We start from the raw sequence: 922,746 nt of genomic DNA on the forward strand, positions 1-922,746 counted from the left end.
AAACCCCATGCAGGCAGCAGGCGATGATCATAGGATATGCTGTCAAGGCTTACATTATGTGTACGTTATTGTTGAATAAAAAGAGGACAGCAAGATGGAGATGAGAAAAGCGAGCTTTTGTCGTCTCCGTGAAGTGGTCCTTCAATGTTATGGGTGTATCCTGTTGTTGGCCTGGAGAGTGTTAAAAAAATAAGCGTATCGACTGAGAAGAGAAAGGATGGAGCCCATAATGAGCGATGATTTGTTATGGAAAGTTCCCGAGGGTGAGCACGTTAAATTAAAGGAGTATGATCCGGATTATGTGCATCCTTCATTCAAGCATGATGAGGCGGATGAGGTGCTGGCACAACTGGGTCGTGAGATGGATGAACTGCAGGAACTGCTGGCGGCGGCCCAGCACCATAGCCTGCTGATGGTCTTACAGGGTATGGATACCAGTGGGAAGGATGGCACGATCCGCCATGTCTTTTCGAACATGAACCCGCAGGGCTGCCGCGTGACATCATTTAAGGTGCCGACGCCTGAGGAGGCCGCGCACGATTTTCTCTGGCGTATCAACAACGCGGCCCCTCCCAAAGGGGTGATCGGTGTTTTTAATCGTTCGCAGTATGAGGATGTGCTGGTAGTGCGTGTCCACAATCTGGTGCCCGAGGATGTCTGGAAACGGCGCTACAAAGAGATCAACCATTTTGAGAAGCGGCTGGCCGACAACGGGACGATTATCCTCAAGTTCTTTTTGCATATCAGCCGGGATGAGCAGGCAGAGCGCTTGCAGGCTCGTGTCGATGAAAAAGATAAGGCCTGGAAGATTTCGAGCAGCGATTTTGTTGAGCGGCAGTACTGGGATGACTATCAACAGGCGTATGAGGATGCTTTGAGTCAGTGTAGTACCGACGAGGCGCCGTGGTATATCGTTCCGGCCAACCATAAATGGTACCGCAACCTGGCGATCGCACAGACGCTGGTCGATACCATGCGTAAGTATAAGGATGAGTGGAAAGCTGACCTTGAGGAGCGCGGCCGCAAAGAGCTGGAAGCGCTGCAGCAGCTCCGTGATAGCGGCAAGTTTAATGGACTATAGTCTGAACCGGCCAGCCGGTTGGGGGCGCACCTCTGTGAGCTTACGGGGCTGACAGCTTGCGCGTCAGCCGGCCGCGAGCTCTTGCGGGCGGTGGATAGTAGGTGGTGGGCGCGGTAGTGATCATGTCGCCGACGCGCAGCTGCACCTGCAGGTAGCGCATGCCCGCCTTATGGTAGTGGGCGAACAGCATCAGGCTATGATGGGCGATGATATCAGCTTGATCGGTATGCCGGTCCAGCAGGAGCTGACCGCCGATTGTCTCTTCGGGCATGGTAAAGGCCATCTCTTCCCCATCCTCGCCAGAGACCAGCTTGCGTGTATGACGCCGGATCTGATTGGGCCAGAGGACTAACGCGATGGATTGCCCCTTTAGACGCTGCTCCAGCAGGCGCTCGCTCAGATACGCGGCCAGTTTATTGAGGGCGCTACAGGTTTCGTCCGCATCGGCCTGGTGGTGGAAGCGTACGCGGGCATTCTGGCTCAGCGGCGGCGCGTCTGGGACCACCAGGCTATCGTCATCCCCTATGGCTACGCGATAGAGCCATCCTCCCAGTGGACCCAGGCGGCGGACCAGCCCTTCCTCGGTGAGGGCCGCGACCTGCGCGAATGACGTGATGCCAAAGTCGCGCAGATGGGCGACCATATCAGCTACGGCCACCGGGTCTACCTGCCCGTTTTTCGCTTCGCCGTTGTGCTGCTGACCCGGTTCGTTGAGCTCTGGTAAGGCTGTAGCCAGTCCGCTACCGGCGGCTCGCATACGCGTAAGCAGAGAGAGCGGCAGCGTCTGCACGAATGAAGCCTCGCGTCCATGTGGGATATAGAGGACGCCCTGTCGACCATCTTTGCGGCTCATCAAGGCCGCCAGTTCGGCCGTGGATTTACCATTGGCAACGCCGATCAGGGCGCTCAGCCCCATTTCAGCGATCTCCGCGCACAGACGTTCCGCCAGCATCACAGGACTGGTAAAGGGGATCTCACAGCCACGTAGATCGATGAAGGCATCGGAGACAGGCAGCGTTTCAATGATGCGCGAGTAGGCGCGATAGCGGTCCTTGAGCTGCTGCAGGACCGGCTGATATTGGTCATACGAAGCGGGCAAGAAGCGGGTACGGGGAGCCAGGCGATGGGCGCGGCGTAGCGGCATGCCCGGCACAAGCCCCTGGCGCGCGGCCGCCGGTGACACGTCGATGACGCGTCCCGGTTCATTGGGGCGCCCGGTTCCGGTGCCGACGATGAAGCTCTGACCGCGTAGCGAGGGGTCCAGGAGCTCTTCCATCGTGCAATAGAAGTGGTCGATGCGTACATGCATAACACCCTGACGGAGTCGGGCACGTTCCGCTGCGCGGGCCGCCTCGTCGACTTCGTTGGTCGCATGGTACGGTGGCTGCTCGTCCGTCATAGGTTCAGAGCTCTGTGTCGCCTGTCGTGATGATGATCGCTGAAATTGTTGCATAGCATTCTTCTATAGTATAATATCTTTGTTGGGCGAACGGCAAAAAATGTGGTAGATCCCCCCTACAATAACCAACGCACGGACGTGTGCGAGTTCGCATATCAATGACTCAAGCTATAGAGCCGTAATTTCTCGCCCATCGATTCTTTCTATTATATACCAAAATTCTGCTTATGCCTATCCAGCCCGACCCGTTCACCGCCCTCTCCCTTTAGCAAAACGAGAAAAGCGGACAGCACGTGCTGTCCGCTTTTCTCGTTTTGCTCGATCTTAAATTGAATGTCTTGAGGCTATCCGCGGCTTGAGCACCTACCGGCTCGCCAACCATTTCTGGATGTTCTGTCCATGCTCCTGGAAGTGCTCAAATGTATTTCCCGCTATGTTGGGCCAGACCGGATTGCCTTTCCACTGTTCAAGTGGCATGTTAAGCTGTTCCTCTGATAGCCGCTCCACGGCCGCCCTGGTCTGCTGATAGGTGGTGGTGAAATCGTTGAGAATATCAGCGGCTGAACGATCCTTGTTCTTCTGGTAATACAGCTCGTTTTCTTCGTCCTCGCTCATGCCGGGCGTAGGATTGGGAAAGGTCGTCTCTTTATTGTAGATCGCGGTCAGGACACCGACCAGGTATTTTTGCCAGACGGTGAGGTGGGCGATGTTATCTTTGACCGACCACTTGCCATTGACGCCGGGTGTGCTTAACTGCTGCTCGCTCAATGGGGCCAGCAAGGTTGTGAACTGCTCATAGCCTGTTTGCATACGTTGCAACAGTTCGGTTTTGGATATGTGTTTCGTCATGTGTTCTTATCCTTCTTAAGTTCTTAAGTTCTTAAGTTCTTACAATCTTTTCGCTGTTGTTATATTAATTTATGACCGCGCTGGTTGGTTGGACCCGGATCACTGCGTCGTCGGTGTCAAAGCCGTTCAGGGTGTCGTTATAGAAGGCCACAATCTGTTCTTCACTCAATAGATCGGTATCGAATGTCAGGTGGGCATCGCTGACCAACGTCACGTTGTAGCCAAAGGTGGTGGCGCGGCGGACCGTGGTATCGACGCAGTATTGGGTCTGGCCACCGGCGGCGATCAGGTGTTTAACGCCATATTTTTGCAGCGTCTGCTGTAGCGTCGTCTCATAGAAGGCGTCTGAGGCGCGCTTATTGACCACGGCTTCACCGGGTTGGGGTGCGATCGCCGGATGTATCTGCCAGCGGGCACTACCAGTCTCCAACCCATGGCCTTTAGGACCATCATGTTGAACGTAGATCACTGGAATATTGGAGGATCGAGCATACTCCAGCAGGGTTTGCATATTGCTCAATGCCTCCGTATGGTGCGCCGAATCCGCGTTGATCATGCCAACCTGGATATCGATAATGACCAGTGCTGTATCTTTTTGATCCATACTATCCCTTTCCTGCGGCCACTGCGTTGTTTTTCCTTACCCCTTGAGTTTATCTGCCAAAGAGGATAAAATCCGCCCTAAAAGGATCGTATTTTTGTGCCTTGCCAGAAATTCGATTAATCGCGAGATGGAAAGGAAATTCGCCCGATGTATTTCCCTACAACGCGTGTCCTGACGGTGCTGGAGCTCTTGCAGTCCAGACAGCAGATGAGTGGACAGGAGCTGGCGGAGCGGCTAGAGGTAGATCCCCGCACGGTCAGGCGCTACATTACGATGTTGCAGGACCTGGGCATCCCGGTCGAGGGGGTGAGGGGTCGCTACGGCTCGTATCGCCTGCGACCGGGTTATAAGCTGCCGCCCTTGATGTTCAATGATGATGAGGCGCTGGCCCTGACGCTGGGATTGCTGGTCGGACGCAAGATGGGGCTGACCATGGCGACACCGGCGGCCGAGGGGGCGCTAGCCAAGATTGAGCGCGTACTGCCACAATCCATTCGCGAGCGCGTACAGGCGGTGCAGGAGACGCTGGTGGTGGATGTCACGCCGACCGGTGCTGTGCCGCGCGGCGAGGTGGTGCTGGATCTCAGCGAGGCCGCGCGCCAGCGTCACACGGTGCATATGCACTATCGAGCATACGTGGGACAGGAGACCGAGCGCGACCTGGATCCCTATGGCCTGGTCTATCGCTCCGGCTACTGGTACGTGGCGGGCTACTGCCATCTGCGCGCCGACCTGCGTACCTTTCGCCTGGATCGTATCGTGGCGGTCGAGGTCCTGACGCGGACGTTTAAGCGGCCAGAGGCGTTTGATTGTCTGGCCCTGGTGCGCAAGGCGATCCCTTCGACGCCGTCGACCTGGTTTGTGGATGTCGTGCTCAAAACCACGCTAGAGGAGGCCCAGCGCATCGTGCCACCGGCGCTGGCCGTGCTAGAGCAGATCGAGGATGGCGTAGAGCTGAAATGCTATGTGGATCATCTGGACTGGCTGGCCTGGGTCTTGATCCGCCTGCGCTGTCCATTCGTGGTGCGCCAGCCAGGGGAATTGCGCGATGAGCTGTTCAAACTGGCTCAACAGATCACAGACCTGGCTGAGCGCACCTGAAGAGGGTGATGATCCATCAAAATGCTATGAAATCTCCTTACCTTGCAGCGCATCCATGAGTTCGCGCAAAAAGAGCTCGGCGTCCGTAACCAGTCCGGCGGCCTGGAAGCTACCGCGATCGGCCAGTTTGGTGACGACTGACTGGTTGATGTCTACGACCACTGTACGCACATGAGCGGCCAGCAGGTTGCCAGTGGCGATGGCGTGCAGCATGGAGGCCACCATGATGGTCATCTCGACGCCCTGCACCTCTTCGCGCATGCGCGCCTGGGCCTGCTGCATATCGGAGATCACGCCGGGCATAGGACCGTCGTCGCGTACTGAGCCGGCCAGGACCATAGGGATGTGACGTTTATGGGCCTCGTAGGTGATGCCCTCGCGCAGCAGTCCGGCCTCAATGGCCTTATCGATCGAGCCAATGGCGCGGATCGCGTTGATGGCGCGCAGATGGTTGCGGTGCCCCCCCTCGACCTGCTCGCCGCTCTTCAGATTGACGCCCAGCGAGGTTCCGAACAGGGCCGATTCCACATCATGGGTGATAATAGCATTGCCACCGAAGATGACCTGAACGTAGCCCATGCGGATCAACTCGGCTACGTAGCGTCCGGCGCCGGTGTGGATGACGGCTGGTCCGAGCACAAACAGGATCTTACCATTGCGGGCACGCACCTCGCGCATCTGGCGCGCGATATTATGAATGGCCAGCACCTTGGCCTTTTCGGACGAGACATCGCTCTGCATAAAGGCAAAAGGGTCGCGCTCACGTTCGCGCGCGTAGGGCTGCACGCGAATGCCATCGTGTCCGATTACCACTTCCTCACCGACCTGTACATCGTGCATCGGACGGCAGGTAGCTCGATTGTGCTCGCGATCGACTGCGATTGCCACGTCCATCTCGATATTCTCAACGTTGACCCATTGTCCATTCAAACGAACCTGCGTCGGCAGGTTCGTCGTAGAGTAGAATTTAGCTGGCAGGACCCCTGGCTGCTCGACGCGCGCCGTATGCACGTCTTCGGCATGCAAGAGGACCGCACCAAGCTGCTGGAGCTCTGAAATGATGCGATCCAGTATCTCATCATTTGGTGCCGAGACCTTGAGGCGCACATAGCTGGTATCGTCTTTCGTCGCCCCGACCTGCATCTCCTCCACATCAAAGTTACCACCACGATCCATAATCGTATCCCAGGCACGCGGCAACGTCCATGAGTCGATTATGTGTCCACTCATCTCTATTACTTCATGTACTGTAGGCATTGCTTGCACTCACTTTTCTTTACAACGCTCGCAACGGGAGCCATAGTCTTGCTGCCTAGTGTATGCGGCCCGTGTACGAATGTCAATCGCCGTCCATCGGTTTACAGTAGGGAGGGGAAGCAAACGGGCAATGGGACATTTGCACCATGTATCCTTGCCTGCCGAACACTATATTTATTCTTAGAAGAGCTTTGCATTATAAATTATCAATCAACCCTCGTGAAGCTTTGATATATTGAAAAGGAAAGAAGGCTGGCTATGTCTCTGCGTCTTTCAAAAACGATCTGGATTACGATGAGTACCTGTGCCGTGCTATTGGGTATCTGGGCGGGAGTGGGTTCTGCTCAGGAGCATTGGACCTTTTTCGGCTCCCTGCTTGGATGGATCGCTTTTCCTGCGGGTGTTGTGCCGTTTCTTACACGGAACTTTTCAAACGATTATGACAGGATAGCCTGGATTATCTCTCTGATCTATCCACTGGCCATGCTCGTATATGCTGTTTTTGTGTATTGGACCATGTACGAGGGGGCGAAAAAGCGCCTGGCGTTGCTGTTTGTAGTTATCTCGGCCCTTATCAGTACGCTGGCATCGATCCCCGCCGCTGTGCTCGCGATGCGTTCCGTTCAGGAGATGAAAGGCCCTCTCTGGAAGTTGTTTATCAACTACGCTCCTGCTCTAGCAAGCCATGGTTTTATCCTGATCAATTTATTGATCTCGGTCCTGCTCGGCTGGGCTATCGGATGGGCCATCTTTACCCTGCGGCATAAAAGACGCCGGCATGCGGTCCAACTCGAAGCTTGAAGCCTGAATTCTTTCATATGTCCAGATTTCAAATCTCTCATGTTTATAAACAGGCTTGGACGCATCGACGTTAGATGGTGTTTCCGAGGTAACCACTGACAATAGCCCGGCATTTATTTGCCCTGGCCGACGGGGCAGATGGGCTGATAGATGCAGGCGCGACATTTGGTGGCCTTCTGCTTTTGCAGCGCGGGTGGCATCTCAGCGCTGCTCAGTTCCATCTGCTTGAGGTGGCGCAGGACCTTTTTGCGCAGGGCGGGTGTGTACTCGATGGGGAACTCGCGATCGGTATAGCGCAGGATGCCGTGCGTGGGGGGCTCCTCGGAGTACTCTTCGAGGATGAGGCAGTAGGTGGCGACCTGGAGGGCGTGGTGGCTCTCGGGTGCCATGGAGTTTAGCGCCACCGGTTTGATGTCTACCGGCAGCAGGCGGTTATCGGGCAGCTTGACGATATAGGCTGGCTTGCCATGCAGGGAATGTTCGTCCGAGGTAATCGGCTCACCCAGGCCATCGACATTCTCGTACATCAGCTCACCGAAGGGGAGTCCCAGCGCCTGGTGGTGTTCACGTACCAGTTTTTCACGCTGCACGCGGCGCTCATTGAAGAGGAGCGCGAAGCAGGCTACGGAGAATATGAGGAGCGCGATACCGGCGACAAAGATGACCTCTCCAAACATGGTAGCGGTGAAGAGCTTGAGGAACAGGGTGACCAGCGAGAGTCCAACCAGCACAATGCCGAAGCTTAGCATAACCAGCGCCAGGGAGAGCAGGCGGCGCACCTTGGGATGGCTCCCGACGGCCTCATCATATTCTTCTTCCAACGCCTCGTCGTCCATCTCGGGTAGTTGCCTGGTGGCCTGGTATTCCTGCTCGAAGGCGCCCCGACGCACCAGGATCTGCTCGATGACCTGGTAGTCGGGAACGTGTGGCGCCTGCGAACCATATTCTTGTTCTATCTCGACCATCTGCGCGAAGAGCTCCTCGTTATTGGCATGCACGGCCGGGTCGTACTGCTCATGCCACCAGACGAGGGGGCAATACTCGTATTGGGCGATCTCTGTGGCGTTATAGGCGCGCTTCAGGGGAAGCGTATTGTACTGTTTGGAATTTTGCATTGTGTATTTTTGCTCGGACTCCGTGACGGGCTCGTAACTAGCGAGCCACCTCTGGCTGCGTCTGTTCTGGTGTGCCAGCCAGGCCCAGTGCCTCCGCCCTTTCCGCCATGGCCTGGATGACGAAGGCGATATGTTCATTTAAATCAACGTCGAGCTCTGCGGCCCCCTGCATCAGGTCCTCACGATTGACGCCGGCGGCGAAACCCTTGGACTTCATCTTCTTGCGCACCGATGATACTTCTAATCCATGAATGCTCTTATTGGGCCGTACCAGCGTGGTGGCGGTGATCATGCCGGTAATTTCATCGCAGGCGTAGAGCCCTTTGGAGAGCAGATCCGTGCGTGGATGGGTCGCGGCGTTGACGTCGTTGTGGGCCAGGATCGCGTAGATGATGCGCTCGTCGTAGCCCTCAGATCGCAGCCAGCCGGCCGCCACCCTGGTATGTTCATTCAGGTCCGGATACTCCTCATAATCGCAATCATGGAGTAATCCAGTCATTGCCCAGAGCTCTTCATCCTCGCCATATTTGCGTGCATAGGCGCGCATGGCGGCTTCAACCGACAGCATATGCTTCTGCAAGTTCTCATTTTTTACATGGTTTGTCATTAAGGTGTATGCATCATTACGTGTTGGCATTGTTTCCCTCTTACTACATACAAACGCGGCAAATTTGCCTCTATTATAGCATAGGCTGGTCAGGCCCCGTGAGAGAATCCGCCTTCTCTCCAACATGATAGAGCCGACTTGCCAGGTGCACGAAGTTGCGCAAGAGCGGTGATTGATCATCTTTCGACCAGGCCATTGCCAGTTCAGTGGCCTGTGCCTGTGGATGGAGTGGCCTGTAGCTGAGGCCGTGCTGTCGGAGCAGGCGGGCCGAGGATGGAACGATAGCGATGCCCAGTTCAGCCGCAACCAGACTCGTAATGGTCTGCATCTGGATGGCTTCCTGCACGATCTTGGGACTGAAGCCCGCCTGCCGACAGAGGCTAATGATCTGATCATACAGGCCGGGCCCTTGCTGGCGTGGAAACATGATAAAGTTCTCCTGGGCCAGCGCAAAAACCTCTATACGCTCCAGGGCCGCCAGCGGATGTGTATCGGACAAGGCAACAATCAACGTCTCTTGTGCCAGTATGCGCAGGGACAGTCCTTCACCTGGAATAGGCGGGCGTAGGATGCCGAGCTGGATGCGCCCGTCGTGTAGTGCGCGTACCTGCTGTGCGGTGGTCAGCTCGCGCAATTGCAACTCTACCTCCGGAAATTGCCGGCGAAACTGGCGTATCAGCTCTGGCAACAGTTCGCTGGTGGCCGAGCCCACAAAGCCCAGCATCAGGCGTCCCACTTCTCCCCTGCCCGCCTTACGCGCGGTCTGCATGGCCTGTTCGGCCTGGGCCAGTGTCAGACGTGCTTCGGGCAGGAAAAGCTCACCGGCCTCGGTCAGTTGTACCTGGCGTTTGGTCCGGTAAAAGAGCTGCACACCCAGCTCCTGCTCCAGGCTCTGAATTTGCTGGCTCAGGGGTGGCTGGGCGATGCGCAGCCGTTCGGCTGCTCTTCCAAAATGAAGCTCCTCCGCCACTGCCACAAAATAGTACAGGTGTCGTAGTTCCATGCCTCTCTCATATCTAAAACATATTAATTCAATACTATTAATATATTGGACAGATGAGTGAAATGTCTAGTAGGCTATCGCTAGCAAAAAAGTAGACATGCAGGCAATAGTTCTAAATGAGATATATGCATGAAAGAAGGTTGAAAATGACGGAGCAGAAGCAGCGTGTGATAGTCATTACCGGTGGTGGAAGCGGCATGGGAGAAGCGATGGCTGAGGCGTTTGTGAGAGAAGAAGGGGCCGCCGTGGCGATTCTTGGGCGTAATGGCGAAAGGCTGGGCCAAGTAGCTAAGAGTCTGGGGCCGAATGTGTTTGATTATCAGGTAGATGTTAGCCAGCGGCAGCAGGTGGAGGCAGCGGTAGAGGCTATAGTGGGCAGATATGACCGTATTGATGTCCTGATTAATGCAGCTGGGTTTTCCGGCAATGGTGTGAAGACCGATATGTCGCTGGTTGAGGCGGAGCGGGATTGGGACCATGTGCAGGAGACCAACCTTAAGGGCAGCTTCCTGATGACGATGGCGGTCGCTCCCCATCTGTCCCGTCCGGGTGGCCGCATCATCTTTATCAGCTCGATCGCCGCTTATACCGGTGGCAGCCGGGCGGGTTCGGTTGTTTATGCGGCCACCAAGGCGGGCGTGCATGGCCTGACATATGGTTTCGCGCGCGAACTGAGCGAACAGGGCATCACCGTGAACGCTATCGCGCCCGGTTTTATCGCCGATACCGGCTTCACCGGCGACTGGTCTGATGAGCGTGTGCAGGGGATCGTGTCCCAGGTGCCTGTTGGCAGGGCTGGACAGGTTGACGACGTGAGCGGCGCGGCGCTGTACCTGGCCTCACCACGAGCCTCTTTTGTCACAGGCCAGATCCTCAACGTCAACGGCGGCTGGCGCTTTGGCTCATAGATTGAGCATAATAGCTGGTTCCTTCATCCATAGGAAGGCTTTACCGATCATGCTATGATGGTTAATAGCTCTATTGGCTTCAGGATTGATAGAAGTTCTAGCACGCTTGGATGAAGGAACATTATTATGCTACATATCGATGCAAAACCTATAGATCTGCACCTGACGACCCCTTTTCGTATTTCGCGTGGGGTGCAGCATACAGCATCTAATGTGGTGGTGGAGGTGAAGCATGAGGAGGCGGTTGGCTATGGTGAGGCGGCTCCCAGCAAGTACTACGGCGAGAGCGCCGAGACGGTGATGGCCTGTATCGCCATGTTCGCCGGCAATCTGGGGGATGATCCCTTCCTGATTGAGGAGATCATGCAGCGTCTGGATAAGGTGATTCGACTGAATCCTGCGGCCAAGGCGGCTGTAGATATGGCCGTCTATGATATCGTGGGCAAGATGCTCGGTGTACCCATCTATAAGCTGCTGGGGCTCAATCCGGCGCATACCCCGCGCACCTCCTTTACCATTGGTCTGGATACGCCGGCTGAGATGGCCAGGAAGGCGTTGCTGGCCCAGGATTATCCTATTTTGAAGATCAAGGTTGGCACCAGGCACGACATCGAGATTCTGAAGGCGATTCGTGATGTGACATCGGCCGTAATCCGCGTCGATGCCAACGCGGGTTGGACGCCCAAGGAAGCGATCAAGAATATCAACGCGATCGCTCAATATAACATCGAGTTTGTTGAGCAGCCTGTGCCGGCGCATGACCTGGCTGGCCTGAAGCTGGTGCGCGACAATGTGCCCCTGCCGATTATCGCTGATGAGAGCTGCGTCTCTATCGAGGACCTGCCACGCCTGAGCGAGTGCGTCGATGGGGTGAACTTCAAGCTGATGAAGAATGGTGGCATCGCCAAAGTGCTCAAGATGATCCACGTGGCGCGTGCTCACAATCTGCGCACCATGATCGGCTGCATGATCGAGAGCTCACTGTCGATCACGGCGGCCGCCCACCTGACGCCGCTGGTCGATTACGCCGACCTCGATGGACAGCTGCTGATCAGTGATGATCCCTTTTCCGGCGTGACCGTTGAGCGTGGCAAGCTAATCCTGCCCAATCGTCCCGGCCTCGGCGTGGGTGCGCGCCCCAACAACCACGGCACCTCCGAATCGTCATCGTCGCACTCATAGACGGACATTTGTGTGGAGGGACAAAATCGGCCGCAAGGGCCGAACCTACGGAATCGCATTTCTTGTTACATTGCAAAAATGAACGTTTAAAATGCAAAAATAAACATGAGACGTAGGTTCGGCCCTTGCGGCCGATTTTCCTTTCCCATCCCACAATGTTTCTTTAAATAAAGGTTATCGATGCAATGAATAATAATAAATCCATGCCGGGTGGAGCCCGTGTGCGTCCGCCGCGCCTGCCGCGCAAAGCCGCGGGACGTGACATCATCGGGGGATATGTGCAATCGCACGAGCGCTATACGTCCCTGGCCCTGAACAGCGTCAACCTGGCCGACCAGGCGGCGTCTCACCCGGCTTTTGTGGAGACCTCTTTCCAGCAAGTTGTGCTGATCAATACCGAGTTTGAAGAGATGCAGCTGGATGATGTACGTTTTAGCTCCTGCGATTTCGCCACCGCTGTCTGGTATAAGACGGTCTGGCATCGCGTCGAGCTGGTGGGATGTCGCATGACCGGCTTTATGGCGGGCGAGCCCCATTTTGAGGATGTGTTATTTAAAGACTGCCTGCTCAGCCTGTCGCAGCTACGCTTCGCGACCCTGAAGTCGGTGCGCTTCGAGCATTGTGATCTGAGTGAGGCCGACCTGCTGGAGGCCAACCTGTCGGACGTGAGCTTCGTCGACTGCAACCTGCGCCAGGCCGAGTTGACCGGTACCCAACTGGCGGGTATCGACCTGAGCACATGCAATATCGATGGCGCTCGTCTAGGACCCAAAGAGTTGCGTGGCGCTACCCTCAATCACGCGCAGGCCCTCGCCCTCATCGAAGCTATGGGCATCACCATCACCACCAACATGTAATCGCCCTCATGCAATGTGCATATGCGTGGAGGACAAAATCGGCCCTATGATGTTTAACAAATAAAACCGGCATAAAGCGGGGAGGTGCAGGAGGGGCGGCGAGCCCCTCCTGCCGGGGTTTGGGGTGTCCCCAAAATCTCCTCCTCTCCCCTTCCCCGCCGCAGGCGGGGATACGAAAGGGTATGCTATACCCGGTTAAAAAGTAAAAGACCATGCGGCCGATTTCTCCACCCTATACCACAATGTTGCCTCCGCAAAAGGGTATGTTGCTTTGTGTATATAGGGTTCTTAAGGTCTTAAGTTCTCAAATTTCTTAGGCTGGACGAAATGCCTGCGCTTGGTGTGCACTTTGTACAATGCATTTGCACGTGAGCTAAAAGAATCCTCAATATTTTGCCGATAATTCTAAAAATTATCTCAGTATTTTACGGGTAATTCTAAAGAATAAACCCATGGTTCTGGGTGTTTTTGTATTAATTGCACAAAATCAGAGTCGTGTTTTGTGACATATTGGACCTTTAAAGGCAAGGTCCTTATTTCTTATACTCTTCTTAAGTACAAAATATACAAATGCGATACATCAATGATGATTTATCCAACCCCAACTGGGAGGATGCCGAGCGGCGTTTTCCTATCCTGTGCTCACCGATGAGGATTTGTCGCCTGCAGCTGTTCATGCATATTTATGACTATCTGGGCTGAAAGGAATTATTAACCCTATGACAACACTCTTACGGGCTACATGGACGCGCTTCCGCACGAACCTGCGCGATCCGCTCATTCGGCGCAATGTTGCTTACTATATGGGAGGTAAGCTGTTAGGTCTGACCCTGCTCTTGCTGGCGATGTATTGGTTTATTCCAACCGCTGTACATGCCGCGACGGGTGCCGATACACCAACCCCTCAGATTAATGCAGTGAATACGGTCTGGACCCTGGTGGCTGCTTTCCTGGTATTCGGTATGCAGGTTGGGTTTGTGATGTTGGAGGCGGGTTTCGCTCGCTCTCGTGAGTCAGTTAACATTCTGGTTGAGGGTATTGCCGATACCTGTATCTGTGGTGTTCTATTCTGGGCCTGGGGCTTTGCCTTTATGTTTGAGCCGGGCACACCGTGGATCGGTACGCAGGGCTTCTTCTTAAGTGGCCTGCCGGCTACTTACATGTCGACCGGCATTCCTGTGCTGGCATTCTGGGTGTTCCAGTTCGCCTTCGCCGATACGGCCTCGACGATTACTTCGGGCGCGATGATCGGACGTTGCGGCTTCTGGGGCGATATCGTCTATAGTATCGGTGTAACCGGATTTATTTATCCGATCATCGGTCACTGGGCCTGGGGTCCCGATGGCTGGCTGGCACTGCTCAACTTCAAGGATTTCGCGGGTTCGACCGTGGTGCATAGCATCGGTGGCGCGATCTCGTTGGCCGGCGCTCTGGCTTTGGGACCTCGCCTTGGCCGCATCTTCAAGCGTGATGGCGGCGGCCCACCTCCCGCCCACGATCTGATTATCGGCGCGGTCGGCGGTCTGATCCTCTGGTTTGGCTGGTACGGTTTCAATCCTGGTAGTACATTGTCGGCGCTGGATACGGTTGGTATCGGACGCGTCTCGTTCAATACGACGCTGGCGGCCTGTTCTGGTGGCCTGGTGGCGCTCTTCTTCTCATACTTTCGCTCGAAGAACAAGACCTGGGACCTGGGTCTGACCGTCAACGGCTTCCTGGGCGGTCTGGTGGCCATCACCTGTCCCTGCTACTGGGTTGATCCAGTGGGTGCCTTCTTTATCGGCGCGATCGCGGCCTTCGTAGTTATCTTCGGGCTGGATGTGCTGGAGTATCTGCGCATCGATGATCCGATCGGCGCGGTTCCGGTGCACCTGTTTGCTGGTATCTGGGGTACGCTCTCGCTGGGTCTGTTCGCCACCGGTGCCTTTGGCGCACCCACTCCGACCGGTGCGGACACCAGCGCGGTTATCCGTGGTCTGTTCTACGGTGGTGGCCTCTCTCAATTGGGACTGCAGGCGCTGGGCTCATTCTCGGTCGTAGCTGCCACCCTGGTGGTTTCGCTGATAATGATGTACGCCCTTAAGTCTATCGGTATCCTGCGTGTCTCCAAGGCTGGCGAGCTCGAAGGTCTGGATCTGCACGAGCATGGCGCGGTCGCCTATCCCGAATATGCCCTGATGGGTGTGGTGCCAGCCCTGACTGGCCACGATGGTGCTACAGAGGTTTCGGCCACTCCGGTGCTGGCCGAAGAATAAAAGATTGCTTTCTTCTCCTCTCACTTTCTGCTAGAAGGCGCCAGAAGCTTCAGGGCTTCTGGCGCTTTCTATGTATTCGTGGGGTACGTGGGCGCCCCCGCACGGGCGTCCGCATGCGCGGCCGCATTGGTTTTTTAATTGGTGCAGCCGGGGCGCAGTTGCGCCCCGGCTGCACTAAATGATAGAAGAAGGTGCTAGATCACGAGAGTAGCGGATTTGCCCCCAATACCTTCAATGTAACGGCATCAGAAACGAAGATCGTAGGTGCTGGGCTTGCCCCAGCTTGGCCGCAAAGCGGCCCCGCACCCGGGCGCACCCGTTCCTCCAACGATACCATCTCCTCTCTCAAAGAGGCACCAGCGTATTATGTTGAATATTGACAAAATAGTCATGCCGCATCAGGCGAAGTGCTGCTGGAGGGCGTCCATGAGTGGTGCTACCCCGTAGCGTAGGGGATCGGTAACCGGGAGGCCCGTTTCGTTGTTGATCTGTGCGATGGCGGCGCGGGCGTCTTCTTCGTTGAGGTGGTTGGTGATCAGGGAGATGCCTACCACCTTGCTGCGGCGCTCGGGACGCAGCCAGCTAACGGCGTCTTCATTGATTTCGATCAGGCGATTCAGAGATGGGAAGAGGCAACGCTCGTAGCCATCGATGGCGGTCTGCCCCGCTTTGTGGCAGAAGATCATGGCGTCCGGCATCGAGCCGTGCAGCAGGCTCAAGGTGACCGGTGAGTAGCCAGGATGGTTGAGGGCGCCCTGCCCCTCGACGAAGACCCAGTCGTGCCGGTTGCTGAGATCGAGCACCTGCTCCTCAACCAGGCCGGCGGCGAAATCGCTGATCAGACGATCGACCGGGAGGCCGTTATTGGCGATCATCATACCGGTCTGTCCGGTGGCCAGGAAGGCGCTGGAGAGGCCGCGCCTCTGCGCCTCCGCGTTGAGGTCCAGGGCCGTCGACATCTTGCCAGAGCCGCAATCAGATCCGACCAGCAGGATCGTGTGGCTGCCCTCGCGATGCGGCGTAAAATCGGCCACGCGCGCCTTCTCAGGTGGCCGGCGTACATCCCAGATCGTCACGCCATTGCTGGCAGCGGCGCTGCGCAACTGTTCGTCGTCGGAGACAAAGGCATGCAGGCCGCTGACGATATTCAGCTTATGTTCGATGGCTGTTTGCAATTGCCAGCGCCACTCCTCTGGTAGGGCACCGCCACGGGGTGCGATACCGATCAACAGCGTATCCGGCTGATACTGCAGAGCCTCATTGATATCCTTAACCACGGGAATCCCCCTGCCTACCGGACCCTGGAGAGCCTGGGCCGCATCCATTCCGGCGTGCGTGCTATCAATGACGGCCACCGTCGTATCGGGCGAATAGCGGATGACGCCCACCGCTGTTTTGGCGGCATGCCAGCGAAAGGCCCCCTCGGCAAGAATGGCAATTCTACGCATTATGTGTACCTCTACAACTTCTATTGGAGAAACATACATCAAAAAGCAGATATATTCCTGGCTCTATTATATCGTTTGCTGTCCAATGCACGAGGATGGAAAACATGAGACATCCCAAATTTTAGGGATGAACTTGTGAAAGAAGCGAGCAGTTCTCCATTTTTGAAGGAGAACTGCTCGCTTCTCTTCTCTTGCAGAACAACGTGCTTTCCCCGTTTGGCTCGCTGAAAAGCACCACTGTGCCAAAAAACGGAAAAAGAGAAAGGAGCTGGTCAACCGACTTTCCACTCCCAAAGCATCCCAGCGGCTTCCACAGGGCCTAGGGGTATGCTCTTTTCGCACGCATTCGCATCCTCTGTTGGCAAGACGCGTTGTACCCGATGAACACCGGACACACGCCCACATGGTCAGCCGATGCCGACCAGAGCGTCTCTCGTCACGTGGGGAACCTCCACACCACCTCAGAGCATGATGATCTGGACGCGAGGCTGGGGCCGGGGCCGGCCAGCTACCTCCTCCCAGCGCGCAGGGATCCGTTGCCACAACCGACTCAAGGCCAGGCGCAGCCGTGCAAACGGCTGGTGTGCTTGCCGGGCATGACGGCCTGTGCGATGACAGTAGTGCCGCAACAGCCAGCGGCGTAAGAGCTCGTAAAACGGCGCCAGCAGGCTCAGCAGAAAGGCGTAGGCCAGCGCCGCCAACAGCAGCAGTTTTTCTCGCGGCTCCCACTCCCACAAACGTGGACTTTGGAACCCCAACTCACTCTTGTTTTCTTTCCAGGTCAGTTCGATCTGCCAGCGGCGCGCGTAGGCAAACATGATCCGCCAGGCATCTTCCGCGGTGGTGATGGACTCGGCGGTGAGCAGATACCAGGGCAAGCCACCTTTGCGCCGAGCTACGACCAACCACAAGGGCTGCTCAGGATGGTCGGGGTGCGTCACCGGAAAGGCAAGAATGCTGCCCATGACCCACTGGTGACGACGGCAATCCCACACCCAGCGTTCTTGCCATCCTCGTTTGCCGCGGGTGATTTTCCAGGCTGCACGTCGCTGACCCTGGGCATCCACGAGCTGATAGTCTTTGTTCCAGCGCAGCACAAAGCGGAGCGAGAACGCCAGCAACAGACCCAGCCAGAAACTGCTGGCGAAGCCTTGATCAAAGACATGCATCACCTCGCGTCCCCAGAGCAGAACGCCTTGCAGCAACAGTTTGGCTTGCTCATCGCGTTTGAAGGAGGCGCGCGCCCCACGGCTGGTCCACCACCGCATGCTGGCTAGTTCAGGCGGGTCGTCTTGCTGCTCGCTACCGACCAGGACCACGGCCAGCCAATGGAGGCCCGGCACAAAAATGGGGCCACGCGGTGGGGTGTAGTAGCCCTTTTTGATATGGGTGAGTCGCGCCGCTTTACTTGAGCGCACCGGGGCAAGATCATCGGAGGCGATACTTTCTGGTTTCTCCCAGGCGCTCTCATCCCACAGCGCCAGCACATCCCTTCCCATCTGTTTCCACCTTGTGAGGCGCTGGCTGGCTCGATGCCACAGATACGAGCGGATCAGCTCAGCGGACCATTTGCGACAATGCAGCAGCCGAGACAGGCGCTTGGTGCCTGCCGGGGCTTTGTCAGGCGTTTCGAGATAGCCGCCCATTTCCGAGAGGAGCAAGCCATTGACGCGATCACGAAAGGTCAAGATCACTGCGACCGTGTGCAACATCGTGCGCACCAGTCGTTTGTCCATGCGGGTATCAGCTTCCATGAGCAACGGAGCTAGAAACCGAGCGAGAGCGGTGTACAATCCCTGAGCCATCTCGGCAGGGGGATATGGTGGAACTTGTGGCTCCTCAAGCCGTGTGAGATACTGGGATGACATGAACAACACCTCCTGGATTGACTGAATGATGGTTGGTTGCTTTCTTCAGTCTCGCTCAGGAGGTGTCTTTTTACAAGCCCGACCTTAAAATTCGGGATGTCTCATGTTGGCTGCCCCAAAGTTATGGGGTTGGGGATAGGCTCCAGAGGCCGTAATTGCCCACGCATTGACCGGCTCCGTCCTGGTTGCAGTAATCGCCGACCAGGTTTCCATCCGGGCGTACAACTCCTTCGAAGAAGAGGGGTGGTTGCTGGGCGGAAGCCGAGATGGTGATCAAGATATGGTTGGAGGCGTCAACCACACCGGTGAAGTTACCCGCCCTGTTCATGCCGGTGAAGTGTCCGCTGATCTGCTGCTGCTGTTGCTGAATATTGGTCAGGGTCATTGTGCCGGTGGCTTGTTTAGAGAGATTGCTCAAGGTTCCCCGGTAGGCTGTGGTGAGGCGGGGATAGGGTCCGGTCGCGCTGGCTGTGGCGGTTGGATGTGGCTTCACCGCTGCATGTGTGCTCTGCATGGTGGCAGTTGGATGGACGGACTGTGGTGATTGGAAGGCATTCGCTATAGAGCCAATCGCCAGGATAATACCGAGCAGTAAGATGATGCCCGAAATGGTGGTCAGTTGTATGATGCGACGGTGGCGCTGCTTCTGGGCCCCTTTCGATGTGGCCTGGATGGTACCAGTCCTCTTTTTTCTGCCTGTGTCGGGTTGTCCGGGGGCGCTGGCTGACTGCTTCATAGCCGACCAGAAATCTTCTACGCGGTCGTAGCGCTGTTCCATGCTAATCTCCATGGCACGTTCGAGTGCCTGCGAAACGTGCGGGGGGATAGCGGGCGCAAGGATATGCACCGGTTTCAGTGGATCGACGCGTTTGCTGACAATGGTGGCGGCGCGTTCAAACGCATCCACCGGCACCGACCCGGTGAGCAGGCAATAGCAGGTGGCGGCCAGCGCATAGATATCCGTGTGAACATCGGTGCTCAGATTGCCATACTGCTCCGGCGCGCCATAGCCGGGCGTGCAGTGGCGCAGGGCGCTGGTGGTGGCATCAACTTCAAACTCTTTCGCGATACCAAAATCGATCAGGACCGCCCGCTGCTGATGCGCTGTAATGATGATATTGGATGGCTTGATATCGCGATGAATAATAGCCGGTTGCTGATGGTGCAGGTAGATGACGGCCTCGATGATCGGCTGTATGAACCGCAAAACCTCGTCGAGGGTGAAGCGCTGGCCTGGCTGCTGGCGGCGCAAGGTTTCCAGATTGGGCCCCTCGATATATTCCATGACCAGGAAACTGGATTGCTGCTCTGTGTCTTCATACACATCATAGATACGCGGGAGCGAAGGGTGCTTGAGCTTCTTAAGCACGCGGCCCTCGAAGGCAAAATGCACCTGCTCCTTCCGATTGTCGGTATGCAACTCTTTCAGGGCCACATAATTGTTCTCTTCTTCATCATGGGTTTCTTTTGCAAGATCACGTGCCAGATAGACAATACTTGAGCCGCCATTGCCCAATACACGTTCTATTTTGTAGCGCTCTCGCAGGACTGTACCGGCTACGAGTGGCCTGGATGATGCCATCATAGAAAAATGCCCCTTTTAATAAATGACGATGGTCGTTTGCCAGTTTGTATGATTATAGATCCAGGCCATGTCGTTTACTGTCAGGTTAACGCAGCCATGGCTCCCATCATAATTGTAAGGTGTATTTCCGCTAACATCTTGATGGGGATATTGGGCACCGGCCCCGAAGGTGGCGCGCCAGTAAGCATCATGGATGAAATCACCCCCATAATGATAGAGGATCGCATATTGAATGGGTGTCGGGGCAAACCAGAATGGCGAATTTCTGGGCTCTTTAGAGACAAAAACGGTCGGCGATTTGCGATCGAGCACCGGCCATACGCCGGGCAAGGATGGACGCAGTGGACTGCCGGTTACAACCTGGAATGCTCGCTGCAGACGACCATTCTGATACAGACGCATAGACTGTCCTGCCAGCGAGATCACCAGGACCTGTTTATGCGTCAGCTTGTAGTGGTTCAGTGCCTGTATATCAGTGGCGTGCACCTGGTTATAAGGCGTATTGCTCTGGCTGTCGCTTTCCAGCAGACGCAGATTGAAGAGCGCATTCTGAGCCTCAAGGGTGACGGCGTGGAAATCATTTTCGGATGAAGCGCTGGCCAGGTCACCATCGATAATGGAGCCGAGTCCCTGCGCCATGTATTCTGAGTCGGGTGCATAGTCTTTGCCATCGAATGCATCATGATACATGTGGCTTTTGCCCCAGCTATTGACCTCTTGATGGAAACTGGTCACCGCTGTATGCGCTTCACCGCTGGCGAGCGATCGCTGCATTGAAGCGATGTCGCTATCGATATGCTGCAAGGCGGCAAAGCGTGTCCCATCGTTCTGGGCACGGGCGACCTGCGTCGTGTCAGTCCGCAAGGCCTGCTGGTAAAGGGCCGTATCTTGCTTATAATTTTTGAGTGTACTGATCTGTTGCGTAAATAGCTGCAATTTGGCCTGGCTAACCGCTGGATAATTCCGCAGTGCCGCATTGATGATGTGTTGATAGTGTATCGTCAGCTGTGTATTGAGTTGCTGGATGGCCTGGGGAGTGCTGGCGCTATTAAAGCTGTCACTATCCTGCTGGTATTGTTTTTGCAGGTCGCCGCTATTGAGCTGTGCCTGTTGCATGGCGTTCAGGGTACTATGCATGGTGGCCAGCCGGGTAGCCATGGTTTCCAGCGTGTTTAATGCATCGGTCGAGCTATGGGCGTCCTGCATGATAGCGAGATAATCATTGGGATCTCTGGCGGCCTCCATCTGTAATTGATCCGCGCTGAAGCGTTGAGAGAAAGCGTCGCTGTCGCCGATTGGCTGCATATTGATGCGGCTGACGACCACCTGGAAACGCTGCATCTCTTTTTGCGCCTGGCTTTGTAGTTGTTGGGTCGCGGCTGTAATTGTACCTGGAACCTGCTGTTGCAGACTGACGTAGCGGGCGGCCTGCGCGTTATAGGCGGGGCCGGGCTGCAGATAAAAAGAGGGCGAAAACCAGGGTAGTGACGTGGCGATATGCGCTTCTTTTTGTCGTAACGGGGCAAGGTACGTTTCGGGCACGCCGATGGATTGCGCGTGAGCCAGGAGCTGATCCAGCTGTGCCTTTTTTTGCTGGGGCTGCTGCAGGTAGCGTGGATCATGAATATTCTGGAAGGCCTCATAACTTAGCAGAAGGGCGATCATGATCAATACAATCACGCTGGTCGCGCTAAGAATATGGACCTTATCCTTTTTTCCTCCGGTGGTATTCACGGGCGAAGCGATCGGTAATGACAGCCGATTAGTAGGAGAGACAGGCTCTGTTCGCGCGTTGGCGGCCAGAGCCTGTTCCTGCTTGATGGCGGCCGCGCGGGCATAAAGCTGCGCCATCTGTTGCGAGCTGCGCTTTACCGTCTTATCCAGATCAGAGACGCGCTGTGTGGCATCTGCATCTAGCGTCTCCACGCTGCGCTGTTCATCCTCTTTCCCTGCTGTAGCGGACTTTTCTCGCGACGTCGTATATCCCATGAGTATATCCTCAAAAAGGAGTGCGATTGTCTCTGGAGGCCAGGGACTCCGCACCCCTGCAACGTATCGATATGTTTTTGTAGCTGAAAGAAACGGCTAGCCGTTACCAACCACGGACGAGTTGACCGCGAATGGTTTGGTCTGCTCAACGCCAGCGACGTTGGTGCTGACCGCTTTGTACATATAGCTATTGTCGCCTTTCGGACTGAGATAGCCGGCCTTTGTGACCAGGGCCGGCGCATCGGCTACCGAACCCAGATAGACCGGTGTAAACGCCCAGTTATCGGCCGGCGATAGACCACCGATGGCACGTCCCAGCGCGCGATGTTCCGCCTCAATACAGGCAACCTGGCCCGCGATCTGCGCCAGGTCTGGTCGACCCAGCTGGGCGAATTCTTTGATCGCGGCCAGGAAGGCCGAGTCAAAGACACCCTCAAGCTGCTGCTGGGTATCGATAAAGGTCTTCAGATCTGTAAAGGTCTGCGGACCATGGGGGAAGCTGAAGGTCTCGGTTAATGACTGGCCTCCATTAGCGGCGAAGAATTGCTGGTGGATCTGCTCTTCCGCCAGGGCCGCCTGCAGATAGGTCAGGTTGTCCCCTTTCAGACCCAGCTTATCGGCGTTGGCCAATCCATTGCTATAGAATGTGACGGCCAGCTGTTCAGCGGTGCGGGCGACCGTCAGGATAGTAACGATGGGATCCTGGGCGCCTTTATAACTGTGCAGGCTCTGATTCTTCTGTTGCAGACCCGCCTTGAGGCTGGCCTGTGTCTGCGCGCTGGTCTGGCGCGCCGCCGCGCTGCTCAATTGAGGCATGATGGCCGCGCCCAAAGCTGTGGCCGCCACACCCGAGGCGGTAATGATGGCGCTTTTCTTAAAGAATGCGCGCCGGGAAGCAGGCGCTGCGAATGAAGCGATCAGGTTATCGGTGGCCTGTTTCACCTTTGGATCATTCTTAAGCATAAAGCGTTCATCAATGGGTGCGTGACATGCCTCACACTGCTGACTGGCCAGGGTTAAGAGATGACCACACTGTGGGCAGAATCGTGGACTACTGTGTGCCATAAAATCCTCCTGAATGAGTCTCTACAGCCTGAACGGATCTGTTTTTATGTGTGTATGCCTGGTTGGCTCAGAGATATGAGTATAGATGTTAATGCTAAATCAGACCTTTTGGAAGCATAACCTGACAACCCGACATACGATCTTCCTGCTGCTAAACCCTACGCATCTAGAGATATGCAGGTGCATCAGGGATAACAAAGATTTGGTGTACTGTCTCGACTCAATCTTTTTATTGAATAGCCGTTCAAACTGTACTACGGCAATGCCCAGAATCTGGATTACATAGCGGCTATTTTTTCGTAATTTTGGTATCTTTTCAACTAAAGAGGCTCAAAACAGATCTGAATAAGGAATTCTGGCGTATTGCTATGTAGCCAGGACTGTCTTTGGGTGCATGAGGCCTGCAATCCTGGCGATCGAGAGGAAATATATGATGAATAAGCCAGGGTTATTACGCAAGTCTGTGTGGTGGCGTCTCTCCATGGCTATGGGTCTGTGTGCCGTGCTATGTGTTACCGGCATGCTATCATCCAGGCCGGTTATGGCTGCGGCTGCCCCTGCCTATGTACGCATCATTCATGCCTCGCCCGATATTGGTATCGTTGATGTATTTGTTGATGGCAAGAAGATCTTGAGTGATTTCCAGTTCGCAACTGTGACCGATTATGTGCCGATCGCATCGGGCGCGCATAAGGTGCAGCTCGCTTTGATTGGCAAAGGCATTGATGCCTCCATTATCACCCAGGAGATGACCGTGCAGGCGGGAACGCCGTATACTATCGCGGCCCTGGGTACCAAAGAGAGCGGGTTCTTGTTCAAGTCTTTTGTAGACAACAATGTGATTGCCGGTACCGGTGCCAAGGTGCGTGTATATCATCTTTCACCAGGAGTCGGCACGGCCAGCGTTTCATCCCAATCAAATACACTCGTCAATCAGATTTCTTATGCCAACGCCAGTTCTTATATTCCTGTGACAAGTGGTACCTACGCGGTAACGCTGAACGCCTCGGCGCCAAAAGCGGCTCTATCGACCCGGCTGACGTTAAAACCGTGGTCTGTGCTGAGCGTCTTCGCGGTAGGTCTGGTGCAGGGAGATCCGCACTGGCGCCTGGTCTCTGCCCAGCAGCAAGGGATACCAGGGATGCCACAGACAGGTGGTAATCCATATGTTGTATCTGAAACCTATCCATATTACTGGCAATGGGGCATCATGGTTGTAGCACTGGTTGGTTTGCTGATCGGATGTGTGTATGCGTTCACCCATAAGCGGGCAAGCAACTCTGCTGCCGAGAAGCGTACGGTGGCTGGAGGATAGATTGAAAAAGGATAATCATGTGGGGTTTTAAACGAACACAGACCGCACACAATTCTAGTTCGGAGCTTCTGGTCCTGCATAGAAACGATTTAGAGGATGAAGTTGTGCTTCAGGCGCTTACCTCGGGGGCTATGTGGGCGATGGAGCTCCTTTATGATCGTTATTCTCGTATACTATATTCCTTTGCGTACCGCATGGTTTCTGATCACCAGGTGGCGGAAGACCTGTTGCAGGAAGCGTTTATGGCGGTCTGGAAGCGCTCTGTAACATACTCTCGGCAGGCGGGGACGGTACGCAGCTGGCTATTTTCTATCATGCATCATCGGGCCATCGATTATTTGCGCGCGGTGAAGCGTCGTTCGGTGCTGAACGAGGTGACGTTAGATGAAGCAGATCAGGATGAGCATGTTGCGTTTGCCGATACCTGGGACCAGGTCTGGCGCTCGGTGCAGAGCCACCAGGTACGTGAGGCGTTGATGTCGCTGTCTGCTGAACAGCGCCTGGTTATTGAGCTGGCTTACTTTCAGGGCTGGACGCATACAGAGATCGCGGAAGGCTGTAACCTGCCCCTGGGGACAGTCAAGGCCCGCATGCGTCTGGGTCTCCAGCATTTGAAGCGCCGCCTGGAAGGAATGGGTGTCAATGAATCATAATGCTGCCTTTGATCCCCGAATAAGGAGTTTCGCACTGGCTAAACTGAACCGACTGGACACGAAAAGCACACACTGTTTACAATATGGCATGCAACTACATCTGCTCACTGCTCCTGAAAGTAATCCGCTGAGCTTTTTTCAACGTAGCACCAGGAAAGTAGTAGATGAGAATGGAGTAACCATGTATGACTTGCCAGGAATTTGAAGAGCTTTCAGGAGCTTACGTGCTGGGAGCACTGACGCCAGAGGAAAAGAAAGCGATGGATGAACATCTGGCACAATGTCGCGATTGTGCCGCGAAGCTGCCAGAATTGCAGGCGATTGTCAACCTGTTGCCACTTGCTTCACAGGATGTCGAGCCAGCCGCTGACCTCAAGCAGCGCTTTTTTACGCAGCTTCAGCAGGAGCAGTTATCTACTACTGGCAGGCCATCACGGCGAGCCGCAATCTTACCACTATCCACGCGTGCCGCCGCCCGTCGTTCATCGGGCCGGACCCTGCGTGCCGCGCTGGTCGCGGTGGCTGCGGTCCTTGTATTCTCCGCCCTTGGCGGCATGCTTTTCTGGAATCTCTCTCTGCAACACCAGATTGCCAGCCTATCGGCCAATGTGGTGCAGGCAAATACCTATAAATTGCAGGGCACGGCCAACGGAGCATCTTCTCAAGGTGAATTAACCTGTTACAGCCGGCAGCAGGTCTGTATCGTGGTGATGCATGGGCTTCCCCCGATATCGGGTAACCATGTCTATCAGGGCTGGCTTCTCCAGGGAAAGCAGACGACCAGCCTGGGTCTATTTACCATCCGTGATGGGACCGCGACGCTCCCTTTTCAAGGTAGCACAAAGGGCTATGACGCGGTAGCCATCAGCCTGGAACCCGGTCCAACCGCAACACCCCAGGCTCCCAAAGGACCTGTTGTCGCTCTGGGCATGTTGCAGGGCCTGGCTAGCAATACAGCGCCAGAGCGCGCCCAACAGTCGCTGGCCGATCTGCTATAGATCTGGAATAGCCTATGTATGGCTGGTGTATCGTTCGTTATAACACGGCTTGATGGTCCTCTCCACGCTACCCGGATGGCTGTCGCTGACAGTCATCTTTTTGCGAGAGTCCTTTTTTGCCGTTATTTTTGTAAATATATCGCCTCCAAATCGTGAGAAGGAAACGTACGGTATAGTCTTTAATCTATTATGTATTGGTGCATGGGGCGCAATCTGGCCCCCATGCACCAATACATAATAACCAGCGCGGCCGCGTAGCGGACGTGCGTGGGGACGCTCACGTGCCCCACTATAACCAGAGTAAGTCACACACTCTTACACCTATCGAAGAAGGAGGGCGCATGACGATGACTACCGATAGAGATGACCAATGGCCTTGTTGGTTGAATGATAAATGCTGATCTGTAGTTCCTCAAGATGGATAGTTGAATAAGATGAAGTTTGAGTCACCCTTAGAGCGCTATCTTTTTGATAAGTATATTTTAGATGTATGTATTGCCACCCTTACGCAAGGTGGCGTGACCTCTAAACTGGATACCTATCAATTTGTATCACCTATCGATGCCTGGGCCATCCCGAAATATCCAGATCAGACCGTTATCCTTCCTCCCAATGCGGACTTGCAGGCGGCTGTGCGGTCTTTTGTGGTTCAAAATGAATTATATCTAAGGATGCCCGATTACTGGCTGGGAACCTGGATAGAGCCCGAAACCCATAGTTGTTACCTTGACATCACTAGTCTTTGCTTTTGCCTGGATGATGCGGTACAGCAGGCACGAGCCCTGAGCAGTAGCGCGCAGCGCAAGATTGTGGCGCTCTACGATTTTAAACGTGGGCAGGCTATTTATATTTGAAAGGATGATAGGGATAGCTATGATGAACGAGGCGATTGCCCTGGTGATTCCAGCCTGGAACGAGGCGGATGCCCTGAAGCATCTGTTGCCGGAGATTTCCAGGAACCTGGTGCGCTGGATTGTAGTCGTGGATAACAATAGTACGGACGCCACGGCCGCTGTGGCGCGCGCGGCCGGCGCGACCGTTGTGCTTGAGGAGCGGCGTGGTTATGGCCAGGCCTGCTGGCGTGGCTTTCAGACCGCGCGCGATCTGGGCGCGGAGATCGTCGTATTCATGGATGGCGATGGCAGCGACAATCCCGTCGATCTCCCCCGCATGGTAGAGCCTATCCTGTCCAACCAGGCCGACTTTGTCATCGGCTCGCGCGTCGGCCCGCAATCCGAGTCCGGCGCGGTCCCTCCGCAGGCACGTCTGGGCAACTGGTTGATCAGTCGTTCGGTAAGCTGGCTATACGGAGTAAGTGTGCATGATATCGGCTCTTTCCGGGCGGTACGCATCGAGAAGCTGGAGCAGCTCAGGATGCAGGAGATGACCTTTGGCTGGCCGGTGGAGATGCTGGTGAAGGCCGCACGGGCCCACTTCCGCATTGTGGAGATCGATCTGCACTACCGGCGCCGCAGCCATGGACAATCCAAGGTGGCGGGTACCATCACAGGGAGCATTCGCGCGGCCTACGCTATGTTGAGTACGATGGCGCGCTATGCCCGTAAAAAGGATCTGAAATATGTCTGATACCGCGCTGGCGATTCTGGCGCGCTATCCTGAACTGGGCAAGGGGAAGACGCGCCTCGCTCAAGGATTGGGAGCCGGGCTGACGCTGGATCTGTATCGGTCGTTCTTGCAAGATCTGGCCTGCCGCTTTCAGGGCTGGCAATATGATGTCATCTGGGCCTATACGCCGGCCGAACAGGATTTCATCGCCTGCGTACGCTCGCTGATCGCGCGGCCCGATGAGCCGGTGCGAATAGTGCCGCAGCAGGGTCCAGACCTGGGCACGCGCCTGCATAATGTCTTTCAAGAGACTGCGCGCGCCGGTTTCGCATATACCGTTTTGATTAGCTCGGATTCGCCACAGGTGAGCCGGCAGATCATCGAACGGGCCCGCCGCGCCCTGGATGACGCGGATGTCGTGCTGGGACCCGCTGAGGACGGCGGCTACTATCTGATCGCCATGCGTGAGCCTCACGATGTCTTTAGCGCTATCCCGATGAGCACCGACGTGGTGTTGGATATGACGATCGACAAGGCTCGACAGCAGGGCCTGAATGTTCAGCTAGTGGACACACTATTTGATATTGATACTCGGTCGGACCTGCAGCGCCTGGCGGACCTGTTGCGAGCTGATGCTACGCTTGCCCCCGCTACCGCTGCCTGTCTGCATGAGATAGATAAAAGGGGTTTTCTTTCATGACTACATCAACCGTTGCTACACTTCCGCGCTCCATCTATATCGAGCCCACCAGCCGCTGTAATGAGTTCTGTCAGCAGTGTCCACGTACGTTCCTGTCGCGCGAAGAGGACCGCGACCTGCCGTTCGATGATTTCCGCCGTATCGTCGATCAGTTTCCTGTGCTCGATCGCGTGGTGCTGCATGGCCTGGGTGAGCCGCTGCTGAACAAGGATCTGCCGAAGATGGTGCGCTATCTCAAGGATCGCGGCACTTATGTGCTCTTCAACTCCAACGGCATCGCCCTGACCGAGGCGCGCGGCCAGGCGTTGATCGACGCGGGCCTTGATGAGTATCGTCTGTCCATGGATGGTTCGACCCGCGAGACATACGCCCATGTGCGTGGCGTGGATGCCTTCGATAAGATCTGGCGCAACGTGAGCGCGTTCGTCAAGCTGCAACAGGCGCAGGATGCCAGCAAGCCCGCAGTCTCGCTCTGGTTTACGGCCATGCGCGAGAATCTGCCAGAACTGCCTGGACTGGTTGAAAAAGCCTATGAGAACGGCATCCGCGAGATCTATCTGCAGCGCCTGGTCTATTTCGAGCAGGGGTTGGCGGCCTCGAAGCAGGCCTTGTTCCATCGCGCGCTACCCGAGGAACTGGCCATTATTCGCCGGACTCAGGAGCTCTGCCAGGAACGCGGTATCCGCTTCAAAGCGGCTGGAGCGGCCTCCCCGGTGGAAAGCGTCGTGCGCGACTTTGGCGAGCGTCCCTGGTCGGGCTGTCAGCGTCCCTATACCCTGACCTATATCACCTCCAGCGGCAACGTACTCTCCTGCTGCTTCGCCCCCTTCGGCCATCGCAGCGCCAAAGAGTACCGGGAGGAGCGCGTGCTGGGTAACGTCTTCCAGGAATCGATCGAGCAGATCTGGCATGGTGAGCGCTATAACCAGTTCCGCAACGCCTTCGAGAGCGACCATCCCGCGCGGCACTGCGCGCAGTGCGGAGTGAACTGGAGCTACTAGCATGCCAATTCTGGAACAACTGCCGTCTCCAGTTCATAAGGACCATGTCTCCTCCTCATTTGGGGAGACATGGCGCCTGCCGCTGTTATGCCTGCTGCTGGTTATCGCTATCGTCTACAATACATTCTTCGCCTTCAACGCACCGCTGCCGGATACCAATGAGAATCCGCTGCTGGTAGCGGAGCTGATCAGCTATCTCCCCTACCTACTGGCCTGCGTCCTGATCTTAAGCACCAGGGCGCCCGAGGGACGCAAGCGCTGGCTGGAGCTGGGCATTATCCTGCTGGGAGCCGTGGTCTTGCGCGCCCAGCTGCTGGGTATTCAGCCCAATCTCTCACACGACTCCTGGCGCTATCTCTGGGACGCGCGCGTGACGCTGCATGGCTTCAGCCCCTATACCTATCCCCCCGGCCATCCATTGCTGCTCCACCTGCGCAACGTGCTGTATGAGAATAGCCGCTTCCGCAATGTGCCGACCATCTATCCGCCGGGCGCGCAGGGCTTCTATCTGCTCAGCTACCTGCTGGCGCCGGATAACCTGCCCTTTCTCAAAGCTCTCTTTAGCCTGTGCGAGGTGATATCGACAGGGTTGCTGGCCCTGCTGCTGCAGCGCAAAGGATGTGATCCCGCGCGCTGCCTGATCTATGGCTGGTGTCCGGTGGCGATCGTAGAGGTGGCGCTCCAGGGCCATGTCGATGCCCTGATGGTCATGTTTATTATGCTGACCCTGGTCTGCGCTCAGGGTACGTGGCGAGGCGCCCGCGTCGTGACCGGCCTCTGCCTGGCGCTGGCGACCTTAACCAAGCTCTACCCTATTCTCCTGTTGGTGGTTGTCTGGCGTGGTCGCCGCGACTGGTGGCTACTGATCACCTGTCTGTTAACCATCGTGCTTTCCTATATTCCCTATCTGATTCTGGGACATGGTCAGATCTTTGGTTTCTTTGCCAGCTATGCCAGCGAAGTAGGATCTATGAATGGCGGGCCGCTCGCCCTGTTCATGTACAGGCTGAGCAAACAGACTGGCTGGCCATTGCAGGTGACCTATGCTGTTGATCTGCTGCTGGTCTGCTCGGTCTCGTTGTGGATTTGGATCAGACGCTTGCAGGAGCGTATCAGTATGGAAGCCTCGGTGCTGATCCTCTTCTGCGTCATCTTCCTGATCTCATCCCATGTCTTCCCCTGGTACACCACCGTCCTGCTGCCCCCGGTTGCCCTGATGGTTGGCTCGCCCTGGACGCGCGCCAGCGGATGGAGCGGTCGCGCGCTGGCCTGCATCGGACTCTGGTACTTTGTATGCGCCTCCATCGTCTCCTACTTCTTCGGAACCTCCCTGAATTGGAACCTGTACTACACCTATGTCTATGGTGTAACTGGCGTGTTCCTGTTGCTGGCACTGCTCCTGGGAGCGAGGAACTGGCGTATTGAGCGCCGGAGCCGCCAACGGATCAAGTATCAATCTCTCTCTTAGCTCGACTTTGTACATTTTTCGCTCGTTGAGCTGAAAAAGGGCCTCGATTGGCGTTCTCCTGCAAGCTCAATTTTCAACGTTTGTACAAAGCCGAGCTCAGGTTTCGCGCCACCGGCGCTCAATTCATTAACAACGGGGCGTCCGCTACGCGGACGCCCGTGCGGGGATAATCATGTACCCTTGTAAGGCAGAGTTTGGAGAATGTGTAAAAATGTGGGCGATGTGACGTGACAGAGGTGGACGTTGTGATTGATGACTGATAGGCCTGCGGTTTTCTATCCGGCGTAAAAGATAGTAGCCATTTCATGTTCACAAAAGGAAAAGGTATCATCATGTCTGATGTTAAGTCCAGGCAAATAAAGGGTGAGGCGCCCATGAGTTCTCCCCGACAAGGTTTTTCAATGGGCCGGACGGTGTTGTTCTCTGCCGTGTGGGCCCTGGTCGCAGGCCTGGCCGCGAGTCTGTGCGCTACGCTGGTGATGGGCCTGCTGCGCTTGCTGGCGGGAATCCCGACGCCGGTTGAGATGTTCGGTGATTATGTTTTAAAGCATATTAGCGTTGCCCAGTTTATCGGACTACTGATAAGGTATGGTTCCAACGCGAAAACGGCTCCCCTGGGACAGGCGTTGCTGGCGATGATCGCGGTTGGGACCGCGCTGGGCTGTCTCTACGCGTTGCTGGTGTGGATCAGGCTGCCAACGCGTGGCTATCGGCCCGCCCGACGTGAGTGGCTGGTGGCACTGGCGTTCGCGCTGCTGATGACCCTGACCGGCGTTATCCTCTTCTGGAAAGAACTGCCCCAGAATTTTCTGGGCTGGCCATTTGAGATGGCACGCACCCTGAGCATTGTGGGGATGCTGTGTGATTTTGGCGTGTATGGCGCGGTGCTCTGCCTGGGATATCGAGCGCTGCTGCCTAAATACTCCGCCCCCAATGGTGATCGCGTGGTGGCGCGGCGACGTCAACTGCTGGCGCGTAGTGGTGTGGTGGCCCTGGGTGTCGGAGCCGGTCTGGGTACCTTCGGTTCCATTCAGAAATTACTGGACAACTATACCGCCTATGATGGCATGAAGACCTCTTTCCCCAACCACACCGACTATCCGATCACTCCCAATAATGATCATTATGTGGTGACGCAGAATCCGGTTGATCCCTCCATCGATATTAACCTCTGGCGCCTGGAGGTCGGAGGACTGGTCAATAAGCCGGGGACATACACGTATGAGGAGCTTCAAAAGCTACCCTCAACGGCGCGGGCGATCACCCTTGAGTGTATCGCCAATGGACCAGGGGGGCACCTGATGGGCAATGCGGTCTGGCATGGCGTGCCCCTGCGAACGCTGATCGAGCAGCAGGGTGGTACGCAGCCAGGGGCGAAGTATATCGCCTTCTATTGTGCCGACGGTTACAATACCAGCCTGCCACAGCAGGAGGTGCTGGAGGCCGATCCATTGCTGGCCTGGAACATGAATGGAGTAGATCTGCCCAAACGCCATGGCTATCCCCTGCGCGTCCTGATCCCTGGCCGCTATGGCGAGGAGAATCCCAAGTGGCTGACGCGCATCGAATTCGTCGGTGACTTCGTGCAGGGTCTCTATTCCAGCCAGGGATGGTACAACGGCGTCCTGCGCACGACGAGCCGCTTCAACCAGCCATTTGCGGGCAATGTGTTTCAGGTTGGTCAGCTTGTACCGATGGTGGGCATCGCCTTCGCGGGCAATCGTGGCATTCAGCGCGTCGAGGTCAGCGTTGATGGCGGCACGACCTGGAAAGAGGCGAAGCTTGATCCCGCGCTCTCAAAGGATAGCTGGGTCTTCTGGCGTATGGACTGGCGGCCCACCAGGGCTGGAACCTACACCCTGGCCGTACGGGCCACCGATGGTACCGGCGAGGTACAGACCGGCCGCAAGCAGAACACGGTCCCCAACGGTTCCACCGGCTACCACATCGTCACCGTCACCGTCGCATAGCTTCGGACCTCGCGTCCGATTATTCCTCTCCCCAATGGAAACGAAGGGGTACATGGTCATGTACCCCTTCATCGTTCCTCAAGCGGGAGCATAATCGGACGCGAGATCCGAACCTATGAGGGCGGCGTTATTGGGGGTCGAGGATCTGGCGGATCTGATGCAGGTCCTTTGCCGCGCTGACCAAATTGCTATGAATGGTGCGCTCGTCCTGCTTCAGCGTGGTATCGTTGGCTTTATATTCGTCGCGATCAGTATTATAGGCGACCGCCGTTAGTTTGGGCAGTGTGGACTGAGCATTGTCGATGACACCTTCAATCTTTGTCAGGTCACTTTTGTAATCAGTGAACAGTGGATTGAGTTTAGCTTTCTGGGCGTCCGAAGCTTTGTCAATGGCGTTTTCCAGGGTAGGCTTGAGATCAACCAGCTTGTCGCGCACACCAATCTCTACATCCAGGTGCAGGATGCGGTAGTCGCGTGGCAGCACCACAGCAAGGATGCGATGCTGATAGATGCTCTTGACATCCTCACGGGCCTCTTCGGCATTGGGGGCCGCGTCAAGCCTGGTTTTCAGGGTGGACATGATGGAGAGATGATTTTTTACATCAGTGGACAGGTCATTAGCCTGGGCATCCGTGATCTGCTTTTTGCCCAGAATAGTTTGAATCTTTGTATTTAAGGTATTCAAGTCGTTCTGGCGCGTCTGAATTTGCTGATCACCAAAGGTGATGACGCATCTGGTATCGTTGGCCGCGCATTTCGTGGTGGCAGCCTGGGCAACTGGCGCCTGCAAGAAGGTCAGACCCATGGTCGCCGCCATGCCGCCAATAACGAAGACGCGAGTGAGATTCTGCATGATGCTCTGTTTTATCAACATAATAATGTCCTTTCCTGTTCTTGTCTTATTGATTCTCATGAATATGGTGTGATAGTAAATGCATCGGTGGTCGAGAACTTGATTACGGCATCTGATCATTGTCTGAGCTGGACTGTGATGTGTTATTCACATCCTTCTGTGTGTTGTCTATGCTGTTGACGGCGTCCTGCACCTGCTGATCCACATCCTTGATTTTGGAGGTATTGTCATTTGATGCGGATGTACCTGCTGTGCTGTTGGTATTATTAGTGCTGGAGTTTGTGGTTGTAGTGGAGGCGCCAGTTGTACTGTTGCCGGCGCTGCTGCTACCACAGGCTGCCAGGGCAAGCACGCATATCAGCAACAGGCTGGCCATGACGATGGTAACATAAGTGCTATGTTTTTTTTTGCTATGGGTCATTGTAACTCCTTATATATGTTATCAAGCATAATGTGTACTTGAATAGTTTCTGTGGCTATATTTTATTTTGCTCAGTACACATCTTTTTCTCTCAGGTGCTATAACCATATCTTAATGCTGAACTGTTAAGTTTTTCTCAAGCAAGGCTAAAGGTTTGCTCTATCTTTTTTGAGGGTTGGCAGAGGTTTAGGAATGGAGGGAGGATATATCAAACGAGAGAAAGAGATGCGCCCATGAGAGATGGGCGCGTAATCGGATGCGAGCTCCGAAGCTATGGGGTGTACGGTTCGATGGTGGTGACGTCGATAGACGTGTCGGAGGCGGGCTGATGCTTGCGCCTGCGCTGCAGTTCGCGCCACAGTCCGGCGAACTGCTCTTTTTTGCCTAGCACACGAACCTCCAGGCCGGTCTTTTTGTCGGTGGCGTTCGATGCGAGCCAGACCACGCGTTCGGCCGGAACGGCAGGTGGATTGCCCCAGAGGCGGATGATGGTGCTGAGGGCACTCAGCTTTTTCTCGTACCCCTGTATGGCATCCACGTGCCGCAGCAGGTGGGTATCGACCAGTCCAGGGTTGAAGGCGTGCACCTTGATGCTGGTATTTTTATACTCTTTGGCCAGGGCCAGCGTGAAGCTGCGCACCCAGGTCTTGCTGGAGGCGTAGGCGTTCTGAAAGGCGACTGGACCCGTATCACCGCGTCCCATCAGGTTGATCAGTTTCCCTCGTCCACCCTGGGCGAGGAAGCGCTGGATGGCTACGATCGAGCCATGATAGGTGCCGAGAATATTGGTCTGGACGACGCGTTCAAAGTCGTTCGGGGGAATCGAGGCCGTGGGACCATAGATGCCTGCCATGCCAGCGTTGTTGATCCAGATGTCGATCCGGCCGAAGGTGGCGACCGCGTGTTCGGCCAGCGCCTTCACCTGTTCCAGATCCCCCACATCGGTGGCCAGTCCGCTTACACGGGCACCAGAGAACTGCTGAACCGTCTGGATGGCCTCATCCACCGACTCCTGTGAGCGTGCGGCCAGCACCACGCTGGCGCCCTCGCGTACAAAAGCCTGCGCGATGCCTAATCCCAGCCCCCGACTGCTACCTGTAATCACGGCTACCTTTCCACTCAAAACCCTCATTATATCTGCTCCTATCTATGTGATGTCTCTATTATGTTGCCAGTGTTACTTAACGGTTGTGATCTGCTGCGACTGCGGTGGCAGTTTAGAGGCTGGTCGCAACCAGGCATAGATCTGCACCCCCAGGGCGAACAGCAGGGCCAGCACGATCACCGATGGATAATCGATCAGCGGGATGGCGACGACCTCCCAGATGTGCCCGAAGCCGCGTACGCTGTAGACGCCCAGGACCGCCAGGACGTAGGCGGCGATGATGCTCCAGCGCATCCATGCCTTCAGTCCCAGGCCATACATCTGGGTGACCACGAAGATGGCGCCGAAGCCAAAGAAGAACATCGGCCACAGGCTATTGCCGTTCTGGATCGCTACCAGCGTGCCATGCGCCAGCACCAGGATCTCCTGGGTGAACATCCAGTAGCGATTGACGTGGACGCGCGTAAAGAAGAGGCTTCCCTGCAGTAGGATCATAAACATATAGAAGAAGCCGATCAGGTGGCCCGGCGTATTCTCCATGGGATGATACCAGAAGGTGTAGACGGCCGCCCAGGAGAAGAAGTAGGGATGGAATTTGCGGGCGGCATAGAGGACGCGACGCGATATGGGCAGGCGCTGTCCAAAGAAGATGCCCCGCCGATTGTTGTCCATCAGCAGTACCCAGATGAGAAGGACGATGACCGAGCCCTGTGAGCTAAATATCGAGACGTCCTGGGCCAGGCCATCATACCAGAGCTGCGTCTGCACAAAGTGCAGCAGGATAAAGAAGACGTTGGCGCCCAGCGTGATCAGGTTGATGCGGTGGAGCCCCGTGGTGTACTTCTTGACATGAGTCTGGGCGTACCAGATCAGTCCCCACAGCACGACCTGGTGGAGCGCATAAAAGAGCCACGCGGTCAGGTGGGTGATCAGCGTCGGATCGGCCAGCTTCCAGTAATACCAGGAAGCATCTCCGGCTGGTTTGGGGAGATGGGGGAAGCCCTTGAGCCAGTCTCCGGTGAACCAGATCACGGCGGTAAAGAGCACGCTGAAGGCGATGCCAAGATAGAGCGCGAGCAGATCGCGCCTGGAGGCGGCCGGCTTCCCCGTGGCGGCCGCTGTTTCATTCAATGTAGACATGCGCATACTCCGATAAGGCTAGTGTTGCAAGCGTTCTGATAGCATAATCTGGTCAGTCAGGTCGTGAGCCCATGTAGCACAAAGTCGATTACGACATCTACGAGCTCGTCCTTGTTGCCGGTAAGATAGTTGGCGGGCAGATTTTCGATGCCCTCTATCAGCGAGAGGAACATGCCCGCGTAGGTGACGCTGCGCCGGCGCTTCTCTGGATTGTTGACGAGCGCCTGCTGGATCGGTCTGGTCAGTGGCTGCAGTAGCGCATCGCGCACAATGACGCGCAGCGTATCGGCCGACTCCTCGCTGATGGCGGGCATATCCGATTGCATCATGCGTCCCAGGTGCATGTGTGGCTGTGTCAGCATCCAATGAGCGGCCGCGCTGAGTTGCTGCCTCCAATCGGCACCGGCGTCTCTCAGAACCTGCTCAAGCTGCGTCTGATAGCTACGCATGCGCCGCTCGACCACCGCCACGTACAGCTCCTCTTTCCCCCTGGGAAAATGATAGTAGAGCGAGGCGTGGCGCATACTCAGGGACGCCCCGATATCGCGTAGCGAAACTGCCTGATAGCCATGGGTGGCGAACAGCTGATCAGCCACCTCTAATACCCGCTCGCGCGCCGCCACCTGGGCCGATTGCGGGCCGGATTTCTCAGATCTGTTAACGGCCAAACTCCTTGCTATACTGATCTTCTCCTACAATTCTACCTACCGGTTGGTAGGTAAATGTACTATACCTCGTGGTTGCATCTGCTGTCAAGAAGATCAGGTTGAGGTCTGGTTAAGATCACAAAAAATGATGCGGTAAATTCCTCCTATGATGGCAGCATGGCGAGCACAAAGATAGAAAGGATCCGATAGAATGCCTAAAGGGGAGCAGAAATGTTGTTTCTCCATTATTTGCACAGAAGGAGTACATATAATGTTGACGCGTTCAAAAGTGACGCTGGGTATCTTTGTAGTTACCGTGATCGTTCTGATCGTAGTAGCATTCTGGATGGGCCGCTCAATGAACCTCTCCGCCTCTACCTCCGCGCCCACCATGCCCCCCGCTACCAATAGTGGAAGTCCAGCCGCCACAGCCCCCGCGGCCAATGGTGGTGGCCCGGTAACACCATCCATCCTAACCGGTACCGTGCAACCTACCATCAGCGTCACCCCCCCGGTCATCACCAGCCCCCACAAATCGCATTGGTAAATAAATTCGGGGGGAATGCACGTATCAAAAACCGAACGCCCCTTAAAAAATGGAACGCATATGTAGGTGCGCCCCTTGCGGCTCCCGCCTCCGGCCTATTCGGCTCCTCGTAAACGACACCTCGCCCCGCGTGGGCCGGCGGAGATCCACGAGGAACGTGATCTCAGGGGTATGAAGGCCGCAAGCGGCCAAGCGCCCGCAAGGGGCGCACCTACTAGACGGCATAGGGGGTTCCATGCTATTATTGGTGGCAATTATACTGTGTGTATACCTGAAGAAGGGAGTTGTGCTGTATGGGCACCAACTTGTTTCAGTGGCTTTTTACCGATCCGGTTCAGGCAGGATCAAATGGGAATCTACCCGGGGCGGAGCCTTTCCATTTCTTGTGGCCATGGCTTATTTTTTGTCTGGCTGGCCTCTTAATCGCATTCTATTATTCCGTTGAGGGCCGCAAACGGTTCGTGAGGAATAAGCCCGTGCTCAAATATATGTTTGATCGCTATCTGGGCTGGTTCGCGGTTATTTGTTTTATCGGTTTGCCTTTGATTGGTGCGCGTGTATTGCTGGATGGCTACTTCTTTGCCTGGCGTTTCTGGCGCTATCTCTGGCTCCTGGCACTGGTCGTCTGGGCGGTTATGTGGGTTGTCTACCTGGTGCGTAAGTATCCTGCCGACAAGGCGAACTACGCGGCGTACCAGCGCAGACAGCAGTACATCCCAAAAAGCAACAAGCGCAAAGTACGTTCCGCGTCGCGCTAGCGCCGCTATTTTTTCGCGTTGGGTATGATGTCTGAACCTTGTGAAGCGTTATCAATCACAGGAATAATTCTCGCCGGCGGCCAAAGCTCACGTATGGGCCGTGATAAAGCTCTGTTGCCTGTTCCCGGCGAGCCTGCCCTAACGTTTGTGACCCATCTGGCCTGCCTGCTGGCTGACCATTGCCAGGAAACGCTGCTGGTCGCGCGTGACCAGTACCAGGCCCAGGCTTATCAGCCACATCTACCTTCTTCAATCCAGGTGTTTACCGACCAGGTTGCCAATGTTGGCCCTTTAATGGGACTCTACAGTGGCCTGAGCGCTATCCATACCTCGCACGCGCTGGTTGCGGCTGTCGACATGCCATTTCTGCAACCGGCGCTGCTCAATTTTCTGCTCTCGCAGGCCCGGTCCGACACGGTAACCATGCCACGCGTGGCCGGTCAGGAGCAGGTTTTGCTGGCCATCTACCCACGCGCCATCCTACCCTTGATCGAACAACGCCTGCGGGAGGGACGCCGTGATCCTCGTTCACTGCTGCAACTGGCTCACGTGCATCTGCTGGAAGAAGGGCAGCTGCGCGCAGTCGATCCCCAACTGCGCTCCTTCATCAATATCAACACCCCTGAAGAATTTTCGCGTTACCAACCATAAAGCCGGGGCAAGCCCAAGCCGGGGCAAGCCCGGCACCTACGACGATGATGATGGGGATGATGACAATGCCGATTTTTGGATGCGGCGCCAGCGTCGCTGTGCCATGGCTTTCAGATCTTCTTCGAAGCCGCGCAGGGTTAGCCATTCACGGGTGGCGCCGGTGACTACGATATCGGTGGCGCGTAGCTGGGATAGGTTGGCGGCTCCGCCCAGTTGCATGGCGACCTTCAGTTCGGAGATGATCCCCTCGATGACTTCGCAGACGCGCTCATAGCTTTCGCTGGCCGCTTTCAAAAAGGGAAATCCTATGCCGACCATGGTGGCGCCCAGCGCCAGGGCGCGCGCGGCATCCAGTCCGTTGCGTACGCCGCCGGTGGAGATCAATGGTAAGCGCGCGGTACTGGCCTCGACGACCGCGATGGGAGTTGGGATGCCCCAGTCACGGTAGAGCTGTCCAATATTCATGGTGCGCGCATCGCCCCGCGATTGTGAGCGGGCGGCTTCTATGGCCGACATGCTGCTGCCACCAGCCCCTCCGATGTCGATCGCCGAGACACCGCAGGAGCGCAGTAAGAGAGCCTGCTCCCGGCTGACGCCTGCCCCGGTCTCCTTGGAGATCACCGGCCGATCGATGTGCTGGACCAGCTGTTTGAGGGCCGCCGCCTCTCCCACGGCATTGCGATCCCCTTCGGGCTGGGCCGCCTCCTGCAGGCTATTCATGTGAACCGCCAGGGCGTTGGCCTGGATCATTTCAATGGCGCGCCGCACCTGTTCCAGCGTGAATGGCGGATGGCCTGCTTGCTGAATCAGCTGGGGCGCGCCGATATTGGCGATCAGAAAGGCGTTGGGTGCGTTCTCGCGCGTAATCGTATAGCTAGCCGCCAGTTCGGGATTCAGGATGGCGGCGCGCTGGCTGCCCACGCCTAGGGCCAATCCATAGTGTTCGGCGGCGCGGGCCAGGTTGCGATTAATATTAATCACATCGGGATGTCCACCGGTGAGCGAAGACATAAAGATGGGATAACGGAGGGTGTGGCCTAGAAAGCTGGTGGTCAGGTCGACCTGGTCCAGGTCGACCTCTGGCAGAGCCTGGTGTACAAACTGGATATCGCTCCAGTTGGCTCGCTGTGGGGCTGAGACATCGCGTTCGAGCGCGATGTTGACATGCTCTATCTTTCGCTGTTTAACTTCGTCCGCCATAAATGATAACGGTCCTTTCTCAATCTCTATTAGTGTGACGACCGCCAGCTGAACATAAGGTACATTTGTGTATACGTATGAGAGCTACGTTCCTTGTGGCTGAATGGAAGGACGAAGTGCTGCCGCGCATGCGCGGCAGCACTGATTTTTATTGGTGCACCAGGGGCGCATTCGCGCCCCTGGTGCACCAATAAAACAGACTGACGCTGAAGCTTGCGCTCCTGGGTGAGCAGAAGCGCATTTGTAGTGGTGCACCAACACAAAAACAGACTGACGCTGAAGCTTGCGCTCCTGGGTGAGCAGAAGCGCATTTGTAGTGGTGCACCAACACAAAAACAGACTGACGCTGAAGCTTGCGCTCCTGGGTGAGCAGAAGCGCATTTGTAGTGGTGCGCCAACATAAAAACAGACTGACGTTTACGGAAAAGAGCGTATCAGGACAGGCCGATACGCTTGAAGGAAGTATCTACATATTTGGTGTAGTAGTCGGTGTTGGTGAGCTCGTTCAGTTCCTCGCGGCTCAGGTAGCCCGCGACCTCGGGATCTTCGCTGAGCGCCTCGACGAGGGCTGCGCCCGTGATGGCTCCATGGCTGGTCATGGCCCATACCTTCTTGGCGTTGCGCTGCACCATCTTGTACGCCTCCTGGCGTCCTACGCCCTTGTCGATCAGGGCCAGCAGGATGCGCTGTGAGAAGACCAGGCCACCAGTCATGTTGAGATTGGTCAGCATGCGCTCGGCGTCCACCTGCAGTCCGCTGATCACATTGGTGAAGATGTGCAGCATATAGTCCAGCAAGGTGCAGGCATCGGGAATGATGATGCGCTCGGTGGAGGAATGGCTGATGTCGCGCTCATGCCAGAGGGCCACGTTCTCCATGGCGGTCACAGCATAGCCGCGCAGCAGGCGGGCCAGGCCACAGATGCGCTCGCACAGCTCGGGATTGCGTTTATGAGGCATAGCGGATGATCCCTGCTGACCCGAGCCAAAGGGCTCAAAGGCCTCGCTCAACTCGGTGCGCTGCAGGTGGCGGATCTCCTGGGCCATCTTCTCCAGAGAGCTGCCGATGAGGGCCAACGTCGTCATAAAGTGGGCATGTCGATCACGCTGCACAATCTGATTCGAGATCGGAGCCACTCCCAGCCCCATCTGGGCGCAGACATACTCCTCGATCTGTGGTGGGACCGAGGCATGGGTACCGACCGGACCCGAGATCTTGCCAACCGTTACCTGCTCGATGGCGGCGGCCAGCCGTGTCTGATGGCGGCGCAGCTCATCGACCCACAGAGCCAGCTTCAGACCGAAGGTCATCGGCTCCGCGTGGATGCCGTGGGAGCGGCCCGTAATCAACGTATACTTATGTTCAACGGCCGCCTTCGCCACCGCGTCCGTCAGACCCTGCAGCCCCCTCGTCAGGATAGCTCCCGCCTCCTTCAACTGAGCGGCCAGGCCCGTATCCAGCACATCCGAAGAGGTCATACCCAGGTGGATAAAGCGCCCCTCAGGTCCCAATTGCTCTTGAATCGAACGCAGGAACGAAATCACATCATGATGCGTCTCCTGCTCAATCTCCTGCATGCGCTGCGCATTATACTGAGCCCTACGAATCTTCTCAATGGCATCCTGTGGAATGACCCCTTCACGGGCCCAGCCCTCGCAGGCCAGCAACTCCACCTGCAGCCACTTATCCGTCTTATGTTTAGCTGACCAGATCGCAGCCATCTCTGGTCTTGAATAACGTTCGATCATAAAATAATAGTTTCCCCTGTATGCTAACATCGAAGCGAATCGGCTGACTCCCGCGCACAACGACGCCTCCGCACACTCATTAATAAAAACAAGCATGCACTTATGCCTCGAATGGGTGGGATATCAGTACCATGTCCTGCTGTAGTTTACCACAGATTGAACCATCCATCATCGCCCCTTCTTTTTCATATATTCTACACCCGGGCATAAACCGAGAAAGAAATGTGTTCTATATAATAGAAAGAAACAAAGTGGGAAATGGGGTTCAGGGGCAACGCCCCCGGCCCCCACACCCGCCCTTCGGGCGGGAGGGGAGAGGGAGGTGGGGGCACAGCCCCCACGCCCCCAGTCAAGGGGCTGCCGCCCCTTGCATCCCCGCTTTACAAGGAGAAGCGGGGTTCCAGGGGCCGGTGAGGCTCCCTGGCGGAGGAATGGGGGTGCCCCCCGAGCTTCCTTTTCTTTTATCCGCCGCAGGTGCAAAGCAGGAAGAGCGGGGTTCCAGGGGGCCGGGGAGGCCTCATGGCGGGGTAATGGGGGCGTCCCCCAACCGCCTTTCTCTTCTCCACCGCCGCAGGTGCAAAGCAGGAAGAGCGGGGTTCCAGGAGGCCGGTGAGGCTCCCTGGCGGGGGATCGGGGGTGTCCCCCGAACGCCTTTTTCCCTCTTTTCCGCCGCCGCAAGCGGCAAAGAAGAGAAGGGAAAGCGGGGGTCCAGGGGGCCGGTGAGGCCCCATGGCGGGGGATCGGGGGTGTCCCCCGAACGCCTTTTCTCCCTTTTCCGCCGCCGCAGGCGGCAAAAAACAAGGAAAAGCCAGCCTGGCGAATAGGACATCTTGACGAAGATGACCCTTGCATGTACAATCATGCTTGCATTGCTATGAGCTTTTTGAAGGGTGTACGCAGTGAGGGAGGCAGTGGAACTTCAAAAAGGGCCTTCCAAGCAACGAAAACCATAAGTGTTAAAATCCAGGAGATACAATGAAACCAGGAATTCATCCTAACTATGTTGAATCCACAGTGCAGTGCGCCTGTGGCAACAGCTTCAAGACAATGAGTACAAAGCCTGTACTGAAGGTTGACGTGTGCTCGAAGTGCCATCCATTCTTTACCGGTCAGCAGCGCATCCTTGACTCGGCTGGTCGTGTTGAGCGCTTCCGCAGACGCTTTAACCTGAGTGATGAGTAATTCTTTAGCAGGTTGTAGTCGTATAGGGATAAAGGCATGTTTCCATTCGCCTTTATCCCTATTTCACTATGAGTACCTGTTAGCTAACCTGTAGGGGGGTGAGTCAACTGAGTGATACAACACAAAGAACCATTCTTTTCCTGATCGCCGATACGGGCGCCGGCCACCGTAGCGCGGCCAATGCCATCAGTAACGCGATTCGGCTGATCTCACAACGCGAGCAAGAAGAGTGGAACGCACAAAAGCCAGTGGCAGTGCATGCATCCAGTGCCACTCCACAGCGGTCCCCGGTCTCAACCGCCGAGAAGGAGCTACCCCCTCCAACTTATCGTATCGAGATTGTCGATGTGTTTGAGGAATATAGTCGTTTCCCGTTGCGTGAGGCGGTGAAGCTCTACGGACCAACCATTCGCTACAATCCCAAATTGTTTGGAGAGGTCTTCCATCGCAGTAACCGCGAAGGTACCGTGATGGCGATGACATCTCTGGCCACGCCACTTATTTTTAACGGCCTGCTGAAGCTGTTCACGACCATTCAACCCGATGTGGTCGTTTCCATTCATCCCATCATCAACTTTGTCACGATTCGCGCCTTGAAACAGCTCGGCTTGCAGATCCCCTTTATCACGGTCGTGACTGACTTGATTAGTGTGCATTTCTCATGGTTTGCGCCAGGCGCCGATGCCTATATCGTACCAACGGAGCAGGCAAAGCAGTTGTACTTAAAGCGCAAACTGGATCCCGAACGCGTGCATATGTTGGGAATGCCAATCGATCCCAAGTATACGCGCGAGGTGGCCTCAAAGGAAGACTTACGAAAGAAATTTGGCCTGGCGCAGGATCTGCCTGTGGTCTTGCTGGTGGGTGGCGGCGATGGTGCCGGCGGCCTGCACGCGGCGGTCCGCGCGATCTCACAGGCCCGTCTGCCCGTACAGCTATTGGTCGTCACGGGTCGCAACAAAAAGCTTTATGCCCAGCTACAGAGGACGCGGTCGCGTCTGCACGTGTCGGCCCACATCTTTGGCTTCGTCAATAACATGCCTGAGCTGATGCATGCCTCGGATGTCATTATCACCAAGGCCGGCCCCGGCACCATCTGCGAAGCCCTGGCCTGCGATCTCCCCATCATCCTCAGCGGATACGTTCCGGGACAGGAGGAAGGCAACATCGATTATGTGGTGCATAACGATGTCGGCGTGCTAGCCCTGGATTCGCGTACCCTGACCGATGAGCTGCGGCGCCTGATCAAGCCTGGCTCGCCCGAACTGCGGCGCAGGCTGGCCAACGCGCGCAAACTTAGCCGGCCCGCCTCTTCATTCGCGATCGGAGAGGAGATCCTTAGTTTCCTGCCCGAGCGCGGCCAGCCCGGGGTCTGGCAGAGACAGGATGGCCAACCCGTTCACTATCGGATGTCCGGTCGCATTCAATCGGCGATCCGTATTCGTCGCTTACACAGTCACCTGCCGAAGACCATTGCGAAAAGCTCTGTGATACGTCGCTTCTCAAAGACTCAGGATATATCGAGTGAGATGCCCGAGCAGACGAAGCGGCTATCGCGTCGTAATATAAAAGATCGGATCTAAGGAAGCGAAAGGATTTCCTGCATGGCAAAATTTTATTACGGTGGTCAGGCGGTAATGGAGGGTGTCATGATGCGCGGCCGCAACACAGTTGCGGTCGCGGTCAGACGTCCTGAGGGCGACATCTATGTGCACGAAGAGGCACTGACGCCCAAAATCTATCAAAATAAGTATTTACGTCTGCCATTCTTGCGTGGTATGGTGCTGCTATGGGAGATGCTGGTGCTGGGTACACGCATGATGACGCTCTCGGCCAACATCGCCACTGGCGCCGTTGATCCCAATGCCACGCCTGTGGCGGGGGAAAGCTCCGAAGCGGGGGCAAGCCCCGCACCTACGATGGGAGGGCCGGAGCCGGTGACGGGTGGGGCATCGATGATTTTGCCGTTGATCGTTTCATTGACCTTTGCCATTGCGATCTTTTTCGTGGGCCCGCTGTTGTTGACGAGCCTGTTGCGCGGTCAGATCGGGGATGGCTGGCTGAATCTGACGCTGGAGGGCGTGATACGCCTGTTGCTGCTGATCGGCTATCTCTATCTTATCGGTCGCGTTCCGGATATTCAGCGCGTCTTTGGCTATCATGGTGCTGAGCATAAAGCAATCAACGCCATGGAGCATGGGGATGCTCTGACGGTCGAGAATGTGCGCCGTGCCTCGCGGGTGCATACGCGCTGTGGCACCGGCTTTATGCTGCTGGTCATGGTGGTCTCGATCGTTGTCTTTGCCTTTATCGGCTCACCATCGCTGTTGATCAAGATTGTCTCGCGCATCGTGCTGGTGCCGGTGGTGGCGGGGATCGCTTATGAGTTGATGCGGCTGGGCGCCGCCAACTATCGCTATCGTGTTGTGCGCTGGCTGCTGGCCCCGGGACTGGCCCTGCAGGGTCTGACTACGCGGGAACCTGATGATAGCATGATTGAATGCTCGATTGCATCGTTACAGCGCGTACTGGCACGAGATACGGAGAAGCAGATAGTGGAGAAGGATAAGCCAGTCGTGCCGTCTGATCTGGTTACAAACGTCTAGAGTGTGTCTGACTCTCATAATCATCGCCGTGGCCTGCATGCGTTTTCGCACCTACGGTGCTCAGAAATATATTAAGTGTTGGTGCATGGGAGGCGCATCCGCGCCTCCCATGCACCAACACTTAAAAGAGTGTGGTTGCGTAGCGGCCTGCATGAGTCCGTTGTGTATTGGTGCATGGGTGCGCATTCGCGCCTCTTATGCACCAACACTTAAAAGAGTGCGGCTGCGTAGCGGCCTGTATGAGGTTTCGCACCGGCGGTGCCCATGAGTCCGGTGTGTATTGGTGCATGGGTGCGCAATGCGCACCCATGCACCAATACACAAAACCAGTGCGGCCGCGTAGCGGACGCGCGTGCGGGGGCGCGCACGTGCCCCCAGCATGACGGAGGTCAGACACATGTTGAGTGTTGCACACGGTATCAGGCCAGGTATAGAAGAGGAAAATATTAGGAATGCCAGATTCAGTAACGCCTCCTCCAACTGAGGAAAATAACCTGGGAGGGACCCCTCCTCCTTCTGCGGCGGCGGAGGCCCCGCAGATCAAATTTTCGTTTATGCGTTGGGCTACCACCGGCGTGGTGCGTTTGCTCTATCGCTGGTGGACCCGTATCGCGGCCCGTCTGTTCCCGGAGAATTCGAAGGGCGAGCAGATCGCGCGTTCATTGCACATCCCGCTGCCTGATACATTAAATATGAGCTGGGTTACCGAGCACCTGGCCGTTGGTGGACGCATTCGTCCTGTGGATATCCCGGTGTTGGGCAGGGCCGGAATCACCCATGTGGTGGATACCCGTTCGGAGTATAGCGACGACAGAGATGCGCTGGCCCGTGAGAATATTACCCTGCTCTACCTGCCCACGCCCGATACCTATCCGCTCTCGGTTGAGCAGTTGTCAGAAGGGGCCGCCTGGGTCAATCAGGCTATCAGCCAGGGCGGTCGTGTGCTCATCCACTGTGAGCACGGGGTCGGCCGTAGCGTGCTCTTAACCTGTGCCAGCCTGGTGCACGGCGGCATGCATGCCAGCGACGCGCTTGAACTGGTCAAAGAGAAGCGCTGGCAGGCCGGGCCGAATCATCGGCAGGTCGCCCGCCTGCGTGAGTTTGAGTCTGCCTCCCGTCTTCAGCGCAGCAATGCGTAACGCTCAATGGCTACTGCCACCCCATCCTCCAGATTGGTGGCAGTAACCGCGTTGGCGCTAGCCTTAACCGCCTCCGGCGCCTGCCCCATCGCTACTCCCCAGCCCGCCGCCTCGATCATCTCCCGATCGTTATGGTTATCTCCAATGGCCATCACCTGCGTCATCGGGATGCCCAGATGCTGCGCCAGGAGCGCGATTCCGGTCGCCTTTGAGCATGAATGCTGCATCACCGTCAGCTCGGCGCAGCCATAGTTGCCGCGCTCAATGGTGTTCCAGGAGCAGGGGAGCTGCGCGATGTCGGGCGCGACGCGTACGATAGCCTCATGGCTGGCGAAGGAGACCACGCGAATGGGATCGGGCTGGCCTGCGCAAAGGCTCTCGTGCGGCCGGCGTTTGACCCGTGGGAATTCACGCAGATAGCCTTCCAGGCCGAGATTATCAAACTCCGCGTGCCCGCTCCAGGTCTCCTCCACGCTGCCGGCGATATGATGGACGATAGGCTGGAGTCGATGGGCCACCAGGATATCCACGGTCTGCTGCGCCAGTTCGGCCGGCAGCAATTGTGTGTGGCGCACGATGGCTTCTGGATGATCGAGGATGAGCGCTCCGTCGCAGGTAATCAGAGGGATCTCGATGCCTAGCAGGTCGGCGAACTGCTTGCTGTTCTCATAGCGGCGGGCGGTGGCCAGCGTAACGACGATACCCGCTTCCTGCGCGGCTCGAATAGTGGCCTGCGTGCGTGAGGTGATCTGCTTCTGTGGCGTCAGCAAGGTACCATCTATATCGATGGCAATCATTTTAACGACGTCTGTTTGTGTACTCGTAATCATTGTCGGCTCCAAGAGGCATTCAGGATATGAAAAGCGACGAGCTGATCCGCCCGTCGCACGTGCAGCGAAGTTGGTAAACTTATTATACACCATTCTATGTATTTTGAGCGGCCATGCCATGTCATGCTTGTGTAGAGGTAGTGATCCTCCGGGCGGCCTGCGCTGGTGGGACATATGAGTTTGGATGATAGACATTGCTCCTCTGGCTTTGATACAATGAAGGTATGCGTGAAGAGTTTTTTGAGAGCACACCGGGTAGGCAGCAGCCAGCGTCTGCCGTACCCTTAAATGAGCAGGATGCCTCCTCGTCGACCCCGGTCGCTCCTGATACGGGTGTTGTGCAAGCGATGAAGCACTCGTACTGGATGGATGCCACCGGCTATCCCCTGTTGCCCGATGAACAACCTGTGGGGACGGTTCGTGATAGCCTGTACGATTTAATACCGCTGGGATCACGAGAATTGAAACTGATCAATAGCGCCCCCTTCTTGCGCCTGCAGCAGGTGAAGCAGCTGGGATTTGTCTACCGGGTCTGGCCGGGCGCGACCCATTCGCGTTATGAGCACAGCCTGGGATGCTACCACCTGGCGGTGCGCGCGCTGCGTGCGTTGCTGTTGCGCGGCTCTGATGGTGGCCTGGATGGTATCTCGATCAGTAGCATCCAGACATTGATGGTGGCGGCCCTCCTGCATGATATCGGGCATTATCCCTTCTCCCACACTATTGAGGACCTGGGCTTCCCGATTGTGCAGCATGAGAAGGTGGGGCGCTCGATTATTGAGAAGAGCGAGATCGCGACTATTCTGGAGCGCGACTATCGGCTCTCACCTGAACGCGTGGCCGACTTCATCGATCCTCCTAAATCCAAATCTTTGCCGCAGGACGATGAACTGCTGAGCCACCTGTTGAGCGGGGCGCTGGACATTGATAAGCTGGATTATCTCCCCCGCGACGCGCGTGCTTGCAATGTCCCCTATGGGGGTGTGGATGTCTCTCGACTCTTGAGCGCGCTGCGTGTCCACCGTGATCCACACGGTGAGCGCTGCCTGGTGGTGACCCACAAAGGCATCAGTCCTTTGCACTCGCTGCTGCATGCCCGGCAGGAGATGTTCGACAATATCTACTGGCACCATACCAGCCGCTCGTTTCAGGCTATGCTGGTGCGCGCTGTCTACGATGCCCTGACAGCGCAGGCGCTCAACAGCGAGCGACTGGTCGGATTAACCGATGCCGCCCTGCTGACGTTGCTGGCCTCGGAGAAGATGCCCGAGAGCGCCCGCGCGCTGGCCGCCGACCTGGAGATGAGGCGTCCCTACCGCGTGGTACTTGAGGTCAGCCCGGCCGCTGGCAGCATGTTCAGGCGCCTGGAGGCTTTGTTCTGGGATGCCCATCGCCGACGAGCTATCGAACAGAGGATCGCCGCCGAGCTCACGACCCTGCTGGAACAGCCGGTGGCGGACTACGAGATTCTCTTCGAGATCCCGCGCCCCGAAAAGTGGGAGATGGACGTCTGGATCGCCTTCGACCATCCACCGGTCGGCATGAAGCCCTTGATGAAATGGGTTGAAGCGACTGGACTGCAGCCGGACGATCTTGCTCGCTATGAGCAGCACCAGCGCCGCATCCGCATTGTCACCGCCGAACGCCTCCGTCCACCCATTCACAACCTCGGCGAAGGCGCGCTTTTGGGTATTTTGGAACAACTCATTTGATGAAAAAATCGGACCTCACGTCCGATTTTTCACTTGCGCTTGCGTTGGTACATAAGGCGGAGGGATTTTTCGTGGAGGCGGCGAATGGGCGGGTAATCGGGCTCAAGACGCCGGGCGCGTTCGGAGACGGCCGCCGCCTCGCGATAGCGTTCAAGGCGATAGAGCGTATCGGCCTTGAGCCATAAGAAGCGCACATTCGATGTATCCAGGGCGATCAGGTGGTCCAGCGCCTCGCTGGCCTCGCTGAACTGTCCCAGGCCGCGTAGGCTGCGCGCATAGTTCTCCCAGGCCAGCACGTTATCAGGTAGGAGCAGTGTCAGCTGATGCGACAGGGCCTTGAGCTCTTCATACATCTCCAGGGAGCGGAAGGCCTGTATGCCCAGGGTGAGCGTCTTGAGGTCCTGTGGGCTCAGGGCCAGCGCGCTGCGCACCAGGGGCACAACCTCGCGCATGCGACCAATACGACACAGGATCTCGCCTTTCATCTGCAGGGCGAAGAGTTGCTGGGCATCGATCTCCAGGCTCCTGTCAAAAGCTTCTAGCGACTCGGCCAGCCGATTAAAGTTGAGCAAGGCTACCCCGTAGTTTGCCCAGGCGCGTGGATCTTCTGGCGCCTGTTCGATGGCTCGCTGAGCACTGCGTAGCGCCTCCGGAAACTTGCCCTGTATGAGCTGCAGGCCGCTACGGTTCACCCAGGCCAGTCCCAGGTTGGTATTGAGGAGCAGAGCCTGGTCATTGGCGACCGTCGCCTCAGAGATTCGCTCCAGTTTCTGGAGGGCGCGGGCCTTGTACGCCAGGGCCGGCGCGGAATTCGGCTCGAACTCAAGAATCGTTTGCGCGGTCTCATAGAGATGCTCGAAACGATTCAAGCCGTCAGTGACTGCCGCCATGCCCAGCAACGCATCGCTATCCTGTGGTTCGTCCAGCAAAATCTTCAAAAAGGCTTCGGCGGCCTTTGGCCAATCTCTGGCGGCCAGGTAGGTATGGGCCGATTGCCGTAGCTGTTGTTTCGCTCCCATAGGCCCTTGTTGTTCCCGATTGGTGATCGTGGCTGTATTTTGTGCAGGAAGGGAGGCTGTGCCCTGCTCCCTCTCCTGTAACGTGTGCTCATCCAATGTTTGGGCGCTCCATCTTCTGCTCGATTCGTGTCCCTATTATCTCATTATCGTCCGTGATGGGCAACCCCTTTGATATAGATTGGCTGAGTCGCTATAATAGAAGACAAGCATATCCTTCTTAAAGAGTATTGTGAGGGCCGCTACCTGTACGGGCCTGAGTTCCATACAAAATTTTTACAAATCTCTGAAAGATTTTTTATGGTCATACTATACAGTATAGACAAGAAAGTTTTCTTGCTATACCTCATTTGAGGTAAGATGTCAGGCATCCCAAAGATTCTTTGCCGCCTGCGGCGGCGGAGTGAGGAGAGAGGAAGGTTGGGGGACACCCCCAGCCCCCCGGCAGGAGGGCTGGCGGCCCTCCTGCACCACCCGCTGATGAAAGCGGGGATGCAAAGGACGAGCTCAAAGCCGGGGCAAGCCCGACACCTACGGGGCGGGGATGCAAGGGGCGGCAGCCCCTTGACTGGGGGCGCGGGGGCTGTGCCCCCGGTTCTCCCCTCTCTCCCCCGCCGCCCGCAGGGCGGCATTAAAGGGGTGCAGGGACCTCCCTGCTGAGGCTTCGCCTCAGATCTTTGGAACCCTTTGACTTTCTGCTGGATAGCTGGCAAGATAAAGATAAGGATGTTGTTGATGATGGTGGTAGTGGGTGGTTTGTACAGGGTAATGAGGAGGATATCTCAAAATGAGGGATTCAGATAATAATGATTTTAACAATATGAATGACGATAAGACGACACCATATCAGCCTGTGCCACATACGCCTGATCAGCAGCCCGATGGCAATTTGAGTTCCTATTCGCCTGCATCTCGCAGTGGTGGGTATCCGAATCGTGAGCAGAGCTACCAGGAATACATGCAGCCGAGCGTTTATCGCTCAGCGCCACCAGCTTCTCAGGGGCAGCCGATGGATAGTGGTTATCGTTCGTCGGTACCGTCATCATCGTATCCGTCTCAGCCGGCGGAAAGAAGCCCGTATGTGCCGTACTCTTCTTCATCGGCAACTACCGAGGAGGGGCGGCCACGAACGGAGTATCAGAATAATAGCTATCGGCAAAGTGGTTATGTACCAGGAGATAATAATGGGGCGCCGTTTGGACCTCCTCCTGGTAATCAGCCGGGTCCGAAGCGGAAGGGCAATGGGTTGCGTACCGGCGCCATAATGGCTCTGGCACTGGTGATGGCTTTGGTCTTTGGCGTTGGCCTCTTCGCGGGCTGGCAGTTTAGCCACACGGGTACCGCCAGTATCGCGCCGGGTTCGGCACCGAGCAGCACTGGCAATAGCAACTCGGGTCTGCAGCCTGGAACGGCGCCGCAGCCAACCGTGCCGGCCCTGACCAATAACAATATGCAGGCGGTGCGTGAAGCGGTGGTCTCCAAGACGCGTCCGGCCGTGGTGCAGATTACTGTGCAGACGCAGAAGGGGACGGCCCTGGGCTCGGGTGTGATTATCGACAAGCGTGGCTATATCGTGACCAACAATCACGTGGTTGATGGTGTCACTACCGTTGACGAGGTCGTTCTTTCGGACGGCACCCGTATCCGGAACGCACAGGTCGTAGGTACCGATCCCGCCGATGACCTGGCGGTGATCAAGATCAATCCGCCGACCAATATGGCTGTGATCTCGCTGGGCGATTCTTCACAGTTGCGCGTGGGACAAGATGTGCTGGCGATTGGTAATCCACTGGGCAACACCCAGACCGTGACCAATGGTATCGTGAGCGCCCTGGGACGTAATGTCAGCGAGGGCAATGGCGCGGTTATTCCGAACGCCATCCAGACGGATGCGCCGATCAACCCCGGCAATAGCGGTGGCGCTCTGGTCGATCTGCAGGGCAACCTGGTCGGTATTCCAACGTTGACCGCGGTTGACCCCGAATTTAACTCACCGGCCAACGGTGTGGGCTTCGCCATCCCATCCAATCGCGTCCAGTTTATCGCTACCCAACTGATCAACAACGGTCGCGTACAGCACACCGGTCGCGCTGCGATCGGCATTAGCCCGACCGACGTTGACGCTACGTTGCAGATGCAGGATAACCTGGCCGTTGACCATGGTGTGTATGTATCCCGCCTGACACCGGGTGGGGCCGCTGAAAAAGCTGGCATTAAAGTCGGTGACGTCATCGTCCAGATCGACAATACAAACATCGATTCCACTCCATCGCTGGAAGATGCGCTGATCGCCAAGAATCCTGGTGATCGTGTGGTGGTCAAGTTCTATCGTGGTACGCAGCAAATGAGCGTCAATGCTACGCTGGGCGAGTTAAGCGCGGGCTAGCATTTGTGAGCTCGGGTTCCAAAAAATCCCCCTTCATTGCGAAGGGGGATTTTTTATGCGTTTAATCAGATGCGAGATCCGAACCTATGGTTGGGTTACATGGGTGGAGGTACGTTTCGGCATCACGGTTGTTGCCTGGCGTGAGCGGCGGCTGGCCAGCAGGACGCCGATGAAAAGGACGATCCAGCCCAGGGCCATGATGAGCCAGAAGATAGAGACGATGCCGAGAAAGCGGGCCAGGGTGCCGGCGGCTCCGTTCAGGATGGCACCTATAAATATAAAGATATTGGCCCAGAGGATGTTGCTGGTTTTGGTGCCGCCCATGCTGGCCTGCCTGCGCAGCATCTTCCATCCCGAGATGAGCGCGACTCCGGCGACGGCGACTACTCCCAGGGTATTGAGCAGGATGGTCATGACCAGCCAGGGTCCTGGATTCAGGGTGCCGGTGCCAGGGGTGCCGGCGATATGGCTGAGCATGGGCATGTTGATAGTGGCGTCCAGCACAAAGGTGGCGGCGATCAGGCTGAGCAGCAGCAGGAAGCCAACGCAGGTGCGGGAGAAGCGCGGCTTACTGATCAGGGCGATGCTGCCCATGCCCAGCCAGGAAGGCATGATGGCGCCTCCCAGTGCGTAGTAAACGCGGAAGAAGTAGGTGCCCGACACCGAGGTTGGTCCCACCAGTAGCATGGCCATATAGGCCAACGTCGCTATAAAGGCCATCAGCAGGGAGACGGACCAGTAGAGCTGATAGCTGCGCCGGCGTCCGATATACTGACGCAAGATGACGAAGGCAAATGCTCCGGTTACCAGCACATTGATGAGAGGCGGTACTAACAATAAAAATGTATTCACGGGCTATCTCGTTTTCTGCAAGTTTGAGCTTATGATAACATAACATGGCGCATGGCAGCGCGTGCTGATCGGTTGCCATTCGCTAGCATGTCTCTTTGACTAGAATATTATAGTCAGAATATAGCATAAACTACGTTCTTCGGCAGTAGTACCTATGGCCCGCGACGTTCTGTTGTGGTACAAAAAGTGGCGCCCGGCACTTTTTTTGTTCCCCAACAGTAAGGATTATATGCAAAATGGTGGATTTAGCAGAATCTGTGGCAATAGCGCTGGCTTCCATCCCATACGTCATTGGCGGAGCGAAATGAAGCTCGTTGTTCTGGAACCAGGCTGCCTCTGCGGAGAAGCGCGTGACAATTATCCCGATGGAGTGTATTACGTGCCACAATGTCAGGAAATACATCTTGAATATAATAATATCTCCCCTCTTCAGTTCGAGCCATCCAGATACCCTCGGTTTGATCCAGCGTAGGAATAACCATAGGTCAAATTCTCCTTTTTATGTCTGACAGGGATGATCTTTTCGTAATTGAGAAATACTGAAGATTGTTTTCTACGTTCAGGTAAAATACGCACTATATGGGAAGTGAAAGGAATGGCTTGATTGCAAGTGCAAAGGCATCGGGCAGATCTTATCTCTGAGTCGGCTTCTTAATTGTACTTAGTATATCATAAAAGCACCAGAAATACTAGCAATATAATAAATAAAGATATTTAAAAAATGCAAAATTTTGCGTTTTTATAAAAAATAGTGTATACTTAAAAAGTTACAAAAATATTATGATATATCGTATTTCCTCCATCAAGAAAACACTCAAACCGTATCTGAGATAATTGCTCGCGGCAAGTCACCAGATATTCTGTTGCTATCCTCCTAACAAGAGTGTTCTTTTGAAGAAGTGTCTGGTAGCCTTATCATATTGTCCCTTAATTTCTGCCCTTTGATACTTGCAAAAAAGTTTATCTGGAAAAAAACAGCGAAAAAATCAGAAATGTGCCTCCTGATCGTTCCCGAGTTTATCAAGAGAAGCCAGAACCAAAGAGACCGTAGGCTGAAAGCTATTTTACAGTTGTTGGAATATTGCGCGTAAGCAGTCGTTCAGGAGCAGTTTTACAAAGGAGACCACCGAATGATACAGCTTTTCATCTTATTGATAGCTCTAGTGGTCTGTCTATGTGTCTATGGTTTTGTCGTATATCGACGCAGGAGTGAGCAAAGGGAGAGAGACCGGAGGCGAAAGCAGTTTCATGATCGTGTTTAGCCTCTTCTACATATATAGGTGATCATGCGGTAATGCGTATGTTCTGCGCGTGATACCACATGTGGTAACTTGCCGTGTGCCATATCACGTACAGGGTGAATTGAGAAAGAGAAAGAGATGCCGTACCAAACACCCTATGATCTTTTGATCTCCGGTAAAGCACAATGGAACACCTGGCGAAAAACGGACTATGATGTGCAGGCGTTGGAGCCTGATCTCCATGAAAAAGATCTGCATGGCGAGAATCTTCAGAGCATTGATTTTCACCACGCTGACCTTACAGAGGCAAATCTGCAAAGCGCGGATTTACGGGGTGCTAATTTGCAGGATGCCGATCTGCGCCATGTTAATTTAAAAAATGCAAATCTGAGCCATGCAGATCTTCGAAAAGCCTGTTTGCGTGGCGCCGATCTCCGTGGCGCCGATCTTTCACACGCCAACCTTGCAGGTGCGGATTTTAGCAACGCGGACCTGCGTGGGGTATCTTTAGAGGGCGTCAACATCACAAAGACCATTTTTATCGATGCAAAACGTGATGCTATAGCAACTTCTCAGCGGCGCTAATTCTAGTACGTTATGATGAGCCAGGGGCCACAAATGCGGCGTGGCATCCATCGTGGATGCCACGCCGCATTTGTGGCCCCTCTACTATCGCGAGCGGAAGCGGTATTTTTGTTTAAAGATGTAGAAGCCCAACCCACCGATTATGAGTAGCAGGAGTCCCAGGCGCAGGCGGCCCGGCCCTTCATTGATGGCAAAGGTGTGAACGAGTGGATCCGACGGCTGTACGGTCTGTGTCTGTGGCGGTTGCGCGCCGACGGTGGATGGTTGGTGCTGCGTTCCCCCCGGTACGGTCCCACTCGCATGTGGACGGTTGTTTGGTTGCACGCTGGAAGGAGTCGCATGCCCGGTTGATGTGCTCTGGGCTTGCGGCCGGGAAATGCCACTGTTCGCGGTACCTGCTGAGGTATTGGATGCTCCACCTCCTCCAGATAGGGGTAGCTGTAGCGTCGAGAGCATGAAGCAGATGCCGACGACGGCGACCAGGCTGCTGACCAGGCGCAGGGCGGGATGCCAGCTACGCCTGGCGGAGGCGTCGCGTGCCGCGCGCTGCTGCAGTCGCGCTGGCAACGAAATGGGGGTGGGTGTGGCCGCCACTTCCTGTTGTGGCGCGGCGGCCGTTTCATCAATCTCGGGAACCTCCCATGAGATATCGGCGGGCAGGACGAATGAGCGCGGCAACTTCGGTGCCGGCAGTGAGCGCAACAACTGTACCGTCTGTCGCAGATCAGCAAACTCCGATTGACACTGCTCACAGGCCCGCAGGTGCGCGCGATATATGGCTTCTTCTGGTTCTCCCGTGGAAAGCTGGTCGTCGAGCAAAGCCGAGAGTTCTTCTGTTGTCAGATGCCGATCAAGTTCAGACACGCGTATACTCCGTTAGATTATCCATCACTATTAGAGAGACGATAATTCCGTGGTAAAAGTTCCCTGTGTTGTTGTAAATAGGTACGCAGACGGGCGCGACCACGCGAGATGCGTGAACGGACGGTCCCCATATTAGCCTGGATGGCCTGGGCGACCTCTTCGTAGGAGAGTCCCTGAATGTCGCACAGAACGACTGCCGTACGCTGCTCAAGCGGCAGCTCCTGCAGGCCTTGCTGAATGAGATCCTGCAGCTCCTGCGTCAACATATATTCTTCGGGATTGCCCTCGGATCCGCTCGCGGTGAACGCATCCAGCGAACCGGCGGCATGTGGTTCCGTCTCGTCGGTGAGCAATTCGAGCGAGGCGGTAGGATGGCGTTGGATGCGACGCCAGTGGTCGCATGCCAGATTGGAACCGATGCGCAGTAGCCACGCGCGGAACGAAGCTCCCCCGCGATAAGTACGGATGGCCCGGAATGCCGAGATAAACGCGTCCTGTGTCACGTCTGACGCCGTATCGTAATCGCCGAGCATGCGAAAGACAGTACTATACATCACCTGCTGGTACTGCTCAATGAGCTGGTTAAATGCTTCGATGTCTCCTTGCTGGCTACGGGCGATGAGTTTCTCCTCTTCGTCTCGTGCAAGCTTATCCATGAGGCCCTCGCTTATTGCTATTTGCGCCAGTTTACCATATTTTACACGCCAAAGCTATTATTTTACCCGTTGAAATCGAGAGCGTGTCTTGCCTCGTCGTATTGGGGCACGTGATCGCCCCCGCACGGGCGTCCGCGTGCGCGGCCGCACAGGTTTTTAATAATAGTGGTGCATGGGGTGGGGTGCGCATCCGCGCACCCCACCCCATGCACCACTATTAAAATGTCTCTGAGCACCGCAGGTGTGAAAGCGGGGAGGCGCAGGAGGGGCTCGCCGCCCCTCCTGCCGGGGTTTGGGCGAGCATGCTGGGAGCATGCTCAAGTCCCCAAAATCCCTTCCATTCCCTCTCCCGGCCGCAGGCGGGGGAGATAAATTGTTAGCTGGCTGACACGACACTCTAGCTGTGACACGGTATAATAGCAACGAATAACAATTATGAACACACGTGTTTGCTTCGCTGTGGAAGCCTACATATGTATGAGCCGTTCGTATGGCCCAGGGGCGTGTTCTGCTAACACTAACGAAGCTGATATCTCGATGGAGGATCTGCTATGCCGACTACTCTAGATGGTTTAGAGGACATCGTTGCAACCCATTCTCGTATTTGCGACCTGGATGGCCAGCTGGGAAAATTGAGCTACTATGGCGTAGATATTCATGACCTGGCGAAATTTTCTTCTTTTGAAGAGACTGCGTACCTGCTGTGGAATGGCGTATTGCCGACACAGACGCAGCTGGAAGATCTGCGTGCGCGTCTGTGCGCGCAGCGTGCCCTGCCCGCTCAAGTTCTTGAGCTGATGCATCTGCTCCCTAAAACGACAACCCCGATGGATGTGTTGCGCACGGCAGTTTCGACGCTGTCGGCTTTTGATGGTCATCTGGATGATACATCAGCCGAGGCCAATCATCGCCGCGCCGAGCGTCTGACGGCGGTGATGCCGACGATTGTGACCAGCTGGGAGCACATTCGCCATGGACGTGAGCCGATCGCGCCGCTGTCGGAACATGACCATGCCACCAACTTTTTGTATATGCTGACCGGCCAGGTGCCGGATGAGTATACCGCGCATGTGCTGAATGTGGCCCTGGTGCTGCATGCCGACCATGAGCTGAACGCCTCGACCTTCGCGGCCCGCGTTACGGCCGCTACGCTGGCCGATATGTATGCCGCCATCGCCTCTGCCGTGGGTACCCTGTCGGGCCCCCTGCATGGAGGCGCGAATGAGCAGGTTATCCGTATGCTGTTGCGCATCGGTGAAGTCGCGAACGCCGAAGCGTACATCGAGGGAGCCCTGAGTCGTAAAGAGCGCATCATGGGCTTCGGACATCGCGTCTATCGCACCGAGGATCCGCGCGCCGGCTTTCTGCGCGGCATGTCCAAAGAACTGGGACAGCGTAGCGGTGAGAACAAGTGGTTTGAGATGTCGCAGATCGTTGAGCGCGTCGTCAAGGAACGCAAAGGGCTCTACGTGAACGTTGACTTCTACTCCGCCTCCGTGTACTACACAATGGGGATTCCGATCGACCTGGATACGCCGATCTTTGCCTGCAGCCGCGTGGCTGGCTGGACCGCCCACGTGCTGGAGCAGTACGCCCATAACCGTCTGATTCGCCCGCGCGCCGAATACGAGGGCCCCAAAAACGTCCCTTACACGCCCATTGACGAGCGGAACTGATACACACACTCTCTCTCGTACTTCCCTCCCACTAGCAGGAAGTGCGGCGCCTACGCTAACAGGCGCTGCACTTCCTGTTTTAGTTCCTCATAGTTTTGATAGCGCTGCGTCATATCCTCGCTGAGCGCCTTGCTCAAGACGCGTTCCAGGGCCGGTGAGACCGCTGGATTGAGCAGGCGAACCGGGGGATAGGCGGGATAGTGCGGAGGGGCGACGTTGGTCAGGGCGTGGTGCATGCTGGCCGCGAGGGCGTAGATGCAGGTGCGCTGATCATATACTTTGTCCTGAATCGGGAGGTAGGGCGAGACGGCCAGCTTGCGCGTGGTGCGCCTTCCCTGCCCGCGTCCGCTGCGCTGTGGTTCCTGAGGTGGTGGCGGTGGCGCGATCTGGAAGCCGGTTAAGAAGACGCGGCCACGCTGAGCCTCGATCAGGATCGTCTCGGGCGAGATGTCGTAGGTGCGCAGCGGCGGACGCTGTTTCTCCAGGGCCATCAGGATGTTAAGCAGGCTATTGATATAGGCGAGCACCTCGCGCTCGGACAGAGGATGCAGGAGTTTGGTGAGGCGCTCACCCAGGCTCTCACTATCGATATAGTTAAAGACCGCGTAGTAGTATTTCCCCTCGGCGAAGCGGCCGAGCATATGGGGGAGCAAGGGATGGTTGAGCCGGGCCAGTGGATCGGTGGCCTGGTCGTAGTAGGCCACATCGCGGGCGCGCTGTGATAGTGGCTCATCGGTACACTCCCAGCGCTTCAGCACGACGTGCTGCCCCGTCTGGGCCTCCCTGGCTACCGCCGTCATAATCCCGGACTCCTCGGTCTGCTTCAGGATACGCTGAATGGTGTAGCGTCCCTGGCGTACAGTGATGCCGATCAATGGGTTGCCCCGCAGTTGTGCGGGTGGCAGCGTGAGGCGGCCGCAGCTGGAGCAGCAGCGCTGTCCGAAGCGGACCTGCGCGTCGCAGTACTGGCAGTAGCGGTTGTCGTATTCGGCGCCGCAGAACGTACAGCGGCGCGCGCCGGTGCGATTCTGCTGGCCGCAGAGCTGGCAGACGTAGCGCTGTTTGGCCGTGTTGACGGCCTGAATATAGTCTTCGGCGAACTCACTAATGCTGGCGTAGCGCTGGCGATAGTCTTTGGACAGGGCGCGCAGCAGGACGGCCGAGACCTCGACGGGGATGCGCGGATTCCATTTCTGTGGTGAGGGTGGAGGCTCCTTCATGTGGGCGTTCCAGATATCCTCCAACTGTCGATAGACGAACGGGGGACGCCCACTCAGGAACTCGTAGCAGCAGACGGCCAGGGCATATTGATCCGAGTGGCGCCTGGGCGCCCCCTGCCACTGCTCCGGTGGCATGTAGGCGGCGGTTCCGGTGATCTCGCCCAGTGAGGCATGGGTCTGCATCCCCAGATAGTAGGCGGTGCCAAAATCGGCCAGCAGGATCTGCCCGTTGCGTCCGATCAAGAGGTTGCCGGGCTTTACATCCTGGTGTACCAGGCCATTCTCATGTACATAGCGCAGCGCATCGGCGGTCTGCTGGATATAGGGGACCAGTTCTTCCGCGTAGGTCTGGCGACGACTGCCATCGGGGCGGCGGAACAGGTCGTTGATCATGTGGGGCGCGTATTCCATTACAAAATATGGCTGTTGACTGCCGCTAATCTGCCCGAAGTTATAGATGGGCAGGATATTCGGGTGCTGCATGTTGGCGATGCGGCGCGCTTCCTGAAAGAAGCTCGCCTGCGCTTTAGCGTTAAACTGGTCCCTGCGCAACACCTTGAGAGCCAGGATGCGGCTGAGCGGATTCGGCTCGCGCACTTTGTATACATACCCGTAGCTGCCTGCGCCAATAAAGTCCATTACTTCGTAGATCCCAATCTGCGCTCCCTGGACCAGGAAGTCACAATATTGGCAGCAGACGGTGCCGGCGGGATTATCATGTTTTCCATGTGGATTGAGACAGCGGGCCAAGTTGTTGTCCTACCCCTTCTGCTTAAAAATGAGAGCTGCATGAGAATGGTGTGAATGCCACCTCCACAGGTATCTACGTCTCTGCGAGGTTCTGGTTACGCTTTCATCTGGATCGCTTTTCCCATGAGCTGAAATGGCGCGTTTCGCGCTTGCCCGGCGTATCACAAAGAGAGTAATGCTATTTTTATTATCGCCACAGAAAAGGGGTACGCAAATGATTGAGCAAAACGATGAGAACTATCGCGCTAACGCCAATCCACAGGGACAACTGGTGCGGATCGGGGCTGAGGCCGTCGATCTGAACGGCATCCTGCATATTCCGCAGGATGCACGCGGCCTGATCATCCTGGCCCACGGCATCGAGGATAGCGAGAAGAATCCCCATCAGAACGTGATCGCGCTGGCCTCAGCCTTCCAACAGCACGGACTGGCCACGCTGCTGGTCGATCTGTTCTCCAGCAATGAACTGGCCCTGGATGCGCGCACGGCTTTCTTCCGGGAGAACATCGATATCATGCAGCAGCGCATGGTCGGGGCAGCCGAATGGTTTTTAGAGAATCCATCGACTAATACTCTCTCGATTGGTTACTTTGGCATGAACGAGGTCGGGGCGGCGGCTATCGCGGCAGCCACCTCGCGTCCCGATATCGCAACGGCTGTGGTGGCGGTGGGCGACACAGGCGGCCTTGGAGATGAATACGCGCCACGCGTGCTGGCTCCCACCCTGCTGCTGGCGGCCGAAGGAGATAAGGACGCGGTCGAGCACCACCGGCACCTGCTGAATCTGCTGACGGGCGAGAAGAGGCTGGAGATCGTCCCCGGCGAGAACTCCCTGTTTGAGAACCAGCGTGGCTTCGATGAGGTGGCGCGCCTGGTCGGTGGCTGGTTCGCCCAATGGCTGGTCCCCATCGTGTAGGAGGGGCGTTCTCGCGGGTAGAACATATGGCGAAGGTGATCGTGCGCCGAGAGGAAATCGGACGCGAGGTCCGAACATATGGCGAAGGCTGGCTTCTCCTTGCGGGGAAGCCAGCCTTTCTGTACGATACGATGCACCAGCGATGGGCGTTAGGGATTTTTTTCCAGGAATTTGTTGATCTGCTCCTGTTCGAGGTCGGTCAGGCGGAACTCGGCGGCCATGATCATCTCTTCGACCTGCTCGACGTTGCGTACACCGACGATGGCGGCGGTGACGGCTGGATTCTGTAGCGTCCAGGCGACCGCGACGACTCCGGCGGTGACGTTGTGCGGGAAGGCGATATCATTGAGGATGTTGGCTAGCTCCAGGTTGCGCGAGAGGCGTGGCTCCTGGAACTCGCTGTCGCGCTGACGCCAGTCGTCCTGCGGCATGTTCTGGATGCGCTCTTTGCTCATGCGACCGCTCAGCAGGCCGGAGGCCATCGGCGAGTAAACGATGACACCGATGTTGTTCTGCTCGCAGTACGGCAGGATCTCTTTCTCGACGTCGGGATGGACCAGCGAGTACGGTGGCTGCAGCGTCTCTACGGGGGCGATCTTTTCGGCGCGCTTCATCTGCTCAACATTAAAGTTTGAGACACCAATGTGGCGTACCTTGCCCTCTTTTTTCAGTTGTGCCAGCGCGCTCCAGCCCTCTTCGATATCGGGATCGGGATTGGGCCAGTGGATCTGGTAGAGGTCGATGGCGTCGATGCCCAGGCGCTTCAGGCTAGCCTCGCACTCGCGTTTGATGGAATTGGCGTCGAGGCTATTGCTGACCTTGCGGCTGTCGTCCCAGACGAGCGAGCACTTAGTGAAGATATAGGGCTTCTCACGACCCTTGATTGCCTTGCCAACGATCTCTTCCGAGTGGCCAAGACCATAGACGGCGGCGGTATCGATCCAGTTGATGCCAAGCTCCAGGCCGCGTTTAATGGTCGCGATCGACTGCGTATCATCCTGGCTGCCCCAGGCGAATTCCCAGTTGCCACCGCCGATAGCCCAGGCCCCAATACCGATGGGGGTAATTTGCATGTCTGTTTTGCCGAATTGGCGTGTATGCATACTACATCCTTTCGTCTCTATCTACATGGTTGTTATTTGTCCGTTTCTCCTTGTTATACGTACCAATTTGCCTTCACGTGACAGCGGAAACGGCGTTTTGCCGCACGATGGCTCTTCAATTATAATAATGGCTCTTCAATTGTAGTATAAGATCCCCGCCTGATGCCCCATCTTCTCGTGATACAATGGACTCAACTGTGCCGTTTTCCAGTTGTTAAGAAAGTGTTTTGCTTTCATGATCATTACTGGCGGCATGCCTTATCTTTCGCACCTCTGGTGCTCACGAATCAGTTTATATGGTGGTGCATGGGTCGCGCATCCGCGCGACCCATGCACCACCATATAAACTAGCGCGTCCGCGCAGCGGACGCGTTCGGAGGTTTTCTATGCTCAATATTGATGCTGTGCGTACGCATTTTCCCTCACTCGCTTCAGGGGCGACCTTTTTTGATAATCCTGGTGGCACCCAGGTGGCGCAAGAGGTGATCGAGCGTATGCAGCGCTATTTTCTGCATTCCAACGCCAACCATGGTGGCGCGTTCCGTACCAGCCAGGCTTCGGATGCCGTGGTGTGGGAGGCGCGCGAGGCGGTGGCCGCCTTCCTGAACGCGGCCCGCCCGGAAGAGATTATCTTTGGTCAGAACATGACGAGCCTGACGCTGCACATCAGCCGCAGCATCGCGCGCCTGCTGGAGCCCGGCGATGAACTGGTAGTGACGCGGCTGGACCATGATGCCAATATCGCACCCTGGCTCTTGATCGCCGAGGATCGCGGCTGCCAGGTGCGCTGGGTCGATTTCCATCCCGAGGATTGCACACTGGACATGCAGGCGTTGGAGGAGGCGATCTCGCCGCGCACCAAGCTGGTAGCGATCGGCTACGCCTCGAATGCCGTGGGTACGATCAATGACGTCCACAGGGCAGCGCAACTGGCCCATAGCGTGGGCGCGCTCTGCTTTGTGGATGCTGTGCAGTACGCGCCGCACAAGAGCATCGATGTACAGGCGCTGAACTGCGATCTGCTAGCCTGTTCCGCCTACAAGTTCTTTGGCCCCCATACCGGCATCCTGTATGGCAAGTATGATCTGCTGGAACGCCTGACGGCCTACAAGGTGCGCCCGGCTGGCAACCATACTCCCGACAAGTTTGAGACCGGTACACAGAGCTATGAATCGATCGCAGGCGTGCTGGGTGCCATGGAGTACTTTGCCTGGCTGGGAAAGACCTATGGTACCACAGAGGGAGCTCAGAACGAATCGCGCCAGCAGACGCTGAGAGCGGGAATGGGGGTCCTGGAGGAGTATGAGCACTCATTGAGCCTGTCCCTGCTGCAAGGGCTGCAAAGCGTGCCAGGATTGCGCGTATGGGGTATTACTGATGCTGATCGCATGGCCGAGCGTGTTCCCACCTTCTCCTTTACGCTACCCGGCTGGAAACCCGACGCCGTCGCCGAACGGCTGGCCCGCGAAGAGATCTATGTCTGGAGCGGCAACTTCTATGCCCTCGCCGCCCTCGAACGCCTGGGACTGGAAGAGCAGGGCGGCATCGTGCGCGTCGGCCTCGCCCACTACAATACCCACGCCGAAATCGAGCGCCTGATCAACATCCTGCACAATCTATAAAGCATACATTATGTAAGAGGATGGGGCAAGGGAAATCGGCCGATTTCTCCTCTCTCCACGTAAGCGTTTAAAGAAACACGTAAATGTTTCTTTAAAGATGAAATAAAAAAAGGGGAAGGGGACGGCTCACCCAGTGCCGTCCCCTTCCCCCATGCGATCGAACGAGAGAGGGGTGTATGCTATGTTCGATCGTTGCGGCCGATTTTTCGTTAATTCCCGAGGGCTTCGAGGAGCATGTCACCTTCTTCGGGGGTGATGCGGCCTTCGGCGATCATGCGCAGGATGGCTTCGCGTTCCTGCTCGACGTCGACGGGGGGTGTGGCCTCTCGGGCTGCTGCTGTCTCATTACTGACTGGCTGCGCCTCCTCCTGGGGTGCGACCGGGACCTCGGGTTGGGCGCGCTCGTCGAAGTTCTGCTGCTGGTTGGCCTCGGGCGTTGCCAGAGTCCCCCATGATGGCTGGCCCTGAACGGGTGGCACCGGTGGTATCGGTGGTGTCGGCGGCATTGGTGCCGATGGTGGCATTGGCGGCCGCTGGGGCACGTTCATGTTTTTGAGGGCCTGCTCGACGGCCTCCAGGGCGCCCTGTACCCCTTCGGAGGCGGCGCGCTGGGCCTGCTCAACGATGCGATTGATGCGCTCGGGGTCCATGCTCCACTGGCGCTCGTTGACGCGAAAGTTGAAGCGGGCGGCGCGTTCGTGATCACGCTGGGCTCGATCGTGAGCTCGATCACGGGCGCGTTGGGCCTGTCGCTCGGCCTTCTGGCGCTGCTTCTCAGCCTTGAAGATCATCTTCTGGTGCGACGCCTGGTTGGCGACCTCATTGGCGATATCAGCGCTGATCGAGGCGGTGGCGCTATTGACGCTGGCGCTGATCTCCGCGCCAAGGTCGCGACCGATGTTGCCCATCTCGCGGCCGAAGTCAGCCATGCCGCGGCTGAAGTCGTTCCACCAGGCTCCGCCCTCACTGCTACTGCTGCGTGGACCTTTCTCGCCGCGCAGGCGCAGGTCGCCGCCTACCACCAGTTCCAGGTGCGCGGCCCCATCCCCATAGACCAGGGTAGCGCGATTGCCGAGGGAGCTGGAGACGATGGAGCGACCGCTAATGTCGCCTCCGACCGTGCCCTGGATGGTCACGTTGGGTTCGGCGGGCAAGACAATGGTGGCATCACTGCCGACGCGCACGTAGGAGGTGCTGCCTGGCTCAAAGTCCGTCTGCAGGAACAGGTCGGAGCCGACGTTGCCAGCATTGACGGGTCCATGCACATTTTTGAGTGTCGCGTCGGAGCCAACCGAGCCAGCGCGCACCTCGCCGCCAATATTGGTGAGCGTCACGTCGCTGCCGATATTGCCCAGCGTGACGTTGCCCGGTACGTTGCTGATGCGCGCGTCACTACCGGCGCTGCCCAGCGTTACCTGCACGACATCCTGGATAGTGAGGTCGCTACCGACGCGGCCAAGCGTAATCTCGGCCTGGGTACTCTGGCTGATCTTGCAGTCGCTGCCAACATTGCTGACGGTCAGACTGGCTACCTCTTGCACGATCAGGTCGTTGCCAACATTGTTCAGGGTAACTGTGGATTCGCGTTTGCCCGTGATCTTAGCATCGTTGCCGACGTTCTCGCAGCGCAGGGTATTGATGTCTTCGGCGCTCAGGTCGTTGCCGACGCTACCGATGGTGGCCTCCTCGACCTCCTGTAGCCAGAGGTCACCGCCAACGGCCTGCAAGAAGGCGCTGGTGATCTCGCTCAGGGAGGCGTCGCCCTGCAGGCGCTCCTCGGAACGGATCTCTTCCACCTCCCTGGCGCCCACGTCTCCGTTAATGGTTGCCAGCGTCACGGCGCCACGGATATTTGACAGGCTAACGTCGCCGTCGATATGGCTGAGCGTCGCCTCGTCCTGAATCTCTTTCAGGCTGATGTCGTCGTGGATGTTTTGCGCGACCACCTGGCGCACCCTCTCGATGCTCACCCCACCGTGGGCCTCGGCCACCGTCACGACGCTCTCGAAGGGGACCGATACCGTCAGGTCCTCCTGGGCGTCTGACAGATTGAAGCCGTCCCCGGACTGATCGTAAACGGTGTAGTCGCCGTCGCTCTCGACCTCGATCGAGGACTGGTCCCAGCCACGTACATGTAGGAATTCATGGATATTCGAAAAATTGATATTGTTGATGCTGTCGGCCGAAAAAGTTTTCTTCACAGCTATTTCTCCTTCATTTCAGGGCGCGTCGCTTATTCAACAAAGACTTCGAGACGTTCCCCCTGCTCCAGATCCTGAATGTCGAGCAGGCGGCCGGTTGTGCCCTCTTCAATCGAGCGCAGGACGTCCTCGATGGTGCGCGAGTCGAGTTGGGGGAGCAGGTAGCATCCCAGGCGCACGCTGGTTTTGAGCAGTTGGACCGGCATACTGGCGATGACATTTTTTCTTTCTCGTTGCTTATTCTGCTTGAGACTGGTGGCGCGGATGCGCAGCGTACGTTCACGCACGGGTTCAGGTGGACGGATGATCTCGGTCTCCAGCGTATCAAAGAGCTGGGCCGCCTCGTTCGCGCTGATCCCTCCGGACTCCACCAGCGCCAGGATGCGGTTGCGCTCCTCTCTGGATAGCGCCATAGTCTTAGCCTTTCAACAGCTTCATGGCCTCTTCGACGCTGATCTCTTTGGCGGCCAGCTTATCCAGCACGGCTCGCCGATCGATGCGGCCATCATACTCGGGGGTTCCCCCCAGGGCGGTCACGATATCATCCAGGCGACTACGAGCCGTATTATATGCAATGTTCATTTCGGCGGCCAGCTTCTGGATATTGCCCCGATATTTGACGAGTAGCTCGACAAAGTCCAGCTGCTCGCGGGTGAGCCGACCGATCCAGCCCAGGCTAAAGCGCCCCTCAAGGGTAACGCCGCTGGCCGGACACTCCAGGCGGGTGACGATCAACTCCTCGCCACTCACGGGATCTCTGGTAATCAATGGATACATACTGCAGTTTCTCCTCTTGCGTATCTAATTAGAAAGAAAGATAGGGCCGCGCCCGCCGGACGCTCACGCGTGGAGCTGTCCGGTTTTGGGTCCATGGAACGCGGGGGTTTTCGTCTGGCCAACCTGTTCCATCTGTTGGCCCAGATCGACCAGTGAATGACCCAACCTGCTGATCAAACGAGAGCCCAGACCAGGCTGTGAAAGATTGCTGACCAGCTGATTCTGTTCGATTTCCCGACGGATCTCTCTATCCCGGTGAGCGCTGGTGGCATTGAGCAGTTGTAGTTCGGTATACATGATCTCTCCTCCTTGTCGGTACTTAGCTGTCCGTCTGGTCAGCCAGTCTTTCTCCTTCATTCATGAGCCTCGCCTATCGCCGCCCTTCCACCTTCTGTTTCCATTTTTTTGAATCTGAACTTGCAAAATTTGCTATCGGATTGATATTTTTTTATTGATATGAAGAATAATACCATGTGTTTTAACAAAAATCAATACTTTTGTGTAGAATATTTTATATTGATTGCAGAAATTTACCCATCCAGGTGAATTTATTTGCAATAAGGTGCTCTCTTCTTAATTCATGGGGTGGTTGACCCGAGGTTTGTGCCTTCGGCCATGACTCTACGCGCCTAGGGCGCTCAGAGTAATAATAAGGATGAGTGACGTGTGTGGTGAGAAAAATGCGCACATGCGCATTTTTCTCACCACACACGTCACTCATCCTAAATTATATTACGATGAGTGGAGGCGTCAGCGCCTCCGGGCTAGCATTAAACGGGGACCCCCGGACCATTTCATCTTTCTAAGCAGGAGGTGCAGGAGGGCGGCGAGGCCTCTGCCGGGGGTCCCCGGACCATTTCATCTTTCCCAGCAGGAGGTGCAGGAGGGCGGCGAGCCCTCCTGACGGGGGCCCCCGGACCATTTCATCTTTCTAAGCAGGAGGTGCAGGAGGGCGGTGAGCCCTCCTGACGGGGGCTTGGGGGTGTCCCCCAAATTTCTCCTCCCCACCCTCCCCGCCGAAGGCGGGGGAGGGTGGCATATTGCCTTTTTGGCTGTTTTAGGAAAATTGCATAGATGGGCATTGATTAATGAAGGGAAAGAGCGTCATAAAGAAGAGATGGTATCCTTTTTACACATCATATTGATGCTACCAGGGAAGGGGAGAGTGGACTGTGACTGGCTGTTCATCTGTTGCGCTCGGCGGCAGGGAAGGCATGGGCAGATCATCTCACTATTTCTGCTTAGAGTGAAGGGAGTCCGGCTTATGTATCCGCATCTTCCTGATGATATCTCTATCGAATGGCTGGTTAGCGAGGCGCGTAAAGGTAACCAGCAGGCGGCTGATCGGTTATTCGATACTTTTTATCGCAGGATACGCCACTTTTTTCTGAAGGATCTGCATGTGAGTATAGAGACCGCCGAGGAATTGGTGCAGGATACCTTTGAGAAGGCCTGGCGTAAATTGCCGACGTTGCACGATTGCGTGCGCTTTGAGGCGTGGTTATATGCGATTGCGCGCAACGTGGCCCTGGACCATATACGGAAGTTGAAACGACGTAAGGTACCGACCCCCCTCGATCCAGAGTTCGACCTGGCCGATGGGGCGCCACAGGTGGAGAGCGTGGTGCTGGCGGAGATGCACATCCGCGAGATGTGGGACGCTATGCCAGCCCGGCAGCGCGAATGCCTCTACTGGTATTACATGGAGAATCTAACGATGGAAGAAGTTGCGGTACGCCTGCAACTGGGAGCCGACACCGTCAAAGCATATATCAGTAAAGCTCGCGTGAAGCTACGCGAAGGGATGTATTCTTCAGAGAAGGAGCAAGTCGATGTCAAGTCAAAACGATGCAGGGCATGATCCAATGGAGGATGTGTTCATGCACGTCATGTGTGATCGCTGGGCTGAGAAGCTTGAGGTAACACGTGTAGAGCACCTCTCTGAGGAAGATCGCCACGCTTTCGATCTTCATATGCAATCCTGCCCCCGTTGTCAGGAACTGGTTGAGCAGTACCGGGTGGTCGATGACTATTTTTATCGTCTCATATTATCAGAGCAAATGTCGGTAGCCGCGAAGTCCCCGCCGCTTTCGACAACTGCGGCTAGCAAACGGCAGGCCAGGCATGTCAGGGATACGTTCCATGACCTGTTTGGTCGGCGCATGTCCGCGTTTCAACAAACATTTTCACTTCTCTTGCAGGGTTCGGGTCTGCTGTTGCTGATCCTGATTCTGGGGGCGCTCTTTTTTCAGGTAGAGATTGGCGGCAACCATATGCTGCCGCTGGCCCTGTTGACGCTGGCCTTTGCCCTGATCATGCTGGGCTTTCTCAACAATCAGCAGCAACTCAGGGATGCTAGTCAGCAGTGGCGGCGCTCGGAGCAGCAGCATAATACGCTGGCGTGGCGTGAGGTATCGCTGCCCATGCCGGCGATGGGCAATGATGGGCCCGCCGAGTTGAGTCCGCGTAGCCGGGCGCAGCAGCGCTGGCGCCACCGCTTCCTGCGTGACAAATGGATCTGGGGCGTGACGGTCTGTCTGCTGCTGGCCATCACTGTGGCCTCGCTGGGCTGGTTCTCGCCGTCCCCGCATCCGGCCGATATCGGCGGTACGGTACCCAGTGGGGCGCCGGTGGGCATCAGTGTTGATGGCAGTCGGGTCTTTGATACCAATCGCCAGGATGGGGATCTGAAGCGGCAGGCAGCCAGCAAACTGTTGCAGGGGGATGTCGATGGCGCCAAAGAGCTATGGAAGCAGGCACTGGCCCTGGATAGCAACGATGCCGAGCTGCTGATCTACCAGGAGAACATGAACGTCAAGGAATCTCTGCAGCCCTATTTTACGCTGGTGGTCGGGTCCGTTTTTTCGGAGCAACATATCGGTGGCGCGCGCGATATTTTACAGGGGGCCTATGTGGCGCAGAAAGAATATAACGCCCGCGCCACTCAGGAGCATCTTCCCCAGCTGCGGCTGATGATTGCCTCGGCCGACGTGGACGCTTCGAGTCCCACCACCACGGCTGAGGAGGTGGTGCAGGCGGCCCAGAAGGACCATAGCATCCTTGGCGTCATCGGCTGGTCCACCAGCCGTAGCGTCCTCTCCTCGCTGCAGGAATTGACGGCGGCCCACCTGCCTATGGTCTCTCCCACAGCCACAAGCGATGAACTCTCGGGTAGCTCGCCTTACTTTTTCCGCGTGGCTCCCCCCGATACGCAGCAGGCGACCCTGGCCGCGACCTATGCCAAACAGGTTCTGCATGCGCAGCGCGTTGTGCTGCTGACCGATCCCGATGACACGTATAGCAATAGTCTGGCTCAAGCCTTTATTCAGCACTATAAGGATGGTAGCCACAACCTGATACACGCGCCGTATTACTATACCAAGGGCGATCTGAGTACTGTGGATCGGCAGATGGACGATATCTTGCAGCAGAAACCGGACCTGATCTACTTCGCTGGCTACGTTAACGAGGCCAGTGTGATGCTCAAGCGGCTACCGCCCTGTGTGGCCGGTCAGCCCTGCCTGTCCGTGCTGGGCGGGGATGCTCTGTATGTCGAGGGAGACTATTCGCTGGACGCCTTCAAAAATTATGGACGGCTCAGCTTTACCGCCTTCGCGTCCCAGGAGCGCTCGCAGGCGCAGCATCCACAGTTCTTTGCCGACTATGCCCATGATTTCGACCCGGCGGGCCAGTACCGTCCCGGCACCTATGGGTATAACGCGACCGATGCCGACGTCATTCTTGGCTATGACGCCACGCAGTCTCTGCTGACCGCCTATCAGCAGTTACAGGCCAGTGGTCAGAAAAAGATTACCGGTGAGCAGATTCAGCGGTTTCTGCACTCCATCACTATCAATGGTGTCAGCGGCAAGATTCAGTTTGACCACAATGGTAACCCGATCGGGAAAGAGATCGTTATCCTGAAGGGCAATGAAAATGGTCATACCACCATCGACCACTCGCTGGACGCCTTAAAGTAGCTCCTTCAGAGCTGTGCCTGATTTTTCGCACCTGCGGTGCTCAAAACTGATTATATATAATGGTGCGACAGGGGGCGCAAAAGCGCCCCCTGTCGCACCATTATATATAATCAGGGCGGCCGCGCATGCGGACGCCTGTGCGGGGGCGGTCACGTGCCACTACAGCAAGTATGTGTTTTTGTGTTGCATCAATACAAAATGAACACCTGTCGTGGTGAGATAAGAGTAGAAATGATGCGTACATATAGACAGTGGTGGGTAAAATAAGAGAAATATTCGCGGGAAAACATTGTTGTATTTCTATGCATTATGCTATGCGAATACTATTTTTGATGGATGATCGAAAATCAGCCTGATTGTACGGAGAGAAGGAAGAAGGAGTTTGTATGGCGGACCCTATCGTTCTTTGCGATAACCTTGTAAAAATATATAAGGTCGCGGATCTGGAGGTGGTCGCGTTGCAGGGTCTTGATTTAGAGGTGACGCCGGGTGAGGTGATGGCGATTGTGGGCGCTTCTGGCTCAGGTAAGAGTACCCTCTTGAATATTTTGAGCGGCCTGGATGTGCCCAGCGCCGGTAGCTGTATTGTGGATGGTAATGATCTGACCCGCCTATCTCAGGGGCAGCGGATCAATTATCGGCGCCGCATCGTGGGTCAGATCTGGCAGCAGAGCGGACGCAATCTGTTGCCGGAGCTGAGCGCGCAGGCGAATGTAGAGCTGCCACAGATGTTGAGCGGCGTGAGCTCCTCGCAACGCTCTAAACGCGCCAGAGAACTGTTGGAACTGGTGGGGCTGGCCGGTAAGGAGCAGAAGAAGCCGACAATGCTTTCCGGCGGTGAGCAGCAGCGTACGGCGATCGCGGTAGCCCTCTCTAACAATCCCAAAGTGCTGCTGGCCGACGAGCCGACCGGCGAGCTGGATTCGGTGACGGCGGGCGAGATCTTTGAGCTCTTCCGACGCCTCAACAACGAACTGGGCCTGACGATCATAACGGTGACCCACGATGCCACGATCGCCGCTGCCGTTGATCGCACGATCGCCATTCGCGATGGTCGCACCAGTACCGAGACGATCCGCCGTGAAACCACGCTGGAGACCCTGGAGTCCCACATGCCGGCGGCCAGCGCGGTGATCGGACTGTCCAGCCGCACACACCGCGAGTCGATCCTGATCGATCGCGCCGGTCGTCTGCAGTTGCCGAAGGAGGCCATTGAGACGCTGCCCTTTAATGGGCGCGCCGAGGTGAGGATTATCGGCGATCACGTCGAGCTGTGGCCGATTCTGGACCAGGTGAATGGTAATGGTTATGGGAATGGCACCAGCCAGAACGGTGTGTCACTGAATGGACACAATGGCAAGAAGGAGCAGTAAGAGATGGATGCAGTAGTGGCAACGGAGACTATTGTTGAGGCAAAAGGTGTTACGCGCGATTATCCTTCGGGCGGTGGCGTGGTGCATGCTCTACGCGGCATCGACCTGAAGATCAAGCCGGGTGAGTTCGTAGCCCTGCGTGGCCGCTCGGGATCTGGCAAGACGACCCTGCTCAATATCTTGATCGGGCTGGATAGTCCCACCAGCGGCAGCGTGCTTATCCTGGGCAAGAATCTGCTGAAGATGAGCGAGACGGAGCGCGCGCGCCTGCGCCGCGAGAGCATCGGGATGATGTTCCAGAACGCGCACCTGTTCCCTTCGCTGACGGCGCTGGAGAACGTGGAGATTCCGCTGCGTCTGTCGCGCATGCCATCGGCGCAGCGCAACAGGCAGGCTATCGAGGCCCTGGAGCAGGTTGGATTGGGGAAGCGCGCCAAACACCGGGGCATGGAGCTCTCGGGTGGCGAGCAGCAGCGTGTGGCGCTGGCGCGCGCCCTGGTGCATAAGCCCCGCTTCATTATCGCCGACGAGCCGACCGGCAACCTGGATTCGCTGACCGGCCGCGACATCACTTTCCTGCTGCGCGACATCTCGCACCAGGGCAACATCGGACTCCTGATCGCCACCCACGATCCCCTGGTCTTCAATACCGCCGACCGCCTGGTCCGCATCCAGGATGGCCTGCTGACCGAGGGCCCGCTGGAAGAGGATCACGCCTAAAGGGATGGAGCACGTGAGTGCCCCCGCACGCACGTCCGCATTAGTTTTTTATATTGGTGTGTATGAGGTGCGCATTCGCGCACCTCATACACACCAATATAAAGCTGACTCTTGAGCACCAGAGGTGCGAAAAAGCATGCAAACCGCGGGCGATGATCATAAGGGTCAGGTATTCACTCTTATGCTTCTCAAGAACTTAAGTTCTTAAGTTCTTGAGTTTGGTGACGCGAATGCGGTAGGGTTTCGTTTGTTAAAGGTTGAATGAGAGCAGGTCGTAGCCGACCTGAAGGGTACCGTGGTAGCCGCGCTGGCGGGCCTCACGTTGCAACTGTGGACCATCCAGATTGCGGTAGAGGTGCGAGCAGATGATGTGCGGGGTTTGTGTGGCGACGGCCAGTTCGACGATCTCTGCGTCGCTGATATGACCGGCATCGATGATGGCCAGGTCGCTGCCCCTGAGCAGGTTGATCTCCTGCTCGTGGAAGTGCGAGTCCCCGGTGATGGCGTATGTTTTCTCTCCCCATTGGAAGCGCAGCCCGTGGTTTCCCGCCGGTGGCAGGCTCAGGGACTCAAAGTGATAATCTTCGATTGAGAAGTGCTCGTCGGTAATCTCGTGGACCCGTACCTGGTAGCCGGGCTGCTGGAAACTGCGGGGGCCGAAGATCCGCATCAGGCCATCGATCAACTGCTGGACGCCCTCGGGACCATAGATATGCAGGTCGCTACTGCGTGGGTCGCGCTGCGACCATGCTCCCGCCTGCAGGATGGGGATGAGGTCCGAGACATGATCGGGATGAAAGTGCGATAGGATGATATGGGAGAGCTGGTGGTGGAGTACACCGACCTCCAGCAGGCGCTGCGCTATGCCGTGTCCGCAATCGAAGAGGATATGGGTCTGATCCAACTCCAAAAGTACGCTGGAGGCCCGGCGCTCATACTCGATCTGGCAGGTCCCTGTACCCAATAAAGTTATGCTACTCATAAGTTCCTTTGCCTACGCTTTTATTTCTGCTTCTCAACATCTATACTATAGAAACGGGCGAAATTGTTGAAATGGCAAGCCCGAGGCAGCGTGTGGTGCGCCGAGAGGAAAAATTGGACGTGAGATCCGAACGCATGAGGACCAGGCATATATGGAAAGTGCGATACGATGATTCGAGCGATTGAAGAGCATGATCGAGGTCGGCTGGCCGCCTTTGTGCGCGAGCATTGGGGAGCGCCTGTGTTGGTGGCGCATGGGATTGTTTATGAGGTGGCGCGCCTTCCGGCTTTTGTGGCGGTGGAAGACGATGAGTGGGTGGGGTGTATTTCTTATATTATAAAGGATGGCGATTGCGAGATCGTGAGTCTGGATAGCCTGCGTGAGGGGCGCGGTATTGGGAGCGCTTTGATTAAGGCGGTGAAAGAGGTTGCGGAGCGGGCAGGCTGCAGGCGTCTCTGGCTGATTACCACCAATGACAATCTGCATGCCCTGCGCTTCTATCAGAAGCGGGGTTTTGCGTTGATGGCTATCCACCGTGGCGCCGTTGATCTGGCGCGTCACCTGAAGCCTGAGATACCTCTGATCGGTAACGATGGCATTCCTTTACGGGATGAGATCGAGCTGGAGATGGATCTGCAGGCGGGTGATCGTGCGCCGGGGGAAATCGGCCGCAAGGGCTGAACCTACGGTGAAGGTGATCGTGCGCGGAGAGGAAATCGGCCGCAAGGGCCGAACCTACGGCGAAGGTGATCGTGCGCCGGGGGGAAATCGGCCGCAAGGGCCGAACCTACGGCGAAGGTGATCGTGCGCGGAGAGGAAATCGGACGCGAGGTCCGAACATATGAGAGGATTGGCGATGTTGTTTTTGACGGAGCCGAGCGCGAAGTACAAGGAGAGCTTCCTTGAGGGGTTGCGGGAGTTTCAGGAGGAGGGGACGCTGCTGCAGTATAATCTTCCGCGCCTGACGGCCGATTTTGATGATTATTTGCGACATGTGAACCGGGTGTATAACCGGGCTTCGATGCCGCCGTATTTTGTGCCGGATACGCGCTACTGGCTCATTGAGGGGGATGAGGAGAGGGGGGAGGGGGTGTACGTGGGCAATCTAACGGTGCGCCATGAGCTGAATGAGCTGCTGCTGAAAGTAGGTGGACATATCGGGTATCAGATTCGTCCGTCGTGGCGGCGGCAGGGATATGGGCGTGAGATTCTGCGCCTGGGTCTGCAGAAGGCGCGAGCCCTGGGGATTACCAGGGCGCTTGTGACCTGTGATGAGACCAACATCGCTTCCAAAAAAGTGATTGAATATAATGGTGGGCGGTTTGAAAACGCGGTCTCTGTTGAAGGCTCGACCGTGAAGAAGCTGCGCTATTGGATCGATATCCTTTGATGGGCGTGAGCTTCGACATATGTTGAGCGTGATCGTGCGTGGAGAGGAAATCGGACGCGAGGTCCGAACATATGGGAAAGGGGAGATGCGTGTTGGATGTATCTTTGGTGGTGCCGGAGGCGCGCCCGATTGTGGAGGCGGCGGCACAGATATACTTGAAGCACCTGCAGGCGGGATGTATTGGTATCCTGGTGCATGGTTCGGCCTTGAAGGGTGGCTTTATCCCTGGCTGTAGCGATATCGATTTTCACCTGTATGTGAATGGCTCGCTGGTGGAGACGAATGGACAGCTGCCTCTGACAGTGAGTATGGCCATTCAGCGTGAGCTGGCGCTGGTCGATCCGGCGCCGTTTCAATATATTCAGGCGTATGTGAAGTCGCCTGATGTGCAGACGGCGCGGTCGGCGCAATGGGTGGGGCCGATCGCGGGCAGCTATCATATGATCTATGGGCGCCTGCCGGTGCCGGAGGCGACCGCCGAACAGGTTATCCAGAGCTCTATGCGCACTCTTGAGCGGATACCGATGGCGATTGGCGGTACTTCGGAGGATTTGATTAGTACCGGTGGGGGACGCCTGGAACGCAGAGTTCGCTATATGTGTACTGAGGTCTGGCCGACGCTCTATAGCGTGCTGGCGCTGCAGGCGCCAGAGCCGCTGTCTGTCTGGCGGTTGCCCAAAGACTCGGCGCTGCATCTGCTGGCAGGGCATACACCTATGGGACGGGCTATCCGGCGTTTCCATCAATGCGTGATGGAGTATTATAGTCAACCACACCGGTTGGAGCAGGCGCTGACCGTGCTGGAAACCGGCGTAACCTTCCTGCAGGCCGCCTACGATTGGTATGAGGGATATCGAGGGGAATAAAGCGGACGCGAGGTCCGAACATATGGAGGATCCAGATGAAGAAAAGGGTGTTAATGACGGGTGCGGGTGGCGTGATTGGGACGGCGCTGCGGCGGGAGCTGGAGCCGGAGTATACGATGCGGTGCTTTTCGAAGCATGAGATTCCAGGTGAGGATACGGTGGTGGGGGACATCAATGATCTGGAGGCGCTGACGCGGGCCTGCGAGGGGATGGATAGCGTGATTCACCTGGCGGCTGATGGGTCGCCGCGCGCGAGCTGGGAGAGCGTGCTGCATAACAACATTACCGGAACCTATAGCGTGTATGAGGCGGCGAGCCGGGCGGGCGTGAAGCAGGTGATCTTCGCCAGCTCGAATCACGCGGTCGGCAACTATGATCTGGAGCATGCACCGGATATTTATCGCAGTGGCGAGCCGGTGATCGATCATCTGATGCCGGTGCGGCCCGATAGTTATTACGGGGTGAGCAAGAGCTTCGGGGAGTCGCTGGGCCGCTACTACGCCGAATGCAAAGATCTACGGGTGATCTGCCTGCGCATCGGGAGCATGACGCGCCAGGACCAGCCGCCACGGCATGTGCCGCTCGATCACCAGTATCACGAGTCACCAGAACGCCTGGCTGCGCTCTGGATCAGCCAGCGGGACCTGGCCCAGCTGGTCCAGAAGAGTCTGGAGGCTGAACAGGTCACCTTTGATATCTTCTATGGCGTCTCGAATAACACGCCGCACTACTATGACCTGGAGCATGCGCGAACCGTGCTGGGCTACGAGCCCCAGGATGGCGCAGATGTGAGCGAGGTGTTCATCTCCCGATGACGGGTTTGTCTCTTATGAGAATGTGACGCTGCGCTGCTCACGGGCACTGGTCTGGGCGGCCTCGATAACGCGGATAACCTCTAACGCCGAGTTGGGGTCAACCGGCAGGGGTGCGCCCTTCGTGATGGCGTCGCGCACGCCGGCGTAGTAGTTCTCATAGGCGCCGGGGACGGTCTCGATGGGGCCATCGAAGTGGACGCCACCCTCGCTCACGTTGGTGGAGAGGTGCCCCCACAGCTCGCGTGGCTCCTGACCCCACGCCGGATCGCCAGGCAGCTTACCGGCGCGCAACGCATCCTCCTGCGGATCGAGTCCCCACTTTTCGAAGGTGCCGTTGAGGCCGCTGACGCGCATGCGCTGTCCTGAGATGCGGGCGACCTGGCTCATCCAGAGGTGCGCGGTGACGCCACCAGGAAACTGCAGGGCGACAAAGCTATCGTCGTCGACCTGGGCTCGGGGGCGGCGCTGGAACATCTCGGCGTAGACGCGCTCGGGCGTGCCGAAGAGGTAGAGCGCCTGGTCGATCAGGTGGCTGCCCAGATCATAGAGCTGGCCCCCGGCTGCCTGCGGATCGGGCGATTCGCGCCAGGCACCCTGCCTGGGCGCGGGACGATAGCGCTCGAAACGCGACTCAAAGCGCGTGATGGGTCCCAGCAGGTTGGCCTCGAGGATCTTCCGCACGGTGAGAAAGTCGTTATCCCAGCGCCGATTCTGGAAGACGGTCAGCAACTGACCCGTTTGCTGGCTGGCCTCCAGCAGCTTCCGGGCGTCGCTGACCGTGGCGGCCATCGGCTTATCGACCACCACCGGCAGACCGGCGTGCAGCGCGTCAACTCCCAGGGGGACGTGCATATTATTCGAGGTTGCCACCACCGCCAGGTCGTAGCTGCTGGCATTCTGCCACAGTTCGTCGACGCTCCCCAGTATCTTCGCGTTGGGATAGCGTTTGTGGGCGCTCTGCTGGCGCTCTTTGTTGCCGGTCACGATGGCGGTCACCTGCATACCCGGCGTGGCCTCGACCAGGGGCGCGTGAAAAACGGAGCCCGCCAGTCCATAGCCGATGATGGCGACCCGCACGTCCGAGCCGCCGAGGGAATCCCTGGATACCATAAATAACACTCTCCTTTATGACTGATGGTTGTTGTCTTCTTCGCCGTTGCGATGACGCTGGCTGCATAATTCGCCATCAGGTTTCATCTTCACATGGTAGCACGAAATGAGGGGGTCAGGTACCCGATCTCCGCCGTATGAGCGTCTATCTATGTGTATCATCGTGCTTGTTTTTGTCATGCTCTGTATAGAGTGTCCTTTAGCTGGTATATAATGATTGTATCAAAATACATAATATCTATGATTTGTCAGATTCATAGATGATATTTATTGACGATAAGGTCCATCCATACATGTGGCTATGTTGTCTATTTTGTGCGGCGAGCCGTGATATGACCACATGCATGTTAGACTCATCTTGTAGAAGTTAGCATTGAAAGGTACTGGGCGTACGGAACAAAAATTTCTAGATGAGCTTTATATGTTGCGTGCGCGCGTGGCTGAACTAGAGCGGGAACGTGACGAGGCCCTGGAGCAGGGTCAGACGCAACGTATACAGTTTGAAGGCGAATTAGAAAGCTTACGGCAGGCGACCCATCCCCATTGCGACGCATCAACCGATGAGCAATTAGAGGCCCTGAAGGCTGTATTTGAGACTATCACCGATGGGGTTGTAGTGTACGACCGCGAGGGTGTGATCATCAGCGCCAATTCGGCTTTTCACCGGATGATGGGGATTACGTCACCCACAGACTACATATCATTATCTATGCATCAGCGTTATTCCCGCCTTCACGTGCGTGATGGTCAGGGGCACGATCTGCCTGAAGATGAGCTGCCGCTGGCGCGCCTGGCGCGTGGTGAGGTAATTGCCAGTAGCGACCTTGCCGACCTGACCTTCCAGACGCTGGATGGACGCGAGATCTCTACGGATGTCAGCGGGGCGCCTCTGCTAAACGTGGCTGGCGGCATGATCGGGATGGTGGTTGTCTTTCATGATATTACGGCGCGCAAGCAGCTGGAGAGGCAGACCAACGAGGTCCTGCGGACGCTGAGGGAGGAGCAGGCCCGTTCGCGGGCCAGCGAGTCGGCCCTGCTGGAGGCCAATCGCCGCATGGATGAGTTCTTAAGCATTGCCAGCCATGAGCTGCGCACTCCATTGACCACGATCAATGGAAACATCCAGCTGGCGAAGCGACGTATTGACACCTTGCTCACACCCACGGGCGAACTGGCCGCGCATCAAGACAAGCTGAAGCTCATTCGAGAGCTGCTCAATCGGGCGGAGCGGCAGGTACGCATCCAGAACCGGCTAGTGGGGGATCTGCTGGATGTGTCGCGCATCCAGGGCAATCGTCTGCAGCTCAACATGGACGATACCAACATGGTGGAGATCGTGCATAATGCCGTTGAGGATCAGCGCTCGGCCGCTCCAGGGCGCGTTATTCTGCTGCAGGACGATTTAGAGGGATGGGTCTTACCGGTGCATGCCGATGCCGATCGCATCGGGCAGGTGGTCACCAACTTTCTGACCAACGCGCTCAAATACTCGGCTTCCGATCGCATGGTCGAGGTGCGCATCAAGGTTGTTGGCTCCTGCGTCAAGGTAGCGGTGCGCGACGAGGGTCCCGGCCTGCCACCTGAGGAGCAGAAGATGCTGTGGGAGCGCTTCTATCGAGTGCCAGGCATTGTGGTGCAGAGCGGCTCCGGTGTTGGTCTGGGTCTGGGACTGCACATATGCCAGACGATTATTACGCGTCACGGTGGCGAGGTGGGGGTCGAGAGCGAGGTTGGCAAAGGCTCGATCTTCTGGTTTAAATTGCCGCTGGTTTCGAATTGCGTGACCACGTAAATGGTAAAGTAAGCGTTAGCCAACCGTGAATAAGCACGAAAAAATGCGGCGCCATAACGGCGCCGCATTTTTTCGTGCTTATTCACGGTTGGCTTCTTCTTCGTCGGGTTCGGGGGCGCCGTGGATGTTGGCGCGCCATGGCGATTCGATCTCGACGTCGGAGACGGCGGGCTGTTCGGATAAGGACTGCTGTCTGGGGCCGCGGGCGAGCATGGGGTCCTCGTGATATTGAGGATAACGCTCGGAGCGTGCATCCTGGTCGCCGAGCGCTGAGCGGGGCATAGCGGCGTTGCGACCACCGATGGTGTCGCGTACCGGGTCGAGCTCATGTTCGGTGGGCGGGCTCTGGTTGGCCCGCGCCTCATAGTCGGCGCGGTCGCGCTCAGCCTGGGCGCGCAGGGCGTCTGACTGCTGCTGCGCGGCCTGGCGCTCACGTTCCTGTCGCTGCTGGCGTGTTATCTCTTCCTGCTGCCGCAACTGCTGATCGTGGGCCGCCTCCTGCTGAATGTTCTGCTGCCGCGACTGCAGCGCCCCCTCATTCATCATGGGGTCCGATTGCATCGATGCCTGCTGGCCGGACGTCACCTGGTGTTTGGCGACCGCGCTCTGATCGTGGAACAGGTAGTGCGACTGCATGGGGTCGAGGGCACCCTGGGGAGCCTCTTCTACCATACGCGCGAAGTTTTCCATGTCCTGCTGCAGCGATGTCTGAAAGCGCTCATCGATGCCCATGCTATTTACCACCCGACCCGCCACGCCGGCCGGTGGGGTGTAGGAGATGTACACATCGACGCGCGTGCTATCCGTTCCCATGGAATCGAAGCGCACCAGGCCAGAGTTCGCCAGGCCGCTGGTGGAGCGCCAGCCGACCTGCTGATTAGGAATCCAGCTTTCGTTGACGGCATCCCATTCATGGGTACCAGCTATCTGCGCTACCCAGTGGCTGCGGCGCTCATCATAATAGGTTACTTCTTTGACGAAGCTCATAAATTTGGGAAAATCATTGAAATGCGTAAAGAACGCATAGACCTGTTCAATTGGGGCGTGGACGGTTACAGATACATGATGTTCTGACATAACTTTTCTCCTCCATACACCACATAACAAATGGACACCTTTATCGGATAGCCGGATTTTTTTATGTAGTAAAAACGCAGTGACCAGGCATGCTTTCCTATATATTGCGAGCATGTCTGGTCAAAATCTTTTTCAGCTTACGATTTACCGTCTGGCAGTATGACGTCTATTCTGTATACGAAATAGCTACCAAAACGGATGTTGTCTCTAACTTATTGCGCGGTGGGCGGCGGCGAGGAGATCTCTGGTTTGTCACTGCGCCGGCGCGCGGTCATAGGGTCCTGCAGCCAGTTGGGATCGCGTACCCGACCATCGCGATCGCCGAGCCCGTGGGCCCTGGCGGCATAGGTGTGAATAGGATCGAGTGGGGTAGTGGCGGCCTTGCGTAGCGCGGCCTCGCGTTCGAGGCGCTCCTGCTGACGCTTCTGCGCTTCACGAGCCAGGATGATCTCGCGTTCGCTCTGCAACTGGCGCTCGTGATCGCGCCGCCGTTTCAACTCGGCCTCCTGCTCCTCCTTCAGGCGTCGGCGTTGCTCGGCCTCCCTGGCGATCTGCGCCTGGCGCTCGGCCAGGGCCTGTGGACTCATCATTGGATCGCGCTCCATCGCTGCCTTCTGACGCGGGGTGAGCTCGCCCCTGTGGACCGCGCTCTCGGGATGGAAAAGATAATGAGAAGACATAGGGTCGAGCGCGCCTGCCGGGGCCTCTTCAACCATACGCGCGAAATTATTCAAATCCTTTTTTAAGATTGAGTCGAAGTAGGAGTTGACGCCGAAGCGATCACCTAGCTCACCGAGCGGACCTGTGGGTGGAGTGTAACGAATATAGACATCGACGGATGTGCGCTCAGGGCCTAGAGCGCGGAACTTGACCCGGCCAGAATTCTTGAGGCCGCGTGTGGAGCGCCAGCCAACCTGTTGATCTGGTATCCAATCTTCATTGACGGCATCCCATTCATATTGCCCTACCACCTTGACCGCCCAGTGGCTGCGCCGATCATCGTAGTAGGTAACCTCTTTCACAAAGCTCATGAATTTGGGAAAATCATTGAAATGTGTAAAGAGTTCGTAGACCTGGTGTAAGGGAGCTTTAACGATCACTGATGCAGAATGTTCTACCATACCTGTTCTCCTGTTTGGAAGGGAGATGTGTAGATGCTAATACGCGACGCTCTACCTGGTTACTACATTCGAAATGCCACAGAATCCGCTTTTGATCAGTGCCTGCAGGTCTGGAGGAACAGACCCACTTATACTAAGGATTTCTTAGTATAGCACACTGATTCAAGGTAATCAATCTCGTCCCGTCAGATATCTCGGTGCTCCTGTGTTTCCCCATAACCCCGGATCTCGCGCCCGCTTGCGTACACGGATGATTTTTCCGCGTGATACTATGCCTCTACCTTTTTCATGCGATATCGTGTATATGGAAATATAGGTGTGTAGCGAGGGAAAATCGGACGCGAGGTCCGAGCGTATGGGCCTCCGCGTGATTGTGCGTGGAACTCCGGTTGTGGTGGCGGCACAGTCGCAGGCGATCTATTTGAGAACTGATCAGGGCGTGACGGCGCTCAACCTCAGGGATGGCAGCTTGCTGTGGCATTATACCATCGGCAATAGTGATGGGGCGGCGCAGCCCCAGGGCTACGTGGTTCAGATCCAGCAGGGCATAATTTACCTGCTGTTCAATCGTAATACATCATTGAGCGCGCTACGCGTCTTAGATAAAGAGATACTCTGGCATACCCCGCTAACCCTGGCGGGATAATCTGGCATCAAGCGGAGAGGTGCAGGATGCGCGATTCTGAGCAGGATGATCTTTCTTCCATTGGTGAGTTTGAGATTGTGGACCTGGATGATGCGGAGGCTGCCAGGGGCGGCCTGCTGCATGGACAGTATTTTTCGGGGCGCAGCCGCTTCTACCTGGCGCTGCTGACGGCGCTGGGTGTGGTCGTGCTGGTGCTGGCTCTGCTGTGGCCGAATATCAGCGCGCTCTCGCGGCCACTACTGAGCGGCCCTCCTCCGGTGGCGCGACCGACGCCCCCGGTCACCCATATCAGTCAGCGCACGCCGCCGATCGTGAACGTGGTTACCTGGGGGCCGATCACGGTGATGAGGGCGGCGCCGGACTATGACTCCGACATGGGTCGTATCTTCGCCTTTGAGACGCGTACGGGCCGTGTGCTGTGGCGCAGCGACCAGAATATCCGCACCTTTGGGGTGGTGGATGGCAAGGTATACGAGCAGTGGCTCGACTACTCGCTGCACGTGCTTAATGTGCGCGATGGCTCGCAACTGTGGCAGCATCCCTTGCCGAGTGGGGCCAATGTTACCTCGGGGGCCAATGGACTTGTCTTTGTGGCGTCCGATGCGACGACGATAGTAGCCTACCGGCTCAGCGATGGCGCCTTCGTCTGGAGCCACGAGGATGTGGGCTCGCTGCAGCAGATCGATGCGGGTGTGGCCTATACCTTTCGCAGCGGCCCGCAAGGGCATGGAACCATCTCGGCGTTTCGTGTCGCAGACGGTCGCCTGGTGCGGCGCTACAGTGTGAATGATGATGGGTTACGCGCTCTGGTAGTCGATCAGGGCGTGCTCTATATCTTGCAGGTCAATCGTGACCTGGTGGCCCTGAGCATTCCGGACCTGCGGCAGCTGTGGCGGCGGCAGATCGACAAGAACGCTGACCTGGCGCGCATCGTCGATGGGCAGATCTATTTCAATGTTTATGAGCAGGGTATAAGCAACTGGATTGATGTCTGGAGCGCCCGCGATGGCTCGTCGCTGTGGCGCTACCACTACGGCTACGTGGTCTTCTCCGATGAGCAGGATGGCATCGTCTATGTCAGCGCGCACAGTAGCGTCAACGCCCTGCGTGCCGGCGATGGCGTGCTGCTCTGGCATCACGAGACCGGCTTTCTGGACCCCGCTATCCAGATCAACTCTGGTAGCGTCTATATCAACTCGATAAGCAAGGGGGTGGTCGATGCGCTCAACGCGCGCAGCGGCAAGTGGCGCTGGAGCTACTCGATCAATTACCACGGCGACGCGCAGCTGGACGTGCTCAGCTTTATCGCGGGCATCGAGGATGGCATCGTCTATGTTGTGTCGATGGAGGACTACTCGATCAACGCCCTGCGCGCCAGCGATAAAGTGTTGCTGTGGAGCAGTCACATCGCTATCACCCAGCCCCGCTGAACGCGCCCGGTCCCGGTGGGGACCTTCGGGCTATCGCGAATGAGATTTCACTCCCCTGAAAAATCGCAGCAGGCGCGCCTCCATCCACCTTCTCACGTCGCCGCAGCGACCTATCCACCCGACAGTCACAGCACGAAAAACATGCTATAGTTCTCGTATATTGTATTGAGACAGAGTTGTATAGTAGGAAGTAATCGCTGCGGATCACTCACCAGGCAGTAGAAATGCATTGCATCGAGCTGATAGGATAGAAGGGCTTGAATGCAAGTATCGCATCGCATAGAGAAGAGGATATCCATGACCTGGCAAGGAGCATTTCGCGTTTTCATCCGCGTTATTTTTATTTTCGCGTATATCGCGTTCCTGGCGGCGTCGATTCGGCATGTCGCCACCTTTTTCCATAATTTTGAGGCCGATCCCACCGATTGGGTCAATCCCTACACACTGGCCGTGAGCATCGATCTGACCGCCCTGGTATTGACGGTGGGTGTGATGTTCTTTCGCGGCAATATGCCATGGTACGCCCAGACGCTTACCTGGCTCTTTATTGTGTGCCTGACCGCCTTCAGCTGGTTTGTGAACTGGGAGTACGCCATGACGTTCCAGGGGAACGACCTGCGCGTCAACGATACATTGAGGATGCTCAATCCTATCCTGGCGTCGTCGTTCGCCTTCCTGAACCTGGCCTATTCGGTGGTGGCCGAGTTCTTTAGCTCGAAAAATGAGACGGCCGCCGAGCTGGCGGCGAAGGTCGATGAGCTGGAGATGCTGGAAGAGCAGCAGCGGCGCCTGGCGGCCTATAAGCAGCGCACGAAGCAGCCTGGCATGATTGAGCGCGTGAAGAATACGGCCCTGGAGGCACGCGCCGCCGTCAATGAGGTTCTGACTGCGGAGCCAGTCGGAGCCCGGTCATCCGCCCCCGGCGAGGCGAACATTGAGCAGGTCGCGCCAGTGACTATGGAGCCGGTGAAGAGCGCGGTGGAACTGGTCCCCACTGAGATGGAGGAGCGCGCGGCGGTGGCGACGCCTGAGCCGCAGCCCGTGGCGGTCAGAGAGGCTGAGATGGTTGAGGAGATTGAGCAGGTGACGACGGCCGCTTTTAATCAGCCGCAGGCCCTGCCATCCGTTGAGGAGGCCACGCCTCGCGAGGAGCGTATAGAAGAGGTGACGCAGGACAATGAGGTGGGAATGAAGGAGGAGGAGGAGCATACGACCGAGCCTCTGACGTTCGAGATGACGCCGCGTTATAAAGGCGACGGCGATATGGGTGGAGGCCAGGATAGCGGTCCACTGGCGGCCGAGGCGGTGTCCGCTAACGCTTTCTTGCCGGCCTGGGCTGGTGGGGATAATTCCAGTGAATTCCTGGCTGAGGAGATGGCGTCCTACCTGCCTCCGACGGATACCGGCTCGTTGCCTGCACTCTCCTCGAACACTGGCAAGCTGACGAGGCGCAAGCCGATGACGGTGGCCGAGGCCGCCGAGGCCCTGTCCCTCTCCGAGAGGCGCGTGCGCGAGCTGCGCAGCCAGGGCGTGCTGGTCGCCGACGACACCAACAAGATCAGGGTCGCCAGCGTCAACGCCTACCTGGGCAAGCGCCGCTCCCGATCGTAACCGCTGCCTTTCATGTAGGCCAGATACAAAAATCCCCCGTGGGTCTCCCACGGGGGATTTTTATATTATGACTCCCAGACCTCGTCGAGGTTGTGCGCGTAATAGGTCAGACCGCGACTGAAATATTGGAGCTTCTCGTCGTTGGTAGTTTCCAGCAGGTTGGTCAGGACGATCTCCATGGCCTCTCTGTATTGTCCCGAGTTGTAGAGCGCCATGGCCAGGAAGGTCTGCAGCGCCCGATTCTGGGGGAACTCGCGTACGCCCCGGCGCAGGGTCGCGACCGCCTCCTCATAGCGGCCCAGACCACGATAGGTACTGCCCAGACCGAGCAGGCAGCGCTCAAGGTCGGGTCCCGCCAGTCCCAGGTCGATGGCCCGCACATACAGGGGGATGGCGCCCTGCTCCAGTCCCAGGTTATCATGGGCCACGCCGGCCTGGAACGTAATCTCCGCATCATCCGGGTAGGCTGCCAGCAGTTCCATCAGCAGGGTGCGCGCGCGCTCCAGAATGGCCTGGTCCTGCTTCGCCCGACCCTCCTCGCGCAACTGAATAGCTTCTGCTAGACGATCTCGTGATATCATCATTGATCCTTTTCTTTTCTGTTCGATTGCTGTGCTTATGCGCCTATTTTAGCATGGATGTTCTATCGCGTATAGGCACCAGGCTTGCCTTGCTTGTCGCGTTATGGAGTGTCCGGTAGGGATGTGGCAGGGTGCGCCACCCAGAAGGAGGATATCATGATGTGATCGCCGTAGGGGCCAGGCTTGCCCTGGCTTTGTCGCGCATCGACCTGTTCCCAGGTGTTTACGTTGGGTCGAGTTTGCGTCGGATGGGATGGGAAGGGCATCCCATGAGAACGCGCTGGCGGTAAAGCGGGCCAGGCCGGATAGCCTCAGAGTGGGCTGGGTTCCTTCCGTTATTTCTGGAGGGCTTCTAGAAACAGTTCGAGACGTGCCTCGTTGCCTACGAACGGCACGCCATCTATGCGCTGGTTGAACGATATGTCAAATTGCCGACGATCGATGACCGTCGTTGCGTAGAGACCTACCCTCCAGCTATACGTCTCCATGTCGCGCGCATATCCCAGGTATTTGGCCTGAAACGTCACCGGGTGTGTTACCCCGTGTAAGGTCAGGTTACCTGTTACCTTGCTGGTGGTCTCCCCTGTCGGCTCAACCGAGGTGCTTTCAAATGTAATTGAGGGGTATCTCGTGACATCAAAGAAGCCTGCCGAACGCAAATGGCCATCCCTGGCTGATACACCGGTATCAATGCTGGCCGCGTTCACCTGTGCCTTGACCCATGAGTTCTCTGGCTGTTGCGTATCCAGGTGCAGGGTTCCATGTACCTCTTTGAAACGTCCTTTTACCACATTGATCATCAGGTGCATCACCGAAAATTCGATCAGGGTGTGAAAAGGGTCGATTTCCCAGGCCATATGCTTCCTCCTTGTGGCATAAGTATGGGTTGAGTAGATGCTGATCAGGTAGCAGGCGCGATATCATCTTTATCTATAGATTATAGAAGTTGATACTATAAAATTATCATTGATGAGTTGAAGCGCGCTGGCTCGTCTATTGACGATTATATTGATACATACTCACAAAAGCAAGCATTCTTGACAAAAAGTCTATATAATGATTGATTGATATTATGTATAGATGAGGTTTTTGCGTGCGGATTGTCACGTCCCCAATTGGGGATGTGATGTATCTGGTGGTACATGCGCGCCCGGGTACGGGGGGAAGCGCCCGCGAGGGGCGCACCTACGGGGGAGGGGGCGGAAAATCGGCCGCAAGGGCCGAACCTACGGGGAGGGGAGGGTCCATACCCTGGCGTTGCTGAACGATGCGGCGGCGGGGGTGTTGGACCCTTCGAGGGCGATCAGGCCGATTTTGCCACAGGTCAGGGTGCTGTTATGGGCGCTGACGAGGAAGTGTCGGTTGGCATAGAAGTAGAAGTCGCTGCCACGGGCAATGACGGTGATGGTGTTGCTGACGTGATAGCCGGTGTGAACGGCGGGCGATGAGACGTGTGTGTAGGGGATGACAGATACGCCAGAGGCTAACAGGTCATAGGCACCTTCGGGTTTGAGCATAAATGTATATCCCCAACGTTTGCTACCACGGCTGCCAGCGCGAAAGTCGATGCCACCACCCTCACTGCTGAGGTGGGTGATCTGGATCTGAAAGGCCATATTACAGAAGTAGGTGTTGTTGGCGAAACAGACCTCCAGTGCCTGCGCCGCGGTGGAGGTGACACGATATGTGCCGTTGCTGAAGCCGCAATGCTGCGAGATGGTCCAGTTGTTGCGATCCTGCGCTTTTAGCGGGTCCTGCCACGTCGGGGGGACGCTGGTGACGAGATGATAGAGCTGATTGGGTCCCGCGCTGGCGATGGCGGCGGACCTCTGGGCGGGCGTGAGGGTGGCGGTGGGATGGAGCTGGGCAACAGGCGTGTGGCGCGCCGTTGTTGTTTTGCTCATGACGGTGGGGCGTGCGAATGCAGCTATTCCTCCTACGATCAGCAAGATTGCTAGCAGTAGGCTTCCCGCGATGATGGGCCAGCGGTGGCGCGGTTGCTGCCGCGCGGCTGACATCAGGGATGGCGAGGTGGATGGGGTGCTCTGCTGCGCGTGGATGTCCTGCGTTGCCTCGACGTTGCTCTCTATCTTACGGGTAGTCGCGGAGCGTGGCCTGGCTACGGCGGCCCTGGGAGCGGTCACCTCATCAAGTTCGTCAGTGCTACTTTCCAGGCTGGCCTGAGCCAGGGCGGCGGCGAAATCACCCACGCTGGCGTAGCGCTGGTGTGGATCTTTGGCCAGCGCGGTAAAGATCACCTTCTCGACGGCTGGTGGAATATCTGGAAGGCGCTCTGAGAGCGGGGGTGGCGGCATCACCAGGTGCTGGCTTACTACCTCGCTGACCGAGCCACGGAAGGGACGCTCGCCGCTGAGCCATTCGTAGACGATGGCCGACAGCGCGTACTGGTCGCTGGCCGTCCGGGGTCGTCCTTGAATCTGTTCTGGTGCGATGTAGGCGATGGTTCCAGCGATGGTCGCCAGTGTCTGTGACCTGGTGTCATGCGCCATCGAGGCCACGCCGAAATCGCTCAGGATGATATTTCCCTGTTGATCAATCAACATGTTTTCGGGCTTCACATCGCAGTGGATGAGCTTTTGTGCATGGGCATAGTCTAGCGCGCTGGCCACCTGCTGCGCGTATCCGACCACCCTTGCCAGGGGCACACGCGACCCCCTTGAATGACGCTGGCGCAGCGTGCCCCCTGGCGCGTAGCTCATGACCAGGAACGGCCGCATATTCTGCACATCAAAATCGAGCACCCGCACAATATGCGGATGAAGCAGGTGGGCCAGGATACGCCCCTCCTGACGAAATCCCTCTATCTGCTCGTTCGTCAATCTGGTATGCAGCACTTTGATCGCCGCGTAGTTGCCCAGGTGTTGATGTTCACCCAGGTAGACATCCGCGAAGCCGCCGCTGCCCAGCAAGCGCAACAGTTGATAATTGCCAATACGTTCGCCCACGAGCTGGCTTCCATGCTCAGTTCCCATTCTGCCAGAAAGATCCTTTCACGCTTTTTTACACTACAACTGTATATCGAATAATCCCTATGTCGAGTAACCCGACCACAAGAGCGAGAACGTGCTGGAACACAAGGGTACAGCAGGCCATGCACCAGACATACCTCCAATAGGTGTTACCTCGATACATTAATTTTTATTAATATATTAATATATTAATATATTCCGATTTTTCTTTTCTATACCCCAGTACAATGTATGAAGGTATTGATCGTACTACGATAGAACATTGCGAAGAGCGAGCTTCGAAGAACGCATGGTGTCAGATCAATAACGGTTGCATCTGTCGATATCGAATTGCTGCTGGCATCTGCGCTGTTTCCTCTTCCAGATGTGCAATACCGTTTGAATACGTTTTAGTGTAGAAAGAGAGTACCGTAATGAATAATATTGAGCAAGACTATTGTACATCTTCGACCAACGAAGAATTGACTGAAGAGGCGCTGGCTAGCGTCCATGGTGGCCTGTTGCCATTCCCCTGCTCCAGCTGTGGCCTGGGTTATTATGGTGGTGGCTACGGTTATGGTGAAGGTATGGCCTCGAACTATGGTGCTGGCTATGGCTCAGGTGGACTTTTAGGTCTAGGTATCGGAAACGTCATAGGCATCGGCAACGTCGACCTCCTTTAATGCGTGATTGCTCTGGATCGTTAACGCGTGTGTCAATAGCGAAGCGTAAGCGGTCGTGAATATACCTATTATCAGGGATCCCCCCAATCTGGGGGTGTCCCTTTTTCTTTACCCTCGGCCAATGTGGTGTGTGAGCTTTCATATAATTATTACTCCAAAATATTCACCTTTATTAACACATAGGTATATTCCATATTGTCTTTTCTGCATTTCTGTATACTAAGTATTGGTACTAACTGTACCGCGATAAATGCTCCGATTACAATACCAGATCGAATGTATATTAAAGTAGAAAGAAAGGGTACCGTTATGAATAATAGCAAGCAAGACTATCGTGCATGGTTGACCGGTGAAGATCAGGTTCATTCCAGTGGCGTCCTTGAGTTGACCGAAGAGGCTCTGGCTGACATCTATGGTGGCTTTGGACCAGGCTGGGGCTACGGCTATGGTTATGGCTACGGCGGTGGCATCCCAAGTTTTGGTATTCCAGGTTATGGTTACGGCGGTGGCATCCTGGGTGGCGGCATCTTCGGTGGCTTCGGTGGCTATGGCTATGGTTACGGCTATGGCTATGGCTACGGTGGCGGTGTTTTGGGTGGAAGTCTGGGGCGCTTCATCCGTTAGTTCTCGCTTAAAATGATTCGTTAGCACGTGTATCCAACTCGAAGCGCAAGCAATAGTGGGCATGCCCACCACAAGGGACCTCCCAACGCGGGGAGGTCCCTTTTTTTCTTCATTCTCGGCCAGCATGATTCTGCTGACGTTCATCTTCTCCGCTTATTTTGCCAGTAAGGCAACGATCGGCAGGGTGAGCCAGAAGGTTGTTCCCTGCTCTGGATGGCTCTGTACCCCGACCTGGCCGTGATGTTGCTCAATGAGCATGCGGCACAGGTAGAAGCCGGTCCCCAGGTTCATATCGGCGCCGTGCTGGGTCGCTAGCTCTTTCTTGTGAGAGAAGTGTTGCCAGAGGGCCTTTTGCTCTTCTGTGACGATTCCCAGGCCCGCGTCATGGACCAGAATCAAGGCCACCGTATCGGTGACGATCAGCTGGATCGCCACGGGTTGCGCGGCGCCTGAATGGCTGAGGGCATTGACCAGGTAGTTGGTGAGCACCTGGACGATCTGCTGACCATCCGCGCGGATAAAGACGGCCTGAATTCCGGGTGGCACCTTCAACGCTATGGCGCGCTCGGGCGCGCTACGCCGCACCCTGTCCAACGTGTCGTGCAGCAGGGTGAGCAGATTCTCCTCTTGCATGCGCGCCTCGGTGGGCTCCGCCGGGATGGAGAGGGTATCGATCATGCCATTGAGGGCGTCTTGCTGCAGGTCGGCGCATTCGATGGCGGAGGCCAGGGGGTCCTCGATCTGCTCAATCGACATGTTTACCTCCCCCGTCTGCTCTCTAATCTGTCGCTTCAGCCTGTTTAAGCGATGCTGGGCCAGCTGGATATTGCCGATGATCCCGGTGAGCGGGGTTCTCAGCTCATGGCTGGCTAGCGTCAGGAAATCATTGCTCAGGCGGCCGACCTCTTGTTGCACCAGTGAGCGGGTGCCGGAGGCGATGCGTTCATGCAAGATGCCCAGGCATTCCACGAGCAGCTCGATCTCGACTACCACGATCTTCGCCAGCTGTATCTCCTCCGGCGTGTATCCGTTGGCAGAGCTAGCTTTGAAGACGATCAGCTGCCCGGCGAAGCGCTCCTCCAGAAAGAGGGGGAGCAACAGCAGATCCTCAGAGTCGAACACTGGCAAAAACGATGGGAGCTTGCGCAGATCCTGGGAAGAGATCTGCACCTCCTGGCGCGCGGAGAGACGGGCTATCACTTGGTCGTCGACAAACATCGAGGCGACCACTCCTTTGGCTGCCCGTACGACCTGCTCTTGTTCCGGGGTGAAACCACTGCCCGCGATATACCATAGCTGCCCGGAAGATCCAGTCGCCGTGAGCATTACGCGCCGACCATCCAGGACCTGGTGGATCATATCCATCAGTGGCCGGGCGATCGAGGAGACCAGTGGGGAGAGGAGCAGAGACCTTTCGGGCAGCATGCGGGTGCCATACGCGGGCAGGGAGGCGATGGCCATGTTGAGGGCCGCGATCGTCTCGTGTACCTGCTGAAGATGGAGCCCTTGCTGATAAGGGGATGTGACCTGCCGGAAGACCGCCATCGTGCCCGCCACCTGCTCCGTGTCATCCAGCAGCGGCGCGTGCCAGAAAGCGACCGTGGCCTGGCGCCCGGAGGGCAGGTGGAGCAGTAGCGTCTGTTCTGGCGCATAAGGCTCCACCGGGGGCTCTATCCCGAGCTGGGAGAGCCAGAGCTCCTGGTGGCCTGCCGCCTGGGGGTCGTCACCCCGTTGAAAGGTATGCAGAAAGCGCTGGAAATCTGTCCCTCTATATACCGCTTCAGCCGACACCTCAAAGAGCGTGAGCGCCGCCGGGTTCATCTGCAGAATCTTCCCCGCCTGGTCACAGATGATCACGCCCTCCGTGAAAGGCTGAAAGAGGCCCTGCAGCCAGGCGCATGGTACCGTCACCTGTCGTGTATTTTTCCCAGGGATATGCCTCATGATCGCTATCTCACCCTATCTTCTCTATCCTCCCTGATCTTTCTCCGCGAACGCCCTCCCGGCTCGCGGCTCTTTTCCACATACGATAAAAACCACCGCAGCAGCGATGAGTCATTCTATACCCTGGCATGAGCAGCATGCAATCTCGTCAATCAGAGATCGTGTATCCCGGCGAATTTTAGAGGCCACAGAAGGCCTCGTCCAACTGGCTAGTTCCCATATTGAGTGTTAACGCAACCTGGCGCAGCCCTAAGGTAGGGAAGACGAACACACATCCACCTGGTGGTCTTCCATATTGAGTGTTAACGCAACCTGGCGCAGCCCTAAGGTAGGGAAGACGAACACACATCCACCTGGTGGTCTTCCATATTGTATATTAATGCAACCGAGGCGCGAATGCGCCTCGGTTGCATTAATATACAAAACCAGTGCGGACGCGCAGCGGACGCGCGTGCGGGGGCGCTCAAGCCTGCCAACCAGAAGAAAGGAAGACCCCCCTTAGGATTTTGGCTCAGGCCGGTAGAGTATATAGCCATCTAGCTTATGGCGCACAAAGTAACGCCCTATCTGATCATTGGTCTTCTTTACCAGGGCCTGTACATATGGCAAGCAGTCATAGAGTGGCCTGGTCGTGAGCGTAAAATCCGTCGCGCACATAAAGGGAGACCTTTTAGAGTTCTTCAAGGCAACCCTGAACGCGGGGATGCGCTCATGCCTGGGGCTACCCTGGTTATCAATGACAGAGCAGACAATAGGGTGCCTGGTATTGATGGTGGCCACCACCAGGCTGTAACAGGTCCAGTAGTCGGTGTAAAGATAGGAGACGTGCAGCGCATTCAGCTGATCGATCAGATGCTGGCGCCGGGCGATCTCAGCATGTGCCTTTGGGATCTCGATAAAGGCCATGCCGGTCCCCGCGATAAGGATCATTATCAGCGCGCCGAGGATGGCCCGGCTCCCATAGAATCGCACCCTGGCCCATCTGTGGCCCTCGCGCAGAGAACGGGCAGCATAATAGAGGGGGGCTAGCATCGCTGGCGTGACCACAAAGAGACTGACCAGATAGCGTGCATGATACCCCGGCTGGTCAACGGGTCCCGCACTGTTAATGTAGATCAGGATCGATAGCACGGCGGCCCCGAGCAGACAGAGCCGGGCCACATAGCTTACCTGTTGCCTATGCTGTTCTACCTGGCTCAAGCCCTTCTGGCTCTGCTTGAGATAGGTAAGCGCGGCGATGGCGATCGCAATAGAGGCCGCCATCAACAGGATATAGCCAAGGCTCCAGCTGGATTGAATGATGCCGCAGGTGAGCGAGCGGCGCGTATTATCGCCCATAAAAGGGTACTCGATCACCGGGCAAAATGGGGAGCCGGTAGCAGTCGGCAGGCTGACCTGGAATGTCTCCACAACTTTGTGCCAGAGGGTCAATTGTTCTGGCCTGGCGTCAAGCGGGGCGCCTTCAGCCTGAGATAGTAAACCTCCCAGCAAACTCTTGCCTGGATTCTGGAGCGCGTAGAGTATGGTCGGCAGCAGGCCAATCGCGCCTCCCACCAGTCCAATCAGCCAGCCGCCGTAGATAAAGATCTCGCGCCAGCAAAAGACCAGTAGCAGCAGGGTCGCCATCAGGTAGAGAGGCGCACCGACCATATCGCTCCAGATGCCAAGCCCTACGATGATGCCAAAGCACAGATAGCCGGGCAAGCGCCGCAACCGGCTGCTGACAGTCGTGTGTCGCTGATATGTATAGGAGAGCCGGGCCGCCAGCAAGAATGAGAGCGCGCCAAAGACCAGTGTCTCAGCGGACCCCCCAGTCGCCAGGACGAGGCGCCCCACATATGAGAGCGTACTGACGCTGAGGATGGCCAGCGTGAGCAGGGCCAGCTTTGGGGAGTAGAGCAGTCGGGTGAGGTGATACATCACCACAAAGAAAACACCCATCAGCAGAACGACCCCCAGGCGCAGAGCCGTAATAGAGAGTCCGCCTGTGAGATGATAAAAGAGCGCCCCGAGATAGGCTTCTATCAGCCCCATATAGTCCTGCCCATAAAAAATCACAGGGGTTTTTCCATGATAGGCAATATCGTTGGCGATAAGGGCCATCACGCTTTCATCACTATTCGTGGCAGGCCAGTGCAGGAGGATGAGCAGAATGCGCAGCATGAGAGCGAAGGCAATGATGCAGGTGGCAACGAGGCCATATGAGTGAGTTTTACGACGGCCCAAAAGAATATTTAGCACGTGCGGCTCCTCAGCTTAGAGTGGCGTTAAATGCACCCAGGTCAATGGATATGCACTTATTTCATCGCATCACTATTCTATGGACCGAGCGCTTAAAAGTCAAGAAAAGCGCAAAAACATTATTGCTGTACCACGTTATGATTTGTTGCTACCAGTACAGCCCAGTGCATATCATCTCCTGCAACTTCAATATTGATCGTACTCTGTTTCCCAGCTCCGGCAGGGGCAGAATATTGGCCTCTGACCACCTGTGAGGGATTCGAGCATACGTTGTCGCCTGGTTCCCTGTGCCGAGATCTACGCTAATGTGGCCTTTTCCCTGGCAGGTGAGAAGAACAACGACAGCTGTATCAGTTGTAAATGCTCTACTTACGCGGTGATACGCATCACCAGTGTGATTATAGACAACCTTCCAGCCTGGATCAGCCACCAACGCTGGCATAGCGCCAGGGGTGGACGCCACGCTGCTCCCTGCTGTAGGAGAACTGATAGAAGAGACGGGCGTCGATGTTGTGCTTGATGTGGGTGTATTCGCGCTATCGCACGCTGGGAGAAGCAGGCAGCCTGCCAGCAAAAAGAACACGAAAAAAGCCAGGGCCAATTTACTTCTCATCTTTCACCTGCTGTTCTATCTTTTTATAAACTGGCTTTTATTTTGCAGGCATAAAAAAAGCGCGCCCAGCAGGGTTCGAACCTGCGGCCAACCGCTTAGAAGGCGGGCAGTCGCTAAATCACCGGACGCTTGATATGGATTGGCTCTAGAGGCCGATTCACACAATTCAAAAAGAATACAAGCTTAAATGAGGCGGATGGTCATACTTATTCACCCATTTTTTATGCCTCAAAAGGCTGTTGTTCGTAGGTTACTGCAATATTTTATCACAAAAAAGTTCTTCTGCCTCTATACCTTAAATCTCGCGCTAGTCGTTTGGAGAAAACCCCTCCTAATAAAAGTAAAACTTTGCATAAATTGCAAAAAATGCGTTTTTTGCAAAAAGTTTAAATACCTTTAAAACTCTACAAACCATAAATATATATTAGCACTATTATAGCTCTTATTGATTTAATAGCCAATTATGCACTAAAAGCATTGACTTTGTGGTACTTTGGATATTAATATTGGTTTATTAGACAAAAAAAGATTCTAGAAAGGTATTACAACGGTGAAATTTATCGATTTATTCGCCGGATTGGGAGGGTTTCATCTTGCATTGAGTCGACTTGGCCACACTTGCGTTTTTGCTTGTGAGATTAATCAAGGGTTACAACAACTATATAAGACCAATTTTGGTATAGAGCCTATGGGTGATATCCGTAACATACCGATTGATAAAATTCCAGTTCATGATATTCTCTGTGCTGGTTTTCCATGTCAACCATTCTCTAAGGCAGGCGAACAAAAAGGACTTGATTGTCCAAAATGGGGTGATTTATTTGAATATGTAATTAAAATACTTAAAGAGCGTAAGCCAGAATATATTATGCTTGAGAATGTTCCCAATTTGGAAAAGCATAACAATGGTACAACTTGGAGAGAAATGGAGGAAAAATTAAAAAATGAAGGATATGATATAGATTATAAAAGGTTGTCTCCCCATAAATTTGGTATCCCCCAGGTGAGAGAAAGAATTATAATTATTGGATGTAGGAGTGGACTAAGAGGCCATAGATGGCCAGATGAGAGCTCAAATGCAAATTTGTCAATTATATCAGCTCTAGAGCATAATCCTACAGACGCAAAACCATTATCTCCAAGCCTCATCGAATGCCTTAATGCTTGGCAAGAATTTATCAATAGCTTCCCAAAAGATTTAGAATTTCCATCATTTCCAATCTGGTCAATGGAATTTGGCGCAACATATCCATTCAAAGATACAACCCCTTATGCTATAGGTGTAGATGAACTACGCAATTATAAAGGTAGCCATGGTAAACCATTGGCAGAACTAGCAGACGACAATATTATGAAAGCACTACCATCTCATGCACGCAAAGAAGAAATGAAGTTCCCTTCTTGGAAAGTTAGATATATTCAACAAAATCGGGACCTTTATTTACAACATAAGAGCTGGATAGATCAATGGATGCCCTCAATTTTAAGTTTTCCGTCTAGTTTGCAAAAGCTCGAATGGAATTGTAAAGGTGAGGAGCGCAATATATGGAACTTTGTACTCCAAATAAGAGCCTCTGGTGTTCGGGTCAAAAGACCAACAACATCACCTTCTTTAATTGCACAAACTGATACGCAAGTACCTATTATTGCTTGGGAAAAACGATACATGACTCCAAGGGAATGTGCAGCTCTTCAAAGCATGCAAAGTTTACCTAATCTTCCAGCAACGAGAGAGCAAGCCTTTAAAGCGTTGGGTAATGCGGTTAACGTAGATCTTGTTGAATTAGTAGCCAAAGCATTACTACCAAGTGCTTTAGAAAACTTTACAGCAAATACTGTCGTAGAGGAAAACCTTGTTCTTAGTTGATACTAACGTTATTTCATTCCCCATCCTTTTTAAGTGGTTTGGAGCCCAGCAATGAAGGTCAATAAAGCCGAGCGTGTCAATATTAGGCCTGGCGTTAGCATTTTATCTGTTCTTCGCCATCTAAACTACAAACCTTGGTACGCATTAGCAGAGTTTGTTGATAATTCAATACAAAGTTATGTGGAATACAAAAGTGAGCTAGATGCGGTTGAAGGCCATCAATTCAAGCTCCAGGTCGCGATAGAGCTAGATCCAAATGATGGTGGGCAGATTATCATAAGAGATAACGCAGCTGGTATTCATGAGAAAGATTTTAGCCGAGCATTTCGACCCGCAGAAGTCCCACTGGATCGAAGCGGCCTCTCCGAATTTGGAATGGGCATGAAAAGTGCCTCATGTTGGTTTGCGGATCGCTGGACAGTAAGGACATCTGCTCTTTATGAAGCCACCGAAAAAACTGTTGATTTTAATATTGAGAAAATTGTTGAAGATGATATAGAAGAACTAGTAGTAAAAGCACAATCATCTTTACATACAAACCATTACACAGAGATCAGCCTCAAGGGTTTACATAAAATTCCACATTCAAAGACAGTCGTAAAAATTAAAGATCACCTAGCAAGTATCTATAGAATTTTCATCAGAGAAGGCATTCTCGAACTGAGATTCAATAATGAAATATTACAATACCAAGAACCTAAGATCCTAACAGCACCGTATTATAAAACTCCAGAAGCCCAACCAGTACTCTGGAAAAAAGAAATTAAGTTTGATTTTGGGTTTGGTCTTAAGATCACTGGCTTTGTAGCGCTTAGAGAAACTGGAAGTACAGCTAGTGCTGGATTTGGCCTTTTCAGACGAAATCGTTTGATAGAGGGAAGTGGAGAAGACAGTTACAGACCCGAAGCTATCTTTGGAAGACACAACAGTTTTATCTATCAACGTCTATTTGGTGAACTACATCTTGAAGGGTTTGAAGTAAGCCATACTAAAGATGGTTTCAGATGGGAAGAACATGAAGAAATATTTCTTGAATTACTCAAGGAGTATATTGAAAAACCTCCCTTACCTTTACTTGATCAAGCAGAAGGGTATAGAGCTAGACCAAAACCAAGAGAATTGATTAGAGGTGCAGAAATAGTCACCCAACGAACAGCAGAGGTTCTCCAAAGAGAGGTTTCACCGGTTTTGGAACAGCAATTTGTATCAAAACCAGAAACACAAAATCCACCACAAGTACTGCCCAGCGCAACCAAAGCCTCCCAAAGAATCATAGATGTTAGTCTGAATGATGCTCATTGGCAAATCGCCCTTGAACTATCAGATGACCCCAGTGTTGGAGAATGGATAAGCATTTATGACCACACACTTACAAATGATGCGAATGATGATATACGACGTTTAGGTGTTCGTTTAGCTCTAGATCATCCATTCACGGAAAGATTTGCAGGTGCAGATCCAATGAAGCTGGAACCATTATTACGTCTAGCTGTAGCCATCGCATTGGCTGAAACAACAGCCAGAGTAAGTGGAGTTAGGATGACAGGAACTATAAGGCGCAATATCAATGACTTGCTGAGGAATGCGCTTTCAAAAGAATAATATTTTGATTAATAGGGGGATTAAATGTCACAAAATATTAATAATGGTTTAGCGTTAGAAACTATAAAAATAATCTCCAATGATAACCAATCATCAAATTTATGGGAACCAGTAAAAGGTGATGAAACATTCAAACTACTTGACCATCTTAAATTTCCACCTAAAGACAGAGAAACACTAGAGGAAGAATCCAGGGCGGTACTTGCACATTGTGTGCCCCCTTCTACACATGAGGGAAAGGAAACAGGGCTTGTAATAGGTTATATACAAAGTGGTAAAACCACATCATTTACGACCGTTGCAGCTCTAGCTAGCGACAATGACTATAGATTGATCATTGTCATAACAGGTATCACAACTAACCTTTTTAATCAATCCAGTAATAGGCTTGAAAAAGATTTAAGGATAAAAAATCGAACTGATCGAAAATGGCAATTTTTAAGCAATCCAAAAGCAAGAGCAGATATAAAACAAAGAATAGCTAATGCCATTCAGAAGAAAACCTCTTTACCAGGTATAGGCAAACCAACAGTTCTCATAACTGTAATGAAGCAAAGAACCCATTTAAATAATTTAATAAAACTATTATCTGAGTTACCTCTCAATGGAGTACCAACACTAATCATAGATGATGAGGCGGATCAAGCGAGCTTAAATAATTTAGTAAATAAAGGGAAGGAAAGTCCTACATATAAGCGTATCTTAAAAATAAAGAGCCTTCTCTCGCATCATTCATTCTTGCAGTACACAGCCACACCACAAGCGCCTTTATTAATCAATATCATCGATGTGCTATCTCCTAATTTTGCAGCCTTGCTTACACCTGGCCCTGCATATACAGGAGGAAAAATCTTTTTTGAGGGGGACTTCCGTCTCATTAGACGTATACGTGAAAGTGAAGTTCCGTCCAAAGATCAACAATTAACAGAGCCTCCTGATAGTCTTCTCCAAGCTATGCAAATATATTTTCTTGGGGCAGCAGCTGGATTGAAATGTGGAGCACAAGGGAATCGTTCAATGATGGTTCATCCTTCTAAAGAAACAATGCAGCATGCGAATTATGATCGATGGGTAAGAGATATTCAACAACTTTGGTCCCAAATATTTCAACTAGACAAAAGTGACTACGACCGAAAAGATCTGGTTAACATGTTTAGGGATGCTTACAATGATTTATCAGCTACTGTGCAAGATTTAGCATCTTTTGATGATTTATTAGAGTACCTACCACATGCTATTAGCGATACTATTGTTACCATGGTAAATGCTGCCGGAGGCAAAACTCCTCAACCAGACTGGGAGCAAAATTACTCTCATATTCTAGTTGGTGGAGAAGTCTTAAACAGAGGGTACACCATTGAAGGTCTGACAGTCTCGTATATGCCCAGGAGCAAAGGTGTGGGAAATGCCGATACAATACAACAGCGAGCACGCTGGTTCGGATATAAAGCTGACTATTTAGGGTATTGCCGTGTTTATTTAACTGATGAACAACAAGAGATTTATAAAAAATATGTGAATTCAGAAGAGGCTGTAAGAAGAAAATTAAGGGAAATTGCAGTTTCGGGAAAATCGCTCAATGAATGGAGGAGAGCTTTTCCGCTACCACCTGGATTGCGCCCGACCCGACATGATGTAATTGATAGAGAATATAATCGTCATAATTATTCACATGAATGGTTTGAACAGCAATGGCCGCATGCATCTTTTGAAGCGGTAGAAATAAATCGCGTAATCGTCAAACAAGTTATCTCTGATTTATCGCCATACTTCAAGGTGGAGGCAGGAATAACAGAGATGCAAAACCATTTAGTTGCATCGGGTATAGATTTGACCTCTGTATACGAAGAGTTATTAACCAAATTCCAAATAACAGAACATGATGAGTCCTATAATTACGATGCTCTCCTACAACAAATAGACGATTATTTGCAACGTCCAGAACGCAAAGTCAATAAGTGTACTGTTTACCTGATGAGTGGGGGCAGACAAAGAAGAAGAAGTATAGATGAGGAAGGGAAAATACCTTTTGTTTTTCAAGGGCCAACACGAGGCAAAACAGGAGAACGATATCAAGGTGATAGTAAGTTTTATTCTCAGGATGAGGTTACAATACAAATACACATTATCAATATTTCAAAGGATGACAAAGTGATTACTGAGAATGTGCCAACTATCGCAGTCCGATTACCAGAGGAAATGTCTGAGAGTTGGATCATACAAACAGATAGAAAAGCAAGTAAAAAGTTTGCGCGTCCAAATTGGGAATAAAAAGATAGTAAAGAAAAGTAGCTAAAACTATGCTCGATTTAATACAACTGTTTGGCTCTTTGCAATCTCCAGAAGAAGCCACAGAAGAAGAGGCTATTCGTTTCTCAGCGATTTCGATACCTGGATACAGCAAACATAGGTTAGCTAAAGATGCTCAAGATAAACCTTGTTTACTGATATCGGTTCTTGATTCCTCAAGGAAGGACAAATCAGCACCTATTAAACTTGAACACGTCTTCGTCCAATATGATGTAAAGTGTCAAATATCTCAAATCGATGGTGTAATAGAAGAGGGTAAATTTACCATTGTGGGATGTGCTGTCAATGACGAGACCATGCATACTTATTTCCTTCACATTGCAAGTATTCTGGTTACTGCACTAGGAACAGACCCTTCTAGGAATGAAGTCTTCAACACTATTAACAACTTTATAGAACTATTTCGTGGTATCACTGAAATACCACGAAAATCTGTCCAAGGTTTGTGGGCAGAGCTATTTTTAATGGCCAGAGCCAATGACATACCAACAGTCATAAAAGCCTGGCATCCTACCAATGAGGATCGCTATGACTTTAGTTCAGAAGACCAAAGGATTGAGGTTAAAAGCACATCAAAGAGAACCAGGCAACACTATTTCTCATTAGAGCAGTTATGTCCTCCAGCAAACACAAATTTAGTCATAGCATCTATATTTGTGGAATACGCCGGTATCGGAACAAGTATCATGGATCTGGTTGATCACATTAATACTCATCTTGCAAGCCATCCAGACTTAATGTTCAAACTTGATCGGCTGATTAGTTCAACACTAGGAACAAACTGGCGTGACGCATTTGATGCTCAATTCGATATCGACTTGGCAGAAGAATCATTAAAATTCTTTGAAGTCACTGCTATACCAACAGTTAATCGAGACATACCTGCAGAAGTTAGCGAAGTACATTTCAAATCAGACCTATCTAATTGCCCGTCTCTAGATCTTCAACACTTCCGCAAACAAGGAGGCTTATTTAAAGCTACATTAAGTCAGCAGAGATTCAAAACAATAAGACATAAACACATTAAGGTTAATTCCTGAAAAACATTAAGAGGACGTAATATCATAAACCTAACGTCCTCTTTTTCAATTAGACCCTGCTTATTAGCTTTTAGCTACGCAAAAGCCTGTAGATACTATTTTTGTAGGGTACGTTACAGTGTTTACCTTATCACTTGCTTACGGATTAGTTCCTCCACTTCAACCAAATCAGAGGGGTTATTTTCAATAATCCACTCAGTTAGTGCTATCCCATGTTTAACTTTGTCATAGAAAAAACGACGTTCAGAAAAGTACTGAAAGAGATCATTCAGTATTTTTGCTCCGTGCACCTCTTGAAGCCATTTTTCTTCTGTACGCTCTAAATTGGGTATATCCTTATTCAAGTATTTTTTGTTCCATCGATTTTCTTCAACCCATTCAGCAATTTCTGTATATGTAACCTGCTTCTCTCTAAAATTTTCTATATTAGAGATGATAAAAGATATTGCATGAATATTAAGTAAATAATTCTCATACATTCTTCTTGGAAGAAATACTACACGACCTTGGCTTCGCCGTTTAAGATCTTCTTGTTCGCGTTCACTTCTTCCTTCCCGATCGAAGATAAAACCTATTGCTGGAGGGACAAGCCATCTTCCCGTACTTAAACGGTTATATATTTGAAAAATTTTTCCTGAGTGCCGACCTTCAAAGTCCCCGGTTTGCAGCACACTCATTATTTTTGTTCCTCGTAATGGTTGTTTGAGCAACTTTTCAACTATAAGAGGGAAACATTGTTCTTCAGTGCTACCCTCTACCCAAAGTATGTTATCTGCACCAAATACATCTGAAAGTCTTACTCCAACTTCGGATAGCAGTATTTGAAGATCTTTAACTTCAGTAGAATCTAACGTCTCAATTTTAGTTTCAAATTCTTCTTTGCGAAGAAGTAACAATACCTTGCAATTAGATGCAGATACAATTTCTGACGAATGCGTTGTGATAATAAATTGATGTTGAGGATGTTGCTTGAGTATCTCAATCAATTTTCGTACAGCGCCTGGATGAAGAAAGCTCTGCGGCTCATCAATAACAATAGTTTGTGGGTATTGTGCGGAAAGAACAACATACAATATCGCTAAAACTTGACCAATACCCGTTCCACTTTTTGAAAGAGGGACTGCTAGATCTTCACGCTCGGTTGCTGGATCTACCGACCACACAAGAATCTGAACCCCATTATTCTCTCTAAAGCTTGGAGGAACTGTTATAAACTTAATCTGGGGGAAAATAATGCTAACATGTTCGTTGAATCGACGGAAACGTGCTGGATTACTATTTTGCATATTGTGAAGGACTTCTGCGAGATTTGAAGCGTTAGATTGTAATGTAGTACTATAACCAAACGGAGACGTACTAACATTTAAGCGCTCTGCCCTGAAGAGATATATTCTTTCGCACATAGCATTTGCTAAGTTTATACCGAAAGAAGTAACACCTATGGGAAAACCACCTTCCAAAACAGGCTCTAACTTACCCTGGCCTTGAGTAAAGCCAACGTTGAACCTCATTGTCGGTAAATTATCATTATTTTTACTATATCCATCTAAATATGCCGAAACAAAGCCATGATTTGTCCGATAGCAGCATCGTAATAAGCCAGAGGACCTAAGCCTTTCGCGAAATTTATCCGCAAATTCGATTCTATTAAAATTATTAATCTCTATATCCGGAGGCAGTGGAACAAAAATAGGTTCTCCTGCATCTATCAACATATGTTCTGCTTCACCTTCTTCAATTTGAAATGCTACATTTACTTCTGAGTACGGTAAGCTTGGTATACCTGGGCGTGGTTTCGTCTCCAAGCTGTGATGGGGATTGCTTGTAATATGTAAGCTTAGTGCTTCCAAAAGTGCTGTTTTTCCAACATTGTTCTGTCCAACAATAACATTAAATCCACTAAGTAGATTAATTTCTTCTGAAGAAGAGAAACTCATATAGTTTTTTATCTGAAGCTTGGAAATATACATTTTATTCTGCCTTCACTAGAACAACGAAAAACTTATATATACGCCTTCACAAGCTAGCATATTTTAGCATATATGCTTTTTCTATTAGCTATATTTCACATTAAATACCACTTTTCCATCAGTTAAATATGCTATTACAGATATACAATCCCTTCACACAAATAAGCACGTCAATACAAAACGCCTCTTTCACCTTTCTAAACACCTCTCTTAAGTTTATCCTCCTTATGGTATCCTCTAGCTTAACACAAAGTGTTTCCTTCTATCCAGCTAGTTCAAAATGCTGTTTCTGCTTTTGTAAGCGTTGGAATGACCAGACAGAAATTACACGGCCGGAAATTCGCCATTGACCAGACCGAACCACCATCATAGCCTCAAGCAATGCTCGCCGTCTCCGTTGTCTATATTCGTTCACATCTTTTGAAAAAGGCTCAGCTTCATAAAGCAACCAGCGCGCCCGAACTGGTGGTTCGTCTTGTATTTGCTCAGCCTCAGCAAATTCATCAAAAACTGTTTCTGAAAGTTGCTCTCCTTCTATTGGGGAACCGGGCTCCTCAGTATCTGCAGGCGCAGGTTGTGCTGGCATTGTATCACGCTCCAGTTGATCAGGATCATCCAGTTGTGAGAAGAGGCGGAAACGCAACTCTTCAACGGAAGCGGGGAAGAAGCGCCGAGAATAGCGAATCCGGCGAGCACTACTCGTGACTTGGTCAACCTGGATACGAGTGTGCTCTATCGGCTTGCCCTCGTCATCACATGCAACCTCAAAGGTATGCTCAGAAACCTGTCGTAACTGCGCCTCAGTGACTTCACGCTGTCGTTCCTTCGTGCCTTTTTCACCGCGAGCAATCTGTTTCGTCAGGTACTTCGTGACGTAGCCAATGGCCCTGGCATTCTTGACACGATCGACCCAGGCAAACTCATTTTTGCCATGGGTCGCTGATGACCAAGCGGCATCCAGCATCTCTTTGGGGAGATAATCCGTGCCTTTAATCAGGATATGCCAGTGAAAGCCGCTCTCTTCGAATTTCTCATGACGTTCCAGCACGGCGAAGTATTCAATAGGGAAGGCCGGCCGGGCACCGATCCGACCTTTTCCACGCCCTTTGGAGCCACGCCGCAGGAACTGGACCCAGGTCGTCAGGGCACGAGCCGCTTCTTCAACGGTGTTGCCAGCCCGCGAAAGGACCACATGTAATTCTGGTTCAGCCGCGGCGATCAACTGTCGCCACTGATCGGTCTTCCGAGGCCCACAGTAGAGGCAGCTCCACCGGTCACAGCGTGCACGTACCACTTCTCCTGTTTCCTGATTGATAAAGCGATGACGCAACGCCCAGGAATCAGGACAGAAATACAGCGTTTCTGTTCCGGCCTGCTCAGCAAAATCGGCCTGCTCTGAAATCGGAGCAAGCCGAATCCCTTCAATAGATGAAGGGAGAGGATCAACATAATTCGCTAGGACAATCTCATCAATACACATATGTTCTACAGCTTTCTACAATCTTTGGGTGAATACATCCAGGCCATGTTTGTGTTATCAGAGGCTCTTTACCTGCAGGAGCCATCATAGAAACCAGGGTTGATCGTGCGGAACCATTCCAGGTCACTGTCGGCGATCTCGGTGTAGCCGTCGCCGTCATTGCTCCAGATCACCGCGTACTCTTCACCGCCGATGAGAGCAGTACCCCACTGCTCATCATCGGTGTCCCACCGGACCTGTTCTGCTTCAACCCATATCGAACCCTCGACATGGACCCGCCGCACATCGCTCATGCAGTACCCCCTAACCAGGTCTCCTGTCCCTGTCCAATCACGCCCACGTTGCATGCCAGCTCATACTGGAATGCTGGCCATAGGAGTGCAAATTGACTGTGTAGCATACTGCCATAGATCGTGTGGAACCGAGCAACTGGTGCAAAAGGATCGCGAGCCAGGCCGATAGAAAACGCGTCCCAGGCTTGTTCAATTGTTGCCTCAAAAAGGTTGACACCCTGGAGCCTCAAGACAGCACACGCAAGTGTCAGAACGGCTTGCACATACTGCTGTTGTGTCATGTGTTCATCCACGTTGCCGCCTCCTTATCTCTGCCTTCTCAGGCCCGCATCGAAGGCTTCAATCACCACTTTGGCCGTCTCAAGAGCCACGACCAAGCCATAGCGATGGTACAAATCAATCACCTGTTTCTCCACAAACCAGGGAACCTGTGTATGCGAGAAGCAGAGCTTGAGTGTCTGCAGGGCAACCCGGTTGTGTTCCTGCTTCTCTGCTTCAGGGTCGGTGAGATGTGTCACTTCCGCGTTGTGAATAATGGAAATGTCATCGTTCATAGGTGTTTCCCTTTCCGGTATCATCGTGTGTGATACCCATCAGCGTTTTATACTTGTGTGATTTATCCTTATTAGGGTCAAGTAAAGCCCCTCCGCTTTGCGCATGTTGGGGGCCCCTGCCCCCACCGCGCAAAGCTCCGGAGGGACGAGGCCGGACGGCACCCGGGCCGAACAGCCAGGGGCGAGGGTGTCAGGCAGCGAGCGTGGGCTAGAGATGTGGGGTCGTCGCTGGCCAGCTTGGTCGCCGTGAGCGAGCCTGGTCAACGAGCAGCGCTCCATTCCTGATCCCAATCCACTCGCTCCAGAGTTCCAGATGCCAACTGACCCGACGGCGAGCACTCATACAATTCGATGTAGGCAATCGTCGGCTGCAGCACCAGAATCTGTTGTGCCAGGCGACGCGCCCCAGGAACATCGCGGTGCGTTGTTGTGCCATTGCGCAACTGGCCATCCGCGCTATACATCAGCAAGGCATGTTTGGCCTCATGTGGACCATGACCACTCATTCGAGCCTCCCTTCTTGTAACCGTTGCCAGGCCTCGTGTACCGAAAGCCCATAGTATTCGCAGAAAAAATCAAACAGGTTCCCAGCGCGCCTCCAGGTGTAGCAGTACCAATGCGGATCATGGCCACCGAAGACTTGAAAGCTGGGACGACGATCGCCGTGGCGGTGATGACCTTGAAAGGGACAAGAGCCCAGCCCGCGATGATCCAGCGACACATAGCGGCCAATGACCTGCCGAATGTCTTGTGATTGGCACCAGGCACGAATAGCACCACGACCAGGCGGGACCAGCACCGGTTCAACTGGAGTCATCACCGGCTCAGGGTGTGCAGGCTGCAGGTGAACATGAGCAGAGACCGCAGCCCGAGAGAGGGAGTGCGCGACCCACTGACAACAATCCTGTTGAGTAGTAGCAACGGGGACCAGCTGGCCAGTCGCCGGATCGCTTGTCAGGAAGGGATACCAGCGCCCGGTCTGGCGATGGATACCCAGCGGTAGACGGATCAATGAGCCGGGACCGCTGCGCAGCTGATCCTGTTTGGGGTAAAGCTCACATCCCAGTTGTAGGGCATAGGGCACGAGCCAGGCGCGCACCCGATCGGCCGCAGTCGGCTCAACCAGGTGCACCCAGAGATGGCCAGCGCGCCGACTCATCTCTAGCAGTGTTCGTACACCTTCGTGTTGCTCCAATTCTGCGGCCAGCTGGGCGAGTCGAACCAGGCCGCCGGGTTGATCATCATCAAAGACGGCGAAGCTGCAGGTGTTGTCAGGTGTTAGGAGATACGTGCCAAGGGTGACATAGCCAGCGAGATGCGCCTCCAGGTGCTGGAGTGACAGCGGTTCATGCACCCGGCGATAGGACCCATCCGACTGTTGCACCGCGTAGGAGTCCCAGCAATGCACAAACACCGACGCATAGAGCGCAGCCAGGTCAGTCAGTTCGGTTGGATGCATCATGCACTCCTTCCAGACAGCGCTGATAAATGCGCTCAACCACCACTTTGCGATGACAGCGCAGATAGTCTTTGCAGGCACAGAGCACGAGCAGGTGATACCCCTGCTGCAGGAGTGACGCCGCCCAGGGGACCACTGCATCAGGATCAGCTAGTTCAATGGGCCGACGCGGATACTGATAATTCACATTGCCGAAGCGTGGCTCGTGAATATAGCGAGTCCCCCAGCGCGCTTCTAAGGCCCGTCTATTCCAGGCGGGAAACCAGCGCGATCTGGCCCGCAGCCGTACATCCAGCAGGAGTGCCTGCGGATAGGAATACATCAACGAGAGCACCAGGTTCTCACTACCAGGCGCAGCGTAGCCAATCGGATAGAGAAACGTCCCAGCTGGCGTGGCAAGGACATCAGACATAGAGCAACCTCCATTCATCAAAAAAGAAGGACTACCCGTTGCGCCATTGCATCAGGTATCCTCAGGTAGCAATCAGGATTATGCATGTGATCGATGATAGTGCTTCCACTGGTCTGCGGTGCGAAAGTCTACCTCGTAGCCTTGATCTAGAGCTTCACGCACCAGTGCGGACTCGCGACGATTGCGCCGTTTCCCTGAGGGATCGACGCGCACCATTTCAGGAGGCACTACCGTTGATAAGGACCCACCGGCCCAGGCATCGCCATCGTTTGTTGTTCCGGCTGTGGCACTCCCTGCGACCGGTTCAGGCCGAAAAAAGGGGCTTGCCCCTGTGCAGTGTTCCCCGGTGGGGTCATGCTCGGATAGGCACTCTGCGGTTGTGAACTGGTACCGGCCAGCGGACCACGATAGCCATGGGTCGGTGCCAGTGGATTAGCAGTTGCCAGCCCACCGGGAGCACCGTTGAAGGGCGCGGCCGCAGGAACGGGAGCCTGTTTGGCTTTCTTATCGGCCTTAGGCGCAGGAGCTGGTTTTTCCCCGACCTTTTCCCGATCCAGGTCCATATCGAACCAGGCCAGGGCAATCGTGAAAAAAGGCACAATGGGCAGCAGCAGATAGCAGAGAAAGGTGAGAAAGCCATGCATCCCACCTTGAAAGGCCGTCAGCCAATTAATATGGCTAATACTCACTGCCGCTTGTGCGAAACAGGCCCCGACCTCGACCAGTTCAAACACAGCCACGATAAACACCACCACGCCCAGCGGTTCTTTGTGCTGCAGACGATGGGAGAGGCCGCGGCTAATGATAAAGCCCAGGCCTGCGAACCCGACCGCCATCAGTAAAGTGACCATCCACTGGTATTGATCCAGCCAGTTGAGCGCCGAGGAGAAAAACCACCAGATGGCGTGAGCGGTGACAACGGAAAACACCAGGGAGAAAAAGCGCACGGCCCAATGTTCGACTTTCCGCACCCAACTCCCCCCACGCGTTTTGGGGGGAGCAAAGGTTTGGACGCGTGCTTGCATTGGTACTTGCATGAACGACCTCCTTTATCAACAACTAAGCAGTCTGACCAGCACCCTGGATCGAGACAACCGGAAAGGTGACAAAGCCTTTCGCCCGCGGTTTCCCCACCATCAGCATGACCCGCTGTCCCTCCAGGGCTTTGGCGGCCGCCTCCACTTGCGCGGCAATCTGATCTCGCTCAGCCTCGGGAGCTTTCAGCTTGCGTGCCTGGCGAAGATCTTCCAGGCCAAAGCCCTCATTGAAGGAGCACTGGTGGGTATCGCTGGTATCCAGGTCCGTGACCGTCATCTGCAGAATGTAGCCAGGATCAGGAGCACCAGTCTTGGGATCAAAGGCTGCAAATTTCTTGACTTCAACTTTGGTTACTTGAGCATCCATACGCATGGAATCACTCTCCTTTTCTGTGTTCTGTTCAACAGCAGTTTGCATAAAAAGATGACTGGTTATTCCAGTGGCAAGCAGGAGATTATATATTCCTGCTTGCGTGACATCATTGGCATGTCCAATGATCAGGTGAGGCCGTTTCAATCGGTTGAGCCGCCTCAATCCACAACCGATGACGGATATGTTCCAGTTCAAGCCAGCGTTGTCGTTCCTGCCAGGAGTAGTCATAGCGACCGTGACAGGAAGGGCAGAGCGCGGCCAGCCGAGGATCAGGGTTCCAGGGATCGTGATCCAGATGGGCCGCCGCCAGGATGACGGTATAGACCACACCGGTTCGTTCCGAGACCGCTAGGCTCCCATGGGCAATCCCGCAATGTTCACAGCACCAGCCCGCACGTTCCTTGCATGCCAGGGCCAGCTCGTCCCAGTTGTCGGGATACATCCAACGGTTTTTCATGCCCGCGCTAGCGAACAACCGAAGGGAGCGGTGCCATGCTTTGCCGCCGCAGCGCGACCAGATCCATCTGCAGATCGTCATAGACATCATTGGCCAGGCGTTCCAGGCATGCTTCGAGCGTTTTTCCGCGCACACCAGTGGGTTGAGCATGAATGAACCCCGCTTGTGAGGTATAGGGATTGATCCAGACCACAATGTCCGACTCATCCACCGCCGCCATTGGGGTTTGAGTAGTCCACTCCTTAATCAGGGAGTAGTACCAGACGATGCGGTCAGGATGCTCAACATGGAACGTAAAACAGGCGGCTTGCACATCAGAAAGATTGAAAATCATACGCAACTCCTCTCAGGGTGTAAAAGCACAACAAAAACGACTAGAAGAGAACCTTGACAGCCCGAGGAGCCAATGAGACAATACCCATTGAGAACCTCGCAACGCCGAACGAACGCTGTTTGTGTTCTCTTAGCTGGTCAGCACCGCTACATGCTGGCCAGCAACCCACAACATCAATTAGATTGAGCGCCCAGGCGAATAGGTGAGACCCGACTTCGTCAAGCGCACCGCAAAGAACCAGGTGGCGCGGTTCTGCATCTCCGCCAATGTGGCACAGACCAGGTCAGCAGAAACAACACCATGGTGTTTCATGACCTGTTGAATGGCGAACAGGGACGTGAGTGCCACCACCTCTTCAGTCAGGTCAGGAGCCACAGACACGGCATTCTCTGACAACCAGACATGGATTCGAAACACCTTCGCATGAAGCCCTACCATGTGGTATTTCCCTGCTGTTGTGCCGCCAGGTAGCTACTGGTATCCTTGGGAATATCCCAACCATAGGCAGAACAGAGTTCCATCACACACTCAGCTGCTTGTTGCTGCAGGCCCTTCAATAGGTGAAATTGTTCACGAGCATCCTGCTCAAGGTGCCGCAGTTGGGCATGTGGCGACTTCGGATATCCAGTGAATAGCTCTACCGCTTTCACCCAGCAGTCCGCCCCTGTTCCCAGCGCCTGTACCAGGAAATCCAGGGAGACCACGACCCACTTTGCATCCATAGGCTTGCGCACAAGCTCGTCATATTGATCAAATGCGAATGCTTCATACCACAGCGCCAAAAGTGCAGTAGATGCCAGTTCCAATTCGGGCAAGGAAGAAAAATGTCCCGTTGCCCAGGCCCACATCTGGATACGCTGTGGGGAAACGCGTTCTATCTCGAAAGACAGTCCCCGTTCTTGCAACACCTGTATCATGAGAAAATCTCCAGTAGAACAATGATCAGCTCCGCGGCAGCAGCAAAGGCACGCTTATTCGGGATCTGGGACAGATTCAGCAACGCCATGCGTAAGCGGTTGCCTGTAGAACCAGACCGGACCGCGTTTGATGCCGCGAAGATGATAGACACGATAGACAATCGAATGATCCACAGCCCTAGCAGCTGCATGCTCAACTTGTGTATATCCATAGGTATGCATCAGCTGAACAATAGCCGAAAACGCGTTGTCCGCTTCCAGGCACCCGACCTGGTCAGGGAACAGTGATGGCCAGCGCCACCAGAGCGCAACATCAAACCGTCGCACAACTACGCGATCCCGCGAACGAAATCCAGCAGGTAGGTAAATCCGCCCGTGGCCGCGAGCAGCAAGAGCAGTACCAGTGCGATCAGGAGTAACAGCACTTCTTTTTTACCCATAGACAACCTCATATTTTCCGCGAGGAGAGAACCTCGCAATGCCGAACGAACTATGTGAGATAGGCAGCGCTACCACCGCTACTTGATAGCGCCGCACCTTACGGAATACTGATATGACCAATCCACACCATGGCGCATGTGATCGCTACGACGGAGAGCATCAGCACCCCGATCATGCGCAGACGATACACACCAAGCGCGAGCACAACGCCGAGCACCAGCAAAATGCCGAACATGACCATCAAGATGTTATGCATGAACCAACTCCTTTTCGCCTGTTACCAGGCATAATCTAAACATTTGAAATGTCAACTGGACTGTAACGACCATCCTAATTACATGAGAGCCTGCAGCCAGCGGCTGAAATCAGACACTGAAACCTGAGTGTCAGACTCTTCAACATATGGATGGAAGATCAATGTTTGCTTGGCTGATCGTTTGTCGAACGCGCCGTAAATGAACGCAAGAACAGCTTCGACATCTGCTTTCGACATGCCAGCTGGTAAAGTACCGAGACGCTCTACGAGGGACTGTCTTTTTGTCATTCTCAACTCCTCCCTAAAAGCTAAAAATGCCAGATGTAACGCGCCAACCGTGTATAACCTTTGCTCTGAAGCCAACTAAAAAACATATTCACTTCGGCTGGCTGCTGTTAACTTCACTGCATTGCTGCAGCTCACGATGGCAATAATACATGGCAGGAACGTACACGAAACTGCAGAAAAATCTCATAGTGAGAAAAAATCGCACAATGGGTAAAATCGGGTTGTTATGGATGGAGGGCTATAGTAGACTATAAATAGTTAATGGCTAGTGAGCGAGACCTGAAAGCAAGGAAGTAATGAAAGAAACACAACATTATTGGTGGTATGCCTATGGTCCATTCGACCCAGGAGAAAATAATCTTCCACACTTAGGGCAAGTCATTCGCTACTATCGTGAATTGCGTAAGTGGAAAGCCCGAGACCTGGCTGAAGCTATGGGACAATCGCTTCGCCACATTTATGAAATTGAAAGCAGTGCGAATATGCCAGAACTAATTTCAAGGCGTCAAGCGCTCGCCACACTTCTAAACATTCCCCCAGCGCTTCTCGGTTTGTCAGTCATTGTTACTGATGAAGAAGCTGATGCTTCTCTTTTTGATCCAAGAGAAACAACCAGGGTCATTGACTCTCAAACCATGAATATGTATGAAAGCATGCTCAGTCTGAGCTGGCAGCTTTACTACACCAGCAGTGCTCAACAGGCAGCTGGCAACATCAACTTCTGGATACAAAATCTCACCCAGTCAGCTAAAGAGGTAAAGGGTATTCAGCGCTCCCAGCTGATAGCAATGCTTTGCCGCTTTTACCAGCTTTCCAGTGTGGCGGCCAGGGATCGCATGGATATCCCGCAATCATTGCGTGATGGGAACCGAGCTGTGGATTTAGCATTCAAGCTAGAAAATCCAGAGCTTGTTTCTGCAGCACTTTTCAGAAGGGCAAAGACCTATCTGAAGCAGCAGAAATATGATATGGCTCTTCAAGACCTGGAGGGAGCATTGCCATATGCTGATAAATCCCGTGACTCTTTAAAGGGATATGTGTACCAGGCTACGGCAGAAGCATACGCAACTGTGGCAGCTGGCGATCCTTCCCTGCAAAAGAAAACACTGAATATGCTCGACCAGGTGGGGCGAATTGTGAGAAAGGGCGATTTACAAGACGACGGTAGTTTTGTAAAATTAAATATTGCAGGACTCTATATGGACAGAGCCAGAGCGCTCACTTTGTTTAACAGGCCAGATGATGCGCATAATGCACTCAACATTGCACGCGACAATCTCGGCCCAGAACTGACGCGCTGGCAGGCTCGACTCCTGATTGCAGATGCAGAGACTTACCTGGCAGAAGACGATCCAGAGAGCTGTTGTGAGATTGCATTCGAAGCTCTAAAAGTGGTGCGTGCTACCCAATCACGTAGCAATGAGCTAAGGGTCTACAACCTCTATCAGCAGCTGCAAGGCGCATATAAACACCATCCATTAGTAAATCGTTTGGGCACCCAGCTAAGCATGAGATAAGTGGTCTACCACTAGATCAGATTTAGGATTGCGAAATGGAACACACAACAGACGTCGTTATTGTCGGAGGTGGCGTGATAGGCTGTGCCATCGCCTACTATTTGCGCAAAGCCAACGTAGACGTAATGGTATTAGATGAAGGTGAAATTGGCGGCCAGGCGTCTAGTGCTGCAGCTGGTCTACTTGCTCCACTTGGACCACTCACCGGACCAGGTCCATTCGCGGATCTACTCCTGGCCAGCTTTGCGCTCTTCCCCTCTGTTGTTCCAGAATTGGAAGATTTAACCGGCCTGGATCTAGGGTATGAGCAGACTGGAGCACTGCGAACAGTCAGTAACCCGAAGCGTGTATCCAATTTGCAGCAACGCATGGAGGCCTGGCAGCCGCTAGGATTAAAGATGCAATGGTTAACTGGCGATGAGGCTCGCCAGATGGAGCCACTACTTGCGCCGGGAGTTTGCGCCGCGATCTACGTTCCCGAGGAGTCACAGATTAAAGCCCCTCAAATAGTCAAAGCATTCGCAAATGCAGCTGTAAAGCTAGGCGCAAAGATTTATAGCCATAAAAAAGTTACCAGTATTCAGCGCGAAGAGAACAAAGTAACTGGAGTAAAGACGGCCGAGGGCGATACAATCGCATGCGACCACATGATATTGACCACAGGAGCATGGACCGGGCTTTATGACAGCTGGTTGGATATCTCACTGCCTGTTGTCCCTCATCGAGGCCAAATTATCTCCATGAAGCAGCCAGCAACAGCACTGCGCTACATAATCTTTGGTGGGTCAGCATACCTTGTGCCGCGAGATGGATCTATCATTATTGGTGCGACTAAAGAAGAAGTTGGTTTTGATATCCAGGTTACAAACGAAGGCCTCTCATGGCTGTATAAATCCGCTGCAAAGCTTGTTCCTTCTTTACAGGGAAGCAAAGCCGAACTCTCCTGGGCTGGACTTCGACCAAAGACACCTGATAAATACCCGATACTAGGGGCAGCGCCTGGCTGGCAAAATGTGACGCTTGCTGTTGGTCATAACAGTGTAGGGGTTATCCTAAGCATCATCACTGGCCAATCCATTGCACAGTTGGTGACAACCAAAGAAACATCGGAGATCACACTCCCATTTTCCCTCAATCGTTTTGTTAAAAAACACAGTAGCAATACTCAGCTGGCACAATCAACATTAGAGAGCTAAAAGCAGTTATATTTGAATTTGTTTAATCAAGCTGAAAATAGATAAATTACAATTAGATAAAAAGGTTTAGGGTAGATTATGGATGAGAATGAGATTTCTCAAACTATAAATGAACTGCTGGAAATCAATAAAACCCAGAATTATGAAAAAATAAAACGAGACATGTTCAGTACTCTTGAGCAAGAGAAAATTGAACGAACTGGATTTGAGAACCGATTATATGACCGTTGGAAGCATGGACTGGACTTATTTGAAACTATCTTGATTTTTGGACGCACTGCTGGCTCAGAGTTTAATCAAAAGATACGCCCATACGCTGCCAAACAAAAAGATTTTGTATTCGATGTACTCACTAGAACACATGCTCGTTCATGTGTGACAATGTCTGCAATACTCTCTCTACTTAAAAGTGGTCATGCAGGAGATGCTCTTGCGCGTGCACGAACTTTGCATGAAATGAGGGTTATCGCCAGTTTCATTCAAGAAGAAGGGAATGAACTCGCTGAAAAATATTTACTTTATGAGGTTGTAGACTCCTTAAAGGCAGCAAAACAGTATGAAAAACACTATATAAAGCTAGGACTAAAACCACTAGAATCAGGAACAATAGATAACCTTGAAAAAGCTGTTCAGAAGTATCGGACAGATCACTTTCCCAGCCATTCCAAAGATATTTTGAAAGGTGATTATGGATGGGCAGCAATTGCTCTAGGCAAAAGTAGACCTACTTTCGCAGATATCGAGGAAAAAGTAGGGCTTGACCATTGGAGGCCTTATTTTAAAATGGCAAGCTATCCTATCCACCCAAGTGCAAAGGGAATAAAATTTGGTATCGGTGAAATAGGTAAATCTAATATTCTCCCTGCTGGACCAAGTAATGCAGGACTTGCCGATCCAGCAAGTATAACTCTCATTTCTTTTAATGCAATAACTGCCTTACTACTTACCTATATACAGCACATACAAGAGAAAGACTTACTAGAAATTCACTTAAAATCACTCGTTGCAGCACAGATAATGAACGAGCTACTCCATGAAGCCAAACAAGCGTTTCTTAAGGCTCACCAGCAGCTTGTAGATGATGAATTAAAATTGCAGGCTCAGGAAGATGCTAAAGAGAAATCTAGCCTCCGTATCTCATAAGCCTAAGTTTCAGTGCATAACCTTCTCTTTTAGCTTACACATCATATACATATTGTATAGAGTCGTAGAGTACAAAGACGCGCTCTTTTGGTCAAAGGGCGCGTCTGTTAGTAGCTGGCTTTATTCTATTTTATAGGTTTTATTCCTCTTCCCGTACCAGGTTTGCGTTTAATGGGATCACGGAAATCTGTACGCGGAGTCTTTCCCGTGGCCATGCCATTAAAGGGAACGTTGTCGCCAGGCGAGAACTTGCGTTTTTGTTCCTGGATCAAGGTGTCGTTGAGATGCATGTACTGTCTAATGGTGGCCATATCCTCATGGCCTAGCAATTCCTGCAGGGTAAAGATGTCGCCGCCGAGCATCAAGAAGCGCACAGCGAATGTATGTCGGAAGATGTGGGGGCTAATTCGCTTGTCATGAGGAAGATCTGCGCGAGCGCGTATTCGCTTGAAGAGCATCGAGATCCCATCACGTGTGAGAGCATTACCACCCTCGCTTAGAAAGATATGATCCTCATCGGTGATACCTATCTCTAGCAATGCGTCCTCATCTGGTCGGTAACGATCCATGTACAGGAGCAGCGTTCGCAGAGCGTTACGGCCGAGCGCGATGCGTCTCTCTTTGTTTCCTTTCCCATGGACGATGATTACACCTTTGTCGCGATCGAAGTTTGAGAAGCGCAGGCCGCAGAGCTCGGCCAGGCGGATACCCGTATCCCACAGCACCCAGAGGATTGCTCGATTGCGCGCAGCGTTGCAGTCAGCTGTAGGACCGACCTCGCGAGGAGGGGTACAGGCCTTGAGCATCCTTTCGAACTCTTCAAACTCGATAATGCGGATGAGCGGCTTGCTCAATTTGGGCATCTTGACGCGGTTAGACGGCGCTACCTCGACATACCCTTCAGCTTCCAGCCAGCGGCAGAAAGCACGCATTGAACGCGCATAGTAGTTTACCGTCCTGGTCGTTCGCAGTTTGCCGCGGGAACCAGGTTCTTCAGTGAGGAGATTGATCCAGTCGACCAGGTGCCCTTTCTCAAGATCTTTGATATAGATCACGCCTTGCTGCTCAAGGAAGTTCGCCAGGTGCCCGAGCGCCAGCTGGTGCCACTTAATCGTTTTGATGCTATGGTGTTGACTCTGATGATCGGCAATATATTCATCAATAGACTTGCGGAGGGTTCGTTCTTTTCTGCGAGAGATAGCAGTGCCTGGTTGCTTTGGGGTAGAAGTTGAACGTTTGCCTGTCATAGGCTTTTTTGTTGGCTGTGCCATAGGAATACCTCCAATTCATGAGGCATCTCTACAAAGCAGGCGGATGGTCATACCGTTTTACGGATTTTCGCGACCTCTGAGTAGGCGGTTGTTTATGCCCTTTCGAGGCGGATGGTCACTAAAGCTTTTTTGGACCCTAATGAACACATATCCTCAAAAAAAGATCGCTGCTTGCTTCGTGTCAATGCGCTTGAGAATTGGCTTCCAGAGCAAAGGGCGCGCCCAGCAGGGCTCGAACCTGCGGCCAACCGCTTAGAAGGCGGTTGCTCTATCCACTGAGCTATGGGCGCGTGTTGGAGTGAGGGTGCGATGCATCCTCTGCGCCATCCATGATAGCAAGGTTGCTCGCGGCTTGTCAAGTACTTCTGGCACCACTTTTGTGGGCTGTTCCCGCTTTGCTGCTGCGATCTGCGTATCATACTATCGTCGTCCCTTTATGATGCCGGAGGAGGGGGATTGCTGCTGAGCGAGAGCTTGATGATCTCGCGCTGCGAGGGGAGCAGGCCTGGCGGCAGCTCGTCGGGGTGGAAGAAGCGAGCCTCCAGCACCTCGCGTTCATCGAGCCGCAGCTGGCCGCCGAGGAAGGTGCCGCGATAGCTGGCCTCGACGCGCAGGCGGTAGCCGCTGACAACGCGGATCAGCGAGCCCACCTGGACCTCGTAGCCGGTCTCCTCGCGCAGCTCGCGGCGCAGCGTATCCTCCAGACGTTCATTCTTATTGGCGTAGCCGCCGGGTAGCCCCCACGTGGCCTGCATCCAGAAGCGGTGGCGCAGCAGCAGGATGCGTCCCTGCTCATCGAAGATCACGCCCGACACCCCGACGATAAACTTGGGGTGTGCCAGCCAGAGAAAATACCACTGCGGCCGACCCCGCAGCAGTCTCCACAGCCGGAGTAGCAGCTGATTGATCATAGCATCTCCCGTCATTCTATTTTGGGCGCACCCACTTTATGCTATACTGATCATCACTACCACAGGCGCGTCCACATCCATTCACCCTATTGTGACATACGCGCCGCGCCTTGCAAAGGGCGGCCCCCGTTCGGTTGCCTGCTCTAGAGCTGCTCAGCGGGCGCCATCTGAACCTCGATCGGCCTCGTCAGCCTTGACATTGCAAGGGAAACAACATATAATACAACTAAATCCGAGTACACAAGTAAGGATTAAATTTCTCTGAAAGCGAACGGCTTTCTCAGAGACCCTGATAGAATCAGCCAGCAATTGGAGTAAGTCATGAGTCAAGCATTTGAATTGGAACAGGGTAACTACAGTGCTGGGTTCCATGTCGCAGAAAATTATACATACAAGTCCCAGCGGGGACTGACCCGCAAAGTCGTCGAGCAGATCTCGGAGATGAAAGGCGAGCCCAGTTGGATGCGCGACTTCCGCCTCAAGAGCTTCGAGCTTTATGAGAAGCGCCCAATGCCTACCTGGGGAGCTGATCTGTCGGGCATCAACTTTGACGATATCTTCTACTATATCAAGCCGGTCGCTCAGCAGGGTAAGAACTGGGACGACATTCCTTCGGAGATTAAAGACACCTTTGATCGTCTGGGTATCCCACAGGCTGAGCAGAAGTATCTGGCTGGTGTCACTGCTCAGTACGAGAGTGAGGCCGTCTATCATAAGATGCGCGAAGACCTGGAGAAGCTGGGTGTCATCTTCACCGATATGGATACCGCTCTGCGTGAGTATCCCGACATCATCAAAGAGCACTTTGGATCGATCATCCCGCCATCCGACAATAAGTTCGCTTCGCTGAACAGTGCCGTCTGGAGTGGTGGTAGCTTCGTCTATGTGCCGCGCAACGTGCGTGTAGAGATCCCGCTGCAGGCCTACTTCCGCATCAACGCCCAGAACATGGGTCAGTTCGAGCGCACCTTGATCATCGCCGAGCCTGGCTCCTATGTCCACTACGTTGAGGGATGTACCGCCCCTAGCTATAGCAGCGACAGCCTGCACAGCGCCGTCGTAGAGATCAAGGCCATGGAAGGGTCGCGTGTACGCTACACCACCATCCAGAACTGGTCGAAGAACGTCTACAACCTGGTCACCAAGCGTGCCGCCGCCTATCGCGACGCCACCATGGAATGGGTTGACGGCAACCTCGGCTCGAAGGTCACCATGAAGTATCCGGCCGTCCTGTTGATGGAGCCAGGAGCTCGCGGTGATGTTCTGTCGGTCGCCTTCGCCAACGACGGCATGCATCAGGATGCTGGCGCCAAGATCACCCACCTGGCACCGCACACCACATCCCAGATCCTGTCGAAGTCGGTCTCCAAGGGAACGGGTCGCTCCTCCTATCGCGGACTGGTTCGCATCAATCCTGGTGCGCACCACACCAAGTCCAGCGTACGCTGTGACGCCCTGCTGCTCGACGAGAACGCTCGTACCGACACCTATCCAACCATTCGTGTCGAAGAGAACCAGACCGAGATCGGCCACGAGGCCACCGTCTCCAAAGTCGGCGAGGACCAGCTCTTCTACCTGATGAGCCGTGGTCTTGACGAATCCGAGGCCTACTCCTTGATCGTCAACGGCTTCATCGAGCCCATCACCAAAGAGCTCCCCATGGAGTACGCGGTCGAACTCAACCGCCTCATCCAGCTGGAGATGTCCGGCAGCGTCGGCTAAACCGTCTCTACCCAACAGAAAACGCCCAGGAGCGCCTACCCCCGGTAGGCGCTCCTTTTTCATACGCTCGACCCTCGCGGCCCATGCTTTCAATTTAAGATCATGCAAAACGAGAAACGGCCACTGTACGTGCGGGGCTTGCCCCCGCTTTCTTTGCTCCCCAAAAGGAAAAGCTCCTTCAATGCGGCCAGGGACGGTGCATGCGATGCCTCGCATCCTGTTGGTTGCTTGTTCGAGCGGCGAGGAAGCAAGCGGGGGCAAGCCCCGCACGTACTCTCGTCTCTTTTCTTGTTACATTGCGGAAAATTAAAATAATAACGTTGATATGCGAAGAAACGGAGCAAACAAGGATGGCTCAGATTATTTATTGTGAGGGTGATATCTTTACCTCGCCGGCGCAGGTGTTGGTTAATCCGGTGAATTGTCAGGGGGTGATGGGTAAGGGGCTGGCGCTCGAATTCAAGAAGCGCTATCCAGAGATGTTTCGTTCCTACCAGCGGCAATGCCAGGAAGGCACCATGCGTATCGGGCATCCTACTCTCTACACCGATAGCACCCCCTGGATCCTCAACTTTCCCACCAAAGACAAGGTGCGGGCCGACTCCAGGCTTGAATACATTGAGCAGAGTCTGTGCTATCTCGTCGAGCGTCAGCAGGAGCTCGGGGTCCACAGCATTGCTTTCCCAAAGCTCGGCGCCGGGCTTGGACGCCTCAGCTGGTCCGAGGTTGGCCCCCTGATGGTTGATTTTCTTTCGCATACCAATTGGGATGTGTATATTTATATTGCCCCCGGCGACACGCGTTATTAGTCATGTCCGGTCCCGCCGGAGCATTGCCGTTTTGGCGCGGATGGGTGAGAATAGGATGATAGCCGCCATGCAATCATGTATGCGCTGGCGGCCGCAAAAAAATAGAAAAAGGGACATGTATGCAGATTGATATTCCTGAGAGCTGGCACGCTCATCTAAATGGCGAGTTCGAGAAGCCGTATTTTCAGAAGCTGGCCGCCTTTGTCGATGAGGAGCGTCAGAAGTACGAGGTCTTTCCGCCTGAGCAGGATGTGTTCTCGGCGCTGCGCCACACGCCCTATGACGATGTGAACGTGTTTCTGCTGGGCCAGGACCCCTATCACGATAACAATCAGGCTCACGGCCTCTGCTTCTCGGTGCGACCGGGGATCAAGCCGCCGCCCTCGCTGGTCAATATGTTCAAGGAGCTGCGCGACGACATTGGTTGCCGCATCCCCAACAACGGCTACCTGGTGCCCTGGGCCGACCAGGGCATGCTGATGCTCAATGCCGTCCTGACGGTGCGCGCCCACCAGGCCAACTCGCACAAGAATCACGGCTGGGAGAAGTTCACCGATCACGTCATCCAGGTCGTCAACGCCAAAGAGAGCCCGGTCGTCTTCGTGCTGTGGGGCGGCTACGCGCAGAAGAAGAAGGCCCTCATCGATACCAGTCGCCACACCATCGTCGAATCGGCGCATCCATCGCCCCTCTCGGCCCGCAACGGCTTCTTCGGCAGCCGCCCCTTCTCAAAGATCAACACTGCCCTGCATCTCGCTGGTAAGCCGGAGATCAACTGGCAATTGCCTGATCTATAAGCGCCCAATAAAATAAATCTTCTCTTTTGCGACGGCGAGCGTGTACACTAATAGATAGGTTCAATTGTGCGAGGATGGACGACTGATCGATTGATTGAGATGCGTTCCATCCTCCTTATTTTTTACACCAAGAGAGAAGTTTATCTATGTTGCCAAAGACAAAGGGATTCTGGATTCTGCTGGCCACCATTCTGGGTTCCAGCATGGCCTTCATCGATGGGAGCGTGGTTAATGTCGCGCTGCCACGCCTGCAGACCGATTTGAATGCGACCGCCGCCAGCGTGCAGTGGGTGGTCGAAGCCTACGCCTTATTTCTGGGTTCGTTGATCCTGGTCGGCGGCTCCATGGGTGACCTCTATGGACGCAAGCGCCTGTTCGCCATCGGCATCACTATCTTCGCGCTGGCCTCGCTGTGGTGTGGCCTGACCACCGACATCAACCAGCTGATCATCGCGCGTGCCGTCCAGGGTGTCGGCGGCGCCCTGCTGACACCCGAAAGCCTGGCCATCCTGCGCGCCTCCTTCGACGCCTCCCAGCGCGGCAAAGCCATCGGACTCTGGTCGGGCTTCTCGGCCATCACCGCGGCGCTCGGACCCGTCCTGGGCGGCTGGCTCGTGCAGTACGCCTCCTGGCGCTGGGTCTTCTTTATCAATCTGCCGCTGGCCGTTATCGTGCTGGCCGTGCTGTTCATCTTTGTGCCCGAGAGCCGCAGTGAGCAGGCCAACCGCCATCTCGACATCGTGGGAGCCCTGCTGGCCACGCTGGGACTCGGCCTGCTGGTCTTTGGCCTGATCGAGGCCAGCAGCTATGGCATCACGCATCCGCTGGTCCTTGGCTGTGTGGCCGGTGGTATCATTGCCCTGATCGCCTTTATCATGGTTGAGCGGCGCAGCCCGGCTCCCATGATGCCGCTGCAGCTCTTCCACTCACGCGTCTTCAGCGGCACCAACCTGCTGACCTTCTTTCTCTATGCCGCGCTGGGCGCCACCCTCTACTTTCTGCCCTTCAACCTGATCCGCGTCCAGGGTTATTCACCGACGGCCGCCGGATCGGCCCTGCTCCCCTTCACGCTGCTGATGTTCTCGCTCTCGCGCTGGTCCGGTGGACTCGTCGCCCGCTATGGCGCGCGCCTCCCGCTGGTCCTTGGACCCTGCATCGTCGGCGTCGGCTATATCCTGTTCGCCATTCCGGACATCGGTGGCAGCTACTGGACCACCTACTTCCCCGCCATCGTCGTGCTGGGACTGGGCATGTCGATCACGGTGGCGCCGCTGACCACGGCCGTCATGGGTGCGGTCGCCGATCAATACGCCGGGACCGCCTCGGGCGTCAACAATGCCGTGGCCCGCATCGCCAACCTGCTGGCCATCGCCGTCTTCACCCTGATCGTGCTGGCCGTCTTCAACGTGGCCCTGGACCAGAACCTGGCCGCGCACCATGTCTCGGCCGCCGCCAGCCACGCCCTGGACACCCAGCGCAGCAAGCTCACTGGAGCCGAGGTCCCGGCCAGCTTTGATCCGGCCACCCGCCAGATTCTGCAAGATGACCTCTCCAACTCGTTCCTCGTCGGATTCCGCATCGCCATGCTGCTCGGGTCGGCCCTGGCCTTTATCAGCGCGCTCTGCTCCGCCATCACCATCCCACCGCGCTACAGCAAGCTGGCGCCAGCGACCACAAAGAAAGAAGTTAAAGAATTTAAGCCAGATAAGAAGAAGAAAGAGCGACAATGTAGTGATAATGCGTGTACACTAATGTATGCCCATAGCGATGTTGACTCGCCACAAGGGGTTGATGGAACCGCCACAAAGGCGGATGATTAAGCCTGTGTTTTCTTATAGTTAAGAGTATGTATCTGGAGCGTATGTTATGGATGATACACAGTCACTATCTATCTTAGCGTTAGATGTTGGTACCTCCTCGACGCGTGCCCTGCTCTTTGATGGTCAGGGGAACGCCATACCCGACATGGTTTCGCAGCTCACCTATCAGCTCACCACGTCCCAGGAGGGCGAAGTCTCGGTGGATGCCGATCACCTGGTAGATGTGGTGGCCCAGACCATCGATGAAGTGCTGAAGAAGGCTGGCCAGGAGGCCAGCTCGATCCGGGCCGTGGCCATCGACACCTTCTGGCACAGCCTGCTGGGGGTCGACGAAAACAACCATCCTCTCACTCCTGTGATTACCTGGGAGGACACGCGCGCCTTCGACACCGCCCGCGATCTACGCAAGGAGTTCGACGAGAAGGAGGTTCACGACCGCGTCGGGGTACGCTTTCACGCCAGCTACTGGCCGGCCAAGCTACGCTGGCTCTCGCAGAATCAATCTAAAGTCTTCAAGCAGGTCAAGCAGTGGATCTCCTTTGGCGAGTATCTGCATCGCAAGCTGCTGGGCAAGTCGGTCTGCAGCCTCTCGATGGCCTCGGCGACCGGCATGCTGACCACAAAGACGCGGCAGTGGGATGATGAGCTGATCAAGGCCCTCGGCGTGCGCCGCGAGCAGTTTCCTGACATCGGCGATGCCGGTGATGCCCTCAAGGGACTGCAGGGAGATTATGCTAAGCGCTGGCCTGCCCTGCGCGATGTGCCCTGGTACCCGGCCATCGGTGATGGTGCTTCGGCCTGCATCGGCACCAGCTGCATCACCACCCAGAACTGGTCCCTCACCATGGGTACCTCCAGCGCCATCCGCGTCGTCGTCGATCCCGCGCAGATTTCGGTGGCGCCCCTGGGCCTCTGGCTCTACTTCATTGATAGCAAGCGCGCCGTCATGGGAGGAGCCATGAGCGAGGGCGGCAACCTGCTGGCCTGGCTCTCCGAATCCTTCAAGCTCCCCAAACTGGAGGAGGCCGAACCCAAAGTGGAGGCGCTCAAGCCGGACAATCATGGCCTGACCATCCTACCCTTTATCTCGGGTGAGCGCAGCATCGGCTGGCACGCCGAGGCCCGCATGACCATCTCAGGCATCTCCACGCGTACCACGCCTGAAGATATTCTGCGCGCCGGCATGGAGTCGCTCGCCTACCGCCTCAGCGTCATTCATTCCGCGCTGCTGCAGGCCCTGAATATGAAGGCCTCCGATCACCGCCTGATGGCCAGTGGTGGCGCGCTCTTCCACTCCCCGCTGCTGCGCCAGATCATCTCCGACACCACCGGCACCGCCATCTACCCATCACGCGAACAGGAGGCCTCCGCCCGTGGAGCCGCCCTGCTGGCCCTGGAAGCCCTGGGCATCATTCCCGATCTCGCCAAACTCCAGCCCAGCGTCACCGACCCCACGAAGCCCGATCATCACAACGGCGACATCTACCGCCGCGCCCTCGCCCGCCAGGACGACCTCTACCACCGCCTCCTCCCCGATTGAGGAGAGGGGGTCGTATGTGTGGAGGAGAAATCGGCCGCAAGGGCCGAACCTACGGGTCGTATTTATTCTCACATTTCAAATATCCATCTTTATGAAATGCAACAAGAAAGGCGATAACGTAGGTTCGGCCCTTGCGGCCGATTTTCGTTCCCCCCACGGAAATGCCTCTTCATGGATGGGCCCTTGCGGCCGATTTTCGTTCCCCCACGGAAATGCCTCTTCATGGATGGGCCAACGTTTTCAAATGGGGAGGGGGAAATCGGACGCGAGGTCCGAACATATGGGAAAATAACGGGCCATGCGTTTGGCGATGCGGGCTCGTTGCGATGGGGAATATATGGCCATGATGTGGCGGTCGGGCCGCACAACCATCACCATCCGCGAATTTCCTCGAAGGAGACGTGTGAGCTGGCCGCTACCATCCCATATATATGTGGCATTCGGGTCTGGCTTTGGCGCTTGTTCCAGGGCGTCCCGTGTGGGACAGAGATAGATGGATTGGGCATTCAGCCCTGCCCATAATTCGTGCTCTTCTGAGATCTCCATGTTGTCCTCATTCGAGAGCCGGAAGATGGAGAAACCATGGCCGAGGATGTGGTCCAGCGGCACCTGTTGTCCCTCGGAGATGTGGACCATGGGCTGGGGCAGCATGCGTCCGCTGTGGTGACCGGGGAAGCGCAGTCCGGCGCGGTGGATGGGCTGGGGCTTGACCTGCATTTCTGATAGCCACTGGCGCAGCGCCACGATGCGCTGGATGTTCAGGAAGGCGTGGTCGCGCAGGAAGGCCAGCGCGGGCTGCGTGGGCATGATGAAGTTGCCGAGCAGGGACGAGAAGATGATCATGCGAATGACGTGCGGGCGTCGTTCCTGCTGATAGGTCTGTAGCAACTGTGGGGTAGCCTGTCCTCGCAGGACCAGCGCCAGCTTCCAGCACAGGTTGTGGGCGTCGCGCAGCCCGCTGTTCATGCCCTGACCGCCAAAGGGCGGCATCAGGTGGGCGGCGTCCCCCAGCAGAAAGATACGCCCCACGCCGAAGGAATCGGCGACCGTGGCGTGAAAGGTATACACGGTCTTGCGCATAATCGCGGGCGCCCCCGGCTGGCGCGCCATGTCCCATTCCGGCAATGTGTTCAGCGCCTGCTGGATCGCTTCGCTGATGCATTTATTATCCAGCCACTGCTCATCCTGTTCGTGGGATTTGAGCATAAACTCCCAGCGCCGCCCACCATCGGGATAGGGGACCGTCACGGCCGGGCGCTCCGGATTGCAGAAGAAGATGATCGGGTCCGTGCCGTCCCCATGGTCGATGGCATCCACCACCAGCCAGCGCTGTGAACGCTGCCGTCTGCGCGGTGGTGCTTTCCGTTTATTGATACCGGCCAGGGACGAGAAGATCTCGCGCGGACCCGGCGCGCGCAGGGCGATCTGGAGCTGCTGGCGCATGGCGCTGCGACCACCATCGCAGGCCAGCAGGTAATCACAGTCCAGGGACCACTCGCGTCCTTCATGAGAGCGCAGTCGCAGGCAGACGCCATGTTCATTCTGGGTGAATGACTCGACCGTCTGTCCGAAGTGGGTGGAGACGCTGGGGAAGCGCTGCAGGCCGGCCAGAAAAATCTCTTCCAGCGCTGGTTGATAGAAGGTCGAGATCTGTGGATGGCCAAACGGCTGCTGCGTCGGGGAGATGCGGGCCAGATAGTGTCCCTGCGAGACATAGTGGGCCTCGCGCTGGAGCAGCGCGTGGGCGCGGATCTCATCGGCCAGTCCGATCGCCTGGCAGATACGCAGTCCCTCGTCATCGATCGTGATGGCGCGGGGCTGTTCGGCCAGACCCGCGTTGCGCTCGATCAGCAGCGTCTCGATGCCGGCCTGGCCGAGCAGATTGGCGGCCACCAATCCGGTGGGGCCCGCCCCCACGATCGCCACCCGCACGACTAGCTCTCCTTCCGTAGCGCCAGCGCGACATTGGCCCCGCCCGCCCCGCGTCCGCCGACGAGCGCCACGCCCCGCCGTTCTGGTAGCTGATAGGCCTGATCGCGCACCAGCCGCAGTCCATGCTGTGGATCGAGCTCCTCACAGTTGAGCGTGGGCGGAATGTGGCCATGCTTGAGGGCCAGTAGCGCCGTAATGGTATCGATGGCGCCAGCGGCCGCGTAGCTGTGGCCAAACATGCTGCGCGGCACGCTGGCCGGGATCTGTGGCAGCAGCTCGCCGAACACCTGGCGCAGCGCCTCGCTCTCGCCACGATCCGATGCCGGAATGGCCCGGCCATCCAGGCTCAGGTAGGCCACTTCCTCCATCGCGACGTCGCCCGCCAGCAACGCCTGCTCAATGGCCCGGGCGTAGCGCGTACCATCCTGTGATGGCGGCTGCAATCCCAGGGCATCGTTGGTCTGTTCATAACCCACAATCTCGCCATAGATGGTGGCTCCACGCGCTATCGCGTGCTCATATTCTTCGAGGATACAGATGCCAGCCCCTTCCGCCAGGATCATCCCCGATGCCCGACGATCGAAGGGACGATAGCCCATTGGATCGTTGTTGGTTACGCACTGGCCCTGCTGCGCCAGGACGAGCAGGATAAAGGGATTGAGAAAGGCCTCACAGCCTCCGGCGATGATGATGTCCGCCGTTCCACGCCTGATCGCCCGATAGGCCATCCCCAGCGCGTCGAGTCCGCCGACGGTATCGTTGACCGGCGTCTTGCAATAGCCCTGGATGTGGTGGCGGATCGCCGTCTGTCCCACGTTGGAGACATGCAGCCAGGCGATGGCCGTATAGGCGCTCATGAAGCGCGGTCCACGCTGGTAGAGCGACTCTATCTGCCGCAGCACAAACTCGACCCCACCCATGGTATTGGCGATCACCGCTCCCACGCGCTCCGCGTCCTCCTGCTCCAACTGCAGCCGCGCGTCCCGCAGCGCCTCATCGATGGCGGCCAGCGCGAAATGGGTCATGCGATCGGTGCGCAGCGCTAGCTTGCGCTCAACGTAGTCTTCAACCAGGAAATCGCGCACCGTGCCCGCTACACGGATGGGAACCTCCCCTTCGTGACACAGCGCGTTGATGCCCGAGATCCCATTGCTAGTCGCGTGCCAGAAGGCCTGCTGCCCGATGCCATTGGGTGCCACCACGCCGAGTCCACTGATCACCACACGTCTCTGCTGTCTCTGTTTATTCATGCCACCTATCCCAATCCGCTCGCCCCAACAACAACGCACTATTGACGCCTCCAAAGCCGCTCGAATGGGTCACCGCCAGCCGTACGCTGGCCTCTCGTGCCTGGTTGGGCACATAATCCAGGTCGCATTCTGGATCAGGCTCCTCCTGATTGATCGTAGGCGGGATCACCTGCCGATCCAGCACCAGCGCCGTCACAACGGTCTCGATGGCGCTGGCCGCCCCCTGGCTGTGTCCGATCATCGATTTGGTGGCGCTGATCGGGATGCGTGCCGCGTGCTCGCCCAGCACCGCCTTGTAGGCAGCAGTCTCGGCCCGCTCATTGGGAGGGGTCGAACTGCCATGGGCATTGATATAGCCGATCTCCTGCGGTGTCACCCCCGCCTCATCCATCGTCTGGCGCAGCAGACGCTGCAGCGGCTGACCTGAGGCTGGCAGGGACGTCATATGGTGGGCATTGCTATTGGAGGCAAAGATCACGATCTCGGCGTAGATATGGGCGCCGCGTGCTAACGCGTGCTCTCGTTCCTCCAGAAGCAGGACCCCGGCCCCCTCGGCTACGACAAAGCCGTCGCGCCTGTTGTCGTAGGGACGCGACGCGCGGCTCGGCGTATCATTGTAGCCGGTGCTGAGCGCCCCCATCACGCAGAACACGTCCAGCAGCGTGTAGCTGATCGCCGAGTCCGTTCCCCCGGCCAGCATCAGGTCCGCCGCCTCCTCCTGAATAGCCCAGAACGCCTGCCCGATGGCGTCGGCGCCGGCCGAGCAGCCCGTGGCGATCACCAGGCTGGGACCATGCAGATGGTGGTGGGCTGCGATACTGCTGGCCGCCGCGTGCGACATCATCAGCGAGGCCGGAAGCGCCTCATCCTCTATCAGGCGTGGCGGACACGCGCCCTGGTCCGTCATGCGTACCCACAGGCGCTCCCCCTCCTCCAGGCAGGCCAGGGCCAGACCCATCATCACCCCCGTGCGTTCGCGTTGCGCGGCGGTCAGCGCGTCGCCAATCTGAGCATCATCCAGCGCCATATTGGCGGCGGCCAGTGCGAACTGCGCGGCGCGGTCCAGCGACGTAATCTCATTGGGAGTCAGGCCAAATTGTAGCGGATCAAAGTCGGCGACCTCGCCCGCCACCTGTGAAGGTAGAATTGAGGCATCGAAGCGCGTAATACGCCGCAACCCTGAACGGCCAGCCAGGCAGGATTGCCAGAACGGTTCTTTTCCAATGCCATTCGGGGCTACTACTCCCAGGCCAGTAATCACCACGCGCCGTAATGGCGAATTCAGGGTTGCATCCATTCGCTTCTCCATGTGCTATTGCTGTAGTTGTTTAAGCGGACCTCTTCTGGTATCGCGTGCCGCCAGAAATGCCTCTATCAGTGGAGTTACCGTCTCGGCACGCGAATACATAAAGAAGCGCTCCCTACCAGAAACGACGTGGTAGCCCGCGCAATTAGGTAAGTGCCGGGCCAGCCAGCGCGTCTTTGCCTCCGGTGAGAGGGCATCATCGGTACGATTAATTAAGAGAATGGGCATGGTCAGCCCGCTAAGGCGCTTGCGAATGTCAAAATTGTGGATAATGGGCAGGACCGAGCATTTATAGACGAACGGCCACTGGCTGATCTTGCAGAACTGTTCCTCGATCAGGTGGCGGGGCAGTGAGGGCGCGGTATGGTTATCCATGCTGTGCGACATGATATAGTTGATGACGTTGGCGCGCAAAATAGAGGCCGGCAACACATATTCCACCGGCAGGCGATAGAACAGTTCGTGCAGGAACCAGATAAAGGGATGCGGCTTAATGCGGTAATCGGCTCCCTGAGCGATGATCGTCAGTGAGCGGCAGCGCTGTGGATAACGCAGGGCGAACTCGAACAGCACCATGGCCGCGTCACCATGCCCCAGCAGGTCGGGACACTCCAGCCCCAGGCCATCGAGCACCTGGCGCAGTTCTTCCGCCCGGTCATTGGGCCCAAACGGCGTCTTGCGCATCTCCTGGCGGCGATACAGGATCACGCGCCGCGACTGGCTCATCTGGCGCACCTGGCGTGAATAGACAAACTCAAGGTGCTCCAGGATGGGCACAAATACCAGCGGCTCACCCCGGCCGATATCGATGAGCGGCAACTCGATCGTACCAATTGAACGTTGCTGCCAGAGCGACTCTATATAATTCACATCCTCATGAAATGTTGTATCATCGATCCAGCGATCTGTCGAAGTGGTCAATGGCTGCCTCCCCTTATATGCATATCTGCTTTGCTCTGTGTTAATGATTGTGCGTACATCCTTCTTAATATATATAAGGCATAGTAGAAAGAAAAACAGAGCAGCAGCTTTGCAATCACTAAACGTATGAACTCCATGATTCTACAGCATTACAATTTCATACCTCCGGTCACGGGATACAAAAATACCCCTGTGTGAGCGTTGCCGGTGACGATTTGTCAGGTGTAGAACATGGTCTTATCCTATTACTGTACCATTTTGGCTTAATCAGCGGTTATTTCGCGCCCCGATTGGGTGCGATTCATTTTTTGCAAAAATCGGCACAACAAAGGCGCCTGAATGCTCCATATGGATCTTCAGGCGCCTGATTGGAATGCTGGTAACCCTACTACGTATGCCTCTTTTCAGACTCTTTTGCCTTCTTCGCGGCTTGCTTCATCTCTTTCTCGGCCTGTGAGCGCGGAATCTTCTCGACCCCCTCTAGCTCATCGCCGGAACGTTTGGGAGCGGCTTTCGCGGCCCTTTTAGCCGCATCAGATAGCTCTTTCTTCTCTTGCTGCTTCTCTTTGTCTGAAATGGGGTCCGTCTTTACCTTTTCGTACTTCCCCTTATTCGGATCCATGTGGTCTTTCCTCCAGTGTAGTTAACGATCATTCTGGAGAAATCCTTTTCACCTCAACGTATCCTTTTTACTAACGGTGATGTACTTTACTTTGTAGCCAGGCTCCGCATATGCACGCACAATATGCATTGAGTCATATGAGAGTGTGAGCAATGCGTGGCTTTTATGTGACACGCATTGTCAGGGTTGAACGTTTCTCAGCCACACCGAGGACCATATTGTCCGCTGGAGGACATATGGTATAACAGAACTTAAGAATTTAAGAAGATATGAAAGGGTAAAACCATGTCGCTCATCGATGAAAGTCAGTCGGATCAGGACACGCCATCACTTGCCCGGCAGTGGATCGCGGCCTTTAATGCCCACGATGTGGAGGCGATCGTTGCCCTCTATCACCAGGATGCCGAGCTCAACGATGCCGGCATGAAATATCCGCGCCGTGGCAAGCAGGCTATCCGAACCTGGTTCGAGCAGCGCTTCAGCAGCATGCCCACCATCACCTACACCCCCAACGAATACCTCTACACCAGCGAAACGCGAGCCGTCGTCGCCTGGACCACTCACGGCCAGAGTCCCGCTCCTCGTGGAAGTCGCTGGCTGCGCTGGCTCTCCCGCCCATTCCAGGTCGACGGTGTCAGCGTCTTCATCCTCTCCGACGGCCTCATCGCCAGGCAGCGCGGCTACTACGACCACCTCACTGTCGTCCAACAGATCGTCCCCATGCTCCGCTGGCTCCTCCCCGTTCGCTTCTGACCGGGAGTCACCCAGTTTGCTTCTGACCGGGCGCCCCATAAGTTCGGACCTCGCGTCCGATTACCCCTCGGCGCACGAACCCGATCGCCTGAACAGAGGGGACAGCAATCATCCCAGATCTTTCAAGCATCCGAAAAAAGGAGGTGCAGGGTTTCTCAGGGGCTGATCACCCCTGAGAAACCCTGCACCTCCTTTTTTCTCTTGTGGTGCCGCCGCAGGCGGCACCACAGTGGTCCAGGAGTATCGCTCTGACTAGCGGGTGAAGAGCGTATGCTCTTCGGAGATCTCCTCCAGCGAGCGCCCTTTGGGCTCGGGCAGCGTAAGCACCGTCAGGATGAGCCCCAGCAGGGAGACGACGCCAGCGATCAGCATGGCGCCTGGCAGTTTATACTGCGCCAGAACGATCGGGAAGGCCAGAGCACCGATAAAGGCCCCCACCTTACCCAGCGCGGCGGCCAGACCATGGGCCGTGCTACGCACCATTACCGGGAAGATCTCGGCCGGATAGACAAAGGTCGTCACGTTAGGACCGAACTCGGTGAAGAAGTAGCTTACGCCGTATGCCAGCAGGAATGGTACCGTAATCTCGGTCAACTGTGGCACAAAGGCCAGCAGCAGATAGGCCAGCGCCATCATGCCGAAGCCCACCATCTGGATCCATTTGCGACCCAGGCGATCAATGGTGAAGGCGGCCAACACATAGCCCGGCACTGCCGCCACCACGAAGATGATCAGCGTATAGAATGTATTGGTGATCAAATGCGCATGCGGGTTCAGCAACTTGAGCACTAAAGGACTTGAGATGGTGGTGCCATAGTAGGCGATATCGAGCAAGAACCAGGTGCCAGCCGTGCCGACCAGCCATTTCAGGTAGCGTGGCGTGAAGAGCAGGTAGAGCCAGGATTTCTTCTTCTCTTGCTTCTTGCGCTCAACCTTCGCGGCTTTCTTCTCCTGCACACGAGTGTCGCCGGGCGTGCCGATGACCTGTCCCACCGTGCGTGTGGCCGCCTCAAGATCCCCGTTCATCGACAGGGCGAAGCGTGGTGTCTCCGCGATCTGACGACGCAGATAGAAGGTGCACAGTGCCGGAATCGCACCGATACCCAGCATCAAGCGCCAGACCAGGTCATTGTCCAGACGCAGACTTAGTAGAACGATAGCGATCAATGGGGCCAGTACCAGGCCAACGCCCTGCATGGAGAAGACCATGGTGATCAACTTTCCACGATCTTTGCGATTGGCATACTCGCTCATCAGAGTCGCACTCAAAGGATAATCTCCGCCGATGCCCAATCCCAGGATAAAACGGAAGATTAAGAGACAGATCAGGTTAGGTGCCAGGGCTGAAGCGATGGCTCCAGCGGCTAAGACAATCAGGGTAAAACCGTAAATGGCTTTGCGGCCAACGAAATCTGCAATGCGACCGAAGATGATAGAGCCGAGTGCCGCCGCGATCAGTGATGTGCTGCCAATGAGAGAAACTTCAAATGTGTTCAGATGCCACAGTGGGGTCAGGATAGAGAGGGCAACCCCGATAATAAAGAGATCATAAGCATCTGTAAAAAAGCCCATACCCGAAGTAATCATGGCCTTCAGGTGGAAACCCGAAAGGGTACTGTTATCTAATTGTTCAAGCACAGCGTGCGAATGCGCACGATTAGTCGAATGCGTATCTAACGACTTATCTTCGACGATCATAAATTGTCGTCTCCTCGTTTAACATTTCCAGAAGGATAGGTTTAACAAACACATATCCCTCATCATTGTAGTGCTGCTATATTATCTAATTGTTAAGGGTATGTTAAATTGGTTAAATTATGCGGAAAATTCCACACCAGGTGCGTTCGCTAGACTTAGGTATCATACGTATGGATCAGTCAAAAAGCCTCACATAGGTTGCCTGTTTAAATATAAAGAGGCAGGCGCAAAATTAGAAGAACCTGGATGGATGATGGAGGATAAGCAAAATCGGGGGATGGTTATGGCGTAAATAGCCGTAGGTGCGCCCCTTGCGGGCGCTTGCCGCGAAGCGGCTCCGTGCCCCGGAGCGCACGTTCCACTCAAATGTGTGCCAGCGGGTTACGTCGAAAGTATTGGACCTTGCGCCCTTTTTCCGATTTGTTTATTCGGCGGTGCGCCCAGAGATCGATATATAGTGGGCCAGTGCATCTCCAACGTTCACCACGGAGCCAATGATCGTGAGGGCCGGTGAATCTAATTGCGCATCGGCGGCGCGCTGCGCAATATCCGCCACGGTTCCCGTGACCGTGCGCTGCTGAGGCGTCGTCCCTTCCTGGATGACCGCCGCCGGTGTCGCCGGGTCAAGTCCGCCCTCGATCAACTGGCGTGTCACATCGGGCAGCGCCTTAACTCCCATCAGCACGATCAGGGTCCCGCCCAGGTCGGCCAGCGCCCGCCAGTTCACCGCTGGCGAGGCCGAGCGGCCCTTGTGTCCGGTGATGACGGTAAATGATGTCGTATAGTCGCGATGGGTAACCGGGATGCCCGCGTAGGCGGGTACGGCGATGGCCGATGTAATGCCGGGCACGATCTCAAAGGGGATCTGTGCCTCCACCAGGGCCAGTGCCTCCTCGCCCCCGCGTCCAAACACAAAGGGATCACCGCCCTTCAGGCGCGCCACGGTCAGTCCTTGCTGGGCCTGACTCACCAGGATCGTGTTGATCTGCTCCTGGGGCATGCTATGGCAACCAGGACCCTTGCCCACGTAGATCAGGCTCGCGTCTGAGCGCGCCTCCCGTAGCAGATCAGGATTGATCAGGCGATCGTAGAGCACGACATCGGCGCCGCGCAGGTAGCGCAGTCCCTTGACCGTCATCAGTTCGGGATCACCCGGACCGGCTCCGATTAAATAGACCTTGCCCGCCGTTCCGCCCGTGGCCTCGTTATTTGATCCAGAGCCATCCGGCTGATGTTCCTGGGTAGCGGAATCACTCTCAATGCTTCTCATGCTCTGCCTCTTTTATGTCATGGATAATGGTCGATACGGGGATATCAATGTGGTAGCGCTGTAGCAGATGAGAGACACTGGCGCAAGCCTCCGCCTCATCCTGATCGATTAAGCGATCCAGAATATCCGAATTAAAGTATTCGCCAAAGAACTCGTCCCGCTGCGCATAGCTCAGGCCACCCTGACGCAGGTAGACGCGCACAATGGAGGCCAGGCGCATATAGGTTGCGTATTCTACCGGAAAGAGCTTCTCCAATTGCTGGCGAATACGTTTCGCCAGGCCCGGACTGGTCCCTCCGGTGGATACGGAGATGGTTAGCGGCCCCCGGCGCAGGATCGAGGGGACGATAAAATTGCAGCGCGCCGGCAGATCGACGATGTTCACCAGCTGATTGTTCTGCTGCGCCTCCTGCCAGATCGCCTCCGCCAGTTCCGGCTCATAGGTCGCCGCCGCTACCACCACGAACGCGCCCGCCAGGTCCCCCTGCTCATACGCCTTCTGGCGTAGCGTCACGTTGGGATGGCGTGAAGCCAGCTCTTGCAGCTCAGGGCAGAATTCTGGATTCAGTACGGTCACGTGTGCCCCGGCGGCGCAGAGGGCCGCGGCCTTTTCGGCCGCGACCGCGTTGCCGCCTACGACCAGTACCGGTCGTTCGCGCACATCCAGCATCATCGAATAGTAGTCTGGCATCGTCCCTCTCTACCTTGCCTTCTCTTTTCCTCGTTTAGCGCGTCACCGGCTGGGCCGCCGCGCGTTCCTTCAACTGCTCTACGCCGATGCGGTGACAGAAATCGCCGAAGCCCTCCCCAGCCTCTCGCTCATCGCGCCACAGCGTAAAGAGCGGACTCAGGACCGAGGGGATATCCTTCACGTTGACGTTCTGCGCATAGATCGTATTGAGGCGCGTATTCTGCCAGTCGCCGCCCACGTGCACGTTGTAGAGATCGCGCGAACGACCCACAAAGCCCACATCGCCCATGTAGGGACGCGCGCACCCGTTGGGGCAGCCCGTCATGCGGAAGCTGATCTTCTCACCGTCCAGCCCCAGCTCCTGCAGGTTGGCCTCCAACTGCTTCACTACTCCCGGCAAAGCGCGTTCCGCCTCGGCCACCGCCAGCCCACAGGTCGGCAGCGCCGGACAGGCCATCGCGTAGCGATAGGCGCCGATGGCCTCGGCATCGGTCTCGATGCCAAAACCCTGCAGCCGCGCCTCGATGGCCGCGCGCTGCTCCTTGGGAATATCGATCAGCAGGATATTCTGCTGTGCCGTCAGGCGGATATTAGGACGGAACTCCTTGATTACGGTGCGCAGACCGCTCTTCAACTGCAGCGTCTCCGTATCCCTCAGGCGACCATTCTCAATGTGCAGACCCAGGAACCAGTTGCCGTCATGCTGCTGGTGCCAGCCCAGGTGGTGATCCACATCATGAAAGTGCACCTCGCTGGGATCGCTCAGCTGATAGCCCAGGCGCTCCTCCACCTGCTGCCGGAACCAGGGAATGCCCCGCTCCTCAACCACATACTTCATGCGCGCATGGCGGCGATTGGTACGATCTCCATAGTCGCGCTGCACCGTAATGATCGTCTCCGCCACCTTCAGCACCTGGTCAACCGACACATCGGCCAGTGGGTTGCCCAGCCGTGGGAACGTCTCCTTTTTGCCGTGCGTAGCCCCCATGCCGCCACCGATCACCGCCGTAAAGCCAACCAGCTGCTCGTCCTCCACCCGCGCGATAAAGGCGATATCCTGCGTAAAGGCATCGATGCAGTTATCCCCTGGATAGAGCACCCCCACCTTAAATTTGCGCGGCAGGTAGGTTGTACCATACATCGGCTCCACCACCACCTCCGGCTCCTCGCTGGACGCCACTTTCTCGCCATCCAGCCAGATCTCATGGTAGGCCGAGCTTTTCGGAGCCAGGTGCATCGCCAGCTTATGCGCGATCTCCTGAATCTGCGCCTGCGCCCGACTCGACACAGGTGCAGGGCAGGCCATCACATTACGATTCACATCACCGCAGGCCGCCAGCGTCGACAACAGAGACTTATTAATCTCATTGATCGTCGCATGGATATTCCCCTTCAGGATGCCATGTAGCTGAAAGCTCTGACGCGTCGTAATGCGCATCGTATGATTGCCATAGCGCTCCGACAGATCATCCTGCACCAGGTACTGATCGGCCGTCAAAGCCCCACCGGGGATGCGCGACCGAATCATAAACTGATACGCCTTCTCAGCGCCCGCCGCCTTACGCGCCTGCCGGGCATCGCGATCCTCCTGCTGGTACATGCCATGGAACTTAATAAGCTGCACCTGATCCTCAGTAAAACGAGGCGTATCCTGAGCCAATTCCTCAACAATCTGGCCCCGTAAATAATTGCTCTCAACCTTAATATGCTCTACCTTACTCCCCTCACCTGGCCCCAGGTGCAAAAGAGTTTTGTCCAGTTCATTCTTATCCTGATCGGGTGTGCTCATTAAAATCTCCTTTGAGAGTTCTACCCCTGTTTGTTGCGATGCCGCCTCACTCGCCGCCCGCAGGGCGGCGGAAGAGAGGAAGAAGAAATTCCGGGGGCACAGCCCCCGCGCCCCCAGTCAAGGGGCTCGCCGCCCCTTGCATCCCCGCTTTTCTTTACCCCGCTTGTGAGCGGGAGGTGCAGGAGGGCGGCGAGGCCCTCGTGCCGGGGTGTGGGCGAGTATGCCGGGGGCATGCTCAAGTCCTCCACCCTTTCTTCCCCGCTTATGAGCGGGAGGTGCAGGAGGGCGGCGAGGCCCTCGTGCCGGGGTGTGGGCGAGTATGCCGGGGGCATGCTCAAGTCCTCCACCCTTTCTTCCCCGCTTATGAGCGGGAGGTGCAGGAGGGCGGCGAGCCCTCCTGCCGGGGTGTGGGGTGTCCCCACCTTTACTTTTTTCTCTCCCGCCGCCCGCAGGGCGGCGAGTGAGGGAACCCCTCACATCCCCATATAGTCGCTTTATACTGCCGTATATGGCAAAATTATCCCTTGCAATTCAGACAACTATGTTGATATAGTAGATCAACAAACTAGTATTGTAATTACTATAAGGCCAGGGGATCACTCTGTCAACCTTTTGACGGTCATTAAACATTGAATTACATGAAATATGTAAGGAGTAAACACATGGATTTTCTCCTCAGTTGCATCTCGACAAGGCATTCGATGTTGAAGAATCACTGGGCCCAGAACAAACAGGCGCAGCAAGAGCAACAAACGGAATGTCCCGTTACTGTACTGGGTAGCCTGCAAAAGCCGAAGGATGACCAGGGTGGTCTACTCTGTCTCCTCAACGACAAAGGCGAGGTTCAGGCCGGCCTGGATATGTCGATGCCGGCCGGCATGGTTTCCACCGATGATGGTTTCCTGGTCGCGACCATGTACGAGGTCCATCGCGTCTCGCGTGACCTCTCCACGGTGCAGCCATCAACCATCAGTTTGCCATCATTCAATCTGCTGCATTCGCTATCACGCAGCCAGCGTGGCTACCTGGTGGCCAGCACTGGCCTGGACGTCATTGTCGAGTTCTCTGAGAGCGGTGAGCGTCTCTGGGACTGGTGGGCGGTCGAGCACGGCTTCGAGCTGACGCCCGGCGGAGAGCCCCGTTATATTAATAAAGATGAAGACTATCGCGGCGTTAAGTTTGGCACCCTGGCCCAGACCACCCACGTCAACTCGGTCGCTGAACTGCCCGATGGCACCATCCTGGCGACCCTCTTCCACCAGGGGAGAGTGATCGCTATCGACCGGGCCAGCGGCACCTGGCGGACCGTGCTGGACGGCCTCGACCATCCCCACTCGGTTCGCATCCTCAACGAGGACTACATCACCATCGCCGATACCGGCCGGGGGTGTGGCCTCCTGGTCAATATCAAAGGACTGTGCGGAACCATCGAAGCCCGGGTGGATGCCCAGACGAGCTGGTTGCAAGACTGTTCGTACGATTACCGCAACGACCTCTGGGTACTGGTCGATGGCAAGAATACACGCATCGTCCTGCGCTCTGGTGCCGCCGGTGAAAAGCCCTATGGCCAGATCGACCTCAATCCCGAATGGCGCCTGTACGAGGCCCTGCCGCTCGTAGCCGTCGATTCAAATCACCTGTCTTCTCTGCATATGGCACATATTCAAGTGTAGCACATATTGACAGATAGCAAGCAGGCATAGCACATATGCCTGCTTGTCTTGCCTTTACCAGGAAATACGAGCTACTCGTCGATCTGTCCATCGGCCAGCCCGGTGGGCAGAGCCTGGGGACGTTCGCATGTGCTGCCCAGCTCGACGTGCTTGCTCTCCAGTGACGCATCCAGGTAGGCCTGCATGGCATCCAGTACATGGTACGCCAGCTCGCCATTTGCCCGGTGGGGTCGTCCACTGCGTATGGCCTGTGCCATATCCGCCACGCCCAGCCCACGGCTATTATTGCTATAGCCATGGGTCAGCTCGACATCCTGCCACTGCGGATTCTGCATGGTCCATATCTTTACCGGACCGCCGAAGGTATTGGGATCGGGCACGCTCAATGTTCCCCCGGTCCCATAGATCTCGATCAGCGGCGCGTGGTTTTCCCACACATCGAAGCTGGTCACCAGTGTTCCCACTACCCCGCTGGCGAAATCCATCACGCCCGCGATATGCGTCGGCGTCTTAACCTGGATCTTCTGGCCATTCTTTGGCTGACTGGTAATGGTGCGCTCGGGAAACGTCACGCGCGCCGATCCGGTCACGCGCGTAATCGGACCCAGCATCGAGACCAGGGCGGTCAGATAGTAGGGTCCCATATCGAAGAGGGGGCCGCCGCCGGGCTGATAGTAGAAATCTGGATCTGGATGCCAGTGCTCGTGTCCATGGCAGAGCATGGCGGCGCTGACCGCCACCGGCTGCCCGATGGCCCCATCATCGATCAACTTGCGACACGTCTGCAGGCCGCCACCCAGGAACGTATCCGGCGCGCTCCCGACCCGTACCCCCTTCGCCTGCGCCGCCTCCAGTATCTGCTGCCCTTCCTCCCGATTGACGGCCAGCGGCTTCTCACCATACACCGACTTGCCCGCCGCGATCGCGGCCAGCGCCACCTCGGCATGTACCTTCGGAATGGTGAGATTGATCACGATCTCAATCCCTGGATCGGCCAGCAGTTCCTCGACGCTACAGGCGCGAGGAATGCCATAGGCGGCAGCCTGGCTGCGTGCGCGATTCATATCTATATCCGCGCATGCCACTACCTCGATATTATCAAAACGTTTGTTGGCCTCAAGATAAATACCACTGATCTTGCCACATCCGATGACACCTATCCTGGTTCTCGGCATGATACACCAACCATCCTTCCAATATTTATTCACGACCACAAAGAATCATCGCAAATCGTAGGGCCCTTGCGGCCGATTTCTCTTCTCCGTATAAATATGCATCTCATATATGGAATGTTGGTTTCCGTGCTCTTCGCATTCGGTGAACATGGATGTGCGTGGAGAGGAAATCGGCCGCAAGGGCCGAACCTACTTAACGTGAAGTGTACACTATTTTTCCTTGAAATGGCAGGGCTCATGGTGGGCAAAGCGACAAAAAACATAAGCATCTCTAATTGCGATAATTTTCACATACGAAAGGAATGAAATCTCACTTGACAAATGTACAGGTAATATGGTACCCAATAAGTGTACGTTTTGAAACAAAAGGAATTTTGATATGTGTATAAAAAATATCAAAACGAAAGAAAATGAAACAACGGGCCCTGAAATTCATACTACGTATGAGCGTCGAGAACAGATCGCGCGTACCCTGGAGGAGCATCCCCGCCTCTCGGTACAGGACTTGAGTGAGCTCTTCCTGGTTTCGACCGTTACCATTCGTAAAGATCTGACCTGGCTCCAAGAGCGTCAACTGGTGGTGCGCACCCATGGAGGCGCGATGCTGGCACGTTCAAGGTATGCCGAGCCCGCCTTCGATATTCGCAAGCAGTTACAAAAACTGGAAAAGGATCTCATCGGTCAGTTGGCGGCTCAATTAGTGCACGACGGCGACTCGATCGCGATCGATTCCAGTACGACCGCGCTGGCATTGGCGCGTTACCTGGTAAATAGACAGGAGTTGAGCATCATCACCAATGGTATTCGGGCGAGCATGGAGCTGGCTGGCTATCCCGGCATCTCGGTTCTGACCCCCGGTGGCATGTTGCGCCGCGAATCATTTTCGCTGGTGGGAAGCTGGGGCGCGGCCGTGCTGCAGCGCGTCAACATTCAGACCGCCTTCGTTGGTGCCCGTGGCCTGACTATGGGCGAAGGGCTGACCGAGGTCAGCAGCGAGGAGGTCGCGTTCAAACGAGCCATCATTGAGGCCGCTCACGACGTCGTTGCCCTGATCGACCATACCAAATGGGGACATGTGGCTTTCGCCACGTTTTGTGACATCAAGCGGCTGAAAATGGTGATTACCGATGAATGGGCGCCCGCGCAGATGGTTGACCAGTTGCGCGACGCAGGCATCGAGGTCTGGATCGCTAAGGCATAGGTAGCCGTGATCCATGTTTAAGTTATCTTGTTCTCATAAAGAGGATTATCTATATATTTTTTTAATGAAGAAGGAGAATTCCCATGGTCAACAATGCCTGGAACAAAGAAGAGGCGGCGCGGGCGCGCAACGCCCTGGATGAACTGGTGTATCGCTCCCACCTGCTGGGCAGCGATCGCTCCATCGCCAACTGGGGTGGCGGCAACACCTCGATTAAAACGGTCGCCAAAGACTTTCGGGGCCGCGACGTCGAGGTACTCTGGGTGAAAGGGAGTGGTTCTGACCTGGCTACCATGGAGGCCCGCCACTTTACGGCCCTCAACCTGGAAGATATTCATCCCCTGCTGGAGCGCGACCAAATGTCGGACGAAGATATGGTTGCCTACCTGGGACACTGTATGCTGGACCCCAGACATCCCCGCCCTTCTATCGAGACGCTCCTCCACGCTTTCCTCCCGTTCAAGCACGTTGACCATACCCATCCCGACGCTATCATCAGTCTGTGCTGCACCGAGGGCGGTCGCGAGATCGCCGAAAAGATCTACGGCGATCGCTTCGTCTGGGTCCCCTATATCCGCCCGGGCTTCTCGCTCTCAAAAATGATCGCCGACACCGTTCGCGCTAATCCTCACGCTGAACTGGTGCTAATGGAGAAGCATGGCCTGGTGACCTGGGGTGACAGCAGTGAAGAGAGCTACTTCCACACCATCTCGGTCATCAACGAGGCCCAGCGCTATATTGAAGAGCAGGCCGCGGCACGCAATCAGCCACTCTTTGGCGGCCAGAAATATCAATCGCTCTCACCCGAAGAGCGCCGCCACCTCCTGGTACAGATCCTCCCCATAATTCGTGGCGAGGTCAGCCGCGAGCAGCGCATGCTGACAACCTACAACGACAGCCCCGAAATCCTCCAGTTCGTTAATAGCCAGAACGCGGCCACGGTCTCTCAGGTTGGCGCGGCCTGTCCCGATCACCTGGTACATACCAAGCGCGTCCCTCTGTTCGTCGATTGGACCCCCAATACTGATGATTCAGCCGGCCTGGTCGAACGGATCAAGTCTGGCATCGCGTCCTATAAGCAGGATTACGCCGACTATTTCCAGCAGTACAAAAGCGACGGCGATAGCATGACCACCCCCGCGCCCCGGGTCATCCTGATTCCTGGCATCGGCATGATTAACACCGGCAAATCGCAGGCTATGGCGCGGGTTAGCGACGCCCTCTACCAGCGGGCCATCTCGGTCATGAAGGGGACCGAGGCCCTCGGCACCTTCACCTCGCTCGATGCCCGCGAATCCTACGCCATCGAGTACTGGCCCCTGGAGCTCTACAAACTGACCCTGCAGCCGCCCGAAGCCGAGTTCTCGCGCCAGGTCGCCTTAATCACCGGAGGGGCCGGTGGTATCGGCAGCGCCACCGCGCGCCACTTCCTCAATCAGGGCGCCCACGTCGTCCTGGCCGACATCAACCTGGAAGGCGCGCAGAAGGTCGCCGACGAACTTAACGCCATCTATGGAGCCGGCCGTGCCCTTCCCGTCAAGGTCGATGTCACCGACGAAAAGGCCGTCATTGACAGCTTCGCCGAAACCATCCTGGCCTATGGAGGCGTGGATCATCTGGTCAACAACGCCGGCATCGCCGCCGCCAGTCCCTTCGACGAAACCTCGCTCAAGGACTGGAACTTCAACATCAACATCCTGGCCACCGGCTACTTCCTGGTTGCCCGCGAAGCCTTCCGCCAGATGAAGCTCCAGGGGCTCGGCGGCAGCATGGTCTTCATCACCTCCAAAAACGCCGTCTACGCCGGAAAGAACTCCGCCGCCTATAGCAGCGCCAAGGCCGCCGAGGCCCATCTTGCCCGCTGCATCGCCGCCGAAGGAGGAGAATTCGGCATTCGCGTCAACTCCGTCCTCCCCGACGCCGTCCTCCAGGGATCGGCCATCTGGAGCTCACGCTGGCGCAACGAACGCGCCCAGGCCTATGGCATCGAGCCCGACCAGCTCGAAGAATATTACCGCAAACGCACCACCCTGCAGGTCAACATCTACCCCGACGACATCGCAAACGCCATCATTTTCCTGGCCTCCACCCAATCCGCCAAAACCACCGGCTGCATGATCACCGTCGACGGAGGCGTCCCCGCCGCCTTCACCCGCTAAAAGGGTAATCCACAAGATGTTTAGAGTGTTGGTGTCGGAGGCGCCGAGCGCCTCCGACACCAACACTCTAAACATCTTGTGAGCGCCGTAGCGCCAGTATAATGAGGGAAGGCAGCCTCTCCCCACCAGTATTAATATGTGGGTGTCGTGGGCGCCCAGCGCCCACGACACCCACATATTAACTACTTTGTGAGCGCCGTAGGCGCGTAGAGTCAAGGGCCGAAGGCACAAAAGTACAGCCTCAAACAACCTGTGCCTATCCTCCAAAGATAGGCACAGGTCTATGCAACACCTGCGCTTGGTGCGATAATATTGAAAAGCTTGCTGGCAAACACCTGAGCAGAGGCAAACTATGCGCATGTTCGCCCCCGCCCATGTCAGCACCTACTGTATTCATTCACTGAGCGAGCAGTGTACAGTTTAAACAAAGACGTTTGCTTATCGCTACCTCGCTGTACTGTAACCAGAGAGAGTCGTAACCATTATGACATTACAGATTATTCATGTTGGACTTGGTGGCTGGGGCGGCGACTGGGCTCGTCGCGTTGTCGCCACAAATAAGGACGTTGAGACTACCGCCTGGGTTGAGATCGACGCCAGCGCCCTGGAAGCTGCACGTGATCGCCTGAACCTGCCGGCCGATCGCTGCTTCACCTCGCTGGACGAGGCGCTTAAGACCGTACGCGCGCAGGCCGTACTGATAACGGCCAGCCTGCCAGGACACGTGCCGAGCGCCCGCACCGCCTTACTTGCCGATAAGCACGTCTTGATGGAGAAGCCGTTCGCCCCGACCGTGGCGGAAGCGCGTGAACTGGTCGAACTGGCCGAGCAGCGTGGACGCATCTTGATGATCAGTCAGAACTATCGCTTCCAGCCAGCCGCGCGTGCCGCCGCCGCCGCGGTAGCCGCGCAGCAGATTGGACGCCTGGGGACCATCAACCTCGACTTCCGGCGCTACGACAATATTGCCCCCATCGCCGAGCACCGCCATTATCATATCTGGGAGCCCCTGCTGGCTGACATGTCGATCCACCACTTTGATCTGATGCGCCTGATCATCGGTCAGGAGCCGGTTCAGGTTAGCTGCAAAACATGGAATGCTCCCTGGAGCAACTACGACGAGCCCGCCGAAGGCGCCATGACCATTACCTTCGATGGTGGGGCCGTCGTCAACTACCGTGGTAGCTGGGTCAGTACCGCGCCCCAGACCAATTGGGCCGGTGAGTGGAGCATCGAAGGCGAAAAGGGCGAACTGGTCTGGACCAGCCGTGGCGAGAAGCCCGAATACGCCGCCATCCGCCTGCGCGGCGAAGAAGAACTGACGCCTATCGTCTTGCCCGAACTGACCGCGCTCGACCGCTCGGGTAGCCTGGCCGCCTTTGTCGAGGCCGTCAACACTAACAGCGTCCCCGAAACCACGGGCCGTGATAACCTCAAGACCCTGGCGCTGATGTTCGCCGCCATCGAATCGGCCAAAACTGGCCAGCCCGTCAACGTTGCATAATCATCACTATCATCTCTAAAGGCATGAAAAGAGAAGCTCGGCTCTGCTGGCGCTTCTCTTTTTTCTTGTTTTCACTTTATACTAACTTTAAAGCCCTTTGATGAATAGAAGAAAGGTTGTGATTGATATGATTCTAAGCGATGAGGTACGCCGAGCCCTGACGGCGGGCCACCTGGCACATCTGACCACCTTGAATCCGGATGGTAGCCCACAGGTCACCGTCATCTGGATTGGTCTGGATAACGATGAAATCGTTAGTGCCCACCTTAAACTGCATAAGAAGGTGCAAAACATCCAGCGCGACAACCGGGTCGTGCTTTCGCTGCTGACCGGGGGCAAGACCAATGGATTAGACAACTACCTGGTTATTCATGGTCGCGCCAGAGTTACCGAAGGAGGTGCTCCTCGTCTGCTCAATCAACTGGCGCAGGTCTATGTTGGACCGGGCACACAGTTCGCCGGTGATAACGCGCCTGAAGGTTATATTACCCACATTACAGTCGAGCGCGTCAGCGGTATTGGTCCCTGGACTAAATAGCGGCCGATCGCTCGCCTTCCTGGTGTTGATGGCAAAGTGGGCCCGAGCGCTCGATCCATGAATGATTGTCAGTTAACGATAATGGAGGCATTGTCTGTCATGGAAACCTATATCCTGGTGGACCCCTCTGATAGCGCCTGGCACTTAAACCGGGCGAGAGCATGGATCTCCTGGTGGCCTATATCTCTGTGCCAGACCTCTCTATTTGTCCAGCGCAACAACGCTACACCTGTCTTTCCCGCTCAACTGGGGGCGGCACCTATCGCTATGAAGGTTTGGAAAGCAACTTCACCGCCGATCTACCAGTTGATTCCCGGGGGCTGGTCATCGATTATCCAGCACTCTGGCAGCGAACCGGGCAGCAATAAATGCTTTTGTTGGGGGAATTGCGTACTTGAAGCCAGGGGCAGAGAGCTGATGGTTGTTGGTAGAACTGGATCACTTTAGTCCCGATTGAAGGATGTCCTATTTCTCCCCGCGTCTGGAGAGCGGGAAGAATGGGCCATCCTTCTGTGAATATGCCAAAATGATAAAGAAAGTTAAGCGCTGATGCCCAGCGTTTCCCGCAGCGTTTGCAAGAACTGAGCTTCTCGATCATCGATGTGTTTGCCCCCAAAGCCCAGAAATCCTCCACTCTTGCTGGTATTGGCTACATGCTCGGCACTGGCTACTATCCAACGTTTATAATCATTAGCCTCTTCAACGCTGACCTTGCTGTCGAGGATGGTGACTACCTCACGACAGCGCTCCATCAAGAAGCCTGTAACCTGAGCAGGATCATTTACAAATAAAACTTTCTCATGATCTTCTTCTTGAGAACTTTTAGTGCCTTCCGAACTGAGCAGTTCTTGAATAAGCTGGTTCGCTGGAAATTGTTTGGCGGCTTCCCGAGGACCGGAGATAAGCGACATCGCTTCTTTGATTTTGCCGATGGCCCCACTCCTGGAAATAGCAACGATGCCACTGCCAATAATAATGGGTAGATCTTCCAGCTGTTTCCATTCGTGATCTGTAAAATCGGTTCGGTTAATCATAAACCACTCCTTTTCAATGTAATGGCAAATAGATGCCTATAGAGAAATAAATCGCCTCAAAGACATACTCAGGCATCTAGCTATTTAACGAGTTCAATATAGTTTTATAACCTATGAAATTACTTAAAACAAAGCTTTATTTTCTAATGACGCGAACACACTGATGTAGCTCTTTCAGCTTTGCCTCTCCCATCCTGTGATAAGATAGGGGCAGCCGTAATCAAAGAAAAATAAGAAGTTAAGAAGATAAGAAGGTAAAGAGGGGATGAAGCCAGGTACACGACCACGCATCGTCAAGATACATTCAGAGAACAACGATTTTCAGTATGCCGAGACGCTGCGGCGCAAGCGCGAGAAGCGCCTGCGCCAGCGCGAATTCTTTGTGGAGGGGGTTCGTCCCATCAATCAGGCGCTGCACTATCACTGGCACGTGCGCGCCTTCTTATATTCTAGAGACAAGCCACTCTCGGACTGGGCTGAGAATATCCTGAGTGACTCGCAGGCCGAGGTGCACTACGAGTTGCCCTGGTACCTGCACGCCAAACTGAGCAATAAATCTGAACCATCGGAGCTGATCGCTCTGGTGACGATGCCGGAGGATGATCCGGAGCGCATCCCCCTGAAGGATGATCTGCTGGTGGTGGTCTTTGATCGCCCCGCCAGTCCGGGCAACCTGGGCACCATCATTCGTTCCTGCGATGCTATGGGGGTCGATGGCATGGTCATCACCGGACACAGCGTGGACCTCTACGATCCGGAGACCATCAGCGCCACCACGGGCTCCTTCTTCGCCCTGCCGGTGGTGCGCCTGCCCTCACAGAAAGAGTTGCAGCCCTGGATCGAGACCGTCCGAAAACGCCTGGGAGCGCTTCACGTGGTGGGCAGTGATGAGAAGGGAGACTGTGAGCTGACCGAGCACGATTTTACACAGCCAACCCTGCTGGTGGTCGGCAACGAGACCTGGGGCATGAGCGCCGCCTACCGCGAGCTCTGCAATACCGTCGTCAGCATCCCGATGGCTGGCTCCGCCTCGTCGCTCAATGTGGCCTGCGCCACCTCGATCTTATTATATGAGGCCACGCGTCAGCGCCGCTCCCTATCACGATCCCGCTAGCCAGTCAGACGCAGAGAGCTCCCGCTTCCTTGCTCAAAAGAAAGCGGGAGCTTTTTGTCAATTCGCTATTAAATGATCTCCAGGCCATCGATGGCGGGTAGCACTGGATGGGGTACATGTGGTTCACTCTGGTACCAGTAGGCGACCGAGGCGATGTCATCCTGCAGGGGAAGGTAGCGGCCGCCGCTGCGCCAGCCCAGCGCCTGAATGGTGACGCGCAGATCCTCCTCGAAGCGAATCGGGTCCATGATATGCCAGCGATACATGCCGAAGCGCTGCTGGCTGCTGTAAAGCCCATCCGGTTTGATTACCTGTGGCAGCCCCAGGAAGGCCGTTGAATATGTTCCGTACTGGCCCTGCGGATGCTCGAAGTTCCAGGCGCCGCCAAAATAATCCTCGGTCCCGGTGCCACAGATGGTCGGGAACTCCTGGTCGCCATCCAGGTAGAACTTGATCTCTCCTTCACCCCACCAGCCGCGATTATTGACCTGCCAGGCCAGGTACGTTCCCACATAGTGTCCCCGGCCCTGAACGTGGTCCAGCAGGGTATGCACCTCTTTATAGCCCAATGGATTGCTGCGCCGCCAGTGAGCATGAAAATAGCCAGCATCCTCCGGCACGTCGGTCAGGGTATAGGTGATCTGAAAATAGAGCACAATATCGTTGTCGCTCAGATTTTCAATCGTCCAGCGAGCGCTCTGGCGAAATGGCATCTCCCAGTAGGAGTTCATGCCGCCAGCCGGATTGACCGCGATCGGCAGCGAACTGATGTTGCAGCGCTCACTCCAACCATTGGCGAAGAAATCACCATAGGGACACTCAATCGAAGGCGCCTCTTCACCATCCCAGTAGGCGCGCAGGATCAGTTGCCGCCAGTGAGCTGGATACGTCGTCATCCAGATATGCTGGATGGCGCCGGAACCCGCGATCTCGGCCAGCGTAAAGGTGCTATGCGGGGCGATCTTGATCGAAGGGGAGACCTTCCAGCCCTGACCCAGATCACGGGCATGGAACGCGCCCGTCCCCTCCGTAGCCGTGCCTGCCTGGCCCTTCTCGCCACTAAAGTTCTCAGCACTGATCGATCGTGTCTTCGCATGTGAGAGACGGGAAAGGTTCCCCAATCCCATCCCCAGACCGTTAAAACCATCTGTCATTTTCCTCTGCTCCTTCGCTAAACATCATCATTGCTTGCATGTTCGCACCTACGGTGCTCACCTGTTATATTGATGGCGAGGTAGAAAATGCGCAGCCGCGCATTTTCTACCTCGCCATCAATATAAAAACATGGGGGCGCCTGCGCTCCCCACCTCCCCCAACATGCACAGATAAATAAAAGTGGTGCAGAAGGTACGCAACCGCGTACCTTCTGCACCACTTTTATTTATCTGTGCAGCAATGCAACTACGAAACAATAGATTCCTCTGGCTGGGATGCTTCCTGTTCGGCCAGCTCCTGTTTGGCGCGCCGTGAAGGTCTGACCTTTTTCTCCTGCACCACGCGCTCGAAGGCATGGAAGGGACCACTATGGTTCTGCGGAACATGTCCACGGATGTGGGTACCTCCCTCCTCATACTCCTCAACTTCAATGGTACCATACTGGTGGAACTGGGCTACCAGCTCTCCACGATCGTACGGGATCAACACGTCGAGGGCCGTAAACTGCTCCACCAGCGTCTCGCTGATGCAGCGCAGCAGATCCTCAACACCCGTCCCCTTCATCGCCGATACCTCTACTTTGGGTAGCGTGGCGGCGATGCCGGTCAACTCCAGCTGATGGTCAGTGGGCAGCAGATCGGCCTTGTTCAGGGCCAGCACCATGGGTAGGCCACCGCCCCCAATCTCTTCCAGCACCTGCTCAACCGCCTCAATCTGATGCTGTACATGGGGATGCGAGGCATCGACCACGTGTACCAGTAGATCCGCTTCCGCCACCTCTTCCAGTGTAGCACGGAAGGCCGCCACCAGTGTCGTTGGCAGACGCTGCACAAATCCTACTGTGTCCGAGAAGAGAATCTCCTGGCCGCCGGCCAGGCGTACGCGCCGCGTCGTCGGGTCCAGGGTCGCGAACAGCTTATCCTCGGCCAGCGTCTGAGATCCGGCCAGCCGATTGAGCATCGTGGACTTGCCAGCATTGGTGTAGCCGACCAGGGCCACTACCGGCGCGCCCGCGTACTTGCGGCGCTCGCGATGCAGCTGGCGCTGGCTGCGTACCTGATCCAGTTCCTCCTCCAGCTGATCCTTCTGGCGACGTAACAGACGGCGGTCAACCTCAATCTGTTTCTCACCTTCACCACGCTGATTGGTGCCACCACCACTCTGTCGAGACAGGTGGGACCACTGGCGCGTCAGGCGCGGCAGGTCATATTCGACCTGTGCCAGCTCAACCTGCAAACGACCCTCACGGGTACGGGCACGCTGACCAAAGATGATCAGGATCAAAGCCGTGCGGTCCAGCACCTGGATCTCCAGCTCGCGTTCCAGATTGCGGTGCTGATTCGGTCGCAGCTCAAGGTCAAAGATGACCGCGTCACAATCGTGGAAGCGCAGCAGTTCGGCCAGCTCCTGCACCTTTCCCGAACCGAGCAGGGTACTCGGATGGGGATGCTCCATGCGCTGGACCATGCGATCCACACATTGCACTCCGGCCGTCGATGCCAGCTGCTCCAGCTCATCAAGCGACTCATCGACTGGCCAATCGGTCTCTACCGTTTCTACACTGACCAGGATCGCACGCAGCGGAGCGTCGGCCAGCAAGCCCTGCATCGGTTTCTGCTCGTTATCACGATTTTTTTCTGTTTGACGAATAACTTGTTCCGGCAAAATTGGCTCCTTTCCGTCAACGGGACGGAATAAACTCTATCTATAAAGGGTATGCCTGTGTATCTACGTGTCGTTGCATGCTGCCTGCCGGATCGCTGCCAGATATGACATGATATGCATACGCATGGACGGCGTTCTATGCTCGATGGCTGATGAATCCTGATGATGACACAAAATCTGTGAGCGTATAGAATGGAGTGGGGAAATTCTTGGTTGAAAGAAAAGACGCTAACAACAAAGAAAGTCTTCATCACCAGGATACCGCAAAGCAACTCTCCCCGGCTCACCGGCCAGAAAAAGGACAGACAAAAACAGCCTGACACCTGCAAAACGGTTGTTCATGGTTAATTAAAGACTATCACTCGTCGCATCTCCTAAAAAGTGTGGTAGATACATTATACCCCGCCTGGCCTTAAAAGTCAATGCTGTGGCTTCGGGTCTTGCTTGCGCCCGAGCACCATCGTTTCGTGCCTTCGGCCCCTGACGCTACGCGCCTGCGGCGCTCAAAATGGTTTTTTAGGAGTTGGTGCAACACCGTGAATAGGCGCATTCGCGCCTATTCACGGTGTTGCACCAACTCCTAAAAAACATCAAAAAGAAAGGAGATGGCTCTTTGCATGCGCTTGCCTGTGCCCCCTCGCGCCAATAAAAAGAAAGGAGATGGCTCTTTGCATGCGCTTGCCTGTGCCCCCTCGCGCCAATAAAAAGAAAGGAGATGGCTCTTTGCATGCGCTTGCCTGTGTCCCCTCGCGCCAATAAAAAGAAAGGAGATGGCTCTTTGCATGCGCTTGCCTGTGTCCCCTCGCGCCAATAAAAAGAAAGGAGATGGCTCTTTGCATGCGCATCCCTTAAACAAGGAATGTCCCCCAAAATCGAAACGCCCCTTAAACAAGGAACGCCCATGTAGGGGCGACCCTTGAGGTCGCCTGCCGCGAAGCGGCCCCCGTTCCCGGCCGGTTCGGCACCCTCAACACGACCCGGTAATACCAATCAACCGCGCGAACCGAGCGCGCGGCAATTGATGAGATAAAGGTGATTGGAAAAACAAGCGGCTTTTACGTTTAAATAAATGTGCGGCCTTCTTGTGAAGGTGCCGCATGGGTTAGCATTATCCGTATATCCTGCCTGATCATCGGGATATAGTTTTTATAGATAAGGGGACGGAACACATGTTTGGTATCAGCAACCATACGGGGTTCCTGCCGCCTCATTCTCTCTTATTCCAGCGCTATCAAATCGTCGCTCTGGCGGGTCAGGGTGGTATGGGGGCCGTCTATCAGGCTCTGGATACCCATGAGCATAATCGTATGGTGGCCATCAAAGAGATGAGCCAGGCCAACCTGCGACCCGAGCAGCTCGTCGATGCGCAGCAGCGCTTCCACGGCGAGGCCAACCTGCTGGGCTCTCTGCAGCATCCTAACCTGCCGCAGGTCTACACCTCCTTCACTGAAAATGGTCGCTCGTACCTGGTGATGGAATTTATCGCGGGCAAGACCCTGCAGGAGTTGATGCAGGAGAGCCCAACCGGTTCCCTACCCGTTGGACAGGTGATTTCGTACGCGCTCCAGCTGTGTGCTGTCCTGAGCTATCTGCATGAGCATGCTCCGCCGATCGTCTTTCGCGATCTCAAGCCCAGCAATGTGATGGTTACGGACCAGGGACGTGTCTACCTGATCGACTTTGGGATCGCGCGCCTGTTCAAGCAGGGGCAGCGATTCGACACCGAATCCTTTGGCTCGTTGGGCTACGCTCCACCGGAGCAGTTTGGCCATGGTCAGACCTCACCGCGCTCAGATCTATATAGCCTGGGGGCTACCCTGTTCACCTGCCTGACCGGACGCCATCCTAACGACAATCAGCCGACGCCGTTCCACTTCCAGCCGGTCAGGCACTATAATCCAGCCGTTCCGATCGAGCTGAGCAATCTGATCCAGCAGCTGGTCGCGACCGATGCCGCCAGGCGCCCATCCAGCGCCTACGAGGTCTATGGAAAGCTACTTGTGATGCAGCAGCAGGGCGCGTCCACCACCGTATCGCTGCATGGCAGTGATCCATTCTATGACGCCAAAACGGCCTACGCCGCCCAGTTCGGCGGCCGCATGCGGCGCTACAACAACCTGCCCGGCAAACCTGGACTCTGGCTGAGCCTGGTCATCATCCCATTTGTGGCCCACATGTATGGCCATATCAGGAGCTCGCTCGCCTACCTGTCTATTCCCTATCTCAGGAGCCAGCTAACCGCTCTACCGACCCGGCTGCTGCACGTAGTAAAGCACATCCCGGCCTATCTCCCGTTGAGCTTCACCCCACCGGTCTGGACCTGGCGCTTCGGTCTCCTCTTCCTGGCCCTCTTCGCGGTCACCGTCGGGGGAAGTCTATACGCGCTGATTGGATTGCAGGCGCCCGTGCACGTAGTCATCCTTGGCCTGTGTCTGCTGCTGCTGGGACTGGTTGTGCTGGCACGGCGCAGTAAGTCTATCCACAACGGCCTGACGCGCAATATCCTGACCGGTCTGATCGTTGGGCTGCTGGGAGTCTGCCTTGCCTTGCCCGCCTTCGCGGATGTGCAGGCCGCCCTTAACGCCATTCGCTTCGGCCAGGTTATCGGCATGCTGATCCTTTTACTGGCTGGTATCTCTCTCTGGCGCGCTGACCGCTATGGGACCTGGGCCAGCCACCTCGCGCTGGGCATGATCGCCCTGTTGTACGCCTGTACATCTTATAGTCTGGGAAGTGAGTCGTTGTCGGCCCTGTTCTCGGGAGCCGCACCTCTGGTGCTGCAACTGATCAACGGCCTGCTGTGTCTCTGCCTGCTGGTCTGTGCCGTGTGCTCTTTTGCACGGATTCGTAGAGCTTATGCCTGGTTTGATCGCGTCATGGTCTTTATCGTCTCTATTATCGCGATCGCCTTGCAGCTCCATCTCGGTAGCCTTAACGAGCTGGTTCAGACGCCACTATCGGCTGCCCTGTTCTGGATGGGGAAGCCCGGCGAAAATCAGGACATGGTCTTTAACGTCCTGCTGGGCTGGGGACCGCTACTCATCGCTTTGTTGTGGATCTTTCTCGTATCAGGTTCTACGCGCCTGGCGCGGATCTCACTGACCGTGCTGGCTGTCGCCTGCGTGCTGCTGCAAAATATGTTGGAGAACGCGCCGGCCACCCATCCGGTACCGGTCCTGACAGGTCTGTTCGCCACCTCTTTCATGGCCCTGCTCAATGTCAATCTGCTGGCGGCATATGGCCTGCTGATACTGGTAGCGCTCCAACTGCTGCGCGCACGCCACTTCTTTACGGCGCTGGAACGTGGCATAATCCACCTGGTCGCCCTTCTGACGGCCCTGCTACAGGCAGCCATCTGGTCCCATGCCTCATCCTCTCTACCGGCGGATCCACGCGTGCTGCCCGGCTGGCGTGCCGCGCCACAGGTCGGCATGGAGATCGTCGTCGGAAACCAGGTTGGGGCCGTGATCTTCCTATGGTGTATCGTTGGCATGGTCGGAGCTGTTGCGGGCCGTGTGATCTGGCGCCACGTGAAATCTGCCAATCAGCAGAATAGCAGCCTGAACAATAGTAGCTTTCAATGGCAGCCGCAACTGCAACCGCAACAGAGCTGGAAATGGCCCCTTATCACCATGCGCCTCGAACACCTCATCCTCTGGCTGACCACACTGGCGCTGGTACTGACCCTGCCCTTTTTTGGTACTGCCTCCGGGCCTCTTTCATCCGGGTTGGGAGGTGGCGCAATAGGGATTGACCTTAACCAGTTGCTCTGGTGGATGCTGTTGCTCTTTCTGGTGGTTGGACTGTTTCGCCTTGTGCGCCCATTTAGTGGCTGGGATCGCTGGCAGATGCTCTGTAACACCCTGGTGCTGGGACTGCTCTTCTTCGATCATGGCAAGAAAGGGGGGAATACGCATACAAATATCATCGCCTGGTTCGCCAACCCTCACATCGTCCTGCCTTTTTACATCGCCACCATGGGGCTGATTGTGATCGCACTGCTCAGCCTGCTCTGGCTTAAGCGAGCATTCCAGCCAACCGAACGCACCATTCTCTGGATCTGCTTTGGGCTGGCCTTATGCTGCGCCTTCCTGCAGATCATCAGCCCCATCTTCCTGCTGGCCGCCTGCGTCCTGCTCTTCCAGGGCATCCTCTTCGTCACACGTGTGGAGCTCGTCCGTTGACCTCAACGTGTCCGGGGACGGGGTCGTGGAGCTCCAAGCCGGGGCGAGCCCGGCACCTACGACGAGGACGCCTTCATATGTTCGGACCTCGCGTCCGATTACCTTTCCACGCGCGCAAACGTTTCAATTAGCGCTTCTTCTGGATCAGGTATTGATTCTCGATCAGGTTGGCCTGTAACAAGGTATTTCCCGTGGTGCGGCTCCAGACTTTGATATCGAGGGGGGCGGCCGGATCGTTCGCGATGACCAACAGCGTTTGTCCGGGGGCCAGGTCAACCATGGCATCAGCGATATTCTCTAATAAACGACTGCAGCCCTCTGTCCCTAAATCAAGGATACGATCAGGTTTTACCGTTGTATTTGAACGTTCCATCTTAGAAGCCTTTCGCGAGAAATGTGTGAACAAAATCTATATCGGAATATGTATTTCGTTTCTAATGCGGCGCATCGAGATCGTCCTAGTGAGCGCGCACGATAAGTTTTTTTTAATTGTAACATACATCAAGGCCCGAATGGGTGTTTATTTATGACAATGTTGATCAATTTTCTATGGATATTTTCAAGTGTGGAGTGTGTATGGTAGGCGGCCGCGGCCGCCTACCATACACACTCCACACTTCCAACCCGGCGCCGCAGGCGCCAAAGATGAAATAAAAAAAGCGCTGAAAGAGCCCTAAATAAGCTTGACAAAAGATGGCTCTTCTCGATACACTTAGCAATAACACCTGCGGGTGAAAATTTGCTCATTTTGCTTCTGCTTATCAGAAGTCCCTTTTTTGTGGCGGAGGAGTGAAAAATTATCTTGCGGCAGGAACAAGGATCTCTTATGCTTGCTATGATGCCTATGTGCATGCCAATGTCTCAGATGATGACAATGGTATGTCGCAGCGTGTCATGTTTCTCTCCCTGTATATCGCCGGGGTCCTTGAAAAGGTAAGCATCGCAGAAGCCTGGATATGAAGAGGAGCGCAGATGACACGATCTGCGCTCCTCTCTTTTTATGTACTACTGGCTATCTTTTTTGCGAGGTAAGCGCTATGACGTATAAGCATTTCGGTGAAGATACGGATGAGAAGGGTTCAACCCACTACTACATTACGACGGCTATCGACTATCCCAATGGCGCGCCGCATATTGGTCATGGATTAGAGAAGGTCATGGCCGATGTGGTGGCGCGTTATCATCGTCTGCGTGGGGATGACACTTTTTTTAGCATGGGTATCGATGAAAATAGCCTGCATGTGCTCTTGAAAGCCAACGAGGAAGGCGTCGAGCCACACATGTGGGTCAACCTGATGGATGAAGCTTTCCGGCAAGCCTGGAAGGCGTTAGATATCTCGTATGATTACTGGATACGCACCACGGAGGAGCGCCACCTGCGCGCCTCGCAGGAGATGTTCCGGCGTGCCCTTGCTAAAGGGGATATCTATAAAGACACTTATTCAGGCTGGTACTGCCCGAATTGTAATAACTTCTACACTACCGAGGAACTGGTTGGTGGGCGCTGCCCCAACCATCCCTCATTATCGCCCGAATGGCTGGATGAGGAGAACTACTTTTTCGCCCTGTCCCGCTACAGCGATCGTCTGCTGGCGCATATCGAGGCCAATCCAGACTTTATCGTGCCCGCCACGCGCAGGGCCGAGATCGTCTCCTTGATTCGCCAGGGACTGCGTGACTTCTCGGTATCGCGCCGGGTGCGTCCTGGCATTGAGGGCTGGGGTATCCCAGTCCCCGATGATCCCCAGCACGTCATTTACGTCTGGTTTGACGCGCTCACCAACTACCTGACGTCCATCGGTTTCCCCGACGACGAGCAGAAATTCTGGCACTACTGGCCCGCCAACGCCCATGTCATCGGCAAAGACATTACTCGCTTCCACTGCCTCTACTGGCCTGCCATGCTCATGTCGGCGGACCTACCATTGCCCAGCCAGATCCCGGTGCATGGTTTTATGTCGCTTGAGAACCAGCGCATCTCAAAAACTCTGGGCAACGTTATTGATCCTGTGGCCCTGGTAGAGAAGGTTAGCGCCGACGCGGTACGCTATTACCTGGTTCGCACCTTCTCGTTCGCTTCCGACGGCGATTTCTCGCGCGCCGGTCTGCTGCGTTTTTATAATGACGAACTGGGAAACGACCTTGGTAACCTGCTCAACCGCGTTGTCTCCATGATCAAGCGCTATCGCCAGGGTAGCGTGCCCACGCCCGGCGTGGCTGGTCCTCTTGAACTGGAGTTGCAGGCGATGGCCAGTGCCACACGTGAAAAGGCGCAGACCGCGCTTGAAAACTGGGAGATCGGCCAGGCGCTGCACACGACCTGGGCCCTCGTGCGCCGTGTCAACCAGTACATTGAACAGAGCGAACCCTGGAAACTGGCGAAGCAAAAGAGCGAAGAGCAGCACCTGGATACCGTCTTATACTCCGCCGCCGAAGCGACGCGCATCCTGGCGATTCTGCTGACTCCCTACATCCCTGGCTCAAGCCAGCGCATCTACGAACAACTCGGACTCCCCGCATTGCAGGCGGGCACCTGGGACCATGATACCGCCTGGGGAAGCGCCACCTTCACCCAGGTCGTCCCCGGTCCCCTCCTCTTCCCCCGCCTCGATCCGGACATCGCCCTATAAAGTCCATAAAAAGTGTCAGACACACTTTTTCCAGGGGCGCTCCTGCGCCCCTGCTTGGGCGGCCGCTTGCGCGGCCGCATTAGTTGTAGGGGTTGGTGCGACAGGTGCCCATGCGCACCTGTCGCACCAACACCTATAAGGGCCATTGAAATCTCGCAAGCTTTTATATGTTGGCACAGCGGGCGCGCTCTGAGCACCCGCTGCGCCAACATATAAAGCAGAGGCTAAGGTGTTTGAGTGCTCCACATTGGCAAGCGCAAGCAGACTTCTATCGGATGGTGCAGCGGGCGCTCTGAGCATGTCCCCTGCGCCAACATATAAAGCAAAGGCTAAGGTGTTTGAATGCTCCACATTGGCAAGCGCAAGCAGACTTCTATCGGATGGTGCAGCGGGCGCTCTGAGCATGTCCGCTGCGCCAACATATAAAGCAGAGGCTAAGGTGTTTGAGTGCTCCACATTGGCAAGCGCAAGCAGACTTCTATCGGATGGTGCAGCGGGCGCGTCTAGCGCCCGCTGCACCATCCCAAAAAACGTGCGGCCGCGTATGCGGCCGCCTGTGCGGGGGCGGGAACGCTCCCACAAAAAGTGTGTCTGACACCTTCCCCTTTAAATGATATAGGAGAATAACAGCAAAAATAGGTTTTTTGCTGTTGGATAAATTATATGCTATAATTTTGTTTCATTATATGTCACCCCGTTTGATAATGTTTAAACTAATACGTTTTATCAAGTGTGGATGAAAATAGAATTAGGATTGTTCTTGTCATTCCTAGAAGGCAAGGGACACTATGGGTACATATCTGGTGACAATTTTCACATTTATCCTTGTTCTTGTGGGCGCTGTTTTTGTACATCTGTGGTTAGGGTTGCGTCGGGAGAGTAGATATGGTCACAGGTATGATCGTCCGCTCAAGCCAGGTTTACCCCAGCTCGATGACATCATTTTTGAATAACATGTTCAACGTAGCATAGAACAAATACATCAGCATATCCCCTCTACTGCATAGCGGGACTTATATAGCGGTAGGGGGGAATATTTATTTTTGGAGCACGCTGGTAGACTGAATATGTAGACACATCCCGATTTCTGGTATCTTCTTTTGTTTATTGTGTGATTATTCAGGTCAGCATGAGCGTTGCTTCAGGTGATGGAAGGGAATGGAGAACGTATGTTAATGGCAAGTATAGCTGCGCGGATGTTTGTGATGTCATCCATGCATCAGAGCCGGCCTATCCAGGTTGGCGTTGTACCGGATCAGCATGTAATATCCCAGGGAATATCTGAAAAGAAGCTTGCGCATAGTCTATCAGCGGTCCTGCCCGCGTATAATGAAGAGGCCGTTATCGAGCAGACGATAACGACGGTGGCGAGCGCCCTGAGAAGATGGGCCGACGACTTTGAAATCATCGTCGTGGACGACGGCAGCAAAGACCATACACGTGACATTATCGAGCGGCTGATCGGAGACGAACCACGCATCCGTTTGATGCATCACTCGCAGAACCGGGGGTACGGAGCGGCCCTTGTAACCGGTTTCCATACCGTCAGCAAAGACCTGGTCTTTTTTATGGATTCGGATGGCCAGTTTGACATCAATGATCTGGAACGCTTCTTCCCCCTCATCGAACGCTTTGATGCCGTCCTTGGGTATCGCGCTCCCCGTCATGATCCCTGGATTCGTAGATTGAACGCCTGGGGTTGGCAGCAGCTGGTACACCTGGTGCTGGGGATCAAGGTACGCGACCTGGATTGTGCTTTCAAACTGTACCGTGCTGAGTTTTTTCAAACTCTCAATCTGGAAACGCGGGGGGCCATGATCAACGCGGAGATCCTCTATAAATTCGTTCGCGCCGGTCACATCTATACCGAGGTCGATGTCAGACACCTCCCTCGTCAGAAAGGAAAGGCCACCGGAGCGCATCCTCGTGTCATCCTCAAAGCCATGCGTGAGCTCATCTCCTACTCCCGCAAATGGAAGCTCTCTGAGCGTGTTCGGTAGTAATTGTAGCGCCTGCGGCGCTCAAATATTTTTATAGGCGGTGTGAAGATGGCGCATCGCGCCATCTTCACACCGCCTATAAAAGAAGGTTCTGGTGCCTGCGGCGCCAGAACCGTAAGAGCGCACCGCCGCTTTTAACTTTTTAGACCCCAGCGGTTCGCGCGGCGCCGGGCCTTCTGAGCCTCCTGAGGATTGCCCAGCGACTCATACACCTCGGCCTTTAACAGCCACGCGCGGGCATAGTTTTTGTCCATCTCGGTCGCCTCATTCAGGGCATCCAGGGCCGCTTTATTATGTCCCTGGCGAATCAATCCTTCCGCTTTGTTGCACCAGGCTACCGCGCTACGCGGATTAATCAACAAGGCTCGTGTATAGGCATCGACGGCCCCGTGGAAATCGTGCAGGCTGGAACGGGCATTGCCCAGACCGTTCCAGGCGTGGAAGCTGCGCGCGTCGATCTTCAAGGCCTGTTCATACGAGGCCCAGGCCTCCTCGGGCATGTTCATATCCAGCTGCGTATCCGCCTTGCCATTCCATGCCGCCACATAGTGTGGATCGATCGCCAGGGCCCGTTCAAAATGGACCAGGGCCTGCTGGTAGCGCTGCAGCCGGTTGAGCACCAGACCCGCGCTCACCCAGACGATAGCATTGTTGGGCTCGATCTCGGTCGCGCGCTGATAGGCTTCGAGCGCCTTGCGATAATTTCCCTGATTGTAGAGGGCCGTTCCCTTGCCATTCCAGGCATAGAAGTTCACATGGTCCATGCGCAGCGCCTCCTCATAGGCCATCAAGGCCTGTGAGTACGCCTGCTGCTTCAGATATTGATCGCCCTCGCGGCACTTCTCACGCACGCTACCCGTACTGACGTTGCCGCGAGACTGATACTGCGGCTGCACGCTCTGGCTATGGCCGGTACCGGCCGCCACCTGCCTCCCTGTCTGGCTGCGTGCCAGCCCGGAATTGGTGCCATTATGCGCCTGCGGCGCGTAGGTCGCATGGCGCGGCAAGACGATGCCATCATTGACCACCGCGCTCGACGCTGATGATGATGACGATGACGATGATGAGTAGCGTCCTTTCGCATTGGGTCGATAGGCATAGTCAAAGGCGCGCACGAACTCCATCATATTCGCATAGCGATCCTCCGGCCGGCTAGCCAGCGCACGCTGCAGCACCGTATCCAGAAGGGGTGGTAGCTCTGGATTGAGCGTCGTCACCAGCGGGATTGAGCCACCGCGCGGATCGAGAGGATGGAAGCCGGTTAGCATCTCATAGAGTACGACCGCGCTACCATACTGATCGCTGCGCGGATCGACGATGCCGCTGCTCTGTTCCGGCGCCATATAGCCTACGGTTCCCCGTACAGTGACCGTCTTGCCAAAGCGTGCGCCCGGCTCCAGTGAGCGCGCGATGCCAAAATCGGTAATCACCAGGCGATAATCCTCCTGGTGGATCAAAATATTCTCCGGTTTAATATCACGATGAATTATTGGACGTTGACGGGTATGAGCATAGTATAGGGCACTGGCAAGTTGATGGAAATTATGAATAACCTCTTGAATGGGCAAGGGGCCATCGACCTGTGCCAGTCGGGTTCGTAAAGAGCCAACCGTATACAAAGGCATCACGAGAAAGACGCTTGAACCATCTTTACCATAATCAAGTATGGGAACGATATTTGGATGGTCCAGCGTCGCAGCGATCCGTGCTTCACGCAGGAAATGATCGCGCTCATTGGGCGTAGTTTTACTGGGTAACAGCACCTTGATAGCAATGTGACGAGATAGATTCTGGTCTATACCACGAAATACCGCCGCGTAGCCACCCTTACTTAATAAGGCCTCTACCACATAACGGCCAGCCAGAGCGGTGTCGAGTAACGGCAGTGCACATGCTCTACAAAATAAATCGCTGTCCCGGTTGTCATATCCGCAGTCAACCTGATCGGCGCAGCGTCGCATTCCCTCCTCCGTGTTGCGAGACACCTTCTGCAGTGTCGAGATCTAATGGCACCTGGTCAGTGGCACCGCTGGTTTATGGTTGAGATGGTTGTGGGACGGGGAACAACCTGTAAGCGACGGCATTGACCACTATCCGCAGGGATAGCATTGCCGTATTGCTGCCTCCCTCATACCCGTCTTGTAATTGTATGAACGCGTACGAGAGAACATTTTTATGCTTGTTTGACTTGTTGATCAAGTGAGCGTGCCCAATCCCGACACGTAATCGCCTCTTGCTTGCGTCCCAGTTTATCGAGAACCACCGCCTTGTTATACCAGGCATCTGGTTCCTCGGGTGCAAAGGACGTTGCTTGATCCAGTGCGGCAAGAGCCTCATCGAGCCGACCAAGTGCAAAGAGTGAAAGCCCCTTATTATTCCATGCGGCAATATAATGCACGTCCAGCGCCAGAGCACGGTCGAAGGCCGCAAGTGCTTCCTGGTGGCGCTGTAACTCATGCAGTAGACTGCCCTTATTATACCAGGCTGAGATCAGCCCGTCATCATACTGCAAAGCCTGGTCGTACGAGTTTAACGCATCTTCAAACATTCGTAGTGCTGCTAATACATTGCCTCGATTATACCACGCGCCCGCCAATGTTGGGTCGAGTGCTAACGCTCTATCATAATCATTCAGCGCTTCCCCAAACCGACGCAGGTCGCGTAGATCGTTAGCCTTATCGAACCAGTTGGTGGCGCTGTTCGGCTCGGTCTGCGTAGCCTGCTCGTGCAGGGCCAGCGCCTGTTCCGGCTGCTTCAGGCGCCGCAGAATATTGCCTTTGGTATCCAGCAGCGAGGCCTGGTCATTATCCAAAGAGAGTGCCCGGTCGATGGCGATCAGTGCCTCATCGTAGCGCTGCAGACTGTAGAGGGTATCGCCCATGGCCTGCCAGACCGTCGCCTGCTGCGAATCCAGCAGCAAAGCTCGGTCAAAGGCGACCAGTGCCTCTTCAGAGTATCCCTTTTCCGCCAGCGCCATTCCGCGTCCACTCCAGGCATAGACATAGTCGGGATCAAAGGTCAGGGCCTGCTCGTAGCAATACATCTCCTCATCATAGCGTTGCAGGTCGTGCAGCACGCTGGCGCGTGAGGTCCAGCATTCGGGATCGTGTGGACTGAGCGCCAGCGCCTGGTCATAGGCCTGCAACGCCTCCTCCGGCCGACCCAGGTGTAGCAAGGTGGCCCCTTTGCCTCCCCAGGCCTCCACCGAAGACCGGTCCTGGTTGATCGTCATGTCGTAGGCCATTAACGCCTGCTCATAATTTCCATGCTCATAGGCCAGATTCCCCTCCGCCAACCAATCATGCACCGCCGGGGCCGGGGTTTTCCTGGGGGGAGACACCGCCTGCGATATCCCCGTGGGGACCGCTATGCGAATCTGCGTTTCTTCCTCATCACCAGTACCACCTGGCGAGGGAGTCTGTGGAAAGAAATCGCTGGAGAGGCGATTGATGATGCGTGACAGGGGCGATGGCTGTGGCTCCGGTGACTGTGATGTTGCCCCCGTCGTTTTTACCATATAGACGATTGGCCCATCCTGTCCATAATCGATCACGCGGATACTACCGGGATCGTTGACATGAGCCGAGAGTGAGACCGCCAGTTCCGCGTCCTGCAAAAAGTTATCCCGTTCCCGGGCATTGGTATCGCGAGGAATCAATGCACGTACCGTTACCGCCTGCCGATTCTGCCGATCAATTCCCTGGAAGGTGGCTGTCCCACGATCTTTGCCAATCAAGGATTGGATTTCGTAATGGCCCTGTAGCACGGTGCCCCTGGTTGGAAGACCACACTGTGAACAGAAGCGTGCCTCATCTCGATTGTCAAATCCACAACCTTTGAAGTCCAAACACTTCCCCATGACCGTCCCTCCCTGTCCTACACATAGATATCGCGCATAAAATTATATCGTTTCTCTACTGTAGCGAAAGTATTGCTGCCTTGTCAATACAATATATTCAAAGAGTGCCCGCTTATCCCGCCTCCCTTTAACAAGAGATAGGAGCACATGAGTATGTCTATTTTCCTTTAGTGTACCATCAGTTTCAACGAATTGCTGTGCTGCTGTATCTCCTGTTAGCCCTTTTTTCTGGTTCTGGTAGCATATTTATGCCAACGAATGTTTTCTATTGACTTGGATGAATGTTTCTTCTATACTCCCACCAGAGATGGCCGTAAACAGAGAAATTTTTATACCTGCTGGTTTTTACACAGTGTTCTAAAACATACCCTCTAATGTATATACGCTCACCATCTCGCTTTTGATCTATCACTTTGCGCCGTGAATGTTGTACTCCGGCTTCTATCGCCGGTAGAGACAATTTTGTATGCCGATGGTACATGTCTATCTGGTATAAGTAAGGACGAAAAGAATGACCGAGAAGATATGGTGGAACGGCGAGGTGGCCGCGCTCTATATTGCACCGGCGGCCGATGAGCCAATGCAAGAGGTTGATAATGCCTTGCTGGTCGCGGATCAAGGTATTGTAGGCGATCGTTATTTTGCGCAAGCCGGCACCCACTCGGGTCCTGATGGACAGAGCTACGAAGTCACCCTGATCGAAAGTGAAGCTGTAGAGAGCGTCCAGACGGAAAACAAGATTATGGTAACCGCCGCCGACATGCGGCGCAACATCGTCACCAAAGGCTTCGCTCTTAGCCACCTGGTAGATAAAGAGTTCCGTATTGGTGATACGGTCCTGCGTGGCATCGCTCTCTGCGAGCCATGCCCCCATCTTATGGAAAAGACCAGCCATAAAGTCGCCGTTGGTTTTATCCATCGCGGAGGACTGGGCGCCAAAATTATTTCTGGTGGCCTCATCAACGTCGGTGACCCTATTCATAGCTAGCCTTGACCCCTTTGGGGAAACGTGCGCGCCTGGGAACGTGGCCGCTGCGCGGCAAGCGCCCGCAAGGGGCGCACCTACGGCTTTTTAAAATTGACGATGTGACGGCAGGCGCGCATTCGTGCACCTGCCGTCACATCGTCAATTACCATTCGCCGCCGCAGGAGGCTCTTATGCATTCAGCTTTTTTGTCAATTCCATAAAAATTTGTTTGAGTCGCTATATTCATAAGCTTTTTCGCAGCTTTTGCTCTTTATGATTGTTTATGCATATGCCCACAAACACGCCTCTATGCTATATAATAAAAACGGAAAGAATGTTAGCTGTTTAAAAATGTAGGTTTGGCGCGCGCACGCTTTGGTGCCACTATCTGTCTCCCTACACCAACAAACTACTCCCAAAAGGACCTGATATGACTATGTACAAAGATGTATTTGGAGCCCGCTCCACTTTAGAGGGCGCTTATGGTACAGTCCACTACTATCGCCTCGCCGCTCTGGCGGAGCGTGGTGTGCAGGGTCTTGATCGACTTCCGTTTACGATCAAAGTTATTCTCGAAAACCTGCTCCGACATGTCGGCAATGACCTGGTGACGGAAGAAGATGTCCGTTCACTGGCTGGCTGGACGCCTGGAAAGGCCGCCTCAAGCGAGGCCGAATATCCCTTCCTGCCGGGCCGCGTCCTGCTGCAGGACTTTACAGGTGTTCCCGCCGTGGCGGACCTGGCCGCGATGCGTTCGGCCGTGGCGCGGCTCAACGGTGATCCCCAGAAGATTAATCCGCTGGTGCCCGCGGACCTGGTGATCGACCATTCCGTTCAGGTAGATTCGTTTGGCTCGACCACCGCCTTTGCCCGTAACGTCGAACGTGAGTACGAGCGCAACAGTGAGCGTTACGCCCTGCTGCGCTGGGGCCAGCATGCCTTCAGCAACTTCCGCGTTGTGCCTCCCGGAACTGGCATCGTGCACCAGGTCAACCTGGAGTACCTGGCTTCGGTCGTGATGACAAAAGATGATGATGGCGAGACCGTGGCCTATCCCGATTCATTGGTGGGTACCGATTCACACACGACCATGATCAATGGTCTGGGTGTACTTGGCTGGGGTGTCGGAGGCATCGAGGCCGAGGCCGTCTTGCTGGGCCAGCCGCTCTATTTGTTGACGCCTGAGGTGATCGGTATGCGCCTGACGGGTGCGCTACCCGAGGGGGCTACAGCGACCGACCTGGTGCTGACCGTGACCCAGATGCTGCGCAAGCGCGGCGTGGTCGCCAAGTTTGTCGAGTTTACCGGTCCCGGCCTCAGTCAGCTCGGACTGGCTGACCGCGCCACCATCTCGAATATGTCGCCGGAGTTTGGCGCCACCGCCACGCTCTTCCCGGTGGATGAGGAGACCCTGCGCTACCTGCGCGATACCGGCCGCGATCCCAAGCTGGTCGAGCTGGTTGAACACTATACCAAAGCTCAGGGGCTTTTCCGCACCGACGAGACGGTGGAGCCACGGTTCGACGATCTGCTTGAGCTCGACCTGGGCACGATCGAGCCCAGCCTCGCCGGCCCACGCCGTCCACAGGACCGTGTGCCGATGAGCGCGCTGTCCCAGACGTTCCGCAGCGCCTATGCCGATCGTTTCAAGACGGCTCCGCAGACCAGTCAGGCCGCGACGGCTACCGCGGTGGCCGAAAGGCCAACCAGCCAGGCCGTTACTGTTGAGCTCGGTCATGTACAGACCCAGCTGACCCATGGCTCGGTCGCCATCGCCGCCATTACCAGCTGTACTAATACCTCGAATCCGTCCGTGATGATCGCCGCCGGACTGGTAGCCAAACACGCGGTCGAGCGCGGCCTCTCCGTCAATCCAGCCATCAAGACCAGCCTGGCGCCTGGATCGCGCGCCGTCATCGATTACCTGCAGAACGCCGACTTGATCCCATATCTGGAGGCCTTGCGCTTCCATCTGGTTGGCTTCGGCTGCACCACCTGCATCGGCAACAGCGGTCCCCTGGCCGAACCGGTGGCCGAGGCGGTACAGGATAACGACCTGGTGGTCGCCGCCGTCCTGAGCGGCAACCGCAACTTCGAGGGACGCATCCATCCACAGGTGCGCGCCAGCTTCCTGGCCTCGCCCCCGCTGGTCGTCGCCTACGCCCTGGCCGGAACCGTCGACATCGACCTGACCACCGATCCCATTGGGACCGATGCCAACGGCGAAAATGTCTACCTGCGCGACATCTGGCCCACCCAGCAGGAGGTGCGCGAGCTGGTGCAGAAGGCCGTCACGCCTGAAGTCTTCTCCAAGAACTACGCCCACGTCTTTGAGGGCGATGAGCACTGGCAGAAGCTCTCCAACGCCACGGGTCCGCTCTTTGAGTGGGACGCGAACTCCACCTATATTCAGGAGCCGCCCTTCTTTAAGGACATGTCGCCCGAGCCCGAGCCGGTGAAAGACATCTCTGGCGCGCGCGTGCTGGTCATGGTCGACGATTCCATCACCACCGACCACATCTCGCCCGCGGGTAGCTTCGCCGAGAAGAGTCCCGCCGGTCAGTACCTGGTGGAGCATGGCGTGGCCCGGCGCGACTTCAACACTTATGGCGCGCGTCGTGGCAACCACGAGGTGATGGTGCGCGGCACCTTTGGCAACATTCGCCTGCGCAACCGCCTGGTTGATGGCAAAGAAGGCTTCTATACCGTTCACCTGCCAGATGGGGAGGAGCAGACCATTTATGACGCTTCCATGCAATACCAGAAGGATGGTGTGCCCCTGCTGGTGATCGCCGGTAAGGAGTATGGATCCGGTAGCTCACGCGACTGGGCGGCCAAGGGACCCCTGCTGCTTGGTATCCGCGCGGCGATCGCCGAGAGCTTCGAGCGCATCCACCGCAGCAACCTGGTAGGCATGGGTATCCTGCCACTGCAGTTCAAGCAGGGTGAGAGCAAGGAATCGCTCAACCTGACCGGTCGCGAGACCTATGAGATCACCGGTATCTCCTCCCTGAAGCCGCGCCAGGAAGTGACCGTCAACGTCACGCGCGAAGATGGTTCCACCTTCTCCTTCCAGACCATTGCCCGTCTGGATAGCGCGATCGACGTGACCTATTATGAAAATGGTGGCATTCTCCCAACCGTGTTACGCCGTCTCTTACAGGCTTAATCCCCTGTAAGCTCACGCTAGTAGTAGAGGAGAAAGCCAGGAATCTGAGGATTACATCCTTAGATTCCTGGCTTATGTACTAATATGTATATCTCAACAACGAGGCTGCGCCGCATGCGGCATGTGCAGCGCCTGCTCAACCAGTTGCAGCCAGACGCCGATCCACAGGTGGCCTGCGCACCCGGTACCCCGCCGCCGCGAGACACGGTCATCATCTTTACGGGCTCTTTTAATCCTCCTACCGTGGCGCACCTTGCCCTACTCAAGCAGGGCTGGCGCTACGCGCGTGCGCAACGTGAGCCCGCCCATCTCTACTCCGCCTTTAGCAAGCGCACCGTGGATAAAGAAGGGGTCGAGCGCCCGCTGCTGCTGGATCGCGTCATCTTGCTGCAAGATCTTTTGCGCGCGCGCCTGCCCCGAACCGGCATTCTGCTCTTCAATCGTGGACTCTATGTTGACCAGGCCAGGGCCGTGCGCCAGACCTTTCCCAGGGTGAAGCGCATCCTCTTCTTAATGGGATTTGACAAGATCGAGCAGATCTTCGATCCTCGCTACTACGAGGACCGTGATGCATCCCTGGAGGAGCTCTTCCACCTGGCTGAACTGCTGGTGGCGCCACGGGGAACCGCTGGTGAGGAAGCTTTGGCCGAGCTGCTGCAGCGGCCCCAGAACCAGCGCTTCGCCCCCTACGTGCATTCCCAGTCATTTGATGCGGCCTATCGCGACATTTCCGCCACGCTGGTACGTGAAAAAGGGAAGGGCTATGAGCATGACGTCACGCGTGAGGTGCGCCGCTTTATGCGCGACACGCGTGCCTATGAGGGACCGCTCAAGCGGGCAGATGACAGCGAGGTCGATATCTACAACGAGCGCGTACAATACTTGAAGCAACGGCTGGGACCGGTATCCTGATCGGCGCACTTGCTGCTGACCCTTTGACCTGCGAGGATCTGCTTGATCACGCGCGGGTCAGGCGAAATACCAGGGTCGTATTGCCGATCTGTAGCCGATCACCATCGTTCAGCGGACAACGCGCGACCGGTTTCCCATTGACAAAGGTGCCAGTCGCCGAGCGATTATCTACAATCTCATACTGACCCGGCGCGACCTCATTGATAGTGGCATGATGGCGGCTGACCGTCAGATCTTCCAGAAAGATAGCGCAGTCGCGGCTACGCCCGATCGTCATGCCGGACAACAGCTCGATACTGCGTACCCCGCTATTGTTATTGGTAAACTGCAGCTGCGCGATCAGCGTCGTCTCGGGTGGGGGCGTTTTTCCCATATGAAGCTCGCGGCCGCGTGAGGATGGTAGTTGAAACGGACGCGTCCCCTCATTGGCGAAGAATGTCATCAACGTGTTCCCAAACTGGAGCTCATCTCCACTATTGAGTAAGCGTTCCGCAACGGGGCTTCCATTGACAAAACAATCCCCGCTTCCATGGTCATCGCGCAGGGCATATCCATGATCGGTAAACAGGATACGTGCTTGCTTGCGATGAACCGTGATATCCTCCAAAAAGATATCACTATCGCGGCTTCTACCAATGGTTGTACACTCTTTCCACAATTCGATACGCTTGCCAGCCAGAGAACCTTTCTGGATGACAAGGTATGCTCCCGTTGTTTGTTCTTGCGACATATGGTCCCACTCTATTTTGCAGCCTGAAGCTGGCTTGCAAGGATTTAGTGATGGTTGTTCATCCATCATTGGACTGAGTATAACGAATGATATCTTCATGTGTCAAGAATCAAGTGTTTTATAGAGAGGTGGTGCAAGGCCACCCATGGATGCGAATGCATCCATGGGTGGCCTTGCACCACCTCTCTATAAATAAAAGTTTTTGGTGGCGTTCTTCTTTTGAACGTTGTATGATGGGTTTATTGGTTTTTTCCTCTAAAAATATTGTGATGACGCGCAACTATCAATGACGACGCGCAAGCATTAATAAGGAGAAATGTGTCTATGTCAGTTCAGCCGGGTCTAGCGGTGAAGATTGAATTTGATGTTCCCGCGCAGATGCGCGATGGGGTTACGCTACGCGCCAACGTGTACCGTCCCGAGGGGGAGGGCCGGTGGCCAGTATTACTGACGCGTTTACCATATGGCAAGGACTTTCCCAACGCCGCCGGTGTGTTGGATCCTGTTCAGGCGGCTCGCCGTGGCTATGTGGTGATTGTGCAGGATACGCGAGGTCGTTTCGCCTCCGAGGGCGAGTGGTCACCGATGCGCCGCGAGGCCCTGGATGGCCTGGACACGATCGCCTGGGCGGCCCAGCTCCCATATAGCAATGGAGACGTGGGCATGTTTGGTGCCTCTTATTTCGGTTTTACCCAGTGGTCGGCCGCCGTGCATCAGCCGGCCGCCCTCAAGACCTTTATCCCCTACATAACCTGGAATGACCCGCTCAATGGCGTGATGTTCCGTGGCGGAGCTCTGGAGCTAGGTACCACCGCCTCGTGGCAGTTGTCTATGGCCGCCAACAGTCTGATGCGCCGCCATGTTATCGAGCGCGATCCCGTGCAACTGGGTACCGATATGTATGTCTGGGCAAAGACCATGGATGAGCTGGGCACGCAGGGCTACTGGTCCTTGCCGCTCAAAGAGTTCGCTCCATTGAAGTACAAGAATATGGCTCCAGATTTTTATGATGTCTTTGAAAAGCCGATGAGCCCTGAACTGACCGAGCCAATGACCATCCTGGGCAAGCACGAGCAGGTTACCGTGCCCACTTTCAACATCGGTGGCTGGTATGATATCTTCCTGCAGGATACGCTGGAGAACTTCCGCATCATGCGCGAGAATGGCAGTACGCCGGAAGCAAAGCAGAGCAAGCTCTTGATCGGACCCTGGATCCACGGCGGCTCCTCAAATCCGGTGGGTGAGAAGAACTTTGGCTTCGCAGCCATGCCCGGCCTGCTGGATCTCAAGAGCGACATTATGAGCATGCATCTGCGCTGGTTCGATCACTTCCTGAAGGGTCAGGATACCGGCATCCTGTCGGAGGCACCGATCAAATTGTTTGTGATGGGCGCCAATATCTGGCGTGATGAGCAGGAGTGGCCGCTGGCTCGCGCCGTCGAGACCCGCTATTATCTACATAGTGGTGGCCAGGCCAATAGCCTGGATGGCGATGGCGCGCTCTCAACAGAGGTCCCCGAGAAAGAACAGCCTGACACTTATGTCTACGATCCCGCTAATCCCGTCATGACCAGAGGTGGCGCCTTGCTGATGACACCGGAGTATCGCGGCGGCGTCTTTGATCAGCGACCGACCGAGCAGCGATCGGATGTGCTAGTGTATACCACCCCTGTCCTGACGCAGGATATTGAGGTGACTGGCCCCATTGTCGTGCACCTGTGGGCCACCTCCAGCGCGGTCGACACCGATTTTGTGGCGCGCCTGGTGGATGTATACCCCGACGGTTATGCTCAGAACCTGACGGACGGCATTATCCGCGCCCGCTATCGCAACTTCCCTGACGATGCCGAACCGGCATTGATCGAGCCAGACCGGGCTTACGAGTATGTCATCGACCTCTGGTCAACCAGCAACGTCTTCAAGCAGGGACACCGCATCCGCCTGGATATCACCAGCAGCAACTTCCCGCGCTGGGACCGCAATCCCAACACCGGCCATGAACTGGGGGTCGACAGCGAACTGGTGATTGCTCATCAAACCATCCTGCACGATGCCGCTCACCCCTCTTTTATCGCGCTCCCCATCATCCCGCCCACCGCTTAACAAATGATGGCTTGACGAAAGAAAGAGAACGACCCTGCCGCAAACGCGGCAGGGTCGTTCTCTTTCTTTCGTCAAGCGTTTCTCTTTCATCGTCCATGGAGGATGAGCAGCATGGCCGCCAGGATAGCGACTATGACCAGGAGCAGAAATACCAGTCCCAGCAAGAAAAAGGCCAGGATCGGGGAGAGGCGCACGAAGCGCAGCGGCATCGTTTTCTGCAGGCCGGTAATGGTCGGGATGGCGGAGAGCAGGGCCGGATGGTCGGTAATGGCCTTGCCCTTAACGGCCAGCGAGATTGGTAATGGCCGGTGCTGGGTTCGTTCGGGCTCCTCTAATGTCGCCACCTGTGCGCCCCCTCCATAGAGCTCTTTGTCCGCCTGGGGCGCTCCTTTTCCCTGGGGCGGCATTGGCAGCGTCGTCGCGTCGCGTGGCTTCTGGGCGGCGAATGACCTGGTCTCCCGACCTCCTTCCCGCTGGATCGTAGCTGGTCGGCCGGCATTCTGATAAGATTGGCGCGCGCGCAGCGCTGTCTGCAGAGCCGCGTCATAGGTCTGCGCAAACTCAAGGATGTTTGGATAGCGTTGCTCTGGTTTCTTCGCCAGGGCGCGCAAGAAGACTTCATCTAGCTCACGGGGCAGGCTGGCATTAAACTTGCTGGGTGGTTCAGGTGGGGTATGATGATGGTGATGCAGCAACTGGGCCGCGGTTCCCTCAAAGACGGCGCGCCCCGTCATCAACTGATACATCATGACCGCCAGCGCGTATTGGTCGGCCGAGGGACCCACGTGGACTGAAGTGGCCAGTGAGGGATCATCAAATTGTTCCGGAGCCATGTACAGTGGCGTGCCCACCGAACGATGCAGTGAGCGGCCCGCCCGGTAGAATGAGGCCAGCCCAAAATCCGCCAGTAAGAGATGTGGCCTGCCATGTGGAAAAATATTGGCCAGGTAAGGGTATTGATCATTTTTGAACGGGCCGCGTTCAACGCGAATTAAAAAATTCGTTGGTTTGATATCACGATGAATAATACCATGATCATGCGCGTATTGTAGCGCTGAAGCCGCCTGTAAAAGATAATAGCCCGCCTCCTCGGCGGAAATAGGCCAGCCAAAGCCAAACTGCTGTGTGCGCTGCTGCAGCCAGTTCCAGAGTGAGCCTTCCGAAATATAGGGCATTACCAGGTAGGTGATCGGACCCAGGCTCGTATCCAGATTCTCCTCGCCGAAGTGATAGAGCGGCAAAATATGTTCATGTTCCAATTCTGCGACAGCCCGCGCCTCACGTTCAAAGCGTTCGGCCGCCTGTTTTCCTTCCGGGGTATTGGGAACGGCACGCAGGTCCCCGCATACCACCTTGATGGCAACCCTGCGCCCGATGCGTGTATGTTGTGCCAGATAGATATCACCCATACCACCATTCTCGACGAGTCGCTGCAGGCGGTACCCTCCGAGATGTTTCCCCACCAACATGTTCATCTCAAAAAATCCTTTGTGATTTTAAATGGTGAGAGTATCCAAACAAAGAAAGATAGCTACTCTCAACCAGTAAATCATACTCTTCCCTATTTTTAGTATACAGGAGGGACATAAATGTTTTGGGGCGGAATAAGACAATAGTGCTACATTGCTTGTATAGAGCGCCTGCGGCGCTCACTTGTTTTTTGAGGGATGTGGCAATGTCATAGAGGGGCGCCTTTGGCGCCCCTCTATGACATTGCCACATCCCTCAAAAAAGGTTTTTTTATGTGAGCTGGCGGAGGGTATCGTGGAGTTCGTAGGTGAGGTCGGTGCGCTCATCGGCGACCTGTTGCAGGATGGGGGCAGCGTCCGTGTCCCGGTATTGGCGTACGAGGGACGCGGCTGTGCGTACCACGGAGGCGCGCGGATCAAGTAGAGCCTGGCGCACGATCACCCTGCTCTTCTCCCTTTCACCCTGTGGATCAAGCAGTTTTAAGGCTTCCAGACCCTGGGTGCGTACATATGGATCAACGTCCCTGGTGGCATCCCAGATGCCTTCAATGACACCGGGATCTCCGATCTGTCCACATGCGTGTACGACCGCGGCGTAGACAATGCTGCCTGGTATGTTAGGATCACCCTGTGGCAGGGTCTCGGCCCTTTTGGGGATCTGCCGCCTGCGCTCAAGATCAACTGTGCGGGTCAGGAGCTGGAACATAGGGGCGGCGGCCCGGCGATCACCGATGCGGCCCAGCGTATCGCAGAGCGCACCAATGGTTAAAGCATGCGCGCGATCCCTCAGCGAGTTCGTTATTTCCAGGCGTTCAATAATCGGGGTCGTGGCGCGTGGCTCTTTGAGCTCTCCCAGGGCTCGCGCGATAGGGATGATTTTTTCTTCCTCTGGATTGGCGATGGCCTGCAATAAGGCATCGCGTCCCGGACCATTCATCCAACGTTCAACCTCGTTCATCAGGGGTAGCACCTGGTAGATGGGCTTCAGGATGCGTGGATCCGTGATCGTGTTTTTATTGATTTCGCTCCAGTAGCGGCCCATCAGGATACCCAGCTGATGTAGCGCCACCGCGTGCTGCCAGTCTGGCGCATAGGTCGCGCTTTGCAACAAAGCCTGCGCGACCACGGGGAAGTGATCGTTAAAAATGGGTGGCTGCGTCTCCTCTGTAGATGGATTTAGCGGCAGATTATTGCTGTCCACCAGCACCTGCTGAACGATCAGCGCGGCATTGGCCCTCAGGCGCGGAGATGCATGCTTATTTTCCAGATAACGTTCAAGTGGAATGGCGCGATAGAGCGGCAAGGCGATATAGTTTTCGAGCCCTACCGCGTGTTCCAGTCCATTATCGATCAAGATATCATAGAAGCGCTCTTGCTGGAAATCCAGGCAGCTCTTAACTACATCCACTTTTGCCCAGCCCCGGGCCTCCTTCAAGGCACCGATCAATGCCTGCATCGAAGCCATCGTCGCGTGCTTGACCAGCGAGTGGCACGCATACAGAGAGACATCTGGATCTGTCGCCAGCGATCCCAGATATTGTGCCAGATCCATCGTGACCAGGCTGCCATCCTCTTTGCGGCTGGCGAAACGCGCCTGTGATCCAGTACCCGCGATGCCCATCGTGCGATAGTTCCCCAGCATCAGGATCGCGTAGCGACGGGCGCGACCCTGTGCCGTCTCTCCTGGATTTGTATCGGGTGGCTGATCCGTAGGGTCCCCTTGCTCGATAATCGTGAGCCAGACCGGGATTAACGCGCCCCCACGATCAATCTCGTACAGAAAAGGGATCAATGTATCGCGCCATTGGGGGATAGGGCCAATATTGAGGAGCGGGACCAGTTGCCGGGCCGTCTCCTCTATCGACTGACCTTCCCAGCGTAAACTGGTCAGGATGCGCGTAACCTCTGTGCGCAGCGTGCTTAGACGTCGCTTGAGCTCGGGCGATTGCTTGTCTATCTCTGGATAGGATTTGCGCGCGGCCAGGTGTTCAATGGTGCCAGCGCGCTCGCGATTGCGGGATGATAGGGGCGTGACCGGTTCAACCTTATTCTGTTCGGATGCCTCACCATCTGTCTCGGCAGGAATTCTGTCGCTGCTCTGCTCGATATACAGAAAACCCTCTGTTTCCGTCTCGTTGTCGCCCGGGGAAATGGACTGCTCCAGCTTGCTGTCTCTCTCAGACATACACTATGGCCCTCTCTTACCTTGGTTGGCATACGCTACACATTAGTATGATAACAGAGCTACCTATTGTAGTATCCATTATTCTAAGATGGGAAATATAAAGAGGGGCTGATGCTCATGCGTGAGCTTGCCTCTTTACAGTGTACGTGGCTTGAGTAAAAAGATTGTCTCGATCGCATCTGGGTATCGTGGTTTAATTGTACCGTTCAACCTCAGGCCGGTCAAGGGTGTATCACTCTGTTTCATGCGCATCCGGGCCGTTCGGTACGCTATAATGCCGTTCGCTTCTTGGCTCCTTCTATATACTAAAGTAGAATTCTATCGGAGGGTGTAGCGGAGAAGGAGATGGATGTGCTTGATCCCCGGATATTCCACACAATGACCGCCTCTATTCGTCAGCTGGTGGGCTGTGAAGACGTGGGCCTGTTCTTATACTGTCCTGACGCTACCCTCTGTCACCCCTTCTTAATGCAGGCCGGCGGGCATCTTGCCTGCCGCACCCATTGCTATGGATCAATTCATGCCCTGCGGCCGCTGATAGAAGAGCGGGTGAGGGCCATATGCGATATCGCTATCCAGACTAAATCGATCTGGAAGCTTGTCATGCCCCTGGAAAGGCGAGAGGATCGAGAACCGTGTTCTATGCTGATCGCCCCTCTCTGGCGCCCGAGCGGAAACGTGGGTCTTGTGGTGTGCACCGCCAGCTATGAAGACGCGTTTGGACCTGGTGAAGGGCAACTCTTATCCCAGTTTCTTCCCCGTGTGGCCGCGAGGATTGAGCACGTTTTGCGGCAGCTAAGCTGTGGACAGCCCAATGCAACGGATGCCTCAGCCGCCGTCTCAACCTCCCCGCTCGAACTGGATCGAGGGGAGGGGAAGATACCTGAACAGGACGCGCTCCTCTCCATGATCGGCCATGATTTCCGCACCCCTTTAAGTGTGATCAAAGGTTATGTAGGTCTGCTGCAGACCTATGGCTTTGCGGGGCAAGATGAAGAGGTCGTGGATGCCATGCCGCTTGAGTCGCAGCGCCGCTACCTGCTATCGGTCATGGAACAGGTGCAGCACCTGGAGGTCCTGGTTGATGATCTATTGGACCTGGCGCGTATCCAGTCGGGACGCATAACCGTGCGTCCAGAGCCACTGGATCTGGTGGCGTTATGCCAGCGCGTGGCCCGGCAGATGCAGGATCGTGTCGCGTTGCAGGAGACATCATCCTATACGATCCAATGCCTGGCCGATGCTGAACTTCCATCTGCCTGGGCCGATGAGCATCGCGTGCGCCAGGTCCTGGAGAATCTCCTGGAGAACGCCATCAAGTACTCACCAGAGGGCGGCCTCATAGAGATCCTCATCTATACCACCCACACGCTTCCCTTGACCAACTATGTGCTCCTGAAAGACCATTCACTGGTAACGGAGGAGCAGTTGCCTCAGCTATGTATTACCGTCAGGGATTATGGGATTGGAATTCCCGCGTGGCAGCAGTCGATGGTTTTTGAGCCCTTTTTGCGTCTACCACAGGTGATGGCGCGCCACGTCAATGGTGTAGGTCTGGGCCTGTATATTGTGCGCAGGCTGGTTGAGGCGATGGATGGAACGATTGCCCTGCAAAGCGGTAACGGTCGAGGAACCGCTATCACCCTGACCCTGCCAGCAGCCTCCACTTCGGCCTCGCTAATGCATGCATTATCAACTGCAGATACAGTCCTCCTGTAGGAAGAGCTGCAATGCTGTTATCCATTGTTTTGCATTTACGCGCGCATGAGCTTGAAAAAGAGCCTTCCTCTTCCTGAACGATTCGTGTAACTATCTTCCTATGGTAGTACTAGTACTTGCTACGCTAAATGCACCACAACCATTAGAAAATGCTGTGCTTTTTCATCTGAAACTCTAGCGCGATCTGGAGTGCTTGAGCTCAATTATTCCTTTAGGCCCGACCATTTGCTTAGAAATAGATGAGCGAACCTTAGAAAACGCTGAAAATTTTATGCATGGGTTGTTGCGGCCCCCGAACACCTGTTATCCTGTATACATTGCCGGGTTGTTCCGCTGCACCCGCAAAAGACGTTGACAAAGCTTATGCATATTCTCGTTCTGACGTATTTGATGGCTTTACATACCCTCTGGTTTTAGGCGATTGTAAAAAACAGACTTTTTGAAACTCAGTGTATAAAGAATAACACTTTATACATTGGCGCTATGAGTTTTTAAATTGAGAAAAAAATTGGTCGTCTCATGTGTATCTAAACTATCAGATGAGTCGTGTTGTTAGTAGTAGGTTTAGAGAGAGTCCTACATCGACCTCAAGATGAGTACCAGGGAGACAACATGTGTAGGGAAGAGAGTTAAGGGGCCCCCCCCTGTACTCTTACGTCCTGAATGAGTTAAGGGTGTTAAAATTCACACTCTTTTAGGAGGAGAAAGATAATGCAAACACAAAAAGGGCGTGGCCGTGGTTTCGCGTCGATGAGTCCCGAAAAGAAACGTGAAATAGCAAGCAAAGGCGGGAAGGCCGCTCATGCTTTAGGCACAGCCCATAAGTGGACAAGCGAAGAGGCTCAGGCAGCCGGACGTAAGGGCGGCTCAATCAGTCGCAGACGTTCAAAGTATAATGTTCAGGCGTAGAAGTTATCTCACATAAGGGGGAGGCTGGACTATCAACCAGCCTCCCCTTTATGTTGTTGTTTGATAGATGTGATAAAAAAAAATGCGCGCCCGGGCGCGCATTTTTTTTATCACATCTATCAAACAAGTACTCTTCTCCCTCTTCGTTTCCTCTTTTTCTCATCCTTAAGGTATATTCTCTAATAGAGGAAGAGAGAATGGTGCTCAGCAGTGCTTCACAGTCATAGGTGAGTTGGTGCGACAGGGGCGCAGCCGCGCCCCTGTCGCACCAACTCACCAAAAAACAGGTGCGGCCGCGTATGCGGATGCCCGAGCGCGGGCGCTCAAGCCCATTCACACGAAAACCTACTCTAAGCAGCCAGGCTGCACAGCCTGACATTTTGATGAGATGGAGAAATTTTCATGAAAAATGTAGATCTAAAAGTTGAGGGCAACAAACTGATTATCGCCGTAGACCTGGGACAAGAATATGGATTATCCTCCAGCGGAAAATCTATTACCATCGCCAGCACGGAGGGCAACATCACCGTTCCCGGTCGCGAAGATATCAAGATAGGATTAAACATTTATAAGCCCCGTCCCAAAAGCGCATCGTTATAGCGTTTAATACCCACGAAAGCATGAGTATGCTAGAGTGAGCCAATATTATTCGCCTTAAACGTACTTTTACTTTACCTTGACTAAGGTCTAAACTTAGCAGTACTTTTTGAGTATTAGCTAGCCATTAATGCTAATAGACTGGTATAATTCGACCTCAATGGGACTGAACTGTGTCTTGTCAGGTCGAGAGGAGGGATTCTTATCTCGTACGAACCACGTAACACGGGTGACGCTTCACCATCGGTAGTTGCCGATGTCGAACCGCAGAGCGATGCATCCCAACAACTGTCTAAAAAAAGAGAAGCGCCTCGCAAGCGTCGTATGGCCTGGGGAGGACGTTTCCTCAGTTTTAAGGTTAGCAATTTTCGCTTGAGTGGAGGTTTATCTCTGCGTCGTTTCAGCGTGCTTGAGGGTGCGTTTCTTCTGATGCTTGCCCTCATGACATCTCGTGTGTTAGGCGTAGTACGTCAGGTTATCTTTAATGCCCTCTTCGGCGCCGGCCCTGATGCCAATGCATATTACGCGGCGGCACGCTTACCCGACACCCTTTACAATTTGATTGCCGGTGGCGCTCTTATCAATGCTTTTATACCGGTGTTTCTGGCATATGAAAAAGAAAAAGGTGATCGGGAGGCCTGGCGCTTAACCAGCCTCGTCTTTAACATGCTGCTGGTAGCGATGACCGCGGTGCTGCTGATTGGCGAATATATCGCGCCCGCCTTTGTCAACCATGTACTGATTCCTGGGTATTCATCGGCGGAAAAAGATTTAACCACGACCTTAACGCGCATCATGCTGTTGCAGCCCCTGATTCTAGGAATGGGCACGGTTATTACGGCTATTTTGAATAGCCGCCGCCAGTTTTTGCTTCCGGCTCTCTCGCTGGCCGTCTATAATGTAGGTCTGATTGGAGGCTTGCTGGTTGCCAGATTTGTGCCTGGTGTTGGCATTTACGGCCCCACCTATGGGACGCTGGTAGCTGTCTTGCTGCAGTTGGTGGTACAATTGCCGGGCTTAGCGAAGCAGCATGTACGCTATTCATTCATCTGGGATTTCCGCCATCCCGGTTTACGGCAGGTCCTGATCCTGCTGTTGCCCAATGCGCTGGCTGTTGGCGTTGCGTATATCGGCAACATCATTGATACCCACTTCACATCCTATCTGCCCGATGTCGCCAGCCTGGCTGCGCTGCACAACGCGGAAATGTTGCAGGCACTGCCCGTCGCTTTGATCGGTCAGGCCATCGGACAATCCTTGATGCCGCACCTAGCGATTGAATCTACCGCCGGTCGTTATGTGCGCATGAGCCAGATGGCCTGGAAGGTAATCGGGGCCTCAATCGTCCTGACGGTGCCCGCCGCTATTGTGCTGGCTGTCCTCGGCAAGCCTATGATCCACCTGCTTTTCCAGCACGGTGCCTTTGATCCCCATGCCTCAGAACTCACCAACCTGGCGCTACTGGGGTATGCCTGTGCGCTACCCGGCCTGGCTGCGGGCAATCTTCTCTCGGGCGGTTTCTTTGCCCTCAAAGATGCCTGGACCCCGTTCGTGACCAATACATACGCGCTCTTGATGCGCTGGTTTATGCTCTATTTCTTGTTCCAGTTTCTTCACGGCACCATGGCTATTCTCGTTGTGCCGCTGGCGCTGGCCATCGCGGCCGGATCTGAAGCCGCCATCATGGCCGCGCTGCTGCTCTTGCGTTTGCGCCGCAAACGCAAGCACGATAAGGGAATGCAACGCCTTGAGCAACGGCGCCGTTACCTGAAAGCGCGTCAGCAAACTTCTGCCTAGAGAGCGTTCGCGCCGGTTTTTTTTCTATATGTTTTCTATAGTGGCGCAACAGGGGCGCATTCGCGCCCCTGTTGCGCCACTATAGAAACAAATTCTTCTACTCTATCGATTTGGGACTTTTTGTCCTCTTATTCAGTGACAAATATCTCTACTGATGCTTAAAAAACTAGGTTATGCTCTATATGTGAGTCGAGAGAGGACAGAGTCGGTTGGAAGATGGGGCGGAGGAATGGTTTGGAAAGTAGTAATTGGGTGTTGAGGATGTGGGTACCTCTGTTCCTCCTCTCGCCTTGCACCGCTCCCTTGATTGGCAGGGAGAGGTATCGATGGGCGAGGCTTGAGAGGTAATGAGAAGACGCAGGTGGAGGTCGCCAGCTATGAATATACAAAGAAAGCATTCGCGCACGCTGGAGCATGGAGCTCTAACGGATACGTGTTATACAACAACTATATATCCACGCACAGAAGTTGAGGCGCCGGGACCGAAAGCGGACAGCGCTTATTTGAAGGCGCTGTTACTGGCACGGACAGATGGTGAGGCACGCACCACCCGGGTAGAACAATTAAAGGCTCAGGTTGAGGCAGGGGTATATTCCTGCGATAGCAACCAGCTGGCTCGAATCCTGCAGGTGTCTCCCTCTGCCAGCGCGTTGATGGGCCTGAGGCAGAGGAACAGGCATTGAGTGACCGTGTTCATTGTAGCACAGCTAAGGCAGGGTAGAACCCGGCTCTGCTTTAGCTGTGCTACAATGATAGATTCGCATATTTTATCTCCCTCCACATGAGCAGAAGGTGGCCCCGTGCCCTGGCAGTCCTATTGCGTTATATAAATACACAGTTTTAACAGAGATCGTGTATAATTTTTGATTGAATGCCTGATTGGTTGTTATCAAAGGCCAGCAATATTCGTAATCACAAATGGTAAATTTTTTTGTGTGCCAACTTCCGGTTAATCAACCACACCATCTACATCGAAGCGCCTGCGGGCAGGGGCGCTTTATAGTATTGTGCAAGTGAGGATACGCGCTGAATTGTATCAAGGACTAACGCCTAAGGAGGGCAGACGCATGAATCCCGAATCCCAGCGATCTCAGGCTGTTGAAAATGCGTCACTACAGGATCTTACCCCGGTTGAGGGGGATATCGTTATCCGCACGGATAAGCTCAACAAGTATTTCGGCGACAAGCATGTGCTCAAGGATATCGATTTCGAGGTCAAAAGGCGAGAAGTCGTAGCTTTAATTGGTCCTAGCGGATCTGGCAAGAGCACCCTCATTCGGTGTCTGAATGCCCTGGAAAAGGCGACAAGCGGCGAAATCTATATTCAGGGGGAGCGCTTAAACCCCAATCTTCCGGTGAAGCAACTGAGCCCGATTCGTCGTGAGCTGGGCATGGTCTTCCAGAATTTTAACCTCTTTCCTCATATGACGGTATTGCAAAACGTAATTGAGGCACCCCTGCTGGTACGTAAGCTCTCCAAAGACCAGGCCGTCGCCCTGGGTGAAAGCTTACTGGCCAAAGTGGGGCTATTAGAGAAGCGGGATGTCTATCCCGGCCGCCTCTCTGGTGGTCAAAAGCAACGTGTCGCGATCGCGCGTGCCCTGGCGATGCAGCCTCGCGCCCTCCTCTTCGATGAGCCGACCTCCGCGCTGGACCCGGAACTGGTTGGTGAGGTGTTAAAAGTCATGAAAGACCTCGCCTATGAAGGGAGCACCATGGTTGTGGTGACCCATGAAATGCAATTTGCTCGCGACGTCTCCGACCGCGTCGTCTTTATGTCAGACGGATCGATCGTTGAACAGGGCGATCCAGACGAATTGTTCCGGCGACCCAAAGAGAAACGCACCCAGCTTTTTCTTGAGCGTGTCCTTTCGGTATTGCCATAAACGGCCGCGCTCTTTTCTTTTTTTTCATTTTTTTACCTGGACTAATGGTGTCTTTAGAAAGGCATAATAATGGCTCATGATGTAAATCGACGTGTCTTTTTGCAGCGCGCTGCTCAGCTTGGCGGTCTGGCCGCAGCCGGGGGCGCGCTCGAATCTCTGCTGGCGGCCTGTGGTGGCAATGTTCCAACCACACCTGCTGGCAATGGCAATAAAACCTCAAAGATAGGGAGCAAGGGCTTAAAAATCGCCAATACGTTGCAGTGGGGCGCGACCTCTGATAATGGTGCTCCCTACGTCTACCGCGATCCTAAGACCAGCAAATTGATCGGATTTGAGCTGGAGATCGCGACCGCTATCGCCAATCTCATGGGCGTGACGCAGAAGCAGGTCGAGACCGACTACGCGCAGCTGGATCAGTCGCTGCAGGCCAACGCCTTCGACGTCATCCTCAATGGTTGGGAGATTACAGAGGACCGTAAGAAGACTGAGATCTTTTCGCAGCCCTACTATCGCAATGGACAGCAGATCGTTGTGCACTCCAACGACAGCCGCTTTGCCAGCAAGACGACCAATGATAACCTCTCCCTGACTGACCTGGAGGGTCTGACGGTAGGGACCGGCGCCGGCTTCAAAGCGGAGGAACTGCTGGCCTCCAACAAGAAGATCAAGCTCAAATCCTATGATCCAGACCTGCCCTTCAACGACCTGGCTCTGGGACGCATCGACGCCGTCCTGATCGACTTCTCGACCGTTACCTACTATGTGCTGGGCTATGGTTCTGGCGGCGCGGTCAACAAGTCTCTCAAGCTGATTGGCAAGGCCTTTGATGCCAGCGACTATGTTATCGCCTTCAACAAGAATAACCCCAATGCTGTGACGCTGCAGAAAGAGATAGATCAGGCCCTGACCGAGCTGAAGAACAACGGCACGCTGAAGGGAATCTATCAGCGCTGGGGACTCTGGACCGACCAGCAGCCGGCCATTGGTGTCAAATAAGTTTCTGTCTGTTTGTGGTATGGAGTAACAAATGGATGTAATCTGGCCTGCTCTGCCCAGTTTTTTAGTCGGAGCGCGCAATACTATTCTCTATTGTATCGTATCCTTTCCCCTGGCCCTGGTGTTGGGATTGCTCCTGGCATTGATGGATGGTTCTCAGTATATCTGGCTACGTAATCCAGCCCGTATCTTTATTGAAGTGGTGCGTGGCACGCCGATCGTGGCCCAGATATTCATCGTCTACTATGGACTGGGCGGACTGCTGGCCGGCATACATCCATCCTGGGCGCTCTGGATTAATAGTTGGACGGCGGGTATTGGGACGCTGGCCCTGAACTACGCGGCGTACGAAGCTGAGATCTACCGGGCAGGCTTCCTCTCGGTCGATAAGGGTCAGGCCGAGGCTGCGCTGAGCCTGGGCCTGTCGCCCGGCCAGAACTTCTTTCGCATCCAGCTGCCACAGGCGATCCCATTGATGATCCCGCCCTTTGTCAATGATTTTATCTATCTGCTCAAAGATTCTGCCATCATTAGCATTATTGCTGGCACCGAGCTAACGTCTGTGCTGAACTTCTTTGTGCGCAGGAATGCGAGCAATCCGATGCCATTCTTCCTGCTGGCGATTGTCCTGTATCTGTTGATGAGCCTGCCGGTCTCCTATGTGGCCAGATTTCTGGAGCGCCGCCTGCGCGCCGCGCTGTGATGAAACGAATGAAGGACAGGAAACCATGATCTCAGAATCTTTGCGACCCACCAATCGGCCGCCAGATATGAAGCGCGACCTCTGGCCGCGCCACCGCATGGTAGGAGCGGACTATCTCTACTATATACTGCTCGCGATCGCCGTGGGCTCCTTTCTTTACTATCTCTATACCTATAGGGAACAGGCGCTGGTCTACCTGCCCACGCTGCTGGGAGGGACACTGGTCACGCTGGTGGTATCGGTGTTGAGCGCCATCCTGGCCATCATCTTTGGTCTGGTGGGCGCGATGGGCAGCCTCTCACGCTTCCGTGTACTGCGCTGGATCGCCCTGATATATGTTGAGGTGACGCGTGGCACACCGCTGCTGGTGCAGCTCTTCTTATGGTACTTTGGGGTGCGGCTCGTTCTGTCTAACCTCGGTTTCGATCCATACACCCTGGCCTTTAATGGTATGACGGTACTGCAGAACAATAGCCTGGTGCCGACCGACTTCAATAGCTACTTTTATGGCGTGTTGGGCTTGAGCTTTAACTATGGGGCCTATCTGACCGAGGTGTTTCGCACTGGCATTCTCTCCGTTGAAAAAGGCCAGACCGAGGCCGCACTGAGCCTGGGACTCGACTCGGGGCAGATGATGCGGCACATTATCCTGCCACAGGCCATCCGGGTGATCATTCCGCCACTGACCAACAATTTCATCACCCTGATTCAGGATAGCGCCTTTCTGCTGGTGATGGCCATTGTCGAGCTAGAATACGTGACCACGGGACTGGCCCTGCCGCAGGTCGATCCTAACAGCAAGATGTTCGTGTTTATTCTTGGCGCCCTCTTCTACCTGGCGATGTGCTATCCCCTCTCCCTCATCGCACGCATCATGGAACGGCGCCTGGCGGCGGCACGTTAGAGAGTATCTGACTTCTATCATGTTGGTATAGTTATTATTTAGATATATGGGTGCATTGGGTGCGCATTCGCGCACCCAATGCACCCATATATCTAAATAATAACTATACCAACATACAAACAAGAAAGCTCGCAACAACGATTAATCGTTGTTGCGAGCTTTCTTGTTTCAGGATAATTATTTGACGATGATCACAATCGGCAGGGGGGTTACCGAATCGAGGCTGACCTGTTGATCGCCCGAGTTCACGTAGAGCCCGGTTGAACTGCCACCATCCAGATTGAGTGCTGTCTTCAGCGATAAATCTGATTGGACAAGCAGATCCGCCAGTTCGTCGATCGTGAAGGCCTGCGCCGGACTGACGATAAACAGGAGTCGACCCTGATTATCCATCGCCACCACGCTACGAGGGCTGGAAGCGGCCGTCTCCTCAAACTGGGTACGTTTTCCATTCTCGATCAACATCGGCCGGCTCTGCGTTGCCTGCAGCAGTTGCTGATTGGAGGGATCATAGGGCTGGGCGTTCAACGACTGGATGTCCACATTGTTCTGCGCATCCACCGCGAGCATACCACAACAGCCCTGATACGAACTGCCGCTGGCCTGCCCGTTTGAGATTACCAGGGCCGTCGCCTGGTTACGCTGATCAAAATACCCGCCATTCATGACCGCGATCGCCTTCGTCTGCTGCATCCAATCTTTCAACTGCAAAGGCTTATCTGGTTGATAGCCGATACTGACATGAACCTTATGGGTATCAAAGCGCGTGATCGTTACGGTATCCTCGTTTCCGCTCGCGCCTTTCCAATGTTCCCGACGCAACTCAACCCCTGGCTGAGTTTGCGTCCAGGTATTCAACGTATCGCTACCACCGGCTTTAGATGGAGCGGTAACTGGAGTACCATTCATGGTGATGCTGGGCACCACATCGCAGGCCAGCAATGAACAGACCAGCAGCGCAATCAGCAACGTAAGCTTGAGGGCATGTTTTGCTGGCATGACGATTTATTTCCTTGCTATGCTAGATGCTAGCGTTTCCAGGGTGTTGCCTCAATCGCGGACATTGTTCCCTTGAACTCCATCGCCAGCTTTTGCGCGGCATCATGGGCAGCGTTCTCGGTACTATCGTCCAATGGCAACAACTTTACTTTGCCATAGCGGTGTTCAAGCGCACGCTGGATCAACAAATCGGTAAACCACGGGTTCTTCGGCAGGACCGGGCCGTGGGTATAGGTGCCGAAGGCGTTTTTATACATCGCGCCCTCAACACCGTCTTTACCATTGTTGCCCCAGCCGGCCAGGACCTTGCCCAGCGGCTGTGATTTGGGACCCAGATAAGTGCGTCCGCTATGGTTCTCATAGCCAACCAGAACCTTGGTTCCGGTCTCCTCAAATGTGCATTCGAGGGCCATGTGGGTCATAAAACGTGTCGACCCACCTTCAGTATACATGTCGAATAGACCGACACCCTTTAATTCAGGACCATCGAATGGTTTATAGTAGTGGCCAAGCAACTGGTAGCCGGCGCACACGCTCAAGAAGACCGAACCCGACTCGGCCGCCTCAAGCAGAGAAGAGGCCTTGTGCTGGATATCCTTTGAGGCGATCTCCATCTCACGGTCAGCCGCGCCGTGGATCAAGATCAGATCGTACTTTGTAAAGTCTGGCGTCTGCTTCACAAAAATCTGCTCAACCTCGGTTGAGATGCCGCGCCATTTGCAGCGGCGCTCAATGGAAAAGAGATTGCCCCGGTCGGCCGCGACGCTCATCAAGGTCGGATACAGATGTCCGATCCTGACTACCATCCCTGCAGTATCTGTTCGTTTCTCGCTCATGTCTTTGTCCTTATTCTTCCCAGAAGTGCTTGACCCAGCCGCGCTTCTGCATAACTCGACGTAACTCCTGGGTTGGAGTGTAACCACTCATAATGTAGAGCGTGCCGCCCGGCTCAACCTGTTTGATGGCCGCCTCCAGCGCCGCCTCGCGATCCTCGATCAGCGTGATCTTATTGGTGGGCACCTCGGCATATTTCAGGCGCATGGCCAGTTCTTCCGATTTATTGCCGCTGCAGACCGCGTCCAGAATATCGGGCGCGATATCCTCCAGGTCCACATCCCATAGCCAGCCAAAGTCCTGTCCGTCGACGACCGTGTGGCTCATGGCCATTAACAGGTGCTTCTTGCTCGGATGCTGGGCGATCAGGCGCAACATCAGATTGAAGGAGGTGGGGTTTTTGACGAAGGAGAGATAGATCGTCTTATCGCCAGCCTGGATCTTCTCCATACGGCCAAAGGCGGTGCGGATATTCGTCATCGCCGTCTGTACGGTATCCAATGAGAAGCCAGCGGCCATCGCGGCTCCGATGGCGGCGGCGGCGTTATAGATGTTATGGACGCCGGGCAGCGGGATCTCCAGTTTCATTTCCCCTTTGGGGGTGCGCAGCTTGATATGGCTGGGTCCCTCTCCATTCTCTGCCAGCGAGGCCGAGGTGACGGCTATATCGAGGGGCGGCAATGTATAGCCGCACTCAGGACAGCGATACAGACCCAGGTGCGACAGGTAGGCCACCTCGTAGTTGAAATCGCTATCGCAGTGGATACAGCGGATAATATCAGCCGACTGCTCAGGGACCGGCGTGCCGATATCCTTCGTCTCCAGACCAAAGAAGATGCGCTTCGCTTTGGCGTTGATGCCAAAGTTCGCCACCTGTGGATCGTTGCCGTTGAGCAGGATGGTCGCCGTCTCCGGTAGGTCCTCCAGCATCTTATTGAGAGCGCGCGCCACCGAATACAGCTCACCATAGCGGTCGAGTTGATCGCGGAAGATGTTGGTAATCACGACCACGTCGGGCTGAATCTCGGGCACCGCCAGCGGTATGGTTCCTTCATCGATCTCGAAGAGCAGGACATCACTCTCCAGCCGCCCGAAGAGATCAGAGAAGTTGACCGCCACGGATGTCACACCTTGCAGCAGATTTGAGCCTGTGCGGTTCTGCGAGACACGATGGCCCGCCGCGTCGGCGATGGCCGCCGTCATGCGTGCAGTCGTCGTTTTTCCGTTGCTACCGGTAATCACAATTTTCTTGGCTTTACTGCCACCGACCACTGATTTCAGCACATTTGGATCGATGCGGCGCGCGATCATGCCTGGTAGGCTGGTGCCGCCTCCGATATGAAATAAACGTCCGGAGGCCCCTGCCAACTTGCCCGCGGATATCGCGAAGGCCAGGCGTGCTCTACTTAATCCAGACGGTGTAGTGCTGTCATTGTTTGAATTCTCTGTTTGCATAGAAACCCATACCCTGACTAAAATTGCTTCAAGGCGTACCGATGGGAGGAGTCCCGCTGGATCACGCCGCGTCAAAAGGAACATGAGCGCAATGCCTCTGGCTATGTAAACATTTATGGCTAGAGACATGTGTGTAGAAGTACAAATTGGGCTAAATTACTGTCTACAGGTTCGCCGTTTGAAGTATAACAAACATGAGTATAGCGAGCAAGTGAATTAGGCACATGGTCACGGCATACCCTCAAGACCATGTTGCCGTGTCACTATTTTCACCAAAATAACGCGCCAGATGCTACTATGGTTTCTTTCTCAATTTTGTTGCTGCCATCATCGGCGCTAAACCGTTTTACACTGGTTTGACTGTAGATCACACTGGATCGTTCCATGCTCAAAACGTTGACTGACTACAGTTTTAGCGGCTGTATTAACCGGACCAGTTGGATACCCAAATTTGCCCAGTCCCTTATTTTTGTCGAAGTAGTGCATGATCGGACCCGAGATGGCGTACTCGGTAAAGACGTAGAAGCGTCCATCGTTGCCCATTGGGATGGTGCGCTGGCGCGTATCGCTATGGAAGTAGGTCCATTCGGCCGCGAAGGGGATGGGATGGACGCTGGCGTTGATCTCGCGCGGCGAAAGCCAGGTAAACGTACTGAAGCCATAGTTCATCAGATCGCGCATATCGGTCCACCAATCGGCTGTATGCATCACAACGCCGATCAGGTGGTGGTTATTGCGGGTACATGAGATCACTTGCAGAAAGTTGGCGCCCGCGTCCCAGCCAGTCTTGCCGCCATCGACGCCTGGATACCAGTACAGGAACTGGTCGCCATTCTCTAAAAAGTGCTCGGCATGCTGCTTATTGCCCACGATGTGGTACTCTTTGGTCGAGCTGATCTGACGGATCAGCGCGTTGCTGAAGACATGCTGACCCAGCACAGCCAGGTCATGGGCGCTTGAGTAGTGATTGTCCTCTTGTAGACCGTGTGGATTGCGGTAGTGCGTGTCGTGCAGACCAAATTGCTGGGCCCGTTGATTCATCTCATCCACGAACTTGGGGACGCTCCCCGCGTCGGCATCGGCGATGACCAGCGCGGCATCGTTGCCCGATACCAGGAGCAGACCATACAGCAGTTCACGTATGCTATAGGTCTCGCCCGGCTTTATCCCCATCAGCGAGCTATCGGCGGACAGCGTCTGCAGATCCCTATTAATCGTGGGGGTAATCGTCACCTGTTGATCCAGGTTGCCATGCTCAATCGCCAGCTGGGCTGTCATCAATTTGGTGGTGCTCATCATCGGAATATGCATAAATGGATTGTGGGCGTACAGCGTGACCCCCGTATCGGCATCCAGCAGATAGGCCGACGTCGCCAGGGTCGGCGGAGCGGGATGGTTGTTATTGGGCGGCACGATCACCAGTTCGTGTGGATTGGCCGGATTGGCGGGCTTGATAACTGCCGTCCCTGTCGGGGACGGATTGCCAGTTGAGCCGGGATACCGCGCCGTAGTGCTTCCGGATGATTGCTGCAGCGTATTGGTTAGCAGAGATATGACCACCAGCAGGATCAGCGTGCCGCTGAGTATCATGACCAGCGGCCGGTTATGCCTGATCGTGTGGAACATATCAAAGATGAGGCGCTGCGCCCTCCGCTCACGGCGTTCGATGCGGGTATAGGATTGTTTTACCGTCGGTATATTGTATGCGACAGGCGGCTGCTTGCTTCTGGTGGGCGCCTTGGCCAACCTGCTCTTTGTCGTCGTTGGATCGGGCGCGTCAGGAGGCTCTTCTATATAGACGCGCGGTTTGGGGCGGCGTGTACGCGTCAGTTCCGTGGGTGGCTCATCACCATACGTCCTGGGGCGTCGCGTTTGTGTCGCTTCGGGGGGGGCGCCGCGCCTGCCCTCTGGCGTATCATGTACATAGGTACGAGGACGCCTGACCCTGGTTTGATCTTTACGCGCCTGCTCTTCGCGCAGATTCATGCGCCGCCTCTGAAACTGTTCCGTATTCACGCGTCCGCCGGGCTGTGGCTTCGCCAGTCGTGCTCGTTGTGCCGACCGCGATGGTGAACGCGTCGGCTCCAGATCAGACTCGAGATCTAACATGCGCGACGCCCGGCGTATCCTGGGAATCTCAGGATGTTCATCGGGCTCGTACTCTTCATTTTCGGCTTCATAGCCAGCATCCAGTATTGGTTGGCGGCGTCCGCGACTAGAACGCTGCACGTCGCGCACCGTTGCCTCTTCATCCAGATGGTCATTGTTTTGTGACGGTGTTCTGCCCATCCGCCAATCCTCTCCATGCCGTAGACAGGGCTATTTAAAAATAGCGTTCAGCGGGGTCAAGGGGCGGTAGCCCCTTGCGGGGTGCGGGCCGTCCCGGTTCACACCCCCCTTACCGCCGCCGAAGGCGAGTAAAATAATATATGAATGTATTGCTTTATGGGCTTTATTACTTCTTAATTACTTCCATCTATCTTACTCAGCTAATTTCATTATTGTCAACTTTATGAGGAGAGCTTCTCAATCAATGTAATGAACCCGGCCTCCCCCGGCTTTTTGTGGGTCGGTCGGACCATTTTCAGTTGGAGAGGGCGGCCCGTTTCTACACAGGCACAGTTAACCCTATCCTGACTGCCCCTGGGCATAAATTGATGATCTATTGAGGCAAATTTTACATAATTTTGAAGCTTCCCTCAAAATTATTTGTTATAGTTCTTTCTAAAGAGGCGAAGCCCTGTCTGCATTACAATACCTATTATATTGCATGCAACGTAACTGTATCTTCAATCCTTTCAATAGAAAAAGTAGGATGTTTCGTAATGTCTGTGCAATTTGATACTTCTAGCTGTATTTCAGATTGTTCTGATCATGCCTTGATCGTCGCCACCCTCCGGGGAGACGATGGGGCGTTCACGACGCTGGTCCAGCGTTATCAGTTGCCTCTGTACAATTTTATTCGGCGTAGCCTCAAAGAGGCCGAGTGGAGTAATGACGTCTTGCAATTTGTGTTTTTGCAACTCTATGTTTCGCTGCCGCGTCTGCGCGACAACCTTTATTCTGAGCGCACCAGGGAGCCGTTAAAGGCCTGGTTGTTTCAGGTGGCCTGGAATCGCTGTATCGATGAGCGTCGCAAGCAGCGCTCGCTCCTCTTCTGCGAGCTAGAAGAGAGTGGGGGGCACGACGATTTTTCCTGGCTGGACACCATCCCAGATGAAGATCCCTTGCCCGAGGTGGTGGTGGAGCAGCAAGAGATGCGCCGCCTGCTGCGCAAGGCTATTTGCCATCTCCCGCCCCATTTTCGCTCCATTGTCATGTTGCGCTATACCCAGGAGCTCAGCTTTGGGGAGATCGCGCGCCTCCTTAACATGCCTGAAAATACTGCCAAGACCTATTTCCAGCGTGCCCGTCCGCTTCTACGCTCCGCCCTGCAACAAATCCTCTAATTGTGCCACCCGCTCATCCCAGACCGGTGCGCCCACTTGACGTGCTGCTGAAGAGCATGCTACCCTGCCAACGTTAAACAAGCATTCTTTATACTAACAAATAAGGCCCGGTGGTGCTCATGGGCGAACGCCTGTGTGTGGGCGCTCAAAAGCTATTTCAGTGATGGTGCAACAGGGGCATGAATGAGCCCCTGCGGCGGCACAAGGGTTATATATTGGTACATCGGGCGCGCATCTGCGCGCCCGATGTACCAATATATAAAAAATGCGGCCGCGCATGCGGACGCCCGAGCGGGGGCGCTCACGTGCCCCAATAAACGAGAGTAAGACACATTTTGAGAAAGAAGGGGACAATAAGATGAAGCTCGCTGAGGTTAAGAGTCTCATTGAGGATGGAAAAGTTGAATACATCAAACTTGGTGTGTCCGATATCGATGGCGTCTTCCGTGGTAAGCGCGTCACGGCACCATTCTTCCTGGATGGGCTCGAAGATGGATTCGCCCAATCTGATGTGTTATTTGGCTGGGATATCGCGGAGAATGTGCTCCCCAATCTGAAGGTGAGCAACATTAACCGTGGCTTTGGGGACTTCGTGATGATCCCCGACCTCGATACGTTCGCGCTGGTTCCCTGGGAGGACAAAGTGGCGTCCTGCGTCTGCGATCTGCGAGCCGAGCATGGTGATCCCATCAACGTCTCACCGCGCTATGTATTGAAGTCCCTGCTTGGGCGCGCTCGCGACCTGGGATTCTCCGCCATGGCGGCCTCTGAATTAGAGATGCGTTTCTTCCGTGAAGACCAGGTGTCGCTGCGCAGCAAAGATTTTGGTCCGGATCTGACGCCAATCAATCCTGGCACTAACTGCTACGTGATCAGCCATGCCACGGCCGACGATTATCTGATCGGGCAGATTGTGCGTCAGATGCGTACCTACGGTATTGAGATCGAGGGCTACAACCGCGAGCACGGACCCGGTATGTATGAGATCAACATGCACTACAGCGCCGCCCTGACAGCGGCCGACCACACCATGCTCTTTAAGAACGGCATCAAAGAGATCTGCCACCAGAAGGGCTTCACCCCGACCTTTATGGCCAAGTGGAACGCTGATGAGGATGGTAGCAGCGGCCACTCCCATATCAGTTTGTGGGACGTGGCTGGTGAGCGCAACGTCTTCTGGGACGATGACGCCGAGGACCACATGTCCGCTACCATGCGCTATTTCCTGGCCGGTGTGCTACAGAAGATGCCCGACTTTATGGCGCTTTATGCCCCCACTATCAATTCATATAAACGCTACATCGAGGGGACCTGGACTCCGCTCAATACCGCCTGGGGCATGGATAACCGCACCTGCGCCGTGCGCGTTATTAACAGCGGTCGCAAATCTATCCGCCTGGAGAATCGAGTGCCAGGGGCCGACGCCAACTTCTACCTGGTCTTTTCCGCCATGCTGGCCAGCGGTCTCTATGGCATCGAACGCCAGCTGGAACTGCCCGCGCGCCTGGAGGGTAATGCGTATAGTCAGGAGAAAATTGAGCAGGCCCTCGCTAGCGGTCAGATGCATCCTTTAGCCCGCAATCTGACCGCCGCCACAGACCTGTTCGAGCGCAGCGAGGTGGCCCGCGAATACCTGGGAGCTGACTTCGTCGAGCATTTCACCACCACGCGCCGCTGGGAAGTGCAGGAATATGAGAAGGCCGTCACCAACTGGGAGCGCCGCCGCTACCTGGAACTAATTTAGTGCGCGTCTGGCTCTTCGATCCAGCCATGGTCCTCGCGGACATTTAAGTTATGTTGCGCGGCCTCTTCGGCGGTCAGGTACGGCAGTAAATGGCCGACGAGAGGCTCACGTTCCTTGTAGCGTTGTAGATTTTCCTCGGCCCTCTGTCGCATCAACTGAACGGCCTGGAAGGGATCGTGCAGGGCCTCTTCCATCTGCTGGAAGGCTTTCTCGGCCAGTGCCCGCGCCTGCGTATCCAGGTTTTGTTCCCGATAGAGCCGTGAGGCCGCGGCCAGCTCTTCTGGCTTCAGCAGTCCAATGTGTTCCGCTTGCAGCAGCAGGCGCAGACCGTGGGCCAGGAAGCTATCCAGCGTCGCTACGTTGATCTCGGTATCGTCGTGCATGCCGCGATTATTTAGATTGCCCGAGCCGACGGTAGACCAGGTATCATCGATGATGGCCGCTTTCGAATGCACATAGATCGGGCGATAGTGCAGCAGGCCATCCTCCATTTTAAAGTGTGAGGTGGCCAGGCAGAAAGCGTGCAACCTGCTCTCCTTCACCGCCTCGGGTGCCTCGTTCCGCAGCCGCATCAGGGCCGCGTCGCTGAAGGCACGTCCCACATTGGGATGATCGGGTAGGATGATGCTCATGGTAACGCCCCGGCGCAGGGCCTCGATGATCTGCCCGATGTGTTCCTCCATCTCCGCGCTATCCCTACCCAGCAGCGAGATATCAACGCCGTAGTAAGCGCGTTGCCAGAAATATTGATTTTCCAGATAGATGGATTGCTGCGCGTTGGTGAATGCATGATCATAGAGCTGCGTAATGCCCAGAATGGCCTCTTTATCAAAGCTATAGGTATGCTTCGGCACGGTACGGGCGATCTGCACGATGCTCTGGCTTTCCACCGGGGCGGGCATAGGTTGTTCTGGGATATGCAACTGCTCCAGGTGATGGCGTGCTATCAGATCGTTCCAGCGCTGGCGAAAGTTCAACGCCACATCCCCTGCGGCCAGTCCCGTGATTTTCGCGTGTGTATCATGCCAGCCATGGGGAGACTTACCCGACTTTGTACGGCGCAGTGGGGTATCAAAAGGATGCTCGGGCGTATCCCAGCGATCGAAATCATCCTCCTTCTCGATCAACGGATCGAGGCCACCTACAAAGGCGATCTCATTGTCGACCACCGTCACCTTTTGATGCAGCGACTCGATCTGATGATGCAGGATACCCTCGGCGCTATCATCGAGCAGGCAGGTGATCCCCATCTCGGTCAGTTTATCGTGAGCCGCCTGGGGATCATATACCGCGAAGGCTTTCTTGGCCTTCCACAGCAGCACCTTGACCTCGACCCCCTTGCTCAGCGCGTATGCCAGCACCTCTTTCACCGACAGCCTGTGCGTCAACCAGAAATTGATATCGGCCTCTTGCAAGCCCTGTGCCCGCAGGCCCTCGATGTACGTGGCACGCGCATTCTGTTCAGGCTGCTCGGGCAATAGATCCTCGCCCCGCACCAGCAGCATATCCGGCTCCATTCCCCAGTTGGCCAGGTAGATCGAACGCGTGGCGCGCATAAAGCACAGGCACATCTCCATAAAGGTCGCCTGCCCATCTACGTAGTACGTTACGCGCGAATCACGGCGCACCGGGGTATCGCCCAATGCCCACCAGTCAGTCGCGGTAATCTCTTTTGACTCACTATACATACCTATGATAGCCTCCCAGTAAATAATTAAAGAATGCCAAATTATTACAGACTCAAATAATGATACCCGATAATAAGCTTTAAAGGAGACAAACACAAAACTTGCAGGCCAATTTTTTCCATCGCCGAATAATGGTGAGAGATTTTGCTCAATGGATGACGTAGTTAAATATATCTAAAAAAAATTGATCAGCACATACCTTTTGCACACATGGATAATGGTGAAATGTAGCAGTCAAAGGAGTGACGCCAAAAGAAGATATTCGCTTTTATTTTTACTGTTACAGTCTATTACGTCGTTATGTGCTGAGTTATCGTTCTACCTCTTTGGGTTTATGCAAGGAGAATAATTGTGAAAGCCGGTAAGAAACTTTCTTTACAGTTCCTCGCCAGCCTCCTGTGCTTGATGGCTATTTTTCTGGCCTCTTGCGGAGGTGGTGGGAGCCCAGGCACATCCTCACCAGCTGCCTCTGATGACAAGCAGGTGTTGCGTTTCCCGGTTGTTGGTGACATCAACAGCTTCGATCCTGGTACCGTACAGGATACCGACTCTAATTTCCCTATTCAGGCCGTCTTTACGGGCCTGGTTACCCTGGACAAAGATCTGAAGGTGAAGCCCCAGCTGGCTGCTGAATTGCCCAGCGTTTCCAGCGATGGCATGACCTATACCTTCAAGCTGCGCTCTGGCTTGAAGTTCAGCAACGGCGATCCTCTGACATCAAAAGACGTTGTCTATAGCATCAACCGCGCTGTCTCCAAGGGCCTCAACTCACCCGTGAGCTACTATCTGAGCCTCTTGAAGGATTTCGACAAAGTCAACGCAGGTAAGATCCCAACGCTGATTGGTGATAGCCTGCTGACCCCTGATGACAATACCGTTGTGATCAAGATCAGCAAACCAGCCGCTTACTTCCTGGAGACGCTCTCCTATCCTACATCCTATGTAGTGAATCAGAAGATCGTTGAGAAATACAAAGGCGGCAGCAGCCCCTGGACCGATCATATTCAGGAAGGCGCTGGCGCTGGCCCATTCAAGGTCCAGACCTATAACCACAGCACCGGTATCACGCTGGTACGCAACGATAACTACTATGGTCCCAAGCCAAAGCTGAAGACCCTGGACGTTGTCTTCTACAAGAACGAAGACGGCATGTACAAAGCGTATCAGGCCAAACAGCTCGACTTCACCTACGTTCCAACCGCGAACGTCGGCGACGTTACTGGCAAGCCCGACTATAGCGCGACCGACGTGTTGACCATTCGCTACCTCAGCCTGAACTACCTGGCCAAACCCTTTGACAATATCAAGATTCGTCAGGCCTTCGCTCTGGCGATCAACAAAGATCTCATCGTCAAGACCGCGATGAATAACGCCTTTACGGCGACCAATCACGTTATCCCCAGTGGCATGCCTGGTTACGATCCGACGCTGACCGGACCAGAGGGAACCACCACCCAGGGCGATCCCGCCAAAGCCAAGCAGCTGCTGGCCGAAGGTATGAAGGAAGAGGGTATTACGACCCTGCCTTCGCTGACCCTGACCTACTACCCACGTGAGCAGAGCTTCAAAGACGCGATGTCTCAGATCGTCTCGATGTGGCAGACCAACCTGGGCGTCAAAGTCAATGTAAACACCGTGGCCCGCGCCCGTCTGTTGGACCTGGAAAACGCGACCCAGAACAACGCCTCGCTGCCAATGTGGCAGGCGGGCTGGAACGCTGACTATCCTGATCCACAGGACTGGCTGACCACCTTCTTCGATCAGGGTTCGGACTACAACCAGTTCAACTATGGTCAGAACCATTCTACCGCTGCTGCCGAGCAGGTGCAGGTGCAGCAGGAACTGCGCAAAGCCGATGTCACCCAGGACCAGACCGAGCGCATGAAATTGTACAATGACGCTGAGCAGAAGGTTATCAACGATGTGGCCTGGATCCCTCTGTGGCAGGAGAAAGTACATTCCCTGACCAGCCAGAAGGTGCATAACCTGAAGCTCAACTCCCAGCAGTTGATCCCGCCCGACGACTGGAGCAACATTTACATGTCGGCATAACTGGACGGAACGGAAGTTGGGATACGTCATCTGCCATTGTTTCCCCCGAAATATGGCAGATGACTTCCTGGTCCTCTTCACCAGTTAGTTGTAGGTATCCGTGACGTATGGCTCTTTTAATAGATGAGGACGTTACGGATATTTTCCTTTTTAGCCATCTACCTATTTCTTTCATCTCTATCGTTTACGTGGGATAGAATACGTAAGTTATGTGGCATTGAAGGCAATATTCCTCTACCTGTACGTGCCTGCTACGGAGATAGCATCGTGGTAGAGAAAAGGAGGTCGGAGCCTGGTATGCTTAAATTCTTGATCAAGAGATTCGTTGGGCTCATATTCGTGATCTTTTGCGTGACATTTCTCACGTTTATCATAGGATACTATTCCCCGAGCAATCCCATTCAGATTATGATGGGTGACCATCCAAACCATCAACTAGAGCTGCAATTGATGCATCAGTATGGATTGGATCAGCCCATGCTTCAGCAATACGCGAACTTCGTTATTCGCCTGTTGCACTTTGACCTGGGCACCTCGTTTAAAACGATTGGGCGACCGGTTAAAGACATTATCGCCGATGGCCTGCCGATATCGCTGGAACTTGGCTTCTGGGCCCTGATCATTCAGGTCGGCATCGGCGTTCCCGTCGGCATTATTTCGGCCATCAAGGCGAATAGCTGGACCGATACTATCAGCATGGGTGCTTCGCTGGTTATTTACGCGTTGCCATCCTTCATCCTGGCGATTCTGGTGCAGTTCTTGATTATCTGGCTGGACAATACCTTTGGTTTGAACTGGCCAAACACCCAGTGGGGCACCCCCTGGCAATACAGCTGGACGGATATCCAGTATAAGCTCGCGCCAATTCTGGTGTATGGCGCGACCGGTATGGCTTATTTCGCGCGTCTATCGCGTACGAGTATGCTGGAGATCCTGCGCCAGGACTACGTGCGTACAGCCCGTGCCAAAGGATTATATGAGCGGGCCGTCATCTATCGTCACGCTTTTCGCAACGCATTGATCCCGTTGATTACCATTATTGGTTTGTCGATTGGCTTCCTGGTAGCGGGCGCCTTCTTCATTGAAAGAATCTTCTCCATTCCTGGTATTGCTGGTATCACATTGGACTCGATCGATAATCTGGATTATCCAGTAGTGCAGGCGACGACCGTCATCCTGGCGATCGGCGTGGTCTTTGGCAACCTGTTGTCAGACATCTGCTACACACTTGTTGATCCCCGCATCAAAGCTGAGTAAGTTGAGAAGGTGAGTATTGAAATGGAACAAGATAGAGGACCGAAAATTAGGAAGCCCAAATTCGTTGAGCCAGGGGAATCTATGGTACCTACACCTTCTCCTCAGGAATTGCTGATCGAGGAGGCACCTGCCCTGGCTCCTGAAGTTGTTGATGGGCAACCAGTTAAGAAGCCGGACAAAGAGCAGAAGTCACCCACCCCATTTCAGGAGTCTTTGCGGCGCCTGCGTAGGGATAAGCGTGCCATGTTTTGTCTGGGTGTGATTATACTCTATGTCCTGATCGCCATCGTTGGGACGCCGATCTATAAGCTGGCGGGCCCCAGCTATAAGAGTAACATGACCAATACGGTGATTCCTGCCTCAGTTTATCGCGATTTTACCCATCAAGAGGCCGATCGTAAGCACGAGGGGCCGTCCGCCCAGTACTGGCTGGGTACCGACTCCATCGGTCGTGATCTCTTCTCACGCCTGATGCAGGGTATGTTGATCTCGATCGCAGTGGCGGTGGTCGTCGAATTGCTCGATATTATTCTGGGCGTCGCCGTTGGCGTCCTGGCCGGCTATTATGGTGGCTGGATCGACTTCTTCCTGGCGCGCTTCACCGACGTTATCTTTGCCTTCCCGGGCCTGCTCTTTATCATCTTGCTGGTAGGTATCCTGGGCACCAAGGCCAATGATATGCTGGGCAATATACCCGTCATCGGTGCCAATGGTAATGCGCGTCTGCTCTTTGTGTCGGTCGGCCTGGCGCTGACCGTGTGGCCATTGATGGCCCGCTATGTGCGCGGCCAGACGCTGCAGTTGAAGGAGCAGCAATTCATTGAGGCGGCCCGCACCTCTGGCGCGACTGACTTCACTATTATCATGCGCCACCTCATTCCTAACCTGTTTAGCATCGTTATTATTGCCTCGACGCTAAATATCGCCAACACCATTATCAGTGAGGCCGGTATCAGCCTGCTGGGTCTGGGCGTGCAACCTCCTGGCTCCAGTATCGGATTGATGATTTCTGATGCAACCGACTTCCTGCAGAACCATCCATGGGAAGCCCTGCTGCCATCTTTTGTGCTGGTCATTATCGTTCTGGCCTTCTCCTTCCTCGGCGATGGCCTGCGTGACGCCTTCGATCCTCGCTCCAAAGACTGAGTGGGTGTCAGACACACTTTTTACAGGGGGCGTGAGCGCCCCCTTTCGGGCGGCCGCGTAGCGGCCGCCTGGTTTTTTATAGTAGTTCAGCCGCAGCGCATTCGCGCTGCGGCTGAACTACTATATATTTATTGTTAAGAAATTATTCGGCTGGGGACCTGGTGGGCGTCTCTTCAACTTTGGGACCGATCCAGACGGTCTGGACGTTGACGAACTCTTGAATGCCGAAGTGGGAGAGCTCGCGGCCGTAACCACTGTGCTTGACGCCGCCGAATGGCAGGCTGGGCGCGGAGGCGGTCATGCCGTTGATGAAGACGCCGCCGGCTTCGATGCGTGCCGCTAGCCTCTGCGCTAGCTCGATATCGCGTGTCCAGAGATTGCTGCTGAGTCCAAAGATCGAGTCGTTCGCCAACTCGATGGCATGGTCGGCGTCGCGCGCGCGGATGACGGCGGCCATCGGACCAAAGGTTTCCTCCTTAAACACCGTCATCGCAGGCGTGACATCTACCAGGATGGTGGGCTCATAGTAATAGCCCTTGTCCCCGAAGCGCTTGCCGCCGGTGGCCAGTCGCGCTCCCTCCGATAGGGACGCCTGGACCTGCTGCTCCAGCGTCTCGCGCAGATCCTTACGCGCCAGCGGTCCTATCTTTGTCTCGCGCTCCAGGGGATCGCCGATGTGGAGCTGGCGAGTATTCTTCACGAACTTCTCGACGAACTCGTCGTAGACCTGGCCAACCACGATAAAGCGTTTGGCGGCGATACAGCTCTGTCCATTGTTCTGGTTGCGCGCCTGCACGGCTGTTTTGGCCGCTTCATCAAGATCGGCGTCGGCCAGCACGATATAGGCATCCGAACCGCCCAGTTCCAGCACGTGCTTTTTGAGGACGCTACCACTGGCCTCCGCCACCTTTATACCGGCCTGTTCGCTCCCCGTCAGGGTCACGGCGGCCACGCGCGGATCTTTAATCAGCTTTTCCGTTTCCGCGCCGGGCACCAGTACGGTCCGAAAGACGCCTTTTGGAAAGCCGACCTCTTCGAACATGCGCTCGATCTCCAGCGCTACCCGTGAGACGTTGGAGGCGTGCTTGAGTACCGCTGTGTTGCCGGCCATCAGGCCGGGGGCGGCGAAGCGCATCACCTGCCAGTAAGGAAAGTTCCAGGGCATCAGCGCCAGCACAACGCCCAGAGGACGAAAGGCCACGTAGCTTTTCGTGGCGTTGCTCGACATCTCCTGAGGCGCTAAAAACATTTCCGCGTGATCGGCATAGTAATCACAGTTCAGCGCGCACTTCTCAACTTCCGACTCCGCTTCCACAATGGGTTTGCCCATCTCCAGTGTCGCGGTTCGCGCCAGGCGAGCCTTATTTTCGCGCAGATGGCTGGCCAGCCGATGGAAGAGGGCGCTGCGCTCCGCGAAACTGGTGCGGCTCCAGCTATCAAAGGCCGTATGGGCCTGCTGCAGGGCGTTATCGATCTGCTCGTCTGTATAGGGTTCAAAGGTCTCCAGAACTTCTTCTGTAGCCGGATTGATTGACTGGATACTCATGATATTTATTTCCTTGTTATACAATAGCTTGTACGATGGGGAGCGCCTGGCAAATAAAGTTTGTGGCGCTCTCAAATGAGAACAGGCCGGTATTGATGAGCAGATGATAGAAATTTGGTTGCTGCCCGTCTACACCATAGTAGCGGCGTAGATAGCGGGCCTGCTCATCGTCGCGCTGCTCGATCATCTCCTTCGCATTGGCACGCTTGATCTGATACTGCTTCATCACATAGTCGATGCGATATTCCATAGGCGCGAAAATATGGATATGCAGGGTGCGTGGATTATTATGCAGTAAGAATTGTGAGCCCCGACCCACGATGATGGCATTCCCCTGCGTCGCCAGTTCTAGAATGACGCGCTGGGTTAAATGGAAGTAGGCCAGTTCCTGTGTTTGAGACTGGGCCTTGGCGGCCGGGTACATATAGTGAACATTGAACGGATTGCTGGACCGCAATGCCTCCAGGATATTGCCTGAGAGTCCGCTGGTCTGCTCATCCTGCTGGACCGCGTATTCTATATCCACACCCAGCCGCTCGGCCACCTCGGTAATGATCTTCTGATCGACATAGTTGAGCCCGGCGGCCTTCGCCACCAGGTGCGCGATGTCGGAGCCTCCACTGCCAAACTGGCGTGAGACAGTCACCACGACCGATCCCTGAGGTGGGATGCCGGAGGGCATGGGATCGGCAGCCAGAGCCGTTTCGGGAAGCACGCGCGTCTCAACCGACTTCCCCTTTGCCCCGAGCTTTTGAGCGTTTCCATGAAGTGTATCTTCCATCAACATGATCCTTCTTCTGCGTATAAGCTCTGGCATTTTGTGTCCAGGACCTTCACATAAAGGTTTGCCCTTACTTCTTATGATAATGATCTCTCTAATTATTTTACGTGTAAGGTGTCCCTGAAAGATACGTTTTAGCCTGCTACCGGCTGGCTCACATACCGATCAGATCGGCCCGAGCAATAATATTTTTCACGCTGCGCACGATGGCGGCATCGACCATCTTCCCTTCAAAGGCGATCGCGCCCTGCCCCTGTGCCAGCGCCTGTGTATAGGCCGCGTCCAGGCGGCGCGCGTACGCGACCTCGGCGGGATCGGGAGAGAAGATCTGGTTGGAGATAGGGATCTGGGATGGATGAATGGCCCACTTGCCGACGAAGCCCAGGGTGTGGGCGCGTACGCATTCGCCCTCATAGCCGGAGGCATTTTTAAAATCGGCATAGGCGCCATCGATCGCGTCGATGCCAGCGGCCCGCGCCGCGATGGCAATCTTGTTGCGCGCGTAATGCCAGAGATCACCCGGATAGCTGTGATGGGTCCCTTCGATGCCCTTTCTATCGACCCCCTGCGAGGCGCTATAGTCGCCGGGTCCAAAGATCAGCGCCTCTAAGCGACTGCTGGCCCTGGCGATCTCTTCCACATTGAGCATGGCCTCCACCTCTTCGATCAGCACCTCCAGTCCAATGCGGTGCGAGAGGCGGCGGTGCTTTTCAATCTGTGAGAGCAGGGTATCGACCCACCACACATCGCGGGCCGACTTCACCTTGGGGACAATCAGAATGTCGAGATACTCGCCCGCTTCCTCTACCACCGAAATAATATCCTGATAGGCAAATTCCGTTTCCAGATCATTGACCCGCACGGCGCGCGTCTTCTGGCCCCAATCCAGTGATGCCAGGCTGTGGATCGCTTTGGCGCGGGCCGACACCTTTTCATTTGGGGCGACGGCATCCTCCAGATCGATAAGGACCAGGTCGGCGGCGCTGGCGGCCGCCTTTGCGATCATATGTTCATTGCTGCCAGGGGTTGACAGTTCCGACCGTCTAAGGCGCATAAAAGACTCCTTTGGCTATTATGTGTTATGGATGCACATCCCTGCTTGCAGACGCTGATGCATCCATCCTCTATTATATGCGATGGGGCAGCTATGACGCCGGACGCCATAGCTGCCCCATCGCATATATATACTACTTCAGATTTTCCTTTTACCGCGCACTGGCTTAGCCAATAGCCTGGATATACAGTTCACACACGGTCAGGGTCGCTTCCGTTTCTCCGACATATTGCGTGAGCTGATCATGATACCTATCCACCCGCCGCATACGAGCATCGATAAAGGCGTGTTTGGCGGTGCCACTCGCCAGACCCGTTAAACCACGTTCCATTGCTTCATATTCTTCTAAAATCTTTTTCCTGAGCAGGGCGACTTCACTGTGAGACATAGCTTTGGCTCCTCACCAAAAGGTGGAGAGTGTCAGACACACTTTTTATTGGTGAGCGTGATCGCTCGCGCACGGGCGTCCGCATGCGCGGCCGCACTGGTTTTATATGTAGGTGCACCAGGGGCGCATCCGCGCCCCTGGTGCACCTACATATAAAAGGCTGTTGGGCCCCGCTGGTGCGAAAGCGCATGCGCAGGGCTGTTGGGCATTGCTGGTGCGAAAGCGCATGCGCAGGGCTGTTGGGCATTGCTGGTGCGAAAGCGCATACAGGCTGCGGGCGATCACCATGTGCGTTAGACACTCGCATAGACCGGATATGGGATGATATAAGGTGCGACATACGGTTATTTTGACTTTAGAGAAACAGCTTGAGTACAATCGATATAAAATGAAGCCTGTTACCTGTTTATATATGTATTAAACGTGACACTTTGTCTTTTTGACGGGTTTTACAGGCAGGGTGGACAGGAGGTTCTTATTTTGCGACTGGACGGATGGTGGCTCCCAGCACAAAGGGGCGATAGCCGGCCGCGTGAGCGAGACGAAGAGAGGCATCATTGTCGGCCAGCGCGCTGTAGAGGGGCAGCAGTCCCTCTCGGCCTACACCATCAGCCCACAGTATCGTCGCGGCCAGTCCAAAGCCCTGGCGTCGTGCCTGTGGATGCGTCTCGATACCAAGCTCACAGGCTTGATTGATACGCCGCGAACTGTGGGCGATCGCGAGCAGGCGCTGGTCTTTGACCACTCCGAAGAGGGGCGCTCGCTCGGGCTGAAAGAAATATTCACCATACCCTTTCTCATAGGCCTCGACCAGGGGATAGTCGTCTTCGGTCAGCGCTCGTGCCATCGTGTGCGCGGTCGCCACGTCCATTGCTGGTGCGTGCGACTGTGCAAAGGCCCGCTCATAGGTCGCGGTATAGTCCGCTCCATTAGACTGGTTATTGGGGGACCAATCTATGATGTGTTGACGCTGGTCCGCTGCGACATTAGGGTGCCAGATAAAGATCGTCTCGGTCGCCATCTTGCCGACATACAGCAGCCAGTCAGGCTGCGCACCCGTGTTAGCAAGCTCTATGTTCACATCGTCTATCGTGGGCAATGCAATGCCCCACACCGCCTCTACATGCAGGCGCAACAGCTCCCGATCATTAAATATCCGTTGTTGCAATAGATTGCCTCCCTTTCAGTAAGCTGGGGCAAGCCCAGCACCTATGGTTCTTGTCTGGTTTTTAACAGGTGGAGCAACGCAATGGGTGGGTGCGGATGCACCCACCCATTGCGTTGCTCCACCTGTTAAAAACGGTGTGCGGTCGCATATGCGGCCGCCCGAGCGCTTGCGCTCAACTTCCAGCTTTAGCGCACATGCTTTTTGAGGAAGGCGACCGCGCGCGGCCACGCATCATCCGCCGCCGCCTTATTACCCATGCCATGGTCGGGATTGAGGAAGGCGTGGCCCGCGTCATAGACCCTGACCGTAAAGTCTTTGCCGGCCGACTTATACATCTGCTCTATCTTCTGAATCTGCTCAGGGGGGACGCTATCGTCCTGTTTCCCATAGACGGCGAATACCGGCGCGTTCACCTTCGCAACCTCTTCAGGGGTGGGATCGTAGCCCGCGCCATAGAATGGCACGAGTGCTCCGAGATCAGCGTAGCGTGAGGCAACCGTGTAGGCCAGGAAGCCACCCATGCAGAAGCCGATCAGGCCCAGTTTCTTTGGCTGAACGTTAGGAAGCTGTTTGATGGTATCCAGGGCTCCAATAATCTCACGCGCCGCCACATCTACATTCTTCTGTAGCATCATCATCATACGCATTGCGTCATTGGGCTCGGTCGCCACCTTGCCGTGATAGAGATCGGGTACCGCCACCACAAACCCATCCTCCGCCAGTTTATTGGCCAGACCCAGCACATGCGGCTCGATCCCCCACCATTCCTGAATCAGTACCACGCCTGGATGCTGCTGGTCATCATCGGGTTGAGCGATAAAGGCATAGGCACCATTGCCATTCACATGTAAATCTACTTTTGAGTTACGAACTACACCCATGAAAAACTCCTTTACGTTGCATAAAATACAGTTGCCCTTTAACTGACCTCACTAGTGTCACGTAGCGCTCCTCGTGAGAGATACACAGCAGGCCAGATCAAGGGTCGCGCCCTACCTCTTACGTTTTACGTTCTCCGCCTGTCACATGTCAATGTTGCCCCTCAGACTGTGATCTTCGTTTCGCCGTGCTGTGATACAGAGCGGCGTGGGGAAGCGTAGCGCCTCGGCCTGGCCAGCAGCATGCTGAGCAGGATCAGGATGAAGGCCATCACCGCGCTGATGATGCTGTAGGTGACCCAATAGGAGAGGTGCCAGTTGCCAATCACCACAGGCGCCGCATCACCACCCACTCCTCCATAGCCGGTGCCATAGCCAAAGTTGAGGAAAAAGATAAAGGACGAAAAGACGCTATTGTTGGGCGTGATATTGGTCAATGCTATGAGCGGATTCCAGACAAATAAGAGTTTGGATTTGACGGGGTAGATCTGAAAGAAACGATAGCCCTGGCCGGACGTGAGCAGGACGATCGAGATTAAGAGCGGAAGCATCATCCAGACCAGGCTGACCATATAGGCGATAGCGGTCGAAATAGCGGGACGCTGGAAGGTGGCCGAGCAAAAAAGGCCCAGCGCGCCTAACCACAGCACCGTCGTTACATAAAGCACGAGCGCGCTGCCGATCTGTCCGGGTCCCACCCCTCCAAAGAAGAAGACCAGGCTGAAGAGCGGGACCGAGGCGGCGATCAGGAGCAGCGCGTTGATCAGGCTGGCGCCCAGCTTGCCCATAATCAGCGAGAAGGCCGAGAGCCGTGAGCAGAGCAGCATCTCATATGTCTGCCGCTCCTTTTCACCGTTGATGACCGTTGCCGTCAATGAAGGGGTAATAAAAATAATCAGGCAGAGTTGCACCTGGGCGAGTAATGAATAGAGGTTGGAGCCGGTATCGCTCAATGCATTGGCGGAGATGCCCGTGGAACTATTGGAGGCATTGTTGAGGAAGAGCCAGCCCAGCAGTCCCAGGAACAATACATATGTGATAATGACCCAGATTGTTCGTTCGCGGCGCAAGCGTAAGCGCATCTCTTTCTTGAGGAGGGAGAGAAAGACCATACCCGGCCACATCCTTTCGTCTCTGCTCTATTTCAGTCAGCAACTGCAGCACATGAGTACATATCTGTGGTATACGTCTACTATTACGAATTCGACCTCTACGATGCAAAGTATAAGGATAAGCAGGAGAGCTGTATGGTATGAATATAGGTGCTATATTCATACCATACCACATTAGGGAGGTATGGTGCCTGCGGCGGCTGACGCGAGCGCCTGCGGCGCTCGCAGAATTTTTATAAGAAGCAGGAAGCCGCATGGTGCCGCTTTACGCGGCACCATGCGGCTTCCTGCTTCTTATAAAAGATGATGTTAGGCGCGTTCGAGGAGCTCGTCGTATTTGGTGTCGTAGGGGACAAGCCGCCCTTCGGGCATGAGCAACATCATGGTGGGTTTGAGCAGGCGTACGAATTCGACGTCGTGGGTGACCGTCATGATGGTGCCTTTGTAGTTGCCGAGTGCTTCGCCGATGATCTCCTTTGAGATGATGTCCAGGTGGGATGTGGGCTCGTCGAGGACGAGGACATTAGGGCCCTCCAGGACCATCTTGGCCAGGGCCAGGCGCGTTTTCTCACCACCACTGAGCGAGCCGATCTTTTGAAAGACGCGATCGCCGCTGAAGAGGAAGCGACCCAGCACACCACGCACGCGTTTGGCATCGGTTGGCAGGATGTCGTTGGCCTCGTTGAGAACGGTGTTGTCGTAGTTGAGCCCCTCGCTCTCCTGTGCATAGTAACCGATCTGTACGCGGTCACCGAGAATAACCTTACCGGCGTTCAATGGGACCAGTCCCAGTACGGTGCGCAGCAGGGTCGTTTTACCGACACCGTTGAGTCCAACGATAACCAGGCGCTCGCCACGGTCGACCTCGAAGCTAATATCATTAAAGATCTGTTTGGTGCCATAGCTTTTGGAAAGGTTCTTCGCCTCGACCACCAGGTTACTGCTCTGCTGGCGCACCGGAAAGTCGATCTTCATGCGGCGACTGGCCTGCGCTACCTGTGGCTTGCTCTCTTCAAGGTCCGCGATACGTTTATCCATCGCGATACGCTGCTTTACACGTGTGGCGCCAAAGCCGCGCAGACGATCAGAGGTTTTGCGCAGGCGCGCGATCTCTCGTTCCTGCTGCTTTTTGGTGCGCTCGATTAAAGCCTGAGCATCACCAATGACATTCAGGTAGCTGGTATAGGTGCCCTTATACTCTTCCAGCTTATGGGTAAACTCATTGAGGCGCAGCACCTTGGTGATGCTGCGATCCAGTAGATCCAGGTCGTGCGAGATGATCAGCAGGGCACCCCGATAGCTCTCAAGGAACTCCATCAGCCAGAGGGTGGCCTCGACGTCCAGAAAGTTGGTCGGCTCGTCCAGCAGCAGCAGTTCGGGGGATTGGAAGAGCAGGCGCACCAGGGCCAGTTTGGTCTTCTGTCCACCGCTCAGTGTGCTGACCTCGCGATCCAGCGTCACCCCGCCGATATTGAGGCCACTGATCAACTGTTCGCAGCGGGCATCGGCGTCATAATAGCCCAGCCGCTCAAGCTCTCCCTGGGCCTCCTCAAAATGCTCCAGGGCTGTCTCCAGATCATCGACATTGGGGTCGGCGATCTTCAGCGAAAGCTCTTCATAGTGGGCGATCGCCTTGTCCAGCCCGGTGCCACTATAGATAAAATCACGGACCAGGCCGCCCGAGGCAACCGGTGTCTCGTGCGCGACATCCTGCGAGAGGTAGCCATAGGTCTTGGAGCGCATAATCTGGCCCCGATCGGCCTCCTGATAGCCTCCTATGATCTTAAGCAGAGAGCTCTTACCGGCGCCATTAACGCCGATCAACCCGGCTTTTTCGCCCGGTGCTACCGTAAGCGATACATCGTCAAGGATAATACGTGGGCCATATGAAAGATAAACATGATTTACTTTTAACATACTGTGGATGCTCTCCCTGTGTGCTTCATATCTTCAAGTGCTTATGTATAAAATTGGGTTCTATCTGTGATCGTGGGCGAAGGCGGCAATGGCGGAAGCATTGGGGCCCTCTCATAACTCAATGCAAACGGGAAGCACACACAGAATAGCCGCAGGCAGACAGCGATAAGGGGCTCAATGTCTGGTCGGCGACACACGCGCATCAAAAGGCAAGCGATAATGTGATGACCCGTTCGAGAAGGAAAAGGACGAAGAGGATGCAAAGGGCATGCTTACGAGTGCTCACACAAACGGAGGGTGAGCAAGCGTCATAAGCGCCTGATCCTGCCGCATCAGCCCAGGCGTGGTCGCTCATGCGGCACTATAAACTGCGAGTGGTAAAGCCCTTTTCATCAAAAAAACCTTAATGTATGATTTTTCGTGTCCGGGATAAATGGTATCATCCAATACATCAGATGTCAAGTTCGTAGCCAGGCCCCTTCAACGATTTGGCAAAAAAGCTTTGTTTCGTCCAACCTCCCCTGTAAGCGATTACCATACCCCCTGAGGGCCGTTTACCCAAAGAAACTATAACATTCCCAGTCGTTGTTATCTTTACGCGCCTGTACATAAATTCTAGAATATTGCCAGCTACAAGCTTGTGTCATATCTATTTCTTGCTGGTGTATACATTCCCAATCATTGATCGTCTTCCCCTCGTTGAATGTGTCATAGCCCATGGATACGCAATATCCCTTCATATCGCGTATTCCCCCCATGAGATGTTTTTGAGGATCATAACAGAGCGCACTGATAGGATTGTTGGGGTCCTGGGAATCGGCTGTGAGATTGTTCTCATGATATTGCCAGTCGCAAGCTTGCGCCATATCTATCGTGAGGGAGGCACCGGTACAATACCATTTCCCTGTTACTTCTACTGCTTCTTCATAGCTCAGGTGGATACAATACGAGGTTACATCTAACCCCCCGATCTTCTTAAAATTCATTCCCGCGATTGCGCTCGCTATGAGGATGAGAGAGAGAGCAACAGCTCCGATTTTTCCCCACAGCGGTAATCCCTTCCATTGTTGAGCTGCTCTGGCGAACTGGCGCTTTTTGTGCGGCTGTGGTAGAGGAGGAAGATCTACGTTCTCGCTCGGCTGTAAAGATGCTGGAACGTCTGCGTCTGGTATGCTTATTGCCTCCCTGTTTATGGTCGAGTCGACGGCTGGTAGAGGGGTATCTTGATTGATCAATTCAATGGTTTCCCTGTTCATGGTCGAATCGACGGCTGGTAGAGGGGTATCTTCGATCAATCTAAAGGAAAGAATATTAGATGAATTGACATAGAGAAGAGGCGCAGCCCAATCCAGACTATCCGAATCATCAGATGCGTTGTGGATATCATAGCGTGCTTCGGCAATGGCCTCATCTATCGTTAATCCTTTTGCCAGGAGCGTATAGAACATTTTCGCAAACCGATGGGATGCAGAATCGAGAATTTTAAATTGCATGGCGACCACTGCCGGAATTCCCTGACTCGCCAGGCTATGTGCGATATTCGAGTAATCGCCCCGCGCGGTTTCACAGGCATTGAGAACAATAAGTTGCGTTCCAGGATATAAAGACAAACGGAATTTCTCGGCGGAGATGGCCCTGGAGAGATGCTTATCATCCTCAAACTCAAGATATCCCTGTCGGCTATTTTCGTCGAAACCGCCATGCCCAATAAAGTGGAAAATATCAATGCGATCACTATATCTGAGGTCAGGTAACTCGGTATATTTTCCAGGTTTCCATGTCAGTATGACCTGATTGCGATCGATCAATGGCTGAAGCGCCTGCTCAATCGTTTTTTTTTCTCTCTCTCCTACAACTGGACGATCCCTCGGAGCTGCCACTATGCCAACGATACGTAAAGAAGAGCGGACCTGTGAGCGCGAATGTCCACTGCTCCAGCCTTCCTTGATGCTCCGTGTAAGGATGGTTCTGGGTTGCTGTGTCAGGCAGAGGTATTCTGCGTGATGTTCATCAAATAAGAGCTCCCAGGGAAGGCTAACAAGCTCTAGTGGTTCAAGGATCAGCTGTAAGCGCAGAACCTTGGCTTGCCTTAGTGCTTCTTGTTTTTTGCTCTCGTAGAGGTGCCGGATATTTCCAGTGATCAGGCAGTTGAACAAATATTTTCCAAAGTCACGTACCTTCTGCGCGTGCTCCTGCGCTTCTGAGTCTCGGGCCTTGACAGCTCGAAGGCTTGGCTCTACATCGCGCCAGACCTCTGGAGAGAGAGAGAACCTTCCCTGTTCTGTTATCCCCCTTCGACCTCTTGTTGTGGCTGCCACCAGATAAGAATGTGATTCCTCGACATCCTGTTGGACTTTAATATCAATATTCACATACACCATCAGATGCCTCCATGCACAACTATGTGCGACCTTGAAGAAGTTCCCTGTCTCTCTGCTTCATAACGGCTAATACCAAAGGCGAGGTAATTGTAGGGGATGAGTTGATTGTGGTCAGTTCGTTTTACTATTTTCCCCTTTGCAGGTAGGTAAATCCATTCGTCCCATTCCCAGGCAACCTGTGAGTTTTCCGGAATCTGCACGGCAAGATAGATGCCCTCTGCCAGACAACCACTCATAGGGAAAGGGCGGAAACCAAGTCCCAGTTCGATATCCTGTACAGCAACATTCCGGTTCCGACTCTCTATCGCTCTTGCCAGGCCAAGCAAGGTCTCTGAACACAGAGCAAGGGCTGGTTGGGCTGTTGTGAGTATCTGTAATCCAGCTTTGAAGGTGTCAGATTCCATAAAGCGCAAAAGCGCTTCATCTCGTTCGTTGAGAACATTGATTGTGCGGCATTTGAGGACGATGCCTTCAGGGCCAACATTGAGCCCGATGAAGATTGGATAGCCGTGAATACCGACACGTTCTCCCTCTTGAACACGATAAGTCGCACTAAAATGCAGTGGTTCAATTCGATCAGCAATCTGATTTTGAGCATTCGTATGAAGAAGAATATGGTGAATGCCACGCCCGGGATAGTGTGCTGCCCGTAACTGATTGAGCGTGATTTTGATGCGAGCATGCTGTAAAGAGTGATCTGGATCAACCGATTCAAGAGCGAGGATAGGTTGTGGGTCATTCTTTGGAATGGGGTGGATATACCCAAAGGCATGAGATGTTGATGCCCAGGGATGCTGCTTTGAGAATGGCCACCACCATTTTCCGGATTCGCCGCTTCTCACAGGGTTCAATTCGGCCCTTTCAAGCTTCTCTGCGAGTTCAAACTCTCCGATTTCACGGAGTTTGATGATTGCTTGTGTTGGTGCCATGTCGCCGATTACAGGAGTCGTGAACCAGGTTGATGCATCCATACACTATTCTCCTCATAAAAGTCTTTGTCTTTGTATAGTTGCTATCTATCAAATTCAACACCATTGACCCATATTATTTTCTTCGCTGAAACAATACCTGCAATGCCTGCTTCCAGTACACCTACCCAGATTGTTGAAGGATAGTAGGCATAGACACGCCTATTTTCCTCTAAATAATCGCCCACATTGCGCAACAATCCTTCTTTTTGTGTAATATTGCTTGTTTGTCATTTGGCACCTGTATGTCTGAATAAAATAATATATCCTCTATTCATATGGTTTATTTCTATAAAAGTATATTACAATAATCCATTTTAAGAAGCAAGCTTTGAGGGCATACCTCTTTCCTGTGCCGTTGTAGAACATGATTAGCTATGCCGATCATGTTCTACAACGGCACAGGTATAGTTATGACAAAACAATATTTAACTTAGTATGTTCTAAGCCCTCTACATAATAAGTTAAAAGCAACATGATAGCCAGGACGCAGGTCAATGTACTGTGCCGTTATGTGTTGGATCTTCCGTTTGGTGATGAATCTTTAGTCAATCAATGAACCATGCGTGAGAAAGCTATGTAAAGACCTGAAATCGTAAGCTATAGCTTTTAACGCGAAAGTTGCTTTTTTTGAAAAATAGAGACAAAGGTGAAAGGGAATTTGATGATGCATCAAAAAGAACATGCGAGGAAATTTCTGTCACATACAACTTCCGCTATGCGGGTGTCAGTATTCTTTATTCTGCTGCTGGTGAGTATGTCATCTATCCTGCATACCGCACGGGCCGCGTCGATCTCCAGCAGGGATGTGAATAGTACTGTTCATTCCGTTCAGCGTTTACTGATGTATGGGCGTAAGGACATCCCTACGACAGTAACTACAACAACGACAGCAGCAACGGCCGTAGCGACAGTTGCAGCCACAGCCGCAGCCACAGTGGTAGCTACATCCACGCCTATGTCATATGATGAGGTGAACCAGACGGTCGATGTGGGGAACGGTCCGCAGGTCCCTAGCAATCAGGGACAGCCGATAAATGGCGCCCAGGATCCACAGAGTTCCGCCAATTTTGACGGCATTGATAACAACGACGAGAGCAAGGTCATTAACGTTGACGATAATACAAAGATCGTGCTTGATCAGGGGAGCTCGGTGGTTGTGATTAATAGTGACGAAAACTGCGACAACGACCATAATGATCACCACCACAATGATCACCATCATCATCACCACAACAACAACCGTAGCAGTGGTCATGTCTTTGCCGCAGGCGGCGTGGTCGCAGGAGCGGTCGCTCCCAGAGGTGGATATCCGGCGATGCCCTTTACCGGTGGCGACCCACGACCACAGGCGAGCAAATAGGTGCGGTCAACGATCAGCATACCTCTCTCAAGCTGTCCTCTTTGAGAACTTGAGATCTTGAGAACGTAAGAAGCCGTTACTCCTGATTCATAAGGGGTAACGGCTTCTTTTTACAGCATCTTTTAAAGTGGTTCAAGCTAAGAACGAGGTTCGCTTTTTCCTGAAAACCATTGGTTCCCTCCAAGATGCCATACTGAAATATTTCTGATCCCAAGGCTTTCGATCAGGCTACGCCTGGTATTTAATGTTTGCGTATCAGCATAGTCATAGAAGACACCGGCGTTGGTGAACATCATTTCCGCGGACGAATTATCTCGTTTTGCGGTTGCGTACCCGGGATACATCTGAGATTGTGCATTGGTGTCGATAGTAATTTTAGTGCTTCCCTTTTGCCCATGATACCCATAAGCAGGAATACCCACAACGATCTTATTGATATCGCTTATCTTCGCTATGATCCCCCTGGTTGTATCTTCTTCTCGTGCCAATGGCGCGATTGGAGTCCCAACACCAAAGTCATATTGCCAATCATATTCCATGACAACAATGTAATCGATAGGAAGCGTATTAAAGTCCTCATACCGCCACTGGTATTGCGATGTATCATCAGCAATCATCGGTGGTCCATCAACCATCAGTTTAAATCCACCTTGATGGAGCGCTTCTCCTAGTTGTGTCAGGAAGGATTTGTATCCGTGATATTGCTGTGGTGTCCATTGAGAAAATTCTTCAAAATCAATTTCGACGCCCGTAAATTTTACGGTATCCACAAAGGTTTTTAATGTGTTTACAGCCCGAAGCATTTTATCCTGATCCGTAACCAGAGCACCCATGCTGGTAGCATCGCCCGCGACAGTCACATACTGGTGAGCAGAGTGCTGTTTTATGTCTGCCGCGTTTTCCTGCGAGTATGCATTACAGCCTTTGTCTGCCGCGTCAAGCTGGATGAGCACCCCTGACTGATTAAGGGTATAGTATTGTGGCTTCAAGGTGTCTATGATCCTGCCATCCTTATATTCATTGGCGGCATTGCATGCGGGAGGGCCGGGATAGATCCAGGCCATAACGTGTGCTTTCCACGCATTCGCTGGTTGCGTAGGCTTTGAGGGCAAAGAGGCAGCGTGTTGTGGACTATTCTGTGCTTGTGCATAATGGAGCACAATCACTACTGTGGGTATGGCAATAATAAGAATGCAGAGAGTAACAAATATTAATTTTTTCACGCTAATCCTCTTTCGGCTAGATTGTAAGATATATGTTCCAATGTACTCTCATTTTCTCTAATATTGCAACCCATAGCCGGTCTGCTTCACTTATCTATGACTCCTACGCGTTGCCATTTCTGCCATCTGAGCTCACGCTTACGTATCATGCCCCACACAGCTTGCAGCAGAGCACAAAACTCGACGAATGTTGTCACATAAAAAAGAAGCCAACCGATCGGGCTCAGTAACAAATAGGACAGCTTGCGTGTGTGCCTGTCGTCAAAGAGTTGAATGAAAAACATCACCGAGACTACCAGCACTCCACTGAGAAAGGCGGAAAAGTCTCGGGCCACAAGCGAAAAGAGGAAGAGGACCAGGATGAAGAACGGCTCAAAGCCCAATTGGAGCTCCCCAAATAAGGCGAGTGGCAATATCACCCAGGTGAGCAGTTTATTATGCTCGGGTTTGCAACTGAAAAATAATGAACGATGGTCCCGGAAGGTTTCAAATCTACCGCGTTTCCAGCGGAGGCGTTGTTTTATCAACCCCCGGATGGTGCTCGCACCTTCAGTATAGATGACCGCGCCTGGAGCATAGACAATTTTCCAGCCCGCTTTCTGGATGCGCACAGACAACTCGATATCTTCGGTAATGTTATGAACGCTATAGCCCCCCAGTCGCTCGAACACTTCACGGCGGAAAGCACCTGCGGCCCCCCCGATGATATAGATCGTATTCATGATGGAGTCGGCCTTCTTGAAGTAGAAGGAGAAGAGGTATTCAAGTTGTTGAATCGCTCCAACCAGGGTTCTTGTGTTGCCAATTTTGACGTTCCCTACTGCAGCCATGACCTTCGGATCGCGGAAGCAGGTGACGAAATTAGCTATCGCATCACGATGCACCAGGCAGTCAGCATCGATAGAAACAATGATCTGCCCATGTGAAAGGCTAATTCCGGTGTTGAGAGCGCGTCCCTTACCTCCATTGGCCTGGTAATAATACACCAGGCGGGGCATGTCTCTTCTGCCTAAGGTTTGCCGTTCATATTTGTACGCAAATGTACGCATAAGAGCATCGGAACCATCGGTGGAGCCGTCGTTGACAACGACGATTTCCAGGTTCCGATATGTACTTTCAAGCAGCGTTTTCACTGTGCCCAGCAATCCAATCTCCTCGTTCCAGGCTGGAATAATCACTGAGACAAGTGGATTGTACGGTCTACTAAGGGATTGATGTTGACGCGTGCGCATCTGGCGAATCTCGTACCAGGGGCTCAGGAACATATAGATTGTGTATTTGGTCAGGAGTACGCCGGCAAAAGAAATAATGATGTCACGAGTGATATCCACCAGCGGCGACTCCACCGGCCGTGGCTGGAGGAGCGCTATCGCGGTGAAGATTGAGAGCGTTGCTGCATAAAGAAGGCTATAGACGACCAGTTTGGCCAGCAGTGCCATGCGTGCCCTGATTACCATACCCTATACTCCTGTTCCTGAGGAAGGCTCTGGGCTGGCGAACCAGGTTTGAAGACAAAGCAGAGCGCCTTAAGATATCCGGTCGTGTCACTGATATCTTTAAGTATAGGGTGTCCTCCTGTATCTTCATCGTGCGATGGAGCGGCAGTAGAGTGATGTTCCGCCTCTAGAGGCTGTATCTTTGACTTTAGCTGGTGATAGTAATCGCGTACTTCCCGGCTGAGCAGGTTCGATAACACGATGATGAGGATCGCCCAGGTTACGACAAGATAGGTAGGAAAGCGCAGGAGCCAGAAAGAAGCTAATCCCCCTACAAGCACTCCAGTCCCTACCATGATGATTATTTTCATCATGACATGTGCCTTTGTTTTACGTGGTGCCTCTGCGCTCGTCAGCGGTTCCGTCCGTGGAAGCGTACGCTGCCAGGATTGATCTGGCTCTCTCAAGAATTGTGATGTGCTCGGTGCCTGTGTTGTTCGAGAAGGAAGGGGGGCTGATACGCCAGGATATGCGTCAGTTGAAATAGTATGTGAAGGCATAGTGAAAATGCTACGTTTTTGCGTGATTGGATTGCCAGTAGCATAAGTTTCACCTGTACTGACAGAAGGGATAGCCTGGGAACTGGGAAGAGGCCTTATCGGACGCGTATCCTGTAACTCGATGTTGGAGCGATGTATCTCAGACGGAGAAGAATATCTACTTTGCTCTTTCCTCTTTTCCGTCTGATATACAGCGGGTTGTGATGCACTGGTCACCCGATATAGTGAGGCACCATCAAAAAAAGATGCTTCCATTGCTAAATATTGTTGGTTTGGCTGCCTCAGTGCGCCAGTTTTAGTGGTCAGAGGTGCTTTAAATTGTGATCCCCTGCTGGGGAACGTTCTTTCGGATGTATCGGAAGATTGTTGTTCTTGCAATGTGCCCGTCTGAGTTTTCAGAGGTGCTTTAAATTGTGATCCTCCCTTAGAAGGGTATATCCTTCCGAACCTCTGTTGATTAGAGCTCTCTCTATAATTAGCAGTATTCATTACTTTATCCCTTGAAACCGACCTGATTCAGATCTTAGTGATAGGCAATTCTCAAATCATAAGATCGCCCATATGAGAGTTTTCTCTCTGGACCCCGATGAGTATGTGCGTGTTCTGAGCTCCGTCCAGGAAGAGGTTGTCTCATATAGGATCAGTTGGAAGCCGGTCCATTGTGGTTACGGGATACTAGTATATTGTATCGAAAATAGTACCTCCAGGTTATGTTGCAGTGGATCATTGCTGTAGTAACTATTCTCTGAGGATCCTCGCCTGCAAGAATGGCAAGGGATAAACCCTGACCGATTGGAAGGTACGTGTGCGTTAGCCATGCCATCTTTGTGTGAACTGGCGTGTGAGATCGAGGTACTGGTTGCCGTAGGTGACGCTGGGCTCGATCATCGCACCTTCATACCATTCATTAAAACTTGTAATCGTTATCCAATCGGGGGCGCTGCCGATGGCGGCGTTCCAGCTGGTGGTGTAGGCGGCGCCGTTATTGCGTGGCACGACGAAGGTATTCTTGCGGCCGGGAACGCGGGTATCGTCATAGCCGGGCATGACGCCGGCCGCCCAGATTTTCTGGGTGTTGTGCGCCTTGTTGTAGGCGTTGATCTTGTCGCGAAAGCCCTGATCTACCTGCGGCATGCTATTGTTCTGCAATCCCCAGTAGCCGGCGCTGAAGAGATGGATGCCGTCGAAGACGCTTAATAGATCGGTATTGACGCCTTCGGCTGACCAGATCATCTGGTGATGGGGATCAACCTGCTGGCGGATGGTGGTCCACTGGGCCAGGGTGCGCCCGTTGCCCAGTGGATCCCAGAAGAAGAGCACGGGTTTTCCCTGCCAGTGAAAGAAGTATGGGTTTGCGCTATAGTGGCTATTGACGTAGTTCAGGGCGCTGACCATCTTCTCCGGACTGTTCAGGTTGGGCGCGTCGCTCTCAATGTAGAGGCTGGAGGCGAAGTGATAGTGGTCCTGTGCCTCCAGGTTGGCGGCCCTGGCGAGTAGCTTGCCGAAGTTCACATCGGTCTTGTCGCCCGCTCCCCACCACGAGCTGATAAAGCCGGTAATGCCTGCGCCAGCCGCCTCATCGAGCTGACGATCGATGGTGGTATCGTCTCCCGAGTTGTACTCGCTGGCTGGCAGGTCAGACATCTGAGTGCGGGTCCATGACTGCTGATTATACCAGGTATAGTAAAATGCCAGCACGGGACGGCCATGATCGTTGGTCATGGGCGGGATCGCCGGTTTGCTGGCTGGTTGCGTTGACGTAGCTCCGGGTAAGGGTGTGGCGGCGGAGCCGGTCGGTGTTGGCAGCGGTGGAAAATGCAGCGGTCCAGAACTGTCGGTGCTTCGCGGTGTCGGCGGAGCTGGCACCCTTGTCGGCTGCCGGGTCACGGTCGTAGCGGGCGTCAGCTGGCAGGCAGTCAGACAGAATAGCAGGCATAGCCACGTACCAACGATGTGAAAATATCTTCTCTCTACACGCATATATAAATCCTGCTACCCTACTAGAGTTAGTGCATCCGGAAAAAACCACGTTTTTTTTCGGATGCGCTTGCAAAATAAGAAGTTCTGCCTATTACTACGTGAATGCAGTGTTCTGTGTTGTTCTCTATGAGATCCGCCTCATTTGTTGCGTTCACTGCGCACAAAAACGATGGTACCAAAGATAAGAAAGAGCGTAAAAAGGAGTGCCACGATGATGAAATTCAAGATCGGGTTGATCAAGACGATCTTTCCGTATGCTGGCGAGCCCAGAAAGTAGACGCTACGCATCAGGTCGGCGGCATAGCGCAGGGGTGCTATTCTGGATAGGATATCCATGTACCATGGCAGGTGGTTGATGGGGCTAAAGATGCCGGCCAGGAAAAACTGGGGGAAGATTAAAAAGGGCATAATCTGATTAGCGGCGCGCTGGCTGCCAAAGAGCGAGAGCATAATCAGGCCAAATGAGCCTCCAAAGAGGCAGATGACCAACGAGATCAGCAGTAAGGCCAGGAACATGAAGGGGGTCAGGGGCAGGCCGATAACTAGCCCGAAGATCAGCACCACCACAGCCTGCACCATCGCTACCAGTGATTCACCGAAGATCTTGCCAAATACGATGGTATAGCGTGAGATGGGCGAGATAAAGATCTCCTGGCTAAAGTTATTTTCGCGGTCCTCGATCAAAGAGACGATGCCGGAACTGGTCGAGAGAAAGACCGTCTGGGCCAGCACACCGGTAAAAATGAACTGCAGCACGTCATAGCCGATACTATTGCCGTAGCCATTCTGGAAGCCCGCGCCCAGTACCCCCACAAAGAGGATAGGAAAGATAAGTGTGCCCAGCAGGCGCGCCGGGTCGCGAAAGAAACGCAGCAGGTCGCGGTAGGCAATCGTCAGGACCGCGTTGATGCCGTGGTTAATCTCTACCATATTTACCATTGTTATTATTTTCCTATAATCTCCATATATGCATCCTCCAGCGAAGGCAGATGGGTTTCAATAAGCGTGAGTGGGGTCTCGATAGCTTTGAGGACGGAGTGCAGCCTATCATGGGCCAGCGAAACTTTAAAGGGAACCTGTTCACCCACTGAGAGATCCAGGCGCCGCAGCTCCGCCAGAAGACTGGCACGGTCATCGGCATCGAGCAGCACATATTCTTCGACTAACTCGGCCTTGACCTGCGCGGGCGTGCCATGCGCTACGATGTTGCCTTTATTAATGATGCAGATATCATCCGCCTTCTCGGCCTCTTCCAGATAGTGGGTGGTCAGAAAGATCGTCGTTTGCTGCTCAAGGCGCACCTTGCTCAGATACTCCCACAGGCTCCTCCGGCTCGACGGATCCAGTCCTGTTGTGGGCTCATCCAGAAACAGGACGCGCGGATTGTGGAGCAGGCTGCGCAGAATCTCCAGCTTGCGCATCATGCCGCCCGAAAATTTCTTGACCGGCTTAAAAAGATCCTCACGAATCTCCAACACGTTTGCCAGTTCATCGATGCGTTGCTGATAACCCTTCGGCATCGTTTTATAGGATGGCCGGAAAGGATAGAGTCCGTAGAGGGTGGCGTGGAAGCGGACATTCTCCTCGGCCGTCAGGTTGAGGTCAAGGCTGGGCTTTTGAAAGATGATGCCGATATTCTTGCGCACCGCACTGGCCTGCCGGGATATGTCATAGTCAGCGATCATGACCGAGCCCGACGTTGGCTGTAGGGTCGTGGTCAGGATTGAGATTGTCGTCGTCTTGCCCGCCCCGTTGGGTCCCAGCAAGGAGAAAAGCGAGCCGGGACGTACACTGAACGAGATTTCGTTAACGGCATTCGTCTCGGCTTTCTTGTAGCGCTTCACCAGCCGTTCGACTTTGATGATTGGCGCCACTGGAGGTGATAGAGCACTACTGGACGCATCTTGCTTCTGTATCATTCATCCCTCGTTGTTCTGGCTAACTTTGATAATGTATCTGAAAAACATATTATTTTTTCGCGATATCTATCTATATAAGTTTTCCTATTGTAATAGTATACGTGTACCCCGTCCATGAGTTAGAGTAGCTTTTATATAGACTGGCACGGGCAAGGGGAGAGATATAGAGGTGGTAGTAGGGCTCAGGCTTGATGAGCCAGGGGTGCGATGCGTTTGGGTGATCCATAGTGATTGAGCTCAAAATCAATGGTATGCTCATAGGCCGCGAACGTTTTTTTGAGGCGGGTCAGGTTGTCGGCCGCGTCATCTTTGATGGTGTACATGAGGGCATAATGGTCTTCACTGGAGATCGCCTGCTTGAAGATCTCTCGGGCTTCCATGTGTTGCTGCAGCATTTGCAGCGCGATGATCTTGCCGATGAGGGCGAGGGTGGTATCGCAGTCGATGTTGAGCGCCTGCTCAAACGATGTCAGAGCCTCTTCGGCGCGCCGCAGATAGAGCAACGCCACCCCGCGTCCGATATGGGGTCTGGAGCTATCGGGATCGATACGCATGGCCTGCTCATAAGCGCTGAGTGCCTCTTCATAGCGCGCCAGTTTGAGGGACATGATGCCGGTTTTGCGATAGACCAGCGCATAGTGGGAGCCAAGACGGATGGCGTGCATGCGTGTGGCCTGCCGATAGGCGGCCAGCGCCTCCTCGTGATGCTGGAGAATCTCCAGTACCAGGCCGGTATTATAATAGGCCAGCGCGTACTGCGGATCGATGATGGTGGCCTGTTTATACGCCCGCAGCGCTTCCGGATAGCGCCTGAGCTGCCGCAGGACGGTCCCTTTATTGTTGTGGGCTAGCGCGAAATCAGGCTCGATCTTGATCGCTTGTTCATATGCTTCCAGCGCCTCCTCATAGCGTTGGAGATTAGCCAGGGCGATGCCCCGGCTGTGATAGATGCGCGCGTTATCCGGTGTCAGGCGCAGCGCCTGCTGATAGCAGATGGCCGCCTTTTCATATTGCTGGGCGCTGAAGAGTTGATTGCCCTCCTGTAGCCATTCCCGCGCCGATTTGTCGATGGCATGCACAAAGCTCAACATATCGGGATGTCTGGCTGTACGTTCCCTGGCGATCGCCTTCATGACCGCCTGCGAAATGTGTTCGGGAATCTGGGGATTGATCTGATGGAGCGCTGGCGGCTGTTCAGAGAGATGATTGAAGGCCATTGTATAGATATCGGCGTTGGGAAAAGGGGTCTTGCCCGTCAGTAGTTCGTAGGCGATACACCCCAGGGCGTATTGATCACTTTCCTTGCTGATCATGCCCCGGAACTGCTCGGGCGCCATATACGCGGGGGTGCCAGCTACGCTCCCGTTTTTGATACTCTGCGATTGCAGCGTCTGTGACATCCCAAAGTCGGCGATCAAGATATCGTTCTTCTCATTGAACAGAATGTTTTCTGGTTTGAGATCGCGATGGATGATGTTATGCTGATGGGCGAACTGGAGCGCTGTGGCGATCTGATGCAGGATCTGTTTGATCTGTTCGAACGACAGTGGTTGGGTCGCCGTGTTGCGCAAGAGCTGGCGCAACGATCCGCCCGTAGCCAGTTCCGTCACCAGATAAGGGGTAAACTCATGCAGGCCCACATCAATCACTCGCAGGATGAACGGATGCTGCAGCATTTCAAGCAGCTTGGCTTCACGGAAAAACCCCTCTCTATCGGACTGCGTTTGCAGGAATGCTCCATGTAAGATTTTTATGGCAACCACACGATTGCTTAATACCAGGTGCTCCGCCCGATAGACACGTCCGTATGTTCCGCTAGAGATGGGTTCGAGCAGGCGATAATTGCCGATGGTTGCAAGTTGTTCCATACTTAATCCCTATGTCTAAAAATTCCATTTCTTGCTGAGGTCTTTTCTTCCTTGAAAAGAACGAATGTAGTATATAAATTCATCAAAACACTTGTCAATAAAAAAGGAATTATATTTATATTTCTATGCCGGGCAATTTTATGTAATGGGAGCGTATTTTATGGCTGAATTTGTCACGATGGTGATTTTGTCCATAGGCATAGTATGTTTGTTGTAGATATTTCCGGTTTGTTGTCCCGAGCAAAAATTTGGCTATGTAGCCATTGACAATCCGAAATGAGCGTGTTATAAATTTGAACAAGGAAAACACACAACCGCATAGCGAAAAAGCTTTGACAGGACAAGTAGCGATTATCCGTTACGGACAGAGAGTAGATAGCTGGTGAGAAGTCTACACGCTAACCAATCGCGAATAAGACCCTGAAGCTGCGAGAAGAAATCGCTTGTACGCGAAAGTAGAACTGCGCCGGTGGCCACCGTAATCGGGCCTGAGTATGTATCATACATACTTGCTGAGGTCAATATCGTGAGGTATTGGCGAATGCAGGTGGCAACACGAGAGTATAACGCTCTTCGTCCTGAGTAGTAGGATGAAGGGCTTTTTTGTTGGTCCTTTATCGATACGCACATAGAAAAAGTAAAGATTGATAAGCGGTGTAGGGACAAGTAGCGGACCCCTGGGACATCCAGAGAGCGAACTGTTGGTGGAATGTTCGTATGACCAGCCCGTGAATAAGACCTGAAAGCTACGGAGAAGAAATCGCACGTGCGAAAGTAGAACTCTGTCGACCTGACCCTCGTTAACGGGTTCGCTACAGAACACACCAGGTGTTCTGCACGCCGAGGCCCATATCGTAAGGTATGGGTGAATGAGGGTGGTACCACGAGAGTTCGATGCTCTTCGTCCTTACAAGGGGGATGAAGGGCTTTTTTTGTAACAAAAATTTAGCGTTAAATATAGCAATAAGCAACAAAAGAGGAGAAAAGAAGATGGCGGCACAATGTCCAGAATGCGAAGCGAACGTAGAAGTACAGGGTCTGATGGTTGGCGAGATCACCTTTTGCCCTGACTGTAACGCGGAACTGGAAGTGATCAACGTAGAGCAACCTGAAGTAGCCCTGGCCCCAGAGGTCGAGGAAGATTGGGGAGAGTAACCCTATGCGCCTGGCTATCCTGACATCGCGAGTTCGCGTGGAAGAGAAATTGTTGGTGGAAGCGTTGCGACAGCGCTCGATCGAATTTGACCTGATTGATGATGGTGAACTGCTATTCGATCTGGCGCAGCCGCAGGAGCGCTGGCACAGATATGATGCCGTGCTCTGCCGCAGCGTGAGTCAGTCCCGTGGCCTGGCTGTCTTACACGTGCTGGAGCACTGGGGGATCCCGGTGTTTAACTCGGCGGCCGTGACCGCTCTCTGCAACGACAAACTGTTGACGACCCTGGCGCTGATCCGCGCCGGACTGCCCGTGCCGCGCACGCTGCTGGCCTTCGATGCCGAGCGTGCTCTGGAGGGGATCGAGTCCGTCGGTTATCCGGCCGTCTTAAAACCGGTCACCGGTTCCTGGGGACGCCTGCTGGCGCGCGTCAATGATCGCGACGCCGCCGAAGCTGTACTGGAGCACCAGGAGACCCTGGGGTCGTATCAACACCATATCCATTATATTCAGCAGCATGTAGATAAGCCGAACCGCGACATCCGAGCCTTTGTCATCGGTGACCGCACGATCTGTGCCATTTATCGCACCAGCGCCCACTGGGTGACAAATACCGCTCGCGGAGCTGTAACCGACAACTGTCCCGTGACTCCCGAATTGGATAGCCTGTGTACCCGTGCCGCGCGGGCCGTTGGCGGCGGCATCCTGGCGGTGGACGTCTTTGAGGATCCCGAGCGGGGCCTGCTGGTCAACGAGATCAACGGCACCATGGAGTTTCGCAATAGCATCGCTCCCACGGGCGTGAATATTCCGCAGGAGATGATCGAGTACGTATTGAGCAATGTGCGGGAAGGGGTGGCGTTATGAGCCGAGTACGCGTCGCCATCGTGGGCGGATCCGGCTATACCGGCGGCGAACTGATCCGCCTGCTCCTCTTCCATCCGCAGGTGGAGATCACGCAGGTGGCCTCGGGCAGCCAGGCGGGGCACTTCGTCCACAGCGCCCACCCGAATCTGCGCAAGATTAGCACACTGCGTTTCTGTCATCCCGACGACCTGACGTCTTGCGACGTACTGTTTCTCTGCCTGCCGCATGGCGTCTCTTCGGGCGAGATTGCGCGCTACCGGGCGATCGCCCCGCGCGTCATCGATCTGTCTGGCGATTTCCGCCTGCGCTCGCCCGAGCTGTATCAGCGCTGGTATGGACACGAGCATAAAGCTCCCTCGCTGCTATCCGAGGCGGTCTACGGTCTGCCCGAACTGCACCGTTCCGAGCTGACGGAGGCCACGCTGGTCAGCGGTACCGGATGTATGGCTACCACGTCGATCCTCGGCCTGGCACCGCTGTATCGCGCGGGCATTGTCAATCAATCCATCCCATTGGTGGTGGAGGCCAAGGTTGGCTCTTCGGCGGCCGGCGCCAAGGCGGGACCTGCCAGTCACCATCCGGATCGCAGCGGGGCGGTACGCTCCTTTGAGCCAACGGGACATCGCCACACCGCCGAGCTGATTCAGGAACTGGGACAGTCGGGTGGCGAGCTGCGACAGACGGTCGCCTTCTCAGCCACCGCCATCGAGTTGGTACGCGGTATCCTGGTGACCGCGCATGTGTTCCTGAACGAGCGCCTGGACGAGCGGGCCATCTGGCGCGTCTATCGCGAAGCCTATCAGCGCGAACCATTCATGCGCCTGGTCAAAGAGCGCAACGGTGTCTACCGCTATCCGGAACCCAAGATCCTGGCTGGCAGCAACTACTGTGACGTGGGTTTTGAGCTGGATGTTGAGCAGCAGCGCGTCGTCGTTATCGCCGCCCTGGACAATTTGATGAAGGGCGCCGCCGGCAACGGCGTGCAGGCCCTGAACTGCATGATGGGGTGGGACGAGACGCTGGGGCTGACCTTCCCCGGCCTGCATCCGGTGTAGACCACCGCTGAAGAACTGGCTTTCTTATACCCTTGAAGAGATGGACATAACGAGAAGAGAAATGGAGCATGCGATGACACTGGTCGTAAAAATTGGCGGGGGCGCGGGCGTCGCCACCACAGCTATTGTGCAAGAAATCGCCCGCCTGGTTGCTGAAGGGGAGCGCGTGGTTCTCCTGCACGGTGGTTCTGACCTGACCAATACGCTGTCGGAGCGGCTGGGGCATCCAATGCGCATGATCACTTCTCCTAGCGGCATGACCAGCCGCTATACCGATAGCGAGACCCTGCAGATCTTCGCCATGGCCGTGGCTGGTCAGATCAATACAGAGCTGGTGGCGCAGTTGCAGCAGGCGGGCGTGAATGCCTTCGGCATGGCTGGCGTAGATGGCCGTCTGCTGGTGGCCCGGCGCAAAGCGGTCGTGCGCTCGGTAACCCCCGAGGGCCGCGTACAGATCTTGCGCGACGACTACACCGGTCAGATCGAACAGGTGAACAGCGCGCTGGTGGAGCAGCTGTTGTCCGCCGGCTACACACCCGTGATCGCGCCGCTGGCCCTGAGCCACCAGGGAGAGCGCCTGAACGTGGATGGTGATCGGGCCGCCGCCGCCGTGGCTGCCGCCCTGCATGCCGATACGCTGGCGATCATGACCAACGTTCCCGGTTTGCTGCAAGATCCACAGGATGCCTCGACCCTGATCGAGACCATTCCAGCCGCGCAACTGGATACCTACATGCAGTACGCCAGAGGGCGCATGCGCAAGAAATTACTGGGCGCCCAGGAGGCGTTGCAGGGTGGGGTCTCCCGCGTTTGCATCGGCAGCGCCTCGCTGCGTGCCGTCATTAATGGCGCCGGTACCACGATCACCACCGCAGAATCAGAAGAAGAGGAAGAGCAGCGCACTGCTTCTGATCCACGCACGACGGAAGCAGTGCGCCAGACAGATACAATCCACACAGCGATGCGCGAGATGGTGTCGCTGAGCTAAATAGAGGTAAAGGAAAAAGAGAGGAAGGAGGTCCCAGATGGGCACAAATCTAATTGAACTGGAAAACACATATACGAGCGGTGTCTATGGGAAGCGACCTGTCGCCATCGTGCGCGGTCAGGGTGCCACATTATGGGACGCTGAGGGACGCAGCTATATTGATTGCATGGCCGGACATGGTGTGGCGAATATCGGACATGGGCGCAGCGAGATCGCGGCGGCCCTGGCGGCCCAGGCGCAGCGACTGATCACCTGTCCCGAAGTTGTCTATAATGATGTGCGTGCGCGCCTGTTAGAGCGCCTGGCGCAGATCACGCCGGCCGGGTTAGAGCATTTCTTCCTCTGCAACAGTGGCACCGAGGCGGTTGAGGGAGCCTTCAAGTTCGCCCGCCTGGCTACGGGCCGCACCGGTATCGTCGCCACGCTGCGCGGCTTCCACGGTCGCAGCATGGGCGCGCTCTCCGCCACCTGGGAGAAGCACTACCGCGAGCCCTTCGCGCCGCTGGTCCCGGATGTTTCACATATCCGCTACAACGATCTGAGCGCCGCCGAGGCGGCCATCACCGACAATACCGCGGCCGTCATCATTGAGCTGGTGCAGGCTGAAGGCGGCGTACACGTTGCCCAGGAGGCCTATGTACAGGGATTGGCCGCCCTCTGTCGTGAGCGCGGCGCCCTGTTGATTATCGATGAGATCCAGACGGGCTTTGGACGTACTGGTACCCTGTTCGCCTGTGAGCAATATGGCGTAGAGCCAGACATCCTCTGCCTGGCTAAATCCCTGGCCGGAGGCGTTCCTATGGGAGCTGTCTGCCTGGGACAGCGCGTGATGGAGAGCGGCCGCGTCACCCGTGGCGCACACGGCAGCACCTTTGGCGGCAATCCTCTCGCCTGCGCCGCCGCCCTGGCGACGCTTGATGTGCTCGAAAGAGAAAATCTGGCGACCCGTGCCGTAGAACTGGGCGAGCACGCGCGTGAGCGCCTGCGCTCCATTCAATCTCCCCTTATTCGTGAGGTGCGTGGTCGCGGCCTGCTCATCGGGATCGAACTGAGCAAGCGCGTCCAGCCGTATCTGGAAGCACTCTGTGAGCGTGGTGTACTGGCCTTGCCGGCTGGTCCCAATGTCCTGCGCCTGCTGCCGCCGCTGGTGATCAGCCAGGAGCAGCTAGACCAGGCCATCGACATCATCAGCGAGATACTGACCGGATCTACCAGTTCAGTCCCGCTACCCGAGGTTGTCCCTGTGCAGAACCGCGAGGTTGACCTTTTACAGCGCATGTTGACCATCCCCAGCCTCTCACGACAGGAAGGGGCGCTGGCCCGCTACCTGGTTGAGCAGGCGCGGCAGATGGGACTGCACGCCTACATCGATGAGGTAGGCAACTTCGTGGCTAGCACCCACGCGGAACTAGATGGCCAGCAGCCGGTCGTTTTGTTGGGGCATATGGATACGGTGCCGGGCAATATTCCGGTACGCATCGAGAATGGTCTGCTCTTTGGTCGCGGGGCCGTCGATGCCAAGGGACCGCTGGCCGCCTTTATCTGTGCCGCCGCCCGCGTGGCGTCCGGCGGTGCGCCTGCCCGTCCTATCGTCGTCGTCGGGGCGGTTGAAGAAGAAGCGGCGACCTCGCGTGGTGCGCGTGGAGTCGTCAACCGCTATCAGCCATCGGCCTGTATCATTGGCGAGCCAAGCAGCAGTCAGGCCGTCACCATCGGATACAAAGGACGTCTGCTCATCGATGGCTGCGTCTCGCACCAATCAAGTCACAGTGCTGGACCTTTGCAGAGTAGCAATGAAGTGGCCACCGCTTTCTGGGAGCGCGTGCGTCGCCATGCCGATGAATGGAACCAGGAGCACGCGGGGGCGTCAACCTTCGCCGCCTTGCTGCCGTCGCTGCGCCGCATCAACAGCGAGCACGACGGCCTGGAGGAGCGTACCAGCTTCACCATCGGCTATCGTCTGCCGCCCAACTTTGACATTGCCGCCTTACGCGAGCAACTGCAGCGCTGGGCCTACACCGACGACATTCACCTGATCTTCTCAGGTGAAGAGGTCGCCTTTCAGACGAACCGCGCCATTCCCCTGGCCCGAGCCTTCATGGCCGCCATCCGCGCCACCGGCGGGCAGCCAACCTTTAAAAACAAAACGGGAACGTCAGATATGAATGTTGTGGGCCCGGTCTGGGGGCAGAACATCGTCGCCTATGGACCTGGCGACTCACGCCTCGATCATACGCCCAATGAGCACATCCGGGTGGATGAATATACCCACGCAATTGATGTGCTGGAACATGTTCTGCACGAAACTGCATCGCAAAGGGAAATAGCATTATGAGATCTCTGGCTATTCTGGATAGCACCCTGCGCGAGGGGGAGCAATTCATCAAAACCTACTTCAACCTGGAGCAGCGTGTGATGATTGCGCGCCTGCTCGATCGGCTCGGGGTGACGTTCATTGAGGTACCCTCGCCCATCGCTTCGCCTGAGACGCGCGAGGCTATCCAGGCCATCTGCGCGCTCAACCTGCGCTCGCACGTGGTGGCCCATGTGCGCTGTGTCGAGGCCGATGTGCAGGCTGCGCTGGATACCGATGTCTATGGCCTGAACCTGTTCTTCGGTACCTCTCAGGAACTGCGCTCATATAGCCATGGCAGAAGGATCGAGCAGATCGCCACCGAGGCGGTCCCGTTGATCCGCCGCATTCGTGAGGCCGGCCGCTACGTGCGCTTCTCGGCCGAAGATGCCTTTCGCAGCGACCTGGTCGATCTGCTGACGGTCTTTGATGCTGTAGTCGATGCTGGTGTCGAACGCATCGGCCTGCCAGATACAGTTGGTATAGCGACCCCACGTCAGGTTGACCGTCTGGTGAGCCTGATCGCCAGTCGCTATCCCAATGTCGGCATCGAGTTTCATGGGCATAACGATACTGGCTGCGCCATCGCCAACACCATCTCGGCCTTTGAGGCCGGGGCGGACTGCCTGGACGTCACCGTCATGGGCATCGGCGAGCGCAACGGCATCGCCTCTCTGAGCGGCATCATCTCACAACTCTATATCCATTATCCTGATCTGCTCGCTACCTACGATCTGACCCAGCTGGTGGAGCTGGACCAGTATGTAGCGGACTGTCTGAATATCAATATTCCCTATAATATGCCGATTACCGCCCCCAGCGCCTTTACGCATCGCGCCGGGGTGCATACTAAAGCGGTCCTGCGCAATCCACATGCGTATGAGATCCTCAATCCTACCGACTTTGGTGTCGCGCGCCATGTCGATATTGGATCGCGCTTCACCGGACGCTATGCCGTAGGGCATAGAGCCGTCTCATTGGGACTGCAACTGACTCCTGAAGAGCTCGCGCGACTCACGCAGGCGCTGAAAGAGCGTGCGGAGAGCGGCTCGCTCAGCGATGAAGAGGTCAATACATTTATTCTTGCCTGGTATGAAGAGAAAGGAAGCCTGGTATGGGAACGCTAGCTGAAGAGATTTTTAGTTATAAATTGGGACGCCCCGTTCATGCGGGGGAGACTGTGGTGGTGGATGTCGATCATGTGATGAGCCATGATACGACGACTCCCCTGGCCATCAAAGCTTTCCGCAAGCTGGCCAAACAGAATAACGGTCGTGTGTTTGATCAGAAGCGTTCGCATATCGTTTTTGACCATATCATCCCGGCCGCGACCATCGCGGCGGCCACCCTGCATCGCGAGGTACGCTCGTTCGCCCAGGAGCAGGAGATCCCGATTTTGCAGGAAGGCATCTGTCACCAGGTGATGCCCGAGAAGGGCTTTGTGCTGCCGGGCAGCATCATCGTGGGCGCTGATAGCCACTCCTGCACTTATGGAGCCTTTGGCGCCTTTGGCACTGGTATGGGTTCGACCGATATCGGCGTGGCCTACGCCACCGGCCGCAGCTGGTTCCGCGTGCCGGAGACCATCAATGTCAACATTACCGGCACCCTGCCTCCAGGAGTGTTCGCCAAAGATATCTCGCTTGAGATCGTGCGTCGTCTGGGTGTGGATGGCGCCAACTATCGCGCTATCGAATATACCGGCGAGGTGATCGAGAACTTCTCGATGAGCGAACGTATGACCTTCTCCAACATGGCCATCGAGATGGGTGGTAAAGCGGGACTGATCGCGGCCGATGCCACCACGCAGGAATGGCTACGCGGTCGCACCGATAAAGAGTATCCGCTGCTGCGTGCCCAGAATCCGCACTACGAGCGGGTGATCGAGATCGATGTCACCAACATGCAGCCGCTGGTGGCCTGTCCCCCTGACGTCAACATCGTGCATCCGGCCGCAGAGGTGCAGGACGTCCAGATCGATCAGGTCTTCCTGGGTACCTGCACCAATGGTCGCCTGGACGATCTGGAGATCGCTGCCAACATTCTGCGCGGCCGCACGATCAGCCCGAGCCTGCGCATGGTTGTCATCCCCGCCTCGCGTGAGATCTATCTGGAGGCCATGCGCCGTGGTTATCTGGAAATCTTCGCTCAGGCCGGCGCCTCCGTTGGCACGCCCGGCTGTGGACCCTGCATCGGACGCCACTTCGGCGTGCTGGCTCCCGGAGAGCGCGCGCTGACCACGATGAATCGCAACTTTACCGGTCGCATGGGTGATCCCACCGCCGAAATCTACCTGGGCAGTCCCGCGACCATCGCCGCCACCGCGCTGACCGGCCATATCACCGATCCACGCAGCGTCTTACTGGCGGAAAATCCCGCCTAGTACTCTGTCAACTTTCAACGGATGGGTGAGCGGGGATGCAAGGGGCGGCCAGCCCCTTGACTGGGGGATCGGGGGCTGTGCCCCCGGCGATTCCTCCCCCCTCTCGCCCGCGTAGCGGGCGAACAACCCATCAGACAAGGTTTGACAAAGTACTAACCTGAAGAGTTTAACACGATCGATAGAAGGAGAAAAAGAGAATGGGACGCATCTGGAAAGTCGGTGACAACATCAATACCGACCTGATCATTCCTGGCCGCTATAACGTGACGACCGATCATGCACAGCTGGCGAAATACTGCCTCTACGAGGCCTATCCCGAATTTTCACAGGGCGTGCAGCCCGGCGACATCTTGATGGGAGGCCACAACTTCGGTTGTGGCTCCTCCCGTGAGCACGCGCCGACCGCCATCCTGGCCAACCAGGTCAAAGTCGTGATCGCGCGTAGCTTCGCGCGCATCTTCTACCGCAACGCCGTCAACATCGGCCTGCCGGTCCTGGTCTGTGAGGACGCTGTGCTCAACAGCGAAGCCGGGCAGGAGCTCGACGTTAATCTTGAGACTGGTGAGATCCGTAACCTCACCACCGGCCAGACCTTCCAGGCCGAGCCGCTCGACCCATTTGTCGCGCGCATCGTGGCCGCTGGTGGCATCATCAATTACATCGAAGCCAACAACGGCCAATTGGTATATTAAAACGCAAACGACGAATCCCCGTAGGTGCGCCCCTTGCGGGCGCTTGCCGCGAAGCGGCCCTGTGCCCGCAAGGGGCGCACGTTTCACCAACGCGGGATTTGTGCGTTTTGGGAGAAGGGTAATATGCACAACCGACAATTTCATAATCCGCCGCAGGTGTGCGTGGTTGCAGGGGATGATGCGGCCCCTGAGGTGGTGCGGCCGACGGTAGAGATTCTGCGTGAGCTGGCGCCGGAGATCCGTTTTACGGAGGCGCCGTGTGGACGCGAGGCCCAGGCGCGGTATGGAACACCGTTTCCGGATGTGACGCGTGAGGCGATCGACGCAGCGGACTGCACGCTCTTCGGCGCCAGCGGCGGACCCAGCCGTCCAATCCTGTGGTATCTGCGCTGGAACAAGGAGACCTATATCAATGTGCGCTCCGTGCGCTGGATCCCCGGCTATCGCAGCCCCATGCAGCATCCGGAGCGCATCGATTATGTGATCGCGCGCGATAACCTGGAGGGGATGTATCCCCCACGCGAGGGCGATGTGGCCGAACTGGCGGCCCTGCCCAGCAGCGGTAGCTGGTGGATGGCCCCGCCGGTCGAGAAGGCGGGCGCCTACTCGATCAAGGTGAGCACCGATGAGCAGATGCAGCGCGTGGCTAACCATGCCTGTCAGCTCGCCTTGCAGCGGCAGGCCGCCGGCTATCCCGGACGTGTCACACTGGGCGCCAAATACTCGATCCAGCCGCGCACCGATGGCCGCTTCCGCGCCATCGTCAAAGAGGCGGTCAGCCAGCATCCTTCCCTGACCTACCAGGAGTTCCTGGTCGATGACATGGCGCGCCGCCTGGTTGCTTCCCCGGAACAGCTGGATGTGGTCGTGCTGGGGAACGAGCATGGAGATATTCTGGCCGACGTCTCCAGTGGTACCATCGGGGGACTTGGCCTCTCACCCAGCGCCTGCTATGGTGAGGACTACGCCTACTTTGAGCCGGTCCATGGGTCCGCCCCCGACCTGGCCGGCCAGGGCATCATCAATCCTACCGCCATGTTATTATCGGGCGCGTTGATGCTTGATTACCTGGGGTATAATAAACAGGCAAGTGCTTTAACGTCCGCCATCGAACAGACCTATCGAGAAGGCAGCCTGCTCCCGGTCGACCAGGGTGGACAGGCAGGAACGAGTGAATTCGTGCAGGCCATCCGGGCGCGCTTGTCAGAGCATGGATCATAAACGCCCATTCCCCCGTGAATAAAGAAAGATAAATTGGGCGCCAGTGAGGGAGCGTTGCTCCCCTTATGCTGACCATGAATGAGATCGTAATGTATAACCATTCCGCCGGTAAGAGGCGGAATGGTTATGTTTGGTATATGTTGTTGGTTGTGAGGCTCGCCGTACGAGAAGAAATTGCTCGGCATGTCGATGTGTGGATTATTCAGGCTATCCCCTATAGCAATTCTTGCCCTGTCATGAAGACGCTTGCAAGCTAAACTGATACAATAATAAGCATCGAAAAATACTAAAGATATAAAGCGAGCTATAATTGGAGATAGTGAACAATGAAAGCTGATTGGGTAACAAAAGTCGCTGACCGTGTCGAAGCCAGCGTGCGACAGCGTAAGGGTGAGAACGCCACTATCGTGTGCGCCTCCGGCATCAGTCCCTCAGGTCCGATTCACCTGGGTAATCTGCGCGAGCCATTTACCGTCCACCTGGTGGTTGAGGAACTGCGTGGCCGTGGGTGGAAGGTGGAGCATATCCATTCCTGGGACGACTATGACCGTCTGCGCAAGGTGCCAGCCGGTATCCCGGCCGAGTACGCGCAGTACATCGGCATGCCCTATGCCGATATCCCCGACCCTTTTGGGGAGTATGATTCATATGCCACGCGCTATATCACCGACTTTACAAACGGTTTGAGCCGCCTGGGTATCCGACCCCGCTATATTCGCCAGTCACAGGCCTATCGTCGTGGCGATTATCGCGAACAAATCAAGATGGCTATTCGCCAGCGTGGAGAGATCTTCGATATCCTGGCCGAGTATCAAAATCTAGAGGGCCAGAAAGAGACCGTGGACGAGCGCCGCGCTGCCTATTATCCCTTTAAGCCCTACTGTGACAATTGTCATAAGGACATGACGCACCTGACCTCGTATCGCGATGAGGATGCTTTCCTTACCTACGTCTGCGATAACTGCGGGCACGAGGGCAGCTATAGCCTGAACGAGCGCATCGACGGCAAGCTTGTCTGGAAGGTTGACTGGCCCATGCGTTGGAGCTACGAGCAGGTCGACTTTGAGCCCGGTGGCGAGGACCACTCCTCTCCCGGCAGTAGCTATACCGTGGGACAGCGTATCGTGCAGAAGGTGTATGGCGCCGTGGCACCGCAGTTTATCGGCTACGCCTTCGTCGGCATGGGCGGCCGCTCCAAGATCTCAAGCTCGGTCGGTACCACGGCCACCGTCTCTTCGGCGCTTGAGATTATCGAGCCCGCTATCCTGCGCTGGCTCTATGCGCGCCGTGCCAACAATCAGGCCTTTGATATCGATTATGGTCAGGGTCTGCTGCGTCTCTACGAGGAGTGGGACGCTCTGGTGCGCCAGATCAACAAGGGGACGGCCAACGAGGTCAATCAGCGCCTGTTCGAGCGCGCTACGCGCACCAGCACCGATGAGATCGTCTATACCCATAAGGCAGTGCCGTTCCCGTTGCTGACTTCGGTCATCGATGTGACCCAGGCCAATGAAGAGCAGGTCCTGCGCATCATTTCGCAGACCCTGCCGGAACTGCAGGATCTGGGTACGTTGCGTGCCGAACTGGAGCCGCGCTTCACCTGCGCCCTCAACTGGGTCAACAACTACCTGCCCGACGATGAGCGCACGCAGATTCGCACTAGCTTTGATAGCGAGGCCTTCGCCAGCTTCTCTGAGATGGACCAGGCCAGCATCCGCATGCTGGCTGAGCGCCTGGACGACTCCTGGAACCTGGCTAGCCTGACCGAACTGATGTACAGTATCCCCAAGGTCGTACGCGGCCTGGCGGTAGATACTCCTCCCAACGACGAGCTGAAGCAGGCGCAGCGCTCCTTCTTTATTGCGTTGTACAACCTGATCTGCGGCCGCGATACCGGTCCGCGCATTCCAACGCTTCTGCTCTCCATTGGCCTGGAGCGCGCCAAGCAGCTGCTAACGCCCACTGCCGTGGCGGTGGCGCAAAAATAGCTTCCTACAATAAACACCCATGTTATCCAGTGGGAATAAGCAGGCGGACCGCTCACGAGCGGTCCGCCTGCTTATTCCCACTGGATATGTTAAATAGACAGAATTATGATCAATTTATAACATTCTCTTTATCTCTTCTTTACATCCGGCTGGCATAATACGCACTGAGAGCGCATGTCTCTTCCGTAAGAGGAAGGAGTTTCCAATGAACAATTGTATCTTGCCCGCCCACGAATTTTTTATTTTTGTGCCAACCAGAAGCGATGTTCGACAACCTTCAAACGTTAACCGTATAGAGACGCATAATGTGTCTGATGCTCATAGTATGCAGAAAAGCGCAAGCGTGCCCGTGTCCCTGCAGTCATGGACGAAAATAATGGTCGCTGATACGCTCGATGTCTATGCCTGTCTGCAAGAAGATGAGCAAATATGCCAACCCTGCTAGATAGCCTCCTCTATGCCAGCCGTGAGCCGCTATCGTAGCGTTGCTCACGGTTGCACCATAGGGAATGCTCATCAGCTGATCTATGGTGAAGTGACGGCACCTCCTTGCTGTGATGGCGATGTATATCCCGGCGCCCGGTCACGCTTTTAACGATACCTCAATAGACGCCGACGCCGCATCCACCTCCCCTGATGGTAGTGTACTAATGACACCACATGCTTTCATGTTTCGTGCTATGATGAGAGAGAAATGTTTTGTATTGGTGCATAGGGTGTGTATTCGCACACCTATGCACCAATACAAAACAGCCTGAGATGCTCGGCTGTCCATTGTATGTTGGTGCATGGGGTGCGCATGCGCACTCCATGCACCAACATACAAAATCAGTGCGGCCGCGTGTGCGGGGGCTATCAAGGGCCACACGATGATTAAAGTCAAACACTGAGTTAGTTAGTTGTTGTATAGAAAGTGAGGAATAGTGTGGGTAAGATTACAGTGGAAAAAGAGCGTGTTATCAATGCCAGTCCGGAGAAGATCTTCTCCGTTTTGTCTAACTATAAAGAGCAGCGTCCCAGGATGCTGACGCCAAATTTTATTGACTACAAGGTAGAGAAAGGTGGCAAGGGGAGCGGCACGGTCATCAGCTACCTGCTGCGCGCGGCCAACCGGGAGCGTGCCTATCGCATGAGCGTTGATGAAGCGGTCAAGGGTCGTGTGCTGACCGAGCGCGACAACAACTCATCGCTGGTCACCACCTGGGCACTCTCGCCTGTCAGCGGTGGCGATAAGACCAGGGTCAGCGTGGCTAGCGAGTGGGAGGGTGGTAAAGGTGTGGGGGGCTTCTTTGAACGAACCTTCGCCCCCCTGGGCCTGCGCCGCATTTATGGCAGCATGCTTACCTCTTTGATTGATATCCTGGGCGTCTCCGGTGAAGAGGTTACCGCGGTGCAGGGCAAGGAGTACCGCCCGACCGAGAACCTGCGCGGCCTCATCTTGATCTTATCGCTGGTGGTTGGCTTCGCCTTTGGTCTCAACTATATCCAGAAAGCTAATCGCGAAAAGGCGCAGAGATAGGCTAGCGTCTCTGCTTCAGGAGCGCCTCTTTGCCGCGCACGACCGGATTGCGCAGAGTCCCTAGTTGCTCGATGGTGATGTGTACGACATCGCCCTGCTCAAGCGTAAAGGGTTGATCGGGGACAAGGGCGGTGCCGGTGCACAGGATGGCCCCTGCGGGAAACTCATTGTCGCGATACAGGTATGAGACCAGCTCTTCCAGGCTTCGCTTGAGTCCGTTGGTGTTGGTCTCACCTTCCCAGCAGACCTTGCCATCGCGTTCAATCTGCATCTGCATCGCTAGCTGGCGCGCATCCCCAATGGTCCAGGCCAGGGTGATGCCGGGTCCCAGAGCGCAGCTACCGGCGTAGACCTTGGCCTGCGGGAGGTAGAGGGGATTCTCGCCCTCAATGCTGCGCGAGCTGACATCGTTAGCGATGGTATAGCCGACGATCTCACCATGGGCGTTGGCGACCACCGCCAGTTCGGGCTCCGGGACATCCCAACGCGAATCCGAGCGCACCGCGATCAGCTCATCCTGTCCACTCACGCGATAGGCTGTAGCTTTAAAAAAAAGTTCAGGGCGCTCGGCCTGGTAGACCCGCGCATAAATATCGGGCGTATCACTCTCCTCTTTACGTGCCTCCTCCGAGCGCTGGTAAGTTACCCCCGCCGCCCACACTTCGGTATCGCCATCGATAGGAGCCATTATCTTCTCTCTCTCGATCACATGGCCGTCCTGTATAACGCGTGAGATCAACTGGCGCAGCTCATCAACGCGTAGACGCAAAAGATCAGATAGGGTCGTATTGGGTGCGGGAAAGGTTCCCACTAGGCGATCATTAGCCAGCAGCCCCAGGACAGTGGTACCGTCCGTAGAGCGGTAACGTACTAATTGCACAGCTTCTTCTCCTTAACATGTTATGGCGCGTCACGTCTGTATTGCCGTATTCCTTGTTGCTCATCACCTGAATTATCGCATGCATGTATGCGATAATCAATTCGTTCTCCACACTATTCTCAACTACATCATATTTTTCTCTCCTATGTATAATGTGCAGCGTTGATTATGATAGATATATAACAGATATACAGTTGTATCTGGTTCTGATTTGCCGTAGAATGCACGCAGTATTAATAAAAAGAGGGAGGGTAGAGTTCTATGGGTGCTCTATCAGGGCAGGTCGCGCTGGTGACTGGCGCGGGCGTTGGTATCGGGCAAGCCATCGCCATCGAACTGGGCCGCCAGGGGGCGAAGGTGGCTCTGCATTACGCCAGTAGCGCGGCTGGCGCGCACGAGGCTGCGGCCGAGATCAACCATCTGGGCGGCACTGCGATGACCGTTTCGGGCAAGCTGGGCGTGGTAGAGGAGTGCCGCCGCGTCGTTGACGAGGTGATCAATCATTTTGGTGGCATCGATATCCTGGTCAACAATGCCGGTGTCACGCGTGCCGATAAATTTGAAAACATTACGCAAGAACTTTTCGACGACGTTTTCCACCTTAACATACGCGGCTACTTCTTTTGTGCCCAGGAGGCGGTAAAATCGATGGAGCAGCGTGGTGGTGGCTCGATCATCAATATCACCTCGGTCCATGGCTACGCCGGCTTTACCAACCACTCGGTCTATGCGGCCACCAAGGGCGCTATCATCGCTTTCACGCGCGAGCTGGCTATTGAACTGGCTCCCAAACATATCCGCGTCAACGCGGTTGGACCCGGCCTGATCGAGGTGCCACGCTACGCCAACATCCCCACCTACAGCACCGAGTTTGGCGACAGCCTGGTGCCGCTGGGACGTGTGGGCCGGCCGAAAGACATCGCCCCGGCCGTGGCCTTTCTAGCCTCCGATGCCGCCGACTTCATTACGGGCCAGGTCCTCTACATCGACGGCGGCACCACCGCCAAAATGGCCCTCGATTGGGACCAGGGCGACCATCCTCAATAGAGGATCGCCCCGGTCCGCCCGCGCGACTAGCGCGGTGCCATTCTTACAGCACCGTCCAGCCTGACAACCTCGCCATTGAGCATCTCGTTCTCGATGATGTGTCTGGCCAGGGCGGCGTACTCTTCTGGGCGTCCCAGGCGCGAGGGGAAGGGGACCTGCTGCCCCAGGGAGATGCGGGCGGCCTCCGGCAGGCCGGCCAGCAGGGGAGTATCGAAGAGGCCGGGGGCGATGGTCATGACGCGAATGCCGTAGCGGGCAAACTCGCGGGCAATCGGCAGCGTCATGCCGACGATACCACCCTTGGATGCTGAGTATGCGGCCTGCCCGATCTGACCATCGAAGGCGGCCACCGATGCGGTATTGATAATCACGCCGCGCTCACCGCTCTCCTCAGGCGTATTCTGGCTCATGACCGCGCTCGCCAGGCGGATCACGTTGAAGGTGCCGATCAGGTTGATATTGATGACGCGGGTAAAGCTCTCCAGGCTGCTGGGACCATCCTTCCCCAGCACCTTTTCCGCCACCCCGATGCCGGCGCAGTTGATGACGCCGTGCAGCGTGCCGAACTGCTTCTGGGCGGCCTGGATGGCCTGTTGCACGCTCTGCTCATCGACCACATTGGTCTGCGCGAACAGGGCCGCCTCCCCCAGTTCTCCAGCCAGAGCCGTTCCCGTCTCCTGATTGAGATCGGCCAGCACTACGTGGGCGCCTGATTTTGTTAGCAGGCGCGCGCAGGCCGCCCCCAGGCCCGAGGCCCCGCCGGTAATGAAAAATGTTTTATTCTCTACGTGCATCTGATATTCCCTTTCCTCGTTGAATAGAGTAGATTGCGTAGGTTGGGTCGCATCTGAATGATCAAAAAATATGGCGGAATACATACATTATGGAGATAGCCGCGATATCCGCCAGAGATACGCCTGTCTTTATTGTCCACACAGTTTATGATACCTCGTAGCAAGAGATGCTTACAAGTGACCTTCTCTCTTGTCTAGGACCATGCGAAGTGCTAGACTGGAACAATAATTAGTCCATTGTGCCAGACAGGAAAAGGATATATTGTAGAGTGGATAAAAAACAAGAAAGACTACAGTTGTTGGAGTCCCAGGTCGGGCGCCTGCAACGTCGCATAGATGCCCTGACGCCACGCAGCAATGTTTATTCGTGGTCGCGCGTCGCTATCTTCTTCGCAGGGATAGCGCTCGCCGTATTGCTGTTCATTGCCGGACTCTGGTGGCTGGCCATCCCTGTCTTTGTGGTGTTTATGGTGTTTTTTGGGATTATGGCCCACTTTCACGGCTTGATCGACCAGAGCATCGCCCGTCATACGCTGTGGATGCACATCAAGTCCGCCCACATTGCCCGCATCAAGCTGGACTGGGAGCGCATGCCCGAGGTGATGACCGAAGCGCCAGTGGAGGGACATCCTTTTGAGGTTGACCTGGACATTACCGGCTCGCGCTCAATCCATCGGCTGGTGAACACCGGGGTATCACGCGAGGGGATGGAGCGCTTGCGCGACTGGCTGCTACAGACCACGCCGCAGCTAGAGACCATCCAGCGGCGCCAGGCTCTGGTGCGCGAGCTGATCCCCATGACGCGTTTCCGCGATCGCCTGATCCTTAATTCTCTGCTGGCCTCGGGCGGCAGGTCAAACCAGCTGGAGGGTCAGCGGCTGCTGCGCTGGCTGGAGCAGCAAAATCCATCGGCGGGTCTGGGCATTCTGTTCGTGGTCTCACTGCTCATCAACGTGTTGACCGCCGTGCTCTTTCTGCTCTCGCTCTTTGCCATCGTTCCCCCGCTGTGGGGCTGGTCGCTGGGCGCCGGCGTGATCCTGTTCTTCGCCACCGCCAATCAGCGCGGTGATATTTTTGAGGACGCCTCCTATCTGCGCTACGGCTTTGGCACCCTCAGCGCCATCTTTTCGTATCTGGAGAAATATCCGTATCGCGCCCAATCGCGGCTGCAGGCGTTGTGCGAACCATTCACGCGACAGAGCGAGTCGGGACCGTCGGCTCTGCTCAAAGGGACGGCTCGCATCTCAGCTGCGGCGACCCTCAAGAGCAATGGTATCCTCTGGGTCGTTGTCAACGCCCTTGTACCCTGGGATCTGTACTGCGCCATGAAGCTGGTCCGGTACAAGTCGCAACTGAGCGCCCGCTTGCCTGACTGGCTGGACACCTGGTTTGAGCTGGAAGCCATCTGTTCGCTGGCCGCCTTTGCCTATCTCAACCCTGAATATATCCTGCCTGAGATCGAAGCGGAGCAGAAACTGCAGCAGAAGGACCGGGCGCTCTTCCAGGTTGCGCACCTGGGTCATCCTATGCTGCCCGCCGAAAAGAAGGTCACCAACAATTTTGGTTTGCAAACGTTGGGCGAGGTCATCATCATTACGGGCTCCAATATGGCGGGTAAAAGTACGTTTCTGCGTACCCTGGGCGTGAATCTCTGCCTGGCCTACGCGGGTGGCCCGGTCTGTGCCAGCACGTTTACATCCACCCTCTTCCGTCTGTTCACCTGTATCCGGGTGACCGACTCGGTGACGGAGGGCTACTCTTATTTCTATGCTGAAGTACGTCGCCTGCACTCTCTGCTCGATGCGCTCAAGCAGCCAGGACAGCCGCCTCTCTTCTTCCTGGTAGACGAGATCTTCAAGGGCACAAACAACCGCGAACGCCTGATCGGGAGCCGTTCATTTGTGAAGTCCCTGGTCGGCCACAATTGTGTTGGTTTGATCTCAACCCATGACCTGGAGCTGGCAACGCTGGCTGAGAGTGTACCCCAGGTTCACAATCAGCACTTCCGCGAAGAGGTGATCGATGGGCAGATGGTCTTTGATTATATCCTCCGCGAAGGCCCGTCCCCAACGACCAACGCCTTAAAAATTATGGCCATGGAGGGTCTGCCCATCGATGGCTAGAGGAGGGCGGCTTTTTACCTGGATGGGGACGGCAGGTCAACGCTATCGATCATAGAAGGATCGACTTTTTGGATCAGTAGCGTGGTATTCTCATCCAGGTTGGCCCTCTGGGTATGGATCTGTGGAGAGCGTAGCTCTGGCCGACTTTCGACCTGCTGACCATCTTTCAGGATGCCGCCGCCTTGCTCGTAGGCATTGGGAAGCAAGATCCAACCGCCTACATAGGTAGTGTGTTCGCTACGCGTTTTGGTCCAGTAGAGGCCAGCGTCGCCAGTGGCCTTTGTCGCCTTCACGTTATAGCTTTTATCCTGTCCCTGGTTGTGCACGATGAAGCGGCCGGTAACCTGTTCACGGTCGACTTTCACATCTACCGCCCACGCCTGCTTATTCTGCAGGGAAGATCTTTTAAAGCCAACCTCTGACTTCACCGTGTGATTCTGTATCACAACTTTATTGGAGTAGATAGAGGTAAGCGTTGCCACAGCGATGAGCGCTTTCCCCTGATTGACCGTAAAGGAGAGATAATAATCGCGGCCGTTTGAGCCCGTGCCTGCCTCTACCTTACCCACGAAGGCGCCGCTGATAGCCTTATCGCTGGCTGAAGTCGCGGAGGTACTGGAATTTAGAAGGAGACTACCTCCCAGTACCAGGAGGCAGAGTACAGCTACGACTAGCAAGCGTGTTAAACGATGATTGCGTACAGAAAAAAAGCTTCCTGCCAAAATAGAACCTCCTTGTAGAATGAGTAGAGTAGTAATCTGGCCTTACCGATAAATACGTTGGCTGTGGTAAGGCGGACTCATGTGATTACTCAACTCTAACCCATAAATACCTGGAAGAATGGTTGTATCGCCAGGTTGAATTGTGCATAAAAAAATAGAGCATGTTACACGTACAGTATCGCCTGTATGATATCAAACCAGTGTAGATGATGCAAGGCAGATGTATTAATTAAGCTGGGCGATCGTCTGGCGGATCTGTTTGATGTGGTTGCGCATCTCATAGCGATCGCTGGCTTTGGGATTGCGTTCAAGATACGCCTGCAGGTCTTGCATGGCACGCCCATAGTGTTTGAGCTCTAGATGAAGCAGGCCGCGATCGCGCTGCTCGACGGTCGCATCTGGCAGTAGCAGCAGCATTAGATCGCTGATGGCCAGGGCATGGGGAAAATCGTCGTGACGGATATAAACGCTTTTCAGGTTATTCAGGATGCGCACCAGCATCTGTCTGGGCGTCACTGCTTCCAACCAGCGCTGGTGCAGGGCCCCCCGGTGATGAGTCCTCTGCTGTATACGCTCAAGGCACTCCGCTTCATTCAGCAGCAGGCCTCTGGCAAAGGGATCGATATAGATTCTCCCCTCGGGCCATGAGTAGCGCACCATAAAATGGTAGGGGAAACCAATCCCTTCCAGCGGGATGCCCGCGCGTTTGCCCACTTCCATGTAAAGCAAGGAGAGGGTAATCGGCAGCCCTGTATGTTCTTCTAACACTTTGTTCAGGAAGCTATTATCAGGATGATAATAGTTGCTCTCATTGCCATGGAAGTGCTCATCTTCGAATAGCACATGGTTCAGCGAGCCGATCAGTTCGAGCGGATTAACCTGTTCTGAAGTGCTGGAAGCGATTTGCGCGTGCAACTGTATAACTCGTCGTGCCAGCGCGTCGAGGTAGGATAAAGAGGGAACGGGATCTAGATCGGGGTAGGCCACCTTTGCTATCTGTAGTGCGGCCTGGGCGAGGTCGATCGTGTTCTCATCTCTACTGACCAGGCTTGTGAATTCCCGGTAGATACGTTGTTGTATAGCCTCTTGTGAAAATTTATCAGTCATGCTTCTGGCATTTAACCATAGAATGCCAGGGATAAGCAAGTCCTCAATGCGTGGCGCCACTATAGTCCCACCGCATTTTCCCCTGCCGAATCCCCGCGCTATCCCAACGGTTCAGGTGGTGTTAATGATCGCTACGCACGCCGCGTGAACGCTGAAGAAGAGGAGATTCATCGGGCAGATCGTTGCCCGAAGTGGGGTTCAAATAATGATCCATGGCCAGCCAGAGTCCACGGCTGGGGCGGAACAGCAGCAATGGCAGTATCAAGGCGAACGGGCCACCGATCAATAGTACCGGCAAAACCGGGATACTTGGAATAGCCGCCAGGGGCAGTACAACCGCCGCCGCGATAAGCTCGCTGACCACCAGGTTAATGGCCATAGAACTGGTATAATATCCTTCTTCGCGCTCAAACTTAAACTGGCATACCGGACAATGCTCATTCATCTTGTAGATGCCGCTGAAGAGCTTGCCCTGTCCGCATACGGGACAACGTAAGAGCAGACCACGCATGAGTAATAGCAAAAATCTTTTCATATAATAATAATCTCTGTAACTTTCCGGACCGCAAAGACCACCGATGAATGCCTGGTTAGATTGCTGGTGCGTACCTATATGTTTATGTGTATAATTGTATCACGTTGGTGCCAGTCTGTATTGTTTTCCCTTTCGCTCTGGCAGCTCCAGGGTCGGATCTCATATGGGATAAGAGCATTGTGTCCGTTTATCAGAGGAGGCGAGTCGTGATGCGCTTAGAAAGAAGTATCGCTATTGCCAGGCCAATCGAGGTTGTTTTTGCGTACGTGACTACTATGGACAACGTTAAGTCATGGCTGCCCGTCAAAGATATCCGTGCCGTTTCAGAGGGGCCTATGCGTGTAGGTGCTACATACGCGCAGACCGCCGTCTTCATGGGACGACAATTCGATTCTACGATCGAGGTTACCCGGTATGAGCCTCCACGCCTGTTCGCCTTTAAAATGATCCATGGCCCCTTCCCACTGGCAAACACTATGACCTTCGCCCCTACTCCCGATGGTGGAACGATGCTGACGGTGATTGGAGAGGCTGAACCCGGCAATGCCCTCAATTTTGTCGGCCCCCTGGTAACGCCGATCGTGAAGAAGCAGCTAGAAAACCAGGTCTCGGCATTGAAACAGGCCATCGAGGTCAGGCCGGCAGGATAACCAGTGTCAAGAAAGATTCTCCATGTGCCTCTGTTACACCGGCACATGGAGAATCTTTCTTGATATCATCGGGTTGAAACTTTTAACGAGCCAGCAAGGAGCGCACGAAGCTCCACTTTTCGATCTCGTGGAATTCGCTGCCGCCTTCATGTCCGTTGTAGGGATAGACCTTGAGCGTCTTTGGACAGGTGAGATGATTATAGACGGCGAAGCCGGTTGATGGTGGACAGATCGTATCGAGCAGGCCCACCGATAGCAAGGTTGGACACGTGATGCGTGGCGCCAGGTTCATACCATCAAAATAGCTCAGGGTGTGATAGCTCTGCTCCACATCGTAGGGATGCTTCTTCCAGAAATCGACCAGTTCGCGGTACGGACCATCTGCAAACATCTCGATCGCGCGCCGGAAATGGCAGAGATATGGTACATCTGGCATGGCAGCGGCGATGCCTTTGTCCTTGGACAGAGCCGCTACCGCGATGGTCAGGCCGCCGCCCTGGCTTCCACCGGCCAGAATGATAGGTCCCGTCTCCTCGCGGCTACGCACAAAATCAACGGCGCGCACGCAATCCATGTACGCGTAGCGATAGTAATAGTTCTCCGGATCTAAAATTCCCTTTGACATGCAGCCCAGAATGCTGCCACTACTATATGTGTTGTTATCAGGAGTTTCCCCATTCTGTCCACGCGTATCCACCGCGAAGACGCAATAGCCCTGCAATGCCCAGCTCATCTGGCGTACCGGTAAGCCCTTAGAATCGCTATAGCCATGATACTGAACCAGGGTTGGCGTCTTCCCATCGACCTCCAGCCGATACGGCTTCTGGGGTACAAGATACCAGCCAGCTACACGTGTATTCTGCCCAAAGCCATCGTAACGGACCCGGTACACCGTCACGCGATCGCTCGGAAATGGATATTCCTCCACGCTGGCATTCAGCGGTTGACCATCGCTCTCCCTAACCGTCCTCGTCCAGAACGCATCGAAGTCGCTCTCCGCGTTTAACGCCGGGCGATACTGCTCTAATTTAGCTAATGGCATATCAACAATCATAAATACTTCTTTCTCTTTCTTACCCTGGTGGACGCAATACAACGCTGCAAATATATAAAATAAATGATAATCACGAGCATAAGCCCTGTCAATGAAATGTCGGCTGCCAACCAGGCTGAAATAAGACTCGTGCCCCCGGCGCTCACGTGTTTTTTTAGGAGTTGGTGCAATGCCATGGGGGTGCATCCGCACCCCCATGGCATTGCACCAACTCCTAGATTGTAAGGGCTGGGGCAGCGTCATGGGCGGGTGCTTAGTCTCCCTATTAAGAAGATGGCGCGGATAATGATAACTGAACAGCGCAGAGATAAGATATAATAGGGTTAAATGAAAACTATGCAGTTTTCATTCAACCCTGTACATTACCAGAGCTACCCATACTGCAATGTTTTTATATGGAAAGGCAGCATGAAATGGAAACTCCATTGGGCAAAGATCAGCCTCTCTGGTCCCCATCTGAAAAAGACAGACGTGAAGCGAATATATCGCAATATATGCATTGGCTAACGCAGGAACGTGGCCTGCGTTTTGAAAACCGTGAAGAGCTCTGGGGCTGGTCCGTCGAGCACCTGGAAGACTTCTGGGCCTCCATCTGGTCGTATTTTCATATCCAGGCCTCTCAGCCATACACGCAGGTGCTTTCCGAGCGCAAAATGCCGGGCGCAGACTGGTTTGCGGGCGCGAAACTGAATTATGCCGAGCATGCGTTTCGCCACGCCACGTCCGATCGACCGGCGATGATATTTCAATCTGAACGGCAGGGCCTGACGGAAATTTCCTGGCAGCAATTAAAGCGCAACGTGGGCGCCGTCGCCCATGCCCTGCGTGCCATGGGAGTACAAACTGGCGATCGCGTGGTGGCTTATCTACCAGACATTCCGGAAGCGATCACCGCTTTTCTGGCCTGTGCCAGTATTGGTGCCATCTGGTCCAGCTGTTCTCCCGATTTCGGTACCAGCAGCGTCATCGATCGCTTCAAGCAGATCGAGCCAACCGTCCTCTTCGCCATTGACGGCTATCAGTACAATGGCAAGACCTTTGATCGCAAAGAGGTGGTCAAAGAACTGCGGCGTGAGTTGCCGACGCTGCAAAAAGTTGTGCTGGTGCCCTATTTACACGCTGATGCATCGGCCGCTGACATCCCCAACGGACTTCTCTGGTCTGAGGTTGTGCGCGAAGAGGCGGAACTGGTTTTTGAGCAGGTCCCCTTCTCCCATCCACTCTGGGTCCTGTACTCATCGGGAACCACTGGTCTGCCGAAGCCGATTGTGCAGGGACATGGTGGTATCCTGCTAGAACATCTCAAGGCTCTGACGCTGGACGTAGACCTCAAGCCCGGTGATCGCTTCTTCTGGTTTACCACGACCGGCTGGATGATGTGGAACTTCCTGGTTGGTGGTCTGCTGGCGGGCGCGGTCATCCTCCTTTATGATGGCAGTCCGGGCTATCCCAATATTGAGACACTCTGGCGTTTTGCTCAGGAGAGCAAGATGACCTTCTTCGGTACCAGCGCCAGCTATATCTCCTCTTGTATGAAGGCCGGGATCGAGCCGGGGCAGACCTATGATCTGAGCCGCCTGAGAGGTCTGGGTTCTACAGGCTCGCCGCTGCCCCCTGAAGGCTTCCACTGGATTTACGAGCATGTCAAAGAAGATTTATGGGTGGCATCCGTCAGTGGCGGTACCGATGTCTGTTCCGCGTTCATCACGGGCTCCATTCTGCTCCCCGTTCGGGCGGGGGAACTGCAGTGCCGCTCACTGGGCGCCAATGTACAGTCTTTCGACGAAGAGGGTCATCCACTGATTGACGAGGTGGGAGAACTGGTGGTGACGCACCCCTTACCCTCTATGCCCCTCTACTTCTGGAACGATCCCGATCAGCAACGCTACCGCGAAAGCTACTTCGCGCAGTATCCCGGCGTCTGGCGGCACGGCGACTGGATTCGCATTACGCCTGAGGGAAGCGCCGTCATCTATGGTCGCTCCGACTCCACTATCAATCGCATGGGTATTCGCATGGGGAGCAGCGAGATCTATCGTATCGTCGAGGGTCTGCCGGAGATTATGGATAGCTTGATCGTCGGGGTTGAACTGCCGCACGGCAATTATTACTTGCCGCTGTTCGTTGTGTTGCGCGAAGGTGTCCAGCTGGATGAGACGCTGAAAGCAAAGATCAAGCAGGCGTTGCGCTCCAACATCTCACCACATCATGTGCCCGACGAGATCCTGGTGATTCAGGAGGTGCCGCGCACCCTGAGCGGGAAAAAACTGGAGGTGCCGGTGAAAAAGCTGCTGATGGGCATCCCTGCTGAAAAAGCTGTCAGCGTCGATGCCCTCAGCAATCCTCAGAGTATCGATTACTTCCTGGAGGTCGCCCGGCGTGTTGACGCGCTCAAACAGGGATCAGCGGGCGAGGCGAAATAAGACCGTAAGAGAGGAAGGGGCGACACCGATCGTCGTCAATCCTTTCCTCTCTTAAGTTCTTAAGCTCCTATTCCGCCGCTTCTGTGGATTGTGGCTTGAGCAAGGAGCGGCGATAGCGATGCTGGGTCCCGATCCAGATGGCGATGAAGACGAGCGGTGAGGCCCCGATCAGCCAGGCCAGCCAGGGAGGCATGGCCCCCGGTGCGCCTACTGTCACAGGGATGCTGGCATGGCCAGGACCCTGAGGGCCGTCTAGCTGGACAATAATGTTCCAGGCGCCCTGGACGGGAATTTGGACGCTGGCCCGCAGACTTCCATCTTTATCTCCCGCTGCCTGGAGCGCCGTCGGTATATCGGTCCCATCAGTGCCGGGTCCCGGCTGCACAATAACTTTTCCGCTCAACTTCTGCGCGCTATTGTGTGGTACAACGGTAACATCAAAGGCTTCATCCACATAGGGAGGATCCTTAGAAAGGCTCACGTTAATAATATAGGCTCCCGCGGCCACCGTATCCGTGCGCGCTGGCTTGCTCGCTGCACTGGCACTGCCCGCCAGGAGAATGAGCAGACTGATCCAGATCAGGCTGAGACGCATAAACGTAGAAAGCACCTTATACATAGTATAACCTCGTATGGTTTAGCGCCTGTTCCAGCGCCAGATATCTCCAAAATCCTCGCCTAACCACGCACCCAGTGCTCCAACAGCCATAGCAATGAATAAGGAAATGATAACAATAGCGGTCATCTGAGCCGGTTCAAATGGAACTCCTTTTTCCGGCAAGAAGATGGGGGCGTAAGGCGTGTAATCCCGCAGAATCAGCGGCGTGAAGAATACGATGGGTAGGGTTACTATAATTCCTTGTATGATCGTTTGCAGCATTGAACTATTTGGACTACCCGTCTTGCGCACGCGCAGATAGGCAATGCCATCGATAATCACAGCTGAGAGCAGGAAGGCGGCGGGAAGAAACGCGTAGTCCAGGCGGAATTCAGGCACCAGATTGGCCACGCGATAAGGAATAGCTTGTTGCGCGACCGCTGTGCGAATGGCCCAGGGTACAAACAACTCCACTGCCAGGGTGTGCAGGAAGAGGACGAAGGTGAGCAAGGTGGCGATACCAGCGCGCTGGGTCGTGCGCAACGCGGCTATCATAAACATGACGCAGCCAGCTATGAGTGGAAGTGGATAGGTAGAGATATGGATCGTACCAACGGTGACCACCGGAAACTGCAGGAAGCCGGTCAACACATAGTTCATAATGCTGCCCATCGCCATGGTAATTCCCAGTTCCAGCGCGGTCAGTCCCAGGAAGCGCCGGGGCGTGGCCCCGGATTGGCGCTCGATGGCCGCCTCCGAAGCAAAGACATAGACCATACCCAGCATGCCAATCAAGCCACCGGTCACTCCCATCATATGGAAGGGAGCCCACAGCGCGATATCGATGCCATAGAGTTCATGCCAGTAGTTATCCAGCGGTGCCGCGATCAACGACAGGAGCGCCCCGAAGCCGAGCACGCTAAAGCCCAGGGGAGCATGGAAGAAACGAAAAATAGGTACCGTCGAGGTATCATCTACCCCGGGAACGTGGCCTCGATAGCGAAACGTTTCTATCAGTACGACGGCCAGGGCCAGCAGGCCCGCCCCGGCCACACAAGAATAGATCAACGTATGTGGTGGAGTCCAGAACTGATCCCGTCCAACAAATGCATGCCACTCTCGATCCCAAACGGCCCCTAATTCGCCCTGCAGCAAAAACAGGAGCAAGAGCCAGGCACTGACACGGCGCAACCAGCGTTCCTGCACATTTTGCGAAACCTGTGCCAGCTTACTTAATGTGGCAGATGACGTTGAATGGACTTCTGTACGAGCCATACAGCGATCTCCTATCGTGAGAAATAAAAGTACAAATATAAGGTAAAAATAAAGATGGATGCATCAATCACTGAATATTTATAGAGAGAAGACCTGTTGGGTGAAATCCTTCTCCATACAGTCCTGATGTATATTTAGCCCTTTGTATTTTAGCGTACCATATATTTGTTTACCATGCTATCGCCTTACACCTGCTAGCGCTATTTAGAGCGTGTTTGACTTCCGTCATGTTGGGGGCACGTGAGCGCCGCCGCACGGGCGTCCGCTGCGCGGCCGCACCGGTTTTGTGTGTTGGTGCATCGGGCGCGCTGATGCGCGCCCGATGCACCAACACACAATGGAATTCTGAGCGCCGCAGGTGCGAAACCCCATGCAGGCCGCAGGCCATCATCATGAGAGTCAGGCACGCTCTTAAAACGAGTGCCCCATATAGGCGGCCGCGCTAGAATTGAGGGTTGGTGTGGCAGGGGCGCATTCGTGCCCCTGCCACACCAACCCTCAATAGAGTGCTAAGAAGGTTCGGCCCTGGCAGTCGATTTCCCCTCGCCGCCGTTTCCGTGGTCCTCGCGTTTGGTGGACATGGGTGCTATTTGGGACGGTACATCGGGGGCGCATCCGCGCCCCCGATGTACCGTCCCAACAAAACAAACGCGGCCGCGCAGCGGACGCCCGTGCGGCGGCGCTCAAGCACGCTAACGAGAAGAGCGTAATTCACTCCCTTTACACCCTGAAGGTGAAAAATGAAGTCAAGGAAAAAAGGCGTATACCATGATATGTGGCGAAAGGGTACATTTTGGTAGAGGAGAGATTGTATATTTGCCTAAATGCTAATGAGGATGGTAATATGTTCCTTACTAACTAAGATAGTAACTGGTTGCCTTTATGTGTACTCACACACATAGAGTTGGCCAATCTACTGGAATATGATATGCGTCGTGCTCCTTTTTAGGTGACGAAGAGTACCTCATCCTCATGGCAGAAGCAATATAGTTGTTATCCAGATTGTGGCTAGAGGCGACTATTCTACCTATGCTAAGAGAAACAAGTATACGCAGCGATTGCTTGGGATGAGCCATTGACGAAATGGGGGTGTGCGTATGGTAACTGCGCCTAAGGTGCTAATCATTGATGATAGTTCTACCCAGTGTTTGTATATGCGACAGGCGTTGCAGAACGCTGGTTACCAGGTGCTAGTTGCTAATGATGGTCCAGAGGGGTTGCGCATGATGGCGCATGAGGCTCCCCAATGCCTGGTGCTGGATATTATTTTGCCAGGCATGAATGGTTTTGAGGTGTGCCGCCATCTACGCTCACAGGAAGCATGGCGCACGCTACCCATCATTATCGTGAGCTCAAAAAATGCCTCTTCAGACCGTTTCTGGGCTATGCGACAGGGCGCGAATGCTTACCTGACCAAGCCGTTTAAGGGTGAAGAACTGGTTGAGGAGGTAAGGAAAGTTGTTACGGATCGCCCTCGTCAGTCTAATGCCTCATTGCGACCCGAGGGCAGTGGAACGACGGGTTCGCAGCGGCCTGTAAATCCTAGCACTCCCTTGCCTGCCGGTGGTTGGGGTACAGGACCCCAACAATCAATTAAAACACCTCAGGCCTCTCCCATGCATGCCAGCAACGGCCAGGATTTGCAATCAAGCTCCCACTTTGCCTTCTTACGACGTGGGGGCATCAGGCCAGGCAATGCTAACTCCTCATATCCACCGGGAAATACCGGTCAGCCATCAGCGCTGCCACGCCGCTTGAATGAAACTGGTCCCCAGCAACCGATCAAGGTGTACTCCATGGGCGCCCTGCCCCTGTTGATCCCTCGACGTGTCGAGGGGACCGAAATGCCGTTCATCAACCAGCAGGAGCGCCTATCTCCCGCTGAGCATCGGGCACGTCAGCTTTACCTGGCTATCGATGGGCAAAAGAATATCGAGGAGCTCACTTATGTCATCCACATGAATAAGGAAGAGCTCGTCAGTGCCCTCAGTATGCTCATCCAGCAGCAACGTATTCTGCTCTATGAGCCGGGTGGCCGCCTGGTTGACAGCTCCTTCCTATAGATGGAGTGTGTCAGACCCACTTTTATAGGGGCGCGTGATAGCGTCCGCGGCGCGGCCGCACTGTTTTTGTAAGTTGGTGCAAATGCACCAACTTACATGACTATAGAGCACCACCGGTGCGAAAGCTGACTTTTTGATATGGTTTGATAAAATATGGTTTAGTGTGTGATACTATAATTTGTATAATCAGCGTGAGTTTATTGATTGCGCGGAGCCAGTTGCGAGCGAGTGGCGTCGCCTTATTGTTCGCGGGTAGTAAGCGGACATTGGTGTAGGATGTTGGGAGTGCGGAGCATTTAGACGGAGCAGGGAGTATATTGAAATTGTTGCATGTCGATCAAGCGCTAAAACAGTATTTCGGATATGATACCTTTCGGCCAGGGCAAAAAGATGTTGTGGAAGCGGTATTAGAGCAGCAAGATATGCTGGTGTTGATGCCGACTGGTGGTGGTAAGTCACTCACGTATCAGTTGCCGGCTTTGCTTTTGCCGGGACTTACCATAGTTGTTTCCCCTCTGATTGCCTTAATGCAGGACCAGGTCAGTCGGTTGCAGGCCAATGGTATTGAAGCAACATTTGTGAATAGCTCATTGTCGTATGAAGAGGGTGCCCGGCGTGAGCGGGCGGCCATGAGCGGGCAGATCAAACTTCTCTATGTGGCTCCCGAGCGCCTGTTGAAGCCTAGCTTTCTTACATTCCTCGAACATGTGAAGAAGACGGTTGGCCTGTCTTTGCTGGCCGTTGATGAGGCGCACTGTGTCAGTGAATGGGGACACGATTTTCGCCCCGAGTATCGCCAGATAGGCACGTTGCGCAATCGCTTCCCCGACTTACCGATTCTGGCGCTGACCGCGACCGCTACAGAGCGTGTGCGGCGCGATATCCTTGAGCAATTAAAGTTACGCCAACCTATTATCCATATCGCCAGCTTTAACCGCCCCAACCTCTCCTACGAGGTACGCAAAAAACACAAAGGATCGTACGCGGAACTGGTGCAGATCCTCCGTCAGAAGCAGGGTGAATCGGTCATCATTTATTGTTTGAGCCGCTCGGGCGTCGAGAAGCTGAGCGCTGATCTGCAGGCGGATGGCATCGATAATCTGCCCTATCACGCGGGCCTCTCCCCACGAGTGCGATCAGAGAATCAAGAGCGTTTCATCCGCGATGATGTACCCGTGCTGGTAGCTACAATCGCCTTTGGCATGGGGATCGCCAAGCCAGACGTGCGCGCTGTTATCCACTATGACTTACCCAAAAATCTTGAAGGCTACTATCAGGAATCTGGCCGCGCAGGGCGCGATGGTGAGCCAGCCGATTGTATCCTCTTCTTTAACTATGGGGATCGCATGCGGGCAGAGTACTTCATTACGCAAAAAGAAAATGAGCAGCAGCAAATAATCGCGCTCAATCAGCTGCAGCAGGTGATCCAATATAGTGAGAGCACGCAGTGTCGCCGCCGTCTCTTGTTGAGCTACTTCAGTGAAGAGTTACCGGAGGGCAACTGCAACAATTGTGATAACTGTACCCGTTCGATAGAGACCGAGGATCGCACCGAGGATGCGCGCAAATTCCTGACCTGCGTCTACCAGACGCGTGAACGCTTCGGGCTCAATCATATCATCGATATCATTCGTGGCGCCAACACCCAGAAGATCCGTGATTATCATCATAATCAGCTCACAACCTATGGCTGTGGCAAGGAACGTAGCCGTGATGAATGGATGGCTATCGGCCATGCCTTGTTGCAGCAGCATTTTCTGACAGAACGGCGCGATAATTATCCAACCTATCATCTGAACTCCAACGCAGTAAAATTGCTCAAGGGCCAGGCGGAATTCTATATGGAGGTAGAGGCTCGCCCCACCTATAGCATGCCCGCTACCGCGACGGACACGTTCAATAGCCATCCATTGGACGCCAACCAGAGCGCCCTGCTGCAGAGCCTGCGCGCATTGCGTAAGCGTCTGGCCGATGAACTGGGTGTGGCCCCCTATGTTATCTTTACCGATGCCGCTCTGCTGGGGATGGTCCACAACCTTCCGACCAGCGAGTCGGAGTTCTTAAAAATTCCAGGTGTCGGCCAGAAAAAGCTGCAATCGTACTACGTGCCCTTTACCAATGAGATCAAAGTCCACATGGGCCAGCATCCCGACCTGGTTCCCGTCCCGCAGCCAGCGGATCAACAAAAGCCGACTGAGACGACCAGGGCGCCTTCCCGCGCGGCCCAGCAGGCGCGCGGCAACGCCGTTGGCCTGGCTCAGCAGGGCTTCACCCTGAACGAGATCGCCCAGGCCTGCGGGCGCCAGCCCGCGACTGTGTTAGAGTATCTGAGCAGCGCGCTAGAAGAAGGGGAGCAGTTCGATCTGAGCAACCTGGTAGCAGCGGATCACTATGAGGTAATCGCGCAAGCGATCCAGGAGGTTGGGGATGCCAAACTCAAACCGATCAAAGAGCACCTGGGCGACGACTACTCATATGATGAGATTCGCCTGGTGCGCGCGCAACTGCGCGGCCAGCAGGCCCAATCCTTAGCCAATTAGCATGGTATTCATGCCCCCGGCGTGGGGAACGCAGGCGTCCCCATCCCCATTAATATGTGTGTACTCAGAGAGGTGGGGAACGCATGCGTCCTCATTCTCTTTCTCAATGAGGTGGTGCAATATATGAGTCATCCCGAACATTTGAAAAAGTTCCCAAAACCGGGGGTGCAGGGTCCTCCCTGCCGGGGTGTGGGGTGTCCCCACATTCTCCCTTCTCCTCTCGCGCCGCCTGCGGCGGCGCGAAAAAGAAGAAAAAGACGTTTTTGTGGGGACACCCCACACCCCGGCAGGAGGGCTCGCCGCCCTCCTGCACCACCCGCTTTGGGAGCGCTGAACCTGTTTTGCGGATTTTTCAAAAATCCGGGATGACTCATATGTTGCACCACCTCATACAAAACCAGTGCGGCCGCGTAGGCGGACGCCTGTGCGGGGGGCGCTCATGCAAAAAAAACCTATCAGAAAATCATTGTCTGATAGGTTACTTGGTAAGGGAGGAGTCGACGTTAGCTAACAAAATCTGTCAATTTGCCGGTTTGAAATAACCAGCGTGTAAATTCGAGACGACGATGATCATCGGGGGTTTGATCCAGTTCGCCCGGGATAAAATGCTTGCGAAACCTTGTGATACGATCGATCTCTACATGGCTGAAGCCCGCCTTACGCAGCACCTCTATTGCTTCTTTATGATCCATATAGTGAAACATACGCGTCTCCTTACCAGAACCTGGTCGCCTCACAATGCATTAGTGCTCCTACTTCCAATACGAATATTGCCCCCGGTTAGATCTACATTCTTGATCCAATTTTTTGCTGATGAGTTGAAAATCTCTCTCTTTTTGTTGAGAATATGATAAAAACACTTTTCGCTTCCCTCTAACCTTTCTGATACACTGGCGTAATACATGGTAGAAATGTTTTTCGTTATGGACGGAGGGATGCTCCCATGAGTACAAATCCTAATCAAAATCAACAACCCGATCCATCCAGACCATATGGTGGCTATGGGGGATATAATCCATCGAATCCAGCTGATGACCCCTATGGAGCAAATCAGCCTCAGCCCGCTGTTGGTGGGCAGCAAAGTGATCCCAGCTATGTATATGGGCAGGGTGGTCAACAATATACAACCGGGCAATATCAGCAACAGCAGCAGCAGCAATCCAATGCCTATGTTCCTCCCAGTAGCGTGAGCCGGGGGAGCAGCGGACAGAGCCAGGGCACGATTGACGCCAGGGCGAGACGCAATGCGTTGTTGAGCTATCTGGGCTTGTGTTTTACCGGCATTGTATTCTTCTTTATCGGTCGCAAAAATAGTTTTGTGCGCTTCCATGCCGCGCAGTCTATTGTCGTGTTCACTCCTCTTATCATTGTGTATGGTATTGTTTCCGCCCTGGCAAAATTCATCTCGGGGATCTTCATCGTAGGAGCCCTGGTTGGCTCCGCCTTTGGCTGTATCGCTTTCTTGATCGGAGCCGCGATCTTTGTCCTGTGGGTCTTTTTGATGTTTCAGGCCTATCGCGGGGTCAGGTTTAAGCTGCCAGTCGTTGGCGATTACGCGGAAGCACTGATGGCACGCTTCTCCAGGAAGGGGGCTGGCATCTAGTTTTATGAGGAGTTGGAGCAACACAATGGGTGCATTCGCACCCATTGTGTTGCTCCAACTCCTCATAAAACTAGATGCCATTCATACTCTCCTTTGCACTAGAATCCCAATATGTGCGGCATAAACAGAATCGTGGTGGAGAAGAAGCAGAGGGCGAAAACAAGGTATATCGCTGTGAAGAGATAGCCCAGCGTTAGCCCAACCGTCGCGGTGTCCGCGCTGGTGCCTGTTCGCCTGGCAAAATCGCGTCCTTTATGCCCGAAAACAATACCCAGTACTGATGGTGCCAGGAGCAGCGCATAGATGAATAATGTAATTGGAATATGCCGCTGTAGTATGAATAGGATCTGGGTTGAGGCCAGGCATAGGAATGGCGGCATAAAGATACCGATCAGACTGCACAGAATGCTATACAACTGGTAGCGGTTAGATGGAGGTGGTGTTGTACTCTGGGCGAACGGCGAGGCGGCATAAAAGGTCTGTTGTTGCTGCTGCTGTTGTTGTACAAAGGTGGCTACGCCAGCGTTGTTGGGCGTGGGGGTGGATGGCAGCGGTTGTGCGTAGGCGGCTGTCTGAAACGTTCTGGAGAGGGTCGGCCGGTAATACTGACTGGAGAGGCCCTGCTGATGGTAATGGAGCCGCGAAATTTCTTGCAGGGACTCCTGTACCTCGACCATCGAGTCGGGACGCCGCTGGCTATCCAGCGCTACCATGCGCTGTAGCAGGGTATCCAGTTTCGCCACTGCCTGCTGATGGAGATTGGGGAGAGGAGCGAAGGCAAAGGGAGATTGACTGGGATCGCTACCAGTCATCAGTTGATGGAGAATCGCTCCCAGGCTATAGATATCCGAGCGGGGCGTCGTCTGCGCCTTCCCATATTGTTCTGGCGCGGCATACCCCGGTGATCCAAAGGGGATAGTGTCCTTCGGCTTCCCCTGCTTGAACTGACGCGCGATGCCAAAGTCAATCACATAGATATAGCCCGCCGACGTTACCATAATATTGGCAGGTTTGAGATCGCGGAAAATAATCGGTGGCTGATTGGAGTGGAGGTAGTCCAGCACATCGCAGAGGATAGTGCCGATGTCCAGTACCTCTTCCAGGCGAAACGGCATCTGCTGATGGCGTTCCAGGTACTTTTCCAGCGTTTCCCCTTCTATGTAATCCATGACCATGTACCAGCACTCGGCGTCCGAAAAATGCCGATAGAGGCGAGGAAGGTTCCGATGGGTTAATTTCGTCAGGATCGTCACTTCACGATTGAAGGCGTCGGTCGCCTCAATCTTCTCCTGGGCTGAGAGTCCGCGCAGGCTGACAGCTTTAACCGCGACAACCTGCCGCGTCTGGATATCTTCAGCGCGATAAACGATGCTAAAGCCACCCTCGCCTATCTTATTCAACAGCCGATAGCGTTGCTGGAGAAGAATTTCTGGTGCCGTAGTATCGGCAGGCGCATCAGCATCCGCAAGGGTATGGCCACAGGCAAAACAGTGTACCTCCTCTTTGTGATTGCTTGCCCCACAATGGGAACAATAGATATCTAACTGTTCCATGTGTCCTCTATCTAACTCAATCCATCGCAACTATATTTTTGACTTGTTCATAGTATAGTGAAAAACACGTACTATAGTCCATGTCAAATGACTCATTCACTTTGTGAAAACAAAGAGTTTTATAGAGTATTCTTGTATGGATGCAGAAAATGGTCGGCATTGCCGACCATTTTCTGCATCCATACAAGAATACTATTTTGCTGATACTACAGTAGCTATCGGGATTCTACCAGCTATTCCAGTGGATGATTTTCTCCAGTGGCTGGCGCGCACCGGCTTTAAAATCGGTTCCCAGGGTGTAGGCGACCGGGATCAGGGAGGTCTGGGTGATCTTCTCGTAAGGGATGCCCAGCAGCTCCGCCGCTTCTTTTTCATAGGGCAGGTGCAGGGTTGTCCAGACTGTTCCCAGGCTACGTGCCCGGGCCGCCAGCATGAAGCTCCACACGGCTGGCAGGATGGAGCCCCAGACGCCCGCTTGCTGCTGCGTGGTGGCGCCGTCGAAGCGGCCGCGCATACAAGGGATTACATGTACCGGTACCTCGTGCAGGTGTTCCGCCAGATAGTCCGCGGAAGAGGCCACGCGCTGCTGAACCTGAGCCAGCTCTGGCTTACTGGCCCTGAGTTTTTCAATGCTTTCAGCGGCGTTGAGGCGATACTGGCTAAAGCTTTTTCGATATAGCTCGGCCAGTCCCAGGCGCTTCTCGGCATCGGTCACCACGACGAAATGCCATTGCTGGCTATTGCTGCCGCTGGGTGCCTGGGTCGCGATCTCAATGCATTCTTTTACCAGCTCCGGCTCAACCGGACGCGATAGATCCAGGCGCTTGCGTACGGCGCGCGTGGTCGTCAAAAGCTGGTCTGGGGTAAGATCAAGTTGGGACATACGATGTTTCCTCCATGCTTTACCTTACGATACTGATGAAATGTCATCATAGAACATTCTATGCTGTCGGACGTTCATTTACCAGCAGAGACGCATCTAGCTGGCTGATCGAGGAGAAGCCACTCACCGCCAGCGTTAGATCCAGGTCTGCCAGTAGATTCTGGAGCACCTGCTGCACGCCGGCCTCACCGTCCAGTGCCAGTCCCCAGATATAGGGCCTGCCGAGTAAGACCGCCCGCGCGCCCAGCGCGATGGCCTTCAGCACGTCCGAGCCGCGCCGGATGCCGCTATCGAAGAGAACGGGTACCTGTCCCCCGGCGGCCTCAACCACGGCCGGCAACGCATCCAGCGCCGCCCGTGATCCTCCCACCTGGCGCCCACCATGATTAGACACAATAATGCCATCCATGCCCGCATCAATGGTTTGACGGGCATCATCTGGATGCAGGACGCCTTTAAGGAAGATGGGGAGGCTCGTATGCTGCCTTAAGAAAGCGAGTTGATCCCAGGTCAATGACGGATTGAGGAAGATATCAATGAAATAGCGAATAGCCATGGCCGGGTCTTTTTCCGGCGACTGAGCCAGCGCCTGGCGGAAGACCGGATCGCTGAAATAATTGGCCAGTCCCTCACCCTGTAAAAAGGGAAGGTACGCGTTCTGGATATCTTGCTCACGCCAGCTCAGGAGCCTGGTGTCCAGCGTCACAACGATGGCGCTATAGCCTGCCTGCTCTGCGCGGTGGACCAGGCTGGCGTTGAGATCTGGATTTTTGCTCCAGTAGAGCTGAAACCAGCGGGGCGTGTCAGCAAGCTCCTGGGCGACCGCTTCGATGCTACGCGAGGCGGCCGTACTGAGGATCATTGGTACCCCGGTCGCTCGTGCCGCCCTGGCCACCGCCAGCTCGGCTTCGGGATGGATAATCGATTGCACGCCGATGGGGGCCAGTAATAGTGGTATGGGCAGCTGCATGCCCAGGATGGTGGTGGATAACTGGCGCCGTGAAACGTCGCGCAGCATGCGCGGAAGAATGCTCCAACGTTGGAACGCGCGCAGGTTGGCCTGCATCGTATCATCCATCCCGGCCAGGTAGCCGGCGGCCTGCTGACTCAGGTGCGCCAGTGCTTGCTGCTCCAATACCTCAGGTGAGACAGGGAGCGAGGGAAGCTGTCCCTGCAATCCCTGCATATAGACCTGCATCTGTCGTCCAAGACCATAGGATGGGATGCTTTGTTGATCATCTTTCATGCGTCAACCCCTTTGTGCCGCCTGGCAAGAGAGAACAAATACAATACAACTGCTTCTATCAGTTGTATTGTATCACTCGGGGCTTTGAATGCTTGAGGATGCGTGCCTTCGGCCATGACGCTACGCGCCTTCGGCGCTCACAGGAGTTTATGTGGCGTTATGGTGCCATGCGTGCGCTCAGCGCACGCATGGCACCATAACGCCACATAAGAAGAAAATCGTGTACGGCAGGTGTGTGTTTGTGCACGCATGGCACCATAACGCCACATAAGAAGAAAATCGTGTACGGCAGGTATGTGTTTGCGCGCGCATGGCACCATAACGCCACATAAGAAGAAAAAAAGAGCATATCTGTACTACGGGTCCGGTAGCATAGATATGCGAAATTTGTCTATAAATTTGACGAGTGCCTTTAAAGTATGCTAGGGTTGCTTGAAGGCCTCTGGTAAAGGTTGTGGCGAGCCGATGAATAGAGGCGAACTGATGATCGTTTTCTCAAATATATGTATATGGATTGAATATATGGCTTTGATCGCTTCATCGAAAGATATCTCAAAATCGCAAGATACCCCGAAATCACAAGATATCCCGAAAAAGAATACTATTACGGTACTGGATGGTGTACGTGGCTTTGCGTGTCTACTGGTAATTTTCTACCACGTCAGCGCCTTTACACGTGTGAAGCACATCTGGAGTTTTAAAGAAGTAGGAACTATTCCTTCTGCTATAGCTTTGGTCGGAAGCTATGGCGTGACCCTCTTTTTTGTGCTATCTGGTTTCTTGCTCTTTTTGCCCTATGCTAAAGCGATGATTTTTCAGGAGTCCTGGCCTTCGATGCGCACTTTCTACATACGGCGTATTTGCCGCATCTGGCCAGGCTACTATGTCGCGCTCTTTTTGATGATCATATTTGCGGCACCGGTCTATCTACAGATCGATCATTGGAAGCAACTCGCTCTCTTCCTGACCTTTTTGATGGACTCCTCCCATTCCACATATCAGGCGATTAACGGTCCCTTCTGGACGCTGGCGGTCGAGTGGCAATACTACATGCTCTTACCATTTATCGCCCTGGGGATACGCTGGTTTGTCTCGCGCAGTGAGGATAAATGGAAGGTCGCCACGCTTTTTACCTGCCTGCTGGCAATGATCCTGTGGGGTCTGGCGACGCGCGCCTGGGGGCGTTCCTGGGACATCAATCCTCACCAGCCGTTATGGCTGCCCTTGCCTGTGCATTACGCCGTTCGCTTTGTAATCTATGGGCAGAGCGGAAAATTTTTCGAAGATTTCGCTATTGGCATGATGGTTTGTACATGTTACCTTTTAACACAGCGGCGGCCCGAACAGAGTATGAGCATCTTGATCAAGCGCTATAGCTGGTGTATCTGGCTGCTGGGTGTGCTCGGTTTTTGTTTTATGACTTTCTGGTACGACACTTCCTGGTATTCTGTACTGGTGCCTTATATCGGGGCGCATAACTGGCTGTGTGAGCTTGGTTTCGCTCTTAGCTTTGGCCTGTGTATTCTCGGGGTGCTCTTTGGACCTCCTGTGATTACCTGGTTATGGGAAAGCGCGCCGTTGTGTAAGATCGGCATGTTATCCTATGGACTCTATATCTGGCACGAGCCGACTCTACTCTGGTTTATGGATAACGTCTTCCCCTATTTCAACTCCTGGCCCACTGTAGCCCGCTATGGATTGTACTGGGTCTGCGTATTTGGTCTACTGGTGCCTTTTTGCTACCTCATCTATCGCTTTATTGAGGCGCCCGCCGTCCGGCTGGGTGCTTCTCTGACCAGGTCTCAAAAAGCTATGCGGCCGGTGACCGATCAAACTACCAAAGAGATGGTGACTATGCAGCCATAGGATGGTGGTTCATCTCGTTGCAAGTGTCATTCGTGTAACAAGAAAGTGAGATCGCTTTCTTAACGTAGAGAAAGGAAAGACACTATGGCAGACTTAAGTACGCATAAACGAGATAAGTTAGACGATAGCGATTTTGCCTTCCCGAAGGAGCGCAAAGAGCCGCTGACCGATGCTCCGCATGTCAGGAACGCGGTGGCGCGTTTCGACCAGGTGGAAGGGGTCAGCGACTCCGAGAAGGACGAGGCCTGGAAGCGTATCAAGCGCGCCGCTAAAAAGTTTGATGTCGATATCCATGAGAACGACTGGCGCGAATTACCCAAACACTAACAAAGCAGCACCTGGCGTAATCAGGTGCTGCTTTGTTTCTATCTAATTTTTTCACGCTCTCCCTTTATCGAGGAGTGTGAGTGCTCCCCTCGGGCGCCCGCATGCGCGGGCGCACTCATTTTGTATGGTGGTGCATCGGGAGCGCATTTGCGCTCCCGATGCACCACCATACAAAAGAGAATGGGGACGCCTGCGTTCCCCACGTTCGGGGCATGCCAGCAATCTGACGCTCTCCCCCAAGACCTCCATGTGGGACGCTAACCTTAAGCACTGCAGTGAAATGTCTACTTTAAGATGAAGAACACAGTTGGATCATATATAGCCAGAGAAATTGGCCTTGTGATATGATAGCGGTTGGCTTGTTCTGGTACTGAATGTCAGTACGAGTAAGAATTTGGTAGCTAGCTAACAGTATCTTCTACCTATTGAGCGGTAACATACCCACAATAGCATGGTAATCTTTTCAATACGTGTTACAATTATGTGGGATATGTCTATTAAAACACTGAGTATTTGGGTACGCACTCCAGATGAGTCAGAGCTACCCTGAACGAAAGCACATTCTCCAACCCCACAAATAGTTACTAAAAAAAATCAGGAGACATCATGAGTACTGAGCAGCAAAAGCGACCAGATGGACGCGATGCCACCACCACAGATAAGCCTCGTGTCGTCGCGCTGCCTGAAGACGAAAATCGAGAGACGTTGGTAAACTACTATCACCAGATGTTGCTCGTCCGTCGTTTTGAAGAAAAATCGGACGAGATGTACAAGATGGCCCGTATCGGCGGCTATTGCCACTTGAACCTGGGTGAAGAGGCCACTGTTGTCGGATTCTGTGCAGGCTTGGAAGCAAAAGATTACCTTTATACGAATTATCGCGAGCATGGATATGCACTGGGCCGTGGCATCTCTGCGAATGCAGTAATGGCTGAATTGTTTGGCAAAGAGACAGGGTGTTCCTATGGTCGCGGTGGTTCTATGCACATGTTTAGTCTGGAACACCGTTTACTGGGCGGCTATGGTATTGTTGGCGGCCAGGTGCCGCTGGCAGTTGGCGCGGCATTCGCGGTTGCCTATCGCGGCTCTGATGAGGTCGTGGCGGTGCAGATGGGTGATGGCGCAACCAATGGCGGCCCATTCTACGAGTCGTTGAACCTGGCTAAGATTTACAAATTGCCAGTTATCTTCTTTGTCGTCAACAACCAGTACGGCATGGGTCTACCGGTGGAAAAAGGGTCCGCGGTCGCTGAGCTGTATCGCAAGGGCTGTGCCTTTGATGTACGCGGTGAGCGTGTCGATGGTAATGACGTGATCGCGGTACGTGACGCCGTGCGCCGCGCGGCCAAAGTCGCACGCGAAGAGCACGAGCCATATATCGTCGAGGCCGTCAGTTTCCGCCATCGTGGACACTCTGTCATCGATCCAGATCGCTATCGCGATGAAGAGGTGGTGCGCCGTGGCCGTGCGCTTGATCCCGTGCCCGCCTTCGCTAAACGTCTGCAGGATGCGCATCTGATTGATGAGCAGGGCCTGCAAGCGCTCGAAGAGCAGGTCGAGCAAGTGGTAAACGAAGCCGTCAGATTTGCTGAGGAAAGCCCCTTCCCACCGGTTGAGAGTCTCTTCGACCATATCTACGCGTCTGACGAACATTTACAGGAGAGTAAGTAACAAAATGGCCGAAATAAGTTATCGACAGGCGCTCAACGAGACGTTGCGCGAGGAGCTCAAGCGCGACGAGAATGTCTTCTTGATGGGTGAAGAGATCGGTGTGTTTGAGGGTTCATACAAGATCACCGCGGGCCTGCTCAAGGAATTCGGACCCAAACGTGTGGTCGACACCCCGATTGCCGAGAATGGTTTTATCGGCATGGCGGTTGGATCCGCTATGCTGGGTCTGCGTCCCGTAGTTGAGATCATGACCTTCAATTTTATCGCCCTGGCGATGGACGAGATCTTGAATCATGCCGCCAAGATCTATTACATGTTTGGTGGTCAGACGCCGGTCCCCATGGTCATTCGTACCCCTGGTGGCGGCGGTCAGCAGCTATCGGCGACCCACTCGCAGAATCTGGAGGCGTGGTTCGCCCACATCCCTGGATTGTATGTCGTTGCACCCTCTACGCCAGCCGATGCCAAAGGCATGCTGAAAACGGCGATCCGCAACAACAATCCAGTTATTTTCATTGAGCACCTGGGGCTCTATAACACCAGGGGCGAGGTGCCCGCAGAAGACTACCTGGTCCCCTTTGGCAAGGCGAAAGTCTCTAAAGAAGGCCGCGACCTGACCGTGATTAGCTATTCGCGTATGGCGGCCATGGCGCTGGATGTGGCCAGACGTCTGGAGCAGGAAAACAAATGGAATGTTGAGGTCGTCGACATTCGCTCCCTGCGTCCATTGGATAAGGAGACCATCGTCAATTCGGTCAAAAAGACTGGTCGCGCCATCATCTTTGAAGAAGATTGGCGCTCATATGGCATTGGCGCTGAAATTGCCGCGACCATCCAGGAAGAGGCCTTTGATTACCTGGATGCTCCTGTCAAACGCGTGGCTAATGTCGAGGTACCGCTGCCCTATTCCAAGCCCCTGGAGTCAGCTGCCCTGACCGGCGCCAGGCAACTGTTAGACGCCATCAACGAACTTGCACCCCGCCGGAGGAGATAACGAGTATGCCTGAAGTGAATATGCCCCGACTCAGCGATACCATGCAGGAAGGCACTATCACGCGCTGGTTGAAGAAGCCTGGTGATGAGGTAAAGAAGGGCGAAGTTGTTGCTGAGGTTGAGACCGACAAAGCCAATATGGAGATCGAGTCGTTTAGCGCCGGCGTACTGGAACAGATTCTGGTCGCTGAAGGGGAGACGGCCCCGATCGGTCAGCCCATCGCTATTGTAGGCACTGGCACGAACGTACAGACGCAGCAGCAGGCCTCTGGCGTGAAGGCTGCACCCGCGCCCGCTCAAAAAAGCACAGCCGTGAGCGAGCCTGGTAATGGCGTTGTAAGCCAGCCCTCTGTCGCCTCTAATCAGCCTGCTCAGAATGCGCGCGCCAACGGTGGGGCGATTAAATCTTCTCCCCTGGCCCGGCGCATGGCTGAAGAGCATGGCATCGATCTCCAGCAGATCAAGGGGACCGGCCCGGGTGGACGTATTGTACGCGACGATATCGAGGACTATATTGAGCAGCAGCGCACGACGCAGGCGGTTTCACAGACCCAGGCTCCCACGCCGGTAGCCGCTCCCGAGGCCGCGGCTGTAGCCTCCGTCCAGCCCCAGGTGTCTACCGAGGATACCGAGGTCGTCACGCTCTCCACGATGCAGAAGACTATCGCGCGCCGCCTGACCGAGTCCAAGCAGAGCGTGCCCCACTTTTATATCGGCAATGACATTGATCTCACGGATGCGCTGGAGATGCGCCAGAAGCTCAATGCCAATGCCGGAGAGGGTGGAGTCAAGATTAGCGTTAATGACCTGATCATCAAGGCCTGTGCCCTGGCTCTGGAGAAGTTCCCCGAGGTTAATGGTTCATACCGCGATGGCCAGTTCTTACTGCACAAGCATATTAATATCGGGATCGCCGTCGATGTCCCGGCCGGCCTGGTTGTTCCGGTCATTCGCGACGCCAATATTAAGGGCCTGCGCACTATCGCGCGCGAGGCGAAAGCCCTGGTCGCCAAGGCGCAGACGGGCAAGCTCACCCCGGCCGATCTTGATGGTGGCACATTCTCAATATCCAATCTGGGCATGATGGATGTGACAGACTTCGCGGCCGTGATCAATCCTCCACAGTCAGCCATTCTGGCGGTGGCGGCGGCACGCAAAACCTTTGTCCCCATCGATAATCAGCCAGTCATCCGTGACATCATGCACGTCACCCTGTCGGCTGATCATCGCATCCTGTACGGCGCAACTGTGGCGCGCTTCCTGCAAGAAGTCAAGCGCCTGCTCCAAAACATCTATCTGCTGCTCGGCTAAACATTGGCTAAATAAAAGAAGTTCGGCCCTGCATGATGCAGGGCTGAACTTCTTTTATTTATATGTGGGTGTTTCGTACCTTCGGCTATGACACTACGCGCCTATGGCGCTCACCTGGTTTTTAGGAGGAGTTGGAGCAACACAATGGGTGGGTGCGTCCGCACCCACCCATTGTGTTGCTCCAACTCCTCCTAATTAAAAGGGGGCGGCCGCGCATGCGGACGCCCGTGCGGGGGCGCGCATGCTCCCCCGATAGCAGGTAAGCTTGACGCACTGTCAAAAAAACGACAGACAAATAGGCTATCTTACATTGAATATGGTGCATTAAAGGGCGCGTAAATGCTATTCTTATATATGATATACAAATCATTATAGCAAATCATTCTACCGGTGAAATAGCATAGATCGGTAGATTATATTTGCTACTACTGATACATATAGAAGACGTGACTATGTGTACTATTGTGGGAATATGAAAAGTTTTTGGATCGTGGCATAGGTCGTGAGGGAAAGGAAGCTGTATGTCGTACGATGCGTCCCGGCAGCAATTTGAGCATATTATCGCCACCATTTTTACCTGCCGCAGTGTTGTCAAGTATAATCTGACCTTAAGCGAAATGCAGAAGAGCGAGTTGCTGGATGATATCGATTCCGCTCTTGACGTCTTGCGTGCTCAGCTCATTACTACTACATCTCCCGAGCTTGAAAAGGTTTCGGTCTCCCGAGGCCAGGGTAGCAGGATGATCGTACCTGTGACCGGAAGCGAGCCCGCCATCCAGAAGCCAGCAAGCGCCACCAGCGATCAGACATTGCAGGCGCTCTATCGCATGTATCACGTGTACCTGGATACCCAGCAGACCACTAATATCAGTACCTTTGTGACGCGCTTTAATGAGATCATGACCATTATCAATGATTTGCAGCGCCTGATCGAGGCCAATTATAGTTCGTATGAAGCCTTTGCCTATCAGATCTCATCCGATGATCCCCTGCAGCGCGTGCGCGTCTTCATCGCGGACCTCTACTATATTTTCATGGAATTTGTGCGGCTGCTTTCGGATGTGCTGCAGCAGAACAATGTGCACCTGGATACCGATAAGCTCTCCTCAATGCGTGACGATCTCGATATCAGGCTATTAAGTTCCTATGGCGGCGAATTTATGGAGGAGCAGACGGGACCCCACTATGACTTTTCCTCGCTAGCGCAGGTTTATACGAGTCATCAGCAGCTAGATAAGATCAAGCATCTGTCCAATCAGGTTAGCGATACCACGGCCTTTTTAGGGTTTCTGAAAGAGCATATCGGTACCGGCACACATAAGCGCGATGAGATCGCGGCGCAGATCACGCGTGCCGCGCAGTTGCTCACCGACATGCAGCGTCTTTTGCTCGAATATGAGCGAGCGGCCTCGTTCTTGCTGCATCCAGATAGGTAAGTGATCGTGTTTGTGCTTGAGGGTGAAGCGAACTCGGCGGGGGCAGAATATTATATACTAGTGGCTACAGATGTTTTGTTTGTGTAGGAGGGAGTTTTTTTTATGAATGCAATGGCTATCGGGCACGCGGAACTGTATATCTACCCGGAAAAGGTGACGCCGCAGGATCGCATCTCGTCGCCGCAGCGCATTGATGTGACGGGCACGCAAGAGTTGTTAGAGGTCTTGACCTCGATGCCAGCCGAGACCAGCTTTAGCGTCCTGCTCGTCATCAATGATTGCGTGGTGGGCAACGGCAAGTACTTTATGACGCATGAAACCGTGACGATTCTGCACGAGTATGGGGCCTGCGTCGGCTTCCTGGTGAAGCCGCTGGCGATCCTGCGCGAGGCGCGCCAGGAACACCAGCGCCGCTATAGCAGTGGCCAGGATCATGTCCGGGAATAACGCCTGGACATAATCCCTGGACATAATCCCGCCTCCGGCATGTATCCGGAATGTGCTATAGCCTCGCCCCGAGTGATGACACCTTTATAGTTTGGCGCGTTCGTACTGTTTGGGCCAGGCGATGTCCTGCGACAGTTCGCGTGCCGCGCGCAGGGGAAAGTGTGGATCGCGCAGGAACTCGCGGGCCAGGAAGATCAGATCCGCCTGCTGCTGCTCTAAGATCTGGTTGGCCTGCCGGGGCTCGGTAATCAGACCGACGGCTCCGGTGGGAACGTGCGCTTCGCGGCGAATAGCCTCGGCAAAGGGAACCTGGTAGCCGGGTCCAACGGGGATTCTGGCCTTTTCAACGTTGCCGCCGGATGAGACATCGATCAGATCGACGCCATGTTCATGCAGGGCTCGGCTGATCTCTATGCTCTCTTCAATCGTCAGACCACCCTCGATCCAATCGCTGGCCGAGATGCGCGCCAGCAACGGCAGTTCCGCGGGCAGCACCTGGCGAATGGCATCGGTCACCTCCAGCAGGAAACGCATGCGGTTTTGCAGGGAGCCGCCATACTCATCGGTGCGGTGGTTTGAATAGGGGGAGAGGAACTCATGGATCAGGTAGCCATGGGCGGCGTGGATCTCCAGAATCTGGAAACCCGCCTGCAGGGCTCGGCGGGCCCCCGTCTGGAAGCTCTGAACCACCTTCGCGATCTCGTCCTGTGAAAGCTCAACCGGCAATGGATAGTTTTGTGAGAAGCGCAGCGCGCTCGGCCCCACTGTCTCCCAGCCGCCATCCTCACGCTTTACCTCGCCGCTGCCACTCCATGGTCTGAACGTGCTGGCCTTCCTCCCCGCATGGGCTAATTGCATCGCCGGGATAGCTCCCTGAGACTTGATGAACGAGGCGATGCGCGAAAGCATCTCGATGTGCTCATCTCTATAGATACCCAGATCCTGGGGAGAGATGCGTCCGCGCGCCTCAACGGCGGTCGCCTCGGTCATTACGATGGCCGCGCCTCCGACCGCGAACGAGCCCAGGTGGACCAGGTGCCAATCGCTGGCAAAGCCGTCGGTCGATGAATACTGACACATAGGAGCTACAGCGATACGATTGCGCAGGGTCAGGCCGCGTAGCGTATATGGTTGAAACAATGGAACGATAGATTGATCGTGTTCCTGTTCAGTTGATGCAGTATTTTGCGTATTATTTATCGGCAATGTCGCCATTTTGAAATACTCCTTGTTTATATTGATGCTGCTGGAGAAGAGATATTTTTATTCATTCTGAGATCATCAGAGACGCCATGCTATCCACCAGCTACCACCCGCTTCTCTGATGGTGTGATTCGTAATTTCTTACATACAAACAAGGAAGCTGCTGTGCATTATTCCAACCGGTCTACAGGTAAGTTGCTGTGACACCACGGCCGGGTGCATCCGCACCCGGCCGTGGTGTCACAGCAACTTACCTGTAGATCTGTGCTATCCGAGGATGGCCGTCTTGACGATGGCGGGTAGCTTGAGCCAGGAGGGAGATTGCTCAAATTGCGTCAGTTGTCTGAAGAGTTTGGACGCGGACCTGGCCTGGCTGGTAAACCAGGGGGGCGTCGGTATGCTACGGAACGGGGCGTACACGACGCTTTTCTGCGCGCGTGAGAACATCAGCGAGTTGTGCACGACGTCATTGCCGGACTGGATATCGTAGATCTCATGGCCGGGGAAGGCGCCCCAGGTGGTTGATCCCAGTACGAAGCTGGTGCCAGCCCAGTAGTTGACGCCGATACTGCCATAGCGCAGTTGGGCGATGGCCCTGCCAACGGCTTCCGCTATAGTGGGATCTTGCAGGGAGCGTGGATGGACCAGCAGCGTGGCGTTGAGGGTGCCCCAGAGTTGCTCATTGGCGAATTGTACGGCACGCTCGATATAGTCGACCACGCTGGCCGCGTCGAGGGCGGTTTCGGCGAAGAGGCTGCAGAACGCTTCGGTGGTAAAGCAGATGTCGTCCTTATTGGTGGCGTCAACGTCTGAGATCAGCGTCCAGGGCAGATTCTGGGGATCGTTTGAGCCACCAAACTCTTCGGCCTCTGGATGGGCAGCCACAAAGTCCTGGTAGCGCTGGCGAGCGCCTGGATAATAGGCCTTGCGCGTTGGCAGTTGTGAGAGCACATTGCGGACCTGCTGCAGCAATTGTGGACGTAGCGCCCAGTCTTTATGCTGGATGATGACGCGGGTCGCGTTGCAGTTATAGCCGGCGTTATTGACGAGCATTGAGGCGATATGGATGGCCTGGTCGTCCATATCGCGTTCGTTCCAGGGACCTGGTACCACGATGACGGGACTGACATTGCCCAGTTCGCCCGTTACACGCTTGGTGACCAATGGCTGCCTGGCCGCCTTGCGGGCCGCGCCCTCAGCTCCGGGTCCAAAGACGATGGCGTCAAACGTTTTGTCGGAGCCTGTGATATGGATCTCATCAATGCTGGCATGCTGGCAGAGGTAGCTGCCTTCCTCGGCTCCGCCGTGGACGATGCGCAGGTAGCCAGCATCGATCAGCGAGTGAAAGGCCTCGGCCATCAAAGGACCCAGGTATGCGTTGACGGGATTGGCCTTGAAGAGTACGACCTGGTTGTCGGTAAATAGCTTGTAGAGCACGTCCAGTGGACCAATGCTGGCGACGTTGCCGGCGCCGAGTACCAGCGCTACCTTGCCCGTCGGGAGGGGCGCTTGATAGTTGACGGCCTGGGTTGAAGCCAGCGTCTCGGCTGTTACGCCTGGCTGCATCCAGACCTCGGCCTTTACACCCGGAAAGAGCACGCGGTCGTAGGGGCGGAAAGGGAAGACCTGGGCCTTTACCTGCCCGTCGTGACGCGTCCGTATCGGTCCAGGAATATGCGGGTGCCCATCTTGCTGGATATCGATCAGCGCCTGGCGCAACTGACGCAGGCTGTGGAGCAGCGCCCACGTGCCAGCTACCCATTCCTCGCCGGCGTAAGGGGAATCCTCCTCAAGCCCTTTGGCCTGCAGGCTGGCCGCCACCCAGCGTGGTGCCAGTGCCGAAAAATCAGCGATCAGGCTATCCACGATGCGGATGCGCTCGGCGACCGGCGTCTTCACCCAGTTGTCTTTTTGCTCAACCAGTACACCGATGGCGCGATCCATCTCCTCGCGACTGGAAGGAGCCAGCGCACTGCTCGCTGTAGGGAATGATGGGCTTCCGTGCTGTGTATTAATCGTCATCGTTTTCTCTCTCTATCACGGACTGGTTTTTTATAGTGGTGCATGGGCTGCGCGAATGCGCAGCCCATGCACCACTATAAAAAATACTTTGTGAGCTTATTCTATGCCAGCGTCGTTTGGATAGCAATATGCGAATGTGTTGCTCGCGGTGGTCATAAGGCTGAAGTTAACAATTTTCTGATGGATGCGCGTTTAATCTACTATAGAGGATGAGAACACGCTTTTGTTAACATGCCCTTCACACATACCGAATCAACACGCTTGTTTAGACGATCTGGTCAGCGCTATGTTACAATATAGTCCATCCAATAGATGCCGTAGCTGGTGTAATCATATTTCGCCTATGCATATTTCAATTATAGAGAGGGCATGGGCATCTCGATAGTGCCTCATTTGTTGAATAGCAAAGCCGTATTACCTATGTCCTCAATCACGTACTTCAGGTAAGGAGTCAGCATGCCATCACAGGGTTATGTACGTTTTCCAAACATTTTCCAGGAGCAGATCGTCTTCGTCGCTGAAGATGATCTCTGGTTAGTTTCAGCCGAGGGGGGGCGGGCCGAACGTTTAACCGCGGGGGTTGGTGAGGTAAGATATCCCCATTTCTCTCCAGATGGTCAGTTAATCGCTTTTGTCGGCCGCGAAGAGGGGCCGAGCGAAGTTTATGTTATGCCCGCCCAGGGCGGTCCCGCTCAGCGTCTGACCTTCCAGGCCGGTAATTGCCGCGTGCTCGGCTGGTCACCTGATGGGGAAGAGATCCTCTACTCCAGCAATGCCGGTCAGTTCGCGGGCCGTTTTGAAGTGATCTATGGGATCAAGCCGAGCGGGGGGATGCCGCATCAGTTGCCGCTGGGTATGGCCAATGACATCTCTTACAGTAAAGATGGTGGTGTGGTCATCGGTCGTAACGTGAATATTCGTGAGTTTTCGCACTGGAAGCGTTACCGTGGTGGCACGGCCGGTCATCTGTGGTGCGATCGCCAGGGGGATGGCAATTTTAAGCGCTTACTGCAGCTTACCGGTAATGTGGCCGATCCCTGCTGGATTGGTGAGCGGATCTACTTTCTCTCGGACCACGATGGGATAGGGAACATCTATTCCTGTACACCGGATGGTGAGGATCTGCGCCAGCATACACGGCATACCGATTTCTATGCGCGCCACCTCTCAACCGATGGCACGCGCCTGGTCTATCACTCGGCCGCCGATCTCTACCTGTTTGATCCCCGCAATGAGGAGGCCAAACACCTGGAGATCTCCTTGCCCAGCATTCGTACGCAGCGCAGCCGCAAGTTTGTGTCGGCCGCCAATTACCTTGACTCCTATGCTCTGCATCCGCAGGGACATATGCTGGCGTTGACCACGCGCGGCAAGGCCTTTACGTTCGGCAACTGGGAGGGCCCGGTTCTACAGTATGGTGAGCCCGATGGGGTACGCTACCGCTTCTTAGAATGGCTCGCCGATGGCAGGCGGCTGGTGGCGGTGCACGATGCGCCGGGACATGAAGAACTGATTATCTTCGCGCCCGACGGTGCGACGGAGCCACAGACGTTCCCTGACATCGACCTTGGTCGCGTCACCGATTTTGTCGTTTCTCCTACCGAGAACGCCCTGGCGATCGCCAATCACCGCAACGAACTGCTGCTGGTAGATCTGGATAAAGGGAGCTCACAGGTACTGGATCGTAGCGAGGCGGGCCGCATCGATGGGATTTCCTGGTCGCCCGATGGTGGCTGGATCGCTTATGGCTTCGCTATCTCGTCCAATAAGAGCGCGATCAAGCTGTGCAGGATTGAGACGGGTGAGACGCACCAGGTAACCGATCCTATTCTGCAGGATAGCGATCCGGCCTTCGATCCGGAGGGCAAATATCTCTACTTCCTGGGCCAGCGCGTCTTCAATCCTGTATCGGACAATCTGCACTTTGACCTGGGCTTCCCACGTGGCGTCAAACCGTATGTCATTATCCTGCGTAAAGATCTGCGTTCTCCATTTATCCCGGAATCGAAGTCGCCCGATGAGAAAGAGAAGGAGAAGGAGAATGGCAGCGAGAAGAAGGCCCAGGAGGAGATCGATGCTCCAAAGGATGCCGATCAGGAGAACAGCAAAGAGAAGAAAGACGAGGGGAGCAAAAAGGGCTCGACCATGACCATCGACCTGGACGGCATCAGCGAGCGTATCCTGCCCTTCCCGGTCGCAGAGGGTCGCTATACCCAGGTGCGAGGCATAAGGGGGAAGGCACTCTTCCTTTCCCATCCCGTGGAAGGGAACCTCAATAACTCTTCGCGTGCCAAAGGTGTGCTGGAATACTATGATTTTGAGAACTACAAGACCGAGAAGGTGCTGGATGGCGTAGGCAGCTTTGACCTGTCGCGCGACAGCAAGTTCCTGGTCTATCGCAGCCAGCAGAAGCTGCGCGTGGTTAAAGCTGGTGAGAAGCTCAAGACCGAGCAGAATAACAACGAACGGGCCAGCCGGGAGAGCGGCTGGATCGATCTGCAGCGCGTCAAGGTTTCGGTCCAACCGTTCGCCGAGTGGAAGCAGATGTTCGCCGAGGCCTGGCGCCTGCAACGCGAGCAGTTCTGGTCCGAGGACATGTCTGGCATCGACTGGGACGGTATCTATCAGCAGTACGCGCCCCTGGTTGAGCGTATCAGCTCGCGTTCAGAGCTCTCTGATCTGCTGTGGGAACTGCATGGAGAACTGGGGACCTCGCACGCCTATGAGATGGGGGGCGACGTACGGCATGGTCCCCATTATCGCCAGGGTTTCCTGGGGGTTGACTGGGTGTATGACGCGGATCAGGAGCGCTACCGCATCGCGCGCATCGTCAAGGGCGATTCCTCCGATAGCCAGACGACCTCGCCTTTTACCAGTCCTGGTCTGAATGTCAAGGTCAATGACGCCGTCCTGGCGATCAATGGTCAGCGGGTCGGACCCGGCTGGGGTCCACAGGAACTGCTGGTCAACCAGGCTGGCAACGAGGTGCAGATTACCATTGAGGACGCGGAAACGAAAGAGAGCCGTGTCGTGGTGGTGAAGGCCCTATCCAGTGAGACGTCGGCCCGCTATCGCGAGTGGGTAGAGAACAATCGGCGCACCGTCCACAAATTATCCAATAATCGCGTTGGATACATCCATATTCCCGACATGGGCAGCAACGGCTACGCCGAGTTCCATCGCGGCTACCTGTCTGAGTACGATTATCCCGCGCTGCTGGTGGATGTGCGCTGGAATGGTGGCGGCAACGTTTCTGGCCTGCTGCTTGAGAAGCTGGCGCGTCGTCGTATCGGCTATGACTTCCCTCGCTGGGGCCAGCCCGAGCCATATCCCGGTGAGTCGCCACGGGGACCGATGGTGGCGTTGACCAACGAGCACGCCGGCTCGGATGGAGACATCTTCAGCCATAGCTTCAAGCTGATGGGCCTGGGTCCCTTGATTGGTAAGCGCACCTGGGGTGGCGTTATCGGTATCTATCCCCGCCATAGGCTGGTGGATGGGACGGTGACGACGCAGCCAGAGTTCTCGTTCTGGTTCAAGGATGTGGGCTGGAACGTTGAGAATTACGGTACCGATCCAGATATCGAGGTGGATATCGCGCCGCAGGATTTTGTGCGCGAGGTTGATCCGCAACTTGAGCGGGCGCTGGCCGAAGCCCTGCGCCTGGCGGACGAGTATCCAACCCTCGAACCCAAACCAGGCGAGCGTCCCCGCCTGGGCCGACTCAACAACCACTGATCCTCTTTCCCTTCAACAAGGGTCGTCTGTTATACATCGGGCGGCCCTCTTTTATATTCCCTGTTTTTGTGTTGGTGCGACAGGGGCGCGCATGCGCGCCCCTGTCGCACCAACACAAAAAAACCGGGCGGCCGCGCAGCGGCCGCCCGAGAGGCGCTCACGCGCCCCGTAAAAAGTGTGTCTGACACCCACCATCTTGCGACAAATTTGTGACAAATTTGCGATAATTTCTCCACATTTCAATTCTATACTGTGATCAATGAATGATGAGAAATTTGAATAGCAATAATCACTGATGGGAAAGGGAGCAGTTTTCATGCAGCAATCATATCGTCCTGTCCATGAACATATGCAGCAGGAACAAAATTATCATAATACCTATACGACCGGCTATGCAGCGCCCCAGCTTGATCCTCAACACTATGAGCAGCAGTTTTACAGCGGCCAGCCTGGCAATCAGGCCAGCGGACCCGCACAGCCTGTTTATCCCGCTATCCCGCTGTTTAATTTTGCGTTTATGCGGCAGGGGCCAACGGCTGAAGCCAAACTGGCCGCCGTTGTCAGCTACCTGGGTGGCTGGCTGACCGGCATGCTCCTGCTGCTCTTCGTCAAAGACAATCGCTTTATCCGCTTTCACGCCATGCAATCGCTGCTGTTCTTTGGCGGCTACACAGTCTTCTTTGTCGCTTTTTTGCGCATCATTGAAGCGCACCTCTTTCTCCTGAGCGGTTTCGCTATTTTTGCCTTTGTATTGATGCATATCATCGCCGCCATCGGCTGGTTTGTCGGGGTGATCAGCGCACTGAGCGGCAAATATACCAGACTCCCATTCGTTGGCGACCGGGCTGAGCGCTTCGTCAACGGCAGTACTCCGGGGACCGTAAAGTAAATTATGCTGATATTATGCAAAAGGCCACCAGCGCGCACTGCGCGCTGGTGGCCTTTTGCATAATATCAGCATATGTATATTTTTTTTATGCGTTGGTTTCGATCTGCCAGATGTGGCTGAAGGAGGCGGCGGCATTGGTGATGATCAGGCCGGGCTGGGCGGTGCGGGCCGGTTCATTGATGGACAAGACGTGTGTGCCATCCAGGTGAATATGGATCTGTTCCTGCTCCTGGATGAGGCGCAGGGTATGCCATGCGGCGAGATCGAAGGTTTCCGGTAGCGCAACGACGCGGTTGATGACCGGGTCAATGTCGGTGCTCTCTACGGCCAGCACCCAGTGCTCTTGCTGCTTGAGCAGGTGGACAAAGATTTTGTACTGTTCGCTATATTGGGCCAGGATGCCAAGGGTGGCTACGACCCCCTCTTTATGCTCATCCAGGCGCATGGTGGCGCCAAACTCGAAGCGCTCCAGCGGCGAACCTTTCAATATTGTGCGCTCTCCATAAGAAAACTCTGTCTGTACGAGTGTATCTTCCTGTACGTGCCAGTTTGAAACAAGGGTTTTAGCTGCAATCATTAGTATTTTTTCCATCCTGATTGGTATATCTGGTATATAACTTGACTTAGAGAGTATTTGATCCCTGTCATTATGGGGGCAGGTGAGCGCCCCCGCACGCGCGTCCGCTACGCGGCCGCGCTGTTTTTTATGCTGGTGCAACAGGGGCGCATGCGCGCCCCTGTTGCACCAGCATGCTATGGGATGTTGAGCACCACAGATGCTCACGTGCCAGTTTAATAATGGCGCATTGGGTTGGGCATGCGCGCCCCTGTTGTTGAGCACCACAGATGCTCACGTGCCAGTTTAATAATGGTGCATTGGGTGGGCATGCGCGCCCCTGTTGCACCAGCATGCTATGGGCTGTTGAGCACCATAGATGCGAGACGTCCATGGCCGATAAAGAGAGAAATTATGTCTGGTGTGGTATCTCGGGTGCTTTATGGGTGATAAGGCACGGGCGCGTGATATCCAGGACATTGATTAATAAAAAAAGAAAAGGGGCCGAGTGGAACTCTAGCATACCTGGTTTTGTAATGTCAAATGCTGTTATTACCGAAGTACCGCATCATTGCCCGCTCTCGGCGTGGATTTGTGAGGGTCTACCGGCCTGTATATAGGTGCCGGCACGCCCAGGAATAGCAGGACTTTTGTCCCTTCTATATATGAGAACTCCTATCCCTCCCTTTGTTATTCCCAGATATAGATCGAAGAAAATGAAACAAGGAATGGAGTCTAAGGGGCCAGTCTATATAATGACCTTAAAGGAAATTGCGATGGATGATACGTGTGTGCCAATAAAGCGTATCGTACGGTAGAAAGGATATATGTAGTGAGGGAATCCATGCAATCTATTTCACGTCTCAATCGATCATGGCTACTTTTATTGGTCTTACTGTGTTGCGCGACCCCCTTGATGGGGGCATCTATGCAGTCGCATGGCGTGTCGGGTGCGCTGATGCATATCGCCAGGGGCCGGCATCTCGTGCATTGGAGGTTAAAGACGCCTCCGGTGGATGAGGATTGCCGCACACAGATGCAGCTCTCATGTTATAGTCCCAACGAGATTCGCACCGCCTACGGCTTGAATAGTCTGCTCAATGCCGGCTTTATCGGGGCTGGTCAGACGATCGTGGTCATCGATTCGTTTGGCAGCCCCAATCCCCTCAAAGATCTGAAGCGCTTCGACGCCGACTATGGGCTACCCGATCCGCCATCGTTTCAAGTGTTTCATCCTCTGGGCACGGCGAAATTTGATCAGAATAATAGCGATATGGTAGGCTGGGAGCAGGAGACGAATCTTGATGTCCAGTGGGCCCATGCGCTAGCACCGGGCGCTGGCATCGTGCTGCTGACCAGTCCTGTTTCGGAGACGCAGGGTGTGCAGGGGTTGCCGGAGTTCCTCAAGCTGGAGGAATACGCCCTGGATCATCATCTGGGCAACATCTTCTCACAGAGCTGGGGTGCGACGGAAGAGACCCTGTTTACGCCCGAAGGCAAGAAGGTGATGCAGGATTTTGACGATTTTTACCGCAAGGCGACCATGCAGCATGTGACCTTCCTGGCTTCGGCGGGCGATAGCGGCTCGGCCAATCCAGATGTTAACGGCAACAACTATCCCTTCCCCACGGTTGGCTTCCCGGCGGACTCGCCATGGGTGACCGCGATCGGCGGTACCAGCCTGTATGCCGATACCTCCGGCAACTATCAGCGCGAAACGGTCTGGAATGAGGGCGCGGGCAGCGCGACCGGCGGCGGCTACAGCAAGATCTACCGGGAGCCATTTTTCCAGCGGCAGCACCTGTCGCCGTTACTGTCCGGTCAGTCGCATGGCTATCGTGGTATCCCCGATGTCTCCTTCAATGGGGATCCAACCACCAGCGTGCCTGTCTACCTCAGCTTTATGCCCGATCCCGGCTATTACATGTTTGGCGGGACCAGCGCGGGGGCGCCGCAGTGGGCGGGCCTGATCGCGGACGCCAATCAGATGGCCGGTCATTCGCTGGGATACCTGAACGATACGCTCTACAAAATTGGCAGCAATCCCACGCTTGCCAGCCAGGCGTTCAACGATATTACGGTTGGCGATAACAAGCAGGATAAGATAGGTGGCTATAGCGCGGGTCCTGGCTGGGATGCCGTGACCGGCTGGGGCACGCCCAAGGCTGGCTTCCTTGTTCCGCTCCTGGCCCAGCCTCCCCAGTAGAGGATTAATGCGGGTCGTTTTTGATCTGCCAGACCTGCACGGAGCCGTTGCCGTTGGCCGACACCACATGTGTGCTGTCGGCCAGCCAGGTAATGGCGTAGGCCGAGGATGGACGCACCTGGTGGACCGAGGCATTGCTCGCCGTGCTGGCGTCCCAGATATGTACCTGCTGATCTTTGCTGGCGGAGGCGATCCATGCGCAATCGGGTGACCAGAGCACGCTGCCGATCCAGTTGCTATGACCTCGATACTGGCAGAGCAGATGACCCTTGTTCAGCGGTTCCCAGACCTGGACCGTATTGTCCTCGCCGGCCGAGGCGATGCGTGTCCCCTGGCTAGACCAGTGAATGGCGCGCACCCAGCTGGGATGGCCGCGGTAGCTGAAGAGCTTCTTCCCTGATTGGCAATCCCAGATGTGGATATCGTGCCAGGCGCCCGAGGCGATCACCTTCCCATTGGGTGACCAGGCGATGGCGCGCACCCAGTGGGAATGACCGGGATAGCGCAGCTGGAGCTGCCCGCTATGGGCATCCCAGATGTGGACATGGTTATCGGGCCCGTTGCTGGCGGAGGCCAGGTACTGGCTATCCGGGGACCAGGCCAGCGCCATGACCATACCGGCGTGGCCGCTGTAGATCGCCTGGCATTGGCCGGTGCTGCTATTCCATATATGGATTGTTCGATCCAGGCTGGCGGAGGCGATCCAGCGTCCATCGGGCGACCAGGTGATGCTGGTGACGCTACCCACGTGTTCTTTGTAGAGAAGCGTACTATCCCCCGTCGTGGCCCCGCGCACCTGGATGGTTCGCTCGCGGCCCCCACAGGCAAAGCGGCGCTTGTCGGGCGACCAGGCGACGGCATAGATGACATTGCCACTGCCCGGTTCTGTTGCGGGTGCATGCTCACCTGGCAGGGGAAGAGTCGCGATCGCGGGCACAGGGGGCAGGGTCGGCTCGGAGGCCGACAGTGAGGGGAGCAGCGTAATATTCTTTTCCGCCAGGTAGGTCTCCTCCAGCGTACGCGCGAAATCCTGCACGCTGCTGAAGCGCAGGTGCGGCTCTTTTTCCAACGCGCGCATAATGATGGCCTCCAGCGCCGGTGTGATCGCGGGCGCGCCTTCAGACAGCGACGTAGGGCGCGTAAAGGCGTGCTGCACGACTAATTCCTCGTATGTACCGTTGAAGGGACGCCTGCCGCTGAGCCACTCGTAGGCCATGATCGCCAGGGCATATTGATCGCTGGCAGCCTGTGGCTTGCCTCTGGCCTGCTCGGGCGCCATGTAGGCGATCGTACCCGACACATCGCGCAGCTGGTTATGCGACGAGCTCTGACTGACGATGGCCAGGCCAAAATCGCTCAATAGCACCTCGTCATTGCGGCCCAGCAAGATATTCTCGGGCTTGATATCGCGGTGAATCAGGCGTGCCTGGTGCGCGAAGTGCAGCGCGCTGGCGATCTGTTTGACCAGGGTCACAACCAGGCCCGCTGGTAAGCGAGAGCCTTTGGGATAGCGTTGTCGGAGCGAACCATGGGGAGCATAGCTCATGACCAGAAACGGCATGTCATCTTCCACCCCGAAATCGAGGACGCGTACAATATGAGGATGCTCTAGCTGAGCAATGAGACGCGCCTCCTGACGGAAGTGTTCAATCTCATCGGGCGAGAGACGGGTATCAAGGATCTTGATCGCGGCGCACGTGCCCAGATAAATATGTTCGCCTAAATAGACATCAGCAAAGCCCCCATGCCCGAGTAAACGGGTGAGGCGATAGTGGCCGATCTGTTGACCGCTGCGGTCGGGCATACACAAACTTCCCAGGATGAACAACTCCCTTGTTCTTCAGCGCAACTGCTGTATATTACTTATCCTAATTTTATGGGGGCAGCATACGACTGTCAAGGTAGGTTTTTCATCTAATCTTTTTAATGTATTAACGTGAATAAGCTGCCATGTCTTTAGAAAGCTGAGAATAAATTTAAAGAATACTTAACCCTTTTATGTGAGCTCGCAAAAGTGTATCCTCTCCTGTTATTGAAATCGTATATAACTCAGAACGGAGAGAACATAAAAAATAAACAGCTCTCCACCTTGAATCATTGTTAGTCTTGACATGTTTTTACACTGAAGGAGATAAAGATCATGGTAACTGCAAGTTTAATGACATTTGCTGCGTTGAATGCTGGCACTATTATATGGTGGCTAGTAGTTGGTCTGATTGCTGGCGTTCTGGCCGGACTGGTGATGCGCGGCGGCGGTTATGGTATCGTCGGTGACATCATTGTTGGCCTCGTTGGCGCTCTGGTAGGTGGTTTCCTGGCCAGCCTGGTCGGTCTTGGTAGCAGCGGCTTCATTGGTACGATCATTATCGCGTTCATCGGCGCCTGTGTCTTCATCGCCATCCTGCGCGCGATCTCTGGTGGTACACGCCGCTCCACCCTATAACCGGGTCACGGCGTGAACAGACAGACAGAGGATCAAGCAAACAAGCTAAAAATCCTTTACAGCAACTCCCCGACTGACATTATCAGCCGGGGAGTTGCTGTTTTATGTCAGGATCATTTGAGCGTGTCTGACTTCCGTCATCATGGGGGCGCGTGAGCGCCTCCGCACGGGCGTCCGCTACGCGGCTGCACTGTTTTTGTATGTTCGTGCATGGGGTGCGTATCAGCGCACCCCATGCACGAACATACAATGAAATTCTGAACGCCGCAGGTGCGAAAACCCATGCAGGCCACAGGCCATCATCATGAGAGTCATACACGACTCTAAGAGTCGCTCTTAGCGGGGATGCAAGGGGCTCGCCCCTTGACCGGGAGGTTATGGGCGCCATGAGTATGCAAACGGCGCTTTTTAGACTATGATAAGGACAAGAGGCTGTGGTGGGTAAAATAACGACAAGAAGAGTGAGTATCCAAAGTGTATCCTACTGACCGAGAATCTCTTGAGCGAGATTGTGATTTAGAATTTTTTATTGGCAGTGGTCCGGGGGGGCAACATCGCAACAAGGTCGAATCGGGTGTGCGCCTGACGCACCGGCCGACTGGACTGGTGGTGACCGCCACAGAGCGGCGTTCGCAGCACACCAATCGCGACATCGCCTTTGAACGCATGGCGCAGCGTCTGCAGGAGCTACAGAGGCCCCGTGTGCTGCGTAAGGCTACCCGTCCTACCGTGGCCAGCCGCGAGCGGCGCCTGGGGAGCAAGCGGCTGCAGAGCCAGCGCAAACAGATGCGTTCTAAACCCTTTCATGAATAAGTAAATACCAGCAGTGATAACCGTGTCTATAGCATAGATCAAAAAAGCCTTTTACAGCATGGCCGAAGGAGTTATTTTGTAATGTTCTGGGAATGTATGTTCCTCTGCCTGACAAGCGCGGGATGCATTTTGTTGTTCTTCGGTTGGAGGGGATACCGAGGTAAGTTAAGCCGGGGCAAGCCCGGCACCTATGGGAGCGCGTTAAGCGGGGGTAAGCCTGGCACGTACATGGGGGTGTTGTGTTTGCTGGCGGTTTTGGTGGCGGGCTGTGATCGGGGGGGGGATTCGACGCAGGCTACCCATACCGGTTCCACTCCTGTTACTACGAAGACGGCGGATGCATTGCCTTCGACCTCTCATACCTGGAATGACTGGTTTGCCTATCACCATGACGCGACGCATGCCGGCTATCTACCATCGGTCCCTGATCCACAGCATCTGGCGCAGGCCTGGAAGACGAAGTTAGATGGCGCCGTCTATGCCGAGCCGCTGGTGGTTAAAAACCACGTCATCGTTGCCACCGAGAACGATACCATCTATTCGCTCGATCCTCAGACCGGCAAGGTTGGCTGGCAGACCAACGTCGGCACTCCTGTGCAGCGTTCTACCCTGCCGTGCGGGAACATTGATCCACTGGGCATCACCGGTACTCCTGTATATGATCCAGATAGCGGCCTGATCTTCGCCGTCGCTGAGATTAGTGGGCCACAGCATATCCTGGTGGGCATCAATGCCGATTCGGGCAAGGTGCAGATGAGGCGCGTGGTCGATGTGGGGGGAATGGATCCTACGGTGTACCAGCAGCGCGCGGCCCTGGCGGTCGCCAACGGTCAGGTGTATATCGCCTATGGTGGCCTGGCCGGTGATTGCGGTCAATATATCGGTACGCTGGTCGCGGCCCGCACCAATGGACAGGGAGGACTGATCTTCTACCGTGTCCCTACGACCCGCGAAGGCGGCATCTGGACATCGCCTGGACCAACCATCGACAAGGATGGGAATGTTTTTGTCTCGGTTGGCAATGGTGAGCAGACCAGCGGAGATTGGGATCACAGCGACTCCGTGTTGCGCCTGTCTCCCCAATTAAAGCTGATGGATGCCTTCGCGCCACAGGACTGGCAGGATGAGAACAGCCACGACACCGACCTTGGCTCTATGGGCCCTCTGCTGTTGCCCAATAACCAGCTGTTTATCTCTGGCAAATCCGGCAAGGGATATATCCTGCATGCCAACGCGCTAGGTGGCGTCGGCGGCCAGATCTCTGAAACGCGGATCTGTGATGGCCAGGCTATGGGTGGGGGAGCAACAGTAGGCTCGCAGATCCTGGTCCCCTGCAATGATGGCGTGCGCCGCGTCACGGTAAGCCCGGATGGGCATCTCTCCGTAGATTGGCATATATCCGATATGAAACTGTCGCCCATCGTCGGCGGCCATACCGTCTATGGACTCGATACCGGCGGCACCCTCTACGCGGCTGACCTGACCAGCGGCAAAGTGCGTACCAGCATCAGCCTCTCCGAAGAGGTACCCCATTTCACAACCCCGACCCTCTCCGGTCGCACCCTGTTCATCGGCACCATGAACGGCGTCGCCGCCGTATCGCTGAGCTAGCAGAGAGAGCAGGATATATCATGAAAAGCCGAATGCACAACGCGTCCGGCTTTTCATGATATATCCCCCACCTATTTTTCGGCGTCGATATTTTGCTCGACCCAGAGCATAACTTGCTTATACGAGATCTTGTTCTGCGACATCAAGGGGCGGATGGCAGGATGGCGCGTGACCTGATCGATGAGGCGATCGCGATTCTCTGGCGCCAGGCTGGCGGGATACTGGGCGCTGGCATTCTCGATCATCTCCTGGATAATCTGTTGCGCGATCGTTTCAGGCGCAACGCTGGGAGCGGGCGTCATGGTGGGCTGGGACGGCGTCTGTGGGGGAGGGGGAGCGACCGGCGCGGCGGCCACCGCTGGCGTCGTCGGAGCATCGGCGGTCGTGCTGGCCTGTGGTGTAGCTACCGGCGGCGGGGTCATCACCGGTGCCTGGGGACCGGCACCGGCGGGTGGGTTGACCTCATTCAGCCAGTGCTGCAGCTCGCGTACCTGCTGCGCATCCAGTTGCAGAGGACGCAACAGGGTGGGAGCCTGAATCTGAAGCGCTCCCTCCTCATCGAGATTGACCGAATACATGCCAAGCTGTTTCTTACTCCTCATCACGGTGTCCTTTCTTATCGCTACTGTCCAGAAGACACAGGCTGCTCCATTCAGAAAAAGAGAAGAGATTGTGAGATCCAGGCTTGTCAATGCAAGCCTGGATCTCATCTTTCTGTTTATCGTACCATACAACCGGCGCTATTTCCAAAGGGTTTTGCGTGAGGCTCTTTTTTTTGTGCGGCGCTGCCTACGGCAGCACACAATATTGAGAGTGTTGCTGGAAAATGGGTGCGTCGCACCCATTTTCCAGCAACACTCTCAATGAGCAGTGCACCAATCCGGGGCGAGCCCGGTGCTTACGGGGAAACATGGGTGGCCGGGTACCGGGTCGCGGAGCTTCAAAGCCGGAGCAAGCCCGGCACCTACGATGCGCTGACCTGGTCGAGGGCTTCGCCTTCTTCCTGGGTGAGGCGGAGGGAGACCGATTGGAGCATTTCTCTGGTCTGCTCTACGGAGGTGGCGCTGGCGATGGGAGCGGTGATGCCAGGACGGCTAATGATCCAGGACAGGGCGACCTGCGCGATGGAGGCGTCGTGCTCATGGGCGATGCGCTCAAGCTGGTCGAGCACCTTGAAGCCCTTCTCATTCATATAGTTTTTCTGGATACCCTGGGCGCGCGGCGTGGATGGGAGATCCTGGCCGGAGCGGTACTTGCCAGTCAGGAAGCCGCTGGCCAGTGATGAGTAGGTGATGACGCCGATCTCTTGTTCGAGGCAGAGAGGCTCAATCTCACTTTCATAGGTGGCGCGGTTGAGCAGGTGATAGGGTGGCTGAATGCACTCGTAGCGACCATAGCCCTGTTGCAGACTCACCCTTAACGCGGTGGTGAGCCGCGCGGCCGTGTAGTTGGAGGCCCCGATATAGCGTACCTTGCCAGCTTTGATCAGATCATTAAAGGCCTCCAGCGTCTCTTCCAGTGGCACGCTTTCGTCGTCGACGTGGGCCTGATAGAGATCGATATAATCGGTCTGCAGGCGGCGCAGCGAATCTTCTACGCCCTGCATGATATGCTGGCGTGAGAGGCCCTTCCCACCATTGCCCATGGACGCGCCGACCTTGGTAGCGATAATCATCCGCTCACGATTCTTACGCTGCTTGAGCCACTTTCCCAGGACCTCCTCGGACTCGCCACCGCTATGGCCGGGGACCCAGGCGGAATAGGCATCGGCGGTATCCACGAAATTGCCCCCGCCTTCCACGAAGGTATCCAGCACACTGAACGAGGTTGGCTCATCACAGGTCCAGCCAAATACATTGCCGCCCAGGCAGAGGGCCGATACCTCTAGATCCGTACGTCCAACTTTCCGCGTAATCATAAAATATTCCTTCTTTCTATGGCACCAACTTTTCTATATATATTATTGCACCTCACTGTACCTCTGTGGTGCGAGCATGTAGAACCGAATCGGCCGGGGACAGGGATCGCAAGCGGACAGGCGACCTCAGGATCTTTAACGAAATAAGAAGGGAAAAAAATCGTGTGCCAGAATACGAACATATATCCTCGTAGGCGGCGTTTCGGGCTTCGGGGGCATTGAGGATGCCTCCGACGTTCTTGCTTGTGTGGGTACATTAATCCGAAACGCTCACGAACATGTGGGTCACGGTTGGTGCATTAGAAACGAAACTTGTAGTTGATCAGTAATATGAACATAGGAAGCTTTTTGGAAAGATTGGAGAATGTCTTATGTCTGCGACCCAAACATTAGAAAATAGTCATCTTACAGTGCTTCAAGCGTTGGATGACTTACCGGAGCCAATGTGGGATATGCCGGGCGTCTGTGGAGAATGGTCTGCCAAAGATATTGTCGCTCATCTGACATCCTGTGAGCTTTTGTTGATCGATGTGTGCCAGACGGCACACGGTGAGAAGCCCTCGCCCTACCTTTTGCGCTGGGCGAATGATCTGCAAGCATTTAACGATGAGACCGTTGGGGCACGGCGCTACCAGACGGCGCAGCAGGTCATGAATGAGTATCAGGACGCGCAGGTCAGATCGAGCGATGCTCTGGCCTCGCTACCAGCCGACCTGGTTGAGAAAAAAGGCGTCCTGAACTGGTATAAAACGGGCGAGGCCAGCATCGCCGACCTGGTCGAAGGCTTCTCCCGGCATGCCAAACTACACAGCCAGCAGATCGTAGAATTCCGCACCGCCAACAAACAATTGGAATAACCCCCTCCCATCACCATGGGGTGGACGGGGCGGTCGGGTACGGAAAGCCGGGGCGAGCCCGGCACTACGGCTCGCGTTCTTGTTTGCCTTTGGGCATCTCGTGGCCATTGTCGGCGGCCTCGGCTACCTCGGCCAGGGTGCTGCCAGCGGACGCTTCAACCGCCGCCAGCACGGCTCCTTCAACCAGAGGGGCCGTGCTGATGATGATGTTCTGGCGTTCAGAGGGGTCCAGCTGCTCCAGCGCCATCTCGGTGACCATGACGGCGCTGCCCAGGTCGAGCAGGACCAGCGTGCCCTCGGGATTGGACGCCTTCTGCAGGGCGGCGATCACCTTATCAAGTGAAGTGCCGACCGAGCCGTCGTCGGTGCCACCGGCGACGGCGATCGTAACCTCTCCCATCGACATCTGTTCGGCCAGTTCGGCTACGCCCTCGGCCAGGCGAGCGCTATGTGAAACAATGACAATACTAACAGCCAATGTCTTTTCTTCTTTCCAGGGGACCCGCTCCCCATAGCCCTTCTATTCTACTTCTTTCACACAGATAAAGTTCGATGATCACTCACTAAGCCGCCAGGATATCTGAGAATGCCTGCAGGATCAGCCAGCACGAGGTGGCGCCCGGGTCCTGGTGTCCCGCGCTGCGCTCTCCCAGGTAGCTGGCCCGGCCCTTGGTGGCGACCATGTCGATCGTGCTCTTCATGCCGGTCTCGGCGGCTACTGCCATGCGCTGGAGCACCTGCGCCGGGGGCAGCTGGTCGGAAGCGGCCTGTTTGCCCGCTTCGATGGCCGGTATCAGCGCGTCCAGCATGGTCTTCTCGCCGGCCTGCGCCTTGCCACGGGTCTTTACGCCCTCCAGGGCGGCATCAAATAAGGCAATCACGTCCGGGGTTTCCAGGGATTGCTTGCCGGCGGAGGCCATGCCCGCGCGTAGGAAGGCGGTGCCATACAGTGGGCCACTGGCCCCTCCGACGGTAGAGACCAGAGTGGTGCCGACGGTTTTGAGCAATGCGCCAATGTCGGCGTTGCTCAGGCTGGCAAGTTTAGCGCTGACCGCTGTAAAGCCGCGATCCATGTTGCTGCCGTGATCGGCGTCGCCGATGGCGGAGTCCAGTTGTGTCAGGTATGCACTGTTCTCGTGCAGCACCTGTGTGGAACGCTGCAGCCAGCGCAGGATATCCTCATGGGTAACAGGCATGGTTTCCTCCAAAATTCCTGTAATGCACGTTTAACGGCCCCAGCGCAGCGCGGGCGTATGTACCGGCGCATCCCAGTACTTGATCAGTTCATCGTTGAGCCGCACCAGGGTGATCGAGCAGCCGGCCATCTCCAGGGACGTAATGTAATTGCCGACCAGGGAGCGCGCGATCGAAATTGACCTTCCTTTTAAGATACGTTCCAGCTCGTTGAAAACGATATAGAGTTCGAGCAGTGGGGTTCCACCCATGCCGTTGACCATGGCCAGCACCTGTTCGCCGGCTTTGAGCCCCAGGTCTTCGACGATGGGGGTGGTCAGCGTCTCGGTGATATCGGCGGCGCTGGCCAGTTTGGCGCGCCGGCGACCGGGCTCGCCGTGGATGCCGATGCCGATCTCCATCTCGTCCTCGCCCAACTCAAAGGTTGGCTTGCCGGCCGCCGGGACCGTACACGAGGTCAGGGCCATGCCCATGCTGCGTCCCTGGTTGTTGACCTGGCGCGCCATCTCGGCCACCTGGGCCAGCGGGGCGCCAGTCTCGGCCAGTCCGCCGACGATCTTCTCCAGCAGTACGGTGACGCCGACGCCACGACGACCGGCGGTGTAGAGGCTGTCCTGTACCGCTACATCGTCGTTGGTGACGACGCTGACCACCTCGATCCCTTCGGCTGCCGCCAGTTCGGCCGCCATCTCAAAGTTCATCACGTCGCCCGTGTAGTTTTTGACGATATGCAGGACGCCCGCTCCGCCATCGACCGCTTTGGTGGCGGCGAGCATCTGGTCGGGAACCGGTGAGGTGAAGACGGCGCCGGGACAGGCCGCGTCGAGCATGCCGTAGCCGACGTATCCGCCGTGCATCGGTTCGTGGCCGCTACCGCCGCCGGAGATGACGCCGACCTTGTTCTTGATCGGCGCGTCCTTACGTACGATAAACTGCTGCTCAAGATCGACGTTGATCAGGTCGGCGTGGGCGAGGGCCATGCCGGCCAGGGCTTCCTTGACGACATCTTCGGTTTGATTGATGAGCTTTTTCATTGCCTTTTCCTTTCGGTCCTATCGTATGACATTCCCTGTTGACGAAGAGTGCGAATGGGCCTCGTAGGTTCGGCCCTCGCGGCCGATTTCCCCTCCACGCACGAAAACCTTCCCCAAACGCGAGGAGAAATCGGCCGCGAGGGCCGAACCTATGGTGGTTGTTTCTTTTGCGCGTTCATTTTCTCTCGCATTCTCTCAATGTGATCGTATTGAGCTTTATATCTGGTGTTTTTCGGCCGTGACCTGGTTCTGGATCTGTGAGAGATAGGTTTGTGTTAGTTGTTGTTGCTCACTGGAGGGCCAGTTGAGTTCCTGGGCCATCAGGTGGGTGACTTCGTCAACGACGCCCTGGCCGCGTTCGCGATCTTCGAGTACGATCGAGGTGCGGCGCGACAGGATGTCGGCGGGTTTCATGGCCATCTCGTAGCGGCAGGCGTAGATGACCTCGGCCTTGATGTAGGGGAGATCATCGATCAGGCGTAGGCCCAGCCCAGGATCATGTTCGACCAGGTCCATGATGATGGTGGCGTTCGAGCCATAGGCGCCACCCAGGTGCTGGATAATGTTTGAGCTCAGGCCAAGACGCGTGCCACGCCTCTGCAGTTCGTGCTGGGTCAGGGGCCAGGCCGCGCTTCCCTGCAGGGGTAGTGACTCGGTGGGATGCACCGGCTTCACGCTATCGCGGCGGTTGATCAGGTCCAGCATATCCTGCGCCATGCGGCGATAGGTGGTGAGCTTGCCGCCCGTGATCGTCACCAGTCCCGAGGGACTCTCGATGACGGCATGGGTGCGCGACAGCTTCGCGGTCGAGGCGTTCTTCTGCCGTGGCTTGACCAGTGGACGATAGCCGGCGTAGGTGCTGATAATATCGTCTTCGCTTATGCTGACCGTGAGGTAGCGGTTCAGATATTTCAGCAGGTATGAGATATCATCCTGGGAAGCGGTGGGATGGTTGAGATCGCCGGTGCCGGTGTCGGTGGTGCCGTAGATGGCGCGCGACTCCCAGGGGACGATGAACAGAATGCGCTTATCCTCGGTCTCAGGGAGGACGATGGCGTCATCACCCAGCTGCAGCTGTTCGCGCGAGAGGACCAGGTGGACCCCTTTGCTGGGCTCGACCAGCAGCTCGGGCGTCTCTTCGGCCAGCGACTCTACCTGTTCGGAGAAGACGCCGGTGGCGTTGACGATGTGGCGGGCGCGCACCGTAAACTGCTGATCGCCGATGACGTCGTGGACGATGGCCCCGGTAATGCGATTATTCGCCTTCTCAAAGCCGGTGACCTCGGTGTAGTTGGCGATCAGCGCGCCTGAGCGGACCGCCGTATGCAGTACGGCCATGGTCAGGCGGGCGTCGTTGGTCTGCCCATCGTAGTAGATGAAGCCCTCTTTCAGTCCCTCGGACACCAGGGTCGGGGCGCGCTCCAGGACCTCCTGGCGGCTGATATGATGGTGGCGTGAGATGTTGCGGCGGCCAGCCAATCCATCATACATCCACAGTCCGGCATCCAGCAGGCGATTCAGACCGATCCCTTTGGGAGTGGTGAAGGGCATGCCGACCGGGTGTTTGTCGCCTTCATAGATCGGCAGCACAAAGGCGACCGGGGAGACCAGGAAGGGCGCGTTTTGGAGCAGCAGTCCGCGTTCAACCAGGGCCTCATGCACCAGGGAGATGTCGAAATTGGGCAAATAGCGGATACCGCCATGAACAAGTTTGGTTGATTTGCTGCTGGTGCCGCTGGCAAAATCAGCCTTCTCAACGAGGGCGACCGAGTAGCCGCGTGCCACGGCGTCGAGCGCGACGCCCGCGCCGGTGACACCGCCGCCGATGACCAGGATATCAAATGTGTTATGCGCCAGTTCGTTGAGATTGGACGCGCGTTCGCGTGCGGATAGGGGTTGCATAGCTTGTTACTTTCACGAAAATACAGCGGATGGCTGGAGGATGCTAGCGCCTCTCTGCTCTTCCACTGTATTTTCGTCCTTTCATCCAAAAACTATGATAAAGCGCTAATCTACTGCCGGTTCACGGACGGCTTCACCGCGAGAGATAGCATCGCCAGATTGCTGAAGCTTTTTGGCTTCGATCACCTTGCCTATCGTGAAATCATAGATAAAGGCTCCGGCGACACCCCCCAGGAGTGGAGCGACGATTGGAATCCAGGTGTATGAAGTCAGGCTGCGGCCACCATCAACCAGGGCGATCCAGAGACGCGGACCAAAGTCGCGGGCCGGATTGATCGCGTAACCTGTGTTGAGTCCGAACGAGGCGCCAATCGCGACGATCAGGAAGCCGATGATCAATGGGTTGAGGTTCGCCTGCACCGGCTGGTTGCGCGCATCGACAATGGCAAAGATTAAGCCGACCAGCAAGGCCGTACCTACGAATTCGTCGCAGAAGGCCCCGAAGGTTCCTACAAAGAACTTGGGACTGGTATAAAAGACACCGCCTGCTTCACTGGTAATTGTACCACCTTTTGCCGCCGCCAGGCTGACGGCGTGATCAATCGCTCCTCTATATACGAAGAAGAGGATGGCGGCGGCTATAAACGCGCCCAGCATCTGGGCTCCCATGTAGGGGAGGACCTTGTTCCAGGCGAATTTGCCGCGTACCGCGAAGCCCAGGGTGACGGCTGGATTGAGGTGGGCGCCACTGATGGCGCCGGCTACGTAGATGCCGAGCATGACCGCCAGGCCCCAGCCCAGGGCGATTACGATCCACTGGTTGGCGAAGGGCGTCGGCGTCGTCGGGCTCCCGTTGGGTCCCAGCGTGTTGAAGAGCGCGAATGTGGCGACGCAGCCATCTCCAAACAGCAAAAGGATCATGGTGCCGATGAACTCGGCGACGCATTCCCCTAACGTACCTGCCATCGGTGAGGTACTATTAACAACGGGCCTTTCCATAACTTGTTCTCCCATCGTGTAATGTTGGTCTACATGTGGTCGCAATACGAGGTTGAGATCCATATCCCGCCGTTACCAGATATGGATCTGTCAATGTATGAAGAATGGAGAGTATTGTTATTCTTTTGCCCAGTTCAGGGAGCGCTCTACGGCGCGTTTCCAGTTGGTGTACAGGCTTTCGCGCTGGTCCTGGCTCATCTTCGGCTCGAAGGTGCGGTCGATCGACCAGAGCCGGCTGAGCTCCTGCTGATCCTGCCAGAATTTGACGGCCAGGCCCGCCAGGTAGGCCGCGCCCAGCGCCGTGGTCTCGGCGATCTCTGGTCGCTGCACCGGGATGCCCAGGATGTCGGCCTGGAACTGCATCAGGAGGTTGTTGACGACGGCGCCACCGTCGACGCGCAGTGTGCTGGCGGTGATGTTGCTATCGGCGCTCATCGCCTCCAGCACCTCGCGGGTCTGGTAACACATGCTCTCGATGGCGGCGCGGGCGATATGCCCGATCATCGTGCCACGCGTCAGCCCGACGATGATCCCACGGGCGTATGGGTCCCAGTGGGGGGCGCCCAGGCCCACAAAGGCCGGCACCATGTAGACGCCACCATTATCCTCGACGGTGAGCGCCAGGCTCTCGACCTCGACGCTGGAACGGATGGCCTTCAGGCCGTCGCGCAGCCATTGCACGGCGGCGCCAGTTACGAAGATGCTGCCCTCAAGCGCGTAGGTGAGCTTCGGCTTCTCTTTGCTGCCCAATCCCCAGGCGATGGTGGTGAGCAGGCCATGCTGTGAGGCGATGCCTTTGTCACCGGTATTCATCAGCATGAAGCAGCCGGTGCCGTAGGTGTTCTTGGCCATGCCGACCTGGTAGCAGACCTGGCCGAAGGTGGCGGCCTGCTGGTCCCCGGCGATGCCTGAGATGGGGATCGGCTTGCCGAAGAACTCGGCGGCCGTCTCGCCGTAAATCGCGCTGGAGGGCATGACCTGTGGCAGCATCGAACGCGGGATGTCAAGTTCCTGCAGGATCACGTCATCCCATTTGCCGTCGTAGATATTGAAGAGGAGCGTACGAGAGGCGTTGGTATAGTCGGTGACATGGACCCGTCCCTTTGTCAGGCGCCAGATGAGGAAGGTATCGACGGTGCCGAAGAGCAGCGCGCCCCGCTCGGCCTTCTCGCGCGCCCCCTCGACGTTATCCAGAATCCACTTCACCTTGGTCCCCGAGAAGTAGGCGTCGGTCACCAGGCCGGTGCGCTCGCGGATCACCGTGTCGAAGCCCTTTGCCGTCAGGGCATCGCAGATGGGGACCGTCAGCCGGCTCTGCCAGACTATGGCGTTAAAGACCGGCTTGCCAGTTGATTTCTCCCAGACGATGGCCGTCTCACGCTGATTGGTAATGCCGATCCCAACCACATCTGAAGCGGAGGCCCCGGCCTTCTTCAAGACATCCTGCGCCACCTTGAGCTGGCTGGACCAGATGTCCTCTGGATTGTGCTCAACCAGGCCCGGCGCCGGATAGATCTGCGGAAATTCCTGCTGCGCTACACTGACGATGTTACCCTGATGATTGAAGAGGATTGCTCGTGAACTGGTGGTGCCCTGATCCAAACTTAACACAAAGTGAGCCATTGAAAAACTCCTCCTCCTAAAACGTTGTACTACAGTGTCAACGCCCGGTAGTGTCACTACAAGTAGCACGTAAGGCATGCCAATTTGTTTCTGAACTGGCTTGTAGTGCCCGCAAATGCTGGTTATCCTGCGTCCTCACAGGCCTGTAAGTTGGAAGGTTTTTGCTCAAAATGAAGCCGAGAAATAATTGGGATTGTGTTTGAAATTCCCCACCCGATGATCTATCGCCTCTTCTGTACCGCCTCCTTTGTCATACGGCAGCAGAACATAATGGCGTTGCTATATTATTTTTTATGCAACACTAGTATACCATATCAAGATGCCATAAAGGATAGCTTTATAATGCGCTGGACATAATCCAAAATTTTACATAAACACAACGCAAGAAAAAGAGAAAAAATGTTGGCAGAACACGATCATGTTCCCGTAGGCGGCATAGGATTGCGGCCTTCTCGATATGCGAGCATGCCGCTCAGGCAGCAATCCGGCCTCGTGCATGCCGCTCTGTTGACGTACGAAATGTTGGATTACACATGATTATAGGATCGCTTTACTCGCTTTTTAGGAACAATATCGTACGTGAACGGGTGCGGCATGCACAAGGCCGGATTGCTGCTTTTTGTGCATTCTGCGTGTCAATCCGGCCGCAATCCTATGCCGCCTACGGGGACATGATCGTGTTTCTTGTTGCCCACGCTAAAATTGAACGTATTGGCCGCGAGGGCTGAACCTTCGGGTGCACTCGGGGTTTCTTGTTGCCTTATCTCCATGCCTATGAGGAATATACCAGGCAAAGAAAAGTAAGAAAATAAGTTGCAAAAATTGACGTACTTCTGATCGGACAGCTTTCATTGCCTGGCTTCTATGATGTGTGTATATAATAAGCAAAACGAAAGAGAGAGTTTTGATAAACAGGTATGCTGTGACGTCGCCCGGAGCAGTCACAATCTCTGGGAGCGTCGCAGAGAGCTTTATAGCCAATGTAAAGGGAGTATGTGCATGTCTATTTTTGCTCAGCGGGTGGAGACCTTCGGCACCACTATTTTCACAGAGATCAATGTACTGGCGCAGCAATACAATGCTTTGAACCTGGGGCAGGGGAAGCCCGATTTTGATACGCCGGCCGATATCGTGGCGGAACTGGTGAAGGCGGCGCAGTCGGGCCAGCTGAATCAATACGCGCCTGGACCAGGGGTGGCCTCCCTGCGCCATGCGGTGGCCAATCACGCGGCGCGCTTTTATGGGCTGGACATCGATCCAGATCAGGGAGTGATCGTGACGGCAGGGGCGACCGAGGGCCTGCTCTCCTGCGTGTTAGGGCTGGTCAATCCTGGCGATGAAGTGATCGTCATCGAGCCATTTTACGACTCGTATGTCCCCAACATCCTGATGGCCGGGGCCACGCCGGTCTTTGTGCCGCTGCACCCGCCGACCTGGACCTTTGATCCTGCTGAGCTGCGCGCCGCATTCTCAGCCAGGACGCGGGTCCTGATCCTCAATTCGCCGCATAATCCCACCGGTCGCGTCTTTACGCGCGAGGAGCTGTCGCTGATCGCTGATCTATGCATCGAGCATGACGTAATCGTGATCAATGATGAGGTCTATGAGCACCTGACACTCGGGGATGCCCGCTACATCCCCATCGCCACGCTGCCCGGCATGTTTGAGCGCACCGTCACCGTCAGTAGTTCTGGCAAGACCTTCAGCGCCACCGGCTGGAAGATCGGCTGGGCCTATGGGCATCCCGCCGTATTGGAAGGCGTGGCCAGGGCGCACCAGTTCACCATCTTCGCCGTCCACCATCCCACCCAGGAGGCGGTCGCCTACGCGCTCAACCAGTCCGATCAATACTATGACGAGTTCCGCAGCATGTATGAGGGCAAGATGCGGCTGCTGATGGATGCGCTGGATGGCTCCGGTCTCAAGTACCGCGCGCCCGAGGGCACCTACTTTATCATGGCCGACTTCTCCGACGTGTTTAAAGGGATGCCGCGCGATTTTACGCACCACCTGATCAAAGAGATCGGCGTGGCCTGCATCCCGCCCGAGAGCATGTATAGCCGCGATCATGTCCACATCGGCCGCGACTATGTGCGCTTCTCCTTCTGCAAGAGCGATGAGGCGCTGCTGCAGGCCAAAAAACTGCTGGGCAAGCTGCGGGCCTGAGCCGGTGTCACCGTCTTCAGGAAGAATAATTCTGTCTATCCTGGTCGGGAAAACGGGAGACGAAGCCCTCGCGCCAGGCAAAGACAGCGGCCTGGGTGCGATCCAGCAGATGGAGCTTGCTAAGGATATTGCTAACATGGCTCTTCACGGTTTTCTCGCTGATCACGAGCCGACGCGCGATCTCTCCGTTGGGCAGGCCAGCGGCAATGAGGTTTAGCACTTCTCGCTCACGTTCACTTAGCTGGGCATAATGCTCGCGGTCAGGCGCGGGGAGGCTGGCTAGCTCCTGGGCGATGCGCGCGGCCACATGGGGATGCATCACCGCCTCACCGCTGGCCGCCTTGCGGATCGCGCTGGCCAGTTCGGGCAAGAGGACATCTTTGAGCAGATACGAGAGCGCGCCCGCGCGGATAGCCGGGAAGATATGTTCATCGTCGTGATAAGAGGTGAGCACGATGACCTGCGAGCGGGGGCTCTGCTGCTTCAGGCGGCGCGTGGCCTCGATACCATCCATGCCCGGCATGACGAGGTCCATCAGCACGACATCGGGCGCGAGATCCGCGACCACGAGCACGGCCTCCCCGCCGGAGCCGACGCTGCCAACTACCGCGAAGCCGGGTTGCGTCTCCAAAAAGGCACGCGCCCCCTCGCGCACCAGGGCGTGATCATCGACCAGCAGGATGGTAATCAATTCGCTCATACGACTTCTCGCTTTCTCTTGTCTGTCAGACCCTGCGTGTCTTCGCCAGGCGGAATACATCCTGTTACAATCGTCTCTCCGGGAGCGCTTTTGATCAGCAGGGTCCCTCCTAACGCCTCTACGCGGGCGCGCATATTGGCGAGCCCATGCCCATCGCCAGCGGTCTGCGCGGCCAGAAAGCCCTTGCCGTTATCCGCGACACGCAGGCATACCTGGTCGCATCCCTGCTCTAAGTGAACCCTGGCCTGGCTGGCCTGACTATGGCGCGCGACGTTCGCCAGAGCCTCCTGAACCACGCGGAAAAGCGCCTCCTCAACCTCGGGACGCAGCGCTGACCCCTCTGACCCGATTGGTAGATCTGAAGCCTCAAACTCGCATCCAATCCCGGTCTGCGACGACCACTGGTGAACGTAATCGCGCAGTGCCGCCTGCAAGTGTTGCCCGATCAAGGCCACCGGGCGTAACTGCTGAAGGATGGCCGTCAACTCCTGACGAATCTGGTCGGCCAGCTCACCCGCCCTCTGAAGTTGTCCACGGGCTAGCAACGGATCGTCCGGGAGACGAGATTGGGCCGTGCCGATCAACAGCGTCAGCGCGAATGCCTGCTGCTTGACGGAATCGTGCAGGTCGCGCGCGACCCGCTGTCGTTCCTCGACCTGTGCCAGCTGCTGCCGCGTTGCCAGCAGATTCTCGATCTGGCGTGCCATCTGATTGAGATCCCGGCTGAGCTGACCAAGTTCATCTGATGCATGATCCAGCACATGAACCTGGAAGTCGCCCTCGCTCCACGCGTGTGCCGCCACCGTGATCCGCTGCAAACGTCCCGTAATCCGCCGAGCTATGCCGATACCAAAGAGCGTGCCGATAATGCTAAAGACGAGCAGGAGCAGCAGCGCGTAAAACAGCAGTCTGGGGAGGCCATTGCCAGTGTATGAACCGCTTCCTGGTAGCCAGGCGGAGAGCTTGTCTAAGATGCCCGTCGTCTGCGGATCGCTGCGCAGGCCGCGCACGCATACGAAGAGCACCCCGCTCACGCTCTGATGTGTATCAAACAACGGGACCGCCGCCAGCGTCTGCCCATCGGGCAACGTAGTGACAAGATCCGCCTGATTCTGTGGATCGGCAAAGGCCGCACGGATCACCTGCTGGGAGGCGGGTCCGTTGATATGCATTTTCTGAAGAAAGAAAGCCAGGCTGGATGGGTCGATGGCTGCATCGTGAGATGGAAGAGAGGGATCTGAACCAGCTATGCGTCCCGCATGATCAAGGATCGCGAGCGCGAGTATCTCTGAGGCATTGAGCTGTGGTACCTGCGGACCCGTTCCCTGTTTCACTGGACGTTGATTTAGCACGAAATTGATGGCCCAGGCGTTGAGCCTGGTGCGCGCCGTCGCGTTCTGGCTATCGAGCGAACGGGGCACCAGCGGCACCACTTCATGAGTCAGTAGCCGCACCAGTCTCTGCGCTGGAGTTGGCGCAGGGGTGAGCGCCACCAGCGCCAGGCCCGCGCCCGATAGAATTGGTATGGCAATCACGATGACCAGGAGATATGAGAGGGATAGTTGCCACTGTAATTTGTGGAATGGTCGAAACAGGCGATGCATACGCTTCTCTCTTCCTTCGCTGCTCTAAATCATGCTGTAAGAGTATTATGCTCAGATCGTGCTCCCAGCGCAAGTGCCAGGCCCGGGTCTTACGCCTAATACTTTCAACTTTAGCGAGTGGAAAAAGGCATATGACCACAGTACGTGCGGGGCTTGCCCCCGCTTGCTTGTCTCCCAAAATGAAAGGTTCCTTGAATGCGACCAGGTACGGTTGAACGCGATGCATCGCATCATGTTGGTTGCTTTTTCGAGCAGCGAGGAAGCAAGCGAGGGCAAGCCCCGCACGTACTGTGGTCTTTTCTCGTTTTGCAGGATCTTACATTGAATGTATTGGGCCTTGCGCACGAATCTCTTCGCGCTCGCTAGTGTTTAAACCAGTCCGTGAACTCTGTATCCATAAAGGTGGTTGAACCGGTGTCGCGTTTCAGGTTCTCCTGAACGTCTTGTGGCGTGATGCAGCCCATACTGAGCCAGCGGCTGTTGGCCGTATGTAGCGCCTGGATCTCGACGTTGTGCAACTGCGCCGCGGTCAGACCCTGCTCTGTGGCGATCTGCGCGATGGTCTTGCCCGCCAGGACGCGCGCCTGCACCTGGGCAACGTTCAGGTGCAGGTTCGCCGCCATCTGCTGCTGTATGACATTGACCGGCTCGCGCGCCCCTGTACAGCCCTGCGGTTGCTTTCCTGACTGAGCAGAGCTGGCAGGAGCTGTGCTGGCGGCCGTAGAAGTATTGGCCTCCAGCGGCGAGTTCAGCTGCCAGATGAGCGCTCCCACGCCTCCCAGGAGCAGCAGGCACCCGCAGAGGATGAACAGGAACGCTCCTACGCCATTTTTGCCATGATGTTCTGGCCGTTTAGACAGCAGAGTACGCCCGAAGCCGCTTTGTGGCGCATTATTGTCAGAAACAGTGTTGGGATCATTCATTGCTGAGTACCTCTTCTTCCTTACTCATAGCGTAGCGCTTCCGCCGGATATACCTGCGCGGCGCGGCGGGCTGGCAAGATGGTACAGATGAGGGCTATCAGGAAAGCAGCGAGTACGATGCCCGCGACCGGACCCAGGGGAAGCGGAAAATCCTGATAGGTCGCACGAGCGATCTGGTAAGCGAGGAACAGGGCCAGCGCCGCGCCCACCAGCAGCCCGATCGCAATTACAAAGCAGGTTTCCAGCAGAAACGCACGCCAGACCAGCGAACGGGAGAAGCCCAGTGCGCGCAGCATGCCGATCTGCTGGCGTCGCTCCACGACCGCGCGGCTGGTAATCACACTGATGGCCAGCGCGCCAAAGAGCAGGCCCAGCGCCAGGTCGCTCCCCAGCAGCAGCGTAAAGATCTGCGTGACCCCGTTAAGGCTTCCCCGGTCAAGCGACTGGATGGCGATGCCCCGGCTGGCAGCGTCCAGAAAGGTATTCAGGTGCTGCGCCGCCTGCGCCTCGCTCACGCCCGGCCGAAGACGGAACAGGTAGGTGCTGAGAAAGTCGATGTACGGCGGTGAAGCTATCTTCCGCGCGCTATCAAGGGAGAGCAGGACACGCCAGGCGGCGTTGGCAGGCATCAACCCGATGACGGTAGCCGGATGATAGTGGGCCGTGGACGCTGAACTATCGGGAATCTCTACGGTAAACGGCGTGAAGCCAGAACTGGCTGGCAGGCCCGCTATACTTGCGTCATACTGGAGCACGACATCTCCTGGATGACTGCGCACCGCGTCCCATACCTGCCGGTCGGAGCTAAAGTCTCGCGCCCGCGCATACAGTGGTAACGTTGAGCTCGCCAGAAATCCCTCATCAGCGACCTGCGGCGGTGTATTCAGTGGATAAATTAGCGTTCCACCATTCAGGTTCAGACGGAGCGGCTGAACCTGACCGCTTTGAGGATAATTGTACATCAGGCGTATCAGGCCCACAGACGCGAAATCCTGTCCAGGTGCGTGATGGCTCTGCAGCGCCTGTAACTGTCCCGATAAAGCGGGATAGCGGGCCAGCTGTGAACCAAAGGTTGTGGCTTGCAGCTGAAAGCCGCCGGAACTGCTGGCCGATTCCGCTTCCTGGATCGCTCCCAGGTTGGTGGTGACCAGCAGTAGCACCAGAAACATAATCAGACCAAGCAGCGTAACCGTGATCCCTGTGCGAGAACGGAACGTCAGCGGATAGGCCAGGCCGACGCGGCTGATCGGCGCGATTACCGGCACCCGCCGCAGTCCTGCTGAGAGCAGCGTTGCCAGCAGATCGAGATTGCTGATCACCAGGATGACCGCGCCCAGCACAGGCAGCAGCATGTTCAGCAGCAGTTCCAGGGCCGATGGGGTGCCCGCGAAGGCAACTACAGGTTGGAAGAGGGCAAGAAAGGCGTTCCCCTGGAATATCCCCAGGGCCAGCCAGCTCCCTCCCAGAAGCGTAAGGCCCAGGCGACGCGTGATCAAGACTGGTATCCGTGCTAGCGAGAGGAGCCAGCCACACAGCAATGCGCCCCCACCGGTCAACAGCATCTCACCGGTCAGGTGTAGCCAGCCGGAGATGGCAGGTCCGGCGCAGACAAGCAGAGCAGCCCCGATCAGCAGACCGAGCAGCCCACGTGCGCAAAGTCCCCACAGCAATGCGCCAAGCGTCTCAATCACGCGCTCAAAACGCCGCGCGGGTGATTCCTTTTCCTGCTCTTTCGAAGGCGCGGGAGACCAGAGCGCCCGCAAGAGCTCGGGGAATGATGGGGATGTCTGCGCTGGCTGATCCAGGTCGCGCATGGCGGCGACGATATTGGTCCGACTGATCCAGATCGCCACTATCAGGACTGTTGCCACGGTGACGAGGACGCCAAGGCACCAGGAGGTGAGCAGGCTCTGCCAGCTTATCCATAGATGCAGCGCGCCTGATTGCAGTACAGGGACGGGTACGCTGTTCGCCGCCACACCGACGCCCAGCCTGGGGAGGGCCGCGAACAGTGCCAGTTCCAGCGCCGTCACGCCGATGCCCATCAGGATGCCTGGGAGGGCCGCCACCATCCCATAGCCACAGCCCTCGAAGAGCAGCTGCTGCACGAGATGTGAGCGATACAGGCCCAGGGCGCGGCTCATCCCCAGTTCCGCGCGCCGTTCAGCGGCTAGCAAAATGACCAGCAGGGCAAGCAGCAGCATGCCAGTGCCGACTAGCAAACAGGTGAACAGAGGCGGCAGCCAGGTGAATTGCTGACCGACAGGCGAAAGGAACACGATCTTATTCACCGCCAGCGTCTGCGTCTCCTGGACGACCTCTGGCTTGAGCGGATGTATTCTGAAGGCGTCGAAACTGGTTTGACCAAGCGCGTGCGGAATATCGAGACGGGCAGAGGCGCCGGGAAATACCTGCCGCAAAAAATCCACCACCGCCTGGCTATGCGCCGATGCGATATTTCTGATACTGATGGTGTTGGGCGGCTCAGGATCGATCTGCTGGGCCGCTGCCAGGGGCAGCATAATTTGCGCCGTCGTGGGCGTGATCGCCTCTCCTGCCGTGACCCCAATGTCATTGGAGAGCAGCGCGCGCACCGTGACCGTCACCCTTTTGTCTCCGAATGTAAGCTGCACACGGTCGCCAACCCTGGTAGCAAGTCCTTGCGCGAGCGAGGCGCTTATCAGGGCCTCTCCGGATTGGAGATCCGCTACCTGGACCTCCTGCCCCTGCACATTGGTGAGTGGGCCATAGACCTGATTGAAGTCGGGAGGAAGGGCATAAAAATCGACGTCATGAACCGCGAACCCTGTACGCAGCGAGGTCACGGTCGGGCTCTGCGGATAGATGCCGAGCGCGCTGGCCGCCTGTACCTGTGGAAAGGCCCGGATGCGGGCCAGCCCACCATCAAGCTGATCTTGCGTAAACGGACCGGTTACGCTCTCATCGACCAGGCCCATGTGGGTGATCCTCTGCTCCGTCGCGGAACTGCTAAAGCTGTCCTGCAGGCCGAACGAGGCGGTAATAACCGTCGTAGCCAGAGCCAGCCCACAGAGCAGCAGCAGCGTTTTGCCCGGTCTGCGCACCGTATTACGCATCCCCATGCGCAGGAGGAGTGGATTGCTCAATGCCAATCCCAACAACACGAATACCATCCCTCCTGTCACCGCAGCCAGGGTCAGGGCCAGCACCGTTGGAGAGATCGCTGGAAAAAGGCTCAGGCTCATCGCATGCCTCCATTTTCTGGCACCTGTGGAGAAAGGGACTGCCGCGCTGCCGTTTGCAGGGAATCATGCTCGATCAGGCCGTCACGCATCGTGATGAGACGCTGGGCCTGCCGTGCCACTTCTGGAGCGTGTGTGACCCAGACAAAGGTCAGGCCATGTTCGCGGTTGAGCCTCAGCATCAGATCGATAATCTCCTGGCTGGTGATGCTATCCAGTGCGCCGGTTGGTTCATCGGCCCACACCAGTGCTGGCGCGGTCGCCAGGGCGCGGGCGATGGCGAAGCGCTGGCGCTGTCCACCACTCATCTCGGCGGGCCGATGCCGCGCCCACCTGGTTAATCCCACCCACTCAATACTTGCCTGTGCGCGTGCCCTGGCCTCTCTGGCCCTCACCCCGCTAACCAGCAGGGGCAGTTCTACATTCTCCAACCCGCTCAGGACCGGGAGCAGGTTATAGGTTTGAAAGATAAAGCCCATTTCCCGGGCCCGAAAAGCGGTCAACTCCCTATCCGAGAGGCTGCGAATATCGCGCCCGGCGATCCTGATCAATCCCGAAGTCACCGCGTCCAGGCCGCTCAGGCAATTGAGCAAGGTCGTCTTGCCGCATCCGCTCGGACCCATAATCGCGACGACTTCGCCACGCGCTATCCGCAGATCTACCCCTTTCAACGCCTGCACATGCAGGGCTCCGGTGGTAAACTCCTTGCGAATAGCTATGGCCTCAATCATGATCTCATCCTCAGAAAGACGCAGTGGTGCTGGAGAAAGATGTTGCATATGTAGAGCGTACTCCTTTGCGAACCATAGTCTAAGAACCCCGTGAACATCTATGTTTTTCTGGTTCACCTGGAGTATGCCTGAGGAAATCACCCCCGTCATCGGTCGCGAGAAGGATTCCGCGCTCCGCCCGGAGGCGGTGTTGTGATTACGGCGATTAGTTGAAGTATTGAGCGTCGAATAAGCTGGAAGCACTAAAGCACATTCAGCCTGCTCAAGTTCTACTTTGTGTATTTTGCTAAAAAGGCAGGAGTGGTTCTCTAAAGCTGAGTGGTGCATTGATAATTTATCTGAGCTGTTAATATCTTATTATAATTTAATATCCTTTAGTAGTACCATATTGCTCGATTACAAAATTATATGCTACAATCAGGAAAGTATATGCAAATATACTTTGAGTATTTGAGCAGTCGTATTAGCAGGTCACATATTAATTAGAGAAAAGCAAATCACAGGCGATAGGGGTTCCAGTGACAAAGAATGAGGAGACACCAGGATTAGCTGCATTATAGCAGCGAAAAACCATATTTTCCTACTTTCCTGGAGTTATCTTCTTACAAATACGACTTTACCCAAAAATAAGCAGACGCATTTAAGTCCATTCCATACGATAAGGGAAAATAGTTAAAGAAATGATATACCGTCTTGACCTGAGAACCTTACTACTTATGCTTGGACAAAGTACGGGCAGTCTGCGTGCCGAATTTTCACATGTGCCCGGGATAAAAGATCGCTGCCATATTTTTCTACAACTTGAGGAAGGATCTATTAGAGCCTGTTCAGTGAAAGATAGATGGGGCAAGGAGATCGTCTCTGGAGAAGCAGCAGTTAAACTGGTACAGAATCAAGTGCTTGAATGGAACTTTACAGAAACTCAGCTACCAGGGAGAGCACAGAATGTACCGTCTCGCTCTCGTGTACCGGCATCATCATCACCCATCCCTTATCGCACGTATCCAATTCTCCAACAGGATTTTATGACATGGCCTCGCTTGTATCGAGATGTCTACGCGCTAAGTGATGGCAGGTCATCTGTCAATCATATCGTCATGTTGTTAACACATGAGCAAAACGCCGAAAAAGTACTCGAAGTGTTTGTAGTCTTGCACCGTCAAGGATTGATCGCGTTTTATGGAGGGCAATAAATGGCATTAACATCTGATACCGTATCACATTTTCGGGAATGCTAGTAAAAGGGAGAGGTTTTCTGATGAGAAGATCACCACTAAATCCGCTTCCAGTGGAAGACGATATTTCTAATGAGGTTGCAGAGCTTATTGAGCTTGATCCTCGCATACATGAGCGAGATGGGATATTTAAGTTTTGGTACCATCTCACCGCACCGCCCATGCAGCCGCTAACCGCAAGCTTTGAATTACGCGAAGCTGCGCGTATGGGAAGACTCACAAGTACAGTGCTTGCGATAACTGCTGGTTCACTGATCATCCTTGCTATTCCTACTTCGCTTATTCTTCATGCGCCAGCACTCTTTATTGTTCTCTGTGTACTCCTCACTATCATTAGTTTTGCATTATTTTTAAATAGGATTGGCAAAGGCTTCACCGGCCGGTTGATGGTCGTCATAGCGATGAACATCTCGCTTGCTATCTCTATTCTTACCTGGCCGGGAGGTTTAACAACCAATACACTCCCCGTTTTTGATATCATGGTTGTAGAACCAACACTTGTAGCGTTAGCGCTCTTACCGCCCGCAAGTGTTTTTATCATAGCATTGGTTAACACAGCCTTCATAGGCCTGGTTTTCTACAAGATGCCTTATGCTCCTGATTTAATGCAAACGATGAAGGTTGATGGCTATGAAGTCGTGACACGCCCTCTCTATCTCCTTCTTTTTGTGATAGGGGTGATCTATCCCGTAATGCGCAACGTTCTACGTGCCCTTGCTCTAGGAGATAGAGCAAAAGAGATTGCTAAAGTGCAACGCTTTATGGCTAACCGCGAAGCTGCCATGGCCCGAGAAAAGCAACAACTCGATGCAGATATTCAGAAGATAGTGAATTCAGTCTCAAAGATAGCGAATGGAAGCATCCAGACTCAAATTTCACTACCCGCTGCCCAGAGCCTCTGGCCAATTGCGGGAGCACTGAATACCTTGTATGCGCGCATACGTGGTGCCCGGCAAAGTGAGCAGGAGCTCCAACACACCAGAAATGCCGCCGCCAATCTCGTCAACGCCATCCATCGGAGCAAACAAAACCGTATGCCACTTCAGCTTGAGCGGAGTGGAAACCCCATCATTGATGAAATAATTCTGGAACTGACCGTGAATCAATCATCTACACATCCCCTTTTGGAGCAGGAAGGTAAGGGGCCAGAAAGAAACCAATTCGTGCAAGGTTAACCTGTGCGATAGATACAGGCCACCATGAGTTTTTCAGCATCTTTTTAGGGTTCATAGAAGGAGATTAAAACGTGTCCAGGCTTATTTCAACGTCAGATGAATCTGTTGTACCTGGTTCCTCTTTACAGCAAGATGATAGTAATCTACCTGCAGCGTTAAGGGTTCCTACACAATCCAAATCACCTGGCTGGCAATTATTTTTAAGCCTTGCCAACCTGGTCGTTTGGATGTGTACTATTCCAACGTTCCAGATATTGTTGCCCAATCAAATCAATGCTCTTGACTCTGCCAATAAAGTAGCACTACTTGCTGGTATTTCTCTGGCCGGTGGTATCGCGGCTATTCTAGGAAATTTACTGGCCGGTGCGCTTTCTGATCGCACAACTTCTCATTTCGGTCGCCGCCGCCCCTGGATTCTCGCAGGCGCTCTTCTTTCCGCCCTCTCGCTGGTACTACTCGGGCTGGCTCCGACAATTCCAGTGGTCGCAATAGGCGTGATTCTTTTCCAGTTTTGTATCAATCTCGATATTGCTAGCCTGGCGGCCCTTGTTCCTGATCAAGTGCCACTACGTCAGCGTGCCACAGCATCTGCATTCGTTGGATTAGCGCTACCTGTAGGTTCTGTGGTTGGACTGGCGCTAATTGCTCAGGTATTCAATGGTGCACGCATATCCTATTTTATGCTGGCGGCTGTACTTGTTGTCGTCATTGTGCTCTTCGTCCTGTTTGTACGAGATGCAGTGCTGCCAAAGGATGTTATGCCAGCATTTCAGAGCAAGCAGTTTTTTGCAAGTTTCTTCCGACCCCTAAAAAGTCAAGATTTTTCTCTTACCCTGATTGGGCGCACATTTGTTATCTTTGGCTACTATACAGTTGTTGGCTATCTTCTTTATTATTTGCAGGATGTCGTCCACTATTCGCAGGCAACCCAGGGAGTAGCGCTCTTTCAAGTTCTTTCGACAGTGGTCCTCGTCGTTGCAACTATTACCAGCGGAGCGATCTCGGACCGTCTACAAAGAAGAAAGCCATTTGTGATCATCGCTTCCTGCACTATGGCCCTCGCTCTCATCATCCTCGCCTTTTTCCCACTATGGCCCCTGGTGCTCGTGGCCGCCGCCATCCTAGGATTAGGCTTTGGAATTTTTCTTTCAGGTGACCTTGCTCTACAGACGCAGGTGCTCCCAGAACGACACGATAACGGAAAGGATCTCGCGATTCTCAATACCGCAAACCTGCTCCCTCAGATCCTTGTTCCTATTGTCGTTGGTGTGGTGCTGGCTATTTTTCACAGCTACTCCGCCTTATTCCTTATCGGGGCTATTACAGCATGTGTAGGAGCTGGTGTTATTGTCCCGGTGAAATCAGTTCGATAAACGGCACCTTTGATTATCTTTATTATATAGAAGGAGTTTGCCCTTCATGGCAACTATTCGTCCTTTTCGCTTTAGTGTGGTAGCAGAAGTAGCAAAATCTCGTCACGAATGGATTACCAAAGCCCGGCGTGCGCAAGATATCGGCTATACAACCTTGTTAGTACCAGATCATTTGAGTTACGATGTTGACCCGGCTGTGAGCTTGATGGCAGTTGCAGATGCGACATCTTTACGTATCGGAAGCCATGTTTTCTGCAATGACTTTCGCCATCCTCTTATGCTGGCGCGCCAGGCGGCGAACCTCGATCTCTTTTCAGAGGGACGATTTCAATTCGGCCTTGGATGTGGTTATCTTGCGCAAGAATACCAGCAAGCGGGCATTCCTTTTGATTCGGTTAGAGATCGTATTTCACGTTTTGAAGAGGCTCTTCAGATTATTAAAGCCTATTTTCACCAGGAATATGTGGACTTTTCCGGCCAATACTACCACATGCACGAAATGAAGGCGGCAATCAAAACGGTACAAAAACCACATCCTCCCATATATGTGGGTGGTGGTGGCAAGCGTGTCTTATCGATTGCGGCGCGAGAGGCAGATATCATAGGTATTAGTGCTCGCAGTACCGCAAAAGGGCTGGACTGGACATCTGCCTTATCTGATGCCAATAAAGAAAAACTTCAATGGATACGTCAGGCAGGCGGAGAACGTTTCTCACAGCTAGAACTCAGTGCAACGATCTTTATTGTTGCTGTTACTGATCATGCTGATGCTGCGGCTCAACAGATTGGACGCCACATTGGCTTGACGGCCCAACAGACACGAGATTGTCTACATATACTCGTTGGAACAACCGAGCAGATTGTAGCGAAGCTACAAGAGAGGCGTGAGCTCTTCGGTACCTCTTGCATTGAGGTTGTAGAAGCGCATATGGAAACACTCGCGCCTGTAGTCGCAAAGCTGGCCGGAAATTAATAACGATGATCTATAATGCTACAGCCCTGGGCTGTAGCATTATAGATCATCGTTACCACTTTGCCTGGCTAGATGTAGTGGGAGGCGATGATCTCTATAAGCTGGGCCTGGTGGCTGTGGACGAAGAAGTGCCCCGCGGGGAAGATGTGCAGGTCGATTGGATAGGTGCTCTGCCGCTGCCAATCTTCCAGTTCTTCTGACTTGACCTCTTTATCTTCGCTGCCTCCCAGGACGGTGATGGGGATGTTCAGGGGCGGCTCCGGCTGGTAGTTGTAGGTTTCGTTGATAGCGAAGTCGGCGCGCAGCGTGGGCAGCAGCAGCTGCATCAGCTCGTCGTTTTGCAGGACGGCGTCCGGAGTTCCCCCCATATTTTTGAGTGATTGGATAAATTCGGCGTCCGGCAGCTGCCAGGTCTGCGTCTTCTCGCGTGGGAGCTGAGGGGCGCGATGACCCGACATAAAGAGATGGGTGGGTGTGGGCAGCTGTTGACGCCGCAGCTCTCGGGTGAGCTCGAAGCCGATCAGGGCTCCCATGCTATGGCCGAAGACCTGGAACGGCTCATGCAGATAGGGAGTGAGCGCCCGCACCAGTGGAGGTAGCAGGTCCGTTAGCTGGTTGATGGGCGCCTCACCGATGCGGGTCTCGCGACCAGGGAGCTGGATAGGGCAGACCTCCACCCCTGACGGCAGGGCCTGCTGCCAGAGGCGGTAGATGCTGGCTCCTCCACCCGCATAGGGGAAGCAGAAGAGCCTGTTTTTCGGGCGTGCCTGTTTTGACACGATCCAGGATGAACGTTGCATAGCTGGTAATACCTATCTGAACTAGAAATAGTAGGTGGCGCAGCCAACCTGCAGGCCGGAGCCAACCTGGATGATCAGGCCGATGTCGCCGCGCGCCGCTAGCTGCTGATCATTGACCTGTTGCAGCGTGTAGGCCAGTGACGACGTAAAGAGATCATGTTGAGCCGCGACCGTCACCACCTTGCGCGCATCGACTTTCAGGGTCCGACCCAGCTGACTGTTAAAGTCGGCCGAGATCTGCGGCGGCAGGATGACGCGGATCTGCTCCAGCGACAGGTTCTCCTGCCGCAAGAGCTCAGCGACGGTCTCCTGGATGCAGCGCAGATAGTGCAGCTGCAGCTGCGGGTCGCGTTCAAAGTGCATCACCGTCTTGCCGTCGCGCACCATCGAGTGGGAGCGCAACGCCCCCTGGTGCTCGGCGAAGGACTTGAAGACGAAGTGCCCAAAGCCGATTGCACCATCGGGACTGGATTCAAGCAGCAGGGCCGAGCCGGTCTCCTCGACTCCGGCCAGTTCAACCGGATAGCTCTCGCGGTTATTCTCTACCTCTGAGGCGACGATCAGGGCCTTGTGCGCCCGCCGCGCCTGGATCAGTCCGATGGCGGCATGGCAGGCATTAAGCGTCCCCAGACCGCCGTTTAAGATGTCCAGCGCGAAGGTCTTCTTGTCCTCCTGCGTCTCGATATCGGCGTTGATGTTCAGCCTCCCCTCAACCAGGGCGGCCACCGCCGGCTCGCACAGGAAGTCATCGCGATAGACGCCCGAATAGATCAGCAGATCGATCTCGCCGCGCTCGTAGGGCAGATTAGCCAGGCAGCGCTCGGCGGCGGCCTCGATCATCTCCAGCGTCTTCCTCTCTACCTGTGACCCGGCCGGAATCGTCCCAACACGGGCCACCTGGACGCGTCGATTGGCGGGCAGGCGCGAGACAAAGCTCTCCTCCGGCTCAATCTTGCTCGGCGTATAGCTGCCCGTCTCGCGGCGGCGGATGCGCTCGGGCAGGTCATCAAAGGTATAGATGGCGGTGCCGATGGTAGCGCCTGATCCGGTAATGCCGAAGATAGCGTTGTCCCCCGGCTGGATGCGGTTAGAGCGGATATTATCCATCAGCGCGATCATATGCGTGGTGGTGGCCGTATTGCCGCGCTCCGCGATATTGTTGATCACGCTCTCCTGCTTGCAGAACTCCTCGCCGAAGTACTTGTTGATCTCGCGCGGCACATCATTGATGGTCGTATTGGAGGTCTGGTGCACGATGATATGCTGGAAGGCCTCCTTGGGCCACTGCGTGCGCTCCATGATCATGCCGGCGTGCGAGACCGCCTGCTTCAGGTTGACGGCCGAGACTGTCACGGCATCGGTATACATGATGGCGCCGCCGTGTGGCTGATCGGTCGCCTTGCCGATGCAGGCCTCGCTATAGCGGCCCAGCGTATACATCTCGAACTCGTGGAAGCCGACCTTTTGATCCTGCGAGCGCTCCAGGATCAGGGCCGCGCCACCATCGCCGACCGTCAGGCAGGCCAGGCGCGAATCCATGAAGTTCTCGATCTCCTTCTGCGCCGTCAGCGAGAGGTGGCTGATATACTCGCCGCTGACCGCCATGCCGCGCCGGATCAGGCCCGTGCGGATAAAGGCATCCACCACGTAGGCCGCCGTAAACAGACCGGTGCAGGCATTGGAGACATCCAGCACGATGGCGTTATCGAAGCCGAAGTGCTGCTTGATCTGGATGGCCGTCCCCGGCTCAAAGGTGAACTGCAGCGGCGCGTTACAGCGCGAGATGTTGCCGCAGACGATCATATCGATATCGCCGGGCCGGTATTTTGAATTGGCCAGGCAGTCGGCCACCGCCTGGATAGCGATATCCAGTGAGAACTCGGTCTCGCCAGCCATGCGCCGCGACTTGATGCCGGTCAGCTTCGCCAGCGGGAAGCGGATTGGACGCACGCAACCCGCCAGCACCTCCTCGCTCGTAACGACCCTGGGCGGCAGATAGGTGCCCAGGCTCTCGATCAGCGTATTGCCCATCTCCACCGGCTCTGACTGTTCTGATGTCGGTGCCGTGGCGCGCTCGGGCATGGAGACCGGGGTCTGCGACATGGTCGTTTCAGGTTTTGCCGCTGCTTCTGGTTCCGCCTGCCTGGCGTCGATGGCCGTAGCTAGCTCGGCGATGGTCTGGAACTCGAACAGCATCTCCAGCGCCAGTGGCAGGTCCGCCGCGTTGGCCCTGGCTACGATCTCCAGAGCCTGGATCGAGGCGCCGCCCAGGTCGAAGTAGTTGTCGTGGACGCCGACGCGCTGCAGTCCCAGGATCTGCGTCCAGATTTCCGCCAGCTTCTGTTCGGTCGGCGTGCGCGGGGCCACGTAGGCCACCTCCAGATCGGGACGGTCGCTATCGGGCTCGGGCAGCGCGTCTCGCTTGACCTTGCCGTTGGGGGAGAGCGGCAGCGCGTCCATAAAGACGAAGGCGCCCGGAACCATATAATCGGGTAGCTGCTGCTTCAGGAAGGCGCGCAGCTCCTCGATGGCTGGCTGCTGGCCTGACTGCTCCGGCACCAGGTAGGCCACCAGGCGCTTATTCCCCATCGCGTCGTCGCGGGCCACCACCACCGACTCGGCGATGGCGGCGTGTTGATTGAGCGTCGCCTCGATCTCGCCCAGTTCGATGCGGAAGCCGCGAATCTTGACCTGGTAATCGATGCGGCCCAGGAACTCGATGGTGCCATCCTCTCGATAGCGGGCCAGATCGCCGGTCTTAAACAGTCGCGCGTCTCCCTTCTCGCTGAAGGGATCGTGCACGAACCTCTCGGCGGTCAGCTCGGAACGGCGGTGGTAGCCACGGGCCAGGTTGACGCCGCCGATATGCAGCTCTCCCGGCAGATTGACCGGGACCGGCTGCATGGCCGCATTCAGGATGTAGATCTGCGTATTGGCGATCGGACGGCCGATGGGTACGCTGCTGACCTGCTCGCCGCGCTGGCATTCCCAGGATGTCACGTCGATGGCCGCCTCAGTCGGACCATACAGGTTATGCAATCCGGTGCTGGGGAAGCGGGAGAAGAAGCGCTCCTGCGTTTCAGGGGCCAGCGCTTCGCCGCTGCAGATCACGTTGCGCAATCCCTGGCAGCCGCTCAGATCGGGCTCGGTCAGGAAGGCCTGCAGCATCGATGGCACGAAGTGCAGCGTCGTCACCCGCTGCTCGCCGATCAGGCGGGCCAGGTACGCGGGGTCCTGGTGGCCACCGGGACGCGCAATCACCAGCCCGGCGCCGGTCAGCAGGGGCCAGAAGAACTCCCACACCGACACATCGAAGCTAAACGGCGTCTTCTGCAGCACGCGATCCTGGCTGGTGAGCTGGTAGGTCTGCTGCATCCAATGCAGACGGTTGCAGATGCCCCGGTGCGTATTCATCACGCCCTTGGGCTTGCCGGTCGAGCCGGAGGTATAGATCATATAGGCCAGATTTTCCGCTCCGGCCTGACTGGTGGGATTGGCGATCTCTTCTATCTGGGCGCTATTCCACCCGGCGTCCAGGCTGATGACCTGAGCCTGTGTCGATGGCAGGCGCTCCTTCAGATGCGTCTGCGTCAGCAGTACGGGCACCTGCGCGTCCTCCAGCATATAGGTCAGCCGCTCGGCGGGATAGGAGGGGTCCAGCGGCACATAGGCGCCACCGGCCTTGAGGATCGCCAGCAGGGCCACCACCATCTCAAAGGAGCGCTCCATGCTGACGCCGACCAGCACATCGGGTCTCACGCCGAGCTGCTGCAGGCGATAGGCCAGGTGATTAGCCGCGTAGTTGAGCTCGCGATAGCTCTTGCTCTGGCCTTCAAAGACCAGCGCCACCGCCTCCGGTGTACGCTCCACCTGCGCCTCGATTAGCTGCTGCAGCGTGGTCTGATCGGGATAGGGCTGCGCGGTCGCGTTCCACTCGACCAGCATGCGCTGGCGCTCCGCCTTCGTCAAGAGTGGCAGCTGCAATAGTGGCTGGTCGGGCTGCTCGACGATCCCCTGCAGCAGCGTCTGGAAGTGCTGCTCCATGCGCGCGATCGTGGTCGGCTCAAACAGATCGGTATTGTAGCGGAAATCTGCGCTCAGGGCGCCATCGACCTCAAAGACCGTTAGGGTCAGATCGAAGGGCGCGCCCTGCTGCCCATAGGCGAACGGCTCAAACGTGAGCCCCGTCTGCTCCACCTGGCGCGCCAGCGTCCCCTGTCCCAGCCGCTCCAGGTCCTGGGGACTGCGCGTGCGCGGCCGATCCCAGATGAACAGTGTCTGGTAGAGCGGTGAATAGCTGGGATCGCGTTTAGGCTGCAGGCGCTCAACCAGCAAAGGGAAGGGATAATCCTGGTGCTCCAACCCCTGTAGCACGCCCTGGCGCGTCTGCCCCAGCAGTTCTTTGAAGGTGGGATTGTCAGACAGGTTGGCGCGTACCAGGATCGGATTGGCCAGGTAGTCCACCACGCGTTCCCACTCGGAACGGGTGCGCCCCAGCGCCGGCGTGCCCACAATGATATCTTCCTGGCTGGTATAGCGATAGAGCAGGGCCTGAAACGCGGTCAGCATCAGGGTAAAGAGGGTCACTTTCTCGCTCCCGGCCAGCGCGCGCAGGCGACCGGTCAGCGTAGCGGGCAGCGCAAAGCTATGCGAAGCGCCCGGATAGGTCTGCACCGGTGGACGCGCATAGTCCAGCGGCAGATTGAGCACGGGCAGATCGCCCTGCAGCGTCTGCTGCCAGTAGCGCCAGTGCTCCTCCCCTTCTGGGCTCTTCAGCATATCCTGTTGCCACTGCACGTATTCGTTATGTTGTGGTCCCACCGCGCCCAGCGGCGCAGGGGTTCCGGCCTGTTCCGCGGCGTAGAGGAGAAATAGTTCATCGACAAAGATATCCAGCGCCCAGAAATCGACGGCGATATGGTGCGCCACCAGGGCCAGCACATAGTCCGTTTCAGAGCGCTGATAGAGCCTGACGCGCAGCACCGGTCCCGTGGTCAGATCGATGGGCTGATTGCTCTCCGCCAGCAGCTGCCGCCGGATCTCATCCAGACTCAGGTGCGCGGCCGCGATCTGCTCGAACGGCAGTGTGCGGTTGGAAACGATGTGCTGAGCCGGCTCACCATCATGCAGCGCGTAGGTGGCGATCAGAATGGGATAGCGCTGTGCCAGGGTACGCAGGGCGTTTTGCAGCGCCCGCATATTCAGGCTGGAACTGATATGTGCCGCGTACAACAAGTTGTACGCGGCACTATTGGGGGCCAGGCGCGAAAGAAACCAGAGCGCCTTCTGGTTGTGAGAGATGGGCACCCAGGACTCCTGGACCCCTGCCTTCTCGCGCAACAAACGGGCCAGCAGAGCACGCTTGGCTTCAGCCGACAGATTGGAAAGATTCTTTGAGGAATCGCTCATCGATTTAAGTCTTCTTTCTGTGCGATTTCATTGAGCAATGCCTCGACCTGCTCATCCGAGAGCTGATCGATCTGTGCCAGCAATGCTGCCGCATCCTGGGCGTTGAGGTCCGGGCGTTCCTCGGCATGTCCATTGGTTTTCTGCCCATGTTCCTCAGGCAGCATCTGCGCGAGGAGGGTATCGACATCTTGCTCTGAGAGTTGATCTAGCTGAGCCAGCAGGCGCTCTGCGTCCTGCGCCGACTCAACCTCCGCCGCGTTCGCCTCAGGTGTGGATGGCGCCTCGTCGCTGACCGCCGGAGCGACCACGATGGTATCCGCCAGCTGCTGACGCACCTGGTGGGCGAACTGTACGATGCTGGGACCCTGCAAGAAGGTCACGATCGGGATGCGGATGGCCAGGTCGCTCTCCATGCGATTCTTCATCTCGATCGCCATCAGGGAGTCCAGTCCCAGGGTGGTCAGTGGCTGCTCGCTATCCAGCCGCTCGGGCGGCAGGCGCAGGACGCTGGCCACCTGCGCGCGCATGTATTCTTCCAGAATGGCCTGCCAGCGTTCAGCGGGGGCCATACGAATGCTATCCAGGATCGACCCGGCCGCCGTCGAGCTGGCGTCTGATTGCTTGTCGGTCGAGGATGTATCAACCAGGTGGCGTACCAGGGGCAGATCGGCGATCTGGGTATAGTACTGTGCCAGCAGCTGCCAATCCAGCTTCAGTACACCGACGCGGGCACGATCCTGCGGGATCAGCAGTTCAAGCGCCTCCAAAACCTGTTCAGGTGTGATGCGCTGGATGCCGCGCGACTCCCAGTACTCATGCACGCGCAGTCCCTCGCTGGTCGCGCCGAAGCCGATCTGGGAGACCGCGCCCCAGTCGATGCTCAGGGCAGGCTGGTTGTGCGCGCGCTGGTAGTGGGCCAGCATATCCAGAAACTCGCCCGCCGCCGCGTAGTTGCCCTGTGCGGCCGAGCCAAAGAGCGACGCGCCCGACGAGAAGGAGACAAAGAAGTCTAGCGGCTGCTCTTTCAGCAGGCTATGCAGCAGCCAGCTACCGACCACCTTGGGCCGGAAGACCGCCGTCAGCGCATCCTGCGTTAGCTGTGCCAGCGGGCGCACCAGTGACTCTCCCCGCGCGTCCTGCCAGACAGAGGCGGCATGGATCACGCCCTTGAGCGCCGGATTGCCCTGCTGGGCATAGGTGGTCAGAAAATTGGTCAGCTGCGTCTCATCGGTCACATCGACGGACGCGTAGTGGACCCGCGCACCCAGGCGCTCCAGTTCGCGGATGCCGGCCGCCTGCTGCGCCTGGCGGCTGCCAGCTGGGAGTGTATCCCAACTCTCGCGGGCCGGCAGCTCACTGCGACCCAGCAAGACCAGGTGCCCCGCTCCCTGTCGCGCGAAGCGCCGCGCCACCTCCAGTCCCAATCCCCACAGGCCGCCCGTAATCAGGTAGCTGCCATTTTTATGCAGGCTCAGGGATCGCGCCGCGCTGGCCTGGCTGCGCACCATGCGTGCCACATAGCCCTGTCCGGAGCGGAAGGCGATCTGGTCTTCCTGCTTATAGTTGCGCAGCGCGCCGAGCAGCTGCGTGGCCGCCGTCCGCGCCGTCTCCTCGGGGTCCAGATCAACCAGGCCGCCCCACAGCTCGGGATGCTCCATGGCGCAGGTCTTGCCCAGTCCCCATAGGGGGGCCTGGCTGATCTCAAGCTGGGTCAGATTGGAGTCAACCGCCTGGGCTCCACGGGTCGCGAACCACAACTGGGGAGGTCTGGTACCACCGTGTTCCGCCAGCGCCTGAATCAGCTGCAGCGCATGGCCGGTGCTGATCTGCTGATCCTCTTCTAGCGACGCCACGCTGGTGGCCGCCACGGGGGTCGTATCCAGGCTCCACAGATGGATCACGCCGGTGAGAGGCTGGTCCTGCAATGCCTCCCGCACGACGCGTTGTGTATCCTCGCCCTGCGCCGGATCAATCTGATAGTGTCCGGGTGAGAGGACGCGGTAGCGGCTGCCGGCCACCACGCGGATACAACTGGCTCCCTGCTGTTCTAGCTGCTCAATCAGCTTCTGCCCCACGCTGCTCTTATCGGTAAAGACCAGCCAGCGCCCTGACAGATCTGTAGCGGCTGGCGGGGTCAGCGAGGCCGGCTCCCACTGCAGCTCATAGAGCCAGTCCTGCAGCTCCTTTGTCTCCGTGATCGGATTGGTACTCATGCTGGTCGCGGCCAGCACCGTATGCTGCAGCTGCAGCCCGCTGGCCTCGACCAGCAGCTGCCCCTGATCATCGAGCAGGCGCACCGTCCCTTCGATCACTTCGCTGCCCGGAGTGGCCTCGGTCGTCAGCTGCGCGTGGCTCCAGACGGAGGTGGGTAGTGGCCGGTGTTGCTGGAAGCTGCGGATGCCGCTCGGCAGATAGAGATCGGTCGCGCTCTCAAGCAGCTCCTGTGGCAGCGTCGCGATCAAGACCTGCAGCGCCGCGTCCAGCAGGGTGGGATGGATGGTGTACTTCTCGGCCTCCTGTATCAGATCGGCCGACAGCTTCACCTGCCCCAGTGCCTCACCGTCGCGCTTCCACAGACGGCTAATGCCCTGAAAGCTCTCGGCCAGCTCGACGCCATGCCGCCGCAGCTGCTGGTAGAAATCCGCCGTATCCACCTGCTGGCGACAGCGCTGGCGGATCGCGCCCAGCGAAAGATTTTGCTCCACGACTGGTCTGCTGGTTGTGGGTGGCTGCGGCGCTGCTGCTTTCGCTGGCGCATGTCCATTGGCATGATGTTGTTCTGCCACGGCCGCCATGGGCTGTAGCTCTCTGGCGACGCGCGACTGCAGGCGGGTATTAGCCAGCTCTTTTAACTGATTCAGATAGGGCATGCTCTCCATCACCAGGTCGGCATCGACGCCAAAATCGATCTGGCAGGCGATCTCGCTGACGCCGGCCTCTTTCAGCTCAACGATCAGGTCGGCGCACTGTTCTGGCGTACCGATCAGCACGCGCCGGGTACTGATCAGGCGATCGGTCACGAAGAGCAGATAATCGTTGAGATCCTGCTCCGACAGTGTCTTCAGATCGACCTGCTGGCCCCGGCTGTAGGCGATCGCGTTCACCAGGTAGGAGGCCGACTTCAGGTACTCGCTGAACGGCCCCTGGATCTGCTCGCGCACCGTGGCCTCATCTTTGCCGATAAAGGTATGCATCATGACCGACACCTGGCCCGTAGCCGGATCGTAGCCATGTTCCGCGCGCGCATTGCGGTAGATGCGGATCTTCTCCGCCAGCTCCGGCACGCTCTGATTGTACATATGGGTCAGCAGGTTGGCCCCGATCTCGCCCGCTTTGGCGAAGGTGTTGGGGTTGCCGGCCGCCGTTACCCAGTATGGCAGCTCGCGCTGAATGGGGGTCGGGTAGGTCTGGATCTCGTCCTGCTTACCATCGCCGCCCGTAACCTGAATCTTCTCGCCGCGCCAGAGCCGCTTCACGGTCTCGATGCCACGATACATCACCTCGTGGCGCTGCTGATAGTTATCTGGTGCCAGCGAGAAATCGGTAGGATGCCAGCCGGAGGCGAAGGCGATGCCCACTCGGCCGCCTGACAGATTGTCAACCACGGCCCACTCTTCCGCCACGCGGATAGGATTGTGCAGGGGCAGAACCACGCTGCCCGCGTGCAGCCGGATCTGGCGCGTCTCGCGCGCCAGGGCCGCATGCAGAACCGCTGGATTCGGATAGAGCCAGCCATCCCTGGTGAAATGGCGCTCGGGAATCCAGACCGATGAAAACGCGTGCTGGTCAGCAAACTTCGTGCTCTCGATCACCAGGCGATACTTATCGGCGTGAAAGGGCGTCTCACTGCTCGAAAAGAATATCAGACCAAAGTCAATATACTGGCCACCGCTGGATGTCGTTGGTGATGCCACAATATCCTCCAGACTAGTTCCTTAATGAGTATGAATTTTACCAGTTGCATGGAGCGTCCAGTGGTCGTGTGGTTGATCTGGTGCACCGACAGCATGGCTATAAATAGTAAAGGTTGCCTGATCCTGGGTGTCGGCAGAAAGAACAACTTGAACCTTCTGGGGACCCTCCTCCGGCAAGAGGAGTAGCTTCTTAAGCTCAATCTCTTTCAGGCTATAGTTATTGGTGCCAAACGCCTCCCTGCTCGCGGCCTGCGCCATCTCGATGTAGGTCGACAGCGAAAGGGCGGGCGAGCCCTGGACGCGATGGTCCTTCAGGTAGGGAGTTCGCTGCGTATTCAGTATACTCTCCCATACGTGCATGCGTACAGGTTGAACCAGGGCAACATGGGTATCCAGCAAGGGATGGCGTTGAGAGACAGGGTTGTTCTCTACGAACTCTGTTCGTCGCGCCTCTGGCTGCGTGGCGGGCGCATCGCTGGTCTCAAACCAGTAGCGCTGGCGCTCAAACGGATAGGTCGGCAAGGCGATGCGCTGGCGCTGATAATCGTGGTCAAAGCCAGACCAGTCAAGGTCGACGCCTAGCACAAACAGCTTGCTCACGCTTTCCAGCAGGGTCTGCCAGTTGCCATGATCTTTGCGCAGCGATGACAGCCAGCTATACTCTCCTGCCGACAGGTTACGTTTCCCCATATTAATCAGTGTAGCGGCCGGGCCAATCTCAACAAAGACATCACAGCCCTGGCTGGCCAGCGTATCCAGACCAGCCGCAAATTGCACCGCGCTACGGGTCTGCGTGCGCCAGTAGTGGGCATCCACCGACTCGCCAACGCTCAAGATCTGTCCCGTGACATTGCTGACCAGGGGGATCTGCAGCGGCTTAAACGCGATCTCGCTGGCCACCTGCTCAAATTCGTCGAGCATCGGCTCCATCAACGGCGAATGGAAGGCATGGGAGACCGTCATCGGATGCGTCGCGATGCCCGCCGCCTCCAGCTTCTGCGTCATCTCTTGCAGCGCCCCGGCATCGCCCGAAAGCACCACGCTCTGCGGACCATTGATGGCGGCGATCGAGACCAGCTGCCGCACTGGCTCCATAAACGGCCGCAGCTGTTCGGGGGTGGCGAAGGTCGCCACCATGCTTCCCGGCTGCTGCAGCGCCTGCATCAGGCGTCCACGGGCACTGATCAGCTTCAGCCCATCCTCCAGGCTCATCATGCCAGCGACGCAGGCCGCCACATACTCGCCGACGCTATGCCCCAGCAGCATATCCGGCACCACGCCCCAGGATCTCCACAGTTCCGCCAGCGCGTACTCTAAAGCGAATAGAGCCGGCTGCGTATAGGCTGTCTCGTCCAATGAAGGATTTTCCAGCGAAGGATAGAGCACCGACAGCAACGGCTGTTCCAGGTACTGCTGCAGGATCTGATCGCAGCGCTCAAGAGCCGCACGGAACGTCGGCTGGGTATCATAGAGCTGCCGCGCCATTCCCACATACTGCGAACCCTGTCCCGTAAAGAGGAAGGCCAGCTTATGGCTGCGCGCCGCCGCCTTGCGTCCCTGCTGAATGGTCGGCGCCGGCTTATCCTGCAGGAAGGTCGCCAGTTGTCCACGCAGCCGCTCGGCGGTCGTTGTCGTAATCGCCAGCCGCGATGCGAACGGGACCCGTCCCGTATTGGCCGTATAGCAGAGGTCCGCCACCACCGTTCCGGGATGCTCTTTTAAGAAGGATTGGTAGCGCCGTGCTAGCTGCCGCAGGGCCTCATCGCTGTGGGCCGACAGCGTCAGCACGTGCAGCGGCCGCTCCATCTCATTGGTGACGGCGCGCGTCTTCGGCGCCGCCTCAAGGATCATATGCACGTTGGTGCCACCGAAGCCGAAGGCGCTGACGCCCGCGATGCGCCGTTCCGTGGGCCACGGCATCGGCTGCGTCGGGATCGCGAAGGTCGTATCCTCAAAGGAGATATGCGAATTCAACTGCTGGAAGTGCAGATTGGGGGCGATCTCCCCCTTTTGTAGGCTCAGCACCGTCTTGATCAGGCCCGCGATGCCCGCCGCCGATTCCAGGTGGCCGATATTGCTCTTGACCGCGCCCAGCACACAGGTCTGCTCAGGCGTGCGCTGTGGCATCAAGACCGACTTGAGGGCCGCCACCTCGATGGGATCGCCCAGCGGGGTACTGGAGCCATGCGTCTCCACATAGCTCACCAGGTTCGGCTGGATGCCAGCGTTATTGAGAGCCTGGCGGATTACCGCCTCCTGGGAAGGACCATTAGGGGCGGTCAGCCCATTGCTGCGCCCATCCTGGTTCACAGCCGAGCCGCGAATCACGGCCAGCACCGTATCGCCGTCGCGTTGCGCCTCGGAGAGCGGCTTCAGCAGGACCAGTCCGCAGCCCTCGCTGCGCACATAGCCATCGGCGCTCTCATCAAACGTCTTGCAGCGACCATCCGATGACATCATGCGTGCCTGCGAAAAGGTAATCGTCAGTTCGGGTGTCAGGATCAGATTGACCCCACCGGCCAGCGCTAGCGTACACTCATGGTTGCGCAGGCTCTGGCAGGCTTGATGGACCGCCAGCAGGGACGACGAGCAGGCCGTATCCATCGCCATGCTGGGACCGCGCAGGTCCAGCACATACGACAGACGGTTGGCCGCGATACTATGCGCGTTGCCCGTGCCAGCGTAGGCATCAGCCTCCTCAGGATGGCGGAACTGCAGGCGCGAATAATCATCGCTACTGATGCCCACAAAGACGCCCGTCTGGCTCCCGGCCAGTCGCGCCGGGGAGATCCCCCCATTCTCCAGTGTCTCCCAGGCCACCTCCAGCAGCAGACGCTGCTGAGGATCCATGCCATTCGCCTCGCGTGGCGAGATGCCGAAGAAGGCGGGATCAAACTTATCCACATCGGGCAGGAAGCCGCCCCAGCGTGTATTCATCTTACCGGGTGTGGCCGGGGTCTCGGCATAGTAGTCCTGGCTATTCCAGCGCTCACCGGGCACCTCTGAGATGCCATCGACGCCGTTGCGCAGCATCTTCCAGAACTGCTCGGGATCTTGCGCGCCCGGGAAGCGGCAGCCCAGACCGATAATCGCGATCGCATCCTGGTCAAACCTCTGCTGATCGGGCGTCTCAACCGCCTCTGTCGCGACGAGCTCTTCTCCATTCGCCAGGTAGCGGGCCAGCGCATCGATGGTGGGATAATCATAGGCCAGCGTCGGGGCCAGCGACCGATGTAGCAGATCCTCCAGGTCGGCGGACAGACTGACCGCCTGCGCCGAATCCATACCATAATAAGCAAATGGCGTCCTTACATCGATTGCAGTGGGCGCCACCTTCAGCGCCTCCGCCACGTGCTCCACCAGCCAGACGCGCAGCGTATCCACGTCTATCGTCGGCTTGGAGGGCTGTTCCTCTGTAACGGACTGCTCTTCTTGTACCGGCTGCGGTGTGGTCTCCTGAGCGGGCCTGGCCACCTGCTGAGTGCCGACATCGGATGCGTCCTGCTGCCAGGAATACACCACGTCGAGCGAACCTTCCAGGTAATGTTCTTTCGTGCCCCGGCGCTGCACCTTGCCACTGGACGTCTTTGGCAGGCTACCGGGCTTGATCAGGGCGATCGCGTACACCTGCACCTCGTGCTGCAGCGAGATCGCCTGACGCATCGTCGCCGCTACCTCCGCCAGATTGGAGGACAGCGCGGTGCGCTCAACCTCGTGTACGATGACCAGGCGTTCTTCGCCACCTGCCTCGATCGAAAAGGCGGCCCCACCATTGAGGCGCAGGGCGGCGTGGCAGTTCTCCACCGTCTTCTCAATATCCTGAGGATAATGGTTGCTGCCACGAATAATAATCAGATCCTTCAGGCGCCCCGTAATAAAGAGCTCATCCTCATGCGAGAAGCCCAGATCACCCGTACGCAGGAAAGGACCCTGACCATCGGCCAGGTGGGCCTGGAAGGTCTCGGCCGTCTCTGCGGGTCGCTGCCAGTAGCCCTGGGCCACGCTGGGTCCGGAGAGCCAGATCTCGCCCACACGATCGGCCGGGCACGGCGTACTGGTTTCGGGGTCCACAATCAGCATCGTCTGATCGTCCTGGCTCTTGCCGCTGCTCACCAGGGTTCTGATATTCTGCTCCTCGCCCTCCTGTTGATCCGTTGCTGGTACTTCCTGAGCCAGATTCTGTTTCAGGGACTGAGCATCGAATGAACGCACGGTGGGGAAGACGCCCTTGGTGCCCGCGCTTATCAGCAGCGTCGCCTCGGCCATGCCATAAGAAGGGTAGAAATAATTGCGGCGGAACCCGCTGACCGCGAAGGCTTCCGCGAAGCGCTCCAGCGTATCCGCGCGCACCGGTTCCGCGCCATTGGCCACGATCTCCCAGTGGCTCAGGTCCAGCGTCTTCTTCTGCTCCTCTGTAACCTTGCGCACGCAAAGATCATAGGCGAAATTGGGGGCGCCGCTGATGGTGGCCTGGGTATTTGAGATTGCCTGCAGCCAGCGGTACGGGCGTTGTAAAAAGGTAGTCGGGGCCATAATCGTTGATTCGTAGCCCGCGTAGAGTGGTTGAAGCACACCACCGATCAGGCCAAGATCATGATAGAGCGGCAGCCATGTTACGCCGTGGGCCGTCTCGGGATGCTGGCAATAACGTGCGACCAGCGATAGATTATGCAGTAAGTTCCCATGCGTCACCATCACGCCTTTAGGGACCCCGGTGGAGCCTGATGTATATTGCAAAAACGCCAGCGTCGCGCTATCCACATCGGGCATCTCCCATTGGGAAGAGGTATCAGTGAGGGTATCGGTGACAAGGACAGGCGCAGACTGTAGCTCAGGGGTCTGCTGGATTAAATTGGCAACCTTTGAAGAAAGGGTGGTGGAGGTTAGAACGACCTCGGCATCGACGTTTTGCGCGATTGCTCGAAATTTTGTCAGGGTACGATCTGAGCGAACCGCAGAAGGCGGGTACACCGGGACTGCAATAATTCCACTGTATAAGCAACCGAAGAATGCGACGATAAAGTCCAACCCCGAAGGGTATATCAGCAAGGCGCGGCTTCCACGAGGAACGCGCTCTTGTAATGACGCGCCGATAATTCTTGCTTGGTGATCAAGCTCCGCGAATGTGAGGGCATCTTTTTCTTTGTCTCCATCAGTCAAAAAAGTGTAGATGCGCTGTTCGGGCTGTTGAGCTGCCCTCCAACGAAGGAGATTGACCAGAGTAGAAAACTCACGCGAGGGTGGCAAAATACGTGTTTTCAATTTACTATTCCTGGTCGGGAAATATCGACAGCCAGTTGCTAGTATAAGAGCAAAAAGCAATCGAGTTACATATTTATTTATGCGTCTGTTATTGATAATACATTTAAGTCAATGGGACTGTCAACCATTTTTTTTCACAGAATCCCGGCCTGTCTTGCTGAGTTTATCACATCAATGCCTGTACTGTACGGCTCCTCTTCTATAGCGAAAATGAGCCTGACTTCTTGCAGGAAGTCAGGCCCATTTGTATGGGTATTTGATTGTGGGAAAGCGCAAATAGTAAGCTTTAACCATCAGACCTCATATACTTACTATATGTATTGGCAGCGGGCCGCTGACGGAGAGATATTTTGCGCTTCCTGGCTATTCGCCGCCCAACTGACCGCCGGCAGCACCCAGAACGCGGTCAAGGGTCTCGCGTTTAATGCGATAGGCCTGGCGCTCATTGACATGGGGCAGAATGACCGCTTCCAGGGCACCCTGCTTCACCCAGCGACGAACCGTCGTATCGTCTACACGTAAGATATCGGCAACCTCAGATACTGTTAATAGCTCGCTCATGTGCTTTTCTCCTTAATTCATTAATATCAATCTTGTGATGTGTTTTCTACTGTCACTTGCTCTGCACTATCTTGTTGCTAAATACGCTCGACAGTTAAGAAGTGATCACTGCGTTGTAGAAATACACAAGAAAACATTGTATATGCATTGTACAATAATGTGGTCAGGTAAGTAAAGAGGGGATGTAAATTTTAGTATATTTAGTATATGCAGATAAGAACTTAAGCAATGCTTTTTACCTATATAAATTTTAACAGTTTTGTTATATCTATGCATCCAAGTAAGCATAGCTAGAACTATCTGGCTAGTTTTTTAGTTTTTCACCATTTTTATACTTTGGAACAGTTAAAAAGAATATTTTTTTTCTCCAGCCTTCCAAAGGATAAAAGTTGAAAAGAGGGGTATCGAACGGAGGCCGCATACGCGGCCCTCCGTGTTTTATATATGGGTGGGGTAAAAAAACGCGTCGGACAGGCGTTTTTTTACCCCACCCATATATAAATTGTCTGAATGCGAACTTTTGGCAATATACGTTTAATACGATCATCTGGTGCGCGAATCAGTTGAAAAAGGGCTCGGGTTTTGGTACAGTAGCAATTGATAATAATGCCTCTTGCGCGCTATTCTTTTCTCTCAAATACTACTGTTGCCAGGGAGGTTTTGGTTATGTCAACAGAAACACATAAGGAGACGCTTGGTTTCCAGGCTGAAGTAAAGCAGCTATTGGATCTGATGATTCACTCGCTGTACAGTAACAAAGAAATATTTCTACGTGAACTCATTTCAAATGCATCGGACGCAATCGATCGTCTGCGCTTCGACGCCCTTTCAGATGCATCATTATATGAGCACGACACAGATTTTAAGATTCGCGTCTCATTTGATAAAGATGCTCGCACGATCACCGTCGCGGATAATGGTATTGGTATGAGCCGCGAAGAGGCTGTCGAGCACCTGGGCACGATCGCCAAATCGGGCACTCGCGAATTCTTCCAGGCGTTGACCGGGGATCAGCAGAAGGATGCCAACCTGATCGGTCAGTTTGGTGTTGGTTTCTATTCTTCGTTTGTGGTTGCCGATCGGGTCACGGTCCTGACCCGCCATGCTGGTCTAGAGCCGGATCATGGCGTGCGCTGGGAATCTAACGGCCAGGGAGAGTACTCAATCGAGAACATTGAGAAGCCTTCTCGTGGTACCGAGGTCATCCTGCATCTGCGCGAAGACGAAGACGAGCTTCTGAACGGCTATCGTCTGCGCTCAATCATTCGCAAATACTCAGACCATATCACCTTGCCGATCGTAATGAAGTCGGAAGAGAAGGATAAAGAGGACGAGTGGGAGGTCGTAAACACGGCGTCCGCGCTCTGGACCCGGTCACGCAACGAGATCAGCGAAGAAGAATATAATGAATTCTATAAGCACATCTCGCATGACTTCAGTGATCCTCTGGCCTATACCCACAGTCGTATGGAGGGAACGCAGGAATATACCCTGCTGCTCTATGTGCCGTCGCAGGCCCCCTTCGATCTCTACACTCGTGAAGTCCATCATGGTGTCAAGCTGTATGTGCGCCGCGTCTTCATCATGGATGACGCTGAGAAACTGATGCCGCGCTACCTGCGCTTCATCCGTGGCGTCATCGACTCCAACGACCTGCCCTTGAACGTTTCGCGTGAGATCCTGCAGCAGAACCGCATGATCGACGCCATTCGCTCCAATTCGACTAAGAAGGTGCTGGGTCTGTTCACCGACATGGCCAGAAACTCGCCGGAGAAGTACGCTACCTTCTGGAAAGAATTTGGCCGCGTCATCAAGGAAGGTCTGCTGGAAGACCACAACAACCGCGACACCCTGGCCAAACTGCTGCGCTTTGCCACCTCGACCTCCGGCAGCGAGACCCAGAACGTCTCGCTGGAAGAGTACGTCGGGCGTATGAAAGAGGGGCAGGACAAGATCTACTATATCGTGGCCGACAGCTACGCCGCGGCCAAGGATAGCCCCCTGCTGGAGATCTTCAAGAAAAAGGGGATCGAGGTCCTCTTGCTCTCCGATCCCGTTGATCACCTGGCGCTGCCAGAGCTGCGTGAGTTCGACGGCAAGCAGCTGCAATCGGTCTCCAAGGGTGAAGTCGACCTGAGCAAGCTGGAAGACGAGCAGGAGAAAGAGGAACAGCAGAAGAGCGCCGACGAGGCCAAAGATCTGCTTGAGCGCCTCAAGCAGGTCCTGGGCGAGGAGGTCAAAGACGTGCGCACCACCAACCGCCTGACGACCTCTCCGGCCTGTCTGGTGGTCGACGAGTACGGCATCGACCCCAGCCTCAAACGCCTCCTGCAGTCCGCCGGACAGCAGATCCCCAACGACAAGCCGATCCTGGAGATCAACCCCCAGCATCCCCTTGTCGTACGCATCAAGGGAGAAGCGGACGAGCAGCGCTTCTCCGATTGGGCACACGTGCTCTTTGACCAATCGGTTCTCAGTAGCGGCGAACAGCTAGAGAATCCCGTCACCTTTGTCAATCGCTTAAATAGCCTGCTGGCACAGCTCTAACCAGCAGCAGAAAAAAGTGCTGTTCTCGAAATTCCGAGGGCAGCCTTTTTTCTGAAAGGCGTAGGATTCGTGCCTTCGGCCCCTGACTCTACGCGCCTACGGCGCTCAAAAAGTTTAATATATGTGTTGGTGCAAAAAGCGCGTTCAACGCGCTTTTTGCACCAACACATATGTTATAAACGCAGGCGGCAACCCGCTGTGTTGCGCCAATCTCTAATTAAAATAAGGGCGGCCGCGTAGCGAACGCGCGTGCGGGGGCGTTCACACACGGGCATAACGCGAGAGGAAACGCAAGCACCGAAGTGAGCGTGCATCCGTAGGTGCTGGGCTTGCCCCAGCTTGCCGCGCAGCGGCCCGTACCCGGGCGAACGCGTTCCACCAACGATATCATCTTTCCTATCGGATGTCCGAGAAGACAATTATCTGGCTTTTGCAATTTGTACAAATATATTATATATTTGTATTGTGCAAATTGCACAAACGAAGGGTCAAATTGCTTCGTAAAGATGTAATAAAGGGTGTGAGTAGAAGTGTTTTCGAAGTGGCTATATATCGAAGTGCATAAAGATTTTTGCCACCCCATTTTTTGGTCGTTTTTTGGCCCCCAAACGCCAGATTATGCCGTATTATATGTATGTCAGCGAAAGCGAAACGACAAACAAAATCAATTACCTGGGCTGAAGGTTCGACGGCGAATCTTCCCCTCAGTTAGCCAAAAGTATAAAAAGTAAAAGCAACAGCCTGAGATAACCTCAAGGAGGAGCAAACAAACATGAACACACCACACAACCACAAAGATCACATGAAAATCGGCCGCTACCAGTCCTGGTTAGAGGATGGCAAGCTGAAACTGTACTACCACGAGTTTGGCAATCCCAGTGGCATGTATTGCACGATGAGCGCTGAAGAGACCCGTGGTCTGCTGGAGCTGTTGAGCCGCAATAGCGAGGGCATCAACGAGGCTCTGTACGTGAACGAAAAAGAGTCCAGAAACAATTACGCCGGCCTCTAGTCGTTCGAACTTCCTGATGAGGTTGTTTCGCTGCTAGATAGCCGATGAGTAAAACCGAGGGGATCGTCCTGATATTTCTATCAAGAGGACGATCCCCTCGGTTTTTGTATGTCAGTTCGCTGTCGAAGTGATCAAATCGCTACACAAAGAGCGGCTGCATACCCAGGCCGGCCACCATCTTCTCCATTTCTGAATCCGGGGTTGCCTTCTCAAAGCGACTGGCCGCGTCCAGCACCTTTGGTAGGAGATGGATATCGCCAACGGTATTGAGGAAGATCCCCTCGTGACCCAGGACCCAACCGACGGCGCGATCGATATCCTCCTGGTTCTCCAGGGGAGCGTACCAGGTGTTGCGTTTGTGCTCCTCGCCCAGCCAGGGCTTGTAGGCAATCGATTTAATAGTCTGTACGGCCACGTTGCGCTGCTTGCAGGTCTCGACCAGGGCGTTGAAGTTTTCCGCGTAATACGGATTCTGCAGCGTTACATAGTTGCAGGGCAGCAGGACCGAGTCGAAATCGAAGCGTTCCAGGCTACGTCGATGGGTAGCGGCGATTTGCAGTCCATGACCGGTCACACCGATAGCGCGCACCAGTCCCTGCTTCTTCGCCTCGATGGCCGCGTCGATGACGCCGCCCGGGCTCAGGGCGATGTCCCACTCGATAGGATCGGCCAGGTTGTGGAATTGCCACAGATCAACATAGTCGACCTTCATACGCTCCAGCGAGCGCTGCAGCTCCTCCATCGCCTTGGAAGCGGTACGCTCACCAGTTTTTGTGGCCAAAAAGAAATCACCGCGATGCTGAGCCATCCAGGGGGCAATGCGCAGTTCCGCATCGCCATAGCTGGCGGCTACGTCGATGTGGTTAACTCCATATTTGAGCAGTACCTCTAACGTCTGATCTGCTTCCGCCTGCGTAACCGAACCCAGGGCGGCGGCACCGAAGAGGGTGCGCGTGCTGTTATGCCCGGTCCGGCCAAAAGGCTGTTTGGCAATAGTCATAAATACGTTCTCCTGCTTCTATACATTCCAATCAAAAGACGAGAGTGACATAGCGCTTTGGTCTGCATGGCCAAAGTAGTTCTATCCTTTCGACTATCTTTATTCAACGCATAAAATTCAGAGTTGGTCAATACACTTTTTCGTCGTACCTGCGGTACGAGGAGTTTCCCCGCCTTCGGCGGGGGAGGGGGGAAAGAAATATTGGGGGACTTGATCATGCCGCCAGCATGCTCGCCCCAACCCCCGGCAGGAGGGCTCGCCGCCCTCCTGCACCTCCTGCATCGAGGGGGAAAGAGAATTGGGGGACACCCCTTACGCGTTAACGTAAGGGGTGCAGGGTCCTCCCTGCCGGGGTGTGGGGACTTGAGCATGCTCCCAGCATGCTCGCCCGCACCCCAGCAGCAGGGCTAGCTGCCCTCCTGCACTTCCCGCATGGTGAATGCGTCCATCAGTTTTGTGATGGATCTCTCACGTATTATAATTTTTTTATATGACGTTATTTTTGATCACGATGTATGGAGCAATAAAGGAGCAATTGATGGCCCTGACCACTGAGGATTTGGATCGCCTGTTAACGGATGCAGCCGCGCGGATTGAGGATGTTGTGACGCTGACGCAGCGTATCTGCGCGGTCGCGGCCCCTACCGGTGAAGAGGGGGAGCGTGCCGCGTTTGTGGCGCAACTCTGGCGGGAGCGCGGCTATGCTCCCGAGATTGATGAGATTGGCAACGTTTATGTGCGGCGCGGGCAGCAGGAACAGGGTAGGCCGCTGGTGATGCTGCTGTCACATATCGACACGGTCTTTCCGGCCACGACACCCCTGAAGATCTACCGAGAAGGGAACCTCGTGTATGGTCCAGGGATCGGCGATAACAGCGTCAGTGTGGCTGCTGTAATGACTGTATTTGAGATGCTGGATGCATATGGCTGGGAGGCGCCGGTAGATCTGCTGGCGGTGGCCGACGTTGGTGAGGAGGGCCTGGGAGATCTGAAGGGCGCCAGGGCCGCCGTAGAGCGCTACAGGGAAGATATTGGCGCCGTCCTGGTTGTGGATGGGAACCTGGGCAGCATCGTCAATGTCGCCGTCGGCTCGAAGCGCTGGAAGATTACGGTCAGGGGCCCCGGCGGACACTCCTTTGGTTCCTTCGGCGTTCCCAGCGCCATCCATGGTCTGGGGCGCATTATCGCGGGCCTGGCGGAGCTGCAGGTACCAAAGGACCCCAGGACCACCTTCAATGTAGGCATGATAGAGGGAGGCACGTCGGTGAATACCATTGCTCCCCGCGCCTCGGCGCTGCTGGATATGCGCTCCATCAACCCACAGGCACTGGATACCCTGGTGGCGCAGGCGCGAACGATCGTGGAGCAGCGCGCCGGTGCCGGTCTGCAGACCGAGATCGAGGTGATCGGTGACCGGCCCGCAGGCAAGCGCGGTGAGGACGATGAACTGGTCCAGCTCGCTGTAGAGGTTGTGAAATGGATTGGTTATCAGCCACAATGTGTGGCATCGAGTACAGACGCCAATATCCCCATTAGTCTGAACATTCCGTCCGTTTGTATCGGCGTCACAAAGGGCGAGAAGGCCCATACCACGGAAGAATGTATGCACGTTGCTCCCCTGGGCAAGGGTATCGCCCAGTTGTTGCGACTCTGTATGGAAGCCAGCGCGCTGGTGGCATCCCGGCAGCCATAGGCCCGTGCCACCGGGATGCATCGGCTAGGCGATAGTAACAACGTGCTTGATGCCACCGGGCTTCTTGAGCAGGACCTCGGAGGCCCGCTGCATTGGATGGCGTTCGGTAATCAGATTGGGCAGGATCGAGGGCCAGCGCTGCTGAAACACGCCCAGATGCTCAATGGCGGACGTAAAGGTGGCCGGTCCCGCGTTAACCGTACCGATGATAACCTGGTTCAGCGGGGTCAGATTATGCAGCGTCGCCGCGCTATCGATACCATAGGGCTGCCTGGGATTGGTGCCGCTGGTAAAGATAAATATGCCATTGCGATTGAGATGTTGGATGATTTCAATCGCCATCGGGGCGGCATCCATAGCTTCGTACACCAGGTCGATCTGCTTCACTTGCTGTGTCAACTCCTCTATGGGAGTCGTCTCGGATGAAATATAGGTGGCGCCGATGGCGGTTACGATATCGGCCTTTTCATTGGGTGCCTGGGCGCGGGAATAGACGTAGGTATCGAAGCCCTGGATCACGAAGAGCATCGCGCCCAGCAGGCCGATGGGGCCGGCGCCCAGCACCACGGCGCTCAGGCCACGTCCAGGCTCCGTGCTGGTAGCGGCACTGGTCTGCCATGGCAGGCGTCGCTGAATCTGTAGAGCCTGGTCCAGGGCTTTCTCAGCGATGGTCAACGGCTCCGTCAGCACGGCCACCTGTCTCAGCTCTTTGGGAGCGGGATGCAAAAAGCGAGCATCATCCACCACATATTCGGCCATATAGCCATGAAGTTCTTTAATGCCTCGTTCTGTATAGGTGCCGGTCTGACAAAAATCCTGGTGCTCGGCCTGGCACGCCCGGCACGAGGGATCGGCACAGGGGCGGCGCACCTCAGGCACCACCAGGTCGCCCGGCTGCAAGTGGGTAACCGCATCTCCAACGGCAACCACTTCAGCCAACGCCTCATGTCCCAGAATCAGATAGTCGCTATGTGCGGGTGGAGAGCCAAAGGCCTGGGCGCAGATATGGCGATCGGTGCCGCAGACTCCCACTTCCAGTAGCCTCAACTTTACCTGCTCTGGTCGCTCGATCTGTGGCTCAGGATGTTCAACCACCTGGACCTCTTTTGTTCCTGGAAAGACCGCAATTGCCTTCACGAGTTATCTCCTTGTGCATCGATAATAACAGGTTCTTGCTGCTACTATAACATGTTTCCCTAGCAGATGTGCCTTCTGGCGGTCGATTGATGATGGAGCGGGTCAGTGTTTTGTCTCATATATGATATGATAAGCTCAATGAAATTACTGTCATAGACCGGCACGAGGTTTCGCATCAAAGGTGCTCAGGAGTCTGTTTTTGTGTTGATGCAACGGGGGCGCATTCGCGCCCCCGTTGCATCAACACAAAAACAGTGTGGCCGCGCCAGCGGACGCCTGTGCGGTGGCGCTCACGTGTACTAGCACGAGGGAAGTAAGACACGTTCTCTGATCACCATGGATTGAGCGTTATCCAAACCATCGAAGGCCATTTGAATTAAAGGAGTATCCATGAGTTTCCTCTCGTATCCAGGGACTGCCGAACAAAAACAACTGCTTGAGACGGCTGCCAGGCTGGCCGACCGTTTCGCGGAGCGTGCCGCGCGCTACGATTGGGAAGGGCACTTCCCGATAGAGAATTTTAAGGATCTGCACGAGGCGGGTTATCTGACGCTCTCGCTGCCACGCGAACTGGGAGGACAGGGTGCTTCGTTGCTGGATCTCGTCCATGCTCAGTACCGGCTGGCGCAGGGCGATGCCTCGACGGCGTTGGTGGTAACGATGCACCTGATGCATAGTGGTCGGCTGGTCGAGGGACGCGGGGAGCTGCCTCCGGTGATCAAGCAACTGTGCCGGGACATAGTTGAGCATGGAGCCATGATCAATAGCGCGGTCAGCGAGCCGGCGACCGGAAGCCCAAGCCGGGGAGGACGTCCCCAGACCACCGCCCGGCGCCAGCCAGACGGCAGCTGGCGCATCGATGGACGCAAGACCTTTACCACCGGCAGCCACGCGCTCAGCTATTTCATCGTCGGCTGCAGCATCGAGGATGCCGGGGGAGCGGAAGCCGGTTTGCCGGCACTGAAGTCCGAGCGCGGCAACTTCCTGGTCCCCAAAAGCACCGAGGGCGTACGCATCGAGGACACCTGGAACACCGTTGGCATGCGCGAAACCGGCAGTAACGACCTGATCCTGGAAGGGGTCCACCTGGGGGTCGAAGCCTATCTTGACGAGCAGCTCCCCGTGATCCCCAGCATCCAGACCAAGCAGGGCGTATGGGGATTGGTCCTGGCCTCCGTATACCTGGGTATCGCGCAGGCTGCCCGCGACGAAGCCGTCCGCTTCGCGCGCAGCCGCCGCCCCAACTCGCTCAAGCAGCAGTCGATCGCCACCGTCCCCCATATTCAGGACAAGATCGGCCGCATCGAAGTCCTGCTCTTTGAGAGCAAGGCCTCGCTCTTTGGCCTGGCCGAACACTATACCGAGGACAACAGCAACGTAGAGCCCGCCCTGGTAGGAGCCGTCAAGTACCTGGCGACCAACAACGCCATCGAGATCATTGATCTCTCCATGCGCGTCGCCGGAGCCGCTAGCCTGGCTCTCAGTTCGCCGCTGCAGCGCTACTATCGCGACATCCGCGCCGGTCTGCACAATCCGCCTATGGACGACGTCGCTCTCGCCGCCCTCGCCAAACGCACCCTCGAAGATCCCACCGAACCCGCAAAATAACGCCCCATAACCGTAGGTGCCGGGCTTGCCCCGGCTTGGAGCTCCGCGACCCGGTACCCGATCACCCACGTTTCCCCGTGCGTCGGGCTTGCCCCGGCCTGGAGCTCCGCGACCCGGTACCCGGCCACCCACGTTTCCCCGTGCGCCGGGCTTGCCCCGGCCTCCGGCCCCGTTTGATGACGTCGGGAACATCATCAAACGGGGCCAACGATTAGAAGGTCTCGTAGAGGTAGGGCTGTTGTGGTGTGAACATGCTGAGCATGGTGGCCTGGATCTGTTCTGATGGATCGCCCCAGTCGCGAATAGCGAACGTAGCCGGCTCGTGGGTCCCATAGATGAGCGCTGATACGGCCTGGATCGACAGGTTGCAGTCCGCCGAGGTGGCGGGATTGATCTGGAGCTGGCCATCGCTCTGTTCAAAGCGATATGTGCCGCTGTTCCAGGGACAGTACTCGTCGTGCACGTGTGCCGTGAAGCTGCCAGGTCCAATACTCATACCGTTAAGCCGGGTGATATCGACGACGCGGCCCATGGGAGCTCCTACAGAGGCCACGTTCATATTCAGATCGGCCCACCAGGTCTCTGGCTGTTCAGACGGTGGCAGATGTACCTCGATGGATTTTACGTGGTCGATGTGGCGCGCGAACCATTCCAGCAGCAGGTAGCGTCCCTGAATATCGTGATACCAGAAATGGGCGACCTGGAAATCATCGCCATAGCCCTTGATCTTGTAGAGCATCATCCCCTTGACCTCGCCATGTGAGCGGGCGACAGCCAGCCAGTAGGCATTTTGATCGCGCAGGCTGGACTCGATCTTAGGTGAGAAGCGACCGAAGCCATGAATCCTCTGATGCTGAAGGGACAGGTAGTCCTGATAGAGCTCAAAGCCCTGAGCCAGCTCCATCAACTCCACATCTCCATCCAGATCCTTTTTGAGCAGCGGCTGCAACGCGACCGGTGAGAAGCGTGCCTGCTTTGATTGTGGGAAGGAGGTATAGCCGAGGCGTTGATAGAACGACTCACGGAACGGATAGAGGACGGAGATCGCGTACCCATCCTCGCGCATGCGGGCCAGCAGCGCGGTCAGCATGGCGCGGGCATAGCCCTGGCGACGACCGGCGGGATGGGTAGTGACCGCCCCTATCGCGCCCCCCTGGTAGAACTTGCCGCGAATATTTTGCGTGATGGTCGAGCTGACCGCGCTCGCGCGCGGCTGATTATCGTCAAAGACCGCGAAATAGGTGGCCTCATCGCGATAAGCCAGATCCTTCTCCCAGGCTGCCCGTTCGGGAAGCGAAGGCGTTGAACGAAAGGCATAGGAGGTCAGCAGGCGTGTCACCTCTGAAATCTCGTCTGCTTGCATCTGGCGAATAGTAATATTGGACATAAGACACGATCTTTCTAGTATTGCGGTGAATAATGGTGAGGAAAAAAGCCGAAAAATAGTACCAACCGCTGACTGGCAATCAGCGGTTGGTCGTTTTTCTCTATTGTTATGATGGCACGTCAGGTGTGAGAGTGTCCAGTATGACCGCCTTATTCCTGATCGTCCTGAGAGGGGTGCGCCTGTGTCCCGGTGATGGTTTCTACCTGGCACAAGGCGATCGTATCTGGATCGCCTCCGAGCTCCTCGAACAGCGTCAGGATATTTTCTTCCTGTAGCCACTCCTGCGGCAAGTGATAGTAGCGCTGGGTGGGAGCATCGGTATTCTGGGCAAAGATGATATTCTTCTGCCAGGACTCGGGCTCGCCAGTCGCTGGAGTCAGCCAGTAGCGTCCGATGCAGCGACCATTGAGCCAGGCCAGACCCTTCTGCATGCCGTTGAGATCAACGACAAAGGCTCCCTCACTCTGTGGACGCCTGAACGCTAGCTGCCACCAGCGCAGGGGTTGATTGATGTCCTCAGAGCTTTTCTGCTGCCATGTAACCAGTGCCGAGCCTGCTCCAAACAAGGCACCCTGCTCACCAAGCAGTCCTGGCAGCATCGACCACTCGCCCTCCAGGACCGTGCTATTCCAGCGCGCATGGCCCCAGAGTCCTTTGCGCTCCTCAACCATGTTCGCATCAATCATCCAGTCTCCCTTGATCAGACCCACGGCGCAGCTCAAAATGGACAGCTCATGCTGACCGGCCGCTAGCGAGAGGTTGAAGGATTGGGTAAAGGCCGGACCCTCGAAGGAGCCGCGCCCTTCCAGCAGTGGCGTTGGTGAGGTGGCGGCGAATTGACCGTCCACGAAGATATGGGCCACGTCCGCGAAGCCGATCAAGGAGAGGGTGCCCTCTGCCTCTCCGCTTGTTGAGAGGGTGGTGCTATACCAGCAATAGTCGCTACGGTCATGGGTCAGCGACAGTTGTTCAACGGGCCGAGGCGCCGTGACAGCATACTGTAGCGCGTCAGGTCGCTGTGTAGGCAACGGTTCCGCATACCACGTGGTCCGCGTAATGGCTTGCTCCACCGGTTGATAGGTCAGCTGCAGCGTATGAGCCGCATCCACCTCGGCCGTGTTATAGAGAATGGTGCCATCGCCGACCAGCAGCACAGAGTGCGCCGGCAGCTCTATCTTCTCCTCTCCCAGTAGACAACTAGCGGGCAGGGGAGCATCGTTGCACAGAAAGGTCAGTGCCTGCGTCTCGCTGGCATAGGTATAGGCCCATTGCTGTTCCCCCAGCGGCTGTGGCTGTGGCCGTTCCTGTTCCAGCAGCAGCCGGGCATAGCGATGGAGGATCTGGTGCAGATCGGCCAGGTGGCGCGACTTGGTGGTAGGCTGACCAGATTCGTTGAGCGGGGCATTGAAATCATAGCTGGTCGTTTGCAGATACATCGCCTCGCGCCCAAAATTAGTGCCCCCATGCCACATATAATAATTAACGCCCGTACCCCCGGCGGCGATGAAGCGTGCCACACCATACGCCACATCCTGAGGCGTGCGAATATGGTGGGGATAGCCAAAGGTATCGTACCAGCCGGGCCAATCCTCGGTCCAGATAGCGGGCTGATCCGGATGGTTGAGCGCATGCTGTTCAAGCATGGGATGGGCATAGAAGCCATTCATCGTCTCGATGGCCCCTTCGGCGGCCCCCACGCACATAACCAGCGGTATCCCCATGTTAAGCGACTGCCCCAGTTCGCTGACCCAGCGCAGATAGCGTTGTCCCTCTGCCCCGTAGCGTCTGGCGATATTCTCATACTCATTTTCGAGCTGGGCCAGAATAATCGGTCCCCCATGGGAAGCCAGCAGAGGACGGATATAATCGACCAGGAAGCGCACCCAGCGCTCCATCTCACGCATGAACGGCTGGTTATAGGTGCGGAACGCGATACTCGGCACCTCGCGCAGCCAGGAGGGCAGGCCACCATAATTGGTTTCCGCGCAGATATATGGTCCGATGCGCAGAATCACATGCAGGCCATACTGTTCCGCCAGCTCACAAAAATAGAACAGATTCAGGCGATCCGAAAAATCAAACACCCCCTGCTCCCGCTCATGCAGATTCCAGAACACATAGGTCTCAATCGTATTCAGTCCCGCCTCTTTGCTCTGGCGCATCAATTCCGGCCACATCGCGGGCGTACTGCGTGGATAGTGGATCGCTCCACTCACAATCAACGTACGCTCTCCATTGATGAGGATCGCCCGCGCATCGTAGCTCACCGCTGCAGGTATCTCCATAAAAAATATGTCCCTCTCTTCTCAACCCATAACGAAGCCTGTCACCTGGCATGGCTCGTGTTTTTAAAACTCTATAACTCATCTACGTTTGAGGCGGTCATAAAGCGTCTTTTTGTGCGGAACATTATTGAGGGAGCGTGGGCGCCCGGGAACGTGGCCGCTACGCGGCAAGCCCGGGCAAGCCGGGCACCTACGGCGGCGGCGATGACGGGCGCCCGGGACGTTATCGTTTGGAGAGCGAGGAGCAATAGGAGCCGGCGGTATGGTTGAGGTGGGCCACTTTGAGGGCGACCGCTTCGTTCTCATCTACCTCGGGTCGGAGCGCGGGTGAGATATGCCATTGGAACTGGTCCACGTTGGGATAGCGGGCGGCGAAATGGCGCAGGGCGGGTGGAATCAGGCGCAGGCGGCGATCGATCCATTCGCGATCCCAGGGACCATCTTCAAGGATCTCTTCGGCGGCGCGAAACTCGTAGTAGATGGTGCGGCGCAGGGCCTTGCCCTCGACCTCTTCTGACCCATGTACGACCATCACATCGTGCAGCAGCACATCGCCGGGTTCCATCTCCACCACGATCGCCTCGGGCGGATTCCAGCCCCACTGTTCGGTCAGCGCGCAGAGATCCTGGCGCTGGCTCTGCGTCTTTGGAATGACGTGCAGGGCACCGGCATCGACGCGCGAGGCATCCAGATAGAGATCAAAGTTGAAGATGCGATGCTTGCGTGGATGGACGGCATCCTGATGCCAGGGAATCGCGGCCCCATCGTCCTTTTCTTTGAAGACCATCGATTCATAGGTTGGCACAAAATCGGGTCCGCACAGGCTCTCAGCCACTCCCAGCACAGCAGGACTGCCCAGCAACTCCAACGAGGCCGCCTCCCCTTTATTGTGCACATAGTTTACCCGGAACATGACGCGTCCATGTTCCCGCTCGGCAAATGCATAGTCCTCATACAAAGGATCGCTGGCATCGATACTATTACCCTTCTCGATCCAATGCTCACCAGCCTCCTGCAGCCGTTTCAACAGATCCTGAGGGATCCACTGCCGCAGAATAAGATAGCCATGCTCATCAAAAAAGCGGATCTGCTCCTCGCTCAAATGATAGCCACCATTCCGGGGCGTCGTGCCGGTTGTGTGTTTGTTCGCGGTAGTCATCGAGTACTCCTCTCGTGTACAACTCTGTATTGCTATGAGCTTCTACTCCAGACTATACTTGATAGAATGAGAATAATCGTCTCACTCCGAACGCCATTTGTCTTAGATCCTAAGGTTTGTTCATATGCCATCAGAATTATTGAATACTGATATGACCGTGCTGGGTCTGGCGCATGGGCATATGCATCCGACGTTGATGCCGAGCGCGCATCGGCACAATGAAGTGGAGCTCAACTTTGTCGAGAGCGGCGCCATGACGTATCTGTTTGGGGGCGCTCGCGTGGTGGTGCGGACTGGCCAGCTAGCTTTCTTCTGGGCCACGCTACCCCACCAGGTTATCCAGGTGCGGGAAGAGACCCGCTTCCACTGGCTGACTATCCCTTTCTCATTTTTTTTACAGTGGAGGGTACCAGCGCACTTTCTGCAGCGCGTGCTGCGCTGTGAGTGTCTGGTAGGAAGTGGTGAGCCCACGTTATTGCAACCACAATTTCAACAATGGCGTAGCGATCTGCAGGCCAAAAGTGAAGAACGCAATCAGATCGTGCTGCTCGAAGTGGAGGCCTGCATGCGTCGCCTGGCCTTAACCATAGCCACGGCCGGCGATAGCTCATATGCGGAGGATGTGCAGCATGTAGAGCCGCGCGTACTGAGCAAGATCGAGCAGATGACCTGTTTTATCGCCGAACACTATGCCGAGCCCTTGCATACGCAGGATATCGCTGATGCGGCCCATCTGCATCCTAACTATGCCATGAGCCTGTTCCGCAAGCACGTCGGCATGAGCATGCTCGATTACATCACGCGCTACCGACTCGCACACGCCCAGCGGCTCCTGATCACCACCGACGCCAACGTGTCCGCCATCGCGCTGGCGGCCGGTTTTGGCTCCGTGAGCCGCTTCTACAGCATCTTCAAAGCCTCATGTGGTCTGCATCCCGCAGAGTATCGCGGCGGTCTGCGACTCCCCGTCTTCGCCGAAGAGCACTGATGAGGTATAGCGCTTCTTTGCCTTATGGTGTATAATATTTCCTTGGCCGTGTAAAGATTTTGCAGGGCAGAACGAATATCACAGGGGAGCGCATTGTATCAAACAATCTCCTATGATATACTATTGCAGTATTCTCAGGGCGGATCGAACAGCAATCACTGGTATTGAGCGCTCTACCGACAGCAAAAGATGCGGTAGATTGTGCTGATAGACCAACCGATTACGCGCCGGGAACAAAATGTGGACTACATTTGTTCTAATGTGTAGAAGCCACAGAACAAGACTTCTAACAAGACAATTTTAGGCGAAAGGGGAATATCAACAATGCCTAAGAAGGGTGAACTTTCAAAAACCGCCCGTGCTTCGCTGGCGAACCGCGAGGCCGTTAATCATCAGACCCGCCACATCTGCGCTTCTTGTAACGAGCCAATCTGGCTGATGGATCTGTATCCAGTGAAGGTTATGGGTAAGGGCATGTCCTATTACCACAAGGACCACTACAAAGTACAATAAAAAAAATTTGAGAAACGGGCTTCCACATAGTGGAAGCCCGTTTTTTATATGTCTGTAGAGTTTGGTTTCGCGCCTTCGGCCCCTGACTCTACGCGCCTACGGCGCTCAAAAAGTTTTAATAATATGAGCCGGTGCAAAAAATGCGCGTCCAACGCGCGTTTTTTGCACCGGCTCATATTATTAAAACAAGGGCGGTCGCGTATGCGGACGCCCGTGCGGGGGCGCTCTGGTTCCCGAAGCGCTGGGAATGGCGCCCATTCCCAGCGCTTGACAATCCCGGCGTGAACTGGCACAATCGGCAGCATGAGCGATGGAAAGAATAGTTGATACACTCTGCAAATGCTGGTACCTCTCTTGGAGCTTGTCCTTTGTATAAAACGGCCTGAGTGACATTCCATTTTGCCAGGGTGAGAGGAGATGTGTGCATGGCACAGACAACGAAAGCTGAACATACCCGGGAATCGAAACAGACTTCTGATGTCACTACCGTAGCCTTTCAAGGTGAGCTTGGGGCGTTCGGGGATGAGGCTGTACGTGAGTATTTTGGTATCCAGTTGCAGACCAACGCTGAACCGGTTCCCTATCGCATATTTGCCGATGTCTTTCACGCCGTCGCGGCGGGCGAGGTCGATTATGGGCTGGTCCCGGTCGAAAACTCACAGGCGGGCAGTATCAATGATGTCTATGATCTCTTGCGCCAGCATGACCTGTTTGTCATCGGCGAGATCGGCCATCCCGTCAACCATTGTCTGCTGGCGCTACCGGGACAACAGATCAGCGATATCAAGCGCGTCATCTCGCATCCGCAGGCCCTGGCGCAGTCGGATGTCTTCCTGCGCGAGCTGGGTGCCGAAATCGTCGCCACCTATGATACCGCTGGCAGCGCCAAGATGGTGCGTGAAGAGCAGCTGGTCGGGGTAGCCGCCGTAGCTGGCGCCGCTGCCGCCGAGATCTACCAGCTGGACATTCTGGCCCGTGGCATCCAGACCATCAAGGACAACTACACACGCTTCATTGCCCTGGGACGCGAACCGGCGCCACGCCGCGAAGGCGAGGCCAAGACGATGCTGGTCATGGCGACCGCGCACCAGCCGGGCTCGCTCAACCGCTGCCTGGCCTTTCTGGCCGATAACCAGATCAACCTGCTCAAGCTGGAGTCGCGACCCTCGCGCCAGCGCGCCTGGGAATACGTCTTCTACCTGGACTTCGAAGGACACCGAGAAGATCCACACGTGCGTAAGGCCCTGGCTAAACTGGCCGGCCACACCACCTTCTGCAAGGTTCTTGGCTCCTTCGCGCGCAGCATCTAACCATCCAACCGCGCGTTATCCTCTGTAAAAAGAGGCTGGCCGTTCTCCAGATACACGATTTGCCGCATCTCAAGCGCGCGAACCGCGTGTGGTAAACGGCCAGCCAGGTTGCTAGAGAGTCTGGGAAGCGCCTCCTCTAGTGGGACAAAGGTATAATCACTGAGCTCCTCCTCCTGGAGTTTGATGACCGCGATCTGCTCCGGCGTAAGCATGCCGCCATAGAAGATAAACTGGATCGACTCATTTTTACTGCCCACGCGCGTAAGATACTCCACACACAACAAGCGCTCCAGGGCAATGCTGAGCCCGATCTCCTCTTCAATCTCGCGCACACAGCCCATGTGAGGCGCCTCATCTATCTCGACGGTTCCACCGGGAAGCAGCCAGTTGTCCACATAGGTTGGATTAACAATCAATATATTCCGCGCCTGGTCCAGAAATAATGCTGCCGCGCCGATTCTTTTGCGCGGCAGCGACGCATAAAAAGCAGCCTGGTCTAACATATCCTCTCCTCTTCTTCAAAGTTGCACATACTTTTTTGCCGATTAAATAGAATGTGTCAGATGTTCCTCTTGCTGGCGCGCATAAGCACCCCCTTACAGGCGTTTGCATGCGCGGCCGCTATAATGTATATGTCGTGTCGAATGCTGCAAATGATGCGCACTGCGCATCATTTGCAGCATTCGACACGACATATACACATAATTGTGTGCACCGCAGGCACGCGAACTCAAAAGAGGTATCCAGACAATGGATACCTCTTTTGAGTTCGCGCATACATGCTACCGTTAACGTTTGATGCGCAGTGTGCTGGTGAAGTTCGCGGCCAATTCTTCGTAGGCCTCGGCGTAATATTCCTCAACGCGGCCCGCGTCGCAGAGCGTGGTCAGCGAGGAATCGATCGGCAGATTGCCCAGCAGAGGGGCGCCGGTCATCGAGACCAGTTCGGTGCCATTGCTGGGACCAAAGATCTCGTAGCGCTCACCATTGGGGGTCTCAAAATAGGACATATTCTCAACTACACCCACGATCGAGCCCTTTAGCTGCTGCACCATATTGATACACTTCATCACGATCATCGTTGCCAGCATCTGGGGCGAAGAAACCACCACCACACCATCCAGCGGCAGAGCCTGCATCACCGTCATCGGCGCATCGGATGTTCCGGGAGGCAGATCGACCAGCAGATAGTCCAGATTACCCCAGTCCACATCGCTATAGAATTGCTTGATGGCGCTAGAGATCATCGGGCCACGCCAGACCACGGGATCGCTCTCCTTTTCAAGGAACATATTCATCGATACGATTTTGATGCCGCCCTTACTGCGCAGGGGCTCGATGCCACCGTTAGCCGACTTGGTCGGCTGGCCCTTTGTGCCGAACATACGAGCAATACTTGGACCGGTGATATCACCATCCAGGATGCCGACCTGCTGACCCTGGCGACGCAGGGAGACAGCGAGCAGACCGGTGACCAGCGACTTACCGACGCCACCCTTACCACTCATGATAGCGATCACCTGCTTAATTTTACGATTGGGATCGCCGGATGCCATGGTCAATGGCACACCGCGACCTACAGGTGCCTTCTTCGGTGCAATAGATGTTGGCTCACCCTTGGCAGCAGCGTTCAGATCCTTGATCAGCAAATCCAGCTTCTCCGGAGAGAAACGATGGGTTCTGGCACCACCCGCCACGCTCTCGCGCGCCCCCACTGCACAGGCGGTACAGGGGAGACCATGTCCATGAAAGACCTTCACGGTTGCAGGGAATCTGGTCACCACATCATGTATCACCATGTCGGCTGTAATAGTTTCCGCCATGTTACGTATCCTCATGTGCAACAGAGGACACAGCGTTCTCTGTTGCTCTTTTCTGTAGAAAGATAATAATAATGAACTCTTCTATAGGTACATAGAGAGTGGTTAATTCCGACTTGCGTACTCAGATATTATAACACACCACGGTGAAAAGTGACTATAGTGATGAAAAAAAAAGTGCCGTCGCAGGAAGGGGTGAGCTGAATTGCATGTCACAGGTGGTTATGCTATGATGAGCGCACTGTCGCATAATACATTATTGGTCCACAAAGGAAGCAGAAGAGATGGAAACAGAGAACGAATTTACCTATTTCCAGCAGGTCACCATTTTTCGTGGGCTGGGCGAGGATGAGATTCAGGAACTGGCATCGGCGGCCAGGAAGAAAACCTTTCGCTCAGGAGAAGTTATTTTCCATCGTGATGATCCTGGACAGGTGATGTACGTCATCAAAGAAGGTAAAGTCAAAATCTGCCTGATCAGCCCCGACGGGCAGGAGATCTCATTAATTGTGTTTGGCAAAGGCGATTATTTCGGTGAGTTCGCTTTACTGGATGGGCTTCCACGTTCAGCTGATGCCATCGCCCTGGAAAAAGTCGAATGCTATACCTTGCAGCGCAGCGATTTCCACAAAGCCATCATGAAGAATCCCAAAATCGCTATTCGGGTGATGGAGGTTCTCTGCGAGCGCCTGCGTAAGACGGACCAGCAGGTCGAGGACCTGATCTTCCTGGACGTGTATGGGCGTGTGGCCAAGAAACTGCTCGAACTATCGGATACCCACGGCAAGAAGGTCGAAGGCGGTATTCGTATCGAAGTACGACTGACACAGCAGGAACTGGCATCGATGGTCGGCGCGTCGCGTGAAAGCGTCAACAAAGTACTGGGTTATTTCACTGACAAAAAATATATCAGCACGGACAAGCATCGTATTACCCTGCATCGGGTAGCAGATCTGGAGCGGCGCATCTACTAATCCGCCGACTTGTACTTTTGGATGTTGTGTTACCTCGCCCTTCAACGATCCGTTTCATGATGTCAGGTACATGTTTTCACGTATGTCTAGTATGCGTTGAAGGGACAGTAGACTTTTGGAGAATGTGACTATAAACAAAGACGGTCAATCTGTAGTAGAGGAGAATGAGCAGACTCTATCCACCCCCACTGTGGAAACTCCCGATCCGACGCCTGCCAGCTTTTTTACCCGGCTAAAAGCCCTGATTGCACTGATGAGGCCAAAGCAGTGGACGAAGAATGGCGCTGTCTTTATTGGTCTGGTGTTTGCCAGTGAGTTGTTTCATCTCTACCCACTAATACGAGCGATTGTAGCCTTTATAGCTTTCTGTTTGGTTTCCAGTACTATCTATGTTTTAAATGATCTACTAGATATCGAAAAAGATCGCGTGCATCCCACCAAGCGATTCAGGCCCCTGGCCTCGGGTGTATTACCAACCTCCTGGGCCAAAGCGACCCTGGTTGTCTTGCTTGGTATGTGTGCCGTGCTTACTTTTCTACTCTTCTTGATCCCATCACCACCTGATATATATCGTTCGCTCGGGGGGGCCAACGTCCTTTTTGCCCTCAGCATTGCCGCCTATCTGGTCCTGATGATTCTGTATAATACTCATTTAAAGCATATAGTGCTGATCGACGTTTTTTGTATCGCGGCCGGTTTCGTCTTGCGTATCATTGCGGGCACCGTCGTAATCCCGGTCGTCATCTCGCCCTGGCTCTACCTGGTTACCTGTTTCCTCTCACTTTTCATGGGATTTGGGAAGCGGCGCCACGAATTAGTACTACTGCAGGGCCAGGCGGGTAGTCATCGCAAGATCCTTAAAGAGTATAGTATTCCTATGCTAGACCAGATGATTACTGTGGTGGTTTCTGGTACATTAATGTCGTATAGCCTTTATACGGTCCAGGGACAGACTGGCAATCATCGTCTCATGATTACCGTTCCCTTTGTATTGTATGGAGTATTTCGTTATCTCTACCTGGTCTATATGCGTATGGACGGAGGAAGTCCTGATGAGATACTCTTGCGTGACCGCCATATACTGGCAGCCGTTTTGTTATGTGTTATCACTGTCATAACTGTTCTTTACCTGCTACCACAACCATAGTTATGGAGCATCTGTTTGTTTACTCGTAAGATACGTATCGGTATTATATGTTCACTTGTACTGGCCTTTATAGTGATCGTCGCGATCTCGCTATATGCGGATCTGCCGCACATGGTGGAGGCGCTTACCCATTTTCGCTGGGTTTATATTCCGCTCATTTTAGGATGTACCCTGGTGAATTACGCCGGGCGTTTCATCAAGTGGCAGTATTATCTGAAGCGTTTGCGGATAGAGATCTCCACAAAGGAAAGCTTATGGATTTTTCTGGCGGGTCTGTCGATGGCAATCACCCCTGGAAAAGTAGGCGAGCTCTTGAAGTCCTATCTTCTTAAGCGCTCGACGGGGGCGCCTATCAGTCGGACCTCTCCTATTATTGTAGCGGAGCGACTGAGTGACGGCATCGCGATGTTAGGACTGGCGGCGGCGGGCCTCTTTCTGTATGGTATCGGTTGGGAAATTCTGCTTCTATTGCTAATTCTGGGCGTAGTGGGGATTATCCTGATCCAGAATCGTTCATTGGTCCTGACCTTACTTCAAAAGAGTGAGCGCCTCCCTCTCATGTCCAGATTTATCCCTTTGGTACGTGCATTTTACGAGAGCACATACACGCTGCTTCAATGGCGGCCATTACTGCTGGCCATCGGCATTGGTCTCATTTCCTGGTCAGGGGAATGCGTCGCGTTATATTTTGTCTATAGTGGACTGAGTATTGCCGCAGGTCCCGAGCTCTTTGTTAAATCTATGTTCATTTTAGCGGTTTCCACGCTGATCGGATCAGCGTCTGGCTTACCGGGCGGTCTGGGTACTGCTGACGGTAGTATGCTGGGTCTCACCCGCCTGCTGGTAACAGCATCGGCCACGTTGGCCGGTGCGGCAACCCTGCTGATTCGTCTCTGTACGCTCTGGTTCGGCTTGCTGGTCGGCATGATCGCCCTTGTACGCATTCGCTGGACGCAACGCCACCAGAAACTGGATCTCTGGGATAGTGACTGGGATGAACAACAGAAGCAGCAGGGCAAATCGCATAGCTACACACGATGACCTGGCGGTACGGCAGCATCCACGAGCACAGGAGAAATGTTTGTATGAAAACCTTGATTATTATTCCGACGTATAACGAGTACGAGAACCTGCCTCCCCTCCTGGAGACGATCTTCTCGTACGCACCGCAGTCAGATATTTTGATTGTTGACGACAACTCGCCCGATGGTACGGGTCAGCTGGCCGATAAGTTCGCGGCGGAAGACCCACGCGTCCATGTGCTGCATCGCGCGGGCAAGCTGGGTCTGGGTACCGCTTATGTGGCCGGTTTCAAATACTCGATCGAGCATAACTACGATGCCGCCTTCGAAATGGATGCCGACTTCTCGCATGATCCCAAATACCTGCCAGATTTCCTGAAGGCCATCGAAAACGCGGACCTGGTGATTGGTTCCCGTTACATTCCTGGTGGTAGCACCCCCAACTGGTCCTTTGGGCGCCGCTGCATTAGCGGATGCGGAAACATTTTCGCACGCTTCATGCTGGGCATTCCTGTCCATGATTGCACCGCTGGCTTCCGCTGTTATCGTCGCGAAGTGCTGGAGAGCATCGATCTCGATACCATTCAGTCTCAGGGCTATGCCTTCCAGGTGGAACTGGCGTACCGCGTCATGAAGCAGCGCTTCCGCATCACCGAAATTCCCATCACCTTCATGGATCGCCGCGTCGGTAAGTCCAAAATGTCGCGCAAGATCGTTATCGAGGCCTTTACCTTCGTTATTCGGGCACGTCTGGGCAGAGTGCCGATGCCATCGCCCGCGCTGCGCAAAGAGACCAGCCGTGTCGAGGTGGCTCAGAAGTAGTCTCTATCTCCGGCAGAAGAATAAGCGTTTGCTGCTCATTGAGGTGGTGAGCGCTTATTTTTTATGTCGTTCTATTTGTGTTTTAGCGTCTTTCGATCTACGCGCATGGACTTGTAGCGGCGCGAGGACTTTCCCTTCCTGGGAGGGGAGGGGGTGTTAAACTCTTCGTTATCCTGCTGATATTTATAGGTCGGATCGATACCATAGACGCGGCGCATCTCCTGGCGATACTCGGAGCGCTGGAGCACATCCTGTGGAGCGGCATTGAGAGAGGAGACCAGGCCACGGGTTGTCAGGGCATGACCACCTTGCTCGATCACGCTGCGCTTGACCTCACCATCGTCGCTATACATCATCACCTCCACCCCTTTATCATTAGCCTCCGTCGCCAGCCGGGCGATGACACTATCGGCGGTCTCCCCATATTTCGAATAGATGACGCAGATATGATCGATATGTTGCATCTGTTCGCGTCCCCCCTTGCCATCAAAGACCACCACCACACGATCGGTCGTATTGCGATAGCGATTCTTCAACTGCTTGATCAGCAGGTTGCGTGCCTCCGCCTGGCTCTTCCCCTCCACATACTTGAACATCGCGTTATTCTTGATGACATTGTAGCCATCGACTAAGATATCAAACCCCATAGCATATATACTCCAATATCAGGTCGCTGCCCATTCAAGCACACGCCAGACACGGATAAAATGATGATACGCTGTCTGGTTGCTCATGAGCATAGTCCTCTTCTCCTTTGAACTGAAACATCAGCAAATCTGGTAATACTATCTATTGTACCTTACTTTGCGCTGATTGACAGCAGCGCGTAACCATTCAGGCTAACACTGGGACGCCGGGGTGGGTGATCCAGTCACCACAGCTGCATAGTTAGATTACGCGAAGTGCGCGCTCATGGATGAAGTTGCCGGATCAATTGCCAGAGGTAGGCCAGTTCGGCCCGAATATTGAGATGTAGAAAATGCTCGATGGTGGTATTGGCTGTACTGGAGAAGATGGACGTCACGACCAGAGCGAGAATGGCCAGCAGCAAGATCAGGAGGACGATCGTCACCAGGGACTCCAGCGAAAAGCCCGCTTTCCTCTCCACCTCGTCACCGGATCTGTGCGGCACCGGCTTTTCTGGTTTATCCAGTGCGATGGTCGTTCGGGGACGTGGGGGACGCGTGGCGATCTCATCGATGGTCAGGTTCTTCCTATGCTCGCGCACGGCCGCATCGTGCTGTCTGCGGACCGCCTGCTGGTGGGACGCGGTCCTCGCCGCAAAGCTGCCAGGAGGACGTGTCGGCAGACGCTCGATCCGCCATGCCGCCTCATCATCCCGTATTGACTCTCTACCAGTGCTGTGATGGGTTGGCGGCGGAACGAGCTGAGCGCTGATCGCGCTCTGCATCGGCAGCGTCTCAGCCGTATCAACCGACGTCATCGCCTGGAAGCGACCCGGCTTGATACACACCAGGCGTACCGGGGTCGCGTGCTTGCGGCGCAGCTGCGCCTGTCGTGTTGTGGCGAAGAGCACACCCCGCAGCGGAGCCGTCTGGGTCCGAAAGGGCAGCCCCGCCTCCACGCAGCACTCTCCACACACCCCATGCACATTATCCCAGCACTGAGGACAGGCTGGTCGACGGCAGCGAAAGCAAAAATGACACATACTCATAAAGGCCGACTCCAGTGCCATCGGGGGAGCTTGCAAAAGATACTGATGTTCCTGCGACGGAGCGTACATTGCCTGGCAGATACGACACGAAATAGTCACCGGCAATCCTCCCTTCTGTCGCTTGCCGGCCGCCTCGGGGTCGGGCCTGGACAGTGCATGTGTCACGAAAGCCTCCAAAATAGCATATAGCGCCCTGACTGAATGAACTTCTGTTGTTATTATAACTTGTTTCAAACAATCCCTGTGCGCGAAAGTAAACAACCAGGCGTGTAAGCCCTTTTTCAATACAACGCTAAAAATTGGAAAAAACGCAGATCGCTACCAGATTCGGGGCAAAAACATTTGACATTGGCAGGCAAGTCTGGTATTATCTATTCACGCGAGGCGGTGCCAGGAGCACCGACAAGCAAACCCGGAGCCGTGGTGTAGTGGCCTAACATGTCTGCCTGTCACGCAGAAGATCGCGGGTTCGAATCCCGTCGGTTCCGCTGTCGCCACCGAGATGTGACAAGCGTCCCGGTGGCTTCTTTGTATTCCATTACCCCTTCAAGCATGCGCAAGACTGGTAAGAATGCCGGTCGCGGTGTGATTGCCGCAATCTCCTGTTGCTCCACATCGTAGCTAAGTCCCCCGGGTTCCAGGATAATCATGACCATCTCGCGCCGTTCTTCAGGTGTAGCAACATCCCATAATGCCGCCATACCAGGGAGATGTTCGCCAGCCTCAATCACCTCGTCGTATGTTACTCCGTTTACTTCTGGCACATCGAGTTTTTTGAGAGCCAGGGCAATGGCAGCCATTTCTCCTTCGAACCCCTCATCTTCAATATACCCTTCTCGGTGCTGCTTCAAGGTGCGTATTTTTTTGAGTCTCAATCGCTCTTTTTCACGCTCGACAGTTTCAGGGGTGGCCGTATGAGCAAATGCCTTTGCCAGCATGTTGTGACGTATCACCTCACGCCAGTTCTCTGGCAAGGATAGATTTTTCAGTAATTCGCCAAATTGAATATGCACTATATCAATCCGTACCATAAGATTTCCTCCTGTAGGACAAGGAATACGTCTTGTTTTCGCTGCATCTCGATAATAGTTATATCGAAAGTTTGTATCTCTACTCGTTTCACAGCGTAGAGGTAAACCGCAATTGATACATGCAATGTATCCTGCAAATTCATAGACTCGTTTCACGTGTTCAGTGCGTGTGCTGGCTCGGCTCATTGACCTGGTAATAGCCCTGATTTTTTGCCACTCATCATATGTAAATGCGGATCGGTGAAGGCCACGAAACTTTTGATCTTTGTACTTTACTGTTCCATCGCCGCTTCCTGGCTCGTACTCTGCGTAAAATTCATTGTGTAACATTGCGGTTACGGTGTCTCCAGTAAACAACCTCTCACCAAAGCGCTTACTTCCTGTATTGAGTTTAATGGGATTCGTTTCGTTTTCGCTAGTAAAAAAAGTGATTTTTGTTGAGTCTTCCTGAAACAGATAGAATTGTCCAAAAGCATCTATTGCTTGCTTACCTTCTTTCTTCTCGGTCCATCATCTGAAGAATACGCCTGATCGTTTCATATGAGGTACTATGTATCCTTGATACGCATCTCTCGCTGTTGGTTTGAGCATATCTTGAAAACTCAGGTTCCATTCGTAGCTGTTTTCCAATATAGAATGATTGTCGGTTAGATACTTATTTCAGTTAGTGAAATATATCGATTGCGTGCATCACTTCAGACATATAGATAAAAACTCTTCAGATTGAGGTCAAAAAAACCTTGACAAAGAGCTCATCAATTCATTATTATTTCTATACTTACTTATTTCAAAGAAATAAGTAAGTATAGAAGGTTTGTGAGGAGTATATGGCAAGCACTCGGACAGGTCATAAGCGTCTTTTACGCGATCTCAATCAGAGTATTGTGTTTAACTTGCTCATGGAGCAGGGGGCTATTTCGCGTACTGATCTGTCAAAGCGTAGCGGCCTTCCGGCCGCGACCATTACGCGCATTGTTGGAGAGTTTCTCGAGGCTAACCTGATTTCAGAGAAGCTAGCCGAGGAGTCGAGCGGTGGGCGCCCACCAGTATTGCTGAGCATCAACCCGGCCGCTGGATATGTGGTAGGTATCAAACTGCGTGAAGATCGCATGACTATTGCTATCTGCGATTTAACCTGTGCGATCATTTATAGCATGGATGAGCAAATCACGGGAGAATCCGTACCGCAGCGCGTAGTGGAGGCTATGGCCGATGCTGTGAAGCGCTGTGTTCGCGTCGCTAATATTGCGATGGACAAAGTGCTCGGGATTGGCGTCGGTCTGTCGGGCTTGATCGATTCGGCGCGGGGCATTTGTCGTTACTCGGCTATTTTGAACTGGCGGGATGTCGAACTGGCTGCCGCTCTGGAGTTTAAGCTGCACCTGCCGGTGCGTATTGATAATGATGTCAATACATTGGCTGTGGCTGAACGCTATTTTGGCGAGGGGCGCGATGCGGCCAATTTTCTGTTGCTGACATTAGGGCGCGGCATTGGATTGGGGGTTGTAATTGGTGGGGAAATTTATTGTGGTTCTAATGGGGGCGCGGGAGAGTTTGGCCATATGACCATCGACAGTTCTACGGATGCACCGCTCTGTAATTGTGGCAAGCGTGGTTGTTTGGAAGCGATTGCATCCGACTATGGTATCCTGAGAGCCGCCACGGGAGCTGATCCAGGACACCACGTAGAGGATGCGATTGGCACGTTGATTGAACGCGCACAGCAAGGTGACGAAGGGATGCGAGCGATCTTTACGCGTGCAGGTGAGGCCCTTGGGATCGCGTTGGCCAATCTGACCAATCTGTTTGATCCTGAGCTTGTGCTCATCGGTGGTGAAGGCTTGCGAGCGGGAGAGCTTATTTTGGAGCCAATGCGTGTTACTCTGCCCCTCCATCGCTTTGGTACGGTGTATGAGAGCATCAAATTGGTTCCTCAGACTATAGACGACGCGAGTTGGGCCCGTGGCGCGGCCAGTTTGCTCTTGCGCGAAGTTTTCAGATCACCGATCTACGAAGGCAATGAAGCGTTGGTGATTGATGATCTATTGGTACAGGCGAATGCGGGCAACCGGCGTCGCAGAAAGTGAGGACCCATCTAGCGTTCCAGGGCTACCCCATGGCCGTTGCGACCTGGCTTCTGCGTTACCAGGCTCGCGCGATGTGTTTGTCTTATTTTATGCCCGCCAGGGCAGTTATGTTGCTGTAACATTTATCTGAATCATTGCCCCGATTCGTGGAGAATCAGACAGGAGTTCGATTATGCAGAGCCCCATTTCACGTCGACGTTTTTTGGAGCGCAGTACCCAGCTTGCCATGACGGCAGGTGCGGCTGGTAGTTTGCTTGCCGCTTGTGGTGGTAGCACGGCAGCAAGTGGTTCGACCAATACAACTATCACCTTCTGGAATGCCTATAATGTCACTGACCCTGAGAACCAAACACTGCTGAATAAGGTCATTCCGGCCTTCCATAAGAAATACCCCAATATCACCATTAAAAGTCAGAATATTCCCTACAATTCTCTCTTGCAGAAGTTGATCGCCACAGCCTCGGGTGGGGCCGGACCGGATGTGGTGCGTACGGATATCATCTGGATGCCCCAACTGGCAAAAATTGGCGCCCTGGTTCCCACGGATGATATTGTTGCCCAACGTAAGAGCGACTTCTATCCTGGTCCACTGGCTACCTGTGCTTATAAGGGCAAGTATTATGGTCTGCCGCTGGATACCAATACCAGGGTTGTTTTCTATAATAAAACCCTCTTATCCCAGGCTGGTTTCAATCAGGCCCCCACTACGACCGCCGAATTTCAAACGATGGCAGCAAAAGTGACTGCGTTGAACAAATCGTTCTATGGTTATGCTGAGGGCGGGCTGGATCCCTGGAATATCCTTCCCTGGATCTGGAGCTTTGGCGGCTCGGTTACAAATGACGATTATACGAAGGCCAGTGGATACATTAACAGCCAACAAAGTGTCGCGGCCCTGGAGTATCTGGTGAAACTCTATAATAGCCACACGCTCGCGCCTAATTTGCTGGGTGGCAGCAGCTATAGCCCGGATGATGAATTTGGCAAAGGTCACGTTGGATTTATCCTGGAAGGACCATGGGTACCTCCCACAATGAAGCAGACCTATGCCAGTCTGCAATATGACATGGTCCCAATGCCCACGGGACCAGATGGCAGCTCCTCCTCAGTTGTTGGAGGTGAGGATATCGCGGTGATGAGTTCGAGTAAAAACATTGATGCAGCTAAAACCTTTATGCAGTTCATGACATCCGAAGATGCGCAGGTGCTGATGGGCGAAGTCGGACAAATGCCAGTGCTGACGAAACTCACGGATGATTCGCGCATGCCTGCCTATTTTTCGATGTTTGCGAAACAGCTGCAAACCGCGAAGCCACGACCAGTGACGCCTAATTATACCAAAATCGAAACCATTCTCACCGATGCGTTTAATCGCGTATTCCGTGGACAGGCATCGGCTCAGGCAGCTCTGGATAGCGCAGCGCAACAGATCGATCCTCTACTCTCGTAGACAGGTAACTGGAGATCGTAGGCATGCCAGGCTCTGGCTAAAGACCTGGCATGTTCCCTTGAGATGAGAAAGGAACTCTGACGATGGCGGTATCTTTTCTGGAGGACTCGCGCGTTGCGGCACGAGTTAAGCGGCCACGTGGGCAAAGAGGACGCGAATTCCGCCGTCTCTTGCCAATCTACCTCTTTATTTTGCCTGGTATGGCTCTATTTACGTTCTGGACGCTCTATCCCTTGCTCGATGCATTTGTGATGAGTTTCTTTAATTGGGTTCCTAATCCTAATATGCCGAGCACCTTTCGGGGCGTACAGAATTACGTGCAGGCACTTACCGACCCGATCTTCTGGCAGGCTTTTCGTAATGTCCTTTCCTATACTATCGTGACGGTAGCTGGCCAGATTGTATCAGGCCTGGCGGTGGCCCTACTCCTTAATCGTAAACTGGTTGCGCGTGGCCTCTTTCGCGTTATCTATTACTTGCCAGTCGTGACGTCCTGGGTGGTTGTGTCTTTGATCTTTGCGTATCTCTTCAGTAGCGATAATGGGCCGGTAGATTGGTTCCTGGGTGATGTGCTACACCTGATTCCGCATAACCAGTCCTGGTTGGGTAATACTACTCTAGCCCTGCCAACCCTGATGATTCTGGGAATCTGGAAGGGCATTGGCTGGAACATGGTCATGTTTCTGGCTGGCCTTCAGAGTATTCCAACCGAGCTTTATGAGGCCGCCCGCGTGGATGGAGCGAATAGCTGGATCCTGTTTCGTGTCATTACGTTGCCGCTTTTGCGTCCGACGATTACTTTTATGGTTGTCATCCTCACCATGGGTGGTTTTGGATCTTTTATTCCTATGTATGTGTTGACCAGTGGTGGCCCCCTCCATTCAACCGAGACGCTATTGACCTATGCCTTTACCAATGCATTCAGTTCCTTTGATTTTGGATATGCTGCGGCCATTACCTATATCTTTGCGATGGTGGTCTTTGTACTGGCCTTGATGCAGATCCGTTTATTGCAGAGAAAAATTGAATATTAGCTGCGGTGTTTGGAAAAGGAGGAAAAGATTTATGTCAACCATAATAGAAGTGCCTCACCTTCCAAAGAGAGGCAAAGTCGATCTTTGGCGAGCAGGCGGCCGTGTTTTGGTTTATCTGCTATTGCTGGCCGGGGCGCTGGTGATGCTCTTGCCTTTCGCGTATATGGTAGGGATTTCGTTCAGCCCTAATGCATATATATTGCCATCACCCGCCGAGATCATTCCAGCTCACCCAACATTGAGCAACTATATGAGCGCATGGACTGATAACAACTTTGGCCAGGCGTTTTTCAATAGCGCGATAGTGGCGTCCAGTGCGACGCTTCTCTCTGTACTGCTTTCAGCCACACTGTCCTTTGCCTTTGCTCGTTATCAATTTCCAGGAAGAAATATATTATTTTATGGTATGCTGGCAACCATGACCGTGCCAGGCATTGTATTGATTATTCCTCAATTTGTGCTGGCCAGCCGACTGGGCCTGACCAACAATCGGCTTGGGCTGATTGTGGTTTATGGTGCGGGGATGGCGTTTGGGGTGTATATGTTGAAGGGTTTCTTCGAGGAGATTCCCCAGGAACTCTTTGATGCGGCGGCGATTGATGGCTGCGGTATTTTGCGTACATTCTGGTCTATCGCGCTTCCCCTGGCTCGTCCAGCGCTGGCCGCGGTGACTATCTTCTCTTTTGCGGCCAACTGGGAAGAGTTCACCTGGGCGACCATCTCCACGAATGATGCTTCACTCTATACCCTTCCCGTGGCTATCCAGCAGTATTACAGCGCCCACGGTACAAACTGGGGTATCATTTTTGCCGCTTCAGTATTGGCAATATTGCCGGAGATACTGGTATTTTTAGTCTTCCAGCGTCAATTTGTCAGCGGACTGCGTTCAGGGGGCATGAAAGGATAATTAATGAGCAAGTATCTATGTGAGCAGGCCATCGCCCTCGCGGATATAGGGGTCGATCGAGCGACTTATCGGCCCGGTGAGGCAGCCACGCTGCACCTCCTGGTGGATAGTCAAGAGGCGTCTCTAGTCACGACTCGGCTGCATGTCGTGCTTTCCTGGCTTGATCAAGAGATAGCTGTGTATGACCGGGTGTTGAAGATCCAATCGGGTCAGCAGCAAGTTAGCCTACTGCTTGAGTTACCGTCTGAGAGCTTTCGTGGCTATGGTATTGATGTGATACTGTGTAGTGAGGACTCTACCCCTTTGGCGCGGAAGAGTACGGCCCTGGATGTGCTGGAAAACTGGACCCAGGCTCCGCGTTATGGTTTTCTCTCCGATTTCGCACCAGAAGCGCAAGATATAGAGGCGGCCTGCACCAGTCTGGCCCGCTACCATGTGAATCTGGCGCAGTTTTATGATTGGATGTGGCGGCACTATATCTTGATGCCACCACAGGAGGAATTTCGCGATGCGCTTGAGCGGCGCGTTTCTCTGCGCGTGGTGCGCGAAAAAGTGGCCGCCTGTTGGGCACGAGGCATTGCCGCGCTGGGGTATGCCGCCGTCTATGGAGCCGAGCCCGAGTATGCATTCGAGCATCCTGCTGAGATGCTCTATGATGCGGAGGGCAAGCCGTATAACCTGGCGGGGCTATTCTATATCATGAACATTCATGCGGATAATCCCTGGCGATCTTTGATACTGACGGAGATGGCGCGAGCGGTTCGCGAAGTGCCATTTGATGGATTGCACCTCGACCAGTATGGTTTTCCCAAAGGACGGATCTTTGGTCCGGCGCCTGAGCGCGTTGCCTATGATTTATCAGCAGACTTTCCGGTTTTTATTGATGCCGCGCGCACCGCTATCCGAGCATCCCAACCCGATGCCAGGGTTATCTTTAACGCGGTTGAGAACTGGCCCATTGAGACGGTTGCTCCGACCAGCCAGGATGCTACCTATATCGAGGTCTGGCCTCCCTATACAGGCTATGTTGATTTGCAACAACTTATTCTGAATGCACAACGGCTGGCACCAGAGAAACAAGTTATCCTGGCGGCATATCTCACACCTTTGAAAAATGCTCAAGGCGCTGATGTGTTACCGGCTGAGGCTGCCACACGGCTGGCGAGTGCCGCGATCTGGGCCAGCGGAGGTTTCCATTTGCTTATGGGTGAACGGGATGGCGCTCTCTGTGATCCCTACTATCCTCTGTATGCCTCACTGCGGCCTGAGTTTGCCAGTATCATGCGTGATCTTTATGACTTTGTGGTGCGCTATGAAAATACACTCAGCGACTTGCGTCTGGTGACAATTGCACCGGATGAAGTGCTCGAGCGGATTCAAATTCAGGGTCAGGTGGTGTCCGCCAGCGGAGAAGCGGGCACTGTCTGGGCTATTCTGCGTCGGATGCCGCGGTTTTTGACGCTCAGTTTGATTAATCTCTCTGGCGTGCTAGATGCAGATTGGAATGCACCGAAGCCGGCTGCGGAAACCCTGCGGGCTTTGCCAGTCGAGGTGCGTGTTAGCGAAGAGGTCACTGGTGTTTACATGGCTAGCCCTGAATACGAAGGGGGCCGACCCTGTTCTCTCTCCTATCGCTTATTACAGCGGGATGGTGAAACCTGGCTCCAGACCACTCTGCCCGTTCTGGAATATTGGAGCATGCTAACGATCAAAACCGCGGGAATGACTGATCCTGCTTAAAAAGGGAAGCACATGTCTATGACACTCATTACTCAGAGTATTGCGATCATTAAAGCTGGTCAAGGAGCAAATGGCGCGTACGTCGCCTGCCCTGCTTACGCGACATATAACTACTGCTGGTTTCGTGACGGAACCTTTATTGCTGTTGCCATGGATCGCTGGCAGGAGCATGAGAGCGCGCGGCGGTTCTATGATTGGGCGACATCCATGGTCGTCACGCGTGCCGAGGCTATTGAACGCTGCATGGAGCAGGTCGCGCAGGGACGTGAACTGCATCCAGCTGATCTTCTGCACACGCGCTACACACTGGATGGTCAGCAAGGCAACGAAGATTGGCCCAACTTCCAGCTTGATGGTTTTGGAACGTTGCTGTGGGGGCTCCGGCGGCATATGCAGTTGACTGCTATGTCAACCATGCCGTTGGTGTGGGCCAGGGCCGCGGATTTACTGGTGCGCTACCTGGCCGCATTGTGGCGGCGGCCTAATTATGATTGCTGGGAAGAGTTTCCCGATCAGATCGCTGTTTCTACGCTTTCCGCGCTCTATGCGGGTCTGCATGCAATCGCGACGGCCTTTGTGGTCGATGGACGCGATGCTACTCTCGCGCTGGATACCGCTCAACAGATCAAGGCGTTTGCGCTTACATCGGGGGTGTGTGATGGACATCTCATCAAACAGATTAATGGTGATGACGTAGTAGACGCCAGCCTGCTCTGGGCGTGTGTACCATTTCAGGAACATGGACTCCTTCAGTGTTCTGACCCGGTGATGCAGGCAACGGTCGCGCGCATCGAGCATGACCTGGTTGGCAAACATGGCGGTGTCCATCGTTATGCTAAAGACACCTTTTATGGTGGTGGAGAATGGGTCCTGCTAACCGCGCTACTTGGGGAATATTATGCTGCTGTTGGCGATTTTGCCGGAGCACAACGCTGTCTGATCTTTGCCGAAGCGGCGACCAATGCACAGAGTCAGTTGCCTGAGCAGGTGAGCAGTGCTCCTTTGCATCCCGAATACGTCGAACAATGGCTCGCCTTATGGGGACCTGTAGCGTGCCCCTTGCTCTGGTCACATGCTGCCTACCTCAGCCTGAGCGCGCAAATGCGTGCGTTGGAGCTATAGCATCCACGCGCACTAACGTTATTAAGGGAATAGCAAGTCGGACAATGTTGGATGTTCATGATAATAATGGGTATCCAATGTTATTATTGCCGGCTTCTTTTTGTACACTCAAAAACACGCCACATGGTTCCCTCACCCCTTCTCCGGCTCTCCACGTTCAGTTTATTGAGTCATTCAAATCGGGACAAGTACACATTTTTATCTTCGCCCGCTACCAGTTAACGGCACGGTGCACATAGCGTGGCGTGGGAATATCTACGCGCCACCCAACCTCTTCGTTTACACTCTATTGACCCGGTAATTCTACCGGGTTACCTGTATGGCTTCTCCCAATGTGAACACGCGCAAAACCCGTAATCAGCACACGTAATTTTACTGGTGTGTTACGGCGCTAGCGCGTGTAGACTCTCAATAGAACATTTCTCAACGCCGTGAAAGGAAAAATATGACCATGCAAAAAGCCAGGCGCTCTATTTTCCGGAATCAGGCTCTGGAGCACTACATTCGTAGCAAAGAGCAGACCATCCTGCCACGCATAGTCAAACCACGGGTCTTTCTTTTCCTCTGGATGTTGCTTGGTTTGTGTTGCATCTCTACGCTTATTGCCTGGTTCGACCAGATACCAGTATACATAACAGGAACGGGGATTGTGCTTCAACCTACAGGCGTGAATGACCAGCAGCCGCTTCATGAGACGGGCGCGCTCATATTCTTACCTGTTGATCCCTCTCACCCCCTGCATGTGCATATTGGCTCACCAGTGCGCATAGAAATTGGTTCACCAGCACGGTACGTAATGACAACCATTGAGACAGTAGATGCGAACGTGCTCAATCCGGGCGATGCACGTAAACGCTACAAGCTTGAGGATTGGGGCGCACTCAGACTAGCGGGGCCCTCTATCGCCATCTCGGTCAAGCTGGCTTCCACCTTCCAGATCTACGGAGGGAGTAATGTCAAGGCAGTGGTTCAAATTGGCTCAAGGTCTGTGCTCTCGCTGCTGACAGAGCCTGGAACGTCGATTGGAGAGTAACGCATGAACAAGGTCAATTCTGGCACAGCAATACTAGCAGCGAAACCACCTGCACAGCGCAAATCTCTGAAGATCTGGCGCGCGAAACGCGTGCCGCTACTCAATCAGATGAGCATGGTTGAGTGTGGCGCCGCCTGCCTGGCCATGATTCTCTCATACTACGGACATAAAACCAGCATTTCTGAGGTGCGCGAGCGTTGTGGCACAGGTCGCGATGGCCTTTCAGCCTTTGCGATTGTGACAGTCGCGCGTTCCTATGGCCTGCGTGCGCGAGCAGTGTCGGTGGAGGAGAAGGATTTTCGTTTCGTCGCGTTACCCGCCATTATCCATTGGAACTTTAATCACTTCCTGGTTGTTGAACGCTGGTCACCAGGATTTATACATGTGGTCGATCCAGGCTTCGGTCGCATGCGTATCCGCTCAGAGGAGTTCTACAACAGCTTTACTGGTATCGTCATTATGCTTGAGCCAGGAGCGAATTTTGTACGCCACAACGCCAGGACCGATATAACGCTGCGCTCGTATGCAGCGAACTATGTGAAGCATGCGCCGATGGCTTTTCTGCAAATTATTGCCGCCTCGCTACTGCTCCAGGGCTTTGGACTTGCCGTCCCCATCGGGACGAAGATCGTTGTTGATCAAATTATCCCTTATGGATTACATGATATGCTCATGATCCTGGGAGTAGGTATCCTGATATTGCTGCTTGCCCGATTCATCGTGGCACTGCTGCGTGGCTCCGTCCTCCTCTACTTACAGACACGCATTGACATGCGCATGATGCTCAACTTCTTTGAACATCTACTGTTGTTGCCGTTGCGTTTCTTCCAGCAGCGCTCAAGCGGCGATATCCTTGCTCGCATGAATAGCAACCTGGTCATTCGTGATACCATCAGCAATCAACTCATCTCAACCGTGTTGGATGGCAGTTTCGTCCTGGTTTACTTTTTCATCTTACTGTCCCTATCATGGATGTTTGGCCTCCTGGTTCTGTTCATCGGTCTCCTCCAGGTCGCTCTCCTGATCGGCACGACGCGCCTCATGCATGAACTTTCCTGCCGCCAATTACATGCGCAGGGCAAAGCCCAGGGATACATGGCAGAAGCGCTGGTTGGCATGACAACGTTGAAGGCGATGGGTGCAGAACAGCGCACCCTTGAACGCTGGTCCAACCTGCTTTGCGCGCAAATGAATATTTCGGTGCGCCTGAATTACCTTTCCACATTGATGAATGCTATCCAGACGACGCTTCAGGCGTTTGCACCTCTGGTCCTGCTCTGGTTTGGGACGTGGGAAGTCACCAATGGCATGCTCCAGATAGGGACGATGCTGGCCTTGAATGCTCTGGCCGCCGCGTTTCTGACACCTCTTGCTACGCTGATCGGTAGTGGCCAGAGCCTGCAATTGATCCATTCACACCTGGAGCGCATCGCCGATGTGATGAATGCGGAGCCTGAGCAAGAGAGCAGCGCGGTTCAACTGCCACCCAGATTAACGGGAAACATTCGCCTGGAGCATGTCTGTTTTCGCTATGCTCCCACTGCTCAGGATGTCTTGCGGGATATCAACGTGAGTATCCATGCCGGACAAAAGGTAGCGATTGTAGGCCGTACAGGTTCAGGCAAAAGCACCCTGGGCAGCCTGCTTCTGGGTTTATATCCTCCTACTGAAGGTGAAGTGTTCTATGACGATCTTCCTCTACGCACGCTCAACTATGAAGCCGTGCGCTCGCAATTCGGCGTTGTCATACAGAACGCGAGCATCTTCAGTGGTTCTATTCGCGACAACATAGCGTTTGGTCAAACGGATATAGGGATGGACCTTATTATCAAGGCCGCGCGTATGGCCGCTATTCACGATGAGATTATGCAGATGCCGATGGCGTACGAAACGTACGTCTCTGAAAGCGGCAATGCGCTCTCGGGAGGACAACGCCAACGCCTGGCCCTGGCACGTGCTCTGGTCCACTCGCCATCTCTGCTGCTGCTCGATGAAGCAACCAGCTCATTAGATGTGATGACTGAACAGATCATCGAGCAGAATCTACGCAGCCTGACCTGTACCCAGATCATCATAGCTCATCGCTTGAGCACCATTCGCAACGCTCACATGATCCTGGTATTGGATCAAGGCATTATCACCGAATGCGGTTCACACGAGGAATTAGTCGCGCGAAACGGTTACTATGCGCGACTGATCCAAAGTCAGCTCGAAAATGGAGAATTGCTCAACGAGTGAACACATAACATTGGGCGTTCCGGTTTGAGCGTGATACGTAAACATTTCTCGCAGTGGAAAGACCGTAAAATGCGCTTGCGTATCTTATACGGTCAAAAAGAGAAAATACGCGATGCGCGCTCTCCCGTAGCCATAGATAAAACCATTAAATAGCGGTGGCACAGAGGAAATGTGAACACCAACAAGGAGGAACACTACCATGAGTATTGAAGAGATCGTGAAGGCCTGGAAAGCTGAGGAAAGTGCATTGGATAACACCGTTCCCGCCAATCCCATCGGCGAGGAGCTGAGCGACGAGGCCTTGCAGGAAGTCACGGGCGGCATGTATTGCACATTGTGGTCCTGTGATATTCAGGTCACCTGTGATTTTGTGGACACCTCCGATATCGGCACCTACTAGCGGAAATGCCATGCGCCGTTGCGCTCCAGCGGCGTATGGTCCACACCACAGTCAAACTGTTAAGTATACCAAAGAAGAAAAGAGAGGATATTACCATGAGTATTGAAGAGATCGTGAAGGCCTGGAAGGCCGAGGAAAGTGCATTGGATAACACCGTTCCCGCCAATCCCATCGGCGAGGAGCTGAGCGACGAGGCCTTGCAGGAAGTCACGGGCGGCATGTATTGCACATTGTGGTCCTGTGATATTCAGGTTACCTGTGATTTTGCGGACACCTCCGATATCGGCACCTACTAGAGAAAGGAAATGCCATGCGCCGTTGCGTTCCAGCGGCGTATGGCTCACTGTCAAGCTATCAAGTATGCCAAAGAAGACAAGAGAGGGATACCACCATGAGCATCGAAGAGATCGTGAAAGCCTGGAAAGCCGACGAAAGTGCATTGGATAGCGCGCTTCCCGCCAACCCCATCGGCGAGGAGCTGAGCGACGAAGACTTGCAGGACGTCACGGGTGGCATATATTGCAGCATAGGGTGGTCCTGTGATTGGCAGGACACCTGTGACGTCGAGATCACCTACCCCTACTAGAGAATGGAAATGCCATGCGCCGTTGTTCTCCAGCGGCGTATAACTCACTGCCAGGTTATTAAGTACGCCAAAGAAGAAAAGAGAGGGTTACTATCATGAGCATCGAAGAAATCGTGAAGGCCTGGAAAGCTGACGACAGCCTGGCCGCTAGCACCGTTCCCGCCAATCCTATTGGTGAGGAGCTGTCTGACGAGGCTCTTCTGGGCGTTGCCGGTGGCATGGCTTGTGACGGAGGAAGCAGCTGTGATACCTGTTTTGCCACGGCCACCTGCAGCTACGACTACACTATAGCCTGATTAGCCAGCAAGGAAAGACTTTCTTATGAGTATCGAAGAGATTATTAACAGCTGGAAGGCCAGTGAAAGTGCATTGGCCAGCAATATTCCCTCCAACCCTGTTGGCGAGGAACTGACCGACGACGTACTCCTGGATGTTTCTGGTCGCATGGAGACAACCTGCGAGCCCAGCACTTGTGATCTGCAGATCTCCTGCGAAATGGTTAGTTACAGCACCTTTTAGTCAACAAGCAAGGACGTGACTATGAATATCGAAGAGGTTGTGAGGGCCTGGAAAGCTGACGAGAATGCAGCAGCGATAACGACCTATGACAATCCTGCCGGCAATGAGCTCTCCGAGCAGCAACTTTTGGAAGTCGTAGGAGGACTTGCGTGCGAGGTTCTTTCGTGCGGAGGTGCCGTATCGTGCCTCCTCATTGAGAGTGCAAGTTACACGTCAACGACTTATTAACTACAGCGGATGGTTGCGCGAGAGCTTTCTGGCTTTGCCAGTGAGCTCTCCACCCTCTTTTTCCATTGTTGAAGCTCTTTGCATGCGCCGGTCTCCACAGAGCAAAAGATGACGAGATGAAGAAAGGATGATGCCTGTTATGCCTCTCCCTCAATCAGGGGTACATGTACCCAGGCCAGATCGATTACCAGGCATTCCTCCGCGAGCAACATGGGAAGCAACACTGCGCGAGTATCTCCTCTCTGTTGCGGCCCTTGCGGCTGAAGCGGATACACCAGATAAAAAACAGTGGGATTTCATCGATCCCGCCATTCCCTACCCTTTTGAGGAGATCCTTGCTCCATTTGTCGCCGTAGCCTGGCAACAGTATGTAGAGCGTGCCGGACCCGCATATGCTCGCCTCACCATACAGGCTCATACGACATTGCAACGTCATCTGCTCCAGGTGCTCACCTCTTTCTCTGTGCAGGTTTTGCATAGCGAGTTTACGCGTGTATGCACGCAAGAGCACCACTTTGCAGGTGAACAGCCAGTAGATGAAAGCGTCCTTTACCTGTGTTTCATCAAACACCTGTATCATGGGGGATTGACAGCGTGTTTCCGCAGCTATCCCGTCCTGGCTCGTCTGCTGGCAACGACCTGTGATCTCTGGGCCGATGCCAATGTTGATTTTCTCCGGCGCCTGGAAAATGATTGGGGGGACCTCCAACAAACATTTGGAGCCGATCGTGTGGCAGGGCCAGTAACGATGATACAGCCCGCTCTCTCTGAGCCACATAATGGACGACGTACAGTCATGGCTTTGACCTTTGCTTCGGGTTACCAACTGGTGTATAAACCCACAAATATCGGATTGGAAGAAAGCTTCAATCGTTTGCTGCTATGGTGCAATGAGAGCGGTATCACTCCTTCCTTCAAAGTCCTGACCAGCATCAATCGCGATCAGTATGGATGGGTCGAGTTTGTGGAATATAAGCCCTGCCAGGATCAACAGGAGCTACAGCGGTACTATCAGCGCGTGGGTATGCTGCTTTGCCTCGTGTATCTGCTTGGTGGAGTGAATTGTACTCATGAGCACATCATTGCCTGTGGCGAGCATCCGGTCCTGGTGGATACAGGTATGCTGATGCACGCCTATGCATGCCCTGATCACCAGAATACGCAGGTGCGGGAGAGATGTTCTGATTGGGAAGAGCAGGACTATTCTGTACTGCATACTGGTTTTCTCACCAACTGGCAATCGTTTCCAACGGCGGCGCAGGTCTCTGATGTCAGTACGCTGGGAACAGGTAGTAAACATGCGTTACTTGAGCAAAAAAATAAACAGGTAAGCTCACAAGAGCACCATATTGCTTTGAAATACGGCTGTTTGAAACCACGGGAACATTTGAATGTTCCGCTATTACCCACGGGTGAATCTGCTAACTGGGAAGAGCATAGGAAGGATATCAGCGCAGGTTTTCATCGCTGTTATCTTCTGCTCCTGGCAGAACAAAGCGCACTGTCGAGTCCTGATGGCCCGTTTCAACAATTCAAACGACAATCCGTGCGGTTTATCTATCGACAGGCTCAGGCCTATAATGCTCTTCTGCCAAAGCTCCTTGCGCCAGAGAGCCTATGTAGTGACATTAATCATCGCGCTGTACTGGTGAATCTCAATCGGGACGTCCTCCCCGTTGAATATCACCTCTGGGAAAAAAAGAGCAATTCGGTCTGGCGGGCAGTATGCGCAAGCGAACAGCAGGCTCTATTACAAGGTGATATCCCTTTCTTCAGCACATACCCGGATAGTACTGCCCTTACTGCCATTGATGGTCAGGAAATAGCCCATTGTTTCCACCAGCTAGCCTTTAACCTGATGCAAGCACGACTGAAGGCGTTGAGCTATTCTGACATGCAGAAGCAAAGTGGCTATATTGCAGGGGCTTTACATGCGGTAAGCTGTCTGAGAAGCGATGATAGAACGCAGGTGAAGGCGCACGCCGCTAGCGCAGAGCTGACGGAACACGAACTGGTGATAGAAGCTTTACGTATCGCTGACGAGCTTGCCCGGCAGGCGATAGATCTACAGGATGGAAGTGTGACCTGGCTCACAACAATGTTTCTGCAACGTAGCCAACGATACCAGCTCCAACCCATGAAGTACAGCCTTTTTGATGGCACATCCGGGGTTGCGCTCTTCCTGGCGGCAGCCGCGCGCATCTCTAACCGAGCCAGCTATCGTGACCTGGCGTTAGCAGCGGTGCAGCCGATATGCCAGCGTATACACTCTCATGGAGATATGCTCTTGAGAGAAATAGGTATTGGTGGCGCTGTAGGGCTAGGTTCTATTGTGTATGCGTTTACCCGTATAAGCCAGTTTATCAATGAGCCTCAACTTCTCGTTGATGCGAGGATGGCCGCTGGACTGATGAAGGCTGAGCATATCGTCAATGATCAGGTTTTAGATATCATCGCGGGCGCGGCAGGTACAATTCCAGGTTTGCTTGCTCTCTATGATGCCTCAGGTGATCAAGAAATTCTTGAACTGGCTTGCCTCTGCGCTCAACACTTGATGAAAGCGCGAACTATGAGCTCCGCTGGCTGCCTGGCATGGCCGACCCTTGGCGGAAAGCACTGTACTGGCTTCGCCCATGGCATAGCCGGTATCGCCTATGCATTAACACGTTTGTATGCTATCACGCATGATGCTGATCTGTTAAGCGCCGCGCGCGAAGCTCTCATATATGAAGATTGTGCATTTATCGCTGAGGTCGGCAATTGGCCTGACGTGCTCGGTGCCAGTAAATCAATGGTCATGACCGCCTGGTGCCACGGCGCGCCTGGTATTGGGTTAGCCCGCCTGGGTGGTCTGCCAGTTCTAGATACAACTCGCATTCGCGCTGACATCGAGGTCGCATTACGGACGACACAAAGTTTCCCTCAGGGTTTGTTAGATTTCCTCTGCTGTGGCAATCTTGGACGTGCGGAGTTTTTGTTTACCGCGGGCCATCTACTTACCCGACCAGAACTTATCCAGGATGCGCTGGGCAATACCAGGAGCCTGATTGCCCGAGCACGGCTGCGAGGCTCATTTCACCTGAATGGTGCTTTACCTGGTCTGTCTATTCCAAAATTCTTTCACGGTACAGCAGGCATTGGTTATACATTCCTGCGCATGGCATATCCCCATATGTTTCCTTCAGTGCTGTTATGGCAATAATAGAGCGGCAATATCCTCGCCAGGGAATTCAAGGATAAGATAAGAATGGAAGGATAGAAATGAAAAAAATCCTCACAACCACTACTCACACTGCACCGTTATTATGGCAGACTCCCCATTGGTATCATGCTACCACCCTGGAGGAGCGTATCGCATCATTATCAGCCGCGAATACTAACTTTGCCAGTGAGCAAAATGACAAGGAGCAGGCACACAAGAAATTGCAGCGTTGGAAAGAACAACTGCCTTTCAATAACGGTTCTTCCTTCGCCGATCGCCTTGCTATGGATGGTATCACTGAAGAGGATCTCCTCGTGCTGCTCGGTGAGCCTATTGAGGCACTCTATGCGCGTCTTGCTCAAGCTCCTGCGCCCGATTGGCTCACCAGGCTCGCCGACAACCTGGAAACAGACGACTCTCTTGCCACTATTGCTCGTCTGTTTAAGGAAGCGGAGGATACTCCCGGGGCCTACGCGCTCTTACAACCTTTTTATCCACTCATGCAAAAGGGCGTGGACCAACTTCAGGCACAGATAGCGGTTCTCTCTGAGCGGTATGATCGGCTTCCATTCCGTCCGGATACCATCCTCGCCTTGCTTCTTCCAAACCTCGCTCGACAGATCATGCCGAAAATAAGCAGAACGTTTGTGCTCGAATTGAATATCGCTCGCTTGCGCGGACAATTGCAAGGAGACACACCGCGGGAACGCTTTCGCTGTTACTTACAACAACTGGGTCAACACGAAAACCTGCGGGCCTTTCTGGAAGAATATTGCATTCTGGCACGCCAACTGATGGTAACCATTGATGCATGGGTCGACTGTAGCCTGGAATTCTTGCGCCATCTCTGTAAAGACTGGGAGGAGATCTTAGCTGTGTTCTCGCCTGAACAGGCTCCCGGTATACTTATCAAAGTTGCGGGTGGAGCAGGTGATACGCACCGCAATGGGCACAGTGTAATGATTTTGAAATTTCAGTCGGGCTGGCAACTGGTCTATAAGCCGAGATCGCTAGGCATCGACGCACATTTTCAGGAACTGCTTACCTGGCTCAATACGCGCGGCAATCACCCTGCATTTCGTACATTGAAGGTCGTCAACAAAGTAAGCTATGGCTGGATGGAATATGTGCCGGACACTGAATGTACGTCCGAAGACGAGATCAGGCGTTTTTACGAGCGCCAGGGCGGTTACCTCGCTTTGTTGTATGCGCTGGATGCGATTGATTTCCATGCTGAGAATGTCATTGCTGCCGGTGAGCATCCACTCTTGATAGATCTGGAGGCGCTCTTTCATCCACGCATAAAAATAGAAGGTGCATATGACATTGAACGTCCGGCGGCAAATGCTCTGGCTCATTCCGTGACACGGATAGCCTTGCTTCCACAGCGCATCTGGTCGAATGATGAAGCGGAGGGCATTGATATGAGCGGACTGGGCAGGACTGAAGGGCAGTTGACCCCTCACCCTATAGCGCAGTGGGAAGATGTGGGCACCGATGAGATGAAGCTCATCCGCGAGCGCGTGAAGATGAGCGGCAACAAAAATTGCCCGAAATTCCATGGACAGAATGTGCTGGCACTCGATTTTATTGATAGCCTGATCACGGGTTTCACTTCAATGTATCAGCTCTTGATGAAGCATCGAGATGCATTTATCGCAGATGTGCTTCCGCGCTTTGCCCATGACGAGGTTCGTTTTATTGCACGTGCGACACGAACCTATGCGTTACTTCTCACTGAAAGCTCCCATCCGAATGTTCTGCGGGATGCTCTGAAGCAGGAGCGCTTCTTTGATCGTTTGTGGATAGCCGCCGAGGACCAACCCCATCTTCAAAGGCTCATCCCGGCGGAACGAGCGGATATGCAGCGAGGTGACGTTCCCATCTTTACTACGCATCCTGATAGTCGTGATCTCTTTACCAGCCAGGGTAAGCGTATCCCGGGCTTCTTTGCCGCGACGAGTATGGAATCCGTCAAACAACACATCCAGCAGCTGAACGAGAAGGATCTGTATCGCCAGGTCTGGATGATCCGAGCCGCTTTTACCAGTATACCGGAGAGCGAACAGTACGCAGACAGATGGCGAGATGCGGTGTACACCTCACAGGTGAATTGTTTAGCTACCTGTCACGAGCGCCTCTTAGCGGCAGCGTGCGCCATCGGCAATCGTCTGGATCGCAGTGCCTTACGCACTGGGCAACTGGTGGATTGGTATGGGGTAACACATGTAAAAGAGCATGCGTGGAGCATTGCCCCGGCTGGCATGGACCTGTACAGCGGTCTCCCTGGTATTATATTGTTCCTGAGTTACCTGAGTACCACGACAGGGGACGCCCATTATCGTGATGTCGCGCGACAGGCGCTCAAGACACTGCGTCTCCAGGTAGCACAGGTTCAAAAACGCCCTGCGCTTGCCAGTATCGGTGCCTTCACTGGAATAGGGTCATGCATTTACCTCTTCTCACACCTGGCACGGCTCTGGCGTGAACCGGTTTTGTTACAAGAAGCTGAAGCACTTGTTCAACTCTTTCCCTCCAAAATCGAGCAGGATACTCAGTTCAATATTGTGGATGGTGCGGCGGGATGCCTTGCGAACCTGCTCGTACTCAATGCTGTTGCTCCATCGCCTGCAACGCTTGCCACCGCTATTAAATGTGGTGATCACCTGCTTGCACATGCATACCCTATCAGTGAGGGCTTGACCTGGAAAACGTCGAAACAAGAGCCGCTTACAGGATTTTCACATGGCACAATCGGCATTGCCTGGAGCCTCTTCAAGTTAGCCGCTGCCAGCGGAGAGGAACGGTTTCGCCAGGCAGCGTCGCTAGCCCTTGCCTATGAGCGAAGTTTGTTTTCGTCGGCGCGACAAAGCAGGCAGTTGCGTAATTCATCAGGTGCTTTACAGCAAGATCATAATATGAAGAATGAAGAGGAACTTCAGCAGGCATACGGTATGGCATGGAGTCGGGGAATGCCGGGTATCGCTCTTGGTCTTCTTGACTGCCTTCAATACGTCGATGATGCATCTATGCATTGTGAGGTAGAGATGGCGCTGAACACCATCATTGCATATGGCGCCGGTTATCATCACAAGCCGATTGGTCCAAATCACTCGCTGTATCATGGTGACGCTGGCAATCTGGAAGCCCTGTTAGTGGCAAGCCAGACGCTCGCCCATTTAGAGTACCATCAGCATGTGGAGCATATTGCCTCACGATTTCTTGAGCACATCGAACGTTCCGGAGGCATCATGGGCGTGCCATTGAACGTTGAGACGCCTGGGCTCATGCTTGGTCTGTCGGGCATTGGATATGAGTTGCTTCGCTTAGCCAGGCCGGACGCCGTACCATCAATACTTCTCCTGGTACCTCCCATCAATTTTGATGAGATGCAAATGAGCAAACAATAAAACCACCACTGCACCCTTCAGTGGCTCCTGGTTCCTGGCAACATGTCATACTACTGTCGGCCATTCGAAGAGATGTTCCGTTAGTTTTTTGCTACGGCAGGGATGCTGGCGCAGATCGCCAGCATCCCTGCTTTTTTGTAATCTGCTACTTTGAGGCTTGCTTCTGGGCTACGTACTGTTCGAGGTCTTGACGCGACCATGCGCCGTTGGCAAGCATGACGTGGTAGTTGAGGACCAGGTCGTCCCCCGGCTGCAGAGGATAGTATTCATCAAACATGAATGAGCAGCTGATGCAGGCGTAGGGGTCGTTGCGCACAAACCATTTGTTGGGATAGCGGGGATTCTCCGGCTGATCTACGAACAGGATGGTTGATCGTGCCTGGTTGCCGTCGTGCTTGCCGCTCAGGGCCAGCCAGGGGGCACGTTTGCCCATGCTTTCAGGACCCTCCAGGCCGTCGGGGCCGATGATGTTGCCGTGCAGGAATGAGCGTGGTCCGCGCCAGAACAAGCCGCCATAACCGGCGTCCGGGCGGCCTTCGGTGGTTGGGGAGCCAAAGTTCAGCGGCCGCTGCGTGACGTTGGTCAGGCGAAAGGCCAGATCCAGGCTCCAGTAGCCCGCCTCGGGATTGATCTCGCTGACGACGATCTTGCGTTCCTCCTTGAACCAGGTTTCTCCCGCCTGCGTCACCCATTGGAGCTGTTCGCGGCAGCGTACCTGTCCGTCGTTGCTTACCTCCTGCCAGCCAACGTGGTCTATGTGACCATTGTTGGCAAGCTGGATATAGCCCTGCTGCTCGCGGGTATAGGTGGGGCCACCCCAGAAGTTTTCTTCTTCGATGTTGGCGATACACATAGTCAGGCCGATATGCCAGAGGTGATCATGGGGACGGAACAGGCTCAGTTCGTTGCCCGCCAGTGTGCGCAAGGGATGAAAATAGGGTCGGGGCGACTCGCGTGCTGGATTCTTCGACTTATATACGTATTTGAACAGTGTCTGTCCTTGATAGGCTACTTCGATCGCATCATTGAGCGTATGGGTCAGGGTTGTTTCCATAGAGATGTCTCCTCTTTGTTCAGGCGGCCTCTAATGCATCCTGTCGAGGCTGTACCCCGATGCCGGGATGCATCCCGAGGTGGACGGCTCCATCAAATTCGAACCTGGCTTTGTCTGGATAGAGCGTAGACTCATCCAGGAACTGGCTACCATTGAGGGCGGCTGGCCCATGATGGCCAAACGCGACCGCCAGCTGGCAGACGGCCAGTTTAGTGAGCAGACTGTCCGTCAGGCCGCTGACGAGCAGGGGAAGTCCCGCGGAAGCGGCGACGGCGATCTGCTGCAGGGAGGGCCAGATGCCTCCGCTGCGCGTGATCTTGATGACGAGATAGTCTACCAGCCCCTCGGCGGCGTAGTGGAAGAAGTCGGCGGGACTGACGCTGGCCTCGTCGATGGCCAGGGGGATAGGGCACTGCTGGCGCAGTCGCCGCATCAGCTGCAGTTGGTCTGCGGGGAATGGCTGTTCCAGCACGTTCACCCCGGCGTCGGCGAAGCCGCGCGCCAGCGCCAGCGCCTCTGGCGGCTGCAGTCCCTGATTGGCGTCCGCCCACACAAACGCCTCTGGTCCGGCGACCTGGCGGATCGTCCTGGCGATATCCCGATCGGTCTCGGAGGCCACAGCGGCCTTGAAGTTAAAGTGGCGAAAGCCTTTCTCCCGGGCCTCCATGATCTCGCGCTGTACATCCGCGACCCCGTGCGAGGTGAGCGTGTAGCTGAGCTCAACGGTGTTGCGCTGTCCGCTGCCGCCCAGATAGCTGCGCAGGGGCAGGCCAGCGTTGCGCGCGCAGAGATCGTGGACCGCCATGTCGAGGGCGGCCCGGGCGACCGGCATGCCGGTGCTGGGGCCCCGGCCAATCGCGCTCTGCATGCGCTGGTGCAGCCCCCAGCGATCCGTGATCTCCAGACCGAGAATGGCAGGACCCAGATAGTCGCGGATCGTACTGGTGACCGATGCGATAGTCTCATAGGACCATTGAGGCATGGGGCGTCCCTCGCCCCAGCCAACATTCCCCTCACTATCGGTCACTTTGACCAGAGCGATGGAGGCCGTTCCTCCGGCCGCTCCGGCGGAGCCGGACGAGAAGCGGAAAGTCTGCGTCACCGGCAGGGAGGCAGAGAAAACCTCAACCTTCTGAATCATGTTCATGGCTCGCTATACTTTCTGCTGCTGAGTGCCGCTAACATGCTCGTAGAAGGGATCGCCTGCCACGATCGAGCCCCGTTGCACGATCTGCCTGGTCGCGGCGGATTTATAGATGCTGGTGAGAAAGTCCAGCGTCGGGCGGATATCGGACGTGCTGGATATGGGTCGCTGCTGATGATCCATGCTATCCAGCAACATACTCAACTGGGCCTTGTGAGATGAGGCCTCATTGAGCTCCAACTCGTTCCAGCGCGAGGCCACGGCGGCATCTTCCTGTCCTTTAGGTTGCGTGAAGCGCCAGTTGTCATTCGTATAGCTGTAGAGCGCGGTCAGTTCCACCGTCGCTTTCTGGAAGTCGAAGCGGAAATAGGTCTCCTCGCGAGGCGACAGAACGCTATTGACGATGCTGCCCAGCACACGATTCTGGAAGCGCACCATCGCCAGCGAGACATCCTCAACCTCGATGGAGCGATCAAGCGTATCCGTGAAGGCGCTGACCTCCTGCCAGTCCCCCAGCAGCCAGAGGAAAAAATCCATGGCGTGGATGCCGTGTCCCATGGTGGGGCCACCACCCTCGGTGGACCACTTGCCACGCCAGGGCACCTCGTAATAGGCGGCATTGCGAAACCAGGTCGTCTGACAGATCCCGACCAGTGGACGCCCCAGTGCCTCTTGCTGAATCAACTGCTTGAAGTGCTGGCCTCTCGATCCAAAGCGCCACTGGAAGACGCTGCTGCAGAACTTCCCGCTCTGCTGCTCGACCTCGGCGATATGATCCAGTTCGGCCAGCGAGGTGCAGAGCGGCTTCTCGCAGAGGACGGATGCGCCGGCCTTCAACGATTGGATAATTAGCGAATAGTGGAGATTCGGTGGCGTTGCGATATGTACCAGGTCGGGATGCTCTTTTTCCAGCATCTCTGCCGCGTCGGTATAATAATGAGGGATGCCGTGTTTCTTGCTGTACTCCTCGACGCGCTCGGGAACAACATCCACCGCCGCAACCACCTCCACCCGATCCTTGAGCTCGTGAAGGGCCTTGATATGATTGCCCGCGATAGAACCGGTCCCAATAATGGCGGCACGATAACGTGACATAGAGATATTCCTCTTCCTATCTGTAAATGTGTCTGGTGTCTACTTTTATAGCATATCTGGTTGTGTATACGTGTGGGTGGGAGCATGAGCATCCCACTGGTTGAGGCATCCCCACTCGCAACGCGACCGGGGATGCCTCAATGGGTAAACGTTATTTGATAAAGCCTCCGTCCTTGAGCTGTTTATTTGCCTGTGCCTCCCAGTCAGAGACATTGAGCCCGTCCAGCCCTTTGATGAAGCTGTTCCAGCTTGCATCAGTGAGCGGCTTCTGCCCTGTGATAAACTGAACCAGGTTTTCATCGACATAGCGGTTGATATCCGCCTGGTTGGAGGCTGGTTGGATGACAAACGCGGCCGTTTGATCTTGCCAGGGGAACGATGCAAATGCATCATAGATCTTGACTGGATCGATGGTCCTGCCATTTTTCGTTTTAAAGCTATTGTACCTGGCCTTCAACTCGGCGGGTGTATTTTTATACACCAGGTTGCGGATCTGATTGATGGGAGCTGCTTCATGTGAGTAGAAGGGAACGGGCACCCCCTGTCCGGTTACATTGCCCTGAGCATCAAAGGTGTAATGAACACCTTTCTGGCCAAAGGCTGTTTCATAGTATCCCTCGCCGGTATTCGTCCACTCCAGGAATTTGGCGATCGCGGGGCCCTTTCCTTCATCCAGCGCTTTCTTGGAGACCGCGATGCGCAGGCCGACGTTGTTTGATGCTCCCAGAAATGACTGTCCATTGGGACCCTGCGGGGGCGCCAGCGGCTCCCAGTCGCCCTGGGGAAAGTTCGTATCAAAGGATTGGTAATTGGCCTGGCACTGGGCGGCGCAGAAATCTTCAGAGATGATGCCGTATTTTCCCTGCTGCTTCCAACCGGCACGGAAGTCGTTGGTGCTCAGGGTTGGCCAGGCTGGATCGATCAACTTCTCATCCGCCATCTTACGCAAGAATTGGACCACCTTCAGGTAGCCAGGATCACGCAGGCTCAGGCTGATTTTGCCCGGAGTGTTAAAGTTCCACACGCCAGGCAGGCCATACGCCCCAAAGAACGCCTGCCAGCCGCCTCCAAGGCCTGGAGAAGAGACGCCGGTGGTTGCCGCGAACCCATAGGTATCATTTTTACCATTGCCATCAGGATCATTTCTGGTAAAGGCCTCGGCGACCTTCAACAGATCGTCCAGGGTCTTAGGTTCCTTCAATCCCAGTTTGTTCAGCCAGTCCTTGCGAATCAGGAGCCCCTGGCGCTTGTTGAGAACGGTCTTCTCCTGCAATACATATTGCTTGCCATTGATGGTGGCGATCTTCTGCATCTGCGGATCGTTATAGCGATCTTTAGTACGTCCGGGCATCAGTGGCAGCAGGCTATCGACCGGAGCGATCAATCCCTGTCGTACCCACTGCAGGAAAATATTGTTGTTGGACGGCACTTGGAAGAAGTCCGGCAGATCGTTGGCAGCCGCCGCTGCATTCATTTTGGTGTCACCATCGTCGCCATAGGGCAGGAAAGTGACCTTCAGGTTAATATTCAGCTTGTCATGGACGTCCTTGATGAGGAACCAGTTCGGTGGTGGATTCCCAACTTCACCCGCCGATGGCACCGTCCATAGTGTCAGATTTGTTGGCCCATTATTACTACTACTACTGCTCGATGATGACCCGATGTTCGTTTTACAGGCGCTAATCAGTGGTACGAACAAAAGCATGAGCAGACAAAAGGATGCAAATGATTTGCCTGCTGAGAAATTACTCTTCATGAGTAGCTTTCCTCCTTAGTTATCCGTAAGGCAACAAATAGAACAATAACAAGAATGATGTGGATTACACCCGTGTAACCCACGGCAAGGATGGCAGACTTGCATGCAGCGTTCCTCCTTACTCCTTGACTGAGCCTACCAGTACTCCCTTGGTGAAGTGGCGCTGAATCCAGGGATAGACGATTAGCATGGGCACCATTGTCAGGATGACGGCGGCCATCTTGAGTGCGTCCTGCGGAGCGGTAAAGAGCGAGTTGATCTCAACATAGTCGTTGATGTTGCCCGCCATCAGGATATTGCGCAGCAGCACCGGTAGCGGCATCAAGTCGTTGTTACTCAGGTAGAGAATGGGATTGAAGAAATCATTCCACTGCGTGACCGCGTAGAAGAGGCCGATGGTGAGCAGGATCGGCTTGGAGAGAGGCAGCACGATGCGCCAGAGCACCTGGAACTCGTTGGCTCCATCCACAATGGCCGATTCACGCAGGCTGGCCGGAATGTTCTGGAAAAAGGCCCTCATCACCAGCATGTTATAAACGCTGACCGCGTTGGGGAGGATGATGGCCATGTAGGTATCGAGCAGGTTCAGATTCTTCACCAGGATATAGGTTGGAACCAGGCCCGCATTGAAGAGAAAGGTGAACAGAATCAGGGTCAGTATCAGATTGCGCCCCGGCATATCTTTAAAGATCAACCCATAGGCGGTGAGGGTTGTTAACACCATATTGATGATGATGGCCATTGTCGTCAGCACCAGGCTATTCCACAGCGCCTGCAAAAAAGAGTCCTGGCTAAATAGCTGGACATAGGCCGCGAACGACCAGTGTAAGGGAGAGAGAAACAGGTTGTACCCCGACTCCTTAGTCAACTCCAGCGGCGTAACCGAGACGACCACAGCGTACCAGATCGGTATAAACGTGATGAGGATAACGATGACCAGAAAGACGGCCAATCCCCAATCGAACGCGCTGATCCTGGCTTTCTCCCGTTTGCCCGCACCGAATTTGAAGATAGATTTTGTCTCAAGCTGGTTTTCCACGTGCACATCCTTTCTGCTTAGTAGAGACCAGTTCCCGCGAAGCGTTTCGCAACTCGGTTCGCGACAACGATGAGGCACAGACCGATCAAGCCTTTGAACAGTCCGACGGCGGTCGCCAGGCTAAACTGGGCATTTAAGATGCCCTCGCGGTAGACCCAGGTGTCAATGATGTCGCCAACGCTATAGACGGGGAGCGAATACATGGCAAAGATCTGGGTGAAGCCCGCGTCCAGGATTGATCCCAGTCGCAGCAGCGTCACCAGGACGATGACATCTTTAATGTTGGGCAGTGAAATATTGATGATGCGCTGCAGTCGTGATGCCCCATCGATGGAGGCCGCCTCATATTGAGCCGGATCGACGGCGAGCAGCGCCGCCAGATAGAGGATGGCGCCCCAGCCCGTCTCTTTCCAGATATCAGAGGAGACAACGATCGCCCGGAACCAGTTCGGATCTGTCAGGAAGCTCACAGGCTGCCCACCCATGTTGCCGATAGCCGAGTTCACCAGGCCGGTACTGGGTGAGAACAGTCCGAGCAGGATACCAAAAATCACGATCCACGACAGAAAATGCGGCAGGTACGACATCGTCTGCGTGATGCGTGCCAGGCGAGGAAAATAGCGAATCTCGCTCAGCGCCAGCGCCAGGATGATCGCGGGCGGGATGCCGAAGATTAGCTTCGCCACGCTGATCACCAGGGTATTGGTGAGCAATTGCGTAAAATAGTAGGACTTGAAGAAGACCTCAAAATTCTTGAAGCCGATCCAGGGACTGCCCTCTACACCCAGTAGCGGCTGAAAATCCTTAAATGCAATCTGAGCTTCATACAGCGGCCCATAGCGGAAAATAGCGAAGTAGAGCAGTCCCGGCAGCAACATCAGGTAAACATACCGATACCTCCACATGCGCCTGAACAGGGAATTGCTACGGCTCTTTGAGCGGGTAACGCGCACCGATGGTGCCGCCAGTGTCTTGATACCCATATTCCTCCTCGAATAATGCGCGTGATAAAAAGACGACAGCCTTATAGAAAACGTTTACCAAGAATGTATAACCCTCCCCCTTCTCGTGAAGAGAACGTTTACTAAACACGTATGGTAAAGCTTATAAGCAAAAAAGTAAATGCAACGGATGTTTAATCTTTAACAGAAAAGCTGGTTGGTTCTGGAATAGTGCCACTGGATTCGCGTACGTGCAGTTGATAGCTGAGCTTGATGTTCTGTGCCGGTAGCGTGTCGCTCGCCTGGAACTGGTCGAGCAGGATGCGTGTGGCGATATGCCCTGCCTCTTTCATGGGGTGGGCGAATGTTGTCAGCGCGGGAAACATATGCGCCGCATACGCGGGATCGCCTATCGTTACCAGCGCTATATCGTGGGGCACTCGTACTCCGTGATAGTAGAATGCTCTCAAGGCTCCTAAGGTCATGTGTTCGTTGGCGACAAAGATGGCTGTTGGTCGTTTCTGGGCCTGTTCCCAATGCTCCAACAGTTGCAGGGCAGCCTGATAGCCGCCTTCATAGCTATAGCGACCATCGCTGATCCACTCGGGGACCACCGCCAGGTTTTGTTCTTTGAGCGCCTCCAGCCAGCCCTGGTGGCGGTCCATGGCGCTTTTCCAGGGCGGAACATGGTCACGCGGGCCACTGATGGTCGCGATAGAGGTATGGCCCAGATGTATGAGATGCCTGGCTGCGAGATAGCCAGCCTCCCACTCGTTAAAATGGATCTGGTTGAAATCATAATCCTTCTCAAGAGGACGATTAATGACTACAAATGGGATGTTTTCCTCTTTCAGAGATAGCAGGTGAGCCGATTGATATTGTGTATGGGAGTACATGAACGACATAAAAATAAAGCCATCAACCTGCTGCGCCTTTAAGGTCTCAATCGCCTGCATCTCGCTCTCCAGGTCAGGTGTACTGGCCAGGATGATGTTATAGCCGAGGGGACGCAAGACCTCCTGTATGCACTCAACGATGGGCATAAACAGATTGCCAAGCACAGTAGTGACGACAACGCCCACGGTGGCTGTTCGTCGTTTGACCATGCTGCGAGCGATCTCATTCGGGCGATACTGCAATGCCTTCACCGCGGCCAGCACCCGGTCGCGCTTCGCCTCTCCGACATACTGATTGTTGCCATTGAGAACCTGCGAAACGGTACTGATCGATACCTCGGCCATCTGAGCTACGTCCCGAATGGTAACAGATTTTCGGCGCATCGTTCCATCCTCACTTTGTTACAGAGGACAAAAACGTTTTTGAAAAACGTTTTTCAAAGCATACCCGGTAAATTTGCGATTGTCAATACTGTTGTGGATATATTCACATTCGCTGTTGACAGTGTCATCTCTCCTCTTCTATCATTGTTTTCTATTGATGTGCGGCTTTCCGAGGATGCGACCTTACCTTCACAGCAGATACTGGCATATCTAGATTTTGGTGATAAGCTGGGCGTCTACGATTTCTGTAGTGATCAATATCGCCCATGGATTCGTACCTCGCGCGTGCTCGTGCGTGGTGATCGTGGCGAGATCAATAATACGCAGGTGCGCTACCTGGAAGATATCCTCACCCCTATCCAATATGAGCTGGCGCGACAGGAATCCAGTAAGATCGGCAATCTGGAGGGATATTTTCATCGCGGCTACATGGCCGGTGGCGAGTGGATCTATCGCAATCCATTTATCGATGGACGATTGAACGACGATGAGATTGCCACCGCGACCTGCCTGGATCAGATGGCCCGCTACGTAGCTGGTGGTCCGGACCTCTACAGCCTGGCGGATGCCGCCCAGGATCAATATCTGAGCTCGATGATTCACCAGTCCCTGGAAATCAACGGCCCGGTCAGGGCCAGTACCCAACCCTGGGCCATGGCCCGCTGAGTCAGGCGGTGCCGATCAGCTATATGGGCGTTTGAACGTTAGCGCGATTGCGCATGGTGCTGGCGCGAATGCATAGTTCAAAGGGGACCAGAATACGTTCTGGTTCCTGCGTGCGCGTGCCCTGGATCCTGCCGATGAGCGAGGTGACCGCCAGGCGGCTGATCTCTTCTTTATCGGGCGAGACGGTTGACAGAGGAGGGTAGGCGTACTGTCCCTCTTCAACGTTGTCGAAGCCCATCACAGCGATGTCGTCAGGAATGCTGAGTCCGGCGGCGTTGATGACCGAGAGCGCTCCCATTGCCATCAGGTCGTTGAAGCAGAAGACCGCGTCGGGCGGATTCTCCAGGGAGAGGAGATAGCGCATGGCGTTGGCGCCATCGGAACGGTGCCAGTAGCCACCGCTGATCAACAGGCTTTCGTCAACCTCTATCCCTGCCTCGCGCAGCGCCCGGCTATAGCCTTGCGTGCGCAGAGAGGGTGCCTGGCTCTGTGTCTCCTGCGAGCCGATAACGGCGATGCGCCGCTTCCCGATCGCCAGCAGATGATTGGTCGCCTGGTAAGCTGCCTGCACATTATCGATGAGCACATGGTCAAATGGGGCGCCAAACAACCGTTCTCCTACGAGCACCAGTGGTCCCTTTACCTCTTCCATCTTAATATCGTCGATAGTCAGGGCTTGCGGATCAAGGATGACCCCATCGATCAGGTGTGGGCGCAGACCTTTGATGACGCTCAATTCTTTCTCAAGCGAACCATAGGCATAATCGTTATAGCGGATCTTGCCCTCGGGCTCGGGATCGCGAGGACCATAGGTATAGTCGAGGAGCAGCGTATATTTATGCTCTTCGGCCACCCTGGTCATGATATCGCCAACTTCCGTGAAATATGGATTGCGGATGTCAGGAATGGCATAGGCCAGCACCCCGACACGGGCCTTGCGTAGTTGTCGCGCAGCGATATTGGGTTGATAGTTCAATTTTTCAATGGCCGCCAGCACCATCGCCCGTGTCTCAGGACCCACGCGGGCATAATTTCCATTGATCACGTTTGAGACAGTTTTAATTGAAACTCCCGTATAGGCTGCAATATCCTTTAAATGTACCGTCATCGCGCCGTTTTTTTCCCACACTTCCGTATTATTTGCAATACAGCAAGGAGCACTAAATGTACCCCTACAGGGATCATAACATTGAGAAATGAAACGAGTCAACGCGCTTATGACTTTTTTAGCTGAACGATTAAAATTGATCAATAAAGGGGTTGACAGGATGAGCCTGGTTTGATATTATCTATTCACGCAAGTGGTACTCTAAAAGTGCCGCCAGCAGCAAGAGATGGAGCCGTGGTGTAGTGGCCTAACATGTCTGCCTGTCACGCAGAAGACCGCGGGTTCGAATCCCGTCGGTTCCGTTTATTTTACACCTGATACACCAGAACCAATATTGGTTCTGGTGTTTTGTTTTATTATCCCGCTTGAGAATACATGAAGAAGCGCGGTATGGGCAGGCAAGCGCGCTCGCTGCCCATACCGCGCTTCTTCATGTATTCTCTTTACCAAGCGTAAGCTTCGGGGGCCTGTCCGCCGGGGCCAGGGAAGATCTCGTCGAGCTGTTTCAGGGTTTCTTCGCTCAGATGGAGGTCCAGGACACGCATGGTACCATCCAGTTGTTCGATGGTGCGGGGTCCGATGATGGGAGCCGTAACCACTGGATTGGTATGCAGCCAGGCCAAGGCGACATGGGCCGGTTCCGCGTCCAACTGGGCGCAGAGCTTCTCATATGCCTCAAGCTTAGAACGATTATTTTCGACGTTCTTTTGCATATTAGCGTCGCTGCGGCGGCCTTCGCTCGCTTTCTGCAGCGCACCTCCCAGCAGTCCACCAGAGAGCGGGCTCCAGGGGATCAAACCCAGGCCGTACTCTTTACAGACCGGGATGACTTCGAGCTCGATCATACGGGCGTTCAGATTGTAGAGACTCTGCTCCGAGACCAGTCCCATAAAGTGGCGGTTCTTCGCGATCTCATTGGCCTGGACGATGTTCCATCCGGCAAAGTTACTGCTGCCGACATAGACGACCTTCCCTTCTCGTACCAGCTGTTCCATAGCCTGCCAGATCTCTTCCCAGGGGGTCTGACGATCGATGTGGTGCATCTGGTAGAGATCGATGTGATCGGTCTGCAGGCGGCGCAGACTGGCCTCGCAGGCCTGGCGAATGTGGCGCGCCGATAGCCTGGAATTGTTGGGCCACTCGCCCATGTCTCCGTATACCTTGGTGGCCAGCACAACTTTATCACGGCGACTACCACCCTGGGCGAACCAGCGGCCCAGAATCTGTTCGGTTACACCCTCGCCCCGCTGCCGACCATAGACGTTGGCTGTATCAAAGAAATTGATGCCATGCTCAAGTGCGCGATCCATAATCTTAAAGCTATCGGCTTCGCTGGTCTGGGGACCAAAGTTCATTGTGCCCAGACAGAAGCGGCTCACTTTCAGTCCTGTGCGACCAAGATGGGTATATTCCATTGAAAACCTCATTCCTTACAAATAGACTATCGTGGACCTGGTGAAGATCATTCAGCCCGATTGCCATTTCCACTTTTTGTGATAACGAATGTATTACGATTGATATTCCCAAAAAAGATAACGTTTTCTTCAAAAATGCGGATAATTTGGCGCAAGCTGTGCAGCATCAAAAGGCCCGGGAAGCGGTTTTATCCGCCGTCCCGGGCCTTTTTTAATCGATTGGATTTTGGTGGTGATTACGCGGGCCAGACATCGACGAGATAGTGGCCGTTGCTGGTCTGTGCGTCGAGCCAGTGCTCGGCGACCTCGGTCGAGCTACCAGTTTTTTCCTGGTAGAGGGCCACGAAGGCCCGGCGTACATCGGGCGCCATGTTGCCGGCATCGCCACAGATGTAGATGATCGCACCCTGCTGGATCAGCTCCCAGACACGATCTTTGTGTTTGAGGATCTGGTCCTGGACGTACATCTTGTCGTGTCCTTCCCAACGTGAGAAGGCGCTGATCAACTCGGTGACGCCCCGTTCCTGCATGGCTTTGAACTCGTCGGCGTACAGGAAGTCGTGCTCAGGATGGCGGCAGCCAAAGAAGAGCAGCGATGCACCAACGTTTTCGCCGCGCGCTTTGAGCGCGTCCCGCTCCTGCAAGAAGCCACGGAACGGAGCCACACCGGTGCCAGGCCCTACCATAATCAAAGGCACGGTTGGATCTTCTGGCAGCATAAAGGTTGAGCGCGTATCCTGGATGAAGGCGTTGATCTGATCGCCCTCGTGCTGGCGGCTCAGGTAGTTAGAGCAGACACCCTGGTACTGGCCGTGACCCGAGCGGGCCGGGGCATCGACTACCGCCACCGTAATGCTGCAGCGCCGCTCGTCCTGCGCTGGTGAGGACGAGATCGAATAGTAGCGCGGACGCATCATCGAGAGCAGTTCCAGGTAGGCGTTGAACGGCAGTTCACAGGCCGGGAACTCTTCCAGCAGATCGATGATCGATTTGCGCTTTGCCAGTACCTCGCTCTTGTACAGGGCGACACTGGCCTCGTCCTCGCCGGAGAGGGCTAGCAGCTTCTTTTTATCCGGTGGACACTGCGTGAAGTCGACCATGGCTTTGATCTGCTTGCGCGTTGCCACATCCTGTAGCTCGACATAGTCGCGCAGCAGGCTATAGACCGAGACCGGCATCTCAACTGGCAGGTTCGATTTGCGGTTATCGCTCTTGCGTAGCAGGATATGCGTATCCATGGCGAAGTTGAAGTGGCGCATGACGCGCTCGACCGCAGCATCGCTGTTGCGTGGGATGATTCCCAGGTGGAAGCCGGTGCGATAGCTAACGCCTTCGGGTAGCGCGAACTCGATGTGGCGGGCCGAGCGACCAGCCTCAGGGCTGTACATCTCCCGGTTGACCATGACTGTAGCGGGACGAGCCCCGAAGGTCTCGATCAGTGGATGCGAGCGCATGCCGTTGATCACCTCGACCTCGTAGGCCGAGCCGACCGTGTTGACCTCTTCTGGCAGCTTCGCTTCGATGCCAAACTGTTCGAACAGGGACTGCCACAGCGGCTGATACCAGGACTCGAATTGACCATCGAAGTCCTCGCGGGCATCACCCTCGCCGCGCGCGTAGATGCGTTCAGCTCCAAACTTCTCCAGATTGGCGTCGATCAGGCGGGGAATAGCCTGGAAGGTGGCGGCCCAGTCGCGGTTGCCGCAGCCAAAGACCATATATTTCACGCCCTTCAGGCTCTCCGGCGCCAGGTCTCCGGAGCGCAGCCAGTTGCAAAACTTCTCCGCGTTATCTGGCGGCGTGCCGTTGTAGGAGGAGGTGATCACCACCACCGCGCCCTCGGTTGGCAGCTTGTTCGTATATTCATCCAGATCGGCGATGGTCGTCTTAAAGCCATAGGCATTGGCATCCTCTACCATGCGATTGGCGATATCCTCGGCCGTTCCCATGTTGGAACCGAAGAGAACCAGTAGCGGGGTATCATGTCTGGGTATCTCGGGTTTCGGGACGGTCCGGGTAGCGGCCTTTTTAGCCTGAACGCTCTCCTCGGCTTGAGGACGTACAACAATCGTGCGCTCGGCATCGGTACGCTTGCGCACCTTAATCTTGAAGTCGTCTGGCTTGATCGTCAGCGTCTCTTTGATCTTGAACTGGTAGTTGGTATGGTCGATAAAGTGGTAGCGCTGCAGCAGCATGCCCAGGACCAACGTGGCCTCCTGCATGGCGAACTGGCGGCCGATACAGGCGCGCTGCCCATTGCCAAACGGCTTGTAAGCGTCAGCCGGACGACTCTGCTCCGCCTCCGGTGAGAAGTGCTCGGGATCAAACGCATCGGGATTATCGCCCCAGATGGCGCGATCGCGGTGCAGCATCGGGATCAGAACGGCGATATCTTCGTCCTTCGTCACTTTATATTTGCCGCCGATAATCTCTTCACCGTTTAATGGATAGACCGCGAAGGCGGGCGCCGTCGGCCACAGGCGCAGCGTCTCCTGCAGGATCTGTGTTACATAGCGCAACTGATTCACCTGGTTAAAGGTGGGCCGGGCAGTCAGATCGTTGCCCAGCACGCGATCAACCTCTTCATAGGCTCTGGCCAGCACCTCTGGATGGTGCAGCAGCTCGTAGAGTGCGAAGGAGAGCAGACCGCTGGTCGTTTCGTGCCCCGCGATCAGGAAGGTAATGATCTGGTAGCGGATATTGAGGTCGTCCAACTGCTCGCCCGACTGTTTATCGGTTCCCGTGAGCATGTAGCTCAGCAGATCTTTTTTCTGCGAGACATCCTCGCCACCCTCGCGGCGCTCCTTGATGATGCGGTCCACCACGCTATTGAGGAACTCGGTATCAGTCTGGAACTGGCGGTTCTTATGGATGAGCAGCTTGTCCTCAAATGGCAGACGACCACCGCGCTCCATAGCTTCCTGCAGGGCACGCACCATGCTATTGACAAAGGGATGCATGTCCTCGCGATAGAACGAGTTAAAGCGATAGTCGAAGCCGCACAGACCGATGGTATCCAGCGTCAGACGCGTCATATCACCCGGCACATCAATCTCATCGTCCGAGTTCAGGCGGTCCCACTTGCCCACTAGCTGTTCAGCGATATCGACCATCATGGGCAGGTAGCCCTGCATGGCGCGCATGCTGAAGTTGGGCATCAGGATGTTGTGCGCCTTGTGCCAGTTGTTTTCCTGTGTCCAGGAGGTAAAGAGGCCATCGCCAGCGAACGAGCGCACGTTCTGCAGGGGTGCCCATACCTTCTTATCAAAGCGTGTCTCATCCGCGAGCTCTTTGACCAGCTCATAGCCGGAGACAATGATCAGGGAACGTCCGGGCATATTGAGTTGATAGATGGGGCCATACTCGCGGGCCAGCTTCATCATATCCTGGACGCGGCGCCCCGACTGCAGATCGAACAGATTCCCAAGGAATAATTTTTCTTTTGGATGCGGTATAGTATTTGTTTCAAGTACTTTATGCGTGGTCATGCGAAAGAAACCCTCCGCCTTTTGTAAAAAAAGGACTTTATTATAATCGACGTGATCTTCAGGCAGCGCAACGCCTGCTGGAGAGGGCCAGATATGCTCATTCAGATCGGCTCTCAACTCTCCAACTGGCTATGGTGCTGTATCGGGTGGCAGGAGATGCTCATTGAAGAGAGCGGCTGGCAGGCCATGGGCGAGCAGATGTAAAACGCTTTCCGCCATCTCATCAGGTCCTGGATCATCCTGTTCAAACCACCAGATAATACCCTGGGCGATCACCCCTGTTACCAGGCGGGCCAGCAGGAAAACATCATATCCCTGCAGTTGACCCGTTTCTGTCACGCGCTCAAACGCCCGTGTCAGGCCCTGCGCGATCGTATCCTCCACGCGAATGGTGCGTGAGACCTGCGCGCCACTGGTCAGGGCGATGCTAAAAAGGTCGCGTTCGGCATAGGCGTGCCGGAAGATAGAGCGCACAATAACCGGAAGCGTCGCCGCTTCAGAGCTGCGCACCTCGCTGATAACCTGCTCTTCCAGGATCTGAAGGACTTCGTCGATCAGGGTATTGAATATTTCATCTTTATCTCTGAAATGGAGATAAAAAGTGCCAACGCCGACATCGGCGGCCTCGGTAATATCGAGGATACTGGTGTCGTGGAACCCTTTTTTGGCGAAGACGCGCCGTGCGGCTGCTAGCAGCTCGGCACGGGTCCTTGCTCTTCTTTTTGCGCCTCGATGTTGCCGGGCGTTGGAATCACCTTTTGAACTGTAATTCATAACTGAATTATAATTCAGTTTACTTTGCATGTCAAGGGTTGTAGACAGTAAAAAAGGATGTGGCGGAACGCGCTCAGAGCGCGTTCCGCCACATCCTTTTTTACTGGCAGGTGCTATTCAGGGTTTGTGTATGGCCTGTGGGGCGTTATGGATGGGACCCCAGTTGACCCATTCCAGTCCTTCATAGAGCTCATCGCCCCAGACCTTCCAGGAGTGGCCGCCGGGCTCCCTTACAAATGTATACTTGATGCCCAGCTTCTTGAGTGTCGCGGCAAACTTGAGGGCTCCGGGATAGTAGAGTTTATCTTCGGTCGCATCGCCCAGGAATATCTGTAGCGTCTTCGCCTGAGGGGTTCGCACAATTTGAATGATGGGGCTGTTGTACTGGCGATAGGTGATACTATGGCCCCAGATCGGTCCTGTGGCATTGTAATAGCCGCCTAGAGCGATGACCGAATGGAAGACATCGGGATGGTGGATCGCGATATTCATGGCTCCAAAGCCGCCCATTGAGAGACCGCCAATGGCGCGGTGTGCCGCGTCTGGAATGGTGCGGTAGTGCTGGTCAACGTATTTGACCAGTTCCTTGGACACAAAGTCTTCAAGTGGTTGCTTATTGTTGCCACTGTTGCCCCACTCGCTGGTCGTTCCTGGGGCGCCATTGCCATCTGGCATAACCATGATTAGTTCTGGAATCTTTTTCGTATCGATCAACGCATCGGCCGACTCGGCTGCTCGGCCCGCAAGCACCCAATCCGTCACTTTTCCTGGCGATCCATGCAAGAGGTACGCCGTGGGATAACGTTTATTTTTCCCCGCGGGGGTGTTGTAGGTTGGAGGAAGATAGATCTCAAAGAGCCGGCGAGTCTTCATCAAGATGCTCTGCATCTCGACCACTTTGGTCGTGCCAAACGATGGCACATTGGCGGCGATGGAGTTCAGTTTGGGAGCACCATGAATATCCGCTTCCGGCGAGATGATGAACAGGTTGCCCGACTGGCTGGCCAGGAAAAAGAGTCCCAGCATGACGATGATCGCTACCCAGCGTTCGAGGTGCCATTGATACAGACGCGCCTGGAGATGCATCGCGGCAGTATCACGGGCGGCGATATCCCGCAGGGTAAAGCGTTGCCAGAGCGCGCGAATCACCTGATATGGTTGATAGAGCAATATCTCATAGAGAGCCGAGCCAACCGCGGCACCAATAAGCGCGCTCAGAATGGCCAGAGCCACCATAATGAAACAGGTATTATAGAGAACATTGGTCTGTAATGGTTCAATATGCCCGCCCGCATCGGTGACGGGGACAAGCTCAGTCTGTATAAATGCAACCAGATAACCCAGGACAAAAACGATGCTCGCTCCTACCATACCACCAGATTTTCGATGTGTGAACAGTGCTCCGGTCAGAGCAGAGCCCGCGGTGAGCATAAGGGCGGTGATGAGCTGTGAGCGCATCGAATCCAGGCCAGTCGAGGTGATCGCTGCTGAAAGCCCATCGAATACACCGTGCCCGAAGAGAAAAATCCCACTTATCAATGAAAGAAGGAAAGAGACAAAGAACCAGAGGATCGGTATGTACCGCCTGGTTCTGTTGTAATTGAACATAGAGGGTTGTTTCTGTTTCATTGCCATTTAGTTTTCTATAAAAGCTCCTGCTTGGGGAGCTTTGAGCGTTTTTTACCCTCGGCTACGTGATGTAATCTACTTGTCCGAGTGAAGAATTTGTGCCATTGTAATCTTCCATCGTATTATACGTTACTACCCTCCAAAAAATCGCGATCGCATATCAAAAAGGGAAAAATGTCTATCTGGTCCGGCTCTGTAGTATATACGCTCAATTGAAACGCTTGTTGCGATTATGTGACGATACCGATGTCGCGCTGATTTCGCCTGGATGGTGTGGACCAGCAGCCTGAAAGGAGCCAATCCCCAACCCATGCAGAATCATCTCCAGTGCCGCGATCAGAATGACTGGTTGCGCCTTTACCTTGCTGGGAAGCGTGTTGTAATTGTAGAGTATGCGTAAGGAAGGACGCCCGGGGTAAGTCGATCGTGATATGAAGAGGGAGTAGCGCGGACAGGCATATTATACTGAAGAAATATGTTCTATATTATGTAGTAGAAAAGTATCTAGAGAAAAATTATCTAGTAGGAAGGTTGTGGATTTCTATGTTCAAGTTATCGAACGTACGACGTCCCCGCTTTTCATTGAAGAGCTTTTTGTGGGGTAGTTTGGGAGGTAGCGCGGGGGTGCTGGCGGTTATTCTTGGGGTGGGCATTTATATCGTTGAGACGTTGACGCGCCCCAAGCGCCTGGCAACATTTGCACTGTATACATTTAGTCCTTTTGAGCTTGGTATGCCGGCTGAGGATGTAACGTTTCCCTCTCTGCATGACGATCACAAGGTGAATGGCTGGTATGTGCCTTATCCAGATGCGACCACCACGATTATCGTTTCACCGGGTTATCGAGGAAGCCGTTCGGATGTGCTGGGATTGTGCGCGTTACTATGGAAGGCAGGCCATAATGTGCTGGTATTTGAATACTATGGACATGGAACCGTGGTAGGGATGCCCGTGACGCTTGGATATCGCGAGATCAATGATTTTCTGGGGGCGGTTGCGTATGCCAGAGAGCGTGCTCCTCATGCGCGCCTTGGCGCGGTCGGTTATTCTATGGGTGCGGCGGTCTCTATTATGGGTACGGCCCGCTCTCCTGAGATCGAGGCCCTGGTGGCTGATAGCGCGTTCGCGACCCATCGTCGGGTGGTCGAGTTCGCGGTGCGCCGTACCTTGCATCTGCCCTTCATCATTTTTGATTGGGTGACGGACCTCATGCTCTGGCTACGGGCTGGCTATCATTTTAACCAGGTTGAGCCGTTGCGCGATATCGGGCGTATCGCACCCCGGCCGGTGATGATCATTCATGGCATGAAAGATAGCGTCGTCGATCCCCATGATGCTCCCTTGCTATACCAGGCCGCCAACGAGCCGAAGGAGCTCTGGCTGGTGCAGGATGTTGAGCACTGTGGAGCTTACTTTGCCGACCGGGCGGAGTACATGCGCAGGGTCACAGAGTTTTTTGATCTCTACCTGAAGCAGCAGCCCGTCAGGGAAGAGATCGTGAGCGAACCCGCGACCGAACCCACCAACGGGCCGCATCCTTTATCCGAGGCGAGCTAGCCCTTATCAGGCTTCCTGTTCATTGGAATAGTCCAGCGAAACCACCATTCCATCTTTGGCGGCACGTGTTTTGGCGAAGACAGCGCGTGCCGCTTTTTCCGCTTGCCGTGTATCGTGAATCTTAGGGCTGAAGTGAGTCAGGATAAGCTCATGGGCTCCAGCGGACAGAGCGAGACCGGCGCTCTCCTCAGCCAGCATATGCGCATTGCTCTTTGCCAGTGGCAGATCCTCTGGATCGTCGTACATGCTTTCGCAGATCAGCAGATCCACATCTCGTGCCAACATCGCCAGTTGTTGTGTGGGACGAGTATCGGTGATATAGGCGAACGAGATGCCACGCCGGGGAGGTCCCAGAACCTGCGCTGGTTTGATCGTCTGCCCCTGGTACTCCACCGTCTCTCCATGCTGCAGGCGCGACCAGAGCTGTACGGGGAGGCCGAGTTCCTGGGCCCGAGCCGCCTGGAATGCGGGACGGCGCGGCAGCTCCGCCCGATACGCCAGACAGTGAATGCCATGATTGGCAGGCGCGCAGCTGGCCTGCAGTCCGCCCGGCAAGGCAAAATGCTCGTGGCCCTTGAGCTCGTGAATAATGACTGGATAGGGCATCTCCGGAGCGACGCGTCGCAGGCCGTCGGTTATATAGGTTGTGCCCGTGGGGCCATAGATGTGTAGCGGCTCTGTCCGTCCGGCGTGGGCGACCATAAACAGAATGCCTGGTAGGCCCGCTACATGATCGGCATGCATATGTGATAGGCAGATCGCCCCTAACTGGCGAAAACCCCAGCCCAGCGACTTCCAGGGAATCTGTGTCCCCTCACCGCAATCGAACAATGTCAGTGACGAATCGCAGCGTACCAGCGTACTGGAGAGCCAGCGTCCAGGTAGCGGCATCATACCACAGGTGCCTAATATACAGATATCAATCATCATTTATCCTTCATATTATGAATATGTATCATCCACCACCTGGATATGATCAGACAGGAGCAATAATTGATAGACCCCGGTGGCGCGAACTGCGAGTGTACAAGCGGTTATCCCAATCGTTTTTTTATAGCATACCATGGATAAGTGGTCGACCAAAAGCAAGAGTCTAACGTGGAACTTGTAACATATGCAAGCGAGCATTACGCTGTTATTATTGTTTCATGTAGATTTTTTGACATTTTTAGCCTCTTCTGTTATCATGAGATGCGCGAATGCTGGTAGTAATTGTCCTTGAGTTTTAGCGAGAAAAACATGGAGGACTGCATGGAATGGCGTGAGTTTCTGGGTAGTATCATCAATAATACGACCGAGCGCGATCGTATCGCTAGCGAAATTGGTGTGCATGCGGTAACGTTGAATCGCTGGGTGAGCGGCGAATCTTCTCCTCGTCCGCATAATATGCGGCAATTGTTGCGTGCCATCCCCAAGCAGCAACGCAGCCAGTTGCAGGCGTTGCTAGAAAAATACTCATCAGATGTTTCGGATTTTGAAATCGATACCACCGCGCAGGAGATCCCGTATAAATTTATTATGGAGGTGCTGGATGCCAGGGCCAGTATCCCTGACCTGCTCCGCTTCTGGTCTATCACCCGCCTGGTTCTGCAGCAGGCCCTGCGACAACTGGATCCCGAGGGTGTGGGTATGGCGATCACCGTCGTACGCTGCATGCCTCCACGTGATGATAAGATCCGAAGTTTGCGTGAGAGCGTGGGGCTGGGAACACCTCCCTGGGGTGGAGATTTAGAAGAGAAGGCGCTATTGCTGGGGGCGGAATCGCTGGCTGGCCATGTCACGGTATCGTGCCGCCTGGAGCAGATCGGCGATCTGCGGGCGAACAAGACGTTTTTGCCTGCCTACCAGGTCGAGCATGAGGTCAGTGCCGTCGCCTGCCCGATTATGCATGCCTGCCGGGTCGCGGGCTGCCTGCTCCTCTCCAGTACCCAGCTCGATTACTTCGCCCCGGAAGCGCGTCTATCGCTGGTACGGGGATATACCAACCTCGTCTCACTGGCCTTTAATCCCGACGAATTTTATGACCCTGAAAAGATAGCTTTGCATATCATGCCACCTCCACCGCGGCAACAAGAATTCTTCGATGGCTTCCGCCAGCGAGTCCTCAGACGCATGCAAGAGTCCTCGCGTTCTGAAAGGCGCCTGTCGAGCCCTGAGGCTGAACAACTTGAGTGGCAGGAGATTGAAGAATCCCTGCTCAACCTGCCCCCCGAGTCGCGGGTATCCTGATCGTTTGTTGCTCTTTGATTCAGGCGCAGATGCCATCGTCATCCATATGTCATTACAAGACGTATTTTAGAGGAGATTGTGTAGGTGCCGGGCTCGTCCCGGCTTTGTCGCGAAGCGACCCCGTGTCCGGACGTTTACGTTCCACCAACGACAATATCCTTCCCTTCCAAAGTCGGACATATTGCCCACAAGGATCGAGCCGTTACCTGGGAGCGGGGTGGTTGATGTGGTATGCTGTGGGAAGCACGCTATATGGAAAATGAGAGGATGAGGCTTGATGGCCCTGATTTTAGTTGATCGATTTCATAGCCGTAAAAGAGACGAGCAGCAGCGCCTGATAGATGCTGATCAGCTACAAAAGATGGAGGAGCTGGCTCTGTTGGAGGGCGAGCAGCTGCGCCCGCTGGCGTTGCTGAGCCTGCAAATGTTTATTGTTGGTGGACTCTTCTTTGTTGTGTTGGATCTGTTATCCTATCACTGGCATTATCAAACCTGGCTGGCCCCGCTCAGCGCCCTGGGTATTCTCCGTTGGATTATCCTTAACGTGGTTGGCTATCTGCTTATCCTCTGTGTCCATGAGTTGATCCATGGTGTCGTCTTTGCTTTCTGGGGAGGCCGTCCCCATTTCGGTGCCAGGCTGCCACTCGCCCTCTACTGTGGAGCCAGCCAGCAGCTCTTTCGGCGCGACCACTACCTGGCCGTTGGCCTGGCGCCGCTCATCTTCCTTACTCTGCTGGGTATCATCGTGACCATCTTCTACCCCGGTCCCGCCTCCTATCTCTTATTTGCCTTCGCGGGCAACTTCTCGGGGGCCGCAGGTGACGTGGTGGTTGCCCGACGCGTGGCGCGCCTCCCTAAACCCACCCTGATCGAAGACACCGAAGTTGGCTATACCGCCTGGAAGCTCCCCGAATAAGCACCAGCGGTGTCCGAATGCTGCAGGTTTCACGCCTTTGGCACTCGTTTTTTAGGAGGATGTGTAACATATAGGTGGAGCATTCGCTCCACCTATATGTTACACATCCTCCTAAAAAACGAGTGCGGCCACGCATGCGGACGCCCGTGCGGGGGCGCTCAAGTACCCCTACAAGAGGAGGGCCTGATGTGTGATATACTATTTTTTAGTAGAAGGTCATGTTGGGGGAGGGCAAATATTTTTCGGCCGCCACCGGCCACACCGCCTCTATTTGTTCTCACATGTATATCCTCTCACTACCACCAATATAGAAGTTAAGGAAGCGAGTCAGTCGCTTCCAGGTCAGGATGAGTAATGCCAGAACTACCTGAAGTTGAATATACCGCGCGCCAGCTGCGCGCCTCTGTCGTGGGGGCGACCATTCGGGAGGCGTATGTCTTCTGGGAGCGCACCATCAGCCATCCCGCGGTGCCAGATTTCCTGGCCGAGGTGGCTGGCCGCCGCATCGAAGGTGTGCGCAGGCGTGGCAAGTTTTTATTGATCGATCTGAGTGGCAATATGTTTCTCTCAATCCATCGGCGTATGACAGGTAACTTCCTGCTGCTGCCGGTGGGGTGGAGGCTGGACACCAGCCTGCGTGAGCGGGACCGGGTGGCCTGGAATACGCGTGGTCCCAGCTTTTACGTGGCTGGAGAGCAGGAGGCGACCGAACAGGCTGAATTAAAGTACTGCCGGGCCTGTTTCGTCTTCGAAGATGGACGCTGCCTGCTCTTCACCGATCCACGCAAATTTGGCAAGATCGGGCTGTGGTCCCGAGAACGAGAGCAGGAGGCGCTCAAGGGACTGGGTCCCGAGCCGCTGGAAGCCGAGTTTTCGGTGGAGCGGTTCGCCAGCTCGCTGCGTGGTCGCCGAACCGTGATCAAGCAGGTGCTGTTGGATCAGACCGTCGTCGCGGGTGTGGGCAATATCTACGCCGATGAGGCCCTGTTTTACGCCCGTATTCATCCTTTACGGCGCGCGGAAAGTCTTTCGGCGGACGAGATTCGGACGCTGCACGAGGGGATCGTCGATGTGTTGACGCGCGGAATTGAGCATGGAGGTACATCATTTAATGATTACCGGGACCTGTGGGGAGAGGCCGGTGATAACTTTAACCATGTGCGGGTCTACCATCAAGAGGGCAAGCCCTGTAGCCGCTGTGGCACGATTATAGAGCGTATGGTGATCGCCCAGCGCAGTGCCCACTTCTGTCCCGGTTGCCAGCAGGCGCCTGCTCAGCGGGGGGATATCGTGACCAGCGTCCCATAGCGGGCGTTCCCCCGGCCTCTGTGAGATCACATGTTTATTGTGGAGTAAAGAAGGCCGGGGTACACGTGACCGTTTTGCCATCGACGTTAAACGACACATCTACCGTCGCGGCGGTCAGCCGGGGCTGCTGTCCCCGTAACTGAAGCACAAAGGTCACGTAACCGCCGCTATCGCTGACCGGCGCCTGGTCCAGGTTAAGATCGCCGTACGCAAAGTGGGCCGTAGCTTGAGCAGATGCTCCCGCAACCGGCTTGACATTTTGCGTCAAACGGGCGTAGATATTAATAACGCCATACGGGCCCGGATTGTTGGCGGATGACCAGGCGCCACAGAGATACTTCGGTATCTTTGGAACCGATGGAACATCTTTCTGGAATGACTTATTCACAGTCACCGTTGGTTGTGCCTTTGGGCGCGTCACCGCGACAGTTGGGCCACAGGCAGACAAAACAAGCAGGAGTGTCAGGAGCAAGGCGCTCATTAGAAATAATGACGTTTTTTTCATAGCACTCTAATTGAAATTTCTTCGTTATTCTTGAATAAGAAACGACAATGCATAATGAACAGGTGTGGCAGCGCTCCAGCGTTGCAAGGATAGATATCGGTGGACCCACTTTTTAGGAATTACATACAGTATAACATACCTGAATAGTGAGCCAGACCATATGTCTTGTTGATATCACTCCGGAAAAGCGGAGTGCAGGGGCGGCAGCCCCTGACGGAGCGCGATGGCAGACATGCTCCCAGCATGTCAGTCCTCGCACCCCTCCCTTCCCTGGGAAGGGCGGAGAGCCGATAATCACCTTCACCATGCATGACCACAACCAGATTACTGCAAATGTATGAAAAAGTCATGAATAGCAACTTATGAGTAAGAAAGAGCTACCTTTGGCTTGCTGAATAAGTTGGACTGTGTTACACTGTGACTGGTTGTAGGATGCAGATGAATAATCATTGTGCAATGATCGACTTGAGGTATTACTTTTGTGAATCACGAAATTGATAGACAATTCGAACTCTTTAACCAGTTGCTCGGTGAAAGTCCATTCGGGCACAACGATCTTCATATGGGACAAACTGAGCAAGCATCCGAGTCAGGTAGTTCTATTCATTCCGGGAATACACCGGTACCACCAGTGAACGCTGCACAGCCTGAGACCTCCTCTGCCATCCATACTCGTCCCGATCCTGGACGCGAGCAACGGAAAGGGGCCCCCGAGGTTATTCTTGGGGCCACCAAAGAGACGGCGCAAATTATTTCAATGGCGCATGGTCTCTTAGACGGGACCGGGCGTGCGATCATCAGTCGCTTGCGCCCTGACTCGATCCTTCCTCTCCAGACAGAGTTTCAAGCCTACACTGTTCGTACGCTTGCGGCGGCTCGCGCTATGGCGATCTACCGTCCTGATTATGTACACAAAAAGACCGGCGGTCACGTTGGCGTGATCAGTGCCGGAACATCGGATATTCCAGTAGCGGAAGAAGCGGCGCTCATCGCGGAAGAGATGGGCTGCCACGTCACACCTATCTATGATGTTGGAGTTGCAGGGCTTCACCGTTTGTTTGGACCACTGCGTGAACTGCTCTCCAATGAGGTTGATGTGATTATCGTTGCTGCTGGTATGGATGGAGCTTTACCTTCGGTTATCGCAGGGCTGGTGCCAGTTCCAGTTATCGGGCTACCAACGTCGATTGGCTATGGTTTTGGCGGCAATGGGGTTGCCGCATTGCTTTCGATGTTGCAAACGTGTGCGCCAGGACTTTCAGTCGTCAATATCGATAATGGTGTTGGCGCTGGAATCACAGCGGCGCTGGTTGCCAATCGTGTGGCGCAGGCGCGTGAACATCAGTCGCAGTAGGGAAGCAGCGAGATGTTCTGAATGTAGAATGTCTCACCGCTAATATGTTGGGTAAACGTGGGTACGAAGTTTTAGAGAGGCGGGACTTTCTATGGCAAATAATAAACGTGGGCCCGAGCCGGGATCACAAAAAGCCAAGCATGGTGGCCAAGCTGTACGTGAGAAATATGGTCCGGAATTCTACTCGAAGATTGGTAAGAAGGGTGGCGAGACGGTGAAGGAGAAACGCGGCCCACAATTTTATGCTGAGATTGGGAAGAAGGGTGGTGAGTCAACCAAGCGACAGCAAGGCTCTGAATTCTACTCACGGATTGGGAAGAAGGGTGGCGAGCGTGGCCGTACAGCCTCAGATAGCCAGGAAGAATAGGGAAGATTCCTTTCCTTATCGTGGTCGGCGAAATGCTTTCTAGTGCGCGGACCCCGATGGGTTGAGGAATGCCCCTGGTATTCTGGTTGTGTCCCAAGTCGTAGCAAGACCGCATCCCATTGCTGCTTTTTTCTTGAATGAAATAGCGCGACGGGCATGCGGCCTTCGCATGATGATCCACTGTTTGCCTTTGTGCGGCTGATTTATTTTTCGTTGCGCTTAATAAATGGAGGTGGCTCGATGGCCCCATCCTGGTCCACCGTAGGGCGATAGCGTGGCCCGCCTTCCTGCCTGTTTCCCATGCCACGGATTCCACGCAGATCGTTCAGGCTCCGCTGTTGCCGACCCGGTTGGGGCGGATTGGTCGGGTGTAGTGCCGGTGGCATGCGAGTCGGTGGTGGGGCCACCGGTGGCTCTGGTGGCTGAACCGGTGGGGTCGCACCCGGGAACCCTGGCATGCCAGCTGTTTGCCAGGGTCGGCCCGAACCCTGGTCAGGGTAGGTGGGAGCCGTGGTTGGCCTGTTAGCTAGCGGCATGCCGGAAGGAGGCACGCGGGCCGCTGAGACCTGATGGCCATGTAATAATCCATGCCCACGTGTTCCGCGTAGTTCTTCCATGCCGGCCGCGATCAGGGTGACGCGAATGGTATCGTTGAGCGTGGGATCGACCACCGCGCCAAAAATAATATCGGCCGCATCATCGATGGCGGCACCAATGTGTTCGGCCACCTCATTTACCTCGAACAGGGTCATATCCTCGCCGCCGCTGATATTAAATAAGACACGTTTGGCGCCTCGGATCGTGACGTTTAAGAAGCCACCGGCGACCGCCTCCTCGGCCGCTACCTGCGCCCGATTGCGGCCCGAACCCTGACCAATGCTCATCAAAGCTGTACCAGCCTCCCGCAGCACGCTGCGCACATCGGCGAAGTCGACATTGATCATACCCGGCACGTTAATCACCTCAGCGATGCCCTGCACGCCCTGACGCAGAACATCGTCCGCTACCTTAAAGGCATCCGCCAGATTGCGGTCGCGGGCCACTGTATTGAGCAGGCGATCATTGGGAATGGTGATCAGCGCGTCAATTTCGGCGCTTAACTCGGCCAGCCCCTGCTCGGCGATGCGCTTGCGCCGCGAGCCCTCAAACGTAAACGGCAGGGTCACGATACCAACGGTCAGCGCCCCCATCTGCCTGGCGATCGACGCCACTACGGGCGCGGCGCCCGTCCCCGTGCCACCCCCCATACCGGCCGCGATAAAAACCAGATCCGCGTTGCCCAGGGCCTCACGGATCTCGGCGCTACTCTCGGTTGCCGCGCGCATACCCACCGCCGCGTTACCACCGGCACCCAGACCCTTGGTATGATTCTGGCCCAGGCAGATCCGATGAGGGGCCTCACAGAGGGCCAGTACCTGGGCATCGGTATTCATGGCCACAAAGCGCACGCCTCGTACATGGGTATGGATCATGCGATTGACCGCGTTCATGCCGCCGCCACCAACGCCGACCACGACAATATCTACATTGTGGGGTGCTTCCGCGGAAGCCTCGAAATCAAGAGGAGACTGGGGAGAAAGGGGATCTCCATCGGTGTAGCGCTGATCCCAACCGCCGCGCGCCGGGTCTGGTGCCCCTGGCACGTTCTCCGCTACTTCATGACGAAGAATCGCCCACTGATTTTCCTGCCCTTCATACACGTCTGGCGCCTGTCTGGCCTGGTCCCTCCACGGCTCGGAGGCCATGTTGCGTTTGTATGCATCATCTGACATTGGTTGCATGCACACCCCCATTTCCTCTCATCGAAACAAACGGTGCACCTCTCTACGAGAGAACAGGGTGCCGTCTTTCTTCTCAGTTTTTTCTTCGAGGCTGGTCAGGTTCAGGCCCGGTCTTTTCTATCCTCAAACAGCAAAAAATATATGCTCGAATTCTATTGGTAATCTGTTGAGGATAACAAACAGGCCCCGCCTTTGAGCGGGGGGCACCTGACGTAATAAAAGCATTCCATCCGCATTGTAACAAGAGTGTCAAGTATATATCAGGGAGGATACTTATGCCACTATGGGCCCATGCCTCTTATATAACATAACGAATTAGAGCAGGAAAAAGTGCTACCACTCTTCCATGCTCAGATAACAAAAAAGCTCTGATGATCAGAGCATGCGCAGATAGATTGGAGGCGCGCATATCTCTCATGCATCAGAGCCTGGAAAACAATGCTACTCTTTTTTGAGTGAGAATGAACTGCCAGTTTTGGCCGCCTTCTTCTCACGTTGAGCCTCTTTTTTCTGTTTATTTGATTTCGGAGCTGCTTTTTGCACCTTCTTCTGTTCTTTATTCGCCACGATAGGTATCCTCCTGAAACTGTATAATCCAAACTATAGGCATAACCTATGCTATATCTTATTGTATCAAAATCTGCGGATGAGGTGTTGGGTGCAACGAGCTTTACTGATAATTGTACTGCTCTTGCAGCCGTTTCTCCTCGAATGTTGCCAGGGCATGGGTAATCATGCGAATGACACTGCCGATATCCATGGGTTTACGAATCTGATAGATGCCGCGCTTTTCTAACTCTTTTACAGGTAACGTTGCGCTCATCATAATCGCGGGCACCCCGCGGGTCTCGTCTATTTCCTGAAGGCGATCATAGAGCTCTAAACCATTTAATTTTGGCAGGCGGTAGTCCAGCAGCATCAGGCAGGGCCGGATGTGGGGCGTCTGCTCTAAAGCCGTCTGCCCATTATCTATGACTGTGGTATGGTAAGGTGTCTCCTCTTCAATCAACTGCTGCAGAAATTGAGCAATATCTGCATCATCTTCAACAATTAAAATCGTCGTGTTCCGTGGGCCAAGTGCCGCGGGCGGAATGACTTCTCGTGGCATGATGAACTCCTTTTCCGCATGCGATAGTTAAGATGCGAATATAATGCTATACCTTAATGTAACGGTTCTCGAACGACATTAGTGACGCACGAAAGGGGGCAATTATATGACATTGCTGGTGCCTTCCGTATTTCCTATCCTGCTTTCTACACTTTACGCACTTAACTAGCGCTGTGGTGGAAGCTCTGTCCATTTCGACTGCGGTGGCGGCGATGTATAGTTTGCCAGGCCATCCAGTAGTGCCGCCGGGGTCTGATAATGGAGCAGAAGCCGGGTATGAAATGGTTGGATAAAACCTTCTTTTGATGCATGTTCTATAAGCGCGAGCAAAGGCAGAAAAAATTGTGCCACGTCCAGCAGCCCGATTGGTTTGGTATGAATGCCGATCTGGGCCCAGGTTGTAATCTCAAACAGTTCATCGAAGGTCCCAAAGCCGCCGGGGAGGGCAATAAAGGCATCCGAGAGATCAGCCATCAATGCCTTTCGCTCATGCATACTATTTACAGTATATAATCTGGTTAAATGTTCATGGGCAACTTCACGCTGAAAAAGTCCTCTTGGCAGGACCCCGATGACCTCGCCACCGGCCTCCAATGCGGCGTCCGCGATCGAGCCCATCAAACCGAGGCGCCCTCCGCCATAGACCACACCAATGCCACGACCGGCCATTTCCTGTCCCAGTTCACGTGCCGCCTGAACAAATTCGGGTCGTACACCCCGATTTGAGCCAGCAAAAACACAGATCCGACTCATTCAGCTATCCTTTTTATAGTGAATAAAAAAATATATGAATTTGATTCCCTATTGTACTGTATCTCAATCCAATCTGAAAGATCTATGGACCAATGGGCATGAGTGTGTTTTGGATAATGGTATACGCTCCGCGATACCATTATCCAAAACACACTCATGAATTACCACTCGGTGATAGAGCCATCGGCGTTGCGCCAGATGGGATTGTGCCATTGGTGTCCGGCCCTGGCCGCCTCGCGTACCCTGTCCTCATTGATCTCTACTCCCAGCCCCGGTTTGGTTGGCCGGGCCACAAATCCATCTTCGTATTTGAAGATCGATGGATCAACCAGGTAATCCAGCAGATCGGTATGCTGGTTGTAGTGGATCTCCAGCGATTGCTCCTGGATGAAGGCGTTGGGCGTGCAGAAATCAAGCTGCAGCGAGGACGCCAGGGTCAGTGGTCCCAGGGGACAATGCGGGGCCACGGCTACGTCAAACGCCTCGGCCATCGCCGCGATCTTGCGGCCTTCCCAGATGCCACCGGTATGGCTCAAGTCGGGCTGGATGATGTCTACGGCCCCACTGGTCAGCAGCGATTTAAAGCCCCAGCGTGTATAGAGACGTTCTCCAGTCGCGATGGGGGTACTGGTATGCCGGGCCAGTTCGATTAGTGCCTCATTGTTCTCCGGCAGTACTGGTTCCTCAATGAACAGGAGCTTATATGGATCTAATTCTTTGGCCAGCACTTTGGCCATGCCGCGATGGATACGTCCGTGGAAATCCACGGCCAGTCCGACGCCGTTGCCGATCGCTTCACGTACAGCCGCGATGCGCTCGACCGCTTCCTGCACCTTGAGCGCCGAATCGATCCACTCGAAGTCAGCCGTCGCGTTCATCTTCAACGCGCTATAGCCGGCCGCCACCCGTTGTCTGGCATGTTCGGCCGCCTCGGTCGCTTTATCTCCGCCGATCCAGGAATAGACGCGCATCTTATCGCGTACGGCCCCACCCAGTAGATCATATACCGGCACGCCCAGGCTCTTTCCCTTGATATCCCAGAGGGCCTGGTCGATCCCCGAAATAGCGCTGGTCAGGACCGGTCCGCCGCGATAGAAGCCGCTGCGATAGAGGGTCTGCCAGATATCCTCAATGCGCGAGGCATCTTGCCCGATCAGGTATTCACCCATCTCGGTTACGGCTGTTTTCACCGTCTCGGCTCGTCCCTCCACTACTGGTTCACCCCAGCCCTCCACGCCATCATCCGTCGTAATCTTCAAAAAGAGCCAGCGTGGTGGCACCTTAAATAATTCAAGTTTGGCGATTTTCATTTCATTCCCTTTCCCGAACCCATCGGCGCCATGCTGATGGCAGGATAGTAGTGATGATGGGCGTCTCACGCAGTTCGCATATACTATCCCGTGTTTGTATTGCATGGATAATTTGAGTATAGAATGTGCTAGAGGCAAATTCAAGCCAGGAGGATGGATAACTCCTCTATAAAATACTCCTATGCTATGGTCGAGTTCATCGCAAGGCCCTTGCTGTCCAGGCGTTCTGGAGGCCGAAGTAGCCACAAATCGTCCATCATACCGCTGAAGTAATTGTGATATGATGGAGATAAATGTGAATGTTTTGCCATTTATATAGACATACAGAGAAGCGAAAGGCTGTTTAATGATAAGCGCACTGGTCTTTGATTTTGATGGACTTATACTTGATACCGAAATCTCCTCTTATCAATCCTGGCAAGAAATATATACTGAATATGAGCAGCACCTTCCACTAGAGAAGTGGGCCGCCTGCATCGGGAGCGGTCCGGAAGCCTTTGATCCTCACGACTACCTTGAATTGTTGACAGGACAGGCTATCGAGCGCGATCCGCTCGCCGAGCGCCGTCTGCGCCGCCACCTGGAGCTGATTGAGACACAGACCGTCCTGCCGGGTGTCGAGCAATATATAGAGGATGCGCGCCGCTTGAATATGAAGATCGCCGTCGCCTCAAGCTCGCCACGCTCCTGGGTCATTAGTCATCTTACTCGTCTCGGCCTGCACGAGAAATTCGACGCCATGAAATTCGGGGATGAAGTGACGCATCGCAAGCCTCACCCTGAGCTCTACCTTTCCGCCCTGGATCTCCTTGGAGCTCAACCCGAGCAGGCCATCGCCCTCGAAGACTCGCCCAATGGCGTGCGGGCCGCCCAGAACGCCGGTATCTTCTGCGTCGCCATCCCCAACCCGATTACCGGCCAGCTACCACTGGACCACGCGGACCTGCGCCTGACCTCTCTGGCCGCTATGCCCCTGGAACAGCTCGTGCTGCAGGTCGCGAACAGGCAAGAAGTGTAACGTATCCGCACCCATTGTGTTGTTGCTGCATAATAGAGAAGAAGAAATAAGATGTATGGTGCTACCAGCCATAAAAGGAGAGAAACGAGATGGAGCAGACGATTATCCAGGTAGACGCCTTTACCGACGAGCCTTTTAGAGGAAACCCTGCGGGCGTGTGTGTGCTGTCCGAGCCACGTGATGCCGAATGGATGCAGCAGGTCGCGGCCGAAATGAATCTTTCGGAGACCGCCTTTCTCCTGCGGCAGGATGACGGGTTTCAGCTGAGCTGGTTTACGCCAACTGTAGAGGTTGAGCTGTGCGGACACGCCACCCTGGCCAGCGCGCACGTCCTGTGGCAGGAGGGCCACCTGGCACCCGATGCCGAGGCTCGCTTCTCTACCCTGAGCGGCCTGTTGACCGCCAGGCGCAACGGCGAATGGATCGAGCTCAACTTTCCGGCGGACCCCACGCGGCCCGTCGATCCTCCCTCCGTGCTCGCGGAGGCTCTGGGTGTCCCCATCGCAGCGGTTGAAATGGGCAGGTTCGACTACCTTGTAGAAGTAGAAAACGAACTGCAGGTTAGAGATCTCAAACCCAACCTCGCGCTCTTGCAACAGATACCGGCGCGCGGCATCGTCGTCACCAGCCGGGCCAATCCCGAGGTCGACTATGATTTTGTCTCCCGTTTCTTCGGTCCGCGCGTTGGCGTCAGTGAAGATCCCGTTACCGGCTCGGCCCACTGTGCCCTGGCACCCTACTGGAGCCAGCGTCTACAGCGCTCCACCCTTCTCGGCTACCAGGCATCCAGGCGCGGCGGCCTGGTACGCGTCCAACTGCAGGGCGATCGCGTCATCCTGGGAGGGCAGGCCGTCACCGTCTTCAAAGGTACCCTGTTCGCCTGAGGAGAGAGCCATCGGCACGGCACATAAAAAGAGGGTTCCCAACCTGAGCAGGTTGGGAACCCTCTTTTTATAAAAAGCATACAAAGAAAGATTTAAGGTAGAACGTAAGAAATCTCGCCTGACAGCGTATAGCAGATCGCCTCGCTATTGGGAAAGTATACCTTAAAAGCATTTTCAATTATGCGTCCGTGCTTATCTTTACTCGGTTCTTCATGAACATAATGACAGATCGTCGCCTCACTCCCGCTGACCTCACCCTCATAGCGGCGAATCAATTTCAAAGCACTTGAGGTAATAGTCGTACAATAGAGTGTTTTCATAAGTATTGTCAACCTCGCAATAACCGGAGTACCGAATCGGCCCGGACAGGGATAAATCCATCTCCTCTTCGCCGGATCAATGATATATTGTCTCAATTAAAAACGTTAACAATAGAAGAAATTAACCATTGCATGTTGCAACATTGAAACAGAAGCTTTCATCATTCACCGGAGGGGAAACAACCTGGCAGTGTTTAACACTGTTGCAAAAATATTACCACGTACACTCAGCCAATGACGTCCCCCGACCATACACCCGCAGAAAAATAGGAGTTTAGTCCTGGTAAAGGATAGAATCGAGCCTGTAAAATGGCCCTGAATAGGGCGCCGTCCTATTGACAGCCCCATCAACATGTGCTAAATTGATGGTGTTGCGCCCATAGCTCAGCGGATTAGAGCATCGGTCTTCGGAACCGAGTGTCGGGAGTTCGAATCTCTCTGGGCGCGTTAAACATATCTAAGCCACTAAACCAGCCTTACAAGCCAAAAAAAACCAAAGTTCCACTACAGAGTAGCAGAACTTTAGAGCCAATTTTCTCCAAGTCTTATTGACCTCAGCATAAGGTTCTAAAGTCGTCCATACTCAAACCGATAAAAGGAGGTATGAGCAAGAAAGAACAACATCCCAACGATTGGCGTGAATGGCGACGACTGCGCGCTTGGCAGCTGTATACGCAGGGCTGGAGACAAAAAGACATCGCCGTAGCCCTTGGAGTAACCGAAGGAGCGGTGAGTCAGTGGATGAGCCGAGCCAGGAAAGAGGGCTCGGAGTCCTTGCGACAACAACCGCCACCAGGTCCCCAGCCCAAACTGACCGAAGAACAGCGAGCCCAGTTGCCCGATCTGCTGGCCAAAGGGGCCGAGCACTATGGGTTCCGCGGCCAGGTATGGACCACAGCCCGCGTGGCAGTGCTTATCAGGCAGCACTTTGGGGTCAGCTATCATCCCGCCCATTGCAGTCGCCTCCTGCGGAGCCTCAAGCAGAGTGTCCAAAAACCGGAGGAACACGCCAGCCAACGCAATGAAGAGGCGATCAACGCCTGGACAGACGAACGGTGGCCCGCGCTTAAAAAAAAGCCGAGCAGGAACAGCGGCAGATCGTCTTTGTAGACGAGTCGGGCTTTTACCTGCTGCCGATGGCGGTGCGCACGTATGCTCCGGTGGGCCAGACACCAGTGTTGCGAGTGCCGCTGACACGCGATCATGTCTCGGCGATTGGGGCGATTACCCCGCAGGGACGTCTCTTTATGCAGACGCAATCTCATTCCTACAAAGGAGAGGATGTGGTTGGTTTTCTCAAGCACCTGCTTCGCCAGATTCCCGGGAAGTTGCTGGTGATCTGGGATGGATCGAGCATCCATCGCTGCCAAGCGGTCAAAGACTTCTTGGCGCAGGGAGGCGCAGCTCGCCTTCACCTGGAACGCTTGCCTGCCTATGCGCCTGAGTTCAATCCGCAGGAAGGGGTGTGGAATTTGCTCAAACGTCGTGAACTTAAGAATGTGTGTTGCAAGGATTCCACCGAGCTGAGTTATGCCTTGCTGCTGGCTCTTGCCCGCCTTCGGCATCGCAAGCAGACCTTGCGTCACTGTTTCGTTCATGCTGGCTACTCACTTTAGCTTTTTATGCTGAGATCAATAGTGTCGCAAGCCCCTATTCTCCGACAAGAATTCATGTCAAATTGCCAGAACCGGAATACTATAATGCTTATAAGAGAAATTCTTCGTGCTGGGTGATTATTACAAGCAAGCGTTAAAGAGGATATTATTGGAAATCGATAATTTAATTCAGAAAATGCGCACCACGCAATACTGTCAGGTATATGAACCTATTGGGCTTCCAGTTGTCGAGCCGAATCATGTGTTGCCAGAAGATCTCAAACGGTTCTATTCGCTCTGTGGAGGCTTACATCTGTTTGATGATCCAGGTGGAATATATTACTCGATGACCATTGTGCCGCCGACGCGTTGTGTGCTGGCGAATCCAGTGATCATCGGTGAGCGTGTCGAGGACGATATCACCGCGAGCTGGTATATCATTGGCGATGATGGCAATGGTGATTACTTGACCATCGATTTTAGTCACGAGAGACTGGGGCGATGCTATGATAGTTTTCATGAAATACATGGGCTGCGTGGGGATTGTCCAATTATAGCGAACTCTTTTACAGACCTGCTTGCTTGTCTCTATAACAATAATGGGCAGTATTGGTACTGGCTGCTGCCAGATTTTGTGCCTCTCGGTGATGCCTACGATGGACTGTAAAATGAGGAGCATTACCAGAATCGTGAAACTGATGTGAGGTGGATTGTATCCATATGGATGGTCAATCCACCTTCGCTATTTATCAGAGACTTCTTATAGTAAAGATTACTATAAATGACGATGATGGATTTTTGCTGCCAGTGCCTGTGCGTGCTTCCAGTCGGCATTGAATGTGGTGAGCAGGTGTGATACGACGCTGGCATTTGAGATCAGGATGCCCACCTCGCGGCTGTAGTGCAGCGACTGGTGGCTGAGGTTCTGTGAACCGACAAACGCGAGCTGCTGATCAACAATGATCATCTTGGCGTGCATAAAATATGGTGGTGTCACGTTGACTTCGACGGCAGGGTTCAGGATGCGATAGGTTTCGTTGTTGTCCGCCGATGGTGCACCCAGTGGCTGGGGTGAAAGCGGAGGCAGCATCAGGTGGACCGTAACACCATTCTGGGCTGAGTGCAGGAGGATCTGCTTCAGGTTGAGCGCGCCTTGACCGGGCGGGTCGTTGAGATATTCCACCTGGATCGCCAGGCTGTGTCTGGCGCTTCGCAGCAACAGCGGCAGCAGTGACAGCGCGTTGATGTCAGAGACGATGAGGTTGGATGTCTCGGGTATCGTGGGGAGCGGGAGACCAGCCTGATCCGCCTGGAAGATCGCTTTGAGGAGCGCGATGTCGTGCGGATCGGTATCACAGATGATGTATTCGCGATTGGCGTAGCCCGCGTGGTTGCCCCCGAGAGCCTGTGCGGTAAAGTTGGCGGTCATGATATAGGCTTTGGCCTTCCCGGGTACATCTGCATCGACAAGTATAAATTTAGCGTGATGGACGGAGACGGGTTGACCATCTGTGCGAATAGCCCTATTAGGAGCGATCCAGGCGGGGAAACGTCGTGTACCGTTGACATCAAGGCTGGGTGGCAGGTCTGGTTGGTGGCACAGCAGACGGAGATCCAGTCCTGGATGGGCCGCTTTCTGCCTGAGCAGCATCTGCGCCACGTGGTCGTTATCAAATAGATACATTTCAATCCAGAGCGATTTTGTGGCTGAGGCAATGATATCTTGGATGATTTTCATCCCCGCATCTGGTTGGATGCCGGCAAGAGAGATATATGAACTGGCCCCTGCCGGTAAAACAGGGAAGTGAAAAGGATTTTTGGCAGGGGCGTGGTGAGGCCAATGTGGATCCATATACTTACGCGAACTCGCTTTCCAGATTTCGGTGCTGCCCCTGGCTGCCCCAGATTATGGTGTCAGAAGGCAACATTCGTTTCAATAACATGCTCGTAATCTCAAAACAGTAGGGACCAATTGCTTCATCTGTACTATAGCACATTATCTGAGCTAGAGATGTTGATCCAGACGTTCGATCAGGCACACGCAATCAGCGATCGGGGTCTGCCACTGGCAACACCTGAATAGACTTTTTTGACCCTACCCATTTGGATAACTCATCTATATATCAGGTTGTATTTTTGTTGTTTGCTATATTTCTTTTTTTTGTTTTAAGAAGATTTTGATTGACTCAATGCCTTTTAATCCGGTATGATACGATCAGATTGATAAATATGCATTATACTTGCAATGGTTCCCTGATATGGTTGTTTGCATTAAGGGGAATGATGATTTGTTGATATCAAGGTATTTATCTATTAAATATATCGCATAGCTTTTTGCTAGTTCACACTTTTTGTTTACTGCGATGTCAACTGTTTTGATGGTTTGCATGAGAATGCATATATCTTCTTCTAACGTTTAACCCCTGTTTTAAGGGAGAGGAGAAACTATACATGCACCCTGGAGTAACCGAAGGAATGGGAACGTCTGGGAAAAAAGGCGGGGGCGTGTGGATGCGCTACCGAACTGGTATGCTTGCCTTACTATGTATTGCGCTGGTTGTGACTGCCAGTGCCTTTACCTTCTTTATGATCTTCCCCGCCCATGCAAGCAATAGCGATACCATTGGCAATGCTGTTAATACACAGCAACTAAACAATACTGTTATGAGTGAGGTGAAAATTACTCATAACCGAAAAACTACGGCCCCTTTTCATATCTCTACTCAAAATGCGACTGTTACGCCGACCGCTACCGCTATCACTCTTCCATATAACAATATTGGTACAGTAATGGATCAAGGTACAACCAGCGCCACTGCGAACACAAATTTCGATGGCGCGCATAATGGGTACTCTCAAAATGCCTTGATCAAATCAGGATTGTTTTCAGGGACCTCCTGGTTTGGCAACAGCAACTATTACCAGGAAGTTATGGTGAATGGAACACCATTTGACTGGCCAAACGTTGCCTATGGTGCTCCTGATAATATTGCTAGCGCGGGACAGGTTATTGCCTTGCCTGCAACTGCGAATGCTCCCTCACTGGGCTTTCTTGGTGCTGCCACAGGTGGTATCGCCAGTGGGACTGCAACTATTACCTATACCGATGGCAGTACTCAAACGTTCACCCTGAGCTTTGATGATTGGACGTTGGGTGGCGGTAACGCGAAACTCTCCTCATTTGATCGGATTGCAACTGCCATGACCTATCGTGATCGTCAAGGAGGCGTTATCCAGTCAGTCAAGACATACATTTTCTATACGAGCGTCAATTTGCAGACCAGTAAAACTGTTCAGAGTATAACCTTACCGAACAAATCGTCTTTGCATATCTTTTCCATCGGATTTGGTCAATCCTCTTACTATAACCCATATTCGAATACAGGCATCAGTGATGATGCAAATACACATGCAGCCAACCTGGATGGGAGCGGCAATAGCTACTCGATGCAAGAGCTGAGCCATTATATTCTGCCGGGTGATACCATCAACTATCAGGGTACCCAACTCTATTGGCCAAACGTGCTGGGGGGATCGCCTGATAATATTACCGCAGATGGTCAGAAGGTAACTTTTGATGCTAGCTATGCGTCGGGCAAAACCAAAATCGGCTTTGTCGGTACAGCCTCTGGCGGGCCTGGCTGTGGCACAGTTAATGTACTTCTGGGAGATAACACTACTTATGGGTATGGTCTCTGTTGGAGCGATTGGACGCTGGGCGGCGGAAAGCAGTATCCTCTCAATACCGATACCTATTTCCTTGGTTTTCCAGATCGCAATACAGCGAGTGGCAGCAAACAGGTGGTAAAAACTTATCTCTTCTATAGTGAGATAATCCTTCCGAAGAATGAAACTGTTTCAGCGATAACTTTGCCCACCTCTACCCATGCACCAAATGCAACTACTCCTGGCGGTCAGTGGCATATCTTTGCCTTAGGCCTTGGTTCAGGTGACTATACAATGAACGTGGGCTCAACCGCCGATAGTAGCACGCATATCTTTGGCAACTTTGATGGGGCATACAATTCGTATTCAACCAATGCGATGCAGAAAGCAGGCGTGGTGCCTGTATCATTACCGACATCGCAAACAGGTGTGAATAACCTTCTCAATAAGTTGACCTTCAACGGTGTCACGTTCTATTGGGATCAGAACGCCTCAGTATTGCCGGATAATATGAGCCTGGTTCCCGATGGGTCCCAACAAAAGATCTCATTGAATAATCCGATACCTGATGAAGATAGTGGGACGATTCCGGTGAACCCTGTCTCTAATGCGACAAAGCTAGCTTTTCTGGGATCGTCCACTAATGGCTCGTCGTCTAATAGCTTTATCATTCTTTTTTCAGATGGAAGTAGCCAGGACGTTACTGTTAGCTTTTCCGATTGGTGTGCGAGCTCGCCATCTTTCAACAACCAGATAGCTCTTTCGATGCCATATCGTAATACTCCCACAGGTTCTCAGACGAGAACCAATCATCTCTATTATGCGGAAGTTACACTTCAAGCGCCACTCCATCCAGGAGCAGTACCGGTCAGCTTAGTTCGAACGGCTAATCCTGGCTCTGGTATTATGCATATATTCTCGATTGGCCTCAAATAGAAGGGTTGTAGATAAAAGTGGCCATCTGGCATTTCAGACTAGATGGCCACTTTTGAATTCATAGTTTCGGCCAGTGCATACATAGTTCATAGGTGGTTTTTGCCATCTTTTTTTATTTTATCTTGATCGATCTGTATGTTATACTTACATTAACAGTAAATGAAGCAGGAAGAGAAGATAGGCGGAGATGTGATGGTTGCTCACGATTCATTGTCTACCCGGGACGTTCCTTCTTCGAACGAGAAAGCAGGTACAAGGCATATACCGGGACCACTGCAGAGGCTTATTGGTCGTCAACGTGACATTGAGCGTTTTCTTGAATTGTTCGCGTTGAGAAGCAGTCGTCTGTTTACTATTGTGGGAACGGTAGGCGTTGGGAAGACGCAGTTCGCTTTACAGGTGGTCGCTGCTCTGCAGTCTTCTTTTCCCGATGGGGTTTGTACCGTTTTTCTGGATAGCCTCTACGATCATACCCTCGTTCTCTCGACAATACTGCGCACACTGGGTATTACCGAGGATCCTGCCAGCTCTGATTTCGAAACGCTCTGCTCTTTTCTTCATAAATCACGAATGCTGTTGTTGCTCGATACCTTTGAGCATTTGCGTCCGGCGGCCTCGTTCTTACCGCGCATTTTAGATACATGCCCTGGAATTACTATCCTGGTGACGAGTCGCGCAGGTTTAAAAGTACGTGGTGAACAGCAGTTTCCCCTCTTTCCGCTTGATCTGCCAGACCCCACAGACTCGTATGATCCTGAAGCGCTTGCGCATAACCCTGCTGTGGCTCTCTTCCTTGCCTGCACACGAACACACCTGCCACAGTTTCAGCTTACTGCCGAGAACGCGAGCTATATCGCGCAGATTTGTACCCATCTTGAAGGGATTCCACTGGCGATGGAGCTTGCCGCGACTACGGGTATGCAACTCTTCCCTCCCAGGATGCTGATCAAGTACCTGGAGCAACACCCATTACATATCCTGGTCAATGAAGAACAGGATGTGCCAGAGCGCCAGCGTACCTGGAGCAAAACAATTGACCGTAGCTATTCCCTCCTCCAGCCCCAGGAACAGCGCCTGTTCCGCCGACTGGCAATATTTTCTGGGGGAGCGACGTTAGAAGCCCTGGAAGATTTCTACGAGAGACTTGGTGAAAAAAGCCATACTATAGTGCCGGCACTGGCCGCACTGACGAATCATCGGCTCGTGATTGCCCCTTCCGAGGACTCAACCGATCCCGTGCATTTTAGAATGTTGCAGGTGATCCGTGCGTATGGCCGAGAGTGCCTCAATGTCGAGAGGGAAACGAACGGTACCGTACAGGCATATACTGCCTATTTTATTCATCTCGCCAGGGAGATAGAGCCACAGCTGATTGGCGCGGCACAGTTGCAGGGGCTGGATATACTTGAGCAGGAACAGAACAATTTCCGCGCGGTTTTCACCTGGCTGATAGAACGAAATGAAATTGAAAACGCGCTCGATCTCGCGGCAGCCTTGTGGAAATTCTGGTCGTATCGTGGCTATGTTATTGAGGGGTATCAGCAAGTTGTGCAGCTATTGAAGCTGTGCCGGGATGAAATGGTTTCGGCGCCCGTGAGAGCGAAAGCGTACTACGCGGCTGCCCTGTTAGCCTTTTTTCAACTACATATAGCGGCTATGAAAGAGCATCTACAGACATGCTTAAAGCTCTACTGTGAAGTGGATGATAAACATGGGTATGCTATGGCACTGAATGCTATGGGATTTTGTGAACTGCTACAAGGGCATTACGAAAATGTAAAGACATACTATGAGGAGAGCCTTCCTATCTTTCAGGAAATGGGGGATCGTTGGCATCTTGCTGAAGCCTATGCGCTTGTGGCCAGAGAGGCACAGGCGCAGGGGGACTATCCGCGAGCCCGGCAATTGCTGGAACGATCTCTTGCTCTCATCAAAGAGGTAGGAGATCGTCGAGCGATTATCCAGGCCCTGGACTTTTTGGGATCGATTGTCTGCTATCTGAAAGAATATGAAACCGCGCTGCAAATGTATAAAGAGAAATCCCTGACAGCTATTGAACTGGGCGAAAAGCCCTTAATTGCCACCAGCCTTGAAGAAGTTGGAGCGATTGCGCTCATTACTGGTCAACAAGCGTGGGCAGCTATCCTGATAGGCGCTGCTGAGGCATGGCGCGAAACGAGCTGGGGATTGATTTCAGACGCGGACCAACGGCGCGTTGAAGATGTGAAGATGCAACTTCGTGTTCAAATGAACGAGGAGACCCTGGCAAGAATATGGGCTCAAGGACGCGCGATGACTCCAACGCAAGCTCTGCTGGCCTCTTTCCCCGAAGCTCCCGCCAGACAGGAGACCGCTACCCCCGCCGCTCCCAATACCAGACTCAATCTATCTATGTATCCCGATCAGTTAACTCCGCGACAAGTGGAAATACTGCGCTTGCTGGCTGAAGGCCTTACTGATAAAGAGATTGCCGAGCGCCTGAGTATAAGCCCTCGTACTGTCAATGCCCATCTCAATAAGATCTATCCCAAAATTAATGTCTCCACCCGTAGTGCTGCGACCCGTTATGCTGTCGAAAGAAAACTAATTTAGGCGCAACACGAGATACTCCGTACGTTATTCTACCTACGCACCTTACCTGTCGCGCGCTGAGCAAATTACAGCTGTTTCACAGATGCGAAACGGCTGGCGCATGAATACAATCAGAAGAGAAAGAGGTGGCTCAAACAGAAGCACACCAGAGACACACCATTCGGCAGCTAAGAAGGAGTACCATTATGGTAACGGAGACAAATAAAGCGGTCGCTCGTACTTTCTACGAGGCCATTACGGCATATAACGAAGGAGATGAACAGGCCCTGGAAAGGGTACTGGCGCCTTCGTTCGTCAATCACCGCCCACTTGAAGGTCAGACGCCTGATATCGCAGGGCTCAAGATGCCGGCTTTTCATCGAGCCTTTTCTCAGATTCATGTCACCCTGCTGGATCAGATTGCGGAAGATGACAAAGTCGTTGATGTGACATCGTGGTCGCTTCTGCACACAGGGGAATTTATGGGGATACCCCCGTCTGGCAAACGCATTTCTTACACAGAGATCAATGTCCTGCGCATCGTCGATGGCATGATCGTTGAACGCTGGGGGCTCCCTGATGAAATAAACATCTTACGACAGCTAGGAATTGTATCACCGCAGTAGTAGGATGCGTTCCTACAAAAGATATAAAGGGAAACGAAGAGAGCATGCAGAGCTTGAACAGTAGCTTCTCATTTTTTAAGAGCTTATCACAGTTGATTATCGGTAATATTCGCTGACAATGTATGTTCAAAGATAGTGCGCTAGGTATTGATCCAGTAATGAAAGCACGGATACGATTTTGATATGCTCTGAAACGACGTCTGCTCGTTGAGGAATGGTATCCGTGCAGATGATGCGTTTGACCCCGAGCGACCAGAGCTTCTGCCAGTAACTGCCGGTGAATAGTCCATGGGTGATCAGCAAGGTAATCTCCTCTACGCCACGCTGCCGCAATTGCTCGCAGCAGGAGACAAGCGTTCCGCCGGTATCCAGGATATCATCTACGACAATGGCTTGTGGTCTGACTTCCCCAGCCAGTGCTTCATGAACCACCCCTTCGGCGGTTCTCGTCTTCTCAAGCACAATGATATTTTCCGACATGTGCGCGGCCCTGGCAACCTCCAGGCAGCGATCACGCGCTCCCTTATCCGGGGAGACGATCGTTGCCTGCTGCAATGCGTATTTTTCTATTTCCCTGGCAAAGATGGCCGCCGGAGACAGGGAGGTGACCGGCAGGGGGAATAAAGCGTGGATAGAAGATGTATTATGTACATCAATGGTGAGTACGCTATCGACACCGGCAGCTTGAAGGGATGCGCCAATCCACGCGGTCGCTAAACTTTTTCCTTCTTTCCATTTATCATCGCGTGCGTAAGCCAGGTAGGGCAACATAGCACGAATACTGTGGGCTCCTTCTTTTCTAAGGGTATGGCTGAGTAGCAAGAAGGAGAGTAATTGCTCATCTGGTGGAGCGATGGTGCCCAGAATCAGGCACTCCTCGCCTGCTACCTTGCTCTGGATGGTTGCATGTAACTCTTGATTGGCAAAGCGCTCAACGGAAAATTGTTCCCGTTCTATCCTGAGCGATGCACACAATTTATCTCCCATATCCCTATAGCAAGGAAAGGTGAACAGGCGCATATGCTTTCTCCCTATCGAACTTGTTTCTGTACCCCGCTCGTTGGCATCGATCTGGCGCACGCCAGCAGTTGGCGGACCTCCTCGTCGTGTGTCTGTGAGAAATTTTCATACCAAAGGCCAATCGCATAGAGCATATCAGGCTTCAGGAGACAGATAACCTTGTCTCCCTGGGCGGCAAGTTCGTCACACGTTGTCGCGGCGGCCACCGGAACGGCTATGATGAGATGTGCGGGATGCTGCCGCTTCAGCGCGGCGATGGCCGCTCGTATGGTCGCGCCCGTGGCAATCCCATCGTCTACCAGCACGACAGTGCGGCCCCGCACATCCAGGGCTGGCCGATCGCCACGGTAGAGGTGCTCGCGCCGCTCAATTTCCTGTTGCTCACGCGCGGCTACCGCGTCAATAACCTCATTTGGAATCCCTACCGCGGAGATGACATCGTCATTAAGAATGCGTATCCCTCCCTGCGCCAGCGCTCCCATCGCCAGTTCCTCCTGGCCCGGCAAGCCAAGCTTGCGCACAATCATGACATCCAGGGGCGCGTGAAGCTCACTGGCAACCTCAAAGGCTACAGGCACCCCTCCACGCGGCAATCCCAGAACTACCACATCTGGACGATTTCTATACCCCGCTAATTGCGTGGCAAGCTGTTTCCCTGCGTCTCTACGATCCCGAAAGCGCATAACCATAGATACTCCTCCTCATTTCTCACTTTTCCTGTGGATGAAATGGATCGTCTCACGATAAACAGATAGATGGCTGGCTTTCAATTCATCGATACTGTACTTTGAACGACTTACGGGAACATCACAGAGCGAGAAAAAATATCACAAAGAGATCACAATCAGATACAGCCCTGGAACTTCTATCTGCCCTGCAAAAGCTTGAGGAATGCTACGCCGGGCAGTGAATAGTCGGGTATCTCCTGAGACCGACTCGTGACAATGTGGCCTGTTTCTGTGATGGCATTGTAATATCGAGATCACATACTTTCACTGAATGTTGCCAGCCAGGATATGTTGTCATGCTTGAGCAAAACTTCTTCCAACAGAATGCTTTGACAGATGGAGAGACATATGTCATTGATGCCACTGAAACTGCTGCTCGTGGGCGATGTCATGCTCGGACGACTCGTCAATGATGCCCTTAAAGAGAAACCTCCCACCTATCCATGGGGCGATACGCTGCCACTTTTTCAGGCTGCGGATGCGCGCCTGTGCAACCTTGAATGTGCCATCTCTGATAGGGGGAGGCCCTGGTCCGCGACGCTGAAAGTATTTCACTTTCGCACAGATACAAAAAATGCCGCCGTACTGCATGCCGCGCACATCGATGCAGTCTCGCTGGCCAACAATCATATCCTTGATTTTGAGTATGAAGGGTTATTTGATACGATCAACTCTTTGAAGCAGGCCGGCATTCATGCCGTCGGCGCGGGCACCACATTACGCGAGGCATCAGAACCTGCCATATGGGAAGTACAGGGGAGAAAACTGGGCTTCATCGCCTGTACAGACAACGAGCCTGTGTGGGCCGCGTCTCTGGAACGTCCGGGGACCTGGTATGTCCCCACGCAGATCCAGGACGAGCGAGCACGCTACCTGTTCGAGGTCGTGCGACGTACAAAAACGAACGTCACATGCCTGATCGTTTCTCTGCACTGGGGACCCAACTGGGGAGATGTGCCACCTTCCGAACATCAACTTTTTGCTCATACGTTGATTGATGCCGGGGCTGATGTCGTCTTTGGACATTCAAGTCATGTCGTGCGGGGCATCGAGGTGTACAAGAAGCGGCCCATTATCTATGGTGCAGGCAATTTCATCGATGACTATGCCGTTGATGAAATTGAGCGCAACGATCAAAGCGCCATATTCCTGCTTGATCTGCATGAGACGACGATCGAGCGCCTGTGTCTGTATCCAACGATCATCGACTATTTTCAAGCGAGACGCGCGACAACTGATGAGTGCAGGGTCATTATTACCAGAATGCAGCGATTGTGTACACAACTGGAGACAGTAACGAATTGGAATGAGCAGGAAGCATACCTGGAAGTAGCGATCAGCTCCACGCCAGACGCAACAACTCCTTTTGCGCCTTAGATGCCCGTGTATTTTGCTTTTCTGGCCCTGTGGAGGTAGAATCGAGTTGCTGTGATTGTTGCTGGATGCGGTGGTGAAAGATTGTTAACGACATGCAATTGGAGCTCTGTAGAGATCGATGCGAAAATCATGGGAGTGTAGTGAGCAATGAAGTATCAGCGCGTGATGCTGACGAAACGTGGTGGCCTGGAGGCGCTACAGGTGCGCGAAGAAGAACTGCCCGAGCCGCGACCGGATGAGGCGCGCATCAAGATCCTGGCGGCTGGTGTGGCCTTCGCCGACGTGTTGATGCGCCATGGAAAATATCCAGGCCGGCCACGCTTTCCCTTTACGCCGGGATATGACCTGGTCGGGGTGGTGGAGAAGTGCGGGGCGCAGGCAAGAACATATGGGGTCGGTACCATGGTGGCCGCGCTGCCGCGCTTCGGTGCTTATAGTCAGTATATCTGCCTGCCCGAACAAGAACTGGTACCAGTGCCCGCTGGAATTGATCCTGCCGAGGGAGTCTGTCTCGTGCTGAACTACCTGACGGCGTATCAGATGCTGCATCGCCTCGCCCATGTCAAAGCAAGCCAGCGTGTGCTCGTCTATGGGGCCGCCGGAGGGGTTGGCACGGCTCTGCTACAGCTTGGCAAACTGGCGGGACTGGAGATGTATGGCACAGCCTCCCCACCCAAGCATGAAATCGTCACCAGGCTCGGCGCGATCCCCATCGACTACATCCACGAGGATGTTGTGGCCCGTGTCCGCTCGCTTACCGATGGTGGTGTCGATGCCGTCTTTGATCCAATAGGAGGAAGCCACCTGCAGCAGTCCTTTCGCGTATTGCGACCGGGTGGGACCCTGGTCGCCTACGGTTTCTCATCCACCCTGGGGGGGCTCCCTATGGCATTGACCTTGTTGATCATGGTGCTGCAACTGGCCTTCTGGTCGTTGTTCCCGAGAGGGAGGCGGGTCACCTTCTATAGCGTTGTTGGTTTCCAGGGATTTAAGGACAATCATCCAGATTGGTTCCGCGAGGACCTGCGTACCCTGTTCAATCTCCTGGCGGCTGGACAGCTTAAGCCGCTCATTGCCGCGCGCCTGCCTCTAAGCGGGGTCGCGCAAGCCCACGAACTTATTGAAAAAGCCCGCGTGCAGGGCAAAGTGGTGCTTATTCCCAGTCAACGATCTCCGGTCTGAGACCGGAGGCTTGTGGTTACAACTGAACTCCACCGCAACTCGGCATACCTTTGCAGGCGTGCCGCTTTGGCTTCTTTGTCCGCTGCATCAGGGATGGTTGACAAACATCCCGTCCTGATCCAGTCCTGCCGGATCAAGAGCGTTCTCAACGTGATATTGCGAGCACCAATCAGATCAGCATGCAGGGTGTACCCACATCTCTTGTTCTGGCAGACAAAGCGTAACCCTTTGCGCGGGCGGTTCTCATCGGCTGTATGCCCACACATCGGGCACGCCTTTGAAGTGTAATCGGCGTCCACCTTGATTGTCAGGGAACCCGCAAGCGCGGCTTTGTAGCTGATGAGATTGTGTACCTCGGCAAAAGACCATTGCGAGTAGACCCGATTGGCTTTCCGTGCCTGAGGTGAAACCGGCTCAGTGCCTTTGCCACTCTTCTTGCGTTTGCGTTTCTTGCGTTTTGTGCGCTCCCTGATATCCGTGAGGTTCTCCAGCCCGATGAGGGCGTGTGGATGCTGCATGATGATCTGTTGGGCGATGCAATGGTTGGCCTGCTGCTTTAACCGTCTCTCTCGTTGCTCAATGCGCCGTAAGCGGCGTTTCGCGCCACGAGTGCCTTTCTGCTGCAAGCGTTTGCGTAATCGTGCGTAATGGTTGGCTTGGTGTCTGGTGCGTTTGCCTGGGTGAAAGCTGGCTTTGCCTGTGGACGTTGAAGTGACGGCGAGATAGCGAATACCGACGTCCACGCCGACCACCCTGGCAAGCTGTGCAGGGGTGGGGTCAGGGAGACCAATGGTCAAGGACACGAGCAGATAGAGCTGCTTCTTCTGCCGGTCATACCACAGTTTCGCGTCTCCGATGGTGGCCCCTTCTCGAATGAGTGCCAGATGTTTGTCGTAGCCCTGGTAGGGAAGGCTGATCCGTCCGTTCAAGGTTCCGAGGCTGACCCGACTGTCACACTGAAAGGTGTAATCGCGCTCATAGGTGTACTGGACCGTGGGAGAACTGTAGTGCGGGGGCTGGTCCAGGCCCTTGAAGCGTTTTTTCGTGATCTTGGCAAGGCGATGCGCGCTATTCTTTTTGCATTTTGTCCACAGCCCTTTGTAGGTTGCTGCCACCTGCCGTTCGACGCTACAGGCCAGTTGCGAGGGAAGATGATAGCGAGTACGAAGCTCGGTATACATCCCTTTGTGCAATGTCGTCACACTGCTGGTTTTGCCGTGCTCAAAAGCGTACAGACTCACCGCATTGAGCGCATCACGATAGACCAATTGCGTTTGACGTAAGGCGGCAAACTGCTCTGGTGTCGTGGTGAGCTTGAGTTTGGCGGTGATGATCTGTTTCATGCTCTTCTCCAAGATCAGAGGGACGGGAGCGTTTGCCATTCCTCTGAATGTGATACTGATGTGCTCTCTAAAGCTATTCCTACCGTGCAGGTTGCTTCCGGTAATTCGACAACGCGTTTGTGACGATACTCACGTCCCTGCTGACTCTTTGCCAGAAGCGGGCCGCTCATATATCCTCAGAAGGATCCCAGGATGTTGATGGGGTTCTTGAACGTCATGCGGTCAACTCGGTAGCTGCCTTTGCCGTCTTCATCAAGAACAGACGCAACCACTTCAAGGGTGTTTATCTGGTGGGCAACATAGGGATATTCGTACTTGCTGTCATCGAAATACATGCTCCGTCCATTGGAAAAAGAGGTCCGAAACGTCTCGTTGTCCAGGTGCAGGGTGATGGTTCTCCACTGGATCTGTTCTGGTGCCATGTGCAAGCTCCGGTTTTCTAGGAAACGGGAAACAATCCAAGACGCCGATATTTCTTCTTCCTGACCCAATTTGATCTATGTGAACACACTATCATCTCTACTCATATCTCCCACCCTGCCTCCAGAGGAGGATCGAGACCAGAAGACACCGCCCCATACGTGTTTCTTCACTTCAGGAAACCGTTGAAACACTCGACGGGCGGTGATACCTGTGAGTGTATGAGCAATCGCAGAAGGCGCGACTGATGGAGGTGCTGAGAGAAAAAGATGCACATGGTCAGGCTGGATATGCCCTGCCCCAATGGACCAGCCTTGTTGAGCACAGATCCGACGGATTTCTTGTTCGAGAAACGTGGCAATCGTGCCAACAAGACTCTTTTTGCGGTATGTGGGGCACCAGACAAAGTGGTACGCCAACGTGTCGGTGACGTGTTTGGTGTGCTGCGCATCCATACACATCAGTATACCAGATGTTCTCGCTTTTCTGTCTTCCCTTGTGGGGCCGCCTTACCCCTAGATGAATCGTAGGGGGATCCGGCGGCCTGAATCATGAAGATTCCCGCTAGGCTGCTGTCCTTTCTGTTTTAAAGCCTGATTCAGCATTATTTGAGGACATACAATTCCTGTGGAAAATCAGGTAGAATATGCACATATCTAGTACTGTAAGAAGCGAGTGTATTTATTTTTATGGATGAAAAGCAGGAAATTAAGGATGGCGGGCGGCCCCGTATTCAGGTCGCTGATTGTGCCTTTGTGCAAGTCGCCGAGGGCCAGGATTATGTAGTGTATCAGACGTGCGAACCACGTGCGCTTGCCGATATCGCGATCGATCTTTTTCTCGAGCACGTCCTTGATAAAGGATGGTGGGGAGGTATCCGGCTGAATGGCCGTTTTGCTATGCAACTGAAGCTGGACCCGCGGACTCTTTTCCCTAACGCAGAGATTGCACTATCGGCCACCGAAGAATTCCTTGCCAGGGAACACAATGTGCGTGAAGCTTTCAATGAAATGAAAGAGCAAAAACAAAGCCGGCTCACCTTTTATCATGTCCCTCCCCGGCCTGCCGACGTAGATCCCGTGCGCTACTTTTCTCCTCCGGTGCTAGAGGTGAGCGGGATCATGTTTACCCTGTATCATCTTACGAACACCGAGGCCGCCTATCGATCCTGGGAACGCAGACAGATAGCCGGAACTATTACCGGCCTGAGATTGGCGCATGTCTATGGCAAAGGGTGGCAAGCCTTCTTACGTTTTTCGGATACACAGAGCGTGATGTTTGAGCCGGCGGTTGATCAGTTATTCCTCACGCCGGAGCATGCGCTGGAAACGTTATTTGCGTGTTGTGATGAGGAGGAGCGTATACGCGACCTCGTTCAACAGCTTGGATCTGTCGATCCACAGGCTACCGTGGTTATCACTCGTGATAGTGTGCCGGAGGTGACTGTTCGCTCCCCAATGCGGATCGGTAATACCGATTATATCTGGCAAAGGCAGATGAGCCAGGGACAGCTCTACCAGGCCAAACAGACCACACGGGTCAATTTCCATAAAGTTTATATCCAGTTGATAGAGACCTGGAGCAAGGGATGGCTTGCCGGGGTGCACTTCCGCGATGTCTCGGATATCTATTTTGAAAAGGATAAAGACGTTGGATTTGCGACCCCGGAGGAAGCCGTCGCCGCGGCCCGCAGCTTTATTGCGTTAAAAACAGAGGGCTGGCGCATGCTGTACCATGCTCATAATGAAAGGATCGCCCTGCAATGTAGGATTGGTCGGTATGATCAGATCATATCGATTAGCCAGGAAGGATAGAATCGGCCGTAGGCTGTGGGTGGAATATTTTATGGGATCTTAATGATGACCATGAAGTGGTTGAACGTGTGGTATATCGTGCATTACTTGATACACATGTTAGAATATATGTATGAGTATAGAATGTGTATAGTGATATTGGGTTGTATAAATGTTTTATAGTGGTTGTTATGGTATTTGCGAATGCATATTCTTAGAGGAAGAGGAATGTGTCGGGTATGAAAAAAACAACACAGGCAGTACCAAATATGTTATTGAGGAATGCACGTATAAGTCTTGGTTTAACTCAAGAAGAGGTAGCGGATAAGATTGGAGCTTCCCATCCGTTTCTTGTGAACCGGTGGGAGAGAGGCATTGCCTCTCCGAGCCCTCGCTATCTTCGACAACTGGTAAAGTTTTTTGAGAAAAAGCCAGAGGAACTGGGTTATTGTCTGAAGGATTCTAAAGCAAAAAAGCATATATAGCTGTGTCGAGGGCCCACTACACAACGACCGGTGGCGCGGGGTCTCCAGAACTGGCAGTTCTGGAGACCCCGCGCCACCGGTCGTTTTCAGAATCTGCTTCCATATATGCGATTTCTTCGTGTTACAAGTAACCTTATATCGTGTTATTTGTAGGAGTCGCATGGTAGCGCATCTTTTTAAGGATGAGCAAAGGTGCTAGCCCCACCATGTACGTTTGGATGGGGGTGAGCAGCACCTTTATCTGGTGTATGGAGATATGGATTTATGAATCAAAATGCGTTTAATCCGCAGACCGGCTATTATATGACACAGGGGCGGCGTGGTTGCCTCTCTACCTTTCTGATTGGCCTCCTGCTCTTTGTAGCGACGGCACTGGTATTGATCTTCACAGGAAATCCCAACCTGTATCCAACCGTGATCATCATTGGCAACTTCCTCATTCCCATCGTGTTTGTTGTCTTTTTATACGATCACCAGCACCTGAGCTCCTTGAGTCCAGAGACAATCGGGCGCAGCTTTGGTGTTGGAGGCATTCTCGGCGTGTTGGGAGCCTCCATTCTGGAGACAGTCCTGCTGCCCCGACCTGCTACCCCTGGCCAGGGTCTGACCTTTTCGTCCGCGCTGCTGGTGGGGTTGATCGAAGAGGGTTGTAAGATTATCGCCGTCATCATCCTGGCCCGGCGCATGCGGCCGCGCTCACAGATCGATGGACTGTTGCTGGGGGCGGCGGTTGGCATGGGCTTTGCCGCCTTTGAGAGCACCGGGTATGCCTTTACCGCTTTTCTGGCCAGCCAGGGACATCTTACCGCGTCGCTCTTCTCGACTGTCCTGCGTGGGCTACTGGCCCCCTTTGGTCATGGAACCTGGACGGCCATTCTGGGTGCTGTTTTATTCCGCCAGAGCCAGGGAGGGCGTTTCCGCATTACTTTCCCGGTCATTCTAACCTACCTGTTTGTCTCTGTTCTCCATGGTCTATGGGACGGCTTCCCGCTCTTTCTCTTTCCCTTCGTTGTCGATGTCTCCGGAATTAACGTGCCGCTGGCAACGATCATCATCGGTGTGATCGGTGTGGTGATTTTGACCCTGCTTTACCAGGGGGCGATCCGCCAGCGTATCCTGACCGGTCAACTACCACCTTTGAATAAGATGCCGTGAATATGTTTTACTTTACCGCCAGTCATTGTGGTGACGGGGGCTCTATGACCACAATGGTTGGCGGTGAACATAGTGGAATCGCACTGAGATATTCAAGGTAGCCTCAATGGCTCTGGCCAACCATTGTTGTTAGAGACATTTTTTTGTAGTGTGCATGTGACCAAAAGGAGACAGAGCGGTGGTGGAAGGGATTATGGCCGGGTAACAAAGTCGCTCTGGCTGGTATGCGGAAAAGGGCCGCCCGATTTTGTAAGCCATCCAACGGCGCTAAAGGCTAGTGGGAGGCGCAGCCGTGTCGGTACTAGCAGCTACTACGTTGCCAGGGCGGCTCATCTTGCCAGGCGAATAATCTGCAGCCGCTGCAGTGTTTGTAGCATTTGAGAGACCTCTCCTGGCTCCAGTCCCAGCGCCACAATCAGTGCCTCTACGGAACGTCGACCATCGATGAGAAAAATGAGCTGACGATACGTGCGCGGAAGCCCATTTTTCTCGATGATACCAACGGCCTTGACCACTGACATGGTTGCGCTGGGAATAGCCGTCAGGGAGAGCAATGGACCTGATGGTACCTCGCTCATTCGCTCGGGGAGGGGATGGATGCCACTGTTTCGCTCAGGGAGAGGATGGATGCCGCTGGTAAGGGGAGCCGACTGTGTTCTGATTGGTCCTGTATCGGGTCCAGGCAGCGATTGGCGCAGAGGAGTTGTCGATGTATGAAAGATAAAGAAGCATTGGCTCCAGGTGCTTAGTATTGCAAAGGCCTGTGGTCCCTGATATTGTCCAAGGCGTGCCGCAACGACCTGCCCATTCACAAAGGCAATGGAACCTGTTTCGGTGTATGGAGTGTTCCCTCGGCTAACCTGTAGCTCTCCTGTTCTACGCTCGGTTTGTAACACCCTGATGATGTTTGCCAGGCTATGTGTTATTCTTACTTGCTGCTGTGACACATGCTTCTCCACATTATCATATTTTTATTTGAAGGTTTATTCACTCGTGTATTGGTTTGTTGGCGCGCAATAGTCCACCCTTATAGGAGATGCCGCCTGTGATATTATCCGGCATTGCAGTATGATAATATCACAGGTTGTGCTTTTTTTCTTGCTACAAATGTTCTATTGACTGTAAGCAACTTATCGCCGCGTGCCAGTATTCTCTGGCTACGGATGAGTAATGTGTGAATTGGGGCTTCGCCTGATGGATTGGCCTGGTAATGGCTGGCTGTGAGGCTGAGACCCGTTCCAATTCTGCTCTTCCCCTGTCTGCGAGCCAGGGAAAGGAATCAGGGGAAAGCTTCCTGATACTGAGTTTACGTGATCCGGATATCCTATGCCAGGCAGTGATCCCGAGTTGGTAGCCGGATAGGCATCCTGCGGGAATATGTTGGGCCCTGTCTCATCAGATGATTGCGCGAAGATATCTTGATCTTCACGCAGTTTGAAGACCTCGGCGGACCCCAGCAGCTGCTCGGCCAGTTGCGCCACGCGCTCCATACGCGTCGATTCTTCACGGATGCTCTGGCCACTACGTAACGTTGTGGTATATACTTCCTGCATAATCTGCGCGACATTGCCCGATGCCACCAGCTGGTGCCTGGCTGAGTGGTTAATCGTGCTGATCTCACTGCTCTGCTGTTCGATCGCATTAAAGATAGCGGCGAACGCCGTGCCGGCATCCTGTGAAGATTGTATGCCAATCCCTGTCTCTGCTTCGGTTTCTCGGATAGAATAGGTAACGGCCTCAATATCCTGGATCACCTGTTTCACGATGCGTTCGATGTTCAATACCTGCATCTTCGCTGTCTCAGCGGAACGGCGAATATCATCGGCTACGGCTCTGAATGCCCTACCATTTTCACCCGCCATAGCCGCCTGTATAGATGCGTCCAGCGCCAGGCGGTTGGTCTGGTTGGCGATGCCAGCAATGATGCGCACAATGTTGTTGATCTCCTGTGAGTGTTCTTCGAGTGCCTGGACTTTTGAGGAGCTGAGATGAACGTGCGTGCTAATGCGTCCCATGCCCTCCACCGTTCGCTGGACCGCGTTACGACCTGATTGTGTCTTCTGGTATACCTGGTTGCCGACTCGGGCGAGCGCCTGTGCGCGCTGCACTACGTCGCGGCTGGCATTTGCCATCTCTTCTATGGTGCTGGTGGCGACAGTAATTTTCTGGATCTGGTTGTCTGTTTCATTCACCAGCTGTATGGTTTCATCGTAAGTCTGTAAGGTTGCGCGTTCTACTTCGTTGGCGAGTGTTTTAAAGTTGATAACCAGGGAGCCCAGTTCTGTAATCACACTGTTGAAGAAGGATGCCAGGAAGCCCATGCTATCGGGTCCTGCTTCCGCCTGTACACGCAGATCGCCTTCACTGACCGGACTGATCTCGCTGATCAGTTTCTCGACCTGCATCTGCAAGGTTTTGTGGCGTGATTCCGCCTCGGCAATAAGCCGCACAATGTTATCCAGCATGGCGTTCATAGAGGTTGCTACCATGTGTATCTCGTCGCGGCCGGGTATGTTCGCGCGTTCGCTCATATCTCCTCTGGCGATGCGATTGGTCAGCGCGGCCAGCCGCCTGAGGGGACGCGAGATCGTCGCGTTGATAATAAACGCGGTCAGCGCGATGACGAGGAGGATGAGCGCCACGGCAATGGCGGTCCCGATCTGCAGCGGCACGATCTCTGAATTGCTGAGATCAGTGACCGCCTGACCAACGTTTGTGGCCGTATCCAGCACCGTTTGCCAGCTTTTCTGCAGGTCCAAAAATTTGAGATTGGCCTGGTAGAGTGTCTTGTAGGCTGGCGCATATTGTGGCATCGGCTGGCGTAACTGGCCCAGCACCTGGTCTTGCAGTATCTGATAGGCATGCCATTGCGTCTGCCTCACATTATTGAGCGCGCTATTCTGATCAGCAATAAAGTGTTGGTTGGCGCTGCTATGTTGCAAAATGCTCCGGATCGTCCCCATGTTGGATGAGGCGCTAATATTATAATTTCTATCGTAAGAGGCGCTGGTCTGATCAAAATCGATTTCGCGGGCCGTAATGTCTTTTTCGATCAGGCCTCCCGAGGCGGCCAGCGATGGATCTCCCTGCAGGTCTGTTGTATTCTCATTGGCAAAGATCTGCGCGAAGCGCGCCTGCAGCAACGCGTTCATGCGTTGCAGATTGATCTGCTCGTTGGTGGCGATTTTTTGTGAGTCGAAGCTTGTCTTCACTGCCTGCGCGTGTGTCTGCTCCGTAGTTAAATAGAAATAGCCCAGGGAGACCATGGTGGCGCTTGAAATAACCACCAGGGTTACAAACAAGATGATGAGCCTGGGAAATATACGCATATTGCTAATGAATCTAAACATGCTCCTGTATATCCTCCGTTTTCTTCCCCACGATTAAAAATTCTTTTTCGGATATTCCGGGTTGGCCTGGGCGTTATTCACGGGATATACCAGCACCAGCTTTCCGTCTATCCACTGGAACATGTTAAGGGTACCAATTGTGTTGCCGCCGTCGGCGCTAAATCGAATTGGTCCCTGCACGCTATTGAACGTACCGCTGTGCAGCAACTGACTGAGTTTGGCATCATCCAGGCTATGCGTTTGCTCGACGGCCTGCTCAAGTACCTGCGCGGCCCCAAATGCTTTGGCCGTGGTTGAACTGATATCGCGGAAGCTTCCCCCATATTGCGCGATGTAGGCCTGGGTGAATATATCGCTCTGGTAGGTGGTCGCGCCAGGATACCATCCGGTATCGGGGACAAAGATGCCTTCAGCCGTGGCCGGGCCGCCGACGGCGTTGAGGTATTGCGCGCCTTCACCGGGACCCGAAGTTTCAACGATCGCTTTGGGATTATAATGGAGGGATTTAAAGGCCTTTGTGAATGAGACACTATCGCCCAGTCCACTGGTCCCCAGTACAACGACATCCGCCTGCGAACGAGCAACCGCCTGAGCAATTGGCATGATGTTCGAGTTGGCGGGATATGGAGGGGGCGCATAGACCGCGCGCACGTAATTGCCCAGGACCTGTTTGGCCTCGGCTACCTGCGGCATCGCGAATGGGCTGTTCACCGAGACATACGCAACCGTTTGCGGGCGAATGTCCTGCGGTAAAGACAAAATAAAGTACCCAAAGGTAAGTAAATATTCCTGAGATGGTGGGACCGAGACGAAATAATTGTGGAAGTGCTTTTTAAAGATACCCGCCGCATTGCCAGTCGGGGCGAAGAGCACGCGATGATTGGCGTTGGTCACTGTGGCGGCTGGCATCGTTAACAGGCTGGAATAGGGTCCTAATAACAGATCAACATGGTCCTTCTTGATAAGCGTGATATAGTCGCTTTTGACCTGGACCGGATCACTTTTGTCATCAATGCCGACCAGTTCGACCTGGCGACCGAGGAGACCACCACGCTGGTTAATCAGGTCGCGCCACAGTTGGAAGCCCTGTTGGAGGGCCTTACCATCGTTGGCGAAGGGGCCGGTAAGCGACGCGGAATAGCCAATCTTGATTGGAGGTTGTCCGTTGGTTGCTGTGCCTGGCCCTGTACATGCGTTCAAGCTTGCGAGGATGATCACGAGGAAGATAAAGCACTCCCACGCTTTCTTGCGTCCTCTGTAAGGATATGTAGCCACTCTATTCTCCTTAGAAACATGTGCAGTTACATAAAATAATGCCAAAAAAATAGGCTCTATGCCTTTTTTGTTGCGCGCGAAAATTCAAATTATGCGCCTATACCGTGAAAATACAGGTTAAAATATGCTTCTGTATATAGAATGTTCTAGATATATATTTTTATGCATCTATAGTGTGATTATTGATATAACATTAAAGCCTTGCAACATATGAGTCATCCCTAACTTTTGAAAAAGTTCCCAAAACCGGGGTGCAGGGTGTCCCCGCCCATTCTTTCTCCCTCTCGCGCCGCCGCAGGCGGCGCGAGAGGGAGAAAAAGAGGTTTTGCGGGGACACCCCGCCCCCCGTCAGGAGGGCTCGCCGCCCTCCTGCACCTCCCGCATTGGGAGCGCGAAATCCATTTTCGGATTTTTCAAAAATCCGGGATGACTCATAGTTAACCGATAATGGTTATCGCGTATGAGGTTTAATGGGACTGAATAGCCTGTTTGATGGCTGAGAGCCAGTATTCGTCGTCATAGAGAGCGTTGCTGCCCGGGATAACCAGTTGCTTGCTATCGACGGAGGTCGTGAAGCCACCGAACTGCTGGCGCAGATTGATCGTGTTGATCAAGCCGGGGATATTGAGCCCTTCCTCAATATTCTCGCCGCGCACGAAGTCCAGCATGGAATCCTGGTAGATGTCGGTAGCGACCTGGGGCGACACCTTGTCAACGCTGGCGATATCGGCGATGACCGTGTTCTGGTTGGCCGGATTGATCGCGAAGTTGTAGCCCTGGATCAAGGCTGCGGTGAAGCTCGTGACGGTCTGGGGGTTCGCCTGCGCGTACGCGCGGGTGACGACCAGCGAAGCACCCTGGTAGGGAGCCATGTAGTCCGAGAACTTCGCAACATCGCTGAGTGTTGAGACGTAGTGGGCCTGCTCAGAGAAGGGTGTGCCCAGGATGGTCGCGTAGACTGGATCGCCGGTGCTGGTATGGCCAGCCGAGATAGCCTGGAAGCGTTGCAGAGAGCCACCAACGATCTGCAGCGAGTAGTCGCCGTTCTGCAGGCTCAGGCCATTGGCCGCCAGGATCTTCTCCAGAGTGAAGACGTAACCGCTGTCAGGAGCGTCAACGGCGATTGACTTGCCCTTGAGATCAGCGATGCTGTGAATGCCATTGGCGGTGTTCACGATCAGATCAAGACCAGCGCCCTGATCGAAACCGGCTACAATCTGCACCGGGATCTGAGAGTTGACGTAGCGGTTGACCGCGTTGTCTGCGGTGGTCTCAACGATGTTGTATTGACCTGAGAGCAGACTGTTGAACTGCTGGGTAGAACTGGAGACTTGATTGTAGCAGACGTTTAAGCCCTGCTGGGTGAAAAAGCCCTGTTGCTGCGCCTCGATGAAGGAGACGTTATGCATAAAGGCCCCATACTGGATGCAGGTAGCATCGGCGCGGGTTGTTGTTGGTTTGGCTAACATAAATAAAGAGGCAGTGACAACAATAGCTGCGAGGATAACTGCGGCACCTGAAATAATTTTGATGCGCTTCACGCTTGCCTTCCATACCTTTCTGACAACACATATCTGGGAGTGGTTCTGTGTTGTTTCAACTTTAGACGAAGCCAGGTCGCTAAAATGAAGTATTACATATACATTAGGATTGCGGCTTTAATTCTAAATACTTTTAATCAAAAGATATATTGATAGGCCGCAATGGAATGATAGTATATTTGATGATGGAGATCAAGGTGACTCTGCATTGCATAGGTAAATATGACTACATAAATGGTTTTTGCGGAACAAAATTTATATTTTGATTAGTATTTATCGATTGGTGCAGACAGGATGATAACGAAAGAAGATGCATATATATTGATGTATTGTTTCCTTTATTAAGTAGTATTTTTGGTACTGCTGCCTGTGGAGTACGTGACGATTATCACTTCGTCACGTACTCTTTCTGGGGGTGAAAACGGTTCATGTCACGAACCGGGCATGCGCCTGTGGAGACCTGGCATGAGTTAGTTCAGTGTGTCTGTGTTTTCGTTCTCACCGCTGATGATCAGCTCTTCTTCCTCTACTGGGAGGGCGAGGGTGAACTGTGTCCCTTGATCATCGGTGGAATGGATCATGAGGGTTCCACCATGGGCGCGCGCGATCTGGCCCGCGAGGTACAGTTGTACGCCAAGTTGGAGCGAGGGCACATTGCCTACAAACGGTTGGAGGAGGTCGCTTGAGATATGAGGCATCGCCAAACTGTTTGTCCTGATGCTTAACAGGGCCCATGGACCGTCGGTGCGCTTCTCGGTGGCGATGTTGATGGTGACCTTCTCTGGTTGTACAGGTGAGCTGAGTATATAGAGCAACATCGTTTCAAACACCTGTTGTACCCGCTGGGGATCGGCGCGGAGGATGACTTGCCCGGGACCCTGGACAGTAAACAGGGTAGGCCTGTGAGCAAAGGTCGCCACTACGTCCTGTATCATCTGCACTATATTCATCGGTACCGGGGTGATCGAGAAGCGTCCCTGGGTGAGGCGAGCAATATCCAGGACATCGGAGATGCCGCGCGTCAACATCTGGAGGGTGTGGAGACCGCTCTCGGCGTCGCGCTGATCTTTCTCTCTTCCTTCGCGCCGGGCGCGCTCTGTGAGAAGATCAAGCCGCCCGCGTAATGGTTGCAGATAGTTCCGCAACTCATGGATCATCATGGTCAGCAGTTCTTTGGCGACCCCCTCCTGGTCGCGTTCGATGTTCTTTTGTCCCATCTGCTCGACCAGTTCGTTGCGTCCAACCATCAGGCCCACCCAGCGCGCGATCGCCTCCAGAAAGCGTAGATCGCCTGGTAAAAAGAAGTCCGGTTTCGTTGAGGCGACCAGCAGCACGCCCCGGTGATGTGTCTGTACCTTGAACACGGTGGCTATCTGTGATTTCACGCCCAGGCCGCCCTTGATGCCCAGCAATTCATTGGGATCCTGGTCCACATGGTTGTTGAAGAGAGCAATGCCGCTGAGGAAAACCTCGACGGTGCTGCCTCCATTCGCCAGTGGTAGACGATCCATGCCAATCGCTCGCTGCTGCCTTCCCAGTGGGGAATCGCTGCTGCTCAGGACCACCAGCGTCTCGATGGCGGGTTCGTGAAAGAAGAGCGCAACCAGGTCGGCCGCAAGTACTTCCTGTACCTGCTGTACTACCTGATCGAACACGAAGTGGCTGGCGCTGGTCGGTAATTCCAGCAGATGCTCAAGCATTGTCAGCAAACGGTCCTGCCGCTCGTTGAAGATCTCTTCTTGAAAAGGAGTGCTCATGGTCGTTATCCTTTCCTGCTCCTCTCATTGTATGGCATCTTGCCGTAGAAAAAGCACAGCCTCTGTCAGGATGCCAGATATTTTTCGACTGTTGCCAGGATCTCCGCCATGGTGCATGGTTTGGCGAGATAGCCATCCGCCCCAATCTCAGCGGCGATCTGCTGGATATTATTATTAGCCGAAATCAAAATAATGGGAAGGTGCCGCGTTGCTGGCTGACTTTTTAAATGTCTGCAGATGTCGCGCCCGTCCTTGCCAGACATCCAGATATCCAAAAGCAGGACCCTGGGCAGATCTTCTTGAAGCGTCTCAAGTGTTTCACCTTCGCGCAGGTTTCGAATAGTATAGCCAGCATCTTCAAAGATAGCTGAAATAGCTTCAACAATTGCTGGATCGTCATCCGCAATGAGCACGTCTCCGGTGCTATTCATGCATTCCAACCCCCCTTGCTTGATAAGCTATTGATGAAGATGCGCCCTTCTTATTATGAGCTCATCCGAAGGACACACATCCTGTTATGATCCTCTTTCAGAACGTTGTATAAAAGCATACATTCGTAGAGCTTTACACGTCTCCCAGTATACAGTTTGCCCTCCAGGCGCGCAAGCAGAACAAAACAGCGGGTAGCACTACCTTCCTTATAGAAGGACGACGAGGTTATTATCACCAGGGTATTTGCCAGATACGATCGAACTGTGACTGATCAGATATTTTTTGTTGCAACTCAACTGGCTGTTGAACAGCGAAGAATAGCCCTCCTGGTTGGCCTTATCGCTAGGTATGCAACATTATCATAGAATCTCCCGATAACCATGTGAGGTTACCAGATTCTTCTGCTGCTAATATTATGAATATATACAAAATGGTATCAATAACCAAACAAGTAAGTAAGCTGTATTAAATATAACTGAAGTGCGAAAAAATATTATTCATTGCCAGCGTTATATAGAAAAGGGACGCGAGAGAAGTGTTGTAGCTGAGGTAAAATACACATCGTTTTTACAGGAATAAATGTTGTCAGTATAGGATGCAGATTTTATCGCGGCTACCAGGCAGAGTGTTGTGTGAGAATTACCGTTTGGACATAGATGGGAATATATATGATTGATCTGGTCGGTCATCAGTTGGGTAATTATCATGTGCTTCGTCTCCTGGGGCGGGGGGGATTCGCTGACGTTTACCTGGGAGAGCAGGTCCATCTCAAGTCTCATGCCTCATTGAAAGTGGTTCGTACGCAGGTAAATAGAGAACAGTGCGCGGCCTTTTTGCAGGAAGCGCGTATCCTGGCGCATCTCAAGCATCCATATATCGTGCGGGTGCTTGATTTCGCGGTCGAGTCTGATATCGCGTACCTGGTGCTGGAATATGCGCCGGGCGGCTCGCTGCGCGCCACGTTTCCCAGGGGGACGCGTCTCCCGCTTGATGTCGTGTTACGCATTGTTCGCCATGTCGTGCCGGCCTTGCAGTATGCGCATGACGAGGGTTTTGTCCATCGCGATGTCAAGCCCGAAAATCTTCTCTGGGGTTCACATGGGGAGGTACTGCTCAGCGATTTTGGCCTGGCAGCCTTCGCCTCCAATGTGCAGCTCTATCGTGATCAGGACCTCGCTTTCTCTGGCGCGAGTATGTCGCCTTACATGGCGCCCGAGCAGCTGCAGGGGAAGCCGCTGCCGGCAAGTGATCAGTATGCGTTGGGTACCATGATCTATGAGTGGCTCAGCGGCACGACGCCTGTGCAGAGGGTGCAGGCATCGTTGGAGTCATTGGCGCATTCACCTTTCCCCTCGTATAAACTGCCGTCTGATATCCCGCAGGCCATCGAGGAGGTTATATCACGGGCTCTGGCCCGGGATCCCGAGCAGCGCTTCACCAGCGTGCGAGCTCTGGGGGAGGCCTTCGAGCGAGCGGCGCATGAATTCCAGGCGGTGATGCCTGTGCCCCTTTCTCTCTCCTCCTCTACCCGGGAGATTCTTGACATGTTGAGTCATAGACAGCCAGATAACCATCAATCGGAGGCGTTTTCCCTGCGTGGAGATGCGCCCGTTTTTCTTACCAGGCTGCTCGGGCGCGAACAGGATATCGAGCGTATCAGGGCGCTTCTTCAACGCCCTGATGTGCGTGCTGTCACCCTGCTGGGACCAGGTGGCGTCGGCAAGACGCGCCTTGGGCTGGCTGTGGCGCAGCACCTGTGCCCTGTTTTCAGGGATTGCGCGTGCTTTGTGGCGCTGGCCCCTGTCCGTGATCCACACCTGGTTCTGTCCGCGATTGCTCAACAGCTCTCTATACAGGAAGAGGATGAGCAGCCTGTGCTGAGACTGCTGATTGCGGCGCTGCGTGCTCAGCAATTGTTGCTTGTGCTGGACAACATGGAGCAGGTGGTGGCCGCCGCTCCACTGCTGGCTGAACTTCTGGCGGCCTGCCCGGGACTCAAGCTGCTGATTACCAGCCGGGCCCTGCTGCATCTTCCGGGCGAGCATTCGTTTCTGGTCCAGCCCCTGGCCCTTCCTGATCTCGCGCACCTGCCTGATCACGAGTTCCTCGCGCAGCAGGCGGCGGTCGCCATGTTCCTCGAACGGGCGCAGGCGATGCGACCGGATTTTGCGTTGACCGCCGAGAATGCCGGGGTGGTCGCTGAGATCTGTGTCCGACTGGATGGTCTGCCGCTGGCGATCGAGCTGGCGGCGGCGCGCATCCGGCTGCTGCCGCCAAAGGCGCTGCTGGAGCGACTGACGCAGCGCCTGTCGGTGCTGACACGTGGCGCCGCGACCCTGCCTGATCGGCAGCAGACGCTGCGTGCCACGCTGCAGTGGAGCTATGATCTGCTCGATAGCCACGAGCAACGTCTCTTTAACTACCTCTCCGTCTTTGTCGGCGGTAGCTCACTGGAGGCGGCGGAGGAGGTCTGCGGCGAGCTCCTTGCCGGAGATGAAGTGGAGAGATCGGTCCTGGACGGATTGGACTCGTTGCTTGAGAAGAGCCTGTTGCGGCTGATGGAGCTATCATCCGGTGAGTCGCGCCTGACGATGCTAGACACCGTGCGTGAATACGGACTGGAGTGTTTGAAGAACAGCGGGGAGCTTGCGCTGGTGCGTCAGAAGCACGCGGCGTACTACCAGGCCATGGCGCGCGGGGTGGCGACCAACATCAATAGTCCCGAAAAAGAAAACGGGCTCCGTCGGTTGGGGCAGGACAAAGACAATCTGCTCGCCGCCTTGAACTGGCTCCTTGAGCAGGGGGAGATAGAGCAGGCCTTACGCATGTGCAATGACGTTCTATGGTACTGGTGGACGCGTACCTATCCGCGTGAGGGGCGCATGCTCCTTGAACAGGAGCCCGGCGCCCCCGAGAGTGGAGAGCATGACATCTGGGGCTGGGGGCTGCAGACCCTGGGTGTTTTTGACAGCAACCAGGGTGACCTGATACGCGCCGTAGAGCTCTGGCAGATAGGTCTGGCATTTTTCCGCAGAGCCGGCGCGACGCTGGGGATCGCCTGGGCGCTCAGTAACATCGGCATCGTTACGATGTACCAGGGGGAGTATAGCCGCGCTCGGCAGTTCCTGGAGGAGAGCCTGGCTCTATTTCGAGAATTGGAAGACCAGAAACGCCATGATCCCTTACAGATACGGTCATCGCCCGCCTCAAGCGGGGTACCGTTTACCCTCTTCCGCCTCGCCGCCATCGCCAACATCCAGGGGGACTACGCCCAGGCGCGTACGCTTGCTGAAGAGAGTCTACCTCGAATGAGAGAGACGGCGGATAACACACGCATTTCGTCTGTTCTGGAGATCCTGGTACTGGTAGCGCTCAATCAGGACGAACTCGTCAGGGCTCAGGAACTACTGGCGGAAAAGGTCGCGCTCGACCGCGCAAGTGGTTCCATGCGCATAATTGGTGCCACCCTCTCACTCCAGGGGCAGATGGCGCTACTGCGGGGAGATCTCGACGGCGCGCGCGCCCTGCTGACGGAGAGCATCACCATCCTGAAAGAGATCGCCGCCAGCGGCATGCCATCTCAGGAGAGCCTGGCCGAAGCCCTCTCCTTGCTGGGACGAGTCAACGCGCGCCAGGGAGATCCTGTCCAGGCGCAGTCCATGTACCAGGAGAGCCTGACCATCGCCAGGCAGCTGAGAGTCCCCCAGATGGTCGCTTTTAGCCTGGAAGGACTGGCCGAAGCAGTAGTCCAGCAAAATCCCATATGGGCAGTACGGCTCTGGAGCGTCGCCGAAGCGCTGCGTGAAGTCAGAGGCACACCTCTGCCCGCCGCCTGGCGACATGCGTATCAACGCGCCGTCAAGCTCGCCCAAACCACCCTGAGTCAGAAAACCTTTTCAGAGCTATGGGCCACCGCACACAGCCTGTCGCTGGACCAGGTTCTTGATGAACAGGAGCCCGAGATACCTTCTTCCGCGTCATTACCTGAGTGCGAGAGTGCTGAGCCAGCCGCCTCGCCCGAGACCGGGCTACCCTCCACTGTATCCGCCGCCGTACTCACCGCCCGCGAGCTAGAAGTGCTGCGCCTGCTCGCTCAGGGACTGACCAGCGTGCAGATCGCCGATCAGCTCGTCCTGAGCACACGCACCGTCAACGCACACCTGCGCTCAATTTACAGCAAGCTCGGCGTCTCCTCACGTGTCGCCGCCGTGCGCTACGCCTTCGACAATCATCTTGTTTGAGTTCGGAGCCGGTAATGGCATAGTTACATTTACCTAACCTTTGCTTCACTTATGCCCCTGTTTATCAGGGGCATTTTATTGCCCCATCACTAGTTAGGATTGAGCAATGAGAAGCTCCCATCTCTCATTTCTTACACTCATGATCATTGCCTGCGGCACTCCTGAGCTTTCGCACCTCCGGTGCTCACGAGTCCGTTGTGCGTTGGTGCATCGGGTGCGCGGATGCGCACCCGATGCACCAACGCACAAAACTAGCGCGGCTGCGCAGCGGACGCGCGTGCGGGGGCACTCATGTGCCCCCAGAGTGATGGGGGAACTCAACTTCTAGCGTCGGGCAGGGTCAGGGCGAAGCAGAAGGTTGAGCCGGCGCCTTTGTCGTTTTCGACCCAGATCCGGCCGCCGTGGCGCTGGATGATCTCGGAGGAGATGTAGAGTCCGAGGCCGAGGCCGGGATAGGTATCTTCGCGCGGGCCGCTTTCGCGGAAGAAGCGCTCGAAGATGTGGGGGAGCTTATCTCTGGCGATGCCGATGCCGAAGTCCTGCACGCAGAACCGGATCTCCTGTTGGATGCGCGAGGAGGTGACGATCACCTTTGTTTTATGGGGAGAGTACTTGATGGCGTTGGTGAGCAGGTTGGTGATGACCTGCCCGATGCGTTCCCGGTCACCGTAGATTGTCGTGTTGGTGGCGCCTTCGCGTAGAATGCTGTGTATGGTGGTTTGCTGGATCTCTTCTGTGATCTCCTCGACCAGTTCGTCGAAGGCGAAGTCGGCTTCGTGTAAGGTAAGCTTGCCCGTGTCGAGCCTGGTTACGTTGAGCAGGTCGCTGATGAGAAAGGTCAGTTTCTTTATCTGGGTGTTCATTTTGGCGAGCAGGGCGGCATTCTTTTCGTCTCCGTCCTTGCGGAAGCGGCGCTCGATCAATTCGGCGAAGGCCTTGGTCGAGGTAATCGGCGTTTTGAGCTCGTGACTGACGATGTTCAAGAAATGGCTTTTCTGCTGGTCGAGCTGCCTTAGCTGTTCGATGTCTGTCTTGGTGCCGTACCAGCGGAGAATGTTGTTGTTTTCATCGCGCGTCGGCGTTCCTCTGACCAGGTGCCAGCGATACGTGCCATCCTTCATCTGGAGGCGTGCCTCGTGTTCAAATGCATTGCCCGTTTGTCTGGCCTGATTCCAGTCGCGTAGCACCAGTAGCCTGTCGTCGGGATGCACGAGTTCCTGCCAGTCGTAGATGCCGTCCTCGCTTCTGGACAGCTCGGTGTAATCCTGCAGACGCTCATTAAAAAAGTCGATGGATCCATCGGCGCGGGCTGACCATGCCAGCTGGGGTATGGAGTGTGCCAGGGCGTGCAGTCGTTCTTCGCTCTCTTCCGCTTTTTTGCGCGCGCGAATGATGTCCGTGACCTCATAGGCGTAGACAAGCACACCGTCTACCTTTCCGGCGGCATTGTGTGAAGGTTGATAGACAAAGTTAAAGTACACCTCCTCTAACTTCCCATTCCCCTTACGATTAAGGTAGACTTGAGCCTCATTGCCTACTACGGGTTCACCCGTTTGATACACGGTATCGAGTAGTTTAAGAAATTCCTGAGATTCAATCTCTGGCAGAACTTCGCGCACAGTTTTGCCGATGACGGATTGATGTATGCTAAGAAAGCTCTGAGCTATCGGATTGATAAGTTCAAAGATGTGGTTCGGCCCGCGAAAGACGGTGATTACGGCGGGCGCCTGCATAAACAGGTCGCGCAGGCGTTTACGCTCAGCCAGGACCAGTCGCTCGGATGCGTACAGGGCCTTCTCTATCTGTTTGCGCTCCGAGATGTCTTCCGTGATACCTATGAAGGCGCATATCGATCCGTCCGTGGCGTATTCTGGATGGATGCGTGAGCGTTGCCAGTGCCCATTATCGAAGAATTCCAACTGCTGTGCCTCGCGCGTCGCGATTACCCGCTGGCAGAGAGCTTCAAATCGATCATAGATGTCCTCAGAAAGGCCTATTTCACGCGCTGTTTTACCCAGCCATGCCTGGGGAGGCTGACCTGTGACGCGCTCAATCGCGGGACTAATGTACAGGTGGCGCATCTGGAGGTCCAGTCGAAAGAAGACATCAGGCAGGTGCTCAAGGATCGCTGTGGCGGCGGTCCTTTCTTCATTATCCAGAAATAGAGACGAGACAGGTGCCCTTACATGGATGCCTGCGGATCGATGCGGTTGCGACTCCTGGCCCTGTAGAAAAAGGTCGAAGTCCTGCTGGCGGATACGATAGCCCGCTTCTTCCAACGTCAGGGCTGGTAGTTTCCCCTGTTGAATCCAGTGGTGTACCGCCTGCACATTGACGTCAAGCCGCCGGGCAATTTCTTCCGCTGTGAGATACTCCTTCATGCTCTCGTCTTCTCCCTGCTCTAGTCGCCTGGTGAATACATTTCCGATGAGCGGACCTTGTATTCTGAGGGGAGTCTGGTTACTTCTGTTCTAATCGTCATATGTACTGTATTCAGCACGAATATGCTCTTAAAAATGTAACTGTTTTTACAGCATAACACCGGTTAGAGTTGATGTGCAAGCGGAACAATAGTCCTCAGGAGGGCTGAGGAAGAGGTGCAGCAATCAACTGGAGGGGTGCTTGTGTGTGCTACTATCGCCATGTACACTGGGATTAAAACAGATAGAGAAACAAAGAATGATGGGAAAGAGATATATATATGCTGAATTATTTGCGTTTCACCTGTGATCTGGATCAGCCGTTAACCGCATCGGCGATCGATGAGTGCTCGCTCTGGGCATCCAGATTTGGCTCCCTGCTGCTGGATAATCTGGAACTGCATGCCGATCTGCACATTCTGGATCTGGCATGCGGGACCGGCTTTCCGCTATTCGAGCTGGCCCATATGTATGGCACCTCGTGTCGGGTGACGGGGATCGATAACTGGAAAGAAGGTATCGAGCGTGCCCGGGCGAAGCTGGACGTCTACCAGTTGCCCAATGTGCAGATCGTTGAGGCGGATGCCGCCCATCTACCCTTTCCGGCCGAGAGCTTCGACCTGATCACAGCCAATCTTGGCATCAACAATTTTACTGATCCCGAGGTCGTTCTGGCGGAATGCTTCCGCGTCGGCAGGCCGGAGGCCCGTCTTGCGCTGACAACGAATCCCATTGGACACATGCGCGAGTTTTATGCGGTATTCCGAAGCATACTGGAAGAGCAGCACAGGGACCACTACCTGGAACGATTAGCGCAGAACGAGGCCCACCGAGGCTCAAAGGAGGCCCTGATCGAACTGGTGGGACGCAGTGGCTTTCGTATAGTTAAGATAAAAGAAGAACAATTTCAGTTTCGCTCCCTCAATGGGAGTGCCTTGCTTAATCATTTCTTGACGAAGATTGGCTTCCTGGGTGGCTGGCGACGGGTGATTGAGCCCGGGGATGAGGCTTCGATCTTTGCGGAGCTTGAGCGCAGGCTCAATCAGCTCGCGGAGGCTCAAGGCGAGTTGCGCCTGACCATTCCTATGCTTTATCTGGAGGCGGAAAAGTCTGCTACGCGCCCTTCTCTGTCTTGAACACTGTTCCGCGAGCCGATTGCATGCGCCGGACCGGGTATGAGCGCGTCAATGCTCCTGATCCACTTTGCCCGTGTCGTCGGGATCCCTCATCAGCGCGCGCCTTTCAGATGGAGATGGAAGGCGCGTGTTGCCGGTAACAGGGGGATTGCCCTCCGTGGATGCGGAGACCGGTCCCTCGTATTGCTGTGATAGCCGCTTGTCATCGGCTGGATCACCACCGTGTTTGGGATTGGTGCTCGCCTGCCGCTGCGTGGCCGCCATCTGCTGCTCCATATCCTTGAATATCGGTTCCTTTCGCTCATCCTCTGGGCCTGCCGGCTGGTTATAGGTATCTACCTGCGGCGGATAGGCTGAGCCGTTTGTGTACGACTTTCCTTCGGGATCGTATAGATTGCTTTGCTTATTATACTTGCGCGCCTGCTCTGGATCATAGCTATCTTTATCGTAGCGTTCATCTTCTACTGGCATAAGTTGTATAGTCCTTCCTCTATCTACCATCGAAGTTCGCCTGGAGTGGTTATTGTTAAAAAAGGCTCCTGACGTTAATGCGTAACCCTGGTATCACGTACTGGCTCTTTAAAAGAGAACATCTCTCCGAGGCCCTAATATAGATATAAAAGATCGCGTCCGTAGCGCGATCTCAGTAGTCCAATGGTGCGTTATTGCATCGTGGGCGCATCTACGCCCACGATGCAATAACACGAGGTAAGATATCCTCTTAGCCATTCTCATCCGTAACCTGAATCATATTCTCTTGCGCGGTGCCGTGATCGGCCTGCATCTCCGTGACCTTCCAATGCGGCTGTTCTCCCTGGCGCCAGAAGCGCAGTGTGATGGAACAGGGTCCAACACGCAGACGGTGGAGCGTGATGTCGGGCAGCCAGTGGGGGAGGGTGGGATGTACATAGAGGCGTTTGTGCGGCGCGTCGGCGCGCAGTCCCAGGATGGTACGCAGCATATGGAAGATGCTGCCGGTGGCCCAGGCCTGGGGAATGTTGGCGCCCGCCGGATAGAGAATGGGAAAGTCTATCTCACCAGCGCGCTGCACGCCCGCGAAGACCTCCGGTGGCCGGTAGCCATCAAAGCGCTCGATGGCATCGAAGATGCCGCGGATCACGTGATTGGCTTCCTGCGCTAATCCATAGCGTTTGAATCCGTCGGCGATGATCCCATTGTCCTGCGGCCAGATGGAGCCGCGCTGATAGGCGAAGGGATTGTACGCCGCGTTATCGCGCGAGAGGGTGCGAATGCCCCAACCGCTCCACATATCCTCCTGCAGGAGTCGGCGCGCGGTACGCTCGGCCTTATCCTGATCGGCGATCCCGCTCCAGAGGCACTGGCCAGCGTTGGAGGCGATCGAGGTAATCTGCTTCTTATCGGGATCTAGCCCGAAGGCGAAGCAGCCCTCGTTCTCCATCCAGAACGTCTGATTGAAGCGGCGCTTGAGCGTCTCGGCCTCTTGCTGTAGCGTCTGCGCCCTCTTTTGATCGCCGAGGGCCGTGAAGACTTCAGCCATGCGCGTTTTGGCATCATAGACATAGCCCTGTAGCTCGCAGAGTCCCTTGGGCTGCTTTACGGGCGTTCCATCTGCGTAGACGACAGCATCGGCCGCGTCTTTCCAGCCAACGTTGTTATAGTGATATGGAGAGAAGCTTTTGTATTCCTGGAAGCCGTCACCGTCAAGGTCGCCATAGTGGTCGATCCAGTGCAGGCATTTCTCGGCCACCTCGCGATACTCTTTGAGCAGCTCGACATCCCCGGTCCAGCGGTAGGTTTCGGATAGGATGATGAGATAGAGAATGGTGGCGTCGGCTGTGGCGTAGAAGGGAGTGAATGGAACCTTGTGAAAGTGCGCCAGCTCACCGAAGCGGATCTCATGCATGATCTTGCCGGGCTGGGCGTCGCGCTCATCGTCGCGCTCTTGCGCCTGGTATTGCGCCAGCCGTTTGAGGGCGCCGCGCGCGAATCCTTCCGCCACCGCCATATTCTGATACGAGACGGTCAGGCTATCGCGGCCAAAGAGGGTGACAAACCAGGGCACGCCCGCCGCTGGCACCCAGGCCTCATCGGAGACATCCATATCGTAAATGCGTAGCGCGCCCATATCCTCTACCGCCTGCTGATACATGCGATAGATGTGGTGGTTGGACGTCGTAACCTCTGTGCAGTTGTCCTGCCAGCGCTGCTGTCGTTGCTCAAAATCGTTGCTCTGTTCGTGTCCCGATGTCAGCAGAGTTTGCGTGACGTTCATGTCTTTTGTGGGTTGGCTGCATAGTCCGGGGGCGGGCTTCCTCACCTGCTGCCCATGTTCAAGTATCATTTCGCAGCAGGTATGCCAGCGTTGATTGGGCGCCAGGGCTATCTCAATGCGCAGACGCCCATTCGCATAGCCAACCGGCACGTCATTGAGGATGCGGTAACGCATCGCGCGATGAAAGTCTTTGTTATCATAGGTGGTGTAGAGCTGCCTGTTCTGGGCATTCCATTGCGTCTGCTCCCGGCCGCGCTGCACGATATGTTTAGATTTCACCTCGAACAGATCGGCGAAGTCGGAGCGCATAGATAGTTCAAATATGAAGTGAATGGATTTGCCCGTATAGTTGGCGATATCTATATCCTCGTGAATCCCTTCATGCACAATCCGGTTGATGGTGACACGCAGGGTCTGCTCATCAATGACGCCGCCTTCCGTCTCAATGCGTGGATTGGTCAGGTGATAGCGCGCGGCATAGAACGTCAGCTGACTGGAATTGATGACCTGTAATGGCACCTGGTTAATATACATGCGGTAAAAGCTCAGGAAGCGCGTATCGATGGCGTATACTCCCTGGTCGGTACCTGTCATGATTTCGCCCGCCTGGGTCGTGACCATAAAGGTACGGCCCTGGCTGATGGTGATGGTAGGTGGACCTACCCGTATTTCGACTGTCATTCCGTTGTGCCTCCATGAGCTGGTAAGCCGGGGCAAGCCCGGCACCTACGACGATGATAACGACGATTAACCGGAGAAGGAGCGCCGCGCTACGCCTTTGATGTCGGTGTGTAGATAGAAAAGGTCGCCGCTCTGAGGATACTGGTGGCGCTGCTCCTCATTCAGTTCGTTCCAGGCGGTGGTGATGTAGAGATCGCGCATGTCCTTGCCACCGAATGTGCAGCTGGTTGGATGTGGTACCGGCACCGAAACTTCCCGTTCGATCTTGCCGCTGGGATCGTAGCGGATGATCTTCCAGCCGTTGTAGCGGACGCTCCAGAGGAAGCCCTCGCTATCGATGGTCAGGCCATCGGGGACACCCGGTTCACCATGGGTCCGCACGAAGGGACGCCGGTGCTCGATAGCGCCTGTCTCGGGATCGAAGTCGTAGGCGTAGATCACCTGCTGAGGCGAATCGGTCAGATACATGGTGCGGTTGTCCGGGCTCCAGACCAGCCCATTCGGCATCCCCAGGCCCGTGTCCATAACATGGAGCGATACATCGGGATCAAGGCGATAGAGGGCGCATTGTGGGGTCGGGCAGGTATCGGGCGGATCGCACATCGATCCTGCCCAGAAGCGTCCCTTGATATCGATATTGCCATCGTTGAAGCGTCGGTTGGCCTTGCCCTGTAAGGGATTGGCGACAATGGTCAGCTCCTTCGTCCTGTCATCCCAGCAGGCCAGTCCCTCATCGGTGGCCATGATCTGGCCGCCGCCGCTGCGCGGCGCCATCACGCCTATCTGCGCTCCAACGTCGAAGGTTTCGTACTGCTTCGTGCGCGTGTCCATGCGGAAGAAGCGTTTTTGTTTGATATCGAGCCAGTAGAGCTTCTGCTGGTCCGCGTTCCAGAACGAGCCTTCTCCCAGTTGATTCGTCATGGTCAAAAAATGCTCTGCCTGTAGCATCATCGGTGGGTCCTTTCTATCGTTATGTATCCCGGCTCAGGGTTGACGGATGTCATTTTCGGGTAAGATGATGCGCGTGCCCCGTTGAAACGTGATGTAGATCCAGGCATATTCAAGAAACACAAGGATGCGGCTGCGCAATCCAATCAGGAAGAAGATATGCACAAAGAGCCACGTCAGCCAGGCGAGCAGACCGCTAAAGCGAATGGGACCGATGTCGACGATGCCAAAGCCGCGCCCTACCGTGGCGAGGGTGCCCTTATCAAAGTAATGGAACGGCGACTGGCGGATGGTGTTTCCTGTAGCACGGCTGGCGATAATGGAGGCTACATACTTCCCTTCCTGTATAGCTACCGGCGCCAGGCCGGGAAGATGCTTCCCGTTTTGGGTGACCAGCGCCGTATCGCCGATGACAAAGATGTTGTTGTGACCTGGAACGCTCAGATCCGGCTGGACCTTGACGCGTCCGTCGTGGTCAACGTCGGCATGCAGCCACTTGCCCGCCGGTGAGGCCTTGACCCCGGCGGTCCAGATGATGTTTTCGGTGGCCAGGTGTTCATCCCCGACCATCACGCCATCTTTGCGAACCTCCTTCACGTGTTTGCCAGTCTTGATTTCAACCCCCATCCGCTGCAATTTCCTGCTGGCCTGCTGCGCCAGAGAAGCCGGGAAGCCGGGGAGGATTCTGTCGGGACCCTGGACCAGTATGATACGTGTCATGTCGGGATTGATATGGCGGAAATTGCATTTGAGCGATTGGTGGGCCAGTTCGGCGATGGCACCGGCCAGTTCGACACCTGTGGGACCTCCCCCCACCAGCACAAAGGTTAACAGGGCTCTGCGCTTCTGCTCATCTGGCTCTCGTTCCGCCGCTTCAAAGGCCGAGAGGACCGTGCGTCGGACCGTCAGTGCGTCATTGATGGACTTGAGTCCGGGGGCCAGTTGCTGCCATTCGGGGTGCCCAAAGTAGTTGCTGGTCGCCCCCGTGGCCAGCACGAGGTAGTCATAGTGTACCGCCTGCCGATCGCCCAGCAAGACCTGTTGTTCGTCCAGGTCTATCCCTGTGACCTCGGCCATCAGGGTGCCCGTATTATCCTGTTTTTCCAGGATGGCGCGGATCGGGTTGCTGATATCGGATGGCGAGAGGCCGGCGGTAGCAACCTGGTAGAGCATGGGTTGAAACAAGTGAAAGTTATGTCTGTCGATGATGGTGATGTGGACGGGTTGCTTGCCCAGCTCTTTGGCGACCTGCAGGCCCCCGAATCCACCCCCTACGATAACGACATGTGGGGTCGTGGTCGGCTTCTGTTGCTGCGTCGGTGCGACTTCCGATGATTTGCCCTGTCGCGTCTGTGTGTTCATAAATCTTTCGATCCTTTCACTTTCTACATCTGCCCGCCTTTTTTAATCATAGAGGTTTTGTGATGAAGGGTGCGCACGCCCGAGATGGATATTGAGCGCTTTATCCAGATGATAGCAGGCGGTGATCAGCGCGAGATGAGTAAAGGCCTGGGGATAGTTGCCTAGCGCCACGCCTGCGGGACTGATCTCTTCGGCATACAGGCCGACGTGGTTGCTGTATGAGAGCAGCTTCTCCAGGCGCAGCCGCGCCTCATCGAGCCTGCCCGCGCGCGCCAGGTCTTCCACCAGCCAGAAGCTACAGGCGCTAAAGGTCCCTTCCTGCCCCTCCAATCCATCATCCGCCGCGCCCTGCGTGTAGCGCTTCACCAGGGAGCCCTCGCTGAGCTGGCGCTTGATGCGCTCGATGGTGGAGAGCATGCGCGGCTCCCTGGTACCGGTGAAGTTGGTAATCATCAAGAGCAGGGCGCTGGCATCGATGGCATCGCTTCCATAATATTGCACGAAGCTCTGCTCCTTCTCGTTCCAGGCCTTGTTCATGATCTGCTCGTAGATCTGAGAGCGGATCTCCACCCATTTTTCGGTCGGGGCGGGCCAGCCGCGATCGCGCGTGATGCGGATGGCGCGGTCAAAGGCCACCCAGCTCATCAGGCGCGAGTGCAGGAAGTGTTTAGGTCCACCACGTACCTCCCAGATCCCCTCGTCGGGCTCCTGCCAGTGCTCGGCCAGCCAGTCGAGGAGGTTACGCACATTAAGCCACAGATCATAGCTGATCGCCTCGTGATTATTGAAGATGAAGATGGCATCCATCATCTCTCCGTAGATATCGAGCTGCGTCTGAGTGTATGCCCCATTGCCAACGCGCACGGGACGGCTCTGCCGGTATCCCTCCAGGTGGTCGAGGGTGATCTCGGTCAGCTTCTGCTCTCCATCGATGCCATACATCGGCTGGAGCATGCCGCCGTCGTTCAACTGGTGGCAGCGATCATCCAGCCAGCCCATGAACTCCTCAGCCTCCTGGGTCAGGCCGAGGGTGAGCAGGCTGTAAAGCGAGAACGAGGCATCGCGGATCCAGGTGTAGCGATAGTCCCAGTTGCGCTCACCACCTATTGATTCTGGCAGGCTGGTGGTGGCGGCGGCCACGATCGCGCCAGTAGGAGCGTAGGTAAGTAATTTCAGGACCAGGGCTGAGCGCTGCACCATCTCGCGCCAGCGTCCCTGATACCTGCATTGCGAGAGCCAGTTCTGCCAGTAGTGCGATGTTTGATGAAACGCGGTGTGATAAGCCTTCTCTGAGATTGGTTGCGGCGCCTGTTTGCCGTCCTTGCTGCTCTCCAGCATGAAGTGCAGGGTCTCATCTTTATGGAGCGTAAAGGTCGCTTTGACGCCCCCTTGCTCATCTTGCTCAAGCGCGATCGGCGAGGAGAGCCTGAGGTGGAAGTCCTGGTGCAGAAAGGTGGCTCCGCCCTCTGAAAGCTCGACGCGATGTTCATCCCGCGCGTAATTAAATGCCGGTCGGCACATCAGCGTGAAAGAGAGCGACCCGTGGACCATCGTCACGGAGCGGATAATTTTGTGATCGTGCGTGGGGGTGCCTACCTCTTTAATCGGCATGAAATCCGTTACCTCGGCCACTCCCTCCTGGCTGAGAAAGCGCGTGAGCAGAATATTGGTTTCCGGCAGATACAACTGCTGACGCCTGATGTCTGACATCTCGGTTGGGGCGATGCGGAAAAAGCCTCCTTTTTCCGCATCCAGCAGCGCGCCAAACACGCTTGGCGCGTCAAAGCGTGGCAGGCAGCACCAGTCGATGGAGCCATTCTTGCCCACCAGCGCTACCGTGTGTAGATTCCCTATCAGCGCATAATCCTCAATTGGTAGATATTTCTGTTCTTCTGACATACCACCCTCCCCTATAGTCCGCCGGTATTGCGCATCAGTCCACCATCGATGAAGAAGGTCGCGCCTGTGACGTAGGAGGCGGCATCTGAGGCCAGATAGAGGGCCATCTGCGCGACCTCCTCTGGCTGCGCCATACGATGTAAGGGAATCTCTTTCAGCAGTGCTCCCATCTTCTCCGGGTCCGCCTCAACGTCCCTATCGATTGGTGTATGCACGGCGCCGGGACCGATATTGTTGACGGTAATGTTATGAGGGGCCAGTTCAAGGCAGATGGTGCGTGTCAGCATGCGCATGCCACCTTTCGCGCAGCAGTAGGGAACGTTGCCGGGCATCGGCAGGTCTTCGTGGACGGAGGAGATGTTGATGATGCGGCCCGCGATCTTCTGTTTGATCATCTCGCGCGCGGCCAGCTGCGCGCCGAAAAAAGCGCCTTTGAGATCGACGCCCAGGACACGGTCAAAATGTTCCTCCGTTTCATCCAGAAACGGGCTGTGGACCTCCATGCCTGCATTGTTGACCATGATATTAATATGCTGAAACCGTTCAATGGTGTGCTGAATGAGTCCGGCGACCTGTTGATACTGTGAGACATCAGCCTGCATGATGATCGCTGTGCCATTATTCTTCTTAATGGTCTGCATGACCTCTTCCGCTTTATCCTGCGCATGAGCATAGTTGATAACGACGGTCGCTCCTTCTTGCGCGAATTGAATGGCGATGGCCCGGCCAATACCACTATCGGAGCCGGTCACAATGGCGACTTTTTGATCTAGCTGTCCCATATAGGTATCCTTTCATCTATTCACAAAACATATGTTTATCCAGAATGTTTCTTACTCTCATCAGAGTGGGGCACATGAACGCCCCCGCATGCGCGTCCGCACTGGTTTTTTTGTATTGGTGCATGGGGGCGTGCGAATGAACGCCCCCGTGCACCAATACAAAACTAACTCCTGAGCACCGCAGGTGCGAAAACACAGGTAGACCGCAATCATCACTTCATCTGGCTATGGTAGTAACTGGTTTATTCAAAGTGTACTGAGCGATGGTAAGGAAATGGTAAAAAAGATAGACCCCCAGCATATCGATTTGAATCACGAATTCTCGCTCGTGAAGACTCTACAGTAATTTTTACCAAGTTATAACCAAATGCTTCTACACTGATTTCTAGTAAAGCAATGAGAAGTCAACAGTCAATCATTGTCAGTATAGATCTGATACCTGTTTATGCTGTAGCGTTCTGTGTTAACAGGAGAAGGAAGAGAAAAAAATGAGCACAACAGTCAGTGATTTTCTACTAGAGCGCCTCTCGGAATGGGGTGTCAGGCGTATTTATGGGTACCCTGGTGATGGCATCAATGGTATTCTAGGAGGACTGGAGCGCCACCAGGAGCTGTTTGAATTTGTACAGGTACGCCATGAAGAGATGGCGGCCTTTATGGCGACCGCGCATGCCAAGTTTACCGACGAGGTCGGTGTCTGCCTGGCTACTTCGGGTCCGGGCGCGATCCATCTCCTTAATGGTCTCTATGACGCGAAGATGGACCATCGTCCAGTGGTGGCGATCGTTGGCCAGGCGGCTCGCGCCGCCATCGGCGGCAATTATCAGCAAGAGGTCGATCTGCAGACCCTGTTTAAGGATGTGGCCGGTGAGTATGTCTATACCGCCTCAAGCCCGGTGCAGATCCGTCAGCTGGTTGATCGCGCCATGCGTATCTCCATGGCCGAGCGCACCGTGACCTGTATTATCATTCCTAAAGATGTACAGGAACTGGATGCCGTTGAGAAGCCTCCACACGCCCATAATACCGTACATACCGGCACGGGCTATTCGTCTCCGCGCGTTGTGCCTACGGAAGAGGATCTCAAAAGGGCCGCCGCGGTTTTAAATGAAGGCAAGAAGGTGGCGATCCTGGTCGGCGCGGGAGCCAAGCACGCGACCGATGAGGTCATCCAGGTGGCGGATCTGCTCGGCTGCGGGATAGCCAAGGCTCTGCTGGGTAAGCAGGTGGTCCCCGATGATCTCCCCTTCGTTACCGGCTGTATCGGTCTGCTGGGAACCAAGCCCAGCTACGATATGATGATGGAGTGCGATACCCTGTTCATGATCGGTTCAACCTTCCCTTATGGTGAGTTTCTGCCGAAGGAGGGACAGGCCCGTGGTGTCCAGATCGATATCGATGGCCGCAACCTCAGCCTGCGCTATCCGATGGAGGTCAACCTGATCGGCGATAGCACCGAGACGCTGCGCGCCCTCATCCCATACCTCGAACGCAAAGAGGACCGCTCATGGCGCGAGAAGATCGAGAAGGGCTATCACGACTGGTGGAAGGTGGTTGAGGCTCGCTGTATGGAGAGCGCCGATCCGCTCAATCCCGAGCTGGTCTTCTGGGAACTCTCCAAACGCCTGCCGGACAATTGTATCCTCAGCGGTGATGCCGGTACCGCCACCAACTGGTATGGACGCATCATCAGGATGCGCCGTGGCATGCAGGGCTCCCTCTCTGGCAGTCTTGCCACGATGGGCGCGGCCGTCCCCTATGCCATCTCCGCCAAGTTCGCCTATCCCGATCGTGTGCCGATAGCCTTGACCGGTGATGGCGCCATGCAGATGAACGGCCTCAACGAGATGCTTACCGTCGCCAAGTACTGGAAGCGCTGGAGCGATCCCCGCCTCATCTTCCTGGTACTCAATAACCGCGACCTCAACCAGGTCACCTGGGAGATGCGCATCGAGGCAGGCAACGCCAAATTAGAGTCCACGCAGGATCTGCCGGACTTCCCCTACGCGTCCTACGCCGATTCGATCGGCCTCAAGGGTATTCGCGTCGATCGGCCGGAGGATGTTGCCTCGGCCTGGGATGCCGCCCTCTCCGCCGACAGGCCGGTGATCTTCGAGGCCTATACCTCCGCAAACGTGGCCACGCTGCCGCCACACATCACCTTTGAGCAGGCCAAGAACTATACATCCGCGCTCCTTAAAGGCGATCCAGAAGAGGGTGGGATCATTAAGGAGTCCATCAAGGGTGTAGTTGAAGGTATCATGCCACATCGTGGCTAGTCCGTAAGAAAGCAGGTGTAGGATTATGGCTAGCACGAAATTTGGTGACAACGGCGTCGCCATTGAACGGCTCGAAGTCTCGGCCTACACGGTGCCAACCGACTCTCCGGAGTCGGATGGCACCTATGTCTGGGATAAAACAACGATCGTCATTGTGGAGGCCTACGGTGGTGGCAAGTGCGGACTTGGCTACTCTTATGCCGATACAGCGACGGCGAACCTGATCAAGACGATGCTCGCCCGTGTGGTTGAGGGACGCGATGCTATGAATGTCTCTGGCAGTTGGGCGGCCATGGTCGAATCCATTCGCAACCTGGGGCGTCCGGGCATCGCCTCAATGGCTATCTCCGCCGTTGATAGCGCCCTGTGGGACCTCAAGGCGCGGCTGCTAGATTTGCCGCTGGTCTCCCTGCTGGGCGCGGTCCGCGATGCCGCACCGATCTATGGCAGCGGTGGTTTCACCTCGTATTCGCGTGAGCAGCTGCAGGGTCAGCTCGGCGCATGGGTCGCGGCCGGCATCCCGCGTGTCAAGATGAAGATTGGTCGCCAGCCCGACGCGGATCCGCTGCGCGTGGCGCAGGCGCGCGAGGCCATCGGCCCGGATACAGAATTGTTTGTGGACGCCAACGGGGCTTACAGCCGCAAAGAGGCGCTCGCCCTGGCAGAGATCTTCGCGTCCCAGTATGGCGTCACCTGGTTTGAGGAGCCGGTCTCTTCCGACGACCTGGAGGGGCTGCATCTCCTGCGCGATCGCGCCCCGGCGGGCATGGATATCGCGGCTGGCGAGTACGGCTACGATCTCTGGTACTTCCGCCGCATGCTCGAGGCCAACGCCGTAGATGTGTTGCAGGCCGATGCCACGCGCTGTGGGGGCATCACTGGCTTCCTGAATGCCGCTATCCTTTGTGAGGCACGCTCACTTGAGCTTTCGTCTCACTGTGGGCCCGCGCTGCACATCCATGCCTGCTGCGCCGTGCAGAATTTCCGTCATATGGAATACTTCCATGACCATGTGCGCATCGAGCATCTCTTCTTTGATGGCGTTCCAGAACCGGTTGATGGCGCGTTACATCCCGATCTTACCCGACCGGGCATGGGTCTTGAGTTCAAGCGCTCCGATGCCGAGAAGTATGCCGTGTAGCAGACCGGCCTGGATGGTGAGAAGGGATGCGTGACCCATACTTTCCACGGCAACTCTGAGAGAGAGGATGATTCAGTGAAACATGTAGTGGTTCTTAATGAAAATGCACATACACATGTGAAGAACAGCAACGTGCATAGTGTGCCCATGACGAGCATGGTGGTTGATGTAGAGGCGTTGGAGCGCGATCTACGCCAGCAGGTGCGTGGCGAGGTTCGCTTTGACGAGGGGAGCAGGGGACTGTATACGACCGATGCCTCGAACTATCGCCAGGTGCCGATCGGCGTAGTTATCCCGAAGGATAAAGACGACGTGGTGGCGACGGTGGCGACCTGCCGGGCATACAACGTGCCGGTCCTGGCGCGCGGTGGCGGCACAAGCCTCGCGGGTCAGTGCTGCAACGTCGCGGTCGTGATCGACATGTCGAAGTACATGAACGGGATCATCGAGATGGATGCCGAGCGACGGCGCGCGCGCGTGCAGCCGGGAATCATCCTCGACCATTTGCGCCAGGCGGCTGAAGAGCATCATCTCACCTTTGGTCCCGATCCAGCCACCCACAATCACTGCACCCTTGGGGGGATGATTGGCAACAATTCGTGCGGAACCCACGCCTTGATGGCGGGCAAGACCTCCGACAATATTGATGAGCTGGAGATTCTGACGTATGATGGTCTGCGCATGCGCGTGGGCAAGACGAGCGATGAGGAGCTTGAGCGCATCATTGGGGAGGGTGGCAGGCGCGGTGAGATCTACGCCCGGCTCAAAGCTCTGCGCGACACCTATGCTGATCTGATCCGCGAACGCTATCCCGACATTCCGCGTCGCGTCTCCGGCTTTAATCTCGACGAACTGCTGCCAGAAAACGGCTTCAATGTGGCGGGCGCGCTGGTCGGCAGCGAGTCCACCTGCGCCGTGGTACTTGAAGCAACGACGCGTCTCGTCGAGAGTCCCCCGGTACGCACACTGGTGGTCCTCGGCTATGCAGATATTTATAGCGGCTGTGACCGCATCCCCGAACTGCTCAAGCACCATCCCATTGGCCTGGAAGGCTTCGATGATGGCCTCATCAGCGATATGAGAAAGAAGGGCATGCATCCCGATGAGATTGCCCTCTTTCCCGAGGGCAGAGGCTGGTTGCTGGTGGAGTTCGGTGGGCAGGATAAAGAAGACGCGGGCAAGCAGGCGCGGGCGCTGGTTGATGAACTGCGGGGGAAAGAGCACGCACCGGATATCAAGGTCTATGCTGATCCAGCCGATCAGCAGAAGATCTGGTCGGTGCGCGAGGCCGCTCTTGGAGTGACCGCGCTGGTGCCCGGCGAAAAAGCGCGCTGGGCGGGTTGGGAAGACTCTGCCGTGCCGCCCGATAAGCTGGGAGACTACCTGCGCGACCTGCGCAAGCTGTTGGATAGCTACCAGTATAGCGCCAGCTTCTATGGACACTTCGGTCAAGGCTGCCTGCATACCCGCATCGATTTCGATCTGGATACGCATGAGGGGATTCAAAAATTTCGCGCCTTCATCAACGACGCGGCCGATCTCGTGGTGCGCTACGGCGGCTCGCTATCGGGCGAACACGGTGATGGCCAGGCACGCGCCGAGTTTACCACTAAAATGTTTGGCAATGAGCTCATCGATGCCTTCCGCGAGTTCAAGTCTATCTGGGACCCCGCGTGGAAGCTGAATCCGGGCAAGATGGTGAATGCCTACCGTGTCGATGAGAATCTACGCCAGGGGACCAACTATCAGCCGCTGCCGGTCAGAACGCACTTTCAGTTTCCTGATGATGGGGGCAGTTTCGCCAGTGCCACCCTGCGCTGTGTTGGCGTCGGTAAGTGCCGTCGCACCGAGGGCGGCACCATGTGCCCTAGCTTTATGGTGACGCGCGAAGAAAAGGATACCACGCGTGGACGCGCCCGCCTGCTCTTTGAAATGCTACAGGGCGATCCGGTCACCAGGGGATGGCGCAACGACAAGGTCAAGGAGGCACTCGACCTCTGCCTGGCCTGTAAAGGCTGCAAAGGAGACTGCCCGGTCAACGTCGATATGGCGACCTACAAGGCGGAGTTCCTCTCACACTACTACCAGGGGCGATTGCGCCCCCTGACCGGCTACTCCATGGGCCTGATCTACTGGTGGGCGCGGCTCGCCTCACTCATGCCAGGGCTGGTCAACTTTGTGACCCATGCACCCGTTCTCAGCGGTATCGCAAAGACGATGGGTGGCTTCGCGCCACAGCGACGCATCCCTACCTTTGCCCCGCAAACCTTCAAGCAATGGTTCCAGCGACGCGGCACACGCAATCAAGGCGGCCCACAGGTGATCTTATGGCCCGACACTTTCAATAACTATCTCAAGCCAGAGACGGCCATGGCCGCCGTCGAGGTGCTGGAAGCGGCCGGCCACCAGGTTATCGTGCCGCAGCGATCGCTCTGCTGCGGTCGTCCGCTCTATGATTATGGCTTTCTCGACCAGGCGAAGCACCTGCTGCGGCAGATTCTCGACACGCTGGGACCGCAGATTGAAGCGGGCATCCCCGTCGTGGCACTGGAGCCGAGCTGTGCCGCCGTCTTTCGTGACGAACTGAAGAATCTTTTCCCGCATGATGAGAACGCCAAGCGGCTCAGCCAGCAGACGTTCCTGCTCAGCGAGTTCCTTGAGCAGAAGAGCAAGGACTACCAGTTGCCGCGGCTGTCACAGCAGGCCGTCGTACATGGGCACTGCCATCACAAGGCCATCATGAAGATGAAGGATGAGGAGGCCGTGCTTTCGCGGCTAGGCCTCGACTTCCAGGTGCTCGACTCGGGCTGCTGCGGGATGGCTGGCGCCTTTGGCTTCGAAAAAGATCACTACGATATCTCGATCAAAGCGGGCGAGCGCGTGCTGCTGCCTGCTGTGCGCAAGGCCGATAAAGACACCATCATTATCGCCGATGGCTTTAGCTGCCGAGAGCAGATCGAGCAGACCACTGATCGCAAGGCGCTGCACCTGGCGGAAGTGCTGCAGATGGCGCTCCGTCAGCAGCAGCAAAAGATCTCTGGCGATTATCCAGAGCGGCAATACAAGCGCGAACTGCACAGCCGTGAGGCGCAGGCAGTCCCGGCACGGCGCGGGACTGTGCTGCTGGGTGCGGGGATCATGGGCGCCATCGCCATCCTCGCCTGGAGGCTGCTGTCGCAGCGCCGCTTAGCAGTGAAACTAACAAAATGAGGAAATAGTGATATGGCTCTAACGAAAACTGCATCTCCAATCAAAGATCTGATTGAGGAACCTCCCATACCCTTTGTAAAAGGGAAAGCGCATCGCTCGGGCCTCCTGAATCTGCTGCCGCGTGCGATTACCCGCGAAGGAATCGTGCTCGACCAGCATATTCGTGAAGGACGCTTCCAGCGTAGTCTGTCGCTGATCACGGCCTTCTCCAGTCTGCTGGCTGGCCTTGAAGTGACCTACGAGCACTATCGGGGGAGCTATGGTCAGCAGATCATGTATACACCGGTTATCATCAGTCCTATCCTGGCTGTCGCGGGTGTATGGGGCGCGTTAAATCGACGCGTGGCCCGTACAGTCTTGCCGATCGTCTCACTCTTTACCATGGTTGATGGCGTGGTCGGCTTCTACTTTCATGTGCGTGGCGTGGCGCGCAAGCCCGGAGGATGGCGCATCCCTATCTTCAACGTCATCATGGGACCTCCGGTGTTCGCGCCCCTGCTGTTCGCGATCAGCGGTTTCCTGGGCATGATCGCCTCGCTGCTGCGTCGTGAGGATGATCCCGAGCATACATCTTTGCCAGGGATGCCGCGTCCCCGCGCTGGTTGGCTGCCGCGCAAGCTGGTCAGGGAAGGCATCGTCTTCGAGCAGGATGTACGCGAGGGCCGCTTCCAGCGTGTGCTGGGCGTGGCCACCGCCGTCTCGGCATTTTTTAGCGGCATTGAGGCCCTCTACTCACACTACAAAAACAACTTCAGCTATCGGGTGCAGTGGACGCCCGTTCTGCTGACTCCCGTATTGATGATCGCGGGCATCGGGACGCTGTGGAGCCGCACGATGGCGCGCACGCTGCTGCCGCTGGCCTCGGTCCTGGCCCTGCTCAATGGCGGCATCGGCTTCCTCTATCACGTGCGCGGAGTGATGCGCCGTCCCGGAGGGCTCAAGAAGCCTTTCTATAACCTCGTCTATGGCCCTCCCATCTTCGCGCCGCTGCTCTTCGCGGCATCCGGTTTTCTGGGTGTACTGGCCAGTCTCTTAAGGAGGGCAGACTAATGAAGATCCGTGACAACGCCCGTAAGGATGAGCAACAGCGGGATGCAGGGCGCGACCGCTGGCCTGTAGATGGCACGACGGGACAGCCTTTGGAGCCACGGGCGCAGCCCGGCTATTATCCCGGCTACCATACCCTGAGTCAGCAGGCATTCTGGGATGAGGCGACGCGCAAGGTCGTGCTGGCCCGCGTGCATGACGTGCCACCCATTCGTTTCTTCTCGCCAGAGGAGGCCAGGTTGATGCAGGCCATCTGCGATCGCTTGCTCCCACAGGATGATCGCGACGAGGAGCACAGGATACCGTTGGTCAACTACATCGATACCAGGCTCTACCACCGGCGCATCGATGGCTACCGCTACGAAGATATGCCTCCTGACCACGAGGCGCACCGCCTGGGACTGCAGGCGATCGAGACCATTGCCCGGCATATGTATGACCGGTCCTTTGTTGATCTGGGCCAGGGTGAGCAGGACGCGGTCCTCCAGACCATTCACGACACCAATCCGCCCGCCGCCCAGGATATCTGGCAGCGCATGTCGGTGCAGCGCTTTTGGATGCTGTTGATGCAGGACGTGGTTGATGCCTACTATGCCCATCCCTATGCCTGGGATGAGATCGGCTTTGGGGGTCCCGCCTATCCACGCGGCTACATGCGCCTGGAGGGTGGCAAGCCCGAGCCATGGGAGGTTGAGGAACAGCGCTATGAGTGGCGAGCCCCCGATGAGGCCCTTTCCGATACCTATCGGCCAGTAGGCGGCCCTGGCGGTCATAAGCAGCAGCCCTCGGGCCAGGAAGGAACACACTAACGTGTGAGCGGCCGCACTGGTTTTTGTGCTGGTGCAACCGGAGTGCATTCGCGCCCCGGTTGCACCAGCACAAAAAGACTTCTGCGCACCGCAGGTGCGCAAGCTATGGAGAGAGAATAGTTTATGAAAAAGCCAATTTTAGGATCTTTTGAGGGGCCGAAGCCCGGAAAACATATGCTGGGGCCGATCCAAAAAATAGATTTTCCTATGCACCATTTCGCTCCCGACGAAGAGGTTGATGTTTGTATCGTGGGTGTAGGGTCAGCGGGAGGGGTGTTGATCCAGCGCCTGGCGCGCGCTGGCTTCCGTGTCGTCGGCATGGAGGCGGGTCCCTTCTGGGAGACGGAGCGCGACTGGGTCAGCGACGAGGCGGGGTCCTCAAAGCTGTACTGGAATGATCTGCGCATCACGGGTGGAAAAGATCCGATTACGCTGGGCGCCAATAACAGCGGGCACGGCGTCGGTGGTGGCTCGGTCCACTGGGCCGGCTTTACGCCGCGCTTTCATCCGTCCGACTTTCATGTGTTATCGTCCGACGGTATGGGGGCCGACTGGCCTATCTCTTATGAAGATCTCAAGCCATATTATGAACTGCTGGAGACCGAGATCCCTGTTTCGGGTCCCGCTTATTACCCCTGGGGCGATCCCCACGGTTATATCTATGGACCACATCCCCTGGGTGGCGTGGGCGATGTCCTGGTCAAGGGCTGTACCCAATTAGGTATCCCAGTCGTAGCCGGGGGGCCCGTCGCCATCCTGGCCGGCTCGCATGGTGATCGCCAGCACTGTATCTATCGGGGGTTCTGTATTCAGGGTTGTAAGGTGGGCGCCAAGCAGAGTACCCTGATCAGCCACGTGCCCGATGCCATCCGCCATGGCGCTGAGATTCGCGCCAACTGCATGGTTTCGCGCATCAATATGAAGAACGGCCGCACCACCGGTGTCACCTACTTTGATCCCGATGGTCATGAGCGCGAGCTCAAGGCGAAGCTGGTCATCGTCTCTGGCTACGCCATTGAGACGCCCCGCCTGCTCCTGAATTCGGCCTGTCCCGGTTTCGAGCAGGGCCTGGCTAACTCCAGTGGGACCGTTGGCAAATACCTGATGGTGCAGATCGGCAACGTCGTGCTGGGCCGCTTCGAGGAGCCTATTCGCATGTACAAGGCGCCGCCTGCGCACGCCCTGACCGAGGAGTTCTACGAGACCAATCCCAAAAACGACTTTATTCGCGGCTTCGCCATTCAGACGGTGGGACCTCTTCCTATCGCCTTTGCCAAGCAGATGCTGGTGGCCAAGGGAGCCTGGGGCTGGGGTATGCGCCGCGTCATGATGGATTATAACCACTGGGCCGCCCTGGGCGTGCTGGGCGAGATTCTGCCCTGGGAAGATAATCGTGTTGAACTGGCCGAGGAGACCGATCAGTTCGGTCTGCGCGTCGCCAAAGTGACCTTTAATCTGCACGACAACGATAAAAAGATCGCGCAAGCCGGGGTGAAGAAGACCACCGAGGTGATGCAGGCGGCCGGCGCGCAGGAAGTGGTGCAGGAGTCGCGCTACGCCCACCTGGTCGGAGGGGCGCGCATGGGTAGCGATCCCAATACGTCGGTAACGAACAGCTTTGGTCGTACCCATGATATCCCGAACCTGTACATCTGTGATGGCAGTTTGCTGCCCACGCAAGGCTCGGCCAATCCGGGACTCACCATTCAGGCGCTCGCCGCCAGGACCGCCGACTACCTGATCTCGAATGCCGGTGACGTCCTGTCCTCCCATCCCGAGCGCATCTCGGTAACCAATCCGCCGGTAAGGCGGAATCTCTCGCCGGCGGGCACGGCCAATAAAGGCGTGCCACGTTTCGTGTAAATGGGTTTATCCCGGACATTTGCAAAAGGTTTCCCAAAGCCAGAGGTTGGGGTTTGGAACAGATAGAAGGAGAAAATGTGAGATGCAAACACAGAAAGCAGAAGTTGTTGTGGTGACCGGAGCTTCGGCGGGTGTTGGCCGGGCAATCGTACAGGCTTTCGCCCGGCGCGGCGCCCATATCGGGCTGCTTGCCCGTGGTCATGAGGGACTGGAGGGCGCGAAGAAAGATGTCGAGCGACTGGGTGGCAAAGCGCTGGTGTTGCCAACCGATGTGGCCAATGCCGATCAGGTGGAGGCCGCGGCCTCCAAAGTCGAAGACACCTTTGGCCCCATCGATGTCTGGATCAACGTCGCCATGGCCTCGGTCTTTTCACCGGCAAAGGAGATGAAGCCGGAGGAATACAAACGCGTCACCGAGGTGACCTACCTGGGACAGGTCTATGGCACGCTGGCGGCGCTGCATCGCATGCTGCCGCGCGATCGGGGGAGGATCATCCAGGTCGGTTCTGCGCTGGCCTATCGCGGTATCCCTCTGCAGTCGGCCTACTGTGGCGCCAAGCACGCCATTCAGGGCTTCACAGAATCGGTGCGCGCCGAGCTGATCCATGACAAGAGCAACGTCAAGATCACCATGGTGCAGCTGCCCGCCGTCAACACACCACAGTTTAGCTGGGTCAAGAGCCGCCTGCCGCGCAAAGCGCAGCCCGTTCCACCCATCTACCAGCCGGAAGTGATCGCCGACGCGGTCACCTGGGTGACCGATCATTACCGTCGTCAGCTCTTCATCGGGCTCTCCACGGTCATCGTCATTCAGGGCAACAAGCTCGCCCCCGGCTATGGTGATCGCTACCTCGGCAAGACGGGTTTCAACTCGCAGCAGACCAGTCAGCGCGAAGATCCCGACCGCCCCAACAATCTGTGGGCGCCGGTTGATGAGGATCGCGACCATGGGGCGCACGGGTCATTTGACAATCAGGCCAGGGATCGCAGCCTCCAGCTATGGGCGGATACCCATCGTGGCCTGCTCGCCCTGGTCGGAGCCGCCCTGGCGAGTCTGGTCGGTGTCGCCCTCTTCGGAAAAAATCGATGAAACCAGATGCGCACGGTTTTCGTATCGATCATGTAATACCGTAGTATAAGTGGTAAAGCGAGGAGCCGTCCCCCGTGCCTTGATGGGCTCCTGGAAAGTGGATAGAACGACGATGAATACCCATCTGGTGATCGCTGAACTGGGGTTTCCTCTCTGGCTACGGATCACGCACTACATTAACCTGCTGTTCATGGGGTTGCTGATCCGTAGCGGCATTCAAATCCTGGCGGCCCATCCCCGGCTCTACTGGAATGACAATAGCACGCCCGGTAAAGACTGGATCAGGTTCACGCGCAAGAAGGTGCCGGTGAATAAGGATGTCGTCTATACCTCGTTGGATGACGAGGTGCCGGCCTCACCCTGGCTGGCGCTGCCGGGCGGAAAAAACCTGGGCATTGGACGGCACTGGCATTTCTTCTCGGTGATCTTCTGGGTTCTCAATGGCCTGATCTATGTGGTGCTGCTCTTTGCTACCGGCGAATGGGCGCGGCTCATTCCGACCTCGTGGTCGATTGTGCCGGAGGCCTTCCACACCTTTCTAACCTATATCACGTTTCATATTCCGCCCGCCAGCGAATTTCATCCCTACGATCCGCTGCAACAGCTGGCCTATGCGGGCGTCGTCTTTCTGCTGGCACCATTTATGCTGCTGACCGGCGCGACGATGTCGCCGGCGGTGGCCGCGCGCTTCCCCTGGTACATCAAGATCTTCGGGGGGCGGCAGTTGGGACGCAGCCTGCACTTCTTGAGCCTGCTGGCCTTTATCGGTTTTATCATCATCCATACCTCCCTGGTGCTTATCGTTCATTTTCAGAATAACATTCGTGATATCGTGTTTGGCAGTGAGCGGGCCAGTTTCTGGCCGGCGCTCGACATTGCCATCGCGGCCCTGCTGCTGGTATTGCTGATCTATGTGGTGACAACCATCTATTCAGCGCGGCATCGCCGTCAGGTGCAGCATGCCCTGGGCGCGGTGGTTGACCCCACGCGCAATGCGCTGCTGCATGGAGCCCGGTCGGTCCAGCACTACAAAGAGGAGGATATCTCGCCCTACTTCTGGGTCAACGGAGCACCTCCGACCAGCGAAGAATATAAGCACCTGGCGCAGAACAACTTTCGTGACTGGCGTCTGGAGGTGAATGGACTGGTCAAGCATCCGCTCTGCCTCTCCCTTGAGGACCTGCGCGACCTGCCGGTTACCTCGCAGATCACCAAGCATAACTGTATTCAGGGTTGGTCGGGAGTTGGCAAGTGGACCGGTGTCTGCGTGAGTGAGATTCTCAATCGCTGCCAGCCGAAGCCAGAGGCGAAGTATCTCGTCTTTACCTCGTATGGACTTGATGAGCATAGCCTGGATGGCGAGCACTACTATCCGTTCTATGAGGTCATCGATATGGAACTGGCGCGGCATCCACAGTCTATCCTGGCCTACGAGTTCAATAATGAGCCGGTCCCGATTCCCCATGGTGCGCCGCTCAGGTTACGCGTTGAGACGGTGCTCGGCTACAAAATGGTGAAGTACCTGCGCTCAATCGAGCTGGTGGAGCGCTACGACGATATCCGCGCCGGTCAGGGCGGATCACGTGAAGATACGATGTACTATGGACGAGGCGCGGAAGTGTAAAGCACCCCTTGTCGGACACAGCGTTGTTGGTTCTATGATGAAGAGGAAGGAATGAGGAGAGATATGGGTTCTGAAGGAAAACCGAGCGCATTCAAGACGGCGGTAGGCGTCGTACGCGCCCTCATGACGGTCGCGCGGCGCAAGACACCTCCCGATATGCATGGGCAGGTTGTGCTCATTACGGGGGGATCGCGTGGATTAGGACTGGCCATGGCCGAGGAGTTCGCGCTCCAGGGAGCCAGGCTGGTCCTGGCCGCGCAGGATGAGGAAGAGCTGGAACAGGCGCGGCGCCAGCTGGCGGAGCAAGGGGCACCGGTCCTGGCCATCCCCTGTGACATGACCAACCGGGAACAGGTGCAGCATCTCATTGATCAGGCGACCGAGCACTACGGACGTATCGATATCCTGGTGAACAATGCCGGTATCATCACCGTTGGACCGGTACTATCGCAGACGCTCAATGACTTTGAGGATAGCATGAATATCATTTACTGGGGTGCGGTCTACGCCACGCTGGCTGTGTTGCCTCAGATGGTGGAGCGCAAGCAAGGCTGTATCGTCAACATCTCCTCCATCGGCGGCAAGGTCAGCGTTCCCCATCTCTTACCCTATTCCAGCGGGAAGTTCGCGCTGACCGGCTTTTCGGAAGGCCTGCATGCCGAGCTGGCGAAAGAGGGCATCCATGTTGTCACCGTCACGCCTGGTCTGATGCGAACCGGATCGCCGGTCAACGCCCTGTTCAAAGGCAAACATCATGCCGAGTACACCTGGTTTAGCCTCTCCGATAGCCTGCCTTTTCTTTCGACCAGCGCGAAGCAGGCGGCGCAGCATATCGTGCATGCTACCCAGAAGCACCGTGTCGCGGTTACCCTGACCATTCCCGCCAAACTGCTCGCCTTCTTCCATGGTATGTTCCCTCAGATGACCATCAGATTGCTCAGTATTGTCAACCGACTGCTGCCGGATTCTGGTGGGGCTGATGGATTTGATAGCAGCACGGGACGAGAAAGCGAGACACGCCTATCGCAATCATTTTTGACGACGCTGGGACGCAAAGCCGCCCAGGACTACAATGAAGACGCCTGATAAAGATACACAACGGGAGATTGCTATGCAGCATATGGAATATCGAGACGGCCGCGCGATGTTGCGCAAAGCCGGCTTTACCGAAGTCGAGATAGAGCGCCTGAGCAGACTACGCGCCACATATCGAGAAGCAGAGTCTCCTCAGCTAACGCCGGGCACCCATAGCCGACGGCGCTGGTTGGAGAAGGCGATCAGCAAGTTTAGCAGCCTCTGCTTCCAGCTTACCTATAATGGGGGCATTTTCTGGCCATATGACCACACCACCTTCTAATATCTCCACGAGATAAAAGGGCTATTTACAAGTAGCATCAACGGGGTCAAGGGGCGGCTAGCTCCTTGCGGGGTGTGGGGTGTCCCCACTCTCATCTCTCCCCCTCGCCGCCGAAGGCGGCAAAAAAGACTTTTAATGGCCTTGGCGGGATAAAAGGGGCCGGGCAATTTCTGTTTAACCCGAGTATAAAACCGAGTGGTACTTGTCTGCCGTATTAGAAAATAGAATAGACGCTCTTGAGACGCGCCTTTCTTACCAGGTTTTAACAAAAAAGTCTTAGAGTAAAGGTGAATCAGATGCAAGGTCCCAATGTACCAGCAGGGGCAGAGAAGTAACTATGGTGAAAATACTTGTGGTTGAAGATGAAAAGCAGATTGTGAGCTTTCTGCGACGTGGATTGATGTATAAAGGCTTTGAGGTGATCAGCGCTGAAAATGGCAATGAGGCCATTGAAAAAGCGCAGCATGCCGCGCCTGATCTCGTGATCCTGGATATTATGCTTCCCGATTTTGATGGCTTTGAGCTCTGTCGCTATCTGCGTGCGACTGGTAATGAGACATTGCCCATCCTGATGCTCACGGCGAAGGACGATCTGGCTGATAAGATAACCGGACTGGATAGTGGGGCCGATGACTATATCACCAAGCCCTTTGATTTTGAAGAACTGGTGGCACGGATTCGCGCGGCCCTCCGGCGTGTCGAGAGTCTGCATCAGAGCAATCAGCGTCTCGAGATTGGCGATCTGGTCATAGATAGCAATGCCCACGAGGTCTGGCGCGCGGGGGAGCAGGTGGAACTGACGAGGCGTGAGTACGATCTGCTCGAATTTTTAGCCCAGAATGCGAGCCATGTATTGTCTAAAGAACGTATTTTTGAGCGCGTGTGGGGATATGACAATGAGGCTGAACTGGAGGTCATCAAAGTATATATCAACTACCTGCGCTCAAAGTTAAATGTGGGTGGCAAACCCGATCTCATTCATGCCGTGCGCGGCATTGGATACGTTCTGAGAGCATAGGTGCTCTCCTCGTCAGAAAAGAGATGATAGCTATGGGAGAGACTGCTATTAAAGCGGAGAATACTTCCCCTCCTTTCTCTGGCCCTAAAAAAACGTTTTCACTGCGCCAACGCCTGGTATTCTGGAATGTGTTGATCTTCCTGTTTTCTTTTCTTATTTTAAGTGTCCTTATTTTTGTGCTGGTCTCTTCCTATCTGGAGGCCAGCGTAGATAATCGCCTGTCCTTACAGAGCGAGAAGATGCAGATGGCGACCACCTCATGGTTCGCGGCGGGTCACCGCTTTGATGCTCAATTTTTCAACCAGATGCTGCAGGGAGTGCCTGGCAACGAGTTCACGGTGGACAATCCATCATATATCAAGTTCATTGATATTCACACCGGGAGGACGCTTTACCACTCGGCCAATCTGCAAAGTGAAAGCTTCACCTTCAATCAGGCCGATACGAGAGTGATTCTGCAGGGACAGAATGTATTTCGTACCTACCAGCAGGATGGGAGCCTGCAGGTACGCACCCTGACCTTCCCGATACGCGATGATGCCCATGCGATCATCGCGATCGCCCAGGTTGGTAACTCGCTTGCGCCGGTCAGTGAGATGCAGCGAGTCCTGCTGCTGTTTCTAGGTATCGGTATGCTGGTGGCGGCCCTGCTGGCCTATGTCATCGGCTCTCTCGTCACCAATCGCGAATTGCGTCCATTAAGCGATTTAAGCGCCAGCATGCTTGATTTAAGCGTGGATAGCCTCGGTGCGCGCCTCGCTCCTACCTCATCGGCCACCGAGATACTGCAATTGACCGATGCTTTCAACCACATGACGGAAAGGCTGGAGAAAAGCTTTCAGCTCCAGCGCCGTTTCGTGGCCGACGTCTCACACGAGCTACGTACCCCTCTTACAGCTATCCGAGGGCAGATAGATATCCTCCTGATGGATCCCAATCTCAAGGGTACGGTCCACCATGATGTGCAGGAGATCAATGTAGAGCTCCGACGCGTCTCCTGGCTACTAAACAACCTGCTGTTAATGGCTCGGGCCGAAGTGGGCATCATACCTGAACTGGACAAGAAGCATGTGCAGGCGGTAGAGCTAGATACGTTGCTGATCGAGATCTTACGCCAGTTGCAGGGAGACAGGCAGGCCGTGGATCTGCGGATGGGGCAGCTGGAGCAAATTGGCGTGCGGGGTGATAGAGATCTGCTCAAGCACATGATCATCAATATCTGCGATAATGCACTACAGTATACACAATCCGGTGGACATGTTCTCGTGGAATTAACCACGCAGCAGGAACCACCATCCGGTATCGACAGCAAGCAGTATAATCGCAGCGCCTCATGGGCCACGATCCACATCTGCGATACGGGTCCGGGCATCGCCCCCCGCGACATTCCCCATATCTTTGAGCACTACTATCGAGCGACGCAGCCAAATTCCCGTAGTAAGCACGGTGCCGGACTGGGTCTCTTCGTGTCCCGCCTCATCGCCAGTGCGCATGGTGGTGATATCACCGTTGATAGCCAGCTAGCAAAAGGATCATGTTTCTATATATGGCTACCAATGAATTCTGGTGATTGACCACTCCTCAGCGCGACGTTCGCATCGTTGTATCTTTCTATTGCATCGGGCCGTAATGTCATTATGGCATTCTCTCGCGAACCGATAATCCCTGTGCTACGAAAATAGGATTTATGGCTGTAAAAGAATGGCATGCATTTATCTTAGAAATAGCCATACCACTTGTTATAGCACTTTATTATTGGCAATGCCCGATGCTTTAAAGGATGATACCATGCTTCCAAAAGAATCAATGCAGTCTGACGATTCTCAGCGGCAAGACACGTTAAGTGAAGAACAGGCTCTCCTGGGTAGGGATGAGCAATTTCATTTATGGATCGAGAATATCGCTGATATTATTACCGTATTTAAAGCGGATGGCACGATTTTTTACCAGAGTGCCTCCATTACACGCCTGTTAGGCTGGGCGGTCGAGGAACGCGTCGGCCAGAATATATTTACCAATCCCATTACCCATCCCGATGATATCCAGGCCCAGCAAACTTTTCTCTTTGACGCTATCAATAATCCAGACAAAGTAGTCACCAGCACGTTTCGCCTCCTGCGCAAGGACGGCACATTTTGCTATATCGAGGCCATTGCTCGCAACCTGCTGCATCATCCCCTGGTTCAGGGTATTGTCAGCACATATCGCGACATCACTGAACGAATGGAGCTGGAGAAGCGCAAAGAGGAGTTTATCCGTGCCGCCAGCCACGAGCTGCGCGCTCCTATCACCAACCTCAAGGGCCATACCCAGGTGCTCAAGATGATGCTCGCGGAACATGATGCGATGGAGGAACCGGTTGAATACCTCTCAATCATGGATAAGCAGATCGATCGTTTAACCCGGCTTATTAACGATCTCCTCGATGTCACGAAGATCAGGGCCAGCATGATGGATTATAAGGATACCCTGTTTGAGGTTGATCCTTTTGTGCGTGACCTGGTAGTCTTGCTCCAGCACAACTCTTCCCATCACACGCTGCGGTTTCGCGGAGAATCCCATGCCACGCTCTTCGCTGATAAGGATCGCCTGGCGCAGGTCATCATCAACCTGGTCATGAATGCCATCAAATATTCACCCCGGGGGTGTCCCATCGATATCACCGTAGCCGCAGAGGATAATCGTGTGCTCATACGGGTGCGCGATTACGGGAAAGGTATCCCCGAACTCTACCGGCAGAAGATCTTCGAACGCTTCTATCGCGTGCGGGATACGGACAATGACAATCGCTCGGGTCTGGGCATCGGTTTATATGTCGCCAGAGAAATCGTCGCGCGACACCATGGGGAGCTCTCAGTTGAGAGCCAGCCCGGCGAAGGTTCAACCTTCACCATCTCCCTGCCCATCAATGCCTGATAACCATGGTTGAATGGACCTTTTCCTCTGTTTTGGGGTACGTGAGCGCTCCCGCTGCGCAGCCGCTCTGTTTTACGTTAGTGCATAGGGGGCGCATTCGCGCCTCCTATGCACTAACGTAAAACCTGATTATTGAGCACATCTTGATTCAACAATATGCAATAACCCTTGAACACCGCAGGGGTGAAAGCTATCTCCCGCTCCAGACGAGGACAAAGTGCTCAGAGTTTCCTATCATGCCCCAGCCTTCCGGTTTGGAGGGTTCATGTTTGCGTCCTTCGCCTTTGTGTTTGGAGGGGAGCGCGCCCTTGATGATACTGGTATCCTTCAGGGCTTCCAGCTTTTTGACCGGCGCTTCGCTCTTCTCTTTGACCGTTGCAACGGCCTCTTTAGTGGCCTGGGCGATATTTTTCGAGATCTGTTTAGGTTTACCCAGGAACTCCATAGCTTTATGCAGCAATTCCTGTACCACCTCAACCGCCCGGTTGAGCTTCTGCAGGATGGTCTGAATCAGACCCACTTCCTCTTTTTTTCCGACCAGTGGTGAAACTTTATGCAGAACATCGATACCTCTGGTCACTTTAGCCAGTGTCTCTTGCAGTTCACCAATTTTATCTGTAGTCCTGTCCAGAAGCTCCAGGGCTGCGCCAACACTCCCTTGCCGATTGACCAGTGGTTCTACTTTATGTAAAAGGTTCTGCCCGGTATGCGCGCGCTTATCGACTGTATCCAGTACATTATGTACAGGCTTGAGCGTTTCCTTATTGTCTAGCAGCGGCTCGATTTTATTGAGTATCTGCCTGGCAACCGAGACGCTGAGGATAACCTTGGCCAGAATATCCTGCGCTTTGTCGACATTTTCAGCTACCCGGCTGAGCAGGTCTTGTGAAGGTTCTTTCTTCTCTTCCTCGGCAGGTTGCTCAGAAATCTCTCCTTCTTTCTCTGAAGATGACTCAGAAGCCTCTTCTTCGGGATACTGCTCATCCTGCTCGGCAGTCTCCTGCTCTTTATCCGCGGTAGACTGTTCATCCTGTTCGGGTCTTGTCTGTGTTTCTGCCTGGGTAGAGGTATCTTCAGAATGCTCTTTGACGTTTTTGTTTGCCATATGTATCCCCTTATGTATTGGTACTGATTGTGATGTACTGCCTAACCGCTCAAGTCTATTGGTATACTATCTCTGATAGTGCCCGGCTTTGTTGTCCGGGTATTTACATGATTTCTTCATGTTATGTGCCTCTGTTAAAAAACCGGGTTACCGGAGCTTTGCTGTAACCTACAACTGCATCGATATATAGTCAACCCTAAAAGTCAACTATTATGTCTGTTTCTTTTTAAGAATAACATATTTCAATCTATGCTAGCCCATTGGTAATCTTTCTTCGTGCGAAGGATTTCGCAGGAAAGATTGGTTAAGCCGGTGTATAGCCAGTTACATTTTGAAGATGAGCTGGAAACTTATAAGATTTCGGCATCGTGTATAGATTTATAGGCAGCAAAAAAATAGAAATGTTACAATGCCTATGCAGTTATTTTCTATATGTTCAACCTGAGGCAGCTTACTTATCATTGCTTAATATAAGCAGGCTGAATGCATAAAAAGTTTTAGGAATCTTTGGGGATTTACAAATAGAATCTAAACTGAAGCTTGAACATCAAATTATGTCTAGTGTAAATAAAAAAGCTAGACGCCTAAAAAGCCATACGCCAGCGTGCAGTATGAGGAGGGAAAGATGCCAGTAGAAAAAGTTGTAGCGTCATCAAGTCTGGTAGAAGTACTTGACCGCATTCTTGATAAAGGGATCGTTATCGATGCCTGGGTCAGAGTCTCGTTGATCGGTATTGAAATTCTAACCATTGAAGCCAGGGTTGTTGTTGCTTCCGTCGAAACATACCTCAAATACGCCGAGGCTATCGGCCTGATCGCTTCTGGATCAGAGGCTGGCGCCGCTGAGGCGAGCTAGTTAACAACATCATATTTCTCAGGGCCAGGCAGAAGAGGAACGAATGTGGTAACGAACCGCGTCACCTCAACTGGTCCTGTTGAGAGATCTGATGATTCCTGCCTGAGATGTAGCGCAGTAGCGCCTGGCTTGATTGTTGGTGACGTGAAATAACAAAGCGGCGACACCAGTCCCCCTCTTTTTAAGCAGGATAGTTGATTAAACGGCGTCAATGATCAAGCCGATGCGTGAAAAAATGATGTTGAGATGAGCCACAGGAGAGGGTGTTGTATGGCGACAAAGGGTGACGACCAGAAGAAACAACAGCAGAAAGACGGCGAGGATAAATCCACCACAGGGCATGGCTCTTTTATCGGATTTTTTCGCGGCCTTGAATCATTGTTGAACACGGTGATTACCGTAGAAGAGAGCGCGGGAGAGCAAGAACGTAAGTATGAAGGGGAAGCGAATAGCCTCTCAGGCCGTTTAAAAACAGGCTTTAGTCTTTCTGTCAAAACCAACCTGCTAGATGTCACCACGCGTCCGTCCGCTGAACCTGTCAGGGTCGTTACCCACAAATCCATGCCTGGGGCAGAACCAGAGCCATTTGTTGATTTCTTCAATGAACAGGATCATGTGCGGATCATTGCTGAGCTTCAAGGGATCGAAGAAGAGCATGTTCATACCGAGATACAGGGTGATATATTCATTCTTTCAACCAGCGGTGGGAGTCGACGTGCCTATAGTAAAGAGATCGTTTTGCCCGAGGATATGGATGTCAGCACGCTGACACAGAAGTATACCAATGGCATCCTGGAGATCAGAATGGATAAGATGCGCCATGGCTAATGCGGTGGTTCATCTCAGGGTCGCTGAAGCCAATGCGCGTGATGTTGGCCGTGGGATCGCCCGCATCGATCCCGATGTCATGACAAAACTGGGCATCAACGACACAGGAGAGGTCATCAGCCTCAAAGGGAAACGCGAGACGGTCGTCAAGATTATGCCCACGTTTCCAGATATGCGGGGACGCGGCATCGTTCAGATCGACGGCATCATCCGTGAAAATGCCCAGGTGGGTCTGGATGAACAGGTCACGCTGGCGCGCATCCCTGTTGCGCAGGCGCGCAAAGTCACGCTCTCACCACTTACCTCGCTGGACAATATGGCCATTGATCGGGCCTATTTTTCCAGACAACTGGCAAACATGCCCGTTATGCGTGGTGATCGGGTTCAGCTCACCTTCCTGGGTACCAAAAAGCAAGATTTCAACGTTGTGGATACACAATCAGCTGGTGCCGTCCTGATCGTGCCACAGACGACCATCTCCATTACCGGTGAAGGCAAGGCCACCGATGTGCGCATGACCTATGAGGATATTGGTGGATTGGGGACGCAGATCAAGCGCATTCGGGAGATGATCGAGCTGCCGTTGCGTTTTCCCCGCATCTTTGCGCGTCTGGGTGTTGCACCTCCCAAAGGGGTCCTACTCCATGGGCCGCCCGGCTGTGGAAAGACCTTGATTGCCAGGGTGATTGCCAATGAGACGGATGCCACCTTCTTGCACCTTTCCGGGCCAGAGATCATGCATAAGTTCTATGGCGAGTCCGAGGCCCACCTGCGCAACATCTTTGAGAAGGCCAAAAAGAATGCCCCGAGTGTGCTCTTTTTTGACGAACTGGACGCGATTGGACCCAAGAGGGAAGAGCTCGGCGGTGAAAAGCAGGTCGAGTTGCGTGTTGTCTCGCAATTGCTGGCTCTGATGGACGGACTGGAGGAGCGCGGCCAGGTTATCATCATCGGCGCCACCAACCTTCCCGATATCCTTGACCCGGCCCTGCGCCGTCCCGGCCGCTTTGACCGCGAAATCGTGATCCCCATTCCTGACAAGAATGGACGCAGGGAGATTCTCACCATTCACACCAGGGGAGTACCCCTGGCAGATGATGTCGACCTTGATCGACTGGCATTTCTCACCCACGGTTTTGTCGGGGCGGATCTAGCGGCCCTGGCGCGCGAGGCCGCCATGTATGCGATCCGCCGCTTCCTGCCAAAGATCGATTTTGAGCGTGGCATCCTGCCAGAACAGGATATGCTGGCCCTTGAGGTGACGATGGACGATTTTCTGCAGGCGCGGCGCGAGGTCGAACCATCGGCGATTCGCGAGGTCTTCACGGAGATCCCCGAGATCGGCTTTGCTGATATTGGTGGCTTGAACAACATCAAGCGGATCCTGACGGAGACCGTCAAGGATCCTCTGTACCATCCCGAGGTGTATGCCAGGGCCAATACAAAGCCCCCCAAAGGGATTCTGTTGTCCGGTGAGCCCGGCACGGGCAAGACCCTGATTGCCAAATCGATAGCCAGGGAATCGGAGGTGAACTTCATCGCTATTTCGGGGCCTGAACTGATGTCCAGGTACGTCGGTGAGAGCGAACGTGGCATCAGAGAGGTCTTCAAAAAGGCCCGCATGGCTGCCCCCTGTATCCTGTTTTTTGATGAGATAGAAACCCTGATCCCGAAGCGCGGCCTCAGTAGCGGTGACCAGGTGACAGAGCGCGTGACTACCCAGTTCTTAACCGAGATGGATGGTATTGAAGAATTGAGAGGCGTGCTTGTGCTAGCCAGTACCAATCGGCCGGATCTGATAGACGCCGCCATGTTGCGGCCCGGACGCTTCGATCTGCAAATCGAACTTCCCAAACCTGATGCAGAGGAGCGGGAGGCCATATTCAAGGTCCATACCCGTGGTAAGCCGATCGCGAAGTCGGTTAATATTCACCGCATGGCCCAGCAGGCCGAAGGGCTGGTCGGCGCGGATATCGCCTCGCTTTGCCAGCGGGCCAGCCTGCTCGCCATTCAAGAGTTTTTAGAAAGTAAAGAAGAAGATCTGGATAGACTCCTGATTGAAGAGCGGCATTTTAGCGTAGCCTGGAGTGGTGCAACAGATGATATGTAGCAGTCCCCGTCTCATAGAGAGACCGTGGAGAAATTGGGCAATCAGGCTCCAGAATGCGCAAAGGCGCGGCTGAAATACCTGACTTTGACCGCCCCAAGTGCACATGATAGACTGCACCAGGGCGCCCCACTAGCAGAATAGGAAACCAGACTATGATCAATGAGGTTAAAGAGAAAGTCCAGCAATTCTTGCGAGATGCGCTCGAAATTAATGAGCCCGGAGAAGGCGTGAAGATCATCGGTATTACGAAGGTTAGCAATGGTTGGGTGTCCGAGGCAGAAGTAATTGAAAGGGAACCGACCCTGCCAGCACACCGTGTATTTAAAACCGAGCGCTACGTTGTGAAGCTGAATAAGGATCTGGAAGTGTATTCTTTCAGACAGCAGAGCGGCAATGAACCAGAGGAAGCTGAGGAATTGTAGCCGACAGAGATGCTCATCATGATGAGAGAACCATATGAAGCGCAGAGAGCAAATGAACAATGTGCCTTCAACCTCTAACCTGTTAACAAACAACCACCAGGAGCCGCCAGAGCAGAATGCGAACATGGTGGCTCTGCTCGAACAATGCAGCATAGAGATGCAGAAGGTCGAGCAGCGATTGATTGAGGCGCAGGCACAATTTGATGTTGCCCGTTTACGCTTTCAAGAGTTGCAAACAGCTTTGATAAAGCAGTATGCTGCACCACCTCAAGTCGCCTCCACATCGTCTTCCCAGGCAACTCTTTCAGAAGAGGCTCCAGCCGCGGATGCTGTTTATCCTGCTTCCGGGCTGTACGCCTATGGTTTCGTCAAAAGGAGCCCTGCTCACCTCGATATCGTTGGTATAGATCACAGGAGTAAAGTGTATCCCGTGAAGGGCAATGGCCTCTCTGTCATGGTGAGTGAGATCGATATTGGCCAGTTTGAGGAGCAGGTGAAAAACCTTTACGCGGCCATGACCCAATCTCCCGGCGTGCTGCAGAACCAGGATGGAGCCATTCTACAGGCTCATGAGCACGTCATTGATACCATCATGCAGCACACCACGATCGTCCCGCTCAAGTTCGGTACGATTCTCCGTGATGAACAGGCCGCGCAGCAACTGCTGGAGGAGCAAGGCGAGCACTTTAAAGAACTGCTCAACAGATTTCGGGGCAAGGTAGAATGCGGGCTCAAGGTGTATGTCGATAAACGTGTCGTGTTGCAGCAGATGATGCGGCATGATGCTGAACGTATCAACGCGCAGGAGCAGTCTGAGCCACGCTCGCAAGGGACCGCCTATCTCCTGGCCAGGAAGAAGGAGGAACAGTTAAAAGAGCAGGTTAATAACGAGCTCATGCGCATCGCCGAGCATATCTTTTACACCTTTGGTCAAACGGCGTTTGATATGAAGCAGAATAGCCTGCAGCCACCAAAAGCGACGGGTAAAAAGAAAGAGATGATCCTCAACGCCGTGTACCTGGTGGGGCAGGAGCAGCTCTCCGCCTTTTATGAATGGTCCAGGGGTATTACCGAGCACTATGCCTCCCTGGAGCTAGAGCTGGAATTTTCTGGTCCCTGGCCCCCTTACAACTTCATGTAGAACTTCTGTTGTATGGCACCAACTCTTGAAAAACAATTGAGTGCCTCCGGCGCGCAGCCTTTCTAGAAGCTTTGGGCGAGCACAAATTGGGGATGGGCGGTCTCCGCGACGGTCCAGAGGAAGGATACGGTAAGGGGCAGATAGACATAGAGGTCTGGTGAAGCCTGCTGTTCTTCCGGCTTTAGTTGCGTTAATTCGTGGGAGAGAAATCCGAAGCGGCCATCCACTTGCTGCTGCGCGAGCAGGAAGCTTAATCCCGCCCCCCGGCTCTTATGGCTGTACAGGTGGAGGTAGCGCATGCTGCGCAGGATTTGCATGCCAGCTTCAAGGTTATAATCGCGAAACGAGTCGAGCATGAGGATGGGAAGGAGTGAGGAGAGCGTGCGCAGGGAGCCGGCATCCAGCCCGCGCGTGACCTGCCCAAACTGGGTGGCGGCCGCTATGTTTTTTACCAGCCCTTCCATGCTCACCTCGTCCGCGTGGATCAGTTCCGCAGCATCCGGGATATGGAGCCGATATGAGGTCAGGGGAGGATGCAGGCGCAGGCGTCGCAGCAGGAAGCGTACCAGAAAAAGCTCACTGGCCTCCTCCTCGTCTTGATCCTTGTGCTCACGCAGCAGTTCGCTGATCTTCGCGGTGAACTGCTCAATGTGATCACAGGACACATCGAAGAAGCGTAGAATGCCGAGAGAAAACATGACCAGTGCGGGGTCCGCGTAAAGGAAGTCCAGCGCCTCATCGGTATCTTTGGGGATGTACTGGCACACTTTGTGCGTATATGAACTGGTGCAGGGATAGCTTTGATCTTCAAGCAGGCCCTGTTCGCAGATCCAGAGGCCCACAAGGATCTGAAAGGCGTACCTGGGATTTACGGTCGGGGCGGACGCCACCAGATCTTGCGCCGCCACCAGCCAGTCCCGCGCGCGCGCCCCGGACGAGCGCACCTGTTCAGACATCAGTGAACGAGACTCCATCACATATCCCTTCTACTTTTCATCTCTATCGCTGGCTGCTTTCAAATCCTGGTAGATCAGAAAACTGGCGAGGGCATTCACAATCGTAGTGTGGTAGTTTTCCTCAAAGCAGTAGTGGATGCTGGCGGTTTCGTCGAGCGTCTCTCGTTGTTCCTGTGAGTAGCGCGGCCCCGGGATCGATCCCTCCGGCAGTTGATGGTTTCCTATAGCTTCCCACGCCAGCTGGCAGAGAGGATCGGGATACCAGTGCAGGCAATAGCAGTCGAGCAAGAGTTCCCCCGTCAGATCCCAGTTCTGGTTACGCAGATATATGCCCAGTAGCATTTCGATGGTCCATTGTACTGTTGCCAGGTGCTCACCTTGCAGGATGGTACATGGTGCGCGCCCAAAATCTGTGAGGTAGAAAAGGGTATGGGTAATGGCGTACACATCTGTATCAGTAACATATACTAGTTCTGGATTGTGGGCCAGTAGCGTCTGGTGGTAGATCTCTTCATAGGAGGGCAGCGAATACTGGAACTGTCCGCAATCCAGCATGTGGTGGCGATCCAATAAGCGCATGGGGGTTGTCTCAGTGGCCGTCACATATCCCTGGTTGATGACGCGCTGGATCATGGCTTTGTAGTCTTCTGAAATGACGTTGCATTGCTGCAGCACGATATAGATCATGGTATAGATCTGGAAATAGTCGGGCCTGCGCATGATCCGCTCTTTATATTGTGGCTGTTCCCATACGCTCTCGATGAGCTGCAAGAAACGTTGGATGCGTGGATCAACGTCCCCCTCTTTGCGGCGATAGTAGAGCATACAGAGGAGCCCCAGTTCGCCCAACGCCTTGGTCAGGTAGATCTCTGATGAAGGATTCTCTGATGCCTCTGTGAGAGGATCAAACAGGTCTCGATGTGTATCCAGCCAATCCAATGCCTGGTCGTAGCAATGATAGATCTGCTCAAGTTGTGCGGCCATGAAGCGGCGACTCCCCCTCTACTATGCCCACGCAGCGGCAAGAATAGGCCTGCGTAATCTCACTCGTTGGCAGTCCTATTATCGTGCTACAAATTGCCGTATGCGAAGCGTCTAGTCATGTTTTTTTTGCCAGACCAGGGCCCAGTGTCCGGAGTCGCCGATCAGGCCCCACTCTGTTGAAGGATCGGTCTGTATATTCTGTGCCTGGTCGAACAGCGATTTCAAAGGCATGTCCAGGTTGATCAGGTTGGAATTTTTTAAAAAGTTCAGCACTTGCAGAAGCGTATTCCCCGTTTCCTCGCCTGTCTGCTGCTCCTCGCCTTGTCCTTCTGTTTCCTCTTTTGCCTGTGGCTTCTCGCTTTGAGCTTCTGACTTTGAAGATTTACTCCCGGTCTTTGAGCTCGTGCTCTCTGCTTTTTTATTGCTATCCTGAGCAGCCATATCTCCTCCAGAATAAAACTATGTTCTGCACTTCAGATTAAGCATATTTTCTCTATTTACAACACGCCCGGACATTGTACGAAGACACCATTCCTGCTTTTCTCGTGAAGAGAAGATGGAGACTGCCTTGCTATTTTTCTGCCTCTTCTTCCTTCCAGACAAAAAGCATATGGCCCGGATAGCCGATGATCCCCGCCTCCTCTGGCAGGTTCTGGCGCAGGCTTTCAAGCTCTTTGTGCAGATCTTCAGCATGCACATCCGGCTTGATAATGTTGGCCTTTTTTAATGACTTGAGCATGTTGTCTTCCTCGCTGGCGGGCTTCCCTTTTTCCTCCCGGGCCTTTTTCCCTTTCGGTGCTTCATGGGTTGCTTTGCCTTCAGGCTTCTCTTTTGTTTTCGCTTCTTTCGCTTCTTTGACTTCGGGGGCGGCTTCCTTCTTTCCCTTCTCTTCTTCAACTTCAGGGGCAGGCGCCGCTATCTTCTGGCTGGGAGCTTTTTCTGCCTCAACTTCAGGGGTGGGCAGCGGGTGTTCGGCTGGCAATGCCATGATCTTATCCAGGGTGGATTGCACCGTGTCGACACCGGTGATAGCCTTGTCGAGTACCAGGTTGACCGTTTTTACGATCGCGTTCACCTTCGTGAATAGTTTACGCGCGGTACCGACCTCAGACTTTTTATCGATCATGGGTGCGACCTTCTCCATGGCTTTAAGGACTACCGCGACCCTGCGCAGGATAGTTTGCAGTGTGTCGACTCTTTCTTTGGCGTTCCCCAGCAGATCCTGCAGGTTTTCCACGCTGCCGGTAAACTTCTCCAGCACGTCTCTGATGTTGGTGGCGTCTCCCTGCTCGTGTAGCAGCGGCTCAAGTTTATCAATAACATCCCTGGCCGTCTTGACACCAGGCTCTACCTTGTTCAGTACCTCCTGAATCTTTTGGATGCTTTCCTGTTCTCCAAACAGGGGGGCGGATTTCTTAAGTATATCCTGCACGGCATCGATGGCGGTTACCGTTTTATCCAGCGTGCTTTTGGCCAGGATGATGTTCTGGGCCAGCCTGTCAATGAGCTCATCCCTCTTTTTATTGTCGGATATCAGGCTGATCAGGATATCACGCGGGGGCGTTTTCCTGGCTTCAACGTGCTCATCTTGTTTCGTGTCTGGCTCATGGCTGCCAGCCGGGACGACCTCGGCCTCCTGGTTCGTGTGCTCGCCTCTGGCCTTCGGGCCCCGGGATTCCTGGATGGCGTTGGCCCCCGTTTGAAGCGCTGACTGCAGACCAGCCTGCAGATTATCTTTCATCGTTTCGCTGGCATTGCTCAGGTTCGTCTTGAGCTTCCGGATGTTGCCCTGCAGTTCGTCCTTTACCACCTCTTGAACAACCTTGAGGCCTGCCTGCAGGCCGCTATGCTGGGTACCGGTTCCACGAAGATCCTGCGCGCCCTTGAGATCGCGAGCGCCTTTAAGGTTCTGCGCCCCTTTGAGATCTGCGGCCCCCTTGAGCCCCCGGACCCCTTTGAGGTCGCGTACGCCTTTGAGTCCTCGAACTCCTTTGAGATCATTCGCACCTCTCAGCTCGTGTACCCCTCTCATCTGTCGGTTTTTGTGCGCAGGATCTTTGGGCCGTTCTTTCTTTTCTGGCTGACCCCAGGACCGCGGCTCGTCTTCTGTACTCATGATTCAGCTTCACTTTCTCTTGCCAGGTTAAGCCTCTCTAAGAGTTGATCTTCCCTTCGCTGGTATTCTTCTTCAGAGATCTGATCGGTGACAAAGAGTGTCTGCAGCATCAACATCTCTTCTTTGATTTTGGATTCGTCGGTTAGCTCCTCCTCGGCCATATTCGCCAGGGTTTTGAGAATGCCAACAAAGCCTTTGACGGGTAGGCCGACCAATAGATCATCGAGAATAAACATGACGTTAACCTTCCTTTTCTGCTGTTTCGGTAAACAACTGTGTGCCCAATGTCTGTAGTCCGGCGATCCCTTGAACTTCGGTGGCCTGTAAAACGACCTCTGTGATGATATGGTGGGGGAACATCTCCTTCATGCTCTGGATATATTGATCCTGGAAGCCTCTTCTTTTCCGGATAAAATCGCTTTCGTCCTGTGGAAAAATATTGTTGATAATAATGTGCCCCGATGGGACCTGCATTTTGTGCAGGCTCTTGATCAGGTCCTGGGTTTCCGCGACGGCCATTTTTTCGGCGATCGTGACCACCACGAACTCTGTCCTCTCCACGTCCTGCAGGAGGGCATGAACCTTTTTCACCGTCTTTTTCATCTCTACCAGAAACTTATCGGCCCCCTCCATGTTGCCTTTTTGCGCCAGGTGTCTGACCACGGTATGATACTTCCAGCGCAGAGTACCAAGAAACTTTATCCAGTTATCCAACAGATCTGGTAGCATGAGCAGTCGCAGCGTATGGCCGGTTGGCGCGGTATCGACGATGTACATATCGTATTCGGAGTTATCCATAAAATCCATGATTTTCTTAAAGCTCATCACCTCATCCAGACCTGGAATCTCCATCTGAAACAGCTCTTCGGCCTCCTCATCCGCCAGGTACGTCCCTTGCTGCAGAATATCCAGGATCTCGCTGCCATACTCCTCTTTAAACTCCTTCAATACCTTGCTGGCATCTATCTCCATAGCAAAGAGGTTGGGGACCTGTTCAACGGCCGTCGGCTCACTGCCGATCTTCTGCCCAAAGCTATCGGCCAGCGATGGCGCCGGGTCGGTGGTGAAGAGCAGTACCTTATGTTCTCTGGCCATCTCTACCGCGGTTGCCGCCGCCATGGTTGTCTTGCCTACACCTCCTTTGCCGCCGAAAAGAATAAATTGAAGTGAAGATTGTGATAGCTGACGTAATGACAAAGGATCCTCCTTACCATTTGACTACTAACTCCACAAAGCTGTATGGGACCACTGATGTGGTATAGATTAGTAGTGTCCTGTCCTGAAGTTTTTTCTGCAGTTCATCTAATCTCTGATCAAACTCTTTCTCCTTCGCTTGATCTACCAGGAAGGCCGCGTTAAAAAGGTTCATATCCCCGTAAAGCTGGCTTTCTTTGTAATCCATACTGAGTGGTCTGACCGTCTCCAATAGGGCGCGGGTCTCGTGGGTCCGCTTTTGCTCAAGCGCCTTCTGCACCATCTCACCAATTTTGATGCTGCTAGCATATTTCTTCTGCTTATCTTTTTCACGTAAGGACGCTTCTTTCAACCGTTTGATCGGTGCATTTTCCTCCACCACCTCGGCAAAGATCGCGTCCATATTCTTCCAGCGCGCCCGCAATCCCAGTTCAATCTTTCCTTTCATCTCCCTGGACAATTGAATAAATTCTTGATAGCGCGTCTTCAGTAATCTATTGATGATCATCTCCTCGTTTTTAGCAATAGTACAAAAACGAATCGGTAGAACCGTATAGTCATTTGCAACCGTTTCCAGGACCCGCGTGTGGGCAAAAACATTATCGCGGGAGACATGGTACTTGATGATGGGCGATTTAGAAATGACGGCCGCGATATCCTGGTACGCAAGCGTATATACCATATCGCCACGGCTTCCAATACCAATCTGACCAAAATCCTGTTCCTGACCGGTCGGGATAATGCCATACAGGTAGAGGCCTTCTTCACTACTCATTGTCGGTTCCTCAGGTTATCTGTATGGAAAGGATCGCTATGATGTATCAATATCTCGGACCCACCCCATCTGTAAAACTGGCAATCTGCATTGATTACCATCTCTTGTCTGCTCTCTCAGTACTATATCGACTTCACCTTGAAGAGCTACCAGAATTTATACTATCACTCAAATTGAAAATATATCAAGCACAACCATCTCAAAATATATATTGACACTCTATCCCTAATTTACTAATGAGCCCCGTATTTTACAAATAGATTCAAACAGGTTCTCAACTGAAGCAAGGCCTACCTCCCCACCACATCAACTCCGATGGGATATTGATGCCGCTGCTGATGGATTGCACGTTACTCCAATGGGAGAGCTAGCATTTTAATACTGCTAGCTTGTATACTGGCAGTATCCCATGGGCCCACCTGCAGAGATGAAATGAAACGTCTGGTGATCTCGAACTACATATGCAGCGTTTATCTGCCTGGCATTGCGAGATCTGATATATAGGAGTGTTTATGACTGATGGCATCTATATGTACGGTATCATTCCTGGTAGTGATTCTCAAGGTTTCAGCATTAGCGACAACCCGGCCGTGCCCCAGGTGTTTACGATCAGCTCGCAGGATGTAGCCGTTGTAGCATCTATTAACCCCTTTACACGTTATGAATCCCTGGAGCAAGGGCAGGCGGTGAAAGACCTGGCCATTCATAATTTCGTGGTTGAGAAAGCCATGGAGCGCTTTACCATCCTTCCGGTCAAATTTGGTACGATGCTGAAAACAAGGGATGAGGTGATGGCGTTGCTGGATAAGGGCCAGCCCCTCTTTCGCGAAATGCTCGGACGGATGGTGGGGCATATCGAGCTGGATGTCGTGGCACGTTGGGAGATGCCTGAGGTGTTGACCTCGATTGCGCGCGAGAATACTCAGATACGAGCCAGGCAACAGGCAATCGCACAAAAAGGTGGGCAGGTAAGCATCGAAGATAAAATCGTGCTTGGGCAATATATTGGACGGGCGGTGCAAGAGAAGAAGGCGCACTATCAGCAGACGATGGTACAGGCCCTACGACCAGAGGCGGAAGATGTCTGTCAGCATGATCTCGCCAGCGACGAGATGATCTTCAATGCCGCGTTTTTGTTGCCCAGACAGCGTGAGGACGCTTTCTACCATGCCGTTGATGTACTGGATCAGCAGTTAGAGAGCCGGGTGCACTTCCGCATCGTTGGTCCCCTGCCACCATATAGTTTCGCTACTATGGAGGTCAAACGCTTTGATTCGGCCAGCATTGAAGAGGCGAAGAAGGTCCTTCAGCTGCCAGACGAGCTCTCGGACAGGTCTGTGCGCGATGCCTATTATCAGCTGGCCAGGGCATACCATCCAGACACAAGCAACGTTGAGGAAGCAGGTGAATTCCAGCGCATCAACGCGGCCTATACCACCCTGCACGATTTTGTCACGAATGGCATGATCTATCCGCAGGTCTATCAATGGCCAGATAAGACGAAGTAGGGCCGCGCATACCGATCCACAATGCGACTGTAGGAGCGTCGATGGAAATTCAGCAGAGACAGGTTGATGATCAGACAATCAGAAATTATCAGGTGACCCTTCTTGAGCTTTTGGACAGGTTGATTGATAAAGGGGTAATGGTCAAGGGAGAGATTCTGCTCACAGTAGCTGATGTTGATCTTGTCTACCTTAATCTATCGCTTCTCCTTTCCGCTGTCAAAACGATTGAGCGTGCCGCGCGTGGCGATGGCGGAGGTGAACGGAAGCTTCTAGCCCGTGAGGGACCCTCTCCGCAGGAACTCACCAGTAAACCAAAACAGCCACAGGTGCAGAGCCACAACTCTGCCAGGTCTGGACAAGAAACACAAGCTGCTCATGCGCGGACCACCCCACGTGAGCCAGACGTGGGTGCTCGATCAGCGTTTCCTTTTAGCGAGACGAAGCCACAGCGGTGTTCTGAAGCTGGCATCAATATTGATCCCGAACACGTCGAAAGAGGATTGGTAGCCCTGGTGTTAACGCTGGTCGACCTGATTCGACAGCTGATGGAGAAGCAGGCCATCCGCCGCATTGAAAATGAACAACTGACGGAAGCCGAGATTGAACGCGTCGGTAACGCTTTTTTTCTCTTGAACGAAAAGCTCGCGGAATTAAAAGAGACGTTTGATCTCTCCGATGAGGATCTCAACTTGAACCTGGGACCCCTGGGAGACCTCCTATAAAGAAAGGGAAGAGGCCGAGTATTATGGCAGAACAGGTTACCACCGTCCAGACCACGAATGTCGCTGATCTTTTAGAGCGTATCCTCGACAAGGGGATAGTTATTGTGGGAGATATCAAGCTCAACCTGATCGATGTTGAGCTCATCACCATTAAAATCAGGCTGCTCGTTGCCTCGGTAGACAAGGCGAAATCCCTGGGCATTAACTGGTGGGAGGATGATCCCTTTATTACCTCTCGCCGCATTAACGCAGAGACAAGCTCTGAATAGTCCATTGGACGGTAGTGCGGCAAGGGGCATATTCCCGCCCCCTGCCGCACTACCGTCCAATGGACTACTACAGGCCTTTTCGCCTCCAAATGAGCAGCCAGTGGCCCGATGCCACCAGGAGTCCCCATTCCTTCGGAGGTACGATCTTGCCCTCCTTGACCAAAGACTTTAAGGATGCATCCATATTAATCAGATCGGCCTGCTTTAGAAGGTCTAACACTTGATTGAGTGAGCCGTCCCCTTCTTCGGACTGATCTTTCTGCTCCGTGCCAGTATTCTCTTCTTCCTGCTTCGATTCTTGTTCTTGCTTAGCAGTCTTTTCAGATGTTCCTTTTTGTCCCCGCTCTGTATCCTGTTCAGATTGCGTTTTTTTCTTCCCGAGGCGCATACCTTCCTCCTGAGATCAGATAGAATTGGACAACTTATACTGCACAGATGGGGCTGTTCTCCGTGTTGACGAGTATTACTAAAGGGAAGACATCTACCAAGAATCGCCTTACATGAAACACTGATTCAGGGTGTACAGGAACTGCGAGGGCGCTTGCTTTAAGGAGCAACCAGGTATATCAATAGTTTATTGGCCGCCTGCTTAAAACCTACACTGAGAATAGAACATGGAATTATCTTTGTCAAGATAATCCCTTTGCGCGCCGGTGGATCAGCCCTTCTCCTGGTCAAGGAAAGCCAGGGTGGTGATCTCTGCCTGTGTCATGCTTTAGAGCTCCTCATCGGAAGTAGCGCGTTTATGTTCTTTAATGGCCTTGCATAGTGAGCCGCCCATGTAGGCGTCAATGATGCGCGGATAGACATAGCTTTTGCGGCAGATGGCTGGTGTGTTGCCAAGTTGCTCGGCGGCCTTCTCGATAGCCGTGATGACGTTCTTCTTACCCTGCTTTTCCGTCTCGCATATTCCCATCTCCAACAGAGTTTGCGCGGCGATAACCGAACCGATCCAGGTGCGAAAATCCTTGGCTCTCACTTTTTACTTTTCAGCGTCAGCGCCTGTCCCATTCCTGCTGGACGGATGGGTGCAGATCCACCTCTGGTTTTTCCCAGTCGATGATGGGCCTGGTGAAGAGGTTGGAGGTGACGACATTGGTAGTATGTTCCCCGTGAGCATTTAAGCGTTCCTGAAGGGCTTCCAGATGCTCCATGGAGGAAAGGGCAACCCTGAGCATGGCACAGTGGGTTCCGCTGAGCTTATGCATCTCCAGAATCTCAGGAAATTTCTCGGCACTGCTGGTTTTGAACAGGCAGCGGTCAGGGGCGCAGCGCAGCTGGATAAAGACGAGCAGAGGCAAACCAAGTTTTGTGGCGTCTACCCGCGCGCCATAGCTGGTGATGATGCCCGCGTCCTCCAGCTTGCGCACCCGTTCGGCCGCCGCAGGAGCTGATAATCCCACGCGTTTCCCCAGCTCATTAAAAGAGAGGCGGCTATCCTGCTGCAGTTCACGTACAATCTTCCAATCGGTCTGGTCGAGGGACCTCTCTGACCGCAAAGCCATTTCCTGAAATACCTTTCTTTTTAAAAGAGAGTATAGCATAATCCCTTTCGTTTGCGATTCCTTTGCGGTGTATCTACTCGTTACACTATGCCTGTGCATAGGCGTCCGCATACGCGGCCGCGACGTTGGTATGTGATGGTACAGGTGTCATTGTGGGACCTCTCTGAGGTCCCACAATGACACCTGTACCATCACATGAAATCACTGCAGAAAAGATCTTTATATGACACAGACAACAACATCATCCCCAACTAAGGGGAAGCAACAGCCTCGTGCAGGTCTGAATCCGCGCATCTTTTTACTCTCTCTGGGTATGTTTGCGTTGGGGACGGATGCTTTTGTTGTGGCGGGTGTGCTGCCCCTGATCGCACGGGATACAGGTGTAAGCGCGGGACTGGCCGGTCAACTGGTTACCGTGTTCTCGCTTACCTATGGTTTGGCGGCGCCCGTGCTGGCGGCTTTGACCGGTCGCTGGCCGCGTAATCGCGTGCTGATGGGGGCGCTTGGCCTGCTCGGCCTGACCAATCTCGCGTCGGCTCTCTCTCCCTCGTTCCCGATCCTGCTGTGCACGCGCTTGCTGGCGGGCTGTTTCGCGGCTACCTATACGCCGCTGGCTTTTGCCGCCGGGATCGAACTGGCGTCCCCCAAAAGAAGAGGATTGGCGCTGGCGCTGGTGGTCGGAGGATTAAACATCGCAACCGTCCTGGGGGCGCCACTGGGCATGTGGATCGGTGAGAGGTTGGGATGGAGACTCTCATTTATCCTGGTAGCAGCGCTGGCCGGGATAGCGTTTCTCAGCCTCGTCATCTGCGGCCTGCCAGAGGCTGCCTCGCCGGGATCACTATCGTTACGAGAGCGTCTGAAGCCGATCGCGCGTCCACGCATCGCGCTGGCCCTGTTACCCGCGCTGCTGTGGAATATCGGCGTCTATGTGCTGTATACCTATATCGCGGTCTTTCTACAGCAGCGATTGCACATCACAGATGTCAGCCTGCTGCTGGCCTGCTTTGGCCTGGGCATTGTATTCGCCAATGTACTGAGCGCGCTGCTGGCTAATCGCTTCGCGCCACAACGGCTGGTGATCATTTTTCTAAGTACGCTGATCGTGATACAACTGGCGCTTCCGCTGCTCGCGACCACTACCGGGAATGCGGCCGCGCTGCTTTTGCTGTGGGGCATGAGTTTCGCCCTGCTGTTTATACCCCAGCAGCAACGTCTGTTGAACATCGGGCCAGAGCACGCTAACGTGATCCTGGCGCTCAATAATTCGGCACTCTATCTAGGAATCGCCGGTGGTGCCGCACTGGGTGGTCTGGCTTTGCGTACCTTTGCCATCACGCAACTGGGCTGGATAGGCACACTGAGCATGTTCCTGGCGCTCCTTATCATTATGATTGCTCACCATCCAGATCAGAAGTGAACGACAGGAGCATGTGAGGACGATTATTCATCTGTCCCGGAGGCCCAGGTCGCGTGTACGAGGGCCGGTAGCACCGCACCAGCGGGACCACGCAGGAAATCCACGTCTTCACGCAGCAGCGGCGTCTCCTCCGGATTGACGAGCACGACGCGCGCGTTGCGGCGTAGCGCGACCAATGGTAGCGAGGCCGCTGGCTCTACCAGGCCGGAGGTGCCAATGGAGAGAAAGACATCACAGTGTAGCGCGGCCAGGGCCGCCTCGTTGAAGGGTTGCTCTGGCAATGATTCACCAAACCACACCACGTCTGGACGTAGCATCCCTCCGCAGTTAGGACAGCGTGGCGGAACCTCCCCGTTCTTCTCCCACTGCTCGATGACCGTATCCTCCTTGAAGCATTTCACGCGGTGGATATTGCCATGCAGTTCGAGCACGCGTGTACTGCCTGCCTGCTGGTGCAGGCTATCGACGTTCTGGGTAATCAATGTCAGGAGCGGAACATGCCGCTCCATTTCTGCCAGGGCGTAATGGCCAGCGTTGGGGGCAACCTGTGAGACCAGCTTGCGCCGCCAGTCATACCACTCCCAGACCAGTTTGGGATTCTTCATGAACGCCTGTGGCGTCGCCAGCTCCTGTGGATCATACTGTGCCCATAGTCCCGTCATCACATCGCGGAACGTCGGCACGCCGCTCTCGGCCGAGATGCCCGCCCCGGTAAGCACCGCCACGTGGCGGGCGCCGCGCAGAGTCTCAAGCAGTCCCACCGGGAACGCCATCTCTGATTGCTGATAATTGCTCATTTTTTATGCCTTATCTATCTAGCCTGTTGGTAAGCAGGACGAAACGGCTTGCGTCACCTATATATCACTTGTGCAATCATAAATTATCCCTGAATAGTATGCAAGAAAGCGGGTGGCGTGAAGATGCTACCTTTGTATCTTTGTATAAGTTTTTCGTTTTATCGATCGGATATGACTTGACAGATAACTCGGCTGGCTGTTCATATGGAATATAGCTTCTGTTGTTAAAAAGGGGAAATCCAATGGTACCACACAACGAAACGGAGCGCGTGCGCGCCTTTTACGACTCTTTCGCGGCGCGCTATGATCAAAGCATGAACTTCAGCGAGAAGTTCTTTGTGGGTGATGGGCGAGCCTGGGCCTGCTCACAGGCGCACGGACAGGTGCTTGAGCTGGCCATTGGCACCGGACGCAACCTCTCGTTCTATGCGGAGGATGTAGATCTCACCGCGATTGAGCTTAGCCCCTCCATGCTTGAGGTCGCCCGCCAGCGCGCACGGGACCTCAAGCGAGAGGTTGAGCTGGTTAATGGCGACGCGCAGGCGCTTCCTTTTCCTGACCAGAGCTTCGACACGGTGGTGTGCACGCTGGCGCTGTGTACTATTCCCGATGAACATAAGGCGGTGGCCGAGGTGTGGCGCGTTCTGCGTCCGGGTGGCCGCTTTATCGCCCTGGAACACGTACGTAGTCCTAATATCATCATCCGTGGCATCGAGCGTCTGCTAGAGCCCATGTCGGTGCGCACGGAGGCGGACCATCTCTTGCGCGAACCGGTCGAAGCGGCGCAGGCGGCTGGCTTTAGCATCGAATACCTGACGCGACACAAGCTAGGAGTCATCGAGCGCCTGATCGCGCGCAAGGCGGAGCAATAGATGATCTCGATCCTGTTTACTGGTGTTAAACTTCGGGCGTGTCGTCCAGGGCCGGGTGCTGTACATCCAGGATAGACGAGGTGTAAGTGCCACCGACGAAATCGTTCAGCAGGGTGAGCAGGTCGCGCACGGCGGCTCCGATATCCTGGTGGGCGGCGGCATGGTGCGCCTCAACGGTAATCAGGCATTCCCGCGTCTGCTCGACGGCCGCGCTCGATTCGCTCTGTCGCCAGCACCAGCGGCGCGCGACCACCTGCCTGGTCTCATCTGAGAATACCACCTCCCCAGGCTGCGGATGATCCTCCGCGCTTTCGCCCAGCTCGCTGTAGCGCTCTGTCCCATCGGCGAAGCGCACCGTGATCGGCCTCTGCAGGGCGTGCAGATCAAAGACCGCCACAGGCAGCCCATAGCGGATGCTGACCATATTGCCGATATCGACCAGCAGATTGATGCTGGGAATATCCCCTTTTTTGGTCAGGCGGCGCAGCAGGGCTTCAGCTGCACTGCGATACTGGGTTGGATCGACCCCAAAACCACGGAAGGCGCGTCGCCAGGCGGCCAGCGACTCTATCTGGCTCAAGGGCGTATTGCCGATGCGCTCCACCACGCGCCTCTGTTCGGTTTGATAGAGTGTCTGCACGTGCGGTGGCGTAGGACCATTGGTCACATCCCGCGCCAGAATCGCGCCACCAACGACCTCCGGGTAGCGCTGCAGAATGGCTGGATCGTATTGAAAGATATGCATCTCTGTCTTCCCCTTTTGGTAAGATTTGTGTAAAGAACTCTTACTCTGCCTTATTATAAACAAAAAAGGGAAATATGAGAATCAAAATACTGGTGATATGAGGTGGTGTACCAGGGCGCGATCGCGCCCCTGGTACACCACCTCATATCACCAGTGCGGCCGCGCATGCGGACGCCCGTATGAGGGCGCTTATGCTCGCTGGTAAGAGTGACAGAATTCAAGCAAAACAACAGCCAGACATTCCTTTTTAACTAGAAATTTGGTCAAAAATATGGTACTTGTATCAAGGTAAGCTACATTTTTGCGTTTGAAGCAGCAATATTGGCGGCTTTGTGTTTTATCGATGCATATCGATTAAAATACAAATCTCTATTGCTCCTATTTCTTATTCTTCTTATAAAGTCATATAGGCGGGCAATGATGGCGAAGCATATTGGTAACCTACCACACGCGCTCGACGAAGAGGCCGAGCTGGCTCAACGTCTGGCCGGAAAGCAGCCGGCCGTTTTCCTCGATTACGATGGGACGCTGACCCCGATCCGCGATCGGCCGGAAGATGCCGTGATATCAGATGGTATGCGCGAGGCGGTGCGCAGGCTGGCGGAGCGCGTTCCGGTGTGCGTGGTCAGTGGGCGCGACCGCAAGGTCGTACAGGAATTGATGGGCATCAACAGCCTGATTGTGGCGGGCAGCCACGGCTTTGATATCTGGAGTCCAGATGGTCGGGCCATCCAGCGTGAAGAGGGCGCCGCATTTGAAGGTCTGCTGCACGATGTGGAGATGCGGCTACGCGCCGACCTGGCCGACATCCCTGGCGCGTTGATCGAACCCAAGAAGAGCTCGGTGGCCGTCCACTATCGTCTCGTCACCGATGAGTACCGGCCCCGAATCAAAGAGATCGTTGACATGATTCTCGGCGAGCATCCAGATGAGCTCAAGGTTACTCCGGGCAAGATGGTCTTTGAGATTCAGCCGAAACTGGACTGGGACAAGGGGAAGGCGGTGCTCTATCTGCTGGAGGAGTTAAGCCTGGATCGAGGTGATGTGGTACCTATCTACCTGGGCGACGATATCACCGATGAGGACGCATTTCGGGCCCTGGCAGGACGTGGCATCGGCGTCTTTGTCGGACATGCCGATGATCCTGAGACCGTTGGACGTACCACAGCCGCCGATTATGTGCTGAATACGATGGATGAGGTGGAGGGATTCCTCAACAGTCTGGCCGAGTTGGAGTCAGCAGAAGAAAAGCAGACGCTGCCCGGAGGCGCCCGGCCCAATCCAAATGATTGGACGCTTGCCTATGATTTCTTTGATCCCGAACAGGAGAGGTTGCGCGAGGTGCTGACCTCGACCGGAAACGGCTACTTCTGCACGCGTGGCAGTCTTGAGTGGGCCGACGTAGACGAGGTGCATTATCCGGGCACGTACGCGCATGGTTGTTATAATCGTGAGACGACCATCATGGGTGGTCGGCCGGTGCTCAATGAGGACCTGGTGAATCTTCCCAATTGGCTCCTGCTCAAACTGCGCATTGGCAATGAAGAGCCGATCAGCCTGAAGAACGTTGAGCTGCTGAGCTATCGGCACGCGGTCGATTTCCGCAACGCGACGGTGATACGCGAGATGCGCTTTCGCGATCGCCGGGGCCGTGAGACGACGCTGGTCAGCCGGCGTTTCGTTAGCATGGCGGATATGCATCAGGGGGCCCTGGAATGGACGATCACGGCCGAGAACTGGTCCGGTCCGGTCGAGGTGATTACCGCGCTCGACGCGCGCGTTATTAACCAGGGCGTCGCACGCTACCGCGAGCTTGAGGGCCGCCACCTGCATCCAGTGGCCAGCCGCACCCCACGTCCGGATACCATCTCCTTAATCGTGCATACTCGCCAGTCGCGCATCTATGTGGCTGAGGCAGTAAGGACACGTGTCTATGGAGATGTTGGTGAACTAGAAGTTGAGCGCAGCCGTTACCTGATGGAGGACTACGCCCATCAGACGCTGGGATTTGATCTGTTACAGGGGCAGCCTGTGCGGGTTGAGAAGATGGTCTCGTTCTATACCTCGCGTGACCAGGCGATCAACGAACCCCTGACCAACGCCGAGAAGGCGGTCAAGCGTTTCGGTACCTTTGATGAAGCTTTTGAACAGCATCGGCGCGCATGGGACGAGTTGTGGGACGATTGTGATATCCTGGTACCCAATGATGACCGGGTGCAGTTTCTGCTGCGCTTCCACGCCTCCCATGTGCTGCAGACCTGCTCTCCGCACACGGCCGATCTCGATGCCGGCGTCTCCGCGCGCGGTCTCAATGGAGAAGCCTATCGCGGCCACATCTTCTGGGATGAGCTCTACGTCTATCCCTTCCTGAATTTCCGCTTGCCAAAGATCACGCGCGGCCTGCTGATGTATCGCTACCGCAGGCTCGACGAGGCACGAGCGCTGGCCCGTGCCGCTGGCTACCGCGGCGCCATGTATCCCTGGCAGAGTGGCAGTGATGGTAAGGAAGAGACTCAGGTCGTGCACCTCAATCCTCGTTCCGGAGCGTGGGAGCCGGATCTGAGCCAGAATCAGAGACATGTGAGCGCGGCCATCTTCTACAACATCTGGCACTATATCCAGGCGACCGGTGATACCGATTTCTTGCTGGGGCCAGGAGCCGAGATGATGATGGAGATCGCGCGTTTCTGGGCCAGCATCGCCCACTTCAATCCGCAGCGTGGCCGCTACGAGATCCATAGCGTCATGGGGCCGGACGAGTTCCACGAGAAGTATCCCGACTCGGATCAGCCGGGTTTGCGCAATAACGCCTATACCAACGTGATGGTGGCCTGGATCTGTGATATCGCCAGTCGATTGCCCGACATGCTGGCGGAACGCCGCCGCCGCGCGCTGGCGGAGCGCATCAACCTCACCAGCCAGGAGATTGAGACCTGGAGAGACATGAGCCGGAAGATGTATGTTCCCTTCCGGGATGACGGGATTATCAATCAGTTCGACGGCTGGGACAGGCTGGAGGACCTGAACTGGGATGCCTATCGCGAGAAGTATGGCAACATCCAGCGCCTCGACCGTATCCTGCGCGCGGAAGGGAAAGAGCCCGATCGCTACAAGCTATCGAAGCAGGCGGACACCGTACTGTTGTTCTACCTGTTCCGGCAGGATGAGATGAAGGAGATCTTTGAGCGTCTGGGCTATGATTACTCGCCTGATATCCTGCGTAAGAACGTCGAGTACTATGATGCCCACACCTCGCATGGCTCTACATTAAGCTTTGTATCCTATGCTGGTATCTATGCCGAGATCGACCTGGCAACCTCCTGGGAGCGCTATCTGGTGGCACTGGAGAGCGATGTCGGTGACATCCAGGGCGGCACCACGGCCGAAGGCATCCACATGGGCGTGATGTCGGGGACGCTGGATCTGGTGCAGCGCAGCTATTTGGGCGAAGTGATTCGCGATGGTGTCCTCTACTTCAATCCCAAGCCCATTGAACAACTGCGTGGCCTGTCGCTGCCTATGCGCTTTAGAGGATTACTGATCAACGTTACCCTCGAAGAGGGGCGCCTGCGCGTCGGAGCCGAGGTCAACAGCCTCAATCAGTCCGTCAGAATAGGCGTCGGCAACCAGGTACGCGAGATCGGCTCGGGGGAAAGCTACACCTTTGAGCTTTAAATAGAGATTGCCCGCGCAATGTAGGAGAGTCATGTTACACGGGCGCAACCGCGCCCGTGTAACATGACTCTCCTACATTGCGTGCCCATGCTTAGTAGGCGTGAAGGACGTGGAGTAGATAGTCGTTACGGTTCAAGGGATTAAAGTCTGCGCGCTTCCTGGTGGGGAAGGCGCCCTCTATCTGGCGAAATCCGCCTGGCCTGGTCAGCAGGATGCCTTCACCCTCGGTAAAAGAGTTCAGGCTTCTTTTGAATGCCTCCGTAGTTGCCACTGGCAGCATTCCCGTTAACAGGAAGGTGTCACCGCGCAGCAGCGGTTTGTCAAAGAGTGCCCTGGATGCTGATAATTTATACATTGCTTTGCTGATAGCAGAGACGGGAGCGCTCAACTCAAACTGGTGCAGCGGCTCATAGACGGTGGTGCCCGCGCGTGTGAGCGCCTCCATCAGAACGAGCGGTACCAGCTTACGGAAATCGCCTGCTACCGTGACTGGACTGGAATAGCCGGTATGGGTCAGGATTACCGTAATATCGGTAACCTCCCAGCCGTAGAGCCCCTGTTTTAATACCTCGCGTGCCGTCTCCTCAATCGCCCGGTGGAATGGGAGGGGTAGCGACCCAAGCTTGACCTCTAACTTATAGCAGACGCCGCTATTGGTGGTGCCTGGCTCAACCCTGAATCCGATAGTTGCGGCGAATGGGTTTTCCGCCGCCGTTATCATTTCCAATGCCTGTCCTGTTCCGGCGGGTTTTTCGATACAGACCACCCTGGTCTCGGAGAAGCGAACCTCCAGGTTATATTTTTCCTGCAGCATTGCCTCGATGACTTCCTTCTGCACCTCACCGAAGATGCGTAGATAGAGCTCATGGTGGAAGGTATCCTTGAGCACCTTGATCAATGGATCTTCTTCCGCCATCTCCACCAGGGCCCGGTAGAGCTGTTGCGTTTGTGATGGATCTTTTGCCTCGATGCGCGCCTCCATTTGAGGCTCCACAAAGTGCAGGTCTTTAATCCTGTCAGATCGTTCGCCTATGATATCGCCGATGCAGACCTGCTTAAATCCCCAGATCTTGCAGAACTCACCGGCTTCTATGGTCGAGGCCTGAACCGTCCTCCCTTCATTGAACAGGTGCAGTTTTTTGACTTTTTCTTGATATGTATCGACCTCCTGTATATCAGTATTGCGGCTCACTGGAACGTATGCCCTGACATTGATGCTGCCCGAGAATAGCCTGACATAAGCGATCTTTTCGCTGGCCGTCTCTTTCTCGATCTTAAAGACGACACCAGATAGCGGAGCATCCTTCAGACCGCTGTTGGTGGGGAAGAATGTTGCCACTCCCGTGAGCAGTTCGGTAACGCCGATGCCGGTGATGGCCGAGCCAAAGAAGATCGGGTAAAGCTTTACCTCGCGGACCTGATTCGTCAGTGCTCTTCTGATCCGCTCCTCTGGTAGCGGTTCGTCGCGTAGATAAGCGGCCAGCAGACGGTCATCGTTGAGGGTGAGCATCTCTAAACATTCTTCGAAGAAGCCTGGATCGGTATCGCGACAAAAACGATGCTCGACGATAAACGCTTCCTTCGTGCCTATCTTTTCAGGTGTGGAGAGGGGAAGTACACACTCGGTCAGTTTTTCCTTGATGTGTTGGATGAGCGAAGCGGACTGCGCACCTCGGCGATCGATCTTGTTGATAAAGATGATGGTAGGGATGCCAAGCTTTGCCAGGATGGCCATGAGGAACTTTGTCTGGGCCTGAACTCCTTCCACGGCCGAGATCACCAGGATTGCCCCATCCAGCACGCTGAATGAGCGCTCAACTTCTGCGATAAAGTCGGCGTGTCCAGGGGTGTCAATGAGATTAACTTTGAGATCGTGATCCCGTACAAAAAAGGATACGATCGAGGCTTTAATGGTGATGCCTCTTCTTTTTTCCAGTTCTAGAGAATCGGTCTGGGTATTTCCTTGATCAACGCGCCCAATTTCGGCGATAACATTCGTCTCAAACAGTATGCGCTCCGTCAGGCTTGTCTTTCCAGCGTCCACGTGCGCGACGATGCCAATGTTCACTACCTGCATGCAGTAAATTCCTCTGTATATGCTGTTCTTCTATTCTCATTTCAATCTCCTTATGAATAATGTTGAATTGCCGCATTTGATGATTCTCCTGTCTTTTTGTGATAAAGCTACTGTGTAGCAACATTGAGTGGTTGTACCATATATGATGTGAGGCTGCTTTGTCAAGCTTTGTTAAGCGTGAGCAATAAATACATGCACCCATATAAAAATGGCCTATGAGCACCTCCGGTGCTCAACAACCCGTAGTGTATTGGTGCAACAGGGGTGCATCCGCGCCCCTGTTGCACCAATACATAAAACCGCGACGGCCGCTGATGCGGCCGCCCGTAAGACACCCTCTAAAAAGCACCTATGAGTCATCCCGGATGTTTCAAACATCCGGGATGACTCATAGGTGGATTCTCGAATGAAGTTTATACCTGTTTGCGGTCGATGTCTTTGTGGGTAATGGTCATGTAGGCGACGAGGGCGATGATCAGGACTGTCAGTACCAGGCTGATCGTTCCTGTGCCGAAGCCGATGCCACCGGCATCGCGGGGTTTGCCCATCCAGTCGGCGAAGGAGGCGCCCAGCGGTCGCGTCATGATGTAGGCGAACCAGAAGGCCAGAATCTCGTTTAAGCCCAGCAGCCAGCAGGCGAGGCCCGGCAGGGCGAACAGTACGATGAAGAGGAGCCCGGAGGTCAGGTAGCCCAGGTGCAGGGTGGTAGCGGTCATATCGCCCAGGGCCGTACCGAGCGCGAACGTGGTGATGATCGTCATCCAGTAAAAGAGCTCGCGGCGCAGCGTGTAGATGCTATGGATTGCCAGCGTCTTTTCGGTCGCGTACCAGGCGCCAAAGATAACGGCCAGCGCGACCGCGAAGAAGATGGTCGAGGTCAGATAGGGGATGCCCAGTCCGATATGGAGTACATCGGCGGCCATCGTGCCGAAGATAGCAACCATCACAACGGCGAACCAGTAGACCGCCGGTATATAGCGGCGCACCACAAGCTGTAAAACGAGTGCGATACATAAACCAAAGGCCCCGATAGCGACCGCGATCACCGGATCGATATGGTTGACCATATAGTCGGAGGTCGTTTCGCCCATCGCGGTTGTCAACAATTTGATGATCCAGAAGAAGATGGTAATTTCAGGAACCTTTTTGAGAAGATGTACGGCCTTATGCACAGGTTGTGCCGCCATATTATTGTGTCCCGGGATGGAACTGGCGGCATCAAACTGCGCGTCAGACTGGCCCTGTGAGGTAGGATTGCTCATGTACGATTTTTCCCCGCTACTGATACGATATTTTCGCCATTGATTTTCATATATTCATAAGAAACAAAAGAAATTTATTATTTTAGTTCACCCTTCATATTGATCGTATCATATCGAAGAATGCCCATCATACGTTGTGGTACTCTTGCCTCAGGACCATAGGAGGCTGGCTGAAACATGGTCAGGCCGCTTAACTGCAGCCTGACATAACCTGAACCAGTACCTACGCGGGAGGGCCGCGACGAATATGCTCGCGATACGCCGCGAAGGATTGTTCCGTCACCTGGTCGGTCGGTTCCAGTTCGATCCACCACGTCGCTCCCGCGTCGCTATACTGTCGCACCAGTTCAGCATTCTGATGCTTATCCTCGGACGGCTTCACATTCAGGGCCACGTCAAAGGGACCCGTTGCTATGCGATTGGCGTTGATATAAGAGATGGCCTCGCGTACCTCTGCGGGCGTCAGCATCCGGCCCGTATCCTGGTTGTTGGTCATGAGATAGATACCGTCCCAGCGCGCCGCTCTGCGCAATGGCTTGCGGCGCGGCCAACCGCCCGCGAGCCAGATAGGGATGCGTGGGGATTGCAGGGGTCCGGGCTGCAGGCTCACGTCGTGAATCTGATAGTGCTTGCCATCGAAGCTAAAGGTTTCGCCGCTCCAGAAGCCATCCAGGATAGCCAGGCCCTCATCCAACTTCTCGGCGCGAATGTGGGGATCGAAGCTCTCACCGAACGGGGTAAAGTCGAGATCGTGATAGCCCAGTGCGGCCCCGAAGATCAGGCGTCCATTGGACAGGTGGTCGAGACCCACGCTCTCGCGCGCCACCTGCCAGGGGCGGCGGCGTGGCAGTGGCGTGAGGAAGGCCCCGAGCTTGATGCGCTGGGTACGCATAGCGATCGCCGCCAGGGCGATCCAGGGATCTACCACCGGAATCTCAGGATGCCCCGGCATAAAAATCGTATCCCACAGAAAGAAACCATCCCAGCCCGCCTCTTCTGCCTCAACCGCCAGTTCGGCCAATGTGCGTGGGTCGGCGAATGCCCCCGCCGTCGGAATATCCAGACCATACTGCATCGTGATTGACTCTCCCTTCATTGATTGTTGAATGCATTTCAAGGGAGAGTCTATCTTATCTTGTTGACATCTTCTGTCATATTTTCATGCCATCACATGTAACCTGCACATGGCGGCAGATTATAGTGACTGCTCGGCGACGATGGATGTGGTGGCGGTTTCGCGCCGCACCACTGGGGCGACTTTAGTCCCAAACAGCTCGATGGCATGCATGACTTTGTTGTGAGGTAGCGCGCCGACGCTGGTCTGCATCAGTAAGCGCTGGTGACCGAAGATTTTGTGCTGGAAGAGGATCTTTTCTGTAACCTCCTCGGGGCTTCCCACCAGTAGCGCGCCGTGCAATGAACTGGCGGCATCATACTGGTTCCGAATCATCTTGCCCCAGCCGCGCTCGCGTCCCAGCATATTCATCATCTCCATGTAGTATAGGGCGTGCTCATCCCTGGCCGCCTGCGAGGTGTCCGCGATATAGCCATGCGAGTTGATGCTGATCGGTAGGGTAGAAGGATCATGTCCGGCGTGCTGAGCCGCCTGGCGATAGAGTCTGGCTAAAGGCGCGAAGCGTGCGGGCTCTCCACCAATGATGGCGATTGCCAGTGGCAGCCCCAGGAGACCCGCGCGCTGCACCGAAGCAGGCGTGCCGCCAACGGCGATCCAGACCGGCAGTGGATTCTGGATGGGGCGAGGATAGACGCCCAGGTTATCAAGGGTTGGGCGATGCTGCCCCGACCAGGTAACACGTTCAGACTCGCGGATGCGCAGGAGTAGATCGAGCTTTTCGGTGAACAATTCATCATAATCGTCGAGATCATAGCCAAAGAGCGGGAAGGACTCGATGAACGAGCCGCGCCCGGCCATGATCTCCGCGCGTCCACCGGAGAGCAGGTCGAGCGTCGCGAAATTCTGGAACACGCGCACCGGATCATCCGAGCTCAAGACGGTCACCGCGCTGGTCAGGCGGATTTTCTTTGTGCGTTCGGCGGCAGCGGCCAGCACCACAGCGGGCGTCGAGACCGCGTATCCAGGGCGATGGTGCTCGCCGACTCCAAACACATCGAGGCCAACCTGGTCGGCCAGCTCAATCTCTTCTATAAGGTCGCGCAGCCGCTGTGCGGGGCTGATCGTCTCCCCGGTCAATGGAGAAGGCATCACATCTGCGAACGTATAAAATCCCAGTTCCATTAGAACTCCTTGCAGGGCGTGTATGGCGGAAGTGCGCGCGGCCCCAGTCTGGATATGGACAGCAATGCCGGCTGCCCTATCCTTTCTAACTAATTGTATGTAACTTACAATAATATTGTACGCGCGAACGCCCTTAACCGTCAAGCTGGTGGATGTGCCAGACACACTTTTTACAGGGGGTACTAAAAATCTTCATAAGGAAATCTGCACGCTGGTAGAAAAGACCGGCGCGCAGAATGATGAAAGCTGGTTTTTTTTGTGGGTTGGTGCCGGGCTTGCCCCGGCTTGCCGCGAAGCGGCCCCAGGCGTCGGGGGATAGGAGGGGATCAAGCCACTCCGATCTCCCCATTTTCCATCTGGACCGCGATGAGCTTCGCGTAGAAGCCACGGCGCTGGAGAAGTTGCTGGTGCGTCCCCTGCTCTACGATGTGCCCCTCATCCAGCACAAGAATAAAGTCCGCGTTGCGGATGGTGCTGAGCCGGTGGGCGATAACGATCTGGGTGCAGGAGAGGCGATTAAGACTCTGCTCCACGGCCCGTTCGGTTGTCACATCCAGGGCGCTGGTAGCCTCATCGAGCAGGATCAGAGCGGGATGGTTCGCCAGGGCGCGGGCCAGGGCCAGGCGCTGACGCTGTCCTCCCGAAAAAACGCTGCCCCCCTCCGATAGCAATGTCTCGTACCCCATCGGCATCTTTTCGATATCCTCATGGATGGCCGCCGCTTTGGCGGCCCGCATAATCTGTTTTATATTCAGGTCCGGATTGTTGAACGAGATATTTTCACGTACCGAACCACTGAAGATAAAGGATTCCTGTAGCACCACCCCGAACTGGCGGCGCACCTCCTGATAGTTGAGTTGTTGCAGTGAAAGGCCATCGTACAGGATCTCCCCTTTGGTAGGGGTGATCAGGCCAATCAGGAGTTTGCCCAGCGTACTCTTTCCCGAGCCGGTCTTGCCAACCAGGGCCACTTTCTGTCCCGGCTGAATGCGCAGCGTAATATCCTTTAAAACCGCGGGGGTATTAGGATCGTACTGGAAGCTCACGTTTTTGAGTTCAAGGTTGCCCTTCAGTTTTGGTGGGAGCTGAACCTGATGCAGGTTCTGCTCCGACTCGCTCCCAAGCACATCCGCCAGGCGATCAAAGTGTGCATTGGCGATCTGCAGCTTTTGGCCGCTAGCGGCCAGAGAACTGAGTGGCACCAGGAATGAGACCGCCAGCGTGCTGAGCGCCAGCATAGAGCCTACTGACATCGTGCCATTGATAACCTGCGTCGCACCGACCCACAGCAGTAACAGCGGCGACAGGATCTGCAGAATCTCAAAGGCGATGCCGACAATGGCCTGCAGATAGTTGCGCTGATTCGAGATATTCATCTCATCGAAAAAAAGATTTGTCCAGCGTGCCAGGGCGCGCTGCTCCGCTCCGGCCGCCTTCACCGTCGCGATACCCGAGAGTACCTCGTTCAGATAGCCCTGTGTTTTGCCCTGCGCGATCAGATCGCGCATAGTCAGGCGGCGAATCGCCGATGCTGTGGTGAGTAGTAGCGCCACCTGAAGCACGCCAATCGCTATCGTTACGCCCGCGAAAAGCTTCGACTGCATGATCAGGACGATCAGGTAGATAATGACCGAGGAGCCATCCAGCAGAGTAGAGATAAGCTGACTCGTCAGCAGGTCGCGGATGGCCGCGTTGCTCTCGGTACGTGCCAGCAGATCGCCGTTCAAACGCATCTGGAAGAAGCGATAGGATAAGCTGAGGAGGTGTTCAAGGAAATTGAGCATCATCTTCGCATCGATTCGTGTCTGCAGAAAGATCAGCAAGGAGACGCGCATCAGCTTCAACACTCCCTGCATCATAATCAGAAACAGCATGCTGATGCCTAGCATGACCAGCAGATTCATCGAGCGGTTAGGAATGATATGGTCGATAACCATCTGGGTGAGCAGGGGAGTACCCAATCCGAAAATCTGGAGCAGGATTGAGATGCCAATAATCTGGGTAACGATTCCCTGCATGTTGGGCAGCGAGCGCAGATAGGTCCAGAGCGAAAGGGTGCGCGTCGAATGCTGACGTTCAAAGTTCGCCCCCGGCTCAAGCATCATCAAGATGCCGGTAAAGCCCTCCTCAAATTCGGCCATCGAGAGCCTTCTGCGTCCCGCAGCCGGATCGATGATATCGACATATTTTTTCGAGCAGCGCTCAATGACCACGAAGTGGTTAAACTCCCAGTGGGCGATGGCGGGCAATGTAATAAAGCGAAAATCGTTTGTTTTCAGCGAAACGGTGCGTACCCGTAGTCCATACTGGCGGGCCGCCTGAACGATCGTCAGGGCCGAGAGGCCATCACGACCCACGCCGCAGCGCTCCTGCACATCAGATACACTGACCGAACTGCCATGATAATTCAGAATCATGGCCAGGCAGCAGGCACCACATTCCACGGCACTCATCTGCCTTAACTCGTGAACGCGCCGCCAGCGCTTCTGGCGGCGCGGGGCGGCCTTTGATGGCTCTTTCCTGGTCTGAGAGCCGGACGCGGCGGCTACTGGTGGCTCTTGTCTGACCGGTAGTTCACCAGGCACGACCGTTGGCTCTTGTTGCTTGATCTGAGTTTCGGGAGTGACCACTGGTGATAGTTGCTTGATCTGAGTTTCGGGAGTGACCGCTGGAGGAGATGGTTTAGCTTTGATCGTGGGTACCGGGTGGCTGGGCAATGAAAGCAACTGGGGTCCATGTGATGGTGGGATATATGCCGCTTGATCTTGCGCAGGTGTTATGGCAGGAATGGGATTGAATGCAGGGGCTGGCTCGTCTTCTTGCGCGAAACTGGGTAGCAACAGGCGAGGGGGCACCTGAAGCGCCTGTCTTTTCTGGCCGGGTTCTGGCCCTTTCTGCGAAATATGCGGCTGCTGTTGCTGTTCCTTCATACATCTATCCCTTTAATTTTTCGAGTAGTTGATTGGCGCCCGGGATCAAGGAGAACACGCTCTGTGATCCTACCTGAATCTGCGCGCTACACAGGCTTCCTGCATATAGCCGTGCTGAGCTAGAGGATCCTATAAAGATAGTTACGGTGGTAGATGGTCCAATGATAACCTGCGCCAGTCCCCCTTGTAGCTTATAGCGGCTGCGAGCCTCTGCCGGACTGATAAGCTTTGTATCGACATGATCGACGGCGCCGGCGACATTAATTGGAGGTGAACCAATACTAACAACCACGGGTTGTCCTGGATGCAGATGTGTTCGCTGGTCTGGCGCAATGAAGAGCTGAGCGACCGTTGTTGTCTCGCTTTGTTCGCTTGTTTTCTGCTCTATAACCACTCCCTGACCCTGTATGACGACCGGCACCTGTATCGAGAGGGCGAATCCAGCGGCACCAATGAGCGCCAGCATGAAGATCCAGAAAAAGATCAAGGCGGGCGGATACGTTACACGCAGCAATACCCCCTGCTCCTGTCTTTGCTGATAGCGCTCGATAGCTTCCTTTCGAAATATAGGTCGTTCTGACATCGATATAACATTTCCTTATAAAGAGGCGAGGCAAAGTCTAACACAACCGCTGCTTTGTGTTATACCTTTGCCTCGTCCACATTGGTATTCCTGAGCCTAGAACAGGAAGACTGTCATCAGTTATGGAAGCAGGTTGCCGACAACTGATGTAACGTTTGCACCGTTGATCTCGGTTTTGGGGCTGATCTCCAGCTCGTTGCCGCTAACGGTTGTGACAACCTGGGTAACAGGGTTCGCAACATTTTTAACGGTTGCAACCACGCTATCCAGGTTGACGGGGGCGTGCAGGCTACCACCAGCGACCTGGCTCAACTGCTCGTCACTGACTTCTTCCAAATACTGCTCGGTAACTACTTCGTTTTTCTTGCCAAATTTGAACATTGAAATATGCTCCTTTTCCTACAACTTCTTACAATGTTTGCCGGTACCAGTACAATCATCCGGATTGCTGGCCGCAGTAAATGCTGGCAAACCAATATTTCACTTCAGGCTTGCCCTATCAATGCTACAAATATCTACCCTTGCCGGCAAAATCCTTTATGCCATAAATATTTGTAGCATCAATGGCAAGCATTTCAAGAATAATGATCTATTCCTGAATTTGCGAGATCCAGGAAGAAAATGAATTGCCGTTATCCTTGGAGCGTCACACTTTTTCAAGACCATTTTCTCCGGACTCATTTGGTTATCGCAAAAAGGAGAAAAATGTTGCACGCCATTTATTGGGTCATGAAAAAATAGACCTGGTGGGTGAGCTTGATATAGCACTTTGGGGTCAAGGTATCCTGAACGAAAATCGATGGAATTTTAAAACACCTGCAGCCGCCTGAGAAGCGCATCGGCGTGATATCGATATTACGAAATTTTTGGCTAATACAGAAAAAAAAGACTTTTGGGTAAAAGTCGTGACTGATAAGATATTTTTTGTTGCAATAAAACTGGTTGTCGAATGGTAAAGGATAGTCCTTTTGGTTGGCCTCTAGCTAGATACGCAACATTATCATAGAACCTCCCGATAACCATGTGAGATGTCCAAATTATCCTTGAGGAGCACCATGTATCAACGACAACGGCAAGCCTTTGACCGTTCACTGGTTGAAAAGCTTTATGATAAACATGCACGAGATATTTTGAGATATATTCGAAGATATATATACTCGAATGAAGATGCTGACGATATACTGGTTGAGGTTTTTCTCGCCGCCATGGAAAGTCAGACATTACCTGATTTGAAGATAGAAGAACAATTTGCCTGGCTGCAGCGTGTGGCACACAACAAAGTTGCTGACTATCAGCGAAAAGTCACCAGATACTCAGCGGTAGCCCTGGACGAAATGCTTGATAGTCCCTACGATGCAGATCTGATTACACCGGAGAAAGAGCTAGTGCAGAGAGAAGATGTGGAACTGTTGCGCTCCCACCTCTCTGTGCTCCCCGAACTACAGCAGCAAGTGTTGCAGCTACGGTTTGGGGACGGCCTGCGTACAAAAGAGATTGCATCGAGGTTAGATAAGAGCGATGGGGCTATACGTTCACTGCTTTTACGTTCACTCAATCTGTTAAGAGATCTGTACACCACGCAAAACAAGGAGCGAATCAATGGATAGGGATGACGAAAAGCAGACTGTAGAGGATACAAAAAATACGTGGAAAGACGAAGAGCTGACAGTAGAGAACGTAGATGAGCAGGTAGAGCATCATCTGTTACAACCGCCTTCCTCTGGGGCCGCGACGCCACTGGCCCGCACGGTGAATGATCTGCGAACTATCTATACTGAGAAGCGCAGTCTGGAACAGGCCTGGGCCCGTATTAACGACCATATGGAGGCCCGCGAGGCTGGCAACGGGGTTTCCCTAATTGGCACTGCCCAGACACCGACGGAGGCACTGCGTGCGATGCCGCCTGTTAAGGAGAAAGATACAGGTCCGCACCCCTTTAAAGCTGGTAGACGTGTATACAGGTCATCTCGCTGGAACTGGCGCATCGTTGCGACCGGTCTGGTCGCCGCCATCGTCTTGCTCGCAGTCCTGGTGTGGCCGTTGGTATCGTACGCTCTGCACGGGACATTGCCTTTCATGCCTAGCTCCACAAGTACGCCTCGGAGCCAGTCCACACCGCAGGTTTCAGGCATGAAGGAGTACAACGGCCAATACTTTAAATTTCAATATCCATCCAACTGGGTTATCACGCAGGATTCCAGCGGTGAGGGCTACCGACAAACGGTTCAGTTGCGTCCCTCGGAGAAGAGTCCGGCTTTTGTCACCATCAATGTCCTGTCCGACAGGACGGCGTCCGCTGAGCAACTGTTACAGGTAGATCCCGATATGCAACTGGGCAAACGACTTGGCACAAGCTCTGTTACGTACCATGGTGTTCCCTGGAACGTAGGTATGGTTGAGCATGCCACCTCTGGCAGCGACCGGGTAGCCAGGCTGAAGGTGGCCTATTCTAATCAAGGGACCCCCTATAGAATCGAGTTTGGGGCACTGGCGAACGAGTTCGGCTCTTATACATCGGTATTTGACGCCATGTTTGCGTCCTTCTATGCGCAACCCGCGTTGGTCGCTCGCGCGACCGCTACTCCGGAGAGCACGCCCGCACCTGCGCCGACGAGCGTGGCAACTTCCACGCCTGTCACCGACAGCACTCCACCAGCCGCCGCCACGGCCACCTCGGTACCGACGGTTGGCGGTGGCATTGGCCTGAAGGTGTATAGTGACCAGTACTTCCAGTTGCAGTATCCATCCAGCTGGGTTATCACGCAGGTCTCGAGCGGTGGGAGCTACCAGGAAACGGTTCAGTTACGTCCGGCGGCATCAAGTTCAGTATCTATCACCATCAATGTGTTGGCGAATAGTCCATTGTCTGCCAGCCAGTTGCTGCAACTGGATCCCGATATAAAGCTGGGCACGTTGCTTAGCACAAGTTCAGCGTCTTATCACGGCGTCTCCTGGAATATCGGCATCGCTAACATCCTGGACTCGGTCCTGCAGCCGCCGCATAAGGTAGAGGTTGCCTATACCAACCAGACCACGCCCTACAAGGTTGAGCTGAGCGCGCCCCTGGATACGTTCGATGCGAATACACAGACATTTAATAACGTGCTGGCATCATTTAATCCAGCCAATTAGAGAGGAATGTACGAACCGATAATCGGTTATAACGCGGTGCGCGGAGCGATCTTTAAGAAACGATCAAGTTCCGTGCACGCGCCCACCTATGGATCCTTTTGTAATGAGAGAGAGGTGCATTTTGGAGAAGAAGCAAATACACGTGCCAGATCAGCCATATGATAGGATAGAGCGTTTATCTAATAAACACTATTACGGCAAGCCATCGCTGCGCCTGATCTCTCTGCGTGTTGGTATCGCTGTTTTTGTGCTAATAATCTGTGCGGGTCTTGATCTCGGTCTGCCGAGGCAGCATGCCTACGCAAAGAGCATGTGTGGTATCCTTTTTACCTGCCCAACGCCGACGCCCATGCCGCCTACCGCAACTCCACCGCCTCAGCCAACGCCTATCCCCACTCCGGTTCCCACTACCGCGCCGCCTGTGCAGCCGACGCCCACCGCCGCGTCCGGACCGGTTGTGGCACCGACTGTACCCGCCAACGTCCCGCCAACGCCAATCGCGACCGTGCCTGTCCGCCCGACCGCGCCTGTCCACCCGACCGTGACCGCGACCAGTAAAGCGCAGCCAACGCCCACACCCGTCCCAACACGCGTTTCTGTCACCAATCATCAGAAGCCCGACGATCGCGCGCCGGTTCAGCCACAAGAGAGTGGCTTTCCACACATGCTGATGATTATCGCCCTTGTTTTCTGCGTCCTGCTTTCTATTCTTGGCATTGGTCTACTCATCTTTCGTCGCATGCTTTTGCCACCGATTCAGATCAAGCCGCCCACAGTTGGAGTTGGAGGATCTTCCTGGACGCGTACCCTTGCGCCTGATCCTTCTTTCAGCGGCCTGGACATAAGCAGCAATGGCATACAGGATGCACCGATTGTGAACTCTGTCTTTCCTCCACTGACAGGTATAGACCATGATGGTGTTACCATCGCCAATACCGCAGTACCGTTAATGCCCGACGAGCAGATCGATACCGCGGGCGTGAGCGCCTCTAATGAGGAAACGGCTGGAAAATTAGCGGCAACCAGATCGAACACTGCCTGGTATGACATATCGGATGATCCATTTACCACATAGTACCAGTAAATTCATTTGCTTTTTTATAACGTTGTATTATTGATAATAAGCTTACAAAAAGCAGAAGCCATTTTTTCAATACTTGAGCTTACTTCGAAATAGGCGAAAAGATCGGCATCTGTCACTGTATAGAACAGGTGGATATTTTTTTACTTTTATAAGTAGAAAGGTGCAAACGTATACCTAGGGACATTTAATTATTATGAAATTTCAACAAAGGTTCAAACTCAATGAGAGAGTGGGAATGCTGTGGCGGCATAATATGGCCGCCACGCTGCCATTCTCGATACCTGAGGAATTACTCCTTGAAGCACGGCGCTATACGCACCTGTTTCACAAGGAGTGTGGAACTCCCCATGACTATGCACAAAGGGTAGAAGCTGTGCGCATTGAACTTGAGCGCACAGGTACCTACCGGCATACACAGGATGAGCTTACGTATGGTGCTATGGTCGCCTGGCGCAATAATGCGCGCTGCATTGGCCGGTTGCATTGGCGATCGCTTCAGGTGCGCGACATGCGTCATCTCTCAACTGCGCAAGATATCTTTTCCGCTCTGGTTGAACATATTCGACTTGCCACCAATGGTGGGAAGATTCGATCGATGATCACCGTATTTGCTCCCCAGACCCCCGGCCAGTCAGGTATTCGTATCTGGAATCCCCAGTTGATTCGCTATGCTGGATATCGGCAGGCCGATGGCTCCATCGTTGGTGATCCACTCAATGCTGATCTGACGGAGGCGATGCATCGTCTAGGGTGGCGGCGAACACAGGGAGGAGCTTTTGATGTTCTTCCGCTCGTCATCCAGTTGCCCGGTCAACCGCCCGAAATATTTGAACTGCCCCCTGAGTGTGTACTGGAGGTCATGTTAAGCCATCCAGACTTTCCCTGGTTTGAGGACCTGGGCATTAAGTGGCATGCGCTTCCGGTTATTTCGAATATGCGGCTGGAGATCGGAGGCATCTCGTACACAGCTGCCCCATTTAATGGCTGGTATATGGGAACCGAGATCGGGGCCCGTAACCTGGGGGATGTTGAGCGTTACAACCTGCTACCCGTGATCGCCCAGGCGATAGGATTGCAGACGCGTTCGGATCGAACGTTGTGGAAGGACCGTGCCCTGGTTGAATTGAATCGGGCGGTACTCTATTCATTTGAGCGGGCTGGCGTTACCATTATCGATCATCACACGGCCAGCCGGCAATTCGTGCATCACGAAAAGCACGAGCGGCAGGCAGGGCGCTCATTGTACGCGGATTGGGGATGGATTGTGCCGCCCATGTCGGGATCGACGATGCCCGTTTTCCATACCCCGTACGAAAATCGCCAGACGACGCCCAACTTCTTTTATCAAAATGATCCCTGGCTGGAAAACTCTCTCCGTCCGGCCCTCTAGTAGAGGAGTAATATATGCACGGTTTAATCTTTGTGACCTGGGAAAAGTACCTGGTCAGTCGTTTTGGGTCTTCTTTGCTCACCACATATCGAGCAAAAGTTGGGGAGGGTCCGGCAAACGCGCCACTGGCCAGCAGGGTCTATGACGATGCGATGCTTCTAGCAGGAGTCGGTGCGGTTCACGAGCTGACGCACCTTCCGGTTGATACCCTCTTGCGCGAATACGGCCGCTACTTTTTGATCAATGGACTCACCAGTTCCCGCTGCTCATATTTATTGACGCAGGTCAATAGTGGGCGTGACCTGTTACTGACGATGCGTGATGCGCACTCCCAGATGCGCCGCATTCCCGACGGGCTGACGCCTCCCATCTTTAGCTATGAGGCCGTATATGATCACAACAATTCATTGACGCTTATTTATGATAGCGATCGTCAGCTATGCCCCGTTCTGTGGGGGGCTATAGAGGGAGCGGCGGAACGCTATGGTCAGAAGGTACGCATTCAGGAGAAGACCTGCATGCGTGTAGGGGACGATGTGTGCCGCTTCGATGTCGTCTTTTCGCCCGCCAGGAGTGCGCCGAAGACACAGCTCTCCCCTGAGCAACTGGCGCAACGCCAGCTACAGCAGCGGACCGATAACCTGGTCCTATCCATGCTGCCCGCACAACGTGGCATAACGCTGGCCCAACTGCAAAGTATGTTAAGAACGCAGACTCAATTTCCTCCCAGCCATATGCGCCCGAGCCGCCTCTTAGAGGCGTTGCAGCACCTGTCTCACGCCGGACTGGTCGCCAATACCGCCAATGAGCCGGGCGACTCCCTGACCAGTCGCCTCTACTGGCGCGCCCCCACCTTCGATGTCTAAGCGCGTTCACCTTTCGCGATAATATATAATGGCGCAGGCGCTTGCTGGTAGAGAAACGGATGTGACAAAAATTATGATCATAATTTTTGTCACATCCGTTTCTCTTTAAATGTACAGTATTTACTCGTATAGATTTTAGCTAGAACGGATATCCTATTTCTTTTTAATTTGATATCCGAACCAACTCCTCCTGATAATACCTGCTAAAAGTCCCATAAACAGGGTCGCCCAGAAGATAGAACCCAGGTCGGCGTTTTGTAGGATGGAATGACGATGGATCAGCAAATTATAAATGCAGGCACTTAGTAGTAGGAGAAATAAGATCGTTTGTATGAACACCTCGCGTAAATAGATGCCCGCTTCCTGAGTTTTTCTGGTCACCTTATAGGCAGGTTTTTTATTTGGTCCATAAGCGAGCGCAAGAAAACTGGATTTTATGAAAACGAAAGTCATCCCAAACCACATCTGTCGTGCACGCCAGTTTTCTTCAAACGTTGTGGATCCATTGATAATAGCAAGCAAAACTTCAATACTGGCAGCGTACAGCCAGAAATGGAGCATGTAATCCAGATTGCTCGTCGTGAAAGGATAGACGCCTGTAAATAAACTGATAACGGGAGTAAATAGGAAAATAGAAAGAGGAAGACTAAAGAGATAAAACAGGCATAGCTCTGTGTACTGCATTCTTTGTTTGAATGATAGGCCTTTTACCAGCCATGGGTTTTTCCAGAAAAAGATGCGCATGGTATCAAGTGCCCAGGTGCCCAGTTGCTTATACACATTGGGAATATCCTCTGGTGAAGTTTGCCCTACTGCTCCCACTATTGGAAGATAAGCATTTTTAAAGCCATGTTGCATTGCTACATAGCCAGAATAGAGGTCTTCCACCAGGTTCCAGGTTGGAAAACCACCAATCTCTTCTAATTTTTTTATACGCCAGACTAAACCACTGCCACAAGGGAATACTGCATTTGCCGCATTACGCGAAAGCATTACACCGCGATAGAAGAAGGATTGCCGGTTGCCAAAGGGGTCACCTTTACTGACAAGTGTATCTTTGATGGTCTGGATGTACGCTACATCCTTATCTTTATTCAAGTGCCCAATTGTATAGCGAAGAAATTGTGGCGAGCCAATGACGTCATCTGCATCTCTTGTTTCGATAAAGGCAATATCAGGATGATTTTGGGCAACGTACGCCAGCATTGAATTCAGATTGCCATCTTTGGCACTACCTCTACGTTCAGGATTCCCTTTGCGTGGCGGTTCGTGGTATACAATGCGGGTCATAGGATAATGACGTTGGAGTGTATTTACTACCTCCTTCATAGCAGGCCGATGGCTATCATCACCAATGATAATTAAAAGTTTTTGCTGCGGCCAATCCTGGCTCAGCACACTCTCTACTGTAGTTTGCACCATTTCTGGTGGTTCACCATATGTAGGGATACAGACCGCGACGGTTGGTTCATGCCCCCGAGGGTATTGAACCAGTGGGTAAACGACACGCGTCCAGTTATTATAGATGCTGAGCACTACAATCACAGTGAGATAACACATGCTTGAGAAGAAGGGAATGGATAGCCATAGAGCTTGTTTATTGAGCACATAAAATAGCCAGGGCAGATAAAATGCAGCAACCAGGATAAAGATAATACCAACTATACGCACTCGAGCATTACTAACTTTTGTATTGTTGTTCGCAAGTCCTTGCACCGCAGAAGAGGGAACTGTTGCAAATTTATCGAGGCGTGATGCTCCAGTTATCAATGCTGGTATTTTATGCGTGGCCAGTTTTATAACCGCTTGAGTGGAACGTGTGGCTAACATTTTGACTGTAGTTGTTTTTAGGGTTTCAAAAGAACTATCTTCTAAATTTTCCTCATCAATAATGGGCATTGAGTCAGAGTGTTGAGGATGTGTGAGTCCTTCAGTACGTGGGTGTCTAAATGTTGTTTCCTTTGAAATCACATTGGCTTGTGCCTCATTAGGAAGTCTTTGCTTGTTGAATAAACTATTATCTTCTAATTTTAATCCGGCCTGCGATTTTGGCAGCGAATTAATGGATACATTCTGTTGTGGCATTTCAGTAAGCTGAAATGGTTTAACTAAACCATCAGTTGTAGGATCAGGTTGTGCTGGTTTGTTGATGTGAACCGGTGTTTCACGCCAGTCTGTAAGTTTGGATGATCTTTTGTTATCCCTTTGCCGCGATGGCATGGTTAATCTGGCACGTATAATAGCTTTATCCCGCATTATCGGCTCTTTTTGTAGTGATTCCATCCTCTGGTTATCGAATTGAGATTCAAGAATATTGTTCTCATTTAGGGGAGTTGAAGACGAATCATGATCCATCTGAATGAATACCTTTCTAATGCGGTGCGAAGTAAACCTCTACTTGTATATAGAGGTAGAGACTTGTTTGATCTTGCATATTTTGTGTTTCTGCCAGCTTGTTATTTAGTCGCATGTAAATTTTTATAAATTGTGGTGGTAATTGTATAGCGCTTATATTGCAAGTCTGGCCCCAATTCAACTACACTGCTCTCTGTGTGGTAAACAGGGATAAAAGCGTGGCAGGCTTTAATCTGCTCTCTAAAAGTATCTGGCCAGCTATAGCTCCCCTTTTCATCAACATACCATGTATAAGCACAAATACTCTGAGTGTTCTCCTTATGCGTGATTCTATAATTGTCGTATACCGCCCATGGGTCTTTTATTTTATGTTGTGCATATAGACTCATCGTATAAGGCCAGGCATCGTCAATCAGAAACTGATCCCCTGGATGTGCATCGTTAGTGAGATATGTTGCTGCTGACCTCACGTCAGGCCATGCAGAATCCAGGATGTAAAGTTCAGCCGCCCCAACGACCAGAAAAATGAGACAGAGGAACGTGACAAGCGGCTTACCCAGCCACTTTTTTTGCCATAGGTAGGCACAGAACAATCCAATTAAAGGGTAGAGAAAGAGAAAGCCAAAGACGACATGTTTGTTGTCGCTAACAGGATTTCCGGATATTATGTGGTAGGCGGGCCAGATCAGGCCAGCCAACCAGAGCAATAGCGCTTCCTTTTTTTTGGGTGCTACACAAAAGCCTAGCAATGAGGCGCATAAAGGTAACAATCCCCAGTAGAGTTGTGCCCCTATAATCATTGCTTCAGTTGATCCAAATGTTGGTTTGTTCTGTGATGACCAGAGGAGCCAATCACCTACCTGGAATTGAAAGGGTAAGAAGAATGCAAGAAAGACCGCGGCAAATAGAAAGAGGAAGAGGAACACATCTGTGATACTTTTTTGTTGGCGGAATGTGATAAGGAGGCCAAGAATTGGCAGCATCATGAGCCCAATAGGATACTTAGCGATCATCGCAATAGCGAGTGAAATTGCACTGACACACAGCCAGAAGCGATGACCATTTTTGAATCTGGTTATGGCCCATAAACTTATTGAGGTGCAAGTCAACGCAGGTATGTCATAAACACCCAGATGAGCCAGAGCCATTAATGGGCCGTTGAAAATAAAGAGCAGTACTGAAAAGAACGCTGCTTTTACCCCAAAAAGATTTTTGGCGGTTAAATAGGAAAAGAGGACGGCCACAAATGTGAGCAATACCCCGACCGCACGTATTCCTACTAACCCATGGATGTTGTATCCGATGGCTGAAAGGACAGGCCATAAGAGTGATCCTGCGAACCAGACAAGATAACCGTCCGCAACCCCTTTCCCTTCTAATGTACGCATACCAGCTGTTGCATAGATCGCTTCATCATAAAATGGTCCTGTTTTCTGAGCATAGATAATCATTCCTTGAATAAGGGCAAATAGTAGCAGACATACATAGCTAGCGATCACATACCCTTTACCACCTCTGGCGCCTTCGTTTTTCTTTGACCGGGTATTTTTTTTCAGGGCCGTTATTCTGATAGTATTTTCTTGAGCAATGTCTATCGAACGATGCGGGATATGCGTTACCAAAGCGGGTTGGCTTTGAGCCAGAGAAAGTTTTTTTTGCTGGTAATCATTAGCCATATTTAGCCTTTTGGGTACATTTGATTGCATATATCACCCTTTTTGTACGTAAAAACATGATGCTTTACCTTTGATCTCTCCAGGAATGTTTCAGAATCTCGTTGTAACTGCGTAAGGCTCCTTAATCTATCTCATCATGTGCCATATAGAGCCTTTTTGATGGCTGTATATGCTGGTTTGGGTTGATACTGGTTGTCAAAAATAAGCGGTTGATCTGGATGATGGGTAAAATTAGGGATCCAGGTATAACGATCCGTGAAACCCCACAGAATAACGCCCGTACACTGTTTGATGTCCTGACATGCATGGATGAGTTCCGCATAAAGCGTAGCCTGTTGTGTAAACTTTTCTGGAAGTGTATGTGGACTATTTTGCAGTTTGATATCGGCCTCTGTAATCTGCACCTGCAGACCCAGATTCGCAAAACGCTTCATGTTTGCTACCAATTGAGCATAGGGATATTGAAGTGTGATATCTAAATGGCCTTCAAAGCCGATGCCATTGATAGGGACTTTTCTCTGTACAAGACTCTGCGTGAGCGCGTAGTAACGATTGGATTTTTCGTTCACCAGTTCTGTATTGAATTCGTTAATGTATAGTCTGGCCTGTGGATCAGCTTCATGCGCCCAGCGGAACGCGTAATCTATATATTGTGGACCAATTATACGTTCCCATATAGATTGTTGATTTAACTCATCTGTATCCAGAGGCTCATTAACGACAATCCAGGATTGTATTTGCCCTTTGTAATGACCCACGACATTCGTGATATAGTCTTTCATGATGCCAAGTAATTCGTCTCGCGTGTAACCGCCATTAGTAATCCATGCAGGTACCTGATTGCTCCAAATAAGATTTGCGCCTTCAATTTGCATTCCATGTTGTCTGGCAAAATTGACCAATTCATCTGATTGTATAAAATTGAATGTATCGATATCAGGATGGGTTACATACATTTTCATGACATTTTCTGCGACGAGTATATTGAACTCTCTTCCCATGATTGTCTGATAGGTTGTATCTGCGTGGAATGCATCTATATTTGCAGCTGTTCCAATTGAGATGGTTCTCTTTTGAGAATATAGGGCCGCATCTCTGAGTGTGTGAATGTCCTGAAATGGAACTTTTTCTTTGCCTGGCTGTGTCTGTGCTGGCATAGGCGTAGGATCAACTGCCTTATTTTCATCAGCTTGGGGAATAAAAGTGCAGCCTGTTGAAAAAAGCAATAATAGTATTAAACTTATTGCGAGTAAAAATCGTTTTAATTGCATAAGTAAATGCACCTGGATTTCCCCAATAATCTACAAATTACAACATGGAAGAAGGCATGTCAGGTTAAATAATTTTACCCATGACGCCGTATCTTTAATGCTATCTTAAATTATAAGAATACTAGTGATCTTTTGCAATGGTTACTTGTTTGTTTAAAATAAGTACTATAATTTATAGTGTTTTTCTAGCTACTCTTTCTTCTCTCTACTTCTTGGGCATGTAATTAATGTAGTGCCGCTAAGTTTAGTTATAGTTATATGTGATGTATCGGATATTGAAATAATAAAAGATTCTTGCATGCATTGAAGATGGTGCGCTCTTGTTGTGAGTTTTAGCTCATGAGTAGTGACAGCAGGATCCAGCAGAGCTTGAGGGCGAAGAAGACGAGGGCGAGGCCGCATACAAAGTTGACGAGTCGGAAGAAGAGGGGCGTCACAAAGCGTCGTCCCCAGGCGATCAGACCGGACATAAAGAAGCACCAGAGCAGGGCGCTACAGAGAAAGCCTGTCAGGAATACCTCGAGACTCCACGGGTCGGGCGTAGCTCTGCCATTCGAGGAGACGATGGTGTTGCCGATGCCGAGCCAGAATGCGATCGGCAGTGGATTCGCCAGGGAGAGTGCGGCACCAAGGACGAAATCACCGTGAGCGCTGGTATCTTTCGCTTCTGTTAGCTGACCACGATAGGCATCCCTGAGCGCCTGCCATGCGAGCAGGAGCAACAGCAGGATGCCGAGAATGCCCAGGAACAGGCGGACAGGTGTGTTTTGTGCCAGCATGGCGGCTCCAATAAAGGCTATCAGCGCCCACAGCGTGACGCCGATCAGGGCGCCGAGCTGTAGAAACAGGGCCGAGAAAAAGCCCCGCTTCAGTCCACGCCGGAGCAACTGGGCTGTGATGGCGCCCGGCGCGGCAAAAAAGGCCAGCCCGAGCCCAAAGGCGGATAGGAAAAGAGACATAAGCGAAGCCTCCGCGGGTATCGGTCCTGTCAGGTCTATGCCTGATCGTCTGTCTGATGATATTCAGTGCGCAGGGGCGCGGCGACCTCTTCCGCCAGGCGTTGGAGAACTCCCTGAGGATCGGGCACCGGCATGTGATAGATGATATATGTTGCCCCTACCTTTATAAATGCGCGCGTCCCCTCGTATGCCGCGTGCAGGTCTGAAGGATCAACAGAGATGTGTCTGGAATGTTCGATGGTGGCGGGATCGCGTCCGATGGCCACGCAGGCCTGGTCCAGAATAGCGCTTTTCTGGCGATACTCTTCGGGCGTATTGACACTGCAATCCCAGATATCGGCGTGGCGAGCGACTACGCGCAGCGTGCGCTCTCCCTCGGCGCCGATGGCAAAGGGGGGGTGTGGTTTCTGGATCGGTTTAGGCTCGCAGTATGCGTCGTGCAACTGGTAATAGCGTCCCTCGAAGTTCGCGACGGGCAGTGTCCAGAGCTGGCGCATCAGCTCGCATGCCTCGTCAAGGCGGCGCACGCGCTCACCGGCGGGTGGCAGGGCGATGCCATAGGCATGGTGTTCTTGCTCGGACCAGCCGGTTCCAAGTCCAACATTCAGCCGTCCGTGGCTGATGATATCGATGGTCGCGGCCATTTTGGCCAGCAGCGCGGGATGACGATAGGTGTTATCTGTAACCATGACTCCCAGGCGTAGGCGCTGCGTAGTCGCGGCCAGCGCCGCCAGCAGGGTCCAACTCTCCAGATAAGGATCGGTGGGATGGTCGCCGAGCGACATCATGTGATCATTGAGCCAGGCGTGCTCGAAAATAGGGAGCGCATCCGCCATCTGCCAGACATGTAGCAGTTCTTCGTGGGTCGCATGCGTAGGTGCCGTCTTGATGCCGAAGCGTAAAGATGGGTGGTGTGCCATAGGTATTTCAATCCTCCTTTTCACATCTGTCATGATGTTGAAAGTATATGGCGATTTTGTGCTAAGATACAGGCAAAAAGTATGGTATATCTAGAGGTTGGCATAAGTTATAAAGGGAGATTTGCTCTATGTCCTTAGAAACTGAAAAGCAGCTTGACGAAACGGGTTGGCGCCTGCTACAGGAGCTACAGCAGAACGCGCGCCTCTCCTATACGGAACTGGGGCAGAGGATTGGACTCTCGTTGCCGTCTGTCGCCGAGCGGGTGCGCAAGATGGAGGATGCGGGCATCATTACCGGCTATCATGCCGAGGTGAATCTGAGCAAGCTGGGAATGCCGGTGCAGGCCATCATTCAACTGCAGGGCATCGGGGGACAGAGCTGCCGTAACGCCGTCGCTCAGGTCTGGGAATTGCCCGAAGTATTGGAATGCTCACGAGTGACGAGCAGCGATTCGATTATCGTCAAGGTCGTGGCAACCTCGCTTGATCACCTGGCCCGGGTCATCGATCAGCTTTCACTCTCGGGCGTACCCTCTACGTCGATTATTCGCGCCAGGCCGATGCAGCGCCACCTGATTCCGAACGAGATCCTTGCGCGTGGCGCGAGCGAGGATGAGACCCTATGATTGCTATGATGGAGTGCGGAAGGCATTGCCCAGGCTCCCGGCGCAGGCGAGCAGGGTTACGAGCGCGATTCCCATGGCCGCGAGCGAGAAGTTGATGTGTGTACCCGCGATCATCCCCTACATGTAGAGCGGATGACTGACCGGATTGAGCAGCAGCATGTGCACGATCTGGGCAGCTACGTTGACGAGCAGCAGGCTTCCCACGCTCACGCACGCTCCCAGCATCATGGCGGCTCGATGTCCCAGGGCAGGCTCCATACGCGCGGCGGCTCCTCGTCCTACCAGCAGGCTGATCAGCGTCAGGACCATGAAGGTCGCGAACAAGAGCAGGAAAGATGTAGGGTGACGCACAATCAGTCCGCCAAAGCCGCCCATAACCACGACGAATCCTACCAGGGTAAGACCAATCATGACCGGCATGGTGCGCTGCAGCAGGGCGTATCCCGCGATAGCGCACATGACGACTCCCGAGGCAAGCGCGGAGACATAGATACCATCATAGCTGACGCGTAACAGCGTGGAAGCGCTATACGCCGCTTGCGTTAGAGGGCTGGCATCTTCAATCAGGTAGAGATTGAGGCTGGCCACCAGCGAGACCGCGAACGCGATGACCGTTGTGGCCAGCGCGATCCAGAGACGCCGTGGAAAATGTTGTGCGTTGATCATGGCGTGGGATCCTTCCTGTAACTGCTGCCATCGTTCCAGGCAGGCATTGTTTATCAGATCAGAGAGTGTATGTAGCCAGATCGGGATGATGGCCGCCAGGCCGTGACGCCGCAGGGTATCATGACAGCTATCGCGAAATACCTGGACCATGCGCGATCCAAAGTCGCGCCGAAATGGCTCCGGGTAGGCGCGCAGAAAGAGGATATAGAGCCACGCTGAGAAGGCGATGATCCTTCGCACGGCGCGTGGGGAGAGCCTGTGGCGCGCCATTATATTCCTCCTTCGAAAGTGGCTATGCCTGGTTGCGGTAACAACTGCCGGGACTGTGCCATGCGTACCAGTTCCGCCAGGCGTTGCGCCTCCGCCCTGGCGACGCGCAGACCGAACGGCGTCAGGCGGTAGTAGTTGCGTCGCTCATCGTCCAGATCAGGGGCGGGCCGTTCAGTGGACTCCTCGATCAGTCCATCAGCCAGCAGGCGGCGAATCGTGCGATAGAGCGTTCCTGGTCCCAAATTGACCTTGCCACCACTGCTTTGGGCCGCCTCCTGCATGATGCCATAGCCATGCCGCTCCCCGCCAGCCAAGGCCAGCAGAATCTGAAAGGCAGCCACCGGCAACGGAAGCAGCGCTTCTGGATCTTCTCTGCCCTCTTTCATAAGCACCTCCTCGCGTGTTATATGGAAAATAGTATCCACACTGTATATAACTAATGCGGATATATACACTATGGATATAATAAAGCAAAAGGGAGCGCTTGTCAAGGACGAAAGGCCCGGCTGCGCCGAGATGAAGCTTTGTGAGAGTATCGTTTTTTGTATCGTTTCTTTTCTCCATATCTCACAGCAATTTGTTATGACGCAGTTGCATTGTAGAAATTGTGGGGATTCTAAACTCGTATTGGTTATAGAATGTGTCTGACTCTCACGATCATCGCTCTGAGCATGCTTACGTTTTCGCACCTGCGGTGCTCAGGAGTCCATTGTGTGTTGGTGCATCGGGTGCTCGGATGCGCATCCGATGCACCAACACACAAAACCGGTGCGGCCGCGAGCGGATGCCCGTGCGGGGCGCTCACAAGCCCCCATGGTGGCGGAAGTCAGACTCTCTCTCTATAGAGAAGGTAGCTATGGTTTTTTTGAGCAAAAAATGTATATATTCTTTTGAAACATGGCGAAAAGAAGCGATACAGCGCTATCTATGCATTTTGAGAAGGGAAGGGGGCTATGATGAGAATAAATTCCAGCATTCGAAAGCTTACGACTATATTTGTCGTTATGTTCGTTGCCATCAGTGGATGTCTTGTCTACTGGCAGGTGGTGAAGGCGGACCAGGTGACGGCGACGCCGCATAATCCGCGCATCTGTCAGCCGGATAATGTGCCGTTGCGCGGCAATATCTATGATCGCAATGGCGTCTTGCTGGCTTATTCGGTCCCCGATCCCAATGCATGTGGGGGATATACTCGTCACTATACCGATCCTTCACTGGCCGGGCTGATCGGTTATTATGTGGCGGGCGGCCTGTATCCCGCGATCGGTCTGGAGGCGCAATATGATGCGGTCCTGAGCGGCGCGACGGGTCAGACAGCGATCAATAATCTTGTTCACAAGATCTTGCATACATCGCAGGTTGGCAATAATATCTACCTGACCATCGACGAGCGCATCCAGAAGGTTGTGGCGCGCGATTATGCCGACTACACACCTGATCCAACGGGGACGGCATTCATCAATCATACCTATCCCACTTATCCAACGGATCGCGGTGCCGCCGTGGTGACCGATCCTCATACCGGCGAGATCCTGGCTATGGTTAGCTCGCCGGGTTATGATCCCAATAAAATGGTTGATACCCTGACGCATTCACAGAACCCGACCTCGTACTACGATCAGCTCGTCAAAGATCCGGAGAATCCACTGCTCTATCGACCAACACAGGGACTCTACTCGCCGGGTTCGACGTTTAAGACGGTGACCCTGATGGCCGGACTCGACTCGGGGGCCACAACGCTGGACCAGAACTGGGACATGCAGAATGCCTATAAGCCCTGGGCCATTCCGCAGACAGCAGACAGTCCGGGTACCACTGTGGTGGGAGATAATCTGGGTTACGGCAAGTATGTATTCCACTTTCCCGTCAACACCGAGTTCGGGTATGCCAACTCGGACAATATCATGTTTGCCCATATCGGGGCCAACGTCGGGCAGCAGAAGTGGCTGGATTACACAAAGCGGATGTACTTTGATCAGACGATCCCGGCTGATCTCCCGATCGCCCAAAGCCACGTTCTGCAGGCTGATGGTAACCTTAATTTCGCTAACTTTGTCAACGACGCATATGGTCAGGGTGTGGATTTTGTGACGCCGATGCAGATGTCGCTGGTGGACAATACCGCCGCGAATAACGGCACCTTGATGCGCCCGATGCTGATCTCAAAGATTACGGATAAGCAGAACAATGTGGTGCAGAACTTTGATCCACAGCAGCTCAGCAACGTGATTAGCCCCGATGCCGCCTATAATACGCGTGTGGGCATGAATGCCGTCGCGACCTGTGGGAGCGCCTGGCATATCACCGAGGACAACCGTCCCCCGACCACTGTGATCGGCAAGACCGGCACAGGTGAAGTGGGCGGCGGCAAGCCTCCTGAGAGCTGGATGATTACGCAGGCCCCCTTCGATATCAACAACCCGCAGCAGGTACCGGCACTCACCATCGTCGCTATGCGCGAGAACGGCGGTGAGGGCGCCTATAGCATCGGACCCGCCATCTGGCACATGTACAGCGACATCTTTAACCAGAATCTGGTCAAAACGCCGCTGGCCCCCTGGAACGATCCCAATGTGTTCTGTCCCGAACACAATCTGTGGCAGACACGGACCGGCCCCCAGGTGCATGGCAACCAGTAGCGGCCTGGTATCTACCTGTGTTGCTTTTCTCAACGGCATTATTCCATTTCATTCTGTGAGTCTCGTGAGATATGTGGAGGGTGTTTGAGAGCTATCTGTGATGTTGTCTCGCTAGCATTACCACTTAATCAGAGAGATCTCTGAAAGCAGAGAGAGGAATGATGAGAAAAAAGGAGGTGCATAATGGGAAAGACGCAACTTGAGAAGGTGGTTCAGATACCCGCAGATGCCGTCCAACTGGCCGGATCGCTGGCGCTGCCTGAACACGCGGGGGGCCTGGTGGTGTTCGCCCATGGCAGCGGGAGCAGCCGCTTCAGTCCGAGAAATACCTTTGTGGCCCGGCAACTGAATCAGGCGGGTATCGGCACCCTCCTGATGGACCTGCTGACCGAAGATGAAGATAGGCGTTATGAGACGCGCTTCGATATCGACCTGCTGACTGATCGCCTGCTTCAGGCCACCTACTGGCTGCAGAAGCAGACCGCGACCAAGGACCAGGCGATCGGCTACTTTGGCGCGAGCACCGGAGCGGCGGCGGCGCTCAAGGCGGCGGCGGCGCGACCATCGTCGGTCCGCGCGGTGGTCTCTCGTGGCGGACGCCCCGATCTGGCTGATGAGGCGCTGGCGAAGGTTCAATCGCCCACCCTCTTGATTGTCGGTGGCAACGATCCTGTGGTGCTGCAACTGAACCGCAGCGCTTTTGAGCAGCTTCCTGGCGAGAAAGAGCTGGTTATTGTCCCTGGCGCGACGCACCTGTTCGAGGAGCCCGGCACCCTGGAGGAGGTGGCCCGTTTAGCGACCGGATGGTTCAGGCGCCATCTGCACAGCGTGCCCGTGGCCTGAATACGCCACGCTACAATTGATCAGGGTTAGAATGTGTTTTACTCCCTTCTTATTGGGGGGATGTGATAGTCCCCGCACAGGCGCGCGTGCGCGCCCGCACTGTTATTTGTATATTGGTGCATCGGGCGCGCATGCGCGCCCGATGCACCAATATACAAATAATTCTTGAGCACCGCAGTTGCGAAACTTCCCCTCCCGGCGTGCCTCCTACGGCAGAGTTTACGCGTCAGTACCTGGAAAAGTACAAAGAGAAAGTCTTTGTGGTCAGGAATAATGCTGACCGAGAGCGTCTGCTGTCATTGCTCGAGAAAGATAGCCAGGCTATGCTACAATAGTTCCACAACTGGCATTCTTGCGTAGGAGGGGTTTTTTATGACGCAAATAGATCATGGTATTAAGGAGCAGCGTGGGCTGGACGGTGGACAGAAGCCGCGCCTGCGTTTTGCTCCCAGCCCGACTGGATTGATGCATATCGGGGGATATCGTACGGCCCTGTTCGATTGGCTCTACGCGCGCCAGACCGGCGGGACGTTTGTGTTGAGGATTGAAGATACCGATACGCTGCGTACCGTGGAGGGGGCGGTTGAATTCCTGCTCGAAGGTATGCGCTGGCTGGGTATGGATATAGATGAAGGTCCCGGTGTTGGTGGCGACTATGGTCCATACATTCAGACGCAGCGGCAGGAGCTGTATCAGCAATATGCACAGCAGTTGATCGAGGCGGGGCACGCCTATCGCTGCTACTGTACGCCCGAGCGCCTGGAGAGCATGCGCCGGGAGCAGCAGGCACAGAAATTGCCGCCGCGCTATGATCGTCGCTGCCGCTATCTTTCAGATGGGGAGCGCGCCGCCAACGAGGCGGCCGGCCTCAAGTCTACCGTGCGCTTCGCCATGCCGCTGGAAGGCGAGACGACCGTGCATGACGAGTTGCGTGGTGATATCACGTTCCGCAATGCCGACATCGATGATGCCATCCTGCTCAAATCGAACGGGATTCCTACCTATCACCTGGCGCATGCCGTCGATGATCACCTGATGAAGATCACCCACATGATCAGGGCCGAAGAATGGATCTCTAGCTTCCCGCTACACTACCGGGTCTGGCAGGCTCTGGACTGGGAGATGCCGCTGGTCTATCACGCGCCCGACGTGTTGGGCAAGGACAGGCGCAAGCTGAGCAAGCGCCACGGCGCCGCCTCCTGGCAGGAACTGCGGCAGCAGGGTTTCCTGCCCGAGGCGGTCTTTAATTTCCTGGCCCTCATCGGCTGGTCGTACGACGACAAGACCGAGTTCTTCACCCGCGAGGAGCTGATCCGCCTCTTCTCGCTGGAACGCATGAGCGTATCCGGCGCCATCTACGATGAGGAGAAGCTGGCCTGGATGAATGGTGTCTACATCCGCAAGCTCTCGCTTGAAGAGCTGACGCGGCGCACCCTGCCCTACATGGAGCGTTCCGAAGCCGAGGGCGGCTTGCCGGATTCCATCCAGCGCCCGCTCGACGTGGAGTACACACAACTAGTGCTGAATCTGGAGCACGAGCGATTGCGGACGCTGGGCGAGGCCGCGCACGCTGTTTCATACTTCTATCGCGAGGACTGGGAATACGAGACGCCTCTGATCCAGAAGGGGATGGATCAGGAGAGCACCAGAAACGTCCTGCTACGCTCGCGCGACCTGCTGGCGGGGCTGGACCCCTGGGAATCTACGCATCTGGAGGAGCAACTGCGCGCGCTGATGACGGAACTGGCCCTCAAGCCTTCTCAGTTCCTGGGAACCTTGCGGGTCGCGGTCAGTGGCCGCAAAGCTACGCCGCCCCTCTTTCAGATGCTCGAAGTCCTGGGCCGTAAGAGCACGCTGTCCCGCATTGAGCGCGCCCTGAATGGCCTGGCATAACGAAACACCCTATGCGGTGCTTTTGGGTTCGTGTGTGGAACGTGGGCGTGGGGGTACCACGTGCGCCGGCGTGGGCGACACGGGAAGTGGTGTCGTGGGGGGACGTGGGCTGCCATTGCTGGCGCTGGCAGCCCGGTCGACCGCGAGGGCATCTGTTGATACTAAATCACGATGAAGGTGAAAAAACGAGGCACAAAGTCGGGTCGATCCGAACGTCCCTGACGGACACGATGGGCGTAGCGTGGCGGTCGGATGGTCGGCAGATCAGGTGGGGCCGGGGTGTAGGACCTCAGCAGAGCAGGGACGGCTGGCTCGATGCGCCGCGAGGGCCGGATCAAACCCTGGCGCCGACCCACCTCGAGCAGTCGCTGGATCAGGGGCTGCCCACCCGATCGCGTGGGCGCCTGAGCAAGCAAGGTGGCAAGCACGGGCAAGGACACGTCGAAGAGAGGGACCTGGGCGGCGAAGGCCACCTGAGCGTGGAGCGCATGGAGCACCTGAGCCAGGATGAAGGCGGCGAAGAGCTGCTGAAGCACCAGGAGAGGATCGCAGGACCACCACACGCGAATGCCCAGCGTGCATTTGAGCGCTTTGAACGCCAGCTCGATCTCCCAGCGACGCGCGTAGAGGCGAGCGGCCTCGCTCATGCTCAAGCGATCGGGTTCGCAGATGTTGGTCAGATACTGGTACAGCTTGCCGTGATGCTCAAACTGGATCAGGCGCACCCGGTGGGCACAGCGATCGGCGCGGTAGGCTCCCAGCCAGACCAGGGCGTCGAGCGTGGTGCCTTGCTGCACAAAGACGTGCAGGATCTGGTAGGAGGTCTTCTCCCGCATCCGTGAGAGCCAGAAAAAGCCCTGGTCCGTGAGCCAGTCAAACCAGGGAAAGCTGAAGTAGCCCAGATCGGCCAGCAGCAGGCTGCCAGCGGGCAATCCACGCACCACGTCCTGGACGAGCAGTTTTTCATTGGCAAAGACGTCCTCACGGAAGAGGATACGAACCCATTGCTGGCGGCGGACATCAAAGAGGGCGGCCAGTCTGCCGACCAGCAGGCGTGGACTGTCCACGGCTTCATCGCGCACATCCTGCATGCGCCGCTGGACGGCATCGAGCGTGGTTTGATCCAGAGCGAAGATATGGGAAACCCAGGGAAGCAGATCACACTGGGCGACCGCCTGGGTTTGGGCATGCAAGCCGGTGCTCACGCGCAGCAGGAGGCGCTGCCAGACGTCGAGGGAGGTGTGCAAGAGGCGTTTGCGGATGGCGTCACGAGTATGGGGCAAGAGAGGAAAGTGGCCGACCCCCGACCAGGTGATCAGGCGCCAGACGCAGGCATAGCTCTTCAAGCCGCGCAGCAGCGCCAGCAAGACCGCCAGACACAGATGCTCAGAGGAGAGCACTGCGGGTCGTCCACGAGGGCGGCTCACCGCAGCGGCAGGGGGATCAGAGGGTTCGATGAGGCGCTGCAAGCAGCCAACGATCTGTTGTGAGAGCGAATCGGCATTCGCCTCTTCGGGCCCAGATGCGGTATGATGAGGCATACGAGGAAGATCCTTTCGAAAACGTGTGATGACAATTTCTTTGGATGTTCCTCGATATTTGCCACTCTGGCAAGTCTCCCTCCCCATCCAGAGACCTTTTGGCTATTTAGTATCAACAGATGCCGCGAGGGTCGACCCTACAGGGGCGTTTCGTTTTTTGAGGAGCGTTGCGGATTCCGGGGGCGTTTCGTGTTTTTTGTTGCATGCCTGTTTGCGAACATTTGAATGATATTCGATGGCTCTCCGTCCTTCCCCCCGAAGGGCGGAGAGTTTATTTAATTTATGTTGTTGCTTGACATGGTTGCTACGTGTCCGGTATCCTGAAAAGACGCGGATGCATGTGCTACGTTTTTCGCGTTAGATTGGGATAAAAAGATGAACTCCTCAATCACTATCCAGAATTGGTTGTTTCTTTCACCTGCGTATGATAGACAGCTTCATAGGTGGGGCTGGATTGCTTATTACTGACGAATCCAGGAGCGCTAGCTCTGGCGATGGGTATAGGTGAGAACGCTTCCTGATACCCATTGATAATGCGTTCATCTCAAAATAATACTTTCGATTCCTCACAACTTATCTTTCCTCCTGGCTGATCCACGCCTGTTGCGAATGGATCTTTTTGTGCTGCTTGAAACTTCCATGCGGCCGCGCTCCGCCATTTCCTTTTTCTTTACTTCTGAAGAAATCACACATTTTTCATGCATAGAAAAGGAAAAAGGAATGTCTTCAATTTCAGATCATCACCTGAATGACCATAAATCGGAGCAAGGAAAGAATATAGCTCCCAAACGTCGTTTGCCCCTCGCATCTTTGCTGGTTGAGCGGGGGATCTTTGCCCATGTCGATGAGGCCCGGCGCTGGATCATGGCTGGAAAGGTGCTGGTGAATGATCAGCTGATGGATAAACCGGGCATGGCTGTGCCACGAGATGCGCGTCTTCGCGTGCGTGGAAGAGCTCGCTATGCCAGCCGTGCAGGCTACAAGCTTGAGGCGGCCCTGGCCGCGTTTGCCGTCGAGGTCGCTGGACAGGTGGCCCTGGACTGCGGCGCTTCTACGGGAGGATTTACCGACTGCCTTTTGCAACGAGGCGTTGAGATAGTCTATTCGGTTGATGTGGGTTATGGTCAGTTGCTTGGCCGCCTGCGTGTTGATCCTCGCGTGCGTAACCTTGAGCGAACTAACCTGAGCGATCTAACAGCGTATCCGCTGCAACCCGCACCGACGCTGATTACACTCGATCTTTCGTACCTCTCGCTGACAAAGGCATTGCCGGTCGCGGCGAGGCTGCTGGCTCCCGAGGGGCAGATCCTGACGCTGGTGAAGCCGCTCTTCGAAGTCGAGAGTCAGGATGCCAGGCGTAGCGGTCGCATCGATGATGTAGCGCTGCTAGTTGAAGCTCTGCACCAGGTAGTTGAGGCGGGCTTGAACTGTGGCTTGTCTTTACAGGGGATTGTAAAACTGGCGCTCAGGCCACGTTATGGCGTTCATGAATTCTTTGCCTCATTTGTTCGCCGCCCAGATGTTCTTGATTGGCAATATGATGAGCATACATTGCTCACCATTGTCCAGGGGCTGGGTATTGGTGAGATATATGAGGAATAATCTCATCTTATTGTGTTTGGAGGTTAGAGCTTTGCTCTAACCTCCGGTAATCTGAATGGATGGCTTTATGGATATCTTCCTCTTTTACTGTATGTTGAGATAAATCGAAATGCTGATGATGCATGCTGCGAGCATATATATTTCCTTGTGCCTTATGCCTGTAACCTCTTATACTGGGAGCAGAGAGGGGGATCCACTCTGAATATTAATCTCATTGAAAGACTTCGACGTGCATACGAGGCATTTAGCCGAGGTGATATCCAATACGCTGTTAATCTCATTGACCTGGACCCCGATGTTATCTGGAGCGAGCCTGAGAGCTTCTATGCAGGCGGTACGTACCGGGGGCCACAAGGAGTCGCACGGTATCTCACCCTTTCCTATGAATCTTCAGCAAAAGTTCAGAGCTTGCCCGAAGAGATCCTGGAAGTTGGAGACAAGATCGTGGTCTTCGTGCACTTTCAGGCCTGGCCAAAGGGAGGTGGTCCCATGAAGGAGGGGCATATCGCTGATGTCTATACGGTTCGTGATAGCAAGGTCGTGCAGATGCAAGCCTATAATGATCCAGAAGAAGCACGTCAGGCTGTTGGACTTTCATCTCACTGCTAAGCAAATTGGAGGTGTTCTTCATGATGCATGCATCTTATGACGATATTGCTGGATGGTACGATAGCTATCTGAATGAGAATTCCGTCTATTCTGAGGTTATTCTCCCCAGTCTGTTGGAGCTTGTTGGAGATGTGCAGGATTGCACGATCTGCGATCTGGCATGTGGACAGGGCTGGTTCGCCCGCGAACTGGCGAAACGGGGCGCGAGGGTGACTGGCATCGATATCTCTGATCGTTTGCTTGAGTTGGCTCGTCAGTACGAGCTACAGCAACCACGGGGAATCACTTATCAGCGTGACGATGCCCGGAGCGCGCTATCGCTTCCTGAAGACACCTTTGAAGGGATTGTATGTGTGCTGTCGCTGATGGATATTCCAGATATCCAGGCGGTATTTCAAACAGCCAGGCGTATCCTTCAACCTGGCGGATGGCTGGTTTTTGCCATTACCCATCCCTGCTTTGAATTGCCTGACGCCCGGTGGATAACGGATGAGCATGGGCAGGTAGCCCGTGCTGTGACGGGCTACTTTAAAGAAGGGAACTGGAAGTCCGAACGTGGCGGTGTGCGTAGTCGCGTGGGAGCTCATCATCGCATGCTCAGCACGTATCTCAACGCCCTTGTCTCGGCCAATTTTACCCTCGAACGAGTGCTCGAGCCTACGGCCACTGGTGAACGTGCTGATAAAGTGCCCGGGAATCGAGAGGTCCCTTCATTCTTATTCATACGAGCACGTCTCCTTTGAGGCTGATATGTGAGTGTGACGTACGCACCCGGGTACCGTCGCTGCGCGACAAAGCCGGGGCAAGCCCGGCACCTACGACGGTGATTTTCTGTCTGCGAGGGTTGCTGACCGTTGATGTTTTGCTTTGAAGTTGCGAATGGCTTTCTGGTAGATGTCGTTGTATTTTTGTGCCATGGCTGCGCCTGAGAAGTGTTGCCGGACATGGGCTCTGGCTTTTTCACGGCTGATTTCATCGATGCGGCCAATGGCCTGGACCATCTCTTCGACATTCTGAACGAGGAAGCCTGTTTCGCCATCGCTGACGATCTCGGGAGCCGCGCCGCGCGCGAATGAGATGACGGGACAGCCTGTAGCCATGGCTTCGATCATCACCATGCCGAACGGCTCTTCCCATGTGATCGGATTGAGGAAGCCGCGAGCATGGCCCATGAGCGCTAGCTTCTCTTCGTATCCGGCGGGTCCATGGTTGCGTATGAGTTCTCCATCAACCTGGGCTTCGATCATCTCCTGGTAGTACTGTTCCTGGTTCATGCTGATGGTGCCTGCAAGCACCAGTGGTACCCCGGCCTGTTTGGCCGCCTGAATCGCCAGGTGTGGTCCCTTTTCGGGTACAAAGCGGCCCAGCCATAAAAAGTAGTCCTCCGGCGGCTCGGGCGACATGGGATATTGTTCAGGGGAGATGCCGTGGTGTACCACGCCGATAAAATGCAGTGGGAGTCCCTGGTGTCTGCGTGCCTGTTCGCTGATGGCGACGATGGGAACATGTTTCGTCCAGCGTGCGATATCACCCTGCTTTATCTCTGGTGGAACCTCCTCCGAGCGGAATGGAAGATTACTATGCAGCGTGGTCACGTGTGGCACACGTAAATGAGAGAGCAGGGGGAATAAGTGCATGTCTCCGCCCGAGGATAAGTGCGTATGAACGATGTCGAAATCGTGAGCCTCAATGTAGTTCAGGGCCTGCTGCAGATATTCTCGTTCCTTCTGTGTATCGCGCCAGGAAAAGCCTTCTTCCAACAGGCTATGTGCGGTCAACGGGACAAGATGGGCTGCCGTCTGGCTGCCCGCCGCAGCTAGCAGGGTGACTTCATGTCCCCGGGCTACCTGTTCTTCAACCAGTATATGTAGAACTGTTTCAGTTCCACCATATGCTTTAGGTGGGATCTCGATCCATGGCGGCGCTAACTGAGCAATTTTCATGTCTATTCTCCTATCTTTTTGTCTTTATTTACTCCTTCTTGCTGAGTATGATTAACAGAGATGTATTATTTTGTATCTACGTGTAATACGGTTAACTATTTTATGCGGTTTTGACGACAGGAGTTTTGGTTCCATTTGGAAGCTGCTAGCTATCGCGCGTAAGATGGTCGCAATCCCAGATGTATTGGTAGCGCTGGCAATCTTCGCAGCGCCACCATGTAGATGCCCATATTCATTTGCTACAGTTTGAGCAGCATGTCGTATTGACTGAAGAATTCGTTGAATCCGAGCTCCTTGTAATGGGGAATCTGAGGACTCTCCTCGGGCTCGTTGTAGATCTGGACCTTAGAGCAGTCGGCGGCCAGGGCGCGTAGCAGCGCACCGTACTCGCTTGCCGTCAACTGACTGCGCAGCAGTACCGCCTGGATCTGCATGATGCCATTGGCGCGGCGTACGATGAAGGCGTTGAGCTGGTCATCGGGATCCGCGATGGTTAGCGCTTCGGAATTGCCGGTGAGGAGACTGGGGATCTCCAGGCTCCAGGTAGGACGGACCGTATAAAAGGGGTCCCAGGATAGCAGGGAGGCCAGTTCCACCGAGTTGATCAGCCCGGCGGGTTCAACTGGCAGATCCGAGGTCGCGATCTCCAGACCGAGCAGGCGGCGCTGCCTGACAAAGCCGACGCGCTCATAGAGCTTGATGGCGGCCGTATTCTGGGTCAGCACTTCCAGCTGGAGCTGCGTCAGGCCGCTCTCTTTCGCCACTCGTACCATCTCGTTGGCCAGGATCTTACTGGCACCCGTCCCGCGAAATTCGGGGACGATACCGAAGCCGCCGCACCAGCCGTGCGTGCCGCGCGTGCCCATGCGCGCCATACCAACAAAGGCGCCCTGAGAATCGTGCATCACCACACAACAATTGGCATCGATCTGATTGACGCGCCAGAAGTCAGAGACCTGTGCCGCGCTCATCGTGATAGGCACAAAATAGCCGCTGAAGCTGCGGTTATGCAGATCCGCCAGCTGCTCAAAGGTGTAGCCGAGAGCATTGGAGAAGCGATACTCATGCATCGGAGATTGTCCACTTTCTATTGATATAAAGGTTGCATTTCTTATAGTTTCCAAGGTATGCTGACTTTGATGATAACGGAAGCGAGGGGGAGGCCCACAGCGCCTGCAGCGCGCCCATCCACCGCACCACTTCCTAGGGAGACTTGAATTTATCACCCATAATCCGCTGGCTCAACAACCGCAGCCGTGCGATATCCAGTTCCATCGTATATCTCTCCGGTTATATATATCCATAATCGCCGTTGGCGAGGATGCCGGGGGTATCTTCAACCGGGCTTGCCCCGGCTTCTTCCCTGGGCGCCGATCGCCTGCGCTCCAACATGGAAGAGTATAACAGAGAGCCTGAAGCAAGCCAAGAGAATGAGGGAAACTGGAGAAAAGCGTGATGGGGGAGGTGATAAAAAGCCGATAGGCGTTGAAGAATCTCAACGCCTATCGGCTTCTGTTTGTATCAGCTCGCTTCTCTACCTATGGGGTAGCGGTAGCGGACGGCTGAGAGGTGGCTGTGCGGACGGTACCACACATGATCGGGTTGTACTCGGACTGATTGCCGAGATTGGTACCATAGTGGACCTGCGTGGCCCATTTGTTGTCCGGAATCGATGTGACGCTGGAGAACGTTTTCGTCAGGGTGGCATTACCCTGGGCATCGGCGGTCAGTGTTCCCAGATTGTAGACAACGCTGCCGATGTTCTGGCAGGTGCCGTTATGGATGTGAGCGGCATGGCTTGAATTGGGAGCCAGGCCACGCACGTTCAGCTGAACCGTCAGTGTGCCATTGTTCACACTGAGCTGAGCTATACCGACGCTATTCTCATTGGGGCTATTGGCCGGTCCCAGCAGGGCGGAGAAGGTGTTGCCACCAGCTCCAGTTGCCGTGCCAGTCGCGACAGCCGTACCGGTCGCGACGGCCGTACCGGTCGCGCTGGATGGATTATAGGGTTTGATATCTCCGCAGGAAATGGCTGTTTTCTGGGTTCCCATGCTGGTATAGAGCTGGGCGCGCAGACTCGATGCGGTCAGCGGGGTATTCACATTGGTGATGGTGGCGCTATTCTGGATGTGTCCAGTTGCGTCCGCCGTCAATGTGGTCGAGTAGAGACCAGGCGTCGCTGTAGCCATGGTCGTCGGGGTGGCCTGTGCTGTCGGGGTGGTGGTTGTGCCCTTCGTCGCGGTGGCTACCGGGGTCGCTGCCGTGCTGGTTGCGGTCCCCGCCGCTGTTCCACTCGCGCTACAGGTGCCCTGCTCAATCTGCAAAGGATGGCTACTATTGGGCGCCAGACCGATGATATTCGGGTTGAGCGTGAGTGACTTATTGCCGGCATTGTAGGTCATGCGGATGACACCATTTGGTGTATGCACCATGGCAGCACGCCCTGTGGTGGCCGCTCCAGTAGATGAAGAGGTCCCTGTTGCTACAGGGGTCACCTCGGTCTGTGTTACAGCTGCCCGAGCTTCGTTACTCAAAGCGATAAAAACGGTCATAAGGATGAGCGTACAAAGCGTCATGCTGATGGCAATGGCTCGAGAAACTGCGCTTCTCTTTCGGGATGACTTAAACACTTTACTCCTCCTTTGGTGATGAACGTGTAGACCGTATAGTTGTGAGCCTGTCTCGCTGTCACGTAAAACGGCACATTGGCAGGTCCGAAAAATTACTGCTCAGCTTCTAAATGACGGTCATATAATATTATGCAAGCATTGTTGTCAAAACTGCAATATCAGCAATATACCCGGCTAGCATCACGTGTTTTAAGATAAGGCATACATTGATCAGGATATCTTGCTCTGCTTGCGCGACTTTTCCAATTGAATATTGGATTAGCTCCATTCATCGATCTTATAGAACCATACATTCCGCCAATATTTATAGTCTAAAAACATTTTTATTACATAAAAGTTGCTACTTAATTTTATATTTCTTCTGCCTGCGATTGTTTTCTTTGTATTTGTCGTTAAGATAGAGTAAGATACGTATTTTTCGTATCCCTGCCGAGGGCGTAATGTGAAGTCGGTTGATCAGTATTGCAGCTTTCAACATATGCTGTGATGAGAATGAGATATGTGGCTCGTTGTTGTGATGTGCTGGTGAGAGCATCTCTTTATGCTGTGAGCAGAGACGATATTTGTTTATAGGGGATAGTCGAGTGAGGAGGTACGCCCATGTTTCAACATATTCTGGTTCCGTTGGACGGCTCACAACGGGCCGAGCAGGCGCTGATCCTGGCGCAAAAGCTGCATAGTCAGTTGCCGCTGCGCCTCTCGCTTTTATCTGTCATTGACCCCGAATCGGGGGATCTGCGCCTCGCGCTCTCAAATGTTTTTGATGACCTGGCGACCGCCATCGAGGCGGAGGAGAAGCGCATCACCGCCTATCTGACCGGTGTGGTCCAGCGTTATCATCTCACGGATGCCAGTGTGCACTGCTATATCCAGCATGGTGGTGCTGTCCCAACCATCTTGCGTACCATTGAAGACTTGCAGTGCGACCTGGTGATCATGTGTAGCCATGGACGATCCGAACGGCGCACCCTGCACCTGGGAAGCGTGGCGCAACAGCTGACGCGCCACTGTCCCGTTCCACTGCTGGTACTGAAGAATGGAGAGGCCATCCCGACCAGTGCCTATCCCGACCAGCGCCGCCCCCTGCACGCGATCGAAATCGCCGTGGCACTTGACGGCACACCTGAATCCGAACAGGCCATTCTGCCGGCGGCCCAGCTGGTCGCCGCTATCGCCGCTCCTGATCGGGCTACCGTACACCTGGTGCATATCCTGCCCTCGCAGGAGAAGTCGATCCAGGCGGCGATCAAGCAGATCAGGTATACGCCCGAATACGAGCGTGCCTGCCACTATGTCCATGAGCTGGAGCATCGGTTACAGACAGAAGACGGGGCCAATCTGAATATCCTGACCACCTCCTCGGTCTTTCCCGCGATCGATGTTCCTTCGGCGCTGGCCTACTTCGCCGAGCAGCGCTACGGAAAGGTCACTGGTGGCAGCGATCTGTTGGCCATGTATACACGCGGACGTCCAGCCAGAGACCAGGAGGCCAGCACGTATATGACCGAGGCCACCTTGAATACCACGGACAAGCCGATCCTGATCATTTAATGGTTCATCTGGTGGGCGCATCAGCGCCCATCAGATGAACCAGCTAAGAGCGTGTCGCCTCCAATGCTTTTTGGTAAGCTAACTCCAGTGCTTTTTCCTGCTCAACTGGCAGATCGGGCTGTACGCCGACGCCCTCCCAGTTTGTTCCACTAACCGGATTAACGGCGCGTACATTAGGGATGAACGCTTCAAAGTGGCTGGTGATAGGATAGCGCAAGCCCGCGTGTGCTCCACCGCCCGTTGTCTCGCCAACGACCAGCGCGCGCTTTAATTGTTGAAGATCATAGGCGAACGCCTCCGCCGCCGAGAAGGTGCGCTGACTCGTTAAGATGTACACCGGCTTGTCTAGATAGCGTTGACCTGGAACGTAGGGAAAGACCCAGTATTGATACAGGAGATTTTTCCTGCGATCATAAAGGCCGTTCATCTGTATATGTTCGCTCATGAATGCATCGAAGAAGTAGCTGCCGAGGTATTGCACCATACATGCCTCTCCACCTCCATTAGCGCGGAGATCAATGATCAGTGCTCGCGTATGAGCCAGCATAGTCATGGCAGCGCTCATGCTCCCGCCCGCGAAGTGTGGATGCACAAACTCGTTGAATTGGAAATAACCGATATCCCCATCCAGAATTTCAATCTTCTTTAAGCCATAATGCCGCTTGCTCTTCTGGCGTATTGCCTCGATTTCCTCGGGGGTATACATCTCGTTGTCATCCTGGCGTGCTACTACGCCGGATGCCTGGTAGTAAAGATGGAGATGCTTATCATGACTGGCCTCACGCATGTGTTCCGTTATGGTCTGCGCCAGCAGGTCGCCATCTTTGATATCATGATAAGCTCCTGCCGCCAGATGTTGGTGGAGCGCGGTCGCTACATCGTGCGCCTTGTCCGGAAACACATAATTTTCGGCCAGCTGCTGTCTCAACCCTTCAATAATCTCATGAGGGGAGAAGGGCTGTTGGGTTGTCTCTGTGCTCTGCATGGATGTCCTCCTTTGCACGCCTGTGCGGCTCTTATTGCTGATTAAATCCCTTGTTTTCTTTCTAAGCATACAGCACAGCTGAACCCAATACAACAGGTGCACTCTCCTTAACTCATCAGAAAGTAATGGATCATGATTTAGAAGTGGACGCGCAGGTCCGCGAAGCGCTCAAGGGTGAGCAGCTGGTTATTGGTGGCTGGTTGCGTTACCTCTTCGTGTTCCAGCACCCAGGTCTGGGGATGGGGCACGAAGACGGCGTTGAGGCCAGCGGCCAGGGCTGGATTGATGTCGGAGCGCGGCGAGTTGCCGATCATCCAGCTTATCTGTGTCTGCAGCTCTAGCTGATCCACGATCTGCTGATAGGTGGCGACGTTTTTCTCGGGCACGATCAATACGTGGTTGAACAGCTGCTCGATGCCCGAGCGATCAACCTTCAGACGCTGCTCCTCCAGATCGCCCTTGGTTAACAGCACAAGATCGTGGCGCGGCGCCAGGTACTCCAGCGTCTCCAGCACGCCATCCAGCAAGGTGAGAGGATGAGAATGGATCTGCTCTCCCAGTTGACGGACGTACTGCAGCTGCTCATTACTGACGGTATTCTCCGCCAACTGCTGATAGGTGGCCAGCAGGCTATTGGTGAAGTTAGTTGCCCCATAGCCCATCATGCGTTCTGTCTCATCCAGCACCAGCCGCACCTCTTCATGCGACATGTTGGAGTGGTTGAGGAAGTCGATAAATTCATGGATGGCCTGCTCAAAATAGATATTGTTTTCCCACAGCGTATCATCCGCATCAATTAAAAGATGTTGCCGCATCGCTCTCCTGCTTTCTTTATGCTTCCCATCGTCATAGGGAGAATCCATAATAGAAGTTATACGTATAACTTCTATTATACAGACTAGCTCTACAGATGTCAAAAGGAGATTGATAATGATAAAAAATGGTCCGGGCGCGCGCCCGGACCATTTTTTATCATTATCTGGTTTGTTGTTTGAAGGGGGCGAGGTGTTTGTCGAAGTGGCGCTGGATGTAGGTGTAGTATTCGGGCAGGTGGGCGCGCAGGATACGCTGCAGGTCGGCTCCATAGGTGTCGAGGACGGAGCCGAAGGTGACGTGCAGGATCTGACGCGGGCCGAACTGGTTGAGCAGTTCGGGGAGCTGCTCGTCCGTCAGATGCTCGGCTGGCAGGGTCTCACTCAGGATGGCGGAGACGTGGTAGGTGCGCCGGTCGTTCTCGTAGTGCTCGCGCGTGAAGTCCCAGATCTCGCGGAACAGGGGACGATCGATCGAGGCGATCAGGCGCAGGGCCTCCAGATAGCTGGTGCCGGCCGTCTTCAGATGAACCAGTCCGCCCGTGGCCTGCATGGCGATCGGATAGACCTCGAACTTGTCCGAGCCGGTGTGCAGGCTGAGCTTGTAGCTGTTGTCGAAGTAGCGCATGATGCTGGCGTGCCCGTTGATGTTCTGCGTCAGCTCGTCGAGATCGCCGATGTAGCCGACGCCCTTCTCAAAGCGTCCCACGAAGCGCGGCGCCAGGCTGACAAAGGGGACCCCCAGGCGCTTGAGTTCGGAGGCTATGTAGAAGTGTTCCAACAGAGCGGTGGTCGTCCCGGTCTCATCGACCGACATCTCCATCTCGAAGGGACGCTGACCCTGCAGCTCTTGCAGGCGCCGGGCCATGCGTGCCGTGTGGGCGACGGCTCCGCCGTACTTGCCCAGAGCCTTATACAGGTCCTCCTGCGTAAAGGTCAGCGTGCGATCATCCAGTGTAAAGGCGCGCTGGTAGCGCTCGCTGGTCTCCTCAAGTGTGGCCTGCAGATCGGACCAGGGAAGCTGTTCGACCTTGCGGCGCAGCGTCTCGGCATCGTCGGTGTCTGCGGCGTCATCGACGTACTCGCCGGGATCGATGGTGTAGAAGGTATAGCCGGCGGCGACGAAGGGTGGGATGTCCTCCAGCGTCTTCAGGTGGTCGGCGTCGGCCCCCCACGGTTCTTTCCAGCCAGCGTGGAAGGCGCCCCACATGGCGTCATCCACCACCTGCTGGGGGGTGCGCCCGGTGCGGGTGTTCTCGCGTACAGACTGCTGGGCGTAGATGGGGGCCACGCCAGTGCCCCGAGTGGCCAGCACATGGCCCGGCGTGGCGATCCCCAGACGGTCCCCAAAGCCGGCCGAGGTCTGCAGTCCCAGCACCGCCGGCTGGAGCCAGGGCAGACGCTGGCGCAGCACGGCCGCGTTGTGGGCCGAGCGCGGTCCCAGCAGACTCCCATCCGCGAGCGCCTCGCCCTCAAAGTCGTCGATTACTCCACGGACGAGGAGCTGACAATCACCTGGTTGATCGCAGTTGACCAATGCATAGGTGGTATCGCCATGTCTGGTCACGGACTCGGCGACCTGTGTAAATGGCTGTTGCTCAAACATTGTTATCCCTCCAGTTTGTAGCTCTGCTTCGCCAGCCGATAGGCCAGGTCAACAATCATCTCGTTGGCATCCTCTTCATCGATGATGCCCTCAACCACCTGCCGGGCCAGCCAGTCTGAGCTTACGCGGCGCCAGACATCGTGTCGGGCGGGGATCGACGGATAGGCGCGGGTGTCATCGTTAAAGCCGGCCGTATTATAGATGCCGGCCGTCTCTACCGTAGTATCGAAGTAGCGGCGCATGCCCAGCACGCTATCGAAGAACCACCAGGGTGGACCCAGGCGCAGCGCCGGATAGTGTCCGGCCAGCGGGGCCAGTTCGCGGCTGTACGTCGTCTCATCCAGGTTGAACACGATCAGTGAGAGGCGGGGATCGCTACCGAAGAGATCGAGCAGCGGTTTGAGGTTATGCGTGAACTCGCTGGCGGTCGGGATGTCGGCCCCCATATCGCGGCCAAAGCGGGCCAGCAGATCCGGATTGTGGTCGCGCGAGCTGCCGATGTGGATCTGCATAACCAGTCCATCCTCCACGCTCATACGCGCCATCTCGATCAGCATATGGCCGGTGAAGCGCCGCGCATCCTCCGCGCTGGCCCCATCCTTCATGGCGCGCTGGAAGATTGCCTCGGCCTCATGGGCGCTCAGCCGTCCCGTATAGGCGCTCAGCGCGGCATGGTCCGTGGCGGTTGCCCCCATCTCGCGGAAGAAACGTCGGCGCTGCTCCAGGGCCGTCAGATAGGTACGGTAATCGCTGACATCGATCTCGGAGACCTCACTGAGCAGGCGAATCTGTTCGGCGAAGCCGGGCTGGATATTTACCACGGCATCGGGTCGGAAGGTAGGGATCACGCGGCCATGCCAGTCGGAGTCGCGTAGCTTCTGGTGCTCTTCCAGTCTGGAGGTAGCGGCATCGGTGGTCGCCAGCACCTCGATCTTGAAGCGCTCGAACAGGCGCCGTGGCTGAAACGCCGGTTGTTGCAGGCGCTCGGCCAGCGCGTCATAGATGGTCTGCGCGTTGGCCGACGTCATTTTTTGTTCGATGCCGAAGATGTCCCGCAGCTCATCGCGCAGCCACAGGCTGGTCGGAGTACCACGGAACAGATACCAGTGGTCGCAGACCGTCTGCCAGATCTTGCGATGGTCCTTCTCGGTCGCGCCACCATCGCGGCGTGGGATACCCAGATCCTCAAGGTGGATTCCCTGGGAGTAGAGCATGCGAAAGACGTAGTGGTCGGGTATGATCAGGAGGTCCACCGGGGAGCCCCAGTTATAGTGTTCAGCGGACAGCAGGCGCGGGTCCACATGTCCATGCGGGCAGATCAAAGGGAGATCCTTTACCTGCGCATAGAGCGTGCGTGCCATCTGTCGTTGGCTGGGATCGCTCGCGAAGTAGCGGTCGTCTCGTGTTTGGGCCATTGTTTCCTCTCTTTGCACTACTGGTACTACTGTGCCGCTTTGGTGGGCAGGCGAAACAGATCGTTGATCTTAATCAACTGGCCCGTCTGCATTGACTGATTGGCGGCGATTCCTACCAGGATTGAGGCGGCACCATCGATATGTGACGCTGCCCGTCGATACGGATCATGCGGGGGATTGGGCGAAAATAAGTGTTCCAGCAAGATGGGATCACCACCACCGTGTCCCCCGGTCGATTCCGGTACTTCTACAGTATATGGTACACCAAACATAGGGAAGACGCGGATACTGGTGGATTTAAACGGCCCTTTGCTGGCGCTCTCCTTGCCCTCGCCATCGTTTTGGATCTGGTGGATATTCTCCACGACATCCATCTCCAGGCGCCCTTTGGTGCCCGTGATGGCGACGCGCAGCCCCTCCCAGGGAGAGTAGGCGATCAGCGAATAGGAGAGCAGCACCCCGTTCTGGTAGCGAGCGATCAGCCGCATGGTATCCTCGATCGTAATCGGTTCGCCAAAGACGTTGCGGTCGCGCAGGTAGCCGGTCTCCTGCTCCGCGTTGAGATACAAGCTGCGCAGCATCGGGTTGGTCTCAAGCGTAAGGGCGAAAGGATCGTTGCGCGCCTCTTCAACTCCTGTATAGCGCTGATAGGCGTAGTGCTCGCCGCGCTTCTCGGCGTTGTGCTTGCCATAGAACTGCAGGGCGCCCATGGCGAAGACCTCGCTGGGATAGGTGTCGAGCCACCAGTTGACCAGGTCGAAGTGGTGCGTGGCTTTATGCACGAACAGGCCGCCGCTATTCTTCTTCTCGCGGTGCCAGCGGCGGAAATAGTCGGCGCCATGACTGGTATCCAGCAGCCAGGCGAAGTCCATCGCCAGTGGTTTGCCGACTGCGCCGTTCATGACCTGCTCGCGGAAGGCCGTATACGCGGGCGTATAGCGATAGTTAAAGCTCACGCGCAGTGAGCGTCCTGTACGCTCCTGGGTCTCGAAGATCGCCTGCAGCTTCTCGACATCGATGGTCAGTGGTTTCTCCGTGATCACATCGCAGCCCAACTCCATAGCCCGGATAATATAGATATGGTGGGTGCTATCCATCGTCGTCACGATGACCGTATCGGGCCGCGTCTCGCCAATCATCTGATCAAACTGTTCAGCCAGGTAGGTCGGCAGAGGTGAGCCTCCAATACTTTCCTGGATACGCTGATTATGCCAAGCCATGCGCACCTGGCTCAGATCGCACAGCGCCACCAGCTCCGCGATTTCGTGATAGGGGCCGATCAGCGCATCGATAAACATCCGTGAACGCGATCCCGTGCCGACCAGTGCATACCGTTTTTTTTGCATGTGCTGCCTCTTTACAAATTTACCAAGATTAACAGATAAATGTTTTTTATTACCACGATTCTGTGTGACCGGTAACATTACATATATGCATTATAAAACAATAAAAATCAAGCATGAGTCTGGAGGAGTATTTGAAGGCAATCTCCAACCTATTGACATGGATCAGATTGATTGGGTATAATGTGACCGTTCACAAAAATTACATACATTTTTTCATACATCAAAGATGTTCGGTGGTCGCATTGACCGGGGCGCCTTTTTGAGACAATTGTATTGATGGACATGGGAGGCATCCTGTGTTTGTCGGAGAGATGTTTTCACTGGTATGGTTGTCAAGAAGAAGAAAAGCACGATTCGCGACGTGGCGAAGCTGGCGGGGGTCTCCTATCAAACGGTGTCGCGGGTGATGAATGAGAGTGAGAGCGTCGCCGAGGAGACGCGCAGGCGTGTCCTGCAGGCGATGAAAGAGCTGGACTTTGTGCCCAGCAAAGTCGCTCGCATGCTAACCACCCATCGTTCGCATACATTAGAGCTGGTCGTGGTCAGTATTCGTCACGGTGGTCGCTTCGCGGAGTCGATCAAAAGCATGGCGCTGGCCGCGCGGGACGCGGGCTACGATCTGCTGGTAACGATGACGACGCGTGAGGAACTGGGAGCGGCCCTGGAGAACGCGGCTGCCCGCCTGGTGGATGGCGTCATCATGCACGCGCCCTCGCTGGATATCAGCGATGAGGACCTGCTGGAAATCGCCGGGGGGATGCCACTGGTGCGGCGCGATTACGTACCTACTTCAAAACTGGCCTGGGTCGGCTTTGATCAGATCTATGCTACCCGCATGGCTGTGGAGTACCTCATCAAGCTCGGCCATCGCCAGATCGCGGCCATCCCTCCCACGCTGGACCTGATCAACGGCCACCTGCGGCATACCGTCTGGCGTGAGACCCTGCTGCACCATGGTCTGCAGCCCGGACCGATGTGCGCTTCCCAATATACCTTTACTAATGGACATGCTGCTATGCAGCAACTGTTGGCGAGCGGGCAACCTTTTACGGCCGTTATGGTGGGTTCGGACACCATGGCTCTGGGGGCGATGCGCGCCCTGCGCGAGCACGGCCTGCGCATTCCCGCCGATGTTTCGGTAATCAGCTTCGACAATGCTGAACTGGCGGCTTATACCGAGCCACCTCTTACCACCATTGATTTTAACTTCGGCCAGCAGGATACTACGGCCGTCAAATATCTCATCGAAATACTCAATAATCCAGACATGAAATTGCATCAGCGTATTCTGTTACCAGATTTGATCGTTCGTGAAAGTACTGGCGAAGCCCCTGCTGGTCGGGTGGCAGAGCACTCATAGACTCCCACAAATAGCGCGGGTAGCGCTTATCTGATCTGTCTATCTTCTCTTCATGGTGAGTGAAGAACTGTGACAGTGCAAGCGGTGTGTACTCTCTTTTGTCGTGCCCGTCACTAAGGTGGGTGTGGTTCCTTACTGTCATTCGGTTGTCCCGTTGTCAAGATGCATCAATGAAGTATGCACATCTGAGGAGGCACAAATACATGAGTAGGATCTCTTATACGCGCAGACAGTTTTGTCGTTATGGTTTGAGTAGTGTGGCTGGATTGACGTTGCTGGATCTGGCGGCCTGCGGCTCATCCTCATCAACATCTTCCGGTGGTAGTCAGACATTACAGCTATCCTTCTGGGGTGATGCCTCGCGCAATAAGCTGACGCGCAACGCCATTACGCTCTACCAGCAGGCGCATTCCGGCACCACTATTCATTCCTGGTTCGCTGACTTCAATTCGTATTTTAACAAGTTGAACACGCAGATCGCCGGCGGTAGTGTGCCCGACCTGATCCAGATGGACATGGCCTATCTCTCGCAGTATGTGAATCAGAAGATATTATTAGACCTGGGACCACTCATTTCTAACAAGACCATCGATCTCTCCGATTTTGATCAAGGGATGCTGAAGAATAGCGAGGACAAGGGCGTCGTCTATGGTATTTCGCTGGGTGGCAACTATGAGTGCATGCTTTACGATACCCAGGTAGTAAAAGATGCCGGATTGAGCGCTCCTCCAAGTAGCTGGACGTGGGACGACTACGCGCAGTACGTGGGCAAGATTTCAAAGGCATTGAGCTCTAAACAGATTTACGGCTCGCCCGACTCCAGCGGTGCCATCGATATCTTTGAGATCTGGGTACGTCAGCAGGGGCATGAGCTCTACACATCCGATGGAGGCGTGGCCTTTACGCTTGATGACGTTACCTCGTGGTTTACTTATTGGAGCCAGCTGCGCAAGGCCGGTGCCTGCGCTCCTGCCCAGTTACAGGCCTCGGTGACCGGGAGCGGTCCGGCCGCTACGTTGTTGACGCAGGGGAAGGTCGCCTTCGCCATTGCCCATTCCAATCAATTCCATGGCTTCCAGGTACTCTCGCAGCATCCTTACGCACTACAGATGGTGCCGAACGGTCCCAAACCGGGCCTGTATCTCAAGCCATCAATGCTGATGAGTGTGGCTGCCAAATCCAAATACACTAAAGAGGCCGCCGATTTCATTAATTTCTTGATTACGCAGCCTAAAGGAGTGAAGGCGATCGGCCTGGATCGTGGTATTCCTGGCAGTGCTCGTGCGCGCGCGGCGCTCCAGCCAACGCTGAAGGCAGAGGACAAGGCCGTGCTGGCTTATGCCAGCCAGGTTGCCAGTAGCGGACAGACCTCCTCTAAGACCGTACTCGATCCCCCGAATGCTGGCAAGCTTCAGACCCTACTGATGAACGTGGCCCAGGCCATTGGTTTTGGTAAGCAATCGGTGGCCGATGGCGCCAAAGCTTTTTATGATGGATCTCAGAAAGCCCTGACCAGGTCCTAGAATATGGAGCTGAACAATGACTGTTACGCCTGCTATGACCCGGTCGCGTCCACTCTCTGAACGCGTGCCACGCAAGCCACGCCGCATGAGCAGCGCGGAGAAGAAAGAGAACCTGGCTGCCCATCTCTTTCTTCTCCCCTGGTTCCTGGGCATCATTATCTTTACCGCCGGACCTGTGCTGGGCTCACTCTATCTCTCTTTTACCAACTACAATCTGATCGGTACGCCAGCCTGGGTAGGATTGCGCAACTACCTGACCATGTTTCATGATCCGCAGTGGTGGAACTCTGTGCGCGTTACGCTGCTCTACGTCTTCTTCTCCGTGCCGCTGAAGTTGATCTTCGCGATGGCGATTGCCCTGCTGCTCAAGCAGGGCCTGCGTGGACTGGGCCTCTTTCGCGCTATCTACTACGTGCCCTCACTGCTCGGAGGTAGCGTCGCCATCGCGCTGTTGTGGCGGCAGATCTTTAATTCCGATGGTGTCGTCAACCAGGCGCTGGGATTCATTGGTATTCATATATCCATCAGCTGGATCTCCACGCCGGAATATGCGCTGCCCACGCTGATCATTCTGGCGATCTGGCAGTTTGGCTCGCCGATGCTGATCTTCCTGGCCGGCCTGAAACAGATCCCGCAGGAATATTATGAGGCGGCCTCAACTGATGGATCGGGTCCCTGGCGCAACTTCTTCTCGATCACCTTACCCTTGATTACACCGCTGGTCTTTTTCAACCTGATCTTACAGATGGTGGGAGCATTTCAGGCCTTTACACCGGCATTTGTGGTCAGCGGAGGTAGTGGAGGGCCGTTGGACTCAACCCTCTTCTATACTCTGTACGTCTATCAGCAGGGATTTGGTTATTTGCAGATGGGATATGCTTCGGCGATGTCGTGGATCCTCCTGGTCGCGATCGGTGTGTTCTCGGTGATCGCCTTTCTGTCGTCGCGCTACTGGGTCTTTTATCAAGATGATGGGAGATGAATGATGAATATTCCACTTTCACGTTCTCAACTGGCGCGCCGTGCTGTGCGCCCACAGCCGCATCGATCATCACGGCTGGCCTGGCGCTTGTTGATGTATCTGATCGTGATCATGGGCGCGATCATCATGCTGTATCCACTGATCTGGATGTTTAGCGCCTCGTTCAAACCGGAAGATCAGATTTTCGCCAATTCCAGCCTGCTCTCTCCCAGCTGGATTATCAATAACTATTCAGATGGCTGGAATGCCCTGGACTATGGGTTTACCGTCTTCTTTGTGAACTCGCTGATCATCTGCCTGGGAGCGGTTGTTGGCAACCTGATATCCTGCTCGATGGCCGCTTATGCCTTTGCGCGCCTGCGCTTTCGCTACAAGGCCTTCTGGTTCATTGTGATGCAGGGGATTATCCTTTTGCCGACCCACGTCATGATCGTGCCGCAGTATATTCTGTTTAAAGATCTGGGCTGGGTTAATACCTTCCTGCCGCTGATCGCGCCTAAATTTCTGGCCACCGACGAGTTTTTTGTGTTCCTGATGATCCAGTTCATTCGTGGCATCCCGCGCGAACTGGATGATGCCGCGCAGATGGATGGCTGTGGCCGCCTGGCCTTCTACTGGCGCGTGGTCCTGCCCCTCTCGCTGCCCGCGCTGGTGACATCCGCCATCTTCACCTTCATCTGGACCTGGAATGACTTTTTTACCCAGCTGATCTACCTCAACGACGAGTCGCTCTATACCATTCCACTGGCCCTGCGTACATTTCTGGATAGCACCGGTAACTCGGCTTATGGACAGCTCTTCGCCATGTCCGTGCTCTCGCTGCTGCCGGTAATTGCCTTTTTCCTGCTCTTCCAGCGCATGCTGATTGAAGGAGCCGCCACCACTGGCATCAAAGGGTGAGGTTAAAAGAGAATGTTCGCAGCGCCAACTACGCTGCGAACATTCGTATATGTATTATTTGCCGGGGGCGGCGATGAAGTGATATTTCTGCAGCACGGCCTGACCGTCGCTGGAGAGTACATAGTTCACGAAGTCCTGGGCTTCGTTGTGGTGGGGGGCGTTTTTGGTGACGGCGATCGGATACTGGGCGATCACGTTGAAGGTGTCGGGAATGTCGATGACGGTCACTTTAGCGGAAACGGCGTTGGTGACGTCGGTGCGATAGACGAAGCCGGCGTCTACCTCACCCAGCTGTACCTTCTGCACCACGGCCTTGACGTTCTCTTCCTGTGAGACAATGTTCTTCTTCACACTGGCCTCATAATCGGCACCATACTGGGGCGAAGCCCCCATCTTATCGAGCACCTGCTGACTATACTTGCCCGCTGGCACAGCGGCCGCGCCGATATCGATCTTGACGCCTGATTTCGCCAGGTCTTTCAATCCGGTTACATTCTTATTGCCGGTTGGCACGATTACCACCAGGCGGTTCTGCGCGAAGATCTGCGCGCTCTCAACCACGCTCGCCGCGCTGGCCTTCTTCATATTGGTCTGGTCGGCCGAAGCAAATACATCGGCGGGCGCTCCGTTGGCGATCTGCTGCTCCAACAACTGCGAGCCATTGAAATTATACTTGATGCTCACATTGGGATGCCGGGCCTGGTACTGCTTCGCGATGTCGTGGAAGGACTCGGTGAGCGAGGCGGCGGCGAACACCTGGAGCGAAATATTGGCGGCCGCCGGCTTTGTAGCCGTGCTGGCCTGGGTACTGCCTGTATTAGAGTTCCCACCGCCACAGGCGGCCAGCAAGAATGTCAATAAGAGAAGGGCGCAGACCGTGGAATGAACGCGTTTCATACATACTCCTCGCAAATGTCTAAGCGTTTGTATTTTTCTATTTTCTCATCCCGAGAGCGCAACGGCAATGTTTGTACTCATAGTATGAGTAATCACAAAGTGAGTATACAACACTTTTGGGGGACATGGTATAGGTTCATTGCTAGCGTGCCGGAGCTTCTAAGGGTCTATTTCCTGTTTAACGGCATCCGGAATTGTCCGGGTTTATTCAAGCTTGATGGTGTCAAATGTGGTGTCACATTTTGGGAACATCACACCAATTGTAATGCCGGCTGAGAAAGTAATTACAAGCACCTAATGAGGCTTCATTTATAGTTTTGGATACGGGGTTGATAGAATCCTAGAGAAGAGATATAGGAGAGAATCTCTGAGATCCTTTTCTATGCATGTGTTGTATGTTTTTACAAAGGGGCATTCTTCGTCCTTCTAGAGAATTTAATGTTGTATGCAAATACGAGCATTATATGCTTTGACTGTTTCTTTAAAATTAGTTATCCGCACATTGATCCCCTTCAGACAATTTTCGCTTGACACTCAGATAGTGCCCTTTGGCCGTCTTCGTTTTAGGATGCTCGGGACCCAGTACCTGCTCGCGGATGCGTAACGCCCGTTCAAAGAGCGGCTCGGCCTCTGCATACCGCCCCTGGTCTTTATAGAGAAGGGCCAGATTGCTGAGGCTGGTTGCCGTTGAAGGATGCTCGGGACCCTGCACCTGCTCAGAAATGCGTAAGGCTCGCTCATAGAGCGGCTCAGCCTCTGCATACCGCCCCTGCTCTTCATAGAGGATAGCCAGATTGTTGAGGCTGGTTGCCGTATCAGGATGCTCGGAACCTTGCACTTGCTCAGAAATGCGTAAGGCTCGCTCATAGAGTGGCTCGGCCTCTGCATACCGCCCCTGGATTTTATAGAGAAGGCCCAGATTATTGAGGTTGGTTGCCGTTGAAGGATGCTCGGGACCCAGTACCTGCTCGCGGATGCGTAACGCTCGTTCAAAGAGTGGCTCAGCCTCTGCATACCGGCCCTGCTCTTCATAGAGGATAGCCAGATTGTTGAGGTTGATTGCCGTTGAAGGATGCTCGGGACCCCGCCCCTGCTCAGAAATGCGTAACGCTCGCTCAAAGAGCGGCTCGGCCTCTGCATACCGCCCCTGCTCTTCATAGAGAAAGGCCAGATTGCTGAGGTTGGTTGCCGTTGAAGGATGCTCGGGACCCTGCACCTGCTCGCGGATGCGTAACGCTCGTTCAAAGAGCGGCTCGGCCTCTACATAAAAGAAATATTTTGCTAACCAATTACCTGCTAGTGTGAAGATAGAAGCTACATCTGATGATATGAAATTATACTCATCGGTAAGCAACAAGAGATGTTGTGCTTGAAGCACGTACGGCTGGCACTGTTCCCATATCTTTGGCTCTAATTGGTAACAGGTTTTCAGGAGTACTTGAATGACCCGTTCCATCCAGATCTTTTGTGCCTGCATGTCCATTGTATCTCTTAAGACAGCTTGCACCAATCGATGTAATTGAAGAGACTGACGATCTAGGCTACGCTTCACCAATGAAAACTTGAGCAGTTCGCCAATTGCACGATCCAATGTAAATAGATTGTCGGCTACAGGCTCGAGCACAGATCCTAATTCATAGCGTCCTACTATAAACATGTCAATGGGAATGGCATCCGGTTGCAAGAAAGCACAGAAGCGTAATAGCTCCGCAGCTGCCGGGTTTGCTTGTTCCACAACCTGAAAGGATAATGACCAAGTGGCCGCCACCGGTTGAGGATGGCCTAGCGCAAAACGTCCTCTCTCGTTTAGCAACTCAGAATGTCTTTGTTGATAGAAGGACACATAATTTGCGAGGCTCGAACCCGTTTCCTCTAGATACGCACTTGCTTGATCAAGCGCTAAGGGAAGGCCATCTAGAATAGCTACAATCACTTCGGCATCCTTGCGCATCTTCTCAGAGGCTTGTTCAAGGGTGGCTTCTGGAGTCAGAACTTTGGCACGGCGTAATAATAGGAGTGCCGCATCCTCTTTCGCCATGGGTTCAATGCTTGTGGTGCGAGCTGTGAGACCTCCCGTTGCCGCGGCTCTGGTTGTGATCAGTATGTGCCCTTTATTGGCATGAAGCAGCATCTGGTAAGCATTTAGCAGATCCAGATCGTCTGCATTGTCCAGGATTAGTAGCCAGTGTTCATTATCGCGGAACCACTCTCTTAGAGCATTCATCGTGACTGTAATATCGATATCTTTGGCTGGCAGGGGGAGATGAAGGAGCGAAGCTATGTTCACAAATCCTGTCTGAAGAGATTCTGAGGTATCAGCATTGATCCAAAACACGTACCGATAGTGTTGCTGATAACGATAGGCATACTCTATAGCGATTTGTGTCTTGCCAATGCCTCCAAGACCTCCAATAGACTGAGTAAGGGCCATTGAATGTCCAGGCGCAAAGGAGATATGCAGTTGCTGCAGAATCTCTTCACGCCCGGTGAAGAAGGGATTGCGTGGATGAGGCACATCGAAAATACGAGATGGCTGCGGTTGGCCCGCCGCAGGTTGTTCCTCCGGTTCCGGAACGTGTATTTCAGCAATCACCTTGCGCAGTTCTTTAACTACCTGGGTCCAGGCTTCATCTTTGAGCCAGGTGGAGCTTTGTATCGGAACTCCATCCCTGGGTAGCACCTGGAGGTGGTTAAACGGGGCATCCTCCCAGGAAACGGAACGAACCAAAATTGGCACTACCCTTGATTTGCCTCGTGTCTGCTGCTCAAGAGCCTGTTTCATCTCCTTTCCATAGCAGTAGTCTGAATCGAGAAAATCGGCACTTACCAAAAAAAGGATTAAATGAGCCGCGCTCAGATTCTGATCAATCTCTTGTTCCCAATTTGCCCCAGCAACAACCTTGCGATCGTGCCACTCTGAAATAACCCCACGGCGTCGGAGCGTTGACAAATGCTTTTCGAGGTCTTTGCGGAATGCTTCATCTTCGTGAGCATATGAATAAAATACCTTGATTGCCTTCCCTGACAGTGATGGTTGTTCCATATGCAATCCTTCACATTGATCTCTTCTTCGGATAGCATTACTTGATGGTACATTTGATGCTCCTTAGCGTAAGTGTAAATGTTTTTCGCTTATAGAAGCATTCCTAGCAAAACTACGCGCTCTTTACTGGAAATTTAAGATCCTTGCAATTCGATTTTCACATTATAACCATGTGTACGGAGCATATAGACGAGGTTTGGGCCATCGATAAGAGAGATTGGTTTATCTTTAGCAAATTCTCTCGAGTCATGGCCGAAATAGCTCGTTGTTACAAGAATTCCCTTTACTGCTCCCTCATTAATCATCGTCCCATAGAGATCGCGGACAGCAGAGACAGGTACCACCTTATTGTATCGTTTCGCCTGAATTACAAATTTACCACCTCGTATGGCATCAGGATCAAAAGCAATAGCATCAACTCCACCATCGCGACTGGCTTGAGTAACACGCACCTCAGAACCATATCCTGCAAAGATTTTGCTGAATAATTCACAGACGAGGTGCTCAAAATCTTCCCAGTCCATTGTGGCAAGGTTGTCATTTGTAGTGAGATTTGCGAGTACTTCTCTAGACTCTACGAAGCGCTTGTCTTGGGTATCCATTTCCATGATTGGCTTCACAGGGGCCATCTGAGAAAGTGATCCAGCGACTAATCCTTTGAGACTTCTAATACACTCCTTAGGGTCAACTTTCATTAAATTTATATTTTTAAATATAGCCCGCGATGCTTGAACAGAAATAATGCACGAGGCAAACTCTTGCCCAGTGGATTTATTAACTCCCGTGACCCAACCGTTAAAAACAATACTTTGAAGCGCCGGAATATTAGCTTCAAGAAAGCAGACGTGAAGTGTTAATAGTACCATTTGGCAAAGAACTGAGTCGTAAAGAGCCTCAATTTCTTTCGGTTTTAATACCACTGGCTCTATAACTGCTCGACTCTTCACGAGCTTATAACCACTGATACGTGGAATCTCAACAAGTTCTGGTAAATACATAGAAATAACAGCTGTCCCCCCGATAGGTTCAAATTGTACCTCAACGTTTTTGCCATAACCCTCTGGAAACGGGATCGTTCCAATAATGTGTTTGAGAAACCAAGTTACAATCTCGGCATCTCCATTTTCAAATTGCTGTCGTTTTTCATCTATGGCCGCATTGTATTTTGCCTTCTCCTGCTCAAGCTCTTGCTGTTTTTGTTCATAAGCGCGAAGAGCCTCTGCTTTTCGTTTTTCATAGCGGTCGGTAAGTTCTTGCAAGTGCTTACGGATTGCTTCTTCTTCTTCTAAGCGCTTTTTCTTCCCTCCTGGAATTATGTTTCCTATGATTGAGCCTTGAGTCCGCAATCCAAGGGTCACGGCGGCCTGTGCAAATGTGGGGGGGAATTCATGAAATGAAAATGGCGAAAGCTGTCGAAAATCCTTTCCTTTCTCCCAATCAAACATTTTTCGAGGTTTTAACCCATTAGAAAGCAGATTTCTCAGTGTATCCAACCTTGCTTGAGCTTCCCGCGTGTCTCTTTCCGCTCTTGCTTCGAGGCTAAGTAAGTCATCCTGTTTTCTTTTTTTTGTTTCTTGCTCTCTCCATTTAGAAATCTGTTGAGCTATCTTCTGGTCTAACTCCATCTTCGTATGAGCAACGACGACCTTTGTCTCGCCAAGATAAGAGTTAGAAATCATACGCTGAAACCTGTACTTCGTTGGCATAATGGCATCCTTACTATTATCCAGCAGATTAGATTACTCTCAAGTAACTTACTTGTTTATATAATCTGCCCACTAGGTTCCACAACTAACCCTCTAAAAAGTGCTACATTTGAATAAGTTTGTTTTGTATTATTAGCCCGCTACCGGAGTGTTTGTGTGCTATGTCAGCATGATCTAATATTTGTGCCCATCCGCGTCGATTTACTCACTGAACCCCTGTTTCTTTATTTTATCTTCAGCCCCTGCCACCACTCTTTAGGCTCAGTGTGCAGGCATGCTTCGGCGAGGTTCTTGGCAACATCGGTTTGTAAGCCTGCGTAGCAGTTGGTGATCCAATCCTGAGTGTCGGGATAACCTTGCACCTGGTATTCTCTTGCTTGAACAATGCATTCTAGTAGATCTGCATCACGTGCCAGGATACCTTCTGGTGAGCGCCGTCCTTCATAGTCATCGAAAAAGGAGAGGATGTTTGCCGCAATCTCTTGCGGTAATCTATCAACTTGCTCAGTGATAGCCCTCTCTTCATCTCTTCCCACGTTAATGTAGCGCTTTGAAACACGGTGAAGGTCATTTATGCGAGCTTCGCCAGTGTCATGGAAAAGGCACATCATTGCAGTTTTTGCCGGGTCCGCACCGTCCAAGGAAGCTAAAACATACCCTAAAATAGCCGTTCTGAAGGTATGCTCAGCAACGCTTTCGGGGTCAGTAATACCTGCCATCCACCATCCAGAGCGTTTCACGCGCTTGAGTTGACCTATTTCATATAAATATTTGGCGATGTTATTCATATCCATGTGGCAGCTCCTCTAATAATATTAATAGCATGTTCAATCGTTCTTTTTCTTGCTCAAACATTACGCTTTGGTTCTGTGATTCTCGCTCTACGTTTTCTAGGCAGGCCGCTAACTCATGGCAGTAGGGTATTAATATATCTACCCCGCGGCTTTCGATCAGAGCAGATAAGGTAAGTATATCTAATGTCCAGCCGTTTTTGTACCTCTTATTACTTAACCGCCGCAAGAGCGCTTTTATTGTCCGGCTACATTTTTCTTCCCCTGCGTCGTAGTAACCTGATTCTTGAGATTGATCACCATAATAGACCAGGTGATATCCCAGGTTAATCGAGGCAGCCTCAGGGTCCTCTCGAATAAACTGTATGTATTGATCAAGTACCTCTAGTTGTCCGCAATAAAGAGCTAGGCCCACCATCATACCCCTTTGGACCCACTTATTGGTCTCGCGTACATAATTTTCATCCAGGAATTGAATAGCTCGAGGCGTACCTAAACGCGCGAGGTAGTGGCTGGATTGCTGGCGAACTATGGCAGATCTGAGGCCGTTATCTGATTTGTTCTCCTGATAGAGTTCCATGAGATGGTCAGAAATAAAATTCTTCTCGCTGGCTGTGATTTCTTTTGAACCCAGCATCTGCTTTAAGAAGGATACCACTTCAAATGGGAGCAACTCTCGAAGGGCCTCTTCAAGTTTACTTATTTCATCACCTTGTTGTATCCGGTTACGCATTAACTCAAAGATATACCTGGCAACATAGTATTCGTGAAAAGATTTGTGGAGAAAGTAGTAATTCTCGCCTTCAGAGACGCTCAGAAAGGTGCGGAAGCAGAGATCATCTAGCAGTTGTGTCTCTGTAAGAGAGGAGAATTGTGGCGCTAGAGTTTTGACGATTGTATTGAGCTCGCTCTGCGTGAATGTCTCATTTTGTGTTAGCCCGTATGCAGAGGCAAAAGATATTCTGGCTGAATATGTGATCCAGGCTACTTCTTGGATCAAGCTATTCTTTTCATGCCACTTTAGGACGGAATCTGGTTTGGCAGCCTCGTTCTTTAACCACTTTTCTGTGTATTCCTTATAAAGCTTGGTGACGCTCCATTCCTCTTCGCTCATTTCTGCTGGATCTGTAAAAATGTCTAGCATCATGATTAATAAGAGAGGTCGTTGAGCCAGGTCCTGCAATTCATGGTTGCTTTTTATAGCCTCGACAATGGCGGTAGGCGTTGTTTCGGCCTGCTTTGTAACCGAGGCACGTTTTTTGTGATAAAAATCTGCAATATATTGGATTACTGCTTCATTGAGAGCCAGTGGCTGTAACTCGACTCGCAAGGGGTATTCTTCCAGCAACGGTGACATTGAGAGATAGAACTCAAAGAAGTTTTTGCGGCAAGAGAGAATAGAGGGAAGGGTAAATAGTTTACTCGCCGCCCTCTCATTGAGAGATCGCTGCGTCAGTTCCCCTTGCATCTCATCAAGACCATCAAAAAAGAAAACGATCCGGTTTTTTCGTGCCAGCATTACAAAGCTATCATAGACAAGTGGAAATTTATCGCTGAGATAGTTCCAGAGAATCTCAAAGGCGCTACCAGAAAGAGATGAGAACTCACGAAGTGGGATATAAATTGGAAATGGGGCGGCCTCCAATGGAGCCGAAATAAAATTGGTGGCCAGGATATTGAAGAGTTGTTTGAGGATAGTTGTCTTTCCCTGGCCAGCATCTCCCAGTAGAAGTATACGTTGTTCGTCGCTTAACGCGGTTGTCAGATACTCCACAAGCGTGCCTGTGGCGGGAGTGCTCTGCAATGTGGTCCATGGTGGCGAAATGAACAGCCCTTTATCACCTACGACGTCTTTGACACGTAAGTTGGTTGAGCCAGGAGCTAAGGCATTGAGCATTCTAGTTTGCTGGTGCTGTAGGTATTCGACCAGCAAAGATTTTTCATCGGGAGAGAGTATGTGCGACTGTACCTGAATGACAGAATCGGCTCGATCGATATCTTCTCGATGCTTATTGACGGAAAGGGAATTGGATATAAACCCTAATTCCCCGGCATCTTTATTAAAGAGGGCGATGAGCTTTTCCTGGAAATAGGGGTCTGGGGTGTTTACACCCCGCTCCCATTTACTTACAGTGTCAACGCTGGTGCCGAGTTCGTCTGCAACCTTTTGTTGCGGCCAACCTCGTAAGGCCCGCTGTTTTTTCAATAGAGTATTTGGCTGATGCAATCTTCTGTTATGGTTGGAATCCATTCCTGCTCATCTCCTGCAAGAATCATAAGGTCACACACATTGATTGCTTTTTTAGTATAGTAGGAAAATAAGCTTAATATCAACACAAACTACTATAGGTTATTTATCTTCAGCATTACTCTGTTTATTACTGTATTTCTGCTCTTCCTGGCGTATGAAATCCTCAATGGCTTCGCGCCGAAATCGCCATAAGTCGCCTAATTTGAAACCAGGTAGCTTACCCTGTTCTGCCCACCTCACTATTGTGCGTTGATGGACCTTAAGCAAAGCCGCAACTTCTTTGGGTTCTAGGATTTCATCCATAATGGGCATAGAACCTCCTCATCTAATAACCTGCTATGTCTCAATAGTACCATACAGCGTTTAGCTGGTCAAAATTGTCTCAAAAATACAATAAGATTGTGTAAAATTCCTAATTTGTCTCAAAAATACTTGACAGTGATAAAAATCACCGGTTACACTACATGGTATAAGTAAAAAAATGAAGGGGGGCGGACAAAGGCGGATAGGGGCGGATAAAAGGCGAGCATTAATCTAGTGTGAGCTGTTACAGAACAGCAAAAGATGATCTATTCTATAGATAAGAAAAGACACCGGCGGCGGCAACCGCAAGTGTCTCTATATCCCAACTGCATAAGTGCTGATTGAGTGTAGGAACTTGCCCAGCACTTATGTATAGAGTGTCGGGCCTGTAAGAGTCTAGCGTACGCGGGTTCCGATGTCAATGAGATATTGCCTTTTTGCGGCAGAGAGGAGCCTGCTATGGCAGAGTATAGAACCTTCCCTCAGCGAATTGGGTTTCATTGGACCTGCGTTGCACTGGCCTCTATTCTATCTGATGATATCCAGATCGATGCAGCGTCTGGAGATGGCGAGGAAGAGATGAGCCTTTGGGATGAAGCGTCAAATGAAGGCCTCTGCTTCCTACGCATTGTGCGCTATCTCCCACACGCCCGCCTCTACGAGGGTCTAGTGGCTAAATCCGAAGAATTGCTCGCGGCAGCACCGGCGAAAGCATTCTTCACCGAGGATCAGCTCTACAATACCTTGCCTTGCGATATCCGGATCCGAACCATCTTATCAAGAGACACCTCATTCGCGCGGGAACAAGGCTTCGCACGCGTGGTGAAGCAGATCGAAACGCATGCGCGCGTGATTCGGCCGGCGTTCTACCGCACAGAGCCTGCTATGGCCCCAGTCCGAACGCTGGAATTGATAGGGGCCCCTGCTTTGGCGCCCGAAGAACTGCTTGTCAGCGCGGAAAGCGTCGATACCCATCTCGAAACGCTTCGCCAGTCACACCCCGATACAACTGCAGATCAGGTGGAGTATTGCATCCAGCAAGCCTTCCTCCTGGCCGCCGTCGACGCTCTCATGACCCGCTTGTATGAGCTGCACGACGCGGCATGTGCGAGCATCGTGCGCCCCTGGTGTGCTCAGGTGGCAACGGTGCAGCGCTGGCACCGGGACAACCGCCGGAATGTCGTAAGGGCCATGCCCCTCTCGAAGCCCCGCTGGCGCCTTCACATACACGCACCGATCCAACTCCAGGCGGCTTAAGCTGTCTGAAAGCGCACTCAGTTCTACCATTTTTTTCTTTCCCTTCCTGTCACCACAAGAAAGGTAGGTTTCTTATGCTCAAAAATTTGGTACGCCGGTTCTTCCATGCTCTTGGCAAGTCTACTCTCTGTGGTTGCGGATATTGGACCTGTAGCTACTGTGGCAACTGCCACAACCCTTACTGTCATTCCTATGGTTCATGCTCTGAAGGTTAAAAGGAGGTCGAGGCGATGACCACAACCATGTTCCCCTGGATCCTGATTGCATTGCTGTCGGGCATGTTAATCGGGCTAGTAATTGGCGTCTACCTGGCCTCTTCCCTGGTGAGAGGGCATTTCAGCCACTTCCTGACGCATGGCTCCCAGCGACAGGCACCACCTTCGCCACATCCAAAGGCCAGTGGCCCTTTCTACGAGGATGAGCTGTACACTCGCCGTCCAACCCGTTACTAACCTTTCTGTTTTGACCAACACGGTTCTTTCCAGCCAAAAAGCCCGGCATGTTCGAGCATGCCGGGCCCGTTGAGAAGCTTTTCTCCACATTGCAACGTGATGTCAAGTCCTCTGCCATAGTATCGCTGTGGTGGAGGCCTGACGTCAAGCATCTGAAGAAGAAGGAGCGAGACGTCTTATGTCACAGCATACTCTGTCTCCCTCGTCCCAAGAACGCCTGGTGACGAGGGCCCGCGCGGGTGAACCCGTGCACGATGAGCTGATCCTGTCCCTGCAATCGGCCATTACCTCCATGGCGATCAGGCATCTGCGCAATCATTCCTACAATTGCTATCATGTGGAATACACGGACCTGGTTCAAGAGGCCAATGTGGCCATTCTCACCTCGCTACAGCGAGCGCTAACTAAGCAGGATCCCTGTGCTTACTTGATGCGAACAGCCAAGAAGGCCATGGTCCGCTACTACGTCAATGGGCATGCTGACGTAATCAAGACCTATCACGCCTACCAGGAACCCATTGCGGTGCTGAGCCTGGACGCACCCATCAACAAAGAGACGGGGCAAACGTTTGCCGATCTCCGAGGGGCAGTTCCGCAAGAGCGTCAGCGGCGCGATTCAGACGCGTATGCTTCCCTTTATCGCGCCATTGAGGCCCTCCCCGAGAAGCAGCGCATGGTGGTGCGCCGGTGCTATGAGCTGGGGCTGGGTGATACGCCTGCCTCCTTGAATGAGATCAGCCGCCATTTCTCTCCCCATTCACCGCGGCCAGCCAACGCCCACTATCATCACAGGTGCGCGCTCGCGAAGCTCCGCACGCTTTTGGCGTCGGCCCTTCCTCAATACTGCGTTGGAGGTGTGCAATGATAGCCCCGATCGTTTCAGCAACCGCACAGTCTATCGCGCTGCGGCCGTATCAGGAGGCATGCGTTGAGCGCGTCCTCACCCGACACGCGAGTTGCCCGAAGGGTGGGAAGGCGCTGATCGTCCTCCCCACGGGCTGCGGCAAGACGGTTGTGTTCACCGAAATCGCGCGCCGTCTGGGCTTGCGCACGCTCATTATCGCGCACCGGCAGGAGCTCCTCCAGCAGGCGGCAGATAAATTTCGAATGGTCGACTCGGCTGCGGTGATTGGCCAGGTTGGTGCTGGGCGCCATGAGTACGGGGCACCGATTACCGTCGCCTCAGTTCAAACCATCAGCCGCCCTGAACACCTCAAGCAGGTAAAGCGCTTTGGGTGCCAGCTGATCATTATTGATGAATGTCATCACTCTACCGCGAGCGGCTATCAGGCTGTGCTCGACGCGTTACCAGAGGCTTTTGTATTGGGTGTGACCGCGACACCCGACCGCCTGGATCATCAGAGCATCGAGCGCGTATTCGGCGAACCCATCTTCACCGCCTCGATCATCGATATGGTGGAGCAGGGATACCTGTGTGACCTCCGCGCCATCGCCATTCCGACCGCCGCATCCCTGGATAACGTCCACACGCAGGCTGGCGATTTTAAACTTGATGAGTTGGAAGTGGCCGTGGATACAGAGGATCGGAACAATCGCATTGTTTCCGCCTACCTGCAGCACTGCCGGGGACGGCAGGCCCTGTGCTTCTCGGTTACCGTGGAACATGCGGAACATCTGGCGGTGGCATTTACAACGGCCGGCATACATGCGGCGGTCGTCAGTGGAGATACTCCTCTGGAAGTACGGAAGCGCATCCTTCACCAGTACGAGCGTGGTGACATTGCCGTGGTCTGCAATTGTGGCGTGCTTTCGGAGGGCTACGACGCTCCCCAAACTTCCTGTGTCATTCTCGCGCGACCCACGAAATCACGCGGTCTCTTTACCCAGTGTATAGGACGGGGCACTCGCCTTGCGCCAGGAAAAAGCGACTGCGTCGTGCTCGATATCACCGACAATTGCCTGCGGCACCGCATTCAGCCGCTCACCTTGCGGAAGGTCTTGGAGCTTCCTCTTTTGGACGGCGAGAGCGTGATGGAGTCGAAGAAGCGACAGATTCTGGAGCAGGAGCAGGAGCGCGAAAAGGAGGAACGGACCACCAAGGTCTCGCGCCGAACGCAGGACCTTGTGCTGAATATGCTCGACCGAATGGCCTGGCAGCGGCGCTCCGGTGGTTCCTATGTGCTGGAGGTGGGGGAGCAGAAGCACCAGATTTATCTTATCCCCTCGGAGGAGAAAGACGGCTACTACTCCGTCTGGGCGAAGCTGGCCCCGACTTTCCAGCAGCAGCAATGGCTCAAGGAGTCAACGCTGGAATGGGCGCAGCAGCACGCCGAGATGAAGGCGCGCCTCCTTCAATCCAGCGCGAAAAAGCTGGTGCTGGTTGATAGCACGGCTCCCTGGCGCGCACGTCCCGCCTCCGACAGGCAATTGTACATGCTCCGCAAGTACAAGCTGGACTTTGACCCCGCCATTACCTCCGGCGAGGCATCGGACCTGATTGGCAAGGCGAAAGAAGATGAGGCCAAGAACAAGGCGGGGAAGAAGGCGAAAAAGGCGCAGCGCGTTATTCAGAAGCTCGTCAGGGGGGCATAGCCATGGACGTGAAGCAACAACATACCGCGCTGCAGCGCATGGCACAGGACAAGGCTCAGTGTGGTATGGGAACTTCCTATCAGGAAGTCCCGGCTATTGAGGCTCCCCCACTGGTTGCCGAGCTGATACAGAATCATGCTCCAGTGGCCTTTGGGGTCTCGGGAGGGAAAGATAGTTCCGCTATGGCACTGGCGACTACAGCGTACCTGGACCAGATGGGCCACCAGGGGCCGCGGATCCTGATCCACAGTGATCTCGGACGCGTGGAATGGGCGGAATCGCTGCCCATGTGCCAGCGTTTGGCCGACCGGCTGGGGATCGAACTCATTGTTGTACGCCGTCAGGCCGGTGACCTGCTGGACCGCTGGTGCACGCGGTGGCACAACAATGTGGCGAGGTATGCGCAACTCTCCTGCGTTAAGCTGATCCTGCCCTGGTCGACGGCGAGCATGCGTTTTTGCACGTCCGAGCTCAAGACAGCGATCATCTGCCGAGAACTGGTGCAGCGCTTCCCGGGGCAGACGATCCTCTCCGTTGCGGGCCTGCGGGCGGATGAAAGCCCTTTGCGGGCCAAACTGCCGGTGCTCATGCCGCAGGCCCGGCTAACCAGCAAGACGCTGCAGACGACGGGGTACAACTGGCACCCCTTGTTGCCGTGGAGTCTCCAGGATGTGCTGTGCTGTCACCAGTTGGCTCGCTTCCCACTGCACGAGGCCTATACCACCTACGGGTCTTCGCGCGTTTCCTGTGCATTCTGTATGCTCGGGTCTCGTGCGGACCTCATCGCTTCCAGTGCGTGTCCAGACAATCAGGCCATCTACAGAGCGATGGTGGAGCTGGAGATCACCTCCACCTTCAGCTTTCAGGAGCAGCAGTGGCTAGGGGACGTTGCGCCACATCTCCTGCCACAGGAGATACGAGAGCAGTTGCACGAGGCCAAAGGGCGCGCGCGACAACGGGAGCGGATCGAGGCGCGCATCCCGAGGCACCTGCTTTACAGCAAGGGATGGCCGCTGGGGATGCCAACGTATGCGGAGGCCATCCTCTTGAGCGAGGTCCGCCGGGAAATCGCAGCCCTGCTGCAGCTTTCCATCGGTTACACAGAACCCGATGCCATTCTGGAGCGGTACCACGAACTGCTCCTCGCGCGCCCACTGGCACAGCAGCAACGGCCCGAACAGCGCGCACCGATCCAACACTGCTTGTGGGATGAACACGACGGAGAAAGGATGTACGCCGTATGACAATCGTTCCTCTTTCGACAGCCTGGACGGAGCAGGCCCCGTTCCAAACGGCCAGGGAGGCCGCGCAGCGCTACGGCTGGTCCGTGCTCCCGCTGGGCGCAGACAAGCGCCCGCCGGCAGTGGGTGGCGCCCACGCCGACGGGACGCCCAAGCGCCTGGCCTGGAAAGCGTTCCAGAAGCGGCGCGCCTCCGCCCAAGAGATAACACACTGGGAGCACCAGTATGCCCCGGCCGCCTGGGGTGTGATTACCGGGGAGCTTAGCAAGGTGCTCATCCTTGACTTCGACGGATTGGAGGGTCAGCAAACACTTGGGCAACTCGGTCTGGATCCCCACGTCAGAACCGGATCCGGGGGCTACCACGTGTATTTTCACCACCCCGGCTGGCCAGTTCCTACGATCAACAGCAAAACAACACACGAACTCGGCCGGAGCTGGCCTGGACTGGATATCCGCGCGGATGGGGGCTATGCCGCGTTTTGTGGACGCAGTGCGTCTGGTCCCTATACCTGGTTGCGCGATCCTGAGCCGGAAGCGCTGACCTGCTTACCTGAGGATCTGCGGGCCTTCCTGGGGCTCCTGGCCGCTCGGGGAGAGGTACCCTTAGAGACACAGCGCACGGGGTCAGTGCTCGGGCAGACGCTGGTTCAGCGGGCGCTGCGCATGGTCCAGATTGATAAGAAAGGGCGCAACGATACCGGGTTCTGGCTTGCCTGCCAATTGCGGGACAACGGGTTTCCGAGGGAGGCGGCAAAGCAAGCGCTGCAGAACTATAGTGAGCAGGTCCCTGCGACCAATACTAAGGGGCATGCCGAGCCGTACACGCGGGAAGAAGCGTTCGCCAGCCTGGAAAGCGCCTACCAGGAGGCAGCGCGCTCTCCCTGGAGCGAACTGGCCACCGCATCGCACGGCGGCAGTCGGGGAGGGGGGACCGTCAAAGTGGCGATGGGTTCCCCTTCCGGCCCCGCTTCCCTGCCGGAGATCGTCATCGGGGGCGACCAGCTGCGCGACCTGACCGACCAGGCGATCGCCGCTATCCAGGCGCAAGAGCGCCACCATCCCACGCTGTTTCTCCAGTCGGCGCGCCTCGTGCGTATCGCCAGGGATGAGACGCAGCGGCCGATTATCGCCCAGATGGGGGTCAACGAGGTGAAGGAGGTGCTGACCCACTCCGCGAACTACTTCCGCCTCAAGAAGGCGGCCGGCACAGACCTCTGGCAGAAAATTCCGACGTCGCCACCCAAGGAACTGGCCGAGCAGATCCTGGCCCGTCAGACGCAAAAGCCCTACCTGCCCTTTCCGGCGCTGGCCGCAATCGTGGAAACCCCGGTAATGCGACCCGACGGCACCATTTTAGACCAGCCGGGTTACGATGCGAAGACAAAGCTGTACTATGCGCCTCAGGAGGGCATGCGCGCATGCACGGTGCCGGCCTCACCCACCAGGGAAGAGCGGGACGCGGCGCTCGCCCTGATCATGGATGCCATCGGGCAATTTGCGTATGTGGAGCAGGCTGATAAGGCGAATGCGCTGGGCCTGTGCCTGACGCCTCTGGTGCGCCCGGCGATCAAGCGGCACGTGCCGCTGGCGCTCATCGATGCGCCCAAGCAGGGCTCGGGAAAGGGGCTCTACAGTGATGTGGTCTCGACCATTGCCACCGGCAATAGTGCGGCGATCCTGACCCTGTCCGATAGCGATGAGGAACTGCAGAAGACGATCACGTCCCTGCTGGTCGAGGGCGCGACGATCGTCACCATCGACAACATCACCGGACAGCTACAGTCCAGGCATCTGGATGCCGTGTTGACATCCGATATGTGGCGCGGCCGCATCCTGGGCCAGTCGAAGATGACGTACGTCCCCCAACGGGCCACGTGGCTGGCGACAGGCAACAACATCAAGATCGGTGGCGACCTCGGCCGCCGGTGCTATCGCATCCGCTTCGACCCGAAGACATCGCGTCCCTGGCTGCGTACTGGCTTCAAGCACAGCGACCTGATCACCTGGGTGCTCGAACACCGGTCGGAACTCATTGCAGCCCTCCTGACCCTGGCTCGCGCCTGGTATGTGGCAGGTTGCCCACAGTACGACCACATTCCGGCGCTAGGGACCTTTACCGGCTGGAGCAAAACCATTGGTGGCATTCTGGAGTACGCAGGCGTACAGGGGTTCCTCTCCAATCTGGCCAGGCTTTACGACGAAGCGGACGAGGAAAACGCTCAATGGGATACATTTTTCCAGGCCTGGATCGCGCAATTTGGAAGTGAGTGGGTCACGACGGCCACATTGAACGAGCATCTGGGGGCTGCGAGTGGTCCCGATGACAAAAGTGATGGACCCCTCGCAAATGCGCTGCCGGAATACCTCCAAATAACCCTCAAAGAGCGGCCCAAAAGCTTTAAGGCGTCCTTCTCAAAAGCGCTTGAGAGGCGCGTCGATGAGTGTTTCGGTGACGACAATTTGCGACTGGAGAAGAAGCGGGATAAGCACCGCAATATCAATAATTGGAGGATTTTGCGAGGGGTGGCGGAGGTGTTACAGGCCACGTGTGAGAAAAAAAATTCTGACAACTTTTCTGCAAAATTAGAGTGTGTTAAAAGCGACCGGGAAGACCTCCGCCACCCCTCGCAAATTGATGATAGCGACGAAGCCCAAAATTCACCGATTGGCTCAGCAGGCGCGCCAAGCACACAACCTTCTCTGAACGAAGAACCTGAAAACCCACAAAGTGCGAGTGGATCCCTCGCATCTACAGAAGAATGGGAGGAATTTGACCTATGAACGCCATGGAACTTGTCCAGATACTGGAGGAGAGGAACATTTTCCTCTCCTGTGAAGGAGACCGCTTGCACGCCCGGGCTGTGAAAGGTGCGCTGACACCGGAACTGCAGGCGGAAATCAAAGCCCAGAAGCCGGCCCTGCTGGCATTGCTGTCGGCCCCACCGTCCATTGATGCGGCATGCACCGTTTGCGGCTGCCCCTGTGACTGGTACAGCGACGAGGGGACCCCGTTTTGTGACCGCCACCGTCGTGAGGCGTCATTGTTGCAGTGCGCGGCTTCACCCTCCCTGCGCCTAGTCACCTCGGCCGCGTTCTTCCTGCACGAGGTCGCGGAAATTGCCGAAGAGTTTTGTACCTTGTCTGGCCCCATTGCACTGGACCTGGAGACGACCGGCCTCAATGCACAGTCGGATAAAGTCGTCTCGATTCTGCTGGGAACACTTGGTCAAGTCTACATGCTGGACATGCGGCCCTACTACCAGCTGTCGGAGGAACGGCAGCAGCAGTGGAAGAGGGGATTACAGGAGCTGTTCACCCGGCTCTCGGATGTCACCTGGATCGGCCACAATTTGAAGTTCGACTGGAAGTTCCTGTCCGCGCAATTCGATCTGCGCCTTTCCCACATATACGACACGATGCTGGCCGAGCAACTGATCCGCAGCGTCGGCTTGAGCGACAACGACGTATCAGTCGGGCTGAAGGCGACGGCAGCTCGCTATCACCTTCCCGTCGAGAAAGAGCAGCGAGCCTGGTTTCCCGGATTGGATCGCCGCGAGACAGAATGGAACGCGCCGTTTCCGGAGCGGCAACTGCGCTACATGGTCCAGGACATTGAGGCCCCCTACCAGGTCTATCAGCGGCAGCAGGAGGCGCTGTACAAGCTGGACCTGGTGCGCGTTATCCAGCTCGAAATGCAGGCACTCTCCGCGCTGGCGGCCATGGAGATGCGGGGCGTACTGATCGACCAGGCGCAGTGGCGTGCCATTTTGGCCCAGAAGTACGCGCGCCAACAGCGCCTTGAGCAGGAAATTACCGCGACATTGGGTCAGGCCCTGCAGCGCGTCTATGATCGTTATCAGCAGGCGCTGCAGCAAGAAGAGCGCCGATTGGTAAATCTCTATCAGCAGGAGGGCAGGCAATCGATGACCTGGCCAGCATTCCGCAAGAAGGCGTTGGATGCATGGAAACAAGAGCATCCTCAACCGCCACGGCCGCCGCAAAGGGCCCAGGGAGAACCAGCCATCAAGCTGTCGTCCACGGTACAGTTGCAGGCCTCCCTGTGCGCGCTCGGGATCCCTTGTACCTCTACGAAGGAGAGCGCGCTGGAACCCTACGCAGCGCAGTACCCGCTGGTGGCCAGTCTCTTACAGTGGAAGAAGCTCCAGAAGTTCAGCAGCGCCTTTGGCGAGAACATCCTGGCCATGATCGGCCCAGACGGGCGGCTCCGCGGCGACTTCGCACAGATTGGTGCTGTATCAGGTCGGATCATCTGCAGCAAGCCGAACCTCCAGCAGATGCCAGCACATGAGCACAGAGAAGACGAGAACATCCGCCGGTGCTTTATCGCTTCTCCAGGGTACCAACTGCTCAAGGCCGATTTGAGCAACATTGAACTCCGTATCCTGGCTGAAGTATCGCGCGACGCCACAATGCTACGGTTCTTCGCAGAAGGCAAGGACCTGCACGCGGAAACGGCCAAACTCATGTTCGGGTTGCCAGCTGATGCTAACACGAAAGCGCTGATGTACAAAGAGCAGGTGTCGATGCGCGACGTGGCCAAGACAATCAACTTTGGGTTGGCCTACGGTATGGGAGCACAGGGACTCGCCAGTCGGGTCGGTGTGCCCGTCGATATGGCCAGAGGTCTGATGGACACCTACTTCTCGACATATGCGGGAGTTGCCCGGTGGCTGCGTCAGACGGCCCAGCACTCTATGAAGCAGGGTTATGCCGTCACGCTGGGAGGGCGAAAGCGCTTCTTCCCGACCCAGTTCGCAGATCGCGCAACACGGGGGAACGTGGAGCGGGCCGCCAAAAATCACCCAATTCAGGGGACCAATGCGGACATTCTTAAGCGGGCACTTACCCTCTTATACGAGACCTTACCGGAGGGGGTCTGCGTCCTCCTTACCGTACATGATGAAATCGTCCTAGAGTGCCCTGAAGCGTTCGTCGAAGCAGCAACGGAGCACCTGAAAAAGGCGATGGTCCAGGCCTGCCGGGACTATTTGCACATTGTCTCCATACCTGATCCCGATGTGCTGGTGGATACCTATTGGAGGAAGGATTAGGGAGACCCACATAGATATACACAGTTCTCGGAGCGAGATAAAAAGGTTCAAATCATAACCACAGGAGAGCAGGGAATGGAGAAAAAACCTTTTGCCTGGTATGGAGGCAAATCCGCACTGGTACCAACATTGTTATCCCTTTTGCCAACGCATCAGGTCTATTGTGAAGTTTTCGGAGGGTCAGGTGCCCTTCTCTTTGGAAAGTCGCCCAGCCCTATCGAGATTTTCAATGACGTTGACAGTGGTGTGGTCAATTTTTTTCGAGTGCTCCGCAATCCGCAACAGGCAGAGGCACTTCAGGCACTCTTACAGCTCACGCCCTATGCTCGTGAAGAATATTATGACTGCCTACGGGGTTGGCAAGAAGCTCCAGATCCGGTAGAGAAAGCCCGGCAGTGGTATTGTGCCGTGATGCAGAGCATGAATGGTTCCATTCGCGCAACCGGCTGGAGTTCTTCAAAGAAGCCAGGATCGAACCCAGCCCAGAAGTGGTCCAACCATACCCGTCACCTCAAACAGTTTGCTCACCGGCTCTCGAAAGTGCAGATCGACCATCGTGACTTTGAGCAGGTGATCCAAGCCTATGACGGCCCAGAAACGTGTTTTTACCTCGATCCTCCCTACCTTGTAGAGACGAGGAAGAAAGCGCAGTGCTACACCTACGAGATGTCTACCGCTGATCACCAACGGTTGCTGGCATGCATTCAACAGGTCAAAGGCATGGTAATTCTTTCTGGCTACGAGCACCCCTTGTATAAAGAGGCGCTCACGGGGTGGGACTGCAAAAAAGTAACGGTATCCTGTTCGGCAGAGAACCGGAGTAGCAAGCAAGAGATTCTACCCCAGACAATGCGGAATGAGTGTATATGGCGCAATCCATTGTGTGTCCAGGAAGAAAAACGAGCCAAGCAAGTTCTATTGTTTTCTGATGAGGCTTGCTAAAGTGTGGCTCATGTGAACTCCCCTATGCAATGCTTGGTCAAGTTCTATGACCAAGCATTTAAGCTGAATTCTCGCGGCACAAACGAATTGACAGCATCAACACTTATTCTGTAATATTGGAGTTATTCGATGCTAATCGTGATGGGCAGGATAAGCGTGCAGCACGTACCCACTGGTGAGTTCAAGAAGACACTGATGCAGAGAGGATAATCCCGTATGCCACTCTTAGAGACATTGATGGTTGATGTCGGAGGCTCGATTGCCAAGGCACTTCTCACGCGTTGGCTCGGTAGCAATTCCATCGTTTCGGATGCCACTTCAAGTGTTGCTGATGTGCTCAAGGGGAGCATTACGGATCGCCTTGCTCAGCAGCGTGCCCGCCATCAGTTTGAAGCCATCGGGGAAAAGGTAGGAGAAAGCCTATTCCCACTCTTTGAAACCGAGGGCGCGGCATTAGATGAAGAATCACGAACAGCGATCGCCATGGCAGTCGCTGAGACGCTCAATACGGCCAGTAGTGCTCTATTGGCGAAACACAACCTGGAGCCCGTTGAGATCGCTTGTCAACTGCTAAAGGACCATCCTGCGCATTCCTATCATTTTTCTAGTACAGAGGAACACCTGTACGAGCAGATCATAAGTGAATCCTGCCAATATATTGTTGATATCGCCTCACAACTTCCCCGCTTTAACGAACGCATGCTGGCAGAAATCCTTGGACGGGAACGGCAACTGATAAATATTGCTGAAAACATCGTGCAAGAAGTCACACGTTTACGAGAGCAACAAGACCCACAGCGCGTAGCAGCACGCTTTGAATTAGACTATCGGCGAGCCGTCATACGGAAATTGGACGAACTGGAACTCTTTGGTTCAGGTATGTCAGTTACAGCTCGTAAATATTCATTAAGCTTGGCATATGTCGCACTTTCTCTTGAGCACGATGTAGTTAAGCCCCTGCAAGAGTACGAAGAACGAAGCCATCTCACCATACCTGACTCCAGCAGGAAGTCAAGAGTGGTGAGAGAGGTTACTGGTCTCCTTCAGGTGCTAGCCGAGTCACCCTATCTTTTACTGCGCGGGGATGCGGGGTCGGGGAAAACAACATTAATGCAATGGATTGCCGTGCAATCAGCCTTGCAATGTTTTCCCCAAGAACTCGCGCCTTGGAATGGAACTGTGCCTTTTCTGATTCGCCTGCGTCAGCATATCCATGTAGGGGAGAACTGTGAACCGCGTTGGCCAGTGCCAGAGGATTTCCCGGGGTTGGTTGCGCCGATAATTGCAGGTTCAATGCCACAAGGGTGGGTGCACCAACAGTTGCAGGAAGGGCATGCAATTGTATTGGTTGATGGGATCGACGAGGTGCCGATCCCGTTGCGTGAAAGTATCTACGTATGGCTTGGCGATCTGATTGCATCTTATCCTCTGGCTCGATTTGTTGTGACTGCACGGCCCTACGCCGCGAACAAAGATGATCTACCTGCGCGTGAGCGCCTCAAAGAGGCGCAAGTGCTCCCTATGAGTCCTTCTGCCACCGAAGAGTTTATTACACAATGGCATCGAGCGATTGAGGCAAATTTGCAAGACTTGCAAGACTTGCAAGACCTGCAAGAATCTGCGAATTATTTGATTGCCGGGATCCGTAGCAGCCGCGCACTTCAACAATTGGCTACCAATCCCCTACTTTGTGCTATGCTCTGCGTTCTGAATCGCGAGCGTCATCAGCATTTGCCTTCAAACAGAATTGCACTCTATGAGGCGTGCTGTGAATTGTTGATCGAGCGGAGGGACCAGGAACGCCGTATTTCGCTACTTGATTATCCTGCAGCAACGCTTTCCTACGAGCAGAAAAGTTTGCTGCTGTCTGATTTAGCTTACTGGATGGTACGCAATGGGCAAACAGAGGTCCCAGATGACACAGTAGACGAGTGGATGACACGCCACCTTAGTAGAATGGTGGGTGTCCCGAATGGCCTTAAGGGAACAGATGCGCGTCTGCTGTTTATGGAACGCTCGGGTATCCTGCGCGAACCAATGAGTGGTGCAGTTGACTTTACCCATCGTACGTTCCAGGAATTCCTTGCAGCCAAAGCGATTGTAGATGAGAACGATATTCCCTTGCTGGTAGAACATGCACATGATGATCAATGGCGTGAAGTCGTGCTACTTACTGTCGGATTAGCCTCACGGAAGGTACGTGAAAATCTAGTAGAACGCTTACTAAAGCGTGGTGAAGTTAGAAAACGGATTCGTGCCCAATTATATCTTCTGGCTGCAGCTTGTACACAATCCGTACATGAAGAGATGAATATGGGCATCCAATCGCGTATTGATCGCGGCCTTGCCACTTTGATACCTCTGAAAAGTGTAGGTCAGGTTGAGGCTATGGCTGCTGCTGGAACATTTGCAGTTCCTTATTTAGCCCCTCGTTTTGAGTACAGTCCATCTGTCGCCGCAGCGTGTGTTCGTGCTCTTCTTCGCATAGGGAATGAATCAGCATTTAACATATTAGAGAAATATACTAGTGATAATACTGCTGATGTAATTGATGCCCTTATTCAAGGGTTGAGAGAAGTTGGTGATAAGTCCGTCTATTCACAGCGCTTTCTTTCACATATTAAGCATCTCTCAATTTCAATAGAAACATTTCAATTTTTGCCTTTTATTTTAGAGCTGAATTCCCTAGCGTTTTGGGAGTTTCCCAAGGAGAGTGATCTCTCGATATTGGAGCGATTACCAAAGTTAACTTCTCTGGAGTTCCATATTCTTCCTGAGGAGCATGATCTCTCGATATTGGAGCGATTACCAAAGTTAACTTCTCTCGTGTTACATGAACTTTCCAACGTGAGTGACCTCTCGATACTAGAACGATTACCAAAGCTGACTTCTCTCGGGTTGATGGATCTTCCCAATGTAAGTGACCTTTCAGTGTTGGAGTTGTTACCAGAGCTGAGTTCGCTAGTGTTGATGGATCTTCCCAAGGTGAGCGATCTTTCAGTGTTAGAGAAATTACCAAGGCTGACTTCTCTCGCGTTGTATAACCCTACTACTGTTTCAATGTTGAAACAGTTGCGAGGATTAACCTCTTTAACGTTATATAACCTTCTCGAGGGTGACCTCTCGGTGCTGGAGAGTTTACCAAAGCTGACTTCTCTCGCGTTGATGGATCTTCCCAAGATGAGTGACCTCTCGGCATTGGAGAAGTTACCAGGGCTGACTGCTTTAAGGTTGTATGACCTTCCCGAGATGAGTGACCTCTCGGCATTGGAGAAGTTACCAGGGCTGACTGCTTTAAGGTTGCGGGATCTTCCCGAAGTGAGTGACCTTTCGGCTCTAGAGAAGTTACCAAAGCTGACTTCTCTCGCGTTGTATAACCTTCCCAAGGTGAGTAACCTCGCAGTGCTAGAGCAGTTGCCAAATTTAACGTCGTTGGATGTGTGGAACCTTCCCAAGGTGAGTGACCTCGCAGTGTTAGAGCGATTGCCAAGGTTAACATCATTAGAGTTGCGAAACCTTCCCAAGGTGAGTGATCTCTCAAGTTTAACCTCTCTTGAGAGTTTGAAGTCTATCTCTATTGGAAGGATGGCTGCAAGGTGTGTTTTTCCAGAACATGTGTTGGCTCGGGTAATCATTCAAAGATTTAGATAGACACATCATTAATACTTTGATTGGCGATCTTCCAAAGAAGCAAGCTTGGAAAAAATCGATCGGCTTAAAATTAAATTCTTGTGAACACTTTATGTGATCTTGGAGAATAATAGTAGCTTCTTCTGTTACCTATCAATACATTGTAAGAATTCTTTTCCTCCAAAGACACATAAAGGAGTACCTGCACATGGCAACTATCCTGCTCACCGACGATGAGTACACATTTCTCGTCAACACCCATAAGGACCTTATAGAGCGCGCGAAGACGGCGAGTCCCCGCGCTGCCACCCATCTGCGAACGGCAGCGAAATTGCATTCGGATTTCATCGCGTTGGAAGATGGACGGCGCGCCGCAGCCAAGACGAAAACAGAGGCCCGCCAGGAGCGAGAGGCGCACAAAATCCAGCGCCAGCAAGAGCGCCTGGCTGCACTGCAGCAAAAGATGCAGCAACAACAACCCCAGCGCGCACAGGGATCGGCTAGTCAATCCTCGACCAATCAGAACCAGGGCCGCGCGAGCGCCTAAATTACATTTAACCATAGGACAGAAAAAAGCGAGTCAATTTCAGAGGAAAAGCGTGACCGTTGCATAACGTCAACATAGCGCCTTTCCGCTTCTGAGGCTCGCTTTTTTCTACGATTATACCCCGACTTTTCACCCATTAAACCACAGAAGTTTGAGTCAATTTCAGGACTCCATGTAGAAAAGATTTCAGTCGAGAACGCCAGGGAGTGATATGCATGGGTCTACTCAACAAAATGAACCCGTTTAAGGGCCGCCAGCCGGGCGCGCCCGGTGTCTTCAATCCGGTGATCACGCCGGTGCCGGATCCTAACGCGTCACCTCAACAGCAATCTACCAACCAATCCCAATCGAACGGTCCACCTGATCCCGATACAGGCCCTCTTGCAGGCAACGCGAACGGGAGTGCCGCCCCAGGCGCGGCGTCCGATATGCTGAACCTGGTGAACTACACGCCAGAGCAACTCGTTTCACATGTCGACCAGAGGGTATCACGCATCCAGTTCGGGTGGTCCTTCTCAACAAAGTTGATGGAGGGCTATAGCGAGATCTGGGCGTGGATGGGGCCGATCGTGCTGGTTATCGGCACGATCGGAGAAGTGTTCCTTGTCCTCTGGCTGCGGCAGAAAGTCCAGGAGATTATCGCTGGTGTCTCTATCGTTGCGGTCGCCCTGGTATTGGAGGGCACCTTCCTTGCCGTTTCCTATAAGGCGGCCACGATCCGCAACCGCGCCGAGCGGCGGACGAACGGACCGAACGAGTTGGACAAGCGCAAATTAAAGCGGCAATTCTACTTCTGGTGCGCCCTGGCCATAGGCGTCTGTGCTACGCAGGTAATCTTCGTTGCCGCCCAGACCAGGGATGATGGTATCGGCCTCTATGGTGTCTGGATTTTCGCGATCCTCCGCGCAGTCTTCACGCTGGTGGCTGATGGCTATACCGCATTTGCCCACGAGGAGAAACCCACCACGGCCGATCAGGCCCTGGAGGAAGAAGAGCAGCGCACAAAGGCCAGTGATCTACTTCTGGCCCAGAAAACGAAGGAGGTGGATACCATCAACGCTGGTATCTTGCGAGTGCGGGAGGCCAGTGTGGAGGCCAAAATCAAAGATGATAAGATGCAAACCCGCCTGACCACTGAGCGGATGCAGAATCAGGCGCTCATCGACGCCCTGCGCACCCAACAGGAAACGGCCAACATGACCATCCAGATGCTGACGAACCTGAACCGAGCCATCATGGATCCGACCATGCCCGCCGACCAGCGCCAGATCGCGATCAACACGATGATCGCCCTGGGCAACGGCTACAGCAAGGTCGTTCCGAGTACGACCAGCATCACGGTACAAGAGGAAGAGGAGGATTGACGTATGGTCGAGCGTCCATACAGCCGTTATACGCGAGCAAAAACTTGGGCCGCGCTCTATAGCCAGCATATCCATGCTGGCTATGCCCTCGTGCCCCACACGACGACCGAGAACAGTATCGATGTGATCAATTGTAAGGATGGCAACAAGAGCGGGCTGGATCTCGCAAGGGAGACGCTGCAGAAGGCGGAAGAACTGCTCAAGCACGAGCGGGAAATAGCGGAGTACTACCGGCTGCGACAGACACCCGATAAGGCTCCTGCGGTCATTGCTGACGCGATCAAGGCAAAGAAATTGCGGACCGCAGTTGTGCTGGCGAAGAGCAGCGAGTACTACCACTACAGTCTGGAGGACATCCCCGGTCTGACGCTCGTTATCTGCGGCCTGCACGACAGCTACCTGCACATTCCGGTATGGGAGATGAATACCAATCGGCGATACAAGGCCCGCGAAACCGCCGTTTCTCTGACCGATCCCTACTTTGATGTGATTCGCTGTACACAATTTGGGCACAGCATCCTGCTGGCAGCGTATGCGAAGGGCAACGCGGATGCCATCGCATTCGTTGAGAGCAAACAATTCCCCGAGCGGAGCCGCACGAGGATGAAGCGCGAGAAAGATGCCTTTCAGCATCAGACCTATCGGGGTCGCCCCCTGGCCTTCCGGGACGAAGCCGCGCGTCGGGAAGTCGGGCAGAAAATCAGCCAGAGCCTCAAGGAGTACCACGCGAAGAAACACCTGCGTATCCTTTAATCACCAAGCATAGCGAAAGGATGGAATACCTATGGTATGGTTTGGGATTCTCACCGGTTTTGCTCTCGTCCTGGATTTCTTCTCCATTTTTGAGATGATCGTATGGATTGACCTGGTTATTCGGGGAATCAAAAGGGCACATGCCCATCAGCAGTATCGACGCCATATGCATGCCCTGTATCGCTATGGCATCATCAGCCTCGTTCTCCCGATTATGAGCGTCTACCCACTCATTATGGCATATGATAGTGCACCACACGCAGACATCTCCCTTATGGTGGCTACACTCTATGGGGTGCTAACCTTCTATAGTCTGACGATCATACTTTGGGGCTGTGTAATCTACCTGCGCGTTCGCGTCACTCGTGAGGTCTTCTATTGCTATCTTCTCCCCGAAGATGCCAACAAGGTGCGGATACGGAAGTTTCTAGAGGGCATGAAGTTCGCCTCCAAGATGCTCCCTCAACGCTCGCTGAAACGAGAAGTTATTGACCCTCTGGTTCGTTCGATGGAGGTCGCGGTACGCCTGGATGTATTCCCGAAAGGAAAGAAAGAAGAGGTACAGCTCACCAACGACTTTCACATCTACTGTAAAGTACCCAGTAAAAGAGACACTCTCATAAGGAAATCAAAGGAGCACCGTGTAACTGATGCTCTTGCGCATAGTGCAAGGGTGAACAATTGCCGACGCCCTCGTGAGGACGTAGCGTATTGTAAAAATTGATCCATGTCTCTGCAGCGCCCAGAAAGTGACCCAGGGTTCGGTACGAACGGCGATCCGCCACCGCAAGCTTGAACGTGCCCACAAACCTCTCGGCGTAGCCATTATCTGTAGGTGTGCCAGCACGGCTCATCGATTGCAGAAATCCTTTCTGTAACAGCAGATTTTGGGTGCAGTGCGCTCCATATTGTTTGCCTTGATCGCTATGCCAAATGGTTCCCGCTGTGGGAAAGGTCATGGTCTCTATGACGCTCGTCACTAGGTCGGCGCGCATATGATAATCAAAGGCCAATCCAAAAATCTGGCGCGTCTGTTTCTCCAGGGCAAAGCAGCCTCGCACGCGGGATTGATCGGCCAGATGAACCTCAAAGATGTCAGAAAAGATGACCTGTTGCGTGGCATCCTCACTCAGTTCTCGGACCAGGTTCGGAGCTATCTCAGCTGCCTTGCCCGGATAGACGTACTTCTTCTTTTTGCGCCGAGCGGCGATGCCATATTTGTGCATCACCCGTTTGACCCGATTCTTGCCGGTGTTGGTGAGCACGGCCAGCTTGCGATGTCCCAACGTATCATCCAGTTCATGCCACTGTTCAATACTGACAACCAAGGCTTTATCCATCTGCGGCCGCTTGAGATGCAGATACAGGCTGCTACGAGCGATGCCAAGGGCACGGGCGAGTTGTGTTTTGTTGATCGGACCACCAGAAGCGCAGAGGGTTCGCCCAAGTTCCACTTTCTCGTGTGCGCTTAATTGCCCAGTAGCCCGCGGGATTTTTTTAGCAGGTCATTTTGAACGGTCAGATCGCCAATGAGCTGCTTCAACTCTTCCGGAGATTCCCCTGGCGCATGGCCTTGGGCCTTGCTGCGCGTTTGGAGATCACGTTGATCGGCAAAGATCTCTGGCCCTTTTTGTTGAAATTCTTGGCGCCATCGACTGATGACGGAACTGGCCAGGCCAAACTTTCGGCACACTTCTTCTAAGGTCGTCTCACGCTGAAAGCTTTCCATGACCACTTTGAACTTGAATTCTGGTGTATACGTTTTCCGTTTGCCTGCCAATAGGGTGAACAGAGCGCGCCTTGATCTGTTGCCAGAGTAGGTTTCGCTCTGTTTCCCTCCGAACCGCACGGACACCTTTCGATGTATACGGCTCTCCAGCCATTCTCAGGAAATTCCTGGTGTTGAACCTCTCCCATGAGCTTCTTTGCCTTACGCATACCGCTGGTTGTGTTCAACGCAATGGCCTGCTTCCCTTCACCATGTGAACGGTGCTACCGTCTCAGATTACTATGGAAGCTCTGTCACCCTATCGCGGCTCCGGCACAAAGTTATCAGAACCCACAACGTAGGTGATCTCCGTTTGACGCTCCTCCCATATACGGATGGGTTAGGCTCCCGTTCGTTCCTTTATCGTGGCGTCTTCCACGCTGAGAAGAGTTAGAGAGTACAGGAGTCGAAACATGTAACCCCTGTAAACATCTTCTGTGGACGTCTCAACCAGTCTTCGTCCACCCCGGTACTTAAGGCTAAGAAACTGGGTTTTAAGTGATCAAGCCTTGGCCATACCATCCTTGGTCTTGCATCACACTCTGTCTCCTGGTTTCCAGGGCTGACGCTTTACGAGCATGCTTAGTTCCCTTGTGACGTTTCCATCTCCGGTAATCTCGTTGACCATACGGGATCTCTCTACCCGTAACTTCATGAGAAGCGATGAAGAAGGGCGCTCTACGGACGCACTGTCTTCCGTACCTCTCTTCTTTTACTGTCTATTCTACCAGGTACGTTACATACTGTGACCTGGCCGTCGATGCATTCGGAAGAGGATATAGCCATTATGAGCGGCTCTACCAGGAGGGTGCAGGAACGCTAAATAGATTGAATGAATTGTTCGAAGGCTTCCCTCACATCGATGATGATGCAAAAGTCTTTTTGAATGAGTATGCTGCCAAAGAACTTGGCATTTAGGGTGTTAATGTGGAATGTACTAATGTTAAAGAAAGATGCATCTGGCTTTTGAGCCGAACGGGGACTGAAACGTCATATGTATGAAATCGCTTTGCAGCGTAGCCAGATTCGTCCTGGCTTTGAGTCAGATGAGGGGTGAAACAGCATATACTATAATCGCCCGCTGCATCCAGCTTTTGTGCTGGATGAGGATTGAAATCATTACGGTATCTGTTCTAAGTATCGTGACATTTTTGAGAGGGGATAAGCACTGCTTACTCCCTCTCATTTTTTATTGGTATGCGATGTCATCAATTCTTGTATAATTAATTTTTTGTTAATAAAAACAAGAGTACGTTTTATTCATGCGTTTAGCACTTCACATCACTAATTTCTTGCTATATACTAATCTCCATTAAGGTATGTGTTCATGAACATGTATTCAGTTGCAGAAAGAAAAAGATACTCTACCAGAATCTTTCTTCTTATGGCCTTGAAAACCGGTAACGGTTCGTGCGCATCTTTTTCAACGTGGTCGCGATCTGGAAGGATTGCGGGAGAGAAAATTGACAAGAATTGCTCACACAAAAAATGCTCTCGGAAAACGCCAGGGATTAGAAGAGCATTTGCATCATGTTGCTGAAAACGCAAGGCAGTACGGTGCCCCCTTTGGTGGGGGAGCATTTACCTATTATGCTGGATTATTGCATGACATTGGGAAATATGATCCGGATTTTCAACGTTACCTCCTTGTTGCTGAAAATCTCAATGCAACACAACGCGTAAAGGGACCAGATCATAAGGGAGCTGGAACACTTCTTGGAGAAGCATTTGAGAGCAAAGGATCTTTGGCATTCACCATATTTGGGCATCATGGAGGTCTCCCATCTGCTGCTAAATTGCAAACGCATATCCGCGAGCTCCAGCGAAAAAAAACAGTGCAAGATGCAATTACTGTTGCAAAACAACAGGTACCCGCATTGCAAGTTCCGCCAGGAAAAGTTCTCCCTCCCTATATCCGCACTGCATTGGATCTGGAGTTCTTCATACGGATGGCTTTTTCCGCTCTGGTGGATGCAGATTTTCTTGATACAGAACAGCATTTCCATGGAGGGAAAAGAACAGAACGGGGTGGGTATTGGTCTATAGCGGCGTTATTGCAGACATTTGAAAAAGAACATATGCGAAAATTTGGGAATGTCGACCCAACTCCGCTCAACGCCATTCGTGCTGAAGTATACCAAAAGTGCATTGATGCTTCTCACAATACCCCCAGATTTTTCCGGCTGACTGTTCCGACAGGTGGTGGAAAAACGCTTGCCAGCCTGGCATTTGCATTGCACCATGCGAAGGAGAATGGCATGGCGCGCGTCATTTATGCAATCCCATATACCAGTATTATCGACCAGACTGCACAGGTTTTCCGTGGACTATTTGGTGATGATCGGGCATTTCTTGAACACCATAGTGATGTAGGTACGTTGGATCCTGATCAACCATCGCCCTCAGAGATCCGCCGAAGACTGGTTGCAGAAAACTGGGATGCAGCATTGATTGTCACGACGACCGTGCAGTTGTTTGAGAGTCTGTTGGGCCAGAGTACGAGCCGCTGCCGCAAACTGCATCATATTGCCAACAGTGTCATCATTCTTGATGAAGCTCAGATGTTGCCAGTGTACTTCCTGACGCCTCTTCTCGATGTGCTACGCCAGTTGGTCGCGCATTATGGTGTAACCGTCGTCATCTGTACTGCGACACAGCCTGATTTTGAGGCGCGGCAGGGCTTCGACGGACTCGAGGCTATTGACGACATTATTCCATCACCTGAACGATACTTTGCTCAGCTCAAACGTGTCGTCTATCAATTACCCGTTGCTGGCGAGACCTGGACCTGGGAGCAGATTGCCGATCGCGTACGATCTGAGCGGCAAATACTGGTCATCGTGAATACGCGTCGTGATGCTGTTGATATTCTTGATCTATTGACGATTGAAGATCCTCTTGAACACGAGTACGATCCTACCCTCTTCCATCTCTCTACCCGGCTGTGTAGCGCGCACCGCAAAGCGGTTTTAGCGGAAGTACGCCGTCTTCTCGATCTGAAAGAGCCGTGCCGTCTTATTGCCACACAAGTCGTTGAAGCGGGTGTGGATGTTGATTTTCCTCTTGTGATGCGTGCAGTTGGCCCTTTAGATAGTATCGTGCAGGCGGCTGGACGGGCGAACCGTGAGGGAAAGATGCCGTCTCTGGGCCAGGTAATTGTCTTTGCGCCTGAACATGGCCATACTCCGCAAGGGGCCTACCGCGTCGGAACGGATGTCGCTGCAAGATTGTTGAAAGAGAGCGCTGCGGATTTACATGACCCTGCCCTGTATCAACGATATTTCCGCGAATACTATGGTTATCCGTATCGCGATCACTATGGCATTCAAGCATTACGCAAAAGCTTCAATTATCCAGAAGTCGCGCAGAAATTTCGCATGATTGGGGATGAGAGCACTCCTGTCATCGTGAGGTATAAGCCTGAGCGCGAAGCTATTGAACATCTGCTTAATCGGTTGCGAACCGCCCGGTATCCTCGTCGTAGTGACCTCCGTGCATTGCAACCCTATACGGTCAATCTGCTCACACATGAGTTGAAAAAAGCGCAGCAGCAAGGCCTCGCCGTAGAAGTGATTCCTGGAGTCTGGGAATGGCGTGGGAACTACGAAAGTGGAATTGATGGCAAACATGGGCAGGGTATTGTCCTGGATAGCGCATTCAGTGCTGATCTCCATATCTGGTAGTACCCCACCCACATTATCCTCATTGAAACGGGGAGGAGCTGGAGCACCATGGAAACACATGGACCAGAAAAGGCGCGTGCGCCTTGACAGGTGCTGGATCACAAGAAATCACCGGAAAAAAGCGCATGCGCTTTTTTCCCAGCGATCTGTAATATGGTTCTTTTTGGTCTGCGGAGGATTGAAACCATTGAACGAATGGACAAACAACGATGTATACACCAGTTGAAGTGTGTGTCTGGGGGAAGTTCGCTTGCTTTACCCGGCCGGAGATGAAGGTTGAACGCGTGAGTTACGAAGTAATGACCCCTTCAGCTGCACGAGGTGTACTCGAAGCCATTTTCTGGAAGCCAGAATTTCAGTGGCGTGTTCGAGAGATCCGCGTGCTCAAGCCAATACGGCACTTTTCCGTGTTGCGCAATGAAGTGAACAGCCGTGCATCGTATGGAGTAGGGCAGCGGTCCCTCCAGGGGGAGAAAGGATTTTACGCAGAAGAGGATCGCTCACAGCGACATACACTGTGCCTGCGCGATGTGGCCTATAGTATTGCCGCGGATGTTGTTGTCCGCCCGGGTGTGCAAGAGGATGCTGCGAAATATCGCGACCAGTTTCAGCGCAGAGTCAAGAGAGGTCAATGTTATAGTATGCCCTACCTGGGTTGCCGTGAATTTCCTGCGCAATTCGGCCCGGAGATCCCAGAGACTGAAGATGCCTACCTCCAGGATATCAATATTGATCTGGGTAGAATGCTTTTTGATCTTGACTATGAGCCAGATGGCAGTGGAAGAGGCCAACCACGTTTCTTTCCCGCGTCGCTGCACCATGGCGTCCTGCGCATTCCAGAAACACTGTATGGAAAGGATCAGTAAAGATGTTTCTGGAAAAACTGAGTGAATATGCCGGTCAGATCGCGCAGCTCCCACCTCCTATGTATCAATCCACGTCCGTGCGCTATATTATTCACCTTGATGAGCATGGGACGTATAAAGGTATCGATGAATTGATAGGTGAGAAGGGTAAAGCAAACGTTTTGTTCGTGGCACCACATTGCAAACGCTCTTCGGGCATCAAACCGAAATTGCTGGTTGACAACGGTGAATATACCCTTGGCATCGCGCGTGAGAAAAGCGATCCCAGGCGCGTACAGGAGCAACATGACGCCTATGTCAAACAGGTGAGAGAGTGTGCAGTTGCCACGCGTGAGCCATCGGTGGTCGCGGTCGCAAAATTTCTCGGCTCGCCCAATATTGTTGATGCTATTCTGCAAAAGAAACGAGAGTTTGATCCATCCAGCAATATTGCGTTCCGGGTCGGTGACATCTACCCGATTGATCAAGAAGCTGTGCGGAATTATTGGGCGAAGAAGGCGGCAGCAGGCGATGCAGAGGCGACGATGCAGTGCCTCGTCTGTGGAGAAATGCGCCCCCCCGTTGAGCGATTGCCCATTGTCATTAAAGGTATTCCAGGTGGCCAGGCAACCGGAATGACACTCATTTCGGCGAACGCTGCTGCATTTGAGTCATATGGCCTGACCGCATCATTGATTGCCCCTACCTGCGAAGCGTGTGGGGAGCGCTTTGGGAATGCGCTCAATGAACTCCTGCGAGGGCCAAATACGCATATCATTTTGCCACCACTTGCCTACATCTTTTGGGTTCGTCCTTCTGACGCCTCTACCGATACAGATGAATTGAATATTCCCGACTTGATGGAAGCGAAACCAGATGTTGTCAAAGAACTGTTCAGGTCTGTCCGTAGTGGTGATGTTACGGCAACCTCCCTCGATACCTCGGCTTTCTATGCTGCAACACTGTCTGCAAGCGGTGCGCGCATCGTACTTCGGGATTGGATTGAAACTTCGGCACAAAATGCCCATCGTGACTTGGCACGATTTTTCTGGCTGCAGCGCATTCTGGATCCCGATGGCTTTTTCCGCTACTTTCCCCTGTATGTTCTTATCAATGCCACGGCCAACCGCCTCTCGAAAGAAAAACCAGTGGCCCAGGTTGGCGAGGCTCTGATGCGTGTTGCGTTACATGGTGGTCATCTGCCAACATCACTTATGTACAGAGTAATCCATCGTGTTCGGGCCAGTCGCGAAATCCAGCCGGAACAGGCTGCGCTGATCAAAATGGTGCTGTTGTCTCAGCAAAACACGGATGTTGTGGACTATGAAGGAGATACTACAATGGCAAGCCTTGATGAAAAAGATACAAGCAGTGCCTATCTCTGTGGTCGACTTCTGGCACAATTGGACTATATCCAGTACCGTGCGTTGGGAAAAGTCAATGCCACAATTGTCGACCGTTTCTACGGGACCGCTTCAACGGCCCCTGCTGTCGTGTTTCCTCGACTCCTCAAGGGAGCCATTCCTCATCTGGCAACCATACGTACCAAAGACTCAAATACGATGTACAAAGGGTATGGTGCTTCCCTGAGTTATCCAGACAAAGAGTTAGCAAAACTGCTGGAACACCTCCCTTCGTTTCCAACTATTCTTACCCTTGAGGAGCAGGGAAGATTTGCACTGGGCTTTTATTATCAGAGAGCCAGATATCTTTCTCCCCGGCAGACTTCCACCAACGATGCGCTCACTGTTGAAACACCTGATAATGATGATACCAATCCTGTTGAAGAAATATGAAGAGGAGTTTTTATCCATGACCACTCTATCAACGCCGATCTATTGTGATCCAACCAGACGGCATGATTTTGCGTTCCTGTTTGATGTGACCAATGGAAATCCGAATGGTGACCCTGATGCTGGCAATCTCCCGCGAATTGATCCCGAAACAATGCGCGGATTGGTGACGGACGTGTGTATCAAGCGAAAAATTCGTGATTGGGTGGATATGACAGCTGAGCAAAAAGCTGGTTTTGCCATTTATGTGCAAAACAAGGGAATTGCGCTCAATGATTTCAACAAGCGTGCTCATGAAGCTGTCTTTGGAGCAGCTTCAGAAAATGAGCCAGGTGGTACTGTACTCGAAGAAAAAGAAGGGAAACGCCCGAAGGCGACAAAAGTAGGTGACCAGGGAAAAGAGTCACGGGATAGGAGAGTGGACGAGAGCCTTGCCTCCCGCCAGCATGCGCGCCGAGACTGGATGTGTAAGCAATTCTATGACATCCGTACCTTCGGCGCCGTGCTATCCACCGGCGATTACCCAGCTGGGCAGGTTCGCGGTCCAATCCAGTTAACGTTCGCTCAATCCGTTGATCGGATCGTTCCTCAAGACATCTCCATTACACGCGTCGCGGTAACCGAAATGAATCCACAGAAAAAGACAACGAGTACGATGGGGCGCAAGGCATTTGTCCCGTATGGTTTGTATCTTGGCTATGGCTTTGTTGTCCCACACTTTGCACAACAAACAGGTTTCTCCTCAGAGGACTTGGAAGTGTTCTGGACAGCTCTGCAGTCGGTATGGGATATCGATCGCTCTGCCAACCGAGGTATGCTGGCATTGCGTGGCCTCATCATTTTTAGCCACAGGAATGCTTTAGGAAACGCACCAGCACATCGTCTTTTTGATCGGATACATGTCAAACTTGCCGAAGATGTACAAATACCTCGACACATCAACGACTACGCGATTACAGTAAACGAAATGGATTTACCAGAGGAAGTGACGCTCACACGACTCGTGTAGTAGCCTGGCTTGATAGCATATTCTAGCGTGGTAGGAGCATCCATGAGCTGGCTGGATGCTCCCACGGGAGGGAAAGTAGTTGATGAAGCTGAAAGATGACGTAAATAGGGAAGATTTAGAGCCGGTAATGATATCTGCTCTGGAGCACTATAGTTATTGTCCCCGGCAGTGTGCTCTTATTCATCTAGAGCAGATTTTTGATGAAAACATTTATACATTAAGGGGCAATATAGCTCATGAGCGCGTGGATCAGGCTACAAGCCGCAACGAAGATGACATACAGGTCGAGAGGGGGTTGCCATTGTGGTCGCACCGCTTAGGTCTCACCGGGCGCGCCGATGTTGTAGAGTTTCCTGGAAATGTTCCCTATCCGGTTGAGTACAAACAAGGAAAACGCCGTGATTGGGAATACGAAGCTATCCAATTATGCGCTCAGGCACTTTGCTTAGAAGAAATGCTTGGGATTGCTGTCCCGCAAGGAGCTATTTACTATTGTAGCTCACGAGTACGCCGCGAAATCACGTTTGATACACCATTGCGTGAGATGGTGACTAAAATGACCGGGGCAGTACGGATACTCTTGAAAAGTAGCTATATGCCCTCAGCAGTGAATGACCAACGGTGTAATAAATGTTCTCTGATTGAGTCTTGCCTACCAAACGTCGTGGTGCAATCTGATCGATGGAAATTTTATCGCTCGCACCTCTTCACTGTTGAAGAAGAAAGTATAACTGGCGAATGAAAGAGATTCTCAACACGCTGTACGTTACGACTGAGCGGGCATATCTGCACCTTGATCACGATACCATCCGTATGGAAGCCAAGGAGACGAAGCTAGTACAGATGCCCCTTATTCATCTTAGTAGCATTGTCTGTTTTGGCAATATTCTGCTCAGTCCAGCATTAATTCATCGTTGTGCCGAGGATGGGCGCACTATCGTTCTACTTGATACTCATGGTCACTTTAAAGCACGTATTGAGGGTCCAACCAGTGGCAATGTCTTGCTCCGACAAGCTCAATATGTAGCAAATAGTGATCAAACGCGCGCATTCTCTATTGCACGCAATATCGTAGCAGGGAAAGTGCAAAATTGTCGTCAGGTGCTCATGAGAGCTTACCGAGAGACGGAGAATGATAAAGACCGTCACGTATTAGCAGCTGCGGCAATCGTACATGCCAATGTATTGAAGCGCTTAGAGCACTATACCCTTATTGAAGCGGTGCGTGGCAGTGAAGGAGATGCTGCGCGTGCCTACTTCGGAGCTTTTGATTCTATGGTACGAGAAGATCGTACCGTTTTTACTCTCAATGGGCGTACCCGACGTCCACCGCTTGATCGGGTGAATGCATTGCTCTCGTTTGTCTATACGCTTTTGCGCCATGACTGCGCGGGAGCACTGCAGGGAGTGGGATTGGATCCGCAGGTTGGTTACTTACATGTACTGCGCCCTGGACGCCCGGCGCTAGCTCTAGATTTGATGGAGGAGTTGCGCCCAATAGTAGCAGATCGTTTGATTCTCTCGCTCATCAATAGATGCCAGATTCAACGCGACGATTTTATTGAACGCGAAGGAGGGGCTATTCATCTGACAGAGAAAGCTCGTAAAGTAGTTATTCAAGCCTATCAGAACCGCAAGCAAAATGAAGTTCAACATAGAGTTCTCAGCAAAAAAATACCAATCGGATTGCTCCCTCATGTTCAGGCACGTTTACTGGCGCGGCACCTGCGAGGAGACGTGCCTGATTATCTTCCCTTTCTCTATCGGTAGCAATCACCAATAGAGGTGTACTCGCCCTTTCCGCCCAAATGTGAGTTGAAATAAAATGACAGCACAACGCGAATTGAGAAGTAAAAGCAATGGATATATTAGTAGCATATGATGTTTGTACTGAAACGAACGAAGGCAAACGTAGGCTTCGCAAAGTGGCTGAAGCTTGTCTCGCCTATGGGCAACGAGTTCAGAAATCGGTATTTGAATGCTCATTAAACGAGATGCAACTTGAACAGTTGAAACAGCGTTTGCTTCAAGTTATGAGCGAAACAGAGGATAGCCTGCGTATCTACCGTATGACGCAAGTACGTTCTCGTTATCTCTGGACATTTGGTAATCAACACGATGTTGATTATAATGCGCCACTCATTTACTAATATGCGCGAACCAGATCTGCTGAATCAACAAGCACGAGGTTCGCGCATACAGCTAAAGATATGCTGAATGCCCATCCCAAGCTGGTAGAGGCGAATATGAGAAAGGGACCTACAGAAAGGCGGGCACAAAAACTTGTGTGTTGAGGTAATGACAAATGAGGTCCGCGCAAATAGGCGAGTCAACACAGGCAGAGCCTATGTTGAAAGCGTGAGCGGATGCACCCAGCCTCGCGGTTGGGTGAGGATTGAAACAAAAATGGGCCTCATCAAACGATTCAGGGAGGGCGATGCACCCAGCCTCGCGGTTGGGTGAGGATTGAAACAAGAGGGCATGAGGCTGGTACCTAGTGCTGCAGCAGATGCACCCAGCCTCGCGGTTGGGTGAGGATTGAAACGAACCACCAGCAGCAGCTGCCAGCCCTGCCAGTGATGCACCCAGCCTCGCGGTTGGGTGAGGATTGAAACATAATAGCCATGGCTGCAATCCCTATGCACATCTAATGATGCACCCAGCCTCGCGGTTGGGTGAGGATTGAAACAATATTGCGATGTTTACGCAAGCTGCTCATACGGGATGCACCCAGCCTCGCGGTTGGGTGAGGATTGAAACTCATCGAGGAAAAAAACAGCGGCAGAATTGGCGCAAGGATGCACCCAGCCTCGCGGTTGGGTGAGGATTGAAACACTGGCAGTAGCAGCAGAAAGAACACCCCCAAAATGATGCACCCAGCCTCGCGGTTGGGTGAGGATTGAAACAATGTATCTATCTAAAGCCTCTGCTCTAAAACGCCGATGCACCCAGCCTCGCGGTTGGGTGAGGATTGAAACCCGCGGTATGTCCACGATCGCATGGTGACCGTGCGGATGCACCCAGCCTCGCGGTTGGGTGAGGATTGAAACATGATGACGATCCCATGCGCCGAGCTGCCGCTTGTGATGCACCCAGCCTCGCGGTTGGGTGAGGATTGAAACTGATCAAAGGTTGATGTTATATCACGAGCATTGGTGCGATGCACCCAGCCTCGCGGTTGGGTGAGGATTGAAACACCTCTAGTGTGTAGTATTCCTTCTGTGGCATCTCGATGCACCCAGCCTCGCGGTTGGGTGAGGATTGAAACACGCTTTGCAGCGGATTGTAGGAGCCGCCGCCATGATGCACCCAGCCTCGCGGTTGGGTGAGGATTGAAACGCCATATCCAGATCAAAGAGCAGATCCACATCGGGATGCACCCAGCCTCGCGGTTGGGTGAGGATTGAAACACATCGGTCGTTGGTGGCACGAGCACACGCTGCCGATGCACCCAGCCTCGCGGTTGGGTGAGGATTGAAACTCGGTCCACGACGCCATGGGCGCGGCGGTCTATAGCCGATGCACCCAGCCTCGCGGTTGGGTGAGGATTGAAACATGGATGGACTGGCACCCTGGGAGTATCGCTCGTTGATGCACCCAGCCTCGCGGTTGGGTGAGGATTGAAACCTAAATATTGCCGAACTGGGCGCGGATCTGATCCCCGGATGCACCCAGCCTCGCGGTTGGGTGAGGATTGAAACTGGATAAAGCAGCTCGTGACAAGAGCGCAGGCGGCATGATGCACCCAGCCTCGCGGTTGGGTGAGGATTGAAACTCGGTGAAGGTGATCACGTCGCCGCGGTGGTAGTCCCGATGCACCCAGCCTCGCGGTTGGGTGAGGATTGAAACATACGCGGCCAGCAGTAACACCTGATGTAGTCCCGATGCACCCAGCCTCGCGGTTGGGTGAGGATTGAAACTCTGACCCCAATGTGCAGGACTTAGGGCTCATCTGATGCACCCAGCCTCGCGGTTGGGTGAGGATTGAAACTTTGCCTGCCTCGTAGTAGAAGACGCGGCCCGTATGATGCACCCAGCCTCGCGGTTGGGTGAGGATTGAAACATCCATTCGACCGGTCAAGGTAAAAGTGGCGTTGGAGATGCACCCAGCCTCGCGGTTGGGTGAGGATTGAAACATTGGCCAGGATCCACTGCTTAATCCTATCTCTCCCAGATGCACCCAGCCTCGCGGTTGGGTGAGGATTGAAACTCCTTAAGCCATTGCTTTACAACTGCCTGGTCATGATGCACCCAGCCTCGCGGTTGGGTGAGGATTGAAACCAATGGTGTTTCACGTGTTGGCTCATGTTACCGGCGATGCACCCAGCCTCGCGGTTGGGTGAGGATTGAAACAGCGTGGATGTCTCCTATGACGGCGGCACCACCGATGCACCCAGCCTCGCGGTTGGGTGAGGATTGAAACCACTGGATCAGGCTGTTGCCAACAGTACCCAGGCTGGATGCACCCAGCCTCGCGGTTGGGTGAGGATTGAAACTGATGGTACGAACGCTCGTGATATAACATCAACCTGATGCACCCAGCCTCGCGGTTGGGTGAGGATTGAAACTTGACAAATCGCAGTTGTTGCCGAAATCCGGCGCTCGATGCACCCAGCCTCGCGGTTGGGTGAGGATTGAAACACCTTGAGCCTGTTGGGATTGAAGTTGACAAGTCAGGATGCACCCAGCCTCGCGGTTGGGTGAGGATTGAAACAATATTTCCACATTTATACTGTTGCAGCAGGCGATGATGCACCCAGCCTCGCGGTTGGGTGAGGATTGAAACGTTCTGAGTGCCTCTAAGATCTCATTATCATGCTTGATGCACCCAGCCTCGCGGTTGGGTGAGGATTGAAACACTGGAGAGAAACCAGGAAGAAACCAGTCCGAAAAGATGCACCCAGCCTCGCGGTTGGGTGAGGATTGAAACATCCATGCCAGGCTCCCAGTGGCGCAGATTACGGGATGCACCCAGCCTCGCGGTTGGGTGAGGATTGAAACATTGCTGCGCTCATGACGTTGCCAACACTGGGAGGATGCACCCAGCCTCGCGGTTGGGTGAGGATTGAAACATGCGCCATGCGGTGCCAGGCTTCCAGTCTCGGCGATGCACCCAGCCTCGCGGTTGGGTGAGGATTGAAACTTCCAGGCGTTCGGCATCAGCAACAATCAAACGGGCGATGCACCCAGCCTCGCGGTTGGGTGAGGATTGAAACTCGGCATAGTGCTGTTTTCCTCCTATCAAAAAACTGGATGCACCCAGCCTCGCGGTTGGGTGAGGATTGAAACTCGGCAGGAAGGATACTAGCATGGCAAAGAAAGACAGATGCACCCAGCCTCGCGGTTGGGTGAGGATTGAAACATGGTCAGGTAGGACTCAGCAGGCCGGGTGTCCATGATGCACCCAGCCTCGCGGTTGGGTGAGGATTGAAACCTGGGACAACGTGGACCACGACCATCGCCAACTGATGCACCCAGCCTCGCGGTTGGGTGAGGATTGAAACCCATTTATGTTAAGCATCTCGATGTTCCGCTATGATGCACCCAGCCTCGCGGTTGGGTGAGGATTGAAACATGTAACCTATACCTTCATACAACGGCAACCAGAGATGCACCCAGCCTCGCGGTTGGGTGAGGATTGAAACATGCATGAAAAGAGGATGAATGAACACACCACCTAATGATGCACCCAGCCTCGCGGTTGGGTGAGGATTGAAACTTGTTGGCTGCACTAACAGACCATATGTGCCGTAGATGCACCCAGCCTCGCGGTTGGGTGAGGATTGAAACACTCCCACCAACCACGCCGGCGTGGACCTTGCGTGGTTGATGCACCCAGCCTCGCGGTTGGGTGAGGATTGAAACAATCACATCTTTGGCACACCCGGCCGCGGCGATGATGCACCCAGCCTCGCGGTTGGGTGAGGATTGAAACAAGAGGAATGGGTAATTGACGACCAAAAAGGGACGATGCACCCAGCCTCGCGGTTGGGTGAGGATTGAAACATGTAGAGCACGACGCCGGTGCCTTCTGGAGAGTCCAGATGCACCCAGCCTCGCGGTTGGGTGAGGATTGAAACACGTGGGGCGCAGAATGCAGTGCTGGCAGGTACCAGCGATGCACCCAGCCTCGCGGTTGGGTGAGGATTGAAACAGGATGTGCAGAACGAATGAGCTGGGTAGCGGTGCAAGATGCACCCAGCCTCGCGGTTGGGTGAGGATTGAAACATGTAGAGCACGACGCCGGTGCCTTCTGGAGAGTCCAGATGCACCCAGCCTCGCGGTTGGGTGAGGATTGAAACACGTGGGGCGCAGAATGCAGTGCTGGCAGGTACCAGCGATGCACCCAGCCTCGCGGTTGGGTGAGGATTGAAACAGGATGTGCAGAACGAATGAGCTGGGTAGCGGTGCAAGATGCACCCAGCCTCGCGGTTGGGTGAGGATTGAAACTTAGTGGGCATATTGTATCTCCGGAGGAACAAGAATGCACCCAGCCTCGCGGTTGGGTGAGGATTGAAACAGGATTGTGTTAAGAAGATGAAAGTCAATCTAGATGCACCCAGCCTCGCGGTTGGGTGAGGATTGAAACACCTGGCTCTCCTGACGCAGGCGATTGATATAAGATGCACCCAGCCTCGCGGTTGGGTGAGGATTGAAACACCTGGCTCTCCTGACGCAGGCGATTGATATAAGATGCACCCAGCCTCGCGGTTGGGTGAGGATTGAAACACGATGGGGGTAAATAGTGCCCTGGATACCCTGGGGTGCGGCAAGCTTTTTTGCGGGGAGACCCTGACCTTTTCCTATCGGCCTCGAGGGTGGCTCATGATCGGTTTTTCCGACCCCCTCGTTGTTGTTCTCGTAACGCTTTGAGCCTTGCTTTTTGCTCATCCGTGCCTCTCTGACGCATGGCGTTGTATTCCTGGAAGAGCCTAGCCTCATCAGGAGCCTCCTGTAGCATCCGCTCCATGCCTCCGCCTTTTGACCCTCTGAAGTTACGGTCGTACAGGCGGGTAGCTTCCAGGTGTTCTGGCGTCGGCTGCATATTCTCAATATTTATCGATGGAGCCGATGACCCACCTTGTTGTTCTTGTAACGTTTTGAACGCTGTTTTTTGCCAATCCGCGCCTCTATAACGTATGGCGTTGTATTCCTGGAAGAGCCTAGCCTCATCAGGAGCCTCCTGCAGCATCCGCTCCATGCCTCCTGCCCCTTGGAAGTTACGGTTGTACAGGCGGGTAGCGTCCAGGTGCGCTGCCGTTGGGAGGGTAGTTGTAATGTCTATTCTTTTTTGGTGGCCCTTGCCACGGCGAGACATCTCCTGGGAACGGGTAGGAGGGGTAGTTTCCACGCCAGAGGCTTGAGGGCGATAGAGGAACGGCAGCAGGTCGTTGTGGGTGTGATTAAGGCGCCGAGGGTCAATGCCCTGATCGGGTTGATCCACGTGCTCCAGCCAAGCAGCGGAGGAGTGCGTGGCCTCGGTAGCAGATTTCCCCTTCGGCCCGTGCTGCCCATCGGGATAGGTCTGGTAGTGCTCAGAGTAACCAGGAAAAAGCCCATGCGCATCATAGTGCTCTTGATCCCTCAGCATATCTATCCGTTCCTGCGGATTGGTGGTGACCTCAATGGGGGGGGTGTGTGGTCGTCGATCCATCGTGCTCCATCCTTTTTAGTGAGAAGGATAGAGCCGCAGGTAGGTACAAGCAAGAGGGAAAGAGGCCCAATCTCCTGGAGAGGGCCTTTCCGCAAAAAAGCCTGCTGCACCCTATACTTGGGGTGCGGCACGTTTTTTTGCGTCGATCCCATTGGGCCTCTTTCCCTCTTGCTTGTACCTACCTGCGGCTCTATCCTGTTTGCGAAACAGGACGGATGACCATGGCTTGTGTGGCACACCCACAATGCACGTCATGGAACACCAACAAGGCAGGAGAACAGGATGCCATTCGAAAAAACGCCCTCTCATCACGAACTCCCAACCACGATCAATCCTCAAGACCTTCATCGGCCAACGGATGATGGTGGGTTTGGTTGGTATACGCCGACAGCTCGCACAACAGCTAGGACAGATATCATCAGGAGCACAACTGAGGAGCCATCTGAGGAGCCATCGTCGCTGCCACAGCAGCAGGAAAGACCTCATGTTCCGCATGATCTCGATAGCCTTTACCAAAGACAGCAGCAGGAAAGGGGACGGCCGCAGGAAAGGGAACGGCCGCCCTTCGACACACACGACGCCCCTGAGCAGAGCTCCAACGTGGAAACTGCCGCTCAGGACCCTTCCCGCCGACGCTTAACAAGCCCGGGGGGGAGCAGCTATGACCTGGCTAAATATGGTACCCAGACCGATTTTGTGCGAGGCCCTGGCACGTATCAGCACTATGATGACACGGCAGACCGGACCCCACGACCTGAGACGGAGCAATTAAAGCGTCAAATGCAGGTGTCTGATCTTCTCACTGGAGCGAGAGCACGAAGCAATGGTTGGGTCAATACTGATGGACGGCCTGTCTATCAGCCCACATCGGACCGCAGTGCGGCGGCCAGGAAAGCCAAGGACACGCTGGGCCCCGAGGGACGCAGTGAGGCGGCCAGGAAACGCGCGGAGACTTAGGGCGCCGAGGGACTTCGTGAGGCGGCCAGGAAACGCCTGGAGACTCAGGGCGCCGAGGGACTTCGTGAGGCGGCCAGGAAACGCCTGGAGACGCTGGGAGACGAGGGACTTCGTGAGGCGGCCAGGAAACGCCTGGAGACGCTGGGAGACGAGGGACTTCGTGCGGCGGCCAGGAAAGCCTGGGAGACGAGAAGACGGAGAGATGCAGCCCAGGAAGATTGATCGTTGGTGAGCGAGTGGCAACATGCATCGTGCTATGGGGGATCGATGCGACAGCACCTTCCCCCGCAACCCTTTCATCCTTCATTGGGCTCTGCTTCAGCTCGGCGCAAAAAAGCTTGCCGCACCCCCTGGCCGCCTGGCCAACCACTGCTGCGCGTTACGATTGGTATTAGAGGATAGATATGAGCCAGTGTCAGAATCCTATATGCCAGAGATCGATAGAGAGTGTGCCAGGACACCGACGGCGTAAGTATTGTGACGATGCCTGCAAACAGACTGCTTACCGGTTACGGTTAGAGGCTGCAGAGCAGGAACGTATCGAGGCAGAAAGGCAAGAATATGAGAGACAGGAGCTAGAGGCTCTGAGAACGCGATATCGCGAAGTGCTGCCTGATACGTTACGTTTTCTCTATGAGTTACGCAAGCAGGGACAATATCGGCTTGTAGAGCAGATTGGACATGTGATCTTGACAGAGATTGAACATGCTCATCAAGACGAGGCAGAGCAACGAAACCAGCTCATAGAAGAGATTATGTTGTTAGGTGAAAAGATCGGCTACAGTGCGATGACGCTCGGTCGAATGGATAATATCAATGGCCCTGGTGAGTATGCCTTGATGGGAGGGGTGGACTGTTGGAGTAGCTTTGTAAGCAATGCCAGTCTCTTTATGCTTCGCCAGACTCGCGATACTGCATATTATCACGCAGAAGGGTACAAGCGAAGTCGTGAACGACGGGTGCGGCACGTTTTTTTGCGTCGATCCCATTGGGCCTCTTTCCCTCTTGCTTTTGCCTGCCTGCGGCTCTATCCTGTTTGCGAAACAGGACGGATGACCATGGCTTATGTTGCACACCCACAATGTACGTCATGGAACACCAACAAGGCAGGAGAACAGGATGCCATTCGAAAAGAGCCCTCATCACGAACACTCAGAAACGATCAATCCTCAAGACCTTCATCGGCCAACGCGTGATAGTCGGTTTGAGTCGACAGCTAGGACAACAGATATCATCAGGACAACAACTGGGGAGCCATCGTCGCTGCAACGGCAGCAGGAAAGGGAACGGCAGCACGACTTTTCTACACAGCCGCCCTTCGACACACACGACGCCCCTCAGCAGTCCTCTTTCTCTGAACTGGCTATGCGGGCCCTCCAGGGCGACCCGGAGGCTTTCAGGAGCCTCTTCGCCCATGAGCCGCCCTCCGACGCCTACAACCTACAGCGTGCTGTCAACATGCCAGAAGGGGAGAGCGTCAATCCTCAACTTCTTCAGACAGCCAGCGCGGCCCAATTGCAGTTCGTCGATCGCCCTCAAGCCTCCGGTGTGGAAACTGCCGCTCAGGACCCTTCCCGCCGACGCTTAACAAGCCCGGGGGGGAGCAGCTATGACTTGGCTGACTATGGTACCTATATCGATTTTGCGCGAGGCCCTGGCACGTATCAGCACTTTGGCACGGACTACCAGACCCTACGACCTGAGACGGAGCGATTAAAGGATGGAAAGCGGGTGTCTGATCTTCTCACTGGAAGACGCAGACAAAACAATAGTTGGGTCAATGCTGATGGACCGCCTCCCTATCAGCCCGCATCGGACCGCAGTGCGGCGGCCAGGAAACGCCTGGAGACTCAGGGCGCCGAGGGACTTCGTGCGGCGATCAGGAAAGGCAAGGAGACGCTGGGCCCCGAGGGACTTCGTGCGGCGGCCAGGAAACGCGCGGAGACGCTGGGCGCCGAGGGACTTCGTGCGGCGGCCAGGAAACGCGCGGAGACGCTGGGCGCCGAGGGACTTCGTGCGGCGGCCAGGAAACGCCTGGAGACTCAGGGCGCCGAGGGACTTCGTGCGGCGGCCAGGAAAGCCAAGGACACGCTGGGCCCCGAGGGACGCAGTGAGGCGGCCAGGAAACGCGCGGAGACTTAGGGCGCCGAGGGACTTCGTGCGGCGGCCAGGAAAGGCTGGGAGACGCTGGGCCCCGAGGGACTTCGTGCGGCGGCCAGGAAAGGCTGGGAGACGAGAAGACGGAGAGATGCAGCCCAGGAAGATTGATCGTTGGTGAGCGAGTGGCAACATGCATCGTGCTATGGGGGATCGATGCGACAGCACCTTCCCCCGCAACCCTTTCATCCTTCATTGGGCTCTGCTTCAGCTCGGCGCAAAAAAGCTTGCCGCACCCGATACCCTGTCATGATGCACCCAGCCTCGCGGTTGGGTGAGGATTGAAACACGTAGTCATTGTGTGCGAGGGTGTGAAGCTGGTCGATGCACCCAGCCTCGCGGTTGGGTGAGGATTGAAACCCGGAATGCACACCAGCACTGGATACCCGTACTTCAGGATGCACCCAGCCTCGCGGTTGAGTGAGGATTGAAACATTATGTAAGGCAGGGAGCTTACAACTTTGTAAGCTCCCTTTTATGTGCTTTTGGAGAATAATTGTGAAGAAATTCGTGCGATGGTGAAACCATATGAAGGTGGTCTTTTACAGCAAAAGAACACTTGCAGGGAGATATGTATGGAATTGAATGTTGACATCCAAGGCATTCGAACGCTTATTGATCAGGAAGCCGTCCGTGGATCCGTAAAGAATGTCGATGATTTACATTGCCGACTTTCTTATCGTTCTGGTATTGAATCTCAGCTTGAGTGTGTAGAGTCAGAAATCCGAAAACTTCGTAGAGCGGCGCAGCAACTGCCCAAGCTCCCCCCGTTGAGCATCGTACGCTGGGCGCAAGCGGTACAGCTCATGCCCAATCTTGTTTTTCTTGAACTGGATACAACCGGACTGTATGAAGACGCGGAAATTATTCGAGCGGTCGTACTGGATAAGGATGGGGTGAGCCTCCTTGATCTGTATGCGCAACCATCGAAACCCATCGCGCCATCTATAGAGCACTTCACCGGTATTGACGCCTCGCACCTGGCAGCACATGCCACACGTATTGAGGACGTCCTGGCACAACTGGAGGCAACCCTCAAAGGAAAATATGTTCTGTCGTACAACCTTGACTTTGATACTGGTAAACTCAGCGAAGCGACTGCACGCCTAAACAGAGAACCTATCTCAATCATTGGTGCAGACATGATGCACTACGCGACCAGCTATTACGCGGCGAGCACATATCTGAAGCTAGAGACTGTATGCCAGCGTATTGGCAGTCCCCTTCCGCAGCATCCTCACCAGACAGCATTAGACCGCGGCAAAGGGCAGATTGCTCTCCTCAATGCTATGGCCAACGCGATCACAGATATGAAAGCTGATCCTCCTGATACAGATGATGATAGCTCAGACCTGGATGAGCACCCTTTCTAACCCTGGCAAATATACATCGGTCCCCTGATCAACTGATCAAGGGGCCGTTTCATCCAGAGATCCGTGAGCAGATATGAGAGAAAGAGGAGAAACATGAGCCAGGATATTACAGTAACAGATATGTTTTGCGGTGCTGGTGGGTCAACGACCGGTGCAACTCTTGCTGGTGCTGACGTGCGGCTGGCCATTAATCACTGGCGCAGGGCGATCGAAACCCACAATACGAACTATCCAGAGACCCTTCACGCGTTAACCGACTTGCATATGGCCAACCCAAGGAGATTTCCTTCGACGACGATCCTTATCGCTTCACCCGAGTGTTCCTCGCATACCCTGGCCAAGGGAAAGAAGCGTGTCAATCAGCAGCAGCTGGGGCTGTGGGAACCAGAGGAACCAGACTTGAAGGCGGAGGCAGAGGAGCGCTCGCGTTGCACCATGTGGACACCTCTGGACTGGGCGGAATATCACGGCTACCAGGCTATCATTCTGGAAAATGTCGTTGACGTCCATCTATGGCGGCCGTTCCAATCCTGGCTGCAGGCCTGGAAGAGTCTGGACTATAAATTCGAGATGGTTTACCTCAATTCGATGTTTGCCCACCCGACACCGCAGAGTCGCGATCGCATGTACTTCGTGGCCTGGAAACGCAAGAACCGCCGTCCTCGCCTCACTATCACTCCTCCGGCTTATTGTCCATCATGTGAACGGGACGTCGCTGCGGTGCAGGTTTGGAAGCGGCCCAACCGTCGCTACGGCAAATACCGCCAGCAGTATCTTTATCGGTGCCCATCCTGCGCTCATGATATAACACCCTATTACTACGCGGCGGCCAATGCAATTGACTGGTCTCTGCCTGCACCTCGGATAGGAGATCGCCAGAAGCCGCTGCGTGAAAAGACGCTCAAGCGCATTGCCGACGGATTACAGAAGTTCGCGCACGCGCCGCAGTCATCGATGATCGTTTCACCATTTCTGGTCAACCTCAATCATCCTTCAGTTCGTCCAGTTGTGCTGGCTGAGCAGCCCTATGCCACGCAGACAGCCTATGACGCAACGGGACTCGTGACGCCACCATTTCTCCTCGACCACCTGGGAGAATACCGCCCACGCAGCATAGAAGGACCGTGTTCGACGATTTGCGCGGCAGGCAATCATCACAGCCTCGTCGTGCCGCCAGGATGCCCCAGCTGGCTGATGACTTACTATCATCATGGTCAGCTGGCGCCCATTCAGGAGGCGGTGCCGACAGTTACCACCCTGGAACGGCATGCATTGATCACACATACAACCCACAAGGAAGCGATCGCGGTAGAGGACTGTGGGTTCCGCATGCTCACACCGAAAGAGATCCAGGCTGCTATGGCCTTCCCAGCTGAGTATGTCGTCACTGGAACGCGTCGTGAGCAGGTCAAACAATTGGGGAATGCGGTCACACCGTCGGTGATGAAGATGCTGATGGAGCGCGTTATCGCATCGCTAGCATAGCATTGTACAATTTTCAATCGTCTCTTTGAGAGGGAAAAGGAGAAATACTGTGCAGCAGCCAGGTAAAGTATATGCCCTCGGATACGCCAACCCTATGATTGATCAAAAACTTCACGAGGCGATGACGGATCCCAGGTGTCTTCTTATCGATATCCGTTACCGCCCCATCTCGCGCTGGCGACCTGAGTGGCGCAAGAGTACACTCCAGGCGACCTGGGGAACCCGTTATATCCATATGCAACCACTGGGAAATATCAATTACCATACACCAGAGCTGCCGATCCAGCTAGCAGATCCTACTGAATGTATAAAAGAACTGGCCCAACTGCTCCAATCTGGCACCTCTCTGGTTCTTCTCTGTGCCTGCAAGAATTATGATACCTGCCACCGTCGGACCGTTGTGAATTTACTGAACAAGGCTGTGCCGAACTTGGAGGTGATTCAGTGAGTGAAAAGCAATCGAGGCGCCCCTATGTCCTTACCATCGATGAAGACTTTCCCCTCGTTGTTTGCCTCTGTGGCAGCACACGGTTCTCTGAAGCGTTCCGCAAGGCGAATTTGCAGGAGACGCTGGCAGGCCACATCGTACTCAGTATTGGCTGCGATTTCAAATCAGATGAGGCTCTCGGGCTTACTGAGGTAGACAAAGCACGCTTGGATGCCCTCCATTTGCGGAAGATAGAGCTGGCAGACGAGATCCTGGTGTTGAATGTTGGAGACTATATTGGAGCATCAACGGCTAATGAAATTCTATGTGCGCGACTTCTCGGCATCCCTATACGGTGGTTAGAACCTCACCAATGCAAGATACAAGAGTGCCCTTGCGGAGAGGGTGCTTGTAAGGATTAACTTAAAGTACCCGGCACATAAAAGAGCAGGTCTAAGAAAATACTTAGCCTGCTCTTTTATGTGCTTTTTGAGAATATATGTGGAGGAATTTGCATAGGCATGAAAATGCATCGGCAATTTTTTTATGGATCAAACCGGCAGTGATAGTTTGCAGCTCCCACTACCGGCATGTTACGCAAGAAACAAGTTAAGAGTACCGAGCGTAACAAGAAAAGTATACCATACTCTGATGCGCTCGGCGCTCCAGGAGGAGTACCGACGTGAAGAATTCGCTCTCGATTGCAGGTCTTTTACTTATTGTTGGCATTCTCTACGTTGTAATGTTCCCGGTAAAGCAACCCTCACAAGCAGGAGTTCATTCGCCAGTAGCGCCTTCACCAGGGCAATCATCCCATCAGCCTGCCAGTACCGGAATGTCCATCTACGGCTCCCCTTCTGTTTCTGTGGTGCAAATCAACGCGATATTGAGCTTCTATAGCTCACCGGCGCAGGGTAAGGGTCAGGTGCTCTACAACTTAGGAGTAAAGTATGGCATCGATCCAGCATTCCCACTCGCTTTTTTCCTGAATGAATCAACGATGGGCACGCAGGGGGAGGCAACGGCAACGTTGGCTCTGAGTAACGAACGATGCATACCCGATCGGCTCTGCATCGATCAGGATCGTGGTGGGTACGCGAAGATGAATAGCTGGGAGGATGGGTTTGAGCATTGGTACCAGCTGATGGTTGGTCCCGTTTATAAGGGGTGCGGCTTGACGACGATTGAAACCATTATTCCAAAGTACGCGCCCGCAGGCGATAACAACAACCCGGGCCACTATATCTACGTGGTAGAGTCGGCTGTCAAGATATGGCGTTCCGGCAAGGTACAGGTGGCACTATAACCTGGCTCGACTGCATGATGCGACAATGCTTAATGCCTCGTAAGTTCCATATTCCTTCCACAATCTTCAAGGTCAGAGAGTGCCCCCACATTCTTGCATTATCAAATGTAGTGTTTCTATTCGTGTTTGATTCGTTTGCCAGTAAAGAGAGGAACCTTCCATGAAGAAACGTCAGATCACACAAAAGGCAGTAACGCAGCAGGAGATTTTGCAGCCCGAGCAGCTTCGCCTGCTAACCATCCCTGAAGTCATGAAAATCCTGGGGCTTGGTCGCACTAAAGTCTACGACCTTATCAATAGCCATGGTCTCCCGGCTGTGAAGGTCGATGGTGCGACGCGCGTCCCACTGGCGAAGTTGCAGGAATGGATTGAGCAGCTTTCTTCGAAAAGCATCGCATAAGTATAATCTGCAATTTTTCTTATAGTGATGAAAGATCCTAGCCTGATTTCTCTAATGATCCTGGCATTGGCTGTAAAATGTCAGGATCATTTCTTTGGAGGTGTTTCATGGCGCGACAGAGGAAAAAGAGCGTTCGTGGTGGTGGTTCGGTTTTCCAGAGGAAGGACGGCCGATGGGAAGCGAAGCTCAAGCTGGAAGAGACAGGCAAGTACAAATCCTTTTATGCGAGTTCTGAAAAAGAAGCGTACAGGCTCCTTGAAGAGGCCAGGCTGCAGCAGAAGATGGGAACGCTGGCCACTGGACCCCAGCAAACGCTGAAGGATTTTCTGGAATACTGGTTGGAGGATGTGGAAAAGCCCCGGATAAGGATAAGCACTTACATCAACAATCGAGTTGTGGTCTACAAGCACCTCATACCCGGATTGGGGCATATCAAGCTGCACAAGTTGACTGCGTTGCAGTTGCAGTCCTTCTACGCGCAGCGCTTGAAGAGCGGGATGTCCGCGAGCCGTGCTGTCAGGCTCAATGCGGTCCTTCACAAGGCGCTCGACCACGCCAAGCGCCTGAAGTTGGTGGGGACGAACGTCTCCGAGGATGTGGAGTTGCCGCGTCCTGCGAAATATGAGGGAGAAGTGTTGGACGCTGACCAGGCGAGAATATTATTGCAGGTGGCAGCTGAGCGGGAACTGGATACGTTGCTCGCTCTGGCGGTTGTGACGGCGATGAGATTGGGAGAGATCCTGGTGTTGCGGTGGACTGATATTGATATGGTTAAAGGGGAGTTGCGCGTATCTGGTACCGTAAACTATTACCCCAGATATGGCTTTGTCGAGGGGAAGGCGAAGACAAAGGCGGGCATGCGCACGATAAAGATACCGCTATTTATCATCGAATTACTCAAAAAGCACCGATTGCGCCAGGCGGAAAAGAAATTGGCCGCGGGATCTGCGTGGGTAGAGCGGAATCTCGTTTTCTGCCGCAAGGACGGGGACTTCGTGAGGCGTTCGACGTTGCGCAACCAGATAACGAAGTTGCTGCAGGATGCTGAGTTACCGTATGTCAGATTCCACGATCTGCGGCATAGCGCGGCGACGATCCTGCTGGCGTTGGGGGTTCCGGCCAATGTGGTGCAGGAGCTTTTAGGGCATGCGGATATCAGCATTACGCTGGGGACATACGGCCATGTTTTGCCCTCGATGAAGAGGGATGTTGTCGACAAAATGGACGGATTATATGGCAATGAGAGGCCGTTTTAGTGTCAATTCTGGTGTCATTTCGCGTAATCTTCTACCGGTACATTATGGGAATCGGCCTCTAAAGCGCATCTAGCCGATGTTCCGGCTAGATGTTTTTTGCTCACAAAGTGAGTATACAACATTTAAGGCAATCTTGTGAGAAGAATCATCGTGAATCGTACGTTTTATGTTGGTTAAGGTGTGCCGTCGAGAAGGGGAAGGGTGAACCAGAAGGTTGAGCCTTCCCCCTGGATGCTTTCAACGCCAACCTCTCCGTTGTGGTGTTGAATCAGGGTCTGGCAGATATAGAGGCCCAGACCTATGCCGTGCCCGGCTCCACTTGTAATAGCGATTCCCGGTGCTTTATAGAAGCGTTCCCAGATGCGTTGTTTCTGCTGGGGCGAGAGGCCGGGCCCTTGATCGCGTACCCACACACGGGCTGTATTGCTGTTCCGCTGCACTCCGACGATGACTGGAGCGGAGGCCGCCGAATATTTCAATGCGTTGGTGAGATAATTGCTGACAACCTGCCCGATGCGATCGGCATCCACCAGTGTCATGATCGCCTCTCCGGTTTCGGGCAGACTGAATGTGATGGAGCGGCCTGGTGATGCCGCCTGGTGATCCTGTACGATTTCTTGTACCAGGGATACCAGATTACACAGCTTCAAGTTGAGATCGAGCTGACCCGATTGGATGCGCGAGATGTCCAGCAGATCTCCGATCAGCCTGTTCTGGATATCTATCTGGCGTAGGGCACGTACGACGAGTTCGGAGACCTCATCAAGCGTCTGAGGTATAGGTTCTTGCGCATCCTTGATAATGGACTGGAGCCTGCTCAGTTTGCGCTGGGAGAACTGTAGATTGCCCTTCATAGCGGCGAGCGGGGAGCGCAGATCATGGCTTACCATATGTAAGAATTCGTTTTTGCGACCTTCAAGTTGTTTCTGCTCTTCGATCTCTGTATTAGATCCGATCCATTGAATGATGTGCCCTCGGTCATCCCGAATAGGGATCGCCCGGCTCATATGCCAGAGGTAGACGCCATCGGCTCGGCGAAAGCGATGCTCGGTGTAGAAGGGTTCGCCTGTTTTAATGGAATGGCGCCAGCGGCGCACGTTTTCCTCGACATCTTCCGGATGAACGAACCGGGTCCAGCCCCAATTGCGAATCTCCTCAAAAGGCTGTCCGGTAAATGCGGTCCACTGGGGATTGAAGTAGTTGACGTCTCCATTGGGATTGGCCATAAAAACTTTCTGAGGCATCTCCTCGGCCAGGAAGCGGAAGCGCGCCTCGCTGGTGGCGAGCTGCCTGCGTGCCCGTACCTCCTCGGTTACTTCCACCCCGTGCACCAGGATACCCTCTACCTCGCTGGAGGTAGAGGTAAGTGGTTGATAGACGAAATTAAAAAAATGTTCCTCATTCTGGCCTGTGGTATTATTCTCCAGATCGACTTTTGCCTCTATGCCGGTAATAGCTTTACCTGTCGTGTAGACCTGGTCGAGCATCTCAAAATACCCTTGACCTTCAAGTTCTGGCACCGCTTCGCGAATCGATTTACCAAGAATGGGACGCGATCCAAGCGTCTGTATGTAGAGTGGGTTGGCCAGCTCATGGATATGCTCTGGGCCCCGGAGGACGCAGATGATAGCCGGTGCCTGCATCAATAGTGCATGTAAGTGTGCCCGCGCCTGCCGTGTTCTCTTATGCAGGCGCGCCATCTCCATGCGCAGGGCCACGCGTGCCAGCAGTTCACGCGCTGAGAACGGCTTAACCAGGTAATCCTCCGCTCCCAACCCCAGTCCTTCGACTATTGCCTCCTCGCCTGTGCGGGCTGACAGCAGCATCACCACGATATCGGCTGTCGATGGATCCGCGCGCAGCTCTTTAAGCAAGGTAAAGCCGTCGAGTTCTGGCTGCACGACGTCGCTGATGATCAGGTCGGCGTGTTGCTCGCGCGCGATGGTGAGCGCCTGTCTGCCATTGGCTGCCAGTTCCACCTGATACGTTGGGGACAACAGGCGCTGGAGATAGGCCCGCATATCGGCGTTATCGTCTACAACCAGCACGTGACCGGGATGCGCATCCCGATCAGGCTGCTGTGTTTCGGTGTAGGCGCCGGAGATAGGGAACGTTTCCAGCTTGTTTACGTGTTCCACCATTTTCTGCTGTGTCTCAGCGAGCCAGTGCATGGCTTCTTCTACATATGGGGGTGCTTGAAGCTCTGGTGATGAGTGTTGCGGCGTTGCTTCTACCTTCTGAGGTGTTGACGTCCGGTCGGACCGGCGTGGAATGCGGATGGTAAAGGTGGTCCCGACACCCTCCTGGCTCTGAATGGTAATGGTGCCCTCATGCAGATGGACCAGTTCCTGCACCAGGGAGAGCCCGATGCCCGCGCCTTCCTGGATGCGTGTCCGTGCTGGTAGTGCCCGGTAAAAGCGTTCAAAGATATGCGGAAGATCCTGCTCACTGACCCCGACGCCGGTATCCTGTACGACCAATTCTACATCATCTTCGGCGGCGTGAAGCGCCACGCGAATAGACCCGGTGAAGGTGAATTTGAAGGCGTTGGAGAGCAGATTAAGCACGATCTTTTCCCACATCTGCCGATCGACGGCGATGGGCTCGGAGATAGGTGGGCACTCCACGATCAACTGAAGGCCGGCCTTCTCTACTAATTCCCGAAAGGTACTGGCCAGGTCGGTGGTCAGTTGCGGCAGATTGGTTGGCTCATAGACGGCCTCTGACCGCCCGGCCTCGATGCGCGCGAAATCGAGCAGGGCATTGACTAGCTTGAGCTGGCGCAGGGCATTGCGGCGCGCCAACTCGATCTGTGCCCGCTGTGGCGGCGAGAGCGGATCTGAACGATCATCCAGCAGCGCTTCCAGCGGCCCCAGTGTGAGCGTGAGCGGGGTACGGAACTCATGGCTGATATTGTGGAAAAATACCGTCTTGGCCTGATCCAGTTCCGCCAGCGCGCGTGCGCGCTCCTCTGCTTCCTGATAGGCCCGGGCGGAAGCCAGCCCGGCGGCTATCTGTCCAGCTGCCAGTTGCAGGAACGCGCGATAGTCATCATCTAGCTTGCGTCGGGGGTTGATTCCCGCCACGAGGAAGCCAGCAAGGCCTTCTTTTCCTGCCTGCGCCATTGGCAAGACCAGGGCGGTTTGAGGCGCGGGATGCGCTTTGCTGCCCAGCGCGGCGATCGGTGCCGCAATCTCAGGAGGGAAAAATTCCACCAGTTGTGGCTTGCCGTTGCTGGCAACGGACTGCAACGGCCAGGGAGCATCCGAATCGGAGAGCCGGATGCTTTCGGGAGAAGCAGCTGTGCCGGGTGAAAGGTGCGCGGTTCCCTCCAGCCGTGTCTGCGCGCCATCTGAGGAGAGCAGATATAAGAGGGCAAAAGGTAGGTCGGCCCTGTTTTCGGCGAGGGCCGAGGCGGCGAGCTGGCAGACCTGTTCGGGGGCCCGGCTTTCGACCATGCGGGCAGCTAATGCCTGCAACATCTTGATGCGACGTTCTCCTACCACGCGTTGCGTTGTCTCTGTAGCGGCGACAAGAACGCCGCCTACTCCACCGTTCTCGTCTTGAATATGGCTGTAGGAAAACTCAAAATAACATTCTTCTAAATAGCCATAGCGATCGAGGGGGATGGGAAAATCGGTAAAGCCGACCGATGCGCCGGCCATCGCCTTCTCAAAGAGAGGGCCGATGATCTCCTGCCAGCTCTCGGCGAAGACCTCTGCGGTTCTCTTACCCAGGGCCGGATGTTTGGTGGCTCCCAGGATGGGACGATAACCGTCGTTGTAGAACAGGATGAAATCGTCGCCCCAGGCGATCGCCATCGGGAAGCGCGCCTCCAGCATCATGCTGATTGCCATCTGTAAGCTCTGCGGCCAGTGTGAGGGTGATCCAAGGGGAGTGGCCGCCCAGTTATGCTCGCGTATCAGGCGGCCCATCTCCTTACCATCGGCCAGTGGATGCTTACGAGGGGTTTTTAAATCCATTTTTTCTTTTCTCATTCCTTCTCGCGCCCTCTGTATAACGTGTCTTTCTGATGCTTGCTTCTGCGTTTGGGTGCGCTAGAACACGGGGGGTATATTATATGTTCCCAATGAACTGCCGAAGCCGTTCGCACTCAATTCGTACGCAAATCAATAAGAACGCTGAGAAAAGAAGACTTCTGCATCTACAGGGTTACATAATAAGCACTTCCTTTCCTTAGCACGCATTGACACAACAAAAGGATGCAGAAGGACGACAACACGAGGAGCGTGGCGGGTCCGACCCATCACGCTCCTCGTGTTGTTCAACTAACGGGTAACATAGAGCAGGACGTCATCAAGAGACACATAAAAGTTGGTGCGGCCATTGGTTTGTGCACTGGTCTCAAACACAAACTGTATCGGTTTGCCCGCATAAGACATCAGGGTGGAGTTGAGGTTAAAGCTATACTGCATCCAGCCATTGGCATCGGTACTGCAGAGCTTTTGTATGCTGGCAATGGTGCGTCCCCCTGATCCTGGCTCACGGACATACGAACGAAACGTGTTTGAGCAGGCGCCCGTGGTATTGGAGCGACCGAGGTAGACCCAGTAACTCAGGATGATATTGCGCGTGGTTGCTGGTAAGGTCACCGTCTGAGCCACCGAATCCTGGCAGTTGGGATAGTTACACATATAGGCGCTATACGTATCTGGTGTACGAGGAAAGTTCTTGTTGATCAACTGGAGGCCACCTTTGGAGGATTGCTGCCAGGGAGTCTTCCCCTGATCAAAGCTGGGCTTCTTCATCATCTGGGTGGTGTTGCCGGATGTGTCGCTCACCTGTTGCAGACTTACATCGTCCAGGTTGACGGCAAAGGGGCTTTGTGGTGTACTGGACCCGCTGGCATCAAAGACGATCTGGATGCTCTTCCCTGCATAGGGTTTCAGCGCATCGCTCACATCATCGGTGTACTGTATCCAGCCGTTGCCGTTGGCAGTCTGCAGTTCCCGAACCGTTTTAATGAGTTTGCCCTGTGTAGTCTGCAAGAGGACTCGAAACTTATTGGTGGGCTCGGGATCCACGATATCGACCCAGTAGCTCAGTGTCACCTGGCTGGTAGCACGGGGGATTTGCACGGTTTGTGAGATCGTATCATGGCAGTTGATATAGCCACAGAGGTAGGCGCTATACAGGCCGATATGGGGATTGTTGACGCTGACGAGTTCATAGCCACCGCTGGAGGTCTCTTTCCAGTCGACGGATTTATCCTCAAAGCTGGTATTTTTCGTCAATAGTGTCCTTACATTCGATACTGGATCGCTCTGGAGGTCGCGGGCGATATTCCAGGCGTCGGGGCTGCCAAGGCCAGTGGCCAGGTCGTAGCCCTTGTCAGCGGGATAATATCCATTGGTGCCGGTAGTAATGTCGTGAAAAGGGATATAGCTCTGAGGCTGATTATACAGCGTGTAGAGAGTTTTGTTGAACTGGCTCAGCGCCGGGGGATTTTTCGCCTGGAGCATTTGAGCGATATCAGCGGCGATGCCGGCCCACAGCGGTGCCGCGGCGCTGGTCCCACCTACGGCCGTCCATCCGGGATTGGTAGTGTTCCCACTGGTGTAGTAAATGGAATAGCCCGGGTTGCCATCGGCATTGGCTGAGACGTCGGGTACAAAGCGCTGGAGAGGGAGGGGATTTATACCGGGTGGATTGAGAGTCTTCTGGTAGTCTGGGCGAGGAAATCGGGCGCTGAAACCACCTCCCCCTTGACCTGTGGTGCCGTTCCAGGCGCTTTCGCTGCCATAGCTGCCATTGGGCCCTGTATGTAGTGTGGTGCCGCCCACGCCTATCACATTGGGATCACTGGCGGGCGTGTCGACCGATACGGTAGTGGGATTGTTAATCGTGTTGTCGCAATCATAGGCACCGCTATCCCCGCTGGCGGCGAAAAACATTTGTCCCTGAGCCGTTCCCTGTTTGAAGATCGTATTCAATGTGTCTCTCATCTGTGCCGCGGTACTCGTCAATTCACATTCACCCCAACTGATACTGACGATTTTCGCCTTATTGTCCGAGACGATACGATTGTAGGTATTTTCAACACCTGTAACCGTATTAGGCCCGATATAGACCCACTGCGCGGCACCGGGGGCTATCGCCGAGGCTACCTCCATATCGAGTTCAACCTCGATCGCGCCGGCCCCCGCTGTATTGGTGGCACCATCGACCAGTACTTCATCAGGTTTTAAGGCTCCCAGACCATAATGTTGGCGGTAGATGTCAATGTCTTTTTGATTATAGCCATCCATCTCAAAGAGGGCGATCGTTTGCCCCTTGCCATTATTCTTCGCCTGCAGGAGTGGATTGATGTCGTAGGCGGCGCGCAAATCATTCGGCGTGTAGCCGCTAATGGGACCCTGCCGAGGATGCGCTTGCCGGAGCCTGTGCTGTTGGTCGAGGCGATGGTAGGTCCCCACATTGTTTAATCCAGTGACGTTTTTTATCAGGCTGTACACCGATTTCGGTACCAGTGGATCGTGATTGGGTTGATACACGATACGCCCCTTCAGATTGTAGTTCTGAATGGTGATCCCGAAAGCCTTATTGGCCATTTCGACAGTGCCCGAAGCGTTAACGATAAGGTGGTTAGTGGTGCGGTCTTTGCCGTCTTCGGTGACCTTGAAGCCTTGACCACGTGCGTATTTAGCGACGGCATTCCAGTCGTCCTGGGTAGGCGCGAACTGAGCATTAAACTCCTCGGTTGTCAGATAGTGGTGATAGAGGGGCGATGTCGGATCATTCTGGGCGGCGAGCAAGCTATCCAATTTAGCCTCATCGCGTAGCCTCAGTAGAAAAACGAGGTGTAACGCTTTGCTTTCAGGGGTCGGCCCTATCGGAGGGGTATTGACCAATGCCGCTGTTAAATGGCCCGTGAGCACGTTTCCCCCCACCACAGGGAGCGGCGTGCCTGTTGGCTGGGGTGTCGGCGTGGCGTACGGATAAGCCATAGATGGGGCAGATGCGAGGCACGTGGATATAAGCAGTGCTATCGTGATATTGATGATCATCAGCAGTTTTTTCGCTGGCAGGTATTTGTGATAATAGTGTTTAGTGCAGGATGTACCCATATTCACCTCCGGAAACTAAAAAGCGGATAGAATGTCTCTAGGTGCATCAGCTATAGGTTGCGTATAAGGCCACGTCATCGAGATCTACAAAAAAATTGGCGCGCTTAGCGGTTGATCCGGTGGTTCGAAAGACGACCTGTACCTGTTGCCCTAAATAGGGTGTTAAGGCTGTCATCACATTGAAGCTATACTGGCTCCAGCCGGTAGCAGCGGTATTGCACAGCGTCTGAAGGTTCGTGATGGGTTTGCCCTGCGCCGTAAGCAAGTTGACAGAGAACTTAAAGGCATCGTGACAGCTCGTATTGGTGTCCGTGCGCCCGAGAAAAAACCAGTAGCTCAGGGCCGCGTCATGCGTGGCGGTTGGTAAAGTGATCGTCTGGGAAATGGTGTCATCGCAGTTGGGATAGCCACACAGGTAAGCGCTATACTTGCCGTTATGAGGATTGGCGGTGCTGATGAGCTGGTAGCCACCTTTGGACGTCTCCTTCCAGGGAGCCTGGCCGACCTCAAAGCCAGGATTCTTCATGAACTGCGCGGTCGTACCTCCCGCCGCCACTGTCAGCGATCGGAACTCCACGTCATCGAGGTAGACGAAAAAGTTAGAGCGTGGAGCGTTGCTACTGCTGGTTTCGAACACGAGCTGAATTGTCTGCCCGGCATATTTGAGCAACGCATTAGTAACATCAAAGCTGTATTGTATCCACCCATTGGTGACCGGATTGCAGAGCTTCTGCGCCGTCGTGATAAGTTCACCTTTTTCTGTACGCAGGAGTACCTGCAGATTGTTCTGACAGTTGGGGGATTGCCCGCTCCGACCACTGAAGATCCAATAGCTCAGCGTTACCTGGCGTATAAACTTTGGCAGCAAGGTAGCCTGCGCAATCGAGTCGAGGCAGTTCGCATAGTTACAGAAATAGGCGCTATACCTGCCACTATGGGGATTGGCGGTACTGATGAGCTGGTAGCCGCCTCTGGATGTTTCTTTCCATCCGGCCGCTTCAGATTCGAAGCCGGCGTTCTGTAACATCTGGGTGGGTAATTGTGGCGCACTCACCAGGTCGCGCGCCATATTCCAGACATCGGGGGTACCTAGCCCGGTCGCCATATCGTACCCTGGCGTAGCCACGTAGTACAGGTTTGTGCCGCTGGTGATGTCATGATAGGGTGGATAGAGCTGTGGCATATTGTATAGCTGGTAGAGAGCCACACTGGCGCTGCCGACTGGAAAGATATGTTTGGACAGCAGAAACTGGTTGATATCAATGATAATGCTGGCCCATAGTGGTGCCGCGGCGTCTGTACCGCCCAGCACCGTCCATCCGGGGTTGGACAGGCTACCGCCGGTGTGATAGATGGCATAGCCGGTATCGGGGTCGGCATTGGCCGAGACATCGGGAAGCATGCGAGCGGAATCGGTCAGGTTGCGGCCACTCTGGTAAGCGGGGCGCAAAAAGTGAATGCTTTTACCACCACCGCTACCAACGGCGGTATGGTTGGGTCCACTGAATAGATTGCCCCAGGCGCTTTCGCTGCCATAGCTGCCATCGGGGCCCGTGTTGAGCGTGGTTCCTCCGACCCCCACCACGTAAGGATTGTTGGCCGGTGAATCAACGGCTAAGGTCTGAATAGCGTTTACGGTACAGTCGTATGCTCCCAGGTTGCCGCTGGCGGCAAAGAACGACTGCCCCTGGGCCGCCCCCTGTTTGAAGATCGTATTCAAGGCATCCATATAGGAAGAAGTAAGGGATAGCTCGCACTCTCCCCAACCGGTGCTAACGACCTTGGCCGTGTCATCGGTAACAATGCGATTGTAGGTATCGGTAATACCTGTAAGGGTGTTGGGACCGATGTACACCTGCTGCGTGGCCCCGGGCGCCATGGCCGAGATCACCTCCATATTCATCGTCGCTTCGATGGCGAATTCGCTGGGCGTAGCAGTCGCGCCATCGACCAGGACATTGGACGCCTTGAGCGGCCCGAGATGATAGTATTGCCGGTAGAAAGCAACATCCTCAGGCAGATACCCATCGAGTTCGAAGACAGCGATGGTTTGTCCCATGCCATCCATGCCGGCCGCCAGCAAGGGTTTGACATTGTAGGCAGTACGCAACTCGTCGGGCGTATAGCCCCCTTTGGGACCTTTACGCGGATAGAGAGGCTTGAGATTGCGATGCAGGCTAACGGGATGATAGCGCCCCACAGAATTCAATCCTGTGATGGTGTTTATGCGCGCGGCGACTGTGAGAGGTAGCAGTGGATTATCGCTGGGCGCGTAAACGACACGCGATCCCAGCCGATAATCGTTGATGGTGACGGCAAAGGCATGGTTGACGCTGGCAACGGTTGCCTTTACGTGAACAAGGATGCGATTGGAGGAGACGGAGGTGACCTGAAAGCCCTGCCGATGTGCGTAGGCGACAACGACAGCCACGCTATCCGCGCCGGGCGCGAAGCGATCATTGAATGCGCGGAGCGTAAGATAGTGATGATAGAGAGGCGACGCTGGATTGTTCTGGTTGGCGAGCAAGGCATCTAACGCGGGCTCGTCGCGTAATTTCAAGGCAAAGGAAAGCTCCATCACCATAGCCGGTGAGGTTGGATGGAGCGGCTGATGTGCTTCCAACAACGCTACCTTCTGTCCGGAAACTCTCTGGCTCTCTTGCTGCCGCTGGTGATCGGGAGCGAGATAGGCCCGTGCCAGGATAGGTGTCAGGCAGCTCATCATGATCAGGGTTATCTCAACCGCGAATATGGCTAATATTTTTAGCCCAAATGGCGGAGAACCCTGCGCTTTGCAGGATTCTCCAATCGTTTCTTCAATGATCTTTACAACAGGAGGCGTGATATGGTGCCGCACCTGGTAGCGATCATTATCTTCAAGCCTGGCCATTGAAAAATCTCCTCACAAGATCGTCGTGTAACAACTACGAAGAGTGTGGATACGGTCTTGTATATGGGCCCAACATGGCTTGCACCACAGTCCAGAGCTCCTTGTACTCTGGTGGGTCTTGTGGATATGGGAATTGCAGGCAATACAGATCGGGACTGGATTTTGCCTGGTAGGTGGCTGAAGTGATAAATTTAAAAGAAGCGGGCCTATAACAAGTACGTGTAGGTATGGTTAAGACATCGCTGATCTTTTTGAGCAGTGCAGCCAGCTGTGCGCTGTTGAGAGTGCCGGGTGGTATGATCGTATCGAACTTTATCCCACCGCCTGCCAGCGTGGTCAGCAGGCCACTACCATCTTTATAGACGCGCAAGATCAGGGTAGGGTTATTCGTGGAGGCAGAGCGGCAGGGGACAGCGATGGGTTTCGGCTCCTCCAGGTCGGCGCCGCGGCACAGAATGACCAGAGGGGCGAACACCTCCAGGTCGAGGGCTATATTCCAGGCATCAGGGGTGCCGATGCCGGTTAGCGGATCATAACCGGTGCTGGTACTATAAATGGAATTTCTGCCCTCGGTAATATCATGGTAAGCGAGCCGGGGTTGGGGAACACTATAGAGAATATACAGAAGCGCGGAGGTACTCCCCATGTTGATCTTATTGTGATTGTCCAGGTATTGATTGATATCCGCTACCATGGCGGCCCACAGCGCTGTAGCCAGGCGCGTACCACCCATAACAGTCCAGCCTGTGCAGCCTGCGGAAGCGAGGCTGCAGTAGATACGATAGCCGGTAGTGGGATCGGCATTGGCCGAAACGTCGGGCACCTGGAGGCGCTGGATAGTGGTGGGAGTGGTGAGGTTAAGACCAACCTGGTAGGAGGGTCGATCGAAATAGTCGCTGATGCCGCCGCCGCCGCCGGTACCTTTGACAGCGTACGATGTTGGCGTTGAATCGTACCAGCCAGTTTCATTGTGGCTGTATTGAGGAGATACGGTTGTCAGAGATGTTCCCCCCACCGAGGTCACATAGGGAATATCCGTGGGTGCCATGACGCTGAGGGTGCTATCGCCGCAGCCGTAGGCGTTGGTATCGCCGCTGTTGACGAATACCGCCTGTCCCTGTGACGCCGCTTCTTTGATGATGTTACCCAGACCGCTGAGGACGCTCTTGCCAAAGGCCGCTTCACAGTCGCCCCAACCACTCTCGATGATTTTCTCTTGATTGTTCGCGACGATCTGGTTGAGGGTATCATAGAAGCCGGGGGTGGACATAGGCCCCATGTAGATCTTCAGTGAGGCGTCTGGAGCTATGGCCGACATGATCTCCATATCCGCCTCTACTTCCAACGTATGCGGTCCAATCGTGGGAGTAGTGCCATTTCCGACTGGAACTTTGCTGTACTGGTTCGCCTGTGCCGCTACCAGGTGATAGGTGTTACGGTACAGGTTTATATCGGATGGCTTATAGTCGTTAGGTTCAACCAGCGCGATGGTCTGTCCCTTCCCGCTGGCGCCCTCTTTGATCAAAGGGGTTATATCATAGGTGGTGCGCAGGTCAGTCGGGGTATGACCTTGAAATCCGGCGTGGGTAGAGGAAGGAGCCTGCAGCATGTGCGAATTATAGACGTTGGCGACATTGTCGAGCCCGACGATACACTGGATGTCTTCGGATACTGTGGCCGCCACCACCGGATCGTTGGCCGGCGCATAGACCTGTTGCTTCCGGATGTTATAGTAATTGATCCGGACGGCAAAGGCTTTTTCCGCGCTCGCCACGGTGGCGGAAATGTTGATATACAGGTTGTTGGGGGCCACGGAGACGATCTTTAAACCCAGGTTGCGTAAATACGCTGACACTTTATCCACAGTCGCCAGGCTCGGAGCGAACTCCCTCTTAAAGACATCTGGGGAGTAATAGCCATGGTACTGGGGGTCCGACAGGTCTTCCAGCCCGGGAAGCCGTTGATCTATGGCTGGCTTTGCCTTCGGGTCTAGCTGTCCATTTGGCCTTCGTTCTTTAGGCAGCGTCAAAAACACCTCAAGACGGGGGAGGGGCATGCTGGCTGGTGGTTTCCCGACCGGTGTCGCACGCTGCACCAGTCGAGGCACATGACCGTAGATTGTTGTCATCGGGCGTTGCATCTGTGCCTGAACAGCCAGAGCTGTGTACAGCATCCGATTGGCAATGAGCGTTGGCCACAGCAGTGCAATGGCCAGTAGCGCATGATAGATACACCTGCTATGTCGCATGTCTTTTTTCACATCGGCACCTCCGCATAGGTATTAAAGAGGCACTGTACCCCAAAATGATTTTTTTGGGGTAATTAAATCACTTCATAATTATATTATATATAGTGGTAATAATCACATTTACAAATAAAATATGGATAGCTGTTTTAATTTGTTACTTGTCTAGTAAAGAGAAATAATTTATTTTTTTATGTTATTCACGAGTATAGTATAAAATAGAGGTTTATTTTTTGCGTTATGTCACATAAGGAGGGTGCCTTTGAAGGTGTGTTTATGTTTAAAGGGGCGCACAGCGTTCACCGTAACCGCGTTTGTGGTTGTGATGGTGGCAGTAATGGTGGGAGGGTTAGCTAGTCGTGGTTCATTGACGTTGGCCGCGCCACAGGCGGCCCTGTATAGCAGGATCGGGGGGGATGGGGAGCCGCCGGTTTTAGGGGGGCGCGTCCTCGGCCCCAGGGCAGTGAACTCAACCCTGTTCCTTTCTATCAGTCTCGCTTTGCGCGATCCGCAGGCATTGAATAACTTGCTGGCGCAGCGGAACAATCCAACCTCCCCTTTCTATCATCGCTATTTGACGCCGCAGCAGTTTAAAAAGCGATATGGGCCAGCAGAGGAGACCGTCAACCAGGTGAAGTCCTATTTAAAAGGGCAGGGCATCGATTTTATTTCCGTAGCGGATAATAATCTCATACTGAAAGCGATGACAACTGTTGGCGCAGCTAACCGGGCGTTTAAGGTTGTCATAACGAATTATGTGGTCGGTACCAATGTTGTCTATGCGCCATCGAACAATCCGGCCGTCCCCGCCGCGCTCGCGCCGTTGATTCAATCCATTGCCGGATTGGACGACATGACGCTCTATCAGCCACGGCACATTGTACAGCGGACCCACCGGCACGTCGGCCCGATTGGTGGCTATAACCCCGCCGCACTGCGTACCGCCTATAATGCTAATTCGTTACTGAACGCGGGGGCCAAAGGGGCGGGCCAGACGGTGGCCCTTTTTGAGCTCGACGGTTATAACGCCGCTGATGTCGATATGTATCGCAACACATACAAGCTGGGGCCTGGTAAATATATCAACGTGATGGTCGATGGTGCCACCAATACGCCGGGTATGGGTGCGATTGAGGTCGCACTCGATATGGAGGTAGTCTCCGCCATGGCGCCCATGGCCACGCAGCGGGTGTATATCGGCCCCAACTCAACGGCTGGTCTGAAAGATACCTACAACCAGATCGTCACCGATAATAAAGCGAAGGTCGTCAGCATTAGCTGGGGGCTCTGTGAGGCGCTGTCCGACAAGGCTGACATGGATGCACTTAGCGCGATCTTTAAGCAGGGAGCCGCGCAGGGGCAATCGTTCTTCGCTGCCAGCGGAGATGCTGGTGCCTATGACTGTGGCACCTATGGGGAACTTGGTGTAGACTGGCCGGCCAATGATCCCAATGTAGTCGGTGTTGGTGGCACCAAACTGCAGCTAGGCAGTGGAAACACCTATAGCAGCGAATCAGCCTGGGGCGATAAGATCACTAATACTGGTGGAGGAGGAGGTGTTAGCTCACACTTCAATCGTCCCGCCTACCAGGCAGGTTTGAATCTGACGAATAGCAAGCGTATGGTGCCCGATGTCTCGGCCAATGCTGATCCTGCAACCGGTTACTCGATTTATTGCTCAGCCTCTGTCTCATGTCAGGGCTGGACCATTGTCGGCGGCACAAGCGCAGCCGCTCCACTGTGGGCTGGTATAGCTGTTGATGTAAACCAGTACCTGGCAGCGCAGAAGAAGCCAACGTTGGGTCACGCCAATGCGATGCTCTATCGCCTGCATACCACATCGTTGCCTTACGCCGCCTATCACGACATCATCACCGGCGACAACCTGCACTATCAAGCCGCTAAAGGCTACGACCTGGCGACCGGCATCGGAACCCTGGACGTCTGGAACATCGCGCGCGACCTGGCCGCCCTACCCGGTGGCAGTGTTAAGCCCACCCCGACGCCAACGCCCAGACCGACATCCACTCCCCGGCCAACGCCGACAGTGAAGCCTGGACCCACACCCAGAATCGCATAAATTCTTGCGCTCAGTATGCGTTTTCATACTTGCTATGCTCAGATACATGTTTTGAGCTGGTACGGCAGGGGCGCGGATGCGCCCCTGCCGTACCAGCTCAAAACATATGTACTATTTTATATCTCGTGACGGCGGCGTACAGCTTGCAAGTAATTGAGCGTATCTTCGCCGAGGGTCTGAGTAGGGGTGACATCGGTAACTTCGCTGATATCATAGATCCCGTTGCGGTTCTCAACCATCTGCTTGCCCCGGAATGGAATCAGCACACCTTTGACCTCGCCATCGTCCCTGGTTTTCGCCTTTACAAACTTGCCCAGATCTGCCTTCACCTTCTTTTTCTTTTTGAACATTTGCCTCACCTCTCAACATACTTTACATAGAGAAATCTGATCATGTATTTATAATTGCTCTTTGTTACATCATATAACAGTTTTCATCAGTGCTGCAAGATGATCAACAATCGGACGGAAAGATATACAATGAGGCAATCTGCCAGCCGGATAGCTAGTTGGCTTATAGAAGTATAATCGCTCCATTTGAAGCCGACAGCAGGTATCGTTATAGGTACGCTTATGCCTCGATCTGTATTTTCTGGCTGGCGCGGGAGCCATCGGTGAAATCGACCAGAACCTCTATTTCGGTGGGGTTATCGGCGTTATCTGGAACAATTTCGATATTTTCGACCGTCTCCATTGGTCGCTGGAGCTCTCCCGTGATCCACGTAGTCAAGATCTGCACGATCGCGTTATCTTTATTTTTCTCCAGCCATTGCTGTGTTTGTGATAGATCGGACATGGCATCTCTCCTTTTCTTCTCTACCAGCCAGTATATCAAAGACACGCCCGGCTGTATTTGCGTTGCTGTCAAAAGGCGTGTCTGATATTCATCGGACGTATATAGCGGTACCTGACCAGCTGAAATAGCTAGTTGGATGGCTCAAAATTCAGCACTTCTCTGGCATGTTCAAGATCAAAGAAGCGATTCTGATTATCCGAAACGCCGTAGAAAATGTCAAGGGCCGAGCCTCCGCTGGACGTGGGTGAGTGTGGAGAGGAAATCGGCCGCAGGGGCCGAACCCACGGGGATGGTGGAAGTGATGAGATATAATAGGAGGGAAATTATCTTATGTATAGCGTATATATTTAAGCACGCATTCCAATGTGTGGAGGCAAGTGAGCATCTTGGAAACTACCGATACCACATCCTTTATTGTTGCCGTCAGCGTGGCCGACATCCGGCGTGAGCCCGACCCCAATTCTGAACTGGTCACGCAGGCTCTGATGAATGTATCCGCCATTGCTGGTGAAAATTCCGGCGAATGGACGCATGTTCAGCTCTCCGACTATAGCGGCTGGATACGCAGCAATGAACTGGACCTGCCGATTGTACGTGGCGTCTGCGATGGCGATGATGGCACCTGCGGCGTCCCCCTGCCCTATTCCGCCGTTGTTATCCTTCCCGAAGCGCCCGTGTACGCTGATGCCGAGGGAGATGAGAAGCTGCTGGATCTCTATCTGTCGACCGCCTTACCATATATCAATCTGACGCATCCGCAGCGCATCCGCATCGCCCTGCCCGGTGATGCCGAGGGCTGGATCACCCGCGAGGCCGTAGAACTGCGCAGCAATAGCGAGCTCTATCCGTTACAGGATAGAGCGGTCGTCACTGGTTATGCCAAAGCTTTCCTCGGCGTTCCTTACCTCTGGGGAGGCACTTCCTATCGTGGCATCGATTGCAGCGGCTTAGTCCAGCTCTGCTATCGCATGGGAGGCAACATCATTCCGCGCGATGCCGATCAGCAATATGACTTTCTCAAGCAATCGGTGGACCGCCAGCAGATGCGGGCCGGTGACCTGATCTTCTTCGGCAGTAAAAGCATTACCCACGTCGGCATGGCCCTCAACTCACACGAGTTCATCCACGCCGAAGGCCAGGATTATAATCGCGTCGTCATTAACAGCTTTGACCCCAATCATCCCCAATACCATAAGCGCCTCGATTCTATTGTGTGGGGCATCAAACGTGTCCGCCCATAACCGAACGTATCCCCTGTAGGTTCGGAGCTTGCCTCCGATTGGGGAGCTTGCCTCCGATTATGTGCGTAATCGGAGGCGGGTAGGGAGTGTCACGCGACGGAAGGGGTGGGTATGCGCCATTGGTGGGCGAAGCGGGCCAGGCGGAAACGTGTCAGCGGCACCAGCGGTTCCTCATCGCAGACCAGTGAGCTCAATAACTCTCCCAATAAGATACCGAATTTAAAGGCGTGGCCGGTAAAGCCGGTTGCCAGCACGATACGTCTGTCCTGTGGTAGATAATCGAGGATAAAATCTTCATCAAGGCTTACATCATAAATATAAGATTCAACTTTCGCTAATTCTGCTTTTCTCAATGCTGGAATAAGTTGGTAGAGACGTTGGGTGACATCCTTGATAACCTGTTCATCGATTACTGGCACTTCTCCTGGCTCCGCGGGTGCTCCAAAGGTATGTGAGGCCGCCTTGAGCCAGGCGGGGCCATTGTTGCCATGCTTGTGAATCGGGAAACCATAGAGGTCATCCGCCATAAAGGCCGGGAAGGCGGGCAGGCTAAACTCTTTCAATGGGAGATTGGCGAAGTAGAGGAGATATTGCCGTGTCAGCTGAATGGGAAGGTCTATCTCGTCGCGTAGGATGCGATGTACCCAGGGACCGGCCGCGATGACGACGCGATCCGCGACGATCTCATTTCTTGCCGCCAGCTGAATGCATATCGGCTGCCGGATATTGTCATGGCGGATCGCGGTTGCCTGATGATACTCTAATATCGTTCCCCCCATCTCACGAATAGCCGTGCGCAACGTTTGTAGGCACAGCGAGGCATGGAGCATGCCCGCGTTCGCATGATAAGACAGAAAATCATACCCCTGCGTGCAAAACTGCGGAAAGCGCTGGGCAACGGCACTGTGGCTCAGGCGTTCAAGAGGATAGCCCTGGCCGTGCAATGTCCGATAGCTCTGCTCGCTCATGCTGTCCGTTCCCCGCCCCATCCCAAGCGTTCCGGTCGGGGTATACAGACGCTGCCCGGTATACTGCTCTAGCTGTTGCCAGCGCTTCAAACTCAAACGTACCATCTCTGGATAAAACGTGTCGGTACCATACTCGAAGCGGAGTAAGCGTGAAATGCCATGCGATGATGCTTGCCCATGATCCACAGTCTCCTGTTCAAGCACGGTAACCTGGTGCATGCCTTGTCGCAGAAGATTATATGCGGTAGCAAGACCAATAATACCCGCTCCTACGATTACAACATGTTGCTGCTGCACGATAAAGTTGCCTCCTGTTCATTGAAACATGTCAATAATACGATTATATCAAAATATATACTGAATTTCAAATATAATAAAAGAGCATATAAAGTAAAAAAGGTTAAAGATTTCATAAAATATTTGGTGCTCAAATGTATTTTCTGTGAAGTTAACTTGTAAATATAGTTAGACAACTTGTGTTTTAAAACGATAATGATGCCTGCTAATGCTTATGTCCTTGATTGATTGAAGCTGTTGCACAAGCGATAATAATACCTATGTTCGCGGGCTGGATGATGGGAATGTTGTCCCTCGACATCGAAGAGGGTGTCGCTTACAATGATAGTGAGTAATGCTGGCTGTCAAGGTTGTGCATCTCTGCTATTAGTTATGACGTGCTGACGCGATCACTTATCAATTTTGTATAATAGATGTCTTACTCTCCTCCTGTTAGCGAACGTGAGCGCCCCCGCACAGGCGGCCGCTGACGCGGCCGCACCGATTTTTTTGTGTTGGTGCATGAGGTGCGCATTCGCGCACCTCATGCACCAACACAAAACGGACCGCTGAACGCCACAGGGGCGAAAACACATGTAGATCACATATGATCATCATGAGAGTTAGACCCATTTTAAAGAAAGCGATGCTATAGTGTATGAGCGATAGTCCACTCGTCTCCCTCCCATCTACCGTTATGGTTGCTCCATCGAATCTGCGGCCTGCACGCCCGGAGGTTCCCTCATCCAAATACTACACGTTACGCTACGTGCTGGCCGCGGCGCTGGCGCCGGGCGAGAGCCGGATCGTGTTGCCCGCTCAGAGCGATGATAGCGTGGCTCTGTTCCGAGGGTGCCGGGCGCTGGGGGCGGAACTGCGCTGGGAAGATGAGCAGGAGCGCGTTCTGCTCATTCACGGGACCGGTCGGCCCTATCAGCCGGGTCCAGTGACGATCAATGTCGGCAACGCCGGGGCCGTCGCGCGTCTACTGATCGGGTTGGGAGCGCTGCTGCCCGAGGTCACCATCGTGACCGACCACCCACAATCCCTGGGCAAGCGACCCAATCGAGAGCTGCTGGAGGCGCTGACCACACTGGGCGTACGCTGCGAGGGGAGCGGACCCGAAGGCTGGCTGCCTATCACGATGCGCGGCAGCGGCATTCATGGAGGGCGGGTGACCGTCTCCGGCGCGCGTAGCTCGCAGTTTCTCAGCGCCCTGCTCTTCCTATCACCCCTGTTGCCTGAAGGACTGGAGATCGATGTGGTGGATGGTCTCAAATCGCAGCCGCTGGTGCGCACCACCATCGAGGTGCTGCAGGAGGCCGGCATTCAGATCGAGTATGACGCCAGCCTGCTCCACTTCCGCGTGCCGGCCGGCCAGCACTATCAGCCGTGCGAGTATCATATTCCGGGGGATTATCCTTCGGCCGCCGCCCTGCTGGCCGCGTATGCCGCCTCCAACGATCCCACCAGCCAGCTCACCCTGTCCCGCCTGCGTCCAGGAGACGAGGTTGGCGAATACTTATTCGCCACCTTTGAGCGCATGGGCGCCGATATCCAGCGCCACGGCGACACGATCATACTGCGCGGAGGACGCCGTCTGCGCGGCTTTGAGATCGATGGTGATCCCATCACCGATTGTATCCCGGTGGTGGTTGCCGCCGCCTGCTTTGCGGAGGGGGAGAGCCGTATCTACAACGTCGAGAGCCTGCACTACAAAGAGTCCGACCGCATCAATGATCTGTGCGCCGAACTGAACAAGGCCGGCTGCAGGCTTGAGCCGCAGCGTGACGCCATCATCATCCATGGACGGCCCGAGGGGATCGAAGGTGGAGTTACCGTCGATGGGCACAACGACCACCGTCTGTTGATGGCCCTGGCGATCGCCGGCCTGCGCAGCCAGCGCGGACTGACCCTGACCGGCGCCGAGCATATCGCCAAAAGCTATCCACACTTCTTTGAGGAACTGCGCCGCTGTGGCGCCGACGTTCAGCCGTCGCGCCGCTAACGTGGCGTGTTCGGCCTGTCTGTCTGGATGGCATTAGAGACTGAGGCAGGACTCGGCCGCCAGCCAGAACAGCTTCTCGCGTACCGTGGTCTGAGTTGTCCACTCACGCCCGTCCCACTGCTCGCTGCCGACGTCGTCGCCCCCATACAGAATCTGCGCGAACTGGACCGAGCGGAACCGTGCTACCGCGAAGAAGGCTGCCGCCTCCATCTCGACTGTAATGCAGCCCTCCTCACGGCGCAGCTGCACCTTCTGCGGCGTCTCGCGATAGATGGCATCGGTGGTCCAGGTCTTCCCCTTCACATATTCGCAGTGGTGCTTCTGCAGTACCGCCTCGATCGCCTGTACACCGGCCTCGTCTGCTTCCACCTCGCGACCGGGCGGCAGATAGTGGTAGGAGACCCCCTCATCGCGTATCGCCGATGTAGGAATCACCAGGTGCCCCACCGCCAGCGAGCTATTTAGCACGCCGGCGCCCCCGCAGGCCACGAATTTGCGCCCCCCCAGCGCGATGACCTCTTCAAGCATCGCGGCTGACAACGGCGCACCCATACCTGGATGGAATACCGTCAGGCGTCGCCCCTCAAATTCTATTTCATAGATTGGATGCTTCCCGATCTCGCTTTGCAGATGCTTCACCACGCGCGCCGCGTGTCGCTGGGTCAGCTTTGTAATCACATCCTGAAAAAAGCAGACCACGACATAGGGAGAGATATCCATTGGACGAATCAGGCGCGTGGGTTCCAGCATCGCTTCCCGCGTGCTGTCAAACTCCAGTATAGGGTACTCAGGCATACAATAGATCCTTCTTCTGCTATTGCAAGAATTGCCGGGATCCGGATTTCAAGGTCTGGTAAATCTTGCAATAGAATGATACAATACTCTTCGGTCATAATGGAAGATTTTTGTCTGCGTGGTCGAGGTGCTGTTGTTGGATACAGCCGAAAGGATACGATTGTGTATAGGTATAAAGGCTTTGATAGCGCACTGTGTGGTGGAAGCGTCGCCGCACTGGAGGCTGTCGTCAACGCCTGGATGGAGGGGGAGCGCCCACGCATTCGACAGATGAGCCAGAGTGTTCGCGGCCAGCATATCATTTTAAGTTTTGTGTATGAAGATAGCCGTGAACTGGAGCAGCGGGTAAATCTACAGAGTCAAGCGACAGCGATTACCGGTGCATTCCCGCGCTTATTCAATGACGAGCCGGTTGACGATCGGCCGACCAGCCCGAGCATTCCGGCGACTCCTCCTCCCATGCATTGAGCCCTGCTCTGCATTAGCACACGCGTTACAAAGAATATGCGTTGAAGGACACGATAAGGACAACTATGGCGACTCCGTATTTATTGTATGTAACCCCCGAGGGGGAGATCCTTGAAGAGCCTCGCGTGCAGGCCCTTTCCTTTGGGGATCGCCCCTTAAAAGAATCTGATTTAATACCACTGCCAGATGGTGTGACGCTCTCAATGATGCCTGATCGTATGGCGGTCGGCCTGAAGCGCTCGGGCGTGCGTTACGTGGTGCCGCAATCGCGTGGCTGGGCGGTAGCCGCGCTGTTGCCGATTGGCTACACGCGTACATTGTTGCCCGCCTATGAAAAGGTGCCCGATACGGAACCGCTGCCCTTCTTCGGCTATAGCGCGGTCGCTGGCATGAATGGCAAGCTCTATGTGGCGGCCGTCAAGACTGACGAGGTTCGCAAGTGGCATCCGCGCGCCTTCAATCGCCAGAAGCTTGAGCGCCTGGTGCACGAGAAGCAGGAGGCCTATCCCCAGAACCGCATCATTGGTCAGCACGCCCACTGTGCGCTGGACTACTCGTGTCCTACCGCCAGTAATCTGTTCTTTGAGCGCTGGGAGATGGCCATCGCCGTCTCGCCGGGCTGTAACGCACGCTGCGTCGGCTGCATCTCCAAGCAAGAAGAAGAGGAACTGATCTCCCCGCAGGACCGGCTGACCTTTATTCCCACGGTCGATGAGATCGTTGAGGTGGCGTTGCCCCATCTGGAGAAGGCGGAAGACTCGATTGTCAGCTTCGGCCAGGGCTGTGAAGGGGAGCCGCTGCTGCAGTGGCCACGTATCAGCAAAGCCATCAAGGCGCTGCGCCAGAAGACCGATCGCGGCATCATCAATATCAACACCAATGGCAGTAATCCACGCTGGCTGCAGCATCTCTACGATGCCGGGCTCGACACCATCCGCGTCAGCACCATTTCGGGCCATCCCGAAACCTATAACGCCTACTATCGCCCCCTCGGCTACACCTTTGATGACGTCAAAGAATCGCTGCGGCGGGCCTCGGCGGCGGGCCTGTACAGCTCGATCAACCTGCTCAGCTTCCCCGGCCTGATCGATCGCGAGCGCGAGGTAGAGGCCCTGCTGGAGTTGGCGCGCGACACCAATCTGCGCCTCATCCAACTGCGCAACCTCAATATCGATCCCGAGGTCTTCCTGCCGCGCATGCCCGACTTCAAAACCATGGGCAAAGCGCTGGGCATGAAGAAATTGATCCAGATCCTCAAGCAGGAGCTGCCCGACGTCGAGATCGGCAACTTCACCCGTCCGGTTCCGAGAGCTCTCCCGACTACACTGTAGAAGGGTAATTTGAACCGGCAAGCCTCAGGCATAGGTATGCCTGAGGCTTGCCGGTTCTTTCTTTTTTGCCTCGCCTTGCACACAGGCCTATCCTGATAGACACACAGGTAGCACTTTTTACGCACCTGAAAACCTTGACAGCTCTATCTCTTCTTCTGTATATTACGTCTGACGACATGTCGTAGAGTGGAATATCGTTACGCGTACATTGTGATAAGGAGGAATAATGTATGGGCCTGCCCGACCTGGGGCGCTTTTCTGATCCGTCCATTCTGATTTTATCCAGCCTGGCTGGTGGGACAAAGCATGGCTACGCCATTATGGAAGATGTTGAGTCTATCGCTCACGTTCGTCTGGGAACAGGGACCTTATATGGCGCGATTGCGCGTCTGGAGGAGCATGGTCTGATAGAGGCGCTCCCAGCTGAGGGGCGGGGACGCCGTCCTTACCGGCTGACTGCTGCTGGTATTGCTTTTCTGCGCGAACAGCTTACCGGTATGGAGGCTCTGGCGACGCTTGGCTTACGGAGGTTAGCAACGCTATGAATATCTACAAGCTACTGTTGTGTTTGTACCCCCGTACCTGGCGTGATCGCTATGAGGAAGAGATGCTGATGATACTGGCATCGCGTCCGTTGTCCCTATTTGATAGCATTGACGTGCTGGGCGGAGCGCTGGATGCTCATCTTCATCCCCGTCTTGGGACAACGGGTCTGTCGTTAACTGAAAGAGCAAGGCTGATGCTTTTATCCCTGCGTGGCTCATTGCTGACGATTTTCTGTGCCTATGTGGGCTTTATCCTTGCTGGTCTGGGTTTTCAGAAATTGACCGAATCCGCCACTATGCAAGTTCTGACGCAGAGGGACCCCGTGATATCGCTCTCATTCCAGGTTATTCTGGTGGGCGCGGTTGTCGCGTTGCTGGCTGTACTGGCCGGTGGCCTACCAATCGCTGTGGCCGTGATTCGGTCTGCGCTTGCGAACAAGCGCTGGGGATTATTATTTCTGCTGGCTGTTCCCGTTTTAGCGTTCATCGTGTTTCTCATGGTTATTGTCTTTCTGGAGACAGCACATCCTGGCTCTCAATCTCCTGAGCAAAAGGCTCTCTATGGATGCCTCATTTTAGGTACACTGCTCGCGGCGGCGATCGTCAGCGCGGGCGCGGTCTGTTCCGCCGTAGCGCGCAGCGAGATTCCTGGATCATTGTTGCGTTTCGCTGTGCTGCCATCTATCCTGACCACTGGCACAATGGCACTGATCCTGATCTCAACGATTGTATGGGGACTTGGTCTGCGTGCCAGCGTTCCACAGATCTTCTCAGGGTACCAGGGGATCATGCGTACAAGTACTATGGGCACCTGGCTTGGTATTGTCATCGCTATGGCTGGCACAACGGTATTAGCTATACTTTTTGTGATCCGTAGCCTCCTGGCATATTCCATGCTACGGAAGGCTACAGCATAGTCAACTACGAAAAAGAACGCTGTGGAGGGCACTGACAAAACACAAGCCCTCCTTTGAAATGGAGTACTGTTGACTGATCAACATGATGCCATGTTCAATAGTAGATATACATAGGAGAATTATATGCAAAAACAGCCTGGCGTGGACTCTGTAGAGGTTGCCTCCTCTGAGCATAACGCTGAAACGGTACTGCGTACCTATGATTTAAGCAAACGTTATGGTACGCGCACCGCCGTCAATCAACTCAATCTGGATATCCGAAGAGGAGAGCTTGTGGGCTTCCTGGGTCCAAATGGTGCCGGGAAGACTACCTCAATCCGCATGATTCTTGGCTTGATCGAGCCTACAGCCGGTCGAGTGGAACTTTTCGGGCGTGATTTAGCCAGGGAGCGGGCATCTCTGTTGCCGCGCGTCGGAGCGCTGGTAGAAATGCCTGCGCTCTATCTGCACTTGACGGGACGCCAGAATTTACGCGTCTTTGGTGAGGTGCTTGGCGGTGTTTCGCGTCAACGCATTGATGAGGTACTGGAGATCATCGGGCTACAGACACGCCAGAAGGATCGTGTGCGTAGCTATTCTCTGGGAATGAAGCAGCGCCTGGGGCTGGGAATTGCTCTGCTGCATAACCCTGATCTGCTCATTCTGGATGAGCCGGCGAATGGACTCGATCCTGAAGGCATAGTCGAGATGCGCGATCTATTGCGCGGGCTCACATATGAGGGGAAAACAGTTTTTCTCTCCAGCCATTTATTGTCGGAGATCCAGCAGATCTGTTCGCGTGTGGTGATTATCAACGCTGGCAAGCTTGTTGCCGACAGTACTGTCGAAGAACTGACGCGCAAACAGGGCGACTACCTCGTTCGACTGGAACGCGCCTCAGAGGCGCTTTGCTTGCTTCAGAAGCAGCCCTGGGGCCATCTTGCTCGCCTGGAGGGGACAGATCAATTGATCACATCCGCGCCCGGCGGCAGTGGCCGTGAACTGTATACCTTCCTGGCCCAGGCCGGTTTTGTTCCTGAGAGCCTGGCACCTGTCACCCAGGACCTGGAGCAGGTTTTCTTTTCATTGATAAACGCAAACGAAGGAGAGCAAGCCCAATGAACACGCCTATCTTTATCACGACCTCATCTTTGGATTCTCAGCCTGCACTGCATGCTCATTTTCTGGGCATCCTGCGCGGCGAATTCCTCAAAATCGCGCGTCTCTTCTGGTGGTTAGTGCTATTTCTGACGGCAGGCTTTATCGTCGGATTCTGGCTGGGCAGCACCTCTCCCGGCTTGAAGCAGGATCTGCTGCATACACCACTGCACTTTCTCTATACTGCGATAGAAACGAATCTCCAGATGTTCCGTATCCTCTCTGGTATCTTGCTATTGGTCCTGACTTCTGTAGTCATCGGGCGCGAGTACCAGTATGGAACGATTCGTATCTTGCTGGCACGCGGTGTAGGCCGCCTGCAACTTCTGCTCGCCAAGCTGACCCTGCTACTTTCGATCGCTATCTTTCTGTTGGTGGCATTCACTATTCTGTCTGTTCTGCTTACTTGCCTGACTATTCTCATCCTGAATGGAAACTTGAACGCGTTGCATGTGGTAGATGCCGCTTTCTGGTCCAACATTGGCATCGATCTGCTCGCAATCTTCATTAATATGGTTGCCACCATTTTACTGGCGACGGCTATGAACGCGCTTTCGCGGTCGCTCACTATTGGTTTGAGTGTCTCACTGATCTGGTTCCCCGTTGATAACGTGGCCATCCTGATTATGAACACGCTGCAACGGGTTACCCATAGTGATATCTGGAGCAAGGCAACGACCTATTTCCTGGGACCGTTGCTAAATCGCCTTCCCGATTGGATGGTGCCAGTATCAGGGCAAAGTGGCTATCAGTCTTTCGGCATTTTTCCGCCAGCACCGGTAGATGCTGTCCACGCGCTCTGGGTGATTAGTGCCTACTCGCTGGTCTTCCTGGTGCTCGCTCTCATCTCGACCGAGCAACGCGATGTTAAAGAATAGATACGCTAAAAAATGAGAGGAAGAATCCGTATGCGTTTACTTCTCCATTGGCGCTTGAAGCCATGGACGTTTGCCCTTTTGATCGTGCTCCTGCTCATTCTTATCAGTGCCACTGCTTTTGCCTATATTGAGGTTCAGCGCCCACAAATATCTGTCATACCCAGGCCAACTGGTCCCTATGCGGTCGGGAGAATGGAATATGACTGGAGCGATCAGTCACGTACCGACTCTCTGGCGCCAAAGGCGGGAACAAAGAGGGAACTGGTCATCTGGGCGTGGTATCCGGCGCGGCGTACGGCGAGCGCTACCCTGGTACCCTATATGCCACCGAAATGGCAACAATTGAGTGACCAGCAGCATCAGAGTAGCGGGACTGTCCAGACGAATAGCATCGCTGCACCCCCACTTGCCCCTGGGACCGCGCGCTATCCTGTCCTCATTTTTGAGCCGGGCATGGGTAATAGCCCACTTGAATACACGACGATGATGGAAGATCTTGCAAGTCACGGCTACGTCATCTTTGCTATCACGCCCACTTATAGTTCTAATGTGGTAGTCTTTCCTGACGGACGTGTTGCCAATGCGACCCCCGCTGGAAAGCTTGAGTCAGTTGAGAAACAACAGAGCGCGACCAATCGACTTGTACAGATCTGGTCACAGGATGTAGCCTTTGTCATGGATCAACTCGGCAGGTTAAACGCCGCGCCAGGAAACCTGTGGAGCCAGCGTCTTGATCTTGCACATTTCGGCGTCTTTGGGCATTCTTTTGGTGGCGCGACGGCGGCACAGGTTTGTCTGATCGATGCACGCTGTAATGCGGGCATCAATCTCGATGGTGATATGGCCGGAGACGTGGTGCAAAAGGGCCTCACCACGCCCTTTATGGTGATCCAACACGATATGGGGACCTGCTCAGATGCGGAATGCCGCACTTTCCAGCATGATGTTCATGCGCTGCTGCACAGGATACCGCGGGGCGCGGGTTACCACTTGAGCATCCAGGGAACCGAGCACTTCAACTTCTCTGATTACGCCGTCCTTTCCGAGTCGCAGAGTTTGCGCGCCCTTGGACTATTAGGTTCCATTGATGGTCTGCGCGGACTACAGATTGTGCGCGCCTATACACGCGCCTTCTTCGACAGGTATCTCAAAAAGATACCTTCTCCACTCTTGCAAGGTCCATCGAGTGTCTATCCGGAGGGGCAGTTTATTGCCCCTTAAGCGCATAGGTCGCCTTGAGCATACGGCGGGCGGCCGTTGCGACGGGATCGACGCCGAGCATGGCGATGCAGTCGTGCACCGAGCAGCCTTCGGGGGTACCAAGCTGGTGGCCTGTGTAGAAGCATGGCATGCAGGGCAGGTTCAGCCGCACCACCGTGGCGCGCTTGCTGTCAGGCTCACCGGTATAGGGTCCCCAGGCTTTATGGTTGGTGAGGCTAAAGATAGCCACGGTCGGAGCCCCTACGGCCGCTGCGATATGCATAACGCCCGCGTCATTGCCCACGAAAAGATCGACCAGCTCCAGTACGGCGGCCGTCGTTTTGATGTTGCCTTTGCCGGACAGGCTACGCACCGGCATCGAGGACTGCATCTGTGAGATGATATGCTCATGCAGCTCTTTCTCTTCGGGGCCGCCGACCAGCAGCAGCTCGCCGCCGAAATCGGCGTGCAGCGTATCGGCCAGCTGCGCGAAGCGCTCCGGAGGCCAGCGCCGGGCTATGCTATAGCTGCCGCTGCCAGGGTGCATGGCGATCAGCGGTCGCCTTACCTCGTGGGCATTGTCCTCTCCATAGACGAGTCGCCGGGCCTGCTGGCGATCGCCCTCGCTCAAGGGCAGGTACAGCTTCTTGTCCCGCACGGTCGCCCCGGCCGCCTCGGCGACCGCCATGGCGTATTCCGCCTCGTGCAGCGCGCCGAAGCCGTCATCCTTGACGCGCACATTGAGAAACCAGCCGTGTCCATTATCCAGTCCCACGCGCCAGCGCGCCCCGGTGGCGCGCATCAACAGTTGGTGCTTCAAGCGCCCAAAGGGTAGCGTCAGGTGGTGGAGCAGCAGGACCGCGTCATAGCGACCGGACCGCAGTGTTTGCCACAGCTCCTTCAGACGCAGCAAGGCCCGTGGATTGTTGAGGATCTGGCGCGGATGATCGAAGAGGTATTTATCCAGCACGATGGTATGATTGATGGCATCCCAACCGTTCAGGATGCCTGCCGAATCGGGCGTCACCAGTAGATCGATGCGGGCCTGCGGATACGACTCGCGCAGCGCTCGTAACGCGGGGGTCGCCAGCAGCAGGTCGCCGATACCAGCCATCTTTACCACCAGTATCCGTGCGTCAGGTGGCAGCGTTATCTGTGATCTATGCATACATTTTCTATTTCTTATCTGTACTCTTCAGGAGCTAAAGCCCTGATGTAGTAGTTATATACAAGTTTTATTTTCTTATTTATGCTCTTCGGGCGCTAAAGATCTGTAGTGATGAAGCTGGCAATAGTCCTCGAAGCCCAGGCGGTGATAGAGCTCTCCGCTCATATCGGATGGTGAGAGCGTGGCGATCGAGTATCCCAGCTGCCCGATGGCGCCGATGACGTGCCACATCATGGCCGTGGCGATGCCCTGCCGTCGCACCTCCGGACGCGTTGTCACCCCGTAGATGCCCGCAATGCCCTGTTTGAGCAGGACCGACGCGACCGCGACCGCCCTTCCTTCTTGCCAGCCAAGGTAGTGATGCCAGAGCTTCCCCTCGCCGAATCCGCTGAGCTTGTAGGTCAGATAATAGTGGCGGGCCATCATTTCGGTGGCGCCAAAGCCGATTCTCTCCACCTCGCACTTGGTCTGCAGTTCTTCAAGCGTCCGCACCTCGCGTATCTCCAATCCATTCACCGAGACATCGATGCGGCGAGCCGAGCTCACATCGAGGATCAGACAGGACATGGAGGTCCGCTGGACCATGCCGTGGCGCTCAAGGTATGTTCCCAGATCGGACGGTTGGGTGGTTGGACCGACGCGCCAGCCAGGATCAACTACCTCGTGGCTTCTAAAACGGGCCAGCGTCTCCTCGATGCGCGAGTCGATATAGGATGCGTCATGCCGCTTAAAGCATGTTAATAATACCCCATTTGGGCCCCCGGGACCAGTGATAAACAGGGTCAGCTCGTCGTCCTGGTGCAGGATGGCGCCCGGCAGGTTGCGTCCAAAGCAGGCCATCTCCTCGGCGAAATTGCGCTCGATCGCCGCCATTAATCCAGGTTCCGCCAGACTACTGAAGATCTTGCTCATGCGGTATTCCTTCTACTTTATGCGGCATCTCCAGCAGGGCCACTTCTTCAGAATACGGCTGGCCTGCCTGTTCCGATTGGAGCGTCTCAATGGTCTGTAGTACCTGCTCGGGCGGGATGTTCTTCATGCACTGGGTTGTAAAGAAGCGGCAATCGGCGGGCGCGCCTCTGGCTTTATAGCAGGGACTGCACCAGATCGGATCGCGCAGAACCGTGGCGTGTGGACTGACGGGACCGCTCATGGCCGGATCGGTTGGACCGTGGATGGCGATCACCTTGCTGCCCACGGCGCAGGCGATATGCATGGGACCACTATCACCGGTCACCAGGATATCCGCCCTCTGTAGCAGGCCCGCTAGCTGTCTCAGACTCGTCTTGCCCGCCATGTTGATGGCCCGCTCCCGCATGCGGGCCGTGATCGCCGCGATCAGCGGCAGATCATCGGGCGCGCCGGTAAAGATGACCTCATACCTGCCCGTTTGCAGCAGGCGATCGATCAACCTGGCCCAGTACGGAATGGGCCAGCGCTTGGATTGTCCATTGTTCGAGCTGACATGGCAGGCGATCAGCGTCTTCTCTCCGCTGATCCCTTCCTGTTGTAGCAGGTGCTCCACATCCTGTCGGGCCTGCTGATCAACCACCAGGGTCGGGATGCGATCTTCCGGTTGAATGGTCGCCCCCGCGGCCTCGGCCAGTCGTAGACAGTAATCGACCTCGTGCAGGTGGTCGCCCTCCTCCCAGTGCTGTCCGGGTACGCTATCGGTCATCAGGCCGGGATAGCTCTCTTTGCCAAAGCCCAGGCGGCGCGGCGCACCACTGAGCAAGGAGATTAGCGCTGCCCAGGGACCGAATACACTGACCGCCAGATCATAGTCTCGCTCGTGTAGGCGCTGGCGCAGCGCCCGGGCCTCGCGCCAGTTTTTGGGATTGAGCAAAGCCTTTGGGCGGCGCCAGATATTGGGATCATAGGTCAGTACCGTGTGGATGGTGGGATCGTTGCCCAGCACGTGCGCGCTGGACGGGAGCGCCAGCAGGTCGATCTCCGCCTCGGGATAGGTGCGTTTCAAGGTGTGGACCACCGGCAAGGACAGCACCAGGTCACCGATCAGGTCCAGGCGAATTACCAGGATGTGCCTGGGATGGAAGCGCGCCGGATTCAGGGCCGGCTTCCTTCTGAGTCCACTGCTCAGGCGCAGATACAGGCCCAGCACGCTCATCAAGATATAGATGCCAGAAAGTAAGATCCGTTTGCTCGTATGTACAGCGCTATTGCGCAGCCGTCTCCGTGAATCGGGTTGCGTAGGATAGCCATAATCATCTCTATTTGCTAACGCATGTGCCATAAAATTATTCCTATGTATTGTTTACCAGCGCCTTGATGTCCTGCTCAACCTGCTGATCTGTGATCAGGCGTACGCAGGGATGCTCGGGGAGCTCTTCTTCGCTAAAGTCCAGGCGACCACAGGGAATAACGGGGCATCCAGGGCAGCGATAGGTAGAGGCCAGGACTCGCTGCCGTTCCGGCGCGCCCCAGGGTCCGAAGATGTGCGTATCGGTTGGTCCGAACAGGCGCAGAGAGGGCGTATCCTGCGCGGCCGCCATGTGCAGAGGACCATTATCGACGCCCAGCACCAGGTCGGCGCGCGCCAGCAGGGCCGCCAGCTGCCCCACTGTCGTCTCCGTCAGGATGAGGGCGGCCCCCTGCAGCGGCGCCGCGATCTCTTTGATCATGGCCTGTTCACCCTTGCTGCCGGTAAAGATAACATGGGCTGGCGATGGCAGGAGGGTCCCCACGATCAACGCCCGCGCGATATGGGTCCAGCCATCGTTCCGCCACAGCTTGACCGCGCCTCCAGTCCCCGCGTGGATGACCACGATAGGTTTTCCTGTAGATATGGATGCCTCTTGCAGCCGCTCATCGACCCAGGCCAACTCATCCTCATGGGGTTGAAAATAGAGTGGATAGCGCGTGGGAGTATAGGGCTCGGCCAGCACGGGCGCCCGCAGGGTCCGCAGAGCGGTGCTGGCCAGGCGCAGATTCGAGATCGTCGCGTGCTCGGCGGCTGGAAACGGTAGCGCCTGTGTCAGGAACGGCGTGGTCAGTTCGGTGGCATAGCCGATGCGCTCAGGAATGGCTGCCAGGTAGAGCAGGGCCGCGCCCCACCAGAAGTCTGGCCGCAGGTTGATGGCGATGTCATACTCATTCTGCTTGAGCTGCTTCGCTGTGCGCAACAGCAGCTTATAGGGGTCCAGCGGCTTCTGCGACGCGCGCTGGAAGCCCGGAAATGGGCAGGTCAGCAGGCGATCGACAGCGGGATGGCGTGCCACCACCTCGCTCGACCAGGGGCCGATCATCATCGTAATCTGGGCCTCGGGTAACAGCTCTTTGATGGCCTGCAATATCGGGGTCGTCATGATCATATCACCGAGGTGATCGGGCCGCACCAGCAGGATGCGCGGTGCCCGTTCCGCTGATGGCAGGCGCTTTTTGTGACCGGCTCTCCTGGCTCCCAGGCTGCCATAGACGCGCACAAGGCTCAGAATAAGGGTGCGTAACAGACGCCTCATGACTGCACCTCCGCCCGCTGCTGCGCGTCAGGGATCAGGCGCAGCAGGGCCTGCCAGACATCAGCAACCGTGACCGAAGTCATGCAGGTACAGTGCTCGCAGGGCTGCATCTTGCCCAGAAAGAAGCAGGGTTGTCCCGTGGGATGGCGCCAGAGAGCGATATGCTGTGAATCATCCACGGGATAGGGTCCGTATTCCTCAGGGCTGGTAGGACCGAAGATAGCGATGACCGGGGTCCCAACCGCCGCCGCCAGGTGCATCGGGCTGCTGTCGTTGCCAATAAACAGTCTGCACACCTCGATCTGGGCCGCCGTCTCCCCAAAGCTCGTCTTCCCCGCCAGGTTAACCACCATCTCGGATGGCACATCCAGCAAGCCATCGATCAGACCCTGGTTTAACTCCTGGTCGCTTTCGCCGCCGATCAGGAGCACCTGCATCCCCAGTTCAGTAACGATGCGCCGCGTCAGCTCTCGGTAGCGCTCGATGGGCCAGCGCTTCGCCGTTAACTGCATGCCGGGATTGCTGCCGCCGCCGGTGAAGACAGCGACCTTCGTATAGTCTGATTTGTAGATCGACTGGCGTTCCTGCTCGGTCGGCACAAAGAGCATGCGAGGATGATCAATGCGCAGCCCGATCGCGCGCGCCAGGTCCAGATAGATCTCGGCCTGGTGTTGCAGGTGTGAGCGGTCGGCTGAGACGACCACACGATCGGTCAATGAGAAGCCACGACCCAGGCTATCGGGGCCTACGCGGCGCGGCACACCCGCCAGCCATGGCAGCAGGGTCAGCATCGGCGAGCGATCCAGCACAAACGCCAGGTCATAGCGCTGCCTGCGCACTTGTCGCGCCAGCTTGAGATAGTCTTTAAGGCTATAGCGACCGGGGATGCCGATGCTGCCACAGTCGATAACCTTATCGACCGCCGGGTGATGCTCGGCAATCGTCTTCGACCACGTGCCGGTAATATATGTGATAGTCGCCGCTGGATAATTGGCGCGAATAACCTCAAGCAGGGGAGTGGTCATAATCACATCCCCAATGCAGCAAGGTTTGATCAGCATGATTGATCGCGGCTGGCGCCTTGATAGTCCATTGAACGGCTTAGCGAGCGCGTTAAGCAGTAGGAACAGCAGCCGCAGACCGCTACAGAGTGTCGTAATAAGTTGTTGACGCAGAACTAGTATCCTCTATCTTTCTCAGAGAGTCCCGTATCGGCCGCTGGTGGAGGATCTTCGCTACGCACAGTCGCCTGATCCTCTATCTGATCCGCATGGAGTTCTGGATATACTGATGAGGAGGGACTGACACGTGCCGTTGGAAGTTGCTCCTCCATATGCGGGTGAAGTGCTCGGCCGCAGGCAGGGCAATAGAGATCGCGGGCCTGTATAGCGGTGCCACAACCCGGACACTGTCGCGCTGGAGCCTGAGCGGGCGCCCCTTCGAGTCGCGTCGGCGCTGCCGCCAGATCTACCTTGTCGGTATCAGGGGCTACCTCCTCCACTATCATAGTCTCCTGTGAATGGATTGTCAAAGGTGTCAGGCCAGGTGGTGGGGGTGGGATGACTGGTACCGTTGTATCGGCGTAGACCGGTGCTGTATGGCTTCCATCTGATTGAGATGTATAGGTTGTCTCGTGGGTTTCCTGTGGTGGGACCGCTGGTCCTTGACTCATCAGCAGTTGTAGCTCAGCACGAGCTTGAGATAACTGCTGATGAGAATTGAAGAGATTCTGACATGGCGTTAACAATTCTGGTTGGGTCAACATGCCTGCCACATACAGCTCCATGACCTGTTTGAGTACATCCTGTTCCTGAGCCGTAAGCTGGCGCCCCAGTATCTCGATCTGCGAACGCGTACGCTGAATTCTCGCAATGCGTCCTGCACTATTAGAAGCTTTCTCAAGACTTCGGTGAACTGAATCCCATAGGTTCATCGTGGCCCCCTCTGTATGCTATGCGCTTTTTAGCCAGTGCAAATTATAACAAAGCTCCTGTGGGAAGTCGAGCGAGCAGGAAACGTGAGATATTGCCTCTCTCTCCCGCGGGGATGTGTCCCCGCGTTGATGTGTTTTGCCTTTCGATGCTTGCCACTACCCATCTATACCTCTTTAACGCCGAGACGAATGTTTTCTTGAGGTGCGGGAGATCGGCCACGCGTGCCGACCCGGGGCAACGGATTTTAAAAATATGAGATTCCGTCGCTGGTGGTGGTGATAGGATGGGTCAGGTAGGCCTCGTAGCCCTGCTGCTGGAGTTGGTGCTGCACCCAGGCGGCGGCTGGCAGATCGGCAAAGGTTGAGAAGAGTGTGGGACCGCTACCCGAAAGCCGCACATATGAGGCCCCCGCCTGCAACATGGCGGCGCGTGCCTGTGCTACCTCGGGATACTGCGCGAGCACGCCGCGTTCCAGGCTGTTATAGAGATCCGTGGGCCGCAGCGTGCTGCGGGTCTGCAGGGCGGTTTCGGCCGCGCGGCTCCACGAGCCGTTGCTGTAATCGCTGGCCGTCAACTGCCGGAAGACGGTGGCAGTTGAGACACCGATGGCCGGCTTTAGCAACACGAGCCAGCGCATCGCGGTGGGCCAGTGGGGAGCCAGTGGGGTTATCTTCTCGCCCCGCCCCTCGCAGAGGGCCAGCCCCCCGGTCAGGAAGAAGGGGATATCTGAACCGAGGGATGCAGCTATCTCCCAGAGATCATGCAGCGAGAGCGGCAACTGCCACCACTGTTGCAGCACCAGCAGGGTCGCGGCTGCGTTGCTGCTACCTCCACCCAGACCCGCCGCCACCGGGACACGTTTATTGAGCTCGATAGAGAGTCCTCGCGTCAGGTTGAGCTTCTGCCGAATCGCCTGCGCGGCCCGTACCACCAGGTTCTGCTCATTGCTCAGTTCAGGGCGGTTGCAGACCATGCTCACCCGGTCCTCATCAATGATCGAAAAGCACAGCGTATCATAGAGGTCAATCGTCTGCATGATCGTCGCCAGCTCATGATAGCCGTCCGGCCGCTTGCCCAATACATCCAGGGTCAGATTGATCTTCGCGTATGAACGCGTAAAGCGAACCTTCTCGATCGCTTCAGGACTGGCATGATCGTCTCTTCTCATCTCGGTTGTTCGCACTCCATCTTTTATTATATGGTCATTATGTTTAACGTAACATGCATGTACCCCTCTGGCTAGGGAGGTGGTCGTGTTTGGCGGAACATGCGCGCCCGGGCACGGGGCCGCTTTGCGGCAATAGCCCGCATGACCTTTAACGAAATAAAAAGGGATAAAAATCGTTCGCCATAACACGAAAATGTTCTCGTAGGCGGCATAGGATTGCGGTCTTATTAATACCCAGAATACAGGAAATGCAGCAATCCGGCCTTGTGCATTCCGCCCTATTGGCTTTGGCTTATGCATGCCGCCCCGTTGGCTTCGACATGGTGAGAGCCAATATGATCGTTTGTATGGGGAACATTCCGTACGTGAACGGGGCGGCATGCACAAGGCCGGATTGCTGCGTGTTTGAAGAAGGAACCGCGATATACAGCCCGCAATCCTATGCCGCCTACGGATACGTTTTCGTGTTCTGCCCACACTTCTTTTCCCTTCTTATTTTCTTTAATATCATAGGGGCGCACCTACGACTCGCCGCACGGATTTCTGTGTGCATTGTGCCCACAAAAGCCCTGCTTGTCAACCACCCCTCACTTGACGCCGCAGCAGGTAAAATTGTAGTCTATGCATAGCCAAAAACTACCTGCCTTTAGAATATTTTTAGACAATATGATACACTGCAGAGTATGCATACGTAAATATTACGTTGCTCGCTCCTGTATTTTTCTTTTGCGACAACTGTTAAGTAGGTAAGATGGATATTACTGTTGCTTATTTTCACCCATTCTTTCACCCCGAAGCTGTAAAGCGCGACTTTGAACATATCCGTGCCTCTGGCGCCAATGGCATTGTCTATGCCATTCATGAGCAAGAAGAGCAGCGCTGGCCACGTGATTTTGAGCGCGGTTTGCGTCTCGCGCAGGATGCGGGATTGAAAGTCTACTTGAGCCTGGGGCGCTTTGGCAACCTGTTCGCTGGCCCGATATTTATGCCTAGCTGGTATACGTTCCGGCACCCGCAGTCGCTGGTCAAAGATCGCCATGGACGCGCGCACGATATGACCTGTTTTAACCATGAGTCATTTCGTTCGTGGCTCTTTGGTGAGGTGGATTATTACTTGCACACATATCCGCTCAACGGTATCGTCATTGATGAGCTACGCGTGCCCGACGTTACCTGCTTCTGCTCGGTCTGTCGCGCCCTCTGCCCCGACATCACAGACCTCCAACATTTTCGCCGCCGCTCCATGATCGATTTCCTGAACGAGCTCTTCTCCTGTGTCAAACGCGCGAATAGTCAGGCTAAAACGAGCATCGCCTTGCTGCCCCAAGATCTCGGCTTGACCGAAGAACTGGCCACCATGCCCAACCTGGATACGATTGGTTGTCATCTCTTCTGGCAACTGCTAGGCGCGGACGTCTCGCTGGTCGAAACATGGGGACAACAACTGGTGGGTGCCGTCAAGCAGCAAGGCAAGCGCAGCCAGCTCTGGCTGCAGAACTTTAACCTGGATGAAGCTGATGAACAGGTGCTGGATGTAGCCTTCTCGGGCCTGCTCAGTGCTGAACCAGACGACATAGCCTGCTACTACTTCTGGCGCAACAACGCCAATCCCGAGCAGGTCTGGCAGCAGACGCGCGGGCTACTGCGCCGCATCCCACGCCGCCAGCTCTTCTGGCAAACGCTGCCCCGCGTTCCCGTTCCCGACCTCGCCCCCAAAGAAGGATCCTGAACACAAACACAAAAACGCGGGCAAGCGCGTTAGCGCCCGCCCGCAAAGACTGTGGATATCCTCTTATTTTATTTGCTGCGGCCTCCTGATGGCAAAGACGGACTATCCTTATCCTTCTCATCCTGGTGAACCTTTTCCAGCAGCTCGCGCAGCGACTTGACCTGATCGCGTGTGGCATCATCGCTCTCGTTGGCGGGCAGGATCACCGCCTGAATACCCAGGGTATTGATTGTATAGGCATCTTCCTCGCTTAATGAGCCATTGACATAGATGAACGCAGGGAAGCGCACCGCCTCACGAACCGCGCGGTAATCAAGGATCTCCTCAATGGTCAGCTGACCCACCTTATCGGTCAGATCAAAATCCAGCAGCACGGCGGCGATGTGCTCAAAGGCGGTCAGGTTGCGGATATAGAGCGCGTAGTTCTCATCCTTTCGCATCGGCACCACGATTACCTTCTCCAGGTCTTTTGTCTCCAGCGCCAGTAAGCGGGCGGGGGCATTAAAAGGCAGGATAATATATTGAACGCCCAGATCCTTTAGCTCTCTCAGGCCCTCGGCCGTCAGGCTAGCCAGCTCGCCGGTGATATGCAGTCCTGTGACCGTATTCTCCTTCTGGGCTTTGGCCGACTCGATCTCCTGCTTCAACGTGTCGAGCTGATCTTTGCCATTTCCATCCCACTTGAACAGGATGCCATCGGCACCGGCCTTTAACGCGGCCTCCGCACTGCCGGCGACAATCGCCTCTTGCTCAACCACGAGAGCCGCGGCGCGAGCCTTTCTCTCAGTTCGATGTTTGCCTACGAAGCCCATGCCGCCACCGCTTTGAGCTCGATGTGCCTGCGTAAACATATCTTGCAGTTTAGCCATTCCGACTCTTTCTCCTTATCACGAAACGAGTTTGATGATATCGACTCGCATATGCATATGGACAGGTATCATATGTACGACTCCGCGCCATCAAGTTATCTTTTTACCGTACTAATGTGGGCGTCGCCGTACCCGTTGGGTAGTAACCTTCAAAGGAACGTGCATAACGCACGAACGTTAGTCCATTATAGCACTTTCCAGGAAAAAAGGCGGAGCCTCGTGGAGGGCGGATTGCATGCCAGAATTAGCATGCGCTATCTTGTCAAACATAGAACTGTATGTACTAGAGAACTTGCATGTATTGCATGTATCGATTATACTGACTACAGCCTCCTTGCGAAACGGCTGGCTTCGCTCATAGAAAATTAGATAGATGTGGGAAGGGTGTTATGTTGCAAGAAGCTGTTGATAATTTTGTTACCTCGATTGCTAATGGGGAGATGGAACGTAGTGGTGGTAGCCGCAATACTATCATGGCATACCGCAATGATCTGGGCCAGTTGTGCAGCCATATACAGACGCTGGGAATTACGAGCTGGCCGCGTGTGACTCATGAACACATAGGCAATTATGTCCGGCATCTGCGCGATGAGCATGCTTATCGCCCGACGACGCTCGCTCGTAAGCTGGCGGCCTATAAGTCTTTCTTTCGCTACCTGTCTCAGAAGGGGGTGGTGACCACAGATCCAGCGCTGGGGGTCTGCTTGCCGCCGGTTGAAAGAGAGCTGCCCCAGATCATGACCACCGAGCAGGTGCAGACGCTGTTCCAGCTTCCGGAGAGGGATACCCCCATGGGTGTACGCGACCTGGCGATGCTTCATCTCCTCTATGCAACAGGGATGCGCGTCTCCGAACTGATCGCGCTGGATGTTGAACACTTTCGCGCGCAGGACGCCGCCATGCAATGCGTGGGTGTACGCGGCAACGTGCGTTACCTGCCGCTCACATCCGCGGCTATGGATGTGCTTGATCGCTACCTGCAGCACGGACGCCCCCACTTTTTGCGCGATGCCAGCGAGACGGCCCTGTTTGTCAATCATCACGGTGAGCGCCTGACGCGCCAGGGCTTCTGGCTGATCATCAAGGGCTACGCGCGCCGGGCTGGCATCGAGGCGTTGACGCCCCATAAACTGCGCCATGCCTTCGCCATGCACATGATCAATAGCGGAATGGACCTTGGCTCTGTACAGGAATTATTGGGACATGCGCATATTTCAACGACGCAGTTCTATTGCCAGCTGGCCAGTGCGCAGCATAGATGAGGCCTACGTTTTCTTCTTTCTGTGTGCTATTCTGTAGCCATCCCAGTAAATTGAATGAGGAGGTACAGAGAGATATATGCTTTACGAGCAAGCAATGGAGGCCACGCAGGCGATCCAGCAACATACGGAGACGAAACCCGCGCTGGCGATCATTCTGGGTTCTGGTCTGGGGGACCTGGTTACTGAGATGCGCGATACCGTGGCCATCCCATATGGCGAGATTCCGCATTTTCCACAGTCGACGGTGATTGGACATGCCGGTCGTTTGTTGATAGGGACCCTGTCTGGCGTGCCCGTAGTAGCCATGCAGGGACGCTTCCATTTCTACGAGGGGCACGCGGTCCATCTGACTACGCTGCCCGTGCGTGTGATGCGCCTGCTGGGCGCCGAGACGCTGATCGTCAGCAACGCCGCCGGGGGTGTCAATCCAGATTACCGTCCCGGTGATTTTATGCTGCTGCGCGACCATATCTATATGCCGGGCCTGGCCGGGAACAATCCCCTGGTGGGACCCCACGACGAGCGCCTGGGTGAGCGCTTCCCGGCCGTCGGCAAAGCCTATGACGCTAAGCTACGTGCGCTAGCGCGCGAGGTGGCCGCGCGCCATTCCGAGATCACGCTGCACGAAGGGGTCTACACCATGGTCGGGGGACCCAGCTATGAGACGCCAGCTGAACTGGCCTTCCTGCGCACCATCGGGACCGATGCCGTCGGCATGTCGACCGCGCCCGAAGTGGTGGTCGCTCGCCAGGTCGGCATGCGCGTCCTCGGCATCAGCCTGATCACCAATAGCGCCACCGGCAGCGAGACCACCGAAGTCAACCACGCCGAAGTGCTCTCCACCGCCGACGCCGTACGCAACAAGTTCGCCAGCCTCGTCATGGGCATCGTAGAGCGCCTGGGTGCTCCCGCTTAAATTGAAGATACGCGATGCAAACAGAAAAGAAGAGCTGGCCTGTTGTATCAGGTGCGCTCTTCTTTTTTTGCTTGCGGAATGCTTGTATTGAAATAGCTGCTTTATTTCTGCCCTGTCACGTTTAACTGCGTCGACCAGCTATAGTTATAGAAAGGGCTATTGCCTGTCAGGCCGACGATATAGTATTTTCCCTTATTTAAGGTGTCCGCTAGTTTGAGTGTCCAGGTAGCTTTCCCTTGCATGCAAGGCTGGGTGAGTGATCCCCCGTTAACCACAACCAGGCCAGGGTTGATCTCATGTGGAAAGGTCCCACCATAGTTGTTAGTATCTTTGAACAAGGCTATATCCGTACCATCAATTTCTGGCGCCACTCCTTTGGCCTTGGCCAGGAAGATGCGGCAGGTGATGCCATTGCTTGTTAGATCAGGTTCGTTGACGGGATTACAACTTCCCTGTACCTTTTGTTTGGCAGCGAGGGTGAGGGTGATGGTGCCATCTATGCCATAGGTTGTTCCTATTCCCGGGCAGCCCTGCGGGATGGCCTGGGTTGTTACCGCGGTCGTGATGGGGGAGGGGGTTTTCGCGACGACAACGGGGGTGGTTTTTTTGTCGCCTCCCGATGTATTGATGATCTGCTGGACGGTGCGCGGATGGGTAAAGGCCCCCACGGCGAAGCCCAGAATCGCCCCTGAGAGAGCGAACAACGTAATCGCCGTAATCATGATTGTTTGGACCTGTGAGTTACCGCCGCCTGGTTTCTGTGATTTTAATGATTGTTGCATTCCGTCAAAACTCTCTACTTCGTCTTTTTTTTTCTGGCTTGTTACTTCCATCATATCATGCCAGCGTTTATCTGTTGACAATGCCTGAAGATGGATAGCCTAAATTGGTACATGTTTTTCTATTCTTTACATCATAATAGTCGATTGCTGCGGAATCTGACTACCCGTATGGTAGAAATGTCCTGATCTTTTTGATCGCCATAAAAAGGGAAGGAGACTGATCATCGTTCTGGGGGGACGTGATCAGCACACTCAGCTTGTAGGTGGGGAAAGTACCTGAGCGTGGTATTCCTTGGGATGGCTCTGGCGGCCGCCTTACAGCGATTGGCCTGATCTGGCGAACCGCAGGCCGCTCATACTATCCTTCAGTTTACTCTCTGTCTTAAAGAACCGTATCCGGCATCTTTTTTGGGGATGCGTGGCGACCGAATGCCCATATTTGTGTGTGTCCGTTAATGGAGCGCACAATGAACTCCGGCCCTGTGGTAAAATAGCAGTGTTGGTGTAGTAGTAACAAAGCTGCTGGCATAGATGCCACTGGTGAAGGAGTACGAGGATGCATATCTGGGAATTGCTGATAGTTATTGGCGTTGCGCTGGCCATATTCGGTCCTAAAACACTACAATCGCTGGCGCGTAACGCGGGCAAAACGACCGGCGAGGTCAAAAATGCTAAAGATAAATTTATGTCTCATGTGCCGGCCGATGATATCGCGAAGTTGCGCGAGACCCTGAACAAGGTTCCCACCTCCCCGGCCCACGCGGCCCAGATGTTGATGACCCCGGATGAGAAAAAAGAAAAGACCCCCGCGACGAAGACCGATGCAGTCGCGAGCACAGAGGCAAAAACAGTTCCGGGTCAAGAAAACTAAGTAGCATCTCTCAGCCTTCACTGGTATCTCGCCGCTAGCCATAAACATGCGAACCGAACCAGAGCTGTTTGGTCGCAGCCTTTTTAGTCTTTACATCAAAGGTGGGTAGGTTATGGAAGAATTGACGCAGCAGAAGTGCGAGGTGTGCCATGCCGGTGCGCCTAAAGTGACCGATGAGGAAGCCGCGAACTATCAGAAGCAGGTGCCCGGTTGGATCATTATGGAGCACGACGGGGTCAAGCGTCTGGAGCGCGTGTTTAAATTCAAAGATTTCATCTCGGCGCTCTCCTTTACACAGAAGGTTGGTCGCCTGGCGGAGGATGAAGGGCATCATCCCGCTCTTCTGACCGAGTGGGGCTCGGTTGGCGTGGCCTGGTGGACCCATAAGATTCATGGCCTGCACCGCAATGATTTTATCATGGCGGCCAAGACTGATGAGATCTATAAAGATTTTGCGGCGATGTGATCTGGTCCGGGGAGCGCAGGCGCCCCCACTTTTTGTTAACAGTAGAGAAGCGGGAGGGGCGCAATTGCGCCCCTCCCGCTTCTCTACTGTTAACATGAATGATGTTTAATGATCAGGCCTGTTCGAGGAGGGCGACGGCGTAGCAGGCGATGCCTTCGCGGCGACCGGCGAAGCCGAGGCCATCGGTGGTTTTGGATTTGACGCTGATCTGGTCGATGGAGAGCTGGAGGTGTTGCGCCAGGTGTTCGCGCATGGCCTGGACATGGGGGGAGAGTCTGGGCTGTTCGGCGACGATGGTGGCGTCCACGTTCCCGATGGTCCAGTGGTGCTGGCGTAGCAGATCAACGGTATAGGTCAGAAAGACCGTGCTGGGTTGATCCTTCCAGCGGGGATCTTTGGATGGGAAGTGCTGGCCGATGTCGCCCAGGGCGGCCGCGCCCAGCAGGGCATCGACGATGGCGTGAATGACCGCATCGGCGTCAGAGTGGCCGGCCAGGCCATAGTCATGAGGGATGGTCACTCCGCCCAGCACCAGCGGGCGTCCCTCGGTAAATGCATGGACATCATAACCAGAACCAATGCGTATAGTCATTCTACCTGTCCTTTGATACATGCCTCAGCGAAGAGCAGGTCTTCCTGAGTGGTGATTTTGATATTCGTATAGGAGCCAGGGAAGATCGCTACCTGATGACCGAGCCGCTCTAAGAGCAAGGCATCATCGGTGGCGTCATCGCTGGCCAGCGGCGAGTGGTGCGCCTGGTGGATCAGTGGGAAAGAGAACACCTGCGGCGTCTGAACGGTCCAGAGCAACGATCGATCCGGCGTATCCAGTATCTTGCCGTCGCGCACCTGTTTAATGGTATCCTTGACCGGCACGGCGGCGATGGCCGCCTGATGTTCCTGAGCCGCCAGCAGACCGGCCTCAATGATGCTGGCCGTAACAAACGGACGCGCGCCATCGTGGATCATCACCCAGCGACAGTCTGGCTGCAGCCTTGCCAGGGTATCCAGTCCCTGACAGACCGAATCTTGTCTGCGGGCACCGCCGGGGACGACGGCACGGATCTTACTCCATGCCTCTTGCCGGCAAAGATCCTGCGTTTCCGCCAGCCGTTCGGCGCTGACCACCAGCACGATATTATCGATCTGGGAAGAGTGTTGGAACGCATCGATGGTGCGCGCGAGCGTCACGCGCCCCGCCAGGGGAATCCAGAGCTTATCCCTGCCCATGCGCCGGCTGGCTCCCGCGGCCACGATAATGACAGATGATTTTTCTTGCATGATATGTATGGAGGTAGGTAGCTACCTGTTCTCCCTCTACATAAAAAATAAAGAGCACCGCAAAGGGTGCTCTTGTGAGATCATTTGGATTTATGCTTGCCTTTGCTTCAAGGACGATTGCGGCGCAATCGCGGCGCTGGTAGCGGCGCTACTGGCATTGGCTTGCTGTTTCGGATGGGCGAAGATCATGCGACCCGCGACCGTTTGCAGCACGCGTGTCACCGTCACCTCAACCATCGTCCCCATGAACTGCCGTCCATTTTCAACCACGATCATGGTTCCATCATCCAGGTAGCCAACCCCCTGTCCGAGTTCCTTACCGTCCTGCATGATTTTAATATGAATATCTTCTCCTGGCAAGAGGACCGGTTTGATGGCATTGGCCAGCTCATTGATGTTGAGCACCTTGACGCCCTGTAGCTCGGCGACGCGATTAAGGTTAAAGTCATTGGTGATGATCGGACAATGCTGATCGCGGGCGATCTTCACCAGCTTGCCATCTACATCGGCGATCCCTTCAACGTCGGTATCGACGATCTCTATCGGCACTGTTGCATCCTTTTGCAAGCGGTTCAGGATCTCCAGGCCACGGCGTCCACGATTGCGCCGCATCGTATCGGCCGAATCGGCGATGCGCTGCAACTCATTGAGGACGAAGCGGGGGACGACCAGCGTGCCAATGATAAAGCCCGTCTGGCTGATATCAGCGATGCGACCATCGATGATCGTGCTGGTGTCCAGCAAGATCTGCATTGATGGAGCAACAGGTGGGACAACTGCTTCTTTCTCAGATTCGCGTTTCTTGCCGCGCTCGCGGTCCTCTTCGCGGTCACGGTCACGATCGCGCTCACGGCGGCGAGCTATCGTTGACTGGAAGAGGTGAGCGATATCACTCTTACGCAGGACCGCTGTGGTTAGTCCGATATAGCCAAAGATGACCGCGCCCAGGAACGGCGTAATCTGCCCCAGCCCAAAGGGGAGGTACTGTAAAGGGATTGCTAATAAAACAGCAAGGATAAGTCCGATAGCCAATCCAATCGCGGCGGAAACCAGGTCACTGGCCGAAGCCGCGCGAATCTTATGGCTGACCCATTGGAATGGAATCACGGTAATATACGGGGTGATGATAAAGGCCGCGATCGCGCTGACGGCCGCGATAATAGCGATTACCCATGGTACAGGAAGGGGTAGAGGAGCCAATGTTGTAGCTCTATACAACGAGATACTGATCGCTGCACCTATGGCGACCAGTGCTCCTATGATGCGGGTAACGGTATTTACTGACATCCCTGCATCCTCCAAGCGAGGCACTTAGACGTGCTCTTTCTAAGCTCAAGAGGTCAACGCCGCTTCTTTGTTCGGTTGGCAGGTCTGATAAGAAGAAAAGAAAAATGAATAATAATTCCAGATAAATGTAGCCCTGGCCTGCTGTCCAAAAAAACCACGTGCCTGTTTGAGCAAACAACCTTTAAAAGATATACGAACCGGCGAACAAATTTGTTGCTAGCATGGCAAAATCTTGCACTCGATAGCCATTGCTTCTATATGTTTTTATTATAGTACATAGCAGAAAGTGTATTTGCTTTCTATTGAGGTAATCTGAACGACAATACACGCTATGTATGTAAGGTTCGCTGAATATGCAGTATACACTGTTTTCTAGCTGGAAGCAAGAGACTTCTCAGTGGTATTGCGTATGCTGCTTGTAATGCAGATACATGCTGCCAGAAATTCTGCCTCCTTTGCTGTTTTTAATGAAGTGCGATCTCGAGTGCCACGGCTAATGTACTGGCCGTAATGACTCTGAAGTCCTCAGCCGGATATGTTTCAGCTATTTCATTGCGCAGCTTATTGCCCTGGCCCGCCGACGGAATCAGGCAGCGCTTAAAGCCCAGTTTGGCAGCCTCGCGTACGCGCAATGACAGGCGGCTGACGGACCGTAGTTCGCCCGAGAGTCCTATCTCACCGATCAAGGCCATGTCGGCCGGAATCAGTTTCTCACGATAGCTGGAAGCGATCGCCGCCGCGACCCCCAGGTCGATTGATGGCTCCTCAATGTTGAAGCCACCCACGACGTTGGCATACACATCATGCCCACCCACTGCCAGTCCGACGCGCTTGGTAAGAACCGCCATCAGCATCACCAGGCGATTATGATCGATGCCATTGGCCGTACTGCGTGGAGTACCGAAATTGCTGGGTGTAACCAGGGCCTGGACCTCGACCAGCAGGGGACGCGTCCCCTCCATGCTGACTACCACCGCCGATCCGCTCGCGTTAGACGTGCGATCCGACAGGAAGACGGCCGATGGATTGGTGACCTCGACCAGACCCTCGCCATGCATCTCAAAGACGCCGATCTCATGGGTGGCGCCGAAACGATTTTTGACGCCGCGCAGCAGCCGATACGAATGATAGCGTTCTCCCTCAAGGTACAACACGGCATCCACGATATGCTCCAGCGCCTTGGGGCCCGCCACCGTACCTTCTTTCGTGACGTGTCCAATCACCAGAATCGGGATCTGTGATGTCTTGGCCAGCTGCATCAGCTGCAGGGTACACTCACGCACCTGGCTGATACTGCCCGGGGCCGCCGTCAGATGACTGGCCAGCACCGTCTGAATCGAATCTACAATCACCATAGCCGGCTTCACCCGGTTGACCGACTCCACGATCAGATCCAGCTCAATAGCGGCCAGCAGATAGAGCTGCTCGCCAACGATATCCAGGCGCTCGGCCCGCATCTTAATCTGCTCAATGGACTCCTCACCCGACACATAGAGCACCGGACCAACGTTTTTCGCGATCTCGCCCGATATTTGCAGCAGCAGTGTCGATTTGCCGATGCCCGGTTCGCCGCCAACCAGGATGAGCGAGCCAGCGACCAGGCCGCCACCCAGCACACGATCCATTTCAGGATAGCCTACCGAGATGCGCTCCTGTACCAGTGGCTTAATATGCGGCAGAACGATAGGGGTATGAGGATGGTGGTTGCTAGAGGCGGGAGATGCGGCCATGATGTTCTGCCGCCGCTGCTGAGCGGGACTCTGCGGAACATCCACCACTTCCTCTAACGTATTCCATGCCCCACAATCGGGACACTTCCCCATCCATTTACTATGTTCCCCACCACATTGCTGACAGATGTATTTTGTGCGAATTTTTGCCATGTAAGAATCTGCAATCTAGGATAATCCAGGATATTGGAGTCGCCGCGTGAGTATATGCTTGCCTGTGAATGGAATCTTTTTAGCTACGTGATAAGAAATAAGATCGTAGGTTCGGGCCTTGCGCCCGATTTAGGTTCGGGCCTTGCGCCCGATTTCCTCCCTATTCGATCATGCATCAAGAAAAGAGAGGATGAAGAAAAGGGGACGTGACAGATATCACGTCCCCTCAGTTGTGATTAGCTTTCGGTATTCGTGCTACCTTCGCCACCAGCCGAGAGGGCTGCTTCCGGGGTAGCTGATGCGGGTGGTGGCAACTGCTCAATGCGGTTGCGTACCTGCAAGGCAAGATCGTCATCAACGATGCTCGCCTCTACCAGATCGCCGGGATGGAACTTGCCTTGCAGCAAGCCTTCCGCCAACGGATCTTCAACCATGCGCTGGATAGTGCGGCGTAATGGACGGGCACCATACTGCGCGTCGAAGCCCTTGTCGATCAGGAAGTCCTTGGCGTTCTGTGGAACCACCAGTTCGATCTGCTGTTCGGTGAGCTGTGCGCGAACACGGTTCAGCAACAGGTCGACGATCGAGTACATCTCCTCCATCCGCAGGGAATGGAAGACGATCACCTCATCGATACGGTTGAGGAACTCAGGCTTGAAGGTGTTCTTCAATTCACCGAGCACCTTATTCTTCATCGCATCATAGTCTGCCTGATTGGCCTTCTGCTTATCTTTCGACTGCTTAAAGCCGATCTGAGCCTCCTTGTTCAGGAGCTGGGCGCCGACGTTTGATGTCATGATAATAATGGTGTTGCGGAAGTCCACCGTGCGGCCCTTGGCGTCTGTCAACTTACCATCTTCCAGAATCTGGAGCAGCATATTGAAGACGTCCGGGTGAGCTTTCTCAATCTCGTCCAGCAGGATGACGCTGTACGATTTGCGACGTACCGCCTCGGTCAACTGGCCGCCCTCTTCATAACCAACATATCCGGGGGGGGCACCGACGAGACGCGCGGCCGCGTGACGCTCCATGAACTCTGACATGTCAATTTTGATCAAGGACTCTTCGCTACCGAACATAAACTCGGCCAGCGTCTTGGCCAGCTCTGTTTTACCAACACCGGTGGGGCCCATAAAGATAAACGAACCGATTGGACGCTTTGGATCTTTCAGGCCGGCACGAGCGCGGCGTACAGCGCGCGCAATCTTCTCGATTGCCTCATTCTGACCGATCACACGAGCGTGCAGCGCATCTTCCATTTGCAAGAGTCGCTGTGACTCTTCCTGAGCGATACGCATCACGGGAATACCGGTCCACATCGAGACGATCTGAGCAATCTCCTCTTCGCCAACCGTTGGTTTCTCATTCCCACGCTCTTTATGCCAGCCAGACTCAAGTTTGGCGATACGATCTCGCAACTTCACCTCGCGGTCCCGCAGTTCCGCTGCCAGTTCGTATTCTTGCTGTTGGATCGCCGCTTCTTTCTCACGCAGGACGGACTCCAGACCCTTCATGGCCTCTTTCAAGTTCAGAGGAGCCAGGGAGTTCTGCATGCGCACGCGGCTCGCCGCCTCGTCAATCAGGTCGATAGCCTTATCGGGCATGAAGCGATCGGTGATATAGCGGCTGGCCATATCGGTCGCGGCCTTGAGCGCCTCGTCTGTGATGATCAGGCGATGGTGCTGCTCATAGCGTTCACGAATACCCTTGAGAATCTCAACGGTCTCGTCAACGGAAGGCTCACGGACAATCACTTCCTGGAAGCGGCGTTGCAGTGCGGCATCGCGCTCGATATACTTGCGATATTCATCGAGGGTTGTTGCACCGATACATTGCAATTCGCCTCGAGCCAGGGCAGGCTTCAGGATATTGGCTGCATCTACAGCCCCTTCAGCGGCGCCCGCACCCACCAGGGTATGAACCTCATCGATAAAGATGATACAATCGCGGCTATTGCGAATCTCTTCTATAATTTTCTTCAGGCGCTCTTCAAACTCACCACGGTACTTGGTGCCAGCGACCAGGGAGCCAACGTCCAGCGTGAGCAGACGCTTGCCAGCCAGTGTTTCTGGAACCTCGCCGGAGATCAGGCGCTGTGCCAGACCTTCAACGATCGCTGTTTTACCGACACCGGGTTCACCGATGAGAGCCGGATTATTCTTGTTACGTCGGGAAAGAATCTGAATGACGCGTTCAATTTCTTGATGACGTCCAATGACGGGGTCGAGTGTACCTGCGCGAGCAGCTGCCGTCAGATCAATGCCCATCTGATCGATTGTGGGGGTCTTTGAATGTTTGGCGTCGCGCTCATGTGGGGTGCCAGACTGGCTGAGCACCTGAATGGTTTGCGTACGCACTTTCTCCAGGTTTACGCCCAGGCTCTCAAGGACGCCTGCTGCGATACCTTCACCCTCACGGACCAGACCCAGCAAGAGGTGTTCCGTCCCAATATAATGATGATTCAGGCGGCGAGCTTCATCAACTGCGAGCTCGATAACCTTTTTGGCACGTGGCGTCAGGCCAATTTCGCCCAGAACGATGCGGTCGCCACGACCAATAATAAATTCAACGGCACTTCGAACCTTGTTTAGTTCGACACCGAGATTTGCTAGTACTTTCGCAGCAACGCCTTCACCCTCACGCACGAGGCCGAGGAGCAGGTGTTCTGTACCAATGTAATTGTGTTGGAAGCGCTGGGCTTCCTCCTGTGCCAGGCTCAGAACTTTTCTGGCCCGCTCTGTGAACTTATCAAATCTGTCTCTATCGTTCACCTGTTTGTCACCCCCCTTTCATTGGCAGAGGGTGGAACCGAGCCCTCTGTGTCGCTCAGGTAAACTATTTGATTCATCATACAACACCCATCATACAGCGTCAAGGATAACAACTGTAGCCTCCCGTCTGTCATAAACGCTCAACCTTCTTACTGAGAAACAATCGACCTCTACACTGCATTCGCATAGATGCACACAGCGGAGAGGTCGCGAGATCATCTGTTCAGGTACGATTTGCTCCAACAGCCAAGAAACCTTGTCTATCTAGGTGCCTCCGTATCTTCTTTGATGCCCTGACAAACGAGCGACTGAGCGAAGTGCATCAGCCAGGATCGTTGTCCCTCTATCGTCACTTCCACTGGTAAAAATGCGATTTGATTATCCTTTATTCTACAACAAAAATGCGTGGATATCATCGATCTGTTCGCGATTTGTTTGCTTTTTGCCTATAAATGTAGAAGGGGACTCGTGATCGCTTCGTTAACTGCGCATTTCATCATACTACAACTCTTTTTGCAACGTCAAGAATACTATAGGCATTCTTGCTTGCCACAACGCCTATTATATCCTGAAAGGAAAGTCTTCAGTTGTAGGTGAGTGGTGGCGGCAGCGGCGCACTCGCGCCGCTGCCGCCACCACTCACCTACAACTGAAGAAACCTTCTATGAAGAAGAACCTCCCTGCGATGATCTTTCAATGAAAGAAAGATTACAGGGAGGTTCTTCTTACAAGTGACGTCTGCTAAGGATCGGTGATACTCGTCGGTGCCAGGCTTGCCCCGGCTTACCGATTACTCAGCCGATTCATTCTCATCTTTGGCCGAACGGTTGCGAGCGGCTGCACGGAAGGCCTCAGCCATCGCGGTTAGCTCACCACCATCATCGCGGTGACCCTGACCGCCCTCATTGGAGCGCTCCTGGCGTTCGCGACGCTCGCGTTTAGATGGAGCCTGGTCTGAAAGCGCTGGCAGTGACTCCAGAGAAGGAGTGCTGGGAGCAGCTGGTGTTTCGGCAGCTGGAGCGGCACTCGCTTCAGCGGTAGCACCTTCAGTCTGGGCTTCTTCCTGCGCGGGGACCTCTGTCTCGGTCTCTTTGGCATCCACTTCGTCAGCCTGGCGCAGGCTGAGGCCAAGTCGGCGTCGCTCGGCATCAATGCGCAGGATACGCAGTTGCAGCTGTGCGCCCTCGTGCAGAACCGTCTTGGGATCTGTACCAGGGGTGAGCTCGGACTGGTGGATCAGGCCCTCGATGCCATCTTCGATGCGCGCAAACGCTCCGAAGGGGGCGATCTTGGTTACGACACCGGTGACAACCTGTCCTGGTGTGTAGCGCTGCTCAACCGTTGTCCAGGGATCAACTTCAGCACGTTTGATTGAGAGTGCGATCTTCTTTTTCTCTTTATCGACACTCAGAACCTGTACTTCAACTTCCTGGCCAACATGCAACACTTCGCTCGGATGGTTGACGCGGCTCCAGGCGAGCTGACTGATATGAACCAGTCCGTCTGCGCCACCAAGGTCGACAAAGGCACCAAAGTTCGCCAGGTTGCTTACTACACCCTTGCGCACTTCGCCGGGCTTCAGCTCATCGAGCAGTTCCTCGCGACGGCGCTGACGCCATTCCTGGACCGCCAGGCGCTCCGAGAGGATCAAGCGATTGCGCGCTCGATTGATCTCAATAATCTTCAGCTGCAGCTCTTTGTCCTTCATGGCCTGGAGCTTGGCCGCAGTCTCCTGGTTCTCACCACCGGCTGCGACTTCCTCGCGCTTGAGGTTCAAAATTTGGGAGATCGGCACAAAGCCACGAATTCCCGCCACATCAACGATCAAGCCACCTTTGTTGTAATCAATGACTTTTGCTTTGAGAAGTTCGTTGTTTTTGTACTGCTCTTCCGCGATACGCCACTGGCGCTCGGTGTTGGCCCTCTTCAGTGAGAGGACAGCATGACCCTCAGATGTTTCTGGCTGGATGACATAGACCAGAACTTTGTCGTTGAGGTGTAGCTCATTAAAAGAGCCATAGCCACTGGATGGTAGCTCTTTTGTTGAAAGGACGCCTTCTGACTTCAAACCGATATCAACCAGGATTTCGTCCTGGTCGATACGTACGATAACGCCCTCGACTACATCGCCTCGCTTAATGCTGATAGGATTCGCCGATTCCGCCAGCAACGCTGCCATTTCGTTCTGGTTAAATTCTTCCATCTCTTCGGGGTTGCTGTTGTTTTGCCCTTGTAGGTCATTTCCTTCGATCATCGTCTGTACCCGCCCGCTGTTTTGATTTGCCGCTGGCATTGTCGAAAGGGTGCCGTGCTCTTTGAGCATGCATAGGTAGTTAACCCCCTTCGATCCACGGTTTTTGCCTGTCTACGATAGACACTCATGCCAACCCTTTTTGTTTCAGTGCTGTTTTCTGGTGCAGTCATGCCGAACCGACCATTGCCACCCTGCTATCCTTGAAACAGTAAGAACAACAGATGGACTGCTCTGCACATTGGAACCCTTGGGGAGTGTACCATCGGACTTGGGCTTATCGGAGGAGGTGCTCAGGCGGTCATCGTTTCGGTTTACGATATTCCCGTCGTTACACTAAGAATACCTGTATAACCCATTGTTTGCTTTACAGAACGGTGATACGAAACGATACTCGCAGGCAGTACGCCATCATACATATGATAATGACGCCTGAATGTAAGCATACCCCCACTCGATACTCTCTATTATACCAAATGCTCTCACCGATTGCAAGACAATGTTCAACCTTCTGGCAAATCTCTCCGATTGTTTTTCTGTCTCAGATTGTATCACAGTGGCGCAAGCCCCCTTTAAATGTGCTACAATAACGGTATGGATGTGTTGGATTTTACGAATACTGCAGAGATCATGGGCATGTTGCGCACGCGCTTAACGCCCGTTGAGCAAGCAGGATCGCTTATTGATAGAGTCGAGGGTCACCAGCAACATGCGCGCCTGGCGGCGGTGCTTCTTCCATTTTTTGTGGAGGATGGTCTGCTGCAACTGGCATTGATTCGTCGCGCCAGTACACTACGCGCCCATAGTGGTGAGATCGCCTTTCCCGGTGGGAAGGTTGATGCGACCGATACCTCGATGGTGATAACCGCTCTGCGTGAGGCTTACGAAGAGATTGGCCTGCATCCTGCCCGCGTCGAGGCTCTTGGTGTGCTGCCTCCGGTATTTACCGTTGTCAGCAACTATCTGATTACGCCTGTGGTTGGATATCTCCCACAGGGATTAGGCTCGCTGCTTTTGCAGAAGAGCGAGGTAGACGAACTGCTCTGTGTCTCCCTGGCACGGCTGGCGGATCCTGCTATCGCGCATACCGAGCTGTGGACGCGTGACGGGCGCACCAGAACCGTGTATTTCTATGATTACGACCAGTACCGCATCTGGGGTGCTACCGGGCGTATTCTCTCGTCGCTCTTTGAGCTGCTCAAGCAGGAGGATGCTCCTCCAGTCGGCTGAGAAAAAATACCCCATTAGTCATAGTTACCTTGCGAAAATCGGTCATATCGCTACAATTAAGAGTAGACGGACAAAAATGCTGTAGTGCGTACGTTGTAAGCTGTCCCTTGTTGATGCGGTTGGTATGCAAGTGCCTTAGTGGAGAAAAGCTGTGACGTTGCCCAGTCCTGATGCACGATCTCGGAGAACAGTGCCTCGCCGGCCACAAATGATCCCTCCCGCCCACTCGATGCCCGAACCTTCTTTGGCGTCTTCCCCTGCTATGCCCTCAAACCCACCCTCTGTGGCGGCCCCGGCAAGCTCTCAGCAAGCGGATCACGAGCACCCATTGGACTTTGCAACCCACTCCTGGGACCTGGCTACTGGCGGCTTAAAGACCCTGACCGCGAAACGAGAGCTCCCGATACGACCTGAACGCCGCAATACGAGCGTGGTACCAGATATCCTGGCTACTTCGCGTAGTTATATGTTTGCCCTGGTCATTATGGGATGTGTATTGCTGATGCTGATCGGCGGAGGCATTGTGTTATTTGTAATGCTACAACCATAACAGACAGGATTGGAGTTCGCCTGATTGCACCAATATTACTACTTTTCATGACTTTCTAACAAAGAACTGGCTGCCGGAACGCCATGCAAGTCGCTCGCGCTGCGCACCGCTTTTACAATTGCTCGCGCCAGCGTGTTGGCCGCCGCCGCTCCTAACGTACTCACCTGTAGTGCCGCGGTTGCTCTGTCTTGCTGTATTCCTGATGTCCTGCTTCCTGTTGCCAGCGCAAATATAGTATCGCCGTCAAACATCGTATGTGCGGGTCTGATCACGTGCGCCAGGCCGTCGTGTGCCATCTGGGCCACCTTGGTGACCTGGGTCTTGGTGAGCGTGGCATTGGTGGCGATCACAGCGATGGTGGTGTTACCAAACGGATTGCTCGCGTCCGGGCTTTTTCCGGCGCTGTTCTGCGTGCCGGCCACGACCTGCTGTGTCTGCGGATCGACAATATCCCCCAACGCGTTGACCACGACGATGGCGCCGACCACGATGCCGCCGAGCAGTTCCATACTGGCGGAGCCGAGTCCACCCTTCATGGCTGATGCTGGTCCCAGCATCTTGCCGACGGTTGCCCCTGTCCCTCCACCGACGTTTCCCTGTTCAACAGGGCCGTTATTAGCCTGCTCGCAGGCGCGATAGCCAGCGGCATGATCGGGGCGCACGGTGGCGGAGCCAAATGGGAGATCAAAGATGGCCGCGCCGGGCACGATGGGGACGCGTACGACTCCGGTATCATAGCCAATGCCGTGTTCATCTAAATAGCGGACAACTCCACTGGCGGCATCCAGACCAAAGGCGCTGCCCCCGGTCAGTAGAATCGCGTTGACCTCATCCACCATACATAAGGGATGCAAAAGATCAGTTTCGCGGGTAGCGGGAGCGCCGCCGCGTACATCGACTCCGCCGACCGCTGGTGGCTCACATAAGATAACGCTACACCCCGTCCCGGCCTCCAGATTTGTATCGTGCCCCACGCGGATACCTGGCACATCAGTAATATCATCATGCATATTTTCGTCCCCCCTCCCATATGGTTTCGGAGCTCGCCTCCGATGTATGTCCCGATGACGGGACATACATCGGAGGCGAGCTCCGAACCTATGGGGTTGTTTTTCGGTGTTTATGCGTTGTCGGGAATGGCGTGGCGCAATTTTTCCATTGTTTGCGCCACGCTCTCTTTGTTGTTGTAGACGGCGGAGCCTGCGACCAGGAGATTGGCGCCCGCGCGGACAACCTGTGGAATCGTTTCGGCATTGATGCCGCCATCAACCTCGATATCGCACTTCAGATCGCGCTGCCGCAACATGCGGTGCAGCGTCTCTATCTTGGGCAGCGTCTCAGGGATAAACAGCTGTCCCCCAAAGCCCGGGTTAATGGTCATGATCAGGATCAAGTCGCAGAAGGGTAGCATATCCTGCAGCATAAAAACAGGAGTGGATGGATTGATGGCCACCCCGGCCTGTTTGCCGGCTGCCTTGATCTGCTTCAAGGTTTTATGCAGGTGGGGCGACACCTCCTGGTGCACGATAATGACGTCCGCGCCCGCCTGCGCGAACGTCTCAATATATTCCTGTGGATTGGTGATCATCAGATGGGCTTCGAGGATGGCGCTGGTGCAGCCGCGTACGGCCTCCACCACCATAGGGCCCATGGTGATGTTGGGCACGAAGTGCCCATCCATCACGTCGATCTGGATGCGGCGCGCTCCGGCCGCCTCTACATCCCGCACCTGCTCACCAAGGCGCGTAAAATCCGCGGACAGAATAGAAGGGACGATCTCTACCATGGAATCTAACTCCTACTTCTGTTTGCGCAGTTTCCCGGCCGCGGCCTTATCCAGCATCCATGTCACCTCACCACGGCTGGGGTGTACAATCTGCGCTGGATATTCATCTGGCTGCTGCTCCCCCTCCAGCACGGCCGCGACGGCTTCATCTTTTTCCGCCCCTGTTACCAGGAACAGAATGTGGCTGGCCGCGTTGATCAGACGAGGCGTGAAGGTCAGGCGGTCGGGTGGTGGCTTGGGAACTGAGACAGGCATCACTAGCCGCTGCTGCTCGCGTAGCGATCCTTGATGGGGGAAGAGCGAGGCGGTGTGTCCCTCGGGTCCCATGCCCAGCTGGATCAGATCAAACTGGGGGACATCATCTGTGCCAAATGCACGCTTCATCTCTTGCGTATAGGCGAGAGAGGCGGCATCGCGATCGGATTGATCGGCGGGTGTGCGATGGATATGTTCGGCTGGGATCGGCAGTTTGCTCAGCATCACCTCGTTGGCCATGCGATAATTGCTCTCAGGATCGTCCGGGGACACGCAGCGCTCATCGCTCCAGAAGATCTCGACCTTGGACCAGTCGATCTGGTCGCGATACGGTTCGCTGGCCAGCAGCCCATAGAGTTTTTTTGGAGTTGAGCCACCCGATAAGGCCAGTGTAAACTGACCGTGGGCCGCAATAGCCTCCCTGGCGGTGTGCACAATATAGTCGGCCGCTGAACGGCTGAGCTGCTCAGTATCAGAAAAAATGGTAACGTCCATACAATGCTCCAAAAGAAAGTTGTACTAAAACCTGTCGTTACGCCAGTAAATCGAACACCTCATGTAACGTCTCTTCGTAGAGGTGATCGCGCCCCATGATCTCTAACTCGTTGTGTAGCAGATCGCTTTCTTTATGGGTCGCTGCTATATTCACGGTTCGAGGGGGACGTGCGCTTCCAGGTACTTCGACAGAAGTGAGTACATGATCATCGTCATCGACCCGCTGGATCGTAAAGGTGGCCTGTTTCCCGTTGATGTTGCTGGTCATATGTACCATGCATAGGGTACCGGGCGCGGATTTCTCGAGTGCCCGTGGCCGAATCGTGATGCGGATCCCACCCAGTGGCGCGCTGTTGCGTTTGCCGCCAGTGGTTGTCAGTGGCTGTGTCACGACCTTCGCCATATTCCGTTCGGACATATGCCAGGAATAGGTCCCTGTCTCGTGATCAAGGTTCTTATCGGCTGGATCTTCCGACAGCTGCCAGCCCAGGCGCGTCTTGAGCCACGCCGCCAGCAGGAGCGCGCGGATAGGATTCTTTGGGTTCGAATGGTGATCGAGGGCCTGTGTGGAGGTAGCGACGGTATGCTCGATCAAAATAGAATCGACGCCCATCACGTAGGGGCGATATTCCGCGATATCAAAGAACTGAGCAATTAATTCACGCCAGGGCGTCACACGTCCCCATGTAAGGTCGCTGAGCGCGCAATGTGGCGACTTCTGTAGAATAGCAGAAGCGTCCTGAATCTGCTCTTCCGGCTGTAAAAAATGGCTCGAATCGATAAGGACCCGATTACTGATATTGATCAAGCGATGAAAGATTTCATGGTCTTTGGGTAGATCATTTAACCACCATAAATACACGGGGAGATCAGGTTTTAATGTAGATTGTACAATATTATCTACATACTTGATGGCTGCGCCACTCACTGAGACGGTAATCTGTTCAAAGTGATGGCGCATGATATCTGAAATGATGGGGAAGGAACGCAGTGTGATCCAGGTCGCGACCTCGCTGGGAGCATCACTGCGCGTATCAAGGATTAAAAGGGTAACCCGTGCGATATGTGTACTGGATAAATCACGTAAAATGGCGCTAGCCCGGCGTGCTGACTCAATGTCCTGCACGCAGATGACAAAGTTCAGCACACTGGTGCGTACATTCATATTCTGACTGATTCGCATGTTGTCGGACGCCAGGTGCCAGAGGGTCGACAATTCGCCTTCGACTTGTTCCTGGTTGACCTTTTTACCTGCCCAGGACAGCTGTTTTCCGGGGGTTGCGGAGTTATCCATTGCCATTCCTACACCCTTCATCATTGAACCTCATTGTTCTAAAAGACGACATTGTGCTATCTCTGTTCTTTGCTTGCTCGTTTCTCGCTCTTATGGACGGCGCCAGCGGCGACCATCACGCCAGATGAATTCGTCAGCGGCCTGCGGACCCCACGAACCGGATTCATAAGTATGAACCGTGTCGCGTGGTGCGTTCTGCCATTCATCTAAAATGTTCTGCACAAACGACCAGGCGGCCTCTACTTCGTCGCGACGCGTGAAGAGCGTTGAGTCGCCATGCATCGAGTCGAGCAAGAGGCGCTCATAAGCCTCTGGCTGTTCACGGACGAAGGATGAACCATAGAAAAAGTCCATATTGACCGATCGAATCTGCATATCTGTGCCCGGAACTTTGGCGCCAAATTTGAGCGAAATGCCCTCATCTGGTTGGATGCGCAGCGTAAGGACGTTGGGTTCCACCTGTCCTTGCGTGTCATGATCCTTGAACAGCATGAGTGGCGGCTGCTTGAACTGGATAGCGATTTCACTCACACGCTTCGGCAAATGTTTGCCGGTGCGTAAGTAAAATGGTACCCCCGCCCAACGCCAGTTGTCAATAAACGTCTTTAGCGCAACATAGGTCTCGGTTGTCGATGTGGGCGAGACTCCCTGTTCCTGCAGGTACCCTGGCACCTGTTTGCCACCGACCCAGCCCGGACCATACTGGGCGCGAATCGTGTTATTCTGTACGTCACGTCCCACTAATGGCTGCAGGGCGTGCAATACCTTTACCTTTTCATCGCGTACAGAATTGCCGTCGAAGGCGATCGGTGGTTCCATCGCGACCAGGGTCAGCAGCTGCAGCATGTGGTTCTGGATCATATCGCGAATGGCACCCGATTCCTCGTAGTAGCCCGCGCGCCCTTCCAGACCCAGATTCTCGGCCACCGTAATTTGAACATGATCAACATAGCGACGGTTCCAGACCGGCTCGAAGATGCCGTTAGCCAGGCGGAAGACCAGGATGTTCTGTACGGTCTCTTTACCCAGATAGTGGTCGATACGATAGATCTGCTCTTCTTTAAAGACCCTACCGATCTGGCGGTTCAGTTCGCGGGCCGTGGCCAGATCGTGTCCAAATGGCTTTTCAACAATGATACGCGTCCAACCCTTACGGTTGCGGTTCAGACCTGCCGCGCCCAGATTTTGAATGATCTCAGGATACTGGCTGGGTGGTGTGGACAGGTAGAAGATGCGGTTCCCGCTTGTGCCGCGCTCCTGATCGAGCTTGTTCAAGAGCTGATTAAGTTTTGTGTAACCCTCGGGATCATGAAAGTTTGATTGCAGGTAATGAATGCCGGACGCAAAGCTATCCCACACCTGGGGGTTGACCGGCTTCTGGCGAGAATACTGATTAATAGACTCGAGGGCCTGCTGGCGGAATGTTTCGTCTGTATAAGGCCGTCGTGCGAACGCAACGACTGAGAAGCCCGCTGGTAATGGATGCTCTAGCGCCAGATTATAGAGGGCGGGAAGCAGTTTTCGGTGTGTCAGATCGCCTGTTGCACCGAAGATGACCATAACACAGGGTTCAAGGCTCTCTTTAATGCGTAATCCTTCACGAAAAGGATTAGGCGCCTCGACGACGCTACGCTGAGGCATGTGAAATCTCCTAATGACTTTTAGTTTCTTACAACTAATGACATGTTTTTAAAGGTGTGATAACTATTGTTTATTTGTGAGGGTGAGGCTACCTATCACGGGTCACAAAGCCTCTACCATCGGTTTGCATGATACCATATTCACGTTAGAGCCGCGTTATTCTTACACATGATAGGACCGTCAGGTTAACGGGAGAATCAGTCTTCTCCCTACATAAACGGTACCTGGCTCAGATATACGAGTATGTTCTACATAGTATGCACTCTGATCACAAATGTAAGCGGGGCTAACCGGGTTACCGGCCTGTTTGTTGGCCGCCATCCTTACTTTATCATGCGATTACCCCTGCAGTCTTGTCAACGTCAACGATACGTTGGATCGACGTAATAAAAACTGTATTTATACGACTCGATACCTATATCCTACCACCATCCATTGACGTTTGTTTGCGGGGGACAGGTCTGACTGATTATTCTGTTGCTATATGGAACGCTCAGGAATATCTCCATCCCGCTACGTTTTCCGCGTAATCGGGATGGAGATATGATGGCGTTGTGTAAATGTTACAACAACTATCGAAACGAATCGGGCTAGTCGGCCATCTGGGATTCTTTGATGGTATTTTTCTTGCTATCGATCCCTTTGAACAGCTGATGGAAGGAATCGGCGAACTTCTGTACGCCCTCGTCCTGCAGCTGTTGAGTGACCTGTGCGTAGTGGACACCCTTTTTCTCCAGAGTGTCCAGTACAGCCCTGGCTCCGGGAATATCGTCCTCAATGCTGTGGCGCACCTGGCCATGGTCGCGGAAGTTCTCGATGGTTTCCAGCGGCATGGTGTCGACCGTGTCGGGTCCAACCAGCTCCTCCGCGTACAGCACGTCGCGGTAGGCGGGATTCTTGGTGCTGGTGCTGGCCCACAGCGGACGCTGCACATGGGCACCGGCCTGCTTGAGGGACTCGAAGCGCGGTGCATTGAAGATGCGCTTGAAATCCTGGTACACGACACGCGCATTGGCGATCGCGGCTTTTCCTTCCAGCGACTTCAACTCTTCTTTCTCGGCGCTATCGCTGCTCGCCTTGATCTTGTCTTCGAGCATCTTGTCAACCAGGGTATCTACGCGGCTGACGAAGAAGCTGGCCACCGAGGCAATCTTGCTGATGTCTTCGTTGCGGCTCTTGCGATCCTCAAGGGCGCGAATATAGGCGTCGGCGACGTCGCGATAGGACTCCAGTGAGAAGATCAGGGTGACGTTGACGTTGATGCCACTGCGCAGCGTCTCGTAGATGGCCGGGATACCCGCCGGGGTGGCTGGAATCTTGATCATCAGATTCGGGCGCTCCACCATGCCCCAGAAGCGTTTGGCCTCGGCGATGGTGCCCTCGGTATCGTTAGCCAGCTCAGGAGAGACCTCCAGGCTCACATAGCCATCCAATCCATTGGTACGATCGTAGATCGGGCGCAGCAGATCGGCTACGGTGCGAATATCCTTGATTACAACGGCCTCGTAGATCTCATTGGTGCTCTTGCCCTCTTTGATCAACTGACTGATCTGATCATCATAGGCATGACCCGAGCTGATGGATTTCTCAAAGATGGTCGGGTTGGCGGTTACGCCGACGACGCCATCTTCGGCCAGCATCTTCTGAAACTGTCCTGAAGCCAGCTGAGCGCGATCGATATTGTCATACCAGACACTCTGACCCTGCGATTGCAATTGTGTTAAAGGATTTGCCATGGTATTGTACCTTCCTTTTTCTTATTGAACGTTTCTTCTTTATTTTTTTAATAGAGCTTTTGCTCTCGCGACGACATTCTCTACCGAGAAGCCAAATTCCTTAAAGAGGATTTTGGCCGGAGCGGAAGCCCCGAAGTGGTCCAGTGCAATGATGTCACCATCCAGACCAACATAGCGCTCCCAGCCTTGCGTGCGGCCAGCTTCAATTGCGATACGGGTGCGAACGTTTCCTGGTAGGACCGCTGCCTTGTATTCTGCGCTCTGCTCTTCAAACAGTTCCCAGCTGGGCATACTTATTACACGAACAGCAACGCTTTCCTGACGCAATTGCTCGGCGGCGTCAAGCGCCAGAGAAACCTCGGAACCACTGGCCATCAGAATAAGATCTGGTGTTCCTTCGCTATCCACTAGCACGTATGCTCCCCTGTCAAGGTTACTTGCGGCCGGATATTTGCTGCGGTCGAGGGTTGGCAGATTCTGACGTGTCAATGCCAGGGCGACCGGGCCGTGATGGGTAATGGCGACGCGCCATGCTTCGGCTGTCTCATTGGCATCGCCGGGACGGATCACGGTAACGCCCGGGATCGAGCGCAGGGCGGCCAGCTGTTCGACAGGCTCGTGGGTAGGACCATCCTCACCAACGCCGATGCTATCATGGGTAAAGACATAAATGGTCTTGAGACCCATCAGAGAGGCCAGGCGGATCGGCGGGCGCATGTAGTCCGAGAAGATCAAGAAGGTCGCGCCGAAGGGGATCAGGCCACCATGGAGGGCCATACCGTTGAGGATGCTGCCCATGGCGTGCTCGCGAATGCCAAAGTGCATGTTGCGCCCGGACTCGCTGGCGCTGAAATCTCCCAGGCCCTTCATGTTGGTGTTGTTCGAAGGTGCCAGGTCGGCGGAACCACCGATCAGGTTTGGCAGATTGGGGGCGATAGCGTTGAGGGTTTTACCACCGGCGACGCGAGTCGCGACCGCCTCACCAGCCGGGAAATTGGGAAGATCTTTATCCCAGCCCTCGGCCAGTTTCCCATTCAACTCACTCTCCCACTCGGCGGCCAACTCGGGGAACGCGGCGCGGTAGGCGTCATATTCTTTCTGCCATGCCTGCTCGTACTCCGCGCCGCGTTCAACGGCCTGGCGGAAGTAGTTCAGGGACTCCTCGGGAACGAAGAAGGGCTCTTCCGATGGCCAGCCCAGGTTGCGCTTGGTCAGTACGACTTCCTCGGCGCCCAGTGGAGAGCCGTGAGCATCGTGGCTGCCCTGCTTGTGGGGACTGCCATAGCCGATTTTGGATTTGACCACGATCAGCGAGGGGCGGTCGCTCTCAGCTTTGGCGGTTTCGATGGACTGGTTGAGGGCCTGCAGATCGTTGATGTCCGCGACATGCTGAACGTGCCAGCCGTAACTCTCAAAGCGAGCACCAACATTCTCGGTGAACGCGATGCTGGTATTTCCTTCGATGGTGATGTTGTTGTCGTCATAGAAGAAGATCAGTCTGCCCAGTTTGAGGGTTCCGGCCAGCGAAGCGGCCTCGGAGGAGATGCCTTCCTGCATGTCGCCATCACCGGCGATGCCGTAAATGTAGTGATCGATGACTTCATGACCAGGACGATTGAAGCGGCTGGCCTGGAAGCGCTGCGCGATAGCCATACCAACGGCGTTACCGATACCCTGACCCAGCGGGCCCGTGGTGGTCTCGATGCCAGCGGTGTGACCATACTCGGGATGGCCGGGGGTCTTACTGCCCCACTGACGGAAATTCTTTAACTCGTCCAGTGAAAGATCGTAGCCGGTCAGGTACAGCAGGCTGTACTGCAGCATTGATGCATGTCCAGCTGATAGTACGAAGCGGTCGCGGTTCACCCAGTGTGGATTCTTCGGGTTGTGGCGCATGTGGCGTGTATAAAGTAAATATGCTAAAGGGGCCAGCGCCATCGGGGTGCCGGGGTGCCCGGAATTTGCTTTCTGTACGCCGTCCATGGCTAGTGTGCGAATGGTGTTGATGCAGAGCTGTTCTAATGCTTGATTGCCTTCTTCTATAGATGTCGATTGTTGGGTTGTCATTTATCCTCCCAAATTGGTTTGTATTATTGTACACAGTACACTAACCATCTCTATGATACCACATTTTGATGGGTAGATGTTGGGATTGTGCGTGGAAAATATGCCGGGGTACGCAAAAAGCTAGGAATCCCGCCTGGCTTTTTGCTGCAATTCGTAAAGTTTGCTGATCGCCTCGATCGGCGTCAGTTCGTCGATGGCCAGTCCCTTGATCTCTTCAACCAGGGGATGGGTCTCTGGTTCCAGCAATGTCATCTGCCAGGCTACCGGCATCGTCATATCGCGCATAGCTTTGCGCCGATGTCTGGCATCTCCTTTACGCTCTAATTCCTCCAGAATCTCCTCGGCCCGATGGATGACCGGTCGAGGAATGCCGGCGAGCTGAGCCACGTGGATGCCGTAGCTTCTATCGGCCCCGCCGGGTACGATTTTACGTAAAAAGATGACCTGCCCGGCCTCCTCGGTGACGGCGACGTTCAGGCATTTGATGCGTGGCAAGAGCTGGGCGACCTCGACCAGTTCGTGGTAGTGGGTGGCGAAGAGGGTACGAGCCCCGCTACGCCGGTTGTTATGCAAATATTCGACCACGGCGCGCGCGATGGCCAGTCCGTCATAGGTACTGGTCCCGCGCCCGATCTCATCCAGGATGATCAGGCTGCGTGGTGTGGCGTGGTGCAGAATGTTAGCGGTCTCCACCATTTCAACCATGAAGGTACTCTGACCCGTCGCCAGGTCGTCCTGCGCCCCGATGCGCGTGAAGATGCGATCGACGATCCCGATCGTGGCCGCCTCTGCCGGAACATAGCTGCCGATCTGGGCCATCAGCACGATCAGCGCCACCTGGCGCAGATAGGTTGATTTACCGGCCATGTTGGGACCCGTGATGATGCCGATCTGGGCTTCGTGGTTGGAGAGGTTGGCATCATTGGGAATAAACGGCGTGTCCGCCTGGGCCTGCTCCACCACCGGATGCCGGCCGGCGACGATATGGATGGTGTCCTCTTCATTTAATACCGGTCGGCAATAGTTTTGCCGGGCCGCTACTTCAGCCAGGCTCTGATAGACGTCGATCTCGGCCAGCGCATGGGCGGTATCCAGGATGCGCTCGGCCGCGTGGTTGGCGATATCCGTGCGCAGCTGCACGAAGAACTCGTTCTCCATCTTATTGACGCGTTCCTGCGAGTTCAGGATCAGGGTTTCGTACTCTTTGAGGTCCGGGGTAATGTAGCGCTCAGAATTGGTAAGTGTCTGTCTGCGAATATATTCTTGCGGGACACGGCTGAGGTTGGAGGTGGTGACCTCGATGAAGTAGCCGGTTGCTTTGTTGAAGCCAACCTTCAGATTGGTGATGCCGGTCCTCTTGCGTTCGCGCTGCTCCAGGTCCGAGATCCACTTGCGACCATTCTGAGATGCGTCACGCAGCTGGTCGAGCTCGGCACTAAAGCCGTGCCGCATGATGCCGCCTTCAGTGATGCTCAGCGGGGGCTCTTCGACGATGGCGCGCTCGATGAGCTCAATGATGTCGGCGTTGTCCGCCAGGTGTTCGATGATGCGGTTCAGCGCGGGCTTGCTGGCGCTCTCTTCTTGCGTGAGGCAGTTGCGCACCTCTGAGGCGGCGCGCAGACCGGCGGCCAGCGCCACCAGGTCACGGGGAGAGGCGATGCGCTGCTTGACGCGGTTGATCAGGCGTTCAATATCGCCAGCTTTCTTGAGCCCCTCGGTCAGCCTGGCCTGCAACAGGGTATCGCCCAGTAGCTCGCTGATGGCCTCCTGTCGTTTGCTGAGGATGGTGATGTCCAGCAGTGGCTGGCCGATCCAGCGCCGCAGCAGGCGTCCACCCATCGGGGTACGTGTGCGATCGAGCACCCAGAGCAATGAACCTTTGACCGAGCCGCCGCGCCCGGTTTCGAAGAGCTCCAGATTGCGTCTCGTGTAGGGGTCGAGGGTCATAAAGCCATCGGTGAAGTAGGTCTCCAACCCGTTGAGCTGCTGCAGGAGTCCCTTCTGGGTCTCCTGTACATAGGCCAGGACCGCGCCGGCGGCCCGGATCGCCAGCGGCAGGTGCGCGCAGCCGAAGCCTTCCAGAGAGGCCACGTCAAACTGGCGCAGCAGGCGATGGCGGGCATCATCTTCGCTGAAATAGCGGGTATCGTAGGGTGTTACGTGCCCGGCTACGCCGTTCAGCAATTTTGCCAGCGGGGCCACATCGTCCTCTTCATCATCCTCGATATCGGGAATGTTCGCATTAGGATTGCCATTGCTGCCCACTTTGGTTACCTGCTTTTCGTTCATGACGGCGGCCAGCCAGCGGCGCTTGCGTTGTCCCAGACGATTAAAATTGGCCTCGACCAGCACCTCCGCCGGACCCACGCGGGCGATCTCCTGCTGGGCCGCCAGGTCCGGCTCGCTGGAGCTGAACTGCGTGACGGCGAACTCGCCTGTGGTAATATCGACGTAGGCGATGCCGACCGCATCGCGTCCCACGATGACGGATGCCAGGAAGTTATTGCGCTTGGCGGCCAGCATAGCCGGATCGATTACAGTGCCGGGCGTAACGATGCGCACCACCTCGCGGTCCACCAACCCTTTGGACAGAGCAGGGTCACTCGTCTGTTCGCATATAGCCACGCGATACCCTTTACCTACCAGCCGGGCGATATAGCCATCGGCGGCGTGATGGGGGATGCCCGCCATGGGTGAGCGCTCGCCGCGCCCGAAATCACGGCGCGTCAGGGCGATCTCAAGTTCGCGTGCCACGATCTCCGCGTCGTCGTCGAACATCTCATAAAAGTCGCCCATGCGAAAGAACAGGATCGCGTCAGGATTCTGCTGCTTGATATTCAGATATTGTGTGCGTACCGGACTGTGTACCGGGTTGGCCTTCTCATAATCTTCAAATAACACGTGTATCCTCCTAATGCTTCACCCAAGTATATGCTCATTGCCGCACGCCGTCAATTTGCCCGACGGCAATGAGAAAGATTTGTAATGGGGTTGTGCACTATATTTTCTGTATATTCTGTAACAGATGATCCGTATTATCAGTAAGTCCAGCAATTGAATCTGTGTAGATGAAAGTGCTGCTGGATGGCTGTATCATTTTTGTATTTGTATTGACGGCACCATTATAAAGGAGGTCGTGATGTTCTACCTCATACTGTTACTATTCTTATTGGTATGTGGGGGACTGGCAGTACTGACTATCTTGAATTTTACAACCCAGGTGCATATCGTGCTGTTTTCGTGGCAGTCACCTGACCTTCCCATTGGCATGTGGATCTTGCTGGCTTTCTTTCTGGGCGCGCTGCTGCTCTACCTGGTTTCTCTGGTATCAGCGTGGTCGGATAGGCGCAAGATTAAAAAGCTGCAACGGAATGTCGCTGAACTTCAGGAGCAACTGCTGGCCGCCAGGCGGCCTGTATCCATGCCGGGAGTCCACCCAACTGCCAGTACCCCGGATGTTGTGCCGGGCCAGGCTATGCCAATGCCCACCAGCATTACTCCTCAGGATCGTCTACCGTCTCAGGAATCGATCTAGGGAGCGTTTGAGTAAGCCTCGCGATCTGCCGTCTGCGGTGGCGTGAGGCTTTCTGCTGTCTTCCGCTGTTTGCTCTGGCACTGGCTGATGATCGTGCCGCGTTTCCGCCGCTGTGGCTGGTTGTGCCAATGATTGTCCGTTCTGAGCCTCTGGATAGACATAGGGCCACTGTCCTTGCTGGACCACCTCTTCTGCTGAGATGGGCTGCTCTACCGCGATAGGTTGCTGCTCCGTCATCTCCACCTGTTCTGCCGCTTCCTCGTCTGGGAGAGACTTCTCCTCTTCTTCGAACTGCCCCTGTGGCTCCTTCTCTGGAAATGTTCCTTCCTCTGTTTCTACCTGCTTTTGCAGCTCTTCATCTGATAGCTGCTCCTCCGGCAGGTTTGTTGCTGAAATGGGAGCTTCCACTGTCTGTTCCTGCGCCTCGGACTCTGTCTGTATCTCTTCGGTTGCTGCCCGTTCCTGATCTGGCCCGGATGGTGGAGTGGGCGTGTTCTCCACTTCACCTGGCGTAAACTGGTCATTTTCTACCGCGTCAGTTGCCGTTTCGTTCCGCGGGGACTCATGGGTATCTGCGGGAACATCATTCTGTTGGAGACCACCGGAGTCAGATGCGGCGGCTTCTTCATCCTGATTCGCTTCGCCAGCCAGGCCGGGATGGAGCGGCATAAATGCTTCAGATTGTGCCAGCACCTCGTCTGGACTGATCACCGGCAGTGGTTGGGTGATTCTGGCCTGCGGTCGAGCCGGGCTTTTCTCCTCGCCCTCCTCGCTCATCAACTTTTGCAGGAGTTGCGCCTCGGTGACGTCCGCGCTGTCGCTGGCGGCTCGCGTGGTCTTCTGAGACTGTGGGGTTGCCGGTTGCTCGACATCAAAATATGTGCTCAGGCTGGCATCGTTCATGGACCACATCCATTCGTACGCGCCTTCCAGGGCATGTTCGCACCACTGGGCATAGTTGCCTTGAATGACATTGAGGGCCTCACAGCGCGCCAGGAGTTGCATAGTGTTGTCGAGCCATTCCTCACCGCGATCGAGCATGCGGTCGAGCAGGTCAACATCATCAACCCCGTGAAAGCGCAACTGGGCGATGGCCGAAAGCGCGATGGCCGATGGCTCTATTAGCTGCATGCGAGCGGCGTTTTGTGCCTGTTTTTCGTGTAACACCTGGATCTGTTGCTGGATCTGCGTGACCCGCTGACGATGGCGCCAGAGCTGATAGGCTTGATAGAAATCATCGACTTCCGCGGCTGTGAGTTGCGAAAAGAGCTTGTCTATCTCCGCCTGTTGAATATGTGCGCCATGCTGACTCTCGTCCTCTTTCATTCGCCCTGCCCCTCCTGTTTCGATGCGGAATCTCTGGTGCGCTCCCCCCAGCGCTCAAACCAGCGCTCGACAAGCTGATTGGTACGGGTGCTTTGTTGATCGACGGGACTGGTGCCCGGGGCGCCGGTTGGGATCTCCTTATGCGCGTGGGCATTGCGTAGCCACCATGGAACCTTCAGCTGTGGATCCGTCTGGCTATTGGCATCCATGAAGGCGCTGCTACTGGTGGGTGTTAGACTGCTTTCAGAGCCAGTGGGGGCTGGTAATGGACGTGGGAGGGTCACGTTGTCGTCCACCTGCTGCGCATCCCGGTTATCCAACTGGGGCAACTGGTTCCAGGCGAAAAGAACTGGTGAGGAGCCCCGTTGACCCCGGGTGGCAGCCTCAGCCGCGACTCCCTGACTATGCACCTGCTGCGCCTGTTGCAGTCCGATCAGTGCCTGGATAATGATGTTGTCTGCATAGCGTGTATCCCGTTCCAGGTGCTCTATCTCCGTCTGGACCTGCGCAAGTTCTTGCTCAGATGCCTGGATCTGAGCGGTGAGCTGTTGATCAATCTCACGATAGAATAGCCATTCCCTGTATTGACCCATTCCATTGTTCCTCTGCGGATGCTACAAAGACTATATCATGGGCAGTATAGCATGCGCTCAAAGTGTAGACAAGCAATGGCCGCTGTGTAGCGGCGCTGTTTCGCAGGTTGGCGTGTCGGCTCGCAACGATTATGTATGCCTGATGGGTTGTAACACGACCAGCTCAGGAACAACACGGTATACCTGGTATGACCAGTGCCCATCCTTCCACTTCTTTTCGACGGCCTGTATCGCCACCGCATCGTTCTGATTTATTAAATATGCCGCATAAGGATCACTCTGCACCGCTTTTAAGTAAGGAGCATATTTGTTATTGCTGTAATCGAATACCTGGCGTTTGGGATACTCATAGTGGGCAGATGCACAGTTGACGCTTGCCCCCATCTCAAAATTGATCCGATAGCAGATCCAGTAATCAGCGTAGAGGCGATGAATGTGGTGTGATTGCAGACCCTGAATGAGTGTGTGTTCAGTGCGCATAGCCGCCTGCGCCGCCGGTACCTGTAACAGGGTACGATAGCTTCCATATACAGAGATACATAGAACTAAAGCCAGTGAACTGAGGCAGAGTACCGCCCCTATTTTCCCAGGCAGCCGTACAGGGCGCGTGGCTATTGTACGAGTGTAGTAACTTGCTCCCGACCAGAGGGGCCAGATCAGTGCTGGCATGCCTACCCAGACACCTATTAAATAGCGCGCATTCATGCCCGGACCATTAAGCACTGAACTGCTACGCAGGTACGGCAAGATATTTGCTACGACGCCCAGAATAAGGATGAGCCGGGCGCTATTGATTATCAGCATGCGCCGCTCTTCCGAGGATAATGTATGTACGCGCAGTGGAAGAAAACGCCTCGCCAGCGTCCAGCAGGCCATGGTAGTGGCAGTAATCATAAGGATGAGGTAGCCCGCAGACCAGATGCTATTTGTGGCCGTACAATAGCTATGCCAGTAGTTGCCAAATCCCCAATATTGCAAAAATGAGAACTCGGCTTTATAACACGTTGGACTCCCTGAGATCGTCGGCAGGCTAATAGTGAAGGTATTCTGGATCTGTACCTTTAGCGTATGCAGCGTAAGCGGCACGTGTCCCAGTTGGCTCAGGATTACCGAGAGGGTATCGTGGTGGAGTGGAGCATGGAGGTTGTAGACGATGAGTGGAAGGCCGCCCACTAGCAGACCAGCGATCACGGCGACAAAAGCGGCTTTAAAGATGAGCTCACGCCAGCAGAAGAAGAGCAGCAAACCCGAGCAGGCGATCCAGGGTAGAATAAGGGAGTCGCTCCAGATTCCCAGGGCTATCGCGGCGCCCCAGAGAAAGAAGAGCCCGTACCTTCTAATTCGCCACTGTTCTGTATCGATGTTTGTCAATGCTAGTCTCAAAGCGAGGGCCAGAGAGAGGGTCGCAAAGAATACCGTTTCTGGATAGCCTCCAATCGCGATTAACTGCCGCGACAGCATAGCGGCTGAACCAAAGCTAAAGATGGCGACTATAAAGAGTGCGAAGTGCCGGGTATAGAGCTGGCAGATCAGTATATACATACTCAGCAAGAAAAGCGTGAAAAGCGTCACCATACCCAGGCGCAAGGTAAATACTGAACGGCCGAACAAGGTAAAGAAGACCGCGCCGAGATACGCTTGCAGCACTCCCATATAATCCTGGTCATAATAGATAACTGGATGTTTTCCTTGCTGGATGTGCATGCCTATCAAGCCCATTGTCCCTTCGTCACTGTTGGGCAATGGCCAGTGCTGGTATGCAAGGAATACCCGCAAGCCAACAGCAAGACAAAATAAAGAGAGTAGCAAAAAATTTTGCCAGCCCAGCTTGATTTTTTTTATTTTCATGTACATTATAGCCGCCCAGTAGAATGGGTGCGGGCTATCCCTCCCTCTGGATTCTCATAGCTAAATTTATTAAATACGCCAGTAATCAGTTAGATGGGAAGTCTTCTTAGGAAGAAGAAGTAAGCTCTTCTAATTATAATTTATTATGTTAAGCTGGACATGTTATTGGGTACTTGATAGCCAAAATGACTTGCCAGGACCCTATGACACATAAGCGGCCCCCGCCTCGATCGAGGCGGGGGCCGCTTACGTGTCATAGGGTTTAGTATGGTCCGTCACGTTCTACTGCGGTATTGTGGGAGATGCGCAATAGGATACCGACGATGATGAAGTTGGCCAGGATGGCGTTACCACCATTGCTCAGGTAGGGCAGCGGGATACCGGTCAGCGGCAGCAGCTTGAGGTCACCGGCGGTAATGATCAGGGTTTGCAGGGCGAAGATCGAAGTCAGACCAGTGGCCAGCAGCTTGCTGAAGGTATCGCTCGCCTCGGCCGCGATGCGGAAGCCTCGGTGTACGATCAGCAGGTAAATGCCGATGATCGCGAAGAGGCCAACCAGGCCGAATTCCTCTGCATAAGCGGTAAAGGCCATATCCGAATCGATAACAGGCGTTCTTACAGGATAACCTAGCCCTAATCCTGAGCCAAGAATGCCACCGCTGGAGACATTGATGAGCCCCTGATAAACCTGCAGGCCTTGATCAGTTGCGAATGCATCTTCCTTTGGTGTCAGATGGGTCCAGTCGGCCGGATTAAATGCGACGGTCGCGAAACGGTTCTGCACATAGGGTAGGAGGGCATAGCCGATTGAAGCCAGGAGCACGAAGGCCAGCAAGCTGACCAGAACGTATGATTTCTTGCCTGTGGCCACATAGGTCATGCACAGGAACAGACTGTAGACCAGCATGGCCAGGCCCAGCTCACGCACGACGAGAAAGCTGAGCAGTCCAATGCCTAGCATAAAGAGCATTGGTCCCAACTGTCTGAGTGGCGGTAAGCGCAGCGGTCCCACTCTATAAGAACCTTCCGCCAGAATATCGCGGTTATCGTTGAGGTAGCCCGCAAAGAAGATTGCCACACCGATCTTCAAGAATTCGGATGGTTGTAGCTTCAACGGCCCAAAACCGAGTACGTCGCGACTGGGGGCACCGCTTTTGAAGGTGAGAATACCCTGGATGACACTGGGCAGGAGCACGGCGAAGCAGAAGAGGAGCCATGTATATTTATAGCGTGACAGCCAGGTGATGTTGCGCAAGATAAACATGGTACCCAGACAAATTGCCAGTCCCAGCAAGACCCATAATAGCTGCTTCGAGCCTAGATCAGGAATTGGCCCGACTCTAGGCGGGATATCAGGCCCCAACCGGGTCATCATGACTACGCCCAGCCCACTCAGGAGGGCTACCAGAGGGAGCAGGACCTGGTCAGCTTTGCGAAAGAAGACATTCAGGATGATATGCGCGACCAGCACGGCGGCGATAAAGCCCAGAATGGGGATCAGGCCATCCAGAATAGGAAAGTTGCGCAGGTTATTGACCGTGGTGGTGTCATTGCTGGACCTGATGATGAGCAATTGCGACATCAAAAGCAGCAGGATCAACCCCGGAAGGACCAGTAGTCCCAGCTCTTTCCAGCGGTAGCGTCGGAGCACTCCTGATGTTTGTTGAGCCATTTGTGCCATGTATAAAAAAACCTCTCAATAACTAGAAGCAGGAGTCAGTGCTTAATAAAGAAGTCGTGTTCATAAGGGAAGGCAACCAGAGCGGTTGCCTGTATTTACATCAATTATTGCGTGAGCTTGAACTGGATATAGCCGACGCGCACGATATCGCCGGGGCGCGCGGGCACAGCTTCGCGAGCCGGCTGGTTGTTTACATACGTGCCGTTAACGCTGCCCGCGTCCTGGATATACCAAACGCCATTGCGGAACCACAGCCGCGAATGCTCCGATGAGATAAAGTTATCAGAAATTTGAATCGTATTGGTGGGACCACGCCCGATGGTGGTATTCTGATCCAGATCAAAACGCATCCCCGGCTGTACGACCGTACTGGGACCGCTATCTACCACGATCAGGTGGCCAAAGACGGCCTGCCGTCCACCGTCGGGGACATCTCCCATGGCGGCTGTTTTGCGCAGATCGCGGGTAATCGCGATCACCACCTGCATCAAGAAGAGATAGAGCAGGACGATAAACAGGAGACGCAATATGAGTAAGAATACTGGTAGTTGCATAGGGCGAAGATCTCACCTTCTCTCGAAGTAAAAATCATAGCTGCCTATGGTGAACTGGTCACCATTGCGCAGAATGTGTTGGCGCATGTGTGGCGTATTATTAATTGTAATTCCATTTGTACTGCCAAGATCAAAGATGGCAAATTGCCCATCTGGCTGATATTTAATCTGTGCATGATAGCGAGAGACGCGCTTGTCCTCAACGATGATATCATTGCTGAGCTGACGGCCGATATTGACCAGTGGCTTTTCGATGCGATAGGTCTGCTGACCTGCCTGCGGCAAACGGATCGTGAGCCAGGCCTGCGGCATCGGCGGCGCCTGGGGAGGGGTAGGTGGAATAGTGGGGGCAATTCCTCCTGAGTTGCCTTGATAGGCATAGCCCTGATGCCCGGCTCCCGACCCTCTACTTTGTACACCGTGGTTGGCCCCACTGCCCACCCCATCGATGCCGGGCAGTGCCTGTCCTGGTGCTAACTGGGCGCGTATCTGTGCTAACTGTTCAGGGCTGAGCGCCTGGGTTGCTCCCAGGCCATTCGCCTGGTCGGCCTGTTCCGTGTCGATGCGTATCATACCCGGACGCAAGGAAGTATCAGAGTGTAGACGGATGATCGGCACCGTCTTCAAGGTATAGTGTCTGCGTCTGGCGAACTCCACCAGATGATTCTGCCAGTCACGGGTGAGCGCGTTTTGCCCCGGTGCTATCTGCTGATGATCTTTCATGCTCAGATAGACATCATATACATTCGGCGACAGGCGCCGTCCCTCCCCTTGCAGCATCGTATTGTCGTCCATCGCACGCTCTAATTTGCGTGTGATCTCGATCGGCTCCATCTTGGATGGGAAGAGCCGATTGAAGGGAGTCTCAATGACCCGCTGCATAAATGCTTCTAATTTTGCTAATGGGTTCTGGCGAGCGTTCAATGGCTCACCCTCCTGCTTGCTAAAATCTGCCGTGTTTGTTGCACATCCATAGAAATCTGGTTTTTCAAAGCATCAATTCCTGAAAAGCGTTGTTCTCCGCGTAGGCGTTCAATGAATTCGACGCGCAGATACTTATCGTAGAGATCCATTGTTACATCTAGCAGATGTACTTCTACAAGGCGTTCTTTTCCATTAAACGTAGGACGAATACCAATATTTATCACACCATTATAGACGGTAGAAGCTTCTACTGAGTCACCGCTGGCGTTGTCGTAAATTGTAACTCCTACTGCATATACGCCGTTGGGGGGAAGAAGTTTGTGTTTTTCTGGACGAATATTGGCAGTCGGGAAGCCCAGTAGCCTGCCGCGCTCGTCTCCATGTACGACTATACCCCCAAGTACTAATGGGTGGCCCAGCAATGCGTTCGCCTCGGCGATGTGCCCTTCACTGACTAAATTCCTGATGCGGGTACTGCTGATGCGTGCCTGGCTATCTGTCTCCAGGCTTAATGCACGTACTTCTATGTCGTGCTCGCGACCATACTGTTCAAGGAACTCGACATTGCCCATACGGTTATGCCCCAGGCTAAAGTCCGCTCCAACGATCAGTCCTCGTATAGTAAAACGGCGGCACAGGTTGTCCATGAAATCCTGGGCCGTGAGCGCCGCTACCTCGGGCGTAAAGTGCACGATGATCGAGTCTGCCACCTTGCCATATTCACGGGCAAGGGAGAGTTTTTCTTCCAGGGTCGTGAGATATAGAATATTCATGTTTGGGCGCACCACCATCAGCGTATGGGGTGCGAAGGTGACCATAACTGGCGTGCACTGCAGCTTCTCCGCCATGGCGCACAGCTCGTGTAAGAGTCGCTGATGTCCAAGGTGGATGCCATCAAAATTGCCAATCGTGATCGCGATTGGTGTGTTTTCTGATAGGGTTGTCTGGTATTCAGTCATTTTTGTAGAGGCCCTCTTCTATTCTTGCCTTGCTTTGCCCTGGAGGTACCTGTTCCTTGTTATTCTCTCGTTTATAGTACCACAGCCGATGCCTACCCGCAATAAAAGTAGGATAATGCAGGACTGTGCCATTTGGGGCCGCAGCAAGCGGCCCCAAATGGCACAGTCCTGCTTCTTTGTTGGGACTTGCCGCCTGCGGCGGCAAGGGGAGGGAGAAAGAGTGCTGGGGGACACCCCCAGACCCCCGGCAGGGAGGACCCTGCACCCCATATGCGCCTGCCTACGGCGGCAAGGGGAGAGAGAAAGAGTGCTGGGGATACCCCCAGACCCCCGGCAGGGAGGACCCTGCACCCCATATGCGCCTGCCTGTGGCGGGGAAGGGAGAGAGAGAGAAAGCCAAAGGGGGAGATGAATCGTGGATGCCAGGCTTGCCCTGGCTTGGAGACTGCGACCCGGTGCCCAGGCGACCATGCTCCAATAAACATGCGGATGTTCTTTGTTATAGGAGGACTTTTTTGGGTTTCCATTGGTGGGTTGTGGGGTCCCAGGTGGCGATGGCGAGGAACTGGTTGGTGTGGGTGTAGACGCGCGCGAGACTGGCCTGTTCGGCGTCGATGGCGTTGGGATAGCTGAAGGCGTTGCCATGGGTGACACGCTGCGTCTGGGCTTCGTCCAGGTGCAGGGCGGGATAGTTCTGGAGGGCGAAGTCGGCGGGGAAGAGATATTGCTGCAGGTTTCCCCGTTCCTGGGCCTCAGCGAGCTGTTCTAGCGTGATGCTGTCGGCCAGTACGAAGGGGCCACTGCGGGTGCGTACCAGGCCGGTCAGGTAGGCGCCACAGCCCAGGTACTCGCCCAGGTCATAGGCCAGGGAGCGTATATAGGTACCCTTGCTGCATTCGACCGCCAGCGTGAGGTGTGGGTTGTCCCAGGATAGGATGGTGAGGGACTGAATTTCGACCGTGCGCGGCTCCAGTGTGATCTCTTCCCCGGCTCGCGCCAGTTTGTAGGCTGGCTGCCCCTGGATCTTGATGGCGGAATAGCGCGGCGGCAACTGTTGTTGAACACCCAGAAAATGGGGGAGCGCGGCCTCGATCTGTTCGCGTGTGAGCTGAGAGGTATCGCCCGTACGCAGCACGACGCCTTCGGCATCATAGGTATCGGTGACGGTGCCGAAGGTGATGATGGCCTGGTACGCCTTGCCGCTTTCGCTCAGGTATTCCGCGACCCGGGTGCCCTGACCGACGCAGATCGGGAGAACGCCGCTGGCCTCAGGATCCAGCGTGCCGGTATGCCCGACACGCTTTTGCTTGAGTAGTCTGCGCACCTTTGCCACCACGTCATGTGACGTCATATGCAGGGCTTTATGGATGTTCAGAATTCCGTCCACTACGCCTATCACTCCGCTTTCTGTTACTGGTTGAGAATTTTGTGTGGTAGTTGATCCGTCTCGCGCATCTCGCGCTCGATCTCGGCGATCACCAGGGGAATGGCTTCCTGGATGGGGAGCGCGATGGTCGCCCCCGCCGCCCGGGGATGTCCGCCGCCGCCCAGACGCATACAGACCGCCGCTACGTTGTATGGTTCATTGCTGCGCAGGCTGACGCGGGTAACAGTTGGATCGCCATAGTTTTTGAAAAAGGCGGCCACCTCTACACCCTCGATATCGCGCAGCATGCCGGAGGCGTTGGTATCCATATCATCTGTCGCCCCCGTCGCCGCCAGTGTCTCATTTGTGGCGAAGGACCAGATCACGCGCCCGTCGGCGGAGGTCTGGATATTATTGATGGCGGCAGCTGTAAAGCGCATCTGGGCCAGTGGATGGGTGCGGAAAATAGGTTTCACGATCGGCTCCGGACTGGCCCCTGCCGCGAGCAGGACGGCGCCCACCATCATAGTACGGGGGCTGGTGCTGGGATACTGGAATGAGCCCGTATCGGTGATCAGGCCGGTGAGCAGGCAGACGGCCGCATCCTTTGTCAGCGGCAGGCCGGTCTGTTGCTGGAAGAGCACAATCAGTTCGGTGGTTGAGGCTGCGCCCGGCTCAATAATGTTGACCTGCCCACAGCCAATGCTGCTGATATGGTGGTCGATATTGAGGATCGTCGCCTGGTCCAGGAAGGCTTTGTGCCGCTCGTAGAGCGCGCCATAGCGGCTCAGCTCACCGGCATCCAGCGCAATCACCAGGTCGAATTGTTCATCACCCAGGCTGTTCTGCAGATCCTCAACACCCGGTAAAAACTTGAATGAGTGTGGTGCCGGATCGGCACAGGCGGGCACGCAGATCTTACCCTGCTGGCGCAAGATGTGGGCGAAACCAAGAATGGCTCCCAGGCAGTCCCCATCGGGATGCTCATGAGCGAGCAAGGCGATGCGCTGTGCCCGCTCGATTAAGCGCATGGCCTGTTCCACCTGAGTTGGCGAGAGTTGTCTGGCCAGCGCTGATGTATCTAGAGAAAAGGATTCGTTCATTCACCCTCTTTTACGTCGATTGGTGCGCCTACGTTGGTCTGCTCTGCATTTGCCTTCGCACGATCCTCTTGCTCAACCTGGTTGATCAGGTTCAGGATGCGTGCGCCCTCTTCGATCGAGGTGTCCAGTTTGAAGGATAGCTCGGGCATGTAGCGCAGTGTCAGGCGTGATGCCAGCTCATGACGTAAGAAACCACTGGCGTTCTTCAAACCCTGCATGGTCGCCTTCTGCTCTTCGGGCGTTCCCATCACGCTAACGAATACTTTGGCGTGACGCAGATCGCCACTGACCTCAACGTGTGTAATGCTGGCGAAACCCACCCTGGGATCTTTGAGGCGGGTGCGAATCAGCTCGCTGAGGTCCGCCGTCATCAGCTCTCCCAATTTTTCCTGCCTATGTGTATTCGGCATACTCTCTCCCTTTAACAGCATTGAAGTGGCCACCTATCCCTTTATGAGACGGGTGACCACTTCAAATTGCGTTATTTATGCTCCTGGTGTCACACGTTCCTGTGAGAATGCCTCGATTATATCACCAACTTCATAGCCGTTGAAATCTTCGAGGAGGATACCACATTCGTATCCAGTAAGCACTTCACGTACATCATCTTTACCACGGCGTAGCGAGGCCACTTTTCCTTCAAAGACCTTCTCGTCTTTACGCATCAGGCGGACCTGTGAGCCACGGGTGATGCGGCCATCCGTGACGCGGCAGCCCGCGATGAGGGTCTTACCGGCCTTAAAGGTCTGCAGGATTTCGGCATGTCCATCGACCACTTCGCGGTAGGTTGGCTCAAGCATACCGACCAGGGCGGCCTGGATGTCCTCAATCAGCTTATAGATGATGTTGTAGTAGCGAATATCGACGCCTTCACGCTGGGCCTCGCGGGCGGCTGCGCCGTCTGCCTTCACGTTAAAGCCGATGATAATCGCGCCTGAAGCGGCGGCCAGGTGGACGTCGGTCTCACTGATATTACCAATACCTTCGCGGATCAGGCGTACCTTCAGGTTCTCTTCGCTCAGCTTCGACAGGGCACCTTTGATGGCTTCCAGTGAGCCCTGTACATCGCTCTTGATGACCACGTTGAGCTCTTTGACCGTGCCTTCCTGCATCTGCATGTAGAGCGTATCCAGGCTGACCTGGCCCAGAGGCATCGCCTCGTTCTCGCGCTTCTCCGCTTCGCTCTCGGCCTGCTGTTTGGCCGTGCGCTCGTCGGGCATGACCTCCAGGCGATCACCTGCATTTGGCACCTCTGGTAGACCCAGGATGCTGACCGGTGTGCTGGGGGTGGCCTTCTGGATGCGTTTGCCGCGATCATTGAACATGGCGCGCACCTTACCGGAGATCGAGCCGACCACGATGTTGTCGCCCATCTTCAGGGTACCTTGCTGGACCAGCACGGTGGCGATGGCGCCACTGTTCTTCTCCAGGCGGGCCTCAATGATGACACCAGTAGCCAGGCGATTCGGGTTGGCCTTGATGTCCTGTACCTCTGCCACCAGCAAGATGTAGTCGAGGAGCTCATCGATGCCTTCGCCGCGCCGCGCGGATATCGGCACACAGACGACGTCACCACCATATTCCTCGATGACCACACCGATCTCGGCCAGCTGCTGCTTGACGCGATCCGGATTGGCGTTGGCTTTATCTATTTTGTTGAGGGCGATAATGATCGGCACCTTCGCCGCTCGCGCATGGTCGATGGCTTCGCGGGTCTGTGGCATCACGCCGTCGTCAGCGGCCACCACGATGATGGCGATATGCGTGACCTGGGCGCCGCGTGCACGCATGGCCGTAAAGGCTTCGTGACCCGGAGTATCCAGGAAGGTGATCTTCTTGCCGTTGACCTCAACCTGGTACGCGCCGATATGCTGGGTGATACCCCCCGCCTCACCAGCGGCCACCTTGGTCTTTCTGATCGTGTCCAGCAGAGACGTCTTACCATGGTCAACGTGACCCATGATCGTGACCACGGGCGGAATAGTGACCATGTTCTCATCGTCGCGCGTGGCCATCATGGCTTCGTTAGCCGAGAGTGGACGCTCACTGCGAACCGCGGGACTTTCGGTCGCCGCCGCCGGGCTGGGCTCAAATCCCAGGTCGGTTGCGACCAGGGCCGCCTTGTCATAATCAACCACCTGGTTGATGCTGGCAAAGATGGCATGCTTGTTAATGAGGTCACGAATGATCTCGATCGGTGAGACACTCAGCATATCGGCCAGGTCTTTGACCACGATCTGCGGTGGCAGAGAGATGGGCCCGGTTGGTTTCTCCTTGACGGGTGCTGGTGGGCGACGCTCCTGCGTACGCTGGGCCGTCGGACGCCCGCTGTTGGGGCGACGATTGTTATTATTGCCGCCAGGACGGTTGTTGGAGCGGGGTGGGCCTCCCTGTGTGCGTTGTGGGGCCGCATTATCACGGCTGCGCTCTCGCTCGCGATCCCTGTCGCGGTCTCTATCTCTGTCCCGCTCACGCTCTGGTGGACGTGGCGCGACGGCCGCGTTATTCATCGGGGGACGCGGACCACCGGCGTTGCCCCCACGATACGGCGGGCGATTGCCTGGACCGGCTGGACGCGCTGGGCCGTATCCGGCCGGACGTGCTGGCCCGGGACCGGCGGGTCGAGGACCATTGCCTGGACCACCATACTGCGGGCGTGTTCCCGGTGCTTGCGAGTTTGAATTGCGATTGTAGCCACCGGGACGCGACTGTCCCCCCTGGCCGCCAGCGTTGTTGGGGCGATGGCCCTGGTTATGTGATGATGGGCGCGGCGACTGCTGATGTTGCTGGTCGGCTCCATCGTGTTGCTGTGTTGTTGTGGCATTGGGATTTGGCGTAGTACGACGCCGAGGCGCGGGCCTGGTCTCCTGGTCCTGGCTGCCTGTTGCCTGGTTTTCTGGTTTGGGGCGAGCGGCGGGCCTTGGCTTCTGGCCTGTCGGTTTGGTCTGTGCCTGCTCTGTGCCCTCTGGAAGTTCTGATATATCTCTCATGAAGAAGACTCCCTTTCTTAATCAGATGTTGCGCCATAAGTGGCGGCGGAATCTCTCTTCACAGCCATAAAAAAGGTCTGTCCCCTGTTCCTGAATAAAAAGGAAAAAAGGCGACAGATCCTCGTTGGTGCAGTGCCAGGCGAATAAGCAGTCTGCGCTCTCTGACGTAGAGGCAGCTATGGTTTATATAATCATAGCTAATTGCTCCGCAAACATTCGCTTACAGCTGCCCTGTATACGAGGGGCTGTGTCTCTTTCAAGAGTAGAGAAAAAACGAAACATTGTTCAATCCTCATCTAACCCGTAGATCAGATGCCAGTATTGAAAACTCTATCCCCCCAACGGGGATAGTGACAATAATACATACCAGTTCTCAGTATAGCGTACTGAATAGATCATTGCAATATCATGCCGCTTGCTTAAAAGCTGAGTTTACTGAATCTGCTGCGCAAATTTATGAATTTGTCTCAACTGTCTTCTTGCGGCTGGCTGGTACTTTTGTAGCTTTTGCCTCAGATGGTCTAGGATCATCTGGTGGCAGGGTCGCCATGTAATCTTCCAGGGCGGCCCTGTCCTCGGCTGAGATCGCGGTCTCGAAGACCTGTTCGAGGCGGTGTTCTTTGAATGCTTTCTGCCAGCAGGAAAGCCTGGCGCAGAGGTAGGCTCCACGCCCTGACTTTTTGCCGGTGGCATCGATGAGCACCTGGCCTTCGGGAGTACGAACGACGCGCAATAGTTCGCGCTTCGGCTTGTTTTCTCGGCAGGCGATACACGTACGCAATGGCAGATGTTTCTGACGCTGAGGCTGTTTTTTTGCTGCTTTCACGCTACGCTTCCTCCTCCCTTAATCTCGGCCGTACTCATTATATCCTGAATGGCTATGGCGACCACCGCGATCACGTCCTCCACGCCGCGAGTTGCTGTCTCGCTCGTGACGGCCCCCGGAGCGTTCCGAACGTTCACGGCGGCCGTAAGAACCGCCGGATGACGTTTCCGCCATCTCGCTGACGGGCTGCTCTTCGAATACCTCACCTTCAGCTGGCTTGGTGACGTCCACACGCCAGCCGGTCAGCTTGGCGGCCAGGCGGGCGTTTTGCCCATCTTTACCGATAGCCAGTGAAAGTTGTTTTTCCGCTACAGTAACCAATGCTGTATGATCCTCTTCGCGTAGCTCAACCTTCAGTGGTTTGACCGGGCTTAAAGAATTGGCGACAAAGGTGGCTGGATCAGGGCTCCACTGGATAATATCAATTTTCTCGTCGTTGAGTTCGCGTACAATATTATTGATGCGCGAACCACGCACGCCGACGCAGGATCCGATAGGATCGAGCCCTTCCTGGCGCGCGACCACGGCCACCTTTGAGCGGCTACCAGGTTCGCGGGCGATGGCTTTGATCTCTACGGTTCCTTCGTAGATCTCTGGCACTTCAGACTCAAACAGGCGTCTGACGAGATCGCGATGGGTGCGCGAGACCAGAATCTGTAACATGCGGCCCTGCACGCGGCGCACATCATAGACCAGCACGCGCAGGCGCTGACCTACTTTATTGCGCTCGGTTACCACTTCTTCACTGGGCGGCATAAAGCCCTCGACTTTATCGACCTGGTCCAGATCAAAGTCCAATAGCCAGCCACGGACAGGATCTTTACGGGTCAGGGTGCCCAGGCGAATTTCACCTACCCAGTTCTTAATCTGGTCGTAGAGGTGTTCATGTTCCGCTTCACGGATACGCTGTAAAATGACCTGCTTGGCCGTTTGTGTCGGGATGCGTGCGAAGATAAAGGATGAGTCAACATCCACAAATTGCCCGAGGGCCGCGTTCGGTATGAGACGCTGTGCCTCTGCCAGAGAGATTTCTTCGTTGGGGTCTTTAACCTGGGTCACCACTTTTTTTGATGCCCATACATGTACTTCCCCGTTTTTATCCACTTCGATACGGACGTTCTCGCCGCCCCCGAAGCTTTTACGGTAAGCTGCTAATAGGGCGGTGGCTACGGTTTCCATTACCACTTCGCGGGGTAGTCCCTTTTCGGCAATTAGTTGTGCGATAGCCGCCTGAAATTCGCTCCTCATATGCCATGCTCCTCCCGCTGGCGCCCGGTAATAACTACATCATTTTTTCGAGTGCAAAGAAAAAAAGTCTCTGGCAAACAGAAAAGTGGGGCCTGCCCACTTTTCTTTAAATGCTTACTCAATTCTGTTGCTATTATATCACGGAATTTGCTGTATGTAAATGAGATTACAAGCTCGCAACATCCCTGGAGATAAGCGTGAATGACTATTATAGCATTTTTTTGGCACTTGTTGCCTGGCGGACGGAAGCAGTAGATTGTTCTGCTCAGGCCCTATGCTTTTTGCCTGCCTGGGAATGTGCTTTACCTTCCTGGTGTTAGCGAACGTGTGCGGCCGCGGACGCCTGTGCGGGGGCGCTCATGTTTGCCAACACCACGAAGGTAGGACACCCTCTATTTAAATGTACGAGATAAATAATCCCTGGAGGGATGGCTCAGGATGTTGTGCGCAGACCGGTCCAGTAGAGGGCTGGTTTCAATACATCGTTGATGTGCTCTACGCTGTGCTGATAGGTCTTGGTTACCACCCAGCGTAGTGTGACCTCTCCCCATACGGTGGCTCGCCTGTCTTCCCATATGCCCGGATCGATCTCCTGGAGCAGCGCTATCTGTATTGTGCGCTGGGCTTGAAAATGATTGAGCGCTGCCTGGATATCGGGCTGCTGTAACCAGGCTTTCTCTTCGTCCTGCATCAGGGTCTCAAATGCGGTATAGCGTTCGATTAAATCATCGTCCTGCCTGGCATATATGGCGCGATCGACCAACCATAGCCGCATATTGGGAAGTACCACCTTCTCTTCTTGAAAGCGCAGGTGGAAGATCGTGCGGGCCACCGACCAGCTCTCGGGCCGATGGGGAGGGACGCTATTGAGTTTCTCGATGGCTATCTGCCGGGTTGCCCAGATGAAGTCGTTGCAGCTACTCTGTAATAGCCGGGTAAAATGCTGTACATAATCCATAACATCTTTTTCCTATAGTTTATTCCGCCGTGTTGTCCAGTCGATGCCGTGCTGTATAAGGGCAACAACATATCGATATGATAAAACATTTGCATAAGGTTATCCTGAGCGTATATGCTATACTTCTATATAGATATATGAGCCCCTGACGAGGGGCCAGCATTGAGCGTAATTAAAGGAGTCTGGTATGGCTGTGTCTCATGTCATTGAAGACGAACGGGCACTTATTGATGCAATTCGCGAAATTGCTCAGGAGCGTGTCGCTCCCCGTGCCGCGGAAATAGATCATAGCGGCGAATTCCCCTGGGATATGAAAGAGCTGCTGGCTCAACAGGATATCCTGGCGATGCCTTTTCCTACGGAATACGGTGGTATCGGGGCCAGTGAACTGGCGATTGTGATGGCGATTGAGGAGCTTTCTCGCTGCTGTGCCACAACGGGACTGCTGCTGGCTGTGCAGCAGCTTGGTAGCCTTCCCATTCTGCTCTTTGGCAATGAGCAGCAGAAGCAGAAGTATTTCCCCCGCCTGGCCTCAGGCGAGTGGCTGGCGGCCTTTGGTCTGACCGAGGCCGGTTCCGGTTCGGACGCGGCCGCTATGACGACGACCGCGGTTCGTAAGGGCGATACCTATATTTTGAATGGCTCCAAGCGCTTTATTACCAACGGTGGACTGGCCCAGGTGAACTCGGTCTTCGCCCAGACCGATCCTTCCAAAGGTACACGCGGTATCAGCGCCTTTATCGTCGAGAAGGATTTCCCCGGCTTCTCGGTGGGACGCATCGAAGACAAGATGGGCATCAAGGGGTCCCAGACCGCGGAACTGATCTTCGATAACTGCGAGGTGCCGGCCGAAAACCTGCTGGGTCGCGAGGGTGATGGTTTTAAACTGGCTATGATGACGCTGGATCGCACCCGTCCAGGCATCGGGGCGCAGGCCGTGGGTATCGCCCAGGGCGCTCTCGATCTTGCGGTCTCCTACTCGAAGCAGCGCGTGCAGTTCGGCAAGCCGATCGCCGAAAATCAGGGTATCCAGTTTATGCTGGCCGATATGGCGACCAGCGTTGAGGCGGCCCGCCTGATGGTCTATAACGCGGCGGAGATGATTGATCGCGGCGACAAGAACTTCAGCAAGTATTCGGCCATGGCCAAGATGTTCGCTTCCGACGCCGCCATGACGGTCACTAACGATGCCATTCAGGTGCTTGGCGGCTACGGGTACATGAAGGAATATCCCGCGGAGCGCATGATGCGTGACGCCAAGATCACGCAGATCTATGAGGGCACGAACCAGATCCAGCGCCTGGTTATCGCGCGCTCCCTCTTAATGGAGCAATAAATAGCGCGCCGCAGGCGCCTGTATTGGGCGCCTGCGGCACCCAAATAGTTAATTGTAGAGGTGTGCAGCAGTGGTGGCAGGCGCATTCGCGCCTGCCACCACTGCTGCACACCTCTACAATTAATAAATATGAAGCCAGGGAGCCTGAGTAGTCTCCCGCTTAAACATGGTTGATCAGTACCTTGTCTATGCGCCTTCCGTCCATATCGATAACCTGAAACGTAAAGTCATCAATGGTCACGCTATCGCCAACCTTCGGGATGCGTCCCATATGGGTCAGCAGGAGGCCGGCCAGGGTATGGTAGTTGTAATGCTCCTCTTCATCTTTCTCCTGCATGCCAATCTTCTTGCGCACCACCTCATGGTCGGTCATGGCATCCACCAGCCAGCTCCCGTCTTCACGCTGAAGCATAGCGCTATCCTCGGGCTGGTCATATTCATCATGAATCTCGCCTACCAGCTCTTCTAGCACATCCTCCAGGGTCACCAGACCGGTAATCTGGCTATACTCATCAATGACCAGAGCAATGTGGATACCTTTGCCGCGAAACGTTTTCAGCAGGTCGTCTACATGCTGAAACTCAGAGATAAAAAAGGCAGGACGAGCGAGGGTGCGGATATTCACCTCATCGTCCTGCTTGTTGTCCGCGCGTGAGCGCAGCAGGTCTTTGGCATAGAGGACGCCGACTACGTTATCCAGCGACTCCTCATAGAGCGGCAGGCGTGTATAGCCCGAGCTCATAAATTTCTCGATGACCTCGTGGAAGGGGGTATGGACCTCAATGGCCACGATCTCTGTGCGCGGCATCATCACGCTGCTCACGGTACGGTCAGTAAAGCGGAAGACGCGATTGATAAATTCTTCCTCTTCTGATTCGACCGTCCCACTGACGGTGCCTTCGCGGGCCAGGTAGACGATATCCTCTTCCGTCACGATCTCTTTGGTGCTTTTATATTGTCCCAGCACGCGCAGAATCAGGTTGACCGAGAATGTAAGCAAGGCGACAATGGGAGCTGCGATTTTAGATAGGCGATCCATAAAAGGTGATACGGCCACAGCTAGTTTTTCGGCCGACTGCAAAGCCAGGCGTTTGGGGGCCAGTTCTCCTATCACCAACGAAAAATAGGTAATGAATAAAACAACAATGAATAGTGCCAGCGAGCTTGCGTAAGGTTGGAGGGCAGGAAAGGTGGCGATCCATTGCGAGAGCGGTTCACTGATGCTGGCGCCGCCGAACACCGAGGCCAGGGTACTGATCAAGGTCATACCGATCTGCACCGTCGCCAGGAAGCGATCTGGATTTTCTGACAGTTGCAGCGCCTGTTTGGCGCTCTTTTTTCCAGAGTCAGCCTGCTGCTGTAGGCGACTGCGTCGCGCTGAGACGATTGCGATTTCGGAGGCCGCGAAAAAGCTGTTGGCCAGTATAAGGGCAAAAATAATGATTACCTCAAAGCTGGGAATACCGCTCATCTTTTCTTTACCTTTAACTTCTATTTTTTGGTATCTCTATCATTATCACAAAAATATGCACCCAGTGTACATCGAAAACAAAACTTGTAAAGTATGGGATAGTTATAATACGACTCAGCGGTTGATAGGGTGTCTTACTTTCGTCTTATAGGGGTATGTACGCGCCTCCGTACAGGCGTCCGCCTGTGCGGCCGCACTGATTTAATGAGTTGGTGCATCCGGTGCGCATCCGCGCACCGGATGCACCAACTCATTAAACTCGTGTCTGACTCTCACCATCATCGCCTGCGACCTGCATCGGTTTTCGCACCTCTGGTGTTCAGGAGTCTTTTGTGAGTTGGTGCATCCGGTGCGCATCCGCGCACCGGATGCACCAACTCACAAAAACAATGCGGCCGCGTAGCGGGCGCGCGTGCGGGGGCGCGCAAGTGTCCTCAACATGACGGAAGTCAAACATATTCTAATGACTTCTGTACGCCGCGTGCGCGAAAACACATGCGGGCCGCAGGCGATGATCATGAGGGTTCGGATGGGAAATGTGTTATGTTATAGAGATATCCATATGCTACTTGACAATATTGATCAGTAACTATACTATGCAAAAACGGTTGAATAAATAAAAAGAGAGGGAGAGGTGCTATGCCCTGGTTTAAGAAAAAAGCGAGTAACGAGGGTGATTCATCATTTAATACAGATGTATTGAAGAATAGACTTCAGGATGATCAGAACATATACATGCTCCCAAAGGATTTTCGGGAAGTAAACCGTTTGGACTTCCAGCATTATTTACTGCGGCAAGCTATGTCTGGCAATTATCTTGCCCCTCTTGAACAGCCATCTACGATTCTTGATGTGGGATGTGGAACAGGTCGTTGGATGCTTGAGATGGCACAGCAGTTTCCACAGGCACAGGTTACCGGCGTGGATATTTCACCTCTGTCCGGCTCGACTATCGTTTTCCCCCCCAATTGTCACTTTCAACAGTGCGATATTACCAGAGGATTGCCATTTCTTCCTCGCTCATTCGACTATGTCCATCAGCGTTTTCTGGTCTTTGCTCTTCCGCTTCACCTGTGGCCGGCCGTTATACGGGATCTCAAGCGCGTAACCCGGCCGGGCCAATGGATTGAATTGACGGATGCCGATCTTAGCCATAACAATCCGGGACCTGAAACCAGCAGAATACTTAGCTGGATCGACCAGGCGGGCAAAAAGCGGGGATTGGATATCGCCATTGGAAGCAAGCTGGGGGAGCTCATGGAGATGGAGGGGGTGGCGAATGTGAAGGTACAAAAACTTGTGATTCCGATGGGCGACTGGGGTGGCCGTATCGGCAAATTCTTGATGAAAGACTTCTATGGAGCGGCGATGACGATTAAACCGCTTGTTCTTGCCTCTACCGGGGTAGCCTCTGAGGAGTATGATCGCACGTTGAACGCCTGGACTCGCGAGTGCGACGAATACCATACCAGCTGTGACTTCTACGTCGCCTATGGCCAGAGCCAATGGCTATAGATGAAGAGCAGGCCAGCTATCCCTTGTAGCTGGCCTGCTCTTCGTTCGTTCTTACCTCTGCTATTTTGTCTCGATCGCGCGAGCAATAATTTCAGAGATATCTTCGACCTTCATTTTTTCTTCGGCTTCAACCCCTTTGACGCCATCCTCAAACATGGTGATGCAGAAAGGACAGCCGGCGGCCAGTACCTCGGCATTGGTCTCCAGGGCCTCGTTGACACGCGTCTGGTTGACGCGCTTGCCGACCTTCTCTTCCATCCAGACGCGACCGCCACCTCCGCCGCAGCAGAAGCTCTTGTTGCGGTTGCGTCCCATCTCGGTGATTCCGTTGCTGTTCAGGACGGTCAGGACGCGCCTTGGCTCGTCGTAGGTGTCGTTGTAGCGACCAACGTAGCAGGGATCGTGATAGGTCAGCTTGCGCTTATCGAAGCCTTTCAGCAGCTTCAGCTTCTGGTTCTCCATCAGCGAGTCGATGAAGACCGTGTGGTGGACGACCTCGTAGTTGCCACCCAGCTGCGGATACTCATTCTTGATGGTGTTGAAGCAGTGCGGACAGGCGGTGATGATCGTGCGGTGCTTGTTGTTGAGCGCGTTGGCGGTCGCTACCGCTGTCGCTGCCTCGTGCTGCTCTTTCTCTGTATCGCCATCGTTATCGCTGACCGGTCTGGTATTAAAGCCATAGCCATTGAGGGTCTCAATGTTCTGCATGGCCTGCATCTGCCAGAGATACTCATTGCCGATGCGGCGGGCGGGATCACCGGTGCAGGTCTCTTCGGGTCCCAGGATGGCGAAGTCGACGTTGGCGGCTTTGAGAACTTTGGCTACCGAGGTCGCTACCTGCTGGTTGCGGCGATCAAATGATCCCATGCAGCCGACCCAGTAGAGCACCTCCGCGTCAGGATTCTCGGCCAGCAGGGGAATCTCCAGGCTGGCGGCCCACTCGGCGCGCTTGTCGTTGCTGATCTCCCACGGGTTGCCGTTGCGCTCGATGTTGTTGAACAGCGAGGTGACCTCCTGCGGGAACTCGCTCTCCTCCATTACCAGTGAGCGGCGCATATCGACGATCTTCGGCACATGCTCGATCGAGACCGGGCAGATCTCCATGCAAGCCATGCAGGTGGTGCAGGACCACAGGGCCTCCTGCGAGATGATGCCTCCCACCATCGGCTCGTGATGGGCCTCTTTCTCTTCCGGCGTTTTGTCAGCTTTGATGCCTGCCACGCCCAGCTTATTGTAGATCGAGTTCTCGCCCAGGATCTCGCCGCTGCGTACGAACAGCGCCTCTTTGACGCCCAGGATGATCTCTTTGGGATAGAGTGGTTTGCCGGTATTTAAGGCCGGGCAGACCGTGTTACAGCGTCCGCACTCGGTACAGGCATAGCCGTCGAGGAGCTGCTTCCAGGTGAATTGCTCGACTTTGGAGACGCCGTAGTCCTCGCGGTCCTCCAGATTTTCGATCAGCGGCAACTCTCCTTTGGGCTTGTAGCTGCGGAAGAACACATTGAACGGGGTTGCCATCAGGTGCAGGTGCTTGGAGCGTGGCAGATAGACCAGGAATCCCAGCACTGTCAGGATGTGCAGCCACCAGAAGGTACGATAGGCCGCAATGTCTGCGCCCTTGCCAAGGGGAGTAAACAGGGGCGCGAAGAAGGCGCCGATGGGGGTCCAGGCCGCGCCATTGCTGGCGGCATACTCGAAGGCTTCCACCAGCGCCAGGGTCACGATAACCAGAAGGATCAGGCCGAGAATAATAAAGCCGTCCCAGGGACCGTGCAGCGAGCTATTGAGCTGTCTGGGGCGCACAATGCCACGGCGAATCGCGAAGACGATCAGCGCGAACAGGACCAGCACGACAAATACATCCAGGACAATAGCAAAGACGCGGTTATCGCCCAGGAAGGGGATGGAGCCATTGAATGCACCCAGGATCAGATTTAACAGGCCAAACTGTATTAAGATAAAACCCCAGAACGTAAAGAAGTGCGCTATACCAGGGATGGGATCGCGCAGTACACCACTTTGTCCCAGCACGACTTTAAAGAAGGCGCCGACCCGATCACCCATATGATCGGTCCGATCTTCGGGACGAGCCTTCTGTAGCAGGGTAATCAACCTGCCTACCCGTACTCCGAAGAGGGCGAGGGCCGCCACAAAAAGGATGACAAAGAGTATGGTACCGAGCCATCCCCCGGTTGGCGAAATTGCAGGGGGAGTCATATATGAACCTCCGTTGATGAGGGCGAACCATGTGCCCTGTTTGGGGATGTGTATCTATGATCTTTAACGAAAAAGCAGGTTATAAGGCGGGAAGGTGCAGGAGGGGCGGCGAGCCCCTCCTGCCGGGGTTTGGGGTGTCCCCAAACAACTCTTCCTCCCCCTTCCCCGCCGAAGGCGGGGATAATAAGCGCATCCACGATATTCAGCCTGATTGCTCAGGCTTTTCTGTTTTTGATCTCGTTGGTGAGCTGAGGCAGGATGGTGATGGCGTCACCGATTACGCCCAGGTCAGCGACCGAAAAGATGGGTGCATGCTCATCTTTATTGATCGCCACAATATACTTTGATCCCTTCATGCCTGCCAGGTGCTGGATGGCTCCACTGATGCCAGCCGCGATATAGAGTGTTGGCTTCACGGTCTTACCGGTCTGACCGACCTGGTAGCTATATGGTAGCCAGCCTGCATCGACAATGGCACGGGTCGCGCCCGGTGCTCCATTGAGCACTTCGGCCAGTTCCTCTACATAATGGAAGTTTTCCGCTTTGCCCAGACCACGGCCACCACTGACGACCACAGTCGCGTCTTCGAGGGCCGGTCCCTCGCTCTTGACCTCAACGGTCTCCAGCACCTTGATGGTCTGTGCCTGCGCGCTGACGGTTGCGTTGATGGTTTCAATCTCAGCGCTACGTCCACTATACTGTTCGACTGAAAATGCCTTTGGCCGTGTCAGGACGATGCCAGGGCGCTGCTGCGTCAGCGTGGCGGTCACAACGGTCTCACCGCCCCAGGGAACGGTCACCTTCACTCCGTCATCCCCAAGCGTGAGATCGGTAGCATCGGTGAGCAGGCCCATATTGCTGCGGATACTCAGGCGCGCGGCGATGTCGCGCAGATCATAGGTTGTCGGGAGTAGAATCAACATTGGTTGATGCTGTTGAATGAGCTGGCTGAGCGTCTCGACCGCGGGCAGGGTTAGATAATTATCGTAGACGGCGTCAGCGTGCACATATACTTTTTCCGCGCCATATTCGCCCAGTGTAGGAGCGACCTCGGCGGCGGCGCTACCCAGCACCACAGCCTCCGCACGACCAAGTTTGGCGGCTTTTCCCAGTACTTCCAGTGACGACCGGACCGGAGCGCCGCCCTCCAGCTCTACCAGAACCCAAATAGTATTTGCCATCTTCTACCTCCTAGAGTAACTGGTAACGCTGCAGAAATTCCGCAATCTGCTGAGCTGCGTTGCCATCGTCTTTGATGATTTGACCGGCGGCGCGCGCCTCGGCGCTCCCCACGGTCAGCACTTGCTCACGTGCTCCGGCCTCACCAACCTGCGAGGCGTCAATGCCAAGATCGGCCAGGCTCATCTGGGTGTAGGGTTTCTTTTTCGCTCCCATAATACCCTTCATGGTCGGATAGATAGCCTCGAAGGAGCCGCTGGCAATGGTAACCACCGCGGGTAAGGAGCTTTCGACTGTCTGATAGCCTTTGGGGATAACGCGTTTGATCACAGCCTTCTGCCCTTCGATATTGACTTCACGCGCGAAGGTCAGCTGTGGAATGCCCAGGAACTCGGCGATAGCGCCGGGCACCATGCCGGTATAGCCGTCGGTGCTTTCCGTGGAGCAGAAGACAAGGTCCGCGCCCTCTTTTTTCAGAACGGATGCCAGTACGCGGGCGGTTCCCACCGCGTCCGAACCGGCCAGAGCGGGATCGGTCACCAGGATGGCGCGATCAGCTCCCATCGCCAGTGCTCTGCGCATGGCCTCCTGGGCGCTGGCCGGACCCATGCTCACCGCGACCAGTTCGCTATTGCCAACCTTGTCGCGCAGTTTGATCGCCGCGGAAATAGTGCTTTCATCGCCAGGATCTAAGACAAGAGAAACACCAGTACGTACAAGACGTTTGGTAGTGGGGTCAAGTTTAGGGACAGTAGTATTTGGATCAGGTACCTGTTTTATACAAACAAACATCTTCATTGTATATCGCCTCGTCTTCTAGTGTGGTGGACGTAGGATATAAGAGAAACTACGTTGTTTCCCAAGCTCTCTTATTGTACCTGTCAAAAAAATAGAGTGTCAATATAACTGGCTAACAGATCCATACTGTTATTTTCCCTCCTTCCCTCCCCCTGCTAGTGAAAAAGTGATGATTTATCAGGGATAGGCAAGGCCATGGGTGCATGCGCACCCATGGCCTTGCCTATCCCTGATAAATCGCTATAACCCATCCCTAGAATAGAAGACGTTTGCTGCCGTGATGCGCGATGGGATAAGATAAGGTGATTGCGGAAAGTTGAAAACAAGTAGTTTGTTGATGGAGGACATATGCAGACGAGACATTTCGGCAATACCGATATGGAGATTACGACGCTGGGCCTGGGCACCTTTGCCCTGGGTGGTGAGGGCTGGCCGGCCGCCTGGGGACCACAGGACGATGATGCATCCGTTGCCACTATCCATCGTGCCCTTGAACGGGGAATGAACTGGATCGATACCGCCGCCGTCTATGGCTTTGGTCACGCTGAAGAGATCGTGGCGCGCGCCCTGAAGGGCCGTAGCGAGCGCCCATTTATTTTCACCAAGTGCTCGCGCCGTCCGACGCCTGATGGCAAGATTGTGGGCACCCTGAAGGCCGCTTCGATTCGCGAGGAGGTTGAGGATAGCCTGCGCCGCCTGCAGGTCGACGTCATCGATCTCTATCAGATCCACTGGCCCAATCCCGATGAGGACATCGAGGAGGGTTGGACCACCATGGCCGAGCTCAAGGCCGAGGGCAAGGTGCGCCATATCGGCGTCTCCAATTTTAACGTCAATCAACTGGAGCGCGCCTATAAGATCGCCCCGGTCAGCTCTCTGCAGCCGCCCTATTCGCTGCTGCGACGCGATATCGAGAAAGACGTGCTGGACTTCTGTCTGCAGCACAATATCGGTGTGATCGTCTATTCACCGATGGCATCGGGTCTGCTGACTGGTAAGTGGGATGCGCAGCGCGTCCAGAATCTGCCCGATACCGACTGGCGCAAGCGCAGCGCGGACTACCAGGGACCGCGCCTTGAGCGCAACCTTGAACTGGCGCGGCTCTTGCAGACGATTGGTCAGGCCCACGGTCGCTCGGCCGGTGAGGTGGCGATCGCCTGGACCCTGCGCCATCCCGCCGTGACCGCCGCCATCGTAGGTGGTCGCCATCCCGGCCAGGTCGATGAGATCATTGGAGCCGGCGACTTCCGCCTCAGCGAGCAGGAGATCGCCCAGATTGAGGACTTTGTCCAGACCCATCCTTAAATTGAAAAAAAATTGGGAAAAACGTGGCCGTGGAGCATTGACGTATGGCTCCACGGCCTTTTTCTGTACAAATGTCTGTGGGGGCTATTTGTTGGCGCGGGGGCTTTTACGCGCCAGGAAACTGCCCACTACCATCACAAAGCCCGCGATGAAGAGGGGACCACTGATACTGACGCTGTGCGTGGCAAATAGCAGCAGCAGGCTGAGGATCTCAATCAGGATGCCACCGACCAGCAGGATCGTGACCGCCAGCGAGGAGCTTTCAAACGTTCCTCGTACCTGCTCCCGTGTATAGACCGCTTTGCCTGGCTCCTGCATGACCTGCGTCTGTGCTGTTGTTGATGCTGGCTGTTGCACCCCTGCCTTGCTATCTTGAGCCGTTAAGTCTGGCCGGGCTGTCGTATCGTTTGCCAGTCGCAGGGTTTCGTAGAGGAATTCACTTTTCTGCTGTGCCGTTCGGATGTAGACGTCGCGTTTCCCATCGCTCACCAGGATCTCCCGGAAGACGGGCTCGTAATTTTTTTTGCGCCACGTGACCGTGCGCAGGTCGGCCAGGTTTAGCGCGTCGAAGAAGACGCGTTCGCGTGGGAAGCTGCGATAGTAGTAGCCGATCACGCGTTGATTGGTCACAATGATATCACATGCCGTGCTATGATTACTCTGGCCACCATCCCAGATCGCGGGTAGGGCCAGGATTGGATCTTCTTCCGGCTGCATCCGGGCCTGTAGCCCCTTCAGGCGCTGAAAAATTTTAGTTGCTGCGGTCGTATTTGTATTCGGCATGCCTTCGTGAAAACCTTTCTCTCGTTCTGTACAAGATTATAGCATGCACAGGCCTGAATGTAATCAGAAATCTCGTCTTGAAGCGCTAGTACCAATCGTTGTTAGAACGTATCTGTCTCTCATGATCATCGCCTGCGGCACGCTGGAGCTTTCGCACCTGCGGTGCTCACAAATCTATGGTGTGTTGGTGCAGCGGGGGCGCGAAAGCGCCCCCGCTGCACCAACACACAAAAACAGTGCGGCCGCGTAGCGGACGCGCGTGTGGGGGCTATCACGAGCCACCAGGGCGATGGAAGTCAGATGCATTCTTATCTTGCAAGTACTTTATGTAAAAGGAGCTTATCGTATGGTAACGATTCGACCGGCCACGTTACAGGATGTTGAAGGACTGACACATGTCCAGGTGGATACCTGGCGTACCACCTATCGTGGCTTAATACCCGATGATTATCTGGCTGGCTTAACTTATGAACCGCGTCAGCTCTGGTGGACCCAGGTGATAGGTCGGGCTGGCGCGCGCAACTTCGTGTTTGTTGCTGTAGATGAAGCGGGCCAGGTAGTGGGATTTATTAGTGGGGGACCCGAAAGGTCCAACCACGCCGTCTATAAGAGTGAACTCTATGCCATTTATATTCTTGCCAACCAGCATGGACAGGGTATCGGCCGAGAACTGGTGCGCGTGCTGGCTCGCAGCCTTATCCAGGCAGGTTTTTCCAGCATGCTGGTATGGGTACTGGACGGCAATCCCGCGCAGCACTTTTACCAGCGCCTGGGTGGTCAATATGTTGCCTCCAAGCCAGAGCAGATAGGAGGGGCCGATCTGGAAGAAATAGCGTATGGCTGGTCTGATCTCCACGTCCTGCTCTAATCCAGGGCGAAAGCGAAATGCGGGAAGCGAGGGAAATACTATCTATAGAACATATTGGCATCATGAGCAGCAAAAAACATGTTTTTCGTATGGTTTTTATTGCTGAATTTGTTCTTATGAAACGAAGTTCCTAGAATATCAGTGTCTTACATTGGTAATGGACATGAGAAGTTGTCCTATTAGGAACAGTGTGTGTGATATTAAGGAAAACCTCTATGATGCCTGACTTACTTGCGGCCCGTGCCCAGATGGGGACTTCGCTGGCCTTTCATATCATTTTTTCGGTGCTGGGTGTTGGTGTGCCTTTGTTACTCTGTATCTCAGAGGGCCTGGCCCTGCGTACAAAGAATCCTGTCTGGATGATGTTGACGCGGCGCTGGGCCAGGGCGGCAGCGATCCTGTTCGCCATTGGAGCCGTTTCCGGCACCATCCTTTCGTTTGAACTTGGCCTTCTCTGGCCCACGTATACCCGCTTCGCTGGCGCCGTGGTTGGCCTGCCCTTCTTGCTGGAGGGCTTCGCCTTCTTTACGGAAGCGATCTTTCTAGGTCTCTATCTCTATGGCTGGGACCGCCTTTCGGCCCGGGCGCACTGGCTCTGCTCATTCCCGATCTGGATCAGCGGTATGGCCTCGGCCTGGTTTATCGTTAGCGCCAATTCCTGGATGAATACGCCCGCAGGCTTTGTGATCAAAAATGGCAAGGTGGTTGATATCAATCCTCTGCAGGCCATTTTTAATCCCAGCACCCCGTTTGAAACGGTGCATATGATCCTGGCCAGCTATGTGGCGACCGGTTTCGGAGTGGCCGCTGTATACGCCGTTGCCTATCTACGTGGCAAGCGCGAGGAATATTACCGCAAAGGTCTGATGCTGGCTATGCTGCTGGCACTGGTGGCGACCCCGCTGCAGATCGTCAGTGGAGATTTCAATGCGCGCTTCCTATCGGTCTATCAGCCGACCAAGTTCGCGGCTATGGAGGGTATCTTCAGGACGCAGAGCGGTGCCCCCATCTCGATTGGCGGCCTGGCTGATCCCAATACCGGTCAGGTGAAATACGCGTTAGAGATTCCCAAAGGATTGAGCATCCTGGCCGACTATAATCCCAATGCTACCATCAAGGGACTCGATCAGTACCCACGCGAAGATTGGCCGAACTCGACGATCGTACATACCTCGTTTGATGGCATGGTGGGGAGCGGCTTCTTCGCGCTGCTGGTAGCTGTCGTGTTCTGGGCCCTGTTCCTGTTAAAGAAGCGTCTGCCGACGTATAAATGGCTGCTGTGGGGAGTTTTCCTGGCGGGGCCGCTCTCGTTTCTGGCGGTTGAGCTAGGCTGGATGGTTACGGAAATCGGGCGCCAACCGTGGACCATCTATGGGTATCTGCGTACGAAGGATGCCGTGACGACAGCCCCTCTCTTGAATGTCAGCTTTTTGATTTTCTCGCTCATTTATGTCCTGCTGGCCGTGGCTTTGATCTGGCTGCTCTTAAAGGTGGCCCGCCGTCCGTTGCCGCAGGTAACCCTCTCGGAACAGGGCTACGATGTGAAGGAGCCGGAGATAGAAAAGGTTGGTGTTTAGATGGATGTAGCTTTAATCGCACTGGTCGTGCTCTGGTGGGCCTTGATCGTCTATGCCGCGCTGGGTGGAGCGGACTTCGGCGCCGGCGTCTGGGACCTGTTTGCTGTGGGCAAGATGGCCAGAAAACAGCATGGCCTGATCAATCACGCGCTGGGACCCGTCTGGGAGGCCAACCACGTCTGGCTGATCTTTCTGATTGTGGGACTGTTTAACGTGTTCCCGAGTGCGTTCTATGCCCTTTCAATCGCTCTGTTTTTCCCGTTTACCATTGTGCTGATCGGCATCGTGTTGCGTGGCGCGGCCTTCGTGTATCGCTATTATGCTCTGGATGAGACCGGTTTCTTCGCGCGCTCCTGGAGCCGCGTATTCAGCGTGACCAGCGTGATTACGCCTTTCTTCCTTGGTGTGGCGGCCGCCGGTGTGGCCAGCGGCCGGTTGATCGCTCCCGATGGTGTGCCGCGTGCCACTTACCTGGCAGGTATGCTCACGCCGTTTGCCTTTGTCATCGGAGCGATGGCCGTGGCGCTTTGCGCGAGCGTGGCGGCGGTCTACCTGGTGGTTGAGGCGCGCGATACCGAGCACGACGAGGCGCTGACCGAGTCTTATCGCACCAAGGCGTTGATCACGGGCGCGATAACGGCGGTGCTGGGTGCGCTCGGCCTGCTGCTGTCGATCTCAGAGGCGCCAGTTATCTGGCAGGGCATGCTGGCGCGAGCTATCCCCGTTGTCATCGCAACCATGCTTATTGGTCTGGGGACCGCCGTAGCACTCTATCGCCGCTACTACCGTATCGCTCGTGTCTTGATTATCGCGGAGACGGCATTCCTGTTGGGCTCCTGGGGTCTCTCGCAGTATCCCTATATCATTCCGACGCGCTACACCATCGCCAACTCGGCCAATGATCCCACGGTGATCACTACCCTTATCATTGGCATCGTCTGCGGTCTCGTGATCCTGCTGCCATCGCTCTACTACCTCTTCTCGGTCTTTAAACTGCCCTATCCCATCCCCGGCCTGCGCCGCCCTGAACAGGCAAGACAAACACAGGCGCGCAAAAATAACGAAATGATCGTCAATAAGTAGCGAAGCATCAGATACAAGAAAAGGGAACTCAACATTATTAGTTGAGTTCCCTTTTCTTGTATCTGATGCTTCGCCTATGGCCTACATGAGTTTTCGCACCTGCGGTGCTCAGATACCTGTGGTGAGTTGGTGCGGCAGGGGCGCATCCGCGCCCCTGCCGCACCAACTCACCACATCAATGCAGTGCCCTATGGCGTGCATGAGTCAATTATGGGTGGGTGGATCGGGTGCGTGTCCGCGTCCCAGCACCCCAGCACACTACATCACCCGGTAATACGGTGTGCCCTATGGCGTGCATGAGTCAATTATGAGTGGGTGGATCGGGTGCGTGTCCGCGCCCCAGCACCCCAGCACACTACATCACCCGTAATGCGGTGTGCCCTGGCGGCGTGCATGAGTCAATTATGAGTGGGTGGATCGGGTGCGTGTCCGCGCCCCAGCGCCCCAGCACACCACATCACCCGTAATGCGGTGTGCCCTATGGCGTGCATGAGTCAATTATGAGTGGGTGGATCGGGGCGCATCCGCGCCCCGATCCACCCACTCATAAAAAACAGCGCGTCCGCGCAGCGGACGCGCGTGCGGGTATAGCTCCCGTACCCCCATGGTGACGAGAACTATACCCACTAGCTACATTCCTTGTGAAAGGATGTAGCTAGTGGGTATGAGGTCGCAGAATTTTATGGAAGACGCCGAAGAGCAAAAAGGTGGGAGGCCACTGACCTACAAAGATGCTCCAATCGCGTTTGTTAGACAGGAACAGAATGGCGGAAGCGATGATGGAACCCAGGGCTGCCCAGTACCATACCTCTTCCGGGACCTCGTCAGTAATGCGAAAGTACTGTTCCTGTACATTCTGAGTCGCATCTTTTGTATCGTTCATGAAAACTACCCTTTCTAAGCATTCAATACGTATCTAGATCATCACAATGATGTATCCTGATATTAGACGATTGCCTTCTAGAATGCGGGTAACAAAATTTTACTATATTTATGATATGCTGTGTTATCATGTATAAATACATGATCATTATCGCGTGATAAACTGTACAGTTATAATGTGTATATGATTAAGCATGAATCCTGTATATAAAGAAACTCTACAGTTATTATTTAATTGCTATCTTTATGTTGAAAGACACATAAAGATAGCTTGCTCTTACAATCTCGCGATCAATGCGCATCTCTTATTTCATTAACTCTGTGGCTACCGCGTCTGGAACAACCAGTACATCCTGTCCATAGCGGATAATTTGCTGCGCGGTAAAGGTCGGATATTGATTGCTAATCCTCTGCCGCAGCCCACCGCTGAGCTCATAACCAGTCACCTGGATTGCCTGTGGCAGAGCAACGTTGAAGAGCACGTTCCCCAGGGTTCCTACCACGGTGCCGCCCTCGCTCAGTACACGGTAGCTCAGAATGTCTTTTCCCTTAAACGCCGAACTCAAGGCTGGATTATCCTGCTCCTTGATCAAGGCATCTTCCTTTGTCAGCGTCAGGGCATCCTGACCAATGCCCTGGATCGACGATAACAACAGGGCGTGATGGCTGAATAAGCCATTTTTGATCACAAAACCTATGACATTACTGCTCTGTGGATCGAGATAAAAGTCTTCGACCATCCCCACTTTTTTACCCAGGTCGATCGTCACCGCGGTTAGCCCTCTAATCTCTGACCATTTCCGTGTTCCTGATATGTTTTGCATAGTAATCTATCAACCCTCTCTAGTGATCGCGTGCTCCTCCTGATGGTGAAGCAGCCGCTATCTACAATGTAAAGTATCTGTTTGTTAAACGGAACAACCCCACTCTTCCGCTAACAAGGTTAACATCAGTTTTTTATGTGCACGCGGATAGCGTGCACATAAAAAACTTCCCTTTGACATTTCACCGCAACCGTCTTACCATTTTTGGTATACTTATGAAGTTATCTTATAACCCTATATTATGAGAGAAGAAACCATGAGAGACGCTCAAACTATCTCGCGGCGGACCACGCAGTCCGTTGCCTGGAAAACCTGGATTAAAACCAGTCGCCCCTTTACACTGACCGCGACGTTAAGTCCGGTGCTGGTAGGGACGGCTCTGGCCGCCTATGAAGGAACCTTTCATCTTGGGACCTTTCTGGCCACGTTTTTTTCCTGCCTGTTTTTGCAGATAGGCACTAATTACTTTAATGAATACTTTGATTACCGCTATGGACTGGACCATGCCGGTTCGCTGGGCGCGATGACCGTGATCTTCAAGCAAGAGATGACGGCGGGTCAGGTTCTTGGTGGTGGCATCTTCTGCTTCGTGATAGCGGCCCTGCTGGGTGTGCTCCTCATGTTTATCGTTGGGCCCGAAATCATCCTCTTTGGACTGGCTGGCATCTTGATCGCCTATTTTTATAGCGCGAAACCATTCAAGTTTTCCAGCCGTGGCCTGGGAGATGTGATGGTCTTTCTGGCCATGGGCGTATTGATGACCTGGGGTTCTTATTATGTCCAGATCCACCACTGGTCGTGGAGCGCCCTGGCGGCCAGCGTGCCGGTTGGTCTGCTGGCGGTCTCTATCCTGAACATGAACAATGTGCGCGACTATCAGGATGATCTGGCCGTCAATAAAAAAACGCTCCCCGTCCGCTTCGGACTGACCTTTGGCCGGCGCTTCCACGCCGTCTTGCTGTTTGGTAGCTATGTGTTGACCACCATCTTTGTCATCGCCCACCTGCTCCCCTGGGCCAGCCTGCTGGTCTGGTTGACCTTTCCCCTGGCCTATCTCAACGTGCGCGCGGTGCTCGGCGCGACCGAAAGCAAGGCCTTTATCGTCGGCATCAAAAAAACCTCCATGCTGCACATGGTCTTCGGACTGGTCCTCGCCCTCTCCCTCCTGCTTGCCATCCTGCTGTAATGTTTCTGATGGTTGTGATTTTGTGTTGTTTTGTTTGTAGGAACTGGTGCAATGTCACGGGTGGCTGCGAATGCAGCCACCCGTGACATTGCACCAGTTCCTACAAAACCCTTATGCTGGCAAAGAGGGCGGAAGCAGGCAGATTAGATGGTGTACAATAGGGTGAGAACGTTTGCTGTTTTAGTCTTTTATAGTTATGTGTAGTATTGATGATGAATAGGGGATGATACTGTGAAGTCTGAGTTATTAGCACACTACGTTGCCGGTGAATGGTTGAAATCCAATGACGATCAATGGAGCGATGACCTCAATCCTTCTGATACTACCCAGGTGCTGGCCCGTGTTCCGCAGGGGCCGTCGGGCGTGGTTGAGCGCGCGACTGAGGCGGCCCATGGTGCCTTCGCTGGCTGGCGAGCTTTGTCCGGACCCGCGCGCTCTGAAATCCTGTATCGCGCCGCCAATGCGCTGGCCGAGCGTCGTCAGGAGATTGGGACCCTGGTGGCGCAGGAGGTTGGCAAACCACTGGGCGAGGCGCTGGGTGAAGCGGATCGAGGTGTCGCGATCCTGCGCTACTTCGCTTCAGAGTCTGTGCATCCCAATGGACAGGTGATCCCGGCCCAGCTGGCTGGTAGCCTGCAGTTTACGCTGCGTCAGCCGCTTGGTCCGGTGGCGGTGATCTCACCCTGGAACTTCCCCGTGGCCATCCCGCTGTGGAAGATCGCGCCTGCCCTGGCCTACGGCAATACCGTCGTGTGGAAGCCCGCCGAGGTCGCCTCACTGACCGCGGTACGCCTGGCCGAGGTGTTCGTCAGCGCTGGCCTGCCGTCTGGTGTATTAAACCTGGTACTGGGCAAAGGCTCCTCCCTGGGCAATACCCTGATCTCGCAGGAGGCTATTCGCGGCATCACCTTTACGGGTTCTGATAGCGTCGGTATGGGAATCGCCGAGGTGGCGGCCCGCCGCAACGTCAAATATCAGCTGGAGATGGGTGGGAAGAACGCTGCCATCGTACTCGGTGATGCCGACATGAAGCAGGCTGCCAAACTGGTCGCGGCCGGTGCTATGCGTTTTGCTGGACAGAAGTGTACGGCTACCAGCCGCGTCATCGTGACCAACGATATCGCTGACAGCTTCGTGGATCTCCTCAAGCAAGAGATTCAGGCGCTGCCGCTGCAGCCCGCCACCGAGTCCAGCAGCGCGGTCGGTCCGCTGATTACTCAGGATTCGCTGGAGAAAGTGGCCTCCTATGCCCAGAAGAGTACGCAGAGTGGACGTGTCGTGCTGGGTGGCAATTACGCCAGAAATGGTGCATTGAAGAACGGCTACTTCTTTGAGCCCACGCTGGTCGTCGATGTGCCGCCGGACGCGCCCGTGGCCCAGGAAGAGGTGTTTGGTCCGTTGCTGGTAGTTGAACTGGCCCATAGCATAGACGAAGCCATCGCCATCGCCAACAACACCAGATATGGTCTGAGCGTCTCGCTGTTCACCCACGACATCAACGCCTCGCTGGAATACATCAACGCCATCGAATGCGGCATGGTCCGTGTCAATGGAGATACCACCGGCGTTGATCCCCACGCCCCTTTTGGTGGCATGCACAACTCCAGCTCGCATTCTCGCGAACAGGGAACCGCCGCCATCGACTTCTTCACCGAAATTAAGACTATCCAGATTAATCGCGCTGGCTAGTTGTTCTTTCCTGTTCATGGTGCGCCATATATGCGCATGATGCACTTCACACACTAAAGCTTCGCAGGAATACCTGCGAAGCTTTAGTGTCTTATAGTAAGCTACTCAAGATTAACCCGCTTTTGGCGGGTTAATCGGCGTGGATAGGTGGTTAGTGATTCTGGTTAGTTGTCCAGGCTAGCAAGGGAACATTTATCCGTCCAGGTTGTTGGTATTGATGAGCGCAAACATTCTTTCGTCAACGAACTGGTTGTTGGCATATTGACGATCGCGGAGGCGTCCCTCTTCCTGAAAGCCGAGCTTTTCGAGCAGGCGTGCAGAGGCGAGATTGGGATACGCAACTTGAGCTTCAATGCGATGCAAGTGGATGTGTTCGAAGCCGAACTGAATAATCGCGGTCAGGGCCTCTGTCATGATCCCTTTATTCCAGTAGTGTTTTGAGAGGATATAGCTCAGAGCTGCAAGTTGATTGTCGGCATCCAATGAATAGCCACAGTTGCCGATGACCCTGTTCTCACCCTTCAATGTGATGCCCCAGCGTAGTGCTTCATGTTGAGTAAAACGCCTTCGATGACGTTCAATACTCTTTTCTACTTGTTCGAGCCGCGCCATCGGCGCTGGATCGTAGTAGCGCATAGTCTCTTCATCGGACAGAAAGAGGAAGGCATCCTGCGCATCCGTTGCTGCGAGTTGCCGTAAGATCAGGCGTTCTGTTTCTAAAGTCGGAAAGGTGTGCAGGTGAATATTTAAGCCCATGATGATTATACTCTCCTCTAGTGTATTTTCGATAGAATATGCCAAGCATAACAGAAATGCAGATTGACAACAATCTGCATTTCTGTTATGCTTGGCATATTCTATAGTTATAGCCTGCCGCAGGCCCAAAGAGCCTCGCAGAGAGAAAGGAGCGTGCCACATGAAGAATGCCACTTTCTTTTTCATGCATCACGACTCCAGGCTGGCCATAACTATGCGCGTGCGCGGCAAACAATAATCCTGCCGCCCCCTCCCACACATACTTCTGGCCATCTCTTGCGAGGATGGCTTTTTTCATGTCAATTCATGTCAAAAGAGAGCTGTCAGCGTGATGCTGGCGGCTCTCTTTTTGATGCTTATCTTGTATTGGCTCATCACAGAGAGAGAGGTGCCCAATGGGAACAGTTGCGATTTTTCATGTAGACAAAATTTTAACCGCTGATCTTCAATTTTATAAAAGGAGTCTCCGTTGTCTAAGAGAAAAATGGTACGCGCAATCGAGGAACAGGAAGAATTGGAAGCGTTGATGGCGCTTGACGAGCAGGAATTGGATCCCTTGCAGTCTACATTGGACAGTTTTTTTGCTGACGGCTGGATTACTGAGATCTTACACGAGGTGAAGAGCGGCAAAGAGGCCACCGTCTATTGCTGCCGCGCCCATCCATCCCGGGGCGTGCCATACCTGGCGGCCAAAGTCTATCGCTCACGCGACAGGCGCGGCTTTAAAAACGATGCTGTCTACCAGGAGGGACGAGTGATCACCGATCGGCGGGCGAGCCGGGCCGTCAAAAATAAGTCGGCGGCTGGTCGCGATATGCAGTTTAGTATGTGGGTGAGCCACGAGTTCGATACGCTGACACGCCTGTATGCCGCTGGCGCGGCGGTGCCGCAGCCACTGGCCCGCACCAGCCATGCACTGCTGATGGAATACCTGGGAGGGGAGGAGAGGGCGGCCTACGCTTTGCAAGGCGTTACCCTGGAGCCGGACGAGGTCTATCCCGTCTTCGAGTTGCTGATGGATAATATCCAGCTCTTGCTGGCCAACGACGTTATCCACGGCGATCTGTCGGGCTACAACATCATGTATTGGCAGGGCAAAGTCACCATTATTGATTTTCCGCAGGCCGTTGATCCGCGCTTCAACTCTCACGCCCTTTCCCTGCTGACTCGCGACATCGACAATATATGTAAATACATGGCCCGCTACGGTTTGAAGCGCGATTCCGCACAGCTCGCCAATCGGCTCTGGCAGCGCTTCCGAAACGCCAGACTGTAAATCGTTCTCTCCTCAACATTGAGGCCAGAGGGGTGGATGTGGTCGTGATCACGTCCACTCTTCTGGCTTGCTTTTTCCCCACCACACTTTGCTACATGCGGCCTTCATGGGCATATAATAGTGGAAAAATGTTTATATGTACTTGACGCTAGTGCTACAGGCGTGATGGAAAGGTTATCTAGAGCTTATGAAGGCGGTAATGATTACGGAACCCGGTGAGGCGCATGTGACTGAGCTGGATCGGCCAGCGCCCGGACCCGGCGAGGTGCTGGTGCGCTCACGGGTGGTTGGTCTCTCTGAGAGCGACGTGGAGCTTTTCCAGGGTAAGCGAGCACGGGGTTACTTCCACTATCCCATCGTCCCCGGTCATGAACTGGCGGGTGAGGTGGTAGCTGTGGGTGAGGGGGTCACCAATGTCGCGCCGGGCGCTAAGGTGGCGGTTGAGAGCATCTACGCCTGCGGTATCTGCCGCAACTGCCGTGAGGGCAAGACTAACCTGTGCGAGTCCGGCTATCGTGAGCTTGGCTTTACGCGTCCGGGTGGACTGGGAGAATACCTGGTGGTATCCTCCCGTCAGCTACACGTGCTGCCTGATGACATTTCGCTGGAGGAGGCCGCCCTGCTCGGTTCAGTCGCTGTGGTTGCGCACGCCTTCTTATGCACCCGGCCACGCCCCGGTGACGTGGTGGTTATCGTGGGTGATGGACCCACCAGCCTGCTGGCGGTTCAACTGGCGCGGCTGTATAGTCCGGCGGTCATCGCTGTGCTGGGTTTTCGCGCCGAGCGGCTGCAGCTTGCGGAACGCTATGGCGCGACCCATACCATCAACATGAGCCAGGAAGATACGCAGTCCCTGATCCAGTCTCTATCCGCTGGACGTGGGGCGGACCTGGTGTTCGAGGGAACGGGACATGTACAGGCGGTTGAAGAGGCGCTCTCCATCGTCAAGCGCGGCGGCACGGTACTGCTGACCGGCTTGGAGGCCTCGATCGCCCCCCTGAGCTTTACCACCGATCTCTTCGTTTTAAACCAGATCAGCGTCTATGGCGTCTTCGGCGCCAGCACGGCCGCCTGGAGCTATGCTGTTCAGCTCTTCCTCAATGGCTCGCTGCGCCTGGCTGATCTGATAACCCATCGTTTCTCGTTGGATGAATTTGAGGATGCGCTGGACGCCCTTATCTTGCGCCATAGCCGGGCGATAAAAGTTATAATTACGCATGAGTAGAGTAGATATAACTTCGTCAATGTGAAAGGATCAGAAATTGATGGAAGAGACGCGCCGTTTCCTGACCAGCCTGGGGCTGCCCGCTGGCGATGTCTATGACCTGCCGACCAGTACGAAGCGTTTCCCGGATGGCGCCCAGTATCGGCTTGAGATTCCCAGTACCGAGAGCGGTCCCGCCCTGGCCGCGATTATCGAGGAGGCCGAGCGCTACGAGCTGACCATTCATCGCATCTCTCAAGGGAGCGGTGTCATGCTGATGACCGACGCGGAGATATTGGAGATGGCGCGCCTGGCTATCTCACAACGGATGGAGATCAGCCTCTTTGCTCGCCCCAATGCTGCCTGGGATACCGGTGCTATGGCCGTCGCCAGCGGCGGGAAGACTGTCGCGCCCCGCCTGCGCGGTCAGGAGCAACTGGTGCACTGTCTGGAGGATGTGCGCCGGGCTGCCGCACTGGGCATACGCAGCGTGCTGCTGGCCGACGACGGCGCGCTCTGGGTGGCCAATGAGATGCGTCAGCAGGGACTGCTGCCCTCTGATATGCAGTTTAAGATCAGCGTGATGATGGCCTCGGCCAATCCCGCCTCCATTCGCCTGCTCGAAAAGCTGGGGGCCGATACATTCAATATCCCCACCGACCTGAGTCTGCCGCAGATCGCCGCCATCCGGCAGGCCGTGGACATTCCGCTGGATATCTATGTCGAGGCGCCCGATGACCTGGGCGGCTTTGTGCGCCTGTATGAGATCCCCGAGCTGATCAGGATCGCGGCCCCGGTCTACATTAAATTTGGCCTGCGCAACGCGCCCAATATCTATCCTGCCGGTACCCACCTGGAAGCGACCGCGCTGGCCCTTACGCGTGAGCGCGTGCGCCGAGCCCGATTGGGAGTGGATATCATCAAGCGCTATTATCCCGATGCCGTGATGTCCCAGCCCGGCGCCAGCGGATTGGCCATCCCGCACAATCTTTAAATTCTGGCCGGTCGTTCAACCAGGATGGCGGATTGGTTTGCCGATCTATTATGGAACGCCAGGATGGTCTGTTGTTCTTGTGAGGTGCAGCCGATGAGCAGCTTTATCTCGCTGTCCCGTTTGGTCAGATCAACCGTAATCAGAATGGCGTTGATCCGCCTTTCTGGCTGGCTGCCCAGCCAGGCATCGATCCCATCACCATCACCCGAGGTCGTGCCGCTGAGATACCCGTAGTCTAAGGGATAAATAACGTCTGGATAGCGTGGGTGGGCCGTGCCTCGGGGACGATCGATGTTGATCGTGCTGCTCCCAACCAGGGTGGTTAGTAGCTGCCAGAATGCTTCATCGTACATGTTCTGTTATTGTTCGACAAAATTGTTCTGGATCAATTCCGCCAGTGCCGCGATGGCTTTCTGCTCGTCATCGCCCTCGGCAGTAATCTCAATTTCGGCATCCTTTCCGGCACCGACGCTGAGCACACGCACCAGGCTCTTGGCATCCACCTTTTTTCCATTGCAGGCAACGCTGATCTTACTGTTAAATTGCCTGGCTAGCTTGACAAACTGGGCGGCCGGCCGCGCGTGGAGTCCTACCTCGCTCTGGATGCGTACGGTGTTTTGCTGCATAACTACTATCCTCTATCTGGCCCTTGCAGGAACGATATTGTTGTATTAGTGTATACCAATGGCTTAGTTTTTTGTCAATGGGTACCAATGGCGGTCTGACCGTAGCCCTCTTTCCAATGAGCATGCAGCCTGGCTACCTCTTCTGGTGGTAGTGGGACCGGTGTGCCTAGCTGTCTGGCCAGACTGTAAACGCGAGCGGTATCTTCCAGGGCGTGGGCGATCGAGAAGGTCAGTGCCAGGTTGATGCCCACCACCATCGCTCCATGGTTGCCCCAGATGACGGCCGACCTGTCTCCCAGCGTCTGCCCCACCAGTTCCGCGAAGGCCTGCGTCCCCGATTCCTGATAGGGTACGATCGGCACCTCGCCACCCAGGCAGGCGGCTGATTCCTGCAGGATCATCGGGAGTGGTTGATAGACAACGCCAAAGGCCGAGGTATAGAGCGCATGCGTATGCATGACGCAATTGATGTCCCGCCGTAGACGTAAAATATGGGTATGGAGCGGCGTCTCGACCGATGGTTTCCACTTCCCCTCTATGATATTACCTTTCTCATCAACCACAGCAATATCTTCGGCGGTGAGCGTCTGGTAATCTGCCCCGCTGGGAGTGATGCATATCAGCCCGCTCTCCCTGTCACGTGCGCTGAGATTGCCCTGGGTCGCCCGTACCAGCTGGCTCTCGTACATCTTCCTGGCATAATGAGCTACTTGCGTGCGCAAATCGTTTAACAGCATCTACTAAAACCTCCTTCATTGGAAGTTTACCACGTTTCTTGACATAATAGTCCATCTTATACGGCCCCGAGACTACTTCCTTTCCTGCGCGCGCTTCCGTTTAGCCTCTACCAGGCGTGAAGAGGTTGAGACGTTGGCCGATGCTGATTGTCCGGGTTGTGCCGCTGGAGTTTGCGGCTTGCTCACCGGGGGAGCCGCGTCGGACGAGGTTTTCACCGGTGTTTGTGGCCTCGGCGGTGGTGGCATGGTTGCCTGCCCGGTCTGGGATGTGACTGGTGGTGCGGCCTGGCTACGCTGCCTTTCGCGTTTGGCCCGGATCGAGCTCAAGGAGGCTACGCTGGGCTTCTTATCGGCTGGCGTGGCCGTGGGCGTGGCTGTCGCCAGATGCGCGCTGGTTCTTGTTATGGCGCGTCCCCTGAGCCACTGATAGCCTTCAATGATAAAGTCAAAGTTGGCCAGGCGCCGGGCGGCGATATCGACCGGCAGGAGCAGGGCGGCCAGGACCAGGAGCCAGAACGCCAGCGGCACCGAGGCCGATGTCGGTATCAGGCTCTGGGTAAAGGCCGACTCTGTATCGCTGGGATTCAGAAGGGTGCCACCACCGGCCTGGGCCAGCAGCTGCAGGAAGCGGGCATCGGTGCCCTGATTATGGTACTCGGGCGAATAGGGGACCACCATGCCGGTGGTGGCGGTCAGGCGGCTCTCCTTCTTATTGGCTCCCTGCCAGGTTACCTGCAGCAGATATCCTCCTACCTGTTCGGCCGGAAAACTGCCTTCCCAGCGCTCGGGCGCGGTCGGCTGCAGATTGATATTTTGCTGTGAGAGATCGGGTCCAATGATGTGCACCTGGACCTGCTGTTGGCCGCCCTCGGCGGTCGTGCCCGGTGGCAGGTCGACCGTCAACTGACCCTGTCCATTGTTGACCTTGCCATTGATGGTCATGCCCCCATCATTGGCGGCCGGTAGAGTCCAGGTGACGACATTGGCCCACCACTTCGGGGCATCGCTCCAGCTGAGCCAGTTCTTGGTCCACAGCCCCAGGGCGTCGCTGGTCCAGGCCGCCACGCGTCCCAGGCCATATTGCCAGACCGCCAGCACCGGATCATCCAGATGGCTGACCAGCACCATCTGGGCGGCCGGCTTGGGGGTGGTGGCCACGTAGCCATTGAGGGTTGGCAGGACGGTGATCCCGGTCAGGATTGGATGATTGCCGACCACTGCTGGATTGAAGCTTTCGTTGATCAGTGAACGGCGCGCGGCCCGCTGTGTCTCTTTCAGCAGTATCTGGGGGATAATGTTAGGATTGTCGGCGCGGTAGAAGCGTCCCTTGCCCCACTGGGCGATATTCTGCATGGTGGCCAGGTCTTCATTGCTCAGGGCGTTGGTCTCAACCGTCGAGACGGTGATGTTCTCGTTGGCCAGCCTGGTCACCTGGGGCGCGTAGTTATCGTAGGCGTCCCCATCGCCCAGCAGGATGATATGCTTGATTTTGGCATCCGTATGCAGCAGCTCCTGTTCGGCGTTGGCGAAATCGGGATTGTAGCTGGGAGGATCGACCGGATTGATATTGTCGATGGCCTTATCGATCGATTTTTTATCGGTGACGTGCTGCATCTTGATGCTCAGGGTGCCATATCCCCCCGAGATTCCCACCTGGTCGCGCGGCGTGAGTAGTCCCACTACCCCTTTGGCGGCCTCTTTCGAAATATTGATCTGTACCTGCTCTTCCAGGCTCTCGACGATCAGGACGACCGCGATGGAAGGGGTCTCTTTATGTTGCGGGATATCCATGCTGACCGGCAACACCTGCTCCAGTGGTGTATCTGTGTAGCCTCCCACGCCATAGCTGTTCTGACCGCCGCTGACCACCAGTCCATGCCCCAGGTCGCGTACAAAGGACTGCAGGATCTGCATGCGTGTATTGCCAAGCGCGATGGCGGGCACATCGGCCAGGATGACGCTGCTGTAGGGTACCAGGCCATCCAGCGTGGTTGGGATGTCGCCAGGAGTGGCCACCGAAACGTCGATATGGGTCGCCTGCAGGGCCGCCACGATGTTATGCCCGCTCCCCGGCTGCCCCTCGACGACGAGTATCTTCGGCGGTCCTTGCACATTGACAAAGGCGGCTGCCTCATCGTTCTGGGTAATTGAGTCCCTGGGCGCCTCTAGCGTAATGCGGAAGGTATGGAAGCCGACCGTTGGCGACTGCATGTCGATGCTCAGATCCTGCTCGCCCACTGAAAGGGGAACTTTCTGCTGCGAGATGATCGTTGAGTCCAGGTAGATGCGGGCCGTCGCCTGCTGGGCGACGCTACTATAGATTCTGGCGTGCAGCTTGAAGTGCTCGCCGGTATGGAGGTTGGTGGGCGCGTCAAAGCTATCGACTCGGACGTCGTCGCTATTGACGGTCGGAAGGGCGACGATGTCGAGCCGGATACCCTGCTGCTGTAAGAGCTGGGCCTCCTGCTGCGCATCCTCTAGATTTTGCTGGCCATCGCTGAGCAGGACGATGTGGCGCTGGCTATTGGATGGGAGGATGGCCGCCGCCAGGCGCAGGCCAGCTGCCAGGTCGGTATAGTTGGTGTCCGGTGTCGATTCAAAATGTGAGAAGTCGATGGTCGCCGATTGGATCGACTGCTCTACCAGGGCATTGCGCCCGACGGCCACGATGCCAACCTGGTCATCGGCGCGTTTATGCCTGACGGCCGATCCGATCCACTGCTCAATAAAAGTGCGCTGCGGACCCGTGCTGGCCGAGATGTCGCCGACGAAGACCGTGGCCTGGCGAGAGACTGGCATCGCCCACGCGGTTCCGGCCAGGGCCAGGATGACACAGACGAACAGCAGCAAACGCGCCGCCAGGATCAGCGCGCGTTGCTGCCTGGGATACGGAAGCGACATGCGTTTCCAGGTCAGATAGACCAGGATAGCGATGGGTATGAAGAGTAAGAGTAGCAGTGGCTGCTCAAATGTTAACACGGCGCTCCCCTTTCGTTGGTCTGGTCAGCCTTGCACGCAGGCGCTTTCTGAATTTCTTGCTCTGACGCCGGGTACGGTTCCAGCTGGCCTGTACCTGTTCCTGCATCGAGTTCAGCCATGGATAGCGCGTGCTACGCTGATTGGTCTTGCCGCGCATGGTCGTGCGTGGCGTCCCGCTCGTGGACTGGCTGCTCTGTTGCGGCTGATAGTTGCGGCTGAAGAGCCACCATTCGGCGCAGAGTATCAATAAGAGCAGCGCGGCGATCCATGGCCAGATCTCTCTGAGCTGGCGCGAGATGGTGTTTTTATTGCCGGACACATTGGTGCTATGGGCGACTGGGATAGCTTTGGCCGGGGCCAGCTGCGATTGATTGGGATTGAACAGGTTGACGGTAAAGAGCCCGTTGAGCACATGGCCATGGACACGCTGGCTGACCTGGTAGATGCCGACGGAGTTGGTGCGCGCGTAGGGCGTCACCGGGAAGGGCGGTCCTACCGTGACGGCCTGCTGATCCGGTCCGGTGACCGTCACCTGGTCCGCGCCCGGCCACGTTTGTACATTTACGGCTGTGCCCGGAGCCACCTGTCCATTCCCGGCTACCGGCGAGGGCAGGAACCAGTTGACCATGTTATAGATCAGGATCGGGAAGGAGGGCTGTAGTGGCAGATCGGTGTCGTGCAGATCGAAGCCGAAGACCGCGATGCGGCGGTTGTTGTTTTCACCCGCCAGTAGCAATGGCGTCTCGGGTGTGTTGATGATGGACTGGGCCCACAGCGCTGGCTTGAGCTGGTGGCTGGCGCGCATGGTGTGGATGCTGCTCAGATCAACATTGCTGAGCAGATTCTGTGGGTCATTGCCGGTGCTGATATGGGTGACTGCTTCGATGGGACCCGATGAGCCAAATGAATAGCTGTGTGTAGGTGGATTCACGTAGAGGAGGTTGCCCGCTGGTTCTTTGGTTGGTGTGTAGCCATCAAAGATCGTCAGGTCATATGTGCCTATGTTAGCCGTGTATTTGGACGGGTCGATGGTATAGAGCGTGACGTTGGATTGCAGCCGTAGTGCGGTCTGCAGGTACATGTTGCCTTTGGAGACCAGCAGCACGCGGCCGCGAATGGAGCTTCCCACCAGGGACCAGGCTTCGTGATCGGTGCTCATCGCATCCTGCGAGAGCAGGCGCGCGTGTAGCAGATTTGTGCGTGCCGGTAGGGGTCCCCACTCGATGGCTCCGCTGCCCCCCGCGTTCAGGGTCACCGTTTTGACGCCAAAGAGCTTTCCGTCGGCGTAGAGCTCGACCGGGATCGAGCGCTTATCATGGCTATAATTGTTGACCTGGGCGAAGGCGGTCAGGTTTCCCTGCAAGGAGCGTGAGGAGAGGGCCAGCAGGGCCACGTTAGGTGCATCGCCGCCGATCGACATGTAGCGGACCGGAAATGATGAGTCCAGCGTCTGATCGCTGTTCATGACGTGACCATCACCGACGACCATGATCTGTGCGTTCTCCTGTCCCGCCGCCAGCGAACTGGCCAGCGAGATGGCCTGCTGCAGATCGGCATCCTGATTGGTGACGCGTGCGTGTTGCAGGGCATTCGTCAACTGCGTCTTATCCTGCGAGTTGGCGATCAGCACCTGCGGGGTGCGCGCCATCGAGATCAGAGAGAGGTGGTCGTTGGGCCCCAGGGCATCGATGAAGCTGCTGATGGTATCTTTGGCCTTTTCGAAGCGGCTGGGGGCCACGTCGGTGGCCTGCATACTGGCGGATGACTGCAAGATCACTATGGTGTTGCCGCTGACGGGGCTGCTCATAAAGATAGCCGGGCGCACCAGGACCAGCACGATGATGATCGCCGCCAGCAGCTGCAGCAGCAGTAGTGGTGTAATGCGCAGGCGCTGCCATGGACGACTTGCCTGCAGATCTTGCATCGCCTGCTGCCATAACAGTGTGCTGCCAACGATCCTTTCCTGGCGTTTGGGGCGCATAAAATAGAGCAGCAGGATCACTGGTATGATGGCGCTGAAGGCAAGGGCAGCAGGAACAAGTATGCTCATGACGCTATCTTTCTGTGATTATCGAACCAGTTCTACCTGTCGCAACAGGCGCTGCACAACATCTACGATATCGGTATCGCTGGCGATCAACGTATAGGTGCCCATATAAGTATGGGCGAAGGCCGCCAGTTCTTCTGTAAAACGGGCCAGGCGGTCGCGATACGCCTGTAGGATATGCGAGGAGGCGCTGACCTCGACGCTCTGGGTCCCCTCGCTATCGCGCAGCCGCCAGTCCCCCTGTATCTGCGGGTCCATCTCGTCGGGCGAGAGGATCTGCAACAGGGCCACCTCTTGCCGCAGCTGGCGCACCGCGCGCACCCCGGTCTGATAGCCCTGCGGCGTGAGAAAATCCGAGATCACAATGGTCAGGCCGGGAGCCGTGACTACGCGGCCAATATCATAGAGCGCGCGATTGAGATCGGTCGTTCCTGAGCGCGGCAGCTTCTGCAGAAATTCGCCTACGCTCCAGATGGCGTTTTTGCCGCCACTGACGCGTCGATACGCTACCAGGCGGTCAGTCAGGGCGCCCAGGATCACGCTATCCTCGCATTTGAGGGCGATATAGGCCAGCGCGGCCGCGACCGCTACGCCCAGCCCCGCTTTCTCCGGAGTACCATGATACATCGAATCTGAGCAATCGAGCAGGATGGTGACGGTAATGTTCTCCTCGGCCTCAAAGACGCGCAGGAAGAGCCGTTCCAGGCGCGCGAAGGCCCGCCAGTCGATGCGGCGGAAGTCATCGCCGGGTGAATAACGCCGGTAGTCGGCGAACTCCATTGATGATCCGGCCAGCGGCGAGCGTCGGCGTCCCTGCCGTCCCGTTGCCATCGGACGGCGTGTGAGTAGCGAAATATTATCCAGGCGCTGGAGCACGCTGGCGTCCAGTGGAAAACGCGCTTTCTCGGTATCAGCCATGTGCGGTCTTTCTTTTAGCTGTCTGCATCTAGCTCGCTGATAATAGTCTCGATTAACTGTTCTGTGGTAATATTATCGGCCAGGCCATCGAAGTTGAGCACGATACGATGGCGCAGAGCCGGGTAGGCCACCGCTTTGATGTCCTCCAGAGAGACGTTGTAGCGACCTTCCAATAGCGCGCGCACCTTGCTTGTCATGATCAATGCCTGCAGGCCGCGCGGACTGCCACCGTAGCGCACATACTGGCGTACCTTTTCTGGCGCGCCCTCCTGATCGGGATGGGTGGCCAGCAGCATGCGCACCGCGTATTCCTTGACGTGCGTGGCGATGGGGACCGCGCGGGCGACCGCGATCATACGTGACAGCTCTTCGCCCGATGTCACCTCCTGGGCGCGCAGGGTCTCTGTTCCGACCGTGGTATCGATGATGCGCATCAGGTCCTCTGCCTTAGGAAAATTGACCATGATCTTCAGCATAAAGCGGTCGAGCTGCGCCTCTGGCAGCGTGTAGGTCCCCTCCATCTCCAGCGGATTCTGCGTGGCCAGCACGAAGAATGGTTGGGGCAGGGGACGCGTGCGGTCACCTACGCTGACGGTCCGTTCCTGCATCCCTTCCAGCAGGGCCGACTGGGTCTTTGGCGTGGCGCGGTTGATCTCGTCGGCCAGCACGATGTTGGCGAAGATGGGACCCGGCTGGAAGGAGAAGGCGCGTCTGCCACCGGCTGAGCCATCCCCCTGTTCCGAGACGATGTTGGTGCCCACGATATCGGCGGGCATCAGGTCTGGCGTGAACTGGATACGGGCGAATTTGAGCGAGAGGGCATCGGACAGCGTGCGCACCAGTAGGGTCTTGCCGAGTCCGGGCACGCCCTCAAGCAAGACGTGTCCCCCCGCCAGCATGGCCAGTAGCAGCTCGCGAATAACGTGTTCTTGCCCCACCACGATGCGGCAGAGCTCCTGCTCCAGTTTATGGGTTACCGCGATGAATTGCTCGATATTCTCTTCGTTGGGTTCAGCGGAAGAGATTTTGGACTCTCGTGCCGCGACCTCAAAGGTCTGCGGCTCGGGCCGAAATTGCGTATCATCGTATGGATTGAACGTGCTATCACTTGCGTTTGCCATAGTGTTACTGCTGCCCTTCTAATGTGTTGAAGTAATCATGGACCAGGTCCTTCTGGTTAGGCGCGACATTGCTGTTGTCGATGGCATCGTGAGCTTTCTGGTTGTACTGTTCAATGACCTTTGAGTAGGGAACATCCGAACCAGGCTGAACGACGCCTGTATTATTATCAGTGCTCTGTGTACTTGAGCCCTGGCCGTTCTGGCCCTGCACATACACAGGCTCATCCTTGTGCGCGCCAGAGCCATTGCTATTGCCGCCACCGGTTCCTCCCTGTCCCTGGCCCTGTTGACCCTGGCCTTGACCTCCCTGCCCCTGCTGCCCCTGGCCCTGACCTTGTTGGCCCTGCTGCCCCTGGCCCTGACCTTGCTGTCCTTGTCCTTGCTGGTTTTGCCCCTGTTGACCCTGACCCTGCCCCTGCTGGTTTTGCCCCTGCTGGTTCTGGCCCTGTTGACCTTGTTGATTCTGCCCCTGATCCTGACCCTGCTGGGCCTGCCCATTTGTATTGTCCGTGGCTGATGCCAGATTGTTGGCGGCGTTCTGCAGACCCTGCGAGGCCTTGTTGATCGCATTCTCCCCCGCCTGGTCGGAGCTGGTCTGGTTGCTGGCTGATTCCACGGCTTTGGCGGCATCTGAGATCTCGCTGCTGCTGCCGTCGGCCATCGATTTCGCCATCTGATGCAAAGCCGAGCTTAAAGTGGGATCTTTGTTCGCCTGGTTAGCGGCTTTCTCCAGATCCTGGGCCATCTGCTTGCGCTGCTCAGGTGATGCCTTGCTGGCCTGGTTGGCGAGATTCTGCAAGGCCTGGGCCAGGCTCTTGCTGTCGTTGGAGTTTAACGCCTGTCCGGTGGCGCGTGTATTGGCATTGGAGCTATTGTTGAGCGCGTCGGCGGCTGAGGAGCGGGCCTGTGTTCTGTTATTGGACTGTGGGTTGCGCAGCTGATCCAGTCTGGCCTGCGCCTCTGAAAGCGCCTGCTGGGCGTCGTTGGGATTTTTGGCCTGCTGCAACTTGCTTTCCAGGTCGCGCAGGGTCTGGTCGATCTTCTGTTTCTCGTCCTTAGAGATGCCTGGTTGCTGGGCGGTGATCTGCCGGAGCTTTTCGATACCGGTCACCTGTTTGGCGATCTGTGCCTGCAAAGCGGCCTGTTGTTTGAGGACGGCCGTCATGGGATTGGGGACCAGTATCAGCGTGGTTAATAAGAGTAAGAGCACGACCAGAGTGATGGTGGTGGCCCTGCTCAGGCGCAGCGCGATACTTCTGGCCGGCGTATAGGCGCGCAGTTGTTTAAGGGCATCGCGCCGCTGCAGTCCGGCCAGAACCGATGTCTGATCACGCAACTCCCACGCGGTTCCTACACGGTCATGCAGGGACAGGCGCTCATCTACCATGTGGGCCGTACCGGTATTGGTGGGGCGGAACCAGAGTGCCAGGGCGATGCCCAGCACTGGCATGGCGATGCCGATTCCCAGCGCCCAATAGGGAGCCGACGCCCAGGGGAGCAGGCGAGAGACCAACAGGACCAGGCCTGCCATAAATAAACCGGTCAGCAGACCGCGCACGCCCCAGAAGAGAATCCTTTGGGTCCAGATGCGCCTACGCCAGGGCCGCAGCGCGGCGCCTAGGTTCGCCTGCGTCGGCGTTTCCTCGCCGTTCGCCCGGGTATGTGACGGTATAAAGGTTGCCATACTACATCCTTTCCCTTACCTCATCAGATGGACGGATGCCTGTTTTCATAAACGCTGCGGCGTGGAGACCCGTCTGCCTTCAGGCGACAGGAGGAAACGCCGCACCCCCTTTCGTGTAACTATAGCCATCGCTTCGATGAATCATATGGCAATAGTGATAGCTAATACCTTGAATAGTTCCTCGCGTGGTTACAATATTGAAATATCCCGAACTCCGTACCGCAACTCGCCCGACATAGGTTCCTCTCTTTTTACCTTTCGTGATAATGGCCTTGACGATATCACCCGTCTGAAACCCTTTGACCCTCTTTGCTCCTTTTGCGGAAGTGCGCGGAAAACCATGTTTGTCTGGCAAACACATGTGCCTATTTCCACGTCCTGTTGCAGTGATCAGAAGAGGTACCACGCCTATTGTGATCAGATGATCAGGTGTCGACGTGCCTACGTTCGCTGCGTCTAACCAGTGCGTCTTCGGAAGCCCTCTACGTGTCCGATTGCATTTGGTTAATCCACCGCTCCCTACTTCTACAGGCAACCCCGTTGCTTTTAAGCGTTCAAAGAGCGCCCATCTTGACGCATTGACCGCTGCCGCATCCTTGAGCGGTTTCTTTGCCTGGGCTTCGATACGCTTTAAGACCTCTGGTTTCTTTTTGAGGAAGTCTTGTATGTCTTTGGTGCCCTTGGCCTTATTACACGTGTCGCAAGCGAGCGTGAGATTGCTTATCCTATGGGTGCCACCATGAGCGCGGGGATGAATATGCTCTATCTGTAACGGAATATCCCTAGCACCACAATACGCGCATTGATGGTTCCACTTGTTGAGCAAGTATTGTCTGACTTCATACCCTGCTAATGTCCCTTGTTGATACTCCACGCCTTTGACTTCAGGGTTCTCCATCAATTGCATGTCAAATCGTACTAATTCTTGACTGATCGCCTCAATGGGCGCAGAGCGAGAAAGGCGACGAACCCAGGTCAATACGTTGGCAATGCGGCTTTCTAGGGAAGGTGGAAGCCAACCCTGTTTGCGTTTTCTATTCTGCCAGCGTGCTTTTCGATACCGGGTTTTGCGTTGTCGACGCGAACGCCGGACCGCACGCCTTGCATCAAGAGCTCCTTTGATGGCATGCCCACGATGGAAAAGTTCCGCTGCAAAAACAATCTCACCTGATACATCATTGACGATCGCAATGCCAGTGGTTTTACTGCCAGGATCAAGCTTGATCCTGAGCGGTTGTACTTGCGGCTGTTCTATGGCCTTGTTAAGAATAATCGTAAATGGGTAACGTCGATACACTGATGCTTTGCCTTGCTTGAGCAAGAAACGTGCATACCCCGGATGCACCGGATCTCGTGGTTTGCCAGAATGATCTACTATGAAAACATTGCTCACATGAGCCTCCTATTGCTAGGGTGAGGTTGGCCTCGTCAATGTTACTGGAAGGTTTATCGCTGTAAGCACGTCCTTAACCCTTTACAGATGTTTAACTTACAGCCGTAGAGAGCAGAGCTGGCCTCGCACTCTGCCATACCTAATTTCTTCCATAACGTAGGCTCTATTTCAAGCCTGAGACTGGTCAGGTTCGGCTTGTCGAAACAAGCCCATCTCCTTTGAGGGGATTGGGTTCCTGACCTATAGATACCTGTATTCTATCTCATCACGCTGTCGCCGACGCTTTTGGTTCGCTTCCTGGGGTCTCAATGTTGTTTTTGCGCAGCCGCAACTGTAAACGCTGCCAGGCCTGCGGTTTCACCAACCAGAGACTCAGGCCAATCAAAATGAGGGCGGCGATAACACTGTAAATACTGTACACCTGCCAGGCGACAAGATTGAACGGGCCAATGCTAATGGTATTGTTAGTATTCACCGAGCCATAGTTGTACGTGCTGAACATCGCCACCACCGGATGCCATAGCAGATAGGCTGGCATCCTGCTTGTCCTGACCGGGACGATAATGGCGAAGAGGACCGGCATGCCCAACCAGAGCAAGAGCAGGACATAGGAGAGCGCGGTCGAGATCGCGGGCCGCGCCACCAGGGTTGAGCAGAAGAGTCCCAGGCTAGCGGTCAGCACCGCCGTCAGTACAAATATCAGGAGCGCGGCCAGCGCCTGTGTCGGTGAGACGCCCCCGAAGAAAAAGACCAGGCTGAAGATGGGGATGGAGGCCGCGATCAATATCAGCGCGTTGAGCAGGCCTGCCAGTAGCTTGCCCGTAACGAGCGAGGTCGAGGACAGGCGCGAGCATAGCAAGAGATCGAAGGTCTGGCGCTCTTTTTCGCCGTTGACGGCCGTCGACGTAAAGGCGGGCGTAATAAAGATAATCAGCAAGAGCTGCACCGTCAGCAGGATGCTGTAGAGCCCCAGCCCGATGCTGGCCCAGTTGTTGCCATAGACCGCGTTATTGCTGCTGACACTGATGTAGAACCAGCCCAGCAGACCGAGCAGTAAGATATATGAGACGACCAGCCAGATCGTGCGTTCGCGCCTCATGCGCAGGCGCATCTCTTTGATCAATAGGGCCATGAAGGTCATGCCTGGTTGCCCCTTTCTGTAATGTTCATAAAGACCTCTTCGAGTCGTCCACCACCTGAACGAGGAGCAAAAGAGACAACCGGATACCCCTGGGTAATGAGCGCGGCCAGAATATGGTGCAGCGTCTCATCATCACCGCTAAATTCTGCTTGAATCAATCTGTCTTCGTTGGTTGTGATGTTGTGAATATCGGCGACGTTTTCCAGGTGCGCGACAACGTCGCCGATCCGCATGTTGTCGAGCAGCCGAATCTCTACCTGGCGCGCGCCACCCAGCTGATGGGTGACCCGCTCCACGTCTCCAGCTATGACCAGCTGCCCGTTCTGGATGATGGCGATATCGGTGCACATTTCCGCCAGCTCGAGGAGGATGTGGGAGCTGATCAGAATCGTCTTGCCCATCCCCTGGAGCGTGCGTACCAGTTCGCGCAGCTCGACGCGAGCCCGTGGATCCAGTCCAGAGGCTGGTTCGTCTAGCAGCAAGATATCTGGATCGTGGACGAGGGCCCGTGCCAGGCACAGCCGCTGCTTCATACCGCGTGAGAGCGTCTCAACCATGGCCTCGCGTTTTGACGAGAGCTCGACCAGCTCTAACAGGTCCGTCACGATGCCCGCGCGCTTCTGTCGTGGAATGCCGTGAATGCCAGCATAAAACTCCAGGTATTCCGCGGAAGTCAGATCGGGATAGACGCCGAAAAAGTCCGGCATATAGCCAACCTTGCGTTGGATAATCGAGGGGGTGCGCGTCACTTCCTGCTCCTCGATCCAGACCTGTCCCGAGCTTGGAGTGAGCAGGGCCGCCAGAATGCGTAGCAGGGTGGTTTTGCCAGCCCCGTTAGGACCGATGAGCCCATAGATGGTGCCACGCGGTATCTCCAGGTTGATGTCGCGTAAAGCATGGGTATTGTGATACCGTTTCGAGACATTTTGAATTTTGATGATCGATTCCGTTGTCGGTGCCTTTGTGGATGGTGCCACCATGTTCTGCATAGCTATCCCTCTCTACTGCGCGACCGTCCCCTGCAGGGTTAAGGTTGGTTTATCAAAGACCGCAGTGGTATCACGGCTACTTAGATGCAGCAATATACGTCCCCCCGTGCCGATATAGGATTGCGCGGATTTAACCGTACAGGTAAATTCACTGAAGGATACGCTGTCCCAGTTGCCCGTCTGCCAGTTATAGAGATATGCCTGCAGATGGTTGATATTTGTTGTTGCACCAACCGTCTGGCCGGTATTTCTTGTTGGCGAGAGCGACGATGTGAATGCCAGTGAGCTATTCTCCAATTTGGATATATTGGGCACGGTATACTCCAGTGTCATATTGCTCGACACCATGGTATACGTCCCCCATGACACTTCCTGGATGCTGCCAGGGGCGTTCTGTTGAATATGGACGATCTGACTGTTAATGATCCCGGATGGGATCTGTACGGTTCCGATGAACCTGACATCCAGGGGCGCCTGCACCATAGTCTCCTGTGAACCACCGGGTGTCTGACCATTGACCGTGATATCTCCATTAATAGAGGACGCATCCTGGGGCCAGCCGATAATGGTCGCGGTTGCCCCTGCCAGGGCCAGTGGATCGCGATCGCTGCTACTGGTGCCGTTGATGAGTTGCTTGCTAGTCACCCCACCGGCATTACCAGCCATCGGGAAGGCTTGGTGGTAGCAGGTGGTGTTGTCGCAGAAGCCCCCGCTGAGCGCCTCCAACAAGAGCGCGTGACGGTGTGGGGGGTCCGTGGCCTGGTTGTTGTTGGTGTTGTACGCGGAATAATAGCCCCCATTGGGGTTAGTGACCATCCCGCGACTGCTGGCGATCTGATCCGCGATCGTCGTGCCATTACTTGCGTTCTGGGCGTTGGAGGCGTTGTTGCCCAGGTTGAGCTGGACCTGCGTGGTGCTGTTCGGCTTGATGTCGCCCAGCGACACATAGCCGTTGCCCATCACCACGAACGCATCGGTCAGGGTATACGGGAGCGTGCTGATAACTGTGCCACTCAGGATATTTTGCCGCAGCTGAAGCTGCGAGGTGATGCCGCCGCTGGTATGCATATCGTGCTGGGCGATCAGGGTACGCGTAGTCCAGATATCGACGCCTTGCAGATTAACATTGGTGCCGTCGCCGCCCATGGTATAGATCGACTGCTGATTGCTCGTGGTTCCGCGATAGGCTGGATCTACATATCCATTTTGATCCGCTGGCTGTACCAGGCTTACCCCTGGCATGTGAACCTGGAAGTCTCCCTGGCTGGGAACGAAAACACCCAGGAAGGTGGTGGCATGTCCGCTGGAGCCGCTTTTATCAGGCGCGTTCAGCTGAATGAGCGTAATACTACTATTGACGATGGCTGATCCCTTTTGTTGCAGAGCCAGCCCATAACTGAGCAAGGTGAAGATGGCGATAGTCGCCAGAACAATGCGCCAGCTCCAGTCGCGCCTCTTGAAGGCGCGTATCAAGATCAGGCGTAGCGGACCCAGAATGATGACATAGCTCAGCAGGAGGACCAGGATGAGCCAGATCGATGGATAGGCATTCGGGAAGAAGCTCTGCAGCAGCGAGACCAGCGTCGCATAGGTCATATTGTTATTTGACCCTGATATAGGGATGTTGCCCGTATTGGCGGTATTCATCAAGATCCGGTCCCCTATGGAGCGCGTCAGAAGATCGGCCCAGAGCTGGTGGGTATTCTGCCAGCTGGCCAGTGGTTCGATGGTGGGATCATAGGCCAGGTAATAGACATCTCCCTGTCCATGAACCTGCTGTACGATTACTGGCGTGTGATCCGACGAGAGGAGCGTCGTGGTATTCGGAGCCGCCTGGCCCGTGCTGATAGCGACTTGCGCCTTCATGCTCTCATTGTTGGGTTGATTATTTGAGGTCAGGGTATTTACCGGCAGGAGCGGCTTGTTGGCCGGGATGTTGCCGGTCCCATTGATGGTGACGGGTAATAAACGCGCCGGCAATGCGCCCAGGGTGCGCTTCCATTCTGGTCCACCGGTGACGATGAGATTGCCACCCTGATACACCCAGTTCTGCAGCGCCGCCAGCTGTTCCTGGCTTAAAGAACCGGTGGTGAAGTTGTCCACTACGATCACATTGAAATTTTTGAGCAGAGCGGCCTGGTCTGGCATGGTGGCCGCCGTCAGGCTTTTGGTCTGTCCGGATGTTGTAAGCAGGTTAGACAGGGCTAGATTGAGCTGACCAAAGTTATTGGGTGTATCTGATAAGATGCCGACCAGCGTGAGATTGCTGCCGGTATTGGGTGTCAGAGCTACGTGGGAAACGATGTGACCACTCGCATCCAATAGGTTGACCGCGACCTCGCTGTTGGCGCCCTGCGCGCTTAAATTCAGTGGCACGGATAGCGTGATCTGCTTCTTCGCCCCTGGCGGTAGATCGATGTTCTCTTGATAGCTATTGGTACTGGTGCTTGAATTTGGTCCGGCAAGTGATGTGGAGGGAATATTAATTGCGACCTTGCCCGTAAAGTCACTCCCGGTATTGCTCAGGTTAACTTGGACGGGGACCCAGTTACCGTCCTGGTACATGCCATCGAAGCCCAGGCTGGCTTTTGTAATGGTTGGACCACTGGCCGTAAGGTGTTGTGGATGGGCCAGTGCCGATGGAGAAAAGAGCACAAAAAAGAGAAATAAGGTAAGGTAACCAGCGATATAGAAAGCGTTGCGTACCATGCGTTGAGGACGCATGTGTAAAATGAGCATATCCCTGAGCCTCTCTTATGAATATCATCACAGAATGACGTCGCATATTTGAAAACATATATCTTCTCAATAGAGCGAAAGGTGGAAAATCTCCAGGGTATGGATGCGCTGCGCTAAATTGTATCGTACTGCTAATACATTAGACGTTTGAAAAGGGTGTTCTGTTGTATGGAATGCGCGCGCCGGGGCGCTCAATAAGGACTTTTGCGCGGATATGAGCGATCCTGAACTTTTGAAAAAGTTCCCAAAACTGGGGTGCAGGGCGAGCATGCTGGGAGCACGGTACCCGTTTTTCGGATTTTTGAAAAATCCGGGATGGCTCATAATCCGCTCACTGTTGTTTTATTTATCGGCGCTTGAACGGCGCGAATAAAGGTTCTCTTTCCAGCGAAGGCTTGATATAGGATAACAGAAAATCCTGAGAAATGCTACGGTAGTAGCTTTCGCATGTGCTCTCCTACGGTCTCGATGGGGTGTGCGGCATCCTGTCGCCGCCATGCCTTCAACATTGGCTGGCCGGCCTGGTTTTCCATGATCCACTCGCGGGCAAAGCTCCCGTTCTGGATGTCTTTGAGTGCCTGGCGCATGTTGCCGCGTGTATGTTCATCAATAATGCGCGGACCCGTCAGGTAGTCTCCGAATTCGGCGGTGTCGCTGATCGAGTTATGCATAAAGTGGATACCACCTTTGTATAGGAGATCGGCGATCAGCTTTACCTCCTGCAGGCAGCAGGTATAGGCCACTTCCGGCTGATAGCCCGCCTCTACCAGGGTCTCAAACGCGGTTCGGATTAATGATGTGAGGCCGCCGCACAGCACCACCTGTTCCGCGAAGAGGTCGGTCTCGGTCTCCTCGGCGAGTGTGGTTTGAATCACGCCGGCTCGCGTGCAGCCCAGGGCGCGGGCATAAGACAGGGTGAGGTCGCGCGCCCGGCCGGTGACGTCCTGGTAGACGGTCCACAGGGCCGGAATGCCTGATCCCTGGCTGTACATGTGCCGCAGCTGCGCGCCGGGACCATTGGGCGCGACCATGGCTACATCGATCGTCTCATCCGGCACGATCTGTCCATATTGCAGGCTGAAGCCATGCGCGATCAGCAGCAGCTTGCCCGGGGCAAGTTCCGGCTGGATGCTCTGCCTATAGACCTGCCCCTGAAGCTGATCCGGCACCAGTAGCATGATCACCTCGGCCTGTGCCGCCGCCTCATGTGGCAGCAGCGGCGACCAGCCATCCTGTCGCGCCCGCTCGCGGCTCTTACTGCGTTCGGGCAGTCCGATCAGCACATCGCAGCCGCTATCGCGCAGGTTCAGGGCGTGCGCGTGTCCCTGGCTCCCATAACCAATGATCGCCACCCGCTTCTGCCGAATAAGCTCCAGATCCGCGTCCGCGTCATATAAAATAGTTGCCATAATTTTTCCCTTCTTCACTGACGTGATTATAGCGAGCGTCAGGCTTTTTTCTTATCAGGTTGCTTGAACGCCCCCGCACAGGCGGCCGCTGCGCGGCCGCCCTGGTTTGTATATTGATGCAACAGGGGCGCTATCCGCGCCCCTGTTGCATCAATATACGGTGAGCTGCTGAGAGCCGCAGGCGTGAAAGCCATAAGCGTAAGCTGGTGCCCATCATATGTTGGTGCAGCGGGCGCGGATAGCGCCCGCTGCACCAACATATTAAAATAGGGCGGCCGCGCAGCGGCCGCCTATACAGGGGCGCTCACGCGCCAGCTTAACCTTCTGGTTTTGCTGACTGCTCGATAAACTGATTTTTCAGGGTGCGGGCGACCTCTTTATGGGTGTGATAGGTCTCGCTATCAGCGGGAAAGGTGCCCGCCTGCACATCAGCACTATACTGTTTGAGCGCGGACGTGGCGATCTCCGCCAGCTGTGCGTACTGGCGTACAAATTTGGGCAGATGATTGGTAGTCAGGCCCAGAATGTCGTGGAAGACCAGCACCTGTCCGTCGCAGTGGGGACCGGCGCCGATGCCGATGGTCGGAATATCGATCTCCTGCGTGATGATCTGTGCCAGCACATCGGGTATCCCTTCTAGAACCAGCGCGAAGACGCCCGCCTCGGCTAAGGCTCTGGCATCTTTGAGCAGTTCGTGCGCGGCCTCAAGCTCTTTGCCCTGTACCTTGTAGCCGCCCATGGCATGTACGGACTGAGGGGTCAGACCCAGGTGACCCATGACGGGGATTTCGGCGGCCAGCAGAGCTTCGACCATTGGCAGCCTCTTGCGTCCACCTTCCAGTTTGACCGCTTCCGCCTTTCCCTCGCGCACCAGGCGTCCGGCATTGCGAGTCGTTTCTTCAATTGAAATATGGTAGCTGAGCCAGGGCATATCCGTTACGATCAGGGCGCGCGGCAGCGCCTGCGCTACGGCGGCGCTGTGGTGGACCATAATATCAACGGTAGCGGCCAGCGTATCCGGCCTGCCCAGTACGGTGGTGGTGACGGAATCGCCAACCAGAATCATATCGATCTCCGCCTCATCGACAATGCGAGCCATGGGGGCATCGTAGGCGGTAACCATCGTCAGTTTCGTGGCGTGTTTACGAGCTTTAATCGCGGGAACTGTAACTTTATCGCGCATGGTTGTTCTTTCTCTAAATAGATAAATGCTTATGGGTTGGCGTGAGATAGCTGGTCGCCAATCAGGCCGGTATCCCACCTTCCATCGGTATGTAGCACAAAATTATCGATCAGGCGTGTCTTCCCTATGCGCACAGCGATTAGCAAAAGGGCGGGAGGGCGTAGCGTCTGCAGTGGCAGGAAGGTGTTATAGTCACGTATTTCGATGTACTCCAGTCTGATGTCTGGCATGCTGTCAACTATCTCGCGAGCCGCCTGGATAATGTCCTGGGCATTGGCTGGATGTTGAGGATCAAAGGTGTCCATGGCGGCTGAGAGGGCGCGGTAGAGCACAGGCGCGCGGGCTCGCTCTATGCTGGTCAGGTAGCTGTTGCGACTGCTCATGGCGAGCCCATCGGCTTCGCGGATCGTGGGCAGCGTCTGCATGGTGATTGGCAGGTTGAGGTCCTCGATCATGCGCCGGATGACCACGACCTGTTGAGCATCTTTTTGACCGAAATAGACGCGTTGCGGTTGGATGATCAGAAATAATTTGAGCACGACAGTGGCGACTCCCCGGAAGTGCCCCGGGCGTATGGCCCCCTCACCTTGCTCGACCAGTGGACCCTCCGGCGTCACGTAGGTTGTAAATCCGGATGGATACATCTCATCTACGGTGGGCAGGAAGACCACATCGACTCCCAGTTTTGAGAGCAGCTGAAGATCATGCTCGATGTCGCGTGGATAGCTGGCAAGGTCTTCGTGCTGCCCAAACTGGGTCGGATTGACGAAGATGCTGACCACCACATGTTCGTTTTCGGCGCGTGCGTGCTCAACCAGTGATAGGTGGCCCCTGTGAAGATAGCCCATGGTTGGCACCAGACCAACCGAACCTGTCCACTGCTCATGTTCATGCCTCATTGCTTGAACGGTGCGGACGATGTGCATATTCGCGAATTTCCTCCTGGCAAATAGTGGGTTATTGTGGGAAGACCTGGACGCCTTCTGGCCCACCGATAATGACCTGGCTGACCATATGAATGAAGAGGCCCGTTTCAACCACCCCGACGATGTTATGAAGCTGAGCGTCCAACTGTGCCGGATCGCCGATGCCCTGCGGGAAGGTGCAGTCAAGGATGTAATTATGATTGTCAGTGATAAAGGGTATGTTGTTGTTGTGCCTGATCTGTATCTGGGCTCCCAGGCGAGAGATCTGCAGTGCGATCGGGGTCTTTGCCAGTGGAATGATCTCTACCGGCAGGGGATAGCGATGCCCCAGCTGCGTTACTTTTTTTGAGGAGTCGGCGATAACTACAAAACGCCGCGCCGCCGAAGCCAGGATCTTCTCGCGCAGCAGCGCGCCTCCGGCCCCCTTGATCAGGCGCAGCTGTGGATCGATCTCATCGGCTCCATCGATATAAATATCGAGCTCGGGATAATCATCCAGATCAGTCATAGGAATGTTCAGGTTGTTCGCCATCTCATAGGTCGCCAGAGAACTGGCCACCGCCCCCTTGATCTGTAAGCCCTGCTGGATGCGCTGCGCCAGCGCCCGTACCAGGTACGCGGCGGTCGATCCTGTCCCCAGCCCCACGACCATTCCCTCTTCTATCAAATCGGCGGCCGCGCTACCCGCCCGCTGTTTCCATGTATCCTGTGGACTCATTGGTGCTGTCATTGCTTGAAATCACTCCTTCACTGTCGAGTGCCGGTGCCCGTAGCTGCGCGAATTGGGGTACAACGAAAGTACTAATAAAACGCCTTTTTCGCGGCGGGTACCGCTTGCTGTGTCGAGTATAGCACGTTCTATAAAGAGGCTACAAATGTACCGCCGGAGGTGCGTGGTACCTGATGCTACGTATCTTGCCATCCCTACAAGGTCGTGATACACTCTTCGAGTAATTACAGAATTTCGCCGGAAACGTCCTGCTCCTTAATCAGGAAGGACGATTGTATTCCGTGAGATGTGTGTTGAGAAGCTGTCGTTCGGATTGTAATCATATACAAAGCGACAAATATAGAGGCATGAGACCAGAGCTATGCTACGCAAAAGCATACTACTATGTTGCCCGGATCTCCTCCTTAATCAGGAATAGTTACTAAAGAGTGTGGGCTTTTCTCATACCTGCTACACAACATTGTTGTGAATTATCGCCGGGGGTCTGAGATTGCCCGGCCCGCGCCGCGTATTCCCGTGCCATGATGGTCAAAAAGAAGTATATGCGTATATGGGATTAAGCGTGGCGCTGTCTACCTGGGGGTAGAAATGATCTCAGAAGGCCGAGCAACGATGAAGACCGGGGCTTTTCTTTGGCTGTTCGATGCAGGAGCTGACGACTCGGTCTACGTTGATGGGGGTGGAACAGCCGAATCTGTTTCAGGTGGTAGTAATAATGTCTGATGTCTGTCGCATTATTGTAGTTGCGAGTGATGACACACTGAACCAGAGTGTAGTCAGTTCTCTGCGCAAGGATGGCTATATTGTGCAGGGGGTAATGAGCGGAGCGGATGCGGTGCGGGTCCTCTGGTCGGAAGAGTATGATGTTGTCATTTGTGATGTGAAGACGCCCGGCGTCAATGGTTTCGAACTGCTGCAATGGCTGCGCGCCTATCGTCCCAATGTGCGCATGATTATGCTGGGTGATGCTGATATGGCCTCGTCGCGCATGCAGGCTCTGGAGAGCGGTGCGGTTAGCTACTTTGAGAAGCCATTGGATCTGCGCCTGCTAAAAGAGGAGCTGCGCCGACTGCTCCAGCCAACGGGCTTTTCGGCCAGCCTGGATTCGTTTGATCTGCTGGATGTCATACAGATGGTCAATATGAGCCGCAAGAGTATTACACTCCTGGTGAATACCGGGCTGGAGGAGCGCGGCATCCTGCGTTTCCAGAATGGTGAATTGATCTGGGCGGAATATGGGTTGCTGCGCGCGGAAGAAGCTTTTTTCGCCCTGGCCGCGCATAAAAATGGAACCGTTATCCACCAGCCATGGAATGAGCAGATAGCCTCCAATGTGACGCAGCCCCTATCGCGACTGATTTTTCAGGCTTTACAGTACCGTACGAAGTATGCCGATCGCCAGCAGTATAGCGGCGAGATTGAGCGCATTCAAGAGGCCCCTGCCGCGTCATCTTTCACCGACATCGACGATACCCCCTTTATGGTACTGGCCGAATCCCCAGCGTACGCACCTGTGTTTGAGGCCAGCGTCAGCGACACAGACCAGTGGGCGGAGAGCGCCAGTGCAGCGCCTGCCGAGGTCCCGCTGGAAAAAGAGTGGTGGGAGCGCACTGGTCGCCGCCCTCGTGTGGAGCCCGAGCAGGCTAGCGCTTCTCAGGAGAATGATTCTATGGCCGCCCCTACCATGGCTATGAACGGGCAAGAGCTGATGGACATGCTCAATAAGATGAATGATCGATCGCGTGCTCAGGCGGCCCCTATCCCTGAACAGAATAACGAACTGCCCGGCTGGTTGATGGATCAACCGACCTCTTCGCAGCGTGCCATCCCCAAACCAGCCGCTGATATGTCGTCGTCCGCCGCATATCCGGTTCCCGCCACACCTGATATGGCCTCCCCAACGAATCAGTGGCCGGAGGACCGTACCCTGTCAGGGACTACCGGACAGTTCGCATCCAATCAGCTCAATGGCCTCCAGGAGACCGAAGTCCTGCGTCCCTCGCGCAGCGTCTGGGACTCTGTGGGGCATACGACTTCGGTGAATCTCGGCATTGGCAATCTGGATCCCTATCAGAGCGCGAGTCAAGCTCCGGTGAGACACGCGTCCGACAGTGGGGCTTTAGCCGTCCCTACGGCAGATGAGGGGAGCCAGCAGCAAGCCTCTTCAGGTACATTGCACACCCAGCAGGCAGCCCGGCGCAATTATGCCGCCCTGGTCTCGGCCCTGCAGACGCTGGGCTATTCCGTGCCTGGCTTTATCGCCGCCATTGTCGCGACTATCGATGGACAACCCATCGCCCAGGTCGCCATTGATGACATGGATGTCACCAGCCTCTGTCGCCACTATAGCGCCATCCAGCGGGGTGTGCTGCAGGCCGTCGCCGAGCAGGACGAGGGAGGCACGTACGAGCATACCGTGGTGACCAGTCGAGGAAGACAGATCTTTATGCACATGGTTGGCACGGATCAACGCATCTTTCAAGTCTTAATCACCACGCGCGAGGCCGAGCCCGCGCAGTGTATTCAATTAATGACCAACGTAGAAGAGACCCTTAGCACAGCCCTACAATAGCTAAAACAAAGCGAGAAAGATATTTCCCATGAGTGACAAGCAGATCGAAAACAAAGAAGAGGCCCCGAATAAAGGTTTTTCCTTTATTGTTGGCATGTTCATTGCGCTGGCAATTATCATTGTGTTCGTGTTTCTTTTCCCCAGATAGGCCGGAGTGTCGTGTTCACGCTGCGCTCACATATAGAGGTTGCGGCCCGCGCAATTGCGCGGGCCGCAACCTCTATATGTGAGCATTGAGTGGCTAATGGTTGCTTGAGAGGTGGCGCTGGAAGAACTCGGCCAGGCGCTGCTCCAGGTATTTGAGGTGGGCGGGATTGCGTGGCATGTGGCGCGCCTCGGGGAAGATCATCAGCTCGTACTCTCCTCCGTTGCTCGCCATGGCTTCGAGCAGGCGCATGCTGTGGCGGGCATGCACATTTTCGTCTACCAGGCCGTGTACCAGCAGGAGCTTGCCGTCCAGCCTGCCGGCCTCGGGTAGTACCGAACTGGTGGCGTAGCCGCTGGCGTTGGTCGCTGGCTGGCCCATGTAGCGCTCGGTGTAGTGGGTGTCGTATCCTTCCCAGAAGGTGACCGGCGCTCCGGAAACGCCCGCTTTGAAGACTTCAGGCGCCCGTTGCAGTGCTCGGCAGGTCATGTAGCCGCCATAGCTCCAGCCGTAGATGCCGACGCGCTCACTATCGACATAGGGTCGGCTGCTCAGGAAGCGGACGCCTTCCACCTGATCATCAACTTCGAGCTGTCCCATGTTGTGCGCGATCGCACCCTCAAAGGCGAGTCCGCGATTGGCGCTGCCCCGGTTGTCGACCTTGAGCACGACAAAGCCCTGCTGCGCCAGGTATTGGGCGCGCATGTCCACGGTGAGGGACCACGTGCTGGTCACGGTCTGCGCGTGCGGACCCCCATAGACCGCCACCACCAGCGGCCGAGGCTGTCCGACGGCGCGAACCTGCTCCGAAGCATAGACCGCCGCGTAGAGCTCTGTGCCATCTTTGGTGCGGAAACTGGTAAACTCTGGCACCAGGAGTCCAAGCGACTCGGGCGTGACTCCCGCGTTCTCAAACAGCACCACCTGTTCCTTGCCATCTTCCAGGCTGCGCAGTGTCAGCCGGGGCGGTTGCTGGGGACTGTTCCAGGTGTCGACGAAGAAGCGATGGTCGGGCGAGATGACCGCGCTATGCCAGCCGGCTTCCCGCGTCAGGCGTCGTGGGGAACCGCCGTCGAGCGAGACGACATAGATGTGCCGTTCCAGTGGGCTCTCCTCGGTGCTCTGGAAATAGACCAGCCGCCGAACTTCATCGACCGACACCTCGCCGGTCACCATCCACTGACCCTCGGTCAAAGCCCGTATCTCGCGGCCGTCACGGTCATGGAGATAGAGATGGCGAAAGCCGGTCCGCTCGCTTGACCACACGAATTCGCCCGAGTGCAGGAAGCGCAGATCGTTGTGGAGATTGAGCCAGGGCTGTCCCTGTTCCTCGATCAGCGTCGTTGCCGCGCCGCTCTGAGCATCAAAAGCGACCAGCCGCTGCGTCTGCTGATCGCGTGACTGGATCAACGCCGTCAGGACGCCGTCGGGTCGCCAGGTCACGCGCGCCAGGTAGATATCCTCGTTTGCTCCCAGATCCATCCACTTGACGTCTTCTGGGCTCCCCTCAGCTGGAACCACACCCAGTCGCACGATGACATTACGGGCGCCTGCGAAGGGATAGTGATGCTCCTCCACCGACGGCTGTTCTGTTCCCTGGTGCACGATGGGATAGCGGGGGATATGGCGGCTATCGACGCGCACGAACGCCAGGTGTGTCCCATCTGGACTCCACCAGTAGCCCTCGGCACGATCCATCTCCTCCTGCGCGATATATTCCGCCAGGCCATTGGTTATGCCATCCGTCGCGCCACTGGTGAGCGTGCACACCCCTTCGGTGGTCCCGTTGGTTGTGATAATGTGAAGCTCGCCTGAGCGCACAAAGGCCACCTTCGATCCATCTGGACTGAGCTGCGCGTCGAGGGCGCCATCGCTGTTCGCCAGCGGGGTCAGCTCCTGCTCGCCGCACGCGCTATAGAGCCGTCCATCAAAGGGGATCAGCAGGACCGGTGGCTTCCCTGCGCTTCCACCAGCGAACTGATAGCTGGTGACGCCCGATTCGCGCTGGCGGCTGCGTTCACGCCGCAGCTCCTCTTCCAGAGAGAACTGTCCGGCAGAGGCTTTGGAGCCACCAGATAGATGCGTGAGCTGCTTGCGCTCCCCGCTGTTTAGATCATAGCTCCATAGTTCTTGAGCCAGCGAACCCGTTCCCACCTGTCGATAAATAACCTGCTGCCCATCAGGGGTAAACGTGACGCCGGTTGGCGCATCCATGCCCGGACGGGGATAGCGCGCCACATCCTCCAGCGATAACTGATCATCCGCCATAATATGCCTCCTCTAAAATGCTTCTATCCTATACATGTGATAACCTTTGCCAATCACATAAATCTCTCTTTATAGAATACGACAAAAAAATCACCGATGCTGGCGAGCCTGTCAGCATCGGTGATTTTTGTCGCTCCGCTTGTTACATATCTGAGTTTTGTGAGGCTTCAAGAATATTTTTTAGATAGTCGAGATCCATGTCTCGCTCGGTCGAGGGGTCCTCGGCGGGTGTGGCCCCATTTTTCGGCTGGATACGGATGCGCCTCCTGGTGGATGAGAGGTCTGAGCTGGATGACGCTGTCAGAGGACCCGTGCTCGGCGGTCGCTGTTTCCTGACGTGCGGTTGCGAGCTTGCCTGCTGTTTCTGTTTCAGGCTCTCGAGCTGCTGCTCGATGGCCTGTTCGGCGCTCAACGCCGCGATCTGGGCGTCGAGATCGCGCTTCTCAAGATCGGCCATCGCCAAGGTCCGCGCCTGTTCATCCAGTTGAGCTTCGCGCGCTTTGCGGTTCGCTTGCAGATCCGCCTTGCCAGTTTTTTGCAGCGCTTCATAGACGCGTTGCTGAATCATGGCGTTGCGTTTGCGGGTCGCCAGTAACTCGATTGTCATATCCGCCTCGGCGATCTTTTCATCTAACTTGCGTAGCACGCCGCGCAGGGTGGCGACAAACTGCTCCTGTTCCTTTTTTTGCTGCTGATAGCGCTGAACAAGCTTATTTTGCTCATTGTATTGCATCAATGCCTGGCGAGCCAGCGCATCGTTGCCATGTTGTACCGCCTGCTCCGCTTTCTTCATCCAGTTGTCGACTTCGGTCTTGCGCGCTTGAATCCGTTTTTGTAGAACATGTCCCTCCGCAATAGCCTTGGCAACCTCAGTCTTCACCTGTACCAGCTGGTTACGCATATCGATCTGCAGTTGTCGCAAGGACTTTTCGGGGTCATCGGCCTTTTCCGCTACCGCGTCAAGGTTGGCCCCTAGCAAAGTAAGTACACGTTCCAACAGATTCATAGGCCCACTCCATTATTCATAATTATCGACCGCTCCGTAGGTTCGGCCCTTGCGGCCGATTTCCCCGCCTACGGCGGGAAGAGGGGAGGGGAGGAGTTTGGGGTCTTGATCATGCCCCCAGCATGCTCGCCCAAACCCCGGCAGGAGGGGCTGACCGCCCCTCCTGCACCTCCCCGCTTACGAAAGAGGAGGAGGCAGATTGGGCCCCCCCACATTCCCGGCAGGAAGGGCTAGACACCTCTCCTGCACCTTCCGCTTTTTGATAGGAAGCCGAGGGGGCCATGTTACTAACATGTGCCATCCCTGGTTCTTTATTCCATCATCGAGGCGGTTGGTTGCCACCCCGATGTGAAATGCTACTAAAATGCTACTAATAAGTGTTACTAATTTTTGCCAGGGGCAGACTCAACTGCGCCGGTGCCGTTGGTGCGGACTTTGCTCTCGGGATCGTTGGTGCCGTCCTCGGTACGTAGCGCGGGCACGTTGTTCATCAGGTCACCGATGCGGGTGCCGCTCAGCAACTCGAAGAGGGCCGGTACCTGGGCGACCATATTCATGATATCACCTGTCAGGCGGCTGGCACCAACACCGTTGTGATTGCCATCGCTGCCGGTGGAGACGATGGTAACCTTGTCCACTTTACCGAGAGGCTCGGCGATCGCACGTACGATCTCAGGCATGCCGGTGAGCAGTTTATCCAGTACCGCGGCCTGGTTGTACTCATGGAAAGCGGCTGCTTTGACTTTCATCGCGTCAGCTTCCGCTTCACCTTTGGCACGGATAACTTCGGCTTCGGCGAGACCACGGGCGCGAATGACTTCCGCATCGGCGAGACCACGGGCGCGGTTGGCATCGGCTTCACCAACACCACGAGCCTTGGAGGCATCCGCCTGACCTTGTGCTTCCAGAATCAGACGCTGTCTCTCGGCTTCGGCGACCGTTTCGACGCGGCGACGCTCGGCCTCGGCGGCTTTCTGGATGGTGGCCTGCAGCTCCAGCTCACGGCGCTGAATTTCAGCCTGCTGCACTTTGATCTGGGCGTTCTTCTCGACCTCGGTCACGCGTACGGCCTCGGCTATAACTTGCTGCTGCGTTACGTTGGACTGAATGTCGTAGGCTTTGTCGGCGCTAGCCTGCTGCTTTTTGACTTCAGCATCGAAGGAGGCTTTTTTCAGGGAGAGATTTCGCTGAGATTCTGCCTGCAGCGCCAGCGATTCGGCCTCGGCTTTCACGCGCTCTTGATCGGCCAGGGCACGGGCGACGGCTGCCTCACGGGAAGCATTGGCCTGCTGGATCTGCGTATCGCGCTGGGCCAGGGCGGCGGCGATATCGGCCTGCTTGCGGATCTGCGCGATCTGCGGACGGCCCATATTGACGATATAATCGTTTTCGTCGCGTACATCTTTAATGGTGAAGGAGATAACTTCCAGCCCCATTTTCTGCATATCTGGTGTGACGGTGCGCAGCATCTTGCCGCCCACGCTCTCAGGATCTTTCACCAGGTCCTCAACGGTCAGCTGACCGACGATTCCACGCAGGTGGCCTTCCATGACCAGGCGGATCAGGTTCTCGCGATCCTCCTGTGACTTGCTCAAGAACTGCTCAGCCGCAGTACGGATGCTCTCATCATCCGAGCGCACCTTGATTTGGGTGACGGCCTCAACGTTGACGGCTACGCCCTGGGTAGTGTAGAGGGCCTGGCGTGGAGCGACATCAAAGGACATCAATTCGAGCGAGAATTCCTGTGCGCGGTTGAACAGAGGAATAACCAGCCTGGCTCCCCCTGTCACCACCTGCGTGCCCCCCTGGCCATAGACGATCAATGCCTGGTTAGGGCCAACTTTGCGGAGCAGGGCGCCCCATACGCGCACAAAGATAACAACGATGAGCAAAAAGGCAGCGATACCAATGCCGACAAGGACTAACATAATGATTTACTCCTTTTTTGTATCATTACGCATAATATATTCAGAGTCATTTTTATTGGGTTCCTCAAGAAGTGCGCGTAGAGTAGCCATATCATCGTCTTCGGACTGCAGCAGGCTCGCCGAATCCTCCTGGTTGACAAAGTGGTCCCAGGTATCAACCTCGGCAATGCCGTGCTGATAATTGACCACTACCACCTCCTGGTCGCGTTCCAGACGACGATTATCGATGCTGCGCGCCGGGATGCTCTTACGCATGCCACCAGGAGAAATGTAGAGGATCTCGCCCAGCCCATTTTCTTGAATGGTAAGGCTAACCTTGCCAAGCAAGCCGGTGCGGTCGGCTACATCTTGTACAGTGGCCGCTTCGCTACCACCCAGCATACGTGAAAACATCGTTAAGAAGAGGGCCGCTACAATGATTCCACTTACGCAGGCGATTCCCAGGATGATGGCCATTCCCAGATTGGTATTTGTATGTAAGGCATAGCCAAAGAAGCCAAAGCCGATCAAGAAAAGGACAATACTGGTCGGGTTGATAATGCTAAAGAGTGAAAAATGGCCTTCCCCGCTGTTCGCATGGTGAGGTTGATGGGCACCGTTATGGCCTGCAGGTGAATGACCTTCAATATGGAAGTGATGGGCATGTCCGCCACCATCCTGGCCGTGATGACCCAGGTTGCCGAACAGTGCTGTAACGAGCAGGTAAAGGATACCAATGAGAAAACAGCCGATAAACAAGAGTGAAAGTTGATCAGTTGCGATCATAGCGCTGCTCCTTCAATGCTGGAGATACTACGGCGTATGCTCTTCGCTGCTCAACATGTTCGATGATGTTGATGATGCTGATGAGTATACCGCACGTCCCTGACATCCATGCCAGTGAGAGGCAGGGGAGTGCGGGGGACGCTCCGATAAATGCCAGGATAGGAAATAGCGTATCGGCGAAATAGCTAGCCATGACGAGTAGCACCGCGCCACTGATCAAGCATAGTGAAACCAGTATCGGATGACGTTGCAGGAGTGGATGCCGACCTTGCCAATGTTTGCCAGAGCCAGCATGGCTGTACAGCTCAAATTGTCGCGGCGCCATTGCCTCTCCTCTTTGTCTTTCGCTGGCACATTGCCTGGTTAGCAATGTGTATCAAAACTCTCATCAATGTCTCCACAGAGTATGCCTGAACCCCTGGTCGGGTTCATAGCTATCTGGTCTTATCCCATATACTATAGACGGGGTAAATGCGAGAAAATACAATCGGCGTTATTCGGTCTCCTCTTGCATATCCAGGGCATCGATAATCGCTTCGAGCTCTTCAATTGAAAGCTCCATAAAGGTGCGGAAGACCGCCAGGTAACGCCTTGGCTCTTCGACTTCCGCGAGCATCTGTAACAACTCGCTCAGGATGGGTTCGCGGCGCCATTCGGCCGCGTTGGCCATCAGCCATGTCGCCAGTCGATCGCTCTCCTGACCGACCTCAGTAAGCAGGTCGGTACTGTAATCTGGTGGATCACTGACCAGATAGCCTGGATGAACTTTAAAGAAGCGTGCCAGCAGATCGCGGCTCGATGCCGTCAGATGGAGTCGTTTTGAGCTCTCAAGCTGTGAGAGATAGGCCTGACTGATGCTCACTCCTAGCTCCTGTTGCATTGTCTTCACGACTTCCATTTGCGTCATCGGGCGATTAAACCCTCTCAATTCGCCTTCTACTTCACGTAAATGTTTAATCTTCTCCGCTAGATTCATGCTTACCTCATAACTATTTGCTATAGCAAGTATAGCCATGTGCTATGTTATTGTCAAGAGTAAAAGAGGCTTTTTTTGTAACCAGACCAGAATAGATGGACACGGCCCCCCAAAAAGAGAGATTAGCCACGTAAAGTGTACGGACTAACCTCTCTTATTATAGCTGTCGCGGAGGGATCTGTATGCATGGCTAGGCTAGAATAGCCAGTTGAGCCATGTGGGTCCTATATTGCTGGCGCCTATGGCTAGGCCTGAGTGATGGTGCCTGTGGCGCTATCGATATGGATGGTGACCGGTGTGAGCGGCGTCTCTGCGGGTCCCATGACGGGATTGGCCTGTTGGGCGGGATCAAATTCGGCGCCATGGCAGGGACAGACGAGGAGGTGCTGCTGTGGATCATAGTCTACCTGGCAGCCGGCGTGCGTGCAGCGCAGGTCATAGGCGACAAACTTGCCGCTGGGTAGGCGAATCAGCATCCCGGCCTCGCCGCTACCGTTGATGGTAAATGGCACACCGCTATTATTGGGGACCGCGTTGACCTGGGCGATCTTGTTTCCTGTGGGTGCGCTGGTGGCGTCCGGCGTTGGCGTGCCCTGATCCCCGTCGTCGCCCTGGCTAGAAGTTGATGGTTGCGTGGCGATGGCCGTTGGTTGCTGCGTAATGGGTGGTGTGGCTTCCGACCGCGTGTTTACAATACGCGCGGCCATGGCAACGGCCGCCAGTGCAAAGGCGCCCACGCCACCGGTGACCAGTCCCATGAGAAAACCACGGCGGTTACGCCTGGCCTGCTGGATGGTTGCTCGCCTGGACATCTGCTTTTGGTGTGTGTTTACAGGCTGCGCTACCGGTTCTGCCAGCGGCCTGACCCCTATCATAAGTATGGCGAGGCGGGTGAGCGCTGATGGCGGTGGTTCCGCGTTCGTTGAGCGCAGTGCGGGCGCGAACAGGTTTTCATCGATGGTTGGCAGTCCGGTATGGGATGGCCCGTTGAGCATGAGGGTTAACCAGGCGAAGACAAATACAATATCGGAGCCAAAGAAGTAGGGGTAAACGCGCCACGTTGCGGAGAGAAAAAATACCAGGCTCAGCAGCGCGCCAAAGAAGGCGGCTGGACGCAGGAGCAGACCAAGCAAGGTCCCCACACCGATGGCGATCTCTCCAAAGGCGACTAAAAAGCCGAAGAACTGGGCATGAGGAACCGCTACATGGAGCAGAAAATCCTTCAATGGTGATGCAGTAGCATACCCTGCCAGCTGCTTACCAATATAACCGGCCTTTGTAGGATCAAAAAACTGTGGATCGGCCAGTTTCTGTATACCTGCATACACGAATGTAACTCCTAGAAACAGGCGTAATGGCAGCAAGATCCAATCAGGAGATGGTGCTATCGCGAGTCTTTTTTCTTGCATAAAGATTGATCGCTTCCTCTTTTTCGAGTACGTCTGAATGCCAAAGTTTCGCGCCTGCGGCGCTCACTTGGTTTTATTAGGAGTGGATGTAACATAACAGGTGGCGGCAGCTGCCGCCACCTGTTATGTTACATCCACTCCTATGAATATTGGCGGTAGCGGACGCCCATGTGGGGCGCCCAGATTTCTTCTGTTTATAAAACGCCAACATGATAGCACGATTAAAGATGAGTGTCATGCTTGTTGGGGGAAGAAAAGTAGCCATACAAAAATAATGAGGCTTGCACATGCGAACAAGCCTCGTCTGAAGTGATGTAGAGCCTGTGACTCACTCTAGCATTTCACATGACTACAGTATAAGCGTGAAATCTCAAAAAACTATCACAGATTTGTAAATTTTCTTTAGAGTTTCTCTCATGATCTATTGGGATTTAAATGCAATGTTCCTTCCGCCTGCGCTTCTATCTCTTCTCGCCGATAAAGCATGGGGTGCGTCTTACCGGTTCGCCAGAGGGCGATAAAGTCATCATAGTGTTTGCTGCCGGGTTGTCCTGACTGGCCGGGTGCATGAATCGAGCGCGAACGCGAGAACTGATCCAGGTCGATGATCTGTCGGTATGAGGGCACCACCACCACGTTTTCAGGATCGGTGATGATGGAGGAGCCGACATTGACGGTATCACTATCGCCACCGACCGAGAAGGGTCCGCGATTGAAGAAGCCTTCCAGCGCCTTGACCGCGCCCAGCGGATGTGTGTACTTCATCTTATGGATCGCCCCGTACTGCCAGCGCAGAATATTGCTGCCTAGCCTGGCCTGTAACTCCTCCAGTGTGGCCTCAAAGGCGCGCTCCAGAGCGACCGACCACGTTTTGGGTCCGTTGGGGATAACCGAGTCGCTAAACCAGTTGGCAGGCTGCTCACGCAGCAGACGCAGCAGCAGGGGTCTATTGCGACCGGCATAGCCGTTCAATGTTCCCAACGCGTTCAGGCTTTTGCCCAGGTACTGGTGGATGAGCTCTTCATCATCGCCCAGCAGCGCGTCCAGCACCAGGCGCTCCAGCTTACGGATAAAGGTGGTATAGAGGCTGGCCCCAATGCTGTTGGGGCTCAGCTGATAATCCCAGGTCTGCAGGATCTCGTGGGCTGCGCGCTTGAGTGCCGTGTTGGCCTCTAACTGAAGCATGTAGGGGACCACCTCGGTAGCCGGGATGCAGTAGTAGTCATTCTGGATGCGCGACATATCTTCGACCGTAAGCTTCTGCTTTTCGGTGAGCATCTGCTGGATGCGCTGGGCGCGATAGCCGTTGAGCCATTCATGGGTGATGTAGTAGGGATAGTTGTCGTCGATGACCCGGTTGTTGGCGGTAACCAGATAGTGCTGTTCCGGATTATACACCTGGGGTAGCTCCTCAAAGGCGACGCGGCCGGTCCATTCGTACTCGCCTGTCCAGCCCGGCATCGGTATCAGCGCCAGTCCCTGGGAGCGAATGGGAATGTTGCCGGCCATGGTATAGCCGATGTTGCCTTCGCGATCGGCGTAGACAAAGTTCTGTGCCGGTACATCCCAATCGCGGAGCGCATTTTGGAACTCCTGCCAGTTGCTGGCGCGGTTGAGATGGCGGATCGCCGAGATCAGGGTGCCCGATTCCAGTCCGGTCCAGCGCAGTGCCAGAGGAAGCTCGTTGGGTTGCCCCTCACTGGTTTGAGGCTGTGAGATGGCGGGGATATGCGTCACGATGGGGCCGTGGCGTGTGACACGCACCTCTTCAATCATGGGCATATCCTGCCCCTTGACCTTGATCTCCTCGCGTATGATTTCGGCCTCTTCCCACTGGCCAGCGAATTCATACTGCCGAGGATTTTCCGGGTTAAACTTCTCAACGTATAGATCCTGTACATCCGATACCGCGTTGGTGACGCCCCAGGCGATATGCTGGTTGTGGCCGATGATGATGCCGGGCGCGCCCGGAAAGGTGGAGCCGGTGACGTCCAGATCCTTTGAGACCAGGTGACATTCAAACCAGATCGATGGCGCGGCCTGCCCCAGGTGTGGATCGTTGCAGAGCAGGGGGGCGCCGCTCTCGGTCATGCTGCCGTCCACCACCCAGTTATTGCTGCCGCCCATCACGCTAAATCCGCTCAGAGTCTGGATCTGCTGATATTGTTCGAGCAGGCCCAGGTTGATACCCTGATAGGAGACGCCCGGTGGTAGGATCAGTGGATGTTCGGGATCATAGCCCGGCTCTAATTTTGCCGCGCGCTCAACCCCGACTTTTTCGATGATGCGCGCGCGAATCAGCTCGGTCTCCCAGTTGCCGCCCAGGCTCCATCCCTGGACCTTGCCCCATTGGAGGGTATGAGCGGGCTGCCAGGGTTCGGGCTGATAATTGAGCAGGCGAAACTCTACCGGCAGTTTGTTCTGGTTGCGCCGGATAAAGCTATTGACCCCGCTGGCATAGGCTTCCAGCACGCGCAGGTCCGCCTCAGGTAGGGACGCTACGTCGGCCGCTGCGGCCCGGTGCATGCCCAGGCGACGGCAGAAGCGATCGGTCTCCAGCGTCACAGCGCCAAATATCTCTGACAGGCGGCCAGATCCTAATCGTCGATGCAGATCCATCTGCCAGAGTCGTTCCTGCGCATGAATATAGCCCTGCGCGAAATAGAGATCGTCGTCGTTGCTGGCGTAGATATGGGGGACCCCATATTGATCTGTAATGATCTCTACTGGATCGTGAAGTCCCGCGATCTGGATGGTGCCACTGGTTGAGGGGAGCTGGCGATGGGTCAGGAGTGAATAGAAGCCGTTGACAAAACCGCCCAGTTCGCCGGTCTTGTTCAGGTTTTTGCGCCACCAGGATGCCATAAATTGCCCTCCTTGCTATTGAATCGCGCTATCATCGTCGTAGGTGTACCTCCGTGGGGCGAGGATAGAAGCGCCCGCAAGGGGCGCACCTACGACGATTGATGCTTTATCTTTTTGAGCAATTATACCAATTGTGTGCCCTGTGGGGTGTCGCGCACCTCGAAGCCCATGCTCTTCAGCTGGTTGCGCAGGCGATCCGACTCTTTCCAGTTGCGGGCGGCTCGGGCCGCGTCGCGCTGGCGAACCAGTTCCTGCGCCTCGTCGCTGATGGTTACAGGCGCTTTGGGGGCCACTTTATCCAATTGTAGACCCAGAACCCGGTCAAAGTCCAGTATCAGGTGGCGCCGTTCGCCAGCCGGAATCTTATTAGTACGTGCCGCCTCACGAGCGATGCTGATCGCTACCGGTAGGTCCATGTCGTTGTTGATGGCTTCGTGGAAAGCCTCACGGGTGCGCTGCGCCTCCTCAGACCAATTGGCGGGCGCATCTTCGACCGGTAGTTCAGCGATATCGGCGCGGAAGTTGTTCAGGGCGTTCTGAGCGGCATTGATCGAGTCATCGGTAAAATTGAGCTTCGAGCGATAGTGGGCCGTCAGCAGCAGGTAGCGATAGGCCATCGGCTCGATGCCGCGCTCTTTCAATGTGCTCAGAAGAAAGACATTGCCGACCGAGCGTGACATCTTACTATTGGCAAAGTCCAGAAACTCATTGTGTACCCAGTACTGTACCGGGCGCTTGCCGGTTGTGCCCTGGCTCTGCGCGATCTCGTCTTCATGATGCGGGAAGACCAGGTCGATGCCGCCGGTGTGGATATCAAACTGCTCGCCCAGGTAGCGGGTAGCCATGGCCGAGCATTCGATGTGCCAGCCAGGGAAGCCGACGCCCCAGGGACTCTCCCAGTTCATCTGGCGCGTGGCGTCGCCATGCTTCCAGAGCGCAAAATCCTCGGCGTTTTGCTTATCTTCCGCCACCTCCATCTGCACGCGTCCATGCCCACCGGCGCGCAGGTTTTCCACCGTATTTCCCGACAGCTTGCCGTAGTCTGGGAAGCGGCTGACCGCGTAATATACATTGCCATCGCTGACATAGGCCAGTCCCTTTTCGATCAGCTTATTGGTCATCTCGATCATCTCGGGGATGTGATCGGTGGCCTTTGGCAGGATATGCGGCGGCAGGATGTTCATCTCGTCGCTGTCGCGCAGGTATTGCTGTGTGTAGTGGGCCGCGATCTCATAGGCCGAGCGACCCGTGGCGCGCGCCTCGTGCTCCAGCTTATCCTCGCCGCCACGGGCATCATCATCATCGTGCAGGTGGCCGACATCGGTGATATTACGCACCAGGGTGACCTCATAGCCATTGTACTCCAGGATGCGGCGTAGCCAGTCGGTGGTGGTAAATGCACGTAGATTGCCGATATGGATATCTTTATAGACGGTGGGGCCGCAGTTATAGATGCCCACCTTCGGGGCATGCAGTGGCTTGAACAATTCTTTGGTACGCGTCAATGTATTGTACAGGTAAACTGGTTTGCTTGCTTGCGTTGACATGAGCAAATCTCCTCTATCGTGGGTGTGCCCCTTGCGGGCAATACCTTCAATGTCACGGCATCGGAAACATCGTAGGTGCGCCCCTTGCGGGCGCTTGTTTGTGTGTGTATGTATCCTGCTCTATTGTATCAGTCCGTTATGGTACGAGGTAGCAGCTCAGACGGAAGACGTGTGGGGGGAAGCGAATCATAATGGCTGTTGGAGGACACGCCAGATTACGTTCATAGAGGGCTGAGCTACTCCTAAAGGCTGCCTCTATGAACGCACAGACAGGTGCAATTGTGCATTCTGACGTTCACGAATCTCTCCAACATATCAGGCTTTCCTGAATTATTTTGGTTTTATTATACCATACAAATTCAACCACGCCAACGCCGCCATGCGGCGGCGTTGGTCGCGGTCGAAGGGGAAGCGCACGCGAGGTGCGCACCTATGGGCATGCACGCCACGCCAACGCCCATAGGTGCGCACCTCGCGTGCGCTTTATGCAACGCCGACGGCCTCTGCGTTGGGCAGGCGGATGGCGAAGTAGACGGCCTGCTGGTGATGGGTGATCATGGCGGCCGTCGACTGCTCGGGGACCAGCTGGTGGGCCTCGGTCAGGGTGACGCCGATGCTCTGTTCGACGGGGAGCAGTTTGAAGAGCTTCTCATGGTCGGCCAGGTCCGGGATGGCGGGATAGCCCCAGCTGTAGCGGCGGCCACGGGCCTCGTCGGTCAGGCCGAGCTCCTGGCGCACCACGCGGTTGGTGTATTCGGCCAGCCCCTCGGCCATCTCAACGGCCAGCCCATGCAGGAAGTAAGCCTCGGAATATTCTCCCTTGTCCTGCAGCGCTTGAATGGCGTCGCTGGCCTCGTGTCCCATGGTGACGACTTGCAGAGGGAGCACATCGACCTTGCCGCTCTCCACCGACGCGAAGTAGTCCGCCATGCACAGGCGGTCATGTTCTGTCTGGCGGCGGAAGACGAAGCGCGTCACCTCGCGCAGCTGCCCGTCCCGCTGGAACTGTTCTGGATCATAAACAATCAGCTCGTTGCCGCTGGACTGGCAGGGATAGTAGCCGTAGACCACTTTGGGCTGCAGGTAGCGCTGCTGGCGTGCCTCGCGCAGCATGCGGTCCAGGCGCGGCTCAAAGTCCTGCTTCACCAGGCGGTTAAACTCCTCGCCATGCGACTTGCCGCCCCAGTGCAGCCGATACAGCGTCTTATAGTCCATACAGGCCGCGATATCTTCCAGGCCGATGCGCTCCAGGATGCGCGGTCCCCAGAATGGCGGTGTGGGAATCGATGTCGCCGGCTGCACACTGCTGGACGGCGTGGTGACCACTTCCTGCACGACCGTCGCCGTCTCGGCACTCTTCGCGTTTTTCTTCAGACGCTCATTCAATGCCTCATTCTGGATGCGCTGCACAAACTGCTTCTTCTCCGCCGCACTATTGGTCAGCTTATCGACGATATCCAGTCCCTCGAAGGCGTCGCGGGCATAGAAGACGCCCGGCTCGTAAGGCGTGGGAGTCGAGTCGGCCTTCTGCTCATCCACAAAGAGGATGCGGCGTCCAAAGGAACGGTTGATGGCTGCTCCACCGATGATGACCGGGAAGGATAGCTCGCGCTTGTGCAGCTCTTTGACGCACAGCGGCATCTGCTTCGAGGTGCTGACCAGCAGGGCCGAGAGGCCGATCACGTCAGCCTTGACCTCCATGGCCTTCTCCAGGATCGTATTTAGCGGCACCTGTTTGCCCAGGTCATAGACGGTATAGCCGTTGTTGCTGAGGATGGTGTTGACCAGGTTCTTGCCGATATCATGTACGTCGCCATAGACCGTAGCCAGTACGACCTTGCCCTTGGTATAGCCCTCCTGCTTCTCCAGGTAGTTTTCCAGGTGGGCTACGGAGCGCTTCATGACCTCTGCTGACTGCAGCACGAACGGCAGGATCAGTTCTCCGGCCCCGAAGCGATCGCCCACGTCTTTCATGGCGGGCAGCAGCACCGTATTGAGCACGTTGACGGCCGCGTCGTTGTTGCTGACCTGCATGCTCTCGGCGCGCTCGGCCACCACCTGATCGATCAAGGGCTCGATCCCCTCTTTGCGGCGATGTAGGATCTGCCAGTGGATGCGCTCAGCTACCTCCATGCCCTCGGTGGGATCAACCTTGTCGTTGTCGTCGCTCTTCTGCGGACCATGCTGCTCAAAGTAGTTGATGTAGCGCGGTAGCGCATCGGGCCGGTTAAAGATCAGGTTGTCGGCCAACTGGCGCTGCTCATCGTCGATCTCGGCGTACGGTTTGATGTGGGAAGGATTGACGATCGCCATATCCAGTCCCGCCCGCACCGCATGATAGAGGAAGACGCTGTTGAGTACCGCGCGCGCATGCATCTTCAGACCAAATGAGCCATTGCTGACGCCCAGGATGGTCATCACGCCCGGCAACTCGGCCTTGATGCGCTTGATCGCCTCCAGGGTCTCGATGGCCGCCGTCTGCAGCTCCTCCTGTCCCGTGGTGATCGGGAAGGTCAGGGGATCAAAGACCAGCGCGTTGGGCGAGAGCCCGTATTCATTGACGCAGATATCATAGATCTTATGCGCGATCTCGACCTTGCGCTCGGTCGTCTTGCCCATGCCGATTTCATCGATGGTCAGGGCGATCACCGCCGAGCCGTGTTCCAGTGCCAGCGGAAGCACATTTTCGATGCGCTGACGCCCCATCTCCATGTTGATAGAGTTGATCAGGACGCGTCCAGGGGCGATCTCCAGCGCGGCCTTGATCACATCGGCCTCGGTACTGTCAATGACCAGTGGAACCTCGTTGCTCATCGAGAGTTTCTTAACCAGCGTGGCCATCTGCACATCTTCGTCGGTGCGTTCGGTCAGAGCCACCTGAACGTCTAAGACATGGGCGCCGCCCTCGACCTGCTCACGCCCAATGGCCAGCAGGGTATCGTAGTCATCGGCCAGCAGCGCCTGTTTGGCTTTGCGGCTCCCGGTGGCATTGACGCGCTCACCCACGATCAGGGGGGCCGGGTCCTGCTGCATCGAGACGGCGCGAATGCCGCTGGAGAGGACGGGTGGGATAATCTGCCGGAAGTCTTTCTGTACGATATTGTTATCGGCGATCGGCCGTGGCTGGCGCGGCGCGTTGCGGCAGGCTTTGACGATGGCTCGCAGATGCTCATGGCTGCTGCCACAACAGCCGCCGATGACATTGACCCCAAACTCGGTCACAAATTCGTAGAGCGCCTTCGCCATTGGCTCGGGCTCCATCGGGTAGACGGCCTGTCCATTCACGTTCAGAGGGATGCCAGCGTTAGGGATGGTCGAGATGGGCAGGGGACAGTTCTCGGCCAGGAAGCGCACTGGTTCGCGCATATGCTCGGGCCCCGTCGAGCAGTTGAGGCCGACGATATCCACGCGCAGAGAGACCAGCGTTGTCATTACCGCCGCGATATCGGTTCCCAGCAGCATGCGGCCGCTGGTATCCAGTGAGACCTGGGCTTGAATCGGCACCTGCCGTCCCGCGTCCTGCATGGCCTGGCGCAGACCGGTGATCGCCGCACGCACCTCCAGAATGTCCTGGCTGGTCTCGATCAGGAAGACGTCCACGCCGCCTTCCAGCAGGCTCTTGCCCTGCTCGCGGAAGATCGCCGCCAGTTGCTGATAGGTGATATTGCTCAGCAGAGGATCGTCGGAGGAAGGGAGCATGCCGGTGGGACCGACCGAGCCCGCCACGAAGCGCGGCTGTTCGGGCGTGCTGAAGCGATCCGCCACCTTGCGTGCCAGCTGTGCCGCTGCCAGGTTGATCTCATGCGTCAGGTGGCCCAGCCCATACTCATCCAGCTTCAAACGGCTGGCGGTAAACGAATCCGTCTCAATAACGTCGCAGCCCGCCTCCATAAAGCCCGTATGGATCTCCTCGATGACAGTGGGTTTTGTCAGCACAAGGTATTCATTGCAGCCCTCGGTCGCCTCTCCACCATAATCTTCGGCAGTCAGTTGATAGCGTTGAATATTTGTGCCCATCGCTCCATCATAGATCAAAATACGCTGGGCCAGTGTATCGAGAAATCGGCTCATTCTTCCCTCCGAACTTCTGGGATAAGCTAGTATATGATACATATATAAAATACGTTTTTGCTGGAATCAGGCGCCTTCGCGCATGCATGAAATGAAGATAGCTCCTGCGCTGTCTACTATAAAACCCGACCAGGTTTTATGCATGAAGACCCGGTATTGTATAACCTATATGGGATAGCTGGATAGCAGACAAGTGTTTCTGGTTGGGGCCTGCTATAAATTAGCTGGATATGATCTTCCTCGATCTATAGGTATTATGCTGTATTATAACATGGGCCGTGAAGCAATAGGGAGGGTCAGATCCATGCACTGAGTCCATATTTTGACGCTATGTTGTATACATTCTATAAAATAGTTGCCGCAAGATTGGATCTCAACTATCATCGTGATCGTGAATAGTAGAGTAACGATTTTAGAATCAGACACGGATTTTGATGGAGGTTGGCATATGGCACAACGTTTTATGCTCGGGATCGAGGAGGAATTCCAGCTGGTTGATGCGAAAACCGGCAAGCTGGCCTCGCGCGCCCAGAGTATTCTCGATAAAGGGGCTCCCATCTTCGAAGAGCAGATCAAACCGGAGATGCTGCAATCTGTGCTGGAATTTGTCTCACCCATTCTACCGGATATTGGCGCGGCGCGCATGGAGCTGTACACCTCGCGCGCGCTGCTGGCGCGCATCCTGCAAAAAGAGAACCTGGCCCTGATCAGCGCCGGCACCCATCCTAGCTCCTCCTGGCATGAGCAGAAACCAACTCCCCATGAACGCTATATAGAGCTGGAGGAGGAATATCAGGACGTGGCCCGCTCGATCCTGATCTTTGGCCTGCACGTCCATGTCTCTGTGGACTCGAAGGAGCAGGCGATCCAGGTCATGAACCAGGTACGCACCTGGTTACCGCATATCCTGGCGCTCTCCTCGAACTCACCGTTCTGGAATGGGCGCATGACCGGTATTAAATCCTATCGCTCCGTGGTCTGGAAGCGCTTCCCGCGCAGTGGTACGCCGGACATCTTTCACAATCTTGAACACTTTGATCGCTTCGTCAACGATCTGGTTGAGATGGAATGCATCGACAACGGCAAGAAGATCTGGTGGGACATCCGCCCCCATCCGTTTTTCGACACCATCGAGTTTCGCATCAGTGACATGCCGGCGACGATCGAAGATACGCTGTCACTGGCCGCGCTCTGCCAGGCTCTGATTGCCAAACTTGTCAAAATGAACGAAAAGGGCGAAAAGGTTCCCGTCCTCTCGCGCGACTACATCGATGAGAACAAGTGGCGCGCCATGCGCTATGGCCTGGACGCCGAGGTGGTTGACTTCACCAATAGGCGCAGGGCCAGCATGCGCGACTCCTTCCGCGAGTTGCTAGACCTTGTTGATGATGTCGTCGATGAACTGGGTAGCCGCCGCGAGATGGACTACATTCGCGCCTTGCTGGATGATCCACGTGGCACCGGAGCCGATCGCCAGATGGAGATTTTCCAGCAAACCAATGATCCCGACAAGGTCAGCCACTTTCTGATGGAACAGACCATGCAGGGCGTGCAGCCGGACGACGCCATGCTCTACGACAAATTCATTCGCTTCAAACCCTACGAATCCTCCATTTGAGGCCGTTAATAATGCCCCGGCATCCTCGAAAGATGCCGGGGCCTATGCACGATGTCTCGTCCCGTATGTAGGTGCCGGGCTTGCCCCGGCTTAAAAATCGGCGAGCTGGGCGATCGCCGCGCTGAAGCGCGTCAACTCCTCCTGGGTGTTGTAATAGTGCACGGACGCGCGCACCATCGTGGTCAGACCACGGGCTTCCAGGTCTAGCCGCGTCGAGCTCTGCACGGCCACCGACACATTGATCTGCTGTTGCGCCAGCCGCCGCTTGATCTCCTCCGGTTCGACCCCCTCAACCGTAAAAGTGACGATCCCGCACTGAGTAATGCCGCGATCGCGCACAATGACGCCAGGAATGGGACTGAGCTGTGTGCGCAGGTTATAGCCAAGCTCCTTGACGCGCCGCCAGATGTTGTCGATGCCCCAGTCGAGAGCGTAATCAATGGCCCGTGCCAGACCGATCTTGCCCGCGTAGTTGGTCTCCCAGTTCTCGAAGCGGCGCGCGTCCGAGCGCATCTCATAGCGATCCTTGCTTACCCAGGTCGCCGCGTGCAGATCAAGGAAGACCGGTTCAAGCTGCTCGATCAGTTCACGCCGCACATACAGAAAGCCGGTGCCGCGTGGACCGCGCAGGTACTTGCGACCCGTTGTAGACAGCATGTCGCAGCCGATCTTCTGCACGTCGATCGGCATCTGTCCCACCGACTGGCAGGCGTCAACCAGGTAGAGGATACCTGCCTCGCGTGCCACCTTGCCGATCTCGGCTACTGGATTGACCAGGCCGCCACTGGTTGGCACATGGGTGATCGAGATCAGCTTCACCCGCTCGTCCAGCATGTTGCGTAGCGCCTCGATCGAAACCTGTCCATATTGATCATCTGGAATCGCCTCGACCACGGCCCCGGTCTTGCGCGCCACCTGCAGATACGCGATATAGTTACTGGCATATTCCGCCATCGAGGTCAAAATACGATCACCGGCTTTGAATGGGATTGAATAGAAGGCGGCGTCCCAGGCACGGGTCGCATTCTCCACAAACGCGATCTCATCGCGCGTACAGTTAATCAGCGCCGCCGCGGCATCATACGCATGCTCCAGCACCTCCTGCTGCCGCTCCACCGCCTCATAGCCGCCGATCTGCGCCTCCAGTTGCAGATGAGCAACCGTCGCCTCCAGCACCGGCTGCGGCATCAACGACGAACCCGCGTTATTCAGATGCAGCACATGCTGGCTTCCCGGCGTCTCCTGTCGCGCCCGCTCAACATCAAATAAAGGCATAGCCTACTCCTCATTTTTACTTGCTATTGTAGCAGACCAGCCCCGCCATGGAACCAGCCAATCTCTTCATAATATCTATCATTGTCTATTCGTATAGCAAAAAAACAGTAGCCATGGCTTTGCATAATGTAGGGGGGTGTTATCACGTTACCATACGCGAAAATGCCCCCTCCGTAGGCGGCATAGGCTTGCGGCCGCTATGATCCGTTCATTCACGTATATGCAGCAAGCCGTGCCTTGTGCATGCCGCTTGCTGGCATATGAAACGTCCCTTAAAAACGTTATTTAATACCATATGGAAGCGAACGGATCGTACGTGAACAGGGCGGCATGCACAAGGCACGCACTACTGCATATATGAGTGCGTGCCTTATTTAATAGGTCGTAGTGCTATGCCGCCTACAGGGATACGTTTTCGTATTATGGGTACGTTCGCGAATGCCCCCGAACCTCTTCTTGTTTCCCTGGGAATTTAATTGGTGGGGATGACGACGCGCCCCTGGTTGGTGGGCGGCAGGTTGGGGCCGGCGCCCACATAGCGCACGGCGGTGCCGATGGCGGTAACCTCCATCCACTCGTTGTTGTGCATGAATTCAACCTTAATATCCGCTCCGATTACGCCATCGGCGCCCAGTTGATCGGCCTCAAACTGCATGCGACTGATGGCTAGCTCGCGGGCCTGGTACATCAGCTCGGAATATTCTTTGAGCTCGCCCTGAAAATTGCCCTTGATGCCGACCAGCCAGTTGCGCACCGCTCCCATCGAATAGATGCAGTTGCCAATCACCAATCCCAGCGGCTGGAAGCCTTTATCGACCACCAGCCAGAACTCCTGTCCGCTGAGGTCGGAGGTGAAGGCGCGCCCACGATAACCCGGTTTTACTTCCATGGCGTGACGAGGTCCATTCATGCGTGTTTCTCTCGCTTTCTCTAAAAAACAATACATCCGCGTTCTTCCAGTAAAGAACTGCAGAGGTGCATTTTTCATGCTTCTAGTGTACCATGTATCAATCGCTATGTTAGAATAAACGCACGTAGTATGGATATTTCCAATAGGAGTTTTATGAAGACTTATAACCTCTGCCTGCTTGGCTTTGGCAACGTGGGACGCGCGCTATTAATCTTATTGCAGGAGAAGACCGCTGAGCTGCGTGAGCGCTATCAGATCGAGTGGCGCCTCACCGGTGTGGCGACCCGGCGCCTGGGCTGGCTGGCCAATCCAGACGGACTCGATGTGTCCGCTTTGCTGGCCGGGCAGTTTGAACTGCTAACGACAGTTGCTTCTGGTGATGATGTGCGAGACTGGCTGTCCGCCGCCAGAGCCGATGTGCTGTTTGAATTGACTTCGTTGAATGTGGACACAGGCCAGCCCGCTATTGAGCATATCAGGGCCGCGCTGGAGCATGGTGCCCACGCGATTACGGCCAACAAGGGGACCGTGGTGCATGGCTATCGCGAGCTACAGGCGCTGGCGCGGCGACAGCGGCGCAGCTTCCTGTTTGAGGCTACCGTAATGGGCGGCGCACCCATCTTCTCGCTCTTTGCCAGCAGCCTGCCGGCTTCCAATATCATTCGCTTCCGTGGCGTGGTCAACTCGACCAGCAACGTTATCCTCGAAGAGATTGAGCGGGGAAAGAGCCTGGAGCAGGCTATCCAGACCGCGCAGGAACTGGGCATCGCCGAGACCGATCCTTCGGCCGACGTCGATGGCTGGGATGCTGCCGTCAAGGTGAGCGCCATCGCGACGGTGCTGATGGATACTCCTACGCCGCTGGCAAACATAGAGGTGGAGGGAATTCGCCATCTGGATGCGGAGCAGATACGGGCCGCGCGTGCCGCTGGTACACCGTATAAACTGGTGGCCCAGATCGAGAAGATTGGGGAGGGGATCAGGGCCTTTGTGAAGCCGCAACGCCTGTCGCCACCCGATCCACTGGCCGCGGTAACGGCAGGCTCGATGCTGGCCCACTTTGAGCTTGATACCCTGCCGGGCCTGACGATTACATTGGATGTGCCAGACTATGGTCCCGCCGGACCCCTGGGCCCGGCGGTGACGGCCTACGATGTACTGGCCGATTTTATTCGCGCCGTTCAATCAGAACAGCGCGGTTGAGCGATGTTTCAGGTCAGGGCAGGCCAACGACGCGCAGACCCTGCGGATGCTCGACCACGAAGCGATACTCGATGGTGTACTCGCCGTTGGCCGGTAGAACCTGTTCCCAGGTGAGCAGTTCCAGCCGGGTGCGCTCGGCCGGCTGAGGCGTGATGCTCTGCACCCTGACCTTGATGCGCTCGTGTTGTGGCACGGGGATATGATCTTTAATCACTACTTTGCGGGGCGCCGTCGCGTAGTTATGGACGCTGATACGATAGGCATACGTGCTGCGCCGGATATCGCCCTGCAGTAGATTCCCCTTGTCAACCGCGCGCTCGATGGGTTCGCGCTTGATCTTCAGGCTATCATCGATGCCCAGGAAGATCTTGAACTCCTCGCGTGCCGCGGTGAAGTCCAGTCTGGTGGTGCCGACGTATTCGGCATCCAGGAAGATGCTGGCCTGGCCGTCCAGCAGGATGCGCTCGGTAGAGTTGACGACGGTGGCGCGCATATGGGCGTTGGTCTCCAGGGCTGGCGCGCTGACGTAGTCAAACTCACAGGGCAGGTCATCGCGGGCGATCGTCGTCTTGTGCGGCGAATTGTCGGACGGAATATCGACCGAGCGACCGACGCGGAAGACCAGAGCGGTTCCACTGCGTTCGACGGTGGCGGTCGCGATCTCCGCCTCGACCGGCGCCGGCGCCGGTGGCTCTATCTCATCCTCTTCCAGGGCGAAGCTCCCGCCGGGAGCCGCCACCCGCGATCGCAGCATACCCGTAGGATGTGCGCCATACGCGGTGGCGGACATAGGTGCCGCCATGGGAACGGCCAGGGGGCGTGGTGGTGGTGGGTTGTATTCTTTGAGGTACCAGGGCTGTAATTCTGGCAGGATCGCCGCCTGGCTGGGACGGGCCGTGGACAGCGCCAGTTCTATGTGGTCCCAGTTCTCACCGGTAGATTGCTGTACCATACCAATATAGGTGAGCTCGACCGTACCCCTGGGTTGTTGCCCATCAATATGCACACGGATATCGTATTGTGGATACCAGGAAGCGTTGCGCACCAGGTAGGAGATCTCCAGTTCTAGCTCGCCGGCGCTGGCCAGTTCAACCGTGATCAGAGCCGCCTGGCGATCACTGGAGATCTCATCGCCCTGGCGCTGATAATACTCCCGCTGCCTGGCATCGATCTGGGATTGAACCTGCTGGATCTGTGCCTGGAGCTGTAGCGCGGCCTCGGCATCCTGGGTGGCCTGAGCCGACATAAAGCTAAAGAAATCTGAGCAATCCTGCGGCTTCATCTGTCCCTGGGCCAGCCCGCGCGCGAAATCGCGGGATTGCTCGCCGAGTGCGCGCAGCCACTGACGCCGATCGTTGAGCGCCTCCTGCCGGGCCTGGAGCAGCTTCTGTTGATGCTGTAGCGCATCCAATTCTGTTTGGATGCGTGCCAGGTCTTCCTCAGGTGGCTGGGGATAGAAAGCGGTGGTAATATCAACATTAAGGATGCGCGTTCCCTGAGGTCCATGGCCGGAGGCTCGCAGTGAGTCCCGCAAAAACTGAGGTAGATTATTGACACGGACCTCGTGCTCGCCGGCTTCAAGCGTAACCTTGCCTTTACGCGTTACCAGCGCGCGATCCGCGTAAACCGTGACAGCCGTAATGGGAGCAGTAATGTCTGTCATGATATATATAATTCCTTCCCATATATGATGGAATCGGACCTCAACCATAGGCCCTTATTGCAGGCAAAGAAATAGGAATGAGATGCATCTCATGTACTCTGATAATGTACACTATGAAGTACGTTAGTTGCCAGAAAAAGTTCAGTCGATGATATGGCAGATGACAGAGATAGCAACGCCTGGGAACTCAATTTAAACTATTACAATCCATCGCCGATCGTTCAAAATTTTCAGAAGAGGATAAAAGAAGCAAGAGAAAGGACTCAGACGGCATAATGCAACAACTCTTCTTAGCAGTTCCTAAATGGCTTTACTTTTTGTTAATCCTCGTAGCTTTTGAATTAGTAGCAGATATCTTGGCTAAACAATTCGCCATCAGCGGCAAATTCGTGTTTGCGATCCTTTCAATTGTAGGTTTTATCGCAGCTAACGCAGCCTGGCTCATAAGCTTAAGAACGGGTGCAGAATTAGGCAAAGGCGCAGTTCTTTTCTCTGTCCTCTCTGCCATTGGAGCGGTCATCGTGGCTGTACTGCTTTATCATGAAAAGGTCACCAGCTATCAACTGATAGGACTTGTATTGGGTATAGCAGCCATTGCATTTCTCTCAATAGAATAGTTTATTCATAGAAATAGAAGCTGAACAATTTACGAGGGGCGCGATCATGAAGATGCCAAGCTCCGCCTCTCGGAAGACTCCATAAGCTGGTTGACACGAAATACAGCCAAAAAACCTCTCTTTTTTCGCCTATAAACCCTTCTGTAGTGAGCCTCTCAGAAACCCTTGAGTAAACACGCTTCACAGGCTATACTAGAAGTACCGCAGGCTAAAAGGCCAGAGGAACCCGTGAGGGATTGAAACCAGTCCAGAAGCGAGGGCAAGTCAGTATCTCAGAGCCGGCTAAAAGGCGACAGGAACCCGTGAGGGATTGAAATCTTTGTCCCGATAAAATGAAATAAATGAACAATAAAAACACCTGATTGCTCAATTCAGGTGTTTTTACTTTGGATGCAGCAAAAATGGATGAGAGCGCTTCAACCCTAGAGCGAAACAGCATTAATATGTGTTATAATAAAACAAGCTCATAATTGAACACTTGTACGAAAACTCCTGCTCCTACTCTACAGAGATTACCGAAAACCAGATCAAGATAAATGAATAGATACTCTAATCACAGGGTAGGAAATAATCCATGAATCCGCCTGATAAGCCAAGTAAGAAAAACAGAGAATGTGGTAATGTACGGATGTTCAATGCGACTTGATTGTAACCTGCGTTATGTCGAGGTGTATATTTTATGGCGACCCTGAGCCCTGCCCGCAAACAATATCTAGAATTCAAACAACAGTTCCCCGATGCGATCTTGATGTATCAGGTGGGTGATTTTTTTGAGACGTTTGATGAAGACGCCTACATTACCGCGCGCGAACTCCAGATTGTGCGTACGACGCGCACCTATAGCCGGGGCAAGGAGCGCGTCCCCCTGGCTGGCATCCCCAAACATGCCCTGGAGAACTATGTGGGCAAGTTGATCCATCGAGGCTATAAAGTGGTGGTCTGTGAGCAGGTGGGGGAGGTTGGCAAGGGACGCGACGTGGTGGAGCGGGCCGTGACGCGCATCCTGACCGCCGGCACCCTGTCGGAACCCAATCTCTTGCCGGTGCGCCAGAACAATTACCTGGTCGCCATCGCCACGGGACGCGTGCAGACGGCGCTGGCCGCCGTAGATGTCAGTACTGGCGAATTTATGGTCACCTGGTTTGCCCCGGATGAACTGCCGGTGGCCCTGGACGCCGAACTGCAACGCCTGGCCCCGGTTGAGTGCCTGCTGGTCGAGGGGACCCCTAAAGAGGATTATCAGTTCCCCGCCAACAACGTGACCATCACCCATTGCCCCCCGTATTTTTACCAGGAGGAGGCCGCCTATCAGCGCCTCTGCCGCCAGTTCGGCGTGCAATCCCTGGAGTCATATGGCTGCGAGGGCCAGCCGCAGGCCATCGCAGCGGCCGGCGCCATCGTGGCCTACCTGGAGAAGATGAACGGCTCGCTGCTCTCGCTGCTAACCGCTTTGCATTCATATAGTACAAATCAGTTTATGGTATTGGATGCCCATACCCAGCGCAACCTTGAGCTGTTACAGGGGACGCGCAGCGGCACACTACAGGGGAGCCTGCTGGCGGTGTTGGATCGTACGATTACCCCGATGGGGGCACGCCTCCTGCGCCGTACGCTTACGCAGCCACTGCTGGATCTAAATATTCTGAATGGCCGCCTGGAGAGCATTGAGGAGCTGTATGAAAGCCCGGCTATTCGCACGCGCTTCACCATGTCTCTGCAGGAACTGGGTGACCTTGAACGCGTTTCGGGCAGGATCAGGCAGGGGACGGCCGTGCGTAACGAGGTGCTGGGCCTGCGCGACTACCTGGCCGAGTTGCCGACGCTGCGTGATCTCCTGCAGAGCTGCGAATCCGATCTGCTGCTAGAGATCGCTGAAGACCTCGATCCATGCCCGCAGGTGCGTGACTTGATCAATCAGGCGCTGCTGCGGCCCGATGAGGAGGGGGATGAGGGCGACGAGGGGCGTATGATTCGTCCCGGCTATCACGCTGAGCTGGATGAGCTGTTTAACTCGATTCGCGACTCGCGCCGCTGGATGATCTCGCTGGAGGCGCGTGAGCGCCAGCGTACCGGCATCAAGGCTCTCAAGGTGGGCTTCAACAAGGTTTTTGGTTACTATATCGAAGTCAGCAACGCTAACCTCAAGCTGGTCCCCTCCGACTACATGCGCAAGCAGACGCTGGTCAACGCCGAGCGCTTTATCACACCCGAATTGAAGGAGCACGAGTCGCTGATCCTGAGCGCTGTTGAGCGCATCGAGGAGATGGAGCGCAGCATCTACGCCGATGTGTTACGCCAGATCGCGGTCTACTATCCCCGGTTGATGACCAGCGCGGCCGCCGTGGCCCGCATCGATGTCCTGTTGAGCCTGGCCGAGGTGGCGGCTCATCAGGGTTATGTGCGACCGACATTGGAGCAGGGGCAGCGCCTGCAGATCGTGGGTGGCCGCCATCCGGTGGTGGAGTATACGCTGAACGGTGATGTGTTTATCCCCAACGATACCAACCTGGAGGCGGCGAGCGCTGAACGCATTCTGCTGCTGACGGGACCCAACATGGCCGGCAAATCGACCTATCTGCGCCAGGTGGCGCTGATTACCCTGCTGGCCCAGATCGGCAGCTTTGTGCCCGCCCGCAAGGCGCAGATCGGCCTGGTGGACCGCATCTTTACCCGCGTGGGTGCCGAGGATGATATCGCCTCCGGCAAGAGCACGTTTATGGTGGAGATGGAGGAGACGGCGACCATTCTGCACCACGCCACCAGCCATAGCCTGATTATTCTGGACGAGATTGGGCGCGGCACCAGCACCTATGATGGACTGGCTATCGCGCGCGCCGTGGTGGAGCATCTCCATGACGAGGTGCGGGCGCGTACCCTGTTCGCGACCCACTATCATGAGCTGGCGGCCCTGGCCGCGCAACTAGGACACCTGCACGTCTATACGGTCGCTATCAACGAGGACGACCCCAATGGCATCGTCTTCCTGCACCGCGTAGTGCCCGGTTGCGCCGAGCGCAGCTTTGGTGTGCACGTGGCGAAGCTGGCTGGTATGCCACCTTCGATAGTACAGCGCGCCGAAACGGTGCTCTCTCAACTCGAAGCCAATCAGACTGCTACCATCGTGCCTGATCAGCGATCATTAACACGTGCAACTTGTGTGGCCGAGTCCAATGGCTACTATCATCCTCAGAGCGCGTCCAATCGTGAGGAACCAGCGCCTGCCCTGTACTGGCAGACCGAGACGGCCCGTGGGATCGCTGAAGCGGTGGAGCGCGGGGAGCGCGCGCCGTCGCTTGACGATATCGATGTTCAGGCGATTACGCCGCTGGATGCCCTGAATCTCTTATCTTTCTTTCAACGACACAAAAAGAATGCAATATATTGATGAGCCAGTTATTTGAGTTTATGATCCAACGGCCAGAGTTTGTACGCACGGCCCTGCATGAATTGCCGCCAGCGGTGGCCGAGCGCATCGCCGCCGGCGAGGTCATTGAGCGGCCGGTGTCTGTGGTGAAAGAACTGGTCGAGAACGCATTGGATGCGGGTGCGCAAGATATTCGCGTCGAGGTGCGCGGGGGAGGACTGCGCCTGATCCGCGTCAGCGACGATGGCTATGGCATCCCGGCTGAAGACCTGGCGGCGGTCTGTGAGCGCCATACCACCAGCAAGCTGACTGCCTTTGAGGACCTGGAGCGTTTGCGTACGCTCGGCTTCCGGGGTGAGGCCCTGGCCAGCATCGCAACCATCGCGGAGGTCACCATCCTGAGTCGCGCCTGGGAGACGGAGCGGGACGAGGAGGGAGAGCAGCCGGCTTACTGGTATACCTGGCGCGGGGGACAGGTGCAGGGCCATGGACGCAGGGCGCGCCCGCATGGCACCACCGTTACCGTCACCGACCTGTTCTATAACGTGCCGGCGCGTCTCAGCTACACCAGGGCGGCCCGTACCGAGAACGGCCATATCGTCCAGCTGATTCGCCGCTACGCGGTCGGTTATCCCTCCGTGCGCTTCCACCTGGCTCTGGATGAGCATACGGCTATCCAGACCAGCGGCAGCGGCAACCTGGCCACCACCCTGACCGAGCTCTATCATATCTCGCTGGAGGAGATGCTGCAGGAGATAGATGTCAGCGATGAGGAGCACTACCGACTGAGGGGCTACCTGGGCAACCGCGTGCTGGCGCAGGGGAGTCGCCAGTATATAACCCTGTTTATCAACGGACGCTGGGTGCAGTCCCGTGTACTGCAAGATGCGCTGGAAGAGGGCTATCGTAGCCTGCTGCCTAAAGGCAAGCATCCCCTGCTGGTGTTAGCGCTGGAGGTGCCGCCCCAAGAGGTGGATGTCAACATCCACCCTGCCAAGACCGAGGTGCATCTGTTGCAGGAGGCAAAGATCAAAGAGGCGGTGACACAGACCATCAAAGGCCTGCTGGAGCGCAGTCCGGTGGTGCCGGAGGCTGTGCAATTTCCCGGACCCGTGCTGGCGACGCAGCGGCGTCTGCCAGGACCCCGGCGCCGGGGACTGCATGTTGCCGAAAGCGCTGAGGGCTACCGCGCTGAAAGCGCTGAACCGGGCACGGCGGAGGTGATCGTCAGTCTGCGCCCACTGGCACAGCTACAGCAGGCCGTGATCCTGGCCGAGGCCCCCGATGGCAGCCTCTACATGGTCGATCAGCACCGCGCCCACGAGCGCATCATCTACGAGCATCTGCGCAGCACCTATAGCGGTGTCAGGCCCGAAGAAGAAGCGATCCATTCCCATCTGCTGCTGGAACCGGTGATTATCGAAATGAAGCGCTACGAGGCTGAACTGCTGGAGCAGCGTCTGCCCATGCTGCGCGGTCTGGGCATCGAATGCGAACGCTTCGGCGGGCGCAGCTTTCTGATCCGCTCGGTCCCGGCCAGCGAGGGGAGCGAGCAACTGGTGCCCCACCTGCAGGAACTGGCCGAACTGGCCGCCGAAGATAGCACCAACTGGGAAGACCATCTCTTGATCGGGCTCGCCTGCCGCTCGGCCCTCAAGCGCGGCCGAGAACTGGGTCCAGGCGAGCAGCGTACCCTGCTCAAAAACCTGGCCACCGTATCCGCGCCGGCCGTCTGCCCCCACGGCAGCCCCATCCTCCTCCACTACAGCCGCACCTTCCTCATCAAAAAATTCGACTGGTAATAATATAAAGAGGAATAAAATTGATGCAAGACCACGGGTGGGGGCATTCGCCCCCACCCGTGGTCTTGCATCAATTTTATTCCTCTTTAATAGCGCACCATGCGCACCAACCCTTCGGCAATGATCAGGAAGACGAGATCCAGGACCAGCAGGACCGATAGGGCAAAGTCGATGCGCGAAGAGATAAAGGTGGCGACCGCCAGTAGATCATCGAAGCGTTGTGTGTACCAGACGACGATCACAAAGAGGGTCGCCAGCGCTGCCAGTGTCAGCACGAACCAGCGGGCACCGTGCCAGTCCTGGTGACTGGGCCATAGTTCGGAGGTTACTGAAAGGATCAGGTAGGGAGCGAAGATCAGAGTCCACAGCGGCCAGCCCGCGCGAATAATCTGCCATTGCTGATGGGCGACATCGAAGGGGATATCCCAGATCGTATAGCCGGTGGCGACCCAATAGAGAAACATAAAGGCCGCGGTACCACCAAAGAGGGGGGCCACGCCGCTGAAACCATCACCGACATAGCTCATGAACCGTCCCTGCGGGCGCACGTACTGTACCTCTCCCAGTTGCAGGGATTGCGGCCCATTGCGCCGGACGACGCGTCCATTCCCCACGCGCTGCCCCATCGGCCTGATGCGGAAGAGGGTCACACTGGTAATGCGAAATCCGAACGGCGCGAAGAGCAGCACGACCAGCGCGTGACTGAGCTCATGCACAATGACGCCCGGCGCATTGAGCCAGAACCAGATCAGCAGACCTTTTTCACGCATAGTGCGGTAGCCGAATTCATCAACGCGCCGGCGCAGCGCCTTGCGCGTCATGCGTAACAAGATAAAGAGAACAAAAACTCCGGCAATAATGAGCCAGGGTTGATATGGAGCAACCTGCTCCATAAGTTTGGTCTCTGGTGTCATTTCTCTCCAATCCTTACTTCTGTCCGCTTTATCTCAACCAATATTGTATACGTATTTGTTTCCTCAATCAACATTTCCTCTACCTGGTACTGTGGTCAATGGTGCCTCCTCGTTTTCCGCTAGCTGTTCATTCTGCGCTATTGATACAGTCGGATGCCGCCGTTCGTAGTAAACGCTCCAGATGCCGAAAATTAGTATACTACCTGAAAGTAGATACAGCACACGATCAATATGCAGCGAGGTATCGGAGAGTATACCGATGATCAGGATAACTGGAATAGAGCATGCATTGTACAGCACAAGTTGTAGGGCTAGCACACGGCCCTTGATCCACTCTGGCGTTAGTTCCTGCATCGCCGTCTGGGCTGGAATGTTCACGAAGTCGAGCGCGACGCCAGCGATAAACATGCAGCCAGCCATAGCGACCAGCAGCCAGGGATCTTTATTCCAGTGTTGGGGCTCCAGCCAGCGCGCGAAGACTGTTGAGAGCGGCAAGAGCAGGGTCGCGATCGTCAGGCCAATATTGCCGATTAGGATCGTGCGCAGTTTTCCCAGGCGGCGTGTGACCCGGGGCATCAAGACCGAGCCCAGCACCAGCCCAATGCCGGCCGGCGCGAACACCAGCGCCATCAAATTGGCGTTCATATTGAGCAGATCCGTCACAATTGGTGTTGCGATCTGCCCGATTACCAGGATCAGGATGCCCACAAACGAGAGCTGCACGACCGCCAGCAGCAGGGACCGGCGCTTATGAATAAAGTGCCAGCCTTCTTTCATCTCGTTTTGCATCTGGCGCACGATGCTGATGGTCTCGGCGGCCAGGTCTGGAACAGTCTCGGCCTGTGTATCGCCCCGTAGAATGAAGCTGGCGCGTGGAATCGATACGATCAGTGCAGCGCATATTAAATAGAGGATGGCAATGATGGCATAGAGCTGAATGAACGCGTCGATCGGGATGCTGAACAATGTGAATGTGGGTAGTAGCGCGATGGCCAACGGGGCCATCAGCACGTAGCCGATCGCCTGTGAGAGCATGAATGTGATATTAAACAGCGAGAGCGCCGGCATCAATTCATCCTCATCCACCAGCATCGGGATGGCCGAGCCTTCAGCTGGCGTAAAAAACTGGCCGATGGCCGAAACGATAAAGGTCAATAAATAGATGGGAATGAGTACGCTGCTCCGCTGGGCCAGGAGCACAAATGCAAATATCAACGTGACAATGGCTCGCAGACAGTTGCTGGTCCAGAGCACGCGCCTCTTTTCAAGACGGTCCACGAAGACGCCGGCGGGCGCCCCGAAGAGCACGGCCGGGACGCTAAAGCAGATAATCGCCAGGCCGATCATAATGGTGGAATGGGGGACGATACTGTTGATCAGCATAATCAAAGCGTAATTCGTCGCGTTGAGAATGGTCATGGAGATAAGCTGAGCCAGCCAGAGTCGCAGGAAGTTTCTCTTCTTGAGAAGAGTGAGAAAACCCTTGTTCGATTGGGCTATTGCCATTTGCCTTATCCTTGTACGTTATACGAAAAAACCTTTTTGTATCTATCGCTGAGTATACAGGGATTAGGCAAGAAGGCGCAAGGGGCGAGGGCGCTCCGCGCTGTTTCTTCGCGTATTATTCTTCATCAAAAGCATCGATTTCGGAGGGCGCCAGGCGGGGGAGCACCTGTTTGACGCGGCGTTCTACCTCTGAACGCGGTAAGAGGATACGCCGCCCACACTTTTCGCAGCGCAATCCGATATCAGCTCCCAGCCGCACCACCTCCCAATCGAAGCTGCCGCAGGGATGTTTTTTACGGAGCCGCAAGCGGTCTCCGATCGCAAATTGCATTGGTGCCATGAATATCTAGCTTTCTGTACGGTGTTGATAGAGGTGGTGGGACTGGATATATGCCTCAACCTCGGCTGGTACCTGGTATTTGATGGGCCGGTTTTCTACTATACGCTGCCGCAGGTTGGTAGATGAGATATCCAGTTGCGGCGCGGCCACCAGGCACACCTTTTGTAGCAGTCCAGGCAAGCGGGTCTCCAACTGTTGATTATACGCTTCATCTTCCTGATAGCCCGGACGATGGACTACCACCAGGCGCTTCAACTGCTCCAGGATCTCAGCCGGTTTATACCAGGTAGGGAAGTCTTCCAGGCTATCCCAGCCAATCACAAAGTAAAGATCCGTCTCCTGTCCCCATTGTTTTTTGAGCAGGCGTAACGTATCTACCAGGTAGGAAGGACCCGATCGATCCACCTCGACACGCGAGACGCTGAAATGGGGATTTGAGGCTACCGCCATCTCAACCATGGCCAGCCGATCTTTTACTGGCGCTGTGGTGCGGTTCATTTTATGTGGAGGTTCGCCAGCGGGGACAAAAACCATCTCGTTGAGATTGAGCGCGTAACGCACCTCCTCCGCCACAATTAAATGGGCGAGGTGAATCGGGTCGAAGGTGCCCCCCATTAAGCCAACTGATCGTGTACCCACCTTTGGCTGCTCCCCCTTCTGCGAATGATCATTTTCTTCTTCCCCGGATTTTATCATATCCAGGTTCAGGTGGAAAGAAGGTGTTTTGTGTGTTGGTGGGGCAGGGGCGCAAATACGCCCCTGCCCCACCAACACACAAAACACCTTCTTAGATTGGTTCCTTGACGCTGATATCGGCGTTGGGAAAGAGGTTGTGCAGTTCATAAACGACGGTGGAGATATCGATCACCTGGCCCGTAGCGACCCAGAAACGTATCTGCAGAGAAACCTTCCCGCCTTCATAGCTGTTGACCATCACCGTTGGATCAGGCTTGGGCATGACCTCCTGATAGTTCTTGAGCAGTAGCAGGATCTTGCTGCTGGTCTCATCGCGATCAAAGTTCTCCTGCGGCATCGTCAGCATCAGCAGCGAGCGCCGCTCACCAAAGTGGGTATTATTGATGACCGCGTTGCTGAAGATAAAGAGGTTGGGGACGCTGACCTCTTCGCCGCTGGTCAGGCGCAGCCGCGTGGCACGCAATTGAATGTCCTCTACCTTGCCAATATAGGTGATCGCATTTGAGGTAATGTTGATCTGGTCACCGATGTAAAAAGGTCGTTCGACCAGAATGTAAAAGCCGGCCACCAGGTTTTTCAAGATATCCTGGAAGGCCACGGTGAGGGTTACAGTAAAGGCACTCAATACCGCCACCGGGATACCAATAGGCACATTCCAGACGGTCAGGATGAAGAAGCCCGTAATGGAGAGGATAATGATATAGAGGACGCGCGCGAACAGGGTGCGCATGTTAATATCGACCCGGCTGGCCCCCAGGCTGCGCGTCATCATGGCGCGTACCGTTCTGGCGACTCCGTTACCCAGCACCAGGATGAGCACAGTCTCAACCAGGTTCCAGGAAGTATTGATCGCTAGAGCGGGTCTGGAAAAGAAGTTCTCCGTCAGGGTAGAGAGAACAAATGAGGCGTTAAAGATCGCCACCGCGCCCGTAACACCCAGCAGCGTCGGAATGACCACCACCGCGATGCCCAGCGTCTGGATAATCCAGTTATCCAGTACGGTCTTATGCAGACGGTGCACCAGCAGACGCCTGAGCAAGAGACCCAGGCCGAAAGCCGCGAGGATAGTCGCAATACCAATGCCAAGCTGAAAGGCATAATTCATTTGTTGGGTAGCATCAGGAGTTATTGCAATAGTATTTAAGACAAGCAGCATACACGACACGAAAACCAACCCTCATCAAACTTCTGGAAAATAACTTCTGAAAATCTTTATTCGGCAATCCATTCTTAGCCGCATTATACCATAGCTATTTTTCCGCAGTCTCTCCGCATGCGTTTAGTACTGCTGCCAGAAGCACCAGTGTACATACCCCACCAGATAGAGTCGTATCGACCACCAGTACCAGGAGGGATATTTGATGGCGACTTGCGGGATTACCCTTGAAGGTCAACGGTATTGTTGGCCTGGAAACGATGATAATCCTCCATGATTTGTTTGAGAATATGCATGTGGCCCATGCTGTTTGCATATGAGGTACTACTATATTTCCAACTGATTTTTACCTTTTGCGTATGTCCATTTCTATCGCAAATGTGGAGTTGAATTCCAGCCAATATTGGCTGAGGTTTGATTGACTTGATACGGCTATACTCGATTATGGTAGCTTTGGATTTATGTATATCGCTCCAATGCTTATACTGGATAAATCCATTGGGTAGCGATACCAGCAACATGTCCCGATCATGTTTTTCAAGTTTCCATACTCCCCGGGAGCCAGCGTATGTTGCAAGTACAGTGCACACTATCGTAAGCACTATTAGTATGGGATATGTGGTAAACATAGGCCAGGGACTTGATTGGATCAAAGCTGTCTGATGTATAAGCATGATGATGAGTGCGGATGCTATAGTGCAATAAACAGGCATGCATATTGCATAAATACAACCCAACAGTATAAACAACACAGGTGAGATCGGTGGTGGTTGCCAGACTGACCAATCAGCAGGTACCTTTCCCTGCCTGATGTGGCTACTGATTTCTTCTACTGATATGCTCAATACGTCCCCCATACTTTAAATTATCAAGAAATTGATACACAGTTGATGCATCCCTGAACGTGTTCGCTGTCCTCTTTTTAGATATGCTGATCACATATGCTCAATGCTCGGAAGGGTCCGATCTACACCTTGAATTATTCTATCCTGTTTTAATTGCTCAGTAAATAGCATATAATCGGTTTCAGCATCTCATCATGCAAATAGATTATTATCAGAAAGTAATGTAGCTATGTCACTGAAGAAAAAGGGGAACCTGTTTTTATCTCTGATTGTGCTTTGCAGTCTTTGTGCGGTGATTGCGGCCCTCATTTTGCACCAGCTTGCATTGCTTTTCTCTCTAACATTTACTCTGGAGGGCATTCTGATGCTTCTATGGGGGGGTCCGCTTATCTTTGCGGGTGGCAAAGAAGTACTCGCCGCTCGTAAACATGGGGAGAAAGTCCCCTGGCAGTCAAATAGATATCTGGTCAGAGGGTTAACTTATATTTTTCCCTGGGTGATAATGTACATTTCATCTAGTGGATTTAGAAGCGAGAATCTTTTGAAAGATAAGAACGGAATGCTTTTTGATATTATTGAATATGTCGTGGCATTTATTGTTATCTTTCCTCTGCTTATTTTGCTGGTCATATTCTTCATTGCCACGATACGCTATATACTGACAACGCCTCATCCCTACGCCAAATACATCCAGGATGCCTTTACCGAGGAGTAATTGTGGTCTGAAGCTGGCAAGGTAATTACCTGGTACAAAACATGTCCGCCTTTATGCGGGCATGTTTTGTACCAGGTAATTACTTATTTAAGCATCTCAACCATAGCAGCAGGCTCCGTTTGTTCTTGCTTGTTTTTATTGCGTCTGGGGACGAAGAACATGGCGAGCATTGCCAGTAGTCCCAGGATTCCGGCGACCAGAAAGCTCTGGTGCATGGCCAGCAGGGAGCTTTGTTGCTGCAGCTGCGCGCCTCGCACACCCTGCGCCGACAGCGTATCCATATAGTACAGGCTACGCTCCTGGACGATGCTGGAGAGGATAGCTACGCCCATCGGGGCCGCCACAGCCCTCAGTACCGTGATCAGGGTTGAGCCATTGGAGACCTCCTGGTGCTCTTCTTTATCTATGCGCGACATGGCGGCCACCGGAATCTGCTGGCTCAGGCCGAATGAGCTGCCGAGCAAGACCAGGATCCCAATGATGATCCAGATCGGTGTCTGCAGGGCCAGCGTCATCATCAGCGCCGCCGTCCCACTCAGGATGACCAGACCCACGATAACTACCGAGCGCGGCCCGATGCGGTCGGAAAGCCTGCCAGCCACTGGCAGGATGGCGATCACCGCCAGTGCCTGCCCCATCTGGATCAGCCCGGCATTGAGGGCCGTTTCACCGTGGAGATTTTGCAGGTAGATGGGAATGAGGAAGAGCAGGCCAAACATAATGAAGCTGCTGAAAACCAGTGCGATGGTGCTGAAGGCAAAGGTGCGGTCACGAAAGCGCCGGAGATTGAGTAGCGGGATCAGTCCGCGCTTCAGCGTGCGTAGTTCGATGGTGATAAAAGCGAAGATGATGAATATGCCAGCCAGGAACAGCAGGATATTTTTGAGGCTGCTATCTCCACTGGTAATGGCCGAGATCGCGTAGAGCAGGGTGACGCTACCAAGGACCGCTGTGAGGAAGCCGGGCAGATCGAAGCGGGTACGCGGTTGTGAGGGTGTATGACGCAGCACTCTTTGCGCTACCGTGATGGCGATAATGCCCAGCGGGATATTGATAAAGAAGGCCCATTGCCAGCCGAATGCGCTGACCAGGTAGCCGCCCAGCGCGGGACCGATGACTGGCGCGAACTGCATCGGAATACCGATGACGCTGGTGGCCACACCCCGCTCGTGCGGCGCGAAGGCCTGATATTGCAGCGTCATAACCAGCGGCAAGAGGATCCCTCCACCGATACCCTGGATCAGGCGAAAAAGAATCAACGAGGGCAGGTTCCAGGCGAAGCCACACAGGATGGAGCCGAGTAGAAAGGCCATCAGCGTCCACACATAGGCGCGCTTGGCGCCGAACTTCGCGGCCAGGTACGGCGCCGTCGGGATGACCGCGGCCTGCGTGATCATATAGATCGTCACCACCCACTGTACATCGTGGATGCTGGCCCCGAAGTCGTGCTCCATCCTGGGGATCGCCACATTGACGATCGTGGCGTCCATCAGGCTCATCAGCATGCCGAGAGAGACGGCGATGGCTACCCACCATTTATCGGCGAGATGTATTTTTGAACGAGTAATATCAGACATGCTCTTCCTTTCCCAGACTCTCCCGGGTTGCGCTACCGTGCCAGTTCATGCCGAAGCGCGGGCGATAATTGAAAGTTGATCGGCAGGCATTGGCGTGGGTGTCTGTCCGCTAATGACGGCCAGAATATTGTCTACCAGCCCCATCATTGACCGGCTGTTGTCAAAGCGAATAGTGGTCAATGGTGGCTGACTGAACTGGGCCAGGGGAATGTCATCGCAGCCAATGACGGCCACCGTCTCTGGCACCTTGATGTTCAGATCGGTTAAAGCCGCCAGTACCGCGAAGGCTACCTCGTCGTTATAGCAACAAATGCCGACTGATCCATCTATCCTGTTCAACGCATCCTGTACGCTGGTCCGTGCCGCCGCGCGATCGGGTGGTATGGTCTGGACTATGGGCGGCTCCAGGCCATATTTCTCACATTCCAGGCGCACGCCTTCCAGCCGTCCCTGCGCCAGCCATTGCACGTCCTGACGTTCAGGGGCCGCGAAAACGATGCGCCTCACGCCTCTCTGAGCAAGGTGGACCACCTGCGTTCTACCGACACGCTGCCGATTAATCTCGCTGGACATTTTTGCGATCACCGGAACATTGAATTGCCGCAGAAATGCGGCCGCCGTCGCGTCGTTTTCATCCACGTACGAAAGGATGGCGGCTGGCGTCAGGTGAAAGGCGGGATGAGCCCGCCCGGTCATGCTCTGCTCGCCCACATGCCAGATCAAGGTAAAGCCGTGGGAGGCGAGCCGTGTTCCCAGATCTTTCAATGTGCGTGCCAGGTCTGGATCAACCTGTTCGAAAGGCAGCACCGCCAGTATCAGATCGCTCTGCCCCTTGCTCAGCGTGCGCGCCGGGCTAAACGGACTATATCCCAGCTCTTCAACCGCCTTCAGCACCCGCTCACGCGTTTCCGGAGGAATGCTCTGGCGTGGATCATTATTGAGCACGTAGCTAACCGTGGCCCGCGAGACACCACTTGCCCGCGCCACATCGGCACTCGTCACGCGCCGTGGTCCTTTTTCTGCCATTTCCTACTCCTCAGCCCATACTTTACCTAAACTATATATTACTTACACGTGTAAGTCAACCTGTGTCGCCTCCTGTAGACGTTGAGTTTACGGGTATTCATGAAGGCCGAGGTCGTGATTCGACTCGAGGAGTCTGACGCCCACGTTGATGTGCTTCTGCCCGAGACGCGCTGGCTATGCTGTGTGTGGGCCGGGGCGTAGGCGCTCATAGAGCGATGTCGCGGGCTGCTGGCGATAGTACGCGGCCAGCTCTATCGCGCTGATCGCCTCTGCGGTATCGCGCAGGCCACAGCTGTGGGCGAGCAGGCCAATGACATCTTCCGCCGTGTAGTTGCTGGTCCGCAGAGGGGCCAGTCCTGCGCTCTGGATGCGCTTGGAGAGCTTCTGTCCCTGTTCGTTGTGGATCAGGGGGACGTGGGCGAAGGTGGGAATGGGGAAGCCGAACAGCTGATAGAGGATGATCTGGCGCGCGGTCGAGGAGAGCAGGTCGGCCCCGCGCACGATCTGGTTGAGGCGCATCAGGGCGTCGTCCACTACCACCGCCAGCTGGTAGGCAAAGATGCCATCGGCCCGGCGCAGGATAAAATCACCGATCGCCTGTTGTACCTGCTGCTGCTGTGGACCCAGCACAAGATCGGTGAAGGTGATGGTGGTATCATCGCGGACGCGCAGGCGCAGCGAGGGACGCCGTCCCTGCCGTTCATACTGGCGTCTCTGCTGCTCGCTCAACTGGCGGCAGGTGCCGGGATAGCGCGCCCCCCCATCAACGCCGGGGGGCAGGTGCGCGGCCGCCTGCTGGATCTCCGCCCGGCTGCAGTAGCAGGGATAGACCAGTCCCGCGTCCCGCAGGCGTTGCAGATACCACTGATAGATCTCCAGTCGCTCATTCTGGATGTAGGGAGCATATGGACCGCCCTCCGGCCCCTCATCCCAGTCCAGCCCCAGCCAGCGTAGATCCTGAAGCATCTGCTGCGTGGCGTGCGGCTGCATGCGTGGCTGATCCAGGTCTTCAATGCGCAGGATAAACTCGCCTCTGGCGCTGCGGGCGAAGAGCCAGGCCAGCAGCGCGGTGCGCAGATTGCCCATATGCAGCGTGCCGGTAGGACTGGGCGCGTAGCGCCCTCGTACGATCTCAGTCATTCGCGTATTTGACACAGCTCCGACCAGGGGCAGGCGCTATGCGCGTCTCCCTGGCTGGCGGGATAGACATCAAACTTTGCCAGCAGGCGCACCAACGTGCACAGGGGCAGGCCGACCACGTTTAAATAGCAGCCAGCGATGCGTTCGGTTGGTTGGAAGCTGGCGCTTTGAATTCCATAGGCCCCGGCCTTGTCCATGGGATCGCCGGTGGCGATATAGGCGTCGATCTCTTCATCCGTGTAGGGACGCATCAGGACCGGGGTGCTGCAGCTATCGCCCTGCATGCGCAACTGCCCATCGACCATCGTACTGACCACCACGCCGGTGACGACGCGATGCCAGCGTCCGCGCAGCGAGCGCAGCAGGCTGCGGGCATGCTCCTCATCGCGCGGTTTGCCCAACTCCTGATCATCCAGAATGACAGTGGTGTCGGATGTGATGACCAGGTGATTGGCCGCTTCCGGTCTGGTGAACATCATCAGTGCCTTGTGGGTCGCGGTCCATGTGCCCAGCCCATCGATCGGTCCCTGGTAGTGGGCCTGGGCGGCATCCTCATCGCCAGGAGCGACGCTGACGATATACGGCAGTCCAAGTCTGGCCAGGATCTGTCGTCTGCGGGGCGAGGCGGAGGCCAGCAGTAGAGGCAGCTGTGTCGTTGTCATAAGGTTGTGCGCTCCAATACGGCTACATTCTCGATGTGAGCGGTCTGGGGAAACATGTCCAGCGGCTGCACCGAGCGCAGGTGATAGGCCTGGCTCACATTGCACAAAATATTGAGGTCGCGAGCCAGGGTCGATGGATCGCACGAGACATAGACGATACGCGCCACCGGATTCTGGATCAATGCATCCAGCACTGTTGATTGGCAGCCGGCGCGTGGAGGATCGATGACGAAGCCGTCGATCCGCGCCGAGAGGCCCGGCAGCATATCCTCGACCTTGCCCTTGATGATCTCAACGTGTTCGACAGCGCGCATGTTCCACTGCGCATCTTTAATGGCGCTGGCGGATTCCTCGATGGCGATCACTTTACCCACGTGGGGAGCCAGCAGGGCGGCGAATGTTCCCACTCCACAATAGGCGTCGACCACCGTCATCTGACGGATCTTCTCCTCTGGCTGGTCAGCCAGCAAGCCATCTAGCACCATGCGAGCCATCTTCTCGGCCTGGGCGGTATTGGTCTGGAAGAACGAACTGGGCCGAATGCGGAAGCTCTGTCCCCCCAGCACCTCCTCCATCGTCTCGGCCTGAATCTCAATCCCCTGTTCCGCCATCTGCTGACGCACCTCTTCGCTCTGAGCTGGCTGGATCAGCATCTGGTTATTGGCGGTCGCGCAACGGATCAGGACCTGCGGACGCGGATTGACGTGCTGGTTGACCACCTTGAGGGCACGATTAATCTGCTCGTGGGCGATGGGGCATTCCTCTAGAGGCAGTACGCGATGCGAGCCGCGTGCCGTCAGGCCCGCCTGCCCCTCGCGATTGACGGAGAAGCGCATATGGTTGCGATAATGCCAGGGATCATCGCAGGCCACGGTATCCAGCAGCGGAGGATCGGTGAACTGTCCGACTTCATGTAAGAGCTGGTGTACAACCTCGCGCTTCCACTCCAGTTGTGCCGTGTAGCGCATATGCTGGATCTGGCAGCCTCCACAGGTGCCGAAGACCGGGCAGGGGGCCTGGATGCGCAGGGGTGACGTCTCGTGGAGCTCGGTGATCCAGACCCGTGGTGGCCGCTGTTTCCAGTGGCGGCGTTTGCGGCCCGGCCTGGGCGTTGGTGGTGCCTCGACGGCGATCGTTACGCGCTCGCCGGGGAGTCCCGCCGGTACCTGGAGCAGGCGAGTATGGACCTCGCCTGCCTCATTCTGCTCACTGATCTCGGCTGTGGCATGCCCATCGCGGGAGAGCGCACCCAGCTCGACGGTATAATAGGTGATCGTGCGTTCTTCTTGAATCTGTGTCATTTCTTCTTTGCTTTGCGACTTTTGGATTTGTTCGGACCCTGTGGTCCACGACGCTGTTTAGACTCTGCGTTGTAACGCGCGCGCGCCTCCTGTAGGAACTCGTCGTCGCTATCCAGGCTTTCACCCTTGCTGAGATAGCGATCGGCGCTACGGAAGTCGCCACTCTGCATATAAATCAGCGCCATTGTAGCATACATGTCAGCGGCATCGGGATTGTTGTCCAGTCCCTCGTGGGCGACTTCGAGCGCTTTTTTGGCGTTGCCCTGTACCAGGTAGATGCTGGCCAGTTCGGTATAGGCCTCGGTCAGTTCGGGCGCCATCTCAATGCTGCGCTGCAGGGCTTCGCTGGCCTCTTTAAAGTGTTCCATCTGGTGCTGGAGGTAGCCGATGCGATACCAGACCTGGGCATCGTCAGGTGTCAGACGGGAGAGTTCCTTGAAGTGTTTCAGGGCCTCTTCGTTATCCTCGCGCTGCATCGCGATCTCGGCCAGTCCCATCGCCACATCAACGGCATCCTCTTGTGTCAAAGGACCCTTCTGGGCCTCGCGCAGGTGCGCCTCCGCTTCATCCAGCTTCTCTTCGTGCTGGATGAGGATGGTGGCCAGCAAGACATGGTTGGCCGGGGTATCCGCCACCTGCAACGCCTCACGAATGGTAGGTTCGACCATATTATCGAAGCGTTCCTCTTCCTCATGGTCATCATTGTTGTGGAAGCGGGCCGCGATAGCATGATAGCTATAGGCGAGGTTGCGCAATGCTTCGCCACGACTCTCTGGCAGTTTTTCCGCCATCAACTGGGCGTAGCAGGCCGCGCGCTCGACATCGGCGATGCCACCCGCTAGATCAAATGACTCTCTGAAGATCTCCTCGTTTTCCTGCGGGGCTTTGGCGATGAGCGCATCGTGATGGTGCAGGAGCTGAACGATCATGCGAATCATCGAGCTCATGTTGCCAAGCGTGCTGGCCAGGAGCTGCATCTCCTCCAGGTCCTCTTCCTCTTCCTCCTCTTCGTCCTCCCAATCCTCGCCTTCCTCCTCGTCTTCTACATCCTCTTCTGCCTCTTCGAGCTCTTCGGTCTCGTCTTCGATATCCTGGCTGATCTCCTCAATTTCACTGCTGAGGTTATCGATGCTCTGCTGGAGCTCTTCTAGCGAAAGCTCATTTAACCTGGCGGCCTCGTTGGTGAAATCGTGGATGCGCCACTCCTCATCTTCAAAGACGACGGTATAGCGCGTCCAGAACCAGCCTCGCCCGGTCTCCTTAAAGGAGATGGTCGGCTGCGGACATTCTGGCACGGCGAGCGTTGGTTGTGGAGTAAGCCGGATGGACCAGCCTACATCGACCTGGGCGATATCGGGTCCCTGCTCATCTTCAATGGGTTCGATAAAAGAGATCTGTAGGTCATCGGGTCGTACCTTTTCAGCCCAGGACTGGCGACGTGCCACCCAGTCTTCCTCCGAGAGTCCCTCGCGCAGGGGACTTTCCTTTGAAAGGTAGCCAGCCACCTCATCATAGTGCTGATTGCCCCATTCCTGCAGAAATTCGGTCACCGTATCCAGGTGCTCGGGCGCCCCCATCAGGCCCTCAGCCTGGCCAAAGAGGGACTGGAGTTCGGACATGAATGAATCTTCCTCGGGCTCATCGCTCTGGGTAAAGCTCTCAATGGTCTCTGTGAGCGTCGGGCCTGTTGGTATGGTCCACTCAGCATAGACGTCTTCATTTTCGAGTTGAATCAGGCGTCGGCGAGCCTCTTTGCGGATCTCTTTATTGTCGCTCAGCGCGTTGATCGCCTGGATGATATCGGCGGCGGCCGTCGTTTTTATGGTGCCCAGGGTCTTGAGAAGGGCGATCTGGACATTTTCTGGCTGGCTGGTAAATGGTTCTAGCAGCGCTTTGGCTTCGGCCGGGTCTTCACTGGCGTTTAAGGCGCGCGCAATCTGTTCAAATTGCTGTAGGAGTGCCACATCTCCCTCGGGTCCCTTGTTCTGTTTATCCTGGTCAGTCATAATGAATTACGATCCTTTCCTTACTCTTGATCAGGCATCACGCTACACGCGTTTGCGCATACTGGCGATTTGCTGGCGCACCGCTGGAATGAAGTCTGATTCTGGGTCAATGCGTTCAGCTTCCTCAAGGTGCCGCTGTGCCTGGCGCCGATCACCTTTCTCTGCCAATACAGAGGCCAGTAATGCATGCAGGTAAGCCGTTTCTGGATATTGACGTAATGCCCCCTCTAACAGCATCTGGGCCTTGTTAGAATCAGAGCGTTGCATGTAAATCGCTGTGAGTTCACTATAGATGCGAATATCAGTCTGGTTTTCCGCCAGGGACTTCTGGTAATACGATTCAGCCTCATCAAGTCGATCTAGCAAGCGATTGGCAAAGCCCAGACTAAACCAGACGCCAGGGTATTGTGGTTGGAGGTCAGCGACGCGCCGGAAGTGGGGTATGGCTTCTTCGGGCTGCTGCTGACGCATGGCCACATTGCCCAGACCGGCCTCAATCGAGGCTTCAAGCGCGGGCTCTGGCTTCTCCTTGGAGAGTAATTCCAGGCTCTTCATGAATTCCTCGCGTGCGTCCTCATTGCGATCCAGGCTTATCAAGAGCTCGCCCAGCAGTGAATGGCTGGTGGCGCTGTTATCTACTACGACCGATTCACGTAAATTCTCCTCGGCTCGCTGCAGTAGATGCTGGTGACGATCCCTGAACTCGGGACGATCAAAGCGGAAGGCCAGTTCAGCCAGCGTTGCTCCCAGCCGACGCAGGGTATCGGCCTTATTGTTGGGGAAGCGCTGTGCCATGCGTTCAAGATATACCATCATCCGTTCGGGATTGCCGGTGAGGACCGAGCAGCTATATGCGTCCTCAGTAGCATTATAATCCAGTGGCAATTGCGCGATTAGCGCGTCGTGGAAATGCAGCATCTGACCCAGGCGCCATGACATCTCCTCCATAAACGTTTCGGGATCCCTGTCCTGCTGCTTGAGCGCCTGGTCGATGACCTCTTCATACGCTTTAATGCGCTGCTGCAACTGGTCGATGGTTACACCCTGTAAAGCGACCCCCTCATCCTTGATCTGCTGAATGCGCCATGCGTTGCCCTCTCGGGTCAACGTATACGTATTCCAGAACCAGTGCCGCCCTGTTTCTTTGTTGACGGCCGTGCCCATCGGCATCTCTTTGATGGTGCCACTGAGGGGGGTCTCCAGCAACTCAAGGGACCAGCCGATCTCCAGTTGCTTATTGGTGGAGCCGCGCTGACCGGTGGCCGCGCCCGGAAGCCAGATGGCGCTTTGTGGTTGCTCACGTTCGTGAATAAAGCTGAGCTCCATGCGTGTCGGATGCGCCTCATCGAACCAGGTGCGATGTTGCTCGATCCACTCATCGCGTGTCAGGTTATCGCGCACCGGACTGTTGCTAGTGAGCAGGTCGTAGGCCAGACCGTAGTCGCCGAACGACCAGGCACCAATAAAGTTGGCCGCTACCTCCTGCGGCTCCATATCGGGCGCGATAAACGTCTGACCGCTGTCTCCGTTGGCCTCAGCTGTCTGGAGAAGCATTTTATTCACCAGCGACTGCTGGGCCCGGTAGTCTGAATGAGGCTGGGTGCCGCGCCAGGCATTGATGTCCAGCGCCTCTTCGATCAAGCGCTTCGCCTCGCCTGATGAACAGGGGACCAGCTCTACCTCGGTTGCCATTTTATGCAAGCTCTTGATGTGCTCATCGATATGGCGTTTGGTGCCAGTCTCGGCCATAAAGTCCTTCACACCATCATTCCAGAAATCCAGCAGGAAGCTGAGCATACGCGCTTCGCCGTACTCATAGCCCATCTCCCAGCACAGCGTCACCTGCATCTCGCCCTGCTCGCGTGAGCGGGTGGCGAGACCTTTCCAGAAGCGTGGAGGATTAGAAACGTTGAGCTGGACTGCCGCCGTCTGAGCGACCGGGGCGCTCCAATGAGGGGTGACCTTTGATGACTCCAGGCGCAGCAGACCTCGGCGCGCCTCTTTGCGAACCTCTTTGTTGGGGCTAACCGCGTTGATGGCGACCAGGATGTCGGCGCCATCGGCCCGGTTGGTTTTGGCCAGGGACTTTACCAGCGCCAACTGCGCGGCCTCGGATAGGGCGAAGATCTCTGCGAGGGCAGCCCCGACCTGAGCTTGATCTTTACTCTCATGCAGCCGGGTAGCGATGGTTGGATATTGTTGCTGTATGTTTTCAACCTGTTCAGCCTCCTCGGATGTGAGATGAACATCGGCGTTTTTTTTTGCGGACATGGTTGCTCTTTACTCCTCACTACGACTCACTATCCTGTCGATTGTACCACGAAGCAGGAGAAGAGTCGAGACGAGCGAATCGGAGTGAGGTAAGTGAGGGCCCGTGCGGGTGGCGCAAGTACCTTACAGGTATAGGTTTTTTGGAACGGAGTCCGGGGGGCAGCCCATGGCGGGGTTTCAGGGGTGTCCCCTGATTTTCCCTCTCCTTGTGCCGCCGTCAGGCGGCACAAGCGGGTTCAAAGGCAAGGCCCTTGAAAACCTCTACTTGAAAAGGGCCCAAGTACCTCAACATGACGGAAGTCAAACATACTGAGCACCGCAGGTGCGAAAACCCATGCAGGCTACAGACGATGACCGTGAGAGCCAGACCTATCCTTAGTATTGAATACTAACTAACTATACCTGCACCGTTGAGCGCAACTGCCCGGTCTGCTTGCGTGCGCGCAGATAGTCAAAGGCGTATTGTCGCACGGGCTTCGTCTGTGCTGAGACCAGGATGAAGACCGGAAAGGCGACACAATAAAAGTACGACGACAGGCTACGCCAGGCCAGGAAGAGTGGTAGTACCGCCAGGAGCATCGCTGCCTCAGGACGGCTGCGGCAGATGCGCCAGTACCAGGCGATGGTCATTACCATTCCTCCCAGTTCGAGGACCGTATAGACCCAGGTAGGGAAGTAGGGGAGCAGGTGAGATGTGCTCAGGCTGATCAGGCCAACGCCCATCGGGAACATTGGATCAGCAACGGGAGCCATCACGCCCGCGAACCATGAATGGTAGTCCCACATGATAAAGGGCAGGTTGATTGCCAGGCCAAGGCCGCCCGCGATCACCATGCGATAGAATGCATCCCTCCATCCATAGTGCTGAATGGCCATAATCAGATAGAAGGGCACGAAGTACCAGGCGATCTGCTTGGTCGCCAGGGCCAGCCCGAAGAAGATGGCTGATATCCAGCGCTGGTCGCGCTTGAGCCAGGAAACAATCAGCAGTAGCGTATAGAAGATGTCCAGGTTACCGCCGATCGTTGAGGCCCACATCGGCACATTGGCGATGGCCAGCAGGACCACCCAGGGGCGTAACGCTGGCTTCACTGCCCTCCAGGCCAGGATAACGATCATCAGGTAAGAGAGCATATACAGCGGCAACACGTTGTAATTCTGAAATAGTGCGAAGGGCACCAGCGTCAGAAACGAGAGCGCGGGATAGCTCACTTTCGCCTCGAACTCGGGGACGGTACCAGATTTCAATGAGGTATTTAAAACGGATCGCAATTCTGACATGCTTGGATAATCCAGGCGATCAGCGAATTGCCCCTGCCGTAACGGTGTCGTCCAGTTCGGGCTAATATCAAATTGCCGGAAGAGCTCGGGAATATTGGAGTCGCTATAGGGATTGCGTCCCTCTACCAGTAAGATGGCGGCATTAGTATCTAGCGAAGTACCATCATTTGAAAACTGGGGCGCCGAAAAGCACTCGACGACGCCACGCCCAAACTGGAACATGCCGGCGATAGTGACCAGGAACGTCAGGATCAGCACGACTCGTTGCCAGGTATGCACCGGACGGCTTCCGGGCTTCTCCTGCTCCTCTACCACCTGTTTGGGGGTTGGACGCAACGCCATCCACAGGGCCCAGAAACTGCCTAGTAGCAGGAAGAAAGGGATCAACGCGTTGACATCTGCTATATGCGGAATTTCATTTGAGGCTTGAAACAGAATGGCGACAGCGATCCATGTAGCTCGTCGTTGCAGTTCTATGACGGGACGCTGCGCATACGATGTATCGTCTGAAAGAAAGTATTGCATCCATCTGTATTGAAAAAGATGTTTATTATTTTTTAAGTGAGTGGTTTGTTCTACTACGGATCGCTGTACCATATCCTCGCGCTTTGCCCCATGCATAACGCGTGCAAATTTAGTTATTCATACAGTGCACAACTAAATGATGAGTTCGGGGCGCTGCGCTCTTACCTCCCATCGAAGTACCAAGAAAACAAGCAGTGTATACCGCCCGACTATAACCATAATTATAGACGTGTTCTCTAAGTCCACATCTTAGAACGAAGGGAAGCGGAAATCCGTCACAACTTGTGGTAGACAGTTATCGACCTTGAGGAAATATTGAGCTTTCCTTGATCTTTTGTGCCCGTCTACCCTTAAAATTATAGTGATAAACGGTAATACAACTCTCGATGCTGTAGCTCGAAACCCAGATTTTCATATAGACGGATGGCGGATGTGTTTTGATCCCAGACGTGCAGATCGATGGCGTGTAGTTTTAGCTCGTTGCGTCCATAGGCGATAACGTGCTCAATGACGTTACGGGCATAGCCTTTGCCACGATGATCGGGGTGAATGATGACGCGCTTCACGTAGCCGATAGCCTGCACGGCATCTTGAGGAGGAATCATCAGCTCTGCTTTTCCTACTACCTCACCCTCTACCTCCACCAGAAAAATAATGGTATGTTCATGCGTCGAAGGGTCAACCGAGCCAAAGTACTTATGCATCTCGCGGTGAATGTGGCGCGTAGGCGATGCACTGAAGCTGTCGAGATGATCGATGTGGACGATATCTTCGGGTGTGGCGATGCGGATGACCAACGTCTTTGTTGGTAGTTGATCTGTCATATATGTGTATCCCTGGTATCTAGCAGTTGCCTGCTTACGAATGCCGTTTTCTGGGCAACCTCAAAATAGCGACCAATGCTGCAAGGGAACAGCCAAGAATCATGATCGCGTAAACAATACTCTCGCCGTCTTTAGTCGATGCTGTAAGGGTGTCGCGGAGCATAAAAACGCCCCAGATAAAGAATCCAATAAAGACAGCAAACAATAGAATTGTGCTGGTGTATTTTTTGCTCATGGATATATCCCTTGATAGATTCAAGTCAGACAAACAGGTGTTGTCTGCTGTATGATTCAAATTATAGCATACATGTGTTATCTGTGCCGATAAACAGGACCGTTGTGGTTTCGGCCTTGCGGCGATTTCGTTGCCGCCTGCGGCGGCACGAGGGGAAGGGGAGGTGACGGGGGCACAGCCCCCGGTCCCCCAGTCAGGGGCTGCCGCCCCTGCACCCTGCTTCTTGAATGCCGCCTGCGGCGGAACTGCCGTCCGTTTATTTGGAAAGGGCGAGATTCCTGCTGCTCCTGCACCCCGCTTCTGGGAAGCTGGCGGGCGAGACCCCGTAGGTGCGCCCCTTGCGGGCGCTTGCCGCGAAGCGGTCCCGTGTCCGGGTGAGAAGGCCCGTAGGTGCGCCCCTTGCGGGCGCTTGTCGCGAAGCGGCCCCGCGCCCGGGCGTGCACGTTCCCCCAACGGTACCATCTCTCCTCCCAAAGGCGGTTGCATGCCCCGTTTATTGGAGGGCTTGCCAGACGAGGCGGTGGATGACGGCGCGGAAGCGTCCCCAGTAGGCCCAGCGGCCGCCTATCTGTTCGCTGTATTGATCGCCGAGGCGTTCCAGGTGCTCCGCTAATGTTGGGAGCTCCTCAGGTGCGATTTCGCGGAATTCACCTACCTGTTCGTCTTCATCTATGGCGCCCAGGGTCCCACCCAACTCATCCAGCAAGAAGGCGAAGGTGTAGAAGGCGGGGGTCTGATTGGTGTTTTCCAGGTGATAGGTGGCGACGGCCAGGAAGTGTTTGACCTCGACCTGCAGGCCGGTCTCCTCCTGGGTCTCGCGCAGCAGGGCGTCAAAGACGTATTCGCCGTGGTTGATGCCGCCGGTGAGCAGTCGATATGCTCCTTCAGGATAGAAGGTCTTGATCATGGTGAGCAGCCGACCATTCTTGCGCCGGATGACCATGCAGACCTCGCCGTAGCGGTCCGTTTTGCTTAATGGGTCGAAGCTTTCATGGATCTGTAGTTCGGCGGATTGCACGATGGGTTGGCCATAGCGTTGAACGAGCTGTGCCAGTTCGTCCTGAATGGTCTGGGGCAACGTTGAAAACATTGAAGAACTCCACTATTTCTCTGGCGGTTTAGCGCTGACTGATGAGCCGCTGCGCCACCATTATACCATGCTCTAGCGCCAGGTGCACCCGCCCGCCGACGAAGGCGTCGCCGCTAAAGGCCAGCCGCTGCGGTAGTGTCAGTGCGTTCAACTGGTCGCCATCCGCCTTTTGAGATGGTAGGGCATAGCGCCAGCGCTGAAGATCGGTGAAGATCGGGGCCGGTAGCTCTTCCTGAATCAACTGGGATACCAGCCGCGCGACCTGTCGGACGCATTCCCCCTCCTCGCCCTCCATATGCGCGAGGCTATACTCGGGCGCCATCTGCGCGATCAGCATGCCCGCTCCTGGTGGAACACGTTCGGCCGCCTTCTCGTGTTCCCAGGCCAACCACGAGATAGGATGTTGCTTATCTGTGTTGACCAGGGCATAGTAGGGACGCGTCTGCGGCCGCGATTGATAGCCCAGCATGATCGAGAGCAATGGATTATAGCGGACGGGGGCAAGCCGCTGTACGATGGCCTGTTTGAGCTCCGTTGCCATCTGGCTGTTCTGGATGAGTTTCGTCGCCTGGGGAGCGGGCAGTGTAATAAAGAGGAAGTCGAAGCCCGCGTAGTCATAGCCCGCGCTATCGTAGAGCCGCCAGCCGTCTGTTTCTTGCTGCACATTGGTGATGCGCGTCTCAAACTGAATCGAGAGACCTTGCGCCATCTTTTTTGGAAGCGTTGTCAGGCCGCCACGATAATTCAGCTTTTGTTCGGTGTTCTGTTTTTCGTCCCCCGGCTGAATCTGTCCCTGCCCGTTAAAGATCCAGACGGGTTTCTGGATGTCGATGAGATCAGGTGTACGAAAGCGTTCAGTAATCCAGGCCAGGCTGGTTGGCGTCCCCTCTTTAATATACTGGGCGCCATGATCGTAGATAAAGCCCGCGCGTCTGCGGGTGGCCGCGCGTCCTCCGACGCCACGGCTCTTCTCAAAGAGCGTCACTGTATATCCGGCGTCCTGCAGTGAGTGGGCTGCACCCAGCCCACTCATGCCAGCTCCTAGAATGGCTACCGATGGCATAATTGATCCTCTAGCGCGATACGCGCCTGATTAGCGTTCAATTGATTCCCTGGCCTGTTCCGATCTGCCCTTCTGGCGCAGCCAGTTGGCCTTCCACATGTCGGACCGGCCCAGCATCTCTTCGGCGCTCTTCATGGCGATATCGGTGACGTTGCCGCCCATGATATGGGCGATCTCGCGTACCCGTTGCTCGGGCCGTAGCTCGTTGACAATCGTCATGGTGCGGTTATCGAAGATTTGCTTATTCACATTGTAGTGGGTGTCGGCAAACGCGGCAATCTGTGGCAGGTGGGTAACGCAGATGATCTGGTGGTTGCTTGTCAACTGCCAGAGCTTCTCGCCCACCACCTGGCCGCTGCGACCGCTGATACCAGCGTCGATCTCGTCAAAGATCAGGGTTGGCGTAGCATCGGCGTCGGCCAGAATCGTCTTCAGCGCCAGCATTAAGCGCGATGTCTCACCGCCGGAGGCGATTTTGGTCAGCGGCTTGAATGGCTCGCCTGGATTGGGGGCGATCAGGAATTGAACCCGGTCAACTCCGGTGAGATCGCACGCGTAGTATTGCTCTTCCTGACCATTGAGGGTGACCGGAACGCCCTGTCCATCGGGCATCTGGACAATTTCGACCTGGAAGCGAGCACGGCGCATATTCAGATCATTGAGCTGCTCTTCCATGGCCAGGGAGAGGGATTGGGCGGCCTCTGAGCGCCGCTCCGACAGCGCCTGCGCCAGGGCACCGATCTCGCGGCGGAACTGGCCATCTTGCCGCTTCAGCTTGATGATCAGTTCATCGCGATTATCGATCGTTTCAAGCTCTGCCTGGTCATCGGCCATATGCTGCAGGATCTCCTCGATGGTATCGCCATATTTGCGCTTTAGCTTGGTGATCAGGTCCAGGCGCTCTTCCACCTCGGCCAGCCGATTGGGATCGTCCTCGATGTCCGCTTCGTAGCTACTGATGGATGTCGCCACGTCCTCCAATTGGTAGATGGCCCCGGCCAGCGCCTCCTCGTACTCCTCCATGGTTTTGTCCAGCCGTACCAGTTCGCTCAATGAGCGCTGGGCCTGGCGGATCTGGTCGAGGGCAGCCTGGAAGCCATCTCCTCCCATCTCTGATCCCTGGATGGAGCCATAGATATGCGAACACAGTTCGCGCAGGCGCTCGGCATTGTTGAGGATCTTGCGTTCCTCTTCCAGTTCTTCTACCTCACCGGGACGCAGGTTGGCCTTCTCAATCTCTTCAATCTCGAAGCGCAAAAATTCCGCCCGACGTTCCTGCTCGCGGATATTTTGTTGCAGGGAGAGCAGTTTCTTGCGCGCGTTGCGCCACTCGCTAACTTTCTCAGCCAGTTGCTCTCGCAGTGGTAGCGTCTCGGCGTAGCGATCCAGAAAATTAATATGCTGGTCGGGTCGTAGCAGGCTGATGTTCTCGCTCTGTCCGTGGATATCTACCAGCCAGCTGGCGACCTGCTGCAAAATATGTAAGGAGAGCGCACGCCCATTAATGCGGGCAACAGTACGTCCGGAACGAAAAATATCGCGCGTCAGGATCAACTGCCCATCTTCGGGATAGAGGTCGTACTCCTGTAAGAGCGAGGACAGGGCGACCAGGGCATCGGCGCTCTGCGCGGCCCCGTTTCCGTTGGTGGCTCTGTGCTCGGCGTGCTCTATCAGGGTGAGCAGAGGCGAGCCATCGGCTCCGGTGGCCTCTGTGTCCTCTTCAAATGGAAGCCAATCGGTGGGTGGCTGTGGCAACGCGCCGACCGAGAATACCCCTTCGACGGTTGCGCGATCACAACCAGCGCGAACAAACTCGGCGCCGATCTTCCCACCAAGTAATGCATTGACTGCATCAATGATGATTGACTTACCCGCGCCTGTCTCGCCGGTGAACACGTTAAAATTACGGTTCAGGCGAATCTGCAGGCGGTCAATAATAGCGAAATCTTTAATCGTTAACTCAATTAGCATGATTTAATCGTTAACTCAATGTGCGTGATTTGTATCGTTAGCAGTCAGGTTATCGTTTTTCAGCTTCGCGTTGATAATTTGATAAAAGTACGTTGGCGGTCGGCGCCTGAGAAACCTGGTTGTATGCTGGCTCTTGCGGACTGTGATGATCGCGCCGTCCTTGATCTCTCGATTGAGTTGACCATCGGCCGAGAATACGCCATTCTGTGAGCCGGTAAATATCTGTAGCTTGATGGTTGCCTCTGGCTGGATAATGAGCGACCGGTCGGATGCGAGGTGGGCAGCAATCGGCGTCAGGACCATGCTCTGTACCTGTGGATGGAGCAGGGGCCCTCCCACCGCCATATTATAGGCTGTGGAGCCTGTGGCGGTCGAAATAATGATGCCGTCTGCGTAACTCGTATTATAGTAGTAATCATCCACCCAGACGCAGACCTGTACGACCCGTGGCCAGGTGCCGCGAGCGATCACAATGTCGTTGAGCGCCAGGAACTCCTCGCGCTGACCATCTTGCTCCAGGACCGCTTGAAGCATCGCGCGTTCATCTACCCAGACGGAACTGTCACCGTTAAGATAATAGCCCAGGTCGGTTGCTATATCGTCTGGTTCCATCTCGGTCAGGAAGCCGACCCGTCCAAAGTTAACGCCGACAATCGGCGTGCCCGTACTCGCGCACATGCGGGCCGCATGTACGATCGTACCATCGCCTCCCAGGACCAGTATCAGGTCAACATCTTTGAATGAATCCTGGTCATAGGCAACGTCTGACTCAAGGCCTTCTTGATGGATATCGATGGCACGGACCGAATGGCCCTGTTTCTGCAGGGTTTCTACAAGTTGGGCTGCGAACCTGGACGAAGCTTGCTTACGTCCCTGGTAGAAAATCGCGATTTTCTTCACTAAAAATTCTCCAATTGGCAAGCGAGGGCGAACACGATGTGCCGCCCTTACATGTTTAGCCTCAGTAATGTTACGCCATGGGGCGTGTATTGTCAACTAGGTCCTTAGTATGAATGTTCTTATTTTTCCTGTTGGGCTCGTATGTGTTGGAGCTTTTCCTCCGTGAACCAGAGCACTTCTTCTTTAGAATGAACCTCGCCTTCTGCTTGCGCTTCCGCAATGGCTTCCAGCAGCTGACCAATCAGTGGACCCGGCTGTAGCTGGAAGTGCCGGATGAGCTCTTCGGATTGAATCAGGCGCGGCGGCAAGATCTGCTCACGTTCGCGGATGTAGCGCGTCAGCAGGGTGCGCACCGTGGCCAGGTGGCGCTGCCAGTGAATGGTCAGTGGCTCGGGTCCGCGCATAGCCAGGTGATCGGCCAGCGAGACCAGGGCCACGTAGATGCCGTTGGGCCCCATGTCGACGAAATAGCGCCGAATGGCTCTGGGGGTCACCGTGGCGCTGCTTAGCTGTCCCGGTCGCATGTGGTGCGCCACCACTTGCTGAATCAGCCTTTTGTCTTGCGTACTGATGCCCAGGCGCTGCGTAATCTGTTGCGCCAGCGGCACGCCTGCCTGCGGATGGTGATAGAACGTGATATTCCCCGCTTCATCCACCGCCTGCGTGATCGGCTTGCCGATATCATGTAGTAGAGCCGCAACCTTCAGCGGCGGCGACAGCAACCTGGTGAACGAGAAGATCCCCTGTTGTTCCGCCTCCTGCAGCATTTGCTGGAGCTCCAACAGATCGTCGTGCTCGCCTGCATTGAGTTCCGAGCACCGCACCTCTTCTGGGGATTGTTGCAGGAGCGTGCCCAGCTTCTCCAGCATCTCGACCGATGCCAGAGAATGATCAAAGACATCCCAGTGGTGAAGACTGGGCTGGGCCATGCCGCGCGCCGGCTCCAGTTCTGGTATCAGGGCGGTGAGCAGGTGATGGGTGTCCAGGAAGAGCAGGTTTTCATAAGATCCCTCGGGCCGTAGCAGGGCATAGAGCTCTTCGTGGATGCGTTCACGCGCTACCTGAAGGAGCAGGGAGGCATCGCGAGCGATGTAGCGCGCTGTCTCTGCTTCTATAGTCAAATGGTATTGCCGGGCGAAGCGCATGGCGCGCAGCAGGCGCAAAGGATCTTGCTGGAAGACCGTCTCGGTCGTGGCGCGCAGCGTCTGCGTCGCGATATCTCGCAGTCCCTGGTGAGGATCGATAATGGCTTCAGATAGGGAGGCACGTAGCTCTCCTGGTGATGCGGACCGCTCAATGAGCGCGATTACCCCCGTAAAGGGGGCGGCCAGCGCATTAATAGTAAAATCTCGTTTCGCCAGGTCTTCCCGAATGTCAGACCCTTGCAGCGGCGAGATATCCAGCGTCAGCTCTTGCTGCTCATGCTTGACGATGACGCGACTGGCCTTTTCATGCATATGTGCGTAGAAGCCACCCAGGTGATCTGCCAGGCGACGAGCCAGGTCAGGAATATTGCCTGATGTGACGATATCCCAATCTACACAGGGTCTTTGCAGCAGGAGGTTGCGCATTGAGCCTCCTACCAGGTAGACCGGTTGTTCATACTCTTTCAGTAGCTGGCAGCTTTGTCGCAATGCCTGCAAGACCCACGCGGCGCGGGCCTGTTCTTTTTCTGTCATCCCCTGCTCACCAGAATATATAGGTAGAGATAAATCAATTTCCGTCTGCGATCTCTGCATTATAGTATCATCCCTGTCTACCTGTAGACTGGTGGGGATGTTTATTGTATGTTGGAGTCGCGGAGGCGCACCGCGCCTCCGCGACTCCAACATACAATATGGGCGTGTGATAGCTTGTCATTCCTGATAGTCCCATGTATAGTAAGAATATGCTCAGTCAGCAGCGAACTGGCGTATGGTAATCGATGTGGGCGACCAGTAGCGGGAGAGGGGTGGTGAAGCTAACGAGAAGAGATAGCTGATTCATGGTCACCATAGCCAGGGAAACTATGAGAAAGAGGGGAGCAACAAGCGGCTGGCCGGCCCTTGTTCGCTGGGTGCGTTCCATGAGTGGAAGTCAAAATTATGGGGTGTTGCGCGTGGTGCGTGTGCTTTTGCCCGCCGACCCCGCCAGGCGCCCGGATACACATCCTCGTGGTCTGTTTCCAGAAGAGCGTCTGGTCTATGTGCTAACGTCTCGCGAGACGACTATGGGGAGAGCCTTGAGCAATGATTTGATCTTAATGGACCCCAGCGTATCCCGTGAGCATGCGCGCCTGGTTTTCGACGGGGAGAATTGGTCTATTCATAATGTCACGGACCAGAATATCCTGCACGTCAATGGGCATGAGGTTGCCGCCGGGGCACGGCATGTGCTGCACTCCCAGGATTTTCTGGTACTGGGCAATACCATGCTGCAACTGATCGCTCCTAAAGGTGATCAAGATGCTTCTATCGCTTCCGCGCTTGACGATGATAAGGCTGGTGAATTACCGCTTCCAACTCCATCTCGGATCAGCGATGAGGCTGTGAAGTTTCCTGTTTCATCCACGGCTGCGCACCCCCGTGTTTTTTCACGCCTGCCGCTGCTGCCTCCCATCAAAAAGATACCAGCGACAAATGGCAAAAGACACGAGGCGCATACTATCTCTCCTGAGACAGCGAGCCTGGAGGAACGTCAGACGGTTATGGAACTGGATGCGCGTGCCTGGGCCGAGGAAGGTAAGCTGCTCGGTAGCAGCATTACCCTTCAGTTTGCTCTTCCCAGGGTGCTAAAAAAAACGCTGCGCTGGACCATTGGTGGTCTGTTGCTGCTGGCGCTCTTGCTGAGCGCGCTGGCCGCCATTATTTTAAATAACCTGCTGGGGATCGTCTCGCTGGTGCAGGAAAGCCCTGTCAATATCTTATCGGTGCTGACGATTCCGATTGTGGCCGCGCTGGGTATTAATCTGCTGGTCAATTTCATTGATCGTTATGAGCGCGAGCCCTGGTTCTTACGCCTGGCCGCCTTCCTCTGGGGAGCCATCATCGCCATTCCGCCAACCACCTTTATCGAGGGAAGCGTTGATAGCTGGCGGAGTGCCATCCTGGGTCCGCAGGCTGGCCGGGCCCTGCATGCGCTCTTTTCAGCCCTCAATGCCGGCATTACGGAAGAGACCGTCAAAGGACTCGGTCTGCTGCTGCTCTTTTTTGTGCTGCGCGACGAATTCGATAACGTGACCGATGGCATCGTCTACGGTGCGTTGATCGGCGCTGGCTTTGCCATGGTGGAAAATATCTTTTACTTCGCCGGCAATCCCAAGGCTTTTCTCTTCTTACTGATCGGGCGCATCGTATTGGGATGGCTGAGCCACTCCACATTTACTATCTGCCTGGGCATCGCCCTGGGGTATATGCGGCACACACAGATACGCTGGCGGCAGATCGTGATCCCCATCATCGGCTATTTTATCGCTGTGGGATTGCATACCGCCTTCGACTTCATCAACTTTTTCGCCAACGCGCTGGTCCTGTCCTCGCCGGACAATTCAAATATTGTTATGTTTTCGCTCTTTGCCAGCATCGGCGACTACATCCTGCCGTTTATTGCCCAGATGGTGATCATCTATTGCCTGATTAAATCCCTGGCCCATGAGGCCGCCATTATCCGTGAGTTTCTGGCCTCGGAAGTGAGCAACGGGATCGTGACGGTAGACGAGTACGCCATGCTCCAGCATTCGTTTTTGCGTACCCGCATTGAGCGTAGCATACTGTTTCGCCAGGGTTTTAAGCAGTGGATGCGTGTGAAGGCGTTGTATCAAACGGAGATCGGCCTGGCCTTTCGCAAGTGGCATGTTAGCATGGGCGATAAGCCCAAACTCGGCTATATCCAGCCTGAGGACGCCTATCGGCGGCGTATTCAACGCCTACGCCAGGATATTATTCTGGCCGAAGCCGCAAACTATAAGCTATAAAGAATCGTACCGACTATAGTACATATGTAGCTATACTACCCCGCTGATGTGGTAGAGTATACATGTGATAAAGAAATCAGTTCAAGGTGTGACTGCGTCAATGGAGAGCAGCCCTGGCACCTCTAGCGCATGCTCGCATAAGCGCAAGCGCACCTTAATACAGAAAAGGATGGGTGATTATGGAACTGGAGCGGGCCAACCTGCTACAGATCTATCGTTTTATGCGCCTCACCCGTGCCATGGAAGACCGCATTCGAACCCTGTTTTTACAGGGGCGTATCGTAGGTGGTGTTTACACGGCGCAGGGGCACGAGGCCACAACCGTCGGGGCAGCAATGACGCTTCGCGATGGGGACTGCATTGTTCCGCAGCATAGAGATCTAGGTATGCACCTTGTACGGGGAGTCTCTCCTCGCAGTACGATGTGCCAGTGGCTAGCTCGCGGCAATTCCCCCACCTTAGGTCGTGATGGTCAGATGCATATTGGTGATATGCACCAGGGCGTTGTTCCTATGATTAGCATGCTCGGAGAGTCGCTCCCCGTGGCATGCGGCGTCGCACTGACTATGAAGATGCGCAAACGTTCAACAATCGTCTTAGCCTCCTGTGGCGATGGCGCAACCAATACCGGCTCATTTCATGAAGCGCTCAACTTTGCCTCGGTGCAGAAGTTACCGATCGTCTTTGTGGTTGAGAATAATGGGTATGCCTATTCGACCCCTACCTCAAAGCAGTTTGCCATTCAGAACCTTTCCGACCGTGCGCTCGCCTATGGCATGCCCGGTCACAGCGTCGATGGCAACGATGTGCTGGCCGTCATAGAGGCCGTCGGGCAGGCTGTTGCCCGCGCACGCAGCGGTCAGGGTCCCACTCTGGTCGAATGTAAGACGTTCCGCGTGCGCGGCCATTCAGAGGCGGATAAGGCCGATTACGTCCCCGATAATGTACGCGCCGAGTGGCTCAAGAAAGATCCTATTCAGCGCTTCGAGCACTATCTATTCCAGGAAGAAATCTTAACAGAAGCCGCGCGTAGCGAGATGGATGCGCAGATCAAGTCTATGGTCGATGATGCGGTACGCTTTGCCGAGCAGAGTCCCGCGCCAGATGAAACAACGGTTGCGCACTATGTCTATGCTCCCGATGGGCCAATAGCAATGGTTGGTGAGCCGGGTGCGCTGGATACCCGCTATATCAATGCGTACGACAGTCGTACGGGCCAGCCGTTTCATACCGTGCAAAAGGCAGAGGAGGCCGCTGGACGACGATGAGTGATAGAAAAGTAACCTACCTGGAGGCCATTAGCCAGGCCATTCGCGAGGAGATGTTGCGCGATGACGCCGTCTTCCTCCTGGGAGAGGATGTGGGGTCATACGGTGGAGCATTCAAAGTTAGTGCCGGACTGCTGTCGGAGTTCGGCTCCGAGCGCGTGATCGATACTCCGATGTCCGAGGCAGCCATTATCGGGTCTGCCGTCGGTTCAGCGCTGATGGGTATGCGTCCCATCGCTGAAATGCAGTTCATCGATTTTATTACCTGCGGCTTCGACCAGATCATCAATATGGCGTCGAAGATGTACTGGCGTGTGGGAATGCCGGTCCCTATGGTGGTGCGCGGACCCTCCGGCGGTGGCACCAAGGGCGGTCCATTCCACTCGACCAGCCCCGAAGCCTGGTTCTTTCACGCGCCGGGCATCAAAGTTGTCGTCCCTTCCACCACCTATGATGCGAAGGGTCTGCTCAAGGCCGCCATTCGCGACAACAATCCTGTTCTCTACCTGGAGCACAAGTTGCTCTATCGCCTACCCGAACTGCGCGAAGAACTGCCGAACGAGGATTACGTCGTGCCGCTAGGGAAAGCCATCGTGCGTCGCGAAGGTGAAGACATGACCATCCTGACCTATGGCGCGATGGTTCATCAATGTCTGAAGGCCGCGCAAAGGCTGGAGGAGGACGATGATCTGGAAGTCGAGGTTCTGGACTTACGCAGCCTGGCGCCATTGGACCGTGAGGCGATCACAGAGTCGGTAAAACGCACCAATAAGGTGCTGATCGTCCATGAAGATACCCTGACGGGCGGGATCGGTGCCGAACTCTCGGCCATCCTGGCGCAGGATCTGTTTGAATATCTGGATGGTCCCATTACACGTGTGGCCGCCCCGGATGTACCTTTTCCCTATGCGCCGGCGCTGGAGGCCGCCTATCTGCCAAACGCTGACAAGATTCTTTCGGCCGCCAGAGAACTGGCCGCCTACTAAACGTGTTATACAGAATAGAGATCTCACAAATCTATCATCATAGAGGGGATGAAAGGGTGTACTTATTATGCCAACACCAGTAAAAATGCCGCGCCTGGGCGAATCAGTGGCGGAAGGAACCATTGGCTCCTGGTTAAAACAGGTTGGAGATACCATCGAGCGCGATGAAGCGATCGCCGAGGTGATTACCGATAAAATTAACGCTGAACTGCCATCTCCGGTGGCCGGACGGCTGGTCAAGATTCTGGTCCAGGTCGATGAGACGGTGCCTGTGGGGACCGATATCGCCATGATTGAAGAGAGCGCCGATGTGACAGCGGACAGTGGCACGTCCGGCCCCGATGCCGCTCCGGTGGAGAGTGTGCGCGAGGCCGCTACCCCGCTGCCCGAGTCGTCGCAGCCCGTGGGCCTGCCGAGCAATGGTACGCGTGTGAAACAGCAGCGCGAAGACGAGGAGCGTCAGCGTATCTCTCCGCTGGCCCGCCGCCTGGCGCAGGAGCACGGCATTAACCTGAATGATATCGCTGGAACCGGCGCGGGTGGTCGCGTGCGCAAAGAGGATATCCTGGCTTTTGTGGAGCAACGACAGAAGGTGGCTACTCCCGCTGCCGTGTATGCCCCGTCCGCTCCTGCCGCCGCGCCCGTTGCCCAGCAGCCTGCCCGGGTAGAGGTTGCGCAGCCCACGTCGGAGCAACTGACCGAGGCTGGTGACGAGGTGGTCTCCCCCAGTCGCATGCGCCTGGCGATCGCCGAGCATATGGTGCGTAGCAAGCGGACCTCGCCGCACGCTACCACCGTGGTTGAGGTCGACATGACCAATATCGCGAAGTGGCTGGCCAAAAACAAAGACGAGTTTAAACGCCGCGAAGGTTATGGCATCAGCTTTGTCCCATTTGTGATGAAGGCTGTCTGCGAGGGCATTCGCAAGTATCCGACCATCAACTCCACCTGGACGCCCGATAACAAGATCATCATCAAGCGCCACATCAACCTGGGCATGGCCGTCTCGACCGACACAGGACTGGTCGTTCCGACGATTTATGATGCTGACCAGTATACGCTGGCCGCGCTCGCGAAGCAGGTTAACGCCCTGGCTCAGCGCGCGCGGGCTAACAAGCTGACCGTTCAGGATATGCAGAACAGCACCTTCGTAGTGAATAATCCTGGCGTATTTGGTACAATTATATCTATGCCTATTATCAATCAACCACATGCGGCCATTCTCAGTATGGATGCTGTCGTGAAACGACCGGTGGTAATTGAAGATGACGCCATCGCTGTGCGTTCGATGATGTTTATGTCGATGTCCTTTGACCATCGCATCCTGGATGGAGCGGGCGCCGGCGGCTTCCTGCAGGCCGTGCGCACCAAATTGCAAAGCTATGGACGCGACATCGATGTGTATTAGTAGAGGAATTTTCCATGACGACCATTATCCCGGAGCGCCGGCCTGAATGGCTACGCGTACGAGCTCCCAAGGGAGAAAACTACCAACAACTCAAGCAACTGATGCGTGGTCAGTCGCTGCATACCGTCTGTGAAGAGGCACGCTGCCCCAATATCGGCGAGTGCTGGGGACACAAGACCGCCACCTTTATGATCCTGGGACGCGTCTGTACCCGCAGCTGTGGTTTTTGCGCCGTTGAGACGGGGCGTCCACTGGGCCTGGACTGGGAAGAGCCGAAGCGCGTGGCGGAGGCTGCGAAGGAGATGGGGCTGCGCCACGCTGTGGTGACCTCGGTCAATCGCGACGAGTTGAAGGATGGTGGCGCGGCGGTCTTCGCCTCAACCATTCGCTGGATCCGTCGGCTCAATCCCGAGTGCAAAGTTGAGGTATTGACCCCTGACTTTAAAGGTTCGCCCGATGCCTTGCGTGTGGTGATGGATGCGAAACCCGATATTTACAACCACAACGTCGAGACGATTCCCCGGCTCTATAAGCGTGTGCGTCCCCAGGCTGTCTATCAGCGCTCGTTGCAGGTGCTGAAGATGGCCAAAGAGATGTACCCCGGCACACGCACCAAGTCCGGCTTCATGCTCGGCCTGGGCGAGAGCTGGGATGAGATCCTTGAGGTGATGCGCGATATGCGTGAGTATGACGTCGATATCCTGACCATCGGTCAGTACCTGCGTCCATCGTTCCAGCATCTGCCGATTCAGCGCTACGTGCCGCTGGAGGAGTTCGCCGCGCTAAAGGCCGAGGGCAAGAAGCTGGGCTTCCGCCATGTGGAATCGGGACCCTTTGTGCGCAGCTCGTATCATGCCCATGAGCAGGCCGATGGAGCGACGCAAGAGTAATCGAGGAGTAAGCAAGGAGCAATTATGGCATCGAAAGCAAGCATAAACTCCGTTGAACTGGCTTATGAAGATCATGGCATCGGCGTACCACTGATCTTCCTGCATGCGTTTCCGCTCAATCGGCACATGTGGGATAACCAGCTTGGCCGTTTGCTGGATGAGCAGCGCTATCGCCTGGTGGCGCCAGATTGGCGCGGCTTCGGCGAGAGCAGCCTGTATGGGAACCTCTCGACCATGGAGATGTTCGCCGATGATCTGGCTGGTCTGATGGACCATCTGGGGATGCAGCAGGCGGTGCTCTGCGGCCTCTCAATGGGTGGCTATGCCGCTTTCGCTTTCTTGCGCAAATATCCTCAGCGGGTGGGCGGTCTGGTCCTGGCCGACACCCGTCCCGGCGCGGATACCGAGGAGGGGCGGGCCAATCGCGAGAATCTGGCCCGCACGGCTGAGCAGCAGGGAACGGATGCCATCGCCGATCTGCAGATTCCGCGCCTCCTTTCAGAGTATACGCGCACCCATCATCCCGCTGTGGAGGCACAGGTGCGCAAGATGATCGCGACTGCCAACCCGCTGGGCATCGCTGCCGCCTCGCGTGGCATGGCTCTGCGTGCCGACAGCAGCGATCTCTTGGGCACCATCAACTGTCCCACGCTGGTGTTGGCTGGTGAGCACGATGCCCTGACGCCACCCGACGTGGCGCGTGCCTATGCCCGCCAGATCAAGGGAGCCCGCTTCGCGGTCATTCCCCACTCCGGCCATCTCTCAAACCTCGAACAGCCCGAGGCATTCCAGACCGTACTGCAAGACTTCTTGCGGAGCGCCCTATAAGGTTCTTTCAAGCGCAGCATAGCGCGAGTTAGCCCGAGTCGGTGATCCCCTGGCTCTCATAGAGAGGGAAACATGGTACAGCAGCCATCGCTTCAGCATCCAGTGGTACTGGTGGTAGACGATAATCCTGCCATTCGCGACATGGTCTCCTGGGCCCTGGAGTTAGATGGTTATGAGCCGGCCGAGGCCGCCGAAGGTCAGGAGGCTCTAGACTGGCTGCATAACGCGGCCCGCGAAGGTCGCTATCCCTCCGTCATTTTACTGGACCTGGCCATGCCCGGTATGGATGGTCTCACCTTTTTAGCCCACCTCCAGGAATATCGTGAGCTCTATTCCTCATTGTTTCCTGGCCCATCCGTCGTCGTCATCACCGCAAACATCGCCGCCTCCGACGTTGAGAAGCTGGGCGTAGAGCGCGTCATCATCAAGCCCTTCCACGTCCGCGACCTGCTGGATACCGTGCGCATGCTCACCTGCTAACCCCTTTTCCCGGTGTCCTCTTTGGTGGGACGTGAACGCCCGGGTACGGGTCGCTTCGCGACAAGCCGGGGCAAGCCCGGCACCTACGACGAGGATTCATATAAAGATGGTGGCGTGTGGTTGCGCGGCGGACACCCGCCGCGCAACCACACGCCACCATCTTTATATATGTGCGGCCGCGTATGCGGACGCCCATGCGCGGGCACTCAGTTCCCTATAAAAAAAGAGCAAATCATTAGTTTCTCTTGAGACTTCCTTGAACTCTTCCTGGTACAATTTCCGCAGATAGAAAAAAACATACAGTTCTATGTATTTTTATGATAGACGCACCATCACCTATCCATAGTGAATCGCATATAAACGCATAGAGGAGGCGTTGAACATGGATATACACGAACAGCCCACCCAACCATGGAAAGGGGCTGATCCCGGCCAGGGCGAGAACTTTCCCGTTTCTCAACCAGCATTCACAGCCTCTGTACCAGGAAACGGAGTGGCTACACCCGCGCCGAAGCGCCTGTCGCGCCGAGCACTCTTTTCAGGACTGGCCGGCGCGGGCGTCGCCGTAGCCATTGGCGGCGTCGCCCTGGCTGAATGGCAGCACACGCAACAGAATGGCGGCTCACCATTCGAGGCTGACCCTGGCACAAATGCGCAGATCGGTCACCTGTTGCGCCGCGCCGGATTTGGCGTCACCCTGAACGATCTGGCCACCTATACCCCGCTGGGATTTCAGGGCGCGGTGGATCGCCTGTTGAACTATCAGCAGGTCTCCGATCAGCCACTGGAGCAGCAGTTGACGGCGGCGAATCTGAACCTGGCGAAGCCGCAGAGTCAGCAGCAATGGTGGCTGCTACGCATGGCTGGCACCCAGCGACCGCTGCTGGAAAAGATGACCCTCTTCTGGCATGGCGTCTTGACCAGTAGCTTTCAAAAGGTTGGCGGTAAAGATGCCTATATACGTATGATCGTGCAGAATAAGTTTTTGCGCGACCACGCCTTCGATACCTTCGACAATCTGCTGCTGGGCATTACCAGCGATCCCGCCATGCTGTTCTATCTGGACCTGACCAAGAGCCGCAAGAATGCGCCCAATGAAAATTTCGCGCGCGAATTGATGGAATTGTTTACGCTCGGTCTGGGTCACTATACGCAGCAGGATGTGTTTGAGGGAGCGGCCGCCCTGACCGGCTGGCATATACACCCGGGCACCCAGACGGCACGCTACAATCCGGCCGACCATACCACGCGAGAGCTGGTCTTCCTGGGACAAAAAGGGAACCTCGACTATAAGGATGTCATCAGGATCCTCGCCAATCACCCGGCGACCCCCTGGTTCATCTGCCGCAAGCTCTTTACCTTTTTCGCCTACGAAAATCCGAGCAACGATGATCTGCAGCCCCTGGTGGATGCCTACGTCAAGAGCAACCACAGCATGCAGGCGGTCATGAAGACGCTGCTGCTCTCGCCACAGTTTAGCTCGCCCAAAGCGTATCGCGCGCGTATGAAATCGCCGACCGAGTTTCTGGTTGGCTCGTACCGGGCACTGGATGCGAAGACCAGTGGCGTGGAGCTACCTCCCCTGCTTACCCAGCTAGGGCAGACCCTGCTCGCGCCACCCAACGTCGCGGGCTGGCCGGGCGATAAAGTCAGCTCCCTCTGGCTCAATGGCGGCACCTGGATGTCACGCCTCAACTACATCAACACGCTGATCGGCGGTGGACGTTATCGCGGCAGCGTCTACAAGCCGCTGGATTTCCAGTCTATTGTCGATACCCACCACATCGATACGCCTGAGAAATTCGTGGACCACTTTTCCGCTTTCTTGCTGGATGGCACGCTGGATAATGAACGCAAGGGGCAATTGGTGGACTACTTCAATACTCCTGATCCGCGCTCGCGCAAAGGACACATTACGCTGAGTGGCGGAAAAAGCTATCCGGTCAGTAAGGTACGGGGAACACTGTATCTGCTGCTGGCATCTCCGGAATATCAGCTCAATTAGGATGCGTAAATAGATATACATGCAGGAACACAATCTGACGGCAGGCCTGAAACTTGCCTGCCAGGGTCAGGAGGGAAAAAGGATATGAAACTTTCGCGTCGCGCACTGATCAAGGATGGCATGCTGGTGGTCTCGGCTGGTATGGTTATGCCTGCAATCTTTAGCCGTGGTGTTGCCTCGGCCAAAGCGCTTCAGATGGATGGTGCTCGCACCGCCATGGCGGGCAACGACCACACGTTGATCGTGGTCCAGATGGCGGGTGGCAACGATGGCCTGAATACCGTTGTCCCCTATACCGACGCCACATACCATAAGATGCGCCCCACATTGGGGCTGGCTGAAGACAAGGTGTTGCACCTGGACGATCGCCTGGGGCTGCATCCCAACCTGGCGCCGCTCAAAAGTCTGTGGGATCAGGGTCATCTCGCCATCGTCGAGGGCGTTGGCTATCCCAATCAGAGTCTCTCGCACTTCCAGGCGATGGATATCTGGCAGACGCTGGACCTGAATGGTACCGGCAGCGAGGGCTGGCTGGGAAAACTGGTGGCCGGCCTGGTGGATAAAGATGGACATCCCTTCCAGGCGATGGATATTGGGACCCAGACGGCGCAGGCGCTCTCCTCAATCACCACGCCGGTCCCGACGCTGACCAGTCCACAGGCCTATCGCCTTAACGCGGATCCTACCGAACCCGATGGGGGCAACGCACGTCTGCAGGCGTTGCTCAAGCTCTATAATACCTATCCTCGCTCATCGCCATACGCCGCGCTCTTAGATACGACCGCGCTCAACGCGCACGAAGGGGGACGCCAGCTGCTGCAGGCTCAGGGCGCCTATCACCCGGCCGTCACCTATCCCCAGGGTCCCTTCGCCGCCGGCCTGAAGACGCTGGCCGAAACTATCGTGCAGGGACTTGGGCTGCGCGTGGGCTATGTGACGCTGGGCGGATTCGATACCCACGCCAACCAGGTCACTACCCATGAGACCCTGTTAAAGACCCTGGCCGAAGGGTTGTCCGCGTTCTATACCGACCTGGATAAGCATGGCAAAGCCGATAACGTCGTGGTCATGACCTGGTCAGAGTTCGGGCGGCGCGTTGAAGAAAATGGTAGCCAGGGGACCGATCATGGTACGGCTGCACCCCTTTTCGTGCTGGGCAAGTCGATTCACCAGGGCATCTACGGCGAGCCGCCCGACCTCAAAAACCTGGACCAGGTAGGCAACCTGAAATATACTGTAGATTTTCGTTCCGTCTACGCAACCGTGCTGGATCGCTGGATGGGCGCCTCCTCCAAAGATGTCCTGGGAGGCTCCTTTGGCTCCCAAAACTTTTTACCCCAGCTCTAACTCTCTTTCTTCCACACCAGCTATTGAATAGTGGTGGTTTCTCTGTGGCGGAGGCGCTACGGCGCCTCCGCCACAGAGAAACCACCACCACTATGCATGCGCTTTGTGCCTTTTTTTCCTATAAACATATCCGTTGCACCGCTTCTGTAATCCCCATAGAACTCACAAACCAGGGCGGCCGCGCAGCGGACGCGCGTGCGGCGGCTATCGCGGCCCAATAGGGAGGGGAGGAATGCACATCCTTATATGGCTTGTCCCCGGTGAGCTTCGCGGCAAAATCTACTTGAGATTTCTGTAGAATTGTGATAAATAGAAGGGATGGATCGTAAGTGTATCTTCCTGCCACTTTTTTCCTTTGGCGCATCTGGCCTTTCTTGAGAGGCAGCAATAATTATTTTTAGAGAAAATGTAAAAGGTAAAGATGGATGAGTATGAGCAAGTTTAGCAAGGAATATGTGACACAGACCAATGCGTCAAATGAAGTTGTAGATCTTACCAATTGTGACCGTGAGCCAATTCATATTCCAGGATCTATCCAACCTCATGGCCTCCTGATGGTTCTGAGTGTGCCCGCACTGAATATTATCCAGATCAGCAACAACGCTGATGCGTTGCTGGGTATCGCGTCGGTGAGCCTGCTGGAGCAGCCTATCGCTCAGCTTCTCCCATCTGACCAGGTGGAACAGCTCACAGCCAGCCTGCTGTTAGATGAGATTGAGGCGGTAAACCCGCTGGCGCTGAGGATACAGAATAGTGAAGGCCAGGAGCAGCGCTTCGATGGAGTCGTGCATCATGTCGATGGCCATGAAAAAGAACTGCTGCTGCTCGAACTGGAGCCCGCTCCTGAAGAAAAACGCGCCTATGTTCCGAATTTCTATCAGATCATGCGCACATCGGCCTCAGTTTTGCAGCGGGCCGCCAACCTTCTGGATATGTGCCAGGCCTCGGCCGAGGCTGTACGTAGATTGACCGGCTTTGATCGCGTGATGATCTATCGCTTTCACGAAGACTGGCATGGTGAAGTCATCGCGGAAGCGCGCAATGAAGATCTGGAATCATATCTGGGCCTGCATTACCCGGCTTCCGATATTCCCGCCCAGGCGCGTGAACTGTATCGCCACAATTGGCTGCGCCTGATCGCCGACGTCTCGTATCAACCAGCGCCGCTGATCCCGGTGGAGAATCCGGTTACCAGAGGACCCATCAATCTGGGCTCTTCGGTGTTGCGCAGCGTCTCGCCGATGCATATCATGTACCTGAAGAATATGGGCGTGGCCGCCTCTATGTCTATCTCGATCAAGAAAAATGATCAGCTGTGGGGATTAATCTCGTGTCACCACAACTCGCCCCGTTTCGTGCCCTACACGGTGCGCGCGGCCTGCGAGTTCCTTGGTCAATCGCTCTCGCTGCAGATCGCTGCCCGTGAAGATATTGATGATTATGCCTATGAAATGCATGTAAAGAACATCCAGGCTTCGTTGTTGGAGCATATACGTGGCGATCAGAGTCCTTTTGAGCAGCTATTGCAGCATCCCGAAGAATTGCTCAGCCTGACGAATGCGCAGGGTGCCGCAGTCTGTTTTAACGATCGCTATATGCCCATTGGTCAGGCGCCAGGCGCCGCCGATGGCATGCGTATCGTTGACTGGCTCAAAGAGCATGTGCACAACGATGTCTTTGTGACCAATACATTCTCCGAGCACTGGAAGGATGCGGAACAATTGCAGGGCATGGTGAGTGGCCTCCTGGCCATCTCGATTTCACCTTTGCAGGGCAGCTATGTGCTCTGGTTCCGGTCAGAAGTTGTGCAGCAGGTAATCTGGGGTGGTGATCCACACAAACCGGTCCAGGTGCAGCCGGACGGCAGTGCCATTTTGTATCCGCGTACCTCCTTCGCCGCCTGGAGTGAAACGGTTCACTTTCAATCCCAGGCCTGGAAAGCCTGTGAGGTCGATGCGGCGCGCGGCTTCAGAAGCGCCCTGGTGGATCGAGCATTGCACGATCTATTGGTGCAACGCTCCGAGGAACTGGCCGGACTCAATAAGCAACTGGCGGAGAGCAATCAAGAGCTCGACTCTTTTGCCTACATCGTTTCGCATGACCTGAAAGAGCCCCTGCGTGGCATCAATAATTATGTGAACATTCTAAAAACAGATTTTGCCGATACCTTGAATGAAGAAGGGTTGAGTCGCCTGGATACCCTGCAGCGTCTCTCGCATCGGCTCGATTCCCTGATCGAATCCCTGCTGCACTATTCGCGTGTGGGACGCGTTGACCTGGCCTTTGCCGAGACCAATCTCAACGAGATGCTTGATGCCACCCTTGAGCTGCTGCGGGCCAGAATTGAAGAGCAGGGTGTTGAGATTCGCGTTCCGCGCCCCCTACCGACTATCTGGTGCGATCGTGTGCGCGTCGGTGAAATTTTTACCAATTTAATCACCAACGCTATGAAGTATAATGATAAGGCAGAGAAATGGGTCGAAATAGGGTATCAGCAGCCCGAGGATCCGCAGCAAGCGTTGATCTTTTACGTACGTGACAATGGCATCGGCATTCGGGATAAGTACTTTGATTCGATCTTCAACATTTTTAAACGGTTGCATGGTCGGGATAAATTTGGCGGCGGAACGGGCGCGGGCTTGACAATCGTTAAACGTATCGTAGAGCGCCATGGAGGTGAAATCTGGCTGGAATCTACGTTTGGAGAAGGTACGACGTTCTATTTTACCTTGCAGGAAGGCTAGCAGCGCATGATTGATCATTCCGATTATCCACTACTGATTGTAGAGGATAATGACGAAGACTTTGAAGTAATCCAGTGGGCGTTAAAAAAGTTATCGATCACCACCCCCATCTACCGTTGTGATGATGGGGATGACGCTCTGGACTTCCTTCACCATACCGGAAAATATACCCAGAAAGAAACTTCACCCCGCCCCGCGCTCATTTTGCTCGATCTGAATCTGACCCTCATGAACGGGCAGGAAGTGCTCACGCGCATCAAGCACGATGATGCGCTGAAAATGATCCCTGTTATTATCTGGACGACATCGGCCGATCCCAGAGATATCGATATTTGTTTTAAGCAGGGTGCCAACAGCTATATTCTCAAGCCGATGACTTTTGAAAAACTATTAGAGGCTGTAGATTTGCTCAACCAGTACTGGTTTGGAGTGGTGAAGCTTCCTGAGATAACAGAGATGTGAGTATGGCGGAGAAGAACCCTACAATTTGTATTATTGATGATAATCCAGACGATCGGGATACTTTTCGGCGCTATCTTTTGCAAGATCCCCTCTATCGCTATCAATGCTACGAGGCGGAAACCGGTGAGGATGGGCTGCTCCTGTGCAGGCAAATTCAGCCTGACTGTATTCTGCTCGACTATAAATTGCCTGATATTGACGGGTTGGAATTTTTAGCGGAACTGGTGGACTCCTCTGGTTCCGTCCCCTTTGCGGTCATTATACTGGCTGGCCTGGGCGATGAGGGGATCGCCCTGCAGGCGATGAAGAGTGGAGCCCAGGACTACCTGGTGAAGGATGAGATGACGCCGGGCAACCTGTTTCGCGCCATTCACCACGCGATCGAGCGCACAACGATGAGACGTGCCCTGGAGAAGCATCAGCAGGATCTGGAGCAGAAAAATCAGGAGATCCAGGCCTTCGCCTATGCGCTGGCTCACGATCTGCGCGCCCCATTGCGGGCTATTACCGGCTTCTCGCAGATCGTTGAGCAGGATTACCACGATGTACTCGACGATAGCGGACGCCATTATGTCGAAAATATTGTGCATGCCTGCTCGCAGATGGATCGCTTGATCGATGATCTCTTAAACTATACGCGCATCGAGCATCGGGCGCTCCGTTACAAGCCTGTGGCCCTGGACTATCTGCTGCGGCAGATCGTGAAAAGTATGGAGACGCGCCTCCAGAAGACTGGAGCGACCGTTACCCTGGCGGAGGATCTCCCCACTATTTATGGCGATAGTACCCTGATCAACCAGATCTTCGTCAATTTGCTGGATAATGCCCTGGTGTATCATAAGCCGGACGAGGTGGCACAGGTCACTGTTAGCTGGTGGGAGGATGGCGAATTTGTTGTTATCAGGCTGGCCGATACCGGTATCGGTATCGCGCCTAAGTTTTACGAGAAAATCTTTAATATCTTTCAACGCTTACATAGTGAAGAGATCTATCCAGGTACTGGTATCGGCCTGGCCATCGTGAAAAAGGCGGTCGATCTGTCAGGTGGGCTTGTATGGGTTGAATCCACTCTGGGTGTAGGGAGTAATTTTTTTGTAAAGCTGCCTAAATACATAGTATAAATATTGATCTCATATGCGCTCATGGTATAGGTCATTTGTTTATAGTGAAACTGATTAGGTTACGTAAGAGTAATACTGTTATATTTGAATGGTACAGCCCTTATTCCACTGTAGAGATTGTCTGTGGTACGTGTGAGCAAGTATGATGGCCATTTTGTTTAGATGAGCGAAGCCGTTCCCGGCCGTAATGCGAGCCGGGTGCATGCGGCGTTTACGATTGCTTTAGAGAGTATGTTGGAGTGAGCTTGTGAGGTTCCTGATTGTCGATGATAGTAAGCCTGATCGTGAGTTAGTGATCAGGCGCCTGAAAAAAGAATTTTCTGATGCTGAATATGTAGAAGCGTCGCATTTGAATGAACTGGAAGAGGCGATGGCCAGCGATGACTTTGATATCGTGCTCACCGATTATCAATTAAACTGGACGAATGGCCTCAATATCCTGAACAGGGTCAAACAGCAATATCCTGGCATTCCGGTCCTGATGGTAACAGGCACCGGCAGCGAAGAGATCGCGGTGGAGGGTCTGCGCTCGGGTTTGAGTAATTATATTCTCAAGAGCCACCTGGATCAACTTCCGCAGGCTGTGCATGAGAGCCTGGAGAAGGCACGCTTACAGAAGCAATATAATGAAGCAATCCTCCAACTGCGCCATTCTGAAGAACGCTATCGCGAAATTTTTGAACAGGGCCTGACCGGTATCTTTGTCTGTACCCCCGAGGGAACACTGCTCACCTGTAATACAGCATTCGCGCGTATCCTGGGTTTTGCCTCCGAACATGAAGCTCTGCAGACTGATATTCACTCTCTGTATCCGACAACCAATGACTACGAGACCTTTCTTTCGCGTTTAGCAAAAGAGAAGCGCCTGGAATACTACGAAGTTGAGATGGTACGCCACGATGGCGCGCCGGTCTACGTTGTTGAAAACGTTGTGGGCGACTTTGATGAAGATGGCCAATTGACCGAGATCAAGGGTTACATTTTTGACACCACCGAACGGCGCAAGCTGGCGGACCAGCTTCAGCAGGCCCAGCGTCTGGAGAGCGTTGGCCTGCTGGTCAGTGGCATCGCCCATGACTTCAACAACATGCTGGGTGGCATCCTTGGCTACGCCAGCCGTGGCCTTAACCGCATCACCCAGAGCCATCCCCTCTACGACAATTTAAACCACATTCACGAGATTGGCACGCGGGCCGCGAAAATGACCCATCAATTGCTGGCCTTTTCACGTCGGCAGGTGCTGGAGCCAACCGATGTCAACCTGAACTACGTGGTTGAGAATCTTTTGAACCTGGTTGGCAAGATACTGGCTGACCAGATTGAAATCGAGTTCATTCCCGATCCCAATCTCAAGACGGTGCACGTCGACTATGCGCAGATCGAGCAGGTGCTGATGAACCTGTGTGTCAATGCCCACGATGCCATGCCAGATGGGGGAAAGCTTACCATCAAGACTTGCAACGTACCCTACGAGGAGGCCTACCGCAAGAGCCGTGGGCAGCTGGCGGAGGCTCAGTATGTCCTGCTTACCGTGCAGGATAGTGGTATTGGCATGGATGAGCAGACGCAGTCGCATATCTTTGAGCCCTTTTTCACCACCAAAGAGATCGGTAAGGGGACGGGCCTGGGCCTATCCATGGTGCACGGCATTATTGGTCAGCACAATGGATATATCGGAGTTGAGAGTGCGCTGGGGAAGGGGACCTGCTTCTCCATCTATCTGCCAACCATTGAGGTGCCCGCGACCGAGCCAGGTTTCGATAAGGATACCCTGGCGGTCAGCCAGGAGTTGGTGCGTGGTGGAGACGAAAACATCCTGGTGGTCGAAGATGATCCCGATCTGCGCTGCCTGATAGAGGAGGCGTTGACAGAGTATGGCTATACCGTGGTGAGTGCCGCCGATGGATCTGAGGGGCTCAAGCTTTTTGAGCGGCGCGACCCGGTCTTCTCGCTGGTCGTCTCGGATCTCGTTACCCCTAAAATGAAGGGGAAAGAGCTCTACGACCATATTCACCTGCTGAGTGAGCAGACCAAATTTCTCTTTATCAGCGGCTACCAGGCGAATCAGATCAGCCAGAACTTTGTGCTGGATAAAGGGTTTGCTTTTCTGCAAAAGCCGTTTGATCTGGATGAACTGGCCGCCCGCGTGCGCGAGATTCTCGGTTGATATACAGCGGGCATGCTCGCAGCATGCCCGCTTCAGCTGATTACTCTTCTTCGTGCGTGGCTCCGACGTGTTCGACGCGGCTCTGAACCTCAAAGAGGGCCTCGATGCGTGGCGTCTGTTGCTGGTTGCTCTCTTCCAGACTGTTCTGGATCAGGTTATCGATTTCCAGGTAATACTCGACCAGGAGCCGCTCGCCGACAGTGGTATGGTTGACGCACTCCTCCAGCATGCTCTCCGCCTCTTCATACGTTGCCAGGGACTCCTGGGCGCTCTGAAAGGCATGCTGGGCGCTCTGGAGCCGTTCCATCTGTTCCTGATAGGCCCGGCGCCGCATGGGCTCGCTCCCTGCGTTTGACTGCAATTCTTGTATGGTCAGGGCCGCTTTACCCATATCAACATGGGTCTCGTCCTCTCGACGCTTCAACCAGGCGCGTACGGCATGCAGACGAACAAGCGGATTGGCATCTTCAGGTAAGCGTAAATTATCATCAGAGAGCAGTTCGTCGCTCCCGATCTCTTCCGGCTGCTGAGAAAGTTCTTCGTCAAAATCCATCCTGGTGCTTCTTTCCTTTTTCTGGCGTTAACGGTTGTTTCCTGTATGGTAGCATAGCCTGGCAAGCAACAAAAACAGGGATACCTCGCACTTGTGCGGATATCCCTGTGGATGAGGAGCTTGTAGATGGATTAGCTCAGCGCCTCCTGTCCCAGTTCCTGTTTTTCAACCGGGGCCGCTTCCTCCTCATAATCAGATGGCCGCGTTCGGTCGCTGCCATTTCCCAGTCCGATGGCTTTGAAGACGGGCGTCAGAATGACGGCCAGCAACAGATTGAGTATGAGTACGGCGACCGCGATATAGATGGGAATGCCAAAGACGGCCATGGTAGGTTTATTGCCCGCCATGATAAACATAGTGGTGCCCGCGACCATAGCCGCGGCCCAGCCGATCAACAGGGCCCAGCGATTAAACCAGTGGGTGTAGAGTCCCAGGAAGACGGCGGGCAGCGTCTGCAAGATCCAGATGCCTCCCAGCAGCTGAAAGTAGACCACCTGGGCGGGATTGATGGCGACGATGAAGATCAATGCACCAAACTTTAACACCAGGGATGCGAGTTTGGCCGCCTGTGACTCCTGCCTATCGGTAGCCTCGGGCCGGAAGTATTCCTTGTAGATGTTGCGCGTAAACAGGTTGGCCGCCGCGATCGACATGACGGCCGCCGGTACCAGGGCTCCAATCGAAAGAGCGGCGAACGTAAATCCGGCGAACCAGGAAGGGAAGATCGCGTTGACCAGGGCCGGTACGGCGCTGTTGTTGCCGAAGCCACCAAACGGTTTGATCTTTGCCGCGATGGCCATATATCCCAGCAGGGCCAGGAAGCCCAGCATCAGTGAATAGATGGGGAGCAATGCGGCGTTCCGCTTGACCACTTTGGTACTGCTACTGCTGAGCACGCCGGTGAGCGAATGGGGATAGAGGAAGAGCGCCAGCGCCGAGCCGAGTGCCAGGGTAGAATAAGCGATCGCCTGATTAGCAGGGATGATATCTGAGAAGGTCTTGGGATGGGCCAGGGCTTTCTGGTGCGCCGCATTAAAGATGGGGCCAAAGCCGTGGAAGTGCGTCGGGATAATTGCGATAATGGCGAACAGAACAATGAATATCATGATATCTTTCACCAGCGCGATCATAGCGGGCGCGCGCAGTCCGCTGGTATAGGTGTAGGCGGCCAGGATCACAAAGGCGATCAAGAGCGGAATATCGACCTGGAAACCCAGAATCGGGAGTGTGATCGGGATGCCCATCGCGGCCAGCGAGATCTGGATGCCGTACATTTGCAGGGCGATATATGGCATGGTGGCCAGGATGCCGGTGAAGGCCACAGCCAGCGCCAGTCCCCGGCTGTCGAAGCGATCCTTGACAAAATCGGCTGCGGTAACATAGCCGCGCTGCTTGCAGACAGTCCAGAACCTGGGCATCAGGACAAAGACGAGTGGATAGACCAGGACCGTGTAGGGGACGGCGAAAAAGCCCGATACCGCGCCAACGCCGAACATGGCGGCCGGAATGGCGATAAACGTATACGCGGTATACAGGTCTCCACCCAGCAAGAACCAGGTGATAACCGTGCCGAAACGCCGACCTGCTAATCCCCATTCATGCAGCAGATCCAGGTCTCCTCGTCGCCAGCGCGCGGCGACAAAGCCCAGGACCGTCACGACAATGAAGAAGAAAATAAAAACGGCGACAGCGGTTGCGTCAAATTTCATAAACGCAAGCTCCCTTCTTTGAAGGCATTACATGTTAGCCATCTTCAGTGATTGACGATCTTACGCGCCCATGAAATAGACAATGGCGGTAATGATAGATGTAATGATGATCCAGAGCATTTGATACCAGTAGAAAAAAGGCATGCCCAAAAACGGTGGCTGCAGCGAGTTGTAGAAGGACGGTATGAGCAAGAAGATAAAGGGGATGATTAAGAGAAGCAGTAGCCAGCGACGTCTCTTGCTGGCAGGGCGAGTTACCATCTGCGTGCTCCTTTGCGGTATCCATGGAAAACTGGCCATAACAGTATTTGCCGTCGAGCAAGTCGATTAACTCTACGGCTTATGTTAATCCTAAAGTATTTGCATCCAATTGTCAATCGAATTGCTGAGCCACACCTGAGTTTTCGCACCTGCGGTGCTCAACCGCGCATAGTGGTGTGGATGGGCCTCGTTGTCGCACCACACCACTATGCGCAGCTGCATTGTTATTATGTGCTGATGCATCGGTGTGGATGAGCCCCGCTGTCGCACCACACCACTATGCACAGCTTATAGTTGGTGCATCGGGGGCGCATCCGCGCCCCCGATGCACCAACTATAAAATTAATGCGGCCGCGCACGCGGACGCCCGAGCGGGGGGCGCCTATGTGCCCCCACACGCAGAGGAGATTAACTGCTACATAGCAGCCCGAGACCGTGCTGCGCGGCCTGATGCGTGATAGCCAGCAGATTCTCAGCATGCTCGGGCAAGACCTCATCAATCATATGAAATGGACGTTCTTCGGTGGAGGATTGGCATAGGAACGCGTAGCTGGCCCGCGTCTCTTCGCTGCTGGGCGCCTGCACGTAGCGTAAGCAGCGCGAGAGCTGCCAGACCTCACGCGGAGTCAGGTAGCCGACAAAATCTTCATAAGGCTCGCCCGTCCTATAGCCAAATGGCAGGCGCCTGCGGCCGCAGGCCAGTAATTCAAACAGCGCCATCGATCGTATAGACAGAGAGGCCAGCCATCCACGCAGATGCAGGGTCGCTGGATGACGCCCAATCTCCATACCGTGTATCTCGGGTGTATCACCATCCTCTCCCTCTTCTTCTGTGGCTGGCATATTATCGCTGCCCTCCAACGATTGCTGATGTACCTGCCACGCCAGCTCATGGAGGCCCGCTGACTGTAATAGCGAGACAATGTCGCCATAGCTGTGTTCCTGCTGTTGATAGAGTTCTGGGTCCATTGGAGATGAGGTATGAAGCAGGGGGAAATGAAAGCAGGCGAGGCAATGTTCAGCTACCGTAGCACCCCATACAGCACGCAGTGCGTCGGTATTCTGGTAGAGTTGTGGTGGATGCCTGTGTACATAGCTATCACTGAGCTCGGTGAATTCTTCTGCGCTACAGAGCACCTCGTATTCTCGGCGTGTATGAGATCCTTGCGGCAACTGTTGGACAAATGTATGTGCGCGTGACCAGGTGCGTAGCGGCTGTATAGCCGGTGGCAGAAATTGCTCTTCTCGAAAACAGCGTGTCTGCGTATAAAGCGGGTAAATCAGAGAGTCATCGCCTTGCGTGAGCCAGAGCTTAAAAGCAGGCATGACACATTGAGCATATGTTTCCCAGTTGAAGCCATAGACGCGCACTGTCATAACATCCTCTTCCACGTAACCACACAGTATCATTGCTTTTTTTCTTATTCTTATCGTACTCACATTTGCCGGAAAATCCAAATGTGATAGTCCTGGAGTACCTGTTACATCACATGGAGGATGCGAGGCGCGCACGCGCGCGCCTCGCATCCTCCATTGCTGGCCTTAAAGAGCCTCTTCTGAACCAGGCTTCTCTGGATTTGGGAGCGCGTACAGGCCCATCTGAGCCTGGCGCATAATCGTCTCCAGGACTGGATCATCCTGGATGCTGGGTGCGATGAGTGGCGCAAACGCCAGGGGCCCCTCCTCTGGTGGGGAGATCGTTTGATTATGATCAGGGCCGCTGTTATCCTGTGGCAAGACCTGTGATAGATCAAAGTTGTCTAGTGGCAATGGGCTCATATCGCTCGTGCTGATAGGATTGTTCTGGGCCGGTCTCGTGACCTGTTCAGGCAGCGAGGTAGTTATGGGTTTCAGGTCGCTGGGCGTATACACCCTGTTTTCCGGTTGTGGCCCATCACCGAAGATGGGCGGGGTCGCAGGTAGTAGATCCGGCTGCAGACCGGTAGGCACCGTAGCCCTCGCTTGCGGACCACTGGCGAACGAAGGTAATTGCGTCGGCGTGACCGCCGTTCTATTCGTATGCGTGGGCATCGAGATGGGTGGCCCGGCAGGCGACATCGGTAAAACGTCAGGTATCGATGCAGCAGCGAAGGCGGTCTGCGGCGCAACAACTGGGGTCGGGATAGGCATAGGCGTGGCGAATGGCGCGTTAGAGCCCTGCTGGTTAAACCAGGCTGGCCGTCCCGTTGTGCGCAAAGGTACGCGGGCGTATGCGAGTTGCTGAGTGTTTGGTTTGCGCAAGAACATAAAGCACGTCAGACCACCAATTAGCAACAGTAAGACGGAGCCGATAGCCACCGGAACGATCGCTGTACCGATGCCACTCCCTTCCTGCTTGCCTTGATTACTAATATTGTTTGTGTTGTTGCTCGCACTATCCACTCCGGGTGCCGTTGGCGTAGCTTCCGCCGGCAGCGTTGGCGTGGCGGTTGCCCTGGGTGTTGCTTTGGCCGTAGGGGAGGGAGAAGGGAAAGGGACCGGAGTCACCCCTGGGACAAAGCCGCCGCCATTGGATGGAGGTAGGCCGGGTACCGTCACCGTTGGAACTCCCGGTGGAACTGGTTGCGGAGTTGGCTTTGGTGCGGGCACTGGCGTGGGTGTGGGAGCGGGTGGCTGCGTAGGGACCGGGGTAGGCGTAGCAACAGGGGCCGGGGTAGGTGTATCGGTAGGTACTAGCGTTGGCGTGGGGACGGGTACCAGCGTAGGCGTGTCAACAACTGGCAGTGTAGGCGTATCTCCTGTGATGGCCGCGGTTGACGTGAGCATGGCTGGCGCGTCAACCTGAGCCGCGTGGGCATAGGTCGCCACAATAGTTATATTTATACCTATGAAGAAAGCAAAAATGCTATAAATGATTGCCGCTTTGTACCTTGTCAGGACGTTTTTCTTCATGTCTTCGTTCACTCCGGAAGATTTGTTCCTGTCTATCGAGCTTGCCTCTCCTCTCTGGCGTCCTCTTGACGGAGTGGAGTAATAAGGAGCTTTTTATTGATAAATCATAGATCGAGTCAAGTGTAGATGCCCCCGCCATCTTCCGTCAAGCGGTCAGAAAAATGTACTATTATATGTCAATTCTTAATAGGCCGATTCATAGCATTTACACGCACGTGGCCCGAAAAAGCAGTTTGATCAGCAATCCGCTTCATGTTGATCTTTTATTTACCCTGCTGTCTTTATATATATCAAGACGTTTTATTATGTAACAAAAAGAAACTTTTAGCGTACTATTATGTAGTAGGTTACTGCACGTTTAGCCGCTCACCTGGAGAAGGAGTATCACTATGCTGCTCATCAATGGCACGGCTACTTTGCGCTGTAAAAACTTTCTGCGCCAGGCGCTTGCTCAGACGTTGGAACGCTATGGACACACGCCTACCCCTTACATCTTTGAAACCACCTCGCGAGAGAATCTCGCCTACAGGTTATATGCTATTGAGTCCGCTATTTCGGATACGCTGTCATTGTGGTGTGATCAAGAGACGTGTAAGCATACCCTACGCCTGATCAGCCTGGTGCAGGCAATTGGGCGGCAGTCAGGATTGCCCGATACCGATCTTGTTATTCTGCGACTCTCAGCTCTCTTGCATGATATTGGTAAGGTCGCGATCCCGAGCGAGATCTTGCAGAAGCATGGGTCCTTGAATGAAGAAGAAAGGAGGCTGATTCGCCTGCATCCTCAGATAGGTTGGGATATACTGGAGGGTAATGGGGAGCTTTTTGAGCATATAGCTCCGATCGTTGTCGCGCATCATGAAGCGTGGGATGGCAGCGGCTATCCATTTGGTTTGAGTGGTGAGACCATCCCATATTTCGCTCGTATCCTTACTGTTGCTGATTCCTATGATGCAATGGTTTCATACAGAGTATACGGAAAGCCGCTGCCTATATTGAGTGCATGTCAGGAATTAGTAAATTGTGCCGGTCATCAATATGATCCTCAAATTGTAGGCGCTTTTCTTGAAATGCTAATAGGTGAAAGAAGTATACAACTACATTCGTGTTTTTCTTCTAGGCGAAATCTCGCAACAGGTGAACTTGAACAGGTTGGCGAAGAGTACGCAAGGCTTTTACTTCAATCTGCCGGATGCGTTCGCGTGTCAGCTTGAAGTAGGCGCTGAGCTCTTCCAGTGTATGACAATAGCCATCCTGCAATCCATAACGTAACTCGATGACCTGTCTTTCTCGCTGGCTCAGAGTTTCCAGGGCATGGGAGATGTGATCTTGTAATACCTGGTGGGTAACGATATCCGCCGGGGCGGCCGCGTGGGGATCCTCAATGATATCGGCCAGGTGATACTGCTCATCATCGCTGAGAGGCGCATCCAATGAGATGGGAGCTTCAGCCATGCTCTGTAGCTCAACCACCTTCTCTTTAGAGAGATGGATGGCGCGTGCGATCTCCTCTGGAAATGGATCACGCCCGAGGTCCTGGTAGAGTTGGCGTGTAATCCTCTTCATCTTGTAGATGAGCTCAACGACGTGTACCGGAATATGAATGGTGCGTGTATGCTCTGCCACGGCCCGGCTGATCGCCTGGCGGATCCACCAGGTGGCGTAGGTGCTGAAGCGAAACCCGCGTACCGGGTCAAACTTTTGCGCGGCCCTGATCAGGCCCAGATTCCCTTCTTGAATGAGATCAAGCAATGAAACCCCATGATTATTGTAGCGTTTCGCGATACTTACCACGAGACGTAGATTGGCCTCTACCAGTTGTTGTTGAGCTCGTATATCGCCGGTGATGACACGTCTGGCCAGCTGCATCTCTTGCTCGGCCGACAGCAGTGGATAGCGGCCGATCTCAGCCAGGTATTGTCTGATGGCGTTTTCGGCCTCCATATCGCCGCCATCTATTTCCTCTTCTTCTTCTTCCTCTTCTTCCAGGTAATCCTCTGTATCCTCATACCGTAATTCTACATAGGTAGAAGCATTGGTTCCTTTTCTATTGCTGCTTTCTTTCTTACTAACGGCTGTTTTTGATGGACGTTCTTCATTGAGTAGAGCTGTATAATATGTTGGATCCCCTTCCTGGGTTGATGTGGTTTTTCTCCTTTTTCTGTGGGCAGTAGTTTTCGAATGAGTTGCAGCCCCCCTTTCTATCTGATGCGTTGAGATTTCCGCCCTTCCAGGGGTGATATATTCCTGAAATTCTGTCGCCTCCATCTCAACTGTTTGCACTGGATTGGTTGTGGCTACCATATACCTACTCCTCCTTATACCTCAAATCCCATTCCACAATTTGGTAACCGGAGATCTGTGATGATTGATCATATCGATCACAGATCCGTAACTTTTTCAACATCCTACGGATCGCTACAGGCGTAGAATCCTAAAAATTTTTACGGATTTATTCCCCCTATATATTGCTTGTGCAAGATATGTGCCAATATAGAGGTGTAGGGATGTATAGACCCATCAGCTGGCCTTAGCGGCCATCTGATGGGTAGTACCCATTGGATCTCGCCGTTTCCACATTGCGGCAACTGGAAATTTTTTCCAGTTGCTGCGTATTTTTCCACAATTTATTACATGCCAACCTTATCCACTGTTGTGAAAGCGTGTCTGACTATCGCATGCGCGGCCGCGCTAGTTTTATATAGTAGTGCAACAGGGGCGCATCCGCGCCCCTGTTGCACTACTATATAAAAGGACTTGCGAGCGCCGAGGAGTCCTTCATTCTATGGTGTGTTGGAGCATCGGGTGTGCATATGCGCACCCGATGCTCCAACACACCATAACAATGCGGCCGCGCAGCGGACGCGCGTGCGGGGGCAATCACCTTTCTCCAGGGTGGCGGACGTCAGTCCCACACTAAGAAGAGTATAAAACGGGCGAAAAAATTCGCGCCGACCGTTTATTTGCATGACGGGGTGGATAGGATGGGAGAAAAGAAAAAATCTATCTAAAGGCCGTTTTTCCTCGAATCGCAATTAGGAAGCAATGGATATGGTGAAGTCTGTCTATCCAGTTAATAAAGAAGTACATGCATATGGTGGTCATTTTTTAGTAGGAGAATATAGCCCGGCTCGCCGATCCCCGCCTCTGCCCGTTATTCCGGCCCGTGCTTCCGCGCATCCTGCTGCGGTGACGAAGGTTCGCCCTCGCTATCCCCGCTGGACGGCTGAGATGGAGCAAGAAGATGTGACGCGTATGCCGACGGTGCCACGGCCAGAGACGATCTGGCAGTTTGAGACGCCGCGTTACGCGGCTGAGAGCAGTCTGGCCTCATTAACGCTGGCCGTTACTGATAGCAGTCTGATGGCCAGGCCATCCATCTCACGAGTACCCACGGTCCCACGCCAGAAATGTGTTCGGCCTGTCGCTGAACATGATACTTCTATTGTGGCGCGTCTGCGCGAGCATCATATCGATGATATCGATACCGTGCCACCGTTATTGTCATCTCCCGTTATGCTACGCCGACCAAAGGCATCTATCCTCCATCCCATCGAAGGCATACGTTGGTGGCTGATCCAGCCGGGACGTCTGGAATTCCTCCTCTGGCTGGGTGGTACCATTGTATTGATTGGACTGACCGTGGTTTTTGTCCTTTTCATCCTCTCCAGCCTCGGCTATCTGGCGATACACTAGATCAGGCCATTCATAAGGGTGTGATGCCAGCATGGATGCGTCTGTAGCCGTGCTGGTGCCACCCCTTGAAAAAGCCTCCGGGGCATCTACACCAACATGTCACACATACCTTCATCATGGGATGTATAACTCCTTGAAGCAAGTGGGGTGTTCAAAGCGTTTTTTGTCATAGGGCAAAAAGAAAAAAGTATTGTCCAGTGAAGTAACTTTACTCCTTGATCTCTTCTATACATATGTGGGGTGTAATCTCGACGCCTTGGGGCCAACGTGATACAATTTCTTGCATTAGTGCTCGCCCGGGAAGGGTGTGCTTATTACTCCCACAAAAGGAGAGCGAACGCTTATGCCAAGAGGACGCAAGGGGTCTCCTCAAGAGAGTGTGGACAGTATTTTACTGGCAATAAGTCGGCGTGAAGATATTGATCCCAATACAATGTCCCATTACCTCGATCGCCTGGATGAAGAATGGGCGGAAGGGGCGCGGGAAAAGGTGCTGCATCTGTTGAGAAGTAATGATGCCCTGGCTCAGGCCGCGGCGTTGCGCATTCTCTCAGAGTTAGCGACCGACTTTGATCTGGAGGGACTTGAGGATTTTGTAACTGATCCTACCGTAAGTGATCTGGCAAAGCTTTCTCTTTCTCCTATCCTCAAGGAACTGGGTTCTGAGATGGCCGATGAGGGTATCATCGAATACCTTAATGATCCGGCGGGGGCGATTCGGCAGATGCAGATGCGTTTGCTGGAACTGGTCGGGCAGAACGAGATGGGCGTTGAGACTATCCTGGAAGATGTGGTTTCGATGCCGGTTGAGCGCCGCTTCGCATTTATTAACTGGTTGGGGAACAGCAATGATCCGCGTGCCGCCAATCTGCTCGTTCCTTTGCTGGAAAATCAAACAGGTAAGGTTGTGATGGCTGTCATCGACGCTCTGGAGCAACTGGGGCCGATCTCCATCAACCAGACGATTCCGGCCTTGAATCATTTGATCGCGACCAGTTCTAATCGGCAATTGAAGCAGCAGGCCAGGACCGTGCTGGGGCGCCTGACCATGCAGTCTATGCTGGGCTCTGAAGATGCCGCTATGATGGAGGCGCGCCAACAGCAGTATCCTCCGTATCAGGCGCGGGTCAGCTCAATTGATGGTTCCGGCACACAGTTGATCATGCTTTCGTGGCAGCGGCCAGACGGTTTGATCAAGGGCGTCAACATTTTGTATCAGGATCAAAAAGGCATCAAAGATTGCTATGGCCTGGATGAAATGGATAGCGAGCAGTGGGATAACCTGGTCGAGGACCTGGATGAGCAGGGTTTCAGTAGCTTCAAGGTTTCGTTTGACTACGCACGCGCCGTCGTTATGGAGGCACGGTCGTTGAACCGGCGTACCCGTACCCGGCTGCCGATCGCTTATTCCATCTGGCGTCCCTTGACTGAAGCGGGTCTGCGCGACAAAAAAGCCCAGGCCCGCCTTCCAGCTACTCACCTGGAGCCGATGGAATTAAATGCCGAGACGATTGCCCTGGCACGCCATGCCGATGAGCTCTATCGCTTAAAGGAATTTTCTTCCTGGTTATACGAGCCTATCGAGCGTATTGAGCCCTTTATCAGTCGCTACTGGACCGCCCAGAACGCCTTTCCGACTTCTACAAGCGGCCGCCGTAAGAGTAAATTGAAGGTGCAGGAGCAGCAGAGTTTGTTGGAAGAACTGGTGGATGATGCCCTGGATGCCCTGATCGATGAGAAGTGGCGCGCTACCTATGCGGCACGTTTGCTGCGCCAGGCTGCCCTGCTGCAACATGTTGGGCAGACCGAATCTATACCTCTGATGCGGGCGACGGCAACCCTGCTGGCGCCAGCGTCGAACGTCGCTTTGCGCGAGCAGGCCTTTCCCAGCATGCTTCTGCACGTATCTATCGAGCAGGGACCGCTTCGATTGATGGTTGAGTCTCTGCGCAGTGGCAGCCTCAGTTCTTTCCCGGTTGAGTTTTTTCAACAGGATTAAACAGGGCTCAAACTTTCTCTGCTGGAAAAAGTTTGAGCCCTATCGGGTGTATCACGCGGGTTTACTTATCCGCCAGCTCAGGCCTGGCTTGGCACTAACTGCTGCGTTTTTAAGAGCGCCCTGGCCGCCAGTTCACCGCTATGCATCGCTCCCTGGATGCTGCTCGATTGCGTATATTCTCCCGCCAGGTAGAGTCCTTTAACATCGGTCTGATTGTTCGGCAGCGCGTCATAGATGCCTGGCGCCTGTTGAAACTGCGCGAACGGCAGGCGATACACCGCCAGTAGCTGCCAGTGGTTGAGATCGTGGTTGGGGAACCAGCTGGCAAGTTCGACCCGGCTCCGCTCGGCCACACTCTCATCGTCTTCAGATGGATTTCCCAGCACTGTTACGGAGAGCAGGTGTTTGCGCGGCGGCGCGTAGGTAGGCGCGATATTGCTGAGCAGCACGGCGTTATTGACATATGCGTGTGGGTCCGCGTTTAGCAGGATCTTGCGCTGGCTGTACAGGCGCTCGTCGCCCGCGAAATACAGGCAGACGGCACTGACTGGCTGATCGGGCAATTTTTTGTGCGTAAATTTCTCCGCCACCGGACTTGAGGTGGCCATTACTACGGTGTCGGCCGTGATCTCTTCTCCATTGATCAGGCGTACACCTCGGACCTCCCCATCGCTGAGTAGAAGTTCACCCACGCGCGCATTGCAGCGAACCGATCCTCTGGGCAGGCTGGCCGCGAGCTGCTCTGGAATGCGCTGGATGCCTTCCGCTGGAAGAATGATATCACCGCTGGCCAGCATTTTAAAGGTAAATTGGAACATGCGGGCACTGGTCTGAAGCTCACGCTCCAGGAAGATGCCGCCGTAGAACGGGCGGAAAAAGTTGTCGATGATCTTATCCGAAAATCCTTGTTGGCGCAGGTACTCCTCGGTTGTCAGGTCTTTCCCGTCCTTTTCCTGCGCGCCCGCGAAGATCTCCTCGGTTGAAGCCCGCTGTAACTGCAGGCTCAGCTTCATAGTGCGCAGCTTATCGGCCGTCGAAATGAGCGGGTTGACCATGCTTGAGAAGACGTGGGAGGGCTCGCGCCGTGGATCGGTAATTTCATGCTGCTTGCCGTTTTTGACCAGTATGGCGCCGGGATTAAACTTACGCTGCTTTAACGTATTGTAATTGAGATGGCGCGCCGCGGCCTCGTACGCCGTGAATAACACCTGGAATCCACGATCCAGGCGGTAGCCGTCTTCATGATAGTCGGTTCTTACGCGCCCCCCCACCTGGTCCGCGGCCTCCAAAACGAGTACTTTTTGTCCAGCCTCCGACAGTACCCTGGCGCACGTTAAACCCGCCAGGCCAGCGCCGACGATAATAATCATACCTGTTACCTGCTCCTTACCATAAGGGATTAATCACCAGTCCGGTGATCAGCTTTGGATAGAGGTACGTAGATTTCTGTGGCATGCGATCGTCTGCCAGCGCCACGTCTCGTACCTGGCGAAAAGGAATACCATTGAGTAAAATGATGGCCTGCGCCTCTTTGTTGCTCAATGCCTGCAGCGCGTGCTGCGTATCATGTATATAGCGGATGTTTTTCCCGGCCGCCACATCTTCAGCGGTGATATGGAGTAGCGTCTCCAGGATCAAATGCTGCACCATGGCTACATCCAGGGCATTCCATGCCTCTGAGTGGCCGCTCTCGCTCATCAATTGTCGCCCTTGCTCATTGATGGTGAGCAGTAGTGCCTGGTCCGAGGTTTTTACCAGTAATGCTGGCTGCTGGCCTCCCGCCTGTGCCAGTTCGGTCAGCAGCGCGTCGTCATTTGTGGTTGCTACCTGTTTGACAGCAAAATAGCGTGAGAGTTGCTCTTCTGTCAGTTGCTGTTCCTGTTCTGCTGTAAGATCGAACAGCACGCGGTGAGTGGGTAATACCAGCATGCCCGGATCATCGACATCGATCAGCGCCATCAGCATAAAGTTCGCCCCATCCTGTGGATGCAGTCCGCCTCGCTGCTGATCGAGCTCATCGCGATAGCTTAACGCCGTGGTATAGCGGTGATGTCCATCCGCGATGTAGAGCTGGCGCGGCGCGAAAAAGTCCTGCAGCAGCCGCACATGCTCAGGATCTGTGATGGGCTGCAGGAGATGCTCCTCTCCGTTCTCGTCGACGAAGCGAACCTCCGGCTGCTCGGCATAGGCCGACAGCAGCCGACGGATACGGCCCTGTGGATCATCGTACATGCACATGATAGGACTAAAGTTGGTTGAGCAGGCGCGCAACAACTGCAGACGGTCCTCTTTATCTTTGGTGCGTGTATGCTCGTGCGGCAGGATGACCTGTGCGTCCCATGGCTCCAGGCGGACCCGTGCCAGCAGGCTGGTGCGGCTATAGCTTTGTCCCGCATAGGTAAAATGCTGCTGATAGAGGTAATAGCAGGCTTGCTTCTCCTGTTGCAGGACGCCTTCCAGGCGCCACTCGGCCAGCGTCCTGGCCGCCCGCGTGTAGACATTGTTCAGCCCACTATCCGTAGGATACGTTTTTCCCAGCTCCAGGCGAATAATGTTATATGGATTGTTTTGATAATAGCCTGCCTGAGCCTCTGGCGTGATGACATCGAATGGCGGTGTGACGGTCTGCACCAGGTCACCAACTTTTTCTTGCGCATAGCGAAATCCACGTAGTGGTTGAACATCTGCCATACAATAGTTCTCCGATCCCTGTTTTCCCCATCTTGCTGAGCATAGGCTGCCAACGCTGGTGGAATACATTCTATGGAAAGCCGGTTTGGTGAGCGGCTTTTCGTTTTCTTCTCTTGATTGCTGGTAAAGGGTGATCTGTGCCCATTGTATCATTTTTGAATAGGGTAGGTTCGAGCGGTGGGACCACCGGGGCCGGTTAAGATATCTGGCGCCGTTCGTATCCACAAGTCCTAGTTCACGCCCATCAAATTGACTCACTTTGATACAAAGTGTAAATTCATTTATGCGGATAGAAACACATCCCTTTTATCGCGTTACTGGTTCTGGATCTTAACTAGTACACTGTCAAAGTTGATGCGAAAGGCAGGGGTGCAGGGGATGGCAATCCCCTGACTGGGTTCCAGGGCTGTGCCCTGGCTCTTCTCCCCCTCTCGCCCGCGTAGCGGGCGCAACCTTTTCAATGCAGTCTGACAGACTACTAGCTATTTTGGGAGGGGGGAAAGGGATAATGGTAAAAATGGACCGGTCACTACGATGGGTACATATAGACATCTTCGGCGCCAGCTTTCCTTGTGATAGACGCTGGTGTGAGACGTATGCCGTTTGTTGCGCGTAGCTTGTAGTCTGGAGAGAGTTAGATGCAAACACTATCAGAAGAACAACTGGTTGGCCATGTTCTGGGACAGTACCGAATAGAGAGACTGGTCGGTAAAGGACGTTTAAATATCGTATATTTAGCACGGCATCAGGGTGCGCAACGTGTTGATGCTCTGGCACTCTACCCGCTGCCCGCGCATTTTTCGCATGAGGCGCGCACCTTTTTCCTGCAGCGCTTCCATAAGGAAGCGGCGTTAATTACTTCATTGAAACATCCGCATATCTTGCCCGTCTACGAGCATGGCGAGATACTGGGCTATCCGTACCTGATTACGCCGTATACCACGAATGGTTCTCTGGCGGACATCATCCGGCACCAGGGACGTTGTGAGCATACATTTGTGACTACGATCCTTGATCAGATCGTGGATGGCCTGTCGTATGCCCATGGAAAAGGCTTTATCCATGGTACACTAAAGCCTTCAAATATCGTCATCCATGATGATGAGAATATTCAGGTCGCTGGCTTTGGTTTGATGCATATCTTACAGCGTGCGGGGGTAGATCCAACGCCCATGCAGTATGCCCATCTCTTGAGCATCGCCGAGACCTTTCTGGCGGCGCCTGAATATGTGGCGCCCGAGATCGTTCAGGGGCAGGCGGTGGATCAGCGCTCGGATGTCTATGCGCTGGGCTGTATTTTGTATGAGATGCTCAGCGGCCGTCCTCCATTTACCGGCAACAATCCACTTGAAGTGGCTCAGATGCATACAAAGCAGGCATTTCAACCATTGCGCAAGCTTAGTCCCGAGGTGCCGGTCGCCCTGGCCTCGGTCGTCAGCCAGGCTCTGGCACGTGACCCCGAGGTTCGTTTCCAGAATGTGCGTGAGTTAGGCGAGGCTTTTACCCAGGCCTCGATCGGCGCCACCCGGACGTTGCCAGCCGTGCATATGAATCAGGTCGCGAAACCCTCGGCCAGTGCTCCCCTGGGTCCCGCCCGCAGCGGCTCCACCGGCGGCTGGCAACTGGTTCCTCCCATTGTTACCAGTCGCATGCCCGCATTGAAGTCAACGACGACGGGACTGCTGGCTTCGAGCGATCGACACAGTGCTTCTCCTCAGGGGACCGCAAAGGTTAAGCGGCCCGTGGAGTTGGATTCGGCCAGCTCCCTGGTTCAGCCGACGCTGCCTCCTATCTCCCCCCAGGAAAAGAAGGCTTCCCCGGCGGCCGCGCAGCGCCAGCAAGTCCCGGACGATATTGTGCAGTTGCCCGCCCAGGACGATATTGTACAACTGCCTGGCCATGGTGTGACGCTGTCAGGCAACCATGCGTCCGAAGCTGACCTGGTGAAGGCCTATGAGTGGTGGTCTCCAGCAGAGCCATTGCAGGCCCCCCCGCAGGCATTTGCGCATCAGACGAAAGAGAAGGCGCCTGCGCTGGTAGAGCCAGTCGCCGCGAGTATGCCCAATACTGATGACCTGGATTGGGGCCTGGATATGCCACGGCCTCTACAGAGTCAGAAGAAGCGCAGCGCAACAGGGGCCCTGGGGCAGCCTGGTCGCAAGGTGAAGCGCCGCCGTGTGATCGCAATGATCTCAGGCGGTGTCGTTGCGGCCGCTGGCATCGGGGTGGCGTTTAACCTTGGAAAACTGGGTATGGCCCCGGGTATGCCGCAGACTGCGCGGCAGCAGACGACAAATACCGGGCAGGCTACCACCACTAAACCGGCGCAGACGCAGCAGCAGAATAAACCTGTCGCCAGCGGCCAGAAACAGAATCCGCCCGCCAATAATCCGCCAAAGCCGGCAATGCCAGGCCATACCGGCACGGTCATCGGATCGAAAAATCTGCCCGCTAACAGCGCGGCCGCCTTTAACAATCCTGGTGACAATCAGGCCAGCCTGCTGGTGCACCTGGCTAGCGGTACCTTCGCGGCTTACGAGAGGGCCTGCACCCATGTCGGGGTCGCCGTAAACTACAATCCGGTAACCAGAATGTTGGAGTGTCCCGCGCATGGCGCCGTCTTTGATCCAGCTAACAACGGAGCGGTTGTCAAAGGTCCGGCGGATACCCCGTTGCCACCTGTCAAGATCGCCGTCAATGGCGATGGCACAATCACCGCCATCTAATGCGCAGGCACAGAGAGGGGGCAGGTCACCGGCGACCTGCCCCCTCTCTGTGCCTGCGCATTAGATGGCTCTATTCTTGAGGTCGGCCCAGGAGGCGCTCGACTTCTTCAAGTATTTCGTTCACATCCAGGTCTGACTCGTCGAACTGCTGTAAGTCGTCATCAGTTGTCTCGGTTACTTGTGTCTGTATCGCTGGCATGGTTACATCAATATCGCCAGGTGCCTGCGCGAAGAACTCGTTTTCGCAGTCTTGCAGTGCCTCCTGGGCGGATTGATTGCCGTAGATAATGCGAGGAAGCAGGTTATGATAGATTGAAACAGTTTGCATCAAAGCGCTAAACGCCAGGCGAAACTGTTCAAACGGAATGCCTTTGTCCGCCAGCGGGATACTTTCTTCCAGGCGCACCTCGCCATCGGTGAGGTCGATGCCGAATTTTCCCAGCGCGATGCGATAATTGACGGCAAGTAATGCTTCGAGACACTCCAGCCGATTTTGTTCGGTGATGATATCAATCTGCGGCACAATGAGCATCAGCTTACTGGCATTTCCACTATGGTGAATACCCACAATCATCTGCCAGCGACCATGTTCGTCATGGAATGCCAGTTCAATTGTATTCTGAGAACGATCGACCTGTGAAATCTTGAGTCCTAATCGTTTCAGATATTCAGCCACGTGGAGGATGCTAAAGCTATTTGTCATGAAGCTCTCCTTGCTAGTGAAGATGAATAAGGCTTACCAGGACTGGCCTGTTTATTATCGTGAAATGTTTGCTCAAGTATAGCATATGCCAGAAGTTGAAAACAATTTTATAGGAGTAATCGCCCCTGGCAGGAACCCGCATGTCCTCTGCCTTTGGTCGTCTTCGCTACCAGGATAGACAGGCCCATGTCCTCGACAAAAGTATGACACGATCGCGACAATGTTACCCTTGCTGTACAAAGCTCGTATATGCGATTGTATTGAATAATAAATATATTTCGGAATTGTCTGTAGTGGCATTGGTGTTATGTAGAGGGGATGTCTTCATATCTATATGCACCCTGTTGCTATCAGATCACCTATACTCATACCGGTAAACCATGACGCTATATATACATAGAGGAGCAAGCATGCTATGGCAGATGTAACACAGCAATCACCGAAACACGATCTTGAAGCTTTAAGTTTTGATGAGCGGATGCAACTGGGGGCGGAGAACGCTTTGCGCTGTATGGCGGTTGGTGAGCAGGATCGCGTGTTTATCCTGACCGATTTCGCGCGTCAGCATATTGCTCAGCGCGTAGCTGCGGCTGCTCTGGCACAACACGCTGATGTAACCGTACGTTTCCTTGAGCATTATGGTGAGCGTCCATTGACCGCTTTCCCTGATACCCTGCGCAATGATTTCCTGGCCGTGCGCCCAACCGTTTCCTACTATATCGCGACCGCGCAGCCCGGTGAGATCGCCTTCCGTATCCCACTGCTCCCGTTCCTGGTCAATGAACTGAAGGTGCGCCACGGCCACATGATTGGCATCGACGATACCTTGATGACTGATGGCATGTGCGCCGATTACGACGAGGTCTTTACCATTACCAACCGCATCTATGAACTGGTGAAGAACGCGCGCACGATTCATGTGACCTCTGAAAAGGGTAGTGATGTGACGGCGACCTTCCATCCCGAGTGGAAATGGGTCCCCTGCCATGGTCGCTATGATAAGCAGGGAGCCTGGGGCAATCTACCCGAGGGTGAGGTCTTTACCGCCCCCGCTACCGTCGATGGGGTGCTGGTCTGCGATGTACTGGGCGATTTTTTCTCTGAGAAATACGGTGTGCTGGAGCAGCCGCTGATCCTCACTGTTAAAGATGGCTATATTACCAGCGTCGAGAGCGAAAACAAGGCTCTGGCACAGGAGGTACACGACTACCTGTTCTCGGTCCCCAATGGAAATCGGGCCGGCGAGTTCGCTATCGGCACCCTGACCAGCCTGAAGCGCCTGGTGGGCAATCTGCTGCAGGATGAAAAGTTGCCAGGCTTACACGTCGCCTTTGGCAATCCCTATCCTGAATTTACCGGTGCCGACTGGGACTCAACGGTGCATGTGGATGTGATTCCAACCAGGTGTACGATCGAGGTGGATGGGCGCCTCATCATGCGTGATGGACAGTTTGTGCTGTAGATCTGTTTGTTGGTCATTTGTGTGTGGTGCGACAGATGCGCACCTGTGGACCTGTCGCACCACACAAATATGAGGAGAGGATGTCTGCCTGCGGCGCTCAGGGACTATTTGTGTGGTAATGTATCGGGCGCATCTGTGGACCTGTCGCACCACACAAATGAGGAGGGGATGTCTGCCTGCGGCGCTCAGGGACTATTTGTGTGGTAATGTGTCGGGCGCGCGGATGCGCGCCCGACACATTACCACACAAAAAACAGCGCGGCCGCGTAGCGGACGCGCGTGCCTCCAGAGAATGAAAGTGAAACACTCTCAATGTGCCCACCTGTGATAGGCGTGAGCAGGACATTTTATGCATATCGGCGTGGAAAGTTGACACTAGATAAAGAGTCTGATTACAATTGTGTGTAGTTACTATATGTGCTAGAGCGATCAATATATTCTATTTGGTGCACAGCATCTCAACGAAGAGCCAGAGAGGAGCTTCAGCGTGACTGCAAGTAGGGGGCAACATCTGATTGGGAAGATGTTAGGCTCGTGCGTGCTAGAAAAGTTGCTTGGCTACGGTGGCTCGAGTGCTGTGTTCCTGGCGCAACAGCAGAACCCCACGCGCAAGGTGGCGGTGAAAGTCTTTCTCCCACGGGCCAGCATGGATATACGGATGCAGCGCGACTTTTATCGCCGTTTCTTGCGCGAAGCTGAGGCGGTCAGTAAATTGGAGCATGCGAATATCCTGCCGATTTATTCGTACGGTGAGCAGGACGGCCTTCCCTATATTGTAATGCCGTATATGCCAGGAGGGACGCTGGCGGAATATATGTCCAGGCGCGGACCACTGTCGTTGCAGGAAGCTCGATGGTATCTGGAACAACTGGCAGCCGCTTTAGATTTCGCGCACCAGCATGGCTGTGTTCATTGTGATGTGAAGCCCGCCAACATTCTGCTGGACAGCGATGGACACGTTATCCTCTCCGATTTTGGTATCGCCCGCGTTACCCGCCCGGCATCGGATCCGGCTGATGCGACCGATGTAAAGCATTCTGAGGCTCTGCTGGGTACACCAGACTATATTTCACCAGAACAGGCCCTTGGACATCATCTGGATGGCCGGTCAGATATTTATTCGCTGGGCGTGACCCTCTTTTTTGTTTTGTCCAAGCGGCTCCCTTTCCGAGCTGATTCGACGATCGCGCTGGCTTTGCTCCATGTCCATGAGCCTCCTCCATCGTTGGCCTTAATCAGGGCTGATATTACGCCATTACTGGATCGAGTGGTGCGTAAGGCGCTGGCGAAGGATCCTGATGATCGCTTTCAGACCGCGCAAGAGTTAAGTCGTGCCTTCGCGGCCGCTGTGGAGGTCGGGGAGTCACGTTCGACCACCACCCATCCGCCCGAGCTGGCCTTCCTTGACGACGAAAAGTACCTGGCGAGTCCGGCCGCGCAACCATTACCGCCCACCCCCAGACCCATTGTCCGCGTCAAGCCGACCTGGGTCCGGGAATGGTCGTCTACCCGCATTAAGCGTGGGATACTGATATTGATGGCGCTGATGATTATCATCGCGACTACTGGTTTTAGCATCAAATTGATGAATGGCACGACCAGCCGTAATCATTCCGCGCCTACGAATATAGCTGCCAGAACCACAGTCACCCCGACCCCGCCGCCCATGCCGACCAGCCCTTTTGCGCTGCCCGGCAACTGGCCCCAGGGGACCAATGCTTTTTTTGACCAGCAGCATCGCTACCATATTATTAATACGCAGGCGGAAAACGCGATGCCCGCGCCTTTCCAGGATTACCAGGTGCAGGATTTCAAGCTATCGGTCAAGATGCTTGAGGCGACCAGTAAGAAGGGGAGCCCGGACTTTCACGGCGTTATCTTCCGTGTCGCTCCTGACCAGTCGTTTTTCTATCTCTTTGAAGTCTCGCCACGAGATAACCAGGAATGTGTCTTTTCGCGTTTCTCTAGCAGCGATCCCCAGGCCTGGTATACCATCAAAAACAGAAGAAGCGCGGCGCTCAAGAGTGGCATCGGCGAGAGCAACACTATCACCGTTGAGGCCCGTGGAAATACCTTCTTCTTCTCAATTAATGGTGTGCCATGGCTGGACCAGCCACTTGCCGATCCTTCCACGAGAGGGGTGAAGCCGGGACAGATCGGTGTGTATGTAGAGAATCAGGGGGAAGAAGTGATCTTTTCAGAACTTACCGTAGGAACCCTCAAATAGGCCTTGGGGTGATGCGCACCCTTGAAATCCATTATAGAAGTGGGCTTTAAGACAATTGACATCACTTGTACAACCCTCTATACTGAAGTTGGCTTAAAACAGAATTTCGCCCCTATGCACCTGTACAGGTACGTAGTGTGTCAGGAGGAGGATGTCTAGAACCAATGACTTATGTAATTACCCAGCCATGTATTGGCGTTAAAGATGCATCCTGCGTTGATGTCTGCCCGGTAGATTGCATTCACCCATCGCCGAACGAGCCCGAGTTCGAGACGTCTGAGCAACTCTTTATCAATCCGGATGAGTGTATTGATTGTGGAGCATGCGAGCCCGCTTGCCCGGTAACGGCCATCTTCGAGGAATCGGCGGTTCCAGAAGAGTGGAAGAGCTATATCAAGGTGAATGCCGACTTCTTTACAGGTCAATAATCCGGGATTAGAGATTTTTCAGTTTTCAAGGGGTAAGTCTTCGCTTGTCCTGTTGTGGGAATGGAGACTTACCCCTTTGCTTTATCGAGTCTTTTTTCTTTTTCGCAATGTGATATAATACATGTGCTGCGCTTTACTTTGCATGCACACAACTTCTTTCTTATGGAGTGAACCTCTTATGCCAATGACCCGACGAAGACGTGCTAATCCACCTGAGCAACCAGAGCAGACAAATTCTGTTACTGAGCAACCAACAGAACAAGTTGTTGATAACGAAGCTACCAAGCGTGCGCCTGAGTCCTCGAAAGAGGAAGAGAAGCAGCCAGCCGCCGCCGAGGCGACTCCTGCCCGTCCCGAGAATAATCCACCCGCACCTGCGTATCCGCCGTCCTTTGTCGTGGCCCAGCCGCCTGCGACGCCGGTATTGAATAATGAGCAGCGCGCGGAGAGCCCCGAGGCGCCATCAACGCCACCGCAGCGACCAGAGCGCGCTCCACGTGCCGATCGCGTTGAGCGCCATGAGCGTCATGAGTATACACCTTCAATCGAGGGTGGTCGACGTACTTCGCGTGGCGAATTGTTCCGTCGTCCCCCGCAAATACCGACTCCAGCGCCTGTGCAGCAGCCACCGGCCAGCGCGGCCCCATTGCAGCCGCCTTCCCATGAGATCAGTTTGCCACTGGGAAACCTGCTGCACCTGGCCTATAATCCAGGCTACACGGGCTCAGACGAAGCCCGCAGCGCGCTGCTGCAAAAGCTTGCCAATGAAAGCAAGGCCGGCGGCCGTGCCCGTTGCTGGAGCTGTGGCTCCCTGGCGATTGTCTATGATCGTTGGAATACACGCAGCAAGACCTTTGGTGAGGTTGGGATCGCGTTTTGTGAGATTTGTGGCGTATGGAGTGTCATGTAATCGTTTGACGATTGCATGATGGCTCCTTTGCATAGAGATAATAGCATGGGCGAGAGCGCTCTAGCGGTGTGGCAGTGGCGTTCTATTTGGGCTTGACCGGTCCAGGCACCCTTGTAATGCAGGGTATTGGGCCGCTTTGCTCTGCCATAGAACTGTTTCCTATAGATCTGAATAGTGTACACAGTCGACTGGATGGGATGATAGAAGCGGAAGTAACCACGGGAGGTTGCAGCTTAGAGGGATAGATCGTTGCTTGAGCTACCTGCAACCATGACTTGAAGTCACGCGTATATATGTCTAGAAAAAAGCTCTGTCAGCAAATGGCATCTTTTGCACATGGATCTGGTCAGTTGACTGGTATTTCAGACTGAGGTTCACTATGTTTAATCCACGTAACAATTATCCCTACGGGAATAATCCTTATAACAATCGCTACCGGGGCGACCAGTTTGGCTCGCGCTATCAGTATCAAACGCTGCCGTATGGCTATCAGGGAGCCGCTGCCCCGAGTGGTTTAATCGGCAAGGTGATGGGCCTGCTGGCCTTTTCGTTCATCTTTGCCACCCTGGGCACGCTGGTCGGCTTTACGATGGGCCTGACGTTTAACGGCTACTGGATAGTGGCGATCGCTGGTTTTGTAGTGCTGATCGCGTTGAATATCCTGATTCAGAAGCCGGGCATCAACCTGTTCCTGCTCTATCTCTTTACGTTCCTGGAGGGCCTGGCCCTGGGGCCGCTGGTGAGCGTCTACTTGAGCGCGGGCCTGGGCAATATCCTGGGACAGGCGTTTGTAATTACTGCTTTGACCTCACTGGGTCTGGGATTGTATGCCTGGACCACCAAGCGTGACTTCTCACGTATAGGTGACTACCTCTTTTTTGGGTTGATCCTCCTAATTGTGACCGGGTTAATAGGCATTTTTTTCCATAGTACCCTGTTTTCACTTGTGATATCCTTCTTTGGTGTCGCGATCTTCTCAGGGTATGTCCTGTTTTATGTACAGCGTGCCAAATACATGGCGGATACGCTGCCGAACGCAATCGGCTTGACGGTCTCGATTTTTATCACGGTGTTGAACCTGTTTCTCTACATCTTGCAGATCCTCTCGATCATGCGCGGCGACAACCGGCGCTAGCGATTGTTTCGACATGAGGGAGGCGATGCTTTTTGGCGTGCGAGGATTGAGCGGAATAAACCTGTTCCCGTTTGTGTTCTCTTTTGTAGTGAAAGAAAAATGACAAGTGTTACTTGTACCTGATGGTAGAGATCAGGATAGATTTATTGAAAGTGAGTGAGAAGTATTATGGAAAATGCCAATCTGTTTCATGTCGGTGACCAGGATTTTGAGGCGAAGGTGTTGAAGTCCTCAACCCCGACGATCGTTGATTTCTGGGCTGCCTGGTGTGGTCCCTGTCGCAACATCGCCCCTGTGTTTGAGCGCTTGAGCACCGAATACCAGGGCAAACTGCAGTTCGCGAAAATGGACATCGATGAGCATGGCTTGACCCCTTCACGCCTCGGCATTCAGGCTATCCCGACGCTGATGATCTTTAAAGATGGCCAGGCTATTGGCCGCCTCGTTGGCCCCAATCCCAGCCGCTTGAAAAATGAAATTGATCGCGTTTTAGCCGAAAACGGCATTCAAGTCGCCTAAAAATTAAAGATATGACCTGGTATATGTTCGAATTTACCAGGTCATATTTCGTGTTTATTCAAATTTATTCTCTTAACCCCTCGACTCTCTCCTCATTTTGTGATATATTCTTCCCATAATGTTACATATCCAAAAATTTGTTGTATGGACATAAGGGGAACCGTATATGCCAATTTTAGAGCGCTCAAATCCTCTACCGCTTTACTATCAATTAAAAGAAGTGTTGAAGCAGCAGATTCGTGCGGGCCATCTCGCTCCTCATACCGCGATACCGTCTGAACCGGAACTGGTAACGCAGTACCATGTGAGTCGCGCGACCGTACGGCAGGCTCTGACCGAACTTGTTCATGAAGGTCTTTTGTATCGCCAGCATGGACGTGGGACGTTTGTATGTGAGCCACGTGTGCAGCAACATACCATTAGCGAACTAACAAGCCTTTCTGAAGAATTACGTCGTCGGGGGAAGCGTCCGGGTGGAATGCTCTTTGTCAGTGAATTGGTACGCGGCTCACAGACTGTACGCGAGCAGCTTCGTTTAACCGATGAAGAACAGGTAATTCGCCTGGAACGTTTGCGGACAGCTGATGATCAGCCGATTGCCTATGAGGTTGACTATCTGCCCTATCCACGTGCTACGGGGGTCTACCAGCGCGCCAAAGAGACGGCTGAGGGCTCACTTTATAACCTGATGGCCTCTGAAGGGCTACAGCCGTATATCGCGGAACAGTCGATCAAGGCTGATACGGCTTCTGAGCGTGAGGCGGAGCTACTGCGTGTCTCGCAGGAAGAATCGGGCCTGCGTATATTCAGCACCGCCTTTGATGAAACGGGGGCACCGATCGAGTATACCGAGTCTTTTTTTCCGGCGAGCTTGTATGAATTTCGCTTAACCCTGCGTGTTACAAAGTAGAAACGCGGAATGTTTCGCGTCTTTAAGATAAGCTGATCTGGTTTGTGCTCTTAAAGGCGCGTTCATTATGTCTCCGGGCGTAGTGTAGCGGTGTTGCTACCGCTTTATTTTTGCGGGAAGCAAAGAAATGGTGAGGCGTGCTATACTACGCAGGGATTTATCAGTATTCCTATCAACAGTACAATGTGTAGTATAGAGGAAAGTAGGCCACGTATGAGTAACATGCAAGATGAACCGAATACGAACCCGAACGCAAATGCGAATCCGCCGAGCGGTAGTGCTCCCATGCATTTTGTGAAGCGGAGCGACCTGGCGCGGGATGAGCAGTCATGGACTGATCGGGGCAATACCGCGGCCCAGGCAGGAGATTACGAGGCCGCTGCCGAGGCGTTCGTGCAGGCGGTCGAGGCCAGTCCGGAGAATGCTCGCGCTCGCTACAACCTGGCGCTGGCACAGCAGTACCTGGGAGACGTCGAGACGGCGATCGCTGGCTATCGGCGTGCGATCGATCTTGATCCACAGTTGATCGATGCTTATATTAACCTGGGCAACCTGTATGGTGAACTGGGTTTATATGAGGAGTCGCTGGAGACCTTCCAGCAGGCGATCGAATTAGATCCGGAAAATGATGAGCTCTATTTGAGCGTTGGCGATGCCTATCGCACCCAGAATCTGTATCAGGATGCCATCCAGGCCTATCGCCAGACGTTGATGCTTAATCCAGAGAATGCGTCCGCTAGCAATAATCTGCTCGATGTGCGCGAACGCGTCAATGATCAGTGGCGCCGCGTGATGGATCAGGAGCGCCGTATCGATGAGGATCCCACCGATCCCGCTCGCTATGCGGAGCTGTCGAGCATCTATCTGGATATGCGTCGCTATGATGACGCCCTGTCGACCGCCAATCAGATTCTGACCCTTGATCCAGAGGGACGCGTTGGCTATGATACGCTGGCTGCGATCTATGAGCAGATGGGTGAGCGCGACCAGGCGGCTGAGATCTATCGTCAGATTGTCACAATTGATCCAGAAGATGCCGAGGCCTGGGAGCACCTGGGTACCTGGCGCTCGCTTCAGGGCAATAATGAAGAGGCGATCGAGGCGTATAATCGTTCCATACAGCTTGATCCCCAGCGTGTTTCGACGCGCTTTAGCATAGCCGAAACCTATCTGGAGATGGAGCGCTATGATGAAGCGTTGGCAATCTATCAGGGTCTGGTTGAGAACGCTGATCGTGGCGAATTACAGTTGGATGATCTGGCCGCGGCCTATGCTGGCCTGGCCGAGACATACAACTCCCTGGGTCGCTACGAAGAGGCCATCCAGATCGCTCAGAAGCTGCTAGAACGCTCTGATGAAGATCCTGAGGGGTATTACCAGCTGGCAACGGCCTATGATGCCCTGGGACGCTATGACGAGGCGATTGAGAACTATCAGAACGCCATTGAGAGCGATCCGCTGAACGCCGACTATTATAACGACCTGGCCGATACATTGCGCGAGGTGAAGCGCTATGATGAGGCCCTGGATATCGTGCAGCAGGCGATCTCGATGGATCCCTCTATGATTCTGGCGTACGAGACGATGGCTCAGATCTATGAGGCCACCGGTCGCTCTGATGAAGCCGCTCAGGCTATGAGCCAGGCCAATGCCCTGCGCTCGGTTTCAGAGTAGCTAGCGGCCCATCCTTTTTATCGCAACTACCACAACTGGTATCTTGATGCAGTGCAAGATGCCAGTTTTTTTTTGCCTGCTTGCTACGCCTGCTTCTGCTCGATGGCGTCAGCGAACTCCAGAAAATCGTTCAGGTTGTGTTGCAGATAGTCGTAGAGTAGATCGTGGTTGAGCCTCTCTGGATCGTGCACCAGCGCGTCTCGCAAATTGATCAGGATCTCCAGCCGGTAGGAGAGGGGGCGTGGGATCAGCTGCTGGGCGGCGATGATACTGAGAAACTCGTGATAGCTTTCCGCGCGCCGTAGACCAAAACTGGCGATCAATGTGCCGCATGTCGATAGGCATGCTTCGATGGCCAGCTGCAGATAGCGCTCTGCCAGCGCGTACAGATGATAATCGGTGCTGAAGGCTTCTCGTGGATGCTGCCCCAGTTCCTGCAGGATGGGGATGGCCATGCGTATCTGTCGCAGCGAATGCTGCACCAGCTCTTTATCGATCGGCAGCATCTGCCCATATAGACGGCGCTCCAGAGCTTGATTCTGGATATCGTCAAACTTTTTAAAGTCCAGGTAATCCATTACGGCCCGCGTCTCAAAGGTGACGCGCTGCTTCTCATTGCGGCTGAACAGGATCTGTCCATAGCGAATGACCTGGAGCTTGAGCAGCAAGGAGGCCTGATTTAAGATGACCACGTCGATCGTGTCGGACTCCAGCCGCCGGGTTAGCTCACTGAGGAAGTACAGCTGGTAATCCAGAAACTGGTCGGCCTTAATCTGATCCATTAACAGGACCGCGATGTCAACATCGCTGAGCTGACCAAAGGTGGCGCGATTGGAGAGCGAGCCGGCGAGGTAGGCGGCGTTAACGGGGTTCTGTGCAAAAAATTGATTCAGGCGGGATTGTTTTTCGAATAAGTTCATGAACGACCTCCGAGAAAACCTGGACCTGTCCCAGATCGTTGGTTAGCTCGTGCGAGGGAGCGCACTTATCAGCAATAATACTCGCTTATTTAGAAGTATACCATAAAAAAGCGTGTAGGTTATCGCTTCATGAACTCACTGTGCGTGTGGCATGCATTGAGGGTAGATAGGGCCGCCTAGCCTTCTACCCATTCTTCTCCATTGGTGGCGACCTCTTTTTTCCAGATGGGGACGGTGCTTTTGAGCGTGTCGATCAGGTAGCGACAGGCTTCGAAGGCTTCGCCGCGATGAGGGGTGGCGACGACGATGATGACGCTGGCCTCGCCGATCTCCAGGCGTCCAAAGCGATGGGCGATCGCCACGCGCTCAATGGGCCAGCGCTTCCTGGCTTCCTCGATGATCGTTGCGATCTGCTGCTGCGCCATCTCTTCGTAGACATCATATTCCAGGTAGCGCACCTGTTTGCCACGGGCGTTGTCGCGCACAACCCCCTCGAAGATGACGATCCCACCGACGCTGGGATGGCTGATCGCGGCCACCAGCGCGTCTCGATTGAGCGGCTCGCGTGTCAACTGAATAATGGGTTCCACTAACATCCTCCTCCTGTGGGCGGAATAAAGACCAGCTCATCTCCTTCGTGGAGGAGTGTCTCCGGCGAGACATAGCGCCGATTGAGCGCATTGACCGAGCGATCCATCACCGGCTGTAGCCGTGGCTCGCGCTCAAGCAACAGCGCCCGCACAGCGGCCACCGTCGCATTATCATCCACGGTCAACCACTCTTCGTTCTGACCGACAATCTCACGTAATGAAGCAAAATAGCGAACTCTAATTTTCATGCCCAAAGTATAGCACATACTGCGGGCGCTTTGCTCTATCCTGCCAGGCTGGGTATTTGAGCTTGTAGGAGGATGTATTTTTGTCCAGTCTTGTCTAATAGAGATGAGTAAAATCCAACCTGATTAGTGTCAAATTTAGTGTCAAAATAGAGGAGAGTTGAAGCCTGGAATGGTCTGTTTTTGAATCGGCTTCTATGTTGGGTCTATGGGCTTTTTATGCGGGTTCACTTGATTTTTCTTGTCTAACTTTGTTGAACGTAAATAAGTGGCGTTGAACGTTTTTACACTCAGTTTATTAGTAACATGCTTATATTGTATCATAGCAGATAGGACAGGCACTGGATCAGTTAATTAGGGTTCGAATCTCTGTATCCCAGCAGCATAAAACGGCTTGCAGGGATCGTTTATAAGTTATGTGGTAGGAAAAAGATATGACAAAATATCAGGCAATAGAGCAAGCAAAGATGCACCCAGAAGCTCAGAGCAGAGGATTTATGCTCTTAAAACTATCAAATGGCATCAATGGGTCTTTTGATTGGCGATTTCTGGATGAGAAAGTGCCGAAGGGTGCCAAAGTTATCATTAAATATCGTACTTTCCGAACACAATTAGGAGAGTTAATGTGGAGCGGCGAGCATACTTCACATAATAAAGAAGAGACTGAATGGCATCAAGTTGTCCATGATTTGGAAGAATATAAGCATTTTCTTAACGTTGAAGCTCTTCAAGAATTTGATTGGATGGCTCTTAGAACTCCTTATGGGAATAATTCTTCTCAGTTTCCCTATATATTATGTGCGTTGACCTTTTCTGATCCTATCGTTCGCCGTGAAGCAATTGCTATGCTGGGAACAATTGAATATAATGATTGCATTTCAACTGCTACGTATCCGACTGTACGTTTTCTCCTGGAACTAGTGCGAAATTCCGCAATATCAGATAGAGCAGCCATCCTAGAGGTTTTACTTGCGGTTGCCAGAGCTGATTGTTATAACAGTAAACCTCTTGAGGTTATTGCAGATGAACAATTTTTATCTCTTGAACAGTACGAAGCATATCAAGCGTACTTTGCCATTCGTGATGCGATTCCATTTTTCTTGGCGCTGCTCGCTCATTCTGATATTGATATCCGTCGCTTCTCAAGCGGTATTCTAGGATGTTATCCGGAACGATTACGGGAGATCTGGCCCTCATTAGAACAAGCTTTTAAGGTAGAGCCAAACGAACTTATTCAGGTCATTCATTTATTTAACCTTTGCAATCTTGCGTCTGCGGATTTTTCGATTGGTATTTCCTGGCTGGAAACTACTAGGCTTACCCATCAAAGTGAGTTAGTACGTTGCTATGCCACTATTCGCTTAGCATATTTTTGCCGGCACCTTACCCCACCTGATGCTATTGCTGCGCTTACTGAGTGGTTGACGACTAATCCAAGCGTGTTAGCTCAAAACTATCGATCCGTCCCTGATGATGACTATTTTGGAAATTTGTATAGTGATGTCGAAGACGCCTTGCATGTATGTGAAGTAAAAACAAGTGAAGAAGCAGATTGAGCTAGTAAAGTGAAAGAGTTGGTACTTTATATAGAACAAAGGCGGTCTAGCTAGTTCCATACAATGCAATGGAACGGATTTGATTGCTCTCTTTTTTCTATGGTGAAGTGATCTGATGGCGAAGAGTTGAAAACCACGAGTGATATCAAGTTAAATGTCCTTCCTGGGCGCTTCGATGCCCTTTACAGGCTGATTGAGCCGCTTCTTTTTTGTCCAGTGGTGTTGAGTAAAGTGTAGTGAAATTTAGCCTCTAAGATGTCAAAATGGATGTCAGTTTTTGTACAATGTTGTGATGTGAGCGGGTCTCTTCGACTATAGCCATATGGTAACAGTGAGTCATTTTATTATATTGTCTCCGAACCATCATGTTGATGCTCATTTTTTTGCCTCCGTATGCTATACATTTCCAATGTAGGAATTACGTGTGATTTGGCGCGTAAAAAACTTTAAGCGTGGAAACCTTTCTTTTGCTCAATGAGATTATGGAAGCGTTCGACACAATCGATACAGATAAAAGTGCGTTCTGGAAAAAGGCCACGTAGTGGTGATGATGCGTTAGACGGGATGATGCGGGCTGTCTTCTGGCGGCAAAATGAACAGATAAACATGCGTACCACTGGTTCGTTGGGATGCTCAATGGCATAACGCACAGTATCTTTATCGATGGATAACGCCATTAACATGTCTGCTGCAATCCCATCTCCCAATAACATCAAACCAAGGAGCACATATTGCGGCCGAATTGCTTGCTCGCCTCTGTGGTGTGCCTCCTTGCCTGCTAGCGTTAGTGCTTGCTGTGAGCGAGGAGTCAACTCTGGTGGTGAGTTAGGATCTTTCGCTGGATAGGGCATACCTCCATAGATAAAGTCTAAACAGCCGCGAACGCGTGTATAATTAGCGCCCAAACTGTCAAGGACGGGCGTGATGCTTCCCTCGCGTATGAGACCAAGCAGCACATGTTCAGTGCCGACAAAACCATGCTGCATCGCAATGGCTTCCTCACGAGCCAAGTCGAGTGCATGTTGTGTCTGTTCTGTGTAGGCAGTAATGTGCCCTTCTGGTTGTTGCATAGTCGTTGTAACGTTCCTTTCTGCTACTTCTAATTTGGCAGCGTGGCGCAGAGCACGCAACTGTAAGACGCGTACATTTCCAGTGCTCAGCCCCAGTTCTTGAGAGACTTCCATAGAGCTATATCCATGCAGATAGCGTAGAGTAAGGATGAGGCGTTCACGCGGGGGCAGATGCTCAAGCAGATAGTGCGCACGGAGATGTGCTGCTCGTGCCGAGTCCTCCAGTTTAGCAACTTGAGTAATCTCTTCACCTAACATCTCCAGTGGAAGATGTTCGTACTGTCCATGTTCCTGCCAGTAATCGGCGATAGTGGTGCGGGCTGTGGCATAGAGCCAGCCGCGTGCACTTTCTTGTGAACGTTCCTGTTGGAGCCAGCGCACCGCCTTTAAAAAGACGGTGCTGGTGAGGTCTTCAGCCAGTGCTACCTGACCTACCTTGCTATAGATGTAGCGGTAGAGATCATCAGCGTACTGTCGAAATGTCAACTCCAGTAGAGTCTGTTTCCGGGTTTCGTCTTCTCCAGCAAAAAATGAGGACATACTTAGTTGCCTGCACTCCTTTCTCTTCTGATGTGTTATACTGCCGCATGTTACATACACATTTTCACAAAAGAAATCGGCGGTCTCTTTCTGGCTTGTCCAGTGGTGTTGAGCATAGTGTAGTGAAATGTAGCCTCTTTAAGATATCAGAATAGATGTTCGTTTTTGTACTATTTTCCTGCTGGCTGTTCGTGTGTATCGTGTAGAGTATGGTATAATTGCAGCTAAGATAGGTTGTGATTATCCGTGCATGTCTCAATTGAAAGGGACTCTTCTATGCCAACTCAAGATGAGCGAATAGGCACGTTAGAATATAATCTGAATCAATTCAAGACAGAAACCTTTAAAGCTTACCAGGATCTTACCATGGAAACGGTGATGCTGAAGGGCTTAATGGAAGACTCGGTCAAGCGATCAATGATCATGAGGAATCAGATTGCAAGTCTTGAACAGAATATGAACAGTCGTTTTGAAGCGGTAAATGATCGAATTAAGACGCTTGAACAGAGTGTGAATAATCGTTTTGATACTATAGATGCTCGCTTTGATCGTTTAGAGAAATTGTTCCTTGATCGCCTTCCACCTGCTTAAAATATCAAGTATAGAGAAAGCACCTGAATTATTGCTTCAGGTGCTTTCTTTTATATAGGTGATTAGTTTTCTTCCTATTAAGCACAGTCTTTGTTTTTTATGTGCTGTTGATATTCCTTAATTACTCTGGCTATTCCTGGGCGTTTTAGATCAAGTACATAAGCATTATCAGCAATGTGGTAAAGCGGAGAGAAGAACAGCTTACGTACTATAACGTCTCCGTTGTCACTTGTTACCTGAGCATATATTTTTGTGATCTGCCTCTCTGGATATTGGGTACACCAATAATTTAAGACTTCCCTTAACAGGTGATTTAGCTGATAAGGATGCTCTGGATGTACTACAATGCTTTCTGCAAGAAGAGTATAGTCTCCTTTACGGTTGTACGCCTCAACTTCATCTGGAGAGATTGAAAGCTCAGAACGTTGGCCGCTAAGTATTTCCATGATGGTATTTTCTGGTAAGGGTACCAGGCTTATATAAGCAAGCACGTTTTCTCGACTTTCTTTGTCGAAGATACACATCGTAATATGATCATTCTTTTTAAACCATGAGATATATAATCCTATGTCGCCTACCATTTCCTCTTTGTAGACTGCGAAGTCTAACTTCAATATAGCGGGTAGATCAGATACTTTCATCCAATCTGCAAAGTCTTTCGTCTCTGTCTGTTTCTTATTATCCTTTTTGCTTTGATTGATGATGGCTTCAATGTCTGCTCTGTTATATAATGCTCCTCTTTGTTTCCCTCCAGGCATGTGACTCCTGATTGCTTTTTCTCGCACTTTACGTCTGAATGTGCTTTCAGAAAGCCCGACAGCTACAAAGAGTTTGATAGCATCTGCTGACTCTATATAAGCTTCCTTGTTCATATTATTTGGCCTCTCTCGGTGTTATTCCTTTCCTCTTACTGTTAATTCTATCAAATAATCAGTCAAAATTCCAGTACTCAGAAAAATAACAGTTATTTATTATTGACAGTTTTAAAAATAACAGTTATTATATATGCGTGAGCAAGAAAAATAACAATTAATGAATTATTAGCCTGACTGTTATTCCGATCTAATGATGTCCTTGGGATATCGGGCTAGATCGAGGCTCTTGAGCGAGACTACGAATAAAACGATTTGATTGTCAGAATCGACCCCTGTACCGTTCATCGGTGAGGACTGGTGAGCCACTACAGGCAAGATGCCGAAAAGAATACTCCACCTGCGCTAGAGCGTTCAAAAGGGCGATTGGCGATGAGATAAGGGGCTGTGTAGCGGGTGAATGCATGAGGAGCTTCGGAAGCACTCATGTGGTGGTGTGTGGATGGTTACACAGTGAGTAGGTTCTCACTTTCGTACTGGATGGCGCAGGAGAAATCCCTTCGCAAGAAGGCGTGGAGACGACAAGACGTGATGAGTGAACGCGGAATGGAGGTGACTGCGAACCGTTCCGTCTTGTCCCTGCTTGATGATTGATCAGAGTATACAAAGGAGAAAAGGATGTTCTTCTGGGTTCGGCTCTGGGTAGATATCAAGGTGGCTCAACCAACGGTGCAAGCGTATGTCCAGGCACCGTCTGAAGGTCATGCCGTGGTGCAGCTCATGAAGAAGCATCACCTGCATACCGTCGATCGGGCATGGGTGTCCCGCTCGGCCAAGGTTGAGCCAACGGTACGGTTAGTACAGGTCTGTGTTCGAGGCAAGTATCGTTCCTGGCGACAAGAATTGTCATTCATGACACAACATATTCCGACAGTCTGAGTGCTGTCTTTTCCTTCCCTCTAAGAGACTTCGCTTTGTTGAAGGCTCTTTTTTTGTGTTCATTTTCCCCTCTGCATGACTTGCAAAGGTTGGCGGCTGGTAGTCCCGCTTCGGTGTGGCTGCTAGCCGCGAGTCTTGGCGGTCAAGGCTCGATCCTCGCTACTCATGATTGTGCTTGGTGTGTTTCTCTGCTGCAGAAAGGAGGCTGCGTATGGGCGAATTACTGTTGAGCTTTGAACATTTTGTGAAATGGCTGTGTGAGCGTGAACAAGAGATTGTTGGGTACCCTGGGATCTGGTTAAATGACCCGTTGTCAGAATGGATTTCTTCGTTGGCTGGCCGGGTATGGGGTACTGACGACAAGTTCTATGGTCCAGCTTCGTATGATACTCGCCTGTGGGCGTGGCTTCCTCGCTGGGCCTACCTTTTCAGACAGTGGAGTGAAAAACATGCCTACCGTCCCATGACTGGTGAGCAAGCATTTGCTATCCTGGCTGATGTTGAGCGCCACATGGGGTTCTAGCAGAAAGTTGAAATATTAACGTTTGAAAGGTGGTGAGTATGCGCTGGTCACATAACTGGCTGGTGGTGGTGTTGCTGGTCCTAGATGCAGTAGGCATCTATCTGGATTGGTCACTGCTGCTGCAGTTCCTGCAGGTGTTTGGTTAGTTCCTCATGGAGGATGTGACATGATGTCGCTGCTTCGTGATTGGGGATTGTACGCGGTTGTGATCCTTGTTGCTGCTCTGGCTGTCCTGGTCACGAATCGGCCCGGCAACCCTCGCGTGTGTCGTATCCTGGCTCGTAACGTGTTCCTTCTGAGTTTGTTCCTCTGCTTCTACCATCTCTTTGCTGTGACCTTTCTGGTCAAGGTTCCCGCTCTGGCTGATACATCCGGGGCGGTGCTGATTCAGCATCCATTGAGCGCTGGCTCCGTCAACTATGTCAGCCTGGCGCGTCAAGATGCGGTGGCCGCTGGTATTGATCCTGATTTGTTTGTGCGACAGATCAATCAGGAAAGTGGGTTTCAGCCTGGCGTTGTCTCTTCAGCTGGTGCCGTTGGGATTGCACAGTTTATGCCTGCCACTGCTGCGGGCCTGGGCATTGATCCCCATGATCCGGTGCAAGCGCTGCACGCAGCTGCCCGGCTGATGGCCTCGTATCTTCGCCAATATGGCAGTGAGTCGGCGGCGCTGGCCGCCTATAACGCTGGTCCTGCGGCCTTAAAAAATGCGCGTATGCAGTGTGGTGCTCGGTGGCAGTCGTGTCTGCCTGCTGAGACACAACACTATATTGCCGTGATTCTTGGATAGAACTATTCCCTCTCGTGTTTTGTGTGTTCTGGCCTGCTGCGCTGTGCATCGGGCCACATCTTTTGTTCAGTTTCATTCAATTCGAGGAGAAAAACACTATGATGACATTTACTGGTCTGGTCAAAAGTGGTGGCGTCTTCGTGGTTAAAGGCAAAGATGGTTCTGAGAAACAGTTGATTTCGTTTACGGCTGTCGATGCCCTGGGCAATACCTTCAGCTGCCAGATGTGGCCGGATGATCAGCAACATGCTCAACTACTGCAGTTGATTGGTTCGCTGCGTCGCCAACGCATTCAGTTTGAAATTGCTGGCTACACGGTGCGCCTGCGTAAATTTCAGGATGGCCGTACTGCACCGCAGATCAATTTTATCGTCACCAATGTGACGCAACCTGATCCCACACAAGCGGCGCTGGCCTCTGGCCTGTTCTTCTCTGGCACGGTCAAGACAGGCAATGTCTTCGATCTCAATACCAAGAATGGTCCGTCCAAGCTCATTTCACTGACGGCGATTGATGAACTGGGCAATGCCTGGCCGTGCCAGATGTGGCCGGATGATCCCCAGCATGCCCAGCTGGTCCCGGTGATCGCGTCGGCTCGTCGTCAGTCGGTGGGCTTTGAAGTCGTCAGTTATGCGCTGCGCATGCGCCAATTTCAAGATGGTCGTCCTGATCAGCCACAGGTCAATTTTACCGTCAGTCGTGTGTCGTTGCCGGGTCTGAATGTCCAGGTTGCCTAACAGGAGGTGTGTGCATGGCCGTTGCCAAGTTTAAAGTCAATCTGCGCAGCATGATTGGCATCCATCAAAACCGTGAGCGCTTTGACGTGCTGCTCACGGTGGTCCTGCCGTTGTTCCTCATGGTGGTGTCGTCCTATACCAATGCCTGGGCCTTCACAGGTGGGCATCTGTCACTGGAGAGTGCTGAGATTGCCAATACCTTGATTGCCACGTTCAAGGGGCTGTTTGTCGAGGCGCTGGTCTTCTGCTTCTTCCGCTTCGTCAAGATTCTCTGCTCATTGGGCTGGCGCTATACCTTTGCGGCGCTGGTGCCGTTCCTGGTCGGCCTGTTCGGCGTCGTCGTCTCGGCTGGCTGCGGCCTGGCCTGGGCGGCGAAGTCGGGTGAAATGAATTTCCTGGTCGGTGCGGTGACAACCTATATGTCGCCGTCGCTGGCCAATGTGTTCAAGGCTGGCATGGGCATGCTCTTCCCGGTGGCGCTGGCGGTCCTGGCCGTCTATGATCCCAAGCATATGATTAAGGAGCATATGGAAAGTGGATCGGAACTGGCCGTGATGGCGATGAAAGTGGAGAATGCGGAACATCACCAAAACATGCTCCGTGAAGCGCAGAAAGTCGCCAATCAGGATCAGAGCATCAAAGAGGCGTACAAGCGCATGGCGGCCAACAACGCCCAACAAGCCGTCACGTATGCTGAACAGGGCGACTATAGCTTTGGCCTGAAAACGGAGCCGTTACAACTCCCGGCGCGTCATCAATCCTCTGTGACACGCATCACGCCTGCGGCTACCGCTCCGGCGCTGGCTGCACCGCAAGCTCCTCCCTTTCCTGGGCTTCCCGTTCCCAATCAGCCGACGATTATTCCTGGCCAGGTCACGCAAAACGCACCCTTTACTGGTACCACCCAGCAACTAAATGTTGGTGGGCCGGTGCCTGTGCCTCCTGCACCTCCTCAAAAGCGAGGGCTTTTCGGTCAATTAGCAAACTGGTCAGCCGGAAACTAACGCCATCTCTTGCACGCCTGTACGCCTGCACGCCGTCCTAGACGGCTGGCAGGCGTGCGTTCATTGCTTCTGGTGATTGCTATGGTTGTGATTACAAAACACCTGCTTGATGCCTTTATGGCGTGCTGTGTCGGTCGGCGTGATGATTATGCTTATCAGCGCTCGGATGGCCGCTATTGCCGCGCTGGTTGCCCGCTCACCTATGATGTGGTCTATCGTCATTTGCAAGGGGTGCAGACGATTGGCTCCTATCTCATTGATGAGCAAGGGCTGTGTCGATCTGCCGTCTTTGACAGTGATGCATCGTCTGGCCAGGTCGATCTCCTCCAGGTGCAAACACAGTTGGCGGGGGTGGGGGTGCCGTCCTACCTGGAACAATCTCGCCGTGGTGCGCATCTGCGCGTCTTCTTCCGTGATCCGGCCTCGCCGGCGCTGGTGCGTCGCTGGCTGTTGCCGTTCCGTCCTGATGGTGTGGAGTTCTATCCAAAGCAGGATGCGTTATCTGAGAGCGTACCGCTTGGCTCCTTGGTCCGGCTGCCGCTCGGTGTGCATCGGGTGACAGGTGAATGTTATCCCTTTGTGGCCTGGTCGCATGGGCAGTTCATACCGGTGGCTGCCTCGCTGGCTGACATGCTGGCCTGGTTCTCCACCGTCCAACGGGTTCCCGTTCCGGCGTCGATCCCGCTCCCGATCACTGACCAGGCAACGCCCACGATCCCGCGCACCATTCCCTTCAAAACCGTTCCAACTGAAACCACGCTGACGATTCGAGACTGGTGCAGACAGCATGATCCCGTTGCTATGATTGGCCGCTATGTGGCGCTCGATCAGAAGGGAATGGGCTGCTGTCCGTTTGGCTGGCATCACAATGATGGTGTTGATACGCATCCCTCGCTGTGGGTCTATCGTCCTTCCTCTCCTGATCTTTGCTGCTGGTATTGCCATGTCTGGAAGCAAGGTGGCTCGCTCTTCGATTTCTTCCGCTATTACTATGGTCTCTCCGCTCGTGAGCTGTGGTCACACATTCTGGCGGGTGGGCATTTCTAGGAGGTATCGCTATGATGGAACGTTTAGCCGAGGTTCGCACCATTAATGAAGCGGTGTGGGCCAATGTGAATGGTCGCAACAATGGTGTCTATGCTCGGATGGCTGACGGTGCTATTCATCGGATCAATCGCGCTCGTCGGGTGCGTGGCGTCTTGCAGGTCCATAGTCTGCATACTGGCTCCTGGGTATCTCCTGTCGAGGTCTATCAAGCATAGGAGGTGTTTTCTTGGGAACGCTGAGTGAGATGTTGCCTCTTCTTCAATATCCTGATTGGCTATGGAATTTAGAAAGAGGCATTGCTGTTCGATATCATCCTGATCGCTCGTTGTGGGTTCTCGATATGAATACTGGTTATGAATATCCTGCTCAATCTGTTGAACAGGTTCCTGCTATTGTTGGTGAATGGACGGCAAACCACTATATCTGGGTACTTCGTAAGATGTAGTCATAGCAATTTGGGGCAGGCGCACACAAGTAATACGCGCCTGTCTATCCTCATACACTACGAGTCTTCAATTATAAATAGCGTTTTTACTTCTTTGGATGTGATATGCGGTAGATTGTATATCTGAAGTTGGTACAAATTATTGGATTAGCATCCCCTATCTATATAATATGAAATACTTTGCAATTTTATCTAATAGCCCCTTCGTATTCCTCTTTCTCTTTTTTATTATTCTTCTTCCTTTATTCCTTTTCGGGGTAAATTCTGTAATTAATATTATTATTACCATTAATATTATCAAAACAATAATCTCTAATAGTGATATTCCTCTATACATAACAAGTCTATTTGTCTTAAGTCTTTCAATGAATAATATCACCATAAATACCATTATTGGGGCTACATATGATAATGGCAGTCCCATATATGTGTTAAATCTCGTCCACCTATATCCTGTAGCCAATCTTATTACTAAAGCTACTATTATTAACGCTGCAAAAACTAATATTGGCACGGTATACATATTTACTCCTCAAATACATAGTATTTTTGTTTTAACGATGCTCACCTTATATAAGACGGTTCTTCCTCGTGCTTTTCCAAAATAAGTGTTAGAACGAGCTGTTTAAACGCTCACCTTTTGAGGCGCTTTCGTGGATGAACAACTTCAGAAATTCCCTGAGTCCTGGCTCTATAGATCTGCGTTTTTCCTTTTTTGTCAGCGAGAGAGTTTATGCGTTATCGCGTTGCATTCAGGCTGATGCTTGGCTCTAGGAGATGTGTATGCCGAATTATGGACAGCCCCTGCAGGACTATGGCCCTTGGGAAGGTGAGACTGTTCCGGGCTGGTTTGATGTTGCGATCTGGCCTGCTGGTCTTGGTGAGAACCGTATGCCGCTGTATGCCGGATATATCAAAGCTGCAACAGCCTTCCAGGCGATTGAAGACGCTATGCGCAATTATGGCCTCTGCAGGATTGCCTATGCGTGTGCGCGTGCTCTGGATGGGTCGATCTGCTATCGAGCATTCAAGGTGTTCGTGACCCTGGATGCGGTGCAAGACGATTGGGATCAGGAGTTTGATACCCTGCTGCGCTCGATGGATTGGTAGTGCGAGAGCTTTGAGCGGTCCAGCAAGTAAACCGGACCGCTCAAAATACATTACTGCTTGCTTGGTGGTTCTAGTATTATATTTTTATTGTTTTTTGTTCTTATTAATCGATTTATCTACCAATAAAAACAATAATATATTTAATACTGACATAATGCTTATTGGTATTAATGCTAGGTATAGAGATTTTTGAAGTGGTTTGCCGTCTGATAGGTTCATCCAGGTTATTACTACAACTCCGATAATCCAGAGAATAAAAAGTATAAATAAAGTGATTTTCTTGTAAGAAGGCATATTTTTTTACCTTTTTCGTATTTGTAACATTATTTTTCATTACTACAGTCATTGATCGCATAAGTCACAAGGAGGTGTGTATGAAAAAAGCAATATTAAAGCATTGGATACTTGGTAATTAGGTATTGTCCTCCTGAGGGTTGTTTTCGTTTGTCCGCTTAGTCTTCGATTTCGCAAATTTGTTTGAGATTATCCCTGCTATAAACACGAGCATTATATAAACGAATGCGTCTATCCATTTTCGATATGCAAAATAATCGAACAGGAACATGGCTATGCAGACAATCACTATCACAACTATTGCATAAAATCGGGATGAAAACATACAAGGCTCACTCCTCGCAAGCTCGTTTTTTTCCCATTTTAACACATCTATATGACGGGTAGTATTTCCTCTTTTCTTTCTCCCTCTACCTGATATTCTTATTCTTCTGATTGGGCTTCTTGGCTGGATGGCTGTGTGTTGTATCGCTTGGCTAAAAAGACGACGAGCAATTTGGCAAATATCATTATCCAGAATGGTCCCAGCACAGCAAAGGCCAAAAAACCATAACCAATTGCAGGGAGATACATTTTCTTTTCAAGGGCATCTACACATAAATAACCTAAAACGCAAAAAATAAAAAGCAGAGCAATGCAGGAAAAAATAACTCGAATTGGCTGGATTTTCTCAAGAATTTGGTTTCTGGTGTTGTCATCCATAACTGGTTATTTCTCGCTTTTCTTTCCCTCGTCACTTGTTGTCATGACCCAAGCCATTTTACCAGTAATATGGCTAGTTTTAAACACTTTGAGAGGAGGTGCCTATGGGTAGCAAAGTGAAAGTCTTGGGGGCATTCATAGATACGCTCTATCTGAATGTGTACCAGACGGATAGCAATTTTCAGATAGTCAGGAAAAAGCTGTCTGATGAGCTGAAACTTGAGCTGCAGCAACTGAAAGAACTGGCGCAAGAGGAAGAGGAAAACATTCCGACGCGCTTTTCTTTTGATGGCCGGCCACTGCTGATGATGACGAAAGGAAGTGAGGGCTTCAACTGGATCTTGAAGAATGACAGCATCAATTTTTGCGTCAACCGCGGCTCAAGAATGAACTTGTGCGCCCAAGTGCGCTGCTCGTCGGAATACCTCTGGAAGAGGCGGGATATCAGCACGATCGTCAATGATGTGTTCTTCTTCGCGACTCAGGTATTTGGACAGAACATTTGCCTGCAGGTGTCGGCGCTTGACCTGGCCGCCGATGTCCTCAATTTCCAGTTGCCCTCCGCGGATGAAATTAAGGAGTGCTTTATCTCGCGTGCGCAGCTGTCGGAAGAAGCACCTGGTAGCCTGGATGATGGCTTTGTCGACGGTCCAGATCGGATCAAGCGCCGCTGGGGTCGCATTACTGGCTTGCCGTTTGGGGCGCGTGCCGCTCCCATTTCTGCCTTGATTTACGACAAAACGCATGAGATTAAGTACAACTCTCCTGAAAAGGGCTGGCTGTTTGATCTGTGGCATGAGTCGGCGCGTGTGCAGGGGTTTGAGTACACGGAAGATATGCCGGTGATACGCAATGAGATCCGGTACCGTCGCCCGGCGCTACGGGAAATGAAGCAGGTAGGCCGGGGCGTCAAGGATGGCGAGGAACAAGAGGAGGTCTTGTTTCATGGGATCGAGGATGCGTTTTTGCTCGAAACCTACCTTGCTGGCCTGTGGGGGTATGCGGTGGGTCATGTGGATGGTGGCGCTGATGGTCTGCCAGATGGCTGGCTTCGCTATGTCATTCCCAGCGAAACGGATGTCAACCGCTCTCGCTGGGAAGTGCATCCAGATTGGCAGGTGATTCAATCGGCCTTTGCTGTTCCTGAACTGGAAGAGTCCGAATATGAACGGGAGGAGAGAGAGAAAGCAGAGTTGCTGGCCGAGGTCGATGCCTACCTGGAAGAGCATCCTTTCGAGCACAGCAAGCCGGTACATAAGAAAAAGAGAAAGTCCGCTGTACAACAGCCTTCATATATTGCTCCTGTCGTTGATCCTGCGGTGTTCAATCTGGCTCCCTACATTCGAGAAAGAAAGCGGCACGTCAATATGGAACGGATGGTAGCCCAGCTGACGGGGTGCATGTCTACCTTTGAGGCCTGGCGTGCTCATTCTGATGATCGCCTGGAGGCTGATATATCTGCTGATTTCTCGGATACGCTGTCGGTGTACTACCGGCTGGCGGAAGAGTATATGCGACTACGACAGAAGGACTTCACGGAAACAGTGCGCAAAAAGCGCGTGCTCTATCATATCGCTGATTCAGCGTCATAGGAGGTGCTCTATGGGTCGTCGTAAAAAGATCTCGACCGCTCAGCCTGTGTTGTTGAGCGTTGCTGATGTGGCTATCCAATTGGGGGTCTGCCGTACAACGGTTTATAAGTATATTTACTCCGAGGGCCTGCCTTCTATGTTGCTCGGTGGGTCTCGTCGCATTCATCCCGAATCTTTACAGACCTGGCTAAAGCAATTAGAGGCAACTTCTCTCTAGCTTTGGCTCGTGTGTCCTGGCGTCTGGTGCTCCTGATGCCAGGGCTTTTTTTTGTATGGAGGTGTTTTATGGCTCGGCAGAGGAAAAAGAGCGTTCGTGGTGGTGGCACCGTCTTTCAACGGAAAGATGGTCGCTGGGAAGCAAGGTTTAAGGTAGAGGAAACTGGCAAGTATAAGTCTCTGTACGCTACCACAGAAAAAGAAGCGTACAAGCTTCTCGAAGAGGCAAGGCTGCAGCAGAGGCAAGGAGTACTCGCAACTGGCCCCCAACAATCGTTGAAAGATTTTCTGGAATATTGGTTAGAGGATGTCGAAAAGCCGACCGTCGGCGTAAGTGCGTATATTGGCAATCGTATTGCCATTCGTAAGTATCTTATACCGGGGCTGGGGCATATCAAACTTCAAAAGCTGACAGCACATCAGTTGCAAGTGTTCTATGCACAGCATTTAAGAGAGGGGATGTCTGCCAGTCGCGTGGCTCGGCTGAATACTGTACTTCATAAGGCTCTCGAACACGCAAAACGTCTCAGGTTAGTTAGTATGAATGTTTCTGATGATGTGGAGTTGCCAAGGGTTCGTAAAAGGGCCTATCAGGTCTTGGATTCCGAGCAAGCCAAAGCGTTGTTACAGGTGGCAAGTGAAAGGGGCCTGGATACATTGCTCGCCCTGGCTGTAGTTACGGCGATGAGAAAAGGTGAGATATTGGGCCTGCGCTGGTCTGATATCGATATGGTAAAGCAGGAGATTCGCATATCACGTACGGTCAATTACTATACTGGTTATGGGTTTGTCGAGACGGATGGGAAAACGAAAAACAGTGCGCGTGTAATCAAGTTACCGGCGTTTTTATCTGGGATGTTGAAAAAACATCATGCTTCGCAACTGGAAGATAAACTGAGGGTTGGTGATGCATGGGTTGATCGCGACCTGGTTTTTCCCCGTAAGGATGGGGATTTCATGAGGCGTACCACACTCGATTATCATGTCGATAAATTGTTGGAAAAAGCCGGGTTGCCATATGTTCGCTTTCACGATCTGCGTCATAGCGCTGCGACCATTTTACTGGCCATGGGGGTTCCTGCGAATGTGGTGCAGGAGCTTTTGGGACATGCTGATATTAAAATGACGCTGGGTATATACGGACATGTCCTTCCATCCATGCACAAAGATGCGGTCGATAAAATGGATGGTTTATATGGAAACTAGCTCAATATGGTGTCAAATTTAGTGTCAAAGGGTGTTTAGTGTGGATCAGCATATGCGTAGGCGGGCCTGACAAGCCCGTCTATAGTTGCTTTTGAGGCAAAAACTGCTGCTCATGCCCAAAGTATAGCACAAATGGCGAGCGCTTTGCTCTATCTTATTAGACCGGCTTTTTGAGCTTGTAGGAGGGTTTATTTTTGTCCAGTCTTGTCTAATAGAGATGAGTAAAACCCAACCTGATTAGTGTCAAAATGGAGGAGAGTTGAAAACCACGGATGCGCTTGTTCTAAACGTCCATCATAGGTGTTTCCACACGCTTTGTAGGCCGAATTAGTGTCTTCATTTTTGTCCAGTGGTGTTGAGTAAAATGTAGTGAAATTTAGCCTCTAAGATGTCAGAATGGATGTTAAGTCTAGCTTCGTGTTTTCCTCATTCTTTGATGAGTAGGTTTGATTTACCTACAATAGGTTTGGGGTTTGAATTCTTAATCGCCCACCTAAATAAGCCTCTACTGTGCAAATTATCCAGAGTGAGCTGCTTCTCATCTTTGTATCTCTATTCTATCATATTGCACGGTCCGATGCATCGGCCAAATGATCGGTGTATTCTTGCCCCGTTTCAGGTATTCTCTCTAGCGGAGCCTTGTGTTGAGGGGAAGCACAGGCATGTCTTTTCTGAAAAAAATATCGGGCCACACATGATTTTTCAAAAAGGAGGTATGGAGATGACTGTACGACAGAATATGAAAGATGATGCAGAATTGGTCTGGGTTCCTGGTGGAACATTCAGGATGGGAAGTGACCTTGAAACATTACGTCACCTTTGGCAACAAAACGGTTGGGATGCTGACTGGTTAAAAAAGGACGGACGGATACACAGCGAGATGAATCCACATGAAGTCGAGATTGCAGGCTTCTGGATGTACCGCGATCTGATCACGATTGAACGTTATTTTCGCTTTATGCAGGAAACGGGCTATCCTGCTCCCATTGATCCGCAGGTTCATTCTCAAGAGAACAGTGCTTGGCTTGAAGGTCGCCCTCGTCCAGGAGCCTTTTCCTTACCTGTCAGTTCGCTCTCCTGGGAAGATGCCGTGGCCTATTGTCGGTGGGCCGGTGTCCGCTTACCAACAGAAGCAGAATGGGAGTATGCGGCGCGTGGCCCACAGGGCAACATCTTTCCATGGGGCAATACCTGGGAAGAAGGGCTATGCCGCTGTGCAGATGAAATTGCTGGAGATACTTTTCACACACATGCCTCTTGGCGTGCTTGGTTAAACGGAGAAGGGCCTGATTCCAATGGTCACTATTCGCCTTCTGCTTGGCGAGCACAGCATATTGCCCAAATGGAGGGTCCGACTCCAGCAGCGTGCTATCTAGGAGATGTGAGTTGGTGTGGAGTACGGGGGATGGCTGGTCAGGTGCATGAATGGTGTGCTGATTGGTATGACCCTGAGTATTACCAGCACAGTCCTCGTTCCAATCCACAAGGTCCCGAACAGAGTTGGCCTGGATATCTCCCCCATCGGGTGATGCGTGGTGGATCGTGGAGCAGTCCAGCTAATCAAAGTCGAGGAGCTCAGCGTTTCTGCCATCCACCTCAGAATCGAGCGACCCACAATATTGGCTTTCGACCAGTTTTGTGTCTGGAGGTTGAAAACAGATAGCCGAATGTGCGCGGTTTCTATTTAAAGCAGGGATGGGCCGTATTGACTAAAGAAAAGCTGTCAATTACTATTTTGTATTGTTTTCCTGCTGGTTGTTCGTATGTATCGTATAGAGTATGGTATAATTGCAGCTAAGATAGGTTGTGATTATCCGTGCATGTCTCAATTGAAAAGGACTCTTCTATGCCAACTCAAGATGAGCGAATAGGCACGTTAGAATATAATCTGAATCAGTTTAAGACAGAAACCTTTAAAGTCTACCAGGACCTTACCATGGAAACGGTGATGCTAAAAGGTCTTATGGAAGATTCCGTTAAACGATCAATGATCATGAGGAATCAGATAGCAAGTCTTGAACAAAATATGAACAATCGTTTTGAAGCGGTCAATAACCGACTAGAGACGCTAGAGCAGAATGTTAGTAGCCGCTTTGATCGCTTAGAAAAGTTAATCCTCGATCGACTTTCTCCTGCTTAGATGGTATGTAATAAAGCACCTGGATAGCTCTACACGTCCAGGTGCTTTTTCTTGTGGCGGTGTGCATTCTTAAAATATAAATATAGTAATTAGCACAGCAATATTATATAATCCCTCGCAGAACGTTTTTGTTGGCAATAAAAGCTTAGAGGGGTTCTTCCATCAATGAAAATATTTTTCCTTTTCCTGGGAAGTGAATTAACCTTGCTTGCCGGTTTATTTTTTGTGATTGGAGATGTTGTTTCTATACAGAAACAACACTGGTCATATCTTCCTTTTTATTTAATACTCACCCTTATCCTATTTCTTGCTTCTTTTTTACTATGTATTGCTGCCTTCAAAAAATGCCCACATTGCTCTCATCGGCAAACAATCAACAGTTTATATTGTTCACGTCGCGGTCAACCATTTTCTTTACTCAAACCTGTTTGAACGGAAGAGAGAGATTTTGATATAAGTAAAGCACCTGGACTCTTTGTTTGCCCAGGTGCCTTAGTGTTTTTGGCGGAATTTAATATGGTTCTTTTGGTGTGGATTGTTTCTCGTATCTTTTGCGTCTTCGCTCTAAGCTTCTTTTCGATCTTAAGTACTTGTTGATAAACTTTGACTGACTTTTGAAACATTCACATCGAATTTGTCGCAGCCCGGCCGACACCAGTGTCGGCCGGGCTGCGACAAATTCGATGTGACAACATATGTATGCCACGCTATACAATGATCGGCTTCTTCTTTTGTAGCGCATCCATCACCTGTTGCGGCAGGTTGAGATCGCCCTGTACCAATGCTGGCGGCGTAACCGCCATCCACTGATTGAGAGAAAAATCAGCATAGCGATCCGTTTTAAATATTTCCAGAAAGCGTAATGTTGTCTTGCCGGTATTCTCGACATAGTGTCCCATATTCGCCGCCACATAACCGACATCGCCGGCCTGGTAGTCGAACGTTGCGGCTGTGCCGGCACCAGCAAAGACCGTCATACGTGCATTTCCTTCAATATAGTACTGCCATTCATCGGCATTCGGATGCCAGTGCATCTCACGCAAACCACCCGGTTCAACCTCTACTAACGCGGCCGCGATCGTTGTCGAGACGCGGAATTGGGTTGAGTCAACGACCCTCACCCTGCCATGAGCTTTGCCCTGCGTTGGCGGCTGAGCCATCAGGTGATAGGTGAAGCTTTGTGGAGATTGCCCGTAAGGATCTGAGACGGGCGTTGATGAGGTGGGAACCTGGCCGGGGTAAATCCAGCGCGTAGATGGCGGCGCAAGGTTGGCGAAATTGCTTTCCGCTACACCAAAGTTTTTCGCCAGCACCGATTTCGGCGTGTGCGCGAACCAGTCGCTGAGCATGAAGGTTGAGCCCGCGGAGAAGTGACCATCATCAAAGACCAGCAAGAATTCACAACCACCCTGAAGCCCCTGAATCGAGTGCGGAAAACCGGCCGGGAAGTACCAGAGATCGCCGACGCCAACATTATCGACGAAATTACGTCCCTGAGGATCCAGGCAGGTTACCTGTGCCCTTCCATTGAGCATAAAGGCCCATTCAGCCTCTACGTGCCAGTGCAACTCGCGGACGGCACCCTCCTTCAGGCGCATAGTTACCCCTGCTACATCCGTTGAGACGGGTAGCTCCGTTATCGTTACCTGGCGAGCCCAGCCGCCATTGGCAAGCCGATTATGGGCGTTGCTAAACGAAAATTTGAGATTCGGCATAATGCCCGCATCGGTCGTAGGGGGAGCCATGCTATCAAGATTCATCTCATCAAGCACCACATTACGGGGCCCGGGATCGGTCGCGCCGAGATTGCCTACAATCGGTTCAGGTACTGGATCAATAGCTGCAGCGGCGGTTGTCGATGCAGCATGAGCAACAGCAGGGACATTGGTGACACTGGCAACAGCTCCCGCGGCCGCCAGGGTTTGAATAATTTTGCGTCTCGTTGTATCCATAATATCCTCTCTGCCTGGTATCTTATAAATAAAAGTTTCTCGCAGTGAGCCATTCATTGTAGGGCTCAGCTTTGTAAAATAAATAAGTAAAAGCCATTGAGTGATCCAGCTCCATCACATTCGCGCCTGTGAGAAAACTCTCCTCTTATGAGTGTATGCACACGCCAGCCGTTTGGCATCTGTGAAACAACTGTATTTTTCTCTACCTGCGGAGGGAGATACGTAGGTAAAATAACGTATGAGGTATCTCATCGGCAGTGTACGACGCACTAATGGGGGACCGGGCCTACTCTCCACAATTCAGTCATTGGCAGGATCTATTGCTTGTTGTTAGTAGTGTGTGGATAAATACTAATAGAGGCGCTAAATGTGCTATTGAAGAGCTGTAGAGTCTATAGAACGTGGGTATTGTTTCATGTATGATGCGATTGTAATTGGCTCGGGTCCAAATGGCCTGGCGGCGGCGGTAGAGCTGGCGCGGGTGGGACAACATGTGCTGGTGGTGGAGGCGAAGGAGACCATTGGTGGGGGATCGCGCTCGAAGGAGCTGACGTTGCCGGGCTTTGTGCATGACGTGTGCTCGGCCGTCCATCCGCTGGCTATCGCTTCGCCATTTTTTCAGTCCCTGCCGCTGGAGCGGTTTGGCCTGGAGTGGCTGCAGCCCGAGATTCCCCTGGCCCATCCTCTGGATGATGGTTCGGCCATGCTGCTGCAACGTTCTGTGGACGAGACGGCCGCTACTCTGGGTGTGGACGCGGGAGCCTATCGTAGGCTGATGCGCCCATATGTTGAGCATTGGCCGCTGATCGTGAACGCCTTCCTGGGTCCATTGCGTGTAAAGCCCCTGCTCCATCCTCTGGCACTCGTTCCCTTTGGATTGGCCGCCCTGTCTTCGGCACGGCTGTTGACACAATCGTTCTTTAAAGAGACACGTGCTCGTACCATGCTGGCCGGTATCTGCGCCCATTCTATGCTGCCGCTAGATCGCTTGACCAGCGCGGCGGCGGGTATGCTGTTGGGGACGGCCGGGCACGCCGTCGGTTGGCCTGTGCCTCGCGGCGGTTCACAGAGTATCGTGGACGCGCTGGCTGGCTACCTGCGCTCCCTGGGCGGGGAGATTCAGACGGGCCGCGAGTTACAGCATATCGATGAGCTGCCAGCGGCCAGGGCGTATCTCTTTGATGTGACGCCGCGCCAGCTGCTGTCCATGGCAGGTAATCGTCTGCCCGACAGCTATAAAAGGCGTCTGCGGCGCTATCGTTATGGGCCGGGTTCCTTTAAGATTGACCTGGCGCTGGATGGTCCGATCCCCTGGAAGGCTCAGGAGTGTCTGCGGGCAGGGACCGTTCACCTGGGCGGCTCTTTCGCTGAGATCGCCGAGTCTGAGCGACAGGTGTGGCGTGGTCAGCACGCGGAGCGACCCTATGTGCTGGTGGCCCAGCAGAGCCTGGTAGACGCCAGTCGCGCGCCGGTGGGTAAACATACAGTGTGGGCTTACTGCCACGTTCCCAGTGGTTCGACCTTTGACATGAGCGATCGCATCGAGGCACAGATAGAGCGCTTCGCGCCGGGCTTTCGTGATCGCATCCTGGCCCGCCACGTCTCGAATCCTGCCGCGCTGGAGCAGTACAACCCCAATTACATTGGAGGGGACATCAATGGCGGTGTGCAGGACATCTGGCAGCTGTTTACGCGTCCGACCATACGCATTGATCCCTATACGACTCCCGCCCCGGACATCTTTCTTTGCTCCTCGTCAACGCCGCCGGGCGGAGGTGTACACGGCATGTGCGGCTACTTCGCGGCCCGGGCCGCTTTGAACAAAACATTGCGGGTCGATAAACATAAATAGGGTAGGCTGTTCTATCGTACAGCAAAGCGCTGCCGCAACTGTTTGTCTTGTAGCCATGACAACTGCTTTTACAGCTAGCTAGATTTCCTGTATACTTCATTTACGGTCATAAGAGATGGTTTGGCATCTGCGTTGCTCACCGGTCAACTGTGAGTTGGTGCAGTGGGTGCGCGGATGCGCACCCACTGCACCAACTCACAAACATAGCGCGTCCGCGCAGCGGACGCGCGTGCGGGGGCACGCAAGTTTCCCCATATTACGTGAGTCAGACCTACGATGAGGAAGCGCCTGGTAGAGACCGGGGCGTAACAATAAAAAGGGAGATAACAGACAAGATGGATGCTAATGCGCTGGCAGCGGCGAATTTTGAACTGCTGCGGGACAACCCTTACCCGGGAAGAGGTCTGGTAATCGGTCGCTCTTCCGTGGAAGATGCCTGGTTGATGATTTATTGGATCATGGGGCGCAGCGCCTCAAGCCGCAATCGTCGCTTTGTGGCCGCGGGCACGACATTGCGCACCGAGCCGATCGATACGCGTCAGATGGAGAATCCCGAGCTCTTGATCTATGATGCGATGCTGGAACTGCCCAGCATCTACCTGGTCAGCAATGGCGATCAGACACGCACTATTTATGATGCGTTGCTGGCCGGTAGCTCGTTTGATGCGGCGCTCGAAAAGCGGGAGCGTGAGCCGGATGCTCCCCATTACACCCCTCGCATCAGTGGCATGCTGGACCTGCAGACCTTTCCCGGCAGGATCACGCTCAGCATCTTGAAGGCCAGCAAGGCCAATCCCGCCAACACCGACCGCTTTACGTATCGTCCGGGGAAACTGCCCCGCGGGTTCGCTATGGGATTGACCACGTATCGCGGTGATGGCAATCCGCTGCCCAGCTTTAGCGGCGATCCGCTGCTGTTGCCGTGCGCGGGCAAGGCCGAAGCAGTGTTGGATACTTATTGGAATGCCTTAAACGCGGATAATCGCGTTGCCATTGCGGTCAAGCAGATCTCTGTTCAGGAGGGGACCAGCCGCCTGCTGGTGCGCAATCGTTTTACCTCCCAGTAGTGAGAATGTGCCTGATTTTTATGGTATATTGGTGCGGCAGGCGCACATTCCCACGCCTGCCGCACCAACACCTAAATGGTTCCTGAGCACCGCAGCTGCGCAAGCTCAAGCGTGCTTATCGCCCTGCCAGTCTGAATGCCAGCTCGGTCAGGGTGCGCACTCCTACGCCGGTGCCCCCCTTTTCCTGGTAGGGTTTGGGACTGTCAACGTAGCTAGTTCCGGCGATGTCGAGGTGCGCCCACTTCGCGTTCCCCACGAAATGCTCCAGGATCTTCGCGGCCGTGACCGCGCCCGCCTCGCGTCCACCGGTCTGCTTGATGTCAGCGATCTCGCTCTTGATCGACTCGCCGTATTCCTCGTCCAGGGGCATCGGCCAGTATTTTTCACCGGTGGCCCGGCCCGCGCTCATGATCGCTTCCGCCAGTTGCTCATCATTGCTGAAGAAGCCGGTCATAGGATGTCCCAGTGCGACTACCATGGCTCCGGTCAGTGTGGCCAGATCCAGGATGGGGGACATGCCTTCTTGCGAGGCCAGGGAGAGGGCGTCGGCCAGGATCAGGCGGCCTTCGGCATCGGTGTTGACGATCTCGATGGTCTTGCCGTTCATAATACGGACGATGTCGCCCGGCACATATGAACTGCCGCTGGGCATGTTGTCACAGGTCGGCACGAAGGCCGTGACGTTAATGGCTGGCTTGAGGCGACCAATCGCTAGCATGGCGCCCAGAACGGCGGCCGCTCCACCCATATCGCCCTTCATAGCGTCCATATTGGCGCCGGGTTTGAGCGAGATGCCACCGGTATCGAAGGTGATACCTTTGCCAACCAGGGCCATGCCTTTATCCCCCTCATCGCCACCACGGTAGCGCAGGATAACAAAGCGCGGTGGATTCACGCTACCTTTGGAGACCGCCAGCAGCCCCCCCATCCCCAACTGTTGAATCTTCTCTTTTTCGAAGATCTCGCATTCCAGTCCGACCTCTTTTGCCATGGCGCTGGCGCGGTTGGCCAGTTCAACGGGGGTCAGCACGCAGGGTGGCTCATTGATCAGGCTACGGGCGAAGTTGGTGCCCTCGGCCATGGCCTGTGCCTGGCGGATCGACTGCTCGAATCCGGCTTTTTGCTCCTGGGTGGCTGCCAGGATGACCTGGTTGACGCTGCTGGTGTTCTCTTTGCTCTGATAGGCGCGGAACGTATAGAGGCCCAGCAGCGCGCCTTCAATGGCGGCCTGAGCCTCGTCCTCGACGCTAAAGTTATTGACGGCCAATCCCACGGCGACCGCTATCGTTCGCGCGCCCGTTTTCTGCAGGTGACGGGCTGCGATGGCGGTCGCCTTGCGTACCGCCTGGTTATCCAGTTTGTCCAGCGCTCCCAGGCCCACCAGCACGACCCGTTTGGCTGCCAGCTTATCTCCAGGATGCAGTGTGAGCAGCTCGCCGACCCCGCCCTTGAATTCTCCATCCGCGTTCCGCTCGGCGATGAGTCCGGCCAGGACCGTGTCAACTGCGGCCGCCGCGGGCGATAACACGAGTCCCGAGTCGGACGCCTTGCGTGCCGCACTGACAATCAAAGCATCACAGGCAATCCTGCCTGGTTCCTGCGTGGTCAGATTGATCTCCATACCTCAATTCTCCTTCGAACGTACTATAGTGGCTGATGGTGTGATGCCATCGTTGTTTTTAGTACGAAAATATACGTATCGATCCGGTCGCTGTCGGGCCATCGCTGGCCGTGAGTATGGCTACACCTGATCGATGAGCGGTATTCTTTGTGGTCTCTCTTCAGTATGGCACATCGTTCAACGAGAGAACAAGTTGGTCTCAGGCAGATCGATGGAGGAGGCGCTCAACCACTTCCAGGAGCTGACGCGGCTTGAATGGTTTGGTCAGATATTCTGTACAGCCAATCTGCCTGGCGGCCTCACCTTCATCGTTGAGCGCGAACGCCGTTACCGCCACGATGGGCACCTGCTGCATGCCGGGGCGCGCGCGAATGATCTGTGTGGTCTGATAGCCGTCCAGCACCGGCATTGAAAGATCGGTGAGCACCAGGTCGACGCGCTCGCGATCCAGCATCTCCAGAGCATCACGTCCGTTGGATGCTGAGATGCAGCGATAGCCACGGGTCGACAGGACGCGTTCAATTAAGAGGCGATTGGATACCTCGTTCTCGATGACCATGATGGTTGGCTGATATATGTTCTGTGTTGATGTATTCATGTTGTTTCTCATGTATTCTTGATTACGACTTCGGACGGTTCCGCAATTGGTAGCGTAAACGAAAAGGTGGACCCTTCCCCTGGTATGCTTTCTACCGCGATCTCCCCACCTTGCAGTTCAATGAGTTTTTTCGCGATGGTGAGTCCCAGTCCTGTCCCACCGAAGCGCCTGGTGGTGCTGCCATCGGCCTGGCGAAAGGCTTCGAAGATGTAGCCGAGGGCCGCGGGCGAAATACCGATACCTGTGTCGGTGACGGCGATCTGTACCATATCCTGCTGCTGCAAATGATGGCAATGAATGGTCACTCCACCCTTCTCGGTGAACTTGATGGCGTTGGAAACCAGGTTGATGACGATCTGGCGCAGGCGGTGACCATCGGCCAGCACCTGTGGGATGCCCCTGTCGATCCTCAGGCGCAGATAGAGCTCTTTATTGTTGGCCAGCGGCTTCAATTGCTCGATGACCTGGGATAGGCTGGTCGCCAGTTCCAGTGGCTCTGATTTTATCTCGATGCGATCGGCTTCGATTTTTGAGAGATCAAGCATATCATCGACCAGGTGCGAGAGATCCTCGGCCCGGTCGACCATAAATTGAATATGCTGTTCCTGTTCCTCCGTGAGCGTCCCATCCACAAAGCCTTCCAGGATGAGCGCGCCATAGCTGATGATACTATGCAGTGGCGTGCGCAGCTCATGGGTGACGTTAGCCAGAAATTGAGATTTCAAATGGTTGGCGCGCTCAAGGGCCGCGTTTTTATCTTTAACCTCCGCGAACAAGAGCGCGTTTTCGATGGCCATCGATGTCTGCAGGGCTGCTGTACTGAGTAAGAAGGTATCACGACTGCTGATCGGGTGTGATTCTTCAGTATAAAGTATAAATGTGCCGATCGCCTGGTCCTGCAGTAGCAGAGGGACCGCGATGGCGGAGCAGTAGCCGGCCTCTAAGGCCAGGCGCGCCCAGCGCTCCTGCTTTTTCTGATAGATGGTGGCGATGTCTTCGCCATAGACAATCTTCTGCCGCTGGATCGCCATGCGTGCCAGCGTCATATCCAGCTCGTGCAGGGCGTGGTTAGGGATGCGTGATGGCTTGATGGTGCCTCCGGTCGTTGGCGCGCCAGCGCGGATGGCGGCTCGTTTCGCGCTGGGTGTCAGTGACTGTGGATTGGGGATGGCGGCCATCTTGCTGGTTACGGCCATTGTGATATCGTTATTGGGATCGGTATAGACGCTGACCGTACTCGGGACGGTCTGGCTCTCCGTCTGCGGCGGCTCCTCGGGTGTCTCCGACCACTGCGCTACCGCCCAGGGAGCGATGCTTTCGCGTCCGTAGAGCAGCAGCGCTACATGCTTGACATGCATGATATTTCCCATGCGTGTTACAAATTCGGCCAGCAACTGTTCCAGGTTTAAGGTAGACATCAAAGCATCGCTCATGACCAGCAGATTGTGCGTCTGATCGATGAGGGCCTGGCTTTCATTGTATAGCGATTCGTTGAGGAGTTGGAAGGACTGGGCCAGCATGGATAGATCGTTGCCGCGAGGTAGCTCCATCTGTACGCCTGTATTTTGTGCCACCAGAATCTGAGCATGCGCCTGCAGGCGACGAAGCGGTCGGATCAGCAGAACGCTGGTGAAAAAAGAGAAGAGAAAGATGCCCAGCGAAAATACAAACAGGCCAGTGCCCACTATTAAGAGCATCCAGCGCCTGGGATGGGTGTTCAGGTTATAGAGTGGTTCAATCGTGCTCAGCGTGAGATCGGGTGTGCCAGCTATCTGCTGTGCCAGGTGCATGCTCTGGCCCTGTACCAGGTAGGTCTCATGACTCTCCACGATCTGCGGCTCATCATGCTGGCACATCTGTTGTTGCGTCTCATTTTTCAGCATGGTGGACCGCGCCAGATCTAATGCGGTTGCCTCCACGAACTGGTTCTGCACACAGGCGAGTAGTCCGGTACCGGCCCGCTGGCTGAGATCCTGCATAAACTGACCATTGATAGCCTGTGTGGCAACCATGATCCCGCCCGCATAGGTTGGCGTTGGACGCGCTAATAACAGGAGCCATTGTGGGCTGGATGACACAGTAGGAGCGGCTACTGATAGTGGCTGGAGTAGCAGTATAGTCTGCCCCTGCCTGGCCTGAGCAACCAATTGCTGTTGCGTGCTGGTTAAAGGGAGGGCCGCGGGAGCCAGCTCATGGCCTTGCTTATCAAGTATATCTAATGAATACAGTGCATTACTGGTAGTATACTGGTTAAGCACTATACGGATAGCGCTCCCCTCGTCCGCCGCTGGTAAGCGTGCGAGCGTTGCCGTCATCTGCTTATCCTGTACTATCTTATTGACCGTCTGGATGAAATCCCGGGCATGGCTTTGATATGCCGCCTGTATGCTGGAAAGATGTGATTGCGCGTCCCTCTTGGCCTGATATTCTGAATAGAACCTGAATATGCCCCAGGAAATAATGGAAAAGAGGAGCATACAAAGCAAGAGAGTTAACGTCGCAACAATTATCAATTTTCCACCCAGTGATCGTACGGTGAATTGCATGCGACCCTTCCTACGTATGGTAAAAGCAAGGGGAGGACGGGGTGCCAGCTCGTCTTCCCCTTACAGCGCGTCTGCTTCTGGCGCGACGCGAAACTCCAGGAGGTGCGCGTGCGAACCCCATGGGGAAAAGGTTGCACGTAAATCTTAGATGTCCGCTACAAGCTGCTCGTCGAGGTGGGTTGCTTGCCTACGCACATCCCGCCATCCATCCCAAGCCTATGTATTATAACGTATAATCTTATTCAAAGTAAACAGGTTTAGCACCACTTTGCGGAATTTTTACGATTACTTTATGTAATACACCGGGCATTTTTTCTTGCTTCTATTTCCGTATCCCCAAAATATGCATTATGCACACTTCTCTCAATTCAGCTATGGTTATAATGAAGTATTATACTATGAGTGCCTGGGCCAGTTGTAGCGCAGAAGAAGTAGGCGAATGCCGTTGGTGAGCAGGATAAGGAGCAGAATGATGGCGATCTGCAGACCGAGGAGGTTGCGCCTGGGATAGTGATTGAGCAGCGGTTGGAAGGAGAAGGAAGAGGAGGATTTTGAGGGTGCCTGGATGCTATTATCTCCACTCTGCTGTTGTGGGAAAACATTTCTGATGGGTAGGGAGAGGGGGGTATATTGTAACCAGTTACTGGATGAGTCCGGAGCCTGTTTTTTACCATCACTTGTGAACGGGCCGGCCGCGGCCAGGATCCTGTCGCGCAGATCGGTCGTAGGAGTGACCCGTGGTAGCTGGGCTAGCAAGGTATCAAAGCGGCGGTAATCGGCCAGAACGCCGGCACAGTGGGGACAAGACGTAAGATGGGTATCTACGTACTGGCGCTCATTCGCTGTGAGCTGATCGTCAAGGTAGGCACTGAGCAAATCCCTGACCTGCTCACAGTTCATTTCGTGCCTCCTCCTTGTTCCAGGGACCGATAGTGCTCTCGAAACGACTGACGTGCGCGCGAGAGATACATTTTGACGCCGCTCTCAGCAATGTTCAGGGTGTGGGCAATCTCGCTATAGGAGAACCCCTCCTGAGTATATAATAACAGGGCCGCCCTATACTGCTGGGGCATGCGGCGTAGTGCCGCACGTACCATTTCAGTAGTGCCATAGATCTCTTGCGGATCCGCGCTCTCAACATCAGCTGGCTCATGGTCGAGATCTTGCCAGGGTAACCAGGCAATCAGTTTGCGACGACGCAACGCATCATATGCCGTATTGGTGGCAATACGATAGAGCCAGGCCGACAACTTCAAGTTCGCATCCATCTTTGGCAGGGCACGAAAAGCCTTCAGGAAGGTATCCTGTGTCAGGTCATCAGCCTGTTCGCGATCCCCTACCAGGTGATAGACGTAGTTGTAAATAGGTGTTTTGTATTCGTCGTAAATTTGTTCAAAGGACCAGGAGTTTTCCCTGGTTTCCACCCGGACCATGCGCTACAATCCCTTCGATAGCTACTGTGTTCCCTTGTCCGTTCCATGCAAGAGGATGAGTAGCTGTCTCCAGGCCATGTAGTATGGTAGGCCGACACTGCGCGCAAGCGTGTATAGCCATGGCGCGTGTGGAAACGCTTTTCCCTTCTGTCTAGTGGAACGGACAACTAACGCTATCAGTAACATGATAAAGTAGTCATGCATACTTGCTGTTGAGTGTTGTATCGTTTATCATGGTAGCATACTCTGGTGGATTTACCGCAATCATTCACTTATGGGTTAGTACTATTGGGTGCATAAAACGCAGCTTGCGTTACCCCTTCGTTACATATCGGGGGATTATGCCCAAAACGTCTTACCAGCCTTTTGCATGGCGAGACCGAGAGGAGGCTTTAATCCCATGGATGACAGTTTCTTTCATTCACAGGTGCGGACCGTGTGGTGGGAAGAGGATGAGGCAGATGGTCGTGCGCAGATTGGCCTGCTGGATCAATCGTTGTTACCACAGCAGGTGGTTATCATGCATCTTCAGCATGAGCAGCAGGTGGCTGATGCGATCGCCAGTTTGAAGGTGAGGGGGGCGCCGGTGATCGGTGTGACGGCCGCCTTTGGCGTTGCCCTGGCCGCCGCCAGGCTCCTGGCTGAGCGCCAGGCAGTCCAGCGCGAGCTTACCCTGGCCGAGCTCAGCGAGCACGTGCATGAGGTCAGCCAGTTGCTGTGTCGTACGCGACCCACGGCCGTAAATCTCTTCTGGGCAACCGAGCGTATGCAGCGCTGTCTGCAGCAAGTCGCCCGAACATCCATGCCGGTCCAGCAGCTTGTCGCCCTTTTGCAAGAAGAGGCGCAGGCCATCGCTGCTGAAGATGTGCAGGCGTGCTGGCAGATGGGCATGTATGGGGCTGAATTAATTGCTGATGGTGATACACTATTGACGCATTGTAATGCCGGTGCCCTGGCCACGACAGGCATCGGGACCGCGCTGGCCCCGATATACGTGGCGGCCCGCAGCGGGAAGAATCTGCATGTCCTGGTTGATGAAACGCGACCTGTTCTTCAGGGCGCGCGTTTAACGGCCTGGGAGTTACAGCAGGAGGGTATTCCGCTGACACTGATCACCGATAACATGGCGGGCCACTTTATGCGTCAGGGGAACATTCGCTCTATTTTCGTGGGGGCCGATCGCATCGCCGCCAATGGTGACGTAGCCAACAAGATTGGCACGTATAGCCTGGCGGTGCTGGCGCATGCTCACCAGATTCCGTTGTATGTGGTGGCTCCTTGCTCCACCATCGATCTCTCGCTTCCCTCGGGAGATCAGATCCCCATAGAGCAACGCAAGCCCGAGGAAGTAACGACATTGTATGGGACCTCGATCGCTCCCGCTGGTGTCGCGGTGGCCAACCCTGCGTTTGATGTCACGCCCCATCCCTATATTTCTGCTATTATTACAGAAAAAGGGATCGTGCGACCTCCGTATCGTGAAAATCTGAGGGAGCTAGATACGGAGCACTAGCTTTTAGGGAAGGTATTTTAGGATGGATACAGATGTCGTGCAAGCTGCGGCCCAGTACGCGGAAGAGGTTATGGGCGGCGAAGGTTTTCGCTATGTGAGCGCTGTGGTCGCCAATTGTAAACTGCTGGCTCTTGAATTAGAGACGCAGGAAGACCAGGCCTTCGCTATCGACACTGATGCACTGATTATTGCTGGCTATCTTCATGACATTTCAACGGTGACCCATGGTTTCCAGGATCACCAGGTGAAATCGGCCGAGATGGCGGTCGAGTTTCTGCGTCAGCATGAGGCACCGGACGCCCTGGTGCAGCATGTCGAGCAGGCTATCTTGACCCATACCACGGCGATTGCGTCTGATCAGCGTACTGAAGCGGTGACCGAGGGCAATATCCTCTACGATGCGGATAAGCTGGGCCGCTTAAGCGGACTGGCCGTGATTACCTCGCTCATCGAGTTCGGGGCTCGCTATCCCAATCGTGCGGTTACCGGTGAGGTGCTGGCCGCCATCTTGCGCCACGTCGAGGAGCGTTTTATCGAGCTGTACCAATCTTTGCATACCGCTCCAGCCCGCGAGATGGCCCGCACCAAATTCAACAATACTTTGTCTTTTCTGGATGGAGTCATTGAGCATTTGAGTGACGCCACCCCGATTTAGGGCAAAAAAATGAAACTTTTTAAGCGCAAATCCTCTCTTATTTACGAGACAATTTTTATGGAGGCGAAACTTGCCTATTCTAGTTGTGGGCTCAGTGGCCCTGGATACAGTAGAAACACCCTTTAACAGGATGGACGGCGTCCTGGGTGGGGCCGCATCATATTTTACGACCGCCGCATCGATCTATGATCAGGTCAACCTGGTGGGGATTGTAGGGAGTGACTTTCCACGTGAATACCTCGACTTCTGGCGCAACCGCTCGGTCAATCTCGATGGTCTCCAGATTCAGGAGGGGCGGACCTTCCACTGGCATGGGCGCTATCACATGGATATGAATACGCGCGATACCCTCGATACCCAGCTGGGCGTCTTTGGCGATTTCCATCCCGTGGTGCCCGCGTCCTACACACAGAGTCCGCTGGTCTTCCTGGCCAATATTCAACCAGAACTACAGCTAGAGGTGCTGCAGCAGATGCCACACGCTCAGCTCACCGTGCTGGATACCATGGAGCTGTGGATCAATACCGCGCGCGATAAGTTGACTGAAGTGATCAAGCAGGTCGATGTGCTCTTGATGAGCGAGGAAGAGGTCAGGCAGTACACCAACCAGTCCAGCATTCTGGCGGCGGTCCGGCACTTCTTTACGCTGGGCCTCAAATACGTGGTGGTGAAGCTGGGTAGCTATGGCGCCCTGCTCTTTGGCGCCGATGGCACCTATTTTAGCGCGCCTTCATATCCCCTGGAAGAAGTGGTTGATCCCACGGGCGCAGGCGACTCCTTCGCGGGTGGTTTCCTGGGCTACCTCTCAACCATTCAGGCGGACGTCTCCGGACGCTTCTCTATCGATGATATCAAGCGCGCGGTCGTGCACGGAAATATCATCGGCTCTTTTACCTGCGCTGATTTCGGCATCGGTGGCTTAACAGGTTTAAGCATGGATGATATCGTGAAGCGCTACGGTGAACTGGTGCGCTACTCGCATTTCGATCCCAACTGGACTCCTCAGGGAGCTCATTAGCACTCCCAATGCGGGAGAATCCAGTACCTTACAGGTACAGGTTTTTGAGAGCGGGGTCCAGGGGCGGCAGCCCATGGCGGGGTTTCAGGGGTGTCCCCTGATTTCCTCTCTCCTTATGCCGCCGTCAGGCGGCATAAGCCGGGCCCAAGGGGCAAGGCCCCTGAAAACCTACACTTGAAAGGAACCCTGCACCCCCGGTTTTGGAAACTTTTTCAAAAGTTCGGGATAACTCATCGGCTTTTTGTAAGCTATAGTTGCGCACAGAGAAATGTTGTAGAATAATCGGGAACGTTCCCCCGGAATGTTTCCCATCGCTTGTACAATCGTACGTCAGTACGGAAGGAATTTGATAGGTACAATGACAACTTCAACACGTGGAGATGTAAAAGATCTCTCCCTGGCCCCTCGCGGTAAAGACCGTATCGAGTGGGCCGCGAAAGATATGCCTGTTCTGCGCCTCATTCGTGAGCGCTTCGCCAAGGAGCAGCCTCTCAAAGGCGTGCGTATGTCGGGCTGTTTGCATATTACAACTGAGACCGCCAACCTGGCCATCACCCTGAAGGCTGGTGGTGCTGACCTGGTGCTGTGTGCCTCCAATCCTCTTTCGACGCAGGATGACGTGGCCGCCGCCCTGGTGAGCGAGTACGGTATTCCGACCTATGCCATCAAGGGTGAGGATGAGAAGACCTACTACAGCCACATCAACTCGGTGCTCGACCACAATCCTCAGATGACGATGGACGATGGTTGTGATCTGGTTTCAACCCTGCACACCACGCGCACAGACCTGATCCCCGGCATCATCGGTGGTATGGAAGAGACCACCACCGGCGTGATCCGCCTGCACAGTATGGAGAAGCAGGGTGTCCTGCGCTTCCCGGTTCTGGCGGTCAATGACTCTGACACCAAGCATTTATTTGATAATCGCTATGGGACAGGTCAGAGCACGCTGGACGCGATTATTCGCTCGACCAACGTCCTGCTGGCCGGTCGCACCATCGTGGTCTTCGGCTATGGCTGGTGTGGTCGTGGCGTGGCTTCCCGTGCCCATGGCCACGGCGCCAACGTGATCGTCTGCGAAGTCGATCCTACCCGCGCCCTGGAGGCCGTCATGGATGGCTATCGCGTCATGCCCGGTGTCGAGGCTGCCGCCCTGGGCGATATCTTCATTACCGTGACCGGCGACATCAACGTGATCGACCAGGCTCATATGGAGAAGATGAAAGACGGCGCCCTGATCGCTAACTCTGGCCACTTCAATGACGAGATCAACATCCCGGCTCTGGAGAAACTGGCCACCGGCAAGCGCCGCGTGCGCGACTTTGTCGATGAGTACACCTATGCCGATGGCCGCCACGTACACTTGCTGGCCGAGGGCCGCCTGGTCAACCTGTCCGCCGCCGAAGGTCATCCCGCCAGCGTGATGGATATGAGCTTTGCTAACCAGGCCCTGGGTTCCGAGTTCATGCTCAACCATGCCAAAGAGCTGAAGCCCCAGGTCTATACCCTGCCACAGGATCTCGACAAAGAGATTGCGCGCCTCAAACTGCATGCCATGGGCATCAAGTTTGATACGCTTACTGAAGAGCAGGAGAAGTACCTCAACTCATGGGAGTCCGGCACCTAAACCGTCTCTCATGTGGCCCCGGATAGCAGGCTGGCGGCATAGCATTGCGCCAGCCGCTATCCTTCGCTTCTCCTTCTCATCATGCATCAATGTACTTGATCCATGCATGCTGATAGCGCTTGCATAGATTTGACATCTAGCATATCTGTAGCGTACAATTATAAGCAATGTTAAGCGCATAGGGGGTGTTAAACCCCCGCTACATGGACAAATAAATACATGAGTGTAATCACTCTCATCAAGAGAGGTGGAGGGAAACGGCCCGATGAAGCCCGGCAACCCGCCTGTTTTCACTAACAAACAGGAAGGGTGCCAATTCCGGCGGTCTATGCTATGCCGCAAGATGAGGGGAATGTGCAATAGCCACACCCCTGAGAAAAAGGGGTTTTTTTATGCCTGAGCCCCACACATACTTCTCACTTCACCTTCAGCATAGAATAAAAGTAATTACTATGGCCATACATATGCATGTGTCACCAATTTTTTTCGAGAAAGGAATGGCCCATTCATGACAAGTTTCATGCGTGACCCTAAAACATTTTTTACCAGCGAGTCGGTGACTGAAGGTCATCCAGATAAACTCTGTGATCAAATTTCGGACGCGATTCTGGATGCGATTCTGGCGCAAGACCCTATGGCTCGCGTGGCCTGTGAGACGGCTACAACGACAGGCCTGGTTCTGGTTGCAGGTGAAATTTCAACGTCAGCCTGGGTCGATATGTCGGCGGTCGTGCGCCAAACGATCGAACAGGTCGGCTATATCAATGCCGATTATGGTTTCGACTATCGCACCTGTGGTGTTACAACCTCCATTGGCAAGCAGTCACCCGACATCGATATGGGCGTCAGCCATTCTCTGGAGACCAAAGGCGATAAGGTCGTGCGGTTGACCGACGACGAGCTGGAGCGCATCGGCGCTGGTGACCAGGGTATGATGATCGGTTTTGCCTGTAATGAGACCCCCGAACTGATGCCGATGCCGATCAGCCTGGCCCACAAATTAACGCGCCAGCTCTCGCAGGTACGCCGCAAATCCTGGAGCGGCCAGGGACCGATGACATATTTACGTCCCGATGGTAAGGCGCAGGTCACAGTACAGTATGAGCATGGCGTACCAACCCGCGTTGATACGATCGTGATTTCTACCCAGCACGCGGACTACGTGGATCGCGAGCAGATCCGCCAGGATGTGATCGAGTATATTATTAAGCCCGTTATTCCCGCGCACCTGCTGGATAAGGACACCAAGTTCTATGTCAATCCTACCGGCCGCTTTGTTACCGGTGGTCCTATGGGCGATGCTGGCCTGACCGGCCGTAAGATTATCGTCGATACCTATGGCGGCATGGCTCGCCATGGTGGTGGCGCCTTCAGTGGTAAAGACGCGACCAAGGTTGACCGTTCAGCTGCCTACGCGGCTCGCCATATCGCCAAGAACATCGTGGCCGCCGGCCTGGCGGATCGCATTGAGTTGCAGATCGCCTATGCCATCGGCGTGGCTCGCCCACTCTCGCTGTTCGTCGAGACCTTTGGCACCGGCAAGGTCTCGGATGAAGAGATTATTCGCCTGATCAACGAGCACTTTGATCTGCGCCCGGCGGGCATTATCCAGGCACTGGACCTGCGCCGCCCCATCTACCAGCCGACCGCCGCCTTCGGTCACTTCGGACGCACCGACATCGACCTGCCCTGGGAGGCCCTCGATAAAGTCCCCATGCTGCGCAAAGGCGTCGGCGCCAGCGCCGAAACCAGCGAAGCAGTCTCTCAATAAATCCAAAATTTTGAGATGATCCCTCACACAATTAAGCACGGCGGGTTCACAGCGGCGATTAGCCGCTGTGAACCCGCCGTGCTTAATTGTGTGTTGTGGGGCCGCCGCAGACGGCCCCACAACACACAAAAGATTTACCCCCTCGCTATTTATTGTCTGCATCTACTATAATGTGTGATGTACAGATTACCTGTACCTATCACAACTTATATGCATAGTGCAGAAAGGATCACCTCGAGATGGACTTTTCACTCAATGAAGAGCAGATGGCCATTCGTCAGACATGCAGGGAATTCGCTGAACAAGAAATCAAGCCCATTGCTGAAGAAATAGATGCCACCGGTTCGTTCCCTTACGCGCTGATTCGCCAGATGGGCGAGCTCGGCCTGTTAGGACTGCCTTTCCCCGAAGAATATGGCGGGGCCGGGGCGGATTTTCTTTCGTATTGTCTGGCTATTGAGGAGATTTCACGCGGAGACGTTTCCATCGGGATTACCATGGAGGCCCATACATCCCTGGGCGCGACACCGTTTTTTCTCTTTGGCTCACAACAACAGAAAGAGCAGTACCTGACTCCGCTGGCCCGTGGCGAGCAATTGTGGGCGTTTGGCCTGACCGAGCCTGAGGCCGGTTCGGATTCCGGCGGTACACAGACGCGCGCCGTGTTGCAGGATGGCTGCTGGCATATTAATGGCTCCAAGACCTTCATCACCAATGCCGGTACCGATATGACTGGTGGCGTTACGATTACCGCCGTCACTGGCCATACCCCAAAGGGGCGTCCGGAGATTACCAATCTTATTGTGCCAAAGGGGACACCCGGCTATACCATTGGCAAGTCATACAAGAAGATGGGCTGGAAAGCTTCGGATACACGCCCGCTGGCCTTTGAGGATTGCCAGGTGCCGGAGGGGAATATCCTGGGGCGTCCTGGAGACGGTTTTAAGCAGTTTCTGCGCATCCTGGATGGTGGACGCGTAGCTATTGCCGCGCTCTCTGTTGGACTGGCCCAGGCGTGTCTTGATGAGGCTCTGAGCTATGCCAGACAGCGCAAGCAGTTTGGCCAGTCGATCAGCAAGTTCCAGGCTATCCAGTTCAAGCTGGCCGATATGGATATGGAGATAGAACTGGCGCGGCTGATGTATTACAAGGCTGCCTGGCTGCACATGCAGGGAAAGCCCTATACACGTGAGGCTTCAATGGCCAAGCTGTTCGCCTCCGAAACCGCCAAGCGCGCCGCCGATCAGGCGGTCCAGATACACGGTGGCTATGGCTACATGGACGAGTACCCGGTCTCGCGCTACTGGCGCAGCGTCAAAATCAACGAGATTGGGGAGGGCACCAGCGAGGTGCAGCGCATGCTGATCGCCAAACAGCTCGGCTGCTAAGCTTAGATGAGGTATTTCATTACTGTATAACATGAGACATCCCAAATTTTAGGGATGAACTTGTGAAAGAAGCGAGCAGTTCTCCATTTTTGAAGGAGAACTGCTCGCTTCTCTTCTCTTGCAGAACAACGTGCTTTCCCCGTTTGGCTCGCTGAAAAGCACCACTGTGCCAAAAAACGGAAAAAGAGAAAGGAGCTGGTCAACCGACTTTCCACTCCCACAGCATCCCAGCGGCTTCCACAGGGCCTAGGGGTATGCTCTTTTCGCACGCATTCGCATCCTCTGTTGGCAAGACGTGTTGTACCCGATGAACACCGGACACACGCCCACATGGTCAGCCGATGCCGACCAGAGCGTCTCTCGTCACGTGGGGAACCTCCACACCGCCTCAGAGCATAATGATCTGGACGCGAGGCTGGGGCCGGGGCCGGCCAGCTACCTCCTCCCAGCGCGCAGGGATCCGTTGCCACAACCGACTCAAGGCCAGGCGCAGCCGTGCAAACGGCTGGTGTGCTTGCCGGGCATGACGGCCTGTGCGATGACAGTAGTGCCGCAACAGCCAGCGGCGTAAGAGTTCGTAAAACGGCGCCAGCAGGCTCAGCAGAAAGGCGTAGGCCAGCGCCGCCAACAGCAGCAGTTTTTCTCGCGTCTCCCACTCCCAGAGCCGCGGGCTTTGGAAGCCCAATTCGCTCTTGTTTTCTTTCCAGGTCAGTTCGATCTGCCAGCGACGCGCATAGGCAAACATAATCCGCCAGGCATCTTCCGCGGTGGTGATGGACTCGGCGGTGAGCAGATACCAGGGCAAGCCACCTTTGCGCCGGGCCACGACCAACCACAACGGCTGCTCAGGATGGTCGGGATGCCTCACCGCACAAGCGAGAACACTGCCCATGACCCACTGGTGACGACGGCAATCCCACACCCAGCGTTCTTGCCATCCTCGTTTGCCGCGGGTGATTTTCCAGGCTGCACGTCGCTGACCCTGGGCATCCACGAGCTGGTAATCTTTTTTCCAGCGCAGCACAAAGCGCAACGAGAACGCCAGCAACAGACCCAGCCAGAAACTGCTGGCGAAGCCTTGATCAAAGACATGCATCACCTCGCGTCCCCAGAGCAGAACGCCTTGCAGTAACAGTTTGGCTTGTTCATCGCGTTTGAAGGAAGCGCGCGCCCCACGGCTGGTCCACCACCGCATGCTGGCTAGTTCAGGCGGGTCGTCTTGCTGCTCGCTGCCGACCAGGACCACGGCCAACCAATGGAGGCCCGGCACAAAGATGGGGCCACGGGGCGGGGTGTAGTAACCTTTCTTGATATGGGTGAGTCGAGCGCCCTTACTCGAGCGCACCGGGGCAAGGTCGTCCGAGGCGATAGTTTCTGGCTTCTCCCACGCACTCTCATCCCACAGCGCCAGCACATCCCTTCCCATCTGTTTCCACCTTGTGAGACGTTGGCTGGCTCGATGCCACAGATACGAGCGGATCAGTTCAGCCGACCATTTGCGACAATGCAGCAGCCGAGACAGGCGTTTGGTTCCTGCCGGAGCTTTGTCGGGCGTCTCGAGATAGCCGCCCATTTCCGAAAGGAGCAAGCCATTGACGCGATCACGGAAGGTCAAGATCACCGCCACGGTCTGCACCATCGTGCGCACCAGTCGTTTGTCCATGCGGCTATCGGCTTGCATGAGCAAGGGAGCCAGAAAGTGAGCCAGAGCAGTGTACAATCCCTGCGCCATCTCGGCAGGGGGATATGCTGGAACTTGTGGCTCCTCAAGCGGTGTGAGATACTGAGATGACATAAACAACACCTCCTGGATTGACTGAATGGTGGTCTGTTTTTCCTTCAGTCTCGCTCAGGAGGTGTCTTTTTACAAACCCGACCTTAAAATTCGGGATGTCTCATGTTTGTGATTACTTCGGCCATTTCAGCGTTGTGAACGTTATGTTCGACTGCGCTGTCGGATCGCTGTTGTTGGGATCGGGGGCCACGTATTTGGTCCAGATCACTGTCGTGCCGTTTACCGAGACCAGTGCGGTACTGGTTCGATCAATGCTGTCGATCCCATTGACCATTACCCTGGCCCTGGTATCGTACATCTTGAAACCCCTGGTACTGCTGTTTTGCCAGATCAAGAATGATCCTCCGCTCTGCAATCCCGTCAGTACTTCGCTGTCACTGATATTGGTTGTGACCGGGGTGACTCCGTCGGTTGTGAATGCCAGCAGTTTGCCGGGCGTCTCCATATCGATCTGCGGTGTAATCACCGTGGGATCGATCTCCGTTGGATTGGCCAGCAGATTCGAGAGATCTTGCCGGGTCGGCGTGGCGGTCGCCTGCGCCGTCGCGCTGGCGGTAGGAGCCGCTGTGCTCGTCGCGGTTGGCGTTACTCCCGCTGTGGGTGTCTCTGTAGCCGCGACGGTGGCATTGGCTGTTGCGCTCCCATTCGTTGTTAAGAAGAAGAGCGTGCCGGTGACAATCTGCGGACGAAACGACGTGCCGTCATCGCGATACAGATAGGTCTGGGTCTCGGGATGATCAATCCAGCGTCCCGTCTTAGATGGAGCCGCTTGCACCGTCTGCTGGGTCCAGATATTGCTATTGAGCTTGTTCTCTGGCGTCTGCCATTCGTCGGACCAGTAGATGCTATGGCCATCGCTGGACGCGGTGGGCGAGGTCAGTACATGCTGATCTTGCGCTCTGGCCAGTTCGGTCGACTTATCCAGCGCGTTCTGGGAGAACTGGTAGTTGAGCAGGTGCGATATGCCCTTGCTATCGATCAGAGCCACCAGTGCATGGTCTGTATAGAAGCTGACTCCTTGAATGGGGGTGTTCACCCAGTCGGCGACGGTCGAGCTATTAAATGTATCTGTACGCAGGGTCAGTGGTTTAGCGAAGTCTGCCGTGCCGTCTTGCGGGTTCTGTTGATTCTGGGTACTGGCATCCTGGCCGATGTAAAGCGCTTTCAAACTCCAGGCACCCGTCAATTTCCCCGGCTGGTTGTCCGACTGTGCGGTTGCCGTGTGTGACTGTTTGCCCGCGGGCTGTTTGGGTGCTTCCATCTGTAACCACAGCAGCCAGTTATCACTGCTGCCCAGGATGAGCAGCGGTCGTGTGGCCGGGGTCGCCAGCAATGGAGAGCTTTGATGGGTGGCGTTGGCGTCACCCGTGGTGTCGAACTTCTCTAGCATCCAGCTTGAGCCATCCTCATTATACGCCGAGTAATAAATAGTATTGGCGCTGACCACGCTGCTGGCGATATGTGGATAGTTGGTCTGGGTCGAGACTGTGTTCGTATCGGCCTGAGCAGGCTCTGGATGTGTGATACTGGCCTGGTTGTTGTTCGGTTGGATCACCCCTGGCTGCCCCTGATTGGCCAGCAAGAGCAGCGATACCAGGCCGCCGAGCATTACCACGACCAGGAAAGATGCCGCCAGACCAATAATGGCGATATGCTGGGTTGAACGTGACCTGCGTGGTCGCGTGACCTGCAGCACTGGTAGCGGACCCGTGGTGGCGGTCGAAAACGCGGCCAGAGAATCAGCGTGTGCAGGCTGTTTGGCGAGATCCTTAAGGTAGGGTGCCAGAAATACCGGTGTCGGTGTCGATGCAGCTGGTGTACGCTGTAGGAAGCGCACATGTTCAGCCGCCAACGCCTGCATCAGCTTCTGATGGGCATCAGGATCTGGCTCGATCGCTGGCATAGAACGTATGCGCTCTCCAACTAGCTGGTATTGAGCGTATGCGTCTTTGCATTCTGCACAATGCGCCAGGTGATCTTCTAATTCAGCCGTCTCCGTCGGATCTTGTTTTTGTTCACGATATATGGCGAGCATTGCCCGCGCCTGACGACAGTTCAATCTTCACCGACCTCTTTTTGATACAATCCAATAAAACGTTCTCTTGCCCGCATTAAACGCATCTTCACTGCGGAAGGACTGATACTCAGTACTTCCGCAATTTCCGCGCAAGATAAACCGTCATTTTCGTAAAGCCAGAGGCACACTGAATATTTTTGTGGCAATTGTTGAAAAATGCGCTCAACAATCTCTCGATCCGCTACCCGACTCTCAAAGCGTCCGCCATCGTATCCATTGCGCTCATACATCGAGCTGACTGAACTGGAACGCGCCTCGACAGGATGCTCCTCATTATTGTTAAAACCATCTCCCGAATTCCCGCCGGAATCTGATACCATACCCGCCCCGATCCCTCGATCCTCATTAAACAAAGAGAGTGGTAGCCAGGAAATCAAGCGCCGTCGCCGCAGGGAATCTGTTGTCGTGTTGGCCGCTATCCGATACAGCCATGCCGATAATGCCCCCGGCTGGACGACTGTTCCTCCTAAAAGTGCTTTGTAAGCTTTTACGAATACATCTTGAGCAAGATCATACGCCTGTTCTCTATTGCCTATCAGATGGTAAATGAAGTTGGTAATGGGCACCTGAAACCGGGTAAAGATAGCCTCGAAATCGGCGACATTTACCTGCTCGGGAGGTGCTTCCTGTTCTTCTGGTTGAGATTGGGCCTCGGAAGCGTCAAGCGCTTCGAGGTCAGCCTCCTCCACACCACCTTCATCCTCTGGCATAGGAATAGTCGAATGGCTTTGCTGTTCATCACTGGATGAACCCAATTTGCTATTCGCATTGTAGAAACGTATAGAGGTATCCATCGGTTACATCGGCCTTATATAATGCAGATTTTTACATACTTCTAAGGGAGCGTACAGGTATTTTGCTAGCATACCAGAGCATAACGAAGTATGCTATGAGCTAATAGACATTTCCTATTATTCCAGGAAAGAAGTACACGGCTCCCAAAAAGAGATACGACCTCTCGCCCCCGCCCTGTTTGTTGTATTGTGGGATGGGGGCGCATCCGCGCCCCCATCCCACAATACAATGGACTCCTGATCATCGCCTGCGGCCTGCCTGAGATTGCGCACCTCTGGCGCTCACAAATCCGTTGTAATGTGATGCAGCGGGAGCGCATCCGCGTCCCCAGTCCACAACACACAACTAGCGCGGGCTGCCTGAAGTTCCGCACCTCTGGCGCTCAGGAGTTTGTTTTGAGTTGATGCATCCGAGCGCATTCGCACTTTCCATCCTACAACCCAAAACGGACTTCTAATCATCGCCTGCGGCCTGCCTGAGGTTCTGTACCTACGGTGCTCACGAGTCAATTTTGAGTTGGTGCATCGGGTGCGCATCCGCGCCCGATGCACCAACTCAAAATACCAGTGCGGCCGCGCAGCGGACGCGCGAGTGGGGGCGCTCACATGCCCCCAGGGTGACGGGAGTAAGACCCATTCTGAGAGGTCATTGATTCCAATTGTTTAACAGTAAGCTTCTAATGAAAGCTTGTAGTAAAGCGTTGACCTGCACTCTTGCGGCATTGAAATGTGCTGTCTGCAAGATTTTCAAAGCTCGCTAAAACGAGCACTATAGGAGACAGTATATCATATTTCCCCTGAGATTGATGTAGTTTCTGCATCTTTTGTAGGACATGCAGTGGACCGAAAGAATACTAAGCATTTTCTCAGTTTCTGGTCGCTGTTTTTGGTGCGTGCCTGACTCTCATGATTATTGCCTGCAGCCCGCTTGAGATTTTACACCTGCGATGCTCACGAGTCATTTGTATGATGATGCGGCAGGGGCGCATCTGCGCCCCTGCCGCATCATCATACAAAACCAACGCGGCCGCGTAGCGGACGCCCGTGTGGGAGCGCTTACATGCCTCCATGCGACGAGTCAGGCACATGGGGAGCATGTAAGCGAAAATTATCACTTGCTATTGAGCTATAATTTTGCTACTATGGAGGCATGGGAAGCCTTCAGACACAGACACCTGGCTGGAATATTATTGGTCACGAACATGCCGTGGATCGCCTGCGCCGGACGCTGGATGCGCAGCAGGTGCGCCATGCCTATTTATTCGCGGGTCCCGCCCGCATCGGGAAGAGCCTGCTGGCCCTGCGCTTCGCGCAGGCGCTTTTGTGTACCGGCGGCCCCGATCCCAATGTCTCTCCTTCGGTGCCGTGTAACCACTGTCTCTCCTGCCGAAAAGTACTACATGGTAATCACCCGGATGTCCATGTCATCAGCAGGGCCCCCGACAAGCAGGCCATCCTGATCGAACAGGTGCGCGCCCTGCAGTCGGATGCCGCGCGTCGTACCCTGGAGGGTCGGCGCAACGTCTTCATCATCGAGAACGCGCAGGATATGAATACGCAGGCGGCCAACTGTATCCTCAAGACGCTTGAGGAACCAGAGAAGGATGTAGTCTTGTTACTCACCGTTCCAGATCCAGGACTACTTCTGCCCACGATTATCTCACGCGTCCAGCAGGTGACGATGCAGCTTCTGACCTTGTCGCAGATCAAGCAGGCCCTGCAGCAGTACTGGGAGGTAGATGAGGAGGACGCGACCCTGGTTGCCGCGCTGGCCGCTGGACGCCTGGGCTGGGCCATAGAGGCCGTTGAGGATGAGGAACTGCTGGATGAGCGCAAGGCCCAGCTAGAAGTGCTGACGAAGCTACCGACCGTGTCGAAGGTGCAGCGCTTCGACTTCGTGCAGCGCCTGGGCACCGACACCGAGAAGCTGCGCCACGTGCTTGAGTTGTGGTTGCTGTGGTGGCGTGATATGGTATTGGCAGCAAATGGTTGCCTTGACCTTACCGTTAACGTCGATATGCGCGATCTATTGAAGGCGCAGTCGGTGAAGGTCGGGACAATCGAGGCCGAGCGTATGGTCCGCGCCATCCTGCAGACCCAGGAATCTCTGGATCAGAATGTGAACGCGCGGGTGGCCCTCGAAGTGCTGATGCTGGACACGCCAATGATCAAGTCGTAAGTTCAGCCTCATCTTTCTGCGTATCTATGCCCCCGGCTGGCTTTTGCTCTTTCGATTTTCCTATATTTTGATTGATCGCACACTTCATCGCTATTCATGGAAGAGGTTATGCTATGCGCAGCGATTTTCAACATGTGCTGGTTCGACGCGAGTCCGGCGTGCTGACAATTGTCATGAATCGCCCCCAGGTCCTCAATGCCATCAATGATCTGATGGTGCAGGAGCTGATTGAGATTGTAGAGGAGACCGCGCGGGACGGAGAGATCCGGTGCGTGGTGCTGACCGGGGCGGGACGCGCCTTTGGAGCTGGCCAGGATCTCTCTGTATTTGCCTCCACCCCGGCTGATGAGTATGGTTCGGCGGTTCGTGAACATCTACAGGCCTATCATCGTTTGATTATGGGTATTCAGCAACTACCGCAGCCTGTCATCGCCGCTATCCACGGCGTCGCTACCGGCGTCTCCCTCAATATCGCCCTGGCCTGCGATCTGCGGATCGCGGCTGGCGACGCCCGCATCTCGGAGGCATTCGCTCGTATCGGTCTGGTGCCCGACGGTGGGGGGGCCTATTTTCTAACCCGCTTACTGGGCTCAGCGAAGGCGTTAGAGTTGGCGTTGTTAGCGGAAGAGATCAGCGGCGTGGAGGCTGAGCGCATCGGATTGGTCAATAAGTGCGTGCCGCTGTCTGAACTAGAGAAGGCCGTCTCCGCGCTGGCCCGGCGTTTGGCTGCTGGCCCGACGCGCACCTATGGCCTGATCAAGCAACTTTTCCATGCCTCCCAGGATCAAGACCTGGTGGCCGTGCTACAATTAGAGGGTGAATTTCAATCCAGGGCAGTGAAGACTGCCGATCATCGTGAGGGCGTGCAGGCTTTTCTGCAGAAACGGCCTCCCAGATATAGCGGGAAATAGCAAATCGTGCGTATCGATACACTTACTTCTTATAATAGCCAGATGCAGGGCAGAGAGCGGCGCGAATGGTTCCGTCAACATGCCCCGCAACACCTCAAAAATTGTGCCACCTTCGTTTCGAAGGGCCTGATGCTGCGGGATGGGAGTACCTCCCGCAGCAGTCTGATACTGGGTGCGGGCGCCTGTACTGAGGTGCCGCTCTCTGATATCGGCCGCTCCTCCGAGGAGGTGGTGCTGGCCGACCTGGATCTGAACTCCATGCAGCGTGGCCGCGATGAATTGCTGGCCGCCTCGCTGCGCAAGCGGGTGCGCTTTGTGCAGTGCGACCTCACCGGCGGCGTCAGTAGCAACCTGACACGCCTGCTGCGCCGTGAGGACTGGAAGGCTCTGGCCGCTCAGGGCAGCCAGACCTTCTTCGATGCTGCCGCCGGTTGCCTCGAACAGTGTCCCGTTCCCGATCCCCCTGAGATCTATACCCTGCGACCGGGTGACTTTGGCCTCGTCGTCAGCTCGATCGTGCTCACACAGCTGTTCAGTTATCCATTACTGGATATCCTTGACCGCGCCCAGCAGGTCGCTCCCGATCTGCTGCTGGACCAGGAGCGCCATCGTCGTTATCAGGATGCGGCTCAGTCCTTCAGGATTCGCGTCATTAGCGCGCACCTCCATCATATGCGCGCGCTGCTCGATCTGGGTGGCGTGGCCGTCCTGCTGACCGACACCCGCGGCTTCGCCTTCGACGTCTACGGCACCGATCACGACGCCACCCACCGCCGAACCATCCCCCTGGTCCCACGCGTCCTGCCCGACCTGATCCGCGACGTCTTCGAGGTCACCGAAGAGTCCCAGTGGGAATGGCTCACAGACCTGCCCGACAAAGAACGTCCGGGCCGCGGCTATGAGATCGCCGGCTACATCCTCCAGCCCAGATAACACAAAAGGATAGATAAACGCATTTCTGTATTCCTTGACATGTTTTTGCAGGTCAGGTATACTGCCTGTACAATGCAATAGTAGTCGTTACGAGGGAAGAAGACATGGTGCGCTGAGCGCCAGCGAGTCGGAGATGGTGAGAGTCCGGCACCTCAGTTTAGCACATGAAATGCCCCCCTTTGATCCTCTTATAGCGGGATCGCGACGCGGGACGAACACAACCACAGGTTGTAAGTAATTCTGGCCGGAGGCCCTCCGTTATCCAGGGGCAGGACATCGAATACATTTTCGTGAACACGCTATTCATGCTTTGTGTGGGTGAGTGTGTGATGCATTCCGTGTCTGATGAGAGGGAAAGCACATATCCAACGTGGCTTCCAATACAGGTGGTACCACGGGTTTTGATACAAGAACTATCAGCCCGCCCTGAGTTGAATTCAACTCAGGGCGGGCTTTTTGTTTGTCTCTCTTTTCTGACGCCTGAGTGTATGTAACTCTCGTCATATGGGGGGATGTGAGCGCCCCCGCACGGGCGCCCGCGTGCGCGGCCGCACCGTTTTTAGTTGTTGGTGTCGCAGGGGCGCATCTGCGCCCCTGCGACACCAACAGAAAATAGGAGTAACCAAAATGATGCACAGCAGTGAGATTCGCCGCACTTTTCTGGACTACTTTCAGCAGAAACAGCATACATACCTGTCCAGCAGCCCGCTTGTCTTGTCGTCAGACAAAAGCCTGCTGTTCGTGAACGCGGGCATGGTGCCCTTTAAAAATGTGTTTCTGGGATTGGAGCAGCCGCCATCTGCCCGCGCGTGTAGTAGCCAGAAGTGCCTGCGCGTCTCGGGCAAGCATAATGATCTGGAAGAGGTAGGGCGTTCGCCACGCCACCATACCTTTTTTGAGATGCTGGGGAACTTCTCGTTTGGTGATTACTTTAAGCAGGATGCGATCCATTATGCGTGGGAACTGTTGACGCAGGTGTTTCATCTCTCGGTCGAGCGTCTCTGGATCACTGTCTATCAGGACGATGAAGAGGCGGCACGCATCTGGGAGGATGTGGGCGTGCGGCGTGAGCGTATCCTGCCGTTTGGCGCTAAGGATAATTTCTGGTCGATGGGCGAGACTGGCCCCTGCGGTCCCAGCTCAGAGATCCACTACTATCTCGGCTCAGACCCGAGTATGCAACATCCAGAGGGCGTCAACTCTGATGACGACGATTATATGGAGCTCTGGAACCTGGTCTTCATGCAATACAATCGCGATGAGCAGGGAAGCTTGACGCCGCTTTCAGCGTTCTCTGTCGATACCGGCATGGGCCTGGAGCGCCTTACAACCGTGCTACAGGGCGTTAAGAGTAGTTACGGGACTGATCTATTCGTGCCTATCTTGCAGAGACTGTTGGCGCTTAATCACCGCGATGACGCGCATTATCAGCAGTATCGCTACGCGTACAATGCGATCGCGGATCACAGCCGGGCGCTGGCATTCTTGATCGCGGAACATATCACCCCTGGTAATGGTGGTCGCGACTATGTCTCGCGACGCCTGATCCGGCGCGCGGCGTACCTGGGACGCACCCTGGGCCTGGAGCAGCCGTTCCTGGCGCCGGCTGCGCAGGTCTGTGTCGACATCCTTGGCGAGCAGTATCCTGAACTGCTCCAGATCCGTACTGATATCGACAGTATTCTCACTATGGAAGAAAAGCGCTTTCAGCGTACTTTGACTCGTGGCCTGCGCTACCTGGACGAGTCCTGTCAGCGCCTGACCCAATCCGGTCTGCGCACGCTGCCGGGTCCCGAAGCGTTCAAGCTGTATGATACCTTTGGTTTCCCATTTGACCTGACCCAGAAAATCCTGGCTGAACGCGGCCTGGATGTTAGCGTGCAGGATTACGAAGAGGAACGCATCAAGCAGCAGCAACGCTCCCGCCAGCACGCCCTCTTCAAAGCATAATACACCCCTGATACGTTGTAATGACCCTGGGCGGGAGATGCAGGAGGGGCGTGCAGCCCCACCTGCCGGGGGAGTGGTGGTGTCCCCCACAAATTCTCCCACCTCCCTCCCCGGGGGGGAGGTGCAGGAGGGGCGTGCAGCCCCACCTGCCGGGGCATGGGGTGTCCCCATAGTTTCCCACCTCCCCCTCTCCCCGCCGAAGGCCGAGGGGTGATGGGGATGCCGAACTTAAGGTAGGGAGGTGCAGGAGGGGCGTGCAGCCCCACCTGCCGGGGCATGGGGTGTCCCCATAGTCCTCTTCTCCCCCTCTCCCCGCCGTAGGCGGGAATACGTAGTTAAAGAAGAAACGCCGCAAAAAGACGCATCTAATAAGCTTGATTTTGCGCTTTTATGCGGGTAATATAAAAGAAAGGTTGTACATGGATGCGGATTTATTATTGTATTGTTCTATATCTTGCCTGATATGTTAAAAATTGTGATGGAAGGTTACTATGATTTCACGTTATGAGCAGGGAGATAGGCGGCGGGTGATTATCGCACGGGTCGCGGTTATCGCGCTTTTCTTTAGTAATGGGACGATCATCGCGAGCTGGGCGGCGCGTATTCCGGCCGTCCAGGCGAAACTGCAGTTGCCGCCTGGACAATTTGGTCTTGCCTTGCTTGGAGCCGCCGTGGGTGCCCTGATAGCCATGAATGTCGCCGGTCGCATCTCGATCCGTTTTGGTAGCGCTCTGATTACGACTTTGTCGGCTATTGGCCTGTTTATCACCCTGCCGTTGCTGGCGGTGGCTCCCAATCTGATCGCGTTGAGCGCGGGCCTGGTCTTTCTGGGCGGCTTTAATGGCGCCATGGATGTGACCATGAATCTGCAAGGAGCTGCGGTTGAGCAGCAGTATGGAAAACCAATCTTTAATTCTTTTCACGCCTTCTTCAGCGTGGGTGCCCTGGCAGGAGCTTTTGTCGGCAGTATTTTCGCATCCTACAATATCGAGCCCCTGATCCACTTTAGCGCGGTCTCCCTGCTCGCTGCGCTCACGGTGCTGATTGCCTCCCGCTTCCTGTTATCTTCATCTTCTGTGGCGAATCCGGCTGAAGAGGGGGCAGCGAGCAAGAAGAAAGCTCCATTGTTTGTGCGGCCATCGCGTACCCTGCTGGCTCTGGGTACCATCGCTTTCTGTGCCTTGATTAGTGAAGGGGCTATCTCGGACTGGAGCGCCCTCTATCTCAATGGTACAGTCCATTCCGGTGCTGGCCTAGCGGCGGCTGGCTTTGCCGTCTTCTCGCTATGCATGGCTATCGGCCGTGGCGTAGGCGACATCTTCGCCGCTCGCTTTGGACCGGCTGTGCTGGTCTGCATAGGTGGCTTATTGGCGGCGATTGGACTTGGCCTTGGCTTGTTATTCCCCTCGACCTGGATCGTGATCGTTGGTCTGGGCCTGGTCGGTCTGGGGCTAGCGGTCCTGTTTCCGCTGGTCTTGAGCGCCGCCAGCCGCAACTCCAGTGGGTCCGCGGAAACCTCGCTGGCGACCGTCTCCACCTGCGGCTATGTAGGATTTCTGATAGGGCCGCCCGTGATTGGTTTCCTCGCCAATAGCTTTAGCCTGCGCATCGGCTTGTGCTTTGTGGTATTCCTCTGCCTGATCACGTTCCTGTTGGGCAGGGTGGTCGGGAACGGCCCCGCCAGCAAAGAAACCGTGGTGGACGCCGAAGAGGCCGTCCCCTCATACCCCGAAAAAGCGTAATGTAACGCCAATCGGGACCGCCATCGCCGTTGTCGTCGTCATAGGTTCGGCCCTCGCGGCCGATTTCCTCGCCCCGCACGACAACGCCCACACCCATGTCCGGCCCTTGCGGCCGATTTTCCCTCCACGCACACCCATGTCCACCAAACGGGAGGATTCATACGAGGAGAAGAAATCGGCCGCATGGGCCGAACCTATTAATGGTGGAAGAGGCGCACGCCGGTGAAGGCCATCGCCATGCCATAGTCGTCGCAGGCCTCTATGACGAGGTCGTCGCGCAGCGAGCCGCCGGGCTGAGCCACGTACTTCACGCCATACATGGCGCCGCAATCGATGCTATCGCGGAAGGGGAAGAAGGCGTCCGATCCCAGGGCTACGCCGCTGAGGGTCTTGAGCCACTCCTGCTTCTCTTCTGGCGTCAGGCGCTGTGGGACCTCCTCGAAGTTCTCTTTCCATTGTTCGAGCTCGATCGGCGTCACATCGTCGCGCAGGTAGAGATCGATGGCATTGACGCGATCCTGGCGTTTGGTCCCCGCCTTCCAGCGCAGTTCGGCGATGCGTGGATGCAGGCGCAGATACCAGATGGCGGCCTTCGATCCGGCCAGACGCGTACACTGGATGCGCGACTGCTGTCCCGCTCCAATGCCGATGCACTGTCCATCAACCGCGAAGCAGACCGAGTTCGATTGCGTATATTTGAGTGCGATCAGTGAAATCAGTAGATCTCGCTGGGCTTCTGCGGTCAGCTCCTTGTTTTTGGTGGGGATAGTGTTGAACCACTCGGGACTGGCCAGGGCCGTATTGCGCTTCTGCTCAAAGGTAACACCGTAGACCTCGCGCTGCTCAAACTCGGCCGGCTCATAGCTGGGATCCATCTGCAGCACGATATAGCGGCCCTTCTGCTTTTTGCGCAGAATCTCCAGGGCTTCTGGCTCATAGCCGGGGGCGATTACACCATCGGAGACCTCGCGGTTGAGCAGGCGTGCGGTCGGCACATCCACGACATCGCTGAGGGCGGCCCAGTCGCCGAATGACGACAGGCGATCTGCTCCGCGCGCGCGGGCATAGGCGCTGGCCAGCGGCGACAGCTCCAGGTCATCCACATCGTAGGCTTTTTTTAACTGCTCACTCAAAGGCAAGCCGACCGCCGCACCGGCGGGACTGACATGCTTGAAGGAGGCCGCCGCTGGCAGCTTCAGTACCGTCTTCAGTTCCTTGACCAACTGCCAGGAGTTCAATGCATCCAGCAGGTTGATATAGCCAGGTGCGCCATTAAGGACGGTAAAGGGCAGATCGCCGCTCTTCATGAAGACGCGCGCTGGCTTCTGATGCGGATTACAACCATATCGTAGGCTCAATTCGTTTTGTATGTTCTCTGTCATGATGGCTCTGTGTTTCCTCTGCATGGTCGGCTATCGCTACCATACAATAGTAGCGATAGCCCGATGATCAATTGCTTAGTTAGCGGCAGCCGTGACAACCTCTGCCTGTACGAGATCAAGGTTGAGCTCTGGATAGAGCTGGTGACGGGCCAGCAAGTTCTGCACGCGCTGCCGCGCCTCGGCCAGGATCTGCTCATCCAGCATATATTTGGTCAGACTCTTCTTGCCGCTGGCGGTTTTGGCGGCTGTGACGTTGCCAAGCACCAGCTTGATGATGCTGGCGATCTCGCGCATCTCCTCTGGCCCCATGCCCAGCGTCGTCGTCGCCGGCGTCCCGATGCGCAGGCCGCTGGTATACCAGGGTCCGTTAGCATCGAAGGGGAGCGAATTGCGGTTCAGCGTGATATTGCACTCGCGTAGCACCGACTCGGCCTGCCGACCGGTCAGGCCGAAGGTTTTAGCCACATCGATCAGCAGCAGGTGATTATCGGTCCCGCCGGTTAATACATTGAGTCCTTCTTCTACACATGCCTCGGCCAGCGCCTGTGAGTTCTCAACGATTTTATGGGCATAGGTCTGGAACTCGGGTCTGCAGGCTTCGCGGAAGGCGATGGCCTTCGCTGCCATCACGTGTGGCAGTGGACCACCCAGCATAGCGGGGCAGCCCTTGTTGACCCACTCGGCGAACTCCTCTTTACATAGTACCAGGCCACCACGTGGTCCACGCAGCGTCTTATGGGTGGTTGAGGTTACCACGTGCGCGTGTGGAACCGGATCGAACTCGCCCGTGAAGACCTTGCCGGCGACCAGGCCCGCGAAGTGGGCCATATCCACCATCAGCACGGCCCCTACCTCGTCCGCCATCTCGCGCATGCGGGCAAAGTTCAGCTTGCGCGGATAGGCGCTGTAACCAGCTAGCAGGATTAAAGGTTTGACCTCGTGCAACTGCTGGCGCAGCTGATCCAGATCGATCAGGCCGCTGTTTGGATCGACCGAATAGGTATAGACGTCGAAAAGGTGGCTGGAGATGTTATGGCGATAGCCGTGGGTGAGATGACCACCGGAATAATAATCCAGCGAAAGTAGACGCTGGTTGTGAACCACCTCACGCACCTTGTTCCAGTCCTCACGCGAGAGCTTAGAGGGATCTTCCTGACCCAGCTCGGCCAGTACCGGTTTCTGCGCTTTGGCTGAGAGGATCGCCAGGAAGGCCACCAGGTTTGCGTCGGCCCCTGAGTGTGGCTGCACGTAGGCGTAGTCGGCTCCGAAGAGTTGTTGCGCCAGTTGGGCCGCCTCTGACTCGATGGCATCGACATTGTCGCAGCCCGCGTAGAAGCGGTGATTGGGATACCCCTCGGCATACTTATCGGTTAACAGGTTGCCCATGGCTAGCTGCGTAGCGAGCGAACTATAATTCTCGCTGGCGATCATTTTCAAATTGCTGCGCTGATCCTGCAACTCCTGAATAATGCTGGCAGCGATCGTAGGCGAAACACTGTTGACCTGGTCCAGGGAAGCATAAAAGGCTGCCGCAGCAGAATCGGGGGATTGACCCTGAAGGCTATTGAGATAGCGAATCAGCAGGGATTGTGTGGGAGTGCTTGTAGACATCGTCGGTACTCCTTTGCTGTCAATATTCCAAAAACGTCCGCAAACGTTTTTTTCGTATATCCAGCCCAGGCGAGCGACTGTTGTATTTCTATTCCTTCTGGCTTCCTCGTGGTTATCCACTACTTATCGCCAGTTGCCAGAAGAATACAATTTTCAATCTCCTGAAAGATGATCCTGACGTATCACCTTCCATACATATAAGTATAACAGCCCCCTGAACACAGTCAAGAGGGACCTTTTAGTTGTGTGAGTTGGTGAGTGAGGCGCGCAGGCGCGCCTCACTCACCAACTCACACAACTAAAAGCGGTCGCGCAGGCGGACGTCTGTGCGGGGGCGCTCACGTGCCCGTTTTATATTGGTGCATGGGGGGCGCTGCCCCCTTGCCAAAAGGGAAGGCGGCAATAAACACGAAACGTTCCCCAAAAAAAGGAAATGCCCCTGTAGAGGCGTCCCTTGAGGTCGCCCGGGCTGCCAGCGACAGCGACGGCAGCCCGGCCCCCCCCAAGACACCGCTTCTCATGTCTTCCATGCTCGCCTACGGGGCACTTTCGCGACACCGTTCCACACACGAACCTAAAAGTAAACGCTCCTTTTTGGATTTAAAATTTAGATTTAAAACTTCTGGATCAGTTTGTGAGGGGGAGGTGGTCTGGAAACGTAATGTTAGTGGACATGTTGCATCCTGGCTTACCTCTATAGGTAGAAAGGTGATAACAGCATACAATGTATATATTTGCAATGTGTAGAGATCGTTAAGGACTATTATGATAGATATAGAGCATTCGTTAGATCAGTTTATCGCTGATCTAAACAGCGAGGATGATGTTGTGCAGCTTCCTACAAATGGGGAACGAAGGGAAAACGAATGTGAGCATGCAATAGCGTCTCTGACAGCAGCGCTCAATAGTGACATAGTCTCTGATCAACTTGCTTCTGAGACGTATATCAATGATGATCGTTTGCCAGATATCTTGATTGGATTATATCATCCGCAGCGGCAGCATCGCCTGGAGACAATCTACGCGCTGGCGGAACTGAAAGATGCACGGGCGATCAAGCCCTTGATCTCTCTATTTGAGGACGAGACTGGCGAGGTCAGTCTGACTGCGGCCCGCGCTGTGGCCACGTTTGGCAGCGTTGCCATGGAGCCGTTGTTGGCCGCCCTTGCCAGTAAGTCGGTGGATCAGCGCTATTGTGCGGCTGAGGCACTGGGAGAGCTTGGCGACAAGCGAGCCGTGGTTGCACTGCTGATCGCGACCAGGGATGAAGATCCGACCGTTCGCGCCCAGGCTGCTGAGGCATTGGGTAAGCTCGGGGATTATCGGGCGGTAGAGCCCTTGCTCGCGATGCTGCACGATGACTACACAGACGCGCGCTGCAAGGCGGCCGAAGCACTGGGACTGCTCTGCGACGCTCGCGCGGTCACTCCTCTGCTGCTGACCCTCAATGATAAAAAGGAGCGTGTGCGTATTGAAGCCATCCACTCCCTGGCTCTGCTGGGAGATCGTGGCGCGGTCGCGCCCCTGCTGGCGTTGCTACCGGATTCCCTCTACTATGAGCGCATCGAGATCATTGAGGCCCTGGGTGCCCTGAATGATGAGCAGGCTATCGAGCCGCTGCTGCAAAGGGCATTGCACGACCAGGAGAAGCGCGTGCGTCAGGAGTGCATCGTGGCTCTCGGCCACGTGGGGGATGAGCGGGTCATTGAGCCGCTCAAGGTAGCTCTGACCACTATCACCGACAGTTTTTTGCGCTCGTATATGATTAAAACCCTGGGCATGCTCGGCTGTCGCTATGCCCGGCATATTTCCTGCTTGCTGGCGGTGCTGCTGCCCTGGTTATCCGATACCAGCCAGGGGCTCTCGTACTATGTACGCGCTGCGGCGGCTACCGCTGTAGGCCGCTTTGGTGATATCCGCGCTCTGGAACCTTTACTGGCACGGCTGGATGACGAGCATTACTATGTGCGCGCGCACGTGGCACGCGCCCTGGTGGATATTCCCGACCCCCGCATAATCCCTCCTCTGATTCGTACACTATCTGATGCGCACCCCAGCGTACGGGTCATGGGGGCTGAGGCGCTGGGTAAGTGTGGCGATAGGCGCGCCATCGGCCCTTTGTCGAACCTGCTCAAAGATGAAAACGGGGTTGTGCGGGCACACGCGGCCGAAGCGCTGGGATTCCTTGGGACCGTCCAGACGCTGCCCCTGCTTACCTTGCTGCAGTCCGATAATACCCTTGTGGCGACGAACAAACCGGATTGGCAGTGTCGCACGGTGAAGGACGTTGCCAGTGAGGCCATCGAACGTATCACGATGCGCTGCGCACGCTCATAGAGAGCGGCAGGCTCTCCTCTTTATCTAAAAGACCAGAAGGGCAGGGGTGGGGCCGCGACTGCGGCCCCACCCCTGCCCTTCTGGTCTTTATTCCTATGCCTGGGCGGCGGGCAGATTGGCTACCTCTGCCAGCGTGGCATCGAGAATCTGGGTCGCCTCGTCGATGTCGGCGGTGGTCAGGATCAGGGGCGGAATCATGCGCAGGGTTTGCGGATTGGTGCTGTTGAGGAGGAGTCCGTGCTCCATCGCTTTCTGCACAATCACGGGTCCTAGACCGTGTTTGACGTTCACCGCGCGCATCAGGCCGATGCCTCGCGGGCTGTCGATGAAGGGATACTTCGCGCACAGCTGCTCCAGCTTCTCCTTCCAGTACTCGCCCATTTGGGTGGCGTTGTCGAGGAGATTCTGCTCGGTGATCGTTTTGATGGTGGCGATGCCGGCGGCACAGGCAATGGGATTGCCGCCGAAGGTCGTGCCATGGTCGCCGGGCACGAATATGTCTGTGCGTGGATCCGTCAGCATGGCACCGATCGGCACGCCGCCGGCCAGTCCCTTGGCCAGGGTTACAATATCGGGACGCACATAGTGCTGCCAGCTGAAGAACTTGCCGGTACGGCCAGAGCCGGCCTGGACCTCGTCGCAGATAAGCACCAGGTTCTGCTCATCGCACCAGTCGCGCAGACCCTGCATGAACTCCTGGCTAGCTGGCCAGATGCCGCCTTCCCCTTGAACCGCCTCAACCAGAATGGCGGCGGTCTTATCGCTGGTCGCCTTTTTCACCGCTTCCAGATCGTTAAATGGCACCTGCTTAAATCCATCGGGTAGCGGGGCCCAGGTGGCCTGGTAAGCGGGCTGGCCGGTTGCAGCGGTTGTTGCCATCGTACGGCCATGGAAGCTATTCTCCATGCTGATGATCTCGTAGGCGCCATTGCGATGCAAGCGACCATACTTACGTGCTAGCTTAAAGGCACCTTCGTTCGCCTCGGCGCCGCTATTTGAAAAGAACGAGCGCATCCCATCGCTCTGAATGCCGAGCAATTCGGCCAGCTCAATCTGCCGTACATTATAATAGAGGTTAGAAACGTGTACGAGCTGCGTCACCTGTTGCTGAACCGCCTCGACAACAGCGGGATGACAATGGCCCAGAACATTGACCGCAATACCCGCCACAAAATCAAGATAGCTTTTGCCCTCACTATCCCATACACGCGTGCCTTCTCCACGTACGAGCGTGATTGGGTGGCGTTTAAACGTTCCCTGATAATATTTCTGCTCAAGGGAGACCCAGTCGCGTTGGTTCAGCTCTGTTGTTGTCATAGAGACCGCTCCTCTTCATCCAAGATAGTGTTGATTACTGGTATTCTGTATAGATTGCTCAGGTATCAAATAGATAAAACGGTACGCGAAAAAGCTGGCATGCCTGCATGGTAGTGAGCATAGAGAACAGAACACCCTGCCATACAATGAAAAAAGTTCCTGGAAAACTCCGGCTCCCAGATGTATATCGCCTATAAAGGGAACGAAGAACCTGGAACTTTTGCTGTACCCTTCTCATTGTACAATGAGGTGATCCACGTGGACAACCCCTTGAGGCATGGACCATCCACTGACCAATTGTGTGTATCTAGGCCCAGCCCAGAAATGTGAGCACGATCGAGATGGTATCTATCAGTCCATGAGCGATGACGCATGGCCAGAGATTGCGTTTATAGAGCAGGTAGAGCAGCCCGGATAGAAAGCCGTAGCTCCCTGTCAGCAAGACGCCCGCCATGCCTTGATAGGTATGTGCCGATCCAAAGATGATGGCCTGCCCGAAAAGTCCAATGGTCCAGCCCCAGCCTTCCCCGCCAAACAGGTCGGCGATGCGGTTGAACAGATAGCCTCGATAGATTAGCTCTTCACCAAAGGCGACGATGCTCCAGATACTGATGAGGGTGGTAAATAATTGTGTCGGATCTCCCCGTACGCTATTGAAGACCGCGGTATCTGGCGCCGTGTGGATGATAGAGGTGATGATAGGACTCACAACCAGGGTGCTGAGTCCAAATAATACCAGTCCACCGATCAGGCCGTAAAGAATGGCGGAACGCCACTGGCGCGGCGTGCGCAGCCCCATCTGGCTCCAACTGCTGCCGCGCAGCCAGAGCAGCGCCATAATGACCAGGAAAATAGTCATAAAGCTGACCAGACTAAAAGATGTGCTGGCAATGTTGAGGAGAACAATGCCCAGGACCTCAATGGCGATCAAGATCTTATTGTCGCGCAACAGGGTAATGCTGCGACCACGGCGCGAGTTGATTGAAACATAGGTGGGAGCGCGCCCGGGTTGTGAAGTGATCGAGATCGGCGTCTGCGCGCTTTCATCGTTGCTCTCCAGCGAAAAGATATTCCCTTCAGGATCTTTGCCATCGCAGATCAGCTGACCAGTCTCTGGCGAGCGAATCTCGCTTACCTCGACATCCTTCTCCAGCAGTAGGGCGCGGCTCTGGCGCAGATCAGCCACGCGAAAGACGAGTTTGGGTGCCTTCTCGCTTGTGCCTTCCTCTCTGGAGGCATGCAAGACCAGCATACAGGTGCCTGTATACAGCTTCACATCATAGAAATCCCTATAATCATGCACGCCCTCTGGCTCATAGACCTGAAGCCCCAGCATCTCGTGATAGAACGCGACCTGCAGATTCATATCATGGACCGGTAGAATAATCTCTACCAGTTCTCCCATGCCCATATTGACCATGAGCTTTTTCCCTTCGGCTGTAGAGATAAATGGCTTGTCCGTCCCCTCTTTGAGGAGTTGGTGCAACGCCACGGGTGGGGCATTTGCCCCACCCGTGGCGTTGCACCAACTCCTCAAAAACAATTGAGCACCGCAGGTCCTGCATCGCGTTAAGCAAGGCGTCTAACGCCTTGCTTAACGCGATGTGTTTTTATCGTTGCCATATGGTGGCTGTAGCTGCGGCGGTAAAGGATAGGATGACTTTGGTGCAGGCAGTCCTTTCTCCTCGCCACGGTTGGCGTGATAGCCATCATAGATGACGGTCTCAATCATCTCGCCCTCGTCCTGAGTCTCCTCAACCACCGGTTGATTGAACAGGGACTCAAAGAGCGGACCTTCGAGTGTCTCCTCTTTGATCAGACGCTCGCTGATCATGATCAGGCGACTCTTGTTTTGCATCAGGATGTTGTATGCCTTATCAAAGGCTTCCTGAATGATGCGGCGAGTCTCCTCATCGATCTCGCGGGCCGTCTGCTCGCTATAGTTGCGCTGCTCACCAAAGTCACGCCCCAGGAATACCAGCTCGTCTTTATGCCCGAGTGCCATAGGGCCGATACGGCTGCTCATTCCATATTCGGTCACCATTGAGCGCGCGATCTTAGTGACGCGTTCAATGTCATTGGAGGCGCCGGTAGTGACTTCGCCGAAGATGATCAGCTCGGCCACGTGACCGCCCAGGGCATAGGCCAGCATATCCTCGAACTGTGGCTTGCTCCACAGGTAACGGTCCTCGGTCGGCAGCAGCATGGTGAAGCCGCCCGCCTGACCACGCGCGACGATGGAGACCTTATGGACCGGATCGGTATTGCGCAGCATACGAGCGACGAGGGCATGACCGACCTCGTGATAGGCTGTGATAGATTTCTCGCGCTCACTGATGATGCGGCTCTTGCGTGCCGGACCAGCGACCACGCGATCGATGGCCTCCTCAAGCTCGCTCATCCCGATTTTGCGCTTATTGCGGCGCGCGGCCAGGATGGCGGCCTCGTTCAAAAGATTCGCTACATCCGCGCCTGAGAAGCCCGGCGTTTGTTTGGCCAGCACTTCCAGGGATATATCTGGCTCCAGTGGCTTGCCCTTCGCGTGTACCTGCAGGATCGCGATGCGTCCACGTATATCTGGCCGATCCAGCACAACCTGCCGATCAAAGCGCCCCGGCCGTAGCAGCGCCGGATCAAGTACATCCGGCCGGTTGGTGGCGGCGATCACGATCACGTTGGTATTGGTATCAAAGCCATCCATCTCGACCAGGATCTGGTTGAGTGTCTGCTCGCGCTCGTCGTGCGAGCCGCCCAGACCCGCTCCGCGCTGGCGTCCTACGGCGTCGATCTCATCGACAAAGACGATACAGGGACTGTTGCGCTTCGCCTGCTCGAACAGATCGCGCACGCGGCTGGCGCCCACGCCGACAAACATCTCGACAAACTCGGAACCACTGATGTTGAAAAATGGCACACCAGCCTCACCGGCGACGGCTCGCGAGATCAGCGTTTTACCGGTTCCAGGCGGTCCAACCAGCAGCAAGCCTTTGGGAATACGCGCACCCAGAGCGGCGAACTTCTCGGGAAACTTCAGGAACTCAACGATCTCCTGGAGCTCTTGTTTGGCCTCTTCGACTCCGGCCACATCAGCAAAGGTGACCGAGGGTTTGTTGCCCATAAAGATGCGCGCGCGGCTCTTACCAAATGACATGGCCTGATTATTGCTTCCCTGGGCCTGGCGGAACATCAGAAGAAGGATTATGCCCAGCAAGATGAAAGGGATAAAGCCTGCGATAGTACCAAGCCAGCCCCAGATAGGGCTTGGAGACTCAAACTGGAGTTTGAGGACCTCTGGATTGGCGTAATCGATATTGTTCTCTTTGAGCACTCGCGTAATGTCAAAGTTACTATCAATGGTCGCTGCTTCCTGTGGAGCATTCGCTGTTTGTCCTCTGACCAGCGTGATCGTTCCGTTGGTCACCGTCAGTGTATCTAGCTGCTTGTTTCCAACATCCTGCTTTACATCACTGAGGATGGTAGACGCCGGCACCGATTTCACGTAACTCTGTGGCCGAAAGATAAAGACAATGATCAGAACGGCGATTGGCAAGATCAGGAGCCAGAAAACGCTCGTTCTGAGCCATTTTCCATTAGTTAACATGGGGGCTCCTCTCTAAGAATGAGTATACACAAGTAATACCAGCAGAAAATGCATTATTTGTATTGATGCTAGCTGGCATCGCATTTGGTACTCGTGTGTGTCCTATTATAGCACACCCGGTCTTAAGTCTCCTGCAAAGCATTATAAAAAAAGTCGTTGCTATGATACTATGTTTAGCTCAACAAATGCTTGTAAAATGAACTACTCAGTGTAGTATAGTAAATTTGCGTTTTGGACATGGTGATATAGCAAAGAAGTACAGCTGTCCTTTTTTCTTATAGCTTGCATTTACTGATTATGGTGAGCACTACCCAGGGGGCGCGCCAGCACCAGTCCCCAGACAGTCTGTGCGCCAGCGGCGAAAAGGGGAGCTGCGCAGGCTTCCAACGTCGCACCTGTTGTGCAAACATCATCAATGATAAGAATTCTACGCTTAAATAGTGATTGGGTTGTATCTTTCGGGGTGTAACTGAAGGCTCCCTGTAGATTTTTTCGCCGTTGCCGCGCGCTTAAGGTTACCTGGGCGGGCGCGTTATGCAGGCGCTGGAGCAGAGTGGTATACATGGGGAGTTGTAGTAGATGTGCACACGATTCCGCCAATAGTTGAGATTGATTATAGCCACGCTGTTGTTGTTTCTCGTGGTGGAGTGGTACGGGAATGATCATATCCGCACGCAGTCCATAGTGCTGATAGGCCCGCGCCAGCAGGTATCCCAGGGGTTCAGCCAGGCGCCGGTTGCCCTGGTATTTCAAGGCGCGAATACACGAGCGCAGCGGCTCCTGATAGCCGCCAACCGCCCGCACGCCGTTCAGTTGTAATGGCTGATGCTGGCAGCGCGCGCACACTATCCCACCATTACCAGGCGGCAGACCGCAGCTATAGCACAGCGGCGGCCTAAACCACGAAATAGTCGCTGCACACCGCGCGCACAGCACCGTCCCACTGACCTTACACCACACGCACAGCGGCGGAAACAGCAGATCCAGCGCCCGCTGGCATGACCTCTGAATTACATTACCCCACACAACCCCTCCTCCCTTTTTATCCTAACATCCAGCGCCCAGGCGCCTCCATCCCATTTTTATTTTTCTACCCCCATACGCAAATCCCCCCATCTTCATTCTCTCGTCTTTAACGCAAATCCCCCATCTTCGTTTTCTCGTCTTTAACGCAAATCCCCCTATCTTCATTTTTCTGAAGAGGTGTCGGTGGGGCGCCCGAGGCGCCCCACCGACACCTCTTCAGAAAAATACTTCTCGCGCCGAAGGCGCGACACGATGCACCTACATAAAAGATACCGTAAGGAAGGTAGAAAGCGGAAAAAAAGAATGGATGTGCATCCGCACACCCATTCTTTTTTTCCGCCCCCTCAATTTTCGTCGGCAGATTTGCGCATGGTGGGGAAGAGGATGACATCGCGGATCGATTCCTGGTTAGAGAAGAGCATGGCCAGGCGATCGATTCCCAGGCCAACGCCGCTGGTGGGAGGCATACCTACCTCCAGGGCCTCCAGGAAATCTTCATCCAATACCTGAGCCTCTTCATCTCCCTGGGCGCGCTGGCGCGCCTGATCTTCAAAGCGGGCCCGCTGATCGAGTGGATCGTTGAGCTCGGTATAAGCGTTCCCGCATTCCAGGCCGCCAATGAAGGGCTGGAAGCGCTCTACCAATCCTGGCAGCGTGCGATGTTTCTTGGTGAGTGGCGAAACGTCTTCGGGATAGTCGATCAGGAAGAGGGGCTGGCGCAGTTCCGCATGACCCTGACGGAACATGGCGCTCTTTAGATCCTCAATCAGCCGCCCATAACCCAGCCTGGGATCAACCTCAAAATTTCTGGCCTTCATTTCTGCCGCCAGGCTCTCGCGATCCGTATATTTCTGCACATCGATGCCCGTAAACTGGTGGATGGCCTCTAATAAGGAATAGCGCTTCCAGGGTGGCGCCAGATCAAGCTCGGTCCCCTGATAGGTGATGCGGGTCGATCCCTTCACCTGTTGGGCGATGAAGGCCAGCATATTTTCGACCAGTGCCATCGTGTCGTTATAATCGGCGTAGGCCATGTAGAACTCGATCAAGGTAAACTCTGGATTATGGTTGCGGTCGATGCCCTCGTTGCGGAAGCTGCGACCGATCTCGTAGACGCGTTCGAAGCCGCCCACGAGCAGGCGCTTATGATAGAGCTCGATCGCGATGCGCAAAAACAGGTCTCGGTCCAGCGTATTGTGATGGGTAGTAAACGGCCGGGCATTGGCTCCGCCATAGATGGGTTGTAGGATGGGGGTCTCGACCTCGATGAACTGCTCATTATCTAGAAACTGGCGCATCGCCGTGATCAGGCGGCTACGTGTAATAAAGATATTCTTGATCTCGTCCCCATTGGCGATCAGGTCCAGATAGCGCTTGCGCTGCCGCGTATCCCGATCCTCCAGGCCATGATATTTTTCTGGCAGCGGACGCAGCCCTTTTGAGAGGAGGCGCAGCGATTGTACATGCAGGGTCTTTTCGCCCGTGCGTGTATAGAACAGGAAGCCATGCACCTGGATGAAGTCCCCCAGGTCAAGCAGTTTCAGCAGTTGATAGGTCTCCTCGCCGACATCGTTCACGCGAATATATATCTGGATGCGGCCCGTGCCATCCTCAATCTGAGCGAATGATGCCTTCCCCATCTCACGCAGTAGCCGCACCCGTCCAACCAGCGTAAAGGAGCCAGCGGGCCCGGCATGGGCATCAAAGTCCTTGAGCACATCCCCAATGGTATGTGTGCGCTCAACTGCGTGCGGATAAGGATTGATGCCCTGATCGCGCAGGGCCTGTAAGTGTTGGATGCGTATGTCTCGTTCTTCAGCCATCGTAAGATCTAACCTTCTTCAAAGTATATTGTGCATGGATGCAAAAATGTATGTTGCTGGCGCCTGTGGCTGTATTGTAGCATCGTTTTCTTTGTTTTAGTAGGTAGCGTGACACAACAGGCGGTCGCGATTGCCTGTTGTGTCACGCTACCTACTAAAACAAAGACCTGCAAGCCATTGCAGGATGGCTTGCAGGTCGTGTCTGGTGTCTGGTCGGGCGCCACTATATGACGCTACTCAATGGAGGTGATGGTGTATTCTTTCACGCCACCGGGGGTGGAGACAATGACAAGGTCACCAGATTTATGCCCGATCAGCGCCTTGCCGACGGGTGACTCGTTAGAAATACGGCCCGCGCTGGGTTCTGCTTCGAATGCGCCAACCAGTTTGTAGCAATAGGTGCGACCGTTGCTGGTCTCCAGGTGGACAGTTGAGCCGAGAGAAACGACGTCACTATGCACATTATCAATCAGTTGTGCGCGGGCCAGCATCTCTTCGAGTTCTATGATCCGGCCCTCGAGCTGGGCATACTGGCTTTTGGCCTCTTCATAGGCGGCATTATCGATGACATCGCCAGATTCTTTGGCATCATGAAGATACTGAGCAATTTCGGCACGTTTGACGGTGCGTAAAAATTCAAGCTGATGAGCCGCACGCTGCAATCCGTCATTGGTGAGGAAAATTTCTTGTGACTCCATGTTTTGCATCCTCTCGTTGTATGGTGGAGGGGGACCTCCGACTTATCTCGTACATCTCTCCAGTATTCTGAGAAGAGGGATGATCGTGGGTGTTATTCAATATCTCCCCAGGTAATACTGATACATTCACCAGAATGACTGCGGAGTAACAGTTCTCCCTGATCATTCACGTCCTCAGCTACGCCGCTGAGTAGTTTCGAGCCCTGGTGTACCTGTATCGTACGACCCAGGGTCGAAAGTTGATTGCGCCATTGCTCTCGTATCAAGCGAGAGATGGGACCATTCACATAGGCCTGCGCTTCTCGCTGTAAAGCAAGATAGCGTGTTTCAATCTGATAAAGCAAGCGGGCAATAAACATTTCGCGGTTTACTACATGGCCACTTGACTCCTCAAGGGTGGTAGCTCTTTTCAGTAGCTCTGCATCGGCCTGTTGTAGCGAAGGTTGTTCCGCGATGAACTGTGAAATATGCCCGTTAGCATTAACGCCTATGCCCATGATAGCGACGAGCTGGCCCATCTGATCATGACTGGTCTCAATGAGAATACCAGCGACTTTGTGTTCACCAATCAGGATATCGTTGGGCCACTTGATCGTTGCCTGAATATTACAAATATCGGCGATGGTATCGACGACCGCCAGCGAAGCGATCATTACCAGCTGATATGGTGGGAATAATGGTCGAAGCACCGTAGATGACAACACATTCAGACCAGCTACATCCACCCAGCGCCGCCCCTGCCTGCCCTTGCCAGCTGTCTGATTATCGGTGAGTACGACTACCCCTTCCTCTGATCCGTCTCGGGCCAGTTTCATGGCCAGAGAGTTGGTTGAATCTACTGTTGGTGCGTATACAATATGGTTGCCGGTGCCAAGTAGCTCGGTCTTTAAATGATGCCGGATATCTGCGACATCTAAAGATCTGGATGTTGTGGTTTCAAATTCGTCCAAGCTCTATCACTTCTATCTACAGAATATATTCCCAAAAGAGCATCAGAATAGCGTAATTGGAAGATAGCACGCACTATTAAGCTCTATAATAAGAATAGAGCACGTAGATTGGGTGTGTTTTTGTGTTGTATTCGCTTTTAAAATAAGGCGCGTGACCGTCATCGGTATAAAAGCGCTTTGCGTGCCCGTTTGGTCTGGATGAGCTTGCCCGGGTCTACAAAAATCCCAGAGCAGGGGCAAATCAGTCTTTTCGCCAATGCTCTGGGAGGTGCCGCACAGACAGGTGGAATACTCTACCCGCCAGTATCTGTTCTTTTAACCTCCACCAGGCCTTGAAGCCGGGTGTGCGAGATGGCAAGCTAACTAGCAGCTCATTCCTCTCGTCTGGAAGGTGTGAGATCTAACACTGCTGCCTGTGCAGCTAATACTATCAATCATTACACACCACCTCCTTTCGATGACGATATTGTACCATCGAGATTTAACTGTTGTCAAGCTTTATCTTAAAACTCATTCAGAGCATGGAGGCGATCAATACGCACAAGTGGCTCCTCATGAGGCTTCGTGCTCTACCATATTATGTGAAGATCGTGTGAAAATGGATCACTTTTTACGTACCCATTCGCTTATTAAATGTTTTTCTCGCTGCCTGGCGGAGGCGCGAATAAGACGAATGGGTGACGTTTGTATTATTGACACCACAAAGTGGCACAGCCAGATGACCATGTGCTATACTAGTGTAAGTAACAGATAAGAGGCTAGTGTGGTTGTAAGATGATGGTGTCTCTGTTACGAACGCACTCCATGCCGTCATTGTATCACTGTTGATCTGTTTTCAGGGCAGCGCAATCGGCATTTTTTCCTCGCGGTTCTGGCCCAGTTATGCCGACATATGCGTCTGCTTACTAGTGAACATTTTGGATCTAGTTAGCGGTGAAAATCGTGATGACTATGAGTACCGAAACAGGCAACTGCATAAACAGCACTATCTGTTTTCATTTTCTTCCGGTTGTGGGTGGTGGGCGGTTCATCTGAACTCATTTGAAAAGAGATAGCTGTCTGTGTTCCGATCAATTGTTGCACCAGGTGCTTTATGTTTATTCGTCTGACTGACTGATCATCAATCAAGAGGAGTGTCTATCCCGGTAATTCATGCTGAACGATAACGATAGAGATTCCCCGGAGCAGTAGGTCAGCCGAGGAGACGTATGGTGTCCGCAGCATTGGTTGGTAAAGTAGTAGAAGCGAAGGAAGGAGGACTTTTTATGCAGCAATATATGGATCTGCTCGTCGATGCCCTCCTGGATGAGGGTTTTACTGTAGAGGAAGCACAACGACTCATTCAACTTCAGCAGGAGTATGAGGAGCGCAAGGCAACTGAAGAGACGAATCACCATCGTTTCGTACGCTGGCTGGTAGAACATGGGCGGTTTAGTGAATGGTAGAGGGGACCAATAGCGTGAAAAGCGATCTTGCGACGCTCTTCGCGGATGTTGTACAATGAATTCAGCGGAGCAGATGGGACGGCGTGGCATTGCTACGCCGTCCTTATATTTCCTATAACAGCCGGGTGACCAGGCTGGTTACCTGAATTACAAGGGAGGCCTCTATGAAAGCGGTTGTAATGGCCGGAGGGGAAGGATCGAGGCTACGACCATTGACGATTCGACGGCCAAAGCCAATGGTTCCTATCGTGGGTAAACCTGTGATGGAACACATACTTAACCTGTTGAAGCGCCATGGCATCACCGAGGTCGTCGTCACGGTTCAGTATCTGGCAAATAACATTGAAGACTACTTTGGCAATGGTTCACAACTGGGAATGCGCATTACCTATTCCCGCGAAGATGTGCCTCTGGGTACAGCCGGTAGTGTGAAGAATGCCGAAGATCAACTAACCGAGCCTTTCCTCGTAATTAGTGGGGATGCCCTTACTGATTATGATTTGACCGAACTGATCAAATACCATAACGAGAAAAAATCACTCGCGACCCTCCTTCTGGCCCATGTGCATAATCCTCTGGAATACGGCGTTATCATCACCAATGAAGATGGTCATATTACGCAATTCCTGGAGAAGCCAAGCTGGGGCGAAGTGTTTAGCGATACTATTAATACAGGCATCTACGTGCTCGATCCCAGGGTTTTCTCCTATTTTGAGCGCGATAAGCAGTTTGATTTTAGCCAGGAACTCTTTCCGATGATGTTGAAGCAGGGCGACCCCATCTATGGCTATGTGGCCCCGGAGGGCTACTGGTGTGATGTAGGTAACCTGAGCGAGTATATGCGCGCCAACGCTGATATGCTGCAGCACAACGTCAACCTGGAGATTCCCGCCAAACATATTGGCAACAATATCTGGTGCGAAGAGGGCGTGGAGATCGATCCGGACGCGCAGCTCTATGGCCCGGTCTACCTGGGTCGTGATAGTAAGGTGCGCGCGGGCGCCATTATCCATGGTCCGAGCATGATCGGCAGCTATTCGATCGTTGATGAACGCGCGCAGGTGGATCGCAGTATCGTCTGGAACAATTCGTATATCGGGGATCGCGCGGAGCTGCGCGGGGCGATCGTTGGTTCTTCCTCAAATATCAAGAGTAAATCCGTGATGTTTGAGGGATCGGTGATCGGCGATAATTCTATTATCCAGGATGGCGCGATCATCCAGCCGAATGTGAAGATCTGGCCGGATAAAGAGATCGAGGCGGGCGCGGTGGTCAATGCCAGTATTATCTGGGGATCGCAGGGTCGGCGTGGCCTCTTCAGCCGCTACGGTGTGACAGGGCTGGTGAATGTGGATCTGACCCCCGAGTTCGCGACCAAACTGGGCGCAGCCTATGGCGGTATCCTTCCGAAAGGCTCTGTGGTCTGCTTGAATCGCGATACCCATCGTACTTCGCGCATGATCAAACGTGGCATCAATGCCGGTTTGCCATCAGCGGGTATCGATGTGCACGATATCAACCAGGTCCCTTTGCCGGTGGCACGCTACTTTATCCGCACGACCGAGGCGGTCGGTGGCGTACATGTGAGTATGTCTCCGGTCGATCAGCGAGTCGTGGAAATTAAAATCTTTGATCAAAATGGCCTTGATATTAATAAGACAACCGAGCGTAAGATTGAAAATCTATACTTCCGCGAGGATTTCCGCCGCGTTTACCTGGATGAGATTGGCGCGATCGACGTTTTGAGCAATACCGACGTGGTTGGTCACTATCTTGAGGGCTTTAATAAGGTGGTGAACCACGAGGTGGTGCGTAAGCGTAAATATCAACTGGTGGTTGACTACGCCCATGGTAGTACCGTCGACATGCTGTCAAATATTCTCAGTAACCTGGGCTGTGAGGTTATCGTGCTCAATTCCGGTGTGGAGGAGGCCAGGACCTCCCGTACGCCTGATGAGTTTAACAAGGATATGCAGCGCCTGGCTACCATTAGCTCGGCTCTCAATACGGATATGGGTATTCGTATCGATCCCAGCGGCGAGCGCATCTCTGTTGTGGATGATCGCGGTCGCATCCTGGACGGGATGAAGATTCTGTCCGTAATGACCAGCCTGTTCCTGCGCCATCATCGCAATGGTACGGTGGCCGCCCCGGTGACCGCCCCCAGCGCGCTCCAGCATATCGCTGAGCGCTACGAGGGCACCATCCAGCAGACCAAGGTCCTGCCCCATGCCCTGATGACGGCCGCCGGTCGCGAAGGGGTTGTGCTGGTGGGTGATGGCAGTGGTCAGTTCGCCTTCCCGGAACTGCATCCCGCTTTTGATGGCATGCTGGCGATCGCCAAGCTGCTGGAACTGCTGGCGACCTTTAATATGCGCCTCTCCGAGGTGGTTGACGATCTGCCTGCCTACTACATGAGCAGCGCTCGCGTTACCTGCCCCTGGGAGCACAAAGGAAAAGTAATGCGTATTCTCAGTGAGCAGTATCGAGAGCGACGCGCCAAGCCGATCGATGGTATTAAGATCGACCTGGGCAAGGAATGGGTGCTGGTTCTGCCGGATGCGGATGCGCCGTTCTTCCACGTGTTCGCCGAGTCGGTTTCCAATGAGCAGGCGCAGGCGCTGGCTGAGAAATATGCCCGCGTGGTTAGTGGCTTGCAACAATAATCTTCGCAGTCGCATTGGTTTTTGTGAGGGTGTGGCAGGGGCGCGTTCGTGCTCCTGTCGCACCCTCATACTCTTTTGTTTATGCTCGCGTGAGCGTGGTTGCGGCCCTCAGTCTGACGGGCGCTGGCTGAGGCGTGAGACGTTGGGGCTGCATCTCCTTGCCTGGAAGCAGACGGCCAACCGCCATGCGTACCCCTTCGGACAGGCTGACCTGCGGCTGCCAGCCCAGAATGTGCCGGGCGCGCGTGTTATCCAGGATCACCGAGGATGCTTTCAGATAGGGACCGCCCAGGTAGATGGGTTCGATATCACTTTCTAGCGCTGCGGCCGCCATATGATAGAGCTTGTTGAGCGAATATCCATGTCCTGAGCTGAGATGCATTGTGATGTTTTCTGTGCGGGTGAAATTTTTTATCATAAGTAGATGAGCTCGAATGATGTCATCTATAAAGATGTGATCTCGCAGTTCGTTTCCTGTCCCATAGATAATGGAGCGCTGTCGTTGCATGAGCATCTGAATAAAGTAGCTCAGTGGATGGCGGGCGCGCGGACTGTTGCCTTCCCCATAGATATCGGCGTAGCGCACGATGGTATGGGTGAGACCATATTGCTGGCTATAGTAGCGCACATACCACTCGCCCGCGACTTTACTGATGTCGTGCGCGCTGCGTGGGTAGAGCTTGTGTTCTTCATTGAGCGGCAATTGATCGGAGTCGACCGGTTCATACATGCTGTTTCCGCTGGAAGCAAAGACAAAATGTGTGACCGAGGCACTGACACAGCTATCCAGAACATTGATTAATCCTCTCACGTGGACATCAGCGTCCGTCAGGGCGTGCTCAGCCGTTCCTGGTTCGTGCTGTTGAGCTGCATGGTGGCTCACAATATCTGGACGTTCACCCTGCAATAGCTGCCGCAATGCGCTATCGCGGACATCGATCTGATAGAAACGGGCGCGTGGATCGATGGTCTGTCGTGAACCTGTCGCGAGGCTGTCGATGACGAAAACGTCGTGCCCTGCGTCCAGATATGCTCTTGCTAGCTGGCTCCCTACGAAGCCCGCTCCACCGGTGATAGCTATTTTCATACGGGGCCTCTCCATATAGTATTGTTCTTGTTGTTTTTCTGTTAGATGTGATGCGCTTGAGAGGCTGCTGTGCGCATGGCGGTTTCTTTGTTCTCGTTTCCCATGAAGCTGGTGGATATGGCACAAACTGCTGAAGCGAGGACGCGCGAGACGCACAGCGATGAGAGGAATCTCTCACTATACCTCTCTTCTTTCAGTGTATGAGTGGATCCTATCGGTGTTTGCGCATCCGTCGTTTATCATCATAGAATTGTATGTTGATGTTTATTGCCTGTACATACAAGGGAAAAACCCGTAGCCGCTGATCGTGAACCTGCTATCAGCAGGTATGGAGCGTTACGGGTTGAAAGGATGTGGTGGATTGCTGCGATTAACTTCGCGCACGAAGGAGGTGAGCATGCATCAGGCTTCTGGTAATTCGCCTCCAAGGAGCGTATCCAGCGTTGAGCGCTTGACACGATATGCCTGGCGTTTTCCGCGATGGGGAAGCGTGATCGCTTCCAGGGCTCCACTTTTGATCCAGCGGCGTACTGTGGTATCATCGACCCGTAAACGGCGAGCTACCTCGCGCACGGTTAACAACTCCTCTTTTTTCTCCTCTGCCATCTTCTGCTCTCCTGCACCGGTCCGGTGCCTCTCCATAACGACATTACTCTGCGGCATAGAATCGTCTTTGTTCTCTATTATGATGAACAGACGTCACACTTTCATAGTGCAGGGGATGTAGCTATGCGGATCTGGCCCGGACCTATGGTTATACGTCTTTTGCGCCTGTTCGAGGATGAGCCATCTACCACACCACCTGCCAGTTGACTATACTATACATCTCGGCCTAAACATATTAAAATACAGCAAAGGCAGATGCCACGGCTATTTAAAAGTAACACTCAGCGGGGGCAAGGGGCGGCTAGCCCCTTGCGGGGGCGGGCGAGCATGCCGGGGGCATGATCAAGTCCCCGCTCACTCTTTCTCCCCTCATCGCCGCCGAAGGCGGCAAGAAAAGACTTTAAAATGGTCCTGGGCAAATGCCACCTGGTGTGAAAGGTCCATCTGATTTCCGCGTTTGACGCCGCAAATTGGAATGAGATAGATAGAGAATTGAGGAATTGAGAAAGAAGTGGCCACCGAGATGAAACGTAAAAAATTGGTCTTAATAGATGGGCATGCGATTATTCACCGTGCCTTCCACGCGGTGCCTGAGGATCTTTCGACCAGCGCCGGGGAACCGGTCAACGCGACCTTTGGTTTTACCTCGATGTTGATGAAGGCTCTGCTGGAGGAGCGGCCTGATTATATCGCCGTGACCTTTGATCGCTCGGCTCCGACCTTCCGCCACCTGGAATATACTCCCTATAAGGCCCATCGCCCAGCCCTGCCCGATAATATGAAGCCGCAGTTCGCGCGCATCCGGGAAGTGGTGGAATCGTTTGGCATCCAGATATACGAAAAAGATGGTTTTGAGGCGGATGATATCCTGGGCACGTTGTCGGTGCAGGCCAATAAGCTAGGTGTGGATACCATTATTTATACCGGTGACATGGATACCCTGCAACTGGTCAATGAGCATGTGCTGGTAAAGGTTGCCAAGCGCGGCATTACTGATGTCACCGAATACAATGAGCACGAGGTCCAGGTGCGCTACGGCTTTGAGCCGCTGAAGCTGCCCGACTTTAAGGGTCTGGTGGGCGATAAATCGGATAATATTCCGGGCGTGCCGGGTATCGGTGAGAAGACGGCCAGCCGCCTGATCGGTGAATATGGCGATTTGGAAGGAATTCTGGCGCACCTGGATGCTCTGAAGCCGAAAGAGCAGAAGCTTATCGGCGCCGCGACGGAACAGGCCCGGCAGAGTAAGTACCTGGCCACCATCGTGTTGGACGCGCCGGTGCAGCTGGAGCTGGCGGCGTGCCGCATGACCGACGTCGATGGCGAGAAGGTGATCACGCTTTTCCGCCAACTCGAGTTCCGCAGTCTGATCGAGCGGGCACTGTCGCTCTTTCAGCAGCTGGGTGTGACCGTTTCTGAGTCCCATATCCCTTCCACTTCAGCGACGGCCGCGTCCTCTTCCGCTGAACTGCCGGGCACCGACGGGGCAGAGCTGGCTCCAGGTGAAGATCCCCGGCTGGCGGCTCCTATGGGCGTCGTACCTATCTTGCTGCCGCCTTTACCACCGGGCGAAGAGACGGCGGTTGAGCCCGATGTACTGGTCCCCCTTAATGTTCAGTCTGGCTCCAGCGATGGTATTACGAACGCGGCCAGTGCCGTGGCGGTCGTCACCAGAGAAGAATCGCCCGCGCAGCTGAGCCTATTCGAGATGGAGGCGCCGCATGAAGAGGTGGTGCATAAGTTGCGCCTGCCGGGCATGCCGAGCTCCTCCAGCCCACTATTCGCCGATCGCGAAGGCGCCAAACGGACCAGCACGATGATCGTGAACAGCGAGGAGGGACTGCGGGTCCTGGTGAAAAGCCTGACCGATGCGGGCCGCTTCGCTATCGATACCGAGACCTCTTCCAATGAGCCGCGTCATGCCGACCTGGTGGGGATCTCTCTTTCAATGGCGCCGGGGGAGGCATACTATATCCCTGTGGGCCATGCCAGGACTCCGGATGGACAGGAGCCCGATACGCAGCTGCCGCTTGCCTATGTGCTTGAGAAGATGAAGCCTGTGCTGGAGAATGAGCATGTGCTGAAGTATATGCACAATGCCAAGTATGACCTGGCTATCTTCCTGCGCTACGGCATCGATGTCAGGGGTCTGGCCTTCGATTGTATGCTGGGCGCCTATCTGGCCGAGCCCGGTCGACGTGGCGTAGGGCTCAAGGATCAGGCCTTCCAGCGCCTGGGCGTCGTGATGACCCCGATCAGCGAGTTGATCGGTACGGCCAGCAAGATGATCAGCATGGCCCAGGTCCCTGTCCGCAAGGCCGCCGATTACGCCGGGGCCGACGCCGATATGACGTTGCGCCTGGTTGAGCCGATCCAGGAAGAGCTGCAGCAGCATGGACTGATGGATATGTATCAGCGCATCGAGCTTCCACTGATCAACGTCTTGATGCAGATGGAGCTGTATGGTGTGGCCCTCGATGAGCCTTTCCTGCGCGAGTTCGGGAAGACGCTGGAAGACCAGCTGGCTGAGATGGAGAAGGCCATCTATGAGCAGGTCGGCCATCGCTTCAACATCAACTCGACCAAACAGCTGGCGGATGTGCTTTTTGTTGAGCTACAGCTCCCCTCCGGCAAGAAGACCAAGACCGGCTATTCGGTCAGCGCCGATGTGATTGAGAACCTGCGCGGTAAGCACGCGGTCGTGGATTATCTGCTGGAGTATCGCCAGTTGAGCAAGCTCAAGTCAACCTATATTGATGGTCTGCTCACGCTGATGGAGCCCCATAGTGGACGCGTCCATACCTCGTTCAACCAGACGATCGCCTCCAGCGGTCGCCTGTCATCCAGCAATCCAAATCTGCAGAATATCCCTGTCCGCACCGAGCTTGGACGCCAGATCCGGCGCGCCTTTATCGCCGATCCTAGCTATGTTCTGTTGACTGCCGACTACTCGCAGTTTGAGCTGCGCATCCTGGCCCATATTACACATGAGCCACGCCTGGTTGAAGCCTTCAGCAATAAAGAAGATATCCATACCATTACCGCTTCGACCCTGTTCTCTGTGCCGGTTGAAAGCGTGACTAAAGATCAGCGCCGCCTGGCCAAAACGGTGGTCTATGCTGTGCTCTACGGGCAGTCCGCCTATGGCCTGGCTAACGTGACCGGCATGTCTACCCCTGAGGCGGCCGAGTTTATCAAGCACTACCACGAGATCTTCCCCAACGTGAAGGTGTATGTGGATAGCACGCTGCAGCAGGCCAGGACGCAGGGCTACGTGAATACCCTGTATGGACGTAAGCGTTTCTTTCCCGATATGCATGCCCTCTCGCACACGGAGCGCCAGGCGCTGGAGCGTGAGGCCATCAACATGCCGATCCAGGGTACCAACGCTGACCTGATCAAGATCGCCATGATCCGTCTGCATCACGCCCTCAAGGAGAAGAAGATGAAGACGCGCATGATCCTGCAGGTGCACGACGAACTGGTCTTTGAGGTCCCGGTTGAAGAGCTTGATCGCGCCCGCAAATTGATCCGCTCGATGATGGAGGGCGTCGCCACCCTTGACGTGCCGATCACCGTAGAGATGAAGATGGGTAAAAACTGGTACGAAGCCGAGCCCATGGATTAAGCAACGCGTGAAGAAAGAGACGCAAAATGCAGGGACGCCATTCATGGCGTCCCTGCATTTTGCGTCTCTTTCTTCACGCGTTTTCGCACCAACATACAAAGGAAACATGGTATAACATAGAGAGGAATAGAGAGGAGATTATTCGTGCGCTTATCAAACCTGATTAATAGTTTACCTCCATATCATTTTGCCAATGCCAAACAAAAAATTGCCGACCGTAAGGCGGCAGGCGTTGATGTGATCTCGCTATCGATGGGCGATCCGGATCTGCCGGCGCCTCCGGCCGTGGTTGAGCGGCTGTGCGCCGCTATGCAGGATGGCGAGAACCACCGCTATCCTGAGTATCGCGGCATGCGCGCCCTGCATGAAGCGATCGCCGAGTGGTTCGAGAACCGCTTCGGGGTCCAGTTGACCCCTGAGCAGGATATCCTGCCGTTGTTGGGATCCAAAGAGGGCCTGGCCTACGCGGCGACGGCGGTGCTCAATGCCGGCGATATCGCGCTGACACCCAATCCTTATTATCCTGTCTATATTTCAGGCGCGACTACGCTGGGTGCCGAGCCATACCTGCTGCCGCTGCGCGAGGAGCAGAACTTCCTGCCCGACCTGGATAGCATCCCCGAGTCTGTGCTGGCGCGTGCACGTGTGCTCTGGCTCAACTATCCTAACAATCCTACAGCGGCCTGCGCCGATCGTGCCTTTTTTGAGCATGTGGTCGAGTTCGCGCGGCGGCACGACATCGTAATTATCCATGATATGGCTTATGCCGAGGTCTATTTTGACGATTTTCGTCCAATGAGTATATTACAAGTACCGGGTGCGCGGGATGTGGCGGTCGAATTGCATTCATTAAGTAAGACCTATAATATGGCCGGCTTCCGTATCGGGATGCTGGTGGGCAATCCTGAACTGGTGGATGCGGTGGGGCGCCTCAAGAGCAACATTGATAGCGGTATCTTTCGACCAGTGCAGTACGCGGCCATCGAAGCGCTGCGCCTGCCATCGTCCTGGTTGGCCGAGCGCAACGTCATCTATCAGCGCAGGCGCGACCTCCTGGTTGAGGGCTGTAATGCGCTGGGCATGCGGGCGGAGAAGACGCGGGCTGGATTGTATGTCTGGGCCCATGTGCCCCAGGGTTATACCTCGCGTGATTTTACCAGCTGGCTCTTTGATCAGACCGGCGTCTTTATCACTCCCGGCACCAATTTTGGTTCAGCCGGAGAGGGGTATGTGCGCATCTCGATGACAGAGCGCGAGGAGCGCATCCAGGAGGCCCTGCGGCGCATGCAGGAAGTCCTGCGGAAAGCATAAAATAGAAAAAATGATCGGGTGGCACCTCATCGGGGGTGCCTCCTTTGTCGTATACCATAGACCGGTATGCCAGCGATTTAACAGCGTGTGCTGATGACAGTCAATGTGTGTGGTATGTATCTCGTCCTTCCATATATTTATTGTTAGAATCTGAGTGTTGTCAATGATAAGAGGATACTGATTATGATCTTGAAGCAAGATGCATCTCTATTTGATCATTCGCACGCCAATCCCTGGCACATTCAGGTCGGTTCAGAGATCTGTGACGATGTGCAATCCGGACTTGATCATGAGTGGCTGGTGACTAATGGCCTGGGTGGTTATGCTTCTGGTTCTCTTGTCGGGGCTACAACGCGTTGTTATCATGGTCTGCTCGTGGCTGCCCTGCAACCGCCCGTCAAGCGCACTGTACTGGTAGCGAAGTTTGACGAGGTCGTGACCCTGCATACTGGTGAAAGAATCGAGCTTGGCGTGAATGAGTATGCGCAGGGAACGATCGCTCCCGAGGGCTATCGAGCCTTACAGTCAGTTTCATTAGATGGGGATATTGTGTGTTTCTCTTACAAGTTGACTGAAACCCTGACTCTGGAAAAACGCATCTGGATGGAATATGGGGAGAATACAACCTATGTTCAGTATCTGCTGCATGGCTCCTTTGACGAGGAGGGAGAGAAGAGCGGCGACGAGGAGGAGCCTGCGGTTTTGAAGCTGGAGGTCGTACCGTTCTGTCTTTCGCGCGATTACCATAGCGTGACAACGGGTGCCGAGGATTGGCATTTCCTGGTTGAAGATCAGGGCCATCGCTGCCGCATTCGCGCCTATGCAGAGGCTCCCGCCTATCATATCATCGCCAATCCATCCGCTACTTTTACGCCCGGTGGTGTCTGGTACTGGCATATCTGGCATCGCCAGGATCAGAAACGGGGCCTGCCCGGCCAGGAAGATGTGTATATGCCGGGCACGTTTCGTTTGTCCCTGGTGCCCGGAATGCATACGACGATGGTGCTGATGGCTGAGACCGAGACCAGCTGCTCCTGGGGTTATGGCGGTCGGCGTCATGAGACGCTGGTGGGCCAGGCTTTGATGCGCCATCGCCGCCGCGTACAGCAACTTCTCGCGGTGGCGGATCATTCTGGCCATCAGTTGCCCGAGCAGGATCCCCTCTTCGCGCGCCTCGTCCTGGCGGCCGATCAGTTTATCGTGGCCCGTCCCGATTATACGCGCTCATCCAATGCACCTCAGGCGTTGCGCCTGTCGCCCGATCGCAAGACCATTATCGCTGGCTATCCCTGGTTCACCGACTGGGGACGCGATAGCATGATCTCTCTGCCGGGTCTGCTGCTGTGTACCGGACGTTACGGTGAGGCACGAGGCCTGCTCAAAGCGTTTACCTCCTTTATGCATAATGGCTTGATCCCTAATCGCTTCCCCGATGATGGCCAGGAGCCCGCATATAATACCGCCGATGCCACCCTGTGGATGTTCCGTGCGCTGGACCACTACTTCTCAACGACCGGAGATTGGTCTCTTATCAAGGAACTCTTCCCGAAGTTGTGTGAGGTTATTCAATGGCACGTCAATGGTACCGATTATGGTATTAAGATGGATGAGACCGATGGTTTGCTCCGGGCTGGCGCTCCCGATCTGCAACTGACCTGGATGGACGCCAAGGTTGGGGATTGGGTGGTGACGCCGCGCTCTGGCAAGCCGGTCGAGATTAACGCGCTGTGGTACTATGCGCTGACCACAATGGAGTCATGGGCTGTGCGGCTCTCGACGGATGCCGCCCAGTATGGGCATCTGCGTGCGCTGGTGCGCCAGCACTTCGCCAGGCGCTTCTGGTATGAGGAGGGTGGCTATCTCTATGATGTTGTTGATGTTGAGGGCGTGGCTGGTAGTAATGATCCTGCCCTGCGCCCAAATCAACTGCTGGCCGCCTCGCTGACTCGCGATCTATTATCGGAGCAGCAGGTGAGCAGGATGCTTCAGCAGGTTACTCAGCATTTGCTAACGCCGGTCGGGCTGCGCTCGTTGAGTCCGGATGATCCCGCTTACCAGGGTCATTTCGCCGGTGATCAGCGACAGCGTGATAGCGCGTATCATCAAGGGGCTGTCTGGCAATGGTTGCTGGGACCCTATGTCGACGTGCATCTGCAGGTGCATAACAATCCCGCCGCGCTTCGCCCGCTGTTACTGCCGTTCGCACAGCAACTCAGATCAACCTGCCTGGGAACTATCAGCGAACTGGCCGAGCCAGAGCCGCCATTTAGCGACGGGGGCTGTTTCGCGCAGGCGTGGAGCGTGGCTGAAATTTTGCGCTGCTGGCTGCTTGTGCGCGCTTCTGGTTCCTGATTTCATCTTGTTCTAATGAAACCATTTTAGACTAATGTGCGTTGCATTGATTGCCTGTTTTCTACTGGAGTCGTAGAACAGTAATCAATGCACTGCATTTTTTGATGCATATAGATGAGAGATGCCTCATGAGAATTCTGGTGGTTGAGGACGACCCACGACTGGGTCCCAGCTTGAAAAAAGGCCTGGAAGGCAATCACTACGCTGTTGACCTGATGGCCAATGGTGAGGACGCGCTGCTGGCCGCCCTGGCTACGGCGTACGACCTGGTCGTACTGGATATCCTGTTGCCCGGCCTCAATGGCTTCGAGGTCTGTCGCCGTCTGCGCGAGAAGAAGCGCACCATGCCCATTCTCCTGTTGACAGCTCTGGGGGAGGTAGATCATCGCGTCAAAGGCCTGGATCTGGGGGCCGATGACTACCTGGTTAAGCCCTTCGCCTTTAGCGAACTGGAAGCCCGTGTGCGTGCGCTGCTCAGACGTAAGGGCCCCACTAAAACTCCGGTATTGCGCTTCATGGACATCACTCTTGACACCCGTACCCACGAGGTCTATCGGGGTGACCGCTTGATTATATTAGGGAGTAAGGAGTATGCTTTACTTGAATTCTTTATGCGTCACCCGCATCAGGTTTTAAGCCGTACCATGATAGCTGAACACGTATGGGATAGCGACACCGAGCACCTGTCAAACGTTATTGATGTGTACATACGGTATCTACGCCGGAAGTTGTGTGAGCAGAATGAGCCAGACGTCATCGTTACAGTCCGTGGCGCGGGTTATCAGCTAAAGGAACCACCGGTATGATCAGGCAATTGCGACATCTATCACCACCTGGCTTGCGTATGCAATTGACACTCTGGTATACGATTGTCTCTGTGCTCCTCATGCTTGTCTTCTGCCTGGCGTTCTACTCTACCCTCCAACAGATCCTTTTCAACAGCTTTGACTCTACCCTTCAACAGCGTGCTCAACATGTAGCCGAGGGGGTGGGTGTAGATAATGGCAAGCTTTACGTAGATGATATGACCCAGGAGATCCCAGAACTGGATGCTCCGGCTGCTTTGATCGATCCATATAACTCTTCTGATGACGCCGACAGCAACTCATCCGGACCTCCTTACTACACCCAGTCCTCTCGTCATGATCTTGTTCTGGTGCGTGTTTTAGACCGACGGGGTCATGAGATCTATTCCTCGGGCTCCTCCGGTGATCTGATACTTCCGGAGGATAGCGTGTCGCAGCCATTGGCGGGAAAACCCTGGCGCGCAACAATGAACGACGTTAATGATCAATCGATCCGTATCTACAGTACGATGCTGGTCGATGGAGATACCATCATCGGCGTGGTCCAGGTCGGCCAATCGCTGGAGACCCTGAACCGTTCACTGGACCGCATTGTGCTGGTGCTCTTTCTGCTCATGCTCCTCTCGCTGGCCATGTGTTCGCTGGGTAGCTACTGGCTCTCAGGCCGGGCGTTCCGCTCGATCCAGCGCCTGGCAAGAACGGCCCGTGAAATCAACGTCAACGATTTAAATCAGCGCGTGCTGGTGCCCGCTGCTAAAGATGAGGTGCGTGATCTATCTATTATTTTCAATCAAATGATCGCGCGTCTGGAACGTGCCTTTGTCCAGCAGCGCCGCCTGGTAGCCGACGCCTCGCATGAATTGCGTACCCCGGTCGCGGTGATACGTAATATGACCGAAGTGGCCCTTTCACAACTCACCAGCGCTGAAGAGTACAAACATGTATTGGCCGAGGTCAATGAAGAGTCTGAACATCTTGGGCATTTAATCAATGACATGTTGATCCTGGCCCGGGCCGATGAAGGACAGATCCACCTGGACTGCGAGCCTGTGCGCCTGGATCTGCTGGCACGCGACGTGGTCGACAGTCTTGAAATGCTGGCCCAGGAGCGCCAGATGATGCTGTACACCAGGACCTTAATGCCCGCTACCGTCCTGGGCGATGCGGCTCGCCTGATACAGGTTATCATGAGCCTGGTCGATAACGCCCTCAATTACAGCAATCCAGGCGGTGAAATCTCCATATCCGTAGAAGTGCACGATTCCCACGCCTACCTACATGTAGCAGACACCGGCATCGGCATCGAAGCCAGAGACATCGAGCACATCTTCGAACGCTTCTACCGCGCCGATCCCGCCCGCTCCAAATCCGTTAGCGGCACCGGCCTGGGCCTCTCTATCGTAGAATGGGTTGTCCACGCCCACAAAGGCGCCATCGAGGTCAGGAGCATTCCCGGTCGTGGTTCCACCTTCACCATCATCCTCCCCTGCGTATGTGTGTAAGCATAGAGTGGCAAAGTGCGATAACCATTCGGGTGCTACTGCACCCGAATGGTTATCGCACTGATATTCCCTTCACCGCCTGCGGTGTTGGCGGCCTCTACCAGCAGGGCGACCAGCTGTTGGGGGTCTTCCACCATTTCGATAATCTTACGGATACGCTCATCGGAGAGCATATGCCAGAGCCCATCGGTACAGAGCAAGATAACATCATCGGGCTCGACCTTGCATTGAAGTGTGTCGATATTTATGGTGTAGTTCTGGCCGAGATAGCGATAGTGCTGGTTACGCTTGGGGCTCCTGGCTACCTCATCTGGAGCCAGCAGGTTAGCGTCTACCAGGCTGGCGGCGATCGTATGGTCCCTGGTGAGGCAGCGTAGGCCCTTCTGGGGAGTGTAGTGGTAGGTCCGGCTATCGCCCACGCTGGCAACGTAGAGGGTCCGCTTGTACATGAGTGCCAGGGTTAGCGTACTGGCCATGGTGGCGTCGTAGTCTGCGTTGCAATGGTAGATGACCTGGTTGGCCTGCCTGGCCGCGTCTCGTATCCATTGTTCCAGAATCGCTTCGCTCGGTGGCGTTGATCGATGAGGTGTGTGGTTCCCTGCTTGAGCGCCAGTGACCGGTGTATGATAGCTATATTGCGCGGAATAGGTGGTTGGTGTACTCAAGAGAGGCAGGAGAATGTCGGCCAGTGTCTCGGTCGCCAGGCGACTGGCCTCATGCCCCTTTGCCTGTGCCCCCCTGGTTCCACGTAGCCCATCGGCGACGGCGAAAAGACCGAAAGGGCGGGGCGGGGGTGGTAGATTGATGCACAGACCCTGGACAATGAGCAGCGTATCTTCGTTGCTCGGCGCCTGGCGCCCAATATCGCTCAGGTAGCCAACCTGGCAGACCTCGTGCACCAGCGGCGACGTATCGCTCAAGCTATGACCGCAGTGGCGGCAAAACCGTGAGGTATGTCGATTCTCACGCCCACACTGGCCGCAGGGATTTTCAGGGATGATCATGCGCACAATCACGTTATCGTCATTGTTTGTGAGCATGGTCGATGCCATGTTATCCATGGCGATGGTGGGTTCAGACCAGATGCCGGGCTGTGCCAGTACAGCATTGAGCGCGTCGGCGAACGCTTGCCCGCTGGGGTAGCGTTCTCCAGGATCGGTGGAGATCGCCTTCAGGATGATTGTATCCGCTTCCGGCGGCAACATGGGGTTCAAGCTGCTGGGACCAGGTAGCGAGGGCGCGTGGTTTTTGATGACGGCCTGAAATGGGAGCAGCCCGGTAAACATCTGGTAGGTTACCACGCCCATGGCGTAAATATCGCTGGCCGGTTCGGCTTTGCCCTGCTCCTGTTCGGGTGCTGTATAGTGTTCGGTTCCCAGCGCCCATCCGCGCTGTGTCAGCGGCTTCTCCTGCTGCATCGCCCGGGCGATGCCGAAGTCCGCCACCATTAGCCTCTGATCGTCCTGGTGGATGAGGAGATTCGATGGCTTGATATCACGATGGATGATTTGCTGAGGATGTTGATGAATGGCGTCGAGCGCCGACGCCAGCTCATTGACGTAGCGGCGTGCCAGGTCTATGGGAAGTGGATTTTCAGATTTCAGGAGCGCCTTCAGCGTGCCACCGGTGATCAGATCCATCGCGATATAGAGCAGGGGACCATCCTGACCAAAGTTCAGCACCGACACGATATTGGGATGATGGATCTGGTGCGCGTAGCGCGCTTCGCGCCGAAAACGCTCAATGGCCGTATCAACATCCAGTATATTGGGGGAGAGCGTCAATACTTTCAGAGCAATCTGGAGACTTTCAAAGGTATCGCTGGCTCGATAGACCGCACCCATCCCACCAAGACCAATCAGCGTCTCAATGCGGTAGCGTCCCGCGACCAGCGCTTCTGGCAGGAGACACTTACAGTATGGATTACTACATTGCGTTGTTCCTGGTGCGTAAACAGCCTGGCAGCGGGGATTTGGACAAGACGGCATACTTTTTTCTCTCGGTAATTGCTATCAAGTAACAGCGGATTCAGGTGCTCGTGCGCTCTTTTCAGTTTAGTTGAATGGCCGGGCTCTGTCAATACAAGCGTGCTATTGACAAGGCTATTTAAAAGTAGCCTGCAGCGGGGATGCAAGCGAGCATGCCGGGGGCATGATCCAGCGGCTAGCCCCTAAAGCTGGGGCAAGCCCAAGCACCTACGGGGGGTTGGGGGCTGTGCCCCCAGCGCCTCTCCCCTCCTCCGCCGCCCGAAGGGCGGCAAAAAATAAAGTTGCTGATAGCTAGCAACAGCGCTATAATCTGAATGGTCGTGGAAGATTTCATGCCCCAGATAGACACTGATTGACGCACTCAAAGGATAAAAAGATATCATGCTACAAACGTTACCGTTGGTTCTCTTTATAGTCATGGCTGAGGTTGCAATTGGCGCGGTAAGCGTCCTGGTTTTTCTTGATTGGCGTAACGAGGTCAAGCGTGGTTTCCTGGTCTCGTATGCTCTTATTTATCTCGTGCTGGCTGGTTTAACCTACTGGCTCCAGCAGAGCTTTGCGACGCCAGCATTGCTTAATACCTACCCTCAACTCGACAAGGCCTGGACAGGCTACCAGTCGCTTCCATTGTTGCTTTTCTTCCTGCTACTCATTCCTTATAGTTTTTTTCTCTTGCTAGATAAAACCGCTGGCGTACAGGATAAGGCAACGACTACTAAAGATGGGGAAGCATTGCCGGAGGCGCCACGGAAAAAGAGCGCGGTCCGAGCTCTGCGCCTTGCCAGCGGTGTCGCGACCGTTATTGCCGGACTTATCACCCTTTTTGTCACGGCGATGATCTTTCGCCCCCTGGCCGCCGGGAGTATTGGTGGCTTCTTTACCGTTGCTGGCTTCTTCGCGGCCGCCTTCGCTCTGGGTGGCGTGTTGACAGCTATGTGGCTTGGGCACTGGTACCTGGTGACCCCTGCGCTCTCTGAGCGGCCCTTACAGTTTTCGACTACCCTGGTCCTGGTGGCGGTGGCGGCACAGGTCATCTTCTTCGCCATCGGCGGACCGAGCTCGACCTATGCGAACAAGGCACACACTGGCGCCCCCGCGATAACCGCGCCGGCAACGCCGGTCCCGTCCAGTCAGGTTAAGCCGGCCAACGCGCCGGTCGTAGCCCCTTTGAGCCCGGATGCGATCAGTTGGATTCGCGTCCTGGTTGGCTACATTATGCCCCTCGTCCTGGGTGGACTGGCCTGGAAGCTCATTCGCGACCGCTCCTTCCAATCCGCTACTGGCATGCTCTATCTCGTCGTCGTCTGTTCCCTCGCCGGCGAAATCATGGCCCGCGGCCTCTTCGTTGGCGGCCTCTAAAACGACAAAAAAAGAACGCAGGTGCGGCGCACCTGCGTTCTTTTTTTGTCGTTGTAACCTCAATAATTATTACTTTGCTTTTTCGCGTTCCTGGAGTTCGCGGCGCAAGATCTTGCCGGACGCGGTTTTGGGGATGGCGTCGATGAACTCGACGAGACGCAGCCGTTTATAGCCGGCCAGCTTGCCATTGGCGAAGTTCAAGACGTCTTCTTCCGTGAGGGTCGCGCCTGGTTTTTTGACCACGATGCCTTTGATCAGCTCTCCGGCTTCGTCATCGGGGACGCCGATGACCGCTGTATCCAGGATGGAGGGATGTTCGAGCAGCAGCGCTTCGATCTCAGCTGGTGCGACGCCGAAGCCGTGGTACTTGATCATCTCTTTTTTGCGGTCCACGATATAGGTATAGCCGTCTTCATCCACGTAGGCGATATCTCCGGTATGCAGCCAGCCGTTTCTCAGGGCCTGCTCCGTCGCTTCAGGCGCCTTCCAGTAGCCTTGCATGACCTGCGGGCCTTTAATGATGAGTTCTCCCTGCTCACCCTGCGGCAGTTCGCGTGTCCCGGTCTCTACATCTACGATTTTGCACTCGGTATTATGTGTGGGTAGACCGACGCTACCCAGTCGTATCAGCGATGTGTCGCGTGGCTGTGAATGGGTCAGCGGAGATGCTTCCGTCAGGCCGTAGCCCTGTACGACGCGTCCGGGAATCTTCTCCTGTAGCCTGCGGGCCGGATCTGTGGGCATGGGGGCGGCGCCCGAGAAGATACATTTGACGCTCTTCATTTTGCCCAGGTCTATCGGGGCGTTGGCCAGTCCCAGAATGATGGGTGGAACGGCGAAATAGTAGGTCACCTGGTACTTCTCACACAGCTCCAATGATTCGAGCAGGTCGAAACGTTCCATCATGATCTGTGTGCCACCGCAGGCCAGGAAGCTGCCGGTGAGCATGACGCCATAAATATGATAGAAGGGGAGGAAGAGCAGTGCCGCGTCCGTCAGGTTGATGCCCTGAGCGTTTGTAAATTGCAGATTATTGCTCACCAGGTTGCGGTGGGTCAGCATGGTCCCTTTGGGTAGACCCGTGGTGCCGGATGAGTAGGGGAGGGCCAGCAGGTCGTCACCGTCGATATCAACATGCGGTGGAGCTTTGGGCGATGATTGGCGCAGAAGCTGACCGAAGGCGATGGCGTTGGGCAGCGTTTCCGGCGGCCGTGCCCCGGTCACAATAATATGCTTTAGATTAGGAAATTCTTTCTGGTTCAGGGCCAGGGTTAACGTCGGCACCAGTTCCTTCTGTATCAGGATCGCCTTCGCTTCGGAGTTCTCCAGCTGATAGCTGATCTCGCGTTCTTTATAAGAAGGATTCATCGGGCTTACGACCACGCCAATTGAAGCGGCCGCTATAAAGGTGACGATATATTCTGGCCGATTGGTGGTAAACAGACAGACATGGTCGCCTTTTCGCAGCCCTAGTTCGTACAAACCATTAGCGATACTATTTACCATGGAGACGGTTTCACGATAGGTAAAGCTCAGGTTGTGATATACGATGGCCAGGCGATCAGGATTGCTCTCGGCGGCTTTGCGCAGGAGATGATCATAAGGGATGTCTGGGATATCCAGTGGGGGACGGAAAAGTTCGGGTGCAAACAATTTATTTGCCATACCGGGCGTCCTTTCTGTATAAACTCGACTATGAGCAGCAGAAAAAATCTACAGGACTGTTGGTTTGCTTGCGTAGAGCGATTGGCTTGCATATGCCAGTTTGCTTGTATATTGTAGCATACCTTCGTTTCTCGGGAAGGTCAAGCTTTGGCCGGGATAGAGGGTAAGATCTGGAGGAGAGCGCTGTGAGTGGATTGCAGTGGTTCGATAGGCGTTTTTTACCACCATTGCTGACACCGGTTCAGCTTACTATTTATGATCTACGCGGTGCTTCGCGTGATGAATATGTTACCGCGACGGTGGCGGCTGGCATTGTTAATCGTTCTCTGGCCAGGATCTATTTGATTACCAGCGACGATGATGCGTTCTGGCTTGAGCATACCTTTACCTCTGTTCCTCAGGTACGCGGCCCGGAACAGGGTTCACCCGCGCTGGTAGATCTGCTGAGGACGTATCGCTCGGCTTTTACCGGATTGTTGATCTACGATCCAGCATTGCCGGATACTATTAACGTTGCTACGACGATGGCTGGTCTGCAGGATGCCCTCGTCGTGTCTCCCGATCTGGCTGAACGGCTAGAGGTGGTCTGTGACCTGCCCGTGTTGAACGATTTACGCACCTATGGCTGGCGCACACGTCTGCAGGCCTATCAATGGGCGCGGCAACATCTGCAGCCCCGCTGCTCCCGGCATGTGCTGGCGGGTTTGGATCCAGGAGCCTTCTGTGGTCTGCGCTCGTTCCTGGTTGCCAGCCAGGCCTTTGTCTACTGGTTGGACTCACGTCGCTATCTGCCTGAGGCTGGCAAGGACAACGTTTCTGAACGTGGTCTGTTGCGTCATCTGCTGGCCTTTTATGCCCCCGGCGCTGTACATATGGGATGGGTGATCCACGAGCAGAGCGCCGTGGCGATGACCTCGGCGGTGGGCATCGCGGTGGTAGCATCGGACTATGCGCTGAACCTGGAAGTATGGATGGCGCTTCCGGTGGCGCGAATGCCCATCCCCCCGGCTCCTACCCGGCATGTCGAGCGCCGTGAAAAGATCTACCTGTCCTTTACTATGAGCGATGGTGATAATCTGCAATATTGTCAGCATCGTCTGCGCGCTCTCTGGCAGGATCCCGCCCGGGGCACTATTCCGCTGGGATGGACGTTCCCGCCCCTACTCACGCATGCCGCGCCAGCCTTAGCTGCCTACTACACGGGTAGCGCGACTGCACTGGATGAACTGGTGGCCGGTCCCAGCGGCCTTGGCTATATCTATCCCTCTCGCTGGCCACGCCATCTACTCAGTCCATTCCTGCAGCAGACCGGCTCCCTGATGCAGTCTCTGGATATGAGCATACTCGATGTGCTGGATGTGGACGCCGTATACCGCACCGGATTGCCGCTGGTGGCGGCCTTTAGTCTACAGGGTATGCAGCTGAGAGATCACCGGGTGCAGCATCAATTCGCGCGCGAGCTGGCCCCCTACGGGGTCAGGAATATCTTTAGCGGCGCGGGCTTTACGGGCAAGGCCGCCCGCTGGCAACAGGTCGGCGACCTGACTATCTATCATCACCTTGGCTTTACCGATAGCGTTGAGCGCACCGTCAGGTTGATCCGGCTCGCGTCTACGCTGTTCCGGCGCCGCCCTCTCTTCCTGAGCATTTACCTGATTGCCTGGACGATGACCCCCTCTATGGTCGGGGAAGTGATGGCGCAACTGGGAGAAGAATATGAAGTGGTGTTGCCTGGCACCCTCTTCTCTCTGCTAAGAACGTAGCAAAGTACCCTTTTATGAGGGTTTTTAATAATGGTGCTGTCGGACTATAGCGCTAGCAGGAATGGCAAAATGCAACAAAAAAAGAGACATCGAGTCGGGGGAATAGCGCCGCCACTCGATGCCTCTGAAGCGGCCCGCTTTATTTTCGGGTGGTCGGTTTTTTTATGTTTATGTCGAGCCTGGCCATCCCGGCCTCTTCTTCATCGTCTTCGAGCTCGACTTCATCTTCATAATACTCATCCTCAAGGTTCTGGTCGATCCAATGAGCTACGCGTGTATCGCGTTTGTATGGACGACGAACCTCGCCCTCTGCGCCACGACGGAACGTGTCGCGTCTATTTATCGAGTTCTTATCACGTAGTTTTCCTCTCATGCTTTCACCTCCTCTCTTGCGAGGTAGGAATTTACCTGTGCTAATGCATCTATAAATGCTGGATTACACACCTGGAACCTCTCCTGGGTAGCTAAAGTAATACTGCTTTTCCATTGATGTAATACTACAATGCGATAGGGCATAGCTATCGTGTGTACCATACTGCTTTCTCTATCAATGAGGTATGTATGTTGACAACATGAGGAATGGTGTTGCATTGTGAGGAACGCTGAGGACAAGAGTAAGTGCTCGGGTCGATCGAAGTCACAACAGCTTTGCGCATATGTTATGCATTCTTGTGTGTGGTTGGAAGAGTTCTCGCAATTCGCTCACAATTTTCTGCGATTGTCTGTCTATTGTGCATAGAACTCACCTCCTAAAAGAATATACGATCTCATATCCACTATATACCGACTATGAAACGTCTACTAACTGCTAATGAGTGTACTTGGCAGGGACATAATTGTCAAGCGATTTTCACTCACATTTTGGATCCTCATGCTGATTAGCCGGATCTGGCTATAGCGGCGGTATTTCCAGGGACTTCTGTCTTATTCGTGTATGGACGTGCGGCCCATAAAAAAAAGCGGGGCCCTGCCATTGGGCAGAGTTCCGCTGAAATATGCTGAAGGTGTTGGCAGGCTAGTGTTGATAGTTGCCCGCCTGGGTCAGAAAAATTTTGAGAAGGCCGCGTGCGATAACAAAGAAGAGACCTAATTCCACGATAATCATGGTGATCCACACCCAGACCAGCTGCGCTTCTTTGACGTTAGTGGTGCCGATGGCGTGGATAGAATTATAAAGAAGTGGAATTAAAATCACCAGGGGGATAATTAACAAGGCCGCGCAGCAGGCAATGACGACTACCGGCAGCAAGACGCGCCACAATCCTGAGTCGCGTAAGTTTTCAGTCTTCGCTGTACCATAGGCCTGTCGGTGTTCGCTGCCCGCTCTCTCCGGTGAGGCCGCACTTGCTTGCGCTGACATGTGTTGAGATGCTGTATTCTTCGCTGGCTCCTTCGTGGAGCTTAGGGTCTGGTCATCCATATGGTATCTCCTGAAGAACATGTATTAGAACTACGTCCCTCAGTATACCATATGGTGAACCACGGCTCATAACAATTGCTGGCCATTTTTGCATGGCGTGAAGCTGTTTAGAGATATTTATCGATCTGTTGGAAGAGTTGTTTGCGTACGACCACGACGATGGCCGGTATCACGATTGCGCCCACAACCCATTTAGCGACTAATTTCTTCATAACTATTCTCCTTTACCTGTGCTTGGTACTCAAGAGCCAATTTTGTGTTGATGCATGGGCTGCGAATTCGCGCAGCCCATGCATCAACACAAAAAAACAGTGCGGCCGCGTAGCGGCTACGCGTGTGGGATCACCCACCCCTAATCCCTTTTCGTTGTCATTGGACGGGTGGCTGTCTGATCCATGTAGGCGTTGGGCGGTACCTCGCGTCCTGCTTGCTCGGCAATCGGACGCGCCGATGGCCGTTCATGATTGCCTTCCGCTGCCCCGGGCAGGTGTTTGAGCAATGGCTCAATGATGTCCATAGGGAGTGGGAAGATGATGGTTGAGTTTTTCTCAACGGCGATCTCCGTCAACGTCTGTAGATAGCGCAACTGGAGCGCGCTAGGCTGTGAACCGATGACGCTGGCCGCCTGGGCCAGTTGGGTGGATGCCTGCAGCTCACCTTCGGCGTGAATGATCTTGGCGCGTTTCTCGCGCTCCGCCTCCGCCTGTTTGGCCATCGCACGCTGCATGGTCGGTGGCAATTCGATATCTTTCACCTCTACCGCCGTGACCTTGACGCCCCAGCGCTCTGTATACTCATCGATGATGGTCTGCAGATTCTGGTTGATGCGATCTCGGTGGGCCAGCAGCTCATCAAGGTCAGATTGACCCAGCACGTTACGCAAGGTTGTCTGCCCGATCTGCATGGTGGCATCTATAAAGTTTACCACTTTGGTTACCGCGTCCTCGGGATTGACCACGTAGAAGTAGACCACGGCTGTCACGCGGATGGTGACGTTGTCACGTGTGATGATCTCCTGCGGTGGAACCTGCATCGTCACTATACGCAGGTCCACTTTCATCATGCGGGTAATCATCGGTGGCACCCAGAAGACGCCCGGCCCCTTTGCTCCACGGAGTCCGCCTAAAATGAAGATGACGCCGCGTTCATACGACTGTACGACGCGTAAGCCTGGCAGTACGAAAAAGAATAGGATCAATGCCAGGATAATGAGTATTATGATAAGCGTCATAATGTATCTCCTTCGGTTTTCGTGAGAATGGAAATTCTCGCTCTACAATGAGAGACGCTAAATAGTGGGCATCATAAAAGCTGCTGGCGACGAAAATATTCCCTTTAAAGCGCTTGACAATCTGAGGCACTAATGCTATATTTATCTCCGTTAGCAAATAGGGCGCTTAGCTCAGTGGGAGAGCGCTTCGTTCACACCGAAGAGGCCACTGGTTCGAACCCAGTAGCGCCCACCCTATTCTCCCAAAAAGCATATTTCCACATCTCAGTACTTTATACGATCACGCCCCCATTGTAGTTGTCGTTTAGTTCCATCAATTCTATGTGTCCCAACTCATTGAGAGACTTTTATTACATGCATATGCCAAAAGATTTTACTATTCAACGTCAACAATTAGTAGACCTGTTACAACAAAATGGTATCAGTGATGAGCGTGTTCTGCAGGCTATCGCCGCGGTGCCGCGCGAAATGTTTATCGATTCATCGTTCCAGCCCATGGCCTATGCCAATCAGGCGTTGCCACTGGTATTGGGCCAGACGATTTCACAGCCACTGATGGTGGCGATCATGACGCAGGCGCTACAACTGAGCGGACGCGAGAAGGTGCTGGAGATCGGTACCGGCTCGGGCTACCAGACCTTCATCCTGGCCCGTCTCTGCCAGCATGTCTACAGCGTTGAGCGTTATCCCCAGCTCTCCGACCAGGCGGATGCGCGCCTGGATCAGCTCGGTTGTGCCAATGTCTCCCTCCTGATTGGCGATGGCTCTATCGGCTGGGTCGACCATGCCCCCTATGACCGTATCCTGGTGACGGCCGCCGCTCCGCATGTTCCTGCACAACTGCTAGAGCAGCTGGATATGGATGGCTTCCTGGTAGTGCCGGTCGGCGACCAGGCCCAGCAGGAGTTGCAGGTAATTCAGCGTACGCATTCGGGTATGCAAATCCATTCACTCGGTCGCTGCGTCTTTGTTCCTCTCATCGGCGAAGATGCCTGGCGCTAACCCCGCATCTTTTTTCAATGTGTTTTTTATGTTTTGCCGCACTGCGTGGCGCTCTTGCGCCACGCAGTGCGGCAAAACATAAAAAACAGTGCGGCCGCGTATGCGGACGCCCGAATGGGGGCGAGCAAGCGACCGGTAAGAGGAATGCCTATGGTTTCAGTGTGCTCCTCTCAGATCTATTTTGGCTGTACAATTGCGTGATGATGAATTGTTGCTTTATAATAAGAGTAATAGAAGGTGTTCTCAGGAAGCCAATTGCTGCTGTGGAGGGATTTGCATGCCAGGTTTTTTAGCCAGTATCCACGTTACTAATGTTTTAGGATTAGTAATATTCCTGGTGCTTTGGATTGTCCTCGGTGAGTTAACCCATGTACTGGTGTTGTTGGGACGGCATGAGCCGCTGGTCGGCTGGGCTGTCGGCCCCTGTGGACTTACCCTGATGGTTTTACGTGAACCCTCTCTCCTTTCCCTCTGGCTTGATGTGTTGGTACCAGCTGTCGTGTCTGGTAGTGTGCTCTCGATAGGCCTCTTTACGTCTCTGAGCCCGATTGCCTTGCCTCATCATTATCTTCTCAAGTTTATCATTCTTGCCTGCGGGGTGGTGTTAACCAGCCTGGCTGATCTGGTGAGCGTGCTGCGCGATTTACGTTATCCGCTCTGGGGTGAGGCACGCATTCTGCGCACAATGCAGTTTCTCCGCTCCAACTGGTCGAAGATCCACTTCACCTCGTTTGGGCATTCCTACTTGCGCACTCATTTCGGCTCGAATCCCTCTGAACTTTTGCAGATGCTCTCGCTATAACGTCGTATTGCCTGTGGAGGTTGTCCCGGGCTGTTCGTTGGACGGTGGAACCATCGGCAGGGTGACGTGGAAGGTGCTGCCGGTCCCCTGATTGTTTTCCAGCCAGATCTGACCGCCATGGCGGTCGATAATCGCTTTGGCTACATACAGCCCCAGCCCGATACCCGCGTAGTGCTGGCTGGAGGTATTGTGAATGCGATAGAAGCGCTCAAAGATATGTTCAAAGTGCTCGGGATTGACGCCGATGCCCTGGTCTGTGATGCTGATGTGATATTGCGACGGCTGCCTGTACAGGCGTACGATGACCTGTCCGCCGTGGGGCGAATACTTGACCGCGTTATCCAGAATATTGCCGATGACCTGTTCGATGCGCGCGCGGTCTGCGACCACCCTGGCCTCGCGATCCGTTGTTTCTAGGATCAGGCTGTGTTGTTCCGCGCTGGCCTGTACCGAACGTACGAGCTCTCCCAGGACGGCTGGCAGGTCAAAGGTCTCATAGTGTAGATGGATCTGTCCCCATTGGACCTGTGAGAGGTCCAGCAGGTCGTTGACCAGGCGTTCCAGATGTTCGGTCTGGCTCTGAATGATGCTCAGACTGCGCAGGTCCTGACTTTCAGGGCTGTCGATGACGGCCCCTTCGGTACTGCTGCGCAGCTTGCGCAGGCGCCGTTCCACCCGGCGTACCAGGTGCTGGGTATAACCTTTAATGGCGGTCAGCGGGGTGCGCAGTTCGTGTGAGACCACTGAGACGAAGTCATCCTTTAACTTTTCTACCTGCTTGCTGGAGGTGACATCGTTGACGACCGCGACGACGCCAACCGGTCGCGTGGCGAACTCGCTGGCATCATGCAGTGGCGCGGCGCTGATATTGAGCGTCAGTGGCACGCGATCGTCTTCCTGTCCGGCTACTAGTTCTTGATTTTTGACGGTATGGCCGCTGAGCGCCTGGTGAATAATGTCGGCCAGCCGTGGCAGCCAGGGGACGCTGCTGGTCTCGGCCAGCTGGCGCAAGGGGACGCCTGGCGTAAACTCTGTCTGGGCCTGGGCCAACAATTGCTCCGCCGAGGTATTGAGCGAGGTGATCGCGCCCTTGGCATCCGTAATGAGCAGGCCTTCGGCCATGCTGCCAATAATCAGTTCCAGGCGCATGCGCTCCAGTTCTGCTTCGCGCCAGAGGGCGTTCTCGCGCTCGCGTAAGCGTACGTTGTCCAACGCGACCGCCGCGTAATCGGCGATCATGGTGGTGAGCTGCAATAGATCGGCATCAAAGGTGCCCGGTTTCTCGTCGAAGAGGCTGAGCATGCCGATGATGCGGTTCTCCACGGTAAGGGGTATATTGAGACCCGAGCCTATGGTGGTGCTGGATATCTCGCCCTGTTTGCGGCGTTGCGCCAGTTCGTCGGGGGCATCAAAGTAGGCGGAGCGCGCCAGTTGCTCGGGGGTAATGGCTGGAAAGTTCAGCGCATTGGCGGCACTGGCAATGCGCTGAATCATCGCTTCTAAAAAGGACCCGTTCAGCGGATAACATGGAATGATGAAGAGGTCTATCGGGTTACCAGTTAGAAGAATACAACAGGCTGAGAAGCTGTAGAGATCTTGTAGGGCGGCCAGCAGAGCACGATGAACTTGAAAGCGGTCGAAGGCGGCAACAAATTGTTTGCCAATCGTATTGAGATATTCCATCTCTTGTTTAAGCGCACTCAAGCGATCGGCGCTCTGCATGTTTGGAGAGCGATATGGGATATCTGCGGCTTGTAAGTCAGATTGTACACTGCTCTCCATGCGGCCCCCTTACTGCAATTGTCTTAATTGATGTGTTACTTCGTCATGAAGGGGTGGAACGATAAGATCACCGGTAAGTTCACGCAATCCTGCGAAGCACTCATCTAATAAGGCATTGAGTCCCTCTATGAGTTCGTATGCAGTAATGCCACCAAGTTGTTCATGAAAAACTGATGGGATAATATCGGTATAAGGACGATGAACTAAACAACACAGAAATGGATAATTGTCCTGGATGCGCCTGGCGGCACCCTGTACGAGAACACGAGTGGTTGCTCTCCCTAAGTAGGGGGCGACTCGCTCATCAATCAACCCAATGACTTTCAGGTACGCCTCTGTAACTTGCTCACGGGAGACGGAAGAGGAGTTGTCATGTATGGGTAACACTGGTTCCTCCCTTCGCTTGCTAGTAATGTTCTCCGTTGTTTATTATAGCATAGTCACCTATATATTGTAAGTGTATAGTACCTACATAAGAACCAAGTTTTATGTATACATGCGGTTCTATCGTTTTGCACGTATTGTATGCAAGCGTGTATCCCTTTTAGGGTAGAGTTTGTAGTTATATGTCAACACAGCAATAAAAGCTGTAGAGGCTTTTGTGTTTGTATTTTATTGCATAAAAATATTGCAGGTTATGCTCAATGGGCATAACCTGCAATATCCCGTGCGCTTTTTCCGGGCTGTTCTATACTAATCCGAAGATGCGTGCCAGCCAGAGGCGGAAGCCGCGTGGTTGGGGTTTCTCCTTTGAGTTGTAGTCGGCGGCCATATCGATGAGGCGCTGACGACCACGCTCCTGACGCGCGCGCTCCTCTTCGGCGGCCTCTTGAATCGAGTAGCGCTCATGCTGCTCGTCGATGGCGCGCGCGAAGTGCTCAGGTCGAATCGAGAAGCGCCTGGGAGGTGTCGCCGGCTGACCCTCCTGCCCGGCGCTATCCGTTGTTGTATTGTCGTCTGCCTGGGATGCTGTCGTCGTACTTGTTTCGTTTGCTGTGGTGGTATCGTTGCTCTCGGGTGCTTCGAGTACCGGCACGACGGAGACCTGCCCTACGGTTAAGCGGGGCGCGATCCATTCGCGCAGCGCGAACAGGGCGGCGCGGCGACAGATGGCCTCGATGTCGGCTCCACTGCGTCCGGGTGTGATGCGGGCCAGTTCTTCGATCGTCACTTCCGGCGCCACGGGTCGTCCGCGCAGGTGGACCGCGAAGATGGCGCGCCGCTCTTCCTCATCTGGATATTGCAGTTCAACCGCCAGGTCGAAGCGTCCGGGACGCAGCAGGGCGGGATCGATCATGTCGGGACGGTTGGTGGCCGCCAGCACGATGACGCCTTCGCGTCCCTCGATGCCATCCATCTCGGTGAGCAACTGGGCGATGACTCGGTCTCCGACATTGCCATCGTTGCCGCCGCCGCGTCGGGGTGCCAGCGCGTCCAGCTCATCAAAGAAGACGATGCAGGGGGCGGCTTGCTTGGCACGCCGGAACACCTCGCGAATCCCTTTCTCCGATTCGCCTACCCATTTTGAGAGCAGCTCGGGTCCCTTGATCGAGATGAAGCTGGCCTCGCACTGGTTGGCCAGGGCGCGGGCGATCAGCGTCTTACCAGATCCCGGAGGGCCCGAGAGGATAACTCCTCGCGGTGGCTCAACCCTGGCATTGGAGTAGATCTCTGGATAGCGCAGGGGCCATTCCACGCTCTCTGTGAGCATGTTTTTCGTATATTCAAGACCACCGATGTCATCCCAGGAGGTGTCGCTGACCTCGACATAGACCTCACGGGTGGTCGATGGTTCGATCTCGCGCAGGGCAGCCTGAAAATCGGCCATGCTGATATTGAGATTGACCAGCGTTTCATAGGGAATGTAGCCGCGCTGATAGTCGATGTAGGGCAAGACGCGGCGCAGGGCGATCATGGCGGCCTCACGGCAGAGCGCCTCCAGGTCGGCGCCAACAAAGCCAGGCGTTAACTGGGCCAGGCGCTGCAGGTCAACGTCGTTGGCCAGGGCCGCGTCGCGGCTGTGAATCTGCAAGATCTCCATGCGCCCTCGCATATCGGGCACGCGCAGGGCGATCTCACGATCAAAGCGGCCGGGACGGCGAATGGCGGGGTCCAGGGCATTGGGCTGGTTGGTGGCACCGATAATGACCACCTGGCCGCGTGACTCCAGTCCATCCATCAGGGCCAGCAACTGGCCGACGATGCGGCGCTCGACCTCGCCGCCGCTCTCGGCGCGCTTGGGTGCCAGCGCGTCTATCTCATCGATAAAGATGACGCTGGGGGCTTTGCGCTGGGCCTCCTGGAAGACTGAGCGCAGTCGCGATTCGCTTTCACCGTAAAATTTATTAATGATTTCGGGGCCATTGATGATAAAAAAGGTGGCCTTGGTCTCGGTGGCGACGACGCGCGCGATCAGTGTTTTACCTGTTCCTGGAGGACCATAGAGCAGAACGCCCTTTGGTGGTTCGACGCCCAGGCGGTCGAAGACGGCGGGATATTTGAGTGGCAGCTCCAGCATTTCACGGATGCGCTGTAGCTCTTTTCCCAGTCCGCCGATATCCTCATAGCCGACATGGTGGGAGGCGCCGTTGTTGGCTCCCCTAGCCTGGGCACGCACAATGGTGCCGGGCTGTACCATGACCGCTTCCACATCATTGCCCTGTGCGGGCGTTTCTACAATGGGTAGCTCACCGGTCTTCCTGGATTGCAGAGTATACGCTGGCGTGGCCGGGTTGGTGCCGATGATCAGGAATTCGCGTGGCGCCGTACCTGGCGTTCCAACGCGTAACAGATCACCAATCGTTACAGGCAGGCCTACCAGGTAGCGCGTGATGTATTGCAGATCGCTCTCCTGAATGGGGGCGCCGCCACTCAATGGCAGGATGGTGATCTTTTCGGCTGTGCTCACCCTGGCTTTGTGGACGCTAACATGCTCGCCAAGTCCAGAGGCGCTGTTCTGACGCACCTGGCTGTCCATCTGGATCGAGCGTTGCCCGCGATCGATGTTCGCGCTGGGTACGACTTTGGCGGCGGTGGTGCGCGCGCCCTCAATCATGATGATATCGCCTGCCTGGCAGCCAAGGCGCGCCATGTCAGCGGGATCGATACGCGCGGCGCCACGCCCTACCTGGAAGCCTTCGACAACCACGAACTGCATGCGTTCCGTGTCCGGATTTTTTGCGGTTTCTGAAGACGATCCGTTGGAACCGGTCGCTGTATCACCGGCGGTGTCGTTGGCGAGTCTGGTGGTTGTATGTCCCGGTGCCTGACCATCAAGCCTGGCCGTCACCTGGGTTGCTGTGTCGGAATTAGAATTATGTGTATTTGTAGTGGAAGTAGTACGTGGCTCCTCCATATATATCCTCTCTTTTCCCCATGATGACGTAAGGGGATTGCTTGTCTCATCACAGTGGATGCAACAACATATACGAGATAGTCACCAGAAAGTTAGATTAAATTACCTATTGTAAGATACATTGGGACCCCGGACCCGCCTGGCGGGTCCGGGGTCCCAATGTATCTTACAACTAGCTTATCGTCTGGCGTTCCAGAGGGTGGTACGCGCGTCCGCGCTGGAGGTGTGACCGGCGTTGACGACGGTGCGGCGCAGGAAGTAGCCACCAATTAATACCAGGGCGGAGACGAACATGCCGATGCCACCGCGCTTCCTGGCTTTGCTCTTGGTGTCCTGCTTGTTGGTGAGTAAGAAGGTCTGGATCAACCAGGGCAGGACCAGGCCACCGCCAACCATGACGCTCCAGAAGGTGCGCCCCTGTTCCCGTGGCTCCGTTCCGACCAGTGCTCTGGCGGCCCGGCCAGAGGTGCGCAGGTAGGCGAACAGACTGACCATTTCGACCAGCATGTTCATCCATTCGATGCGCTCCAGCTTGTGCAGGGTTTTGGCGGGTGCGCCGATGATGCGCAATATAAATGAGATCAAGGCGGTACTGGTTGAGAAGGCCGAGGAGACAAACAGGGCTCCCAGCATGCGGCTGCGCGACCAGACGGGGATGCTGGTTGAGGCCAGCAGCACCCCGGTATAGCCGCCGAGGAAGACGGCGAAGAAGCTGCCAGGGATGGCCAGTAGCTTCTGCGGCAGACGTGCCAACAGGCGCGCGCCCCACCAGTTACCCAGAAGGCTATCCTGGGCGGCCTGAATGACGGCGGTGAGGCCACTAAATACGGAGAAGCCTAGCAGACCCCATACGCCCATTGACATGGGTGATTTAAATTTGAAGACGCGCAGCATGTTCAGGAACTTTTCGGGTCGCCCCAGATCCTTGATCAGCAGGGGCGGACACGGTAGGAGCGCGAGCAGCGAGGCGTAGTAGCCGACGCGCGCGACCATGCGGTCCTCTTTCGAGCCAAAGAGTGAGGCGATGGTGGCCAGCACATAGCAGCCCCCGGCCAGTCCTCCCATGAAGAAGTACCAGATGATCTCCCAACTCCAGACCGGAGCCTTGAGGGCGGGATAATCATAGTAGCTCTTTTCATGTAGCTCGCGTTCTGGATCAGGCTGGTAGCCGGTGCTCAGGCGTGCCAGGGTGGCCAGCAAGCCGGGTTGTGGCGTGATGGCTGGCATCTCCACGGGCTTCCCGTTGTTCGGCTGCCCTTGTGTGTGCGGCACCTCGGAGAACGAGGTTCGTATGCTATCCATTGTACTCTTCCAGTCCTATTCTTTTTTGAAGAAGAAGATACTCATCAGGCCCATCAGAACCGCGGCGATAATAGTTCCCAGCGACGTGGGTAGCACGTGGGTGCTGGGACGGGATGGGTTGGCCGGTAGGTTGTATGTCTCTGGCTCATCCAGCAATAAAAAGAATGAGTTGAGGCCACCCTCCAGAATCTGGTCGTCCGCGCCGTAGAGCCGTGCCGAGTCTACCCCATGCTTTTGTAGCTCCCCTACGCGTTCCCGCGCATGCTGCTTGAGCGTTGCCACCTCGCCAAACTGGATCGAGTTGGTGGGACAGGCTTTGGCGCAGGCCGGTGTCATCCCGTCTTTGAGCCGATCGTAGCAGAGCGTGCATTTGTGGGCCTGTCCGTCTCCCCCGCTATCGCGGGCGATTACCCCGAATGGACAGGCGACGACGCAGTAACCGCAACCGTTGCAGATGTCCTGTTGCACGTAGACCGTGTCGAACTCGGTGCGAATAATGGCGCCGGTGGGACAGGCTTCCTGGCAGGGGGCGTTGGCGCAGTGCTTGCAGACATCGCTCTGCATCAGCCAGCGGTCGCTGCTGAAAAATGGCAGCGCCGTACCGGGCGGTGTGGCCGGTATCACGTCCTGCGCTACGGAGGACTGGAACAGGTCCAACTCGGGCAGCTTGCTAACCGGCGCGGCTGCCTGTGTCTCTGAGGGCTTGCGGCGCCCAATCTGTTCGATAAACTGCACATGACGCCATGTGGTGGCACCCAGCTGCTTTGTATTATCATAGCTGGTGCCAGTCCAGTCGGGTGTCGTGGCCGGGAGCTGATTCCACTGTTTGCAGGCGACCTCACAGGCCTTACAGCCGATGCAGAGGCTGGTGTCTGTAAAAAAGCCCATCGCTGGCTGCTCGGGCAGTGGCGGCTCTTTTTTGAGCAGGCCAAGCAGGTGTGGTACCTGCCTGACCTCGTTGGTGATGGACGAGATGGTGTCTCGTCCACGTTCTTCTATCATGATTTCCTGTCTTCCTTTTCGCTATCAAAGGCGTCCAGGACGCACATTACAGGTAAAGGCTTTCGCCTCTTCGATACTGACGTTGGGTTCCAGGACCGAGTGAGTCAGGTCGTTGGTGATGCTGCCCGTGCTCTTTCCCTGAAATCCCCAGTGAAAGGGGAGCCCGACCTGGTGTACCAGGCGGCCCCGTATCTGCAGGGGACGCATGCGCCGGGTGACCATGGCCTTCGCCTCAATCTCACCGCGCGGTGTGCTCAGTACCATCCATTCACCATGCCTGATGCCTTTTTCGGCCGCCAGTTCTGGACTGATCTCGGCGAACAGTGATGGCTGGAGCGCGTTGAGCCACGGCATCCAGCGTGTCATGGGACCACTGACGTGGTGTTCGGTCAGGCGATAGGTGGTGACGACAATTGGATAATCGGGATCATCTATCGCCGCCAGCGGATTGTCCTTGCGGTTCTTGTGATATTTGGCGGCCGGATTGCTCTGCTGTGAGTAGAGGGCGTTATGGACCGGCGACTCGGCGGCCTCATAGTGGGTCGGCAGTGGTCCATCTTTTAAACCAACCGGCGCGTAGAGCCAGCCCTTACCATCTGGCTTCATAATGAATGGATCGATGCCCGAGATGGCATCCATACCGCTGGCGCCTGGCGCGGGTCGGTAGTCGGGTGCCTTGGTAACCGGAAAATCGGGCACGTCCTTACCGGTCCACTTTTTCTGTTCCGCGTCCCACCAGATGTACTTCTTGCGTTCAGACCATGGCTTCCCCTCAGGGTCCGCCGAGGCCCTGTTGTAAAGGATGCGGCGGTTGGCCGGCCAGGCGAATCCCCACTCGGGGTTGGTCTCGCCGTCGCTGATGCGCGAGGCGGCCAGATTCTTTCCCGGCTCGGGATAGATGCCGCTATAGATCCAGGAGCCGCAGGCCGTGCTGCCATCCGCCTTGAGGGCGGTAAAGGCCGGGACGTGTGGCGCGTCGTGGAGCGTATAGCTTTTGCTCGTGCCATCGTCGTTTTTCTGGCTGACGTAGAAGCCATTAATCTCTTTAAGCACCAGTTCGGCGTCCGGTTCATCGGTCAGCCGTGAACCGGGTTCTGGCTCCGCCCGCTCGTAGTCCCAGGTCAGGGCCTGAATTGGCCGGTCTTTGGGATCGGTGCTGTCGGCGTAGAGCGTCTTGAGACGTTTGCCCAGGTCGTAGATGAACCAGAGATCTGAGCGCGCATCGCCGGGAGGATCAACCGCTTTATCGCGCCACTGCACCAGGCGCTGGGTGTTGGTAAAGCTGCCCTCTTTTTCGGTTGAGGCAGCGGCCGGCATCAGGAAGACCTCGGTCTTGATCTGTTTGGGATCTCCATGATCCGGTCCTTTATACCAGAAGGCGGCCGATTCTATTTCGTACAGGTCGCGCACGACCATCCAGTCGAGCTGGGCCAGGGCCTTACGCTGCATGCGCGAGTTGGTGCTGCCCGCGGCCGGATTCTGTCCCAGCAAGAAGTAGCCTTTGACCTTGCCATCGAGCATGTTGTAGCTGGTATTGATGTGGGAGTGGTCGCCAATGATCTTCGGCAGCCAGTGATAGCCCCAGTCGTTCTCCTCGGTGGCCTCATCCCCATACCAGGCTTTGAGCAGGCTGACGATGTATGCAGGCATGTTTGACCACCAGCCCAGCTTCATGCCGGCGGTATCGATGTATTCCGCCAGCGTTTGCTGGGTGCGTTTATGCACATGTTTATCTTTGCGCTCACCCCAGGTGGTCGCCGTTGGGTTGTGCTGGGCCTCTGGCCTTTGCGAGAGCATCTCGGCTGGCTGCGGCATATAGCCCGCCAGCAGATCATACAGGGTCGGTACGTCGGTTGAACCCTGGATCGAGGCGTGCCCGCGCAAGGCCAGGATTCCGCCGCCGGGTCGCCCGATGTTGCCGAGTAGGAGTTGGATGATGGCGCCAGCGCGAATGATCTGCACGCCTTTGGACTGCTGGGTCCAGCCTACGGCGTAGCACAGCGCCCCCGTTCGCTCACGACCGGAGTTCTCGACCAGCGTCTTTACGACGCTGAGCCACATGTCCGCCGGAACCCCGCATTCCGCCTCGACCATCTCTGGCGTGTAACGTGAGTAGTGCCGCCGCATGATCTGCAGGACGCAGCGTGGATGCTGCAGCGTCGGATCGGTCAGCGGCCGGTTGTTTTCGTCGCGCTGATAGTCCCAACTGCTCTGGTCATCATAGGTCTGTGTCTCCTGATCATAGCCCGAGAAGAGACCATCAAGATCCTCGGTATCCCTGAAGTCCTCGCGCACCAGCATGGCTGCGTTCGTGTAGTTGACCACGTAGTCATGAAAGTACGCCTTGTTTTCGAGCAGATAATGGATGATGGCGCCCAGAAAGACGATATCTGAGCCCGCGCGCGTCGGTACGTAGAGGTTGGCCAGCGCCGATGTGCGCGAATAGTGGGGATCGACATGGATGATCTTCGCCCCCCGCTCTTTGGCCTTGACCACGTTGGCGAAAGCGACCGGGTGAGCCTCAGCCATGTTGCTGCCCATGATCAGGATACAATCGCTATTGATGAGATCCTGTGGAAATGTCGTGGCCCCGCCACGTCCTACCGTTGTACCCAGACCGGGCACTGTAGAACTGTGTCATATGCGGGCCTGGTTCTCAATCGATACGATGCCCAGTCCGGCATTGAAGAGCTTCTTGATGACATAATTCTCTTCAACGTCCAGCGTGGCCCCACCCAGCGAGGCGATGGCCAGCGTATGATTGACCTCTCGCCCATCTTCCAGGCGCTCGACGAACGTCTCATCGCGCGTCTTTTTTACGCGCTGCGCGATCTGCTCCATCGCCCACTCCTGGGACTTCACCTCCCAGTGGTCGCTGTAGGGCGCGCGATAGAGCACCTGCGTCAGGCGGCTCGGATTGACGGTGTACTGGAAGGTGGCTGACCCCTTGGGACAGAGCGTCCCATGGTTGATGAAGCTATCGGGATCACCTTCGATATCGATCACCTGGCCGTTTTTAACGTAGACATTGAGGCTACAACCAACGGCGCAATAGGGGCAGACACTGTGTACGACCTTCGCCCCTCGGACGCGGGGAGCCTTCTCCCGGCTCTCCTTGCTTACTGGCTGGACCTTTGAGCCGACCTCCATCATCCTTGATAAAATATCTGGATTCGCCTGTTCTTGCATAGCCATATCCTCTCCTTATACAAAGCAAATGATATATGACATTTGAAATAATTTATTTTGTGATGGTACATGCGGCGCTGCCCGCGCTACTTTCATCCTTATCAGTGGTCTGTCTGAGCGCCCGCACCTGTAGCGTTCACAAATCCATTGTGTTGGTGTCTGTGGCGCGTGGAAGCGCACCACAGACACCAACCAAAAAACAGTGCGGCCGCGCAGCGGACGCGCGTGTGGGGGCTATCACCTGTCCCCAGCGTGACGAAAGTAACACACCCTCTCCTCTTATTATTATTGAGTAATTGTATCACCTTCCCGGGTAACTCATCGGTAATAGCGGCTATACAACATGGCTAGTACTATTTACATAGATCAGAAGTAAGCGTATACATACTGAAAATGTGTTGGCGCAGCTTGAACAACCTCGTACCTTAGTACTAATTCTAATTTTTCTAAGCATTCTAATCTTATCCTTATCTTGCTAAACCTTTTCTTATGCGTTATACTAGCCTCAAGGTAACGGCATGAGGCAAAAACAAACACCACGAGACGAATTGACATCAAATGATGGTAAATTAAGATAGTAAGCATGGTAGTAAGTCATCAGTAGAAAACTATAGAAGGGTCTAATGTTAGCGCATGGAAATGCCTCCAAAGGAAAAACGAGAAACCCCTAAATCAGAGACACGTAGCTCAAATCCAAAGACAACACGCAAGCGTAGCTTTATGGCTCGCTATGGTCTTCCTATTGCTCTGATTGTGATGGGTCTGCTGCTCCTGGGAATTGTGGGAGCAAAATACATTAACGTCTCTTTAGGTGGAACAGCAGTACAAGAGAAGCCGATTAGCAACGTTTTGAATATGGCGGATCAGCATCAACTGAAATCGGTTGTTCTCAATGGAAATGATGTCACCGCGACTAGCGTAACAGGCCAGCGGTACCATGCGGTTAAAGAAGAAGGTCAGTCGGTTACTGAGATATTTAGAAAAGATGGCGCCGTAGTCAGTATCGATAACAATCAACAGGGTCAGTGGCTGCAGGGCGTGGCCGGGCTGTTGCTTGTCTTGCTTGTGGTTGGTCTGACCTTTGCTTTTATACGTCGCAGTGGTCTGGGCGGTCAGGCTATGCCTTTCGTTCGCTCAAAGGCCAAACGCTTTTCCGAGTCCCGTCCTTCGGTCTTATTTAAAGATGTGGCGGGTGTCGAAGAAGCCAAGGTTGAGCTGCAGGAGATTGTTGAGTTTCTGAAGCAGCCTGAGCGTTTTATTTCTATGGGAGCGCGTACCCCGAAAGGTGTGCTGCTGGTAGGAGCTCCTGGCACTGGTAAAACCCTGATCTCACGCGCTGTCGCCGGAGAGGCCGGCGTCTCTTTCTATAGCGTGAGCGGCTCCGAATTTGTAGAGATGTTTGTTGGTGTTGGCGCGGCCCGTGTTCGTGACCTCTTCAAAGAGGCTAAAGACCACTCGCCCTGCATTATTTTCATCGATGAGATCGACGCCGTTGGTCGCCAGCGTACCAACTCTGGCAATGGAGGTAACGACGAGCGCGAGCAGACCTTGAACCAGTTGTTGGTTGAGATGGATGGCTTCGATAAGCAGACCAATATTGTGGTCATCGCCGCCACCAACCGTCCCGATGTGCTGGATCCCGCGCTGCTGCGTCCGGGGCGTTTCGATCGTACTGTTACCCTGGATAATCCCGACATTCGTGGCCGCCAGGCGATCCTTGAGGTACACGCCGCGGGCAAACCATTTGAAGATGGCGTTACCCTGACCGAACTGGCCCGCCAGACCGCAGGCTTCTCGGGCGCTGACCTGGCGAACCTCTTGAATGAGGCCGCTTTGCTGGCCGCACGTAAAGATCAGCCTAAAATTGGCAAACTTGAGCTGGAAGAGGCGATCTTGCGAGTGATGGCCGGCCCCGAGCGCAAGAGCCGCATGATTACAGAAGCTGAGAAGGCGATTATCGCCTATCACGAGGTCGGCCACGCCATCGTGATGCGTTCGATGCCTAATTCCGATCCGGTGCAGAAGGTCTCGGCTATCGCCCGTGGTAAGGCCCTGGGTATTACGGTACAGTCACCTGCTGAAGATCGCTACCTGATGCGCCGCTCCGAACTGCTCTCAAAGATGGCCGGAGCCATGGGTGGACGAGCGGCCGAAGAAATTATCTTTGGTGACATCACGACCGGTGCCAGCCAGGATATCGAGTACGTTACCAATATCGCGCGCCGCATGGTGTGTGAGTTTGGTATGTCCCCTCTGGGCAATGTCATGATCAAGGCTGAGTCCGAAGGTGGCAGCATGCTGAGCGCCGACCTGGCCGCGCGCATCGACAAAGAGATCTCGGTCCTCATCGACCAGGCATATGCCACCGCTCTGTCAATCCTGCGCGAGAAACAGGAGAAACTGTCGCTGATCTCCGAGCACCTGATTCGTGTGGAGACGATTGACGGCGAGGAACTGGATAGGATGCTTTTCGCAGCATGACCAGAACGTTCATCGCCCTTGAAATGAATGAACATATGCAGCGCCACCTGAGTGGATTTATCCACCAGGTGGCGCCTGCGCTTCCTGGACTGCGTTGGGTAGATCCGCGTGGCATACACCTGACCCTGGCCTTTTTGGGCGAACTAGACGATGAGCAGCTGACCCTGACCTATGAGGCCGCGCAGCAGGCTGCCAGGAAAAGCCGTCCCTTTTCCTATAGCTTAACACATCCGGGAATCTTTGGCACTCTGCGCCAGCCACGCGTCCTCTGGATGGGCATTGACGAGCCTTCCGGTGCCCTGCAGTACCTGTACCGTCTGCTGCAGAAGGAACTGGTTCAGCGCGACTTCACAGGGGAGTCACGTCCGTTTTCGCCCCACCTGACACTGGCCCGTGCGAAAGCGCCTCTTAATCCAACCGAGCAGGCCGCCCTGCAAAAAATCCTGGCCCCCAACTACAAAGCAGGCTCAACGCAGCCCTACCCCGCCAGCCATATCCACGTCATGAAGAGCGAACTCTCACGCACCGGCGCCACATATACCGTCCTACAAGAATACTCCCTACAATAAGGCATCACAATGCATTCAACATAACATGCTGGCGCACCTTTGAGGGGGAGATGAGATCGTTGGTGGAACGTATGCGCCCGGGCAGGGGGCCGCTTCGCGGCAAGCGCCCGCAAGGTGCGCATCTACGATCTTCATTTTGTTAAATTGGAGGTATTGCCCCTTATGCATGTCCTGGTGTTGTGCCCTGCCAGGCAAAGCACCATTTTATGTGTGGTGTTGTGCCCTGCCAGGCAAAGCACCATTTTATGTGTGGTGTTGTGTCCTGCCAGGCAAAGCACTATTTTATGTGTGGTGTTGTGGCACATGGTCGGCATCGCCGACCATGTGCCACAACACCACACATAAAACAAAAAGGCTGGTTGTTGCCTGCGGCAACAACCAGCCTTTTTGTTTTTATCTTATTATTCCTATTTGGAGCTATGTTCATCTAGTATAACATAGAAATCACTTTATAAGCAAGCCTCTGAATGTTAAATATATGTAATAAACGTACATAACCCGCTGTGGTGACGTGTATGCTTTCTCCAAATATGCGAAAAAGGGCACCAATTGGCTTGACAACCAATTACCAGGTGATGTATCCTCGAAAACAACAAAGAGATATTGCAGAATGCTCTGGCAAAGTTGCTATTGGTGTATCTGTAAGTACACAAATTA

The 922,746-nt window shown here is 54.7% G+C and carries 720 protein-coding genes, 6 tRNA genes, 2 pseudogenes, 1 CRISPR repeat array and 2 riboswitches (1 of these 731 cut by a window edge); of the genes and pseudogenes, 350 read left to right on the plus strand and 378 right to left on the minus strand.

Annotation, left to right across the window (positions count from 1 at the left end):
• Window positions 1-229 precede the first annotated feature (229 nt).
• Window positions 230-1,081: a polyphosphate kinase 2 family protein gene (locus tag KTT_RS14685; protein ID WP_126596685.1), complete on the plus strand. Its 852-nt coding sequence runs from the start codon at window positions 230-232 to the stop codon at window positions 1,079-1,081.
• A gap of 40 nt (window positions 1,082-1,121) precedes the next feature.
• On the opposite strand, the gene KTT_RS14690 is transcribed toward KTT_RS14685, so the two are convergent.
• From KTT_RS14690 to KTT_RS14700, 3 genes are all read right to left on the minus strand, one after another.
• Window positions 1,122-2,534, minus strand: a complete 1,413-nt coding sequence (locus KTT_RS14690) for a DNA polymerase Y family protein (RefSeq protein WP_126596686.1) — start codon at window positions 2,532-2,534, stop codon at window positions 1,122-1,124.
• Window positions 2,535-2,843: 309 nt separating this feature from the next.
• Window positions 2,844-3,329 carry a ClbS/DfsB family four-helix bundle protein gene (locus KTT_RS14695; RefSeq protein WP_126596687.1) on the minus strand — a complete coding sequence of 162 codons (486 nt, stop codon included), beginning with the start codon at window positions 3,327-3,329 and terminating at the stop codon, window positions 2,844-2,846.
• Window positions 3,330-3,393: 64 nt separating this feature from the next.
• Window positions 3,394-3,933 carry a cysteine hydrolase family protein gene (locus tag KTT_RS14700; protein ID WP_126596688.1) on the minus strand — a complete coding sequence of 180 codons (540 nt, stop codon included), beginning with the start codon at window positions 3,931-3,933 and terminating at the stop codon, window positions 3,394-3,396.
• Window positions 3,934-4,080: 147 nt separating this feature from the next.
• Here KTT_RS14700 and KTT_RS14705 point away from each other — a divergent pair, with 147 nt between their 5' ends.
• Complete coding sequence (locus KTT_RS14705; protein WP_126596689.1) at window positions 4,081-5,034, plus strand: helix-turn-helix transcriptional regulator; 954 nt, start codon at window positions 4,081-4,083, stop codon at window positions 5,032-5,034.
• Window positions 5,035-5,058: 24 nt separating this feature from the next.
• Here KTT_RS14705 and KTT_RS14710 read toward each other — a convergent pair whose 3' ends face one another.
• Window positions 5,059-6,264, minus strand: coding sequence for an ornithine cyclodeaminase, nickel-pincer nucleotide-dependent (locus KTT_RS14710; protein WP_235845724.1), 1,206 nt, complete (start codon window positions 6,262-6,264; stop codon window positions 5,059-5,061).
• A 285-nt stretch (window positions 6,265-6,549) separates the two neighbouring features.
• Between KTT_RS14710 and KTT_RS14715 the strand changes: the two genes are divergently transcribed.
• Window positions 6,550-7,092 carry a hypothetical protein gene (locus KTT_RS14715; protein WP_126596691.1) on the plus strand — a complete coding sequence of 181 codons (543 nt, stop codon included), beginning with the start codon at window positions 6,550-6,552 and terminating at the stop codon, window positions 7,090-7,092.
• Window positions 7,093-7,205: 113 nt separating this feature from the next.
• Here the strand turns inward: KTT_RS14715 and KTT_RS14720 are convergent, their stop codons facing one another.
• Genes KTT_RS14720 through KTT_RS14730 form a run of 3 tightly spaced genes read right to left on the minus strand, consistent with a single transcriptional unit; the run spans window position 7,206 to window position 9,817 of the window.
• Window positions 7,206-8,207: a Dna2/Cas4 domain-containing protein gene (locus tag KTT_RS14720; RefSeq protein ID WP_160145876.1), complete on the minus strand. Its 1,002-nt coding sequence runs from the start codon at window positions 8,205-8,207 to the stop codon at window positions 7,206-7,208.
• Window positions 8,208-8,244: 37 nt separating this feature from the next.
• Window positions 8,245-8,844 carry an HDIG domain-containing metalloprotein gene (locus KTT_RS14725; protein ID WP_126596693.1) on the minus strand — a complete coding sequence of 200 codons (600 nt, stop codon included), beginning with the start codon at window positions 8,842-8,844 and terminating at the stop codon, window positions 8,245-8,247.
• A gap of 43 nt (window positions 8,845-8,887) precedes the next feature.
• Window positions 8,888-9,817 carry a LysR family transcriptional regulator gene (locus tag KTT_RS14730; protein ID WP_126596694.1) on the minus strand — a complete coding sequence of 310 codons (930 nt, stop codon included), beginning with the start codon at window positions 9,815-9,817 and terminating at the stop codon, window positions 8,888-8,890.
• A 146-nt stretch (window positions 9,818-9,963) separates the two neighbouring features.
• Here KTT_RS14730 and KTT_RS14735 point away from each other — a divergent pair, with 146 nt between their 5' ends.
• The 4 genes from KTT_RS14735 (at window position 9,964) to KTT_RS14750 (ending at window position 15,019) form a co-directional block, all read left to right on the plus strand.
• Window positions 9,964-10,725, plus strand: coding sequence for an SDR family NAD(P)-dependent oxidoreductase (locus tag KTT_RS14735; protein WP_126596695.1), 762 nt, complete (start codon window positions 9,964-9,966; stop codon window positions 10,723-10,725).
• A gap of 126 nt (window positions 10,726-10,851) precedes the next feature.
• The gene (locus tag KTT_RS14740; protein WP_126596696.1) at window positions 10,852-11,907 is read left to right on the plus strand and encodes a dipeptide epimerase; all 1,056 of its coding nucleotides are present in this window, start codon (window positions 10,852-10,854) and stop codon (window positions 11,905-11,907) included.
• A 185-nt stretch (window positions 11,908-12,092) separates the two neighbouring features.
• A complete protein-coding gene (locus tag KTT_RS14745; protein ID WP_126596697.1) occupies window positions 12,093-12,764 on the plus strand; it encodes a pentapeptide repeat-containing protein in 672 nt (223 codons plus the stop codon).
• Between the two features lie 719 nt (window positions 12,765-13,483).
• Window positions 13,484-15,019: an ammonium transporter gene (locus tag KTT_RS14750; protein ID WP_126596698.1), complete on the plus strand. Its 1,536-nt coding sequence runs from the start codon at window positions 13,484-13,486 to the stop codon at window positions 15,017-15,019.
• Between the two features lie 398 nt (window positions 15,020-15,417).
• On the opposite strand, the gene KTT_RS14755 is transcribed toward KTT_RS14750, so the two are convergent.
• The 5 genes from KTT_RS14755 to KTT_RS14775 form a co-directional block, all read right to left on the minus strand.
• The gene (locus KTT_RS14755; protein ID WP_126596699.1) at window positions 15,418-16,467 is read right to left on the minus strand and encodes an N-acetyltransferase DgcN family protein; all 1,050 of its coding nucleotides are present in this window, start codon (window positions 16,465-16,467) and stop codon (window positions 15,418-15,420) included.
• 461 nt (window positions 16,468-16,928) lie between these two features.
• Window positions 16,929-18,335, minus strand: coding sequence for a hypothetical protein (locus KTT_RS14760; protein ID WP_126594945.1), 1,407 nt, complete (start codon window positions 18,333-18,335; stop codon window positions 16,929-16,931).
• A 121-nt stretch (window positions 18,336-18,456) separates the two neighbouring features.
• Window positions 18,457-19,920, minus strand: a complete 1,464-nt coding sequence (locus KTT_RS14765; protein ID WP_126596700.1) for a serine/threonine protein kinase — start codon at window positions 19,918-19,920, stop codon at window positions 18,457-18,459.
• A 15-nt stretch (window positions 19,921-19,935) separates the two neighbouring features.
• Window positions 19,936-21,909 (minus strand): L,D-transpeptidase, encoded by a 1,974-nt coding sequence (locus tag KTT_RS14770; RefSeq protein WP_126596701.1) that lies wholly within the window; start codon window positions 21,907-21,909, stop codon window positions 19,936-19,938.
• 96 nt (window positions 21,910-22,005) lie between these two features.
• Window positions 22,006-22,974 (minus strand): ferritin-like domain-containing protein, encoded by a 969-nt coding sequence (locus KTT_RS14775; RefSeq protein WP_126596702.1) that lies wholly within the window; start codon window positions 22,972-22,974, stop codon window positions 22,006-22,008.
• 430 nt (window positions 22,975-23,404) lie between these two features.
• Between KTT_RS14775 and KTT_RS14780 the strand changes: the two genes are divergently transcribed.
• From KTT_RS14780 to KTT_RS14820, 9 genes are all read left to right on the plus strand, one after another.
• Complete coding sequence (locus KTT_RS14780) at window positions 23,405-24,289, plus strand: DUF4397 domain-containing protein (protein WP_160145877.1); 885 nt, start codon at window positions 23,405-23,407, stop codon at window positions 24,287-24,289.
• 104 nt (window positions 24,290-24,393) lie between these two features.
• Window positions 24,394-24,942, plus strand: coding sequence for an RNA polymerase sigma factor (locus KTT_RS14785; protein ID WP_160145878.1), 549 nt, complete (start codon window positions 24,394-24,396; stop codon window positions 24,940-24,942).
• A 185-nt stretch (window positions 24,943-25,127) separates the two neighbouring features.
• Window positions 25,128-25,940 carry an anti-sigma factor gene (locus KTT_RS14790; RefSeq protein WP_126599628.1) on the plus strand — a complete coding sequence of 271 codons (813 nt, stop codon included), beginning with the start codon at window positions 25,128-25,130 and terminating at the stop codon, window positions 25,938-25,940.
• 434 nt (window positions 25,941-26,374) lie between these two features.
• Window positions 26,375-26,794, plus strand: a complete 420-nt coding sequence (locus KTT_RS14795; protein WP_126596705.1) for a hypothetical protein — start codon at window positions 26,375-26,377, stop codon at window positions 26,792-26,794.
• A gap of 19 nt (window positions 26,795-26,813) precedes the next feature.
• Window positions 26,814-27,527 carry a glycosyltransferase family 2 protein gene (locus tag KTT_RS14800; RefSeq protein ID WP_160145879.1) on the plus strand — a complete coding sequence of 238 codons (714 nt, stop codon included), beginning with the start codon at window positions 26,814-26,816 and terminating at the stop codon, window positions 27,525-27,527.
• The gene (locus tag KTT_RS14805) at window positions 27,520-28,206 is read left to right on the plus strand and encodes a TIGR04282 family arsenosugar biosynthesis glycosyltransferase (RefSeq protein WP_126596707.1); all 687 of its coding nucleotides are present in this window, start codon (window positions 27,520-27,522) and stop codon (window positions 28,204-28,206) included. Before KTT_RS14800 ends, KTT_RS14805 begins: the two co-directional genes overlap by 8 nt.
• Window positions 28,203-29,207, plus strand: a complete 1,005-nt coding sequence (locus KTT_RS14810) for a radical SAM protein (protein ID WP_126596708.1) — start codon at window positions 28,203-28,205, stop codon at window positions 29,205-29,207. Before KTT_RS14805 ends, KTT_RS14810 begins: the two co-directional genes overlap by 4 nt.
• A 1-nt stretch (window position 29,208) precedes the next feature.
• On the plus strand, window positions 29,209-30,675 hold the full coding sequence (locus KTT_RS14815; RefSeq protein WP_126596709.1) for a glycosyltransferase family 87 protein: 1,467 nt from the start codon (window positions 29,209-29,211) through the stop codon (window positions 30,673-30,675).
• Window positions 30,676-31,007: 332 nt separating this feature from the next.
• The gene (locus KTT_RS14820; RefSeq protein WP_160145880.1) at window positions 31,008-32,645 is read left to right on the plus strand and encodes a molybdopterin-dependent oxidoreductase; all 1,638 of its coding nucleotides are present in this window, start codon (window positions 31,008-31,010) and stop codon (window positions 32,643-32,645) included.
• A 127-nt stretch (window positions 32,646-32,772) separates the two neighbouring features.
• Here KTT_RS14820 and KTT_RS14825 read toward each other — a convergent pair whose 3' ends face one another.
• The 5 genes from KTT_RS14825 to KTT_RS14845 form a co-directional block, all read right to left on the minus strand.
• Window positions 32,773-33,519 (minus strand): hypothetical protein, encoded by a 747-nt coding sequence (locus KTT_RS14825; RefSeq protein ID WP_126596711.1) that lies wholly within the window; start codon window positions 33,517-33,519, stop codon window positions 32,773-32,775.
• 82 nt (window positions 33,520-33,601) lie between these two features.
• Window positions 33,602-33,919 carry a hypothetical protein gene (locus tag KTT_RS14830; RefSeq protein ID WP_126596712.1) on the minus strand — a complete coding sequence of 106 codons (318 nt, stop codon included), beginning with the start codon at window positions 33,917-33,919 and terminating at the stop codon, window positions 33,602-33,604.
• A 271-nt stretch (window positions 33,920-34,190) separates the two neighbouring features.
• Window positions 34,191-35,051 (minus strand): SDR family NAD(P)-dependent oxidoreductase, encoded by an 861-nt coding sequence (locus tag KTT_RS14835; protein WP_126596713.1) that lies wholly within the window; start codon window positions 35,049-35,051, stop codon window positions 34,191-34,193.
• A 45-nt stretch (window positions 35,052-35,096) separates the two neighbouring features.
• Window positions 35,097-36,164 carry a hypothetical protein gene (locus KTT_RS14840; RefSeq protein ID WP_174844789.1) on the minus strand — a complete coding sequence of 356 codons (1,068 nt, stop codon included), beginning with the start codon at window positions 36,162-36,164 and terminating at the stop codon, window positions 35,097-35,099.
• A 56-nt stretch (window positions 36,165-36,220) separates the two neighbouring features.
• The gene (locus KTT_RS14845; protein ID WP_160145881.1) at window positions 36,221-36,832 is read right to left on the minus strand and encodes a TetR/AcrR family transcriptional regulator; all 612 of its coding nucleotides are present in this window, start codon (window positions 36,830-36,832) and stop codon (window positions 36,221-36,223) included.
• A gap of 250 nt (window positions 36,833-37,082) precedes the next feature.
• On the opposite strand from KTT_RS14845, the gene KTT_RS14850 reads away from it, so the two are divergent.
• The 3 genes from KTT_RS14850 (at window position 37,083) to KTT_RS14860 (ending at window position 38,767) form a co-directional block, all read left to right on the plus strand.
• A complete protein-coding gene (locus KTT_RS14850) occupies window positions 37,083-37,358 on the plus strand; it encodes a hypothetical protein (protein WP_126596715.1) in 276 nt (91 codons plus the stop codon).
• A gap of 293 nt (window positions 37,359-37,651) precedes the next feature.
• Window positions 37,652-38,116, plus strand: a complete 465-nt coding sequence (locus KTT_RS14855; RefSeq protein ID WP_126596716.1) for a UbiA prenyltransferase family protein — start codon at window positions 37,652-37,654, stop codon at window positions 38,114-38,116.
• 27 nt (window positions 38,117-38,143) lie between these two features.
• Window positions 38,144-38,767, plus strand: a complete 624-nt coding sequence (locus KTT_RS14860) for a molybdenum cofactor guanylyltransferase (RefSeq protein WP_268904532.1) — start codon at window positions 38,144-38,146, stop codon at window positions 38,765-38,767.
• Window positions 38,768-38,803: 36 nt separating this feature from the next.
• On the opposite strand, the gene fni is transcribed toward KTT_RS14860, so the two are convergent.
• Window positions 38,804-39,967, minus strand: a complete 1,164-nt coding sequence (gene fni, locus KTT_RS14865; protein ID WP_126596718.1) for a type 2 isopentenyl-diphosphate Delta-isomerase — start codon at window positions 39,965-39,967, stop codon at window positions 38,804-38,806.
• A 434-nt stretch (window positions 39,968-40,401) separates the two neighbouring features.
• A complete protein-coding gene (purB, locus tag KTT_RS14870) occupies window positions 40,402-41,715 on the minus strand; it encodes an adenylosuccinate lyase (RefSeq protein ID WP_126596719.1) in 1,314 nt (437 codons plus the stop codon).
• Between the two features lie 975 nt (window positions 41,716-42,690).
• On the opposite strand from purB, the gene rpmE reads away from it, so the two are divergent.
• From rpmE to KTT_RS14890, 4 genes are all read left to right on the plus strand, one after another.
• Window positions 42,691-42,897, plus strand: a complete 207-nt coding sequence (rpmE, locus tag KTT_RS14875; RefSeq protein ID WP_126596720.1) for a 50S ribosomal protein L31 — start codon at window positions 42,691-42,693, stop codon at window positions 42,895-42,897.
• A gap of 98 nt (window positions 42,898-42,995) precedes the next feature.
• Entirely contained in the window at window positions 42,996-44,480 is a 1,485-nt protein-coding gene (locus KTT_RS14880; protein WP_235845727.1) for an MGDG synthase family glycosyltransferase, read from the plus strand.
• Window positions 44,481-44,501: 21 nt separating this feature from the next.
• On the plus strand, window positions 44,502-45,503 hold the full coding sequence (locus KTT_RS14885) for a DUF1385 domain-containing protein (RefSeq protein ID WP_126596721.1): 1,002 nt from the start codon (window positions 44,502-44,504) through the stop codon (window positions 45,501-45,503).
• A 452-nt stretch (window positions 45,504-45,955) separates the two neighbouring features.
• Entirely contained in the window at window positions 45,956-46,642 is a 687-nt protein-coding gene (locus tag KTT_RS14890; protein ID WP_126596722.1) for a protein-tyrosine phosphatase family protein, read from the plus strand.
• Here KTT_RS14890 and KTT_RS14895 read toward each other — a convergent pair.
• A complete protein-coding gene (locus KTT_RS14895) occupies window positions 46,624-47,472 on the minus strand; it encodes a Cof-type HAD-IIB family hydrolase (protein WP_160145883.1) in 849 nt (282 codons plus the stop codon). The genes KTT_RS14890 and KTT_RS14895 overlap by 19 nt on opposite strands.
• 224 nt (window positions 47,473-47,696) lie before the next feature.
• Between KTT_RS14895 and KTT_RS14900 the strand changes: the two genes are divergently transcribed.
• On the plus strand, window positions 47,697-49,184 hold the full coding sequence (locus tag KTT_RS14900) for an HD domain-containing protein (RefSeq protein WP_235845729.1): 1,488 nt from the start codon (window positions 47,697-47,699) through the stop codon (window positions 49,182-49,184).
• Between the two features lie 29 nt (window positions 49,185-49,213).
• On the opposite strand, the gene KTT_RS14905 is transcribed toward KTT_RS14900, so the two are convergent.
• Window positions 49,214-50,299, minus strand: a complete 1,086-nt coding sequence (locus tag KTT_RS14905; protein WP_126596724.1) for a tetratricopeptide repeat protein — start codon at window positions 50,297-50,299, stop codon at window positions 49,214-49,216.
• Between the two features lie 688 nt (window positions 50,300-50,987).
• Here KTT_RS14905 and KTT_RS14910 point away from each other — a divergent pair.
• The gene (locus KTT_RS14910; protein WP_235845731.1) at window positions 50,988-52,586 is read left to right on the plus strand and encodes a S1C family serine protease; all 1,599 of its coding nucleotides are present in this window, start codon (window positions 50,988-50,990) and stop codon (window positions 52,584-52,586) included.
• Between the two features lie 84 nt (window positions 52,587-52,670).
• On the opposite strand, the gene KTT_RS14915 is transcribed toward KTT_RS14910, so the two are convergent.
• Window positions 52,671-53,438, minus strand: coding sequence for a hypothetical protein (locus KTT_RS14915; protein ID WP_126596725.1), 768 nt, complete (start codon window positions 53,436-53,438; stop codon window positions 52,671-52,673).
• A gap of 1,379 nt (window positions 53,439-54,817) precedes the next feature.
• Here KTT_RS14915 and KTT_RS14920 point away from each other — a divergent pair.
• Window positions 54,818-55,264, plus strand: coding sequence for a pentapeptide repeat-containing protein (locus KTT_RS14920; protein WP_126596726.1), 447 nt, complete (start codon window positions 54,818-54,820; stop codon window positions 55,262-55,264).
• 84 nt (window positions 55,265-55,348) lie between these two features.
• Here KTT_RS14920 and KTT_RS14925 read toward each other — a convergent pair whose 3' ends face one another.
• Together KTT_RS14925 and KTT_RS14930 are read right to left on the minus strand one after the other, a co-directional pair.
• Window positions 55,349-56,128 (minus strand): anti-sigma factor family protein, encoded by a 780-nt coding sequence (locus tag KTT_RS14925; protein WP_126596727.1) that lies wholly within the window; start codon window positions 56,126-56,128, stop codon window positions 55,349-55,351.
• 17 nt (window positions 56,129-56,145) lie between these two features.
• A complete protein-coding gene (locus tag KTT_RS14930) occupies window positions 56,146-56,784 on the minus strand; it encodes an RNA polymerase sigma factor (RefSeq protein ID WP_126596728.1) in 639 nt (212 codons plus the stop codon).
• A 551-nt stretch (window positions 56,785-57,335) separates the two neighbouring features.
• Here KTT_RS14930 and KTT_RS14935 point away from each other — a divergent pair.
• On the plus strand, window positions 57,336-58,460 hold the full coding sequence (locus tag KTT_RS14935) for a citrate synthase (protein ID WP_126596729.1): 1,125 nt from the start codon (window positions 57,336-57,338) through the stop codon (window positions 58,458-58,460).
• 50 nt (window positions 58,461-58,510) lie between these two features.
• On the opposite strand, the gene KTT_RS14940 is transcribed toward KTT_RS14935, so the two are convergent.
• The gene (locus KTT_RS14940) at window positions 58,511-60,430 is read right to left on the minus strand and encodes a protein kinase domain-containing protein (protein ID WP_126596730.1); all 1,920 of its coding nucleotides are present in this window, start codon (window positions 60,428-60,430) and stop codon (window positions 58,511-58,513) included.
• A gap of 214 nt (window positions 60,431-60,644) precedes the next feature.
• On the opposite strand from KTT_RS14940, the gene KTT_RS14945 reads away from it, so the two are divergent.
• A complete protein-coding gene (locus KTT_RS14945) occupies window positions 60,645-61,346 on the plus strand; it encodes a dienelactone hydrolase family protein (RefSeq protein ID WP_126596731.1) in 702 nt (233 codons plus the stop codon).
• Window positions 61,347-61,495: 149 nt separating this feature from the next.
• On the opposite strand, the gene KTT_RS14950 is transcribed toward KTT_RS14945, so the two are convergent.
• Entirely contained in the window at window positions 61,496-62,449 is a 954-nt protein-coding gene (locus KTT_RS14950; protein ID WP_126596732.1) for an aldo/keto reductase, read from the minus strand.
• Window positions 62,450-62,835: 386 nt separating this feature from the next.
• Between KTT_RS14950 and KTT_RS14955 the strand changes: the two genes are divergently transcribed.
• Window positions 62,836-64,071, plus strand: coding sequence for a cysteine desulfurase-like protein (locus tag KTT_RS14955; protein ID WP_126596733.1), 1,236 nt, complete (start codon window positions 62,836-62,838; stop codon window positions 64,069-64,071).
• Between the two features lie 209 nt (window positions 64,072-64,280).
• On the opposite strand, the gene KTT_RS14960 is transcribed toward KTT_RS14955, so the two are convergent.
• The 4 genes from KTT_RS14960 to KTT_RS14975 all read right to left on the minus strand — a co-directional run bounded on the left by KTT_RS14960 (window position 64,281) and on the right by KTT_RS14975 (window position 67,346).
• Window positions 64,281-66,272, minus strand: coding sequence for an SHOCT-like domain-containing protein (locus KTT_RS14960; RefSeq protein WP_126596734.1), 1,992 nt, complete (start codon window positions 66,270-66,272; stop codon window positions 64,281-64,283).
• A 32-nt stretch (window positions 66,273-66,304) separates the two neighbouring features.
• Window positions 66,305-66,685 carry a hypothetical protein gene (locus KTT_RS14965; RefSeq protein ID WP_126596735.1) on the minus strand — a complete coding sequence of 127 codons (381 nt, stop codon included), beginning with the start codon at window positions 66,683-66,685 and terminating at the stop codon, window positions 66,305-66,307.
• A gap of 4 nt (window positions 66,686-66,689) precedes the next feature.
• The gene (locus KTT_RS14970) at window positions 66,690-67,049 is read right to left on the minus strand and encodes a DUF2089 domain-containing protein (protein ID WP_126596736.1); all 360 of its coding nucleotides are present in this window, start codon (window positions 67,047-67,049) and stop codon (window positions 66,690-66,692) included.
• A gap of 63 nt (window positions 67,050-67,112) precedes the next feature.
• Window positions 67,113-67,346: a hypothetical protein gene (locus KTT_RS14975; protein ID WP_126596737.1), complete on the minus strand. Its 234-nt coding sequence runs from the start codon at window positions 67,344-67,346 to the stop codon at window positions 67,113-67,115.
• 967 nt (window positions 67,347-68,313) lie between these two features.
• Here KTT_RS14975 and KTT_RS14980 point away from each other — a divergent pair.
• The 4 genes from KTT_RS14980 to KTT_RS14995 all read left to right on the plus strand — a co-directional run bounded on the left by KTT_RS14980 (window position 68,314) and on the right by KTT_RS14995 (window position 73,122).
• On the plus strand, window positions 68,314-68,910 hold the full coding sequence (locus KTT_RS14980; protein ID WP_160145884.1) for an RNA polymerase sigma factor: 597 nt from the start codon (window positions 68,314-68,316) through the stop codon (window positions 68,908-68,910).
• Window positions 68,882-71,029, plus strand: coding sequence for a branched-chain amino acid ABC transporter substrate-binding protein (locus KTT_RS14985; RefSeq protein WP_126596739.1), 2,148 nt, complete (start codon window positions 68,882-68,884; stop codon window positions 71,027-71,029). The genes KTT_RS14980 and KTT_RS14985 overlap by 29 nt, the downstream gene beginning before the upstream one ends.
• Window positions 71,030-71,415: 386 nt before the next feature.
• Window positions 71,416-72,402: an ABC transporter ATP-binding protein gene (locus KTT_RS14990; RefSeq protein ID WP_126596740.1), complete on the plus strand. Its 987-nt coding sequence runs from the start codon at window positions 71,416-71,418 to the stop codon at window positions 72,400-72,402.
• A gap of 3 nt (window positions 72,403-72,405) precedes the next feature.
• Entirely contained in the window at window positions 72,406-73,122 is a 717-nt protein-coding gene (locus tag KTT_RS14995; RefSeq protein ID WP_126596741.1) for an ABC transporter ATP-binding protein, read from the plus strand.
• Between the two features lie 250 nt (window positions 73,123-73,372).
• Here the strand turns inward: KTT_RS14995 and KTT_RS15000 are convergent, their stop codons facing one another.
• Window positions 73,373-74,104: an MBL fold metallo-hydrolase gene (locus KTT_RS15000; protein ID WP_126596742.1), complete on the minus strand. Its 732-nt coding sequence runs from the start codon at window positions 74,102-74,104 to the stop codon at window positions 73,373-73,375.
• A gap of 168 nt (window positions 74,105-74,272) precedes the next feature.
• Here KTT_RS15000 and KTT_RS15005 point away from each other — a divergent pair, with 168 nt between their 5' ends.
• The 4 genes from KTT_RS15005 to KTT_RS15020 all read left to right on the plus strand — a co-directional run bounded on the left by KTT_RS15005 (window position 74,273) and on the right by KTT_RS15020 (window position 77,175).
• The gene (locus tag KTT_RS15005) at window positions 74,273-74,785 is read left to right on the plus strand and encodes a GNAT family N-acetyltransferase (RefSeq protein ID WP_126596743.1); all 513 of its coding nucleotides are present in this window, start codon (window positions 74,273-74,275) and stop codon (window positions 74,783-74,785) included.
• 175 nt (window positions 74,786-74,960) lie between these two features.
• Window positions 74,961-75,494: a GNAT family N-acetyltransferase gene (locus KTT_RS15010; protein WP_160145885.1), complete on the plus strand. Its 534-nt coding sequence runs from the start codon at window positions 74,961-74,963 to the stop codon at window positions 75,492-75,494.
• 89 nt (window positions 75,495-75,583) lie between these two features.
• The gene (locus KTT_RS15015) at window positions 75,584-76,360 is read left to right on the plus strand and encodes a hypothetical protein (RefSeq protein ID WP_126596745.1); all 777 of its coding nucleotides are present in this window, start codon (window positions 75,584-75,586) and stop codon (window positions 76,358-76,360) included.
• Window positions 76,361-76,395: 35 nt separating this feature from the next.
• Window positions 76,396-77,175 carry an NAD-dependent epimerase/dehydratase family protein gene (locus tag KTT_RS15020; protein WP_126596746.1) on the plus strand — a complete coding sequence of 260 codons (780 nt, stop codon included), beginning with the start codon at window positions 76,396-76,398 and terminating at the stop codon, window positions 77,173-77,175.
• Between the two features lie 12 nt (window positions 77,176-77,187).
• Here KTT_RS15020 and KTT_RS15025 read toward each other — a convergent pair whose 3' ends face one another.
• Window positions 77,188-78,285, minus strand: a complete 1,098-nt coding sequence (locus KTT_RS15025; RefSeq protein WP_126596747.1) for a Gfo/Idh/MocA family oxidoreductase — start codon at window positions 78,283-78,285, stop codon at window positions 77,188-77,190.
• Window positions 78,286-78,706: 421 nt separating this feature from the next.
• On the opposite strand from KTT_RS15025, the gene KTT_RS15030 reads away from it, so the two are divergent.
• Window positions 78,707-80,077: a sensor histidine kinase gene (locus KTT_RS15030; protein ID WP_126596748.1), complete on the plus strand. Its 1,371-nt coding sequence runs from the start codon at window positions 78,707-78,709 to the stop codon at window positions 80,075-80,077.
• Window positions 80,078-80,155: 78 nt separating this feature from the next.
• On the opposite strand, the gene KTT_RS15035 is transcribed toward KTT_RS15030, so the two are convergent.
• Both KTT_RS15035 and KTT_RS15040 read right to left on the minus strand, forming a co-directional pair.
• On the minus strand, window positions 80,156-81,154 hold the full coding sequence (locus KTT_RS15035; RefSeq protein ID WP_160145886.1) for an SRPBCC family protein: 999 nt from the start codon (window positions 81,152-81,154) through the stop codon (window positions 80,156-80,158).
• A 212-nt stretch (window positions 81,155-81,366) separates the two neighbouring features.
• The gene (locus tag KTT_RS15040) at window positions 81,367-82,275 is read right to left on the minus strand and encodes an SRPBCC family protein (protein ID WP_126596751.1); all 909 of its coding nucleotides are present in this window, start codon (window positions 82,273-82,275) and stop codon (window positions 81,367-81,369) included.
• Between the two features lie 355 nt (window positions 82,276-82,630).
• Here KTT_RS15040 and KTT_RS15045 point away from each other — a divergent pair, with 355 nt between their 5' ends.
• From KTT_RS15045 to KTT_RS15055, 3 genes are all read left to right on the plus strand, one after another.
• The gene (locus KTT_RS15045; protein ID WP_126596753.1) at window positions 82,631-82,921 is read left to right on the plus strand and encodes a hypothetical protein; all 291 of its coding nucleotides are present in this window, start codon (window positions 82,631-82,633) and stop codon (window positions 82,919-82,921) included.
• A gap of 26 nt (window positions 82,922-82,947) precedes the next feature.
• Complete coding sequence (locus KTT_RS15050) at window positions 82,948-84,351, plus strand: outer membrane protein assembly factor BamB family protein (protein ID WP_126596755.1); 1,404 nt, start codon at window positions 82,948-82,950, stop codon at window positions 84,349-84,351.
• A 297-nt stretch (window positions 84,352-84,648) separates the two neighbouring features.
• Complete coding sequence (locus KTT_RS15055; protein WP_126596756.1) at window positions 84,649-85,962, plus strand: helix-turn-helix domain-containing protein; 1,314 nt, start codon at window positions 84,649-84,651, stop codon at window positions 85,960-85,962.
• 65 nt (window positions 85,963-86,027) lie between these two features.
• On the opposite strand, the gene KTT_RS15060 is transcribed toward KTT_RS15055, so the two are convergent.
• The 3 genes from KTT_RS15060 to KTT_RS15070 form a co-directional block, all read right to left on the minus strand.
• Window positions 86,028-86,546, minus strand: coding sequence for a tetratricopeptide repeat protein (locus tag KTT_RS15060; protein WP_235845733.1), 519 nt, complete (start codon window positions 86,544-86,546; stop codon window positions 86,028-86,030).
• A 332-nt stretch (window positions 86,547-86,878) separates the two neighbouring features.
• On the minus strand, window positions 86,879-87,400 hold the full coding sequence (locus tag KTT_RS15065) for a YceI family protein (protein ID WP_126596758.1): 522 nt from the start codon (window positions 87,398-87,400) through the stop codon (window positions 86,879-86,881).
• Window positions 87,401-87,769: 369 nt separating this feature from the next.
• Window positions 87,770-89,536, minus strand: a complete 1,767-nt coding sequence (locus KTT_RS15070) for a serine/threonine protein kinase (RefSeq protein ID WP_126596759.1) — start codon at window positions 89,534-89,536, stop codon at window positions 87,770-87,772.
• 410 nt (window positions 89,537-89,946) lie between these two features.
• On the opposite strand from KTT_RS15070, the gene KTT_RS15075 reads away from it, so the two are divergent.
• Window positions 89,947-90,195, plus strand: coding sequence for a hypothetical protein (locus tag KTT_RS15075; protein ID WP_126596761.1), 249 nt, complete (start codon window positions 89,947-89,949; stop codon window positions 90,193-90,195).
• 309 nt (window positions 90,196-90,504) lie between these two features.
• Window positions 90,505-90,819, plus strand: a complete 315-nt coding sequence (locus KTT_RS15080) for a hypothetical protein (protein ID WP_126596763.1) — start codon at window positions 90,505-90,507, stop codon at window positions 90,817-90,819.
• A 153-nt stretch (window positions 90,820-90,972) separates the two neighbouring features.
• On the opposite strand, the gene KTT_RS15085 is transcribed toward KTT_RS15080, so the two are convergent.
• The 3 genes from KTT_RS15085 to KTT_RS15095 all read right to left on the minus strand — a co-directional run bounded on the left by KTT_RS15085 (window position 90,973) and on the right by KTT_RS15095 (window position 95,746).
• Window positions 90,973-92,763 carry a sensor histidine kinase gene (locus KTT_RS15085; protein ID WP_126596765.1) on the minus strand — a complete coding sequence of 597 codons (1,791 nt, stop codon included), beginning with the start codon at window positions 92,761-92,763 and terminating at the stop codon, window positions 90,973-90,975.
• A 498-nt stretch (window positions 92,764-93,261) separates the two neighbouring features.
• Complete coding sequence (locus tag KTT_RS15090; protein WP_126596767.1) at window positions 93,262-95,004, minus strand: ArnT family glycosyltransferase; 1,743 nt, start codon at window positions 95,002-95,004, stop codon at window positions 93,262-93,264.
• A 673-nt stretch (window positions 95,005-95,677) separates the two neighbouring features.
• Window positions 95,678-95,746: transfer RNA gene (locus KTT_RS15095), tRNA-Arg, on the minus strand.
• Window positions 95,747-96,167: 421 nt separating this feature from the next.
• On the opposite strand from KTT_RS15095, the gene KTT_RS15100 reads away from it, so the two are divergent.
• From KTT_RS15100 to KTT_RS15115, 4 genes are read left to right on the plus strand one after another with little or no spacing between them, the layout of a single operon-like run.
• Complete coding sequence (locus KTT_RS15100) at window positions 96,168-97,484, plus strand: DNA cytosine methyltransferase (RefSeq protein WP_218030893.1); 1,317 nt, start codon at window positions 96,168-96,170, stop codon at window positions 97,482-97,484.
• 51 nt (window positions 97,485-97,535) lie between these two features.
• Window positions 97,536-99,086, plus strand: coding sequence for an ATP-binding protein (locus KTT_RS15105; RefSeq protein WP_126596771.1), 1,551 nt, complete (start codon window positions 97,536-97,538; stop codon window positions 99,084-99,086).
• Between the two features lie 24 nt (window positions 99,087-99,110).
• The gene (locus KTT_RS15110) at window positions 99,111-101,357 is read left to right on the plus strand and encodes a Z1 domain-containing protein (RefSeq protein ID WP_126596773.1); all 2,247 of its coding nucleotides are present in this window, start codon (window positions 99,111-99,113) and stop codon (window positions 101,355-101,357) included.
• Window positions 101,358-101,386: 29 nt separating this feature from the next.
• Complete coding sequence (locus tag KTT_RS15115; RefSeq protein WP_126596775.1) at window positions 101,387-102,436, plus strand: PD-(D/E)XK motif protein; 1,050 nt, start codon at window positions 101,387-101,389, stop codon at window positions 102,434-102,436.
• Window positions 102,437-102,558: 122 nt separating this feature from the next.
• Here KTT_RS15115 and KTT_RS15120 read toward each other — a convergent pair whose 3' ends face one another.
• From KTT_RS15120 to KTT_RS15195, 17 genes are all read right to left on the minus strand, one after another.
• A complete protein-coding gene (locus KTT_RS15120) occupies window positions 102,559-104,406 on the minus strand; it encodes an AAA family ATPase (protein WP_126596777.1) in 1,848 nt (615 codons plus the stop codon).
• Between the two features lie 262 nt (window positions 104,407-104,668).
• Complete coding sequence (locus tag KTT_RS15125; RefSeq protein WP_126596779.1) at window positions 104,669-105,886, minus strand: rolling circle replication-associated protein; 1,218 nt, start codon at window positions 105,884-105,886, stop codon at window positions 104,669-104,671.
• A 68-nt stretch (window positions 105,887-105,954) separates the two neighbouring features.
• On the minus strand, window positions 105,955-106,179 hold the full coding sequence (locus tag KTT_RS15130) for a hypothetical protein (RefSeq protein ID WP_160145887.1): 225 nt from the start codon (window positions 106,177-106,179) through the stop codon (window positions 105,955-105,957).
• Window positions 106,176-106,472: a hypothetical protein gene (locus KTT_RS15135; protein ID WP_126596782.1), complete on the minus strand. Its 297-nt coding sequence runs from the start codon at window positions 106,470-106,472 to the stop codon at window positions 106,176-106,178. The genes KTT_RS15130 and KTT_RS15135 overlap by 4 nt, the downstream gene beginning before the upstream one ends.
• Before the next feature lie 12 nt (window positions 106,473-106,484).
• Window positions 106,485-106,733, minus strand: a complete 249-nt coding sequence (locus tag KTT_RS15140) for a hypothetical protein (RefSeq protein WP_126596783.1) — start codon at window positions 106,731-106,733, stop codon at window positions 106,485-106,487.
• A gap of 260 nt (window positions 106,734-106,993) precedes the next feature.
• Window positions 106,994-107,239 carry a hypothetical protein gene (locus tag KTT_RS15145; protein WP_126596784.1) on the minus strand — a complete coding sequence of 82 codons (246 nt, stop codon included), beginning with the start codon at window positions 107,237-107,239 and terminating at the stop codon, window positions 106,994-106,996.
• Window positions 107,236-108,195 (minus strand): TOTE conflict system archaeo-eukaryotic primase domain-containing protein, encoded by a 960-nt coding sequence (locus KTT_RS15150; RefSeq protein ID WP_160145888.1) that lies wholly within the window; start codon window positions 108,193-108,195, stop codon window positions 107,236-107,238. The genes KTT_RS15145 and KTT_RS15150 overlap by 4 nt, the downstream gene beginning before the upstream one ends.
• A complete protein-coding gene (locus KTT_RS15155; RefSeq protein ID WP_160145889.1) occupies window positions 108,170-108,604 on the minus strand; it encodes a DUF488 family protein in 435 nt (144 codons plus the stop codon). Before KTT_RS15155 ends, KTT_RS15150 begins: the two co-directional genes overlap by 26 nt.
• A gap of 227 nt (window positions 108,605-108,831) precedes the next feature.
• Complete coding sequence (locus tag KTT_RS15160) at window positions 108,832-109,641, minus strand: hypothetical protein (protein WP_126596787.1); 810 nt, start codon at window positions 109,639-109,641, stop codon at window positions 108,832-108,834.
• 22 nt (window positions 109,642-109,663) lie between these two features.
• Window positions 109,664-110,014: a hypothetical protein gene (locus KTT_RS15165; RefSeq protein ID WP_126596788.1), complete on the minus strand. Its 351-nt coding sequence runs from the start codon at window positions 110,012-110,014 to the stop codon at window positions 109,664-109,666.
• A 106-nt stretch (window positions 110,015-110,120) separates the two neighbouring features.
• Window positions 110,121-110,471: a hypothetical protein gene (locus KTT_RS15170; RefSeq protein WP_126596789.1), complete on the minus strand. Its 351-nt coding sequence runs from the start codon at window positions 110,469-110,471 to the stop codon at window positions 110,121-110,123.
• A gap of 7 nt (window positions 110,472-110,478) precedes the next feature.
• The gene (locus tag KTT_RS15175) at window positions 110,479-110,805 is read right to left on the minus strand and encodes a hypothetical protein (RefSeq protein ID WP_126596790.1); all 327 of its coding nucleotides are present in this window, start codon (window positions 110,803-110,805) and stop codon (window positions 110,479-110,481) included.
• A 177-nt stretch (window positions 110,806-110,982) separates the two neighbouring features.
• Entirely contained in the window at window positions 110,983-111,243 is a 261-nt protein-coding gene (locus KTT_RS15180) for a hypothetical protein (protein WP_126596791.1), read from the minus strand.
• Window positions 111,237-111,722 (minus strand): hypothetical protein, encoded by a 486-nt coding sequence (locus KTT_RS15185; RefSeq protein ID WP_126596792.1) that lies wholly within the window; start codon window positions 111,720-111,722, stop codon window positions 111,237-111,239. The genes KTT_RS15180 and KTT_RS15185 overlap by 7 nt, the downstream gene beginning before the upstream one ends.
• A 54-nt stretch (window positions 111,723-111,776) precedes the next feature.
• Window positions 111,777-112,049 (minus strand): hypothetical protein, encoded by a 273-nt coding sequence (locus KTT_RS15190; protein ID WP_126596793.1) that lies wholly within the window; start codon window positions 112,047-112,049, stop codon window positions 111,777-111,779.
• 211 nt (window positions 112,050-112,260) lie between these two features.
• Window positions 112,261-112,419: a hypothetical protein gene (locus KTT_RS36185; protein WP_160145890.1), complete on the minus strand. Its 159-nt coding sequence runs from the start codon at window positions 112,417-112,419 to the stop codon at window positions 112,261-112,263.
• Between the two features lie 78 nt (window positions 112,420-112,497).
• A complete protein-coding gene (locus tag KTT_RS15195; RefSeq protein ID WP_126596794.1) occupies window positions 112,498-112,707 on the minus strand; it encodes a hypothetical protein in 210 nt (69 codons plus the stop codon).
• 296 nt (window positions 112,708-113,003) lie between these two features.
• Here KTT_RS15195 and KTT_RS15200 point away from each other — a divergent pair, with 296 nt between their 5' ends.
• The 3 genes from KTT_RS15200 to KTT_RS15210 all read left to right on the plus strand — a co-directional run bounded on the left by KTT_RS15200 (window position 113,004) and on the right by KTT_RS15210 (window position 116,563).
• Window positions 113,004-114,224 (plus strand): helix-turn-helix domain-containing protein, encoded by a 1,221-nt coding sequence (locus tag KTT_RS15200; protein WP_126596795.1) that lies wholly within the window; start codon window positions 113,004-113,006, stop codon window positions 114,222-114,224.
• A gap of 35 nt (window positions 114,225-114,259) precedes the next feature.
• A complete protein-coding gene (gene thiO / locus KTT_RS15205) occupies window positions 114,260-115,420 on the plus strand; it encodes a glycine oxidase ThiO (RefSeq protein ID WP_126596796.1) in 1,161 nt (386 codons plus the stop codon).
• Window positions 115,421-115,498: 78 nt separating this feature from the next.
• A complete protein-coding gene (locus tag KTT_RS15210) occupies window positions 115,499-116,563 on the plus strand; it encodes a DUF5677 domain-containing protein (protein ID WP_126596797.1) in 1,065 nt (354 codons plus the stop codon).
• A 125-nt stretch (window positions 116,564-116,688) separates the two neighbouring features.
• Here KTT_RS15210 and KTT_RS15215 read toward each other — a convergent pair whose 3' ends face one another.
• The 3 genes from KTT_RS15215 to KTT_RS15225 all read right to left on the minus strand — a co-directional run bounded on the left by KTT_RS15215 (window position 116,689) and on the right by KTT_RS15225 (window position 118,760).
• Complete coding sequence (locus KTT_RS15215; protein ID WP_126596798.1) at window positions 116,689-117,834, minus strand: tyrosine-type recombinase/integrase; 1,146 nt, start codon at window positions 117,832-117,834, stop codon at window positions 116,689-116,691.
• 217 nt (window positions 117,835-118,051) lie between these two features.
• Window positions 118,052-118,124, minus strand: a tRNA-Arg gene (locus KTT_RS15220).
• Between the two features lie 144 nt (window positions 118,125-118,268).
• A complete protein-coding gene (locus tag KTT_RS15225; protein WP_235845735.1) occupies window positions 118,269-118,760 on the minus strand; it encodes an NUDIX domain-containing protein in 492 nt (163 codons plus the stop codon).
• 306 nt (window positions 118,761-119,066) lie between these two features.
• Between KTT_RS15225 and sufB the strand changes: the two genes are divergently transcribed.
• The 5 genes from sufB (at window position 119,067) to KTT_RS15250 (ending at window position 125,433) form a co-directional block, all read left to right on the plus strand.
• On the plus strand, window positions 119,067-120,467 hold the full coding sequence (gene sufB, locus KTT_RS15230; RefSeq protein WP_126596799.1) for a Fe-S cluster assembly protein SufB: 1,401 nt from the start codon (window positions 119,067-119,069) through the stop codon (window positions 120,465-120,467).
• A 350-nt stretch (window positions 120,468-120,817) separates the two neighbouring features.
• A complete protein-coding gene (locus KTT_RS15235) occupies window positions 120,818-121,276 on the plus strand; it encodes a macro domain-containing protein (RefSeq protein ID WP_160145891.1) in 459 nt (152 codons plus the stop codon).
• A 119-nt stretch (window positions 121,277-121,395) separates the two neighbouring features.
• The gene (gene ung / locus KTT_RS15240) at window positions 121,396-122,073 is read left to right on the plus strand and encodes a uracil-DNA glycosylase (RefSeq protein WP_126596801.1); all 678 of its coding nucleotides are present in this window, start codon (window positions 121,396-121,398) and stop codon (window positions 122,071-122,073) included.
• Between the two features lie 146 nt (window positions 122,074-122,219).
• The gene (locus KTT_RS15245; protein ID WP_126596802.1) at window positions 122,220-123,893 is read left to right on the plus strand and encodes an MFS transporter; all 1,674 of its coding nucleotides are present in this window, start codon (window positions 122,220-122,222) and stop codon (window positions 123,891-123,893) included.
• A 46-nt stretch (window positions 123,894-123,939) separates the two neighbouring features.
• On the plus strand, window positions 123,940-125,433 hold the full coding sequence (locus KTT_RS15250; protein WP_126596803.1) for a gluconokinase: 1,494 nt from the start codon (window positions 123,940-123,942) through the stop codon (window positions 125,431-125,433).
• Window positions 125,434-125,673: 240 nt separating this feature from the next.
• Here the strand turns inward: KTT_RS15250 and KTT_RS37980 are convergent, their stop codons facing one another.
• The 6 genes and pseudogenes from KTT_RS37980 to KTT_RS15275 form a co-directional block, all read right to left on the minus strand.
• Window positions 125,674-126,276: a hypothetical protein gene (locus tag KTT_RS37980; RefSeq protein WP_503826471.1), complete on the minus strand. Its 603-nt coding sequence runs from the start codon at window positions 126,274-126,276 to the stop codon at window positions 125,674-125,676.
• Window positions 126,277-126,282: 6 nt separating this feature from the next.
• Window positions 126,283-127,365, minus strand: a pseudogene (locus KTT_RS37985) (FAD-dependent monooxygenase); the annotation flags it as partial.
• Between the two features lie 2 nt (window positions 127,366-127,367).
• A complete protein-coding gene (locus KTT_RS15260) occupies window positions 127,368-128,615 on the minus strand; it encodes a beta-ketoacyl-[acyl-carrier-protein] synthase family protein (RefSeq protein WP_126596805.1) in 1,248 nt (415 codons plus the stop codon).
• Complete coding sequence (locus tag KTT_RS15265) at window positions 128,608-129,912, minus strand: beta-ketoacyl-[acyl-carrier-protein] synthase family protein (protein ID WP_160145892.1); 1,305 nt, start codon at window positions 129,910-129,912, stop codon at window positions 128,608-128,610. The genes KTT_RS15260 and KTT_RS15265 overlap by 8 nt, the downstream gene beginning before the upstream one ends.
• A gap of 15 nt (window positions 129,913-129,927) precedes the next feature.
• On the minus strand, window positions 129,928-130,842 hold the full coding sequence (locus KTT_RS15270) for an alpha/beta fold hydrolase (protein WP_126596807.1): 915 nt from the start codon (window positions 130,840-130,842) through the stop codon (window positions 129,928-129,930).
• A gap of 388 nt (window positions 130,843-131,230) precedes the next feature.
• The gene (locus KTT_RS15275) at window positions 131,231-131,464 is read right to left on the minus strand and encodes a hypothetical protein (protein WP_126596808.1); all 234 of its coding nucleotides are present in this window, start codon (window positions 131,462-131,464) and stop codon (window positions 131,231-131,233) included.
• A 285-nt stretch (window positions 131,465-131,749) separates the two neighbouring features.
• On the opposite strand from KTT_RS15275, the gene KTT_RS15280 reads away from it, so the two are divergent.
• Window positions 131,750-132,217, plus strand: a complete 468-nt coding sequence (locus KTT_RS15280; protein ID WP_126596809.1) for a nuclear transport factor 2 family protein — start codon at window positions 131,750-131,752, stop codon at window positions 132,215-132,217.
• 252 nt (window positions 132,218-132,469) lie between these two features.
• On the opposite strand, the gene KTT_RS15285 is transcribed toward KTT_RS15280, so the two are convergent.
• From KTT_RS15285 to KTT_RS15300, 4 genes are all read right to left on the minus strand, one after another.
• Window positions 132,470-133,915: an MFS transporter gene (locus KTT_RS15285; RefSeq protein WP_126596810.1), complete on the minus strand. Its 1,446-nt coding sequence runs from the start codon at window positions 133,913-133,915 to the stop codon at window positions 132,470-132,472.
• A gap of 424 nt (window positions 133,916-134,339) precedes the next feature.
• Window positions 134,340-135,185 carry a uroporphyrinogen-III C-methyltransferase gene (gene cobA, locus KTT_RS15290; protein WP_126596811.1) on the minus strand — a complete coding sequence of 282 codons (846 nt, stop codon included), beginning with the start codon at window positions 135,183-135,185 and terminating at the stop codon, window positions 134,340-134,342.
• Entirely contained in the window at window positions 135,172-135,876 is a 705-nt protein-coding gene (locus tag KTT_RS15295) for a precorrin-2 dehydrogenase/sirohydrochlorin ferrochelatase family protein (protein ID WP_126596812.1), read from the minus strand. The genes cobA and KTT_RS15295 overlap by 14 nt, the downstream gene beginning before the upstream one ends.
• Window positions 135,877-135,910: 34 nt before the next feature.
• Complete coding sequence (locus KTT_RS15300) at window positions 135,911-137,665, minus strand: NADPH-dependent assimilatory sulfite reductase hemoprotein subunit (RefSeq protein ID WP_126596813.1); 1,755 nt, start codon at window positions 137,663-137,665, stop codon at window positions 135,911-135,913.
• A 662-nt stretch (window positions 137,666-138,327) separates the two neighbouring features.
• On the opposite strand from KTT_RS15300, the gene KTT_RS15305 reads away from it, so the two are divergent.
• A complete protein-coding gene (locus tag KTT_RS15305; RefSeq protein WP_126596814.1) occupies window positions 138,328-139,338 on the plus strand; it encodes an aryl-sulfate sulfotransferase in 1,011 nt (336 codons plus the stop codon).
• Window positions 139,339-139,409: 71 nt separating this feature from the next.
• On the opposite strand, the gene KTT_RS15310 is transcribed toward KTT_RS15305, so the two are convergent.
• Window positions 139,410-140,513: a Gfo/Idh/MocA family protein gene (locus KTT_RS15310; RefSeq protein WP_174844790.1), complete on the minus strand. Its 1,104-nt coding sequence runs from the start codon at window positions 140,511-140,513 to the stop codon at window positions 139,410-139,412.
• A gap of 379 nt (window positions 140,514-140,892) precedes the next feature.
• Here KTT_RS15310 and KTT_RS15315 point away from each other — a divergent pair, with 379 nt between their 5' ends.
• From KTT_RS15315 to KTT_RS15335, 5 genes are all read left to right on the plus strand, one after another.
• Window positions 140,893-141,714 carry a DeoR/GlpR family DNA-binding transcription regulator gene (locus KTT_RS15315; RefSeq protein WP_126596815.1) on the plus strand — a complete coding sequence of 274 codons (822 nt, stop codon included), beginning with the start codon at window positions 140,893-140,895 and terminating at the stop codon, window positions 141,712-141,714.
• An 83-nt stretch (window positions 141,715-141,797) separates the two neighbouring features.
• Entirely contained in the window at window positions 141,798-143,873 is a 2,076-nt protein-coding gene (locus KTT_RS15320; RefSeq protein ID WP_126596816.1) for a bifunctional aldolase/short-chain dehydrogenase, read from the plus strand.
• Between the two features lie 484 nt (window positions 143,874-144,357).
• Window positions 144,358-145,377 carry a Gfo/Idh/MocA family protein gene (locus tag KTT_RS15325; protein ID WP_126596817.1) on the plus strand — a complete coding sequence of 340 codons (1,020 nt, stop codon included), beginning with the start codon at window positions 144,358-144,360 and terminating at the stop codon, window positions 145,375-145,377.
• 127 nt (window positions 145,378-145,504) lie between these two features.
• A complete protein-coding gene (locus tag KTT_RS15330) occupies window positions 145,505-145,915 on the plus strand; it encodes a PPOX class F420-dependent oxidoreductase (RefSeq protein ID WP_126596818.1) in 411 nt (136 codons plus the stop codon).
• Between the two features lie 137 nt (window positions 145,916-146,052).
• On the plus strand, window positions 146,053-146,283 hold the full coding sequence (locus KTT_RS15335; protein WP_268904533.1) for a putative glycolipid-binding domain-containing protein: 231 nt from the start codon (window positions 146,053-146,055) through the stop codon (window positions 146,281-146,283).
• Window positions 146,284-146,454: 171 nt separating this feature from the next.
• Here the strand turns inward: KTT_RS15335 and KTT_RS15340 are convergent, their stop codons facing one another.
• Window positions 146,455-146,949: a hypothetical protein gene (locus KTT_RS15340; RefSeq protein WP_126596820.1), complete on the minus strand. Its 495-nt coding sequence runs from the start codon at window positions 146,947-146,949 to the stop codon at window positions 146,455-146,457.
• Between the two features lie 265 nt (window positions 146,950-147,214).
• On the opposite strand from KTT_RS15340, the gene KTT_RS15345 reads away from it, so the two are divergent.
• Entirely contained in the window at window positions 147,215-148,063 is an 849-nt protein-coding gene (locus KTT_RS15345; RefSeq protein WP_218030894.1) for an RNA methyltransferase, read from the plus strand.
• Window positions 148,064-148,131: 68 nt separating this feature from the next.
• On the opposite strand, the gene KTT_RS15350 is transcribed toward KTT_RS15345, so the two are convergent.
• Both KTT_RS15350 and hflX read right to left on the minus strand, forming a co-directional pair.
• A complete protein-coding gene (locus tag KTT_RS15350; RefSeq protein WP_126596821.1) occupies window positions 148,132-149,217 on the minus strand; it encodes a glycoside hydrolase family 172 protein in 1,086 nt (361 codons plus the stop codon).
• Between the two features lie 247 nt (window positions 149,218-149,464).
• Window positions 149,465-150,883: a GTPase HflX gene (hflX, locus tag KTT_RS15355; protein WP_218030895.1), complete on the minus strand. Its 1,419-nt coding sequence runs from the start codon at window positions 150,881-150,883 to the stop codon at window positions 149,465-149,467.
• A gap of 1,169 nt (window positions 150,884-152,052) precedes the next feature.
• Between hflX and KTT_RS15360 the strand changes: the two genes are divergently transcribed.
• Window positions 152,053-155,067: a serine/threonine-protein kinase gene (locus KTT_RS15360; RefSeq protein ID WP_126596822.1), complete on the plus strand. Its 3,015-nt coding sequence runs from the start codon at window positions 152,053-152,055 to the stop codon at window positions 155,065-155,067.
• Between the two features lie 127 nt (window positions 155,068-155,194).
• Here KTT_RS15360 and KTT_RS15365 read toward each other — a convergent pair whose 3' ends face one another.
• Window positions 155,195-155,440 carry a sulfurtransferase TusA family protein gene (locus KTT_RS15365; RefSeq protein WP_126596823.1) on the minus strand — a complete coding sequence of 82 codons (246 nt, stop codon included), beginning with the start codon at window positions 155,438-155,440 and terminating at the stop codon, window positions 155,195-155,197.
• 664 nt (window positions 155,441-156,104) lie between these two features.
• Between KTT_RS15365 and metG the strand changes: the two genes are divergently transcribed.
• Together metG and KTT_RS15375 are read left to right on the plus strand one after the other, a co-directional pair.
• Window positions 156,105-157,697, plus strand: coding sequence for a methionine--tRNA ligase (gene metG / locus KTT_RS15370; protein WP_160145894.1), 1,593 nt, complete (start codon window positions 156,105-156,107; stop codon window positions 157,695-157,697).
• Between the two features lie 1,175 nt (window positions 157,698-158,872).
• Complete coding sequence (locus KTT_RS15375) at window positions 158,873-159,697, plus strand: glycosyltransferase family 2 protein (protein WP_235845737.1); 825 nt, start codon at window positions 158,873-158,875, stop codon at window positions 159,695-159,697.
• Between the two features lie 134 nt (window positions 159,698-159,831).
• Here the strand turns inward: KTT_RS15375 and KTT_RS15380 are convergent, their stop codons facing one another.
• Window positions 159,832-161,658 (minus strand): serine/threonine-protein kinase, encoded by a 1,827-nt coding sequence (locus KTT_RS15380; protein ID WP_126596825.1) that lies wholly within the window; start codon window positions 161,656-161,658, stop codon window positions 159,832-159,834.
• Window positions 161,659-161,870: 212 nt separating this feature from the next.
• Complete coding sequence (locus KTT_RS15385; RefSeq protein WP_126596826.1) at window positions 161,871-163,556, minus strand: tetratricopeptide repeat protein; 1,686 nt, start codon at window positions 163,554-163,556, stop codon at window positions 161,871-161,873.
• A 511-nt stretch (window positions 163,557-164,067) separates the two neighbouring features.
• On the opposite strand from KTT_RS15385, the gene KTT_RS15390 reads away from it, so the two are divergent.
• The 3 genes from KTT_RS15390 (at window position 164,068) to KTT_RS15400 (ending at window position 168,604) form a co-directional block, all read left to right on the plus strand.
• Entirely contained in the window at window positions 164,068-164,544 is a 477-nt protein-coding gene (locus tag KTT_RS15390; RefSeq protein ID WP_126596827.1) for an MOSC domain-containing protein, read from the plus strand.
• A 409-nt stretch (window positions 164,545-164,953) separates the two neighbouring features.
• Window positions 164,954-167,692, plus strand: coding sequence for an aconitate hydratase AcnA (acnA, locus tag KTT_RS15395; RefSeq protein WP_126596828.1), 2,739 nt, complete (start codon window positions 164,954-164,956; stop codon window positions 167,690-167,692).
• A 114-nt stretch (window positions 167,693-167,806) separates the two neighbouring features.
• Window positions 167,807-168,604 carry a nucleotidyl transferase family protein gene (locus tag KTT_RS15400; RefSeq protein WP_126596829.1) on the plus strand — a complete coding sequence of 266 codons (798 nt, stop codon included), beginning with the start codon at window positions 167,807-167,809 and terminating at the stop codon, window positions 168,602-168,604.
• A 46-nt stretch (window positions 168,605-168,650) separates the two neighbouring features.
• On the opposite strand, the gene KTT_RS15405 is transcribed toward KTT_RS15400, so the two are convergent.
• On the minus strand, window positions 168,651-169,334 hold the full coding sequence (locus KTT_RS15405; RefSeq protein WP_160145895.1) for an FHA domain-containing protein: 684 nt from the start codon (window positions 169,332-169,334) through the stop codon (window positions 168,651-168,653).
• A 324-nt stretch (window positions 169,335-169,658) separates the two neighbouring features.
• Here KTT_RS15405 and KTT_RS15410 point away from each other — a divergent pair, with 324 nt between their 5' ends.
• The gene (locus KTT_RS15410) at window positions 169,659-171,437 is read left to right on the plus strand and encodes a CocE/NonD family hydrolase (protein WP_218030896.1); all 1,779 of its coding nucleotides are present in this window, start codon (window positions 169,659-169,661) and stop codon (window positions 171,435-171,437) included.
• Window positions 171,438-171,523: 86 nt separating this feature from the next.
• Here KTT_RS15410 and KTT_RS15415 read toward each other — a convergent pair whose 3' ends face one another.
• Together KTT_RS15415 and KTT_RS15420 are read right to left on the minus strand one after the other, a co-directional pair.
• Window positions 171,524-172,912 carry a serine/threonine protein kinase gene (locus KTT_RS15415; protein ID WP_126596831.1) on the minus strand — a complete coding sequence of 463 codons (1,389 nt, stop codon included), beginning with the start codon at window positions 172,910-172,912 and terminating at the stop codon, window positions 171,524-171,526.
• A gap of 265 nt (window positions 172,913-173,177) precedes the next feature.
• Window positions 173,178-175,091, minus strand: coding sequence for a HEAT repeat domain-containing protein (locus KTT_RS15420; RefSeq protein ID WP_126596832.1), 1,914 nt, complete (start codon window positions 175,089-175,091; stop codon window positions 173,178-173,180).
• 351 nt (window positions 175,092-175,442) lie between these two features.
• On the opposite strand from KTT_RS15420, the gene KTT_RS15425 reads away from it, so the two are divergent.
• The 9 genes from KTT_RS15425 (at window position 175,443) to KTT_RS15465 (ending at window position 184,602) form a co-directional block, all read left to right on the plus strand.
• Window positions 175,443-176,810 carry a sensor histidine kinase gene (locus tag KTT_RS15425; RefSeq protein ID WP_160145896.1) on the plus strand — a complete coding sequence of 456 codons (1,368 nt, stop codon included), beginning with the start codon at window positions 175,443-175,445 and terminating at the stop codon, window positions 176,808-176,810.
• 711 nt (window positions 176,811-177,521) lie between these two features.
• On the plus strand, window positions 177,522-177,719 hold the full coding sequence (locus KTT_RS15430; protein ID WP_126551677.1) for a KGG domain-containing protein: 198 nt from the start codon (window positions 177,522-177,524) through the stop codon (window positions 177,717-177,719).
• A gap of 402 nt (window positions 177,720-178,121) precedes the next feature.
• Window positions 178,122-178,319 (plus strand): hypothetical protein, encoded by a 198-nt coding sequence (locus tag KTT_RS15435; protein WP_126596834.1) that lies wholly within the window; start codon window positions 178,122-178,124, stop codon window positions 178,317-178,319.
• 321 nt (window positions 178,320-178,640) lie between these two features.
• On the plus strand, window positions 178,641-180,113 hold the full coding sequence (gene murJ, locus KTT_RS15440) for a murein biosynthesis integral membrane protein MurJ (protein ID WP_126596835.1): 1,473 nt from the start codon (window positions 178,641-178,643) through the stop codon (window positions 180,111-180,113).
• 377 nt (window positions 180,114-180,490) lie between these two features.
• Window positions 180,491-180,796 (plus strand): flagellar biosynthesis anti-sigma factor FlgM, encoded by a 306-nt coding sequence (locus KTT_RS15445; protein WP_160145898.1) that lies wholly within the window; start codon window positions 180,491-180,493, stop codon window positions 180,794-180,796.
• A 384-nt stretch (window positions 180,797-181,180) separates the two neighbouring features.
• Complete coding sequence (locus KTT_RS15450; RefSeq protein WP_126596837.1) at window positions 181,181-181,999, plus strand: amino acid ABC transporter ATP-binding protein; 819 nt, start codon at window positions 181,181-181,183, stop codon at window positions 181,997-181,999.
• Window positions 182,000-182,068: 69 nt separating this feature from the next.
• Entirely contained in the window at window positions 182,069-182,995 is a 927-nt protein-coding gene (locus KTT_RS15455; protein ID WP_126596838.1) for an ABC transporter substrate-binding protein, read from the plus strand.
• Between the two features lie 31 nt (window positions 182,996-183,026).
• A complete protein-coding gene (locus KTT_RS15460) occupies window positions 183,027-183,698 on the plus strand; it encodes an amino acid ABC transporter permease (RefSeq protein WP_126596839.1) in 672 nt (223 codons plus the stop codon).
• A 25-nt stretch (window positions 183,699-183,723) separates the two neighbouring features.
• The gene (locus KTT_RS15465) at window positions 183,724-184,602 is read left to right on the plus strand and encodes an amino acid ABC transporter permease (RefSeq protein ID WP_218030897.1); all 879 of its coding nucleotides are present in this window, start codon (window positions 183,724-183,726) and stop codon (window positions 184,600-184,602) included.
• A gap of 177 nt (window positions 184,603-184,779) precedes the next feature.
• On the opposite strand, the gene KTT_RS15470 is transcribed toward KTT_RS15465, so the two are convergent.
• The 4 genes from KTT_RS15470 to KTT_RS15485 form a co-directional block, all read right to left on the minus strand.
• Complete coding sequence (locus KTT_RS15470; RefSeq protein ID WP_126596840.1) at window positions 184,780-185,601, minus strand: phosphodiester glycosidase family protein; 822 nt, start codon at window positions 185,599-185,601, stop codon at window positions 184,780-184,782.
• 29 nt (window positions 185,602-185,630) lie between these two features.
• Window positions 185,631-186,437 carry a type 1 glutamine amidotransferase gene (locus KTT_RS15475; protein ID WP_218030898.1) on the minus strand — a complete coding sequence of 269 codons (807 nt, stop codon included), beginning with the start codon at window positions 186,435-186,437 and terminating at the stop codon, window positions 185,631-185,633.
• A 10-nt stretch (window positions 186,438-186,447) separates the two neighbouring features.
• Window positions 186,448-187,890, minus strand: a complete 1,443-nt coding sequence (locus KTT_RS15480) for a MurT ligase domain-containing protein (protein WP_160145899.1) — start codon at window positions 187,888-187,890, stop codon at window positions 186,448-186,450.
• Between the two features lie 336 nt (window positions 187,891-188,226).
• On the minus strand, window positions 188,227-190,179 hold the full coding sequence (locus KTT_RS15485) for a serine hydrolase (RefSeq protein WP_126596842.1): 1,953 nt from the start codon (window positions 190,177-190,179) through the stop codon (window positions 188,227-188,229).
• Between the two features lie 536 nt (window positions 190,180-190,715).
• Between KTT_RS15485 and KTT_RS15490 the strand changes: the two genes are divergently transcribed.
• Window positions 190,716-191,339, plus strand: a complete 624-nt coding sequence (locus KTT_RS15490; RefSeq protein WP_126596843.1) for an RNA polymerase sigma factor — start codon at window positions 190,716-190,718, stop codon at window positions 191,337-191,339.
• Window positions 191,340-191,697: 358 nt separating this feature from the next.
• Window positions 191,698-193,083: a glutamine synthetase family protein gene (locus KTT_RS15495; RefSeq protein WP_160145900.1), complete on the plus strand. Its 1,386-nt coding sequence runs from the start codon at window positions 191,698-191,700 to the stop codon at window positions 193,081-193,083.
• Here KTT_RS15495 and KTT_RS15500 read toward each other — a convergent pair.
• Window positions 193,080-194,771, minus strand: coding sequence for a phospholipase D-like domain-containing protein (locus KTT_RS15500; RefSeq protein WP_126596845.1), 1,692 nt, complete (start codon window positions 194,769-194,771; stop codon window positions 193,080-193,082). The genes KTT_RS15495 and KTT_RS15500 overlap by 4 nt on opposite strands.
• A gap of 351 nt (window positions 194,772-195,122) precedes the next feature.
• Between KTT_RS15500 and KTT_RS15505 the strand changes: the two genes are divergently transcribed.
• From KTT_RS15505 to KTT_RS15515, 3 genes are all read left to right on the plus strand, one after another.
• Window positions 195,123-196,823, plus strand: coding sequence for a peptide ABC transporter substrate-binding protein (locus KTT_RS15505; RefSeq protein ID WP_126596846.1), 1,701 nt, complete (start codon window positions 195,123-195,125; stop codon window positions 196,821-196,823).
• A 297-nt stretch (window positions 196,824-197,120) separates the two neighbouring features.
• Entirely contained in the window at window positions 197,121-198,080 is a 960-nt protein-coding gene (locus KTT_RS15510) for an ABC transporter permease (RefSeq protein ID WP_126596847.1), read from the plus strand.
• A gap of 81 nt (window positions 198,081-198,161) precedes the next feature.
• A complete protein-coding gene (locus KTT_RS15515) occupies window positions 198,162-199,226 on the plus strand; it encodes an ABC transporter permease (protein ID WP_162854192.1) in 1,065 nt (354 codons plus the stop codon).
• A gap of 142 nt (window positions 199,227-199,368) precedes the next feature.
• Here KTT_RS15515 and KTT_RS15520 read toward each other — a convergent pair whose 3' ends face one another.
• The 11 genes from KTT_RS15520 to KTT_RS36190 all read right to left on the minus strand — a co-directional run bounded on the left by KTT_RS15520 (window position 199,369) and on the right by KTT_RS36190 (window position 211,607).
• Entirely contained in the window at window positions 199,369-200,772 is a 1,404-nt protein-coding gene (locus KTT_RS15520) for an NAD-dependent succinate-semialdehyde dehydrogenase (RefSeq protein ID WP_126596849.1), read from the minus strand.
• Between the two features lie 16 nt (window positions 200,773-200,788).
• Window positions 200,789-201,553 carry a cytidylate kinase-like family protein gene (locus tag KTT_RS15525; RefSeq protein WP_160145901.1) on the minus strand — a complete coding sequence of 255 codons (765 nt, stop codon included), beginning with the start codon at window positions 201,551-201,553 and terminating at the stop codon, window positions 200,789-200,791.
• A 154-nt stretch (window positions 201,554-201,707) separates the two neighbouring features.
• Window positions 201,708-202,607, minus strand: coding sequence for an HpcH/HpaI aldolase/citrate lyase family protein (locus KTT_RS15530; protein ID WP_126596851.1), 900 nt, complete (start codon window positions 202,605-202,607; stop codon window positions 201,708-201,710).
• A gap of 166 nt (window positions 202,608-202,773) precedes the next feature.
• On the minus strand, window positions 202,774-202,995 hold the full coding sequence (locus KTT_RS15535; RefSeq protein ID WP_126596852.1) for a hypothetical protein: 222 nt from the start codon (window positions 202,993-202,995) through the stop codon (window positions 202,774-202,776).
• 475 nt (window positions 202,996-203,470) lie between these two features.
• Window positions 203,471-204,163 carry a GNAT family N-acetyltransferase gene (locus tag KTT_RS15540; RefSeq protein ID WP_126596853.1) on the minus strand — a complete coding sequence of 231 codons (693 nt, stop codon included), beginning with the start codon at window positions 204,161-204,163 and terminating at the stop codon, window positions 203,471-203,473.
• A gap of 185 nt (window positions 204,164-204,348) precedes the next feature.
• The gene (locus tag KTT_RS15545) at window positions 204,349-205,044 is read right to left on the minus strand and encodes a dienelactone hydrolase family protein (protein ID WP_126596854.1); all 696 of its coding nucleotides are present in this window, start codon (window positions 205,042-205,044) and stop codon (window positions 204,349-204,351) included.
• A 161-nt stretch (window positions 205,045-205,205) separates the two neighbouring features.
• Window positions 205,206-206,153: an ABC transporter permease gene (locus KTT_RS15550; protein WP_160145902.1), complete on the minus strand. Its 948-nt coding sequence runs from the start codon at window positions 206,151-206,153 to the stop codon at window positions 205,206-205,208.
• Window positions 206,154-206,462: 309 nt separating this feature from the next.
• Window positions 206,463-208,070 carry a ribosomal protection-like ABC-F family protein gene (gene abc-f, locus KTT_RS15555; protein WP_126596856.1) on the minus strand — a complete coding sequence of 536 codons (1,608 nt, stop codon included), beginning with the start codon at window positions 208,068-208,070 and terminating at the stop codon, window positions 206,463-206,465.
• 554 nt (window positions 208,071-208,624) lie between these two features.
• Window positions 208,625-210,442 (minus strand): CHAT domain-containing protein, encoded by a 1,818-nt coding sequence (locus KTT_RS15560; RefSeq protein ID WP_160145903.1) that lies wholly within the window; start codon window positions 210,440-210,442, stop codon window positions 208,625-208,627.
• 8 nt (window positions 210,443-210,450) lie between these two features.
• On the minus strand, window positions 210,451-211,422 hold the full coding sequence (locus tag KTT_RS15565) for a hypothetical protein (RefSeq protein WP_126596858.1): 972 nt from the start codon (window positions 211,420-211,422) through the stop codon (window positions 210,451-210,453).
• A 41-nt stretch (window positions 211,423-211,463) separates the two neighbouring features.
• Window positions 211,464-211,607, minus strand: a complete 144-nt coding sequence (locus KTT_RS36190) for a hypothetical protein (protein ID WP_160145904.1) — start codon at window positions 211,605-211,607, stop codon at window positions 211,464-211,466.
• Window positions 211,608-212,083: 476 nt separating this feature from the next.
• Here KTT_RS36190 and KTT_RS15570 point away from each other — a divergent pair, with 476 nt between their 5' ends.
• A complete protein-coding gene (locus tag KTT_RS15570; RefSeq protein ID WP_126596859.1) occupies window positions 212,084-212,782 on the plus strand; it encodes a hypothetical protein in 699 nt (232 codons plus the stop codon).
• A gap of 137 nt (window positions 212,783-212,919) precedes the next feature.
• On the opposite strand, the gene KTT_RS15575 is transcribed toward KTT_RS15570, so the two are convergent.
• From KTT_RS15575 to KTT_RS15605, 7 genes are all read right to left on the minus strand, one after another.
• Window positions 212,920-214,005, minus strand: coding sequence for a glycosyl hydrolase family 18 protein (locus tag KTT_RS15575; RefSeq protein WP_126596860.1), 1,086 nt, complete (start codon window positions 214,003-214,005; stop codon window positions 212,920-212,922).
• A gap of 86 nt (window positions 214,006-214,091) precedes the next feature.
• On the minus strand, window positions 214,092-215,462 hold the full coding sequence (locus KTT_RS15580; RefSeq protein ID WP_126596861.1) for a glycosyltransferase family 2 protein: 1,371 nt from the start codon (window positions 215,460-215,462) through the stop codon (window positions 214,092-214,094).
• Window positions 215,456-215,815, minus strand: coding sequence for a hypothetical protein (locus KTT_RS15585; RefSeq protein WP_126596862.1), 360 nt, complete (start codon window positions 215,813-215,815; stop codon window positions 215,456-215,458). The genes KTT_RS15580 and KTT_RS15585 overlap by 7 nt, the downstream gene beginning before the upstream one ends.
• Before the next feature lie 996 nt (window positions 215,816-216,811).
• On the minus strand, window positions 216,812-217,981 hold the full coding sequence (locus KTT_RS15590) for a DUF5010 domain-containing protein (RefSeq protein ID WP_126596863.1): 1,170 nt from the start codon (window positions 217,979-217,981) through the stop codon (window positions 216,812-216,814).
• Between the two features lie 138 nt (window positions 217,982-218,119).
• The gene (locus KTT_RS15595; protein ID WP_126596864.1) at window positions 218,120-218,920 is read right to left on the minus strand and encodes an ABC transporter permease; all 801 of its coding nucleotides are present in this window, start codon (window positions 218,918-218,920) and stop codon (window positions 218,120-218,122) included.
• A gap of 5 nt (window positions 218,921-218,925) precedes the next feature.
• Window positions 218,926-219,900, minus strand: a complete 975-nt coding sequence (locus KTT_RS15600; RefSeq protein ID WP_126596865.1) for an ATP-binding cassette domain-containing protein — start codon at window positions 219,898-219,900, stop codon at window positions 218,926-218,928.
• 182 nt (window positions 219,901-220,082) lie between these two features.
• Window positions 220,083-221,768: a serine/threonine-protein kinase gene (locus KTT_RS15605; protein ID WP_126596866.1), complete on the minus strand. Its 1,686-nt coding sequence runs from the start codon at window positions 221,766-221,768 to the stop codon at window positions 220,083-220,085.
• Between the two features lie 990 nt (window positions 221,769-222,758).
• Here KTT_RS15605 and KTT_RS15610 point away from each other — a divergent pair.
• From KTT_RS15610 to KTT_RS15665, 11 genes are all read left to right on the plus strand, one after another.
• Complete coding sequence (locus KTT_RS15610; protein ID WP_126596867.1) at window positions 222,759-222,923, plus strand: lysine biosynthesis protein LysW; 165 nt, start codon at window positions 222,759-222,761, stop codon at window positions 222,921-222,923.
• 4 nt (window positions 222,924-222,927) lie between these two features.
• Window positions 222,928-223,791 carry a lysine biosynthesis protein LysX gene (gene lysX, locus KTT_RS15615; RefSeq protein ID WP_126596868.1) on the plus strand — a complete coding sequence of 288 codons (864 nt, stop codon included), beginning with the start codon at window positions 222,928-222,930 and terminating at the stop codon, window positions 223,789-223,791.
• Window positions 223,788-224,846, plus strand: a complete 1,059-nt coding sequence (argC, locus tag KTT_RS15620) for an N-acetyl-gamma-glutamyl-phosphate reductase (protein ID WP_126596869.1) — start codon at window positions 223,788-223,790, stop codon at window positions 224,844-224,846. The genes lysX and argC overlap by 4 nt, the downstream gene beginning before the upstream one ends.
• 73 nt (window positions 224,847-224,919) lie before the next feature.
• Window positions 224,920-225,834 (plus strand): [LysW]-aminoadipate kinase, encoded by a 915-nt coding sequence (locus tag KTT_RS15625; RefSeq protein ID WP_126596870.1) that lies wholly within the window; start codon window positions 224,920-224,922, stop codon window positions 225,832-225,834.
• Window positions 225,835-225,871: 37 nt separating this feature from the next.
• Complete coding sequence (locus KTT_RS36745) at window positions 225,872-228,169, plus strand: [LysW]-lysine hydrolase (protein WP_218030899.1); 2,298 nt, start codon at window positions 225,872-225,874, stop codon at window positions 228,167-228,169.
• Window positions 228,166-229,314 (plus strand): LeuA family protein, encoded by a 1,149-nt coding sequence (locus KTT_RS15640; RefSeq protein WP_126596871.1) that lies wholly within the window; start codon window positions 228,166-228,168, stop codon window positions 229,312-229,314. Before KTT_RS36745 ends, KTT_RS15640 begins: the two co-directional genes overlap by 4 nt.
• Window positions 229,302-230,570, plus strand: a complete 1,269-nt coding sequence (locus KTT_RS15645) for a 3-isopropylmalate dehydratase large subunit (protein WP_126596872.1) — start codon at window positions 229,302-229,304, stop codon at window positions 230,568-230,570. The genes KTT_RS15640 and KTT_RS15645 overlap by 13 nt, the downstream gene beginning before the upstream one ends.
• A gap of 197 nt (window positions 230,571-230,767) precedes the next feature.
• Window positions 230,768-231,262, plus strand: a complete 495-nt coding sequence (locus tag KTT_RS15650) for a 3-isopropylmalate dehydratase small subunit (protein ID WP_126596873.1) — start codon at window positions 230,768-230,770, stop codon at window positions 231,260-231,262.
• Window positions 231,263-231,385: 123 nt separating this feature from the next.
• Window positions 231,386-232,483, plus strand: coding sequence for an isocitrate/isopropylmalate family dehydrogenase (locus KTT_RS15655; protein WP_126596874.1), 1,098 nt, complete (start codon window positions 231,386-231,388; stop codon window positions 232,481-232,483).
• Between the two features lie 326 nt (window positions 232,484-232,809).
• The gene (gene lysS / locus KTT_RS15660) at window positions 232,810-234,471 is read left to right on the plus strand and encodes a lysine--tRNA ligase (protein WP_126596875.1); all 1,662 of its coding nucleotides are present in this window, start codon (window positions 232,810-232,812) and stop codon (window positions 234,469-234,471) included.
• Between the two features lie 925 nt (window positions 234,472-235,396).
• Window positions 235,397-235,990, plus strand: coding sequence for an SRPBCC family protein (locus KTT_RS15665; protein WP_126596876.1), 594 nt, complete (start codon window positions 235,397-235,399; stop codon window positions 235,988-235,990).
• Window position 235,991: 1 nt separating this feature from the next.
• Here KTT_RS15665 and KTT_RS15670 read toward each other — a convergent pair whose 3' ends face one another.
• The gene (locus KTT_RS15670) at window positions 235,992-236,870 is read right to left on the minus strand and encodes a fumarylacetoacetate hydrolase family protein (protein WP_162511804.1); all 879 of its coding nucleotides are present in this window, start codon (window positions 236,868-236,870) and stop codon (window positions 235,992-235,994) included.
• 261 nt (window positions 236,871-237,131) lie between these two features.
• On the opposite strand from KTT_RS15670, the gene KTT_RS15675 reads away from it, so the two are divergent.
• Window positions 237,132-237,917 (plus strand): SDR family NAD(P)-dependent oxidoreductase, encoded by a 786-nt coding sequence (locus KTT_RS15675; RefSeq protein WP_126596877.1) that lies wholly within the window; start codon window positions 237,132-237,134, stop codon window positions 237,915-237,917.
• Between the two features lie 26 nt (window positions 237,918-237,943).
• On the opposite strand, the gene KTT_RS15680 is transcribed toward KTT_RS15675, so the two are convergent.
• Window positions 237,944-238,711, minus strand: a complete 768-nt coding sequence (locus tag KTT_RS15680) for a 3-hydroxyacyl-CoA dehydrogenase (RefSeq protein WP_126596878.1) — start codon at window positions 238,709-238,711, stop codon at window positions 237,944-237,946.
• Between the two features lie 269 nt (window positions 238,712-238,980).
• Between KTT_RS15680 and KTT_RS15685 the strand changes: the two genes are divergently transcribed.
• Complete coding sequence (locus KTT_RS15685; RefSeq protein ID WP_126596879.1) at window positions 238,981-240,834, plus strand: MutS family DNA mismatch repair protein; 1,854 nt, start codon at window positions 238,981-238,983, stop codon at window positions 240,832-240,834.
• Window positions 240,835-240,848: 14 nt separating this feature from the next.
• Here KTT_RS15685 and KTT_RS15690 read toward each other — a convergent pair whose 3' ends face one another.
• The 3 genes from KTT_RS15690 to KTT_RS15700 all read right to left on the minus strand — a co-directional run bounded on the left by KTT_RS15690 (window position 240,849) and on the right by KTT_RS15700 (window position 243,198).
• The gene (locus KTT_RS15690) at window positions 240,849-241,556 is read right to left on the minus strand and encodes a hypothetical protein (protein WP_126596880.1); all 708 of its coding nucleotides are present in this window, start codon (window positions 241,554-241,556) and stop codon (window positions 240,849-240,851) included.
• Between the two features lie 225 nt (window positions 241,557-241,781).
• Window positions 241,782-242,663 (minus strand): SirB1 family protein, encoded by an 882-nt coding sequence (locus KTT_RS15695; protein WP_126596881.1) that lies wholly within the window; start codon window positions 242,661-242,663, stop codon window positions 241,782-241,784.
• A gap of 121 nt (window positions 242,664-242,784) precedes the next feature.
• Window positions 242,785-243,198, minus strand: coding sequence for a DUF983 domain-containing protein (locus tag KTT_RS15700; protein ID WP_126596882.1), 414 nt, complete (start codon window positions 243,196-243,198; stop codon window positions 242,785-242,787).
• Between the two features lie 209 nt (window positions 243,199-243,407).
• On the opposite strand from KTT_RS15700, the gene KTT_RS15705 reads away from it, so the two are divergent.
• Window positions 243,408-243,848 (plus strand): SRPBCC family protein, encoded by a 441-nt coding sequence (locus KTT_RS15705; RefSeq protein WP_126596883.1) that lies wholly within the window; start codon window positions 243,408-243,410, stop codon window positions 243,846-243,848.
• An 82-nt stretch (window positions 243,849-243,930) separates the two neighbouring features.
• Here the strand turns inward: KTT_RS15705 and KTT_RS15710 are convergent, their stop codons facing one another.
• Entirely contained in the window at window positions 243,931-244,902 is a 972-nt protein-coding gene (locus tag KTT_RS15710) for an acetylxylan esterase (RefSeq protein WP_160145905.1), read from the minus strand.
• A gap of 413 nt (window positions 244,903-245,315) precedes the next feature.
• Here KTT_RS15710 and KTT_RS15715 point away from each other — a divergent pair, with 413 nt between their 5' ends.
• The gene (locus KTT_RS15715; RefSeq protein ID WP_126596885.1) at window positions 245,316-247,325 is read left to right on the plus strand and encodes an acetoacetate--CoA ligase; all 2,010 of its coding nucleotides are present in this window, start codon (window positions 245,316-245,318) and stop codon (window positions 247,323-247,325) included.
• A gap of 67 nt (window positions 247,326-247,392) precedes the next feature.
• Here KTT_RS15715 and KTT_RS15720 read toward each other — a convergent pair whose 3' ends face one another.
• The 3 genes from KTT_RS15720 to KTT_RS37415 form a co-directional block, all read right to left on the minus strand.
• The gene (locus KTT_RS15720; protein ID WP_126596886.1) at window positions 247,393-247,944 is read right to left on the minus strand and encodes a hypothetical protein; all 552 of its coding nucleotides are present in this window, start codon (window positions 247,942-247,944) and stop codon (window positions 247,393-247,395) included.
• Window positions 247,945-247,962: 18 nt separating this feature from the next.
• Window positions 247,963-249,198 (minus strand): hypothetical protein, encoded by a 1,236-nt coding sequence (locus tag KTT_RS15725; RefSeq protein ID WP_126596887.1) that lies wholly within the window; start codon window positions 249,196-249,198, stop codon window positions 247,963-247,965.
• Window positions 249,199-249,784: 586 nt separating this feature from the next.
• On the minus strand, window positions 249,785-249,913 hold the full coding sequence (locus KTT_RS37415; protein WP_268904507.1) for a hypothetical protein: 129 nt from the start codon (window positions 249,911-249,913) through the stop codon (window positions 249,785-249,787).
• A 382-nt stretch (window positions 249,914-250,295) separates the two neighbouring features.
• Here KTT_RS37415 and KTT_RS15730 point away from each other — a divergent pair, with 382 nt between their 5' ends.
• Window positions 250,296-251,261 (plus strand): response regulator, encoded by a 966-nt coding sequence (locus KTT_RS15730; RefSeq protein WP_126596888.1) that lies wholly within the window; start codon window positions 250,296-250,298, stop codon window positions 251,259-251,261.
• A gap of 317 nt (window positions 251,262-251,578) precedes the next feature.
• A complete protein-coding gene (recQ, locus tag KTT_RS15735) occupies window positions 251,579-253,801 on the plus strand; it encodes a DNA helicase RecQ (protein WP_235845739.1) in 2,223 nt (740 codons plus the stop codon).
• 503 nt (window positions 253,802-254,304) lie between these two features.
• Here the strand turns inward: recQ and KTT_RS15740 are convergent.
• Entirely contained in the window at window positions 254,305-254,505 is a 201-nt protein-coding gene (locus KTT_RS15740; protein WP_126596890.1) for a hypothetical protein, read from the minus strand.
• A gap of 239 nt (window positions 254,506-254,744) precedes the next feature.
• Here KTT_RS15740 and KTT_RS15745 point away from each other — a divergent pair, with 239 nt between their 5' ends.
• Window positions 254,745-255,404 carry a DUF4870 domain-containing protein gene (locus KTT_RS15745; protein ID WP_126596891.1) on the plus strand — a complete coding sequence of 220 codons (660 nt, stop codon included), beginning with the start codon at window positions 254,745-254,747 and terminating at the stop codon, window positions 255,402-255,404.
• 98 nt (window positions 255,405-255,502) lie between these two features.
• Here KTT_RS15745 and KTT_RS15750 read toward each other — a convergent pair whose 3' ends face one another.
• From KTT_RS15750 to KTT_RS15760, 3 genes are all read right to left on the minus strand, one after another.
• Window positions 255,503-256,957 carry a serine/threonine protein kinase gene (locus tag KTT_RS15750; RefSeq protein ID WP_126596892.1) on the minus strand — a complete coding sequence of 485 codons (1,455 nt, stop codon included), beginning with the start codon at window positions 256,955-256,957 and terminating at the stop codon, window positions 255,503-255,505.
• Window positions 256,958-257,183: 226 nt separating this feature from the next.
• Window positions 257,184-257,840, minus strand: coding sequence for a nitroreductase family protein (locus tag KTT_RS15755; protein WP_126596893.1), 657 nt, complete (start codon window positions 257,838-257,840; stop codon window positions 257,184-257,186).
• Window positions 257,841-257,898: 58 nt separating this feature from the next.
• A complete protein-coding gene (locus KTT_RS15760; protein ID WP_126596894.1) occupies window positions 257,899-259,086 on the minus strand; it encodes an alpha-hydroxy-acid oxidizing protein in 1,188 nt (395 codons plus the stop codon).
• 522 nt (window positions 259,087-259,608) lie between these two features.
• Between KTT_RS15760 and KTT_RS15765 the strand changes: the two genes are divergently transcribed.
• From KTT_RS15765 to KTT_RS15795, 7 genes are all read left to right on the plus strand, one after another.
• Entirely contained in the window at window positions 259,609-260,952 is a 1,344-nt protein-coding gene (locus tag KTT_RS15765) for an acyltransferase family protein (protein WP_160145906.1), read from the plus strand.
• 84 nt (window positions 260,953-261,036) lie between these two features.
• Window positions 261,037-261,279, plus strand: a complete 243-nt coding sequence (locus KTT_RS15770) for a DUF6582 domain-containing protein (protein ID WP_126596896.1) — start codon at window positions 261,037-261,039, stop codon at window positions 261,277-261,279.
• 606 nt (window positions 261,280-261,885) lie between these two features.
• The gene (gene pdhA, locus KTT_RS15775) at window positions 261,886-262,950 is read left to right on the plus strand and encodes a pyruvate dehydrogenase (acetyl-transferring) E1 component subunit alpha (RefSeq protein WP_126596897.1); all 1,065 of its coding nucleotides are present in this window, start codon (window positions 261,886-261,888) and stop codon (window positions 262,948-262,950) included.
• Window positions 262,951-262,954: 4 nt separating this feature from the next.
• On the plus strand, window positions 262,955-263,944 hold the full coding sequence (locus tag KTT_RS15780) for an alpha-ketoacid dehydrogenase subunit beta (RefSeq protein ID WP_126596898.1): 990 nt from the start codon (window positions 262,955-262,957) through the stop codon (window positions 263,942-263,944).
• Window positions 263,945-263,949: 5 nt separating this feature from the next.
• On the plus strand, window positions 263,950-265,254 hold the full coding sequence (locus tag KTT_RS15785) for a dihydrolipoamide acetyltransferase family protein (RefSeq protein WP_126596899.1): 1,305 nt from the start codon (window positions 263,950-263,952) through the stop codon (window positions 265,252-265,254).
• Window positions 265,255-265,775: 521 nt separating this feature from the next.
• Window positions 265,776-266,690 carry a hypothetical protein gene (locus KTT_RS15790; RefSeq protein ID WP_126596900.1) on the plus strand — a complete coding sequence of 305 codons (915 nt, stop codon included), beginning with the start codon at window positions 265,776-265,778 and terminating at the stop codon, window positions 266,688-266,690.
• A gap of 102 nt (window positions 266,691-266,792) precedes the next feature.
• Complete coding sequence (locus KTT_RS15795; protein ID WP_126596901.1) at window positions 266,793-267,137, plus strand: hypothetical protein; 345 nt, start codon at window positions 266,793-266,795, stop codon at window positions 267,135-267,137.
• A gap of 84 nt (window positions 267,138-267,221) precedes the next feature.
• Here the strand turns inward: KTT_RS15795 and KTT_RS15800 are convergent, their stop codons facing one another.
• Together KTT_RS15800 and KTT_RS15805 are read right to left on the minus strand one after the other, a co-directional pair.
• Window positions 267,222-268,286 carry an NADH:flavin oxidoreductase/NADH oxidase gene (locus KTT_RS15800; protein WP_162511815.1) on the minus strand — a complete coding sequence of 355 codons (1,065 nt, stop codon included), beginning with the start codon at window positions 268,284-268,286 and terminating at the stop codon, window positions 267,222-267,224.
• A gap of 321 nt (window positions 268,287-268,607) precedes the next feature.
• Complete coding sequence (locus KTT_RS15805; RefSeq protein WP_126596903.1) at window positions 268,608-270,362, minus strand: aldehyde dehydrogenase family protein; 1,755 nt, start codon at window positions 270,360-270,362, stop codon at window positions 268,608-268,610.
• 456 nt (window positions 270,363-270,818) lie between these two features.
• On the opposite strand from KTT_RS15805, the gene KTT_RS15810 reads away from it, so the two are divergent.
• Both KTT_RS15810 and KTT_RS15815 read left to right on the plus strand, forming a co-directional pair.
• Complete coding sequence (locus tag KTT_RS15810) at window positions 270,819-274,100, plus strand: S41 family peptidase (protein ID WP_126596904.1); 3,282 nt, start codon at window positions 270,819-270,821, stop codon at window positions 274,098-274,100.
• Between the two features lie 316 nt (window positions 274,101-274,416).
• Window positions 274,417-274,989, plus strand: coding sequence for a DUF4870 domain-containing protein (locus KTT_RS15815; RefSeq protein ID WP_126596905.1), 573 nt, complete (start codon window positions 274,417-274,419; stop codon window positions 274,987-274,989).
• An 85-nt stretch (window positions 274,990-275,074) separates the two neighbouring features.
• On the opposite strand, the gene KTT_RS15820 is transcribed toward KTT_RS15815, so the two are convergent.
• Window positions 275,075-275,566: a hypothetical protein gene (locus tag KTT_RS15820; protein ID WP_126596906.1), complete on the minus strand. Its 492-nt coding sequence runs from the start codon at window positions 275,564-275,566 to the stop codon at window positions 275,075-275,077.
• 907 nt (window positions 275,567-276,473) lie between these two features.
• On the opposite strand from KTT_RS15820, the gene KTT_RS15825 reads away from it, so the two are divergent.
• The gene (locus KTT_RS15825; protein ID WP_160145907.1) at window positions 276,474-277,751 is read left to right on the plus strand and encodes a S53 family peptidase; all 1,278 of its coding nucleotides are present in this window, start codon (window positions 276,474-276,476) and stop codon (window positions 277,749-277,751) included.
• Window positions 277,752-277,755: 4 nt separating this feature from the next.
• On the opposite strand, the gene KTT_RS15830 is transcribed toward KTT_RS15825, so the two are convergent.
• Complete coding sequence (locus KTT_RS15830) at window positions 277,756-279,555, minus strand: WD40 repeat domain-containing serine/threonine protein kinase (RefSeq protein ID WP_126596908.1); 1,800 nt, start codon at window positions 279,553-279,555, stop codon at window positions 277,756-277,758.
• Window positions 279,556-279,891: 336 nt separating this feature from the next.
• On the opposite strand from KTT_RS15830, the gene KTT_RS15835 reads away from it, so the two are divergent.
• The 3 genes from KTT_RS15835 (at window position 279,892) to KTT_RS15845 (ending at window position 282,618) form a co-directional block, all read left to right on the plus strand.
• A complete protein-coding gene (locus tag KTT_RS15835; protein WP_126596909.1) occupies window positions 279,892-280,194 on the plus strand; it encodes a GlsB/YeaQ/YmgE family stress response membrane protein in 303 nt (100 codons plus the stop codon).
• Window positions 280,195-280,668: 474 nt separating this feature from the next.
• On the plus strand, window positions 280,669-281,007 hold the full coding sequence (locus tag KTT_RS15840; protein ID WP_126596910.1) for a peptide chain release factor family protein: 339 nt from the start codon (window positions 280,669-280,671) through the stop codon (window positions 281,005-281,007).
• 81 nt (window positions 281,008-281,088) lie between these two features.
• Complete coding sequence (locus KTT_RS15845; protein ID WP_126596911.1) at window positions 281,089-282,618, plus strand: outer membrane protein assembly factor BamB family protein; 1,530 nt, start codon at window positions 281,089-281,091, stop codon at window positions 282,616-282,618.
• A gap of 71 nt (window positions 282,619-282,689) precedes the next feature.
• On the opposite strand, the gene KTT_RS15850 is transcribed toward KTT_RS15845, so the two are convergent.
• Both KTT_RS15850 and KTT_RS15855 read right to left on the minus strand, forming a co-directional pair.
• On the minus strand, window positions 282,690-283,220 hold the full coding sequence (locus KTT_RS15850) for a hypothetical protein (protein WP_126596912.1): 531 nt from the start codon (window positions 283,218-283,220) through the stop codon (window positions 282,690-282,692).
• Between the two features lie 362 nt (window positions 283,221-283,582).
• Window positions 283,583-284,536, minus strand: a complete 954-nt coding sequence (locus tag KTT_RS15855) for an aldo/keto reductase (RefSeq protein ID WP_126596913.1) — start codon at window positions 284,534-284,536, stop codon at window positions 283,583-283,585.
• 371 nt (window positions 284,537-284,907) lie between these two features.
• Here KTT_RS15855 and KTT_RS15860 point away from each other — a divergent pair, with 371 nt between their 5' ends.
• Window positions 284,908-285,393, plus strand: coding sequence for a maleylpyruvate isomerase N-terminal domain-containing protein (locus KTT_RS15860; RefSeq protein ID WP_126596914.1), 486 nt, complete (start codon window positions 284,908-284,910; stop codon window positions 285,391-285,393).
• A gap of 64 nt (window positions 285,394-285,457) precedes the next feature.
• Here KTT_RS15860 and dhaM read toward each other — a convergent pair whose 3' ends face one another.
• From dhaM to glpK, 6 genes are all read right to left on the minus strand, one after another.
• Window positions 285,458-285,871, minus strand: coding sequence for a dihydroxyacetone kinase phosphoryl donor subunit DhaM (gene dhaM / locus KTT_RS15865; RefSeq protein ID WP_126596915.1), 414 nt, complete (start codon window positions 285,869-285,871; stop codon window positions 285,458-285,460).
• Window positions 285,872-285,956: 85 nt separating this feature from the next.
• Complete coding sequence (gene dhaL / locus KTT_RS15870; protein ID WP_126596916.1) at window positions 285,957-286,589, minus strand: dihydroxyacetone kinase subunit DhaL; 633 nt, start codon at window positions 286,587-286,589, stop codon at window positions 285,957-285,959.
• A 30-nt stretch (window positions 286,590-286,619) separates the two neighbouring features.
• The gene (gene dhaK / locus KTT_RS15875; protein WP_126596917.1) at window positions 286,620-287,621 is read right to left on the minus strand and encodes a dihydroxyacetone kinase subunit DhaK; all 1,002 of its coding nucleotides are present in this window, start codon (window positions 287,619-287,621) and stop codon (window positions 286,620-286,622) included.
• Between the two features lie 216 nt (window positions 287,622-287,837).
• Window positions 287,838-289,523 carry a glycerol-3-phosphate dehydrogenase/oxidase gene (locus KTT_RS15880; protein ID WP_126596918.1) on the minus strand — a complete coding sequence of 562 codons (1,686 nt, stop codon included), beginning with the start codon at window positions 289,521-289,523 and terminating at the stop codon, window positions 287,838-287,840.
• Window positions 289,524-289,628: 105 nt separating this feature from the next.
• Window positions 289,629-290,522 carry an MIP/aquaporin family protein gene (locus KTT_RS15885; protein WP_126596919.1) on the minus strand — a complete coding sequence of 298 codons (894 nt, stop codon included), beginning with the start codon at window positions 290,520-290,522 and terminating at the stop codon, window positions 289,629-289,631.
• Between the two features lie 117 nt (window positions 290,523-290,639).
• Window positions 290,640-292,145: a glycerol kinase GlpK gene (gene glpK / locus KTT_RS15890; protein WP_126596920.1), complete on the minus strand. Its 1,506-nt coding sequence runs from the start codon at window positions 292,143-292,145 to the stop codon at window positions 290,640-290,642.
• 999 nt (window positions 292,146-293,144) lie between these two features.
• On the opposite strand from glpK, the gene KTT_RS15895 reads away from it, so the two are divergent.
• Complete coding sequence (locus tag KTT_RS15895) at window positions 293,145-294,311, plus strand: aminotransferase class I/II-fold pyridoxal phosphate-dependent enzyme (RefSeq protein ID WP_218030900.1); 1,167 nt, start codon at window positions 293,145-293,147, stop codon at window positions 294,309-294,311.
• 16 nt (window positions 294,312-294,327) lie between these two features.
• Here KTT_RS15895 and KTT_RS15900 read toward each other — a convergent pair whose 3' ends face one another.
• The 5 genes from KTT_RS15900 to KTT_RS15920 all read right to left on the minus strand — a co-directional run bounded on the left by KTT_RS15900 (window position 294,328) and on the right by KTT_RS15920 (window position 301,538).
• The gene (locus KTT_RS15900; protein WP_126596922.1) at window positions 294,328-295,011 is read right to left on the minus strand and encodes a response regulator; all 684 of its coding nucleotides are present in this window, start codon (window positions 295,009-295,011) and stop codon (window positions 294,328-294,330) included.
• Window positions 295,008-296,615, minus strand: a complete 1,608-nt coding sequence (locus tag KTT_RS15905; RefSeq protein WP_126596923.1) for a sensor histidine kinase — start codon at window positions 296,613-296,615, stop codon at window positions 295,008-295,010. Before KTT_RS15905 ends, KTT_RS15900 begins: the two co-directional genes overlap by 4 nt.
• 362 nt (window positions 296,616-296,977) lie before the next feature.
• The gene (locus tag KTT_RS15910; RefSeq protein ID WP_126596924.1) at window positions 296,978-297,538 is read right to left on the minus strand and encodes a hypothetical protein; all 561 of its coding nucleotides are present in this window, start codon (window positions 297,536-297,538) and stop codon (window positions 296,978-296,980) included.
• 20 nt (window positions 297,539-297,558) lie between these two features.
• Entirely contained in the window at window positions 297,559-300,762 is a 3,204-nt protein-coding gene (locus tag KTT_RS15915; RefSeq protein WP_126596925.1) for an ABC transporter permease, read from the minus strand.
• Complete coding sequence (locus KTT_RS15920) at window positions 300,759-301,538, minus strand: ABC transporter ATP-binding protein (protein WP_126596926.1); 780 nt, start codon at window positions 301,536-301,538, stop codon at window positions 300,759-300,761. Before KTT_RS15920 ends, KTT_RS15915 begins: the two co-directional genes overlap by 4 nt.
• A gap of 632 nt (window positions 301,539-302,170) precedes the next feature.
• Here KTT_RS15920 and KTT_RS15925 point away from each other — a divergent pair.
• The 4 genes from KTT_RS15925 to KTT_RS15940 all read left to right on the plus strand — a co-directional run bounded on the left by KTT_RS15925 (window position 302,171) and on the right by KTT_RS15940 (window position 306,246).
• On the plus strand, window positions 302,171-302,683 hold the full coding sequence (locus KTT_RS15925; RefSeq protein ID WP_126596927.1) for a hypothetical protein: 513 nt from the start codon (window positions 302,171-302,173) through the stop codon (window positions 302,681-302,683).
• Window positions 302,684-302,748: 65 nt separating this feature from the next.
• Window positions 302,749-303,900: a hypothetical protein gene (locus KTT_RS15930; protein ID WP_126596928.1), complete on the plus strand. Its 1,152-nt coding sequence runs from the start codon at window positions 302,749-302,751 to the stop codon at window positions 303,898-303,900.
• 71 nt (window positions 303,901-303,971) lie between these two features.
• Complete coding sequence (locus tag KTT_RS15935; protein WP_126596929.1) at window positions 303,972-305,273, plus strand: MFS transporter; 1,302 nt, start codon at window positions 303,972-303,974, stop codon at window positions 305,271-305,273.
• 46 nt (window positions 305,274-305,319) lie between these two features.
• Window positions 305,320-306,246, plus strand: coding sequence for a TIGR03621 family F420-dependent LLM class oxidoreductase (locus KTT_RS15940; RefSeq protein ID WP_126596930.1), 927 nt, complete (start codon window positions 305,320-305,322; stop codon window positions 306,244-306,246).
• Between the two features lie 68 nt (window positions 306,247-306,314).
• Here the strand turns inward: KTT_RS15940 and KTT_RS15945 are convergent, their stop codons facing one another.
• From KTT_RS15945 to KTT_RS15965, 5 genes are all read right to left on the minus strand, one after another.
• Complete coding sequence (locus KTT_RS15945; RefSeq protein ID WP_126596931.1) at window positions 306,315-307,046, minus strand: thioesterase II family protein; 732 nt, start codon at window positions 307,044-307,046, stop codon at window positions 306,315-306,317.
• A 21-nt stretch (window positions 307,047-307,067) separates the two neighbouring features.
• Complete coding sequence (locus KTT_RS15950; RefSeq protein ID WP_126596932.1) at window positions 307,068-312,455, minus strand: non-ribosomal peptide synthetase; 5,388 nt, start codon at window positions 312,453-312,455, stop codon at window positions 307,068-307,070.
• Complete coding sequence (locus tag KTT_RS15955; RefSeq protein ID WP_126596933.1) at window positions 312,452-316,369, minus strand: type I polyketide synthase; 3,918 nt, start codon at window positions 316,367-316,369, stop codon at window positions 312,452-312,454. The genes KTT_RS15950 and KTT_RS15955 overlap by 4 nt, the downstream gene beginning before the upstream one ends.
• Window positions 316,370-316,390: 21 nt before the next feature.
• Complete coding sequence (locus KTT_RS15960) at window positions 316,391-321,631, minus strand: type I polyketide synthase (protein WP_126596934.1); 5,241 nt, start codon at window positions 321,629-321,631, stop codon at window positions 316,391-316,393.
• A gap of 363 nt (window positions 321,632-321,994) precedes the next feature.
• Window positions 321,995-322,192 carry a helix-turn-helix domain-containing protein gene (locus tag KTT_RS15965; RefSeq protein WP_126596935.1) on the minus strand — a complete coding sequence of 66 codons (198 nt, stop codon included), beginning with the start codon at window positions 322,190-322,192 and terminating at the stop codon, window positions 321,995-321,997.
• 666 nt (window positions 322,193-322,858) lie between these two features.
• On the opposite strand from KTT_RS15965, the gene htpG reads away from it, so the two are divergent.
• Entirely contained in the window at window positions 322,859-324,739 is a 1,881-nt protein-coding gene (gene htpG, locus KTT_RS15970) for a molecular chaperone HtpG (RefSeq protein WP_126596936.1), read from the plus strand.
• A 772-nt stretch (window positions 324,740-325,511) separates the two neighbouring features.
• Window positions 325,512-325,751 carry a hypothetical protein gene (locus tag KTT_RS15975; RefSeq protein WP_126596937.1) on the plus strand — a complete coding sequence of 80 codons (240 nt, stop codon included), beginning with the start codon at window positions 325,512-325,514 and terminating at the stop codon, window positions 325,749-325,751.
• 139 nt (window positions 325,752-325,890) lie between these two features.
• Here KTT_RS15975 and KTT_RS15980 read toward each other — a convergent pair whose 3' ends face one another.
• Complete coding sequence (locus tag KTT_RS15980) at window positions 325,891-326,751, minus strand: aldo/keto reductase (RefSeq protein ID WP_126596938.1); 861 nt, start codon at window positions 326,749-326,751, stop codon at window positions 325,891-325,893.
• A 538-nt stretch (window positions 326,752-327,289) separates the two neighbouring features.
• On the opposite strand from KTT_RS15980, the gene KTT_RS15985 reads away from it, so the two are divergent.
• Entirely contained in the window at window positions 327,290-328,444 is a 1,155-nt protein-coding gene (locus KTT_RS15985; protein ID WP_126596939.1) for a M20/M25/M40 family metallo-hydrolase, read from the plus strand.
• Window positions 328,445-328,468: 24 nt separating this feature from the next.
• Here the strand turns inward: KTT_RS15985 and KTT_RS15990 are convergent, their stop codons facing one another.
• Window positions 328,469-329,581: a glucose 1-dehydrogenase gene (locus KTT_RS15990; protein ID WP_126596940.1), complete on the minus strand. Its 1,113-nt coding sequence runs from the start codon at window positions 329,579-329,581 to the stop codon at window positions 328,469-328,471.
• Window positions 329,582-329,971: 390 nt separating this feature from the next.
• Here KTT_RS15990 and KTT_RS15995 point away from each other — a divergent pair, with 390 nt between their 5' ends.
• Window positions 329,972-331,189 (plus strand): acyl-CoA dehydrogenase family protein, encoded by a 1,218-nt coding sequence (locus tag KTT_RS15995; RefSeq protein ID WP_126596941.1) that lies wholly within the window; start codon window positions 329,972-329,974, stop codon window positions 331,187-331,189.
• A gap of 211 nt (window positions 331,190-331,400) precedes the next feature.
• Here KTT_RS15995 and KTT_RS16000 read toward each other — a convergent pair whose 3' ends face one another.
• The 3 genes from KTT_RS16000 to KTT_RS16010 form a co-directional block, all read right to left on the minus strand.
• A complete protein-coding gene (locus tag KTT_RS16000; protein ID WP_126596942.1) occupies window positions 331,401-332,576 on the minus strand; it encodes a GNAT family N-acetyltransferase in 1,176 nt (391 codons plus the stop codon).
• A 149-nt stretch (window positions 332,577-332,725) separates the two neighbouring features.
• Window positions 332,726-334,861, minus strand: a complete 2,136-nt coding sequence (locus KTT_RS16005) for a beta-galactosidase (RefSeq protein ID WP_126596943.1) — start codon at window positions 334,859-334,861, stop codon at window positions 332,726-332,728.
• Window positions 334,862-335,084: 223 nt separating this feature from the next.
• Complete coding sequence (locus KTT_RS16010) at window positions 335,085-336,020, minus strand: phytanoyl-CoA dioxygenase family protein (protein WP_126596944.1); 936 nt, start codon at window positions 336,018-336,020, stop codon at window positions 335,085-335,087.
• A 124-nt stretch (window positions 336,021-336,144) separates the two neighbouring features.
• On the opposite strand from KTT_RS16010, the gene KTT_RS16015 reads away from it, so the two are divergent.
• From KTT_RS16015 to pheA, 3 genes are all read left to right on the plus strand, one after another.
• Window positions 336,145-337,008, plus strand: coding sequence for a helix-turn-helix domain-containing protein (locus tag KTT_RS16015; RefSeq protein ID WP_126596945.1), 864 nt, complete (start codon window positions 336,145-336,147; stop codon window positions 337,006-337,008).
• 324 nt (window positions 337,009-337,332) lie between these two features.
• On the plus strand, window positions 337,333-337,521 hold the full coding sequence (locus KTT_RS16020) for a hypothetical protein (RefSeq protein ID WP_126596946.1): 189 nt from the start codon (window positions 337,333-337,335) through the stop codon (window positions 337,519-337,521).
• A gap of 425 nt (window positions 337,522-337,946) precedes the next feature.
• Window positions 337,947-338,831 (plus strand): prephenate dehydratase, encoded by an 885-nt coding sequence (pheA, locus tag KTT_RS16025; protein ID WP_126596947.1) that lies wholly within the window; start codon window positions 337,947-337,949, stop codon window positions 338,829-338,831.
• Here the strand turns inward: pheA and KTT_RS16030 are convergent.
• Together KTT_RS16030 and KTT_RS16035 are read right to left on the minus strand one after the other, a co-directional pair.
• A complete protein-coding gene (locus KTT_RS16030; RefSeq protein ID WP_126596948.1) occupies window positions 338,828-339,334 on the minus strand; it encodes an NUDIX domain-containing protein in 507 nt (168 codons plus the stop codon). The genes pheA and KTT_RS16030 overlap by 4 nt on opposite strands.
• Before the next feature lie 285 nt (window positions 339,335-339,619).
• Complete coding sequence (locus KTT_RS16035) at window positions 339,620-340,654, minus strand: P-loop NTPase (protein WP_160145908.1); 1,035 nt, start codon at window positions 340,652-340,654, stop codon at window positions 339,620-339,622.
• 281 nt (window positions 340,655-340,935) lie between these two features.
• Between KTT_RS16035 and KTT_RS16040 the strand changes: the two genes are divergently transcribed.
• The 4 genes from KTT_RS16040 to KTT_RS16055 all read left to right on the plus strand — a co-directional run bounded on the left by KTT_RS16040 (window position 340,936) and on the right by KTT_RS16055 (window position 344,616).
• Window positions 340,936-341,625, plus strand: coding sequence for a Crp/Fnr family transcriptional regulator (locus tag KTT_RS16040; RefSeq protein ID WP_126596950.1), 690 nt, complete (start codon window positions 340,936-340,938; stop codon window positions 341,623-341,625).
• A gap of 124 nt (window positions 341,626-341,749) precedes the next feature.
• Window positions 341,750-342,772 (plus strand): decaprenyl-phosphate phosphoribosyltransferase, encoded by a 1,023-nt coding sequence (locus tag KTT_RS16045; protein ID WP_235845846.1) that lies wholly within the window; start codon window positions 341,750-341,752, stop codon window positions 342,770-342,772.
• Window positions 342,773-342,787: 15 nt separating this feature from the next.
• A complete protein-coding gene (locus tag KTT_RS16050; RefSeq protein ID WP_126596951.1) occupies window positions 342,788-343,813 on the plus strand; it encodes a lysylphosphatidylglycerol synthase transmembrane domain-containing protein in 1,026 nt (341 codons plus the stop codon).
• A 44-nt stretch (window positions 343,814-343,857) separates the two neighbouring features.
• Window positions 343,858-344,616 (plus strand): polyprenol monophosphomannose synthase, encoded by a 759-nt coding sequence (locus KTT_RS16055; protein ID WP_126596952.1) that lies wholly within the window; start codon window positions 343,858-343,860, stop codon window positions 344,614-344,616.
• 71 nt (window positions 344,617-344,687) lie between these two features.
• Here the strand turns inward: KTT_RS16055 and KTT_RS16060 are convergent, their stop codons facing one another.
• Both KTT_RS16060 and KTT_RS16065 read right to left on the minus strand, forming a co-directional pair.
• Complete coding sequence (locus KTT_RS16060) at window positions 344,688-345,263, minus strand: NYN domain-containing protein (RefSeq protein WP_126596953.1); 576 nt, start codon at window positions 345,261-345,263, stop codon at window positions 344,688-344,690.
• Window positions 345,264-345,526: 263 nt separating this feature from the next.
• Entirely contained in the window at window positions 345,527-346,456 is a 930-nt protein-coding gene (locus KTT_RS16065) for a hypothetical protein (RefSeq protein ID WP_126596954.1), read from the minus strand.
• A 249-nt stretch (window positions 346,457-346,705) separates the two neighbouring features.
• On the opposite strand from KTT_RS16065, the gene KTT_RS16070 reads away from it, so the two are divergent.
• The 16 genes from KTT_RS16070 (at window position 346,706) to KTT_RS16145 (ending at window position 367,278) form a co-directional block, all read left to right on the plus strand.
• Window positions 346,706-346,779 (plus strand) — tRNA-Asp (locus tag KTT_RS16070).
• A 1,370-nt stretch (window positions 346,780-348,149) separates the two neighbouring features.
• Window positions 348,150-349,409 (plus strand): ROK family protein, encoded by a 1,260-nt coding sequence (locus KTT_RS16075; RefSeq protein WP_126596955.1) that lies wholly within the window; start codon window positions 348,150-348,152, stop codon window positions 349,407-349,409.
• A gap of 172 nt (window positions 349,410-349,581) precedes the next feature.
• Window positions 349,582-350,859: an extracellular solute-binding protein gene (locus KTT_RS16080; protein WP_126596956.1), complete on the plus strand. Its 1,278-nt coding sequence runs from the start codon at window positions 349,582-349,584 to the stop codon at window positions 350,857-350,859.
• A gap of 83 nt (window positions 350,860-350,942) precedes the next feature.
• The gene (locus tag KTT_RS16085) at window positions 350,943-351,893 is read left to right on the plus strand and encodes a carbohydrate ABC transporter permease (RefSeq protein ID WP_126596957.1); all 951 of its coding nucleotides are present in this window, start codon (window positions 350,943-350,945) and stop codon (window positions 351,891-351,893) included.
• Between the two features lie 31 nt (window positions 351,894-351,924).
• On the plus strand, window positions 351,925-352,800 hold the full coding sequence (locus KTT_RS16090; RefSeq protein WP_126596958.1) for a carbohydrate ABC transporter permease: 876 nt from the start codon (window positions 351,925-351,927) through the stop codon (window positions 352,798-352,800).
• Between the two features lie 3 nt (window positions 352,801-352,803).
• Window positions 352,804-354,540 (plus strand): glycoside hydrolase family 66 protein, encoded by a 1,737-nt coding sequence (locus tag KTT_RS16095; RefSeq protein ID WP_126596959.1) that lies wholly within the window; start codon window positions 352,804-352,806, stop codon window positions 354,538-354,540.
• Window positions 354,541-354,558: 18 nt separating this feature from the next.
• Window positions 354,559-355,662: a glycoside hydrolase family 15 protein gene (locus KTT_RS16100; RefSeq protein WP_160145909.1), complete on the plus strand. Its 1,104-nt coding sequence runs from the start codon at window positions 354,559-354,561 to the stop codon at window positions 355,660-355,662.
• Between the two features lie 445 nt (window positions 355,663-356,107).
• Complete coding sequence (locus KTT_RS16105) at window positions 356,108-356,695, plus strand: hypothetical protein (protein ID WP_126596961.1); 588 nt, start codon at window positions 356,108-356,110, stop codon at window positions 356,693-356,695.
• A gap of 3 nt (window positions 356,696-356,698) precedes the next feature.
• Entirely contained in the window at window positions 356,699-358,933 is a 2,235-nt protein-coding gene (locus KTT_RS16110) for a peptidase domain-containing ABC transporter (RefSeq protein WP_126596962.1), read from the plus strand.
• A 199-nt stretch (window positions 358,934-359,132) separates the two neighbouring features.
• Complete coding sequence (locus KTT_RS16115) at window positions 359,133-359,333, plus strand: mersacidin/lichenicidin family type 2 lantibiotic (RefSeq protein ID WP_126596963.1); 201 nt, start codon at window positions 359,133-359,135, stop codon at window positions 359,331-359,333.
• Window positions 359,334-359,428: 95 nt separating this feature from the next.
• Window positions 359,429-359,629, plus strand: coding sequence for a mersacidin/lichenicidin family type 2 lantibiotic (locus tag KTT_RS16120; RefSeq protein ID WP_126596964.1), 201 nt, complete (start codon window positions 359,429-359,431; stop codon window positions 359,627-359,629).
• A gap of 95 nt (window positions 359,630-359,724) precedes the next feature.
• Complete coding sequence (locus KTT_RS16125; RefSeq protein WP_160145910.1) at window positions 359,725-359,919, plus strand: mersacidin/lichenicidin family type 2 lantibiotic; 195 nt, start codon at window positions 359,725-359,727, stop codon at window positions 359,917-359,919.
• Window positions 359,920-360,014: 95 nt separating this feature from the next.
• A complete protein-coding gene (locus tag KTT_RS16130) occupies window positions 360,015-360,215 on the plus strand; it encodes a hypothetical protein (protein ID WP_126596966.1) in 201 nt (66 codons plus the stop codon).
• Between the two features lie 25 nt (window positions 360,216-360,240).
• Window positions 360,241-360,438, plus strand: a complete 198-nt coding sequence (locus KTT_RS16135; protein WP_126596967.1) for a hypothetical protein — start codon at window positions 360,241-360,243, stop codon at window positions 360,436-360,438.
• Between the two features lie 367 nt (window positions 360,439-360,805).
• The gene (locus KTT_RS16140; protein WP_160145911.1) at window positions 360,806-363,868 is read left to right on the plus strand and encodes a type 2 lanthipeptide synthetase LanM family protein; all 3,063 of its coding nucleotides are present in this window, start codon (window positions 360,806-360,808) and stop codon (window positions 363,866-363,868) included.
• A 59-nt stretch (window positions 363,869-363,927) separates the two neighbouring features.
• Window positions 363,928-367,278: a type 2 lanthipeptide synthetase LanM family protein gene (locus KTT_RS16145; protein WP_126596969.1), complete on the plus strand. Its 3,351-nt coding sequence runs from the start codon at window positions 363,928-363,930 to the stop codon at window positions 367,276-367,278.
• Between the two features lie 145 nt (window positions 367,279-367,423).
• On the opposite strand, the gene KTT_RS16150 is transcribed toward KTT_RS16145, so the two are convergent.
• From KTT_RS16150 to KTT_RS16180, 7 genes are all read right to left on the minus strand, one after another.
• Window positions 367,424-368,332 carry a DUF6807 domain-containing protein gene (locus KTT_RS16150; protein ID WP_126596970.1) on the minus strand — a complete coding sequence of 303 codons (909 nt, stop codon included), beginning with the start codon at window positions 368,330-368,332 and terminating at the stop codon, window positions 367,424-367,426.
• A gap of 19 nt (window positions 368,333-368,351) precedes the next feature.
• Complete coding sequence (locus tag KTT_RS16155) at window positions 368,352-369,479, minus strand: mandelate racemase/muconate lactonizing enzyme family protein (RefSeq protein WP_126596971.1); 1,128 nt, start codon at window positions 369,477-369,479, stop codon at window positions 368,352-368,354.
• 6 nt (window positions 369,480-369,485) lie between these two features.
• Window positions 369,486-370,571 carry a Gfo/Idh/MocA family protein gene (locus KTT_RS16160; protein WP_126596972.1) on the minus strand — a complete coding sequence of 362 codons (1,086 nt, stop codon included), beginning with the start codon at window positions 370,569-370,571 and terminating at the stop codon, window positions 369,486-369,488.
• A 151-nt stretch (window positions 370,572-370,722) separates the two neighbouring features.
• Window positions 370,723-372,327 (minus strand): extracellular solute-binding protein, encoded by a 1,605-nt coding sequence (locus KTT_RS16165; protein WP_126596973.1) that lies wholly within the window; start codon window positions 372,325-372,327, stop codon window positions 370,723-370,725.
• Between the two features lie 118 nt (window positions 372,328-372,445).
• Window positions 372,446-373,366 (minus strand): carbohydrate ABC transporter permease, encoded by a 921-nt coding sequence (locus KTT_RS16170; protein WP_218030902.1) that lies wholly within the window; start codon window positions 373,364-373,366, stop codon window positions 372,446-372,448.
• 17 nt (window positions 373,367-373,383) lie between these two features.
• Complete coding sequence (locus KTT_RS16175) at window positions 373,384-374,349, minus strand: ABC transporter permease (protein WP_162854193.1); 966 nt, start codon at window positions 374,347-374,349, stop codon at window positions 373,384-373,386.
• Between the two features lie 152 nt (window positions 374,350-374,501).
• Entirely contained in the window at window positions 374,502-375,587 is a 1,086-nt protein-coding gene (locus KTT_RS16180; protein ID WP_126596974.1) for a LacI family DNA-binding transcriptional regulator, read from the minus strand.
• A 39-nt stretch (window positions 375,588-375,626) separates the two neighbouring features.
• Between KTT_RS16180 and KTT_RS16185 the strand changes: the two genes are divergently transcribed.
• Window positions 375,627-376,253, plus strand: a complete 627-nt coding sequence (locus KTT_RS16185) for a hypothetical protein (protein WP_126596975.1) — start codon at window positions 375,627-375,629, stop codon at window positions 376,251-376,253.
• Window positions 376,254-376,272: 19 nt separating this feature from the next.
• Here KTT_RS16185 and KTT_RS16190 read toward each other — a convergent pair whose 3' ends face one another.
• Window positions 376,273-377,361 (minus strand): LacI family DNA-binding transcriptional regulator, encoded by a 1,089-nt coding sequence (locus KTT_RS16190; protein WP_126596976.1) that lies wholly within the window; start codon window positions 377,359-377,361, stop codon window positions 376,273-376,275.
• Window positions 377,362-377,589: 228 nt separating this feature from the next.
• On the opposite strand from KTT_RS16190, the gene KTT_RS16195 reads away from it, so the two are divergent.
• Window positions 377,590-377,663: transfer RNA gene (locus KTT_RS16195), tRNA-Asp, on the plus strand.
• A gap of 141 nt (window positions 377,664-377,804) precedes the next feature.
• Here KTT_RS16195 and KTT_RS16200 read toward each other — a convergent pair.
• From KTT_RS16200 to KTT_RS16215, 4 genes are all read right to left on the minus strand, one after another.
• A complete protein-coding gene (locus KTT_RS16200; protein ID WP_126596977.1) occupies window positions 377,805-378,776 on the minus strand; it encodes an aldo/keto reductase in 972 nt (323 codons plus the stop codon).
• A 236-nt stretch (window positions 378,777-379,012) separates the two neighbouring features.
• Entirely contained in the window at window positions 379,013-382,264 is a 3,252-nt protein-coding gene (locus KTT_RS16205; RefSeq protein WP_126596978.1) for a bifunctional cytochrome P450/NADPH--P450 reductase, read from the minus strand.
• 129 nt (window positions 382,265-382,393) lie between these two features.
• Complete coding sequence (locus KTT_RS16210) at window positions 382,394-383,038, minus strand: TetR/AcrR family transcriptional regulator (protein WP_160145912.1); 645 nt, start codon at window positions 383,036-383,038, stop codon at window positions 382,394-382,396.
• 117 nt (window positions 383,039-383,155) lie between these two features.
• The gene (locus KTT_RS16215; RefSeq protein ID WP_160145913.1) at window positions 383,156-384,667 is read right to left on the minus strand and encodes an alpha/beta hydrolase; all 1,512 of its coding nucleotides are present in this window, start codon (window positions 384,665-384,667) and stop codon (window positions 383,156-383,158) included.
• Between the two features lie 543 nt (window positions 384,668-385,210).
• On the opposite strand from KTT_RS16215, the gene KTT_RS16220 reads away from it, so the two are divergent.
• Window positions 385,211-386,224: an alpha/beta hydrolase gene (locus KTT_RS16220; protein WP_126596981.1), complete on the plus strand. Its 1,014-nt coding sequence runs from the start codon at window positions 385,211-385,213 to the stop codon at window positions 386,222-386,224.
• A gap of 6 nt (window positions 386,225-386,230) precedes the next feature.
• Here the strand turns inward: KTT_RS16220 and KTT_RS16225 are convergent, their stop codons facing one another.
• Window positions 386,231-387,154, minus strand: a complete 924-nt coding sequence (locus KTT_RS16225; protein WP_235845740.1) for a ribonuclease Z — start codon at window positions 387,152-387,154, stop codon at window positions 386,231-386,233.
• 321 nt (window positions 387,155-387,475) lie between these two features.
• Here KTT_RS16225 and KTT_RS16230 point away from each other — a divergent pair, with 321 nt between their 5' ends.
• The 3 genes from KTT_RS16230 to mutM all read left to right on the plus strand — a co-directional run bounded on the left by KTT_RS16230 (window position 387,476) and on the right by mutM (window position 390,677).
• Window positions 387,476-388,453 (plus strand): hypothetical protein, encoded by a 978-nt coding sequence (locus KTT_RS16230; RefSeq protein ID WP_126596982.1) that lies wholly within the window; start codon window positions 387,476-387,478, stop codon window positions 388,451-388,453.
• Window positions 388,454-388,730: 277 nt separating this feature from the next.
• The gene (locus tag KTT_RS16235) at window positions 388,731-389,369 is read left to right on the plus strand and encodes a DUF3267 domain-containing protein (protein WP_126596983.1); all 639 of its coding nucleotides are present in this window, start codon (window positions 388,731-388,733) and stop codon (window positions 389,367-389,369) included.
• Between the two features lie 354 nt (window positions 389,370-389,723).
• Window positions 389,724-390,677: a DNA-formamidopyrimidine glycosylase gene (mutM, locus tag KTT_RS16240; protein WP_126596984.1), complete on the plus strand. Its 954-nt coding sequence runs from the start codon at window positions 389,724-389,726 to the stop codon at window positions 390,675-390,677.
• 34 nt (window positions 390,678-390,711) lie between these two features.
• On the opposite strand, the gene KTT_RS16245 is transcribed toward mutM, so the two are convergent.
• Window positions 390,712-391,182 (minus strand): hypothetical protein, encoded by a 471-nt coding sequence (locus tag KTT_RS16245; RefSeq protein ID WP_126596985.1) that lies wholly within the window; start codon window positions 391,180-391,182, stop codon window positions 390,712-390,714.
• 481 nt (window positions 391,183-391,663) lie between these two features.
• On the opposite strand from KTT_RS16245, the gene larB reads away from it, so the two are divergent.
• Window positions 391,664-392,536 (plus strand): nickel pincer cofactor biosynthesis protein LarB, encoded by an 873-nt coding sequence (gene larB, locus KTT_RS16250; protein ID WP_235845742.1) that lies wholly within the window; start codon window positions 391,664-391,666, stop codon window positions 392,534-392,536.
• Window positions 392,537-392,627: 91 nt separating this feature from the next.
• Window positions 392,628-392,903 carry a KGG domain-containing protein gene (locus KTT_RS16255; protein WP_126596986.1) on the plus strand — a complete coding sequence of 92 codons (276 nt, stop codon included), beginning with the start codon at window positions 392,628-392,630 and terminating at the stop codon, window positions 392,901-392,903.
• Window positions 392,904-393,106: 203 nt separating this feature from the next.
• On the opposite strand, the gene ftsZ is transcribed toward KTT_RS16255, so the two are convergent.
• From ftsZ to dgoD, 5 genes are all read right to left on the minus strand, one after another.
• Window positions 393,107-394,684 (minus strand): cell division protein FtsZ, encoded by a 1,578-nt coding sequence (gene ftsZ / locus KTT_RS16260; RefSeq protein ID WP_218030903.1) that lies wholly within the window; start codon window positions 394,682-394,684, stop codon window positions 393,107-393,109.
• A gap of 441 nt (window positions 394,685-395,125) precedes the next feature.
• The gene (locus KTT_RS37420; RefSeq protein ID WP_268904508.1) at window positions 395,126-395,251 is read right to left on the minus strand and encodes a hypothetical protein; all 126 of its coding nucleotides are present in this window, start codon (window positions 395,249-395,251) and stop codon (window positions 395,126-395,128) included.
• Between the two features lie 103 nt (window positions 395,252-395,354).
• Window positions 395,355-395,792: a response regulator gene (locus KTT_RS16265; protein WP_126596987.1), complete on the minus strand. Its 438-nt coding sequence runs from the start codon at window positions 395,790-395,792 to the stop codon at window positions 395,355-395,357.
• 165 nt (window positions 395,793-395,957) lie between these two features.
• Window positions 395,958-396,545: an LOG family protein gene (locus KTT_RS16270; protein ID WP_126596988.1), complete on the minus strand. Its 588-nt coding sequence runs from the start codon at window positions 396,543-396,545 to the stop codon at window positions 395,958-395,960.
• A 161-nt stretch (window positions 396,546-396,706) separates the two neighbouring features.
• On the minus strand, window positions 396,707-397,855 hold the full coding sequence (gene dgoD / locus KTT_RS16275; protein ID WP_126596989.1) for a galactonate dehydratase: 1,149 nt from the start codon (window positions 397,853-397,855) through the stop codon (window positions 396,707-396,709).
• A gap of 346 nt (window positions 397,856-398,201) precedes the next feature.
• On the opposite strand from dgoD, the gene KTT_RS16280 reads away from it, so the two are divergent.
• The 6 genes from KTT_RS16280 (at window position 398,202) to KTT_RS16300 (ending at window position 402,339) form a co-directional block, all read left to right on the plus strand.
• Window positions 398,202-398,873 carry an HAD family hydrolase gene (locus KTT_RS16280; protein WP_126596990.1) on the plus strand — a complete coding sequence of 224 codons (672 nt, stop codon included), beginning with the start codon at window positions 398,202-398,204 and terminating at the stop codon, window positions 398,871-398,873.
• Between the two features lie 89 nt (window positions 398,874-398,962).
• On the plus strand, window positions 398,963-399,757 hold the full coding sequence (locus KTT_RS16285; RefSeq protein WP_126596991.1) for a PhzF family phenazine biosynthesis protein: 795 nt from the start codon (window positions 398,963-398,965) through the stop codon (window positions 399,755-399,757).
• A 693-nt stretch (window positions 399,758-400,450) separates the two neighbouring features.
• Window positions 400,451-400,524: transfer RNA gene (locus KTT_RS16290), tRNA-Arg, on the plus strand.
• Window positions 400,525-400,680: 156 nt separating this feature from the next.
• The gene (locus tag KTT_RS37115; RefSeq protein ID WP_235845550.1) at window positions 400,681-401,187 is read left to right on the plus strand and encodes a winged helix-turn-helix domain-containing protein; all 507 of its coding nucleotides are present in this window, start codon (window positions 400,681-400,683) and stop codon (window positions 401,185-401,187) included.
• Between the two features lie 20 nt (window positions 401,188-401,207).
• Complete coding sequence (locus KTT_RS37120) at window positions 401,208-401,693, plus strand: transposase (RefSeq protein ID WP_307720655.1); 486 nt, start codon at window positions 401,208-401,210, stop codon at window positions 401,691-401,693.
• A gap of 175 nt (window positions 401,694-401,868) precedes the next feature.
• Entirely contained in the window at window positions 401,869-402,339 is a 471-nt protein-coding gene (locus tag KTT_RS16300; protein WP_126599673.1) for an SMI1/KNR4 family protein, read from the plus strand.
• A gap of 108 nt (window positions 402,340-402,447) precedes the next feature.
• Here the strand turns inward: KTT_RS16300 and KTT_RS16305 are convergent, their stop codons facing one another.
• Window positions 402,448-403,410 (minus strand): phospholipase D-like domain-containing protein, encoded by a 963-nt coding sequence (locus KTT_RS16305; protein WP_160145914.1) that lies wholly within the window; start codon window positions 403,408-403,410, stop codon window positions 402,448-402,450.
• A gap of 713 nt (window positions 403,411-404,123) precedes the next feature.
• Here KTT_RS16305 and KTT_RS16310 point away from each other — a divergent pair.
• The 3 genes from KTT_RS16310 to KTT_RS16320 all read left to right on the plus strand — a co-directional run bounded on the left by KTT_RS16310 (window position 404,124) and on the right by KTT_RS16320 (window position 409,471).
• Window positions 404,124-406,274, plus strand: coding sequence for a beta-sandwich domain-containing protein (locus KTT_RS16310; RefSeq protein WP_126596993.1), 2,151 nt, complete (start codon window positions 404,124-404,126; stop codon window positions 406,272-406,274).
• Between the two features lie 192 nt (window positions 406,275-406,466).
• The gene (locus tag KTT_RS16315; RefSeq protein ID WP_160145915.1) at window positions 406,467-408,866 is read left to right on the plus strand and encodes a LuxR C-terminal-related transcriptional regulator; all 2,400 of its coding nucleotides are present in this window, start codon (window positions 406,467-406,469) and stop codon (window positions 408,864-408,866) included.
• Between the two features lie 185 nt (window positions 408,867-409,051).
• Window positions 409,052-409,471 carry an ester cyclase gene (locus KTT_RS16320; RefSeq protein ID WP_126596995.1) on the plus strand — a complete coding sequence of 140 codons (420 nt, stop codon included), beginning with the start codon at window positions 409,052-409,054 and terminating at the stop codon, window positions 409,469-409,471.
• A gap of 126 nt (window positions 409,472-409,597) precedes the next feature.
• On the opposite strand, the gene KTT_RS16325 is transcribed toward KTT_RS16320, so the two are convergent.
• Both KTT_RS16325 and KTT_RS16330 read right to left on the minus strand, forming a co-directional pair.
• Window positions 409,598-410,491 (minus strand): ribose-phosphate diphosphokinase, encoded by an 894-nt coding sequence (locus tag KTT_RS16325; RefSeq protein ID WP_126596996.1) that lies wholly within the window; start codon window positions 410,489-410,491, stop codon window positions 409,598-409,600.
• An 11-nt stretch (window positions 410,492-410,502) separates the two neighbouring features.
• Window positions 410,503-411,180, minus strand: a complete 678-nt coding sequence (locus tag KTT_RS16330) for a phosphoribosyltransferase (protein ID WP_126596997.1) — start codon at window positions 411,178-411,180, stop codon at window positions 410,503-410,505.
• A 402-nt stretch (window positions 411,181-411,582) separates the two neighbouring features.
• Between KTT_RS16330 and KTT_RS16335 the strand changes: the two genes are divergently transcribed.
• Window positions 411,583-412,596 carry a CapA family protein gene (locus KTT_RS16335; RefSeq protein ID WP_126599675.1) on the plus strand — a complete coding sequence of 338 codons (1,014 nt, stop codon included), beginning with the start codon at window positions 411,583-411,585 and terminating at the stop codon, window positions 412,594-412,596.
• 147 nt (window positions 412,597-412,743) lie between these two features.
• Window positions 412,744-413,778, plus strand: a complete 1,035-nt coding sequence (locus tag KTT_RS16340) for a medium chain dehydrogenase/reductase family protein (RefSeq protein WP_126596998.1) — start codon at window positions 412,744-412,746, stop codon at window positions 413,776-413,778.
• Here KTT_RS16340 and KTT_RS16345 read toward each other — a convergent pair.
• The 3 genes from KTT_RS16345 to tnpA all read right to left on the minus strand — a co-directional run bounded on the left by KTT_RS16345 (window position 413,760) and on the right by tnpA (window position 416,002).
• Window positions 413,760-415,121, minus strand: a complete 1,362-nt coding sequence (locus tag KTT_RS16345) for an RNA-guided endonuclease InsQ/TnpB family protein (RefSeq protein WP_126596999.1) — start codon at window positions 415,119-415,121, stop codon at window positions 413,760-413,762. The two genes, KTT_RS16340 and KTT_RS16345, sit on opposite strands and share 19 nt — an antisense overlap.
• 176 nt (window positions 415,122-415,297) lie before the next feature.
• The gene (locus KTT_RS16350) at window positions 415,298-415,543 is read right to left on the minus strand and encodes a hypothetical protein (RefSeq protein ID WP_126597000.1); all 246 of its coding nucleotides are present in this window, start codon (window positions 415,541-415,543) and stop codon (window positions 415,298-415,300) included.
• A 75-nt stretch (window positions 415,544-415,618) separates the two neighbouring features.
• Window positions 415,619-416,002 (minus strand): IS200/IS605 family transposase, encoded by a 384-nt coding sequence (tnpA, locus tag KTT_RS37690; RefSeq protein ID WP_126597001.1) that lies wholly within the window; start codon window positions 416,000-416,002, stop codon window positions 415,619-415,621.
• Window positions 416,003-416,230: 228 nt separating this feature from the next.
• Between tnpA and KTT_RS16360 the strand changes: the two genes are divergently transcribed.
• The 3 genes from KTT_RS16360 (at window position 416,231) to KTT_RS16370 (ending at window position 418,974) form a co-directional block, all read left to right on the plus strand.
• Complete coding sequence (locus tag KTT_RS16360; RefSeq protein ID WP_126597002.1) at window positions 416,231-417,355, plus strand: hypothetical protein; 1,125 nt, start codon at window positions 416,231-416,233, stop codon at window positions 417,353-417,355.
• 218 nt (window positions 417,356-417,573) lie between these two features.
• Complete coding sequence (locus KTT_RS16365; RefSeq protein ID WP_126597003.1) at window positions 417,574-417,819, plus strand: helix-turn-helix domain-containing protein; 246 nt, start codon at window positions 417,574-417,576, stop codon at window positions 417,817-417,819.
• 264 nt (window positions 417,820-418,083) lie between these two features.
• The gene (locus tag KTT_RS16370; RefSeq protein WP_126597004.1) at window positions 418,084-418,974 is read left to right on the plus strand and encodes a PrsW family intramembrane metalloprotease; all 891 of its coding nucleotides are present in this window, start codon (window positions 418,084-418,086) and stop codon (window positions 418,972-418,974) included.
• A 329-nt stretch (window positions 418,975-419,303) separates the two neighbouring features.
• Here the strand turns inward: KTT_RS16370 and KTT_RS16375 are convergent, their stop codons facing one another.
• From KTT_RS16375 to KTT_RS16400, 6 genes are all read right to left on the minus strand, one after another.
• Window positions 419,304-419,921, minus strand: a complete 618-nt coding sequence (locus tag KTT_RS16375) for a DUF4388 domain-containing protein (RefSeq protein WP_160145918.1) — start codon at window positions 419,919-419,921, stop codon at window positions 419,304-419,306.
• Between the two features lie 210 nt (window positions 419,922-420,131).
• Window positions 420,132-422,324, minus strand: a complete 2,193-nt coding sequence (locus tag KTT_RS16380; protein WP_126597006.1) for a methyl-accepting chemotaxis protein — start codon at window positions 422,322-422,324, stop codon at window positions 420,132-420,134.
• A gap of 33 nt (window positions 422,325-422,357) precedes the next feature.
• Window positions 422,358-423,599 (minus strand): amino acid ABC transporter substrate-binding protein, encoded by a 1,242-nt coding sequence (locus KTT_RS16385; protein WP_160145919.1) that lies wholly within the window; start codon window positions 423,597-423,599, stop codon window positions 422,358-422,360.
• 467 nt (window positions 423,600-424,066) lie between these two features.
• A complete protein-coding gene (locus KTT_RS16390; RefSeq protein WP_126597008.1) occupies window positions 424,067-425,140 on the minus strand; it encodes an ABC transporter substrate-binding protein in 1,074 nt (357 codons plus the stop codon).
• 470 nt (window positions 425,141-425,610) lie between these two features.
• The gene (locus tag KTT_RS16395) at window positions 425,611-426,897 is read right to left on the minus strand and encodes a sensor histidine kinase (RefSeq protein ID WP_126597009.1); all 1,287 of its coding nucleotides are present in this window, start codon (window positions 426,895-426,897) and stop codon (window positions 425,611-425,613) included.
• A gap of 65 nt (window positions 426,898-426,962) precedes the next feature.
• Window positions 426,963-427,328 carry a response regulator gene (locus KTT_RS16400; RefSeq protein WP_126597010.1) on the minus strand — a complete coding sequence of 122 codons (366 nt, stop codon included), beginning with the start codon at window positions 427,326-427,328 and terminating at the stop codon, window positions 426,963-426,965.
• Between the two features lie 669 nt (window positions 427,329-427,997).
• Between KTT_RS16400 and KTT_RS37125 the strand changes: the two genes are divergently transcribed.
• Entirely contained in the window at window positions 427,998-431,570 is a 3,573-nt protein-coding gene (locus KTT_RS37125; RefSeq protein WP_160145920.1) for a protein kinase domain-containing protein, read from the plus strand.
• Window positions 431,571-431,887: 317 nt separating this feature from the next.
• Here the strand turns inward: KTT_RS37125 and KTT_RS16410 are convergent, their stop codons facing one another.
• Entirely contained in the window at window positions 431,888-433,951 is a 2,064-nt protein-coding gene (locus KTT_RS16410) for a PAS domain-containing protein (protein ID WP_126597012.1), read from the minus strand.
• Window positions 433,952-434,271: 320 nt separating this feature from the next.
• Here KTT_RS16410 and KTT_RS16415 point away from each other — a divergent pair, with 320 nt between their 5' ends.
• Window positions 434,272-435,126, plus strand: a complete 855-nt coding sequence (locus KTT_RS16415; protein ID WP_126597013.1) for a class I SAM-dependent methyltransferase — start codon at window positions 434,272-434,274, stop codon at window positions 435,124-435,126.
• 48 nt (window positions 435,127-435,174) lie between these two features.
• On the opposite strand, the gene KTT_RS16420 is transcribed toward KTT_RS16415, so the two are convergent.
• From KTT_RS16420 to KTT_RS16445, 6 genes are all read right to left on the minus strand, one after another.
• Window positions 435,175-435,597, minus strand: a complete 423-nt coding sequence (locus tag KTT_RS16420) for a hypothetical protein (protein WP_126597014.1) — start codon at window positions 435,595-435,597, stop codon at window positions 435,175-435,177.
• A 250-nt stretch (window positions 435,598-435,847) separates the two neighbouring features.
• Window positions 435,848-438,061 (minus strand): amylo-alpha-1,6-glucosidase, encoded by a 2,214-nt coding sequence (locus KTT_RS16425; RefSeq protein ID WP_126597015.1) that lies wholly within the window; start codon window positions 438,059-438,061, stop codon window positions 435,848-435,850.
• 66 nt (window positions 438,062-438,127) lie between these two features.
• On the minus strand, window positions 438,128-439,012 hold the full coding sequence (locus KTT_RS16430) for an SMP-30/gluconolactonase/LRE family protein (RefSeq protein ID WP_126597016.1): 885 nt from the start codon (window positions 439,010-439,012) through the stop codon (window positions 438,128-438,130).
• A gap of 33 nt (window positions 439,013-439,045) precedes the next feature.
• The gene (locus KTT_RS16435) at window positions 439,046-440,371 is read right to left on the minus strand and encodes an NAD(P)/FAD-dependent oxidoreductase (protein WP_126597017.1); all 1,326 of its coding nucleotides are present in this window, start codon (window positions 440,369-440,371) and stop codon (window positions 439,046-439,048) included.
• Between the two features lie 42 nt (window positions 440,372-440,413).
• On the minus strand, window positions 440,414-442,270 hold the full coding sequence (locus tag KTT_RS16440) for a glycoside hydrolase family 15 protein (RefSeq protein ID WP_126597018.1): 1,857 nt from the start codon (window positions 442,268-442,270) through the stop codon (window positions 440,414-440,416).
• 11 nt (window positions 442,271-442,281) lie between these two features.
• On the minus strand, window positions 442,282-443,052 hold the full coding sequence (locus KTT_RS16445) for a glucose 1-dehydrogenase (RefSeq protein WP_126597019.1): 771 nt from the start codon (window positions 443,050-443,052) through the stop codon (window positions 442,282-442,284).
• A 488-nt stretch (window positions 443,053-443,540) separates the two neighbouring features.
• Between KTT_RS16445 and KTT_RS16450 the strand changes: the two genes are divergently transcribed.
• The 13 genes from KTT_RS16450 (at window position 443,541) to KTT_RS16510 (ending at window position 461,406) form a co-directional block, all read left to right on the plus strand.
• A complete protein-coding gene (locus KTT_RS16450) occupies window positions 443,541-445,331 on the plus strand; it encodes a thiamine pyrophosphate-requiring protein (RefSeq protein WP_126597020.1) in 1,791 nt (596 codons plus the stop codon).
• A 25-nt stretch (window positions 445,332-445,356) separates the two neighbouring features.
• Window positions 445,357-446,472 (plus strand): enolase C-terminal domain-like protein, encoded by a 1,116-nt coding sequence (locus tag KTT_RS16455; protein WP_126597021.1) that lies wholly within the window; start codon window positions 445,357-445,359, stop codon window positions 446,470-446,472.
• Between the two features lie 147 nt (window positions 446,473-446,619).
• On the plus strand, window positions 446,620-449,682 hold the full coding sequence (locus KTT_RS16460; protein ID WP_126599678.1) for an FAD-binding and (Fe-S)-binding domain-containing protein: 3,063 nt from the start codon (window positions 446,620-446,622) through the stop codon (window positions 449,680-449,682).
• A 12-nt stretch (window positions 449,683-449,694) separates the two neighbouring features.
• Window positions 449,695-450,732, plus strand: coding sequence for a hypothetical protein (locus KTT_RS16465; RefSeq protein ID WP_218030906.1), 1,038 nt, complete (start codon window positions 449,695-449,697; stop codon window positions 450,730-450,732).
• On the plus strand, window positions 450,732-451,538 hold the full coding sequence (locus KTT_RS16470) for a gluconate 2-dehydrogenase subunit 3 family protein (protein ID WP_126597022.1): 807 nt from the start codon (window positions 450,732-450,734) through the stop codon (window positions 451,536-451,538). The genes KTT_RS16465 and KTT_RS16470 overlap by 1 nt, the downstream gene beginning before the upstream one ends.
• 123 nt (window positions 451,539-451,661) lie before the next feature.
• Window positions 451,662-453,401: a GMC family oxidoreductase gene (locus KTT_RS16475; protein ID WP_126597023.1), complete on the plus strand. Its 1,740-nt coding sequence runs from the start codon at window positions 451,662-451,664 to the stop codon at window positions 453,399-453,401.
• 82 nt (window positions 453,402-453,483) lie between these two features.
• Window positions 453,484-454,491 carry an SDR family oxidoreductase gene (locus tag KTT_RS16480; protein ID WP_126597024.1) on the plus strand — a complete coding sequence of 336 codons (1,008 nt, stop codon included), beginning with the start codon at window positions 453,484-453,486 and terminating at the stop codon, window positions 454,489-454,491.
• A gap of 112 nt (window positions 454,492-454,603) precedes the next feature.
• Window positions 454,604-456,115: a molybdopterin-dependent oxidoreductase gene (locus KTT_RS16485; protein ID WP_218030907.1), complete on the plus strand. Its 1,512-nt coding sequence runs from the start codon at window positions 454,604-454,606 to the stop codon at window positions 456,113-456,115.
• A 63-nt stretch (window positions 456,116-456,178) separates the two neighbouring features.
• A complete protein-coding gene (locus KTT_RS16490) occupies window positions 456,179-457,201 on the plus strand; it encodes an SDR family NAD(P)-dependent oxidoreductase (RefSeq protein ID WP_160145921.1) in 1,023 nt (340 codons plus the stop codon).
• Between the two features lie 25 nt (window positions 457,202-457,226).
• Window positions 457,227-457,472 carry a hypothetical protein gene (locus KTT_RS16495; protein ID WP_126597026.1) on the plus strand — a complete coding sequence of 82 codons (246 nt, stop codon included), beginning with the start codon at window positions 457,227-457,229 and terminating at the stop codon, window positions 457,470-457,472.
• 337 nt (window positions 457,473-457,809) lie between these two features.
• Window positions 457,810-458,490: a response regulator transcription factor gene (locus tag KTT_RS16500; protein ID WP_126597027.1), complete on the plus strand. Its 681-nt coding sequence runs from the start codon at window positions 457,810-457,812 to the stop codon at window positions 458,488-458,490.
• 32 nt (window positions 458,491-458,522) lie between these two features.
• Window positions 458,523-460,064 carry a sensor histidine kinase gene (locus KTT_RS16505; RefSeq protein ID WP_160145922.1) on the plus strand — a complete coding sequence of 514 codons (1,542 nt, stop codon included), beginning with the start codon at window positions 458,523-458,525 and terminating at the stop codon, window positions 460,062-460,064.
• Window positions 460,065-460,278: 214 nt separating this feature from the next.
• Window positions 460,279-461,406, plus strand: a complete 1,128-nt coding sequence (locus KTT_RS16510) for a sensor histidine kinase (RefSeq protein ID WP_160145923.1) — start codon at window positions 460,279-460,281, stop codon at window positions 461,404-461,406.
• A 190-nt stretch (window positions 461,407-461,596) separates the two neighbouring features.
• On the opposite strand, the gene KTT_RS16515 is transcribed toward KTT_RS16510, so the two are convergent.
• Window positions 461,597-462,511 (minus strand): hypothetical protein, encoded by a 915-nt coding sequence (locus tag KTT_RS16515; protein ID WP_126597030.1) that lies wholly within the window; start codon window positions 462,509-462,511, stop codon window positions 461,597-461,599.
• Between the two features lie 625 nt (window positions 462,512-463,136).
• Here KTT_RS16515 and gvpJ point away from each other — a divergent pair.
• The 5 genes from gvpJ (at window position 463,137) to KTT_RS16540 (ending at window position 467,868) form a co-directional block, all read left to right on the plus strand.
• A complete protein-coding gene (gene gvpJ / locus KTT_RS16520; RefSeq protein WP_126597031.1) occupies window positions 463,137-463,367 on the plus strand; it encodes a gas vesicle protein GvpJ in 231 nt (76 codons plus the stop codon).
• Between the two features lie 270 nt (window positions 463,368-463,637).
• The gene (locus KTT_RS16525) at window positions 463,638-464,195 is read left to right on the plus strand and encodes an Hsp20/alpha crystallin family protein (RefSeq protein WP_126597032.1); all 558 of its coding nucleotides are present in this window, start codon (window positions 463,638-463,640) and stop codon (window positions 464,193-464,195) included.
• Window positions 464,188-466,305 carry a CDC48 family AAA ATPase gene (locus KTT_RS16530; protein ID WP_126597033.1) on the plus strand — a complete coding sequence of 706 codons (2,118 nt, stop codon included), beginning with the start codon at window positions 464,188-464,190 and terminating at the stop codon, window positions 466,303-466,305. The genes KTT_RS16525 and KTT_RS16530 overlap by 8 nt, the downstream gene beginning before the upstream one ends.
• Window positions 466,306-466,457: 152 nt before the next feature.
• Window positions 466,458-466,727, plus strand: coding sequence for a hypothetical protein (locus KTT_RS16535; protein ID WP_126597034.1), 270 nt, complete (start codon window positions 466,458-466,460; stop codon window positions 466,725-466,727).
• A gap of 34 nt (window positions 466,728-466,761) precedes the next feature.
• Window positions 466,762-467,868, plus strand: coding sequence for a GvpL/GvpF family gas vesicle protein (locus KTT_RS16540; protein WP_126597035.1), 1,107 nt, complete (start codon window positions 466,762-466,764; stop codon window positions 467,866-467,868).
• 62 nt (window positions 467,869-467,930) lie between these two features.
• On the opposite strand, the gene KTT_RS16545 is transcribed toward KTT_RS16540, so the two are convergent.
• From KTT_RS16545 to KTT_RS16575, 7 genes are all read right to left on the minus strand, one after another.
• Window positions 467,931-468,842, minus strand: a complete 912-nt coding sequence (locus KTT_RS16545; RefSeq protein ID WP_126597036.1) for a hypothetical protein — start codon at window positions 468,840-468,842, stop codon at window positions 467,931-467,933.
• A gap of 12 nt (window positions 468,843-468,854) precedes the next feature.
• Complete coding sequence (locus KTT_RS16550; protein ID WP_126597037.1) at window positions 468,855-469,808, minus strand: DUF6895 family protein; 954 nt, start codon at window positions 469,806-469,808, stop codon at window positions 468,855-468,857.
• A 111-nt stretch (window positions 469,809-469,919) separates the two neighbouring features.
• A complete protein-coding gene (locus KTT_RS16555; RefSeq protein WP_126597038.1) occupies window positions 469,920-470,249 on the minus strand; it encodes a hypothetical protein in 330 nt (109 codons plus the stop codon).
• A gap of 130 nt (window positions 470,250-470,379) precedes the next feature.
• The gene (locus tag KTT_RS16560) at window positions 470,380-471,924 is read right to left on the minus strand and encodes a hypothetical protein (RefSeq protein ID WP_126597039.1); all 1,545 of its coding nucleotides are present in this window, start codon (window positions 471,922-471,924) and stop codon (window positions 470,380-470,382) included.
• The gene (locus KTT_RS16565; RefSeq protein ID WP_126597040.1) at window positions 471,921-472,160 is read right to left on the minus strand and encodes a gas vesicle protein GvpG; all 240 of its coding nucleotides are present in this window, start codon (window positions 472,158-472,160) and stop codon (window positions 471,921-471,923) included. The genes KTT_RS16560 and KTT_RS16565 overlap by 4 nt, the downstream gene beginning before the upstream one ends.
• Window positions 472,161-472,164: 4 nt before the next feature.
• Entirely contained in the window at window positions 472,165-473,121 is a 957-nt protein-coding gene (locus KTT_RS16570; protein WP_126597041.1) for an ArsA family ATPase, read from the minus strand.
• Between the two features lie 10 nt (window positions 473,122-473,131).
• On the minus strand, window positions 473,132-473,893 hold the full coding sequence (locus tag KTT_RS16575) for a GvpL/GvpF family gas vesicle protein (protein ID WP_126597042.1): 762 nt from the start codon (window positions 473,891-473,893) through the stop codon (window positions 473,132-473,134).
• Between the two features lie 512 nt (window positions 473,894-474,405).
• Here KTT_RS16575 and KTT_RS16580 point away from each other — a divergent pair.
• The 4 genes and pseudogenes from KTT_RS16580 to KTT_RS16590 all read left to right on the plus strand — a co-directional run bounded on the left by KTT_RS16580 (window position 474,406) and on the right by KTT_RS16590 (window position 476,392).
• Window positions 474,406-475,401, plus strand: a complete 996-nt coding sequence (locus tag KTT_RS16580) for a GvpL/GvpF family gas vesicle protein (protein ID WP_126597043.1) — start codon at window positions 474,406-474,408, stop codon at window positions 475,399-475,401.
• A 41-nt stretch (window positions 475,402-475,442) separates the two neighbouring features.
• Window positions 475,443-475,598, plus strand: a pseudogene (locus KTT_RS37695) (gas vesicle protein); the annotation flags it as partial.
• Window positions 475,599-475,868: 270 nt separating this feature from the next.
• The gene (locus KTT_RS37700; RefSeq protein ID WP_371864898.1) at window positions 475,869-476,123 is read left to right on the plus strand and encodes a gas vesicle protein K; all 255 of its coding nucleotides are present in this window, start codon (window positions 475,869-475,871) and stop codon (window positions 476,121-476,123) included.
• A gap of 23 nt (window positions 476,124-476,146) precedes the next feature.
• Window positions 476,147-476,392 (plus strand): gas vesicle protein, encoded by a 246-nt coding sequence (locus KTT_RS16590; protein ID WP_126597045.1) that lies wholly within the window; start codon window positions 476,147-476,149, stop codon window positions 476,390-476,392.
• A gap of 67 nt (window positions 476,393-476,459) precedes the next feature.
• Here the strand turns inward: KTT_RS16590 and KTT_RS16595 are convergent, their stop codons facing one another.
• The 3 genes from KTT_RS16595 to KTT_RS16605 all read right to left on the minus strand — a co-directional run bounded on the left by KTT_RS16595 (window position 476,460) and on the right by KTT_RS16605 (window position 477,897).
• Window positions 476,460-476,780, minus strand: coding sequence for a hypothetical protein (locus KTT_RS16595; protein WP_126597046.1), 321 nt, complete (start codon window positions 476,778-476,780; stop codon window positions 476,460-476,462).
• 327 nt (window positions 476,781-477,107) lie between these two features.
• Window positions 477,108-477,371, minus strand: coding sequence for a site-specific integrase (locus tag KTT_RS16600; protein ID WP_126597047.1), 264 nt, complete (start codon window positions 477,369-477,371; stop codon window positions 477,108-477,110).
• Window positions 477,372-477,387: 16 nt separating this feature from the next.
• Complete coding sequence (locus KTT_RS16605; RefSeq protein WP_126597048.1) at window positions 477,388-477,897, minus strand: Lrp/AsnC family transcriptional regulator; 510 nt, start codon at window positions 477,895-477,897, stop codon at window positions 477,388-477,390.
• A 223-nt stretch (window positions 477,898-478,120) separates the two neighbouring features.
• Here KTT_RS16605 and KTT_RS16610 point away from each other — a divergent pair, with 223 nt between their 5' ends.
• Window positions 478,121-479,317, plus strand: coding sequence for an MFS transporter (locus KTT_RS16610; RefSeq protein ID WP_126597049.1), 1,197 nt, complete (start codon window positions 478,121-478,123; stop codon window positions 479,315-479,317).
• A 23-nt stretch (window positions 479,318-479,340) separates the two neighbouring features.
• Here the strand turns inward: KTT_RS16610 and KTT_RS16615 are convergent, their stop codons facing one another.
• Complete coding sequence (locus KTT_RS16615; RefSeq protein ID WP_218030908.1) at window positions 479,341-480,114, minus strand: SIR2 family NAD-dependent protein deacylase; 774 nt, start codon at window positions 480,112-480,114, stop codon at window positions 479,341-479,343.
• A gap of 242 nt (window positions 480,115-480,356) precedes the next feature.
• Here KTT_RS16615 and KTT_RS16620 point away from each other — a divergent pair, with 242 nt between their 5' ends.
• On the plus strand, window positions 480,357-480,986 hold the full coding sequence (locus KTT_RS16620; RefSeq protein ID WP_126597050.1) for a class I SAM-dependent methyltransferase: 630 nt from the start codon (window positions 480,357-480,359) through the stop codon (window positions 480,984-480,986).
• Between the two features lie 25 nt (window positions 480,987-481,011).
• Here KTT_RS16620 and KTT_RS16625 read toward each other — a convergent pair whose 3' ends face one another.
• Window positions 481,012-481,731 (minus strand): B3/B4 domain-containing protein, encoded by a 720-nt coding sequence (locus KTT_RS16625; RefSeq protein ID WP_126597051.1) that lies wholly within the window; start codon window positions 481,729-481,731, stop codon window positions 481,012-481,014.
• Window positions 481,732-482,148: 417 nt separating this feature from the next.
• Between KTT_RS16625 and otsB the strand changes: the two genes are divergently transcribed.
• The gene (gene otsB, locus KTT_RS16630; protein WP_126597052.1) at window positions 482,149-485,406 is read left to right on the plus strand and encodes a trehalose-phosphatase; all 3,258 of its coding nucleotides are present in this window, start codon (window positions 482,149-482,151) and stop codon (window positions 485,404-485,406) included.
• A gap of 91 nt (window positions 485,407-485,497) precedes the next feature.
• Here the strand turns inward: otsB and KTT_RS16635 are convergent, their stop codons facing one another.
• The 7 genes from KTT_RS16635 to KTT_RS16665 form a co-directional block, all read right to left on the minus strand.
• The gene (locus KTT_RS16635) at window positions 485,498-487,483 is read right to left on the minus strand and encodes an elongation factor G (protein WP_126597053.1); all 1,986 of its coding nucleotides are present in this window, start codon (window positions 487,481-487,483) and stop codon (window positions 485,498-485,500) included.
• 413 nt (window positions 487,484-487,896) lie between these two features.
• Window positions 487,897-488,670: a COG4705 family protein gene (locus tag KTT_RS16640; RefSeq protein ID WP_126599686.1), complete on the minus strand. Its 774-nt coding sequence runs from the start codon at window positions 488,668-488,670 to the stop codon at window positions 487,897-487,899.
• Between the two features lie 298 nt (window positions 488,671-488,968).
• Window positions 488,969-489,820, minus strand: a complete 852-nt coding sequence (locus tag KTT_RS16645; RefSeq protein ID WP_160145924.1) for an LLM class flavin-dependent oxidoreductase — start codon at window positions 489,818-489,820, stop codon at window positions 488,969-488,971.
• Between the two features lie 120 nt (window positions 489,821-489,940).
• Entirely contained in the window at window positions 489,941-491,002 is a 1,062-nt protein-coding gene (locus KTT_RS16650; RefSeq protein ID WP_126597055.1) for an LLM class flavin-dependent oxidoreductase, read from the minus strand.
• Window positions 491,003-491,328: 326 nt separating this feature from the next.
• Complete coding sequence (locus KTT_RS16655; protein ID WP_126597056.1) at window positions 491,329-493,932, minus strand: peptidase domain-containing ABC transporter; 2,604 nt, start codon at window positions 493,930-493,932, stop codon at window positions 491,329-491,331.
• 4 nt (window positions 493,933-493,936) lie between these two features.
• Window positions 493,937-494,515 (minus strand): hypothetical protein, encoded by a 579-nt coding sequence (locus KTT_RS16660; protein WP_126597057.1) that lies wholly within the window; start codon window positions 494,513-494,515, stop codon window positions 493,937-493,939.
• A 120-nt stretch (window positions 494,516-494,635) separates the two neighbouring features.
• Entirely contained in the window at window positions 494,636-494,896 is a 261-nt protein-coding gene (locus KTT_RS16665; RefSeq protein WP_126597058.1) for a hypothetical protein, read from the minus strand.
• Between the two features lie 245 nt (window positions 494,897-495,141).
• Between KTT_RS16665 and KTT_RS16670 the strand changes: the two genes are divergently transcribed.
• The 6 genes from KTT_RS16670 to KTT_RS16695 all read left to right on the plus strand — a co-directional run bounded on the left by KTT_RS16670 (window position 495,142) and on the right by KTT_RS16695 (window position 500,987).
• Window positions 495,142-495,345, plus strand: coding sequence for a hypothetical protein (locus tag KTT_RS16670; protein ID WP_126597059.1), 204 nt, complete (start codon window positions 495,142-495,144; stop codon window positions 495,343-495,345).
• Window positions 495,346-495,570: 225 nt separating this feature from the next.
• Window positions 495,571-496,122, plus strand: a complete 552-nt coding sequence (locus KTT_RS16675; protein WP_126597060.1) for an RNA polymerase sigma factor — start codon at window positions 495,571-495,573, stop codon at window positions 496,120-496,122.
• Window positions 496,115-497,647: a PsbP-related protein gene (locus KTT_RS16680; protein ID WP_126597061.1), complete on the plus strand. Its 1,533-nt coding sequence runs from the start codon at window positions 496,115-496,117 to the stop codon at window positions 497,645-497,647. The genes KTT_RS16675 and KTT_RS16680 overlap by 8 nt, the downstream gene beginning before the upstream one ends.
• Before the next feature lie 142 nt (window positions 497,648-497,789).
• The gene (locus KTT_RS16685; RefSeq protein WP_126597062.1) at window positions 497,790-498,722 is read left to right on the plus strand and encodes a hypothetical protein; all 933 of its coding nucleotides are present in this window, start codon (window positions 497,790-497,792) and stop codon (window positions 498,720-498,722) included.
• A gap of 244 nt (window positions 498,723-498,966) precedes the next feature.
• The gene (locus tag KTT_RS16690) at window positions 498,967-500,121 is read left to right on the plus strand and encodes a nitric oxide synthase oxygenase (protein ID WP_235845746.1); all 1,155 of its coding nucleotides are present in this window, start codon (window positions 498,967-498,969) and stop codon (window positions 500,119-500,121) included.
• 14 nt (window positions 500,122-500,135) lie between these two features.
• Complete coding sequence (locus tag KTT_RS16695) at window positions 500,136-500,987, plus strand: heme NO-binding domain-containing protein (RefSeq protein ID WP_126597063.1); 852 nt, start codon at window positions 500,136-500,138, stop codon at window positions 500,985-500,987.
• 153 nt (window positions 500,988-501,140) lie between these two features.
• On the opposite strand, the gene KTT_RS16700 is transcribed toward KTT_RS16695, so the two are convergent.
• The 5 genes from KTT_RS16700 to KTT_RS16720 all read right to left on the minus strand — a co-directional run bounded on the left by KTT_RS16700 (window position 501,141) and on the right by KTT_RS16720 (window position 508,168).
• Entirely contained in the window at window positions 501,141-503,342 is a 2,202-nt protein-coding gene (locus KTT_RS16700; protein ID WP_126597064.1) for a glycosyltransferase, read from the minus strand.
• Between the two features lie 101 nt (window positions 503,343-503,443).
• Complete coding sequence (locus tag KTT_RS16705) at window positions 503,444-505,048, minus strand: ArnT family glycosyltransferase (RefSeq protein WP_126597065.1); 1,605 nt, start codon at window positions 505,046-505,048, stop codon at window positions 503,444-503,446.
• 104 nt (window positions 505,049-505,152) lie between these two features.
• Window positions 505,153-506,289 (minus strand): endo-1,4-beta-xylanase, encoded by a 1,137-nt coding sequence (locus KTT_RS16710; RefSeq protein WP_126597066.1) that lies wholly within the window; start codon window positions 506,287-506,289, stop codon window positions 505,153-505,155.
• Between the two features lie 332 nt (window positions 506,290-506,621).
• Window positions 506,622-507,248 carry a LysE family transporter gene (locus tag KTT_RS16715; protein ID WP_126597067.1) on the minus strand — a complete coding sequence of 209 codons (627 nt, stop codon included), beginning with the start codon at window positions 507,246-507,248 and terminating at the stop codon, window positions 506,622-506,624.
• A 35-nt stretch (window positions 507,249-507,283) separates the two neighbouring features.
• The gene (locus KTT_RS16720) at window positions 507,284-508,168 is read right to left on the minus strand and encodes a TIGR03560 family F420-dependent LLM class oxidoreductase (RefSeq protein WP_126597068.1); all 885 of its coding nucleotides are present in this window, start codon (window positions 508,166-508,168) and stop codon (window positions 507,284-507,286) included.
• Between the two features lie 128 nt (window positions 508,169-508,296).
• Here KTT_RS16720 and KTT_RS16725 point away from each other — a divergent pair, with 128 nt between their 5' ends.
• The gene (locus KTT_RS16725) at window positions 508,297-508,794 is read left to right on the plus strand and encodes an Lrp/AsnC family transcriptional regulator (RefSeq protein WP_126597069.1); all 498 of its coding nucleotides are present in this window, start codon (window positions 508,297-508,299) and stop codon (window positions 508,792-508,794) included.
• A 117-nt stretch (window positions 508,795-508,911) separates the two neighbouring features.
• On the opposite strand, the gene KTT_RS16730 is transcribed toward KTT_RS16725, so the two are convergent.
• Entirely contained in the window at window positions 508,912-509,730 is an 819-nt protein-coding gene (locus KTT_RS16730; protein WP_126597070.1) for a hypothetical protein, read from the minus strand.
• Window positions 509,730-510,116: a PadR family transcriptional regulator gene (locus KTT_RS16735; RefSeq protein ID WP_126597071.1), complete on the minus strand. Its 387-nt coding sequence runs from the start codon at window positions 510,114-510,116 to the stop codon at window positions 509,730-509,732. Before KTT_RS16735 ends, KTT_RS16730 begins: the two co-directional genes overlap by 1 nt.
• A gap of 567 nt (window positions 510,117-510,683) precedes the next feature.
• Here KTT_RS16735 and KTT_RS16740 point away from each other — a divergent pair.
• The 3 genes from KTT_RS16740 to gltX all read left to right on the plus strand — a co-directional run bounded on the left by KTT_RS16740 (window position 510,684) and on the right by gltX (window position 515,105).
• On the plus strand, window positions 510,684-512,369 hold the full coding sequence (locus tag KTT_RS16740) for a penicillin-binding transpeptidase domain-containing protein (RefSeq protein ID WP_235845748.1): 1,686 nt from the start codon (window positions 510,684-510,686) through the stop codon (window positions 512,367-512,369).
• A gap of 183 nt (window positions 512,370-512,552) precedes the next feature.
• A complete protein-coding gene (locus KTT_RS16745) occupies window positions 512,553-513,212 on the plus strand; it encodes a dienelactone hydrolase family protein (RefSeq protein WP_126597072.1) in 660 nt (219 codons plus the stop codon).
• A gap of 372 nt (window positions 513,213-513,584) precedes the next feature.
• Window positions 513,585-515,105 carry a glutamate--tRNA ligase gene (gltX, locus tag KTT_RS16750; RefSeq protein WP_126597073.1) on the plus strand — a complete coding sequence of 507 codons (1,521 nt, stop codon included), beginning with the start codon at window positions 513,585-513,587 and terminating at the stop codon, window positions 515,103-515,105.
• Window positions 515,106-515,266: 161 nt separating this feature from the next.
• Here the strand turns inward: gltX and KTT_RS16755 are convergent, their stop codons facing one another.
• Window positions 515,267-516,646 (minus strand): IS4 family transposase, encoded by a 1,380-nt coding sequence (locus KTT_RS16755; RefSeq protein WP_126595959.1) that lies wholly within the window; start codon window positions 516,644-516,646, stop codon window positions 515,267-515,269.
• 720 nt (window positions 516,647-517,366) lie between these two features.
• Here KTT_RS16755 and KTT_RS16760 point away from each other — a divergent pair.
• The 3 genes from KTT_RS16760 (at window position 517,367) to KTT_RS16770 (ending at window position 519,600) form a co-directional block, all read left to right on the plus strand.
• Complete coding sequence (locus KTT_RS16760) at window positions 517,367-518,248, plus strand: TlyA family RNA methyltransferase (protein WP_160145925.1); 882 nt, start codon at window positions 517,367-517,369, stop codon at window positions 518,246-518,248.
• Window positions 518,249-518,395: 147 nt separating this feature from the next.
• Window positions 518,396-518,857, plus strand: coding sequence for a nuclear transport factor 2 family protein (locus tag KTT_RS16765; protein WP_160145926.1), 462 nt, complete (start codon window positions 518,396-518,398; stop codon window positions 518,855-518,857).
• Window positions 518,858-518,877: 20 nt separating this feature from the next.
• The gene (locus KTT_RS16770) at window positions 518,878-519,600 is read left to right on the plus strand and encodes a class I SAM-dependent methyltransferase (RefSeq protein WP_126597076.1); all 723 of its coding nucleotides are present in this window, start codon (window positions 518,878-518,880) and stop codon (window positions 519,598-519,600) included.
• Between the two features lie 72 nt (window positions 519,601-519,672).
• On the opposite strand, the gene KTT_RS16775 is transcribed toward KTT_RS16770, so the two are convergent.
• From KTT_RS16775 to KTT_RS16785, 3 genes are all read right to left on the minus strand, one after another.
• The gene (locus tag KTT_RS16775) at window positions 519,673-520,800 is read right to left on the minus strand and encodes a glycosyltransferase family 4 protein (RefSeq protein WP_126597077.1); all 1,128 of its coding nucleotides are present in this window, start codon (window positions 520,798-520,800) and stop codon (window positions 519,673-519,675) included.
• A gap of 239 nt (window positions 520,801-521,039) precedes the next feature.
• Window positions 521,040-521,870 (minus strand): GNAT family N-acetyltransferase, encoded by an 831-nt coding sequence (locus KTT_RS16780; protein ID WP_126597078.1) that lies wholly within the window; start codon window positions 521,868-521,870, stop codon window positions 521,040-521,042.
• A gap of 468 nt (window positions 521,871-522,338) precedes the next feature.
• A complete protein-coding gene (locus KTT_RS16785) occupies window positions 522,339-523,433 on the minus strand; it encodes a CHRD domain-containing protein (protein ID WP_126597079.1) in 1,095 nt (364 codons plus the stop codon).
• Window positions 523,434-524,033: 600 nt separating this feature from the next.
• Here KTT_RS16785 and KTT_RS16790 point away from each other — a divergent pair.
• Window positions 524,034-524,984 (plus strand): universal stress protein, encoded by a 951-nt coding sequence (locus KTT_RS16790; protein ID WP_126597080.1) that lies wholly within the window; start codon window positions 524,034-524,036, stop codon window positions 524,982-524,984.
• Between the two features lie 43 nt (window positions 524,985-525,027).
• On the opposite strand, the gene KTT_RS16795 is transcribed toward KTT_RS16790, so the two are convergent.
• The 5 genes from KTT_RS16795 to KTT_RS16815 all read right to left on the minus strand — a co-directional run bounded on the left by KTT_RS16795 (window position 525,028) and on the right by KTT_RS16815 (window position 531,148).
• Window positions 525,028-525,969, minus strand: coding sequence for a S41 family peptidase (locus KTT_RS16795; protein WP_160145927.1), 942 nt, complete (start codon window positions 525,967-525,969; stop codon window positions 525,028-525,030).
• A gap of 137 nt (window positions 525,970-526,106) precedes the next feature.
• On the minus strand, window positions 526,107-526,784 hold the full coding sequence (locus KTT_RS16800; RefSeq protein WP_126597082.1) for an HAD hydrolase-like protein: 678 nt from the start codon (window positions 526,782-526,784) through the stop codon (window positions 526,107-526,109).
• 160 nt (window positions 526,785-526,944) lie between these two features.
• On the minus strand, window positions 526,945-528,387 hold the full coding sequence (locus KTT_RS16805) for a tagaturonate epimerase family protein (protein WP_126597083.1): 1,443 nt from the start codon (window positions 528,385-528,387) through the stop codon (window positions 526,945-526,947).
• Window positions 528,388-528,389: 2 nt separating this feature from the next.
• Window positions 528,390-529,802, minus strand: a complete 1,413-nt coding sequence (gene uxaC / locus KTT_RS16810; RefSeq protein WP_126597084.1) for a glucuronate isomerase — start codon at window positions 529,800-529,802, stop codon at window positions 528,390-528,392.
• Between the two features lie 26 nt (window positions 529,803-529,828).
• Window positions 529,829-531,148 carry a Gfo/Idh/MocA family oxidoreductase gene (locus KTT_RS16815; protein WP_126597085.1) on the minus strand — a complete coding sequence of 440 codons (1,320 nt, stop codon included), beginning with the start codon at window positions 531,146-531,148 and terminating at the stop codon, window positions 529,829-529,831.
• A gap of 325 nt (window positions 531,149-531,473) precedes the next feature.
• On the opposite strand from KTT_RS16815, the gene KTT_RS16820 reads away from it, so the two are divergent.
• From KTT_RS16820 to KTT_RS16835, 4 genes are all read left to right on the plus strand, one after another.
• Window positions 531,474-532,508, plus strand: a complete 1,035-nt coding sequence (locus tag KTT_RS16820; protein WP_126597086.1) for a LacI family DNA-binding transcriptional regulator — start codon at window positions 531,474-531,476, stop codon at window positions 532,506-532,508.
• A 203-nt stretch (window positions 532,509-532,711) separates the two neighbouring features.
• The gene (locus KTT_RS16825; protein WP_160145928.1) at window positions 532,712-534,031 is read left to right on the plus strand and encodes an ABC transporter substrate-binding protein; all 1,320 of its coding nucleotides are present in this window, start codon (window positions 532,712-532,714) and stop codon (window positions 534,029-534,031) included.
• Between the two features lie 16 nt (window positions 534,032-534,047).
• A complete protein-coding gene (locus tag KTT_RS16830; RefSeq protein ID WP_126597088.1) occupies window positions 534,048-535,013 on the plus strand; it encodes a carbohydrate ABC transporter permease in 966 nt (321 codons plus the stop codon).
• Window positions 535,014-535,106: 93 nt separating this feature from the next.
• Window positions 535,107-535,913: a carbohydrate ABC transporter permease gene (locus KTT_RS16835; RefSeq protein ID WP_371864899.1), complete on the plus strand. Its 807-nt coding sequence runs from the start codon at window positions 535,107-535,109 to the stop codon at window positions 535,911-535,913.
• Window positions 535,914-535,967: 54 nt separating this feature from the next.
• Here the strand turns inward: KTT_RS16835 and modA are convergent, their stop codons facing one another.
• The 6 genes from modA to KTT_RS16865 form a co-directional block, all read right to left on the minus strand.
• Window positions 535,968-536,810 carry a molybdate ABC transporter substrate-binding protein gene (gene modA, locus KTT_RS16840; protein ID WP_126597089.1) on the minus strand — a complete coding sequence of 281 codons (843 nt, stop codon included), beginning with the start codon at window positions 536,808-536,810 and terminating at the stop codon, window positions 535,968-535,970.
• Between the two features lie 487 nt (window positions 536,811-537,297).
• Entirely contained in the window at window positions 537,298-539,853 is a 2,556-nt protein-coding gene (gene fxsT, locus KTT_RS16845; protein WP_126597090.1) for an FxSxx-COOH system tetratricopeptide repeat protein, read from the minus strand.
• 134 nt (window positions 539,854-539,987) lie between these two features.
• Window positions 539,988-541,559, minus strand: coding sequence for a restriction endonuclease (locus KTT_RS16850; protein WP_126597091.1), 1,572 nt, complete (start codon window positions 541,557-541,559; stop codon window positions 539,988-539,990).
• A 224-nt stretch (window positions 541,560-541,783) separates the two neighbouring features.
• Window positions 541,784-542,353: an HD domain-containing protein gene (locus KTT_RS16855; RefSeq protein ID WP_126597092.1), complete on the minus strand. Its 570-nt coding sequence runs from the start codon at window positions 542,351-542,353 to the stop codon at window positions 541,784-541,786.
• On the minus strand, window positions 542,340-544,601 hold the full coding sequence (locus KTT_RS16860; RefSeq protein ID WP_126597093.1) for an NACHT domain-containing protein: 2,262 nt from the start codon (window positions 544,599-544,601) through the stop codon (window positions 542,340-542,342). Before KTT_RS16860 ends, KTT_RS16855 begins: the two co-directional genes overlap by 14 nt.
• A gap of 99 nt (window positions 544,602-544,700) precedes the next feature.
• Window positions 544,701-544,913, minus strand: a complete 213-nt coding sequence (locus KTT_RS16865; RefSeq protein WP_218030911.1) for a helix-turn-helix domain-containing protein — start codon at window positions 544,911-544,913, stop codon at window positions 544,701-544,703.
• A 450-nt stretch (window positions 544,914-545,363) separates the two neighbouring features.
• On the opposite strand from KTT_RS16865, the gene KTT_RS16870 reads away from it, so the two are divergent.
• The 12 genes from KTT_RS16870 (at window position 545,364) to KTT_RS16925 (ending at window position 562,717) form a co-directional block, all read left to right on the plus strand.
• The gene (locus tag KTT_RS16870) at window positions 545,364-546,161 is read left to right on the plus strand and encodes a hypothetical protein (protein WP_126597094.1); all 798 of its coding nucleotides are present in this window, start codon (window positions 545,364-545,366) and stop codon (window positions 546,159-546,161) included.
• A gap of 230 nt (window positions 546,162-546,391) precedes the next feature.
• Window positions 546,392-546,613 carry a hypothetical protein gene (locus tag KTT_RS16875; RefSeq protein ID WP_126597095.1) on the plus strand — a complete coding sequence of 74 codons (222 nt, stop codon included), beginning with the start codon at window positions 546,392-546,394 and terminating at the stop codon, window positions 546,611-546,613.
• A 178-nt stretch (window positions 546,614-546,791) separates the two neighbouring features.
• Complete coding sequence (locus tag KTT_RS16880) at window positions 546,792-547,478, plus strand: sigma-70 family RNA polymerase sigma factor (RefSeq protein ID WP_126597096.1); 687 nt, start codon at window positions 546,792-546,794, stop codon at window positions 547,476-547,478.
• Entirely contained in the window at window positions 547,475-549,166 is a 1,692-nt protein-coding gene (locus KTT_RS16885; RefSeq protein ID WP_126597097.1) for a DEAD/DEAH box helicase, read from the plus strand. The genes KTT_RS16880 and KTT_RS16885 overlap by 4 nt, the downstream gene beginning before the upstream one ends.
• Before the next feature lie 2 nt (window positions 549,167-549,168).
• Complete coding sequence (locus KTT_RS16890) at window positions 549,169-550,410, plus strand: phosphoadenosine phosphosulfate reductase domain-containing protein (protein WP_126597098.1); 1,242 nt, start codon at window positions 549,169-549,171, stop codon at window positions 550,408-550,410.
• Window positions 550,407-553,190: a bifunctional DNA primase/polymerase gene (locus tag KTT_RS16895; RefSeq protein WP_126597099.1), complete on the plus strand. Its 2,784-nt coding sequence runs from the start codon at window positions 550,407-550,409 to the stop codon at window positions 553,188-553,190. The genes KTT_RS16890 and KTT_RS16895 overlap by 4 nt, the downstream gene beginning before the upstream one ends.
• On the plus strand, window positions 553,187-555,481 hold the full coding sequence (locus tag KTT_RS16900; protein ID WP_126597100.1) for a DNA polymerase: 2,295 nt from the start codon (window positions 553,187-553,189) through the stop codon (window positions 555,479-555,481). The genes KTT_RS16895 and KTT_RS16900 overlap by 4 nt, the downstream gene beginning before the upstream one ends.
• A 75-nt stretch (window positions 555,482-555,556) precedes the next feature.
• The gene (locus tag KTT_RS16905; RefSeq protein ID WP_126597101.1) at window positions 555,557-556,423 is read left to right on the plus strand and encodes a DNA adenine methylase; all 867 of its coding nucleotides are present in this window, start codon (window positions 555,557-555,559) and stop codon (window positions 556,421-556,423) included.
• Between the two features lie 216 nt (window positions 556,424-556,639).
• On the plus strand, window positions 556,640-560,074 hold the full coding sequence (locus tag KTT_RS16910) for an NACHT domain-containing protein (protein WP_126597102.1): 3,435 nt from the start codon (window positions 556,640-556,642) through the stop codon (window positions 560,072-560,074).
• A 187-nt stretch (window positions 560,075-560,261) separates the two neighbouring features.
• The gene (locus KTT_RS16915) at window positions 560,262-560,600 is read left to right on the plus strand and encodes a hypothetical protein (protein WP_126597103.1); all 339 of its coding nucleotides are present in this window, start codon (window positions 560,262-560,264) and stop codon (window positions 560,598-560,600) included.
• A 215-nt stretch (window positions 560,601-560,815) separates the two neighbouring features.
• Entirely contained in the window at window positions 560,816-561,964 is a 1,149-nt protein-coding gene (locus KTT_RS16920; RefSeq protein WP_126597104.1) for a hypothetical protein, read from the plus strand.
• Window positions 561,965-561,967: 3 nt separating this feature from the next.
• Window positions 561,968-562,717, plus strand: a complete 750-nt coding sequence (locus tag KTT_RS16925; protein ID WP_126597105.1) for a hypothetical protein — start codon at window positions 561,968-561,970, stop codon at window positions 562,715-562,717.
• 617 nt (window positions 562,718-563,334) lie between these two features.
• Here KTT_RS16925 and KTT_RS16930 read toward each other — a convergent pair.
• A complete protein-coding gene (locus KTT_RS16930) occupies window positions 563,335-564,171 on the minus strand; it encodes an IS3 family transposase (protein ID WP_160145929.1) in 837 nt (278 codons plus the stop codon).
• A gap of 14 nt (window positions 564,172-564,185) precedes the next feature.
• Entirely contained in the window at window positions 564,186-564,572 is a 387-nt protein-coding gene (locus tag KTT_RS16935) for a transposase (protein WP_307720645.1), read from the minus strand.
• 1,376 nt (window positions 564,573-565,948) lie between these two features.
• On the opposite strand from KTT_RS16935, the gene cas3 reads away from it, so the two are divergent.
• The 7 genes from cas3 to cas2 all read left to right on the plus strand — a co-directional run bounded on the left by cas3 (window position 565,949) and on the right by cas2 (window position 573,965).
• Window positions 565,949-568,168 carry a CRISPR-associated helicase Cas3' gene (cas3, locus tag KTT_RS16940; protein ID WP_126597107.1) on the plus strand — a complete coding sequence of 740 codons (2,220 nt, stop codon included), beginning with the start codon at window positions 565,949-565,951 and terminating at the stop codon, window positions 568,166-568,168.
• A 209-nt stretch (window positions 568,169-568,377) separates the two neighbouring features.
• The gene (gene cas5c / locus KTT_RS16945) at window positions 568,378-569,034 is read left to right on the plus strand and encodes a type I-C CRISPR-associated protein Cas5c (protein ID WP_126597108.1); all 657 of its coding nucleotides are present in this window, start codon (window positions 568,378-568,380) and stop codon (window positions 569,032-569,034) included.
• 2 nt (window positions 569,035-569,036) lie between these two features.
• A complete protein-coding gene (gene cas8c, locus KTT_RS16950; protein ID WP_126597109.1) occupies window positions 569,037-570,809 on the plus strand; it encodes a type I-C CRISPR-associated protein Cas8c/Csd1 in 1,773 nt (590 codons plus the stop codon).
• 16 nt (window positions 570,810-570,825) lie between these two features.
• Window positions 570,826-571,815, plus strand: a complete 990-nt coding sequence (cas7c, locus tag KTT_RS16955) for a type I-C CRISPR-associated protein Cas7/Csd2 (RefSeq protein WP_126597110.1) — start codon at window positions 570,826-570,828, stop codon at window positions 571,813-571,815.
• A gap of 82 nt (window positions 571,816-571,897) precedes the next feature.
• Window positions 571,898-572,557, plus strand: a complete 660-nt coding sequence (gene cas4 / locus KTT_RS16960; protein WP_126597111.1) for a CRISPR-associated protein Cas4 — start codon at window positions 571,898-571,900, stop codon at window positions 572,555-572,557.
• Window positions 572,554-573,585, plus strand: coding sequence for a type I-C CRISPR-associated endonuclease Cas1c (gene cas1c, locus KTT_RS16965; protein ID WP_126597112.1), 1,032 nt, complete (start codon window positions 572,554-572,556; stop codon window positions 573,583-573,585). Before cas4 ends, cas1c begins: the two co-directional genes overlap by 4 nt.
• Before the next feature lie 89 nt (window positions 573,586-573,674).
• Window positions 573,675-573,965, plus strand: coding sequence for a CRISPR-associated endonuclease Cas2 (gene cas2, locus KTT_RS16970; protein WP_126597113.1), 291 nt, complete (start codon window positions 573,675-573,677; stop codon window positions 573,963-573,965).
• A 215-nt stretch (window positions 573,966-574,180) separates the two neighbouring features.
• Window positions 574,181-578,544: a CRISPR direct-repeat array (repeat unit 37 nt; unit sequence GATGCACCCAGCCTCGCGGTTGGGTGAGGATTGAAAC).
• Window positions 578,545-578,638: 94 nt separating this feature from the next.
• Here the strand turns inward: cas2 and KTT_RS16975 are convergent.
• Window positions 578,639-579,469, minus strand: a complete 831-nt coding sequence (locus tag KTT_RS16975) for a hypothetical protein (protein ID WP_126597114.1) — start codon at window positions 579,467-579,469, stop codon at window positions 578,639-578,641.
• 282 nt (window positions 579,470-579,751) lie between these two features.
• Between KTT_RS16975 and KTT_RS16980 the strand changes: the two genes are divergently transcribed.
• From KTT_RS16980 to KTT_RS17025, 9 genes are all read left to right on the plus strand, one after another.
• Window positions 579,752-580,426, plus strand: a complete 675-nt coding sequence (locus tag KTT_RS16980) for a hypothetical protein (RefSeq protein WP_126597115.1) — start codon at window positions 579,752-579,754, stop codon at window positions 580,424-580,426.
• 404 nt (window positions 580,427-580,830) lie between these two features.
• Window positions 580,831-581,622 (plus strand): hypothetical protein, encoded by a 792-nt coding sequence (locus KTT_RS16985; RefSeq protein ID WP_126597116.1) that lies wholly within the window; start codon window positions 580,831-580,833, stop codon window positions 581,620-581,622.
• The gene (locus KTT_RS16990; protein WP_126597117.1) at window positions 581,546-582,568 is read left to right on the plus strand and encodes a hypothetical protein; all 1,023 of its coding nucleotides are present in this window, start codon (window positions 581,546-581,548) and stop codon (window positions 582,566-582,568) included. Before KTT_RS16985 ends, KTT_RS16990 begins: the two co-directional genes overlap by 77 nt.
• Window positions 582,569-583,158: 590 nt before the next feature.
• Entirely contained in the window at window positions 583,159-583,956 is a 798-nt protein-coding gene (locus tag KTT_RS16995) for an exonuclease domain-containing protein (protein ID WP_160145930.1), read from the plus strand.
• 93 nt (window positions 583,957-584,049) lie between these two features.
• A complete protein-coding gene (locus KTT_RS17000; RefSeq protein ID WP_126597119.1) occupies window positions 584,050-585,441 on the plus strand; it encodes a DNA cytosine methyltransferase in 1,392 nt (463 codons plus the stop codon).
• 49 nt (window positions 585,442-585,490) lie between these two features.
• Window positions 585,491-585,889: a DUF488 family protein, N3 subclade gene (locus KTT_RS17005; RefSeq protein ID WP_126597120.1), complete on the plus strand. Its 399-nt coding sequence runs from the start codon at window positions 585,491-585,493 to the stop codon at window positions 585,887-585,889.
• Window positions 585,890-586,550: 661 nt separating this feature from the next.
• Window positions 586,551-587,174, plus strand: coding sequence for a hypothetical protein (locus KTT_RS17015; protein ID WP_126597122.1), 624 nt, complete (start codon window positions 586,551-586,553; stop codon window positions 587,172-587,174).
• A 160-nt stretch (window positions 587,175-587,334) separates the two neighbouring features.
• Window positions 587,335-587,574 carry a helix-turn-helix domain-containing protein gene (locus KTT_RS17020; protein ID WP_126597123.1) on the plus strand — a complete coding sequence of 80 codons (240 nt, stop codon included), beginning with the start codon at window positions 587,335-587,337 and terminating at the stop codon, window positions 587,572-587,574.
• A gap of 107 nt (window positions 587,575-587,681) precedes the next feature.
• The gene (locus KTT_RS17025) at window positions 587,682-588,830 is read left to right on the plus strand and encodes a tyrosine-type recombinase/integrase (RefSeq protein ID WP_160145931.1); all 1,149 of its coding nucleotides are present in this window, start codon (window positions 587,682-587,684) and stop codon (window positions 588,828-588,830) included.
• A gap of 173 nt (window positions 588,831-589,003) precedes the next feature.
• Here the strand turns inward: KTT_RS17025 and KTT_RS17030 are convergent, their stop codons facing one another.
• The 4 genes from KTT_RS17030 to KTT_RS17045 form a co-directional block, all read right to left on the minus strand.
• Window positions 589,004-592,813 carry an ATP-binding protein gene (locus KTT_RS17030; protein WP_160145932.1) on the minus strand — a complete coding sequence of 1,270 codons (3,810 nt, stop codon included), beginning with the start codon at window positions 592,811-592,813 and terminating at the stop codon, window positions 589,004-589,006.
• Between the two features lie 306 nt (window positions 592,814-593,119).
• Complete coding sequence (locus KTT_RS17035; RefSeq protein WP_126597126.1) at window positions 593,120-595,918, minus strand: protease pro-enzyme activation domain-containing protein; 2,799 nt, start codon at window positions 595,916-595,918, stop codon at window positions 593,120-593,122.
• A 46-nt stretch (window positions 595,919-595,964) separates the two neighbouring features.
• On the minus strand, window positions 595,965-598,808 hold the full coding sequence (locus tag KTT_RS17040) for a protease pro-enzyme activation domain-containing protein (protein ID WP_126597127.1): 2,844 nt from the start codon (window positions 598,806-598,808) through the stop codon (window positions 595,965-595,967).
• A 34-nt stretch (window positions 598,809-598,842) separates the two neighbouring features.
• Window positions 598,843-601,068, minus strand: a complete 2,226-nt coding sequence (locus KTT_RS17045) for a S53 family peptidase (RefSeq protein WP_126597128.1) — start codon at window positions 601,066-601,068, stop codon at window positions 598,843-598,845.
• A 253-nt stretch (window positions 601,069-601,321) separates the two neighbouring features.
• On the opposite strand from KTT_RS17045, the gene KTT_RS17050 reads away from it, so the two are divergent.
• The gene (locus tag KTT_RS17050) at window positions 601,322-603,133 is read left to right on the plus strand and encodes a S53 family peptidase (protein WP_235845847.1); all 1,812 of its coding nucleotides are present in this window, start codon (window positions 601,322-601,324) and stop codon (window positions 603,131-603,133) included.
• Between the two features lie 116 nt (window positions 603,134-603,249).
• On the opposite strand, the gene KTT_RS17055 is transcribed toward KTT_RS17050, so the two are convergent.
• Together KTT_RS17055 and KTT_RS17060 are read right to left on the minus strand one after the other, a co-directional pair.
• On the minus strand, window positions 603,250-603,483 hold the full coding sequence (locus tag KTT_RS17055; protein ID WP_126597130.1) for a hypothetical protein: 234 nt from the start codon (window positions 603,481-603,483) through the stop codon (window positions 603,250-603,252).
• 220 nt (window positions 603,484-603,703) lie between these two features.
• The gene (locus tag KTT_RS17060) at window positions 603,704-603,928 is read right to left on the minus strand and encodes a hypothetical protein (RefSeq protein ID WP_126597131.1); all 225 of its coding nucleotides are present in this window, start codon (window positions 603,926-603,928) and stop codon (window positions 603,704-603,706) included.
• A gap of 386 nt (window positions 603,929-604,314) precedes the next feature.
• On the opposite strand from KTT_RS17060, the gene KTT_RS17065 reads away from it, so the two are divergent.
• Complete coding sequence (locus KTT_RS17065; protein ID WP_126597132.1) at window positions 604,315-605,169, plus strand: C40 family peptidase; 855 nt, start codon at window positions 604,315-604,317, stop codon at window positions 605,167-605,169.
• Window positions 605,170-605,258: 89 nt separating this feature from the next.
• Here KTT_RS17065 and KTT_RS17070 read toward each other — a convergent pair whose 3' ends face one another.
• Window positions 605,259-606,434 carry an FAD-dependent oxidoreductase gene (locus tag KTT_RS17070; protein ID WP_160145933.1) on the minus strand — a complete coding sequence of 392 codons (1,176 nt, stop codon included), beginning with the start codon at window positions 606,432-606,434 and terminating at the stop codon, window positions 605,259-605,261.
• 637 nt (window positions 606,435-607,071) lie between these two features.
• Between KTT_RS17070 and aroA the strand changes: the two genes are divergently transcribed.
• The gene (gene aroA / locus KTT_RS17075) at window positions 607,072-608,421 is read left to right on the plus strand and encodes a 3-phosphoshikimate 1-carboxyvinyltransferase (RefSeq protein WP_218030912.1); all 1,350 of its coding nucleotides are present in this window, start codon (window positions 607,072-607,074) and stop codon (window positions 608,419-608,421) included.
• Window positions 608,422-608,454: 33 nt separating this feature from the next.
• Here the strand turns inward: aroA and KTT_RS17080 are convergent, their stop codons facing one another.
• On the minus strand, window positions 608,455-609,216 hold the full coding sequence (locus tag KTT_RS17080) for a nucleoside phosphorylase (RefSeq protein WP_218030913.1): 762 nt from the start codon (window positions 609,214-609,216) through the stop codon (window positions 608,455-608,457).
• A 162-nt stretch (window positions 609,217-609,378) separates the two neighbouring features.
• Between KTT_RS17080 and KTT_RS17085 the strand changes: the two genes are divergently transcribed.
• From KTT_RS17085 to KTT_RS17115, 7 genes are all read left to right on the plus strand, one after another.
• Entirely contained in the window at window positions 609,379-609,684 is a 306-nt protein-coding gene (locus KTT_RS17085) for a hypothetical protein (RefSeq protein ID WP_126597134.1), read from the plus strand.
• 65 nt (window positions 609,685-609,749) lie between these two features.
• On the plus strand, window positions 609,750-611,015 hold the full coding sequence (locus tag KTT_RS17090; protein WP_126597135.1) for a radical SAM family protein: 1,266 nt from the start codon (window positions 609,750-609,752) through the stop codon (window positions 611,013-611,015).
• A 230-nt stretch (window positions 611,016-611,245) separates the two neighbouring features.
• Window positions 611,246-611,560, plus strand: a complete 315-nt coding sequence (locus KTT_RS17095) for a PadR family transcriptional regulator (RefSeq protein WP_126597136.1) — start codon at window positions 611,246-611,248, stop codon at window positions 611,558-611,560.
• Entirely contained in the window at window positions 611,557-612,477 is a 921-nt protein-coding gene (locus KTT_RS17100) for a hypothetical protein (protein ID WP_126597137.1), read from the plus strand. The genes KTT_RS17095 and KTT_RS17100 overlap by 4 nt, the downstream gene beginning before the upstream one ends.
• Before the next feature lie 123 nt (window positions 612,478-612,600).
• A complete protein-coding gene (locus KTT_RS17105; RefSeq protein ID WP_126597138.1) occupies window positions 612,601-613,578 on the plus strand; it encodes an ABC transporter ATP-binding protein in 978 nt (325 codons plus the stop codon).
• Complete coding sequence (locus KTT_RS17110) at window positions 613,575-614,492, plus strand: ABC transporter permease (protein ID WP_126597139.1); 918 nt, start codon at window positions 613,575-613,577, stop codon at window positions 614,490-614,492. The genes KTT_RS17105 and KTT_RS17110 overlap by 4 nt, the downstream gene beginning before the upstream one ends.
• A 30-nt stretch (window positions 614,493-614,522) precedes the next feature.
• A complete protein-coding gene (locus KTT_RS17115; RefSeq protein WP_160145934.1) occupies window positions 614,523-615,713 on the plus strand; it encodes an alpha/beta hydrolase family protein in 1,191 nt (396 codons plus the stop codon).
• Here KTT_RS17115 and KTT_RS17120 read toward each other — a convergent pair.
• The 7 genes from KTT_RS17120 to ispE all read right to left on the minus strand — a co-directional run bounded on the left by KTT_RS17120 (window position 615,700) and on the right by ispE (window position 623,441).
• A complete protein-coding gene (locus KTT_RS17120; protein WP_126597141.1) occupies window positions 615,700-616,860 on the minus strand; it encodes a glycosyltransferase family 9 protein in 1,161 nt (386 codons plus the stop codon). The genes KTT_RS17115 and KTT_RS17120 overlap by 14 nt on opposite strands.
• Window positions 616,861-616,935: 75 nt before the next feature.
• The gene (locus KTT_RS17125; RefSeq protein ID WP_126597142.1) at window positions 616,936-617,772 is read right to left on the minus strand and encodes a GNAT family N-acetyltransferase; all 837 of its coding nucleotides are present in this window, start codon (window positions 617,770-617,772) and stop codon (window positions 616,936-616,938) included.
• A complete protein-coding gene (gene waaF / locus KTT_RS17130; RefSeq protein ID WP_126597143.1) occupies window positions 617,753-619,114 on the minus strand; it encodes a lipopolysaccharide heptosyltransferase II in 1,362 nt (453 codons plus the stop codon). Before waaF (KTT_RS17130) ends, KTT_RS17125 begins: the two co-directional genes overlap by 20 nt.
• A gap of 10 nt (window positions 619,115-619,124) precedes the next feature.
• The gene (locus tag KTT_RS17135; protein WP_126597144.1) at window positions 619,125-620,339 is read right to left on the minus strand and encodes a glycosyltransferase family 9 protein; all 1,215 of its coding nucleotides are present in this window, start codon (window positions 620,337-620,339) and stop codon (window positions 619,125-619,127) included.
• The gene (gene waaF, locus KTT_RS17140; RefSeq protein WP_126597145.1) at window positions 620,336-621,400 is read right to left on the minus strand and encodes a lipopolysaccharide heptosyltransferase II; all 1,065 of its coding nucleotides are present in this window, start codon (window positions 621,398-621,400) and stop codon (window positions 620,336-620,338) included. Before waaF (KTT_RS17140) ends, KTT_RS17135 begins: the two co-directional genes overlap by 4 nt.
• Window positions 621,401-621,516: 116 nt before the next feature.
• Complete coding sequence (locus tag KTT_RS17145; protein WP_126597146.1) at window positions 621,517-622,272, minus strand: zinc ribbon domain-containing protein; 756 nt, start codon at window positions 622,270-622,272, stop codon at window positions 621,517-621,519.
• Window positions 622,273-622,517: 245 nt separating this feature from the next.
• Window positions 622,518-623,441 (minus strand): 4-(cytidine 5'-diphospho)-2-C-methyl-D-erythritol kinase, encoded by a 924-nt coding sequence (gene ispE / locus KTT_RS17150; RefSeq protein WP_160145936.1) that lies wholly within the window; start codon window positions 623,439-623,441, stop codon window positions 622,518-622,520.
• Window positions 623,442-624,192: 751 nt separating this feature from the next.
• Between ispE and KTT_RS17155 the strand changes: the two genes are divergently transcribed.
• Entirely contained in the window at window positions 624,193-625,170 is a 978-nt protein-coding gene (locus KTT_RS17155) for a hypothetical protein (RefSeq protein WP_126597148.1), read from the plus strand.
• A 68-nt stretch (window positions 625,171-625,238) separates the two neighbouring features.
• On the opposite strand, the gene KTT_RS17160 is transcribed toward KTT_RS17155, so the two are convergent.
• Window positions 625,239-626,039 (minus strand): hypothetical protein, encoded by an 801-nt coding sequence (locus tag KTT_RS17160; protein ID WP_126597149.1) that lies wholly within the window; start codon window positions 626,037-626,039, stop codon window positions 625,239-625,241.
• A gap of 389 nt (window positions 626,040-626,428) precedes the next feature.
• On the opposite strand from KTT_RS17160, the gene KTT_RS17165 reads away from it, so the two are divergent.
• Window positions 626,429-627,301 (plus strand): tyrosine recombinase, encoded by an 873-nt coding sequence (locus KTT_RS17165; RefSeq protein WP_126597150.1) that lies wholly within the window; start codon window positions 626,429-626,431, stop codon window positions 627,299-627,301.
• Between the two features lie 76 nt (window positions 627,302-627,377).
• Window positions 627,378-628,217, plus strand: coding sequence for a purine-nucleoside phosphorylase (locus tag KTT_RS17170; protein ID WP_126597151.1), 840 nt, complete (start codon window positions 627,378-627,380; stop codon window positions 628,215-628,217).
• A 101-nt stretch (window positions 628,218-628,318) separates the two neighbouring features.
• Here the strand turns inward: KTT_RS17170 and KTT_RS17175 are convergent, their stop codons facing one another.
• The gene (locus KTT_RS17175; protein WP_126597152.1) at window positions 628,319-628,999 is read right to left on the minus strand and encodes a hypothetical protein; all 681 of its coding nucleotides are present in this window, start codon (window positions 628,997-628,999) and stop codon (window positions 628,319-628,321) included.
• A gap of 556 nt (window positions 629,000-629,555) precedes the next feature.
• Between KTT_RS17175 and KTT_RS17180 the strand changes: the two genes are divergently transcribed.
• Complete coding sequence (locus tag KTT_RS17180; protein ID WP_126597153.1) at window positions 629,556-629,870, plus strand: Sec-independent protein translocase subunit TatA/TatB; 315 nt, start codon at window positions 629,556-629,558, stop codon at window positions 629,868-629,870.
• A gap of 112 nt (window positions 629,871-629,982) precedes the next feature.
• Complete coding sequence (locus KTT_RS17185) at window positions 629,983-630,336, plus strand: 4a-hydroxytetrahydrobiopterin dehydratase (RefSeq protein WP_126597154.1); 354 nt, start codon at window positions 629,983-629,985, stop codon at window positions 630,334-630,336.
• Window positions 630,337-630,448: 112 nt separating this feature from the next.
• On the opposite strand, the gene ispF is transcribed toward KTT_RS17185, so the two are convergent.
• From ispF to KTT_RS17215, 6 genes are all read right to left on the minus strand, one after another.
• Window positions 630,449-630,922, minus strand: coding sequence for a 2-C-methyl-D-erythritol 2,4-cyclodiphosphate synthase (ispF, locus tag KTT_RS17190; protein WP_174844804.1), 474 nt, complete (start codon window positions 630,920-630,922; stop codon window positions 630,449-630,451).
• A 2-nt stretch (window positions 630,923-630,924) separates the two neighbouring features.
• Window positions 630,925-631,617: a 2-C-methyl-D-erythritol 4-phosphate cytidylyltransferase gene (ispD, locus tag KTT_RS17195; protein WP_126597156.1), complete on the minus strand. Its 693-nt coding sequence runs from the start codon at window positions 631,615-631,617 to the stop codon at window positions 630,925-630,927.
• 90 nt (window positions 631,618-631,707) lie between these two features.
• Entirely contained in the window at window positions 631,708-632,904 is a 1,197-nt protein-coding gene (locus tag KTT_RS17200) for a PIN/TRAM domain-containing protein (RefSeq protein ID WP_126597157.1), read from the minus strand.
• A 464-nt stretch (window positions 632,905-633,368) separates the two neighbouring features.
• The gene (radA, locus tag KTT_RS17205; RefSeq protein ID WP_126597158.1) at window positions 633,369-634,787 is read right to left on the minus strand and encodes a DNA repair protein RadA; all 1,419 of its coding nucleotides are present in this window, start codon (window positions 634,785-634,787) and stop codon (window positions 633,369-633,371) included.
• A gap of 236 nt (window positions 634,788-635,023) precedes the next feature.
• The gene (locus tag KTT_RS17210; RefSeq protein WP_126597159.1) at window positions 635,024-637,558 is read right to left on the minus strand and encodes an ATP-dependent Clp protease ATP-binding subunit; all 2,535 of its coding nucleotides are present in this window, start codon (window positions 637,556-637,558) and stop codon (window positions 635,024-635,026) included.
• Window positions 637,559-638,348: 790 nt separating this feature from the next.
• Window positions 638,349-639,881 (minus strand): 30S ribosomal protein S1, encoded by a 1,533-nt coding sequence (locus KTT_RS17215; protein ID WP_126597160.1) that lies wholly within the window; start codon window positions 639,879-639,881, stop codon window positions 638,349-638,351.
• Between the two features lie 522 nt (window positions 639,882-640,403).
• Between KTT_RS17215 and KTT_RS17220 the strand changes: the two genes are divergently transcribed.
• Together KTT_RS17220 and KTT_RS17225 are read left to right on the plus strand one after the other, a co-directional pair.
• On the plus strand, window positions 640,404-641,039 hold the full coding sequence (locus tag KTT_RS17220; RefSeq protein ID WP_160145937.1) for an NUDIX hydrolase: 636 nt from the start codon (window positions 640,404-640,406) through the stop codon (window positions 641,037-641,039).
• 262 nt (window positions 641,040-641,301) lie between these two features.
• Window positions 641,302-641,589, plus strand: a complete 288-nt coding sequence (locus KTT_RS17225; protein ID WP_126597162.1) for a hypothetical protein — start codon at window positions 641,302-641,304, stop codon at window positions 641,587-641,589.
• Window positions 641,590-641,627: 38 nt separating this feature from the next.
• On the opposite strand, the gene KTT_RS17230 is transcribed toward KTT_RS17225, so the two are convergent.
• The 8 genes from KTT_RS17230 to mutS (KTT_RS17265) form a co-directional block, all read right to left on the minus strand.
• Entirely contained in the window at window positions 641,628-642,599 is a 972-nt protein-coding gene (locus KTT_RS17230; protein ID WP_126597163.1) for a P1 family peptidase, read from the minus strand.
• A 110-nt stretch (window positions 642,600-642,709) separates the two neighbouring features.
• Complete coding sequence (gene rpe / locus KTT_RS17235) at window positions 642,710-643,375, minus strand: ribulose-phosphate 3-epimerase (RefSeq protein WP_126597164.1); 666 nt, start codon at window positions 643,373-643,375, stop codon at window positions 642,710-642,712.
• 12 nt (window positions 643,376-643,387) lie between these two features.
• Window positions 643,388-644,125 (minus strand): 6-phosphogluconolactonase, encoded by a 738-nt coding sequence (pgl, locus tag KTT_RS17240; RefSeq protein WP_126597165.1) that lies wholly within the window; start codon window positions 644,123-644,125, stop codon window positions 643,388-643,390.
• Between the two features lie 37 nt (window positions 644,126-644,162).
• Window positions 644,163-645,419 (minus strand): glucose-6-phosphate dehydrogenase assembly protein OpcA, encoded by a 1,257-nt coding sequence (locus KTT_RS17245; RefSeq protein WP_218030914.1) that lies wholly within the window; start codon window positions 645,417-645,419, stop codon window positions 644,163-644,165.
• A 90-nt stretch (window positions 645,420-645,509) separates the two neighbouring features.
• A complete protein-coding gene (gene zwf / locus KTT_RS17250; RefSeq protein ID WP_126597167.1) occupies window positions 645,510-647,060 on the minus strand; it encodes a glucose-6-phosphate dehydrogenase in 1,551 nt (516 codons plus the stop codon).
• Between the two features lie 590 nt (window positions 647,061-647,650).
• Window positions 647,651-648,796, minus strand: a complete 1,146-nt coding sequence (gene tal / locus KTT_RS17255) for a transaldolase (protein WP_126597168.1) — start codon at window positions 648,794-648,796, stop codon at window positions 647,651-647,653.
• 39 nt (window positions 648,797-648,835) lie between these two features.
• Window positions 648,836-650,863, minus strand: coding sequence for a transketolase (tkt, locus tag KTT_RS17260; protein WP_126597169.1), 2,028 nt, complete (start codon window positions 650,861-650,863; stop codon window positions 648,836-648,838).
• A gap of 120 nt (window positions 650,864-650,983) precedes the next feature.
• Window positions 650,984-653,764 (minus strand): DNA mismatch repair protein MutS, encoded by a 2,781-nt coding sequence (mutS, locus tag KTT_RS17265; protein ID WP_235845753.1) that lies wholly within the window; start codon window positions 653,762-653,764, stop codon window positions 650,984-650,986.
• A gap of 238 nt (window positions 653,765-654,002) precedes the next feature.
• Between mutS (KTT_RS17265) and KTT_RS17270 the strand changes: the two genes are divergently transcribed.
• On the plus strand, window positions 654,003-654,398 hold the full coding sequence (locus KTT_RS17270) for a lipopolysaccharide assembly protein LapA domain-containing protein (protein WP_126597171.1): 396 nt from the start codon (window positions 654,003-654,005) through the stop codon (window positions 654,396-654,398).
• Here the strand turns inward: KTT_RS17270 and KTT_RS17275 are convergent.
• The 14 genes from KTT_RS17275 to KTT_RS17340 all read right to left on the minus strand — a co-directional run bounded on the left by KTT_RS17275 (window position 654,375) and on the right by KTT_RS17340 (window position 670,774).
• Window positions 654,375-655,724: a prolipoprotein diacylglyceryl transferase gene (locus tag KTT_RS17275; protein WP_126597172.1), complete on the minus strand. Its 1,350-nt coding sequence runs from the start codon at window positions 655,722-655,724 to the stop codon at window positions 654,375-654,377. The genes KTT_RS17270 and KTT_RS17275 overlap by 24 nt on opposite strands.
• Window positions 655,721-656,317 (minus strand): hypothetical protein, encoded by a 597-nt coding sequence (locus KTT_RS17280; RefSeq protein WP_126597173.1) that lies wholly within the window; start codon window positions 656,315-656,317, stop codon window positions 655,721-655,723. Before KTT_RS17280 ends, KTT_RS17275 begins: the two co-directional genes overlap by 4 nt.
• Before the next feature lie 129 nt (window positions 656,318-656,446).
• Entirely contained in the window at window positions 656,447-658,021 is a 1,575-nt protein-coding gene (locus tag KTT_RS17285; protein WP_126597174.1) for a glycosyltransferase family protein, read from the minus strand.
• A gap of 406 nt (window positions 658,022-658,427) precedes the next feature.
• The gene (locus KTT_RS17290) at window positions 658,428-659,846 is read right to left on the minus strand and encodes an FtsW/RodA/SpoVE family cell cycle protein (RefSeq protein WP_235845755.1); all 1,419 of its coding nucleotides are present in this window, start codon (window positions 659,844-659,846) and stop codon (window positions 658,428-658,430) included.
• Between the two features lie 104 nt (window positions 659,847-659,950).
• A complete protein-coding gene (locus KTT_RS17295) occupies window positions 659,951-660,400 on the minus strand; it encodes an FHA domain-containing protein (protein WP_126597175.1) in 450 nt (149 codons plus the stop codon).
• 12 nt (window positions 660,401-660,412) lie between these two features.
• A complete protein-coding gene (locus KTT_RS17300; RefSeq protein ID WP_126597176.1) occupies window positions 660,413-661,324 on the minus strand; it encodes a DUF3662 and FHA domain-containing protein in 912 nt (303 codons plus the stop codon).
• Window positions 661,321-662,283 carry a bifunctional riboflavin kinase/FAD synthetase gene (locus KTT_RS17305; RefSeq protein ID WP_126597177.1) on the minus strand — a complete coding sequence of 321 codons (963 nt, stop codon included), beginning with the start codon at window positions 662,281-662,283 and terminating at the stop codon, window positions 661,321-661,323. Before KTT_RS17305 ends, KTT_RS17300 begins: the two co-directional genes overlap by 4 nt.
• A gap of 499 nt (window positions 662,284-662,782) precedes the next feature.
• On the minus strand, window positions 662,783-663,682 hold the full coding sequence (gene truB / locus KTT_RS17310) for a tRNA pseudouridine(55) synthase TruB (RefSeq protein WP_307720646.1): 900 nt from the start codon (window positions 663,680-663,682) through the stop codon (window positions 662,783-662,785).
• Between the two features lie 11 nt (window positions 663,683-663,693).
• The gene (locus KTT_RS17315; RefSeq protein WP_126597179.1) at window positions 663,694-664,752 is read right to left on the minus strand and encodes a DHH family phosphoesterase; all 1,059 of its coding nucleotides are present in this window, start codon (window positions 664,750-664,752) and stop codon (window positions 663,694-663,696) included.
• Window positions 664,749-665,162 (minus strand): 30S ribosome-binding factor RbfA, encoded by a 414-nt coding sequence (gene rbfA, locus KTT_RS17320; protein WP_126597180.1) that lies wholly within the window; start codon window positions 665,160-665,162, stop codon window positions 664,749-664,751. The genes KTT_RS17315 and rbfA overlap by 4 nt, the downstream gene beginning before the upstream one ends.
• A 75-nt stretch (window positions 665,163-665,237) precedes the next feature.
• Complete coding sequence (gene infB / locus KTT_RS17325) at window positions 665,238-667,742, minus strand: translation initiation factor IF-2 (RefSeq protein ID WP_126597181.1); 2,505 nt, start codon at window positions 667,740-667,742, stop codon at window positions 665,238-665,240.
• Window positions 667,743-668,196: 454 nt separating this feature from the next.
• The gene (rnpM, locus tag KTT_RS17330; RefSeq protein ID WP_126597182.1) at window positions 668,197-668,568 is read right to left on the minus strand and encodes an RNase P modulator RnpM; all 372 of its coding nucleotides are present in this window, start codon (window positions 668,566-668,568) and stop codon (window positions 668,197-668,199) included.
• Between the two features lie 18 nt (window positions 668,569-668,586).
• Window positions 668,587-669,816, minus strand: a complete 1,230-nt coding sequence (nusA, locus tag KTT_RS17335) for a transcription termination factor NusA (protein WP_126597183.1) — start codon at window positions 669,814-669,816, stop codon at window positions 668,587-668,589.
• A 433-nt stretch (window positions 669,817-670,249) separates the two neighbouring features.
• Window positions 670,250-670,774 (minus strand): DinB family protein, encoded by a 525-nt coding sequence (locus KTT_RS17340; RefSeq protein ID WP_126597184.1) that lies wholly within the window; start codon window positions 670,772-670,774, stop codon window positions 670,250-670,252.
• A 187-nt stretch (window positions 670,775-670,961) separates the two neighbouring features.
• Between KTT_RS17340 and KTT_RS17345 the strand changes: the two genes are divergently transcribed.
• Entirely contained in the window at window positions 670,962-672,110 is a 1,149-nt protein-coding gene (locus KTT_RS17345) for an acyl-CoA dehydrogenase (RefSeq protein WP_126597185.1), read from the plus strand.
• Between the two features lie 160 nt (window positions 672,111-672,270).
• Here KTT_RS17345 and KTT_RS17350 read toward each other — a convergent pair whose 3' ends face one another.
• Window positions 672,271-673,581 carry a hemolysin family protein gene (locus KTT_RS17350; protein WP_126597186.1) on the minus strand — a complete coding sequence of 437 codons (1,311 nt, stop codon included), beginning with the start codon at window positions 673,579-673,581 and terminating at the stop codon, window positions 672,271-672,273.
• A 639-nt stretch (window positions 673,582-674,220) separates the two neighbouring features.
• On the opposite strand from KTT_RS17350, the gene KTT_RS17355 reads away from it, so the two are divergent.
• The gene (locus tag KTT_RS17355) at window positions 674,221-675,096 is read left to right on the plus strand and encodes a class I SAM-dependent methyltransferase (RefSeq protein WP_126597187.1); all 876 of its coding nucleotides are present in this window, start codon (window positions 674,221-674,223) and stop codon (window positions 675,094-675,096) included.
• A 60-nt stretch (window positions 675,097-675,156) separates the two neighbouring features.
• On the opposite strand, the gene KTT_RS17360 is transcribed toward KTT_RS17355, so the two are convergent.
• The 3 genes from KTT_RS17360 to KTT_RS17370 all read right to left on the minus strand — a co-directional run bounded on the left by KTT_RS17360 (window position 675,157) and on the right by KTT_RS17370 (window position 679,290).
• Entirely contained in the window at window positions 675,157-677,313 is a 2,157-nt protein-coding gene (locus KTT_RS17360) for a 4Fe-4S dicluster domain-containing protein (RefSeq protein ID WP_126597188.1), read from the minus strand.
• 215 nt (window positions 677,314-677,528) lie between these two features.
• A complete protein-coding gene (locus tag KTT_RS17365; protein ID WP_126597189.1) occupies window positions 677,529-678,494 on the minus strand; it encodes an electron transfer flavoprotein subunit alpha/FixB family protein in 966 nt (321 codons plus the stop codon).
• A 10-nt stretch (window positions 678,495-678,504) separates the two neighbouring features.
• Entirely contained in the window at window positions 678,505-679,290 is a 786-nt protein-coding gene (locus KTT_RS17370; protein ID WP_126597190.1) for an electron transfer flavoprotein subunit beta/FixA family protein, read from the minus strand.
• Window positions 679,291-679,638: 348 nt separating this feature from the next.
• On the opposite strand from KTT_RS17370, the gene KTT_RS17375 reads away from it, so the two are divergent.
• Complete coding sequence (locus KTT_RS17375) at window positions 679,639-680,595, plus strand: aldo/keto reductase (RefSeq protein WP_126597191.1); 957 nt, start codon at window positions 679,639-679,641, stop codon at window positions 680,593-680,595.
• 84 nt (window positions 680,596-680,679) lie between these two features.
• Here KTT_RS17375 and KTT_RS17380 read toward each other — a convergent pair whose 3' ends face one another.
• Window positions 680,680-681,378 carry a hypothetical protein gene (locus KTT_RS17380; RefSeq protein ID WP_126597192.1) on the minus strand — a complete coding sequence of 233 codons (699 nt, stop codon included), beginning with the start codon at window positions 681,376-681,378 and terminating at the stop codon, window positions 680,680-680,682.
• Window positions 681,379-681,724: 346 nt separating this feature from the next.
• Here KTT_RS17380 and KTT_RS17385 point away from each other — a divergent pair, with 346 nt between their 5' ends.
• The 3 genes from KTT_RS17385 (at window position 681,725) to KTT_RS17395 (ending at window position 684,906) form a co-directional block, all read left to right on the plus strand.
• Window positions 681,725-682,246, plus strand: a complete 522-nt coding sequence (locus KTT_RS17385; RefSeq protein ID WP_126597193.1) for a GNAT family N-acetyltransferase — start codon at window positions 681,725-681,727, stop codon at window positions 682,244-682,246.
• Window positions 682,247-682,461: 215 nt separating this feature from the next.
• A complete protein-coding gene (locus KTT_RS17390) occupies window positions 682,462-683,823 on the plus strand; it encodes a cytochrome ubiquinol oxidase subunit I (protein WP_235845757.1) in 1,362 nt (453 codons plus the stop codon).
• Window positions 683,824-684,906 (plus strand): cytochrome d ubiquinol oxidase subunit II, encoded by a 1,083-nt coding sequence (locus KTT_RS17395; RefSeq protein WP_126597194.1) that lies wholly within the window; start codon window positions 683,824-683,826, stop codon window positions 684,904-684,906. It abuts the gene before it with no gap.
• Window positions 684,907-685,561: 655 nt separating this feature from the next.
• Here KTT_RS17395 and KTT_RS17400 read toward each other — a convergent pair.
• Both KTT_RS17400 and KTT_RS17405 read right to left on the minus strand, forming a co-directional pair.
• Window positions 685,562-685,789 carry a hypothetical protein gene (locus KTT_RS17400; RefSeq protein WP_126597195.1) on the minus strand — a complete coding sequence of 76 codons (228 nt, stop codon included), beginning with the start codon at window positions 685,787-685,789 and terminating at the stop codon, window positions 685,562-685,564.
• Window positions 685,790-686,093: 304 nt separating this feature from the next.
• Window positions 686,094-686,612, minus strand: a complete 519-nt coding sequence (locus tag KTT_RS17405; protein WP_126597196.1) for a PRC-barrel domain-containing protein — start codon at window positions 686,610-686,612, stop codon at window positions 686,094-686,096.
• Between the two features lie 256 nt (window positions 686,613-686,868).
• On the opposite strand from KTT_RS17405, the gene menA reads away from it, so the two are divergent.
• Window positions 686,869-687,798, plus strand: coding sequence for a 1,4-dihydroxy-2-naphthoate octaprenyltransferase (gene menA, locus KTT_RS17410; protein ID WP_160145939.1), 930 nt, complete (start codon window positions 686,869-686,871; stop codon window positions 687,796-687,798).
• Window positions 687,799-688,029: 231 nt separating this feature from the next.
• Window positions 688,030-689,487, plus strand: a complete 1,458-nt coding sequence (locus tag KTT_RS17415; protein ID WP_126597198.1) for an aldehyde dehydrogenase family protein — start codon at window positions 688,030-688,032, stop codon at window positions 689,485-689,487.
• Between the two features lie 192 nt (window positions 689,488-689,679).
• Here the strand turns inward: KTT_RS17415 and KTT_RS17420 are convergent, their stop codons facing one another.
• On the minus strand, window positions 689,680-690,243 hold the full coding sequence (locus KTT_RS17420; RefSeq protein WP_160145940.1) for a GNAT family N-acetyltransferase: 564 nt from the start codon (window positions 690,241-690,243) through the stop codon (window positions 689,680-689,682).
• A 469-nt stretch (window positions 690,244-690,712) separates the two neighbouring features.
• Between KTT_RS17420 and KTT_RS17425 the strand changes: the two genes are divergently transcribed.
• The 3 genes from KTT_RS17425 (at window position 690,713) to KTT_RS17435 (ending at window position 693,717) form a co-directional block, all read left to right on the plus strand.
• A complete protein-coding gene (locus tag KTT_RS17425; protein ID WP_126597200.1) occupies window positions 690,713-691,519 on the plus strand; it encodes an RIO1 family regulatory kinase/ATPase domain-containing protein in 807 nt (268 codons plus the stop codon).
• Between the two features lie 199 nt (window positions 691,520-691,718).
• Window positions 691,719-692,744 carry a zinc-dependent alcohol dehydrogenase gene (locus KTT_RS17430; protein WP_160145941.1) on the plus strand — a complete coding sequence of 342 codons (1,026 nt, stop codon included), beginning with the start codon at window positions 691,719-691,721 and terminating at the stop codon, window positions 692,742-692,744.
• Window positions 692,745-692,784: 40 nt separating this feature from the next.
• The gene (locus KTT_RS17435; protein WP_126597202.1) at window positions 692,785-693,717 is read left to right on the plus strand and encodes a U32 family peptidase; all 933 of its coding nucleotides are present in this window, start codon (window positions 692,785-692,787) and stop codon (window positions 693,715-693,717) included.
• On the opposite strand, the gene KTT_RS17440 is transcribed toward KTT_RS17435, so the two are convergent.
• From KTT_RS17440 to rpiA, 16 genes are all read right to left on the minus strand, one after another.
• Window positions 693,714-694,070 (minus strand): inorganic pyrophosphatase, encoded by a 357-nt coding sequence (locus KTT_RS17440; RefSeq protein ID WP_126597203.1) that lies wholly within the window; start codon window positions 694,068-694,070, stop codon window positions 693,714-693,716. The two genes, KTT_RS17435 and KTT_RS17440, sit on opposite strands and share 4 nt — an antisense overlap.
• A 6-nt stretch (window positions 694,071-694,076) precedes the next feature.
• Window positions 694,077-694,343, minus strand: a complete 267-nt coding sequence (locus KTT_RS17445; RefSeq protein ID WP_126597204.1) for an HPr family phosphocarrier protein — start codon at window positions 694,341-694,343, stop codon at window positions 694,077-694,079.
• A gap of 74 nt (window positions 694,344-694,417) precedes the next feature.
• Entirely contained in the window at window positions 694,418-695,080 is a 663-nt protein-coding gene (locus tag KTT_RS17450; RefSeq protein WP_126597205.1) for a class II aldolase/adducin family protein, read from the minus strand.
• 72 nt (window positions 695,081-695,152) lie between these two features.
• Window positions 695,153-698,059 carry a glutamine amidotransferase gene (locus tag KTT_RS17455; protein WP_126597206.1) on the minus strand — a complete coding sequence of 969 codons (2,907 nt, stop codon included), beginning with the start codon at window positions 698,057-698,059 and terminating at the stop codon, window positions 695,153-695,155.
• Window positions 698,046-700,109 carry a vWA domain-containing protein gene (locus KTT_RS17460; RefSeq protein WP_126597207.1) on the minus strand — a complete coding sequence of 688 codons (2,064 nt, stop codon included), beginning with the start codon at window positions 700,107-700,109 and terminating at the stop codon, window positions 698,046-698,048. The genes KTT_RS17455 and KTT_RS17460 overlap by 14 nt, the downstream gene beginning before the upstream one ends.
• Window positions 700,110-700,127: 18 nt before the next feature.
• On the minus strand, window positions 700,128-701,024 hold the full coding sequence (locus KTT_RS17465; RefSeq protein WP_126597208.1) for a DUF58 domain-containing protein: 897 nt from the start codon (window positions 701,022-701,024) through the stop codon (window positions 700,128-700,130).
• A 14-nt stretch (window positions 701,025-701,038) separates the two neighbouring features.
• The gene (locus tag KTT_RS17470; protein ID WP_126597209.1) at window positions 701,039-702,145 is read right to left on the minus strand and encodes an AAA family ATPase; all 1,107 of its coding nucleotides are present in this window, start codon (window positions 702,143-702,145) and stop codon (window positions 701,039-701,041) included.
• 4 nt (window positions 702,146-702,149) lie between these two features.
• Entirely contained in the window at window positions 702,150-703,829 is a 1,680-nt protein-coding gene (locus KTT_RS17475; RefSeq protein ID WP_126597210.1) for a DUF8809 domain-containing protein, read from the minus strand.
• A 79-nt stretch (window positions 703,830-703,908) separates the two neighbouring features.
• Window positions 703,909-705,222: an RNA-guided endonuclease IscB gene (iscB, locus tag KTT_RS17480; RefSeq protein ID WP_126597211.1), complete on the minus strand. Its 1,314-nt coding sequence runs from the start codon at window positions 705,220-705,222 to the stop codon at window positions 703,909-703,911.
• A 265-nt stretch (window positions 705,223-705,487) separates the two neighbouring features.
• Window positions 705,488-706,363, minus strand: coding sequence for an ABC transporter permease (locus KTT_RS17485; protein WP_126597212.1), 876 nt, complete (start codon window positions 706,361-706,363; stop codon window positions 705,488-705,490).
• Window positions 706,360-707,352, minus strand: a complete 993-nt coding sequence (locus KTT_RS17490; RefSeq protein ID WP_218030915.1) for an ABC transporter ATP-binding protein — start codon at window positions 707,350-707,352, stop codon at window positions 706,360-706,362. Before KTT_RS17490 ends, KTT_RS17485 begins: the two co-directional genes overlap by 4 nt.
• A gap of 12 nt (window positions 707,353-707,364) precedes the next feature.
• The gene (locus KTT_RS17495) at window positions 707,365-710,091 is read right to left on the minus strand and encodes a DUF8815 domain-containing protein (protein ID WP_126597213.1); all 2,727 of its coding nucleotides are present in this window, start codon (window positions 710,089-710,091) and stop codon (window positions 707,365-707,367) included.
• Window positions 710,092-710,519: 428 nt separating this feature from the next.
• Complete coding sequence (gene ilvC, locus KTT_RS17500) at window positions 710,520-711,500, minus strand: ketol-acid reductoisomerase (RefSeq protein ID WP_126597214.1); 981 nt, start codon at window positions 711,498-711,500, stop codon at window positions 710,520-710,522.
• Window positions 711,501-711,816: 316 nt separating this feature from the next.
• Window positions 711,817-712,683 (minus strand): 3-methyl-2-oxobutanoate hydroxymethyltransferase, encoded by an 867-nt coding sequence (gene panB, locus KTT_RS17505; RefSeq protein ID WP_126597215.1) that lies wholly within the window; start codon window positions 712,681-712,683, stop codon window positions 711,817-711,819.
• Between the two features lie 29 nt (window positions 712,684-712,712).
• Window positions 712,713-713,609 (minus strand): pantoate--beta-alanine ligase, encoded by an 897-nt coding sequence (gene panC, locus KTT_RS17510; protein ID WP_126597216.1) that lies wholly within the window; start codon window positions 713,607-713,609, stop codon window positions 712,713-712,715.
• Window positions 713,610-713,640: 31 nt separating this feature from the next.
• Complete coding sequence (gene rpiA / locus KTT_RS17515; protein WP_235845759.1) at window positions 713,641-714,339, minus strand: ribose-5-phosphate isomerase RpiA; 699 nt, start codon at window positions 714,337-714,339, stop codon at window positions 713,641-713,643.
• Window positions 714,340-715,054: 715 nt separating this feature from the next.
• Here rpiA and KTT_RS17520 point away from each other — a divergent pair.
• Window positions 715,055-716,911, plus strand: coding sequence for a response regulator (locus tag KTT_RS17520; RefSeq protein ID WP_160145942.1), 1,857 nt, complete (start codon window positions 715,055-715,057; stop codon window positions 716,909-716,911).
• Window positions 716,912-717,152: 241 nt separating this feature from the next.
• Here KTT_RS17520 and KTT_RS17525 read toward each other — a convergent pair whose 3' ends face one another.
• The 10 genes from KTT_RS17525 to metH all read right to left on the minus strand — a co-directional run bounded on the left by KTT_RS17525 (window position 717,153) and on the right by metH (window position 733,891).
• A complete protein-coding gene (locus KTT_RS17525) occupies window positions 717,153-719,324 on the minus strand; it encodes a S9 family peptidase (protein ID WP_126597218.1) in 2,172 nt (723 codons plus the stop codon).
• Window positions 719,325-719,466: 142 nt separating this feature from the next.
• Window positions 719,467-720,330 carry a PspA/IM30 family protein gene (locus KTT_RS17530; RefSeq protein WP_126597219.1) on the minus strand — a complete coding sequence of 288 codons (864 nt, stop codon included), beginning with the start codon at window positions 720,328-720,330 and terminating at the stop codon, window positions 719,467-719,469.
• A gap of 383 nt (window positions 720,331-720,713) precedes the next feature.
• Complete coding sequence (locus tag KTT_RS17535; RefSeq protein WP_162854194.1) at window positions 720,714-722,258, minus strand: SPFH domain-containing protein; 1,545 nt, start codon at window positions 722,256-722,258, stop codon at window positions 720,714-720,716.
• A gap of 6 nt (window positions 722,259-722,264) precedes the next feature.
• Window positions 722,265-723,023 (minus strand): NfeD family membrane protein, encoded by a 759-nt coding sequence (locus KTT_RS17540; protein ID WP_126597221.1) that lies wholly within the window; start codon window positions 723,021-723,023, stop codon window positions 722,265-722,267.
• Window positions 723,010-723,348 (minus strand): hypothetical protein, encoded by a 339-nt coding sequence (locus tag KTT_RS17545; protein ID WP_126597222.1) that lies wholly within the window; start codon window positions 723,346-723,348, stop codon window positions 723,010-723,012. The genes KTT_RS17540 and KTT_RS17545 overlap by 14 nt, the downstream gene beginning before the upstream one ends.
• 168 nt (window positions 723,349-723,516) lie before the next feature.
• Window positions 723,517-723,930 carry a transcriptional regulator gene (locus KTT_RS17550; RefSeq protein ID WP_126597223.1) on the minus strand — a complete coding sequence of 138 codons (414 nt, stop codon included), beginning with the start codon at window positions 723,928-723,930 and terminating at the stop codon, window positions 723,517-723,519.
• Between the two features lie 314 nt (window positions 723,931-724,244).
• Entirely contained in the window at window positions 724,245-725,408 is a 1,164-nt protein-coding gene (locus KTT_RS17555) for a TQO small subunit DoxD (RefSeq protein ID WP_126597224.1), read from the minus strand.
• A gap of 414 nt (window positions 725,409-725,822) precedes the next feature.
• On the minus strand, window positions 725,823-728,273 hold the full coding sequence (locus KTT_RS17560; protein ID WP_126597225.1) for a penicillin acylase family protein: 2,451 nt from the start codon (window positions 728,271-728,273) through the stop codon (window positions 725,823-725,825).
• A 122-nt stretch (window positions 728,274-728,395) separates the two neighbouring features.
• Window positions 728,396-729,820, minus strand: coding sequence for a cysteine--tRNA ligase (cysS, locus tag KTT_RS17565; protein ID WP_126597226.1), 1,425 nt, complete (start codon window positions 729,818-729,820; stop codon window positions 728,396-728,398).
• Window positions 729,821-730,303: 483 nt separating this feature from the next.
• Window positions 730,304-733,891, minus strand: coding sequence for a methionine synthase (gene metH, locus KTT_RS17570; protein ID WP_126597227.1), 3,588 nt, complete (start codon window positions 733,889-733,891; stop codon window positions 730,304-730,306).
• A 448-nt stretch (window positions 733,892-734,339) separates the two neighbouring features.
• On the opposite strand from metH, the gene KTT_RS17575 reads away from it, so the two are divergent.
• Window positions 734,340-735,509: a carboxylate-amine ligase gene (locus KTT_RS17575; protein ID WP_126597228.1), complete on the plus strand. Its 1,170-nt coding sequence runs from the start codon at window positions 734,340-734,342 to the stop codon at window positions 735,507-735,509.
• A 90-nt stretch (window positions 735,510-735,599) separates the two neighbouring features.
• Here the strand turns inward: KTT_RS17575 and KTT_RS17580 are convergent, their stop codons facing one another.
• A complete protein-coding gene (locus KTT_RS17580; protein WP_126597229.1) occupies window positions 735,600-736,784 on the minus strand; it encodes an aminotransferase class V-fold PLP-dependent enzyme in 1,185 nt (394 codons plus the stop codon).
• A gap of 472 nt (window positions 736,785-737,256) precedes the next feature.
• On the minus strand, window positions 737,257-737,694 hold the full coding sequence (locus KTT_RS17585) for a YbjQ family protein (RefSeq protein ID WP_160145943.1): 438 nt from the start codon (window positions 737,692-737,694) through the stop codon (window positions 737,257-737,259).
• Window positions 737,695-737,847: 153 nt separating this feature from the next.
• Here KTT_RS17585 and KTT_RS17590 point away from each other — a divergent pair, with 153 nt between their 5' ends.
• On the plus strand, window positions 737,848-738,897 hold the full coding sequence (locus KTT_RS17590; protein ID WP_126597231.1) for a homoserine dehydrogenase: 1,050 nt from the start codon (window positions 737,848-737,850) through the stop codon (window positions 738,895-738,897).
• Window positions 738,898-738,910: 13 nt separating this feature from the next.
• On the opposite strand, the gene KTT_RS17595 is transcribed toward KTT_RS17590, so the two are convergent.
• On the minus strand, window positions 738,911-740,560 hold the full coding sequence (locus KTT_RS17595; RefSeq protein WP_160145944.1) for a mucoidy inhibitor MuiA family protein: 1,650 nt from the start codon (window positions 740,558-740,560) through the stop codon (window positions 738,911-738,913).
• A 275-nt stretch (window positions 740,561-740,835) separates the two neighbouring features.
• Here KTT_RS17595 and KTT_RS17600 point away from each other — a divergent pair, with 275 nt between their 5' ends.
• The 3 genes from KTT_RS17600 to mutL all read left to right on the plus strand — a co-directional run bounded on the left by KTT_RS17600 (window position 740,836) and on the right by mutL (window position 746,343).
• A complete protein-coding gene (locus KTT_RS17600) occupies window positions 740,836-741,177 on the plus strand; it encodes an SMR family transporter (RefSeq protein WP_126597233.1) in 342 nt (113 codons plus the stop codon).
• 679 nt (window positions 741,178-741,856) lie between these two features.
• A complete protein-coding gene (gene mutS, locus KTT_RS17605; protein WP_126597234.1) occupies window positions 741,857-744,562 on the plus strand; it encodes a DNA mismatch repair protein MutS in 2,706 nt (901 codons plus the stop codon).
• Window positions 744,562-746,343 (plus strand): DNA mismatch repair endonuclease MutL, encoded by a 1,782-nt coding sequence (gene mutL / locus KTT_RS17610; protein WP_126597235.1) that lies wholly within the window; start codon window positions 744,562-744,564, stop codon window positions 746,341-746,343. Before mutS (KTT_RS17605) ends, mutL begins: the two co-directional genes overlap by 1 nt.
• 86 nt (window positions 746,344-746,429) lie before the next feature.
• On the opposite strand, the gene KTT_RS17615 is transcribed toward mutL, so the two are convergent.
• From KTT_RS17615 to KTT_RS17635, 5 genes are all read right to left on the minus strand, one after another.
• Window positions 746,430-747,257 (minus strand): hypothetical protein, encoded by an 828-nt coding sequence (locus KTT_RS17615; protein ID WP_126597236.1) that lies wholly within the window; start codon window positions 747,255-747,257, stop codon window positions 746,430-746,432.
• A 63-nt stretch (window positions 747,258-747,320) separates the two neighbouring features.
• Window positions 747,321-748,763 (minus strand): MFS transporter, encoded by a 1,443-nt coding sequence (locus KTT_RS17620; protein WP_126597237.1) that lies wholly within the window; start codon window positions 748,761-748,763, stop codon window positions 747,321-747,323.
• A gap of 115 nt (window positions 748,764-748,878) precedes the next feature.
• Window positions 748,879-749,103 carry a DUF951 domain-containing protein gene (locus KTT_RS17625; protein ID WP_126597238.1) on the minus strand — a complete coding sequence of 75 codons (225 nt, stop codon included), beginning with the start codon at window positions 749,101-749,103 and terminating at the stop codon, window positions 748,879-748,881.
• Window positions 749,104-749,109: 6 nt separating this feature from the next.
• Window positions 749,110-749,742 carry a nicotinate-nucleotide adenylyltransferase gene (nadD, locus tag KTT_RS17630; RefSeq protein WP_160145945.1) on the minus strand — a complete coding sequence of 211 codons (633 nt, stop codon included), beginning with the start codon at window positions 749,740-749,742 and terminating at the stop codon, window positions 749,110-749,112.
• Between the two features lie 148 nt (window positions 749,743-749,890).
• Entirely contained in the window at window positions 749,891-750,955 is a 1,065-nt protein-coding gene (locus KTT_RS17635; protein WP_235845849.1) for a mechanosensitive ion channel family protein, read from the minus strand.
• A 1,074-nt stretch (window positions 750,956-752,029) separates the two neighbouring features.
• Between KTT_RS17635 and KTT_RS17640 the strand changes: the two genes are divergently transcribed.
• Entirely contained in the window at window positions 752,030-752,515 is a 486-nt protein-coding gene (locus tag KTT_RS17640; protein WP_126597241.1) for a hypothetical protein, read from the plus strand.
• 83 nt (window positions 752,516-752,598) lie between these two features.
• On the opposite strand, the gene KTT_RS17645 is transcribed toward KTT_RS17640, so the two are convergent.
• The 14 genes from KTT_RS17645 to KTT_RS17715 all read right to left on the minus strand — a co-directional run bounded on the left by KTT_RS17645 (window position 752,599) and on the right by KTT_RS17715 (window position 772,066).
• Window positions 752,599-754,092 (minus strand): MDR family MFS transporter, encoded by a 1,494-nt coding sequence (locus KTT_RS17645; protein ID WP_126597242.1) that lies wholly within the window; start codon window positions 754,090-754,092, stop codon window positions 752,599-752,601.
• 45 nt (window positions 754,093-754,137) lie between these two features.
• Complete coding sequence (locus tag KTT_RS17650; protein WP_126597243.1) at window positions 754,138-755,118, minus strand: LacI family DNA-binding transcriptional regulator; 981 nt, start codon at window positions 755,116-755,118, stop codon at window positions 754,138-754,140.
• 174 nt (window positions 755,119-755,292) lie between these two features.
• Window positions 755,293-756,258: a tRNA glutamyl-Q(34) synthetase GluQRS gene (gene gluQRS / locus KTT_RS17655; RefSeq protein ID WP_126597244.1), complete on the minus strand. Its 966-nt coding sequence runs from the start codon at window positions 756,256-756,258 to the stop codon at window positions 755,293-755,295.
• On the minus strand, window positions 756,255-756,920 hold the full coding sequence (locus KTT_RS17660) for a Maf family protein (RefSeq protein WP_126597245.1): 666 nt from the start codon (window positions 756,918-756,920) through the stop codon (window positions 756,255-756,257). Before KTT_RS17660 ends, gluQRS begins: the two co-directional genes overlap by 4 nt.
• Window positions 756,917-758,221: a class I SAM-dependent RNA methyltransferase gene (locus KTT_RS17665; protein ID WP_126597246.1), complete on the minus strand. Its 1,305-nt coding sequence runs from the start codon at window positions 758,219-758,221 to the stop codon at window positions 756,917-756,919. The genes KTT_RS17660 and KTT_RS17665 overlap by 4 nt, the downstream gene beginning before the upstream one ends.
• A complete protein-coding gene (locus KTT_RS36555) occupies window positions 758,218-760,227 on the minus strand; it encodes a tetratricopeptide repeat protein (protein WP_126597247.1) in 2,010 nt (669 codons plus the stop codon). Before KTT_RS36555 ends, KTT_RS17665 begins: the two co-directional genes overlap by 4 nt.
• A gap of 42 nt (window positions 760,228-760,269) precedes the next feature.
• Window positions 760,270-762,498 (minus strand): tetratricopeptide repeat protein, encoded by a 2,229-nt coding sequence (locus KTT_RS17675; RefSeq protein ID WP_126597248.1) that lies wholly within the window; start codon window positions 762,496-762,498, stop codon window positions 760,270-760,272.
• Between the two features lie 396 nt (window positions 762,499-762,894).
• Entirely contained in the window at window positions 762,895-764,376 is a 1,482-nt protein-coding gene (locus KTT_RS17680; protein ID WP_160145946.1) for a glycosyltransferase family 87 protein, read from the minus strand.
• Between the two features lie 284 nt (window positions 764,377-764,660).
• The gene (locus KTT_RS17685; protein WP_126597250.1) at window positions 764,661-765,128 is read right to left on the minus strand and encodes a GNAT family N-acetyltransferase; all 468 of its coding nucleotides are present in this window, start codon (window positions 765,126-765,128) and stop codon (window positions 764,661-764,663) included.
• Window positions 765,129-765,856: 728 nt separating this feature from the next.
• Window positions 765,857-766,453 (minus strand): NUDIX hydrolase, encoded by a 597-nt coding sequence (locus tag KTT_RS17695; RefSeq protein ID WP_126597252.1) that lies wholly within the window; start codon window positions 766,451-766,453, stop codon window positions 765,857-765,859.
• 28 nt (window positions 766,454-766,481) lie between these two features.
• On the minus strand, window positions 766,482-767,516 hold the full coding sequence (locus KTT_RS17700) for an NAD(P)/FAD-dependent oxidoreductase (RefSeq protein ID WP_126597253.1): 1,035 nt from the start codon (window positions 767,514-767,516) through the stop codon (window positions 766,482-766,484).
• A 30-nt stretch (window positions 767,517-767,546) separates the two neighbouring features.
• Window positions 767,547-769,487: a DNA repair protein RecN gene (gene recN / locus KTT_RS17705; RefSeq protein WP_126597254.1), complete on the minus strand. Its 1,941-nt coding sequence runs from the start codon at window positions 769,485-769,487 to the stop codon at window positions 767,547-767,549.
• A 15-nt stretch (window positions 769,488-769,502) separates the two neighbouring features.
• Window positions 769,503-770,387 carry an NAD(+)/NADH kinase gene (locus KTT_RS17710; protein WP_160145947.1) on the minus strand — a complete coding sequence of 295 codons (885 nt, stop codon included), beginning with the start codon at window positions 770,385-770,387 and terminating at the stop codon, window positions 769,503-769,505.
• A gap of 119 nt (window positions 770,388-770,506) precedes the next feature.
• Window positions 770,507-772,066: an HD domain-containing protein gene (locus tag KTT_RS17715; RefSeq protein WP_160145948.1), complete on the minus strand. Its 1,560-nt coding sequence runs from the start codon at window positions 772,064-772,066 to the stop codon at window positions 770,507-770,509.
• A gap of 386 nt (window positions 772,067-772,452) precedes the next feature.
• Between KTT_RS17715 and KTT_RS17720 the strand changes: the two genes are divergently transcribed.
• From KTT_RS17720 to KTT_RS17780, 13 genes are all read left to right on the plus strand, one after another.
• Window positions 772,453-774,339 carry a PrsW family glutamic-type intramembrane protease gene (locus tag KTT_RS17720; protein ID WP_160145949.1) on the plus strand — a complete coding sequence of 629 codons (1,887 nt, stop codon included), beginning with the start codon at window positions 772,453-772,455 and terminating at the stop codon, window positions 774,337-774,339.
• A gap of 179 nt (window positions 774,340-774,518) precedes the next feature.
• Complete coding sequence (locus tag KTT_RS17725) at window positions 774,519-775,607, plus strand: thiamine pyrophosphate-dependent dehydrogenase E1 component subunit alpha (protein ID WP_126597258.1); 1,089 nt, start codon at window positions 774,519-774,521, stop codon at window positions 775,605-775,607.
• Window positions 775,604-776,593: an alpha-ketoacid dehydrogenase subunit beta gene (locus KTT_RS17730; RefSeq protein WP_126597259.1), complete on the plus strand. Its 990-nt coding sequence runs from the start codon at window positions 775,604-775,606 to the stop codon at window positions 776,591-776,593. Before KTT_RS17725 ends, KTT_RS17730 begins: the two co-directional genes overlap by 4 nt.
• A 67-nt stretch (window positions 776,594-776,660) precedes the next feature.
• Complete coding sequence (locus KTT_RS17735; RefSeq protein ID WP_126597260.1) at window positions 776,661-778,001, plus strand: dihydrolipoamide acetyltransferase family protein; 1,341 nt, start codon at window positions 776,661-776,663, stop codon at window positions 777,999-778,001.
• A gap of 14 nt (window positions 778,002-778,015) precedes the next feature.
• Window positions 778,016-778,891, plus strand: a complete 876-nt coding sequence (gene lipA / locus KTT_RS17740) for a lipoyl synthase (protein ID WP_126597261.1) — start codon at window positions 778,016-778,018, stop codon at window positions 778,889-778,891.
• Window positions 778,892-778,915: 24 nt separating this feature from the next.
• Window positions 778,916-779,719, plus strand: coding sequence for an alpha/beta fold hydrolase (locus tag KTT_RS17745; RefSeq protein ID WP_126597262.1), 804 nt, complete (start codon window positions 778,916-778,918; stop codon window positions 779,717-779,719).
• A gap of 72 nt (window positions 779,720-779,791) precedes the next feature.
• Window positions 779,792-780,199: a response regulator gene (locus KTT_RS17750; protein WP_126597263.1), complete on the plus strand. Its 408-nt coding sequence runs from the start codon at window positions 779,792-779,794 to the stop codon at window positions 780,197-780,199.
• 382 nt (window positions 780,200-780,581) lie between these two features.
• Window positions 780,582-782,204 (plus strand): DUF1800 domain-containing protein, encoded by a 1,623-nt coding sequence (locus KTT_RS17755; RefSeq protein ID WP_126597264.1) that lies wholly within the window; start codon window positions 780,582-780,584, stop codon window positions 782,202-782,204.
• Between the two features lie 84 nt (window positions 782,205-782,288).
• Window positions 782,289-783,551 (plus strand): DUF1501 domain-containing protein, encoded by a 1,263-nt coding sequence (locus tag KTT_RS17760; RefSeq protein WP_126597265.1) that lies wholly within the window; start codon window positions 782,289-782,291, stop codon window positions 783,549-783,551.
• Between the two features lie 431 nt (window positions 783,552-783,982).
• Window positions 783,983-786,295, plus strand: a complete 2,313-nt coding sequence (locus KTT_RS17765) for an ATP-binding protein (RefSeq protein WP_126597266.1) — start codon at window positions 783,983-783,985, stop codon at window positions 786,293-786,295.
• A gap of 6 nt (window positions 786,296-786,301) precedes the next feature.
• Window positions 786,302-786,757, plus strand: coding sequence for a response regulator (locus tag KTT_RS17770; RefSeq protein ID WP_126597267.1), 456 nt, complete (start codon window positions 786,302-786,304; stop codon window positions 786,755-786,757).
• Between the two features lie 2 nt (window positions 786,758-786,759).
• Window positions 786,760-787,878: a hybrid sensor histidine kinase/response regulator gene (locus KTT_RS17775; protein ID WP_126597268.1), complete on the plus strand. Its 1,119-nt coding sequence runs from the start codon at window positions 786,760-786,762 to the stop codon at window positions 787,876-787,878.
• Window positions 787,879-788,125: 247 nt separating this feature from the next.
• The gene (locus tag KTT_RS17780; protein WP_126597269.1) at window positions 788,126-790,045 is read left to right on the plus strand and encodes a hybrid sensor histidine kinase/response regulator; all 1,920 of its coding nucleotides are present in this window, start codon (window positions 788,126-788,128) and stop codon (window positions 790,043-790,045) included.
• Between the two features lie 40 nt (window positions 790,046-790,085).
• On the opposite strand, the gene KTT_RS17785 is transcribed toward KTT_RS17780, so the two are convergent.
• From KTT_RS17785 to KTT_RS17805, 5 genes are all read right to left on the minus strand, one after another.
• Window positions 790,086-790,598, minus strand: coding sequence for a hypothetical protein (locus KTT_RS17785; protein WP_126597270.1), 513 nt, complete (start codon window positions 790,596-790,598; stop codon window positions 790,086-790,088).
• A 131-nt stretch (window positions 790,599-790,729) separates the two neighbouring features.
• Window positions 790,730-792,307, minus strand: coding sequence for a monocarboxylate uptake permease MctP (gene mctP / locus KTT_RS17790; protein WP_126597271.1), 1,578 nt, complete (start codon window positions 792,305-792,307; stop codon window positions 790,730-790,732).
• 60 nt (window positions 792,308-792,367) lie between these two features.
• Window positions 792,368-792,568: a DUF3311 domain-containing protein gene (locus tag KTT_RS17795; protein WP_126597272.1), complete on the minus strand. Its 201-nt coding sequence runs from the start codon at window positions 792,566-792,568 to the stop codon at window positions 792,368-792,370.
• Window positions 792,569-792,976: 408 nt separating this feature from the next.
• Complete coding sequence (locus tag KTT_RS17800) at window positions 792,977-793,945, minus strand: hypothetical protein (protein ID WP_126597273.1); 969 nt, start codon at window positions 793,943-793,945, stop codon at window positions 792,977-792,979.
• 165 nt (window positions 793,946-794,110) lie between these two features.
• On the minus strand, window positions 794,111-795,460 hold the full coding sequence (locus KTT_RS17805) for a hypothetical protein (RefSeq protein ID WP_126597274.1): 1,350 nt from the start codon (window positions 795,458-795,460) through the stop codon (window positions 794,111-794,113).
• Between the two features lie 389 nt (window positions 795,461-795,849).
• On the opposite strand from KTT_RS17805, the gene KTT_RS17810 reads away from it, so the two are divergent.
• Window positions 795,850-796,674 (plus strand): HD-GYP domain-containing protein, encoded by an 825-nt coding sequence (locus KTT_RS17810; RefSeq protein WP_126597275.1) that lies wholly within the window; start codon window positions 795,850-795,852, stop codon window positions 796,672-796,674.
• Here the strand turns inward: KTT_RS17810 and KTT_RS17815 are convergent.
• Window positions 796,577-797,764 (minus strand): sigma-70 family RNA polymerase sigma factor, encoded by a 1,188-nt coding sequence (locus KTT_RS17815; RefSeq protein WP_235845762.1) that lies wholly within the window; start codon window positions 797,762-797,764, stop codon window positions 796,577-796,579. The genes KTT_RS17810 and KTT_RS17815 overlap by 98 nt on opposite strands.
• Before the next feature lie 747 nt (window positions 797,765-798,511).
• Here KTT_RS17815 and KTT_RS17820 point away from each other — a divergent pair.
• Complete coding sequence (locus KTT_RS17820) at window positions 798,512-799,156, plus strand: hypothetical protein (RefSeq protein WP_126597276.1); 645 nt, start codon at window positions 798,512-798,514, stop codon at window positions 799,154-799,156.
• A gap of 343 nt (window positions 799,157-799,499) precedes the next feature.
• A complete protein-coding gene (locus KTT_RS17825; protein ID WP_126597277.1) occupies window positions 799,500-801,155 on the plus strand; it encodes a HEAT repeat domain-containing protein in 1,656 nt (551 codons plus the stop codon).
• Between the two features lie 77 nt (window positions 801,156-801,232).
• Here the strand turns inward: KTT_RS17825 and KTT_RS17830 are convergent, their stop codons facing one another.
• Together KTT_RS17830 and KTT_RS17835 are read right to left on the minus strand one after the other, a co-directional pair.
• Window positions 801,233-802,525 carry an NAD(P)/FAD-dependent oxidoreductase gene (locus tag KTT_RS17830; RefSeq protein WP_126597278.1) on the minus strand — a complete coding sequence of 431 codons (1,293 nt, stop codon included), beginning with the start codon at window positions 802,523-802,525 and terminating at the stop codon, window positions 801,233-801,235.
• A 16-nt stretch (window positions 802,526-802,541) separates the two neighbouring features.
• Entirely contained in the window at window positions 802,542-803,846 is a 1,305-nt protein-coding gene (locus KTT_RS17835; RefSeq protein WP_160145950.1) for a DUF1015 domain-containing protein, read from the minus strand.
• A gap of 638 nt (window positions 803,847-804,484) precedes the next feature.
• On the opposite strand from KTT_RS17835, the gene KTT_RS17840 reads away from it, so the two are divergent.
• Complete coding sequence (locus tag KTT_RS17840) at window positions 804,485-806,572, plus strand: protein kinase domain-containing protein (protein ID WP_126597280.1); 2,088 nt, start codon at window positions 804,485-804,487, stop codon at window positions 806,570-806,572.
• A gap of 70 nt (window positions 806,573-806,642) precedes the next feature.
• Here KTT_RS17840 and KTT_RS17845 read toward each other — a convergent pair whose 3' ends face one another.
• Complete coding sequence (locus KTT_RS17845) at window positions 806,643-807,275, minus strand: YbjN domain-containing protein (RefSeq protein WP_126597281.1); 633 nt, start codon at window positions 807,273-807,275, stop codon at window positions 806,643-806,645.
• Window positions 807,276-807,690: 415 nt separating this feature from the next.
• Between KTT_RS17845 and KTT_RS17850 the strand changes: the two genes are divergently transcribed.
• The 8 genes from KTT_RS17850 (at window position 807,691) to KTT_RS17885 (ending at window position 816,540) form a co-directional block, all read left to right on the plus strand.
• Window positions 807,691-808,737: an aminopeptidase gene (locus KTT_RS17850; protein WP_126597282.1), complete on the plus strand. Its 1,047-nt coding sequence runs from the start codon at window positions 807,691-807,693 to the stop codon at window positions 808,735-808,737.
• 487 nt (window positions 808,738-809,224) lie between these two features.
• Window positions 809,225-810,964 carry a serine/threonine protein kinase gene (locus KTT_RS17855; RefSeq protein ID WP_126597283.1) on the plus strand — a complete coding sequence of 580 codons (1,740 nt, stop codon included), beginning with the start codon at window positions 809,225-809,227 and terminating at the stop codon, window positions 810,962-810,964.
• Between the two features lie 164 nt (window positions 810,965-811,128).
• Window positions 811,129-811,392: a 4Fe-4S dicluster domain-containing protein gene (locus tag KTT_RS17860; protein WP_126597284.1), complete on the plus strand. Its 264-nt coding sequence runs from the start codon at window positions 811,129-811,131 to the stop codon at window positions 811,390-811,392.
• Window positions 811,393-811,570: 178 nt separating this feature from the next.
• A complete protein-coding gene (locus KTT_RS17865) occupies window positions 811,571-812,302 on the plus strand; it encodes a hypothetical protein (protein ID WP_126597285.1) in 732 nt (243 codons plus the stop codon).
• A gap of 379 nt (window positions 812,303-812,681) precedes the next feature.
• On the plus strand, window positions 812,682-813,437 hold the full coding sequence (locus KTT_RS17870; RefSeq protein ID WP_126597286.1) for a Bax inhibitor-1/YccA family protein: 756 nt from the start codon (window positions 812,682-812,684) through the stop codon (window positions 813,435-813,437).
• Between the two features lie 168 nt (window positions 813,438-813,605).
• On the plus strand, window positions 813,606-813,956 hold the full coding sequence (gene trxA / locus KTT_RS17875) for a thioredoxin (RefSeq protein WP_126597287.1): 351 nt from the start codon (window positions 813,606-813,608) through the stop codon (window positions 813,954-813,956).
• A 166-nt stretch (window positions 813,957-814,122) separates the two neighbouring features.
• On the plus strand, window positions 814,123-814,866 hold the full coding sequence (locus KTT_RS17880) for a GntR family transcriptional regulator (RefSeq protein WP_126597288.1): 744 nt from the start codon (window positions 814,123-814,125) through the stop codon (window positions 814,864-814,866).
• Between the two features lie 213 nt (window positions 814,867-815,079).
• Complete coding sequence (locus KTT_RS17885; protein WP_160145951.1) at window positions 815,080-816,540, plus strand: tetratricopeptide repeat protein; 1,461 nt, start codon at window positions 815,080-815,082, stop codon at window positions 816,538-816,540.
• Window positions 816,541-816,623: 83 nt separating this feature from the next.
• On the opposite strand, the gene hepT is transcribed toward KTT_RS17885, so the two are convergent.
• The 3 genes from hepT to KTT_RS17900 all read right to left on the minus strand — a co-directional run bounded on the left by hepT (window position 816,624) and on the right by KTT_RS17900 (window position 818,298).
• Window positions 816,624-817,460, minus strand: coding sequence for a type VII toxin-antitoxin system HepT family RNase toxin (hepT, locus tag KTT_RS17890; protein ID WP_126597290.1), 837 nt, complete (start codon window positions 817,458-817,460; stop codon window positions 816,624-816,626).
• A gap of 176 nt (window positions 817,461-817,636) precedes the next feature.
• Window positions 817,637-818,050, minus strand: a complete 414-nt coding sequence (locus KTT_RS17895) for a molybdenum cofactor biosynthesis protein MoaE (protein WP_126597291.1) — start codon at window positions 818,048-818,050, stop codon at window positions 817,637-817,639.
• Window positions 818,050-818,298, minus strand: a complete 249-nt coding sequence (locus KTT_RS17900) for a MoaD/ThiS family protein (RefSeq protein ID WP_160145952.1) — start codon at window positions 818,296-818,298, stop codon at window positions 818,050-818,052. Before KTT_RS17900 ends, KTT_RS17895 begins: the two co-directional genes overlap by 1 nt.
• Before the next feature lie 431 nt (window positions 818,299-818,729).
• Between KTT_RS17900 and KTT_RS17905 the strand changes: the two genes are divergently transcribed.
• Window positions 818,730-819,851 carry a hypothetical protein gene (locus KTT_RS17905; protein WP_126597293.1) on the plus strand — a complete coding sequence of 374 codons (1,122 nt, stop codon included), beginning with the start codon at window positions 818,730-818,732 and terminating at the stop codon, window positions 819,849-819,851.
• A 446-nt stretch (window positions 819,852-820,297) separates the two neighbouring features.
• On the opposite strand, the gene KTT_RS17910 is transcribed toward KTT_RS17905, so the two are convergent.
• Entirely contained in the window at window positions 820,298-821,461 is a 1,164-nt protein-coding gene (locus tag KTT_RS17910) for a sigma-70 family RNA polymerase sigma factor (protein ID WP_126597294.1), read from the minus strand.
• 276 nt (window positions 821,462-821,737) lie between these two features.
• Between KTT_RS17910 and KTT_RS17915 the strand changes: the two genes are divergently transcribed.
• Window positions 821,738-822,052, plus strand: a complete 315-nt coding sequence (locus KTT_RS17915) for a hypothetical protein (RefSeq protein WP_126597295.1) — start codon at window positions 821,738-821,740, stop codon at window positions 822,050-822,052.
• 77 nt (window positions 822,053-822,129) lie between these two features.
• Here KTT_RS17915 and KTT_RS17920 read toward each other — a convergent pair whose 3' ends face one another.
• Window positions 822,130-822,924, minus strand: coding sequence for a hypothetical protein (locus tag KTT_RS17920; protein ID WP_126597296.1), 795 nt, complete (start codon window positions 822,922-822,924; stop codon window positions 822,130-822,132).
• Between the two features lie 618 nt (window positions 822,925-823,542).
• On the opposite strand from KTT_RS17920, the gene KTT_RS17925 reads away from it, so the two are divergent.
• The 8 genes from KTT_RS17925 to KTT_RS17960 all read left to right on the plus strand — a co-directional run bounded on the left by KTT_RS17925 (window position 823,543) and on the right by KTT_RS17960 (window position 828,349).
• Window positions 823,543-823,803, plus strand: coding sequence for a hypothetical protein (locus KTT_RS17925; protein WP_126597297.1), 261 nt, complete (start codon window positions 823,543-823,545; stop codon window positions 823,801-823,803).
• A 211-nt stretch (window positions 823,804-824,014) separates the two neighbouring features.
• Complete coding sequence (locus tag KTT_RS17930) at window positions 824,015-824,326, plus strand: hypothetical protein (RefSeq protein ID WP_126597298.1); 312 nt, start codon at window positions 824,015-824,017, stop codon at window positions 824,324-824,326.
• Window positions 824,327-824,492: 166 nt separating this feature from the next.
• The gene (locus KTT_RS17935; protein WP_167838170.1) at window positions 824,493-825,116 is read left to right on the plus strand and encodes a lytic transglycosylase domain-containing protein; all 624 of its coding nucleotides are present in this window, start codon (window positions 824,493-824,495) and stop codon (window positions 825,114-825,116) included.
• Between the two features lie 98 nt (window positions 825,117-825,214).
• Window positions 825,215-825,853 (plus strand): hypothetical protein, encoded by a 639-nt coding sequence (locus KTT_RS17940; RefSeq protein WP_126597299.1) that lies wholly within the window; start codon window positions 825,215-825,217, stop codon window positions 825,851-825,853.
• A gap of 14 nt (window positions 825,854-825,867) precedes the next feature.
• Window positions 825,868-826,857 carry a hypothetical protein gene (locus KTT_RS17945; RefSeq protein WP_126597300.1) on the plus strand — a complete coding sequence of 330 codons (990 nt, stop codon included), beginning with the start codon at window positions 825,868-825,870 and terminating at the stop codon, window positions 826,855-826,857.
• Between the two features lie 81 nt (window positions 826,858-826,938).
• Window positions 826,939-827,904 (plus strand): TOTE conflict system archaeo-eukaryotic primase domain-containing protein, encoded by a 966-nt coding sequence (locus KTT_RS17950; RefSeq protein ID WP_126597301.1) that lies wholly within the window; start codon window positions 826,939-826,941, stop codon window positions 827,902-827,904.
• 11 nt (window positions 827,905-827,915) lie between these two features.
• A complete protein-coding gene (locus KTT_RS17955) occupies window positions 827,916-828,119 on the plus strand; it encodes a hypothetical protein (RefSeq protein ID WP_126597302.1) in 204 nt (67 codons plus the stop codon).
• Window positions 828,120-828,130: 11 nt separating this feature from the next.
• Window positions 828,131-828,349, plus strand: coding sequence for a hypothetical protein (locus KTT_RS17960; protein WP_126597303.1), 219 nt, complete (start codon window positions 828,131-828,133; stop codon window positions 828,347-828,349).
• A gap of 157 nt (window positions 828,350-828,506) precedes the next feature.
• On the opposite strand, the gene KTT_RS17965 is transcribed toward KTT_RS17960, so the two are convergent.
• Complete coding sequence (locus KTT_RS17965) at window positions 828,507-828,872, minus strand: hypothetical protein (RefSeq protein ID WP_126597304.1); 366 nt, start codon at window positions 828,870-828,872, stop codon at window positions 828,507-828,509.
• A 260-nt stretch (window positions 828,873-829,132) separates the two neighbouring features.
• Here KTT_RS17965 and KTT_RS17970 point away from each other — a divergent pair, with 260 nt between their 5' ends.
• The gene (locus KTT_RS17970) at window positions 829,133-829,459 is read left to right on the plus strand and encodes a hypothetical protein (RefSeq protein WP_126597305.1); all 327 of its coding nucleotides are present in this window, start codon (window positions 829,133-829,135) and stop codon (window positions 829,457-829,459) included.
• Window positions 829,460-830,176: 717 nt separating this feature from the next.
• Here the strand turns inward: KTT_RS17970 and KTT_RS17975 are convergent.
• Window positions 830,177-830,455 (minus strand): hypothetical protein, encoded by a 279-nt coding sequence (locus tag KTT_RS17975; protein WP_126597306.1) that lies wholly within the window; start codon window positions 830,453-830,455, stop codon window positions 830,177-830,179.
• Window positions 830,456-830,559: 104 nt separating this feature from the next.
• Between KTT_RS17975 and KTT_RS17980 the strand changes: the two genes are divergently transcribed.
• From KTT_RS17980 to KTT_RS18000, 5 genes are all read left to right on the plus strand, one after another.
• Complete coding sequence (locus tag KTT_RS17980; RefSeq protein WP_126597307.1) at window positions 830,560-832,047, plus strand: hypothetical protein; 1,488 nt, start codon at window positions 830,560-830,562, stop codon at window positions 832,045-832,047.
• A gap of 10 nt (window positions 832,048-832,057) precedes the next feature.
• Window positions 832,058-832,264 carry a helix-turn-helix domain-containing protein gene (locus KTT_RS17985; RefSeq protein ID WP_126597308.1) on the plus strand — a complete coding sequence of 69 codons (207 nt, stop codon included), beginning with the start codon at window positions 832,058-832,060 and terminating at the stop codon, window positions 832,262-832,264.
• 68 nt (window positions 832,265-832,332) lie between these two features.
• Window positions 832,333-833,469: a tyrosine-type recombinase/integrase gene (locus KTT_RS17990; RefSeq protein WP_160145953.1), complete on the plus strand. Its 1,137-nt coding sequence runs from the start codon at window positions 832,333-832,335 to the stop codon at window positions 833,467-833,469.
• 721 nt (window positions 833,470-834,190) lie between these two features.
• A complete protein-coding gene (locus tag KTT_RS17995) occupies window positions 834,191-835,132 on the plus strand; it encodes a formylglycine-generating enzyme family protein (RefSeq protein WP_160145954.1) in 942 nt (313 codons plus the stop codon).
• Between the two features lie 183 nt (window positions 835,133-835,315).
• Window positions 835,316-835,609 carry a hypothetical protein gene (locus KTT_RS18000; protein ID WP_126597311.1) on the plus strand — a complete coding sequence of 98 codons (294 nt, stop codon included), beginning with the start codon at window positions 835,316-835,318 and terminating at the stop codon, window positions 835,607-835,609.
• Window positions 835,610-836,316: 707 nt separating this feature from the next.
• Here the strand turns inward: KTT_RS18000 and KTT_RS18005 are convergent.
• Window positions 836,317-837,561 (minus strand): oxalate decarboxylase family bicupin, encoded by a 1,245-nt coding sequence (locus KTT_RS18005; RefSeq protein ID WP_126597312.1) that lies wholly within the window; start codon window positions 837,559-837,561, stop codon window positions 836,317-836,319.
• A 415-nt stretch (window positions 837,562-837,976) separates the two neighbouring features.
• Between KTT_RS18005 and KTT_RS18010 the strand changes: the two genes are divergently transcribed.
• Window positions 837,977-839,413 carry a phytoene desaturase family protein gene (locus tag KTT_RS18010; protein ID WP_126597313.1) on the plus strand — a complete coding sequence of 479 codons (1,437 nt, stop codon included), beginning with the start codon at window positions 837,977-837,979 and terminating at the stop codon, window positions 839,411-839,413.
• Window positions 839,414-839,748: 335 nt separating this feature from the next.
• Window positions 839,749-840,480 carry an IMP cyclohydrolase gene (locus KTT_RS18015; protein WP_126597314.1) on the plus strand — a complete coding sequence of 244 codons (732 nt, stop codon included), beginning with the start codon at window positions 839,749-839,751 and terminating at the stop codon, window positions 840,478-840,480.
• Between the two features lie 115 nt (window positions 840,481-840,595).
• Here the strand turns inward: KTT_RS18015 and KTT_RS18020 are convergent, their stop codons facing one another.
• The 5 genes from KTT_RS18020 to KTT_RS18040 form a co-directional block, all read right to left on the minus strand.
• Entirely contained in the window at window positions 840,596-842,101 is a 1,506-nt protein-coding gene (locus KTT_RS18020) for a leucyl aminopeptidase (RefSeq protein ID WP_126597315.1), read from the minus strand.
• A gap of 199 nt (window positions 842,102-842,300) precedes the next feature.
• Window positions 842,301-842,699, minus strand: coding sequence for a response regulator (locus KTT_RS18025; RefSeq protein WP_160145955.1), 399 nt, complete (start codon window positions 842,697-842,699; stop codon window positions 842,301-842,303).
• A gap of 8 nt (window positions 842,700-842,707) precedes the next feature.
• Window positions 842,708-845,014 carry a sensor histidine kinase gene (locus KTT_RS18030; protein WP_160145956.1) on the minus strand — a complete coding sequence of 769 codons (2,307 nt, stop codon included), beginning with the start codon at window positions 845,012-845,014 and terminating at the stop codon, window positions 842,708-842,710.
• A gap of 627 nt (window positions 845,015-845,641) precedes the next feature.
• Window positions 845,642-846,145, minus strand: a complete 504-nt coding sequence (locus KTT_RS18035) for an anti-sigma factor family protein (protein WP_126597318.1) — start codon at window positions 846,143-846,145, stop codon at window positions 845,642-845,644.
• Window positions 846,142-846,678 carry an RNA polymerase sigma factor gene (locus tag KTT_RS18040; protein WP_126597319.1) on the minus strand — a complete coding sequence of 179 codons (537 nt, stop codon included), beginning with the start codon at window positions 846,676-846,678 and terminating at the stop codon, window positions 846,142-846,144. The genes KTT_RS18035 and KTT_RS18040 overlap by 4 nt, the downstream gene beginning before the upstream one ends.
• Window positions 846,679-847,078: 400 nt before the next feature.
• Here KTT_RS18040 and mtnA point away from each other — a divergent pair, with 400 nt between their 5' ends.
• The 6 genes from mtnA to KTT_RS18070 all read left to right on the plus strand — a co-directional run bounded on the left by mtnA (window position 847,079) and on the right by KTT_RS18070 (window position 854,650).
• On the plus strand, window positions 847,079-848,191 hold the full coding sequence (gene mtnA / locus KTT_RS18045) for an S-methyl-5-thioribose-1-phosphate isomerase (RefSeq protein ID WP_126597320.1): 1,113 nt from the start codon (window positions 847,079-847,081) through the stop codon (window positions 848,189-848,191).
• A 22-nt stretch (window positions 848,192-848,213) separates the two neighbouring features.
• A complete protein-coding gene (locus KTT_RS18050; RefSeq protein ID WP_126597321.1) occupies window positions 848,214-848,846 on the plus strand; it encodes an HD domain-containing protein in 633 nt (210 codons plus the stop codon).
• Window positions 848,847-848,916: 70 nt separating this feature from the next.
• Window positions 848,917-849,864, plus strand: coding sequence for a PfkB family carbohydrate kinase (locus tag KTT_RS18055; RefSeq protein WP_126597322.1), 948 nt, complete (start codon window positions 848,917-848,919; stop codon window positions 849,862-849,864).
• A gap of 358 nt (window positions 849,865-850,222) precedes the next feature.
• Entirely contained in the window at window positions 850,223-851,491 is a 1,269-nt protein-coding gene (ahcY, locus tag KTT_RS18060) for an adenosylhomocysteinase (protein ID WP_126597323.1), read from the plus strand.
• A 232-nt stretch (window positions 851,492-851,723) separates the two neighbouring features.
• A riboswitch (SAM riboswitch) is annotated at window positions 851,724-851,841 on the plus strand.
• Window positions 851,842-852,011: 170 nt separating this feature from the next.
• Window positions 852,012-853,262, plus strand: coding sequence for a methionine adenosyltransferase (metK, locus tag KTT_RS18065; protein WP_126599713.1), 1,251 nt, complete (start codon window positions 852,012-852,014; stop codon window positions 853,260-853,262).
• A 239-nt stretch (window positions 853,263-853,501) separates the two neighbouring features.
• Entirely contained in the window at window positions 853,502-854,650 is a 1,149-nt protein-coding gene (locus KTT_RS18070; protein ID WP_126597324.1) for an acyl-CoA dehydrogenase family protein, read from the plus strand.
• 388 nt (window positions 854,651-855,038) lie between these two features.
• Here the strand turns inward: KTT_RS18070 and KTT_RS18075 are convergent, their stop codons facing one another.
• The 3 genes from KTT_RS18075 to KTT_RS18085 form a co-directional block, all read right to left on the minus strand.
• Window positions 855,039-856,445, minus strand: coding sequence for a transposase (locus tag KTT_RS18075; protein WP_126594639.1), 1,407 nt, complete (start codon window positions 856,443-856,445; stop codon window positions 855,039-855,041).
• A gap of 112 nt (window positions 856,446-856,557) precedes the next feature.
• A complete protein-coding gene (locus tag KTT_RS18080) occupies window positions 856,558-858,504 on the minus strand; it encodes an anti-sigma factor family protein (RefSeq protein WP_126597325.1) in 1,947 nt (648 codons plus the stop codon).
• Window positions 858,501-859,316 carry an RNA polymerase sigma factor gene (locus tag KTT_RS18085; protein WP_126597326.1) on the minus strand — a complete coding sequence of 272 codons (816 nt, stop codon included), beginning with the start codon at window positions 859,314-859,316 and terminating at the stop codon, window positions 858,501-858,503. Before KTT_RS18085 ends, KTT_RS18080 begins: the two co-directional genes overlap by 4 nt.
• A gap of 1,150 nt (window positions 859,317-860,466) precedes the next feature.
• On the opposite strand from KTT_RS18085, the gene holB reads away from it, so the two are divergent.
• From holB to KTT_RS18110, 5 genes are all read left to right on the plus strand, one after another.
• Window positions 860,467-861,495 carry a DNA polymerase III subunit delta' gene (holB, locus tag KTT_RS18090; RefSeq protein ID WP_126597327.1) on the plus strand — a complete coding sequence of 343 codons (1,029 nt, stop codon included), beginning with the start codon at window positions 860,467-860,469 and terminating at the stop codon, window positions 861,493-861,495.
• Between the two features lie 113 nt (window positions 861,496-861,608).
• Window positions 861,609-862,406 carry an enoyl-CoA hydratase/isomerase family protein gene (locus KTT_RS18095; RefSeq protein ID WP_126597328.1) on the plus strand — a complete coding sequence of 266 codons (798 nt, stop codon included), beginning with the start codon at window positions 861,609-861,611 and terminating at the stop codon, window positions 862,404-862,406.
• 6 nt (window positions 862,407-862,412) lie between these two features.
• Window positions 862,413-863,339, plus strand: a complete 927-nt coding sequence (locus KTT_RS18100) for a hypothetical protein (RefSeq protein WP_126597329.1) — start codon at window positions 862,413-862,415, stop codon at window positions 863,337-863,339.
• A gap of 627 nt (window positions 863,340-863,966) precedes the next feature.
• The gene (alaS, locus tag KTT_RS18105) at window positions 863,967-865,289 is read left to right on the plus strand and encodes an alanine--tRNA ligase (protein ID WP_160145957.1); all 1,323 of its coding nucleotides are present in this window, start codon (window positions 863,967-863,969) and stop codon (window positions 865,287-865,289) included.
• 491 nt (window positions 865,290-865,780) lie between these two features.
• Window positions 865,781-867,031 carry an MFS transporter gene (locus tag KTT_RS18110; protein WP_126597331.1) on the plus strand — a complete coding sequence of 417 codons (1,251 nt, stop codon included), beginning with the start codon at window positions 865,781-865,783 and terminating at the stop codon, window positions 867,029-867,031.
• Between the two features lie 197 nt (window positions 867,032-867,228).
• On the opposite strand, the gene KTT_RS18115 is transcribed toward KTT_RS18110, so the two are convergent.
• The gene (locus KTT_RS18115) at window positions 867,229-868,413 is read right to left on the minus strand and encodes a phosphoribosylaminoimidazolecarboxamide formyltransferase (protein ID WP_126597332.1); all 1,185 of its coding nucleotides are present in this window, start codon (window positions 868,411-868,413) and stop codon (window positions 867,229-867,231) included.
• 75 nt (window positions 868,414-868,488) lie between these two features.
• Window positions 868,489-870,024 (minus strand): glycine hydroxymethyltransferase, encoded by a 1,536-nt coding sequence (locus KTT_RS18120; protein WP_126597333.1) that lies wholly within the window; start codon window positions 870,022-870,024, stop codon window positions 868,489-868,491.
• A gap of 56 nt (window positions 870,025-870,080) precedes the next feature.
• Window positions 870,081-870,171: riboswitch (ZMP/ZTP riboswitch) on the minus strand.
• Between the two features lie 618 nt (window positions 870,172-870,789).
• Here KTT_RS18120 and KTT_RS18125 point away from each other — a divergent pair.
• The gene (locus tag KTT_RS18125; protein WP_126597334.1) at window positions 870,790-872,361 is read left to right on the plus strand and encodes a HEAT repeat domain-containing protein; all 1,572 of its coding nucleotides are present in this window, start codon (window positions 870,790-870,792) and stop codon (window positions 872,359-872,361) included.
• 93 nt (window positions 872,362-872,454) lie between these two features.
• Here the strand turns inward: KTT_RS18125 and KTT_RS18130 are convergent, their stop codons facing one another.
• The 7 genes from KTT_RS18130 to KTT_RS18160 all read right to left on the minus strand — a co-directional run bounded on the left by KTT_RS18130 (window position 872,455) and on the right by KTT_RS18160 (window position 881,776).
• Window positions 872,455-873,678, minus strand: coding sequence for an acetylornithine transaminase (locus KTT_RS18130; protein WP_126597335.1), 1,224 nt, complete (start codon window positions 873,676-873,678; stop codon window positions 872,455-872,457).
• Between the two features lie 307 nt (window positions 873,679-873,985).
• The gene (locus tag KTT_RS18135) at window positions 873,986-875,098 is read right to left on the minus strand and encodes a CPBP family glutamic-type intramembrane protease (protein WP_126597336.1); all 1,113 of its coding nucleotides are present in this window, start codon (window positions 875,096-875,098) and stop codon (window positions 873,986-873,988) included.
• A 174-nt stretch (window positions 875,099-875,272) separates the two neighbouring features.
• Window positions 875,273-877,279, minus strand: a complete 2,007-nt coding sequence (ftsH, locus tag KTT_RS18140) for an ATP-dependent zinc metalloprotease FtsH (RefSeq protein WP_126597337.1) — start codon at window positions 877,277-877,279, stop codon at window positions 875,273-875,275.
• Window positions 877,280-877,567: 288 nt separating this feature from the next.
• Complete coding sequence (locus tag KTT_RS18145) at window positions 877,568-878,305, minus strand: ComF family protein (protein WP_126597338.1); 738 nt, start codon at window positions 878,303-878,305, stop codon at window positions 877,568-877,570.
• Between the two features lie 344 nt (window positions 878,306-878,649).
• A complete protein-coding gene (lysS, locus tag KTT_RS18150; protein ID WP_126597339.1) occupies window positions 878,650-880,128 on the minus strand; it encodes a lysine--tRNA ligase in 1,479 nt (492 codons plus the stop codon).
• 233 nt (window positions 880,129-880,361) lie between these two features.
• On the minus strand, window positions 880,362-880,826 hold the full coding sequence (greA, locus tag KTT_RS18155) for a transcription elongation factor GreA (protein WP_126597340.1): 465 nt from the start codon (window positions 880,824-880,826) through the stop codon (window positions 880,362-880,364).
• Window positions 880,827-880,918: 92 nt separating this feature from the next.
• Window positions 880,919-881,776, minus strand: a complete 858-nt coding sequence (locus tag KTT_RS18160) for a biotin--[acetyl-CoA-carboxylase] ligase (RefSeq protein ID WP_126597341.1) — start codon at window positions 881,774-881,776, stop codon at window positions 880,919-880,921.
• Between the two features lie 1,265 nt (window positions 881,777-883,041).
• On the opposite strand from KTT_RS18160, the gene KTT_RS18165 reads away from it, so the two are divergent.
• Together KTT_RS18165 and KTT_RS18170 are read left to right on the plus strand one after the other, a co-directional pair.
• Window positions 883,042-883,221, plus strand: coding sequence for a hypothetical protein (locus tag KTT_RS18165; RefSeq protein ID WP_126597342.1), 180 nt, complete (start codon window positions 883,042-883,044; stop codon window positions 883,219-883,221).
• A gap of 164 nt (window positions 883,222-883,385) precedes the next feature.
• A complete protein-coding gene (locus tag KTT_RS18170; RefSeq protein WP_126597343.1) occupies window positions 883,386-885,887 on the plus strand; it encodes a mannose-1-phosphate guanyltransferase in 2,502 nt (833 codons plus the stop codon).
• A 79-nt stretch (window positions 885,888-885,966) separates the two neighbouring features.
• Here the strand turns inward: KTT_RS18170 and KTT_RS18175 are convergent, their stop codons facing one another.
• Both KTT_RS18175 and KTT_RS18180 read right to left on the minus strand, forming a co-directional pair.
• Window positions 885,967-886,974, minus strand: coding sequence for an NAD-dependent epimerase/dehydratase family protein (locus KTT_RS18175; RefSeq protein WP_160145958.1), 1,008 nt, complete (start codon window positions 886,972-886,974; stop codon window positions 885,967-885,969).
• Window positions 886,975-887,376: 402 nt separating this feature from the next.
• Window positions 887,377-887,580, minus strand: a complete 204-nt coding sequence (locus KTT_RS18180; protein WP_126597345.1) for a helix-turn-helix domain-containing protein — start codon at window positions 887,578-887,580, stop codon at window positions 887,377-887,379.
• Between the two features lie 523 nt (window positions 887,581-888,103).
• Here KTT_RS18180 and polA point away from each other — a divergent pair.
• The 5 genes from polA (at window position 888,104) to KTT_RS18205 (ending at window position 897,179) form a co-directional block, all read left to right on the plus strand.
• Entirely contained in the window at window positions 888,104-891,208 is a 3,105-nt protein-coding gene (polA, locus tag KTT_RS18185) for a DNA polymerase I (RefSeq protein WP_126597346.1), read from the plus strand.
• Between the two features lie 144 nt (window positions 891,209-891,352).
• Window positions 891,353-892,519 (plus strand): LL-diaminopimelate aminotransferase, encoded by a 1,167-nt coding sequence (locus KTT_RS18190; protein ID WP_126597347.1) that lies wholly within the window; start codon window positions 891,353-891,355, stop codon window positions 892,517-892,519.
• A 183-nt stretch (window positions 892,520-892,702) separates the two neighbouring features.
• Complete coding sequence (locus KTT_RS18195) at window positions 892,703-894,871, plus strand: amylo-alpha-1,6-glucosidase (RefSeq protein ID WP_126597348.1); 2,169 nt, start codon at window positions 892,703-892,705, stop codon at window positions 894,869-894,871.
• 128 nt (window positions 894,872-894,999) lie between these two features.
• Entirely contained in the window at window positions 895,000-895,677 is a 678-nt protein-coding gene (locus KTT_RS18200) for a response regulator transcription factor (protein WP_126597349.1), read from the plus strand.
• Entirely contained in the window at window positions 895,674-897,179 is a 1,506-nt protein-coding gene (locus KTT_RS18205) for a sensor histidine kinase (protein ID WP_126597350.1), read from the plus strand. Before KTT_RS18200 ends, KTT_RS18205 begins: the two co-directional genes overlap by 4 nt.
• A gap of 35 nt (window positions 897,180-897,214) precedes the next feature.
• On the opposite strand, the gene KTT_RS18210 is transcribed toward KTT_RS18205, so the two are convergent.
• The gene (locus tag KTT_RS18210) at window positions 897,215-899,167 is read right to left on the minus strand and encodes a protein kinase domain-containing protein (protein ID WP_126597351.1); all 1,953 of its coding nucleotides are present in this window, start codon (window positions 899,165-899,167) and stop codon (window positions 897,215-897,217) included.
• Window positions 899,168-899,548: 381 nt separating this feature from the next.
• Between KTT_RS18210 and KTT_RS18215 the strand changes: the two genes are divergently transcribed.
• The gene (locus tag KTT_RS18215) at window positions 899,549-900,526 is read left to right on the plus strand and encodes a hypothetical protein (protein ID WP_126597352.1); all 978 of its coding nucleotides are present in this window, start codon (window positions 899,549-899,551) and stop codon (window positions 900,524-900,526) included.
• 69 nt (window positions 900,527-900,595) lie between these two features.
• Here the strand turns inward: KTT_RS18215 and KTT_RS18220 are convergent, their stop codons facing one another.
• A complete protein-coding gene (locus KTT_RS18220; RefSeq protein WP_126597353.1) occupies window positions 900,596-902,191 on the minus strand; it encodes a class I adenylate-forming enzyme family protein in 1,596 nt (531 codons plus the stop codon).
• Window positions 902,192-902,376: 185 nt separating this feature from the next.
• Here KTT_RS18220 and KTT_RS18225 point away from each other — a divergent pair, with 185 nt between their 5' ends.
• Window positions 902,377-903,954, plus strand: coding sequence for a GxGYxYP domain-containing protein (locus tag KTT_RS18225; protein ID WP_126597354.1), 1,578 nt, complete (start codon window positions 902,377-902,379; stop codon window positions 903,952-903,954).
• 139 nt (window positions 903,955-904,093) lie between these two features.
• Here the strand turns inward: KTT_RS18225 and KTT_RS18230 are convergent, their stop codons facing one another.
• The 3 genes from KTT_RS18230 to KTT_RS18240 form a co-directional block, all read right to left on the minus strand.
• Window positions 904,094-904,327 carry a hypothetical protein gene (locus tag KTT_RS18230; RefSeq protein WP_126597355.1) on the minus strand — a complete coding sequence of 78 codons (234 nt, stop codon included), beginning with the start codon at window positions 904,325-904,327 and terminating at the stop codon, window positions 904,094-904,096.
• Between the two features lie 642 nt (window positions 904,328-904,969).
• Window positions 904,970-905,374, minus strand: a complete 405-nt coding sequence (locus KTT_RS18235; RefSeq protein WP_126597356.1) for a hypothetical protein — start codon at window positions 905,372-905,374, stop codon at window positions 904,970-904,972.
• A gap of 352 nt (window positions 905,375-905,726) precedes the next feature.
• Window positions 905,727-906,605, minus strand: a complete 879-nt coding sequence (locus KTT_RS18240; RefSeq protein WP_126597357.1) for a slipin family protein — start codon at window positions 906,603-906,605, stop codon at window positions 905,727-905,729.
• Between the two features lie 160 nt (window positions 906,606-906,765).
• Between KTT_RS18240 and KTT_RS18245 the strand changes: the two genes are divergently transcribed.
• From KTT_RS18245 to KTT_RS18255, 3 genes are all read left to right on the plus strand, one after another.
• A tRNA-Val gene (locus KTT_RS18245) sits at window positions 906,766-906,837 on the plus strand.
• A 122-nt stretch (window positions 906,838-906,959) separates the two neighbouring features.
• Window positions 906,960-907,607 carry a protein-L-isoaspartate(D-aspartate) O-methyltransferase gene (locus KTT_RS18250; RefSeq protein WP_218030916.1) on the plus strand — a complete coding sequence of 216 codons (648 nt, stop codon included), beginning with the start codon at window positions 906,960-906,962 and terminating at the stop codon, window positions 907,605-907,607.
• 277 nt (window positions 907,608-907,884) lie between these two features.
• Window positions 907,885-908,409, plus strand: a complete 525-nt coding sequence (locus tag KTT_RS18255; protein WP_126597358.1) for a hypothetical protein — start codon at window positions 907,885-907,887, stop codon at window positions 908,407-908,409.
• On the opposite strand, the gene KTT_RS18260 is transcribed toward KTT_RS18255, so the two are convergent.
• The 6 genes from KTT_RS18260 to fdnG all read right to left on the minus strand — a co-directional run bounded on the left by KTT_RS18260 (window position 908,404) and on the right by fdnG (window position 919,003).
• Window positions 908,404-910,191 carry an ATP-binding protein gene (locus tag KTT_RS18260; RefSeq protein ID WP_126597359.1) on the minus strand — a complete coding sequence of 596 codons (1,788 nt, stop codon included), beginning with the start codon at window positions 910,189-910,191 and terminating at the stop codon, window positions 908,404-908,406. The genes KTT_RS18255 and KTT_RS18260 overlap by 6 nt on opposite strands.
• 9 nt (window positions 910,192-910,200) lie before the next feature.
• Window positions 910,201-910,578: a hypothetical protein gene (locus KTT_RS18265; protein WP_126597360.1), complete on the minus strand. Its 378-nt coding sequence runs from the start codon at window positions 910,576-910,578 to the stop codon at window positions 910,201-910,203.
• Window positions 910,579-910,879: 301 nt separating this feature from the next.
• Window positions 910,880-913,546, minus strand: coding sequence for a CDC48 family AAA ATPase (locus KTT_RS18270; protein ID WP_126597361.1), 2,667 nt, complete (start codon window positions 913,544-913,546; stop codon window positions 910,880-910,882).
• A gap of 177 nt (window positions 913,547-913,723) precedes the next feature.
• Window positions 913,724-914,848 (minus strand): NrfD/PsrC family molybdoenzyme membrane anchor subunit, encoded by a 1,125-nt coding sequence (nrfD, locus tag KTT_RS18275; protein WP_126597362.1) that lies wholly within the window; start codon window positions 914,846-914,848, stop codon window positions 913,724-913,726.
• Window positions 914,849-914,863: 15 nt separating this feature from the next.
• Entirely contained in the window at window positions 914,864-915,850 is a 987-nt protein-coding gene (locus KTT_RS18280) for a 4Fe-4S dicluster domain-containing protein (protein WP_126597363.1), read from the minus strand.
• Between the two features lie 24 nt (window positions 915,851-915,874).
• Window positions 915,875-919,003, minus strand: a complete 3,129-nt coding sequence (gene fdnG / locus KTT_RS18285; RefSeq protein ID WP_268904534.1) for a formate dehydrogenase-N subunit alpha — start codon at window positions 919,001-919,003, stop codon at window positions 915,875-915,877.
• A gap of 669 nt (window positions 919,004-919,672) precedes the next feature.
• Between fdnG and ftsH (KTT_RS18295) the strand changes: the two genes are divergently transcribed.
• The 3 genes from ftsH (KTT_RS18295) to KTT_RS18305 all read left to right on the plus strand — a co-directional run.
• A complete protein-coding gene (ftsH, locus tag KTT_RS18295) occupies window positions 919,673-921,520 on the plus strand; it encodes an ATP-dependent zinc metalloprotease FtsH (protein WP_126597366.1) in 1,848 nt (615 codons plus the stop codon).
• Window positions 921,517-922,089, plus strand: a complete 573-nt coding sequence (gene thpR / locus KTT_RS18300; RefSeq protein WP_126597367.1) for an RNA 2',3'-cyclic phosphodiesterase — start codon at window positions 921,517-921,519, stop codon at window positions 922,087-922,089. The genes ftsH (KTT_RS18295) and thpR overlap by 4 nt, the downstream gene beginning before the upstream one ends.
• 515 nt (window positions 922,090-922,604) lie before the next feature.
• Window positions 922,605-922,746: the 5' end (the start) of a hypothetical protein gene (locus KTT_RS18305; protein ID WP_126597368.1), read on the plus strand. The gene runs 380 nt beyond the window's last position; 142 of the gene's 522 nt are visible here — the first part of the coding sequence; it begins with the start codon at window positions 922,605-922,607; its stop codon lies off the right edge, out of view.

The sequence above is a fragment of the Dictyobacter aurantiacus genome (genome assembly GCF_003967515.1).
GTDB lineage: Bacteria > Chloroflexota > Ktedonobacteria > Ktedonobacterales > Ktedonobacteraceae > Dictyobacter > Dictyobacter aurantiacus.

Bases quoted from the DNA above. Each gene is read 5' to 3' on its own strand.
- KTT_RS14685 (WP_126596685.1), top strand. From the start codon at position 230: ATGAGCGATGATTTGTTATGGAAAGTTCCCGAGGGTGAGCACGTTAAA.
- KTT_RS14690 (WP_126596686.1), bottom strand. From the start codon at position 2,534: ATGCAACAATTTCAGCGATCATCATCACGACAGGCGACACAGAGCTCT.
- KTT_RS14695 (WP_126596687.1), bottom strand. From the start codon at position 3,329: ATGACGAAACACATATCCAAAACCGAACTGTTGCAACGTATGCAAACA.
- KTT_RS14700 (WP_126596688.1), bottom strand. From the start codon at position 3,933: ATGGATCAAAAAGATACAGCACTGGTCATTATCGATATCCAGGTTGGC.
- KTT_RS14705 (WP_126596689.1), top strand. From the start codon at position 4,081: ATGTATTTCCCTACAACGCGTGTCCTGACGGTGCTGGAGCTCTTGCAG.
- KTT_RS14710 (WP_235845724.1), bottom strand. From the start codon at position 6,264: ATGAGTGGACACATAATCGACTCATGGACGTTGCCGCGTGCCTGGGAT.
- KTT_RS14715 (WP_126596691.1), top strand. From the start codon at position 6,550: ATGTCTCTGCGTCTTTCAAAAACGATCTGGATTACGATGAGTACCTGT.
- KTT_RS14720 (WP_160145876.1), bottom strand. From the start codon at position 8,207: ATGCAAAATTCCAAACAGTACAATACGCTTCCCCTGAAGCGCGCCTAT.
- KTT_RS14725 (WP_126596693.1), bottom strand. From the start codon at position 8,844: ATGCCAACACGTAATGATGCATACACCTTAATGACAAACCATGTAAAA.
- KTT_RS14730 (WP_126596694.1), bottom strand. From the start codon at position 9,817: ATGGAACTACGACACCTGTACTATTTTGTGGCAGTGGCGGAGGAGCTT.
- KTT_RS14735 (WP_126596695.1), top strand. From the start codon at position 9,964: ATGACGGAGCAGAAGCAGCGTGTGATAGTCATTACCGGTGGTGGAAGC.
- KTT_RS14740 (WP_126596696.1), top strand. From the start codon at position 10,852: ATGCTACATATCGATGCAAAACCTATAGATCTGCACCTGACGACCCCT.
- KTT_RS14745 (WP_126596697.1), top strand. From the start codon at position 12,093: ATGAATAATAATAAATCCATGCCGGGTGGAGCCCGTGTGCGTCCGCCG.
- KTT_RS14750 (WP_126596698.1), top strand. From the start codon at position 13,484: ATGACAACACTCTTACGGGCTACATGGACGCGCTTCCGCACGAACCTG.
- KTT_RS14755 (WP_126596699.1), bottom strand. From the start codon at position 16,467: ATGCGTAGAATTGCCATTCTTGCCGAGGGGGCCTTTCGCTGGCATGCC.
- KTT_RS14760 (WP_126594945.1), bottom strand. From the start codon at position 18,335: ATGTCATCCCAGTATCTCACACGGCTTGAGGAGCCACAAGTTCCACCA.
- KTT_RS14765 (WP_126596700.1), bottom strand. From the start codon at position 19,920: ATGATGGCATCATCCAGGCCACTCGTAGCCGGTACAGTCCTGCGAGAG.
- KTT_RS14770 (WP_126596701.1), bottom strand. From the start codon at position 21,909: ATGGGATATACGACGTCGCGAGAAAAGTCCGCTACAGCAGGGAAAGAG.
- KTT_RS14775 (WP_126596702.1), bottom strand. From the start codon at position 22,974: ATGGCACACAGTAGTCCACGATTCTGCCCACAGTGTGGTCATCTCTTA.
- KTT_RS14780 (WP_160145877.1), top strand. From the start codon at position 23,405: ATGATGAATAAGCCAGGGTTATTACGCAAGTCTGTGTGGTGGCGTCTC.
- KTT_RS14790 (WP_126599628.1), top strand. From the start codon at position 25,128: ATGACTTGCCAGGAATTTGAAGAGCTTTCAGGAGCTTACGTGCTGGGA.
- KTT_RS14795 (WP_126596705.1), top strand. From the start codon at position 26,375: ATGAAGTTTGAGTCACCCTTAGAGCGCTATCTTTTTGATAAGTATATT.
- KTT_RS14800 (WP_160145879.1), top strand. From the start codon at position 26,814: ATGATGAACGAGGCGATTGCCCTGGTGATTCCAGCCTGGAACGAGGCG.
- KTT_RS14805 (WP_126596707.1), top strand. From the start codon at position 27,520: ATGTCTGATACCGCGCTGGCGATTCTGGCGCGCTATCCTGAACTGGGC.
- KTT_RS14810 (WP_126596708.1), top strand. From the start codon at position 28,203: ATGACTACATCAACCGTTGCTACACTTCCGCGCTCCATCTATATCGAG.
- KTT_RS14815 (WP_126596709.1), top strand. From the start codon at position 29,209: ATGCCAATTCTGGAACAACTGCCGTCTCCAGTTCATAAGGACCATGTC.
- KTT_RS14820 (WP_160145880.1), top strand. From the start codon at position 31,008: ATGTCTGATGTTAAGTCCAGGCAAATAAAGGGTGAGGCGCCCATGAGT.
- KTT_RS14825 (WP_126596711.1), bottom strand. From the start codon at position 33,519: ATGTTGATAAAACAGAGCATCATGCAGAATCTCACTCGCGTCTTCGTT.
- KTT_RS14830 (WP_126596712.1), bottom strand. From the start codon at position 33,919: ATGACCCATAGCAAAAAAAAACATAGCACTTATGTTACCATCGTCATG.
- KTT_RS14835 (WP_126596713.1), bottom strand. From the start codon at position 35,051: ATGAGGGTTTTGAGTGGAAAGGTAGCCGTGATTACAGGTAGCAGTCGG.
- KTT_RS14840 (WP_174844789.1), bottom strand. From the start codon at position 36,164: ATGTCTACATTGAATGAAACAGCGGCCGCCACGGGGAAGCCGGCCGCC.
- KTT_RS14850 (WP_126596715.1), top strand. From the start codon at position 37,083: ATGTTGACGCGTTCAAAAGTGACGCTGGGTATCTTTGTAGTTACCGTG.
- KTT_RS14855 (WP_126596716.1), top strand. From the start codon at position 37,652: ATGGGCACCAACTTGTTTCAGTGGCTTTTTACCGATCCGGTTCAGGCA.
- KTT_RS14860 (WP_268904532.1), top strand. From the start codon at position 38,144: ATGTCTGAACCTTGTGAAGCGTTATCAATCACAGGAATAATTCTCGCC.
- fni (WP_126596718.1), bottom strand. From the start codon at position 39,967: ATGGCGGACGAAGTTAAACAGCGAAAGATAGAGCATGTCAACATCGCG.
- purB (WP_126596719.1), bottom strand. From the start codon at position 41,715: ATGATCGAACGTTATTCAAGACCAGAGATGGCTGCGATCTGGTCAGCT.
- rpmE (WP_126596720.1), top strand. From the start codon at position 42,691: ATGAAACCAGGAATTCATCCTAACTATGTTGAATCCACAGTGCAGTGC.
- KTT_RS14885 (WP_126596721.1), top strand. From the start codon at position 44,502: ATGGCAAAATTTTATTACGGTGGTCAGGCGGTAATGGAGGGTGTCATG.
- KTT_RS14890 (WP_126596722.1), top strand. From the start codon at position 45,956: ATGCCAGATTCAGTAACGCCTCCTCCAACTGAGGAAAATAACCTGGGA.
- KTT_RS14895 (WP_160145883.1), bottom strand. From the start codon at position 47,472: ATGATTACGAGTACACAAACAGACGTCGTTAAAATGATTGCCATCGAT.
- KTT_RS14900 (WP_235845729.1), top strand. From the start codon at position 47,697: ATGCGTGAAGAGTTTTTTGAGAGCACACCGGGTAGGCAGCAGCCAGCG.
- KTT_RS14910 (WP_235845731.1), top strand. From the start codon at position 50,988: ATGAGGGATTCAGATAATAATGATTTTAACAATATGAATGACGATAAG.
- KTT_RS14920 (WP_126596726.1), top strand. From the start codon at position 54,818: ATGCCGTACCAAACACCCTATGATCTTTTGATCTCCGGTAAAGCACAA.
- KTT_RS14930 (WP_126596728.1), bottom strand. From the start codon at position 56,784: ATGGATAAGCTTGCACGAGACGAAGAGGAGAAACTCATCGCCCGTAGC.
- KTT_RS14935 (WP_126596729.1), top strand. From the start codon at position 57,336: ATGCCGACTACTCTAGATGGTTTAGAGGACATCGTTGCAACCCATTCT.
- KTT_RS14945 (WP_126596731.1), top strand. From the start codon at position 60,645: ATGATTGAGCAAAACGATGAGAACTATCGCGCTAACGCCAATCCACAG.
- KTT_RS14950 (WP_126596732.1), bottom strand. From the start codon at position 62,449: ATGCATACACGCCAATTCGGCAAAACAGACATGCAAATTACCCCCATC.
- KTT_RS14955 (WP_126596733.1), top strand. From the start codon at position 62,836: ATGCTCAATATTGATGCTGTGCGTACGCATTTTCCCTCACTCGCTTCA.
- KTT_RS14965 (WP_126596735.1), bottom strand. From the start codon at position 66,685: ATGGCGCTATCCAGAGAGGAGCGCAACCGCATCCTGGCGCTGGTGGAG.
- KTT_RS14970 (WP_126596736.1), bottom strand. From the start codon at position 67,049: ATGTATCCATTGATTACCAGAGATCCCGTGAGTGGCGAGGAGTTGATC.
- KTT_RS14975 (WP_126596737.1), bottom strand. From the start codon at position 67,346: ATGTATACCGAACTACAACTGCTCAATGCCACCAGCGCTCACCGGGAT.
- KTT_RS14980 (WP_160145884.1), top strand. From the start codon at position 68,314: ATGTATCCGCATCTTCCTGATGATATCTCTATCGAATGGCTGGTTAGC.
- KTT_RS14985 (WP_126596739.1), top strand. From the start codon at position 68,882: ATGTCAAGTCAAAACGATGCAGGGCATGATCCAATGGAGGATGTGTTC.
- KTT_RS14990 (WP_126596740.1), top strand. From the start codon at position 71,416: ATGGCGGACCCTATCGTTCTTTGCGATAACCTTGTAAAAATATATAAG.
- KTT_RS14995 (WP_126596741.1), top strand. From the start codon at position 72,406: ATGGATGCAGTAGTGGCAACGGAGACTATTGTTGAGGCAAAAGGTGTT.
- KTT_RS15000 (WP_126596742.1), bottom strand. From the start codon at position 74,104: ATGAGTAGCATAACTTTATTGGGTACAGGGACCTGCCAGATCGAGTAT.
- KTT_RS15005 (WP_126596743.1), top strand. From the start codon at position 74,273: ATGATTCGAGCGATTGAAGAGCATGATCGAGGTCGGCTGGCCGCCTTT.
- KTT_RS15010 (WP_160145885.1), top strand. From the start codon at position 74,961: ATGTTGTTTTTGACGGAGCCGAGCGCGAAGTACAAGGAGAGCTTCCTT.
- KTT_RS15020 (WP_126596746.1), top strand. From the start codon at position 76,396: ATGAAGAAAAGGGTGTTAATGACGGGTGCGGGTGGCGTGATTGGGACG.
- KTT_RS15025 (WP_126596747.1), bottom strand. From the start codon at position 78,285: ATGGTATCCAGGGATTCCCTCGGCGGCTCGGACGTGCGGGTCGCCATC.
- KTT_RS15030 (WP_126596748.1), top strand. From the start codon at position 78,707: ATGTTGCGTGCGCGCGTGGCTGAACTAGAGCGGGAACGTGACGAGGCC.
- KTT_RS15035 (WP_160145886.1), bottom strand. From the start codon at position 81,154: ATGTCAGAACATCATGTATCTGTAACCGTCCACGCCCCAATTGAACAG.
- KTT_RS15040 (WP_126596751.1), bottom strand. From the start codon at position 82,275: ATGGTAGAACATTCTGCATCAGTGATCGTTAAAGCTCCCTTACACCAG.
- KTT_RS15045 (WP_126596753.1), top strand. From the start codon at position 82,631: ATGGGCCTCCGCGTGATTGTGCGTGGAACTCCGGTTGTGGTGGCGGCA.
- KTT_RS15050 (WP_126596755.1), top strand. From the start codon at position 82,948: ATGCGCGATTCTGAGCAGGATGATCTTTCTTCCATTGGTGAGTTTGAG.
- KTT_RS15055 (WP_126596756.1), top strand. From the start codon at position 84,649: ATGACCTGGCAAGGAGCATTTCGCGTTTTCATCCGCGTTATTTTTATT.
- KTT_RS15060 (WP_235845733.1), bottom strand. From the start codon at position 86,546: ATGATGATATCACGAGATCGTCTAGCAGAAGCTATTCAGTTGCGCGAG.
- KTT_RS15065 (WP_126596758.1), bottom strand. From the start codon at position 87,400: ATGGCCTGGGAAATCGACCCTTTTCACACCCTGATCGAATTTTCGGTG.
- KTT_RS15070 (WP_126596759.1), bottom strand. From the start codon at position 89,536: ATGGGAACTGAGCATGGAAGCCAGCTCGTGGGCGAACGTATTGGCAAT.
- KTT_RS15075 (WP_126596761.1), top strand. From the start codon at position 89,947: ATGAATAATATTGAGCAAGACTATTGTACATCTTCGACCAACGAAGAA.
- KTT_RS15080 (WP_126596763.1), top strand. From the start codon at position 90,505: ATGAATAATAGCAAGCAAGACTATCGTGCATGGTTGACCGGTGAAGAT.
- KTT_RS15085 (WP_126596765.1), bottom strand. From the start codon at position 92,763: ATGAGGCATATCCCTGGGAAAAATACACGACAGGTGACGGTACCATGC.
- KTT_RS15105 (WP_126596771.1), top strand. From the start codon at position 97,536: ATGAAGGTCAATAAAGCCGAGCGTGTCAATATTAGGCCTGGCGTTAGC.
- KTT_RS15110 (WP_126596773.1), top strand. From the start codon at position 99,111: ATGTCACAAAATATTAATAATGGTTTAGCGTTAGAAACTATAAAAATA.
- KTT_RS15115 (WP_126596775.1), top strand. From the start codon at position 101,387: ATGCTCGATTTAATACAACTGTTTGGCTCTTTGCAATCTCCAGAAGAA.
- KTT_RS15120 (WP_126596777.1), bottom strand. From the start codon at position 104,406: ATGTATATTTCCAAGCTTCAGATAAAAAACTATATGAGTTTCTCTTCT.
- KTT_RS15125 (WP_126596779.1), bottom strand. From the start codon at position 105,886: ATGTGTATTGATGAGATTGTCCTAGCGAATTATGTTGATCCTCTCCCT.
- KTT_RS15130 (WP_160145887.1), bottom strand. From the start codon at position 106,179: ATGAGCGATGTGCGGCGGGTCCATGTCGAGGGTTCGATATGGGTTGAA.
- KTT_RS15140 (WP_126596783.1), bottom strand. From the start codon at position 106,733: ATGAACGATGACATTTCCATTATTCACAACGCGGAAGTGACACATCTC.
- KTT_RS15145 (WP_126596784.1), bottom strand. From the start codon at position 107,239: ATGAGTGGTCATGGTCCACATGAGGCCAAACATGCCTTGCTGATGTAT.
- KTT_RS15150 (WP_160145888.1), bottom strand. From the start codon at position 108,195: ATGATGCATCCAACCGAACTGACTGACCTGGCTGCGCTCTATGCGTCG.
- KTT_RS15155 (WP_160145889.1), bottom strand. From the start codon at position 108,604: ATGTCTGATGTCCTTGCCACGCCAGCTGGGACGTTTCTCTATCCGATT.
- KTT_RS15160 (WP_126596787.1), bottom strand. From the start codon at position 109,641: ATGCAAGTACCAATGCAAGCACGCGTCCAAACCTTTGCTCCCCCCAAA.
- KTT_RS15165 (WP_126596788.1), bottom strand. From the start codon at position 110,014: ATGCGTATGGATGCTCAAGTAACCAAAGTTGAAGTCAAGAAATTTGCA.
- KTT_RS15170 (WP_126596789.1), bottom strand. From the start codon at position 110,471: ATGAAAAACCGTTGGATGTATCCCGACAACTGGGACGAGCTGGCCCTG.
- KTT_RS15175 (WP_126596790.1), bottom strand. From the start codon at position 110,805: ATGATTTTCAATCTTTCTGATGTGCAAGCCGCCTGTTTTACGTTCCAT.
- KTT_RS15180 (WP_126596791.1), bottom strand. From the start codon at position 111,243: ATGGTAGGGCTTCATGCGAAGGTGTTTCGAATCCATGTCTGGTTGTCA.
- KTT_RS15185 (WP_126596792.1), bottom strand. From the start codon at position 111,722: ATGATACAGGTGTTGCAAGAACGGGGACTGTCTTTCGAGATAGAACGC.
- KTT_RS36185 (WP_160145890.1), bottom strand. From the start codon at position 112,419: ATGCATAACATCTTGATGGTCATGTTCGGCATTTTGCTGGTGCTCGGC.
- KTT_RS15195 (WP_126596794.1), bottom strand. From the start codon at position 112,707: ATGACAAAAAGACAGTCCCTCGTAGAGCGTCTCGGTACTTTACCAGCT.
- KTT_RS15200 (WP_126596795.1), top strand. From the start codon at position 113,004: ATGAAAGAAACACAACATTATTGGTGGTATGCCTATGGTCCATTCGAC.
- thiO (WP_126596796.1), top strand. From the start codon at position 114,260: ATGGAACACACAACAGACGTCGTTATTGTCGGAGGTGGCGTGATAGGC.
- KTT_RS15210 (WP_126596797.1), top strand. From the start codon at position 115,499: ATGGATGAGAATGAGATTTCTCAAACTATAAATGAACTGCTGGAAATC.
- KTT_RS15215 (WP_126596798.1), bottom strand. From the start codon at position 117,834: ATGGCACAGCCAACAAAAAAGCCTATGACAGGCAAACGTTCAACTTCT.
- KTT_RS15225 (WP_235845735.1), bottom strand. From the start codon at position 118,760: ATGACGGGAGATGCTATGATCAATCAGCTGCTACTCCGGCTGTGGAGA.
- sufB (WP_126596799.1), top strand. From the start codon at position 119,067: ATGAGTCAAGCATTTGAATTGGAACAGGGTAACTACAGTGCTGGGTTC.
- KTT_RS15235 (WP_160145891.1), top strand. From the start codon at position 120,818: ATGGCTCAGATTATTTATTGTGAGGGTGATATCTTTACCTCGCCGGCG.
- ung (WP_126596801.1), top strand. From the start codon at position 121,396: ATGCAGATTGATATTCCTGAGAGCTGGCACGCTCATCTAAATGGCGAG.
- KTT_RS15245 (WP_126596802.1), top strand. From the start codon at position 122,220: ATGTTGCCAAAGACAAAGGGATTCTGGATTCTGCTGGCCACCATTCTG.
- KTT_RS15250 (WP_126596803.1), top strand. From the start codon at position 123,940: ATGGATGATACACAGTCACTATCTATCTTAGCGTTAGATGTTGGTACC.
- KTT_RS37980 (WP_503826471.1), bottom strand. From the start codon at position 126,276: ATGATCATCTTCTCGTCCCTGCTCGGCAACTTCATCATGCCCACGCAG.
- KTT_RS15260 (WP_126596805.1), bottom strand. From the start codon at position 128,615: ATGAATAAACAGAGACAGCAGAGACGTGTGGTGATCAGTGGACTCGGC.
- KTT_RS15265 (WP_160145892.1), bottom strand. From the start codon at position 129,912: ATGGATGCAACCCTGAATTCGCCATTACGGCGCGTGGTGATTACTGGC.
- KTT_RS15275 (WP_126596808.1), bottom strand. From the start codon at position 131,464: ATGGATCCGAATAAGGGGAAGTACGAAAAGGTAAAGACGGACCCCATT.
- KTT_RS15280 (WP_126596809.1), top strand. From the start codon at position 131,750: ATGTCGCTCATCGATGAAAGTCAGTCGGATCAGGACACGCCATCACTT.
- KTT_RS15285 (WP_126596810.1), bottom strand. From the start codon at position 133,915: ATGATCGTCGAAGATAAGTCGTTAGATACGCATTCGACTAATCGTGCG.
- cobA (WP_126596811.1), bottom strand. From the start codon at position 135,185: ATGAGAAGCATTGAGAGTGATTCCGCTACCCAGGAACATCAGCCGGAT.
- KTT_RS15295 (WP_126596812.1), bottom strand. From the start codon at position 135,876: ATGCCAGACTACTATTCGATGATGCTGGATGTGCGCGAACGACCGGTA.
- KTT_RS15300 (WP_126596813.1), bottom strand. From the start codon at position 137,665: ATGAGCACACCCGATCAGGATAAGAATGAACTGGACAAAACTCTTTTG.
- KTT_RS15305 (WP_126596814.1), top strand. From the start codon at position 138,328: ATGGATTTTCTCCTCAGTTGCATCTCGACAAGGCATTCGATGTTGAAG.
- KTT_RS15310 (WP_174844790.1), bottom strand. From the start codon at position 140,513: ATGCCGAGAACCAGGATAGGTGTCATCGGATGTGGCAAGATCAGTGGT.
- KTT_RS15315 (WP_126596815.1), top strand. From the start codon at position 140,893: ATGTGTATAAAAAATATCAAAACGAAAGAAAATGAAACAACGGGCCCT.
- KTT_RS15320 (WP_126596816.1), top strand. From the start codon at position 141,798: ATGGTCAACAATGCCTGGAACAAAGAAGAGGCGGCGCGGGCGCGCAAC.
- KTT_RS15325 (WP_126596817.1), top strand. From the start codon at position 144,358: ATGACATTACAGATTATTCATGTTGGACTTGGTGGCTGGGGCGGCGAC.
- KTT_RS15330 (WP_126596818.1), top strand. From the start codon at position 145,505: ATGATTCTAAGCGATGAGGTACGCCGAGCCCTGACGGCGGGCCACCTG.
- KTT_RS15340 (WP_126596820.1), bottom strand. From the start codon at position 146,949: ATGATTAACCGAACCGATTTTACAGATCACGAATGGAAACAGCTGGAA.
- KTT_RS15345 (WP_218030894.1), top strand. From the start codon at position 147,215: ATGAAGCCAGGTACACGACCACGCATCGTCAAGATACATTCAGAGAAC.
- KTT_RS15350 (WP_126596821.1), bottom strand. From the start codon at position 149,217: ATGACAGATGGTTTTAACGGTCTGGGGATGGGATTGGGGAACCTTTCC.
- KTT_RS15360 (WP_126596822.1), top strand. From the start codon at position 152,053: ATGTTTGGTATCAGCAACCATACGGGGTTCCTGCCGCCTCATTCTCTC.
- KTT_RS15365 (WP_126596823.1), bottom strand. From the start codon at position 155,440: ATGGAACGTTCAAATACAACGGTAAAACCTGATCGTATCCTTGATTTA.
- metG (WP_160145894.1), top strand. From the start codon at position 156,105: ATGACGTATAAGCATTTCGGTGAAGATACGGATGAGAAGGGTTCAACC.
- KTT_RS15375 (WP_235845737.1), top strand. From the start codon at position 158,873: ATGGCAAGTATAGCTGCGCGGATGTTTGTGATGTCATCCATGCATCAG.
- KTT_RS15380 (WP_126596825.1), bottom strand. From the start codon at position 161,658: ATGCGACGCTGCGCCGATCAGGTTGACTGCGGATATGACAACCGGGAC.
- KTT_RS15385 (WP_126596826.1), bottom strand. From the start codon at position 163,556: ATGGGGAAGTGTTTGGACTTCAAAGGTTGTGGATTTGACAATCGAGAT.
- KTT_RS15390 (WP_126596827.1), top strand. From the start codon at position 164,068: ATGACCGAGAAGATATGGTGGAACGGCGAGGTGGCCGCGCTCTATATT.
- acnA (WP_126596828.1), top strand. From the start codon at position 164,954: ATGACTATGTACAAAGATGTATTTGGAGCCCGCTCCACTTTAGAGGGC.
- KTT_RS15400 (WP_126596829.1), top strand. From the start codon at position 167,807: ATGCGGCATGTGCAGCGCCTGCTCAACCAGTTGCAGCCAGACGCCGAT.
- KTT_RS15405 (WP_160145895.1), bottom strand. From the start codon at position 169,334: ATGTCGCAAGAACAAACAACGGGAGCATACCTTGTCATCCAGAAAGGT.
- KTT_RS15410 (WP_218030896.1), top strand. From the start codon at position 169,659: ATGTCAGTTCAGCCGGGTCTAGCGGTGAAGATTGAATTTGATGTTCCC.
- KTT_RS15415 (WP_126596831.1), bottom strand. From the start codon at position 172,912: ATGAACATGTTGGTGGGGAAACATCTCGGAGGGTACCGCCTGCAGCGA.
- KTT_RS15420 (WP_126596832.1), bottom strand. From the start codon at position 175,091: ATGTCTGAGAGAGACAGCAAGCTGGAGCAGTCCATTTCCCCGGGCGAC.
- KTT_RS15430 (WP_126551677.1), top strand. From the start codon at position 177,522: ATGCAAACACAAAAAGGGCGTGGCCGTGGTTTCGCGTCGATGAGTCCC.
- KTT_RS15435 (WP_126596834.1), top strand. From the start codon at position 178,122: ATGAAAAATGTAGATCTAAAAGTTGAGGGCAACAAACTGATTATCGCC.
- murJ (WP_126596835.1), top strand. From the start codon at position 178,641: ATGGCCTGGGGAGGACGTTTCCTCAGTTTTAAGGTTAGCAATTTTCGC.
- KTT_RS15445 (WP_160145898.1), top strand. From the start codon at position 180,491: ATGAATATACAAAGAAAGCATTCGCGCACGCTGGAGCATGGAGCTCTA.
- KTT_RS15450 (WP_126596837.1), top strand. From the start codon at position 181,181: ATGAATCCCGAATCCCAGCGATCTCAGGCTGTTGAAAATGCGTCACTA.
- KTT_RS15455 (WP_126596838.1), top strand. From the start codon at position 182,069: ATGGCTCATGATGTAAATCGACGTGTCTTTTTGCAGCGCGCTGCTCAG.
- KTT_RS15460 (WP_126596839.1), top strand. From the start codon at position 183,027: ATGGATGTAATCTGGCCTGCTCTGCCCAGTTTTTTAGTCGGAGCGCGC.
- KTT_RS15465 (WP_218030897.1), top strand. From the start codon at position 183,724: ATGATCTCAGAATCTTTGCGACCCACCAATCGGCCGCCAGATATGAAG.
- KTT_RS15470 (WP_126596840.1), bottom strand. From the start codon at position 185,601: ATGCCAGCAAAACATGCCCTCAAGCTTACGTTGCTGATTGCGCTGCTG.
- KTT_RS15475 (WP_218030898.1), bottom strand. From the start codon at position 186,437: ATGAGCGAGAAACGAACAGATACTGCAGGGATGGTAGTCAGGATCGGA.
- KTT_RS15480 (WP_160145899.1), bottom strand. From the start codon at position 187,890: ATGCAAACAGAGAATTCAAACAATGACAGCACTACACCGTCTGGATTA.
- KTT_RS15485 (WP_126596842.1), bottom strand. From the start codon at position 190,179: ATGGGCAGAACACCGTCACAAAACAATGACCATCTGGATGAAGAGGCA.
- KTT_RS15490 (WP_126596843.1), top strand. From the start codon at position 190,716: ATGTCTGTGCAATTTGATACTTCTAGCTGTATTTCAGATTGTTCTGAT.
- KTT_RS15495 (WP_160145900.1), top strand. From the start codon at position 191,698: ATGAAGCTCGCTGAGGTTAAGAGTCTCATTGAGGATGGAAAAGTTGAA.
- KTT_RS15500 (WP_126596845.1), bottom strand. From the start codon at position 194,771: ATGTATAGTGAGTCAAAAGAGATTACCGCGACTGACTGGTGGGCATTG.
- KTT_RS15510 (WP_126596847.1), top strand. From the start codon at position 197,121: ATGCTTAAATTCTTGATCAAGAGATTCGTTGGGCTCATATTCGTGATC.
- KTT_RS15515 (WP_162854192.1), top strand. From the start codon at position 198,162: ATGGTACCTACACCTTCTCCTCAGGAATTGCTGATCGAGGAGGCACCT.
- KTT_RS15520 (WP_126596849.1), bottom strand. From the start codon at position 200,772: ATGAGTATCCAGTCAATCAATCCGGCTACAGAAGAAGTTCTGGAGACC.
- KTT_RS15525 (WP_160145901.1), bottom strand. From the start codon at position 201,553: ATGGAAGATACACTTCATGGAAACGCTCAAAAGCTCGGGGCAAAGGGG.
- KTT_RS15530 (WP_126596851.1), bottom strand. From the start codon at position 202,607: ATGCGCCTTAGACGGTCGGAACTGTCAACCCCTGGCAGCAATGAACAT.
- KTT_RS15535 (WP_126596852.1), bottom strand. From the start codon at position 202,995: ATGTCTCACAGTGAAGTCGCCCTGCTCAGGAAAAAGATTTTAGAAGAA.
- KTT_RS15545 (WP_126596854.1), bottom strand. From the start codon at position 205,044: ATGGGTGTAGTTCGTAACTCAAAAGTAGATTTACATGTGAATGGCAAT.
- KTT_RS15550 (WP_160145902.1), bottom strand. From the start codon at position 206,153: ATGGTCTTTCTCTCCCTCCTCAAGAAAGAGATGCGCTTACGCTTGCGC.
- abc-f (WP_126596856.1), bottom strand. From the start codon at position 208,070: ATGTTAAAAGTAAATCATGTTTATCTTTCATATGGCCCACGTATTATC.
- KTT_RS15565 (WP_126596858.1), bottom strand. From the start codon at position 211,422: ATGGATGCATCAACCTGGTTCACGACTCCTGTAATCGGCGACATGGCA.
- KTT_RS15570 (WP_126596859.1), top strand. From the start codon at position 212,084: ATGATGCATCAAAAAGAACATGCGAGGAAATTTCTGTCACATACAACT.
- KTT_RS15580 (WP_126596861.1), bottom strand. From the start codon at position 215,462: ATGGTAATCAGGGCACGCATGGCACTGCTGGCCAAACTGGTCGTCTAT.
- KTT_RS15585 (WP_126596862.1), bottom strand. From the start codon at position 215,815: ATGATGAAAATAATCATCATGGTAGGGACTGGAGTGCTTGTAGGGGGA.
- KTT_RS15590 (WP_126596863.1), bottom strand. From the start codon at position 217,981: ATGCGTGTAGAGAGAAGATATTTTCACATCGTTGGTACGTGGCTATGC.
- KTT_RS15595 (WP_126596864.1), bottom strand. From the start codon at position 218,920: ATGGTAAATATGGTAGAGATTAACCACGGCATCAACGCGGTCCTGACG.
- KTT_RS15600 (WP_126596865.1), bottom strand. From the start codon at position 219,900: ATGATACAGAAGCAAGATGCGTCCAGTAGTGCTCTATCACCTCCAGTG.
- KTT_RS15605 (WP_126596866.1), bottom strand. From the start codon at position 221,768: ATGGAACAACTTGCAACCATCGGCAATTATCGCCTGCTCGAACCCATC.
- KTT_RS15610 (WP_126596867.1), top strand. From the start codon at position 222,759: ATGGCGGCACAATGTCCAGAATGCGAAGCGAACGTAGAAGTACAGGGT.
- lysX (WP_126596868.1), top strand. From the start codon at position 222,928: ATGCGCCTGGCTATCCTGACATCGCGAGTTCGCGTGGAAGAGAAATTG.
- argC (WP_126596869.1), top strand. From the start codon at position 223,788: ATGAGCCGAGTACGCGTCGCCATCGTGGGCGGATCCGGCTATACCGGC.
- KTT_RS15625 (WP_126596870.1), top strand. From the start codon at position 224,920: ATGACACTGGTCGTAAAAATTGGCGGGGGCGCGGGCGTCGCCACCACA.
- KTT_RS36745 (WP_218030899.1), top strand. From the start codon at position 225,872: ATGGGCACAAATCTAATTGAACTGGAAAACACATATACGAGCGGTGTC.
- KTT_RS15640 (WP_126596871.1), top strand. From the start codon at position 228,166: ATGAGATCTCTGGCTATTCTGGATAGCACCCTGCGCGAGGGGGAGCAA.
- KTT_RS15645 (WP_126596872.1), top strand. From the start codon at position 229,302: ATGGGAACGCTAGCTGAAGAGATTTTTAGTTATAAATTGGGACGCCCC.
- KTT_RS15650 (WP_126596873.1), top strand. From the start codon at position 230,768: ATGGGACGCATCTGGAAAGTCGGTGACAACATCAATACCGACCTGATC.
- KTT_RS15655 (WP_126596874.1), top strand. From the start codon at position 231,386: ATGCACAACCGACAATTTCATAATCCGCCGCAGGTGTGCGTGGTTGCA.
- lysS (WP_126596875.1), top strand. From the start codon at position 232,810: ATGAAAGCTGATTGGGTAACAAAAGTCGCTGACCGTGTCGAAGCCAGC.
- KTT_RS15675 (WP_126596877.1), top strand. From the start codon at position 237,132: ATGGGTGCTCTATCAGGGCAGGTCGCGCTGGTGACTGGCGCGGGCGTT.
- KTT_RS15680 (WP_126596878.1), bottom strand. From the start codon at position 238,711: ATGCACGTAGAGAATAAAACATTTTTCATTACCGGCGGGGCCTCGGGC.
- KTT_RS15695 (WP_126596881.1), bottom strand. From the start codon at position 242,663: ATGACTGATAAATTTTCACAAGAGGCTATACAACAACGTATCTACCGG.
- KTT_RS15700 (WP_126596882.1), bottom strand. From the start codon at position 243,198: ATGAAAAGATTTTTGCTATTACTCATGCGTGGTCTGCTCTTACGTTGT.
- KTT_RS15705 (WP_126596883.1), top strand. From the start codon at position 243,408: ATGCGCTTAGAAAGAAGTATCGCTATTGCCAGGCCAATCGAGGTTGTT.
- KTT_RS15710 (WP_160145905.1), bottom strand. From the start codon at position 244,902: ATGATTGTTGATATGCCATTAGCTAAATTAGAGCAGTATCGCCCGGCG.
- KTT_RS15715 (WP_126596885.1), top strand. From the start codon at position 245,316: ATGGAAACTCCATTGGGCAAAGATCAGCCTCTCTGGTCCCCATCTGAA.
- KTT_RS15720 (WP_126596886.1), bottom strand. From the start codon at position 247,944: ATGTATAAGGTGCTTTCTACGTTTATGCGTCTCAGCCTGATCTGGATC.
- KTT_RS15725 (WP_126596887.1), bottom strand. From the start codon at position 249,198: ATGGCTCGTACAGAAGTCCATTCAACGTCATCTGCCACATTAAGTAAG.
- KTT_RS15730 (WP_126596888.1), top strand. From the start codon at position 250,296: ATGGTAACTGCGCCTAAGGTGCTAATCATTGATGATAGTTCTACCCAG.
- KTT_RS15740 (WP_126596890.1), bottom strand. From the start codon at position 254,505: ATGTTTCACTATATGGATCATAAAGAAGCAATAGAGGTGCTGCGTAAG.
- KTT_RS15745 (WP_126596891.1), top strand. From the start codon at position 254,745: ATGAGTACAAATCCTAATCAAAATCAACAACCCGATCCATCCAGACCA.
- KTT_RS15750 (WP_126596892.1), bottom strand. From the start codon at position 256,957: ATGGAACAGTTAGATATCTATTGTTCCCATTGTGGGGCAAGCAATCAC.
- KTT_RS15755 (WP_126596893.1), bottom strand. From the start codon at position 257,840: ATGTCCCAACTTGATCTTACCCCAGACCAGCTTTTGACGACCACGCGC.
- KTT_RS15760 (WP_126596894.1), bottom strand. From the start codon at position 259,086: ATGAAAGATGATCAACAAAGCATCCCATCCTATGGTCTTGGACGACAG.
- KTT_RS15765 (WP_160145906.1), top strand. From the start codon at position 259,609: ATGGCTTTGATCGCTTCATCGAAAGATATCTCAAAATCGCAAGATACC.
- KTT_RS15770 (WP_126596896.1), top strand. From the start codon at position 261,037: ATGGCAGACTTAAGTACGCATAAACGAGATAAGTTAGACGATAGCGAT.
- pdhA (WP_126596897.1), top strand. From the start codon at position 261,886: ATGAGTACTGAGCAGCAAAAGCGACCAGATGGACGCGATGCCACCACC.
- KTT_RS15780 (WP_126596898.1), top strand. From the start codon at position 262,955: ATGGCCGAAATAAGTTATCGACAGGCGCTCAACGAGACGTTGCGCGAG.
- KTT_RS15785 (WP_126596899.1), top strand. From the start codon at position 263,950: ATGCCTGAAGTGAATATGCCCCGACTCAGCGATACCATGCAGGAAGGC.
- KTT_RS15790 (WP_126596900.1), top strand. From the start codon at position 265,776: ATGTCGTACGATGCGTCCCGGCAGCAATTTGAGCATATTATCGCCACC.
- KTT_RS15795 (WP_126596901.1), top strand. From the start codon at position 266,793: ATGAATGCAATGGCTATCGGGCACGCGGAACTGTATATCTACCCGGAA.
- KTT_RS15805 (WP_126596903.1), bottom strand. From the start codon at position 270,362: ATGACGATTAATACACAGCACGGAAGCCCATCATTCCCTACAGCGAGC.
- KTT_RS15810 (WP_126596904.1), top strand. From the start codon at position 270,819: ATGCCATCACAGGGTTATGTACGTTTTCCAAACATTTTCCAGGAGCAG.
- KTT_RS15815 (WP_126596905.1), top strand. From the start codon at position 274,417: ATGCAGCAATCATATCGTCCTGTCCATGAACATATGCAGCAGGAACAA.
- KTT_RS15820 (WP_126596906.1), bottom strand. From the start codon at position 275,566: ATGATTGCAGCTAAAACCCTTGTTTCAAACTGGCACGTACAGGAAGAT.
- KTT_RS15825 (WP_160145907.1), top strand. From the start codon at position 276,474: ATGCAGTCGCATGGCGTGTCGGGTGCGCTGATGCATATCGCCAGGGGC.
- KTT_RS15830 (WP_126596908.1), bottom strand. From the start codon at position 279,555: ATGCCCGACCGCAGCGGTCAACAGATCGGCCACTATCGCCTCACCCGT.
- KTT_RS15835 (WP_126596909.1), top strand. From the start codon at position 279,892: ATGGTAACTGCAAGTTTAATGACATTTGCTGCGTTGAATGCTGGCACT.
- KTT_RS15845 (WP_126596911.1), top strand. From the start codon at position 281,089: ATGTTCTGGGAATGTATGTTCCTCTGCCTGACAAGCGCGGGATGCATT.
- KTT_RS15850 (WP_126596912.1), bottom strand. From the start codon at position 283,220: ATGAGGAGTAAGAAACAGCTTGGCATGTATTCGGTCAATCTCGATGAG.
- KTT_RS15855 (WP_126596913.1), bottom strand. From the start codon at position 284,536: ATGATTACGCGGAAAGTTGGACGTACGGATCTAGAGGTATCGGCCCTC.
- KTT_RS15860 (WP_126596914.1), top strand. From the start codon at position 284,908: ATGTCTGCGACCCAAACATTAGAAAATAGTCATCTTACAGTGCTTCAA.
- dhaL (WP_126596916.1), bottom strand. From the start codon at position 286,589: ATGCCTGTTACCCATGAGGATATCCTGCGCTGGCTGCAGCGTTCCACA.
- dhaK (WP_126596917.1), bottom strand. From the start codon at position 287,621: ATGAAAAAGCTCATCAATCAAACCGAAGATGTCGTCAAGGAAGCCCTG.
- KTT_RS15880 (WP_126596918.1), bottom strand. From the start codon at position 289,523: ATGCAACCCCTATCCGCACGCGAACGCGCGTCCAATCTCAACGAACTG.
- KTT_RS15885 (WP_126596919.1), bottom strand. From the start codon at position 290,522: ATGGAAAGGCCCGTTGTTAATAGTACCTCACCGATGGCAGGTACGTTA.
- glpK (WP_126596920.1), bottom strand. From the start codon at position 292,145: ATGGCTCACTTTGTGTTAAGTTTGGATCAGGGCACCACCAGTTCACGA.
- KTT_RS15895 (WP_218030900.1), top strand. From the start codon at position 293,145: ATGTCTATTTTTGCTCAGCGGGTGGAGACCTTCGGCACCACTATTTTC.
- KTT_RS15900 (WP_126596922.1), bottom strand. From the start codon at position 295,011: ATGAGCGAATTGATTACCATCCTGCTGGTCGATGATCACGCCCTGGTG.
- KTT_RS15905 (WP_126596923.1), bottom strand. From the start codon at position 296,615: ATGCATCGCCTGTTTCGACCATTCCACAAATTACAGTGGCAACTATCC.
- KTT_RS15910 (WP_126596924.1), bottom strand. From the start codon at position 297,538: ATGAATGATCCCAACACTGTTTCTGACAATAATGCGCCACAAAGCGGC.
- KTT_RS15915 (WP_126596925.1), bottom strand. From the start codon at position 300,762: ATGAGCCTGAGCCTTTTTCCAGCGATCTCTCCAACGGTGCTGGCCCTG.
- KTT_RS15920 (WP_126596926.1), bottom strand. From the start codon at position 301,538: ATGCAACATCTTTCTCCAGCACCACTGCGTCTTTCTGAGGATGAGATC.
- KTT_RS15925 (WP_126596927.1), top strand. From the start codon at position 302,171: ATGATATACCGTCTTGACCTGAGAACCTTACTACTTATGCTTGGACAA.
- KTT_RS15930 (WP_126596928.1), top strand. From the start codon at position 302,749: ATGAGAAGATCACCACTAAATCCGCTTCCAGTGGAAGACGATATTTCT.
- KTT_RS15940 (WP_126596930.1), top strand. From the start codon at position 305,320: ATGGCAACTATTCGTCCTTTTCGCTTTAGTGTGGTAGCAGAAGTAGCA.
- KTT_RS15945 (WP_126596931.1), bottom strand. From the start codon at position 307,046: ATGCAACGTTCATCCTGGATCGTGTCAAAACAGGCACGCCCGAAAAAC.
- KTT_RS15950 (WP_126596932.1), bottom strand. From the start codon at position 312,455: ATGAGCGATTCCTCAAAGAATCTTTCCAATCTGTCGGCTGAAGCCAAG.
- KTT_RS15965 (WP_126596935.1), bottom strand. From the start codon at position 322,192: ATGAGCGAGCTATTAACAGTATCTGAGGTTGCCGATATCTTACGTGTA.
- htpG (WP_126596936.1), top strand. From the start codon at position 322,859: ATGTCAACAGAAACACATAAGGAGACGCTTGGTTTCCAGGCTGAAGTA.
- KTT_RS15975 (WP_126596937.1), top strand. From the start codon at position 325,512: ATGAACACACCACACAACCACAAAGATCACATGAAAATCGGCCGCTAC.
- KTT_RS15980 (WP_126596938.1), bottom strand. From the start codon at position 326,751: ATGACTATTGCCAAACAGCCTTTTGGCCGGACCGGGCATAACAGCACG.
- KTT_RS15985 (WP_126596939.1), top strand. From the start codon at position 327,290: ATGGCCCTGACCACTGAGGATTTGGATCGCCTGTTAACGGATGCAGCC.
- KTT_RS15995 (WP_126596941.1), top strand. From the start codon at position 329,972: ATGAGTTTCCTCTCGTATCCAGGGACTGCCGAACAAAAACAACTGCTT.
- KTT_RS16000 (WP_126596942.1), bottom strand. From the start codon at position 332,576: ATGTCCAATATTACTATTCGCCAGATGCAAGCAGACGAGATTTCAGAG.
- KTT_RS16005 (WP_126596943.1), bottom strand. From the start codon at position 334,861: ATGGAGATACCTGCAGCGGTGAGCTACGATGCGCGGGCGATCCTCATC.
- KTT_RS16010 (WP_126596944.1), bottom strand. From the start codon at position 336,020: ATGACTACCGCGAACAAACACACAACCGGCACGACGCCCCGGAATGGT.
- KTT_RS16015 (WP_126596945.1), top strand. From the start codon at position 336,145: ATGCCATCAGAATTATTGAATACTGATATGACCGTGCTGGGTCTGGCG.
- KTT_RS16020 (WP_126596946.1), top strand. From the start codon at position 337,333: ATGCCTAAGAAGGGTGAACTTTCAAAAACCGCCCGTGCTTCGCTGGCG.
- pheA (WP_126596947.1), top strand. From the start codon at position 337,947: ATGGCACAGACAACGAAAGCTGAACATACCCGGGAATCGAAACAGACT.
- KTT_RS16030 (WP_126596948.1), bottom strand. From the start codon at position 339,334: ATGTTAGACCAGGCTGCTTTTTATGCGTCGCTGCCGCGCAAAAGAATC.
- KTT_RS16035 (WP_160145908.1), bottom strand. From the start codon at position 340,654: ATGGCGGAAACTATTACAGCCGACATGGTGATACATGATGTGGTGACC.
- KTT_RS16040 (WP_126596950.1), top strand. From the start codon at position 340,936: ATGGAAACAGAGAACGAATTTACCTATTTCCAGCAGGTCACCATTTTT.
- KTT_RS16055 (WP_126596952.1), top strand. From the start codon at position 343,858: ATGAAAACCTTGATTATTATTCCGACGTATAACGAGTACGAGAACCTG.
- KTT_RS16060 (WP_126596953.1), bottom strand. From the start codon at position 345,263: ATGGGGTTTGATATCTTAGTCGATGGCTACAATGTCATCAAGAATAAC.
- KTT_RS16075 (WP_126596955.1), top strand. From the start codon at position 348,150: ATGGCAAGCACTCGGACAGGTCATAAGCGTCTTTTACGCGATCTCAAT.
- KTT_RS16080 (WP_126596956.1), top strand. From the start codon at position 349,582: ATGCAGAGCCCCATTTCACGTCGACGTTTTTTGGAGCGCAGTACCCAG.
- KTT_RS16085 (WP_126596957.1), top strand. From the start codon at position 350,943: ATGGCGGTATCTTTTCTGGAGGACTCGCGCGTTGCGGCACGAGTTAAG.
- KTT_RS16090 (WP_126596958.1), top strand. From the start codon at position 351,925: ATGTCAACCATAATAGAAGTGCCTCACCTTCCAAAGAGAGGCAAAGTC.
- KTT_RS16095 (WP_126596959.1), top strand. From the start codon at position 352,804: ATGAGCAAGTATCTATGTGAGCAGGCCATCGCCCTCGCGGATATAGGG.
- KTT_RS16100 (WP_160145909.1), top strand. From the start codon at position 354,559: ATGACACTCATTACTCAGAGTATTGCGATCATTAAAGCTGGTCAAGGA.
- KTT_RS16105 (WP_126596961.1), top strand. From the start codon at position 356,108: ATGACCATGCAAAAAGCCAGGCGCTCTATTTTCCGGAATCAGGCTCTG.
- KTT_RS16110 (WP_126596962.1), top strand. From the start codon at position 356,699: ATGAACAAGGTCAATTCTGGCACAGCAATACTAGCAGCGAAACCACCT.
- KTT_RS16115 (WP_126596963.1), top strand. From the start codon at position 359,133: ATGAGTATTGAAGAGATCGTGAAGGCCTGGAAAGCTGAGGAAAGTGCA.
- KTT_RS16120 (WP_126596964.1), top strand. From the start codon at position 359,429: ATGAGTATTGAAGAGATCGTGAAGGCCTGGAAGGCCGAGGAAAGTGCA.
- KTT_RS16125 (WP_160145910.1), top strand. From the start codon at position 359,725: ATGAGCATCGAAGAGATCGTGAAAGCCTGGAAAGCCGACGAAAGTGCA.
- KTT_RS16130 (WP_126596966.1), top strand. From the start codon at position 360,015: ATGAGCATCGAAGAAATCGTGAAGGCCTGGAAAGCTGACGACAGCCTG.
- KTT_RS16135 (WP_126596967.1), top strand. From the start codon at position 360,241: ATGAGTATCGAAGAGATTATTAACAGCTGGAAGGCCAGTGAAAGTGCA.
- KTT_RS16140 (WP_160145911.1), top strand. From the start codon at position 360,806: ATGCCTCTCCCTCAATCAGGGGTACATGTACCCAGGCCAGATCGATTA.
- KTT_RS16145 (WP_126596969.1), top strand. From the start codon at position 363,928: ATGAAAAAAATCCTCACAACCACTACTCACACTGCACCGTTATTATGG.
- KTT_RS16150 (WP_126596970.1), bottom strand. From the start codon at position 368,332: ATGGAAACAACCCTGACCCATACGCTCAATGATGCGATCGAAGTAGCC.
- KTT_RS16155 (WP_126596971.1), bottom strand. From the start codon at position 369,479: ATGAACATGATTCAGAAGGTTGAGGTTTTCTCTGCCTCCCTGCCGGTG.
- KTT_RS16160 (WP_126596972.1), bottom strand. From the start codon at position 370,571: ATGTCACGTTATCGTGCCGCCATTATTGGGACCGGTTCTATCGCGGGC.
- KTT_RS16165 (WP_126596973.1), bottom strand. From the start codon at position 372,327: ATGAAGAGTAATTTCTCAGCAGGCAAATCATTTGCATCCTTTTGTCTG.
- KTT_RS16175 (WP_162854193.1), bottom strand. From the start codon at position 374,349: ATGGGTATCAAGACACTGGCGGCACCATCGGTGCGCGTTACCCGCTCA.
- KTT_RS16180 (WP_126596974.1), bottom strand. From the start codon at position 375,587: ATGCGCCGAAAATCTGTTACCATTCGGGACGTAGCTCAGATGGCCGAG.
- KTT_RS16190 (WP_126596976.1), bottom strand. From the start codon at position 377,361: ATGACGGTACATTTAAAGGATATTGCAGCCTATACGGGAGTTTCAATT.
- KTT_RS16200 (WP_126596977.1), bottom strand. From the start codon at position 378,776: ATGGAATATACCCATCTTGGTCGCACAGGACTGAAAGTGAGCCGCTTC.
- KTT_RS16205 (WP_126596978.1), bottom strand. From the start codon at position 382,264: ATGACCACGCATAAAGTACTTGAAACAAATACTATACCGCATCCAAAA.
- KTT_RS16210 (WP_160145912.1), bottom strand. From the start codon at position 383,038: ATGAATTACAGTTCAAAAGGTGATTCCAACGCCCGGCAACATCGAGGC.
- KTT_RS16215 (WP_160145913.1), bottom strand. From the start codon at position 384,667: ATGAAACAGAAACAACCCTCTATGTTCAATTACAACAGAACCAGGCGG.
- KTT_RS16220 (WP_126596981.1), top strand. From the start codon at position 385,211: ATGTTCAAGTTATCGAACGTACGACGTCCCCGCTTTTCATTGAAGAGC.
- KTT_RS16225 (WP_235845740.1), bottom strand. From the start codon at position 387,154: ATGATGATTGATATCTGTATATTAGGCACCTGTGGTATGATGCCGCTA.
- KTT_RS16230 (WP_126596982.1), top strand. From the start codon at position 387,476: ATGGAATGGCGTGAGTTTCTGGGTAGTATCATCAATAATACGACCGAG.
- KTT_RS16235 (WP_126596983.1), top strand. From the start codon at position 388,731: ATGGCCCTGATTTTAGTTGATCGATTTCATAGCCGTAAAAGAGACGAG.
- mutM (WP_126596984.1), top strand. From the start codon at position 389,724: ATGCCAGAACTACCTGAAGTTGAATATACCGCGCGCCAGCTGCGCGCC.
- KTT_RS16245 (WP_126596985.1), bottom strand. From the start codon at position 391,182: ATGAAAAAAACGTCATTATTTCTAATGAGCGCCTTGCTCCTGACACTC.
- KTT_RS16255 (WP_126596986.1), top strand. From the start codon at position 392,628: ATGGCAAATAATAAACGTGGGCCCGAGCCGGGATCACAAAAAGCCAAG.
- ftsZ (WP_218030903.1), bottom strand. From the start codon at position 394,684: ATGCAACCAATGTCAGATGATGCATACAAACGCAACATGGCCTCCGAG.
- KTT_RS16265 (WP_126596987.1), bottom strand. From the start codon at position 395,792: ATGCCACGAGAAGTCATTCCGCCCGCGGCACTTGGCCCACGGAACACG.
- KTT_RS16270 (WP_126596988.1), bottom strand. From the start codon at position 396,545: ATGAGTCGGATCTGTGTTTTTGCTGGCTCAAATCGGGGTGTACGACCC.
- dgoD (WP_126596989.1), bottom strand. From the start codon at position 397,855: ATGAAAATCGCCAAACTTGAATTATTTAAGGTGCCACCACGCTGGCTC.
- KTT_RS16280 (WP_126596990.1), top strand. From the start codon at position 398,202: ATGATAAGCGCACTGGTCTTTGATTTTGATGGACTTATACTTGATACC.
- KTT_RS16285 (WP_126596991.1), top strand. From the start codon at position 398,963: ATGGAGCAGACGATTATCCAGGTAGACGCCTTTACCGACGAGCCTTTT.
- KTT_RS37115 (WP_235845550.1), top strand. From the start codon at position 400,681: ATGAGCAAGAAAGAACAACATCCCAACGATTGGCGTGAATGGCGACGA.
- KTT_RS16300 (WP_126599673.1), top strand. From the start codon at position 401,869: ATGCGCACCACGCAATACTGTCAGGTATATGAACCTATTGGGCTTCCA.
- KTT_RS16305 (WP_160145914.1), bottom strand. From the start codon at position 403,410: ATGAAAATCATCCAAGATATCATTGCCTCAGCCACAAAATCGCTCTGG.
- KTT_RS16310 (WP_126596993.1), top strand. From the start codon at position 404,124: ATGCACCCTGGAGTAACCGAAGGAATGGGAACGTCTGGGAAAAAAGGC.
- KTT_RS16315 (WP_160145915.1), top strand. From the start codon at position 406,467: ATGGTTGCTCACGATTCATTGTCTACCCGGGACGTTCCTTCTTCGAAC.
- KTT_RS16320 (WP_126596995.1), top strand. From the start codon at position 409,052: ATGGTAACGGAGACAAATAAAGCGGTCGCTCGTACTTTCTACGAGGCC.
- KTT_RS16325 (WP_126596996.1), bottom strand. From the start codon at position 410,491: ATGCGCCTGTTCACCTTTCCTTGCTATAGGGATATGGGAGATAAATTG.
- KTT_RS16330 (WP_126596997.1), bottom strand. From the start codon at position 411,180: ATGGTTATGCGCTTTCGGGATCGTAGAGACGCAGGGAAACAGCTTGCC.
- KTT_RS16340 (WP_126596998.1), top strand. From the start codon at position 412,744: ATGAAGTATCAGCGCGTGATGCTGACGAAACGTGGTGGCCTGGAGGCG.
- KTT_RS16345 (WP_126596999.1), bottom strand. From the start codon at position 415,121: ATGAAACAGATCATCACCGCCAAACTCAAGCTCACCACGACACCAGAG.
- KTT_RS16350 (WP_126597000.1), bottom strand. From the start codon at position 415,543: ATGGCACCAGAACAGATCCAGTGGAGAACCATCACCCTGCACCTGGAC.
- tnpA (WP_126597001.1), bottom strand. From the start codon at position 416,002: ATGTGTATGGATGCGCAGCACACCAAACACGTCACCGACACGTTGGCG.
- KTT_RS16360 (WP_126597002.1), top strand. From the start codon at position 416,231: ATGGATGAAAAGCAGGAAATTAAGGATGGCGGGCGGCCCCGTATTCAG.
- KTT_RS16365 (WP_126597003.1), top strand. From the start codon at position 417,574: ATGAAAAAAACAACACAGGCAGTACCAAATATGTTATTGAGGAATGCA.
- KTT_RS16370 (WP_126597004.1), top strand. From the start codon at position 418,084: ATGAATCAAAATGCGTTTAATCCGCAGACCGGCTATTATATGACACAG.
- KTT_RS16380 (WP_126597006.1), bottom strand. From the start codon at position 422,324: ATGTTTAGATTCATTAGCAATATGCGTATATTTCCCAGGCTCATCATC.
- KTT_RS16395 (WP_126597009.1), bottom strand. From the start codon at position 426,897: ATGAGCACTCCTTTTCAAGAAGAGATCTTCAACGAGCGGCAGGACCGT.
- KTT_RS16400 (WP_126597010.1), bottom strand. From the start codon at position 427,328: ATGAATAGCACCGGAGACGTGCTCATTGCGGATGACGATCCAGCAATT.
- KTT_RS37125 (WP_160145920.1), top strand. From the start codon at position 427,998: ATGATTGATCTGGTCGGTCATCAGTTGGGTAATTATCATGTGCTTCGT.
- KTT_RS16410 (WP_126597012.1), bottom strand. From the start codon at position 433,951: ATGAAGGAGTATCTCACAGCGGAAGAAATTGCCCGGCGGCTTGACGTC.
- KTT_RS16415 (WP_126597013.1), top strand. From the start codon at position 434,272: ATGCTGAATTATTTGCGTTTCACCTGTGATCTGGATCAGCCGTTAACC.
- KTT_RS16420 (WP_126597014.1), bottom strand. From the start codon at position 435,597: ATGCCAGTAGAAGATGAACGCTACGATAAAGATAGCTATGATCCAGAG.
- KTT_RS16425 (WP_126597015.1), bottom strand. From the start codon at position 438,061: ATGACAGTCGAAATACGGGTAGGTCCACCTACCATCACCATCAGCCAG.
- KTT_RS16430 (WP_126597016.1), bottom strand. From the start codon at position 439,012: ATGATGCTACAGGCAGAGCATTTTTTGACCATGACGAATCAACTGGGA.
- KTT_RS16435 (WP_126597017.1), bottom strand. From the start codon at position 440,371: ATGAACACACAGACGCGACAGGGCAAATCATCGGAAGTCGCACCGACG.
- KTT_RS16440 (WP_126597018.1), bottom strand. From the start codon at position 442,270: ATGTCAGAAGAACAGAAATATCTACCAATTGAGGATTATGCGCTGATA.
- KTT_RS16445 (WP_126597019.1), bottom strand. From the start codon at position 443,052: ATGGGACAGCTAGATCAAAAAGTCGCCATTGTGACCGGCTCCGATAGT.
- KTT_RS16450 (WP_126597020.1), top strand. From the start codon at position 443,541: ATGAGCACAACAGTCAGTGATTTTCTACTAGAGCGCCTCTCGGAATGG.
- KTT_RS16455 (WP_126597021.1), top strand. From the start codon at position 445,357: ATGGCTAGCACGAAATTTGGTGACAACGGCGTCGCCATTGAACGGCTC.
- KTT_RS16460 (WP_126599678.1), top strand. From the start codon at position 446,620: ATGACGAGCATGGTGGTTGATGTAGAGGCGTTGGAGCGCGATCTACGC.
- KTT_RS16465 (WP_218030906.1), top strand. From the start codon at position 449,695: ATGGCTCTAACGAAAACTGCATCTCCAATCAAAGATCTGATTGAGGAA.
- KTT_RS16470 (WP_126597022.1), top strand. From the start codon at position 450,732: ATGAAGATCCGTGACAACGCCCGTAAGGATGAGCAACAGCGGGATGCA.
- KTT_RS16475 (WP_126597023.1), top strand. From the start codon at position 451,662: ATGAAAAAGCCAATTTTAGGATCTTTTGAGGGGCCGAAGCCCGGAAAA.
- KTT_RS16480 (WP_126597024.1), top strand. From the start codon at position 453,484: ATGCAAACACAGAAAGCAGAAGTTGTTGTGGTGACCGGAGCTTCGGCG.
- KTT_RS16485 (WP_218030907.1), top strand. From the start codon at position 454,604: ATGAATACCCATCTGGTGATCGCTGAACTGGGGTTTCCTCTCTGGCTA.
- KTT_RS16490 (WP_160145921.1), top strand. From the start codon at position 456,179: ATGGGTTCTGAAGGAAAACCGAGCGCATTCAAGACGGCGGTAGGCGTC.
- KTT_RS16495 (WP_126597026.1), top strand. From the start codon at position 457,227: ATGCAGCATATGGAATATCGAGACGGCCGCGCGATGTTGCGCAAAGCC.
- KTT_RS16500 (WP_126597027.1), top strand. From the start codon at position 457,810: ATGGTGAAAATACTTGTGGTTGAAGATGAAAAGCAGATTGTGAGCTTT.
- KTT_RS16505 (WP_160145922.1), top strand. From the start codon at position 458,523: ATGGGAGAGACTGCTATTAAAGCGGAGAATACTTCCCCTCCTTTCTCT.
- KTT_RS16510 (WP_160145923.1), top strand. From the start codon at position 460,279: ATGCTTCCAAAAGAATCAATGCAGTCTGACGATTCTCAGCGGCAAGAC.
- KTT_RS16515 (WP_126597030.1), bottom strand. From the start codon at position 462,511: ATGGCAAACAAAAACGTCAAAGAGCATTCTGAAGATACCTCTACCCAG.
- gvpJ (WP_126597031.1), top strand. From the start codon at position 463,137: ATGCCAGTAGAAAAAGTTGTAGCGTCATCAAGTCTGGTAGAAGTACTT.
- KTT_RS16525 (WP_126597032.1), top strand. From the start codon at position 463,638: ATGGCGACAAAGGGTGACGACCAGAAGAAACAACAGCAGAAAGACGGC.
- KTT_RS16530 (WP_126597033.1), top strand. From the start codon at position 464,188: ATGGCTAATGCGGTGGTTCATCTCAGGGTCGCTGAAGCCAATGCGCGT.
- KTT_RS16535 (WP_126597034.1), top strand. From the start codon at position 466,458: ATGATCAATGAGGTTAAAGAGAAAGTCCAGCAATTCTTGCGAGATGCG.
- KTT_RS16540 (WP_126597035.1), top strand. From the start codon at position 466,762: ATGAAGCGCAGAGAGCAAATGAACAATGTGCCTTCAACCTCTAACCTG.
- KTT_RS16545 (WP_126597036.1), bottom strand. From the start codon at position 468,842: ATGGAGTCTCGTTCACTGATGTCTGAACAGGTGCGCTCGTCCGGGGCG.
- KTT_RS16550 (WP_126597037.1), bottom strand. From the start codon at position 469,808: ATGGCCGCACAACTTGAGCAGATCTATCATTGCTACGACCAGGCATTG.
- KTT_RS16555 (WP_126597038.1), bottom strand. From the start codon at position 470,249: ATGGCTGCTCAGGATAGCAATAAAAAAGCAGAGAGCACGAGCTCAAAG.
- KTT_RS16560 (WP_126597039.1), bottom strand. From the start codon at position 471,924: ATGAGTACAGAAGACGAGCCGCGGTCCTGGGGTCAGCCAGAAAAGAAA.
- KTT_RS16565 (WP_126597040.1), bottom strand. From the start codon at position 472,160: ATGTTTATTCTCGATGATCTATTGGTCGGCCTACCCGTCAAAGGCTTT.
- KTT_RS16575 (WP_126597042.1), bottom strand. From the start codon at position 473,893: ATGAGTAGTGAAGAAGGCCTCTACCTGTATGGCATTATCCCGACCGGT.
- KTT_RS16580 (WP_126597043.1), top strand. From the start codon at position 474,406: ATGACTGATGGCATCTATATGTACGGTATCATTCCTGGTAGTGATTCT.
- KTT_RS16590 (WP_126597045.1), top strand. From the start codon at position 476,147: ATGGCAGAACAGGTTACCACCGTCCAGACCACGAATGTCGCTGATCTT.
- KTT_RS16595 (WP_126597046.1), bottom strand. From the start codon at position 476,780: ATGCGCCTCGGGAAGAAAAAAACGCAATCTGAACAGGATACAGAGCGG.
- KTT_RS16605 (WP_126597048.1), bottom strand. From the start codon at position 477,897: ATGGCTTTGCGGTCAGAGAGGTCCCTCGACCAGACCGATTGGAAGATT.
- KTT_RS16610 (WP_126597049.1), top strand. From the start codon at position 478,121: ATGACACAGACAACAACATCATCCCCAACTAAGGGGAAGCAACAGCCT.
- KTT_RS16615 (WP_218030908.1), bottom strand. From the start codon at position 480,114: ATGAGCAATTATCAGCAATCAGAGATGGCGTTCCCGGTGGGACTGCTT.
- KTT_RS16620 (WP_126597050.1), top strand. From the start codon at position 480,357: ATGGTACCACACAACGAAACGGAGCGCGTGCGCGCCTTTTACGACTCT.
- KTT_RS16625 (WP_126597051.1), bottom strand. From the start codon at position 481,731: ATGCATATCTTTCAATACGATCCAGCCATTCTGCAGCGCTACCCGGAG.
- otsB (WP_126597052.1), top strand. From the start codon at position 482,149: ATGATGGCGAAGCATATTGGTAACCTACCACACGCGCTCGACGAAGAG.
- KTT_RS16635 (WP_126597053.1), bottom strand. From the start codon at position 487,483: ATGCAGGTAGTGAACATTGGCATCGTCGCGCACGTGGACGCTGGAAAG.
- KTT_RS16640 (WP_126599686.1), bottom strand. From the start codon at position 488,670: ATGGCGGCACAACCTGTGCATAAGGCCGTACATCTTCTCAAAAAGGTT.
- KTT_RS16645 (WP_160145924.1), bottom strand. From the start codon at position 489,820: ATGCAGTATGGTCTGGATATTCCGACGGCGGGGGCATTCGCCGACCCA.
- KTT_RS16650 (WP_126597055.1), bottom strand. From the start codon at position 491,002: ATGGAACTGGGATTTTATACGTTCGCAGATGTGATGCCTTCTCCATTG.
- KTT_RS16655 (WP_126597056.1), bottom strand. From the start codon at position 493,932: ATGAAGGAACAGCAACAGCAGCCGCATATTTCGCAGAAAGGGCCAGAA.
- KTT_RS16660 (WP_126597057.1), bottom strand. From the start codon at position 494,515: ATGTCAGAACGACCTATATTTCGAAAGGAAGCTATCGAGCGCTATCAG.
- KTT_RS16665 (WP_126597058.1), bottom strand. From the start codon at position 494,896: ATGTTCAAATTTGGCAAGAAAAACGAAGTAGTTACCGAGCAGTATTTG.
- KTT_RS16675 (WP_126597060.1), top strand. From the start codon at position 495,571: ATGTATCAACGACAACGGCAAGCCTTTGACCGTTCACTGGTTGAAAAG.
- KTT_RS16680 (WP_126597061.1), top strand. From the start codon at position 496,115: ATGGATAGGGATGACGAAAAGCAGACTGTAGAGGATACAAAAAATACG.
- KTT_RS16690 (WP_235845746.1), top strand. From the start codon at position 498,967: ATGCTGTGGCGGCATAATATGGCCGCCACGCTGCCATTCTCGATACCT.
- KTT_RS16695 (WP_126597063.1), top strand. From the start codon at position 500,136: ATGCACGGTTTAATCTTTGTGACCTGGGAAAAGTACCTGGTCAGTCGT.
- KTT_RS16700 (WP_126597064.1), bottom strand. From the start codon at position 503,342: ATGGATCATGATTCGTCTTCAACTCCCCTAAATGAGAACAATATTCTT.
- KTT_RS16705 (WP_126597065.1), bottom strand. From the start codon at position 505,048: ATGCAATCAAATGTACCCAAAAGGCTAAATATGGCTAATGATTACCAG.
- KTT_RS16710 (WP_126597066.1), bottom strand. From the start codon at position 506,289: ATGCAATTAAAACGATTTTTACTCGCAATAAGTTTAATACTATTATTG.
- KTT_RS16715 (WP_126597067.1), bottom strand. From the start codon at position 507,248: ATGTCTCTTTTCCTATCCGCCTTTGGGCTCGGGCTGGCCTTTTTTGCC.
- KTT_RS16720 (WP_126597068.1), bottom strand. From the start codon at position 508,168: ATGGCACACCACCCATCTTTACGCTTCGGCATCAAGACGGCACCTACG.
- KTT_RS16725 (WP_126597069.1), top strand. From the start codon at position 508,297: ATGTCCTTAGAAACTGAAAAGCAGCTTGACGAAACGGGTTGGCGCCTG.
- KTT_RS16730 (WP_126597070.1), bottom strand. From the start codon at position 509,730: ATGGCGCGCCACAGGCTCTCCCCACGCGCCGTGCGAAGGATCATCGCC.
- KTT_RS16735 (WP_126597071.1), bottom strand. From the start codon at position 510,116: ATGAAAGAGGGCAGAGAAGATCCAGAAGCGCTGCTTCCGTTGCCGGTG.
- KTT_RS16740 (WP_235845748.1), top strand. From the start codon at position 510,684: ATGATGAGAATAAATTCCAGCATTCGAAAGCTTACGACTATATTTGTC.
- KTT_RS16745 (WP_126597072.1), top strand. From the start codon at position 512,553: ATGGGAAAGACGCAACTTGAGAAGGTGGTTCAGATACCCGCAGATGCC.
- gltX (WP_126597073.1), top strand. From the start codon at position 513,585: ATGACGCAAATAGATCATGGTATTAAGGAGCAGCGTGGGCTGGACGGT.
- KTT_RS16755 (WP_126595959.1), bottom strand. From the start codon at position 516,646: ATGCCTCATCATACCGCATCTGGGCCCGAAGAGGCGAATGCCGATTCG.
- KTT_RS16760 (WP_160145925.1), top strand. From the start codon at position 517,367: ATGTCTTCAATTTCAGATCATCACCTGAATGACCATAAATCGGAGCAA.
- KTT_RS16770 (WP_126597076.1), top strand. From the start codon at position 518,878: ATGATGCATGCATCTTATGACGATATTGCTGGATGGTACGATAGCTAT.
- KTT_RS16775 (WP_126597077.1), bottom strand. From the start codon at position 520,800: ATGAAAATTGCTCAGTTAGCGCCGCCATGGATCGAGATCCCACCTAAA.
- KTT_RS16780 (WP_126597078.1), bottom strand. From the start codon at position 521,870: ATGCATGAGTATCGCTTCTCCAATGCTCTCGGCTACACCTTTGAGCAG.
- KTT_RS16790 (WP_126597080.1), top strand. From the start codon at position 524,034: ATGTTTCAACATATTCTGGTTCCGTTGGACGGCTCACAACGGGCCGAG.
- KTT_RS16795 (WP_160145927.1), bottom strand. From the start codon at position 525,969: ATGCAGAGCACAGAGACAACCCAACAGCCCTTCTCCCCTCATGAGATT.
- KTT_RS16800 (WP_126597082.1), bottom strand. From the start codon at position 526,784: ATGCGGCAACATCTTTTAATTGATGCGGATGATACGCTGTGGGAAAAC.
- KTT_RS16805 (WP_126597083.1), bottom strand. From the start codon at position 528,387: ATGTTTGAGCAACAGCCATTTACACAGGTCGCCGAGTCCGTGACCAGA.
- uxaC (WP_126597084.1), bottom strand. From the start codon at position 529,802: ATGGCCCAAACACGAGACGACCGCTACTTCGCGAGCGATCCCAGCCAA.
- KTT_RS16815 (WP_126597085.1), bottom strand. From the start codon at position 531,148: ATGCAAAAAAAACGGTATGCACTGGTCGGCACGGGATCGCGTTCACGG.
- KTT_RS16820 (WP_126597086.1), top strand. From the start codon at position 531,474: ATGGTTGTCAAGAAGAAGAAAAGCACGATTCGCGACGTGGCGAAGCTG.
- KTT_RS16825 (WP_160145928.1), top strand. From the start codon at position 532,712: ATGAGTAGGATCTCTTATACGCGCAGACAGTTTTGTCGTTATGGTTTG.
- KTT_RS16830 (WP_126597088.1), top strand. From the start codon at position 534,048: ATGACTGTTACGCCTGCTATGACCCGGTCGCGTCCACTCTCTGAACGC.
- KTT_RS16835 (WP_371864899.1), top strand. From the start codon at position 535,107: ATGTATCTGATCGTGATCATGGGCGCGATCATCATGCTGTATCCACTG.
- modA (WP_126597089.1), bottom strand. From the start codon at position 536,810: ATGAAACGCGTTCATTCCACGGTCTGCGCCCTTCTCTTATTGACATTC.
- fxsT (WP_126597090.1), bottom strand. From the start codon at position 539,853: ATGGAACAACCATCACTGTCAGGGAAGGCAATCAAGGTATTTTATTCA.
- KTT_RS16850 (WP_126597091.1), bottom strand. From the start codon at position 541,559: ATGCCAACGAAGTACAGGTTTCAGCGTATGATTTCTAACTCTTATCTT.
- KTT_RS16855 (WP_126597092.1), bottom strand. From the start codon at position 542,353: ATGGATATGAATAACATCGCCAAATATTTATATGAAATAGGTCAACTC.
- KTT_RS16860 (WP_126597093.1), bottom strand. From the start codon at position 544,601: ATGGATTCCAACCATAACAGAAGATTGCATCAGCCAAATACTCTATTG.
- KTT_RS16865 (WP_218030911.1), bottom strand. From the start codon at position 544,913: ATGCCCATTATGGATGAAATCCTAGAACCCAAAGAAGTTGCGGCTTTG.
- KTT_RS16870 (WP_126597094.1), top strand. From the start codon at position 545,364: ATGGCAGAGTATAGAACCTTCCCTCAGCGAATTGGGTTTCATTGGACC.
- KTT_RS16875 (WP_126597095.1), top strand. From the start codon at position 546,392: ATGACCACAACCATGTTCCCCTGGATCCTGATTGCATTGCTGTCGGGC.
- KTT_RS16880 (WP_126597096.1), top strand. From the start codon at position 546,792: ATGTCACAGCATACTCTGTCTCCCTCGTCCCAAGAACGCCTGGTGACG.
- KTT_RS16885 (WP_126597097.1), top strand. From the start codon at position 547,475: ATGATAGCCCCGATCGTTTCAGCAACCGCACAGTCTATCGCGCTGCGG.
- KTT_RS16890 (WP_126597098.1), top strand. From the start codon at position 549,169: ATGGACGTGAAGCAACAACATACCGCGCTGCAGCGCATGGCACAGGAC.
- KTT_RS16895 (WP_126597099.1), top strand. From the start codon at position 550,407: ATGACAATCGTTCCTCTTTCGACAGCCTGGACGGAGCAGGCCCCGTTC.
- KTT_RS16900 (WP_126597100.1), top strand. From the start codon at position 553,187: ATGAACGCCATGGAACTTGTCCAGATACTGGAGGAGAGGAACATTTTC.
- KTT_RS16905 (WP_126597101.1), top strand. From the start codon at position 555,557: ATGGAGAAAAAACCTTTTGCCTGGTATGGAGGCAAATCCGCACTGGTA.
- KTT_RS16910 (WP_126597102.1), top strand. From the start codon at position 556,640: ATGCCACTCTTAGAGACATTGATGGTTGATGTCGGAGGCTCGATTGCC.
- KTT_RS16915 (WP_126597103.1), top strand. From the start codon at position 560,262: ATGGCAACTATCCTGCTCACCGACGATGAGTACACATTTCTCGTCAAC.
- KTT_RS16920 (WP_126597104.1), top strand. From the start codon at position 560,816: ATGGGTCTACTCAACAAAATGAACCCGTTTAAGGGCCGCCAGCCGGGC.
- KTT_RS16925 (WP_126597105.1), top strand. From the start codon at position 561,968: ATGGTCGAGCGTCCATACAGCCGTTATACGCGAGCAAAAACTTGGGCC.
- cas5c (WP_126597108.1), top strand. From the start codon at position 568,378: ATGTATACACCAGTTGAAGTGTGTGTCTGGGGGAAGTTCGCTTGCTTT.
- cas8c (WP_126597109.1), top strand. From the start codon at position 569,037: ATGTTTCTGGAAAAACTGAGTGAATATGCCGGTCAGATCGCGCAGCTC.
- cas7c (WP_126597110.1), top strand. From the start codon at position 570,826: ATGACCACTCTATCAACGCCGATCTATTGTGATCCAACCAGACGGCAT.
- cas4 (WP_126597111.1), top strand. From the start codon at position 571,898: ATGAAGCTGAAAGATGACGTAAATAGGGAAGATTTAGAGCCGGTAATG.
- cas1c (WP_126597112.1), top strand. From the start codon at position 572,554: ATGAAAGAGATTCTCAACACGCTGTACGTTACGACTGAGCGGGCATAT.
- cas2 (WP_126597113.1), top strand. From the start codon at position 573,675: ATGGATATATTAGTAGCATATGATGTTTGTACTGAAACGAACGAAGGC.
- KTT_RS16975 (WP_126597114.1), bottom strand. From the start codon at position 579,469: ATGGATCGACGACCACACACCCCCCCCATTGAGGTCACCACCAATCCG.
- KTT_RS16980 (WP_126597115.1), top strand. From the start codon at position 579,752: ATGCCATTCGAAAAAACGCCCTCTCATCACGAACTCCCAACCACGATC.
- KTT_RS16985 (WP_126597116.1), top strand. From the start codon at position 580,831: ATGAGCCAGTGTCAGAATCCTATATGCCAGAGATCGATAGAGAGTGTG.
- KTT_RS16990 (WP_126597117.1), top strand. From the start codon at position 581,546: ATGCCATTCGAAAAGAGCCCTCATCACGAACACTCAGAAACGATCAAT.
- KTT_RS16995 (WP_160145930.1), top strand. From the start codon at position 583,159: ATGGAATTGAATGTTGACATCCAAGGCATTCGAACGCTTATTGATCAG.
- KTT_RS17000 (WP_126597119.1), top strand. From the start codon at position 584,050: ATGAGCCAGGATATTACAGTAACAGATATGTTTTGCGGTGCTGGTGGG.
- KTT_RS17020 (WP_126597123.1), top strand. From the start codon at position 587,335: ATGAAGAAACGTCAGATCACACAAAAGGCAGTAACGCAGCAGGAGATT.
- KTT_RS17025 (WP_160145931.1), top strand. From the start codon at position 587,682: ATGGCGCGACAGAGGAAAAAGAGCGTTCGTGGTGGTGGTTCGGTTTTC.
- KTT_RS17030 (WP_160145932.1), bottom strand. From the start codon at position 592,813: ATGGATTTAAAAACCCCTCGTAAGCATCCACTGGCCGATGGTAAGGAG.
- KTT_RS17035 (WP_126597126.1), bottom strand. From the start codon at position 595,918: ATGGGTACATCCTGCACTAAACACTATTATCACAAATACCTGCCAGCG.
- KTT_RS17040 (WP_126597127.1), bottom strand. From the start codon at position 598,808: ATGGCCAGGCTTGAAGATAATGATCGCTACCAGGTGCGGCACCATATC.
- KTT_RS17055 (WP_126597130.1), bottom strand. From the start codon at position 603,483: ATGTTCAAAAAGAAAAAGAAGGTGAAGGCAGATCTGGGCAAGTTTGTA.
- KTT_RS17060 (WP_126597131.1), bottom strand. From the start codon at position 603,928: ATGTCCGATCTATCACAAACACAGCAATGGCTGGAGAAAAATAAAGAT.
- aroA (WP_218030912.1), top strand. From the start codon at position 607,072: ATGAGCGATAGTCCACTCGTCTCCCTCCCATCTACCGTTATGGTTGCT.
- KTT_RS17080 (WP_218030913.1), bottom strand. From the start codon at position 609,216: ATGCCTGAGTACCCTATACTGGAGTTTGACAGCACGCGGGAAGCGATG.
- KTT_RS17090 (WP_126597135.1), top strand. From the start codon at position 609,750: ATGGCGACTCCGTATTTATTGTATGTAACCCCCGAGGGGGAGATCCTT.
- KTT_RS17095 (WP_126597136.1), top strand. From the start codon at position 611,246: ATGGGCCTGCCCGACCTGGGGCGCTTTTCTGATCCGTCCATTCTGATT.
- KTT_RS17100 (WP_126597137.1), top strand. From the start codon at position 611,557: ATGAATATCTACAAGCTACTGTTGTGTTTGTACCCCCGTACCTGGCGT.
- KTT_RS17105 (WP_126597138.1), top strand. From the start codon at position 612,601: ATGCAAAAACAGCCTGGCGTGGACTCTGTAGAGGTTGCCTCCTCTGAG.
- KTT_RS17110 (WP_126597139.1), top strand. From the start codon at position 613,575: ATGAACACGCCTATCTTTATCACGACCTCATCTTTGGATTCTCAGCCT.
- KTT_RS17115 (WP_160145934.1), top strand. From the start codon at position 614,523: ATGCGTTTACTTCTCCATTGGCGCTTGAAGCCATGGACGTTTGCCCTT.
- KTT_RS17120 (WP_126597141.1), bottom strand. From the start codon at position 616,860: ATGCATAGATCACAGATAACGCTGCCACCTGACGCACGGATACTGGTG.
- KTT_RS17125 (WP_126597142.1), bottom strand. From the start codon at position 617,772: ATGAGCAAGATCTTCAGTAGTCTGGCGGAACCTGGATTAATGGCGGCG.
- waaF (WP_126597143.1), bottom strand. From the start codon at position 619,114: ATGGCACATGCGTTAGCAAATAGAGATGATTATGGCTATCCTACGCAA.
- KTT_RS17135 (WP_126597144.1), bottom strand. From the start codon at position 620,339: ATGAGGCGTCTGTTACGCACCCTTATTCTGAGCCTTGTGCGCGTCTAT.
- waaF (WP_126597145.1), bottom strand. From the start codon at position 621,400: ATGCTGATCAAACCTTGCTGCATTGGGGATGTGATTATGACCACTCCC.
- KTT_RS17145 (WP_126597146.1), bottom strand. From the start codon at position 622,272: ATGAACCTATGGGATTCAGTTCACCGAAGTCTTGAGAAAGCTTCTAAT.
- ispE (WP_160145936.1), bottom strand. From the start codon at position 623,441: ATGAGAAGAGACGATCATGCCAGTCCTGAAGCGATCGAGAAGGTTCGC.
- KTT_RS17155 (WP_126597148.1), top strand. From the start codon at position 624,193: ATGGATATTACTGTTGCTTATTTTCACCCATTCTTTCACCCCGAAGCT.
- KTT_RS17160 (WP_126597149.1), bottom strand. From the start codon at position 626,039: ATGGCTAAACTGCAAGATATGTTTACGCAGGCACATCGAGCTCAAAGC.
- KTT_RS17165 (WP_126597150.1), top strand. From the start codon at position 626,429: ATGTTGCAAGAAGCTGTTGATAATTTTGTTACCTCGATTGCTAATGGG.
- KTT_RS17170 (WP_126597151.1), top strand. From the start codon at position 627,378: ATGCTTTACGAGCAAGCAATGGAGGCCACGCAGGCGATCCAGCAACAT.
- KTT_RS17175 (WP_126597152.1), bottom strand. From the start codon at position 628,999: ATGCAACAATCATTAAAATCACAGAAACCAGGCGGCGGTAACTCACAG.
- KTT_RS17180 (WP_126597153.1), top strand. From the start codon at position 629,556: ATGCATATCTGGGAATTGCTGATAGTTATTGGCGTTGCGCTGGCCATA.
- KTT_RS17185 (WP_126597154.1), top strand. From the start codon at position 629,983: ATGGAAGAATTGACGCAGCAGAAGTGCGAGGTGTGCCATGCCGGTGCG.
- ispD (WP_126597156.1), bottom strand. From the start codon at position 631,617: ATGCAAGAAAAATCATCTGTCATTATCGTGGCCGCGGGAGCCAGCCGG.
- KTT_RS17200 (WP_126597157.1), bottom strand. From the start codon at position 632,904: ATGTCAGTAAATACCGTTACCCGCATCATAGGAGCACTGGTCGCCATA.
- radA (WP_126597158.1), bottom strand. From the start codon at position 634,787: ATGGCAAAAATTCGCACAAAATACATCTGTCAGCAATGTGGTGGGGAA.
- KTT_RS17215 (WP_126597160.1), bottom strand. From the start codon at position 639,881: ATGCTCAAAGAGCACGGCACCCTTTCGACAATGCCAGCGGCAAATCAA.
- KTT_RS17220 (WP_160145937.1), top strand. From the start codon at position 640,404: ATGGATGTGTTGGATTTTACGAATACTGCAGAGATCATGGGCATGTTG.
- KTT_RS17225 (WP_126597162.1), top strand. From the start codon at position 641,302: ATGCCCTCAAACCCACCCTCTGTGGCGGCCCCGGCAAGCTCTCAGCAA.
- KTT_RS17230 (WP_126597163.1), bottom strand. From the start codon at position 642,599: ATGCATGATGATATTACTGATGTGCCAGGTATCCGCGTGGGGCACGAT.
- rpe (WP_126597164.1), bottom strand. From the start codon at position 643,375: ATGGTAGAGATCGTCCCTTCTATTCTGTCCGCGGATTTTACGCGCCTT.
- pgl (WP_126597165.1), bottom strand. From the start codon at position 644,125: ATGGACGTTACCATTTTTTCTGATACTGAGCAGCTCAGCCGTTCAGCG.
- KTT_RS17245 (WP_218030914.1), bottom strand. From the start codon at position 645,419: ATGGATAACTCCGCAACCCCCGGAAAACAGCTGTCCTGGGCAGGTAAA.
- zwf (WP_126597167.1), bottom strand. From the start codon at position 647,060: ATGCCTCAGCGTAGCGTCGTCGAGGCGCCTAATCCTTTTCGTGAAGGA.
- tal (WP_126597168.1), bottom strand. From the start codon at position 648,796: ATGGCAAATCCTTTAACACAATTGCAATCGCAGGGTCAGAGTGTCTGG.
- tkt (WP_126597169.1), bottom strand. From the start codon at position 650,863: ATGACAACCCAACAATCGACATCTATAGAAGAAGGCAATCAAGCATTA.
- KTT_RS17270 (WP_126597171.1), top strand. From the start codon at position 654,003: ATGTTCTACCTCATACTGTTACTATTCTTATTGGTATGTGGGGGACTG.
- KTT_RS17275 (WP_126597172.1), bottom strand. From the start codon at position 655,724: ATGAAAGAGGACGAGAGTCAGCATGGCGCACATATTCAACAGGCGGAG.
- KTT_RS17280 (WP_126597173.1), bottom strand. From the start codon at position 656,317: ATGGGTCAATACAGGGAATGGCTATTCTATCGTGAGATTGATCAACAG.
- KTT_RS17285 (WP_126597174.1), bottom strand. From the start codon at position 658,021: ATGCACATCCAGCAAGGAAAACATCCAGTTATCTATTATGACCAGGAT.
- KTT_RS17290 (WP_235845755.1), bottom strand. From the start codon at position 659,846: ATGGCACAAATGGCTCAACAAACATCAGGAGTGCTCCGACGCTACCGC.
- KTT_RS17295 (WP_126597175.1), bottom strand. From the start codon at position 660,400: ATGCAACTACCAGTATTCTTACTCATATTGCGTCTCCTGTTTATCGTC.
- KTT_RS17305 (WP_126597177.1), bottom strand. From the start codon at position 662,283: ATGACTGAATACCAGACAACCCTATCAGAAAACACACCAATCGCGATC.
- KTT_RS17315 (WP_126597179.1), bottom strand. From the start codon at position 664,752: ATGAACGAATCCTTTTCTCTAGATACATCAGCGCTGGCCAGACAACTC.
- rbfA (WP_126597180.1), bottom strand. From the start codon at position 665,162: ATGCCGAATACACATAGGCAGGAAAAATTGGGAGAGCTGATGACGGCG.
- infB (WP_126597181.1), bottom strand. From the start codon at position 667,742: ATGAGAGATATATCAGAACTTCCAGAGGGCACAGAGCAGGCACAGACC.
- nusA (WP_126597183.1), bottom strand. From the start codon at position 669,816: ATGAGGAGCGAATTTCAGGCGGCTATCGCACAACTAATTGCCGAAAAG.
- KTT_RS17340 (WP_126597184.1), bottom strand. From the start codon at position 670,774: ATGGATTATGTACAGCATTTTACCCGGCTATTACAGAGTAGCTGCAAC.
- KTT_RS17345 (WP_126597185.1), top strand. From the start codon at position 670,962: ATGGCTGTGTCTCATGTCATTGAAGACGAACGGGCACTTATTGATGCA.
- KTT_RS17350 (WP_126597186.1), bottom strand. From the start codon at position 673,581: ATGAGCGGTATTCCCAGCTTTGAGGTAATCATTATTTTTGCCCTTATA.
- KTT_RS17355 (WP_126597187.1), top strand. From the start codon at position 674,221: ATGCCCTGGTTTAAGAAAAAAGCGAGTAACGAGGGTGATTCATCATTT.
- KTT_RS17360 (WP_126597188.1), bottom strand. From the start codon at position 677,313: ATGACTCCCCCTGCAATTTCGCCAACCGGGGGATGGCTCGGTACCATA.
- KTT_RS17365 (WP_126597189.1), bottom strand. From the start codon at position 678,494: ATGGCAAATACTATTTGGGTTCTGGTAGAGCTGGAGGGCGGCGCTCCG.
- KTT_RS17370 (WP_126597190.1), bottom strand. From the start codon at position 679,290: ATGAAGATGTTTGTTTGTATAAAACAGGTACCTGATCCAAATACTACT.
- KTT_RS17375 (WP_126597191.1), top strand. From the start codon at position 679,639: ATGCAGACGAGACATTTCGGCAATACCGATATGGAGATTACGACGCTG.
- KTT_RS17380 (WP_126597192.1), bottom strand. From the start codon at position 681,378: ATGCCGAATACAAATACGACCGCAGCAACTAAAATTTTTCAGCGCCTG.
- KTT_RS17385 (WP_126597193.1), top strand. From the start codon at position 681,725: ATGGTAACGATTCGACCGGCCACGTTACAGGATGTTGAAGGACTGACA.
- KTT_RS17390 (WP_235845757.1), top strand. From the start codon at position 682,462: ATGATGCCTGACTTACTTGCGGCCCGTGCCCAGATGGGGACTTCGCTG.
- KTT_RS17395 (WP_126597194.1), top strand. From the start codon at position 683,824: ATGGATGTAGCTTTAATCGCACTGGTCGTGCTCTGGTGGGCCTTGATC.
- KTT_RS17400 (WP_126597195.1), bottom strand. From the start codon at position 685,789: ATGAACGATACAAAAGATGCGACTCAGAATGTACAGGAACAGTACTTT.
- KTT_RS17405 (WP_126597196.1), bottom strand. From the start codon at position 686,612: ATGCAAAACATATCAGGAACACGGAAATGGTCAGAGATTAGAGGGCTA.
- menA (WP_160145939.1), top strand. From the start codon at position 686,869: ATGAGAGACGCTCAAACTATCTCGCGGCGGACCACGCAGTCCGTTGCC.
- KTT_RS17420 (WP_160145940.1), bottom strand. From the start codon at position 690,243: ATGGGCTTAAATATTCACCTGCACACCTTTCCGACTTTAGAAACAGAA.
- KTT_RS17430 (WP_160145941.1), top strand. From the start codon at position 691,719: ATGATTACGGAACCCGGTGAGGCGCATGTGACTGAGCTGGATCGGCCA.
- KTT_RS17435 (WP_126597202.1), top strand. From the start codon at position 692,785: ATGGAAGAGACGCGCCGTTTCCTGACCAGCCTGGGGCTGCCCGCTGGC.
- KTT_RS17440 (WP_126597203.1), bottom strand. From the start codon at position 694,070: ATGTACGATGAAGCATTCTGGCAGCTACTAACCACCCTGGTTGGGAGC.
- KTT_RS17445 (WP_126597204.1), bottom strand. From the start codon at position 694,343: ATGCAGCAAAACACCGTACGCATCCAGAGCGAGGTAGGACTCCACGCG.
- KTT_RS17450 (WP_126597205.1), bottom strand. From the start codon at position 695,080: ATGCTGTTAAACGATTTGCGCACGCAAGTAGCTCATTATGCCAGGAAG.
- KTT_RS17460 (WP_126597207.1), bottom strand. From the start codon at position 700,109: ATGAGCATACTTGTTCCTGCTGCCCTTGCCTTCAGCGCCATCATACCA.
- KTT_RS17465 (WP_126597208.1), bottom strand. From the start codon at position 701,024: ATGGCTGATACCGAGAAAGCGCGTTTTCCACTGGACGCCAGCGTGCTC.
- KTT_RS17470 (WP_126597209.1), bottom strand. From the start codon at position 702,145: ATGGCAAACGCAAGTGATAGCACGTTCAATCCATACGATGATACGCAA.
- KTT_RS17475 (WP_126597210.1), bottom strand. From the start codon at position 703,829: ATGGCAACCTTTATACCGTCACATACCCGGGCGAACGGCGAGGAAACG.
- KTT_RS17485 (WP_126597212.1), bottom strand. From the start codon at position 706,363: ATGACCTTCATGGCCCTATTGATCAAAGAGATGCGCCTGCGCATGAGG.
- KTT_RS17490 (WP_218030915.1), bottom strand. From the start codon at position 707,352: ATGCAGAACATGGTGGCACCATCCACAAAGGCACCGACAACGGAATCG.
- KTT_RS17495 (WP_126597213.1), bottom strand. From the start codon at position 710,091: ATGCTCATTTTACACATGCGTCCTCAACGCATGGTACGCAACGCTTTC.
- ilvC (WP_126597214.1), bottom strand. From the start codon at position 711,500: ATGGCAACTATTTTATATGACGCGGACGCGGATCTGGAGCTTATTCGG.
- panB (WP_126597215.1), bottom strand. From the start codon at position 712,683: ATGCGCGATAAAGTTACAGTTCCCGCGATTAAAGCTCGTAAACACGCC.
- panC (WP_126597216.1), bottom strand. From the start codon at position 713,609: ATGCACATCGTCCGCACCGTTCAAGCAATGAGGCATGAACATGAGCAG.
- rpiA (WP_235845759.1), bottom strand. From the start codon at position 714,339: ATGACAGCACCAATGAGTCCACAGGATACATGGAAACAGCGGGCGGGT.
- KTT_RS17520 (WP_160145942.1), top strand. From the start codon at position 715,055: ATGTCTGATGTCTGTCGCATTATTGTAGTTGCGAGTGATGACACACTG.
- KTT_RS17525 (WP_126597218.1), bottom strand. From the start codon at position 719,324: ATGGCGGATGATCAGTTATCGCTGGAGGATGTGGCGCGCTATCCCCGT.
- KTT_RS17530 (WP_126597219.1), bottom strand. From the start codon at position 720,330: ATGAATCTGTTGGAACGTGTACTTACTTTGCTAGGGGCCAACCTTGAC.
- KTT_RS17535 (WP_162854194.1), bottom strand. From the start codon at position 722,258: ATGTTAGTCCTTGTCGGCATTGGTATCGCTGCCTTTTTGCTCATCGTT.
- KTT_RS17540 (WP_126597221.1), bottom strand. From the start codon at position 723,023: ATGATCGCAACTGATCAACTTTCACTCTTGTTTATCGGCTGTTTTCTC.
- KTT_RS17545 (WP_126597222.1), bottom strand. From the start codon at position 723,348: ATGGCGCCGCGACAATTTGAGCTGTACAGCCATGCTGGCTCTGGCAAA.
- KTT_RS17550 (WP_126597223.1), bottom strand. From the start codon at position 723,930: ATGACGCAAATGGAAGTCGTGAAGACAATGCAACAGGAGCTAGGAGTG.
- KTT_RS17555 (WP_126597224.1), bottom strand. From the start codon at position 725,408: ATGCAAGAAAAAAGACTCGCGATAGCACCATCTCCTGATTGGATCTTG.
- KTT_RS17560 (WP_126597225.1), bottom strand. From the start codon at position 728,273: ATGGCATCCTGGTGGCGCAAAAACCTGAACAAGACCGGCGAACTGGGC.
- cysS (WP_126597226.1), bottom strand. From the start codon at position 729,820: ATGTCAACGCAAGCAAGCAAACCAGTTTACCTGTACAATACATTGACG.
- metH (WP_126597227.1), bottom strand. From the start codon at position 733,891: ATGAGCCGATTTCTCGATACACTGGCCCAGCGTATTTTGATCTATGAT.
- KTT_RS17575 (WP_126597228.1), top strand. From the start codon at position 734,340: ATGGCACAACGTTTTATGCTCGGGATCGAGGAGGAATTCCAGCTGGTT.
- KTT_RS17580 (WP_126597229.1), bottom strand. From the start codon at position 736,784: ATGCCTTTATTTGATGTTGAGCGGGCGCGACAGGAGACGCCGGGAAGC.
- KTT_RS17585 (WP_160145943.1), bottom strand. From the start codon at position 737,694: ATGAATGGACCTCGTCACGCCATGGAAGTAAAACCGGGTTATCGTGGG.
- KTT_RS17590 (WP_126597231.1), top strand. From the start codon at position 737,848: ATGAAGACTTATAACCTCTGCCTGCTTGGCTTTGGCAACGTGGGACGC.
- KTT_RS17595 (WP_160145944.1), bottom strand. From the start codon at position 740,560: ATGACAGACATTACTGCTCCCATTACGGCTGTCACGGTTTACGCGGAT.
- KTT_RS17600 (WP_126597233.1), top strand. From the start codon at position 740,836: ATGCAACAACTCTTCTTAGCAGTTCCTAAATGGCTTTACTTTTTGTTA.
- mutS (WP_126597234.1), top strand. From the start codon at position 741,857: ATGGCGACCCTGAGCCCTGCCCGCAAACAATATCTAGAATTCAAACAA.
- mutL (WP_126597235.1), top strand. From the start codon at position 744,562: ATGAGCCAGTTATTTGAGTTTATGATCCAACGGCCAGAGTTTGTACGC.
- KTT_RS17615 (WP_126597236.1), bottom strand. From the start codon at position 747,257: ATGACACCAGAGACCAAACTTATGGAGCAGGTTGCTCCATATCAACCC.
- KTT_RS17620 (WP_126597237.1), bottom strand. From the start codon at position 748,763: ATGGCAATAGCCCAATCGAACAAGGGTTTTCTCACTCTTCTCAAGAAG.
- KTT_RS17625 (WP_126597238.1), bottom strand. From the start codon at position 749,103: ATGGCACCAATGCAATTTGCGATCGGAGACCGCTTGCGGCTCCGTAAA.
- KTT_RS17635 (WP_235845849.1), bottom strand. From the start codon at position 750,955: ATGCTGCTTGTCTTAAATACTATTGCAATAACTCCTGATGCTACCCAA.
- KTT_RS17640 (WP_126597241.1), top strand. From the start codon at position 752,030: ATGTCACTGAAGAAAAAGGGGAACCTGTTTTTATCTCTGATTGTGCTT.
- KTT_RS17645 (WP_126597242.1), bottom strand. From the start codon at position 754,092: ATGTCTGATATTACTCGTTCAAAAATACATCTCGCCGATAAATGGTGG.
- KTT_RS17650 (WP_126597243.1), bottom strand. From the start codon at position 755,118: ATGGCAGAAAAAGGACCACGGCGCGTGACGAGTGCCGATGTGGCGCGG.
- gluQRS (WP_126597244.1), bottom strand. From the start codon at position 756,258: ATGACTGAGATCGTACGAGGGCGCTACGCGCCCAGTCCTACCGGCACG.
- KTT_RS17660 (WP_126597245.1), bottom strand. From the start codon at position 756,920: ATGACAACGACACAGCTGCCTCTACTGCTGGCCTCCGCCTCGCCCCGC.
- KTT_RS17665 (WP_126597246.1), bottom strand. From the start codon at position 758,221: ATGACACAGATTCAAGAAGAACGCACGATCACCTATTATACCGTCGAG.
- KTT_RS36555 (WP_126597247.1), bottom strand. From the start codon at position 760,227: ATGACTGACCAGGATAAACAGAACAAGGGACCCGAGGGAGATGTGGCA.
- KTT_RS17675 (WP_126597248.1), bottom strand. From the start codon at position 762,498: ATGTCCGCAAAAAAAAACGCCGATGTTCATCTCACATCCGAGGAGGCT.
- KTT_RS17680 (WP_160145946.1), bottom strand. From the start codon at position 764,376: ATGGTACAGCGATCCGTAGTAGAACAAACCACTCACTTAAAAAATAAT.
- KTT_RS17685 (WP_126597250.1), bottom strand. From the start codon at position 765,128: ATGACAGATCAACTACCAACAAAGACGTTGGTCATCCGCATCGCCACA.
- KTT_RS17695 (WP_126597252.1), bottom strand. From the start codon at position 766,453: ATGTTTTCAACGTTGCCCCAGACCATTCAGGACGAACTGGCACAGCTC.
- KTT_RS17700 (WP_126597253.1), bottom strand. From the start codon at position 767,516: ATGCCATCGGTAGCCATTCTAGGAGCTGGCATGAGTGGGCTGGGTGCA.
- recN (WP_126597254.1), bottom strand. From the start codon at position 769,487: ATGCTAATTGAGTTAACGATTAAAGATTTCGCTATTATTGACCGCCTG.
- KTT_RS17715 (WP_160145948.1), bottom strand. From the start codon at position 772,066: ATGACAGAAAAAGAACAGGCCCGCGCCGCGTGGGTCTTGCAGGCATTG.
- KTT_RS17720 (WP_160145949.1), top strand. From the start codon at position 772,453: ATGAGTGGAAGTCAAAATTATGGGGTGTTGCGCGTGGTGCGTGTGCTT.
- KTT_RS17725 (WP_126597258.1), top strand. From the start codon at position 774,519: ATGGAACTGGAGCGGGCCAACCTGCTACAGATCTATCGTTTTATGCGC.
- KTT_RS17730 (WP_126597259.1), top strand. From the start codon at position 775,604: ATGAGTGATAGAAAAGTAACCTACCTGGAGGCCATTAGCCAGGCCATT.
- KTT_RS17735 (WP_126597260.1), top strand. From the start codon at position 776,661: ATGCCAACACCAGTAAAAATGCCGCGCCTGGGCGAATCAGTGGCGGAA.
- lipA (WP_126597261.1), top strand. From the start codon at position 778,016: ATGACGACCATTATCCCGGAGCGCCGGCCTGAATGGCTACGCGTACGA.
- KTT_RS17745 (WP_126597262.1), top strand. From the start codon at position 778,916: ATGGCATCGAAAGCAAGCATAAACTCCGTTGAACTGGCTTATGAAGAT.
- KTT_RS17750 (WP_126597263.1), top strand. From the start codon at position 779,792: ATGGTACAGCAGCCATCGCTTCAGCATCCAGTGGTACTGGTGGTAGAC.
- KTT_RS17755 (WP_126597264.1), top strand. From the start codon at position 780,582: ATGGATATACACGAACAGCCCACCCAACCATGGAAAGGGGCTGATCCC.
- KTT_RS17760 (WP_126597265.1), top strand. From the start codon at position 782,289: ATGAAACTTTCGCGTCGCGCACTGATCAAGGATGGCATGCTGGTGGTC.
- KTT_RS17765 (WP_126597266.1), top strand. From the start codon at position 783,983: ATGAGCAAGTTTAGCAAGGAATATGTGACACAGACCAATGCGTCAAAT.
- KTT_RS17770 (WP_126597267.1), top strand. From the start codon at position 786,302: ATGATTGATCATTCCGATTATCCACTACTGATTGTAGAGGATAATGAC.
- KTT_RS17775 (WP_126597268.1), top strand. From the start codon at position 786,760: ATGGCGGAGAAGAACCCTACAATTTGTATTATTGATGATAATCCAGAC.
- KTT_RS17785 (WP_126597270.1), bottom strand. From the start codon at position 790,598: ATGGATTTTGACGAAGAACTTTCTCAGCAGCCGGAAGAGATCGGGAGC.
- mctP (WP_126597271.1), bottom strand. From the start codon at position 792,307: ATGAAATTTGACGCAACCGCTGTCGCCGTTTTTATTTTCTTCTTCATT.
- KTT_RS17795 (WP_126597272.1), bottom strand. From the start codon at position 792,568: ATGGTAACTCGCCCTGCCAGCAAGAGACGTCGCTGGCTACTGCTTCTC.
- KTT_RS17800 (WP_126597273.1), bottom strand. From the start codon at position 793,945: ATGACAGTGCGCGTCTATGGCTTCAACTGGGAAACATATGCTCAATGT.
- KTT_RS17805 (WP_126597274.1), bottom strand. From the start codon at position 795,460: ATGAAGAAAAACGTCCTGACAAGGTACAAAGCGGCAATCATTTATAGC.
- KTT_RS17810 (WP_126597275.1), top strand. From the start codon at position 795,850: ATGCTGCTCATCAATGGCACGGCTACTTTGCGCTGTAAAAACTTTCTG.
- KTT_RS17815 (WP_235845762.1), bottom strand. From the start codon at position 797,764: ATGGTAGCCACAACCAATCCAGTGCAAACAGTTGAGATGGAGGCGACA.
- KTT_RS17820 (WP_126597276.1), top strand. From the start codon at position 798,512: ATGGTGAAGTCTGTCTATCCAGTTAATAAAGAAGTACATGCATATGGT.
- KTT_RS17825 (WP_126597277.1), top strand. From the start codon at position 799,500: ATGCCAAGAGGACGCAAGGGGTCTCCTCAAGAGAGTGTGGACAGTATT.
- KTT_RS17830 (WP_126597278.1), bottom strand. From the start codon at position 802,525: ATGATTATTATCGTCGGCGCTGGCCTGGCGGGTTTAACGTGCGCCAGG.
- KTT_RS17835 (WP_160145950.1), bottom strand. From the start codon at position 803,846: ATGGCAGATGTTCAACCACTACGTGGATTTCGCTATGCGCAAGAAAAA.
- KTT_RS17840 (WP_126597280.1), top strand. From the start codon at position 804,485: ATGCAAACACTATCAGAAGAACAACTGGTTGGCCATGTTCTGGGACAG.
- KTT_RS17845 (WP_126597281.1), bottom strand. From the start codon at position 807,275: ATGACAAATAGCTTTAGCATCCTCCACGTGGCTGAATATCTGAAACGA.
- KTT_RS17850 (WP_126597282.1), top strand. From the start codon at position 807,691: ATGGCAGATGTAACACAGCAATCACCGAAACACGATCTTGAAGCTTTA.
- KTT_RS17860 (WP_126597284.1), top strand. From the start codon at position 811,129: ATGACTTATGTAATTACCCAGCCATGTATTGGCGTTAAAGATGCATCC.
- KTT_RS17865 (WP_126597285.1), top strand. From the start codon at position 811,571: ATGCCAATGACCCGACGAAGACGTGCTAATCCACCTGAGCAACCAGAG.
- KTT_RS17870 (WP_126597286.1), top strand. From the start codon at position 812,682: ATGTTTAATCCACGTAACAATTATCCCTACGGGAATAATCCTTATAAC.
- trxA (WP_126597287.1), top strand. From the start codon at position 813,606: ATGGAAAATGCCAATCTGTTTCATGTCGGTGACCAGGATTTTGAGGCG.
- KTT_RS17880 (WP_126597288.1), top strand. From the start codon at position 814,123: ATGCCAATTTTAGAGCGCTCAAATCCTCTACCGCTTTACTATCAATTA.
- KTT_RS17885 (WP_160145951.1), top strand. From the start codon at position 815,080: ATGAGTAACATGCAAGATGAACCGAATACGAACCCGAACGCAAATGCG.
- hepT (WP_126597290.1), bottom strand. From the start codon at position 817,460: ATGAACTTATTCGAAAAACAATCCCGCCTGAATCAATTTTTTGCACAG.
- KTT_RS17900 (WP_160145952.1), bottom strand. From the start codon at position 818,298: ATGAAAATTAGAGTTCGCTATTTTGCTTCATTACGTGAGATTGTCGGT.
- KTT_RS17905 (WP_126597293.1), top strand. From the start codon at position 818,730: ATGACAAAATATCAGGCAATAGAGCAAGCAAAGATGCACCCAGAAGCT.
- KTT_RS17910 (WP_126597294.1), bottom strand. From the start codon at position 821,461: ATGTCCTCATTTTTTGCTGGAGAAGACGAAACCCGGAAACAGACTCTA.
- KTT_RS17915 (WP_126597295.1), top strand. From the start codon at position 821,738: ATGCCAACTCAAGATGAGCGAATAGGCACGTTAGAATATAATCTGAAT.
- KTT_RS17920 (WP_126597296.1), bottom strand. From the start codon at position 822,924: ATGAACAAGGAAGCTTATATAGAGTCAGCAGATGCTATCAAACTCTTT.
- KTT_RS17925 (WP_126597297.1), top strand. From the start codon at position 823,543: ATGTTCTTCTGGGTTCGGCTCTGGGTAGATATCAAGGTGGCTCAACCA.
- KTT_RS17930 (WP_126597298.1), top strand. From the start codon at position 824,015: ATGGGCGAATTACTGTTGAGCTTTGAACATTTTGTGAAATGGCTGTGT.
- KTT_RS17935 (WP_167838170.1), top strand. From the start codon at position 824,493: ATGATGTCGCTGCTTCGTGATTGGGGATTGTACGCGGTTGTGATCCTT.
- KTT_RS17940 (WP_126597299.1), top strand. From the start codon at position 825,215: ATGATGACATTTACTGGTCTGGTCAAAAGTGGTGGCGTCTTCGTGGTT.
- KTT_RS17945 (WP_126597300.1), top strand. From the start codon at position 825,868: ATGGCCGTTGCCAAGTTTAAAGTCAATCTGCGCAGCATGATTGGCATC.
- KTT_RS17950 (WP_126597301.1), top strand. From the start codon at position 826,939: ATGGTTGTGATTACAAAACACCTGCTTGATGCCTTTATGGCGTGCTGT.
- KTT_RS17955 (WP_126597302.1), top strand. From the start codon at position 827,916: ATGATGGAACGTTTAGCCGAGGTTCGCACCATTAATGAAGCGGTGTGG.
- KTT_RS17965 (WP_126597304.1), bottom strand. From the start codon at position 828,872: ATGTATACCGTGCCAATATTAGTTTTTGCAGCGTTAATAATAGTAGCT.
- KTT_RS17970 (WP_126597305.1), top strand. From the start codon at position 829,133: ATGCCGAATTATGGACAGCCCCTGCAGGACTATGGCCCTTGGGAAGGT.
- KTT_RS17975 (WP_126597306.1), bottom strand. From the start codon at position 830,455: ATGGATGACAACACCAGAAACCAAATTCTTGAGAAAATCCAGCCAATT.
- KTT_RS17980 (WP_126597307.1), top strand. From the start codon at position 830,560: ATGGGTAGCAAAGTGAAAGTCTTGGGGGCATTCATAGATACGCTCTAT.
- KTT_RS17985 (WP_126597308.1), top strand. From the start codon at position 832,058: ATGGGTCGTCGTAAAAAGATCTCGACCGCTCAGCCTGTGTTGTTGAGC.
- KTT_RS17990 (WP_160145953.1), top strand. From the start codon at position 832,333: ATGGCTCGGCAGAGGAAAAAGAGCGTTCGTGGTGGTGGCACCGTCTTT.
- KTT_RS17995 (WP_160145954.1), top strand. From the start codon at position 834,191: ATGACTGTACGACAGAATATGAAAGATGATGCAGAATTGGTCTGGGTT.
- KTT_RS18000 (WP_126597311.1), top strand. From the start codon at position 835,316: ATGCCAACTCAAGATGAGCGAATAGGCACGTTAGAATATAATCTGAAT.
- KTT_RS18005 (WP_126597312.1), bottom strand. From the start codon at position 837,561: ATGGATACAACGAGACGCAAAATTATTCAAACCCTGGCGGCCGCGGGA.
- KTT_RS18010 (WP_126597313.1), top strand. From the start codon at position 837,977: ATGTATGATGCGATTGTAATTGGCTCGGGTCCAAATGGCCTGGCGGCG.
- KTT_RS18015 (WP_126597314.1), top strand. From the start codon at position 839,749: ATGGATGCTAATGCGCTGGCAGCGGCGAATTTTGAACTGCTGCGGGAC.
- KTT_RS18020 (WP_126597315.1), bottom strand. From the start codon at position 842,101: ATGGAGATCAATCTGACCACGCAGGAACCAGGCAGGATTGCCTGTGAT.
- KTT_RS18025 (WP_160145955.1), bottom strand. From the start codon at position 842,699: ATGAATACATCAACACAGAACATATATCAGCCAACCATCATGGTCATC.
- KTT_RS18030 (WP_160145956.1), bottom strand. From the start codon at position 845,014: ATGACGGCAACGCTCGCACGCTTACCAGCGGCGGACGAGGGGAGCGCT.
- KTT_RS18035 (WP_126597318.1), bottom strand. From the start codon at position 846,145: ATGAACTGTGAGCAGGTCAGGGATTTGCTCAGTGCCTACCTTGACGAT.
- KTT_RS18040 (WP_126597319.1), bottom strand. From the start codon at position 846,678: ATGGTCCGGGTGGAAACCAGGGAAAACTCCTGGTCCTTTGAACAAATT.
- mtnA (WP_126597320.1), top strand. From the start codon at position 847,079: ATGGATGACAGTTTCTTTCATTCACAGGTGCGGACCGTGTGGTGGGAA.
- KTT_RS18050 (WP_126597321.1), top strand. From the start codon at position 848,214: ATGGATACAGATGTCGTGCAAGCTGCGGCCCAGTACGCGGAAGAGGTT.
- ahcY (WP_126597323.1), top strand. From the start codon at position 850,223: ATGACAACTTCAACACGTGGAGATGTAAAAGATCTCTCCCTGGCCCCT.
- metK (WP_126599713.1), top strand. From the start codon at position 852,012: ATGCGTGACCCTAAAACATTTTTTACCAGCGAGTCGGTGACTGAAGGT.
- KTT_RS18070 (WP_126597324.1), top strand. From the start codon at position 853,502: ATGGACTTTTCACTCAATGAAGAGCAGATGGCCATTCGTCAGACATGC.
- KTT_RS18075 (WP_126594639.1), bottom strand. From the start codon at position 856,445: ATGTCATCTCAGTATCTCACACCGCTTGAGGAGCCACAAGTTCCAGCA.
- KTT_RS18085 (WP_126597326.1), bottom strand. From the start codon at position 859,316: ATGGATACCTCTATACGTTTCTACAATGCGAATAGCAAATTGGGTTCA.
- holB (WP_126597327.1), top strand. From the start codon at position 860,467: ATGGGAAGCCTTCAGACACAGACACCTGGCTGGAATATTATTGGTCAC.
- KTT_RS18095 (WP_126597328.1), top strand. From the start codon at position 861,609: ATGCGCAGCGATTTTCAACATGTGCTGGTTCGACGCGAGTCCGGCGTG.
- alaS (WP_160145957.1), top strand. From the start codon at position 863,967: ATGATGCACAGCAGTGAGATTCGCCGCACTTTTCTGGACTACTTTCAG.
- KTT_RS18110 (WP_126597331.1), top strand. From the start codon at position 865,781: ATGATTTCACGTTATGAGCAGGGAGATAGGCGGCGGGTGATTATCGCA.
- KTT_RS18115 (WP_126597332.1), bottom strand. From the start codon at position 868,413: ATGACAGAGAACATACAAAACGAATTGAGCCTACGATATGGTTGTAAT.
- KTT_RS18120 (WP_126597333.1), bottom strand. From the start codon at position 870,024: ATGTCTACAAGCACTCCCACACAATCCCTGCTGATTCGCTATCTCAAT.
- KTT_RS18125 (WP_126597334.1), top strand. From the start codon at position 870,790: ATGATAGATATAGAGCATTCGTTAGATCAGTTTATCGCTGATCTAAAC.
- KTT_RS18130 (WP_126597335.1), bottom strand. From the start codon at position 873,678: ATGACAACAACAGAGCTGAACCAACGCGACTGGGTCTCCCTTGAGCAG.
- KTT_RS18135 (WP_126597336.1), bottom strand. From the start codon at position 875,098: ATGGTCAATATGGGCATGGGAGAACTGGTAGAGATTATTCTACCGGTC.
- ftsH (WP_126597337.1), bottom strand. From the start codon at position 877,279: ATGTTAACTAATGGAAAATGGCTCAGAACGAGCGTTTTCTGGCTCCTG.
- lysS (WP_126597339.1), bottom strand. From the start codon at position 880,128: ATGGCTGAAGAACGAGACATACGCATCCAACACTTACAGGCCCTGCGC.
- greA (WP_126597340.1), bottom strand. From the start codon at position 880,826: ATGGAGTCACAAGAAATTTTCCTCACCAATGACGGATTGCAGCGTGCG.
- KTT_RS18165 (WP_126597342.1), top strand. From the start codon at position 883,042: ATGCAGCAATATATGGATCTGCTCGTCGATGCCCTCCTGGATGAGGGT.
- KTT_RS18170 (WP_126597343.1), top strand. From the start codon at position 883,386: ATGAAAGCGGTTGTAATGGCCGGAGGGGAAGGATCGAGGCTACGACCA.
- KTT_RS18175 (WP_160145958.1), bottom strand. From the start codon at position 886,974: ATGAAAATAGCTATCACCGGTGGAGCGGGCTTCGTAGGGAGCCAGCTA.
- KTT_RS18180 (WP_126597345.1), bottom strand. From the start codon at position 887,580: ATGGCAGAGGAGAAAAAAGAGGAGTTGTTAACCGTGCGCGAGGTAGCT.
- polA (WP_126597346.1), top strand. From the start codon at position 888,104: ATGAAACGTAAAAAATTGGTCTTAATAGATGGGCATGCGATTATTCAC.
- KTT_RS18195 (WP_126597348.1), top strand. From the start codon at position 892,703: ATGATCTTGAAGCAAGATGCATCTCTATTTGATCATTCGCACGCCAAT.
- KTT_RS18200 (WP_126597349.1), top strand. From the start codon at position 895,000: ATGAGAATTCTGGTGGTTGAGGACGACCCACGACTGGGTCCCAGCTTG.
- KTT_RS18205 (WP_126597350.1), top strand. From the start codon at position 895,674: ATGATCAGGCAATTGCGACATCTATCACCACCTGGCTTGCGTATGCAA.
- KTT_RS18210 (WP_126597351.1), bottom strand. From the start codon at position 899,167: ATGCCGTCTTGTCCAAATCCCCGCTGCCAGGCTGTTTACGCACCAGGA.
- KTT_RS18215 (WP_126597352.1), top strand. From the start codon at position 899,549: ATGCTACAAACGTTACCGTTGGTTCTCTTTATAGTCATGGCTGAGGTT.
- KTT_RS18220 (WP_126597353.1), bottom strand. From the start codon at position 902,191: ATGGCAAATAAATTGTTTGCACCCGAACTTTTCCGTCCCCCACTGGAT.
- KTT_RS18230 (WP_126597355.1), bottom strand. From the start codon at position 904,327: ATGAGAGGAAAACTACGTGATAAGAACTCGATAAATAGACGCGACACG.
- KTT_RS18235 (WP_126597356.1), bottom strand. From the start codon at position 905,374: ATGGATGACCAGACCCTAAGCTCCACGAAGGAGCCAGCGAAGAATACA.
- KTT_RS18240 (WP_126597357.1), bottom strand. From the start codon at position 906,605: ATGACGCTTATCATAATACTCATTATCCTGGCATTGATCCTATTCTTT.
- KTT_RS18250 (WP_218030916.1), top strand. From the start codon at position 906,960: ATGCATATGCCAAAAGATTTTACTATTCAACGTCAACAATTAGTAGAC.
- KTT_RS18255 (WP_126597358.1), top strand. From the start codon at position 907,885: ATGCCAGGTTTTTTAGCCAGTATCCACGTTACTAATGTTTTAGGATTA.
- KTT_RS18260 (WP_126597359.1), bottom strand. From the start codon at position 910,191: ATGGAGAGCAGTGTACAATCTGACTTACAAGCCGCAGATATCCCATAT.
- KTT_RS18270 (WP_126597361.1), bottom strand. From the start codon at position 913,546: ATGGAGGAGCCACGTACTACTTCCACTACAAATACACATAATTCTAAT.
- nrfD (WP_126597362.1), bottom strand. From the start codon at position 914,848: ATGGATAGCATACGAACCTCGTTCTCCGAGGTGCCGCACACACAAGGG.
- KTT_RS18280 (WP_126597363.1), bottom strand. From the start codon at position 915,850: ATGATAGAAGAACGTGGACGAGACACCATCTCGTCCATCACCAACGAG.
- ftsH (WP_126597366.1), top strand. From the start codon at position 919,673: ATGGAAATGCCTCCAAAGGAAAAACGAGAAACCCCTAAATCAGAGACA.
- thpR (WP_126597367.1), top strand. From the start codon at position 921,517: ATGACCAGAACGTTCATCGCCCTTGAAATGAATGAACATATGCAGCGC.